Raw genomic sequence first — 922,746 nt, 5'->3', positions numbered from 1 at the left:
TTATTTATTGAACAAAGCCTTCGTTATACAAAAGAAGGCGGCTTCTTGTTCTTCATCATTCCAAACGATTTGTTTGAAGGAAAAGAAAGCGTGCAATTAAAGGACTTTATCAAAGATCATGCATATATGAATGCATTAATTCAGCTGCCGGTCTCCATGTTCAAGGACAAAAAGCACGCCAAAAGCTTGTTTGTGATGCAAAAGAAAAAGGAAGGGCTCGAAGCACCAAAACGGATGCTGTTTGCCAATCTACCGTCTTTCTCACAAAAAGAATCAATGTTGGGTGTAATGAGAAAATTAGACCAATGGTTTATAGAAGAAAAAGAAACGAAAGAATAGCCAGAGTGATGTCTGGCTTTTTTATTATTCAGAAAATATCGACTTATCGATGTAAGCGATAACAGTTCGAAGGTGCACTTGAAATGCAAAGTTTTCAATGTTTAAATGAAAAAGTCAGATATTTTTCGGACTTATCGTTAAACTATAAAAGACCCGTCATACAGGTTGAATATAGCACCGGAAAAAACGTGAAACCTTATATAACAACTGAGTAAAAGGAGCGACAAGAATGTCTAAAATTATTGCAATCAACGCAGGAAGCTCATCTCTTAAATTCCAATTGTTCGACATGCCAGAAGAAACCGTTTTAACAAAAGGTCTTGTTGAAAGAATCGGAATGGACAACAGTATCTTCACGATTTCTGTAGATGGAGAAAAGAAAACAGAAGTCACAGATATTCCAGATCATGCAGTAGCGGTTAAAATGCTACTTGAAAAACTAATTGAATTTAACATCATCAAAGACTTTAATGAAATTGATGGCGTAGGACACCGTGTTGTTCACGGTGGAGAGAAATTCAGCGACTCTGTTCTTTTAACTGATGAAGTCATCAATGACATTGATCAGCTTTCAGAGCTAGCACCACTGCACAACCCTGCAAACGTTGTAGGAATCAAAGCATTCAAACAAATTCTGCCTGACGTACCAGCGATTGCTGTGTTCGATACAGCTTTCCACCAAACAATGCCAGAGCAGTCTTACCTATACAGCCTTCCGTACGACTACTACAAAAACTTTGGTATTCGTAAATACGGATTCCACGGGACAAGCCATAAGTTCGTAACAGAGCGTGCATCAGAGCTATTAGGCCGTCCTCTTGAAGAGCTTCGTCTGATCTCTTGTCACCTTGGAAATGGTGCGAGTATCGCAGCAGTTGAAGGCGGAAGATCAATCGATACTTCAATGGGCTTCACGCCGCTTGCGGGTGTTGCAATGGGAACACGTTCAGGTAACATTGACCCTGCCCTTATTCCATTTATTATGGAGAAAACAGGACATACAGCTGAAGAAGTACTTTCAACTTTGAATAAGAAGAGTGGTCTTTTAGGTGTGTCTGGTCTATCAAGTGACCTTCGTGATATTGAAGAAGCAACAGAAGAAGGAAACGACCGTGCAGAAGTAGCTCTTGATATTTTTGCAAGCCGTATTCATAAATATATCGGTTCTTATGCAGCGAGAATGAATGGCGTAGATGCGATCATCTTCACAGCTGGAATCGGTGAAAACAGTTCAGAAGTAAGAGCACGTGTCCTTCGTGGTCTAGAATTCATGGGCGTTTACTGGGATCCTTCTCTTAACAACATGAGAGGCGAAGAAGCATTCATCAGCTACCCGCACTCTCCTGTAAAAGTGATCGTTATTCCAACGAACGAAGAAGTCATGATTGCAAGAGACGTTATGCGCTTAGCGTAATCAAAATGAAGAAGCTCTTTTCCAATAAGGAAAAGAGCTTTTTTCTGTTAAAAGCAGCATGCTATAATGTTGTCCAATACGAAGCAAAAGGGAGCGGTGCGAAAATGGGCGTGACAGAACATAAACGTGAGGCGAAAGCGAGGCTTTATGTGAAAGTCATTACGGTCAGTGATACAAGAATGAAAGAAACAGATAAAAGCGGCCGTCTGATGATTGATTTGCTTAAAGAACAGGGACATCTCATTCTTGCATATGATATTGTAAAAGATGACATTGGAGCGATCCAAGACGCTGTGCTAGAGGGAACAAGCGAACCAAAAATAGATGCCGTCTTGTTAAACGGAGGCACAGGAATTGCCGCAAGGGATGTCACCATTGAAGCGATCACCCCGCTTTTCTCCAAGGAGCTGCCTGGCTTTGGCGAAATTTTCCGCATGCTAAGCTATACAGAAGACATCGGTTCAGCCGCTATGTTGTCCCGGGCAGCGGCAGGGGTCGTCAATCAAAAAGCCGTCTTTGCCACACCAGGCTCTACTGGAGCTGTTCGTTTAGCCATGACAAAACTCATCATTCCAGAGCTTCCTCACGTCTTACGAGAGCTTGAAAAGGATCAAAAATAGCCCAAAATGACTCTGCCAAGAAAATTTGGCGGAGTTTTTTTCATAAAGGGGTTGAAAAAACAATTTTTCCTTGTTACAGTGTATACATACTAAATGCATGTTTATAAATTAAAACTTATTTTTATGCAAAAAACATTCGCAGAATCAAAACAAGTGAGAGGAGCTTTTCAATCATGTCACAAAATAAAAAAGTCGTATTAGCATATTCCGGAGGTCTTGATACCTCTGTTGCAGTTAAATGGTTACAAGAGCAAGGATACGAAGTCGTCGCTTGCTGCCTAGACGTAGGTGAAGGAAAAGACTTAGCATTCGTTCAACAAAAAGCACTTCAAGTCGGAGCGGTTCAGTCTTACATGATTGACGCAAAAGAAGAATTCGCAGAGGAATTTGCACTAACTGCCTTACAAGCACACACGATGTATGAAGGGAAATATCCGCTTGTATCTGCATTATCTCGTCCACTTATTGCAAAAAAACTAGTGGAAGTCGCAGAGAAAGAAAATGCAGTAGCGGTTGCGCACGGATGTACTGGAAAAGGAAACGACCAAGTCCGTTTTGAAGTATCCATTAAAGCGTTGAATCCAGACCTAGAAGTTCTTGCACCAGTGCGTGAGTGGAAATGGTCTCGTGATGAAGAAATCGATTATGCACAAAAACATGGTATTCCAATTCCGATTAACTTAGACAGCCCATATTCAATCGACCAAAACCTTTGGGGCAGAAGTAACGAGTGCGGCATTTTAGAAGATCCTTGGGCTGCACCGCCAGAAGGAGCGTATGATTTAACGACGCCACTTGAAAAAACACCTGACACACCTGAAATCATTGAAATCACGTTTGAAAAAGGAAAACCAACAGCTATTGATGGTATTCAGTATTCCTTATCAGATCTTATTCTTCATTTAAATGAAGTCGCTGGTCAGCATGGGGTTGGCAGAATCGACCACGTTGAAAACCGTCTTGTAGGCATTAAATCTCGTGAAGTGTACGAATGCCCAGGTGCTGTCACACTTCTAAAAGCACATAAAGAGCTTGAAGACTTAACGCTAGTGAAGGAAGTCGCACACTTTAAGCCAATCGTTGAACAAAAAATGGCTGAATTAATATACAACGGATTATGGTTCTCACCTCTTAAAGGAGCACTAGATGCTTTCTTACAGGAAACACAACAGAACGTAACAGGTGTTGTACGTGTAAAACTATTTAAAGGCCATGCCATTGTTGAAGGACGTAAATCACCATATTCACTTTATGATGAAAATTTAGCAACTTACACAAAAGCAGATGAATTCGATCATGATGCAGCGGTAGGATTTATTAACCTTTGGGGCTTACCAACAAAAGTGAACAGCATCGTGAATAAAAAGGAGCAGGTTAAAGCATGAAAAAGCTTTGGGGAGGCCGATTTCAAAAAACACCAGAAAAATGGGTCGATGAGTTTGGCGCGTCCATTCATTTCGACAAACAATTAGTCAAAGAAGATCTGACCGGCTCCCTTGCTCATGCAAGTATGCTGAATACATGCGGTATCCTAGGCGATGACGAGGCCGCTGCCATCAAAGATGGACTGAATACGCTCATGAAAAAGGCAGAGGCAAATGAACTCGAATTCTCAGTGGATTATGAGGACATCCATTTAAACCTTGAAAAAATGCTCATTGATGAGATTGGTCCGCTTGGCGGCAAATTGCATACAGCGAGAAGCCGGAATGATCAGGTTGCCACTGATATGCATTTATATTTGAATAACCAAGTAGAGCATATCATTGAACTGATCTCTTCCTTTCAAACAGTGCTTGTGGAAAAAGCAGAACAGCACGTTGAAACGATTTTTCCAGGTTATACGCACTTACAGCGTGCACAGCCTATTTCCTTTGCGCATCATATGCTCGCCTATTTCTGGATGCTAGAGCGTGACAAAGCGCGTTTTCAAGATTCTTTGAAACGAATTAACGTGTCTCCACTCGGATGCGGAGCGCTAGCAGGAACGACATTCCCAATTGATCGTGAATATACAGCGGAGCTGCTTGGTTTTGATCATATTTACGAAAACAGCCTTGATGGCGTAAGTGATCGGGATTTCATTTTAGAGTTCTTGTCTAACAGCAGCCTTGTCATGATGCACCTCTCGCGTCTTTGTGAGGAAATCATTTTATGGTGCTCTCAAGAATTCAAATTCATTGAGCTTGATGACACATATGCAACAGGCAGCAGCATGATGCCGCAAAAGAAAAACCCGGATATGGCAGAATTGATCCGCGGGAAAACAGGCCGTGTGTATGGCAACCTGATGGGGCTTCTCACCATTATGAAAGGCTTGCCGCTTACGTATAACAAAGACCTGCAAGAAGATAAAGAAGGCATGTTTGATACAGTCAAAACCATCGCCGGCAGCCTGCAAATCTTCACAGGCATGATTCAAACAATGACAGTGAACGAAGATGTCATGAAAAAAGCAACGAAAGAAGATTTCTCAAATGCTACCGAAGTGGCAGACTACCTTGCGAAAAAAGGCATGCCATTCCGTGAAGCACACGAAATCGTTGGCAAGCTCGTGTATACATGCATTCAAAAAGGCATCTACTTAAGTGATCTTCCGTTTGAGACATTTACAGAAGCGAGCGATCTTTTTGAAGAAGACATTTACACCGTTCTTGATCCTTATGTTGCTGTTGAAAAAAGAACAAGCGCAGGTGGAACTGGATTTAAACAAATTCAGCTCGCTTTAGAAAAAGCAAAAGCCTGCCTAGCATAACTGACCAAAACCATTCGTTTATACGGATGGTTTTTTGTAATGGAATAAGGAAATTGATCATCATTGGAGAAAATGAAAGCATACCAGTGCCAAGCTAAAGAGGGAGTGACAGCAGTCCATGAAGAAAACGCTTCAGGCTTTGTTTGACCAGCCCATCGCCTCAGTTAAGACGTTAGGAGAACAGTACGACGGACGGGCCAATGATGTGTGGCTGATCTCCTTACAAGACAAAACGGAATATGTGGTGAAATCTCCTAAAATGACAAAAGCAGAAAGTGAATTTGTATATGGGATCAACATGATCTATGGGGTCAATGCCGATATGGGACAAGAGCATCTCGATCAAATCAATGAAAAGCTGGCTCATACGAATTCCTTTCATATTCCGGAAGTTGTTCGTAAAGTGAAGATGGCGGGGAGACATTATGATGTCATGGAAAAAGTAGAAGGAACACCTTTAACATCTTTTAAGGGATGTTCATCAGATTTCTATTTGGATTACGGGAGGAAGCTAGCACATCTTCATTCACATCGAACTCACTCCTTCGGTACTATATACGGAGCAGAAAAGAGACATTTGAGTGAATTCCATGCTCTTTTAAAAAGGGCTGTGTCTAAACTTATAAGCCGCTATTACGCTGATCAGCCTGAATTTCAGTGCTTTGGAGAAATGGTGCAGCAAAAGCTAGACCACCTCAGTCCTCCTGATTCAGCCAGTCTCATTTTAATTGATTTAGATCCGTCGCAATATATTGAAAAGTATGATCAAGTGACGAGTCTAGTTGATACAGAATACGTCGTATTTGGACCAGCTGCGTTTGATTTTATTGCATTGGAATACCTTTTGACGAAAGAAGCTGCACACGATGTTCAGTTGGGCTATGAAGAGATTTGCCCGCTTCCTCGCCAGCTTTATGAGGTGAGAGAATGCTACCGTTTTGTTTCGCTGCTTCTTGATATTCATGGCTCGTGGGATATCCAAAAGTGGATGAATCATCCTTCATTTTTTCATTCTAAATAGAAATAGCAGAAAGGGTTCATAAGTGCGCCAGATGCTGGTTTATAGTAAAGTAAAGATAACAAAAGAAACACATGAACTTGCAACCTTTGTTTTAGGAGGAGATTGTGTGCGACACGCATTAATAACAGCGGGTTCTAAGGGACTTGGCAGGAAAGTCACCGAGTCTTTACTGAATATGGGGTATTCTGTGACAGTAAATTATCGAAGTGATGATGAAGCTGTGCGCCAGATGAAAGAAGAATTGCAGCAATATGAAGAGAAGCTTCAATTTGTCCAAGGCGATGTGACAAACAAAGAAGATTTAAAAAATATGGTCGAGCTGGCAGCCGAGCGATTTGGGCGGATCGATGCCTTGATTAACAATGCCGGACCTTATATTTTTGAACGAAAAAAACTAGCGGATTATTCCGAAGATGAATGGTATCAAATGATGGAAGGCAACCTATCTGCTGTGTTCCATTTGTTCCGTATGGTCATCCCAATGATGAGAAAGCAAGGCTTCGGCCGAATTGTCACATATGGCTTTCAAGGCGCAGACCATGCGCCGGGATGGATGCACAGATCAGCCTTCGGAGCAGCAAAAGTGGGGCTGGCGTCACTGACGAAAACCATTGCGATTGAAGAAGCCGAAAATGGCATCACAGCCAATATGGTTTGTCCAGGCAAAATCGTTGGAGACATGAAAGAATCGACAATAGAAGAAGCACGCCAGATGAAAGACGATGAAACGCCGATTGGCAGGTCTGGTACTGGAGAAGATATCGGGCGCATCATTTCCTTTTTATGCGATGACCGCTCTGATCTGATTACAGGAACCGTTATTGAAGCAACAGGTGGTCTTAACGTCATTCACAGACATTAAGTTTTTCAGTTTTTTATACAGGGAATAGATGAAATGAGATCAAATTCGAAAGGTGGATATACTCACATGAAAGCTACATATCACGGACATTCAGTCGTACACATTGAAACAAACGGATACCATATTTGGATTGATCCATTTTTAAATGGAAATAAGCACACAGATATCAAACCGCAAGATGTCAAAGCGGATGTCATTTTGCTCACGCACGGGCATGGAGATCACATCGGTGACACCATTGAAATCGCCAAAAACAATGATGCGCTTGTTATTGCGCCATTCGAGCTTGCCACTTATTTAAGCTGGCAGGGGGTGAAAACGCACCCGCTTTCGATTGGGGGCGGACGTGAGTTTGAATTTGGTAAAGTGAAGCTCACTCAAGCGTTCCATGGTTCTGCTATCATTGATGAAGATGCCAAAACGATTACGTATACAGGCATGCCATCAGGTATTCTATTTACCGCAGAGGGCAAAACGATTTATCATGCCGGAGACACTGCACTCTTTTCAGATATGAAGCTGATCGGTGAGCTGAATCATATTGAGCTTGCATTCCTTCCGATCGGTGATAACTTCACGATGGGACCGGACGATGCAAGAATCGCAGCCGAATGGCTTCGGGCGAAGCAAGTCGTGCCAATTCACTACAGCACATTCCCGCCGATTGAGCAGGACCCACATGCATTTGCAGACAGCCTCCATGGCGGCGTCGGTCATGTGTTAAACAGCGGAGAATCGATCGAGATTTAATCAACATAGCAAAAAGCTGGCACTCAAATGCCGGCTTTTTTGTTTACATGTATCGCGCTGAAAAAAGACAAATTGCTATTAAAAGCCTCCTGCCCTTATAATGAAAGTTAGATGAAAACGCTGAAAACAAAAAGGGTGAACGGGATTGGCGACAAAGCATGAACAAATTTTATCGTATATTGATTCATTAGAAGTCGGAGAGAAAATTTCTGTCCGGCGTATTGCGAAAGAAATGAAAGTGAGTGAAGGGACAGCTTACCGGGCCATCAAGGATGCTGAAAATAAAGGATTCGTCAGTACCATTGAACGAGTTGGTACCATTCGAATTGAACAGAAGAAAAAAGAAAATATTGAAAAACTGACATATGCAGAAGTGGTCAATGTGATTGACGGACAGGTGCTTGGAGGACGAGCGGGCTTACATAAAACATTAAACAAATTTGTCATCGGAGCGATGGAGCTTGATGCGATGATGCGCTATACGGCAGCTGGAAACCTGCTAATTGTCGGAAACCGGATCAATGCCCATAGACAAGCATTAGAGGCAGGAGCAGCTGTGCTGGTCACGGGCGGCTTCTCAACAGATGATGAAATCATTCAGCTCGCAGATGAGCTTGAGCTGCCGATCTTATCGACAAGCTACGATACATTTACCGTAGCAGCTCTCATTAACCGGGCCATTTATGACCAACTCATAAAAAAAGAGATTGTGCTTGTGGAAGATATTTTAACGCCGATAGAACGAACAGTGTATTTATCACCAGAGGATAAGCTTGAAAAATGGTATGAAAAGAACTATGAAACTGGCCACGGACGCTTTCCGGTCGCAGACGACCAAATGAAAATTCACGGCATTCTCACCTCAAAGGATATCGCGGGGCATGACCGCTCCACACCGATTGAAAAGGTCATGACGAAAAACCCACTGACAGTCATTGGAAAAACCTCTGTCGCTTCTGCTGCTCAAATGATGGTATGGGAAGGCATTGAGGTGCTGCCTGTTGTAGATGATTATGCGAAACTGATTGGAATGATCAGTCGTCAGGACGTGCTGAAGGCGCTTCAAATGATTCAAAAGCAGCCGCAGGTCGGAGAAAAACTGGATGATGTTGTCTCAAGAGGGTTTAAAGAGACCGATACAGAAAAACCAAAGGCAGATGCCGTGTATCAATATGAGGTCACACCACAAATGACAAACCAGCTCGGAAACATTTCATATGGCGTGTTCACGCAAATTTTAATTGAATCCGCCAACCGCTTCTTAAAGTCTCATAAAAAAGGGGAGCTGATTGTCGAAAGTCTCTCTGTCTACTTCTTAAAACCAGTTCAAATGGAATCCACGATACAGATCAAGCCAAATATTTTAGAAGTAGGACGCAAGTTTGGAAAGCTGGAAGTAGAGGTTTATCATCAATCGAATATCGTTGGTAAAGCGATGCTGATGGTGCAGCTCATGGAGAGAGGATAATCTGCTGAAAAAGACAAAGGGCTAAAATAAACATCATTTTAGCCCTTCTCTCTTATTATGCGTGATCTTTTTCGCCTTCCTTTAAAAAGAGCGGAAGGTAATGCTTGTAGGCTTTATATCCAGCCCACGTACTGCCGATACCGACAGCAACAAAAATAAATCCAATGACAAATGCGAGTGACGAGCGGTTTAAAAATAATTGATTCACACCGAAGAGCAGGACAAAGCAGCCAAGTGCCATACTGGATTTCGCCGACCAGAATTTCTTTTCGACTGGGCGGTTCGTACGTACATTCTTTGCTTTGTAGTATAAATAAAACATGGCAGAACAAATAATAAACACAATCAAAACAAGCATGTGCCAAGCCTCCATTGTAAGTGGTTACAACCCTATTTTAAACGTAAATAGGCTTGCTTACTAGAATAAATTGTCTATTTCTCACTTTTCCGTCAGGATAGATTATGCTTTAATAATAAAAAGAGTATCGGATAAGAAGGAGTTTTTATGAAAAAAGAACTGATTAGAACCATATCATTATATGACACCATCATCATTCATAGACATGTAAGACCAGATCCTGATGCGTATGGATCGCAGTGCGGCCTTACGGAAATCTTGCGTGCGACCTATCCAGAAAAAAATATTTATGCGACAGGAACCCCGGAGCCATCCCTTTCATTTTTATATGAACTTGATGAAGTGCCGGATGACGTGTACAAAGATGCCCTTGTCATTGTCTGCGATACAGCCAATCAAGCAAGAATTGACGATCAGCGCTATTCAATGGGCGACAAGCTGATGAAAATTGATCATCATCCAAATGAAGATCCTTATGGTGATTTGCTTTGGGTAGATACAGAGGCAAGTTCTGTGAGCGAGATGATTTATGAATTGTATTTAGAGGGGAAAGAAGAAGGATATCAGCTGAATACAAAGGCGGCAGAACTCATTTATGCCGGCATTGTAGGAGACACAGGCCGCTTCCTTTTCCCAAACACGACGAAAAAGACGCTCAAATATGCTGGAGAACTGATTGAATATCCATTTTCATCTTCAGACCTTTTCAATCAATTGTATGAGACGGATCTCAATGTCGTGAAATTAAATGGCTATATTTTTCAACATATTTCTTTGTCAGAGAATGGGGTCGCTTCTGTTTTCATTAAGCAGGATATTTTGGAATCGTTCCAAACGACAGCGCAGCAAGCCTCACAGCTTGTTGGAACACTTGGAAATATTTCAGGGATTAAGGCATGGGTCTTTTTTGTGGAAGAAAATGATCAGATTCGTGTTAGATTCCGTTCGAAAGGCGTCGTCATTAATACCATTGCGAAAAAATATCATGGCGGCGGCCACCCGCTTGCAGCTGGTGCGTCTATTTATGATTGGGCCGTGGCAGATGAGATTTTGCGTGATTTAGAAGAAGTATGTAAATCATCATCATGAGAGAGGGGGCTTCAAGTCCCCTCTCTCTTTTTTTGTCATGGAGAAAAGGGTTACTTGCATACAGGGATAAACCAGCAGCCGATGTCAGTTGAATCTTCATAGGCTTGGAGATTTTGATGCTTTAATTCTTTTTTAATTAAATGAGCCATCATTTCTGTCTCAGCATAAGCACACATGCCGTCCTTGATCCGGCTTGCTTTGTCTCGTGCCATTTGACGATAGCTATAAACCTCCATTGTCCTCACCTCTTTCTGTTTTAGATCTCGTTCTACTTTTAGTGTATAAAAATTAAGGGGGAAAAGCGATCATTGAGGGCAGAAATTCATAAAAATTCCACATGATCATTTATTCAGCAAATGAAATGCGCACTTCAAGTGAAAGCTTTGTATAAATTGTCAGCTCTGTCACTTTGGCGCGGTATGCCTTTTCCCGAATGGTATATTCTTTGTTTTCGACCGTGCGTTTTAATAATTCCTTTGTTTTATAGACACTTTCAATATCCTTTGTAATAACCTCTGAGATATCCTCCTTGACCTGATCTTCAAATTTTAGCGTATCTGGCTCTGGGATTTTATATTGCTCACGATTGACGAGATGGACATCTACGCTTTGGATCAGCAGCCGCTTCTTATTATCCTCATTTAACTTATGCAAATCTTCCCGATAGAGTGTGATTTGTTCTTTCAGACTGTCCATATGGTGCTGCTGGCTTCTCAGCAGTGTCACCTGCTTTTCCTGAAAGGTTCCGTATGTAAAGAGGAAAATGAGCCAGCTCACAATCGCGCCAAACATCATCCCCGCAAAAAAACGCTGCCAGCCTGGACGTTTGTACAGCTCCGGCACCCTCATGATGACACATGCTCCTGTGTGAGCCACGTGATAATAAGATAACCCGTTTGCGCACCGCCCATGGCAGAGACAATTAATAAAATCTGCTTGAAAATATCACGCGTGTTCCCTTCAAAAATACCTCTTTCAAAGCTATAAACAGCATCAAACGTTCCGCCGATAGCTGCGACAAGCGCCCAAATCTTTAAACGGTTGGCAAGACTCGTAATAATGGATAAAGGCGGCTGACCGGACAAATAAGCACCAACACCGCCTATAATGGCACCACCCAAAATGACCCCAAGTGCAATAAAATAACAGCTAATAAAATTTGGAATAAAAGCTTCCTTCACATCCATTTTGTCCACCTCACTCTATTCAATATATGGTGCGTGCGGGACAAGTATGAACGGACAGAAAAGAAAGAACATTTGTTTCTCATCGCATCGCGTTTTATAATGAAAGAATGACTTTAGACGAAAGGAGTGGATTAAGCATGTCTTATGTTCATCTTCAGGTCCACAGTGGATACAGCTTATTAAGCAGTGCAGCAAAAGTAAAGGAGCTCGTGCTGAAAGCGAAAGAACTTGGCTGCAAGGCGCTCGCTCTTACCGATGACCATGTGATGTATGGAACGGTTGAATTTTATAAGGAATGTAAAAAACATGGCATCAAGCCTGTCATCGGTTTAACAGCTTCTGTCTTCATAGATGAACAAGAGACAGAGGCTTATCCCTTGGTACTCCTTGCCAAAAACAATGAAGGCTACCAAAATTTGATCAAGATCAGCAGTGTGCTGAAATCAAAATCAAAAGCTGGACTGAAAGAGAAATGGCTGAAAAGCTACCACCGCGGGCTCATTGCCATCACACCAGGCGTTTCTGGTTACATTGAAACGCTGCTTCAGCATGATCAGCTAGAAGAAGCGCATGATGCGGCGAAACAATTGAAACATATTTTCGGTGAGGGACATGTATACATCGCACTTCAGCCATTTCAGCAAGACGAATCGCTTACAGGTAAACTGAGGGATGTCTCAAAAAGTGCCGACATTCCTCTTGTTGCGACAGGAGATGTCCACTACATCAACCTGAAAGACAAAACGGCCTATATGTGTTTAAAGGCCATTAAGGCAGGGCAGCAGTTGTCCGAAATTGAGGAAGACCGAGCAGAAAAGCATTTCAGAACCTTTGAAGAAATGAAGGAATGGTATACGCAGGATACGGAGCTGCTATCTAGAACGGTGGAGATCGCAGACCGCTGTGAAGTCGATTTAAATCTTGGGCAGACAAAACTCCCATCCTATCCGACCCCTGATCAATCAACAGCAGATCAGTTTTTACGCAAAGTGTGTGTAGATGGGATGAAGCAAAGAAAGATTGCTTCAAATGACGCGTATGTGAAAAGACTTGAGTACGAACTGAGCATTATCCAAAAAATGAATTTCAGTGATTATTTTCTCATCGTGTGGGATTTTATGAAGTATGCCCATGACCAAGGCATTGTCACAGGGCCGGGCCGTGGATCGGCAGCAGGTTCACTTGTTGCATATGTTTTGTTTATTACAGATGTTGATCCGCTCCGTCACGGTCTGTTATTTGAGCGTTTTTTAAATCCTGAGCGAATCAGTATGCCTGATATTGATATTGATTTCCCCGATACGAGAAGAGATGAAATCATTTCTTATGTAAAAGACAAATACGGAGACATGCATGTGGCGCAAATTGTCACGTTTGGAACCCTTGCAGCAAAAGCAGCCTTAAGAGATGTCGGACGTGTGATGGGGATTGATTCAAAGGCAGCGGACCGTCTCGCAAAGCTGATTCCATCAAAGCCAGGAACGACGCTGAAAGAAGCGCTAGCTGCATCTCCTGAATTAAAAACAATGCTCCAGCAGTCCGAAGAGCTCAGGCAAGTCTTTCAAACTGCTTTAAAGGTAGAAGGCTTGCCAAGACATACCTCGACACATGCAGCCGGCGTTGTGCTGAGCGAGGAGCCGCTGACAGAGATTGTTCCTATTCAAGACGGCCATGATGGTGTGTATTTAACGCAGTATGCGATGAATTATTTAGAAGATCTTGGGCTTTTAAAGATGGATTTCTTAGGACTAAGGAACTTAACCTTAATTGAATCCATTAAAAACCAGATTGAAAGACAGGAAAACGTCCACATTAACTTTAGTGACATTTCATATGAAGATCAGAAAACATTTGAATTGTTATCAGCGGGAGATACGACTGGGATTTTCCAGCTTGAATCACAAGGGATGCGTCAGGTGCTGAGACGCCTTAAGCCCTCTAGTTTAGAAGACATCGTGGCAGTCAATGCCCTCTATCGCCCAGGTCCAATGGAGAATATCCCGCTTTTTATCGACCGAAAGCACGGCAGAGTCAAGGTCTCTTACCCGCATCCTGATTTATATGACATTTTAAAAGACACATATGGGGTCATCGTCTATCAGGAGCAAATTATGCTGATTGCAGCGAAGATGGCAGGCTTTCAGCTTGGCGAGGCAGATCTATTAAGAAGAGCTGTTTCGAAGAAGGATAAAAAGGTCCTTGATGAAGAGCGGAGCCATTTTGTTGAAGGATGCCTAAAAAAGGAGTATCCTGTTAACATTGCAAATGACGTTTATGACTTAATCGTCAAATTTGCAAACTATGGTTTTAATAGAAGCCATGCTGTTGCATATAGCATGATTGGCTTTCAGCTTGCTTACTTAAAAGCGCATTATCCGTTATATTTTATGTGCGGACTTTTAACGAGTGTGATTGGAAATGAAGACAAAGTCGCTCAATATTTCTATGAGGCAAAGGAAAAAGGGATATCTGTGTTGAAGCCTTCTATTAATAAGAGTGAATTTCCATTTACGGTTGAAAAAGGGGAGATCCGCTACAGCTTAAGAGCGATCAAAAATGTCGGAGTGTCAGCTGTAAAGGATATATACAGGGCAAGACAGGAAAAGCCGTTTGAAGATTTATTTGATTTTTGCGCAAGAGTATCAGCAAAGAGTGTCAACCGAAAAACGATTGAAGCGCTCATTTTTTCAGGGGCGATGGATGAGCTTTATCCAAATCGTGCTTCGTTATTGGCATCAATAGATATTGCATTAGACCACGTGTCATTTTTAAATCCAGATGATCAGCTCGACTTTCTGGGGGATACAACCTTCTCCATTAAGCCAAAATATGCGGAGATAGAAGAATTGCCGCTTGTCGATCTCCTGCAATTTGAAAAAGAGGCACTTGGACTATATTTATCAAATCATCCTGTACAAGCGTACCGAGATCGCTTAAGAGAGAATGGTGCAGTGGACATCATCAGACTTTCTTCCTATATAAAGCGAAAGGTCTCAATGGGTGGTCTTTTGACAAAAGTGAAATCGATTCGAACAAAAAATGGACAATCGATGGCATTTATCACATTTGGGGATGAAACGGGAGAAATGGAAGGCGTCGTCTTTCCAGAGCAATTTAGAAAGCTGTCCCCCTTACTTGAGGAGGGCGCCATGCTTTATGTTGAAGGCAGAATAGATGTCAGAAATGACAGCAGCCAGATCATCGTGCAAGAAGCCGTTCTGCTTGAAGAGATGGGCACACAAAGAAAAGAGTCTGTCTACATTCGGGTGAAAGAAGAAAATCATACGCAGGAGCTGCTAGAGCAAGTAAAGCGGGTGATCTCGATGCACAGCGGAGAAGCAGATGTCTATTTGTATTATGAGAAGCAAAAAAAGACAGTGAGACTTCCAGATGCATACAAAGTTCATGCAGATCATGCTGTCATTTTCCAGTTAAAAGAGCTGCTCGGTGAACAAAACGTTGTGATTAAATGATGACAAATCGCCTGAATATGTTTTACAAATTCACCTATTGTGTTATCATTTTAAAGATTCTGTGTATTTAAAACTGCCAGTATGTGCTTATCAACTTAGCAATTCATTAAATCATTTTCCACTTGAAGGAGTGTTCATCACATGTCATTAAGAGAAGAAGCATTACATATGCACAAAGAGAATCAAGGCAAACTTGAATCAAAATCAAAAGTACAAGTGAAAAATGCGAAAGACTTGAGCTTGGCTTACTCACCTGGTGTTGCAGAACCATGTAAAGATATTTATGACGACACAAGCAAAGTGTATGATTATACAATGAAAGGCAATATGGTCGCTGTTGTCACAGACGGAAGTGCTGTTTTAGGGCTTGGAAATATTGGTGCAGAAGCATCTCTTCCAGTCATGGAAGGAAAAGCTGTATTATTCAAAAGCTTCGCTGGCGTTGATGCCTTCCCAATCGCGCTTGCGACAAACGATGTAGACAAAATCGTTGAAACAGTAAAGCTTCTTGAGCCAACGTTTGGCGGTGTCAACCTTGAAGATATTGCAGCTCCAAACTGCTTCATTATCGAAGAGCGCTTGAAAAAAGAGACAAACATTCCAGTGTTCCACGATGATCAGCACGGAACAGCGATTGTGACAGTAGCTGGACTTGTAAATGCACTGAAACTGTCTGGAAAATCAATGTCCTCTATCAAAGTGGTGGCAAACGGCGCTGGAGCAGCGGGAATTGCGATTATCAAGCTTCTATATCATTTCGGTGTACGTGATATCATCATGTGTGATACAAAAGGCGCAATTTACGAAGGCCGCCCGAACGGTATGAATGCAGTGAAAAACGAAGTGGCTAAATTCACGAACCAAGACCGTAAAGAAGGTTCATTAGAAGAAGTGATTGAAGGCGCTGACGTCTTCATTGGGGTTTCAGTAGCAGGCGCTCTAACAAAAGAAATGGTTGGCAAAATGGCAAAAGATCCTGTCATCTTCGCAATGGCGAATCCTAATCCAGAGATCATGCCAGAAGATGCACATGCAGCAGGCGCAAGTGTTGTAGGAACTGGCCGTTCTGACTTCCCGAACCAAGTAAACAACGTACTGGCATTCCCAGGAATTTTCCGCGGAGCATTAGATGTACGAGCAACTCACATTAACGAAGAAATGAAAATTGCAGCCGTTGAAGCAATTGCTTCTCTTGTTTCAGATGATAAATTGTCAGCTGAATACGTCATCCCTGAACCATTTGATGCACGTGTAGCACCAGCGGTAGCAAAAGCAGTAGCAAAAGCAGCAATGGAAACTGGTGTTGCAAGAATCAAAGTCGACCCAGAAGAAGTCGCTGAAAAAACAAGAAAATTAACGATTATCGGCGAATAATCAATTGGAAAAGTGTGCACGTTCTTTCTGAAATTGGAGGAAAGACGTGCACCATTTCCTCTCATACGCGAAAATTTTTTCATCCGGAATGATATTTTTTTGTAGACGTTCACAATTCACATATATCAACTGCTCAGCGCCCCAAACACATACTCATTTCTCATCAATTCCCCACTGAAAAAATTGAATGAAGGATGACAGCGTTTGACAAAAAAAGTACAATAGTTTCGGTACAGTTATGACATGTCCTATAATAGTGGATGTGCGTGTAAAGAAAAAACCCTTCAAAAAGGGAGGTAGTCATTTGTCAATCAAAAATATTTTCAGTAAAAAGAAAAAATATGCATCTGTACCCTCTGAACAGGCAAGTCAAGATGTGCCTGAAGGCATCATGACCAAATGTCCGCAATGTAAAAAAATAATGCTCACCAAAGAACTAGATAAAAATTTACGTGTTTGCATGAATTGCGGTAGACATTTGCAAATGAATGCAAAACAGCGTATTGACAGCCTTGTTGACGAAGGCACATTTGAAGAATTTAACGGGCACCTGATCTCAGAAAACCCGCTCGGATTCCCAGGCTACGAAGAAAAGCTTGAGAAAGACAGAGAAAAAACGTCTTTGAATGAAGCCATTGTCACAGGTCAAGGTGAAATTGAAGGCCAGCGTGCTGTGATCGCTGTCATGGATGCCACATTCCGTATGGGCAGCATGGGCTCAGTTGTTGGTGAAAAGATCACACTTGCGATCGAGAAAGCAAAAGCGGACAAGGTGCCATTTATCATCTTTACTGCATCTGGCGGAGCGAGAATGCAAGAGGGGATCCTCAGTCTTATGCAAATGGCAAAAACAAGCTCAGCATTAAAATTGTTCAGCGAGGATCAAGGTTTGATTATCTCTGTGATGACGAACCCAACAACTGGCGGTGTATCAGCTAGTTTCGCGTCTCTTGGTGATTACAACTTTGCAGAACCTGGTGCTTTAATTGGGTTTGCAGGTCGTAGAATCATTGAACAAACCATTCGTGAAGACCTGCCAGAGGACTTCCAAACGGCTGAATTTTTAATGAAGCATGGTCAATTGGATGCTGTCATTCATCGTGCAGAGATGAAAGAAACACTAGGCCGAATCTTAGCATTACACAGCACAGGAGGTGAACGAGAGTGGCTGGAGAACTAGAATTTGAAAAACCTGTCATTGAACTTCGAGCGAAAATTGATGAACTGAAAAAGTTCACACAAAACTCAGAAATGGATTTAAGTGCAGAAATTGAGCGTCTTGAAACACGTCTGAGCAAACTTGAAGCAGACATTTATACAAATTTAAAACCGTGGGACAGAGTACAGATTGCTCGTCATGCGATGCGCCCAACAACTCTCGATTACATTCAAGAGCTGTTTGACAACTTTTTCGAGTGTCACGGTGACCGTTTTTATGGCGATGATGAAGCGATCGTTGGAGGAATTGCCACGTTTAAAGGGCTTCCTGTCACGGTGATTGGCCATCAGCGCGGTAAAGATACAAAAGAAAACTTGCGCCGTAATTTCGGAATGCCTCATCCAGAAGGCTACCGTAAAGCGCTGCGCTTGATGAAACAAGCAGATAAATTTAATCGCCCGATCATTTGCTTTATTGATACAAAAGGAGCTTATCCTGGTAAAGCAGCTGAAGAACGCGGGCAAAGTGAAGCAATTGCGAAAAACCTATTCGAAATGGCAGGACTTCGTGTACCGGTTGTCTGTATTGTCATTGGAGAAGGCGGAAGTGGCGGCGCACTAGGCTTAGGCGTAGGAAACCACCTATACATGCTAGAGAATTCAACGTATTCAGTGATTTCACCTGAAGGTGCAGCAGCACTGCTCTGGAAGGACTCATCACTTGCGAAAAAAGCTGCAGAATCAATGAAAATTACGGCTCCAGACCTAAAAGAATTAGATATTATAGATGATGTTATTAAAGAAGTGCAAGGTGGAGCACACCGAGACGTGAAACAACAAGCAGCCTACATTGAAAAAACATTAAAACAGTCACTTACATCTTTGCTCAAACTAACACCTGAAGAACTAGTCGAACAAAGATATCAAAAATACAAAGCAATCGGGAAAGTATCGGTTGAAAATCAATATATTGGGGTAAACTAAATAAACGTACAGCCTTTTTGGCTGGCGTTTATTTTTTTTCATCCTTTTTCATGAAAACCGACCTCATGTAAGCGCTATTTGAAAATAATTTTCTTTTGTTTTCATAAAGTTTGAAACGTCTGAAAACCCTGATACGGTGGGCTTTAGAAGGCTGGATCTTCCTCGCTTTTGAAAGAATTGCTTTCATGACTTTCTTAACTTTTGTTTAAAAACGGTTTATTTAATTGTATAATAAGTACGGTTTTAGAAATACGTATTGAAAACATCCGGTTTTGCTCATGATTGTTTTCAAGCAGTGGAAATGGTATGTTTAATTCATATATGGTCTCTGAGGTGAAAAAGATGAAGCGTATAGGAGTTTTAACGAGCGGTGGGGATTCCCCAGGAATGAATGCAGCTGTGCGCGCAGTTGTAAGGAAAGCGATTTACCATAATGTTGAAGTTTACGGTATTTATAATGGATATTCAGGTCTAATTAACGGTAAAATTGAGAAACTTGAAATAGGTTCAGTTGGCGATATCATTCATCGTGGAGGAACAAAACTTTACACGGCAAGATGCCCTGAATTCAAGACAGTTGAAGGTCGTGAAAAAGGCATTGAGAACTTAAAAAAATTCGGTATTGAAGGACTTGTTGTGATTGGCGGAGACGGTTCATTCATGGGAGCGAAGAAATTAACTGAGCTCGGTTTTCCATGTGTAGGTGTCCCGGGTACAATTGACAACGATATCCCAGGTACTGATTTCACTATTGGCTTTGATACAGCACTGAATACAGTCATTGACGCCATTGATAAAATTCGTGATACAGCCACATCTCATGAACGTACATACGTAGTGGAAGTAATGGGAAGACATGCTGGTGATATTGCTCTTTGGTCAGGTCTTGCAGGCGGAGCCGAATCTATTTTGATTCCTGAAGCAGACTATGACATGGATGAAATTATCGCGAGATTAAGAAGAGGACACGAGCGCGGCAAGAAGCACAGTATCATCATCGTCGCAGAAGGCGTAGGCAGCGGTGTTGAATTTGGTAAGCGGATTGAAGAGGAGACAAGCCTTGAAACCCGTGTATCTGTCTTAGGACATATTCAGCGCGGAGGTTCTCCAAGCGCATTTGACCGAGTACTCGCAAGCCGTTTAGGAGCATACGCAGTAGAACTTCTTCTTGAAGGAAAAGGCGGACGCTGTGTGGGTATTCAAAGCAACGAACTCGTTCACCACGATATTTTAGATATCTTAGATAAAAAACATACAGTCGATCAAAATATGTACCGACTTTCACAAGAGCTCTCTATATAAAACGAGAAGACCTTAGGAGGAACAGTAATGAGAAAGACAAAAATCGTTTGTACAATCGGTCCAGCAAGTGAAACCATTGAAAAGCTGACTGAATTGATTGAAGCAGGAATGAATGTAGCCAGACTAAACTTCTCTCATGGAGATTTTGAAGAGCATGGTGCACGCATTGAAAACATTCGTAAAGCAGGTAAAACATTAGGCAAGGACATTGCGATCCTTCTTGATACAAAAGGTCCAGAGATCCGTACACGTACAGTTGAAAACGGCTCAATTGAGCTAGTCGCTGGTGCAGATCTTATCGTAAGTATGGAAGACATTGTTGGAAATACGGAAAAAATTAGTGTGACGTATGAAGAGTTAATTCATGATGTAGAAGTAGGCTCAACGATTCTATTAGATGATGGTCTTATTGGTTTAGAAGTGAAAGAAATTAACATGGACCGCAAAGAAATCGTCACAAAGGTCATGAATACAGGCACGCTCAAAAACAAAAAAGGTGTAAACGTACCAGGTGTAAGTGTGAACCTGCCAGGTATTACAGAAAAGGATGCCAATGATATTCTGTTCGGAGTTGAACAAGGCGTCGATTTCATCGCAGCTTCTTTTGTGAGACGAGCTTCTGATGTTCTTGAAATTCGTGAGCTTCTTGAAAAGAATAACGCGGCTGACATTCAAATCATTCCTAAGATTGAAAACCAAGAGGGTGTTGATAACATCGATGAAATCCTTGAGGTATCAGACGGTTTGATGGTTGCACGTGGAGATCTTGGTGTAGAGATCCCGGCAGAAGAAGTACCGCTTGTTCAAAAAATGCTGATCAAAAAATGCAATCGCTTAGGCAAACCAGTCATCACAGCGACCCAAATGCTTGATAGCATGCAGCGTAATCCTCGTCCAACTCGTGCGGAAGCAAGTGACGTGGCAAATGCCATTTTTGATGGCACAGATGCGATTATGCTTTCTGGTGAAACAGCAGCAGGAACATATCCAGTAGAAGCTGTACAAACGATGCATAACATTGCATCACGTTCAGAAGATGCACTCAACTATAAAGCCATTCTTTCTCGCAGAAGCGAAGAAGTAGATGTCAGCATTACAGATGCCATCGGTCAATCTGTTGCACATACAGCGATGAAGCTTGACGTTGCAGCGATTGTGACACCTACGGAAAGCGGTCATACAGCGAGAATGATTTCAAAATATAGACCAAAAGCACCAATCGTAGCAGTTACAGCAAACGAATCAGTTGCGAGAAAGCTATCTCTTGTATTCGGTGTATTTGCAAAGAGCGGCTCAAAAACGACGTCTACTGATGAAATGCTTGAGAATGCAGTCGAGAAATCGATTGAAACAGGCTACGTGAGACATGGCGATTTAATCGTTATTACAGCTGGTGTGCCAGTTGGTGAAACAGGTACAACAAACTTAATGAAAGTTTATGTTGTCGGTGACATCATTGCGAAAGGTCAAGGAATTGGCCGTAAATCTGCATTTGGACCGGTTGTCATTGCGCAAAGCGGAAAAGAAGCAGAGGAAAAAATGTATGATGGTGCAATTCTTGTTGCAAACTGTACAGACCGTGATATGATGGGTGCTTTAGAAAAAGCATCTGCCCTGATCACTGAAGAAGGCGGACTAACAAGCCATGCAGCAGTCGTTGGACTTAGCCTTGGCATTCCAGTGATTGTAGGTCTTGACAGCGCAACAACACTGCTAAAAGAAGGCGAAGAGATTACAGTAGATCCGGCACGCGGAGCGATCTACAAAGGCCGTGCAAGCGTCCTTTAATTGATACACACGAGGGGAGTTGTCTGACTCCTCTCTTTTTTTATGTTACACTAAAAAAGTAAAACAGCTTTCGGGTGAAAGATACCCCATGAGGTGATATGGCTTGAAAAAATATTTGCTACTATTATTGATTCTGTTCCCTGCCGTGGAAATCAGTTTATTTTTAATATCAAGTAAAATCATTGGCATTTTGCCAACGATGCTGATGATCGTACTCACGAGTGCATTAGGTGCTTATTTTGCAAGAAAACAAGGAATCGAAGCTTTTCAAAAAGTGCAAAGAGATTTACAATATGGCAAAATGCCAGGGGTAGCGATTGTCGATGGTTTTTGCATTCTAATCGGCGGTCTGCTGCTACTCATTCCCGGCTTCTTATCAGATATCATCGGTGCGCTGCTGCTCATTCCGATGACGAGAAAGCAAATCAAGCCGCTTTTTGAACGCTGGCTCAGAAACATGTCTAATCGCAGTCGCTATACAATTATTCGCTAAAGAGACCTTGAGCTGAAGGTCTCTTTTACTTTTGCATGCCGTACCTAATGTACTGATAGACATCCCTGAAAACACCTGCATTACGAAATGCTTGCCACACGACAAGGGAAGCAGGGCCAATGACGAGTCCGAGGAAACCCAACCATTTTAACCCGACAAATAGCGCCACAAGCGTGGCTAAAGGATTAAGCCCAATGGATTTGCTTAAGACTTTTGGCTCTGATATTTGTCTTTGAATGAGCACGACAATATACAAAATGCCGAGCCCGATGGCGAGTGAAAGGTTTCCTGTCATGGCGGAGTAAATGATCCACGGCAGAAAAACGGTGCCGCTCCCGATATAAGGAAGTAAATCGACAAACCCAATACATAAAGCAATGACAAGGGCGTGCTCGACTTTTAAGATGATCAGTCCAATGATGACAAGGCCGATGGTCATCGCAACAAGCAAAAGCTGCGCCTTCATAAAACCGGTAATGGCTTTTTTGATTTCAGATAAAATGGCTCGTGTATGCTGCATCCATTTTGCGGGAAAGATACGAGAGCCATATTTTTTTAATGTAAACCAATCTTTCGTGATAAAAAAAGTCGCCAGTGCAGAAAACAAAAGGGTTGCGGCTGCATCAGGCAAAAGACCTAAAAAAGCCGGGATGAGCTCGAGTGTTTTTGAAAGAAAAGTCCCTATTTTTGCGGCAGCTTCATCGCCTAGCGCTTGGATTTGTCCCAAAATCGATTCCTTTTGACCAGCTTGAAGTGTATTAAATTGGGCGGTTACATCATGGTACAAAGGCAGGATCTTATCTGTAAAAAACTGTTCCACAATCCCAATCATGCGATCAAGGTGACCAGGCAGAACCTTTGCCAAATAAGCACTTCCTGAAATGATTTCTGCTACTAAGAGTGTGATGAAACCGGCTGCTACTACTAAAAAGAGCAGTAGTACAATGACGACAACAAATCCTCTTGGCATTCCGGTGATCTCTTCTATTTTGCATACAGCAGGGTGAATCAGGCAGGATACAATAAGTGCAATCCAAAAAGGATATAAAAAAGGAAAAGACTGATATAAAAAGACAACCGCAAATACAGCAATGCTGATCATCATCAAACTTCGTAGAAAAATGGCCATATAGGTGTGATTCACACAATCCCCTCCAAAAAACAAGCATGTCCGATACTTCATTTTATTCAAAAAGATTAGTAATATGAAAAGGTCGCAATAAAAAGAAAGGAAGGGGCGGCGTATGTTTACTCAAGCAAATTTATTTTTGGTTCTTTTACTCGTTATTGCACTTATTGCAAAAAACAATTCATTAATTTTAGCGGTTTCTGTGCTCATTGGGATTAAGCTGATTGGTTTGGATCAAAAAATTTTCCCAGTTCTTCAATCGAAGGGCATCAATTGGGGCGTCACCGTCATTACAATTGCTGTGCTTGTTCCTATTGCAACAGGTGACATTGGATTTAAGCAGCTTGGAGAAGCCATGAAATCTTCTTATGCTTGGATTGCACTTGGAGCGGGTATATTAGTAGCATTAATCGCAAAAAATGGTATTGTGCTACTCGAAAATGATCCGCATATCACAGCAGCGCTTGTGTTCGGGACGATTTTGGCAGTCAGCTTATTTAAAGGGGTAGCTGTCGGTCCGCTGATCGGAGCAGGAATTGCTTATTTGGCGATGCAGGCTGTGAAATTTTTCAGCGGTTGAAAAGAGAGTGGTTCATGCCACTTTCTTTTTTATTTTTTTCTTGCGTGAGCTTTTGCAAAAAAACATAATTAAATATAATAAAAGAAGCAAAATCCCTTTATTCCATGCCTGATATGGAAGACTGGAAAAAAAAATATCAAAAAAAATTATAGTTAAACATTTAACAAATGTCTGATTATTGTTTATAATGGGAATAGGCTTAATTTTGAACTCATTGATCACACAAGAGATATGAGGCTAAAAGCGCTCTAACCGTATAGGTAAATGTAAGCATTTTCTTTTCTGAACGTGCCGACTTATTCGGATTGGATAGCGCTTTCAAAAAGCGAGAATTCTGCAACGAAGGGGAATCTTTTTAAAAAGGGGAGATTGAACATGACAGCAACAAGAGGTCTTGAAGGTATCGTGGCAACAACTTCATCCGTAAGCTCAATTATTGATGATACTCTTACTTATGTAGGGTACAATATCGATGATTTAACTGAAAAAGCTACATTCGAAGAAATTGTCTACCTGTTATGGCACTTAAAGCTGCCGAATGAGCAAGAGCTGAGTGAGTTAAAACAGCAGCTCAACGAAAATGCTCACATTCCGCAAGAAATCATTGAGCACTTTAAATCGTATTCGCTGGATGGGGTTCATCCAATGTCTGCGATTCGTACAGCGGTATCCTTACTAGGATTACTTGATGACGAATCAGAGATTATGGACAAAGAAGCAAATTACAGAAAAGCCATTCGCTTACAGGCGAAAATTTCTGGACTAGTCGCTGCGTTTTCACGCATTCGTAAGGGACTTGAGCCTGTACAGCCAAAAGAAGAATACAGCTATGCTGCGAACTTCTTGTATATGCTAAATGGCGAAGAGCCGTCACCAGTAGAAATTGAGGCAATTGATAAGGCACTCATTCTACATGCGGATCATGAATTAAACGCATCGACATTTACAGCGCGTGTATGTGTTGCTACACTATCAGATATTTACTCTGGTGTAACAGCGGCTATCGGTGCGCTGAAAGGACCACTTCATGGCGGAGCCAACGAAGGCGTGATGAAGATGCTTTCAGAAATTGGCGAAGTTGAAAACGTAGATTCCTATATTCATGGTAAGCTAGAGAAGAAAGAAAAAATTATGGGCTTTGGCCACCGCGTATACCGTCAAGGTGACCCGCGTGCAAAGCATCTAAAAGAAATGAGCCAGCGTTTAACAAACCTGACTGGCGAGCCGAAATGGTATGAAATGTCTGTTCGCGCAGAGGAAATCGTGACATCAGAGAAAAATCTTCCACCAAATGTTGATTTTTATTCTGCATCTGTATATCACAGTCTTGGGATTGATCATGACTTGTTTACACCAATTTTCGTGATCAGCCGATTCTCTGGATGGATTGCTCACATTTTAGAGCAGTATGACAACAATCGTCTCATCCGTCCAAGAGCTGACTACATTGGACCTGATCTTCAAACGTTTGTTCCGATCAGTGAAAGAGACTAATGTTTATAGAATAAGCGGGGGCTGATCCTCACGAAGGCCAATCAGCCTCTAGATCAACAAAAAACGAATCACGTGAAAAACTTCTTCGCTTGCAGACATCAAGCCAAGAAGTTTCAAATATTCACTACATAACCTGGGAGGTAATATCATTGTCACAAGGCGAAAAAATTACAGTTACTGGCGGCGTATTGAATGTACCAAATAATCCAATCATCCCGTTTATCGAAGGGGACGGAATCGGTCCTGACATTTGGAAAGCAGCATCAAGAGTACTTGAAGCCGCTGTAGAAAAAGCATATAAAGGTGAAAAGCAAATCACTTGGAAAGAAGTATATGCAGGTGAGAAAGCTTACAATAAAACTGGAGAATGGCTTCCTGAGCAAACACTTGAAGACATTCGTGAATACTTAATCGCAATCAAAGGACCACTGACAACACCAATCGGCGGAGGAATCCGTTCATTAAACGTGGCACTTAGACAAGAGCTTGATCTATTCACATGCTTACGTCCAGTTCGCTGGTTCAAAGGCGTACCGTCTCCTGTGAAACGTCCAGAAGACACAGATATGGTCATCTTCCGTGAGAATACAGAAGATATCTATGCTGGTATCGAGTATGCACAAGGATCAGACGAAGTGAAGAAGTTAATTGACTTCTTGAAAAACGAATTAGGTGTAAACAAAATCCGTTTCCCAGAAACATCAGGTATCGGAATCAAGCCAGTTTCTGAAGAAGGAACTTCTCGCCTTGTCAGAGCGGCTATCCAATATGCAATCGACCAAGGCCGTAAGTCTGTGACACTTGTTCACAAAGGAAACATCATGAAATTCACAGAAGGTGCCTTCAAAAACTGGGGCTACGAAGTGGCTGAAAAAGAGTTTGGCGACAAGGTCTTTACATGGGCACAATATGATCGTATTGTAGAACAAGATGGAAAAGATGCGGCAAATAAAGCGCAAAGTGAAGCAGAAGCTGCTGGCAAAATTATTGTCAAAGACAGTATTGCAGATATTTTCCTTCAACAAATCCTAACTCGTCCAGCTGAGTTCGATGTTGTGGCAACAATGAACTTAAACGGAGATTACATCTCTGATGCTCTTGCAGCACAAGTTGGTGGAATTGGTATCGCACCAGGTGCGAACATCAACTACGAAACAGGACACGCTATTTTTGAAGCGACTCACGGAACAGCACCAAAATATGCTGGTCTTGATAAAGTGAACCCATCTTCTGTTCTTCTATCAGGCGTGCTTTTACTTGAGCACCTTGGCTGGCAGGAAGCAGCTGATCTAGTGATTCAATCTGTTGAAAATACAATTGCATCAAAAGTCGTCACTTACGATTTTGCTAGATTAATGGATGGCGCAACAGAAGTGAAATGTTCTGAGTTTGCTGACGAGCTCATCAAAAACTTGTCTTGATTCTTAAACTTTAAAGTTAAAGGGGAAAAAGGAAATGGCAAACAAGCGTAAAAAAGTATCTGTTATCGGAGCAGGCTTTACTGGAGCAACTACAGCATTTCTAACGGCTCAAAAAGAATTAGCGGACGTCGTATTAGTCGATATCCCGCAGCTTGAGAACCCAACAAAAGGGAAAGCACTTGATATGCTGGAAGCAAGTCCTGTTCAAGGCTTCGATGCAAACATTACAGGAACTTCTAACTACGAAGATACAGCCGGTTCTGATGTCGTGGTCATTACGGCGGGAATTGCAAGAAAGCCGGGAATGAGCCGTGACGATCTCGTGTCAACAAATGAAAAAATCATGCGCAGTGTGACACGCGAAATCGTTAAATATTCTCCAGAAACAATCATTGTTGTATTAACAAACCCTGTTGATGCAATGACGTATGCAGTTTATAAAGAATCAGGATTACCAAAAGAAAAAGTCATTGGACAATCGGGCATTCTTGATACAGCACGTTTCCGTACGTTCGTTGCTCAAGAATTAAACCTATCTGTTAAAGACGTGACGGGCTTTGTGCTTGGTGGACATGGCGATGACATGGTTCCTCTTGTTCGTTACTCTTATGCAGGCGGTATCCCGCTTGAAACATTGATTCCTAAAGAGCGAATTGATGCAATTGTTGAAAGAACAAGAAAAGGCGGCGGCGAAATCGTGAACCTATTAGGTAACGGTAGTGCATATTATGCTCCTGCTGCTTCACTAGTTGAAATGGTTGAGGCGATCCTTAAAGATCAGCGCCGCGTCATGCCGACGATTGCTTACCTTGAAGGTGAATATGGCTACGAAGGCATTTACCTAGGTGTACCAACAATCGTAGGTGGAAACGGCCTTGAGCAGATCATCGAGCTTGAGCTGACAGAAGAAGAAAGAAGTCAGCTTGACCGTTCTGTTGAATCTGTTAAGAATGTCATGAAAGTATTGTCTTAATATGAATAAAAAAGAAGGCTTCTCTGATGAGGAGTCTTCTTTTTGTTTACAAAACAAATCTTGTCGAAATTTTAAATTGTTCTCTTGTTAAGCTTTCGTTAAAATGAAAGAGAAAGCATGACTTCTCGCTTTTCACATAAGATACAAAAAACGGATGCAGGGGAAATCACTAATTGGAGGCACAACATGAATAAAAAAATATTAGTTGTGGATGATGAAGAATCGATTGTAACACTTCTAAGCTATAACCTTGAAAGAGCGGGCTATGATGTCGTCACAGCAAGAGACGGGGAAGAAGCACTTGAAAAAGCAGCAAGTGAACAGCCTGATCTCATTGTATTAGATTTAATGCTTCCGAAGATGGACGGCATTGAAGTGTGCAAACAACTGAGAATTCAAAAAATGATGTTCCCTATTTTAATGCTGACAGCAAAGGACGATGAATTTGATAAGGTGCTAGGTCTTGAGCTTGGGGCCGATGATTACATGACAAAGCCATTCAGTCCTAGAGAAGTGGGTGCTCGGGTAAAAGCCATCTTGAGAAGAGCACAGCAATCTCAGCCTACCCCCACGCAAGAGGAGAAGGAAGAGATCATTGCAGATCAAATCAAAATTGGTGAACTGCGTATTTTACCAGAACACTACGAAGTCTATTTCCAGGAAGAACGTCTAGAGCTGACGCCAAAAGAATTTGAACTGCTGCTTTATTTGGCGAAGCATAAAGGACGTGTCCTCACGCGTGATTTATTGCTAAGTGCCGTTTGGAATTATGACTTTGCAGGTGACACTCGTATTGTGGATGTCCATATTAGTCACTTGCGGGACAAAATTGAAAAGAACACGAAAAAACCAACATACATTAAAACGATTCGCGGCTTAGGCTACAAATTGGAGGAGCCAAAGTCAAATGAGTAAAATTAGAACCCGTCTGTTTTCGGGACTCATTTTTCTCCTTTTTATTGTGTTTGTGGCACTTGGTCTTTTCCTGGATCACATGTTCCATGTTTTCTATGAAACAAAATTAACGGAACGAATGGAAAAGGAATCGAGCTTTCTCCTGTCTTCTATGAATGGTGATGATTTAAAGGCGAAGCAACACAAAGAGGTCCTCAATCAGGCAAAGCAGCATTTTGACATGAATGCGTCGATTGTGGATTTAAAGGGGAAGATCATACATACAACGGGTCAAGCAGAACAAAAGGCCGTCATTCAAAACACACTAAACAATGAACGTCTCCAAACAAAAGGGGTCGTTATTGACGATGAGAAGGATGCGCTGTTCCATTATGCTGTCCCGATCTTAAAACAAAACGAACCGGCGGGTTATTTATTTCTCCATGCGTCATACGAGCCTTTAAATGAAATTGACGGCCAGCTTTGGCTTGCCTTAGCCTTTTGTCTTGGCTCGGCAATTATCATTATCGTTTTCTTTGGGTACCGCATGTCGATGAAATATGTGAAACCAATTGATTATGCGACAAAGGTAGCTAAACAGCTAGAACGCGGGAACTATGATACGAATAATTATGAAGAGCTGATGATTGAAACAAGTGAACTGAATACTTCCATGAAGCGTTTGGCAGAAAGTCTTCAAGAAATGACAAGTGCTGGTGAAATGCAGAGAGACCGGCTGCAAACGGTCATTGAAAATATTGGAGCGGGGATTATATTGATTGATAAGATGGGGTATATCCACCTCGTCAATCGAACCTTCCGCAAGCAGTTTAAGGTGCAAAAGCACATTTACATGCACAAGCTTTATCATGAAGCGTTTACCCATGAAGAGATTATCGAATTAATTGACGAAATTTTCATGACAGAAACGAAGGTGCGGAAGTTTTTACGTCTAGCCGTTGACATTGAACGACGCTACTTCCAAGTGGATGGTGTACCCATTTTAAGTACAGACGATGAATGGAAAGGAATTGTCCTCGTGTTTCATGACGTGACAGAAACGAAGCAGCTGGAGCAGATGCGAAAAGACTTTGTTGCCAATGTGTCTCATGAGTTAAAAACACCGATTACGTCGATTAAAGGATTTTCTGAAACCCTTCTTGATGGCGCGATTGATGACAAAGAAGCACTGACAGAATTCCTTTCTATCATTTTAAAAGAGAGTGTCCGTCTAGAAACATTGATTCAAGACTTACTTGATCTTTCTAAAATTGAGCAGCAGCAATTCAAGCTGAATATTCAAGAAGCCAATGCGACAGAAATCATCCAAGAGATTCAAGTGCTGTTAAAACAAAAGGCTACAGAAAAAGGCATTCAATTACACGTGCGTGTCCCGAAAGAACCGGTCTATGTCATGGCAGACCCGCTAAGGTTAAAGCAAATCTTCCTCAATCTCGTTAATAATGCCCTGACCTATACACCAGAGGGAGGAAGTGTCACCATCTCAGCAAGACCGAGAAAAGGTGCCTATGAATTTGATGTAGCAGATACAGGGATCGGTATGAAGAAAAGTGAGATTCCAAGAATATTTGAGAGATTTTATCGAATTGATAAAGATAGAAGCAGGAATTCAGGCGGTACAGGTCTTGGCCTTGCCATTGTCAAACACCTTGTGGAAGCGCATGAAGGAACAATTTCTGTCCGCAGCAAACAAGGTAAAGGAACAACTTTTACAGTGAGCCTGAAATCGACATAGAAAAAAAAGGAAAGTCACGTTAAAATTTACATGATCTTTACAATGAATTCATGTTTTGTTAAACATTCATTGATAGGATGAATAGGAACCCCTTCATCCAAGGAGCCAATTTTGGAAGGACGAAAACACTTGTTGTTTTCGTCCCTTTTTTATGCAGGCTCGACTATTTTCTTTTCAAAATAAACTTTGATAAAATGAAGATACAATGTGTGAAAGAGACGGCTGAGATGGCTCAGCCGATGGAGGATTAAAACATGACAGACAAAAAGAAATTAGTGTTAGTGGATGGAAACAGCCTCGCATATCGAGCCTTCTTTGCTTTGCCGCTATTATCAAATGATAAAGGCGTACATACAAATGCTATTTATGGCTTTGCGATGATTTTAATGAAAATGCTGGAGGACGAGAAGCCAACCCATATGCTCGTCGCATTTGATGCGGGAAAAACAACCTTCCGCCACGAGACATTTAAAGAATATAAAGGCGGAAGACAAAAAACCCCGCCAGAGCTATCAGAACAAATGCCATTCATCCGTGAACTATTAGATGCCTATCAGGTGAAAAGGTACGAGCTTCCTCAATATGAGGCAGATGATATTATCGGTACATTGGCTGTCGAGGCAGAAAAAAACGGCTTTGAAGTCAAAATCTTCTCAGGAGATAAAGACTTAACCCAGCTCTCAACAGATCATACGACAGTGGCTATTACGAAAAAAGGCATCACAGAAGTAGAATACTACACACCTGCTCATATTGAAGAGAAATATGGCCTGCGACCAGATCAAATCATTGATATGAAAGGGCTGATGGGAGATTCCTCAGATAATATCCCAGGCGTCCCAGGTGTAGGGGAAAAAACAGCCATTAAATTGTTAAAGCAGTTTGAAACAGTTGAGAACCTGCTTGAACATATTGATGAAGTGAGCGGGAAAAAGCTCAAAGAAAAGCTTGAAGAATATAAAGAACAAGCAGTCATGAGTAAAGAGCTGGCGACCATTCTCGTAGAAGCACCTATTGATGTGTCGAGCAAAGATCTTGCCTACGAAGGTCCACACATGGATCAAGTGATCTCTCTTTATAAAGAACTAGGCTTTCAAACCCTGCTAGAGCGTCTAGGAGAAGCACCAGAAACAGATGAACAGGTTGAAGTAGACGCATTAGAAGTGAAAAAAATGACAGCTGCAGGAGGCGACATGCTGACAGATCATGCAGCCCTTGTGGTAGAACAGCTTGGAGATAATTATCACGAAGCAGATTTGATCGGTTTTGCGATCCATAATGAAAATGGTGCGTTTTTTATGACGAAAGAAGATGCGCTTCAATCAGATGCATTTAAAGAATGGGTACAGGATGAAACGAAGAAAAAATGGGTCTTTGATTCAAAAAGAGCAGTTGTCGCTCTCAGATGGCATGATGTCGACCTAAAAGGTGTCGACAATGATGTTCTGCTCGCTTCCTACGTCGTCAACCCGCAGAAATCATACGAAGACGTTGCAAGTGTAGCGAAGGAATATGGTCTGAATATCGCTCTTTCTGATGAAAAAGTATACGGAAAAGGAGCAAAACAGGCGATTCCACCTGAAGATGAACTGAAAGGACATCTTGGACGAAAAGCAGCGGCGATCTCAGCCTTGCATGATTTAACACTAGAAGCATTAGAAAAAAATGATCAGCATGAACTATATGAAGATTTAGAGCTGCCGCTTGCGCTCATCTTAGGTGAAATGGAATCTCTTGGAGTAAAGGTAGATATAAAGCGCCTAGAGAAAATGGGTGAAGAATTAACGAAAAAGCTTAAAGAATATGAAGAAACGATTCACCGCTTAGCAGGAGAAACGTTTAACATCAATTCTCCTAAACAGCTTGGTGTCATCCTTTTTGAAAAATTAGGTCTCCCGATTATCAAGAAGACAAAAACAGGCTATTCAACGTCTGCAGATGTGCTCGAAAAGCTTGAAGATAAGCATGAAATCATTCGGTCCATTCTGCACTACAGACAAATTGGAAAGCTGCAATCGACCTATGTAGAAGGGTTAATGAAAGTAACGCGCAAGGATACCCATAAAGTGCATACAAGGTTTAATCAAGCACTCACCCAAACAGGAAGATTAAGCTCAACAGATCCAAACCTTCAAAACATCCCGATTCGTTTAGAAGAAGGACGGAAAATTCGTCAAGCATTCGTTCCTTCAAAAGAAGGCTGGCTCATGTTTGCAGCTGACTATTCACAAATCGAGCTGCGTGTACTCGCTCATATTTCACAAGATGAGAATTTGATCGAAGCATTTACGAGGGACATGGACATTCACACGAAAACAGCGATGGATGTGTTCCATGTCTCAGAAGAAGAAGTGACTTCCGCTATGAGAAGACAAGCCAAGGCGGTAAATTTCGGTATTGTATACGGAATCAGCGACTATGGACTTTCTCAAAACCTTGGGATCACAAGAAAAGAAGCCGCCGCATTTATCGAGCGCTATTTAACAAGCTTTAAAGGCGTGAAAACCTATATGGAAGAAATCGTTCAGGAAGCGAAACAAAAAGGCTACGTCACGACGCTTCTTAAACGCAGACGGTATATCCCAGATATCACAAGCCGAAATTTTAATATCAAAAGCTTTGCAGAACGAACAGCCATGAACACACCGATCCAAGGCAGCGCAGCCGATATTATTAAAAAAGCGATGATTGATATGGCGCGAAGGCTCAAAGAAGAAAACCTGCAGACAAATCTTTTATTACAGGTGCACGATGAATTGATCTTCGAAGCGCCGAAAGAAGAAATCGCCATCCTTGAAAAGATTGTTCCTGAAGTCATGGAAAATGCACTTCAGCTTGATGTGCCGCTAAAAGTTGATTTTTCTTCAGGTCCATCTTGGTACGATGCGAAATAAATAATAGAGAGAAAAAGGAGCGAGGAGAATGCCGGAATTACCAGAAGTAGAAACCGTCCGGCGCACTCTAAAGCGGTTAGTCGAAGGAAAGACGATTGAAACGGTCGATATCAAATGGCCAAACATCATCAAACGTCCTGGGGAGCCGGAAGAGTTCGCAAGAAGAATGGTAGGAGAAACTATACAAACCATTGAAAGAAGAGGGAAGTTCCTCCTCTTTCATTTAGACCATTATGTGATGGTCTCCCATTTAAGGATGGAAGGAAAATACCGTGTACATGAAGCGCATGAGCCTTATGATAAACACGTACACGTCGTCTTTACGTTTACAGATGGGACGGAGCTTCGGTACCATGATGTGCGTAAATTTGGCACGATGCATTTATTTCAGCCGGGTGAAGAGGAAAAGGAACTCCCGCTATCACAGCTGGGATATGAACCATTTGATGAACAGTTCACTCCTGAGTATTTATGGGAGAAATTGAAAAAAACAACCCGAATGGTCAAAACAGCACTGCTTGATCAAAAGATTGTCGTAGGACTTGGTAACATTTACGTAGATGAGGTCCTGTTTAAATCAGGGATTCATCCAGAAACGAAAGCGAATCAGCTCAGCCTGGAATCTTGCAAAGTGCTTCACAAACAGATCATCGATACGCTTCAGGTGGCGGTAGATGCGGGAGGAAGTACAATTCGTTCTTATATCAACTCACAAGGAGATATTGGCACATTTCAATTGCAGCTTCTTGTATATGACCGGCGGGGAGAGCCTTGCCAAACATGCGGAAGCATCATTGAGAAAACAGTAGTCGGAGGGCGCGGTACACACTTTTGTGTGACCTGCCAAAAACGTCCTCAATAAAGCTTAGCCATGAGCATGCTTCCTTTTTGCGATGCATACGATAAAAAACATTCATTTTTCAGCAAGGTGTAGACTGACACACAGCCCACCTGCTCTTCATATAGTGAAGAAGAGTCTAAGAACGCCTAGAGACTCTTGATCATCGTTGCATGAACAGAAAGGAAGAGTTCAGGTATGATTTCGATTTCGCTCCTGTTTTTAGCTATTGCAGTCAGCATCGACAGCTTTTCTGTAGGCTTTACGTATGGTCTCCGCAAAATGAGAATCCCATTTAAAGCCATCGTCATTATTGCATGCTGCTCAGGGATTGTGCTGCTCATTTCTATGCTGATTGGCAGCTTGCTGACGACATTTCTCCCTGTCTCAGTGACCGATAAACTGGGGGGAGGCATCTTAATTGCCATTGGCCTTTGGGTCCTGTATCAATTTTACAAACCAGCGAAAGAGCGTGATTTGCTTCTTCATGAAAAGACATTGCTTAATGTGGAAGTCCAATCGCTTGGGCTTGTCATTCACATTTTAAGAAAGCCAACAAGTGCAGATATTGACCGATCTGGGACGATTAATGGAATAGAAGCGGTACTTCTTGGAATTGCTTTATCCATTGATGCATTTGGCGCAGGGATTGGCGCAGCGATACTAGGCTTTTCTCCAATTGTCATGAGTATCACGGTCGCAGTGATGAGCTCACTTTTTGTATGTATCGGTCTGCGTGCCGGTCATTACTTGGCAAATTGGCGCTGGATCGATAAACTCGCATGCTTACCAGGGCTTCTGCTCATATTAATTGGGGTTTGGAAGCTGTAAAAGGAGGAAATCAATTGACGCTTGTCATTGGATTAACCGGCGGGATTGCTAGCGGAAAAAGCACAGTCTCGCAGATGATAAAAGAGCAGGGCATCCGGGTTGTGGACGCAGATGTGATTGCAAAAGAAGCGGTCGCCAAAGGAACACCCGCCCTTCATCATATCGTTCAAACCTTTGGTGAGGGTGTCCTCCTGCCAAATGGAGAGCTAGACCGGCAGCAGCTGGGAGCCATTATTTTTTCTAATGAAGAGAAAAGAAAGCAGCTAAATGCGATCGTTCACCCAGAAGTGCGAAAGGAAATGCTCAGGCAGCGAGATGAAGGAATCGACAGCCGAGAAACATTCGTTGTCCTGGATATCCCGCTTTTATTTGAGAGTCAGCTGGAAAGTCTCGTCGACCGCATTATTGTGGTGTATACAACACCAGAATTACAGCTATCACGACTCATGAATCGAAACGACCTTAGCGCGGAAGAAGCGCTGAATCGGATTCACTCTCAGCAGCCTCTTGAGGAAAAATGTAAGAAAGCAGACCGGGTGATAGAAAATACACAAGATCTTGCTTTTATTAGAAAGCAATTGCAGAACATATTAAATGAATGGGAACATACTGATAAGTAAGAGTACATACACGTACTCTTCTTTTTTTATGCTTTTTATATTTCTCATGAAAAGAACAGCCCTTTTTAGAAAATATACGTTTATATACTGGCAATTACAATCTAATGTGATATACTAATTTCATAAATAAATTTATTGAGTATAACACATAATAGAGGAGTGACCTGTTCATGAAGGTAAAAGCAGCGATCAATGGGTTTGGCAGAATTGGACGCATGGTCTTCAGAAAAGCAATGCTTGATGATCAAATTCAAATTGTAGCGGTGAACGCAAGCTATCCTGCGGAAACGCTAGCACATTTAATTAAATATGATACAAATCATGGACGTTACGAATGCGATGTGACAGCAGAAGATGACGCACTGATTGTAAATGGGAAAAGAGTGCTTTTGCTCAATAACAGAGACCCAAAGCAGCTTCCGTGGGGAGAGCTTGGGATTGATATCGTCATAGAAGCAACCGGAAAATTTAATTCAAAAGATCAAGCGATGGGCCATATAGATGCCGGAGCGAAAAAGGTCGTACTTACAGCTCCAGGTAAAAATGAAGACATTACAATTGTGATGGGTGTCAATGAGGATGATCTTGATCCTGAAAAGCACGTCGTTATTTCAAACGCATCTTGTACAACAAACTGTTTAGCACCAGTTGTCAAATTGTTAGATGATGAATTCGGTATCGACAACGGTTTAATGACAACGGTTCATGCGTATACAAATGATCAAAAAAATATCGATAACCCGCATAAGGATTTGCGCCGGGCAAGAGCATGTGCCCAGTCCATTATTCCAACGACGACGGGTGCCGCTAAAGCGCTTTCTTTAGTGCTGCCGCACATGAAAGGGAAATTGCATGGACTTGCACTTCGCGTGCCAGTTTCCAATGTATCGATGGTTGATCTTGTTGTCGACTTGAAAAAAGATGTCACAGCAGAAGAAGTCAATGCAGCCTTCTCAAATGCATCAAAAACTTCTCTTTCCGGTATTTTAGATTACACGGATGAGCCGCTTGTTTCTACAGACTTTAATACGAACCCTTATTCAGCTGTCGTAGATGGACTGACAACGATGGTGATGGGGGATAGAAAAGTAAAAGTTCTTGCATGGTATGACAATGAATGGGGTTATTCATGCAGAGTGGTGGATCTTGTGAAGTTTGTCGGATCGCAGATGAAAGAGCTTTCTGCTGTTTGAAATGAAGAAGACGAACGTCCCTTTTCAAGGAATGAGAGAAAATCCCATTGAAAACACAGCTTGCAAAATGGGTCTAAACAAAGTATACTATTTTTCGTGAACTTCTTGTTCGCAGACTCATTCGGGTATACTTAAAGGGTTAGGACCTCTTTGGACTAACTTTCCCCCGTGGTATATGTCCGGTCCGGCTGCTTAGAACTTCACTCTTTCATTCTTGTTTAAGGGGGGTCCATGATGGAAACAATCGGACGTCACGTTATCTCCGAGCTATGGGGATGCGACTGTGATAAACTGAACGACATGGATTTTATTGAAAAAACGTTTGTAAATGCAGCTTTGAAATCAGGAGCTGAAGTAAGAGAGGTTGCTTTTCACAAATTTGCACCTCAAGGAGTAAGTGGAGTTGTCATTATTTCTGAATCTCATCTGACAATTCACAGCTTTCCTGAACATGGTTATGCGAGCATAGATGTTTATACTTGCGGCGACCTAGATCCGAATATCGCAGCAGATCATATCGGAGATGAATTAGGTGCTGAAACAAGAGAAAACATTGAAATTCCTCGAGGCATGGGACCTGTACAAGTGAAACAGGCGCAAGCCAAAGCACTGTAAACATAAAAAAAGATCGCAATGGGAGCTGGCCAAAAGCATTGAAATGCCTTTGTGTTATGCTCCTTTTTATATTTGTTTGATAGAGAAAATCCAACATTCCCCAACTTGCCTATACTTTTGTTCTAGGAAAACAAAGGTTTTTTTTATAAAATAAAGAAGAGGCATTATGGCAAAGGGGATACGTAGATGATTTTAGGACAAAAGTTCAAACGGTTCATGTCAAACCATACAGAAACATCTGACGAGCATCCAGTGTCAGAACTGAAAAGCCATTACTACAAATCGACGAATGCGCAAGTTTTTCAAGCGGTGGAAGCCATGCTTTCTGGGCACGCTTCCTATCAAGTGACATCTGTTTCAGCAGAACGAGGTGAAATCAGCGCAAACATCAGTATGCCGAAAAAAGCCTTTCTCGTAGCGACTGTCATTTCAATTCGTCCTTTTGAAACAGCTGTCGATTTTAATGTGACAACAGAAACAGCCTTGCCAACAGATTTTGGCTATAGTGAGAAAACGGTTTTTTCCCTTTATGATGAACTAGACAAACAACTTCCAAGAATAGATCGGAGCTGATGAAATGAAATGTCCCACATGTCAGCACCTTGGCACAAGGGTGCTTGATTCAAGACCAGTAGATGAAGGGAAATCCATCCGTCGTAGAAGAGAGTGCGAAAGCTGCCAATATCGCTTTACGACGTTTGAGAAATTAGAAGAATTACCACTGATTGTGGTGAAAAAAGAAGGAATTCGAGAAGAATTCAGCCGCGAAAAGATGCTGAGAGGACTCATAAAAGCATGTGAAAAGCGACCTGTTGCTTTAAAGCAGCTGGAGGATGTCTGCTTTAATATTGAAAAAGAACTGCGTAATCAAGGTATGTCAGAAGTGAAAAGTGAGCTTGTAGGTGAAATGGTGATGGACGAGCTGGCAAAAATTGATGAAGTGTCTTACGTCAGGTTTGCCTCCGTTTACCGGCAGTTTAAAGATATCAACGTCTTTATTGATGAATTAAAAGATTTATTAAAGAAAGAACGCTAAAAAAGAGCTGAAGATACTTCATGCTCTTTTTCCTGCGTAAAGCGTAAAACGCAAAAAGGGTGTACAATAGAAACAATTGCAATTCATGGGGAGGATCAGCATATGACAGAGCATTGGAAGGAAGTGCTAGCCGTCGATCCGTATGTCGTCAAAAGCGCTTCATTGCTCGGTGACATCGATAGACAGCTCATCACTCTTTTATATCAGCCGCTTATAGGCATGTCCGCTTTCAGCTTATATATGACGCTGTGGGGAGAGCTGGAACAAAATCGTATGTGGGGGAAACCCGCACCTCATCGGCAGCTCATGGTCATGCTGCAAACGAATTTGAATGATATTTTTGAGGAACGTTTAAAGCTTGAAGCGATTGGTTTACTCCGCACATATGAACAGGAAACGGAAGAAGGCAGACTGTTTACATATGAGCTTGTGCCGCCGTTAAGACCAGATGAGTTTTTCCAAGATGGTATGCTGAATGTTCTGCTGTACCATCGTGTAGAGAAAGCGAAATATATGCAGCTTCGTGATTATTTCTCATATCCCGGTGTTCCGGCAGAGGCAAAGAACATCTCGCGGTCGTTTGAAGAAGTTTTTCACGTATTGCAGCCAGGTGAACGCAGGATGACAGAAGAAATCAATCAGGCGTCATCACTTGATCAGGGCTATGAATATGTGACCGTTGGATCGAGTCAGCCGGCTCCTCTCTCAGACGAATCCTTTGATTTCGATTTATTGTTAGCAGGCATGTCTGATATGATGATTCCAAGAAAGGCTTTGACAAAGCAGGTGAAAGAAACCATTAAGAAGTTAGCCGTTGTATACGGCATCACCCCGCTTCAAATGCAAAATATTGTAGCAGGCGCCTGTGGTTCGGATCAAATGATCTCAACAGAAGAGCTGAGAAAAGCGGCAAGAGACTGGTACCAAATTGAATACAGAGGCGAGCAGCCAAAACTCATTGATCAAAAACAGCCGAGACACTTGCGTCAAGATGCTTCAAAAGCGCCAGTGGCAGATACGCCGGATGCCAAATTGATTGAAAAGCTTGATCATATTTCGCCTAGGGAGCTGCTAAAAGATATGGCTGACGGCATTGAGCCAACATATGCCGACTTAAGAATTGTCGAAGATATTATGCTTGAGCAGCAGCTAGAGCCAGGTGTCATGAACGTTTTGATCTACTATACATTACTGAAAACAGATATGAAGCTGTCGAAAACATATATGCAAAAAATCGCCGCTCATTGGGTGAGAAAGAAAATTAAAACCGTAGCGGCGGCCATGAAAATGGCCAAAGAAGAGAACAGGCAAATGACAGAGTGGGCGCAGCAGAAAAAGCAGCGTAGCACATACGGATCAGGGAAAGTTGTCCGTGAAGAGAAGCTTCCTGATTGGATGAAAGAAACCGAAACGAAAGAACAGCCTGCAAAAGAACAAACAGACAGCCTGTCGACAGAAGACCTCGAACGAGAAAAAGAAAAACTGTTAGATCAGTTTAAAAATATGAAAAAGTACAATGCACATTAAGATGAGGTGAGATGAGGATGAAACCGATCGGTCGTTCATTTGAACAGCTAAAAGGGCGCGTAGATTTTCGTGTGAGATACAATCAGATTAAAGAGAGTGTGTTATCTGATGAAGATGTAAAAGCCTTTTTACAGGAGCACCAAGAAGACATACACGAAGACATGATCAATCGCAGCTTGAACCGGCTTTTTGAATATGTGCAGCAGTCGAAGGGCTGTTCATATTGCTTAGATGAAGAGAACGTCAATGCGATTTTAGACGGTTATCACCCGAAGCTTGTGATCAAAGGTCAGAGTATTGATATTGAATATTCCCCTTGTCCAGTCAAGCTGCGGCTCGATAGACAGAAAAAACAGCAAGAGCTCATGAAAAGCATGTACATTCCGCAAAATGTTCTTCAAGCGACGTTCGCTGATTTGAACGTTGTGGGAAGACAGGAAGTCATTCAAAAAGTAGGGCAATTCCTGCAAAGCTATGATGAGACGGGCAAAGGGAAGGGCTTATATTTACACGGAAAGTTTGGAGTAGGAAAAACGTATATTCTGGCAGCCATTGCGCAGCAGTTAGCGGAGAAGGAATACCCATCTCTCCTTGTGTACGTGCCTGAATTTGTGAGAGAGCTAAAAAATTCGTTAGCCGATCATACACTAGAATCAAAACTGAACATGGTCAAATCCACCCCTATTTTAATGCTTGATGATATTGGGGCAGAGTCGATGACAAGCTGGGTTCGAGATGAACTACTCGGAACGATTTTACAATACCGTATGGCAGAGCAGCTGCCGACTTTCTTCTCTTCTAATTTCTCACCAAGTGAACTGAAGCATCACTTTACGTACTCACAGCGCGGGGAAAAAGAAGAGGTCAAAGCCGCTCGTTTAATGGAACGGATTCTCTATTTAGCAGAGGCAGTCTTGCTCGAAGGAGAAAACCGCCGTCATTTATAAAAGCGTCTATCACCTGAAGGAGGAGCAAATGAAATGAACAAAAGAAAATGGCTGCTTTTTCTCGTGATTGCAGGTCTCGCTGTTTTACTTTGGTGGCTGAACAAACAGCATCTTCAGCTGGCGCCAAAAGATGTGAAAAATTGGGTGCTTCAATTTGGGATGCTGGCACCCTTTGTTTTTCTTTTCTTATCTCTTTTTCGCCCGTTTGTTCTCGTCCCTATTACGGTTTTTTCGCTGGCAGCAGGTTTGGCATTTGGCAGTGTTCTTGGGACGATTTATGCCCTCGTTGGTGCTACCGCCGGAGCAACATGCTCCTTCCTGCTTGCCACAACCTTTCGTGCAAAAAAGAAGGAAACACAATCAAGCAGCCGGAAGCTGAAAGCGGTGACGTCCCGCATTCAGGAGCATGGGTTTCTTTACATTTTGTTATTGCGAATTGCCCCAATCCATTTTGACTTTGTCAGCTATGCGGCAGCAGCTTCACGTGCAAATTATCGTGCATTTACGGCAGCTACCTTTTTAGGCTTAATACCGGGTACAGTTGCATTAAATGTCCTTGGCTCAAGCTTTGTCAGCGGCAATTATGCCGCTTTAGCAATCGTTTGTTTGATTTATCTAATCTTTATCTCAGTTCCGCTCATTTTAAAAAGAAAGATGCCTGATTTATTTTAGGCGTCTATTTTTTATGTTCTCCCCATATATATGTAACAGATGTCGTTAGGGGGGACAAACATGCTTGAAATAATCTTTGAAGATGAATATGATACCGCCGCTTTTTTACATCTTGCTGAACACTTGGACAGTCGGCATCACATGTCAATTCAACAAGGGAAAGACCGGCTTCTCATAGAGGCGAAGGAATCAAAGGAAGGACTTGAGTCCATTGTGCGGCCATTACTGGTTCACTTTTTTTTGGAATGCAAAGAAAATGAGCGCATGCGCAGCATTCTTGAAAACACGTATTTATTTAAAGATCCTGAAGAGCAGCACCAAATTCTTTCAATTGCCCACAGCATCATGAACGGGGATTTAGATGATATTCCCGGCATTCATCAAGAACCGTCAAGAGAAGCCCTGTTAACAAAGGAGCTCGAGACGATTTCTTTACAGCAAGGTATTTTTTCAATTGGTTCATTTATGACATTCAGACTGTCAGAGTATGACAGGAAGCTGAAGAACTATGTTGAAGTCTCCATTGAAGAATACAAAATGGAACAAGAATATCAAAACTTCATTCAATCGCTTCGAGACTATGTGATGGCAAAAGAACCGAAGCTCGAAAAAGTACATGTTGTGCATCAGGATCGTCTGATGATTTGGGAATTTCGGTACGCTTCTGAGCGTGATCAAAAACAATACATAGACAGACAGTTTGTAAGAGAGCATCCAATGTATATTGATTCGCAGCTGATTGCACCACTCGTATCCATAGCGCCCAAAAAGATTGACCTGTTTACAAATGATACAGGTCACTCGATGGTACAGACCATTCAAAATATTTTTCAAGAAAGGGTCGAGGTATTCCCGGCTCATTCATTTCAAGAACACAATGTTCAATTTGTCCATGACCATTTGGAACAGAAAAGTGAAAAGCTTTCTTGATTTTCACGAAAAAACGTTTTATAATACGGTGTAACTTCATACAAAGACCGTATTGATAAGGACATGAACAAATGAACACCCGCTTAAAGAGAGGGAAGCCGCGGCTGAAAGCTTCCTAGCAGAGGACCATTTGCTTTACCACCTTTGAACATCAGCTGTGAACGTTTTAGTAATGGCTGACGGGAGATTCCCGTTATCGAACCACAAGCCGTGTTTGCTTATGAAAAAGTAAGCTGCAAATACGGGAAAAAGGGTGGAACCACGATTCCGTTTTATTCAACCTCGTCCCTTTCCAGGGGGCGGGGTTTTTATATTGCCAAAAAAAGGAGTGACCAGAGATGTCAGAACAAATTCAACTTACATTTCCAGATGGAGCAGTCAAGGAGTTTGACAAAACAGCTACAACAGAAGACATCGCGGCATCAATTAGCCCAGGCCTAAAGAAAAAAGCGCTTGCCGGTAAATTGAACGGCAAAGAAATAGATCTGCGTACGCCGCTACTAGAAAGTGGAACAATTGAGATCATCACAGATAAAAGTGATGAAGCACTCGACATTATGCGCCACAGCACAGCTCATTTGCTAGCACAGGCAATCAAACGCCTGTATGGAAAAGAGCATCACGTTCAGTTTGGCGTAGGTCCTGTGATTGAAAATGGCTTCTACTACGATGTGGACATCGATGTTGCCATCACACCGGAAGATTTACCAAAGATTGAAAAAGAAATGAAAAAAATCATTAACAGCAATCTGCCAATCGAGCGAATTGAAGTATCAAGAGAAGAAGCGAAAAAACGCTTTGAAGCGATTGGTGATCAATTAAAGCTTGAGCTGTTAGAGGCGATTCCAGAAGGTGAAGCTGTCACGATTTATGAGCAGGGTGAATTCTTTGACCTCTGCCGCGGCATTCACTTGCCATCAACAGGGAAAATCAAAGAGTTTAAGCTGTTAAGCCTTGCAGGTGCATACTGGAGAGGTGACAGCAACAATCAAATGCTTCAGCGTATTTACGGTACAGCTTTCTTCAGCAAAGATGATCTAAATGAGCATCTACGCCTGCTTGAAGAAGCGAAAGAACGCGATCACCGTAAACTAGGAAAAGAGCTGAAACTGTTTGCGAACTCTCAAAAGGTAGGTCAAGGTCTACCGCTTTGGTTGCCAAAAGGCGCAACGATCCGCCGCGTTATTGAGCGTTACATTGTCGATAAAGAAGTACGCCTTGGTTATGAGCATGTGTATACACCAGTTCTTGCAAATGTTGAATTGTATAAAACATCAGGGCACTGGGCGCATTATCAAGAAGACATGTTCCCTGTGATGGAAATGGACAACGAAGATCTTGTTCTTCGTCCAATGAACTGTCCTCACCATATGATGATTTACAAAAACGAGCCGCATAGCTATCGCGAATTGCCAATTCGTATTGCAGAGCTTGGTACAATGCACCGTTATGAAATGTCAGGTGCTTTATCCGGCCTTCAGCGTGTTCGCGGTATGACATTAAACGATGCCCATATCTTTGTACGTCCAGATCAAATCAAAGACGAATTCATTCGTACAGTTCGCCTAATTGAAGAAGTGTATCAAGACTTTGGCTTGAATGACTACACATTCCGCTTATCTTACCGTGATCCAGAAGATACTGAGAAGTATTTCGACGATGATGCCATGTGGAATAAAGCGCAATCGATGCTAAAGGATGCAATGGACGAGCTTGGTCATGACTATTATGAGGCAGAAGGCGAAGCGGCATTTTATGGTCCGAAGCTTGACGTTCAAGTGAAGACAGCTCTTGGAAAAGAAGAGACACTGTCTACTGTACAGCTTGATTTCTTACTTCCAGAGCGCTTCGATCTCACATATATCGGAGAAGATGGCAAGCACCATCGTCCAGTCGTGATTCATAGAGGTGTTGTTTCTACAATGGAGCGTTTTGTTGCCTTCTTAATTGAAGAATACAAAGGAGCCCTACCAACTTGGCTGGCACCTGTACAATTCCAAGTCATCCCGGTTTCACCTTCTGTCCATTTAGACTATGCGAAAAAAGTACAAGAACGTTTGCAGCTTGAAGGTCTTCGTGTAGAGCTTGACAGCCGTGATGAAAAAATCGGATACAAAATTAGAGAAGCGCAAATGCAAAAGATTCCGTACATGCTAGTCGTCGGAGATCAAGAAGCAGAAAATGGCGCAGTCAATGTAAGAAAATACGGAGAGCAAGATTCAGAAACAATGGATCTTGAAGCCTTTGTGAAACATGCAGTAGCAGAAGCGAAAAAATAATCTTTTTCAAGCGAAGCAGTCAGTGATCTTTCTCCTTAGATCACTGGCTTTTTCTTTTTGGGAAAAATTCTCCACTAGTGATCCAGTCCCTTGAATGATACGTTTAGATAGTATGAAAGTATGGGTAAGTATGTACTATTGGTTCGAGTTAAATTGGGGGTATGAAAGCGATGATGAAAACAACAAACACTTTATCATCACAAGTATTGGAGCGATCAGCAGTACTTCGTGCATTGGAACACTCACTGGCGATGATTGAATTTGATGTGACAGGTGAAGTGCTATGGATCAATGATATTTTTGCAAAAGCCATGGGATATTCAAAGCAAGAGATGATTGGTTTAAAACATAGACAGTTTTGTCCTCCTCATATTGCAGAACACGCAAGCTATCAAATGTTTTGGAAGCGTTTGAAAGAGGGGCAAGTCTTTCAGGAAAAGGTGCAGCGGAAGACGAAGAATGGTGACAGTTTATGGCTTGAAGCGACATATACACCTGTCCGCAATGAAGAGGAACGCGTAGTGGGTGTTGTGAAAGTCGCAACAGACATAACAGAAAGAGAAAGCACGATGAAACAGGTCGTAGACGATTTAAAGGACATGTCTGCGAAATTAATGGAGCGAGCAGAAGTGGGCATCCAGCATAGTCAAAGAGTCAATGTCTCCTTTGATCATATAGCAAACGAAACAGATCAAAATATGAGCTTACTAGAAGGATTAACAGAGCAGGTAGAGTCCATCAGCTCCATCGCTAAAACGATTAACAGCATTTCCTCACAAACCCAGCTCCTTGCATTAAATGCGGCGATCGAAGCAGCTCATGCAGGTTCCTATGGAAATGGCTTTAGTGTAGTGGCGGCAGAAATTCGAAAGCTTGCAACTGATGCAAAAGAAGCGATCGTCAAAGTAGATCAATATGTAAAGGCGATTCATGCGGAAGTAGAGAAGGTCAGCAGCGGAACGAGCCGGGCCAAGACAACGGTGTTTACAAATCGCGATCTTGTAAAGCAGGCAAGTGAGGAATTTAATAATGTAGGAGAAGCAGCCCGCAGCTTAGACAAGCAAGCGCAAAGTCTAGCGGGAATTGTGTAGTTTGAGCACACAAAAAACACCCAATCTCGTTAGGAGAAGGGTGTTTTCTCGTTTGTTCTATTTTAATATATCAAACAATTCATGTAAGTCTTTGATTTCATAATCTGGCGTTACATCTGTTTCGTTCTTTTTGCCATGTCGATTGATCCAAACGGTTTGAATCCCGGCTCGAGATGCCCCAAGAATATCTGTTTTTGGATTATCTCCTACCATGATCACATCGTCTTTTGTTAGATTTAACAGCTGAAGGCAGTGCTCAAAGATGCCAGGGTCAGGTTTGCCTTTCCCGTAATCTCCTGAAATGACAATTTCATTAAAATAAGGTGCAAGCTCAGGAACACCTGCCAGTTTTTCTTTTTGAAGACTAGGATCTCCGTTTGTTAAAAGGAGCAATTCATAGCTGCCTTTCAGACGGTCTAAAACAGGGTACGTTTCTTCATAGACAAATGGACGTTTTCTCCGCTCTGCTGCAAAGAAATCAGCCAAATATTGTCCAAATGCCTTATCGTCAATTCCTGCTTCTTTTAAGCCATTGGTCCAAGCGTTCTTGCGATACTCTGGTGCAAGGGCATTCAATTTTTGAAAGCCTTCGCTAATCGGTTCACTAAAATTGGACCACAGTCCTTCGAAAGGATTAATTCCGATCATGACAGTATAATCATATGTTTCATAGGACGAATACAGCTTTCTTGCTTCTTCACGTACAATCTGTTCAAATGTTTCTGGATTCAGTCCATATTTCTTTTCCGCTTCGCGGCATGTTTCCTGAAAAGTGGTGTGAATGCTTTTTTCATCCCAAAGCAAAGTATCATCTAAATCGAAAAATACGGCTTTCATGATCTTCTCCCTTGTTATGTATGTGTTACCTTCAATTGCAAGTGACGGCTCAAGTTCATTTTACAATAGAAGATGAGGGCAATAAAGAAAAGATTTGAGAGATATTTGAACATTGACCGCACATGATAGAATAGAAAGACAGTAAATAATACATACATCAATTGAGGTGGCAGGTTTGCTTCATTTAATTATTATGATGATCGAGCGTGTTGGGATCATCGTTATTTTAGGGTTTGTGCTTGCCCATGTGAAGGGCTTTCGCAATCTATTGCTTCATAATGAAGGGTTTCGAAAAAAGGCAGTCCTTGTCTTTATTTTTGCTTCTTTTAGTATTATCAGCAATTACACAGGAATTGAAATCCAGCAGCAGATGGTCATGAATCATGAGTTTTCCTATCATCTCGGCTCGTCAAGCTCAATTGCCAATACGAGAATCATGGGAATCGAAATGGGCGGATTAATAGGAGGGCCGTTTGTTGGCATTGGCGCAGGGCTTCTAGCTGGGATTCATCGCTATTCATTAGGAGGAAGCACGGCACTCAGCTGTGCGATTTCTTCGATTTTAGCCGGTGTGATTGCAGGCTATGTCGGCAGCAGGTTTAAGCGGAAGAATCGAATGGTGACACCTCGCCAAGCCGCACTTTTTGGTGTGGCAATGGAATCCTTGCAGATGATCATTATCCTTCTATTTGCAAAGCCATTTGCTGAAGCTTGGGGGCTTGTGAGTATTATTGCCCTGCCGATGATTTTTGTGAATGGAATTGGTAGCTTTATCTTTTTATCGATTTTACAGTCAGTCATTCGGCAAGAAGAGCAGGCAAAGGCGATGCAGACACACCGTGTATTTTCAATCGCCGATCAAACGCTGCCTTTCTTCCGCCAAGGGTTAAATGAACAGTCATGTAAAAGCGTGGCGGAGATCATTCATCGATTAACAGAAACAGATGCGGTCTCCTTAACCGATACAGAAAAGATTTTAGCGCATGTTGGAGATGGGACGGATCATCATATTCCTTCGAAAAGCCTCATTACAGGGTTGTCGAAACAAGTATTGATGAGCGGCAAAATTATGAAGGCACATTCGAAAGATGAAATCAATTGTTCAGTCACCCATTGCCCGCTTCAAGCGGCGATTGTGCTGCCCCTCACCTCCAATGGTCAAACGATCGGAACGTTAAAAATGTATTTCAATTCTCCGGTCGGATTAAGCAGGGTAGAGGAGGAGCTTGCAGAAGGCTTGGCGATGCTGTTTTCCACACAGCTTGAGCTTGGGGAGGCAGAAACCCAAAGCCGTCTGCTAAAAGATGCAGAGATCAAAGCGCTTCAAGCGCAAGTGAATCCGCACTTTTTATTTAACGCCATTAATACCATCTCTGTCTTGTGCAGAACGAACGTAGAGATGGCTAGGAAGCTGCTGCTTCAGCTGAGTATATATTTTCGATCCAATTTGCAAGGCGCCCGCCAGCTGCTCATTCCACTTCATAAAGAAATTCAGCATGTAGAAGCCTATTTGTCACTTGAACAAGCAAGGTTTCCAAATAAATACCACGTGACCTTTCAAATTGAAAAGGAGCTAGAGCAGGTGATGATTCCGCCATTTGTGCTTCAGGTGCTTGTTGAAAATGCAGTGAGACACGCATTTCCTAAACATCAAACGAGCTGTGAAGTCATCGTATCTGCTGTGATGAAAGATGGGCATGTCAATATGAAAGTGACGGATAATGGACAGGGAATCGAGAATGACAAGATGGCTCAGTTATTAAAAGCGCCTGTTGAATCCAAAGAAGGAACAGGTACGGCTCTTTTTAATTTAGATCAGCGGTTAAGAGGGATTTTTGGCAGACAAGCCGCTCTATCTATTCATAGCGGCCAAGGCACTGACATCTCATTTCGCATTCCAATGGACTATGTAAAAGAGGATGATTTTCGTTGATAAATGTATTAATCGTAGATGATGAAGTGTTAGCAAGAGACGAATTAAAATACTTATTACGCAGAACGAAAGAGGATGTTCAAATAGAGGAAGCAGAAAATATAGAATCAGCTTTTGACCGGATGGTGGATCATAAGCCGGACCTGCTTTTTTTAGACATTGATTTATCAGGTGAAAATGGATTTGATATTGCCAAAAGGCTCAACCGGATGTCTGATCCGCCAGCAATTGTATTTGCGACAGCCTTTGATCAGTATGCGCTGAAGGCGTTTGAGGTCAGTGCGCTCGATTATTTAACAAAACCATTTGATGAAGAACGGCTTTTGCAAACGATCCAAAAGTTTAAAAAGTGGAAATCTGTTGAGACGCAAGACCACCAGCTATCAGATGAGAAAATCCCCCATCAGCAAAAATTAGCCATCTCAGTCGATGATTCAATTGTCATTCTGCAAGTAGAAGAGATCATGTATGTAGGGCTTAGTGAGGGGAAAAAGGTTGTGAAAACAAAGGATCACATGTATGAGGTCACAGAACCGCTTGTGGTCATTGAAAAGAAACTCCCTGAGGCTTACTTTATGAGGGTTCATCGAAGTTATATCGTGAACACCTCTCATATGAAAGAAGTACAGCCGTGGTTTAATTCGACGTATAATCTGCATATGACAGACGGGTCGATTATTCCTGTCAGCCGCACTTACGCCAAAGAACTAAAGAAGTCGCTCCTGCTAGAGTAGGACGGCTTTTTTTATTTGTATTTCAATACTCGTTTTCTGCATTTCATTCATTGAATCCGGCGAGTTTGATTGTAAACGCTTCATTCGTTTATTTCATGCCGTATACTGAGGGCAGTCGAAGAAAGAGGTGAAGGGGCATGAGTGCCACTAAAGTATATGGATTTCTATCTCAAGCATTTATCTTTGCAACCGTAATGTTCGTTTCTAATCTCATTTCAATGTATTTACCAATTCCGATGCCTGCATCTGTGATCGGTCTGGTTCTATTATTTGTTTTGCTGACAACGAAAATCGTCAAACTGGAGCAAGTGGAGCAATTAGGTACATCATTGACAGGGCTCATTAGCTTTCTATTTGTTCCCTCTGGTATCTCGGTTATTCAATCACTAGGTGTCATGCAAGAAGTAGGTGTGCAAGTCGTCGGTGTCATTATCATTGCAACGATTATGTTACTTGCAGCGACAGGGCTATTCACGCAGCTTCTCATGCAATTATCAGACAAACCACAGAAACGTAAAGAGACAAAGGAGAGCAAATCGACTCCTTCTCATTCTAATAAACCAGCTTCAAGTACGCATTAAAGGAGGGATGCAGGATGGGTACAAGTACGATGAGTCCTTATTTTGGTATAGTCGTCTCATTGGTCGCCTTTGGAATCGGTACATTCTTATTTAAAAAATCAAAAGGCTTCTTCTTATTTACACCACTTTTTGTCGCCATGGTGTTAGGTATTTTATTTTTGAAAATTGGCGGTTTTTCCTATGCAGATTATAATGAGGGTGGCAAGATTATCAAGTTTTTCTTAGAGCCTGCGACCATTGCTTTCGCTATTCCGCTTTATAAGCAGCGCGCATTGCTTAAAAAATATTGGTGGCAGATTTTATCCGCTATTTTTGTAGGATCACTTTGCTCCATTACAATTGTGTATGTCGTAGCAAAAGGCATTCATCTTGATGCGGCTGTAATGAAAAGTATGCTCCCGCAGGCAGCGACGACAGCGATTGCTCTTCCGATTGCAAAGGATATTGGCGGAATTGCAGATATCACAGCCTTTGCGGTCATATTTAATGCAGTCATTGTGTATGCACTAGGTGCTTTCTTCTTAAAATGGTTTCGAATTAAAAATCCAGTGGCAAAAGGGCTTGCACTCGGTACATCAGGACATGCACTTGGCGTCTCTGTTGGGATTGAGATGGGTGAAGTGGAAGCGGCCATGGCAAGTATTGCTGTTGTGGTAGTAGGAGTTGTGACCGTCATCGTCATCCCAATCTTTATGCAATTGATTCTTTGATGACGTCATTGTTTTGAAAAGCCTTGCCCAATTCGTTTAATCATGCTAAAATGAAAAAGTTGTTTCAAGAGTTCGGTTACTTGACGGACAAATGAAAATTGTGTAGAATAATTAACGAATTGAATAGGTATCACAAGCAGAAGCACCCGCTTCTCACCTGATTGACACGTGTTTGTAGTTGACAGGTTGACCGTACATTTATTTTTTCATGCAAATGTTCGCAGTGTGGGTGTTTTATATGCCCACACTTTTTGTTTGCCTGTAAAACATACAACGAAATGGTCAAAATGAATTGTGAACTCAATTCAAAATCTCATGGAGGTGGCTCACTATTAGCAAAGATCAATTAGTTAATGAAGGTATTCGTGCGCGTGAAGTTCGTTTGATCGGACAAAATGGCGATCAGCTGGGGATTAAAACCCGCCAGGAAGCTCTGGAAATTGCTACGAAAGCCAATCTTGACCTTGTGTTAGTTGCTGCAAATGCAAAACCACCTGTTTGCCGAATCATGGACTATGGTAAGTTCCGATTCGAACAGCAGAAGAAGGATAAAGAGGCACGTAAGAATCAAAAAATCATTAGCTTAAAAGAAGTTCGGTTGAGCCCGACAATTGATGAACATGATTTTAACACGAAGCTCCGTAATGCAATCAAATTCCTTGAAAAGGGCGATAAAGTGAAAGCTTCTATCCGCTTTAAAGGGCGTGCGATTACGCATAAAGAAATCGGACAGCGCGTGTTAGACCGTTTCTCTGAAGCTTGCGCTGAAGTAGCAACAGTAGAAACAAAACCTAAGATGGACGGACGTAGCATGTTCCTCATGCTTGCACCAAAAGTCGAAAAGTAAAGTAACAGAGGGAGGAAATATCCAATGCCAAAAATGAAAACTCACCGCGGATCTGCTAAACGTTTCAAAAAAACAGGTTCTGGTAAACTTAAACGTTCTCATGCGTACACAAGTCACCTGTTCGCTAACAAATCTACAAAGCAAAAACGTAAATTGCGTAAGAGCGCAATCGTAAGTGCTGGAGATTTCAAACGTATCAAACAACAACTTGCAAACATCAAGTAATTTGGAATAGGAATCATAGGAGGGAATTACAATGCCAAGAGTAAAAGGCGGAACTGTGTCGCGTCAGCGTCGTAAAAAGGTTCTTAAATTAGCAAAAGGTTATTTCGGTTCAAAACATAGATTATATAAAGTAGCAAACCAACAGGTGATGAAATCTGGAAACTACGCTTTCCGTGACCGTCGTCAGAAAAAACGTGACTTCCGTAAACTATGGATCACTCGTATCAATGCTGCAGCTCGTATGAACGGTCTTTCTTACAGCCGTTTAATGCATGGCCTAAAGCTTTCTGGTATCGAAGTAAACCGCAAAATGCTTGCTGACCTTGCTGTGAATGACCTAAGTGCATTCAATCAGCTTGCTGATGCTGCAAAAGCACAACTAGACAAGTAAGTCATATGAAAGATCATTCCGTCGAGGGGTGATCTTTTTTGCTCATCATGTGAGGTGAAATGAATGAATATCGCGTTGATTGTGCTGCTGATCTTGGTAAATGGCTATGGTTTCTTTCTCATGGGAGAGGACAAACGCCGGGCAAAAGCGCATAAATGGAGAATCTCAGAGGCGCACTTATGGAGTGCTGCCGTGCTTTTTGGGGCTGCTGGATCGTATCTAGGGATGCAGTATTTCCGTCATAAAACAAAGCATCCTGCCTTTCAAATTGGCATGCCAGTGTTAATCATGGTGCAGTTGATCATATTAGGATATATCAAGTTCATCTGAAAAAGGAGCAGACGCCATCAAGACGGCGTGTCTGCTCCTTTTTTTTGTTTGATTTTTTTAATGGGCTGATCCCAATCAATTTTTGTTTGAGGATAACGTTCGATAATGTTTTCCTCCAATTTTTCAAAGTCTTCTAATGTAAATTCACTTAGCTTCTCAGGTGACTCCGTCCAAACGTAAATGGAGTGGACAAATAGAGGATGATCCTTAGAAGGAACATGCTTCTCCCCTTCAAACAAGACACCTTTATAGACGAAATTAAAATTTTTACGTGCATTTTGTTGTTCGTCCATAAAATAAAAGCCTTCTTTTAATTGTGCTTGTTTCAGCTTTCTTCTCGGATTTGAGAAGAATTTTACCGCCATGTAGAAGATGTAGACAAGCAGTGCAACAAGAGCTAGTCTAATGAGGATTACAAACATGACAGGATGCACCTCCAATACCGTTATCTGATGTACTACGAATGAAAAGGCCAAAAGGTTTCAACTTTTTTTAAAAAAATATTTCGGAAAACGAAAAAATATTCATAAAAAGATCGTATTGAACGAAAAAGGTTTTGTATAATAAGAATGCACCATGAAGATAAAGGAGGATATATGGAATGACAAAGCTAGATCAAACATTAACTATGCTGAAAGACCTAACGGATGCAAAAGGGATTCCAGGAAATGAACGTGATGTCAAAAAAGTCATGCAGACATACATAGAATCATATGCAGATGAAGTCTCCAGTGACCGCCTTGGCAGCTTAATTGCTAAGAAGGAAGGAAACGCAAACGGACCTAAAATTATGCTTGCTGGTCACTTAGATGAAGTAGGATTCATGGTGACAAAAATTGATGACAAAGGCTACATTCGCTTCCAAACTGTCGGCGGATGGTGGTCACAGGTCATGCTCGCGCAGCGTGTGACGATTGTAACGAAAAAGGGAGACATAACAGGTGTGATTGGCTCAAAGCCGCCGCACGTCTTGTCACCTGAAGCTCGAAAAAAATCGATTGAGATTACAGATATGTTTATTGATATCGGTGCATCAAGCAAAGAACAGGCAATGGAGTGGGGCGTTCTGCCTGGAGATCAAATCGTCCCTTATTTTGAGTTTACAGTGATGAATGATGAAAAAATGCTCCTTGCAAAAGCATGGGACAACCGTATCGGCTGTGCAGTTGCGATTGATGTCATGAAGAACTTACACAATACTCAGCATGAGAATATTGCTTACAGTGTTGCAACTGTACAAGAGGAAGTTGGCCTGCGTGGTGCCAAAACAGCAGCGGCTACAATCCAGCCTGATATTGGATTTGCCATTGATGTTGGTGTAGCAGGAGACACACCGGGCATTACTGAAAAAGAAGCAACAAGCAAACTTGGCAAAGGACCAACGATTGTTGTATTTGATGCTTCTATGGTATCGCATAAAGGGCTTCGGGATTTTGTTGTCCAAACAGCGGATGAATTGAACATTCCGTACCAATATGACTCTATGCCTGGCGGCGGGACAGATGCTGGCGGTATCCATTTAACAGGTCATGGTGTGCCATCACTATCGATCGGGATACCAAGTAGATATATTCATACCCATGCAGCGATGATTCACCGAGATGATTATGAAAATGCAGTGAAGCTTTTAACAGAAGTGATCAAAAGACTTGATCAAAAAACGGTTGAGCAGATCACGTACGGTTCTTAAGTAAGAAAGCCTTTCCTCAGTATAAGGGAAGGGCTTTTTTTATTTCATTGAATTTCCCAGGAAATGAACTGTCATTTTAAGTTACGCCAAAAGAACTGTTTTTGAGAGAAGAAGAAAAAATATTCTAGTGAATAAGGCACATGTGATCTGGCTTTTATTTTTGTAAGATGAAAGCAATAAAAAGGACAGAGCCTAAAGAATGCCCTGTCAAAAGAGAGTTTATGGAAGTAGGTGAAGCTACCTTAAGAATAAACACATTATTCTTATTTGTCAACTTGGTTTTGAAGGAAAGAAAAATCAATCAATTTATGTTATATTTGTAACAAATTGTTTGTGCAAAGGGGATGGTTAAATGAATGCGGTTACAATTGTCATAGCATCTATGTGTATTTTAGCGATTGCCTATCGTCTTTATGGCACATTTATGATGGTCAAGGTCTTAAAGGTGACAGACGATCATCCTACACCGGCTCACACATTAGAGGACGGGAAGGATTATGTGCCAACCAATAAATGGGTCACATTTGGGCATCACTTTGCTGCGATTGCAGCTGCAGGTCCGTTAGTGGGTCCGATTTTAGCTGCGCAATTCGGGTATTTACCGGGTCTCCTTTGGCTGTTAATTGGCGCAGTGATAGGCGGAGCTGTACATGATCTTGTCGTCTTATTTGCATCGATGCGAAAAAAGGGGAAATCGTTATCAGAGGTAGCGAAGGAAGAGCTAGGACCTGTCGCAGGATTTTGTACAGGGCTTGCGATGCTGTTTATCATTACGATCACAATGGCAGGACTGTCTATGGTTGTGCTTCATGCGTTAGAACGTAACCCTTGGGGGACATTTGCAGTCGGAATCACGATTCCAATTGCGATGGGGGTTGGTCTTTATTATAAAAAGACAGGCAATTTAAAACTGGCGACAACTGCGGGATTTATTTTGCTGATGGTTGGTGTATTCCTTGGGCCGAATATTCAAGGAACGGCACTTGGCGATCTTTTAACACTTGATACAAAAACACTTGCTCTTGCCTTGCCGATCTATGCTTTTTTTGCTGCGGCATTGCCGGTTTGGCTGCTGCTCGCACCGAGGGACTATTTAAGCAGCTTTATGAAAATAGGTGTTTTTATCGCATTGATTGCTGGAATCTTTGTCGTCAATCCAACGATTCAATTCCCAGCCTTTACGGAGTTTGTGAATGGAGGAGGTCCTGTTTTAGCTGGTCCTGTCTGGCCTTTTATTTCAATAACCATTGCTTGCGGTGCCATATCTGGTTTCCACGCATTTGTTGGATCTGGGACAACACCTAAAATGCTTGACCGCTGGAGTGATATGAAGCCCGTCGCTTTTGGCGCAATGCTAGTAGAATGTCTAGTTGGAATTATGGCGTTAATTGCCGCTACCGCTCTTCATCCAGGCGATTATTTTGCGATAAACAGTACGCCAGAAGTGTTCAGAACACTCGGGATGAGTGTCGAGAACCTTCCGCAGCTGAGTAAGGAAATTGGTCTTGATTTAGAAGGAAGAACGGGTGGAGCTGTGACATTAGCTGTAGGGATGGCGTATATCTTTACGGGAATTCCGTTCTTTGGTCATTTGGCGTCTTATTTTTTCCAATTCGTCATTATGTTTGAGGCCGTCTTTATTTTAACCGCTATTGATGCAGGGACACGTGTGGCACGATATTTGATTCAAGACTTCTTTGGCGAAGCTTATAAACCGCTTAAACGAAATGACTGGGTCCCTGGGTCGGTGTTCGCAAGTGCGCTTGCTTGTTTTATGTGGGGGTACTTGCTTTACTCTGGAGACATCGGGTCCATTTGGGCACTATTTGGGGTATCAAACCAGTTAATGGCATCGGTCGGTCTCATCATAGGAGCAACCGTTGTCTTAAAAATTGCAGATAAAAGGCGATATATGCTGACTTGTTTAATTCCACTTGCTTACTTATATGTGACAGTGAATTATGCGGGCTATTGGATGGTAGCAAATGTATACCTTAATCCCGAGGCAGCAGGTTACAGCGTGCTGAATGCTGTGCTGTCAATCATTATGCTGATCTTAGGATTTGTGATTATTGTGTTTGCGATTAAAAAATGGGTCGACATTTGGCGTGATCCAGCGCTTCGGATGGAAACACCGATCACTGGCTAAATGAAAAAGCCGGTTTGCTATGATAAGCAAACCGGCTTCTTTTATTGCTGCTGATGAGGCTTTAAGCCTTGCTCTAATGTTTCAAGAATCTCGTTTTTCTCGTTTTCTGATGCTTCTTGCCATAGCACTTCGAACAACACGCCAAGGCCTGGCAGCATTTTTTCCTCACCGCTTTGAATGGCATCTAAAATCGTATGCTCAAGCTGCTCTTGATTATGGCCAGTGATGTTTTGAATGACTGCGCCTCTTAAATTAAAATCCATTGCCCACACTCCTTTTTTGATGGTAATAGCCCTATTCTGTCTCAAAGACAGGTTTATTATGTAGTGTGCATGAGATATAATAAATTCATGATATTTAAAGGAGTTAAAGTCGCTTGAAATATATAGAATCAGCTAAAAACACAAACATTAAACAGTGGAAAAAGCTCCATACGAAAAAAGAACGAACGAAAACGGGGCTGTTTCTTGTGGAGGGAATCCACTTAGTGGAAGAAGCATTGAAGAGCGGAGTTGTGAAAGAATTAATGGTCACATCGCCTGATAAGCTTCCTTCTCATATTGATCCGGACATTGAACTTTATGAACTGAGCGAGGAATCCTTTTTTGCCATGACCGAAACGGAAACGCCTCAGCACATCGCGGCAGTTTGTACAGTTCCTGTATTTGAAGAAAAGAAGTATGAACGACTTCTTCTATTAGATGCAGTGCAGGACCCAGGGAATCTAGGCACACTCATTCGGACAGCAGATGCTGCTGGACTTGATGCTGTGATCTTAGGCGATGGAACAGTGGATGCGTTTAACGGAAAAACGCTCCGTTCCGCACAAGGGTCACATTTCCACCTGCCCATTTTAAAGCAAAGCCTTCAGCAGACCATACCAGCATGTAAGGAGCAAGGCATTCCTGTATACGGAAGTGCTTTAAATAAGGCGAAAGCGTATAGAAGCGTAACGGCAGAAGGTTCGTTTGCATTAATTGTGGGCAATGAAGGCGCGGGTATAAACCCAGAGATTCTGCAAATGACAGACCATAATTTATATGTGCCAATGTATGGACAGGCAGAATCATTAAATGTGGCTGTTGCAGCAGCTGTTCTTGTCTATCATTTGCGTGGATAGTGTTGCAACATGCGCTTATTTTCACTATAATGAAACTAATATTTTAAAAACCATGATAGAGGAAGATTGTTTCAAGGAGCGGCCTTATAGGGAGAATGCATCGTAGACTGAAAGTGCATTTAAGGAATGCTGAAACAGGAATTCACCTCTGGAGTTGTCACCGGGACCGCAAGCTTTGCGTAAAGGTGAACCGGATTCGTTTGATTCCGTTATGTCAATGAAGCTTATTCGCACATGTATTTGTGCTTAACAAGGGTGGTACCGCGACCACAACTCGTCCCTTCTTTTCTAGAGGAGACGGGTTTTTTTATTGTCTTCAAACGATCAAACAGCCGTTTATCCAGACGGTTTTGTATATCAAAAGGAGGATTACACTCATGCAAGAAACGTTAAAACAGCTTGAATTAGAAGCGATAGCGAAGGTTGAAGCAGCTAGCTCACTCAAAGAAGTCAATGACATTCGTGTTCAATATTTAGGGAAAAAAGGGCCGATCACAGAGGTGCTTCGCGGAATGGGCAAGCTTTCCGCAGAAGAAAGACCAAAAATGGGCGCACTCGCAAACGAAGTGAGAGAGCAGATTGCTGGTGCTATTGCTGAAAAAAATGAAAAGCTAGAAAAAGAAGAAGTGAAGAAGAAACTTGCGTCACAAACGATCGATGTTACATTGCCAGCAAGCCCAATCAAAATGGGGGCAAGACATCCATTAACGATTGTTGTCGAAGATATTGAAGATTTATTTATTGGTATGGGCTATACCGTTGAGGAAGGTCCTGAGGTAGAAACGGATTATTATAACTTTGAAGCGCTGAATCTTCCAAAGGAGCATCCGGCACGTGATATGCAGGACAGCTTCTATATTACCGAGGATACACTGCTCAGAACACAAACGTCACCAGTTCAAGCACGTACACTTGAAAAATATAAAGGACAAGGTCCTGTGAAGATCATCTGCCCTGGGAAAGTATATAGACGAGACAGCGATGACGCGACTCATTCACATCAATTCATGCAGATTGAAGGGCTTGTTGTCGATCACAATATTAGCATGAGTGATCTAAAAGGTACGCTTGAGACAGTCGCAAGAAAAATGTTTGGTGAAGATCGTGAAATTAGACTGCGTCCAAGCTTTTTCCCTTTCACAGAACCATCTGTCGAAGTGGATGTGTCTTGCTTTAAATGCGGCGGGAAAGGCTGTTCTGTATGTAAAGGAACAGGCTGGATTGAGATTTTAGGAGCTGGGATGGTTCATCCAAATGTTCTGAAAATGAGCGGATTTGATCCAGAAACTTACCAAGGCTTTGCTTTTGGAATGGGTGTTGAACGGATTGCAATGCTCAAATACGGCATTGATGATATTCGCCATTTCTACACAAATGATATTAGATTCACAAAGCAATTCAAGCAGGACTAAGAGGAGGAAATCAACATGTTTGTTTCATATAAATGGTTAGAAGACTATGTCGATTTAGAAGGCATTCAGCCGGATGAATTAGCAGAGAAAATCACAAGAAGCGGAATTGAAGTGGAAGCCGTTGAATATAAAGGCGAAGGCATTAAAGGAGTTGTCGTTGGACACGTCGTGGAGCGAGAACAGCACCCAAATGCCGACAAGTTAAACAAATGTCTCGTCGATATCGGAGAAGACGAACCGGTTCAAATTATTTGCGGGGCTCCGAATGTGGATAAAGGACAATATGTGGCTGTCGCAACGGTTGGTGCAGTCCTTCCTGGGAATTTTAAAATTAAAAAAGCAAAGCTGCGCGGCGAAGAGTCTCATGGCATGATTTGTTCTCTGCAAGAATTAGGTGTAGAAAGCAAACTCGTACCAAAGGAATATGCAGAAGGTATTTTTGTTTTCCCAAATGACGTCAAACCCGGAGATGATGCTCTTCAGGCACTTCAATTAGACGATGCGGTACTTGAGCTTGGCTTAACGCCAAACCGTGCGGATGCCCTGAATATGCTAGGTGTCGCCTATGAGGTTGCAGCCATTTTAGGGAAAGGTATCAAACTTCCTGATATAGCACATGACACGTCTTCAGAAAAAGCAGCAGACTATATTTCAGTGAAAATTGAGGATCAAGAAGCGAATCCACTTTATGCTGCGAAGATCATTAAACATGTAAAGATTGGACCAGCACCGCTTTGGATTCAAACAAGATTGATGAATGCAGGCATTCGCCCAATTAACAACGTCGTCGATATTACGAACTTTGTACTGCTTGAATACGGTCAGCCACTTCATGCATTTGATTATGACCGCTTTGGTTCAAAGCAAGTGGTCGTACGTAAAGCGACTGATAGCGAAAGTATTCAAACACTTGATGAGCAAGAGCGTACACTTTCATCAAAGCATCTTGTGATCACTAATGGGACGAAAGCGCACGCTGTCGCAGGCGTCATGGGCGGTCTTGAATCAGAGGTGCGTGATGAAACGACAACAATTCTTTTAGAAGCGGCATATTTCAACGGTCAAACAGTCCGTCAAGCATCTAGAGACTTGGGGCTTCGCAGTGAATCAAGTACACGATTTGAAAAAGGACTTGATCCGCAACGTACGAAATCAGCAGCCGAAAGAGCAGCGCAACTGATCAGTCTCTATGCAGGTGGTGAAGTGCTAAGCGGGACTGTGGAGGAAAACCACCTTGAAACAAGTATGAATGTCATCCAAGTATCTACTGAGCGTGTGAACAAGGTGCTTGGCATGAGCATTTCAAAAGAAGATATGATTCAAATTTTCAACAAATTGGGCTTTACAGTAGGCGAATCAAATGACGTTCTTGTTGTAACGGTTCCTTCTCGTAGAATGGATATCACGATTGAAGAAGACCTCACTGAAGAAGTTGCGAGATTATATGGCTACGATAATATCCCGTCTACACTGCCTGCGACAGCTGGTACAGTTGGCGGTCTCACGCCATATCAAGTGAAGCGCAGAAAGGTGAGACGCTTCTTAGAAGGCGCAGGTCTTTCTCAAGCGATCACGTATTCATTGACAAATCAGCATAAGTCTACAGCTTTTGCATTGAATCCAGCTTATAAAACGAGACTTTCCCTGCCAATGAGTGAAGAACGAAGTGTGCTTAGACAAAGTCTTCTGCCAAACTTACTTGATTCTGTTGCATATAACTTGGCAAGACAAGCTGATTCATTTGGTTTTTATGAAACGGGTTCTGTGTTCTTAGCAGAAGCTGAAGGAGCAAAACCGGTGGAAAAAGAGCATGTCGCTGGTGCGCTGACAGGCTTATGGCATAAAAATCTTTGGCAGGGCGAGAAAAAAGCCGTCGATTTTTATGTAGCGAAAGGAATTGCAGAAGGTCTATTCGAAAAGCTTGGTGTATCAGACCAAATCACGTATGTTCAAGCAGAGCGTGAGGGTCTTCACCCAGGTCGTACAGCAGATGTTCATTTAAATGGAAAAGTCATTGGGTTTGTTGCTGCACTTCATCCAGTCATTGAAAAGGAATTAGATTTAAAAGAAACATATGTCTTCGAGTTTGATTTAACAGATGTGATGACGTCTGAATCGAAGGATATGAAATATACAGCGATTCCGAGATTCCCTGCTGTGACAAGAGATATTGCACTTGTTGTAGATCAGCATATCTCAAGCGGACAGCTGGAGCGGGTCATCTATGAGGCAGGCGGGGATTTACTGACTGATCTATCCGTCTTTGATGTGTATGAAGGTGAACACATGGAAGAAGGCAAAAAATCTGTTGCATTCTCTCTCCAATATTTAAATCCGGAACAAACATTGACAGAGGAAGAAGTCACGGCTGTTCATACAAACGTATTGAAAGCATTAGAAGATACGTATCAAGCCGTCTTGCGCGGTTAAAGAAAAAAGAGCTAAGGCCATATGGGCCTAGCTCTTTTTTATAACCATTTTTTCGCTTTTTGTGTGTTGGCAAAATGCAGCTTTGTAAATTGACGTAAAGCCTCTTCGCCGTGCAGCTTGATGAGCTTTGCAGCCGCCTTGTCCACATGAGGACCGGCTCCTTTTGGAATGTCAAACCCTGCTGCTTTAGATAACTTATCCATTTCAATTAAAAAAGCGTATCTTGCAATAATGGAAGCCGCAGCAACTGACAAATGAATGCCTTCTGCTTTTGTGCTAAAGTACGTCCGCTCCCGAATGATTTTTTTCCCAGCAAGATGCTTGAAATAAATACCCGGTTCTGCAAATTGGTCAATCAAAATAGCTTCAGGCTGTTTCCCATCTAATTTCTCCAGCACAGAGGTGATGACTTGGTTGTGAAGGAGCGCCTTCATTTTTCCTTGGCTCATGCCCTTTTCCTGCATCGCATTGTACTTTTCATTTCGGAGTACGAGCAGGCTGAACGGAATGGTTTTGATGAGATCTTTGGCAATGTTGATAATTTGCGGGTCTTTTAGACCTTTTGAGTCTTTTACGCCAAGCTCTTTCATGAGAGCAAGCTTGCTTGAATCGACATAGGCGGCACAGACCGTTATCGGTCCAAAATAATCACCTGTTCCTACTTCATCTGAACCGATGACGGACATAGAAGCAATCCCTGACGGCGGACTATATTTTGTGACAGCAGGTGCTTTTGGACTCTTCGGATCAGCTGTTTGTAAATGGCTGAATTGACTGGCTTCAGCTTCTGCCTTTTGACCTTGAAATAGCACTTTTCCAGATCGATAGGCTGTAATTGTACAGCCAGGAACCTTTGCTTGAAAAAGGGCGCCTGGTGGTAACGTATCAGTTAAGTGGTGCGCATACGCGCTCTTCATTTTTTTAAGGTCTTCTGATGTTGCTTTTAAGACGGATTGGGGCACAGTGGATAACTCCTTTTTACCTTGATATCATTGATTTCTAAAGTGTACCATAACAGGGAAGGGCTCGTCTTTCCATTCAATGTCTAAACATGTTATGATAGAGACTAGGATTCTCGTGGAATGGAGGAGAAACGTTGTCTGACGGCGGTAAAACGAAAACAACAGTTGAGATTTACGGACAGTCCTATACGATCATCGGTCAAGAAACGAAGATGCATATGCGACACGTTGCTTCAATTGTTGATGATAAAATGAGAGAAATAAATGAAAAAAACCCATACCTTGATATAAACAAACTAGCTGTACTGACAGCAGTCAATGTCGTCCACGACTACATGAAATTAAAAGAGCAATACGAAAAACTAGAGATTCAGCTTAAAGAAAAGGAATGAAATTACCGTGATCGATATCATCATTTTGTTTTTGCTTCTTATGGGAACGCTTGTCGGTCTAAAACGCGGGTTTATTCTTCAATTTATTAAATTGATCAGCTTTGTTGTTTCTATCTTAGTGGCTTCCATGTTTTATCAGTCACTTGCACCACAGCTTACGTGGATTCCAGCACCTAATTTTAGCGGCGGTCAAGCGCAGCTCGCTTTCTTTAGTGGGAATCTAGAAACAGCTTATTATAATACCATTGCGTTTATCATTCTGTTTATCTTGACCAAAATCCTGCTCGCCATCATTGGCGGATTGCTCACAACCATTGCAAGTATACCTGTGATTAAACAGGTCAACAAACTGCTTGGCGGTGTTTTAGGATTTCTTGAAACCTATCTATTTGTATTTATTCTCTTGTTTGTCGCTGCATTACTTCCAGTCGATGCACTGCAAACAATGTTGAGCAAATCCATATTAGCAGATGCGATCGTAAGCAACACCCCTTATCTGTCCGGTCTTGTTAAAGACTTATGGACGACGTATGGAGTTTAAAAACTTCTCCTTTCTTGGAGAAGTTTTTTCTCATTCCATGACAGAAAGTTGTAGGATGAAGGAAAAGTTTGTATATTTATAAAGGAAGATGCCAAAGCGGCTGGAGGATGAGAGATGAATAAAAAAGATATTATCAAACTTCTTGAAACAATTGCAGTATATATGGAGCTAAAAGGAGATAATCCTTTTAAGATTTCTGCCTTTCGTAAAGCAGCAGCGGCACTGGAGCAAGATGACCGCAGCCTTTCTCAAATAGATGATCTACTAGCATTACCCGGCATTGGAAAAGGAACCTTTGCTGTGATCACTGAGTATATCGAAAAAGGACAATCAGTAACACTCGAACAATTAAAAAAGGAAGTGCCTGAAGGACTTGTCCCGCTTTTGAAATTGCCAGGACTCGGCGGCAAAAAGATCGCTAAGCTTTACCAAGAGCTTGGCGTCCATGATGCACAGTCTCTAAAAGAAGCATGCGAAGCGGAAAAGGTACAAGCGCTTGCTGGCTTCGGCAAAAAAACAGAAGAAAAGATTCTCGCAGCTCTTGAGGAAGCAGGAAAGCAGCCGGAACGACTGCCAATTGGCTTTGCATTAGATGTGGCAGAGCGGATTGATTATGCGCTTGAAGAGATGAAAGGTATCATCCGTTTTTCAAGAGCTGGCAGTTTAAGACGTGCACGCGAAACCGTCAAAGATTTAGATTATATCATTGCAACAGACAATCCTGAGCAAGTCAGAGAGCAACTCGTTGCACTTGATGATGTGAAAGATGTCATCGCAAGCGGTGATACGAAGGTATCTGTTGTGCTTGCCCTTGATTTTGAGATCAGTGTCGACTTCCGGCTTGTGACAGTAGACCAATTCGCAACTACACTGCACCATTTCACTGGCTCAAAAGATCACAATATTAGAATGCGTCAGCTTGCGAAGGAACGCGGAGAGCGCATTAGCGAATATGGTGTGGAAACAATTGAAACTGGAGAAGTAAAAACGTTTGAAGACGAGAGCGCTTTTTATGCACATTTTCAACTTCCGCTCATTCCGCCAGAAATTCGTGAAACCGGAGCGGAGATTGATACGTATAAAGAAAGTATGCAGTTTGTAGAACTGAAAGATATCAAAGGCGACCTTCATATGCACTCGACATGGAGTGACGGAGCCTTCTCTATTCGTGAAATGGCGGAAGCATGTATCGCAAAAGGCTATGAATACATGGCGATTACAGATCACTCGCAATATTTAAAAGTAGCCAACGGCTTAACAAAAGAACGTTTGCGTCTGCAAGCAAAAGAAATTGACAAGCTTAATCAGGAATTCGAGCATTTTCACATTTTCAAAGGGGTCGAAATGGATATCCTGCCGGATGGATCGTTAGATTATGATGATGACTTTTTAAAAGACATGGATTTTGTCATTGCGTCTATTCATTCTAGCTTCTCTCAGCCGGAAGAAGTCATTATGGAACGCCTTGAAAATGCCTTGCGTAATCAGCATGTCGATTTAATTGCACATCCAACAGGCCGTTTGATCGGCAGACGGGATGGCTATGCCTTAAATATAGATCAACTCATAGAGCTTGCGAAGAAAACGGGCACTGCACTTGAGCTAAACAGCAATCCGTCAAGACTTGATTTAAAAACAGAGCATTTAATCAAAGCAAATGAAGCGGGTGTGCACATCATGATCAATACAGATGCGCACAACATCGCCATGCTGGAACATATGGAAGTCGGTGTAACAGCTGCAAGAAAGGGCTGGACACCAAAAGCAAATGTCGTGAATACTTTTACTCTAAACGAGATCAAAAAGTTTTTAACGCGTGACAGGTAGTCGTTAGGAGGCTGGACCATGCTGCAACAAAAAGTGTTAGCATCATTAGAATTTCATAAAGTAAAAGAAAAAGTGATGTCCTATACCGCATCCACATTAGGAAAAGAAAGAGCGCAGGATTTAACACCTCTGACGGATATAGAAACCATTCAGCATTTGCTGGAAGAGGTAGCAGAAGCGCAAGATGTGATCCGCTTAAAGGGATCAGCGCCATTTGGCGGGTTAACAGATATTAGACGCGCAGTGAAACGGGCAGAAATCGGCAGTACATTAAGCCCTTCTGAGCTGATGGAAATCGCAGGGCTATTATATGCGGTGAAAAATATGAAGCACTTTCTCACGTCCATGTATGAAGATGGAGTAGATATACCGCGCCTTCATACATATGCTGAGACGCTGATATTACTGCCTGAAATCAGAAAAGAAATCGAAAGCTGTATTGGTGATAATGGAGAAGTGCTTGATCATGCAACTCCTGCACTTCGTTCATTGCGTATTCAATTACGCTCACTAGAATCAAAGGTCCGCGATAAATTAGAAGCGATGATTCGTTCACAATCGGCTTCGAAAATGCTGTCAGACACAATTGTCACCATTCGTAATGACCGGTTTGTTATTCCTGTGAAACAAGAGTACCGCTCGAATTACGGCGGAATTGTTCATGACCAGTCTTCATCAGGGGCGACCCTTTTTATTGAGCCGCAAGTGGTCGTGGATGTAAATAACACCTTGCAGCAAACCCGTTTAAAAGAGAAGCAAGAGGTTGAAAAGATTCTGCAAATGCTGACAGAGAGCGTTTCAGAGCACATTGGGGAACTGCTTCACAATGTAAAGGAACTGCAGACGCTAGATTTTATTTTTGCTAAAGCTAAATATGCAAAGACAGAAAAAGCCACAAAACCTGCTGTGAATGATCAAGGAGAAATCTATTTAAAACGAGCAAGACATCCTCTATTGCCCCGGGATCAAGTTGTCGCAAATGATATTGAGCTCGGTAAAGATTTTTCAACGATCGTGATCACTGGACCAAATACAGGGGGAAAGACCGTTACTTTAAAAACGCTAGGTCTTCTGACGCTGATGACACAGGCGGGCCTCCATATTCCAGTTGAAGAAGGCTCTGAAGTGGCTGTGTTCGACCAAGTCTTTGCTGATATTGGAGACGAACAATCCATTGAACAAAGCTTGAGTACGTTCTCATCTCATATGGTCAATATTGTCGATATCTTAAAGCATTTGACTTCTAATTCTCTCGTCTTATTTGATGAATTAGGGGCAGGAACAGACCCAGCTGAAGGTGCGGCACTTGCGATGAGCATATTAGATGAAGTGCATCAAACGAATGCACGTGTCATCGCAACGACTCATTACCCCGAGCTGAAGGCATATGGGTATAACCGGGAAGGCGTCACAAATGCAAGCGTGGAGTTTGATATTGAAACCTTATCTCCAACGTACCGCCTGCTCATCGGTGTGCCTGGACGAAGTAACGCATTTGAAATTTCAAAGCGTCTTGGTTTGCCAGATCACCTTATAGACCGGGCAAAAGCAGATATGCATGCAGAGCATAATGAAGTAGACCAAATGATTGCTTCATTAGAAGATAGCAAGAAACAAGCAGAAGAAGAACTGCATGAGACAGAAGTCTATAGAAAAGAAGCAGAAAAGCTTCATAAAGAATTGCAAAGACAAATTCTTGAATGGAATGAGCAAAAGGACAAACTGCTTGAAGAAGCTGAACAGAAAGCGAAAGAGAAAATTGAACAAGCATCAAAAGAAGCAGAAGATATCATTCAAGAGCTCCGTTCAATAAAAAGTGAGCACCGCTCATTCAAAGAGCATGAACTCATCGATGCGCGAAAGCGTCTTGAAGAAGCTGTTCCTGAGTTTGACAGGAAAAAGAAGCCAGAGCCAGCGAAAAAAGCAGTAAGACAGCTGAAGGCAGGCGACGAAGTCAAAGTGCTTACCTTCGGGCAAAAAGGAACGCTGCTTGAACAAACAGGCGACAAAGAATGGAGTGTCCAAATGGGCATTCTGAAAATGAAGGTAAAAGAAAAAGACATGGAATTTATCAAATCAGCACCTGAATTTAAGCAAGAAAAAGCCATCACGGCAGTCAAAGGGAAAGATTATCATGTCTCGCTGGAACTCGATTTAAGAGGCGAGCGTTATGAAAATGCCTTAAGCAGAGTCGAAAAATATTTAGATGATGCTGTATTAGCTGGTTATCCGCGCGTGTCTATTATTCACGGTAAAGGAACTGGCGCCCTTAGAAAAGGGGTTCAGGAATTACTGAAACAGCATCGAAGTGTGAAAAATGCTCGTTTTGGCGAACAAGGTGAGGGAGGATCAGGCGTCACCATCGTCGAATTAAAGTAAAAAGGAGAAAACGCATGAAAGCCTTTTGGGAAAATGAACTTGTGGAAATTGCCGCCTATTATAGCGTGGCCGTCCTGTGTCTCGTCTTATTTCTAACCATTTTTGAACTCGTCACCTCCTATAAGAATTGGGAAGAGATTCAGCGGGGGAACTTAGCCGTTGCCATGGCAACAGGCGGGAAAATCTTTGGGATTGCGAATGTATTTCAACATTCAATCGCACAGCACAATTCCCTTCTTCAAATGATTGGATGGGGCGTATACGGCTTTGTGATGCTGCTTGTCAGCTATTTCATTTTTGAATTTTTAACACCACGTTTTAAAGTAGACAAAGAGATTGAAAATGATAATAGAGCGGTCGGGTTTATTTCACTCATCATTTCAGTTGGGCTGTCTTACGTAGTAGCAGCCGGCATTTAAGGAGACGACATGGAAAAGCTAGCAAAAGTATTAATCGTAGTTGCCTGCACTTTTGCGGTCATTGGTGCCGTTTATCTGTTCCTGTGAAATGAAAAAAACAGGCGTTAGAAAGCTGTCAGGGAATCCCTTGGCAGCTTTTATCTCATCAAAGGCGGCGAATGACATGAAGCACATTCTGCAAAAAGACGAACTGATCAAGCGCATTGATACTTGTCTTCAAATGACATCCCTTCCAAGAGACATATACAAACCGTATATTGCACGTCCATTTCAAACGTCAGGATTTTTTGATGATTTGAGTCCCTATATTCAAATCGATTCGAGTGGTTATATCCTCATTCAATATGAACGAGGCATTCAAATGCTGCATAAAAGAACAAAAGTGGCGGATGAAGTCATTTACTGGATTTTAGAAGACACGATTTTTCTCACGGTTTATATCGACATGATGAGGAAGTATCAAGTCGACAACATCCAGACGCATTTACCGAATGACCCTAGTATCCATCAACAGATCGTAGAAAGAGTCAACGACTCATTTCGTGCAATCGGTGGATTATATGAACAGTGGCATCATGAAGGAAAAAGAGCCTCTATCGAAACACCGGCGAAAAAGTAAACATATGCAATTGAACCAAGCCCTATTAGAAAAAAGCAAACTGCCCTAAGGAAAAGTTTGCTATAATATAATAGTACGAAAGTTCAGGAAGGAGGGTTTTTATGCAGTCAGATAAACGTTGGCTTCTGCATTACCCGAATCAAATTCCCCACGAACTCACCATCCCAAATGAAACATTACAATCTTACTTATTCAGCTCCGCAGAGGCTGCACCTGAGCATACAGCCATTCATTTTCTAGGAAAGAACATCACCTATGAACAGCTGCAAGAAGACGTATTGAAACTAGCCAGTCATCTGCTGAAAATTGGCGTGAAAAAAGGTGACAGAGTAGCGATCATGCTGCCGAACTGTCCTCAATCGGTCATTTCTTATTATGCTGTTTTAATAGCAGGCGGCATCGTTGTTCAAACAAACCCGCTTTATACGGAGAAAGAACTGGAATATCAAATAGAAGACAGCGGCGCCAAAGTGCTGATCACGCTAGATTTGTTGTATCCAAAGGCTTATAAAATGAAAGCGCTGACAAGTATGGAGCACTTAATCGTCACCAAACTACAAGATTATTTACCATTCCCGAAAAACATACTGTTTCCTATTGTGCAAAGAAGAAAAAATAAAATGGTCATCCAAGTGGAGAAAAATGACACCATTCATCACTTCGCGCAGATTATGAAAGAATCGGAAGGTGAACAGCAGATACCCGCACTTGCCTTTGATCCGAAAGAGGATATCGCTGTTTTGCAATATACTGGCGGAACGACCGGGTTACCAAAAGGCGTCATGCTCACACATGAAAATATTTTAGCGAATACTGAAATGTGCGCTTCCTGGATGTATAAAACGACCAGGGGGAAAGAACGCATCCTCGGCATCATTCCGTTTTTTCATGTCTACGGAATGACGACCGTCTTAAATCTTGCTGTCAAAGAAGGGCATTCAATGATTCTACTTCCGCGATTTGACGCAGCTGATACCCTCAAAACGATTGAAAAACAGAAGCCGACGCTCTTTCCAGGTGCACCAACCATGTATATCGCCTTGCTGCATCATCCGAACATTGAAAAGTATGATCTATCGTCCATCACTGCATGTCTAAGCGGCTCAGCGGCACTTCCTGTTGAAGTCAAACAAAGCTTTGAAAAATTAACAGGAGGACACTTAGTGGAGGGGTACGGACTTTCAGAAACCTCACCCGTCACTCATTCTAACTTTTTATGGGGAGCGAACAAAACAGGCAGCATTGGCTGTCCGTGGCCTAATACAGATGCCGGTATTTATTGCGAGGAAACCGGAGGCCTCAAAGAACCATATGAGCATGGAGAAATCATTGTCAAAGGGCCTCAGATCATGAAAGGATACTGGAATCAGCCAGAGGAGACAGAGGCTGTATTACGAGATGGCTGGTTTTTCACCGGAGATATAGGGTATATGGATGAGGACGGTTTTTTCTATATCGTCGACCGGAAAAAAGATGTCATCATTGCGAGCGGCTATAATATTTACCCAAGAGAAGTCGAAGAAGCCCTTTATGAGCATGAGCTTGTACAAGAAGTCGTCGTCGCAGGTATTCCAGATCCGTACAGAGGAGAAACAGTGAAAGCATTTATTGTACCGAAAAAGGATGCCTACTTAACAGAGGACGAACTTGATCGCTTTGTCAGGACGAGAATTGCCTCATTTAAAGTACCGCGCGTGTATGAATTTAAAGAGTCACTGCCTAAAACAGCCGTCGGGAAGATTTTGCGCAGAGTATTAATTGAAGAAGAAAAAAGAAAGCACGCTTCTTCATCTGAAACGCCTGCCGATCAACCGAAAACATAACGGCTTCATCATCCGGTCCATCGGCCGGATGATTTGAATGTTGACCGCCTACTCTGGTATGCTAAAGGTGGAAAAGAAAGAGAAGATCACTTGACAAATCGCCCGTTTCTTTTTAACATAAAGTTATGAATGAATACTCATTCAATTCAGAAAGGGACGAAGCACATTGAAGCAGAAAAGACCGAAGTACATGCAAATTATTGATGCAGCAGTTGTGGTGATTGCAGAGAACGGCTATCACCAATCACAAGTTTCAAAAATTGCGAAACAAGCAGGGGTAGCAGACGGAACCATTTATCTTTATTTCAAAAATAAAGAGGATATTTTGATCTCATTGTTCAAAGAAAAAATGGGACAATTCATCGAACGAATGGAAACAGATATTCAAAAGAAACCGTCGGCGAAAGAAAAGCTTCTACTGCTTATTGAGGAGCATTTTCGTATGCTTGCGCAAAATCATCATTTGGCTCTTGTGACACAGCTTGAACTCAGGCAGTCAAACCTTGAGCTGCGGCAAAAAATCAATGAGGTGCTGAAAGGGTATTTAAATATGCTCGAGTCGATATTAGCAGAAGGAAAGAAAACAGGAGAATTCAGAAAAAATCTAGATGTCCGCTTAGCGAGACAAATGGTATTTGGGACGATTGATGAAACCGCTACAACATGGGTCATGAATGATCAAAAATATGATCTTCCTGCACTCGCAGAAAACGTACGTGATCTACTCTTAAACGGAATACATCAATCTTAAAGACATTTTGAAAAAGGATGATTGACATGGAAAAGATACTCACCTTACATCATGAAGGACAGACAGCACTTATCACGATTCAGCATCCACCAGCAAACGCCTTATCTTCTCAGCTGCTCACCGAGCTTAATGACATGTTTGACCAGCTCGAACAAAATGAAGAAGTAAGAGCCATTGTGATCCACGGGGAAGGAAGATTTTTCTCAGCAGGAGCTGATATTAAGGAATTTACGACGTTACAGGAAGAGTCTGACTATTCAAGCCTTGCAGACAGAGGGCAGCAGGTCTTTGAACGGATTGAACAATGTCCAAAACCGGTCATTGCTTCAATTCACGGAGCGGCATTAGGCGGGGGCCTTGAGCTTGCCATGTCTTGTGATATCCGAATTGCCACAAAAGATGCGAAGCTTGGACTGCCGGAACTAAACCTCGGCATCATTCCGGGATTCGGCGGTACGCAGCGCCTGCCGCGCTATGTTGGTTCTGCTAAAGCGCTGGAAATGATGGGTACAGCTGAACCGATTACAGGTGAAGAAGCATTTGCCTGCGGACTTGTTTCAAAGCTGGCAGAAACAGAGGAAGAGGCGCTCGAAGCAGCCAAAATACTTGCGTCAAAATTTGCAACGAAAAGCCCAAAATCACTCGAGTATGTGCTGGATTTATTGAATGCGACAAAATTGTATTCATATGATGGTGGTATGAAGCTAGAAGCCAAAAAGTTCGGTGAGATTTTCCAATCGAATGACGCCAAAGAAGGCATACAAGCCTTTATCGAAAAGCGCAAACCGAATTTTAAAGGGGAATAAAGGATTCAAACGAAACAAGGGGGAGAAATGGATGAATATATTTGTTTTGATGAAGCGTACGTTTGACACGGAAGAGAAGATTTCCATTCAGTCTGGTGCAATTCAAGAAGATGGAGCAGAGTTCATTATTAATCCTTATGACGAGTACGCCATAGAAGAAGCCATCCAGCTTCGCGACGAGCACGGGGGAGAAGTGACCGTTGTGACAGTTGGCAGTGAGGATGCGGAAAAGCAGCTGAGAACAGCGCTTGCTATGGGCTGCGATCAAGCCGTTTTATTAAATGTGGAAGACGACTTAGAAGAGTGGGATCAATATTCAGCTTCTACGATTCTTTACCATTATTTAAAAGACAAAGAGGCTTCCTTGATTTTAGCAGGGAATGTGGCGATTGACGGTGGCTCTGGACAGGTTGCCCCGCGTCTTGCTGAATTACTTGGGTTTTCATATGTCACAACGATTACAAGTATTCAAATTGACGGCGGCTCTGCTTCGATTGAACGAGATGCAGAAGGTGATGTGGAAGTCATTTCTGCTGAGCTCCCGCTTGTCGTCACTGCGCAGCAAGGTCTCAATGAGCCTCGCTATCCATCATTACCAGGCATTATGAAGGCAAAGAAAAAGCCTTTAGAAGAATTGGAACTGGATGATTTAGATCTAGATGAAGACGATGTGCCATATAAAATCAAAACAATTGAACGTTTCTTACCGGAGAAAAAAGAGGGTGGCAAGGTGCTGAGCGGTGAGCTTCAGGATCAAGTCAAAGAACTGACAGATCTACTTAGAAATGAAGCAAAAGTCATCTAAACATCCACTTTACGATATCACGAGAACAAGGGGGAACTTGAAAGATGAGTAAAAAAGTTGTTGTACTTGGAGAAAGTCGTGACGGTAAATTAAGAAATGTGACATTTGAAGCGATTGCTGCCGCTCATCAAGTGGCAGATGGCGGTGAAGTCATTGGCGTGTTAATAGGGGATGACGTCAAAGACCAAGCAAATGAACTGCTATACTATGGAGCGGATCATGTCATGATTGTGGAGCATCCGCACCTTTCATACTATACGTCAGATGGTTTTGCGCAGGCACTTCAAGCCATATTAGATCAGGTTGACCCAGATGCCGTCCTCTTTGGCCATACATCTATCGGAAAAGACTTGTCGCCGAAAATAGCTGCACGCTTGCAGACTGGTCTAATTTCAGATGCGATTGATGTAAGCGTTACCGGAGAACATCTTGTTTTCACAAGACCGATTTACTCTGGAAAAGCCTTCGAAAAAGTGATTTCAACAGATCGTCTGCTTTTGGCCACCATACGCCCGAACAACGTGGGACCTCTTGAGCGGGATGCCTCACGCAGCGGAGACATTACACCGGTTTCTGTCGATATTCAGAACCTGCGAACGATCGTGAAGGAAGTCATTAAAAAAACGTCAGAAGGTGTAGATTTATCTGAAGCAAAAGTTATCGTCGCCGGGGGACGCGGGGTCAAGAGTAAGGAAGGGTTTGAACCGCTGAATGAACTCGCTGAGACGCTGGGCGCAGCAGTCGGTGCCTCGCGTGGTGCCTGTGACGCAGACTACTGTGATTATGCCCTGCAAATTGGGCAAACAGGCAAGGTCGTCACACCTGATCTCTATATTGCGTGCGGGATATCAGGAGCGATTCAGCATTTAGCTGGGATGTCTAACAGTAAAGTCATTGTGGCGATTAACAAAGACCCAGAAGCTGAGATCTTCAAAATTGCCGATTACGGAATCGTCGGTGACTTGTTTGAAGTGGTACCGCTTTTGAATGAAGAGTTAAAAAAGATGAATATCCACTCGTAACGCTCATACACTCAGAATGCCTAGGTATTCTGGGTTTTTTTGTATGTAATCAATACACAAAGGAGCGGTTGATAAGTGAAGGGAACAGTAAAAGTGAATGACGTGATCGGACGTATTTCTAAACACATCTATGGACATTTTCAAGAGCATTTAGGAAGAGGGATTTATGATGGGATTTGGGTCGGAAAAGATTCAGAGATCGATCATATTGAGGGGATTCGTACGGATGTGCTAAAAGCCCTTCAAGCATTACATATTCCGGTGCTTAGGTGGCCGGGCGGCTGCTTTGCAGACGAGTATCATTGGGCAAATGGTGTAGGTGATCTCAGCGAACGAAAGCCGATGGTGAACACTCATTGGGGTGGTACGGTTGAATCCAATGAATTTGGTACACATGAGTTTATGAAATTGTGTGAGCTGCTTGAATGTGAGCCTTATATTTGCGGAAATGTGGGAAGTGGGACTGTTCAAGAATTAGCAGACTGGGTCGAGTACATCACCTTTCCAAAGGGAACACCTATGTCTGATTGGCGCATTCAAAATGGAAAACAAGAACCTTGGGATTTGACCTATGTTGGTGTAGGAAACGAAAGCTGGGGCTGTGGCGGGAATATGACGCCTGAATACTATGCCGATTTATATAAACGATATCAAACGTATGTGAGAGAGTTTGCAGGTCAATCCATATACAAAATTGCGTGCGGAGCCAATTCAAATGATGTGAATTGGACAAAAGTATTAATGGAGCGCGCCGCACCTTGGATGGATGGACTCAGTTTGCATTACTACACTGTACCTGGTACATGGGAGAAGAAAGGGTCAGCGACTGAATTTGATGAAGATGAATGGTTTATTACGTTGAAAAAAGCCTATGAGATGGAACGGCTTGTCGTGGATCATGGAGAGATCATGGATCGTTATGATCCAGACAAGCGAATCGGGATGATCATTGATGAATGGGGGACATGGTATGACCCAGAACCAGGAACAAATCCAGGGTTTTTGTATCAGCAAAACACACTAAGAGACGCACTTGTTTGTGCCCTTCATTTTCATATCTTTCATCGTCATTGCCAGCGGATTCATATGGCGAATATTGCCCAGACGGTCAATGTTCTGCAAGCAATGGTATTAACGGAAGACGAAAAGATGCTTCTGACACCTACGTATCATGTGTTTCACATGTTTCAAGTGCATCAAGAGGAAGAAGCACTTGAAGTGGAATTCGTGTCAACGCCTTATGAACGCAGAGGAGAAAAAATACCTCAGGTTAGCGTGTCAGCTTCGCGTTCGTCAGATAAGATGCATATTAGCTTCTGTCACCTGAATCCGCATGAACAAAACGAAGTATCCCTTGCCATTGAAGGTGTGGATGCAGAAACGAAAGTCACGGGCCGCGTGCTGACAGCAAACCGCATGAATGCGCACAACACATTTGATGATCCTCATGCTGTCCAGCCAGCAGAGTTTCAGCAATTTGCTGTAAAACCCGGTGAGTTGAGCATAGAGCTGCCGCCAATGTCTGTGGTGATGATTACGATTGATCTCGCTTGATCGCATATTTAGATGTTTGATGAGCAGGATGTTGGGGCATCATACATTGTAAACGAAGCGGAAAGGGAGTTATTTATATGCTTAGAACGATTCTCATGATTATCGGTGCAATTGTTGTCATTGGTGCGATTGTACGGTTTGTTTTTTAATTCATTTCATAAAAAATGATTCGTAAGCATTTCATTCGCAAGTCACATTGGTAGATGCTATACTAAAAAGCATAATTTACATTGGAGGAATGAATAATGGCAATCGTAAAAGCTACTGACGCAACATTTTCACAAGAAACTGCAGAAGGTGTTGTTATTGCGGACTTTTGGGCACCATGGTGCGGACCTTGTAAAATGATTGCTCCAGTTCTTGAAGAACTTGATCAAGAAATGGGCGATAAAATGAAAATTGTAAAAATTGATGTAGACGATAACCAAGAAACTGCTGGTAAATACGGCGTGATGAGTATCCCAACACTTCTTGTTTTAAAAGACGGTGAAGTGGTAGAAACTTCTGTTGGTTTCAAACCAAAAGAAGCACTTGCTGAGCTTGTTAACAAACATCTATAAACCTGTCTATGCCCAATCGGCATACTCACTAAAGCGGTTCTCGTAAAGACGAGAGCCGCTTTTCTTTCAACATGGTATAAAACAAATGTTCGTGATACACTAGAAGGAGTGAAAGAGGAAAACAAGGACGGATGAAAAGATGAACAAACTGATCAAAGAAAAGCTATCGGTCTTGCCAGATCAACCAGGCTGCTATTTAATGAAAGATCGGCAAAATACAGTCATTTATGTGGGGAAGGCAAAGGTCTTAAAAAATAGAGTACGCTCTTATTTCACTGGATCTCATGACGCCAAAACGCAGCGGCTTGTCAGTGAAATTGAGGACTTTGAATACATTGTCACCTCTTCTAATATCGAGGCACTCATTTTAGAGCTGAATTTAATCAAAAAATACGACCCAAAATACAATGTCATGCTCAAGGATGACAAAACGTATCCTTTTATTAAAATTACGAATGAACGGCATCCTAAGCTGATCGTCACACGCAATGTGAAGAAGGATAAAGGGAAATATTTCGGTCCATACCCGAACGTTCAAGCAGCAAGAGAAACGAAAAAGCTGCTCGACCGTTTATATCCTCTCAGAAAATGTAGCACCCTCCCTGACCGTGTCTGTCTCTATTATCATCTTGGACAATGTCTCGCGCCATGTGTGTATGACATTTCTGAAGAAACGAATAAGCAGCTCGTGGACGAAATCATAAGGTTTCTAAACGGAGGACACCAGCAAATCAAAAAAGAACTCACCGAAAAGATGCAGGAAGCCGCCGAACAATTAGAGTTCGAACGGGCAAAAGAACTGAGAGACCAAATCGCGTATATCGACTCTACGATGGAAAAGCAGAAAATGACGATGAGCGATTTATCAGATCGAGATGTTTTTGCATATGCCTATGACAAGGGCTGGATGTGTGTCCAGGTCTTCTTCATCAGGCAAGGGAAATTGATTGAACGTGATGTCAGCCTGTTTCCTATGTATCAAGACCCTGAGGAAGAGTTTCTCACATTTATGGGACAATTTTATGCAAAGAACAACCACTTTCTGCCGAAGGAAATTTTGGTGCCAGATAGCGTAGATCAAGAGATGATTGAACAATTGCTTGAGACGAACGTTCATCAGCCGAAAAAAGGAAAGAAAAAGGATTTGCTATTACTTGCCCATCAAAATGCCAAAATCGCCTTAAAAGAAAAATTTTCGCTCATTGAGCGTGATGAAGAGCGGTCCATTGGTGCAGTGAAGCAGCTTGGAGATGCGCTAAATATTTATATGCCTTACCGGATTGAGGCATTTGATAACTCGAATATTCAAGGTGCAGACCCGGTTTCTGCCATGGTCGTCTTTCAGGACGGGAAGCCGTATAAAAAGGAATACCGAAAATACAAAATTAAAACCGTCACAGGTCCAGATGATTATGCATCGATGCGTGAAGTCATTAGAAGGCGATATACCCGCGTGTTAAAGGATGAGCTCCCGCTACCAGATTTGATTTTAATTGACGGAGGAAAGGGACAGATCAATGCAGCGATAGATGTGCTTGAAAATGAATTGAATCTGTCTGTTCCAGTAGCAGGTCTAGTCAAAGATGAAAAGCACCGGACGTCGAATCTGATGATGGGCGATACACTGGAAATTGTTGCACTAGAGCGGAATAGCCAGGCCTTCTATTTATTGCAGCGCATTCAAGATGAAGTGCACCGATTCGCGATTAGCTTTCACCGGCAGCTGCGCGGAAAAAATGCATTTCAATCTATTTTAGACGATGTGCCAGGTATCGGAGAAAAGCGTAAAAAACAGCTTCTTAAACATTTTGGCTCTGTGAAAAAGATGAAAGAAGCCTCTATCCAAGACTTTCAGGAGGCTGGTATCCCGAAACAAACGGCCGAGCTTTTAATGGAAGCTTTAAAAAAATAGATTGTACTTTTTCCAAAAGTCTGTTAAGATTGTGACTAAATTTAATAAATGAACGTGTTGTTTGTTGAAGATAGAGGTGCGAACTTCAAGAGTAAGCCTTCAGAGATCGATGGGATCTAGGAAGAGGGCTAAAAGGGGAGCGTCGCCGAAGTGAATAAAATCCACTCATTTTATTCGCTGGCTGTACATTGAAGAAATGTAGGGCTGTCAAGAATGTATTTCTTGGAGGGCTATCTCATTGTTTGCATCGTTTGATGATGATTATAAAGCAATGGGAGATCTGTTCTCTCATTGCTTTTTTTATTTGCAGTGAGCAGGCAGTCTCCAAAGCCGCTTCTTGCCTCTTCTCTCACACGTGATCTTTTGAAAAAGGGTGGTAGACATGGGACTAATTGTACAAAAATTTGGCGGAACGTCTGTTGGATCGACAGAAAAAATTCGCAATGCTGCAGAAAGGGTCATCGCTGAACGCGAGGCCGGACATGATGTGGTTGTGGTTGTGTCGGCAATGGGTAAATCAACGGATGTTCTAGTAGACCTAGCGGAAGAACTCACAGATCATCCGAGCAAAAGAGAAATGGATATGCTGCTCGCAACTGGAGAGCAAGTGACCATTTCCTTATTAACGATGGCGCTGCAAGCAAAAGGTTATGATGCGATTTCCTTTACAGGCTGGCAGGCTGGTATGAAAACAGAGCAGGTACACGGTAACGCAAGAATCGTGGACATCGATGAATCAAGAATAAAAGAGGAATTAAGTGCTGGGAAAGTCGTTGTTGTGGCAGGTTTCCAAGGAATTGCAGATGACCTGCATATTACAACACTTGGACGCGGTGGATCAGATACGACGGCTGTAGCACTTGCTGCCGCACTAAAAGCGGATAAATGTGATATTTACACAGATGTACCAGGAGTATTTACGACAGATCCGCGCTATGTACCGGCCGCGCGGAAGCTTGCAGGTATTTCATACGATGAGATGCTCGAACTGGCTAATTTAGGAGCTGGTGTCTTGCATCCGAGAGCTGTCGAATTTGCGAAAAATTATCAAGTCCCACTAGAAGTCCGTTCTAGTATTGAAAATGAATCGGGTACGTTAATTGAGGAGGAATCATCCATGGAACAAAATTTAGTCGTCAGAGGCATTGCATTTGAGGATCAGATTACACGCGTGACGGTGTGCGGTCTTTCAAGCGGTCTCACCACATTATCGACCATTTTTACGACACTTGCGAAACAAAATATCAATGTGGATATCATCATTCAGTCCGTCACAAGCACCAATCAGACGTCGATCTCTTTCTCTGTGAAAACGGATGATTTGTCTAAAACAGTTGAAGTGTTAGAAGAATATAAAGGAGCACTTGGCTACGAACAGATCGAGACAGAAAGCAAATTAGCCAAAGTATCTATCGTTGGATCTGGTATGGTCTCAAATCCAGGCGTAGCCGCTGAAATGTTCGCTGTGTTAGCGGAAAAAGACATACAAGTGAAAATGGTCAGTACGTCTGAAATCAAAGTCTCAACAGTGGTTGGCCGTGACGATATGGTCAAAGCAGTTGAAGCACTGCATGATGCGTTTGATTTATCAAAGGTAGCTGCCCATTCTTAAACAGGCAGAGAGGTGTATCTCTTGAAAGAGTGCACCTCTTTTTTATATCCGAAACCCCCCATGCTAGAAAGGAAAACGTGCGTAAACCCATTCACTAAGTATGCTATGATAGAAGAAGGCAAACAAAAAAGGCGTGACCTAAAGTCCGCGCCTTTCATAAAGAGTGTTAGCTAGGGTCTCTTAAATCCCATTTAACGGTTAAAATGACTTTATCAGCACGCTTTTTCACTTGTTCATAAGATTCAGCCACGTGCTCGTTCAGAAGCTGGATTTGTTCAGCAATAAAACCTGCTTCCATCTGAAAGCATGGCTCCTTTTGATAGGTGAGTCGATTTGATACAAGTGGACCTTCGAGCTCAAACTCAATTTCCTGTTTTTTCGAATGGACCATCGTGAGAGTTCCCCATCCGGCATCATGGAAAAATTCGGGGATTTTCTCCCATGACTCTTGAGGGAATTTACGAGCAAGCAGCTTACCCGCAAAATACATCATAGATGAATGATCCTGACCCAAAATATCAGGCAGCAGAACTTCGCGTATCAGCTCGTAGGCAAATCCATTGACTTCAATTTCTTTTAGCTGTTCTAAGTTAGATTCGAATTTATTCATTGTACGGCTCCCCTCTTTCAACAATTTATTATAGCTTATGTGAGCATATGATGACAGAGTTTTCCCTGAAGTCTAAGAAATTCTTATTGTAGTAAAACGAATTTTGATTTAAAACTTTTAAATTTCGGAAAATTTTAATTTATGTACGCGGTTTCTTGACGCTTTTTTGACATAGGAGTAAAATGAAATTGTCAATAAATTTGAATAAAGTGCTTACAATTGAAAGAAGCGGGGGTAAGACAATTTTCAGCAATTGCACTTTTTACTAGGGGGTAAAGTAATGTCGGGGAACAAAGAATTTTTTTATCGGAGATTGCATTCTTTGCTTGGCGTCATTCCGGTCGGTCTATTTTTAATTCAGCACTTAGTGATTAACCACTTTGCGACGAATGGACCAGAGGCGTTTAACAAAGCTGCACACTTTATGGAACAGCTTCCATTCAGATATGCACTTGAGCTGTTCGTGATTTTCTTACCACTGATCTATCATGCTGTTTATGGGGTGTACATAGCCTTTACGGCACAAAACAATACGTCTCGCTTCAGTTACTTAAGAAACTGGTTGTTCAGACTGCAAAGGATTTCAGGTATCATCACATTGATTTTTGTGACTTGGCATGTATGGGAAACACGAATTCAAGCTCAGCTTGGAGCTGAAGTGAACTATGACATGATGGCGAATATTTTAAGCTCTCCATTTATGCTAGGCTTCTATATTGTCGGCGTTTTATCTACTATTTTCCACTTTGCTAATGGCTTGTGGTCATTTGCTGTCAGCTGGGGAATTACTGTTTCACCACGCTCACAAAGAATCTCCACATATGTGACATTAGGTATATTTATAGCGCTTTCATATGTAGGGCTAAGAGCAATTTTCGCTTTTGTTTAAGAGGAAATAGATTAGTAGAAGAGGGAGAGGGGCTACAATGAGTAATTCTAGCATCATCGTTGTCGGAGGCGGCTTAGCTGGTCTCATGGCAACTATTAAAGCAGCAGAAGCGGGAACAGCTGTTAAACTATTTTCAATCGTACCTGTAAAACGTTCGCATTCTGTATGTGCACAGGGCGGAATCAACGGAGCGGTGAATACAAAAGGTGAAGGGGATTCACCTTATGAGCATTTTGACGACACGGTGTATGGCGGAGACTTCTTAGCCAACCAGCCGCCAGTTAAGGCAATGTGTGAAGCAGCGCCGTCCATTATCCATTTACTTGATCGGATGGGTGTGATGTTTAACAGAACACCAGAGGGATTATTGGACTTCCGCCGCTTCGGGGGAACACAGCACCACCGTACAGCATTTGCTGGAGCTACAACAGGCCAGCAGCTATTATATGCACTTGATGAGCAGGTTCGCCGCTATGAAGTAGCAGGACTTGTCACGAAATATGAAGGCTGGGAATTCCTTGGCGCTGTGTTAGATGACGAGGAAGTATGCCGAGGCATTGTCGCGCAGAACTTAACAACAATGGAAATTGAATCTTTCCGTTCAGATGCAGTGATCATGGCAACAGGCGGTCCTGGAATCGTGTTCGGAAAATCAACGAACTCCATGATTAACACTGGATCTGCTGCATCTATCGTCTATCAGCAAGGGGCTCATTACGCAAATGGAGAATTCATTCAAATTCACCCAACAGCGATCCCTGGAGATGACAAGCTTCGTCTCATGAGTGAATCGGCTCGTGGTGAAGGCGGACGTGTTTGGACATATAAAGACGGGAAGCCTTGGTACTTCCTGGAAGAAAAATATCCAGCATACGGAAACCTTGTACCGCGTGATATCGCAACACGTGAGATCTTTGACGTATGTGTCGAGCAAAAGCTTGGCATCAACGGAGAGAACATGGTATATCTCGATCTTTCTCATAAAGATCCAAAAGAACTTGATATTAAACTTGGCGGCATCATTGAAATCTATGAAAAATTCATGGGTGATGACCCGCGTAAGCTTCCAATGAAAATTTTCCCTGCTGTTCATTACTCAATGGGCGGATTATGGGTTGATTATGATCAAATGACGAATATCAAAGGCCTATTTGCTGCCGGAGAATGTGATTACTCTATGCACGGCGGAAACAGACTTGGTGCAAACTCACTGCTTTCAGCCATTTACGGCGGAATGGTCGCTGGACCAAATGCTGTGAAGTACATTAGCGGTCTTGAAAAGTCTGCGGAAGACCTATCTTCTGCAACATTTGACAGCGCCGTGAAGAAAGAGCAGGAGAAATGGGACAACATCCTTGGCATGGACGGAACAGAAAATGCGTACGTGCTTCATAAAGAGCTTGGAGAATGGATGACGGATAACGTCACAGTTGTTCGTTACAATGACAAACTCTTAAAAACAGATCAGAAAATCGAAGAACTAATGGAGCGCTACAAGCAGATCAACATCAACGATACAGCTTCATGGAGCAACCAAGGCGCTGCCTTCACACGTCAGCTTGACAACATGCTTCAGCTGGCAAGAGTCATTACGATCGGGGCTTACAACCGGAATGAGAGCCGAGGCGCACACTACAAACCGGACTTCCCAGAGAGAAACGATGAAGAGTTCCTAAAAACAACGATGGCTACGTTCAAAGGAAAAAATCAAAAGCCTGCATTCCACTATGAGGACGTCGATGTATCGTTAATTGCACCTCGTAAACGAGATTACTCGAAGAAAAAGGTGGAGAAATAAGATGAGTGAAAAAAACACGATTCAATTCATAATCACACGTCAAGATACAGCAGATGGAAAGCCTTATGATGAAGAATTCGAAATCCCTTACCGCCCAAATATGAACGTCATTTCCGCACTCATGGAAATTAGACGGAACCCGGTCAATAAACAAGGGAAAAAAACAACGGCGATCAACTGGGATATGAACTGTCTTGAAGAGGTGTGCGGAGCTTGTTCTATGGTCATTAATGGAAAGCCGCGCCAATCATGTACAGCCTTGATTGACAAGTTAGACCAGCCGATTCGTCTTCAGCCGATGAAGACATTCCCGGTTGTGAGAGATTTGCAGGTTGATAGAAGCCGGATGTTCAATTCCTTGAAAAAGGTGAAAGCATGGGTACCGATCGATGGCACGTATGACCTTGGTCCTGGACCAAGAATGCCTGAGAAAAAACGTCAATGGGCTTATGAGCTTTCGAAATGTATGACATGTGGTGTCTGCCTTGAAGCTTGTCCAAACGTGAATGATAAATCTTCCTTTATGGGACCTGCACCGCTTTCGCAAGTTCGTTTATTTAACGCACATCCGACAGGTGCGATGAATAAGTCTGACCGTCTAGAAGAAATTATGGGGGACGGTGGTCTTGCGAACTGCGGGAACTCCCAAAACTGTGTGCAGTCTTGTCCGAAAGGAATCCCGCTGACAACGTCAATTGCTGCACTTAACCGAGATACAACTTTACAAGCATTCCGTAACTTCTTCGGAAGCGATCACGCAGAATAACATCACATTCAGTCCTCTTTGCCAATCATGATGAGTGTTTAAGAGGCTGGATGCAATATTGAAACAAACGCCTCTTCCAATACGGGAGAGGCGTTTTGTTTCCAAATAAGGAGATGATCAAGTGAGATTGCCGTCATATATTGAAGCACCGTTTGAAGAGTGGAGGGCATCCTTTCGATTTTATGTCGAAACGACCGTTCGGTTTTCAGAAACGGATATGTTTGGCCACATGAACAATGTTACCCCTTTTGTGTATTTTGAAGAGGCGCGCATTGCCTTTTTTCAAAAAACAGGAATTGTTGATAAACGGATGAAACGTGTGCGAGAAACCATGACAGTCGTCGCTAACCTGCAATGTGATTACATCAAGCAGGTAGAGATTGGAGAGAGGCTTCGAGTGTATGTTAAGCCTGAGAAGGTCGGCTCAAGCTCACTCATTCTTCATTATTTAGGAGAAAATGAACAGCAGGAGCCATGCTTTACAGGCTCAGTCACCATGGTGCAGATTAGTAAAGACACAGGCACATCTGTCCCATTTACTGAAGAAGAAAAAGAGACATTTAGGGCGCAGAGAAAAGAGTAGCATGCTACCTCATCAACGTGCACGCTCCATTTTGTTATAATAAAAGCACCATATCAAGAAGAAACAAGAGGAGAACATATGAAGATTTTTCAATATGACACCATTGATAGTACAAATAATGAAGCGAAAAGGCTCATGCAGCAAGGAGAAAAGCCCTCATTTGCTGTCTATGCACGCCAGCAGACAGAAGGAAGAGGCAGACTCGGCAGGCCGTGGGAAACACCTTTAGGGAATGTGGCAGTGACCATGACAGTCATGCCGCCAGAAGAACTCTCCACCCAGTCAACGATCGCCCCGCTAACAGCGCTAGCAATCTATGATGTGCTGAAACCACTCATAAGAGCGGACGATCAGCTGGCGATCAAATGGCCGAATGATATCCTCATTAATGAAGCAAAGGTATCCGGCACATTAATTGAAGCAGATCGCAGCGCCATTTATATCGGTGTCGGCATCAATGTAGAGACGAAGCCGGAGCATGTCCCGTACAAAACCATTTGCTTATCAGAGCTGACAGAGGTGAAAGGCGATCAGCTAGTGAAAAACCTGGCAGCGGCTTTTAAAAAATACCATACACGCTGGCAGAATGAAGGGTTTGAAGCACTCACTGCCCTTTATAATAAACGGTTATATCGTCTTAACAAGCCGCTTCGCATTTCGTTAGATCGTGAAAAACAAACATGGGAAGAAGGCATTTGCTGCGGCGTTAACCGCTTTGGTCATCTTCAGCTAAAAGATGATAAAGGACAGATCAAAGCTCATTCTGCCGGAGATATTGATGCCCCGCTTCAGCATTAAAAAAAGCAGACGATGTTCTCGTCTGCTTTAGGCTTCTCTTTTAATATGAGGCTGCACAATATAATCTTGTTTCGTAAAGACAACCCCGTCTAGAATTTCTCTTGCAGTTCGAATGACTTTGACTCTATTTTGGGACACGTCAATGTCCGTTTGCATTATCCCGGCAGGATGCCCAATTCGAAGCGTATCATGTTGTCCATTATAAAGCTGTGCAGGAAGCGTATGTTCCATAAAACAGCTGGCTGACACGCAGACAGAACCGGTAATGGCAAGCGCTTGGTGTGGTCTTTGCATCGATAACATGCGTACGATGATATCCATATCGGCTGCTCGTCTCATCACTCCGGTTGTATCCACATAATCAGCAGGCTCGCTAATGATCGCAAGCTTCGGAACGGCTGGTGATTGTAATGTCGCCATGTCTTTGGGTGCAAAGTGACACATTTCAGCAGCGATGGAACGAATCTCTTCTAAATCATTCAGTAATGCGTCTGTAAACTCCTCAGGTAATTCGGTTCCTTTTAAATGAAGATCCTTCGCACGGACAAAGGCAATGGGATTTGCGATGTCAACGATCGAGATCGGAATCTCTCCGAATTTTGTCTGAATCGTATCCATGCGGTTCCCTGTCGGAAAGGTTTTACCAGTCACAGCGCCTTCAGGTTTTTCAAAGGATAGATAGATGGGAGATCCTGTCCCTTTTACACCTGGAATTTCTACATCTCCCTCAAATTTCACTTCACCGTTTTCAACCTCAACCTCTGCTACGATGACTTTATTTGTGTTGGTATTGAGGATACGTACAGTCGTAATGGGTTCAACCGCTTGAACAAGTCCTTTAATGATGGCGTATGGTCCAACCGCTGATGAGATATTCCCGCAGTTTCCTTTAAAGTCGACATATCTCTCATTGATGCTGACTTGTGCAAACGTATAGTTCACATCCACATCTGGACGTGTGGCTTTATCGATAATGGCCACTTTGCTTGTTAAAGAATTACCGCCGCCGATTCCATCGACCTGCAGCCGGTCAGGACTGCCCATAATGTCTAGTAGAAATGCCTCGAGCTCATCGTGTTCAAATGGTGAATTGTTTGCTTGAATGAATACCCCTTTGCTTGTACCGCCTCGCATCATTGTGATTGGAACTTTTCTCATTGCTCTCACCCTCAATTTTTTAATGAACTGTTTATCTAATCAAAATGGTAAAGTATAATAAGAAATAAGTTAAATACATTATTTTAAGATGAATCAATAAAATTTTTTTATAACTAGTGAAAAAGGAGGGCACACCATGGATGAGAAAGACTGGCGGTTTCTAAAGGTGCTCTATGAAGAAAAGAACATCACAAAAGCGGCGGAGAAATTATTTGTCTCTCAGCCTGCCTTAAGCTATCGGTTGAAGCAGCTTGAAGAGGAGTTTGATATGAAGCTTTTCTTTAAAAGAAAACGAGGGATTGAATTTACGTCAGAAGGCGAGTACTTGGCTGCATATGCAAATGACATGCTCAAACAGCTTCAGCAAACAAAAGATGGTATGCTCAACATGCAAAAAAAGGTCAAAGGGACAATCCGGTTAGGGGTCTCAAGTAACTTTGCTCAGTATAAGCTCCCAGAAATTTTAAGAGAATTTTCTAAGCAGTATCCACATGTTCAATTCATGGTGAATACAGGCTGGAGTACGAAAGTCATGGATTTATTAGGCACATCAAGTGTTCATTTAGGGATTTTAAGAGGGGATTACGACTGGAATGGAGAGCGGTTTTTGCTTGATAAAGAGCGGCTTTGTATCATTTCAAAATCAGAAATTCAGCTAAAGGACCTTCCGAAGCTGCCGCTCATTGACTATCATACAGATAGTTCATTAAAACGATTGATTAACAGATGGTGGCAGGAAACGTTTGCCATGCCTCCGCTTGTGACGATGGAGACAGATCGCCAGGATACATCAAAAGAGATGGTCAAGCACGGTTTAGGCTATGCCATTGTCCCGGAAATTTGCCTCAGGCCAAGTGATGAGCTATTTGTAAAAGGTCTTTCGTATAAAGATGGACAGCCTGTTTTAAGAGATACATGGCTTATGTACCAGCCTGACTCCCTTCATTTATCTGTTGTGAAAGCATTCATCGAATTTTTAAGAAGCCAGCAAGGCTGATTATAAAAATAATTTATAGAAGATACGAAAAAATCAATATTTTCATTATGAAAAAAGCTATTATATCCTTGAAATAGAAAGCGCTAACATTCAGATCACAAGTGCAAAGGGGCGCTTGCTGATCGTGTAAAGAAGAGGATGGAGGGATATATAGTGCTAGCTATTTTAGGGCTCTTAATGGTCGTGACTTTTACATTTCTTATTATGACAAAACGTATGCATCCGGTGGTGGCGTTAACCGTAGTACCGATCATCTTTGCATTGATTGGTGGGTTTTACAGTGGGTTAGGGGATATGATGCTCGATGGACTCAAAACGGTTGCGCCATCTGCTGCTTTATTGTTATTTGCCATTTTATTCTTCGGTGTCATGCTGGATGCTGGGCTGTTTGATCCACTGATTAAACTCATTTTACGTATTGTGAAAGGGGATCCTGTCAAAATTGCGTTTGGGGTAGCGATTTTGTCTATGCTTGTTGCATTAGATGGTGATGGGACGACAACTTACATGATTACCGTATCCGCTTTGCTGCCGCTTTTCTTAAGAATTGGGATGAACCCGCTGATTTTAGGGACGATTTCATTATTATCATTAGGCATTATGAGCGGTATGACTCCGTGGGGTGGTCCAGCTACTCGAGCAATTGCTGCGCTTGGCTTGGATGCAGCTGAATTTTTTATTCCATTAATTCCAACGATGGTAGCTGGCGGTCTATTCATCCTTTTTACTGCTTATGTGCTTGGGAAAAAAGAGCGGAAGCGAATTGGGGTTGCAGAAATTCAGTACAAAGAAGAGGTCTCGATCTCCCCTGAACTGGCAGCGTCAATCGAAGATGGCGTAGAAGATATAAAGAGACCGAATCTCATTTGGGTGAACTTCTTCTTGACGATTGCGGTGATGGCGACACTTGTTTTAGATATCGTACCGATTCCAGTTCTCTTCTTAATTGGATTTGTCATCGCTCTCATGATCAACTATCCAAAGGTTGAAGATCAGCGCGAGAGAATCTTATCACATGCGGGAAATGCCTTAACGGTCATCACCCTTGTGTTTGCAGCAGGAATTTTCACAGGAATCTTTTCGGGGACAAAAATGGTGGAGTCGATTGCCAACTTGGTGATTTACTTAATTCCGGATTCTTACAGTTCGTTTTTTCCGCTCATTGTGGCTTTAACGAGTATGCCATTTACATTTGTTCTTTCAAATGATGCTTATTATTTCGGGGTGCTGCCAATCTTGGCAGAAGCCGGCGCAGCTTACGGAATTGATCCAGTGGAAATTGCACGCGCCTCTATTATAGGACAGCCTGTTCATCTGCTGAGCCCTCTTGTGGCTTCAACGCTACTTCTTGTCAGTATGCTGAACAAAGATATTGGCGATTTGCAAAAATACGCATTGCTGTGGACCGTGTTAACTGCCCTTTTTACAACGCTTATTGCTTTGTTAACAGGAGCCATTTCTATCTTTTAAATACGTGTATGAAAAGGACGACGTCTCGGGTAGGAGACTCGTCCTTTTTTGTGCGGATAAAACCGTACAAAATGGACGCTCATATGCAGGAATTCTCGATTTTAACGTCACCTACCTCGGGCAGCCGGCATATGATATCTCGACTATACAGAATCCCATTCTATAGAGACTAGAGCTCTCACCTTAGCAAGGAGGGTTACAATACTTGAAGGAGAAAGAGTTTCAATCCAAGCCGCTATTAACCAAAAGAGAAAGAGAAGTATTCGAATTGCTCGTCCAAGATAAAACAACAAAAGAAATTGCAAGCGAGCTTTTTATTAGCGAAAAGACTGTTCGAAATCATATTTCGAATGCCATGCAAAAGCTAGGAGTCAAAGGTCGTTCACAGGCCGTAGTCGAGCTTCTGCGTATGGGTGAGCTAGAGCTCTAAAGTCAGCCGGTTTTCCTTCCACTCTAGGAAGGAACCGGTTATTTCTATATGGTTTCCATGAGTCTCTTCTTGCATTTTCTCTGAAAAACGAGGAAAATAGGAATGTACGTTTTAATCAAAGTGAGATGCTATAGTGAGGTATCAATGAAATGGAAACGAATGAGTTCGACCATGTAGCAGAGATTGAAAAATCATTGCGCCATATTGCTGCAATTATTAAGCAAAAAGGCAGAGAAATCCTGAATCAATATACGATTACACCTCCTCAATTTGTAGGGCTTCAGTGGCTTTATGAATTCGGAGATATGACAATAGGTGAGCTATCACAAAAGATGTATTTGGCTTGCAGTACAACCACCGACTTAATTGATCGAATGGAAAAAAGTGAACTTGTCGAACGAGTAAAAGATCCTTCTGACCGCCGCGTGGTTCGCATTCATTTATTGCCTGAAGGCGAGCGGATCATTCAAGAAGTGATTGTTAAACGCCAAGAATACGTCAGTGAACTTCTAGGGGCTTTCTCAGAAGAAGAAGCCATCGTTTTCAATCAATCCTTAACGAAACTACAGCAGCAAATGAAAAGAAAATGAGGCGATTTTGTTGGATCAACCAATCGGCGTCATTGATTCCGGCGTCGGCGGTTTAACCGTTGCAAAGGAAATCATGAGACAACTGCCAAAAGAAAAAATCATTTACGTAGGCGATACAAAACGGTGCCCGTATGGCCCTCGGAAAGAAGAAGAGGTTCTTCAATATACTTGGGAAATGGCACACTACTTATTAAGACATCATCATATTAAAATGCTCGTCATCGCATGCAACACAGCGACGGCGATCGCACTAGATGAAATCAAAGGAACGCTTGATATTCCGGTCATTGGCGTGATTCAGCCCGGCGCCCGCACAGCCATCAAGGTGACAAACAATCAGCAGATTGGTGTCATTGGTACAGCCAATACGATCAAAAGCGAGGCATACAAAGAAGCTTTGCTATCCCTAAAAGCAGGACTAGCGGTTCAAAGTCTGGCATGTCCGTTGCTTGTTCCCTTTGTGGAAAGCGGGACGTTTTTAGATCAGACAGCAGATGAAGTGGTGAAAGATTCCCTTGAACCGATGAAAGAAACAGGAATTGATACACTCATTCTTGGCTGTACACACTATCCAATTTTAAAAGAGTCGATTCAGCGCTTTATGGGCAGTGATGTGAGCATCATTTCATCAGGGGACGAGACAGCGAGAGAAGCAAGTACGATTCTTTCCTATAAAGGGCTGTTAAATACCTCTAAAGAAGCGCCTGTTCATACATTTTATACAACAGGGCAGCAGCAAAATTTTGAAAACATCGCTCGTGACTGGTTTGGCTACCTGCCAGGGAAGGTCGAAACCGTATCACTCGAACACGTCTATCAGCAATAACCCCCTTCTATTTGAAGTGGGTTATTTTTTTATGAAAAGGGTCTAATCCGCAGGAGGAGCTCGTATACATAGTAGTACAAACTACTAGAGGAGGGTGAAGTATGCTGAAAAAAGGATCTACAGCAGCTGTGACGTGTATCGCGTCAGCCATGCTTTTGTCAGGATGCGGATTGTTTCAAACAGACCAAGCGAAAACAGAGATTGACCCGCCACAAAACGTCACATATGTGAAAGAAAATAAAGAAGAGAAACAAACAGCGAAAGAAGGAAAAGAAGAGAAGAAGGCAGATACAGTCATGAGAGAATTATATTTAATTGATAAAAACGGGTATGTCGTTTCTCAATCCATTCCACTGCCGAAAAATGAGGGGAGTGCCAAACAAACCTTAGAATACCTCGTGGACGGAGGACCGATTTCTAACCTCATGCCAAATGGATTCCGGGCTGTTTTGCCGGCCGACACGAGTGTATCTGTCGACATTAAAGACGGAACGGCCGTAGTAGATTTTTCAAATGAATTCAAAAACTATAAAAAAGAAGACGAACAGCGCATCCTGCAATCGGTCACTTGGACGTTAACGCAGTTTGATTCTGTCGCCAAAGTCAAATTGAAAATGAATGGTCATGAACTAAAAGAAATGCCTGTGAACGGCACACCGATTTCAGATGATTTAAGCAGAGAAGACGGTATTAATATTCAGCACGAGGCTGCCGCTGATATGACATCGACAAAGCCAGTGACAGTTTATTACTTAGCTGAATCTGATGAACAGACGTACTATGTTCCTGTGACCAAAAGGGCGCCAAAAGATGAGGATGATCAAATTACAGCAGCCATTGATGAACTCGTCTCTGGACCAAGCAAAAAAAGCCATTTGCTCACAGACTTTGATCAAGATGTAAAGCTGAATGATATCCCGAAAGTAAAAGACGGACATGTGACACTTGATTTCAACGAATCCATTTTCGGCAGCGCAGATGAAAAGAAAAAGGTGATTTCACAAAAAGTTCTTGATAGCATCGTGCTCACATTAACAGAGCTGCCGGACGTCAAAAGCGTATCCGTTAAGGTAAACGGCAAGGCTGAGCTTGTGAACGAAAAAGGAGCAGAGCTGACAAAGCCGGTTTCAAGACCAGAACAAGTGAATACAGGTAGTTTTTAACGGCACACATTGATATAATGGAGAAAAAGAGGCATGCATATTCGCTGCCTCTTTTTTATTCCAAGCGATTAGAACGAGCCGAGGTTGTCAAAGTTAGTAGGAGAACCCCGCTGGCATCCGCGCGGAATGTATATTGTAACGGAGGTAAATCATGAGATTAGATGAAAGACACTATGACGAATTAAGAAAAATTGAAATAGAGGCAGGCTACATTACGCATCCAGAAGGCTCTGTCTTAATCTCAGCGGGCAATACGAAGGTGATTTGTAACGCATCCATCGAAGACCGCGTACCTCCTTTTTTAAGAGGACAAGGAAAAGGCTGGATTACAGCAGAATATAGCATGCTTCCAAGAGCAACCGCTCAAAGAACCATTAGAGAATCATCTAAAGGAAAAGTGACAGGACGTACAATGGAAATTCAGCGATTAATTGGACGAGCACTCCGTGCAGTCGTTGATTTAGAAAAACTTGGCGAACGCACGATTTGGATTGACTGTGATGTCATTCAAGCAGACGGGGGCACACGCACAGCATCTATTACCGGTGCTTTTGTCGCCATGACGCTTGCGATTCAAAAGCTTCGAGCAGAAGGTGTCATCAAACAAAACCCGATCACTGATTATTTAGCGGCGATATCCGTCGGAATTGATTCTCAGCAAGGTCTTCTGTTAGATTTAAATTATGAAGAAGATTCTTCAGCTGAAGTAGATATGAATGTCATCATGACAGGCGCTGGACGCTTTGTTGAACTTCAAGGCACAGGCGAAGAAGCGACATTCTCAAGAGAACAGCTAAACGGACTACTTGATTTAGCCGAAAAGGGCATCAAAGAATTAATCGAAAAGCAAAAAGCAGTGACAGGAGAAGTCATCGAATAAAGAGAAGGGTTTGATCAGGATGAAAACAGCCATCATTGCAACGCACAATGCGGGTAAAGCGAAAGAATTCAAAGCCATTCTTGAGCCAAAAGGATTCACGGTCAAAACACTAGCAGACATCGGCTTTACTGAAGAGATTGAAGAAACAGGACAAACCTTCGAAGAAAATGCCATTATCAAAGCCGAGGCGATTCAAGCCAAAGCAGGTGAAATGGTCATTGCAGACGATTCCGGTTTGTCGATTGACTATCTTGGCGGAAAACCTGGCGTATATTCAGCGAGATACGCTGGTGAACATAAAAACGATGCTGAGAATGTAGAAAAAGTGCTGAGCGAGCTTCAAGGCATTGAAAAAGAAGACCGTACAGCTAGATTCAGATGTGCCCTTGCTGTCAGCATACCGGGTAAAGAAACAAAGACGGTAGAAGGATCAGTAGAAGGTTTCATCGCAGAGGAACCAATCGGCGAAAACGGCTTCGGATACGACCCAATTTTCATCGTCAAAGACAAAGATCAGACGATGGCCGAGTTATCACCAGAGGAGAAAAACAAGATTAGCCATCGAGCGGTCGCGCTTCAAAAGCTTTCATCACTGCTAGACGCAAATGAATAAGGGGGAATGAAGCCATGAAGATACTCATCATTAGTGACAGTCATGGACTCACAGACGAACTTCAAACCATTGCCAAACGGCATGCGGCTGAAGTCGACATGATGATTCACTGCGGAGATTCAGAACTCGACACGAACCACCCAGCTCTCGAAGGATACAAGGTCGTCAAAGGAAATTGTGACTTTATGGGCGATTTTGAAGAAGAGCTCCTGCTTTCACTTGATGGAGGCGGAAAACTATTTCTCACTCACGGACATCTGCATGGCATCAAACAATCCTTGCTTCAAGTCTACTACCGTGCAGAAGAGCTAGGCGCAGACATCATCTGCTTTGGCCACTCGCACATCCCAGGCAGTGAGCTGCTAAGAGGAAAACTGCTCATTAACCCAGGCAGCGTGCACCTGCCAAGAGTGCGTAAAGAGCGCAGCTACGCTATACTGACACTAGATGGAAGCGAAGCGAACGTACAGTTTTTCACAGACGAAGGTCAAGCCATACAAGACCTCGAAAACACTGTCACATTGGAAGGTATTTCATAAGGGTGCAGCATTTGCCCCTTATGAAAAAACTTTCGAAAAACCGTTGACTTTAAAGAACAATAGTAATATAATAAATCTTGTCGGTGAGGTACTCACCAAAAAAACACTACATAACAACATGTCCCAGTAGCTCAGCTGGATAGAGCAACGCCCTTCTAAGGCGTCGGTCGGGAGTTCGAATCTCTCCTGGGACGTACTAATGTAAAAGCTTGAAATCCTTGATATGAAAGGATTTCAGGCTTTTTTGTTTCTTGGAATATAAGTTCGTTTATCGCTTCAAATTAGGGTTTTGGGAGCGAATTTGTTTTTAAGTATTTCCGTCCTATTTTTGTATCAAAGAAGCTATCAAGATGGGTGGCTGATTTCTGATTAGCTTCTTCAATGACTATGAACGTAAATGGCTCAAAATCAAAAATGTATAAATTGAAAATGGGCTTATATGTAGGGTTGCTACTAAATATATTGAGGTAAAGCAAAAACAAACGAAAAGCCCTTCCAATTTGGAGGGGCTTCTCAATATTCTTCATCACTGCCCAAATCCCATATTTTCTGACCGTCTGCTAAATATACTGCATTTGGTGGCTCTTTATAAAGAGATATTTCTACTAATGAGCTTTTTCCTGTACTAATCCAATCATATATACTGCTTTCATTATGAGTAGGCTGGGTCAAAACTTCTATTACCCTAAAAGCAACAGCATAGTATTCTGTATAATTTACATCATCGTCCTCTAAACCATTATCTGATTCATAGAGTGTGTCTGGTTTACCAACGATCTTTAATCCATTTTTCCAAACTAATATAAGTTCTTTCCCTCCATTTTCATCTAATGTTTTTATTAAAGAGTTATATTCCATAGTTAATCATCCTTTTCATTCATTCTAATGGTTTTGAAGGGACTATATGAGCACCGTTTTTTGAATAATGGATAGTACCTCTTGTAGTCTCTATATATTTCCCGGTTTTTAAGTCATAGGTCTGTCCTATTTTTTGACCGAAATTGACAACTTCCCTTCCATTTACCATCATTTCTCCTTTACCAGCATATTTATCAAGCAATTCTTGTGCTTTTTTATTGTCACCGTAAAAGATGCTTTTTTTCTTTCCATTAGCTAGCTCCTGTTTATAGTTAGGTGCATCAGGAATATGTTTCTCTTGAGCTCCTGGTTTTACCTTTGCAGGGAAACCATTTACTTCACGATACGGACCTTTTGGTACGGAGTGTTTGCCGAAGGAAGGTGTTTTGACAATCTTCTTGGCTACTTTCTCTCCTTTCATTATTTTAAAAACGTATTTTCCAACTTTAGCGATTTTAGCTCCTGGTATCATGTACAAGCTTGATACTAGACGGTCCATGTCAGCGACTTTATCACCTGTTACAGGATCTCTCCCTGTGATGACTCGAATTGCATCATTTATTCCTGTAAATTCAACCGCCGTATTTAAGATGTTTGAGGTTTGTTCACCCGTTTTCACATCAGAAATCTTTGTGATGCTTTCAATATTCACTTTGTTTTGATCCGATACTCGTAACCGATACAGCATTCCATCTCGAATAACTTCAACTGTTTTGGCATTTGCGAAGTCAATCTTTTCATTTGTATTATATACTTTTCCATTTACGATCACGGCGTTTTGATTGATTTTATTAGATGGTTTCTTCTTCACAACCGTATCCACATTCGATCGCTCTTTTTCATTCAGCTTCTTGAGCATGATCATCATTGGGTTTTCTTTAGGGTTGTCTATTTTTTCATTCAATCCGTTGATAGTGCTCTTGATTTTTTCTTCTTTTCCATCTTTGAAAATAGAGCCCTTTTGATAACTGGTCATCTCAATTTTCGGGCCAGTGAACATCGTGCTTAAAGTGTCTATGTATTGCTTCATTGTGTGAAGGGAACTTTTTGTTTCATTTAGAGCACTTGTTTGTCCTCTGTCAAATGCATGAAGTAGTCCAATGGTTTTGGACGTCTCAAGCCATGCTTTTTGATAGCTTTGTTGGAAAGTAGATTCGTCTACATGAGGCAAATGCACAATATGGTTTACTCTGCCAACGGCTTGATTCACATCTGATACGATATCAGAAATGGCCCGTTCGGCTTTTTTTAACCCTTGGTCAAGCTCGTGTTCAATTAATGATTGAGAGATAAAACCATTCGGGTTTGATTCAAAAGCATGAAGTGCCTGTTTTGTCTTTTTTAGCGCACCACTGTATTCTTCGATAATGATCTGAAAGAATTGCAAAAAGGGAATGTGACACTCCAAATAAAAAGCTTTTATCGCTTGTCCAGCTTCTCCCTTTAATGCGCCATCCAAGGAGATGATTTGATTGATTTGTTTTTCTAGGGACTTAACATTCTGTGATTGCTGCTTCAACTTGTTCAGCGTTTGATCAATTCCATTCTTCAACTCAAAGACGTCAAGGGTTTTCATTCCATTCTCCTTTAATTTCTCTACTCATTTACTTCCCTCTTTTTAATTCCAGTTGTTTTTGCTTTAATGTAGAAATTTGAGAGGGTTCACATAAAGAAAGGGAGCTGCATAAACGACAGCTTCCTAGATGAAGAGTTTAACTATTCTTTTTTCTGTAGTCTTTCACTAAGCTTGAAACCACTAAACCCATAACACTAAAAGCCACAATATAAAATAAAACATTTGTTACAGGTGTATCAATTTTCCCTAAGATCATCACAAGGGCGATAATAGCGCCGGGTAAAGTAATTAATAACATTTTGGATGGTTTGCTTTGCTGTGTCACTGAATGACCTCCTGATTGATCCATTATCTAGATATTTTAGTTAATTTTAGCATATAGAGATTATACGAACAATATAAGGGAGGGGAGAAACCCACTTATAGAGCGAAACAAAGGAAACCCACTTCTGCTTGTGGTCGAAATCAATCTAGACTTGCGTATATCTGATTTTGTGGAAATTATTTCAATAGAACCTTTTGTGTAATAAAATGTATATATGATGTATACAAAGGGGTGAGATGGCGGTGAAGCACTTTTTAACGGCAATCGTAGTGGCTATCATTGTGGGGTTCATTGTTTATGTTGCAGATGATCGTTTAAGTATGTTTCCGTTGATGCTGATTTTAGCGGTTGCGATCTATATCGTAAGCGGGATTAGCGAAACATTAATAAAAAAATATTCCAAAGAAAATAGATAATAACACAGCCCCTCCATTGGAAGGGCGTTTTTTAATGAACCTTCCATTTATTTTTAACTAATGAAAAAGACATCGCAAAGGGATAAATGTTCAAAAGAGAGAATATTCATTTTCCAACTAAAAAAATTAAAGTGTATAGTAGAAGGAGAACCCTTTGATAGAACTGTTTGGAGAAAAGTTATGAGGATACAAGAAGCTGGTTAGCCACGCGCTTTCAGGAGAAAGTTGATTTAGCGATCTTTTCTACTCGTTTTGGTGATGGCGTATACCCAACCTTTTGGGGGATGGACGAGAATGGAGATGAAACTTGTCTCGTTACAGATTTTTTATTGACGGATTAAATGGGGAAAAAGCACATAATCCCAAACGCCCTAGAAAAACATTGAAAGGAATGGTCACTTGTACAACATCAATCCAACAAACCTACTATATGAAAATGGAGAGAAATCAAGCAGCTCAGAAGGTGATCAATTATTCGCCAAACAGTTAGGCTATACCGAGATCACGAGCGGTCATATCGTTGCCTGCGATCCTTTTGTTTCAGAAGGGGACCAATCGTTTACGAGGAAGGTTGCTCTAGGAAAATATCCTATTCTACTTATAGTTAAGCGGTTGCAAAGCGGTGACGAACGCGTTGCCTATGCAATGATCAAGTTCACAAACGAGCAAGCAACAGAATGGGAGCTTGCCACAAGAGCAGGGCAAGAACTCAATCAATTTAAAGAAGACGAGTTCTTCGGCTACGGTGTAAATACGGGAATGGGTTGTATCATGGATGCGGAAGCAGCACTATATCTTCAAGCTTATGAGGATAAGCGATATAAAGAGGATAATGATTTCTATCTTTATGAAGAATTTGCAGAAGCGCTTGAGCAAAACTACAAGCACACATGGGACTGGCTCGTCGCCCGTTTTCATGACAAGGTGGACATTGCCATGTTTACAACAGGTTTCGGCGATGGGATGTATCCAACCTTTTGGGGGCTGGATGAAAGCGGAGAACCCGCTTGCTTAGTGACAGACTTTCTAATAATGAATTGATTCAAAACCCATGAAACTATGGGTTTTTTATTGTTTCTGATTATAGTGTATTCATAGAAATCGTGAAGAAGATAGAGTTTAAATGAAGAAAATCTGATTAAAAGAATAAACAGATGAACATACAGGGGTTAGTGAAATGATATTATAGTGTTAATTTATTAAAAATATAGCAAAAGTATGAAGAAAGTCATAAAAAAACCGATAAATGTTGGGTACACAATTTTAAGGAGTGATTTTTTTGAAGAAATTAGGATTAATATTCTTCTTATTTATCTCGTCATTAATTTATCCGTTACATTCAGTAAAAGCGGACACAGTAGAATGGAAAGAACAAGCAGATTTGCCAGAGGCACGTGTTGGTGCTAGTAGTGGAGTAGTTGACGGCAAAATATATGTCATAGGTGGTCAGGGACCAACTCAACGACAAGGTGCAGATCAAACTTTTGTTTATGATCCGGAGAAAAATGAATGGTCAAGTAAAACATCAATGCCAACTCCTAGATATGGGGCGGCTACGGCGATTCTAAATGACCAAATATATGTTATAGGTGGAATGTCTACAGATGGAGTAGTAAAGACAGTTGAAGTTTATAATACTAAAAATGATTCGTGGGAAAAGCTTGAAGATATTCCGTTGGAAACAAAAGTCTCACCATATAGAATATATGCGAGCAGTGTAAAAGGGAAAATTTTAGTTGTGACAAAAGAAGGTAACTATCAAATGAAAACATACAGCTATGACCCCGATACGAAAAAATGGGAAAAGAAAAGTTCTTTAGATTATATTGTGACTGCCGGAACGTTAAATGAGATAGATGGTAAGTTATATTTATCTGGAGGGACAGAGGCTTTAAATAAAATGATCGGTGAATACGACCCTGACACAGATAGGTGGACTAAAAAGCAAGGTGGTTGGTCAGCGGGGTATTATGCGACAGCTGTTTACAATAATAAAGTTTTACTTACAGGTGGCACTGCTAGATTATCGGTACATGATGTAATGTTAGGAACAAGGTATAGCGTTCAAACACCTAAAACCTTTTATAGAAAGGGACACTCCGCTGCTATTGTCAATGATAATCTTTATATCATTGGGGGAGAAGAAAACACAAATGGTGATATGCCTAGTGCAAGAGAAAAATTTAAATCTGTCATATCACTTTCTCTAAAAGACGCATTACCTCAAGAAAGCAACACAGAACCACCCGGTGACAAAGACCCAGAACCAACCACACCACCAAAAGACGGTGCAACCGATGAAGACGGAGATGCCCTCCTCATCATCACAATGGTCAATGGTTTGCAAAAAGAGTATGACCTCTCCATGAAAGAAGTCAACGCTTTCCTATCCTGGTACAAAAAGCGTGATGCCGGAGAAGGACCAGGGTTTTATGAGATTGACGAGCATGACAACAACAAAGGTCCCTTTGAAAGTAAAAAGGATTATGTGGTGTTCAAAAATATTCTCATGTTCGAAGTCAATAAATATAAGAAGTAATTAAAATCAAAGCCAGCTAGGTAAACTAGGTGGCTTTTGTGTTTATTCGACAGCTTTCAGCAATTTTAAGGCAAATTTAAGCTCGGATTTTATTTCAAATGTATTAAATCTTTGTTACAATAAGACAGCTTTGCGCAAAAGAGACGTTCCAAGGTTCGACATCTTTTTTCATGATTTCTTAAAATTTTTATGTTTTGATATGAAACTCTTTTAATGATTCATGCGTCTCTATAAGTGTCAAAAGAAAAGAGGTTATCAATATGCTATTCAAAAAGCTATCAGAAAATAAGTCTGTAAAATGGATAGGATATACGAGCTTTTACTTACTTATTTTGCTATTATTGTTCTTTATTTACGGATTCCACACAGCTAATACGGGATCATTCATTTACAACGATTTTTAATTGGAGATTAAACTATGAAACTATTACACACGATTCATGAATACCAACAAACGAAACCAACACAGCCAGCATTTGTTTCTCAGCATGCTTCGATCACATATGATGAGCTTTGGCATCTATCAGACCAAATGGCTGGTGCGATCGATGCAGTCGCTACAGATAGTGCACCTGTCATTGTATATGGTCATATGGAGCCAGAGATGCTCATTTCTTTCTTAGGCAGTGTGAAATCAGGTAGACCATACATTCCGGTCGACATCTCAATCCCTGCCGAGCGTATCGTCTCAATTATTGAAAGCTCAAAAGCCAGTCTGTTGATTTGTGCAAATGAGCTGAATGTACTAGATGTAGAAGAACACATTGAAGTGAAAAGTGCGGCATCTCTTTTAGCTCTTGAAAAAGAAGCACCGCCATCCTCGCAGTGGGTTCAACAGGATGATGTTTTTTACATCATTTATACGTCTGGCAGTACCGGAAAACCGAAAGGCGTTCAGGTAACAGCCAATAATTTAGAAAGCTTTACAGAGTGGATGTGCCGTGATTTCCCAATTGGCGAGGGACGCACGTTCTTAAATCAAGCACCATTTTCTTTTGACTTATCAGTGATGGATTTGTATCCAGCGCTTCAATCAGGCGGCACGCTTTACTGTTTAGTAAAAGATCTAGTGAATAAACCGAAGGATATGTTTGCAGCACTTGGTCAATCTGACGTTGAAGTGTGGACATCAACACCTTCCTTTGTGCAAATGTGCTTAATGGACCCTTCCTTTACAGGGGAGCTTTTACCAGAGTTGAAAGTTTTCTTGTTCTGCGGAGAGGCACTTCCTGTATCTGTAGCAAGTGCACTCATTGAGCGTTTTCCAAAGGCGCAGGTCTTTAATACGTATGGTCCGACTGAAGCAACTGTTGCGATCACATCGATTGAAGTCACGCAGGCCATTCTTGATCAGCACGATTCTTTACCAGTTGGCTATGCCAAACCGGATACAGATATCGTTATTTTAGATGAAGAAGGCAATGCACTTCCTGATGGTGAAAAAGGGGAAATTGTCATCGTGGGGCCAAGCGTCACGAGAGGCTACTTAGGTGAACAAGCCTTAACGGATAAAGTGTTCTTTGAATACGAAGGACGCCCTGCTTACCGTACAGGTGACGCAGGTGTGACGCAGGATGGTTTGATTACGTGTCACGGTCGTCTGGACTATCAAATTAAGCTGCATGGATACCGGATGGAGCTTGAAGAAATTGAATATCATGTGGGCGAGACAACGTATGTCAATGCTTGTGTGATTGTGCCGTTCCAGCCAAACGGTCATGTGGAGTATTTGATTGCAGCCATTGTCCCAGCAGCGCATTCATTTGAAAAAGAATATCAGCTGACAAGTGCGATTAAGAAAGAAATGGCGGATTCACTGCCAGCGTACATGATTCCAAGAAAGTTTGTCTATCTTGAGCAGCTATACATGACGCCAAACGGGAAGGTTGACCGTAAAAGAATCGCGAAAGAGGTTCTTCTATGATTCCGTTTAGTTCATTCTTTTTCTTCATTCTAATTGGTGTTCTTCTTTTGCCGACGATCATTCTTGGTCTTCGCGGCAAAAGAATGCAGGGCTACAACATGTTTGCAACGGTTGTGGCACTCGCCCTTATTTTCTCTAAGGATGCACATGGCGCGCTGCTACTCTTCTTGTTTACAGTGTGGCAAGTCTTGATCATCCGCCTGTACCTTTCGTACCGGTTGAAAGCGAACAGGGCGTCTGTCTTCTATATGGCAGTGGTGGCATCGATTTTGCCGCTTGTGCTATCAAAGGTTTTACCGTTCTTTTTAACTCATCAGCCGCATCAACCGCCGCCAATGAACTGGCTGAGCTTTTTAGGGATCTCGTACTTAACATTTAAAGGTGTTCAGTTAATTATCGAGACAAGAGACGGCTTGATTAAGAAGAAAATGCCGATTCATCGTTTGGTCTATTTCATTGTCTTTTTCCCGACGATTTCATCAGGTCCGATTGATCGTTACCGCCGGTTTGAAAAGGATATGGATACGCCCCCTGAAAAGGAAGCGTACAGTGATCTTCTATACGCCGGTATTCATAAAATTTTTATCGGCTTCTTATACAAGTTCATTATTGGTTATCTGATTCACACGTATATTCTCATGAATATTCATCACATTAGCAGCAGTCACTTTGTTCAACAGTTAACATATATGTATGCGTACAGTATGTATTTGTTCTTTGACTTTGCTGGTTATACAGCATTTGCTGTTGGTGTGAGTTATATGATGGGCATTAAATCACCAGAAAACTTTAACAAACCGTTTATCAGCCGGAACATTAAAGACTTCTGGAATCGCTGGCACATGTCCCTGTCCTTCTGGTTCAGAGACTACGTGTTTATGAGATTTGTGTTCTTTATGACAAAAAAGAAGTGGATCAAGAACCGTATGGCAGTATCAAATATTGGGTACTTTGTCCTCTTTCTATTGATGGGTGCTTGGCATGGTCTAGCACTTCAATATATTATTTACGGACTATATCACGCAGTTGTAATGTCCGGTTACAATTTATTCGAGAAATGGAATAAAAAACACAAGTGGTGGCCGGATAATAAGGTCACAATGGTTGTGTCGATCATTATTACATTCCATGTGATTTGTTTCGGATTTTATATTTTTTCAGGAAAACCATTTCATCATTAATGATTAAGGGAGTAGAAAATTATGGAATTTAAAAATCAAGTATACGGTATTATTGCAGAGGTTTGTCAGGATGACGTTGTGAAAGAAAATCCAGAGATTGCAATTTTTGACGAAGGTCTTCTAGATTCATTTGGTACAGTAGAACTGCTTATGGCAATCGAAAGTCAACTTGGAATTACTGTTCCGATTACAGAGTTTGATCGTGATGTGTGGGATACACCGAATCACATTGCTGAGCAGCTGGCAGAGATGAAGTAATGAAAAAGCGTTTTTTTGGGCCGCTTATTTTAGCGGCTGTTCTATTCATTGGTGTTCTTCTTGTACCAAATGCATGGCTCTCACATCTGATCCCAAAAGATAAATTACAAAAGTCAGCCACAGAATTAGATCCGGGGATGTTTCAAGGGCTTTATTTACAAGACGAAATGCTAAAAGATCCAACTTATTTGCCGATCTATGGATCTTCTGAACTATCACGTTTTGATCCATATCACCCTTCAAATTTCTTTCATGAGAATCCTCAAGGGTTTACACCTTATCTTATTGGAAAAGGTGGATCGCAATCATTAATTCATGCGATGAACTTTGCAGCGCATATGGATGAATTAAAAGGGAAGAAGCTTGTATTTATCGTGTCTCCGCAGTGGTTTGTAAAATGGGGATCTGACGAAAATCACTTTGCACCGAACTATTCAGCGCTTCAAGCACTGAATCTCGCTTATAATAAAGAAATTGATCCAGCTGTGAAAAAAGAACTGATCAAGAGAATCATGACGTTTAAAGCAGTAAAGAACGACATGGTCATCACAGAGCTTTTTAAAGCAGAGCTTTCTGGGAACAAATTCGCTTATGGCGCGATTTCTCCTATTGCAAAAATGTATTATGGCATGCTTCAAAAGAAAGACATGTACTATACAATTGGATCGGGGCATGAACGTAAGCTTCAACCGTCTCCATCAGTCAAAGGAAAAACATGGACTGAGCTTGAAAAAGAAGCAAGTGTCTTAGGTGCGGAAAAAGCAGGGAACAACCCATTTTATATTAATCAAAAACTGTTTGACCGCAAGCTGAAACCGATCATGAAAAAAATGAAAGATTCCCGTGAAGGTCATTCTTATGCGGAATCACCAGAATACAAAGATTTTCAAATCATGCTGGATATTTTAAAACAGGCAGGGGCAAAGCCTTTGTTTGTGACGATTCCTGTTAACGGAAAATGGTATGATTATACCGGTTTTCCGAAAGAGGGACGTACAGAGTATTATGAGAAAATCAATCGTCAAATACGCGATAACGGGTATGAAGTCGCAGATTTGACTAAGCATGAGTACGATCCTTATTTCTTTAAAGATACGATTCATGTGTCTTATAAAGGATGGGTGTACATCGATAAGGCAATCGAAAAGTTTTACAAAGAGCAGTAGAATGCAGCAGCTTTCTGCTGCTTTTTGTTTGTCGAATTGGCGAATATCTTGTATAACGAAGGGAAAAGGGCTATGCTGTAAATGGAGGCGATACAATGAATCGTTCTGAGAAAAAAGAACTATTGAAGCGTTCAAAGAAGCATTTTAATGATCATGCCTTTTGGGAAAAGTTAAAAAAGACGGCACAAAAAGCTGGTGTCTCACTTGTCTATGTTGTGCTATTACTTTACTATACATTGCAAAAACCTGAAGTGCCTGTCAAAGCGAAGACCCTTATTATTGGGGCACTCGGATACTTTATCCTTCCAATTGACCTCATTCCCGATACAATGATTGGTGTAGGCTATACAGATGATTTAGGAGCGATCACATTTGCTCTGATTCAAGTAGCGGTCTACATTGATGATGATGTGAAAGGAAAAGCGAAGGACAGGCTGTCAAAATGGTTCGGTGAAAAAACCGATACGTCTCTGATTGATCAAAAGCTTGAAGATGGCGGGATGCCGTCTACACGCTGAAAAGAAGACAAAGGGCTAAAATCAAGATCATTTTAGCCCTTTGTCAACAATATGAAGCCTCCACAGTTGGAGGCTTTTTTTCATTATCCTAAAAATTTCACGCAAACTGGATGAGGGACTGAGATGTCTGATTGTAAAACAGTGAGTCGTCCTGTTTCTTTGTCGCGTTTGTATAACACTAGGTTGCTAGACTCTTGGTTTGAACCGACGAGGAATTCTTCAGTTGGATCAAGCACAAAGTCTCTAGGCCAGTTTCCTTCAGAAGAAGCAATCTCGACAAGACTTAATTGGCCGTCAGCGTCTGTTTTAAAAATCGCAATGCTGTCATGTCCGCGATTTCCTGCATAAACAAATTGGCCGTCTGAAGAGACGTGAATGGCACTGCCTTGATTGTTCTCTGTAAAGTCGCTTGGAATGGTTGCGATCGTTTGAATCTCTTCGAAATGACCATCTTCAAAGTAACGAAGCACAATCACCTCTGAGCTTAGCTCTGTCATCACATATGCCACAGGTTTCGTTGGATGGAATGTAATATGGCGAGGCCCGGTGCCTGGTTTTGTTTCAAATGTATGAGCAAGCTCGAGTTTGCCGTTTTCTTTCTTATACGTATAAATGCCATCTGTCCCAAGGTCAACAGCCACTGCAAATTGTTCATCTGGTGTCAGACCCATAAAATGAGTGTGCGGTTTTTCCTGACGATCTTCGTTAGGGCCAGTTCCTTCATGCTGCGCCTGTGACAGCGTGCGAATCACTGAGCCATTTTTAGCATCGATTTCATACATCTCTGCTGTTCCTTTATGATAGTTTGCTGTAAAAGCTGTTTTTGTTTGACTGTCCACGCTGACGTGACAAGGAGAAGCGCCTTCGGCAAGTTCTTGGTTGATGAAACGAAGTGTGCCGGTTTCAGCATCGATTTGATAAGCAGCCACGCCGCCCTGTGATCCTTCTTTCACAACAGCATACACAAATTTTTGAGAATCTGAGACGGTTAAATATGTAGGATTTTCAAGTTCAGCAGCCACTTCTACTTGTTCGATCTGCTGCTTGTCCGTATTTAATGTAAAAGTATAAATGCCTTTACTGTCTCCCTTTGTATACGTTCCGATATAACCTCTGATGTTAGCCATGTATTGCCCTCCTTCTATAAGATGCTCTCATTCTATCATAAATTCATAGGAAAACGCTTTAGAAAGGCATACCGAAAGAAAATCAAAAGCGCTGGAATCTACCAGTCTTCATGAAAAATAATGTGAAAAAATATGACAAACGTTTTCTCAAATGAAAAGCGTTCAGGTAAAGTAAATCAATTGAAGAAAAAATACAAAAAATTTTAAGTTTTTTTCATTCCTTGTCTAGCAAAGGTGTAAGCGTATACATTTAATTTTGATTAGTCTAAATTGTCTAATAATTTTAAAAATGCTGTTGACACTGTATGGAAAGCGGCGTAAGATGGGTTCAACAAAAGCTAAACAAACACGCAGAGCAAGCGTGAGGCGCTTTAATATAAAGTGTCTGAAAATTCAACTACTTTTTGTTTGAAAGAGAGGGTGCTCACTGAAAATGGAAGACCAAAAGGAACAGTGGATCTTTTTAAACGATGAACTCGTGAAAAAAGAGGATGCGAAAATTTCAGTTTATGATCATGGCTTCTTATACGGTGACGGTGTGTTCGAAGGGATACGCGTGTATAACGGAAATATCTTTCGAATGAAAGAACATTTAGACCGCCTGTATGATTCCGCCAGATCGATTATGCTGAACATTCCATATTCACTTGAGGAACTCACGGAAAAAATGATTCATACAGTTGAAAGGAACGGACTGAAGGATGCCTATATCCGTCTTGTTGTCTCAAGAGGAGCTGGTGATCTTGGTTTAGATCCAAACAACTGCGGGAGAGCCAACACAGTGATCATTGTAGAGCCGCTGGCCATCTTTCCAAAGCACCTATATGAAACAGGTATTGATATTGTGACGGTACCGACGAGGCGAAATCGTCCCGATGTACTGAGTCCAAAAGTGAAATCATTAAATTATTTGAATAACATCCTTGTCCGAATCGAAGCCCATATGGCCGGTGTGAGTGAAGCACTGATGCTGAACGATCAAGGGTACGTGGCAGAAGGTTCTGCAGACAATGTGTTTATTTATAAAAAAGGTAAGCTCTATACACCGCCAGGTTATATCGGCGCTCTTGAAGGCATCACAAGAAATGCCATCATGGAGATTGCAGAAGACTTAGGCTATGAAGTGAAAGAAGAACCATTCACAAGGCACGATGTGTATACAGCAGAAGAAGTTTTTCTAACTGGAACCGCAGCCGAAGTGATTGCCGTTGTAAAGGTTGACGGCCGTACAATCGGTGAAGGGAAACCTGGGGTTCACACAAACAAACTTCTTGAACAATTCCGCAAGCGAGTCGTTAAAGAAGGAGAAAAAGTCGTTTTTACAGATGAAAACATTCACGCAAGCTAAATAGATATCGATAAACGTTGAAGAGGACTAGTAGTTTTAGAGTCAGTATCTACAGAGAGCCGGTGGTAGCTGGAAACCGGTGTTACTTTCTAAAGTGAACTCACCTCTGAGTGTCTGCTTGAAATGATAGTAGGGCAGACCGAGTGACATTGCTCACTCGTTACCAAAATGGATGAAAGATGTCCATGAGACGGCAGCAGATGTTGCCGTGAACAAGGGTGGTACCGCGAAAAACAAAGCTTTTTCGCCCCTTTGACCTAGTGAAAAGTAGTGTCATTGTGGGGTGAGAAGGCTTTTTTATATGGTTAAAATCTCGATCTTGAATAGAAAAGGGTGAAAAAACTTGACTGAAGCAAGACAAAGAGGAGGAAATCAAATGGGGACAAATGTACAAGTGGAGACGGAAACATCTAAAGCACCACAAACGATGAACGGTGCACTCATGCTAATTGAAGCACTCAAAAGAGAAAAAGTAGAAGTCATTTTCGGATATCCAGGCGGAGCGGTTTTACCGATCTACGATAAAATTTATGATTCTGGTTTATTTCATGTCCTGCCAAGGCATGAGCAGGGAGCGATTCATGCAGCAGAAGGATACGCTAGAGTATCTGGTAAACCGGGTGTTGTCATTGCTACATCAGGACCAGGAGCGACAAACCTAGTCACAGGAATTGCAGATGCGATGATTGATTCACTTCCTCTTGTTGTCTTCACAGGACAGGTGGCAACCTCAGTCATTGGATCAGACGCTTTCCAGGAAGCAGACGTGCTCGGCATCACAATGCCTATCACAAAGCACAGCTATCAGGTGAGAAATCCAGAGGAATTACCGGGTGTCATTAAAGAAGCATTCCACATCGCAACGACAGGGAGACCTGGCCCAGTCTTGATTGATATTCCAAAAGATGTGGCAGGCATTGAAGGAACGTTTGAATACGATCAGCCAATTGATTTACCTGGTTATCAGCCAAAAGTAGAGCCAAACTATTTGCAAATTCGCAAATTAGTAGAAGCTGTCAGTAGAGCGAAGAAACCGGTCATTCTAGCAGGAGCTGGCGTTCTTCATGGCAAAGCATCTGAAGAGTTAAGGCAGTATGTAGAGCAGCAGCAAATTCCAGTCGCTCATACACTGCTAGGACTTGGCGGCTTCCCGGCAAAGCATCCTCTTTTCCTAGGGATGGCTGGTATGCATGGCACATATGCAGCGAACATGGCTCTTCATCAATGTGATTTGCTCATTTCAATTGGTGCGAGATTCGATGACAGGGTAACTGGCAATCTCAATCACTTTGCGAAACATGCGAAGGTAGCACATATCGATATCGACCCAGCAGAAATTGGCAAGAACATTCATACCCATATCCCGGTTGTTGGAGACAGTAAGCTAGTCCTTGAAGAGCTGATTAAGCAAGACGGGAAGCAAGGAGAGTCAGACGAATGGAAAAACCAACTAGATCAGTGGAAGGAAGAATATCCACTCTGGTACGTTGAAAACGAAGCAGAGGGTTTTAAACCTCAAAAGCTGATTGAATACATTCATCAATTCACAAAAGGTGAAGCCATTGTGGCAACTGATGTTGGACAGCATCAAATGTGGGCAGCGCAGTTCTACCCGTTTGAAAATGCTGATAAGTGGGTCACATCTGGTGGCCTTGGTACAATGGGCTTCGGTTTACCGGCAGCCATCGGCGCTCAGCTAGCTGATCAAGAGGCAACCGTTGTAGCGATTTTAGGAGACGGAGGTTTCCAAATGACCCTGCAAGAACTTGCCGTTATCCGTGAGCTGAACCTTCCAGTCAAAGTGATTGTGCTCAATAATCACTGCCTTGGAATGGTAAGACAATGGCAAGAAATTTTCTACGAAGAACGCTACTCACATTCTAAATTTTCAGAGCAGCCAGACTTCGTCAAATTATCTGAAGCTTATGGCATTAAAGGAATCAGAATCTCATCAGACGAAGAGGCGAAAGAAAAGCTTGAAGAAGCGCTAACCTCTAGAGAGCCTGTTTTCATCGATGTCAATGTAGCGAGAGATGAAAAAGTATTCCCGATGGTAGCACCGGGGAAAGGACTTCATGAGATGGTGGGGGTGAAACCTTGAAAAGAATTATTGTGTTGACTGTATTAAATCGATCAGGCGTACTGAACAGAATCACAGGCCTCTTTACTAAAAGACACTACAACATTGAAAGCATTACGGTCGGCCATTCTGAGATTCAAGATGTATCACGCATCACGTTCGTCGTCCATGTAGACCAAGAGAAAGACATCGAACAGCTGACAAAACAGCTGAACAAACAAATCGATGTTCTGAAAGTAACAGACATTACAAACCAATCAATCGTTCAGCGAGAGCTGGCTTTGATAAAAGTCGTATCTGCACCAGCATCTAGAATGGAGATCACGGGGGTCATTGAACCATTTAGAGCTTCTATTGTAGATGTGAGCAGAGAGAGTGTCGTCATTCAGGTGACAGGTGAGTCTTCAAAAATTGAAGCACTCATTGAATTACTTAAGCCATACGGCATTAAAGAAGTCGCCAGAACTGGCACCACGGCCTTTGCGAGAGATAATCAGCAAAAGCCGCAACAAAATAAAACAATTTCAATTGTCTAAACAAAAGGAGAGAGTCAAATGGTAAAAGTATATTATAACGGTGATATTCAAGAAAACGTATTAAATGGTCAAAAGGTTGCCATCATTGGATATGGATCACAAGGTCATGCACATGCATTGAACTTAAAAGAAAGCGGCGTAGATGTCATCGTCGGCGTGAGAAAAGGCGGATCTTATACAAAAGCACAAGAAGACGGCCATCAAGTATTCACAGTAAAAGAAGCGGCAGCACAAGCAGACATCGTCATGGTACTACTTCCAGATGAGCAGCAAAAGAAAGTATATGACGAAGAAATCAAAGATCAATTAGAAGCAGGCAACTCACTTGTATTCGCACACGGATTCAACGTTCATTTCCATCAAATCGTTCCTCCAAGTGACGTAGATGTGTATCTTGTGGCTCCAAAAGGTCCAGGACATCTTGTGAGAAGAACATATGAGCAAGGCGCTGGTGTACCTGCACTATTTGCCATCTATCAAGATGTATCTGGTCAAGCGAAAGATAAAGCACTTGCTTATGCAAAAGCAATTGGTGGAGCAAGAGCGGGCGTTCTTGAAACAACATTTAAAGAAGAAACGGAAACGGATCTATTCGGTGAGCAAGCAGTCCTTTGCGGGGGTCTTACTTCACTAGTAAAAGCAGGATTTGAAACATTAACAGAAGCTGGTTATCAGCCAGAGCTTGCATACTTCGAGTGTCTACATGAACTGAAACTGATCGTTGACCTTATGTACGAAGAAGGATTAGAAGGCATGAGATATTCAATCTCTGATACAGCACAATGGGGTGACTTCGTATCAGGACCACGCGTTGTGGATGCAAACGTAAAAGAATCGATGAAAGCCGTCTTGACTGATATCCAAAACGGAACATTTGCAAAAGAATGGATTGTTGAAAACCAAGTGAATCGTCCACGTTTCAATGCGATCAATGCTAATGAAAATGAGCACCAAATTGAAATCGTCGGAAGAAAGCTTCGTGAAATGATGCCTTTCGTCAAACAAGGAAAGAAAAAGGAAGCGGTGAGCATCGGTGCGGAAAATTAATTTTTTTGACACAACACTTCGAGATGGAGAGCAATCACCAGGAGTGAACTTAAATGCACAAGAAAAGCTAATCATTGCAAAGCAGCTTGAGCGCCTTGGGGTTAATATCATTGAAGCGGGTTTTCCCGCTTCATCCCGAGGGGATTTCTTAGGCGTACAAGAAATTGCTAGAACGATCAAAAATTGTTCAGTTGCTGGTCTTGCGAGATGTGTAAAAGGTGACATTGATGCTGCATGGGAAGCGTTAAAAGATGGAGTGGGACCAAGAATTCATATCTTTATCGCTACTTCTGATATTCACTTGGAGCATAAACTAAAGAAAACACGTGAAGAGGTCGTAGAACAGGCTGTCTCCATGGTGAAATACGCGAAGGAACGTTTTCCAGTTGTCCAGTGGTCAGCAGAAGATGCATGTCGTACAGATCTTGCTTTCTTAGCAGAAATTGTAGAGAAGGTCATTGACGCTGGAGCGAGTGTCATTAACTTGCCAGATACAGTTGGATACTTAGCGCCAAAAGAGTATGGCAATATCTTTAAATATATGAAGGAACACGTTCCAAATATCGACCGCGTCAACTTGTCTGCTCACTGTCATGATGATCTAGGGATGGCTGTAGCAAACTCACTTGCAGCCATTGAAAATGGAGCAAATCAAATTGAAACGGCTGTTAACGGAATTGGAGAACGTGCAGGAAATGCCGCTTTAGAAGAAATTGCAGTCGCTCTTCATATTCGAAAAGACTTCTACCAGGTCGAATCAACGATTCAATTGAATGAAATTAAGCGTACAAGTGATGTAGTGAGCAAATACTCAGGAATGATTGTACCGCGCAATAAAGCTGTCGTTGGTAACAACGCTTTTGCACATGAATCAGGTATTCACCAAGATGGTTTCCTCAAAGAAAAAACAACCTATGAAATCATATCTCCAGAGCTTGTCGGTGTGACAACAGATGTACTTGTCCTTGGGAAACACTCCGGAAGACATGCGTTTAAAGACCGCATGAAAACGTTAGGTTTTAAACTAACAGAAGAAGAAATCAATAAGTTCTTCGAAACCTTCAAGAATTTGACGGAGAAGAAAAAAGAAATTACAGATGATGATTTGATTTCTATTATATTGGAAGAAAAAGTAGCAGACCGAAAAATTGGCTACGAATTTGAAAGTCTTCAAGTGCATTATGGAACAGAACAGATGCCGACAGCAACGGTCTCTCTGAAAAATCAAGAAACGCAAGAAGTTATTCAAGAAGCAGCTACAGGCGCAGGCAGTGTAGAAGCTGTGTACAACACACTGGAGCGCTGTATGGAGGAAAGAATTCATTTGCTAGACTACCGTATTCAATCAAATGGAAAAGGCAGAGATGCACTAGCGGAAGTATATGTGAATGTTTCAATAGAAGGAAAAGAAACAGCTGGACGCGGTGTAGCGCAAGATGTGCTGGAAGCATCGGCGAAAGCCTACGTCAATGCAGTAAACAGGCATTTAATCTTTAAATCAAATCTCATTGAAATTGAGAAACATCACGCGATCTCATAGGAAAGGAGGTAGGTCCTCATGAAAAAGAAAATTGCACTTTTGCCCGGCGATGGAATCGGACCGGAAGTTGTGACATCAGCGGTCGCTGTCCTCAAAGAGACAGCGGCTCAATTTAGGCACGAATTCGAATTCGAAACGGCGCTCATTGGTGGTATCGCAATAGATGAAAAAAACAATCCGCTCCCAAAAGAAACGGTTGATGTCTGCAAGAGCGCGGATGCGATTTTATTAGGAGCAGTCGGCGGACCGAAATGGGATCAAAACCCACCAGAGCTTCGTCCGGAAAAAGGCTTGCTCGCCATCCGCAAACAATTGGACTTATTTGCTAATATTCGTCCTGTCAAAGTGTTCGATAGCTTAAGCGAGGCGTCACCGTTAAAACAGGATCACATTAACGGAGTCGATTTTGTCATCGTTCGTGAATTAACAGGCGGTCTCTATTTTGGTGAACCAAGCGAGCGCTATACAGATGAAGAAGGAAAAGAAGCTGCGGTTGATACGCTTCTTTATACAAAGGAAGAGATTGTCCGTGTACTAAAAGAAGCATTCGACATGGCGTTAACGAGACGGAAAAAAGTAACGTCTGTGGATAAAGCGAATGTTCTGGCTTCTAGTAAACTATGGCGGGATGCGGTAGAAGAAGTGGCTTCTCAATATCCAGACGTTGAATTTGAGCACATGCTCGTTGATAATGCCGCCATGCAGCTGATTTATAAGCCTGCACAATTTGATGTCATTGTGACAGAGAATATGTTTGGTGACATCTTAAGTGACGAGGCTTCAATGATTACTGGATCACTCGGTATGCTGCCATCTGCTAGTCTATCAAGCACCGGCCTTCATTTATATGAGCCGATTCATGGATCAGCACCCGATATTGCGGGGCAAAACGTCGCAAACCCTCTGGCAACTATTTTGTCGGCAGCAAGCTTGCTTAGAACATCCTTTGCATTAGAAGATGAAGCGGCTGCCATAGAAGAAGCTGTGGAAGCTGTTCTTGCCTCTGGCAAAAGAACAAAGGATTTATCGGCAAAAGAGGGAACGTATCAAACAACTGAAGACATCACTCATGCAGTTGTAGATGCACTCAAGCAGCGCGCGAAAACAATTGTATAAATAGAATCTTGTGGAATTAGGTAGAGGGAGGAAAAGGGTTATGCCTCGAACAATCATCGAAAAAATATGGGATCAGCACGTTGTCAAAAGCGGCGAGGGGAAACCAGACCTTTTATATATTGATCTGCACTTGGTGCATGAAGTGACATCGCCTCAAGCGTTTGAAGGATTAAGACAAAAAGGGCGCAAGGTGAGAAGACCTCAAAATACGTTTGCGACGATGGATCACAACATCCCGACTGTGAATCGATTTGTGATCAAAGATGAGGTTGCTAAAAAACAAGTGAGTGCTCTAGAGCGCAACTGTGCTGAATTTGGTGTCCGTCTAGCTGACCTTCACAGTGTAGACCAAGGAATCGTCCATGTCGTTGGACCAGAGCTTGGTTTGACACTTCCGGGAAAAACAATCGTTTGCGGAGATAGTCATACATCCACTCATGGCGCATTTGGCGCACTTGCTTTTGGCATCGGTACAAGTGAGGTTGAACATGTACTATCCACACAAACACTTTGGCAGCAGCGTCCGAAAACATTAGAAATTAGAGTAGACGGAAAGCTGCAAAAAGGGGTAACGGCCAAAGATGTCATTTTAGCAGTCATTGGTGCGCATGGCGTGAAGTTCGGATCAGGTTATGTCATTGAATACACTGGGGAAGTATTTAGAAACATGACGATGGATGAACGTATGACCGTTTGTAATATGTCGATTGAAGCAGGCGCAAGAGCAGGGTTGATTGCACCTGATGAAGTCACCTTTGAATATTGCCGTGGCCGCAAGTATGCACCGCAGGGAGAAGACTTCGAAGCAGCGATTAAAGAATGGGAAGAACTTAAAACAGATCCGGGTGCAACCTATGATAAAACGATTGTTTTAGATGGGAATGAGATTTCACCAATGGTCACATGGGGAATTAACCCAGGAATGGTGCTGCCTGTAGATGCATCCATCCCAGGACCTGATGATTTTGCGCAAGAGGATGACCAAAAAGAAGCGATTCGTGCGTACGAATACATGGGGGTTCATCCGCATCAGCGTATTGAAGATATTACGATTGAGCATGTGTTTATTGGCTCATGTACGAACTCAAGAATGACTGATTTACGCCAAGCAGCTTCTATGATAGAAGGACAAAAGGTAGCTGATCATGTCAGAGCGATTGTCGTGCCTGGCTCTCAAAGCGTCAAATTGCAAGCAGAAGAAGAAGGTCTTCATGAAATCTTCCTTGAAGCAGGATTTGAATGGAGAGAATCTGGCTGCAGTATGTGTCTAAGCATGAATAACGATGTGGTACCAGAAGGCGAACGCTGCGCATCCACATCAAACCGTAACTTTGAGGGTCGTCAAGGAAAAGGTGCGAGAACGCATCTTGTCAGCCCGGCAATGGCCGCAATGGCTGCAATACATGGCCGATTTGTCGATGTCAGGAAGTTTAATCAAGAGAAAACAGTCGTGTAAGGAGTTGTCATAGATGGAGCCTTTAGTCACACACAAAGGAAAAGCCGCTGTGCTTAACCGTATCAACGTAGATACAGATCAAATTATTCCGAAGCAATTTTTGAAAAGAATTGAACGAACAGGATATGGCCGGTTTGCCTTTTTCGACTGGCGGTATTTAGCCGATGGCAGCCCAAATCCTGATTTCGAACTGAATCAGCCGATTTATGAAGGTTCATCCATTTTGATCGCAGGAGAAAACTTTGGCTGCGGATCATCAAGGGAACATGCTCCTTGGGCACTTGATGATTATGGTTTCAAAATTGTCATCGCACCATCATTCGCAGATATTTTTCACCAAAACTGTTTTAAAAATGGGATGCTTCCGATTCGTCTTGATTATGATGTGTGGAAAACATTCGCTGCGTCATATGAGAACAAAGGGTATGAGATGACGGTTGATCTTGAAAAACAGCAAATAGAAGATCACGAAGGGAATATCACTCCTTTTGATGTGGATTCTCACTGGAGAGAAATGCTCCTGAATGGCTATGATGAGATCTCATTAACTTTACTACTAGAAGATGACATTCAAGCATTTGAAGATAAGCGCAGCAGCTGGCTGCGTGCGTAAACAAAAAGAAGCCGTCCGCCCGAGGTGTGACGGCTTCTTTTTTGCATGAAAACCTCTCGTTACTTGTGTTTACTAACCTTCGTTGGTAAACTGATAAAAAATATGCGCCCGAAAGGAACGTAAGCATGAAACATGACAAGAAGAAAGATAATGTCATTTTGTTTCCTGGTCTGAAAGAAAGACTGATTGAAAAAGGAATGGCAGCATTAAAAGATAAACAGTATCAAGAGGCACTTCACTTGTTTTCAGAAGCAAAATCTTATGATGACGATGAAGAATCCGATATTCATCTCGGTATGGCGATTTGTTTTCTGGAGCTGGGCGAGCTGCAGGATGCAAAGCGTGTGTGTGAAAAGATGCTGCATGAAGGATATGGTCATTACTTCACCGTGCTTCAAGTGTATATGACAATCTTAATTCAGCTGAAAGAATATGAAGAAGTGAAGCAGACAATTGAAGCAGTACTTGAGGAAAACCACCTTCCAGCAGAAAGCGCGGAGCATTTTTACAAGCTGCTCGAATTTAGTAGAAAAATGATCGAATCGCCTGAACAGATTTTAGATGAAGATGAAGAGGACGGCAGTGAAATCAATATAGATGATCTGCTCGAGCGTCCAGAGGAGCAGGTGCAGTTCATCCATTCGCTGAAAGACCGAAACATCACGCCGCACATGGGTCTATTAAATACGATCCTACAAAAGCCTGATGGAAACCCTTTGGTCAAATCATTGATTCTGCAGCTTCTGTCAGATCATGATGTGGCAAAGCCGGTTCATGTGACGAAGTTCGGTGATTCTTTAACGCTTGTTCCTTCTGAGGCTGTTAAACCAGAGCAAATGCCGCTGCTTCAGCAAGTCCTTCGAAAGCTCGATGACACACTCGGCAACGAGAACCCAACCCTTTACCAAGGCGTGGAAGAGTTATGGCGCCGGCACTTATTTGTACTATATCCATTTCTTCCTAAATACACAGATCCGAATCTTTGGGCAGCAGCACTTCATAAAGTCGGCTATGAAATGCATGGGATCGAGATTGACCTCGAAGAATTGCATCTATTGTATGAATTTGATGAACGAGAGCTGAGAGAAGCTTGCACAATGCTGAAAGATATTGAAGAAATTTCTTATTTGTAATTTGTCGATTTAGTTGAAAGACGGACTTGTTATGTTATAATATAATGGTTGTATTTGTGCATATATCGTGCAGTTGTCGATTCCAATGGTTGAAAGACGATATGTATAATCAAGTCAAATGTTGTATACATAATACCGCTTCTTTAGCGGCGTGCGTGGTTTTTAATTGGACGAAGTCTTTATGATGCTTTAGAATGTAACAACGCACAATCTGAATAGATTTTTGGAGGGAAACACACATGTCAGTAAAATGGGAAAAACAAGAAGGTAACGAAGGCATCTTAACGGTAGAAGTTGATGCTGAAACATTTAACAAAGCACTTGATGATGCGTTTAAGAAAGTTGTTAAGCAAGTATCGATCCCTGGATTCCGTAAAGGGAAAGTACCACGTGGTCTTTTCGAACAGCGTTTTGGTGTAGAATCTCTTTATCAAGATGCATTAGATATTCTTCTTCCAGTTGAGTATCCAAAAGCAATCGACGAAGCTGGTATCGAGCCAGTTGACCGCCCTGAAATCGATGTTGAGAAAATCGAAAAAGGCGAAAGCTTAATCTTCACTGCAAAAGTAACAGTGAAGCCTGAAGTGAAACTTGGTGACTACAAAGGTCTTAACGTAGAAAAAGACGACGCTACTGTCACTGATGAAGATGTACAAGAAGAGTTAAAAGGCATGCAAAACCGTCAAGCTGAGCTTGTTGTCAAAGAAGAAGGCGCAATCGAAAACGGCGATACAGTTGTTCTTGATTTCGAAGGATTCGTTGATGGAGAAGCATTCGAAGGCGGAAAAGCTGAGAACTACTCTCTTGAAGTAGGTTCTAATTCATTCATCCCTGGTTTTGAAGAGCAGTTAGTTGGTCTTGAAACTGGAGCTGAAAAAGACGTAGAAGTCACTTTCCCAGAAGAATACCATGCTGAAGACCTTGCAGGTAAACCAGCTGTATTCAAAGTGAAAATTCACGAAATCAAAGCAAAAGAACTTCCAGCACTTGACGATGAGTTCGCGAAAGATGTTGATGAAGAAGTAGAAACTCTTGCTGAACTAACTGAAAAAACAAAGAAACGTCTTGAAGAAGCGAAAGAAAACGAAGCAGAAGGTAAACTTCGTGAAGAGCTAGTTGAGAAAGCTTCTGAAAATGCGGAAGTTGACATCCCACAAGCGATGGTTGACACAGAGCTAGACCGTATGATGAAAGAATTCGAACAACGCCTTCAAATGCAAGGAATGAACCTTGAGCTTTACTTCCAATTCTCAGGACAAGATGAAAATGCGCTGAAAGAGCAAATGAAAGAAGATGCTGCTAAACGCGTAAAATCTAACCTAACACTTGAAGCAATTGCTGCTGCAGAAAACGTACAAGTGTCTGATGAAGAAGTAGAAGAAGAGCTTTCAAAAATGGCTGAAGCATACAACATGCCAATTGAAAATATTAAACAAGCGATCGGATCTACTGACGCAATGAAAGAAGATCTAAAAGTTCGTAAAGCAATTGATTTTCTTGTAGAAAACCGTTAATATGGTGCATAATAATAAAACAGGGCGCGAGTGACTCGTGCCTTGTTTTGTACAATTTTTGACTTATCATCGCTTCTTTTGGAAACGATAGTGTAAGTCGCATCTTTCTGTTATACATATCTCGATGTGCAGTGTTAGAAACACATCATTACCGTCTTTTAGGAAAGTATGGTAAAATGCATACATACTGGACCCAGAAAGGTAGCTGACTGTTAGCTACAGGCAAGTGAAGAAGAATAAGGGGTGAAAGAATGTTTAAATTCAACGAGGAAAAAGGTCAATTAAAATGCTCGTTTTGCGGAAAAACGCAAGATCAAGTGCGTAAACTGGTCGCAGGACCTGGCGTATATATATGTGATGAATGTATCGAGCTTTGCACGGAAATAGTTGAAGAAGAGCTCGGCACTGAGGAAGAAGTTGAATTCAAGGATGTTCCGAAGCCTCATGAAATTCGGGAGATTCTTGATGAATATGTCATCGGCCAAGAAAATGCGAAGAAATCCTTAGCTGTAGCGGTTTATAATCACTACAAACGGATCAATTCCAACAGCAAGATTGATGATGTTGAGCTTTCGAAAAGTAATATCTCTATGATTGGGCCAACAGGAAGCGGTAAAACATTACTTGCTCAAACGCTTGCTCGTATTTTAAATGTGCCATTTGCGATTGCAGATGCAACATCTTTAACTGAAGCAGGTTATGTTGGTGAAGACGTAGAGAATATTTTACTAAAGCTGATCCAAGCAGCCGATTATGATGTAGAAAAAGCAGAAAAAGGTATTATCTACATTGATGAAATCGATAAAGTAGCAAGAAAATCAGAAAACCCTTCTATCACTCGTGATGTATCTGGGGAAGGTGTTCAGCAAGCACTATTGAAAATTCTTGAAGGAACTGTCGCTAGTGTACCGCCTCAAGGTGGACGTAAGCATCCTCATCAAGAATTCATTCAAATCGATACAACAAATATCCTCTTTATTTGTGGTGGAGCCTTTGACGGCATTGAGCAAATCATCAAACGCCGCTTAGGTCAAAAAGTCATTGGATTCGGTGCGGAAAATAAAATCGAAGATCTTGAAAAAGAAGTTCTTTTATCAAAAGTACTCCCAGAAGACTTGCTTCGCTTCGGTTTAATCCCAGAATTCATCGGCCGCTTGCCGGTTATTGCAAGCCTAGAGCCGTTAGATGAAAAAGCACTTGTAGAGATCTTGACGAAGCCTAAAAATGCACTCGTTAAGCAGTATACAAAAATGCTTGAGCTTGATGATGTAGAGCTAGAATTTGAAGAAGATGCTCTTAGCGAAATTGCGAAAAAAGCAATTGAGCGTAAAACAGGAGCTCGTGGTCTACGTTCAATCATTGAAGGCATCATGCTTGATGTGATGTTTGACCTTCCATCACGTGATGATATTGAAAAATGTGTCATCACTGGTGCAACAGTTGCTGATGGCGTGTCGCCGCGTCTTGTGTTAAAGGACGGCACAGTCGTTAATAAAGATACGAAAACATCTGCATAAGAGTAGTCTCACTCCTGAATCCTTTTGATTCAGGAGTTTTTTATTTATCGTGGAAGTTGTGTTTATTCCGTCCAGCTCTAGGAAATACTAGCAGACAGAAACCAATACATACGATAGATGAAGGAGGGAGCACCGATTGAGCTGGACAGGAATCGTTTTATTCATACAACTGTTCTTTGGTATCGTCATCGGGCTGTACTTTTGGAACTTACTGCGAAATCAGCGCACACAAAAGGTGACGATAGACAAAGAGTCAAAGAAAGAAATGGAGGCACTCAGAAAGATGCGGTCAATCAAGCTGAGTGAACCTTTATCAGAGAGAGTCCGGCCAAAGGGGTTTCAGGATATTGTAGGGCAGGAAGACGGCATTCGTGCACTAAAAGCGGCACTATGCGGGCCGAACCCACAGCATGTCATCGTCTACGGACCACCGGGAGTCGGTAAAACAGCCGCTGCCCGTCTTGTGATGGAAGAAGCGAAGCGTCACGCTGATTCTCCTTTTAAAAAAGATGCGGTCTTTGTAGAGCTCGATGCCACAACCGCGAGATTCGATGAACGAGGCATTGCAGATCCGCTTATTGGTTCCGTGCATGACCCAATTTACCAAGGGGCTGGAGCAATGGGACAGGCAGGCATTCCGCAGCCAAAACAAGGAGCCGTCACACATGCTCATGGCGGGGTTCTGTTTATCGATGAAATTGGCGAACTGCATCCGATCCAAATGAACAAAATGCTCAAAGTGCTGGAAGATCGGAAAGTCTTTTTAGACAGTGCCTACTACAGTGAAGAAAATACCCAAATCCCGAATCACATTCATGATATTTTCCAAAATGGACTTCCGGCCGATTTTCGATTGATAGGTGCCACGACAAGAACACCTGACGAAATTCCACCAGCGATCCGGTCAAGATGTCTCGAAATTTTCTTTAAAGACCTTGACCAGCATGAACTGAAAATCGTCGCTGCCAAGGCTGTCCAAAAAATTCAAAAGGAATTAAGTGATGAAGGGCTGAACCTGTTAACCTCCTATGTGAAAAATGGACGTGAAGCCGTCAACATGGTGCAGATTGCCGCTGGCATGGCGGTCACGGAAAATCGAAAAGACATCACGATCGAAGATGTAGAATGGGTTATTCATTCGAGCCAGCTGACACCAAGATATGAACAAAAAGTACCGGAAAAGCCAAAAGTGGGGGTAGTCAATGGATTGGCTGTTTATGGACCAAACAGCGGTGCCTTGCTTGAGATTGAAGTGAACATCTGTAAGGCGCTTGAAAAAGGTAGTATCAACATTACAGGGATTGCAGAAGAAGAAAGCATTGGCAATCAATCGAAATCCATTAGACGAAAAAGTATGGCCAAAGGGTCAGTTGAAAATGTATTAACGGTACTTCGAAATTTAGGCATTCGGACAAATGAATATGACATCCATATTAATTTTCCAGGCGGTGCCCCTATTGATGGACCGTCTGCTGGAATTGCCATGGCGACCGCAATCTTCTCAGCCATACATCAAATTCCGATTGATCATTTGACAGCCATGACGGGTGAAATCGGATTGCAAGGTCAGGTGAAGCCGATCGGTGGTGTGATACCGAAGATAAAGGCAGCGAAGCAGGCTGGTGCCACAACCGTCATTATTCCTTATGACAACCAGCAGTCGATCTTAAAAGAGATTGAAGGGGTCACCATTGTGCCTGTGAAGCACTTCCAAGAAGTGCTGGATCAGTGTTTGGTTAACCCGCCAGACGAGAAGAAAGATGGACTAGAAGAAGAAATGAAAAGAAAATCTGTTTAATCCCCATCACATATGGGGATTTTTTAGTGAAATAGATCTTTTTTTCTTTTTCAAGATAAAAAGAAAGGGTATACTACGGTAAGATCAACATTTCTCAAGTCTTTTACATTGTACAAGACTGAAACAGGTATATTATAATGATTCATACTAGTGACGGAGGTGTCAATCAACATGGCAGATGAAATCAAAAAGAATGTTCCGCTCCTTCCATTGCGAGGTTTGCTTGTTTATCCAACAATGGTCTTGCATTTGGACGTTGGACGCGAAAAGTCTGTTCAAGCATTAGAACAGGCGATGATGAACGATCATATGATTTTTCTAGCTACACAGCGGGAAATTTCAATAGATGAACCAGGTGAAGAGGAAATTTTCAAAGTCGGCACCTACACAAAAATTAAACAAATGCTGAAGCTGCCAAATGGAACGATTCGTGTACTCGTTGAAGGCTTAAATCGAGCACAGATCGAATCATATGTCGAGCTGGAGGACTATACGTCCGTCGACATTAAAGAATTGACAGAAGAAGAATTAAAGGACGCAGAAGCAGAAGCCCTCATGCGTACATTGTTAGATCACTTTGATCAATACATAAAAATTTCAAAAAAAATCTCAGCTGAAACATATGCAACAGTGACGGACATTGAAGAACCGGGGAGAATGGCAGATATCGTTGCTTCTCACCTGCCGCTTAAATTAAAGGACAAACAAGAAGTACTGGAAACAGTAGATGTCAAAAAACGGCTGAACCGGGTCATCAGCTTAATTCACAATGAAAAAGAAGTGCTCGAGATTGAAAAGAAAATTGGGCAGCGCGTGAAACGTTCAATGGAACGAACGCAAAAAGAATATTATTTACGTGAACAAATGAAAGCCATTCAAAAAGAGCTTGGAGACAAAGAAGGGAAAACGGGCGAAGTCAGTTCTTTAATGTCTAAAATCGAAGAGTCGAGCATGCCGGATTCTGTTCGTGAAACGGCGCTAAAAGAATTGAATCGTTATGAAAAAATTCCTTCAAGCTCTGCTGAGAGCTCTGTGATTCGAAATTATATTGATTGGCTGATCGGCCTCCCGTGGGGCATCTATACAGAAGATCGCCTCGATTTAAAGCTTGCAAGTGAAATTTTAGATGATGAGCATCACGGGCTGGAAAAGGTCAAAGAACGAGTGCTTGAATATCTTGCTGTACAGAAGCTGACCAATTCATTAAAAGGACCGATTCTTTGCTTAGCAGGACCTCCTGGCGTAGGGAAAACGTCACTTGCCAAATCCATTGCCAAATCACTTGACCGAAAGTTTATCCGTATCTCCCTTGGCGGTGTGCGTGATGAGTCTGAGATTCGTGGACATAGAAGAACGTATGTAGGTGCGATGCCAGGCCGTATCATTCGCGGAATGAGCAAGGCAGGAACGATGAATCCGGTCTTCCTTTTAGATGAAATTGATAAAATGTCCTCTGATTTTAGAGGCGATCCATCTTCTGCGATGCTCGAAGTCTTAGATCCAGAGCAAAATCATAACTTCAGCGATCACTATATTGAAGAAACATTTGATTTGTCTCAGGTGCTATTTATTGCCACTGCCAACAATTTAGCAACCATTCCAGGTCCACTTCGTGATAGAATGGAGATTATCACGATTGCAGGGTATACAGAGGTTGAAAAAGCAGAAATTGTGAAAGATCACCTTCTGCCGAAGCAGCTAAAGGAGCACGGATTAAAGAAAGGGAACTTGCAGCTCCGTGAAGCAGCGATTTATGATACGATTCGCTATTACACAAGAGAAGCGGGTGTTCGTGGATTAGAGCGTCAGCTTGCGGCGATATGCCGTAAAGCAGCAAGAGCGATTGTGGCTGAAGACCGCAAACGCATCACAGTGACGGAAAAGAACTTATCTGAATTTCTCGGAAAAAGACTTTACCGTTATGGTCAGGCTGAAACGACAGACCAAGTGGGGGTTGTCACAGGACTTGCGTATACCACTGTTGGCGGAGACACCTTGTCGATTGAGGTATCACTTTCTCCGGGTAAAGGCAAGCTGTTGTTAACAGGTAAGCTTGGTGATGTCATGAGAGAATCTGCACAGGCGGCATTCAGTTATATTCGTTCGAAAGCAGATGAACTGAACATTGATCCTAATTTTAATGAAAAGCATGATATTCATATCCATGTTCCAGAGGGTGCGGTTCCAAAGGACGGGCCATCAGCTGGTATCACCATTGCGACGGCTCTTGTATCAGCCCTCACAGGACGACCTGTGTCAAAAGAGGTTGGTATGACAGGAGAGATCACGTTAAGAGGAAGAGTGCTTCCAATTGGCGGACTAAAAGAAAAAGCATTAGGCGCACATCGTGCAGGACTGAAAACCATTATTCTTCCAAAGGACAATGAGAAGGATATTGATGATATTCCTGAAAGTGTGAGAGAAGGACTAACCTTTATTCCGGTCTCGCATTTAGATGAAGTGCTTGAGAAAGCGTTGGTAGGAGAGGGAAGATGAAAGTAACAAAATCAGATATCGTCATTAGTGCGGTAAAACCAGAGCAGTACCCAAGCGGGGGACTGCCTGAAATCGCTCTTGCTGGACGATCAAATGTTGGGAAGTCCTCGTTCATCAACTCATTGATTAATCGTAAAAATTTAGCACGTACGTCTTCTAAACCAGGTAAGACTCAAACGCTTAATTTCTACATTATTAATGATATGCTCCATTTTGTGGACGTTCCAGGTTACGGCTTTGCTAAAGTATCAAAGACAGAGCGTGAAGCCTGGGGTAGAATGATCGAAACGTATATTACAATGCGTGAAGAATTAAAAGCAGTTGTCCAAATTGTGGACCTGCGTCATAAGCCATCAGTAGATGATGTGAACATGTATGAATTCCTGAAATATTACGGCGTTCCTGTGATCGTCATCGCAACAAAGGCGGACAAAATTCCAAAAGGCAAATGGGAAAAACATGCGAAAGTTGTTAAACAGACACTCGACATTGCCCCATCAGATGAACTAGTCCTATTCTCTTCTGAAACAAAAAAGGGAAAAGACGAAGCCTGGAATGCCATCCTTGCGAAGATTAATAACTAAAAAAAGGCATCTGTCATGAGCAGATGCCTTTTTATTGTATAAGTTATTTCCTTTTTAAAAATAATAAGAGGAGACTGACAGCAATCAGTACATAAGGCCAGTACAATTCAAAACCGGAAGTAGGGATCGAAAGGGAACTTAGCTGCTTTGTAATTTGCTGAAAGAAATAAAGGAACAGACCGAGTGCAATGAGAACAACACTTTCAATACGATATTCTTTTTTCTGAGATGATTTCACAAAAAGAGCAAGTCCAACGATGAATACGATCATCGTAAATGTGTCTGGCCAGTAGTCCAATTTTGGCTGAAGAATAAAGTGTAGCGAAAGGCCCGTCATCAGCATACCGATAAACACATGAGCGCTTTCTTGCTCCTTCTTTCCTTGATATAAGAAAGCAAGGCCAAAAAGCAGTACGAGTGTATACCATTTCTCTTGATCCTTCCAAATGTCAAATTGACCTCCTGAGAGAATGGCATATAGCGCTACAGCCAGCAAAGTGAGCGGTAGCAAAATGGATTTCTTCTTCAAAGATGTCACCTTCTTTTAAGCAGATCATTTGTCCGCACGCGCCAAATCTGGTAAATTGCTTGAAGTGATGATATGGCATAATGGGTGTCGAACATTTTTCTACTATATCACAACATTTTTGAAATCTGTTCACAATTTTCATCCAGTTAAAAATGAATATATGTTATAATCACTATAAATAATAAATTCTATATTGTAATTATTATAAATTAGACAGGGCGTTGGGGGTGCAAGCTGAAGTTATGCATATTCTTGTTGTGGGTTTAGATTATAAAACAGCCCCTGTTGAGATACGGGAACAGCTGAGCTTTGAACCGAGCGAGCTCGGAACAGCGATGTCCAAGCTTAAAGAAGAAAAAAGCATTCTAGAGAATATCGTCATCTCAACATGTAATCGAACAGAGATCTACGCAGTGGTAGATCAGCTTCATACTGGACGGTTTTATATAAAAAGATTTTTAGCTGATTGGTTCGGTTTAGAAAAGGAAGATGTCTCGCCGTATTTGAAGTTCTATGAAAATGATGGAGCGGTCGAGCATTTATTCCGTGTGGCCTGTGGACTTGATTCCATGGTGATTGGCGAAACACAAATACTTGGTCAAGTGCGCTCTAGCTTTAAAGTAGCTCAAGAGGAGAAGACCATTGGTACCGTTTTCAATTATTTATTCAAACAGGCGGTCACCGTTGCAAAACGGTCTCATGCGGAAACAGACATTGCGTCTAATGCCGTGTCTGTCAGCTATGCAGCTGTCGAGCTTGCGAAAAAAATCTTTGGACGTCTTTCTGATAAACATGTCCTGATTCTTGGTGCGGGTAAAATGGGCGAACTAGCGGCTCAAAACCTTCAAGGTCAAGGGATTGGTCAAGTAACGGTTATCAATCGAACGTATGAGAAAGCAAAAGAATTGGCGGGCCGTTTTTCAGGAGAGCCTAAAAGCTTAAACCAATTGGAAAAAACATTATCCGAAGCGGACATTTTAATTAGCTCCACTGGTGCGAAACAATTTGTCATTACAAAAGAAATGGTCGAAAGTGCGAATAAAAAGCGGAAAGGCAGACCTCTATTTATGGTGGATATTGCTGTGCCCCGTGATTTAGATCCAGCCATTTCTGAAGTAGAAGGTGCTTTTTTGTATGACATTGATGACCTTGAGGGCATCGTGGCAGCTAACTTAAAAGAACGCCGTGCGGTGGCTGAGCAGGTTGAGCTCCTCATTGAAGCAGAAATTGTGGAATTTAAGCAATGGCTGAATACGCTTGGTGTGGTTCCTGTCATTTCTGCACTTAGAGAAAAGGCGCTGACGATTCAAGCGGATACGATGCAGAGTATTGAGCGAAAGCTTCCGAATCTCACACACCGTGAAATGAAGCTATTAAATAAACATACGAAAAGCATTATCAATCAAATGCTGAAAGATCCTATCTTAAAGGCAAAAGAAATTGCCGCGGAGCCGAATGCAGAGGAAAAACTTTTACTCTTCAAAGAAATCTTTGATTTACAGGTTGAAGATGAAGAGCAAAAGGCGGAGCCGATGCAGGTGGAGCAAGGGTCATTTCAGCTGTTTAAACCAAATATGGCACAAGGCCTTGCTACAGTTGCCAGTGAGTGATTAAGCGATGATGGAATCCATTGTAGCGAGACTAGGCGAAGCGACGACCTTGATCTATGCACTAAGTGTCTTGTTCTATTTCATAGATTTTCTTCAACACAACCGGAAGGCTGGAAAAATGGCTTTCTGGTTGCTTTCTATTGTCTGGCTGCTGCAAACAGTCTACATGTTCTATATTATGATGGAAACAGACCGATTCCCTGTGTTGAATGTAGCAGAGGGGTTATATTTTTATACGTGGGTGCTTGTGACACTTTCACTTGTTCTCACAAAAGTACTGCGTGTTGAATTTATCGTCTTTTTTACAAATGTCATCGGTTTTTCCTTGATGGCGATTCACACCTTTACACCATCGGATCTCCACTCAGCAGAACTAACGGGGAAGCTGACGAGTGAATTGCTAGTGATCCATATTACGATGGCGATTCTATCATACGGTGCCTTTTCACTTTCATTTGCTTTCTCTCTTCTCTATCTCTTTCAATATCGTTTGCTGAAAAAGAAAAAATGGGGAAAATGGCTTCTAAGAATTGAAGATTTATCGAAGCTTGATCATATGGCATACGTATTAAACATTATTGGCGTGCCGATGCTCTTACTTAGTTTGATTCTTGGCATCATTTGGGCATATATTTCGTATGATACGTTGTACTGGACAGATACAAAGGTGCTTGGTTCGTTTATTATGCTGTTTTTATATGGTGTTTACTTATATATCAGATTGGTGAGAAATATGCAGGGCAAAGTCGTGGCACTGTGGAATGTCGGTTCATTCCTTGTGCTGATGATCAATTATTTTCTGCTTGGTAGCTTATCAACCTTTCATTGGTTTCAATAAATAATGATGAGTCTTAAGGGCATTGTCGGGAGGAAGACGAATTGCGTACAATTAAAGTAGGTTCTAGAAGAAGTAAGCTTGCAATTACACAAACAAAATGGGTCATTCAAAAGCTGTCTGAACTAAACCCTTCTTATTCTTTTGAAATAAAAGAGATTGTGACAAAGGGTGATCAAATTTTAGATGTGACCTTATCAAAGGTTGGCGGAAAAGGACTGTTTGTCAAAGAAATTGAACAGGCGATGCTAAATCACGACATCGATATGGCCGTTCACAGTATGAAGGATATGCCGGCTGCTCTTCCTGAAGGATTAGTCATTGGCTGTATTCCTGAGCGTGAAGATGTAAGGGACGCTCTTATATCGAAGGATCATCTGCGTCTTCACGAGCTGCCGAAGGGTGCTATTGTGGGAACGAGCAGCTTACGGCGCAGTGCCCAGCTTCTTCAGGAAAGACCAGATCTGAACATTAAATGGATTCGAGGAAACATTGATACACGATTGGAAAAGCTGAAAAATGAAGAATATGATGCCATTATTCTAGCGGCTGCCGGTCTGTCCAGAATGGGCTGGAGCAAAGAGGTCGTGTCTGAATTTTTATCTCCTGAGACTTGCCTGCCCGCAGTTGGCCAAGGCGCTTTGTCAATTGAGTGCCGCGGAGATGATGAAGAGCTATTGCAGCTCCTCGCTCAATTTACGAATGAATACACAAAGAAAACGGTTCTCGCTGAACGAGCCTTCCTCAAACAAATGGATGGCAGCTGTCAGGTACCGATCGCTGGCTATGCAACGATAAATGAGCGCGATGAAATTGAACTGACGGGTCTTGTGGCATCTGCTGACGGACACACGATTATTCGAGAAACTGTATCAGGCTCTGACCCTGAGGCAATTGGAACAGCATGTGCGAAGCAGATGGCTGATAAGGGAGCAAAGGATTTAATCGACAAGGTGAAAAAGGATCTGTCCTCCCAATGACCATAGGCCAATCGCTTCACGGACAGACGGTGCTTGTCACTCGAAATGAACGTCAAGCGGGTGTGTTTCAGCAGAAGATTGAAGAGCTGAACGGCCATGCTGTTTTAACCTCTCTTATTCGGTTTGAGCCTACGCTCACAAATGAAAAAGCGCAGGCCTTTTTAAAGGACTTAGAAAATAGCCAATGGCTTGTTTTCACGAGTGTAAATGGGGCGTCTTTTTTTCTGAGCTACATAGAAGACCATCATTTACATAAGAGTTTATCCCATTTGAAAGTGGCTGCGGTAGGTGAGAAAACCTCTGCCTATCTTGAGCAGCACGGCTTGAAGGTGGATGTCGTACCAGAACGATTCATAGCGGAAGAGCTCGCAGATGCGCTGCTTGACCATGTGCGTCCGGGAGAGCGTGTGTTTGTAGCAAAAGGACACCTGTCTCGAGATGTCGTGAAGAAAACGCTTGTTCCACTTGGCATAGAAGTAAAGGAATGGATTTTATATGAAACGGTCAAGGATGAGGAAGGAATTGCCGCTCTCAAAACGGCAATGACGAAGCAATCATTTGATTTTATTACATTTACGAGCTCATCCACTGTCCATTCATTTATGCATGCCATGGAGGCAGGTGCAGCGAAGCTAGCTGCTTCTGACACCTGTTTTGTGACGATCGGTCCTCTGACAAAAGAGGCGCTGCTTCAATACGGGATTTCTTCTGAAACCCCAGATACTTATACGATAGACGGAATGCTTGAATTGATGTGCCGTTTATCTGAAAGGAAGTTGAACCAATGATGAAATTTAACAGACACCGCAGACTGCGGACAAGTGCAGGAATGAGAGAATTAGTCAGAGAAACCTTTTTAAGACCATCTGATTTCATTTATCCGATCTTTTTTGTAGAGGGAGAAAATGTCCGAAAAGAAGTCCCTTCAATGCCGGGTGTTTATCACATTTCAGTGGACCTTGTAAAAGAAGAAGTCCAAGAGCTTGTCGACCTAGGCATCAAATCAATTATTGTATTTGGTGTTCCAGATCATAAAGACCATGTGGGCAGTGAAGCGTATCACGATCATGGCATTGTTCAAAGAGCAACGCTTGAGATCAAAAAGCATTTCCCAGAGCTTGTGGTCATTGCAGACACTTGCTTATGCCAATATACAGATCACGGACACTGCGGAATCGTTGAAGATGGAGAAATTTTAAATGATGAATCTCTTCAGCTATTAGCGAAAACTGCTGTTAGCCAAGCGCGCGCAGGTGCAGATATCATTGCTCCTTCTAATATGATGGATGGATTTGTTATTGCCATTCGTGAGGCGCTTGATGAAGCTGGCTTTATTCATGTACCTGTCATGTCATATGCTGTGAAATATGCAAGTGCGTTTTACGGTCCGTTTCGTGACGCGGCGCATAGCACACCGCAGTTTGGAGATCGTAAAACATACCAAATGGACCCTGCAAACCGTTTAGAGGCACTAAGAGAAGCGCAATCTGACGTAGAAGAGGGAGCTGACTTCCTCATTGTGAAACCATCTCTTTCTTATTTAGACATTATGCGTGATGTGAAAAATGAATTTACACTCCCTATTGTTGCTTACAATGTGAGCGGAGAATATGCAATGGTCAAAGCCGCTGCTCAAAATGGGTGGATTTCTGAAAAAGAGCTTGTTCTTGAAATGCTGACAAGCATGAAACGTGCAGGAGCAGAACTCATCATTACGTATCATGCAAAAGATGCAGCAAAATGGCTCTCAGAATAAAGAACGGATAGACAGGAGGACGTTGAAATGGGACGTAGCTATGAAAAATCAAAGCAAGCATTTGAAGAAGCGCAGCATTTAATGCCTGGTGGTGTCAACAGCCCTGTACGTGCATTTAAATCAGTGAACACAGATCCGATTTTTATGGAACGAGGCAAAGGCGCCAAAATCTATGATATTGATGGAAATGAATACATCGATTATGTCTTATCGTGGGGACCGCTTATTTTAGGTCATACGAATGACCGTGTGGTTGAAAGCATTCAGCGAGTGGCAGAAAAGGGGACAAGCTTTGGTGCTTCGACATTAGTTGAAAATGAATTAGCTAAGCTTGTATCAGAGCGGGTTCCTTCTATCGAAGTCATTCGTATGGTCAGCTCTGGTACAGAGGCAACCATGAGTGCACTTCGTCTGGCTCGAGGCTTTACAGGCAGAAATAAAATTGTGAAATTTGAAGGCTGCTATCATGGCCACGGTGATTCTTTGCTCATTAAAGCAGGTTCAGGTGTCGCAACGCTAGGGCTTCCAGATAGCCCAGGGGTACCTGAAGGAACTGCAAGCAACACGATCACAGTGCCCTACAATGATTTAGAAAGCATTCAAGTTGCCTTTCAGGAATTTGGAGACGATATTGCAGGTGTCATTGTCGAGCCGGTTGCAGGAAATATGGGGGTTGTCCCTCCGCAAGACGGTTTCTTACAAGGGCTGAGAGACATCACAGAGCAATACGGAGCTTTACTCATTTTTGATGAGGTCATGACCGGCTTCCGTGTGGATTATCACTGCGCGCAAGGCTACTTTGGCATCACACCTGATCTGACGTGTCTTGGTAAAGTGATCGGAGGCGGTCTTCCGGTCGGCGCTTATGGCGGAAGAGCGGATATTATGAGACAAATTGCGCCAAGCGGTCCAATTTATCAAGCAGGAACGTTATCTGGTAACCCACTTGCGATGACAGCAGGCTTAGAAACCTTAAAACAGCTGACACCTGAGTCTTATGAAGAGTTTAGACGAAAAGGAGACCGGCTGGAAGAAGGCATTTCAAATGCGGCGAAAGCACATGGAATTCCATTAACGTTTAACCGTGCGGGTTCGATGATTGGATTCTTCTTTACAAATGAAGAAGTGGTTAATTATGACAAAGCCAAAACAGCTGATCTCGCTTTATTTGCTGAATTTTACAAGGAAATGGCCGACCACGGCATCTTCCTTCCCCCTTCTCAATTCGAAGGACTATTCCTGTCAACAGCTCACACAGATGAAGACATCGAATATACGATTGAGACTGTGGAAAAAGTATTTCAAAAACTACGTCGATAAACGAAAGCCGATATGGAGACATATCGGCTTTTTTGTGTTGCTGAAAACCAATCATATTTTCACTGCCCCTCACATACATCTGTATTGACATCTAATTTTATTTTGAAGGATTAGATGAAAGGAGGACACCGACTTGTCTCAAAACAATCGATTACAGTTTTCAGTAGAAGAATCCATCTATTTCAAAAGCGGACAGGAAGTCAGTGAGCTGCTGTCTATTTCTCTCGATCCTGACATTCTCGTTCAAGAAGTGAATGATTATGTTTCGATTAGAGGTTCACTCGAGCTAACAGGAGAATACAACATAAATCAAGAGGAGCTATTGGGTGAATTGAGTTCCTATGCATCATACAGAGAAGCTGATGAGGTGAAGGTCAGAGAAGACGGGACGGCGGAGCTTCTGCATCAATTCCCAGTCGATATCACGATTCCTAAAAACAAAATCAGTCATTTAAATGATGTGTTTGTGTTTATTGATGCGTTTGATTACCAGCTGACAGAAAATCGTTTGCTCACCATTCAAGCTGATCTGGCGATTGAGGGTCTATTAGACGAGGAAATGCCCCAAGCGCCTGTAGAGGAGCCGTATGAATTTGTTCATCGTTCTGAAGAAGAATATGGCGACGTGACCTACGATTATCAGCTGCAGCCAGAAAATGAAGAGCAAGAAGAGCTACAAGACTATGAACGTGAGATTGATGAGGATCAGGCTGTATTACAGCATGACACGCGCGCCGAAGAAGAAAAGCAGGAAGAAGAAATTGAGATAGAGCTGGTGAGTAGGGAAGAAGAAACCGAAGAACTGGAAGAATCGGAGAGCCAAGAAGAAGTGGCGCTTGGTTATCGCTCCTTACCAGAAGCTCAGGTGCAAGAACCACCATTTTTTGAACCGCCTAAGCTCTTAGAAGAAGAGAAACGGGAGGATACATTCTTTGAGGTGGAAGTGAGAAAAGATCCCGAAGCAGCTGAAGAGCTGGAAGAAACGGTTCAGCCGTATCCAGTATTTGAATCACCGGCTTATCACGTGGAAGAGGAGCAAGAGGCGCAGGATGACACGTACCAGCTCGGACGGTTATATGAACGAGAAGCGCCAAAAGTATATGAGTCAGCTCAAGAAGAAGAGGAGTTTGAAGAAGATGTGAGAGAAACGTCTGGCAGTGAAAACTCTCTTTATTTAACAAAGCTGTTTGCTAAGCAGGAGGAGGAAGATTTTTCTCGCATGAAAATATGTATAGTTCAGCAAGAAGATACGGTCGATCGTATTTGTGAGCGATATCAGTTGAATGTGCAGCAGCTTCTTCGCACAAACTCATTATCGGTGGATGCGGAGCTTGAAGAAGGGCAGATTCTTTATATTCCTGAATATCAAAAAAGCAATGCCTAACAAGAGATGACCGATCGAGAAAATGTGGTGAGTGAACGTGGATGAGATCCAATCTGTCCTATACGAATACGGGCTTGAGGCGGAATACGTTGAACCTGTCAGTCCTGCTGTCGTCAAAGTATATACAAAGCAGGGCGTATTTGCCTTAAAGCGAGTAAAAGCCAACAGGCATATGCAGTTTACAGAGCAAATGCTTGAACTAGAATCAAAGGGCTATCGCTCTTTTGTGCCGATTTATCGGACGAAGAGCGGTTCTTTTTTCTCAAGTCATCGTGAAAGCCAGTACGCATACTATCTCATGCCTTGGCTGACGAATGAAAAGAGAGAAGAGCAGGACGATAAACATGAATATTTATTTCAAGAGATTGCAAGACTTCATAAGCGGACTGAAGTGATGATGGATATCACAGAGCAAGAGATCGAAGCGCACTACACACAAATCAAGACCAAATGGGAAACAGAGAAAGACATGTATGAACGATTCATAGAGCGGGCAGAGCAAACTTGGTATATGTCGCCATTTGAACTGGCTGCTGCGATGTATTTTTCAGAGGCGATGTCTGCCAGCGAATTTGCCCTCGAACGACTAGAAGACTGGCATGAAGAAATGAAAGATAAAGAAACAACACGTGTTGTGTTAAATCATGGGCAGCTGTCGATTCATCACTTTTTGTATAATGATGTGGGTACAGGACATTTCACCAATTTTGAGCGGTCAAAAAAAGCCGCCCCCATTTATGACCTTCTGACCTTTTACTATCGGACATTCAAAACCTATCCCACGTCTTGTCCTGAATGCACTTCCTTGTTTTATACGTACCAAAAAGGAAATCCTCTTCGGGAGGAAGAGCTTCATTTGTTTCTTAGTTACCTTGCTTATCCGCAAGGTCTGTTTGATACAGTTAAAACCTATGAAGCAGGCGGGCAGGATGAGATGGAAAGCTGTCAACAGCTGTTAAGAGCGTATTGGCAGATGAAAAATTCAGAGCCGACCGTCATGAAGATTCACGAGATTGAGCAGGCTAGACGGCTTGAAGAAGAACAAAGTGCCTCGTCATCAGCGGAATGACGAGGTTATTTTGTGTGTACATAAGCGCGAGTGTTTAAAACCAATCAAGGTGAAAGGCGCAGGCGAGAAAAATGAGAATACCTAGGATGAGGACGTCAAATGTTGTGGGGAAAATGATCGTACGAAACCCTTGAAATATCGCAATCGGGAGAACGACTTGGGAGGCCACTGCCCGAATTTGTCTCAGCCAGGGGGGAAGTGTGTAAGGATTGATCTTTTTCAAAGCAAACGCCCTCCTTCTTCATTTTGTTATTATCATATGAGCAAAGAGGCAAAGGGTGCTTGCCCAATTTGTATAAAGAAGAAGAAAAGCGGAAAAGATGATTGACGAAAACAAAAGGCATTTAGTAATATAAATAAAAGATGAGTATGTGCTGATGAACGTGATATATCGTAAGCGTGGATCAGGAAGAGTACAAGCAAGACCCTAAAGAGAGGGAGACCATGAGCTGAAAGGTTTCCTAGGATGCACTTGTTTGGAAGGTCGCCTGTGAGCTTAATTTCTTGAATGAACAAGTAGAGAAATTCGGGAGAACCCCGTTATCCTTTAGAGTGTATGGGACACGTCTATGTGTTCCATGAAAAAAGGTGGTACCGCGAAAAAGCTTTTTCGTCCTTTTATAAGGATGAAAAGGCTTTTTTTATGTTTCATCAGCCGAAAAAATGTGGAGGTTACATAAATGGAAACAAATAATCAAGAAATGCCAACAAAGTACGACCCAAATGCGATAGAAAAAGACCGCTATACGTACTGGCTTGAAGGGAAATTCTTCGAAGCACAAAATGACAAAACGAAAGATCCATATACAGTCGTCATTCCTCCACCAAACGTGACAGGAAAACTGCACCTTGGGCATGCATGGGATTCGACCCTTCAAGACATCGTGACACGTATGAAACGGATGCAGGGCTATGACGTTCTATGGCTTCCAGGAATGGATCATGCCGGTATTGCGACCCAAGCAAAGGTTGAGGCAAAGCTTCGCGAAGAAGGCGTAAGCCGTTATGACCTTGGCCGGGAGAAATTTGTGGAAGAAACGTGGAAATGGAAAGAAGAATATGCGGACTTTATTCGCAGTCAGTGGGCGAAAATGGGACTTGGTCTTGATTACTCACGTGAACGTTTTACATTAGATGAAGGTCTGAATAAAGCGGTACGCCAAGTGTTTGTTCAATTGTATGAAAAAGGGCTGATCTATCGCGGAGAGTACATCATTAACTGGGATCCAGCGACGAAAACGGCACTTTCTGATATTGAAGTCATTTATAAAGATGTTCAAGGCGCGTTTTATCACTTAAGATACCCACTTTCAGATGGCACGGGTTCAATTGAAATTGCGACGACAAGACCTGAAACAATGCTCGGAGATACGGCCGTTGCCGTGCATCCTGATGACGAACGTTATCAGCATTTGATTGGAAAAACAGTGGTCTTGCCAATTACAGGACGCGAGATTCCAATCGTTGCTGATGATTATGTCGATATGGAGTTTGGTTCAGGAGCTGTGAAAATTACACCTGCTCATGACCCGAATGACTTTGAACTTGGAAACCGCCATAACTTAGAGCGTATCCTTGTCATGAATGAAGATGGCACAATGAATGCAAATGCACTGCAATACAAAGGAATGGACCGCTTTGAATGCCGTAAACAGCTTGTAAAAGACTTGCAAGAAGAGGGTATTTTGTTCAAAATTGAGGACCATATGCATTCAGTTGGTCATAGTGAGAGAAGCGGAGCTGTCGTTGAACCTTATTTATCTACTCAATGGTTTGTAAAAATGCAGCCGTTGGCAGACGAAGCCATTAACCTTCAAAATGGGGACGACCAAGTTCAATTTGTTCCAGACCGCTTTGAAAAGACGTATTTACACTGGATGGAAAATATCCGTGACTGGTGTATTTCTCGTCAGCTATGGTGGGGACACCGCATTCCAGCTTGGTATCATAAAGAAACGAAAGAAGTATATGTTGGACTGGAAGCACCAGAAGATATAGAAAACTGGGAACAGGATAACGATGTGCTTGATACATGGTTTAGTTCAGCGCTTTGGCCTTTCTCGACAATGGGCTGGCCGGATGCAGATAGTGAAGACTTCAAGCGCTACTATCCAACAAACCTGCTTGTTACAGGCTATGACATCATTTTCTTCTGGGTCTCTCGCATGATCTTCCAAGGTCTTGAATTCACAGGAGAAAAACCGTTTAAAGACGTTCTGATTCATGGGCTGATCCGTGACGAGCAAGGACGTAAAATGAGTAAGTCGCTAGGTAACGGAATTGATCCAATGGAGGTCATCGACAAGTACGGTGCAGATTCATTAAGATATTTCTTAGCAACTGGAAGCTCACCAGGTCAGGATCTTCGCTTTAGCTTTGAAAAGGTTGAATCCACTTGGAACTTTGCGAACAAAATTTGGAACGCATCACGTTTTGCTTTAATGAACATGGATGGCTTAACGTATGATGAGCTTGATTTAACAGGAGAAAAATCAGTTGCTGACCAATGGATTTTAACCCGCTTAAATGAAACGATTGAAAGTGTCACACAGCTAGCTGACAAGTATGAATTCGGTGAAGTGGGCAGACATTTATACAACTTCATTTGGGATGATTTCTGTGATTGGTATATTGAGATGGCGAAGCTTCCGCTTTATGGAGAAGATGAAGCAGCGAAGAAAACGACTCGTTCGATCCTTGCGTACGTATTAGATCAGACGATGAGACTTCTTCATCCGTTCATGCCATTCTTAACAGAAGAAATCTGGCAGCATCTTCCGCACGAAGGTGAATCGATTACTGTAGCGGCTTGGCCTGAGGTGAAGCCGGAGCTTTCAAACGAACAAGCGTCTGCTGATATGAAGCTGCTCGTGGAACTCATCCGTTCTGTTCGTAACATCCGCAGTGAAGTGAATACGCCAATGAGCAAACAGGTGGAGCTTTACATTAAAGCTTCTACATCTGATGTGCAGGAACGCTTAGAGAAAAACCGTTCATATATCGAGCGTTTTACGAACCCAAGTGTACTTGAAATTGGCACAGATGTCCCAGCTAGTGATAAAGCGATGACGGCTGTTATTTCTGGAGCAGAGCTCATTCTGCCGCTTGAAGGCTTAATCAACTTAGATGAGGAAATCGCTCGTCTGCAAAAAGAGCTTGATAAGTTGACAAAAGAAGTAGAGCGCGTCCAGAAAAAGCTTGGCAACGAAGGCTTTATGAAAAAAGCGCCTGAAAGTGTCGTAGAAGAAGAGCGTGCGAAAGAACGTGACTATGTCGCAAAACGCGAAGCTGTTCAAAAGCGTATTGAAGAGCTGAAAGCATAAGGTTGAAAAGACGGCTCCTAACAAAATGGAGTCGTCTTTTTTGAAAATTTCGGATGAAATGAGAGATGACATTGTTTACAACCTATCATGAAGCCATTGAGTGGATTCACAGTAGACTGGCCTTTGGTGTAAAACCGGGTCTTGAAAGAATGAAGTGGCTGATGAACAAACTAAGCCATCCGGAACAACGCATAAAAGCGGTACATGTTGCAGGTACAAATGGAAAAGGTTCAACGATTGCGTTTACTCGTTCCGTTTTACAGGCAGCAGGCTATTCAGTTGGCACCTTCACCTCCCCGTTTATTTTAACGTTCAATGAACGAATCAGCGTGAACGGAGCACCTATACAGGATGAAGAATGGCTGAGTTTGGTGAATAAAATCAAGCCTTTTGTTGATGAGTTAGATCAAACAGAGCTTGGCGAAGCAACAGAGTTTGAAATCATTACCGCATGTGCATTTGCTTATTTTGCAGATGTGCAGCAAGTAGACTTTGTCCTATTAGAGACAGGGCTTGGCGGAAGACTTGATTCAACAAATGTTGCCGTACCTATCTTAACAGCGATTACATCGATTGGTCATGATCATATGGCGATTCTAGGTGATACACTTGAACAAATTGCATCTGAAAAAGCGGGCATTATCAAAGAGGGTATTCCGATGATCACCGCAGTTCATCAACCGAAAGCACTTGCGGTCATTCAAAATATCGCAAAAGAAAAGAAGGTGGAATGCATTTCATTACAGGATACTTGTACCTTCAGTCATCAGCAGCCAACAGAAACAGGAGAACGATTTACGTTAAGCACATCAAAAAGGCAGTATCCGCAGCTTGAAACAGGGTTAATCGGAACGCATCAACAGCAAAATGCTTCCCTTGCTGTTCTACTCATTGAATGGCTGGAGCAAGAAGGCTATATTAGCGTGACAGAAGAGCAGGTATATGAAGGTATTCGGCATGCAGTTTGGGCTGGAAGATTTGAAAAAGTCAAAGACCATCCACCAGTTTATTTAGACGGCGCTCATAATGAAGAAGGAATCGACCGTTTAATTGAAACGGTACAAGCTCATTTTTCTAGTAAACAAGTGCATGTTTGTTTTAGTGCTTTAAAAGATAAGCCGTACAAGCAAATGATTCAAAAACTTGAAGCCATTAGTTCCTCTATCCATTTTGTTTCATTTGATTTTCCAAGAGCTGAATCAGCGGAAAAGCTTTATGCATGCAGTCAGTTAGAGGCAAAATCGTATGACGATGACCCTCGAACAGTGCTTGAGTTCATTCAGAAAAAAAGTGATGATCCTTCAGCGGTGATCCTTGTGACAGGCTCTCTTTATTTTATTTCAGATATACGAAATCGTATTTTAAGGTAGTCAAAAGACGCAATTGCTTTTAGGCAATGTGCGTCTTTTTTCTTTTGAAATGTAAAAGATTGAGTTTACTAGGCACTCAAGGTAATTCGCTGATGACGGGAAGGAATTCTAAATGGAGTGAGCGGCATGGGCCGTTTATCCATGTTGCTCAAGCATTTTCTTCATAATGAAAAGCCTCGAGAACGATTTTTCAAATATGGTCCAAGTAGTTTGTCAAACCATGAACTTGTCGCGATCCTTTTAAGAAATTGCACAAAAAATTTGTTCTTCAATTATTCGCAAGACTTCTGCAATTATTTGGCGGTCAATATGTCATTCGTATACAAGAGGGCGAGGCGTAATTGTGTTGTGATGGAAGAGGTGAGATTTCTTACACATGAGAACTTTGTTTGTCTTTATCTCAATACAAAAAATCAAGTTCTTCATCGATTGTCCACCCACGCAAAATGTTTAAAGAAGCCTTTAAACATAATAGTTTATTTTGGGTTTAATGTAATTATATGGTACAATAAATAAAAAATGTATCACATAATTTAATTTTTAAAAGGCTTTCCTGCAAGGTTCATCTGAAAGGAAGGATAGCATGTTTATTATCAGTGGAGTACTTCTTTCTTTTATGTTATTAGTAGTTGTTTTAATAGTTATAATCCTTTTTAAACGAATTATTTTAGGTAAAAGCATAGGTGTTCACTATACTCCCTTTGACAATATTACTGGAAACACCAGTATTGAATTTCATGAAGAGCAAAATGAAGACGAAAATGAAGACAATCAAGGTAATGATAAGGATAGAAATAAAGAAAAAAGGTTCTAGTCACTATTAAATAATTAATTATATCCACCTGTATAAAAAAGCCAATTATATAACGTCTATCAGGGACATATTCATCCCCTTATATTTAAATAAACATCTCTTCAAACGAATTTTATTTCTTTTTAACTAGAACATAAGTCCATATTCAATACTTATAGTAGGGGCTTGTTATTTCCTCTATTTAAATATTATGTAATTGAGATAATATGTTGTGTTATTTTTAACACTCTTCTTTAAAAAACGGACGTAAAATAATTGCTTATTCAACATTCAGATTGTTGACAAAGGCTAAAATGATCTTTATTTTTTGTCTTCTTTTCAGTGTGATAGAAAACCATTGAAGTCTAGGAAGAAAATCTACTTTTGCGGAGCGCATTGAACATTCGTGAGCATCAGCGCGCAGGACAGACAACGAATGCGGGAGTTTGTCTACACGTGTATTTATAGGGGAATTTTATAAAGGAGTGATAAACTTCTATCTTGTGCTCTTTCTTGTTAGGATATTTGCTTTATTAACTTGTAATATTTGATCAAAAATTTGTGAGTTTGAAGGAAAAAGGGGAGGGTATTTGTAACACTTTTTTCTCAGATATCCGAAATCGTATTTTAAGGTAATCAAAAGACGCAATTGGTTGTATGTAATGTGCGTCTTTTTTTCTTTTGAAATGTAAATGAGAGGGGAAATCACATTTTCATTAGGTGTTCAAGGTGAATCGCTATGGTACAATCCGGGATATTCTATTTCCGGAAGGAGCCGCGATATATGATTGGCATTTTTGTGTTTCTTGCAGGCATCACCATGGGGTCGTTCTTTCATCTAGTTGGTGAAAGGCTGCCACTTAAGCGGTCTATTCTTCTTCCTCGATCTCACTGCACAGCCTGTAAACAGCCGCTATCCCTGCATGAGATGATCCCGCTCGTTTCTTATGCTGTATGGAAGGGGTCTTGTAAACATTGCGGCATTCGGCTATCTTGGCTCTATCCAACGATTGAAATGCTGTCAGGCGGTCTTTTTTTGTTCATTTATAGGATCGCTGGTGTTTCGTTTGAAAGTCTTTTCCTTGTGATTCTTTGTAGTTTATTCGTGATTGCTGTCGTGAGTGATCTTCTCTATATGAGGGTGCCGAACGAGCTGTTTCTCTTCTTTTTCCCTCTTTTCGTCATATACCGCACGCTGGAACCGCTTCTTATCTGGTGGGAAGGGGCGGCTTCTCTGATTTTTTGCATTCTTTTGTTTTCTAGTTTAGATTATTTTAAGCCGAATAGTCTGGGCGGAGCTGATATGAAGCTGTTCAGTGTGCTTGCGTTTTGCTTTGGCTTCAAGCCGTTCCTTCTCATGCTTTTTCTCTCATGTATCGCTGGAATGGTTTATGCAAAGGTCTTTTCCTTTCGAGTAAACGAGCCATTCCCTTTTGTTCCTTCGATCGCTATTTCTTTTTTGCTGTATCTCTGTGGTGCTCCTGTCTTGTTTCAATTTGGTTAGTCGAAGGGGTGAAAAAATTGGCGAACACTTTTTTGCCCTGCCGACAAAAGTCTTGTTCTTTTTTTTTACTGCTATGGTAAAGTGTGAAACAGAAAGAAGGACGGGTTAAATTCGCGCTGATTCATTGGACAGAAAAGGTCTTTCTTACAAACATGTCAGAAAGCGGGGAATGACAGTGAAAAAGAGGCAGGCAAAAAAACAAGGGCTAAAGGTCAATATTAATGGCAAGGAAGAAATGGTGCATGAAGATGATCATCAGCCGCCAAAACAGCAAGAGGATCAAGTGACGTTTTCGAATTGGGAGGAAAAGAGACATTCGGAACAGGAGACAGCGGCTTCTCAGGAAGATTCGTCTAAACCGAAAGAAGAGGATTTCCAGTGGGATGATGCTGCTGATCATATTTATCATTCTGATCCAAAAGTCGTCACACCTTATCAAAAGAAAAAAAGCTCCTTTGATCAGAAGTTCGGTAAAAATCGCGGTCCCTTCAAGAGAGTGATGACAACGATTGTGTTTGCGGTCGTTCTTGGGACAGGCCTTGGGGTGTTTGCGCTTAGTTTAAGTCAAGATGGTACATCAAATCCTTCAGGTGGAGATATCAGTGTCTCGGCATCTGGTTCTGGAAATCAATCATCGATGAAAGCTGGCGGGGATGCGCCGAATGCAGGTACTACAGATGAATCAAAAGAGAACAAAGATGAAAAAAGTGCCTCTGGCAGTTTATCAACCTTTGTTGTACAGGCTGGGAAATTCTCTTCTGAAAAAGGAGCAGATGACTTAGTTGGCAGTTTAAAAGATGCAGGATATGCTGGGAAAAAGGTTTCCATGGATGATGGATATTATGTCATTGCCGGGCTTGCGACAGAGCAGGGGATGACAAGCGCTGTAGGGAAGAAATTGATTGATCAGCACTTTGAGGCGTGGGGAGGAAAGGAGCTCTCATTTCAAGTGCCGGATGAGCTGACTAGTTTAATAGAAAAGGCATCTGTATTATCATCCAAAGTGATTGCAGGCGATGAAGTGGATCAAAAGGAAGTCACGCAGCTAATTTCTGAGCTTGAAAGTGCCAAAACAGAGGATGCACCGGCTAAAAGCAGTTTGCTAAAAGCTGTGCAGCTCTTAAATGACCCAACTGCTGAAAATGGATGGAAATCTCAGCAGGCATTGCTTGATCAATTAAATACGTAAAATCATTTTTTAAGAAACGAAACTAGTCAAAAAATGACTAGTTTTTTTCTTTTGCATCCAACATAATGATGAAGGTACATGAAAAATGAATTTTCGTAAATTGTCGGTAAGATGTACATTTGCTAGGATGAATGGGTATCTTACTTCTTAGGCTAAACCCTGAAAGGATGAACAAACATGAACCAATTGATTCTCGCATCGCAATCACCTAGAAGAAAAGAATTGCTTGATCTAGCAGGGTTTTCTTATGACATTCAAGCAAGTCATTTAAAAGAAGAAATAAATCGAAACCTTTCCCCTGCTGAGAACGTCCAATGGTTGGCAGAACAAAAAGCAAATGATATTCAAAGATTAAATCCCAAAGCTGTGGTCATTGGTGCAGATACAATTGTTGCAATTGACGGCAAATGTCTTGGGAAACCAAAAGATAAGAAAGAAGCGGCTTTTATGCTTCAATTATTATCAGGAAAGACACATCAAGTCTTGACGGGTGTCACGGTTCAGTCAGAGAATAGAAAAGAAACATTTTATGAACAGACAGAAGTGACATTTTGGACGCTGACTCAAAATGAAATAGACCGCTATATCGATACGGGCGAACCCCTTGATAAAGCGGGAAGCTATGGCATTCAAGGGAAAGGCGCACTGTTTGTTCAAAAAATAGATGGTGATTATTTTTCCGTTGTCGGTCTACCTATTGCGAAAACAGTCAGAGTGCTTGAAACCTTTGGAATCACCCCTTTTTGAAGACAGGAAGGAATTCTAAAAGGAGTGGTCATCCTGAACGATTTCCCTATGCTGCTAAAGCATCTCCCTCATGATGAAAAACCGAGAGAACGATTTATCAAATACGGGCCCAGCAGTTTGTCAAATCATGAACTTGTTGCGATCCTTCTAAGAACAGGCACGAAAAAAGAATCAGTTCTCCAAATTTCCGCAAGACTTCTGCAAACATTTGGCGGTCTTCGCTCTGTAAAAGAAGCCTCAATTGAAGAAATGTCGAAGATTAGAGGAGTTGGAAAGGCGAAGGCGATTTCTCTTTTAGCTGCTTTAGAACTCGGCACTAGATTACACCATCAAACGACGGATAACCGCTATGTGATCCGCACACCAGAAGACGGAGCGAACTTTGTGATGGAAGATATGAGATTTTTGACACAGGAAAATTTCGTTTGTCTTTATCTCAATACAAAAAATCAAGTTCTTCATAAACATACCGTGTTTATTGGAAGCCTGAATTCATCGATCGTTCACCCGCGTGAAATTTTCAAAGAAGCCTTTAAACGATCGGCCGCTTCATTTATATGTGTGCACAACCATCCATCTGGAGATCCGACGCCCAGCAGGGAAGATATTGAAGTTACACAGCGACTTTTTGAATGTGGAAAGCTGATTGGAATACAGCTGCTTGATCATCTGGTCATAGGTGATCAAAAATTTGTGAGTTTGAAGGAAAAAGGGTATTTGTAACACTTTTTTTTTCAATGTTTTACGATATAATAGAGTTTATGAGTTTTTCCCTAAAGGGAATTTTGGTTTAAGAAAGGAAGATACATACATATGTTTGGAATTGGTACAAAAGACCTTGGAATAGATCTTGGAACAGCGAACACGCTTGTTTTTATTAAAGGAAAAGGCATTGTTGTAAGAGAACCTTCGGTCGTAGCTTTGGAAACTGATACGAAGTCTATAGTGGCGGTTGGAAATGACGCGAGAAACATGATTGGCCGTACACCTGGTAATATTGTGGCACTTCGCCCAATGAAAGACGGAGTCATTGCAGATTACGAGACGACAGCAACAATGATGAAATATTACATTAATCAAGCATTAAAAGGCAAAGGGCTTTTTGCTCGTAAACCTTACGTGATGGTATGTGTACCATCTGGTATTACAGCTGTAGAAGAGCGTGCAGTTATTGATGCAACAAGACAAGCTGGTGCACGTGACGCATACCCGATTGAAGAGCCATTTGCTGCGGCGATCGGTGCTAACCTGCCTGTATGGGAGCCAACAGGAAGTATGGTTGTTGACATTGGCGGCGGTACAACAGAGGTAGCCATTATTTCTCTTGGCGGTATTGTGACATCACAATCAATCCGCGTGGCAGGAGATGAAATGGATGATGCGATCAGCAGCTACATCCGTAAAACGTATAACCTGATGATCGGTGATCGTACGTCAGAAGCTATTAAAATGGAAATTGGTTCTGCGCAGCCTGATGTGCATGATGAAATGGATATTCGGGGCCGTGACCTTTTAACTGGTCTGCCAAAAACAATCTCGATTACAGCAGATGAGATTGCAAAAGCGCTTCGTGATACAGTGGAAACAATTGTTGATGCGGTGAAAATGACACTTGAAAAAACTCCGCCTGAGCTGGCAGCAGATATTATGGACCGTGGAATCGTCTTAACTGGCGGCGGTGCATTGCTTCGTAATCTTGACAAAGTCATTAGTGATGAAACGAAGATGCCAGTTATTATTGCTGAAGATCCGCTTGACTGTGTGGCGATCGGAACAGGAAAAGCACTAGAGCATATTCATTTGTTCAAAGGAAAATCAAAAGATAATCGATAATCGGGCGTAAATAAAGAGGTGTAAGACATGCCGCAGTTTTTTATGAATAAAAGATTAATGTTGCTCCTTGTCTGTGTCATCGTACTGGTGGCCATGATTGGTTTTTCAGTGAAAAGCGGCAGAGGTGCTTCATGGCCGGAAAAATTAGTGGGGGATACGACAGGCTTTTTTCAAGGTGTCTTTCATAAACCATCACAATTTATTGCCGGTATTTATGGGAATGTACAAGATTTAAAGAACACATACGATGAAAACGAACGTCTTCGAAAAAAACTTGATGGACAAACCCAATATGAGGCGAAACTACAAGAACTAGAAGATGAAAACAAAAAGCTACGCAAGCAGCTCGGTTATGTGAACTCTATTCGTGATTATACGCCAATTCTATCAACGGTTATCGCGAGAAACCCGTCCCTTTGGGATAGCTTTATCATGATTGATAAAGGGAAAAAACAAGGCGTTGACAAAGATATGGCGGTCACAAATGAGAGTGGTGCGTTAATTGGGAAAATTGAAAGTGATAAGCTCAACAATTTTACTTCGACTGTAAGGTTGCTAAGCTCTACTGACCAAAATAATAGAATTTCAACGAAAATTTTTGCGAAAAAGGGCAAAGAAGAACTCAACGGAATTATTAACGGCTATGACAGTAAGAAAAAAATGCTGACAATGAATATTCTGAAATCTGATGCAGATGGAGATGTCAAAAAAGGAGATCTTGTTGAAACATCTGGAGCAGGGGGCGTATTCCCTCAAGGCTTGACGATTGGTAAGGTGAGTGAAATCGAGCCAGATCATTACGGCCTGACAAAAATCATTTATGTAGAACCAGCGGCTGAACTTAACAATTTAGACCGTGTGATTGTGGTGAATCGCAGCTCAAGTACGGCAGATGCATCTGAATTGACGAAGGAGGAAGGCTCGTGAGACGTGTCCTTCTTGCTTTCGTCATGTTGTTTATCTTCGTATTTGACAGTATTTTTGTCGATCTAGTGAAGCTCCCATTTGTTTCAGACAATCAAATTTTAGCTCCTCATTTCATCTTACTCGCACTTGTATTTATGACGGCGTTTGTGAATCAAAAATATGGTGTGATTTTCGGTTTTATCTTTGGACTTTTATATGATATTTCGTATACAGGCATACTTGGTGTTCATATGTTTGGCTTTGGAGCGCTCTGCTATTTGCTAGCGAAAGCCTTTAAAGTTTTGCAAACGAATATGTTAGTGGTCGTCTTTCTGTCGATTATTGCTGTTTCCGTGATGGAGTTTTATGTGTACGGCGTTCAAGCGACAATTCAACCAGGGATTATGCCGTTTAATACGTATGTCATCGAACGCTTTATTCCAACGATTCTTTTAAATACTGCTGCGTCTCTCATACTTGTTGTGCCGCTTAGGCTCTTTTTCATCAACATGAAACAAGGACTGATCGACGAATAAAAGCAGGAGTTTGTCCAAATACGGCGAAATGAGTATGTTGTTGAGGTGAGCATCTTGAAAACTCAAAAACAGCAATATGTGACAATAAAAGGTACAAAAAACGGATTAACATTACAGTTAAATGATGACTGTTCGTTTGATGACCTTCTTTCTGGCTTGCGAGAGGTTCTTTCACTTGAGCAATATACAGATGGAAGAGAAGGTCATAAGGTTAATGTGCATATTAAGCTTGGTTTTCGGTATTTAACAGAGGATCAGGAAATGCGTTTGACTGAAGCAGTCTCTGAAAATGAACATCTCGTCATTCACTCTATTGAAAGTGACGTCATGTCAACTGAAGAGGCGAGACGATTAAAAGCAGAGGCTGACATTACCTCTGTAGCCAAAATTGTGCGCTCTGGACAGGTGCTGTATGTCGAAGGAGATCTTTTATTAATAGGAGATGTCAATCCTGGCGGAACGATTCGTGCAGGGGGAAATATTTTTGTGCTCGGTGCTTTAAAAGGCGTGGCACATGCTGGATGTAATGGGAATAAACAAGCTGTCATTGCGGCATCTCGTATGATTCCAACACAGCTTCGTATCGCACAAGTGTTTAACCGTGCACCAGATCAAAAAGAAGATGGAAATGAAATGGAATGTGCTTATTTAGATATAGATGGCAACATGATCATTGAACGCCTGCAGCAATTGGCTCATATAAGACCTAATCTGACAAGGCTTGAGGGAGGAATGTGAAATTGGGCGAGGCTATTGTGATTACCTCAGGAAAAGGCGGCGTTGGCAAAACAACAACATCTGCAAACTTAGGCACAGCACTAGCAATTCAAGGGAAAAAGGTGTGTCTAGTTGATACCGATATTGGCCTTCGGAATTTAGATGTCGTGATGGGGCTTGAGAACCGCATTATTTATGATCTAGTCGATGTAGTAGAAGGAAGATGTAAAATTCACCAAGCGCTTGTAAAAGATAAGCGTTTCGAGGATCTTTTGTATCTTTTACCCGCTGCTCAAACAAGCGATAAAACGGCTGTAGAACCAGAGCAGATCAAAGAATTAATTCAATCATTGAAACAAGACTTTGATTATGTCGTCATTGATTGCCCTGCTGGAATTGAGCAAGGCTTTAAAAATGCTGTATCTGGTGCAGATAAGGCAATTGTCGTGACGACGCCTGAGATCTCAGCTGTAAGAGATGCCGACCGTATCATCGGCTTGTTAGAACAAGAAGATATCGAACCACCTCGTTTGATTGTCAACCGTATTCGTACACACATGGCGAAAAGTGGCGATTCAATGGATGTGGATGAAGTTGTCCATCACTTATCGATTGATCTTCTTGGCATTGTCGCTGATGATGATGACGTGATTAAGGCTTCAAACAATGGTGAACCGATTGTCATGGATGCTAAAAATAAAGTCTCGATTGCGTATCGTAATATCGCCCGCCGCGTACTAGGCGAATCTGTTCCACTTCAATCATTTGAAGATGAAAACAAAGGAATGTTTGCTAAGCTGAAAGCATTTTTTGGTGTAAGAGCTTAATAAGCATTCATGTAAGATGAGACCGATTCGATCAGAATCGGTCTTTTTGTTGCATATCAGATGAGGTCGCCACATAAAATGTACAAACTGTTTGTATGTAAAGGGTGATCTCATGAAAAGAGTGGACGAGTACCGAAAGAAAATCGCGCAGCGCCGCAAAACGAAGCAGTCAGCTGCTCCATCTAAGAAGACGACTTTTAAGAAAAAAAAGGATATCCCTCCATGGGTCATGCTGACAGAGGAAGAAAAGCATTCAGGGTCGTCTTCCTTTGAATTGTCGTCTCATCAGCCGAAGAAATATCAGCATCCGCTATTTAACCCCAATGCCTTTGTGCTGAAATGTTTATTATCTGCGTCTCTTGTGTTGATTGTAGCCATTTCATTTAAAGGTCAGGCAGGGCCGTTTCAGCAGCTGAAGCCGATCATTACGCAGACCTTTGAGCAAGATTTTCAATTTGCTGCTGCCAATCGCTGGTTTGAGAAAACAGTTGGAAACCCCCTTGCCTTTTTAACAGACAAAAAGGAAGACCAAAAAGATGTACAAGCGAACCAAGAACTGGCCGTACCTGCTTCTGGAAAAGTACAGGAATCCTTTACGCAAAATGGAGCAGGAGTCAAAATCGAAACATCGGCTGAAGCGATTGACAGTATGAAGGAAGGCTATGTAGTAGAAGTGAAAAAGAAAAGTGACACAGGGCTGACAGTGGTCGTGCAGCATGCGGATAACAGCTATAGCTGGTACGGTCAATTAAAGGAAGCCAATGTGGCCTTATACGATTTTGTCGATAAGGGTGAGAAAATTGGCCAGATCTCACTGGATGATCAAGGAAAGGGCACGTATTACTTTGCCATTAAGCAAAATGAACAGTTTATCGATCCTATTCAGGTGATGACCTTTGAATAGATGGCTGGTCATGCTGACGAAAATTCACATTCATCCGCTGCTGTGGATTGTGATGGCGTTTGCGATCCTCTCTGGTCAAATCAAGCCGCTGCTTTGTCTGCTCATTATCGTCTTTGTCCATGAGCTTGGACATGCAGCGGCTGCTTGCTATTATCATTGGCGCATTCGGCGGATTTTTCTACTCCCGTTTGGCGGAGCGGTAGAAGTAGAAGAGCATGGGAACCGCCCGCTAAAGGAAGAGCTGGCGGTCATTTTATACGGGCCGCTCCAGCATGTACCGCTCCAGCTTATGGCATGGTTTTTCATGGAAGCTTCTTTTATTTCACACGACATTTTTACGATGTTCACTTTTTATAATATGGCGATTTTCCTTGTGAATCTTTTGCCGATTTGGCCGCTAGATGGCGGGAAATTATTCTTTTTGCTCTTATCAGCATATTACCCTTTCCAACGTGCACATGCCCTTGCCATAAAAGGCTCCCTTGTCTTTTTTAGTCTGTTGACAGGCGGATTACTTTTGTTTGCGCCGCTTCAATTCAACGGCTGGGTGCTGCTCACTTTTTTAGCCTATTCACTCGTGATGGAGTACCGGCAGCGGCATTATGTCAGGGTTCGTTTTTTACTAGAACGTTATTACGGTAAAAAAGAGCAAAAGGTAGAAAAGCTGATTCCGCTGAGAGCGAGCGCTGAGGAAAAAGTATATGAAGTCATGGCGCGATTCCAAAGAGGCTGTAAGCATCCGATTATTATTGAAAGAGATGGCGTGAAAATGAGCCAGCTTGACGAAAATGAACTGCTTCATGCGTATTTTTCAGATCGAAGAACCACCTCCTCAATGGAAGAGCTTCTTTTGCCGTACTAGTGATGAAAATACATTGACATTCTGCGTCTAATTTGATATATTTTTTAATGTTATGGATATGTAGCACCCGTGCTACAACCGCGCGAAGCAGGTGTAAAGAGCCTAAGGCCCCCTGTATTCGGCGAGTCTGAGTTTATTAGGAGGTGCAGAGATGTACGCAATTATCGAAACTGGTGGTAAACAAGTAAAAGTTGAAGAAGGTCAAACTGTTTATGTTGAAAAACTAGCTGCTGAAGCAGGTGAAACAGTAACTTTTGAAAACGTATTGTTTGTCGGCGGAGACACTGTCAAAGTGGGTAACCCTTCAGTTGCTGGAGCAACAGTAACGGCTAAAGTTGAAAAACAAGGTCGCGGTAAGAAAATTACTGTGTTCAAGTACAAACCGAAGAAAAACAACCACAAGAAACAAGGTCATCGTCAACCTTACACTAAAGTTGTTATCGAAAAAATCAACGCTTAAGGCGTGTGAGTGATATGATCAAAGCAACCATTACTCGGTCGGCAGCAGATGAAAGCATTACGTCTTTTCAGATGACTGGACATGCCGAGTTTGCTGAAAAAGGTCAGGATCTCGTTTGTGCAGGAGTATCTGCTGTTGTTTTCGGTTCAGTCAATTCAATTATTGCACTGACAGGATTGGACCCTCTGCTTGATATTGGCGAGGAAGGCGGCTATTTCTCTTTTGAATTGCCGGCTGATACAGATCCAGTATCCTTTGAAAAAGCCCAGCTGCTTTTAGAAGGCATGGTCGTTTCCTTAGAAACAATCGAACGAGATTATCACGATTATGTGAGAATATCTACAAAAAAATAGGAGGTGAACTTCATGCTTAGATTAGATCTTCAATTTTTCGCATCTAAAAAAGGGGTAGGTTCTACAAAGAACGGACGTGACTCTGAGTCTAAACGTTTAGGCGCTAAACGTGCTGATGGTCAATTCGTAACTGGTGGTTCTATCCTTTATCGTCAACGTGGAACGAAAATCTATCCAGGTGAAAACGTTGGACGCGGAGGCGACGACACTCTTTTCGCTAAAATCGACGGAACAGTTAAATTCGAACGTTTCGGTCGTGACCGTAAAAAAGTGAGCGTATATCCTGCGGCACAATAATTGCTAAAAACTCCGGTCATTGACTGGAGTTTTTTTCACTTTTTACAAGTAGTATCGAAGATGAAAAAGAGATGCACTCCATCAATATCAAAGAACGTTTGCTGACTTTGCCTCATTTTCTCCTATAGATCAGAAAAAACAACCTTTCCTCACATAACTAGTGTTTTTCTATGCTGTCTTCTCTGTTATAATTCAGGGAGACATATTGATGATAAGACTCCTAAAAGAGAGACCAAACGATTGGGAGTGCGATAATGGAAGAGATATCAAGTAAACAAAACGAAAAATTAACTCACGTTGCATTAACAAATGAATTGATCTATCTGCTCAGTCGTTCAAGACATGACTGGATGAATAAATTGCAGCTGATCAAGGGCAACTTGACATTAGAAAAATATGACCGTGTGTTTGAAATTATAGAAGAAATGGTCATTGAAGCACAGCATGAATCCAAACTCTCAAATTTAAAAATTCCCCAATTGGCCTATTACTTTCTAACATTTAATTGGGAGTCGCATTTTATCACCTTAGAATACGAAGTGCTTGGTGAAACCCGAGACTTATCAGCATATGAATCGCAGCTGCTAACGGTATCACAGGAGTTGTTTTCGATATTCGATCAATCAGTTTGCCAAAAAACTGAAAATCATTTAACGGTCACGTTCCAAACAGATCATGAAGAGAATGATGTGATCTTATATTTTGATTTCAAAGGAAAATTAACAAGTTTGGATGCGTTAAATGCGTTTCATGACGCAAACTATCCATGTATGAGTGTAGTTCAATTTCATGTGACAAGTCATGAGTCCATGATCGAGCTTTGTTTGAGGCAAGAATGAGATATGTGATGCAGAGAAACGGAGGAAGTTATGTTTGTAGATCAGGTTAAAGTGTATGTTAAAGGCGGTGACGGCGGAAACGGTATGGTGGCGTTTCGTCGTGAAAAATATGTGCCAAAAGGCGGACCGGCTGGCGGCGATGGTGGAAATGGTGCAGATGTTGTATTTGAAGTAGACGAAGGACTCAGAACATTGATGGACTTTCGTTATAAGCGCCATTTTAAGGCGGATCGCGGCGAGCACGGAATGAGTAAAAACCAGCACGGCCGAAATGCGGAAGAAATGGTTGTCAAAGTTCCGCCCGGTACGGTTGTGACGGATGCAGAGACAGAACAAGTACTCGCAGACTTAACAGAGCATGGACAGCGGGCAGTCATTGCAAAAGGCGGACGAGGCGGACGTGGAAATTCACGTTTCGCAACACCGGCAAACCCTGCACCACAGCTTTCTGAAAATGGCGAGCCAGGTAAAGAACGTGACGTCATCTTAGAATTAAAAGTACTTGCAGATGTTGGACTTGTTGGTTTCCCAAGTGTCGGGAAGTCGACACTGCTTTCAATTGTCTCTTCTGCGAAACCGAAAATTGCAGATTATCATTTCACAACGCTTGTGCCGAACCTAGGAGTTGTCGAAACAGATGATAACCGAAGCTTCGTCATGGCGGATCTGCCAGGACTGATCGAAGGCGCGCACGAAGGTGTTGGCTTAGGTCATCAATTTTTACGCCACATTGAGCGGACACGCGTCATTGTCCATGTCATTGATATGTCAGCACTTGAAGGACGTGACCCGTACGAAGATTATGTGACGATTAATGAAGAGCTTGAGCAATACAATATGAGATTGACTGAGCGTCCACAAATCATTGTAGCGAACAAAATGGACATGCCAGATGCAGCTGACAATCTAGCGGCATTTAAAGAAAAATTAACGGATGACTATAAAGTGTTCCCAATTAGTGCGATCACAAGAGAAGGGCTTCGTGAGCTTTTATTTGAAATCGCCAATCAGCTTGAAACAACACCGGAATTCCCGCTTTATAATGAAGAGGAACTGTCTGATAACCGCGTAATGTACAGGTTTGATGAGGGAGATGCACCATTCGAGATCACAAGAGATCCTGACGGTACATTTGTCATAACGGGTAAAGCACTTGAGCGACTGTTTAAGATGACAGATTTCTCAAGAGATGAGTCCGTGAAACGATTCTCTAGACAATTGCGCGGAATGGGTGTCGATGATGCCTTGCGTGAGCGTGGTGCACAAGACGGCGACATCATTCGCCTGCTTGAATTTGAATTTGAATTTATTGATTGATCAAAAGGAGGGTCCAGTCCATGGGCTCTCCCGTTTTTAAAAGGGGAGAAAACAGGTGAAAGAAGAAACGTTCTATTTAGTAAGAGAGGATGTCCTTCCAGATGCGATGCGAAAAACGCTTGAAGTCAAAAAGCTTCTCGATCGCAAAAAAGCGGATTCAGTTGCCGATGCTGTTCAACAAGCGGATTTAAGCCGCAGTGCTTTTTATAAATACAGAGATGCTGTTTTTCCATTTTATACGATGGTGAAAGAGCAGATCATCACATTGTTTTTCCACCTTGAGGATCGGTCTGGGGCTTTGTCAAGACTGCTTCAAATTGTGGCTGACTCTGGCTGTAATGTGTTATCCATTCACCAAACGATTCCGCTGCAAGGAAGAGCGAATGTCACGCTATCCATTAGCACGGCTGGTATGGCAGATGATATCAATACAGTCATGAATCAATTAAGAAAACTTGAATTTGTCGAAAAAGTTGAAATTCTAGGTTCTGGGGCGTAAAAGGAGAGATCATAGCAGATGAAGCAATTAACTGTAGGTTATTTTGGACCAGAGGCAACATTTACTCATTTGGCCGTATGCTCTTGCTTTCCAGCAGATGCAATGCAGCGTGCCTATGCAACGATTCCGCAATGTATGGATGCTGTGTCAAAAGGCAAAGTCGATTTGGCGGTCGTTCCACTTGAAAATGCACTCGAAGGATCTGTGAACTTAACGATTGATTATTTAATTCATGAAGAAGCGCTGTCCATTGTTGGTGAAATGACAGCACCGATTCGGCAGCATTTGCTTGTCCACCCATCAAGAGCGGAAAGCTGGGAGACATTAGATGTGATCCAATCACATCCGCACGCGATTGCCCAGTGTCATCAATTTCTGAAAAAGCAGTACCCAGATATTCCGCATCGTCCAGTTGAATCAACAGGTTATGCAGCGAAATATATCAGTGAGCATCCGGATGAGGCTGCTGGGGCCATTGCGAATGAAATTGCCGCACAAACGTATGGTTTAACAATTGCAAAAAAAGACATTCATGATTATCCGCACAATCATACACGCTTTGTTATTTTACATAAAGATCCTAAAGCATCGTTCCCAATGAATGCAGGGTTCTCATCGAAGCCAAAAACGACCATTGTCGTCAGTCTGCCAAAGGATGACCAATCAGGTGCATTGCACCGCGTGTTATCTGCCTTTTCTTGGCGAAATCTCAACTTGTCAAAAATTGAATCTCGTCCAACAAAAACTGGTCTTGGACACTATTTATTTATTATAGATATAGAAAAAGAAATGGATGATGTCCTTGTCCCTGGTGCGATTCAGGAATTAGAAGCAATTGGCTGTGAAGTCAAATTGCTCGGCAGCTACCAAACATATGAACTAACGAATGAAAAATAGTGTCCCTTATAGGACACTATTTTTTAGTCTTTAATTAAAAAGCCAGCATCATCGAGCGCTTGGATGGCTTGGTCAAGCTGCTTTTGACTGTAAGAAGTGAGTGTATGTAAATGCACACCGTCTGTTAGTTCTGACAAGTAGGAGGCGCCCGTGTTAGAAATATGATGAACGAAATCAGCTACTTGCTTGCGAGTGCTGACGCGAATCGAGGCCGTTAGTTCACCGTAAACAGGGTGCTCTATAATCACATCTTTTACCGTCACCCCAAAATCTACAATTAAGGTCAGTTCCTCTTCTGTACGAACAGGATCATGCTTGCAGGCGATGATTTGTTCAATTTCTCTTTCTGGCGCATGCTGAGATGCCATATACACATAGCCTTGACTTGTGGCAATAATGGGTTCGTTTTTTGCTTTCAATAGTGAGATATCTTGTACAATGACTTGTCGAGAGACAGCCGCCTTTTTAGCCAAAAAGCTTCCGGTGAGCGGTGTATCTGTCTCTTTTAGCCACTCTAAAATGGCGTTTCTTCTCTCTTCGCCAATGAGTTTCCTCTCTTGCTCCACGTCTTATGCTCCTTTCTTCTCCTTTTGCAATTGTTCAAATGTATGCAAAAGCTGATCGATGTCCTCTTTTGACGACTTCGATCCAAATGATAGTCGAATGAATTGAAGAGCATCACGGTCTGATACGTGCAATGCCTTCACAGCCGGGGAAGGATGATGATAACCAGAAGCACATGCGCTTCCAGTCGATATACAAATCCCATGCCGGTTACATGCTAACATTACATATTGTCCTTCAAACCCTTCAAAAAAACAACCAATAATATGAGGCAGCATAAGGCGATTGCCATTGTTCTGAAGTGTACGAACAGGAAGCTGTCTCATTTTCAGCTGCTGAAGAAAATAATCACGAAGCTGCTCATTTTGCCGTTTTTGCTCATCTAGCTTAAGCATTAATTGTTCGCTCGCAGCAGCAAAAGCACCGATGCATGGAACGTTCACTGTTCCAGGGCGGAAGCCATTTTCCTGAACTGCACCTGAATATAAAGGCTTCCAAGGAACGTGAGCGCCCATATAGACAGCACCAGCGCCCTTAGGTGCATACACTTTATGGCTAGAGATGGATACGGCATCAACCCCAAGCTCCTTGATGGACACACGAACCTTTCCGAATGTTTGCACGGCATCTGTATGAAAAAGAATGTGCCTTTCTTTTAAAATGGGTGCTAATTCAGCGAGCGGCTGGATAATCCCTGTTTCTGAATTAGCATGCTGGATAGATACTAATCCTGTTTCAGGCAATAATGCATCTTTGAGAATGTCCTGAGTGATGATCCCATCTTGATTCGGTTCAATGATCGTAACCTTCGCGCCAAGACGCTCTAAGCTCTTAACCGCATGATGAACAGAAGGATGCTCTACAGAAGTTGTGATGACATGCTGCCTGTCTGCTGGCAGACCATTTGCCATCGATTGAATCGCAAGAAGATTGGATTCCGTTCCGCCGCTTGTAAAGTAGATGCCCTCTGGTTCGCCCTCAAGAATGGCAGCGATTGATTGTCTGCTGTAAGTCAGTATGTCATTTGCTCTTCCGCCTGCATCATGTAGACTGCTTGCATTCCCGTAGCAATCTTTACTTAGCTGATGAAAAACATGCAGTGCCTCCTCCGAAACAGGTGTAGAAGCTGCGTAATCTAAATAAACCAATCCATCCATCTCCTATGAGAAAATTTTTTCTTGTATTTATTGTAGTGTTGTGTAATGATATGTGTCAAGACAGGTGTAAATGACAGGAGGGGCGATGGTGTCATCAATCAAAAAAATCATTGTGGTGGGATCAGGCATTGCAGCGCTTTCCTTTGCAAAAACCATTTCAGCAAGCTGCGAAGTCATCATGATGACAAAAAAACAATTTTCCTCTAGTAATTCCATGCTTGCACAAGGAGGAATCGCTGCTGCCTTTTCAGCACAGGATTCTGTTCATCAGCATGTACAAGACACATTAGCCGCCGGCTGTGATCACAATGATGAAAGGGCGGTACAAGAGATCGTACGTCTTGGAAAGCATATGGTGGAGCAGCTCGTAGAAGAAGGCTGTCCATTTGATCAAACGGAGACGGGCGTGCCGCAATTAGGTAAAGAGGGGGCGCATACGACTCATCGCATTTTGCATGCAGGAGGAGACCAAACAGGTAAAACCCTCGTGCAGTATTTAAAAAATCAGCTTGGCTCACATATTCATTTATATGAAAATTCCCATGTCGTTGATCTGCTCGTTCACGAAGGAACCTGCATAGGAGTGGTCTGGAAAGATGAGAAAGATCGCGTACATACCATGACCGCAGATGCCGTTGTTTTATCCACGGGCGGCTGCGGCTCCCTATATGAAACAAACACAAATGACCCTTCTGTAACAGGAGACGGACTGATGATGGCTTATCGAGCCGGAGCACAATTAGCTGATCTCGAATTTGTTCAATTCCATCCCACCCTCTTGACGATCGCTGGAAAAGCAGTCGGTCTCGTTTCAGAGGCAGTCCGAGGAGAGGGAGCCTATTTAGAAGATGAAACACGCAGGAGGATCATGAAAGGCATTCACCCACAAGCTGATTTAGCGCCTAGAGATATTGTCGCTAGAGCTATTTTTCATGAACAGCAATTAGGTCATGATCTGTATCTCAATATCAGCGAAATTCCACATTTCTCAGTTCGTTTTCCAGCCATTGCTGCAATGTGTGAGCGTGCAGGTGTCGATATAGCAAGCGGCAGGCTCCCAGTTTCCCCTGGTATGCATTTTTTAATGGGCGGAATCTGCGTGAATGAATATGGAGAAACGACGGTTCCATCTCTTTTTGCTATCGGAGAAGCGGCCTGTACAGGCTTACACGGAGCGAACCGATTGGCGAGTAATTCTCTCTTGGAAGGTCTCGTTTTAGGAAACAAAGCGGCACGGAGAATTGAACAAGTACCTAAACAGAAAAAAACAATCCCCTCTTTCTCAATTCAAGAAATATGGTCCGTGCCAGAGATTTCAGAGAATCAGTTGAGACAATGGATGACGACATATGCCGCAATTGTAAGAGACGAAAAAGGGCTAAAGACCTTACTGCAAACATTACAGCAAGTCCCTTATCAGCAAATGAATGTGAAGGATATCACAAGTGAACAGATCGAATTAAGCAATCAATGGGCATTAGCGATTTGCCTTGTGAAGTCTGCATTACTTCGTACAGAAAGTAGAGGTGGTCATTATCGATTGGATTATCCAAATCGGAATGATGCATTATGGCGGGGCGTGCAAATTGTCCATGAAAAAGGCCACATTCACATGATGAAAAATGAAAGGATCGGTGTCAAATGGAACGTTTACAGTTAAAACAAATGCTGACTCATTTTTTCACAGAAGATATTGGTTTTGGAGATGTATCAGCTGATGGCATTTTTGGAGAAAAGAAAGGAACAGCCTATATCATCGCAAAACAATCGGGTGTATTGGCAGGTTCTCAAGTCATTGACATAGGGTACCGCCTGCTGAATGAACAGATTCAGACTGAGTTGTTCTTTGAAGAAGGTGATTGGATTCATTCAGGGGCAGTGCTGGCGAAAATAAAGGGACCAGTCAGCGACTTATTAAAAGGAGAACGGGTCATTTTAAATGTCTTGCAGCGCATGACAGGTATCGCCACTTTAACACATGAAGCAGTGCAGCGATTAGCGGACCCGTCGATTACGATTTGTGATACGAGAAAAACGACGCCCGGCTTGCGTATGTTAGAGAAATACGCTGTGAAGACAGGTGGGGGAAAGAATCATCGCTTCGGCTTATCAGATGGGGTGATGATTAAAGATAATCATATTGCCGCATGCGGATCTATTCGTGAAGCAGTAGAGAAGGCAAGAGCATATGCCGGTCATATGGTGAAAATTGAAGTGGAAATTGAATCAGAAACGCAGCTAAAGGAAGCCATTGATGCAAAAGCCGATGTCATCATGTTTGACAACTGCTCTCCAGACGAAGTCAAACGTTTTAAACAAATGACGCCTGAGACAATTTTGACAGAGGCTTCAGGAGGCATCACGCTAGAGACATTGCCAAGTTACAGAGGGACAGGTGTCGACCTTATTTCACTTGGTTTTCTGACACATTCTGCTCCAGCATTTGATTTTAGTATGAATATGGAATTCAGTCATAAAGGGGGAACAACTCATGTCACTGCTTGATGTACTTGCGAATCAACATGCAGCCATGATGCCAGAAGAATATAAACACCGATCAGTTGATGATATGAAGCAGCGTGTGTTAGACATTAAACGAGCCTTTGGATCAAAGCTTTTTATACCAGGGCATCATTATCAAAAGGATGAAGTCATCCAATTCGCAGATGCAACAGGGGATTCATTGCAGCTCGCACAAATAGCCGCGGACAACAAGGAAGCGGAGTACATTGTGTTCTGCGGTGTTCACTTCATGGCTGAAACGGCAGATATGCTGTCAAACAAGAATCAAAAGGTTCTATTGCCAGATATGAGAGCAGGCTGTTCAATGGCAGATATGGCAAACATGAAACAAACGGATAGAGCATGGGAGCAGCTCACTAATCTGTTTGGGGAGACAATTCTTCCACTTACGTATGTCAACTCAACAGCTGATATTAAAGCATTTGTCGGAAAGCATGGCGGGGCCACTGTGACATCATCAAACGCTAAAAAAGTGCTGGAGTGGGCGCTCACACAAAAAGAGCGCATTCTGTTTCTCCCTGATCAGCATTTAGGGCGTAATACGGCCTTTGATTTAGGCATTTCACTTGAAGAAATGGCTGTCTGGGATCAAATAGAAGAAAGGCTCATCACCGATCAGCCTCTTTCCCGCATCAAGATGATTTTATGGAAAGGCCATTGCTCTGTCCATGAGAAATTTACGGTGCGGAATATTGAAGAAACAAGAAAAAGAGACCGTGACATTCAAATTCTTGTCCATCCAGAGTGCACGCATGAAGTCGTCACGGCTTCTGATCTTGCCGGTTCAACGAAATTTATTATTGATACGATCAAGGAAGCAGCAGCAGGAAGCAAGTGGGCGATTGGAACAGAGATGAATTTGGTCAAGCGAATCATAGATCAGCATCCAGATAAACAAATCGAATCCCTCAATCCGGATATGTGTCCATGTTTGACGATGAATCGGATCGATCTCCCTCATTTGTTATGGTCACTAGAAAGCATAGAGAAAGGTGATCCGGTCGGTTTGATTCAAGTCAATGAAGACACGACAAAAGACGCTTTACTTGCACTGAATAAAATGCTCGCCATTAAATAATGAATCAGCCCCTCCTATCAGAAAACAAGTTTTTATCATATCGGCTTGTAAATAGGCATAAATTTATGGTGAAACATATTGTACTTCTGACATAACCGTTACGTTCACGTTTTGCATAGGAGGGGAAAACGTTGAAAATTCATATTGTGCAAAAAGGAGACTCCCTTTGGAAAATTTCAAAGAAATACGGAGTCGACTTTCAAGAATTGAAAAAACTAAATTCACAGCTCAGTAACCCAGATTTGATCATGCCGGGTATGAAGATCAAGATTCCATCTAGTGGTGTTCCTGTAAAAACAGATCATCAGAAAGCAAAAGAAATGCCAAAGCCGAAAGAACATCCGTATGTGAAAGAAAAGCCAAAAGATGTCGTGCAAGTGCAAGATACGAAGCCGAAAGAAAAGCCAAACGAACCTGTACCTTATGTACCGCCAGTGCCAAAGATCGAGCAGCCAGCTTTTCCACAAGTCGATGTGAATTATTATCAGACCAATCTCTACCAGCCATTCACGCCTCCTCCCAAAAAAGAACATCATGAGAAAAAAGATCACGTTCATGAAAAGAAAGATCATGTTCATGACAAAAAGGATCATAAAGATCATGTTCATTATGAGAATAAGGAGCATAAAGACAACAAGGACCATTTTCATCATGAGAATAAGGAGCATAAAGACAACAAGGACCATTTCCATCATGAAAATAAAGGTCATTTAAAAGATGAAGTGGCAAAGGGGTATGATCCGTTTATTCATATTCCGCATCAAAAGGAGGAGGGAAAAGATATGGAGCACAGCAATTACCCAAACCTTCCTAATTTCCCGCAAATGCCGAATGTAGGAGGCGCAGCGGTAGGGGGAATGGCTGAGAATAAGGAACATCATCACCATCACCAGCATCATGACGCATATGATCCTTATTATGGTCATGGTCATTACATGCCGGCAATGTATCCATATCCGCAGCAAATGGTGCCAGCATCGCCAATTTTACCAGGGTCAGGTCTTTGCTATCCTGTCCAGCCATATTATCACCATCACATGATGCCATATCCATACCCAGCGCAGCCGTATTATCCTGCGTATCAAGCGCCAGCTTATTACGGAGAACATTATGAACATCATGCAAACGATGGGCATCACTGGCACCACCATATGCATCCAAATGCCAATGCCAACGCCAATGTCAATACGAACGTGAATCAAGGCTTTTATCCAAATGTTTCAAATGAAGCTTATGGCAAGGAAGACTGCGGATGTGATGATGGCATGAAGCAGCATCAGCCATGGCCAGGACATTACCCGAATCCTGTACCTTATGGCCAAATGGGGGCTTATCCAGCTCAGCCTTATATGCAGCCATATCCAGGTCAATCTGTTTTTGCAAGACCAGAGGAAGACGAAGAAGAGTAATAACAGAAGGAGCGATCTCAATCGTTCCTTTCAGCGTGTAGACAAACCCTCGCATTCTTTGTCAGGGCTGCGCTCCGGTGCTCACGAATGTCAAATTCGCTCCGCTCCGATGCTCGTCCTTCCTAGACTTCAAAGGTTTTCTATCACGCTGAAAAGAAGAAAAAGGGCTAAAATAAAGATCATTTTAGCAAACTGGAGGGAACGATCTCAATCGTTCCTTTTTTTGTTTATAACTGACAGCTTGATTTTTCCCCAAACTGTACATGCTAAAACAGAGCCTGTTTCGCGCTCATGAGATTGAATTTGTACAGGGGGTTTTTCGTTTGAGACAAAAATGGCAAAAAACGATCGCATTAGTGCTTCTTCCTATTGGGTTAACGGCATGTGGTACAAATGACAATGCAGGTGTAGATACACGTCATAATCAATCAGGTCAGCCAGTCGGATATCATTCGAATAACCGTGCGGATGACAATAACCAAGATCATCAAGGGCCAGTTTCTGAACTCATGGAGGGAATGAACGGTGGGAATACAACGAATGTTGATTATCGCACCCGCCCTCAAGCAGATGATCGAATGCCTCTCGCAGGTGGTGATGGACGCTACAGTCATGGAGATATGAACTATCATAACCAAATGTCGTTCTCTGGCTACGATAAACAAGAGAATGTGCAGCGTTCAAGAAAAATTGCCAATCGCGTCAATAAAATGAACCACGTTGCAGACTCACAGGTGATGGTAACAGATGAAAATGTGTATATTGCCATTAAATCAGATGGACGTCTGACGTCAGAGGGCGTATCACAAGTGGAAGAAGCAGCGACTCGTTATGCGGATGGAAGAGCTGTCCAAGTCATTAAAGACGAGGGAGCTTTCACACGCTTTAGAGATATGAGAAGAACACAATTTGAAACAGGTCAAACAGGCATGACTCGATAAGTTGAAGTATAAAAAAGGCTAAAGTTCCTCAAGAACTTTAGCCTTTTCTTAAAAATAAACCTTAATGCCTATATAGAATTCGTAAAAGAAATAACAGCCAAATCCAAGTAATAAAATACCAGCAATAATGGATGTCCATTTGATCATCGTTCGATTCATCACTTTTCTTGTTAAGGATACAAGGGTGAGAAGACCGATGTCATGAAGGAGAATCCCTGCCAAAATACCGCCTGATGCCAGCATAAATTCAGATGAATCTGTTTTTGTATATGCATCTGCCAGTACAGCTCCGAATACAGAAACCCAGAACACAAGGTTTCCAGGAGACACCGCGACAAGCAAGCCGTTTCTGTACGTTTTTGCGAAAGATTTATTGACTTTTTCGCCAGCTAAATGGATGTCTTGATCCGCATGTTTAATGGAATCGTATGCGAGAATCATTAAGAAGATAGCTCCGATCAGCCAGAGCGGGATTTGGACAAATGGCAGTGATAAAAACTGAGCAAATCCAGCATACAAAGCCAAGATTAGTAAGAGATCAATGGTCATGCCGCCTGCTCCTACAGTTAAACCATGAAAGAAGCCGTTTTTTAATCCTTGTTTAGTCATTTCAACCGTGATCGCTCCAACTGGTAGAGCAATTGAGAATCCTATGACGATAAATGTGAGAAATGTTTGCAATCGACTAGAACTTCCTTTAAAAAAGTCTGTATAAAAATTCTCCGTTTAGATTAATTATACATAATAGGAGAAAAGGATCAATGATTATTTCAGATTTTATCTAAATGTTTGAGGAGGATGATGTATATAAAGGTGTATATCAAGCTGGCTTTATCTCTTTTGTAGTGAAAAGGAACTATTTTCCTAAAACTCCTTTTTTTCATGGCATCTCTATGCTACACTGTTGTGGAAATGAATAAATGTGACTAGGGGTGCCCGCGGCTGGGCTGAGAGAGAAGTGTATGCTTCTTAACCCTTTGGACCTGATCTGGCTCGTACCAGCGTGGGGAAGTTGAAGATGATACATGTGTCTTATAAATGAGATTCATGTTTATTTCTAACGACGAAACCAGGTTCTGTTCATAGAGCCTGGTTTTTTTGCTGGTGCTGATTCCATCCTGTCCTGTGACAAGAAGAGAAGGAGAGAACAGCAAATGAAAGAAAAGAAAAATACCCTAACAACTCAATCGTTATTATCAAGCTTTGATGGCAGCCGAAAGGTGTATGAGAAAGGGTCAAGACCTGACATTTTAGTGCCAAAAAGAGAGATTGCCCTCTCACAAACGGTGACGCAGGCAGGAAACATTCAAAATGAACCGATTCGTGTGTACGATACGAGTGGACCTTACACCGATGAGCGTGCCCATATCGATGTTACAAAGGGGCTTCATCGTCTGAGAGCGGCATGGATCGAAGAAAGAGGGGATACAGAAAGCTATGAAGGACGTCATGTAAAACCTGAAGATAACGGATATCGCTCCAAAGAGAAATCGTCACATCAGCATGTTCTTACTGATTTTCATCATGAGCCGCTTCGCGCAAAACAAGGTGCCTGTGTGACGCAAATGCATTATGCAAAAAAAGGTATTGTGACGCCTGAAATGGAGTTCATCGCGTTAAGAGAAGGGCTAAGTCCTGAGTTCGTGAGAGAGGAAGTAGCGAGCGGAAGAGCCGTCATTCCAGCGAATATTAACCATCCTGAAAGTGAACCGATGATTATCGGAAGGCATTTTCATGTCAAAATCAATGCGAACATTGGCAATTCAGCTGTGACATCATCCATTGATGAAGAAGTTGAAAAAATGACATGGGCGATCAGATGGGGTGCAGACACTATGATGGATCTGTCTACAGGAAAGGACATTCATACAACGAGAGAATGGATCATACGCAATTGCCCAGTCCCAGTAGGCACCGTTCCCATTTATCAGGCGCTTGAAAAAGTGAATGGCGTGGCAGAAGATTTGACGTGGGACGTGTACAGAGACACGTTAATTGAACAAGCAGAGCAAGGAGTAGACTACTTCACGATACATGCGGGCGTGCGGTTAAGGTATATTCCGCTGACAGTCCATCGGGTAACCGGAATTGTTTCAAGAGGCGGTGCCATTATGGCAAGATGGTGTCTTGCCCATCATCAAGAAAATTTCCTTTATACCCACTTCGAAGACATTTGTGAGATTATGAAAACGTATGATATTGCTTTTTCACTTGGAGACGGACTCAGACCAGGCTCGATTGCTGATGCCAATGATGAGGCGCAGTTTGCAGAGCTGGAAACATTAGGTGAATTGACAGAGATCGCTTGGAAACATGATGTTCAGGTGATGATTGAAGGACCTGGGCATGTTCCAATGGATAAAATCAAAGAGAATGTAGACAAACAAATGGAGATTTGCAAAGAGGCACCATTTTATACATTAGGACCTCTTACAACAGATATTGCTCCGGGATATGATCATATTACATCTGCTATCGGCGCAGCTATGATCGGCTGGTATGGAACAGCGATGCTATGCTATGTGACGCCAAAAGAGCATTTAGGGCTGCCGAACAAAGAAGATGTAAGAGAAGGTGTGATCGCCTATAAAATTGCTGCACATGCTGCTGATCTAGCAAAAGGACATCCTGCTGCTCAAAAGCGCGATGATGCTTTATCGAAAGCAAGGTTTGAATTTAGATGGCGGGACCAATTCAACCTGTCACTTGATCCAGAAAGAGCGATGGCGTTCCATGATGAAACATTGCCTGCCGAAGGCGCTAAGACTGCCCATTTTTGCTCGATGTGCGGACCGAAGTTTTGCAGCATGAAAATTTCCCATGATATTCGCAATCAATCAGAAGAAGTAAAAAAAGAGATGGAGAAGAAGGCGAAGGAGTTTATCAGCCAAGGAAGTCAAATATATTCATCCTAAAAAAGAACCTCGCACGCATGTTGTGCGGGGTTTTATCAGATCGCGGATAAGGCTTTTCTTAAGAGGTGGAAAAATGCCTTTAATGCAACCCCTATCATGTCCAGACTCGGAATGAGGGCATCTGTTAAATGAAACACGACTGTTTGTCTTTCTGGGGATGTTCGTTTCTTTTTCCGTTTCATAAAGAAAACCTCCTTTTTAAAATAATATACTTCTTTGCAAAGAAGAGGGATAGAGATATTGTTTGAATTTAAACAAAATTTAAACTTCTTGTGTTTGAAAGGAAAGAAGGAGGGGAAACGAGTTGAGTAGAGAATGAATGAAAAGAGCCGATCTATTTGGCCAGCTAACAAGAGAGAGTGGAAGGTGATCTTATGATGAAAGTATTTAAGGTAACATTTCATATGAACAATGGGGAAGTGCTTGATTTCGAGCTAAAACGTCCAGCTACCTATGATGTGTATAAGAAAATTGAAGAAGCCAATCATTGGTTTAAGCTGAATAATGAAATCATTAACTTATTAAATGTGAATAGCATCCATGTTGAAACAGATTGACACAGAAAAGCCGCTCAGTGAGAGCGGCTTTCATTATGCAGAGAAATCATTCCGATTATTAAGCTGACCGCGAGACATCCAGTTCTTTTTATACAAATAAGCAATCACTTCAAGCCAAAGACGCGGTGCTTTTTTCGGGAAGAAAGGTTTTTGATAATAAGCGTAAGCGGCTTTTAAGTCATCCCATTGGTGGCATGCTTTTGTTTGTGTGAAACGGGCAACGTCGATGACCCTGACCTGTCCTTCCTTTGTTAAGATCAGATTCCTCAGATGGATATCTGAAGGATTCAATCCTTTCTCGCGTGCTTCTTCTAGCGCATCATCGACTTGTTCAATCATTTGTTTTTTAATAGGAATCCCCTTTGTGAGGCATTCATAGAATGTATATCCTTTAATATATTCCATTAAAATATACTGATCCCCAGATTCATAAATCTCAGGGTAGTAAGACGAACCAGAGAGTTTTTCATAAATGGCGGCTTCTTTGCGGGCAATATGCTGATAAGAAGGGAAAAAGACTTTTAACGCCATTTTCTTGCCGTTTTTTTTGTATGAAAAGACATAGGCACTTCTTCCTTTGCCGCACAGCTCAAGCTCTGCCGGTTTAAAGGCAAGCTTATGAAGACGTTTATTCTCATGATACTGAATCGATTCGGCTAATCTTTTGACTTCTGACATTGACTTCACCTTCTTTGGTTTCAGTTTATGCGGCTGAAAAACGAATGATGAAAAAACCGAGCATTCGATAAAGCAATGGATTGTATAAAACATACCATTTACGAATGAAGGATACAACGAAAGACTCTTCCCATATATTCATGTCATCGATTTGGTTAATGTTTAGAAAAATGGGTCAAACTACATATGTCATGCATCGATCTCATGTTTTAAAGAGGTGTAAATAGTGAAAGTGAAGATGAAATGTTTCGTTATAGGACTTATCATGACAAGTGTGCTTTTTTTCGCTACGGATATGGAAGGAAAAGAACACTTGCAAAAGCAGTCAAACTCGATCACCGTACAGCTTGAAAAAGTTTATCTAGACGGAGATGTGAGTATTGAAAGACACCGGGCATCATTAGAAGACAAAGACACATTCTGGTCGCAGTATAAAGGCTGGACGCTAGTAGAGCAGAAAGAGGATTTTGCGCTTTTTAGAAAGCAAATTGATGATATCTCTCCATTAAGTAAAGCAAATGGATATATCGGATTATCAGAGGACGGTGTGATTTCTACGTTTCATGGAAGGCCTGACGGCTGGGCGGAGCCCATTCATCTCTTTTTTCAAATTGATACGTCCCGTTTAGAAAGTCATGTGGAGGAGCAGCTTGAGCAAGGCATTCCTTTTCGAACAAAGGATGAATTTGAGCATGTGCTTGAAGTCATGAAGCCTTACCGAAATGAAATATCGTTTTAAAGCGTATAACAGCTTGCTGGTGTGAAGGCCGCAAGCTGTTTTTCGTAGTGTCATCGTAAAAATGCATTGAGCGAACGTATGTTAACTTTTATTGCGGTTTTCTTCTCGATTTATGTTACAATGAAGAACAGTCAAAGAGGTGAAAACGGTGATAGAGTTTGTAAAAGGGACCATTGATTATGTGTGCCCGCAATATGTTGTCATAGAAAACGGCGGAGTGGGATATCAAGTCTATAGCCCAAACCCGTTTATCTATCAAATCAATAAACAAGAAACGATTTATACGTATCATTACATAAAGGAAGACGCTTTTTCGTTATATGGATTTCAAACACGAGAAGAAAAAGCGCTGTTCACAAAACTGTTAAATGTCACAGGGATTGGGCCGAAGGGGGCTCTAGCGATTCTTGCTTCCGGTGATCCAGGCGCGGTCATTTCAGCGATAGAACGTGAAGATGAAGCGTTCCTGATTAAATTCCCTGGTGTTGGCAAAAAGACAGCTCGCCAAATCATTCTCGACCTAAAAGGAAAGCTAGCTGATGTTGTGCCTGAAATGATTGGCAATCTATTTAATCACGAGGACCATATTCAGGTCGAAACGCAGCAAACGGCATTAGACGAAGCGCTTGAAGCCTTAAGTGTTCTCGGATACGGTGATCGCGAAATTAAAAAGGTTCTTCCATTATTAAAAGAAGAAAAGAATCTCACAACCGATCAATATGTGAAAAAAGCTTTACAAAAAATGTTGAAATAGGGTGATGTCTCATGGATGAACGGCTCGTCTCAACTGAAGCAGACAACCATGAATCAGCCATTGAGCAAAGTCTGCGGCCTCAGACACTTAGCCAATATATCGGTCAGCAAAAAGTAAAGGATAACCTCAGCGTGTTTATTGAAGCTGCCCGGATGAGGCAGGAAACACTCGATCACGTCCTTTTATACGGACCGCCCGGACTCGGGAAAACAACGCTCGCGTCGATTATTGCCAATGAAATGAATGTTCAGCTGCGGACAACGTCTGGACCAGCGATTGAACGTCCTGGCGATTTGGCGGCGATCTTAACGTCTCTTGAGCCAGGTGATGTGTTGTTTATAGATGAAATTCATCGCTTGCAGCGCTCAATTGAGGAAGTGCTTTATCCAGCAATGGAGGATTTTTGTTTAGATATCGTCATTGGCAAAGGAGATACAGCGCGCTCTGTACGGCTTGATTTACCGCCATTTACACTTGTAGGTGCTACGACCCGCGTCGGGCTTTTAACAGCGCCGCTTCGTGACAGGTTTGGGGTACATGCAAGATTGGAATACTATGAGCAAAGAGATTTGGCTCACATTGTTTCAAGAACAGCAGAGCTGTTCGAGATTGGGATCGATCTTCGCTCAGCCGAAGAGATCGCAAGACGTTCCCGCGGTACGCCGAGGGTTGCCAATCGTCTACTCAGAAGAGTAAGAGATTTTGCGCAGGTGCTTGGGAATCACGCGATTACCGAGGACATTGCGGAAGATGCCCTTGAGCGCCTTCAAGTCGACAAGCTTGGTCTTGATCATATCGACCATAAGCTGCTTTTAAGTATGATTGAAAAATTTAGAGGCGGGCCTGTTGGGCTTGATACGATCTCAGCGACAATTGGAGAAGAATCACATACGATTGAAGATGTGTACGAACCGTATTTACTGCAAATTGGTTTCCTGCAAAGAACACCAAGAGGACGGGTCGTCACAAGAGAAGCGTATGAACATTTTCAAATGGAGGTTCCGATTCGTGACTGAATTCCCTAAAATATTGATGATTTTAGGTGGTGTCCTTTTTGCCGCAGGATTAGGTTTTCAATTGGTTGGTAAGCTTCCAGGTGATATTTTTGTAAAAAAAGGAAATGTGACATTCTTTTTTCCTGTGATCACATGCATTGTCATTAGCATCGTGCTAACCATATTACTGAATATCTTTGGACGGATGAAATAACGTTAACTAGTTAACTACAGAATAGGTGAAGGAAATGAAGTTAGAACTATTTGATTTTGATTTACCAGAAAGATTGATTGCACAAGTACCGCTTGAAAAACGAGATGCATCAAGACTGATGGTCTTAAATAAACAAACGGGTGCAATCAAACACGATACATTCTCACAAATTACCGATTATTTTCAAACGGGTGATTGTCTCGTTTTAAATAATACGCGCGTTCTGCCGGCACGGTTGTTTGGAATGAAAGAGGATACAGGTGCAAAAGTTGAACTTCTTCTCTTAAAACAAGAGGAAGGCGACAAATGGGAGACACTTGTAAAACCAGCCAAACGGGTGAAAAAAGGAACAGTGATCACATTTGGTGATGGACGGCTTCAAGCGGTATGTACAGAAGAATTAGATCATGGCGGCAGAAAAGTTGAGTTTCAGTATACCGGCATTTTTTATGAAGTACTTGAATCCCTTGGTGAAATGCCGCTGCCTCCTTATATTAAAGAGCAGCTTGACGATCGTGAACGCTATCAAACGGTGTATTCGAAAGAGGTCGGCTCCGCTGCTGCTCCAACTGCTGGTCTTCACTTTACAAACGAGCTGCTGGATGCGCTGAAAGAAAAGGGTGTGCACATCGCATTCATTACACTGCACGTGGGGCTTGGTACTTTTCGTCCGGTCAGTGCAGATCGTATTGAAGAACACGAAATGCACGCGGAATTTTACGAAATGAATGAAGAAACAGCGGCAGAGCTTAATCGCGTTCGCAAAGAAGGCGGGCGGATTATTTCAGTGGGGACAACGTCAACGAGAACGCTAGAAACCATTGCAAGTGCGCATGACGGTGAATTCAAAGCGTCAAGCGGCTGGACGTCAATCTTTATTTACCCCGGCTACACATTCAAGGCAATTGATGGCATGATCACGAATTTCCATCTGCCAAAATCCTCGTTAATCATGCTTGTCAGCGCATTAGCTGGACGAGAGCATGTCCTAAAAGCGTACAATGAGGCTGTAAAAGAGGAATACCGATTCTTCAGCTTTGGCGATGCCATGCTGATTCAATAACATCATACAACAAAGACAGGAGGGCTCATTTTTGTCGCAATTACCGATACGTTATGAGTTCATTAAATCATGCAAACAAACAGGTGCACGACTAGGACGCGTTCATACACCGCACGGCTCCTTTGACACACCTGTATTTATGCCGGTAGGTACACTGGCTACAGTCAAAACGATGGCGCCTGAAGAACTAAAGGCAATGGAAGCAGGCATCATCTTAAGCAATACGTACCACCTATGGCTCCGTCCGGGTCATGACATTGTGAAAGAAGCAGGCGGCCTGCATAAATTTATGAACTGGGATCGAGCGATTTTGACCGACTCAGGCGGATTCCAAGTCTTCTCTTTGAGTGAATTTAGAAAAATTGAAGAAGAAGGCGTCCACTTCCGTAATCACTTAAATGGAGATAAGTTGTTCCTTTCTCCTGAGAAGGCCATGGACATTCAAAATGCGCTTGGCTCTGATATTATGATGGCATTTGATGAATGCCCGCCATATCCAGCAGAATACGATTACATGAAACGTTCTGTAGAGCGGACAAGCAGATGGGCAGAACGCTGTCTAGAAGCACATCAGCGTCCAGAGGATCAAGGGCTGTTTGGAATCATCCAAGGCGGAGAATACGAAGAGCTTCGTAAACAAAGTGCAAAAGATCTCGTGTCACTTGATTTCCCAGGTTACGCCATCGGAGGCTTATCTGTTGGGGAACCAAAAGATGTGATGAACCGTGTACTCGAGTTCACAACGCCATTGTTACCAGCAGACAAGCCAAGGTACTTAATGGGTGTCGGCTCACCAGATTCCTTAATTGACGGCGCCATTCGCGGTGTAGATATGTTTGACTGCGTGCTGCCAACACGAATTGCTAGAAACGGTACGTTGATGACAAGCGAAGGACGTCTAGTTGTGAAAAATGCAAAATATGAGCGTGATTTCAGACCAATCGATGAAAATTGTGACTGCTACACATGTAAAAACTACACACGCGCTTATATTAGACATTTGATCAAAACAAATGAAACGTTCGGAATTCGATTAACAACTTATCATAATCTTCATTTTCTGTTAAAATTAATGGAGCAAGTGAGAGAAGCTATCCGTGAGGATCGTTTAGGTGATTTTAAAGAAGAGTTTTTTGAGCGTTACGGCTTTAACGAACCGAATGCGAAAAACTTTTAACGCATAAACGAAAAGGCTTTACAATGCTTTAGAAAGGGGTGAAATAGAATGGATGGTGGTATGGGTTCAATCATTATGATTGTTGTCATGTTTGCTGTGCTTTACTTCTTATTAATCCGTCCACAGCAAAAGCAACAAAAAGCTGTGCGTCAGATGCAGCAATCTTTATCAAAAGGCGATAAAATCGTCACAATCGGTGGTTTACACGGTGAAATCGACTACATTGATGAATCAAAAGTGGTCATCAAAACAAGCGAAAACAACCGTTTAACTTTCGATCGTCGTGCTATTAGAGAATTAGCTGACAAAGGCTAATCCTCCGATACATAGCCATAAAAAAAGAGCGATATAGATCCGCTCTTTTTTTATTTGCCTCGAAGATTGACGCCAATCATTCCGCCGAGCATACAAATCCCTAGAAATGCCCCATGATAGATGAACTGCTCTGGTGAAAAGGTTTCTCCAAACCCTAAATATTGAAACAAAAATACAGTGAGGGAAAAGATCAGCGAAGTAATCGCACCAATGAACCAGCCGCGCTCCTTTGCCTTTCCTCCAGAAATGATCCCCCCTAATAAAAGTGCCACAAAGGACAAAATCATAATCATCCATTTAAACGATGATTCCTGCATACTTGTGAAGGTAAGCATGAGCGATACAAGTAAGCTTGTGACAATCATGACGATAAAAATGGCCATTAAGCCGGATAAAATCCCTTTTCCGATTTGTTTCGTTTCCTGCATGTGATTCGTCTCCTCTCCAATTGACCGAAGCTTGTCTTTTACTAAAATGTATTCACATAGAAGAAAAAATAGACATGTTTCTCACGATAAAAACAGAGGCTTTCTTTTCTACATAAATAAAGGGTTTTGACACAAGCTATGGTGGAGAAGGAGGGTTTACATCACATGCAGGACATCTTGATTATCTCCATGAGAACAATCATTTTATATTTTCTTATTTGGTTTATTTTTCGGTTAATGGGCAAGAGAGAAATTGGCGAATTGAGTATTTTAGATCTTGTCATTTTTATGATGATCGCAGAAATTGCGGTTCTCGCTATAGAAGAAGTCGAGGATCACATGTTACATACGGTATGGCCGATCCTGCTGTTAACCTTCATTCAAATCACACTTGCCTATCTCTCATTGAAATTCCAAGGTGTCCGGCGCTTTCTTGACGGCAAACCGGTCCTGCTCATCATTAATGGGAAAATTGACGAGGGTGCGATGAGAAAACAGCGATACAATTTTGATGACCTGCTCATTCAATTAAGAGAAAACAACATCGATAGCATTCAGGATGTGTCTTACGCCATTTTAGAGCCATCCGGAAAGCTTGCGGTTGTCGAAAAAGAAAACAAGCACACACACGGAGCGCTTGAGCTGCCACTTATTGCTGATGGCGTTGTACAGCACGATCATTTGAAGCAAATTAATCAAAATGAACAGTGGCTGAAAGATGAGATTGCCAAAAGGGGCTATCATGAAATTGATCAAATTTCCTACTGCAGCTTTAATCAAAAGACATTTTATATTGATTTGAAAGATGAAGTGATTAAGAAGAAATGAGCTAAAGCAGTTTCCCTATAAACGGGATACGGCGAAGCTCTTCTCGCTTCACTAGCCCTAGACAGATTAATAGAATGACATACAGCGCGCACGTAACAAAGATCAGCATCACAAGCTCAATCGGGGCAGAAAAGAGCCCGTTTACTTGAGATTTCAGCCAAAGGCTCACGGCCCCAGTGCCGATGATCACAAGAACGCATATCCCATATTCCTTCATTGGTAAATGAATAGGCAGTACTTTACCGACAGTTGCCGCATGAAGCAGCGTGACAAGGACGATGCCGATTAATATTGCAAGTGCTGCCCCCATAATGCCAAAGCCCGGCTGTGAAGCAAGGACAAAAATCATTCCTGTTTTCACAACAGCACCTATCAGACTATTCGTCATCGCCGCACCAGCTAAATTGAGTGCTTGCAAGACGGCTTGAAGCGGCCCTTGAAAATAATATAGAAGAAAAAATGGTGCCATGAATTTTACATAAATAGCCGCATGCGATGAACCATACATAAAGAGCGTTAAATCTTCTGCGTAAACGAAAAGAATAATACAGGAAATACCTCCGCTGAGTAGACAAAGACGCATCGCCTGCTTCAGCCTGTATTCGACCGTTTTGCGTTTGTTCTGCTCCATTCCTTCACTGATTGCTGGGACCAGTGCAGTGGAGAGAGAATACGTAATAAAGCTAGGCAGTGTCAAAAGGGTCAGCGCAAGACCAGTCAATTCCCCGTATTGTCTTGTCGCCTCGACGGCCGCATATCCAGCAATGGCAAGACTTTGCGCGACAACTATCGGCTCTAAAAACCACGAAATATTCCCGATAAAACGGCTGCCTGTTGTTGGCAGGGCAATACTCATCAGCTGCTTAAACGTGTCCTTACCGTCATGAATCGCCTTAAAAAATCGTTTTCGAATACGAATGGTCTTTTTATAACGAAAGGCAATCAGTAAATAAGCAAGTGAAATCATCTCTCCAATAACAGATGAAATCATCGCACCTGCTGCCGCATATTCAATCCCATAAGGAAGGAAAGCCGTTGTACATACTGCCACTAGAGAAATTCTTGCAACCTGTTCCAGTACTTGAGATATGGCAAGCGGGCTCATTTGCTGTCTGCCTTGAAAATATCCTCTTAGCACACTGGAAATGGCGATGACTGGGACAACGGGCGTAATGGCAAGCAGTGGATAGACCGTTCTAGGATCTGTCAGCATATTTTCTGCCATGATGGGTGCAAACCATAAAAAGAGCGGCGTGAATATCAGGCTGAGAGTCCCTGTTATCGCAAGAGACATGACAAGAATTCGTTTTGTTTTCTGTTTGTCACCCCGGGCTTCTGCTTCTGCGACAAGCTTGCTGATAGCGACAGGCAGTCCGAATTGTGTTAGCGTCACAGCGAGAAAAAAGGTAGGAGCAGCCATCATATAAAGCCCGACTCCTTCTTCGCCAATGAACCTTGCAATGACAATTCGATTGACAAAACCCAATATTCTCGTGATAAAACCTGCTAAAATTAAAATAATCGTGCCCTTTAAAAACGTTTGCTTCGTCAAATCAAAGATCACCTGCCTTCTCAAACGACATAGAATCATATACAATAAGATATGCGTGTATATCGTCCAAGCATGACAAGTCTCTCGATAAAAACTGAAAAGGGGGAGCGTCCCATTGACACAACATCCGGCTGCAATTTACAAAGACCATTTAAAGCCTTTTCTGTTCAGTAAGCTTGAAGAATTCATCGTTTTGGGCTATAAAGATGTAGATTTAGAGGAATTATGGTCATACTTAGAGAATAAGAAGTGGAAGAAAAAACAAGAGTATCCGATTCATGAAATGGTTGCAGATATTTTATCTGTGAAAATTGGCGAATTTATGAACTATGCAACCGTTCAGTCGTTTAAAACGTCTGCTTTTTTGGACAGTGAAGATGGCAAGAATATGCTAGATGAACTGTTGAAATAAGCCATCTTAATGGATTCAGGTGTTTAAGGAGGAAATACATAATGAAAAAAGGGCGCATTCTTGCGTTTTTCTTAGTGGTTCTGTTAATCGGAACTGGCGTAGGCTTACTAACAAAGCCTGTTGCGAAAGATATGACGCTAGGGCTGGATTTACAGGGTGGATTTGAGGTCCTGTATGATGTACATCCAGTGAAAAAAGAGGATAAAATCACAAATAGTGTCCTCGTCAGTACAGTGGAGGCTTTAAACCGAAGAGCCAATGTGCTAGGTGTAAGTGAGCCGAACATCTCGATTGAAGGCAACAATCGTATCCGTGTGCAGCTTGCGGGAGTAAAAGATCAAAACAGAGCTAGGGAGATTCTTTCCACTGAAGCACAGCTATCCTTCAGAGATACGAATGATAAAGAACTCCTTAACGGGGCTGACCTGGTCGAAAACAGTGCAAAACAAACATTCAGTCAAACGAATGAGCCAATTGTGACGGTTAAACTAAAGGATGCGAAAAAATTTGGTGACGTCACAAGAAAAGTAGCGGCGATGGCGCCGAATAACCAGCTTGTCATTTGGCTTGATTACCACAAAGGAGATTCCTTCAAAAAAGAAGTCTCAAAATCAAACCATAAGTATGTCTCTGCGCCGAATGTGAATCAAGAAATTAACAGCAGTGACGTGCAAATTGAAGGGAAATTTACTGTCCAAGAGGCAAAGGACCTTGCAAGTATTTTAAATGCCGGGGCATTGCCAGTGAAATTAACAGAAAAATATTCAACATCTGTGAGTGCACAGTTTGGTGAACAAGCACTGGACGAAACAGTGTTCGCAGGAATTGTAGGAATCGCATTTATCTTCTTATTCATGCTGCTTTATTACCGATTACCTGGTCTTATCGCTGTCATCACACTTTCAGCTTATATTTACATTACGCTTCAAGTGTTTGATTGGATGGGTGCAGTCATGACGCTGCCTGGAATTGCGGCGTTGATTCTAGGGGTAGGGATGGCTGTTGATGCCAACATTATTACTTATGAGCGGATCAAAGAAGAGCTCAAGCTCGGCAAATCAGTCCGTTCTGCTTTCAGATCAGGTAACCGCCGATCATTTGCAACCATCTTTGATGCAAACTTAACAAGTATTATTGCCGGCGGCGTGCTGTTCTTCTTCGGGACAAGCTCGGTAAAAGGATTTGCAACGATGCTCATCCTATCGATTTTAACTAGCTTTATCACAGCTGTCTTCCTATCAAGATTCCTTCTTGGTCTTCTTGTTGAAAGCCGCTATCTTGACCGGAGAAAAGGCTGGTTTGGTGTTCGTCAAAAAGACATTATGAACATTCATGAAACAACAGAAACCACCGAGCCAAAAACACCGTTTGATAAGTGGGATTTCGTCAGCAAACGTAAAGGATTTATGATTTTCTCAGCTACTATCACCATTGCGGGAATCATCGTTCTTTCCATCTTCAAGCTGAATGCGGGAATTGACTTTACAAGTGGAACTAGAATTGATATCCAAAGTGATCACAAGCTGTCAACTGAACAAGTCGAGCAAGACTTTAAAAAGCTGGACCTTGAGACAGACAGTGTCGTGTTATCGGGTCAAAAAGAAAATCAGGCAGCAGCGAGATTTGTCGGTGTGCCGAACAAAGAAAAGATTGCTGAAGTGAAAGATTACTTCAAAGATAAATACGGAACGGAGCCGAACGTAAGTACAGTGTCTCCGACTGTTGGGAAAGAACTTGCCCGAAATGCATTATATGCTGTCATCATTGCTTCAATCGGGATCATTTTATATGTATCCGTTCGATTTGAATATAAAATGGCCATTGCAGCGATTATTTCACTGCTGTATGACGCGTTCTTTATCGTGGCCTTCTTTAGTATTACGCGTTTAGAGGTGGATGTCACCTTCATTGCGGCGATCCTCACAGTCATCGGATATTCGATCAACGACACGATCGTCACCTTTGACAGGGTTCGTGAACAAATGAAGAAGCGCAAACCAAAAACCATTGAAGATCTATCGTACATTGTGAACTTAAGTTTACAGCAAACCTTTACGCGATCTGTCAACACGGTATTAACCGTACTTGTCGTTGTAATCGCACTGCTTATCTTTGGATCAGCGTCAATTACGAACTTCTCCATCGCCTTACTTGTCGGTCTGTTAACAGGGGTGTACTCATCTCTATATATCGCAGCGCAAATTTGGCTCATGTGGAAAGGCCGTGAGATGAAAAAACCGGCGAAGATTGATACTGAGCAAGATGTTTAATTGAGTGAGACTGCCTGAATGGCAGTCTTTTTTCTTTAGTTTTTCCGAAAATAAGACGATTCGAAAAAACATTTCTGGTATCATTGATCTTGAAATGGTCTTTTGCTATAATGACATACGTTTAGACAAGTATAGAAAGCAAGTGTCCGTTTGAGGCATTTGGCTTTGGAGGGGCTGTTATGAAGGTTCGGGAAACTGAACTGCCAGGTATCGGGATGATTGAATGGTTTAAGATTGATAAGAATGCACCAGCTGTTCAGCAGACAATCGGAGACCTGAGTGTCCGCCAAAACGATCAAGTAACAGTCATCGCTATCGTGAGAAAATCACATGAGAAGATTTTAAATCCAGGACCTGAAACGGCCATTGAAGAAGGGGATACCCTTGTTATTTCTGGAGAAAGACAAGAAATAAAGAATCTCATGAAAGAAAAACTAAGCAGCTAATCATGCCCATGCTGATAGATTTTCTTCCGCTCATTTCTTTCTGTGTTTAAAAAGGACAATAAAAAGGGAAGAATAAAAGAAAAAGCTTGGGGGATATGTAGATGAACAAACAACAATGGACCATCATACTCGCATTTATTTTCGTGTTAATTGTCTCAGTATTTGCCGTAATCAATGTGCGGCCGGTGCAAGTTGACTACTTATTTGGATCGGCTGAATGGCCGCTGATCCTTGTCATTATTGGTTCTGTGCTCATGGGCGGACTCATTGTGGCTTTTGCAGGGATTTTCCAAATTATGAAACTAAAACGTGAACTAAAGGCATTAAAAGCTGAGCGTGCAGCCGCACCTGCACCTGCTGTTTCGAATAAAAAGATCGACAAAGACGTTCAAAAGAAACCGAATGTGACGCCTTTAAAAGAACAGCCAGCATCATTTAACCGGAAGGAAAAATAATCTTCCAGCACAATTTCATAAAATAAAAATTGAAACCCCTCAGGCCACTCTAGTATAATAGTGTGGTTGAGGGGTGAATTTATGTTATTATCCAAAATGCGCTGGGAATATGAACATCCAAGCGAAGAAAAAGTGAAATCACTCTCTGAAAATCTGAATATTTCAGCGCTGACTGCATCGCTTCTTGTAAAAAGAGGACTTGAAGAAGTAGAAGAAGCGAGGTCTTTTTTATTTGATCAAAAAGCCGAATTTCATGATCCATTTCTATTAAAAGGAATGAAAGAGGCAGTAGAGCGCATCAACAAAGCGATCGAAGAGCAGGAATCGATTGTGATCTTCGGAGACTATGATGCGGATGGTGTGACAAGTACGTCTGTGCTTTTACATACATTAAAAGAGTTGTCTGCGAAAGTAGACTTTTATATTCCAGATCGATTTAAAGAAGGCTATGGGCCTAATGAACAGGCTTTCCGATATATCAAAGAGCAAGGCGCATCGCTTGTCATCACCGTCGATACAGGTATTGCAGCTGTAAATGAAGCACGTATTGCAAAAGAAATAGGGTTAGACCTGATCATTACAGATCACCATGAACCAAGTGAGGAGCTGCCTGAGGCACTTGCGATTGTTCATCCTAAGCAGCCAGGCTGTGAGTATCCCTTTAAAGAACTTGCCGGTGTAGGCGTAGCATTTAAAGTGGCGCATGCACTTCTTGGAAAGCTGCCAACTCAGCTGTTAGATCTTGCGGCAATTGGGACAATAGCGGATCTTGTGCCGCTTCATGATGAGAATAGATGGCTCGCTAAAAAAGGGCTTATGCAGCTTAGGCAGTCGAATAGACCAGGGCTGAAGGCGTTATTGAAAGAAGCAGGTGCTACTCTTGAAGAAGCAAATGAGGAAACGGTCGGCTTTCAAATTGCGCCAAGGCTGAATGCTGTAGGACGAATTGAACAGGCCGATCCAGCTGTTCATCTTCTCATGACAGAGGATAAGGATGAAGCAGAAGAACTCGCTCGTTCTGTACAAGAACTGAATAAAGAACGTCAAAAAATTGTGAGTACGATCACAGAAGAAGCCATTCAAATGGTGGAAGAGACAGGTGATGACCAGTCTGCAATCGTTGTAGCGAAAGCTGGCTGGAATCCGGGTGTTGTCGGAATTGTTGCCTCTAAATTGACGGATAAATTTTCTCGTCCGGCGATTGTGCTTGGAATAGATGAAGAGACGCAAATGGCAAAAGGATCAGCGCGGAGTATTCCTGGCTTCGATCTATTTTTCCATTTAAGCAAATGCCGTGACATTCTGCCGCATTTTGGCGGGCACCCGATGGCTGCGGGTATGACACTTCGAGCGGATGATGTTCCTTTACTAAGGGAAAGATTAAATCAATATGCGAATGAAACGTTGACAGAAGAAGACTTTATTCCGATTCAGCGGGTTGATGCTGTATGCAAGGTAGACGAGTTGACGGTTGAAGCAATTGAAGAAGTGGGGATGCTGTCACCATTTGGCATGCAGAATCCAAAGCCGTTCATCATGATTGAAGATGTGAGACTTGAAGAAATTCGAACAATTGGAGCAAATCAGAATCATATTAAAATGTCTCTGAAAGACGAAGACCAGCTGCTTGACTGTGTCGGTTTTCATCAAGGTCAATTAAAAGAAGAAGTTGTCACAGGTAGCCGCATTTCCGTCATTGGTGAAATGTCCATCAATGAATGGAATAACCGGAAGAAACCACAGCTCATGCTAAAAGATGCCCGAGTAGATGAGTGGCAGCTGTTTGATTTGCGCGGCAAAAAGGATTGGGAAAAGACAATCTCCACGCTTGACCCAGAAAAATATGTGGTGGTCTGTTTTGACGAAGAAACAAAACAGGAAGTCAAAATCCCGATTCATCATGTCCATGCAGAAAATGTTTCAACATTCGATGTAGAAGGCAAGTATGTTGTCTTTGCAGATGTTCCAGCAGATGAACACTTACTAAGGCAGCTGTTAGAAAACCAAAAGCCAGCTAGAGTTTATACGGTTTTCCAAAGAAAAGAAGATCATTTCATGTCCTCTTTCCCTAGCCGTGATCAATTCAAATGGTTTTATGGATTCTTGTTAAAGCGAGGAAGTTTCCCTCTCAAGGAGCAAGGAATGGAGCTTGCGAAACATAGAGGCTGGACAAAAGATACAATGATTTTTATGACAAAGGTGTTTTTTGAACTCGGTTTTGTTAAAATAGAGAATGGTGTGCTGTCAATAGTACGTGATGCCCCTAAAAAAGATTTAACGGCATCAGCATCCTATACAGCAAAACAACGATTGATGGAACTCGATCAAACACTAACATATTCCTCAGCCAAAGAGCTGAAGGAATGGCTGAATAGCATGATGAGCGAAGTCTCACCTGTGCTTTGACGTACGAGGAGGAAAAGGAAAAGATGGATTTAAAACAATATGTGACAGTTGTACCTGACTACCCAAAGGAAGGTGTACAATTTAAAGATATTACAACGTTAATGGATAAAGGCGAAGTGTACCGTTATGCAACGGATCAAATCGTTGAATACGCGAAGGAAAGAGACATTGATCTCATTGTTGGACCTGAAGCGCGTGGATTCATTATTGGCTGCCCTGTAGCTTACGCACTTGGTGTAGGTTTTGCACCGGTTCGTAAAGAAGGAAAGCTTCCTCGTGAAGTCGTTAAAGTCGAATACGGCTTAGAATATGGGAAAGATGTATTAACGATTCATAAAGATGCGATTCGTCCTGGTCAACGTGTATTGATTACAGATGACTTACTTGCGACTGGTGGAACAATTGAAGCGTCCATCAAGCTTGTAGAGGAATTGGGCGGCGTTGTGGCAGGAATTGCATTCTTGATTGAGCTGACGTATCTGGACGGCAGAAAGAAGCTTGACGGTTACGACATCTTGACGTTAATGCAATACTAATGGAGTTTTACGAAAAAAGCACTCGGTAAGAAGGGTGCTTTTTTCCTATCAAAAATCTTTTAGCGGACTTCTTCTCTTTACATCTATCGAATTTTTCTTGATAATAAACTACAATACAGTTTTCATTTAAAAAGGTGATTCCATGGCGAACGAACAAGTTTTAACGGCGCAGCAGGTCATTGACAAGGCAAGAGAATACCTGTCCGCTGAACATATTCAATTTATAGAGCGAGCATATGAATATGCTGAAAATGCACATAAGGAGCAATACCGGAAGTCTGGTGAGCCTTATATTATCCATCCAATTCAAGTGGCGGGGATTCTTGTTGACCTTGAAATGGACCCATCGACCATTGCAGGAGGTTTCCTGCACGATGTTGTCGAGGATACAGATGTGACATTACAGGATTTAAAAGAGCATTTTAACGAAGAAGTTGCGATGCTTGTTGATGGTGTAACAAAGCTCGGGAAGATTAAATATAAATCACAAGAAGAACAGCAGGCCGAAAACCATCGAAAAATGTTTGTGGCAATGGCGCAGGATATACGCGTCATCTTGATTAAACTGGCAGACCGTCTGCACAATATGAGAACGCTCAAACACCTTCCTCAGGAAAAGCAGCGTAGAATTTCAAATGAAACCCTTGAAATCTTTGCACCGCTTGCGCACAGATTAGGGATTTCAAAGATTAAGTGGGAGCTTGAAGATACAGCGCTCCGTTACTTAAATCCGCAGCAATATTACCGGATCGTGAATCTCATGAAGCGTAAACGAGCGGAACGTGAGGAATACTTGGACGAGGTTGTCAATGAAGTAAAAGATCGGGTGTCAGAGGTAAACATCAAGGCTGAATTTTCCGGAAGACCAAAGCATATTTATAGTATTTATCGCAAAATGGTCCTGCAAAATAAGCAGTTTAATGAAATTTATGATCTGCTGGCCGTTCGTATTTTGGTTGACAGCATTAAAGACTGCTATGCTGTGCTCGGGATTATCCATACATGCTGGAAGCCGATGCCAGGCAGGTTTAAGGATTATATTGCAATGCCAAAGCCGAACATGTACCAATCGCTTCATACAACAGTGATTGGGCCAAAAGGTGACCCGCTTGAAGTTCAAATCCGAACAGTGGAAATGCATGAAATTGCAGAGTACGGAATTGCTGCGCACTGGGCATACAAAGAAGGAAAAGAGTCAGCAGAATCAACGGAGGAAGCTGTCTTCCAGAAGAAGCTCTCTTGGTTTAGAGAAATCCTTGAATTCCAAAATGAATCGACAGATGCAGAAGAATTTATGGAATCGTTAAAAATCGATCTCTTCTCTGATATGGTGTTTGTCTTTACTCCAAAAGGAGACGTCATTGAACTGCCATCGGGTTCCGTGCCGATTGACTTCTCTTACCGGATTCACTCGGAAATTGGGAACAAAACGATCGGTGCGAAGGTCAACGGAAAGATGGTCACGCTCGATCATAAATTGAAAACAGGTGACATTATTGAAATTCTGACATCAAAGCACAGCTATGGACCAAGTCAGGATTGGGTCAAACTTGCCCAAACCTCCCAAGCGAAGCACAAGATCAGACAGTTTTTCAAAAAACAGCGCCGTGAAGAAAATGTCGAAAAAGGCCGAGAACTCGTGGAGAAAGAAATCAAAAACCTTGAGTTTGATGTCAAAGACATTCTGACAGCTGAAAACCTGCAAAAAGTGGCTGACAAATTTAATTTCTCAAACGAAGAGGACATGTATGCAGCGGTTGGTTATAACGGAATTACTGCACTCCAAGTCGCCAATCGTTTAACTGAAAAAGAAAGAAAACAAAGAGATCAAGAAGAACAAGAAAAAACAGTTCAAGAAGTGACTGTAGAGCCAAAGACGTATCACGGGAAGAAACGAGAAGCAGGTGTAAGAGTCAAAGGGATAGATAACCTGCTTGTCCGCTTATCTAAGTGCTGTAATCCTGTTCCAGGTGATAGCATTGTTGGTTTTATTACGAAAGGCCGAGGCGTATCTGTTCACCGTGATGACTGTCCGAACGTGAAGACAGGAGAAGCGCAGGAACGGTTAATCCCGGTTGAGTGGGAGCATGAACAGCCTGCTCGAAACCGTAAAGAATACAATGTGGAAATTGAAATATTAGGATATGACAGACGCGGCTTACTCAATGAGGTGCTTCAAGCAGTCAACGAAACCAAAACGAACATCTCGTCGGTTTCTGGTAAGTCTGATCGTAACAAAGTGGCGACGATCCATATGGCGATCTTTATCCAAAATATTAACCATTTGCACAAAGTGGTAGAACGCATTAAACAAATCAAAGACATTTACTCTGTTCGCCGATTCATGAATTAGAAAGGAAGTATATCGTCTATGAGGCTTGTTGTGCAGCGTGTGACAAGTGCATCTGTGAAGGTAGAAGAAGAGATCACAGGTGCCATCAATGAAGGATATATGGTACTCGTTGGTGTCACACACGAAGATACAGAAGAAGATGTGCATTATTTAGCTGATAAGCTTGCACATTTACGTATTTTTGAGGATGAAAACGGGAAAATGAATCATTCGTTATTGGATGTAAAAGGAAGCGTGCTGTCTGTGTCTCAGTTTACCCTTTATGGTGATACGAGAAAGGGCAGAAGGCCAAATTTTATGAAAGCAGCCAAGCCAGATGCGGCGAACGCCCTTTACGAATGTTTCAATAAAGCCCTTAGAGAAAAAGGCATTCATGTAGAAACTGGCCGTTTTGGCGCGATGATGGATGTGTCATTGACCAATTCAGGACCCGTCACCATCTGGATGGATAGCAAAGAATAGATTTACTTTAGACTGTAGATAAACTCATGCAGGAGTTTGTTTAGAGTCTTTTTCTTTTGCGACCAAACAAAAAAGAGGCGCAGTGGCCTCTTTTTTCTAGCGGAAATATTGTTTTAATCCTTCTGTCATTCCTTCTGTGACTCGTTCTTGGTAAGAGGCGCTATAAATGATGGCTTCCTCTTGAGGATTGCTTAAATAGCCGAGTTCATATAAAAGAGAAGGACGTTTGTTTTCTCTTAACACAAAATAATCTCCGAATTTGACACCCTTATCAGGGATTTGAGAGCGTTTAGCGACTTCTGTATGAACGTTTGTCGCTAATTGCTGGTCTTTTGCTGCTTGATAATAATATGCCGTACTTCCTCTGACACTTGGGTCCATAAAACTATCATAATGAAGACTAATAAATGCATCTGCATTTCTGTAATGAGATGTCGCGACCCTCGATTGAAGGCTGATAAAAGTATCTTCACTTCTAGTTAAATAAACATTTGCTCCAGAAGCCCTTAATTTGCCTGCCAGTAAATTAGCGGTTTTGATGGTAATGTTCTTCTCAAACGCACCATCTGCGCCAATCGTACCGCTGTCTTTTCCGCCATGACCTGGATCAAGAACAATCGTTTTTCCTTTTAAAGAACCAGTTCCTGACGATGAATCCTGCTGTGGTCTTGGTGCCTCGCTGCTATTTTTATTCGTTTGAACGACCCAGCTTGCCACATAACCAGTTCCGCCGTTTGATAATGTCACCTCGTACCAGTCACCTTGCGTGCGAACAATTTGATAGGCAGCACCTTTTGTGGCTCTTTCTGCAATCTGAGCAGAGGTAGAAGCACTTTTTCGAATGTTGGTGCCATCGTAAACAATGTACGCTTTCTTTTGGGAAGCCGATGAAGATGAGTTCTTTTCACCCTCCGAACTCGCTCCATTGCTTGTGACGATGTAATAGCTTGCTGCCCAGCCTTTCACGCCTTTTGCCTCAATTTCATACCAGCCGTTCTGCTCGCGCAAAATGGTGATCTGTGTGTTGCGGGCAAGTGAAGCGACGACTTGTGCATTTGGTGCCGCCGATTGCCTTACATTCAAGCTCGATACGCCAACTGTGCCTGTCTGTTTAGAGCGAGAGGACTCGCCAGCGTTTGATTGAGAAGCTTTTTGGCCGCCTGACACATAATCAGAGTGAACCCAGCCTACTGCTTGTTTATACGAAATTTTTGTCCATTCGCCGCTTGTCTGCAGCTTTTTAGCCGAAGCGCCTTGCGGGAAAGTTCCGACGACTTGATAGGAAGTCCCTGGGCCCGTCCGTATGCGAAGATCAGAGGCTGTCGATGTAATGGAACTGCTCTCTGCTGAGCTTTGATTTTGTGTCTTCGGCTTAGCAGACTTTTGGCTGCCAGATGATGTTGTAATCAGCCATGAGACGACCCAGCCTTTTTGACCGTTCGATAGCCCGATCTGCACCCATTCTCCTTGTTTCGTGAGAATGGGATAGCTTTCTCCGCGCTTCACAACAGCTGCGATTCCATAGCTTAAACCAGGACCCGTTCTCACATTGATTTCATCTGTAGCGACCACAGCTTGATCTGTTTGTGCTGTAGCATGTGCCATAGGCAAAGTACTTGCGATAAGAACAAAACAGGTAAGAAGCATCATCATTTGATTGTGTTTTTTTAGATTCAAAACGGTGTTTTCCCCTCCCTTATAAAACCGATGAATGTAAATTCGTTATGTAATGGACTAATTCCTTGCAGTTTCCCTAATAAAATTGAATCAATCTGTTTATACTAAATAAAAACGTGATAAAAGGATGTACAAACATGAGATTAAGCAGAAAATTAGGACGAGTGCAATATAATGGACATCGTGATATCGATCGCTGGCAGCACGACGAAATGGATCAACCAGGCTTCCTTGAAGAAACCGCATCTGAATACGGATGTACGTCAAAAGAAGAGCTGGAAAAGAAAAAGAGGCACGGCAAGGGTTGACAGAGTGGCAGCACCGACCTTATTATAATATAAATCAACACACTTGAAAATTTAAAATGTGGAACTGATGATAGAGAATAGTAGGGTAAATTGCGTGAGCAGAGAGGAATCGCCTTAGGCTGAAAGCGAATCCGCATGGCATTTATCACGAAAGAACACTCTGTAGGTTTCCTGCTGAACGCTCTAAAAATGAGTCAATAGGCGGAGAACGTGAATCTGCGTTAAGGATTTGAGCGGGAACATGGCTAGATCATGTTCCAACTAGGGTGGCACCACGGGTATAACTCTCGTCCCTACTATACACATAGTAGAGGCGGGGGTTTTTTATATGTCCACATAAAAAAATGAATGATGGTCGTAGGAGGACGAAAAATGAGTTTTAATATTCCAAGAGGCACACAGGATATTTTACCTGGAGAGTCAGAACGCTGGCAGTATGTTGAACAAATTGCAAGAGATACATGTGCGGCCTTTCAATACAAAGAAATCCGCACACCGATTTTTGAGCATACAGAGCTGTTTGCACGGGGAGTAGGCGAATCAACCGATATCGTTCAAAAAGAGATGTATACATTTGAAGATAAAAAGGGACGCAGCATCACCCTTCGTCCAGAGGGAACGGCATCAACCGTACGTTCTTATGTTGAAAATAAATTATTTGCACAGCCGGCGCAGCCAACAAAGCTGTATTACATCGGACCAATGTTCCGCTATGAACGTCCGCAAACGGGAAGATATCGTCAATTTTATCAGTTTGGGATTGAAGCGATCGGTTCAAAGGATCCAGCCATTGATGCAGAAGTTATTTCCCTTGCGATGAGTGTTTATGAGAAGGCAGGTCTTTCTAACTTAAAGCTCGTCATTAACAGCCTTGGTGACAAAGAGAGTCGTGCAGACTACCGCAAGGCACTTGTCGAGCACTTTGAGCCAAGAATCGATGAATTCTGTCATGACTGTCAAACCCGTTTACATCAAAATCCGCTACGAATTCTTGATTGCAAAAAGGATCGTGACCACGAATTGATGGCAACGGCTCCATCCATTCAAGATTACTTAAATGATGAATCACGGACTTATTTTGAAAAGGTCAAACAATACTTAACAGATATAGGCGTTGAATATGTCGTCGATCCGAACTTAGTGCGCGGCCTTGATTACTACAATCACACGGCATTTGAGATCATGAGTAATGCTGAAGGCTTTGGTGCGATTACCACATTAGCCGGCGGAGGCCGATATGATGGACTTGTTGAAGGAATTGGCGGTCCTGAATCACCAGGAATCGGTTTTGCTATGAGTATTGAGCGTTTCCTATCAGCAATCGATGCTGAAGGGATTGATCTTCCATTGCAAGATGGCATTGATCTATACATTGCTGCACTCGGTGATGATGCGAAAGATTACGCTGTTTCATTATTAAATCGTCTAAGAAAAGAAGGCATTTCAAGTGAAATGGACTATACAGGGAAGAAATTAAAAGGACAATTTAAAGCGGCTGATCGATTAAAAGCCAAATTTATTGCTGTCCTTGGTGAAGATGAGCTGGCACAGCACATTGTGAATGTAAAAGATACGACAACGGGTGAACAAATTGAAGTGAAGCTTGATGAGCTGATTCAAATGATGAAGGCCCACAAGAAGGCGTAAAGAAGGAGTGGAATGTTTGTGTTTGGTAGAACTTTTTATTGTGGAGAAGTAACAGAAGACCAAATCGGTCAAACCGTTGTATTAAAAGGATGGGTTCAAAAAAGACGTGACCTTGGCGGATTAATCTTTATTGATCTGCGTGACCGTACAGGAATTGTACAAGCTGTCTTCAATCCAGACCTTTCAAAAGAGGCACTTGAGACAGCAGAATCGATTCGTAATGAATATGTCCTTGATATTAAAGGAACGGTTGTCGCAAGAGAAGAAGCAACAATTAATCCAAATCTAAAAACAGGGAAAATTGAAATACAAGTCGAAACGGTCAGCGTGTTAAATGAAGCGAAGACCCCTCCTTTTGTCATTTCAGATCAAGCGGACGAGGTATCAGAAGATGTGCGCTTAAAATACCGTTACTTAGACCTTCGCCGTCCTGCTATGTTTGAAACGATGAAAATGCGACACGAGGTCACAAGAGCATTCCGCCATTTCTTAGATGACAACGGCTTTCTAGATATTGAAACACCGATTTTAACAAAAAGTACGCCAGAGGGTGCACGTGACTATCTTGTTCCAAGCCGTGTACACGAAGGAGAGTTCTATGCCTTGCCTCAGTCCCCGCAATTATTTAAACAATTGCTGATGGTCTCAGGAATGGATCGTTACTATCAAATTGCCCGCTGCTTTAGGGATGAAGACTTGCGTGCTGACCGTCAGCCGGAATTCACACAAGTCGATATCGAAATGTCCTTTATGAGTCAAGAGGACATTATGACGCTTGCTGAAGAGATGATGGCAAAGGTGATGAAAGATGTCAAAGGCGTAGAGCTGACATTGCCATTACCTCGTATGACCTATGATGAAGCGATGAATTCTTATGGTTCTGATAAACCAGATACACGTTTTGAGATGAAGCTTGTCAACATTTCAGACACGGTAAAAGACTCTGATTTCAAAGTCTTTAGCGGAGCTGTAAAAAATGGTGGAGCTGTGAAAGCCATCAATGTCAAAGGGGCTGCAGCGAATTACTCAAGAAAAGACATTGATGCCCTTGGTGCATTTGCTGCGAACTACGGTGCAAAAGGTCTAGCTTGGCTTAAAGCAGAAGGCACAGAATTAAAAGGGCCGATTGCTAAATTCTTTGACGAAGCAAAGCAAGCAGAATTAAAGGAGCAGCTTCAAGTCGAAGAAGGCGACCTTTTACTCTTTGTTGCAGATAAGACGTCTGTTGTCCATGACGCACTTGGTGCCCTTCGCTTAAAACTCGGCAAAGAGCTTGAACTCATCGATGAGTCTGTATTCAACTTCTTATGGGTCGTTGATTGGCCGCTGCTTGAAAAAGATGAAGAAGAAGGACGCTTCTATGCTGCCCATCATCCTTTCACAATGCCAGTACGCGACGATCTTGAATTAATTGAGACAAGCCCAGAGGACATGAAGGCACAGGCATACGATCTTGTCCTGAATGGCTATGAGCTTGGCGGAGGTTCGATTCGTATTTTCGAAAAGGACATTCAAGAAAAAATGTTTAGCTTACTTGGGTTTTCAAAAGAAGAGGCTTATGAACAATTCGGCTTCCTTCTAGATGCTTTTGAGCACGGTGTTCCTCCGCACGGCGGAATTGCGCTTGGTCTTGACCGCTTAGTGATGCTGCTTGCCGGCCGCTCTAACCTAAGAGACACGATTGCATTCCCGAAAACGGCAAGTGCGAGCTGCGTGCTAACAGATGCTCCAGGTCATGTGAGCGAAGCGCAGCTGGATGAGTTAAGTTTAGCCATTAAAACAAAAGCAAAACAGTAAAATAGACGCATGGATATAGGCATGTAAACGCTTGAAAAAGCGGCATGCCTATGATATGCTTTCTTCAATCAATAAATAAAGTCCTGATACGTACGGTGGTTACCTAGTTTTGACCGAACATTTTTTTATACGGGAGCTTGCCTTTCCTTTCTGCATAAATGCCTCTTTAGAGGACTTATAAAGTCAGGAAGAAAGCACCCACCTGCATGGTGCGGGGTTCAAAACGAAGGAAAAGCTGGCGGCGTTGTCGGGACTTTTTTGTGTTTTTTTCTTTTTCAGAAGGATGACGAAGAAGGTTGAATATGATATGATTCTTTCGATTCATTTTAAATAAAGGTGGAGTGAGGCACTTGTTACATCAGTTTTCAAGAAACGAGCTTGCCATTGGCAAGGAAGGCTTAGATATATTAAAAAACAGTACAGTTGCAGTGCTTGGTGTGGGCGGCGTTGGTTCATTTGCAGTTGAGGCACTCGCTCGTTCAGGCGTTGGCCGTATTGTTCTTGTTGATAAAGATGATATTGATATTACAAATGTAAATCGTCAGCTGCCAGCATTGCTTTCAACAGTTGGTCAGCCAAAGGTTGACTTAATGCAGGCGAGAATCGCTGATATTAATCCAGAATGTGAAGTTGTTGCACTCAAGATGTTTTATACAGAGGAAACATATGAACAATTTTTTGAATATCCACTTGATTATGTCATCGATGCGTCAGATACGATTCACTATAAAATTCATTTAATGAAAGAGTGTCTGAAACGCAATGTGAACATCATTTCGAGTATGGGAGCTGCAAACAAAACAGATCCGACCCGCTTCAAAATTGATGACATTTCAAAAACACATACCGACCCAATTGCAAAAGTCGTGAGAACGCGTCTACGCAAAGAAGGGATTCGTAAAGGAATTGAAGTCATTTTCTCTGATGAAAGTCCGATTGTCATCCGCGAAGATGTCAGAAAAGAAGTTGGAAATGATGAAGCGAAGATTCGCAAGGCACAAATGCCGCCATCATCCAACGCATTCGTCCCATCTGTTGCAGGACTGATCATGGGTGGTCATGTCATTATGCAGCTTTTAAAAGATATTCCAATTACACGTGTGAAGGATAAATAAACAGCCCACCTGCTAATTAGGCAGGGGCCAGCGTGTAGACAAACCCTTGCATTCGGTGTCAGATCTGCGCTTCGGTGCTCACGAATGTTAAATTCGCTCCGCTCCGATGCTCGTCCTTCCTAGACTGCAAAGGTTTTCTATTACGCTGAAAAGAAGACAAAGGGCTAAAATCAAGATCATTTTAGCCCTTTGTCAACAATCTGACAGCCCACCTGCTAATAGGCAGGTGGGCTTTTTTATTTTTGGCGTTTTAAATTCTCATATACCTGTTTTAGTGCGCCTTCAAATTTACCTGTTTGCTTTGGTTCATAGTATTGCTTGTTTTTCAGCGGATCAGGTAAGTATTGCTGCTTCACCCAGCCGTTTTCATAATCGTGTGGGTATAAGTAATCGACGCCTCTGCCAAGTGCTGTGGCTCCTTTGTAGTGAGCATCCTTTAAATGAACAGGGATTTCACCAATTTTCCCTGAACGAATGTCACCAAGTGCCGCATCGATCGCCTTATATGCTGAGTTGGACTTAGGAGAAAGACACAGTTCAATGACTGCGTTAGCCAGCGGAATTCGTGCTTCCGGGAAGCCGACTCTTTCTGCTGTTTGAACAGCGCTTAACACACGAGGGCCTGCCTGCGGACTAGCTAAGCCAATATCTTCGTAAGCCATCACGAGTAATCTCCTTGAAATGCTTTCGAGGTCCCCTGCTTCAATCAGTCTGGCAAGGTAATGCAGCGCCGCATCTGCGTCAGAGCCTCTAATGGATTTTTGAAAAGCCGAGAGGACATCGTAATGAGCATCACCATTCTTATCATGTGAGAAGCTCTTTTTTTGTAAACATTCTTCTGCTGCGGCAAGAGTGATCATAATATGCCCAGCATCATCTGCTTTTGTCGATAAAACAGCTAGTTCTAACGCATTTAAAGCAGAGCGTACGTCCCCGCCGCATCCATTGGCAAAATGATTCATCGCTTCATCGTCCACTGTCACCTCATAACCGCCAAGTCCGCGATGTTCATCCTGTAACGCTCTTGTTAATGCAGCCTTGATTTGCTCTGTTTCAAGCGGTTTTAGCTCAAATATTTGTGTCCGGCTTCGGATGGCAGGGTTGATCGCATGATAGGGGTTAGCTGTCGTTGCGCCAATTAAAATGATCATGCCATTTTCTAAATAAGGAAGAAGAAAATCCTGCTTTCCTTTATCAAGCCTGTGAACCTCGTCTAAAATGAGGATGACCTGGCCGCTCATTTTCGCTTCAGCGGCGACAGCTTCCATATCCTTTTTGTTATGAATGACCGCATTCAACGTCCGAAACGCAATGCTTGTACTGCCAGCGATCGCCGTCGCAATCGATGTTTTCCCGATGCCCGGCGGTCCGTATAAAATCATCGAGGATAAATGTTTTGCCTCGACCATTCGTCTAATAATTTGACCTTCTCCAACGAGATGCTCCTGCCCAATGATGTCTTCAATATGACTTGGGCGCATCCGGTACGCTAAAGGTTTCATGATTATCTCTCCTAAAGCAATGTCTTGTTTGTATAGAGTACCGAAATTTCTTCAAATAGAAAAGGGATGCGTCCTCTTATAGCGCTCAGAACCGGCAAATGAAAGTTGGCTAAAAGTATGATATAATTGCTTTTGGTCTATATAAGCGTATATGAAATCAGAAAAATAATTGATGACATAGAAATAGAAAACGCAGAGGTGTTTAACTTGAAAATTTCTACTAAAGGCAGATATGGTCTGACGATCATGATCGAATTAGCCAAAAAACATGGCGAAGGCCCTACATCATTAAAATCAATCGCTCAAAACAATAATTTGTCTGAGCATTATTTAGAGCAGCTTGTATCACCACTTCGGAATGCCCGTCTTGTGAAAAGTATTCGCGGTGCATACGGCGGCTATGTTCTTGCACATGAACCAAACGAGATCACAGCCGGTGATATTATTCGTGTATTAGAAGGACCGATTAGTCCTGTCGAAGTCATTGAAAACGAAGAACCAGCAAAGCGTGCACTTTGGATTCGAATTCGTGATGCAGTAAAAGACGTACTGGACAATACAACTCTTGAAGACTTGGCAAGCTATAAAGATGACGAGGATCAAGAGGCGTATATGTTCTATATTTAGATCAGAGGTGTACCGGGAATGGAACGTATCTATTTAGATCATGCAGCCACAACGCCGATGGATCAGCGTATTGTGGACAAGATGATGCCTTACTTTACAGAGATATTTGGCAATCCCTCTAGCATTCATTCATATGGGCGCGAGGCAAGAAAGTGGCTCGATGAAGCAAGAGAAGTGATTGCAGGAGAATTACACTGTAAGCCGCAGGAGATCATCCTCACAAGTGGAGGAACAGAGGCGGACAACCTGGCGATTACAGGTGTGGCAATGGCAAGACAGCATGAAGGAAAACATATCATCACAGCAAAAACAGAGCATCATGCGGTGCTGCACACATGTGAACGCCTAGAGAAGCTAGGATTTGACGTGACATATTTAGATGTGGATGAAACTGGATTGATTCATCTTGAACAACTAAAACAAGCACTAAGAGATGATACGATTCTTGTGACCATCATGTACGGCAATAATGAAACAGGTGTGATTCAGCCAATCAAAGACATTGGTGAGCTTTTACACAATCACACTGCTCATTTTCATACAGACGCCGTGCAGGCATTTGGAACAATGCCAATCGATGTAGCAGACCTTCATATTGATCTCTTATCTGCTTCTGGCCATAAGCTAAATGGTCCAATGGGAACGGGCTTTTTATATGTAAACGAAGGCGTGAAACTTTCTCCGCAAATTTTCGGAGGAGAACAAGAAAGAAAACGCCGTGCTGGCACTGAAAATGTGGCAGGGATCGTCGGACTTGCAGAAGCTGTTCAATTAACGAAGCAAAATAGAAGAGAAAAAGCCATGCATTATGGTAAGCTCAAAGAAATCATGCTACAAGTATTCGAAGAGGAATCACTCGACTTCTCTATCAATGGGCACCCGGAAGAGACATTGCCGCACATTTTAAATGTTCATTTCCCGGGCGTTTCTATCGAATCGTTACTTGTGAATTTAGATATGGAAGGAATTGCTGTTTCAAGTGGGTCTGCATGTACGGCTGGATCCGTCCTTCCTTCACACGTGTTAAGCGCCATGTATGGCGAAGAAGCAGACAAGCTGACGTCCTCAGTCAGAATAAGCTTCGGTCTTGGGAATGAAGAGGATCATGTGAAGCAGGCGGCGCGCAAGATAGTAGCTGTTGTCAAACGCTTAGCCAAATAAACGTTCCTCTTTTGTTCGTGTGTGAAAAATGAAACAGCCAGGCACCTGAAGAACGAAACGCACATGCTGTTTCATTGAAAATGGAGTTGATGAAGATGACAAAAAGACCAGAAGACACAAGAGTTGTGGTCGGTATGTCCGGAGGAGTCGATTCATCAGTTGCTGCTCTTATGTTAAAGGAGCAAGGCTATGATGTAATCGGCATATTTATGAAAAACTGGGATGACACAGATGAAAATGGTGTATGTACAGCAACGGAGGACTATGAGGATGTCATCCGCGTATGCAACCAAATTGGAATCCCTTATTATGCAGTGAATTTCGAGAAGCAATATTGGGACAAAGTGTTTCAATATTTCCTTGATGAATATAAAGCGGGCAGAACGCCAAACCCTGATGTCATGTGCAACAAAGAAATTAAGTTCAAAGCGTTCCTTGAGCACGCATTGTCACTCGGTGCGGATTATTTAGCAACAGGTCACTATGCGCGCGTCGACAGAACTGGCGATGAAGTCAAAATGCTAAGAGGTCTTGATGCCAACAAAGACCAAACGTATTTCTTAAATCAGCTGACTCAGGAACAGCTTGATAAAGTCATGTTCCCAATCGGTGATCTAGAGAAAAAAAGGGTTCGTGAATTGGCAAAAGAAGCAGAGCTCGCAACAGCAACGAAAAAAGATTCAACGGGTATTTGCTTTATTGGAGAAAGAAACTTTAAAACGTTCCTCAGTCAATATTTGCCTGCACAGCCTGGCGTGATGCAGACGATGGACGGAGAAGTCAAAGGGGAGCACGATGGACTGATGTATTACACGATCGGTCAGCGCCAAGGTCTAGGCATTGGCGGCAGCGGTGATCCTTGGTTTGTCGTTGGAAAAGACTTGGAACAAAATATTCTGTTTGTCGAACAAGGTTTCCACAATCCACTTTTATATTCTGAAAGCATTTCAGCCGTCAATATTAGCTGGACTCGTCCTCATATTGTCGGTGAAAACGGTGAATTAATCTGCACAGCTAAATTCAGATACCGTCAAGAAGATCACCATGTGAAGGTGAAAATGACTGGTGAGCAAGAAGCGATGGTCATCTTTGATGAACCTGTTCGTGCTGTCACACCAGGACAAGCGGTTGTCTTTTATGATGGCGACGAATGTCTCGGTGGCGGAACAATTGACGATGTCTTTAAGGACGGCCAAAAGCTGTCGTATGTGTAACATGTTTTCAAAACCTCAACGTCGCTGTTGAGGTTTTTTAATGAAAGGATGAGAGAGCGAATGAATCATAACGAAATCGGCATAGAAGCCTTAAATCAAGGGAACATCGAAAAAGCAGCAGAAGCTTTTACGAAAGCCATTGAAGAAAGCCCGAAAGACCCGGTTCCATATATTAACTTTGCGAACTTGCTTTCAAGCATCAATGAATTTGAACGTGCGTTAAACTTCTTTCAAAAAGCAATAGAACTTGATCACGCCGCAGCTGCAGCCTATTACGGGGCAGGAAATGTATACACATTAAAAGAAGACTTTATGAAAGCAAAAGACTATTTTGAACAAGCACTTCAAGCTGGGATGGAAAATAGTGATTTATTTTATATGCTGGGGCAAACGCTCATCAAATTAGAGCAGCCGAAGCTTGCGATGCCTTATCTTCAGCGTGCCATCGAACTGAATGAAGATGATAATGAAGCAAGGTTCCAATTTGGCATGTGCTTAGCCAATGAACAATTGCTGGAAGAAGCGGTGACGACCTTTACCGAGGTGATCGCGCGTGATCCGCAGCATGCAGATGCCTTTTATAATTTAGGGGTTGCGTATGCATACTTAGAGAAAAAAGACGAAGCACTTGAGATGCTAGGAAAAGCGATTGACGTGCAGCCTGACCATATGCTGGCACTACATGCACAAAAGCTAATTCAAGAGGCAGAATAGACGGAAGGAGGGAAGACCTGTGCAGGAACATCCAGATCAAATGAAGCTTGAGGACGAACCGTTTTTAAAGGGGACAGTTCAAGCCGTTATTTTCCATAATGAAAGTAATTTATACTCGGTGTTAAAGGTGAAAGTCATTGAAACATCGGAAAACTTAGAGGAAAAAACAGCATCTGTCACAGGCTACTTCCCAGCACTTCATGAGGAAGAAACTTACACCTTCTATGGCAAAGTCACAAGCCACCCGAAATTTGGTGAACAGTTTCAGGCGACTCATTTTCAAAAGGAAGTACCGACAACAAAGCAAGGAATCATTCATTATCTCTCAAGTGATTTATTCGAAGGGATAGGGAAAAAGACGGCGGAAGAAATTGTGGGGCAGCTTGGCAATCAGACGCTTCATAAAATTATGCGTGACCCAGCGGTTTTGTATGACGTTCCGCGTTTATCAAAAAAGAAGGCAGATAAGCTGGCCGCAGCGCTCCAGGAGCATCAAGGATTGGAACAAATTATGATCAGCCTGAATCAATATGGCTTTGGTCCACAGCTCAGCATGAAGATATATCAAGTGTACGAGAGTGAGACGCTGCAGAAGATTGAAGAAAACCCTTATCAGCTCGTCAAGGATGTCGAAGGAATCGGATTTATTAAGGCGGATGAACTTGGCGCTAGAACCGGTATCTCAGGAAATGACCCAGAGCGAATCCGTGCAGCCTTGCTTTATACAGTGGAGACAGCCAGCCTTCAGGACGGTCATACGTACATACAAACAAAGGATTTGATCGTCGAAACCCGAAAACTGCTCAATCAGACAGGCAATGAGTACAAAGTGACGGAAATGGACGTCGCCAATCAGATCATTGCACTTGGCGAAGGGAAAGAGATGATCATTGAAGATGAGCGCTGCTATCATCCGTCCTTATTTTATGCCGAGCAAAGTGTCGCCAAACGTATACAAAAAATCGTCTCCCAAACGGAATATGCAGACCAATTCCCTGAATCAGAATTCCTTCTAGCCCTTGGTGAGCTAGAGGAACGGCTGGGCGTCCAGTATGCACCGACACAAAAAGAAGCGATTCAAAAGGCGCTCATGTCCCCAATGCTGCTTTTAACAGGCGGACCTGGGACTGGGAAGACAACAGTCATTAAAGGGATTGTTGAGCTTTACAGCGATCTTCACGGTGTATCTCTTGATCCGAGTGATTACAAAAAAGATGAATCCTTTCCATTTGTGCTTGCGGCGCCAACTGGACGAGCAGCTAAACGAATGACAGAATCAACAGGGCTTCCAGCTGTGACGATTCACCGGCTGCTTGGTTGGAATGGGTCAGAGGGATTCTCGCATGATGAAGAACAGCCGATTGAAGGAAAGCTTGTCATTATTGATGAATCAAGCATGCTAGATATTTGGCTTGCGAATCACTTGTTTAAGGCCATTCCTGATCATATCCAAGTGATCATGGTGGGGGATGAACATCAGCTTCCGTCTGTCGGACCAGGCCAAGTGTTAAGAGACTTGCTTGCATCACAAGCTGTGCCAGCTGTTACCCTGACAGATATTTACCGTCAGGCAGACGGCTCCAGCATTGTTGAGCTTGCACATGATATGAAAAATGGCGTCCTGCCAAAGGATATTACCGCACGTTCAAAGGATCGATCTTTCATAAAATGCTCAGTTGATCAAATGAAAGAAGTGATTGAGAAAGTCGTCAGCAATGCTGCTCAAAAAGGCTATTCAGCTAAAGACATTCAAGTGCTTGCGCCCATGTATAAAGGAAAAGCAGGCATTAATGAGCTCAATAAAATGCTGCAGCACATTTTAAATCCTAAAAAACCAAAAGGCAGAGAAATCCCGTTTGGTGATGTGGTGTACCGGACCGGTGATAAAGTGCTTCAGCTTGTGAATCAGCCGGAGAACAATATTTTTAACGGTGATATTGGCGAAATTGTCTCGATTTTTTATGCGAAAGAAAACACGGAAAAAGAAGACATGGCTGTGATCTCCTTTGATGGGAATGAAATTACCTTTACAAAAAAGGATTTTCATCAATTTACACATGCCTATTGCTGCTCCATCCACAAATCACAAGGCAGTGAATTCCCCATCGTTGTGCTTCCAGTCGTGAGAAGCTACTACAGAATGCTTCGGCGAAATCTGCTGTACACAGCCATTACACGAAGTAAAAAGTTTTTAATTCTGTGCGGCGAGGAATCAGCACTGGAGTGGGGCGTGAAAAACAATGAGGATTCGCTCAGACAAACGTCCTTAACGATGCGGCTCGTGCAAACCGAAGAGGTTATGGATGCGGAGCTTGCAGCACTTCAAAAAGAACTGCCGTTTAGCGTGCATGATGCAAATATCGGTATGGAGGGAATCACTCCATTTGATTTTATGCATGAATAAAAGGCTTCCAGATGGGAGCCTTTTTTAGCATGAAAAGAAATCCTCATATTTCGTTCATGGAAGCCATTTCTTCGTATGAGTCTTGCAGTAAACGCACACGATAAGACTGTTCCGCAAAAGGTGGTTGAGCACATTTTGAGAACATGTCGAGAGCTTGAAGGAATGTCAATCTATACAGGTGAAACGTCTCATTCACTTGGTTCGATAAAAGATATTTGCTTATTAGCCGGAGGCAGCTGCGGAGGATATGTGTTAGATGGGAAAAAGAAAGACTGTGCACTCGTTCCATTCTCGGCTGGGGATCAGCTGACAGACAAAGGCTTATATGTGAGCTGCCTGGAGGGAATAGGCATGGATTCCTCCGCCCCATCCTTCTTATTTTCGAAATTGAAAAAGAAAATGATACAGTCGCCTGATGGTGAAAATTTAGGCGTTTTGGAAGATGTATACTTTTGCACAAATTCGGGCACAATCGTAGCATATGAACTCTCGGACGGCTTCTTTACAGAGCTTTCAGGGATTCGAAAACAGCTTCAGGCTGCCGGAACCTTGATCAACGTTCAAAAGGAAGCACTTGTTCTAAACCGAACGTAAAGAGGTGCTGATTATGCTCATTTGCCCAAATTGCAAATGTAAAGACATCGGAAAAATTGGGGTCAATCAATATTATTGCTGGGGCTGTTTTATTGAATTGACGCTGTCAAAAGGCAAAATATCTACACACCAAGTGGAAGAAGACGGAACACTAAGCAGCTTAGATGATCTGTTTAGTGATGATGAACGTTCAATTCAACTATAAGTGTTAAGGGGGAATTTCGAATGGGCAAAATGACTTCTTCACTATTAACGCTTGGTGCAGGTGCACTCGCATATCACTTTGCAAGCCGATATGATATGCCATCAAAGCGGGATATGAAAAAGCTAAGAAAACGCGTTATGAGAATGATGTAAGCAAAAAGACATCCGCCAAAAGCCAAAAGCGGATGTCCTTTTTTATGCCTGCCTATATTCTAATCGGCGCGCGAGTAATGATAAGCTGAAATTGACGACAAAATACATCATCGCTGCTAATAGGAAAATGGGCAGTAAGTAAGATTGGCTCTGACCGTTTAATATTTGAGCGTGATGCAATAGCTCTGGAAGGGCAATGACAACAGCTAGTGACGTATCTTTTAAAAGAGAGATGAACTGACTAACAATTGGCGGTACCATACGGCGTAAAGCCTGCGGCATAATAATCATTTTTAACGTTTGGATATAGGTTAAACCAGAAGACCTAGCTGCTTCGATCTGCCCCTTATCAATTGATTTTAAACCGCTTCGAATAATTTCTGACAGCATCGCTGATTCAAATACGGTTAAAGCTGCAATAGCCGAGGCTATAATGCTCAGCTTAATGCCGATTTCGGGCAGTGCAAAATATGTGAAAAAGATGATCAATAAGAGCGGCAGGTTTCGAATGGTTTCGACGACGACTGCAAGTATCTTTGATAAAACCGGAATCTGAGCGAACCGCAATGTGCCAATGACTAATCCAATGAGAAAGCTCAAAATGATGGAGATAAAAGCCACTTTTAAGGTGACAGCAAATCCTTCAAGTAAAAAGGCGAGATGATCAGGCTGGTAGGCACCTAGAAAATCCATGATGTTTCCTCCTTTCTAGTGGCTTCTTGCTAATCTTTTTTCTAAATAACCAACGCCTAAACTGAGCGGAATCGTTAATAGTAGATAGAACATGGCAACAAAGATGTAGACATCAAATGTCACAAATGTTCTAGAAGCGATGAGGTCTCCTTGATACATGAGATCAAACCCTGCAATGACACCTAAAATAGAGGAGTTTTTGACAAGGTTAATAAATTGATTCCCAAGAGGGGGAATGACAATTTTAATCGCTTGCGGCAGAATGATATACCGCATCGTCCCGCCATAGGATAGACCTGAAGCACGGGCTGCTTCCATTTGTCCAAGCGGTACAGCTTGTATCCCTGCGCGAATGGCTTCAGCAATAAAGGCAGACGTATAAATGGCAAGGGCAATTGTGCCAGCGGTGAAGCCATCTGCTACAATGCCAAGCACGGGTAATCCAAAGAAGAAGACAAATGTAATCAATAATAACGGAATATTCCGAACAAACTCCACGTAAGCCGTTCCTAACCAGTTGAGCGGCCTAAGTGGCGCAATTCTCATAATGGCAATGAGTGTACCGATCAAAAAGCTTCCAATCAAAGCAATGACACTTGCACCAATGGTATATTTAAAGCCTTCTATATAAAGCTGAAAATTTTCAATAAGAATGGAAAACCGTAGCAATCAGTTCACTTCCTTCCTGATCAACAGGTGAGCCAATGAGCGGCTCACCCTGAGAGAATCATTCTTCACACGTCAAACGGTCATTCTTTGATCCATTTTTGATGAATCTTGTCATACTCTCCATTGTCTTTTAAGGTTTTTAGGGCTTTATTGATCGCAGCTGTTAATTTCTGATCACCTTTTTTCACAGCAATACCATAAGGCTCATCTGTAAAGGTGCCGCCGACGACTTCGTAATTTGAATCCTCATCTGCCATACCAAATAAGATCGCATTATCGGTTGTCAGCACTTGCCCTTGGTTTGATTTTAAAGCTGTAAAAGCCTCCTGATAGTTCTCAAATTCTAATACAGACGCTTCAGGTGCTTTTTCACGGATATTTTGAGAAGAAGTAGATCCTTTCACTGCAAGCACTTTCGTCCCTTTTTTAAGATCATCAATCGATTGAATGTCGCTTCCTTTTTTCACAAGCAATGATTGTCCTGCTTCAAAGTAAACATCTGAGAAATTGACTTCTTTTTTACGCTCTTCGGTAATCGTCATAGTTGCGACGATCGCATGAATATCTCCTTTTTGCAGTAAAGGAATTCTCGTTTTTGATGTCACTTCTTTGAATTCTGCTTTTCCTTCATCACCGAGCATTTCCTTTGCGATGGCTTTTGCAATATCGATATCAAACCCTTCGATATCTCCGTTGCTAGGATTTTTTAGACCGAAGAGACGTGTATCATTCTTGACCCCGAATATGATTTTTTTGTCTTTCTGAATGGTTTCTAAAGAGCTTCCTTGTTTTGCATCAGTCGAGCCTTTTTCAGCAGATCCGCAAGCAGCCAATGCAGCAATACAGCAAGTCATAAAGAGTAGTAGGCCAAAGCGTTTCATTTTTTTCATCAAATCATTCCCCCTAGTGATTTAAAATACGGCTTAAAAAGAGCTGAGCGCGTTTCTCACGCGGTTTCTCATAAAATGCAGCCGGTGTTGACTCTTCAAGAACTCTGCCTTCATCAATAAAGACAATACGGTCGGCGACCTCTCTGGCAAATCCCATCTCATGTGTGACGACAACCATGGTCATTCCTTCTCGGGCGAGCTGCTTCATCACATCTAGTACCTCTCCGATCATCTCTGGGTCAAGAGCCGATGTCGGTTCGTCGAACAGCATGACCTCTGGCTTCATCGCAAGCCCTCTTGCAATCGCAACACGCTGCTGCTGTCCGCCTGAGAGTCTTGAAGGGTAGGCGTCAGCTTTATCAGGAATGCCAACTTTATGTAAATAAAATTCGGCTGTTTCCCTCGCTTCTTCCTTGCTCACCTTTTTCACCTTCATTGGGGCAAGCATAATGTTTTCAAGCACCGTCTTATGCGGGTAGAGGTGAAAATGCTGAAACACCATCCCAATATTTTGCCTGACAAGATTGATGTTGGTCTTCGGATGCTGAACAGGCACTTCGTTGACGAGTACCTTTCCCTCATCAATGCTTTCAAGACGATTGATGCATCTGAGCATCGTGCTTTTACCTGATCCTGAAGGACCGATGATCACGACAACCTCACCTTTTTGAATATGTAGGTTAATGTCTTTCAGTACATGGAACTGGCCATAATGCTTGTTGACTTCTTCGAATGTGATCATGAAGAACCTCCTCTTGTACATGATGGAATATTCAGTGTAGACATTTTAGTGACTTTGGATGGAGCTGTATGTTTCATGTGTATTCATTTTTAACAAAGTTAGGACAAATTTTATTTACATGGATAATTACAGAAGATGGATAAACAATAAGAAAAGAGGTGAAAAAGGTGAAGAAACGTCCGGTCCAATTTCTGATATATGCCGCAGGGGTCCTGCTTGTCCTTGCATCCTTGCTCATTTTATTGCAGCTCGACGAGTTATGGATGCCTATTTTTTTGTTGTTAAAGGCGGTTCTAATTCCGCTGCTCATTGCCATTTTTATTTCTTATCTGCTTTATCCGATAGTGGAAAAATTGCACGCGGGGGGCTTGCCAAGGACTGTTAGTCTCTTATTGATTTATGTACTGTTTTTTGGCGGGATTGGGCTTGCGGTTTATAAAGGAGCGCCTGTCATGATCAAGCAGTTAAATGAGCTGTCAGAACAAATTCCTGTACTTGCGGAAACGTATAATGGCGCTTTATCACATATTCATCATCATACAAGCCATTGGCCCGACGGACTTCACGACCGCTTGGATCGCTTAATTGTTCAATCGGAGACATATGCAGCTAACGGCGCGGAGCGAATGATTCTTAGCTGTAAAGTATTACTTGATTACGCATTAGTTGCAGCGCTCATTCCTTTTCTTGTTTTTTATATGGTGAAGGACATGAGTACGATGAAGCGGGCTGCATGGTATTTGACGCCGCCATCATTTCGGAAGAGGGGACATGCGTTTGTGAAGGCAGTTGATGAATCGCTTGGTAATTATATTAGAGGGCAGCTGCTTGTCTGTTCATTAATTGGAGGTGCAGCAGCCATTGTGCTTTGGCTGTTTCATATCCCGTATCCGCTTGTCCTAGGTATGCTGATTGGCGCAACGAATGTCATTCCGTATTTTGGACCGATTATCGGTGCGGTTCCCGCTGTCTTTATTGCGTTTACCATCTCGGTTAAATCGGTTATGATTGTGCTGATTACAGTAGCGGTGCTGCAATTTTTAGAAAGCAACGTCCTCAGCCCGATCATCGTAGGAAGAAGTCTTCATATGCATCCTGTCGTCATTATGCTTGTCTTGCTAGCAGGAGGAGAGTTATTTGGTTTAATAGGCATGATTTTAGCCGTACCAACTGCCGCTATCATCAGAGTAATCATTGTGCAATATATTCTCATGAGACGAAGCGTTCATTGACAAGAGGAGCCGAGTTGTCTATAATAATTTCGATTCATACTACATACTGAATTCAATGACGGACCCGAGTACGTTAAAAAGCTGTTGCAGAGAGAGGTTTTATTTTGCTGAGAAAAGCCTTATCAGACCTTTAACGGAAGCTAGTCCCGAGTGCAGATAAACACTGCCGCTCTCTTCCGGCGTTATCGGATGTGAAGGTGATAGACGGAATAGGTCTATAATCAGGGTGGTACCGCGAGAGCATCTCGTCCCTGTGTAAGTCGTTTTGTGCTTGCATAGGGCGGGATGTTTTTTCGTTTGTGTGGAGATTGATGAATGATAAGGGAGGATTTTTTGAATGAAAACTTTAACTTCAGCTCAAGTACGCCAAATGTTTTTAGACTTTTTTAAAGAAAAAGGACATGCTGTAGAACCGAGTGCATCACTCGTACCGCATGATGATCCGACACTTTTGTGGATCAACAGCGGCGTGGCAACATTAAAGAAATACTTTGATGGCCGCGTCGTACCTGAAAATCCGCGTATTTGCAACGCGCAAAAATCGATTCGTACAAATGATATTGAAAACGTAGGAAAAACGGCACGCCATCATACGTTCTTTGAAATGCTCGGCAACTTCTCTATTGGTGATTATTTTAAAGAAGAAGCGATCGAATGGGCGTGGGAATTCCTCACAAGTGACGAGTGGATTGGTTTTGACCCGAATTTGTTATCTGTCACTGTCCATCCAGAGGACGAAGAAGCGTATGTTCTATGGAGAGATAAAATCGGTGTACCTGAAGAACGTATTATTCGCCTTGAAGGCAACTTCTGGGATATTGGCGAGGGCCCAAGTGGACCGAATACAGAAATTTTCTATGACCGTGGTGAATCGTACGGTGACGACATGAACGATCCAGAATTATATCCTGGTGGAGAAAATGAGCGTTATCTAGAAGTGTGGAACCTAGTGTTCTCTGAATTTAACCATAATCCAGATGGGTCATACACGCCGCTGCCGAAGAAAAACATTGATACAGGGATGGGTCTTGAACGAATGGTATCTGTCATTCAAAACGTGCCTACGAACTTCGATACAGACCTATTCATGCCAATTATTCGTGCAGTTGAGACCATTTCTGGAGAAAGCTATGGCGAGACAAAGGAAAAGGATACAGCATTCAAAGTCATTGCGGACCACATCCGAACGGTTGCCTTTGCTGTAAGTGATGGAGCGCTTCCTTCCAATGAAGGCCGCGGGTATGTGTTAAGACGTTTGCTTCGCCGTGCCGTGCGTTATGCAAAAACCATTCACATCCATCGCCCGTTTATGTTTGACCTAGTTCCAGTTGTGGCGGAAATCATGAAGGATTTCTACCCAGATGTACAAGCGAAAGAAGAATTTATTGCGAAAGTCATCAAGAATGAAGAAGAACGCTTCCATGAAACACTGAACGAAGGCTTAGCTATTTTGTCAGAAGTCATCAAAAAAGAAAGAGACAAAGGCAGCACACAGATTTCAGGTGAAGATGTATTTAAGCTGTATGACACGTATGGATTCCCTGTCGAGCTCACAGAAGAATACGCAGAAGATGAGAACATGACTGTGGATCGAGAAGGCTTCCAGGCTGAGATGGAGAAGCAGCGTGAACGTGCAAGAAATGCGAGACAAGATGTCGGCAGTATGCAGGTTCAAGGTGGCGCTTTAGGAGATATTAAAGTAGAAAGCACATTTGTTGGCTACGAAAATCTAACGGCAGATGCCCGTATCGTCGAATTGCTTCAAAATGGTGAAATTGTTACAGAAGCACATGAAGGCGATACAGTGCAAATTTTGTTAGATGAAACACCTTTCTATGCGGAAAGCGGCGGACAAGTGGCTGATAAAGGGACATTGAAAAGCGCTGAAGTGAACATTGACATCAAAGATGTGAAAAAGGCGCCAAATGGTCAGCATGTTCATGAAGGAGTAGTCGTAAGCGGTACAGCCAAAAAAGGACTTGAAGTCACTGCGGAAGTGGAATCAGCTCTTCGAAAAGGCATTGTGAAAAACCATACAGCGACACATCTTTTGCATCAGGCGCTAAAAGACGTTTTGGGCAGCCACGTGAACCAGGCAGGATCATTGGTGAATGAAAATAGACTTCGCTTTGACTTCTCTCACTTTGGACAAGTCACAAAAGAAGAATTGTCACAGATTGAAAAAATCGTGAACGAAAAGATATGGGAAGGCATCTCTGTTGCTATTGACCTGAAGCCGATTGCTGATGCAAAAGAAATGGGTGCAATGGCGCTCTTTGGCGAGAAGTATGGTGATATTGTCCGAGTTGTCCAAGTAGGCGATTACAGCATCGAGCTATGCGGCGGCTGTCACGTTCAAAATACTGCGGAAATCGGGTTGTTTAAAATTGCATCTGAATCGGGTATTGGTGCTGGAACACGCCGGATTGAGGCGGTGACTGGTAAAGGGGCATACGAAGAATTAAATGACCAGCTGGCGATTTTAGAGCAGGCAGCGAGTGAGCTGAAGTCAAATACGAAGGATGTACCAAAACGTATCGCTTCATTGCAGGCAGATTTAAAAGAGGTTCAAAGAGAAAACGAATCTCTTCTTGCAAAATTAAGCCAGGCTGAAGCAGGCTCTATTTTAGAGAAAGTGACAGAAATCGGCGGAGTAAAAGTGTTAACTGAAAAAGTAAACGCGAAAGACATGAACCATTTAAGAACCATGGTTGATGACTTAAAAGCCAAATTAGGCTCAGCTGTCATTGTGCTCGGAGCCGTTCAAAACGGAAAAGTAAACATTTCAGCAGGAGTGACAAAAGACGTCATCGAAAAAGGTCTGCATGCAGGGAAACTTGTGAAACAGGCAGCTGAAATCTGCGGCGGAGGCGGAGGCGGACGCCCAGACATGGCACAAGCAGGCGGAAAACAACCGGAAAAGCTAGAAGAAGCACTGGCAATTGTCGAAGAATCTGTCAAATCCGTTTTATAATCAGGCGATGTAGTGTAGAATAATGGTATTAGATGAGCGGTTAGAAAAAGCTTGCTAGTAGAATGTTGGAAGAGAGGTGCAAGAAGCAGTGAGTTCATTTGATAAGACAATGAAGTTTAACTTCTCTGATGATTCAGCTGAAACCAATGTGAATGAAGTGCTCATTAAAGTACATGACGCACTCCAAGAAAAAGGATACAACCCGATCAATCAAATTGTCGGATACTTGCTGTCAGGCGACCCTGCTTATATTCCAAGACATCAGGATGCTCGCAACCTAATTCGTAAACTAGAACGAGACGAATTAATTGAGGAATTGGTTAAATCGTACTTAGAGACACATAAAGAGGCGTAAAACATGAGAATTTTAGGCTTAGATTTAGGCACGAAAACCCTTGGTGTTGCGATCAGTGATGAAATGGGCTGGACAGCGCAAGGGATTGAAACAATTAAAATTGATGAAGCAGGCGGAGACTTCGGTCTCAGCCGCCTGTCCGAAATCGTCTCGCAATATGGAACGGATAAAATTGTACTTGGTTTTCCAAAAAATATGAACGGTACGGTCGGTCCTAGAGGCGAAGCCAGCCAATCATTTGCGAAAGTGTTAGAAAACACGTACAATGTTCCTGTTGTGCTTTGGGACGAGCGCCTGTCGACAATGGCAGCGGAAAAAATGCTCATCTCTGCAGATGTGAGCAGACAAAAGCGTAAAAAAGTCATTGATAAAATGGCGGCTGTTATGATCCTGCAAGGGTACTTAGACAGCTTAAATTAAAATGAGGTGAATCAAATGGAACACGGAGAAAAGCAAATTACAATCGTTGATGATAATGGAAATGAACAGCTTTGCGAAGTACTATTTACTTTTGAAAGCGACCATTTTAACAAATCATATGTTCTTTACTACCCAATTTCTGAGCAAGACAATGAAGAAATTGAAATTCATGCATCAAGCTTCACGCCGAACGAAAACGGTGAAGATGGCGAGCTAGAGCCTATTGAAACGGATGAAGAGTGGGACATGATTGAAGAAACGTTAAATACGTTCTTAGATCAAGAAGAAGACGAAGAATAGAACGAATAAAAGGCCTGTGAACGGATCTTAGTGATCTTTCTTCACAGGTCTTTTTTTACGATCAATATGTTAACTTTATTTTATTTTTTGTTGACATAATAAGTCGTACCTTTTACGCTATTTTTAACAATGAATTGAGTGAGGGGTATGAATATTGAAAATCCAAGACATGATGCAAATGGCGCTAATGACTGCGGTTATCGGGATGTTAGGATTGATCCCGCCGATTTTACTTACGTTTACACCTGTACCCATCACATTGCAAACGGCAGGTCTTTTGCTTGCTGGGGGTCTGTTAAAGCCAAAACATGCACTGATCAGTTTACTTCTGTTTCTTTTGGTTGTGGCAGCTGGGGCACCCCTTTTGTCAGGTGGGAGAGGCGGAATAGGGGTCTTTTTTGGACCAAGCGGTGGATTTTTACTTGCCTATCCAGTGGCTGCCTTCATGATTAGTTTGTGGATCAACCGACTAAAAAAAGTGACCGCTCTGCGTCTTTTTATGATCTATGCGGTATGCAGTATCGGAATTTTGTATGTATGCGGCATTCCTTTTCAAGCGATGATGATGGATATCAAGGTCACTCAGGCAGCTCTTCTTAGTCTGATTTATATTCCAGGTGATTTCATCAAAGCGGGCATATGTGCCGTTCTCACGGTGAAAATCATTTCGGCCATGTCATATCGAAAAAGGGATGTGCGTAAAGGGAGGCGTGCAGTTTGAATAGAATAACGGAATGCTATGCATCACATGCAGAAATGAACCCAGATCATATCGCCATCATTGATGGACAAGAAAGGATCACTTATCAAGATTGGTATGAGCGTGTCCGGCTATCAGCGCAATGGTTACAACAAACGGCTCATGAGCAAAAAAGAGTCGCTTTTTTATTATCAAATGGTGCTTCTTTTCTCCAAATATTTGCTGGCGCTGCTTATGCAGGGTGGACAGCTATCCCGCTTGATCCGAGATGGAGCCATGAAGAATGTGTAGAAAAGCTTTTGTTAAGTGAGGCAGCTCTCGTCATTATCGAGGATCGATATTTAAATAGATTTGAAAAGTACAGCGAAGACATGCAGGTTCTTTCTTTATCTGAATGGAAGGAAAAAATGAGCCTCATCACACAAGGTCCATTTAACAAATGCGACAGCGAGATCGACCCTATCTTTTATATGGGATTTACGTCAGGATCAACGGGTTCGCCTAAGGCCTTTATCAGGCGTCAGCAGTCATGGATCGAAAGCTTTCGAACGACAGCCGGTACATTTGGAATCACTCATCAAGATCATGTTCTGATAGCAGGTACACTCTTATCCTCTCACTTTTTATATGGTGCCATCAGTACATTATACTTTGGCGGCACAGTGACGCTTTTAGAAAAATTTACGCCAGTGAAAGCGAAAAAAACCTTACAGACAGGAGACATTACTGTGATGTATACTGTCCCGACAATGACAGAATCGTTGCTGGAAATAGACGCTTTTGCGAGAGACAATTCGCTTCTTGTCATATCATCTGGAGCAGATTGGGGCATTCCTTCAAAGAAACAACTCGTGACCAACTATCCGCATGTGACATTTTTTGATTTTTACGGCACATCAGAGCTAAGCTTTGTTTCCTACTTATCTTCAAATGACTTTCTACAAAAGCCTTCTTCTGTCGGACGGCCTTTCTCTCCCATTCAAATTGAAGTGAGGCGAGCTGATCAAACTGTCTGCCAGCCAAATGAGACAGGAAGAATTTATGTGAAGAGCCCGATGTCTTTTGCAGGCTACTTACATGAGGTGAAACCGCCGGAAGAGTGGATAACCGTTTATGATATGGGCTGGCTGGATGAAGACGGCTATTTGTATATGAGCGGCCGTGAAAATGGCATGATCGTCTATGGAGGGCTGAATATTTTTCCAGAGGAAATTGAGCGTGTGCTAAATGAACAGCCAGAGGTGAAGCGATCGGTTGTAGTTGGCGTTCCTGACCCATATTGGGGTGAAATTCCTGTTGCCATTATTGAACAAGGACAGCACACAAAGACGGTTCGGCAAGCTGTCAAAGAAAAACTTGCGGCCTACAAGGTGCCTAAAAAATGGCTTGTCATTGATCAAATAATTGAAACATCCGGCGGAAAAATAGCACGTGCCAGCATGAAAAAGTGGGCGGAGGAACAATTGTCATGCAAGCAGTAATCGTACAAGCAAAACGGACACCCTTCGGTGATAAAAACGGGATGCTGAAGGATTATCGTCCAGAGCAATTAGCTGCGCCTCTTATTCAGTATTTGTCTAAAGGGATGACACCGGACGACATCATATTAGGAAATGTTGTAGGAGGCGGCGGAAATATGGCCCGTCTGTCCTCATTAGAAGCAGGGCTTTCTTTAGGAGTGCCCGGTATGACGGTTGATAGGCAGTGTGCCTCTGGTCTAGAAGCAATCCGAACAGCTTGCGTCATGGTTCGATCAGGGGAAGGCTCAATGTATATCGCTGGCGGGACTGAGAGCATATCCAGATCACCAATGAAAGAAAGGGCACGCTTTTCTCCGGAGTGGATAGGAGATCCGTCTATGGGAGAAGCAGCAGAGCTAACGGCTTCTAGATTTTCCGTCACAAGAAAAGAACAAGATGACTATGCACTTTTAAGCTGGGAAAGAAGTATAGACGCAATCAAACGTGGTACATATTCTGAAGAAATCGTTTCGATTGACGGACTGAGCATAGATGAAGCGGCCGCGAAAATAAGACCGATGGCGAAACTGATCCAGCGGGCAAAGCCTATATTTTCACCGGGAAAAGGATCTGTGACTGCCGCCAATAGCTGCAAAGAAGCAGATGGTGCAGCAGCGGTCGTTGTGATGGAAAGAGCGCTAGCGGAGGCGAATGGATTTCAGCCAATGCTGCGATATGCCGGAAGTGCTGTGGCGGCGATGCATCCCGATTTTCCAGCTGCTGCGCCGATTGATGCGATGAAGAAACTTCTAGATCAAGAGAAAATCAAGGCAGAGGATGTCGCACTGTTTGAAATCAATGAAGCTTTTGCTCTGAAAATAGCGCTGATTGCTCGTACGCTGGATATTCCTTATGACCGAATCAATAAAAGAGGCGGTGCACTTTGTCTTGGGCATCCATATAGCGCATCGGGCGCTGCGATGATGGTGAGACTATTTTATGAAGCGCGCACCTTACAGAATGGAAGCTATGTCATGGCTGCTATTGGGAGCGGTGGCGGCGTTGGTTTAGCCGTATTATGTCAAGTTCTGTCATGACATGCATGAGCAAGTAATTGCCGAACTCCGTCGAATCATGTACTATAAAAGCTAGATGTGAGGAGGGCCATGCATGTTTTCAGAACAAAAGAAACGACCATTTTTCAAAAGGAAAATGGGGATCGTCCTGTTATCTGTCCTTGCTGTCATCATCATTGCAGCATTATCAGGCTTTTTATATGTTAAATCAGCACTTGGACCGGTCGATCAAAAAAGCAAACAAACGATTAATATTCATATTCCTAATGGGACATCAGTCCGTGAGATTGCGGGCATTTTAAAAGAAAATGGGCTCATTTCGAATGACACGATTTTTACTTATTATGCAAAATACAAAAATGCGTCCGGCTTTAAAGCAGGATACTTTCATTTGAAACAAACGATGGACGCAGACACGCTGATTCAAAAGCTGACATCTGGAGGGACAGACTACGCCTTTCAGCTTGTGATTCCAGAAGGAAAACAGCTGTCTGATATTGCGGCAGTTATTGCAAACCAGACGAATTTTTCAGCGAAGGAAGTGGAAGCGAAGCTAGATGATCCAGCGTTTATTCAAACGTTAATGAAAAAATATCCGAAAACGGTGACTTCACAGGTAAATGGCAAACAGGTGAAACATCCGTTAGAAGGTTATTTATTCCCTGCGACGTATCCATTTTATCGTGAGGATGAATCACTCGAAACGATCATTGAAACAATGATTAAACAAACAGATCAATACGTGAAAACGTATGAAAAAGACATGAAAAAGAGAAACATGTCCATACATGATGTGTTAACGATGGCATCACTGATTGAAATGGAAGCAACGGAAAAGACGGATCGCGCAAAAATCTCCAGTGTTTTTTATAACCGGTTGAAAAAGGACATGCCGCTTCAAACCGATCCAACCGTTCTCTATGCACTAGGTGAGCATAAATCCCGTGTTTATTACAAAGACCTTAAGGTGAAATCGCCTTATAATACGTATAACAACAAGGGACTGCCGCCTGGACCTATTGCAAATGCTGGCGAATCTTCATGGAAAGCCGCACTGCATCCAGATAAAACAGATTATGTGTACTTCCTTGCGAAGAAAAATGGAGAAGTCGTCTTTACAAAAACGTTAAATGAGCACAACAAAGCGAAAGCCAAATACATCACAGGCAGCAATTAATGTACATGTGAATCGAAAAAGACTGTAGACAATACAAGATTGCCTGCAGTTTTTTTCGTTGGAATATCCATTTTATAGGTTCGCAATTACCACTTCTTTGTGGTAAAATATATCGGGTTGTTTTACTTAGATGAACGAAAGATTGACGAGAAAGAGAGCTGCAACAGGCAGGACTCTTCTTTTTCAGGTCATGAAGGAGCTAGACAAATAATGACTATCGAAGATGATCAAATGAATGATTATATTGAACATTTAATTCACCCAAGTCCTGATACAATCGCTCAATTAGAGGCATATGCAAAAGAGCATCATGTGCCAATTATGGAAAAGGTGAGCATTGAACTTTTACTGCAGCTGCTGTCGATGAAAAAGCCGAAGAAAATTCTTGAGGTTGGGACAGCGATAGGCTACTCCGCCATTCGAATGGCGACAGCTCTACCAGCTGCTGAAATTTTTACGATTGAGCGAAATGCGAAACGCTATGAAGAAGCGACACGGAACATTGATGAATTAAAGTTAAAAGAAAGAATACACGTGTTCTTTGGTGATGCCATGGAATCGGCTAAAACAGTCCAAACGATGGCGCCCTATGATGTGATCTTTATTGATGCCGCAAAAGGGCAGTACAAACGTTTTTTTGAGCTGTTTGAACCGATGCTTGCTCATGACGGAATGATTATTACAGACAACGTATTATTTAAAGGCTTAGTGGCAACGAACTATGAAGAAGAAATAGAAGATAAAAGAAAAAAACAATTAATTGGAAAAATTGATCGATACAATCAATGGCTTATGTCAAACCCCGATTTCCAAACGTGCATTATTCCAGTGGGAGACGGGATCGCCATTAGTACAAAAAGAGGTGACCAATCATGAAAAAACCAGAATTGCTTGTGACGCCAAGCAAGGTGTCAGATGTACTGCCATTAATCGAGGCGGGAGCTGATGCATTCTTAATAGGCGAACAAACATACGGTATTCGTCTTGCAGGCGAGTTTTCAAGAGAAGATGTGAAACAGACGGCTCTGCTTGCACATGCGCAGCACAAAAAAGTGTATGTGGCGATGAATGCGATTTTTCATAATGATCGTGTGCAGCTGCTTGGAGATTACTTAACCTTTCTCGACGCATTAAACGTAGACGGCGTCGTCTTTGGAGACCCAGCTGTGATCATGGCCGCCAAAGAAGCAGGGGTAAGCCTGAATCTCCACTGGAGTACAGAAACGACTGGGACAAACTACTACACTTGTAACTACTGGGGCAGAAAAGGTGCAACGCGTGCTGTTCTTGCCAAAGAACTGAATATGGACAGTGTCATCGACATCAAAGAAAATGCCGAGGTGGAAATCGAAATTCAAGTCCATGGCATGACATGTATGTTCCAATCAAAACGTACGCTCATTGGCAACTACTTTGAATATCAGGGCAAACAAATGGACGTCGAAGGCAGAAATATGGAGGAAGGACTATTCCTTCATGATCAAGAGCGTCAAAACAAATACCCTATTTTCGAGGATGCAAACGGCACTCATATTATGAGTCCAAATGATGTGTGTATGATTGATGAATTAGAGGAATTTGTTGATGCAGGCATTGACTCATTTAAAATTGACGGAATTTTAAAGTCACTTTCTTATATGACAGAGGTGACGTCTCTATATAGAAAAGCAATTGATTTATTAGCGACTGACAAAGACGCGTATGAAGATCAGAAAGAGGACTGGGTGAAGCGGATTGAAGAGATTCAGCCAGTGAATCGTTCAATTGATACAGGGTTCTTCTTTAAAGAAACGGTTTATTAATATAAGAGGAGGCAGAGGAAATGGCACTATTGAAAGATGGTATTTCTGAAATGATTGACGGGAAACGTGTCATTACAAAAAAACCAGAACTGCTTGCACCAGCAGGAAACTTGGAAAAGCTGAAAATTGCTGTACATTACGGAGCAGACGCTGTCTTTATAGGCGGAAAAGAATTTGGACTTCGTTCAAATGCCGACAACTTTTCGATTGAGGAAATGGCTGAAGGTGTTGCATTTGCAAAAAAATACGGTGCACGAATCTATGTGACAACGAATATCTTTGCCCACAACGAAAACATGGACGGGCTGGAGGAATACCTTCAAGGGATTGAAGGCGCTGGAGTAGCGGGCATTATTGTGGCTGACCCGCTGATCATTGAAACGTGTAAACGTGTCGCACCGAAGCTTGAAGTCCATTTAAGCACACAGCAATCTCTTTCGAACTGGAAAGCTGTTCAGTTTTGGAAAGAAGAAGGGCTTGAGCGTGTGGTGCTGGCTCGCGAGACAAGTGCGCTGGAAATTAGAGAAATGAAAGAAAAGGTCGATATTGAAATTGAAACGTTCATTCACGGTGCGATGTGTATTGCTTACTCTGGCCGCTGCGTGCTCAGTAACCATATGACGGCAAGAGATTCTAACCGCGGAGGCTGCTGCCAGTCCTGCCGCTGGGATTATGATCTTTATAAACTAGAAGGTTCTGAGGAAGCGCCATTATTTGGAGAGGAAGACGCATCATTTGCGATGAGTCCAAAAGACTTAAAGCTTGTCGAATCCATTCCTCAAATGATCGAAATGGGAATTGACAGCTTGAAAATCGAAGGGCGAATGAAATCAATTCATTATGTGGCAACTGTCGTGAGTGTGTATCGCAAAGTCATCGACGCCTATTGTGCGGACCCGGACAATTTTGTCATTGAGCAGGAATGGTTAGATGAATTAGATAAATGTGCAAACCGTGACACAGCACCAGCCTTTTTTGAAGGTGTACCAGGAACGGATGAGCAAATGTTTGGCATTCATGGAAAGAAAACGACTTTTGATTTCGCAGGTCTCGTTCTTCATTATGATGAAAAAGAACAAATCGTCACATTGCAGCAGCGTAACTTCTTTAAAGCTGGTGACGAAGTCGAATTTTTCGGACCAGAAATTGAGAATTTCACATGCAAAATTGAGACGATTTGGGATGAAAAAGGAAATGAACTAGATGCCGCTCGTCATCCGCTACAAATCGTCAAATTCAAGCTAGATCAAAAAGTATACCCAAGCAACATGATGAGAAAGGGGAAATAACAGGCACATGAGGAGTAAACCAGTTGTCATTGGGATTGCTGGCGGCTCAGGTTCAGGTAAAACGAGCGTCACCAATTCAATCTATGAAAAATTTAAAGGACATTCCATCCTCATGCTTCAGCAAGATTTATATTACAAAAATCAAAGTCATATGCCATTTGAAGAGCGTCTGCTTACGAACTATGATCATCCGCTCGCATTCGACAATGACCTGATGTTTGAGCATTTGGAACAGCTCTTAAGGTACGAATCCATTGAAAAACCAATATATGATTTCAAGCTCAACACACGTTCAGAAGAGACTGTCCATGTTGAACCAAAGGATGTTATCATCGTTGAAGGCATCTTTGCACTAGAAGACGAACGTCTAAGAGACTTAATGGATATTAAACTGTATGTCGATACAGATGCAGATCTTCGCATCATTCGCCGCATTTTACGCGATACGAAAGAAAGAGGCCGTTCAATCGATTCTGTGATTGAACAGTATGTATCTGTTGTCAGACCCATGCATAACCAATTCATTGAACCGACAAAGCGATACGCTGACATCATCATCCCAGAAGGCGGCCAAAACCATGTGGCGATTGATTTAATGGTGACAAAAATTCAAACGATTCTTCAAGATCGTTGATTTAATAGGGTGTAATCAAGTGAGCAAAGTGTAATTAGATGACTTTGCCCACTTTCTGCCCACAAATATTCTAAAAAATATCATTTGCTATTGCGTTAAACTGTATAACAGATTCTATTTTTGTTTCACGCATTACGTGCGAATAGACATCAAGAGTGGTTTTGGAGCTAGAGTGTCCCAAGCGCCTTTGTGCTTCTTTAAGGTCTATTCCTGCTGCAAATAGCAAAGACGCATATGTGTGTCTAAGATTGTGGGGTGTTATTTTTGTAACACCCGCCTTTTTTATATAGGTGGCCATTCTATAATTGAAGTTTCGAGCCGGTTCAGGCATTCCAGAATTATCAGCAAAAACGAAATCTTCATCTTTGTATAGTTCGCCCACATCATTCTTTACTTGTTCCTGAACGTTCTTTAAAATCCTTAATTGCATTATGACTTGAGGTGGCACAGTTACATTTCGAATAGACGATTCAGTTTTGGGACTGAGTAATTCATAATTACTCTTTAAATCTTTTTCTCTAAAAAGAGTGTATCTCACTTTAATCTCCGATTTTTTAAAGTCTACTTTATCCCATGTCAATGCAACTGCTTCACCTATCCTCAAACCCGAATAAATGAGCAGGAGAAACATAGCTAAATCTCTGGGACGCCCTTTTCTGCTGACAACTTGAAGGAATAGTTTTATTTCTTCTTTCTCCCAAAATTTCATATCCTTTAAATCTTCATCTAATTCCTCTACTTTTTTCTCTTTTGCCTTTTTCGGAAGATTCACGGCATGAATTGGGTTATCCTTAAAGTAAGAATCTCGCACAGCTTCACTGATCATCATATTAAAAACTTGATGAATATTAGTTCATGTGTTTTTAGCATACTCTGGTGCGATCTTATAAAACAAGCCCTAAAAAGGAAACGGCACCAAAAGGCGTTAAAATGACCGTAGTGAAGCCGAATGCTGACGGGTGACTATGGGTCTATGATAAGCCGAACTGGTCAGCAAAGCACAAAAAAGTAAAGCCGGGTGAAGCATTTACGATTGATAAGTCCGTTACGGTCAACGGGTCAAAAATGTATAAACTGAAATCAGGTCTTTATATCACAGCTGCATCTAAATATATTGAAGTTAAACAGAAGTAAACAGAGAAGCCCTTCCTTATTGGAGGGGCTTTTTTGTCTTTATTCAGTTACCACAAGTTCACCTATATATTTTCGAAAACAAGCAGCAAAAGGAGGTTTTCACCTATTATGTGTCATGATTCTTATTGCTTATTTTTACATAAATATTGGAAAGTGAAAGGATATTTGCGATAATAAATTGAAATCACGTTGAATAGTGATTAAAAGTCAGCGTGTGGACTGTTTGATTTTTCTCTGAATTAGGAGGTGAACTATAATGAATGGCATAGATATATTGGAGAATGTCTCGAAAATTGGTCAATTAATACTGTTGTTATCTGGTTATGCTCTTCATCGGCGATTGTCGAAATTAAAAAAGGAACGTCCTCTTACAAAGTACGAGAGTTTTCTGAAAGTATTCGTAATGCTTGGTATATATGCTTGGGCGCTATCATTCTTCCTTCTATTTATGTGGGGTTAACACCCAACTATTATGTGTCACGATATGTCGATTTTTGTCATAAGAGATTAACTCTCTATTAAAACCCTTTATTTTCTAAAAATGTATTATAAAGTTATTTTGAAAACTTAAAGGGGGTTTTAATATGAAGAGATTATTATTTTTCATGTTAGCATTAGTTCTGGCTGTAACTGCATTTGCGCCAGCTGCTGCCGCAAAGACACAAAGCACAAAGGGATTAGAAGGTTTGACAGAAGAACAAATCGATAAGTCTTTAAAAGAAATTGAATACATTTTCACAAAGATTATCGTTTCTGAGAAAAAGGGCTTCGTTATTAATGACGAAGAGCTTGCAAAGTCACCTTACTCGGCTGAAGTGAAAGATGGAATGGTCGCTTTTGCAAAATACATGAATCAAGAAGTGACTACAAAAAGTAACACAGTAACTCGCTGTGTCGAGGATGCAATTGGTGTCGCTAAGGGCACATTAAAGCATCTGCAAAAATCAATTGAAAAGGGAGATTGGATATCTGTATTAGGCGCTCTTGCAGTTATGAATATAGCAATTAAGCCGCCTATATTATTCGCATTCATGCTAGTTTGTGGTGCACCAGTAGCTAAAATTGCTCCTGCTCAATATGAATAAGATTATTATGTGAAATTGGCCGTCCACCTGGGCGGCTTTTCTCTTTTATTTAAACCTCCATTCCTTCTTCTCTTTATCCCATTTTAATTTATTTCTTGATATAAGGTTCTTAACCGCCTTACGGATCGCCGGCTCTTTCCTCTTAAGGTCATCCATCGAGGGATTCTTTCTGAATCTGCTCATGTTATAGATGATTCGATAAAGTTTCCTTTCAAGATCGGTCACGGCGTACCTCTTGTAAAATGGAATATATGTTCGATTATAAGCGGAAATAAATAGCCCTTCAAGTCGAAGGACTATTTCAGAATGGTTGATTTGCTTTTAATTATCATGTTATCCCCTGATCGTTCGTAGGAGAATTTGGCTGCGCTCTTATCGCTTTTGTATGGCACTTTCCAGAATACGGATAACTGCGAAATTGAGTCATTATCCGATCCAATCTTAGCAGCTAGATCTTCACTAAACATTTCCGTCATATTATAAGAGGTTTGAGCAGAATTCTTTGCATCAAATGACAAGTGAACAAGAGCAATTAATTTATTTGGCTCACTCGATCCCATATCTTCATTAATTTCAATTTTTTCAATTGAGGCAGTAGTGTAATTATCTTCTACAATAGATTCAATTTCATATTCAGCATCACTTTTCAAAGATTCTAATTCATCTTCTTCACCTGCTACTTCTGACTCGTATACCTGTTCGGAATCTGTTTCATTGTGCTTTGTCAGCAAACCACTTTCAAATTTAGAACTTAGTCGATCATCTTCAAATATTAAGTCTGCCGAGGCATCATTTTCAATTCCTTTTTCCCCTTCATATTCCCAAATGAAATAATTATCTTCTTTTATTTCTTCTGATCTAGCGGAACCACCAACAATTTTCTTAACTTCTTTAGGAGTCATACCTTTCTTTAATTGATTATATTTTTCAGGAGTTATTGATGCTATTTCTGAGCTTTCATATTTCCAAATAAATGAATTCAAAAATGATATTGATAACAATATAAGAAGACAAGTAATAAAAACGCCTTTTCCTACTTTCCTTGATTTCGAGAAAATTAATAGAATAAGTCCTACACAAATTCCTATAATCATTAAACCGGCAAATATTGAAATGAAAATTCCCATTTTGTTCCCCCTAAGAATGGCGCTCTTTTAAGTAAATAACCATTATATAACAATAAAGGAATTTATGAATGGTTTTCAACGAAATCTTCAAATATGATGACCACTCTTCAAGATCAGTCATGATGAACTTCCTTAGATATCAAAACTTACTTCTTTTCCATAGACGATTGCATCAGGCTTGTTGTTGTCATTCTTTAATACATCTTCGGCTTTTATTCTAATAGCCCTCTCATTTTCATTTACAGGAATCCAGACCATGTTATTTTCCAATTTCGATTCTGGCAACATTTCTATAGATGATGGATTTGGTAATCCCATATATAAATTAAAATCTAAATTTACTTGGTGTTTTCCCTGAGTGACAGCAGTTCTAAATCCTCTCCAAGAGATTTGATCTTTACCTGTGTTTTCTGTTTCATAAAGGATTTGGGCATAAGTGAATTTATTTAGTTTCCCATCGAAATGTTCCTCCAATTCAGCTTTGAAATTATCAGTAAGATCGGTGACTGTAATAACTTTTATATTGTGGAAAACGATTTTCAAATCACCTATTCGTACCTTTTTATCACTTATATCTTTTACATTGTTTAAAGTGACTGTTCCGGTATCAGGGTCGTTTAAACTGTCACCAACTTTATCTAATGTCTTTTTATTGCTCTTTTCTAAGTTGTTATTGGAATTATAGCTTTCACTCTCTGTGGTTGTTGTCCCGCTTTCTTTTGAAGTGGTGTTGCATCCACTTAACAATGTAATACATAATAATAGGAAGAAACACGATTTTATGTGATTCAATATAAACCCTCCATAACAATTATTTTCCATATTAGTTTACCATAATATCCATAATTGAAGTTTAAAAACAAAGGGTTTTTGAAGAGTATGAATCTAAAAACAGTATTCAAAAAGATTTCTGTTGCAAAATTTGTCTCTGCCCACAGATTGCCCACAAAAAAATATAATTGATCTAAAAATAATGAAAATAACAACATAGTGGAACAGGGAGAAACTCTGAAAGCATTGGGTTTTAGTTGATTTCGTTATCAATAAATAACATATCAAGACCATTGACTTAATGGTGACAAAAATTCAAACGATTCTTCAAAACCGAGCAGAGTAAATGGTGGAGGAGAAAAAAACCTTTACTTGTAAAGTCTTTTCAGCATCATAATAAAGAGAATAAATACCATATTTCACTTGTTTCTAAAAGTAGAAGCTGCTTAAATATTTTAAGAAGTAACACTTTGAATGAAAGATTTGATATGATAGGAAAACAATGATGTGAAATAGATGTAGAAAAATGTCGTTTTCAAGCTGAATATTGAAGTGGTTTCGATTTTGTAAAAGTATATTAAAAAAACGACAAACAAATCATCACAAATTTTCAAACAATTCTTGATCAAAAAGCAATTATGTAATAATATAGCATAGACATATCGTACACTGACCATATTATGTATTGGGAAGATGGAGAATGGATAAGCTATTCTTCTACATATGATCGAAATGGCGAACGAGGTACAGGAGCTTCCTGTGCCTTTCCACAGTTTGTGCGATAAGATAGATCATCTTTTGACCGCTGCGGATGGTCCTATCTGAGAAAAGGCATAATAGTTGCATCTAAAAGGGACGCCATGTAAGATGGACTTTTACAAATATGGGACAGAAGGAATGAGGGCATGAAGAAGTCCTCATTCTTGTATATTTCAGTCGTCACTCACGTGCAGAAAGTATGTATGATGAGGATTAATAGAAGGAGTGAATGATTCATGGCACAAGAGAAAGTATTTCCAATGACAGAAGAAGGAAAACGTAAATTAGAAGAAGAGCTTGAACATTTGAAAACGGTTAAACGTAAAGAGGTTGTAGAGCGTATTAAAATTGCTAGAAGCTTTGGAGACCTCTCTGAAAACTCGGAATATGATTCTGCTAAAGAAGAGCAAGCGTTTGTAGAAGGGCGTATCACTACGCTTGATAATATGATTCGCAATGCCAAAATTATCGAAGATGAAGGAAACTCAAATATTGTCTCACTTGGTAAAACAGTCACTTTCGTTGAATTACCAGACGGAGAAGAAGAGTCTTACACAATCGTCGGAAGTGCAGAAGCTGATCCGTTCGAAGGAAAGATTTCAAACGATTCACCAATTGCAAAAAGCCTATTAGGCAAACAAGTAGACGACAAAGTAACCGTTCAAACACCTGGCGGAGAAATGTTCGTCCAAATTGTAAAAATTTCATAATCACGTTTATACGATAAACACCTCGTCCACAATAGGGACGAGGTGTTTTTATGCGCAAAAAACGTAGAATTCAATGGACAGGTGCTATTATATTTATACTGCTGCTTGGTCTTCTCATCAGACTGGCAGAAATTCAACTGTTTTTCACAGAATCTTTTTCAAAGCTTGATATCAATTTAATACAAGAAAGTGTCAAACAGCGTACAGAAGAAGTGGTCATTTCAGATGGCCGCGGTGAATTTTTAGATCGAAACGGCGAGGCGCTTCTCACAAAAGAACAGCCTGCGGTGATCTTATTTCCTTTTCTGCAATATGATCTTCCTCATTTAAAACAAACCGCCTCTATTCTTGAGATGGAAGAAGATGAACTCAAAAAACAGCTGACAGAAACCAAAAAACCTCTGATTCTCAAAGATGACATCACGAAAAAAAAGCTGAAAGACATCAATGATATGAAATATTCAGGTGTGTACGGCGTATATATGAAAGAGAAGGACAAAAAAAGACTTGCCCTCCACACATTAGGCTTCACGAGCGAGAATCCAGAATTGCTCAGAAAGCGTTATCCTGACAAAAAAGAGCTTTCCATCCGTACAGAAATCGGCACTTTTGGGCTGGAAAGTACCTTTGACGAATTTTTATTACCCGAGCAAGACACAAAATTGTTATATCATGTGGACGGAAGGGGAAACCCTTTGTTTGGGATGGACGTCAAATATACAGCAGAGGCTCATTCATTTTATCCTCTTCAAGTTCAAACAACAATTGATGAAAACATGCAAGCTGAAATGGAGAAGGTACTGAAAGACCAGGGCGTCGAAAAAGGCGGGGCCGTTCTGCTCGACATTGAAAGCAGCAGTGTGCTGGCGATGGCAAGTATGCCAAACGTCACAAGCAAAAACCGGCATGAAGCAAGAAATTACATGCTGACTGCCATGGCACCAGGCTCTGTCTTTAAAACCGCTGTACTTGCCGCAGCAATCGAAAAAAACCTCGACCAGCCACAAACGATGTATGACTGTCGAAAGAATTTATATGGAGAGCCAGAAGGAACGCAGGAAGTGCTGAATCTGTCTGAGAGCTTTTCGCAGAGCTGTAATTATACCTTTGCAACACTTGCTGACAAGCTGATCCAAACAGATGATCAAATCATTGAAAAGACGGCTGCAAAGCTTGGACTCATTGATCGAGCTGGCTGGGAAGGGGATGTCTATCATAAGCAGCATTTCAAACAGTTTGATCGTGAAGAAACCGGCAATGTGTGGGGGGATAAAAGAGACAAGCATGTTAAAAAGGCTATTGCCCAAACCGCAATAGGGCAAAAAAATGTCAAAACGACTCCTTTGCAAATGGCCAATATGATGGCGTCGATTGCAAGAGGCGGAGAACGAAAAGAAGTGAAAATCGCTGAAAAAGTGCTGTATCAAAACGGAACAACGATGCTAACCTTTCAAAACAAACGACCAGAAGGGGGCAGTATTGACCGCTATACAGCACAAAAGCTGCAAAAGTACTTAAGGCAGGTGGTGACGTCTGACAAAGGAACAGGAAGAAGGTTTCGAGACCTTCCATTTGATGTGGCGGGGAAATCAGGCACTGCCCAAACTGGCAGTAAAGATAAAAAGGGGAATCCGCTTTATCATAAGTGGTTTGCTGGATACTTTCCGGTGGAAAAACCAAAATATGCTCTTGTCGTTGTTCACCTTGATGAGACAAGTGGGCGGGCTAAGACAAATGATGCGTTTTATGATATTGTAAAAAAGGTCAACGAAATTGAAAAGAAACAGACATAGAACATCCCTTCATGTCATGTTAAAATAGTAACGACTTAGGGAACAGAGGCAAAGGAGTGCAGAGATTTTGAGTAGAAATTCTCGATTTGAACATCGTGATAAGCGCAGAAAGGCCAATATGGTGCTTAACATATTAATTGGTATCGTTGTGGTGCTTATTTTGGTGGTCGCAACGAGTTTATTAATTTTTAATAAACCGAAAGACACAGATGTAGCGAAAGAACCATCTAAAACAGCGCCTGCATCAAGTGAAAATAAACAAAAATCAGATGAAGATGTGAAAGATCAAAAGAAAGACACATCCGATGATTCAGATGCAAAAAAAGATGACTCATCTGATCAAGACGACGATGCGAAGAAGTCAGATGATGAAAAAGAGCCTAATAAAGATGCGTTAAAAGACGCCAAAGAAACAGATGGCGGCAAAACGAGTGACGTAGACAAAACATACGAAAGCGATGACTGGGAGCCTGTAGGAACAGAGCAATCCGGTTCACATACAGCAACCTATGATTCTAACTCAAAAGACTGGAAAGAAATGATGAAAGCCATGTCCTATGCAACGGGAATTTCAGAAGATCAAATGACAGTTCTTTGGTTAGGAAATAACGGAGGCCCTCAAGATGCAAAGGGAACCATCCGTGACAAATCAACAGGCGAACGCTACCGCGTGGAAATCACATGGGTAGATGAAAAAGGCTGGAAACCTGTAAAGGTTGAAAAATTAAAATAAACATGAAAAAAAGATAGCAGCCATGCTATCTTTTTTTAGATATTCGCCTTAAAATGAACAACCGCTGTATACAAAATTCGGTCATCGATCACAGTCGTTTGATGACTGACAGAATGAACGGTCAGCAAGATTGCCTGATTATGTTCAATTTGTTTTTGGATCTTTTGTTCAAGTTCTTTTAAAGACGATGCTTCAAAGAATTCAATTTTATCCTTTAGAAAATCCAACTGGAAATCCATTTGATTCACCTCTCCATACTCTTCATTCATCTTAATCTCTCTCCTCTAAAAGAGCAAATATTTTTCTACCCCTCCCAGTATTTTTTAGTAGGAAAGAAACTGAACATGTGGTAGGATAGGAACTGTTCGACGGATTAAAACATACTATACGCATAGGAATAAATAGATAAAGTGGAGGAAAAGAAAATGGGACGTGAGTTTCTTTCTTTATTTGATCATTGGGCTGACTCTTATGACGACACGGTAAGTGGTCATGATGAGCAGTATGAAGAAGTGTTTCGCCGGTATCCGGTTATTTTAAAAGAAATTGTTCTGCGTGCAGGTCAAGATGTTCTTGAGTTTGGAAGCGGCACGGGGAATTTAACAGCGGCACTGCTCGCAGCAGATAAGAACGTATTTGGCGTTGAACCATCAGACGCCATGAAGAAAGCGGCTCTTCAAAAGGGAATACCCGATGTGTTTCATGATGGGGATTTTTTATCATTTCCAGCGCCGCCATTTGAGCCGGATACAATCGTCAGTTCATATGCTTTCCACCATTTAACGGACGAAGAAAAAAAACAAGCCATTCACACCTATAGCAACATCCTTCACTCAGATGGTAAAATAGTCTTTGCTGATACAATGTTTCAAAATCAAGCAGCACATCAAGCTGAAATTGACAAAGCGAAAGCGGCAGGGTTTGATCAGCTTGCTGAAGATTTAGAAACGGAATATTATCCATCCATCGATGTGCTAAAGCAAATCTTTGAAGAAGAAGGTTTTAGTACGTCCTTTCATCAAATGAATGATTTTGTTTGGATCGTAGAAGCGAAGAAAAGGGAATGAAAGGATGTTTTTGATTTGAAAATCGCAGTCATAGGTGCAATGGAAGAAGAAGTGACGATATTAAGAGATCAACTAAAGAATGCTACACAAGAAAACATCGCTGGGTGTGAATTCACAACAGGTGTTTATGAAGATAAAGAAGTGATTTTATTAAAATCAGGGATTGGAAAAGTGAATGCAGCGGTCAGCACAACACTTCTGCTTGACCGCTTTCAGCCGGATTATGTGATCAATACAGGATCAGCTGGCGGTTTCCATCACACATTAAATGTAGGGGATATTGTCATCTCTACTGATGTTAGACATCATGATGTGGATGTCACGATCTTTAATTACGAATACGGACAAGTACCAGGATTGCCAGCTGCTTTTGTTGCAGACGAAAAGCTTGTGAAGCTGGCAGAGGAATCGGCTTTAGAGATCGATCATATACAAGTGGCAAAAGGAACGATTGCAACCGGAGATTCATTTATGAATGATCCGGATCGTGTAGCGTTTGTGAGAGAGAAGTTTCCAGAGCTATATGCGGTGGAAATGGAAGCCGCAGCCGTTGCACAAGTTTGCCAGCTCTTTGGAACGCCATTTGTTGTCGTTCGAGCGCTATCTGATATTGCAGGGAAAGAATCCAATGTCTCATTTGATCAATTTCTTGAGCAAGCAGCGATTCACTCAACCGACCTTGTCTTGCGTATGATAAAGCAAACTCAATAAAAGAAGGGGATTCCCCCTTCTTTTCCATACAAAGGAAGGGAATCATATGGCTGTCATAAAGGATATTACAGAATTAATTGGCCGCACACCGCTTTTAAAACTGTCAGGAATCGGCATCCCGGAAGGTGTAGAGGTATATGCAAAGCTTGAAATGATGAATCCGGGTGGAAGTATTAAAGATCGTTTAGGTGATATGCTCATAAGAGAAGCATTGGCATCTGGCAAATTGCGCCCTGGTGGAACCATCATTGAAGCAACTGCTGGAAACACAGGAATTGGGCTTGCCCTCAGTGCAAGAAAGCATCAATTGCGGACCATTTTTTGCGTACCAGAACATTTTAGTCAAGAAAAACAACAGCTCATGAAAGCGCTCGGTGCAGAGATTATTCATACACCAAGAAAAGAGGGCATGAAGGGTGCGATTGATCGAGCCCTTGAACTAGAGGCAAGCCTTGACAATGCCTATTGCGTTTTACAATTTAAAAACCAAGTAAATCCATTGACTTACTATAAAACACTTGGCCCAGAATTATGGTCCGATTTGCAAGGAAATATCGATGTATTCGTGGCAGGAGCGGGATCTGGCGGGACTTTTCAAGGGTGTGCTGCCTATTTAAAAGAGCAGCATCCTGCGTTAAAAACAGTTGTTGTCGAACCAGAAGGATCGATTTTAAATGGAGGAAATCCGGGTCCGCATAGAACGGAAGGAATCGGCCTTGAATTTATCCCAGATTATATGGAATCTGCTTTATTCGATGAGATATATACCGTCAGTGATGATGATGCTTTCCAAATGGTGAAAGTAGCTGCTGAAAAAGAAGGCGTTCTCATCGGGAGTTCTTCGGGTGCAGCGTTATTTGCCGCTTTAGAAGAAGCGAAGAAGGCAGCACCTGGGACAGTCATCGTCACCATTTTTCCTGACAGCAGTGAACGGTATTTAAGTAAAGGAATTTATGAGGGAGGAAAATAAAATGAAACGAAAAACAATGATGATACACAGCGGAACAACTGGTGATGAAAAAACGGGCGCTGTGTCTGTGCCGATATATCAAGTGAGCACATATAAGCAGCCGAAAGCAGGCGAACATACAGGATATGAATATTCAAGAACTGCGAATCCAACAAGAACGGCACTAGAAACCGTCATTCGTGACCTTGAAGGAGGAGCAAACGGCTACGCATTTGGTTCAGGAATGGCTGCCATTACGGCAGTGATGATGCTGTTTAACAGCGGAGATCATATTGTCCTGACAGATGACGTATACGGCGGAACGTACCGCGTCATCACAAAGGTACTCAACCGTATTGGCATTCAAGCGACCTTTGTTGACACAAGTGATCCTGAAGCAGTGAAAAAGGCGATTTTACCTGAAACAAAAGCGGTTTACATTGAATCACCAACCAATCCTTTACTGAAAATGACTGATCTCAAAGCGATCGGCCAATTGACAAAAGAAGCCAACATCTTAATGATTGTTGATAATACATTTTTCACACCTTATTTCCAAAGGCCGATTGAATATGGGGCGGACATTGTCCTGCATAGTGCCACTAAATATTTAGGCGGCCACAGTGATGTCGTAGGCGGGCTAGTTGTAACAGCGACGGAAGAGCTTGGGGAAGAACTGCATTTTGTTCAAAATTCTACTGGTGGAATTCTTGGACCGCAGGATTCATGGCTTCTCATGAGAGGAATCAAAACGCTTGGACTAAGAATGGAAGCACATCAGCAAAATGCACAGAAAATCGCTGAGTTTTTAGAACAACATCCAGCAGTCACACGTGTTTATTACCCAGGTCTTGATGCTCACCCTGGACATGAACTTGCAAAAACGCAAGCATCAGGCTACGGCGGCATGATCTCTTTTGACATTGGAAAAGAAGAACATGTCGATGTGTTTTTAAGTCAGCTTAAGCTGTTTACGATCGCAGAAAGCCTTGGAGCGGTTGAAAGCTTAATCTCTGTTCCTGCTCGAATGACTCATGCGTCCATTCCAAGAGACCGCCGCGAGGAGCTTGGCATCACTGATGGGTTAATTCGTATATCCGTCGGGATTGAAGATGTGGATGATTTACTGAATGATATGAAGCAGGGGCTAAACGCACTAGTGAATGGATAGATTTACATGCCACTACCTTTCTTTTACTATGTTAAGCTATCAATAGACATGTTAAACAGGAAGGTGATTCAAGTGAAGAAAAAGTGGAGTGGTTTAGTGACAGATTACAAGCAGTACGCTTTTATTTTGCTTGCTGTCAGCACCTTTTTATATATTGGTACGATCATACCAAACCAACACATCGAAGCATCTCCAAAAATGCTGATGATGGGAATTGATTGTATTTTCTTATTAGCAGCTTTTCTTTGTGTGAGACGCGCGATCTTTTTTCAAAAGAAACTGCAAGAACTAGATGAAGATTAATTCGAAAAGTCTCCTCATATACGTGAGGGGGCTTTTTTGATTGTATTGGACAATCGGACAAGAATAAATGTAGAAATTTAGTCAAACACACAAAAATCATCTATTTTACTAAAAACAGGTTTACAAAATGGTGCTTGCTGGATATACTAACAAAGTAATTAAAAACGTAAAGGAGGCTGAAGAATATGTTATTCGTATCTACTTGTGAACAATTCAACCAACAATTTCATCATGTCATCAGCCTGTGGAAGAGCTCGTGTCCTTCCTTTACCTTATACGGTGCACGCTTCAAAACTGTTTAAGTAAACGAGGATTTTACGTATCATCCATTGCAGGTTGGAAGACACTGTCTTTTGATCTGCATTTTTGTGTGCCCACAGGTCAACTGACAAAGAAGATCTGCGGGCTATTTCGCGTGCTGCGAACTGAAGGGAGGTGAGCGTATATGACAATCCATTTATTTTTTATCACATTGACGATCCGACGAAAATACAAAGACATTGAAACAGTTCTTTATGAACAACAAGTCGAAACATTTTATGAAGAAATGAAGCAGAAACAACTAAAGTACATGAACTAAAATACGAAAAGAAAAATGCGAAAAGGAGGAGATTGACATGTTTATGATGCTTGCAATACTTGATTGTTATACTATGGAGAAGGACCAGGTTTAGACACGCTCCACATTGATCATCTGCACATATGATATCCGTAAAAGGAGATTGTGAGGTGATCAACGAATGTCGATGTCACCATATATGAGGTTTCCGTCAGTGGGGCACGGATATGCATCCATTCCGCATTCCTTAAAGCATGGATACGGCAATCCGTACCGAATGCAAAGAGAGCAAGAGGAAATGCTCAGACAATATATGTATCAGTACCGAGCTTATTGGTATTAAAGAAAAGGAGCAGGAAACGTTATCGTTTCCTGCTCCTTTTACATTAGCAAATCCAGCTTGCACCGATGATGATCAACAAAATGAACAGTACAACAAGCAATGCGAATCCGCCTGCAAAGCCGCCACCGTAACCACCGCAGCCTCCAGCATAACCTCCACCAAAGCCCATAATCTAGCACCACCTTTATCTAATCAAGATACATTCATAAAATATGCAGCTCATGCAGAAAACGAAATCAATCTGAGCACAATTAATGAAAACGCCTATTCGGATTAAATTTTTTGAAGTTCTGCGAAACATTTTCTGAAAAGATGCCGTCTAATCAATAACAAATGATTAGGACTAGGTCTTAAACTTTGTTAGGTGTGAGCCGATATGAAAAGTAAGAAAATTCGTAAATAGTTTTATTTACTGGTGCAAAGCAGGTGTTAACATTGATTCAAAGCTGGATTGGAAAACAAATGAGGGAACCAAAAGGCTTGTTCTCAAAATGGGTTGCCCGCTATATGGAAAAAAATCATCATAATATCAATGAATGGACGATTCAACTCTTAAATATACAAGAAAATGACCGGATTTTAGAAATCGGTACTGGAAGAGGCATGACATTATCGAAGGTAGCAGAGAAACTTGATCGCGGTAAAGTATATGGAGTGGATGCCTCTCGTCATATGATCAAATATGCAAAAAGAAAACATAAGAAGCTTGTGGAACAGGATAAAGCCGTTGTGACTCTTGGTAAAGCCGAGCATTTACCTTTTGAAGACAGATCATTCAATAAATTATTTACGGTGCAGACCATTTATTACTTGAAGGATATTGAGCAAGTCATGAAGGAAGTGTACCGCGTTCTTCAAGTGGATGGAGAAGTATTCTTATCATTCCAACAGCAGGAACTGATGAAGGAACAAAAGCAGTCACATTCTTTTTCATCGTATAGTGAACAAGAGATCAGCCGCCTATTTTCAGCGTATCACTTTAGAGAAGTTTCGGTTTATCACTATGATACATACATCTGTATCAAAGCGTTAAAATGATGAAAATATTTCCCAGGTAATGAACAAGCATTCTAAAAGAGGCTCTTCGTGAGAGGAGCTTCTTTGCGTGTCATTGAATCATGTTTGAGCGAATTAAAAAAAGTCTCTTCATCAGAAGAGACTTTTGTATATGATGTAGGCGCCAGCCAGGTGTGTAAGGAATGATAGTATATATAAGGAATTTGTTTGTCGATTAAGGATACCTGTCTGGCTTATTTATTATATCGACACCGTTCTTCAAAAGTTTAGCTTTTTTTTCAATATTTTCTTTTTTATTTGACTGGAAGATACATTTTTCTCTCCGTGATAGACATTTTTCGCTTTTTTTTATCAATTGTGCCATTTGGAGCAGGGAATTGCTTCAGAAGTAGAGAAAATTGTAGAGACTTCATTTTTAAACAAAAAGGGAGGAATGAAAATATGTCGGGAAACAAAGGTGTCGTTTATAAAGGAGCAGGAAATGTAGCAGTTGAGGATATTGGATACCCTGATTTGATTTTAAGAGATGGCCCGGGTGTACCGAAAGCCAATGTGGGGCGCAAATGTGAGCATGGCGTCATTTTAAAAGTAGTGACGACGAATATTTGCGGAAGTGACCAGCACATGGTGAGAGGTCGTACCACTGCGCCTGCAGGACTAGTCCTTGGTCATGAAATTACAGGTGAAGTCGTTGAGGTTGGACGAGATGTGGAGTTTATTCAAAAAGGAGACCTTGTGTCCGTTCCCTTTAATATTGCTTGTGGACGATGCGTCATGTGTAAGGAACAAAAAACCCATGTGTGCTTAAATGTAAACCCGGACCGTCCAGGCTCTGCCTATGGATATGTCGATATGGGCGGATGGGTTGGCGGCCAATCCGAGTACGTCATGGTGCCATATGCAGATTTCCAGCTGCTGAAATTTCCAGACAAAGATCAAGCGATGGAAAAAATACTTGATCTGACGATGCTTTCCGATATTTTCCCGACAGGTTTTCACGGTGCTTATACAGCTGGAGTAAAGCCTGGTTCGACCGTATATATTGCCGGTGCAGGGCCAGTAGGTCTTGCCGCAGCACATTCCGCTCAGCTCCTTGGCGCTTCTACGGTCATTGTCGGTGATTTGAATGAACAAAGGCTGGAGCAGGCCAGAAGCTTTGGCTGTGAGACGATCAATTTAAGAAAACATGATCGAATCGGCGAACAAATCACCAATATCTTAGGAGAGCCAGAAGTAGACTGTGCCGTCGATTGTGTCGGCTTTGAGGCTTCAGGTCATGGAGATCAAGGAGAAGCACCTGCAACCGTTTTAAATACAATTATGGATATTACCAAAGTTGGCGGTAAACTCGGAATCCCAGGGCTTTACGTCACAGAAGACCCAGGTGCAGTGGATGCTGATGCAAAAGTTGGATCACTGAAAGTGCGAATTGGACTCGGCTGGGCAAAAGCCCATACCTTTGTGACAGGCCAAACCCCTGTCATGCAATATCACCGCAGTCTAATGAAATCCATTTTAAGCGGAAGAGCACAAATCGCCAAAGCGGTGAATGCAACCGTCATTAACCTTGATCAAGCCCCTCAAGGATACAGCGACTTTGATTCCGGTGTAGCGAAGAAATTTGTCATTGACCCGCATGGGATGATTTCTAAATAATGAATCAATGAGAATAATCGAAAAAACTTACGGGAGATTATATCCTGTAAGTTTTTTTATGTTCTATTTTAAAATGACCTGTACTATTCTCCTGCAATACATCTCATGTTAAAATATATGAATTGGAAAAATTATTCTACAGTTGAAGTTCATACCAGATAATTTAATTGATATTAAATGACTAGGGAGAGGTATTGATTGCTAAACGTACACAACATCAAGAAATATTATGAAGATAAACAGGTATTAAAAGGGATAACCTTTCACTTAAAAAAAGGAGAATCTTTTGGACTATTAGGTCCGAATGGTGCGGGGAAATCCACATTGATTGGCATCTTGACAGGGCTGATTCATGCCACAAGCGGTACCATAACGATTGAAGGTATAGATGTAAAAAAAGAAACAAAAAAGGCGCAGCAAATGATAGGAATTGTTCCGCAAGAGATCGCTTTATATTTACATTTGACAGCAAAAGAAAATTTAATGTTTTGGGGGAGAATGTATGGACTCAAAGGAAAAGAGTTGAAAAGCAGAGTACAAGAAACACTTGAGCTAATTGGTCTTAAAGATAGAGCAAATGATCAAGTGAAAGTATTCTCTGGAGGAATGAAAAGAAGAGTAAATATCGGTTGCGCGATATTACATCAACCAAAACTATTAATCATGGATGAGCCTACTGTAGGCATAGATCCCCAATCTAGAAGTCATATATTAGAAACAGTTAAGACATTAAATGGAGAAGGAATGACCATTATATATACTAGTCATTACATGGAAGAAGTTGAATTTTTATGTGAAAGAATGGCCATTATGGATCATGGGTCTATCATCGCTTTAGGGGATCAGCATGAATTAAGTGAGTTTGTCGGAAATCAAAGAGAAATTGTTTTGACCATAAAATGTGAACATGGACAAAATGATATAGATCGAGTGCGTCAATTCATACATGAAGTCGACCCTTTAAAGGAAATCGACGTTCAAGGAAATCAAATGAAAATATTTGATCAACATCCTCAGCAATTATTAAGTCATCTCATTCAAGGTGTGACCGCATTAAATATTCAAATTATTTCAGCAGAAATCGTAGAACCAAATTTAGAAAATGTCTTTTTGTATTTAACTAGTAAAAATTTGAGGGATTAGACTGTTTAGAGGTGAACACATGAGCATCTGGGTTGTACTAAAAGATCTATTATTGTTTTTTAGAGATAAGAAAAGCTTTTTTACACTTTTTTTTATGCCTATTATATTGATTGCTATTTTAGGTGCAGCATTTGGAGAGAATATGAAGCAAGAAAGTGAAGTCAGCATCAATTCATTTCGTGTAGGAGTTACAGATCAAGATAAGTCCGCTACAAGTAAAATGTTTCTATCGACATTGTCTAAGAATGAGCTCAGTGACATCATTGATGTAAGGGTCATCTCCAAAGATCAGCTAGAGAAAGATTTAAATAATAGAGAAATCAAAGTGGGCATCATCATCAAGCCAAATTTTGAAAAAAGCCTATTTAATCATGAACATGTGCAATTGAATATTTTGAAAGGACCAAATTCAGCCTTACAAGAAATAGTCTTAGAAAATGTGGTTCTACAATTCTTTCAAAATTATCATATGAATCGTATTCTGATGCCGTTAAATCAAGGTGAAAAAGTGGAAATCGTTTCTCATCAACTAAAGAAGGAACTGGTGAACGAAAGGGATATTCATATGAACAACCAGCCGATCACTTCTTTCCAATACTACTCGGGCGGGATGGGTGTTCTCTTTTTATTAATGACTGTTGTTTTCTTAGTTGGAAGTATGATAGAGGAAAAAGAGGAAGAGGTTTATAAAAGGTTAGTTGTATCAAAATTAAGCAATACTAGTTACATCGTTGGGAAGTTATTGGGTATTGTTTTGATGAGTATGATTCAACTTGCGGTCATTATTTTATTTACTAGCTTTGTCTTTAAGGTGAACTGGGGAGAGCCTTTTACTGTTGTTATGATCGGATGTAGTTTTATATTAAATGCTGCAGGTTTCGGAGTGCTGATTGGTTCTTTTATCAATAGAGAAAAAACGTTTAACAGTGTGGGGATTTTAGGAACTCAAGTGTTAGCTGCTTTAGGTGGGAGTATGGTGCCCTTATACTTATTCCCACAATGGGTGATTGATATCAGCTATTTTTTACCTAATTCTCTTGCACTTCAAATGTTTTTGAAAAGTATGGCAGGTGCTGATTTTAGTGAAATTCAAAGTGGATTATTACTTAGCTGTGGGATGGGACTTGCTTTCTTCATCATTGCTTTATTAAGAATGTCTTTTGAAAGGAAGCATCACTATGCATAAAATATCAGCCATTATTGCTTTAAAGCTAAAAGAAACATTAAAGTCTCCATTGACCCTCATTTTTTTATTTGTTATGCCAATCGTATTTAGTTTTATTTTTGGAAGTACGGCATCTGATACTAAGAAACCTACAGTTGCTTTTATTCAAGAGCCCAGTCAAGATAATCTGAATCAAGAAATTTTTCAGATTCTCGAAAAGAACACCAAATTTCTTTGGGTAAAGGCGACTAAAAGTGAAGCAAAAGAATTATTATCCGATGAAAAGGCAGTTGCGTCTATTACAGTCACGAATCAATTAAAATCCCATTTAAAAGAAAATAAAGAAATTTTTGATGTGACGGTTTATAAGAAAACAGAGGAATATGCGGTCTTAGCTCCCTATTTAAAAGAGACGGCGGCCATCATTTATCAGATCAATCAAGGTGTGAAAGAGCAGAATAGCGTTTCTCTTATCAATGCACTGAAAGAATTAAACGAATCTGGCACCATTTCATTGGATGAAGACAATCTAAATAGTCAAGCAAGTCAGCACCCAAATTTAATACCACTTGGTTTTACGATCATGTTTATGATGTTTGCGATCTCAAGCTCGGTGTCGTCTATTCATTTGGAATATAAAGATTATACATGGCAAAGATTGCTTTCGAGTCCTATCCATAAAGTATACGTGTTACTGGGATATTTCATTGCTTATTTCCTTCTTGGTTGGCTACAATTAGGCGTTTTATTGACCGTCTTATCTGTGTTCTTCAACATGTACTTAGGCAATCTCATTCTCATTTTCTTGTTTGGGTCATTCGTTATTGGACTTGTAGTGAGTTTAGGTTTTATGATTGCCACTTTATCTCATACAAAGAAACAAACTGAAATCTTTAGTGCAATTATCATCGTAGGAACATGCATGTTAGGTGGTGTTTATTGGCCTTTGGATATTGTTCCAGACATCATGAAGAAGATCTCAATGGCCATTCCACAAACATGGATGATGTCTGGTTTCGGTGAAATCATGAGCGGCACCGTCAATCATTCAATCTTATTACTAGACACGACGGTTTTAGTTGCTTTTACGATTGTATTTATGATCATTGGGTTGAAAAGTATCAGGTCATATTAATCACTTTATCTTCTTCGTTTCATTCTTCCGTATACAAAAACCCCCAATAGCTCGCTTGCTATAGGGGGTTTTTGTATACATGTAATCTCATCAAAATGGTGTGGTGAAAGAAATCGTGAAAATGCCTAACACATTCCTTACATTTATCAAATTTCTTTTAATAGGTGTTATAGAATACGTTGTGAAATATTGATTACGATATAACTAGTCACACTTCATTCAACAGGGAGCTTCCTTTCTGCTAGCCGTGCATTGAGTATATAATCCTCTGTTAAATCCACAAATGCCTTTAAAGCAGGGGACATCCATTTGTTTTTATGCCAAAATAGTTGGATTTTCGTTGTGAAACAGGGTTCCATCCAGTTGATTTTAATGATATTGCCTTCCGCTATTTCTCTTTTCACAGAAATTTCGGGAAGTACAGCGATTCCTAAGCCTGCCATTACACATTTTTTTATGGCTTCTACATCTGCTAATTCTAGTTTACTTCGCGGTTTTGCTCCCGCCTGTGTTAATGAATGTTCAAAGGCGTAGCGATAATCACAGTCTTCAGTTAACAACAATCTTTGCTCGTTCAAATCAATTGGATATACTTGTTGTTTTTTGCTCAAAGGATTTGTTGGACAGCATACAATGGCCATCGGTTCATCTTTTAATTCTTTTACAAGTAAATGTGAGGATATTACAGGATTCATGGATAATAAAGCGACATCAATTTGTCCTTCTAATAATAGATTTAGAACATCCTTTTCCGCTATTCCTGGGCGGAAGATCAGTTCGACTTTTGGATACTTTGTTTGAAAGTCCGTTAAAATATGAGGAAGCCGGTAGGTGCATTGTGTTTCAGATGCACATATTCTCAAAATGCCGCTTGGCTCATTCATTCCGCCAACAGCCTCTAATGCTTCCCCTGTTAAGCCTAAAATTTTATCCGTATAATGTTGAAATTGTTTGCCAGCTTCTGTTAAGATCACCCTTTTTCCAAGCCTTTCAAATAGAGGGGTTCCTAGCTCTTCTTCCAATGCAACAATATTTGCTGTGATGCTAGATTGAGCATAACCAAGCATTTGTGCAGTTTTTGTAAAGTTTAATACTTTTGATGCTGTTTGGAACATCATCAGTTGTTTGATCTCCAACTTCAAGCCTCCCTAAATCGGACGAGCCGATTGATATCATCAGAAAACCTCTATAGATTGATCATAACATTTTTACTATCATAAAAGTAAGCGCTTGCAAGTTGTATTATTTCAAATATTCAGATTTGAAAAGGGGAGATGGCTTTGTTTGAAGTGATTGTCAATTCAGTGAATGATTTTTTATGGACATATATTTTAGTAGTCATGTTAATCGGCATAGGAATTTACTTTACAGTGAGAATGAAATTTATGCAAATTGTCTTACTAAAAGAGATTTTCCGTTCTATTTTTGAAAAAGCGCCCAAAACCAAAAAGGGAAGTCATGAAATTTCCTCTATGCAAGCTTTTTTTATTGGAGCTGCTACAAGAATTGGTACTGGAAATATGGCAGGCGTAGCCATTGCCATCACAGTGGGCGGTCCAGGAGCTATTTTTTGGATGTGGTTTGCGGCCGTTTTAGGGGGGGCTTCTGCGTTTGTTGAAAGTACACTAGCTCAAATTTATAAAATTAGAACAAATGATGGATTTAAAGGGGGACCAGGCTACTATATTCAAAAGCAATTCGGAATGAAGTGGCCAAGCAGGGTTTTTGCCTTTTCTGTTATTCTTAGTTTCGGCTTAATTTTTAACGCTGTACAAACGAATACAATTACAAATGCCTTTCAATATTCATTTGGGATCAGCCCAATTGCCATGGGGCTATTTGTCACAATTTTTACTGCTTGCATCATTTTTGGTGGTGTCAAGCGAATCGCTAATTTTACACAAATCATTGTGCCAATTATGTCGGCATTTTATATCATTTTAGCACTTTATGTGATTGTCACAAATATCGGTGCTGTACCCGCGGCATTAACAAGTATTATGAAAAGTGCGTTTGGGTTAGAGCAAATCGTTGGGGGCGGGATTGGTGCTGCGATAATGAACGGTGTAAAACGTGGGCTCTTTTCCAATGAAGCAGGAATGGGAAGTGCTCCAAATGCCGCTGCTGCCGCTAATGTTTCGCATCCAGTAAAACAAGGGTTTGTTCAATTATTAGGTGTATTTTTTGATACATTAGTTGTTTGTAGCTGTACTGCCTTTATTATTATGCTATCGACAGTAGAAACAGCTGGTGAATTATCTGGTATCGAAATTACACAAGCAGCAATGGCACAGCATTTTGGATCTTGGGCTAGTATTTTCTTAGCATTTGCTATATTTACTTTTGCTTTTAGTTCTATTGTAGGTGGCTACTATTATGGTGAAGCCAATATCGGTTTTATCCATAAAAGTGTAACAGCGCTATTGATGTATCGAATTATGGTATTAATGATGATCATGTTTGGGGCTGTGGCCAACATACAAATCGTTTGGACGTTGGCCGACTTGTCGATGGCCATTATGGCAATTGTCAACTTGATTGCGATTGCAATTCTAGGCAAGTTCGCTTTTGCCGCTTTGGATGATTACATTCAACAAAGATTGTTAGGCAAAGATCCTGTCTTTTATGCATCTAGCATACCAGGTTTAAAAGAAATAGAATGGTGGGGAGCAGAAAAACAAACTGCTAACTCCATAAACACAAATGAAGGAGTAGAAAAATCATGATGAATTTTAAATATCATTGCCAAACAAAAATGATGATGGGGACTGGTCAATCAAAAGAAATCGGATCTATAGTAGAAGATATTGTATTGCCGGGTGCCACAGTTATGCTGGTGACGGACTCTGGTGTGAAGAGCGCAGGGCTCGTTCAGCCTATTGAAGCGTATTTGCAGGAAGCTGGTTATTCTGTCGTTGTATTTGATCAAGTATCTCCAAATCCTAGAGATAGTGAATGTCTAGCTGGTGCAGAGCTCTTTAGAAAAGAACAAGCATCAGCGGTCATTGCGATTGGTGGCGGAAGTCCAATGGATACGGCGAAAGCGATTGCTTTATTAGGTCCAAATGGCGGCATTCCTGAAGATTATATATCAGGGAAGAAGGCGTATGCTAATCTATCTCCATTAATTTGTATCCCAACAACGGCTGGTACTGGTTCTGAGGTGACCCGTTCATCTGTCATTACGTTAGCTGCTTCACATAAAAAAATCACATTAAAGCATGGCTTGCTTCGGCCAACCATTGCGATTTTAGATCCTGCCCTTACATTGACGGTGCCAAAAGGCATAACAGCCGCAACAGGCGTGGATGCATTGGTACATGCTATTGAGGGCTATTCATGTAAAGTAACAAATCCTATTTCGAAAGCAATGGGTGCAAGTGCAATGGAGACAATTGTGAAATACTTACCCAAGGCATATGAAAATGGATCTGATCTAGAAGCGAGATATAAAATGCAGGAAGGGAGCTTACTAGCCGGCTTATGCTTCGGTTCAGCCGATGTCGCAGCCGTTCATTGCTTAGCAGAAGCACTTGGTAGTCTTTATGATACACCTCATGGTATCGCAAACGCGGTATTTTTGCCTTATGTTATGCAATTCAATGCAGTCGAAAATAAGGTATTACACGCAGAGCTTGCCAAAATAATGAGCTTTGCAGATAAAACGGATTCAGATGATGTGGCGATTCAAAAATTAATTGATGGCATGTATACATTCACAAAAAAATTAGGTATTCCAGCACTAAAAGATTTATCTTATGTAAAAGAAGAGGATTTTGAAAAAATGGCTGAATTAGCAGAACAAAACGGCTCTACATCAAGCAATGTTCGTACTGTTACGAAAGCCGACTACTTAGATATTTTAAAGGCTGCTTTTTAAAATCACCATATAGAAAAATAGAATCAATGAATTCCAAAGAAACACCCTCTTCATGACACGATCACTTGGAGGGTGTTCTTTTATGTTTCATGTGGCTAGGTATCGTCTATATATGAGTGGTATGATAGACGACAACATCTGATGGAGAAAGGGTTGGATAAACAATGAAATTTCACAATAAAACCGTTATCATCACAGGCGCAGCCAATGGAATTGGTGAAATGATCGCCTGGGGCTATGCAAAAGAAGGAGCACGAGTGGTGCTTGCGGATATAGATGAAGAAAAGGGTAATCGCTTGGAGGAAAAGCTAAAAAAAGAATCATTAGAAGCTTATTTTAAGAAAACGGATGTGAGGCAAGAAAAGGAGATTCAGCAGTTCATGTCGTTTGCGGCGGAGCGCTGTAAAACGATTGATATTCTCATTAATAATGCTGGTGTCATGTACACAGTATCGCCTTATGAATTAACGCTTGATGAGTGGGATCGTGTGTTACAGACGAACCTAAGGGGGACTTTTTTATGTGCAAGAGAAGCAGCACGTTATATAAAAGAGAATCCAAAAGGCGGTTCTATTGTGAACATTTCATCCACCCGCGCGACCATGTCAGAGCCTCATACAGAAGCATATGCCGCATCAAAAGGCGGAATATCTGCGCTGACTCATGCCTTAGCGGCTTCTTTTAGTTCGGATCATATCACGGTGAATAGCATTTCACCTGGATGGATTGAAACGAAGGATGAGGAGAATCTTCGAGAGATCGATCACCAGCAGCATCTTTCCAATCGAGTCGGCACGCCAAAGGATATTGTGAAGGCCTGCTTTTATTTAACCGATGAGGAGAATCAATTTGTGACCGGCACAGATTTAGTCGTTGATGGCGGCATGACCAGAAAGATGATCTATGCTGATTAACTTGAAAAAACATTGACGCTTTGATCAAGGCGCAGTACAATATGTAACAATTCAGGTGAAGATCGTGATGAAATAAAGACATAGCGCAAATAGAGAAGAGTACATCATGAGCTGTCCCGCACAGAGAACTCCGTGAAGCTGAGAAGGAGCCGGGCAGCATGATGGAACCAAGCCTCTTAGCTCTGCACCGGATTCCTTCAGATGATGGTGCAGCGATATTCTCCCGTTACAGAGATGGGTTCATGATGACCTGCTAAGGTTCATCTGGCAACAGATGAATAAACTGAGGTGGCAACGCGGAGTAAATCCCGTCCTCAAGACAGAAATGTCTTGGGGGCGGGATTTTTTTATGAAAAATAGGAGGAAAAGTGATGAAAAAACATTGGCGGGATATGAGTTTGCTGCTTGGAGCCATCGGAATTGCGAACATAGGAGAATGGATTTATATGATTGCTCTCCATCTGCTCATTTTTCAAGAAACGGGCTCTGTGCTGGCTGTAACAGCCGTCTATATGCTGAGACCGGCTGCGGCTCTTTTGACAAACAGCTGGTCTGGCAGTTTGATTGACAGGCTGAATCAGCGGAAAGTGATGATCAGCTTAGATATCAGCCGAGCTATCCTGATCGCATGCATACCCTTTGCGTTATTTTCAGGACATCTGCTCATCCTGTATGTGATGGTGTTTCTCATTCAAATGGCACAAGCGATGTTTCATCCAGCGTCGATGGTCTATATGACAGGATTGATCCCGGCGAATAACCGAAAACGGTTTAATGCCATTCGCTCATTATTACAATCGGCTGGGTTTTTACTTGGCCCCGCTGCAGCAGGTCTGCTTTTTTTAGTCGGTACACCTGTTTTTTCAATTTATATAAATGCGATCTGCTTGTTGGTATCTGCTCTATTAACAATGTGTTTACCGAATTTGCTCAAACAAAATGCTGGCCAAAAGGGTTTTACCCTTTCAATGTTAAAAGAGGATGCGAGGCTTGTTCTTCGATTTAGTTTGACATCACGCCAAATTATGGCGGTGTATTTATTATTTAGTGCCGCTATCACGGTACTTCCTACTGCCATAGACTCTCTTGAAACAGCCTTTGCAAAAGAAGTGCTTCTGCTAACTGATACACAATATGGTCTTCTTGTGAGTATAGCTGGGGCAGGCATTATCGCAGGCGCAGGTCTCAATTCGGTGATTGTGGAAAGGCTGCCTGTTTCGATCATGCTTGGGATTGGCAGTTTGTTTGTGGCATGTGGCTATCTCATTTATGCTTTTTCCAGCACATTGTTTATAGCCGCTGTTGGATTTTTTATATTAGCATTCTTTTTAGCATTTGCGAACACAGGTTTTATGACTTTCTATCAAACGAATATTCCGATAGAGGTGATGGGGAGGGTAGCCAGTTTTTATGCTTTAGTTGAAGCCATTCTGACGATCATGCTGACAGGTGTCTCTGGTGGGCTTGCACATGTTTTATCAATCCGAACCTCCGTTGTCACCGGGAGTCTATGTATGCTTCTTGTCTGTTTATTGCTATGTTTTGTCATCTTTCGTCCATTGACTGGCAAAAAGATAGTGCATCCTACTTAGAAAATTAAAAAAATTATGTTATAATTATTTAAGTAAGTTAATTAAATTGATGAGAAAAGGAGTCTTACACATGAAAGCACTACGCTGGCACGATCAAAAGGACATTCGACTAGAGGAAATTGATGAACCAAAAGTTGCTCCAGGAAAAGTGAAACTTAAAGTGAAATGGTGCGGCATTTGTGGTAGTGATTTACATGAATATCTAGGAGGACCTATCTTCATTCCAGTGAATGAACCTCATCCACTGACAAAAGAAAAAGCACCTATTACACTGGGGCATGAATTTTCTGGTGAGGTTGTTGAAGTAGGAGAAGACGTCAGCAATTACAAAGTAGGCGACCGAGTGGTTGTTGAGCCTATTTTTGCAACTCACGGACATCAAGGTGCTTACAACTTAGATGAAAACATGGGCTTTTTAGGACTTGCCGGAGGCGGCGGTGGATTCTCTGAATATGTATCTGTCGATGAAGAATTACTTCATTTATTACCAGACGAAATTTCATATGAGCAAGGGGCACTTGTAGAGCCTTCAGCAGTTGCTTTATATGCCGTTCGTTCTAGTAAAGTACAAGCTGGCGATACAGCGGCTGTGTTTGGTTGCGGACCAATTGGCTTGCTTGTTATTGAAGCATTAAAAGCAGCTGGTGCTACTGATATTTACGCAGTAGAATTATCTAAAGAACGCCAAGAAAAAGCGAAAGAGCTTGGAGCGATCATTGTTGATCCTTCTCAATATGAAGATGTTGTTCAAGAAATTGCACGCCGTACAAACGGTGGCGTCGATGTTTCTTTTGAAGTGACAGGTGTACCTGTTGTATTGAAGCAAGCAATCCAATCAACTAGAATTTCAGGTGAAACAGTCATTGTAAGCATTTGGGAAAAAGGCGCAGAAATTATGCCAAATGACATCGTCATTAAAGAACGTACAGTTAAAGGGATCATCGGCTATAGAGACGTATTCCCATCTGTATTAAACTTAATGAGAAAAGGCTATTTCTCTGCTGATACACTCGTTACGAAAAAAATCAAGCTTGACGATGTAATCGAGGATGGCTTCAATGCATTAATCAATGAAAAAGATCAAGTGAAAATTTTAGTTAGTGCTGAATAGTAAGACAACGAAGGGGAATGGCAAAAGCCATTCTCTTTTCTATTCATAGCGATCAATCAATGGAAAGAGCAGGACAATTTCCTTTAACACACTTAAAAAAAGGTGAATAAATGGATCAAAAAAAGTCGATCAGGTTCTCGTGCCTGATCGACTTTTTTATCGTCCAAGAGATCTTCCGTACACGCTGACTCGTTTCTCTAACAAGGCAAAAGCGAGTTCAAAGAAAATGCTCAGCAGCCAATAGATCAAAGCAGAGACGAGATACGTTTCTAAAAACTGATAGCCGTCGTTCGCAATGATTCGGGAAATCCCCATGATCTCAAGTACTCCAATCGTAAACGAAAGAGAGGTGGCTTTTAATAGCTGAATGAGCTGATTGCCTAAGTTCGGCAGGGCTACCACAAATGCCTGCGGCAAAATAATGCGCATCATCGCTTGGCGTGTCGTCATCCCCACAATTTTTGCCGCTTCAAGCTGTCCTTTGTCTACCGCAAGAAGTGCACTCCGAACGACCTCTGTTAAATGGGCGGCTGAATGGAGGCTGAATGTAATAAGGGCAACAGCTAATGGGGAGACCATATCTGGATGAAAGGTCAGCCCGAATGTACCGCTCACTTTGGTTAGAACAAAAGGAAGTCCATAAAAGAAAGCGAACAACTGAACAATAAGAGGCGTTCCTCTAAAAAAGGAGACATAGAGCGTCACAAGCTGCCTGAGTACAGGAATGCGGAAGAGACGAATGAAAGCAAAAACAGATCCAATCATCAGGCTTACAGCCATGGAAACGAGTGCAATCAATAAAGTAAAAGGAACGCCTTTTAGAATAAGAGGTACTTGGTCAATCGCAAATGGAATATCAATGGTTTGCATCAAATCGCCTCCTTAACGTGACAGGCTGGTGCGGCCTTTTACAAATTTCCTTTCAAGCAGCATGGTGATCAGTTCAATACTCATGCAAATAAGCCAATACACAATCGCAATGATCACATACACCTCAAACAGACCGATTCCGTAGTTATTTCCTAAAATGATCTTCACCTGCCCCATGATATCAATGAGTCCGATTGTAAAGGCAATTGCCGTGTCTTTGACGAGATCAATGGTGTAATTTCCGAGGTTCGGCAGTGCAATGAGGAAGGCCTGCGGGATAATGATCCTAATCAACGCTTGTGTATCTGTCATCCCAACAATGTAGGCGGCCTCCAGCTGATCCTTCCCGACAGATGAATACGCACTGCGAAAAACTTCAGATAAATAAGCGCCCGTATGTAAAGAAAACGTCATCATCACAAATAGCACACGATCCCAATGATTGATTTGAATCCCTGCCACAAGCAAAAGCTGAGGCAGTCCAAAATAAATCAAGAAAAGCTGAACAATTAAAGGTGTACTCCGTGTAAAAGATAAATAAATAACAGCCAATTGCTTCAGTACTGGGATTTGCTTGATACGAATACATGCAAATAGCAAGCCGATGATGATGGCAAAAAACAATGACACGATAATAATGAGAAAAGTGATTGGCAGGCGTTCAAGCACCTGTAAAAAAATGCGCAGCCAATCTCCAGCTGTAAACGTCATGACGCTTCATTCCTTCCTTCATTTTGATCGCCTTGCTCTGAGATGTCATCAATATCTTGAAAGAAATCAATCCCAAACCACTTTTTCGCCAGCTTAGGCAGTGTTCCATCATCAATCATCTCTTGTGTGATCCGGTCCAAATCTTTTGCAAGCTTCTTCTCGCTTGGCTGTAAGACAAGATAGATAGGCTCCTTTGACACAATGCCGCCAACTTTGACCTTTAGGTTTAAATGCTTTTGAATGGTATCAAAGGTTGAAATGTTCATAAATGCTGCATCTGACCGTCCACTTTCAACGCGCTTTAAGTTAAGCTCATTTGAAGGGCTCTCAATAGTCGTCAGCGGAATATCCGGATCATGCTCTTGATTATATTGATTTAATATCGAACGCAAGCCTCCGCTAGGGCTGACAGGAGCCAGCTTTTTAGATGTCATATCATCAAGCGATCGAATCTCTTTGTCTGATTCATTCACAATTAAACCTGTCATCGAATAACCATACGGAACCTTAGGGTAAAGGAAACGCTTTTCACGTTCAGGATTACTAAAAAACCAATTAGCCGCCATTTCAAACTTCCCTGCGCCTACACCAATTAAATTCGATTCTTCCTCGCCAAAAATGTAATCAAAATGTACGTGAGGAAGTCTTTTTTCCACTTCATTTAAATAATCAATGTTATAGCCAATTGGTTCGTTTCGGTCATTTGTTGCTAAAAAGGGTGGATTGACCTCTGCACTTAGTGCGACTTTTACAATTTTTCTACCATCATCTGTCGTGGTTTTCACACTGCTGCAGCCCATCAGAGAAAGAAAAAGCAGAAGGACACCGGACATCATGAATGCTGTCTTTTGTTTCATTTGTCTTTCTCCGATTCTTGCCACATGCCGCGATGAATTCTTGATAAAAATTGTTTCGTTCGTTCATGCTGTGGCTTCAATAGGACGTCTTCTGGTGAGCCTTTTTCAACGATTTCGCCATCTGCCATAAAGATCACCGTATCCGCCACGTCCTTTGCAAAAGAAATTTCATGCGTCACAATGACCATCGTCATGCCTTGACTTGCAATATCTTTGATCATTTCTAGAATTTCTCCTACCATCTCTGGGTCCAGTGCCGACGTAGGTTCATCAAACAAAAGCAATGAAGGGTTCATCGCAAGAGCGCGGGCTATGCCAATTCGCTGCTGCTGACCGCCGGACAATTCACTCGGAAATGCATCCTTTTTATGTAGCAGTCCAATCCGCGTTAAAAATTGCTCCCCTACCTTTTCAGCTTCTTTTTTAGACATGTTTTGAGACACGATCAATCCTTCTGTAATATTTTCAAGTGCTCGTTTATTCTGAAACAAGTGATAATGCTGAAACACCATGGAGGATTGCTGCCTGAGTTTTAGCAGATCTTTTTTATGATATCGTTCAAATTGAATCGTGGCTTCACCAACCGTCAGCTCACCTTTGTCTGGAATATCGAGGCTGTTTAAGCTGCGAAGAAGTGTTGTTTTTCCTGACCCGCTCGGTCCAATAATGGCGACCACTTCACCTTCTTGTACGGTGAAATCAATGCCTTTTAACACATGGGTCTGCCCATAAGATTTATGTAGATTAGTAGCTGAAATCATAAAAGCATCACGTTCCTTTGACATATGTACTTAATATTGATAAAATTTAACACATTAAATCCTATAAGTAAAGTGTGTTTTATTTATTCCGATTGGAAAAATCAGATATGATAGATTGTGAGATATAGAGGAGTTGGATACGTTTTGTCTAAAGCATTATTTGTCGATACCGATTTTCAAAAAACATGGCTCAATCAACTAGAATCTCTTCGTGAAACGATCGAACAAACGGCAAAAGAACATGATGAAGGCGCTTATTTTCCTGAAAAAAATATTGAATCATTAGTAGAGATGGGCTATACAACGTTGTCTCTTCCTGCTGAATACGGAGGCGGAAGTCAATCTGTGAAAGATATGGTTCTGTTTCAAGAGACGCTCGGCAGTATGGACGGAGCGACCGCTTTATCAATCGGCTGGCACCAAGGGGTTGTAGGCGAAATTTACGAAAAGAAACAATGGAATGAGCAGCAGCTGCAATTCTTTGCGGAAGAAGTGAAGAAGGGCGCCCTTGTCAACCGTGCCGTGAGCGAGGCGCAGACAGGCAGTCCAACAAGAGGCGGGAAGCCTGGGACAACAGCCACTAGATCAGGTAATGAGTGGATCATCAATGGACGTAAAATTTTCACAACGATGTCACCGGCACTTACATACTTTTTAGTCGGCGTATGGATCGAGGAAAAAGAGGCCATGGGCTTCTTCTTAATTCACCGTGAGACAGAAGGTGTTTCAATAGAAGAAACGTGGAATGTTGTGGGCATGAGAGGAACTGAAAGTCATGATTTAATCTTAGATCAGGTGAAGGTTTCAGATGACATGCTTGTGGAGGTGCAAAAAGGGCCGCGGGGTGTTACGCTAAATCCTTGGATTGCACATATTCCTTCCTGCTATTTAGGGATTGCGCAAGCGGCAAGAGACTATGCTGTTCAGTATGCCATCACCCACTCACCGAACAGCATCAGCGGAACGATTAGTGATCTGCCAAATGTCCAAACACTGATTGGCGAAATCGACTTACTATTAAAGCAAGCACGCCACGTCATCTACTCAACGACCACTTTGTATGAAAAGCCAGAGAAAAGAGAGCTGTTAATCAATGAATTTGGTGCTGTGAAGCATACCGTCGTTAATCATAGTTTGCAAGTTGTCGATAAAGCTATGCGTTTAGTGGGTGCGAAAAGCTTAAGCCTAGACTGTCCACTGCAGCGCTACTATCGAGATATTCGTGCCGGGCTCCATAACCCGCCAATGGACGATATGACGATATCAAAAATGGCGAAACAGGCCATTCAAGAGAAAAAAGAGAGCTAATATACAGTAAAAAGCCGGATAAATCGGCTTTTTTTTATTTGAAAGAAAAGAGGACAAGCGTACCTTATATCCCATCGCTTAAACATGCTACAATCATGGCAATCATGGGAAAAGGAGCGGTTGTCTTGAAGAAAAAGTATATAAAATGGCTGTTTTCTAGCATCATGCTGATGGCACTTTGTATCAGCCAGCCTTCATCAACTGTAGCAAGATCACCAGCGTGGTCAGTAGATGAATTCTTTAAAAATCGGGAAGGCACGTTTGTGATTCAAGAAGTAGAAGAAAAGTCCCCTTGGGTGTATAACAAAAAAAGAGCGAAAGAGCGCTTTGCACCTCAATCGACATTTAAGGTAGCAAATGCCTTAATCGGACTCCAAACGGGCGCAGTGAGAGATGAATACGACATCAAATATTGGGATGGCGTAAAAAGAGAGATTGACAGCTGGAATAGGGATCATACATTAGGATCTGGCATGAGAGATTCAGTCGTCTGGTACTATCAAGCCATGGCACGTGACATTGGAGAAGAACGTATGAATCATTGGGTGAAAGCCATTCATTATGGGAACAAAGACATATCTGGCGGAATCGATCAATTTTGGTTAAGTAGTACCCTGCGAATTTCTCCTATCGAACAAGTTCGTTTCCTCAAACAGCTATATGAAGAGACTCTTCCATTTGACCTAAAGAACATGAGAACAGTTAAACGAATGATGGTACAAGAAGAAGAGAAACACGCCACCCTATACGGAAAAACAGGCTCGGGATCAGGTATCGGCTGGTACGTAGGCTTCATCAAACATGAAAACAAAACCTACATCTTTGCCACAAATATCGAAGGCACCGGAATAGAAGCAAAAGAAATCACCTATCGCATTTTGAAAAAATATCATTTGATTGAAGCATCCGTTTAGGGTGCTTTTTTTATGTGAAAAAGGGGATTTATTGATAAGTTGATGATATATGGTTTAGTTTGAAAGAATGATATATTTATTGAAATATATTGAAGTATCATTTCAAATGTATTATTATATATGGCGTAATGTTACAAATGTTACAAATATATGATAAGGAGATTAATATGAATCTAAAAAGAAAAGTAAATTGGAAAAAGAATATTGCAGCACTACTATCGTTTGTGATGCTTTTATCAATGTTTCCTTCTGATATTTTTGCAGAAGAACATGACGAAAATACAAAACCAAGTCATAACAGCTTAGAAGAATTAGATAATTCAAAAGCCCTAGAAATGGCAGGTATTGACGAAGATGAAATTGGAAAAGACGGAGAAATTCTTTCAGAAAGAACAGAAAACAGCAAGCTTTTTTATGAAGGAGAGGGTGTATTTACACAAGAGGTATATCCTGATCCAATTCATATAAAAGAGACCCCAGATGCTGAGTGGGAGGATATCTCTCCTGAATTAAAGACGAGCTCGAAAAAAGAAATAGAAACAGAAAATGCAAGATTAGAATCAACTTTTCAAAAGCAAATGAAACAAGGGCTATATGCCACATTTGAACACAAGAAGCATCAAATTGAATTTTCAATTTTAAAAGCTTCAGGGAAAAATAAATCAGAAATCGATTCCAAAGATTCATCTGCACAATTTAAAGAGAACACCAACGAGCTTACATATGAAGAGGTATTTCCAAATATAGATTTACGTTCATTTACCTTTAATGAAAATATCAAAGAAGATATTGTACTCAATCGATATGATGGCTACAATTCATTTACATTTAAAATAAAGACTGATCTAACTGGGGAAATCGAGGAAGACGGTTCTATCACATTTTATGATCAGAAGAAACGGACCATTTTTCAAGTCCCAAAACCGTTTATGACTGATTCTAATTTAGATGAAAAGTCAGGTGAAGTGGCTCGCTCAGAAGATGTGAGCTTTAAATTAGAAAAAGAAGATGATGGCTATTTACTTCGTGTGACAGCAGATGAAAAATGGCTAAAAGATCCTGAACGAGTTTATCCTGTGTCTATCGATCCTTCGACTTCTTTATCTGTGTCAGCAGACACATTTATCATGAGTAAATACCCAACAACAAATTATTCATCCTCTACGCAAAAATGGGATGCTAAACTTAAAAGTTATGTACTGAAAACAGGTTATTATGATAAAACAACTGGTACAAACTATGCGTTTATGAAGTTTAATTCATTCAAGCCGATTCAAAATATGAATGTAACGAAAGCGACGCTCAAAACGTATGTTGCTCATTCATATTACGGGACGAAGGCTACTGGTCTTTGGCTGGATACAGTGAATGCCAACTATGATCATACAAAACTAACATGGAATAATAAACCAAGCTCCAAAAATATCGGCAAAGCCAATGTATATAAAGGACAATGGGCGAGCTATGATGTGACATCGACCATCAAAGCTTGGAATAGCGGAACAGCTAACTATGGATTTAAATTACATGCAAATGGAAATGGGCAAGACCATTGGAAAAAAATAATCTCATCAACAAACTCTACCAATAAACCAGTCATTGAAGTAACGTATACCATTCCGCAGGCAAATGCACCAACTGTAAAAGGTTTTAGTAATGGAAATGGGACAGGCTACTTCAATTTAAGTTGGAAAAAGGTGTCTGGCGCAAAAGGCTACAAAGTATGGCTGTACAACGGAAAAGAGTATGAAGCCATTTCAGTTGGAAATGTGGCATCATGGAGTACAAAAGGAAAGAATATATGGCCGACAGCAAGCGAGATTGCAGCAAAAAAATACAAACTCCATTTAGATGGAAAAGGCGGGACTGAATTAGCAGTTGATCCTTCCCCGGTTTACAAAAACTCAGGCGGCAATTATGCGGCAAGTAAAAATTATTGGGTAGCTGTAAGTGCGATTTTTGACCAAGGTGAAGGCGCAATGTCCGCAAAAGTAAAACCTGTCGTGCCGAATGTGGCTAGAGCGAAAGCACCTAGTACAAAAGGATTCAATAATAATAACGCAACAGGTTACTTTGATCTTTCTTGGAATTCAGTATCCGGTGCGACCGGTTATAAAATACAAATGTTTAATGGGAAAAGCTATGAGACATTGGATCTTGGGAATCAAACATCATGGTCAACAAAAGGGAAAAAAGTATGGCCGACAGCTGCTGAGATTAAAGCAGGTAAATATGCATTGCACCTCCAAGATGGAAAAGGTGCTGAGCTTCCAATTCATCCTGGTGCGACTTACAAAAATGCTGGAGGAGATGGGGCTCAAAAACATTATTCCTTCAGAGTGATTGCCTATAATAAAGATGGAGAAGCCATTGCTTCACCGCCAGCTGGACCAACTTTACCTGATTTATCTAGACCGAAAGCTTTATCTGGATATGCTTATACCAATACAAAAGAGAGCCAAACAGGTTATATCAATTTACATTGGGACAAAGTGAAAAATGCAAAAGGGTATAAAATTAACATCTATAATGGTAAGGCATATCAAACATTTGATGTTGGTGATGTCGATCATTGGACTACACAAAACAAGAACATTTGGCCGACTCCTACTGAAGTTAAAAGTGGGAAATATGTGCTTCATACAGATGGAAAGGGCGGAGAATTAGCGCTAGACCCATCACCAGTATATGAAAATGCGAATGGAAATTATAAAGGACGCAAGAACTACTCCTTTACTCTTTCCGCCTACGATGCAAATGGAGAAACCATTCCGACACCAGCCTTTAACCCGACATTCCATGAAGGGGCTGAATTCCTTGGAACAGAGGATTACTGGTCGATTATTGATATACCAGACGGCCAGCTAAATGGTGCGACTGGTAATGTGATTGTCAGTGAAGAAGAAATGTCGATTGATGGAAGAGGACCGGGACTTGGAATTGGTCGCACATACAATAGTTTAGATGCAGCTGACCACCTGTTTGGTCAAGGGTGGTACGCAGATGTAGAAACGAGTATCACGCCAACAAAAGAAGGTGCCATCTATCTTGATGAAGATGCCACAACTCATGTTTTTACAAAAAAAACAGATGGTACGTATCAACCACCAACAGGTATTTTCCTTGAATTAACGGAATCAAAAGATGAATACATGTTAAAAACGAAGGATCAAACCTTTGCACACTTTAGTAAAAATGGTGGGAAAATCACCAAGGTTGTAGATGGACATAAAAATACAACGACATACAAATATAACGAAAACAATCAGCTCACATCAATAGAAGATGCATCTGGCCGAAAAATAACAATGGAATATGATGAAGGTGGTCATATCATCTCGGTTCAAGGACCAAAAGGAAAAAAGCTTTCATATGAGTATGATGCAGGCTTCCTAATGAAAATCATTGATTCAGATGGAACGAGCATCTCGTATGAATACGACAAAGATGGCAAACTGATTAAACAATTCTCTCAAAACAGCACAGAAGATCAGCCTGTTTTTACAGAATACCAATATGAAAATCATCGTTTAGTCAAGGCAATCAATGCAAAAAAAGAAACCTTTGAGTACGCATATGATTTATCTAAAAAGACACTCATGCTGACGCAGCCAAACGGTCGGAAAATACAGTATACGTATAACGAAGCAGCCAATCCAATTCAAGTTGTAGATGATGCGGAAGGGCTTAAAATTACCACTAAAACGAAATATGAAGGCAACCAAATCGTAGAAGAAACTGACCCAAATGATGTAGAAAAAGGAAAAGCTACAGAAAGCTATTCGTATGACAAAAATGGCAACGTCATTCAGGCGAAAGATGCTTATGGCACAGAAACCTACGAGTATAACAAAAACAATGATGTCACTAAAGTGAAAGATACAGAAGGAGATATCACAGATATCGCCTATGATGGATTAGATGCTGTATCTGAGACAGATCAAAGTGGAAATATGTCTTCAGCAAGTATTTATGATTCTTACGGGAATTTGGTACAAACGAGTAAAGAACTTGCTTCAGGTGCGAGTATATTAAAAAATAGCAGTTTTGAAGATACGCTAACTGGCTGGAAGCTTACCTCATCTAAGGATGACGGGAAACTAGCACAAACAGCTGGGAAAAGTGGTGCTTTATCTGGCGGCCGAGTATTAGAGATCAGTTCACAATCGACAACTGAAGGAACAGAACTTGGCTATTCTTCTGCTACTCAAGAAGTAATACTAGAGCCAAATACGACGTATACACTTAGTGGAAAAATAAAGACAGAGCTAACGAAAGCAAGAGCATTTTTTAACATCGATTTAAGAGATACAAATAACAAACGAATTCAATGGATCAGCAACGGCTACAGCACATTATCAGGCAAAAACGATTGGACAAAACGCCAAGTCACGTTTACGACGCCATCTCATGCAGGCAAAGCTGTAATCTATATGGAAGTGGATCATCGAGATAAGGCTGGAAAAGGAAAAGCCTGGTTCGATGAGATTCAGCTAGAAAAAGGAGAAGTTTCATCAAGTTATAATCCAGTCAAAAATAATTCCTTTACGGATAAAACAACAAGCTGGAGCGGAACAGGTGGTTCATTAGATAATGAAGAAGGCTTTAACGATGACGTTTCGTTAAAAATGACAAGAACCTCTACAACTCAAGCAAATGCCATCTATAAACAATCTGTACCGATTGAACAAAGTGTGAATGATCAATCTGTGTATGTCACATTGACTGGGATGTCTAAGGCTGAAAATGTCAAAGCCTCAATTGAGAATGATTACTCACTTCAAGCGTCCGTTACATATACAGATGGCACAACAGGAACGTTTAATGCGAAATTCCCAACCGGTACACAAGAGTGGAACCGAGCGGCGGTTGTCATACCAAAAACAAAACCTTTGAAAAAAGTCGACGTTCAGATTGTTTTCCAAAAAAGCGCGACTGGAACGGCTTGGTTTGATGATATCCGTCTAGTAGAAGGTAGTCTGTTAACGAAAACCACTTACGATGAGAAAGGGAACTATGCTGTTAAAGAAGAGGATGAACTTGGTTACTCATCTCAATCTGCCTACGACGAAACGGGCAAAAAGCTTTCTGAAACAGATGCGAAAGGCGAAAAAACAACATTCGAATATGACCAGGCTGATCAGCTGAAGAAAATCACTTTATCTAACGGGACATCCATTGTGAGAACGTATGATAAAGAGGGCAATGAACAGTCGAAAACGATTCGTGCAGAGTCAGATCAGACGTATCAATTTGAATACGACCTGATGGGCAAATTGACGAAAACCATTGATCCTTTAGGAAATGTGTTAAAAAGTGAATATGATGCGAATAGCAACTTAATCAAAACCATTTCTGCTAATGGACATGAAGTGTCTCTCACGTATGATGGAACAGACCGAGTGAAATCAAAGTCGTATAATGGAACAGAAAAATATCACTTTAGCTATGATAAAAACGGAAACGAAACAACGGTTGTCAACAAAGAACAAAACACAACCAAAAATCGCACGTTTGACCAACAAAATCGCATCACAAAGTTAACAGAGCGTGGCAGCAGCCAAACTTGGACGTATCCAGCCGATTCAGATAAACTGAAATCCTTTGAGTGGACACACGGAAATCAAAAAGGGAAGAACCAATTTAGTTACAATAAGCTTGATCAAATGACGCAGATGAAGGATTCGAGTTCTACGTATTCGTTTGATTATGATGAAAATGGAAATGTTCAGTCCTTTATTACAGGTAACGGCAGTGGTGCTAGCTTTGCTTATGATGAGCGCAACTTAATCAATGATTTGCACATTGGAACAAGCCAAGGCACGACGATCTTAAACGAAGCTTACGAATATGGTCAAAATGGAAACAGAATAACGGTTGATCAAGGAAGCAACGGGAAGATTCGTTATGAATATGGAAAATTAGATCAATTGATCAAAGAAAGTCATCCAGATGGCACGGTCATTGAGTACACATATGATGGGTTTGGAAACAGAAAAACAGTTACGACTGAAAAAAATGGCACTAAAAAAACAATCAACGCATCATTCAACATCATGAACCAACTGACAAAGGTAAATGATGAGACTTTAACTTATGACAAAAATGGCAACCGAACGTCTGACGGACAATTCCTTTATGAATGGGATGCAGAAGATAACATAACGGCCATCACGAAAAAAGGCGAAGACAAGCCATTTGTCACTTACAAATATGATGAGCGTGGATACAGAATTCAAAAAACAGTGAATGGAAAAGTCACCAATTACTTTTATGACGGCGACAGCCTGAATGTTTTATACGAAACAGATGGAGACAACGAAGTCACAAAAGCATACACATACGGTGACAGTGGACAACTCCTTGCATTCACGCAAAATGGAAACAAATATTTCTATCACTACAATGCACACGGTGATGTCATGGCCATCACAAATAGTGCAGGAAAAATCGTTGCTGAGTACGAATACGATACATGGGGCGTTCCAACAAAGGTAAAAGAAGATGAAGAAGTAAAAGGCAACCCATATCGCTATGCTGGTTACCGCTTCGACGAAGAAACAGGACTGTACTATTTAATCGCACGCTACTATGAACCAAGAAACGGCGTATTCCTATCACTTGACCCAGATCCAGGAAGCGATGGAGATTCACTAGATCAAAACGGATATACCTATGGAAACAACAACCCAGTCATGAATGTAGACCCAGACGGCCATTGGGTATGGTTTGTTGTCAATGCAGGATTTGCAGTATATGATGGATACAAAGCTTATAAATCGGGCAAGGGCTGGAAAGGCGCAGCTTTAGCAGCAGCATCGAATTTTGGACCTGGGAAGGTATTCAAGGTGTTAAAAGTAGTAAAGCGTGCTAAACGATCTTCAAATATTGCCCACAATGCTGCTAGGCATAGCAAATTAAAAGAACATTATAAGCAATCACAAAAATATGGCAAGGCAAAAGTTAGGCATTTATCTGGGGGACGTTACCGTTACTATGGCCACGTAACACCGGCTAAGAAAAAAGGGGAAATGGCGGGCAGAAGAGTAGTAAGAGAATGGAATTATAAAACAGGAAAAAAGAGAACATGGCATGAAACTATTGATCATCGTGGTAAAGTAAGACAAGTAAGACCACAAAATGGTAAAGTTAAAGTGCATTACCGCTTTAACAGTAAAGGTCAGTATATAGGGAAGTGGTAATTTATGGTCGAACCAGAAATGATAGACTGTATAAATAAAATACAAAAAGTCTTAAATGGGACTATGACTAGAGAAGAAGTTTCTGATTGGGCTGAGATTTATGTTAGTGCAGATGATCCTGAAGTCGATGATGAAAAAGTTTGGGATATGCTGATTCTTCTAAGTGGAATTGATTTGAAAGATGCTCCCAATTCCTATTTCCACACAGAAGAGGATTTGGAAGAATGGATAAGAAAATATAAATAGCTTTAGTAGAAATGTGCCTTTTAGTATGTTATTCACTATAAGGCGCATTTTTTGTTATTTATTTGTTGCCCAAATTTTAAACATGAGAAGATATGCCAAAAGGGTATATAGTTTTATGAAACCTTATAAACTTTTACGAAAGTTAAAGTAAGTGTATTGTTATAGAGGTAATACAAAAGAAGTCCAAGAATTAAAAATTATTCTACAAATATAAGTAAAAAGTAATTCAAGAGAATAATTGAAAATAAAATAATCAAAATTACAAAATGTCACTCATCATGAAATACGATTTATAAATGTGGTAAGGTAATTCTAGATTTGAAGAATTAATAACAGAAGGGGTAAAATAGAAAATTTTAAATCTGTCTTTCATCTTTATGATACAGGGAACTTGAACAATGAACTACTTGAAGAATTTGAAGCAAATGCAAATTTTCTATTTAACATCAATGGGATGTTACTCGCAATAGAATCGAAAAACGTATGTTTCGATTCACAAGAATTTATCTGCAGTGTATAGGAAGATCTCATTAGCGTCTAAATAAGAATTTAAAACAATGAGAGATTGGGGAAAGGTCCATGAAAATCAGCCGTGATAAACAAGATTTATTCGATGATTTAAAACAACGTTATCAATACTTATTAGATTCAGCTTATCCAGATGAAATCGTCTCTTTTGAGGAAGAAACTGGTATATGTTCAGGTGATTTTTATATGTTTTTTTCACTTGTTGCAGGCAGCTTAAGTTATGTGATCGATCATAAACGAATACCGAAAAAACAGTTAAACGTGCTACGTCAGTCATTTGAAGAGCAATATCCCCAAATCAAATCGTATCAACAGATCCTTGAATCGTATCCTTTATTGCATTCCTATGTTCAATACCATGAAGAAACAAGAAAACGAATGATTGCACTTATACAATAACCTTTTAGAGGACAAACGATGACATGGTTTTTAGATAAAAAAATCCAGAAACAAATCCCTGATTTCAATATCAACCATCTAAAGCAAATCAATGAATTTCACTACTTTAAAGAGTATAATGAACATTACGACTTGATCAACTGTATTGTAATGCACATCCCATATGTATCCCCGAATCTACAAGCAGACATTCATCTGAAATTCACCAATGTCGCTTCTGTTCAAATCAAAAATTTGGAGTTAACAAACGATGACCATATTTTATTGGACATTCAGTTTTTGGATAGAGGCTGGGAAAATTTGAATTACTTTGTCGAAGACTTTGAAGAACAGTATTTTTCTTTTTATTGTCAAACGGTACAAGTCATACAAGTCGTATCAAATGAATCGGGCTAGTCTCTTTACATATGTGCGAATCAAGCTTCCCCATCCCAACACAGAAAGGTGCAATGACATTGAATCGAATCATGAAATGGCTCTTATTTGCGGTGGTCATCGCTGGATTATTGGTATGCGCATTCTTTGTGTTCCGTTTAAATCAGCCTAAGCCGACGACAAACATCCATTATGCAGACACACAAAACAAACAGCAAACACTCGATATGTATATGCCAAAGGGAAAAGATGAAGACAAAAAGAAGAAGCATCCAGTCATGATCTATCTCCATGGCGGCGGCTGGACAGGCGGCGATAAGAATAGAGTCGCTTCAAAGGCTGATTATTTTACCGGTCAAGGGTATGTGTTTGTTTCGATGAATTATAGGCTTCACCCTGATGCCAACTATGAGCAGATGGCAGATGATACGGCAAACGCCATTAAATGGGTCAAGGATCATGCAGATGAGTATCAAATTGATTCATCAAAAATCAATGTCATGGGTCACTCAGCGGGCGGTCATTTGACGGCATTGGTGGCCACAGATTCGACTTACTTAAAACGTGTGGGGCTGTCGCCAAAAACGATCAATTCTATCGTGATTTTAGATGGTCCGTTAAACATCAATCAATTTATCCAAGCCATTCCATCGTATAAAAAAGTATTTGGTAAACAGGAGAAGAACTGGACAAAGGCATCACCTGTCACTTATATGAATCAAGCGAATGTACCGCCTGTTTATTTGGTCACGGGGTGGGAAAATCCTGAGGTGTATCGATTTGCAGAAAAACTGAACCATGATAAAGGTTCTAAGTTTGTGTTTCGGGTCCATTCGCTGAGCCACAGTGACTTGAATAAATGGTTTGGATCAGACAGGGCGCCAAAAGAAGCGCAAAAAATGACAGAGTCTGTTATGACATTTGTGAACAAACAAAATCAATAACAAAGACTGTATGCTCGACAATCCATTTTGCCGGAGTATATGATAAAGCGTAAATGGTTTGTACCAAAGGAGTGTATGTTGTTGTCATCACGTATGGAAAATAAAGTGTTCAATTGCGAAAAAGAGCTGACGCTAAATATTATCGGCGGTAAGTGGAAAATGCTGATTTTATGGCACCTGGGCAGAGAAGGGACAAAACGGTTTGGTGAGCTAAAGTCGTTAATGCCTGGGATTACGCAAAGAATGCTTGTCAATCAGCTAAGAGAATTAGAGGAAGATCACATTGTGCATCGGGAGGTTTATCCTGTCGTTCCGCCAAAGGTTGAGTATTCCCTGACAGAACTAGGAGAAAGCTTAATGCCGATTTTAGAGTCGATGTATGATTGGGGAAGACAGTATCTCGACAGCAATTTTTTAAAGGATGATAAATAGTAATACATGCAAAAGATACTGGTCGAAAGACAGTGTCTTTTTTGTAACCATATGCGAAAAAGTATAGTATGTAAAAAAAAAGTGCGTACTTGGATTGCTCCCATCCTGTTGTTATACTCATTTCATCGTGCAAGAAGCCCTATTCACAGAGCTCTTGAAGATGAGATGAAAAAACGGGAGTGAACATTCATGAAATTACAATTAGCATTAGATTTAGTGAATATACCAGAAGCGATTGAGCTGATCAAAGAAGTAGAAGGATCTATTGATGTAGTCGAAATTGGAACACCTGTTGTGATCAACGAAGGCTTGCGTGCCGTCAAAGAAGTCAAACAGGCATTTCCAAACTTACGTGTACTCGCTGATCTGAAAATTATGGATGCTGCCGGCTATGAAGTGCAGCAGGCATCCGAAGCTGGAGCAGATATCGTGACCATTCTTGCAGCGGCAGAAGATATGTCCATTCAAGGAGCGGTGAAAGAAGCGAAAGCAAGAGGGAAACAGATTTTAGTGGATATGATTGGTATCAAAGATATCGCTGGCCGTGCAAAAGAGCTGGATGAGCTAGGAGTCGATTATATTTGTGTACACACAGGCTATGACCTGCAAGCGGTTGGTCAAAACTCATTTGATGACCTGATGACCATTAAACAAGTCGTCAAACAAGCGAAAACAGCGATTGCAGGCGGAATTAAGCTTGATACGTTACCTGAAGTCGTAAAATTAAATCCTGATTTGATCATTGTCGGCGGCGGTATCGCAAGCCAGGATAATAAAGCAGAAGTGGCCGCACAAATGAAGCAGCTGATCGCACAATCATGAAGACCAGTGACTATGTGAAAGCCATTTTGAATGAGCTTTCTGAGCACTCGCCCGCTATTCAAGACGAACAAGCAGAGCGGCTTGTCTCAAGCATTTTAGCTGCAAGAAAGGTCTTTGTGGCAGGTGCTGGCAGGTCTGGTTTGATGGGAAAATCATTTGCCATGAGACTCTCGCATATTGGAGTCAAGGCTTATGTGGTCGGTGAGACCAATACACCTTCCTTTACTGAAGAAGATCTCTTGATTGTGGGGAGCGGATCTGGCCGAACAGAGACTTTGCTTGTCCTTGCAAAAAAGGCGAAAGCAATTGGCGGAAAAGTGGCAGCTTTCACGCTTTCTGCTGAGTCACCTCTAGCTGATCTATCGGATAAAGTCATCTTACTGTCAGGTGCACCAAAGGATCAACAGGAAGGAAGCCATCATACCATTCAGCCAATGGGCTCGCTATTTGAGCAAGCGCTACTTCTGACATACGATGCGGTCATTTTACGTTTAATGGAAATAAAAGAACTCGACACTCATAAAATGTACGGTCACCATGCCAATTTAGAATAGTCATTTTCAAAGCCTTTCCTTTCTTAAAAGGAGAGGTTTTTTTCATTTCAATCAAGATCAGAATCTTGACATAACCGATTTGATGTAACTATAATTGTTACATCGTTGAAGAAAAAGCGTAAACACGAAAGGAAGATGAACATGAAAGTACAAATCTGGTCAGATATCGCCTGTCCTTTTTGTTATATAGGAAAAAAACAACTAGAAACAGCGCTTGAACAATTCCCTCAAAAGGAACAGGTAGAAATCGAGTTTAAAAGCTTTGAGCTTGATCCACATGCACCTGCTCAGGTCGATTATGATGTCCATGATATGCTCGTTAAAAAATATGGGATGAGCCGCAGCCAGGCCATGGCGATGAATGAGCAGGTGAAGCAGGCCGGCAAAGAGAAAGGAATCGATTTTCAATTTGATCCACTTGTGTTGACAAACACCTTTGATGCCCACCAGCTGGCGCAATATGCTGGTCAAATGGGAAAAGGCGATTTCGTCATGGGAGAGCTGTTTCAAGCTTATTTCACAGATGGAAAGCATGTTGGTGATCGTCAAACCCTTTTAGATATTGCAGAAAAAGCAGGTCTTGATTTGCAGGAAGTACAGCAAGTTCTAGGCGGCGAAGAGTTTGCAGATCATGTCCGAAAAGACGAACAAGAAGCGAGACAGCTTGGTATCAATGCTGTTCCGTTTTTCTTGATCAATGGCAAATATTCAGTGGCAGGTGCACAGCCAGCCGATACCTTCCTGCGTGCACTTGAAACGGCTTGGACAGAAGAAGCAGCTCAAGCTGAGAAAGAGGCTGCCAATTCATTTGAAGCAGCATGTGCAGATGGCGTATGCGCAGTGCCTGCCCCTAAAGAAGAGATCTAACCATATAAAAAATGAGCCTTCTCCAAAAAGGGCTCATTTTTTTCTTGCATTCATTTGTTTGATCGTTTCACCTGGAACCAATTCAGGTTCGTAAAAGGTTTGATGAGGGAGATTCTTCTTCCCTTGCACCTTTTTAATCATCCAGTCTGCTGCATCCCGGCCCATTTGCTCCTGAGGGTGCGTCAGTGTTGTCAGCTTCACATGGGCATTTTTCTGGGCAATATACGAATTATCCTGTCCAATAATGGAAAGATCCTCTGGAATGGACAGACCGATGTCACTGCATACATTGGCAACCTCTAATCCAACCTCATCGTTATAGCAAACAAGGGCAGTCAGCTCATGCTGATGCTTTAATAAGAAAGTTTTAATATCATCCCCCAAATGCTGCTTCGATTCTGTATCGAAAAAGAGTACGTGCTCAGGCAGGAAATTAAGCTTGGCTTCACCGAGCGCTTGAATATAGCCCTTCATTCGGTACTTTCCCTGTAAATCATCTGTTTTTGAGATCAGGCCGATTTGCTGATGTCCCGAGGTGATCAGCTCTTTTGTGGCTAAATAGCTGGACTTCACATCATCCAAACAGAGAAAAGGGACCTCTAACTGCTCATAATAGGCATTGATCATAATGAGCGGTACATCCTGTTCTTTAAAAGATAGGTAGTACGAGATGTTCGGGTTGTATAAATTGCTTTTCGTCGGCTCGACAATGAGTCCGTCCACACCAAAGGACAGCATCATTTCGAGCGCTTTTTTCTCCTGTTCTACATCATTATTCGTACTCGCCAGTAACAAAGAATAGTTCTCTTCGTTTAATCGGCTTTCAATGCCTCGAATGATGGAAGGGAAAATGTAATCGGATATGTATGTCGTGATAACCCCAATCGTTCTCATATGCGTATGTCCAGCAGGCTTTGTTTGATATTGATTGGTCACAAATGTGCCTGAACCCTTTTCACTTCGCAAAAACCCTTCACTCGACAATTCTAAGATGGCCTTTCGAACCGTATGCCTGCTCACTTGATACATCTCCTGCAGGCTTGATTCAGTTGGAATACGTTCCCCGATCCGGTAATCCCCTGTGAGTATTTTGCTTTTTATATCATCGATAATGATCTGGTACTTCTTTTTCATCGTTTCACTTCTTTCTCAGTTGATCATCTACTCGGATTGAGAAGAAATTGTATGGACATATTTTAACATGGTTGGCGAATCAAAAACAGGCGCTTCCCCTTTCTGTCGTACCAGCTTTAGAAAAGTGCAGGTTTTTGTCATATTGTGTATGTACAACTATATTTATTATTGACATATGTACGTACAAATATTATATTGTGAATGTGCACAGAGAATCAATGAATCTAGAAAACGAAAATTGAAACCGCTATCAATCATGGAGGTGAACGCAGAATGAATCATGAAGAGACGACCAAAGCCTTAAAAGAAGGACGGACATCTTTAGGGATTGAATTTGGTTCAACACGAATTAAAGCCATTTTAATAGATGAAGCGTTTCAGCCAATTGCCCAAGGTGCATTTGAGTGGGAAAGTTCTCTCCAGGAAGGAATTTGGACGTACAACTTAATTGATATCATTACAGGTCTTCAAGTAGCGTACCGAGAGATGAAAGAGCAAGTCGAGCAAAGGTATGGCGTGACCATTCAAACCATTGGCTCAATTGGGGTATCAGCTATGATGCATGGCTATGTGGCATGTGATCATACAGGAGAGGTCCTCGTTCCGTTTCGCACATGGCGGAATGCAACAACCATTGAGGCGAGTCAAAAACTGACGGATGTCTTCCAATTTCATATTCCAGAAAGATGGAGCATTGCCCATTTGTATCAAGCCATATTAGAAGAGGAAAAACACCTTTCCCGTTTAGAATATATAACCACTCTATCAGGATACATTCACTGGCTGTTAACAGGAAAGCAGGCCATTGGCATTGGGGATGCGTCAGGCATGTTCCCAATTGATGAACAAACGAAGGATTACAATGAAGAAATGCTCCATCAATTTGAAGACTTGATCGCAGAAAAAGGCTATCCGTGGAAGCTCCGTCACCTTCTGCCGCGTGTTTATTTAGCAGGCGAGGAGGCTGGCGTGTTAACGGCAGCAGGAGCAGCCATTTTAGATCAAGGCAAACATTTGCGGCCAGGCATTCCATTTTGCCCCCCGGAAGGTGACGCCGGAACGGGCATGGTGGCAACAAACAGTGTAGAAAAACGGACAGGGAACATTTCAGTTGGGACATCTGTTTTTGCCATGATTGTGCTAGAGCAGGAGCTAAAGGGTGTGTATCCAGAAGTGGATATGGTCACAACGCCGGACGGACTGCCAGTCGCAATGGTTCATGCGAACAACTGTACAAGTGACTTAAATGCTTGGATGAATATCTTTAGAGAGGCATTTGACGCACTAGGCGTGCAAGTGTCGTCAGGAAAGGTATACGAAGCCTTATTGCAGCAGGCGTTAGAAGCAGATCGAGATGGCGGCGGACTCTTAAGCTATGGCTATTATTCTGGTGAAAATATTACAAGACTGCCAGAAGGAAGACCTCTTTTTGTCAGATCAGCTGAAAGCCGCTTTAATCTGGCTAACTTCATGCGTACCCATCTTTTTTCTGCTTTTGGCGCAATGAAAATAGGGATGGATCGCTTAAAAGAACAAGAACAGGTTGTGATTGATCGTTTATTAGCACATGGAGGGCTATTTAAAACACCGCTCGTTGGCCAAAAAATGGTGGCGGCAGCGCTTGATACACCTGTATCAGTCGTTTCCACTGCGGGAGAAGGCGGTGCGTTTGGAATGGCTGTCCTCGCTTCCTATATGGTCCATCATCAAAAGCAAACATTGGCTGAATTTCTCACGCATCAAGTGTTTGCCCATACATCAGAAGAACTGATAGAACCCGATCCGCTTGATGTCAAAGGCTTTGGCGAATTTTTAAAGCGCTATCAAGACGGCCTTCCGATTGAAGAGGCGGCAGTATCACATCTGATGCCAAAGAAAGGAGTGACAACCGTATGCTAGAACGCTTAAAAGAAGAAGTATACGAAGCCAATTTAGATTTACCGAAATATGGACTTGTGAAATTCACATGGGGCAATGTCAGTGCGTGTGATCGTGACAGCGGTCTATTCGTTATTAAGCCTAGCGGTATAGCGTATGACCAATTATCAGCTAAAGACATGGTTGTGGTCGACTTTGACGGTGAAGTAGTGGAAGGGGAATACAGCCCTTCATCAGATACAGCAACACATGCTGTCCTTTACAAACACTTTGAGGAAATTGGCGGTATTTCACATAGCCATTCCATGTGGGCAACCGTTTGGGCGCAGGCAGGTCTCGATTTACAGGCAATGGGCACAACACATGCCGATACATTTTACGGCGCTGTTCCATGTGCTCGATTTCTGACAGAAGATGAAGTGAATCGTGGTTATGAGGTAGAGACGGGCCGGCTGATCATCGAAACGTTTGAGAAAAGAAACCTAGATGTGATGGCGGTGCCGGGTGTATTGCTGCAAGGTCACGGTCCATTTACGTGGGGGAAAGATGCAAAAAGTGCGGTCACAAACAGTGTAATTTTAGATGAAGTTGCCAAAATGAATTTGTTCGCAAAGCAATTAAATGAATACGCAGAACCTCTTCCGCAGCGAATTTTAGATAAACATTACTTAAGAAAACACGGCGAACATGCGTATTACGGACAAAAACCTTCAAGATAAAGAAAAGAGGGATATCTATGTTAACAAGTCAACATAAAGAATGCTGGTTTATTGTCGGATCACAGCATTTATACGGAGATGAAGCACTGCAGAAAGTAAAAGCAGATGCACAAAAAATGACGGATGCCTTAAATGAGAGCGGTTTACTTTCTTATCCAGTGATCTTGCAGGAGCTAGCTGTCAGCGCGGATCAAATCACAAAGCTGATGAAAGAGGTCAATTATCGTGATGAAGTTGTCGGCGTGATGACGTGGATGCATACATTTTCACCGGCAAAAATGTGGATACGCGGGACCAATCTTTTGCAGAAGCCTCTTTTGCATCTTGTCACACAGTATTATGAAAAGATTCCGTGGGACACGATCGACATGGACTATATGAATCTTCATCAATCTGCCCATGGAGACAGAGAATATGGCTATATCAATGCACGTTTAAATAAACAAAATCAAATTGTTACCGGTCATTGGTCTAAGCCGGATGTGCAGCAGCAAATCGCTGAATGGATGGACGTGGCAGCTGCCTATCATGAAAGCTTTCAGATCAAAGTGGCTAGGTTTGGTGACAACATGCGCCACGTGGCTGTAACAGAAGGTGATAAAATCGAAGCCCAGATTCAACTAGGGTGGACCGTTGATTACTTTGGCATAGGCGATCTCGTCGAATATGTGAGTGCAGTAGAAGAAGCAGAGGTAGATGCATTATTTGCAGAGTATTTAACGCAATATGATGTGGATTATGGAACGTATTCAGTTGAAGATTGGGAAAAAAGTGTTAAGGTGCAAGCGCGCTATGAAATCGCTATCAAACGCTTTTTAGATGAAGGCGGGTACAATGCCTTTACGACAAACTTTGAAGATTTACATGGAATGAAGCAGCTGCCAGGACTTGCGGTACAGCGGCTAATGGCAAAGGGATATGGCTTTGCGGGGGAAGGCGATTGGAAAACTGCTGCGCTGGACCGGTTATTAAAAGTGATGAGTCATCATCAATCCACTGGTTTTATGGAGGACTACACGTATGAAATGACCTCTGGACAGGAAGCAGTGCTGCAATCTCATATGTTAGAAGTAGATCCAGCGCTCGCCCATACGAAACCTGTCATTGTCGTATCTCCGCTTGGAATCGGAAACAGGGAAGATCCAGCTCGCCTTGTGTTTGATGGAAAAGCAGGGGAAGGTGTTGTCGTTTCTATTGCTGACTTTGGAACTCATTTCAAATGGCTCATACAAGAAGTCGAAGCCTTTGAGCCGGAGGAAGCAGCACCTCATTTACCGGTTGCACGTGTGCTCTGGAAAATCAAGCCGAATTTTCAGGACGGCGTCAAAGCATGGATTAAGCAAGGTGGGGGTCATCATACAGTCGTATCCCTCAATTTAACGGTTGATCAAATTGTTCATTTTGCAAAGCTTGTCAATGCAGAATATGTGGTTTTATAGAAGGGTGAAAGGTCTTCTACTGAGTGAAGTAGAAGCACGGGATGAAATGAAAGCGGTTAATTAAGTGAGGGGGTCATCCACTTGGAGAAAAAAGTGTCAAGCAAATTTATTTTCTTTTTCGGATCCTTTGCAGGCATCTTATTCGGATATGATATTGGTATTATTGCAGGGGCAGAAGGACATATTCAGCAAGAATTTCAGCTCAGCCCATTATGGCTTGGAATTGTCGTCTCTTCATTAATGGGCGGGGCGATTATCGGCTCCATTTTAAGCGGTCTGTTAGGGGATAAATTTGGCCGTAGAAAGCTTATTTTGATCTCATCCGTTATCTTTTTTGTCGGAGCGATCGGATCAGCTATCGCATCAGAAGAGATTTCATTAACCATTGCACGTCTCTTTTTAGGAACAGCCGTAGGAACAGCTTCATCTTTGGTGCCGGCATACATGTCTGAAATTGCTCCTGCTAAAATTCGCGGGAAATTGTCTGGGCTCAATCAGCTCATGATCGTGAGCGGACTATTGCTGAGCTATATTGTTGCATTTGTGTTTGAACCTGTTCCAGACAGCTGGCGCTGGATGCTCGGTAGTGCCGCTTTATTTGCCATCGTACTTTATATTGGGATGCTGAAGCTCCCTGAATCTCCGAGATATTTAATTAAACACGGAATGCCTCATAAAGCACGAGAGGTATTAGGATCACTACGCTCTTCTCGTGAAGAAATCGAAGCAGAGATGCAGGAAATTTTAGAAGTTGCAAAAGAAGAACGCTCTGGTATTCGCGAATTGTTCCAAAAGAAATTCAGAATGGCTCTTTTCATCGGCGTTGGGATGGCGACCCTTCAGCAAATTCAAGGGGCGAACTCCATTGTGTATTATGCAACGAGTATTGCTCGGAATGTAGGCCTTGCACCTCAGGTTGCCGCAGGTTTTACAGTCATTGTCGGTGTCATTTTTGTCGTCACCACCGTGATCTTTTTACAATTTGTCGACCGGTTCGACCGCCGAACGATTCTCACCGTAGGGGGAACGGGCATGGCCCTTTCTTTCTTTGCACCAGCCGCATTAGGTGCACTTGGCGTGAGTGAAGGGATTTTAAACTGGGTGACATTGATTTCACTTTGCTGCTTTATCTTGTGCTACGCCTTCTCATGGGCACCGATCACGTGGATCATCATCGGCGAAATCTTCCCGCTTTCTGTCAGAGGTATCGGCGCAGGTATTTCATCTGCCTTTAACTGGACGGGATCGTTAGCCGTCGGACTCGTGTTCCCTATCCTGGCAGATAAATTCAGCTTTGGGGTCATTTTCTCCTCATTTGGTGTCATCTGCTTAATCGGACTATTGTTCACCCGCTTTGTACTAGTTGAAACAAAAGGAAGAAGCTTAGAGCAAATCGAAACCGATATGGCAGCACGAGTATAAAGAAAACCCTCTATCCCGTGTGGATAGAGGGTTTTTTACTCAAGCGTCTGTTTTAGCTCATCTGGCAATAAATCAATCAATTGATCATAAGAAGATAAATCCAGCACTTCAAGAAGCGCATAATATTTTGCATAAACCTCACTCAGCTGATCAGGATGATTCGTTTCATATCGATTCAAATGCAATTGAGTCAGTTCAAGTGCAATGTCCAGCTTGTTTCGTTCGATTGGTTGTGTCGTATTGATCATATCGTTCACCTCGTGTTTGATGATGAGTGGGAAGGTTATGGGGCGGTACCGCAGCTAACCTTATATTCATTTTTCTCGACCTTTTTCGAATAGCAGACAGAAGGTGTCATCCCTGTTTCACTTTTCCAAGCCTGCCAGTAAACATCATAAAGCTGGCCATACTCAGGATCTTTATACTTCGTTTTTTTCAAAATAGCAAAATAGCTTTGGTAAGGGTATCCTTTTTGGTAAATTGATTTCCGGATAGCGCCTTTTTCGGTTGAATTTGTGAAGATCATAGGTGATAGCATTGGAAGAGCAATGATGATGACAATAAATGTCATGAATAAAAAGAGTTTATGTTTTGTTTTCATAGATGTCCTTTCTGCGCAAGATATCATTTGTATAATATGTTAAAAATGACCTTTTGTAAAGAAAGAGAAAACGAGATGAATAGTGGATTTTTTAAAAAATAGACAAGCATCTAATCACAAATGACGTCTCTTACATACGATAGAGTGTAAGTGAAAGACAAATTGAAGGGGTGTTGAGATGAGCCGGAATCGATTAGATGATTTTTTCTTTGGACCTCGCAGAGGAAACCATGGAGAAGATGAAACGGTTGTTTTCCCCACACGTCAAATTGTCAACACAAGAACGAATGAACAAACCATCAGAAAAATTCATCCAACGCATATCACAAACGTCAATAAAAATATCAAAAGAATTGAAAACTACTATCCTGTCACTGAGTCGACTCATAACGAGTATATCGTGAAAGAATACGATTGCGGCAGTGATATCAAAAACCCTTGCTGCCGTCCAGTGAAACGCTGTAAGTGGTAATGAAGGGGGCATCCTTTTATGGGATGCCTTTTTATTTTCAGAAGAAACATTTTGATCAAAATCTCCTTTCAAGATAAAATTGGAAGTATGAATCATTCTGTTGGGGGCGATGTTCTAAATATTCGATTGTTAATTCCAGATGATGCTGAAGAATATGCCGCGTTGAGACTAGAAGCACTACGATGACATCCAGAGGGCTTTGCGATGAGTTATGAAGAAGAGCAAATCGGTACAATAGAAAAATACGCAGCTCGTTTTGCTTCGGTACAATTGATGTGGACCTTTGGCGCCTTTGATCAAGGGAAGCTTGTGGGCATGGTCACGCTCATCCAAGAAAACTTACAGAAATTAAAGCACCGAGCGAATGTGGCAGCGATGTATGTTACAGCGGGTGCCCGCGGAAAAGGAGTAAGCAAGACCTTGATGACAGAAGTTCTTTCATTCGCCGGAGAACGACACGACATCGAGCAAATGTATTTATCAGTCGTGACGACCAATCACTCAGCTAAACGCCTGTATCGCTCTATTGGATTTGAGTCATACGCGCTTGAAGAAAAAGCACTAAAATGGCCAGATCATACATATGCAGATGAGGAAAAAATGGTTTTATTTTTATCATAGTCTGGAGGAGATAGAAGTGGATCAACAAGCCATGTGCATCACATTAGCAGCAGGACCTAATAGTGAACTGGAATCTTTTGCACTGCGTGCAGCACTTGAAAACTTCGGCGCGAACGTCGATATGCATTGGATTGGAAGACCGAATGACCTGATTCATGTGTTATCTGGTAGAAATAGAAGAGAAATAGATTACCTTCTTTTATCGTTTCACGGTGAAGAAGGAGCATTGATCATGCCTGAATTAGGGGAAGATGTATACGAAGATGAGGAGCCTAGAGGCGCTGCTTTTGGAGCGGATGAAATCAAGCAGTATGCTTCATTAAAGGGGATTCACGTCATTTCTACAGGCTGCACACTAGGTGAGAAAAAATTAGCAGATGCCTTCTTAGAAGCAGGTGCCCTGTCCTATATAGCGCCGGATGATTACATTGATGGAGATGCGGCATTTATCTTTGTATTGACTATGCTTTATGAGCGCTTGAACAATACAAAGACGGTCAGAGCGGCTTTTGATCGAGCGAGTTCGATTGATGAAGAAACGAGATTATTTCAACTATATATGCAAAAATAATGATAGGGCTGAGAAATCAAGCCCTTTTTCTATTCCTCTTTTAAAATGTGTCTAAAGTGTGACAAGTTTGTTTTTTGAAAACTAAATTGGGTTCGCACAAAGTCTATCCTACAAACACACGTCATCAAGGCATGACGCCATCACGAGAGGGGAATTATTGTGTCAATGAAATGGAAAATCAGTCTCGTCCTATGCGGACTTGCAATCATCATCGGAATTGCTGCATTTTATCATAATCAGCAGGCAAGTGGGACGGAGAAGAAGAAGGTAGAACCAGATGCGAGCTATAAAGAAGTGGAGATAGTCACCCTCGTGAATGACGGGAGATACATGAGATATGCTGTCAACTATCCGGTCTTTCATCAAGAAAAGCTAGATCAAGAGATGAAAAGATATGCAGAAACAGCGCTAGACAAATTCAAAACATCATTTAGCGAAGCGAGCGATGTCGATGAAGAGAATCGATACGAATTAAATATAGATTACGAGATTATTCATTATGCCAAGCAAACTGCTGCGATTAAATTCAATACATATGAATTGAAAGGCGGAGTAAAAGGCGCACATCAAACGAAGATATTCAATTTTGATTTCAAGAAACAGCATTTTTTATCAATAGATGATTTATTTTTATCAAAGAAAGAAGATCTGCAAAAACTGTCTCAAATGACATTTGAGGAGTTAAAGAAAGATCGTTCTCTTGCTGAAAATGAGCATTTACTCAAGCAAGGAACGTCTCCTGCGGCAGAGCATTATCAGTATTTTGCCATCAAGGATCGTTTTATTGAATTCTACTTTCCAGCAGGGCAAATCGCACCAAGCGAACAAGGCCCTCAAGTGCTGGCGATTAAAAAAACCCTGCTTAAAGGAATGTTAAAGCCTGAATATATTAATAAAGAAAAGAACAAAAATGAGAAAAAAGAACCGATTCCAAAAAGAAAAATCGTAAAACTGCCAAAACAGTCAGCGTTTAATCCAAATCAAAAAGCCATTGCCCTTACGTTCGATGATGGACCAAATCCATCAACGACCTCAAAGATTTTAAATGCCTTAAAAGAAAACAAAGGACATGCGACATTTTTTGTATTAGGCAGCAGGGTTCAATATTATCCCGATATGCTAAGTAAAATCAGAAAGGGTGGGAATGAAATCGGAAATCATTCCTATAGCCATCCTTTACTCACAAGACTGCCATTAAAACAAGCCGTCAAACAGGTAGAAGAGACCCAGCAAATCATTGAAAAAGCTGGCGGTTTTACACCGACTCACTTTAGACCGCCATATGGAGGAACAAACGGGCAAATCAACGCGGCTGTCAATATGAAAGTCACGCTTTGGGACGTAGATCCTGAAGACTGGAAATATCGCAACAGCCAGTACGTTGCTAACTACATTCTCACACATGCGTCTAGCGGAGAAACCGTCTTAATGCACGACATCTATGACACCTCGGCAAATGCAGCTGTCACGATTATCAAGGAATTAACCAAACAAGGATATCAATTATTAACAGTTTCAGAGCTTGAGCAGTGGAAGGAATTGCGGGCGAAGAAAGGTGAATTGAATACGTAATGATCATGCGAATCTTAGTGGATTCGCATCTTTTTTTAAAGCCATTTATGAAAATAAAGGGAAATGATGTTAAAATGAGTGTGGAAAGGGAGGGCTTCGGATGGTATTGATGAGGTTGATCAGCCTATATATGCTGACAGCGTTTTGTTTGGGTTTTATCGTCAATTATGTACCTGGTTTGATGCTGCCCATCTATATTATTGCGATGATCGGGCTCATTTTATGTCTCATTCATATTGCTCTGCATTATATTCGTAAAATCAGATATATGTTGCTTCATGAGAAACGGTAAGAATTCTCTAATTGCTTTCTCTAAAAAACTTCCCTCTAAATGAGAGAAGTTTTTATTTTTTCGGTTTTTGATGTTCTAACAGTTGTATGATTTTCTCGTTTGACTTTTTCATTTGTCTTAATAAGGAAACGATATTCCCAGTAAACCCAATGAGGACAATAAGTAAAATGATGATGATCCACATGCTGTGGCCTCCAATCTGCTCACGAATGCTGTTTTGCTTCCTTAACCATTACCTTGTATCAAGGATACCGTATAATGAATGTATTGAAATGAACAGTTCGTGCTATTTATTCGACAATTGATGTGAACAGAGAATGATTGAGGGGGATTCATTTGAAACGAGTAGACGTAGTATCAGCTATTATTTATGATGAGGAAGAAAATATGTTAATGGTCAAAAATGTAAAGGGATATTGGGAAGTTCCTGGTGGTGCTGTAGAAAAAGGAGAACACCTGCATCAAGCCGTGATTCGCGAGGTGAAAGAAGAGACAGGGTATGTTTGCAAAATAAATGAACTTCATTCGGTTCGAGAAGCATACTTTCAAGACAAAAAGCATCATGCGCTGATGATCACCTTCTTTGCCGAAATCACCGGAGGACAAATGAGTATTCTCGATCCGGATCATGATATCGAAGAAGTAAAATGGGTCAGTAAGCAAATCGTTCAAAAGCTAAACCCCAAGCTATATAACTGGCTAAAATTAAACGAAGAATCACAAGCTTTTTATCAATTTGAAGGAAATAGAACAGTTGGATAACAAGTTGATATAGGTATGAAGGAGAGATATGGATGTTTTTATACTACGGCCCCACAGGAGCTCCAGTAGAAAATCCAGAAGAAGAATTCTTGAAAAGAATCTTCTTTCAAGAAGATGAAGAGTATTGGAAACAAGGAAATGGGGAATCTTCCATTGAGATTGAGGGAGATTGGGAAAGTGAAAGTCTAGTTTTCTTTTATACGGAACCGTATGGTTTCTTGATCATGAGGTATCCGAATTTTTTGGTTCCTTTTAAAAAGGGAGAAAAAATTGAAACCATCGAACATTTGGTCGCAGGATCCCCATTGTATGTGCCGTCGTGTAGCTACATCAATCGGGATCAAGCATATCAAATCGTTCATCATTTTTTGACGACAAAAACGTTTCCTGATTTTGTTGAATGGGTCGAGTTGAGAGATATTGATTTTCAGGAGGATATGGAAAGCTAGGGGTGCCAGATGAAAGTGAGTACAGAAGAAAAATTACATAGCTTAGATGAAACTATGCATTTACATGTAGGGTATTATGAACATGGCTTAGATTATGAAGGCGTGTTTTTTAAGAGTTTAGAAACAGGAAGATGGCTCTTGTTTTTTGATCAAAAAAGTTATGGAGTAACACTTTTGAAGGAATATGAGAAGTGGAATGATCTAGGGCTATTGATTGGAGAATATCTGATTGAAGATGACCAAATTGAGGGTGAAGGTCATAAGCTTTTTGAGCGTTACTTAAAAGAAAACAGCATAGTGAGATAAATGGGGATAAAACATGACATAGTTTTCTTTTGTGTATGTGGGCTATATTGTGATGTTCAAATAAAAACAGACCCAACAAGGTCTGTTTTTTTAATAGGAGTTGGGAAAAGTTTGTTTTCACTTCCCCTTCTCCCGCTTCCGCTTCTCCTTCTCCGCCCGGTAAAACTCATGAAACATCTTCATCAGCGCCCGCTTCTCAATACGAGACACATAGCTCCGCGATATCCCGAGCTCCTTTGCTATTTCCCGCTGCGTTTTTTCTTTCTTTAAATCAAGGCCGAACCGGCCGACGATCACTTCTTTTTCCCGGCCGTCGAGAATGTCGATATACTCCTTTACTTTTTCAAGCTCCATGTTGAGCTGAATCGTATCAATCACATCTTCATTTTCGGATTTTAAGACATCAATTAAAGAAATTTCATTGCCTTCTTTATCCTGACCAATGGGGTCATGTAAGGAGACGTCTTTTTTTGTCTTTTTTAGCGCGCGTAAATGCATCAGAATTTCATTTTCAATACACCGCGCCGCATACGTTGCCAGCTTTGTTCCTTTTCCAGAGGAATAGCTTTCGATGGCTTTAATGAGTCCGATCGTCCCGATGGAGATGAGGTCTTCAGCGTCTTCCCCGGTATTTTCAAATTTCTTGACAATATGGGCGACGAGCCGAAGGTTATGTTCAATCAGCATATTTCTTGCGTGTTCATCGCCCTGTGCCATAAGGGCTAAGTATTTTTTTTCATCATCTCCCGAAAGGGGCTGTGGAAAGGCATTGTTTTTGACATAGGACACTAAGAACACCAATTCTTTGACCATCAATCCCATCGCTGTAAATACTCCTGCCACGATTTTCACCTCCACCATGTTTAGGCCACTGCCTATATCCTCAAATGTATGTGAAGGGGGGATTGTCTGTGTCTGTACGATGAAAAAATCATCTTTTTCGAAAAAAACGGGCTTCTGTTCGTCTGTTTTTGCTGCCCTTCTCATATGTTTGCGGTTTCTTTGCGGTGCTTGGCGGTCAAGAAGCGTGCTAAAATATGTAATATTAGACCGAAAAGGAAGGGGTTTTTTCGGAACATGGGGAAGGTTCTATCTTCACATGTAGGTATGAAAATTAATGAATGGTATCGAATGATACGGCAGTTCAGTGTTCCAGATGCGGAAATCCTGAAAGCAGAAGTAGAAGCAGAAATTGAACGGATGGAAGAGGACCAGCATTTACTGATTTATTATCAGCTCATGTGTTTTCGGCACCAGATCATGCTTGACTATATACACCCTTCAAAATATCAACCTTTCTCAGTATCTAATCTTGTCGATAAAATCGAAAACTCCAATCATGAGTTATCTGATATGCTGCATTATTACCATGCATTTTTTCGTGGCATGCATGAGTTTAGTCAAAAAGAATATTTAGAAGCCGTCAAATATTACCGAGTGGCAGAAAAACAGCTGTCTATGGTATTTGATGATATTGAGCAGGCTGAGTTTCATTTTAAAGTAGCAGAAGCCTACTATATTATGAAGCAAACGCATGTCTCGATGCATCATATTTTAAAGGCGCTAGAAATATACGATCAGCATGATGCCTATACTATTCGCATCATTCAGTGCCTGTTTGTGATCTCAGGAAACTACCAAGATTTAAAACGAAAAGATCGGGCACTGCCTCATTTAAAAAAGGCAAAACAGCTCGCATCACAAATCGATCACCCGCGGATATACAGTTCAGCGCTTTATAATTTAGGAAAATGTTACGGGGAGCTGGGCTACCTTGAGGAAGCAGAACGCTATTTAACGGAATCGGCTGATATTGCCTGTAAAGAGAAGCTTCCCACGCTTCCACATACACTCTATACGCTCGCAAAACTGCTTTTTAGACAAAATGAACAAGTAGCAGCACGCCGCATATTAGAAGATGGAAAATTAGCTGCAAAGAAGCATGAAGACCAGCTGTTCTGTCATATGTTTGAGTATCTGGATGCTTTATATGTTCAAGGAATAAATGAAGAACAACTGCAAAAAACCATTGATTATTTGGAAAAACTTAGCCTATACTCTTATATAGAGGATATCTCACTAGAAATTGCGACAGCCTTAGAAGCCTCTCAACAATACCAGAAGTCCAACCAGTATTATCAGAAATTATTATGGGCTCAAAATCAAATCCAAGAAGGAGAGTGTCTGTATGAATTCTAAGCAACGTTCGACAGTTGAAGAGAGAAACCAAACGTGAAACAAAAAGCGGGCCTGATGGGCCGGCTTTTTTTATGTGAAAAAAGAAGTCAGATATGCGGATCGTGACCATGAATGCTGAATGATTCATCAAAAAGCGGGCAATTTAATCTGTAAGAATGTTCTGTGGAGGCGGTCAAATGAGAGGGTTGCATGTCTTGATGTGTATATTGCTGCTATGTGCTTTTGTTCCTAATGAAGTAGAGGCACATACATTAAAACGAGTCGATCTCGAAAAAACGGGACGTGCCTTCTGGGACATGAGAGCGGAACGGAAAAAGATTGCGATCACCTTTGATGATGGACCTCATCCAGTTTACACGAATCAAATATTGGATGTGCTGAAGCAGCATCAAGTAAATGCCAGCTTTTTTGTCGTAGGAAGCCGGGTTCACGCATATCCAAAGATCGCAGAACGGATTGTGGACGAAGGAAATGAGCTTGGCAACCACACGATGAATCATACGTATTTTGACCTGTTATCATCAAAGGAGATCAAGCAGGAGCTAAAAGAATCAGCGGCTCATATCGCTTCACTCCAGCCTGGTGGGCCCTTATTATTTCGTCCTCCTGGCGGCCGCTTGACGATGAAATCTTTCCGCATTTTGTCAAAGCAAGGATATGATGTGGTCATGTGGTCCTTTACGCAAGATCCGAAGGACTGGTCAAGACCAGGCGCACATAAAATTGCGAGCCGTATTATTGATCATATTCAAGGCGGCGATATCATTCTTTTGCATGATGGCGGGGGAAACCGGAAGCAGACGGTCGAAGCACTGAAACAAGTGATACCTGAATTAAAGGATCGAGGATATGAATTTGTCAAAGTGAGCGAACTGCTGCATCATGACAAAGCGTATGTACCTGTTCAACTGCAATAGGAAGTATTCGTCAAAAACAGTCATTCATTGAAACCAAAAGTCTTGTCGTTTACTATATGAAGAGGGCTTTTGGAGGTGAATGTTGTGAAGAAATATGTTGTCCTTTTCATCCTGCTTTGTGTCGCTGCTGGGTGCTCAAAGCCAGAACAAGAAAGTGTCATTGCATTTGGCGACAGCAATACAAAGGGATCAAACTGGGACTTCCGAGATTATCCAACATCTGAAAAATGGGTGAATCTCATGAAAAACGTCGAGCGCGGTCAAATTCAAGTGAAGAACGCAGGGATTGGCGGGCAGACGACTGAAGATGCGAAGCTTCGCTTTGAGCAGGATATTTTAAAGCAGAAACCAACTTACGTCCTTATCATGTTCGGTACGAATGATGCGGCGATTTTAGACGGGAAACATCCCCGAGTGACGAAAAAAAGATTTAAAGAAAATGTATCCTACTTCATTTCTGAAAGTAGAAAAGCAGGCATTACCCCGATTCTCATGACTTGTGTACCTGTTGTAGAAGGCGGAAAAAAGGGCTTGTATTATTACTCTAGGTATAAGTCATCTTATTTTGCTGAGAGAGGCGGGGCAAGAGCTTGGCAAAATTCCTATAATGACATCACGAGAGAAATAGCCAAGGATCAGCAAGTACCGCTTGTCGACAACTGGAAAGCGTTCATCCGAGAAGCTGGTGAAGATAGTGACAATGCGTTGATTCAATCAGGTTTGATCGACCCTTCTGGCAATCATATGACGCCAAAAGGGGCAAGAATCATTTATAACGAAATCAAAGAGCGTGATATCATCAAACATTTTTAAATGATGGCCATCTGCCTAAACAAGACCATCCATTTAGCATAGTCTAACAGTATATCTTCCTAGAAGGAGGTAACTGATATGTGGGGATGCCCTTATCCTTACCCTGCGTGTTCGCCTTATCCAGCTCAAGGAGCAGGAATCGGTTACGCTTTTCTTGTTGTATTCCTTGTGGTTATTTTGGTCGTAGGTGGAGGGTTATGGTTTTGGAATGAACAGCCTTGCAAATAAGACACCTCTTCTTTACTTGAGAAGGGGTGTTTTTTACGGAAAATAGTAGTAAGCCTATAGCGCAAGTGATATAATATCAGTCACCTGAGTTTAAAAAAGAGAATGCTCGGGAGGCATGGTTCCTGTAATATGGAATTAAGAGGAAACAGAGAGCATATGCCCGAGCGAACGTCTTTTCATTTCTGTCTCAATTAATTCAATGAAGTCGCGATTTAAGTTCATTTCATTTGCTTTATAATACGATTCTATAAGTAAATCATCTGACAGCTTTTTCATACTAGAAACCCATATGATGGGAAAAACACCTCCCCTGAAAAAGTTGGCATAAAACTTGAGGAAAAGACATATCATCATAGGTTGATCGAATGTCTCTGAAGTACCTTTAATCTACCATGAATGGGAAACAAGAACAATCGTTCTGTTATCCACATGGTGAAGTGGATAACTTGTGGGTAGAGTGTTTATAATTGAATGAAAGCGTGATGAAATATAGGTGGATAATGTGTGTAAAATTATCCACAACTGTTGAAGGTCCTCGTCATATGTCGAAAACTTTTTCATTGTATTCGATAGACAGACAAATTGTGATTTGATTCGACACTATCGCTGAAAAACCAATGGAAGAAAGGGTGCAAATTGTGCTAAAGAAGTATTTCTTACCGGATGAATTTGTGAAAAGCATTTTCCACATTTCACCGCAAAAACTAAAAGAACGAAATGTAAAAGGAATTATTACCGATTTAGATAACACACTAGTAGAATGGGATCGTCCAAGTGCGACGCCCCGCTTAATTGAATGGTTTCAAGAAATGAAGGATCACGGGATACAAGTGACGATTGTATCGAACAATAATGAAAAAAGGGTCAAGCTTTTTTCTGAACCAGTTCATATTCCGTTTATTTATAAAGCGAAAAAGCCGATGGGAAGAGCTTTTAATAAGGCCGTCGCTGATATGCAATTGAAAAAAGAAGATGTGGTGGTCATTGGGGATCAGCTCATGACCGATGTTCTAGGCGGGAATCGTCACGGCTTCCATACGATTTTGGTCGTCCCTGTTGCTGCCTCAGACGGATTTATCACTAAGTTTAACAGGCAGATTGAACGCAGAATTTTAGGAGCCTTAAAGCGTAAGGGCCACATTCAGTGGGAGGAAGAGTAATAATGGAAAAGGTTGTTTGTATTGGCTGCGGTGTAGCCATTCAGACGGAAGATAAAGATCAATTAGGATATGCGCCGGCAGCATCTCTATTGAAAGAAGATGTGATCTGTCAGCGCTGTTTTAGGTTAAAGAACTACAATGAAATACAAGATGTTTCTTTAACAGAAGACGACTTTTTAAATATATTGCACAGTATCGGAGAGACAGATTCTCTGATTGTCAAGGTCGTTGATATTTTTGACTTTAACGGAAGCTGGATTAATGGGCTGAGTCGTATTGTCGGTGGTAACCCGATTTTACTCGTCGGCAACAAAGTAGATATTTTACCGAAATCCGTGAAAAAAGATCGTTTAATTCATTGGATGAAAAGGGAAGCGAAAGAAAACGGATTGAACCCGATCGATGTTTTCTTAATCAGTGCAAGCAGAGGTCAGGGCGTACCTGAGGTGATGGAAGCGATCGATCATTACCGCGAAGGAAGAAATGTCTATGTCGTCGGCTGTACGAATGTTGGGAAATCCACATTTATCAATCGAATCATCAAAGAAGTATCTGGTGAAGAGAACGTGATCACCACATCCCAATATCCAGGTACAACACTTGATGCCATTGAGATCCCGCTTGATGACGGATCTGCTCTATTTGATACGCCGGGCATTATCAACCGTCATCAAATGGCGCACTATGTCAGCAAAAATGACTTGAAGATCTTAACGCCGAAAAAAGAATTGAAACCGAGAACGTTCCAATTAAATGAAGCCCAAACGCTTTATTTTGGCGGGCTTGCTCGATTTGATTATGTAAAAGGCGGCAGAACGTCATTTGTCTGCTATATGCCAAATGAGCTGAACATACACAGAACAAAGTTAGAGAACGCAGATGATTTATATGAAAAGCATGCAGGGGAATTACTATCACCTCCATCAAAAGAGGGGATGGAAGATTTTCCTCCACTCGTTCCACATACCTTTACCATTGATCAGCCGAAAATGGATATCGTCTTCTCAGGCTTAGGGTGGATCACGGCAAATGATGCAGGTAAGCAAATTAAAGTCTATGCGCCAAAAGGCGTGCATGTGTTTATGAGACGTTCGTTAATTTAAATGTTCAGAGGGGGGAGAGACCTTGAAACCTTTATACGGAGTAATCGGTAACCCTGTTGGCCATTCAATGTCTCCGGATATTCATAATGCAGCATTAAAGGATGCTGGAATTGATGGACATTATCATGGCTTTCAAGTAGAAAATGATGACCTGAAAGATGCCATTAGCGGTATGAAAGCCTTAGGAATCAGCGGCTTTAACGTCACTGTTCCGCACAAGGTAGACATCATGCAGTACCTGGACAAAATTGATGTGACAGCTGAACGCCTGCGTGCAGTCAATACGGTGCGGCTCGAAGGAGGTCAACTCGTCGGGTACAACACAGATGGGGAGGGCTTTCTTCATTCATTGCTTGAAGCCTTGGATCAGCCTTTATCAGAGCTGTCATTTCTAATGATTGGTGCTGGCGGAGCGGCAAATGCGATTTATACGACAATCGCTGACTATGCACCGAAAAGCTTTGATATCACCAATCGTACCATTGAAAAAGCGGAGGCTTTAATTGAAAGTGCAAATGGGAACTTCACTTCTAGTGCCATTACATTAAAGACGGCGGAAGAGCAGCTTGGGGAATATGATGTCATCATCCATACAACCTCAATTGGTATGCACCCGAATGTTGAAGAAACCCCGATTTCTTTAGCAAACACAAAAAAAACAGCGGTTGTTTGTGATATTGTGTATAATCCAATAGAAACAAAACTGCTCAGAGAAGCAGCCGGGTTAGGTTTGAAAACAGTAGATGGTGTCGGCATGTTTGTTGGACAAGCAGCTAGAGCCTTTGAACTGTGGACAGGCATCGCGCCTGACGCAAGAAAAATGAAGTCAATTGTGATACAGAAATTAGGAGGAACACCATGTTAAAAGGGAAACAAAAACGTTTTTTACGTGCAAAAGCACATCATTTATCACCTATTTTTCAAGTAGGAAAAGGTGGGGTAAATGACAATATGATCAAGCAAATTTCCGAGGCGCTTGAAGTAAGAGAACTGTTAAAGGTCAGCATATTACAAAACTGCGACGAGGACAAAACGGAAGTTGCGAAAGCACTTGTCAAAGGTGCAAAAGCTGAACTTGTTCAAACGATCGGAAATGTGATTGTCCTTTATAAAGAATCGAAGGAAAATAAACAAATTAAGCTGCCGTAAAGGTGGATGTGATATGAAAAAAATAGGGTTGTTCGGCGGTACGTTTGATCCTCCTCATAATGGGCATTTGCTGATGGCAAATGAAGTGCGTTTTCAAGTAGGGCTTGATGAAATTTGGTTTATCCCAAATCACAAGCCTCCTCATAAAACAGACCGGAAGCGAGCAGATAGTCGTCACCGGGTGAAAATGGTGGATGCGGCGATCCAGTCAAATCCACATTTTCGATTGGAGCTCATTGAAATGGAGCGAGAGGGTCCATCTTATACAGTAGATACGGTGGAGCTTTTAAAGAAGCATCATCCTGAAGATGAGTTCTTTTTTATGATTGGAGCGGACATGGTCGAGTATTTGCCAAAATGGCATCGGATAGATGATTTGCTTCAGATGATTACTTTTATTGGGATGAAAAGACCGGGTTATACCCGAAATACGACATATCCTCTTTTATTTGCAGATGTTCCAGCTTTTGATGTATCATCGACATTGATTAGGCAGCGAATCATGCAGGAAAAACCTGTCGATTATTTGATACCGAAAGCTGTTGAGCGTTATATAAAGGAGCATCACTTATATGAATCGTGAAGAAGCATTAAGCTGTGTCAAAGAGCAGTTAACAGAGCATAGATATACACATACACTCGGGGTTATGGAGACAGCTATTTCTTTAGCGGAACGGTTCGGTGCAGATGTGAAAAAAGCAGAGATCGCCGCTATTTTTCATGATTATGCGAAATTTAGACCAAAGGATGAAATGAAGGGGATTATCCAGCAGGAACAGATGAACCCTCTATTGCTGGAATATTCGCCCGAGCTTTGGCATGCCCCGGTTGGTGCCTATTTGGTTAAAAAGGAAGCAGCTATTAACGACCAAGATATTTTAACGGCCATTGAATTTCATACATCAGGCAGACCAAACATGACATTACTTGAAAAGGTCATTTATGTCGCTGATTATATCGAACCAGGACGTCATTTCCCTGGTGTTGAAGAAGTAAGAGAGTTAGCAGAGCAAGATTTAGATAGCGCACTGATTCAGTCACTAAAAAACACGATCAGCTTTTTATTGAAAAAGAACCAGCCAGTCTATCCAGATACGCTTGCGACTTACAACTCACTTGTGCATAAGAACAATTAAGGAGGAATTTGGATGGATTCATCATCAATTTTAAACGTCGCGGCAGGAGCATGCGATGATAAACGGGCTGAGGATATTATTGCCCTTAATATGCAAGGAATCTCACTTGTTGCCGATTATTTTCTCATTTGTCACGGGAACTCTGATAAACAAGTGCAGGCCATTGCAAGAGAAGTAAAACATCTTGCAGAGGAAAGCGGAATCGAAGTGAAGAAGATGGAGGGCTTTGATGAAGCAAGATGGGTATTGATTGATCTTGGTGATGTCATTGCTCATGTGTTCCACAAAGAAGAAAGAGGATACTACAACCTAGAGAAGCTATGGGGAGATGCGCCGAGAGAAACGCTTTCACTTGGCATTAACTCATGATTTATCAAGGGTTTGCAGGTGTGTATGACGAGCTCATGACACATGCACCTTATGATGAATGGGTTCAGTGGATCCAGCAGAATATCAAACCGAATGCTGCCATTATTGATGTTGGCTGTGGAACTGGAGAGATTTCTCTTCGGTTAGCTGAAAAGGGTCACGCAGTCACAGGAATTGACCTCAGTGAAGAAATGCTGGTTTTCGCGCAGCAAAAAGCACAGGCGAAAAAGCAGTCCATTCAATTTTTACATCAAGATATGAGAGAGCTGACGGGTTTTGAGCAAGTCTTTCAAGCGGCGGTTATATGCTGTGATTCCTTGAATTACTTAAAAAACGAAAATGACGTCAAAAAAACCTTTAAAAACATGTTTCAGCTTTTAGAGGCAGATGGGGTTTTACTCTTTGATGTTCATACTCCTTATAAAATGGAAGAGGTATTCCCAGGTTCGACTTATGCCGATCAAGATGAAGAGATCAGCTATATTTGGCAGAGTGATAAAGGGGATGACATGTATTCGGTCATTCACGATTTAAGCTTTTTTGTAAAGGACGGAGACGTGTATCAGCGTTATGATGAGACACATGAACAGCGTACATTTCCATTTGAGACCTATGCGGCGTTCCTTGAGTCCGCTGGCTTTGAACAAATAGAAGTGACCGCTGATTTTACAAATGAAGCGCCTGGGGAATTCGCCGAAAGATATTTCATTTCAGCTAAGAAGCCAAAAACCATCGTTTAATGGAACGATGGTTTTTTAAAACCCTTTTTTCGCTTGTTGCAGAGTTGATTAATTTCTGCGATCATCAGTAAACACACTTGGCGGATATTGATGCGCAACCGCTTCAAGATCTTCATCGAATTTTTCATGAGTGTTTTGAAAAAGGCGGTGGAACATATCTTGAACACCTGCTTCAAGTGCTTTAATCCCTTCACCCGTAACGCCGCCTTTTACACACACTTTGTCTTGTAGTGTCGGAAGGGTATAGACTCTTTTTTCAATCAAACGGCCAAGCCCTACAAGCATATCTTCTGATAAGGTGGTGGCTTCTTCTTTAGAAATATCTGTTTCTTCAACGGCTGCTTCAATCATTTTCTGAACGAGGAAGCTGATAAAGGCAGGACCGCAGCTGACGATATCTGACGCCGCTCTTGTAATCGAATGATGAATTTCAATAGGTGTTGAAATGCAGGAAGCTAATTGTCTTAACGCTGTTTTCGTCGCAACATTACATGACGATCCAAATGTTAAAAGTGACGCACCTGATAAAGCGCGGTTCGTAATGCTTGGAATCAGCCTGGCTGTTTGACAAGGAACGATATCCTGAAGCTGTTCAGGATGAACCGGACTTGTAATGATGACAATGGTTTGGTGCTCTTTTAAAAGAGGGCTCAGCTCTTTTAAAAGAGGATAAATATCAAGCGGCTTGACACAAACAAAGATGAAATCTTTATCCATGACAGCTCCTGTAAGCTGTTTTGTTACTTCAAGCTCTGGGTGGTTCTTTTTTATATTGAACGCTTTTTCTATGGTCCGGTTTGTAATGGTGATGGATGAGGGATTGACTGCCTTTGATTCAATAAATGCCTCAGTAAGTATGGTACCCATGTTTCCTGTACCGATTATCCCGATATTCAAACGTTCTCCCTCCTTAGGCGCATAGGATCTGTTATCTTCTAAACAGTATGTTGAGCAATAGAAAAATATGATTGAAAGAAGCGTGAGCACGTGAAGCGACTCATTCCATTGAAAAAATACAGTCTTTATATCGGAGCTGGGCTCATGGGCGCGATCATCATCACTTTCTTCCTTTTGGCAGGAAATAAGGGGAGCACTAGAGAGCCAAGTGTATTGAAGGGCGATCAAGACAAACAAGTCACATTAGAAAACAAACAAGAAAAGACCGATAATGAATCATCCTCCATTTTTGTGGAGGTCAAAGGGGCTGTAAAAAAGCCAGGTGTTTATACGTTTCAATCTGATGCACGGGTAGAAGAAGCCATTCGAAGAGCAGGAGGTTTTACTAGTAAAGCAGACACGATTGAAATTAATCAAGCAGCAAAATTAGAAGACAGTATGATGATTTATGTCCGGAAGCAGGGAGAAGCAGAGAGAGAGGCACAAACAGCAGGTGCAGACGCTCCATCGGGTAATGAAAAGAGTCAAGGTGTCAATGTGAATCAGGCTGATGCAGCGGAATTGCAAACCATTAATGGAATAGGGCCAGCTAAAGCAGAAGCCATCATTACGTACAGAGAGGAGCACGGAGAATTTCAACAAATTGAAGATTTGCGGAACATTTCAGGTTTTGGGGAGAAGACCATTGAACGGCTGAAAAATGAATTGACCGTTAAGTAGAATTGACGGTATAGAAGGAAGGCATGTACACTTAATACCAACCATCATTCTGGAGGGATCAGCTCGTGGAAAGAATTTCATGGAATCAATATTTTATGGCGCAAAGCCATTTGCTTGCTCTGCGAAGCACCTGTGAGCGGTTAGCTGTTGGGGCGACCATCGTCAGAGACAAGCGTATCATTGCAGGGGGATATAATGGCTCAATTGCTGGTGATGTCCATTGTGCAGATGTGGGATGCTATGTCATTGATCATCACTGCGTTCGCACCATCCATGCGGAAATGAACGCTATTTTACAATGTGCCAAATTTGGTGCACCTACAGCCGATGCTGAAATATATGTCACACATTTTCCTTGTTTGCAGTGCTGTAAAGCCATTATTCAAGCAGGTATTCGAACCGTTTACTATGCAAAGGATTATAAAAATCACCCATATGCCATTGATTTATTTGAGCAGGCAGGTGTTCAAACGGAACAAGTTGAACTCGATGAAATGATCATCGACTTAAAAAATCAAGAAAAATTAGCCTTTGTTGCAGATCTAATTGGCAAACTAAGTGAATCAGGACTTAGTGAATCAGAAATTCGCAATATGCATGAGAAGGCGAATCAATTATTTACTTCCTATGTTTAATTATTTGCCGTTTGGGGCAATTTCAGCAGCTGTTGGAATTGCTCTGGCTGCATATCATCTTCATTTGTACTTCCTTCTCTTTCTTCTCATCATCTTCCTTCTCAGCCTACTGAAAAAAATCCCCAAACTCTTTCTCATGATCAGCCTATGTGGAGCCGTCTATACTCTTATTTTTATGGTTCATGAGTTTTTTGAAACGGATCAACCTGTTCAAGAAAAATTCTTTTCCGGCTCTGTTGTGATTGAAACGATTCCGAAAATAGATGGCAATCGTTTTTCGGCAACTGTGTCAACAGAAGATGACCGGCTAGCCGCTTTCTATACCATTCAAACAGAGCGTGAAAAAGAGACGTTAAAAGACGTAGAGCCAGGTATGAGCTGTCATATGACAGGTGATGTTCGACCGCCTAAACAAGCAACCATTCCTAACGGGTTTCAATACGATCAATTTCTACAATCAAAAGGCATTCGCGCTATTTTCTTACCGCAGTCAATCAAAGGCTGTACAACAAATGATCGTCCTTCCTATTATCTTCAAAAGATGAGGCAAAAGGGCTTAAAATTCTTAGAAGATCATGTGCCGAAAAACTCTGTAGGTATTGTACAGGCTCTTATTTTTGGAGACCGTGATTTGATTGATCCTGATACGCTAAGAGACTATCAAATGCTCGGTATTATTCATCTGTTAGCGATCTCAGGACTGCATGTGCAAACGCTTCTTGCCTGTTTATTTTGGTGTCTGCTTCGTGCCGGTGTGACAAGAGAGACAGCGCGTCTTCTTCTATTATGCTTTCTTCCTGTTTATGCTTGTTTGACAGGTGCTGCACCATCAGTTTTAAGAGCTTGCCTTATGGCAGGAATCTATTTAGTGATGACAAGCCTGCCAAAAGAAATGAAACAGCCTTCTGCTGTCGTATTAAGCGCAACGTTTTTATTCTTATTAGCGATTCATCCTCTATATCTATTCGAGATCGGATTTCAGCTTTCATTCGTGGTTACGTTTTTTATTTTGTTATCGACCAGAATCTTATCGCAAGCGAAAAGCGCCGTGATGCAGTTGTTCCTTGTCTCATTTGTTGCACAGCTTGCCTCGCTTCCTGTTCTTTTATATCATTTTCAGCAATTTTCTTTGCTGAGCATCCCATTGAATATGATATTTGTCCCTTTTTATACAACAGTTGTCCTGCCTCTATCCTTACTCTTTTTTCTTTTGTCTATCATTTATCTTCCGCTTGGACAAGTGTTGTTCCAGTTGCTTGATTCGGTCATCCAGCTAAGTCATCAGTTGTCAGCACATATGGCAGTTTTTGATGGGTTCAACTTGATTTTTATGAAATCGACTTGGTGGCATATTCTGCTTGAAGTGAGCGCCATTGTTTTTTTGCTGTTTGTGATGGAGTGCAAAATGTCCGTGAAATCCTATGCCGTGCCGATTATATTACTCATCGGTGTCTTGAGTGCACACTATTTCACCCCGAATTTTCTCCAAAAAGGGGAGGTCACGATGCTGGATGTCGGACAAGGGGATAGTTTGTTTATTCAGCTCCCTTACCGAAAGGGACATCTACTTGTGGACACAGGTGGCAGACTTTCTTTTGATGATGAACCATGGAAAAAAAGACGTAAAGTGTCTACGATCGGTGAACAAACACTAATCCCGTTTTTGCATTCTAAAGGTATAGCAAAACTTGATGTGCTGATTCTCACGCATGCAGATCAAGACCACATGGGAGAAGCAGTTCGTTTAATCAAACGAAATAAAGTAAAGCGGCTAGCCATACCAAAAGGTTTTGCCCGAAGTCCAGAAGATGCAAAGCTGCTAAAAGAAGCAGCTGAAAAAGGGATTATGATTGATGAATTAGAAAGAGGAGATCAGCTCCAAGTTGGAGAGCACATATTTGAGGTTCTTCACCCTTCGCAAGACCGGGTGACAAGTAAGAACAATGATTCACTTGTTCTAACTTTTAATCTTGGCGGGAAACGGTTTCTGTTCACTGGAGATCTTGAACATGAAGGGGAACGAGATATTATAGAAGCCTATCCTCACCTGCAAGCAGATGTCTTAAAGGTTGGGCATCATGGGAGCAAAGGGTCAACAAGTGATGAGTGGCTTCGGCATCTGGAGCCGTCGCACGCACTCATTTCGGCTGGTGAACGCAATCGTTATCAGCATCCTCATCAGGAAGTCTTGAAAAAACTAAAGGATCATCAAACGAAGGTGTACCGCACAGATCAAGACGGAAGTGTGACCTATGGATTTCTTGAGAAGGAAGGAACGTTTTACACGCATCCTCCATATGATATCTTACAAAAACAATAAAAAAACTGCCAAAACGGCAGTCATGTAGCAATCATGAAGTTAAGATCCAACGAGGTGTATAATGGTTGCCAAAATAAACATTGAGGCGAAAAATCCGAATGTGACGATAAAACCAACGGCTGAGTCGGTCACATCATTCCGCTTGCTTTGAACATTTTTTTCAAATTCATTCATTTTCATCCCTCCTGGCTAATTTTAGTATACTTGAACTCATTTGGAATTGCTAGAAGGTAAAGTAACCGTTTTCCATTTTCATGATCATTTTATGAATATCGTCTGAAGCAAGCTGACCCGGGAGCTTGCACCAGACGTTTACTATAAATGAGGAGGCGGTACTTTCAGCTTCCTCTTTACTAATGTCTTCGCACACTTTAGGATAGAGGAGGAAGTGAAAGAGAGGGATTCAATTTATGGTCTTTGAGGTTTGGAACAATTTAAAAAGAGGGGATATCCATCCCGTTTATTGCTTATATGGAAAAGAAACGTATTTACTGCAAGAAACAGCAGCTAAATTAAGACAAGCTGTAGTAGACGAAGAGACAAAGGATTTTAATTTCTCCGTCTTTGATATGGAAGAAGTGCCGCTTGAACAGGCTGTGACAGATGCAGAAACCTTTCCGTTCATGGGAGAAAGACGTCTCGTTGTGATCAAGAACCCTTATTTTCTTACAGCGGAAAAGAAAAAAGAGAAGATTGAGCATGAGCTTTCTCTGTTAGAAGCTTATTTAGAAAAGCCGGCGCCTTATACCATTCTCGTCTTATTGGCACCATATGAAAAGCTGGATGAACGGAAGAAAATCACCAAATTGCTAAAAAAGAAAGCGGCTATGGTTGAGGCAAAAGAGTTAAACCCAAAAGAAACAAAGGATTTCACCATTACGCTGGTGAAAACAGAAGGAAAGGCGATGACATCTGAAGCGGCTGAGCAGCTTGTGATGCTGTGCGGCGGAAGCCTATCCTCATTGTTTCAAGAGGTCAGGAAGCTGAGTACATATATTGGAGAGCGAGAAGAAATTGAATTAGCGGATGTCAATCAGCTCGTTGCAAGAAGCTTAGAGCAGAATATTTTCGAATTAATTAACCAAATTGTCAACAGACGCCGCTCTCAGGCCATGCAGATGTTTTATGATTTGCTGAAACAAAATGAGGAACCCATTAAAATATTAGCGCTTATATCCACTCAATTTCGTTTGATTTTACAGACGAAGTATTTCGCTCAGCAAGGATATGGGCAAAAACAAATTGCTTCAAATCTAAAAGTCCACCCATTCCGCGTGAAACTTGCTATGGATCAGGCAAGGCTGTTTTCAGAAGAAGAGCTGAAGCAGATTGTCAAAGAGCTATCAACGATCGATTATGAAATGAAAACCGGTAAAAAGGACAAGCAGCTATTGCTAGAATTGTTTCTGCTTCGCCTATTAGGCGCTTGAACATAAAAAAAACGACCTTCTAAAAAGAGGGTCGTTTTTGTTTAGATGTATAATTGTCAGTCTGTCCTAATGGCTGAGCCGGTCAGGACGGACGTACAGTTAAACAGTTGCCTCATTACTGAGGCGTTGCAAGCATTATGCAGAAAGTCCGTTTACTTGTTTAGCAAGTCTTGACTTGTAACGCGCAGCTGCGTTTTTGTGTACAAGACCAGTTTTAACGGCTTTGTCAATGCGTTTTGCAGCAGAAGAAAGAGCAGCTTTTGCTTGCTCAGCATCGTTGTTAGCTACAGAAACTTCAACTTGTTTAATCGCAGTACGCATCGCAGACTTGATTGTCACGTTGTGTGCACGGCGTTCGTTATTCGTTTTTGTACGTTTGATCGCTGATTTAATATTTGGCATGTGTTTCACCTCCTAAGATACAACCTAAACACAATTGTCTTAAGGTTAAATCTTCACAATAGAACAAGTTGTATTCTATCAAACACACCTTTAGAATGCAATATAAATGTAAAGTATTTTTCATTGATGAAGCGCTCGAATGTTTCTTTCAAGAGATGGAAAGACTACTGTTAATTACTTGGTGGAAGGAGTCTTTTTATGGAGAAACAGAAACTTGATTTAAGTGCTTATCAAATTCGGACAGACTTGGCTGTTGAAACAAAAGAGATACTAGAACAAGAGAACGATCCGAATGTTGTCAAAAAGGATGGAATTCAAGGGATTGTCGAAAAGGAAAAAGAGGAGCATGGCATCCGTATACGCACGGTGGAGATTACGAAAGAAGGGGAGGCGCTGACCAGCAAAAAGGCAGGAACATACTTGACACTTGAGGCGCAGGGCATTCGGGAGAAAGATTCTGAGATGCAGGAAAAAGTTGTCGAAGTCTTTGCCCATCATTTTGCTCAGTTTTTAAAAGATCGAGGCATTCAGACTGATGCGAGCTGTCTTGTAGTAGGACTAGGAAACTGGAATGTCACGCCAGATGCGCTAGGTCCGCTCACGGTTGAAAGTCTGCTTGTGACTCGGCATCTCTTTGAATTACAGCCGGAAAATGTACAGGAAGGCTACCGCCCAGTGTCCTCTTTATCACCGGGAGTGATGGGACTGACTGGTATTGAAACAAGCGACATTATACAAGGCGTGATCGAGAGGTCCAAACCCGATTTTGTCATTGCAATCGATGCCCTTGCTGCTCGTGCAGTGGAACGGGTGAATACGACGATTCAAATCTCTGATACAGGTATCCATCCCGGTTCAGGTGTAGGGAATAAGCGAAAAGAATTAAGCAAAGAAACGTTGGGAATTCCAGTGATTGCGATTGGCGTTCCGACAGTGGTAGATGCAGTCACCATTGCAAGTGACACAATTGATTATGTCTTAAAGCATTTTGGTAGAGAACTGAAAGATGACAGGCCGTCCCGCTCTCTTGTGCCGGCTGGTTTGACGTTTGGGAAGAAAAAAGTACTAAACGAAGAAGACTTACCAGATGAAGAAACGCGTCAATCATTCTTAGGTATCGTAGGAACTCTTCCAGAAGAAGAGAAACGGCAGCTGATCCATGAAGTGCTTGCGCCGCTAGGGCAAAATCTCATGGTCACGCCTAAGGAAGTGGATACATTCATTGATGATATGGCAAACGTGCTCGCCAATGGATTAAACACAGCGCTTCATCAAAAAATCTCTCAAGATAACATGGGTTCTTATAATCATTAATCGGTTCTACTTTCTCTAGCTCGCTCATAGTGTAATTACTAGAAAGCGTGCTGGAGGGAGTAAATCATGAAAAAAAGACCCCGCCGTCCTCGACAGTTGGTCGTTGCGATTAATGGAACAAAAGTAGTCAAAAGCATTTTCTTATTTATAGCCTCGCTTGTTGTAGTGTTTGTGATGTCAGGGGCGTTGACATCTTTAAAACCTGAGCTGAGGCCACAAGCCTCGCTATATGGTGTAGCAGATGAGCTTTCCGGGGCGTTTTTCGCCACATTAATGGGCATGGAAAACCAATATTTCGCCTCAGCCGTCCCGAAAGATCAAAAAGGGTTTCATTTCTCTGGACTGTCACTCAAGCTTGCGACCAGTATCAATTTAGAAGACCCGCGTAGTTTTCTAGGTAGAGAACTTCCAGGCTTTGAACATTTTGATACAAAAATCATCTTAGCAGGTGAAGGAACAGACTATACCAACATGCCAATGGAATCGCCGCCGCCAAGTGAAGTCATTCAAGATGAAAAAGAAGCAAATTTAGCAGAGCTGGACAAGCTCGACAAAGATGTGCCGAAAAAGCCTGCGAAAGAGCCGGACCGGTCGACAGGAAAACGAAAAGCTGTGTACATTTACCATACACATAATACGGAATCATATTTACCATTTTTAAAAGGAGAAACGAATCCAAACAATGCACGGCACTCAAAAGTGAATGTCACCCTTGTCGGTGACATGTTCGGAAAGGCGCTTGATCAGCAAGGAATCGGGAATACGGTCGACAAAACAGAAGTTGAAAAACGGCTTCTGCAAAAAGGACTAAAGTATCCCCAGTCTTATAATGAATCAAGACTGGTCGTAAAAGAAGCCTTAGCGAAAAATGATGACCTCGAATATTTAATCGATATCCACCGTGACTCAAGAAGAAAGAAAGACACTACTGCCGAGATCAAAGGGAAAAAATATGCGAGAATTGCGTTTGTTGTGGGAAAGAAGAATCAAAGCTATGAGAAAAACCTCAAGCTTGCGACGGAGTTCCACCATTTGATGGAGAAAAAATATAAAGGACTCAGTGTCGGTGTGTTTGCCAAAGGCGAAATTGGTGATAATGGAATTTATAATCAAGATTTATCCGACAAAGCCCTTCTTTTAGAATTTGGCGGAGTGGATAATAATATGGAAGAATTGAAAAATGCATCCAATGCAGCAGCTGATGTCTTCAGCGACATTTTCTGGGATGCGGAAAAAGTAAACGGCAAAGCAAAGGATGAGAAAAAACGCTCTTGAGGTGGTGACGGTGCATGGGATCATTTATGGGAAAAACCATTATTTTAGGACTGGTCTTGCTATTTGGCGTCTTTTTAGGAATGCAGCAGGCAAATAATGGCATGCTGCAAATGAAGGGTTACCATGACCCGCAATTAAAAGGCGCTTTCTCCATCCAAATGAACGACGAAGAAGAACGAGAAGCCTCTATCTTAGGAACGGCTGTTACAGAAAAGGATCTTGCCGAAAAACAAAAGCAGCTTGAGGAAATAGAGAGCTTTAATGCTTTCTCCAAAGCAGGAAAGGTGTTGTCTGATGGCATGACACATGCAGCTCGTTCTCTTTATGATTGGGTAAATGGGAAATAAATAAATCTACACCTTATGACTAAAGCCGCTAATCAATGAGCGGCTTTTCTTGATTTCGATTGAATCTTTACAGCCCTATTGATATAATCTAACCTAGCGCAACCCGCGTTTTATAGTAGGAGTGATAGATTGTGACAGATAAAGAAAAACGATTAGAACGGCAATCAAGAATTCGAAATTTCTCCATTATCGCCCATATTGACCACGGGAAATCCACATTGGCCGACCGTATTTTAGAAAAAACAGCGGCGATTACGCAGCGAGAAATGAAAGAACAATTACTTGATTCCATGGACTTAGAGCGTGAACGCGGCATAACGATTAAATTAAACTCTGTCCAGCTGAAATATAAGGCGAAGGATGGAGAAGAATATATTATGCACCTGATTGATACACCAGGGCATGTCGACTTCACCTATGAGGTATCTCGAAGCCTTGCTGCCTGTGAAGGTGCGATTCTCGTAGTAGATGCAGCACAAGGAATTGAAGCACAGACACTTGCGAATGTTTATTTAGCTCTTGATAACAACTTAGAAATTCTTCCGATTATCAATAAAATTGATCTGCCAAGTGCAGAGCCTGAGCGTGTAAGAGGAGAAATTGAAGATGTCATCGGGTTGGATGCATCTGAAGCTGTTCTCACCTCTGCTAAAGCTGGTATTGGGATCGAAGATATTTTAGAACAAATCGTCGAAAAGGTGCCAGCACCTGCTGGAGACCCAGAAGCACCGCTTCAAGCTCTTATATTTGATTCTCTCTACGATGCGTATCGCGGCGTTATTGCGTACATACGAATTGTGGAAGGAACCGTCAAACCAGGTCAGAAAATCAAAATGATGGCGACGGGCAAAGAATTTGAAGTACTTGAAGTCGGCGTATTCACACCAAAAGCCATGCCGACAGATGAACTCACTGTTGGAGATGTTGGCTACTTAACAGCAGCAATTAAAAATGTCGGCGATACACGTGTGGGGGATACGATCACAAGTGCGGTGAACCCAGCGAAAGAAGCGCTGCCAGGATACAGAAAGCTGAACCCAATGGTTTACTGCGGTCTTTATCCGATTGATACAGCGAAATATAACGATTTACGTGAAGCACTAGAAAAGCTTGAATTAAATGATTCTTCACTTCAATATGAGGCAGAGACGTCCCAAGCACTTGGCTTCGGTTTCCGCTGCGGCTTTCTTGGAATGCTTCATATGGAAATCATCCAAGAACGGATTGAGCGTGAATTTAAAATCGATCTCATTACGACAGCACCAAGTGTTATTTACGATGTGTATATGACAGACGGAGAAAAAATCATCGTCGATAACCCGTCCAATCTGCCTGATCCGCAAAAGATTGAGAAAATTGAAGAACCATACGTGAAAGCAACAATGATGGTGCCGAATGACTATGTAGGCTCTGTCATGGAGCTTTGCCAAGGAAAGCGCGGACATTTCATTGATATGCAATACCTTGATGCAAACCGAGTGAGCATTGTGTACGAAATTCCTTTGGCGGAGATCGTGTATGAATTCTTTGATATGCTCAAGTCCAACACAAAAGGCTATGCGTCCTTTGACTATGAGCTGATTGGCTATCGCCCATCTACTCTAGTGAAAATGGACATCATGCTGAATGGTGAAAAAATCGATGCCCTTTCCTTTATTGTTCACCGCGATTACGCCTATGAACGAGGCAAGATCATCGTAGAAAAGCTGAAAGAACTCATTCCACGCCAGCATTTTGAAGTACCAGTTCAAGCGGCGATTGGACAAAAAATTGTGGCTCGTTCTACCATTAAAGCGATGCGTAAAAACGTACTTGCTAAATGTTATGGTGGAGACATTTCCCGGAAAAGAAAGCTTCTTGAGAAGCAAAAAGAAGGGAAAAAGCGCATGAAACAAGTGGGCTCTGTTGAAGTCCCGCAAGAAGCATTTATGGCTGTGCTGAAGATGGACGACAGCACACCGAAAAAATAACATCCTCCTCAAGGCAACCTGCTTTACAATGTCAGCCTTGGCGTTTATAGTCGAAAACAAACAAAGGTGCCGCAGCGATAAACTGCGGCTCTTTACCTGTAAAGAAGGTGTCATCAAATGAAAGCAGCATACATTCACATTCCATTTTGTGAGCACATTTGCCACTATTGTGATTTCAATAAATTTTTCATTAAAACGCAGCCAGTCGATGAATACTTAGCGGCTCTTGAAAAAGAGATGCAGCACACGATCGAGCAAAAGGGTGAGCAAGAACTCAAGACGATCTTTATTGGCGGGGGAACTCCGACATCATTGACCGTTAGCCAGCTAGACCAGCTTATGAACAGCATTCACCGTGTGTTAAAGCCGGCAAAAAACCTGGTTGAATTTGCAGTTGAAGCGAATCCAGATGAATTATCACTCGAGAAGCTGCATGTGTTAAAAGAAGCCGGTGTCAATCGGCTAAGCTTTGGCGTCCAAACCTTTGAAGATGATTTGCTCAAAAAAATCGGACGAGTTCATCAAAAGAAAGATGTTCTCACGTCCTTTGAGAGAGCTAGAGCGGTTGGATTTGACAACATTAGCCTTGACCTCATGTTTGGCTTGCCGCATCAAGAAAAGCATCATGTTATGAATTCACTTGAGACAGCTTTCTCTTTAGGAGCAGAGCATTATTCTGTCTACTCACTGATTGTGGAGCCGAAAACGGTGTTTTACAACTTAATGCAAAAAGGAAAACTGCATTTACCGCCGCAAGAACGTGAGGCTGAAATGTATGAACTTGTGATGGATGAAATGGAGCGCCATGGATTACATCAATACGAAATCAGCAATTACGCCAAACCTGGCTTTGAAAGCCAGCATAACCTGACCTATTGGAGCAATGAAGATTACTTCGGTTTCGGTGCAGGGGCACACGGGTATGTAGATGGCATCCGAAATGTGAACGCAGGACCAGTGAAGCATTACTTGGAACTGATTGAGCAAACTGGGTTCCCGTATAAAGAAACTCATCAAGTCACAAAAGCAGAGCAGATAGAAGAAGAAATGTTTCTAGGCCTTCGAAAAATCGAAGGGGTGAAAAGTGCCGACTTCCAAGCCAAATATGGTGCTTCACCAGAAGCTCTTTTTCCCTCAGTTCTTGAAGAATTAGAAGAAAAAGGTCTCATTGTAAAAGATGACATTGGAATTCGTTTGACAAGAAAAGGGAAATTGTTAGGAAATGAAGTATTTCAAGCGTTTCTCGGTGAGTTATAATTGACATTTTAATTTGAGTTTGGTAATTTTGTTTATACAATTAGCACTCGTTGAAAGAGAGTGCTAACAGGGGTGATGATGATGTTAACAAATCGTCAGCTTTTGATTCTGCAAGTCATCATTAATGACTTTATTCGTTCGGCGCAGCCAGTTGGATCAAGGACTCTTTCTAAAAAAGAGGACATCACATTCAGCTCTGCGACGATTAGAAACGAAATGGCTGATTTGGAGGAACTTGGTTTTATCGAAAAGACCCATTCTTCATCAGGAAGAATTCCTTCAGAAAAAGGATATCGTTATTATGTAGATCATTTGCTCTCTCCGCGAAAACTGTCGTCTAAAGATCTTGTGCTTATCCAGTCGGCTTTTCAGGAGAAAATTTTTGAGCTGGAAAAAACAGTTCAAAAATCGGCGGAAATTTTATCAGATCTCACAAACTATACATCGATCGTGCTTGGTCCAAAGCTGAGTGAAAATCGATTAAAGCAAATTCAGCTTGTCCCCGTTCAGCCAAATAAAGCCGTAGCAATCATGATTACAGACAGCGGACATGTTGAAAACAAAACCATTACCTTCTCTGAGCATCTCGATGTCTCCGATATTGAGAAGCTGATGAATATTTTGAATAGCCGCTTAGCTGGCGTTCCAATGGACCAGTTGAAGGACAGGATGTATAAAGAAGTAGTCATGCTTCTGCGCACACATTTAAAAGATTATGATCACATTTTAGATGCGCTTGGCAACACATTTACATCGACACAAAATGAATCAAAACTTTTCTTTGGCGGGAAGATTAATATGTTGAATCAGCCTGAATTTCATGACATCGACCGCATTCGCTCACTCATGATGCTGATTGAGCAAAAGAATGATGTCATGCAGCTGTTTCATCCAAATCAGCAAGGTATCACCATTAAAATCGGTTCAGAAAACAATTTGGAAGCAATGGAGAACTGTAGTTTGATCACAGCGACTTATTCGATTGATCAAAAATCACTTGGCTCCATTGCCGTCATCGGACCAACCCGCATGGATTACGGGCGAGTCGTTAGTCTTTTGCATCATGTATCAAAAGACTTGTCAAACGCACTTTCCAATTTGTATGATGAGTAGGGTGATAAAAAGATAGGGGCACTGCCCCTTCGTATTCTTGAATCTTTTGAGGGAGGTGAACACAATGTCAGAAGAAAAACAGACACCTGAGCAAGAAGCAGAGGTTGAAGCACAAGAAGAAGCAGTTCAAGCAGATACTGAGGAAGCAAAGCATGATGAACAGTCTGCCTTCCAAGAGAAAATCGATGAATTGCAGCAGCTTCTAGATGAAAAAGAAAACAAGATTCTGCGTGTTCAAGCAGATTTTGAAAATTATAAACGCCGTGCTCGAACTGAAGTGGAGACCGTGCAAAAATATCGTTCTCAACATGTTGTTAGCGATCTTCTCCCAGCTCTTGACAACTTTGAAAGAGCGCTTGGAATTGATCCAGACAATGAGCAGGCGAAAAGTTTGTTAGAAGGAATGCAAATGGTTTACCGCCAGCTGGTAGAAGCGTTGAAAAATGAAGGCGTTGAACCAATTGAAGCTGTCGGCAAAGAGTTCGATCCAAACCTTCATCAAGCCGTCATGCAAGTTGAAGATGAAAACTTCGATTCAAATATCGTAGTAGAAGAATTGCAAAAGGGCTATAAACTCAAAGACCGAGTTATTCGTCCATCAATGGTAAAAGTAAATCAATAACTACATAATGGGAGGTCATCGATTATGAGTAAAATCATTGGGATTGACTTAGGAACAACAAACTCATGTGTTGCAGTACTTGAAGGCGGAGAGCCAAAAGTCATTGCAAACGCTGAAGGAGCACGTACAACACCATCTGTTGTCGCTTTTAAAAATGGAGAGCGCCAAGTTGGTGAAGTAGCGAAACGCCAATCAATTACAAACCCGAACACAATCATGTCTGTTAAAAGACATATGGGTACAGATTATAAAGTAGAAGTTGAAGGCAAGAACTATACACCGCAGGAAATCTCTGCAATCATTCTTCAACACCTTAAATCTTACGCTGAAGGCTACCTTGGCGAAGAAGTAACAAAAGCTGTTATCACAGTTCCTGCTTACTTCAACGATGCAGAACGTCAAGCTACAAAAGATGCTGGTAAAATTGCTGGTCTTGAAGTAGAACGTATCATCAACGAGCCAACAGCAGCTGCGCTTGCTTATGGTTTAGATAAAACAGATGAAGATCAAACGATCCTTGTATACGACCTTGGTGGTGGTACATTTGACGTATCAGTCCTTGAGCTTGGAGACGGCGTCTTTGAAGTACGCTCAACTGCTGGGGACAACCGTCTAGGTGGAGACGATTTTGACCAAGTGATCATTGATCACTTAGTAGCTGAATTCAAAAAAGAAAATGGCATTGACCTTTCAAAAGATAAAATGGCGCTTCAGCGTTTAAAAGATGCTGCTGAAAAAGCGAAAAAAGATCTATCTGGTGTATCTTCTACACAAATCTCACTGCCGTTTATCACAGCTGGAGATGCAGGTCCTCTTCACCTTGAATTAACGCTAACACGTGCTAAATTCGAAGAGCTTTCTGCAGATCTTGTAGAGCGTACAATGACACCTGTACGTCAATCATTGAAAGATGCTGGTTTATCTGCTAGCGAGATTGATAAAGTCATCCTTGTTGGTGGATCAACTCGTATTCCTGCAGTACAAGAAGCAATCAAAAAAGAAACAGGCAAAGAGCCTCATAAAGGTGTAAACCCTGATGAAGTGGTTGCTCTTGGTGCGGCGATTCAAGGTGGAGTCATCACAGGAGATGTCAAAGACGTTGTTCTTCTTGATGTAACACCACTTTCTTTAGGAATTGAAACAATGGGCGGCGTATTCACAAAGCTGATTGAACGTAATACAACAATTCCAACAAGTAAATCTCAAGTATTCTCAACGGCTGCTGACAACCAAACAGCGGTAGACATCCATGTTCTGCAAGGTGAGCGCCCAATGGCAGCAGACAACAAAACATTAGGTCGTTTCCAATTGACTGACATTCCGCCAGCACCACGCGGCGTACCACAAATCGAAGTATCTTTTGATATCGATAAAAACGGTATTGTCAACGTACGTGCGAAAGATATGGGTACAGGCAAAGAGCAAAACATCACCATCAAATCTTCTTCAGGTCTTTCTGATGATGAGATCGAAAAAATGGTCAAAGAAGCAGAAGAAAATGCTGAAGCAGATGCGAAGAAAAAAGAAGAAATCGAAGTGCGCAATGAAGCAGATCAATTAGTGTTTACAACAGAAAAAACATTAAAAGATCTAGAAGGCAAAATCGATGAAGAGCAAGTGAAAAAAGCAAACGACGCGAAAGATGCACTAAAAGCTGCGATCGAAAAAGGCGAGTTTGAAGACATCAAAGCGAAAAAAGATGAGCTGCAAACAATCGTTCAAGAACTAACGACAAAGCTTTATGAAGAAGCTGCAAAACAAGCACAAGCTCAGCAAGAAGGCGCTGAAGGTGCTCAAAAAGCAGATGACAATGTAGTGGATGCAGAATACGAAGAAGTAAACGACGATCAAGAGAAAAAATAATCACCTTTACTTTTGAAAAAGACTGCTGAAACGTACTCGTCAGAAAGTCAAAGTCAGGATCTCTTGGCTTTGACTTTTTTTCTTTCCAACGATGAAAGCAATTGAAAAAGGTCAAATCAAAATGATACAATCGTACTTATGTGAGAAAATCGGGAGTGTGAAGAGATGAGTAAGCGTGATTACTATGAAGTGCTTGGCGTGAGTAAGAGCGCCTCAAAAGACGAGATCAAAAAGGCATACCGCAAGCTTTCAAAAAAGTATCACCCTGATATTAATAAAGAAGCTGGCTCAGATGAGAAATTCAAAGAAGTAAAAGAAGCCTATGAAACCCTTTCTGACGATCAAAAACGTTCGCAGTATGATCAGTTCGGTCATACCGATCCAAACCAAGGCTTTGGCGGCGGCGGTTTTGGCGGGGGAGGAGACTTTGGCGGCTTCGGCGGCTTTGATGACATCTTCTCTAGTATTTTTGGCGGCGGAGCCAGAAGAAGAGATCCAAATGCACCGCGTCAAGGAGCAGACTTGCAATATACAATGACGCTTTCATTTGAAGAAGCAGCATTTGGGAAAGAAGCAACGATTGAAATTCCTCGTGAGGAATCATGTGAAACGTGTCATGGATCAGGGGCAAAGCCTGGAACAGATGCGAAGACTTGTTCACATTGCGGCGGCTCTGGTCAATTAAATGTTGAGCAGTCAACTCCGTTTGGTAAAGTGGTCAACCGCAGAGTATGTAACTACTGTAGCGGAACAGGAAAACAAATCGATCACAAATGTTCTACATGCGGCGGCTCTGGTAAAGTGCGTAAGCGTAAGAAAATCAATGTGACGATCCCAGCTGGTGTTGACGATGGTCAGCAGCTCAGAGTGTCTGGTCAAGGGGAACCAGGTGTAAATGGAGGACCTCCAGGCGATCTATTTGTTGTGTTCCATGTGCGTTCGCATGAATTCTTCGAGCGAGACGGGGATGACATTTACTGCGAAATGCCGTTAACCTTCGCACAGGCTGCATTAGGTGACGAAATTGAAGTGCCGACATTACACGGTAAAGTGAAATTAAAAGTCCCTGCTGGCACGCAAACTGGCACGAAGTTTAGACTCAAAGGAAAAGGTGTGAAAAATGTACGCGGCTATGGCCAAGGCGATCAGCATATCGTTGTACGAGTCGTCACACCAACAAATTTAACGGACAATCAAAAAGATATCATTAGAAAATTTGCTGAAGTGAGCGGAAATAAACCGGACGAACAAGAGATGAGCTTCTTCGATAAGGTAAAACGCGCATTTAAAGGCGAGTAAGACGGATAAGGAGTTGGTAGTATTGAAGTGGTCAGAAATTAGCGTCCATACAACAAATGAAGCGGTGGAACCAATCACCAATATTTTGCATGAAGCAGGTGCGAGTGGTGTCGTGATTGAGGACCCGCTTGATTTAGTCAAGGAACGTGAAAATGTATACGGTGAGATCTACCAGCTCGATCCGAATGACTATCCTGAAGAAGGGGTCATCGTCAAAGCCTATCTTCCAATGAACAGCTTTTTAATGGAAACGGTAGATGAGATCAAAGAAGCCATCAACAATCTTCTTCTATACGATATTGACCTTGGACGAAATACGCTGTCCATTTGTGAAGTAAATGAAGAAGAATGGGCCACCGCATGGAAAAAATACTATCATCCTGTGAAAATCTCTGAAAAATTCACCATCGTTCCAACATGGGAAGAATATACTCCGGTTCATTCTGATGAACTGATTATTGAAATGGACCCAGGAATGGCATTTGGAACAGGGACACATCCAACAACCGTTCTTTGTATTCAGGCGCTTGAGCGCTATGTGAAGGAAAACGATACGGTGATTGATGTTGGAACAGGCTCTGGGATTTTAAGTGTGGCAGCAGCGATGGTTGGTGCAAAGGACATTCAAGCCTTTGATCTCGACACCGTTGCGGTTGAAAGTGCAAAGCAAAACATCGAGCTAAATGGTGTAAGCGAACAAGTGACGGTCAAGCAAAACAACTTACTTGATGGGATTTCAGGTGAACGTGATGTGATCGTCGCCAACATTCTCGCAGAAGTGATTTTGCGCTTTACAGATCAAGCCTATGACTTATTGAAGAAAGATGGCTATTTCATTACATCAGGCATCATTGGACAAAAGAAATTACAAGTCAAAACAGCATTAGAAGAAGCAGGTTTTGACATTGTTGAAGTGCTGTCAATGGAAGATTGGGTCAGCATTATAGCGAAAAAATAAAGCGAGTAGGTGTCAGGACACGTATGCAACGATATTTTATCGACCTCACGAAAGAAGAAGTGATCGCAAAGGGATCTATCGTCATCAATGGTGAAGATGTACATCACCTTTCCAACGTCATGCGCATGAAAGCAGGGCAGGAAATCCTTTGCTTAACGACAGACGGCTTTGAAGCGCTCAGTAAAATTGATACAATAACAAAGGAAGAAGTCATTTGTCACGTTGAAGGCTGGACAAATCAGGACAGAGAGCTTCCGGTAAGAGTAACAATTGCGAGCGGTCTCCCAAAGGGAGATAAGCTTGAGCTGATTATCCAAAAAGGCACAGAGCTTGGCGCAAGCGCATTTATCCCGTTTCAAGCGGCTCGTTCTATTACAAAAATTGACCAAAAGAAGTCACATAAAAAACGAGAGCGCTGGGAGAAAATCGCGAAAGAAGCAGCTGAACAGTCCTACCGGAATATCATTCCTCGTGTTGAACCAGTATCAACATTTAAAGAGCTGACTCAATTAGCTGGTGAATTCGATAAATGTGTCGTTGCATACGAAGAATCATCGAAAGAAGGAGAGCAAAGCCGCTTTCAAACTGTGCTCCAACAGATGAAAGGCGGACAAACCTTGCTAGTGGTTTTTGGCCCTGAAGGCGGTTTAGCAGAAAAGGAGATTGAAGCGCTTGAAACGCATGGTGCAGTCATTTGCGGGCTCGGACCACGCATTTTAAGAACAGAAACAGCTCCTCTTTACGCGCTTTCTGCTATATCTTATCAAACAGAGTTATTAAGAGGTGAATCATGATGGGAACAGTAGCGTTCCATACACTTGGCTGTAAGGTCAATCACTATGAAACAGAAGCGATCTGGCAGCTGTTTAAAGAAGCAGGCTATGAAAGAAAAGAGTACGAATCAAAAGCAGACGTATACGTCATTAATACATGTACGGTCACGAATACTGGCGATAAAAAAAGCCGCCAAGTCATTAGAAGAGCCATTCGTCATAACCCGGATGGTGTCATTTGTGTAACAGGCTGTTATGCGCAAACATCTCCAGCAGAAATCATGGCGATTCCTGGTGTTGATATTGTCGTGGGAACACAAGACAGACATAAATTACTCGGTTACATTGAAGAATATCGCAGAGAAAGACAGCCGATTAATGGGGTTGGCAATATTATGAAAGCACGTGTGTTTGAAGAACTCGATGTTCCTGCTTTTACAGACAGAACACGTGCGTCATTAAAAATCCAAGAAGGCTGTAACAATTTCTGTACATTCTGCATTATTCCTTGGGCTCGCGGACTTCTTCGTTCTCGTGATCCAGAAGAGGTCATCAACCAAGCGCAGCAGCTTGTGGATGCCGGCTATAAAGAAATTGTATTAACAGGTATTCACACAGGTGGATACGGAGAAGACTTAAAGGATTATAACTTTGCAAAGCTTCTGAAAGAATTAGATGAACGTGTCAACGGCTTAAAACGAATTCGTATTTCATCTATCGAAGCAAGTCAAATTACAGATGAAGTGATAGAAGTGCTTGATCAGTCAGATAAGATTGTCAGACACCTTCACATCCCGCTTCAATCTGGCTCTAATACAGTGCTGAAAAGAATGCGCCGTAAATATACGATGGAATTCTTTGCAGAGCGTTTAACAAAGCTGAAAAAAGCATTGCCAGGTCTTGCTGTCACCTCTGATGTGATTGTAGGATTTCCTGGAGAAACAGAAGAAGAGTTTTTGGAAACATACAACTTTGTCAAAGACCATCAATTTTCTGAACTGCACGTATTCCCTTACAGCAAACGTACAGGTACGCCAGCTGCAAGAATGGAAGATCAAGTGGATGAAAATGTGAAAAACGAACGTGTCCACCGCTTGATCGCTCTTTCTGACCAGCTTGCGAAAGAATACGCATCAGCTTATGAAGGAGATGTCCTAGAGATTATTCCGGAAGAATCCTTCAAAGAACAAGAAGGAAAGCACAATCTTTATGTGGGCTATACAGATAACTATATGAAGGTTGTTTTTGAAGGAACAGAGGACATGATCGGCCGTTTGGTCAAAGTGAAAATTACGAAAGCGGGTTATCCTTATAACGAAGGACAATTCGTTCGTATAAGCGATGAAGTACAAACAGACAAAGTGAGAATGACCTCATAATCAATCAAACACCGGTGCCAAAAGGGCAAGCCGGTGTTTTATTTTGATTGATTCGGTAAAAGACATAAAATCAATGTGTGAAATGGACGGATGAACGGGAAGAAAAGCAAAGAGCTTGCCACATTAAACAGCAGGCTGAAGTGCGCAATTTGCTGTGCGGGAGCGTTTGCAAGAAGGGCGACGAATTCTGTCATCATGGCGAGAAATGGGAGACATAAAAGCACTCCGAGCACATTAAACAAAACGTGTGCATAAGCCGTTTGACGTGCTGCATAGCCGCCAGATATGGCAGCCATTACGGCTGTAATACATGTCCCAATATTGGACCCTAACACAAAGCTGATGCCTTCCTGAAGCCCAACCGTTCCTTCATTCATAAACCCCATTAAAATGCCGATACAGACGGAGCTTGAATGAACAATCGCTGTGAAAATAGTACCAGAAAGCAGCGCCGTCCAGTCAGAATGCTGCATCATTTCGAGAAAGCGCAATGTCTCAGGCTGACTTGTCATCATACCTGCAATTTTAGAAAAGCCTTGAATACAAAAAAAGATCATCCCGAGTCCAAATATACTTTTTCCTGCATGCCTAAAAGATTTTTTGCCTAACATCATGCATATCAGACCAGCTAGGATTAAAACCCACATGAAAACATCCATTTTAATGGCGATAAATTCTGTTGTAAACGTAGAGCCAATATTGGTACCAAGAATCATTGGAATGGATTTTTTAAAAGAGAGAATACCTGTACTGACAAAGCCAATCACGATGACCATAAACGCTGAACTGCTTTGAAGAATCCCTGTAAATACGATGCTGACTAAGAATGCTTTTACCGGATGATCTGTAAAGAGAAGAAGTGATTTCTCAATACGAGACGACGCAAGCGCCATTAATCCTTTTCTCAGCAAACCCATTGACCATAAAAAAATGAAAATAAGTGCACAAAAATAAATGATCGCCATCATAGAAAAGTCCTCCTCTTACCAATGAATATATGGACTTGTCTACCTGCTCATGACGAAAATATATTTCCAAATCACTTAGTTGACCTCACACTAGGCTTATATTATAATGTCTAGGTACATGTTTTACATGTATATCTTTTTTTAATGCAGTCGATTGGTGTATTCGGAGGGAGGGAAAGAGAATGTCAAAAACGGTCGTTAGAAAAAACGAATCGCTTGAAGATGCTCTTCGTCGCTTTAAACGCAGTGTATCCAAAACTGGAACATTGCAAGAAGCAAGAAAGCGTGAATTTTATGAAAAGCCTAGCGTAAAGCGCAAGAAAAAGTCTGAAGCTGCTAGAAAACGTAAATTCTAAAGAGGGTGGATTTTATGAGTCTTCTTGAGCAATTAAATTCTGATATGAAGCTTTTTATGAAAAACCGTGAGAAAGACAAGCTTGTTGTCATTCGGATGGTTAAGGCTTCGCTCCAAAATGAAGCAATTAAGCTTAAGAAAGACAGTTTGACCGGCGATGAGGAACTAACCGTCCTTTCCCGCGAGATTAAGCAACGTAAAGACTCCCTCCATGAATTTTCGAAAGCTAATCGCTTAGATTTAGTAGATAAAGTTCAAAAAGAGATTGACATCTTAGACGTTTATTTACCTGAACAGCTTTCTGAAGAAGAACTGCAAACGATCGTGAAAGAAACGATTGCTGAAACAGGTGCTTCATCGAAGACTGATATGGGTAAAGTCATGAGCGCTATTATGCCAAAAGTAAAAGGTAAAGCTGATGGAGCTGTCATTAACAGACTTGTCAGCGAACAGCTGTCTCAATAAAAAAGTATCCTTCTATTGTTAGAAGGGTACTTTTTTTATACCTTCATCATTCTGTCATATAAAAATGAAACCTATGATACATTTGTAACGTATGTAAAGGAACAGTAAAATGGAAGATAGAGAGGAGGGATCACCAAATAGATGAAAAAAATAAAAATTTCTATTGCTCTCTTCAGTTGTTTTATAATATGCTTATTATTAGGGGTTCAATTGACCGCGAAATCAGTAGATCAGAAAGTTCATGTTATCCCTATTGAAGATACAGTAGAAAAAGGACTTTCTCAATTTATTGAACGATCATTTGAGCAGGCAAAGTCCGAACGAGCAAAACATATCATTCTAGACATCAATACACCAGGTGGTGCAGTCGATGCTGCGCTAGAGATCGCAGATGCCATTCGTGCGTCTGATATCCCTGTGACAGCGTTTGTGAATCATAGAGCGCTTTCAGCTGGGGCATTCCTTGCACTAAATGCCGATCAAATCTATATGACCCCAAATGGAAAGATGGGGGCTGCGGCGATCATTGATGGAGAAGGCAATGCTGCCGATCAAAAATCTGAATCGCTATGGCTTGCTGAAATGAGTGATGCTGCCGAAAAGCAGGGGCGTGATCCAAAGTATGCACTTGCAATGGCAGATGTAGATATAGACGCAAAAGAAGCTGGTGCACCAAAAGGAGAATTGCTCACCTTCAACACAGACCGTGCGCTTCAATTCGGTTATGCAGAAGGGGAAGCGAAAAATATGGATGACTTGCTTCAAAAGCTGAATTTAGCCGATGCTTCTGTTCAATACGATGAAGTGAGCTTTGCTGAAAAGGTTGCGCGCTTTCTCACGCACCCAATCGTCATTCCAATCCTTTTATCCATCGCAAGCTTAGGGTTAATTGTTGAGCTCTATTCTCCTGGCTTTGGGATTCCAGGCACCATGGGAGTGACAGCGCTTCTTTTATTCTTTTATGGTCATCTCGTGGCTGGTTTTGCAGGATATGAGACGTTGTTCCTGTTTATAGCAGGGATATTGCTCATGATTCTGGAATTGTTTTTGCCGGGGGGAATCGTAGGTGTCATTGGACTGATCTGTGTGGTTGTCAGCTTGTTTTTAGCAGCTGGAAGCTTTACAGAAATGGCGATTTCCATCTTGATTGCCACTGCTGTTTCAATCGTAGCAGTTATTTTATTGACAAAGGTGTTGGGGAAACGTATGAAATTTTTCAAAAAGTTCATTTTAACCGATTCAACCAATAAGGAAAGCGGTTATGTCTCAAATGAAACAAGAGAAGATCTTGTTGGGCAAATCGCGGTGACAGCAACCGCACTTCGTCCGTCAGGTACAATAGTATTTGGAGATGAGCGCATTGATGTTGTGTCAGAAGGTGCATTCATCGATAAGGATGAACAAGTAAAAATTGTGAAAGCGGAAGGCTCACGCATTGTCGTGAGGAAAGTATAGATAACTGATTTTATAGGAGGAATAAAATGGATCCATCTACTTTACTATTATTTGTGATTATCGCAGCAGGTCTGATCGTTCTATCGATCTTCTTCACCTTTGTACCGGTGATGCTGTGGATTTCTGCCCTAGCGGCTGGCGTAAAGGTAAGCATTTTTACACTTGTAGGAATGAGACTTCGCCGCGTTATTCCAAACCGAGTGGTCAACCCGCTTATTAAAGCACATAAAGCAGGTCTTGATGCGACGATTAACCAGTTAGAGAGCCACTATCTTGCAGGTGGTAACGTGGACCGAGTTGTGAACGCATTAATCGCAGCTCAACGCGCGAATATCGAATTGAACTTTGCACGCTGTGCAGCGATCGACCTAGCAGGCCGTGACGTACTTGAAGCAGTTCAAATGAGTGTAAACCCTAAAGTCATTGAAACACCATTTATCTCTGGTGTGGCGATGGACGGGATTGAAGTGAAAGCAAAAGCACGTATTACAGTTCGTGCAAACATCGACCGACTTGTTGGTGGTGCAGGGGAAGAAACGATTATTGCTCGTGTAGGTGAAGGGATTGTCTCTACAATCGGTTCATCAGATAATCATAAAAAGGTTCTTGAGAACCCTGATATGATTTCACAAACAGTTCTTGGTAAAGGATTAGATTCAGGTACTGCGTTTGAAATTCTCTCGATTGATATCGCAGATGTTGATATCGGTAAGAACATCGGGGCGATTCTGCAAACAGACCAAGCAGAAGCAGACAAAAACATTGCACAGGCAAAAGCGGAAGAACGCCGCGCAATGGCTGTTGCCCAGGAGCAAGAAATGCGTGCAAGAGTTGAAGAAATGCGCGCGAAAGTTGTAGAAGCAGAGGCTGAAGTACCACTTGCAATGGCTGAAGCATTACGTGAAGGTAATATTGGAGTCATGGACTACATGAATATTAAGAATATCGATGCTGATACGGATATGAGAGATTCATTTGGTAAAATGACTAAAGGTCCATCTGATAATGAAAACAAATAAGCATCCTCTCACGCTTTAAGGAGGGAGCCCATTGGACATTCTATTTGAAAATCCGCTACTAATTGCGATTATCATCGGTATCATCTCTGCTGTCTTTGGGAAAATCGGCAAACAAGAGGAGAACGAACAAAAGAATCAGCAAAACAAGCCCGCTCCTCAGCGTAAGCAGATGCCCCAAAAGCAAACAAAACAAACAAGTCCAGATCCAGTCGTGACGGATCAGATGGACGATTTCGGCGATGTACATGATCATGGCGGGATGAAGAAAAAAACATCTCAATCCTTACAGGACCGCTATACCGCTACACTTGCCGAAATGGAAGAAAGGAAAAGCGAGCTGAATAGAGAATTCCAATCGCTTGAAAGAGAACTGACAAGGCCAAAGGCTGCTTCTGCCGAAGTGAAGCCAAAGATCATTGAGAAGCTCAATCAAGATACAATTGTTCAGGGGATGATCCTTGGAGAAGTATTTGGAGAGCCGCGCGCGAAAAAGCCGCACAGAACGATGAAACGGCCATATAACAGATAAACGAGAAAGTCCCTTTATATAAAGGGGCTTTTTTTGTTTGACCTGATGGAGATTTCTTGCAGTAAAAATGCTGAAACGGCTGTTTTGCGGGATTCATTAGCATGATCTGAACCGCTGAGGAATAGGATGATATAGAGGCTTTCTCATCAGTCTCACCATCTTTCAGTTTGATCTCATACACATGGGGCGGGAAGGGGTTCTTATTGAATGGGAAAAAGAAAAAATCGACTTAAAGCATGGCTGACAAGAACACTTGAAATCCCTCCAGACGTCATGATGGATCTTCCCCGTATTACGATGGTTGGCAGACTCCACATTTACATAGAGAATCATAAAGGGCTTTTGCTTTTCAGTGATCAAGAGGTAAGGCTGATGCTCAAACAAGGACAATGCATTATTTCAGGGAAAGATTTTGTGATTAAAACGATTTTGCCAGAAGAGATCTTATTAGAAGGGAAAATCGATGAGGTCCGTTATATTGATTCTTAACTGACGGAGGGGAGAAGTGTGAAGAATAAATGGTTCGCCTATTTTATTGGCAGAGTGGAAGTGGAAATCAAGGGAAACGGCATTGAGCGGCTCATCAATGAGTGCACGAGACAGGGGATCACAATGTTTCAAGTGAGCCGCCGTCAAGACAGCGTGCGCTTATTTATTCGCTTATCAGATGTACATGCCTTCAGAAAAGTACAAAGACATCATGAGGTAACATGTTCATTTCATCAAAAGAAAGGATTTCCGTTCCTTCTCCTATGGTCAAGGAAGAATATTGGGTTTACCCTTGGGATTGTGTTTTTTCTAGTGACAATATTGGCACTTTCTAACATGGTGTGGAAAATTGATATTAAAGGGGCCAATCCAGAAACTGAACATCAGATGAGAAAGCATTTAGACGAGATTGGTGTGCAAAAAGGCCGTTTTCAGTTTCTAATGGGAACACCTGAAAAAATTCAAAAATCACTGACCGCCAATATTCAAAGCATTACATGGGTCGGCGTTGAACTAAACGGTACAACATTTCAAATGAAAGTTGTGGAAAAAAATGAGCCGAAAAAAGAGAACTATACGAGTCCTCAGCATATTGTGGCCAAGAAGAAGGCGGTCATCACGAGAATGTATGTGGAAAAAGGGGAGCCGCTTGCCGCAATTGATGAACATGTGAAGAAAGGACAAATGCTTGTCTCTGGCCTCATCGGCAGCGAAGACCAGCAAAAAACGGTTGGTGCTAAAGCGAAAATTTATGGTGAAACGTGGTATCGTTCTGAAGTTTCTGTCCCTCTTCGAACATCTTTTGATGTCTTTACGGGTAAAATGAAGACAAAGCACAAGCTCTCCGCATTTGGAGGTTCAATGCCATTTTGGGGCTTTTCCTTTAAAAAGGATGATTTTAAGCAGCCAAAAACAGAAACTGAAGTTCACCCACTCCATTTCTTAAACTTCCAGCTCCCATTTTCCTATGAAAAAGAAACGACACGCGAAAGCGAAAAAATAAACCGGACATACACAAATAAAGAAGCGGTTCAAGCAGGGATTAAAATGGGTAAAAAAGAATTAGAAGAGAAGCTAGGTCAAACAGGAGAGGTGAAAAGTGAAAAAGTTTTGCACGAGACAACAGGGAATGGTAAAGTTAAGTTAATCATCCTTTACCAAGTAATAGAAGATATTGTTCAACCAACACCTATTGTTCAGGGAGACTAGAGAATGACAGAACATTTACTTGAAATTCAACAAAAATTAGATAGCCCAAACGAAGCCATTGCTTTATTTGGAAATCAAGATGCTTATCTGAAACTGATGGAAAACGAGCTGAATGTCTCCATTATTACGCGCGGAGAAAAGGTGTATGTTTCTGGTCAGGAAGCATCAAGAGAAACAGCGAGCCGTCTGATGACATCTCTCTTACATCTCATCCGAAAAGGAATTGAGATTTCTGAACGGGATGTCGTATATGCCATCAAAATGGCGCAAAAAGACAAGCTCAATTATTTTGAAAATATGTATGAAGATGAAATTACGAAAAATGCTAAAGGAAAGTCAATCAGGGTAAAAACCATTGGCCAGCGGGAATATGCTGCGGCGATGAAAAAAGATGACCTGGTCTTTGGAATTGGACCAGCTGGAACAGGGAAGACGTATTTGGCAGTCGTCAATGCCGTTCATGCACTGAAAAATGGACATGTGAAACGGATTATCCTGACAAGACCAGCTGTTGAAGCAGGAGAAAGTCTTGGCTTTTTACCAGGTGATCTAAAGGAAAAAGTAGATCCTTATTTAAGACCACTATATGATGCCTTGCATGATGTGCTTGGCAGTGATCATACGGAACGTTTAATCGAGCGCGGTGTGATTGAAATAGCGCCTCTTGCCTATATGAGAGGACGGACACTCGATGATGCATTTGTTATTTTAGATGAAGCGCAGAATACAACGCCTGCCCAAATGAAAATGTTTTTGACGAGACTTGGGTTTGGCTCTAAAATGGTCATTACAGGAGATATTACACAGATTGACCTACCGAAGGGCATGCAGTCTGGCCTTGCAGCTGCAAAGGACATGCTTGCAGAGATCAAGGGCATCTCATTTATTGAGCTAGACCAGACAGATGTGGTCAGACACCCGCTTGTGGCAAAGATCATCGGAGCATACGAAAAGCAAAAATGACCTTAGTGACCCGATCGTCTTCATCGGGTCATTTTGTTTCGATCGTGGTTTAAAGTAAAAAAGGAGGTACTTTCCTTGAGAAAGAATCAGAAAGACAGTAAGCGCAAAAGACTGCTGTCTAAAAAAGAACCTCAGAAAATGGAGCGCTCACGTTATTTAAATGTTTTGCTATACGCTGGTTTAGCAGCCATTCTATTCGTGGTGCTCTTCTTCCATGTAAAGCCTGAATCGCTCGACTTAGATTTATTTTCAGTGAGCGAACAGACCATCTATTCTCCATCAACCGTCGATGATCAAGAAGCGACAGAAGAAAAGAAGCAAGAAGCAACAGATCAAGTAGAGGATCAATATACACTCAAAAAAGCGTATTCTGACAATCGTGTTGACCTCATCTCCTCCCTTTTCGAAGCCATTAAAGAAGAGAAGAAAGCAGCTGATGAAAAAGAAAATCCACCATCAGATAAAGAAATGGTCAAGCGTGTCAAAGAAAAACTCACATCAGATATGCAGGAGGCTGTTTCAGACCAATCCATCAAAGCACTGCTTCAGGCAAGTGACGAAAATCTCTCTTTTACTAAGGATTCCATCATCACAGTGGTGAATTCACTGATGAGTAAAGAAATCACAGCAGCGAAATTACAAGATGAGAAAAAACAAGTGAAAACAGAGCTTGAAAATAACTCAATTCCATCCAAATACTTAAATGCGGCGAAAGAAATCGGTGAATTTGCGATCATTCCAAACTATGTATTTGATCCAGTGGCGACAGAGAAGAAAAGGCAAGAAGCCGCTGATAATATACAGCCGGTTCAAATTAAGCAAGGGCAAATCTTAGTCGAAGAAGGAGAACTTATCGACCGAGAAGTGTATCGTAAATTAGAACTGACAGGGCTCTTAAATAGCTCCAATTTGATTAAACCTGTAAGCGGTCTTATGATCTTGATTGGTCTATTCTTAGCAGCGATTATTCATTCACTTGAATCGAGGAAAAAATCGCTTGTTCATAAGAATAAGTCGTTGCTTCTCTACTCGCTCATTTTCACCATTATTTTAGTTATCATGGAAGTATTCAGTCTCTTCCAGGAAACGAAGTATACGACGATAGGTTATGTGGTGCCAGTGGCGCTTGGCACGATGCTGATCAAGCTTCTTATCAATGAGCGGCTAGCGATCTTCTCTGGCCTTGTATTTGCTCTTTGCGGCAGTATGATGTTTAATCAAGGAGTAACCGGCGTCTTTAACTATGTGATCTGCGCTTATTACCTTGTGAGCGGGATGGCGGGCATTTTATTTTTGAGAAAGCATAATGCACGTTCAAAAATATTGCAGGCAGGGCTTTCGGTCGCTTTGGTGAATGTCCTTGTGGTTCTATCCATTACGCTGATTCAAAACTCCTCACCATCAGGACTTGAAATCGGTGTGAACCTTATGATGGCGATTGTGTCAGGGTTTGCATCATCTATTTTAGTCATTGGGCTAATGCCTGTGTTTGAGAGTATGTTCGGCATTCTTTCAACAATGAAGCTGATTGAACTATCAAACCCAAACCATCCGCTGCTTAAAAAGATTTTAACAGAGACACCAGGTACATATCATCATAGTGTCATGGTGGCAAATTTAGCGGATGCTGCATGTGAAGCAGTCGGAGCAAACGGTCTTTTAGCAAGGGTCGGCGCTTATTATCACGACATTGGGAAAACGAAAAGACCGCAATACTTTATCGAAAACCAAATGAATATTGATAATCCGCACGACAAGCTTTCTCCTCAGCTAAGTAAAAATATCATTATTGCCCATACGACAGATGGAGCTGATATGCTGAGAGAAAAGAAGTTTCCTGAAGAGCTTGTCGATATTGCCGAACAGCATCACGGGAAGTCGCTGTTAAAGTTCTTTTACTATAAGGCAAAAGAGCGTGATGATCAGGTGACAGAAGAAGAATTCCGTTATCCTGGGCCAAAACCGCAATCAAAAGAAGCGGCGATTATTTCTGTAGCGGACAGCGTGGAAGCGGCGGTACGATCGATGCATAATCCAAATCCAGAGCGGATCGAAAAGCTCGTCAAAGGCATTATTTCCGATAAAATGCAGGATGGGCAATTTAGCGAATGTGATCTGACATTTAAAGAGTTAAATATTATTAGTCAAACGATTTGTACAACATTAAAGGGGATTTTCCATTCTCGGATTGAATATCCAGATGCCCCAAAGCAGAAGGTGAAGTAAATGACATTGTTAATCGATTTAATAGATGAAACAGGACAAGTATCAAAAGAGCAGCTTGAAGAAGTGGAAAAGCTTCTTCAGTTCGCTGCTGATGCCCTTGAGGTCAAAGATCAAGCGGAGGTATCAGTGACGATCGTTTCGAATGAAGAGATTCATCAAATTAATAAAGAATACCGCGGAAAAGACGCACCCACGGATGTGATCTCCTTTGCACTCGAAGAAGAAGGAGAAGGGGAAATTGAAATCATTGGTGCTGATGATATTCCGCCTGTACTCGGTGACATCATCATTAGTGTGGACCGTACGAAAGAGCAGGCAGAGGAATATGGACATTCCTTTATGAGAGAGCTTGGATTTCTCACCATTCATGGGTTCCTGCATTTGCTCGGGTTTGATCATATGACAGAGGAAGATGAAAAAGAAATGTTCGCCAAACAGACAAAGATCTTGGATGATTATGGCCTTTCAAGATCTTCGTAAGAAAAGAAGGCCGCTTGCCCGTTTTTTTCGGAGCTTTTATTATGCATTTAGAGGAATATGGCGAACTTTCTTGAATGAACGGAATTTTCGATTTCATACAGTCGCAGCCATCATCGTGGTGATCTGCGGCTTTTGGTTTCACATTGAACCATTCGAATGGATGATCGTTTTGCTTTTATGCGGGGGGATGTTTGCCCTTGAACTTGTCAATACAGCCATTGAACATACAGTGGACCTTATGACAGAAGAGAGGCACCCGCTTGCTGAGAAAGCGAAAGACGCCGCAGCAGGCGCTGTTTGCGTTTACGCCGCGATTTCGGTTATGATTGGGTTGATGATCTTCTTACCGAAGATCATGCAATAGAACAATATTACTATTTATTAACATTTTTAGAAATGGGCGTGAAAATGTCACGTGAATTATGTAAAATATAAATGTGACAGTGGGTCCATTTCTTCTGAAAGTGGGAACTAGGAATGAACAAACAAGAGTTGATTTCAGAAGCAGTTAAAGCAAGAGATTTTGCATATGTACCCTATTCAAAATTCAAAGTCGGTGCAGCATTGTTGTCGAACGATGGAAAAGTGTATGGCGGCTGCAACATTGAAAATGCAGCATATGGTATGTGTAATTGTGCGGAAAGAACAGCACTTTTTAAAGCCTATTCAGAAGGCATCACATCGTTTCAAATGCTAGCGGTAGTGGCTGATACAGACCGGCCTGTTTCGCCGTGCGGCGCATGCAGACAGGTTATTTCAGAGCTATGTGCACCTGACATGCCAGTGATTCTAACGAACTTAAAAGGACAAATATACGAAACAACAGTAAACGAACTATTGCCAGGCGCATTTTCACCGGAGGATTTAAATGACTAACGAAAGCTTCAAATCAGGATTTGTATCCATTATTGGAAGACCAAATGTAGGAAAATCAACCTTTCTTAATCGTGTGATTGGACAAAAGATCGCCATCATGAGTGATAAGCCCCAAACGACACGAAACAAAGTGCAAGGTGTCTTAACAACAAACACGTCACAAACGATCTTTATCGATACACCAGGGATTCATAAACCTAAGCATAAGCTTGGTGATTTTATGATGAAAGTAGCTACAAATACACTGAAGGAAGTCGACCTGATCTTGTTTATGATCAATGCAAAGGAAGGCTATGGCAAGGGTGATGAATTCATCATTGAACGACTCAAGCAAACATCTACACCGGTATTCCTAGTCGTCAATAAAATCGACCAAATTCACCCAGATGAGCTGTTCCTTTTAATTGATGAATACCGCACACGTTATCCATTTAAGGAAATTGTGCCAATTTCAGCTCTTGAAGGAAACAACATTGACACGCTTCTTCAGCAGGTTGAAGGTTATCTTCCTGAGGGCCCGCAATTTTATCCAGCAGATCAAGTAACAGATCATCCAGAGCGGTTTATTATTTCTGAATTAATTCGTGAAAAAGTGCTGCATTTAACAAGAGAAGAGATCCCGCACAGCATTGCAGTGGCGATCGAATCCATTAAGCCAGATGAAAATGGCAAGATCCATGTGGCGGCGACCATTGTCGTAGAACGTGATTCACAAAAAGGGATTGTTATTGGGAAACGAGGCAGCTTATTAAAAGAAGTGGGACAAAAAGCGCGCAGAGATATTGAAGCACTTCTCGGTTCAAAAGTGTATCTGGAGCTTTGGGTAAAGGTTCAGAAGGACTGGCGTAATAAATCCACTCACCTTCGTGACTTCGGATTTAGAGACGACGAATATTAAAAAATTGCTGCTGTTGTCATAAAATCTGACAATGGTGCGGTTCGATTAGTAAAAATTGTTTATCATGAAATGGAGGTAGCCTGGTCAAGATATAATTAATATGTTGGATGTAGCGTTGCTGCTTCTAATAAAGAAAGGTGGGGTTTTTATGTTGAATTTTACATGGAACGTATTTTCACAAACAGGAAGCGTTGACACGTATCTGCTTTTCAAAGAGTTAGAAAAGGAGAACCTGGAAAGACCCGATGTACTTGAAGAAGAGATAGCACGATTTGATTTTCCAATCTTATAATTCTTGACCCCCTCCAATGCTCGGAGTGTAGACAAATGCTCATTAAAAGTGAAGGAATCGTCCTTAGAACAACAGATTATGGCGAAACAAACAAAATTGTCACGCTGCTCACTAGAGAACATGGGAAAATTGGTGTGATGGCAAGAGGCGCAAAAAAATCAAACAGCCGCCTGTCAGCCATAAGCCAGCCGTTTTTATACGGAACCTTCCTGATCCAATCATCAACAGGACTTGGAACGCTCCAGCAAGGCGAAATGATTGAAAGTATGCGAACCATTCGGGAGGATTTATTTTTGACCGCATATGCCGCATATATGACAGAGTTACTCGATAAAGGTACAGAAGAAAAAAAGCCAAACCCTTATTTGTTTGAGCTCCTGCTTCAATCTTTGCGTCATCTGAATGAAGGCACAGATGCTGATATTATCTTATTTATCGTAGAGGTCAAAATGTTATCAGTGATGGGAATGAAGCCCGAACTGGATCAATGTGTCCACTGTGGTCAAAAAGAAGGGCAGTTTCATTTCTCGATTAGAGACAACGGCTTTATTTGCCAAAATTGCTTTTCTAAAGATCCGTATAAAATGCCCTTATCTCCAGCAGCTGCAAGGCTGCTCCGTTTATTTCATTATTTTGATTTATCAAGGCTCGGTCAGGTTGATGTGAAACCGCAGACGAAACAAGAAATTCGTCAAGTGCTCGATCACTACTATGAAGAGTATTCAGGCCTTTATTTGAAATCAAAAAAATTCATGAATCAGATGGAATCCATGAAAAAGCTCATGGGCGGGGAAAACAAAAGTTGACATCTTCCATAACTTTTTGTAAGATCATCTAAGATAAAATATGTTGCATTGACAGAAAGAAGTACTTGCGCAAAATCCATAAAAGCGACCTTAGGGCGGTGTGAGCTAAGGATGGAGGCGTAACGAAAGGCATTCTTGAGCAACGTAAAACAAAGCGGCTGGATGCTACGATACCAGCAAATAGGGTGGAACCGCGGGAAAAACTCTCGTCCCTATGTTTGCAAGGAGCCTTGCGAGCATAGAGACGGGAGTTTTTGTGTTCTTTTGCGGGGTTCTAGACCCACCCGCCATACATAGCGGATGGTGTAGAAAAGATGGAGGTGCGATCATTGAATATTCAAGACATGATTTTGACGCTGCAAAAGCATTGGTCAAATGAAGGCTGCGTATTAATGCAGGCGTATGACACAGAAAAAGGTGCCGGAACGATGAGTCCATACACGTTCCTGCGAAGCATTGGTCCAGAGCCATGGAAGGTAGCGTATGTAGAGCCTTCAAGACGCCCGGCTGATGGCAGATATGGAGAAAACCCAAATAGATTGTATCAGCATCATCAATTCCAAGTAATCATTAAGCCGTCACCTGACAATATTCAAGAACTGTATCTTGAATCTTTGAAAGCGCTTGGTATTGACCCGCTGAAACATGATATTCGTTTTGTAGAAGACAACTGGGAAAACCCATCTCTTGGCTGTGCAGGGCTTGGTTGGGAAGTATGGCTTGATGGGATGGAAATCACCCAATTCACGTATTTCCAGCAAGTCGGCGGCTTAGAATGTAAGCCCGTTTCCGTTGAAATCACATACGGTATTGAACGTCTTGCTTCCTACATCCAAGACAAAGAAAATGTCTTCGATCTTGAATGGACTGACGGATTTACGGTGAGAGATTTATTCTTAATGGCTGAATATGAGCATTCTGTTTATACATTTGAAACATCTAATACTGATATGCTGTTTGATTTATTTACAACCTATGAGAAAGAAGCGCATAGCCAAATGGACAAAGGGCTTGTTCACCCGGCATACGATTATGTGCTCAAATGCTCTCATACGTTTAACCTGCTCGATGCAAAGGGCGCAATTTCTGTTACTGAGCGAACTGGTTATATCGGAAGAGTGCGCCAGTTAGCAAGAAAAGTAGCCAAAACATATTATGAAGAACGAGAAAAATTGGGATTCCCTATGCTAAAAGAGGAGGCGGCTTCTCATGAATAAACAAGATGTATTACTCGAAATCGGCTTAGAAGAGATGCCGGCTCGTTTCATGCCAGAAAGCACAAAGCAGCTAGGCGAGAAAGTAAAAGTGTGGTTTGAAGAGCAAAACATTTCATTTGAAGATGTTGCTCTATTTAACTCACCAAGACGTCTTGCTGTACTTGTGAAAGGTGTCGCAGAAAAACAAGAAGACATCAAAGAAGAAGCAAAAGGTCCGGCTAAAAAGATCGCACAAGATGCGGAAGGCAATTGGACAAAAGCAGCGGAAGGCTTTGCCCGCGGACAAGGTGCTTCAACAGATGATCTCTATTTTAAAGAGATCAAAGGAGTAGATTATGTCCATGTCCAGAAGTTTCAAGAAGGAAAGCAAGTTAAAGATCTTCTGCCAGCATTAGGTGAGATCGCCGCTTCATTAAGTTTTCCAAAGAACATGAGATGGGGAAGCAAAGATTTACGCTACATCCGTCCGATTAAATGGATTGTTTGTTTATTTGGAGAGGAGATTGTACCTGCTCACATTGCTGGGGTGAAAAGCGGCTGCGAGACAAGGGGACACCGTTTCCTTGGTAAGGCAGCCACCATCGACTCGCCTGCTTCTTATGAGCAAACATTGCGTGATCAATTTGTCATTGCAGATTCAGATAAAAGAAAACAATCCATTATCGAGCAGCTAAATGCTCTATCTTCAGAAAAAGGCTGGGTGATACCTGTTGATCCTGAGCTTCTAGAAGAGGTCAACAATCTTGTAGAATACCCAACGGTACTATCTGGTTCCTTTGAAAAAGAATTCCTTGCATTGCCGGAAGAAGTATTGGTAACGACAATGAAAGAGCATCAGCGCTATTTCCCTGTGAAAAATGAGCAAGGTGAATTATTGCCTCACTTCATTACGGTGAGAAATGGAAACAGTGAGGCGCTTGAAAATGTCGCAAGAGGGAACGAAAAAGTACTTCGTGCCCGTTTATCAGATGCTGCCTTCTTCTATAAAGAAGACGAAAAACTAGTCATTGAAGACAATATTAAAAAGCTTGATAAGGTTGTATTCCATGAGAAACTTGGCACAATTGGCGACAAGCTCAAGAGAGTGACAGACATTGCGACGCGTCTAGCAGCGCATGTCGGTGCAGATGACGAAACGACAGAGCGTGTGGCAAGAGCCGCAAGTATTTCGAAATTTGATCTTGTGACTCAAATGGTCTATGAATTCCCAGAATTACAAGGAATCATGGGCGAGAAATATGCAAAAGCACTTGGTGAACATGAAGAAGTGGCAAAGAGCATCAATGAGCACTATATGCCGCGCTTTGCCGGTGATGAGGCGCCTTCCACTTTAATTGGTGCGATTGTGGCAGTAGCCGATAAGCTGGATTCTATTTGTTCCTTCTTCTCAATTGATGTCATTCCAACGGGCTCTCAAGATCCTTATGGACTAAGAAGACAAGCGAGCGGTATCGTTCAAATTCTGCTTGATCGTCATTGGAACATCTCATTCAAAGAGCTTTTGGCACTTGCTCAAGTAGAAGCAGCACATGAAACGGCTCTCATTGAATTTTTAACACACCGTTTAAAATATGTCCTTCAAGCAGAGCATATCCGTCATGATGTTGTCGATGCAGTACTGGATGTTGAAAATATTGAACCTTATGCAGTCGTGAAAAAAGCAGCTGTTCTTGAAGAGAGCGTGAAACAAGAAAGCTTCAAAGAAACAGCAGAAGCATTAGGACGCGTCATTTCAATCAGTAAAAAAGGGGAAGACGCAGAAATTCAGCCTGAGCTGTTTGAAAATGAGCATGAGCAAAAGCTATATGAGGCGTATCAGCAAGTAGAGACAGCTGTCAAGGAACATGTAGCAGCAGGGCAATACAGCGCAGCACTTGAGGCGCTTGATACGTTAAAAACACCGATTGTTCATTATTTCGATCACACAATGGTTCATGCAGATGATGAAAAGCTGAAGCGAAATCGTTTGGCACAAATGGTTAAACTAGCAAAAGTCATTCAATCATTTGCGAATATGAACAATTTAATAGTAAAATAAATACCTAAGAACGGTTGCCTTTTTTGAAGGGCAATCGTTTTTTACTCATTTAATTCACGGTTTTTGAGTGGATTTTTGTTTCATTCGGACAAAGATGCGCTATAATATGATGAGTTATGAAAATGATATACATAAAGTAAAGATTCGCTCTCTCTATTTAAAGGTGGTGAGTACAATCGAGTTAAATAAACGGCAAGAGCAGATTTTACAGATTGTCAAAGAGAATGGTCCGATCACTGGAGAGCATATCGCCGATCGGCTGAACTTAACTAGGGCGACCCTCAGACCGGATTTAGCCATATTAACGATGTCAGGCTTTTTAGAAGCAAGACCAAGGGTCGGCTACTTTTTCACAGGAAAAACAGGTACGCAGCTTCTAGCAGATAAGCTGAAAAAACTTCAAGTGAAAGATTTTCAATCCATTCCAGTGGTGATACATGAGAATGTTTCAGTTTATGATGCGATTTGTACGATGTTTTTAGAGGATGTGGGCACATTATTCGTTGTGGACGATCACTCTATTTTAACAGGCGTGTTGTCAAGGAAAGACCTCCTTCGCGCAAGTATTGGAAAACAGGAGCTTCCATCGATCCCTGTCCATATCATTATGACAAGAATGCCGAACATCACCGTTTGCCGCAAGGAAGATTTCATTATGGGTGTGGCGAAGCACTTGATTGAAAAGCAGATAGACGCACTTCCTGTTATAAAAGATACGGATAAAGGCTTTGAAGTGGTCGGCAGAATTACAAAAACAAACATGACGAAAATACTTGTTAACTTATCGGAGAATGAAATAATCTAATTACAGAAGACTGCGAGGGGATGTTATGAGTAATCGCGTAATTTTTGTGGTATCAGATTCAGTAGGAGAAACGGCAGAGCTCGTAGTCAAAGCGGCACTTAGCCAATTTGATGGCGGCTCATCAGACCATTCAAATATCAGAAGAATCCCGTATGTAGAGGATGTCGGTACGATTAAAGAAGTCATTTCACTGGCGAAAGCAGATAACGGAATCGTCTGCTTTACTCTTGTTGTGCCAGAAATGCGCCAATTCTTAATTGAAGAGGCAGAAGCAAACGGAGTCGTTTATTATGACATCATCGGACCACTGATCGATAAAATGGAGACTGCTTATGGAAATGAAGCGAAACATGAGCCGGGGCGTGTACGTCAATTAGATGAGGACTATTTTAAAAAGGTTGAAGCCATTGAGTTCGCAGTGAAGTATGATGACGGCAGAGACCCAAGAGGCATTCTAAAGGCTGATATTGTGCTCATCGGTGTATCACGCACATCTAAGACACCACTATCTCAATACTTGGCGCATAAACGGCTGAAGGTAGCAAACGTTCCAATTGTTCCTGAAGTAGATCCGCCAGAGGAGTTATTTTCAGTTGATCCAAAGAAATGCATCGGTCTGAAAATCAGTCCAGACAAACTAAATCATATTCGTAAAGAGCGTTTGAAATCTCTAGGTTTAAATGATCGCGCGATTTATGCGAACATTGAACGGATTAAAGAAGAGCTAGAGTATTTTGAAAAAGTGGTGGACCGCATTAACTGTCAAGTTGTTGATGTATCGAATAAAGCAGTTGAAGAAACGGCAAATGTCATTCATCAAATGCTGACCAAAAGAGGTTCCGAATAAACTCAGGATGCTCCTCCTGGGTTTTTCCTATGGTGGGAAACGGGTAAACAAAAACAATGGCATATTTGCTGCATTTGTATTATAATAAAAAATTGTGATAAAATGATTGATTTTAGGTTTAAGTTAAGTCAAGAACGAATAAACTAATATTGGCAGAAGTCAAGTGATTCTGAACATAACTTTTCGACAAAATGAGTTTTACTGTTGTTTGCTATATGGGGGAAAAGTATGGTCTTTTTGCTTCTCTAAAGCAGGAATAAGGTGGAGGGATGGAGAATTAGTCACCTGAATGAACATAAACAAGAGAGGACGATTTATGTCGATGCAGATGCTTGTCCTGTAAAAGACGAAATCCTTTCTGTCGCATCTCAATTTCAAGTACCTGTGACGTTCATTGCTTCATATGAGCATTTTCAAACCAAAAGATCTCCACTTGAAGATTGGCGGTTTGTAGATACACATAAGGAAGCAGCGGATTTAGTCATTGCGAACTCAGCTTCAGCGCATGATATTGTCGTCACCCAAGACATTGGTCTTGCCTCCTTACTGCTTCCAAGACAGGTCATTGTACTGTCTGAAAGAGGACGGATGTACACAAACGAAACAATTGATTTTGATTTGGAACGCAGACATGTTTCCAGTAAACAGCGAAGAAAAGGTGTATATGGAAAAGGTCCCAAAAAGCTTTTAGAAGAGGATAAAAAGCGATTTATTACGCAACTACAAAAAATCCTGTCGAATCATGAAGGATTTTTGAATTAAAAGGCGAATAATGTACGACGGAGTGTTATTAGGATGAGCAAACGTATACCAGATGAACTTTTGGAGCAAATCCAAAAAAACGCAGACATTGTCGAAGTGATTGGAGAATACGTACAGCTTAGAAAGCAAGGTCGAAATTATTTCGGTCTTTGTCCATTCCATGGTGAAAATACTCCTTCATTCTCTGTTTCAGCAGATAAGCAAATCTTCCATTGTTTTGGCTGTGGTGCAGGAGGTAATGTATTTTCGTTCCTCAGACAAATGGAAGGCTACTCATTTATTGAAGCCGTTTCACATGTTGCTGATAAGTACCATATTGATTTGCCTGATCATGTAGCAAATGCTCAGATCAGCTCCTCACAGCAAGAGGACACTGCAGATCATAAAATGATTGAAGCGCACGAGCTTCTTAAGAAATTTTACCACCATTTGCTGGTAAATACAAAGGAAGGTCAAAATGCACTCGATTATTTACGGGCGAGAGGCTTTACAGATGAAACAATTGCCAAGTTTGAGATCGGATATGCTCTTGACTCTTGGGATTTCGTGACCAAGTTTTTAGAAAAGCGAGGGTTTGATCCTGCGATGATGGAGAAGGCCGGTCTTTTGATTCAACGTGAAAACGGAACAGGCTTTTTTGACCGCTTTAGGGATCGTGTGATGTTTCCCATTCATGATCATCACGGGACAGTCATCGCTTTTTCCGGAAGATCGCTTGGTGATCAGCAGCCTAAGTATATGAATAGTCCTGAAACGCCACTTTTTCATAAAAGTAAGCTGCTTTATCACTTTCATGACGCGCGTATGCATATTCGAAAACGCGAACGGGCGGTTCTTTTCGAAGGATTTGCTGACGTCATTTCAGCTGTCACATCAGGTGTCGGCGAAAGTGTTGCAACAATGGGTACGTCTCTAACAGAAGAGCACGTAAAACTTCTCAGACGGAACGTAGAAGAGATCATTCTTTGCTATGACTCTGACACGGCCGGTTATGAAGCCACCATGAAAGCATCAGATTTGCTTGGAAAAAGAGGATGTAAAGTTCGCGTTGCCATGATACCAGATGGACTTGATCCAGATGATTACATTCGTAAATATGGTGGCGAGAAATTTAGGAATGACATCATAGATGCAAGTGTGACATTAATGACTTTTAAGATGAACTTTTTCCGTAGGGGAAAGAATTTATCTGATGAAGGAGACCGGCTTACTTATATGAAGCAGGTACTCCGAGAAATTAGCCGATTAAACGGTTCCTTGGAACAAGAGATTTACATGAAACAGCTTGCTGGAGAGTTCTCGATCTCACTTGATTCATTAAAGGAACAACTGGAGCTGTTTGAAAAACAGCAGCGTCAAGAAGCCAAAAGCACGCAGGAAGAAAGCGGGCTTGAAAAACGGCGTGCACATCTGTCAACACAGGTACGAAGAAAGCGTCTGCGGCCAGCATATGAAAATGCGGAGCGAATGCTGCTTGCTCATATGTTAAAAAGCGATGACGTGATCCGAAAAGTACTTGACAGAGTAGGGATTGAATTTAATATAGATTCTCACAGGGCGCTGGCCACGTACATTTATGCTTTGTATGAAGAAGGCAAAGAACCAACGCCGCAGCACCTGATGAACCGTATAGAAGATGATATCATCAATCAGCTTCTGACGGATATATTCATGATTCAAGTTGGAGACGAACTAAGTGAAGCTGAATTAAGTGATTATGTAAAAAAAGTGTTGAATCATCGGAATTTGTCAATGATAAAGGAAAAAGAACTAGAACGTGCAGAAGCGGAGAGGCAAAAAGATTTCTTCAAAGCGGCAACACTTGCAAAAGAAATTGTTCAGTTGAACCGTTCGCTGAAGTAATACGTCTAATATTTATGACAAGACTTACGGCTGGCAATGAATCCTTTACGGGAGGAGCATAAGACCGCAAGCATCTTGCCTTCATCATTTTTTATTTTATTCCTATTTGCTCATCTGTTTGATAAAGAGAGAAAAGCAGAGCGGAAGCAAATCGCAAGTTACTTTAGAATTCGTTGCAAGCTTTGGAAGGAGGGATCCATAATGGCTGATAAACAAGCCCACGAAACCGAAACTGAATTAACCTTTGAACAGGTGAGAGATAAGCTCACTGAAACGGGTAAAAAACGGGGCGTTTTAACATACGAAGAAATTGCAGAGCGTATGTCTAGCTTTGAAATTGAATCAGACCAAATGGATGAATACTATGAATATTTAGGCGAACAGGGTGTAGAGCTCATTAGTGAAAACGAAGAGACAGAAGACCCAAATGTTCAGCAGCTGGCTAAAGCAGAAGAAGAATTTGACCTAAATGATTTAAGCGTACCACCAGGTGTCAAAATTAATGATCCTGTTCGTATGTACTTAAAAGAAATCGGACGCGTCAATTTGTTATCTGCTAAAGAAGAAATTACGTATGCTCAAAAGATCGAAGAAGGCGATGAGGAATCAAAAAGAAGATTAGCGGAAGCAAACCTTCGTCTCGTTGTCAGCATCGCGAAACGCTACGTCGGACGTGGTATGCTGTTCCTTGACTTGATTCAAGAAGGAAACATGGGTCTTATGAAGGCAGTTGAGAAATTTGATTACCGCAAAGGATACAAATTCTCAACATATGCGACTTGGTGGATTAGACAGGCGATCACGCGTGCGATTGCCGATCAGGCAAGAACAATCAGGATCCCGGTTCATATGGTCGAAACCATTAATAAATTGATCCGTGTTCAAAGACAGCTTCTGCAAGACCTAGGCAGAGAACCAACGCCAGAGGAAATTGCTGAAGACATGGATTTAACGCCAGAAAAGGTTAGAGAAATTCTTAAAATTGCACAAGAGCCAGTATCTTTAGAAACACCTATTGGTGAAGAAGATGACTCGCACCTTGGTGATTTTATTGAAGACCAAGAGGCGACATCTCCATCTGACCATGCTGCATACGAATTGTTAAAAGAGCAGCTTGAAGATGTACTAGACACGCTAACGGACCGTGAAGAAAATGTACTGAGACTACGTTTCGGACTAGATGACGGAAGAACACGTACGTTAGAAGAGGTTGGAAAGGTGTTCGGCGTCACAAGAGAGCGTATCCGCCAAATTGAAGCGAAAGCTCTGCGTAAATTAAGACACCCAAGCAGAAGTAAACGATTAAAAGACTTCTTAGAGTAGAAACTGGACGGATCTTGAAAGAGATCCGTTCTTTCTTCATCAAAAATGAAAACGCTTTTTTCAATCTGATTATATTTTACTGAATAAATAATAAATTTGCAACGTTCTTAGAGAAAAGATGTATAAAAAATACATCAAAATGTGCTGAAGGCTTCATTTCTCATCTTTGCATCATTTTTGTCTAATCTGTGAACTTGACCAAAGTTTTGTATCATAATTCGTTTACTTTTTGTAAAATTAAAGTAGAATTAGAATTGTTTGTATAGTCTTAAAGGGGTTTTCACAAAGGGGAGGATGAAAGAAATGAAACGGAATCCACTTATACCATTTTTATTGATTGCCATTTTAGGTATTGGACTCACTTTTTTCTTATCAATGAAGGGGCTGAAAGATGAAGACAAAATCGCCTCTGGAGGCGAGGAGCAAAAGCAAGAAGAAACAGCGAATGCGACGCCGGAAGAATTGTATAAGCAAAACTGTCTGAGTTGTCACGGGGAAAACTATGAAGGCGGTGCTGGTCCTGCATTAAAAGGTGTTGGAGACAAGCTTGAAGTAGCAGACATTAAGAAGAAAATTCAAGAAGGCGGCAACGGGATGCCAGGCGGGCTAATCCCGAATGAAAAGCTCGATGAAATGTCAGAATGGGTATCCAAAATTAAATAATGTTACGCAAAAAGCTCTTTTTGATCAGAAGAGCTTTTTTCATTTGAAAACGACTTTTAAAAAGTCCATAATTTATATAAGATAGACAAGTATGAACATTAAAGAAAAGTAGTGATACGTATGAATGAAATGAATTTATCAAAACGATTAAAAAGAGTCGCAGACTTTTTACCACATGAGGCTGTCTTTGCTGATATCGGCTCAGATCATGCCTATTTGCCGTGCTATGCAATCCTGCATCAAAAAGCAGTAAAAGCGGTGGCTGGTGAAATTACAGAAGGACCGCTTCAATCGGCGAAGCAGCAAGTACATAGACTTGAATTAGATGACCAGATCTCGGTCAGAAAAGGTAATGGTCTTGAAGTCATTGAAAAGGGCGAAGTGAATGCTGTAACGATTGCAGGTATGGGCGGAGCACTCATCGCAAGCATTTTACATGACGGCAAGCATAAGCTCACAGGCCATGAAAGGCTTATTCTTCAGCCGAATATCCATGCTCACCACATTCGTTTATGGCTCTATCAAGAGGGGTATGAATTGATGGGTGAAGTCATTTTAGAAGAGGATGGCAAAATATACGAAATCATCATCGCCGAAAAAGGCGACAAAGATAAAGCCTATGAAGGGATGTCAATTGAAACAGGCATGCTAGTTGGTCCGTTTCTTGCGAAAGAGCAAAATGACGTCTTCCGGCGCAAGTGGATGCAAGAGCTCCAGCATATGGAGAAGATAGAAAGTCAAATTCAGCAGGCAGCGCGAACAGAAGAGAACAAGGAGCGTCTTGAAGAGCTGCATGTAAAAATAAAGATTCTAAAGGAGGTTTTGACTGTTGGCTAAAACAGTAAACGGACATGAAATCATCCAATTATTTGAACAATTTTCACCAAAGGCATATGCCATGGAAGGAGACAAAATCGGTCTCCAGATTGGGACGTTAAATAAAAAGGTAAACAATGTCATGATCACCTTAGATGTACTAGAGAATGTGGTAGATGAGGCGATCGAAAAAAATGTGGATCTCATGATTGCTCACCATCCGCCGATCTTCCGTCCGTTAAAACATGTAGCGACAGATCAGCCAGCTGGACGAATCATTGAGAAATGCATCAAACATGATATTGCAGTATATGTGGCACATACGAATTTAGATGTGGCTGATGGAGGAGTCAATGACTTGCTTGCGGAGGCTTTAGAGCTTGAAGAAACAAGTGTGTTAGTCCCGACATATGAAGATCAAATCAAACAGCTTGCCCTCTATGTCCCGCAGGAATTTGAAGAAGCCATCCGGACAGCTTTAGGAAATGCGGGCGCCGGCCATATTGGCAACTACAGCCATTGTGCGTTTTCAAATGAAGGGACAGGCAGCTTTTTGCCATCAGAAGATGCGGACCCGTTCATTGGTGAGACCGGTCAATTGGAATTTGTTAAAGAAGTACGGATTGAAACCATTTTCCCGGCAAGTATTGAAAAACAAGTCATTCGTGAAATGATCAAAGCACATCCTTATGAAGAAGTCGCTTATAGTGTACACACGACAGACCTTCCTCCTATTCAAAAAGGGCTTGGCCGTATAGGGGAGCTAAGAGAGCCTATGACCCTTGGAGACTTCGCGCGATTTGTGAAGACAAAGCTGGATGTAAATGGTGCTCGCTTTGTAGGTGATCAGGACGCTGTTGTGAAAAAAGTAGCTGTGCTTGGCGGAGACGGAAATAAATACATTCATCAAGCAAAAAGAATGGGTGCTGATGTGTATGTGACAGGGGATCTTTATTTCCATGTCGCCCATGATGCCATGATGCTCGGGCTGAACGTAGTGGACCCAGGGCATTATGCAGAAAAGATGATGAAAGAGGGCGTAAAGTCGAAGCTTCAATCGCTATGTTCAGAGAAAAAGTATGATGTACAGCTCTTTGTTTCTGAATCAAACACAAATCCATTTCAATTTATGTAAACAAAAAACGTCAGAGCATAGAAGCTCTGACGTTTATTTATTTCTTTGTTTTCACGCGCGGTAGTATTTTCGAAAGAGGAACCGATCGTTCAATCTTCCAAGTTGATTCATCATCCGGCTCGTAGTTTTCTAAGAAACGGATCACTTCTTTTGTAATAGGCGTTGGTGTAGAAGCGCCAGCAGTAATGGCAACGGTATTTACGCCTTGCAGCCACTCCAGCTTGAGCTCACTTAGGTCACCAATACGGTAAGCCTGCGTTCCAGCAATCTCCATTGACACTTGTGCCAGACGGTTGGAGTTATTACTTTTTGGATCGCCGACAACAATGGTAAGATCGGCTTGGCCAGCTTGCTGAGATACAGCTTCCTGACGTACTTGTGTCGCAAGACAAATTTCTTGATGGTACTCGACGTGAGGATATTTCTCTTTTATGAGCTCCATCAGATCGTGGACATCCCACTGAGACATCGTTGTCTGATTGGTGATAAGCAATTTATCTGATGTTAAATCGAGCGCCTCAATGTCCGCTTCTGATTCGACAAGATGCACCTTGTCAGGGGCTACTCCGACAGCTCCCTCTGGCTCAGGATGACCTTTTTTTCCGATATAAATAATGTCATACCCATCGGCTGTTTTCTCTGAAATGAGTTCATGTGTTTTCGTTACATCGGGACAGGTTGCATCAATGGCGACAAGACCTTTTTCTTCTGCAATTTGACGAACCTCAGGTGAAACGCCGTGAGCAGTGAAAATAACTGTTCCGCTTTCAACCTGCTTTAAAATGTCCAAGCGGTTTGGGCCGTCCAGTGTGTAGATCCCATCTTCTTCGAAGGCATCTGTCACGTGTTTGTTGTGCACAATCATACCTAATATATAAATTGGGCGTGGCAAGTTTTTATCAAGTGCGGCATTTTTAGCAATGACCATTGCATCTACAACGCCATAGCAATAGCCACGCGGCGAAATTTTAATTACATTCATTTATTCGTCCTCCTGTAGGGAAGTGCTGCTAGAGAAGAACAATATAAAAAGCCGTGGAAAAACGGCTTTTTATCATTCTCTAGCTTCCATTATAGCCAAAGTAAGCGTATATATCAAAGATTGTTATACGCAGGGGACACTTCGCCGTTAAAAGATCACTAGACATATAGTTTTGGAACAGAGCTGCCAGGTCTTTTTTTCGGTTTTGCTTCAGGAGCAGGTGATGTGTGAGGAGCTGCTTTTTTGACGAGGATGTCCTCTGGTTCTTCGTTTTCTTCTATTTCATCATCTCCTGATGCAACCTCTTTTTGCACTTCTGTTTCCTCGCCGATTTCTTTAGGTTCTTCATCTGTACTTGTTTCATCATCATCTGCACTGCCAAGCTGGCTGTACAGCTTAATCATCGCAGGCAAATTTCTGACTAAAGGACCGTATTGCTGAATCATTGGCGTAAATTGCTGCGCCATTCCGAGCACCTTTTGAACATTTCCCAACATGCTTGAGAGGGTTGCAGGATTTGCGAAGCTCTGGATTCCTTGTAATCCCGCACCACCTCCAGAAACCCCTGCTCCCCCTGCGCCAGGAAGAAATTTAGAGAGCAAGCCTTTCATTCCTGCTCCGCCGCCTAGTGCACGGCTTTCGCCTCCTGGAATTCCGCCCATTCCGCGTACACCGCCTCCCTGTACAGACGGGGAGCGAGGCATCATTTGCTGAAATTGATTGCCTTGCCCTTGAAAAGGCTGTTCGATAGGAGCCTGCTGCCTCCTTTGAAAAATTCCGGGCTGTCCGCCATTTCCAAGATGCCGGCGTGAGGGACGGTGCGGCTGAAAATCGCCCATAGGCCTTTGCCCTAACATACTTGTACCTCCCTTACTGCATTCTCTTTCTAATCATAGGTTATGCAAGGAAGCATCAATTGGTTTCCTGTAAGAAAAGCGGACATGGTTTTTTTGCTGAAAATCAGCTATAATGAGGAGATGAGCAAAAAGGCATTGCCTTAAGGAGTGAAAACATGAACGAAACAAAATTTACGACATATGAATTAAAGTCTTTTATAATAGATGCTATTCATGAACTGGGCTTTTATGAGCCAACTGATATTCAAAAAAGAATCATCCCTGCTGTGTTAAAAGGAGAAAGCGTGATTGGTCAATCACAAACAGGAACAGGGAAAACCCACGCGTACTTATTGCCGCTTATTCATTCAATTGATCCAAGCAAAGAGCACGTACAAGTCGTGATTACTGCACCTACAAGAGAATTAGCCAATCAAATTTTCAAAGAAGCCCAAACGATCTTAAAGAAGGCCTCTCCAGAAGAAGAAATTAAAGCAAAGCTTTACATTGGCGGAACGGACAAGCAGAAATCCATTCAAAAGCTAAAAAAACAGCCGCATTTGGTTGTCGGCACACCTGGACGTATTGCGGACCTCATTCATGAGCAGGCGCTGAATGTTTACAAAGCGACATCTCTTGTCATTGATGAAGCGGATTTAATGCTGGATATGGGCTTTTTAGAAGATGTGGACCGTATTGGTTCACAAATGCCAGAGCAGCTGCAAATGCTTGTGTTCTCAGCAACGATTCCAGAAAAACTAAAGCCATTCCTGAAAAAATATATGGACAATCCAAAATATGCCCATGTTGAACCAAAACGGATTACAGCTGAAAACATCCAGCATATTTTAGTCCCATCTAAACAGCGCGACAAGCTAAAATTGCTCCATGAAATGGTGACGAATGTACAGCCTTATTTAGGTATCATTTTTGCCAATACAAAAACAACCGTTGATGAAATCGCATCATTCCTACAAGAAAAAGGAATGAAAGTTGGAGTGCTTCATGGTGGATTAACGCCGCGCGAACGTAAAAAAGTGATGAAACAAATTGATGATTTAGAGTTCACTTATATTGTGGCATCTGACCTTGCAGCCCGCGGAATTGATATTAAAGGTGTCAGCCATGTGATCAACTATGAACTTCCATCTGATCTTGATTTTTATGTTCACCGTGTTGGTCGAACGGCTCGAGCTGGTTCATCTGGAATTGCGATGACTATTTATGAGCTTGCTGATGAGGATGCACTCATTCAAATTGAGAAAATGGGCGTTGTGTTTGAAAACAAAACCATTGTTCATGGCGAATGGCGAGATGCAGATGACCGCTTGAAGCGTCAAAGACGTAAAAAAGCACCTAATGAAATTGAAGAAAAAGCAAAGCGTCTTGTGAGAAAACCGAAAGCCGTCAAACCTGGATATAAAAAGAAAATGACACGTGAGATGGACAAAATCAAAAGACAGGAACGTAGAAAGTCAAAGCGTAATGGAAAGTAGGGGGAAACATTGTTGAAGATTGGTTCACATGTATCCATGAGCGGAAAACATATGCTTCTTGCAGCGAGTCAAGAAGCTGCCTCTTATGGTTCGAATACGTTTATGATTTATACAGGTGCACCGCAAAATACGCGCCGTAAAAAAATTGAAGACCTCAATATTGAAGCTGGACAAGCGCATATGAAAGAGCATGGTATGACAGATATAGTCGTGCATGCACCATATATTATTAATATTGGGAACACCGTCAATCCAGCGACCTTTGAGCTTGGTGTGGACTTCCTTCGCTCTGAGATTGAACGTACAGAAGCGCTAGGTGCGAGGCAGATTGTTCTCCACCCAGGTGCACATGTCGGAGCAGGACCAGAAGCAGGAATCCAAAAAATCATTGAAGGTTTAAACGAAGTCATCGTAAAAGGGCAAAAGGTTCAAATTGCACTTGAAACAATGGCTGGCAAAGGATCAGAGTGCGGAAGAAGCTTTGAAGAGCTTGCCCAAATTATCGACGGAGTGACACATAACGAAGCACTTTCTGTCTGCTTTGATACGTGTCACACACACGATGCTGGTTATCCGATTGTGACTGACTTTGATGGGGTGTTAGAAGAATTTGATCGAATCGTCGGTATTGACCGAATCAAGGTTCTTCATATTAATGACAGTAAAAACGTACAAGGCGCAAGAAAAGACCGACATGAAAATATCGGCTTTGGTGAAATTGGCTTCGATGCACTGAACAATATTGTGCATCATCCGCAGCTTCAAGATGTACCAAAAATTTTAGAAACGCCTTATGTAGGTGAAGATAAAAAGAACAAAAAGCCACCTTACAAATTCGAAATTGCAATGCTAAAAGAAAAGCAATTTGACGAAGGCTTACTAGATAAAATTAAGAATCAGTAAAAAAGCATATAACATCATGAGGTGCCGCTAAATGCGGCCCTTTTTTGTTTAACTTGTAAACTGATTAAACAGATCATTGACAGTCTGAGCTGTCTGTTTAGATGTAATCGCTTCTACTTGCTTAAGAAGCCGGCTACGCTCTGCATCATTAAAAATATTGATGTTCTTCCCATTCATGAGTTTGGCCACCTCAGCAGCTTGGTTTGACGTTAAACTGACACCATACTGCTTCGCATACCTTAACAGATCATTTGCTGTGATCTGATTGAGCCGTTGCAGGACAATTTTTTGAATTAAAATCAATTCCATTCCTCCCCTCTGTAACAATGTATGGGCGAAAACGGAAAATGTGCAAAAAATTTTATTTTACCCTGTGAAATGATAAAATAGTAAAGTGAATAAAATGTTCATTGAAAATTTAAGTTGTGTAGAGGGGAGAACGTATGGCAAATAGTAAACAGCATAGAAAGGAATCAGTGCCTCATTTTATATTTAGAATTTTCCTGATTCTAGTAGGAGCTACATGCGCAGCAGTCAGCATTGAATTATTTTTAGTGCCAAACAATATTATCGATGGAGGCATCATCGGCATTTCGCTTATTTTGGATTATCTCTTTACAGATAACCCATTCATCAATTTTGCGACGATTGTTGTCATTTTGAATATTCCATTTATGATATCAGGATACAAACATATTGGGAAAACCTTTCTGGTTTCCACAGTGATTGGGATTGTCAGCTTAGCCGTGATTGAATCTTCGCTCCATCATGTAGAGGCATTTACAAATCAGCCAATCTTAGCCACTGTATTTGGCGGGCTATTACTTGGTTTTGGTGTGGGTCTTGTCATTCGAAATGGAGGCTCAATGGATGGAACAGAGATCTTAGGCATTCTGCTAACGAAAAAAATTCCATTCTCCGTCGGTGAGTTTGTCATGATCGTCAATGTGTTCATTTTTATTTGGGCAGGCTTTGTCTTCGGACCAGAGCAGGCTATGTATTCTGTTATGACATATTATTTGGCAATGAAAACAATTGATGCTGTCATTCAAGGGCTTGATGAAACAAAAGCTGTCATTATCGTGTCAGATTATTATGATGAAATTTCAGATGCGATTCTTCATCGACTTGGAAGGGGAACGACAAAGCTGAGAGGGAAAGGCGGTTATACAGATGAAGAAAAAGATGTCATCTACGCCGTTGTCACAAGACTTGAAATCACAAAGCTAAAATCCATTGTATTTGAAATTGATAGTCAAGCATTTATTACGATTATGGATACGCATGAAACAAAAGGCGGTAAGTTCAAAACAGCCATTCATTAGCTTTTATTTTACTTTTTAATCTTTCTTTTATATAATGAAATGTATGTATGGACAGAGAAAATGGCAAAAGCCATTTTCTTTTTGTTGTATAAATCGTAATCATTCTTTTTATATTGATTAAAGGTGGAAAGATTCATGGCAAAGCCAATTATTGAAATGAAGGACATTTCGTACTCGTATGGACAGCGAAATGTCATAGATCACATTCATTTAACAGTCGAGGAAGGAAATTTTCTAGCACTTGTTGGACCGAATGGATCTGGTAAAACAACCTTATTAAAGTGCCTGCTTGGGCTCATTAAACCACAGCAAGGTGAATTAAAGCTATTTGGCACGCCTGCTTCAAAATTTAGAGACTGGGATCAAATTGGATTTGTTTCTCAAAAGGCGAATAGTTTTAATACAGGTTTCCCTGCTTCTGTTTACGAAGTCGTCGCAAGTGGATTGACGGCGAAAATAGGTTTATTCAAACGAATGAGCAAGCAGGACAAATGGCAAGTTGAGGAAGCCATTCGTTCAGTTGGGATACAAGATTTAAAGCACCAAAACATCGGGGAACTTTCAGGCGGTCAGCAGCAGCGTGCCTTTATTGCACGTGCGCTCGTCAGTCAGCCGAAGCTGCTCATTTTAGATGAACCGACGGTTGGGGTAGACCAGCGGACAGTAGAAGGCTTTTATCAGCTGCTCGAAACATTAAACAAAGAAAAAGGAATGTCTTTAATTCTCGTCACACACGACGTGGGCACCGTTTCTGATAAAGTCACCCATGTGGCTTGTTTAAATCAGACACTTCATTTCCACGGAGATGCAGCAACGTTTGATTCAATGGATGATCAGGCGTTATCTCAATTTTACGGACATGACATTCAAGTGATTCATCACGATCATCACCATCATGGGGGACATGAATAATGCTATTTCCATTTTTTCATTATGAATTTTTACAAAATGCGTTTATCGCAGGAATGCTGATCGGTTTTATTGCGCCCTTGCTTGGTGTATTTATCGTCGTGAGAAGGCTCTCGCTGATTGCAGATGCCCTCAGTCACGTATCACTTGCCGGTATTGCAGCTAGTTTATTCCTTGATAAAAAGTTTGGCCTTTTGACAGGGGTGAGCCCGCTGTACTTAGGGATGGCGTTTTCTGTTGCCGGTTCGTTATTTATTGAACGCCTGCGTTCCGTGTATAAGCATTATCAGGAACTTGCGATACCTATTATTTTATCAGGCGGTATCGGGATTTCCGTCATCTTCATTTCACTAGCGAATGGCTTTAATACAGATTTGTTTAGTTATTTGTTCGGAAGTGTCAGTGCGGTGTCGAGATTAGATCTTTGGATTGTTGTTGGGATCTCACTCGTTGTAGTGTTAGTTGTCGTGCTTTTATATAAAGAATTATTTTTACTTTCTTTTGATGAAGAGCATGCAAAGGCTTCTGGTATTTCAGCGAAATGGATTCATTTTATTTTTATCTTAGTTGTCGCACTTGTCATTGCGGCATCGATGCGTATCGTAGGTACACTACTTGTCTCTGCGCTCATGACACTTCCTGTTGCGGCAAGTATCCGCATTGCCAAAGGGTTCAAACAGGCGATTTTCCTTTCGATCTTGTTCGGTGAATTGTCTGTATTGGCGGGATTGATCTTAAGCTATTATCTAGATTTAGCGCCAGGCGGAACCATTGTGATGCTGTCCATTTTGATTTTAATCGGATGTATTTTTATTGGAAAATTCAAAAGGGGGAATCATCATGAACGTACAAGAAGCGCTTGATTTATTAAAGGAAAAAGGCTACAAGTATACAAGCAAACGTGAAGACATGCTTCAACTGTTTTCTGATTCTGATAAATATTTGACTGCTAAAAATGTGCTGACGGCACTAAGTGAAGACTACCCGGGTCTTAGCTTTGATACGATTTACCGAAACCTGTCGCTATATGAAGACTTAGGTATATTAGAAACAACGGAATTGTCAGGTGAGAAGCTTTTTCGTTTTAAATGTTCCTTTTCTCATCACCACCATCATTTTATTTGTCTGACATGCGGTAAAACAAAGGAGATCGATGCCTGCCCTATGGACAAGTTAGACGCCGATCTAGAGGATTATCACATTAGCGGACATAAATTCGAAATATACGGAACGTGTCCTTCCTGCGAACCGAAGGAAGTTCACTCATAAAACAGCCAGCCGCAGAGCTGGCTTTTTCTCTTGTCTTTTTGAAAACGTTTTACAAAGGGCGGCTGTTTCATTAAAATGAGAACAAGGTACTGAAGAAATTTGTGTCTTTTGGAGTAAAGGGAGGGTCAAAAGTGGCGTATTATGTCGTGTTTGATGTAGGCGGGACGAGAACAAAACATGGATTAATGAATCGGGATGGGGAGCTGGTCACGAGCGGTGACTATGAAACGAACTGCCGCCAGCTTGAACCGTTTTTAGAAGCGATGGCGGATGTGGTCAAACAATATCAGAGAACGTCGGATGTTAGCGGAATCGCGATTAGTCTTCCGGGCTTTGTGGACAGTGAAACAGGTTATACAGAATTTGCAGGAGCCATCATTGCCTTAAATGGTCAAAATGTAAAAACTCTTTTAGAAGAGAAAACCTCTCTTCGTGTTGAAGTCGAAAATGATGCGAACTGTGCAGCTCTTGCAGAAAAATACAGTGGCCATGCGAAAGAGTGTGACAGTTTTATTTGTATGACGCTTGGCACAGGTGTTGGCGGTGGTATTTTCGCTGGCGGTCAGCTTGTACGCGGGGCTTCCTTCCGCGGCGGTGAATTTGGCATGATGCTGACAGAGACAGACAATGGACAATTTACAACACTCAACAGCAGTGCTTCAACAGCTGGTTTAATTCGCAGCTATAAAGAAAAGCAAGGAATTCCGCAAAGCACGCAAATAGACGGTCAAGCCATTTTTGAAAAGGCAAAGCATGATCCGTCCATTGAAAAGCTAGTGGATCAGTGGTACAAGCGAATCGCCATTGGTATTTACAATGTAGCAACTGTCCTTAATCCTGAGAAAATCCTCATTGGTGGGGGCGTTAGTGCCAGACCAGATTTGCTATCAAATATTGAGAAACATTTACATACTCTACCTGCGTGGAAAAACATTCAAGTGAAGGTGGAAACGTGCTATTACTTGAATCAGGCAGGCATGAAGGGAGCGCTGTACCATTTCCTCATGACAGAAGGGAAGCTTGCTCCATCAAAAAAGCCGATACATTAGAGTATCGGCTTTTCTGTATTAATAAGCAGTTTCCAAACGCTGCTCGTATTGTTTAATCCATTGAGATGCTTCCTGCCAGTTGTTGACACGTATAATCCTGTCGTCAATGGGCATTTGATTATATGGGGAGTTAAAAAGAATAACCGGGATGTCAGCCTCTTTTGCAATCATTGTGGCATTTCCATGATGATCCTCGAAAAACACATCAATTTTGTGCTTTTGAACAGCTTCGAGCTTATGATGACCGCCAACCAGCTCAATGTCATCATAGTGTACGTGATGTTTGTGAAACCACTCGTAGGTGATATCCGCATGATGCTGCCTTCTCGCTGTAATATAGATCAGCCTGTGTTGATGTTTCATTTGATCAAGCATCTCTTTTGCGTCCTTAGCAGGCTTTGCCTGTTTATATATAAGAGGCTCATGCTGATTCATCCAGCCCCAAAACTCTTCTTGAGAAATATTTAAAAGCTTCGTCAAATCATATTCTGTCATATCATCTAGTGTCATGGCACATTGGAACGACTCATTTAAATAGGGAACAAAGGTGTCCTGCGCCGTCACTGTGCCATCTATATCAATTCCTAAACGTAACATGCCCACACTCCTCATTTTTATACTCTTAAAGTGTAACATAATCAATTCACAATTCCAGCAAGTTTTAGCAAACATGAAACAGACATTTTTGCTCATACTAAAAAAGCTCCTTTCTATTAACCAAAAGGGGGAATTGATCATGGAAAGAGACGAAGATTTCAGAAGAAATGATCGTGAAATCGACACACACTTTAGTAATGATGATGGCTATCTAGAGGAAACAGCTGCTGAAATTGCAGAGCCATATCAGGCTTCAAGAGATCGAGTAGACAGACGAGAACGTGACCAAGTAGGTGACGATTCAGGCAGTAAGGGGATAGGCTATACAGCACTCGCGATTGCGATTATCTCGTTATTTGTCTTGCCGGTGCTATTAGGAGTAGCGGCAATCGTCGTTGGTTATATTGCAAGAAGAAAAGGAGCACATGCGCTTGGCGCATGGTCAATCGGGATCGGAATTGTTTCCGTCATCCTTGGCATATTTATCACCCCGTTCTTTTAACAAGAACAGAAAAACGCCTGACAGTGACGTCAGGCGTTTTTTGTTATGCGTTGGCTTTTGCTTTTTCAGCTTCCATTTTTGCATAATGCTCTTCAGCAATTTTATCGATTTCTTTTTTCAGTTCTTCGACCATTGTTTCTTCTGGCACTTTACGAACAATTTCACCTTTACGGAACAATAGGCCTTCGCCTCTAGCTCCGGCAATTCCGATATCAGCTTCACGCGCTTCACCTGGACCGTTTACAGCACAGCCAAGAACAGCTACTTTAATCGGTGCTTTAATCGTGGAGATATATTCTTCGACTTCATTTGCAATGCTAATGAGGTCAATTTCAATTCGTCCACAAGTTGGGCAAGAGATCAGTGTGGCTGCATTTGCTGCAAGACCAAATGATTTCAACAGTTCACGTGCTACTTTTACTTCCTCAACTGGATCAGCACTTAATGAGATGCGGAGTGTATTCCCAATCCCCATATTCAAGATAGCGCCGAGACCAGCTGCACTTTTAACCGTACCTGCAAATAATGTACCTGATTCTGTAATTCCAAGGTGAAGAGGGTAGTCAAATGCTTTTGCAGCTTTTCCGTACGCCTCAATCGCTAGGTTGACATCAGATGCTTTCATGCTGACGATGATATCATGAAAATCTAGATCTTCAAGAATTTTAATGTGGTGCAGTGCACTTTCGACCATACCATCTGCTGTTGGGTAGCCGTATTTATCAAGAATTTTTTTCTCTAATGAACCAGCGTTTACCCCAATACGGATTGGAATGCCCTTTTCTTTTGCTGCTTTCACAACCGCTTCGACTTTTTCTCGTCTTCCGATGTTTCCTGGGTTGATTCGAATTTTGTCTGCACCTGCTTCAATCGCTTTCAGTGCAAGCTTGTAGTCAAAATGAATATCGACAACTAGCGGGATGTTGATCTGTTTTTTTATGTCTGCAATCGCATTTGCTGCACGCTCGTCTGGGCATGCGACACGCACGATTTGACAGCCAGCTTCTTCAAGACGCTTAATTTCAGCTACTGTCGCTTCGACATCATGTGTTTTGGTTGTTGCCATACTTTGAATGACAACCTCATTATTTCCACCTATAGTTAAAGGTCCCACTTTGACGGGACGTGTTTTAGTACGATGTGTGACTTCACTCACTTGTCAATCGCTCCTTAGTGTACAAGCAATTCTTTGCCATGTACGTCTTGTTTTACAGTTCATATTGTAACAGTCTCTTTGTATGAATGACAAGGAATTAACGTTTTATCTCTTATATACCGGAAACTTATATGTGCTGCCTGCCCGAATTTCGTTTGCTTTGACGCCTTGATTCAGCTCTTCAAAATCTTCAATGACTTCATCAAGTGGCTTGCTTGTATGGACGATAGAGACGACAGTTTCACCTTGTTTCACTGTGACGTTCTTATATGCTTTTTTCTCAGGTGTTTGAAAGGCATTTGCAGGGACAGCTGGACCTTCTTCAACGGGAATGGTGCCATTTTTTAAATCAAAAAAGATAATAAAGAGGACAAACAAACTGATTAGCATAAAAATAATACGTCGCATTTCACTCACCGCTTTTAAGAGTTTACTTCAGTCTATGCATGTCCCGAAATGATAGAACCAACATGAGGAGAAAAGCTGGAAAGGGAGGTTCTAGTTCGTTCTAGTGTGTCTTGTATTGAATTTACGCTCGGCGGTGCTTTTTCAAGCTTCTATCACGATTATGATAAAATAAAAGCAGGGGGGAGAGTTTATGAAGAAAATCAGTCAGCATATATATGTGAGAGCGCTAACAGAAGAAGATGCACAATCACTACTCGCACTTGAACTTGAGAATCGCTCATATTTTCAGCAATTTACACCTTTGGTCAAAGATGATTTTTTCACGTTATCTCGTCAAATTGAACGAATTCAGCGCAGTGTGGAAAGATGCGTACAGGATGAAGCCTACATGCACGGTATTTTCTTAAATGAAACAGATGCCTTAATTGGGACAATTTCATTAAATTCTGTCGTAAGAGGCCCGGTAGAAGGAGCTTGGCTGGGGTATGTACTTGATGAAAAGCATGGCGGGAAAGGGTATATGACAGAAGCCATTCGTTTAATCATCGATTATGCCTTTGATGAGCTGCACCTGCATCGTATTGAAGCTGGAGTAAAGCCGAGTAATATAGGTTCCATTCGTGTGCTTGAAAAGACAGGTTTTGAAAATGAGGGACTCAATCGTAAAAAAGTAAAGATTAATGACGTATGGGAAGATCATTATTTGTTTGCGATCATTCATCCGGATGAATCATAGAGCATGCACATACATAAAAAGCTCCTCCAAGTTGGGGGAGCTTTCATATACTAAATTAATTTTTGACAAGTGGTTTATGTTTAGCGGGTATTTCCTTTACGACAAGGTATAAGAAGATAAAGTTAATGACCCAATTTAATAAAAATGAATTCGCAACAGGCGTGTTTAATGCACTCATGATGGCGAAAAAGACTGTTGTTAATGTGAGTGAGTAAGCAGAGAGCTTCCATAGCATTTGGAAGGACAGCTCTTTTTGCTGCATGCGTTTAATAAATGTACCAAGCATCGCAAGGAAAGTTGCGCTAATGAACATGAGAGCCGCAGTTGATAGATATAGCAGCACACAGATGACTGGGATAATAATCGCTTGATTCTGATTTGTGACGCGGGCGAGTTCGTCTTTTGTCAGCGTCCCACCAAGAAGCTGATACGGGATATCTGTCATTTGCCCATCAATAGCAATCACAGCTTTTTCTTTTAATAATGCGATGGCCGTTTGCTTTGATTCAAGCTCACTTGCTTTTATTTTTTCAGCAGGATCAAAAATGATCGTAATGCCGTTTTCTTCTTTTTCTATCGGTTCACTTTGATCCGCTTGAAGCTTTCCTTTTTCGATTGAGAAATCAGGTAAATCTTTTTTGATCACATGCTGAAATCCTGACATCGCATTCGAGATCTCTTGACTCATATGATAGCCCTGCGGAACTGCTGCGATGATCGAAAGGATAAAAATGAATAAAATCGCTTTGCCAATCCCTGTAAACCGTGCTTTCGCAATATCTTTTGGTGAATAAATGCCTTTTAACAATAGTTTAAATACGTTCAATCAATTCACTTCCTACATTCTTTTCTATTTCTCATATTGTATCAATGTCTATCTAACAAGTACAAGTATGGCCTTCATTGCTGGTTAAGATAGAGGGAATGAGGCATAATGTATACAGCAAATAAAAAGGAGGCGGCTGTGACTTGGACGTGCTGTATTGGATTCTGATCATTTGTGCATTTATCATTGCATTTGTTGGACTTGTTTATCCAATTATCCCTAGTGTGGTTTTTATGGTTCTCGGATTTATTCTATATGGTTTCTTTTTCAGCTTCGAGCCGCTGACACTGACGTTTTGGCTCATTCAAGCCGTATTTACCGCGGTATTATTTGCGGCAGATTATGTCTCGAACCTGATTGGGGTCAAGCGTTTTGGCGGTAGCCGTGCAGCTATTTGGGGAAGCACCATTGGGTTATTAGTCGGTCCTTTTGTGATTCCGATTGCAGGAATTATCATTGGTCCATTTATCGGAAGTGTTATAGCAGAGCTCCTTGTTCATCAAAAAGATGTGAAAACAAGTGTGAAAGTAGGATTAGGCTCGTTAATCGGATTTATATCAGGTGTATTTGCCAAAGGATTGATTCAAGCGCTGATGCTGGGCATCTTTTTATTTTATGTCCTTCGATAAATAGAAAAAGGGCGTTTAAAACTCTTTCTAAAGGGTTAAATACAAAATAAACACTGAAATGTTTCAGATCATGAGCAATAACGTTGAAACAAGCCAATTCTTTTGATACTCTTTGAGTAGGGTGAATTGCTTGCTTACGACCTAAGGAAGCATTTCAGTACATACATTTCTAAGGAGGAATTTAACCATGGCTTTTAAACTTCCAGAATTACCATATGCTTACGATGCATTAGAACCACATATCGACAAGGAAACAATGACGATTCACCACACAAAACACCACAACACATATGTAACAAACTTAAACAAAGCAATCGAAGGTGTATCAGCTCTTGAAGATCAATCAATCGAAGAGCTAGTGGCTAACCTAAACTCTGTACCAGAAAACATCCGTACAGCTGTACGTAACAATGGCGGAGGACATGCTAACCACTCATTATTCTGGACGCTTCTTTCACCAAACGGTGGCGGCGCACCAACTGGTGAACTTGCAGATGCAATCGAAAAAGAATTAGGCGGATTTGAAAAATTCAAATCTGATTTCGCTGCAGCAGCTGCAGGACGCTTTGGTTCTGGTTGGGCATGGCTTGTTGTGAACAATGGCAAACTTGAAATCACAAGCACGCCAAACCAAGATTCTCCTTTAACTGAAGGAAAAACACCAATTCTAGGACTTGACGTTTGGGAGCATGCTTACTACCTAAACTACCAAAACCGTCGTCCTGATTACATTTCAGCTTTCTGGAATGTTGTGAACTGGGATGAAGTGGCTCGCCTTTACAGCGAAGCTAAATAAACCATTTGATTTGAAAAGACCTGCTCTTTAGAGAAGCAGGTCTTTTTATATTTTCCCTCCTTTTTTTACATATCTGCCTTTTGATGAGACAGACTATTGTGTAGAAAAGGAGAATGAAATATATGAGCAGATTAAAGAAAATGTTCGGGGACATGGATGTTACAAGAGATTTAATGCTCCTCCTCACGATTGGCGGATTATACGCACTTGCCATTGCACTTTCTAATACGTTTGTAAACGTGTATTTATGGAAACAGTCTGGGAAATTCACAGATCTTGCGATTTACAATCTGGCTATTGTTGTGCTTCAGCCCATTACATTTTTATTCGCAGGCCGGCTTGCTAAAAAAATAGACCGGGCGTTTGTCCTTCGTTTCGGCGTGATCTTCTTAGCCGCTTTTTACTTAATTGTCTTAATAGCAGGAGAGCACGCGGCCGCGCGGCTTGTTTTATTAGGGAGTGTCCTTGGGATCGGCTATGGTTTTTACTGGCTTGCTTTTAACGTACTTACCTTTGAGATCACCGAGCCTGAAACAAGAGATTTCTTTAATGGGTTTCTCGGAGTCCTCACCTCTACAGCTGGCATGATCGGTCCACTGATCGCGGGTATTGTCATTTCTCAATTAACAGATGATACGGGCTATACAGTGATTTTTACTTTATCGCTAATTTTGTTTTCATTAGCGGTTGTGATGAGCTTTTTCCTCAAGAGAAGGCAGTCCAAAGGAAAATTTATCATCAAGCAAATATGGAAAGAACGCCATGCCGACGAGAATTGGCGTAAGATTACAACAGCTCACTTTTTTCAAGGGCTTCGTGAAGGGGTCTTTGTCTTCTTAATCAGTGTCTTTGTGTTTATCGCAACAAACAGTGAGCTTGCTCTCGGGACATTTGGTTTGGTGAACTCAGGTGTTGCCTTTTTCGCTTATTTCTTCGCTACGCGTTTGATTAAGAAAAAATGGCGTAAGAAAGCCATTATGCTTGGCGGGCTGATTTTATACGGCGCTTTGTTCTTAATCGTCTTTCACTTGTCCTATGTATCACTTCTCATGTATGCGGTAGCCATCGCGATAGGATACCCGCTTCTGCTTGTTCCATATGTATCCTTAACATACGATGTCATCGGTCATGCAAGGTATGCAAGGAAAGCCCGGATTGAATATATTGTGGTCAGGGAGCTGTTTTTAAATGCTGGCCGTATTTGTTCCATTGTGTTGTTTCTTCTGTCTGTCACTTTACTTGGTGATGAGCTCGGGATACCTGCATCTCTTGTTGTGCTTGGAGCGGGACATACCCTCATTTATTTCTTTGTAAAAGATATTCATTTGAAAGAAAAAACAGCTGATATGAAAGAGGCAGACGGTCAAAAGCCAGTTTCTCAGACGAACCTTATTAAGGGAGAAAGGTAAAATTTCTTACCAATGGAACATCAAATTTCTAGATAAATAATAGAAAAACCGCTAAAATGATGATGGCACCTTTTATACACAAAAAGGGGTGCCATTTCTTTCTTGATAGAAAAGGTGATGTGATGAGAAACAAGAAAAACAAAAAAGACGCGAAGGAAGGGCGCAAAACACTTCCACTTCGGCTGAATTTACTATTTTTAGCTGCGTTTATTATTTTTACCGGTGTTGTTGTAAGACTCGGATTTGTACAAATTGTCAATGGAGAAGATTATAAAAAGCAGGCAGAAAAACAAGAGGATGTGAATGTCAGCTCATCTGCTCCGCGCGGAAAAATTTACGATCGAAACTATAATACGATTGTCAGCAATAAAGCGCTAAATGCCATTACATATACGAGAACCTCGACGACTTCACAAGAAGAGCGGCTCAAAGTGGCTACAAAATTAGCGGATATGATTCATGTGAGTACGAAAAAAATCACCGATCGTGACAAAAAAGATTTCTGGATTTTAACGCACCCGAATGAAGCGAAAAAGCTTGTTCAAAAGGAATCGGAATTAAAGGGTGACGATAAGGTCGCTGATGATAAATTATATGAGCTTCAGCTGAAACGCATCACGGACAAGGAATTAAATCAACTGACGAAAAAAGACTTACAAGTGCTTGCGATTAAAAGACAAATGGATGCAGGCTATGCACTTACGCCTCAATTCATTAAAAATGATGATGTGAAGCCAAGCGAAATTGCTTACGTCTCTGAGCATTTGGACGAGCTGCCAGGTGTGGATGTCACAACAGACTGGTCACGCAGCTATCCGTATAAAGGACTGCTTCGCAGTATGCTCGGCAGCGTGTCCTCAAGTGATGAAGGACTTCCGCAGTCACTTCTTGAACATTATTTATCGCTCGGCTACAGCCGAAATGACCGTGTAGGAAAAAGCTATCTAGAATATCAATATGAAGATGTCCTGCAAGGCCAAAAGGAAAAAGAGCAGAGTACAACTGATAAAGAGGGCAATGTGACAAGCTCTAAAGTGCTAACAGAAGGAAAGAGCGGGAAAGACCTAGTGCTCACCATTGATATTCAGCTGCAAAAAGCAGTAGAAAAAATCGTTGAAAAGAACTTAAGAAGTGCGAAACAAAGAGGCGGGACAGAGCTTCTTGATCGTGCGTTTGTTGTCATGATGGACCCTAGAAATGGAGAAGTTCTCTCCGTTGCGGGGAAACAGATTTCAAACAAAAACGGAAAATACAAATTTGATGACTACGCATTAGGAACAATGACTTCATCCTATGCGATGGGCTCAGCTGTAAAAGGGGCCACTGTACTGACGGGATATAAAACAGGCGTGATTCATATTGGAAGTACCCAGTACGATGAACCGCTGTATATCGCGCAGTCACCGCCTAAGAAATCCTATCAAAATATGGGACTCATTAATGATTTAACGGCACTCGAGCGTTCATCTAACGTGTATATGTTTAAAACAGCGATTGCCGTTGGAAAAGGGGAGTATCGTAAGAACCAGCCGCTCCCAATCGATCCGAAAGCTTTTGATACATTCCGTTATAATTTCAGTAAATTTGGTCTTGGTGTCAAAACAGGGATTGACCTGCCAAACGAAGCGACAGGCTACCGGGGAACGTCTACACAATCTGGTCTCCTGCTTGACTATGCAATTGGACAGTATGATACGTTTACACCGCTGCAAATGGCGCAATACGTTTCAACGATTGCCAATGGTGGATATCGTTTACGTCCGCAGCTTGTTAAAGAAGTGAGAGAGCCAGATCCGCAGCGCGGCATTGGTGCTGTAACAGAATCCGTCAAACCAGACGTATTGAATAAACTAGACATGACAGGTGATGAGATCAAGCGTGTTCAGCAAGGCTTCAAGCTTGTCATGCAGAACCCAAGAGGGACGGCCTACTCGAACTTTGGCAACAAAAAATATAACCCAGCTGGCAAAACAGGGACCGCTCAATCATTCTATGACGGCCCAATTAAAAGCAAACGCGGCACACCAACATATAACACAACACTTGTGGCGTATGCGCCTGCTGATAATCCAGAAGTGGCCATTTCCGTCGTTGTACCATGGGTGTATCAAGACTACAATCAGCGCTATCCAATTACAAATGATATCGGTGAACAAGTATTAGACAAGTACTTTGAGCTGAAATCAAAACAGGAAAGCAATGATACACAAGCGAAGAACAAAAATAAAATTGAAAATGAAGCAGAAACAAATGACTAGACCTTTTCTAGGTAAAAACGCTCACTTTTTGTGGGCGTTTTTTTACGTTTTCTTCAAATTTTTCGCGATAAATTGACAAAATGCATAAAAAACATCGCAAGATCTCTACAAAACTTCGACATTTACAAAACCTTAACATTCCATTTAAACGAAATTAATAAAGAACCTTTAATGTATTACTCGTAGGACAAATTATTCAGGGGGTATTCTTGAAATGAAAAAGAACAAATTATGGCTGCTTACTTTCCTTACTATCGCATTGTTAGCATTCGTCACAGCATGCGGAAACAGCAGCTCAAGCGGAGATTCAAAAGACAGTAAAGGAAATGCTTCAAACAAAGATGAGGCATCAGGTTCCATTACCATCTCAGGATCATCTGCGATGCAGCCTTTAGTTCTTGCGGCAGCAGAAAAATTCATGGATAAACATCCAAAAGCCGATATTCAAGTACAAGCCGGCGGTTCAGGAACAGGACTTTCTCAAGTGTCAGAAGGATCTGTACAAATTGGTAACTCAGATGTATTCGCAGAAGAGAAAGACGGAATCGACGCAAAAGCTTTAACAGACCACAAAGTAGCAGTTGTTGGAATGGCCGCAGCTGTAAACCCTGAAGTGGGTGTCAAAGACATCACAAAGGACGAATTGAAAAAAATCTTCACTGGTAAAATCAAAAACTGGAAAGAGCTTGGCGGGAAAGACCAAAAAATCACTCTTGTGAACAGACCTGACTCTTCAGGAACTCGTGCAACATTTGTGAAATATGCACTTGATGGTGCAACACCTGCAGAAGGAATCACAGAAGATTCTTCAAACACAGTGAAAAAACTGATTGCAGAAACGCCAGGTGCGATTGGATACCTAGCTTTCTCTTATTTAACAGATGACAAAATTACACCGCTTAGCATTGATGGTGTGAAACCGGAAGAAAGCAATGTAGAAAGCGGTAAATATACAATTTGGGCTTACGAGCATTCTTATACAAAAGGTGAGCCAGATGGTCTAGCAAAACAATTCTTAGATTACCTCATGAGTGATGAAGTACAAAAAGAAATCGTCAAAGACCAAGGCTACATCTCAGTTGCTAATATGAAAGTAGAAAGAGACGCAACAGGCAAACAAACAGATAAGTAAGAGGTCTTGAATTGCTGATGAAGGAAAAGTGGAGCTTTTCACTTTTCCTTTTATGACATTCATAGGAGTGTAGAAAAAGATGAAGCAGATAGAACATACAGAAGCGAGCGATCGGCTGATCAGCTCGAAGAAAAATAGGCAAATGGATGAAGTAAGAGGAAGTATTTTGGTGAGATTTTGCGCATTCTTAATGATTGCTGTATCAATCGCCATTACCATCTTCCTTGGCATTAAGGGTTTACAATCTTTCATCGTAAATGGTGTAAGCCCAATTGAGTTCTTAACCAGTATCAATTGGAACCCAACAGCAGAAAACCCGCAGTACGGCGCATTTCCTTTTATTTTCGGATCAATCGCTGTCACGCTCCTATCGGCAGTCATTGCAGCGCCGCTAGGCATCGCAGGCGCAATCTTTATGACAGAAATTGCACCTGCTTGGGGACGTAAAATCCTCCAGCCAGTCATTGAATTGCTTGTAGGGATTCCATCCGTTGTTTACGGATTCATAGGTCTTACAGTATTGGTGCCGTTTATCGGACATTTTAAGTCAAGCGGCTCAGGGCATAGCGTGCTAGCAGGAACGATTGTCCTGTCTATTATGATCCTGCCAACCGTTACATCCATTGCGACTGATGCAATGGGTTCACTACCAAAAAGTTTACGAGAGGGATCGTACGCATTAGGTGCAACAAGGTGGCAAACGATTAGACGTGTGCTTGTTCCAGCAGCTCTGCCAACATTAATGACAGCGGTCGTTCTTGGCATGGCTAGAGCATTTGGAGAAGCCCTTGCTGTACAGATGGTCATTGGAAACACGCGTAATTTACCAGAGAGCATTATGGATACAGCTGGTACATTAACAACCATTATTACGTTAAACATGGGTCACACAACGTATGGAAGTGTTGAGAACAATACACTTTGGTCAATGGGACTTGTCCTTCTAGTTGTATCATTTATGTTCATACTCATTATCAGATACTTGTCGTCTAGGAGGAAGATTTAATGAATAGCAAAATGACCGATCGTTTTGCCACATTTATATTTGGATTATGTGCTGCCATTATTACGGCGATTCTCGTTGGTTTGTTTTCTTATATCATTTTCAACGGTGCAAAAGAATTAAACTTCGACTTTTTAACAACCCGCTCAAGTGCGATTGGCTCTGGCGGCGGCATCAGGGATCAGCTGTTTAACTCGTTTTATATTTTGTTTATTACGATGCTGATTACAGTACCGCTTGGCGTCGGCGGCGGAGTGTATATGGCAGAGTACGCACCTCAAAACAAAGTCACAGACTTTATTCGTACATGTATCGAAGTGCTGTCTTCACTTCCGTCTATCGTCATTGGTATGTTTGGTTTACTCATGTTTGTGAATTTAACAGGCTGGGGCTATACGATCATTGGAGGAGCTCTTGCACTCACTGTGTTTAACCTGCCGGTGATGGTCAGGGTGACAGAAGATGCGCTGCGCTCTGTACCGAAGGATCAAAAGGAAGCATCATTAGCGCTTGGTGTAACGAAGTGGCATACAGTCAAAACGGTCCTTATTCCAGGTGCGCTTCCGTCTATTATCACTGGTGCGATTTTAGCATCAGGAAGAGTCTTTGGTGAGGCGGCTGCTCTTCTTTTTACAGCAGGTCTCTCCACACCGCGCCTTGATTTCACAAACTGGAGTCCTTTTTCTGATACGTCACCGCTTAATATTTTTAGACCGGCAGAAACATTAGCCGTTCATATATGGAGCGTCAATACACAAGGAATCATTCCAGATGCAGAGGCCATTGCAAATGGTGCATCAGCTGTACTTGTGCTTTCAGTCTTATTGTTCAACCTAGCTGCTAGATGGCTTGGTTCATTTATTCATAAAAAGCTTACGTCAAAATAATGTGAGAGAGGTGTGAAGGGGATATGGTTCAAATGCTAGCAGAAAAAAAAGAGATTGCAGCGAAAAAGGCTCCACTTCAGGCGGAACAGATTTTACAGGTGCAGGATTTAAGCATTTATTATGGTGAAAAAAGAGCGGTCAATCACATTTCATTCGAGATTGAGAAGAATGCAATCACCGCATTAATCGGCCCATCCGGCTGCGGGAAATCTACCTTTTTACGCAGCATTAATCGCATGAACGACTTAATTTCAGGTGCGAGAAGTGAAGGGGCGATTATGTACGAAGGATTAAATATTTTGGATGACCGTATTAATGTGGTGAATTTAAGAAGAGAAATCGGCATGGTCTTCCAAAAACCAAATCCATTTCCTAAATCGATCTACAATAACATCACCCATGCGTTAAAGTATGCCGGGGAAAAAAGAAAATCTGTGCTTGATGATGCGGTTGAGGAAAGCTTAACAAAGGCGGCGTTATGGGATGAGGTCAAAGATCGTCTGCACCGATCTGCTTTGTCATTGTCAGGCGGTCAGCAGCAGCGACTTTGTATTGCACGTACACTTGCGATGAAACCTAGTGTCTTATTATTAGATGAACCGGCTTCTGCCCTAGACCCTATCTCAAATGCGAAAATTGAAGAGCTATTAGGCGAATTAAAAAATGATTATTCAATCGTCATTGTGACACACAACATGCAGCAAGCGCTCCGTGTATCAGATCGTACGGCCTTTTTCTTAAACGGAGATCTAGTAGAATATGATGCCACAGAACGTATCTTTACACGTCCTGCACAGCAAAAAACAGAAGACTATATCAATGGTCGATTTGGATAAGGCGGGTGGATTTGATGAATGCAGTAGCAACTAAAGTAGCAAAAAAAGAAGTGTTTCGCGTAAATGATATGAATCTTTGGTATGGACAGCATCATGCATTGAAGCATATTGACTTAGCGATTAGAGAGCATGAAGTCACAGCGATTATCGGCCCGTCCGGCTGCGGAAAATCAACGTTTATTAAAACGTTAAATCTTATGGTCAAAACAGTGCCAGGTGTGAAAATCACTGGGGATATGATGTATAAAGATGACAACATTTTAAAAGGTCGTGTCGATTTAGTGGAGCTGCGTAAAAATGTCGGGATGGTGTTTCAAAAAGGGAATCCATTCCCTCAGTCAATTTTTGATAATGTCGTATACGGACCAAGAATTCATGGAGTTAAGAGCAAGCAGCAATTGAAAGAAATCGCGGAAAAAGCGCTTCGAGATGTTGCCCTATGGGATGAAGTGAAAGATCGATTAAGTGCTCCCGCTCTAGGCCTTTCTGGCGGTCAGCAGCAGCGTCTTTGTATCGCAAGAGCCATTGCTACAAGCCCAGACATCTTATTAATGGATGAACCAACATCAGCGCTTGATCCTGTCTCAACATTAAAGATTGAAGAATTGATTATGAAATTGAAAGAGAAATATACGATTGCCATTGTGACGCATAACATGCAGCAAGCGGCTCGGGTATCAGACCGAACGGCATTCTTCTTAATGGGGGAGCTTGTTGAGGTCAATGATACGAATGTGATGTTTTCTGAGCCAAACGATCAAAGAACGAATGATTATATATCTGGTCGATTTGGATAAGGAAACCCCCCTGGAGGTCAGTGCCACCAGGGGGGTTTTGTTGTTATTTTGTTAAGGCTTTGACAATCTGTTTGAATGTCATTCCTGTTTTTAAATTGAACTTGCCTGCACGAATTTCTTTATGGTAGCCGGCGTCAATTACGTAATCATTAAAATCTTTAGACGAGTTGATGATGCCGTCCTTTTCAAGCATGTCTGAAACATCACTTGTACTCATACCGTTTTTAATCACAAATTTGATCGATTTGCCTTTAGGCTTGTCCTCTTTTTGTTGATCACTTTTAGAATCTCCGTCTTCATTTGCCTTCAGCGCTTTTTCCTTATAGTCAAGAAGCTGCTGGTACGTTTCACGGCTGACAGTGACTTCTTTTTTGGAGTCTAAATAGTTTTTCACGTCAGTGTCTGTTACTTTCTGTGCGAGGGTTTCTTTTGTTGTTGTATCAGCTGCTGCCTCGTCTTTCCCAGTGAGGAAAAAGACAATCGCAAGAACCCCAGTTGCAAGAATCATACCTGCTGCAAACGTTTGGATGCTTTTTTTCGTCATACAAGCACCCTCTCGTTGTCTTTAATGATCATGTTGACATCTTCTACAGATACATGCTCAGCGCGCGCAATGGCCTCAGGAGACATGCCATTTTGGTGCTTTGAAATGATCTGTCTTGCGATGGATGGATCAATTTCTGAATGCTTGCGGACGACGATGTTTGTTTCAAGTAATTCTTCTTCAAGCACTTTCATTTTCTTTTTCAGTTTATAGATTTCTTGCATTGCAGATAGTTGAAGTGTTTCAAGTTCCTGCTCGACTTCTTTAATCGGTTCTCTTTGAAAATATGAGAATGCGATCAGTACAATACTGACAACAAGCAATCCGATAATTGCAATTTCCATGTTTCATCACCTTTTATTCATATTTTAATGCTGAAAGCCATAAAAGGCTTCCAAGATTGTTTCAGACAGTTTTCGACCCTTCTTTTTTATACCATAAAAAAGCTAGTTTCAAAAGGAATTGCTGAAGAAAATCACCTTTTTTTCATCTTTTTTCTTTTTATATGTAAAACGGGTATGAAAACCTTGCCTCGCTGTCAAAATAAATGAAAGCGGCGGGGAGAAGAGGGTCTCTCATGTATACAGTACGACAAAGGATCAGGTTTTATAGGGGAGCAGACGATTTTTCATGACATAAGCATGCGATATGTAAGTGGATGCACTCAAATTGAAATTGGTGAAAAAACATTCTAGCATTCCTAAGCTAGAAGTGGTATTATAGTTAGGTCTGAATGTGAATTGATTTTAGTTTGGAGGGAAAAATATGCGCGTAAATATTACTCTAGCTTGCACTGAATGCGGTGAGCGTAACTATATTACTAAAAAGAATAAGCGAAACAATCCAGATCGCGTTGAATTCAAAAAGTATTGCTCACGTGATAAAAAACAAACTGTACATCGTGAAACAAAGTAAGCAGCAGGGAATTTTCCTGCTGTTTTTTTATGATGGGAGATGATCTGTATGAAAAAGGAGCTTCGCCTTCAAACATTAGCCAAGCTTGATCAGATAAGCCCTGAAGAATTTGAGCGCAGCACGGCTTTACTTCATGAGCACTTATTGCAGCTGCCAGCATGGAAACAGGCGAAAACGATCGCTTTGACGATGTCTAGAGGAAAAGAGATACCGACAATGCCTCTAATTGAAAAAGCGTGGGAAGAAGGAAAAACAGTATGTATCCCTACCTGTTTTCCGAAAACAAAAGAGATGATGTTTTATGAATATACACCCGAAACAAAGATGACATCCAGCTACTTTGGGCTATTGGAACCAGACCCTCAAGTATCAACAGCTGTACATAAAGAAACCATTGATTTAATCATTGTGCCAGGGGTATGCTTCGATCAAAAAGGCTACCGGATTGGATTTGGGGGCGGCTATTATGACCGCTACTTAGCTGACTATCACGGGGTAACCATTGCACTTTGTCTGTCTTTACAGCAAATCAGAGATGTGCCGACTGAAGCGCACGACATACCGGTGTCTATGATTGTCAGTGAAAAAGGCACGTCATATCAAAAGTAAAAGTCCGCTCATTGTCCAAAGAACAGGCTTTTTCGTGTTTCATTAGGTCATGTCATGTGAGCTGATAGGAGGTCCGTTTTGAAAAAATTTCGTGGAAAGAAAAGATACTTCCGCAATATGTGGGAGGAAGTAAATACTTGTGACCTCAAACTTGATCAGGATTCATGGTTTTATTTTTGGCATACACACCTTGATTTTTTTGGGGTCGGGGAAAATAGCTTAAAATTAAGAAGAGAGCATATCAAAGCCCATATCGCTTTATATCATAGGCTGTTAAAACAGCTTGAAGGCTTTGAAAAGCCATACCAAACATGGATTTGTATTCACGAACATGACCCTGGTTTAGACGCTGTATATGTTCATACACCAAATCCATACGACAGTTACTTCCCTCACAAGATGGAAGAGGTAGAGCAGAATTGTAAGCTGCCTCATACGTTCAAGGATTTAATCGATCTTCATCAATTTGACGTTTCTTATGATCAATCTGAGTGTGAAGAGGTCTATTATATTCAATCAAAAGAACAAGGGATTAGAGTGTGAAAGCATATCGCATGGTAAGCGATAAAAATGATGGTTCATGCATAAACACATCCTATTTAAGCCACGATACGAACATAGGAGGGAATATGATGAATAAAATGATTTGGAGCATTGTGTTCACATTGTTTGCATTCGTTCTCGTGCAAAATCGTTACCGGCTGATGAATTTGATCTTAGGTCAAAATCAAGTGCGTCACTTTTTTATTAAGTGGCTGATGAAAATCCCATATTTTCGGACGAAATTTATTCGCCAAGCATTCTAATCCCGCAGACGCCGGGATTTTTTTGTTCAGAAATGCGGATCAGAACGATTCTTGTTATAATAATGTAAAAAATGGAGCGCGAATGAATGAATGTCATAGATAGTTTATTTTGGCGAGTTGTTGATGAATTAAGACAAAAAGGGTACGAGATGATTCAAAGTCCGTTTCCAGAAGATGAAATATTTTTTGAAGCACCACGAAACTCAGGGTATGATCTCATCCGTCTATATAGAAAAGATGTGAATTTTAAACAGGAGATCGTTCGAGATATCGAAGAACAGACGTATCGGATGGATCAGCTGAGAGAGGCCATGCGTAAACGTTCTCTGCATCTCTTACAGCTCCAATTTACAGCTGACGACCCTGTAGATGATTGGGAGGACCTAAACGGTCAACCGCAAAAAAAGCAAAAGGTGACGGTTACACCTGTATTACTGAATGCAGACACTCTTCAACACGACGTAAATGAGCTGCAAAAATGGCTCAATACATCGCTGACAGTGGATGTAGAAGAGGCAAAAAGAGACACAGCTGAAGATGTCATCCAGCTTAAAGTGAGCGTACTTCAAGCATTTGATGATCAGGAAAAGCAGCGTGAACGAGAACGGGCCGTTTTTCAAAATGGCAGACCGATTTTCACCTACCTGTTCATCGCTGTTCAAGTGGTGATGTTTCTTTTACTTGAACTATTTGGCGGAAGTACCAATACGGCAACTTTGACAGCATTTGGTGCTAAAAATAATGGGCTGATCTTAGATGGAGAATGGTGGCGTCTGATTACACCAATGTTTTTGCATATTGGCTTGACACACTTACTCTTTAATACATTTGCTCTTTGGTCTGTCGGAGCGGCTGTTGAGAAAATTTATGGCTCATGGAGATTTTTGCTCATCTATTTCATTTCCGGCATTTTTGGTTCCATAGCGAGCTTTGTCTTTAATACGGCCATCGCAGCCGGTGCATCAGGCGCGATCTTTGGATGCTTAGGTGCACTATTATATTTGGCAATTTCTAACCGCAAGCTCTTCTTCCGGACGATGGGGACAAATATTATTGTGATCATCCTCATCAATTTAGGGATCGGCTTTACCGTATCAGGTATTGATAACGCAGGGCACCTTGGCGGTCTGGTTGGCGGTTTTTTAGCGGCTTTAGCTGTCCGGCTTCCTAAACAGGTGAAGCCTGTCAAAATGTTTCTTGCTAGTATTGTTCTACTGTTGATTGGTGGTTTTGGATTGTATACAGGGTTTCATTCAGACGATCAAAAGGAAGCGGCAGCAGTAAGTGAGGCAGCAAGTTTATTTGATGACAAGAACTATAACGAAGCAAGTAAACGTCTAGAGGAATATGTACATCAAAAGGATGCATCAGCTGAGGCTCTACATATATATGCACTATCGGAAGCCCAGCTCGGACACCTTGACAAAGCGATTGGATTTTTACAAAAGTCGCTTAAAAAAAATCCAGATGATCCAAATAAACTGTATCATTTATCGTTGTTGTACGTAGAAAAAGGAGAGACAGCGAAAGCAGAGGAACTAATAGAAAAAGGGTTAGACCAAGATCCAAAAAATGATCAATTTTTAAAGCTGAAACAATATATTGAAAACACGCAAACACATTGAATGACTTGACTGAAAGCGCATTTATGAATACGCTTATTCTATCTGTTGATGAGAAGAAATGGTGGAAACAATGAAAACGTTATATGATGTACAGCAGCTGCTCATGAGATTTGGAAATTATGTGTATTTCGGAGATCGTGAAGTGGAATTAGAATTTATGGCAGATGAACTGAAGGAAATGTATACATCGGGCATTATTGACCGGACAGAATGGTCAAACGCAATGACGATTCTTCAAATGGAACTAGCCAAATTAAATCGAAAAACAATGTGAAGGTGGAGGGCATATGATCGGGGATTGGTTTGTAGGAGTTGATCTTGGCGGTACGACAATTAAGCTTGCGTTCATTAATCTATATGGTGAAATTCAGCATAAGTGGGAGATTCCTACGGATAAATCAGGGCAGACGATCACAGTCGATATTGCCAAATCAATTGACCACAAACTAGTCGAAATCAGTATGCCCAAATCAGCGCTGATTGGGATTGGAATGGGTGCACCTGGGCCTGTAGATAAAGTATCTGGGATTGTCTATAAAACAACGAATCTCGGCTGGACAAACTATCCACTCAAAGATCACCTAGAGGCAGAGACCGGACTTCCATCTGTCATCGAAAATGATGCGAATATTGCTGCACTCGGTGAAATGTGGAAGGGTGCAGGCGATGGCGCAAAAAACATCCTGATGGTCACACTTGGCACAGGTGTTGGCGGCGGCATTATTGTAAATGGTGAAGTTGTTCAAGGTGAGACAGGGGCTGGCGGAGAAATTGGCCATATTTGTGCCGTTCCATTCCAAGGAGCACCTTGTAATTGCGGGAGAACAGGCTGTATTGAAACCATTGCATCTGCGACTGGCATCGTCCGGCTTGCAAAGGATAAATTAGTAACAGAGCAGCATACATCTTCACTTGGCACGCTCACTTCACTGACTGCAAAGGAAGTGTTTAAGGCCGCTGAAAGTGGAGATGATCTTGCCATGCGTGTCGTAGAAGAAGTGACGACTCATCTTGGGCTTGTGTTAGCGAATCTTGCCAGTGCGTTAAACCCAACAAAAATCGTGATTGGCGGCGGTGTTTCAAAAGCAGGTGAGCTCCTTCGCAGTAAAGTAGAGCGCGTTGTTAAGCATCACGCATTTCCGCCTTGCGCTGATGATGTCGAAGTCGTGATTGCCTCTCTCGGAAACGATGCAGGAGTCATCGGCGGTGCATGGATGGCAAAAAACAAATGGTTGTCTTAAACAAAAAAGTCATCATGATGTCATTTTTATTAAAAAAAGCGATAGATGGGCATGAAATGAAATGTTTAGCATATTCATAAGTTTGTCATGAGGAAAAAGACATTGATTTTCCAGCACATACAGGATAAGATATAGTTTAGTTATTTTTGAAGAAGCACCAATAATTAGGGTGTATCCCTAGCTTGAGTGCTCGCTTAGCATAAGGAGGTTACAATGCGAAAGAAAAGATTAAAGGCGATTTCATTTTTACTGATTGCGACATTGCTCATGTGGGTCAAAACCTATGTTATCTATAAATCTAGCTTCAATATTAAAATAGAAAATTTCATGCAGGAGTTCATCCTGTTTATTAATCCGCTTAGCTTTATCTTGTTTATCTTCGGAATCGGTTTATTTATGAAAGAAAAAAATCGCAATCGATATATCATCGTGACGAGCTTTATTCTGACATTTATTTTGTTAGCTAACATTGTGTTTTACCGATTCTATAGTGACTTTTTAACCATCCCCGTCCTATTTCAAACAAACAATATGGGTGACCTCGGGTCAAGTATTACCTCTTTAATTGAACCAGTCGATTTTCTAATGTTCGTTGATATTATCATTTTAATGTGGCTCTATAAAAAGCAGCCTTCCTTTAGAACGGATGTCACCATTTCACGAAAAGAACGAGCAGCCTATTATTTATTTGTGACAGCGACTTTCTTCTTTAACCTTGGTTTGGCTGAAACAGAGAGACCAGAACTGCTCACTCGCTCATTTGACCGTGAGATGCTGGTAAAAAATATCAGCTTATATAATTTCCATATTTATGATGGAGTGCTGCAATCGAAGCAGTCTGCTCAACGAGCCCTTGCTGACAGCAATAGCTTAACAGAAATTGAAAACTATATAAGTGCAAATCAAACCGACCGTAATGAAAAGACGTTTGGTCAAGCAAAAGGACGAAATGTCATTCTTGTCTCACTTGAATCTACACAAAGTTTCGTGATCAATGAAAAACTAAACGGGAAAGAAATCACCCCGTTTTTAAACAAATTAATCAAGAAAAGCTACAACTTTACTAATTTCTATCATCAAACAGGTCAAGGGAAAACATCTGACTCAGAGTTTATTGTTGATAACTCTCTCTATCCACTTGGAAGAGGGGCTGTGTTCTTCACAAATCCAAGCAATGAGTTTACAGCCACACCTGAGCTGTTAAAGGATGAGGGGTACCATTCTTCTGTCATTCATGCGAATAACAAAAGTTTCTGGAACCGTGACCTGATCTACGATAGCTTTGGCTACGATAAGTTTTTTGATATTAAATCATTTGATGTAAATGAAGAAAATTCAGTTGGCTGGGGGCTGAAAGATGGTCCATTCTTCGAACAGTCAGCGGAATTGATGAAATCGATCCCGCAGCCTTTCTATACGAGATTGATTACATTAACGAATCACTTTCCGTTTGATCTAGATGAAGAAGATAAGCTCATTGATGAATATGATTCTAAGAGCAAAACGCTAAACAAATATTTCCCTACAGTGCGTTATCAAGATGAAGCACTTAAGCTTTTCTTTAAGAAGATGAAGGAAGCTGGGTTATACGATAACTCCATTTTTGTTTTGTATGGGGATCATTACGGAATTTCTGAAAACCATAACGAAGCCATGGGGCAATTTTTAAATAAAGAGATTACGCCATTTGAAGAAGTACAGCTTCAAAAAGTCCCGTTTGTTGTACACATTCCAGGGATCACAGACCAACATCCAAAAGAAATTGATACGGTAGGTGGTCAGGTCGATCTCCGCCCAACTGTACTCAATCTATTAGGAATTGATACAAGTAAACAAATTCAATTTGGCCATGACCTTTTATCGAAAGATACGAATGATTTTACCGTGCTTCGTGATGGCAGTTTTATTACGAAGGACAGTGTGTTCACAGATGGTGTTTGCTACAATAAAAAAACGGGTGAGCCAAGAGATGATGAGACTGTGTGTCAGTCTTATGAAGAGAAAGCAAAGCAAGAGCTCCAATTCTCTGATCAAATCATCTATGGGGATCTCCTTAGATTTTATGACCGGAATAGCCCGGACCATTCTCCATCTAAAAAAGAAGATGAAACTCAGCTAAAAAAGGCGTCCTAACATACGAGAAAACCTCTGTTATTTTTACATGCAGAGGTTTTCTTTTTTGGTCTGCCGGCTCATATAGTATGAGAGGAGGGATGTAAATGAAGACAACGTCGTTTGGGAAAATTGAATGGCACCTAGATGGAGAGGAGAAGGATCATGTAGCAAAGCAGTTAGGGATAGGGAATGCAGCTTTCCATTTATCCAATCAAATCAGCAATGAGTACCTCCTTTTACCGGGATACCGACTTCCGGAAGGCATCCATTCATTTTCTTCCATAGGTGAGCTGCAGAAATTTATTGCGCCTTACAGGCTGCAGCAATCCGATGATTGGATCAATGGAACCTTTGAATATGATAGTGCTCAATTAGAAGAAGAGCTGAGCTACTTGAAAGCCGCATTTCCTTTTCTTCAAATGAGCATCATAGGTCATTCAGTGCTTGATACACCTATTTATGAAATCCGAACAGAGCCTGTTCAGCATTTACATTCTATTCATTTGAATGCCTCTTTTCATGCAAATGAATGGATCACGACGTCTGTTTTAATAAAATGGCTGAAATCGCTGTGTTTGGCTGCATCTGACCCGGTGCAAGCAAGGCATCATGAAGCCGTTCATATTCTGCAAACCACAGCTCTCTCTATCGTACCATTGGTGAATCCAGATGGTGTGGACCTCGTACGAAATGGACCAGAGTCACTTGGTCTGAGCAGTGAAGAATTCACACCGCTACATGATGGATATGCTGACTATCAGGAGTGGAAAGCAAATATACGAGGGGTGGATTTGAACAATCAATTTCCTGCTTATTGGGAGATCGAATACTACCGTCATGAGACTAAGGCTCCGTCCAATCGAGGTTTTCCTGGGTATCAGCCGCTAACAGAACCAGAAGCGAAAGCGATGGCAAATCTAGCGTTACGAAAACGCTTTGACAGGCTTGTTGCTCTCCATACACAAGGAGAAGAGATATACTGGGGGTTTCTTGGTCATGAACCAGCCAGCTCAAAAGAAACGGTCAAACGATTCGAACAAGTAAGCGGCTATAAACCGATTCAATATCTTGACAGCTATGCAGGCTATCGCGATTGGTTTATTTATCAATGTCACAATGAGGGCTATACAGTCGAGCTTGGCCTAGGAAAAAATCCTCTTTCCATGAATCAATTTGACACGATCTATGAGAAAACAAAGCGGTTGTTATGGGAAGCATGTAAGTGTTAAAAAGCACCTGTCAGGTGCTTTTTACATTTGAACATGAAGCAATTTCTTATTGTCAATAAAAATAATGTTAGGGCAATTGACGAAGGCCGAATTGTGAGCTATTGTGAAAGGTATGGATGTAAAAAAAAGGATATGTTTTAGGGAGATGTCGATCATTGAGTGCTCAAAGCCTGTGGAAAAGGAATTTCACTTACTTATTTATGTCTAAAATGTGCAAAATAACAGCTGATAGTTTATCTTTCAACACCATCTTGTGGCTTTTAGTACTAGGCGGAAAAGGGGCAATTGGAACAGCCTTTTTTATTGCGGTCAGCTTTGTTCCGCAAGCCATTGTTGGGCCACTAATTACCCCAATGATGAAGCCGCATCAATTGAAATTTTGGATGTGTTTTGCTGATTTAACAAGAGGAGCGATAATTCTTGTGATTGTGGTCAGTTACTTTTATGGTTTCACGCCATTAGCACTTGTTATTGGGTGTATGCTGCTTCATTCGGCAACTGGTGGCTCCTACGAACCGGCGTCTGTATCAATTATTCCAAAGCTTGTCCATGAGGACCTCATACAAAAAGCGAATGCAACTATTCAATCAGCAAGTCATGTAGTCAGGCTTGTGACGGTCACGGTTTGTGGTGTCATGATTGCGTTTGTAGGGGTAGGATATACAATGCTTGTGATTATTCCTCTTTATCTCTTGTCCGCTTTACTTGTATTAATCATTACATATGAAACAGAAATCATCATTGATAAAGCCAAAAAAGGGGTATCATACGGCAAAAGATTGATTCGGGGATTTTCACTTGTGAGAAGGCATCATATTTTGTTCCCATTGGCGATTTTTTGTGTCTGCTCAAACTTTGCTGCCGCACCATGGGAAGCATTGTCTGTTATTTATTTAACAGAGGATTTACATAGTGGACCCGTGATCTATTCATTTATTAAAGTCACAACGGCACTAGGTGCATTCTTGATGGGGTTTGTTTTGACAAAGGTAAAAGTGAACCGGTATGGGCTGCTGTTTATAGGTGCCGGGATTGTTGATGGAATCTCGTTTTTCATCACAGGCATGAACGCATTTTTACCACTTGTATTTATATCAGCTTTTGCATTAGGTGCCGCCATCAGTGCAGTCAACGTGCCTGAACATACAATGATTCAATTGTCAGTAAAAGCAGAGGATCAGCCGCAAGTGTATGCAATTATCAATATGATCTCCTTCTTCATGATCCCTTTAGGCGCTCTCATTGGCGGCTATATGGCGACATTATTTGGTTCCGGATATGTCATTGCGGCTGGAGGCATCATTGAAGCTGTATCAGGGATATGCCTGCTGATATTCACAAAAATTGGGAAGGTAGAGAGGGCGGATTTGACGATAGAACGGGACAAACCTTCTTTAAATGCAACGTGAGCATGGCATGATGGATTGCGAATAGGTTACAATGAGGACGAGAAAACATGAGGATTTGAGTGGAAAGGGGCAATAAACATGGCCATAGCAGATGTCACTATCATTCCAATAGGCACGGAAACACCAAGTGTCAGTGCTTATGTAGCAGATGTACAAAGAATTTTAGAAGGCTTTCAAAAAGAAGGGAAAATTAATTATCAATTAACACCAATGAATACGTTAATTGAAGGTGAATTATCCGTTTTATTTGAGGTCATTCAGCGCATTCATGAAGCACCTTTTGAAAAGGGACTGCACCGTGTAGCGACCAATATCCGCATTGATGACAGGCGGGATCAAATCACAACACTTACAAGTAAAATAGAAAGCGTGAATAAGCACTTGAATCAATAAAAAAAGCCTGCTAAATGCAGGCTTTTTAATGTGCAGTTGGATAACCGCTATAGATGATGGTCATGACAGTAAACCAGCCAAAAACCAAAAATGTCGCGCCAGCAAAAGCGATGGCAAGTACGTTCACTTTTTTAAGTGAGCGATAGATCCCGAGTGCAGCTAAAATCGTGACTAGACCAAAAATAATGACGAGCATCATGTGAAAGTCCCCCTTTGTCATCAATCCCCTTGATTTCCTTTCTTTTCATTTTAACCGTTTTCATAAAGCTTGTCGAGTAGATTCCAGTTGACGATTGTTTGAATTTTTATTGTGTAGCCTTCATAATAAAAAAGAATGAATAAAGTAGGTGATGAAAATGAATTGGAGAAGAATGCCACTAGGCTATGTACAAGCGAATGCGTATATTTGGAAAAATGAGCACGGAGAATGTTTAATCTTTGATCCAGGCGGTGAAGCACAAAAGCTAATTTCCTATGTAAAAGAAAAACAGCTCACACCGCTTGCGGTCTTACTGACACATGCTCATTTTGATCATATCGGTGCCGCAGATGAAGTGCGCGCAGAGTGGGGAGTGCCACTCTATGTACACGAGAATGAAAAAGAATGGCTCACGAACGCTGAATTAAACGGTTCAGCTCGATTGATTGGAAATGGAATTACGGTCAAAGAAGCTGAAAAATTAATTACGTCAGAAGGAACTCTTCAAATTGGATCGTTTACATTAGAGATGTTCCACACTCCTGGGCATTCACCAGGCAGTGTGTCTTACTATTCGGCGGAAGAAGGATTTGTGATTTCTGGTGACACGCTATTTGAAGGCGGCATCGGGAGAACAGATTTAGTAGGGGGCAGTCAAGAAGTGCTGCTTCAATCAATTCATAACAAATTATTGTCTTTACCAGAATCAACTCTTGTTTTAAGTGGACATGGCGGAGAAACCACTGTACTTACGGAGCAGGAACAAAATCCATTTATCAATGGCTTTTCTCTTTAAACGTATGAAATAAAGCATCTCTTTTTATAGAGATGCTCAGCGTGTAGACAAACCCTCGCATTCGTTGTCAGGTCTGCGCTCCGGTGCTCACGAATGTCAAATTCGCTCCGCTCCGATGCTCGTCCTTCCTAGACTTCAAAGGTTTTCTATCACGCTGAAAAGAAGACAAAGGGCTAAAATAAAATCATTTTAGCCCTTTGTCAACAATCTGAGCATCTCTTTTTATAGCGATGCTTTTTTTCAATTAATGTCCGGTACCGGGAACCATGATGAAAATCGAATAATATGTAAATCCGGCAAAGAAAATCGTCAAGTACGCTCCGAAAATGTAAATATACATTCTTTCGGATAAATTCAAGTAGGATAAAAATACAAAAAGAACGGTTTGACCGAAGAACAGCAACGATGCATCTTTCATATGCCCTAAATAGAACATGACAGCAAAAATACCCGTCCAAAAGCCAAGCACGCGGAACATGCGATTCATTTCTTTCCCTCCCCTTAAAAAAACCCCTTTGATTCATATTATAGCTGATCACCACTTGTTATGTAAACATTTACATTTTTGACAACGTGTGAACATTTATTTTACGAGGAGAAAAATTTTTTTGAAAAAGTGATCAAAACGTGTTTATGCTGAAATACATGAGGGTACTTACTCCATAAGAGAAAAGGTTAACGACCTAAGGAGGAAGACTAATGAGTGACATTACTTTTTATTCATACCCGAGCTGCACGTCTTGCCGCAAAACAAAACATTGGTTAAAGGCGAATCAAATTGATTTTAAAGAGCGTCACCTTTTCAGAGAAACGCCAACACTAGAAGAATTAAAAAAGATCCTTTCCTTAACAACAGAAGGAATGGATGAAATTTTAGCCACACGAAGTCAGGCTTTTAAAAGCTTAAATTTAAATATTAATGATTTAAAAGTAAACGAGGTTCTTCAGCTTCTCATTGAAAAACCAAAACTGCTCCGAAGACCAATTATCATTGATGGAAATAAATTAGTAGTAGGCTATAATCCAGGCGAACTCATGAAATTATCAAAAAAGAAAGCGATACATCAATCAGTTTCCTAATAAAAACGAAGATCAGCTGAAACATGCTTCAGCCGTCTTCGTTTTTGTGCTGAACTGGGCTAGCTGGGTTCGAACCAACGATCACGGAGTCAAAGTCCATTGCCTTACCACTTGGCTATAGCCCAATATCAAACGTGTAATGATATTCTTCACCATCTGCGGTCATTTATACATAAAAGTTGTATGTCACGAGTTTTAAGTGAAAAAGGAGCGGAAGAAGTAAATGAAAAATGAAAAATCGAAGCAATTATATGAATTTATCCTAAAAGAAGCCCCCGTCATGACCGAAGAATGGCTGAAAACAAGAACAGAAGAAGGCTCATTATATTCCAAACATGCTTCAGAGGAAACGGAAATGAAGTTGAAGGAACAGAACACAGCGTTTATTCAAACCATTGCAGCAACGCTTGTGACGCTGTCAGACAAAGTAGAAAATCATTTGAAAAAGTGGTCTGTTGATATCGCACGTGATCGAGCCGTTCACGAAGTGCCTTTATATGAAATCATTGGACAATTTAAGATATTTCGTCAGATTTTCTGTTCGAGAATCGAGAAATTCATACTAGAAACTGAGCTTGAAGTGACGCTCCAAGATGTATGCGGGTGGAATCAGCATTTTCATTCAACGTTTGATGATATGATCGAGCGTTTATCAGAGGAATACGACCGCGTGACACTGAGTCAGCTCAATGCACAAAGAGAGATGATTCAGGAACTGAGTGCTCCTGTTATTCCAGTTTCAAAGGAAATCGGAATTTTGCCGCTCATCGGGGAGATTGATACGTACCGGGCCAAAATTATTTTGGAATCCGTGCTAGAACAGGCTTCAAGACTGCGTCTAACGCATTTGTTTATTGATATATCAGGCGTACCGATCGTTGATACGATGGTTGCTTATCAGCTGTTTAAAGTGGTGGATAGTGCGAAGCTTCTAGGCATTGAGACGATTATTTCAGGCATCCGCCCAGAAATTGCTCAAACCGTTGTGAAGCTCGGCATTGATTTCTCAAAAGTAAATACAGAACACAGCCTTGCAAAAGCCTTGGAAAAAAGAGGATTTCGTATTTTTGAAGAACAGCCGCAAGAAGCCACATGACCAAAAAACCTGCACTTGTAAAAGTCAGGTTTTTTTATATGCACTTTTTTAAAAAACCACGTTTTCCATCGCAAGCTGATGATTTTTTCGATTGATTAGGCATTAAAATGATAAATTGCTCTTTTGTCAGACAGGTTCCTCTGACTTACAATATGGTCAGAGAAGGGAGTGGACCATTTGTATGGGATTGAATATTTGGGACAAGAGCTGCTAGAAGAAGCATGCCGCATGAGAGCATCTGATGTGCACATTGTTCCAAAGGAAAAGAAAGCGTCGGTATCTTTCCGCGTAGACTCAGATTTAATTCAGCAGCGAACCATTGATAAAAAAAGCGGCGAGCGGCTCATTGCTCATTTTAAATTTTTATCATCCATGGATATCGGAGAAAAACGGAGACCGCAAAATGGGTCATTAGCTGTGATGCTAAGAAGGGGTCAGGTGTTTATTCGGATGTCTACCCTACCAACTGTAAATGATGAGAGCTTAGTGATTAGAATATTGCCGCAGGATCATGTTCCAAAAATAAAACATCTGTCACTATTTCCGAAAGCATCCACCAGGTTATTATCATTTTTGAATCATTCGCATGGGCTCATTTTATTTACCGGTCCAACCAATTCAGGGAAAACAACAACCCTTTATTCATTGATCCAGTTTGCAAAAAAGAATTTCAACAGAAATATTATTACACTTGAAGATCCTGTGGAAACGAGAAATGAAGAAGTGCTGCAGGTTCAAGTAAATGAAAAAGCCGGTATCACATATGCGGCAGGATTACGCGCTATTTTAAGACATGATCCAGATATGATTGTGCTAGGAGAAATAAGAGATGCTGAAACGGCTCGAACGGCAATTAGAGCAGCACTGACAGGCCATTTAGTGATGAGTACACTCCATGCGAAAAATGCAAAAGGAGCCCTTTATCGTATGCTTGAATTTGGTGTCACGATGAATGAACTCGAACAAACGATGGTGGCGATTGCTGCGCAGCGATTAATCGAGCTCACCTGTCCTTTTTGCGGAGAAACATGCCAGCTTTACTGTAAATTAAATCGACCGGTCAGACGAACAAATGTATTTGAACTGCTGTTCGGAAAGGAGCTTGGTGAGTGTATCAAGGAGGCTAAAGGAGAATATGCTCACTCGTCATATGAAACATTGCAAAGATTAATTCGTAAAGGAGTGGCACTAGGCTATTTATCGAAAAACACCTATCATCGCTGGGTTTATGAAGAAGCAAGCCTCTAAAGCATGGTCTAAAAAGGATCAAGCGGAATGTCTATCAAAACTTGCTCAATTGATTCAGGCTGGATATACATTGATTGAGGCATTAACGATGTTGAATATCCAATTGTCGAACAAGCAGCAGCAACAATTAGCACCGGGCATTCAGTGGCTGCTCGAAGGGGAGCCTTTTTATGTGGTGCTAGAAAGACTCCATTTTCAGCGGGAAGTCATCGCCATTTTAAGTTTCTCCGAAAAGCATGGAAGTCTAGCAAAAGCACTTGAACAAAGCGCACGGTTTTTAGAGAAAAAAATTAAACAGGTAGATACGTTTAAACGCATGTTACGTTACCCGATTTTCCTCATCTTTACAGTTTTGATCGTGCTCATACTCGTTCAGCAAATGATCATTCCTCAATTTTCTCTCTTGTACTCCTCGATGGATACCCGAATGTCATGGCTGATTCAAGGTATGTTTGGACTCTTTCAATTGCTGCATGTATCTCTCCTCCTCATCGGCTGTGTGTGTATCTGTCTGACTGGATACTATGCTTTCTTTTTTAGGAAAAAATCTACCCTTGAGAAGCTAAGGGTAATAAGCAGGTTTCCTTTTTTATATAAAGGAATGCGGCTGATGCATACGTATCTTTTCTCTCTACAGTTAAGCGGACTGCTTCAGGCTGGATTATCGATGTACGAGAGCTTGCTAGCTTTTAAGCAGCAAAGCTACTTACCCTTTCTTCAAGAAATATCAGAACAGATGATTAAAGAGTTAAGAAAAGGAGAGAGAATGGCACATCAAGTGAGCCTGTCTCCTTTTTTTGAAAAACGTTTTGCAGCCGTCATCGAGCATGGTGAAGCGAGCGGGATGCTTGCAAGAGAAATGTACACGTACAGTCAATTTCTATTAGAGAATGCAGAGCTGAAAATTGAAAAATGGATGTCGTGGCTGCAGCCGGTTATCTATGGACTGACGGCAATTCTTATACTCATTGTGTATTTATCTATTCTTTTACCAATGTATCAACTGATGGAGCAAGTGTAAGGAGGAGGGCAAAGACATGAATGATAAAGGATTTACTCTGTTAGAAATGTTAGTTGTCATGCTTGTGATTTCGATTCTTTTACTTATTACCATTCCGAATATTACTCGTCACCACCAAACGATTCAAGCAAAGGGCTGTGAAGGGCTTAAATCAATGGTGAGCACTCAGGTGATGGCATATGAATTAGAGCACGATGGCAAGACACCATCTTTAGCTGAATTAGTAAAAGAAGGCTATGTTAAAAAGGGATTAACGTGTCCTAATGGAAAAGCGATTGTCATTCAAAACGGCCATGTGAAGCATGAATAAATTAATTTTTCATGAAAAGGGTTTTACCCTCATAGAACAGCTAATGATCTTACTGGTTCTATCGATTCTATTGTCGATCATAGGAGTAAAAATCCCAAATTTAATAGAAGACGCTGAAGCCAAAAAACAAGTGAACATCATGAAACAAGATTTTCAATTGGCTGCTAATACTGCATTTGTCAAAAAAACACGTGTATATGTTGAATTCCATCCGCCACATGTATCGTATCAAGTAATCGATCAAAAGGATGGCGAAGTCATTGCTTCTTTTCAGCAACAAAAGGGAAGCATTCAGGCTTCTACATTTACACAAGGTATCTATTTTAATGTAAACGGACATCCAAGCAGCGGCGGGTCTCTCATCATTCAATTTGGCAGTCAAACGTATAAGCTCACGATCTATTTAGGAAGCGGGCGAATCCATGTTCAAAAGCAATAGAGGGTTTAGTACGATAGAAGCGCTGTTTGCTTGTCATATCTTCCTATTTGCAGCCCTTGTGCTTATGCCGGCCTATGAAAAAATCATAATAGGGAAAAATGAAGTAAGAGCCAAACTTGAGGCTTATCAAATTTTGCATGAACAGATGAATGAATCGTTCATAGAGGGTACAAAATCTTCTGTCAAAAAGAAGCGAGGCGACATCACATATGTATTCAATTGGAGTAAAGAGAAGGGATGTGTATCATACAACATACAAAAAAAGCAGACCATATGCTTTCATCAGGTTGCTGAACGGTGAACAAGGTTTTACCCTTGTCCAGGCTTTATGGCAATTGCAGCTATTTTTGTTCCTTTCAATTGGCTGTGTACTGATCTTTTCTACAGCTGAGAAAGCCCGTCCTTTTGAAGAGATTAACCGATTTTCGCAAATGGAGTGGAAACAGACTGTTCTGCAATTAGATGAGGAATTAAGCCGAGCAACGGCTGTTCGATCGGTGCAAGGAGGTAAAGCGTTAGAGTATGTATCTGATCAAGGGCGAGTGGTAACGATTGAGCCATATCAAGAGATGCTTCGGAAGCGAATGGATCAAGCAGGCCATCTCCCTTTATTGCAAAAGGTGAAAGAATTTCGCGTGAGAACAAATCAGCATAGAGCTATCCTTAAAGTCACAGATGAGTCTGGTAAGGTGTATGAAGCTGTTTTTTTCATATATAAAGGGATGGTTCCTACATCGTGAAAAGGGAAGGAGGATTTATCTATCCGCATGTACTGGCTGCAATTCTATTTTTTCTCGTGATCCTAGGGGCGATGACGATAGGGTTTCAAAAAGAGCTGAGAAGTGCAGAGCTGACGATTTCGTTTTATAAAAAACAGCAGCTTTTCAGGGTGGGTGCGAGTGAAGCTGCCCGTACATTCCATCGTTTGTGTGAACAGCAGCAAACTCATATTCACACTGAAGAAGGCCGCGTGACATTAAAGAAGATAACATGCGATCAAAAGAAAAAGCGTATCCACATGTTAGTCAGGGTGAAAACAAAAGATGGTTTATCAGATGAACGGGAACTCGTGCTGAATTGGAAGACCAGTGAAATCATGAAATGGGCAAACCGTGAATAGCCAGTGTATAAAATGATCCTCTTCCTGGTAACACTTGAAGAAAGAAGAGGTGAATGTGCTTGAAAACCAATGACTATGTAAAATATATGACACAGGAAATCATTAAATATATGAATACACCACGTGACGAACGGAAAGAACATAAACAAGAGAGAATGGAAACGAAACCGCCATTTTCACAGCGTTTATTTGGGGTTCTGCCGTTTGGGTTTTCAATGATGCTAAAAAAACGTAAGCGACATCGACAAAAGTAAAAAGCCGCCAGTAGGCGGTTTTTTTATGCCCCATTAGCTGTATTCTTCCACAACAATCACTTTATTGACCTTGTTTGAGTAAGGGTTATAAGAAATAGTGACAAATACCCCAAATTCTTTGGTGTGGTCTCTTAACGTAATATGATACTGTTTCACAGATTCCTTCTCACGATGACGGTCCCATACTTTTTGTTTGAATAAGACTTGCGTTAGCGGATATCGTTTCTTTGCTTCTTTGACTGCCCGCGTTTCCCATTGATCTGCGGCGGCAGTGAAACCTCTCGCATCCGCAGGATTGGCGTCTTGTATCATAGGACCCAACAGTAAACTGAGCATGATTATCATCTTTCCATATTTCACTTCACATCACCTCACCTGCTATTATTCTGACCAAATGCTGCACTTTTATGTAAATTTTTAAGAAGTACAAATGTCACACAAAAAAATATTGAATACGGCGAAAGAATGAGAAAATGGAAGAATTTTCTCGTAATCATTCTTGTTTAAGAACAAAATGGACTAATTTGACGTTTTGGGTTTTATAGGTATTTCCTTATACTGTATGTAATCGTTCTTATTAAAGAACAATCGTTCAAGGAGTTGGAGAATGAATGAAACAGTCGTTCTTTGTACTTTTTTGTGCCATTTGTTTGATTTTCACGTCACTCTTGATCTCAACAACGAACGCTTCTTTTAACGATATTGAGCACTCAAATTTTGTCATGAAAACATGCGAAAATTTTGAACAGACGGACCAGCATTGTCAGCCTTCCAAATGGGATAGAAGTCATTTGGAACTCATTGATCAAACGATGATCAAAGGAACAGTCTGCGCGCCTCAAAGCTTGAGCATGACATTAAAAAATAGTGGACAACCTATTGCACACTCTGAATGGAAATGGGAATTACATAAAGTGAAAAGTGAGCAGAGGCCGTTACAAGATGGTCATATTCTTGAAAAAGGCTCTATACAGTCCCTTCTTTCTCAACAAACAACGACTGTCACGACAGATAAAGCAAAAACGAATGGAATCTATGTGTTTAAAATCTATTACCCTAAAGGTTTTGAAGGATCTGGAGAAGCATTTATATGGTCTAAACATATGCAGCTCGCAAAGTGTCAAGAAAAGGCATCCTAAATGGAGCTGTCTTCTAAATGAAACAATGATAGGCGAAGGGGAGAAGAGGTCATGAAAAAATGGATGAAGATGTCTGGAAGTATTCTTTATGTGGTGGTGTTCACGGTGATGATTGCATGTATTATTGTCGTATTGTCATCAAGAACTACAGGGGGAGATCCTCAAATTTTCGGTTATCAATTCAAGCAAGTATTATCTGGCTCAATGGAACCAGAATTTTCGACTGGCTCACTCATTGTCGTAAAAGAAGTGACTTCACCGGAGGCACTTAAAAAAGGGGATATTATCACATTTCAAACGAAGCAGGACCAGTCTTATGTGACCCACCGAATTGTTGGGGTGAAAGGAAAGGGAGCAAATAAAGCCTTTGAGACGAAAGGTGACCACAATATGTATCAGGACGGCACGCTAGTAAAAGCGGATCAGGTGGTTGCGCAGTATACGGGTGTGACCATTCCATATGCAGGAAAGCTTCTTTCGTATGCAGGGACTTCGGCTGGAACCGCGTTGCTGCTCATTATACCAGGTGTGATGCTGCTCGTTTATTCGACTCTTCATTTTGTAGGCGCTGCAAAACACCGAAGACACACGGCCGATTTACAGATGTCAGAGGAACAAGCTTAAATTTTCGTTTGTAACCTAATTAGGTTTCAATAAAACAATTTATTAGGGGGTTCATTCATGACAAAGAAAAGATCAATTCGTTTAGGTGTATTATCAGGGGCTTTAGGCCTGGCATTAATTGGTGGGGGGACATGGGCGGCGTTTAACGATGTAGAAACGGCAAATGCGGTCTACTCGACAGGAGAGCTGGATTTATCTGCAAAAGAGAACTCCGGCGCCATCAACCTTTCAAACTTAAAACCTGGTGATCGCATCAAGAAAGAATTTAATTTTGAAAATAAAGGATCACTTGCGATCAATCAAGTGCTGATGAGTCTTGATTACAGCCAGTTTCAAGATGGAGCTTCCTCGAAAAATGGCGGTAAGAATACAGCTGAAGAATTTCTCAGTCAGTTTCAGGTGAGTGTTCTGACGGTTGGAGCCGAAGGTGGAAATGGTTATCCGAAAAATATTATCTTAGACGCTGCAAACCTGCTTGACTTGCATGAACTAACGGCAAAACAGGATCAGACTGCATTTGAAAAGCTTCGTCATGCCGTCGATGAGAAGTTTTTACATGAAAGTGGGAAGATTAATGTAGCAACTGTTGATGGAACAGTGGCTCCAGAGTATGACGGCATACCAAAGAACCCGTTTGATTACGATAAAATGGAAATGATCATTGAATTTGTCAATGACCAGACGAAGGATAAAGCTGGTCACTATATCCAAAATAAATACCAAGGCGATGCGATTCAAATTGATCTTTCCTTCGAAGCGACTCAGTGGAATGGTTTAACGATCAATCCCAAAAAGCATACGGATGAAAAAGGCTACGTGAAAGAAAACGAAAAAGCACACAGCGAAGATAAAAAATAAAGTCAGTCTTTAGACTGATATCAAGTTCTGCATAGCAATTGGAGGAGTATGCGCTAAAATGTGCGCTTTACTCCTCTTCTTGCTTTTTTCTCCAGATTTGATAATCTAAAAATTCACGAAATTGCTTTTTCGAAACCCCTGATGTCATTGCATCTCGAACTAGTTTTTCCCATTCACTATCTAATTGACCATCGTATTCGGTTTCATCTTTTTCGTGTAACAGTGTATGAACCGAGACGTCCAGAACAGCGGAGACTTTTTCAAGAAATTGAATGGAGGGGTTTGTTTGCAAGTTTCTTTCTATTGAGCTTAAATAAGACTTCGCTACCCCAGCCTTTTCGGCCAGTTCTGATAGTGAGTAGCCTTTTTCATTGCGGTATTGTTTAATACGCTGGCCAATCAATGTCATCACCTTCCTTTCGATATTATAGCACATTCAGAAAGGTTTGATAGAATGACTTCTTACCAGAGGGTGAGACTCAGAGGACTTTTCACTTGATTTGAGGAATTGACGGACTTCTTCTACTGTTAGCCCTGCTTTACGAGCTTCAAGTAATAATTGAACCCATTCACTGTCTAATATGTTCGTTTTCTTTTCCATACAAATACCCTCCTAAAATACTGAATCATGTATTTCAGGCACTTAACGCATGAAATGGAAAGACACAGGTGGTAAGACCTCATAGTTTGCTTGCGTCATTTTTCCGCCCAATACAAACAGACAAACGTTGCTTTTGGCTGATCGAAAATTGTACGTCACATGAAAGGGAGGGGACCTATAGGTCAACCTCCTCTTTTTTGCTGTAAGTAAAAAAGTCCGCCATTTTCAATCGTTAGACTGATTTTTGGTTCGTATAAAGTTTTGAGTGCTTGTCTTTCTATTTCATATTCTACAGACGTGTCTGAAGTCCCTTCATAAAATTGGTTTAAAAGTTCAGTGTCTTCTTTCCATTTTTGAACAGCTCTTACCGCCCAATCATCTGGTTCCTCATGGGCGTAATGCTCCATTAAACTGTAGAGCCGTTTGACGCCGCTTTCTGGCTTGATCATTGTACTCATCGTAAAGCAGTAATCGGGAATTTGAGATGACAGCTTACGGGTTTCCAGCTTTTCTTGAAATTGTTCAACGACTTCTCCGCGTATTAGATGAAGTCCTAGTGATAAAAGCTTATCCTTCTTTCGATCTGCCAGATAAGAAATTTTCACATTGAGACCAAGCCAGGGCTCGAGTGCGATCTGGTTGGCCATGAGCGAGGTGACTCGTTCATAGAGACGGATAAATCGGCCCTGCTGTTTGACGACTTCGAAAATTTGAAATAAACGAGGGGAGCCGAAGTGGATAAATTCACCCTCAATGGTATCATCCACTTTTTTTTGATCGGTGATGAGGGTCAATTGCCGCGGCTCCGGAACACCACCAGTTTTTTCAAGCCAGTGCCAATAAAAAGGGCGGTTCATAATCAATTTATCCATATCGATGGTTAGTTGTACGGTCATATGTCCAGCACTTTCTTCTAGTATGTCGCATTGATTTGCCTGAAAGAAACGGAGAAGAAAGGTATGTATGTCACGCTGCTTCATTGATCAACTCTCCTTTATGAGCCTTGCTGTCTTTTTTCTAAAAGCGGTGTTTTTGCTTCTGTTAAATAGGAAGCAAACTGAGTTAATTTCTTTTTCATGTCACCGTCTGATTCGTGCTGAAAGAGAATCTGATGCAGTTCTGATTCGGCATCTTTGATATCGATTCGCGTTAAAATATCATCTAGATCGCCAATGACGTTTTCAAACAGCTGAATTTTTTCATATAAAAGCTTTAAGATGTGTTCCTCAACGGTACCGTTAGTTGCCATATTGTAAATGTGGACATCTCGCTCTTGTCCAAGGCGGTGGATTCGTCCAATCCGCTGTTCTAAACGCATCGGGTTCCACGGAAGATCGTAGTTGATGATTTGGTTACAAAACTGAAGGTTGATTCCTTCGCCGCCGGCTTCTGTAGCAATTAACACTTGCGCCCGTTCTCTAAATAAATCTTTCATCCAATCCTTTTTGCCCCGCTTAAAGCCGCCCCGAAAAGGAACGGAGCTGATGCCATTTTGCTGAAGAAACCATTGTAAATAAATTTGTGTCGCGCGGTATTCGGTGAAAATAATGACTTTTTCATTTAACTGTTGAATAAGCCTAACGACTTCAAGCGCCTTTGTGTTTTGCTGCACTTGATTGATTTTCTCCATAATTTCCGCTATAGCAGAGGATCCAAGGATATGTGTTTCATCTTCCTGCATTTTTTTAATTGTCATATAGACCGCCTCGCGGCTTGAACAGCATTCTCGTTCCAAGGTCATGATGGAAAACATGTGTTTAGTATAGGACGGGTTCTCTTTCAGCTTGCAGATTTCATCATATAATGCTTGTTCCGTCGGAGAGAAATCAATGGAAATCGTTTTGACATGCCGTTTTGTCCACTCGATGCCCGTGTCTTGCCTTCGGTTACGAATCATCACTTTATTCACAAGCTGTTTTAAACGGTCATGGTCTTCTAACTGTAAATCCTTTTTGGCAAAGACATCTTTAAACTGATGTTCATTCCCTAGGTGACCTGGCTTCAGAAGGGAGACAAGATTAAATATTTCTCCAATACGGTTTTGGATAGGCGTCGCTGTCAGCAGCAAGCAGAATTTCTTATTTAGATTTCTCACAAATTCATAGTTTTTCGTTTTATTGTTTTTCAGTTTGTGTGCTTCATCAATAATGACCATATCGTAGGCAATGGATAAAATAGTGTCTCGATGCGGCTGTCTTTTGGCTGTATCAATGGAGGAAACCACGACGTCACACTGCTCCCACACGTAGCTCTTTTTTTGTTCGACAGCATCAATATAAAATTTCGTCCGCAGCTCCTGTACCCATTGAGATACGAGAGAGGCGGGGACGAGTATGAGAATTTTTTTGGCAAGTCCACGAATCATGTATTCTTTGATAATAAGTCCTGCTTCTACGGTTTTTCCAAGTCCCACTTCATCTGCTAAAATGGCTTTTCCGTTCATCTCTTCTACGACTCTTCTGGCTACTTCAAGCTGATGTTTTAAAGGCGTGAATGCAGGCAGATGGGCAGGAGCTTGCAGTCCTTCAAATGAATCAATGGCTGTGACTTTTTGGACCTGCGTCGCTAAACGGTACATTTCCCAGTTCGCCCAGGGGCCGTCTGCTGCAAGCCGCTGCTGAAATTCACTTGCCCATTCCTGATCAAAAATCGTTTGAATATTCAATGTGGTCGCCTGCCTTTCTAGTAGGTTGAGGATAAAATTGTTCTGTATTTAAACGCTTCATTTTTTAAGAGGTCTTGAAAAGACTAGATATTTGAATAAAAGCGAACGATAATGAATGGTTGTTTAAAAAATGTTAATGATTTTTCTGTTGCTCTTCATCCGTTTCTAATGGTAGGATGTTGGTAAGTGATCTAGCAAATAAGTCACCCATTTTGATAGTATGTCCAATAAATGTGAAGAATATGAGCGGATGATGGTATGGGGAGAGACTTGGCGGTTATTTAGCACTGGCAGGCGCCGAAGGAGCAAGCTGAATCGTTTCAGTGAATCTCTCAGGCAAAAGTACTCTTACCGGACGCAACTCTGGAGAGTGTTTGCTCATCGTTTTTTTAGCAAACCACCAAAGGGGAAAACGCACAATGATGTTGTGCTGTAAACTTTCAGGTGCAAGGACAGAGACTTCTTTTTGATAAAAGGGAGCGCTCTGTCCTTTTTTGCTGTGATTTTTTTCTGAAAATTCAGCTTGTGATCTGCACTGAAAGAAAAAAGGGGGAAACGATTGATGTTGAAACGAACACCGCTTTTTCATGCGTATGAAACGTTTGGCGCAAAAACCATTGACTTCGGGGGCTGGGAATTACCTGTCCAATTTTCTTCCATTAAAGAAGAGCACGAAGCTGTTCGAACAAAGGCAGGGCTTTTTGATGTGTCTCACATGGGTGAGGTGGAAATCAAAGGTCAAGATGCCCTTTCTTTTTTACAAAGGTTATTAACCAATGATGTGTCTAAGCTGACAGACGGCAAGGCACTATATACAGCCATGTGCTATGAAGATGGCGGGACAGTGGATGATCTGCTCGTCTACCAAAAAGAAAAGAACGATTATTTGCTTGTCATTAATGCATCAAATATTGAAAAAGATGTGGAGTGGCTGCTTCAGCATCAAGGTGAGAACGACGTATTGATCCAAAATGTCTCTGATCAAATCGCCTTGCTAGCCCTTCAAGGACCTCTTGCCGCTGACATCATGAAAGATGTGGCGGATGAAGAAGCGACATCGCTCAAGCCATTTACATTTTTATCAAGAGCTGAGGTTGCTCAAAAAGAGGTGCTTGTTTCAAGAACTGGCTACACAGGAGAAGACGGCTTTGAAATCTATTGCCAGTCAGAAGATGCGGTCCACATTTGGTCGGCTTTATTAAAAGCAGGCGCACCAAAAGGATTAATACCGTGCGGGCTCGGTGCACGTGACACCTTGAGATTTGAAGCAAGACTTCCGCTTTATGGGCAAGAGCTATCAAAGGATATCTCTCCATTAGAAGGCGGGATTGGCTTTGCTGTCAAAACGGATAAAGAAGCCAATTTTATTGGCAAGGAAGCGCTCAAGAAGCAAAAAGAAGAAGGGCCGAAGCGAAAGCTTGTCGGCATTGAAATGATAGATAAAGGGATTCCGCGCACAGACTATCCGGTCTTTTCAGGAGAAAAGCAGATTGGGGTAGTCACAACGGGCACACAGTCCCCAACATTAAAGAAAAATGTCGGGCTTGCTTTAATTGAATCTTCTCAGGCGCAGCTTGGAACAGAGATAGAAGTACAAGTTCGCAAAAAACGTCTAAAAGCGAAAATCGTCGCAACACCATTTTATAAAAGAGCCAAATAACGAGGGGGAATAGAGGATGAAGCATAGGTATTTGCCGCAAACCGAGCAAGATCAAAAAGAAATGCTGGATGTCATCGGCGTTCAGTCGATTGATGAGCTTTTTTCAGATATCCCAGAAAAAGTGAGATTTAAAGGAGCATACAACATTAAAGCAGCCGCATCTGAAACAGAGCTTGTAAGGGAATTATCCCGATTAGCTGCAAAGAATAAAGATACGGTCTCCTATGCATCGTTTCTTGGTGCCGGTGTATATGATCATTACCAGCCTGTCATTGTGGATCATGTCATCTCACGTTCTGAATTTTATACAGCATACACACCTTATCAGCCGGAGATTTCGCAAGGTGAACTACAAGCCATTTTTGAATTTCAAACAATGATTGCTGAGCTGACGGGTATGGATCTTGCTAACTCCTCGATGTATGATGGCGGGACAGCATTAGCTGAAGCGGCAATGCTAGCTGCTGGGCATACAAAAAAGAAAAAAGTGGTTGTTTCTGAAACGGTTCACCCTGAAGCAAGAGCCGTGCTAAAAACATATGCCAAAGGACAGCACATCGAAGTTGTTGAAGTGCCTGCGAAAAAAGGGCAGACGGACCTAGCAGCATTAGAAAAGGCTGTCTGCGAAGATACAGCAGCAGTTCTTGTGCAATATCCAAACTTTTTTGGTGTCGTCGAACCGTTAAAAGACATTGAACCTATTGCCCATCAAGGGAAAAGTTTGTTCGTTGTCTCTAGTAATCCACTTGCACTCGGGTTACTGACGCCGCCAGGAAAACTTGGAGCAGACATTGTCGTTGGTGATGCGCAGCCGTTTGGTATTCCAGCAGCGTTTGGCGGGCCGCATTGCGGATATTTTGCTGTGACGAAAAAGTTGATGCGAAAAGTGCCAGGTCGTTTAGTTGGGCAGACAGAAGACGAAAATGGTGTTCGTGGGTTTGTACTAACCCTTCAAGCGCGTGAGCAGCATATTCGAAGAGATAAAGCGACGTCTAATATTTGTTCGAATCAGGCATTAAATGCATTAGCCGCTTCCGTTGCCATGACAGCACTCGGAAAAACAGGCATCAAAGACATTGCGTATCAAAACGTACAAAAAGCCCACTATGCGAAGACGCAGGCAAAAGCATATGGACTGCTTGCTGATGTAGAAGGGGCCCATTTCAATGAATTTGTAATCAAATTACAAGAACCTGTAAAAGAAGCCAATAAACGATTGCTTGAAAAAGGAATCATCGGCGGCTATGACTTAGGGAGAGACTTCCCAGAGCTTCAACATCACATGCTTGTCGCCGTGACAGAGCTAAGAACGAAAGAAGAAATTGATACGTTCATGAAGGAATTGGGGGATCGCCATGAATAAACAAGATCAGCCGCTTATTTTTGAATTATCCAAAGAGGGAAGAATTGGTTATAGCCTGCCTGATTTAGATGTACCTGAACAGGAGATCCCAGCTTTATTTGATGACACGTATATCCGTCATGATGATGCTGAGCTTCCTGAAGTATCTGAGCTTGATATTATGCGTCATTATACAGCATTATCAAGACGTAATCACGGGGTCGATTCCGGATTTTATCCTCTTGGCTCTTGTACAATGAAATATAATCCAAAGATTAATGAAAAGGTTGCACGCCTTGCAGGCTTCGCGCAAGTCCATCCACTACAAGAGGCAGACACTGTGCAGGGAGCATTAGAATTGCTGTATGATCTAGGTGATCATCTTGAAGAAATTACGGGGATGGACGCTGTGACATTACAGCCTGCGGCAGGAGCACACGGGGAATGGACAGGACTCATGATGATCCGTGCGTACCATGAAGCAAGAGGAGATCATAAACGAACAAAAGTCATTGTGCCGGATTCTGCTCATGGAACGAACCCAGCATCTGCGACAGTGGCTGGGTTTGAAACCATTACCGTCGCATCTGATGAGAATGGGCTTGTTGATTTAGAGGACCTGCGCCGTGTTGTCAATGAAGAAACTGCGGCTTTAATGCTGACGAATCCGAATACACTCGGCCTATTCGAAGAAAATATTTTAGAAATGGCTGAAGTCGTTCACGGAGCTGGTGGCAAGCTTTATTATGATGGAGCGAACTTGAATGCCGTTTTGAGCAGAGCAAGACCGGGGGATATGGGATTTGATGTCGTTCACTTAAATCTTCATAAAACCTTTACAGGTCCACATGGAGGCGGAGGCCCTGGTTCAGGTCCTGTAGGCGTAAAAAAGGATTTGATTCCGTACTTGCCAAAGCCGGTGCTTGTGAAGAAAGAAGGCCGCTTTTACTTCGATGATGATCGACCAGAATCAATTGGCCGCGTGAAGCCGTTCTATGGTAACTTCGGCATTAACGTCAGAGCATATGCGTATATTCGCTCTATGGGTCCAGACGGCTTAAAGGCTGTCACTGATAATGCCGTATTAAATGCGAACTATATGATGCGCCGCTTAAGTACTCATTTCGATTTGCCATTTGACCGTCACTGTAAGCATGAATTTGTCCTTTCAGGTAAACGTCAGAAAAAATTAGGTGTGCGCACACTGGATATTGCCAAGCGATTACTTGATTTTGGCTATCATCCGCCAACGATCTACTTCCCGCTCAATGTAGAGGAATGCATCATGATTGAACCAACTGAAACAGAATCAAAAGAAACACTTGATGCCTTTATCGAAGCGATGATTCAGATTGCAAAAGAAGCGGAAGAGAATCCAGAAGTCGTGCAGGAAGCGCCGCATACAACGGTCGTCAAACGAATGGACGAAACAAAGGCTGCCCGGAATCCAGTTCTCGTTTTTGAAAGATAAAGAAAAAAGACTCAGGGGGATCATGCTCCCAGAGTCTTTTTTGTTAGTTCTTCGTTTTAATGCGGCCGCCCCATTTTTTAAAGCCGCCTTTTAAATTATAAATCTCACGACAGCCGTTTTTACGTAACGTTTGCGCTGCTTTTCCGCTTCTCAAATTGTTTTGGCAATAAAGATAAACAGGCTTGTCAGGACGAATTTCATTTTTGCGCTGCTTTAGCTGGGAAAGGGGGATGTTTCTTGCCCCTAAAATATGTCCGCCATCAAACTCATTTGGCTCTCTCACATCAATGAGTTGAGCTTTGCGGTAACCTTTAATAAATTCTTCTTCCGTCAGCGTTTTCATAATACGCTGCTGATAAATGTAGCTGCCGACAGAATAAAGAACGAAAAGTCCACAAAGTGAGAGGACGATATAGTTGAACATTGACAATACAACTCGACTCCTTCTTGAGCATCAGCACAGTGGCCTGTCTGATGGTACGTTTTAGACAAATACTATTATAGTAAAGCAAAAGAAACTTGTCATCATAAATGGTAAGAATTATTTTCAATTCGTTCCCTATTTGATAGACTGATGGAGAGAGAATATCGGTGGTCATGACCATCATCTAACATTGACTACGTAAAAGAGAAGGGATTTTTATATGCAAAAAGAGAAATGGTGTTTCATTGATACAGGAAATCAAGACCCTGCCTTCAACATGGCAATGGATGAAGCCTTGCTTTATTGGCATAGTGAGAAGCTGATCCCGCCTGTCATCCGCTTTTATGGATGGAATCCTGCGACATTGTCTGTTGGGTATTTTCAGCATGTTGAAAAAGAAATTAACATGGAAGCAGTCGAGCGCTATGGCCTTGGGTTTGTCCGCAGACCAACTGGAGGGCGTGGGGTTCTTCATGATCAGGAGCTGACCTACAGCGTGATTGTGTCAGAGGAACATCCAGAAATGCCGGCGACGGTGACAGAGGCGTACCGCGTCATTTCAGAAGGCATTTTAGAGGGCTTTAAAGAACTGGGACTCGATGCGTATTTTGCCATTCCTCGAACAGATAAAGAAAAAGAAAGCTTAAAAAATCCAAGATCGTCTGTATGCTTTGATGCCCCTTCCTGGTACGAGCTTGTCGTAGAAGGCAGAAAGGTAGCAGGCAGTGCTCAAACGAGACAAAAAGGAGTGATCCTCCAGCACGGCTCCATCTTAATTGACCTTGATGAGGACAAACTGTTCGATTTATTTCTTTATCCTAACGACCGTGTGAGAGAGCGGATGCAGAGAAGCTTTAAAAACAAAGCGGTCGCCATCAATGAAATCTCAAACCGAACTTGTACAATAGACGATGCGCGTGTGGCGTTTAAACGAGGATTTGAAAAAGGATTAAATATTGAGCTTGTGCCTTATGAGCTGACAGATGAAGAGTTAGCATTTGTCCACCATCTTGCCAAAACGAAATATGCCTCAGACGAGTGGAATTACAAGCGTTAGGACAAAGGACACTCCTTGTTTTTTAAAGGGCGATGGTGTAGAATTGTTATGATTATTAAGTAAAGGTGCATTATGGAGGGGTTTTATGACTACACCTAGTATGGAAGATTACATTGAACAAATATATATGCTGATAGAAGAAAAAGGATATGCCAGAGTCTCTGATATTGCAGAAGCACTCGCTGTCCATCCCTCCTCTGTAACAAAAATGGTTCAGAAGCTAGATAAAGATGAATACCTCATTTATGAGAAGTATCGTGGTCTAATTTTAACCCCGAAAGGCAAAAAAATTGGAAAACGTCTCGTATACAGACATGAACTGCTAGAGCAATTTTTAAGAATCATTGGTGTAGACGAAGAGAAAATTTATGATGATGTAGAAGGCATTGAACATCATCTCAGCTGGAACAGCATTGACCGCATCGGCGATCTCGTTCAATTCTTTGAAGAAAACGACGAGCGATCTGTTCAGCTGAAAGCGATTCAAAAGAAAAACGAACAAACAAATCAAGAATCTTAAGAAAAAGGACACCCATGCAGAGGGTGTCCTTTTTGATTAAAGTTCTAATTGAAAGCATATGCTCTTACACTATTAATAGCGTGATATCAAAGGGGGCTCCTTGATGAAGATAGATGGTGTGTTCTCAGGTGGAGGCATTAAAGGGGCAGCACTTGCGGGTGCCTATGAAGCGCTTGAAGCAAGAGGATATCAATTTGTCCGCCTTGCTGGTACAAGTGCTGGAGCGATCATTGCTTCACTCATCGCAGCAGGCTTTACAAGTCAGGAGATTCGGGAGCTTTTAGATGAAATGGATGAACATCACTTGCTTGATAGGAGATGTCAATTCATTCCGTTTAAAATGCTTAGGTGGGTCTCCATTTACTGGCGTCTCGGTCTGTACAAAGGCGACCGGCTGGAAAAATGGCTGACAGATGTGTTGAAACGAAAGGGGGTCACCGTATTTGGGGATCTCAAAAAAGATTCGCTGAAAATTGTTGCCTCTGATTTAACAAATGGGAAAATCCTCGTTCTGCCAGACGACCTTCCTTCATACGGCTTAAATCCAGAGCGCTTTTCTGTTGCAAGGGCAATCCGGATGAGTTGCAGTCTGCCGTATTTTTTCGAGCCTGTCAAACTAAAGTCATCAAAAGGCATTTGTACCATTGTGGATGGAGGCGTGCTTAGCAATTTTCCAATTTGGTTGTTTGCCGAAGAGAAAAAAAGACCATTCGTCGGTGTCACATTAACCCCAAACGAAAAAGAACGCCCTCAACACTCCATCCGCAATGCGTTTGAACTGTTTGGCGCTCTTTTTGAAACGATGCGTGGTGCTCATGACGAAAGACACATTGCCACAAAACACGAACGTCATGTTATTTTTATTCCAGTAGAACACGTCATTGCCACTGATTTTCAGCTGATGACAGAAAAGAAAAAGGCGCTCGTCGATCTAGGCAGACAGAAGGCCGAGCAATTTTTAAAAAGCTGGACATTTTAAAACAAAGCGCGATTCTTCTTTTTGTTTTTCTTGCCTTCAATCACAGTTAACTGTGTTTGGCTTTTCTTTTTGAGAAGGACGGGCTTAGACTTGTGGTCAGTCGGCACGCTTCGCAAATGAGTGACCCGATTTTTCATCTGGCTTTTCGTTTTTGGTTTAGGCTGCTGGTAGCGACGTTTTGATTGTTTGACTGCTTTACGATAAAGATTGCCTTCTGTTCCAGTTCTTCGATTCATCAGCCATCTAAATAGGAAAAACATAACCGCTCCAATGATCACAACTGATAGCAGCATTGTAAAAAGTCTGCCTGGATTCGTTGTGAGTAAATACACAAATCCCAAAACACCTAAAGCGAAAATAATGGTAAAAGCAGGATGTACTCGGCGATTCATAACTGTCCACCTCCGAAGGAATTTACCGGATTTATAAGTTAGATCACTTGATGAGCAGAATCTGACGCTTGTTTCAGAGACGCTTCCTCTAAACGAAGAAGTTCATTAAAACTTGCAATGGCTACCTCGACTTGATCGTCAGAGGGTTCTTTTGTTGTGAGCAATTGCAGCCAAAGGCCAGGATAGCCAAGCACTTTCAGCACAGGCACTTCTCGGAGTTTGTTCGTAAGCTGAAGCACTTCAAATGAAATGCCGAGAACAACCGGAATGAGCGCCAAGCGATTCAGAACTCTCACCCATAAAGGATCTGTCGGTACGAGTAAATAGACGAACATTCCGACAATGACAGTGAATAAAATAAAGCTGCTACCGCATCGATAATGAAGCCGTGATTGTTTTTGGACATTTTCCACTGTGATGTCAAGATTCTGTTCATAGCAGTTTATGACTTTATGTTCTGCGCCATGATATTGAAATACCCTTTTAATTAAAGGGGTCATGGAAATAAAGTAAATATAGCCTAATAACAGGACCAGTTTAAAGAATGTTTCCACTGCGATTTGTGCGAAATTCCCTGAAAAGACGGGCCGCACAAGTTCAGCTAAAAAGACAGGTACTAGGGTAAAGACAAATTTACTAAAGAGAAGAGAGAGAACTCCGATCACAGCAATGCCGAAAATCATAGATAATTTCGAGCTTTTTTGTTCTTTTTCAAGAGTATGATCTTCTGAAGGATCTAAGTCATAGCGCTCGCTGGAGAAGTTCAAGTGCTTACTGCCATTTGCGCTTGCTTCAACAAGTGCAGCAACACCCCTGACAAAGGGGATTTTCTTGAGAAAGGCGGTTCGTTTATTGGAGGTCCGGGGAAGCTTTAAAAACTCAATGGACTGATCCTTACGCCGAATCGCTGTCACATAGTTCTTTTTACCTCCGAACATGACACCTTCGACAACTGCCTGCCCTCCATATGCTGGAGGTTTTGTTTGATTGGACATATTTCATCAACCTGCCTGTTTCCTGTAATTTACATGCATTTCCTTATACCTTTATTGTACAGGAAATGAGGGGAAATCACTAGCGCACAGGTCGATTATCTACTAGAATTCTATCTACCTCTTTTTAGCCAGTATACCCTGTTATAAAAATTTTACACTCACGGATGGAAATCCTTTTTTTTATGACATTTTGGACATACTACTTGCTGGAGGTGTTCACAAATGAAACGTGATGAAAAGAAAAACCAAGAAGAAAAAAATCAGGCTGTACAAACGTCATCGCTGTTGGCAAGAGCAGCTGCGACAGGCTTTGTTGGCGGTGTTTTTTGGGGCTTTATCGGGTTTCTGACCCATATGTTTCATTTCTCAGAGGTGAGTCCCAATATGCTCCTTCAGCCTTTTGTGCTCGGAGAGTGGAAAAAGGGCGGACTTGGTACTTTTATCAGTATTGTACTTTTAGGGGTTTTATCGATCGGAGCAGCCTTTATTTATTATGGGCTTTTGAAACGGATCAAAGGCTATTGGATGGGGCTGATATATGGCGCGCTTTTATGGCTGCTCGTTTTTTACGTATTTAATCCCATTTTCCCAGATGTAAAGCAAGTCCAGGATTTGCAGCAAAGCACCATCGTCACGACATTTTGCCTATATATTTTATACGGCATGTTTGTCGGATACAGTATTTCGTTTGAATATAATGAATTAACGAGTCAAAAGCTTGCGAGGGCACTCGGGAAAAAGACAGAATAAAGTGTAAATCACCTATTCATATGATAAAATATTTTTGGAAACGAAAGGTTTCTAAGGAAAAAGAAACAGATCTCGATATAGATTGAATTAGGGTGAAGGAGTGGTTGTATGCCTCATTTTCTTGTACTGAATGGGCCCAATTTAAATAGGCTTGGCAAAAGAGAGCCGGCTGTTTACGGAAGTAAGACGCTGACAGATTTAGAGACAGATTTGTTCCAGTTTGCAGAAAGAGCCAATATCCAGTTAACGTTCTTTCAATCAAATCACGAAGGAGATTTGATTGATGCGCTCCACGAAGCAGAAGACCAGTACGATGGAGTCGTGTTTAACCCGGGGGCTTTTACACACTACAGCTATGCCCTGAGAGATGCCATTGCAAGTATTTCTTTATCCGTCGTTGAAGTACATATCTCAAACGTTCATAAGAGAGAGGAATTCCGCCATCATTCTGTACTTGCTCCAGTATGCCAAGGGCAAATCGTTGGTCTTGGTTTAGAAGGGTATAAATTGGCGATTCGTTATTTAGTGAGTGAAGGGGGAGCAGTATCATGAAACTCGAAAAGTTAAGAACACTTTTATCTGAATTAGAGATCGATGGTCTAGTCATTACGAGCAGCTTTAATTTACAGTACATGACCAGCTTTACTGGCTCAGCCGGTCTCGCCGTTGTTTCAAAGGACCGGGCAGCTTTTATCACGGATTTCCGTTATACAGAGCAAGCGAAGGACCAAGTAAAAGGCTTCGACATTATTGAACATAAAGGAAACATCGTAGAAACCGCAGCTCAAACGGCAAAGGAATTTGGGATCAAACGCCTTGGGTTTGAACAAAACCATATGACATTTGCCACTTACCAGCAGTATGCAGGTAAAGCAGGTGATATTGAGCTTGTTCCGGTCTCAGAATCAGTTGAAAAGTTGCGCTTGATTAAGTCTAGTGAAGAGATTAAGATATTAGAGGAAGCTGCGAAGATTGCAGATCACGCCTTTGATCATATTCTCACTTACATCAAGCCGGGCTTGACGGAAATTGCTGTCATGAACGAGCTTGAATTTTTCATGAGAAAAGAAGGCGCTGAAGGATCTTCATTCGATATGATTGTCGCCTCAGGTGTTCGTTCAAGCCTGCCGCACGGAAGAGCGAGTGAAAAGGTGATTGAATCTGGTGATTTAGTCACACTCGATTTCGGTGCTTACTATAAAGGATATTGCTCTGATATGACAAGAACGATCGCTGTTGGCACACCGAGCGATAAGCTAAAGGAAATTTATCATATCGTATTAGAAGCAGAAAACGCTGGTGTGGATAGAATCAAGCCTGGCTTAACAGGAAAAGAAGCTGATCGCATCACACGTGACATCATTGAAAAGTATGGCTATGGTCAATACTTCGGGCATTCAACTGGCCACGGGCTAGGGATGGAAGTGCATGAAGCGCCAGGCCTTTCCTCACGATCAGAGGTCGTCTTAGAAAAAGGAATGGTCGTGACAGTTGAGCCGGGAATTTACTTACCGGATGTCGGCGGCGTGAGAATTGAGGATGATATTGTCCTGACAGCTGACGGCAATAAACGATTGACCCACTCACCGAAAGAACTTATCATATTATGATGGTGAAATGTAGGAGGATGACAAAATGATTTCAGTAAACGATTTTCGTACAGGCCTGACAATTGAAGTGGACGGCGGTATTTGGCGTGTAGTGGATTTCCAACACGTAAAGCCAGGGAAAGGCGCAGCGTTTGTTCGTTCGAAACTGCGTAACCTGCGTACTGGTGCTATTCAAGAAAAAACATTCCGTGCAGGCGAAAAAGTAGCGAAAGCTCAAATCGAAACAAAAACAATGCAATACTTGTATGCAAATGGCGACCAGCATGTCTTCATGGATACAAGTTCTTATGAGCAGCTTGAACTAAGTGAAACACAAATTAAAGATGAGCTGAAATATTTGCTAGAAAATATGTCGGTTCATATTGTGATGTACGGTGCTGAAACACTTGGAGTAGAACTTCCAAACACGGTAGAACTAGAAGTAGTAGAAACAGAGCCTGGTATTAAAGGCGACACAACATCAGGCGGATCAAAACCTGCAAAAACAGAAACTGGTTTAATCGTCAACGTTCCTTTCTTTGTGAACCAAGGAGATAAACTAGTCATTAATACATCAGACGGTTCATACGTGTCAAGAGCGTAATAAATGAAGAAAGACTGTAAACCTCGTGTTTACAGTCTTTTTTTATTGTAAAACATGTAAGACTCCCCAAAAGGCAGGCCTTCTCTCAATTCTCTCATTCATCTCTTTTCCTTCCTGAAAAACAAGACTACTTCCAGCTAGACAAGCATATAGTGTAAAAAAAGCTGGAGGTTCTATATGAAACAATTTCTCCCAGGTCTACATCCATCAGTCGCTGCGATGGCAGGCATGAGGTTTTTATCGGCAGCGATTGAACTGACGGCCGCCATCCTCATTTTAGTCACAAATGACGTTCGAAAAGCGGTTGTCATCAATAGTATATTGGCGATCATTGGGCCGCTCATTTTTATTATCACAATGACGATTGGAATCTATCAAATCGCAGGGCAGTTATCCTATGCCAAGCTCGTCTTTATTTTCATTGGTGTCGTATTTATTCTTGTTGGGATCTATAAGTAAAACGGCTTGGCATAATTAACGTCTCCCATCATACATTTTAGAGAAGAAAAAAAGGAGGGGAATTCGTTGCGGAGTTTGTTGGATATTCTCCCGCACTCGATTGGACAAGAACTTAGACTGCTAAAAGAAGCAGAATGGGATCAAATAGAAGAAATCCGCATTCGCACGGATCGTCCTATTGAATTAATGCAAAGAGGAAAACCGCGCTTTCTTTCTTATCACACAACAGGAGAAGATGCGTCTCAGCTATTAGGCAGGCTGAGCAATTATAGTATGTACACACTTGAAGAAGAGCTAAAGCAAGGCTACATCACCATTTCAGGTGGACACCGGGTGGGACTTGCAGGAAAGGTGATCGTTGAAAACGGCATTGTCAAAGGATTAAGAGATATCTCTTCTTTTAATATCCGCATCGCAAAAGAAAAAGTCGGGATTGCGCTTCCCTTTCTTCCCTATTTATATGACGAGCACTGGTGCAATACACTGATCATCGGTCCACCGCAAACAGGGAAAACGACATTGTTGCGGGATATAGCAAGACTGGCTAGTACAGGCACAAAAGCAATTCCTCCTAAAAAAACAGGCATTATAGATGAGCGTTCAGAAATCGCTGGGTGTATAAGAGGGGTGCCGCAGCACCAGTTTGGACACCGGGTTGACGTGCTCGATGCATGTCCAAAGGCTGAGGGCTTGATGATGATGATTCGGTCTATGAGTCCAGAGGTCATGATCGTCGATGAAATCGGAAAAAGCGAGGATGTGCAGGCACTTTTAGAAGCGATTCATGCCGGAGTCACCATTATCGTTTCCGTTCATGGCTATTCACTTGAAAATGTGTATAAACGTCCATCATTGAAGCCGTTATGGGAGCTTCGAGTGTTTGAACGTTATGTTGAATTAAATCGCAAGGACGGTCCCGGCACGATCGGGCGGATATATGACCAAGGCGGAAAAGAGATGAAATGGAGGCGGGGAGTGGACGTATGTTAAAGCTCATTGGCGCTATCTTGATTGTCGCGGCTACGACTTGGGGAGGGTTCGAGTTTGCCAAACGATATAGCGACCGGCCGAAACAAATTCGGCAGCTCCGGTTTGCGCTCCAGTCTCTTGAAGCTGAAATTATGTATGGTCAAACACCGCTAGCGCGTGCAGCAGAGCAAATTGCGTCGCAAGTAGGTCCTCCTGTGAATCGGTTATTTGAACAATTTGCAGAAAAGCTGAAAGTCGGAACCTTTTCCGCACGGCATGCATGGAATGAGAGTCTTGAGGATGTTTGGAAAAAAACCGTCTTAAAAAAAGGCGAATATGAGGCACTGAAGCACTTTGGAGAAACACTTGGCCAGCATGATGTCACGTCTCAGCAAAAATATATCAAGCTTGCTTTAGGTCATTTGGAATCGGAGGAGAAGGAAGCTGAAATCGCCCAAGCCAAAAATGAAAAAATGGTCAGAAGCCTCGGATTTTTAAGCGGATTACTACTGATTCTTTTATTGATGTGAGAGGAAGGGAGTCGAGAGCATGGGCGTTGATGTAAATGTCATTTTTCAAATTGCGGGAGTAGGCATCGTTGTGGCATTCCTCCATACGATTTTAGATCAAATGGGGAAAAAGGAGTACGCTCAGTGGGTCACGCTGCTTGGGTTTATCTACATTTTGTTTATGGTGGCAACCATTGTAGATGATTTGTTTAAAAAGATTAAAGCCGTATTTCTATTTCAAGGATAGGGGAGGGCTTACAAATCGACATTATACAAATTGTTGGACTTGGTTTAATCGCTACTTTTTTAGCCTTAATCGTCAAAGAACAAAAGCCAACCTTCGCCTTTATGCTTGTTGTATTTACAGGGTGTGTGATCTTTCTTTATTTAATAGATCAAATCTATGCCATTATCTCGATGATAGAAAAAATTGCGGCAAGTGCCGGCGTCAATATGAAGTATGTTGAAACCATTTTAAAAATTATCGGCATTGCCTATATTGCGGAATTCGGCGCCCAGCTGACAAAAGATGCTGGACAAGGCGCCATTGCATCAAAAATAGAGCTTGGCGGCAAAATTCTCATCTTGGTCATGGCAGTCCCCATTTTAACAGTCATCATTGAGACCATCTTAGGTATGATCCCGTCCATGACTTAATTGAAAAGAGGTGATGACAATGAAACGGGTGACAGCTGTTATGGGACTGATGCTTTTCTTCTGGCTGTTCGCTCCGCACGCAGGTGCAGAAGAAAAAGAGCCGTTATCAAATGAAGCACCAGCAGCAGAAGAAGTGGCAACTGGACAGGCTGATGCACTTGAGCTTCATTCCATTAGTGACTTTTGGGAAACCATATTGGACGAGTATGGCGGCTTTCTGCCAGAAAGCCAAAAAGGAACAGTGAAGGAAATGATTGATGGCGATAAAGAGCTGTCTCCCCAGACATGGCTGAAAGCCTTTGTTCATTATCTTTTTCACGAGGTCATCGCAAACGGAAAGCTCCTTGGTACACTGATTTTACTCACCATCTTTTGTTCGCTTTTACAGCTTTTGCAGAATGCATTTGAACAAAGCACTGTCAGTAAAGTCGCATACGCACTAGTTTATATGGTGCTGATCATTATTGCACTCAACAGCTTTCATGTGGCGATTTCTTATGCAACAGAAGCGATTCAAACGATGACCAGTTTTATTCTTGCTCTTATTCCTCTGTTATTAGCACTGATTGCTTCATCAGGCGGGCTTGTCTCAGCCGGATTCTTTCATCCTGTTATTTTATTTTTAATGAATACGAGCGGCGTTTTTATTCAATATGTCGTTCTTCCGCTTATTTTTTTATCAGCGATATTGAGCATTGTCAGTACGCTGACTGAACAATACAAGGTTACCCAGCTTGCCCAGCTGTTAAGAAATGTGGCGATAGGCGGGTTAGCCGTTTTTTTAACTGTCTTTCTTGGCGTCATTTCTGTGCAAGGTGCATCTGCTGCGGTTACGGATGGTATCGCACTTCGTACAGCCAAATTTATTACCGGAAATTTCATCCCCGTCCTTGGCAGAATGTTTACAGATGCGACGGATACCGTCATCAGTGCCTCTGTATTACTTAAAAATACGGTCGGACTTGTTGGCGTTGCTATTCTCATTTCAATTGCCGCTTTCCCTGCGATCAAAGTGCTCTCGCTAGCCCTTATATATAAGCTTGCCGCAGCCATTCTTCAGCCATTAGGAGGCGGACCGATTATCAGCTGCCTTGATGTCATTTCAAAAAGTGTGCTTTATATCTTTGCTGCACTTGCTGTCGTGTCGCTCATGTTCTTTTTAAGCATTACCGTCATTATCACTGCTGGCAACCTGACCATGATGATGAAGTAAGGAGGGGACACCTTTTGAGTTTTCTCACGGAATGGATCACAAGTATTATTCTCTTTATCTTATTTGCGATTGTCATTGATCTTCTGCTTCCCAATTCAAGCATGCAAAGATATGCCAAAATGGTCGTCAGCCTCCTGTTGATTGTGGTGATGCTCAATCCGATTTTTGCTTTATTTCGGGCAGACCCTGACCAAATTTTCTCAGAATTGATGAAGGGAAAGGAAGAAGCACAGTCAGAAGAAATAAAAAATCAGATGAATTTAGAAAAAAAAGAAATACAAGCCTCTCAGCGTGCATATATTTTAAAGCAAATGGCTGTCCAACTAGAAAAAAGCGCAAAGGAGCCACTGGAGAAGGAGAGCTACGAAATGAAACACGTAGAAGTGTTGGCAGATGAAGAGCACCTGGATCAGAATATGGAGGCGGATCAATTTCGCATCAAAGCAGTTCTTTCCCCGCTCACAGGTGATGCTGTAGAAACGGTGGCAAAGGTGGACATTGATCTCTCCAGGCAAAAGGAGGAAAGCGCTGGATCTTCTAGCAAAGAGATCAAGAGGGTGAAAGAGACGCTTGCTGATGTTTGGAATACGAGTCCTGAGCACATTGCGCTGAACATTGAGGGAGGTGACGCAGCAGATCATGAATAACAAGGACTGGAAACAAAAGCTGAAATCATTCTTGCAGCCGCCTGAAAAAGGTGAAGGGAAACCAAAATTAACGAAGCACCATTACTTGCTGCTTGTATTCATCATCGGCGTATCTTTCATGTTAGTCAGTCAGATCTTGTCACCGCCATCAAGCAAAGAACAAGCTGCTGTTCCTACTTCTAAAAAAACAACCTCACAAGAGCAGGAGGTATTCAAGCCGGCATCGTCAAGTAAATCAAAAAATTCGATTGAAGATGTGGAGCAAGAATACGAAAATCAGCTGAAAGAAATTTTAGAGACCATTATTGGCGTTGAGGATGTATCGATTGTGGTCAATGTAGACGCCACTTCTTTAAAAGTGTTTGAAAAAAACAAATCCAATAAAAGCACAACGACCGAAGAAACAGATAAAGAAGGCGGCGTGCGAAGTGTCACCGATCAAACAAAAGAAGAAGAAATCGTCATCATCAAAAATGGCAATGAAGAAACGCCAGTCGTGGTGCAAACGAAAAAACCAGATATTCGAGGTGTTCTCGTTGTTGCTCAAGGAGTAGACAACGTTCAAATAAAGAAAACCATCATTGAAGCGGTTACACGAGTGCTTGACGTACCGAGCCATAGAGTGGCTGTTGCCCCTAAAAAAATCAAGGAGGATTCGGAATGATGTTAAAAAAACAAACGGTTTGGCTATTAACGATGCTAAGTTTAGTTGTCGTCTTAAGTGTGTACTATATCATGTCTCCACAAGGTGAAAATGCAGTGACAGTAGAAGAGATGAAATCAAAAGGAACGGAAGAGAAAAAGACTGAACCAGAAAAAGGAATGGACAAAGGAACGGAAAAAGGCGCTGATGAGAAGTCCACTGACAAAGAAACAAATGGTAAACAAGAGGATATCGAAACAAGCGGTGAAGAAGGAAAGGCTGTGTCAGAGCAAACAGACGATGAGCTTTTTACAACATACAGATTAGAGCTTGAAGATAAACGAAGCAAACAGCGTGAAGAGTTCAACGAAATCGTATCCAGTGATGATGCAACAGCACAAGAAAAAAGCGAAGCGTATGACCAAATGACAGCGCTTAGTGAGGCAGAAGGAACGGAGCGTCAGCTCGAAACCTTAATTAAAACAAAAGGTTATAAAGATGCGCTAGTGAGTGCAGAGGGAGATAAAGTGAGCATCACAGTTCGTTCTGACAAAAAATCAAAGTCCCAAGCGGCCGATATTATTGATATGGTCACAAAAGAAATGAGAGGTCTTGATAACGTAGCGGTCACTTTTGAGCCCTCCAATGAATAAAAAATGAACAGGCGCCCTTTGCCGTAAAGGGCGTTTTTTGATGCGGTTTGGCGCCCTCTCCAAGGTGCTCTCGCAAAGCGCTTCGCCACAATAGTAGTTGAATTCAATGAAATCCTCCTGTAAGATGGTTATAGTATGTACTTTTAGTACTAGCCTATAAAGAAAAAGATAAATCCATACATAGGGGTGCAAATCCATGTTAAAAATTGAAGAAATTCATGAACTGATTAAATTAATTGACGAATCAACAATTGATGAATTTACGTACGAAAACGAAGGTGCAAAAATCAAACTGAAGAAAAATAAAGAAGTCGTTCAGCAAGTAGCGGCACCAGTGGCTCCTGTCCAAGCAGCTCCAGCTCAACAAGCTCCTAAAGCACAAGCTCCAGCTCAGACCGAAGCCCCTGCACAAGAGGCAGCTGCGTCTGAAAATCTGCATAAAATCACATCCCCAATGGTTGGCACATTTTATGCTTCATCTTCACCAGAAGCAGATCCATATGTGACATCAGGTTCTAAGGTGAAGGAAAACACAGTTGTGTGCATCGTAGAAGCGATGAAACTGTTTAATGAAATCGAAGCAGAAGTAAAAGGTGAAATCGTCGAAGTATTAGCTGAGAACGGTCAGCTTGTAGAATTCGGACAACCCCTCTTTCTAGTGAAAGCAGAGTAAGGAGTACGATCATGATTAAAAAGCTATTAATTGCAAACAGAGGAGAAATCGCAGTTAGAATTATCCGCGCTTGTAAAGAGCTTGGAATTGAAACAGTTGCGGTATTTTCTGAAGCGGATCGCGATGCGCTTCATGTTCAAATGGCTGATGAAGCATATTGCATCGGACCGACTGCTTCAAAAGATAGTTATTTAAATGTCACGAATATTGTTAGTGTAGCCAAATTAACAGGGACAGATGCCATCCATCCAGGATACGGCTTCCTTGCTGAAAATGCAGACTTCGCAGAGCTTTGCGAGGAATGCAATGTCATCTTTGTTGGGCCAACTGCGTCAGCGATTTCCAAAATGGGAACGAAAGATGTCGCAAGGGAAACAATGAAAGATGCTGGCGTTCCGATTGTTCCTGGTTCCCAAGGAATTGTAAAAGATCTTGATGATGCTGTTTCAACAGCAGCAAGTATTGGGTATCCTGTGATTATAAAAGCAACTGCCGGCGGCGGTGGTAAAGGAATCCGTGTGGCTCGTACCGAAGAAGAGCTTATTAACGGTGTCACCATCACGCAGCAGGAAGCAGCGCAAAACTTTGGTAACCCTGGCGTCTATTTAGAAAAGTTCATTGAAGACTTTAGACACGTGGAAATCCAAGTGCTTGCAGATCAGCATGGCAATACCATTCATTTAGGAGAGCGTGATTGCTCGATTCAAAGAAGAATGCAAAAGCTTCTTGAAGAAACGCCATCACCAGCGCTGAATGCAGACATCCGTGAGCAAATGGGTGAAGCAGCCGTAAAAGCTGCAGAAGCTGTTGAATACACTGGTGCTGGAACAGTCGAATTCATTTATGATTATAATGAAGAGAAGTTCTACTTCATGGAAATGAATACCCGTATTCAAGTAGAGCATCCTGTAACAGAAATGGTCACAGGTGTTGACTTGATCAAAGAACAAATTAAAGTCGCATCAGGTGAGAAGCTTTCTCTTTCACAAGAGGATGTCGTATATGAAGGATGGGCAATCGAATGCCGTATTAATGCAGAGAACCCAGAGAAAAACTTCATGCCTTCAGCTGGTGAAATTAAAATGTATCTTCCGCCAGGCGGTCTAGGAGTACGTGTTGATTCTGCCGCTTATCCGGGCTATGTGATTCCGCCATATTACGATAGTATGATTGCAAAGGTGATCACATATGGTAAGACGAGAGAAGAAGCGATTGCGAGAATGAAACGCTCGCTTCAAGAATTCGTCATTGAAGGAGTCTACACAACGATCCCATTCCATCTAAGATTGCTTGAGCATGAAACATTTGTGAGTGGTAATTTTAATACGAAGTTTTTAGAAACATACCAAATCATGAAATAATCACAGCTTTCGGAGGTGAATGATCGTGTCAGAAAACAATTTGCTTGAAATGAACCTTGATGAAGATCAATTGGGAAAAGTGCAAATTGCACCAGAAGTGATTGAGGTCATTGCTGGGATCGCCGCTTCAGAAGTCGAAGGCATTGCCGAAATGCGCGGCAATTTCGCTGCTGATGTAGCAGAACGCTTTGGTAAGAAAAATCACCGTAAAGGTGTGAAAGTAGATGTCTCTGATGAAGGCATCACAATCGATGTATATTGTGTGGTTGAATTTGGCCTATCCATTCCAAAGGTATCCACTGCTGTACAAGAAAATATCCGTCAAACTCTTTTGAACATGACTGCTTTAACGATTAATGAAATCAATATTCATGTCGTTGGTATTCAATTTGATACTAAAGCATCTGAGGCTGAAGTAGATCAAGAAATGTAAAAAAAGAGTTCAAGTGAAACCAAGGAGGCATTGCCTCTTTGGTTTTTTAAAGCCCATTTTTGGGTCATTTCCGAATAATAAAGATCTCACACGTTGATTGATTCGTTTTTCGTCACAGCTCGCATGGATCTTGGTGCGACCACGGTCAAAATATGTTATGATCTCTGTATGGCTTAACGACAAGCGGATAAAGTGGTTAAAGGAGTAAATAATGAAAAGAAGAACTGCAAGAGAAAAGGCGCTACAAACATTATTTCAAATTGATGTGAGCAATATTGATCCGAAAGAGGCCATTACACATGCGCTGGATGAACAAGAATCAGATCCTTTTTTCGAGGAGCTGGTTTTCGGTGTGCTTGAACAAAAGGACAAGCTCGATGACATGATTTCACAGCATCTAGTGAATTGGAAACTCGATCGTATTGCAAACGTAGACAGAGCCATTTTAAGGCTGTCTGTGTACGAGATGGTGTATCAAGAAGATATCCCGGTTAGTGTCTCAATGAATGAAGCGATTGAACTGGCCAAATTATTCGGTGACGATAAAGCATCGAAATTTGTAAATGGAGTACTTTCAAACATTAAAAACGACCTAAAGCAGCAATAGGAGGATTCGACATGACAGCAACAATCATCGATGGGAAAGAAACAGCAAAAGAAAAGCGTGAGCAATTAGCAAAAGAAGTAGAAGAGCTAAAACAAAAAGGTGTCACACCTGGTCTTGCCGTTATTCTAATCGGTGATGATCCGGCTTCACTTTCTTACGTACGCGGGAAGAAAAAAGCAGCAGAAGCAATGGGGATGCATTTCCAGCTAGATCATTTAGATGCTTCTTTAACAGAAGAAGCATTGCTTCAGCTGATTGATCAGTACAATGCGAACGATCAATTCCACGGGATTCTTGTTCAGCTTCCACTGCCAAAACATATTTCTGAAAAAGCTGTGATTGAACGTATTTCGCCTGAAAAAGATGTTGATGGTTTCCATCCATTGAATATCGGGAAAATGCTCCTTGGGGAAGACACATTCCTTCCATGCACACCAGCAGGCATTGTTGAATTACTAAATAAAACGGGCGTCAGTCTTTCTGGAAAAGAAGTCGTTGTTGTCGGACGTAGCAATATTGTCGGTAAACCAGTAGGACAATTACTGTTAAACGAAAACGCAACGGTTACTTATTGCCATTCAAGAACAGCGAATATTTCAGAACATACGTTGAAAGCGGATATTTTAGTTGTTGCCGTCGGTCGAGCAAACTTTATTAAAGCTGACCAAATTAAAGAAGGCGCTATTGTGATCGATGTAGGAGTCAATCGTTTGGATAATGGAAAGCTTGTTGGAGATGTTGATTTTGAAGAGGCAAAAGAAAAAGCTTCTTATATCACACCAGTCCCTGGCGGAGTCGGTCCAATGACGATTACGATGCTTGCACATAATACGGTTAAATCAGCAAAACGTACATTAGCATAAGCTTTATCCATTCATCCACCTGCATGCTGCTGGTGGATGAATGTGCGTTTTTGAAGAGGAGGAATACGTCATGAGTGAAAAAGCCTTTGTGACGGTCACAGCCCTTACAAAATACATAAAAAGAAAATTTGATGTTGATCCGCATTTAGAAGATATTTGGATCAAAGGTGAGCTATCCAATGTCAAGATTCATTCAAGAGGACATGTGTACTTCACCTTAAAAGACGAAAACGCACGCATGCAAGCTGTCATGTTTCAGCGCTCTGCGGCGAAGCTGCCTTTTTCACCTAAGAGTGGAATGAAGGTGTTTGTACGCGGCGGAATTCAAGTCTATGAACCAAGCGGCAACTATCAATTATATGCAAAAGAAATGCAGCCTGATGGTGTTGGTGCTCTTCATCTCGCTTATGAAGAGCTGAAGAAAAAGCTAGCAAGTGAAGGCTTATTTGATGCGCGCTATAAAAAGCCAATCCCTGAATATCCAGAGGTTGTTGGTGTCATTACGTCTCCAACAGGAGCGGCTGTTCGAGATGTCATTACGACCATTAATCGGCGCTATCAGCAGGCGAAAATCATTGTGCTTCCGGCGCTCGTTCAAGGTGAGCATGCGACCCGTTCCATCGTAGAGCGGATTAAGGAAGCGAATGAAAAACAGCTCTGTGATGTCTTGATTGTCGGAAGAGGAGGCGGTTCGATTGAAGAGCTTTGGGCTTTTAATGAAGAAGCTGTCGCAAGAGCCATCTTCGCATCAGACATTCCAATCATATCTGCAGTTGGACACGAAACAGACTTTACGATCAGTGATTTCACTGCAGATATGAGAGCACCCACACCAACAGGAGCAGCCGAACTTGCTGTTCCAAGCACGACCGATTTAATTGAACGAATCAAATCAATCGATATACGGCTAACAAGAGCGGTAAAGAATCAAACCTCACAAGCGAAGGATCGTCTTGTGGCGCTGCAATCCTCTTATGCCTTCCGTTTTCCAAAACGATTACAGGAGCAAAAAGAGCAGCAATTCGATTTGGTATTTGACCGTTTTCAAAAACAGCTATCGAGGCAAATTGAGCTAAAACGCAGTCAGCTAGATCGCCAGACATACAGGCTGAAGCCGCTTCACCCTAAAGAGCAGCTGCTTCAAGCGAAAAAACGCCACGCCAATGAAACAGAACAGCTCATTCGCAGTATGAATGTGCAAATGAAAACAATTCATTCGCAGTTCCAATCGGTTCTTGGTAAACTAAATGCATTAAATCCACTTCAAGTGATGGAAAGAGGCTATAGCTTAGCCTATAAAGAAGATGAACTAATAAAAAGTGTGAACCAAGTAGAGACGCAGGATCAGCTGACCATCACGATGAAGGATGGACGTCTGATTTGTGAGGTTATTGAGAAGGAGGGGCAATCAACATGACAGAATCCAATAAACAAAAAGAAGAACAAATGACATTTGAAGAGGCGATGAAAGGTCTTGAGGAGATTGTGGGAAAGCTCGAAGAAGGAGATGTACCACTTGAGCAGGCCATTCATTATTTCCAAGAAGGGATGACCCTTTCGAAGCTTTGTCATGAAAAATTACAGCATGTTGAAAAGCAAATGGATTTCATTTTAAAAGAGGACGGTGAGCTAGCTCCCTTCTCAGTGAAGGAGGCCGATGCTGGTGACAAGTAATTTAAATGAATTTTTAACAACACGAAAACAGACCATTGAAGATTATTTATTTACATATGTTCAGGAATTGACGATTCCTGAAGACCTGAAATCTTCTATGCTCTATTCTCTTAAAGCGGGCGGGAAAAGGCTTCGACCTGTTCTCGTTCTTGCTCTTCTAAATGCCTACGGTAAAAACGAAGAAGACGGTATACCTGTCGGCTGTGCGGTTGAGATGATTCATACGTATTCATTGATACATGATGACCTTCCTTGCATGGACGACGATGACCTTCGCAGAGGAAAACCGACAAATCATAAAGTGTACGGAGAAGCAACAGCGGTTCTCGCAGGTGATGCCCTTTTAACAGAAAGCTTCCGCCTGATTACATCTCAGCTGTCTAGCAGCGTCTCTGCTGACAAAAAGCTCAGAATTGTGGATGAGCTTGTAAAGTCAGCAGGTGCTCTAGGAATGGTTGGCGGTCAATTTGACGACATGGAAGCAGAGCAAAAGCAAGTATCGCTTGCTGAACTAGAATCCATTCACGCCCGTAAAACAGGAAAACTCCTTACGTTCAGCGTCGCAGCAGGTGCAATGCTGGCAGGAGCATCAGATGACGATATCGAAAAGCTAAGGGAATTCAGCTATCATATTGGCATTGCGTTTCAAATCCGTGATGATATTTTAGATCTCGAAGGAAGCGAAGAAAAAATCGGAAAACGGGTCGGCTCTGATACAGCAAATGAAAAGTCGACATATCCTTCTTTATTAACGCTTTCAGGAGCAAAAGAAAAGCTGCATGAGCACATCACACGTGCAAAAGAAATTGTCTCAAATCTTCAATTAGAGCAGCAATTGTTGCATGATTTATGTGATCTAATTGCCTCAAGAGATCATTAAAAACAGCCTAGATTTGAGGGTCCTCGAGCAATTGTGGTAAACTGTAAACAGTTTATTATGATGAGACAACTCTTATTCCCTATTGGTTTTCAAAGGAATGAGGCATTATAGATGTATATAGAAATTTTGTTGAAAGCGAGTTGATCCTAATTGGATCTTTTATCAATAAAAAATCCAACGTTTCTAAAAGGAATGTCAAATGCAGAATTAGAGGAGCTTAGCGCTGACATTCGCATGTTTTTAATTGAGTCCTTAGCTAACTCTGGTGGGCATATCGGTCCGAACCTAGGAGTCGTTGAACTGACTGTTGCGCTCCATAAAGTATTTGACAGCCCAAAAGACAAATTCCTCTGGGATGTTGGACATCAGTCGTACGTTCATAAGCTGTTAACGGGAAGAGGTGCGGAGTTTGATACACTTCGTCAATATAAAGGGCTTTGCGGTTTTCCTAAACGAAATGAAAGCGAGCATGATGTGTGGGAGACGGGTCACAGTTCAACCTCGTTATCTGGCGCGATGGGTATGGCGGCAGCGCGTGATATCAAAGGGACAGATGAATATATCCTGCCGATTATCGGAGACGGTGCACTAACCGGAGGTATGGCGCTAGAAGCTTTGAATCATATCGGTGATGAAAAGAAAGATATGATTGTCATATTAAATGACAATGAAATGAGTATTGCACCAAACGTCGGTGCGATTCACACAATGCTTGGCAGATTACGTACAGCTGGCAAATACCAATGGGTAAAAGACGAACTTGAATATTTATTCAAGCGCATTCCAGCTGTAGGTGGAAAGCTTGCTGCCACAGCAGAGCGTATCAAAGACAGCCTCAAATATCTACTTGTATCTGGCATGTTCTTTGAGGAAATGGGATTTACCTACTTAGGTCCTGTCGATGGACATTCGTATGAAGATCTTTTTGAAAATCTTGAATATGCAAAGAAAACAAAAGGTCCGGTTCTTCTGCATGTCATCACGAAAAAAGGAAAAGGCTATCAGCCGGCAGAATCCGATAAAATCGGGACTTGGCACGGTACAGGTCCATACAAAATTGATACAGGTGATTTTGTAAAACCGGCAGCAGCAGCTCCGTCTTGGAGTGGTCTCGTTAGTGAAACGGTCAGAAAGCTGGCGCGGGAAGATGAGCGGATTGTTGCGATCACGCCTGCGATGCCTGTTGGTTCAAAGCTTGAAGGCTTTGCGAAGGAATTTCCAGAGCGGATGTTTGATGTAGGAATAGCAGAGCAGCATGCAGCCACAATGGCAGCCGGGCTTGCGACGCAGGACATGAAGCCATTTTTAGCGATTTATTCAACGTTCCTGCAAAGAGCCTATGACCAAGTGCTACACGATATTTGCCGTCAGAACCTTAACGTATTTATTGGCATTGACCGTGCGGGACTTGTCGGTGCAGATGGAGAAACCCATCAAGGTGTGTTTGATATTGCCTTTATGCGTCATATGCCGAATATGGTGCTCATGATGCCAAAAGATGAAAATGAAGGACAGCACATGGTCAATACAGCCATTCAGTATGATGACGGTCCTATTGCTATGCGCTTCCCGCGCGGTAATGGGCTAGGTGTCAAAATGGATGAACAGCTGAAAACCATTCCGATTGGGTCCTGGGAGGTTCTTCGTCCAGGGAAGGATGCTGTGATTTTAACATTTGGTACGACAATTAAAATGGCGCTCCAAGCTGCAGAAGAACTTCAAAAAGAAGGGAAATCGGTTCGTGTTGTCAATGCTCGTTTTATTAAGCCTCTTGATGAAGCGATGTTAAATGACATTCTTTCTGAAGATATTCCAATTTTAACGATTGAAGAAGCTGTGCTCCAAGGCGGATTTGGCAGCAGCGTCTTAGAATATATACACGATAAGAAAGCATCTCATATTAAAGTAGAACGTATGGGCATCCCAGATGAATTTATTGAGCATGGAAGTGTTGATGCCCTGCTTGAAGAAATTGGTTTGACGAAAGCACAGGTTGCTGACACTTTACGTGACCTGCTTCCCGCAGCACCAAGAAAAGGAATTGGATCATGACATCAAAGAAAGAACGACTTGACGTTTTATTAGTCGAACAAGGACTAATGGAAACGAGAGAGAAAGCAAAGCGTGCCATTATGGCAGGGATCGTTTACTCAAATGAAAACCGTTTGGATAAACCAGGAGAGAAAATCGCTCGTGATACACCGCTCACTGTGAAAGGGAACCCTCTGAAATATGTGAGCCGCGGCGGATTAAAGCTGGAAAAAGCGCTAAAAGAATTCGACTTAACCGTTGAAGGGAAATTGCTAATTGATATTGGTTCATCAACAGGTGGATTTACAGATTGTGCGCTTCAAAATGGAGCGGTCAAATCATATGCTGTTGATGTTGGCTACAATCAGCTTGCGTGGAAATTAAGGCAGGATGACAGGGTAATCGTCATGGAGCGCACCAATTTTCGTCATTCCGTCCCAGCAGATTTTACTGAAGGATTGCCAGAAGTAGCGTCAATTGATGTCTCTTTTATTTCACTTAAACTCATCCTTCCGGCTTTGAAGCACATTCTTGTCCCGGGCGGAGACTGTATTGCACTCGTCAAGCCTCAATTTGAAGCAGGCAGAGAGCTTGTTGGGAAAAAAGGCATCGTGCGAGATCCATCGGTCCACCTTGGTGTACTCGAAGAGATGAATGAATTTGCTGCAAAAGAAGGCTATGATGTGAAGGATGTATCATTTTCGCCTATTACTGGCGGAGACGGGAATATTGAGTTCCTTCTCCATTTAGTGCTTCGTCCCGATCAAGAAGAGAATGCGGCACTTCAGGTTTCAGAGCTTGAAAAGATCGTCAAGGAAGCCCATTCTGTATTGAAAGAAAAGAAAAACAGTCCTGAGCCGGCTGACACATGAGGTTGAAACAAAAGGAATAATAGCTCGCTATTATTCCTTTTTACATGGCCAAAAGATGAGAGTTGACCGTTTCTCACGTAACGCTTGTTTTTTGAACTGTGGTTCATATAACATAGAACGTAAAGACAAACTGAGATCAAACGCCTAGGGGGGTCAAAAATGAATAAAGGTCAAAGGCATATTAAGATTAGAGAAATCATCGCGAGCCAAGAGATTGAAACACAAGATGAACTAGTCGATATTTTAAAATCCGATGGATATAACATTACACAAGCGACCGTTTCAAGAGATATTAAAGAATTGCATTTAGTGAAAGTGCCAACGAACAATGGAACATATAAATACAGCCTTCCAGCGGATCAGCGGTTTAATCCGCTGTCTAAACTAAAGCGATCCTTAATGGATGCATTTATTAAAATGGATGCTGCCAGTCATTTAATCGTCCTCAAAACCATGCCGGGTAATGCACAGGCGATTGGGGCTTTAATGGATAATTTAGATTGGGAAGAAATCATGGGAACCATTTGCGGAGATGACACCATTTTGATCATTTGCCGCACTCCAGATGATACGGAAACAGTTTCAAGCAAAATTTTAGAGCTTCTATAAAGAATCAGGTTTACAAAAAGAGGTGTCAAATGAGTGTTAGCAGAACTAACCATTAAAAACTTTGCAATCATTGAAGAGTTAACAGTTTCATTTGAAAAAGGACTCACAGTCCTAACAGGGGAAACAGGTGCAGGGAAATCCATCATGATTGATGCTGTCTCACTTCTTGTGGGAGGTAGAGGGTCGTCTGAATTTGTTCGTTATGGTGAGAAAAAGGCTGAGCTGGAGGGGCTTTTTCTTGTACCAGCAGCTGACCACCCTGTATTTGCTTTATGCGAAGAGCATGGAATTGACGCAACGGATGAAATGATGATTCTTCGCCGTGATATGAACAATAACGGGAAAAGCATATGCCGCATCAATGGCAAGCTCGTTACAATCTCTCTTTTACGCGAAGTAGGACGCCTTTTGCTCGATATACATGGACAGCACGATAACCAGTTATTGATGGAGGATGAAAATCATCTGCATTTACTCGATCAATTTGGAGCAGAAGAAATTGCACCTGCTCTGTCACAATATCAAGAAGCATATGAGCAATATACAAAGACAGCCCAAAAGCTAAAACAGCTCTCTGAGAATGAGCAGGAAATGGTGCACCGGTTAGATTTACTGCAATTTCAGCTAGAAGAGATTGAAGCGGCACAATTAGAGCCGGGAGAAGATGAGAAGCTTCAAGAAGAGCGCCATCAGATCAGCAACTACGAAAAAATCTTTTCCTCACTCCAAAACGCCTATAACGCCTTGCGCAATGAGCAGGGGGGACTTGATTGGGTTGGCATGTCATCAAGCGAGCTCGAGCAGGTTTCTGAGATCAACGACGATCTGAAAAAGCTATCCGAACAAGTGTCGAACTCTTACTATTTATTAGAGGATTCGACGTTCCAAATGCGAAGCATGCTGGATCAATTAGAGTTCGACCCAGCACGTCTTGATTTTATTGAGTCTAGGCTGAATGAAATGAAGCAGTTAAAACGAAAGTACGGGACAACGGTTGAGGAAATTTTGGAGTATGCGGCGAAGATTGAAGAAGAAATCGATCAAATTCAAAATCGAGACAGTCACCTGCAGACGCTTAAAAACAAACTGGATGCAATGAGCCGTGACGCCCTGCTTGAAGCACTTAACGTTTCGGAGCTTCGTAAAAAATGGGCCAAAAAGCTAGCGAAGCAAATTCAAACAGAACTAAAGGATTTGTATATGGAAAAATCAACGTTTGATACATCCTTTTCCATTCGGTATGCGCCTTTTAGCAGCACGGATAATCCGCTGCTAGATGGAAAGCCCGTCCAGCTTGGAAAAAACGGAATCGACCAAGCTCAATTTGTGATTTCTACTAATCCTGGCGAACCGATGAAATCTTTATCAAAAGTTGCCTCGGGTGGAGAAATTTCACGTGTTATGCTCGCCGTGAAAAGTATCTTCTCGGCCAAACAAGAAGTCACTTCCATTATTTTCGATGAGGTCGATACGGGCGTAAGCGGCAGAGTTGCACAGGCGATTGCCGAAAAAATTTACAAAGTGGCGGCTGGCTCACAAGTGCTCTGCATTACGCACCTCCCGCAAGTAGCAGCAATGGCTGACACGCACCTCTTCATTTCTAAACGCTCTAAAGCAGGCAGAACACTGACAAGCGTCAAACCATTAAGTCATGAAGAAAAAGTGAGTGAAATTGGCAGGATGATTGCGGGTGTGGAAGTCACTGAACTGACAAAACAGCACGCAAAAGAATTGCTGCATCAAGCAAATGATGTCAAAACAACAGGGTAGCTGAAAAACCAGCTGCCTTTTTTATATTGTGTCAAATCGCTGTATATACCCACGAAATCGTCTTTTTCTTTTATCAATTTATCCAATCATTTTCTATAGCTGCCGGTTATAAATCAAAGCGAAGAAGGCAAAAGTAAAGATGTAGCCAAAACATGAGTGTTCTGGTGTGGGTAAGGAGCGAGGAGAGTGAAAAATGAATGCCCGAAAAGATGAGAAAAGCCATTGGTGTGATTCTCCTTGTTTCTTTAATAAGTACAGGGTTTATGAGCATAGTGAAGGAATACATCAGCATTCCAACAAATGTTGCTGTATTTGAAAAACAGAAGCACTCAATTGACACATCAATAGAAGCGTCAGCCAATGCTTCTTCACAAGCCTTTAGTCTTTCAGAGAAAAAGAATCAGCTTGAAGTAACAGGACAAAAGGCGGGAAAAGCCGAAATTGTTTATGATTTTAAAGGATTTCCTATTAAGAAAACAAAAGTCGACGTTCTCCCTGAATTAAAAGTCGTTCCTGGAGGACAATCCATTGGCGTCAAGCTCCACTCTGTAGGAGTTCTCGTTGTAGGTTTTCATCAAATCACAACAGCAGACGGCAAAAAATCACCAGGCGAAGCCGCAGGCATTCAATCAGGGGATATGATCATTGAAATTAATGGTCAAAAGATGGAGAAAATGAATGACCTCACCCCCTTTATCCAGAAAGCAGGGAAAACAGGTGAAACGCTTCGTTTACTCTTAAAAAGAGACCATAAAACTTTTCAAACAACATTAACACCCGCAAAAGATGCAAGTGAAGGCACCTATCGAATTGGTCTTTACATTCGAGATTCCGCAGCAGGAATCGGCACGATGACCTTCTTTGAACCATCTTCTAAAAAATATGGTGCCCTAGGGCATGTCATTTCTGACATGGATACAAAAAAACCAATTGTTGTCGACAATGGTGAAATTGTCAGATCAACCGTAACATCGATTGAAAAAGGCACAGGAGGCAATCCTGGAGAAAAATTGGCAAGATTCTCTTCCGAACGAAAAACGATAGGGGATATATCCCGCAACAGCCCATTTGGTATCTTTGGTACGTTAACCGAAAAGCTTGAAAATCATGTATCAGACAAACCGCTTCCAGTCGCTTTATCAAATGAAGTAAAAGAAGGTCCAGCAGAAATTTTAACCGTTGTGGATCATGATAAAGTGGAGAAGTTTAATATTAAAATCGTCAGCACGACTCCGCAGAAATTCCCGGCAACAAAAGGGATGGTATTGAAGGTAACAGATGAGCGTCTTTTAAGTAAAACGGGCGGTATCGTCCAAGGCATGAGCGGAAGCCCTATCATCCAAAACGGAAAAGTCATCGGGGCGGTCACACACGTTTTCGTCAATGACCCGACAAGCGGCTACGGCGTACACATTGAATGGATGTTGTCAGAAGCAGGCATCGATCTTTATCAAAAAAACAAAAAAGCAAGCTGATCATCAAACTGCCGCGAATCTTCCGGCAGTTTTTTTCTTCCCTTTCTTTCTCTGCCATCATGTTATAAAATAAGGAAAAAGAGATTTTTCGACAAAATGGAAAATGGTATGTTGTCAAATTGCAATAATCGTCGATTCGTTAAGAAAAACGTAGAAAAAGCTAGATAATGCTCTATTATTCGGAAAATTAAAGTTTTTTAAAGGGGATAGCATGCTTTTGTCGAATTGAACACTCAGAAGAGAAATGCAAAAGACTAAAGGAATCGACATTGGGGAGGAAAGAACGTGGAGAAAATTAAAGTGTGTGTAGCTGATGACAATCGAGAGCTTGTTGGCCTTTTGACAGAGTATATTGAGGGACAGGAAGATATGGAAGTACTTGGCGTGGCGTATAATGGTCAGGAATGTCTAACATTATTTAAAGATAAAGAGCCCGACGTTCTCCTCTTAGATATTATCATGCCTCATTTAGACGGTCTTGCTGTACTGGAACGCCTCCGTGAAAACAATGACATGACCAAACAGCCAAGTGTGATTATGCTAACGGCGTTTGGACAAGAAGATGTCACGAAAAAAGCAGTTGATCTAGGCGCATCTTATTTCATCTTAAAGCCATTTGATATGGAAAACCTAGTCGGTCATATTCGTCAAGTCAGTGGAAACGGCACACAAGTCACCCATCGATCTTCATCTATCCAAAACAGTGTCCTTCGAAACAAACCTGAACCGAAACGCAGAAACTTAGATGCGAGCATTACAACGATTATTCATGAGATTGGCGTCCCGGCTCATATTAAAGGTTACTTATACTTAAGAGAAGCCATTTCGATGGTGTACAATGACATCGAGCTTCTCGGAAGCATCACAAAAGTGTTGTATCCAGACATCGCGAAGAAATTTAACACGACCGCGAGCAGAGTAGAACGAGCGATTCGTCATGCGATTGAAGTGGCTTGGAGCAGAGGAAACATTGATTCCATTTCCTCACTCTTTGGTTATACAGTCAGCATGTCTAAAGCAAAACCAACCAATTCTGAATTTATCGCAATGGTGGCTGATCGTCTGCGCTTAGAGCATAGAGCAAGCTAGTTCATTTTCATAAAAAACGTTTCTTCAAAGAGACGTTTTTTTATTTTGAAAAATATTGTCAAAAATTGGTTGTATTGATACAATCATCTTATTGTCTCATTTAAACAACTCAGCTTGATTTATTTTCAGAATAAAATGAACAATAAAGCATGAAAGAAATGGGTATGACATAAATTAGTGGTAATCAGCTACGCCAATCAATTGTTTGGTCTTCAAAATAGAAGAAAGAAACGCTCATTCTTAAGAAAAAGGATGAGAGGAAAAGGTCTGATGGATTTGGTAAATAAAGCAAATGAGATCGAAAGTTCTATTTCTATTGACCTGATTGGTTGGCGTTTTAAAGTCACTGGCTTCTTAGAGATTGTGCCATTTGAACTGAATATTCCCATTGTCGAATTTAATAATTTTCACATTCTTTTACTATGCTATAATAATGAAAAGAAGAGGGTGAGGTTATGGGAAAGCTGAAAATCCACTCTGCTGAGGTAGCGAACGAAATTAGCAAGTGGACGAGGGTCATTTCTCAAAATGACCTAGAAAAATCTGCTATCTATAAAGAGAAAATTCAGAATTTGCTAAAAAATACAGATGAAGACCGCGAAGTTCTCCTGTATTATCAGCTTGTGAATGGCCGACATGAAATGTTACTTGGAAATATTGAAAAAGCCAATCACATTATGAAGAGTGTCGGAACGCTCGATGAGAAAGCAGATGACATTATTAATTTTTATTTTTACTTTTACAAAGGCCAATATGCTGCATATGTGAAAAAGTATGATGAAGCCATCAGCTTTTACAAAATTGCAGAACAGCGTCTAAAGCGTGTGAATGAGGACCTTGAAGTAGGGACTTTTCATCATAAGGTTGCTTCAATCTATTACGAACTGAAACAAAATTTCATATCCATTAATCATATTAAAAAAGCCATCGATACGTTCAAAGCGCATGAAGAATATACAGCGCAGGCGATTGACAGCTTGATTTTACATGCAAGTAATTGTATCGATTTGATCCAATTTGACGAAGCGGAGGAAAAATACCAAGAAGCACTTGAGAAAAGTAAACGCATTAACAATGAAGTGCTGATTGGGAAATGCTATCACAATTTAGCCGTTCTTTATTATGCGAAGCATGATTACGAAAAAAGCGCACAATATGCCAAAAAAGGGATGGGCATTCAAATGCACCGTGACAATAGCCATTATTACATCCAATCTTTATATGTTCTGGCAAATGCCTTGGTTCATCTAGGAGATCAAGTGGCGAAAGAATATATTAAAGAGGGCATTCAGTATAGCTGCGATATCCAAAATAATGAATATATAGTAAAATTTGAAATTTTAGATTTAATGTGCGAGAATAGTGGAGCAGCAGACGTATTCTCTGAAAAATTAGACTACATAGAAAAAAATAGATTATATGTGGAGCTTGAGGATTTGTCTGAACAAATATCGAAATACTTCAAGGAACGAAATGATTATCAAAACGCCATTCGTTTTCTTGAAAAGAAATTCGATGCACAAATACTTCAAAAGAAAGTGGAGGTTATCTTATGAAAAAGTTGTTGTTAGGTTTAACCGTCGTTACAGCAGTCGCAGTTGTTTCTTCCCTTTTTGCTCTTGACGCAGAGACGACAGAGCAAGCCATCAGAGCGATTACGTGATCGAATTTATACAGAACCTCTTCGTACGAATCAGAAGAGGTTTTTTTATGTGCTTAAACTGGAAAAACGAAAAGAGACACGTCATAATGAAAGGAAGCATCATACTTAGAGGTGACCTATGACGAAAATTTTTGCACACAGAGGTTTTAAAGGAATCTACCCTGAAAATACCATGATAGCCTTTGAGCATGCACTCCATTCTGGAGCTGACGGAATTGAGCTGGATGTTCAGCTGACGAAAGATGGCAGGCTTGCTGTCATTCACGATGAGAAGCTGAATAGAACAACGAATATGAAAGGCTTAGTGAAAGACTATACATATGAAGAGTTAAAAGCAGGAGATGCGAGTCATTCTTTTTATGAAGAAACCGGTGCTGTATCCATTCCTCTTTTGGAGGAAGTATTGGAGCTCGTCACGCAGCAATCATCACTCATCATCAATATTGAACTGAAAAACTCCATTTATCGATATCCTGGTATTGAAGAGAAGGTAAAGGAGCAAATTGAACACTTTCAAATAGAAGATCGTGTACTTGTCTCATCGTTTCATCACGGCAGTTTAGCTCTTTTTCACAAGCTGATGCCGCAAGTTGAGCTTGCTGTTCTCACAATGGATGTCATTCATCAGCCACAGATGTATATAAAAACAGTACCTGCAAGAGGTTATCACCCGAATATAAAGGGCGCAGGGGTAACAAAAGAAGTCGTATCGGCTCTCCATGCCGCCCAGCAAGTGATCAGACCATTTACAGTAAACAGTGAAAAGCAAATGAAAAGCATGTTTTCCTTAGGTGTCGACGGAATTTTCACTGATTTTCCTGATAGAGCCGTCAAAATAAGAGAAGAAATGAAATAAAGACCTGCGATCAACAGCGGGTCTTTTTTCATGTTTATCTCTGTTTAAAGCGGGTGGTCACTTTATTTCGTTTGCGGTCTCTATATAAAATAAAGCCAGCGACTACGTAAAGACCTCCTCCTAAAAAAAACAACCCTGCAATTCCTTGCAGCCATAAAAATGGAAATGGTGCAATGATGATACCGAAAACAGTGTCACGCAAAAGCTTAATCCCAAGTGCAGCAAGCGCCCCAGGTATTAAAATAATCACTAATGCAAGTATTCTCCCCATCAAATGTCCCCTTAAACGTCATTTACTTCCATTGTCTAATTCAAAAAATATTTTGTCAAGAAAGGAAAACGTGGTAATATAAGAGTTGTGCAATTTTTTGCAACGGAAAAATATGGTGTGCAAATTTTTTCATATAAAGGGGTAACGGGATGCAGAGAGTCTTGATTGTCGGTGCAGGACAGGGTGGATCAGCTTTGCTTGAAACATTGCTGAAAACAAATATGATTCAAATCGTTGCAATCGCCGACCTTGATCTTGAGGCACCGGGGATGGTAGAAGCGAAAAAGAATGGAATTGATACGACAACGGATTGGAAAGAATACATAAAAGATGACATTGATATCATCATTGAAACAACGGGCAGTTCAGCTGTGCTGAAAGAACTGATGGAAGAAAAAGCAGAGCAGTCTGTCATTGTTCCAAGTTCGATGGCATACGTCATATCAGAATTAATGTCAGAAAAGCATCAGCTTATACAAATATTAAAGGAACAAACCTATAAACATGACCGCATTTTTAATGCAACGAACGATGGCATGATTTTTATTAATATGGATGAAGAAGTCGTTCTGTTTAATCGATCGGCTGCCAAAATGGTTGGACGTTCGCAAAAAGATGCGATTGGCCGGCACATACGTGAAGTGATCCCGAATACAAAACTCCCCGATATTTTAAGATCGAGGGAGCCAGAATTTCATCAAAAACAATTTCTGAATCAGCAAATACAAATTGTCACAACGCGTTTACCGATTATTGATGACGCAGGAAGAATGCTAGGCGCTCTATCCATTTTTAAAGATATTACAGATGCAGTGGAGCTTGCGGAAGAAGTCACAAACCTGAAAGAAGTGCGCACAATGCTTGAGGCCATCATTCAATCATCAGATGAAGCGATATCCGTCGTAGATGAGCAAGGGAAAGGAATTTTAATCAACCGAGCTTACACGAAAATGACGGGGTTAACAGACAAAGAGGTTGTGGGCAAACCAGCAGGTGCGGATATTTCTGAAGGGGAAAGCATGCATTTGAAGGTGCTTGAAACAAGAAGGCCGGTTCGAGGCGTCAGAATGAAAGTCGGACCTAATAAGAAGGATGTGATCGTCAACGTAGCGCCAGTGATCGTTGATGGTATTTTAAAAGGCAGCGTCGGCGTCATTCATGACGTATCAGAAATTCAATCACTCACGAATGAATTAAATAAAGCAAGACAGCTCATCCGGACACTTGAAGCAAAGTACACTTTTGAAGACATTATTGGAGAAAGTGAGCAAATGCTTGTGGCGCTTGAGCAGGCAAAGCTAGGGGCTAAAACCCCAGCCACCATTTTACTCAGGGGAGAATCAGGTACTGGGAAAGAGCTATTTGCACACGCTATACACAATGAAAGTGACCGGAAATATAATCGCTTTGTAAGAGTCAACTGTGCTGCCTTATCAGAAACTCTTTTAGAGTCAGAGCTTTTTGGCTATGAGGAAGGCGCATTTTCTGGTGCGAGGCGCGGCGGGAAGAAAGGGCTGTTTGAAGAAGCGAATCACGGCAGCATCTTTTTAGATGAAATTGGTGAAATGACGCCAAGTACACAAGCGAAATTATTACGCGTGATGCAGGAGAAAGAAATTGTTAGAGTAGGCGGAACAAAAGCGATACCAGTTGATGTGCGTGTGATTACCGCAACAAATGTCAATATTGAAAAAGCGATGGCAGAAGGGAAGTTCAGAGAGGACTTATATTATCGGATGAACAGATATCCGATTTCGATTCCGCCACTAAGGCAGCGACTTGAAGATATTGACTCCTTAAGTAAACGCCTTATTCAGAAAATCAATTTAGACTATGGTCGAAATGTGAGCGGCTTAACGGAAGGGGCGCTCGATAGACTTCGATCCTACAGCTGGCCTGGGAACGTAAGAGAACTGGAAAATGTCCTTGGACGAGCCATGATCTTTTTGAATCCGCAAGAAGAATGGATCGATGAAGATCATATTTCCTTCATGGAATCAGAAGAGCAGGAAGAAAAAGAGCAGCAGGAACTGGCTGTCAGTCAATTTGAGGGAGAGACCCTTTCGGATGCTGTTGAAGCGTTTGAAGCGCAGCTCATTAAACAAACCCTTGAAAAGCATCAATTCAACCGCACGAAAACAGCGAAAACGTTAGGGATTAGCATTCGGAATCTTTACTATAAAATGGATAAATATCAACTTGCAAAAGATAGCATGCAATAAAATGCACGTTACCTGCAAAAAGCTGCATGTATTTCATGCGAAATGCCTTATTTCGCTGCGTTTCAAGCTGGCATAGAACTTGCATATAAAAACCATGAACCCGAGCATAAGGAAAGGTGGGCATATATGAAGCTTGACGATCTGATTATGAAAGCCGCCCAGTTGCAGAATAAAACTGCTGCTGTGGCTCATGCAGAAGACGAAGAAGTGCTTCATGCCATCAAGATGGCAATTGAACGAAAGGTCGCTCGCTTCCTGCTGGTTGGGAACAAGCGCAACCTGAAGGAGCTGGTGAAACAGCATGAGATCAATGAAGACTGGATAGATATTATTCATTCGGATTCTCCTGAAGAATCAGCCAAAATTGCCGTGCAGGCAGTGAGTGAGAAGCATGCAGATATATTGATGAAGGGGCATGTCACGACAGCCGTTCTATTAAAAGCGGTGCTGAATAAAGACTACGGGCTGCGGACGGCGAGTGTACTATCACATGTCGCGGCATTCGAAGTGCCGGGCTTTGATCGGTTTATTTATGTCACAGATTCTGGGATGAACATCGCGCCCGATTTAAACATGTTCAAAGAGATTACGATCAATGCTGTTCAAGTAGCGCAAGCTGTTGGAAATGACATGCCAAAGGTGGCCGTGTTATCTGCGGTAGAGGTCGTGAACCCGGCAATGGATTCCACTTTGACAGCGGCAAGCCTGGCGCAAATGAATAAGCGAGGTCAAATTTCTGGCTGCCTCATTGACGGGCCTCTGGCATTAGACAATGCCATTTCTCAAACAGCAGCTTCTCATAAAAATATTACGAGTGATGTCGCCGGTCATGCAGATATTTTGCTTGTGCCAACGATTGAAGCAGGGAACATTCTTTATAAATCTCTCATCTACTTTGCACATGCAAAGGTGGGAGCTGTGGTGGCAGGAGCGAAGGCACCGATTGCTTTAACAAGCCGGTCGGATACAGCCGAAAGTAAGCTTTATTCAATTGCACTTGCCATCTGTACATCAAATTAAGCGAAAGTTATAGGAGGAATAAACAATGGAACTTTTTAAATATATGGAACGATACGATTATGAGCAGCTTGTATTTTGTCAGGATGAACAATCTGGCTTAAAAGCGATTATTGCCATTCATGATACAACACTTGGCCCAGCACTAGGCGGGACAAGAATGTGGACGTATGAAAACGAAGAAGCAGCAATCGAAGATGCACTTCGTCTAGCAAGAGGCATGACTTATAAAAACGCAGCAGCAGGCCTGAATCTTGGCGGCGGGAAAACAGTCATCATCGGTGACCCGAGAAAAGATAAAAATGAAGAAATGTTCCGTGCGTTTGGACGCTACATACAAGGATTAAATGGCCGCTATATCACAGCGGAGGATGTCGGTACAACGGTAGAAGACATGGATCTGATTCATGAAGAAACAGACTTTGTGACAGGTATTTCTCCTGCATTTGGTTCATCCGGAAACCCGTCTCCTGTTACGGCTTACGGTGTATATAAAGGGATGAAAGCTGCTGCCAAAGCTGCATTTGGAACCGACTCACTAGAAGGAAAAACGATTGCAGTCCAAGGTGTTGGGAATGTCGCCTACAATTTGTGTAAACATCTGCACGAAGAAGGCGCACAGCTAATTGTCACAGATATCAACAAAGACTCTGTAAAACGAGCTGTAGAAGACTTTGGCGCAAAAGCTGTAGATCCTGACGATATTTATGATCAAGCATGTGATATTTATGCCCCTTGTGCACTTGGTGCAACGATTAATGATGTAACGATTCCTAAGCTGAAAGCAAAGGTCATCGCAGGTGCAGCGAATAACCAGCTGAGAGAAACGCATCACGGCGATCTGATTCATGAAATGGGTATTGTGTATGCACCTGATTATGTGATCAATGCAGGCGGTGTGATTAACGTTGCTGATGAGCTTTATGGCTATAATGCAGATCGTGCGATGAAAAAGGTAGAAGGTATTTACCAAAATATTGAACGCGTGATTGAAATTTCAAACCGTGATGCCATTCCAACTTATAAAGCGGCAGACCGATTGGCGGAGGAGCGAATTGAAAGAATGCGCAAATCAAGAAGTCAATTCCTGCAAAATGGCCAACATATTTTAAGTCGTCGCTAATTTGAAGAATGAGTTGAAACGGAGGTTTTGTTTTTGCTGACAAAAGAATGGCGTATTCTCACAATTAATCCTGGCTCTACTTCAACAAAAATTGGTGTGTTTCACAATGAACGATCTATTTTTGAAACGACACTCAGACATACAGATGAGGAATTAAAGCAGTTTCCTCATATCATTGATCAGTTTTCATTTCGTCAAGAAACAATCCTGAAGACGCTGCATGAACAAGGAATGAACATCTCAAAGTTTGATGCAGTTTGTGCGCGCGGCGGTCTTCTTCGTCCGATTGAAGGTGGCACATATGAAGTCAATGAGCAAATGGTGCAAGACTTGAAAGAAGGATATGCTGGCCAGCATGCATCAAATCTGGGCGGTATCATTGCACGAGAAATTGCACTTGGTTTGAACATCCCAGCTTTTATTGTCGATCCAGTTGTAGTGGATGAGCTAAAGCCAATTGCTCGTATTTCAGGGCTGCCAACGATTGAAAGAAAAAGCATCTTCCATGCATTAAATCAAAAAGCAGTCGCAAGAAAAACAGCTGCATCCTTTGGGAAGCGCTATGAAGATTTGAACATGATTATTACACATATGGGCGGCGGCATCACCATTGGTGTCCATGAAAAAGGTAAAGTCATTGATGTCAATAACGGACTGCATGGCGAAGGACCTTTTAGCCCAGAGCGAGCGGGGACCCTGCCAACAGGTGACCTCGTCAATCTTTGCTTTTCTGGTCAGTACAGCCAAGAGGAAATGCTGAAACGCATTATTGGTGAAGGTGGTCTTGCGGGCTACCTTGGTACGACAGATGCTGTGAAAGTTGAGCGCATGATTGAAGCAGGCGATGAACGGGCGGCGCTGATTTATGAAGCGATGTGCTATCAAATTGCCAAGGAAATCGGTGCGGCTAGTGCTGTCTTAAAAGGCGCAGTTGACGTCATTGTGTTAACAGGCGGACTTGCGTACAGCAAACAAATTACATCAAGTATTAGAGGTCACATTGACTGGATTTCAGATGTTGTCGTGTATCCAGGCGAAAATGAACTGCAATCCTTAGCAGAAGGTGCACTTCGTATTTTAAAAGAAGAAGAATCTCCGAAAGAATACCCAAATGATCAACGGATGAAGAAAGGAGTGACTAGTCATGGCAACTGAATATGACCTCGTCATTCTTGGTGGGGGCACAGGCGGCTATGTAGCGGCCATTCGTGCCTCACAGCTTGGATTGAAAACAGCAGTTGTAGAAAAAGAAAAGCTTGGCGGAACATGTCTGCATAAAGGATGCATTCCGTCTAAAGCGCTGCTTAGAAGTGCTGAAGTCTATCAAACCGTCCAACGTGCTGCTGATTTTGGCGTTGAGGCAAATGGCATCGCCTTGCAGTTTGCCAATGTACAGAAAAGAAAAGCAGAGATTGTAGAGAAACTAGCAGGCGGCGTCAAACATTTAATGAAACAAGGGAAAATTGATGTTTATGAAGGGATCGGCCGTATTCTTGGCCCATCTATCTTTTCGCCAATGCCAGGAACCATCTCCGTAGAAATGGCAAATGGAGATGAAAATGAAATGCTTATTCCAAAGCAGGTCATCATTGCGACAGGTTCAAGACCGCGTGTGCTGCCTGGACTTGAAGCAGATGGGACGCATATTCTTACATCAGATGATGCACTTGAACTGCCAGAGCTTCCGCAGTCGATGCTCATTGTCGGCGGCGGGGTGATCGGAATCGAGTGGGCTTCCATGCTCAATGATTTCGGTGTGAAAGTGACTGTGATTGAATTTGCAGACCGCATATTGCCAACAGAGGATCATGACATTTCTAAAGAAATGGAAAAGCTTTTATCTAAAAAAGGCATCACCTTTGTGACAAATGCGAAAGTACTGCCAGATACCGTTAAAAAGCTGGAGAATCTCGTGACGATTCAAGCAGAAAAGGATGGAGACATTCAGACGTTTGAAGCGGAAAAACTTCTTCTATCAGTCGGCAGAGTACCAAATATTGAAGGCATTGGTCTTGAAAACACGGAGATCCAAACAGAAAAACAAGGCATTGTCGTGAATGAACATTATCAAACGAAAGAATCGCATATTTATGCAATAGGAGATGTCATTGGTGGGCTTCAGCTGGCACATGTGGCTTCACACGAAGGCATGATTGCTGTGGAGCATATGGCTGGTCAAGATCCAAAGCCGCTCGATGAAACGCTCGTTTCTAAATGTGTATACTCTCACCCGGAAACCGCGAGTGTTGGACTCACTGAACAGGCGGCAAAAGAGCAAGGCTTCGAGGTCAAAATGGGGAAATTCCCATTTATGGCGATCGGGAAAGCACTTGTGTACGGGGAGTCAGATGGATTCGTCAAAATCATTGCTGATCAAAAGACAGATGATATTTTAGGGATTCATATGATTGGTCCTCATGTCACAGATATGATATCTGAAGCTGGATTAGCCAAAGTACTTGATGCAACGCCGTGGGAAGTCGGGCAAACAATTCACCCGCACCCAACCTTATCAGAGGCGATTGGCGAGGCTGCCCTTGCTGTTGACGGGAAAGCGATCCATTTTTAATCAAGGAGGGAAATAAGATGAGTAACATGCGTCATCATGAATTAGGATTATCTGATGAACAAGCAATTGATATATATAGAACAATGCTTCTAGCAAGAAAAATTGATGAACGGATGTGGCTTTTAAACCGTTCAGGTAAAATTCCATTCGTCATTTCTTGTCAAGGGCAGGAAGCGCAGCAAGTCGGTGCTGCTTTCGCTCTCAATAGAGAAGAGGATTACGTCTTACCTTACTACCGTGATATGGGGGTTGTCCTCGCATTTGGAATGACAGCAAAAGATTTAATGATGTCAGGTTTCGCAAAACAAGACGATCCAAACTCTGGCGGAAGACAGATGCCAGGGCATTTTGGACAGAAATCAAATCGAATTGTGACAGGGTCTTCACCTGTTACAACGCAGGTTCCTCATGCAGTGGGAATTGCACTTGCTGGACGACTAGATCAGAAAAACTTTGTCAGCTTTGTCACGTTCGGTGAGGGCTCTTCAAACCAAGGTGATTTCCACGAAGGTGCTAACTTCGCTGCTGTGCATAAGCTGCCTGTTATTTTCATGTGTGAAAACAATAAGTACGCGATTTCCGTGCCGTATGACAAACAAGTAGCATGTGAACGCATTTCAGATCGTGCGATTGGGTACGGAATGCCTGGCGTAACCGTTGATGGCAATGATCCGCTTGAAGTATATGCCGCTGTCAAAGAAGCGAGAGACCGTGCAGCAAGAGGCGAAGGACCAACGTTGATTGAAACGATCTCTTACCGTTTAACTGCGCATTCAAGTGATGACGATGATTCAAGCTATCGAGAAAAAGAAGAAGTGCTCGAAGCGAGAAAGAAAGATCCGCTCATCCAATATGAAACGTATTTAACCGAAGGAAACGTCATGACTTCAGAAATGAAAGAAGAGATGACAAAAGAAATCATGCAAATCGTAAACGAAGCCACTGATGAAGCGGAAAACGCTGCTTATGCTGATGCTGAAAGCGCACTTCGTTACGTGTATGCGGAGTAAGGGGGAAGAAAAATGCCTGTTATGTCATATATAGACGCCATTACACTGGCGATGAAAGAAGAAATGGAGCGAGATCCGAAAGTGTTTGTGCTCGGAGAGGATGTCGGGAAAAAGGGCGGCGTATTTAAAGCGACAGCGGGTCTCTATGAGCAATTCGGAGAAGCGCGCGTCATGGATACACCTCTTGCAGAATCAGCCATTGCTGGTGTAGGGATTGGAGCAGCGATGTATGGAATGCGCCCAATTGCTGAGATGCAATTTGCGGATTTTATCATGCCTGCAATTAACCAAATCATTTCAGAGGCGGCGAAAATTAGATACCGCTCAAATAACGATTGGAGCTGTCCAATGGTCATCCGCGCACCTTATGGGGGCGGAGTTCACGGGGCGCTTTATCATTCACAATCAGTTGAAGCGATTTTTGCCAACCAGCCTGGTTTGAAGATTGTCATGCCTTCTACGCCTTATGATGTAAAAGGTCTTTTAAAAGCTGCGGTGCGTGATCCAGATCCTGTATTGTTCTTTGAACACAAACGTGCCTACCGTCTCATTAAAGGAGAAGTACCTGAAGAGGATTACACACTCCCTATTGGAAAAGCAGATGTGAAACGTGAAGGTGATGATATCACGGTCATTACATATGGCCTCTGCGTCCATTTTGCATTGCAAGCAGCAGACCGCCTTGCAAAAGACGGCATTTCTGCGCATATTCTCGATTTGAGAACAGTGTACCCGCTTGATCAGGAAGCCATTATTGAAGCGGCATCAAAAACAGGCAAAGTGCTTCTTTTAACGGAAGATACAAAAGAGGGCAGCATCATGAGTGAGGTAGCGGCGATCATATCAGAGCATTGCTTATTTGATTTAGACGCACCAATCAAACGTCTAGCCGGACCAGAAATCCCGGCAATGCCTTATGCACCGACGATGGAAAAATTCTTCATGGTCAACCCAGATAAGGTTGAAGCTGAAATGAGAGAGCTAGCGGCGTTTTAAGAAAGAGGAGGGTTTCAAGTGGCAATTGAACAAATGAAAATGCCTCAGTTAGGTGAAAGTGTAACAGAAGGAACCATCAGCAAATGGCTCGTTTCACCTGGCGATCATGTGAATAAATACGATCCTATTGCGGAAGTTATGACGGATAAAGTGAACGCAGAAGTCCCGTCATCTTTTACAGGAACGATTACAAAGCTATCGGCTGAAGAAGGCGATACACTGCAAGTAGGAGAAGTGTTCTGTGAAATTGAAGTAGAAGGTAGCTCGCAGCAGAGTGCGAAAGAAGAAGCGGCACCTGAGCAAAGTGAAGCACCTGAAGCAGATCAAACAAAAGAGAATCAAAGTCAAAAGAAACGCTACTCTCCAGCAGTCCTTCGGTTAGCAGATGAGCACAGCATTGATTTAGCGGCAGTGCAAGGAACGGGAGCAGGCGGACGAATCACAAGAAAAGATTTACTTCAGCTCATTGAAAACGGCGGCATGCAAGAGAAGACAGCACCTGGCAATGAACAGGCGGTCAAGCCAGAGCCTGTGCAGCCATCAAAACCAAAAGCGGCGCCTTCCATCTCTACAATGCCTGGTGATGTTGAAGTGCCAGTCACGCCAATCAGACAGGCGATTGCGGCAAATATGCTGAGAAGCAAACATGAAATTCCGCATGCATGGACGATGATGGAAGTTGATGTGACAAACCTTGTGACTAGAAGAAATCAGCTCAAGGACCAATTTAAAGCAAAAGAAGGCTTTAATTTGACGTTCTTTGCGTTCTTTGTCAAAGCAGTGGCTCAGGGCTTAAAGGAATTCCCAGAAATGAACAGCATGTGGGCTGGAGATAAAATTGTGCAAAAGAAAGCGATCAATGTCTCGATTGCTGTTGCGACTGATGACGCTCTTTTTGTTCCAGTGATTAAGGATGCAGATGAAAAAACGATTAAAGGCATCGCCAAGGAAATTCATGAGCTTGCTTCCAAGGTGAGACAAGGTACGCTGAAGCAAAGTGACATGGAAGGCGGCACCTTCACTGTAAACAACACGGGATCATTTGGTTCTGTACAATCTATGGGAATCATCAATTATCCGCAAGCGGCGATTTTACAAGTAGAATCGATCGTGAAGCGTCCGGTGATTGTAAATGGTATGATTGCAGCAAGAGACATGGTCAACCTTTGTCTCTCATTAGATCACAGAGTTCTTGATGGTCTTGTATGCGGCAGATTCCTTCAACGGATTAAACAAATCCTTGAAGGCATTGATGAGCAAACATCTGTTTACTAAAACAAGAATGTCCCCCTCCCGCTAAGGAGAGGGGGATTTCCACATGATGAGAAAGGAGCGATGGTATGTCTGGACTAGACTTTTTTGCGTTTTTAACGATTGGACTCATGTTTATCACAGCAATTGCGTTTGCTTTTCTTCGATATATTTCTAAATCACGCAATCATCCTGAAAGATTACTACTGATCATATCAATCGTTTCAATTATTCAAGTTTTGTATTGCTTGCTGATTGTCGGTGGATTTAAAGGAGCAGCGAATAGCCTCTTAGGAATTTCTCTTCTTGCCGGGACGCTGCTTGGTTATGCACTTGAATATTTATACAGACGCTATATCAAAAAAACGCCCGAAAAAGAATGATCTCGGGCGTTTTCTTTATTCTGCTGGAACAATAAAGGTCAAATGTTGTTTTAACACTTCTAAAGAAGCAGGGGCTGTCATGTACACTTCGCCATCTGTATCAGCATCCATTTCCTCTTTTGTGTGAATCTGAATATTGGATGCTTGAATGAGAGACAGATCGCCGGTGAAATCCTCCAGCTCTTCCCGGTTCATAGAAAAGATTTCTTTTAGAGCAGAGAAGCTCGTATTTCTGCAAATTAAGATTTCTGCTTTACCATCATCAATCGCTGCACTCGGCAAATCAATTTTATTTGTCCCGATGAAATGTCCATTCATGACAAGAACGATGATAGCGTCCTCTTCCCAGCTTTCCTCCTCTGTTTCAATTCGTACGTGAAAAGGATCTGTTTGCTGTAAGGTGCGCAAGGCACTTGTGAAGTAGCTAATTTTGCCGAGTACAGCTTTTTCCTTGTCATTAATATTGTTGGATGTGTCTGCAATCAGCCCGATGCCCCAAAAGTTTAACAAGTATCGATCTCCTGCTTTGATTAAGTCGCCCTTTTTTTCTACGCCGTCTACAATCATTTGAGCGGCTTTCTGCATTTGTTGCGGAATACCAAGCGTTCTAGAAAAGTCATTGCATGTCCCGCCTGGTAAAATCGCTACAGCTGGCCTTTTTTCTAAACCACCGATGCCATTCATGCATTCATGCACGGTTCCATCTCCGCCTAATATGATAAGCAATTCTATCGTCTCATCAATTGTGCGACAGAATTCATAAGCATCATTTGGCTGCTTTGTTGGTTTAAGAATGAGTTCATCAATATGTAGAGAAAGAAGAGGTACTGTTTGTCCGAGAACTTTTTCCATGTTTTTTTGTCCAGCATTTCCATTATAAATGAGCATCGCTTTTTTGAATTGTGCCATCACGCAGTTCTCCCTTTCATCTCTTTATCATCACTTTTCCCCAATTTCGCGGCGTATAAACGATGTTCAGAAAAAGTGGGGAATGAAAAGACAACACATTTGCCCGCAGGCGTTTTCCTTGATATGATGTTGTTAAAATGGTTTTGGCATGCTAAAGGAGTGGACGGACAATGAATATTGATTTTAATTTATTTATGAATGATATTGTGAAACAAGCGAGAGAAGAGATCAAACAGGCTGGCTATAATGAGCTTACATCAGCTGAAGAAGTGGATGAAGCCCTGTCTAAAGAAGGCACGGCACTTGTGATGGTGAATTCAGTATGCGGATGTGCTGGCGGTATTGCAAGACCAGCTGCAGGCTATTCTGTTCATTACGATAAGCGACCAGATCAATTGCTGACAGTGTTTGCTGGACAAGACAAAGAGGCAACCGCAAGAGCCCGTGAATATTTTGAAGGCTTCCCGCCATCTTCACCATCCTTTGCATTATTAAAAGATGGAAAGATCATTAAAATGGTCGAACGTCATGAAATTGAAGGGCACGAACCAATGGAAGTCGTGTCAAAGCTTCAAGCTGCATTCGATGAGCATTGCAAAGAAATTTAACATGTGACGTTTGAATGATGACATATAAAGCAGTCCGGTCTTTAGATCGGTCTGCTTTTTGTTTTATAAGACCATTGAATCAAAATAATTTTAGCGAAATACTATTGCATCTTAAAAAGAAAGTGTTTAAAATACATTATAGTGAATAAATATTCAAAACAATACATGATTTTAAATACTAGGAGGCACTATCTTATGAAAAAGTGGTTATTATTACTTATGACAGCTGGTCTTGCAGCTGCACTCGCAGCTTGCGGAACTTCTTCTAATAATTCAAACGCATCAGGAGATGACAAAACACTCGTTATGGCGACATCAGCAGATTATCCGCCATTTGAATCAAAAGACGGAGATAAAATTGTCGGCTTTGATGTTGATCTTGCAACAGCACTAGCGAAAAAGAACGGCTACAAGCTAGAAATTCAAGATATGGATTTCGCAAGCCTTGTATCCGCCCTTAAAACAAACAAAGCTGATATTGTCCTAGCAGGAATGACACCAGATGAAAAGCGTAAAAAACAAGTAGACTTCTCTGATGTTTATTACAATGCTAAAAACTTAGTTGTCTCAAAGAAATCTAGCGGGATGAAAACAGAGAAAGACTTAAAAGATAAAACAGTCGGCGTTCAATTAGGTTCAATCCAGCAGGATGAAGCAAACAGTTTGCAGAAGAAATATAACTTAACAGTTGAAGATCGTAATAAAATCTCTGATATCATTCAAGAGATCAAAGCAGGCCGTTTTGATGCAGCTATTATTGAAGATAAAGTAGCAGCTGGCTATTTAAAGAAAGAGAAAGACTTTCAGGCTTTTGACCTTAGTGGGTCAACAAATAATGGTTCAGCCGTTGCATTCAAGAAAAATAGCGACTTAACAGCTAAATTTAATAAATCATTAAAAGAAATGCAAGACAATGGCGAACTTGATAAATTAATTAAAAAATGGTTTGCTGATGAAAAATAAGTCAGGAAAAGGATCAGCGTCATTCACGAAAATTCAGTAGAAAGCGCTGAAAAGTTCAACTCATGTTGAACTTTTTTCCTGTTTTATTTTTTGATTTCGTATGAAGGCATAAAAAAGGAGACTGTCATGTTAGATTTTAAAGATGTAATACCTCAGATGCCCTTTATTTTAGAAGGGCTTAAGGTCACACTTTCTATTGTAGTGGTATCACTTTTTCTTGGATTTATTTTAGGGATTTTATTAACGCTTTGCAAAATTAGTGTATTTAAGCCGCTCATTTGGCTTGCAGATTTTTATACATCCATCTTCCGAGGCACACCGCTTGTGCTTCAATTGCTCATTATTTATTTCGGTCTGCCTCAGCTTCTTGGGTTTCAAATCGATCAATACTGGGCTGCTGTAGCGGCATTTTCACTAAACTCTGCGGCTTACGTATCTGAAATTATTCGCGCTGGTATTAATGCCATTGATAAAGGTCAAAAAGAAGCAGCCGTTGCTTTAGGCATCCCTTATGCTAAAATGATGAAGGACTTATTGCTTCCGCAGGCATTTAAAAATATTTCACCTGCACTTGTGAACGAAACGATTACACTGACAAAAGAATCTGCTATTGTGACAGTCATTGGACTGGGAGATGTCATGAGACGAGCCTATCAAGCAGGTGCCGTCACGTATAATTATCTTGAACCGCTTATTTTTGCGGGTCTCATCTATTATGTCATCGTGCTTGTTCTCACCTTTGTCGGCAAATCGGTGGAAAGGAAGTTAAAATCAAATGATTAACATAGAGAAACTCACAAAATCTTTTGGAAAAAATGAAGTATTAAAAGGGATCGACACCACCATTAAAGAAGGGGAAGTTGTCGCAGTCATTGGACCATCTGGTTCAGGAAAATCGACGTTTCTTCGCTGCATCAACTTGCTCGAAAAGCCGACTTCTGGTGTCATTACGATTCAGGATACCGAAATCACAAACCCAAAAACCAATGCACTCAAAGTGCGTGAGAACATCGGAATGGTGTTTCAGCATTTTCACCTGTTCCCGCATAAAACGGTGCTGGAAAATATCACATATGCGCCAATGAATGTGAAGAATCAATCGAAGGAAGACAGCATCAAACAAGCTGAATATCTGCTGAAAAAGGTAGGACTTTTAGAGAAAAAAGATGATTTTCCGAACCGCTTGTCAGGTGGTCAAAAGCAGCGTGTCGCAATTGCACGTGCGCTTGCAATGACACCAGACATCATGCTGTTTGATGAGCCAACATCTGCACTAGATCCAGAAATGGTCAAGGAAGTGCTAGAGGTTATGAAAGAGCTGGCTCAATCTGGTATGACACTTGTGATCGTCACACATGAAATGGGCTTTGCAAAAGAAGTGGCTGACCGTGTGATCTTTATGGACGATGGGAAAATTGTAGAGGATGCAAACCCTGTGCAATTCTTTGAATCACCGTCATCACAGCGCGCGAAAGACTTCTTACAAAAAATATTATAAAGAAAAAAGAGAGGGAGACTTAACATCTCCTTCTTTTTTTGATTATAATGGGGAAAGTAAAAAAGTTCATCATTTCACAATAAGTGAATAGAAACAAGACAGAAAAGAGTGACTCATATCATGTTTAAAATCGGCTACCGAACGCTGAAAACAGCATTAGGAACAGCGATCGCCATTTATATTGCGCAACTGCTTGGCCTTCAAAATTATTCCGCTGCCGGGATTATTACGATTCTGTGTATTCAGGTGACAAAGAAACGGTCGCTTCTTGCATCAGGCGCCCGCTTTGCCGCATGCAGTCTTGCCATTTTATTTTCTTATCTATTTTTCGATCTGATTGGGTATCATCCTTTTGTGATTGGTCTGATGCTGCTTGTCTTTATTCCGACAACCGTATTGCTCCGCATTAAAGAAGGAATTGTCACAAGTTCAGTCATCATCCTCCATTTATACATGTCGGGCGGGATTACCCTTCACCTCATCTGGAATGAGCTGCTGCTGATTACGATTGGTGTTGGCGTGGCACTTATCATGAACCTGTATATGCCAAGTGTCGATAAAAAGCTCAAACGCTACAGCGAACAGATTGAAGACAACTTTGCAAAAATCTTTGAAGAAATCGAGCAATACTTAATGACAGGGAAACAAGACTGGACAGGCAAAGAAATACCAGAGACACATCAATTGATTAAAGAAGCGAAAGCTCTCGCATATCGTGATGTTGAAAACCATGTCTTAAGACATGAAAACCTGTATTATCATTATTTCAATATGAGGCAAAAGCAGTTCGAAATCATCGAGCGTGTGCTTCCGAAGATCACGTCCATTTCCATTACAACAGAGCATGGACAAATCATTGCAGAATACATTAGAGACTTACGCGAACATATTCACCCAGGGAACACGGCGCATAAGTTTTTAAGGCGCCTCATTGATATGAAAGAAGAGTTCGATAAGCTACCGCTGCCGCAAACAAGAGAAGAGTTTGAGGCAAGAGCTGCACTGTTTCATTTCCTCGGAGAAATGGAACAATATTTAGTATTGAAAAGCTATTTTAAAGGGATGAAAGAATAGAGACGCATGAGTTCCTCCTTCATTGGTCAATCTAATGAAAAAGGAGGAGCCTATGCGTCTTTTATTTTATACCGTATTGACCATGTCCCTTTCACCGATCTGGCCGCTCGGACAAAACCCGCTTCCAGGAGACCCTTATGTCATTATTAATAAACAAACAAATGAACTTGCCTATATTGATCAAGGACAAATCCAAAAAATATATCCTGCTTCTACAGGGAAAACGTCCGATTTAACGCCAGAAGGGGAATTTACCATTATGATCAAAGCGAAAGATCCCTATTACAGAAAAAAGAATATCGAAGGCGGTGCGAAGAATAACCCTCTTGGCAGAAGATGGATTGGATTTGATGCACAAGGAACAGATGGTAGAACATACGGAATTCATGGGACGAGTGACGAAACATCGATAGGGAAATTTATCACGGCAGGCTGTGTGAGACTGCATAATCAAGATGTAGAGCTTCTATTTGACCAGCTTCCGGTTGGGACAAAAGTGTGGATTACAACATCAACCGATTCATTTGAAAAGCTTGCCAAAGACAAACAGGCCATTCGTTGATTGAACGAATCACCTGCTTGTCTGCTTTTATTGAAACCTTATAAAAAGGTTGCGGCTCCTGCTAAAAGTGAAGATATTAGTAGCAGGCTAATCATGAGCAATACCATGAATTTCATCATTTTCTGAGACATATCGCACCCCTATAACCGAAGATTTTTTGCGACGAACGCACCTTTCTTTATTCTAGCTCGTTTTTTCAAATGCGACAAGTGATCAACAAAGGAAGTGAACGGATGAATCAAATCGACCATATTGCCATTGCGGTCTTTTCTATAAAAAACACATCTCGAATTCTTCAAAAGCTGTTTAACTGGCATTTTTCAGACATACAAGAGATTCCTGAGCAGGAGATTAAAGCGTCCTTCGCTTCACTTGATCATGTGCACATTGAATTAATTGAACCGATGTCCGGTAGCAGCAAACTACATACCTTTTTAACAAAAAGAGGAGAGGGACTCCATCATATTGCGCTAAAGTCAGGTGACATACAGGCGGACCTTAACTGTCTTGATCATCTTGGCGTGGAGCTTCTCCAACAATCAGCACAGATAGGCGCGAGCGGGAAGCGGATTGCTTTTATTTCACCGAAAGAAACGTCCGGTGTGTTATTCGAATTGTGCGAGCCCCTGAAAGGAGAGGAACATGGCAATGAATGAATCGTTCAATGACTTGGCTAAATGGCGCGAAAAAGCATTCATGGGCGGCGGCGTGAAACGTGCAGCTGCGCACCGGAACAAAGGAAAACTAACGGTTCGTCAGCGGCTGCATGAACTTCTTGACGGGGGCAGTTTCATGGAAATTCAAGGATTTGCAACAGGCCGCATGTCAGAGCATGTCGGTGATGGCGTCGTCACTGGAACTGGACTCATTCATGGAAAGCCGGTATGTGTTTATGCACAAGATGCAACAGTGCATGGAGGGTCTTTAGGCGAAATACATGCCAAAAAAATTGCTTCTCTAATGGATCTCGCAGCTAAAAATCAGATGCCGGTCATCGGTCTAAAAGACTCAGGTGGTGCGAGAATTCAAGAGGGTGTGGTATCATTAGAAGGATACGGACAGATTTTTAAACGGAATGTGCTGTACTCAGGTCAAATCCCGCAAATATCCGTTATTTTAGGCTCTTGTGCTGGAGGAGCAGTCTATTCTCCTGCCTTGACTGATTTTGTGTTCATGACAGAACAGACAGCTCATATGTTTTTAACAGGTCCGAAAGTCATAGAAAAGGCAACAGGAGAAACGGTCTGTCCTGACCGTCTTGGCGGTGCAAGTGTTCAGCATCAGACAAGCGGGAATGTGCACTATACTGGCAAAGATGAGAAAGACGTGTTAAAAGCGGTTCGAACACTTTTAACGTACATACCAACGAAACAACAGACTGTCATGGACGCTGAAACGAGTAAGCAAGACGCAGCTGATCCAGGCAACATCTTGCCGAAGGATCCATCACGCACCTATGATGTCAAACAAGTGGTGACAGCGATCATCGATTCAGGCTCATTCTTTGAGACACAACCTTGTTTCTCAAAAAATATCGTCACAGGGTTTGCCAGATTACAAGGGGCTTCAATTGGTATAGTTGCCAATCAGCCAAAGGTGCTGGCAGGAAGCCTTGACCTTGATGCTGCTGATAAAGCGGCCAGGTTTATTCGATTTTGCGATGCGTTTCATATTCCGCTCTTAACACTTGTAGACGTCCCCGGCTTTTTACCAGGTGAGAAAGCCGAGCATGCGGGAATTATCCGTCACGGCGCAAAGCTTTTATATGCGTACGCTGAAGCGACCGTTCCAAAAATCACGGTGATTTTAAGAAAGGCGTATGGCGGTGCGTATGTCGCAATGAATAGCAAGGGATTAGGCGCTGACTTTGTTTATGCATGGCCAGCGGCAGAAATTGATGTCATGGGGAAAACGTTCGCTGACGAAATCGTTCATCCTGCTTCGCGCAAGGTTGAAACGGAGCCAAGTGTATTCAAAGCGGCTCAGGCAGGGCTGATAGACGATATTTTCATGCCGTCTGAAACGAGAGAACGATTGATTCGCTCATTTGATTTGCTTCGCAGGAAGGAAGAAGATAGACCGTTAAAAAAGCATGGCAACATGCCGCTATAAGAGGAGGAGCATCATCATGATCAATGAAAAACGTTTACTAGACGAATTTTTAGAACTAGTTCAGATTGATTCGGAAACAAAACACGAAGAGAAAATTGTGGAAGTCTTAAAAGAAAAATTCTCGCAGCTTGGACTAAAAGTGGTGGAAGACGACTCAAAAGCGAAAACAGGCCACGGTGCAGGCAACCTCATCTGTACACTGGAAGGCACTCAAGAGGCTGATACCATCTATTTCACGTCTCATATGGACACAGTTGTTCCGGGCAATGGCGTAAAACCAGTCATTGAAGACGGCTATGTGAAAACAGATGGAACAACCATTCTTGGTGCTGACGATAAGACAGGACTTGCGGCAATGTTTGAAGCGATCCGTGTGCTGAAAGAGAAGAATTTACCGCATGGAACGATTGAATTTGTCATCACAGCAGGTGAGGAATCAGGACTTGTCGGAGCAAAAGCGTTAGATCCGAAGTTGATGACAGCGGCATACGGCTATGCCCTTGATTCAGATGGCAAGGTCGGAACCATTATCGTTGCAGCGCCAACACAGGCAAAAGTACGCGCAACCATTTACGGGAAAACAGCTCACGCAGGTGTCGCGCCTGAAAAAGGTGTGTCTGCGATTACCATTGCATCAAAAGCCATTGCCAGTATGCCGCTTGGCCGAATTGATGAAGAAACAACGGCGAATATCGGTCGTTTTGAAGGCGGAACGCAAACGAATATTGTGTGCGATCAAGTCGATATCCTTGCGGAAGCACGCTCTTTAGAACCTGCAAAAATGGAAGCCCAAGTAGCGAAGATGAAAGAAGCCTTTGAAAAAACCGCTAAAGAAATGGGCGGAAGTGCCGATGTACACATTGACATCATGTATCCAGGCTTCAAATTCTCTCACGGCGATCAAGTCGTAGAAGTGGCGAAAAAAGCGGCTGCAAAAATTGGCCGTCCATCAGAACTACAGACGAGCGGCGGAGGCAGTGATGCAAACGTCATTGCAGGAAACGGCGTCCCAACTGTCAACCTAGCTGTTGGATATGAAGATATTCATACGAAAAATGAGAAAATGCCGATTGAAGAATTAGTCAAAACAGCTGAAATGGTTCTCGCCATTATCGAAGAAACGACAAATCCATCGTAAAGGCAGGAGACTCTGTGAGCACGCAAAAAATCATTATTTTCCAAGTGGGGCAAGAGGATTTTGGCATCAGTGTAGAGCATATTCGTTCGATTGAGAAGGTCCCTTATTTACAAGAAGTATCGAACCTTCCTAAAGAAATAAAAGGACTCATGTCTTTAAGGGGAGAGGTCATTCCTGTCAGTGACACAGGCGTGATGCTTCACGGAAAGCCTCTTGATGTGAACGAACAGTCCAAGGTGTTGCTATTTGAATTAAACGGACAAATGGTAGGCTGTCTTGTCTCGGATGCAAAAGATATTATTGATATCGAGCTAAGCGAGATCAAGCCATTTCATATGAACACGAAAGCCTCTGAATATTTCTTCGGCGTTGTGGAGAGAGAGAACAAGATGATTTTACAAGTGGACCCGAATAAGTTCCTTGGGAGAATTGAGGACCTCGATCAACTTCCAGAACGGTTAAAAGAAGAATTGGCATAAAGATAATCCCCTTATCAAATGATAAGGGGATTATTTTTATTCAGCAGCTGGGCTAGCTTGGTCGTTTGCCTCAGCTTTTTTTGATTTTGATTTTTGGTACATGACATTTAAAATAATCGTTTGGATTGTGAGTAATAATCCGCTTGTCATCCAGTATAAAGGAAGGGCAGCGGGTGCATTGATTGAAATAAACAGCATCATGATTGGGAAAATCATGCCCATCACTTTGGCTTGCTTCAGCGCAGCCTCTGTCTGGGTGCCTGATTGCTTCGCAAACCTTTGCGTAACATAAAATTGCAAGAAATACATAGCGCCTGCAAAGATTGCGACCAATAGATCGGTTTGTCCTAAGTTAAACCATAGGAACGAATGTGTTGCGATCTCAGGTGTTGAGCGGATCGCTGAGTAAAAGCCAAGAACAATTGGAATTTGAATCAGCATAGGCAGACAGCCCATTGCCAGCGGGTTCACATTGTTCTCTTTGTATACTTTCATCATTTCCATTTGTAGTTCTTTTTGTTTTTCAGGTTCTTTCGTTTTCTTCAATTTGTTTTGAATTTCGTCAATTTGAGGCTTCACTAGTGCCATTTTCTCCTGAATGACTCTTTGCTTCTTAAATTGGTTCGCAAAAAGAGGGAAAATTAGCAGACGGACGATCAAGGTCACGAACATAATCGATAAACCATAATCATCATGGAAGAAGTTCGCAAGCCAAATGATCAGCTCAGAAAAAGGCTGGACAAAATAATGATGGAAAAACCCATCAGAGCTCGTATTCGTTTGCCCACTCGCTGCAAAAGCAGGTGAGGCAATCATCATTAAACATAAAGTCGTACAAATCGTTAATAAACGTTTCAATTCGTTTCCTCCTCATTTTTAAAAAATTAATTAGAGAGAGGAAGCGAATGGTCTTCATCATCGTTTGATGATCGTTTCATTCGAATGACTTTACTAATCCAAGTTGTAATGCGATCATATATGATAAACAGAAAGTCTGTTCGATTCAATAAAGATGCGTCCAACTCTTCCAAACGATGTCCACCGAGGTGTTCGTTCATACGGCAGTCTTTTAATAAAAAAGCAATGCCGATGGCCGTCAGCGCTGGAAGAATAATCGTAAAGAATTCAACAAGGAAAAAGACTTCATTGAATGTATCAATAATCATGATTATCACATCCATTTCATTACTCACAGTGTACTATACACCATATGAAATGTCTATTGGAACAAACATCAAGTCGATAGATTTAGGAGGCAGGCAAATGGCTGATTCTCAAAGGAAGGGTCGAATCATTTTTCATATTGATATGAATAGTTTTTATGCATCAGTCGAGATGGCGTATGATCCTTCTTTGAGAGGGAAACCTTTAGCCATTAGCGGAAATGCGAAAGAGCGTAAAGGGATTGTGGTCACGTGCAGCTACGAGGCAAGAGCGCTAGGTGTAAAGCCCCCGATGCCGTTATGGGAAGCGAAGCGGCTTTGTCCGGGGCTGATTGTCCGTACACCAAACTTTGACCGGTACCGAAGCTCCTCACAAGAGATGTTTACGATACTAAGAGAATACAGCGATTTAGTCGAACCCGTATCCATTGACGAGGGCTATATTGATTTAACGCATACGCCATATGCCGAGCATGCGGTGAAAACGGCTCATGATATTCAAACGAGGCTTGTAGAGGAGCTCATGCTTCCTTCAAGTATTGGCATTGCACCGAATAAATTTTTAGCGAAAATGGCGTCTAATTGGAAAAAACCAATGGGCATCACCATTTTGCGTAAACGAGATGTACCCCAAATGCTATGGCCGCTGCCAGCGGGTGACATGCACGGAGTTGGACAAAAAACGGCTGATAAATTGAAAACGATTGGCATTCATACCATTGAAGACTTAGCGAAAGCAAATGAGTATACACTAAAGGAATTACTGGGTATCAATGGACCGAGATTAAAGCAAAAGGCGAATGGTGAACATGACGGCATCGTGGACCCAGAAAGGATATACGAATTTAAATCTGTCGGTAATTCATCAACCCTTCCTCATGATTCTGACGATCCAGATGAACTTGTCGCGTTAATTGAAAAGCTGTCACAATCTGTGAGTGCAAGGTTAAGGAGAAAAGAAGTGATGGCCAATCGGCTGCTCATCATGATTCGGTACGCAAGCTGGAAAAATATCACGCGAAGTGTCACCCTCACGAATCCGACCGATCGGAAGGAAGACTTATTTGAGGCAGCAAGGCAGTTATTCCTTAAACATTGGAATGATCAGCCTGTGAGACTCTTAGGTGTGACGGGGACAGACCTTGTAGAACGAAAAGCAGCCGTTAAACAGCTTGATTTATTTTCCTATACAGAAGATGCAAAAGAAGAGCCTCTTCAAACCGTTTTAGAAGGACTGAAAGAAAAGTATGGAAAATCACTCGTTCAAAGAGGGATGACCATCAAGGAAAAAGAGAGCAAAACAAGTGGAACAAGTTTTAATAAAGACTTTTTTCAGGACGAAAAAGGAAATGACTAGCCTGAAAACTTGATAAAAGAGGTGGTGTTGTGGTAATTTCAAAGGGTACATCATTTCAGCAGTAATCAATATAGTGTGTTAGAAGGGACGTCAGAATTATGTCAAAACAACAAATCGGTGTGGTTGGACTAGCCGTTATGGGGAAAAACCTTGCCCTTAATATTGAAAGCCGCGGGTTCTCCGTGTCCGTTTATAACAGATCTAGCAGCAAAACGGAAGAATTTCTTCAAGAATCAAAAGGGAAAAACGTTGTAGGCACATACAGCATCGAAGAATTTGTTCAGTCGCTTGAAACACCGCGTAAAATTCTTTTAATGGTAAAAGCTGGTGCAGCAACGGATGCAACCATTCAATCATTACTTCCTCACCTAGAAAAAGGTGACATCTTAATTGATGGTGGAAATACATATTACAAGGATACGCAAAGACGTAATCAAGAGCTTGCGGAAAGTGGTATCCACTTCATTGGTACAGGTGTTTCTGGCGGTGAAGAAGGTGCACTAAAAGGTCCATCGATCATGCCAGGCGGTCAAAAAGAAGCGCATGAGCTAGTGAAACCAATTTTAGAAGCGATCTCTGCGAAAGTAGATGGCGAGCCATGTACAACGTATATCGGCCCAGATGGAGCAGGACATTATGTCAAAATGGTCCATAACGGCATCGAGTACGGAGACATGCAATTGATTTCTGAATCATACTTTATCTTGAAGCATGTGGCTGGCTTGTCAGCAGAGGAGCTTCATGAAGTATTCTCAGAATGGAATAAAGGCGAGCTTGACAGCTATTTAATCGAAATTACAGCTGATATTTTTACAAAAGTGGATGAAGAAACAAACCAGCCGCTTGTGGATGTCATCTTAGATAAAGCTGGGCAAAAAGGAACTGGAAAATGGACGAGCCAAAGTTCTCTTGATCTAGGTGTTCCGCTTCCAATCATTACTGAGTCTGTTTTCGCGCGCTACATTTCAGCAATGAAAGATGAGCGTGTTGAAGCAAGCCAATTAATCGAAGGTCCTAAGCCAGCGCAATCAGCAGAGAATAAAAAAGAGCTGATCGAAGCGGTTAGAAAAGCCCTATTCATGAGTAAAATTTGCTCATATGCACAAGGTTTTGCGCAAATGAAAGCAGCATCTGATGAGTATAACTGGGATTTAAAATATGGTGAAATTGCAATGATCTTCCGTGGTGGATGTATCATTCGTGCAGCCTTCTTACAACAAATTAAAGAAGCATATGACCGTAACCCAGAACTGAAAAACCTATTGCTTGATCCTTACTTTAAGGATATTGCTCAAAGCTATCAATCATCTCTTCGTAAAGTCATTTCACTTGCAGTGGAGCAAGGAGTTCCTGTTCCTTCATTGTCAAGTGCACTTGCTTACTTCGATAGCTATCGCACAGCCGTCCTGCCAGCGAACTTAATTCAAGCGCAGCGTGACTATTTCGGTGCACATACGTATGAGCGCACAGATAAAGAAGGCATCTTCCATACAGAATGGATGAAATAAATATAGAACGACTGAAAAACCTTACCCTTTGGTAAGGTTTTTTTGTGTTTGCATCTTTTCGGCTAAAAATGCGAAAAAGAGGGATGCTATGTAAAAAAGAAAAGAAAGTAGGGGTCGAAGTGGGCATTTTATATGCACTTCTCCCAGCGATATTTTGGGGAAGTATTGTTCTCATCAGTGTCAAACTTGGCGGGAATGCATACCAGCAAACCCTCGGTATAACGCTTGGCGCATTTCTCTTTTCAATTGCAGCCTTCTTTATCAAAATGCCAGAGCTGACACCGCTTATTTTTGCGGTTTCTGTCATTTCAGGCATCTTTTGGAGCATTGGACAAATGAATCAGCTTTCAAGTGTTGCGTTTCTCGGAGTCTCGAAGGCGGTTCCTTTATCAACGGGCATGCAGCTTGTGAGCACTACTTTATTTGGCGTCATAGTCTTCAAAGAATGGCAAACGATGACGGTCATACTCATTGGTTCTTGTGCCATTTTACTGATTATTGCAGGTGTTGTGCTGACATCGCTCGGTCAAAAAAAGAATGGCGGCGGGAACGGTGGAGGCAATTTCAAAAAAGGGATCATGATTCTGCTCATCTCAACCGTTGGCTATGTCGGATATGTTGTTATTTTGAGATGGTTTCATATTGATGGCTGGTCTGCCCTCGTTCCGCAATCGGTCGGCATGCTGCTTTCATCCTTGGCGATTAGTCTCAAGCAGCACCCGTTTAGTAAATATACGTTTAGAAATATCATTGCCGGCCTTGTTTGGTCGACAGGAAATCTCGGACTTCTTTTGGCTATTCCGCTCATTGGTGTCGCCGTAAGTTTTTCGATGTCGCAGACAGGGATCGTTATCTCGACATTAGGCGGCATTTACTTATTAAAAGAGAAAGCATCCAGAACAAGCTTTGTCATTGCAGGCTGCTTGATGATCATTGCAGGCGGCGTGCTGCTAGGTTTTACAAAATAGGAGGGTAAACGAATGTATCCAGATTTAGAAGGGAAAACAGTCCTGATTACAGGAGCTGGTACAGGAATAGGTCAAGCGATGGCGCGCCGGTTTGGACAAGAAAAAGCCAATGTGGTGATCAATTATTTCTCAGATCAAGAAAGTCCAGATGAGACCATTGCGGATATTCAAAAAAATGGCGGACAGGCTGTGAAAATCAAGGGAGATGTCTCAAAGGAAGAGGATATGCAGGCGATGATTGATAAAGCCGTTGATACATTTGGCAGTCTTGATGTCATGATCAATAACGCAGGCATTGAAAATGAAGTGCCTTCTACCGAAATGACGCTAGATAATTGGAACAAAGTCATGTCGACCAATTTAACAGGTATGTTTCTCGGCTGCCGCGATGCACTGAAGTATATGACAGATCACGGAATAGAAGGATCAATCATCAATATGTCGTCTGTTCACCAGCAAATCCCTTGGCCTCATTTCGTGCATTATGCAGCAAGTAAAGGAGGCGCCAAGCTGCTGACAGAAACACTGGCACTAGAATATGCCCCTAAAAAAATTCGTGTAAACAGTATTGCACCAGGCGCCATCGATACCCCGATCAATGCGGAAAAATTCGATGATCCCGCATTGAAAAAAGGTGTGATCGAGCTGATCCCCATTGGTTATATTGGAAAGCCTGAAGAAGTGGCAGCATGTGCTGTCTGGCTGGCGTCAAAAGAGGCAAGCTACGTCACAGGCTTGACACTCTATGTGGACGGCGGCATGACAAAATATCCTGGCTTCCAAGCAGGAAAAGGATAAGAAGAAAGGCAAAGAGCGTACACACACATACGCTCTTTTTTTACATAAAATACAGACAAATAGATCTAAATGTCTAGACATTTAAAAATAAAAATATATAATATTAACTGGAAGCGCTTTTATTACAACAATGGGGTGAGAGAAATGAAACGTATTTTATTAGCATGCAGTTCAGGAATGTCTACAAGTTTACTAGTTACAAAGATGAAGGCTCATGCCGACTCAATAGGGGACGAGGCAGAAATTTGGGCAGTTGGGCAAGATCAAGCGAAAAAAGAAATGGCGAATGCGGATGTTGTGTTAATTGGACCGCAAATGAGCTTTTTAAAAGGGGATCTTCAAAAAGAAGCAACAAAATACGGAATTGCAGTAGAGGTCATCGATATGCAGGCGTACGGGCTTGCCGATGGACAAAAAGCGTATGAACAAGCCGTTACATTGATGGAGGAATCGTAAAGAATGGAAAAGAAAACACTTGAAGGGCTCACGGAGGAACAAGTCAGTTTTCAATTGATCTTACACAGCGGTAATGCACGCAGCAAATTGCTTCAATCTCTTAAACAATTTCGAGAAGGTCAAGAAGATGAGGCATTTGGTCTTATGAAAGAAGCAGAAGAAGATTTACGTCATGCACATGGCATCCATTTTCAACTCGTGCAGCAAGAGGCAGGCGGGGAGAAAACGCCTTTCTCCTTATTGCTCATGCATGCCGAAGACCACTTAATGTCGACTATGACGATCAAGGAGCTTGTGGGAGAGCTCCTGCCGATTTTCCAATCACTTAAACAATAAAGGGTGTAAACAAGGGGGGAAACCAATGTTTGATAAAATAAGTGCTATTTTGGTTCCAATTGCTGGGAGACTGAACAACAACCGCTATTTAGGTGTATTACGGGATGCCTTTATGCTTGCGTTCCCGCTTACTATTTTTGGTTCCATTATGGTTGTGCTAATGAATTTGCCATTTTTAGATAAAATCATGAGTCAAACCGCACTGGAAGGCGTCCAGTCTGCACTGAATATCGCGCCAAGTGCGACCATCAGCATTATGAGTGTGTTTGTTGTATTTGGGATTGGCTACTATTTATCGAAAAGCTATGATGTGGAAGCAGTATTTGGCGGAGTGATTGCATTAGCCTCTTTCCTACTTCTGACACCATTTTTACTAGAACAAGAAGGCGGTGCATCTATTGCAGGCGTGATTCCAGTCGATCGTTTAGGAGCAAAGGGGATGTTCCTTGGCATGATCACAGGCTTTTTGTCTGCTGAAATTTATCGTTATTTTGTCCAAAAGAAATTTGTCATCAATATGCCGCAGGGGGTTCCGCCAGCTGTTGCTAAGTCTTTTGCTGCACTGATCCCGGCTACTTTGACACTCACAACCTTTTTACTGATCAATATCATCATTACACAAGGCTTCAAAACAAACATGCATGACCTGATTTATCATGCGATTCAGGCACCGCTTGTCGGACTTGGAAGCGGTATCATTCCGACCTTGATCGCTGTTTTCTTTATACAAATTCTTTGGTTCTTTGGGCTTCACGGCCAAATTATTATCAACTCTGTCATGGACCCCATTTGGAATACGTTGTCCATTCAAAACCTAGAGAGCTATACAAAAACTGGTGAGGTTCCAAATATCATCAGCAAGCAGTTTATCGAAATTTATACGGTTGGCATGGGCGGAACCGGTATGACGCTAGCTGTTGTGTTTACGATTTTAATTTTCCTGAAAAGTAAGCAATTAAAACAGGTAGCAAAGCTCGGCCTAGGACCAGGATTATTTAACGTCAATGAACCGATTATCTTCGGTTTACCGATTGTCATGAACCCGCTTATTCTCATTCCATGGATTTTGGCGCCAATGGTTATTACATGTATTTCTTATTTTGCGATGGCATCAGGCATTGTACCACCGCCGACTGGCGTGAATATTCCCTGGACCGTGCCGATCTTTATAAGCGGAATAATGGCAACCAATTCACTGGCGGGTGGTCTGCTTCAGCTGTTTAATCTGATGATCGTGTTTGTCATTTGGTTCCCGTTCCTGAAGTTTATTGACCGTATGAATGTGAAAAATGAAAAAATAACCACAACGGAAAAAACGAAGACAACCAACATCAAAGGTGAAGGAGACTCAATACATGTCGATGGAAAATAACAAGCAATCATATACATTCCCAGAAGGTTTCTGGTGGGGATCTTCTGCCTCCGCCACGCAAACAGAAGGCAGCGTCCCTGGTGATGGAAAAGGACCGAATATTTGGGATCATTGGTTTGAGCAAGAGCCGACTCGTTTTTTTGATGGCGTAGGACCGAACGTGACATCTCAATTTTACCGAAAATATAAAGAGGATATTCGTCTGATGAAAGAAATTGGGCACAATTCATTCAGATTGTCCATTTCATGGTCACGTCTCTTGCCTGAAGGGACAGGTGCGGTCAATGAAGAAGCAGTATCTTTTTACAATGATGTGATCAACGAATTGATTGCACATGATATTGAACCGTTTGTGAACCTGTACCATTTCGATATGCCGATGGCACTTCAGGAAAAAGGCGGCTGGGTCAACAGACAGGTAGTAGATGATTATGTGAGCTATGCAGAATTGTGCTTTCAATTATTTGGCGACCGGGTGAAAAAATGGTTTACCCATAATGAACCGATCGTTCCTGTAGAGGGCGGATATATGTATAGCTTTCATTATCCAAACGAAGTTGATTTCCAAAAGGCTGTACAGGTCGGTTATCATGAACTTTTATCAAATGCGAAGGCGATTGCGGCTTATAAAAAGCTGAAGCAAGGCGGTAAGATTGGCATCATCCTCAATCTTACCCCATCTTATCCGAGAAGCCAGAATCCACGCGATGTAGAAGCAGCTGAGATGGCGGATGCCTTCTTTAACCGGTCATTCCTAGATCCTGCGGTGAAGGGACATTTCCCAGAGAAACTAGTAGAGGTCTTAAAGAAAGAAGGCTTTATGCCGAGTATGGAAGAAGGAGACCTTGAGCTCATTCGAGAGAATACCGTCGACCTCCTTGGAATCAACTATTATCAGCCAAGAAGAGTGAAGGCGAAAGAGCATATGCCGCATCCAAATGCACCATTTATGCCAAATCATTATTTTGATGCGTTTGACATGCCGGGAAGAAAAATGAATGTGTATCGCGGGTGGGAAATCTATGAAAAAGGCATTTATGATATATTGAAAAAAGTCCAAACAGACTATGATAATATTGAATGCTTTATTTCTGAAAATGGAATGGGTGTCGAAGGAGAAGAGCGGTTTAAGGATGAAGAAGGAATGATTCATGACGATTACCGCATTGACTTTATCTCTGAGCATCTTAAATGGGTGCATCAAGCCATTCAAGAAGGAAGTCATGTAAAAGGCTATCATCTGTGGACGTTTATGGATAACTGGTCATGGTCGAATGCCTATAAGAATCGCTATGGATTTGTCTCAGTTGATCTTCAAGAAGACGGAAAACGTACAATTAAGAAAAGCGGATACTGGTTTCAATCGGTATCAGAAAATAACGGTTTTTAATCAAGATACTTGCTCTTTCCTTGAAAAGGGCAAGTATTTTTCTTATGTGACGGTAAGTGGATGAAACAAAAATGGCTGGTACCTTTTAAGCTCACTAGGCTTAGTGTAGAATGAGAGGAAGCTATGAAAAAACAAGTCAGTTGGTGGTGTGAGATGAAAAAGTACGAACTCATTTCAGAAGAAATCAGAAAACGAATAGGAACAGCATATTATCCAGAAGATCAACCCATTCCAGATGAAAACTCGCTTGCCGCTGAATTTCAATGCAGCCGAATGACGATGAAGCGTGCGCTCGATCTTCTCGTAGCAGAAGGTCTGCTCTTTAGAAAAAGAGGTCACGGTACATTTATTGTGAAGGCAGCGCTCAATCAAGGGGCTATTAATGTATCAGGACATGAAAATAAAGGGTTCACAAAAGTCATGGCGGATAAAAACGTCACGACTCAAATCATTCACTTTGATGTCCATTTTCCAAGCAAAGAGGTGGCAGCCCACCTATCCATAGACTCCACCACACCCATTTATGACATCATCCGTCTCCGTCTTGTGGACGAGGAGCCATACGTATTAGAAAAAACGTTTATGCCCGTCAATCTTATTAAGGGAATAGATGAAGAGGTTCTATTGGGATCAATCTATGGCTACATATCAAATGATTTGAATTTAAAAGTGGCAGGAGCGCATAAGAAAATTAGAGCGGCTAAATCAGATGAGCTTGACCAGCAATATTTAGGCTGTGACCCAACGGATCCTGTGCTAGAGGTCGAACAGGTTGCTTATTTAAACACAGGCCGGCCGTTTGAGTACTCCTTTAGTCATCACCGCTATGATAAGTTCGACTTTTCAACAGTTGAACTTACGAAAACAGGACGTTAAAAAAAGAGCAGAACCCCCAAGGGAGACTGCTCTTTTTTATATCATTTTATATATTCCACCAATGATACCCATCTTTTTCTAGAAGCTGATCGGCTTCTTTCGGTCCCATAGAACCAGCAGGATAATTTGGTTTTAATGTTTTGTTTTCTGCCCATTTCTCAGAAATCGGATCCACAAAGTTCCAAGAAAGCGCCACTTCATCCCAGTGAGCAAAGTTCGTAGCATCGCCTAGCAAGCAGTCATGAATCAGCTTTTCATAGGCTTCTGGTGTGTTCATGATGTCGTTATAGTTTGTTTGGTAGTCGAGCTTAATCGGCTTTGCAAATGTACCGCCATCAAGCTTGCGAGCGTTCAGGTGAAGGGTAATGCCTTCATCTGGCTGAATGTGAATGACGAGTAAGTTTGGATGCATGGAATTTCCGTTACCATAGTACAGGTTCATTGGAATGTCTTTAAATTGAACAACAATTTGAGTAGATTTCTTTTCTAAACGTTTTCCAGTACGAATGTAAAATGGCACGCCGGCCCATCTAAAGTTATCAATGAGCAGTTTCCCTGCAACGAATGTTTCCGTGTTTGAGTTCGGGTCAACATTTTGCTCTTCAAGATACGAAGGAACCATGCCGCCATCAACCGTACCAGCATCATACTGTCCGCGGACAAAGAATTGATCGACCTCATCTTTAGAGAAAGGACGAAGAGCGCGTAATGCTTTCCGTTTTTCACTACGGATTTCCTCGGTATTCAGCTTAATTGGCGGCTCCATTGCTAAAAGTGCAACCATTTGAAGCATATGGTTTTGGACCATGTCTCTTAGTGCACCTGAACTTTCGTAATAGCGGGCCCGGTCTTCAACCCCTAATGATTCACTAGATGTAATTTGAATGTTTGAGATATATCGGTTTGTCCAAAGTGGTTCAAAGATGGCATTTGCAAAACGGATGACCTCAATGTTTTGAACCATTTGTTTACCGAGATAGTGGTCAATACGATAAATTTGATCTTCAGAGAATGCATCTCGAATTTCTTCATTTAACTTTTTCGCACTTGGCAAGTCATGGCCAAATGGTTTTTCGATGACAAGTCTTGACCATCCAGTTGTTTTTGATACACCTTCACTTTTTAGGAACTTTGCAATCGTTCCGAAGAATTCCGGTGCCATCGCTAAATAGAACATCCGGTTGTTTGGGATACTGTACGTATCTTCAAGGCCTGCTAGAAGTGTGTTAAGCGATTGATAGGAAGCAGGGCTTGATACGTCAAAGTCGTGATAATAAAAATGTGAACTGAATTCCTCTATTTTCGCTTCTGCATCATCAGAAGAAACAGATTCTTTCACCACAGCTCTTAGATCCTCATGAGACCACGGACGGCGTCCAACACCGACCACGGCGAATTGATCGCCAAGTTTTCCGCTATGATAAAGTCTATGTATAGAAGGGTAGAGCTTGCGTTTGGCAAGATCTCCTGTTGCGCCAAAAATGACAATGACTGCTTTTGGATTGTTAGTTTCTGTATTCACGAAAAGTACCTCACTTTATTCGTAGCATTGTTGTAAAAACCGAGAATGTATGTACATTTTCTTTATTTTAAAGGTTCATTGTTCGTAAAGCAAACATTTGATTCGACTTTTTCTGCTCTCGTTTGACTTTTTTCGAAAATTCCGCTGAATTCACATTTACCTTGTCTTCATGTATTCTATATGAATAAAGATATTGTATACCGGCTTTAGGAGGAAAAGTAATGGAACTGCTCTTTTTAGGAACTGGTGCAGGCATTCCTGCGAAAACTAGAAACGTCACTTGCACTGCGCTAAAGCTTTTAGAAGAAAGAAAAGCAGTGTGGCTTTTTGATTGCGGAGAAGCGACGCAGCATCAAATATTACATACAACGATTAAACCGAGAAAAATTGAGAAAATATTTATCACTCATATGCATGGTGATCATGTATACGGTCTCCCAGGACTGCTCGGCAGCAGATCCTTCCAAGGCGGAGAGGATGAACTAACGATCTATGGACCTAAGGGCATCAAAGCGTTTGTGAGCGCAACACTTTCAGCTACACAAACGCATTTGACATATCCGCTGCATATTATAGAGATAGATGAAGGGATCGTATTTGAAGATGATACCTTTCAAGTAGAAGCAAGACGAGTATCTCACGGTATTCCAGCTTACGGCTATCGGGTAGTGGAAAAAGATGTACCAGGTGCATTAAAAGCCGAAGACCTAAAAGAAATCGGTGTAAAACCTGGACCTTTGTATCAGAAGTTAAAAAATGGGGAAACCGTGACACTCGAAGATGGAAGAATCATTGATGGAACCGATTATTTGGAACCCCCTAAAAAAGGGAGAATCGTTGCATTTTCAGGAGATACCCGTTTATGCGAGAATATAACAAGGCTTGCCAAGGATGCGGATGTGTTAGTCCATGAAGCAACATTCGGTAAAGAAGATGCTGATCTAGCCTACAATTATTATCACAGCACAACAGAACAAGCAGCGAAAACAGCGCAGGAAGCAAGCGCAAAAAGATTAATTTTGACCCATATTAGTGCACGTTACCAAGGAGAAGAGGCACTAAAACAACTATTGAAAGAGGCCCGCGATATATTCCCGCTGACAGAAGCTGCGCAGGATTTCTCTTCTTATTCCATTGACCGCACCCTGTAAAAATTGGATGAATCGTCAAAAAAAGTTGTGTGATTTTTTTGATATTTATAATGACTCTCTTTTTCAGGTAGTGGTAAAATGGTGAAGAAAAAACAAATGACGAATGAAACTATGAAGAATACGGGAGGCACAATCAAAGATGAGCGGTTTTACAGCGTTAAGTGAAGCAGAATTAAATGACCTATATGCAGCACTACAAAATGAGTACGAAACGTATAAAAGTAAAAACTTACACTTAGACATGTCTAGAGGAAAACCTTCACCAAAACAGCTCGATTTGTCTATGGGCATGCTCGATGTTGTGACATCAAAGGATGCGATGACGGCTGAAGATGGCACAGATGTGCGTAACTATGGCGGTTTGACAGGTCTTCCTGAAACGAAGACATTTTTTGCAGATGTGCTCAATCTGAAACCAGAACAAATCATCATCGGCGGTAATTCCAGCCTTAATATGATGCATGATACCATTGCCCGTGCCATGACCCACGGCGTATATGACAGCAAAACACCTTGGGGAAAGCTGCCAAAGGTGAAATTCCTTGCACCAAGCCCAGGATATGATCGTCACTTTTCCATTTGTGAGCTATTTAACATAGAGATGATCACGGTAGATATGAAAGCTGATGGACCTGATATGGATCAGGTCGAAAAATTGGTCGCAGAGGATGAAGCGATTAAAGGCATTTGGTGTGTACCAAAATATAGCAACCCAGATGGCATTACGTATTCAGATGAGGTGGTTGACCGCCTTGCTTCGATGAAAACAAAAGCAGACGACTTCCGCATTTTTTGGGATGATGCATACGCAGTTCATCACCTAACTGATACGCCTGATACATTAAAAGATATTTTTCAAGCAGTAGAGGAAGCAGGGCACCCAAATCGTGTGTTTATGTTTGCGTCTACTTCTAAAATTACATTCCCAGGCTCAGGTATTGCACTCATGGCATCTAGCCCGGATAATGTGAGCTTTACTCAAAAACAATTATCGATTCAAACGATTGGACCAGACAAAATCAATCAATTAAGACACCTTCGTTTCTTCAAGAATCCAGAAGGCTTGAAGGAACATATGAGAAAACATGCTGCGATCATTAAGCCAAAGTTTGACCTCGTTCTTTCTATTCTTGATGAAACACTTGGCGGGAAGGACATTGCAGAATGGCACAAGCCAAATGGCGGATATTTTATTAGTTTAAATACGCTCGATCATTGTGCAAAAGCTGTTGTGCAAAAGGCAAAAGAAGCTGGTGTGACCATGACAGGTGCAGGCGCGACTTATCCTTATGGAAAAGACCCGCTTGATCGTAACATTCGCATTGCGCCAACGTTCCCATCACTTGAAGAACTAGAGCAAGCGATTGACATCTTTACATTATGTGTTCAGCTTGTCAGCATTGAAAAGCTGCTGTCTAAAAAAAGCCAGTCAGCTCCAACGGCATAAAGAAAAAAACTCCTTGACGCAAAACTAGTCAAGGAGTTTTTGTTTTTAATTGGCTGTTTGATAATAGGAAACAGGTTGTTTGGCTGCGCACCATACATCATAGATTGCAAGCTGCACAATATGCGGTTCATCATGATGAATATAGTGCGAGCTGTTCTGCGCTTGAATCCATCCGCTTTGGGATGACAACGACAGCATCCGTTTATGAAGTCTGAGCCAAGCCTCGTGCGCTGGATGAAACAATCGGCTCTTACCTGATGAAATGACAAGAAGCGGCATCATCCCATAATGGGTTTGTTCCTCTTTTATTGTGCTGAGCATTTGCTGAAAGTCCTCATGCGTACATTCTGCTGTAAATTGCGCCATATATGAAGAGCGTTCTTCCTTTGATAAAAGCGGCAGGATGACCTGTTCTTGCTCCTCACTTGCCGGGTCTAACAGCACCATGCCAATGACCTCATCTCCTCTGCGGCTTGCCCATAACCGGCTGACAAGAGAGCCAAATGAGTGAGCCACAATGAGAAAGGGCGGCTGAATATTGGCTTCTTCTAGCAGTGCATCTAAATCATCTGCAAGATCATGCAATGTTCTTCCTTCACTACTGTCACTGCTTTTTCCATTTCCTAATCGATCATATAAGAAAACCCCAAGCTCAGGATCAATATCACGGGCCATATTCGACCACGTATCACCCGAAATGCCGTAGCCTGCTTCAAAGATAATGGTGGCTTGCCTTTTGCCCTGACGATGTTTTGTATAAAAATGATGTCCATCTATATGATACATTCTTTCAATCATTGCCGAGTTCATTCTTCCATCTCCTCTAAGTGGTTCTTTAGCTAAAAGACGGCACAAAAGGCAGATATGTTTCTCTTAAAAACAAAAAAGATGCCTATTTCAAAAAATAGACACCTTTTTCCTATGCATTTTTACCAAGCGCGGTCATATTGACGCGGGCCTTCGATGGATGTACGAAGCTCTTGGGCAGCTGTTTTTGGAAAGTATGGATCCCGTAAAAATTCTCTGCCTATAAAAATTAAGTCTGCACGCTGATTTCGTAAAATCTCCTCTGCCTGTACACCAGATGTGATCAGACCGACAGCACCTGTTTGGATACCGGCACCTGCTTTGATTTTTTCTGCGAAGGTGACTTGGTAGCCAGGGAATGTGCTGATTTTTGCCTGTACGACAGCGCCTGAGCTGACATCGATTAAGTCGACACCTTGTTCCTTCAGCCATGTAGCAATGCCAATGTAATCGGCAATATCAAGTCCTTTTGTCGTGTAGTCAGAGGCAGACACACGGACAAATAATGGTCCGTTCCATACTTCATTGACTGCATCGACGACTTCTCTTAAGAAACGATAACGGTTCTCTGGTGAACCGCCATAATCATCTGTTCGGTGATTTGCCAGCGGTGAAAGAAATTCATTAATCAAATAGCCATGCGCCCCATGAATTTCAATGATGTCAAAGCCGGCTTTTTTTGCCCGGACAGCGGCATCCTGAAACGCCTGAACGGTATCTTTGATTTGATCGACGGACATCTGGGTAGGGATTTTAGACTGTTCATCAAATGGAAGGCTAGATGGTGCCAGGATGTCACCATCTAGTTCAGCTTTACGTCCTGCATGAGCCAGCTGGATGGCTGTCTTGGTTCCGTATGCTTTGATTTTTTCGTTTAATGAAGCGAAGCCTTCAATGTGCTCATCACTCCAAATGCCGAGGTCTTGATCACTAATTCTTCCCTCGGGGGAAACGGCACTTGCCTCCACCATGATCAGGCCAGCTTGACCTTGGGCACGGGAAATATAATGTGTAAAGTGGAAAGGCTGTAATTTCCCATCACGATCATAGGATGAATACATACACATCGGGGACATTACGATGCGGTTTTTCAGCGCAACACCTTTTAATGTCCAAGGTGAAAAGAGTTTTGTTTCCAAATACCTTCGCCTCCTCATAGAATTGTATAGCCGATTATAACAGCCATTCAAACTTTCGTCATAAAAGGTGCTCAAAGAATATAGCTTTTATACACGTTTTTGTATAATGGAGAAATAGAGAAAGCAAAGGGGGAGAACGAATGAAATGGCAAACAGAGAGTGAACGAAAGGAACTGCTCACAGCTCTTATGCAGTATGAAAGCATATCGGGTACAACTGGAGAAGTGGCGTTAGCTGAATATTTATATTATTTACTGAGGGAGCGGCCTTATTACAAGCAGAATCCTGATCATTTGGCTTTGCATCCGATGAAAGATGGCCGGTATTATTTAACGGCGCTTGTAAAGCGCAGTTCGCTTTCTCGTACCGTTTTGCTGCTTAGTCATTTCGATGTCGTCGATACAGAAGATTACGGTGAATTTCAAAACATGGCATGCAAGCCTGAAGAGTTAATGGCATCATTTTCTCAAAAAAGTGCGCTTCTCCCAAAAAGAGCAAGAGAAGATCTAGCTTCAGGTGACTGGTTATTTGGAAGAGGTGCCATGGATATGAAGGCAGGTCTTACGGTACAGCTGTCCATGCTGGAAAGAGCGATGGCAGAGACATTTGATGGAAATGTCCTACTCGTCACAGTCCCGGATGAAGAAGTGAATTCTCAAGGAATGCTTGAAGCTGTTCCAAAACTAAAGGAGCTTAAGGAAAAGCATGACCTTGACTATACCGCGTGCTTAAACAGTGAGCCTATGTTTGAAAAGTATCCAGGTGATGAACATTATTATATGTATACAGGCAGTATAGGGAAGGTGCTGGCCGGATTTTTCTGCAAAGGAATTGAAACACATGTAGGAGAGCCGTTCTCAGGCTTAAATGCGAATTTTATGATATCTGCATTAAATCGGCTGTTAGAGCTGAATAGTGATTATTGTGAGGAAGTAGATGGTGAAGTCACGCCGCCCCCAACCAACTTAATGCAAAAAGATCTAAAAGAAGCCTATTCCGTTCAAACACCTCACACAGCTGTTTCTTTATTTAATGTGCTGATGATGAATCGTTCAAGTGAAGAACTGCACGGACTTCTTTATGACACGGCGAAACAAGCAGCAGACCAAATCGAAGCTGATCTTAAACAAAAAACAGCAGAATTTCAGCGCTTTAAACCTTTTACACCGATTGATACGAGGATTACCGTTCTCACGTATCATGAGCTGTATCAAAAAGCTGCTGAACGCTCAGGTAAACAGGAGGTTGAACGCATTGTAAACTATGCGTTCGCCAATCGAGGTGAGCTTGGAGATCGTGATTTTTCAACCAAAATCGTCTCTGAGCTGACGACGCTTTGTAAGGAAGATGGGCCGCTCATTGTTCTATTTTATAGTCCACCATTTTATCCAGCGGTTTCCTCAACGGAAGATCCGCATATCCAAGCAACCTTAAAGAGGATTCAAATAGAGGCAAAGAAGAGTTATGGACTTGAAATAGAAGAAGTGAAATATTTCCCGGGATTATCTGATTTAAGTTACTTACAGCTCGAAAAACAGGAAGTAGGTCATTACACGACCAATATGCCGCTTTACCAGAAAGGCTATTCTTTACCGGAAGGAGAAAAGGGAGCACTTTACGTTCCAGTTATTAACGTGGGCCCATTAGGAAAGGACCCGCACAAATGGACAGAGCGGCTGCACATCCCGTTCTCATTCGGCATTTTGCCAGAATTACTAGAATCAGCGATTCATGCTTTGTTAGAGAAAAAGTAAGTCTTGTTTATGTATGAGATCTCTAGAGCCTTTGAAAGCTTATGTGCTTTTGAGTCGAGGATGTAGAGTAAATGAAGGTTAATGAGGAAAGAAGAAGTGGAGAGAATGTTTCATTACTTTAAAATAGATAAAGGGAGCCATAGGCTCCCAATTAGGATTATACTCGTCTACCCTCATAATGAGCTGTCCAAGTTCCATCAGAATTTTTAGTGATGCCTTTTAGATACCATTTAATCCCATCTTGTTCGAATGAATTGGCAAAAATACCAGTATTGTTGGTAATATCCCATGTGTAAAGTTGAGCTTTAAAATCACTTGTAACGTGGACATCCTCTGCGTTAGAATGTGCACTTGTAGCAAATGCAGGTGCTGCGGAAAAAAGTAAAGCGAGTGACAATGCGGATCCAGTAAGAACCTTAACTAATTTCATTTAAAACACTCCTCTTCCTCATTTTTGTGGTACATATAAGTAATTCTATATTAGGTAATATATTCCTTGTTAATATTTGTTAATTATTTGTGAAAAATCACTCATTAGATAAAAATAAAAAGCACCTGTCATCAAAACAGGTACTTTTCTCTATCATTTATACGTGCTTGCTGAAAACATTTCGTTTAATTCTGCTGCGCGTTTTGTTGCGGTTTTGACACAATCGACAACGGCTTCTTCAAATTGATAGGCAGCAAGTGTGTTCAGGCCGGCTTCTGTCGTTCCGCCTTCACTTGTGATTTCTTTGCGCAGTTCAGCAGGTTCTTTACCGCTGCTTTCAAGCATGTTTGCGGCGCCTGCAATCATTTGGCAGATGAGCAGCTTCGCTGTTGCTTGGTCCATCCCAAGTTCTGAAGCGCCTCGCTCCATTCCTTCAATCAAATGATAAATGAAGGCAGGACCGCTTCCTGCAATAGCTGTAACAGCATTAAGCTGTGATTCATCTAATACCGTCACATGACCGATCGTTTCAAACAGCTCGATTGCTTTATTCTTTTGATCCTCTGTCACTTCTTGACTGACGGCAATGCCTGTTGCTGATTGCTGAATGGCGGCTGATGTATTTGGCATCGCGCGAACCACCGCAGTCTTCTCGCCAGCATAGTGTTGAATCGTTTCAATAGAGATGCCTGCTAAAATCGAAATGATCAGCTGCCCTTGTAAATGAGGCCGAACTTCAGATATCCCGCTTTCAGCATCTTTCGGTTTTAAAGCAAATACGAGAATATCCGCTTCTTCATAAATAAAAGAACGAGAGAAATCCGTTTTGACCCCATAACGCACCTTTAATTCTTCTAGACGTTTTTCATTCGTTTTGTTTGTGACAATAATATCTTCGTTTGACATGATGCCGCTTTTTAATAAACCTTTCATCATCGACTCTGCCATTGAGCCTGCACCAATAAATCCAATTTTACTCATAAGCCGCTCCTCCTTGTAGAAAATAAAAAAACCTCTCGCCTGAAAAGGACGAAAGGTTTTTCGCGGTACCACCCTCAATTAGCATGCAAATATGCATACTCAGCTCTAGTCCCTTAACGCGGGAAACGTTTAGGTTTGCCTAACAGCTCAAAGGGCAGGTTCAGCAAATAAGAGGATGGTGAGGTCTTACAGCCGGCGGACCTCACTCTCTTGCATCATTATTTTGCTTACTAATCCTTGTCATCACGCATTTTATATTTGTTGTTCATTATGCAACGATGGACAAGTTTGTGTCAATAGGGACAGATAAAAAAATTGACCGCCTAAACCGCATGACAGTCTGCCCTTTGCAGGATACAATGAATAAAGAAGACGAAGTGACAATGAATCATGAGTCAAAAAGCAGGAGATGACATAAAAAAGTGAAAGAAGACATCATTCAATTATCTATCCCGACCCCTTTTGCTGTTGGGGATGTACATGCATATATTTTAAAAGGAGAAGCTGTGACTTTAGTGGACTGCGGGCCGATGACAGAAGAGGCGGAGCATGCCTTTGTCACGCAATTACAGGAGCATCGTTTATCAATTGACGATATTGATCAAGTGGTGTTGACCCATCATCATGCAGATCATGTCGGTCTTTTAAATCTGATGAAACCTCATGTCCGTGTGATCGGACATGAGTTAAATGAGCCGTATATTAGCCAGGACCCTGTGTTTAAAGAGCATCAAATTGCTTTTACGAAACACCTTTTTCAGCAGTTAGGTGTGCCGCTTCGCCGAGGTGAGTGTGAAAGAATCGTGAAGCAATCTTATACATATTCTTGTACTGCACATGTAGATGACGTCATCAAAGAAGGCGATCGATTGAAAGGGCATGAACACTTCTTTGTGATGGAAACACCGGGACATGCACAATCTCATCTTTCCTTTCTAGATGAAACAACGGGCCACTTCATTGGTGGAGACCTTCTTTTAACGACTATTTCCTCAAACCCGTTAATGGAAGCGCCGTATGAAGGGGAGGAACGCCAAAAATCGCTGCTTCAATATAAAGCATCACTCAATCGATTACTTCATCTGCCGATCAAGACGATTTATCCAGGACACGGGCTGCTCATCACGTCTCATCATGAATTAATCAAAGAAAGATTTAAGAAACAAGAAAAACGGGCAAATACGATGTATCAGCTACTCAAACGAAAAGAAATGACTGCCTTTCATCTTTGCCGCAAGCTATTTCCAGTGCTGTACGAAGAGGCCTTATTTTTAACGATGTCAGAGACAGTAGGGCAGCTGGATGTCCTCTTAGAAGCTGGACAAATTGAAGAAGTGCAAAAAGATGGAATTCTCTATTACAGGGCAAACTAAGGAGTGAAACGCATGGGGCGATTAACAGGAAAGAGAATATGGATTACAGGTGCATCTGGCGGCATTGGTGAAAAAATGGCGTACTTGGCAGCAGCAGAAGGCGCAGAGATCATGATTTCAGCAAGACGAATTGAAAAGCTGGCGGGTGTAAAAGAAAAGATTATGAGTGCTGGCGGGGTGTGTCACATCGTGGAGCTAGATGTCAGTCACCTTGAGGACATTGATCGCGCATATGAAGAAGTGGGGGCTGTTGATATTTTGGTGAACAATGCCGGTTTTGGTGCGTTTGATCTCGTTGAAGATGCGTCCATTGAGGAAATGGTGTCGATGTTTGAAGTAAACGTGTTTGGTTTAATCGCCTGCACGAAAAAGGTCATTCCAGAGATGAAACAAAGAGGACACGGACATATTATCAATATTGCCTCTCAGGCAGGAAAGATTGCCACCCCGAAATCAGCCATTTATTCCGCATCCAAGCATGCCGTCCTTGGCTTTTCAAACAGCCTCAGAATGGAGCTGTCAGACATCGGCATTCACGTCACCACAGTGAATCCAGGCCCGATTGCCACTGACTTCTTTACCATCGCCGATCGCAGCGGTGAATATGTGAAGAATGTTGAATTCATGATGCTTAGTGCGGACAAGGTGGCTGGGAAGGTCGTATCCGCTATGATGACGAAAAAAAGAGAGATTAATCTGCCTGGATGGATGAACGCTGGCAGTAAATTGTATCAATTATTCCCATTTTTATTTGAAAAAGTAGCACGAAAAGCGATGATGAAAAAATAACAAAAAAGAAACCGGTTGTGAACTGGTTTCTTTTTTTTGAAGTAAGCTGCCATTGTGACCGTTTTTTTATCTCCGCCTTGCTGCTTGCTGAAGCGGGTCCCACACACTGTTAAAAGGCGGTGCATAGCTAATATCTAAATCTTCAAGATCTGTTATGGTTAGCTGTTGGTAAAGAGCAGTTGCCATCACATCGATCCGTTTATCTACACCGTTTCTTCCGATGATTTGGGCACCGAGCAAGGTGTAGTCATCACTTCTGTAAATCAGTTTGATTTTCATTTTCTGCGCATCTGGATAATATCCAGCGTGATCCGTACTGTCAATGGTGATGGTGGAAAAAGGAATATCAGCTGCTTGTGCTTCCTTTTCAGATAAGCCCGTTCGTCCCGCTGTCATGCTCATAAATTTCATGACGGCAGTTCCAGTCACGCCTTGAAACGCCCGGTTTGTTCCCGTCATATGAAAACCAGCGATTCTTCCTTGTTTATTCGCCGTTGTACCGAGCGGAATATAATCGAGTGATTGTTTGATGCGGTGATAAGTGGCTGCGCAATCCCCGGCAGCATAGATGTCTTTTACATTGGTTTGCATGTATTCATTTACAACAATGGCGCCATTTGAAAGCCGTTTGATTTCTGTTTTGTCTAAAAAGGATGTTTGCGGGGTGACGCCGATGGCCATGATGACCATATCTGTTTTTATGGTTTGTTTGTCTGTTTGAACAGCTGTGACATGTGATTCGCCCTCTAATGTCTGCACGGTTTCCCCGAGTGTCACGTGAATGCCTTGGGCACCCGCCTCTTCTTTCAGGTGCTTTGCCATATCGGGGTCAAAGCCCGGACCAAGTGTTGAACCCCGCTGAATGATATGTACCTTTTTTCCCAGCGCTTTTAAATTTTCAGCCATCTCTAAGCCGATATATCCACCGCCAATGATCGTGACATGTGTGATATCTTGTTTTAAGTGGTCTAAAATGGACAGCGCATGCGGAATGGTTTTTAATACGTGTACGCCTTCTAGCGGCTGATTGTTTAAATCCAGTTTAACAGGGCTTGCTCCTGTCGCAATTAAGAGGCGGTCATAGCTTTCGGTAAAGGGTTCTTTTGTTTTCGTATGATGACCTGACACCGTTTTTTGCTTTGGATCAATGGAGGTCACTTCGTGTAAGCATCGAGCATCAATTCCGTATTTGTCGCGAAATGTTTCAGCGCTGCGTGCAATCAGCTTGCTGTGGTGATCAATGAGACCGCCGATCAAGTAGGGGAGGCCGCACTGTCCATATGAGAAAATCTCTCCTTTTTCAAAAGCGACAATATGTGCATCTGGATCCTCTCGATATATTTGCATAGCACAGCTCATTCCTGCTGCATCTCCGCCAATGATCACATATTTCATTTGGTGTGCTCCCTTCTATCTATCGAACTGAATACTCTTATTTACCCTCATTTTCCTTTTTTTAATGCTTTTTTTCGCAAAAGAAGCAAACTTTAGTGGAAAAATAAAGACAGCGCCTTCATTTTAAGCTACAATCGGATTATCGTCTTTTTGGTTACGAGTTTAGTGAAGATTGGTGGGAAAGACTTTGAGTGACACGCGACTAGATTTTAATACTTTATATACACGTCATACAAGAGAGGCTTGGTCTGCTCTTGGAGAATATATGCCGGTATCTGTTTCAGAAGAGGAAGCAAGAGCACTTCAAGGATTAAATGACTATTTATCGCTTGAAGAAGTTCAGGATATTTACATACCACTTATTCGTTTTCTGACATTGCATGTCTTTGCAGAAAAACAAAAAAATCAGCATGTGAATGCCTTTTTAAACTACCCGCATCATGCGAAAATTCCTTTTCTCATTGGGATTGCTGGAAGTGTGGCTGTCGGGAAAAGCACAACGGCCCGTATCATCGAAACGCTTTTATCGAGGCTTGGAGATGGACTGAAAGTGAGTCTTGTGACAACAGATGGCTTTTTGTATCCTCAAAAAGAATTAAAGGATCGAGGACTCATGGAAAAGAAAGGCTTCCCAGAAAGCTACGATGTCAAAGCCTTGTTGTCTTTTTTAAACGAATTAAAATCAGGTAAACAAACCGTGCATGCCCCGGTATATTCGCATCTGACCTATGACCGGCTTGATGGTGTGTATGAAACGGTGGAGGATGCCGATATTGTTATTATTGAAGGAATTAATGTGCTGCAATCCCCAGCGCTGGATGATCTGAAGGATGAACCGCGTGTGTTTGTATCAGATTTCTTTGATTTTTCGATTTATGTAGATGCTGCTGAAACGCAAATTCAATCATGGTATAAAGAACGGTTCCGTTTGCTGAGGGAAACAGCTTTCCAAGATCCTGAATCCTTCTTTCATCAATACAAAGATTTGACGGATGAAGAGGCAGATCACATGGCAAGCACAATTTGGAATACCGTCAATCGCCCTAATTTATATCAAAATATTTTACCGACAAAATATCGAGCTGATCTCATTTTGAAAAAAGGTGATCAGCATAAGGTGGAAGAGATTGCTATCCGCCGAGTATAAAGAAAAACCGCTCAAACGAGAGCGGTTTTTTTAATGATCTCCACTGACTTTCACAGCGATGGCAGCTGCGGATCGCTTTTTCAGGCGGTAGTATCCAATGAGTAGGAACGGAACACCTGCGATGGTGATGATCGACAAGACTGAAAAAATGGAGAAGGGATGGGCTGCGCCAAAATAGTCAATGCACAGTCCGCCGACAAATGGTCCGATGACGCTGCCGAGCTGAGAAAATCCCATCGCGCCAAAGTACGACCCCTTTACTTCTGGCTTTGCCACATTGTCTACAAATAGATCCATCATCGCAAACAGCAGAACCTCCCCAATTGTAAACACGACAATGATGAAAGCAAGCATGCCGAGACTCTGTGAAAAAGCAATGGCAAACAAACTGCCCGCAAGAAGAATATTCCCAGTGGTGAGCGACAAAATGGTGGAGTAGCGTTTGGCGATCATGATGAGCGGATATTGTACGACAATGACAACAACTGCATTTAAAGATAAAAGGTATCCAAACAGTTTCGGACCATCCTCAATCATAGGCGAAGCGGATAAATATTGAGGCAGCGTTGAGCTCAAATGCGAATACCCGAACGAACATAAGGTAACGCCGATGAGGATAATGCTAAAGACCGTATCTTTTTGGATAATGGAAAGGGCTTTTTTGACCCCAATTTGTTTCGTGTTTTCTGGAGCAGCAACTGGATGTTTCTGAAATTGCCAAGCCAGCGTTAATCCGTATAACAAATAAATGAAGGCAGCGACGAGAAATGGAAAGGTTGTTTTCGATGACCCGAGATATAAGCCAAGCAGCGGACCGAAGATGACCCCTATGTTAATGGCTGTATATCGTAAATTAAACACAAACAACCGAATACTTGACGGGGTGACATCAGATAAGAGCGCCTTAGATGTTGGTTCAAACAGTGCCCGGCACAGTCCGTTTAAAGCGTTCATGATAAAGAAGACCCAAATGGCATCTGCAAATGCAAAACCAACAAAGACAAGTGTCCAACCGAAGATTGATAGAAGCATGACCTTTTTTCTTCCGATACGATCAGAAATATATCCACCGTAAAAACTCGCAACGATCCCAATCAGAGAGCTAACGGCAATGATTAATCCAGCAGAAGAAGCTGAGGCGCCTTTGACTTGTGTTAAATAAACGGCCAAAAAAGGAATGCTCATGGACGTCGCCATTCGGCCAAATATGGTGCCGATGATGATCGTCCAACTAAGCGGATGTAGCGTACGTAAGTTATTTTTCATGCTGTTTCTCCCCTGAGTTTGTAAGATGTTCCAATCATACATGAAAAATTGTGCAAATTAAATACACAATTTGATGGAGGGGACATCCGCCATATGGCAGAGAAGTTTGATTGGCTCGTATTTGGAGACGCGTGCTTTTTTCTGCTGGTGCTTTTATGCCACTGATTCGCGCGGTCATTTGACACCATTTAATCAAGGTCGATCGCGACGATTTGCTGCAAGGACAGGTTGAGAACATCTTCATCATTGACGATTTTTATGCGCTGCGTTTCATAATGAATGGCTTTGACCCAGCCCCAAAACTGCTCTTTTCTACCTGCTGCGGCATATGTCACGCAAATCGCTTGATCCTCAGTAATCGACTGTGTGATCAAAAAATTCATTTCTTCCAGTTGATCGGTGCTCAGCGGGGGAGGGGTGTATTTTTTTTTCTGCCGTTTTTGAGCAAGCAGCTGCTCCCGGTGCTCTGGAAGCATCATTCGGCTTGATTCCCACATGAGGTTGTATCCAGGTGTTAATTTATTGGGATTCATGGCTGTTCGCCTCCGTTATTTGTAATGTCCGCCAATTTTTTCGGCGCGGTGATACGCCTGCCCTGCGCTTGTCAGTGACGAAGCGTGCAGCAGGGCAGCAGGTCCATACTTTATGTGGATCGCATCAAATACTTTGCTGAGTTTGTCTTTTTGAACATGATGATCAAATAAAGTTAGCTGATACTGGCTGTCAGACTGCAGCTGTGAGAGAGTAATACCGACACTGCGAATGGGCTGACCATCCCAGTGCTGCTGGCATAGCTGAATGGCTGCCTCTGCAATATCTGTCCCGTACTGTGTAGGTGAATGAAGCTTGATTTGTCTATGAAATCCGGTCGGGTGAGAAAAATCAGCGCCTCTCACGCCAACAGACACTGTTTGCCCAAGATAATGCTTAAAGCGTGCACGTCTTGCCACCTCTTCGCTCAATTCAAGAAGAGCGACTTTGATATCCTCAAAAGACGCATAATCATGGGGGAGAGTCATATGATGTCCCACCGCTTTTTGCTCATTATGTGTGTGAACGGTGACCGGAGAGGGATCATGTCCTAAAGCTGTTCGCTGCAAAAGCTCTCCGTTGATTCCCCAGCGTTTTTTAAGCCGGTCTAACGGATAAGCAGCAAGCGTCCCAATGGTACTGATGCCCATTCGTTTTAAATGGTGCTCCATTCGTTTACCAACGCCAAATAATTTTCCAATCGGAAGCGGCCATAAATCAGTCGCAACACTGTCTGCGCGAAGTTCATAAATGCCAGATGTGTTTTTTTTAGCAAAATGGTCACAGGCCATTTTAGCGAGCACTTTATTAGGACCGATGCCAACACGTGCGTAAATACCCGTCTGGTTCATAATGGTTGTTTGTATATTTTGAGCGATCTCACGGGGAGAACCGAGTAGTGTCAGGCTGCCTGTAATATCGAGAAATTGTTCATCAATTGAATATGGTTCGACAAGATCTGTGTATTGTTCAAGCAGCTCTGTGATCATGACAGAGATATCAAGATAGCGCTGCATACGAGGGCGTACGACGACAGCTTCAGGGCATTTCTCCTGTGCTTCCCATAATCTGGATGCATTTTGAACGCCCCGTTTTTTAGCGAGCGGGCAGGCGGCAAGTACGACTCCGCTCCGCCGCTCAGGATCTCCAGAGACGATGAGCGGCACATCCTTCAAGTGGGGAGCCTCCACTTTTTCGACTGACGCATAAAACGATTGCATATCCACAAGCAGAATGGCTCGTTCATTCATTATTTTCACCTCTTAGAACGTATGTTCTGTTTCTATTTTAACCGTCAGGAGGCGAAATTGATACTGGTAAATCATTCAAAGAAAAGAGTATAAATCCATACAAAAAAAGACGAAGTGGAAGACACTTCGTCTCATTTGATGCAACATATTTTAAGCATGTGCCAAGTTGTGGGATGTTTGGAGGGGCTCAGAACGCAAACGATAGGCCATCAGTTTTTTCTTAGGCTTATGTGTAAACTGCCGCACCACATCCACGTGGTCATCGTAATGATACAGATAAAGGGTCACATCATGCTTGCCAAGCTTTGTTTGCATGGTAAGAGGCGCCGGCCCTTCCTGCGGATGAAGAAAGCGCTCTTCATCACCAGGATAAATATAATAGCGTTCAATAAAGATCGCATCATTAAAATGTTGAATAATTTCAGATGTTTGTTGATCATTGAGCGGACGATCTTCAAACATGATCGTTGTTTGATCACTTGTTACTTTTGCATGCACTGCATAACGACTAAAAAGGCGTTCCACAACACCAGAAGGCAGCGAAGTGACAAGAAGCTTTAAAAGACTAAACACAACAAGTGAAGTAACAATCCAAACCAATATCATCATCTCCAATAAACATTTGTTACATTTCCTATATGAACCATCTTAACATACCAAAAGAATGAAACTTTCGCACAAAAAGTGAACTTTTTGAAATAAGTGTGAAGATTTACAAGGAGATGACGGCGAAAGAACGAAATCAACAAAGCTGAAAGGAAAAAAGGCTGCCACGTAATCTTTACAAACAATAAATCGGACAGGTAGACTATTGAAACAACAGTTTTTTGTAAAAAAAGAGAGCGGTAAGCCAAAAATGAAAAGGGGCGAGGTCATCATGATACGTCAAGTGAAGCCGTCAGATTTTTACGCCGTCACATCCGTCATCCAAAGCTGGTGGGGAGGTAAAGATTTGCGCGCAACATTGCCGAAGCTATTTTTTGAACATTTTCAGCAAACAAGTTTTGTCGTCGTTGAAAAAGGTGAACTGATTGGCTTTTTAGTCGGTTTTTTATCGCAATCTCGTTCAGATGAAGCGTATATTCACTTTGTTGGGGTACATCCAGATCACCGGAAATTAAAGATCGGAAAAATGCTGTATCAAGCCTTTTATGATGTGGCAAAACAGGAAGGAAGAACAACCATTAAAGTGGTAACAGCACCTGTAAATAAAGTATCAATTGCCTATCATGCAAAATTGGGCTTTCAAATTGAAAAAGGGGATAAAACTGTAGAAGGAATCTCCGTGTTTTCAGAATATGAAGGAATAAATGAAGACCGTGTTTTATTTGTGAAAAAGTTAGAGGCGATGTCATGATTGTCAATTTAGATCAAACAATAGGAGATGTAGCAAAGCAGATCTTACATATTCAACTAGCTGCATACCAACAAGAAGCTGAACAAATTGGCTATGCCGATCTTCCGCCATTAAAAGAGACCATTCAAGATGTAATGAAAGCAAAAGAGCAATTTATTGGTTTTGAGCAAAAGGGAATCTTACTAGGTGTTGCCTCTTATGAAGAGCAGAAAGATTATTTGATCATTAGTCGATTGGCTGTGCATCCCAAAGCGCTAAAGCAGGGTATTGGAACAAGACTTATGTCTACAATTATGGAGAAAAATGTCCCTATAGAACTGACCACTGGGCAAAAAAACACCCCTGCAAAAAGGCTATACGAAAAGTTAGGATTTGTTGAAACAAATGTGATTCATGTTGCAAAAGAGCTCACCTTATCAAAAATGAAATGGACACCGAGGCGAAAGGTTGAGGTTGTCGAATTCAAAAAAGAATGGCATGAAGAATTCCATCAAGAAAAGCAGCGACTCAAGCAAATCATTCAAAAGAGCTGGATAGAAGGACATCATATTGGTAGTACGTCAGTTGAAGGACTTGTTGCCAAACCCATTATTGATATCTTAATAGAAGTAAGTCATATAAAAGAGATCGATAGAAAAAGAGAGAGCTTTGAACATCTTGGATATCAAGCGCTCGGTGAAAATGGCATAAAAGGGAGACGTTTTTTTCAAAAGGGTGGCTTGAATCGTACGCATCATGTCCATATTTATGAGAGAAATCATCCTGATGTGAAAAGGCATTTATTGTTTCGAGATTACTTAAGGGCCCATCCAGAACGAGCTGTAGCGTATGCGTCTGTCAAGGAACAATTAGCAAATCAGTATCGGGAAGATATACAAAGCTATATGGCAGGAAAGAATGAAATCATAAAAGTAATAGAAAATGAGGCATATCGCTGGGATAGAGAAGGAGGAGAGGAAGCTCTTAAATAAGCTACCTCTTTTCCTCGTTAATTAGGAAGCTGAACATTGCCTTTTACAGTATAGGCCTGTGAAGCAGCAGTAGATGGAAGAGCGGGTAATTTATCCTTTACGATGACCCCGCGGATATCTGTGATTCGAACAGGAAGAGATTTAGACCCCATATTAAATCCAAGGAAATGGTTGTAGTCTGTCTTTTCCATGTTCACCCATTGTCCATCTTTGTAATATTCCATTTTCATAATCGGATATTTATGATTGCGCACTTGAATCGCAGCCCACCACTTACTGCTCCCTTCTTTTATTCTGTAAACTACATTTCCGCTAATCGGTGCTTTTACAATTTTCCAACTAATTGGGATTTTCCCATCTGCCATATTGCCGATTTTGGCAAAGGCATTATGAGAAAGATCAAGAGCTCCTTTCGCTCCTTCTGGATATTTATCGGTTACATACACAACGGTTTTTCCTTTTGGACCCTTTACTTCAAGGTAAGCCCCTGCAAGTGCCGCATTTATCCCTTTATAGTTATAGTCATGGGGATTTAAAGCCGTAATTTTCATGTCAGATGGAATAGGATCTAATAATGCGGCGCCCCCTGAGTAACCAGATCCCGTATAAGTCGCATAGCTTTCTCGTACTTCATCAAGGACAGATGCCGCTTTCATGTTTGGCACAGCGAAACTCAACATCAATATCAGTGCCCCGATGAAGCAGAGAGATAGTCTTTTTTTCACGATCTAAAACCTCCTGTTTATTCTTTTAAAATTGGTAGCGTCATAAGTATAATTCTAAAAAACAAGAAGCAAAAAGAGCCAATAGATAGATATAATCATAGTGAGAAGAGCGTGTATTTCAAAGAATATGACTTTCGGATTTAGTCGTGTGTCATGTTTTATGGTGTTTTATGTGTTACAATGTAAGCATCAATTTAAAAAGGATGTTCGCCATGTATATTCACATCACAGAACAGGCTAAAACATATATAGAAAAACAGCAAACAGGAAACGAAACTAAGGAATTACTGCTTCGCTACGATTCAGAAGGTTGTGGCTGTGCAGTGAGTGGCGTACCAATGCTTTGGTTAACAAGTGAAAGAACAGGTGAATGGGAACAACTTAAAAATAGCCAACATTTAAAACTATATATACACATTGCACAGAAGGTATTTTTTGATGAGGAAATGACCATCGATTTTAATGAAAAAGCCAATACATTGATGCTGAAAAGTCCTCAGCAAATACTCAGTCCAAGAATGGGCATACTTGTAAAGTAAGGTGGAAACGTAGTGGATCAGAAGCTTAGAGTGATACAAAACACGGCACAAAATAAAACATGGGTGTCGTTTTTAAATAACAATCATCCCTATACCCTTTTGCACTGGTCAATAGGTGGAATGGATTCGGTGAAAAAGGATGTTTGGCTTCTTCAGGATGAAGTCACATTTGAAACGGAAGAATTCCCAACGCTCGAATTAGCTGTCAATTGGATCAAAGAGAATATGGAACAGGTAACAGATGTATTATAAAAGCCCTTTTTGACAAAAGGGTTTTTTTCGTGCCTTCATCATCTCATTAAACAACTGGGAACGTCTAATCTGAAAAATGATCTTTTGCAACGCAAAAAAACTGTTTTATAACAACCAATTCGACAAAACGAGAAAAATAGACATGAAAAAATCTTGGATATAAATGCCGAAAAATAGGCAATGGAAGCGGTTATTGCGGGATACCGAAAACTTTGCGAAAAATGACATTTCATATTTCTTCCATTCGAGGAAATATGATAGAATACAACATGTATCGTATATGAGAAGGGAGGTGCTAAAGTGAATTGAAGCTCAAGCTGTCATCGCCTCAGGTTGGAATTAAAATAAACGAATGGTATAGGCAGATTTGCGGATTTCATGTCATGAAAGCAGAGAAGCTGAAGGCCGAGATCGAGCAGGAAATTCTGGAGATGGAGCAAGATCAAAACTTGTTGCTGTTTTACCAGCTGATGGATTTTCGCCATAAGGTGATGCTTGAATATTTTGAACCGGCAAAGAAAGCCTCAAATGATGAAGAAATTAAAAACCTGCTAGAAACGATCGAACATTCGCAAACGAAATTAACGGACATGCTTGAATACTATGTTCATTTTTTCACAGGAATGTTTGAGTTTGAACAGCAAAACTATTTAAGTGCCATTGCCTATTACCGTTCAGCAGAAAAAAAGCTCAATCTCATATCAGATGATATAGAAAGAGCAGAATTTTACTTTAAATTAGCTGAAATATACTACCACATGAAACAAACCCACTTTTCGATGCACTATGCCTTGCAAGCGTTAAATACGTACTCTGCCTACAGAACGTACACGCTGAGAATCATCCACTGTGAATTTGTCATCGGTGCAAACTATGATGATTTGAAATGCTATGAACATGCATTGCCCTACTTTAAAAATGCTCTAAATCGAGCACGATCGATTGGAAACCCTCGAGTCATAGGTTCGGCCCTTTTCAACTTAGGTAACTGTTATTACCAAATGAACGATCTTGCGGAAGCAAGCCGTTATCTGAAAGACTCTCTTGAAGTGTTTGAAAAGGAGAATTTAACCCATCTTAATCGCTCTCTAGACCCACTATTTATGCTCACCCAAATCCTGTTTAAACAAAAACAAATAGAAGAGTCGTTAACCCTCTATCAAAAAGGTATTATGAAAGCCTGTGAATTAGAAGATGAAATTTACATCTGCAAATTTCAGTTCTTAAAAGCATTATACGTTGATGCAGAAATAACGATCATAGACGATACATTAGACCTGCTCGAGGACAAGCGCTTATACCCAGACATTGAGGAATTGGCACTTGATGCGGCTCATTATTACAATGAGCTTGGACTGTATGAAGCATCGACACGGTTTTACGAACGGAAGATTCAAGCCATATCAAAAATTCAAAATGGGGGTCATTTATATGAAAACGAGTTTGATAGTTCTTTTATTGGCAGCAACTGCAGGATTATCGGTCATGAGTCAGCAGCAATCGGAAGAGAGTCATATGGAACTGGCGGGCAGACACCATACAACAGTAGTGACTATCGCATAAGTTAGCTCAAAAAGAGGAGACGAACCACTGTTCATTCTCCTCTTTTATCTTCATTTGATTCAAATGGTTGAAGGAATACTTGAACTTCTTGTTCGTAAGCTTCTTTATTTTCACTAAAAGACATCGCGTGTGCCCCGTGCGGCGCTATAAATAGTTGTTTATCACCTTTTTTTCGAGCATATAGCTGCTGACTCTGCTCGCATGGAATATAGTCATCATGAAGACTATGGATAAAAAGCACAGGTTCTCTCACCTGATCGATCACATCAAGCGGTGACACTTGCCGAATGCTGTATCCATCCCGCCATTTTAACACTTGATCACTTAGTGGAAGAATCCATTGACCTGAAAGACGAAAATCTGTTTTTAATCGATAGAGAAGCTGATCCTCAAAAGAAGCAAAAGGACAGTCAGCTATGTAAAAATTGGCGCTTGCTTCCGGCTTTGCGGCATATAACAAAGTCGTGACTGCCCCCATAGATTCTCCATGTATACCGATAATGGCATTTTCCCCAAGTTTTTGTCTAAGACACTTCACGACCTTCGCTAAATCTTCTTTTTCGTAGTATCCATAACTCGTGGTTTTCCCGCCACTCATTCCATGTCGTCTATGATCATAAAGCATCACATTCCATCCAAGCTTTTGGAATAATTTCATATACTTAACGGAATTTATTAAACTGACTGTGACGCCATGACAAAGTACAATGGTGCGTGTTGTATGAGAATGCAGATGCGGCACAAAATAGCCATGAAGCTCATAACCAAATGCTGAAGGAATACACACTTTCTCTTTGTTAAGCTGTTGAAACTCTTCATGATGATAATGCCCTTCATCTGATTCTCGTTTGATGAGCTCTTCATCTGTTAATTTTCGAATATACATCATTTTGTTGGTGAAAAAAATGCCGATTGCAACGAGCGGACATAATATGAAGGCAAGTATAGCGATCCATTTTTTCATCTAGCTGATTCTTCCTTTCCGAGGTTTTTCCTATGACGATCATACCACATGTTGGGAGATTGGCGTGACTCTTGCTCAGGAAATAAAACGGATGATACACTTAGAGGCAAAAGGAGAGAGGCACAATGAAAAAGAACAATGATCAAGCGAAATTAAAGGACGGCATAAACGAAAATCTCAAACAGCAGCTCCTTCAAATGAAGCAGAATCTGGCCGCCGAGACAGAAAAAAGAGAAGAACAAAAACGACAAGACCTCCTTCGGCAGCAGAAAGAAAAAGAAAAAAACAAAAGCTTCTCCGAGCTGCTAGATGAAAGTCATTTGGACTGGAGAAAATATAAAAGCTAAAAAAGGGAGCACTGATGCTTCTTTTTTTATGTCATCATTGAGGTTGATCAACACGCAAGTGCTTCCGGTTCCTTCGATTCCTCCTTCATTTAAATCCCTTTTTATAACAAATATAGTATTTAAGACCCTTTTGATAGAAGGTCGTACTACTTATAATGAAGGTGTATTACAATATTTGGGAACGGAGATGATTTACATGAAAATGAGAAAAACAATGGCTGGAGTCGCTTTATCTTTAGGATTGCTTTTACCTGTTTCGGGACAAGCTCTTGCTACAAATGATTTAACGAATGCAGATTTGCGTACAAAGGCTACTTCAATTGTAGATTGTTCTGTAACTCCTTTTAAAGGCGCAAGTAATCGATTATGTATGTATTCGGATAATGGTTCTTTTGCAAATAGTTTCAGTCGTTTTGGTACGACATTTTATCTTAAAGGCAAATCTGGAAATTATGCATATTACGAAAGTGCAAGATAAGACAACGGGGCCTTTAGCCCCTCCTTGCTTTTGCCTGTCGAATATGAAAAAGAGATCACATCAGATGATCTCTTTTTATCTCATTTAAACCGGTGCGCCTCGTACACAGATGGTTTTGTATAGTAAGTCAATGCTTTTACTTCTTGGTCACTTAAAGAACGTGCATTGGCCGCTGCCGCATTTTCTTTTAATTGTTCCACCGAGCTTGCGCCAAATACAACGGAACTGACCGCAGAATGCTGAAGCAAATATTGAATGGAGAGCTCTGTGAGTGATAGGTCATAAGCGACTTTCTTTAAAGAAGGAATGATCTGCTGTAGCTCGTCAAATGAATATTGAAGATATCCGTTTTTTTGAATCGCTGCACTTGCTTGTGAAAGTGGTTTTTCGGTTAAAAGCCCTTTTGCTAAAGGTCCTCTTGCCACAACACTAATGCCTTGTTCTTCAAGAAGAGAGAACCATTCCTCTGGACGGCGGTCGAGTAAACTATATTGCATCATGACGCTGACGATGTTTGATTTTTTGGCGTATTCTTTAATGACGTTTGGACGGATAGAAGAGATGCCATAATAGCGAATAACGCCTTCTTCCACTAATTCTTCAAAAGCCTCAATCGTCTCATCGATAGGGTCATCGATCGTGCCTCCGTGCAGTTGGTATAAATCAATATAATCTGTTTGCAGCCGCTTGAGGCTTTGTTTTACGGCTTCTTTTATGTATGCCTTTGAAGGGTCCCAGTCCCAGCCAGATTTGCCTTTTTCAAAGCGGTTGCCGCCTTTTGTGGCCAAAATTAAATCTTGCCGCCTGTTTTTAATCGCTTCCCCGACAATTTCCTCATTTGTCCCAAAATCATATAAATCGGCTGTATCCAAATAATTAATTCCAAGATCAATGGCTTCATCTAATAAAGAGAGCGCTTTTCCTTTTTCTGTTCCTAGGGACATACATCCTAGAGCCGCTTCGCTCACCAAAAGATCCGTTGTACCAATTCGTCTTTTTCTCAATTCCATCACACTCCTATTCCTTCACATTAAGTGAAAAAAATCTGGAATTCAAGCTAGGTGACTTCAAGTGGCGCATTGAAGCAAGCGTCCGCATTTCGCTTCTCTTAAATCATCTATGTTAAAATGAATGAAGTAAAAAGTGAAAGTAGAACGAGGAGCTGACAAAATTGAAGGACTTTGAAGAAAAAACATTATCGACTAAAGAATTATACAACGGAAAAATCATTGATTTGGTTCTTGAAGATGTACAATTGCCAAATGGAAAACAAGGCAAACGCGAAATCATCAAACATCCTGGTGCAGTAGCCGTCATTGCTCGGACAGACGAAAATAAAATCATCTTGGTCAAGCAATACCGTAAAGCACTAGAGAGAGCCATCGTTGAAATTCCGGCTGGTAAATTAGAGCCAGGGGAAGAGCCGGCACATACAGCACTACGAGAATTAGAAGAAGAAACAGGATACACCACTCAGAAGCTTCAAAAGCTGACAGCCTTTTATACATCACCAGGTTTTGCAGATGAAATCGTCCACATGTATCTTGCAGATCAGCTAGTTCAGCTTGAAGAAAAAAGAGAGCTGGATGAAGATGAATTTGTTGAAGTGATGGAAGTTTCATTAGAAGAAGCCTTGCACCTCATTGAAAAGCAGCATATTTATGATGCAAAAACAGCCTATGCCATACAGTACTTACAACTGCAAGAGGTACTTAAGTCAACAAAATGAGGGAGTTTTTTGCAGACATCCATATTCATATCGGCAGAACAAGAACAGGCAGAGCTGTTAAAATTACAGGTGCAAGGTCACTGACAATTGACCAAATTTTCATTGAAGCAACGCAAAGTAAAGGGATGGGGATGATTGGTGTGATTGATGCACAATCTCCAGAAGTCCTAGAAGAATTAATAGAGGGTGTAGAAGAAGGCAAGTACACTGAACTAAGTGATGGCGGTCTATCATTTGAACAGACCGTGCTGCTTTTAGGCAGTGAATTAGAAATTAACGATAACCAATCAAAAGGTCCGATTCACGTGCTTGCATTTATGCCCACACTGCGCAAAATGACTGAGTTCTCCGCATGGCTCGCGCTTCATATGAAAAATGTGCATTTAAGTTCACAGCGCCTCTATGTGGATGGGAAAACACTTCAGCATAAGGTCAAGGAGCTAGGAGGCTTATTTATTCCTGCTCATATTTTCACTCCTCATAAAAGCTTATTTGGCAAAGGAGTCAGCACGTCTTTAACGGAAGTATTCGATCCGGACCTCATTGATGCTGTTGAACTAGGACTTAGCTGCGATACGTCAATGGCATCCCAGTTAAGCGAACTGAACCGTTATCCCTTTTTAACGAATTCAGACGCTCATTCTTTAGGGAAAATCGCGCGAGAATATACAAAAATCCGCATGGACCATGCCTCTTTTGCCGAATTCAAACTAGCCCTTGAAGGGAAAGAAGGGAGAGCCATCACAGGAAATTATGGGCTCGCCCCGCGTCTTGGGAAGTACTATCATACAACCTGCGAGAAGTGCGGAGTAAGACCTCGCGCGCTAGATCAAGAAAAGTGCCAAGCATGCGGACATACCCGGATGACAAAAGGAGTGAGCGAGCGTTTAAAGGAGCTTGCTGACCAAGAAAGTGACAATGGAACAAGACCTCCTTATGTTCATCAGCTTCCACTTCAATTTATTCCGGGTGTTGGAGCCAAAACGCTGGAGAAGCTAAAAGCCGTGTTTCACACAGAGATGAATATCCTTCATCAAGCAACAGAACAAGAACTAAAAGCTGTCCTGCCAGAAAAAACAGCCAATTACATCATCAAAGCAAGAAAAGGTGAAGTCGAACTGATCGCTGGCGGGGGCGGAGTATACGGTAAGGTGGATATCAATCATGAATCAAGTTAACTGGACATGTGAAACGTTTGAACAATTGACAAAAGAGGATCTTTACCTGATTTTAATGGAAAGAGTCAATGTGTTTGTTGTTGAACAAACATGCCCTTACCCTGAAATTGATCACCGGGACCAAGAAGCGCTTCATCTGATGGCAAAAGAGGATGGCACGATTGTGGCTTATTGCCGAATTTTTCAAAGCGGAATCATGTACGAAGAGGCATCCATTGGCCGCGTTCTTGTGACAGAGGCAGGCCGAAAAAAAGGCTATGGAAAAATGCTACTTAGCAAGGCTTTGGAAAAGCTGAGTGAATTAGGTGAAACAAGTGTCAAAATTCAGGCGCAGGCCTACCTGAAGTCGTTTTACGAATCCTTTGGTTTTAAGGCCGTTTCAGATTGTTATGATGAAGATGGAATTCCCCATCTTGATATGGTGAAAACAGAAAGATAGGCGTGTATACGTCTATCTTTTTTATGTCACATCGTGTATCATAACGTCAACGAAAGGGGTTTTGCCAAATGGGAAAAAGCAATGCAAAGAAAAAACGAGAACATATTGAAAGGCAGCACAGTCGAAACCCGGAACTGTCGAGAGGAAACATGCCGCACTTTAGTACACATGAAAGAAAAACAAAAACAAAACAAGAAGCCTTGCAGCACATGATGAAAAAACATAAAAGAAGGAATGCTTATGATCACTATCAAGAGGATCATAAGCATTTTTATTTTGCTTTTTTGTGACAACTAATTCAAATAAATGGAAAAATTTTAAAAAATAGGACAAACGGTCGTTTCTTTTTGTCTAAAAATGTAGTTAAATGACAAAAAGATGAAAGGGAGAGTGAGTATTGTGAACGTCAAGTCAATTGGAGCAGGGCTTTGTATGGCAAGTATGATGTTGGCATCGGTCACGTTCGGCGCCTCACATATTTCTGCAAAGGAGCAAGCGAAAAAAGAGTACATGATCGGCTTTTCTTCTTCCGTTCAAGATCATACACAAAAACAGCTTGTTGAAGAAGCTGGTGGGCATGTAAAAGAATCCATAGAGCAGATAGATATGATGAAAGTTTCCTTGAATGAGGCATCGAAAAAGAAACTAAATCAGGCAAAAGAAGTGACCTTCATTGAGGAGGACCAAAAGGCAAAAACAAGCGGTCAAACGATCCCATATGGCATCAAAAGCATCAAAGCACAAAAGGTACATAAACGGGGATACGCTGGACAAAATGTAAAAGTAGCCGTTCTTGACAGCGGCATTGATGGCAAACATGAAGATCTACATGTCACCGGGGGAGTCAGCTTTGTTCCAACAGAGTCAGATCCGCTTGTTGACCCGCATGAACACGGGACGCATGTGGCGGGCACAATTGCAGCGTTAGATAATAAGGTAGGTGTCGTTGGTGTTGCGCCAAAAGCTTCAATCTATGCGGTCAAGGTGGCAGATGAAAATGGTGATGGCTACTATAGCTGGATCATTAAAGGAATTGAATGGGCCATTGAGAATGACATAGATGTCATCAATATTAGTATGGGAGGAGCAAGTGAATCTGAAGCGCTGAAAGAAGCGGTAGATCGAGCATATGACAAGGGTATTCTCATTGTGGCTTCTGCTGGGAATGAAGGAAGTTATGGCTCTCTCAACACGGTTGACTATCCAGCTAAATACAGCTCAGTGATAGCAGTTGCTTCTGTTGACCAAAGAAAACAAAGAGCTTTTGATTCATCTGTAGGCGAAGAAGTGGAAGTTTCAGCACCAGGCGTTTCAACGCTCAGTACCATTCCTCATAATGAATATGGCTACAAGAGCGGGACATCCATGGCATCACCGCATGTAGCAGGAGCTGCGGCTGTCATTCTATCAAAACATCCGAATCTGACAAACGATGAAGTGCGCGAGAGACTTTCAAAAACGGCTACACAGCTTGGAGATCCTTTTTACTATGGTGCCGGGCTTGTGAACGTACAAAAAGCGGCACGATAAATGAGAAGAGAGAGCAGTGTTTAGGCTGCTTTCTCTTTTTTCTTTCAATAAAACTGTCATGTTTCGTAATCTCTCTCATAGAATCTAGTAACCTTTACTATTTGGGAGGAAGACGCATGCGGAAAAAGTCTTGGAAGGAACATCTTCTTCAGCACGTAAAAGACCATCTATCGATTTATTTGTTTGTCTCTGTACTCTTTTTAATGGGCGTGATATTTGGGGCCATCATCGTCAATAGTATGACAATTAGTCAGAAAGAGGATTTATTCTATTATTTAAATCAATTTTTTGGTCAGCTGACAAATGAGAAAGCAGCAGAATCAAAAGAAATGTTTTTGCAAAGCTTTTTGCATCATATGAAATATTTAGGTCTTATGTGGATACTAGGGATATCTATCATTGGCCTGCCGCTCATCTTTCTCATGATCTTTTTAAAGGGAATTGTCGTTGGGTTTACAGTTGGTTTTCTAGTAAATCAAATGGGGCTGAGTGGTTTTTTCCTTTCGTTCGTATCGGTTCTTCCGCAAAACATATTACTTATTCCAGCCTATTTAGTGATTGGGACATGTGCGATTGCGTTTTCCATCCGTCTCATTGGGCAGCTGTTCATGAAAAAAACCATCAGTCAAGCACCTGTTCAGTGGTTCGCCCGTTATGCATCTGTTCTACTGATGATTTTAGCGCTTGCTGCACTTTCGTCCTTTTTTGAATCGTACGTCTCCTTCATGCTCATGAAAAAGCTAGCAGGTGTTCTTTTCTCATGAATTTATAATTGTTATTAAATAATAATCAATTTATTTATCAATTTAAAATGATTATAGTTGGCTCCCAGCACATCATTTGATATAATGATCAAGTAATGTGGCGTAGGAGGGAAAGTCAATGGAAAATCGGATTGATCGAATTAAGAAACAGCTTCATTCTTCCAGCTATAAGCTCACGCCACAGCGTGAAGCAACAGTAAGAGTACTGCTTGAGAATGAAGAAGACCATTTAAGTGCAGAAGATGTATACCTCCTCGTAAAAGAGAAGTCTCCTGAAATTGGTCTTGCTACTGTTTATCGAACGTTAGAATTGCTAACTGAACTGAAAGTTGTTGATAAAATTAACTTTGGAGACGGCGTTTCGCGATATGATCTTCGCAAAGAAGGAGCCGCTCACTTCCATCATCATCTTGTCTGCATGGAATGCGGGACAGTCGATGAGATAGAAGATGATTTATTAGAAGATGTTGAAGAGATTATTGAACGTGACTGGAAATTTAAAATTAAGGATCATAGATTGACATTCCATGGTATTTGCCACCGGTGTCATGATGATGAATCCGGCAAATAATCCGAATTGGAACCTTTTCATTTAAGATGAAGAGGTTTTTTGCATTTTCGCTGTATATTCCTTGTCCCACCTGGCATATGCTGAAGTAATGAGAAGCTCGAGAAAGGACATGAGAATCATGCGAAAATGGCTCAAAACAACAGGTGAAGTGATGAAGGTATTTATCTTGTTCACTGGTTTTACCGTCCTGTTCTATTATGCTATGATATGGATAAATTCAGAATATGAAAGCTACCATCGTTATGATAAACCAGAGGGTGCAGCAATTAAAGTGATGGAAATGGATCAGCCGAATCAAGACAACTGGCAAGACCGATTGATTTATTTTTATCAAAACGGGGAGTAGAAATCATTGAACGATCAATTATCCGACTTTATTCATTTTATGACAGTAGAGAGAGGACTCTCTGAAAATACCATTGTTTCTTATAAACGAGATTTACAGAACTACTTGTCTTTTTTAATGACACATGAGCAGCTGACGGATATAAAAGATGTCACACGCCTGCATATCATTCATTATTTAAAAAAGCTAAAAGAGGAAGGGAAATCGAGCAAAACGTCAGTGCGGCATCTCTCCTCGATCCGGTCCTTCCACCAATTTCTGCTCCGGGAAAAAGTGACAACAGATGATCCGTCATGGAACATTGAAACGCAAAAAACAGAGCGGAAATTACCGAAAGTTCTCTCACTAGGGGAAGTTGAAAAGCTGCTTGATACACCAAATCAGCACACTCCATTTGACTACCGTGACAAAGCGATGCTCGAGCTCTTATATGCAACAGGCATTCGCGTCAGTGAAATGCTGGATCTGACCCTTGCCGATGTTCACCTCACAATGGGCTTTATCCGTTGTTTCGGTAAAGGAAGAAAAGAGCGGATTGTGCCAATTGGTGAAGCAGCTGCAAGTGCGATTGAAGAATATCTCGAAAAGGGAAGAAGCAAGCTGTTAAAAAAACAGCCGGCAGATGCCTTATTTCTCAATCATCACGGGAAAAAAATGTCGCGGCAAGGTTTCTGGAAGAATCTGAAAAAAAGAGCTCTCGAAGCAGGGATTCAAAAGGAACTCACACCCCATACACTCAGGCATTCATTTGCCACGCATCTGCTTGAAAACGGTGCAGACCTAAGAGCTGTGCAGGAGATGCTCGGACATGCCGATATCTCGACAACACAAATTTATACACATGTGACGAAAACAAGACTGAAAGATGTGTATCACAAATTCCATCCAAGGGCATAAGTAAAGCATGACACGGTGAACGTGTGTCATGCTTTTTCATGTTTGCACCGTTTATGGTTGTCAACCGGCTTGTAAACGGTTTATACTTGAGATGTCAGACCTCTCTTTTTGAAAGGTTAAAAGACAAGAATATTGAAGGAGGCGCTTTTTAATGCCTGATTATCAGTATAAACGCATTTTCCTCGTCGTAATGGATTCAGTAGGAATTGGGGAAGCACCTGATGCTGCTGAATTTAATGATGTAGGTGCAGATACACTAGGACATATTGCTGAAAAAATGAACGGGCTTCATATGCCAAATATGGCGAAGCTTGGGCTGAGTCATATTAAAGAAATCAAAGGAATTCCAGCGGATGAGAAGCCGCTTGCGTATTATGGAAAAATGCAAGAGGCATCAAATGGTAAAGATACAATGACAGGACACTGGGAAATCATGGGTCTTTACATAGACACACCGTTCAGAGTTTTTCCAGACGGATTCCCAGATGAACTATTAAATGAACTAAAAGAAAAAACAGGCAGAGGCATTATTGGAAATAAACCTGCGTCTGGTACTGAAATTTTAGACGAGCTTGGCGAAGAGCACATGAAAACAGGCGATCTAATCGTTTATACATCTGCGGATTCTGTGCTGCAAATTGCCGCGCACGAAGAAGTGGTGCCATTAGATGAACTTTACCGTATTTGTGAAATTGCACGTGAGCTCACATTAGATGAAAAATACATGGTTGGCCGCATTATCGCCCGTCCATTTGTCGGGGAGCCTGGCGCATTTGTCAGAACACCGAACCGTCATGACTATGCTTTAAAACCATTTGACCGAACAGTGATGAATGAGCTGAAAGATGATGGGCTCGATGTGATTGCGATTGGCAAAATCTCTGATATTTATGATGGAGAAGGAATCACCTCTTCTCTCAGAACAAAATCGAACATGGACGGAATGGACAAGCTGGTTGATACACTTAAAACAGACTTTACGGGACTCAGCTTTTTAAACCTTGTTGATTTTGACGCCCTTTACGGACATAGAAGAGATCCAGAGGGTTACGGAAAAGCACTAGAGGAATTTGACGCCCGTCTTCCTGAAGTGTTTGATCTGTTAAAAGAGGATGATCTTCTTGTCATTACAGCAGATCATGGAAATGACCCGGTTCATCACGGAACAGATCATACAAGAGAATACGTTCCGCTCATTGCTTACAGCAAAAAGCATCAAGGAGCAAATGAACTGCCAACTTCAAAAACCTTTGCTGATCTTGGAGCAACGGTCGCAGACAATTTCAAGACAACGATGCCAAAATACGGCACAAGCTTTTTATCTAAACTCAAATAGGGGGGGAAATCTCGTGGGAGCACAGTTTTCAGAAGCGGCGGCATACATTAAACAAGCATCGACATACGTACCAACAGTTGGATTGATCTTAGGTTCAGGGCTTGGCATTTTAGCAGATGAGATTGAAAATCCAATCAAATTGAAATATGAAGATATTCCTGGATTCCCTATTTCAACAGTAGAGGGTCATGCAGGACAGCTCGTCATCGGGACGCTGAAAGGCACTGTCGTATGTGCGATGCAAGGACGTTTTCACTTCTATGAAGGATATGATATGAAGCAAGTGACGTTTCCAGTCCGTGTGATGAAAGAAATTGGCATTGAGACATGCATCGTGACAAATGCAGCCGGCGGTGTGAATACTTCATTCCATCCAGGCGATCTCATGCTGATTACAGATCATATCAATATGATGGGGACCAATCCATTAATTGGTCCAAATGACAGTCAAGGCGTTCGTTTCCCTGATATGTCTGCCCCATACGATAAAGATTTGCTGGCACTTGCAGAAGAAACAGCTCAGCGGTTAGGCATATCTGTACAGCAGGGTGTTTATGCAGGGATGACAGGTCCTTCATATGAAACACCGGCTGAAGTTCGTTTCCTTAGAACACTTGGCGCAGATGCTGTAGGCATGTCGACGGTCCCAGAGGTGATTGTTGCGCGTCATGCAGGAATCAAAGTGCTAGGTATTTCATGCATTTCTAATGCGGCATCAGGTATTTTAGATCAGCCGCTGTCTCATGATGAAGTCATTGAAGTAACCGAAAAAGTGAAAGCGAGTTTCCTTGATTTAGTAAAAGACATTGTCAAACAACTCTCATAGCATGTTTTAAGAAGCCTTCTGTTTATCGACAGAAGGCTTTTTTTATGGCAATCATACGATCTCTGAATAAAACAGCCTCGATGAGGAAAAAATAGAAAGGATTACGATAATGGAGGTCTGCCACTTGAAACGTCATATATGTGCATTGTTTATTTTAATGATCCTTATCTCAATGGTTTCACCATCAGCGATAGCAAAAGAAAAGATTGAAAAACCAGAAGAAAAACAAACATCAGAATTGGTGCACGAAGCCAAATCAGCCATCTTAATAGAACGTGACACGGGAAAAGTGCTTTACAACAAAAACAGCGATGAAAAGCTGGCACCCGCAAGTATGACCAAAATCATGACGATGCTTCTCATCATGGAAGCCATTGATCAAGGAAAACTGAAAATGACTGACAAGGTAAGAACAAGCGACTATGCAGCTTCAATGGGAGGGTCACAAATCTTCCTTGAACCTGGAGAAGAAATGACCGTGAAAGAAATGCTGAAAGGCATTGCGATTGCGTCTGGAAATGATGCTTCAGTTGCCATGGCAGAGCATATTGCAGGATCTGAAGAACAGTTTGTGGAGCAAATGAACAAAAAGGCAAAAGAACTCGGCCTCACCTCTACGGTCTTTCAAAACCCAACAGGACTTCCTGAAAAAGACCATTACAGTTCAGCTCATGATATGGCAAAAATGGCAAAAGAACTGATGAAATATGAACAAATCACCAAATTCACAGGGGTCTACGAAGACTATCTCCGTCAAAACACCGATAAAAAATTCTGGCTTGTGAATACGAACCGATTGATTAAATTTTATCCAGGTGTCGATGGGTTGAAAACAGGTTTTACAGGCGAAGCCAAATACTGTTTGACCGCAACCGCTAAAAAAGGAAACATGCGCGTCATTGCAGTTGTCTTCGGCGCAAGTACACCGAAAGACAGAAACGCTCAAGTGGTCAAAATGTTAGACTATGCATTTAGTCAATACACCACACACCCACTTTACAAACGAGGACAAGATGTAGCTGAAATCAAGGTAAGCAAAGGGACAAAGAAAAAAATTCAGCTTGTCACCTCTGAACCAATCTCCCTTTTAACGAAAAAAGGCGAAAATGTGGATCAGATTAAAAAAGAAATCAAATTGTCTCAGGATGTTACGGCTCCATTCTCAAAAGGAACGGAACTTGGAACCATTGTCTTGAAAAAAGACGGAAAAGTGCTGCATGAAAGCCCTGTACAAGCCAAAGAAGGAATGGAAAAAGCGGGCGTTTGGACATTCTTCAAACGAGCGATGGCTGAATTTGTGAAATGGAAATAAAAAGGAGAAGGCTGCTGAAACAGGCAGTCTTTTTGCTATGAGGAAGAAGAAAAGAACATCTAAATGTGACGAATGGTCACTAGTTTTGTCATGGTGAAGGATTTACTTGATAAAAAAGAGAAACAATCTTTATCCGAAATTAGAGCAAGGAGGAATAAAAAGATGAGCCTTGATATTGATTTTCAAGTAAAAGAGAGCGTACTTTGCATTCGATTAACAGGAGAGCTCGATCATCACTCCGCAGAAACATTGAGACAAAAGGTGACGAATTATTTGGAAACAGAGGACATTCGCCACATTGTGCTGAATTTGGCTGATTTAACGTTTATGGACAGCTCAGGTCTCGGAGTGATTTTAGGAAGATATAAAGAAATTAAACAGCTTGGCGGAGAAATGGTCGTCTGTGCTATTTCGCCAGCAGTGAACCGGTTATTTGATATGTCTGGCTTATTTAAAATCATCCGTATGGAGCCTTCAGAGCAAACGGCATTGCAAACATTGGGGGTGGCATCATGAGGAATGAAATGAACCTGACCTTCTCTGCTTTAAGTCAAAATGAATCCTTTGCGAGGGTGACAGTCGCGGCGTTTATCGCCCAGCTTGATCCGACATTAGATGAATTAACAGAAATCAAAACCGTTGTGTCAGAGGCGGTGACAAACTCCATTATCCATGGCTATGATGGGAATCCAGATGGCAAGGTGCATATCGAAGTCACACTTGATGACCATGTTGTGTACCTCACCATCCGTGACGAAGGGATGGGCATTACAGATCTTGAGGAAGCAAGACAGCCGCTTTTCACGACAAAACCAGACTTAGAACGCTCTGGAATGGGCTTTACCATTATGGAGAATTTTATGGATGATGTCATGATAGACTCATCTCCAGAAATGGGCACAACCATCCGTTTAACAAAGCATCTATCAAAAAGCAAAGCGCTTTGTAATTAAAGGAGCTGCTCATATGGATGTGGAGGTAAAAAAGCAAGCAAAAAAAGCCCAGCTGTCAAATGATGAAGTCAAAGAGCTCATCAAAAAAAGCCAAGGCGGTGATCAGCAAGCAAGAGACCTCCTCGTAGAAAAAAACATGCGTCTTGTTTGGTCCGTTGTTCAGCGCTTTTTAAATAGAGGATATGAACCAGATGATTTGTTTCAAATTGGCTGTATTGGACTGCTAAAATCTGTTGATAAATTTGATTTGTCATATGATGTGAAGTTTTCGACCTATGCTGTCCCAATGATCATTGGTGAAATCCAGCGATTCATTCGAGATGATGGAACAGTCAAAGTCAGCCGGTCACTAAAGGAACTCGGAAATAAAATCCGGCGGGCAAGAGATGAATTGTCTAAGTCTCACGGAAGAATGCCGACCGTCCAGGAAATAGCCGAATATCTTGATATCACACCAGAGGATGTCGTCCTCGCCCAAGAAGCGGTCCGAACGCCGTCGTCGATTCATGAAACGGTGTATGAAAATGACGGGGACCCGATTACATTACTTGATCAAATTGCCGATCATTCAGAAGAAAGATGGTTTGATAAAATCGCGCTGAAAGAAGCGATCAAGGAATTAGAAGAACGAGAAAAACTCATTGTGTACTTAAGATATTATAAAGACCAAACACAATCTGAGGTAGCGGAGAGACTCGGCATTTCACAAGTACAAGTCTCGCGGCTCGAAAAGAAAATTTTAAAACAAATCCAAATGCAAATGGATCAAAAAGAGAGCTAGCCAATTCGGCTGGCTTTTTTCGTGTGGTAATTACCGGTAAATCAAGTTCTCTCGGTATGAGAACCATTTTTCACCACATACTATTTTTAACCCATCGTATAGGAAGTGACTTGGATGGACGGACAAATCTTTCTTCGGCTGCGCCATCGCATTAAGACCGGTAATGATCAGCTCATTTATTTAGAAGATATCGCCCAAATCACTGGTGATGAGTTTGCTGTACAAAAGCTTAGCAAGATGCCGATATATCATGTCAGTAAAAAGGATCGTCACATCGCCGTTCTTGATATCATGCATGTGGTCAAAACGATCAAAAAAACATGGCCAGACATCGACATTCAAACCGTCGGAGGCGCTGAAGCCATTGTTGAAATTGATACAGGCAAACGCCAGCTTTCTCCGATTTTATTTGTGTTCGTGTGGCTCCTATTATTTGTCGGAGCGGCGCTTGCCATTATGAATTTCCACGAGGATGTCAGTATGCGGCTCGTTCATATCCGCCTATATGAAATGATCACAGGAAAAACGGTTGAGCATCCTTATTTATTGCAAATTCCATACAGCTTTGGACTAGGCTTTGGCATGATTTTATTTTTCAATCATGTATTTAAAAAGCGTTTAAATGAAGAACCAAGCCCGCTCGAAGTGGAGATGTTTAAATATCAGCTCGATCTCGATCATTATGTCGCCCTTAAAGAAAATAAAGAGACAATGAAAGATATCCATGATCGGTAAGTGGCTTTTTGTCGCGTTAGTTGGACTTGGCGGCGGTTTAACGGTAGGAGCAGGGTTTGTGGCATTTCTCACAGTGCTTGGCATCATCCCTCGTTTAATGCAATTAACGAAAACGCAGCGCTTCATACAAGGATACGAGGCAGCTGTCATCACCGGGGCGGTCGTTGGCGGCTGGGCAACCTTGAGCGAGGTGCATTTGCATTTATCCAAATGGCTGGCGCTCCCGATCGGTCTTTTAGCAGGCATTTTCGTCGGCATGCTTGCAGCTGCGCTGACTGAAGTATTAAATGTACTTCCTATATTAACGAAAAGAATTGGAATGGACGGGAAAATTGTTTTGCTTCTCATGGCCATTGTCTTAGGCAAAGTATTTGGTTCACTATTCCATTGGCTGATTTATATTTAAAAATTTGGAGGGAACAACCGTGTCGAGTTTAAAAGAGAACTATCCATCTAAGGTGAAAACGTATCAGCCTAAACCTCCTTATGTCCTCAACTGCATCAAGGCTTTTCTTGTTGGTGGATTGATCTGTGCCATAGGCGAGGGGCTGCAACATTTCTATATTCACTTTTTTGATTTTAATGAAAAAACAGCAGGGAACCCAACAGTGGCGACCCTCATTTTAATTTCTTCTATATTAACTGGTATCGGTATTTACGATAGAATCGGCCAGTTTGCCGGAGCGGGATCGGCTGTTCCGGTGACAGGATTTGCAAACAGTATGACAAGTGCTGCCCTTGAGCATAGAAGTGAAGGGCTTGTTTTAGGGGTTGCCACAAATATGTTTAAGCTCGCTGGGAACGTCATTGTATTTGGTGTCGTCTCGGCATATGTCGTAGGGATCATTCGATACGTCTTGGAAAAGATGTTTTCGTAGGAGGAATGAAACGTGAAACTAACAGGTAAACAATCTTGGGTTTTTGAGCACAAGCTTTACGTCAATGCAGAGGGAACAGCTGCAGGGCCGAAAGAAAAAGAAGGACCGATTGGTCATTTAATTGATAAAACGTATGACGAAATGCATTGTGATCAAAAGAACTGGGAAATGGCTGAAAGAAAACTGATGGAAGATGCGATATCCAGTGCTTTATCAAAAGCAAATTTGCAAAAAAGCGATATTGATCTATTGCTGGCAGGAGATTTACTTAATCAAAACGTCACAGCAAACTATGTGGCGAGAGAACTAAAAATCCCGTTTCTATGTTTGTTTGGGGCATGCTCAACCTCAATGGAATCGGTCGCCATTGCGTCTGCACTCATTGATGGCGGTTTTGCCAATAGAGCCATTGCAGCGACAAGCAGTCATAATGCAACGGCAGAACGCCAATTTCGTAATCCAACAGAATACGGCGGACAAAAGCCAGATACAGCCACAAGTACCGTCACTGGGAGCGGGGCCGTTATTATTAGCCAGGAGACCTCTCCAATTCAAATTACAAGCGCTACAGTAGGCAGGGTGATGGATCTTGGAATTACAGATCCATTTGACATGGGATCGGCCATGGCTCCGGCAGCGGCAGATACCATCAAGCAGCATTTAGAAGACCTCGGAAGAACGGTGGACGATTACGATCTGATTTTAACAGGGGATTTATCTGGTATTGGTTCACCAATCTTAAAGGATCTTCTGAAGGAAGAAGGCATTCAGCTTGGGAGGAAGCATGATGATTGCGGTTTAATCATCTATACACCCGATCAAAATGTATTCGCTGGTGGGAGCGGCTGTGCTTGTTCAGCTGTTGTGACATTTAGTCACATTTTTCAAGAAATGAAAGCAGGAAATCTGCAAAGAGTACTCGTTGTGGCAACCGGAGCGCTTCTAAGTCCAATGATGGTCCAGCAAAAAGAGACCATTCCAACCATTGCGCACGGTGTCGTATTTGAGCGTGCAGGAGGAGAGAGCTAATGGATTATCTTATCGCTTTTGTTGCAGGCGGACTTATTTGCGTCATTGGTCAGCTTTTACTAGACATACTCAAACTTACGCCTGCACATGTCATGACCACCTTTGTTGTGGCGGGCACCATCTTAGACGGATTCGGTATTTATGATAAATTTATTGAATTTGCGGGTGCGGGCGCAACCGTACCAATCGTCAGCTTTGGTCATAGCTTGCTTCATGGAGCGATGCATCAGGCAGATGTACACGGGTTCATCGGAATCGGGATCGGTATTTTTGAATTAACTTCTGCTGGAATTTCAGCTGCGATTTTATTCTCATTTATTATCGCTCTTATCTTTAAACCGAAAGGATAACCTAATATGGGGCAAAGACGAAAAGTCATTTTAGTGACAGACGGAGATATATATGCTGCCAAAACCATTGAGCTTGCTGCTAAAAATGTCGGTGGGCGATGTATTTCCAGCTCAAAAGGAAATCCAAGCAAACGAACAGGACCTGAACTTGTGCAGATGATTTTAAAAACGCCGAATGATCCAGTGTTTGTCATGTTTGATGATTCTGGCCTGACAGGTGAAGGAACAGGGGAGATAGCGATGAAGCATGTGGCGCGTCATCCTGAAATTGAAGTCATTGGGGCGATCGCCGTTGCATCCAAAACGCATCAAGCTGAATGGACAAAGGTTCATGTTTCCATTGACCGGGAGGGTGAACTGACAGAATACGGTGTCGACAAGCATGGTCTTCCCGAAATGGAGCCTCATAAAATGAGCGGAGATACCGTGTATTGTCTTGACTCGCTCGATCTGCCGTTTGTTGTTGGAATTGGAGATATTGGCAAAATGGGACGGAAAGATGATCTGAGCAAAGGATCTCCGATCACAATGAAAGCAGTTGAATTAATTTTAGAAAGGAGTGGTTTCCATGAAGAAAGACAAGGTAAACGTGTACCGAGATCCGAAGAAAAATGAAGATTACTTTAAAGAAAATGTCGGAATGGGTCTCAGCTTTGACCTTGGCGTGCGGAAAATTTATATACACGATCAGGAAATCCAACTTTACTATGTAAATGGACTGTGTGATACACAGTATGTCATCTACTTATTAAAAGAGCTAGTTGAAATCAATGACAACGAACCTGAATCAGATGACATGGCTCGTGTGATTGAGAATCGTCTTGTCAATCAGCAGGTCTCAAAGGTTGAAACACTTGATGAAGCGGTAGACCAAGTGCTGTCGGGCCTTGTGGCAGTTGTAGTTGAAGGTGAAAACTACGCATTTATCATTGATGTCAGAAGCTATCCTGGCAGAATGCCAGAGGAGCCGGATACAGAAAAGGTTGTCCGGGGCGCAAGAGACGGTTTTGTTGAAAACATTATTGTCAATACAGCACTCATACGAAGACGGGTGCGAGATGAAAAACTGAGATACAAAATGCTCAAAGTAGGCGAACGTTCGAAAGCGGATGTATGTGTTTGCTACATTGAAGATATTGCGGACCCAGATCTTGTCGATATCATAGAGAAAGAAGTGTCAGGAATCAAAGTCGACGGGCTGACGATGTCTGATAAAACAATTGAAGAATTCATTATTAAACAAGGATACAATCCCTTTCCCCTTGTACGTTACACCGAGCGTCCAGATGTCGCTGCTAACCATATACTAGAAGGGCATGTCATCATCATTACGGATACATCTCCTAGTGTCATCATTACGCCAACCACCATTTTTCACCACGTTCAACATGCAGAAGAATACCGCCAAGCACCTGCAGTTGGTACGTTCCTAAGATGGGTACGCTTTTTAGGCATTTTATGTTCAACGTTTCTTTTACCAATTTGGTTTCTGTTTATCCTTGAACCAAGTCTTCTGCCAGATAATTTAAGCTATATTGGCTTTAACAAACCGTCCCATATTCCAGTGATTTTACAAGTATTTCTAGCTGATTTTGGGGTGGAATTTTTAAGGATGGCTGCAATTCATACGCCAACTGCATTGTCGACCGCCATGGGGCTGATTGCGGCTGTTTTAATTGGGCAAATTGCCATTGATGTCGGTTTATTTACACCAGAGGTCATCTTATACGTCTCACTAGCGGCAATCGGTACATTTACAACCCCAAGCTATGAGCTGAGTGTCGCCAATAAGATTGTACGACTCATCATATTAGCGCTCGTGGCGATCTTTAAGCTGAATGGACTCATCATTGGTTTTACGTTGTTACTCATCTACTTAACATCCATTCGTTCATTGCAGACGCCTTATATGTGGCCATTTCTTCCTTTTAACGGGAAGGCTTTGTGGCAAGTGCTGATTCGGACGTCTGTTCCTGGCTCAAAAGTAAGGCCAAGCATTGTTCACCCTCAAAACAGATCAAAAATTCCGCCAAATTCTTAACGCTCATTGAAAGTGGCTGAAGATTGTGATATTGTATTTTTAACTTTGAGAAACGGCAAAAAGGCAGCTCACGCAGCTGTCTTTTTTCAGCCGAGGCGGAGAAAGAGGGAATGACATTGTATTTACACGGCACTTGCAGACAAAATGAACTCGGTCATTTAGAAATTGGTGGTGTTGATGCCGTTTCTTTAGCTGAAACGTATGGGACACCACTTTATGTATATGATGTGGCTTTAATACGGGAGCGTGCAAAAAGCTTTCAAAAAGCATTTATAGAAGAAGAGTTAAAAGCGCAGGTAGCATATGCGAGTAAAGCATTTTCCTCCATCGCGATGTTTCAACTTGCCAAGGAAGAAGGATTATCTCTTGATGTCGTATCAGGCGGGGAGCTTCACACAGCCATTTGCGCTGGGTTTCCGGTAGAAAAAATTCATTTCCATGGCAACAATAAAAGTAGAGATGAATTAAAAATGGCGTTAGAGCACGAGATCGGCTGTATCGTTGTAGATAATTTCTACGAAATGAAGCTCATTGAAGAGCTTGGTCAAGAGCTGTCAAAACAGGTGAAAGTGCTGCTCCGTATCACACCAGGTGTCGAAGCGCATACGCATGATTACATTACAACAGGCCAAGAGGATTCCAAATTTGGCTTTGACCTTCACAATGGACAAGCGGATGAAGCGGTGAAACAAGTGCTTGGATCAGAAGTGATCGAACTTTTAGGCGTACATTGCCATATCGGATCACAAATATTTGATACAGCTGGTTTTGTCCTTGCAGCAGACAAGATCTTTTTGAAGCTGGATGAATGGAGAGGATCATTTGGTTTTATTTCGACCGTGTTAAACTTAGGCGGCGGCTTTGGCATCCGTTATACAGAAGAAGATGAACCACTTCCTGCGACAGAATACGTCGAGAAAATTATCCAAGCTGTAAAAGAGAACGTGACACGCTATGAGTTTGATATGCCGGAGATTTGGATTGAGCCAGGCCGCTCTCTTGTTGGTGACGCAGGAACAACGCTTTATACGATCGGCTCATCAAAACACGTACCTGGCATTCGCGATTATGTTGCGGTAGATGGGGGAATGAGTGACAACATTCGTCCAGCATTATATCAAGCGAAATATGAAGCAGCAAGTGCCAACAAAATGAGCCAATCGCACAATCAAACAGTTTCTATTGCAGGGAAATGCTGTGAAAGCGGAGATATGCTTATTTGGGATATCGATCTGCCAGAGTTATCACAAGGAGATTTATTAGCTGTCTTTTGTACCGGAGCTTACGGCTACAGTATGTCAAATAACTATAACCGCATCCCGCGCCCGGCTGTTGTATTTGTAGAAGACGGGGAAGCGCAGCTTGTGGTTGAACGTGAAACATATGCGGACATTGTCAAACTTGATTTACCTTATCAATCAAAAGTGAAATCATCTACGTAAAAAAGCTGCCTGCACATCAGGCAGCTTTTTATAATGACTTATTTACCTCCAGTAAATACAGAGACGATCGCGTTCCAAATGGAGACAAAGAAATCCCAAATCTTTTGAAGTAGGTTTTTCCCTTCATCTGATTCTATGAATTTCGTAATCTTGTCTTTTGCTTTATCGATTTGAGATCCTACCTGGTTCCAATCGATATTGATGTTCTTCATTTTATCGAATAGAGAAATAAGCTGATCCTTTTGATCTTGCGTTAGATTTAAGTTTAAATCAGAAGCAGCCTGATCCACTTTTTCTTCTACTTCTTTTGTTGTTTTAGGGACACCATTTTTCGCAATGTCATCCTTGATTTTTGCAATAAGGGCAGAAGCATTGTCTTTCCCGATGGAGTCACCCAATTTAGACGTTGTCACAAGCTCTTCGTTTGCTACCTGCTTCACATCTTCTGGAATGGCTTTGTCGCTAGACACTTCATAGGCTTTTAATAAACCTGTCAGTGCGGCTGTCCCAGAAACTTCAAACGGTGCAGTCACAACAACCTTAGCATCCTTGACACCGGCTGTCATTAAAGCATTTAAATACATCTCATCTGTAATGGTCTTGATGTTATGTGTATCCACAGTCAGACCAGTACCTGATTTTTCAATGGTGATAGATGAAGATGATAATGCTCTCGTCCCGATAGAAGAACGGGGGATATACTTTCCTAAATATTCATGCTCTTCTTTATTGGTTACTTCAATTTTTGTCGCATTTTCAGGTGGATTCAACTCGTCAAGCACCTTTTGGCGATCAGCCGGAGTTAAGTCTTGCCCAAGTGTGACGATGACATCGCCGACAGCTGCATCCGCTAAGCTGACTTTTGGCGCACCAATGAGGAAAAGGAGCGCTGCCATCATACTAAGCATTGATTTTTTAAACATGTTGACCTCCTTCAAGTCGAAAGGGTTCCTCTTTCAAGAGAAACTCATCTTTTGAGTACACGTAAAGAAATGTACTCCATCATATAGACGTAACAAATCGATTCGACGTTTCAATTTTCTTTTTAAGATGTTTTCCTTTTCCAATAAATAAAGACCTGTTGCTCATTCTGTTATCAATTTAATAGGAAAAAAGGATCGAGCTCTTCTATTGTATCAATCCTAAGAAAAGAGGTAAATCACAATCAAAGAGCAGGGGATGTTTAACATGACCGAAAATGTGCTATAATGAGCGTTGTTTAACCTGAAAGGAGAATGTGAAAAATGGCAAAAAAAGGATACATACAACTAACGAATGGTAAGAAACTTGAGTTTGAACTATACCCAGAGGCTGCTCCAGGGACAGTAGCAAACTTTGAAAAATTAGCGAATGAAGGCTTCTACGATGGATTGAAATTCCACCGCGTCATCCCAGGCTTCGTAAGCCAAGGTGGCGATCCAAACGGTAATGGAACAGGCGGTCCTGGTTACACAATTAAATGTGAAACAGAAGGGAATCCACATCAACACGAAAGAGGTTCATTATCAATGGCGCATGCCGGTAAAGACACGGGCGGCAGCCAATTCTTTATCGTCCATGACCCGCAGCCGCACTTAAACGGTGTTCACACTGTTTTTGGCAAAGTAACATCTGGTATCGAGGCTGTTCTAGATATGGAACAAGGCCAAGGAATGGAAAAAGTCGAAGTTTTCGATGCTTAATCCAAAACACCGCTTAAACGCGGTGTTTTTTTATTATCAATCTGATTTTACGGTTATTTGTTCCGTGAGGCGGTAGGTGATGAACCAATATAAAAGGGCAATAGCGCTAACAGAGGCGCCAAATAAACATACTCCGCTCCAGCCATTGTTTGCGTATATGCTAGTGGAAGCAATGGAACCAGTCGCACTGCCGATGGAGTAAAAAATCATATAAGCAGCAGTGAGCCGGCTTCTCGCCTCAGGCAGCACTGTGAAAATCATACTTTGGTTGGTCACATGTACGGCTTGCACAGATAGGTCAAGAATAATAATACCGATGATTAATAAAATGAGTGAATATTCAGTGAAAAAGATAAAAAACCATGAAACGAATAATAGGACAAGGGCTATACAAGTTGTTAATTGTCCTAAGCCTCGATCAGCAAGGCTTCCAGCCCGAGTAGCGCCTAATGCTCCGGCAACTCCAGCAAGTCCAAATGCACCGATCGCCGTATGTGAAAGATTGTGTGGCGAGCTGCTGAGAGGCAGCACGAGCGAAGTCCACAACGTACCAAACGCGATAAAGATCAGAAAACCCAGTATGCCTCGGATGCGAAGAATTCTTTCTTGTCTGAACAATGTAAACATTGAAGCAAGCAGCTTCATATAGGATATTGACGCTCTCTCGCTGTCAGCCCGCGGGAGATACCGGTATAACACGGCGGTTATGATGAGCATCATAACGGCAGACACGAGATAGACTGACCTCCAGCCGGCGAGATCGGTTAGTACACCAGCAAACGTTCGTGCGAGAAGAATACCAATCACAATGCCACTTTGAACCAAGCCCACGATACGGCCTCGTTCTTCAGGAGCAGCCCATGTCGCTGCGAACGCTACGAGTACCTGAGTGACCACAGCAAGCATGCCGACGGAAGCCAGCCCTATAAACAGGACGGTGGCAGTAGGGGCGATGCCGACTAGAATCAGAGATAACACGGATACTAGCATCTGAGCCATGATGAGCCGCCTTTGATTGAACAGGTCACCAAGTGGTACGATCAGTAGCAGTCCTAGTGCATAACAAAGCTGAGTAATCGTAATGACAATGCCAATGGATGAATAGGTGATGCCAAACTCGGATGCGAGGGAGTCTAATAACGGTTGTGCAAAGTATATGTTTGCAACTGCCATCCCGCAGGCTGACGCAAAAAGCAGAGCCATATAGCGAGTCATCGCTTGCTTCGGTTTGTTTTGTAAATGAGCCGTTTCCAAATCAAGATGTTCTATGGAAATGATTTTTTCTTTCACCATGCATGTCGTCGTCTCCTTTTGTACTAAAAAGTATAATATACTGATCGGTATATTATGATTACTGTTAAGGATAACCAACAAAACATTTTAAAGTCAATACTTTCATCTTGAAAGAGGAAGGAAATTTGACAATCATACGTCGATAAAATAAAATTATAATGTACCGACTGGTAATCAAATAGACAATAATATCAAAAAATAGATACCTGACTTTGTGAAGAAATTTTAATGTTGAAATGAGGAATTGCTGATGGTTCGACAACGGGAATTTGACAAGGAAAAAGCATTGGATGAGGCAATGGTGCTTTTTTGGGAAAAGGGGTATAGGGCCACTACATTAAGCGATTTGACTGAAAAAATGGGAATACAGCGGCCAAGTTTATACTCAGCGTTTGGAGATAAAGAGGAATTATTTGAGGCCGCATTACGCAAATACACAAAGCAGCATGCTGCCCATATTCGAACAAAACTTCAAAACAAACTTTCTGTCAAGGAAGCATTTCATACATTATTTGCAGATTTAGTAGAAGAGGAATATAGAGATGGTCCGAGTAAAGGGTGTTTTTGCATCAATACAATAGTGGAGCTTGCGCCACACGAAGAGAAATTTGAAATTCTGACAAGAGAGCATCAGATGTATCTTTCCGTCATTTTCGAAGAAAGAATTGTTCAAGGTATTCGCTCGGGTGAGCTCAAAAGCAGCCTGAATGCTAAAGCTTTAGCACAAACACTGGTCGTTTCTTTCATAGGACTGACCGTCCTCATGAAATCTCGTCCAGAACGTTCATTTGTAGATCATTCTGTAGCGACGATACTTTCCATATTAAAATAATGACAACATGCTATGGCATCCTCCTTCAATAAGAGTGATAGCGTATTTTGAACTAAATATCAAAATACGCTTTTTCTTTTAGGACAGTGGTGGACAAAATTCGATTTTGTGATATGATAAGAGAACAAACATTCGTATTTGTGGGTGTCGCCACATTGTCAGTACAAATCTAAAAAGCGTGGTCATGCTGAAAGAAAGCAGGAGATAATTTGAAACCATTAACAAAAGAAGAAAAAGATCAAATGATGATTGCCATTCAGCGTTACTTTGCCGAAGAACGAGAAGAAGAAATTGGTGAATTAGCAGCCATCAATATACTAGAATTTATCACAAAAAACCTTGGAAGCTACTATTATAATCAAGGGGTTCGTGACAGCCGGAACATCGCTGTTCAGAGATCGCAATTGTTAGAGGAAGATTTATTTGCACTCGAAAAAAGATGATCATCAATAATGTGCGCCTTGCTAACTGATAAAGAGGAAAGAGACCCCCTTAATAAAGAACGCATATTCGTATCATATGTAATGATGAAAAGGTGGAACCAAAGGTCCATCTCAATCGTTATATAAGTAACCATTAATGGAAATCAGCTTTTTTGGTTTTATTTCATCAAAAGAAGGAATAAAACATACAAATAGGCGAAGTGCAGATGATGGAGGTTCTAAATATGGGGAAAATTAAATTGAAAATGGCCATCTTATTTGTTTTACTGCTTTGTTTAGGCGCAGGTTATTTATACATGAATGGCATGAAAATTGAAGATGTGCCAACAGCCATTGGTGAAAGCTTAACAAATAATGATAAAGATTATACCATCTATGAATATACCATTACGAAAATTGACGGAGATGAATATTACGGTCAAGCAAAAAACGGCACAAAAATCATTTTTAGTGGAAAGAAATTCGAAGATGATGTGGCCGACTTGAAGAAAGGTGATCGTATTAAAGCCTACTTTAGTAATGAAAAGAGAATAGATGGTCTTATAAAAGTAGTAAAAGTCGTTAATTAACAAGTCTCCTTTCCTATAAGGAGGCTTTTTTTGTGAGAAATCTTGATTGTTGCATTTGACAACAAGGATCGCTATAATAGCCCCTAAGGACAGCTAAATATCGATTGTATCCTTCGGGGCAGGGTGAAAATCCCGACCGACGGTAATAAAGCAAATGCTTTACAGCCCGTGACCCGTTAATTTATTAACGGTTGATTCAGTGAAAAGCTGAAGCCGACAGTGAAAGTCTGGATGGGAGAAGGATAAAGAAAGCTATGAACGAAAAATATTTGTCGATCATAGTTTTATTTCTGATGCAAAAAAGCCAAAGCCCCGGAATTTTTTCCGGGGCTTTCTGTATGTTCATGTAGTGAATAGACCGGCATGCAGTGTTTATTAGGTGATCCCTCATCTACCTTGTATGGACCATAAAAAGCGACGAAGGTGCTCAATCGATCACATGTCCCTAACATCGCTTTTTTAAAAAGTGAGAAATACAAATGAAAAGAAAGGGAGGATCACATGTTTACGGGGATAATTGAAGAAGTAGGTGCAGTTCAGTCATTAAGCAAAAAGTCAGCAGATGCCATAGAAATTGTCATTCAGTGCAGCCGTGTGCTAGAAGATGTTCACCTCGGAGACAGTATTGCGATCAATGGTGTATGTCTTACAGTCACAAGCTTTACAAAAGCACAGTTCGCAGCAGATGTGATGCCAGAAACGGTCAAAGCGACATCACTGGATCAGCTGACATCAGGCAGTCCAGTGAATTTAGAGCGGGCCATGTCCTCGAATGGACGATTCGGAGGTCATTTTGTCTCAGGCCATGTTGACGGGACGGCAGTCATTACCCGAATAGAAAAGAAAAGTAATGCCATTTACTATGATTTAGAGATGGACAAGACCCTCACAGATATGCTCACGCAAAAGGGTTCGATCGCAATAGATGGTGTCAGCTTAACCATTTTCGATTTGCAAGATTCACACGTCACAGTCTCTATTATTCCTCATACGCTTGAAGGAACTATTTTCCCGACTAAATCTATGGGAGAGATCGTGAATATAGAGTGTGACATGATCGGTAAATACATCTATCGCTTTTTAACAAAAGAACAAGGCGAAAAGAAGCCATCCCGATTGACCCCATCATTTTTAAAAGAGCACGGATTCTAGGAGGCGATTGTATGTATCATTTAGTAGAAGAAGCAGTAAACGCTCTGAAAGAAGGAGAAATCATTATCGTAGTGGATGATGAAGACAGAGAAAACGAAGGAGATTTTGTGGCACTTGCTGAGCATGCCACGCCTGAAGTGATTAACTTTATGGCTTTACATGGAAGAGGTCTCATTTGTACACCGGTCCATGCGTCGATTGCCAAACACCTGAACCTGCATCCAATGGTAGAACAAAATACAGATGCACACCATACAGCTTTTACAGTGAGCATCGATCATGTGACAACGACGACTGGTATTAGTGCTTTTGAGCGCTCTACGACCATGCTTGCCATGTTAAATAAAGACGCAACTCCAGAAGAATTTGCCCGCCCAGGTCATGTATTTCCGCTCATTGCAAAAGAAGGCGGCGTACTAGAAAGACCAGGTCATACAGAGGCGGCGGTAGATCTTGCGAAACTGGCAGGTTCAGAGCCAGCGGGTGTCATTTGTGAAATCATGAATGTAGATGGCTCAATGGCGCGTGTTCCAGAACTAAAAGAAATCCAAAAACAGCACGGTTTAAAGATGCTGACAATAGAAGCATTGCAAACCTATTTAAATAATAAAGAAACAGCAGCTATCGAAACAAAATAAAAAATCACAAAAAAGGATGATCAACATATGAATACAATACAAGGGCATGTAGTAGCAGAAGGATTAAAATTTGCAATTGTCGTCGCGAGATTTAATGATTTTATTACAAGTAAACTGCTTGACGGAGCAGAAGATACATTGCTCAGACACGGAGCAAACGGTGACGATATTGATGTCGTGTGGGTACCGGGTGCTTTTGAAATTCCGTACATGGCAAAAAAACTAGCTGAAACAGAGAAATATGATGCTGTCATTACACTTGGAACTGTAATCAGGGGCGCAACAACTCACTACGATTATGTTTGTAATGAAGCCGCTAAAGGAATTGCTCAAAGTGCCATGTCAACAGGGGTACCGATTATCTTTGGTGTACTAACAACAGAATCCATTGAACAAGCTATCGAAAGAGCCGGTACAAAAGCTGGAAATAAAGGCAGCGAATCGGCTGCAGCTGCCATTGAAATGGCGAATCTCAACCGTACCTTTCGTTAATTTAGTGAAAAAGAGTTTAAAAACGGTATAAAAATGTTTATAATGTGTGATGAGCAAATGATTCGTGAGACATTTGCTGGACATAAGGATAATTTGAATATTGAGGGGTATATATGTTAATTCGTTATAAGAGGTCTTTTGAAAAAATTGCCATGGGGCTACTCTCCTTCATGCCGGGTGAGAAAGACGTCAAACAGCTTCAGCAGACGATGAAGTCATATGAAATGGATGAAAATCGGCAGCTGTTCCTTTGGAAAGATGGCGAGGATATCGTAGGTGCTATTGGTGTGTTGAAAACAGACGACCAAGTACAAATCGAGCATATTAGTGTGAATCCATCCCATCGAGATCAAGGAATCGGCAAGGAAATGGTTTTAGCCGTGGAAGAGGTATTCAAAACCAAAACACTCATTCCAAATGAATTAACGCAAGGCTTCTTTCATAAGTGTCACAGCGAAACAAATTAAATATCACACATGTAAAAGCAGAGGCTACAGTCCTCTGCTTTTTTTACGTTCGATTTGCTTTTTTCGTTCAAGCAATACATCTGTCCGGTCACGCAGTCTATGTTTTTCGATCAAAAATGTGTGGGATAAGTTGCTCTCCTGGCCAAAGACCAGTCCTTCTTTTTGAGCCATTTCTTGGCATAGAGACAGGAGCGCTTCATCTTTAATCGGGAGCATCACACTTTCGTATGACATGTCTTCAGCCATTTTCTTCTTCAGCGTTCTCAGAAGTATGAGAAACGCCTCATCATCCAGACCGAGGTTCGATAATACGGGCCGGTTTGCTTCCAGCAAGTGGAGGCTATTTGAAATGAGCCGTTTTGCACCTTTTCCATTTTCCCGTCTTTGATGATACAAAGCAACGGCAAGCTGAATGAAGCCAACCCAATATTCTTTGCGCTGCTCAGGCGGGTCTTCCTTCCAATATTCCTCAAGAATTTCATGACACTCAAAATAATCTCTTGTCGTATGAAATTCATGTAAAAAAGCCACGTACGCTTCAGGATACACAGTGGTCATCTCCTTTTCCACTCTCAGTCTAACATATTGAAAAGAAAAGAAGAAAGAGCGCCCTTCGTGAAAGGACGCTCTGTTTCTTTAATAAACCCAAGCCGCGCCAACGATGATCAGCAAGATGAAAAGCACGACAATAAGCGCGAAACCTCCGCCAAAGTTATAGCCATCTCCCATAATGATACGGCCTCCTTTTTCATCAGTTCTGTTTACAATGGTATTCTATGTATAAATGCCCTGAGTGGTATGGGCGAAACCACTGTTTTTCTTATTTTGCCTAGGACATCATGGTCGAAATTATATTGGACGAGAGCTTTATCCTGTCTTATACTAAAGGTTAGCCGGTGAAACGGTACTTAGAAGACAGTAGAAATGGTGAGAAAAAATGCTGGAATATCAGGTGAAAATAGATTCGTTTGAAGGTCCATTGGACTTACTTTTACATTTAATCAACCGGTTGGAAATTGATATTTATGATATTCCCGTTGCTAAAATTACGGAGCAGTATTTATTATATGTCCATACCATGAGGGAGCTTGAACTTGATGTGGCAAGTGAATATTTGGTGATGGCTGCAACCCTCCTGAGTATTAAAAGCAGAATGCTCCTTCCGAAACAAGAGGAAGAGCTATTTGATGAAGACTTGCTTGAAGAGGAAGAGGACCCTCGAGAAGAGCTGATTGGCAAACTGATTGAATACCGAAAGTATAAAGATGCAGCACAAGAACTAAAGGAACGCGAGGAAGAAAGGCAAAATGCCTTTACAAAACCTCCGAGTGATTTAAGCGAATTTGCAAAAGAATCGGAAGCGAAGGACACAAACCTGCATGTCACGGTGTATGATATGTTAGGTGCGTTCCAAAAGGTATTGAACCGAAAGAAAATAACGAAACCAGAACCATCTAGGATTACAAGACAAGAAATCCCGATTGAAGACAAAATGAATGAGATTATGAACCATTTAAGAAAAACGAAAAAGCGGACCAATTTCATGACTCTATTTCAACATGATCAAAAGGAGCACCTTGTCGTGACGTTTCTTGCTGTTCTTGAATTGATGAAAGGTCATCAAATCATGTTAGAGCAGGAAGGAAACTTTGAAGACATTTATATAATAGGGAGTGAAACGATTCATGACGCTTGATATCGTGAATTGGAAAGCCATCATAGAAGCGCTGCTTTATGCAGCAGGTGACGAAGGCTTAACAAAAAAACAGCTCATGTCTGTTCTTGAAGTAGAAGAGGCAGCGTTACTCGATATGATGTCTGCCGTAAAGGAAGAGTATCAAAAACAAGAACGAGGAATTGAGCTCATTGAATATGCAGATTCATATATGCTGCTGACGAAAAAGGAATACAGCATTTATTTGAAAAAATTAGTCGAGACCCCATCCAAAGGTTTGTCTCAGGCAGCGCTTGAAGTACTCGCAATCGTTTCTTATAAACAGCCGATCACACGCAGTGAGGTAGAAGAAATCAGAGGAGTCAAATCAGAGCGGGTGCTTCATAGTTTAGTAGCCAAAGCGCTGCTCTGTGAAGTTGGACGTGCCGATGGCCCTGGGCGAGCAATTCTTTATGGGACAACACCTACCTTTTTAGAGCAGTTTGGCTTAAAGGCATTGGATGAATTACCGCCACTTCCAGAGAATGTGGAAGCAGATGGTGTACAAGAAGAAGCTGATCTATTTTTTGAAAACTTCAATCAAACATTTGAAGAGATAAAATAGTTCAAAAGAATGAAAAATGTATGATAAAATATAAAAAAGATTTTAGGTCTAACATCTATTGATGTCAGATAAAATGGTCATAAAGCCATGAGGGGAAGGTAAACACAAAACAAATGGCACATATGAATGTAAAGGCTCAAGTTGATCAAGCAGGCGTCTTTTTATCAAAGGTTGCAACTGAAATGAATGGTTTTCTGAACGAAGCTACCTTATCAAGTATGAAACGATTAAACCCTGAAGCGGAAGCCTATTATTGTGACATATTGAATACATTACGGAAGCTTGCAGTGTACAGCGAGGATGCAGCGGCAGTTTGCAGGAAAATCAGCCAGCAGCAGACATTCCCGCAGCAAGCCGCGCAGCAGACGCTTCACCGTATTTATCATCAATGTATTGAAGAGTTTTTCACGCCGAAAAAGGATACATGGTATGAAGACAGCCGTTCCGCATATACAGGAAAGAGCAGCATTGTTTTCCACCATGAAGTATCCGCTGAGATCAAACGATTATTTTCTTCATTAGAAAAAGATTTTTTAGCGATGAGAGAAGAGCTAGAATATACGACATCTCATCAGCAAATGAAAATGGTATAAGCAAGAGGAAGGAGCGTCTCTACATATAGAGACGCTTTTTTTTATGGACGAGGCATCATAACTTTTTCAGCCGCGCATACACTTGTACAAAACGGACAAGGACGTGAATGAACATGCCCTATTTAAAAATTGGAACAGCAGTCCTTCTTCTATTTACACTCTTACTGCCTTTTTCCTCACATGCCAAAGCAGATATGTCATTATCGGTGAGTGCAAGAAGCGCCATTTTAATAGATGGACAGTCAGGCAGAGTCCTATTTGGAAAGGACGAGCATGAAAAAAGAAGAATCGCCAGTATTACGAAAATTATGACGGCAGTATTAGCCATTGAATCAGGAAAAATGAAAGACACCGTCAAAGTATCAAAGCGCGCGATTCAAGCAGAGGGCTCATCGATTTATTTAAAAGAAGGGCAAAAGGTGAGCCTAGAAGACTTGACATACGGGCTTATGCTGCGTTCTGGAAATGATGCAGCTGTTGCCATTGCAGAGCATGTGGGCGGCAGCTTAGAAGGATTTATTTTTATGATGAATCAAAGAGCATCTGAACTAGGAATGGAGAATACGAATTTTCAAAATCCGCATGGACTCGATGATCATAAACATCATTATTCATCAGCCTATGACATGGCTATCTTAACAAAATACGCCATGGAGCATAAACAATATCAAAAAATTGCAGGCACGACTTTCTATAAAGCAAAAACGATGGAAGGCTATTGGAAAAATAAAAACAAGCTGGTCACCGGATTATACAAATATTCAACTGGTGGGAAAACGGGATATACGAAGCTTGCAAAACGCACACTTGTCTCTACAGCTGCCAAAGGGGATGCGGCACTGATCGCTGTGACCATTAATGCGCCAGATGATTGGAAGGATCATATCTCTATGTTTGAATATGCATTTGATCATTATAAAACGTACGTACTTGCTGAAAAAGGAAGACTCGCTTCATTAAAAGGAACCTTTTACGAAAAAAAAGCATTTATCAAACGTGATGTGGACTATTTTTTAAATGAAGATGAGAAAAAGCTAGTAGAAATTGAAACGGAAATGCTTACTCCTCAAAAGAAGTGGAAAAAAAACGCCGAGGCCATCCCTGATGTTGTAGGGAAAATGACGTTTTTATTAGATGGACAGGTGATCGAGCAAGTACCGATTTTTTATGAAAATAAACGAAATCGAATGCCTCAAAAAAGCTTCCAAGAAATGTTTAAGTCTGTCTTTCAGACATCTATAGGCGGATCTTCATGGTCAATCTAATTTGGGTATTCCTCACTGTCATCGGTCTTGTGTACGCGATGTTCAACGGAACGATGGAGGAAGTAAACGAAGCTGTATTTAAGGGATCAAAGGAAGCAGTGACCATTTCAATTGGTCTGATTAGTGTCCTCGTTTTTTGGCTCGGGCTGATGAAGATTGCAGAAGAGGCAGGCTTGTTACATTTCTTTAGTAAATTGTGCCGTCCCTTTATTTCAAAGCTATTTCCGGATATTCCGCCTAACCATCCTGCGATGGGATATATTTTGTCCAATCTGATGGCGAATTTCTTTGGTCTCGGGAATGCCGCTACACCGCTTGGGATTAAGGCAATGGAGCAGATGAAAGCATTAAACGGCGGGAAAAATGAAGCAAGCCGGTCCATGATTACATTTTTAGCGGTCAACACATCCTCTATCACACTCGTGCCAACAACCGTCATTGCAATTAGAATGACCTATGGTGCAGATCAGCCAACAGACATTGTAGGGCCAACCATTTTGGCGACACTCATTTCAGGCATTGGTGCCATTCTCATTGATCGCTATTTCCACTATCGCAGAAGCAGGCGGGGGTGATCTCGTGTCATTTATTAACTGGCTGTCACTTGCTTTGATCCCACTGATCATCGCAGGAATTTTAATTGCGGGAACCATTAAAAAGGTACCGACCTATGAAACATTTGTCGAGGGCGGGAAAGAAGGTATTCAAATTGCCTTTTCAATCATTCCTTATTTAGTCGGCATGCTCGTGGCCATTACGATATTCCGCGCGTCTGGTGCGCTTGATTTTGTCATGGGACTGTTAAAACCCGTGTTTACAGCGATCGGCTTCCCGGCAGAAGTGGTGCCGCTTGCGTTTATTCGTCCGATATCTGGCACAGCTGCACTCGGGATGACATCAGACCTCATTGCGACATATGGACCAGATTCATTTATCGGACAGCTCGCAGCTGTCATGCAAGGGTCAACTGATACCACTCTCTACATTTTAACGGTCTATTTTGGGGCAGTCGGTATAAAAAAAATGGGAGATGCGCTGAAAGTAGGTCTGTTAGCGGACCTCATTGGCATCATTGCATCTGTCATCATCGTCAGTTTGTTATTTAGCGGCGCCTAATGAGGCGCTTTTTTGTCTTTCAATGGATGGAAAATTGCTTTTTAGCTGAAATTAAACAGACGAATCGCTTATTTTTCCACGAATGCTTGTTTGTTTTAAGTCAAGCAAGTAAGATAGTACATGAGGTGAAAGACAAAATGGAACGTTTACAGAAAGTAATTGCACATGCCGGCGTCGCTTCTAGACGAAAGGCAGAAGAATTAATTAAAGAAGGACGAGTTACCGTTAATGGTCAAACAGTGACAGAGCTCGGAGTAAAAGTGGGCTCTTCAGATAAAATTGAAGTCAACGGATTAAAGCTTGAAAGAGAAGAACCGGTTTACTTTATGCTTTATAAACCGCGCGGCGTCATTTCAGCTGCCGAGGATGATAAAGGACGTAAGGTTGTCACAGATTTCTTTGATGACGTCCCGCAGCGCCTTTATCCAATCGGCCGCTTAGATTATGATACGAGCGGTTTGATTTTAATTACAAATGACGGGGAATTTGCCCATAAGCTCATGCATCCGAAATACGAAATTGATAAAACATATGCAGCGAAGCTAAAAGGCATCCCATCAAAGGAATTGCTTAGAAAGCTAGAAAAAGGGATTATGTTAGATCATAAAAAGACTGCACGTGCTCGTGCCAAGATGCTTTCTATCGATAAACGAAAGCAGACATCTATCGTTCAATTAACCATTCATGAAGGCAGAAACAGACAAGTGCGCCGCATGTTTGAAGCGATCGGTCATGATGTGTTAAAGCTAAAAAGAGAGCAATATGCGTTCCTTCATATTGAAGGCATGAGACCAGGAGACCGCAGAGAATTAACACCGCATGAAGTAAAGCGCCTGAGAGCAATTGCAGATCACGGGAAAAGCGCTTTTTAATTTTCACATAAACTTCAAAAAATGAAGAAGCATCAAAAGAAGGAGAATGCTATAATTTACCTGAATGTCTATGGGGAAGGGGTACTTCAGATGAAAAAAAGACGGTTTTTCATACGGACGGGCATTCTCCTCGTGATGCTTGCTGCACTATGTTATACCATGTATAACTCAGTATTTGCCAAACAGGATCGGGTCAAAGAAGGATCTATTGCGCCAAACTTTGTCCTTCAATCTGTGGATGGGGAACGGATTGAATTAAAGGACTTAAAAGGCAAAGGTGTCTTTCTTAATTTTTGGGGGACCTGGTGTGGTCCATGTAAACAAGAATTCCCTTACATGGCAAATCAATATGAAGTGTTCAAGGATCGCGGTGTGGAAATTGTTGCAGTCAATGTTGCAGAATCCAATATTGCCGTGAAAAATTTTATGGGATCTTATGGCGTGAATTTTCCTGTTGCCATGGACAAGGATCGTCAAGTAACAGAGGCATATGATATAGGACAACTACCAACCACGCTTCTAGTTAATCCTGAAGGCAAGGTAATCAAAGTCATAAAGGGAACCATGACAGAACGTCAAATCTATGATTATATGAATTTGATTAAACCAAAGGGGTCATAGAATGAAAGAGGTAAAATGCGAGTGTGGACATATTAATCCAATCGGTACTGTTTTATGTGAATCCTGCGGAAATCCTATTGCGGCTAAAGAGAAAAACTCTTCAAAGCTGCTTGATATGAGATATGACGGCAGTGCGAGACGCTCGCAAACATACAACAAAACGATTGTTGATAAAGTATGGAACTTTTTTTCTTCCGTTAAGGTGGGTGTGTGGCTGATTGTCATCACACTGCTTGCTTCCTCATTAGGAACGATTTTTCCGCAGGAGCGATTTATTCCGCCAGGTGCATCTGCTTCCACCTATTATGAAGAGCAATATGGGTCGTTTGGCAAGCTGTATTACACACTTGGATTCCATGATCTTTATAATTCTTGGTGGTTTTTAGCTTTAGTTGCATCCATCGGAATCTCCCTTGTCATTTGCAGTCTCGACCGGGTTATTCCTCTTTATCGAGCACTTAAAAACCAAGGGGTTATTAAAAAAGAAGGCTTTATGAGAAGACAGCGGCTGTTCAGTGAGACAGACAAAACGTTAGATCAGCATACATATGAAGGCATCAAGAAAGCAATGAAACAAAAGCGTTACCGCGTGCGAGAAGAAAACGGACATATTTTAGCGGAAAAAGGCCGCTTTTCACGCTGGGGCCCTTACGTCAATCACATTGGATTAATCATCTTTCTCATTGGATCAATGCTCCGGTTTGTCCCAGGCATGTATGTGGATGAAACGCTGTGGGTTAGAGAGGGTGAAACTGCCCCAATTCCAGGCACAGATGGTCAATATTTTTTGAAAAATAATGCGTTTTCAATTGACCGCTATGAAACTGGAAATGAAAAAGAAGTGTTTGAGAATGCGATTGAAAGAGCTGGCGACGGTCAAGTAGTGAAAAGTTATAAAACCGATGCCACTTTATACAAACGTGAAGGGGAAGTTGTGTTTGGTGAAAAGCCCAAGCTGAAGCAGGTATCAGAACACGATATCAAAGTGAACGAACCGCTCAAGTTTGATCATTTCTCATTATATCAAGTGGATTTTAAACAAAATGAACTCGATCAAATGGTCTTTCAGCTGATTCGTAAAGATACAGAAAAATCTTTCGGAACAGTGAAGATTAATCTGCTGGAGCCTAAGTCAGAATATGATCTTGGTAGCGGTTACAAAGTCAAAGTGATGAGCTATCTCCCTGATTTTTATTTTGACGATGATGGAACGCCGAGTACGAAAACAAGGAATCCGAATAATCCTGCTTTCGTGTTTGAAATGGTTTCTCCTGAAAAGCCTAAAGGTGAAAAAAGCTTTGTGGCGATTCAAGAGACAGTAGAGGGCTCTGATAATAACCTATATAAAATGAAGTTTGATCGAGTGGAAACGAAAAACGTCACGGGATTGACGGTGAGAAAAGATTTAACTCTTGGGGTGCTCATCGTAGGCGGGATCATCTTCATGATTGGTGTCGTGCAGGGGATGTATTGGCAGCATAGAAGAATTTGGCTGTCTGCAAAGGATGGAAAAGTATTCGTGGCAGGACACACAAACAAAAACTGGTTTGGCTTAAAGTCTGATCTTGGCGTGATCCTAAGTGACAGTGGCATCAAACAGCCAGTTGATCAAAAAGAACTGCCTGATACAACAAGTATCAGCAAAAGCAAGGGGGAAGGATTAGATGGCAGCAGTCAGTGAAAACCTGTTATTTGCAGCTTTTCTATTGTATTTAGCGGCAGTTCCTTTTTTTGGTGGTGCCATTAAAGGAAAAAAGAAAGTTGATGGACCGCGCAGAAATAAGGCGGCACTTATCGGTATTACGCTCACCATCATCGGTTTTTTAAGTCAATTTGGCTACTTTATTTCAAGGTGGATGGCGTCTGGTCATGCACCAGTCAGTAATTTGTTTGAATTCACAACGGCTTTTGGCATGATGCTTGTGCTCGCATTCATCATTTTATATTTTGTGTATCAAGTGTCGGTACTTGGTTTATTTACACTTCCAATCGCTTTATTGATTATTGCCTATGCAAGTATGTTCCCATCTGATATATCACCGCTAATTCCTTCATTACAAAGTAATTGGCTTTATATTCACGTGACAACAGCAGCACTAGGGCAAGCTATTTTAGCGATCAGCTTTGTGGCAGGTGTCATCTTCTTATTAAAGCATGTCGATCAAACAAAACCAGGTAAGAAGACATTTGGTTTAGAGCTTGTCATGTTTATGATTGTTGTGACACTTGCATTTATCGCAGTCACGTCCATCTTTAGAATGACAGGATACGAAGCGAAATTTAATTGGGTCGATAAAAATAAAGAGGAAAGTGTGATGGTCTATGAGCTGCCAGCTCTAGTTGGACCTCATAAAGGAGAGCTTGTGACGCAAGATCGTTTGGAACCGTTTGTTGATTTGCCGCCTGTTTTTTCAGGAAGAAAGGTCAATACGGTGTTATGGTCATTCGGCACGGGGCTGATTTTGTATGGACTGATTCGCTTGATCATTCGCAAACGACTGAGTGCTCTGCTTCAACCGCTCGTGAAACAGGTGAACCTAGATTTAGTCGATGAAATTGGATACAGAGCTGTTTCCATTGGTTTCCCTGTATTTGCGTTAGGCGGGCTCATTTTTGCAATGATCTGGGCGCAAATTGCATGGACTCGGTTCTGGGGCTGGGACCCGAAGGAAGTATGGGCATTAATTACGTTTCTCTTTTATGCAGCCTACCTTCATCTTCGCTTATCCAGGGGCTGGCATGGCGAAAAGTCCGCTTGGTTAGCTGTCATCGGATTCGCCATCATTATGTTTAATCTCATCTTTGTCAATCTTGTGATTGCAGGGCTTCATTCTTACGCGTAATCACATGAAAAAGGCCAACTTTTTATGAATCGATTCGGCTTTTTGTTAAAATGAATGTAACAACGGAGAAAGCAGGAGGATTGTCTAATGGAACACACAACTCAAACGAAAATATTAGTCGTAGATGATGAGGCAAGAATTCGCCGCCTTTTAAAAATGTATTTAGAGCGTGAAAATTATGAAATCGATGAAGCTGAAAATGGAGATGAGGCCATTCAAAAAGGACTCCAAACAGATTATGACCTCATTTTGCTCGATTTAATGATGCCTGGTACAGATGGGATCGAAGTGTGTAATCAAATTCGAGACAAAAAAGCGACTCCAATCATTATGCTGACGGCAAAAGGAGAAGAAGCCAACCGCGTGCAAGGGTTTGAAGCAGGTACGGATGACTACATCGTCAAACCTTTTAGCCCGCGTGAAGTTGTTTTACGTGTGAAAGCATTGCTCAGAAGGTCTTCTCAAACGTCTTATCTCAATACTGGGACAACAACAAAAGATGTCCTTGTGTTTTCTCATCTTTCAATTGACCACGACGCGCATAGAGTGACAGCTGATGGCAAAGAAGTCAGTCTCACGCCGAAGGAATATGAGCTTTTATATTTCCTTGCGAAAACACCGGATAAGGTTTATGACAGAGAGAAGCTGTTAAAAGAAGTATGGCAGTATGAATTCTTTGGAGACTTGAGAACAGTCGATACTCATGTCAAACGACTTCGCGAAAAGCTGAATAAAGTGTCACCAGAAGCTGCGAAAAAAATCGTGACGGTATGGGGTGTCGGGTACAAATTTGAGGTCGGCGCTGAATGAAACTGTGGAAAAGTGTCGTTGGAAAGCTATGGTTAACCATTCTCTTCCTCGTCCTCATCGTTTTATCTATTTTAACCGTGCTTCTTTTAGAGTTCATTGAAAATTACCATGTAGAAGAAGCAAAGTCAGATTTAACGCAAATGGCAAATAAAGTGGCGGTCATTTTAGAAAGCCATGACGATCAATCACTCGCAAGGTCGATTACATCAGAGCTTGCTGACAAATTGACGAGTATTGCGATTATCCAAGAGGACGGGCTAGAGTGGTATTCGTCTGAAAAAGACGGGAAGCTTCCTGCGATTACAAAGAAACAAATTGAAGCAGACGGTGATTTGAATCAAGCACTAAAAGATCGTAAAAAAATCAGTAAACGTGCAGAACCAAATGCAGGCAATCATAAGGATGAACGAATTGTTGTCGGTGTTCCATTTGAGGCAAACGGAAAAAAAGGCATGGTCTTTCTTTCTCAATCATTACTTGCGGTAGAGCAAACAACAAAACATACGACGCGTTATATCTTCCTAGCAGCCGGAATTGCCATTGTTCTGACCACTATTTTCGCGTTCTTCTTATCAACACGTGTCACCTATCCTCTTAGAAAGATGAAAGAGGGAGCGCAGGATCTGGCGAAAGGGAAATTTGATACAAAGATTCCTATATTAACGCAAGACGAAATTGGAGAACTGGCCATCGCCTTTAACCAAATGGGCAAGCAGCTTAAATTTCATATCACAGCTTTAAATCAAGAAAAAGAGCATTTGTCCAATATTTTAAGCAGTATGGCTGATGGTGTCATCACCATCAATATTGATGGAACGATCCTCATGACGAATCCTCCTGCAGAACGATTCTTGCAGGCATGGTATTACGAGCAAAATATGAAGATCAAAGATGGAGATGAACTGCCTCCAGAAGCGCGAGAATTGTTTCATACAGCCGTCAGCACGGAAAAAGAGCAAATGATTGAAGTCACACTGCAAGGACGTACTTGGGTTCTTCTCATGTCTCCGCTTTATAATCAGCAGGACGTTAGGGGAGCAGTTGCGGTCCTTCGTGATATGACAGAGGAACGAAGACTTGATAAGCTGAGAAAAGACTTCATTGCCAATGTCAGTCATGAACTTCGTACTCCAATTGCTATGCTGCAAGGATATAGTGAGGCAATTGTAGATGATATTGCTGGCTCAGAAGAGGAAAAGAAAGAGATTGCGCAAATTATTTACGACGAATCACTTCGAATGGGGCGTCTTGTGAATGACCTTCTAGACCTAGCGAGAATGGAAGCTGGCCATATTACACTGAATCTTGAATCAACAGATACAGAAGAGCTGACCGAGAAGATTTACCGCAAGTTTCTTGGTATAGCAAAAGAAAAGCAAGTTGATCTCACATATGACATTCAAGTGGATGAACCTTACTTTGTACTCGATCCGGATAAAATTGAGCAGGTGTTTACGAATCTCATTGATAACGCCATTCGTCATACACCAGAGGGCGGAGAGGTTCACTTCTCGGTTCAATCGGTGGAAAGCGGTCTGAAAATGGATGTGAAAGATTCAGGAAGCGGAATCCCGGAAGAGGATTTGCCATTTATTTTCGAACGTTTCTATAAAGCGGATAAGGCAAGAACAAGAGGGCGTTCTGGTACTGGACTTGGTCTTGCGATTGTGAAGAATATCGTAGAAGCACATCAAGGCTCCATTCATGCACATAGCAAAGCGGGTACTGGTACACACTTTACCTTTTATATTCCGAGAAAAAAGCAGGAACTCGTCTAATCCTGACGAAGAATCTTGTTACATGAGAAACACTTCTTTTCGAAAGAAAAAGAAGTGTCAGCGTGTAGACAAACCCTCGCATTCGTTGTCAGGTCTGCGCGCTGGTGCTCACGAATGTTCAATTCGCTCCGCGCCAGTGCTCGCCCTTCCTAGACTTCAAAGGTTTTCTATCACGCTGAAAAGAAGACAAAGTGCTAAAATAAACATCATTTTAGCACTTTGTCAACAATCTAACACTTCTTTTCGAAAGAAAAAGAAGTGTTTTTTTATTTTCATATTTTTAAGGAGAAGTTAAACAAAAAGCCCTTCCCAAATTGTCGAACTTGTAATATATTTGTCATAAAGTTGTAATGTAACGTTTTTTAAGAGTCACTCGACAAAAATAAGTGAACGGAGGGGTTTCCTATGCATGAAACCTTTCAAAAAATATATGATTCGTACCATCAAGATTTGTACCAGTTTTTATTTTATATGGTTAAAGATAAAAATCAGGCAGAGGATCTCGTTCAGGAGGTTTACATCCGGGTACTTCACTCATATAAAACTTTTGAAGGAAGAAGCAGCGAGAAAACATGGCTGTTTTCAATTGCAAGGCATGTGGCAATTGATTGGTTTCGCAAACAGCAAACCATTAGACAACGGGTACTCGGTACGTTTGATTGGGATAAGCAGGATGTAAAGGACCCAGACTTGCTCCCAGACGAACTGGCTGTACAGGATGAAAATGTGAAAGAAATCTATGCCGCACTTGATCAGTGCACGATTGATCAACGAGCTGTCATCATTTTAAGATTTATCCAGGGCTACTCAATCATGGAGACGGCAAAGGCGCTAAAGTTCTCGGAAAGCAAAGTCAAAACAACGCAGCACCGAGGCCTGAAAGTGCTCCGAAAACATATGGAGCTTTTGAAGGAGGAGCTAGTGAATGAAAACGAACAGGTCCGATTGGAGCGAAGAACGAATCAAGGTGTTACTAAGTCAGCTTCCAAAGGTGGAGGACAACCGTTCATCTAAGCAGATATACCAGCAGATGCTGATGGCAAGCGGGCAGAAAAAGAAAAGTGCCAAATGGATCGGTCCAGCGGTCGCAACCGTTGTGGTTTTATTTATGGCGTTTTTAATTTCTCCTCATTTATTTCAGCCGGCTGCTCAAGATCATCATCAGCAAATGAAAATGGACTCAAGTGCTGACAAAAGTCAGGTAAACGCCACATTAGAGGCGGTCAAACAGACTAATGGCCCCTCACACGTTGTGTCTCGTAAGCAGCAGCAAAAGTTTATGACCATAGCATACATAGATGAATCGACCTCTCAAGTGGTTCCGATTAGCATTGAAAAAGAGGATGAGTATGATCATTTGCAGGATATGGTGAACACATATGAACAGGTGCAGCTGCCTGAAATGACAAAGCCTCTTCAATCTTATATGGATATGGTGGACCTTCGTGAAAAAGGAGATACACTTGTTTTTCAATTAAAAAGTGATTTGTCCCTTGATACGTTAAAAGAAGCCAGCAGGTTTAAAGATATGGTAAAAGAAACGCTAAAATGGAGCAAATATGAGCAGGTGCAAGTCAAGACAGCCAAAGGTTCTCACCTTCAACTAGGAGCAAATGGAAGCGTTGGAACAATATCGATTGAAAAACAAACAAAGCACGCTTATTATGTTTTAGAGAATAAGAGCGGGACTTTTTTGGTGCCTTCAAAAACGCATTATTCATCGTATGAAGATGCGGTAGAAGCTATGAAGCGTACAAGCGATGCAGGACTTAATCCATTAATTAAAGACGAACCGATTAAAGAAGTGACGTCTAAAGGAAAACATGTGACCATTACGTTTGGAGCATCAGCGCAATTATCGGACTCAAATGATCATATTTTACTCATTGAAGGTCTGCTGCTCTCAGCGAAAGATTTTGGTTTTACAGAGGTCACCATTCAACAGGCGGGAACAGATCAAGTTGGGCCGTATGAATTAGAAGAACCGATAGAGGTGCCGGCTCTGCCGAATCCAGTTGTCATAAAAGACCGTTAAAGGACGCAAGAAATTGCGTTCTTTTTTGATGTATAGAAAATAGCTTCCTTGCTGTATACTAAGCTGTCATAAAAAGAACCTCAAAGAAGGGGAGTCACTAATGAAAAGGTATTGCTTCATATGTGCCAGCTGTTTTTTGATGATCTTTTCACCTGTTGCTCATGCACAGGAAACAAGCGAATGGGTGGAGCCGATAAAAGGAGAAGTCACAGATTTGTTTGGGACAAGAGGCGGCTCGCACATGGGATTAGATATAGCTGCGCCAGAAGGAGAATCCATCTTTGCTGCAAGTGAAGGTGAGGTCTCGCGTTCGTATGTATCTGCTACATATGGCGAGGTTGTGTTTATCCAGCATCCAAATGGATATGAAACCGTCTATGCACATTTACACGAGCGTTTTGTTAAAAAGGGTGACCATATAGAAGCAGGACAGCCGATCGGCATTATCGGCAACACAGGGGCGTCTAGAGGCACTCATTTGCATTTTGAGGTGCACAGGGGGCATTGGTCAGTCAGCAAAGAAGATGCGGTAGATCCACTCACAATCATTGCAATGGATCGCTTCCAAGAGCCTGCTCTACATGTAAACGGACAAGAGAACAATACATATCTCATTAAACAAGGAGATACCCTTTGGTCGATTGCAAAGGCGCATGAGATGACTGTGGAACAATTGAAACAGATCAATGAGCTGACTACTCATCTCATCCGAACGGGAGATCGTTTAATGGTTTCAAAAAAATAAACCTCATGCATGTGCATGAGGTTTATCATGATTTTTTATAGGTCGATCAGACGGACAGAAAGTATATCGTGCACTTCGGTTAATTCTTTGACAATTTCGTCCTCAAGATGCTTGTCGAAAGAAAGCATCATGATGGCTTCGCCGCCTTTTTCTTTACGTCCTACCTGCATTGTCGCAATGTTGACATCGTGGTCGCCTAAAATTTGTCCAACCTTTCCAATTACACCAGGTGCATCAGTATGCTGGATGTAGACAAGGTGTCCATCTGGATAAAAATCAATATTAAATCCATTAATGGAAACAACGCGTTCTCCTAAATGCGGGATATAGGTTGCTTTTAGAGTAAAGGTTGAAAGGTCGCCTTTGACTTCAATAGAAATGCTGTTTTCGTAACCAGATTCACTGGAAGAAATCTTTTCACTAAAGCTAATGCCGCGTTCTTTTGCCACCATTCCAGCATTGACTTCATTTACAGTCGAATCAACACGCTCTTTTAAAAAGCCTGACAGAAGACTTTTTGTAATAAAGGATGTTTCGAGTTTTGAAATAGAGCCTTCGTAAGAGATGCCTACTTCTTTTACAGGTTCTCTCATTGATTGAGAGACAAGACGTCCGAGCTTTCCTGCAAACTGATGATAAGGCTGAATTTTTTTGAACTCGTCTTTTGTCATCGCTGGTAGGTTAATAGATGACATAACAGGGAGTCCTTTTGCAAATTGAAGTACTTCTTCAGATACTTGCGCCGCTACATTTAATTGTGCTTCCTTCGTCGATGCGCCAAGATGCGGAGTCGCAATGACGAGCGGATGGTCTACAAGCGGATTATCAGTAGGAGGTTCTACCTCAAATACATCGAGTGCAGCTCCTGCAACATGGCCGCTTTCAAGCGCTTCAAGAAGGTCACGCTCGTCAATAATACCACCGCGTGCACAGTTCACTAGGCGAACGCCTTTTTTCGTTTTTGCAATTGTTTCTTTATTGAGAAGTCCTCTTGTTTCTTTTGTTAACGGGGTATGTACAGTGATGATATCTGATACTTCGAGTACTTCATCAAGTGACTTGGCATTGACACCGATTTTTTCTGCGCGTTCCTTTGTCAGAAACGGGTCAAATACGTTGACTGTCATGCCAAATGCTCTTGCACGCTGGGCAATTTCGCTTCCGATTCTGCCAAGTCCAACAATCCCAAGAGATTTTCCATAAAGCTCTGCACCAACATAGGCACCTCTGTTCCATTCTTTTGATTTCACAGAAATGTTGGCTTGTGGAATATGACGCATGAGTGAAGAGATCATCGCAAATGTATGCTCAGCTGTGGAGATCGTATTACCGTTTGGTGCATTGATCACAATGACGCCATGCTTGGTTGCTTCATCAATATCAATATTGTCTACTCCCACACCGGCACGGCCGACAATTTTTAATGAAGTCATTTTTTCATAAAGCTCTTTGGTCACTTTCGTCGCACTTCTGACAAGTAAGGCATCAAATGTGTGTAATTCATCTTCTGCTTCTGTTACATTTTTTTGGACAATTTCAACAAAATCTGATTCTAAAAGTGGTAAAAGACCATCATTGCTCATCTTATCTGAGACTAATACTCGAAACATCGTAAGATTTCCTCCTAAAATAAACGTCATAAATATCTGATAATTTACCATATTCCTTTTCGCTGTGTCAATCAAATTAAAGCAGTAAAGCGAAAAAGAAAACACGAACATTTCTTAGTGTCTTTATAAAGAATGGACACCTTTAAACAAAAGATAACCAATTTTTTCGTATTTGTCATTATAATTTTTAAGTTTTTTGCGATTTCTTAAAACTGATGAAATTGCTCAGGATTTTTATCTGTACAAATGCTCATATATCATATATAATGATGTCGAATTGAATAATGATCAATCTTCGGGGCAGGGTGCAATTCCCTACCGGCGGTGATGAGCATAGTCTCTAAGCCCGCGAGCCTTTTTTGGCAGGATTCGGTGTGATTCCGAAGCCGACAGTATAGTCTGGATGGGAGAAGATGGAGGTTCGTAAACGTTGAAAACTTGGTTTTTCACACGTTTATTTGTCTAGCCTAAATTCCCCGCTCCTGTTTTCATGAGCGGTTTTTTTGTGGCTGAAATTGAACAATCCTCTTTTCGAAAGATTTGATCGAAAAGGAGAGAGAATATTGAATCAAAGTAAAGTAAAACGTTTAGTCGTCACCAGTATGCTTAGCAGTATTTCGTTCGTGTTAATTTTATTGGATTTCCCTTTCCCAGGGCTTCCAGCGTATTTGAAAATTGATTTCAGCGATATCCCAGCGATTATTGCGATTTTAATTTATGGGCCAGGTGCAGGAATTGCCGTTGAGGCATTAAAAAATGTTCTGCATTATCTCATTCAAGGCAGTATGTCCGGCGTTCCAGTTGGGCAAGTCGCGAACTTCATTGCAGGCACACTATTCATCTTACCAGTCGCCTTTATGTTCAAAAAAATTAAATCAGCAAAAGGAATGGCTTGGTCAATGATCATGGGTACATTACTTATGACTGTGATGATGAGCATTTTAAATTACTTCTTATTCCTGCCAGCTTACACATGGTTTTTAAACGCACCTGAACTATCAGATCATGCGCTCAAGACGACCATTACAGCAGGGATTTTACCTTTTAACTTTATTAAAGGAATCATCATTACCATCGTATTTAGCTTCATTTTTGTGAAAATGCGTCCATGGTTTGAAAATAAACGCCGACTTCAAAATAGTTAATATAAAAAAAGCCCCTGCATAAGGGGCTTTTATACTATTCATGCTTAAGTGGGTCACCCTCGAAAGATTCGTCCGCAACTTTGATTGAGTCAGTTGGACATCCTTCAAATGCATCAAGCATATCTTCTTCAAGTACTTCTGGAACTTCTACAGTCCCTTGGTTGTCGTCAAGCGTAACAAATGCAATGCCTTCATCATCATAATCATAAATGTCTGGAGCAGCTGCACCGCATGCGCCGCAAGCAATACATGTGTCTTTGTCTACAATTGTATATTTTGCCATGTTAAAAAAATACCTCCCAAATAGTTCGATGGAACACATGGTTTAACCTTTTTAGTTTCACCGATAAAAAACAATTTCCTCAAACCTTATTGTAATGATTTTAAATTCACATTTCAACTGTAAAGTGATTGAGAATGCTTATCACATAAGGGTTTGTTCATAACTTTCCCCCATAAATTGAGTTTAAACATTTCTTCTTGTATGAAATCTGTTAAAATAAAGGGAGAAAATATTCGAATTTTGTCAGGAAGACAGGTGCTTTGATGAATGACTCTTCATTATTTGGATGTCATGTTAATGGACAGCGTATATAAATTGAACGGCGAACGCTCCATTAGTGCTGTCTACCATCTTTTTAAAGGAAAAAAATCATCTCAAACCATACAGGATGCCAGCTTGTTTGAGCTTTCCAGGTACTTCGGCTGTTACCCGGGGTTTACGAGGGATCAGCTGAATCGTTCTGCTTTAAAGCTTGAAGAGAAGCACTATATTAGAAAAAACGATGAGACACTGAGTATCACTGAAGCAGGGCAGCAAATGCTACACCAGCATTTCTCTGAAAAACCGATGCCTGCTTATTTTCATGGTGCCAAATACCACGATAAAGCAAAGATGCTATGGATGAGGCTCTCTTTACTTGTACAAGTGCTTTCTCACCATATGGCTGGATCACATCAATATGTTCCAATACAAAGAGATGTCTCAGTTCAAAGCTGGACGAAATCTTTTTTGAAACAGCATCAGCAGAAAAGCAAGCTTTCAGAAGAGCTGCATCATGAACTAGAAAAACTCCTAATGAACCTAAGTGATCAAGAGGCACTGATTTTTGTTTACTCATTGACCTCACATGAACGAATCGGGCGTACGTATCAGCAAATGGCGGAGTGGATGAAAGAAGATGTGTGGTATGTGTACTTGCTTTTTTGGAATGTACTCCATTATTTTATTCAATCTGCCCAAAAAGGTGAGGCGCCGACTTTGCAGAAGCTCGTAGGTGACCTTGAATTTAAACGCGTGTTAACAACTTCTACTCACAAAACACTTGAGCTTGTCCAAAAAGGATTTGATATTGAACAAATTGCTCACATTCGTTCATTAAAAAAGGCAACGATTGAAGATCATATCGTGGAGCTGTCGATACATGAGCCAAGCTTTTCAATAGATCCCTATGTGAGTATAAAAGAGCAGCGGGAGATCCTTGCTGTAGCCAGAGAACTGCAAACAAATAAAATGAAGCTGATTAAAGAAAAACTCGAGCATCCATTTACTTATTTTCAAATACGCTTGGCACTGACAAGGATGGTGAAAGCAAATGGATAAGCTTCATCAGACGCTCATGCGATACTTTGGCCACGACACATTTAAAGCAGGTCAAGAGGACATTATTCGAAGTGTACTGCATCAAAAAGATACGGTTGCCATGCTGCCTACGGGTGGAGGAAAGTCACTTTGCTATCAAATTCCCGGTTATATGACAGACGGGCTGGTTCTGATTATTTCGCCGCTTTTATCGCTTATGGAGGACCAAGTCGAACGAATGAAAATGCGCGGAGAAAAACGAGTGGCGGCGCTTAATAGCACATTGTCTTTTCAGGAGAGGCGACATATCATTCGGCATTTGCCATCATATAAATTTCTATTCGTCGCACCTGAGGCATTAATGTCAGAAGTGCTGCTTGAACAGCTCAAATCGATGCGTATTGGTCTGTTTGTCGTCGATGAAGCGCATTGTATATCAGAATGGGGGCATGATTTCCGTCCTGAATATTCGAAGCTCGGAGAATGGAGAGAAGCGTTAGGTCATCCTGTGGCTTTAGCTCTTACAGCTACAGCAACGAAACAAACGCTAAAAGATACTGTGCAAACGCTAAGGTTGCAGCATCCAGACTTTCATATTCATTCCGTCAACCGCCCGAACATTGCCTTAGTCAAAGAAGTGCACGAATCGAAAGAAGCAAAAGAGAAACGGGCCATTGAGCTTGCGGATTTTTTGCAAGGACCAGGCATTATTTATTGCCCAACCCGGCAAATGACAGAAGAGCTTGCTCTCTGTATGAAACAAAAAACCAATCAGCGTGTTGAGTTTTATCATGGCGGAATGGACGCAGGAGATCGTATGCTCATTCAGCAGCAATTTATCAGCGGTCAGCTTGATCTCATTTGCTGTACGAGTGCTTTTGGCATGGGAATCGATAAAGCAAATATCCGGTTTGTCATTCATATGAGCCCTCCGCAATCGATTGAAGCATTTATGCAAGAGATTGGAAGAGCGGGAAGGGACGGGAAAAACAGTGTGAGCATTCTTTTATATACAGAAGAGGATGCAGATATTCAGCTACACTTGATCCAAACAGAAGGATTTGACGAACCAGAAATTGATTTCTACTTATCACAACTGACTCAAATGCAGACAAATGATGAAAAAAAATTACGTGAACGATTGATGGAAACAGGGCTTCAGGAGACGCGTGCAAGAATGCTGACGCACTATTACATGATGCATGAGTCCGAACAGCGCCCGGCAATTCTGATGAATCTAAAAGAAATATTGCAGGACAGACAAACAGAAAAGCTAAAAAAAGTGTGGCAATTTAAAGAGCGGATCATGGATCATGACTGCTTTAGACAATCTCTGTTATCATATTTTCACGAACAGCTTGATCAAACAGAGCGCGCGTCCTCTAAGCATTGCTGCTCTTCTTGCGGACTGAACCTGTCTGATTATGAAAAAAAAGAACAATCATTGGAGCTGAATGAAATGAAACACTGGAAGACTGTGCTGGATCGTATGTTTCATCTGACAAAAGAGGCGCAGCATTGATTGAACAACATCGCCGAATCATTGAAAAATTAACCGATCGACAAGTCGTAGAACAGCTGTATTTCACGCAGCTGCTCATGCTTATCGTTTCTTTTTTACTAGGCATATTTATGTTCGATCAATGGACGGATTTTACAGCCCTTTGGCAGATTCATGATATGCGCATTCTAACATATGGAATTGGCGGTGCATTGCTCGTCATTATTATAGATGCAATTGTCATGAAGGTGTTTCCTGCTCATATGTATGATGATGGTGGTTTAAATGAAAAGATGTTCAAAAACCGAAGCATCCCGCATATTGTTTGGTTAGCACTTCTCATTGCCTTTTCAGAGGAAATACTATTTCGCGGAATTGTTCAACAGCAATTTGGACTTGAGATTGCCAGCATCGTGTTTGCGCTTCTTCACTTTCGCTATTTATCAAAAATACTCTTGTTTATCCTCGTGGTTTCCATTAGTATTTTTTTAGGACTTTTATACGAGTGGACGGGGAATTTGTTTGTTCCTGTCATGACACATTTTGTCATTGACTTAGTCTTTGCTTGTCAAATTCGTTTGAAATATAAGGGGAGGGATGAACATGGAAGAAATGTCGAGAATGCAGAGAAAGAAGGAGCAGCTCACAAACAACCATGACGACAATGTAGAGGAAATTCTTGAAGAAAAAGTACATCCTTCTGATGACTCTCACTTTCCTACACGAGAAGACTTTCATGAATATAAGAAGCAGCGTACGAAAAAAGTGCGCAATCCTTTGTTTACGACATTGGCTATTATCTTTCCTATCATCGTCATCACTGTTTTCTTTCTATTGATCTACTACACTTCAAAGGAAATTAACGATAATAACAATCAAGGTGTCTACATTGATAAAACCTCAAGTGCTGACACAGACCCAGTTCCGTCAGCACTAGCCGAAACAAAAAATGACGCAAAAGCTGATAAAGCGGATGCGTCTGATGAAGAGAAGAAAAAGAAAGATGAAGAAAAAGAAAAGCAGCGATCAAAAGAAAAAGCAGAGCAAAAGAAAAAAGAAAAAGCTGCTAAAGAGAAAGAAGAGCGTGAAAAAGCCGCAGCTGCGAAAAAACGTGAGCAGCAGCAGCTAGCCCTCCAAAAACAGCTAGAAGAGAAAAAACGAAAAGAAGTCGAAGAGAAAAAGAAGCAGGAAGAAAAGCCAGTTCGTGTCGTCCAGCACACTGTTGGCCCAGAGGAAAACCTGTATCGAATCTCGATGAAATATTACAAAAGCCGATCAGGTGAAGAGAAAATAAAAGCCTACAATCATTTAAATGGGAACAGTGTATACAGTGGTCAAGTACTCAATATTCCATTGGAAAACTAATTACCTGACATGAACGAATGAAAAAGCACATACATATGTAGAAAAAAGGGACAGGGTGTATGTGATGACTTTGCACGCAATCAGCCACTATATGGATCAGCCGACACAGAAAATGATGGAAACGTTGATCAAAAGAAAGCACAAATATGAGGGCTTTGCCAAGCAGTGTAGAAGGTGGCAATGGACAGCCCTTTTGTCACTGGCGATTCTTTTGTTTTATTTTGTGATAACGGCAAATAAGGGAGGCTCGCTTCAGCCGGAAGCGATGATTGCAACGCTGCTCAGTCATGAGGTCTTTCTATTTTGGATAATGGCTGAGGTGTTTGCTTTTTATGCATCTTATTATTATAAGAAAAAAGAAGAAAAGGCTGAGGATGAATATCATCGCCTTAGATGTGAGATTATACAAAAAAGCACAGACTTATGGCCGCAATCAGACCAGTGGAAAGAGCGTGAAGCGGTTTTTCACTATATGCAGCAGCAATATGACATTAATCTCTATTATGAAAGTAAATAAATGTGTAAAAAGACGTTTTAATAGTTGAAACGTCTTTTTTCATTCAAGCGTCTTATGAACGACACATATGCAAGGGAGCCATTTATGATGAAATATGCCATCGGATTTACTGCCGCCATTGCGGCTGTTACAACAGGTGTGTGTGTAACGGCAAAAATGGTGAAAACGGCAAAACAAAACAACATCAAAAAGCATTACTTTACAATAGAAGCACTTCAATCAGATCGACCAGCAGTGATTTTCTTTATTTCTGATACACACCGGCGGCTGATTAGTGACTCATTATTAGCGGAAGTCACACAAGAAAAACCGGATGTCATTATGATAGGCGGGGACTTAGCAGAAAAAGGTGTACCCTACGCCAGAATTGAAGAAAATGTGAAACGTTTATCAAGAATTGCGCCCGTTTATTTTGTTTGGGGAAATAATGATCACGAGCTGCACCAGCAAAAGCTTAAAGAGATTCTTCATGCTTACGATGTGACGACCCTGCAAAATGAAACAGCTGTGTGGGATTTCGAAGGCCAGTCAATTAAAATTGGAGGCATCGATGATATTCGGCTTGAAAAGGCGGATTATGAAGCGATACGACCTGAGTTTGTGAAAGATGACGTAAATATTCTCTTATCACACAACCCAGATGTACATCATTTAATGAGTGAAGATGAGGGGATCGACCTTGTTTTGAGCGGTCATACACATGGAGGTCAGATTCGAATTGGGAAATTTGGTCCGTATGAAAAAGGAAGAACAGGTCAGGTCAAAGGCGCATTTTTTCTCATTAGTAATGGCTATGGAACAACAAAGATTCCAATGCGTCTCGGGGCAGAACCGGAAACGCATCTGATCTATTTAATGCCTGTAAAAACGCGATGACTGGCTGCGCCCTCAATATTTTCCATAAAAGTCACCGTAAGCATAGCTTCATGCTTGTCTTCCGTCTTGACACAGTGTAAACTGAATACAAAATTAAGAACCTATGACTCATCATCTCATATACTACAGTATGATGTGTGTTTAGAAGAGGCAGGAGGGAACGTTATGCGACTGGAGCGTCTGAATTATAATAAAATCAAAATTTTTCTCACACTAGATGACCTGACAGACCGGGGTCTTACGAAAGAAGACCTTTGGAAAGATTCGTTCAAAGTCCATCAGCTGTTTAAAGACATGATGAACGAAGCGAATCAGGAGCTCGGTTTTGAAGCGAGTGGACCGATTGCTGTTGAAGTATTTTCACTTCAGGCGCAGGGGATGGTCGTCATTGTCACAAAGAGTCAGCAGGATGATGCTGATGATGATGAGTTTGATGAAGATTACATTGAGATGCAAGTCAAGCTCGACGAGAGTCATCATGTGCTCTATCAATTTGCCTCGTTTGAAGATGTGATTCAACTGTCCCATAGTTTAAGTCGTATTGGACTTTTAGGGGGTACAGTTTACCATTATGAAGGTCAATATTTTCTCAGCCTAGATGATTTTGAAGAACTATCAGCTGATACCGTCATTTCCATTTTAGCGGAGTTCGGTTCACCTACGACATTAACGATTCATCGGCTAAAAGAATACGGAAAAGTGATCATGCAAGATGATGCAGTGAAAACGATTCAAATGTATTTTTAATCACTTTTTTCTATTATATTTAATACTGTTGTGATGAAACAACAGTATTTTTTTATATCCTTTTTATATTTATAAACGCTGATATTTTATTTTGATAAAAAACGTTTTTTACCTTTGCTTTACCAGTACGAAGGTGTATACTATTGCTTGAAAGGGAGCAGTAGATCATGAAAGATTTCTAGGGGGTTTATTTTAATGGCAGCCGATCAAAACGCCGCTCATAACGCAGAAGATAAGCTAGATGTTTTAAAGTCAACTCAAACCGTCATACATAAAGCGCTAGACAAATTAGGGTATCCGCAAGAAGTGTATGAATTGCTGAAGGAGCCAATTCGTCTATTAACTGTGAAAATTCCAGTACGAATGGATGATGGATCAGTGAAAATTTTCACTGGTTACCGCGCGCAGCACAATGATGCTGTTGGACCGACAAAAGGCGGTATTCGTTTCCACCCGAACGTTACTGAAAAAGAAGTAAAAGCGCTTTCAATTTGGATGAGTTTAAAATGTGGTATTGTGGATCTTCCTTATGGCGGAGGAAAAGGCGGTATTATCTGTGATCCAAGAGAAATGTCATTTAGAGAGCTTGAAAAACTAAGCCGCGGCTATGTTCGCGCAATCAGTCAAATCGTTGGTCCAACAAAAGATGTACCAGCTCCAGATGTGTTTACAAACTCTCAAATTATGGCATGGATGATGGACGAATATTCTAGAATGGATGAATTTAACTCGCCAGGATTTATTACCGGAAAACCAATTGTTCTTGGAGGATCACACGGACGTGATACTGCAACAGCAAAAGGTGTGACGATCTGCATCAAAGAAGCGGCGAAGAAAAAAGGAATTGACATTAACGGGGCACGTGTTGTCGTACAGGGATTCGGAAATGCAGGAAGCTACTTGGCTAAATTCATGTATGATGCCGGAGCGAAAATCGTAGGGATTTCAGATGCTTACGGCGGGTTATACGATGAAGATGGTCTTGATATTGACTACTTGCTTGACAGACGTGACAGCTTTGGAACCGTTACTAAATTATTTAACGATACCATCACAAACCAAGAGCTGCTTGAGCTCGATTGTGATATCTTAGTACCTGCAGCCATTGAGAACCAAATCACTGAAGATAATGCGGCAAACATTAAAGCTAAAATTGTCGTAGAAGCAGCGAATGGTCCAACGACACTTGAAGGAACAAAAATTCTTTCAGATCGTGGAGTACTGCTTGTCCCAGACGTACTTGCGAGTGCGGGTGGTGTAACGGTTTCTTACTTTGAATGGGTGCAGAATAACCAAGGGTTCTACTGGACTGAAGAGGAAGTCGAAACTCGTTTAGAAGATATGATGGTGAAATCATTTAATAATATTTATGAAATGGCGCAAAACCGCCGCATCGATATGCGTCTTGCTGCATATATGGTCGGCGTACGTAAAATGGCTGAAGCTTCTCGATTCAGAGGCTGGATTTAAGCGGCTTATTTGCATCGCGCCCAAAAATCTCCTATCCTTATATAGGAGATTTTTTTATGGAATGGGAACAAATCATCAACAGCTAGCAATTGTTATTGCATTGAAACGACAGGAGTGGAACAAATGAAACAAGAAAAAGCGATCATAATAGGAGGCGGCCCTTGCGGATTATCAGCTGCCATCGCATTCCAGCAAATCGGAATTGATGCACTAGTCATTGAAAAGGGGAATGTCGTTAACAGTATTTATCATTACCCAACACATCAAACCTTTTTCAGTACAAGTGAAAAGCTTGAGATTGGTGATGTCGCTTTTATTACTGAAAATCGCAAGCCCGTTCGTATCCAGGCGCTTTCTTATTACCGAGAAGTAGTCAGACGAAAAAACCTGCGTGTGCATGCCTTTGAAAAAGTAACCGCTGTGACGAAAAAAGATGGCCATTTTACCGTGAGCACATCAAAAGACGACTATTCATGTGATTATGTCGTGATTGCTACTGGCTACTATGACCATCCAAACTATATGAATGTCAAAGGGGAAGACCTTCCACATGTGTATCATTATTTTAAAGAAGGACACCCATACTTTGATAAAGATGTAACGGTGATCGGCGGGAAAAACTCAAGTGTCGATGCTGCGCTAGAACTTGTGAAATGCGGAAGCAGAGTCACTGTACTTTATCGAGGAACTGAATATTCATCTAGCATCAAACCTTGGATTTTGCCAGAGTTTGAAGCACTTGTGCGAAATGGAACGATTCGAATGGAGTTTGGAGCACAGGTGAAGGAAATTACAGAAGAAGAAGTGATTTTTACAAACCAGCAAGAGCAAACGGAGCGAGTGAAAAGTGATTATGTTTTTGCCATGACAGGCTATCATCCAGATCATTCTTTCTTAGAAAAAATGGGTGTGACAATTGATCAAGAATCAGGCCGCCCAGCATTTGATGAACAGACGATGGAGACAAACGTAGAAGGTATTTTCATCGCAGGAGTGATTGCAGCTGGAAATAATGCCAATGAAATTTTCATTGAAAACGGGAGATTTCATGGGGGGCTAATTGCAGAAGAAATTAACAAAAGAATGAACGCATAAAAAAAGAACTGGATCCTTCCAAGGGATTCGGTTCTTTTTGATATAAAATGGGATTATATAGAAGAATATTTTCATAAAAATGGGCTCGAGTCATATAAAAAAAGGGTAAATCATGGTACGATAATGAAGGATAATGTAGGGAAAGAGGTCTGGTTATGATCGCAATCATCTCAGCAGGTTTAGCTCCCGGCATCGCACTTTTAAGTTATTTTTATTTGAAAGATCAGTACGACAATGAGCCGGTACACATGGTCATCAGATCTTTTATGCTAGGTGTTATACTTGTGTTTCCAACCATGTTTATTCAATATGTCCTTCAAGAGGAGCATATCGCAACGAACCCTATCTTGATTTCATTTGTGACGTCGGGCTTCTTAGAGGAATCTTTAAAATGGTTTATTTTAATGGTCAGCGTCTATGCGCATGCCCAATTTGACGAACACTATGATGGAATTGTATATGGAACGAGTGTCTCACTTGGTTTCGCAACACTTGAAAATATTCTTTATTTGGTCGGTCACGGGGTTGAATATGCATTCACCCGTGCTTTATTACCCGTCTCAAGTCATGCTTTATTCGGTGTTGTGATGGGATTTTATATCGGCAAAGCCCGCTTCTCTGATAAAAAGGAGCAGCGCAAATGGCTGATCCTTTCTCTAACGCTTCCTGTGCTTTTTCACGGCCTATATGATTTCATATTGTTAGGAATGAAAAATTGGGGATATATCATGCTGCCATTCATGATTTTTTTATGGTGGTTTGGCCTGCGAAAAGCAAAAAAAGCTCGTTCAGTGAAAATGGTGCAAAATTTAATGTAGAAAACGTCTTATCAGTTGATAGGGCGTTTTTTTGACTTTTCATCCATTTCTCTCCTGTGATGAATGTATAAAAATAGGGATTGGAAGAAATATATATTCAAACATCAAAAGTACAGGAGGATCAAATATGGACAAAGCTCGTTTCGTGAAACAAATCGTCCTTATCTTCTCAATCGTTCTACTCGCAACATCACTGATGACAACTGAAAAAAGTGAAGCCTTCACCAGTCAAGTCATCCAGCGAGGTGCGACAGGAGAAGATGTAGTCGAGCTGCAAGCACGGCTCCAATACAATGGCTTTTACAATGGCAATATTGATGGTGTATATGGCTGGGGGACGTACTGGGCCGTTCGCAACTTTCAAAGCCAATATGGTGTAAAGAAGGTCGACGGACTTGTAGGTAAACAAACAAAAAGCCTATTAGTTCAAAAGACAAAATACTATAAAGACTTTGTTCAGCAGCAGCTGCAAAAGGGGAATGAGTTTACCCATTATGGCGGGAAACCTCTTGATCAGCAAACAAAAGCTCCTGCGAAAAGAAGCTCACAAAAAAAGACTGCTCAAGGTGCGAAAGAGAATCAAAAAAGTCAAAGCGGAGCACCTGGAAAGTCTGCGAAACAGTCAGGCAATCAGCAAGCAAATCAAACACCGAAACAAACGGCAGCCAACATGCCAGGTGGTTTTTCTAGTAATGATATTCAGCTCTTATCACAAGCGGTTTATAGTGAAGCAAGGGGCGAGCCGTATGAAGGACAGGTGGCGATCGCTGCCGTCATCTTAAACCGTTTGAACAACCCGACTTTTCCAAATACAATCGCAGGAGTTATTTTTGAACCGCTTGCGTTTACAGCTGTGGCGGATGGTCAATTTTATATGTCACCAAATGAAACTGCAAAAAAGGCTGTGTTTGATGCCATTAACGGCTGGGACCCGTCTGAGAGCGCCGTCTATTACTTTAATCCTGATACAGCAACAAGTCCATGGATTTGGGGAAGACCACAAATTAAACGAATTGGGAAACATATTTTCTGCGAATAGAAAGAGGTGTAAATAAATGATCAGAGGAATATTGATTGCCATTTTAGGAATTGCTGTCATCTCAACAGGTTATTGGGGCTATAAAGAGCATCAAGAAAAAGACGCAGTGCTGCTGCACGCAGAGAACAACTATCAGAGGGCCTTCCACGATTTAACGTACCAAGTGGATCAGCTGCACGACCAACTTGGGGCAACGCTTGCGATGAACAGCCAATCGTCGATTTCACCGGCACTTGCAGATGTATGGAGAATGTCATCAGAAGCACATAACAATGTGAGTCAGCTTCCGCTCACATTAATGCCTTTTAACAAAACGGAAGAATTTTTGGCGAATGTCGGAGACTTTAGCTACAAATCATCAGTTAAATCCTTATCAGATGAACCATTAAACAAAAATACGCACAAAACCATTACGTCCTTATATCAGCAAGCATCTGATATCCAAAACGAACTGAGACAAGTGCAGCACCTCGTCCTCAATAAAAATTTAAAATGGATGGATGTTGAAATGGCACTTGCTGATGGTGACCGAAAAAATGATAACACCATCATTGACGGGTTGAAAACAGTCGAGAGAAATGCAGATGCATTTGCAGATGTCGATCTCGGACCGACAAATGTGTCCACAGAAGCAGAAACACGCGGCTACAATCATTTAAAGGGTAAAAAGATTTCAAAGAAAGAAGCGATACGCATTGCCCAGCAATTCGCACCTGATCATAATCAACATTTTAAGGTGAGAAAAAGCGGAAGCAAAACCAATCGAGATGTGTACAGCTTATCGATGTCAGATCCTGATAGTAAAGCGAATTTCTATTTAGACTTGACTGAAAAAGGAGGACACCCAGTCTACCTTCTTCAAAATCGAGACGTGAAAAAACAGAAAATCAGTTTAAACCAAGCATCAGAAAAAGCACTCAGCTTCTTAAAGAAGCAAGGATTTGATGCAGAGTCATTCCATTTAGATGAAAGTGCGCAATTTGATAATATCGGTGTATTTACCTATGTACCTCTTCAAAAAAATGTACTGCTGTATCCAGATAGTATACGTATGAAGGTCGCATTAGACGATGGTGAAGTGGTTGGATTTTCAGCGAAAGACTATTTAACGAATCATAAAACAAGAGACATCAAAGCACCTAAAATCTCGCAAAAAGAAGCGAAGAAAACGCTCAATCAGCATGTGAAAATCGAAGATACTCATGTAGCGATTGTTCAAAACGATATGTCAGAGGAAGTTTTATGCTATGAGTTCCTAGGAACGATAAAAAATGATACGTACCGAATGTTCATTAATGCGGATACTGGAAAAGAAGAACGAGTAGATAAACTAAAAAACGCAGAACCTATATATAAAGACCTATAAAAAAGGAAACGAGGAAAAGGCGAATAAGCCTTTTCCTTTTGTTTTATACATGGTTTAATATAGGAGAGGATATGATTTCACAGATGAAAAGAGTGATGAGGAATGTTACAAATAGGGGATGCAATCACAATTGAATATGTCAATGAGAACAAAGAAGTGAAAACTGCAAAATCGAAAGTTTTGGAAAATAATAACGATGATATTTGCATTAATTATCCAGCTGATAAAGAAACGGGACGCACGATCTATTTAAACCAGCAAACAGAAATCACCGTTTTCTTTTTCGATGAAAATCAAATTCCATACAAATGCACAAGCGAAGTCATCGGCAAGAGGAAAGAAGATATTCCGATGATCGTCATTTCCATTCCGCCAAAAGAAGAAATGATTCGGCTTCAGCGTAGAGAATACCTGAGAGTCGATACAATGGTCAAAACCGCGATCACGCAAACGGGGGAAGAATCCTTTGACACGTTTATTGTCAATATGAGTGCTGGCGGCTTAGCAATTGCTGTTCCTGAAGGTGTCTCATTGAAAGAATACGGAGAAGTGATCACAGAGTTTGAACTTCCGCTGAAAGAGCCTGTTAAAATTAAAGCGGTTGCAGAGATGAGCCGAGTTTATCAAGATGAGCAGACTGGCAAAACAAGAGCGATCATGGAGTTTTCTGAGATCACAAATGATCAGCAGCAGCACATTATGAAGTACTGCTTCCAGCAGCAGCTTTTAACACGTGTGAAAAAAGCATAAGAATAAAGGATGTTAAAAGCTTCCATACTAGAGGTAATAGAATCTAGCGTGGAGGCTTTTTGTATGAAAACAATGGAAAGATGGTTATTTAAAGCGGTGCTCATTCAGCTTGTCTTATTATTAGCTGTTCAGATCACACTTCATTTGACAAAAGGAGAACTATTTTTGTCAAAAGTCGTGCAATACGAGGGTGTAAATAACATGAGCATTGAAGATTGGATCGAGACGTTTAAGCAGAAGGATTGATAGAAAATTCCCCCGTTTGACCGGTGATCGTGTTACAATTCATAAGGGAGATTCAATCAAGGAGAGGTATTATGAAAAAGAAATTATCTATCGCAATTGACGGTCCTGCAGCAGCAGGAAAAAGCACTGTGGCAAAAATTGTCGCAGCAAAAAAATCATATATTTATATCGATACAGGTGCCATGTACCGCGCGATTACGCTTGCGGCACTTCACCATGGTGTAGATCTTGAAGACGAGCAGGCGCTTGATGCACTACTAAAGAAAACGGTGATTGAACTTGTCTCAACAGGCGAGGGTCAAAAAGTGCATCTAGACAATACCGATGTGACAGAAGAGATTCGCACAGACCGCGTGAGCAACCAAGTATCGGTTGTCGCAAAGCACAGAGCTGTTCGGGAAGAAATGGTCCGCAGGCAGCAAGAGCTTGGTAAAAAAGGCGGTGTCGTGATGGACGGAAGAGACATAGGTACTCACGTTCTTCCAGATGCCGAAGTGAAAATTTTCTTGCTTGCATCTGTAGAAGAAAGAGCAAAACGCCGCTTTGAAGAGAATCAGAAAAAAGGCTACGATGTCAATTACGATCAGCTGATCGAAGAGATTGCAAGACGTGACAAGCTTGACTCTGAGCGCGAAGTTTCACCGCTTAAGAAAGCGGATGACGCCATTGAGATTGACACAACTTCTCTTACCATTCAAGAGGTAGCAGGTAAAATTTTAGATGCAGCAGACCGTGTGGAGAAACTGTAAGAAATTTTAGAAAACTTTTATAAGTTAGAGGTTTATCTCTTGACAAACAAGGTCTTTTATTAGAAGTTTATACTAATACTATTTTTATTGATCATTCAAGCAATTCTGTTGATTTGAATGTTTCTATAATACATACTCGGCTGGCAATCATCATGCTTAAGACACATATTCACCCAGTCGTTTTAACTAAGCTGTGTAGGTTTGGACCAAGGAGGTTATCGAAATGACAGAGGAAATGAATCAAATCGATGTTCAGGTACCAGAGGTTGGAGATGTAGTGAAAGGGATTGTTTCTAAAGTTGAGGACAAGCATGTCAATGTAGATATCGTCAATGTGAAACAACCTGGGATCATCCCAATCAGTGAATTATCAAGTCTTCACGTTGAAAAAGCATCAGATGTCGTGAAAGATGGCGACGAATTAGAGCTTAAAGTAACAAAAGTCGAAGACGATGCTTTGATTTTATCGAAACGTGCTGTTGATGCAGACCGCGCTTGGGAAGACCTAGAGAAAAAGTTTGAAACAAAAGAAGTATTTGAAGCTGAAGTAAAAGACGTTGTAAAAGGTGGTCTTGTCGTAGACATTGGTGTGCGTGGATTTATTCCTGCATCTCTTGTAGAAGCGCACTATGTTGAGGACTTTTCAGACTACAAAGGTAAAACACTCTCACTTGTCGTGGTCGAACTTGACCGCGAAAAAAATCGTGTGATTCTCTCGCACCGTGCAGTAGTGGAGCAAGAGCAATTAGACAAAAAGCAAGACTTCTTGCAAAAACTTGAAGTAGGCAGTGTGATTGATGGTAAAGTGCAACGCCTTACTGATTTTGGTGCATTTGTAGACATTGGCGGCATTGATGGATTGGTTCACATTTCTCAACTATCCCATGCGCATGTTGAAAAGCCATCTGACGTAGTGGAAGAAGGCCAGGAAGTCCAGGTCAAAGTACTTGCTGTTGATCGTGATAACGAACGTATCTCACTATCTATTAAAGAAACATTACCAGGACCTTGGAGCCAGATTGGTGAAAAGGTAAAACAAGGTGATGTGCTTGAAGGAACTGTTCAACGTCTAGTGAGCTTTGGTGCATTTGTTGAAATTCTGCCAGGCGTCGAAGGACTTGTGCATATTTCTCAAATCTCTCATAAACATATCGGTACGCCGCATGAAGTCCTTGAAGAAGGGCAGACTGTGAAAGTAAAAGTGCTTGATGTGAATGAAGATGAAGAACGCATTTCACTAAGCATCCGTGATTTAGAAGAAAATCCTGAAAAACAAATCGAAGAGAATTATCGTCAATATCAGGCGAAAGAAGAAAACACAAGTGGATTCCAGCTTGGTGACCTGATCGGAGATAAGCTCAATAAATTAAAATAATTTGGTGATCAAAATTGACGCGAGCAGAAAGAAAGAAGCAGCATATTGAACATGCCTTGTCCACTGGACAGCATGCAGCAACAGGTTTAAAAGATGTTTCCTTCGTTCACGCCAGTTTACCAGATCTTGCAACATCACAAATTGATACACATTCAACAATTGGCGGACTGACTTTCGGTTCGCCAATTTTTATCAATGCAATGACTGGCGGAGGCGGAAAATCGACCTATGAGATTAATCGCTCTTTATCGATCGCAGCGAAGGAAACCAATATTCCGGTGGCAGTTGGATCGCAAATGGCTGCACTGAAAGATAAAGAAGAAAGACGTACGTATGAAGTTGTTCGTAAAGTGAATCCAGATGGAATTGTCTTTGCGAACCTAGGCAGTGAGGCAACGATGAAGCAAGCGAAGGAAGCCGTTGAGATGCTGGAGGCCAATATGCTCCAGATTCATTTAAATGTGATTCAAGAGATTGTCATGCCTGAAGGAGACCGTGATTTCAGGGGGGCACTTGAGCGCATCGCAGCCATCAATGAATCAGTTGGTGTGCCTGTTGTCGTAAAAGAAGTTGGATTTGGCATGAGCAAGGAAACGGCCAAAAAGTTATTTCATGCTGGGGTTGCGGCCGTTGATGTAGGCGGATTTGGTGGTACGAACTTTTCTAAGATCGAAAATCTTCGCCGCCAAAAAGCACTTCATTATTTTGATCAATGGGGGATTCCAACTGCAGCGAGTCTTGCTGAAGTACATACAAGTTTTCCAGATCAAACGATTTTAGCCTCGGGAGGTATACAAGACGCCCTTGATGTAACAAAATCAATCGCACTTGGCGCATCCGCTGCTGGTCTAGCTGGCTTTTTATTAAAATCACTGACTGACGGAGGGGAGAGCGGTCTCATCGCGAATATCATAGATCTTCAAGAAGATGTGAAGATGATGATGACAGTCCTTGGCGTGAAGACCATTGAAGAGCTGAGACAAACCCAACTTGTCATTTCAGGTGAAACGAGTCATTGGCTCAAAGAAAGAGGCATCGACACAACATACTATAGTTTAAGATCAAATAAGAAAAAGGACTAAAAGCAAGTTTAGCCCTTAAACATCTAAGGCATGTGGTCATCACATGCTTTTTTTTATTGATTTCTTTTTCGCGCACTATCTGGACCTTCTAATGCTGTTGCCCCTTTATAATGAATGGATTGATCACGGTCAGATTCCACTCTTTTTGATGCCTTTAAGCGTTTTTCCTGTCTATCTTTTCCCATCATACATCCCTCCTCAACCATTAGGGTGTCACCTCTTGTTTATTTCATACAATGCCCAAAGCGATCTCTTACGTTTAAAAATTGGGGATTTTCCCATAATGTAATTGAGGTGATGAGACGTTGGAGGCTTTGTACTATTATTGGTCCATATGGTTCGTTTGGATTATCGTGACATTTATTATGGAAAAAAGCTCATGGCGCAATGTGCTAGGCGTCTTTGTCCTTGTCCATATTATATGTAGTCATTTCATGATATCCATATTTGATATGAGCCTGAATGCGGGGTACTTGATGACCTTTTTATATGCATGTGCGGGTTTCGTTATATTCCGGTCTGGGCATAAAATAATGAGAATCATACAATTAGGTTCTATGGTGAGCGCATATGCCTTTTTTATGATTTTTGCATTATATGATCCGGTTTGGTTCACGCTAATAAAAGTGGATTGGGTCGTATTTGCCTTGCTGATCTTGATGTCTTTGACATATGGACATCATTTCACAGAACGAGTCACCTTATGGATGATGGCTGTATGTCTTGGCGAAGCTCTTTATGCGCTCACAATTCACCGCCTGACATCATCGATTGTCATAGGAGATCTCTCTTTTCTGTCCCTTGTTGTTCAAGGGTCCATCTTCCTATTAGGTGTCGATCAGCTTGAAAAGCTCTTGAACGCCCGTTCATCAAGAAAACCAGTAAAAGGGGCTGCAAAATCAACATGACGGATTATACGTTTCCTGTGATTATTGGTGTCATCTTTGGGATGGCGGCCAGGCTTTATATGTTAAGAACAGATTACCGGCAATACCCTACGTATATTCATGGACAAGTGATTCACATTGCGCTTGGTTTTATCGCTTCAGGGCTTGGTGCGATCATTATGCCTGCACTCATTCAGGAGGAATTTACGGCGATTACCTTTCTCACGCTGGCGGCCACGCAATTCCGAGATGTCCGCAATATGGAAAGAAATACGTTAACTCAAATGGATTCATATGAGCTAGTCTCAAGAGGCAGTACATATATAGAAGGCATTGCCATTGCCTTTGAAAGCCGAAATTATATTGCGATTCTCACGGCACTGATTACGACCACAGCCTGTATTTTCTTCTCGCTCGTTATTGGGACAGTGGTCGGTATTCTTTGTTTTTTCTTGGCAAAGCTATTAATGTCTGGCAGCCAATTAAAGGATATTGTCAACATACAAAAAGGAGAGCTTCGCTTTGATGGGGCAGGGCTCTATGTGAACGATATTTACATCATGAATATCGGACTGCCCGAAAAGCAAAAGCTCATATTAGAGCATGGGATGGGCTTTATTTTGACACCGAAAAATTTCAACGCAGCCACAACGATTGCCAACCTTGGGCAGCGGCAAGCCATTTTATTTGATTTATCCAATGTACTTGGTGTGTATCGCGACTCTGGTGAACCATCACTCTGTCCGCTCGCAAAGCGTGATTTGAATAACGGCACACTTGGCGTGTTCATTTTACCGCAATGGTATCGTGAAGATCTCGCTGTCCGTGTATTAGAAGAAGTACCCATTTTAGAAAATGCCATCAGAATGCCGACAGAGTTCATAAAAAAGAAAGTGAGGTAATAGGGCATGGCGAACACCATTGAACAATTTATACTCGCTGTGGCTACAACAAATAAAGAGCGGGTCATGGGCGGAACAGCCGTTTTTTTCTGTGAAAATAAAGAAGAACTCGACATGTACGCCATGAATTTAGAGGCCATTTTAGATGGAATTGCACACGGAATTGGAGAAGATCTTTACTTGATTGTCAAACATTTTTAAGTTATTCATTGTGGTCTGATTAAAAATTGATATAATATATAAGTTGAACCCTTCATGTTTGAAGGGTTTATTTCATAAAACTGAATGAAAATTTTAAATCCCGGTTGAAACATGATGATGAACATATTGAATCGCGGCTGGATTGAAAGGAAGGGTACTATGGGTAAACCTGTCGTAGCCATTGTTGGAAGGCCCAACGTTGGAAAATCTACAATTTTTAATCGAATCGCAGGCGAAAGAATATCGATTGTAGAAGACACACCTGGTGTAACAAGAGATCGTATTTATAGCTCTGCTGAATGGTTAAATTATGACTTTAACTTAATAGATACTGGTGGAATTGATATTGGAGATGAGCCATTTTTAGCGCAAATTCGCCATCAAGCAGAAATTGCAATGGATGAAGCGGATGTCATTATCTTTATGGTGAATGGCCGAGATGGTGTGACATCAGCGGATGAAGAAGTCGCAAAAATTTTATATCGCACGAAAAAGCCAGTTGTACTTGCTGTCAATAAACTGGACAACCCTGAAATGAGAAGTGACGTGTATGACTTTTATGCACTAGGGTTTGGCGAGCCATATCCGATTTCTGGAACGCACGGATTAGGTCTTGGTGATCTACTTGATGCTGTTGCAGAACACTTTAAGAACTTACCAGATACGCAGTATGACGAACAAGTTGTCCAGTTCTGCTTAATCGGTCGCCCGAATGTAGGGAAATCTTCTTTAGTGAATGCGATGCTCGGAGAAGACCGCGTCATTGTCAGCAACATCGCTGGTACAACAAGAGATGCTGTCGATACGATGTTTACGTATAATCAGCGTGATTTTGTCATTGTTGATACAGCAGGTATGAGAAAAAAAGGAAAAGTATACGAAACAACAGAGAAATACAGTGTGCTTCGTGCATTAAAAGCCATTGATCGTTCTGATGTTGTCGCTGTTGTTCTAGACGGTGAAGAAGGCATTATTGAGCAGGATAAACGTATTGCGGGCTATGCACACGAAGCTGGTAAAGCCGTTGTGATCGTTGTGAACAAATGGGACGCTGTTGAAAAAGATGAGCGTACGATGAAGGAATTTGAGCAAAACATTCGTGAGCATTTTCAATTCCTAGATTATGCTCCTGTCTTGTTTATGTCTGCTCTCACGAAAAAGAGAATTCATACGTTAATGCCGTCCATTATTACAGCTAGTGAAAATCATGCGATGCGCGTTCAAACGAATATTTTGAACGATATCATCATGGATGCAGTAGCAATGAATCCAACGCCGACTCATAATGGACAGCGCCTGAAAATTTACTATGCGACACAGGTGGCGATTAAGCCTCCGTCCTTTGTTGTATTTGTAAACGATCCAGAGCTTATGCACTTTTCTTATGAACGTTTCCTAGAAAATCGCATTCGAGATGCGTTTGGTTTTGAAGGAACACCGATTAAAATATTTGCGAGAGCGAGAAAATAAAAAGGGTGAGCAGAATGAAGAAAATTTCAGTACTTGGAGCAGGAAGCTGGGGAACAGCCCTTGCTCTTGTATTAGCTGATAATCATCATGATGTACACATGTGGGGACATAGACAAGAGCTCATTGACCAAATCAATGAGAAACATGAAAATCATGATTACTTGCCAAATGTCGCACTGCCTGCGTCCATTCAGGCGACGACAGACATGAAGCAGGCGTTAGAGGGGACAGACTCTATTATTGTCGCTGTGCCAACAAAGGCCATTCGTGAAGTGTTGAAGCAGGCAAATGAGCTGATTACGTCGAAAGTGCCGTTTGTCCATGTAAGTAAAGGAATTGAACCAGATACACTTCTGAGAATATCTCAAATGATTGAACAAGAAGTCCCGGATGAGAAAAGAGAAGCTGTTGTCGTCTTATCAGGACCGAGCCACGCCGAGGAAGTAGGCTTGCGTCACCCGACAACTGTCACTGTCTCATCAGAAAATATTGAAGCGGCTCAATTTGTTCAAGATTTGTTCATGAACAACAACTTTAGAGTTTATACAAACCCTGATGTGATTGGTGTAGAAATTGGCGGCGCACTGAAAAATATCATTGCTCTTGCAGCAGGGATCACAGACGGGCTTGGATATGGTGACAATGCAAAAGCGGCGCTCATCACTAGAGGACTCGCTGAAATCGCACGTCTCGGTACAAAAATGGGAGGGAATCCTCTGACATTTGCCGGTTTAACGGGCGTTGGAGATTTGATCGTGACATGTACAAGTGTTCATTCACGTAACTGGCGCTGCGGAAATCTGCTTGGTAAAGGGTATAAGCTTGAAGAAGTGCTTGAAAAAATGGGGATGGTCGTCGAAGGCGTCCGTACAACAAAAGGCGCTTATCAGCTCTCCAAAGAATACAAGGTCAGCATGCCGATCACAGAGGCGCTTTACCACGTCCTGTTTGAAGGGAAAAAGGTCGACGATGCGGTCGAATCATTGATGGCACGTGTGAAAACACATGAAATGGAAGACCTTGTGAACATGTTTGAAAACCAAACAAAATAAATGGAAGACTGAACTTAGGCATGTAGAGGATGCAAGAAGGGGAAGACTTGCATAACATAGCAATGAAGTTTGAATAGAGCTTTGCCTCTACAGAATGAGGAAAAATAGTCGACCTAATGACTGAAGCGGAGTCCCCCTCTTTGCTTCAGTTTTTTTATGCGCTTTTTTCTGAATGATTGGAAAAATGATTGATATTTACCTTATTTTTGGTTTAGAATGAAATATAAACGCTTACAATTTGTTCGTTTTAAAGGGGGACAGGCACGATGAGTTTTGCTTTAATCAAGATGTGGTTTGCACTTGGTTCAATGGGGCTCATGTTTTTAGCTGTAGTAACCATTTATTTCAGTCGATTTAAGCTGAAGAGCCGGTTTCTTAAAATAACAGCCTCGACCGTCGCATACAGCTTGATGCTGATATCAGGTATCATTGTGTTTTTAGTTGTATTTAGCGGGCCGGTCAATGAATAAAGAAAAAGGAAGAATGTGATGATCAAAGCAAAAGTCAGTGTCACGTTGTTAGCACTTATTTTACTAACAGGATGTCTGTATCCAGAAAATCGCAAAACTGAAAACCGTGTGCCGTACGAAGAGCAGCTGCAAAGCGTTCAGACAGCGATTGAGGAATTTCAAAAAGCAACAAATGGTCTTTTGCCGATTGAAACGAAAGAAGCAGACACGCCGGTTTATCAAAAGTACGTCATCGACTTTAAGCGCTTGTCACCAAGATATTTACACGATGTACCGTCTACATCCTTTGAAGGCGGAGGGGAATATATGTATGTCCTCACAGACGTCGAAAAAAACCCAACTGTGAAACTGCTTGATGTCAAAATGACGCAAACTATCAGTGAATTACGGCTTAGAATCAAGATATATCAAGATGAACATACATATCCGCCATACGGCAAAGTAGTATCAAACAATTTATATACGTTAAATGAAAAAAAGCTAGGCTTAAAATCGCCGCCTACGGTCATGAGCCCGGTGACAGGGAATTCCCTCCCATTACTGATTTCATCAAATGGCGAAATCTATGTGGATTACCGCAGTGATTTTGCTCATATTTTGAAGAATACGAAACGAAAGCTGAAACCAGGTGAAAACATTCAAGATGTCTATTGGCAGGAAACCCCGTTTGTACCCGCGTTTTCTGTCCCATATACCATCAACAAAAAAGGTGAGCCTGACTTTTTAGAAAAAAAGACGTCATAAACAAGAATGAACCTTTTTCCTCTGCATATAAATGAGGAGAAAGGTTTTTTTATGGCTAAACATACTCTCAAAACAAAAAAAGGTGTCATATTCAAATAGGACAACGTCATACACATATATTGTCCAGACACCTTTCAAGCAAGTTTGATTGAAGAATAGAGTATTTTATTTGAAAACGAGGATAGCAAGTCCGGGAGGGGATCACTTGGAAAAAGTCGATATTTTCAAGGATATCGCTGAACGAACAGGAGGCGATATATATTTAGGAGTCGTTGGCGCTGTTCGTACAGGGAAATCTACGTTTATTAAAAAGTTTATGGAGCTCGTGGTGCTCCCGAATATCAATAATGAGGCAGATCGTGCAAGAGCACAGGATGAATTGCCGCAAAGCGCAGCAGGAAAAACCATTATGACCACTGAGCCAAAATTTGTACCGAATCAAGCGGCATCGATTCATGTGAGTGACGGTCTTGATGTCAACATCAGGCTTGTCGATTGTGTAGGATACACAGTCCCTGGTGCGCGCGGGTATGAAGATGAAAATGGTCCAAGAATGATCAACACGCCGTGGTATGAAGAGCCAATTCCGTTCCATGAAGCAGCGGAAATTGGCACACGCAAGGTCATTCAAGAGCATTCAACCATCGGTGTTGTGATTACAACGGATGGTTCTATTGGAGAAATTCCAAGACATGATTATATTGAATCTGAAGAACGTGTGATTGATGAACTCAAAGAGGTAGGAAAGCCGTTTATTATGGTGATCAACTCTGTGAGACCCTATCATCCTGAAACAGAAGCGCTGCGGCAGGAACTGAGCCAAAAATATGATATTCCAGTACTTTCCATGAGTGTAGAAAGTATGAGAGAGCAAGACGTCCTTAGTGTGCTTCGTGAAGCATTATATGAATTCCCAGTCCTAGAGGTGAATGTGAACCTGCCAAGCTGGGTCATGGTGCTGAAAGAAGATCATTGGCTGAGAGAAAGCTATCAGGACTCAGTGAAGGAAACCGTAAAGGATATTAAAAGATTAAGAGATGTTGACCGTGTTGTTGGCCAGTTCAGTGAATTTGACTTTATTGAAAGAGCGGGCTTAGCAGGGATTGAAATGGGTCAAGGGATTGCGGAGATTGACCTGTACGCCCCAGATGATCTATATGATCATATTCTAAAAGAAGTGGTTGGTGTAGAAATTAGAGGGAAAGACCATCTTCTAGAGCTCATGCAAGATTTTGCGCATGCGAAGACAGAATATGATCAAGTATCAGATGCCTTAAAAATGGTGAAGCAGACGGGATACGGAATTGCGGCCCCGGCCTTGTCAGATATGAGTTTAGATGAGCCAGAAATCATTAGGCAGGGCTCGAGATTTGGCGTAAGACTAAAGGCGGTTGCGCCATCTATTCATATGATTAAGGTAGATGTAGAAAGTGAATTTGCACCGATTATCGGAACAGAGAAACAAAGTGAAGAGCTCGTCCGCTACTTAATGCAAGACTTTGAAGATGATCCGCTTTCGATTTGGAATTCAGATATATTTGGGCGCTCACTCAGCTCCCTTGTCAGAGAAGGCATTCAAGCAAAGCTGTCACTGATGCCAGAAAATGCAAGATATAAACTGAAAGAAACACTTGAAAGAATCATCAACGAAGGATCAGGCGGTTTGATCGCGATTATTCTATAGCATGTGAGACCTCTCATTGACAGGGGTCTTTTTTTGCGTAAGGAATGAGTCATAAAAAGACAATTGTATAAAGATTAGTCAGATTCAGGCTGAAATTAGGAATATTCGTTCGTAAAAGTGCCCTTAATCCTTGACGAATAAGGATTCTTCCCTTTAAAATGCTTGATATGGTATTTCATATGTGTTAATCTACTTACAGAAAATCTTCACTTTGTTGGACAAACATTCCTTCAAAGAGTTGTTTTCTAATGAAAAGCCATGTATACCGCTTTCTAGACGCTCTTTTTTTCGAAAAAAGTGTATAGAAAGAAGATGAATTGTGAAGAAATGATAACAATCTACTGAATGCATATTTTTGGGAGGAGGTGAAAGGCATGAACAAGACAGAACTTATTAACGCGGTTGCTGAAGCAAGCGAGTTATCTAAAAAAGACGCGACAAAAGCAGTTGATTCTGTTTTTGATACAATTTTAGATGCACTTAAAAATGGTGACAAAATCCAACTTATCGGTTTTGGTAACTTTGAAGTACGTGAGCGTTCAGCTCGTAAAGGACGTAACCCACAAACTGGTGCAGAGATCGAAATCCCTGCAAGCAAAGTACCTGCTTTCAAACCAGGTAAAGCACTTAAAGACGCGGTGGCAGGTAAATAATCGTTATGTGTAATGATCCTATTGCAGGAGTTATACATATACAGTTTCACACTGGTCTAGAAAAGCCCCTTTCATAAGGGGCTTTTCCTTTTGAATCAAAAGGTTCGTTTAGAACGCTCTCCTTTGCTTTTAGGATCTGAAGTGTGCTAGAATCTGATTGAAATGTAATCGCCTTTGGAGGATATAATACATGAGTGAAATAAATAAAGAACTAATCGAACACGCAGTACGCGATATATTAAAAGCCATCGGAGAAGATCCAGATCGTGAAGGACTTCTTGATACCCCTAAACGAGTAGCAAAAATGTATGAAGAAGTGTTCTCGGGATTAAATGAAGATCCAAAAGAACATTTTAAAACCATTTTTGGTGAAGACCACGAAGAACTCGTTCTTGTAAAAGATATTGCTTTCCATTCAATGTGTGAACACCACCTTGTACCTTTTTACGGAAAAGCGCATGTCGCTTATATTCCGCGCGGCGGAAAAGTGACAGGACTTAGCAAACTTGCAAGAGCTGTAGAGGCTGTTGCCAAACGCCCGCAGCTTCAGGAACGCATCACATCAACCATTGCAGATAGTATGGTGGAAACACTCAATCCGCATGGCGTGATGATTGTCGTTGAAGCAGAGCATATGTGTATGACGATGCGCGGAGTGAAAAAGCCAGGCGCAAAAACAGTGACTTCAGCAGTACGCGGTACATTTGCAAATGATGCAGCGGCAAGAGCAGAAGTACTTTCCTTTATTAAAAACGACTAATTCAATAGATAGATGGAAGGTGAACAGATTGAGTGAAAATAAAGCATCTGATTTTGTAGTGATTAAAGCCAATGAAAATGGTGTTAATGTCATCGGCTTAACTAGAGGCTCTGATACAAGATTTCACCATTCCGAAAAGCTCGATAAAGGTGAAGTCATCATTGCACAATTTACTGAGCATACGTCAGCGATCAAGGTAAGAGGCGATGCTGTCATTCAAACAAGCTTCGGAGAAATTCAAAGCGAAGCAAAGAAATAAATACTTGAGTGCACTTGATAGCATAAAAGTGAGAGCTGATATGGTATAATAAATCTCTATACAATGTGCAGGGCTACATATGAAACTGTAATTTTTGGGACAAGGGTGATATCTTTGCAAGACATCTACGGAATTTTATCTAATCTAAATATAAAATTAAATAAAAAGCTTTCTCATCCTTATTTGGCGAAACATTTACGTGCGCCACTCATCGATGAAGATAAGCTCCTTCTTTTTCATGCAATGTTTGATGAAGCTCAAATTGATGCAGAGAAAAAAGAAAATTATATTTTAACGGCGATGCTTGTGCAAATTGCCCTTGATACCCATGACGAAGTCACAACTGCTGCAGCGATCAAACAAGACGAATTCAAAAATCGTCAGCTGACGATCCTGGCAGGAGACTATTTCAGCGGTCTCTATTATTCTCTTCTCTCTGACATGAAAGACATCTACATGATTCGCACGCTCGCAACGGCGATCAAAGAAATCAATGAACATAAAATTAGACTGTATGATCGATCCATTCAAGATGCGGCGCACTTTTACAAAAGTGTAGCAACGGTTGAGTCTGCGTTATTCCAAAGGGTTTCTGAGCATTTTCATTTAACGCATTGGAATGAGATTGCAAGTCGTTTCCTTGTTTATAAGCGTTTCATGAAACAAGCAGAAGATGACAAACATTTAAAACTTTTTTTGAACGATAGCTATACGGACGCCTATACATGTTTTGACAACTTTGAGAATGAAGGCTATGAAAAGGCCAAACGATCCATCAAGGAGCATCTTGTTTCATCTCCGGTCGTTCAAAAAGAGCTATTAAATCGCCTGGATCATATGAAAAATGAACCTGCGTATCATCAGAAAGTGGAAGAAGGGTAAGTCATGCAGCAATCAAAAGAACAGCGAGTACACGGTGTATTTGAAAAAATTTATAAAAACTATGATCAAATGAACTCCGTCATCAGCTTTAAGCAGCATAAAAAGTGGCGCGATAAAACAATGAAACTGATGAATGTTCAAAAAGGAGCCAAAGCATTAGACGTATGCTGCGGAACAGCCGATTGGACCATTGCGCTTGCTGATGCTGTTGGAGACAAAGGCGAAGTCAAAGGCCTTGATTTTAGTAAAAATATGCTGAGTGTTGGAGAAACGAAGGTGAAGACTGGGGGCTATAATCAAATTGAATTGCTTCACGGCAATGCGATGGAGCTTCCTTTTGAGGACAACACATTTGATTATGTCACGATCGGTTTTGGCCTACGGAACGTCCCTGATTACTTAACAGTGCTAAAAGAAATGACAAGAGTCGTGAAGCCTGGTGGAATGGTTGTCTGTCTAGAGACATCGCAACCTGAAATGATTGGGTTTAAACAAGGCTACTATGTCTATTTCAAATACATCATGCCGCTCTTTGGTAAACTGTTTGCCAAAAGCTATCAGGAGTATTCATGGCTTCAAGAATCAGCCAAAGCGTTCCCTGGCATGAAAGAACTGGCGGCTCTTTTCGAAGAGGCGGGTCTGTCTGATGTCTCGTATCATCCATTTACAGGCGGTGTAGCAGCAACACATATCGGAAAGAAGCTTTGAATAAACGATATTTGGGTGAAAATAATGAAACTAAAAGCAATGATCTCTTTTTTAAATCATGATATCGATATTATTGAAAAAGAGCTTGAACAAACAGTTCGCTCTGATTATGCATTATTAAGTGAAGCGGGTCTTCATTTGCTGCAAGCGGGCGGAAAACGAATCCGCCCCGTTTTTGTTCTCCTTTCAGGCATGTTTGGCGACTATGACATTAATAAAATTAAATATGTTGCCGTTGCGCTTGAGCTCATTCATATGGCATCGCTCGTTCACGATGATGTTATTGATGATGCAGAGCTGAGAAGAGGCAAGCCAACGATTAAGGCAAAATGGGACAATCGAATTGCCATGTACACAGGAGATTATATGTTTGCAAGATCTCTTGAGTATATGACAAAGATCAATCACCCAATGGCGCATGAAATTTTGTCAAAGATGGTCGTCGAGCTCTGTCTTGGTGAAATCGAGCAAGTGAAAGACAAATACAATATGGATCAAAACCTACGTACATATCTAAGAAGAATCAAACGAAAAACAGCCTTGCTCATTGCAGGCAGCTGTCAGTTAGGTGCGATAGCAGCAGGTACAGATGAGAAAACACATAAAGCCCTTTACTGGTTTGGCTACTATGTCGGTATGTCCTATCAGATCATTGATGATGTGCTTGATTTCACATCAACTGAAGAAGAGCTTGGTAAGCCTGTTGGAGGAGACCTTTTACAAGGAAATGTCACACTCCCGGTCTTATATGCACTGAAGAATCCTACACTCGAAGGACAATTAAAGCTGATTAATAGTGAAACAACGGAAACCCAGCTAAAACCTGTGATTGAACACCTCAAACAAACAGATGCGATCGACCGCTCGATTCGAGTGAGTGAAATGTATTTGAAAAAGGCATTCGAACAGCTAGACAAACTTCCTCGAGGACGAGCGAAAACGTCACTCGCTTCCATTGCCAAATATATTGGAAAACGAAAATTCTAATCAACATATTGTTGATTGGTTTTTTTGTGAAATTTTTTGTCAAAAATTGATTATTATATAAAAAAATGATACGATCACTTTGTAACAATGTAAGCCTATACATACATAAACGACGGGGTGGAGAACGTATATGGACAAAACATTTCTTATGGTCAAACCTGATGGTGTGGAAAGACAATTAATCGGTGAAATTGTGTCAAGATTCGAAAAAAAAGGGCTTCAGCTTGTTGGTGCAAAACTAATGAGCATTCCAAAAGAAGTAGCAGAAACACATTACGGAGAGCATAAAGAAAAACCATTCTTCGGGGAATTGGTTGACTTTATTACGTCAGGACCAGTATTTGCAATGGTATGGCAAGGTGAGCAGGTAGTAGATGTCACAAGACAGATTATCGGCAAAACAAACCCGAAGGAAGCGCTTCCGGGCACAATAAGAGGAGACTATGGATTGACGGTTGGAAAAAACATTATCCATGGCTCAGACTCACCAGAAAGTGCTGAAAGAGAAATCAACTTGTTCTTCAAACAAGAAGAACTCACAAACTGGGATCAAACCATCTCAAGCTGGATTTATTAAAATTCAAGCCAAGGTGTTCATCAATTGAGCACCTTGGCTTTTTTATATGAATATTTCTATACGAAATTTCGCATGAGAAGATACAAATTTTCGATAAAAACAGCTATACTAGGACAAAGATAGATGAGACAGGAGAGGACTTTGATGGATCAATATCAAGTATTTGTCGGAAAATGGAAAAAACTAACCGGGGTGGATCTGAATTTATATAAAGAAGCACAAATGAAACGAAGATTAACGTCACTATATGATAAAAAAGGATATAGAGATTTTGAAGCGTTCGCGTCTGCCCTTGAAAAGGATAGAGCACTATTAGACGAGACGATGGATCGAATGACGATCAATGTGTCAGAATTTTACCGAAACTATCAACGCTGGGAAGTGCTTGATCAAAAAATTCTTCCGCTGCTTTTGAAAAACAGCGGGACCCTAAAAATATGGAGTGCAGCATGTTCGACAGGAGAGGAGCCGTATACACTCTCAATGCTGCTATCAAGCCATCCGCTTGTGAAGGACTTCCAAATTATTGCAACTGATATTGATGATAAAGTGCTGCAATCAGCTCAAAAAGGAAAATATCATGAACGATCACTGCAAGAGGTACCAGATCAAATCAAGCAAAAATATTTCACAAAAGAAGATTCTTCATTTTACACTGTGAAGGATGAGGTGCGAAAGCACATTCAATTTAAAAAACACAACCTTTTAGCAGACCCTTATGAAAAACAGCTTGATCTTATCGTGTGCCGAAATGTCCTTATCTACTTTACAGAAGAGGCAAAAGAAGAGATTTACAGGAAAATGAGCAGCAGTTTAAAACCAAATGGCGTATTATTTGTTGGTTCAACTGAACAAATTTTTCATCCAGAAAAGTTTGGACTCACATCAGCTGATACTTTCTTTTATCAAAAGAAGGGGTTGTAGCTGACTTTTTAGTAGTAAGTGTGTTATCATAGTTTTACTTAAAAGCGTTAATGCGATGAAGGGAGATCAAGTCATGAGATACTTAACAGCAGGTGAATCACATGGTCCACAATTGACCACAATTATTGAAGGCGTTCCAGCGGGACTTTACATAGAGCAGGATGACATCAACTATGAATTGGCTAGAAGACAAAAAGGTCACGGCCGCGGCAGAAGAATGCAGATTGAAAAAGACCAAGCGAAAGTGTTAAGTGGTGTTCGTCACGGGAAAACATTAGGTTCTCCTATTGCACTTGTCGTTGAAAACAACGACTGGAAGCATTGGACAAAAGTGATGGGGGCAGAGCCGATCACAGAAGAAGAAGAGAGTGAAATGAAGCGTCAAATTTCACGCCCTAGACCAGGACATGCGGATTTAAATGGTGCGATTAAATATGGACATCGTGATATGCGAAACGTATTAGAGCGTTCATCAGCCCGTGAGACAACCGTGCGCGTAGCAGCAGGCGCAGTCGCTAAACAAATCTTGGCTCATTTAGGAATCAAGGTAGCTGGCCACGTTCTTGAAATTGGCGGAGTGAAAGCAGCTCAAACGGCATATGAATCAATTGAAGATTTGCAAAAGGTCACGGAAGAGTCACCTGTTCGCTGCTACGACAGTGAAGCAGGTCAAAAAATGATGGATGCCATTGATGAAGCGAAGAAAAACGGTGATTCAATTGGCGGAATTGTGGAAGTCATCGTTGAAGGAATGCCGGTTGGAGTCGGAAGCTATGTTCACTATGACCGCAAATTAGACAGCAAGCTTGCAGGTGCTGTTCTGAGTATCAATGCTTTTAAAGGGGTCGAATTTGGTATCGGCTTCGAGGCGGCTTCTAAAAATGGTAGTGAGGTCCATGATGAAATCATCTGGGATGAAGAAAAGGGCTATACGAGAAAAACAAATCGCTTAGGTGGTCTTGAAGGCGGAATGTCAACTGGTATGCCAATTGTCGTAAGAGGGGTCATGAAACCAATCCCAACGCTTTACAAACCGCTTCAAAGCGTTGACATTGAAACAAAAGAACCTTTCTCTGCAAGCATTGAGCGTTCTGACAGCTGTGCTGTTCCTGCCGCAAGTGTTGTCGCAGAAGCAGTCGTGGCTTGGGAAATCGCCAATGCTGTAGTGGAGCAGTTTGGCCTTGATCAAATTGACCGCATTAAAGAAAATGTTGACAAAATGCGCCAGCTTCAGAGGGAATTTTAATGAAAATACTGGAAGTTAAGACGTCTTCAGCCACTTATCCTGTATACATCGGTGATGGGATTAAACGCAATATCGTCGACTTGATGACTTCCACGGGGCATTCCTATACGAAGCTCTTAATCGTGACAGATACAGCGGTTGATGCCATTTACGGTGATGAAATGGTTCGATTACTTAAGCAGAAGTGGTCTGTGCATAAAGTGGTTGTGCCAAGCGGAGAGCAGTCGAAATCTTTTGCTGAGTTTGAGCATATTCATACGAAGGCCATTCAGTTTCAGCTGGATCGCTCCTCGTGCATCATTGCGCTTGGAGGCGGCGTAATTGGCGATTTGGCTGGCTTTGTTGCTGCTAGTTATATGAGAGGCATTGATTTTATTCAAGTTCCGACGACACTACTGGCACATGACAGTGCAGTTGGCGGGAAAACGGGGATTAACCACCCGCTCGGTAAAAATTTAATTGGTGCCTTTCATCAGCCGAAAGCCGTGATCTATGATACGAGCATGCTTGAGACACTATCTCAAACTGAAATGAGGTCAGGCTTTGCTGAGGTCATCAAACATGCCCTCATTTCAAGTGAAGACTTTTTATCAGAGCTGATGTCTATTCGTTCTTTGGCGGAATGTTCAAGGAGCCAGCTGGCACATATGCTGTATCAAGGGATTGAGGTCAAAGCGTCGATTGTTCAAAAAGACGAAAGAGAACAAGGCGTGCGTGCATTTTTGAATTTAGGTCATACACTTGGGCATGCCATTGAAGCAGAGTATGGATACGGCGTTATTACACACGGAGATGCTATTGCAATCGGCATGCAGTTTGCGCTATATGTGAGCGAAAAGAAGCTGGGACTCAGCCTCAATCGGACGGAACTAAAAGAGTGGATGAAAGAACTCGGATTTCCGGTACAAGTCACTCAAGATATTTCCACGAAAACATTTGTTGACCGGATGATTGGTGATAAAAAGGCAAGAGGTGGAACCGTTCAATTTGTTTTATTAAAACAGGTTGGAGATGCTGTCTTGCAGTCTTTCACAAAAGATGATCTGCATCAATGGCTCGAAGAATGGAAACGGGAGGAGGGATGTCTATGATGTTTCGCGGGATACGTGGGGCTACAACTGTGACAGAAGATACAGAAACAGAAGTGTTAAACAAAACGAAACAGCTGCTAGAAGCGATTATTTCAAGAAATCAAGTAGATCCAGAACGTGTCGTGCAGATCTTAATTTCAGCTACACAAGATATTCACTCCGTTTTTCCGGCAAAAGCCCTTCGTCAGTTTGAAGGGTGGACGTATGTGCCTGTTACTTGTATGCAGGAGCTGGACATTCAAGGCGGTTTAAAACATTGTATTCGTGTGTTAATGACGGTCCAAACAGACACAAAGCAGGAAGATGTGCAGCATGTGTACTTGGAAGAAGCTGTGACGCTTCGCCCTGATTTACAGTTGACAAAAAACAAGGAATTATAATACGATATGAACAGCCGAAGTTTACACACAGGTGTAAACGGCATTGCAAGTTTAGAGAAGATGAGAATGAGACTAGGGTAGTTGAGATGAGTAGAGTTGAGCAGAGATACGATACGTCTATTTCATCATACTGCCTAAAAGAGCACCCCTCTTTTAGGCTTATTTCGTATACTCATACAAACCCTCTATATGTCCCCTCATTCTCCTTAATCCCATTTAAGGAGTGTGCTTATGAATTCCCAATCAAATTTGACCCGATTTTTAAGGGACAGCGAGTCCCACAAAACGATCCCGATTGTTGAAACCATTACAGTTGATACGCTCTCACCGATTCAAATTGTCGAAAAACTCAAGGCAGATATTGTGTATCTACTAGAAAGCAAAGATGAGTCTTCTAGCTGGTCGAGATATTCCTTCATCGGATTACATCCTTTTTTAACCTTACATGATGATCAAAACGAATATATTGCACGTGACGCGGCAGGGCAGGAGGTCATGAAAAAACAAGAACTGAAAGACTTATTAGACTGGATGAAAGAGCAATATCAAATCAAGACACCAGACGTTGACATCCCGTTTACAGGCGGGGCAGTTGGGTACTTAAGTTACGATCTTATTCCAAGCATTGAACCATCTGTCAGGCCGCATCTAAGCGCACCAACGACAGACAATTGTACACTATTTGTCTGCCAAACGATGATTGCCTTTGATCATGAAACGAATCATGTTCATTTTATCCAATACACCCAGCTAACCGGAAATGAAACAGAAGACGAAAAAATACGAGCTTACAAAGAAAATCAAAAGCGGCTTGAACAGATGATTCACAAGCTCCACACAAAGATTGATATGAAAGAACTGATTTTATCAGGGAATATGAACGAATCACCGTCCTTTGAACATGTGACATCAACCTATGAAAAAACACAATTTCTAAAGGACGTAGAAAAAATCAAAGAATACATTCGAGCGGGTGATATTTTTCAAGGCGTACTCTCACAGCGCTTTGATATCCCAGTGTCAGTGAGTTCATTTGAATTATACCGTGTGCTTCGCATTGTGAATCCATCTCCATACATGTATTTTATGAAATTAAAAGACCGTGATTTAGTCGGAAGCTCACCAGAACGATTAATTCATGCCAAAAATAGGCACCTAGAAATTCATCCTATTGCAGGCACTAGAAAAAGAGGAGCAACAAAAGAAGAGGACGCCGCACTGGCAAGAGAGCTGCTAGAAGATGAGAAAGAAAAAGCAGAACATTACATGTTAGTAGATCTAGCCAGAAATGATGTCGGTCGCGTAGCAGAATACGGCAGCGTGTCCGTACCGACCTTTACAAAAGTTGTGAACTTTTCACATGTCATGCACATCATCTCCATTGTGACAGGGAAGCTAAAGCAGGATACACACCCAGTTGATGCACTCATGTCCGCATTTCCAGCAGGCACATTAACAGGGGCACCGAAAATAAGAGCGATGCAATTATTAAATGAAATGGAGCCTGAGCCAAGGGAAACGTATGGCGGCTGTATTGCCTATATTGGGTTCGACGGCAATATCGACTCTTGTATTACCATTCGTACCATGAGCGTCAAAAATCAGATCGCTTCCATACAAGCAGGCGCTGGCATTGTCGCAGATTCTGTGCCAGAAAATGAATGGGAAGAGACATGTAACAAGGCAGGAGCGCTTCTGAGGGCCATTCAGCTTGCTGAACATATTTTCTCAGAAAAGGAGAGTGTGCAGGATGAATCAGCGACTATCAGCTCTTGTTAACGGAGGCTTCCTATCAGAAAATGAAGCACATAGACTAATGCATGATATGATGAGCGGCTCTTTAACAGATGCTGAAGTCGCTGCAAGTCTATCGATTTTAGCGCATAGAGGAGAAACCGCTGAAGAAATGACAGGCTTCGTGAGGGCCATGCGGCAAAAAGTAGAACCAGCGGAAAGATCGCTTGATGTCGTTGACACATGCGGCACAGGAGGCGATGGACTCTCCACATTTAATATATCAACTGCAGCTGCTATTGTAGCTTCCGCCGCTGGTGCTAAAATCGCAAAACACGGAAATCGCTCAGTCTCTTCTAAAAGCGGAAGTGCCGACGTGCTAGAGTGTCTTGGGATTCACATTCAATCCACTCCAGAAGAAACAAGAAGGCAAATACAAGAAAAAAACATGGGCTTTTTATTTGCACCACTGTACCATTCATCTATGAAACAAGTAGCAGCAGTCCGCAAGCAGCTAGGCTTCCGGACGGTATTTAATCTATTAGGACCGCTTTGCCACCCGATGCAAGCCAAAAAGCAAATCATCGGTGTGTATGCAAAGGAAAAGGCAAAATTAATGGCGGAAGCCCTTGCCCCATTAGAGCCAGAGCATGTCCTGTTTGTATGCGGGGAAGACGGGCTGGATGAACTAACGATTACAGCCAATTCATATGTGATTGAACTCAAAAAAGGTGCCATGACAGAATATACGCTAAACCCAGAAGACTTTGGACTGGAAAAAGGATACTTATCAGATATTCAGGTCCAATCACCGGAAGAGAGTGCGAAATTGATTCAGAATATATTGAATCATCAAACAGGAGGGGCGCCGCTTCATATTACAGCTCTGAATGCCGGGGCGGCTTTATATGTCGCGGGCAAGTCAGAAAGCCTCATGGCAGGAACATTAAAAGCATTAGAAACGATTAAAAACGGAGCAGCCAAAGAACAATTGGCTCGTTTAAAACAAAAAACGAAAGAGGAAGAGATCTATGCTTAATCAAATCATTGCACGCAAAAAAGAACATATCCAAACGTTGCAGTTACCTGTGGATGGACACTTTGAAAGACGATCATTTAAAGAAGCACTCATGAACCCTCACCGCTCGATTGGGCTGATTGCTGAGGTGAAAAAGGCTTCTCCTTCCAAAGGAATCATTCAGCCAAATTTTGATCCTCTGCAAACAGCAAAAGCCTACGAAAAATCGAATGCTGATTGCTTATCAGTCTTAACAGATGAACCATTTTTTCAAGGGAAGAACGAGTATCTTTCCTTAATTAAAGAACACGTCGCACGTCCAATTTTAAGAAAAGACTTTATCATCGATTCCATACAAATAGAAGAGTCAAGACGTATCGGTGCAGATGCCATTTTATTAATTGGGGAAGTACTTGAACCGCAACAGCTGCATGAATTCTATGCTGAAGCGAAGGAAAAAGGACTAGATATTCTTGTCGAAGTTCATGCAGCAGATACACTGGAACATATCTTAAACCTATTCACCCCCGAAATCATTGGCGTGAATAACCGAAATTTAAAGACATTTAAAACAACAGTTGAGCAAACAAAAGAGATTGCACCACTTGTTCCAAAGGATGTCTTGCTAGTAAGTGAAAGCGGTATTCAAACATTTGATGATCTGACCTTTGTCAAAAAACATGGAGCGAGTGCTGTCCTTGTAGGTGAATCATTAATGAGAGAACCCTCACAAGAAAAAGCCGTTCAGACGTTATTTGGAGAATGACCACGATGAAGCCTTTTTTAAAATATTGCGGGGCGGTCTCACTAGAAGATGTAGAATGCATTGCGCAATCTCAAGCAGATGCGATCGGATTTATTTTTGCTCCAAGTAAAAGGCAAGTCGATCCAGATCAAGTGAAACAATGGCTCACCGATTCGCAGTGCAGGAAAAAGATTACTGGTGTATTTGTAAATGAAAAAATCCAAAAAGTGTGTGACATCACAAAGCATATTCCTTTAGATATCGTGCAGCTGCATGGAGATGAAACAAGAGAGGATGCAAAAGAAATAAAACAAAAAACAGGGGCGGTAGTGTGGAAAGTCTTTCATCACGATCCCGATATAAAAGAAACACTTAATCAAATGACGGCATTTGCGCCGTTTGTCGATGGTTTTCTCATTGATGCGAAAGTAAAAGGGATGAGAGGCGGTTCTGGCAAAGCTTTTACATGGGACGCGGTACCTGTATACAATCAGCAAGCAAAACGACTGAAGAAAGCATGCATCATTGCAGGTGGAATAACACCAGAAACACTGCCAGAGCTTCTTGCCTATAGCCCAAAAGCGATTGATCTTTCAAGCGGCATAGAAGAAAACGGGAAGAAAAGCAGCGCTAAGATCAAAGCGCTCGAAGAAAGGATGTTAAACGATGTACGCATATCCAAATGAGCTTGGCAGATATGGAGAATTCGGAGGGAAATTTGTTCCCGAGACGCTCATGCAGCCACTCAAAGAAATCGAACAAGCATTTAACGAATTAAAAGAAGACCCAGCCTTTAAGCAAGAATATCTTTCTCTATTGCAAAACTATTCAGGCAGACCGACTGCGCTGACATATGCTGATCAATTATCTGCATACCTCGGCGGCGCAAAAATCTATTTAAAAAGAGAAGATTTAAACCATACAGGTGCTCATAAGATCAACAATGCACTTGGTCAGGCACTGCTTGCAAAAAAAATGGGGAAATCAAACATCATCGCAGAAACAGGCGCTGGACAGCACGGAGTAGCAGCAGCAACGGTGGCCGCCAAGTTTGGATTATCGTGCACGGTATTTATGGGAAAAGAGGATGTGGAGAGACAATCTCTCAATGTATTCCGAATGAAGCTCCTTGGCGCTGAAGTCATACCTGTCACAAGCGGAAATGGCACATTAAAAGATGCAACGAACGAAGCGATTCGTTACTGGGTCCAGCAATGTAGTGATCATTTCTATATGATCGGTTCAGTTGTAGGACCTCATCCATATCCCCAAATCGTCAGTGAGTTCCAGCGGATGATTGGTGATGAAGCAAAAGAGCAGATGCTGAAAAAAGAAGGCAGGCTCCCTCATAAAGTCATTGCTTGTGTCGGCGGCGGAAGTAATGCTATTGGAATGTACCGAGCGTTTTTGGATGATGAGATTGATTTGATTGGTGTAGAAGCGGCTGGAAAAGGAATCGATACGCCGCTTCATGCAGCAACCATTACGAAGGGGACAAAAGGGGTCATTCATGGATCTTTGACCTATTTAATCCAAGACGAATTTGGCCAGATTATTGAGCCCTATTCCATTTCAGCTGGTCTAGATTATCCCGGGATCGGACCAGAGCACGCATATTTACATGCGAGCGGACGCGTTCAATATGTGAGTGCTACAGATCAAGAAGCACTGGATGCACTAAAGCTGCTGACAGAAAAGGAAGGAATCCTGCCAGCGATTGAATCAGCACACGCTTTAGCCAAGGCGTTTGAGATGAGCAGGACAATGAGTGAAGATGAAATCATCCTTGTCTGCCTATCAGGAAGAGGAGATAAGGATGTGCATACATTAATGAATGTGCTTGAAAGTGAGGGCAAAACCAAATGATCACATTTCGATTAGAGCAAGACGAGAAATTATTCATCCCATTTATTACAGCAGGGGATCCGTCAGAAGAAATCACGATCGATTTAGCTGTGTCCCTTCAAGCAGCCGGTGCACATGCGATTGAGCTAGGTGTTCCTTATTCCGATCCGCTAGCAGACGGTCCTGTCATTCAAAGAGCCTCCAAAAGAGCTCTAAATCATGGCATGAATATCGTAAAAGCGATAGAATTAGCAGGGAAGATGAAAAAAAACGGTGTAAAAATTCCTGTAATTCTATTTACGTATTATAATCCTGTGTTACAATTAGACACAGAATACTTTTTCGCTTTACTGCGCAAAAATCATATTTCGGGACTCTTAACACCCGACTTGCCTTTTGAAGAAAGCAGTGAGCTGCAAAAGAACTGTCAAACATATGACATTTCATATATTTCGCTCGTTGCACCAACCAGTAAGGAACGATTAGTAAATATAGTAGAGCAGGCAGAAGGTTTTGTGTATTGTGTTTCATCTCTTGGTGTAACAGGTGTCAGACAAACCTTTGACGAATCGATTACTGATTTTATTCAACAAGTGAAACAGCTGAGTCACATACCGGTTGCGGTCGGTTTTGGTATCTCAACAAGAGAGCAGGTAGACGCAATGAATAAACTGAGTGACGGCGTCGTTGTAGGCAGTGCACTTGTAAAAAAAATTGAAGAACTTCAGGATCAATTGTTAGCAAGTGATACTCGTCAAGACGCTTTAAGAGAGTTTGAAACCTATGCAAAAACATTTAGTCCCCTCTATTCATTCAAATGAGGTGAAACTTTTGCAAATCAAAGATCAATTAAAACAACTAAAACCGTATCAACCTGGGAAACCAATTGAAGAGGTCAAAAAAGAATATCAATTAGACAAAATTGTGAAATTGGCTTCAAATGAAAACCCTTTTGGATGTTCCGCTCATGCAAGAGAGGCGATACAAGCTGAGCTTGAACATTTAGCGATCTATCCAGATGGATACAGCGCAAGTTTAAGAACAGAGCTCGCTGAGTTTCTTCAAGTAAATGAAAAACAATTAATATTCGGGAATGGCTCAGATGAACTTGTGCAAATTATTGCTAGGGCATTCCTTGACCAACATACAAATACCGTCATCCCAGCTCCGTCTTTTCCGCAATATCGTCACAATGCGATCATTGAGCGGGCAGAGATTCGAGAGGTGCCGCTTTTAGACGGAGGAGCTCACGATCTGAAGGGCATGCTGGATGCGATTGATGAGAACACGAAGGTCGTCTGGGTATGCAACCCGAATAACCCGACGGGAAATCATTTGTCAGAATCTGAGCTTGTGGCGTTTTTAGATCAAGTACCAGCTCATGTGCTTGTAGTACTAGATGAAGCATATGTCGAATACGTTCGTGCGGAAGACTTTCCGAACAGCTTATCTTTATTACACAACTATCAAAATATTATCGTACTCCGTACGTTTTCTAAAGCGTATGGACTGGCCGCGCTTCGAGTAGGCTATGGCATTGCATCAGAAGAGTTGATTACTGCGATTGAACCAGCGAGAGAGCCGTTTAATACGAGTCGTATCGCTCAGGCAGCAGCTCGTGCAGCGATAAAAGATCAGGACTTCATTCAATCATGCAGACAAAAAAATGAAGCAGGTCTCAAGCAATATCAAGAATTTGCTGACCGTTTTGGACTATTTATTTATCCGTCTCAAACAAACTTCGTGCTGATTGATTTTAAAAGAGATGCAGATGAATTATTCAATGCATTATTGAAAAAAGGCTACATTGTTCGTTCTGGTAAAGCACTTGGTTTTCCAACGTCTTTACGTATTACGGTCGGAACAATGGAGCAAAATGCAGAAATTCTAAGTACACTTGCTGATTTAATGCAAGGCATTCGAGCGTAGCATAACCATAAAGTCATATCCTTTTACAGGATATGGCTTTCATTGTACCAACCTCATACATATAAGCTGTTGAAATGGCTTTTTTAATTTTCGCGAAAAAACAGGTGATGAACATGAATGATGCAAATGAAACAATATTAATCGCTGGACTTGGTTTAATTGGAGGTTCCATCGCACTGTCGATTAAAAAAGAGTATCCTCATAAAAAAATTGTTGGATACGATGTGTCCAAAGAACAAATGGTTGCAGCAACAAAGCTGGGTATCATTGATTTAGCAGCTGATTCATTTGCGGCAGGTTTGGCTGAATCTGCGACTATTATTTTGGCAACACCAGTTCAGCAAACAGTCAATATGCTTCGTGATATTGCAAACTCTGGAATTGAGAGAGAGCTCACAATTACCGATGTTGGCAGCACAAAGCAAAAGGTTGTCCATTTTGCTGAAAAAACGCTTCCTAAGCACTATCAATTTATTGGTGGACATCCAATGGCAGGCTCTCACAAGTCAGGTGTTATAGCAGCGAAAGACTTTTTATTTGAAAATGCGTTCTACATTTTAACGCCGGCAAAGGAAACAAACCGCGAGGCTGTTGATCGTTTGAAGGACTTGTTAAAAGGTACAAATGCTCATTTTATTGAGATGACCCCAGAAGAACATGATGGTGTAACAAGTGTGATTAGTCATTTCCCTCATATTGTTGCAGCCAGCCTTGTGCATCAAGCACATCATTTTGAAGAACAATTCCCACTTGTCAAACGGTTTGCTGCTGGAGGCTTTCGTGACATTACACGTATTGCGTCAAGCAACCCTGCAATGTGGCGAGATATCCTTCTGCACAACAAAAACAAGATTTTAGACCGGTTCCATGAATGGAAAAAAGAGATCGATCGCATTGAGACCTTTGTACAGCAAGAAGACGCTGAAGGCTTGTTCTCTTATTTTCAAGAGGCAAAGGAATATCGTGATGGACTTCCTCTGAGGAAAAAAGGTGCCATTCCTGCTTTTTATGACCTTTATGTGGATGTTCCAGATCACCCTGGGGTCATTTCGGAGATTACAGGACATTTAGCAAATGAGAGCATCAGTATTACGAATATCCGTATTATTGAAACGCGGGAAGACATTAATGGGATTTTACGCATTAGTTTTCAAACAGAAGACGACCGTAAACGTGCAGAGATCTGTATAAAAAATAGAGCGAATTACGATACATTTTATGCTGACTGAGGTGACAAATATGAAAATTCATAAACATGCTCCTATGAATGGAGTCATTCATATTCCAGGTGATAAATCCATTTCTCATAGATCAGTGATGTTTGGTGCAATTGCTGATGGGACGACAGTGGTGAAAAACTTTCTCCCTGGAGCCGATTGTTTAAGTACGATTGATTGTTTTAGAAAAATGGGCGTTGAAATTGAACAAAAAGGGACAGATGTTGTGATCCGTGGGAAGGGACTGAAAGAGCTCAAGGAGCCGTCTGACGTCCTCGATGTCGGGAATTCTGGTACAACCATTCGATTAATGATGGGAATATTAGCTGGTTGTGAGTTTCACAGTACACTGATCGGTGATGAGAGTATTGCTAAAAGACCAATGCAGCGAGTAACAGGTCCACTTAAACAACTAGGAGCGAAAATAGATGGCAGAGCAAACGGCGAGTATACGCCGCTTTCTATTCGTGGCGGCCATTTAAAAGGTGTCTCATATGAGTCTCCGGTGGCAAGCGCCCAAATTAAGTCCGCTGTCCTTTTAGCAGGTCTTCAAGCAGAAGGAACAACAACATTAACTGAACCGCATAAATCAAGAGATCATACAGAAAGAATGCTCTCTATGTTTGGTGTGAAACTAGACGAAGATGAACAAAGTGTTTCCATTGTAGGCGGTCAAACATTAAAAGCAACAGATATATTTGTTCCTGGAGACATCTCCTCAGCTGCATTTTTCCTTGTTGCTGGATCTATTGTTCCTAACAGCCGAATTGTCTTAAAAAATGTCGGGCTAAACAAAACAAGAACGGGTATTATTGATGTTCTGAAACAAATGGGTGCGAATCTTGAGATCAATGAAGTAGATGCAAAAGGCGGAGAGCCATATGGAGATTTAACGATCTCTACCTCTTCATTAAAAGGCATCGAAATTTCTGGTGATATGATTTCAAGACTTATCGACGAGATTCCAATTATAGCGCTTTTAGCGACACAAGCAGAGGGAACAACGATCATTAAAGATGCTGCTGAGTTAAAAGTAAAAGAGACCAATCGAATTGATACAGTCGTGTCAGAACTTAAAAAACTCGGTGCTGATATTGAAGCAACAGATGATGGTATGAAGATTCATGGTAAAACCACGCTTCAAGGCGGCGCAGCCGTGTCAAGCTACGGAGATCACCGAATCGGTATGATGCTGGGGATTGCTGCTTGCATCACAAAGCAAGCGGTTGAGATTGAAGATACAGATGCTGTACGCGTCTCATACCCGAATTTCTTTGAACACATTGAATACTTAACCAAAACAGTCTGAGGATGTCCTCAGGCTTTTTCTTTCCTTATGCATATTTGTAAGGAATATAGCATAGCTTGTCTCAAGATGAAACCTGGAAAAAAATCATTTTATCTGATCAAAAAATGAATTTCAGGTGTTTTCAGTTTACAAAACTTCCGTTTCGTAAAGGATGAAATGAAAACCAGTCTTTAAAACACAAAAATGGGTTCATTTTAAAAGTGCAACATATTTGCTGGATGAGTACCTGTCGATTATGATATGAAGTAACAATAGTTTAGGTTTTTGGAAAACAGAAAGGAACGGTTTGATTTGAATAGTTCATTACAAGAAGCCATAAAATTAGTTGAGGCGGGTGAGACTGAAAAAGGACTTCAAACACTTGCTCAGGCAGAAAAGCATTTGCATGATGAAGAAAAGGCGCAGGCAGCTCAGTTATATTATGATTGGGGAGATATCGATAAAGCGAGAAATCTCATCAGTGATTTACATGATTTATATCCAGAGGAAACGGGGTTAACATGTTTTTATGCAGAACTGCTGATTGACTCTGATGAAGAAGAAAAGGCGATTTCGGTATTAGAGACGATTCCTAAAGATGATGATGCCTTTCCAGAGAGCCTACTGTTAATGGCAGATTTGTATCAAATGCAAGGACTATTTGAAGTCAGTGAACAAAAGCTCTTAAAAGCAAAAGAGCTGCTTCCAAATGAAGCCATTATTGATTTTGCGTTAGGTGAATTGTATTTTTCGCAAGGTCTTTCAAAGAAAGCGGCCGACTATTTCTACAAGGTCGCAGATCAACAACATGAGGTTGGCGGCGTCAATGTTTATCAGAGGCTCGCTGAATCACTCAGCACAGCTGGAGAATTTGAAGATGCGCTTGAATGGTACGAAAAGGCAGTGAAAGATCAAACAGATCCGAATACACTTTTTGGCTACGGATTTACAGCGATGAGGGCTGGACGAACGAAAACAGCCATTCAGCAGCTTTCAGAACTAAAAGATATTGATCCATCTTATTCGTCTCTATATATGCCTTTAGCGAAAAGTTATGAGGAAGAAGGACTATATCACGAGGCTTTAGAGGTAGTAAAAGAGGGTATTAAAATTGATGAGTATAACAAAGAATTATATTTATATGGTGCAAAGATTGACTTGAAAAATGGGGATTCAGAAGATGCGAAAAAGCTGCTTCAAGAAGCACTTGCTCTTGATCCGGGATATATTGAAGCGATTCAAACATTGCTCGCGATCTATTTAAATGAAGAGCTTTTTGATGAAATTCTGGATGTCATAAAAGAGGTTAAAAGCTTTGGGGAAGATGATCCAAAATGGAATTGGTATGCTGCATCTGCATCTGTTGGACGAGAAGAATACAAAGAAGCAGCTGAGTACTTCAAGCTGGCTCTGCCTGATTTTGATGAGGAACGTGACTTTTTATATGAATACGCATCGTTCCTTTTAGAAGAAGGCAGACAAAAAGAAGCATTGCCGCTATTACGCAAAGTTCTTCAGAAAGATGGCACGAATGAAGAAATCGAAGAAACGATTTTAAGAATTGAAGACGAAATTTCCTTATAGTTTGCAGGAATGAAGAACTGGTTTGTTGAATAATTCATGTATAGCAATTTAATTTACGATAGAGGAGGGAATAACATGCAGACCCCTGTTTCTGTCAATGAAAAGAAGGAATTCATCCGGTGGTTTTTAAACCATTATCAGTTAAAGCGAAGAGAGTGCGTTTGGATATTAAATTATTTAATGAGTCACGACTCTTTGATGGAAAAGGTTCATTTTGTAGAGCAAGCAGAATTTTGCCCAAGGGGAATCATTATGTCAACACACTGTGTGGATGAAGTTCCCTTTAGATTTTATAAAGAGAATATCATGACGACAGATGCTGAAAAGTCATTTCATGATATTCGTTTGAATAAACAGCAAGATTTGTTTATTCAATTGAATTTCCGTTCTGCTTATCGTTCGCCGGAATATGCAGCTGTGCTTGAAACAAATCCTCATATTCCAAAGGATCTTTATGAGAATGAAAAAGATAAGGATCTTGCGGAGAAAGTGCTTGAACACTCGATCGCAACTTTCCAAAAAGAACGGCTTATGAAAGAGATAGATGAAGCACTTGACCGTCATGATCAAGAAACATTTAATAAGTTAGCAAGAGAATTAAGCCTATTGTCATAAACTGAACGAATAAGCCTTGCCCTATCCAGGCAGGGCTTATGTCATGAAAGAGGGGAAATTGATGAAGTTTCAAGCGGAGGATGCAGATCGCTTTTTGCAATCTAGAGATTACATTGATACCGCTATCATTCCATTAGTTGGAATAGATGTGAATCAAATCAAACAAACCGTATCTTTAGGGGAGTTTACCATTCTTGTAACAGAGGAACTTGAAAGACAGTTGAAAGGGCGGGTCTTTCTTTTTCCACCACATACATATGTAGAAGCCAATGACCGAAAACTAGAAGACATCTTCACGATGAAGCAGTCGCTAGAAGATCATTTTCAGCATGTTGTGTTGATCTCATCTGATCACCAATGGAAAGAGCATGCGGCGGTTAGTGAATCACTATTTTTGTTAAAGCCGGTTCCGCTCGAGCATTTAAAGGTAGAATTAAAGCAAAAAATTGTTCAAGACAGTGTAGAACAAATTTTGAACTTTTTGTTACAAAAGTGGAACCCTTCATAAAAACCCTTACATTTGCATTGTACATAGCTTTTTAGGATGTTGACCTTGTGAATAGATTGATATATTATGAGGGTGTCCTAGTTTTATGAAATTTTTTCTAATTCAGTTATAAAGTAGCTGACGACCTGAGGGGGGGAGAAAAAAATGAGCGAGAAGAGACATGGAGTGTCCAGGCGTCAATTTTTGAATTACACGTTGACCGGCGTGGGGGGATTTATGGCCGCTGGAATGCTCATGCCTATGGTTCGCTTTGCGCTTGACCCTGTGCTAAAAGGAACAGAGGATCAGGATATGGTTCAAGTTGTCAGTGTAGATGAACTGACGAAGGAACCGAAGCGCTTTGACTTTAAAATTGATCAAGTAGATGCATGGTATGAGTCAAAGGAATCTAGGTCAGCATGGGTGTACAAAGAAGGGGATGAAATTGTCGCTTTATCGCCTATCTGTAAACATTTAGGCTGTACAGTGAACTGGAACAGTGATCCGAAAAATCCAAACAAATTTTTCTGTCCATGCCACTATGGGCTGTACGACAAGGATGGTACAAACGTACCCGGAACTCCGCCACTTGCACCGCTTGATCATTATAAGCAGCAAGTGAAGGACGGATACCTCTATCTTGGAAAAGCTGTGCCGAAAGGGGAAGGGTAACGATGCTTAACAAGATTTATGATTGGGTAGATGAGCGGCTAGACATTACACCAATATGGAGAGATATTGCGGATCATGAGGTGCCAGAGCATGTCAATCCAGCACATCATTTCTCCGCTTTTGTGTACTGTTTTGGCGGTTTAACGTTTTTTGTGACAGTCATTCAAGTCCTTTCGGGCATGTTTTTAACGATGTATTACGTGCCGGATATTAAAAACGCCTGGGAATCTGTCTATTATTTACAAAATGAAGTGGCATTTGGTCAGATTGTCAGAGGGATGCACCACTGGGGTGCGAGTTTAGTTATTGTCATGATGTTTTTACATACGCTAAGGGTCTTTTTCCAAGGGGCGTATAAAAAGCCTAGAGAGCTCAACTGGATTGTTGGTGTGCTCATTTTCTTTGTGATGCTTGGACTTGGTTTTACAGGTTATCTCTTGCCATGGGATATGAAGGCGCTATTTGCAACGAAGGTTGGTCTTCAAATTGCAGAAGCGACGCCTTTCATTGGTAAAGAGATCAAAACGCTGCTTGCAGGTCATCCTGACATTGTAGGGGCACAAACGCTGACGAGATTTTTCGCTATCCATGTCTTTTTCTTGCCAGCGGCATTATTTGGGCTGATGGCTGCCCACTTTATTATGATTCGTAAGCAAGGAATTTCTGGACCGCTATAAAAAATTTGCGTTTGATGAATGTTCAATGAGGAGGGGATGACTTTGCATAGGGGAAAAGGGATGAAATTTGTCGGAGACTCTAGAATTCCGGCAGAAAGAAAACCTAACATACCTAAAGACTATTCCGAATATCCGGGAAAAACAGAAGCCTTTTGGCCGAACTTTCTTTTAAAGGAATGGCTTGTAGGTGCCGTTTTTTTAATTGGATTTCTTGTCCTAACTGTGGTTCATGCACCTCCGCTTGAGCGGATGGCTGATCCAACAGATACCGGCTATATTCCGCTGCCAGACTGGTATTTCTTATTCTTGTACCAGTTATTAAAATATGAATTTGCTGCAGGTGGCTATACGGTAGTTGGTGCGATGATTATGCCTGGGATTGCGTTTGGTGCACTGTTGCTCGCACCATTTCTTGATTCTGGTCCTGAACGCAGACCGTATAGAAGACCGGTTGCAGTGGGGATGATGATCCTTGCAGTCGGCGCAGCAACATATTTAACGTGGGAGTCTGTTGCTACTCATGATTGGGAAGCAGCGGCAAAGCAAGGTGAAATTAAGAAAGAAGCAGAGATTGATACCTCAGCGGAAGAGTATAAAATTTATCAGGAGCAGACATGTATCTCCTGTCACGGGGATAACATGCAGGGCGGAGCAGCCGGACCGTCACTTGTTGACAATGGTCTTGCACCTGAGGAGATCGCTAAAATCGCTGTTGAAGGAAAAGGTAACATGCCTAAGGGTATCTTTAAAGGCAGCGATGAAGAACTTGAAAAGCTGTCTAAATATTTATCTGAGGTCAAATCTAAATAATTCAGTTGTTTAAATGCAAGTACAAGGATATACTCAAAAGAGAAAAAGCTGGCGCTGTCAGCTTTTTTCTGATTTTAATAGATCGTGAGTGAAGAGACGTATGAGATGGATTCAATATCTGCTAGCCACGCGCTATATGCTTGTGCTAGTCTTGATAATCAATTTCCTTGGCACTGTGTACGGCTACTATTGGTATATTCCACAGCTTGTAGAGACGCCGGCTATCTTTTTAGCTTTTGTTCCAGACAGTCCAACGGCAAGCTTTTTCTTTTTATTTGTTCTACTTGCTTTTTTGATGAAACGAAACGCTCCTTATTTTGAAGCACTTGCCCTCGTGACCTTAATGAAGTACGGGTTATGGGCTGTAGGAATGAATATCTTTGTCCTTTTATCTGTGGATGATTTTCCGTGGGAAGGGTACATGCTGATTGGGTCCCACTTTGCGATGGCGGTTCAAGCCGTATTGTTTGCACCTTATTATCGTTTTAAAATGTGTCATTTGGTGGTAGCTGGCATATGGATTTTACATAATGATGTGATTGATTATGTATTTGGTATGATGCCGCGTTATTCTATGCTGTCTGCCTATACAAACGAGATCGGCTACGTCACGTTTTGGTTAAGCATTGCCGTTCTTCTTGTTTCGTATTATTTCGTCCTATCGAAAAAATCGGTCAAGCTCGAACTCCCTTAACAATATTGGTCTAACCTTGTCCTTTTCTTCATACGCTGTATGGAGAAGGGCTAGGAGGGACTTGCATGAAACGAAAGCCAATCGCGATGATTCTATTATTTTTTCTCGTATTACAGCCATCTGTTGCCAAAGGCGAGGAAACAGCCGCTAGTGTGCTGCAAGAATTAACGGAACTATCAGATTCAATCTTTCAATTAACGAGACAAGCTAAATATGATGAGGCGTTACAGGTCGCATTGTATGTTGAAAAGACATTTAAAGCTGAGAATTGGCGCGGAACGCTGACAAATACGCAGATTCGGCAAATTACAGTTGGCTATCAAGATATCATAAAAGGGCTGCCACAAGAAGAATTGAATGAGCGCGAAAAGCTTCGTTATGCCTCTCAGTTTAGAATGCTGCTCGATGCGATCCAGTCAGACTCTGAGCCACTTTGGGGTTCGCTGGAGAAGCCCATTATGGGGTCTTTTCCTACGTTGAAAAAAGAAGTGAAGGATCCGGAATCAACGACGTTTTATGAAACTTGGAATGAGCTGGTTTCTTTATACGATATGATCTATCCGAGTTTAACCATTGATGTTTCGCCTGAAAAGCTGCAAACGATTAAGCAGCATATGGAAGTGATTGAGCAAGGTGAATTTTTAAAAGCATCAAGTGGGACAAAGCTTGAGCGCCTCACGAAGCTTGAAGAGGATTTATCGAGTGTATTTGCCCACGTTGATCAAGATGAGGCTGACCCATCGCTTTTATGGGTCATTTTAACAACGGGAAGCATCATTTTATTAACGTTAACGTATGTTGGATTTCGGAAATACCGTGCTGAAAAAGAGAAGAAGCAAAAGCGACAAGCTGATTATCCGAAATCATAAAAAAGAAGCACCATTTTTGGGCTTCTTTTTTTAATGCGGATTGAGCGGCTTTTTGTGTTCATCTAATGTGAAGCCTTCACCAAGCACATCATGCACGTCACTGACGGATACAAACGCATGAGGATCGACTGAGGTCACGACGCTTTTGAGATGGACAAGCTCGTTTTTTGGGACGACGCAATAAAGAACGTTGCGCTCCTGTTTTGTATAGGAACCGACCCCTTTTAAAATGGTCACACCCCGCTCCATTTCCTCTGTGATTTTCTTTTGAATGATGTCATCTTTTTCAGATATGATCATGGCACCTTTGGCTGCGTAAGCGCCTTCTTGCATGAAGTCAATGACCTTCGCAGCAACAAATACTGCGACGAGTGTATACATGGCTTCTTTGTAATTTAAATAAGTAAGAGAAATCGTAATGACGCAAGCGTCGAAGATGAACATTGTTCGTCCCATAGCTACTTGATAATGCTTGTTGATGAGTCTTGCGATGATGTCCACACCGCCGGTAGTACCGCCGAACTTAAAGATGATCCCGAGGCCTGTTCCGATAAACACACCTGCAAAGAGTGCGGCTAGGGCCAAATCGTGCTGGAGAGGCATATGTATTTGAAAGCGCTGGAAGATGGCAAGAAAGACAGAAAGACTGACAGTACCTACAATTGTATAAGTAAACATCGTTCTGCCGAGCATTTTCCAGCCGATAAAAAAGATCGGAATGTTTAAGACAAGGTTTGAAATGGATGGGTCAATGTGGAATAGAAAATATAAAAGCAGTGTAATACCTGTAAATCCGCCTTCCGCCAAATTGTTCTGCATATTAAAATGAACAAGACCGAAAGAAAAAATCGCAGATCCTATTAAAATAAAGACGATATTTTTAAGACGAATTTCTTTTAGCAAGAGACCACTCCTTTTTTTGCTTAGACAGCGATAATATTATATGGTATGGGAGAGAAACAAGCAAACTGAGTTTTAAACATTTGTCAAATATTTATGATTTCGCTAACATGTAAGAGATGGATAGGAGGATGAGCTTGATGACGAAAGAAAAAACGCTGCGTCACGTGCAGCAAGAAGTAGATGATTACATAGGACAATTTAAAGAAGGCTATTTCAGCCCGCTTGCCATGATGGCCCGTCTGACAGAAGAATTAGGCGAGCTGGCAAGAGAGGTTAACCATTACTATGGAGAAAAGCCGAAAAAAACAACGGAAACAGAAAAAAGCATGGAAGAAGAAATTGGCGATGTTTTGTTTGTGTTAACATGTCTCGCTAATTCACTAGATATATCACTAGAGGAAGCACATGATCGTGTGATGCATAAATTCAATACAAGAGACAAAGACCGCTGGACGAAAAAAGAAGGGAAGTAGAGACGATGACGAACCAAACCATCAAAGTAGTAATCGCTGGAGCAAGAGGAAGAATGGGGATAGAAGCTGTGAAGCTGGCAGAAGAAACGAGCCATTTTGAGCTTGTGGCAGCCCTTGATCACGCGCACGAAGGAAAAAAATTAGCTGATGTGATTCATACGACATCTGAGGCGCCGATTTATACAGATATTGATGTGTGTCTTTCAGAGACAGCACCTGATGTATTAATTGATTTGACGACACCAGAAATCGGGAAAGTACATACAAAAAAGGCGCTTGAACATGGCGTGCGTCCAGTCGTCGGAACCACTGGTTTTTCTGAAGCTGACCTGAAAGAGCTCCAGCAATTAACAGAAGAAAAGGGCATAGGCTGTATTATTGCGCCAAACTTTGCTGTCGGTGCGGTCTTAATGATGAAGTTTGCCAAAATGGCAGCGAATTACTTTCCTGACGTTGAAATCATTGAGCTTCATCATGATAAAAAACTTGATGCTCCGAGCGGTACTGGGCTTAAAACAGCTGAAATGATTGCAGAAGTCAGAGAAAGCAAAAAGCAAGGACATCCAGAAGAGAAAGAATTAATCGAAGGTGCACGAGGCGCAGATTATGACGGTATCCGTCTGCACAGCGTAAGACTTCCGGGTATGATCGCACATCAAGAAGTACTGTTTGGAATGGACGGACAGACGCTCACCATTCGTCATGATTCTTATAATCGTGCCTCATTTATGTCAGGTGTAAAGCTTTCAGTTGAACAGGTTATGCACATTGATCAGCTTGTCTATGGTTTAGAAAATATCATCGACTAATAAGGAGTGGATTCCTGATGAACATTGCTTTAATCGCTCACGATAAGAAAAAAAGTGACATGATCCAATTTGCCATTGCGTACCGTGATATATTGGCAAATCATACACTTTACGCAACAGGGACAACAGGTTTGAGAGTGAAAGAAGCGACGGGGCTTCCCATTCATCGTTTTCAGTCAGGACCACTTGGAGGAGATCAGCAGATTGGTGCTTTAATTGCTGATAATGCAATGGATCTTGTGCTCTTTTTTAGAGACCCGCTTACCGCGCAGCCGCATGAACCGGATGTATCTGCACTTATTCGGCTATGCGATGTGTATACCATTCCACTTGCCACCAATATGGGGACCGCAGAGATTTTAGTCAGGAATTTAAATAAAGGTACGTTTGATTTTCGAGATGTAGCAAAAAACGGAGGAACAAATGAAACGACTTGATATCCTTGCATTCGGAGCCCATAGCGATGATGTAGAGATCGGTATGGGCGGAACGATTGCAAAATACGTAAAAAAAGGGGCGCGTGTCGGAATTTGCGACTTGACCCAGGCTGAATTATCCTCGAATGGAACGGTAGAGAGCCGTAAAGAGGAAGCGAAAGCGGCTGCCGCCATTTTAGGCGTGTCAACGCGAATCCAGCTCACGCTGCCAGACAGAGGTCTTTATTTAAATGACGAAGCAATGAAGGACATTGCGGGCGTGATTCGTACATACAAACCGAAGCTAATTTTTGCTCCGCATCACCAAGATCGGCATCCAGATCATGGTCATGCGGGTTCACTTGTAGAAGAGGCTGCTTTTTCGGCAGGTATACATAAATTTGAAGATTCATACAAGCAGCCAGCGCATAAAATAAGTCAGATGTATTATTACATGATTAACGGCCATCATCGTCCAGATTTTGTGATTGATATTTCTGAGGAAATGCACCAAAAGATTGATAGCTTGCATGCGTATCAAAGCCAATTTGTAAAATCGGCGCATTCAGTGGAGACACCTCTTGTGAACGGGTATATTGATTTTGTGAAAATGAGAGAGTCTATGTATGGAAGAGAAGTCAATAAAGCTTATGCAGAAGGGTTTATCACAAAGAAACCACTTTTGATCGATGACGACTTACTTGGGGGGGAATTATGAAAAAACTAAAGGTCGGAATCACTTGTTATCCAAGTGTCGGCGGATCGGGCATTATTGCGACGGAACTTGGAAAACGTTTAGCTGAAAAAGGGCACGATGTTCATTTCATTACCTCAAGTATTCCGTTTAGGCTCAATAAAGTGTATCCGAATATTTATTTTCATGAGGTGGATGTCAATCAATATGCTGTTTTTCAATATCCACCTTATGACCTTGCACTAGCTAGTAAATTGGCGGAAGTCGCAAAACGAGAGAAGCTCGATATTATTCACGCGCATTATGCGGTCCCTCACGCCGTCTGTGCGTTCTTAGCCAAGCAAATGACGGGACACACAGTGAAAGTCGTTACCACGCTTCACGGGACGGATATTACGGTTTTAGGCTATGATCCATCTTTAAAGGAAGTGATTCGGTTTGCCATCGAATCATCAGACCGGGTAACAGCTGTGTCGCATTCATTAGCTGCACAGACGTATGATCTGATTAAACCGGATAAAAAAATCGATACGATTCATAATTTCGTCGATGAGCGTGTGTATTTGCGTGAAGATCATGAAGTGCTGAAGAAACATTATGGTCTCATGCAGGACGAAAAGGTCATCATCCATGTATCGAACTTCCGAAAGGTAAAGCGGGTGCATGACGTGATTCATGTCTTTAAAAAGATTTCTGACCAGGTGCATGCAAAGCTGCTGCTGATTGGTGATGGTCCTGAAAAGTCGGTCGTATGCGATCTTGTGAAAAAGCTGGAACTAACTGATCGTGTGTTGTTTTTAGGAAAGCAAGAGAAGGTAGAGGAGCTTTATTCAATTAGTGATTTGAAGCTGCTGCTTTCTGAGAAGGAGAGCTTTGGGCTTGTACTTCTTGAAGCAATGGCCTGCGGTGTCCCTTGTATTGCAACAGATGTTGGCGGAATACCAGAGGTCATTGAACATGGAGAGACAGGTTTCCTTGTCCCGCTCGGCGATATAGAAGCGGCAGCTAAACACGCAGTCTCAATACTCAAAAACAAAGCGCTTCATGAGCAAGTGTCAGCGGCGGCCCAGTCTAGCGTTCAAGCCCATTTCTCTTCTGAAAAAATAGTGAGTGAATATGAAGAGCTTTACCTAGAATTGATCGAAGGTGATGATGAAGATGAATGAACCATTCACACATGCGATCCCTATTTTACATACACTGCACGAACATGGGCATCAGGCTTACTTTGTCGGCGGAGCAGTGAGAGATGTCCTGTTAGGCAGGGAAATCGGTGATATTGATATAGCAACAGATGCAACGCCTGATACGGTCGAGTCTTTATTTGAAAAAACAGTTGATGTTGGCAAGGAGCATGGCACTGTCATTGTGTTACATGATGGGGTCAGCTATGAGGTGACGACGTTTCGAACTGAATCAGAATATGAAGATTTTCGCAGACCGAAAGAAGTGGCGTTTATCACATCCTTGAAGGAAGATCTTTTAAGAAGAGATTTAACAATCAATGCGATGGCCATGGATATACATGGGGAGATTATTGACCATGTAGAGGGAAAAAAGGATATTGAGCGGAAACGAATTCAAACCGTAGGAGATCCTGCGTGCCGCTTTCAGGAAGATGCGCTTCGTATGATGAGAGCGGTCCGTTTTTTAAGCCAGCTTGGCTTTGAGCTCGCTCCTGAGACGGCTGAAGCGATGGAAAAAGATAAGCGCCTCCTTGCCAACATATCCGTTGAACGCAAAAAGATTGAAATGGAAAAGCTTTTAAAAGGTCGTTATTGTGAGCGGGCGATCAAGATGCTCGTTTCTACCAAATTGTATGAAGAATTGCCGGGTCTCAAAAAGGATCGTCTGCAAGAATCCTTTCAGTCATTTCCGTATTATTTACTGGATGGACTGGAAGAGGTATGGGGGGCTGTTATCCATTTGCTTGGCTTAGATGAAGCGGAGGCTGTGCTCTTCTTAAAAGAATGGAAGCTGTCAACAAAGCTTTTGAAAGACGCTGTGGCTATTAGTCAATACGTCGATTGTGACTGGGATGCGGAGAAGATGTTTGAGGCTGGTGAACACGTGCTCTTATCTAGCTTGAAGATCTCACAGCTAAAAAACGAGCGCCGCATTTTCTTTGACGAGCTGGAGGCAGCAAAGCGTTCTTATGATGCACTGCCGATTAAAACGCTTCAAGACCTCGCTGTTTCAGGAAAAGATTTAATGGCCTTTCGGCAAAAGACATCAGGAAAATGGATCGCAGAAGAGCTTGATTTGGTAAAAAAAGCCGTTCTGCACAATCATTTAGAAAACCGAAAAGAAGCCATAGAGGAGTGGCTTACAGCATGCGATCAGCAATTAGAAAACGATTAATCGAACTATTTACAGCATCTAGCCAGGATTTTGTCTCAAGTCAGCAAATTTGTGATGAGCTTGGCTGTTCTCGAACGGCTGTCTGGAAGCATATAGAGGACCTCAGAAAAGAGGGCTATGAGGTAGAAGCCGTCAGAAGAAAGGGATATCGCCTGCTGCGTAAACCGGACAAAATTAGTGAGGACGAAATTCTGTTTGGTCTCGACACAGAGAGCTTTGGCAGGCACATTTATTTTCAGAAAGAAGTCGCCTCCACCCAGCTGATTGCCCATGATCTTGTAAATGAAGGTGCGCCCCACGGTACGCTCGTTGTCAGTGATCATCAGACAAACGGGAAAGGCCGCCTTCAAAGGATGTGGCATTCACCAAATGGGACAGGCATCTGGATGAGTCTCATTCTACGGCCTGAAATTCCGCTGCACAAAGCGCCGCAGATGACGCTTTTAGCATCTGTAGCCATCGCAGAAGCCATTGCAGAGCAAACAGGACTCAGTCCATCCATTAAATGGCCAAATGATATTTTGTTAAACGGGAAAAAAGTCGTTGGCATTCTGACTGAATTAAAAGCAGAGGCGGACCAGGTTCATGCGGTGATTATTGGCCCGGGAATTAATGTGAACCAAACGGCTGATGACTTTCCGGATGAACTAAAGGATGTCGCCACGAGCCTGCGAATGGAATTGAATGAAAAAGTGGACCGTGCTGCGCTCATCCAACAGATCATGTCCACCTTTGAAAAAAGGTATGCTGATTATATGAAGCAAGGATTTGCGCCCATTAAACAATTATGGGAATCGTTTGCGATGACGATCGGGCAGCATATTGTGGCCCGCACCGTCAATGGGCAATACACTGGAAAAGCGCTCGGAATCAATGAAGAAGGTGTTTTATTGCTTGAAACGGAGGAAGGGATCCAAAAAATCTACTCCGCAGACATCGAGATCAAGTCAACTTAAGTGGAACACCCGGCACATTTTTGATATACTTCGTGTGGGCAGTATCTGAAAAGAGCTGTACCTGTTAGAAACAAAAATTTGATAAATTTCTGCCTTGATCCTAAGGGACTTGGACAGAGGGATGATTCGCCGCGCATGAGAGATCAAAACATGTGATGTGAGGCAAGCCATCTCCTCTCCAGAATGAGGAGGAACAAATGAAGACAAAGCTAGATTTTTTCAAAATGAAAGAACAAAATGAACCAATTGTAATGCTGACAGCATACGACTATCCATCTGCAAAGCAAGCAGAAAAAGCGGAAGTTGACATGATCTTAGTCGGTGATTCACTTGGGATGGTTGTACTTGGACTCGATTCGACAGTACAAGTCACGATCGATGACATGATTCATCACACAAAAGCAGTGAAAAGAGGCGCAAAAGACACATTTATTGTGACGGATATGCCATTTATGTCTTACCATTATTCATTAGCAGAAACATTGAAAAACGCAGCACGCATCATGCAAGAAAGCGGTGCGGATGCCTTAAAGCTAGAAGGCGGAGATGGCGTATTTGAATCCATTCAAGCTCTCACAAGAGGCGGGATTCCTGTCGTCAGTCATTTAGGCCTCACACCTCAGTCAGTTGGAGTACTTGGCGGGTATAAAGTGCAAGGAAAAGACCACGAAAGTGCGCAGAAATTGATTGAAGACAGCTTAAAATGTGAGGAAGCTGGTGCGATTGCACTTGTGCTTGAATGCGTACCTGGCGAACTGACAAAACGAATTACCGACATGCTGAAAATTCCTGTGATCGGGATTGGTGCAGGGGCTGAGGCAGACGGACAAGTTCTCGTTTACCATGATGTGGTAGGATACGGGGTGTCTAGAACACCTAAGTTTGTGAAACAATACGCGCAAATTGATACTGTATTAGAAGAAGCGCTTATTCAATATACGAAAGAAGTAAAAGGACACACATTTCCAGAAGACAAGCATACATTTCATATCAAAGAAGAAGTCCTTGATGGTTTATATGGGGGGATCAAAAAATGAACGTTGTCACCCATATTCACGAGTTGAAGGAATTGATCAAGCTGCATCAAGAAAAACAGCATTCCATCGGCTTTGTTCCAACGATGGGTTTTCTTCATGAAGGACATCTGACGCTTGCGAAAGAAGCAAGGGATCAAAATGACATTGTGGTAATGAGCATCTTTGTCAATCCTTTGCAGTTTGGACCGAACGAAGACTTTGAATCCTATCCAAGGGATATGGAAAGAGATCAGCACCTTGCAGAAGAAGCAGGGGTAGATATTTTATTTACACCTGATGTGAAAGAAATGTATCCAAATGAACCATCGATCACGATGACGGTTCAAAAGCGGACTGATGTCTTATGCGGGAAAAAACGCCCAGGACATTTCGACGGCGTTGTGACTGTGCTGACAAAGCTATTTCATCTTGTAGCACCAACAAATGTATACTTTGGTTTAAAGGATGCACAGCAAGTCGCTGTGATCGATGCGATGATCAAGGATTTCTTCTTTGATCTTCATCTTGTCTCAGTGCCGACAGTTAGGGAAGAAGACGGTTTAGCGAAAAGTTCAAGAAATGTGTACTTGTCTGATAAAGAAAGACAAGAAGCTCCTGCTTTGTACCGCGCATTGAAAAAAGGACAGTCAGCGGTTGAAAAAGGTGAACGTGACGTCAGTCGCATTTATCAGTTGGTAGAAGAAGAAATTCTTCAAACGAGCGGGGAAATTGATTATATTGAGATTTACTCCTATCCAGAGCTTGAGCCGCTTCAGCAGTTAGCAGGTCAGGTCATCATTGCGATTGCGGTGAAATTCTCACGGGCAAGACTGATTGATAATGTGATATTCCATGTTCCTGAAAGCGGTGAAAAGCATGTATAGAACCTTTATGACTTCTAAACTTCATAAAGCGACAGTAACAGAAGCAAACTTACATTATGTAGGAAGCATCACCATTGACGAAGATTTACTTGATGCGGCAGGTATGATGGCAAATGAGAAAGTACAGATTGTCAATAATCATAATGGCGCGAGACTTGAAACATATATTATTCCCGGTGAAAGAAAGAGCGGTGTCATTTGTCTAAATGGCGCAGCAGCAAGATTGGTTCAGCCGGGTGATGAAGTGATCATTATCGCTTATGGGATGCTTTCAGAAGAAGAAGCAAAGACACATACACCAAAAGTGGTCGTGTTAAATAAAGAAAATCAAATTGAACAAATGATTGGGCAAGAGCCTGCGAGAACGATTTTATAACGCATGCTGCAATGAAACAGAACAGTTTAAGAAAAGGAGCTGTTCTGTTTCAGCTATTTTTGCCCAGAGCGTGTTTCACTTCGAGTGGAACGAGGAATTGAGGTGTCCATTTTATGGCCGATCAAAGGTTTGTTGTCGTTGATATTGAAACCACCGGAAATTCACCTAAAAAGGGTGATAAAATCATTCAAATTGCTGCGGTGGTCATTGAAAATGGACAAATTGTCGAACGGTATTCAAAATATGTGAACCCGGGAAAAGCGATCCCTGGATTTATTGAACAGCTGACAGGCATTCAGCAGCATATGGTAGACGATGCAGTGTTTTTTGAGGACATTGCCCAAGAGGTGTATGATCTCATTCAAGGCGCTTATTTTGTTGCGCACAATGTTCATTTTGACTTGAATTTTTTAAATGATGAACTAAAAGCATGCGGGAAAAATGAGCTGGATGTGCTAGCGATTGATACAGTTGAAATTTCTAGAATTCTTTATCCAGAGCTTGAAGGCTATAAGCTCACTGAATTAAGCGAAGAGCTCATGCTTCCACATGACCACCCGCACAGGGCGGATAGTGATGCGGAAGTTACTGCCATGTTATTTTTAACCTTACTCCATCAATTAACACATACACCGCCAAATGTGCTAAAGCAGCTGCGCAGATTATCCTCTTATCTCTTAAGTGATATAGGACTTTTAATCCAGCAGCTTGAAACGAGTGATGCTAGCCGCGAAGATTCTTTGGTAGAAGTCGGCTCTTTTGCTGTTAAAGATGTCACCAATTCTGAAAAGGATACGACAGATTCAGTAGGGGAAGACGATGAACAGCTATTTGAGGAGATCAAAAAAAAGCTTCCCCACACAGTGGAAGGCTATGAAGTAAGAGAAGGCCAGCTCAAGATGATGAATAAAGTGAGAGATGTGTTTCATGAAAGAGCTTATGCTTTAATTGAAGCGGCACCAGGTATTGGAAAAACGCTCGCATACCTCATACCAGCTGCATTAGAAGCAAAGAAATCAGGAAAACCTGTCATTATTAGTACATATTCCATTCTTTTGCAGCAGCAAATGCTTCAGCGTGATGTGCCGATTTTAAATCAATTGCTTCCATTTGAGCCAGCAGCCTGTGTATTCAAAGGTCGGGCGCATTATATTTGCTTAGATAAGTTTGAGCATGTGCTGCATGAGGAAGATGATAATTATGATGTGGTCTTAACGAAGGCGCAAATATTAATGTGGCTCCTTGTGACAGAAACGGGTGATTTATCTGAACTAAATTTACCGTCGGGAGCTGCCAATATAAAAGACCGGATTTCGTGTGTGCACATGCCGTTTACATCGAAAAAGCGCCGCTTTAAAGAATACTGCTTTTATGAGCGTGCGAAAAGAAGGGCCAAAACAGCTGATTTAATTTTAACGAATCATCGCCTGCTCTTATCACAAACGGAAGCATCATCTATCTTTCAGCATGCTGACGTATATGTGATTGACGAGGCTCACCAATTTGAGAAAACAGCCAATGAAACGCTAGGGGATAGTGCGTCGTATATTCAGCTTCATGCGAAATTAACGCAGCTTGGCTCCATGCAGGGCGGTCTGTTAAAGAAGCTCAAAAAGAGATTTCACGGTGCCGGCTTACAGACGGACACCTTTATCGAAATGGATGAGTATCTTCATCAGCTTCAAATGGAAAGTGACGCCTTTTTTAGTACCGTTCATTCTTTTGTCAAAAGGACAAAACCAAAAGCAGACATCAATCGTCTCATTCATAGAGTCCGTCATCATTCGAAGCATGCGCAGTGGAAACGGATTAAAGAGACGGCAAGTAAGCTTTGTTCTTTGTTAATTGCTTGTGAAAAGCTGTATGAGCAGCAAAAAAGCGAGCTTCTTCAAAAAAGTGATCAGTTGACAGAGCACTTTGCGTTTGAAGCAGAGGAATACGATCAAGTGATGTCGTTTATGCATACATTTTGCAGTACGCTGTACCGATTCATTTTTGAACCGAAAAACGATGAAACGGTTTGGATTGAGATTGATGCAAAAGGTGCCAAAAATGCTGTCTTTATGCATGCACAGCCGCTAGATACTGGAGAGCTTTTAGCGGATCGATTTTTTATGAACAAAAAAAGTGTTGTCCTCACATCGGGGACACTCACAATCAATGGGCGCTTTGATTATTGCTTAGAACGATTTGGTCTGCAGGATTTTTATCCGCATCTTGTACAGATTGAGTCACCGTTTGAACTTGAAAAACAGCTCAAGGTTATCGTACCAGCTGATATGCCGCCGATTACGAACCGTGATGAGCGCGACTATGTAAAGCAATCAGTACGGAACATTAAGATGATGGAAAAGCAGCATCAAGCGAAAATATTGGTGTTATTTAATTCACATGAGATGTTAAAAGCAGTGTATGATGAACTGAAAACAGAAGGGATGCAAGCCGCCCTTTTTGCTCAAGGTCTGACGGGCGGTAGCCCTGTTAAATTAACGAAGATGTTCAAATTAGCAAAACATGCGATTTTACTTGGTACGGGTAGTTTTTGGGAAGGTGTCGATTTTCCAGGATCAGAGCTGACAACAGTCATTATGGCACGCCTCCCGTTTCGGCCGCCTGATTCACCGCTCATTGAAGCAAAATGTGATGCCGCTAAAAAACAGGGAAAGAACCCGTTTAAAGCCGTTGCACTCCCAGAAGCTGTGTTAACCTTTAAACAAGGTGCAGGACGCTTGCTGCGCTCTGAAAAAGACATAGGGACATTGCTCATTTTAGACCGCCGAGTGAAAACCGCGTCATATGGAAAGCTATTTTTAGAATCACTCCCTCATGCGCCAGTCCACGAGATGTCAAAAGAATCACTTGAGGCGTATATAGAGAAACTCAACAACGAAAAGCCGCTGTCATAAGCGGCCTTTAGCTGGTGTGGGTTTGGAGTTAATTTATCGTAACGGCTTTTTGTGTTCCGTTGTAAAAATAGTATCGGTTCCTGCGCCGAAAAGTATGACTAACAATATTTACGTACCGAGGAGGAATTAGAAGTGGAAAGTAAAATAGAGGTACTTTCAACTGTTCACATTAAGCATTCAGAGGACCTGTATAAAATTGTTGACTTATTGAACAGAACGCTTAAAAGAGAAGATCTCATGTTTGGATTGGCATTAGATCAAGAAGATCAAAATCAAGCGATATTTACAATATATCGCACATAGGGGAAGCTTGACATGAAAAAAATAGTTTGGATCATTTCATCCGTTGTGGCTCTCGTTTTGCTCATTGGCATCATCAGCTTTACGTGGATTTATCAGATTGCCATGGGGCAAAAGGAACAAGGTCATGAGGCGGCGATTGAACGAGCAAAAAAACAAGCAAACATCGTACAAGTGGAGCAAGTAGAAACCTTTGTCGGAAAAGAAAAACAATTTATTGTTGAAGGGAAAAATAAACAAAACGAAACAACCTATGTTTGGGTACCTGCCAGCAAAAAAGAAAAAGTGATTGCAAAAAAAGCAAAAGACGGTATTACCTCAAATCAAGCAGTACAAGCTGTTCAAAAGGAGAACACAGTCTCTAAGCTAAAGGACGTTCAATTAGCAAGAGAAGGTGACGTACTCCTTTGGGAAGTGACGTACTTAAATGAAAACAATCAATACAGCTTTAGCTATGTCGACTTCTCAACAGGACATGTGGAAAAAAATGTAACACCATAGTTTCTCCTGTCTTGCGTTGACCATGCTGATTTAGAACGGTTATAATAAAATGTATGAAAAAAGAATCACACCTATCGAAAAGGTGAGTTTCTTTCTGGCTTTGGAGGGAATTATGTTGAAAACAACGATTAATCAAGTGTTCAAACATGTCGATGAAGATGTAACCATCGGCGCATGGATTGCCAATAAACGTTCAAGCGGTAAAATTGCATTCTTGCAGCTGCGTGACGGGACAGGCTTTATTCAAGGAGTCGTAGTAAAAGCAGAAGTGGAAGAGGAAGTCTTTAAGCTTGCGAAATCAGTCACTCAAGAAACATCTGTCTATGTGACAGGACAAGTAACAAAAGACGAGCGTTCACCTCTTGGTTTTGAATTGCAAGTGAAATCCATTGAAGTGATTCACGAAGCAACTGACTACCCGATTACACCAAAAGAGCATGGAACAGAATTCTTAATGGATCACCGTCATTTATGGCTTCGTTCTAAAAAGCAGCATGCCATTATGAAAATTCGTAACGAAATCATTCGTGCTACATATGAGTTCTTCCATCAAGAAGGCTTCGTGAAAGTAGATCCGCCAATTTTAACTGGAAGTGCACCTGAGGGCACAACGGAGCTGTTTGCGACGAAATATTTTGATGAAGATGCGTACCTTTCTCAAAGTGGACAGCTTTACATGGAAGCTGCCGCAATGGCACTCGGAAAAGTATTCTCATTCGGCCCAACATTTAGAGCTGAAAAATCTAAAACTAAACGTCATTTAATTGAGTTTTGGATGATCGAGCCTGAGATGGCTTTTGTCGAATTTAATGAAAACCTTGAGTACCAAGAAAATTATGTGACTCATGTGGTTCAAAGTGTACTTGAAAACTGTAAAGTGGAACTGCATACACTTGGCCGTGATACAGCAAAATTAGAAAATATCAAAGCACCATTCCCGCGCATCACTTACGATGAAGCAATTAAATTCTTGCAAGAAAAAGGCTTTGACGATATTGAATGGGGAGATGACTTCGGCGCACCTCACGAAACAGCGATCGCTGAAAGCTACGATAAACCGGTGTTCATCACTCATTATCCAACATCATTAAAACCATTTTACATGCAGCCTGCACCAGATCGTGATGATGTTGTTCTTTGTGCAGACTTGATTGCACCAGAAGGCTACGGAGAGATCATTGGCGGTTCTGAGCGTGTCCATGATCTAGAGCTGCTTGAAGCAAGATTGAAAGAACATGGGCTAGATCAAGAAACATACAAATGGTACACAGAATTAAGACAATATGGTTCTGTACCGCATTCAGGTTTTGGTCTTGGACTTGAACGTACTGTTGCTTGGATTAGTGGAGCGCCGCATGTGCGTGAAACCATTCCTTTCCCAAGATTATTAAACCGTTTATATCCTTAAGACGTGAAAGCCTCCAACATATGGAGGCTTTTTCAAACGTTTTTTGAAGGGGCACGTGAAATAAAACGTGATATACTTAAAGTGAAGAGGTGTATCCGATGAATAGGCAGCAATTTATTAATATGCAGCAAATGGGTTCGACCAGTTTGCCTAATTTGCTGATTGCTCATTATGAGCAGTTAGGACTGAATGAATCACAAATGATGGTGATGCTTAAGATTAAAATGAATGAAGAACAAGGTGTGTTCTTTCAAACATTTGAAGAGCTATCCCATGGCATGACCATTTCAGCTGAAGAGTGTGCGTATATGGTTCAGCATTTAATTCAAAAAGGATTTATTTCGATTCAGCCGTTTGAAGACGGGTCTGGTATTCAGCATGACCGTTACTCAGTTGAGCCTTTATGGGGCGTGCTGTATGACTTTTTAGAGGCAAAACAAGCGAAGGAAGGTCAAAAACTTCACGTACAGGCTGAAAAGTCTTTATATGCTTTATTTGAAGATGAATTTGGCAGACCGCTCTCTCCTCTTGAAGGAGAAACACTCTCGATCTGGATGGATCAAGACCATCATGATGCTGAAATGATTCGCCTAGCATTAAGAGAAGCGGTTTTATCAGGAAAATTAAATTTCCGTTATATCGACCGAATTCTGTTTGAGTGGAAAAAGAAAGGGCTAAAAACAGCGGAAGAAGCAAAAGAGCATAGCCAGCATTTCCGTTCTCAGCAAAAAGCGCCACCATCAAAAGAAGAGACGTCAACATATAAGCGACAAGTTCCTTTTTATAATTGGCTGGAACAATAACCAATAAAGGAGAAGTCATGTTATCAAAAAAACAAATCAATGAATGTTTAGATATTATAGGAGATATGTTTCCAGAGGCCGAGTGTGAGCTTGTTCATTCGAATCCATTTGAACTTGTGATCGCTGTAGCACTCTCTGCGCAGTGTACAGACGTGCTTGTCAACAAAGTGACCAAAACGTTATTTCAAAAATATAAAACACCAGAAGACTATTTAAGTGTACCGCTTGAAGAATTGCAGCAAGATATTCGTTCGATTGGCCTTTATCGAAATAAAGCCAAAAACATTCAAAAGTTGAGCAAAATGCTGATTGAAGAATATGACGGCGAAGTGCCAAAGGATCGGGACGAGCTTGTGAAGCTTCCTGGGGTGGGCCGGAAAACAGCAAATGTCGTTGTTTCGGTCGCTTTTGGGGTGCCGGCAATTGCAGTGGATACACATGTAGAACGTGTTAGCAAGAGACTGGGAATCTGCCGCTGGAAGGATTCTGTTCTCGAAGTAGAACAAACCTTAATGAAAAAAGTGCCAGAAGAAGATTGGTCTGTGACGCATCACCGCCTGATCTTTTTTGGCAGATATCACTGCAAAGCGCAACGTCCGCAGTGCGAATCTTGTCCGCTTCTTGATATGTGTAGAGAAGGGCAGAAGAGGCTGAAAAAAGGATTGGTGAAGCTGGCATGAGCGGGGCAGTTGTTTTTTCCTCATATGTCGAAAAACTAAAAGGGAAAAAGGTAGAGATGAAAGGCGATCGAGTAGACATCCTTAGAGAGCATCCACTCGCATATGATCTATCTTCAGAACCTTTAAGAGATGAACTTCCATGGCAGAAAACAGAAGAATTTGTTCCTGTGATGTTCGAACTGTGGAATGAATTAAAAGAAAAAATGCTTCCTCGTTTTCAAACAAGAAAGTCCCGGTGTGAAGAAGATGATATGCTTCAAGGGATTGTCAGTATGATTGCGATGTTTTACTGGATCAAAGGGGAGAGACTGCAAACGCTTGATTGGGAACATATTAAGCAAGAGACATTTCCTGTTGCTCCTATTAATTGGACAGAACGTTTAGAGTTCATATTGGTAAAACCGACTCAATATCACTGCTTCATTCAACTAGACGAGCTATACACAGAACTAAAAAAGCAGTATGGAAAATATGAAGCACTTAAAAAAATCAGACAAAACCGTTAAAAAAGCACTTGCCATATAGGCAAGTGCTTTTTCATTATTCATTTTCTTTTCGATTAGGAGAAGTTGATTGCGAACTTGAGTTTTGAGAGTTCGTTTTTGCATCATCTTTCTTTTTATCTTTATTGTCAGTTTGTGAATTGCCGTTCCCATTTGTACTGTCTGAGCCATCATCGGAAGAACCATTATTTCCGTTTTCCGTATTTCCGCCTTGATCCTGATCCTTATCTTTGTCTGGATCTTTTTTATCATCTGGCTTTTGCTCATCAGTGCCTGGGGGTTGATTTTTGTTATCGTCAGTCTGGTCTGTCTGCTCGTCGTCAGGCTGCTGCGGTTCTTCTTCTTCTTTGTTCTCATCATCTGCTTTTTCTTCCTTATCTTCATCATCTTTGATGGTGAGGAAGGTAGAAGCTGCTTTACTTGTGACATCCTCTACAGTGGCTGTCACTTGGAATTTATAAGTAGAGCCAGGCTTTACATCAGAGATGACCGCTTCTTTAGCAGAACTGTTTTGAATCTCTTTATAGCCGCCGTTATCTACCGCTTGTTTTACATTAAATGTAGCATCTGCGTCGTTATCATAGCCCCAAGTCAGTGTGATGGATTTTTTCTCTTCATCATACACTGCTTTTAAATCAGAAGGCTTATCAGCTTCTTTTTTCTCATATGTGTCAGACACTTTTGTCGGAACCGTACCTTTTACAAAGTATTCTGTTGTCTTCTTCTCACTAGGTGTATTTGGTCCGGCCAATTTCGCTGGATCCGATCCTTTTTCAACCGTAGCTTCTACGACACTGTCTGGTTTTTCAAATGAGCCGCTTCCATCATCAATTTGAGAAATTAATCGCTGGAAGACGAGTTTGGCAACACGCTGCTCATAATCTGTGAGCCACATTTTGCCGTCCGCATCTTTTGAGTTACCGATTCCAGTCCAAACGGCTGCTGTATATTGCGGCGTATAACCAACAAACCACGAATCTTTCGCACCGCCAGAAGGAATATTGTATTTATTGATATCATCTTGTGTAAAGTTCGTTGTACCTGTTTTACCAGCTACTTGAACGTTCGGTACTTGTGCAAGTGTCCCAGTTCCAGATTGGACAGCAGTTTTCAGCATATCTGTGACCATAAAGGCTGTGTAATCACTCATAGCCGCTTTGGAATCTGGCGTTAGGTCAAGCTTTGTACCGTCATTAAATTCAACAGACTTGACAGCATGCGGTTCGTTATAATATCCATTATTACCGAATGCACTAAAGGCCCCAGCCATTTTTAGAGAGGACACGCCATCGTCAAATCCACCGATTGAGTAAGACTCAGGAATGTCAGACGGTAAGTCCATACCTAAATTATTGGCGAATTGAACGGCATTGTCTGTGCCAGCTTCTTGGAAAGCTTTTAGGGCAGGGATGTTTCGTGATTGTGCCAAAGCACTTCTCATCGACATTTTCCCTAAATGTCTTCTGTCAAAGTTATTAATTGGTGTACCGTTTGAGTACGTATACGGCGCATCATCAATTTGCTGGTACGTTGACCATTTTTTGTTTTCAATGACTGGACCGTAATCTAAAATTGGTTTGATTGTTGAACCTGGCTGACGTTTTGCATCAGTCGCATAGTTAAAGCCGCCGGCTGGTACATCACGTCCACCGCCAATAGCGCGAATTTCACCATTTTTCGTATCAAGCAGAGTAACACCTGCCTGCATACCTTTCGTAAATCCAACTGAATCTCCATTGATAATATCATCTAGGTGATCCTGAGCTTTTCGATCAAGTGATGTATAGATTTTTAGTCCATCAGTTGATACATCCACTTTGGCTTTTTTCTGTACTTCTTCCATGACTTCTTCAATATAAGCAGAATACTTACTTGAGTTCTGGCTCTTATATTTATCAGCAGGGATGACAGTTTTGCTGACAGGGGTTGCTTTTGCAACTTCATAGTCTTTCTCTGAAATGTAGCCTTGTTTTTTCATGAGCCCTAGCACGATATTGCGGCGTTTTTCCGCTGCCTCAGGATTTTTCACTGGGTTATAAGCAGAAGGACTCTGCGGCATACCTGCAAGTGTGGCAGCCTGTGCAACCGTTAGTTTATTTAAATCTGTCACGCCGAAAAATTGTTCAGCCGCTTTCCCAACACCGTAAGCATAAGGTGAGAAGAAAATGCGGTTTAAATACATTTCTAAAATTTCATCTTTAGAGTACTTTTGCTCAAGCTGAATCGAGAGCCATACTTCCTGTACTTTACGTTTTAACGTTTTTTGATTGTTAAGTAGAGTGTTTTTCACAACTTGCTGTGTAATTGTACTTCCACCTTCAGCTCCAAAGCCGTCCTCGACGTTTGCGACAAGGGCACCGCCAATACGGATTGGGTCTATCCCGTGGTGTTTATAAAAACGTGCATCTTCCGTTGCGATAAATGCTTCTTTTACCACATCGGGTATATCTTTAATCGAGACATACGTTCTTTTTTCCGCACCGACTTCTGCAAACACTTTCTTGTCTATGTCATAAAGCTTTGAAGAATACGGTGTTTTGAGCTTACTATCATCAATTGAAGGAGCGCTCGATGCAAAAACGGCAAAAGTTGTGATTCCGGCCACTACACAAAGAAGACCGATCACGAGTAAAGATAAAAATATTTTTTTAAATAGACCTGCTTTCTTTTTGCCTTTTTTGTTCTTTTGCTTCTTATTGTTTTCTTGACTTGCTTTACGTCGCTGTTCACGACTTGTAAATTGATCAGACATCACATCTCAACCTTTCGTGTTAAACCTTTTTCGAACGTCATTGCTACTCACTTTCATCCGAAAAATGAAGTGTCTCCACTACTTTAATATAATCAATTCTTGGCGAATATCCAAGTGTCATTAAGTGGCCGGCTTCCATTAATTCATCTTTACTAATGGATTTCCGGCCGTTTAGCTTCTGCCGCTCCCAGAAGAAAAAGAGATCTGAAGCGGGCAAATAATAAACGGAGCCAAATGCGGATATAATAACGAAACAAATGCCGCCTAGCTTTTCAACCTGTTTCATATGCTCAATTTGATGGTCGTGGAAATTTTTGAGCGGAAACGAGGTGGTGCTTTTGGTCTCCTTTGCTTCAAAATCGATATAGCGCCCTTTGTACACTCCATTATAGTCTGTTGTGGATGATTGCTTAAAATAGGCTTCTTTGATCACAGCAGCGCTTCTTTTTGGATAATCCACATTCACAATCTGAACGGGGGTAGGCTTTTTATGAATGACTGCGATCCCATTGACCAAATAGTACTGGTTGGTTTCATTTAAGTCAGCCTCAAGCGTCATCCCGCGGTTACTATAAGAGGATTCGCCGCTGATTCTTTTTTTTGTCCCAATTGGTTGAATGGGCTGATACGATTTTCCGTTTGGATACCGAATCATCAAGTTTCAGCCTCCTTTTAATGCATTTTGTATTGGAGAGATACCTATGTTGTCACAAGAAGAGTACATCATCACTCAGCATATATTGCGTGAAACGAAAGTGAAAAATAAAGACAACCTGACGAGGACAAATGCTTACAAGCGCTTTTATGATCGTCATCCAGAGATGAAATGGTCGCTGCTTGCTTCCTTTGTCTCAAGAAATGCTGGATGGTCTATGACGGATCTAAAGGGCGAGCTCTTCCATCCAGGTTTAACAGATCAAGAGGGGCACCTTTTTTTCACAGCATATGAAAGAGCGAATTGGCTGATCTTTTCGGATGCTTACCCTCAGCTTCTTTTGTATGAATGGTCTAAGCGGTGCGGCAAACCTTTGTTCCATCTGCTTCCGTATTTTTCTGTATCTCGTTTTATGAGCACTGAGTGGGAACGTTTTTGGCTAAAGCGTGACACAGAGCGCCTGCTTTATGCACTCATCATAAATGAACAATATACTATACAATCTCCTATTATACAAAATCCTCTACTGAAAAAGAATGTTTTTCACTCGATTCAATATCTGTTTAGTGAGTGGGGACATTTTCAAACCGTTGTTTTTCCAACGGTGGACGGGCATTTGTACGGGTTAACCATACGGAAGTTTTCCCACGTAAAGGAGCGTATTTCATTAGGGAAAAAACTAGCGAAACTATTATTTCGGGCCGATTTATTTTCGGATTTTTATCATTTTTTGCATACTGTTCCGCATACCGGATCACGGTTTGATTTTGAGCCGTTTTTAGGGATCGCTAGAAGGTCAACACCTTTTCTTCGAACTGTTTATCCAGTGATGACACATTCATTAGACGATCAAAGAGAAGATTGGTTTCAAAAGAAATTGAGCTCATCTTTGTTTGATGCAGAGACATTGCCAAAACAAATTGAGCTGACCGACTGGTATTTTCATAAAAAAAGACAGCTTCGTTTTCTTTTCTCATTAGAGCACTATTTTTTGCATAAATAAAAAGCAGGGGGTACCTGCTTTTTTTACGTGGATGGTCGATTAGGACCGCCGAGTTTTTTATCAAGCTGATCTGTACTGTTTTCTTTCCCTTTTGGCTTTTGCTCTTTTGGTGCTGACTGCTTTTTCATGAAATCTACCTCCTTTGTCCTTAGAATTTACACAATCGGACGCAATCATACAAAGAAGGACAAGCATATGTCGAAAAGGAAGAAATAGCGCTCATCTACACTTAGATTGGCGATTTGCTTCTAGTTTTGTCATGTGTGAAGGAGGGTGTGAAAGAAAAGAGAATGTAACGAGAGACGATAAAGGAGGAATCTGATGATGAGCGAATTTGTATCAAAAGAATCCATTTTGCAGTTATTAGAGGAAATCGAGCGAAAAATTGATGCGGTGGAAGAAGAGCTGTCTCTTGCTGTGAACGAAACAACACGTGCAGCCATAGAGGAGCAAGAACAAATGATAGACCGGCTTGAATCAGAAGTAAAGGACTGTGAAGTGAAGATTCACGCAGCTGAGTATCAACTGGCGGCAAGACCGGCATACCACGCAGGGTAGCTTTCTATTTGAGCAATAAGTAAACGTTTGATAGGATGGTTCATAGAGGTGAACACTTTGGATAATCAAACATTACTTGAACATACACAAGAGCTGAGAATATGGATCGAAGAGGCGTATGAGCAGTACCAAAAGGGAAAGGCTGAAGAGGAATACCCCGTATATGATTTTCACACAGAAATTCAGCCGGCCGTTGAGTCATTTGATCAGAAAATGGAAGAGTGGCTCACTGCTGCGATCTCGTTTATTCATCTAGCGAAGCCTAGATATTTACACGAAGAACAGCTTGAAGCCGTCAAAGAAAATGGGAAAGAGGTTGTCCTGCAATCTTATTTTGGCAAACAGCATGCACCCCGTGTGAAAAATTTAGTTGAGTCAGTGATTTACACACTGAACCTTTTAATAGAAGAAATCAACAAGCGCAGCTGAAGACATCGCTGCGTTTTTCTTATGGCTGCTTTAGGCACATCTTCTGCTTTTCGTCATAATATATGAGTGACAAGACTATGCGCTGAGAGCGAGAGGAGCGAGATATATGATCCCTTATTCAAACCAGCAGCCGTATGAATTCAATCCATTCAATCAAGGGCCATTTCCGTATCCAGAAATGCAGCAGCAGCCTCCGCAGCCTCCAGAATATTTTATGCCGCCACATCAAGGTGGAATGAGCCAGGCATCACCTGCTGTCTATCAGCCGCCTTATGGATATCAAGAAAATGTGCCGCCTTTTCAGCCGCCCGAAGCGATCAATCAACCCCAGATGCAGCCACCAGGTATGATGCCCATGCAGCAGCCTATGAACCCTTATCCTTTGCCAAGACCGCAAAAACAGCAATCATCTCAATTTAAAAGTGTGCTATCGCAATTCAAAAAAACGAATGGACAATTCGACTTTAACAAAATGTTTGATACAGCTGGGCAAATGATGAGTACGATGAATCAAGTAGGCTCATTAGCGAAAGGATTTACGAGCATTTTTAAAGCATAGTTAAAACCCAATAGAAGGATCTATTGGGCTCTTTGCTTTGGTGCCGTCACACGAAGCGTTTGATCTTTCCACACGCTTTTCATGTTCGTTTCATCTATTTTTGCCGGCATTAAAATGGTTTTTGTAAAGCTCGAATACGAGGAAGTTGTATCCGTTTTAATTGTTTCCTGTACGGATAAGTGTAAATATTGGGCTTTTACTTCTAGTGCGATATCGCCTTCGACAAAATGGTCGGGAAATTGGATTGCGATATACACAAACTGCTCATCCTCTGTCACATCGGTCGTAATCGATGCAAGTGAATGCGATGTGGTCATGAGTGCCTCCGCACTATTTAATATCTCATGAAACGGGGAGGATGCGAAAAATTGTTCAATCGCTTCATAGAGAATATCTTCATTTGCCAGCAATTCATGTTTCTTTTCGCCTTCATGTTCCATTTGAATCACCTCTCATCTACAGCCTATGCAGAAAGGACTCAGGCGGTTATCAATTGATGAGAGGAAAAAATTATGATTAAATAGTGTTGAATGAAGCAAGGTGTATGAGCGCAGCGTTTCATACACGGAATAGATATAGAAGCAAAGCTTGAAGGGAGCAATTGACATTGCTGAAAAAATTATTCGGTTTCGGGAAAAACCAAGATGATGTAAAAGAAGAAATCATTTATTCTCCAGCTGATGGAGAGTTAATGGATATGACGGATGTACCAGACCCTGTTTTTTCTCAAAAGATGATGGGAGACGGCGTAGCAGTCAAACCAAATAGTGGCACGATTGTGTCACCAGTAGAGGGTGAAATCATCCAGCTCTTCCATACAAAACATGCAATTGGCATTCGAACACTCTCAGGGCTTGAGCTTCTGATTCATATCGGACTTGAAACAGTGGGATTAAATGGTGAAGGATTTGAAGCGCACATCAAAGAGGGCGATAAAGTGAAGATCGGTGACCCTCTCATTACGTGTGATTTAGAACTGATTGAAGAGAAAGCGGCAAGTACAGTGACACCGATTGTCATTATGAATGGTGACTTGATCGAGCATCTCGATAAAGAACCAAAGGGATCTGTTGAAAAACAGACATCTAAGCTTTTTACCGTTAAATTAAAATAATCAGGACAAAAAAACTACCCAATCGTTTGAGGGTAGTTTTTTTGATGACATTAATCTTCCATCGGAACCCAGCCTTGACTTGCTTCCATAACAGACCACAATCCTTCTGGAATCAAATATTGATCTTTTTGGCTGCGTTTAATAACAGTTTCAATCTCGCTTTCTCTGCCTTCTTTAATCTTCTTTGCCCAATCTGGGTCGACGATCAGCTCACGTGCGATAGCGATAAGCGGAATTCCTTGGTTATAGGCACTTAGTGCATCTTCGGCTGTAATGACGCTGCCTACACCGATGAGCGGAAGGTTATCGCCGCAGCGATCTTTTAGCAGCTCCATACGCGTCTTATCCGTATCTGCACCGCGTCTTGCTTTAGAGTCAATCTCCATTAAAGAGATATGCAAATAATCAAGGTTTTTAGTTTTAAGAACATCGACTAAGGTAAACGTCTCTGTCATCGTTAAACCAGGCGTTTCTGGTTCTTCAGGGGATAATCGATATCCAAAGATAAACGGTTTTTTCGCATGCTTTTCAATTGCTTCTTTCACTGCATCCACAACAGCGATAGGGAAAGCTAGCCGCTTTTCTTCATTTCCTCCCCACTGATCTGTCCGCTGGTTGCTATGCGGAGAGTAAAATTGCTGTAATAGATAACCGTTTGCACCGTGGATTTCCACGCCGTCAAATCCTGCTTCGACCGCTCGTCTTGCCGCTTCTTTAAAAGAGTCAATGATATGGACAATTTCCTCTTCTTTTAAAGCGCGTGCAATCTGTTTTCCATCTTTAAACACGTCACTTGGCGCAACCACATCACCATTTGGAACTAAGTGAGGGAGAGCCTGAGAGCCGCCGTGATGAATTTGAATGATGGCTTTAGTTCCCTTTGCCTGAATCGCAGAAGCTAGTTTTTTCAGGCCGGGTATATCTTCATCTCTTGCGATAGAAGGCTGTCCTTCAAATGCCTTACCATCTGGAGTCACGTTCGCACATGCTGTGATCACCATGCCCATATCACTAGATCTAGCTGTAATGAAATCAATTTCCTCTTTAGAAATAGTGCCATCCTCGTGAGAACCGAAGTGTGTCATTGGCGCAACGACTAACCGGCCATTAATAGACGCACCTCCTGGAAACGTAAATGGTTCAAATAATGGCTCAAAATCTTTTTTCATACGATTTCCTTCTTTCTTGAAATGTTTTCTCTTCTGAAGTGTAATTGATATGGTTACATGCAAACAAATAATTTGCTCAGAAAAACATTTCAAAAATTGTCGTCTGGTCATGCAAACAAATAATCGGTGCACTAGAATTAAGAGGTGGAACGTAATGGAAAGGAAAATAATGACTGATCTTATTGATGAATTAAAAGCAGATGAACAAGTTGTACATTGGCATGAAATAAATGAGAACACCGCAAAGACATCGATAATTTCGCAGCAGGTCGCTGAAAGATAAAAGTCGTGTTAGAAAAAAGGACGTGAGTGAGCTCTATATACATCAAAAAGAAGCCAATGAGCGTGTCATGGCAGGGTGGGGATGATCGGAAATCAATTAGGAGATGAAGATGCCCATAGCATGCAGGGAGAACTTTCCTATGTTTGTTGATTCGTCATGGCTTTATTCTGAAATGAAACCCACAAAAAGTGGGTTTCATACAGTAAGAAATAGAGAGAGGTTCATTCTTTAAAAAAGAAAGAACTTAGAAGGGGCTTGGGATGAAATCATTTCAATCTTCTTTTGTTTTTGGAATTGATCATGATCAAATAGTGAGAGAGAAGCTCATGAGATCCCAGAGGCTTCCGCTAAATATTCAATTAGATGCAGGGCACGCATAGAATGAGAGAGACCTTCACGTTCTATACCAAGTTTCATCTGCAATAGGCAACCTGGATTGGTTGTGATGACAACGGTTGCGTTTGTAGCTTTCGTATGCTTCATTTTTTCATCAAGAATCTGCATGGAAGCATCATAATTTACGATATTATAAATGCCTGCTGATCCGCAGCACATATTTGCTTGCTCCATTTCGATAAATTGTATTCCAGGGATACTTTTCAATAATTCCAAAGGTTCTTGATTTACTTTCTGAACATTGGTCATATGACAGGAGTGCTGATAGGTCACCCTTTCGCCATGACGGGGCTGTAAGTCTGGCAAACCACCGCAAGCGACAAGTACCTGGCTTATATCTCTTGATTTAGCAGAGAAAGCAGCAGCTTTTTCGGCCCACTCTTTGTCATTCGAAAGTAAATGTCCGTACTCATAAAGCTGGGCGCCGCAACCTCCTGCATTATTTACTATAAAATCGGCATTTATTTGTTCGAATGCGAGAATATTTTGCTTTGCTAGGTGACGTGCTTCGTCCATTTCTCCAGTATGAGCTTGTAGTGCTCCGCAACAGGTTTGTTTCGGAACCACCACAACATCACAGCCTACTTCTGAAAGTAACTTTATAGATAGTTGATTTATAGTGTGGAACATAGAGTCCATTATACAGCCAGTAAAAAATGCAACAGTATATTTTGCTTTTAGCTTTGCCTTCACTTCGGTTGATGCTCGACTACGCTCTATAGGGGAAGTAGGAGTAGGAATAATCGACTCAAATTCGCCTAAGTTATATGGGGTATTTTTCATAATGCCAGACGCCCGGGCAGCTTTTTGTAATCCGCTTGTTTTGTATAGCCAGATAGAATGACCAGCTACATTCATCATCTTTTTGTTCGGAATGACTTTTTTCAGCATCACTTTTCGTAATAGACGTACTGGTAAGGAAAATTTTTTACGTTTTACAATTGCTGCACGTGCCGCTTCTAGGATCGAACCATATTCTACACCTGTGGGACAAGCTGTCTCACACGCCCGGCAGCCCAAACACAAATTGAGTGGTTCTTCAAGAACGGATAAATCTGTAATCTTTCCTTCACCAACCATCTTTACTAGATTAATCCGACCACGAGGTGAGTGAGTTTCTGTACCGAAAGTTACATATGTTGGGCATACAGGTAAACAATAGCCACACTGAACACAATTTTTTGTTTTGTCATACTGAAGTTCTTCTCTTAATTCATTAAGTGGTACCGTCATGTTATCTCAACTCCAATTTTTGTCCTGGCTCAGGGAATATCTTACCAGGATTCATAATATTGTTCGGGTCCCATGCTTTTTTTATACGTTTCATCATATCAAGTCCAACTGCACCGAGTTCCATTTCCATAAACGGTGCTTTCATCGTTCCAATCCCATGCTCACCTGAAAGTGTCCCACCAAGCTCAACAGCAGCCGTAAAAATTTCTGCAACAGCTTGTTCAACACGAATCATTTCTTCCTGATCTGTTTTATCACAAATAATATTCGGATGAAGATTACCATCACCAGCATGACCAAACACAACAAGGTGAATACCGTATTTATCACGTATGTTCAGTAATCTTTCACACATTTCAGGTATTTTACTTCGAGGGACGGTAGCATCCTCAGAGATTTTAGTTGGCTTAATCCGCGCGATGGCTGGTGATACAAGCTTACGAGCTTTCCAAAGCTCTGTTTCCTCGGCTTTATTCTTTGGAATTGTTACTTCTCTCGCCCCTACAGTACGGCATAATAAAGCCGCTTGTTCCATTTCTTCTTTCAGAGAGAGGGGGTGGCCGTCAAGTTCAATTAATATAAGTGCTGCTGCGTCAGTGGGTAAACCAAGGGGTTCAAAATTCTCGACTGCTACAATAGAAGACTGATCCATTAGCTCCATTTTAGATGGCAAAATACCGGAAGAAAGAATTTTGGAAATGGCACTTCCAGCATCAACAAGGTTATCAAAAATGGCCATGATGGTCCCACTGGCCTGTGGTTTAGGAATGAGTCTCAATATTGCTTTTGTTATAATACCAAGTGTTCCTTCTGAACCCACAATGAGTTTCGTTAAATCGTAACCGGTAACATTCTTTACTGTTTTACCGCCGGTTTTGATGATTTCTCCTTCCGGGGTAATGATTTCAAGACCAATGACATAATCTTTTGTCACGCCATACTTCAGTCCTCTTGGGCCACCTGAGTTTTCTGCTAAATTACCAGCAATCGTAGAAACGTGAGAACTGCTTGGATCCGGTGGATACATGAGTCCTTTTTGTTCGGCAGCTTTATGAATGTCTGATGTCAATACACCTGGAGAAACAATTGCAATAAGATCTTCTTCATGAATTTCAAGCAAATCGTTCATAATAGATAAATCTATGACAATCCCTCCTTTAACAGGAAGAGGACCTCCACTTAGGCTCGTTGCCTGACCTCGTGGGCAAACAGGTATTTTTTCGCAATTAGCAAACTTCACAAGGGAGGCTAATTCGTCTACGCTTTTAGTCTGAATGACGATATCGGGTAAATAGGTTCCAAAAGAACCATCGAATGAATAACTAAAACGATCACTTTCATCTATGAGTATTCTCCCCGTTTTTATGATTGCTTCGATGTTCTCTATATGATAATCGGTCACTACTTTCATTTAATCCTCATCCTCTCGTTTTGCTATAAAGTGTAATCTTTTATAAACAAGCTTATTTTCTCTTCTGCATTTTTCAAATGAATCATAGACAGAACTTTGGCTAACTCAGGCTCTTCTGCTTCGATTGCAAGCAAAATATCTCGATGTTCTTTGTAGACAGCTTCTCTTTTAAGTTTTAACTCTGTATTTGGGCGAAGAGTAATTTGTAATGTTTTTTCATAAAGGGAAGCTAGGTTATTTTGTGTTTGAATCATAATAGGATTTTGTGTAGCTAAAGTAATAGAGTTATGAAAATCTATATCTTCCTTTCTAGCAGTTGTAGTATTCTCGATTGATTTTTTCTCCCATTCGTCTAATATTCTTTTCATGTTTTCAAGTTGTTTTGGCGTGCGACGGAGGGCAGCTAAGTAAGCAACTTCAGGCTCTAGCACTTTTCTCATTTCAAAGAGATATTTAATATTGTCAATATCATCAGTTTCGATATGAATTCTTTGAAGTAATGTTGAATTGGCAGAATCTTCTACGTAACTTCCCCCACCTTGACGTGAATAAATGACACCTGCAGCACGAAGCATGCTTAATGCTTCTCGAATTGGAACTCTGCTTACTCCAAATTGTTCAGTTAGTTCCATTTCGGTTGGCAGCTTTGAACCTGGAGGAAACTCTCCATTTTCAATCATAGTTAATAATTTACGAGCAATTATCTGCGAAACTTTTTCTTTTTGAGACACGATACCATCCTCCATAAAATTTTAATTTGTATGATGAATTTTAAATTTTAAATTTACAAAACGTTCATTTATGTATAAAATGATAAACAAACTTACTAGGTTTTGCAATAGTTGTAATACAAATTTTCAAATTGCGACAATTTAACCATTGCTTTCAATGTTTTTGAACTGAAATGAAAGCACTTACAAATCTGAATATTTTAAAGTTCGTGGCTTACTCCACTTTATATATATTGAAGTTCATCATTTCAATACTTTCACGCTTTTATACATTAGGAGGAATGGGTATGAACAATGCAGTTTCATTAGAAAAGCAAACAACTCGAAAAGTCACTAGACGACTCGTACCATTTTTAATTATTCTCTATATTGTTGCGTTCCTTGATAGGGCAAATTTAGGTTATGCTGCTTTAGAAATGAATCAAGCATTAGGACTAACGAGTCAGATGTTTGGAATTGCTTCTGGTATCTTCTTTATAAGTTATTTTTTGTGTGAAGTGCCGAGTAATATCATGTTAGAGAAATTCGGAGCAAAAAAATGGATTGCACGAATTCTTATAACTTGGGGGATTGTAGTTGTTTTAACTGGATTCGTTCAAAATGCTACACATTTGTATATCTTACGTTTTGTACTCGGTGCATTAGAAGCGGGATTCTTTCCGGGAGTTATTTTGTATTTAACTTATTGGTTTAGAGCAAAAGAGAGAGCAAAAACAATTGCTATGTTTATGACAGCTATTGCTATTTCGTACATTATTGGAGCTCCACTTTCTACATGGATTATGGATAACATCCAATGGATGGGGCTTGATGGATGGCGTTGGATGTTCGTTCTTGAAGGTGTACCGGCTGTTATTTTAGGGATTGTGACGTTATTTTATTTAACGAATAGACCAGACCAAGCGAAATGGCTTTCAAGCGAGGAGAAACAATGGTTAATAGCTGAATTGGAGAAGGAGAGAGTAGAAAAAGCAAAGGTAGATGCTGACAAAAAACTAGTTGGACACAAACAAACCTTAACTAATCCACGAGTATGGTATCTAGCAATAATTTACTTTATGTTTAACATTGGTATATATGGTGTAGGCTTTTGGCTACCTCAAATTATTAAATCTCTTTCGGAAGTCCTAACTAATGTGCAAATTGGATTGCTTACAATGATTCCTTATATCGCAGGAGCCATTGTAATGAATATCTGGTCTCGTCGTTCTGACCGTTCAGGAGAGAGACGTATTCATGCGGCTATTCCGTTGATTGTGGGCTCATTAGGACTGTTTGCATCTGGAATGACCTCAAATCCGTTTCTTTCAATTGCATTTATGGTTATAGCTGTATCAGGCATGTACAGTTTCTATGGGCCTTTTTGGTCTTTGGCAACTCAATTTTTAAGTACTTCAGCTGCTGCTGTAGGAATTGCTGTTATTAATTCAATTGGAAATTTAAGTGGATTCGTTGGACCTTATGGTATTGGGATGATTCAAGATGCCACAGGAAATGTAAGTGTTGCATTGTTCTTCTTAAGTGGATCTTTGCTAGTAGCTAGCGCTCTGTTGTTTGCAATGCGAAAAAGCCAATTAAAAGTTTCACAAGATAATTCACATATCTCAACAAATCAATAATCTTTTCGTTTGATTTAAGTTCAATAGATTTGAAGAATGAGTTTTACTAAACTCAAAATGATTACTTATGGGGAGTTGTTAACAATGTCTTTAATGCCATACACATATTTTATGCCCACGCGAGTAGAATGTGGCAACGGAATTTCAAATAAAACAGGAGAAATGATTAGTGAATTAGGGATTAAGAGAGTACTGATCGTTACAGATAAAGGTATACGTTCAGCTAATCTTTTAGAAGGGATTGAGAAGTCACTTCAGGCTGTTCATTTGGAATATGAAATATATGATGAGATAGAGCCAAATCCATCAGATGATACGATTCATAAAGGAACAAACTGTCTTAAACAGCATAAAAGCGAGGCTGTATTAGCTGTCGGTGGTGGTAGTAGCATCGATACAGCGAAGGGGATAGCCGCAATGGCTACTAACCCTGGTCATATCTTTGATTATGAAGGGGTAGGAAAAATCACCATACCGCCTCTACCTATCATAGCCATTCCCACTACAGCAGGAACAGGAAGCGAAGTAACTGCCTCGACCGTTGTTACGAATAAAGATACATTATTTAAATTGGCAGTGATTAGTCCGAAGTTATTTCCAATTTTAGCTATATTAGACCCTGCTCTTACGTTGCATCTCCCACAAGGGATTACAGCAGCAACAGGGATGGATGCGCTAACACACGCGATAGAATCATATACATCTAAATCTGCTAGTCCTGTTAGTCAAGGATTTGCTATACAGGCTATAAAAATGATTGGTGAAAATTTAACTAAGACTTATTTTGTTGGAACAGATATAGAAAGCAGGGAGAAAATGCTTGTTGGCTCAATGATAGCAGGGGTGGCATTTTCTCAATCACTTTTGGGAAATGTCCATGCCATATCTCATACGTTTGGTGGAGTTTTTAATATTCCTCATGGTATTGCAAATGCTGCATTATTGCCGTTCGTAATGAAATATAATTTACCAGCGTGTGCAGAACAGTATAAAGATATCGCAATTGCTTTAGGAGTAGATGTTAGCGGATTATCTACTCGATTGGCAGCAGAAAAAGCAATTGAAATTGTTATCCAAATGAATCAGTCGATGAATATCCCTCTTAATATAAAAGATTTGGGTGTTTCACTTGATTATTTACCAAAATTAGTAACCGATTCGATGAGAAGTGGTAATGTATTAAGAAACCCTAGACTGACAAAGGCTGAAGATATTCACTTGATTATTGAAAAAGCATATTATGGTGCGTTAGATGAGATGTAATCTACAAAAGATTGCAAGTGTAATGACAAACTAGACGCCTAAAATTTAGATTTTATATCAGTGCTTGAAGATAATTTATTTAAGGGGGAATTTTTTTGTTAAAAGTCAATTCTTTAGTTGAATTAGAGAAATTAAAAATGTATGTCAATGGTGAATGGACAACTGCATTAGATGGAAAAACATTTTCAATAACAAACCCATCAACTGGTCAAATTATTGCTCGAGCTCCAAAAGGGGGGCATCAAGAGACAAAGCTGGCGATTGAAGCTGCAGATCATGCTTTTAAATCCTGGTCCAAATTAACGGCAAACGAACGTGCTCACTATTTACTGAAGTTGTATGATCTTATGCATGAATATCAAGATCAATTAGCAGAAATCATCAGTTTGGAAATGGGAAAACCTTTTACGGAGGCAAAAGGAGAAGTAGCTTTTGCAGCTAGTTATTTACAATGGTTTGCTGAAGAAGGAAGAAGGATTTATGGAGAAACGATTCCTGCTTCTGCTGTTAACAAAAGGTTAATGGTTATCCGCCAGCCAATTGGTGTCGTTGCAGCAATTACTCCATGGAATTTCCCTTTAGCCATGATGACTAGAAAAGTAGGTCCTGCGATGGCAGCTGGGTGTACATCTGTTGTGAAACCAGCTGGACAATCTCCTATTAGTGCGATTGCGTTTGGAAAATTGGTAGAAATGGCAGGAGTGCCAAAAGGAGTTGTAAACATCGTAACAGGTGCTTCAGGCCCAATTTCTGATGAAATTTTTGAAAACCCAACAGTTAGAAAGATTTCATTTACAGGATCTACTGAGGTTGGGAAATTATTAGTGACCAAGTCTGCTGCACAATTGAAGCGGTTGTCATTGGAACTTGGTGGACATGCACCATTTATTGTTTTTGAAGATGCTGATTTAGAAGCTGCTGTTACAGGTGCGGTTGAAAGTAAATTTAGAAATACAGGGCAAACGTGCGTATGTGCAAATCGAATCTATGTCCAAAGCTCTGTTATAGATAAGTTTTCAGAACTTTTTGTAGAAAAAGTGAAAGCTCTTAAAGTTGGGAATAGTATTGATCCAAGTGTACAAGTTGGACCCTTGGTAAGTCCCGAAAGTTTAGAGAAAGTGGAAGAGCATGTAAATGATGCTGTTTCTAAAGGAGCTCGCCTTCTTTATGGCGGACAACGCCTTAAAGGTGAATTGTCTGAGGGGTTGTTTTATGAACCTACCATTTTGGGTGAAGTAAATTCAAACATGCTTATTACGAGTGAGGAAACATTTGGGCCAGTTGCTCCAATTATTCCATTCGAGACAGAAGAAGAAGTCGTTCGATATGCAAATTCGACAGAATATGGTTTAGCTGCGTATTTCTATACAGAAAATTTTAGTCGATCCGTCAGAGTTTCTGAAGCTCTAGAATTCGGGATTATTGGTATGAACGATGCAGTTCCTGCAGTTGCTCAAGCTCCATTTGGAGGAATTAAAGAGAGTGGAATGGGGCGTGAAGGCGGACATCAAGGGCTGGACGAATACTTAGAAGAAAAATATATTTCCATGGGTATTAAATAAAAAATGGTGTAATGACGAATAATAAAAAAACATTGTAACGATCAATATTCAAGATACTTCTGAGAAATTCTTATGAATGATAGTGAAAATGTTAGCAAAATAAATGAGGAAATTGCAATAGGAACTGAGCAGGCTGCTGCGCGTGTGAAGCAGACGGTGGTTTCAGCAGATCAATCGAGTAATGCGCTACAAACAGTTACAAAGAGTACGGATCAGTTGGCAGTAACCTCTAATAAATTAGAGGAAAGAAGTCAAACTCTTTAATGGATGATATCCGAAAGAGTTCTCCTGTTTTCGGATAATAAAGTTCTTTGATTGTAACCGTATTTAAGATCATAATGATCTTAAATACGGTTTTTTATTGTGAACATGGCAAAAAGAACGAGTAGGCAAACAGAAGAGGAAATTACACGATAAGTGTAGCTTTGAAATTTAGGATAAGGGGCGCAACTTAATTATCCTTATACACATACATGGAATATCAGTTCGTAGACTCTGCCAAAATTGTCTCACCTGTTCAAACTTTTGGAAACAACTGTTCAGCTGGTTGCAATTGTTTATTTGCTTCATACCGTTCTCGGACCAGATGTTTTTAACAACGAGTGTTCCAGTTTTTCTCTCCCCGATAATATCGGCTCGTCCAATGAAACTCTCGCCATATAATAGAGGCAGTACAGCGTACAACAGCAACAATACGAGCTTCGTGTCATAGCTGACGGAGAACCTCTTTGAGTTGTGCTACATGATCTCTGCCTCATAGGGATCAAGAAAGCGCAACAAGGCATTTAAAAGAGCTCAGAACGGTTGATTTTGAACATACCAGTTAAAAAAAGTATTGAGCTCTCGAAATATGCTGAGCTCGAAAAAAGAATAACTCGTCTACTTCGGAAAGCTGGACAATGAAATTATTGCCCGGGAAAGCGCAAAACATGACAACGTTCGGCTCTCGGCCGAAAATAAAAATTGTTTAGCACTTTTATTGTAGAAAAGTCATGAATCCTGTAAAATAACGTTAGATATTGAATGAGGAGCGTAGAGCATGTATAAAGGTCTTTTCTACTTGTTTTTTCTTGTTGTCATTTTGGTCGCATTTGTGTTTTCAAACTATAAGGATGTTTTCCTTGCAAACTTTTAAAATAGGTTAATGCATTAGTACATGTACACCTCTTAATTCATACATTGTTAATGTAAGAAAATTAAGGAGAGGGGAATGCTACATGTACCATCATCATCATTGCCAACCGAATGTTACACAGCCAATTGTTCATCCGACGAATCATTGCTGTACACACAGTGATTCAACAACAATTGTGCCGCATATCCATCCGCAACATGTGACAAATGTACACCATCAAAATTTCAAACATGTTCACTACTTCCCGCATACGTTTTCTCAGGTGGACCCAGCAACACATCAACACTTTAACTGCGGTGGACCTTGCTGTAACAGATAAAGTGAACTGGGACTTTTATAAGTCCCTTTTTTTAAAAGCAGGTGAAAAAATGAAAATTATTGCTGTCACAGGGTACAAGCCATTTGAACTTGGGATATTCAAACAAGACGAGCCTGCACTTCAATACATAAAAGCGGAGCTTCAAAAAAGGCTGACAGCTTTAATTGAAGATGGCCTCGAGTGGGTTCTCATATCAGGCCAGCTAGGGGCAGAAATCTGGACAGCTGAAGTGGTATTTGAGCTTCAAGAGGAGTATCCAGCGTTAAAACTTGCCGTCATTACGCCATTTTATGAACAGGAAGAGCGCTGGAATGAACAAAACAAAGAGTTGTATGAAGGAATTCTTGCACAGGCCGATTTTGTAGAAAGTGTCACGCATAGACCGTATGAAAGTCCGGCACAATTTAAACAAAAGAACCGTTTTTTTATTGAAAAAACAGATGGACTCCTCGCCCTTTATGATCCGGAGCATGATGGCTCGCCAAAGTACATGATCAAAGAAGCGGAAAACTATACCGATTACCCCATTATGTACATCACAATGGATGATTTGAGAGCGCAAGTTGAGGCGGAAGATCCGTTTTTTGACTAAAAGCAAGAGAAAATTTGACAACGTCACGTATTTCTGAAAAAATATACTATGAATTCACGATATGAGGTGAAAAAGATGCTTGCTGATAAAGTAAAGCTTTCTGCAAAAGAAATTTTAGAAAAAGAATTTAAAACAGGTGTCAGAGGATACAAACAAGAAGAAGTCGATAAATTTTTAGATATGGTCATTAAAGACTATGAGTCCTTCAACCAAGAAATCGAAAAGCTTCAACAAGAAAACCTCCATTTGTCTAAACAGCTTGAGGAAGCCGTTGAGCAAGGGAAAAGACAGCCTGCACAGTCTAATACAACAAACTCTGATATTTTAAAAAGACTATCTAACCTTGAGAAACACGTTTTCGGCAGCAAACTTTATGATTGAGCCTTGCTGAAAAAAGCTTGTGCCTGATGTCATTGTCGTTTATAATAACGCTTGTTGATTAACGTTCGGGTAATCGCTGCAATGCTTTTAGACATTGCAGAGGAAAGTCCATGCTCGCACGGTGCTGAGATGCCCGTAGTGTTCGTGCCTGGCGAAAAAATAAGCCAGGGCAGCCTGGGAAAGGCTGACGGCAGGAAAAATGCCTACGTCCTTTTAGGATATGGCAAAGTATCCTTGAAAGTGCCACAGTGACGAAGTCTCACTAGAAATGGTGAGAGTGGAACGCGGTAAACCCCTCGAGCGAGAAACCCAAACTTGGTAGGGGAACTTTCTCAAAGGAACCAAACGGAGAGAAGGACAGAGAATTCTGTAGATAGATGATTACCACCTGAGTACGAGGCATTTGCCGTTTGCAGTACAATGGAACAAAACATGGCTTACAGAACGTTATATCCGTTATGATAAACATGATGAAAACAAAGCTCTCCTATTTCAACATATGGAGAGCTTTTATCTTGGAATACATAAAAGGACGAGAAAACAGGTGATAAATCAATGAAAACCTATACACTTATCGCAACGGCTCCAATGGGAATTGAAGCGATTGTTGCAAAAGAAGTAAGAGACCTTGGCTATGACTGCACAGTAGACAACGGAAAAGTGATTTTCGAAGGAGACGCTCTTGCGATTTGCCGTGCGAACCTTTGGCTGCGTACAGCAGACCGCATAAAGGTACAAGTTGCTGAATTTTCGGCAAAAACCTTCGATGAGCTGTTTGAACGCACAAAGGCGATTGACTGGGCCTCTTTTTTACCGAAAAACAGCACGTTCCCAGTCATCGGTAAATCTGTGAAATCACAGCTTGCCAGTGTGCCGGATTGCCAGCGTATCGTCAAAAAGGCAATTGCGCAAAAGCTCATATCCTCTTACAACATACAGTCTGAATGGCTTGAAGAAACAGGGCCTGAGTATAAAATTGAGGTTGCCCTTTTAAAAGATAAAGCTGTGCTCACGCTTGATACATCTGGTGTAGGTCTTCATAAACGGGGGTACCGCATGGATCAAGGCGGAGCACCTATTAAAGAAACCCTTGCGGCTGCACTCGTGCTATTAACGAACTGGACACCTGACCGTCCGTTTGTTGATCCTTTCTGCGGATCAGGAACAATCGCCATTGAAGCGGCCATGATTGGGCAAAACATTGCCCCAGGATTTAACCGGGAATTTGCCTCCGAGTCATGGGAATGGATTGGTGAAGATGTATGGAACAAAGCGCGTCACGAAGTGGAAGAAAAAGCAAACTATGATCAGCCGCTCCACATTATTGCAAGTGATATCGACCACCGGATGATAGACATTGCAAAAATGAATGCAGAAGAAGCGGGACTAAGTGAATTGATTGAGTTTAAACAAATGCAAGTGAAAGACTTTCAAACAAAAGAAGATTACGGTGTGATTGTCGGAAATCCGCCTTACGGAGAACGACTCAGTGATAAACCAGCGGTTGAAAAAATGTATCAAGGAATGGGCGAAGCATTTAAAATCCTAGACACATGGTCCATTTACATCTTAACGTCACATGAAAAGTTCGAAGAGTGCTTTGGTAGAAAAGCAACGAAAAAGAGAAAACTGTTTAATGGTTTTATTAAAACAGACTATTACCAATATTGGGGAAAACGCCCGCCTAGAAAACAGACAACTGAATCATAAAAAAATGTCACACCTACAGAAGGTGTGGCTTTTTTTATCCCAGAAAGGTATAAACCTTCACGGGACGGAATAAACTGAACTTGATTTTAAAAAAAGAGGTGTCTCCATGATACAATATGATCAATTTCAGTTAATCCAAAAAGCACTCGCTTCGACTGCTCAACAAATTGAAGGGCAAGAAGGTGGACAATCTGCTCAGCTGACTGCAGCCATCGAAGATTTAGCGCTTGCTCAGGCTTACATAGAGCGTTCTGAGCACGCATTTTTAATGAAGGAAACTTATCAACATCGTTTGCGGTCATAAAAAAAGATTGTCATTCCCCAGCATAAATGTTACTATAGAATGTCTGAATGATTCAAAAGTTGGGGGTTGAAGCAGGTGACAGCATCTCGTTTGCCTTTTTCATTATCAAAAGAACATAATTTTTACGAAGAACTGGGCAACTGGATTGGTGATGTGTTCTATGACATTTTGCCAGAAAAGGGCTTTGATCTTCGAGATGAACAAATATTCATGGCTTTTCAACTAGAAAGAGCCTTTAAAGAAAAAAGTGTGATGTTTGCCGAAGCTGGGGTAGGCACAGGCAAAACCATCGTTTATCTATTATTTGCGGTCACATATGCAAGGTATACAGGGAAACCTGCGATTATTGCATGTGCAGACGAAACGTTAATTGAACAGCTAGTGAAACAAGAGGGTGATATCTATAAAATTGCCAATCACCTTGATATTCAAATAGATGCGAGATTAAGTAAATCGCATGATCAATATTTATGCTTAAAGAAATTAGAGAAAACCATGCAGCGTGAAGATGATGAGAAGTGGCTTGATATTTATGAATCGCTTCCTTCATTTGTTCATGAATCACATGGCATGCAAAACTTTTATCCGTATGGTGATCGAAAAGAGTACCCGGAGCTATCCAATGATGAATGGTCACGCATTGGCTATGACTCGTTTCAGGACTGCTTGACGTGCGATATGCGTCATCGCTGTGGTCTGAATTTATCAAGAGATCATTACCGGAAAGCAACAGACCTCATCATCTGTTCTCATGATTTTTATATGGAGCATGTGTGGACGAAGGAATCACGCAAACGTGAGGGTCAGCTTCCGCTGCTTCCAGAACATAGCTCCGTTGTATTTGATGAAGGCCATCTTCTTGAATTTGCTGCACAAAAAGCACTGACATACCGCGTGAAGCAATCAATGCTCGAAACCTTTTTAGAGCGCCTGCTACAAAACGATATACGCGAAGAGTTTGCCGAGCTCGTTGAAGATGCACTTGCTACAAACGATGAGTTCTTTTATCTCTTAAAAACACATGCCAAAGAAATCAAGGGCTCACATCGACTTGAAATTGGACGTGTGGATGAGGTGAAGCGTTCAGCAAGTGAATTGTGTGATTTACTTGAAAAAATCGGAGAAGCACTCGTATTTGAATCAGAGATGTATACAATCGATCAATACGAATTGTCTGTTGTGGAAGAGTACATTGAACAAATGGCGTATTCTCTGTCGCTTTATCAAAAAAATGCGATTAGCTGGCTTGAAAAGCAGGAATTAGATACGACATTTGTTGTGATGCCAAAGACTGTCGCAGAGGTGCTTGGTGAAAAGGTATTCTCGCAAAAAAGACCATACATTTTCTCTTCTGCTACATTGTCTGAAAATCAATCCTTTGATTATTTAGCTGAAAGTCTTGGGATTAAAGATTACTTATCAATGAGTGTCGCTTCGCCGTATGATTACGATGAACAAATGAAGATTTATTTCCACGGGATTCAGCAGCTTCAAGAGCAAGAAGTAAAAGGACAGCAAGTGATCACTCAGCTGAAAGATAATGGAGGACGGTCTCTCATTTTGTTCCCTTCATTTGATGAACTTCATTTCTTTAGAAAGCAGCTTGAGGCATCGAATGAATCACTGCCTTTCGACGTGTACTTTGAGGGAGACGAGGAAATCAGTACAATTGTTCAAAAGTTCCAAGCAGATGAGACGTCTGTGTTATGCTCTGTTCACCTTTGGGAAGGATTAGATATTCCAGGTCAATCATTAACAAATGTGATCATCTGGGGACTTCCTTACCCGCCTCATGATCCGGTATTTGAGGCGAAACGGAATGAAGCAAAGGATGCTCGTGCTGAAGTCGATCTTCCGTATATGCTGCTGCGCTTACGACAAGGAATTGGGAGACTGATTCGGACAAGCCAAGATGCAGGAACCATTCATATTTACTTTGACCGTAAGGAAGATACAGAGCTTCAAAGTAAAATTGAATCCGTTCTGCCTGTAAAGCCAATCATCACATCTTAAATAACATATGAACGAGAAAAGAGAGGAGGATACCATATGCGTATCCTCCTTTTTGATTGACAAAAGAACATTCCTTGAAGTAGCCTTGAAACGTACATACATATTTTATCGATTGGGGGAACAAACGTATGAGTCTTGAAGCAAAAGAGAAAGCGTTTTATCAATTACTAGGAAAAATCGCCCACTATACGGAGGCGCTCCATTTACTTTATTGGGACTCTAGAACACAGGCGCCTAAAAAAAGCGCCGATTTCAGAGCTGAAACGATCGGTCAATTATCAAGTGATATTTTTAATATGAAGACTTCTGATGAAATGAGAGACCTTCTCCACGCATTAAATAAACACCGAGATGAGCTGTCAAAAGATACACAAAAGGCGCTCGAATTATCACAAAAAGAGTATGATGAAAACAGCAAAATTCCGAAAGAAGAATTTAAAGAATACTCGATTTTACAATCAAAAGCAGAGCATGTCTGGGTAGAAGCAAGGGAGAAATCAGACTTTTCACTCTTTGCACCATACTTAAAACAGCTCATTGATTTTAACAAGCGTTTTATTCAATATTGGGGCGTGAAACAAACGCCATATGATGTGCTGCTCAATAATTATGAACCAGATATGACGGTTGAACAGCTAGATCAAAAGTTTGGTGCACTTCGTGATGCCATTGTTCCTCTCGTGAAAAAAATCGAAGCCTCTCCTCATAAACCGGATACTTCATTTTTATCGAAAAGCTTTCCGATCGACAAACAAAAGGAACTGAGTCTTTTCTTCTTAAAAGAATTAGGGTATGACTTTGACGCAGGACGTCTGGATACAACAGTTCATCCGTTTGCTGTGACATTGAGCAGAGGGGACGTTCGTGTGACGACCCGTTATGATGAGCATGATTTTCGGATGGCGATCTTTGGCACGATTCATGAGTGTGGTCATGCCATCTATGAACAAAACATTGATGAGGCGCTGAGCGGAACGTTATTATGTGATGGCACATCAATGGGGATCCATGAATCACAGTCTCTTTTCTTTGAGAACTTTATTGGCAGACATGAAGACTTCTGGAAAACGTATTATCAAAAGCTTCAAGAAGCGTCTCCTGAGCAGTTTAAAGATGTCTCTTTAGAAGACTTTGTGCATGCAGTGAATGAATCGAAGCCAACTTATATTCGAATTGAAGCAGATGAGCTTACATATCCGCTTCACATTATCATCCGCTATGAAATTGAAAAAGCGATATTTAATGAAGAAGTGGCAGTCGAAGACCTGCCTGCACTGTGGAATGAAAAATATAAAGCATATCTTGGCATTACGCCTCCTAATGATGCACTCGGCATCTTGCAGGATGTTCACTGGTCTGATGGAAGCTTTGGATATTTCCCTTCATATGCCCTTGGTTATATGTATGCGGCGCAACTAAAGCACCAAATGATCAAAGATTTACCGAATTTTGATGAGCTGATTCAAAATGGGTCTTTTGCACCGATAAAAGAATGGCTCACAACACATGTTCACCAGCATGGAAAACGCAAAAAGCCTTCTGAAATCATTCAAGATGCGACTGGTGAGGAATTAAATGTACAATATTTAATCGATTATTTAACGGATAAATATACGAAACTGTATTTATCTTAAATAAAAGGCACCCTTTGCTTAGAAGGGTGCTTTTTTGATGCTTGAATATTCTAAAAACGAACGTTTTGACCTGATCTATTATTTAAGTTCGGTATTTTTCTAGAAAAGTGCTTTCCAAGCGTCTGAAATCTTGTTATAATTTGAACACTATAACACTCATATAATCGCGTGATGATGGCACGCAAGTTTCTACCGGACACCGATACCGTCCGACTATGAGTGAGCAAATGAAACAGCTCTTGTTTGAGCTGAAGATCCGTGGATCGTTTTCGCATTGCTTGCTCCTCATGGACAGCAATGCTTTTTTTATGCAAAAAAATGAAAATGTTTGCCAATATGCTGGGAGGAAGAATGATGGAATTGTTACGTCAAAAAATTGAGAACGAAGGAATCGTTCTGTCAAATCAAGTGTTAAAGGTAGATGCCTTTTTAAATCATCAAATTGATCCTGTGTTAATGCATGAGATCGGGCAAGAGTTTGCTAGATTATTCAAGCATGATGGCATTACAAAAATTATCACAATCGAATCTTCGGGCATTGCACCTGCTGTGATGGCAGGACTAGCTCTTCAAGTACCCGTTGTTTTTGCTCGAAAACGTCAATCATTAACACTAACAGAAAACCTATTAACAGCGAGTGTGTATTCTTTTACAAAAAAAGTAGAAAGCACGATCGCTGTCTCAAATACGCATCTCGGTGAAAAGGATTGTGTATTAATCATTGATGACTTTTTGGCGAACGGTGAAGCCGCTAAAGGACTTGCCGCAATCGCAAAGCAGGCGAAGGCAAAAGTAGCCGGATTTGGGATTGTCATTGAAAAGTCATTCCAGCCGGGAAGAGATGCACTTGTTCAAATGGGCTACCGCGTCGAATCCCTTGCACGGATTGAATCACTTGAGGAAGGGAAAGTCACGTTTGTACGAGAGGTACAATCATGAGTGCAGCTAAAAAAGCCAAAACGCTCTCGCTAGGGATTCAGCATGTGCTGGCGATGTATGCAGGGGCCGTTCTTGTGCCGCTCATTGTGGGAGATGCACTCGGCCTCACACCTGCACAACTGACTTACTTAATCTCAGCAGATATTTTCATGTGCGGGGCTGCCACGCTCCTTCAAGTTTGGAAAAACCGTTTCTTTGGTATCGGTTTGCCTGTTGTATTAGGCTGTACATTTACTGCGGTTTCTCCTATGATTGCGATTGGCTCTAAATACGGGATTTCGTCTATCTATGGAAGTATTATCGCTTCGGGGTGTATCATCATTCTGCTTTCCTTTTTCTTTGGGAAGCTTGTGAAATTTTTCCCGCCTGTCGTGACAGGGTCTGTCGTCACCATTATTGGCATTACCCTTATTCCAGTAGCGATGAACAATATGGCAGGGGGAGAAGGAAGTGCTGATTATGGTTCTTTTGAAAATCTAGGCCTCGCCTTCCTTGTGCTGTTTATCATTGTGCTTCTCTATCGATTCACAAAAGGCTTTATGAAGGCGATCGCCATTTTAATCGGTATTCTCCTTGGGACAGCCGTTGCTGCATTTATGGGGAAAGTGGAAACAGCTGAGGTGGCGAACGCACAAGTTTTCCGTATGATTGAACCATTTTATTTTGGCATGCCTACCTTTGAATTTGCACCCATTATGACGATGACGTTAGTTGCCATTGTGTCACTAGTCGAATCAACAGGTGTTTATTTCGCATTAGGTGATTTAACAAACCGCTCATTAAAAGAGAAGGACTTAGCGAAAGGCTATCGCGCAGAAGGGATTGCTGTGTTATTAGGTGGTATCTTTAATGCTTTTCCTTACACAGCCTACTCGCAAAACGTTGGGTTGATCCAGTTGACAGGGGTCAAGAAAAATCAAGTCATCGTTGTGACAGGCGCATTGCTCATGTTATTTGGACTTTTTCCTAAAATTGCTGCTTTTACGACGATTATTCCAAAGTCAGTTCTTGGCGGCGCAATGGTTGCCATGTTTGGGATGGTCATTGCCTACGGTATTAAAATGCTCTCGCGTGTGGATTTTGCCAAACAGGAAAACCTACTGATTGTTGCTTGCTCAGTGGGGATTGGCTTAGGTGTCACCGTCGTGCCGCAAATGTTTGAGCATCTGCCAGAATCAATCAAATTATTAACAAGTAATGGCATCGTGGCCGGTAGCTTTACCGCTATTTTGCTTCATATTATTTATCACATGATTCCTTTTAAAAAAGAAACCGGGCAGGACCTGATGGAAGAGCCTAAGAAATCTGTTGTGTAAACACTGAAAGCCCGCATCTTTTGGATACGGGCTTGTTGTGATTAGCGCTATTAATGTTGTACCGGCTGCATTGTTTCGTTAATGACTGCAAATGTATAGCCCCTTGCTTTTAGCTGTGTAATCAGGCTATCTAAATAGTTTGTGGTAGAGGGTTGATCATGCATTAAAATAACTTTTGGTTCCCATGGTTTAGTTTTCTCAAACAATTGCAGTTGATTCAATACCTCTGGAACATATTGTGAGTTTTTATATCTCCAGTCAAGGCTATCAATCGTCCAATCCCAGTAAATAAAGCCATTTTGGTTTAAACGTACTTTTTGATGATATGTTAAATTTGGAACACTGCCATAGGGTGTTCTCACAAGACGGGTGTAAACGCCTGTAACAGAAGCAAGAATGCGCTGAGCTTCTCTCATTTCATTTGAGGGAGACTCACTGTTCTGATAAAAGCGGTTTATATCATGCGTCATGCCATGAAGCCCTAATTGATGTCCTTCTTGATAAAGTCTTTTCACAGCTGCTTGGTGTGCTTGGATTTGCGGTCCAAGCATGAAGAATGTCGCCTTCACGTGATGTGCTTTTAATACATTTAACAGTTGATTTGATGTAGCAGTAGGACCATCATCAAATGTTAAAAAGACCGTTTTATTCGTTGTCTGTTGGTTTGGATTGGTCTTAAAATGTGTATCCAATGTTCTTGTAGAATGATCTTTTGCTTTCAGACTGATGCTTGTGTCTCGGAAGTCACTGCTGGCAACAATTTTTGCTTGCCCATTTGTCGCCTGCAAATGGGGTTTAGACATATCCCAGATAAAAAAGAGAAACAGTGTAAGAAGCACTAAACCAATTATCTTCGAGAGAAGTATCGTGTTGTAGGGTGTCTGTTTTTTGGACACCTTTTTCATTACAATCACTCCAGTCAATTAAATTTTGTGCCGAATCATGTAGTAGATTCTATCTTTTTTCACTGTTTTTCATGGTGTTCATATTGATTAAGTATACAGGAAAAAAACACCTTTTTATATATAATTATCAAATAAATTAGCATTTCATGGTTATTGCTTTGTATTGATCAGAAAAAAAGGTGATCCATTCATGTTTAAATGAAATCATTCTGAATAATGATCGAAACGTTGATATTTATACGCTAAGATAGCATCAGATTTAACCATTAATGCAAAGCGAAAGGGAGATTCCGTATGAAAGTGTTGTATAATGACGATTTCATTGAAAAAAAGGATGCTCATGTGGATATTGGAGATAGAGGCGATCAATCGCGAAATACATAGAGAAAAGCTCTTACCCCTACAAAATAAAGAAGAAACAAAAGAAATCAAAGTCAGTACAACTGAATCAGAGATTGGCTACTATGTAAAAGGTGAACGTGAAAAGTCATTTGCTTATTCCTTTCATACAGCTTGTGATTCAAAAGGATTTATTTTTGGATTACTGGTCAGAGGTGGCAATGTTCATGATACTCGTATGTTAAATTCACTCGTATAACAGGTGACAGAGAAAATCGGAAAACGAAATGTAGACACGGTAGATGCTGAATGTCCAGCGTACCCCTTTATAATTATGTGAAAACCCCACTTTTACTTGAAGTAAAGGTGGGGGTTGTCTACGGTCTGCACTTCTCTTTTAGAGGTGTTTTTTTGCATAAAAAAAGCAGGTTCGCTTGGCTTGGAACGAACCTGTGAAGGAGGAAAACTACATCATGTTTTCACCTATATTATCCAATATTTATCAATTGTCGTCAAGACAAAAAGTTAGACGGAGGAAAATGTTTTGACTGAATTGTGACGGTTCGGCATGTATATCCTTTTTTCGATAGGGGATATTAACCGAAAAAAGAGGTGAAGCCGATGGCGTACATTCTTTCAGTTGGAACGAGTCACCCGAAGCATCACGTGGATCAGAAAACAGCTGCTGATTTTGCTAGGTCTCAATTTAAACGATCGTTTAAAGATATTGACCGGCTGCTGAGAGCTTTTCAAAATGGAGAAATTCAGAGCAGGCAGTTTGTGCAGCCCATTGAATGGTATCAGACGCACCACTCTTTTGAAGAGAAAAACAATATCTATTTGGAAAAGGCACTGGCTCATGCAAAGGAAGCGATCATACATTGTCTTCAAGAGAAGGCGTTTCTAAAAAAAACAGTCCCGGTTGAAGAGATCGATGCATTGTTTTTTATTTCAAGTACCGGCTTATCGACCCCAAGTCTTGACGCAAAGCTCATGAACGTCCTTCCTTTTTCTCCTTATACGAAACGAGTACCGATCTGGGGCCTAGGGTGTGGGGGCGGTGCGGCAGGGCTGTCGCGAGCTTATGAATACATAAGGGCATTTCCAGAAGCAAAGGTACTTGTCGTTGCCTGTGAGCTGTGCAGTTTAACCTTTCAGCCGCAAGATCAATCAAAAAGCAATTTAATCGGCACCTCCTTGTTTGGAGACGGGACGGCAGCGGTTCTTTTAGCTGGGGAAAAAGCTGCGCTTGAATATGCCCATTTAAAAACGGTCCCTAAAGTACTAAGCACGCAATCTGTCACGATGAAGGATTCTGAGGATGTGATGGGCTGGGAATTTACAAGTGACGGCTTTCGGGTTATTTTCTCCCGTGACATTCCGAGTTTGATTTCCGGCTGGTTAAAAGAGCAGGTGGATCAATTTTTAGAGGAGCAAGGATATTCAACTAATGACTTATCCGTATTTCTAGCCCATCCTGGAGGAAAAAAAGTGATTGATGCCTATGTTGAAAGTCTATCTTTACGAGAGGATCAGCTGTTTTCTTCAAAAGAAGTACTCAAACAACACGGAAATATGTCCTCTGCCACAGTTTTGTATGTCATCAAGCATTTCCTGGAACATCAATCAGCTGAAGCGGGGGAGATGGGACTTTGCGGGGCGCTTGGTCCGGGCTTTTCCTCAGAGCTGCTGCTTATGAAGTGGGAGGAGGTCTTGTCATGATCATTTGGCTTGTCATCGGTTTCTTCGTTTGTCAGCGGCTCATTGAAATGCTTGTGGCCAAAAGAAATGAAAAGAAAGTAAGAGCACTAGGTGCCATTGAATTTGGTGCTAGTCATTATCCCTATATGGTCGCTATGCATACGGCTTTTTTTCTCTCACTTATAGTTGAGATAGGGCTTTTACATAAGGGGCCGTCCCGTTATTTTCTTGTGCTGCTCCTTTTTCTCATGGCTACACAGGTCATTCGATACTGGGCATTATGTTCCCTTGGGACGTACTGGAATACGAAAATTTTAGTCGTACCAAACGCGATGATTGTAAAAAAAGGGCCGTATCGCTGGTTGAAACATCCTAACTATGTAGTCGTGGCGATTGAGCTTTTACTGATCCCGCTATTGTTTGATGCGTATGTCACTGCCATTTTGTTTACATGTTTAAATGCATGGATGATGGCTGTACGAATTCAAACAGAGGAGAAAGCATTAAATCAGTATTTGCTAAATTAATATTGAAAATCATTATCAATTGTGCTACACTTTCATTAATGATAAGCATTCTCAATCATGAAGGATGGACGGTGATCACATGACAATGATTTTCTTACTCGGTACGGTGTGTGTGTACAGCCTATTAATTGGCTTCGTATTAAAAGGTGTCTCCAAAAAATCTGCTTCCTGATTCCAGTCAACTGCGACTGATCGGGTAGCAGATTTTTTTTATTTCCTCAGATCAGAAGAAAAATCTCTTTATTTTGTGTAAAATGGTATCACATACATAACTGACTTTTCTAAAAACAAAGGGGTTTATCGTCATGAAAGACTTGTCTATTCGAGATTCGCTCGTTCAAACTACAGGAGCTTTATATCAAAGCTTTCTCAAAAGGGATGATCATGAGCGCGCTGCCAAACTTGCATCGATTATCAAAAAGGAAGCAGAAGAAGAAGTATATATCGCATTTACCGGCCACTATTCTGCTGGAAAGTCATCACTTGTGAATCATCTGCTTCATGATCACATTTTGCCAACGAGTCCAATCCCAACAAGTGCAAATTTGGTCGTCGTGAGGAAAGGGGAAAGTGAAGTGCAGCTTCACACCTCTGATGGCCGTTTTGCAAAAATGAGCGGCTCCTATGATAAAGAAGCAGTACAGCGTTTCTGTAAGGATGGAGAACAGATTGAGATGGTGGAAATTAGCGGTGACTATAGAGGCCTTGAAGAAAAAGTGGCACTGATTGATACGCCAGGAATTGATTCAACGGATCATGCCCACTTTATGTCTGCTGCGTCTATTCTTCATCAAGCAGATGCTCTTTTTTATGTCGTTCACTACAACCATGTTCATTCTGAAGAAAACATTCGTTTCATTCGCTCCATCAAAGAAAAAGTGCCAAATCTCTATTTCATCGTGAATCAAGTGGACCGGCATGATGAGCATGAGACAGCATTTGAAGACTACAAAAATCAAGTGGTTGACATGCTCCTTAAAGAAGGCATTGAAGAAGATCATCTATACTTTACATCTGTAACCGATGAGACGCATCCAAGAAATGAAATGATTCGTTTAATCAAAAAACTGCAAGAATTACAGACGTTGCCGAAAGCCTCACTTCGGGCTTATACGGAGCAGAAAATTGAGCATGTCTTAAAAGAACACATTGACTCGATAAAAGAAGAGCTGCAAGGTGAGGAGCTTGAGTCACAGCTCCAAGAAAAAAGAAAAGAAGTAAAGGATTTGGAAGCGAAAAATCACTTCATTGAAAATGGAGCCAAGCAGTTAGAAGAAGAAGTATCTACTGAAGTCGAGAGCATTTTGAAAAATGCCAACCTAACTCCATTTAAAATGAGAGAACTCGCAAGCGACTATATTGAATCAAAAGCACCTGGCTTTAAAGTGGGACTGCTTTTTGCTAAAAATAAAACTGAGCAGGAAAAAGAAAAACGGGCAACTGACTTCTTAACAGATGTCAAAGCGAGAATGAAGGCAGAAGTGGACTGGCATATTGCTGAGCTACTAAAAAAAGAAGTCAAGAAACATCAGCTTGGTGAAGAGTTATTAAATCAAGTGATGGCGTTTGAAACACCTGTACAAGAATCACTTCTTGAAAGTGTGATTCATCATGGAGCAATGTTCTCCAATGAATACGTACTGCAATATGCAAAAGATGCTGGCGAAGCCTTGAGAAGACAGGCTAAGCAGCAAGCGATGCCACTGATTGAACAAATGGTGGAGTCGCTGAAAGCCAAGCTTATGGAAGATCAAGCAGAGCAGCAAGAAAAATGGGTTCAGTCTGCAAAAGAGCTCCAAACACTCGAGCAATGCACCAGAAAAAATGAACAAATGAAGCGAGATATTCAGCATGTATGGGATATTTGGCAAAATGGAACGGATGAACAGATCGAAGAAGATTGGTTTTATGCGAAAAAGAGACAAATGCAGCATGATCTGCTAAAGCAGGAGCAAGCGACCATTCATCCTGAAGAGAGCGACCAAGAAAAACCGAACAAGCAGATAGAGCAGCCTCAAATGCGTCAGTCACAGCATGTCACGACGGCACAGTCGATTGACCAGTTTGAGCAGCTTTCTCAGATTTTATTGCCATTAGATGCGCTCCAATCTCAAAGAAAGTCCTTTGAAAAACGAACAAAACGGCTGCAAGCGAAAGAATTCACACTCGCTTTATTTGGGGCTTTTAGTTCGGGGAAATCTTCCTTTGCAAATGCACTCGTCGGGAGAAAGGTGCTGCCATCCTCTCCCACACCAACAACGGCAACCATTAACAAGCTAACGCGGCCGACGGAAGATCACCCGCATGAAAGTGTCAAAGTGGTGTTCAAAACAGAACAGGATATATTAGAGGAGCTCAATCAGATCCTTGGATTTCCGATCTCAGAAGAAAAAGGGGAGGCGTTTACATCCAAGCTCAAACGAACGCTTAAAAAAAGACAGCTTGAACAAGATCACCGCGTCATTGTTGAACATTTTTTACAAGCACATACCCATTTCCTTGATCACATTACTAAGCAAATGCCGCTTCATGTCACCCTTCAAGAACTGAGACCATATGTGGCGGAAGAAGCTGTTTCTTGTGTGGTGAAGGAAGTAACGGTTTATTTGAGTACACCTCTAACAGATAAAGGGCTGACTATTGTTGATACGCCAGGCGCTAGCAGTATGAATAAGCGTCATACAGAGATCGCCTTTCAATATATGAAGGACGCAGATGCGCTTCTTTATTTAACTTACTACCAGCACTCTTTTTCGAAGGCAGATCGGTCATTTTTACGTAAGCTTGGGCTTGTAAAAGATTCATTTAGCATGGATAAAATGTTCTTTATTATCAATGCAGCTGATCTCGCAAAGGATCAAGCAGAGCTTGACACCGTCTTTGACTATGTGAAAAATGAGCTCACAAAAGAAGGGATAAGAAACCCAAACCTTCATCATGTATCCAGTAAGGAAGAGATCGAAGGAAAGGGAGAGACAGCTTATAATCAATACGCAAAGCTTAGAAAGCAGCTCGACTATTTTATAGAGGAAGAATTAACGAAAGATGCGATCGAGCTGTTATATTTTGAAGCACGTACGTTATGTAGAACGGTCGACAAACTGCATGCGACGCTGCATCAGTCAGAAGATGAGAAGCAAGCGGAAAAGAAAAAGATAGACGCATCCTATGAAGCGATTCTTGATCAAATGAGTCAGATAAAACAATCTAAGCTAGTGACAGAAAGCGTGAAAAAGGACTTACATGAACAGCTCTATCATATTGTGCAGCGCCTCTCATTATTTGCGAATGATCTCTTTAAGACAGCCTTTTATCCTGGAATATCTCAAGGGAATTTCGGACAGCAATTGAAAAAAGCACTTGAGAAGGCACTAAAGGATTATGAATTTGAATTTGTACAGGAGTTAAAGGCGCTTGATATCCGAATGGAATCGTTTATTCATCAATACTTCCAAGAGGAGTGGGAGAAAGGATTGCAGGCGGCATGTGCAGAAGACCCTTACTTTTCTCTCTCACTGTCGCCGCCTGAAGAGAAAAATGCTGAGCTGAAACAAATTGAAATCGAAGCTGAACTAACGCCATTCGAACCGCTCTTAAAGAAACAAAAATCACCGAAAGTTTTCTTTGAACAGAGTGGAAAGGCTGCGTTTATTGAAGCGATTCGAGACATTCTTCATCAGTTAACCACGAAATGGGCTGATAAAGAAAAAGAAGAATTACTGAGCAGGTACGACATGATGGTGAAGACGTTTACGGAAAGATACGAAACAGAAGCGCTCGAGCAGCTAAGTGAACAAAAACAAACATTTATCACGAGCCTAACGACAGATGCCAAAGAGCAGGCCGTCATTGAACAAGTTTATGAACAAACAGAAGAATGGAAGAACCAGTTGAAAACCATTTGATTCATGGTAGACTAAATAAAAAAGAAAGCAGTTGATAGAAAATGACGAGCGTACACGAAGAGATTTCAGCACACTCACAAAAGCAGCATGCTCATATTCAGTCCTTTCTTGAGCTTGAACAGAAAAGAGAACAAGCAATAGAGATGGCTGTTGTCAAATGTGAGCAAAACGAGCCATTTACAACAGACGAGATCAACGCCATTACGTCGAAGATGAATGAGCTTGCACGAGGCGGTATTGTTCCGCTTCGTAAGCTTGTGACGAATGATATGGTCAGAGAGTATGTCGAGCAGAAACAGAAGTAAAGAGTAACTTTCTCTTTTTTGGTCATCTTAATGAATGTACCGAGAAAGGGGAATGATCATGAAAAAAAAGCAACAGACAAAGCAGCAGGATGAGCGTGACCCTAAACAAAAAGACATGCCGTCCTATGCAGAAGCAGAAACGAAAAAAATGCAATACGGTCAAAAGTAAACGGGCTGCCTCTTCTTTTGTAAAAGAAGAAGGCGCCTTTTTCATGTCCAGTTTTGTGTTCTGTGATAGAATGGGAGTATTGTTTTGAAAAGGGAGTTTAAGAGAATGAATAAACACGTACTGCTTGTAGATGGAATGGCGCTTTTGTTCAGATCGTTTTATGCGACGGCTGTCCATCGCAATTTTATGATAAATGACCACGGTGTACCAACAAATGGAGTGAATGGCTATTTGAAGCACTTATTAACAGCTGTACAGACATTTGAGCCAACTCATATTGTGTGCTGCTGGGATATGGGAAGCCAAACCTATCGAAACGAATTATTTCAAGATTATAAAGCAAATCGAGGAGAGGCGCCTGTCGAGCTCATTCCGCAATTCGATTTAGCAAAAGAAGCTACAGAAGAACTAGGAATTGTGAACATTGGTTTAAAGGGCTTTGAAGCAGACGATTGTATTGGTACACTTGCTACGCTTTACCAAAAAGAAGCACGCGTGACTGTCCTAACTGGTGACAAAGATTTGCTGCAAATTTTGAATGAACAAGTGACTGTTGCCCTGATGCAAAAAGGAATTGGCAATTATAAGCATTATACAAAAGCCTTATTTGAAGAGGAAATGGGAATCTCGCCAAAGGCACTCATTGATATGAAAGCACTCATGGGTGATGCAAGTGATAATTATCCAGGTGTCAAAGGAATCGGAGAAAAAACTGCTTTAAAATTTATTCAAACATATGAAACGATTGACGGTTTGTTAGAAAATGTCCATGAACTAACGGCTACGCAGCAAAAGAAAATGCAAGCAGGATTAGAAGATTTGAAGCTTTCTCGTCTATTGGCAGAGATTAAATGTGATGTCCCGCTCAGCTGTCCAATGGATGAGACGAAAATGAACATCAATCAAGAACGTGCTGCTGCTATGCTGAGGCACCATCAAATCAAAGGAATCGAACCGATGATGAATCGTTTAAGTACAATAGAGATCAGCTAAAGCCGATCTCTAAGGTTCATCTTTTTGTATTGCTTTTCTTTGCTCTATTTTCCAGCTGAGATAGTGGCTGTTTATCTTTTGTTTGCGCATCACCTTGTGGGGTTGTCCCATTTGTGACACGACCTTTATTTTCTTTATCCAATCAGTATCACCTCACACACATTAGCATAACCGAAAAAAAGCGATTCATCCTTTAGATAGGTGAATCGCTTTTCTGGCGAGCTGATCTGCTATTTGGTTTTCCTTACTCGGAATCCATTTAATAAAAAATAAATCAAACTGGCTTTGAAGCTCGATCATCTCTTTGATAAAGTGCTGAAAGGCTGGATTTTTAGCAAATCCTGCATTGGCTGCGCGGTCAACTACTTGTGAATCTGTTCGAAATGAAACGGTACGCAATCCTTTTTCTGCGCATATTTTCATCCCCTCGATCAGAGCAGAAAATTCTGCTTCGTGATTGCTCATGGGTTCAAGAGGAATGGAGAAGGACTCAGCCTTTCCATTATATTTGATGAAAATGCCGATGCCAGAGGGACCCGGATTCCCTGCACTCGCACCGTCAATGTATATTTCTGCTGGCACATCATTTCACCCTTTCATCAAGCGGAACCATTTTTTTCGCTGCATACGCGTAAGGTGTTGCAATCGCAGCGACGATAAATTTAATGACATATGTCGTGATGAAGATTTCTATCCATACATGAAATGGATACGTGCCAAGAAAGGCAATGGTCGTGAAAATCAATGTATCAAGAAGCTGGCTAATCATCGTACTTCCGGCATTGCGCACCCAGAGCGCGCCATCGGAAGGAAATATGCGGCGAATAAACGAATATACATAAACATCTAGCATTTGACTGATGATATAAGCAGCGAGACTGCCAAGTGCAACCCTTGGCATAAAGCCAAATATGGTTTCCAGCGATGATTGTGAGATATCAGATGGAGCGGGATGGAAAAGCAAAGCTTCCTGCATGACAACAGTTAGTGTTAAAAGGGTAGCAAAACCAATCCAGACAGCTTTTCTCGCTTCATTTTGTCCATATTTTTCATTCAATACGTCCGTTGCAAAGAACACACTGCCATATAAAATATTTCCAAGTGTTGCCGTTAGGCCGAATAATTCAACGGTTTTGACAACTTGTAAATTTGCGGCAACCGTCGCAAAGCCAATCCAGACAAAAAGGCCCATCTTGCCAAATCCTTTATAAAATAGAAGAACAATGATAAAATTAATGATCGCAAATAAGATCCAAATACCTTCATTAAACAAGTGACATGAACTTCCTTTCTCATTGTAAATGTAACTTTTTGATTATAGCATAACGTATGTTTACCTTAAAAGCACGGGAAGGCGATGTGATCAATGAAACTAAGAGCACACTACACAATGAAAGTGAAATCAATTGGGTCCATTGCTTTTTACCAAGAAGATTGGTTGGAGCTAAAAGAGGCCTTGAGGTTAGCAAAACATATTGACAAAAAAGAACCACAGTCACTTCTGTCATTTGAAGATGAAAAAGGGGCTATGTGGTCTATAAAAGAGCTTGAAAAGCTAAATGAAGAATTAAAGCTTGAACCTGATCAGCTTCAAGTCTATTTTGATGCAAGTTTTCACAAAGAAACCGGTGACTCTGGTCTTGGTGTTGTCGTCTACTATAAGCTAGGAAAAGACGCTTATCGATTGAGAAAAAATCAGCCTTTCCAAGGGAGTACCAATAATGAAGCAGAGTATGCGGCTTTATTTGAGGCAGTAAAAGCTTTAAAAAACCTGGGGGCAAGCAGAAATTCTGTCACGATTAGAGGAGATTCACTTGTTGTCATGAATCAGTTAAAAGGAGAATGGCCTTGTTATGATGATGTACATAACAAATGGCTTGACCGAATTGAAGCGGCTTTAAAAGAGCTGAAGCTGACGCCAACCTATGAAGCCATCGATCGGAAACAAAATGCAGAAGCGGATCAGCTTGCAAGACAGATTCTTGCAGACGTCCCAATCGAAAGTACATTGAAATTAGAAGCAGACGGAGCTGAATAATGTGGATAAAAAAACAGCAGTACAAGAATTGACCGATCTTCAAGACACGTATTGTTCAGATTGTTTGATTAAGAAGCATTTTCGAAAAGAATTTGGCAAAAAATATGCCCATTCCTTTTGTATACAGCAATGCACTGTTGGAGAGAAAATAAAAGAATATGGCCAAACGCTGCTCAAAAAATAAACGAACGGACCGGTTTTCCCTGCTCAAACATTCGCTCTTGAAAAAAAACGGATAGAATGTGTAAAAAAAGAACATATTCCGAAAAATGAGCCGATATAACTATAGAAAGTTTTGGTTGAGTTACTTTTTGACTAAGTGACGGATATTAGAGGAAAAGGGGAAGGCCGGTATGAATAATAAGGAGTTCGAAACGGTATTACATCGAACATTTCAAGAGGTGTACAGCGATCTAGAGCAACTTGTAGATGTAGCAAAGAAGGGAAGACCTTTTCTCGAAAAAGATATCTCTGAAATTGAACAACGACTGAAGCAAAATATTTTAGCAATTGAAATTCAGCTGAAAATCAAATAAGAGAGGCATAAGCCTCTCTTTATTTTGCATCATTGATTTAGTTGATTAGATTTTTGTTACGTTTGCAGCTTGAGGTCCACGATTACCTTCAACGATTTCAAAAGAAACTTCTTGTCCTTCTTCTAAAGACTTGTAACCGTCACCTTCGATAGCTGTGAAGTGAACGAATACATCGTCTCCGCCTTCAACTTCAATGAAGCCGAAACCTTTTTCATTATTGAACCATTTTACTTTACCGTTTTGCATATTGCTTTTTCCTCCTAGTACTGTAGCATACCTTTTGGCATACTAAAAAAAATTTTCATCACCTAACGACTTTGCAGTTGTTAAATGATGGTTCCACTATACACCATCAAAAGTAAAGCGTCAAGCGGGAGAGCCAAATTTTGAGCAGAATGTTTGATTTTTTTTGACAAATAACAATAATAGCTAAACCGTCCCCATTTTCTGAAACTTTATGCACAGTTTGTCCGTATATAAAAAAAATACAGAAAGAGGTGCTATCATGAATCGTTATACACTCGAAGAATTTGTTCAGAATACGCAGCAGGAAGATAAGGGAGAAGGGGTCTTCGAACTTGAAACATCAAGACTTTTAGAAATTAATTTGACTGATACCATTTGGGCAAAAACAGGTTCCATGGTTTCGTACCGAGGCAAAATCAAGTTTGAACGTGAGGGCGTGTTTGAACATGGCGTCTCAAAGATGTTTAAAAAAATGCTGTCAGGAGAAGGCACTTCACTCATGAAGGCAACAGGTGATGGGAAATTATATGTAGCAGATCAAGGCAAAAAAATCTCAATTCTTCGTTTGGCTGAAGGCGAATCCATTTTTGTGAATGGGAATGATTTGCTCGCATTTGAACCTTCAGTCCGCTGGGATATCAAATTGATGAAAAAAGTGTCGGGGATGCTTGCAGGCGGATTATTTAATGTCAAATTAGAAGGACCAGGCCTTGCTGCGATTACGAGTCATTATGAGCCGCTCACATTGATTGTTCAGCCGGGTGACTCTGTCTATACAGATCCAAATGCGACAGTTGCATGGTCAGGGGATTTAAAAACTGAATTTGTGACAGATGTTTCATTCAAAACCTTTATTGGCAGAGGAAGCGGAGAGTCTATTCAAATGAAATTTAGCGGAAGCGGCTTTGTTGTCGTGCAGCCGTTTGAAGAAGTGTACACAACAAATGGAAATCAAGGATAAAGAAAAAAGGTGTCCGTCATTGACGGACACCTTTTATGATAATGCGCGAGCATACGTTTTGTTATTCGTGATGATATCTGATTGCTCAACGATATCTTCCAAAATGGTTTGAGAAGAATGCTTTAAGTGAAGATTTTTCATGTTTTGTTTCATGGTTTCTAACTTTTCTTCATCTTGAAGCAAGTTGGTCACAGATTCTAAAATGTCTTCATGTCTGTTGATGACGATGGCTGCCCCATAATCTTCAAAGAAATGAGCATTTTCCTTTTCTTGTCCAGGGACAGGCTTGTAAAGAATGACTGGGACGCCGATTGCAGTTGCTTCTGTTAAAGTAATGCCACCTGGTTTTGTGATCATACAATCTGTTACTCTGAACAATTCATCAATTTGTTCCACATATCCAAGCGCCTTCAATTGATCTGGATGTGCTTGTTCAAGATCGCTTAGTGATTGTTTCAGCGCTGCGTTCTTTCCGCATACAACAACAATTTGTACTTCACTGTCTAGAAGCAATGCTTCACATAATTCCTTGACATTTTTCAGTACACCATGAGCACCGGCCATAATCAGAAGAACTTTTTTGTTTGATGATAATCCATATTTTTTATAAATCTTCGATTTTGGCACGTCTGCTTCAAATTGTGGTCTAATAGGAATGCCTGTCACTTTGACATCGCTTGGATGTGTGCCGATTTCCACTAATTTTTGTTTCACATAATCGGTTGCAACATAGTACCGGTCGATGTTTTCATGTACCCAAATCTTATGAAGACAGAAATCTGTCATGACATTAAATGTCGGGATGACTTTTCCTGTTTTGTTCCGGTATTCAGGAACAACAATCATCGGGAATGTAATAATAATCATATCCGGATTGTGTAATTGAATAAGTTCATCAAGACGCTTATTTCCCATTTTTAAATAAATGTTAAATTTGCGTTTATTGTAAATTTTATCTACACCGTAATAAAACAAGCGATAAAATTGTTTCCCAATGGAAAAGCTCTTCAAGTATAAATATTGAGTCACTTCCGACACAATGGGGTTTGATTCTTGATACAAATTAGAAACTACAACATGCTCAAAGCCTTGAGATTTGCACTCATCATACAGTGTTTTAGCCACCTGCATATGTCCATTTCCATAATTTGCGGTCAAGATTAATATTTTTTTATTGGTATTCAAGAATATTCACCTCAAATGTAATCAACAACAACAAAACTTCGTACGAAAACTATTAATCTCATAGGTCTACATATACATAAAGATAACATATAAACAGTCAGAGCATATCATTCGTTACGAAAGAATTAAACTAATTTTAAAAAACAACAAGACTAAATTGATAATGGAAGACAGAGCCATTTGTATTTTAACACATTTTGGCCATTTATCATCAGACTACAGTCTATTTTATTCCCAAACGTATGGTGTTTCTTGATAAACATAATAATTGAGCCAGTTCATAAACAGTAAAGTGGCATGGGCTTTCCATCGATTCACTGGGACTAATGTGTCACCATCTTCTATAAAATAGTGGACAGGTTTTTGGACTGTATCATCCTTCAACAAATCTCTTTCATATTCCTGCTTCAATGTGTCCGTATCATATTCAGGATGTCCAGTTAAAAATACTTGTTTATCATCATCTGAAACAATTAAACAAACACCCGCTTCTTCAGAGACACTCAATACTTTCAAATTCGGCGTGTTTTTTAATTGTTCTGTATTAATATCTGTATGCCTCGAATGTGGGACATAGTATACTTCATCGAAACCTCTGACTAATCTTTCTTTTTTCTCTTTCACAAGATGCTCAAATACACCAAATTTTTTCTCAGCAAGCTTGATTTTCTCAATACCATAATGGTGATATAGGCCTGCCTGTGCACCCCAGCAAATGTGAAGAGTAGACGTCACATTCGTTTTACTCCAGTCCAAAATGTCCTGCAGCTCTTTCCAATAGGATACTTCTTCAAAAGCTAAATGCTCAATTGGTGCGCCGGTGATGATCATTCCATCAAATTTCTTATGGCGAATCGATTCAAAGGTCGTATAAAATTCATCTAGATGCTCTCTCGACGTATTCTTCGGTGTATGCGTACTTGGAATCAAAAACGTAAAGTACACTTGCAAAGGAGAATTTCCGAGCATTCTTAGCAGCTGCGTTTCAGTTTGTATTTTTTTTGGCATTAAATTTAAGATCACGATATTCAAAGGACGGATATCTTGCTTGAATGCCCTTGTCTCATCCATGACGAAAATGTTTTCGCTCTCTAGTATTTGTTTTGCCGGCAGATGAACTGGTATGTTAATAGGCAACTCGCCACCCCCTGAACCAAAGATAATTTCATTTCATTATAGGAACTTTCTGGCGATATTTCAATGTTTCAATTATGTTACAATGAAAAACAGAGCAAAAACAAAGCTGTTTCTCGAAAAAAAGGAGGCCGTTTATTTATGATCACAAAGCATTTATCAGATATTGACATCGCCCAAAAGGCAAAGCTGAGACCTATTCAAGACATCGCAGCAAAGCTGCAAATACATGACGAAGAATTAGAATGCTATGGTTTCACAAAAGCGAAAATATCTTTGACTATTTTTGACCGTTTAAAAGAACAAAAAGAAGGACATGTGATCCTTGTCACATCGATCAATCCAACGCCAGCAGGTGAAGGGAAGTCTACCGTCACAGTCGGGCTCGGTCAAGCCTTCGAAAAAATAGGGAAAAAAGCAATCATAGCAATGCGAGAGCCTTCATTAGGTCCTACAATGGGTATAAAAGGCGGTGCAGCAGGTGGAGGATATTCACAGGTGCTACCAATGGAAGAAATCAATCTTCATTTTACAGGAGATTTTCATGCCATTACTTCTGCACATAATGCCTTATCTGCGTTCATTGATAACCATATCCATCACGGAAATGAACTTGGCATCGATGCGCGCCGCATTGTATGGAAGCGAGTGCTTGATTTAAACGATCGTGCTTTAAGACAGGTCGTTGTCGGACTTGGTGGACAGGTAAATGGGTATCCTAGAGAAGACGGGTTTGACATCACGGTTGCCTCCGAAATGATGGCCATCCTTTGTTTAGCAGAAGACTTAACCGACTTGAAAAAACGTCTTTCTTCTATTGTTGTTGCCTATAATCAAGACGGGGAGCCAGTCACTGTTGGTGCACTTGGATATGAAGGTGTTCTGACGTTACTTTTAAAAGACGCACTCAAACCGAATCTTGTACAAACGATTGAAGGAACTCCGGCCCTCGTTCATGGCGGTCCTTTTGCCAATATTGCGCATGGATGTAATAGTTTAATTGCAACTAAAATGGCGGCGAAATTAGCCGATTATGTCGTAACAGAAGCTGGATTTGGAGCAGATCTTGGAGCAGAAAAGTTCCTGCACATTAAAACAAGAGCTGGTGATTTCAAGCCTGGTGCAGTTGTCATTGTGGCGACTGTCAGAGCATTAAAGATGCATGGCGGAATGAAGAAAACAGAACTCAAAGAAGAGAATGCACAAGCTGTATTAAAAGGTATACATAATTTAGAAAAGCATATTGAAACCGTCCAAGCCTTCGGTCTTCCGTACATTGTCGCAGTTAACAGATTTATCACTGATACAAAAGAAGAGATTCAAGCGATAGAAGATTGGTGCCACGCACATGGCCACCCAGTCCAAGCTGTGAATGTATGGGAAGAAGGAGGAGAAGGCGGGACAGCACTTGCCGAAGAACTCGCAACACTTATTGAAAAGAAGAAGAACAGCTTTTCCTATTTGTATGAAGAGCATGATTCCATCGAAGAAAAATTATCTAAAGTTGCCAAAGTGGTTTACGGAGCAGACGGGGTCACACTCACTTCAAAAGCAAGAAAACAGCTGGCAGCCATCGAGGAAAACGGCTGGGGGCATTTACCGGTTTGTATGGCAAAAACGCAATATTCACTTTCAGATGATCCAGCTTTAATTGGGAGGCCTAAGGGCTTTACCATTACGATTCGTGAGTTAAAACCATCTGTAGGAGCAGGATTTATTGTTGCTTTAACTGGAAGCATTTTGACAATGCCTGGATTACCTAAAAAACCAGCGGCGCTCGAGATGGATTTATTAGAAGACGGCAGTGTGACAGGACTCTTTTAACCGGAAGCATAAAAAGCGATTTTATAAAAGAAGCATGTTACGATAGGAAAAAGTGAATCCTAGGAGGCTAAGAGATGTCAATTTATGATATTCAGGTCAAGACCATTAACGGTCAAGAAAAATCAATGGCAGATTACAAAGGAAAAGTACTCATTATTGTCAACACAGCAAGCAAATGTGGACTGACTCCTCAATTTAAACAACTGCAGGAGCTATATGATCAATATCATGAAAAGGGCCTTGAAATTTTAGGATTTCCATGTAACCAATTTATGAACCAAGAACCAGAAGGAGAAGAAGCCATTCAAGAATTCTGTTCTTTGAATTATGGGGTGACCTTCCCTATGTTTGCGAAAGTAGATGTCAATGGTGACAACGCGCACCCGCTCTTCAAACATTTAACAAGTCATGCAAAAGGTGTACTTGGCACAAAAACAGTGAAATGGAATTTCACAAAATTTATCGTGGATCAAAACGGAGAAGTCACTGAGCGGTTCTCTCCGAAAACATCACCAAAAGAATTAGAAAGCTCCATCATCGCTCTTTTGGACAAATAAGGTGCTCACCGTCATGCAGAAAAAACAATTGGAGGCAGCTGCCTCCTTTGTTTCAGATCGGCTGAAATATGAACCGACTGGACACGATGCGGCTCATATTGATCGTGTGCGGCAGCTTGCCTGCCAGATTTCTAATCAGGAAGGCGGCTCTCTGTTTGTGATCGAAATGGCAGCGATTGTTCATGATGTCATAGATGAAAAGCTGCCGGGTGAATGGAAGCTTTCACCAAAGCAGCTTGAGCTTCAGCTCCTTTCTTGGGAAGTTCATACGCGAGATATTCGTTATATCATGGACATCATTACAACGATGTCTTTTCGTCATCGACATAAGCAGAATAGACCAATAACGTTAGAAGGGGCCATTGTTCAAGACGCAGATCGGCTCGATGCGATAGGAGCAACCGGTATTGCGAGGGTGTTTACTTATGCAGGCGCAAAAGGGGAACCCCACTATACAAAGGACACGCAGCAGGGCTCCGTGCTAAAACATATGGAAGAAAAACTGCTCAAATTAAAAGACTTAATGAACACTCGTTCTGGAAAGCAGCTTGCTGAGGAGCGGCATGATTTGATGAGCCTATTTATCAAGACATGGAAAGAAGAATGCGGCCTTACAGATGAGTAGGGTCTTTATGTGTGTAAGGAGGATGTATAGATGAAAATAACAGCGATAGAACCGACGCCAAGTCCAAATACGATGAAGGTCATTTTGACAGAAGCACTTGCCGGCGGGAAAAGCAACAACTACAAAAAGGATCAAAAAGACGAAGCGCCAGAGATGATTAAGCGTATTTTGAACATTGAAGGTGTAAAAGGTGTTTATCATGTCGCAGATTTCTTAGCGGTTGAGCGTAATGCAAAGTTTGACTGGCAGGGCATTTTGCAGCAGGTCAGAGAAGCCTTTGGTCAAGAAACAGAAGGCCTTCAGGAAGGGTCGCAGTCTGGCGGTGACACATTTGGCGAAGTCAAAGTGTTCATCCAAATGTTTAATGGGATTCCGATGCAAGTCAAATTAACGGACGGTGAAAGAGAAGAGCGGTTTGGCATGCCTGAACGCTTCCAAGCAGCCATTTTAAAGCTCAGAAGCAGTTCAGACAATGTCGTATTTGAACGTGTGTGGAAAGAACATGGCGTTCGTTTTGGTGACTTTGCAGATATCGGCCAGGAAGTGACAGAAGAGCTCCAAGCAGCCTATGATGACGAACGTTTAGCCCGCTTAACAGAGGCAGTCAAAGAAGGACAAGAAGCTGTAGATCGACAGGTGAACCGAAAGGCATATGATGTGACAGAAGAAATGCTGCGCGAGGAAGATTGGAAAAAGCGTTTTGCCCATTTAGAGCAAATGCAGCCAGAGCAAAAGGATATACCTGTTTTAATGAAAGCAATGGAGGACCCTAAAACATCGATTCGCAGACAAGCCGTTGTGAATGCTGGAATGATTGAAGATCCTGCTATTCTGCCTATTTTATATAAAGGGCTTAAAGATAAAACAGTGACGGTCCGCAGAACCGCTGGAGACTGCATTTCAGACCTTGGTGACCCGAGTGCTATAGAAGCAATGATCGAATCATTAAAGGATCCAAGTAAACTTGTTCGCTGGCGTGCAGCGATGTTTCTTTATGAAGAAGGTGACGAAACAGCACTTGACGCATTAAAAGAAGCTGAGCAAGACCCTGAATTTGAAGTCAGCCTTCAAGTGAAAATGGCGATTGAGCGCATTGAGCACGGAGAAGAAGCGAAAGGCTCAGTATGGAAGCAAATGACAGAAAGTAGAAAAAATGCATCAGAATGATGAGACTTATGAGCAAGCTGCCAATGATAGGTAGCTTGTTTTTCTAAAATCATAGACAGAAAAATTTTTTTAGAAAAATTATTTTGAATATTGTTGAAATATACGAAAAAACTCTATATAGTAGTACCAATATAGAATATTGGAGGTCAGATTTTATGACACGAACCATGCTGAACACTAGCTTCAGCAGCCATGCTGGTCATCGGTCATTCATCGGTGGCTAAATAAACAGAAAATTTGTAAAATAAAATCAACTCAAAATCATACAGTCAACAAGACTTGTAGTATAGGAGGCTTTTTAAACAGATGGCAGAACTTCGTAGTAATATGATTAAACAAGGAATTGACAGAGCACCTCACCGAAGCTTACTAAGAGCAGCGGGAGTAAAGGATGAGGACTTCGGCAAGCCATTTATTGCTGTTTGTAATTCCTATATTGATATTGTCCCAGGACATGTCCATCTTCAGGAATTCGGAAAGATTGTGAAAGAAGCCATTCGTGAAGCTGGCGGCGTCCCATTTGAATTTAATACGATTGGGGTCGATGATGGAATTGCGATGGGCCATATCGGGATGAGATATTCACTACCAAGCCGTGAAATCATTGCTGACTCTGTCGAAACCGTTGTATCTGCTCACTGGTTTGATGGAATGGTTTGTATTCCTAACTGCGATAAAATTACACCGGGGATGATGATGGCAGCAATGCGTGTCAATATTCCGACGGTCTTTGTCAGCGGTGGACCGATGGAAGCGGGTAGAACAAGTGATGGCAGAAAGATTTCCCTTTCTTCTGTATTTGAAGGCGTCGGTGCTTACCAGTCAGGTAAAATTAACGAAGAGGAATTAAATGAATTAGAACAGTTTGGCTGTCCGACCTGCGGATCTTGTTCAGGTATGTTTACAGCAAACTCAATGAACTGTTTAGCAGAGGCACTTGGAATTGCTCTTCCTGGAAATGGAACGATTTTGGCGACATCACCAGAGCGAAGAGAATTTGCGAAAAAGTCAGCAAAACAACTAATGGAGCTCATTAAAAAGGATATTAAACCACGTGATATTGTGACTGAGAAAGCAATTGATAACGCATTTGCATTAGATATGGCACTTGGTGGTTCAACGAATACAGTTCTTCACACACTGGCGATCGCAAATGAAGCAGGTGTTGAATATTCACTTGAACGCATCAATGAAGTAGCAGAGCGTGTGCCTCATTTATCAAAACTTGCTCCAGCTTCGGATGTTTATATTGAGGATTTACATGAAGCAGGCGGTGTCACAGCTGCGCTAAATGAATTGTCCAAAAAAGAAGGCGCCCTTCATTTAGATACAATGACCGTCACAGCGAAAACGATGGGTGAGAACATTGCAGGTCACGAGGTTAAAGACTATAACGTTATTTATCCAATCGACAAGCCATTTACTGAAAAGGGCGGCTTAGCGGTTTTATTTGGAAACCTTGCGCCAGATGGAGCCATCATTAAAACGGGCGGAGTACAAGATGGGATCACACGTCACGAAGGACCTGCGATCGTATTTGAATCCCAAGAAGAAGCTCTTGAAGGCATCATTAATAGAAAAGTAGAAGCAGGACATGTTGTCATCATTCGCTATGAAGGACCTAAAGGCGGACCTGGTATGCCAGAAATGCTTGCTCCTACTTCACAAATTGTCGGGATGGGTCTTGGACCAAAGGTAGCTTTAATTACGGACGGACGTTTTTCCGGCGCTTCTCGCGGCTTGTCTATCGGACACGTCTCTCCTGAAGCAGCTGAAGGCGGCCCGCTTGCCTTTGTTGAAAATGGTGACCATGTCGTGGTTGATATTGAGCAGCGCATTTTAAGCGTAGAGGTTCCAGAGGAAGAATGGGAAAAACGAAAAGCGAACTGGAAAGGCTTTGAGCCAAAAGTGAAAACGGGCTATCTTGCCAGATATTCAAAACTTGTGACATCAGCCAACACAGGCGGAATTATGAAAATTTAATCTGAAATAGAACATTTGAAAATTGGCTCTCTCTATAGTATCCTTTATTCACAACATAAGGATTTTAGAGGGGGCTTTTTTATGTCAATGGCATATGAAGAATATATGCGCCAGCTCGTTGTGCCAATGCGCCAAGAGCTGACAAGTGCAGGATTCCAAGAACTGACGACGGAAGAAGAAGTAGAACAAACGATGCAAGAGGCTGAAGGAACAACATTTGTTGTTGTTAATTCTGTATGCGGCTGTGCTGCCGGCTTAGCACGCCCAGCAGCGACTCAAGCTGTGATGAAGGCAGCAAAAGCGCCAGACAAAATCGTCACAGTATTTGCTGGGCAGGACCGGGAAGCAACAGCAAAAATGAGAGAATATTTCACAGGTGAAGAGCCATCATCTCCTTCTATGGCCCTTTTAAAAGGAAATGAACTCGTTCATTTTATCCCGCGTGACGAAATTGAAGGTCGTGAAATGGAAGATATCATGAAAAATGTCTTAACTGCATTTGAAAAACATTGCTAATACACGTGTTGAAATGCCCTGTAACTAGATCAGGGCATTTTTTCTTGATCATGATGGAGGAACAGTATGCTCATTACAACAAGCTTTAGAGCAAATGAACAAACGATTGAAACAGCGAAGGCTCTTGCAGAGGATTTACATGGTGAGTATGTAGAAAGACGCAAACAATCTGTCAAGCAGCTTGCGATGAAACGAGGAGATGTCCTTGTTGTCGGAAAAGAAAGATTTGAATGGTATCAGCCAAATGGTGAAAAGTTCTTCTTTCATCCAAGCTCAGCGATGTTCAGGGTGAAGCGGCTCTTGCACGAAGAAAAGGATCCTTTAATTGAAGCAGCACAGCTAAAGCCGGGAGATTCCTTTTTAGATTGCACACTTGGCTTAGGGTCTGATGCGATTACTGCAAGCTGTGCGACAGGCAGGAATGGACAGGTCGTCGGTATTGAAAAGAATCCCATTACGGCGTTACTAGTGAAAGAAGGACTGAATACATGGGAGACGGGGATAGAGGAAGCTGATGAAGCGATGAAACGGATTTCTGTTATCAGTGGAGACAGTATCGAGCAGCTAAAGAAGTATCCTGACTGTTCATTTGATATCGTCTATTTTGATCCGATGTTTGAGGAAACGATCCAAGAATCTACAAGTATAGCGCCGCTACGTCATGCGGCAGAGCACGACTTTGATCACGAAGCAGCCGTGCAAGAAGCATTAAGGGTGGCAAGAAAAAGAGTGGTGTTAAAAGATCATTGGAAAAGCACACGATTTAAAGCGGACTCTTACCAATTTCACGTCATCAAACGAAAAACAGCCCAATTTCATTATGGGTATATCGAGAAAGAAAAAAGCCCTCTCTAAGGGCTTTTACAGCATGTAGACAAACCCTCGCATTCGGTGTCAGGTCTGCGCGCCGGTGCTCACGAATGTCAAATTCGCTCCGCTCCGGTACTCGTCCTTCCTAGGACTGCAAAGGCTTTCTATCACGCTGTAAAGAAGACAAAAGGCTAAATTCAAGATCATTTTAGCCCTTTGTCAACAATTTGAAAAAGCCCTCTCTAAGGGCTTTTAATCTGTAATCTCCATATAGACAAAATAAAACAGTGTCAGCAAGGAAGCTGTGACGAAAAAGCCTTCAAGCATACCCATTCCTCCCAAATTTTAGTTGTCATTACTGTCATTGTAAACGTTTTATTATGAAAAAGAAAGTCTCAAATCAGTGACCAAATTGAATGACTGAAAATTCATTATATGCTAGAATAGCAGTATGATAACTTATGGAAGGAATTAGATATCATGAAGATGTGGATGAGAAAAACGCTTGTTGCGCTCTTTACCATTGCAACTTTTGGTTTGGTTTCTCCTCCGTCGGCTTTGATGACAGACAAGCCATCTGAACTTTCTTCACCTGATAAAACGCCTTATACAGCGGTTTATGATACATCAGGCTGGGAACGATCGCAAGAGGCAAGCAAAGAGCAGGTAGACCCCTTTGAGCAATATAAGGAAGAGGTTCTATCAAGTGCAGAAAATCAGTCATTTCTCAAATTCGGCCGTAAAATCACACCTGTCATTGAAGACGAGTACAGAGAAGAGATTCAACCGAAAATTGAACAAGTGTTAACCGATGTTTTAACAAATTTCAAAGATGACGAAAAATTTCAAGATGTTGTGTTAACTGATCAGCCTTCAAGCGGAAATGGCGAAAAAATCTTTCACATCTACAACCGGAAGACTGGAGAAGATTTGCTCCGTTTTCATGTGAGAAGAGATCAGCCGCCACACAGCGGATATTGGTTTAACTTTCACTACCATACAGCAGAAGATGGATTCCAGACGCATCATGAACTCGGTAATATTTACTGGGACAAAAACACCCCGCCGAGCTGGATGAGCCACTAGAAGGAGATGTCATGCCAATTGAAAAAGTATACAATGAACGAAATGGTGCAGATTACAAAACGAATGTTAAACGAACGCGGAGTGAAAATTGAAGATATTGCACACATTGTGCTAAAGCTTCAAGAAAAATATCATCCAAACCTTCCACTTAGTGTCTGTATTGAAAATGTTGAAAAAGTGTTGAATAAAAGGGAAATTGTCCATGCGGTTTTAACAGGACTTGCCCTTGATCAGCTGGCAGAAAAAAAGCTGTTGCCAGAACCTTTGCAGCACTTAGTTGAAACAGATGAGCCGCTATATGGAATTGATGAGATTATTCCGCTTTCCATTGTCAATGTATATGGATCAATCGGCTTGACCAACTTCGGTTATTTAGATAAAGAGAAATTTGGTATTATCAAGGAATTAGATGAAGGTCGTCCAGGTGAAGTGCATACCTTCCTTGATGATCTTGTCGCCGCGCTTGCCGCAGCAGCAGCTAGCCGTATTGCTCACTCACACCAAGATATTAAGGACGAAGAGCAGGATCGAGTGAATCAAGTATAAAAGAAAAACATGTCTGCTCATGATTATGCAGGCATGTTTTTTTGGTGTTTAAACAAAAGCGGAAATAAGGTAAACTACAACAAGAACATAAATAAAGGATGAAAAAAATGAAACAATACAAAGAGTTATGCCGTCATGTATTACAGCACGGGGATGAAAAAGGTGACAGAACGGGAACAGGTACAATCAGCACGTTCGGTTACCAGATGAGATTTGATTTGCAGGAAGGATTTCCGCTGTTAACAACAAAGAAATTGCACCTGAAATCAATTATTCATGAGTTACTGTGGTTTTTAAAAGGTGATACAAATGTCAAATATCTTCAGGAAAATGGTGTCCGTATTTGGAACGAATGGGCAGATGAAAATGGCGAACTGGGCCGTGTATACGGAGCGCAGTGGCGATCTTGGGCTAGTGGGGACGGTGAGACAGTGGATCAGATCACAAAGCTGATCCACGATATCGAGCATAATCCGAATTCAAGAAGACTGATCGTCAGCGCTTGGAACCCGGCTGAAATTGATCAAATGGCACTGCCACCATGTCATTGTCTGTTTCAATTTTACGTATCAAACGGGAAGCTTTCTTGCCAGCTTTATCAAAGATCGGCAGATATCTTTTTAGGCGTGCCATTTAATATTGCTTCATATGCTCTTCTCACGATGATGATTGCCAAAGTCACAAATCTTGAGCCAGGAGAGTTTGTTCATACGTTAGGAGATGCACATATTTATCAGAATCATCTTCCGCAGGTGAAAATGCAGCTAGAGCGCGAGGAACGCACGCTTCCGCAGCTTCGCATCACAAGAGATGTGAAGAGCATTTTCGATTTCACGTTCGATGATTTTGTACTTGAGAACTATGATCCGCATCCGCATATTAAAGGAGAAGTCAGTGTATGATTTCGATGATTGTGGCGACAGGAAAAGACAGAGTCATTGGTCAAGATAATCAAATGCCTTGGCATTTACCAGCTGATTTAGCGTATTTTAAGAAGGTCACAGGCGGCCATACGATTGTCATGGGCAGAAAAACGTTTGAATCCATTGGACGAGCGCTGCCTAACCGCCGAAATATCGTGCTCACAACAAGTTCTTCTTTTGAAGCAGAAGGATGCGAGGTTGTCCATTCCATTGCCGATATTTTGGCAATTGGGGAAAGCGAGACCGAGTTATTTATCATCGGCGGGTCTAAGCTGTATGAAGAAATGATGCCATATGCGGATCGTCTATATATCACGCATATTCACCATGCGTTTGAAGGAGACCGCTACTTTCCTGATTACAATGAAAACGAATGGACGGTTGTATCACGCAAAAAAGGCCATCGTGACGAAAAGAACCCCTACAATTATGAATTTGTCGTATATGACAAAAAAGGATAAATGAGTAGGAGGAGTACGGTTGTTTCGTTATTGGTTATTAACGCTTTATGTTGTTGTATCCTTTTTTAAAAGTATGAGGCATTTGCATGCCCATGAATTAACTGATCCACGCATTTCCTATACGAAACGAATGCATCTCATTCATGAGCATGCAAAAAGGTTTGCCCGAGGATGTATTGACCAGTCAGGATCAGTTATGACCATTCACCAGCAAAAGAAGCTGCCAGATGGACCCGTTATTTATATCACACAGGCACTGAATCCAGTCACAACCACATTATTGATTGGTCACCTTGAAAAACCATTTGCTTTCATGGCAAAGCCGAATCTTTTTCGATATCCCATTTTAAAACAATGGCTGAAGAAGATGGCGGTTATTCATCAGAATCAATCTGATGATGCCTTATTAGAAGAAGCAAAGGAAAGAATCTTATCGGGGCAGAGTGTATTGCTTTCAGAATCATATCGTCACATGGCAGAGGCACTTGCTGAAGATTGTGATTGTCCGCTTGTACCGGTTGAAACAAGTGGAACGGATCGTCTATTAACTGGGAAAGTCGTGAAAAGGCTGCGCCCTGTTAATGTTGATATTCATATTAAAGCACCTGTCATGATGAGCGATTACGCCCAAAAGCGCGCATAGAAAAACCAGCATCCACTTTCGGATGCTGGTTTTTTTCATGCAGCAGGAATGTTCACACAGTAGAAGAGAATGCAGAAGAACATTGATGCACTGCCGCCGAGAACAAAGCTGTGCCAAATGGCATGATGATAGGGGATTTTCCGCCAAATATAAAAGATGGTTCCGACTGAATACAATAGACCGCCTAACAGCAAGAGGCCAAATCCTGCGCCCGTTAATCCAATGTAAAGTGGTTTGATGGCAATGATAATCATCCAGCCCATTAATAAATAAACGAGGGTGGACACAATGATAAACCGTTTGACGAAAAAGATTTTAAAGACAATACCGCCAGCAGCAAGAGCCCATACAATTGCAAGAAGCGTATAGCCGAGTGCGCCTTTTAATGGTCCGAGTAAAAAGGGCGTATAGGTACCAGCAATCAATACATAAATAGCCGAGTGGTCGAGGATTTCAAATACATCTTTTGTTTTTTTGTGCCGAATGCTATGAAGCAAGGTCGAGCTTAAATAGAGCAGCAGCATGGATGCCCCAAATATTGAAAAGCTCACGATCTCTGTGATAGTGCCGTATTGAACAGCGAATAACACGAGAAAAACAATGGCTGGTATGGATAAAATAACGCCAATGCCATGTGTAATGGCGTTTGCAATTTCTTCTTTTACAGTAAACAATGGATGTCCTCCTTTTATTGAACCGGTATATAACCATCAAGTGACTTCAGGAATGAAAGACCTTCAAGTGTAATCTTTGTGCCGGCCCTGCCTTTTCCTTTCGTCACGTATGCTTTTTTCTCAAGGTCATCTAATCGGCTCCTCACCTGCTGAGGGGTCAGCGGGATGTCGCCTTGCTTGCTTAATTCAGACAAGATGCGTCTGCTGGCTGCTTCACCTTTCTCATTGAGAGATTTAATGGCTTCTAGCAGGAAAACAAACTCTTGTTTTTCCATTAGTGTGAGCTGATGATCTTCCTTTTTTCCTTTTACCTCCGGCGAAAGAGGGGTTAACACAAAAGGCGGCAGGTGGTGTAAAAATACCGTTTGCCCCTCGAGAATGACTGCAGCATAATGAACGATATTTTTGAGTTCCTGTACGTTTCCTTCAAACGGATACTCCTGCAAGGTTTCCCAAACACTTGGATCAATATCAGGCGCCATGCTCAGCTCCTGAAAGAAAGCAGTTGTTAACACAGGAATGTCAGTTTTTCGATCTGCTAATGACGGCAAGGGCAAATGGAAAACATTTAAGCGATAAAACAGCTCAGGTAAAAAGGTAGATGAAACCCTCAATGCCTCTATTGATAAAGACGAAGTGGCAATGATTTTTGTTGCAGGAGATGTTTCTAGAAAACGAACAACCTGATGCTGCATAGGAATACTTAATGCGGCGATTTCGTCTAAATAAAGGATTTGACGGGTCTTTTCCGTGAAGGCTTTCTGCAAGGTATCTTCATCTAAGATGGGGCAATATAGATGTGTCAGTGAAGCGTTTGGAGCCGATGCATGAGCAATTTCATGGGCAAATCGTGTTTTGCCTGTGCCAATGTCTCCTGTGATCAAGACAGGCTGCTCGTGCTTTGTGAATTGCTTTGCCAGGTGAATGGCACGCTTCATTTCTTGATGCTCTCCATATATAGATGTAAACGAATGTGTGGTCATCGGGTGATTCCTTTCTTTATGGTTCTAATTGGTTCTATTGTAACACCCAATAAAACCAAATGTACAGAGAAACGAAAAAGTTTGTGAAATTTATGCTTGATCTATGATCTATTGGTTTATTTTTTGAATATTCATGTTATAATGACAAATTAAATAAGGTTAAAGAGAAAGGATCTTGTACATGAAACCGTTGCTCAAAGAAAACACGCTAATTCAAGTGAAAGACATTTTAAAGGCCCATCAAAATTTGAAGGATGTAGTCATTCATACACCTCTTCAAAAAAATGAGCGACTTTCTGAACGATATGAATGTAATGTCTACTTAAAAAGAGAGGATCTGCAAGTAGTTCGTTCCTTTAAATTAAGAGGCGCTTTTAATAAAATGAGCCAGCTTCCAAAAGATAAACTAAAAAACGGCATTGTCTGCGCAAGTGCAGGAAATCACGCACAAGGTGTTGCCTATTCTTGTAAATATCTAGGTATCCACGGGAAAATCTTTATGCCTGCTACGACACCAAGGCAAAAAGTATCTCAAGTAGAGCTTTTCGGAAAAGAATATGTTGAAATTATCTTAACCGGAGATACGTTTGATGATTCATATCATGAAGCAGTTAAATGCGGAGATGAAGAAAAGCGTGAGTTTATCCATCCGTTTGATGATCTAGATGTGATGGCAGGACAAGGAACGACTGCTGTAGAAATATTAAATGATATCGAAGTGGAGCCTCACTTTTTATTTGCAAGTGTTGGAGGTGGAGGTCTGTTATCTGGAGTTGGTACATATATCAAAAATATCGCCCCAGAAACCGAAATCATTGCCGTCGAACCACTTGGCGCAGCTTCACTCCATGCCTCTCATGAAAAGGGCAAGGTTGTGACACTTGATTCCATTGATAAGTTTGTAGACGGAGCAGCGGTTCAGCGGATTGGCGAAAAGACGTTTACATCGTTACAGTCTGTTGTCGATAAAATTAGTCTTGTACCTGAAGGAAAAGTATGTACAACCATTTTAGAGCTTTATAATCAATGTGCGATTGTAGCAGAGCCGGCAGGCGCACTTCCGATCGCAGCGCTGGATGCCCATCGCGAGGAGATTAAAGGGAAAAATGTTGTCTGTATTGTCAGTGGAGGAAATAATGATATTGGCAGAATGCAGGAAATCAAAGAACGGTCGATGATCTATGAAGGGCTTCAACATTATTTCATTGTCAATTTTCCGCAAAGAGCAGGTGCGCTTCGGGAATTTTTAGATGAAGTATTAGGGCCAAATGATGATATCTCCCGCTTTGAATATACGAAAAAGAATAACCGAAGCAAAGGACCCGCGCTTGTTGGTATCGAATTGAAAGAAAGAGATGACTATGCGGCGCTCATTGAACGGATGAATAAAAAAGGATTCCATTATGTTGAAGTGAATAAAGATCAAGATTTATTCCACCTATTTATTTAGGCGTAACAGAACATTGGAAAAGAGGATTGATCGTTTGTGCTGCTCAAAACAATATGTTTTAGACGGATGGATGGAGCTCAGATCAAGGTAACAGAAGTTCCTGTACTAAAGGGAGATGAGCCGTATCGTTTCATGCTCACCTTTAGACTTGAAGCTTTCTTGAAAAAAGTCTATGTATCTAAAGGAAAGAGAGCTGTGTACTCTTTCAGAGAGGATGTGAAACGTAACGTCAAGTGGAGCACATATGAGCAGATCTATCAGGAGCCTACACTGAAACACAATGCGTAAAAAGGAATCTTTGTCAAAGGGAGTGAGCGGCTGTTTTAAAATGGCTGCTGCTCAGCTTGGCAAGGATTTTTTTCATGATAAGAAGAAAATGTGACAATTTCAAAAACGTCATGACAGTTGTTTTCAAGTTTGCACGAAATAAGGTAATATCATAAGTAAAGACTAAGACAGCAAGGATGAGACGATAGTGAAACAAATTAAAATTGTAACAGATTCAACAGTGGACCTTCCGCAAGAAAAAATCAATGATCTTTCCATTCACGTAATTCCGCTCAATATCTCCATTTCTGGGGTTGATTATATTGACCGAGTGAATATACAGCCAGATGAATTTATTGAAAAAATGGAGGCCGCTGAGGAATTGCCGAAAACGTCTCAACCTGCGATCGGTCAATTCGTCGAATTATATGAAAGGCTGACGGCAGATGGAAGCGAAGTCATTAGTATCCATTTAACGGGTGGGATGAGTGGTACGGTTCAAACTGCTGAAAGCGCTTCGAAAATGGTAGACGGAAACATCACGGTGATTGATTCAAACTTTATTTCATATGGATTAGGGTTTCAAGTCACCAAAGCAGCCGAACTTGCACAAAATGGTGCAAGCCGTGAAGACATCATCAAAGAAATGGATAAAATCCGTCTTGGAACAAAGCTATTTGTCACAATCGATACATTAGAAAATCTCGTGAAAGGTGGAAGAATTGGAAGAGGGAAGGCGCTGATCGGCTCACTTCTTCACATCAAACCAATTGCGAGCTTAACAGACGGGGTATACACGCCAGAAGCGAATGTGAGAAGCTATTCTGCTCTTGTCCGCTATTTAACCAAACAGTATGTACAGGCGGTGAAAGGAAAAACAGTTCAAGCCATTGGGATAGCGCATGCAGATGCATTAGAACTCGCTGAAAAGCTCAAATCAGCGCTGCTTGACCATACACCTGAAGCACCTGTTGACATCGCCTACACAACACCGATTATTTCGTGTCACACTGGAAAAGGTGCAATAGGCTTTACTTTTTATACCGATTGACTTCGAAAAGGGGATGGACGTACCATGCTTAAAAAAAGGGGAGCCTCACTTGGTGCGCTTATGATCATAAGCGTGCTTCTTTTAGTCTCATGTTCAAATGGACAAATCAAAGATGCGTTAAATTATCAAATACAGCCGTTTGAATATGAAAATCAGGATGGACAAAAGGTGTCATTGGATGATTTGAAGGGGAAAGTATGGGTGGCAGATTTTATTTTCACAAGCTGTGAAACGATCTGTCCGCCGATGACTGCACATATGACAGAGCTGCAAAAACGGTTAAAAGAAGAAAAATTGGATGCGCATATCATTTCCTTTAGCGTGGACCCGGAGGTAGATTCACCGAAAAAGCTAAAAGAATTTGCAAAAGCATATCCTTTATCCTTTAAAAATTGGGATTTCCTCACTGGTTACTCGCAGTCAGCAATTGAAAAATTCGCAATGAAAAGCTTTAAAACCATTGTGAAGAAACCTGAAGATGAAGACCAAGTGATCCATCAGTCATTGTTTTTCCTAGTTGATCAAGAAGGAAAAGTGATGAAAAATTATGATGGTGTACAAAACACGCCATATGATGACATCATCAAGGACATCAAAACGCTGATCCGTAGCTAGCATAAAGATGTTCAAATGAGCAAAAACATGATACACTTTTTTAATCAGAAAAAGGAGGGACATCATCGTTTGAAGGCTCGTTTGATTTTGATTGTGATGTCTCTAGCTTTTGTTCTTTCTGCATGTTCCGCGCAAGAGGCTGGCATAAAGGATAAACTAGAAGACACACAAGACGTAAAAGAACATATTACCATCGCAGCGGTTGGAGATTCCTTAACAGAAGGAATCGGAGATCAACAAAAAAAAGGATATGCAGGCATGACCCGTGACAAGTTAGAAGCAGTGGACGGCGTGCAATCTGTCACATTAAAAAACTATGCCATTAAAGGCAGTAGAACGGTAGATTTATTAAAAAGATTAAAAGAAAAAAAAGTGCAAGACGGTCTGAAAGATGCTGACTATATTTTCTTTACGATCGGCGGCAATGACTTAATGCATGTCGTTCGTCAAAATGTACTCAATTTGACGTTTGCTCCTTTTCAAAAAGAGCAGGGGCCTTTTGAGGAGCGCTTTAAAACCATTCTTGCTCAACTGAGAGAACATAATGACCATGCGAAGATCATGTATGTAAGCATGTATAATCCCTTTAAATTCAGTCTCACTGAGCTGAAAGACATTGATGAAGTCGTCAAAGACTGGAATGCCGTCGCCAAAAAAGAACTGAAAAAAGATGGCAACGCTGATATGATCAATGTAGCAGATTTATTTGAGGAAGATTCTGATGAAAAATTACTGGCAGATGATGATTTCCACCCAAACCAAAAGGGGTACTCTCTTATGGCAAATCGTTTATTCTCCAAAGTGAAAAAAGAAGGACTGCCGAAGGAATAGGGTGAACGTATGAAAAAGTGGAAAAGCTTATTTTTTATTTTACTTGCAATCAATCTATTGATTGTACTTGCCTGCGGTATTTTGATGTTAATGCCAGGCGGTCAATCCGCTTCAACTAAAGAATTGAAAAGCGAGTATTCTTTTAATATATCTAGCTCAAAGGAATCACTCACCAGCTTTATCAATGATTACTTGAAAAATCAAGGGTCAAGCGATATGCCAGACTTTCATGTGGCGATCGATCAAGATGTAAAAGTAACAGGCGCCATTAAAGCTTTCTCTTCGACGATTGATGCAAACGTCTCATTTACGCCAACTGTCGAAGATAATGGTGATGTGCTTTTGAAAGTGGATGGCCTTTCAATTGGACAATTGAGCATTCCGATTAGTTTTGTTCTAAGCTACATGGGCCAGTTCTATGAACTGCCAGAATTCGTTCATGTGAAACCGGATCAAAAAACGGTTGAAGTGCGCCTTTCAGAAATGCCGTTGACGAATGATATGTATGTGAAAGCAAACAAAATTGATCTAGAGAACGATGAAATTGAGTTCTCATATTATCATCCAAAGCAATAGAAAGTGAGTCAGGAGTGAAATCATGAAGCGAGTCTATCAATATTTTAGTTTACTGTCGTTTTTATTTGCTGCGTACTTTGGCATCACAGCTGCCACTGATTTAAGAGCAGAAAATATCGATCAGTTTTACTTAAATATTGCCTATTGTGCATTATTTCTAGGTATCATGATTCTTGCTTTTGATTTTCAAAAGCAAGAAAAAGCTGAAGATGTCTCGTAAAGAGCCTTTCCTTTATGGAAAAGGCTCTTTTTTATATTTGCTGAGACAAGACCACCTTCGCCATAAGCTCTGGCTCTCCGTTAGCAAATCCATGAAGCAGAATGAGGTATGCGCGATTTGCTTGCAGATGAACTTTTGGGATATCAAGCAGTATACTTTGAGTGCCGGCGGCTTTCAATTCAAAATGATATTTATTCGGGGAGAAATGATGAATGTGAGTGCTGTTTACATAGTGAAGCTCCTTAGCTAACACCCCTTGATCACGTTCATATATATCAATGGAAGGAAGGTCTGGAGAAAGGTGGACAAATGTAAGGGCTGACAGGTCCTTATGTTGAATCAGAGGGTCTTGCCGCTCTGTCAGCAGCGCAAAACCTGCATGCGTACCTGTGATACATAGGGTATAAATCTCGTCACGTTTAATCATCATACGAGAATGAAGAACTCTTTGTTTTGTAGCTAGCTTGAACACTTCTATCTCATACATTCCCTCATCCCACTCCATATAAGCTGTTAACTGGCTGTAAGGCATTTTTTTCAAAACCTCATTCCGGTTCACATAAACAGCGAGCTCACTAAGATCTGGGGCAGCGTGAAAAAGCCGAATAAAGGCTTTGGATGAAGGGCTGCTTTGAGGGTGCTCGAAGCCCGCAGCGAGTGGACGGTATGGATAGTTATGATAAAAGAGCTGCTGCATGTATCAATCCCTACTTTCTTATGCGATGGTGTTTTTTGTAGCGTATGCATGAAAAAGGCGATCTGTATAGGCAAACGAAGCATAGAAAAAAGCCTGACGTTTTCCGTCAGGCCCGCATGTTAAGAAGGAGAAGAATATTGATGATATTCAGCTAGCTTAATGAACGTTTTTTCATCCTCAATGAGACCACAAACACCGCACTGGACTTTTATTTGAGGACCTTGATAGCTCATGTGAAAAGGAGAAAGCTGCTCTCCTTCGTATCTTTCGACAACTGCTCCGGTCGCAGGATCCAGCTTCACAGGTTCTGAAAGCTGCTCAATCAGATTAAAGCGCGTTCTGTTCGTTTTACAGTTTGGACAAAGATAAGGGCTTGTCATGGTTCATTCCACCTCTTTTTATCCGTAGCATGTCCAGTGCGCTAAATTCTATGCTTCATCCTTTTGACTTTTATCCAGCTTTTTAAATAATTTGATCATTGTTTTTAGTTCCTCATCGTCGAATGACTCAAATCGCTCCATAAAGTATTCTGTTTTCTTTTTCTCAAAATGCTCAGTAATTTCCTTACCCTTATCGGTTAAGTGGATTTTGATGATGCGGCGATCCTCTTTAGAACGGATACGGGTGATCCAGCCCTTTTCTACAAGTGTGTCGGTCACAGCTGTGATATGGCTTGCTGACACTCCTAGAATGGACGCAAATTCCGTTACTTTTTTTGCACCTTGCTCACGAAGCAGATTTAAAATGAGAAATTCATTCCGAGATAATTCGTTTTCGAGCAGGCTGTTAATCTCATAACGGATCTGCTTAAATACGGTTCTCAGTAAAGTATCCATTTCATACATCATTTTTTTTCTTTGTTCCAATCATTAAACCCCCATTATATTTTAAAATACGACAAAATGCTTTTTTATCATTTAGGTAGACGAGTCGTATCATTTTCATTATTTTTCATCATGTTATAATATGATGATACCATTTTTTAAATGAAGGGGGCACTAATATGTCTGAAAAACAAGAATTAGCCACATTTGCAGGAGGCTGCTTCTGGTGTATGGTTAAACCTTTTGATGAACAGCCGGGCATTATCAAAGTTGAATCAGGGTATACTGGCGGACATACAGTGAATCCGACCTATGAAGAAGTATGTACAAATACAACGGGGCATAGAGAAGCGGTTCAAATCACGTTTGATCCAGACGTATTCCCGTATGAAAAGCTATTAGAACTGTATTGGCAGCAAATAGACCCAACAGATGATGGCGGGCAATTTGGTGATAGAGGAGAGTCCTACCGCACAGGTATTTATGTTCATCATGATGAGCAGAGAAAGCTTGCAGAGGCATCGAAAGAGAAGCTGAACGAAAGCGGCATCTTTCAAAAGCCAATTGTGACAGAAATTTTAGATGCTGCTCCTTTTTATCCCGCAGAGGAGTATCATCAGCACTATTATAAAAAGAACAAAATGCACTACGAACGATATCATGTCGGTTCTGGCAGAGCGGGTTTTATTGAGTCCCATTGGAGTGATAAATCATGACAAACGATAAAGAAAAACGACTAAAAGAATTAAACCGAATGCAGTATGAAGTCACACAAAATAATGGCACTGAGCCGCCATTTCAAAATGAATTCTGGGATCATAAAGAAGAAGGCATTTATGTAGATATTATTTCAGGCAAGCCGCTTTTTTCTTCTTTAGATAAGTTTGATGCCCATTGCGGCTGGCCGAGTTTCACAAAGCCGCTTGAAGATGAGGAAGTAGCCGAGAAGGTGGATAAGAGCCATGGGATGGTGCGGACAGAGGTGCGCAGCAAGACAGCTGATTCTCATCTAGGTCATGTCTTTCCTGATGGACCAGGACCAAATGGTCTTCGGTATTGTATAAATTCAGCCGCTTTGAAGTTTATCCCAAAAGATGCTCTTGAAAAAGAAGGCTATGGGGATTTGAAACATCTATTTGATTGATCTATTGAAAAATCGTCACATGGAAGGCATCTGCTTCCGTGTGACGATTTTTTATTTTTTATGATGCGTGTGATGTAATTGTTCAATGATGCGGAATAGCTTTTCTTTTGTAATGAGAGGCGCTTCATTGGATGTGTAATTGGTTAAGTCGACTTTTTGAAAGGAAGCATGCAGTTTTGGTCTTGGTAAAATGGCATAAAATTGTTCATGCTCAAATAGTGCATCTGCTTCGTGCGGAAATGTAAGCTCTTCGTGAAGCTTTTCTCCAGGTCTTTTCCCGACAACGAGAATTTCCGGAGATGAGACCTTGATTTGAGCAGCATATTCATGAAACGCTTTTAAGAGATCAGCAAGCTGTAATGACTCCATCTTGAGAATGAACGTTTCGCCTCCTTTCATCATGATGGCTGCTTGAAGTGTGAGGGAGACAGCCTCTTCGATGGACATAAAAAAACGTGTCATATGAGGATCAGTTACGGTCAAAGGTTTTTCATTTAACAGCTGCTGGAGCATGATGGGAATGACGGAACCTCTTGATCCAAGCACATTGCCAAAACGCACAGAGCAAAACAATGTTTTTTGGTTCAGAATACTTTCGTTTGCTTGGAAAAATAGTTTTTCTGAAATTAATTTTGTTGCACCCATGGCATTTGTCGGAGAAACTGCTTTGTCTGTGGAGATGTTGACAACATGACTGACTTCATGTTCGATTGCAGCCTCAATGATGTGCTGCCCTCCGATAATATTTGTTTGCACGGCTTCAAACGGATTGTCTTCACAAGTAGGTACTTGTTTTAAGGCGGCTGCATGAAAGATGATATCAACGCCTTTGACGAGCTGTCTCACGCGGCTTGCATCTCGTACATCGCCTAAAGCGAAGGCGACTTCTGGGTGATCCGCATACTCATTTTTCATCATGTATTGTTTGCTGTCATCTTTGCTGAAGACGATAATCTTTTTTGGAGAGCATGATGTTAATTTTTTCACAATTTGACGTCCGATTGAACCTGTACCGCCTGTAACTAATATCGTTTTGTCACGAAAAAAAGCCTTCAAACTCGTTTCTATCTTTTTGGACATATCTAATCCCCCAACTTTCATTTCTCTACTTTGCATCATATGTGAAAGAGTGGTATCCGTTTGAGGAAAAGAACCACTTTCTATATAAATTAGGTGAACACATTATAACCATCTGCATGACGTTTTAATAGAATATGGAGAGATAAGAGAATAAGTAGAAAAATGAGAGACCTGAACACTTCAGTACTGCGATCAGCTCGGAAGAATATGTAGAGAGCTTTGCGCGAGGGGAGAAGGGAATACATGTATAGGGGAAATCGTATTTTAGCCTTGATACCAGCTTTTAGAAGCAGGCGCGATCAGCATGATGAACACATTCGCGTATTGGCGGAGCGGCCGCTCATCTATTGGACCATTCAGCCGTTACTGCAAATGATTGAGTTAGACGAAATCATCGTCTCTACAGAGGATGTCAATACACAAATCATTTCTTCTCACTACGGAGCCCGTGTGATAGAACTGCCAGACAGTCATGTAACAGAACAAACACCGTCACTCATAGCGGTGAAGCATGCGCTTGCTTACTTAGAGCGTGAGGGGAAAACCTTTGATATTGTTCTATATTTGCATCCATCGTCTCCTTTAAGACAGCCGGAAGATATTGAGAAGTGCTTGCAGCTTCTAGTAGAAGGGAGCTATGACTGCGTGGCATCTTTTACAGAGGCGCTAGAAAACCCAAATGAGACATGGACACTGCATGAGAATAATGAAGCCACTTTATATAAGGACAATCATTACTTTTTCATGCCAAAGCATGAGCAGCCATATACGTATGGCCGTTTAAATGGAGCAGTGTATGCTTTTCATGTTCCATATGCAAAAGAATGCATTCATTCCTTTTTAGAAGGATCTGTTGGAGCGTATATCATGGATTCCCAAAAATCACTTGTGGTGAAACAGGAAGAAGATCTTGAGAAAGCGGAGAAAGTCTTATTGGCTCGCAGAGATGCGGAGGGTTAGGTATAAGAAGAATTTCAACGAGAAAAGCGCCCGGTCATAGGGCGCTTTTTACGATCTCATAAAGTCTGTGTGGAAATGACTCAAATGTATTCCAGGAAACGACTTGTTCGTAATTGTTTCGTGCGATTGCTTTTCTTTTCTCGGCATTTGATCCATAATATTCAACCTGTTCTAGCAAATCGTCCTCATCTTTATAAAAAGCGAAGCTTGAAAAAGCTTGAGGCGGTTGTAGATCCGTCAATTGAAAGCTTCCAGCTGCAGCGATATCAAACGCTCTATTGTTCAGGCTTACATTTTGAATCATGGCTTTGTTTTTGTTATAGGCAAATTGAGCCGGTCTGTGCGGATTAAGAACAATCGCTGATTGCTGATAGATGTCCGCCATTTGCTGAGGGCTCAGCCAATTGTTCACTAATGTGAGATCGCGATCATGTCTTCGTGACTTATTTAAATGACGATGCCATTCCTTACCTGCAACGAGAATTCGCCATTTTTTCTGTTGTAAGAGTGTATCAATGGCTTTCATGCGGTTGGGATAAGGGTAGCCAATGAGTGCAATGTCGTAGATGCACATCTTTTCAGACGATTCGTTTTTTTGAAAAATACGTGTATTTGCCGGAATGGGAAAGTAGTAGGCGTGACCTATGCCCAATTGTTTGTAAAATGGCAAAGCTCCTTCATCAATTGTTAATATGAGCCGCGCATCACGCGTGCAAGCAGCTGACACATCTGTATAAAAGGGATCTTCTGTCATCCACAAAACGATCGGGATCTTTTCTTGTTTGAATTGATGAAGCACTTCGCTCGGAACATGATCACCGATCATCATCAAAACAAAATCCGGAGAAAATGTCCGGATTTTGTGCATGTGAGCGGGTAGAGATTCTCTGTCAATCTTTACACATGAAAAGGGGGAATCAATGAAGCTCTCTTCTACCCATTGATCAAACATATGATAGATTCCGCCGTAGCCAGAGCTGATATAAAGAAGCTTCATGATGGCCCTCTCACATTAAGACGTGAACGTAACACTTTCAACTTTATCTACATCTAATAAAGTCGTTGCAGAGCCTGTTGGTGTAACTGAGCTTTCTTGTGTAACAAATACAACACCCGTTAAAGCATTGAATGCTACGAATTGAACTGGCCCGATTAAATCACCTGAGTCAGTGACAATGCTAATGACGGTTCCTGGTGCAAGTCTTGCAAAAATCCATCTTGCTGGCTGAGATACATCGAGTGTTGTAGCAGAATCTGAAGGTGATGCCTCGGCTGCCACTTCACTTAATAAATCATTCAATTTTTCTTCCATTTGTACTCCTCCTTCTTCAAGATTAACTGTTAATGTACGAGTAAGCGGTTTGAAAAACACTTTCAATAGTTCTTTTTTTAATTCGGCACGCTTGTCGCTCATTTTTTCCCATCCTTTCTTCATCAATTCAAACTCACCCCTATGTATATGCCGTTCATTTTTTTTGGTATAAGCAGAACGCTGATTCCTTGTTCTTTTTATCAATTAATCACTTCACACATTTTTAAAAATGTTTTCAAATGCTGAGGCTAAATGAAGTGAATCTCATACTCTAGTAAAGATTAAATGCGAAGAGAGAGGGATTATGAATGGAATTTGATCAATTATTAAATGGTTGGAACGAAGAATTACTAGAAGCAGAAGGAGTACTTGAAGTCATCTTGATTTTACTTCTTCTTCGTCTTTTAGAAGAAAGTGAGGAAGAGAGTGTGTCAGATATTAAAGAATTACTTCGTCCGTGGCTTGAACTTGGCATTCCAGTGCCACGCGTTCATTTAGTCAATGGAGATGTCCTTCAAAACGTAGTTGTTGTGCAGCTCTTTGATACAATAGCGGTCTTTAAAAACGCGACAAATCAGCTGAGAGTGAATGTACCTTACGTGAACATCGTCAGCTGGGGGGCTTTTTAATCTAACTAAAAAGGATAATGATATGAAAGTATCGGTGATTTTAACAAGCTACAATAAACCTGATTTCATTGATCGTGTGCTAAAGAGTATGGTGGAACAAACGTATTCAAATTGGGAGCTTCTCATTATGGATGATGGCTCAGAACAAGGCACCATCCAAAAAATCCAGCCCTATTTAGAAGATGAGCGCATTCATCTGTATTCACGCACGGTTCATCCTGCAAAACGGCTGTTAACCGTACGGTATGCGACACTAATTAATGAAGCGCTAGCTCGTATAACAGGTGAGCTCATTTGTTATTTAACCGATGATACCGTGTATCATCAAGATCGTTTGCAGAAAATGGTGGATGTTTTTCAGTCGAAGCCTCATATCGATATTGTGTATTCCTCGCAGCGGGTCGTGCATGTTGATAAGCAATTAGTTGAGACGATGAGCTTTGTGCGTGAAGCAGCCCAAATATTGGAGCATGCGTCCTTTCAAGTGGACCATTGTTCGGTCATGCACAGAAGGCGTTTGCTTCCGCTAATTCATGAAAAATACGGACAATATTGGGCTGATGAGCCGAAACACTGGCATCATGCAGATTCTGTTTTTTGGATGAGGCTGAATGATTTTGCTGCTTTTTTTCCATTAAGAGATGTACTTGATACAACGTATAAAACGCCTCATTCCTTTCATCATTTGTTTTCGAGTATGCCGTATGATCTCATTGACGGAACGGTGATTGAAAAGGAAGGGGATTACTACCAAATCGCAGGCGGGAATCTTCATGAAATTGAAAGGTGCTGGGTGAACGAAAAAAACAGACGCGCCATTCGGGTTCCATCGTTATGTGCGATGAAATATGAGATGAAAGACATGCTGGCAGTACCTAATTATACAGTTGTCACAGCAGATCATGGGAAAACGTTCTATTATATTGAAGGTCAGAAAAAAAGGCGGTTTGCTTCAAAGCGTGACGTGCAATATTTTCAGTTTCATCCTAAGGATATCTATACGATTTCAAATGAACGGCTTCAGATGTATGAAGAGGGCGGCATGATTCAAGTGTCACCAGTATTTAATCCGCCAAACAGGCGGCTCTTTAAATGGAAACAAGATGTCTATTTACTGATGCATCATACTTTTTGTCGTATTGACCCTGAGGTTGTAAAGCGATTTGCTTTTTATCATCAGCCAATTAATTTATACCCTTCCCAATTTACATTATTTCAAGAAGGAAAGCCGATAATGCCGCTGTATATGGAATCGCTACAAGAATTCGATATGTCTCTTTATCAAACATCAGGGCGAAAGCACTCCTCATAAGAGGGGTGCTTTTTTGACGCTATTGACAAAAAAGCAGGAAGTTGCAAGGAAAAAGCGAAACATGAAAGGACAGGAGAACGTGTGATGAAGATGATCAAGCCGCTGAAAATCCGGCAATAGATGCCGGTTTTTCGGCACTGAAAGTGAGGGGGAAAGAATGGGGAAGGTTGTCGAAAGAGCGGACTGGTTTGAATTAATTTTAGAAGCCATTGATGAAGCCATCCATGTTGTAGATGATCAAGGAATGACGATCTTTTACAATCATAATGCCGCTAAGTTTGACTGTTTACAAAAAGAAGAGGTGATTGGCAAGTACATCCTTGATGTGTATCCCTCTTTAACAGAAAAAACAAGTACGCTCATGCATGTTTTGAGAACAGGGAAGCCCATTTATCATTCGTTGCAAACCTATTTGAATAAAAACGGCGAAAGAATTGAGACCGTCAATACGACATTGCCTATTATTGAAGACAGCCAGTTAATAGGTGCAGTCGAAGTCGCAAAAGATGTATCGAAGCTGTCAGCCCTTTCGAATCGTTTAGATCAAAAAAAACGAATACACGATGCGGCTGGGGCAGAACAAATGCATGATTTTTCTTCATTTTTAACAAATGATCCGCTCTTAAATGAAATGCTTGAAAAGGCAAAAAAAGCTGCTGCTTATCCGTCATCAGTTGTTGTCTACGGGGAAACAGGGACAGGGAAAGAAGTGCTCGTTCAAGCCATCGTTCATGAATCTGATCGGAAAAACCAAGTGTTCATTCCGCAAAACTGTGCGGCACTCCCAGAATCGCTACTTGAAAGCCTATTGTTCGGATCTGTCAAAGGGAGCTATACAGGCGCAATTGATCGCAAGGGGCTCTTTGAATTAGCTGATGGAGGCACGCTTTTTCTTGATGAACTGCAAGCGATGCCGCTCACGCTGCAGACGAAATTATTACGTGTGTTAGAGGATGGCGTGGTGCGCCGCATTGGAGATGCAAAAGCGATTCAAGTAGATGTAAGACTCATTACTGCACTCAATATGGACCCATTTGAAGCGGTGAAAAAGCAAATTTTAAGAGAAGACTTATTTTATAGACTGCATGTGTCATCTTTTCATATCCCGCCGCTTCGTGAGAGAAAGCAAGACATCCCGCTGCTTTCCCGCCATTTCATTCAAACCTATCATCAGCAGTTTTCAAAAAACGTCAAACGCCTTTCTGAAGAAACAAAGCAATTGTTTATGGCTCACCACTGGCCGGGGAACGTTCGAGAATTAAAACATACCATTGAGCATGCCGTATTGATGATGCCAAAGGAAGCGGAAGACATCACACCTTCATACCTTCCTGCTCATTTACGTACGCAGAAGCTTGAGGAAGGAACACTCAATGCCTCCTTAAAAAGTCAGGTTTCTTCATTTGAACAAACACTCATTCAAGAAGCTTTAAACAAGCATCATGGCAATATTAAAAAAACCGCTGCCGCTTTAAAAATCCCTCGACAAACACTGCAATATAAACTGAAGAAATATGCAGATGCCGAAATATAGGCATCACCATCCATTGAATATCACGGGTAAAGCTCCTTCTATAAAGAATAGGGGCATTTTCCCATGTTGGCACATAACTTGCATAGTATAAGGTGAATGCTGATAGGGGGAATGGATATGAATCAAAAACTATATGAACCGGCGCGTCATTGGAAGGACATTGAGCTTTGGAAAGATGTACCTGAGGAAAAGTGGAACGACTGGATTTGGCAGCTGACGCATACCGTGAAAACGCTTGAAGATTTAGAGAAAGTCGTAAACTTAACAGAAGAGGAAAGAGAAGGGGTGAAGATTTCCACCAAAACCATTCCACTTAACATTACACCCTACTATGCCTCATTGATGAATCCAGACGATCCAAGATGTCCAGTACGTATGCAATCTGTGCCAATTGCTGAGGAGCTTCATAAAACAAAATATGACCTGGAAGACCCGCTGCATGAAGATGAAGACTCACCTGTCCCGGGGTTAACGCATCGGTACCCAGATCGTGTGCTCTTTCTTGTAACAAATCAGTGCTCCATGTATTGCCGCTATTGTACGAGAAGACGTTTTTCCGGTCAGATCGGTATGGGCGTGCCAAAAAAGCAGTTAGATGCTGCCATTGGATATATTAGAGAAACACCTGAGGTGCGGGATGTGTTAATTTCCGGCGGAGATGGGCTCTTAATCAATGATCAAGTGCTTGAATACATTTTGAAAAACTTACGAGACATTCCGCATGTTGAAATCATTCGCATAGGAACCCGCGCGCCGGTCGTCTTTCCGCAGCGCATTACAGATGAGCTGTGCGAGATTTTGAAAAAATATCATCCAGTTTGGCTGAATACCCATTTCAATACAAGCATTGAAATTACGAAAGAAGCAAAAGAAGCGTGCGAACGTCTTGTAAATGCCGGCGTGCCTGTAGGTAATCAGGCCGTCATCCTTGCAGGAATTAACGACAGTGTGCCGATTATGAAGAAGCTGATGCACGATCTCGTGATGATACGGGTCAGACCTTATTATATTTATCAGTGTGATTTATCTGAGGGCATTGGCCACTTTAGAACACCAGTATCAAAAGGTCTTGAAATCATAGAAGGCTTAAGAGGGCATACGAGCGGCTATGCCGTGCCAAGCTTTGTTGTGGATGCACCAGGAGGCGGAGGAAAGATCGCCTTGCAGCCAAATTATTTATTATCGCAAAGCCCTGACAAAGTCGTCCTTCGTAACTTTGAAGGTGTCATCACCTCTTACCCTGAACCAGAGCATTACGTCGCAGGCCAGGCAGATGCGTATTTTAATGAAATTTATGAAGAGAAACAAGACCCGGCAATTGGTATTACCGCACTATTTGAGGATGAGGCGAAATCGTTTACGCCAGAGAATTTAAGCCGAATGAAACGAAGAGAAGCATATGAGACAAATCCTGAGCATGACACACTCAAAAACAAACGTGAAAAACGAGATGAATTAAAAGAGAAAAAATATCAAGCGCAGCTCAAAAAAGATCAAACTGTAAAGGAGGAGAAATAACCTTGCTGACATGTGATTGGTGTGAGGAAAACAAAGCAAACGCAGAGCAGACAACAGTCTATTGGGAACTGATCACTGGCACACAATCCATTGAAATCATCGAAACACCGTCCATTTCCTGCACACACTGCGGTATGACATATCAAAAAGATGAGACGGTTAAAGGGATAGAAGATCAATTAATTTTAGTGGATCAGACAACACTTCCAGAAAAAATTTCATACGAAGAATTAATGAGCATGGAGCGGTTATTAAAGCGAAATTACTTTGACTTTTCATCATAAGTTGTACCTCCGCCTATACAAGTCATCAAATTGCTGTATAATATAACAACAAAATAGAGTGTCGCGGAGGGAAAAACAGGTGAAGTCGTTTTACCATTATTTAATGAAGTACAGACATCCAAAACCGAAAGATGAAATCAGCCATTTTGCAAATGCTGCTTATGAGGATCACAGCTTCCCGAAAGCGTCCACTGATTATCATGAGCTTTGTGCCTATTTAGAATTAAATGGCGATTATTTAAGCTCAATGACAACATTTGACGAAGCGTTTGAGCAATATGAAGTAGAAGTCAAAAAAAAATAACACACAACCGCTTTTTCCAGATGGGAGAAGCGGTTTTTTGATGAGAAATAAAATGGCGTTTTGCATGGTGTGGTTGCCCATGCAGAATTCCTTGCGCCGGCATACGATACGTTAAGACCAAAAGTCGGGCAAGGGGGAGACAGAATGAAGGCGAAAGCACCAAAATATCAAGTAGGGGATATTGTCGTCGTTGTCATGTACGGCACAGTCGGAACGATTACAAAAGTCCATCAAATTGACCAGCACTATTTGTATGAGGTCAATCATAATGAGGTGCTTTATTTTGAAACATCACTTCAGCTTTACGATGAGTACGACGGGGTGATTGTGGATACAGAAAAGCTGGACATTGAATATGAGTTCCTCATTGGCGATGTTGTATATGTAAAAGATTACGGAAAAGAGCTATTTAAAATTATTGGCCATCGGACTGAAATATGGCGATATCTTGATGATGGCTGGGAAGATGTCATTTATGAACTCACGAGGCTAAAGGACGGAGAGTGGCTGGAAACAGAAGAGGAAGACTTAACGCTTGTCCTAAGGAAATATGAGATGGACCAGTTCGTTCATCAGCTTCTTTTTGTGCATTACGTCGGTGAAACCTCAAAAGAAATGGAAGAAGATATGGTGCAAACAGCTCTATTACAATTAGAAGAGAAACAAGAAAGCGAAGCATCACTAGAATTTCTCGCTGTATCTATAGTGGATGAGCTTCTTGATATTTATAATGACTATAAAATTCTCTACGAATTTTTCGAAGATCCAGAATACAAAGATATGATGGATTTTATATTGGAAAGTTTACACGAGCATTTTGGTTAAAGAAAGACTTGTCCTAACACGAATAAAAAATAAGGCACACAGAAAAAAACAATCACATAAAACCATCCCCTCAAGATACGGCCCATCACCTGATCAAACATTTCTCCATCTAATATGCTGAACCATTTCATTGCCTCAAACCCCTTTTCTTTTTGTTTACTGCATTTATATGTATGGAATGAGCCATTATGACAAACTGTAATAAAAAACAGGCGTCGTTCATACATCATAAAAAAGGAGGCGGAATGTCATGAAAGAAGCAGATTTGGTGATCGATACAGAGGAAATTGCGGAATTCTTCTACATGGAGCTGGTCAAAAGAGGGTACATACCTGCTGAGCTGGAAACGTTTGAGCTGGCTGACATTACGTTTGAATATATGCTGAAAAAAACAATGATAGTTGAAGAAGAGGCGTGGTAGGCACTATACTTTGAAGTGATTCTGAAGAGAGGGAGGAGAATCTTTCGCGTGTATATCCTATTTCTTTTAATTTTATTTGGTGCCATTGCTGCGCTCATGGTATCTGGAGCGGGTCAAGCATTGGACAACCAGATCATCTTATGGTTTGAGAGCATCAGACTCCCTTTTTTAAATGATGTCATGCTGACTTTGACGGACTTTGGCATTAGTGCGCTGCTCGTGCCCATCATGCTCATTTTTAGTGTCGCTTTATTCATGTATAAGCGCTATTACTCTATCATGATGCTTTTTCTATTATATCTCACAGAAAAGACCATCAACCATGAACTAAAGGGGCTGTTTGCTAGAGAGCGTCCGGCCTTTGATCATCTTGTCAATGAAACGTATTACAGCTTTCCGAGCGGACATTCGATGAATGCAGCCACAATCTATCCTTTTATAGCTTATCTATTAGTTGAAATGATTCCATGGCTGAAAGAAAGACAAAAAATCGTCTACTTGATCACAGGGGTCTGTGTTGTTTTGATTGGGATCAGCCGAATGTATATCGGCGTTCATTTTTTGACAGATGTCGCAGGCGGTTTTGCGATAGGACTTGCTTTATTTCTCATTTGTAAAAAGATTGACGAAAAATTGTCTGCCATTCGACAAAAATAGAAGAAGGAAATTGACAGACCCCAGCCAATTTTATATAAAAGGGGAGGGATTTGAATGCAATTGACGTTGAGATTTTTTCAAAAGAAACCTTCAGCATTTCACTTAACCATTTATCAGACACCTGAATATGGCGCTGCAAGTGGGCATCAGCCTGTGTACCGGACAAAGATTGGCGGCAGAACACACCTGGATGTTCTGGAAAAAGCATTCTCGACATTTAATGTACATGATACAGTCCCTAGTGATTACAATGCACGGTTTATCACAACAGGTGATATTGTTGTGATTGATGATAAGAAAAAGGGAAAATGCTATTATCAGCTTTTTCCGGCAGGATGGAAACGCAGTGAGCGACTGTTGACGATGAGTTAAATAGAGATTTTCGATGCCAGCTCGAGCTTTAGCTGGTATTTTCTTTTTTGGGCTCAATCGTTTATACTAAATAGGACAAAACACATAGTAAACGTAAGTGGAGGCTAAAAAAATGAGTGTACATATTGGAGCAGAAAAAGGACAAATTGCAGAAACGGTATTGCTGCCAGGCGATCCGCTTCGTGCGAAATATATTGCAGATACATATTTAGAAGATGTCGAATGCTATAACGAAGTGCGCGGAATGTATGGTTATACTGGAACCTACAAAGGAAAGCGCGTTTCTGTACAAGGAACCGGAATGGGCGTACCTTCTATTTCGATTTATGTGAATGAACTCATTCAAAGCTATGATGTTCAGAACTTAATCCGCGTTGGATCTTGCGGGGCTATTAAAAGGGATGTCAACGTACGAGATGTCATTTTAGCTCAAACATCTTCAACAGATTCACAAATGAATCGTGTGGCGTTTGGACCGATTGATTACGCACCTTGCGCTGATTTTGGACTGCTTAAGAAAGCATACGACACAGCAGAAGCAAAAAATGTCGCTGTTCGTGTCGGTAATGTATTTACAGCAGATCAATTTTACAATGAAAAACCACTTGAGCTCATGGCTCAATACGGAATTCTAGCAATTGAAATGGAGACAACCGCTCTATATTCGCTTGCAGCAAAATTTGATCGTAAAGCGTTATCCATTCTGACAGTGAGTGATCATGTTCTCACAGGGGAAGAAACAACGGCTGAAGAGCGTCAAACGACATTTGACGAAATGATCTTAATTGCGCTAGACTCCGTTTTATAATAGTATAAAGGGTGTGCTACGATGTAGCGCATCTTTATTTTTTTAGAAGAGCAAAAGGAAGGTATGTCATGAAGAAAAGCTATAAAATACTCTCAATCGCATCGATTCTTGGTTTGACAGCCGCACTATCGGGCTGCCAGTTGCTGGATCAAAATAGCGGTACATCTGAATCGAACAAAACAAACGAACAAAAAAGCGCAGAAAATTCATCTACCCAGCAAAACTCAAACAATACAGCAGATTCATCGGATCAAGAGCTGACGTTAAAGAGTGAATATTTCAATGACATCAAAGTGGTAAGCGGGCTGAAAACCATTCAAAATCCTGCAAACGTGCTAGCACTTGTCAACAAAGAATACGCATTACCAGGAACCTATAAACCTTCTGATCTCGTTGTTCCAAAAGTAGAATTCTCTTTTTCAGAGGATATTGAAAAACGATATATTCGTAAAGAAGCAGCAGAAGCACTTGAGACATTATTCAAAGATGCGAAAAAGAAAAACTTTGAGCTGGCTGCCGTATCTGGCTATCGCTCCTATGAACGTCAAAAGGTCATTTTTGATAGTGAAGTCAAGTTAAAAGGCAAAGAAAAAGCGCAAGAAGCAGTAGCTTTACCAGGCGAAAGTGAACACCAAACAGGCCTTGCAATGGACATTTCCTCAAAAAGTGCCGGCTTTGACATCTCTGAAAAGTTTGGTGAAACACCTGATGGCAAATGGGTGGCTAAAAACGCCTATAAATATGGTTTTATCATTCGTTATCCAAAAGGAAAAGAAGACATGACAAAATATGAATATGAGCCGTGGCATCTGCGCTATGTTGGAAAAGAAGCAGCAAAAGCGATGCATGATCACGATTTAACATTTGAAGAGTACATGAATAAAGTGAAGAAAATTTAATCAAATAAAAAGGCCTCCCAGCTATTCGGGGGGCCTTCTTTATTCTTCTTTTAAAAAAAGAACAATCCTGCTAATGCGAAACCTGTAATGAAACCAAGCCCGATGCCATAAGCGGCACCCCAGCCGTAATACCCTCCGTAATAACCAAAGCCAAAGCCGCCGCGAGAACCGCCGACTGGACGAATATACACTTTGCGGTTTGTCACCCGCTCAATGCGTCCGACATGTACTCTGCCATTACGATCTGTGATTCTAGCGACTTTCCCCATATGCTGCTGACAAAGCTTTTGATAGCGCTCCATATTTTTCCTCCTTATGACAAACTCTTTTCCCTCTTATCCTATGCGAGAGACCTCATAGAGTTTGGACAAAACATATAGGAGATTCGCTCATTTTATACGGTACATTCAAATAGAATGTGGCTTAGCTGCTTTCGGTGCGCTTGAATCAGATCGTAGTGTGTTTGCATCGTTTCGTAAAGAGAAGGCGGGATATATTCAGATAATTCCATTTCTGTCGGCTCCTCTTGTACCATGTGATCATCGAATGAGAGAATGCGAACGTCATGAAATCCTGCTGCTTTTAGCTGCTCCTTCCATTCTTCAAGTGAAAAGAGTGCGTGAAACCCGTAAAAATCTCGAACGGCGGCAAGCTCCTTCGGTGTAAGGGGTGCTTTTAATACTGCTTCATTCGCAATCAGTTGACTTCCAGGGGCAAGCACGCGTTTAATCTCAGCAAGTGCCGCTGGAAGGTTGGTAAAGCTCAAAACAGATTCACTGATCAGAAGAGTGAACGCTTCATCTGGAAATGGCAGCTGTTCGATCGATGCTTGCAGTGCGCGGATCGGCAGTTCTTCTCGCTCAAATCGCAGATTAGCCTTTTCAATCATCAAAGGGTGTGTATCAATCGCCTCCACCTGATAACCGATATTGCCTAAATATGCCGCCGTTTGTCCAGTCCCGCATCCCGCATCCAGTATGCGCGCATCAGGCATCAATTTTATATGCTCAAGCATCGTTTTTGTTAACTCAATTCCGCCAGGATGGGCACTAGATACGCCAAAATAGGCAAGCATTTCTACATAATCACTCATAAAATCCCTTCTTTCCTTATCAAGTTCCTCTTTAAAGATTATGCAATGCAAGGTCAAATGGCTTATCTTTTCAAAGAGAACTTCGATCCTTTGGTTGACGGATGAAGCATCGTCCTTGATAATAATGAAAGGAGATAAAGGTGGTGTTTTTTTGAAAAAACAATTTAAGATCGTCATCGCTATTTTGGTGACAGCGGCACTGTCCTCAGCGATTACATTTGTGATCACAAAACAAGGGACTGTCAATGTCTCAGGAGATGAGAAGTTTAGTAAACTCATGGCTGCGTATACGAAAGTAAAAGATGAGTATTACGAAAAAACGGATGATCAAAAACTAGTAGATGGTGCGATTCAAGGAATGATCGCATCACTTGATGATCCATACTCTACATATATGGATCAGGAGGAAGCCGAAGGATTTAACAACACCATTTCTTCATCATTTGAAGGAATTGGTGCTCAAGTAGAAGAGAAGGATGGACAAATTTTAATTGTCGCACCGATTAAAGGCTCTCCTGCTGAAAAAGCCGGGTTGAAACCTCATGATCGTATTTTAAAGGTGGATGGAAAAAGCACAAAAGGCATGTCTGTCAATCAAGCAGTCTCTCTAATCAGAGGGAAAAAAGGAACGGATGTCAAGCTTCACCTTAACCGCCAAGGAGTGGGAAATGTTGATGTGACCATCACAAGAGACACCATTCCAGTTGAAACAGTGTATGCAAAACTCACAAAAGACAAAATAGGAGAAATCCAAATTACGTCCTTTGCTGAAACAACGTCAAAAGAGTTAGATAAAGCCATTGATGACCTCGAGAAAAAAGGGGCAAAAGGGTTTGTCATTGACCTGAGAGATAATCCAGGCGGCATTATGACAGAAGCGATTGAAATGAGTAATGACTTTATCGATAAAGGGAAAGTCATCATGCAAGTTGAAGAAAAAGGGAAGAAAGAAGAGTACAAGGCTGAAAAAGAACGCAAAGTTCATCAGCCGGCAGTTGTCCTTGTAAATGGCGGCTCAGCCAGCGCTGCAGAAATCATGGCGGCGGCTCTGCACCAATCTTCAGGTATCAAAATTATTGGTGAAAAGACATTTGGTAAAGGAACTGTTCAAAATGCGCAAAGCTATAATGATGGTTCTAGTGTCAAGTTAACCATTGCCAAGTGGCTAACGCCGGATGGTTCGTGGATTCATAAAAAAGGAATTGAACCACAGGTCAAAGCATCGCTCCCAAGTTATGCAAAGCTGCCATACTTAAGCCCGAAAAAAACGTATCAGCTGAATGACAATGGAGATGAAGTCAAAGCGGCTCAAAAAATGTTCCAAGCGCTTGACTACAAAGCAAAAGCAAATGGTGAGTACGATCAAGCCTTCCAGACGATCGTCAAAAGCTTCCAAACAGACAACGATCTGAAAGCAGACGGAATTCTGACGGGAGATACAACGACAGTACTGATGACAAAGATCCAAGATAAGCTAAAGAAAAATGATACTCAAATGAAAAAAGCCATTGAAGTCTTGAAAAAAGAAATGAAATAAAGAAAGAGCAGTCCTCATAGGGGGACTGCTCTTTTTATATTTACGCGTTGTTTCCAATCGCTTCTGTTTTGTCTTGATCTTTTTCAAATAGTTCATTCATGACAGAATTGGATGTGACCTTCTTTTGGAAGAATGGATTCAAAATCAGGATGACCAAAGCGTTTGCTAGTAAACCAAGAAACCCTTCATAAAGACCGAACGTGACTTGTGAGATATTGGCTGTAAAGGTGACGATGATGCCAACAACTAACCCCGCAATCGTTGCTTCTCTCGATTGTTTTTTCCAGAACAAGCTGATCGCAATGGCTGGGAAGATTTGAACCATTCCTGAAACACCAATGAGCTGAAGCGTCACAAGTGCTGTTGGGAAGAGCATTCCGAATAATAGAGCCAGTCCGATCACGATAAACACCATTGAACGAGTGATGATGGTCAACCTTTTAGGTGATACATTCGGATGAATTAAGTCACGATATAAATTATTGGCAAATAAATTCGATGCACCAATGGCCATGATCGAGCATGGAATGAGGGAAGCCAGTGCAATCGTTGAATAAGCAAGACCCTGCATCACGCCGCCATATGACGTTTGAATTAAATGAAGAAGTGCAAATCTTGGATTTGTATCTTCTGGTAAGACCAAAAAGGCAATAAATCCAAGGAAGATGACCAAAATCAATACGATGTTATAAAGAGGCAAAAACATGCTGTTTTTACGGATAGCATCTGCACTTTTTGCTGTAAATACCCCTGTTGCCGCATGTGCCCACATAAACAAAGCAAGGGCAGAAACACCTGAAGCGGTAATGAACCATAAAATGCCTTTAGGACCGCCGTCAGGAATTGTCAGAAGCTGTGGAGCTTCCTTAGCTAACGTATTCATCATCGGAGTCCAGCCGTTAAAATGAATGATTGGCAGTGAAACCACCATAAACAGCATGATGACCCAAACGAGAATATCCTTAATAATGGCTGTATATGTAGGACCTTTAATCCCGCTGAAAAATGTATAAAGTGCGACTAAAATAAATGAAATAATAACAACTGCATTCACATTAATATAACTAGTTCCAGCGACAGTTAACGTATCTTGAATCCCGCTCAGTTGAAGACAAATATAAGGAATAAGCATAAGTACTCCAATAATTGCAATTAGACTGGATAACAGCTTGCTGTCAAAGCGCTCACGTGCATAATCAGCGAGCGTTGTGAGGTTGTGATTCTTCGCAACCGTCCATAGCTTTGGTAAGAAGAAATAAGCAATAAAATACGCTAGAACTGAATAGGGAATAGCGAAAAAAGCGACACTTCCAGCTGTATAGGCTGTACTAGTGAGCCCTAAAAAGGTATAAGCTGTGTATAAATCTGCGCCAACGAGGAACCAGACGAGCAGCCCGCCAAATTTTCTCCCGCCAACAGACCATTCCTCTACTGACTGTCTGGATGATTTATCACGGCCAGCGGCAAATCCAATGACCACGACGATGAAAATGATACTTGCTGTAATCAATAAAGCTGTTAAATTTCCTTGCATTAGTCAGTTCCTCCATTTGAATGTTGCATGCGGTAAATGATGAATGTACAGACTGGTGTGAGAACAATCCATAGTAAGAGCCAGAAGTGGAAAAAAGGCAGGCCTATCACAAATGGATGGATACGATTCGCAAAGGGCAGCAGTGCGAGCTGTCCGATGAATGGAATCGCTATAAGTAGTGCCAGTATCAATTTTTTATTCATGATTTCCTCCTGAATTTTTTGTAATTTCATAATAATAGCAGTTGTCAGATTAGATCACAAGACCATTTTCAGAAAAAACAATCATTTCGCTGAATATCATACTAATATAACGCTTTCATTCTTAAAAAGGAGAAAAAGTGGAGGTGAAAAGGGGTAAAGTGAAAAGAAAATATGCAGAAATAATATTGAAACCAAATAAAAAAACCTCAGCATGAAAGCTGAGGCCTTGCCAATTTTAAAGGAAATCAGATACTTCTTCGATGTCGAAACGATTGCTTTTATGAGCTTCTTTCGCTGCTTTACCAACTGAAATCAGCATGACTGGCTCATATCGGCCGCTTACATTGAATTCTTTGATGTAGGCGTCTTTACTGAAACCACCCATTGCGCATGTATCATAGCCCATTGCTTTTGCAGCAATCATTAATTGCATAGCAGCTAATGAAGCATTTGAATACGCAGCTTCACGTGCATACTGCTCGCTTTGGTATGCGCCATTGATTTGAGTCATCAATGTTTCTTTGATGTCTTCAGTAATGAAGCCTTGTTCTGCCAGCTCACTGTAGATTTTTTCACCATTTTGATTGGCTTCAAGATCACCTAGTACAGCAATAACAGCTGATGCTTGTGAGATTTGCTTTTGGTTGTAAGCGATTGGAAGTAACTTCGCTTTAGATTCAGCACTATGGAAGACAGTGAAATGCCAATGCTGAAGGTTCCACGCGGATGGTGCTTTTGTTGTGATATCAAGAAGCTCTGTTAACTCTTCTTTTGTCATTTCATGAGTTGTATCGTACTCTTTTACTGAAGCTCTTTGTTTTAAAATGTCAATCGTTTTTTGATCAGTCGCCATGTGGATATTTCCTCCCGTTTTTGCAAATAATATGGTACAATAACTAAAAAGTGAGAAACTTACTTATTGTAACTAGAGATATATTTTAAATTGTATACCGTTAGTTTGTCAAACAATCATGAAAAGAAAGGCTGAAATTTATGGAATTTCAATTATGTCCACACATTCAGCAAGCTTTTTTACTGCTAGGCAAAAGGTGGAATGGTCTCATTATTCATGTATTGCTTGATGGTCCAAAGCGTTTTAAAGACATGACGGACATTATCCCATCCATCAGTCAAAAAATGCTCGCAGAGCGTTTAAAGGAACTTGAGCAAGAAGGGATTATAGAGCGAACTGTATTGCCTGAGACGCCTGTGAAAGTCATTTACTGTTTAACTGAAAAAGGAAATGCGCTAAATGATGTGTTTCATGAGGTATCTAGGTGGGCAGGGGAATATACAGAATCTCATGAAAAAAAGGAACAAGCCTAGTTTCAGGTTTGCCCAAACGTTTTGACTCCTGATGAATATGCTGATCTTAGGCACATGACAAAGGAGGAGAAATGCATGTACCCTCATACTCCGTATTTCCGAGGCGGCGCCCCTGGCATTCCGCCATATGAATCCAGAGTCCCTTTGTTTTTTGGTTTTGGCGCTCCTTTAGTCGGCGGACTGCTTGGCGGGTTTTTAGGAAGTGCGATTTTTAATTATCCCCGTCCATATTACCCACCACCACCGCCTGTTCCACCACCTTATGGCGGAGGATATCCACCATACTATTAAGAAAAAAGAGTAAGCCTGCTTCTATATCAAAGCAGGCTTTTTATAATGGAATATCGATTTCAGAAATCCCCGGATCATCATGCTTTAAAAACATAATCTCCAAAATACCGTCCTGATACGAAGCCTTCGTTCCTTTTCTTTTGACAGCAGCAGGGAGGACGACTTTCTTCTGCGTGCCTTCCTCAGGAAAATGATCAATAAACAGCAGGTTGGCTGTATGTTTAATTTTTACTTTTTCTGTGCTCGGCCGAGCAAGCTCAATCTTAACGAACACGTGATCAGTGGTTTCGAATACTTCCACTTCGGGTTCTTTTTCTTTTTTGACGTCTGTTTCCCTCGTTTTTTGATGTTGAGAGAGTGGGTCCTGAAAAGGGAACTGAGCAGGATAATTGGAGCCGAATACACTTTCCATCACTTGATTGACGTACTGCTCGACGTCTTTAGGGTCTGAATTCTTTAAGGCTTCTTTTGAAAATTGCTTTTGAAAAGGGAATAATCGGTTCCAGTCAAACATGCAAATCATCCTTTCTAAATGCCCTGAATTAGTATATGCCCATTCACTTGAGTGCGTGCTATAATATACGATAGGTTTAGAAAGGAATGGTTAGATTGAACGAACAACAGCAATCAAAAGGTGTTCTCTATACGGCAGCATCTTTTACATTATGGGGATTATTCCCGTTATATTGGAAACTGATGGAACATATTTCGTCAGGCGAAATTTTAGCGCACAGAATTTTATGGTCATTTGTTTTTATGTGCGGTATTCTTCTGTATTTAAAACAAGTCCGGCCGGCGATGCAGACAGTGAAGGGTCTCATGCTCGATGGCAAGGCACTTTTTTCATTACTATTATCTGCTATTTTAATATCGGTTAACTGGTATGTGTACATTTGGGCAGTCAACCATCATCTTATGCTAGAAGCTAGTTTAGGGTATTATATTAATCCGCTTGTCTCTGTTTTACTAGGCATCATTTTCTTGAAAGAGCGGCTCAATAAATTACAAACCATTGCGATTTTAATTGCCGCAGCTGGGGTGATTCTTTCTACGATTCAGTACGGTTCATTTCCTGTCGTGGCAATATTACTTGCCTTTAGCTTCGGTTTTTATGGATTGATTAAAAAAAGAATGAGCTTCACGAGTGCCATTGGTTTGACAATTGAAACGCTGCTTCTAGCCCCGGCAGCTCTTGTGTACTTATTGTTCTTCTTAAAAGAACCTGTGGTGACAATGAATCCTAACAGCTTCGGATCGCTTGGTCTCTTATTCTTTGCAGGGGTCTTTACTGCGGTACCGCTTCTTTTATTCTCTGAAGGGGCAAAAAGAATTCCTCTTTATCAAGTGGGTATTTTACAGTACATTGCACCAACGATTACGCTGTTTTTAGGGTTATTTGTGTATCACGAGCATTTATCTTCAGCTAAAATTGTGACGTTTCTTTGTATCTGGGTGGCGATTTTATTGTTTACGACCTCTCAATTACGCATGAAAAAAACAGCGAATTCTCATTAAGTCCTACGAGCAGTTTGCTTTTTTTTGAAGGCGGATCATGTCATAATAAGTTGTTACCAAAACTGTAGAGGTGATTACATGTCATCAGCCAATGAGCTTACAGCTGCTTATCAATCTTTATGGAAAAATCGTCAGCTTGATGTCGATGATATGTCTTCTTTACACGAGGCAATATGTGATGATTTAAGCGATGCGCGCACTCATCCGAGGGCGAGAAAATCATTTCATCAAAAATATGTACTCGCTGTAGAGAGAATATTAGAAAGTGGGCTTCGGCATGATCATCAGCTGCAGCTGATCAGCTTACATACAAAAAAGCTGCGCGAATTAATTCAAAATGAAGGAAGGAACCACTCATGAAACCAATTCAAACGGAAGATGTCACAGCACATCTTGAATCGTTTTTAAATCGTCCAGTCTTCGTTCATCTTGAAACGACCACTGGTTCTTATTCAGCTCATGTAAATGAACAAAATATGACGGTCGTTGCCTATATCCGCAATGCGAAAGTCGTCTATTCACAGGCGAAAATAAAAGGACAAGGTCCGTACCGTGTTGGAATGAAAACAGAAGATGGCTGGATTTACGCAGAAGGATTAACGGATTATGTGTTTGATGACCATGGCCGCCTGCTGTTAGCTGGGCACTTGCCAGACGGGAAACTAGCGATCTCATTACAAATTAGTGAAACACCATTTCAGGTGTAGAAGAAAGGGTGACGAGTCATGAATGAACATGTACTAGTGATGCTGCCTCACCCAGATGATGAATCGTTTGGGGTTGCAGGTCTCATTGCACAAAGTAGAAAACGCGGCATCCCAGTCACGTATGCATGCGGGACACTTGGGGAAATGGGCAGAAATATGGGCAGTCCAACATATGCTAACCGTGAAACACTTCCTGAATTAAGAAAACAGGAATTAATCAGCGCCTGCAAAGAAATGGATATCACAGACTTACGTATGCTTGGACTTCGTGATAAAACATTGGAATTTGAAGACGACGAGTATTTAGCTGATGTGATGGAAACCATCATTGATGAAGTCAAACCTACACTGATTGTGACGTTTTATCCTGGACACGGTGTACATCCTGATCATGATGCGACAGGGGAAGCGGTGATTCGCGCTCTTTACCGTAAGAAAAAAGAAGATCGTCCTGTCACATACTGCATGGCCATTACGAAAAATAGAGAAGAAGTGCTTGGAAATGCAGATATTACGATCGACATTACAGATGTAGCAGATATCAAATTAAATGCACTGAGAGCGCATAGAACGCAAACAGAAGGCATGCTGAGAGAGCTTGAACAGAAGCTGAAAAACAAAGAACCTGTCGTCCAAAAATGGTTAGATGAAGAAATTTTCTGGACGTACCAATGGAATGACTAAATAAAAAAAGCAGCTGACATTGATCAGCTGCTCAAATTGTTGACAAAGGGCTAAAATGATCTTGATTTTAGCCCTTTGTCTTCTTTTCAGCTTGATAGAAAACCTTTGAAGTCTAGGAAGGGCGAGCACCGGAACGGAGCGAATTTGACATTCGTGAGTACCGGCGCGCAGAGCTGACAACGAATGCGAGGGTTTGTCTACGCGCTGGGCAGCTGACATCGATCAGCTGTTTTTTTGTGTCGTATCTAGTGATTGGGCGCTTGTTGAAGCAATCGTTTTTCAATCAATCTGAGACGGATAAAGAGGACAATGGCACCAGCGGCAAGTCCGGCAATGAGACCAATCCAATACCCAAATGCCCCATACGAGGTATAGGTGCCAATCAGATAGCCGGAAGGAAGGCCGATCACCCAGTATGAAACAAATGCGGCAATGAGCGTATAGTTGACATCTTTATAGCCGCGCAGCGCCCCTTGAATGGGTGCAGCAATGGCATCTGACAGCTGGAAAAAGATCGCATAAATCAAAAATTGCTGTGTCAACTGTAAAACAGCCGATTCAGCTGTGTATAAACCAGCAATCTCTGGTCTAAATAATAAAATGAGTGCTGCCGTACACAAGGAGAATAATACCGCCGTTCCAATTCCGATATAGCTATAGCTTTGCGCGTCTTTATAACGCTTGGCACCAGCTTCAAACCCAACGACAATCGTTAAAGCCATCGAGATACTGAGCGGTAAAATATATAAGATGGAAGCAAAGTTCATCGCAGCCTGGTGACTTGCAATCGTCACAGTATCAAAGTGACCCATTAATAACGTAACTGCTGCAAAGATACTCGTTTCAAAAAAGATTGCAAACCCAATAGGAAGACCGATTTTCAGTATTTGCCCCATACGGGAGATATTGATTTGAGGCAGTTTCTGAAACAAACGAAATGAGGCAAATGGTTCTGCTTTCATGACAATACAAATACTCATGATGAAAATCGCCCAATACGTCAACGCAGAAGCAAGACCAGCTCCCGCACCGCCAAGCTTTGGAAAGCCAAAATTCCCAAAAATAAATACATAGTTTAACACAAAGTTAATCGGAAGTGCTGTTAACGTGATAAACATCGTTACACGTGTTTTCCCTAATGCATCAATAAATGACCTGAGCACCGAATAACCAAACAGCGGGATGATACCAAAAGCAAGAAAACTTAAGAAATGCCGCGCAATATCCTCTACGGATTGCTCAAGTCCAAGTCCCCCTAATACGTAAGGGATGCTAATTGTTCCAATTGCAATCACACAGATACTTAAAAGAAAGGATAAATAAATCGCCTGAAAGACAGCCTTAGGAACATCTTTTTTATGCCCTGCGCCCATCAGCTGAGCGACAATTGGCGTAACGGCCATTAATATACCAGCAAGTCCTGTATAAACGGGTGTCCAAATACTAGAACCGATCGCAACACCCGCAAGGTCTTCTGCACTCACTTTTCCAGACATCACGGTGTCTAAAAACGTAATAAGCGAAAGACCCGCTTGAGTGATTAAAATCGGAATCAAAATGGTTAAAAATAGTGTCACCTTAGCTCGAATGCTATTTGTTTCTCTCATCATAAGTTCCTCTCTGAACAGAAATAACGAGAGGATTATATCATGCTATGTAAAAAAATCAATTCTCTGTCGGATTATTTTTCTTAGATGGCTTCGTTTTTTTAAACATTTGGGCATAAATAAAGGAAAGACTGACAACACCTAAAATGCTGCAAGCATATTGAATCACTTTCTGAATGGTCATATTAAGTCACCTCCATAACAATAGAATGCACATAATTTGTTATTTTATGACAACGAAAAGGAGGAGGGAAAAGGTCAAATGATCAATCGTACGAATGAAGAAGTGCAATTTAAAGTGGGCATGAGAACACACTTGATGAAAATTATGAAGGATGCAAGTGACATTATCGATTCCCTTGATGAGATTGAGCAATGTCTACTTTGTGATCTCGAGTCATTACATGATGAGTTTAATGAAATGCATGCAGAGGCTTCCTCGTTTTATTTACAATCGTACATGGAAGAATTCACACCTGGATTTGCTCAATTTTCGTTAGCCATTGAGAGCTTATCAAAACAAAAGCACGGGGCACTGATTGTGATACAAAGGCGGGATGAGGTCGAGGATTTTATTCAAAGAGGGACAAATCTTCATGCGAAAATTAGTGCTTCATTAATTGAAAGCATTTTCTACCCAGGAAATCCACTTCATGATGGTGCGCTTTTAGTCAAAGAAAATACGCTCGTATCTGCGGCAAATGTGCTCCCGCTTACTTCAAAAAAAGTCAGTCCTTCTCTCGGGACAAGACACAGGGCTGCGATTGGACTCTCTGGCATGACCGATGCACTTGTTCTCGTCGTTTCAGAGGAAACGGGTAAAATGTCATTTGCGAAAGAAGGAGTCCTTTATCCGCTCACTGTAAAAGAACCTGAAATCAGAAAATAAAAAACCAATCGCTGCATTCTTCATTCGGAAGGATGCTTTTTTCATTTGAGGAGAAAAAACAGGCAATTAAGTAAAAAGTCATTTGATACAGAAAAATTTGTCATGTAGAATAGAACTATGAAACTAGCAGCGTGCTTGTTTTGACAAATTTCTAAACGTCAACTTAAAAATTCCTTAAAAAATGTTTATAAATACAGCAAACGGCCGATACAAACGATATGGCTTTGTTTTAGCATTTTGAGTTGACTGCTTTAGCCTATTTGTTATTGCCCAACGTCTACATGTCGAGTAATATAATAGAAATAAAGATAAAATAGTGCAAGAGAAGCAGAGTCGTTAAATGCTAAACTTAAAACTAGTACATAAGTCTTGTTGAATGAAATCATGAAAGGCGGAGATTTATCTATGAAGAAAAAAGTAGTAACCGGCCTCACAGTTTCAGCGATCGCTGGCTCAGCTGTGTTTGCTGCACCGGCAGAAGCACAGACGATCAAGGTGAAAAGCGGTGACTCACTTTGGAAGATTGCCGAACAGTACAATACAAGTATTTCGGAGCTTCAATCTCTTAATCAACTAAAAACGACGATGATTTTTGCAGGACAAAGCTTGAAAATTCCTGGCGCAAAAAGCAAAAAATCCAGTTCGTCAACTGGTTCAAAAGCAACGAAATCAAATGCTTCAACGACATCAAGCTACACAGTAAAGCTTGGAGATTCTTTATGGCTCATTGCGAAAAATCATAAAATGTCAGTGGCAAGCTTAAAAAGTCTAAACAGCTTAAACAGTGACTTAATTCGTCCTGGACAAAAGCTAAAGGTATCTGGAAGCACGAAGACAAGCGGGAGCCAGTCATCAAACTCCTCTTCAAATACCAGCTCAAACAATAAGACAACGAACTCAAATAGTTCATCATCATCAAGTACATACAAGGTCAAATTAGGGGATTCTCTTTGGAAAATTGCGAATTCGCTCAATATGTCGATTGGTGAAATCAAAACATTGAACGGATTAAAATCTGATATGATTTATCCGAATCAAGTATTGAAAGTAAAAGGGACGGCTGCATCAAAACCAAGTCAGCCGAAACCTACTAAACCAAGCAATTCAAACAGTAACCAGTCTTCAAGCGGGAAAGCAACATCTTATACTGTAAAATCAGGCGATTCTTTATGGAAAATTGCGAATCAATTTAAAGTGCAAGTTCAGTCCATCCGTACAGCCAACAGCTTAAAAAGCGATGTGCTTAGAATTGGACAAGTTCTCAAAATTAATGGTGCAGCTTCAGGCTCAACTGGGTCGAATGGTTCTACGTCTAACGGCTCGACAAAGCCGGTCAACAATAACAAACCCGATGTGCCAATGAATGCAAAAATCACGACGATGATTCAAGAAGGTAAAAAGCTGACAGGCATTCCTTACAGATGGGGCGGCAATACACCATCTGGATTTGACTGCAGCGGCTTTGTTTATTATCTCATTAACAAGGTTTCGTCTGTATCGAGATTAAGCACTGCAGGCTACTGGAGTATGATGACACCTGTGAGCACACCTCAAGTTGGCGATTTTGTTTATTTCACAACGTACAAAGCGGGTCCATCTCATATGGGACTATACCTTGGCGGAGGAGATTTCCTTCACGCAAGTGACAACGGAGTGGGGATCTCAAACTTAAGCAATCCATATTGGAAAAAAGCCTATTTAGGTGCAAAACGTTTCTTCTAAAAAAGCCGATTTTCGGCTTTTTTTGTTTGCCCATTGATCAGGTTGTCCATACTGATATTAAAAGGGGGCAATCATATGAAAAAGTCAGTGTGGTTGATCATGATGTGTCTGGTCTTTGTTGCAACAGCTTGTCATGCACCGCCGAAAAAAGAAACGACAGAAGAAACCATTGAAGTTGCAGCACCTAAGCAAGCACCAGTTACCACGTCACTCATCAATGAAAACGGGCAAAAAATAGGGAGCATCGAAGTAAGAGACTCCTCAGAAAACGGGCTGGATTTACATGTGAAAGCGAAAAATCTGCCGCCAGGTCCTCATGGCTTCCATATTCACGAAACAGGAAGATGTGAAGCGCCAGGTTTTGAAACGGCAGGGGCTCACTTTAATCCAACACACCGGGAGCATGGCTTTGATAACCCAAAGGGTCATCATGCTGGAGATATGCCTAATTTAGAAGTTGGGGCAGATGGACAAATTGATGTTGTCGTGAATGTACCAGATGTGACGTTAAAGGGAGGATCGAACCAATTAATCGATCAAAATGGGCGTAGCTTTATCATTCATGCAGAAGCAGATGATTACTTAAGCAACCCTTCTGGAAACTCAGGGAAACGCATCGCATGCGGAGCGATCACAAAAGAAATGGTAAAATAACAGATGTCTAGCCTTTATGTATTGAGTGCATAAAGGTTTTTTTAGTATACTTGGTGAGGAAAATGATCGAAGAGAGGAATTAATCATACATGTTTAACGAACAATTACTCCCAGAAGAAATTCAAGCAATGATTGAAGCAAAAGCAAAAGGACTAGAAGAAGAATTCCGTCCGCTTATTGGGACAGGCGGCTATGAATCACAGGACACGTCTATCATACAAGATGCGATGATTGCACTAGCACTCGGCAAAAACGTTCTTTTAAAAGGGCCGACTGGTTCAGGTAAAACAAAATTAGCAGAAACTTTATCTGCTTTCTTTCAGCAGCCGATGCACAGTGTGAACTGCTCGGTTGATCTTGATGCAGAAAGCTTGATTGGCTATAAAACCATTCACAATGATGGTCAAGTTGCTTCTATTGAATTTATTGAAGGACCTGTAACGAAAGCAATGAAAAAAGGCCATCTTTTATATATTGATGAAATCAACATGGCAAAGCCAGAAACTCTGCCTATTTTAAACGGTGTACTCGACTACAGAAAAATGATGACAAATCCATTTACAGGAGAGGTCGTTCGAGCAGATGAAGGCTTTGGCGTGATAGCGGCAATCAACGAAGGCTATGTCGGCACAGTGCCTCTAAATGAAGCATTAAAAAACCGATTTGTTGTCATTGACGTTCCATATATCGGCGGCGGCATCTTAAAGGATGTACTGCAATCTCAATCTGTATTAAAGGATGAACGTTTAATCGATCAATTCGTGCAGCTCTCATCAGACCTCATTACACAGGCACACAACGGGCAGGTGAGTGAAGAAGCAGCATCCATTCGCGCCCTTCTAGACACATGTGATCTTGCGCAATACATCCCGCCGCTTCGTGCAGTTGAACGAGGGATTGTTGAAAAGCTAGAAGATGACCGGGAAAAAGCAGCGGTAAGAAATATTGCCCAAACATTATTCGAGTGAGGTTCTGAGTTTTGAAATTCATCAAATTTAATGACAGCAGAATCGATTCATTTTTATTTATGGAATTAACGGATTTAGCCAAAACGTTAGCAAAAAGTGATGATGTCGAGCTTGAATACGGAGTGCAGTCCTACTATGATCCTTTTGAAAAGAAAATTTTCATCAGCCATTTTTGGGATGACCGTAAACAAGAAGACATGACAGCCGGACTGAAAAGTGATGTATTCCTCCGTGCAGTAGGAACCGTTTATAGTGATCTGACTGTCTTTCAGGAAATCATTCGCTATGCTCATACAATGTCCATTCCTGACCTGTGTAAACAATTGTTTATGCTCTTTGAAGATATCCGGATTGAAGAGCGGATTAAACGTGACCGCCCAGGAACAAAAAAGGTATTTAAACGAAGAAGAGAGCTATACCGGCGTCATTTTAAGACGCAATTAACGATTAACCAAGAGCGGAGCATTTTAACGGATGCACTCTATTGTGCAATGTATGTGAAGCTGACAGCGGATTCACCGCTAGAAGAAATTCCGCCTCTTCACGAGCGGATCAACCCAATGATTCCATTTATTGAATCAAGTCTTGAGCGTGTATATGAAGCGCGTTCAACCGGAGATATCGCAGTCATCGTCAAAGAATTAATGGAAGGCTTTGATGAGCTTCTTGATAAAGATATGCTGAATACATACTTTTTCTTCCCGGAATTGGACTATGAAAAAGCGGCAAAAGAACCGCTGTTTCATGACTTAAAAAGAAAACCTAAATTAAGCGAGGACATCAAAGTCGACCGGGAAAAAGAGGGCGATGAAGACATCCACCAAGAGTATATGGAAGTGTGGCATCGAGAAACAGAAGCGCCGTCAAAAAGCTTCCTTCAATTTGATTTAGAGCACGGCGGGAAAAGTGATCTCGGGAAGGATGCAGCAAGAGAAGGCGATGACGGAGATCAAGCACTTGGCACTGTCCAAGGCTCTGCCAAGCAGACTCACCGAAAAGATTATTCAAAGCTTGAGGCGCTGGAAGAGGCTGAAGGCGAGGAAAGCGGAGCGGATGCTCATGAGAATGGAAAAGAGAACAAATATGCGTTTCCAGTCATGATTTCACCAGATCCTCCCGCGCCAGAACAAATCAATGTATACAAGCAGCACGCCAAGGAGATTGAGCCGTATCAGAAACGGTTAAAACAGATGATTCAAAAAACGCTCGAACATAAAAAAACATGGCCAAAAACGGATCTTCATGCAGGACGTCTGAGTAAAAAACTCATTCGTTATTTTACAGAGTCGAATCCGCGTCTTTTCTATAAAAAACAGGCACCTTCTTCGGAGATTGACGCTGTTTTCACTTTATTAGTGGATTGTTCTGCCAGCATGTTTGACAAGATGGACGAGACGAAAAAAGGCATTGTTCTATTCCATGAAGCCTTAAAGTCCGTTCAAGTCCCGCATCAAATTGTGGGGTTTTGGGAAGATACAAACGACGCATCAGAAACAAGTCAGCCGAACTATTTCAACACAGTCGTGTCGTTCAAAGATTCTTTATTTGATGCAGGTCCTTCCATTATGTCTCTTGAGCCAGAAGAGGATAACCGGGATGGCTATGCGATTCGCCAAATGACAAAAATGATATTAAAACGAAGAGAAGAGCAAAAGTTTCTCATTGTTTTTTCTGATGGAGAGCCAGCTGCATTCAGCTACGAACAAAATGGGATCGTCGATACACATGAAGCAGTTCTTGAGGCGAGGAAAAAAGGCATTGAAGTAATCAATGTGTTTTTATCCAATTCACCGATCGAAGAAGCACAGATGAAAACCATTCAAGATATGTATGGCAAGTTCAGCATTTTTGTACCAGATGTCGATACATTGCCAGATGTTTTATATCCGTTACTGAAGAAATTACTGCATAAAAGCATTGGGGCATAAGGTTTTGCCCCTTTCTTCAAAATATTTTTCGGAATGATTTAAATTTTTTGTTTTTCTGTGAATTTTTTATCTTTAATTGAACAAAGAATGTAGAAAGTAATCCGAAACAGTGGTAGAATATTATTGGAAGCGTTTTATTACATAAATTTGGTCATTGTGTTCTGGAAGTTATATCGAGATAGTGTTCAATCACTTGATGATCAAAGTTGGGGGTAGTGTTCAAAATGTTTCAAAATGATGTGAAACAACCGTTGAGTTGGGAAGAATTTCATGGTCCGAACCTCGGCTATGTGCTCGAGCTCTACGATCAGTATGTCCAGGATCCTACTAGTGTTGATGAAGATCTAAGAGGCATATTTGATGAACTTGGTGCACCACCGAGTGAAATGAAGGAGGAAATTGGGAAAAAAGAAAATAGCGTAGTTACTTCTGAACAAATCCAAAAGATAGCATCAGTCGTTAAACTGGCAGAAGACATCAGAACGTATGGCCATTTAAATGCTTCCGTCAATCCTCTTCGCAAAGAAAAGGAATTACAAGAGCTGTTTCCTTTAAAGGAATACGGTTTAACAGAAGAAGACGTCAAGAATATTCCAATATCTATTATTAGTCCTGACGCACCAAAACACATTTCAAACGGCATAGAAGCCATTAACCATTTGAGAAATACGTATAAGCGTACCATTTCATTTGAGTTTGATCACGTACATGATTTCGAAGAACGGAACTGGCTCTCAAAATCAATCGAGTCTGGTGAACTATTTAAGAAAAAACCAGCCGATAAACTAGTTTCTGTATTCAAGAGATTAACAGAAGTTGAGCAGTTCGAACAGTTTCTTCATAAAACATTTGTTGGGCAAAAGCGCTTCTCAATAGAAGGATTAGACGCACTTGTCCCAGTACTTGATGAAATTATTTCAGAGTCTGTTACACAAGGGACTTCAAATATTAACATTGGAATGGCACACAGAGGCCGTTTAAATGTATTAGCACATGTGTTAGGAAAACCATATGAGATTATTTTCTCAGAATTCCAGCATGCGCCAAATAAAGAGCTTGTTCCATCAGAAGGCTCTATTGGCATCAGCTACGGGTGGACAGGTGATGTAAAGTACCATCTTGGAGCAGATCGTCAAATTAAAGACGAAGATACAAAGAGTGCGAGAGTCACGCTTGCTAATAACCCAAGTCACTTGGAATTCATTGATCCAATCATTGAAGGAAGCACACGTGCTGCTCAGGAATTACGTACTCAAAAGGGCTATCCAGTACAAGACGTTGAAAAGGCATTAGCCATCTTAATTCATGGTGATGCGGCATTTCCTGGGGAAGGAATTGTGGCAGAAACATTAAATTTAAGTCAACTTGTAGGCTATCAAGTGGGCGGAACAATCCATATCATTGCAAACAATATGATCGGATTTACGACGGAAAGCAATGAATCTCGTTCAACGAAATATGCAAGTGACCTTGCAAAAGGGTTTGAGATTCCAATTGTTCACGTCAATGCAGATGATCCAGAAGCATGTTTAGCGGCTGTTCAATTAGCTGTAGAATACCGCAAACGCTTTAAGAAGGATTTCTTAATTGACTTGATCGGTTACCGCAGATACGGTCATAACGAAATGGATGAGCCTTCTACGACTCAGCCGATGCTGTACGATGCAGTCAGAAAGCACAAAACGGTCAAGAATATCTTTGCAGATAAACTTGTCACAGAAGGTCTTCTAACGAAAGAGCAGCGTGAAGAAATCGAGCAGGCTGTAGCGACGAGAATAGAAGAGGCCTATCAAAAGGTGCCTTCAAAGAAAGAGCATACGATTCAAGAAATTGAACTGCCAGAACCAGTATCAAATGGCTTCCCAGCAGTGGATACATCCGTAGAGTTTGATGTATTACGAAAGCTGAATGAAGAATTGATCAGCTGGCCGGACGATTTCCAAGTATTTGGTAAGCTTAAACGGATCCTTGAAAAACGTGCAAAAGTGTTTACAGATGACCGTAAAGTAGAATGGTCACTTGGGGAAGCACTTGCATTTGCATCTATATTAAAAGACGGTACGCCAATTCGAATGACCGGACAGGATTCAGAGCGAGGTACTTTTGCTCAAAGAAACCTTGTTCTTCACGACAGTCAAACTGGAGATGAATTTATTGCTCTTCATGAGCTGAGTGATGCAAACGCATCATTTACTGTTCATAATAGTCCACTGTCAGAGGGCTCAGTCATCGGGTTTGAATATGGTTATAATGTCTATTCTCCTGAAACGTTAGTCATTTGGGAGGCTCAATTTGGAGACTTCGCAAATGCGGCTCAAGTGTATTTCGATCAATTTATTTCAGCTGGACGCGCAAAATGGGGACAAAAATCAGGTCTAGTGATGCTCTTGCCTCATGGATATGAAGGACAAGGTCCTGAGCATTCAAGTGGAAGAACAGAGCGATTCCTGCAATCAGCTGCTGAGAATAACTGGACAGTGGCGAACCTCACAAGTGCAGCGCAATACTTCCACATTCTTAGAAGACAGGCGAAAATGCTGCTTCGTGAAGAGATTCGTCCGCTTGTCATCATGACACCGAAGAGTCTGCTTCGTAACCCGAACACATTGTCTGAAGTCCAGGAATTAACGGATGGACAGTTCCAACCAGTTCTTGAACAACCAGGCCTTGTGCATGATCACGAAAAAGTATCGCGACTCGTGCTATCTAGCGGGAAGGTATCAATCGATATTAGTGATCGTTTTACTCAAATGGAAGAGCCGAAAGATTGGCTTCACATTGCGAGAGTCGAACAACTATATCCATTCCCAGCCAAAGATATTAAAGCGATTTTATCAAAACTAACAAACTTAGAAGAAATCGTATGGGCGCAAGAAGAACCACAAAATATGGGGGCTTGGGGATACATTGAGCCATATTTACGTGAAATTGCGTCTGAAAAAGTAAAAGTACGTTACATCGGTCGAAGAAGACGTTCAAGTACGGCTGAGGGTGATCCAACTGTGCATAAAAAAGAACAAGAACGAATTGTATCTGATAGCTTGACTCGCAAAAACTAAGGGGGAAATGAAAAATGGCGGAAATTAAAGTACCTGAATTAGCGGAATCGATCTCGGAAGGAACGATAGCTCAATGGCTAAAGCAGCCAGGCGATTATGTGGAGCAGGGAGAATACCTGTTAGAACTTGAAACAGATAAAGTCAATGTCGAACTGACAGCAGAAGAATCTGGTGTACTGAAAGAAGTGCTGAAGGATTCTGGTGACACTGTACAAGTTGGAGAAGTCATCGGAACAATTGCAGCGGGTGAAGCTGGCGGAAGCGAGTCCGCAGCTCCAGCACCTGAGCAAGAGTCTGCACCAGCTTCGAAAGAAGAACCGGCAGCTGCTCAAAAAGAAGAAGCAGTGAAAGAAGAGCCGAAATCTGGTAATGGCAGAACCATCGCTTCTCCTGCAGCTAGAAAACTAGCGAGAGAGAAGGGACTAGACTTATCTGAAATTCCAACCGTAGATCCGCTGGGCAGGGTACGAAAGCAGGATGTCGCTTCTTATCAAAAGAATGAAGCACCTGCAAGTGCACCAAAAGCCGCGCCAAAAGCAAATGCTGCGGTGCAAAATGAACAACCAGGAAAGCCAATTGAACGTGAGAGAATGTCGCGCCGCAGACAAACGATTGCAAAACGTTTAGTTGAGGTTCAGCAAACGGCTGCAATGCTGACGACATTTAATGAAGTAGATATGACGGCTGTGATGGACTTAAGAAAACGCCGTAAAGATGCCTTCCTTGAACAAAATGATGTAAAGCTTGGCTTCATGTCTTTCTTCACAAAAGCAGTTGTAGCAGCACTGAAGAAATATCCGCTGCTTAACGCAGAAATTCAAGGTGATGAGCTCATCTTGAAGAAATTCTATGACATCGGCATCGCTGTTGCTGCTAACGAAGGACTTGTCGTACCGGTTGTCCGTGATGCAGACAGATTGTCGTTTGCAGGGATTGAAAAGGAAATTGGTCATCTTGCGAAAAAAGCACGAGATAACAAATTGTCTCTAAATGAGCTGCAAGGTGGATCATTCACGATCACAAACGGCGGAACATTCGGTTCACTGCTTTCAACACCAATTTTAAACAGCCCTCAAGTTGGAATTTTAGGGATGCACAAAATTCAGCTTCGACCTGTGGCAATTGATGAAGAACGTTTTGAGAACCGTCCGATGATGTATTTAGCTCTTTCTTACGACCACCGGATTGTCGATGGTAAAGAAGCAGTTGGATTCCTTGTCACGATTAAAAACTTACTTGAAGATCCAGAGCAGCTATTACTTGAAGGATAATCTTCAATTTGAAAAGCTAGCACCCATTAAAGGTGCTAGCTTTTTTTCTTTTCATTTTCAGTATTTCCTCTCTTTGACCAATACGTCGCAAGCCAGGAACCAGATAAATTATGCCACACACTAAAAATGGCACTTGGTACGGCTGCAAGTGGCGAGAAGTGTGCTGTCGCTAGAGCTGCACCAAGTCCAGAGTTTTGCATGCCTACTTCAATCGAGATGGCTCTTCGAGAAGGGATATCCATTTTGCACCACTTTGCGATAAGGTAACCAAATAAAAGACCAAGTCCATTATGTAAGATCACAACGGCCAATATTAGCAGCCCAGATTGAAGAATCTGCTCTTTATTTGCACTGACAACCGCTGCAATGATCACTACAATTCCGGTGACAGATACAAGCGGCAATGCTTGAACTGCATAGGTCACTTGTTTTTTGAAAAACAATTTAACGATGACACCTAAGATAATTGGGATCAACACAACTTGTACAATTGACAAAAATAGCGCTTCTGGCGATACAGGTAACCATGATCTTGCAAAGAGTAAAATAAAGACAGGTGTTAAAAATGGAGCAAGAAGGGTCGATATGGTGGTGACGGCTACAGATAATGCCGTATTTCCTTTCGCCAAAAAGGTCATCACATTGGATGCTGTGCCGCCTGGGCAGCAGCCCACAAGAATAACGCCTACTGCAATTTCAGAAGGAAGCTGTAATCCGTAAGCTAATAGAAAGGCGATAAGCGGCATGAGTGTGTACTGCGCCAGAACCCCAATCAGCACATAGAGAGGTTTTCGAAACAGCTCTTTAAAATCTTCAGCAGACAGGGTAAGCCCCATCCCAAACATAATAATACCGAGTAAAAAAGGAATATAAGGTCCAATCTTAGAAAATTCGGCAGGAAAGGCAAATCCAAGACACGCAAATAAAATGACCCAAATTGCAAAGGTTCTTCCTGCAAAGTGACTAATGGTTAATAAAATCTTCATTCATTGCTTCAGCTCTCTTTCTATACATATCTTTTCTATTTTAAATGAATTTTCTGAAAAAACAACCCATTCTTTTAGTGGTGATAATAATATTATGTAAACTATAATTACTCCATATAAGCAAATGCCTACATGGAGTAGCGTTTTTAAAAAGGGGTCCATTTCACTTGCTGAGCTTGCTTAAGGCGTGCTTCTGGCTCACGCCAGTCAACGACATTCCACCAGCGATCTACATATGTCGCTTTTTCATTCAGATATTGCAGATAGTAGGCGTGCTCCCATACGTCAAGAGCTAGAAGAGGAATCACATCCCATTGTGATAAAAATTGATGGCGTTCTGCTTGTAAAATCTCTAATCGCTGAGATCTTGGTGCCCATACGAGAATGGCCCATCCGACACCTTCAACTTGTTTGGCTGCAGCTGAAAATTGGGATTTGAATGCATCATAGCTTTCAAACGATTGTTCAATAAGACGAAGCATTTGACCAGTGGGCTTTCGTTTGCCTGAAGGACTCATAGAAAACCAAAAAATGCAATGTAAATAGTGTCCCGCACCATTGAAGGCTAGCTCCCGTTCCCAATGCTTGATCATTTTAAAATCATTGGTTCTTCTTGCTCTTTTTAAGGCAAGCTCAGCTTGGTTCAGACCATCAACATATGATTGATGATGCTTCTGGTGATGCAAATACATCACCTCTTTTGAAATAAACGGTTCTAGTGCATCATACCGGTAAGGGAGAGGGGGTAATTGATGGCCGCCAACTGCCACATCTCGCATTGCATCTTGTGGAATTATATCCTCTGCAATACTTTCAGCCAATTCGTACCACTCTTCTTCACTGGAATGTTCATCATTCATGATGAACGATAAATGTTCTGCTTTCTGACGGGTGTTGTCATCTTGAACTGCACCTTGAATGAAGCTAAGCCAATCTTTAAGCTGCATGCGATATTCTTCCTTATTCATTTTTACGCCTCATTTCTTCTAAAAATGTGGAACAAGCCATCATTGGAAAGACAAATGGATAGCTATGATAGGTGATGTAAAATTGCTTTGGAAGACCAATACCTACTGGATAGTGCAAGGCTTCACTCGAGTGCTGATGTTGAATCAAAAATGAGATGGCTTTTAAAATCACTTTGTCATCTGGCTGCACATATTGTAAAAGTGCCTCAGCAGCCCAAGCCGTTTGAACCACTGTCCCAAATGGAAGGGGGACGTACCTTTTAACCTCTGCACTTTTACACGATTCTCCGAAGCTGCCATCTTCTAATTGAATTGTTTTTAAAAATCGACATGCTTTTTGAACAGCAGAATGCGATGAGGAGATGCCAGCAGCCTTTAGTCCTGTTAACGCAGCCCAAGTACCATAAATATAGCAAACGCCCCATCTTCCGAACCATGATCCGTTTTTCTCTTGATGATCAAGCAGCCATTTCACACAATGATCTTTTTGCCTTTGCATGAGTGGTGACATGCTATTCTCTTCAAGAGCAATAAGATGGAGCACACGACCTGTAATATCAGGCGTAGAAGGATCAATGGCCGCATCCTCAGCAGATTCGAGCGGGAGATGACGAAGCAAGAAGTGATTTTGATTTTTTTCAAAAGCTGAAAAGCCGCCATCCCGGTTTTGCATGGAAAGAAGCCAATCAAATCCTCGTTTCCACTGAACGGGAGCGTAAGTTTGAGGAATGGCTTTTAACACAATTTGCGTATCATCACAATCTGGGTTATTTGTGTTTAAATCTGAAAAACCAAAGCCTCCCGGAGCCGCATGCCGGTTATGGATCGCCCAATCTGCTTTCTTCATTTGCTGCCGGTTCAGTAAGTACGTAAAAGACTTTTTGATCACTGGATCATCTTGTGTTCTGCCTGCTCGCTGAGAAGCATAACTGACAAGCGCTGTATCCCAAACAGTGGATGTAGAATTCTCAGCATATTTCCTGCCCCGACAGTCAGTGACTAGCTGTTTCATCCCTTTGACTGCTTTTAAAATGAGATGATGTCCCGGAGAGTATCCAAGACTCATGAGTGCATAGACCATAAAAATACTGGCACTTAAATAGCTATAAAGCGTGCCATCTTTTTCAAGGCGTTCAAACATATACCGCTTCGCTGCCTCATACCCGAAAAAGTCGAGCCGGCTGTCGAGTGCAGTATACGACCGCATGTATGCTAGAAAGTGGTGAGTGGAACGTTCTTCTCTTGCCATAAACCAGTCAAAAGGATTTTTAGACATGTTTGCATCGAGATGTGCTAAGCTTGGAAACTGTTCATGAGAGGCATATCGTTTGTTGAGTGCAATCATCATTGGGACAAAATGAATTCTTGCATATGCACTAAGATGATAGAAGTGAAGCGGGAAATATGTAGGGATGAGTAAAAATGAAAGTGGTGCATAGAAGTATGGCCAAGGGTGCATGCCATTGACAGCAAGCATCCACTTTGTCATAAAATGAACATTCTTCAAGCCGCCATTTGATCGAATAAAATGTGCTGCTTTTTCCATATGCGGCTCATCTTGTTGATACCTGCCTGACACGAGCATCCCGCAGTAGCCTTGCACAGTCGCGGTTACATGTCCCGCCTGATCATGATACAAAGAAAAAGAACCATCCTCATTTTGCTTTTCACGTATAGCTTCTGCCAATTGATGAACCAAAGCCTGATCCGAATCACCGACCGCCTTTAACAGCATAATCAAAAAAGCATTTGTCATCATTGGCCCTTCAAAGCAGAAGACAAAAGCGCCATCTTCTCGTTGTCTGCGCTGCATTTGCATGTGCAATTCATCAATATATTCGTTTACTTTTGTTTTAAAATCTTGCATATTCGGCCATGCTCCTTTCCTTTATTACTATATTCAGGAGCCTGCCTGTCACATGCAATCACAAAAAAGCCGATGACATGGTCACCGGCTTTATAGGCGTCATTAGTCTTGGAGATTAATCCACACACTTTTGACTTCTGTATAGTTGTTAAGGGCGTATGATCCCATTTCTCTGCCAAGACCTGATTGCTTGTATCCTCCAAACGGGGAGGCAGCATCAAAGACGTTATAGCAGTTGACCCAAATCGTGCCTGCTTCAAGACGTGCAGCAATGTCATGGGCATGCTTTAAGTTTTCTGTCCAAAGTCCTGCGGCTAAACCATAGTCAGACTGGTTGGCTCTTTCGACCACTTCATCAATGGAATCGTAAGGAATCGCAGATAGGACAGGTCCAAAGATTTCTTCTTTTGCGATGGTCATGTCATCTTCTACATCTTTAAAAACAGTAGGGGAGACAAAATAACCAGCCTCATAAGGGCAATCGCCACCGACAACGGCTGTTGCACCTTCTGATTTACCTTTTTCAATATAGCCTAACACGCGCTCGTGCTGTTCTTTACTTACGAGAGGTCCGATTTGCGTATCTTGATGAAGACCGGCTCCTTGTTTGAGGGATGTCGCATATTCAGCCATTTGATCGACAACCTCATCATATTTGCTCCGGTGAACAAAGACCCTAGAACCAGCACAGCATACCTGACCTTGGTTAAACATGACCCCATTTAAAGCACCTGGAATGGCTTTCTTTAAATCAGCGTCTGGCAAAATAATATTTGGTGATTTTCCGCCAAGTTCTAATGTGACCCTCTTAATGGATTTGGCTGCTTTCTCCATGATGAGTTTCCCAACACTTGTTGACCCCGTGAAGGCAAGCTTATTCACATCAGGGTGATCGGTTAACGCATTCCCGGCTGTTTCGCCAAATCCAGGTACGATGTTAATCACACCTTCTGGGAAGCCGGCTTTATCCACTAATTCAGCTAAATAAAGAGCAGAGAGGGGTGTTTGTTCAGCTGGTTTTAACACGATGGTGCAGCCTGTCGCAAGTGCAGCACCCATTTTCCACATGGCCATGAGCAGCGGGAAGTTCCAAGGAATGATTTGTCCAACAACGCCAACAGGCTCATGACGGGTATAATTAAAGTATCCTTGGCTGACAGGAATGGTTTGTCCACTTATTTTGGTTGTCCAGCCCGCATAATAGCGCATATGCTCGATTGCGAGAGGGATATCTGCATTGGTTGTTTCATTAATTGGCTTTCCGTTATCTAAAGTTTCAAGCTGAGCGAGCTCTTCTTGGTTTTCTTCCATTAAATCAGCAAGCTTGAACATGAGCCGGGCGCGTTCGGCGGCAGACATGGAGCGCCAAGGACCATGAAAGGCTTTTTTGGCTGCTTTTACTGCCTCATCAATGTCTTTTGCACCTGCTTCATATACATCAATAAGGGTTTCACCTGTGGCTGGGTTAGGAGTTGAAAAGGTTTTGTTATCGTGACTTGTGACAAACTGACCATTAATGTAGAGTTTTTTCGTCCCTTGGAGAAAAGATTCGAGTTTTGAACTAATTTGAAGTGTTGTAGAGCTCATAAATAAACAAACCTCCTTAAAGATATGGATTGTTCTGCGAGTTCTAGGTGAAAAAGCGGACCTGAAGCAAATGATCTAGTATACGCACATGGATGTAAACGTATACATTCATCATATTACATGACATCTTTGAAAGCAATCCATAACACTCATTGCATTTCATGAAAAATTGGCTACAATAAATGTATAGATGAAAAAAGGAGTTTTTAAATCATGATCCATCAAAACTGGCAAACGGCTCAAACGTTAAAACAAGTAAAATGTATACATACGAATGCGAAAAAATATATGGTCGACCGTGCACTAACGGTTGGAAGCACATATGAAGTGAAAAATGAAACAGAAGAATTCCTGTTTGTCGTTGATAATACAGGTAAAGTAGGCGGGTATTATAAAGAGTATTTCGAAGACTTTTCTGCTGAATGATTTTGATCATCATCACTCATACTAAGAAAAACAGTAAAGGGTGATGATGATGAAAAAGAAGCAAACAGATGAGCAGAATCAACAAAATGCTTGGCATGATAACGAAGATGCTGATATGGCAATTACGCTTGAGCAGATTTCCGATGTATATGCCGAGGGAACCATTGAAACACCAAAAGACGAATAGTCCAGATTGTTGACAGAGTGCTAAAATGATCTTTATTTTAGCACTTTGTCTTCTTTTTCAGTGTGACATGAAAACCTTTGCAGCCCTAGGAAGGACGAGTACCGGCGCGGAGCGAATTTGACATTCGTGATCACCGGACTGACAAAGAATGCGAGGGTTTGTCTACACGCTGACAGTGATTTGAAAAAATCACTGTTTTTTTATTGGTCACAATTCAACCATTTTTCTCAAAAAGAACTGAAACTTTTTTCCTGCTTTAACTGTCTAAATAAGTAGAGGAAAGAGCATCGAATCAAAAAGAAAAAGTTAAATGAAATTTAATCTATTCGTAATGGAATAACGATCATTTATAGCGTATTCTATAAGTGAGAACAAAACGTACCCACAGAGCGTGTGGCCGTTTTTTCATAAAGGAATTTGATGGAGGAAGAGGGGGTTTACGTGGGTATTTTTTCTGTCAGTAAACAAAATGATAAGAAATTCGAATCCTTACTAATTGAAGGGGAAAGAATTGAAGCTGTTTACAGACTGCGTCACGACCAAATTTGTTTCACCAATAAACGACTGATCTTTGGCGATAACCGCGTATTTTCTAAGAAGAAAGTTAGGGTCTCCTTGCCATATCGATCAATTGAAAGTTTTGCCATTCAAGAAGCTGGCGTGTTTGATCAGGACACAGGTATGCTGCTTGTCACAAGCTCAAAAGTATTTGAACTTGATTTTTCAAAAGAGACGGATTTGAGTGATGTTCAAGCCATTTTGACAAAACATATTTGCTGATCAACCTTGCGATTACATAGATCACATGCACTTTTCTCATTCTACGTATTTATTTTAATAGATCGCACATTGCCTGAGCCCTTCCAGATATTTTCTGGGAAGGGCTTTTTTGTTTAGGTGTTTGAATGATAGCAAAAAAGGATAAAGATGAAACAGATACAGAAAGGGGAATGAACAATGAAAGTATTAGTTGCTGGAGCAAATGGACATACAGGTAGACTCGTCATTCGTTATTTAAAAGAAAAAGGACATGAGCCGCTTGCTCTCATTCGAGATGAAAAACAAGCGGATGCGCTAAAAGAACTTGGTGCAGCGCCTGTCATCGGTGATCTTGAAAAGGATGTGACAGATGCTGTGAAACAAGCAGATGCTGTCATCTTTGCAGCTGGTTCAGGCTCGAAAACAGGTGCAGATAAGACCATTGCAGTGGATCAAGAAGGTGCAAAACGTCTTGTCGACACAGCGAAAAAAGAAAACATTCAGCATTTTGTGATGCTGAGTTCCTTTAATGCCGATGATCCAAACCAGGGAAAAGGGCAAGGAAGTATGGAAATTTATTATGAGGCGAAAAGAAAAGCAGATGAACATCTAAAACAGTCTGGACTTTCCTATACCATTGTCCGTCCAGGTGCCTTGCTGCATGAGGAAAAGACAGGAAAGATTGAAGCTGCGGAGCATATTTCAGATAATCAAAACATTGAGATTTCAAGAGAGGACGTAGCCACTGTACTAGTGGAAAGCTTAACAGAATCCAATGTGAAAAATAAATCCTTTGACTTAATTAAAGGGGATAAACCAGTAGAAGAAGCACTTCGCACCCTGTAAGAGAAGCAAGCTGCTGCCAATAAGGCGGCGGCTTTTTTGATGTTTTCATTTCGTTTGCAGCGGGAAGGGAATAAGAAAGGAGTGATTGACCGTGGGCTTAACGAAAGAACAAAAAGCTGATTTATACGAAAGATTGAATCAATTAAAGGAAGATGTAAAAGGGTCAAAAAAGAAAGAAGAATCTATGCTAAGTGAATCGAGCGAGATTTCAAATGGTGTTGGGAACCATATCGCTGATCATGGGAGCATCTATTTAGACCGCATGACCGAACAAACGTTGGACCAAGTTGATGGCCAGCTTGAAGCTGAAATTGATGCAGCCCTGAAACGAATGGAAGACGGAACATATGGGGTCTGTGAGAAAACAGGGAAAGACATTCCATATGAACGTTTAAAAGCAGTTCCCTATACACGTTATTCAATCGATGCGAAGAAAAATGAAGAAACCACTCAAGACCCAAACGAGTTTGACCGTAATTTCTCAGATCAAATGCGTGATTTAACAAATAGACAAACAATGGATCAGATGCATTCAGATACGTATGAACGATTAGAGGAAGAACAGGATGTTGACATAGACGAAGAAAAATAGGATAATAAATCGAAGTTACATTTTTTCAGAATAATTTTTTCTTATGTATGCAATGACAAATATCTTGTATACATGAGTATTTCATAGAAAAAAGATCTCTTGAAATTTAATAAACTTTCGTGTAATATAGTTTAAAGGCTGCGATGCGCGTAATGTTAATTAAGTTTTAACCTTTAAGCTGTAATAGGGAGTTTTATATTGAAGCCGGAATGTCATGCCTCCTTAGAGAGGAAGACAGGAACGTTTCTGCAAACACCCACTTTGAGGAGTGGTGGTTTAAAACTTTCTTACTTAGATTACGGCATCCGCAGCTTTTCCTAGGATGATTCAAGCCATTTTCCATTTCGGAAAATGGCTTTTTATTTTGTAAAAAGACGAAATTCGACTGATCGCCTGTAGAGGCAAGAATCTATGTTAAAATGGACAAAACAAATGACGGAGAGGGAATTGAATGTTAGAACAAGCAGAAGCACTCCTGAAACAATATTATGGCTTTGATGCCTTTAGAAAAGGACAGAAACAAGCCATTGAAGCGATTGTAAATAAACAAAAGGATACCGTCTGCATTATGCCGACAGGCGGAGGGAAGTCAGTTTGCTATCAGATCCCTGCGCTAATGATGGAAGGTACAACGATCGTAGTATCTCCGCTTATTTCTTTAATGAAGGATCAGGTTGATGCGTTAAATGAGATGGGCATACGTTCTTCCTTTTTAAACAGCACTCTGTCCGCAGCTGAAATGAATGAAAGGCTGAAAAAATGCGAAAATGGGGAATACGAACTGCTTTATATCACACCTGAACGCTTACAAAATGAACGTTTTTTTCAGCTGTTAGATCGGTTAACGATTCCTTTAATCGCGATTGATGAAGCGCACTGTATATCCGAGTGGGGACATGATTTTAGGCCAAGTTATCGCTTCATTCAAGAATGCTTGAACAAGCTGTCAAAAAGACCGGTGATTGTCGCATTAACAGCTACAGCGACGAAAAAGGTACACCAAGATATATGTGAACAGCTTGGCATAAACGGAGAAGAAACCGTCTTTACTGGGTTTGCTAGAGAAAATTTGTCCTTTCAAGTGATCAAAGGAGAAAACAGTGAACGTTTTATCACACAATATATGAAGAAAAACAGTCTTGAGTCTGGCATTATTTATACAGCCACTCGTAAAGAAGCGGATAATATTTATCATCGACTAAAAAAACAAAAGATCAAAGCTGGCGTTTATCATGGTGGATTGGATGATCATACGAGAGAAGAGCAGCAAAACCTCTTTTTAAATGATGATATCCAGGTGATGGTCGCCACATCAGCATTTGGCATGGGAATCAATAAGTCGAATGTCCGTTTTGTGATCCATCATCAAATTCCAAGGGATATTGAAAGCTACTATCAAGAAGCTGGGCGTGCCGGCAGAGATGGGCTTGAAAGTGAATGCATCTTACTGTTTTCACCTCAAGGTGTAAGAGTGCAGCGCTTTCTCATTGAACAGTCAATAGAAGATGAGACGCGCTACCAGCATGAGCTGCTTAAATTAAGGCAAATGGTGGATTACTGTCATACTGAGCAATGTCTGCAGCAATTTGTGATGGATTATTTTGATCAAACAGCTAGTTCGCCTTGTGGTAAATGCAGCAACTGCCTTGATGAAAGAGAGCGTGAAGAGGTCACAAGAGAAGCACAGATGGTGTTATCTTGTACAGTGAGAATGAATGAGCGCTTCGGTAAAATGATGATCGCCCAAGTATTGGCGGGCTCTAAAAACAAAAAAGTGCTAGAGCTAGGTTTCGATCGTCTCCCTACATATGCTTTAATGAAACAACATTCGGCTCAGCAAATCAGTGACTTCATTGAATTTTTAATTACAGAAGAGTATTTGCACATGTCTGAAGGAGCTTACCCAACACTGAAGGTGACCCATAGAGGGAAGAAAGTGTTAGTTGGACAAGAGGCTGTGTATAAAAAGCAGGCGATCAAAGCAGAAGCCATTCAAGAAAACGATGCATTATTTGAGCGATTGAGATCGCTAAGAATGAAGCTAGCTAGAGAGCAAGGTGTTCCGCCGTTTGTTGTCTTTTCTGATCAAACATTGAAGGAAATGTCAGCGGTAGAGCCTCAAACAGATGATGAATTACTCCAAATTAAGGGGATTGGCGCTCAAAAAAGAGAGAAATACGGAGATGTTTTTTTAGAAGAAATTCGTTTATTTATAGAAAAAGAGAAAAAATAAAGAGTTTGAAGAAGAAAAATAAATATTTTTCGCTGCACTTGGACACGTTTTCAGCAGGCCGTTTTTGATCCTTTTAAAACCTTGATATGGCGGGGAATCAAGCCGTTTTGTGGTCTGATTTACCAATGGAGAGAGATGTTTCATGTAAAGGAACTGTAATCTAAAACATATCGTTTTGTTATTGAATTGACATTTACATATGTTACGATAGCACTCGTTAGCCGCCATAAAAAGCTAACAAGGGAGGATTTACTTTATGAAGAAGACTATTATGTCCTTGGTTGCTGTTGCAGCAATCTCAACAACAGCATTTGGAGCGCAGCAAGCTTCTGCAAAGGAAATCACTGTACAGAAAGGTGATACACTTTGGGGAATCTCACAAAAAAATGATGTGTCTCTAAAGGACCTAAAGGGTTGGAACAATTTATCTACTGATATGATCTATGTAGGTGATAAATTGACAATCTCTTCAAAAGAGAAAACTCAGGAGCAGTATAAAGTCCAGAAGGGGGACAGCCTCTGGAAAATCGCTCAAAAATTCAATGTGTCAATTAGCGATATTAAGTCTTGGAATAACTTAAACTCAGATATAATTATGGTTGGTTCAACACTAAGTGTTGCTGGCCAAAGCTCGGCTCCGGTAAGCTCAGAACCTGTTCAAAAACAGGAACCTGTCCAAAAAGAGCAAACAACGAAAAAAGCTGCTCCTAAAAAGGAAACAGCTAAAGCAGAATCATCTTCTGCTAGTCAGAGTGTACAAAAAGAAATGACTGTTACAGCTACGGCTTATACAGCAAATGATGGTGGCATCTCAGGTATTACTGCAACAGGGGTAAACTTAAACAAAAACCCAAATGCAAAAGTCATTGCAGTAGATCCTAATGTCATTCCATTAGGAAGTAAGGTTTATGTTGAAGGCTACGGTGAAGCCATCGCAGCAGATACTGGCGGCGCAATTAAAGGTAACAAAATTGATGTACATGTACCAAGCAAATCCCAAGCGAAAAATTGGGGCGTAAAATCAGTCAAAGTAAAAGTACTTAACTAGTAAACAATTGTTTTTTGGAAGAAAGCATCAGGTGGCGGCCTGATGCTTTTATTGTACCCTTTTTTTGGTCAAAAATACACATATTTTTCAGAAAAATTTGCATTTTCGACAAAAAGCAGCGCATATCTTATGATACACGCTGGTTTTTGTCGTTAGCTGTCCACCCAATAAATTTCTCCGCTTTGTTCTTTCCAATTGATCTGGACATCAAATTGATGCTTTTCATAAAAATGAATTAAGCGATCTACGTGATCCCAGTCTCTTTTGACGAGGTCGCCAGTAATCACGGGTATGTTCTGCTCTCTTGCGATTTCTTTTAAATGCTTCATGCAGATGGAGCCGTATCCATTATCTGGCGGGCCTTTAATATCGGCAATATGAATCTTTCCTTCTTCAGGATATTCCGCAATTAAGGAAAAATCAGATTGTCCGCGAAAAGCTTTTTCACAATCGCTGAGCATAATTTTACATGTATCTGCACTTTCAATGGCAGAGACGATCAGCCACTCATCTTCTTTCGCTTGATCGATGCCAATGATCTTTGCTTTTTTCGAAATATCTTTCATATTTTCTTGCATTCGATACATTTGGAACTGCAATTGCTGTAATTCTTGCTCTAACGTCTTCACATCGTTGGCTGTTTCCTGTAAGATTGACAAGTCCATTACTCCTTTCCTATCAGAAATGATCAAAATCACATAAATTCCAATTTTAAAGGAAGTGGATGGATCTTTCAAGCCGTTAGAACGCCTGCAACCTGCAAGTTTGTCTAAAATTCGACGAAGACAGCGAATTCATTGACTTTATAGAGAAATTTAAATAACATACTCTTAGTCGGAACTAATAAAGAGAGGTTTTCAAACATGAACGAACAGAATCAAAAACCGAAAAATTTTACTGGTATTGTGATCATTTTAACAATTGCCATCAACGGATTAATCGCTTTATTATTTTTAATGCCAAAATCAGATAAATTTAGCCATCTGGATATTACATTTTTGCCGTTACTTAATGCCGTGATGAACAGCTTTACGTTTATCTTTTTACTTTCAGCACTCATCATGATTAAACAAAAGAACATTAAAGCGCACAGACGATTTATCTTTGCTGCATTTTCAACGACACTTGTCTTTTTAATTTCGTATGTGACCTATCACTCAATGGCAGCTGATACCCATTTCGGAGGAGAAGGGATTATCCGTCCAATTTATTTCTTTATTTTAATCACACATATCGTCTTATCAGCAGTCATTGTACCGCTTGCCCTGATTACGCTGTTTAGAGGCGCACAGATGCAAGTCGAGCGTCACCGTAAAATTGCTCGCTGGACCATGCCGCTGTGGCTTTATGTCAGTCTCACTGGCGTCATTGTGTATATGATGATTTCTCCATACTACAGCTAACGTATGTCCAACTGGACATACGTTCTTTTATTTACAAGATGCAGTGCTTTGGATAAAATGGGAATTGGGTATCCGACTTGCACGGTATCTTCCCATCTATAGACTCACATCATTTCTGGCCGTTTGCTCGTTTGGAGAACAACAATTGAACGAAACGGGGGTTATATGATGACTGAACAACTGCAGTATAAACCGGGGCTTGAAGACATTGTGGCAAGCGAAACGTCTATCTCATACTTAGATGTGCAGCAAGAAGAGATTGTAATTCGCGGGTATGACCTCATCGAGTTGGCACAAAAAAAGACCTATTTAGAAACAGCCTATCTGCTTATTTATGGAAGATTACCAGATGCGATGGAATATCACCAGTTTCAGCAAGACATTTCCTCACAAACCAACTTACATCCAACCATTCAAACCATTTTAACAAAACTGCCAAAAACCACACATCCGATGGATGCCATGAGAACGTGCATATCTGCTCTTAGTGGGTACGATGATGCGTTACAAGATCGATCAGAAGCATGCCAGCAAAAGCGTGCTGTTCGATTACTCGGCCAGCTACCGGCCATTGTCGCTGGAAGCTATCATATTCTCACAAAAGACGCCGCTATTTCTCCAGATCAGACCAAATCCTACACTGAAACCTTTTTAACCATGCTAACAGGACGCACGCCAACCCAAGACGAAATCACCGCTTTTGACCAAACACTCACATTATATAGTGAACATGAGCTGCCTAATTCAACGTTTGCGGCTAGAGTCATCGCATCCACACATTCTGATATGTATGGTGCTTTTACTGGAGCAATTTCTTCATTAAAAGGTGACTTGCACGGAGGAGCGAATGAAGCTGTCATGCATATGCTTCTCGAAGGGAAAACAACGGAAGGCTTCCTTGCGCTGATTGAGCGAAAATTAGCAGCAAAGGAAAAAATGATGGGCTTTGGCCATAGGGTATACATGAGAAAAATGGACCCAAGAGCCGCTCTTTTAAAACGATCATTGAAAACGCTTACGGAATCAAAGGGAGATACAACGCTTTATGACATGTGTGTAGCAGGAGAGGCATACATGAAAGAGAAGAAAAACCTCTATCCGAACCTTGATTATTACGCCGCACCTATTTATTACGTGCTCGGGATTCCAATTTCACTTTATACACCGATTTTCTTTGCTGCAAGGGCAAGTGGATTAGCTGCTCATGTCATTGAACAGCATTTGCATAATCGCATTTTCAGACCGAGAGTCCGTTATTTAGGGCCAAGAGGATTAAAAGTTTCAGATGATGATGGAAAAATGGGGGAATGAACATGAATAAAACAGCAGTCGCCAATCAAACGGATCAGCTATTAGAAGAAATCGCAGCCTATGCAGTAGACGGGGAAATTACGAGTAAAGAAGCCATTGAAACGGCACGCTATGTGCTCATAGACACACTTGGCTGCGGAATGCTGGCGCTCAATTTTCCTGAATGTACGAAGCATCTTGGACCGATCGTCCCTGGAACCGTTGTACCTAATGGAGCAAGAGTTCCAGGTACTTCCTTTGTGCTAGATCCTGTTCAAGCGGCTTTTGATATAGGCTGTATGATTCGCTGGTTAGATTATAATGACACGTGGCTTGCAGAGGAGTGGGGACATCCGTCAGATAACTTAGGCGGGATATTAGCTGTGAGTGATTACATCAGCAGAACACGGCTTGCAAACGGGGAAGAGCCGCTTTCGATGAATGACGTACTACATGCGATCGTCAAAGCACATGAAATTCAAGGCGTGCTGGCTTTAGAAAATTGTCTGAATCGCAATGGCTTGGATCATGTGCTATTTGTCAAAGTAGCAACAAGTGCTGTTGTATGTGCATTGCTTGGCGGAACAAAGGAAGACGTGCAGCATGTTTTATCGCAAGCGTTTGTTGATAATTCACCGCTTAGAACATACCGTCATGCCCCGAACACAGGATCAAGGAAATCATGGGCAGCGGGTGATGCAACAAGCCGTGGGGTGAGACTCGCAATGATGACACTCAAAGGGGAAATGGGCTATCAAACGCCGCTTAGTGCAGAGAAGTGGGGCTTTGAAGATGTTCTGATGAAAGGGAAATCTCTCACACTCGCTCAGCCGCTAGGATCATACGTCATCGAAAATGTGCTTTTCAAAATTGCTTATCCTGCTGAGTTCCATGCCCAAACGGCTGCAGAGGCTGCTATGATCCTGCATGACGCTGTAAAAGGTCGATTAGATGACATTGACCGAGTAGAGATTACAACACATGAATCAGCGATTCGGATTATCGATAAGAAGGGACCGCTGTATAATCCAGCAGACCGCGATCATTGCTTGCAATATATTACTGCGATTGGATTAATCTATGGTGAGCTCACAGCTGACCATTATGAAGAAGAAACGGCGCAAAATCCGGTCATTGATCGTCTCCGGGATCAAATGGTCGTCAAAGAAGATAAACAATATACAGCGGATTATTTAGATCCGAAAAAGAGATCCATTGCAAACAGTGTGCAGATCTTCTTTAAAGACGGGACGATGACAGACCGAATCGAAATTGAATATCCACTTGGTCATCGCAGAAGAAGGCAGGAAGGCATTCCTCTGCTTGAAAAGAAATGGCTCTATCATTTGAAGACGAGATTTCCACAAAAACAAGTGGATCAAATTGTGTCACTCTGTCAAAATCCAAATCAATTAAAAACAACAACCGTACCAGCATTTATGGACTTATTCGTCATATAAGGGAGGGAATTAGTGTGTGGATCGTGAATGATGAATCAAGTCAAGTAGATTTAGCCGCAGCCTTTCAAGAACAAATGCACAAATCAGCTTTATTTCAAATTCCAGGCGTTCACGATGGAATGTCTGCGCTCTATGCAAAAAAAATGGGCTTCCAAGGGCTCTATTTATCCGGAGCCGCCTTTTGTGCCAGCAAAGGATTGCCTGATCTCGGCATGATCCATTCAACGGAAATGGCTGAAAAAGCGAAGGAAATTATTCGAGCTTCTCAGCTGCCGCTTTTGGTCGATATGGATACTGGCTATGGCGGTGTATTGAATGCTGCAAGGGCGGCAAAGGAAATGGTAGAAAGTAAGGTGGCAGCTGTTCAAATTGAAGATCAGCAAATGCCAAAAAAATGCGGACATTTAAACGGAAAATCGCTCGTTCCAGTAGAAGAGATGATCGCAAAAATCAAAGCCATCAAACAAGCGGCACCAACGCTTTTGGTGATTGCGAGAACCGATGCAAGGTCCGTAAATGGGATGGAGGATGTCATCCGCAGGGCCAATCTTTACGTAGAAGCAGGAGCTGACGCTATTTTTCCTGAGGCACTCATCACAGCAGAGGACTTCACGCATGCGTCAAACAATATTAAAGGACCGCTTCTTGCAAATATGACGGAGTTTGGCAAGACGCCTTATTATCATGCAGACGAATTTTCTGTATTTGGCTTTCAAATGGTCATTTACCCTGTGTCATCACTCAGAGTCGCTGCAAAAGCGTATGAGCGTTTATTTACAGAAATCATGGAGAAGGGGACGCAGCAAGGAATGCTAAAGGACATGCAAACGAGACAAGAGCTGTATGAAACGATTCATTATGATGAATATGAGGAAATGGATCAGCATTTAGCGAAAACGATCCTGCCGGAAATCGGGAAAGAACATCGATAAAATGAAAAGCACTTCCATCTAGGAAGTGCTTTTTTTACGATGATGGTGAGGATGACGAAGCCAATTTCATCTTTTCTTCAACTGTTTTCGTTTTTTCTTTTACTTTTTCAGCATAAGTGAAGTCACCGAAGCAATATGGGTAGCGGAAGTTATCTTTGTTGCCTCCGCACGTATAGACTTCTGGGTTTCGTTTCACTTGCTTTTTAGAGTATTGTTTTGCCAATTTCTCGGAATGTTTTCCCCCGTTTTTTGCAACAAAATCAATATAGCCAATTCCCATATTATAGCTTTGGATAATGGTTTCCAAATCAACGCCTTTTTTCTTCCCATGCTTGTACATAGTAGAAAAATGATGGACTCCTTGTCTAATGCTTTTCTGAGGGTCATTGATTTCATTTCGTTTCAAACCAAGAGATTCAGAGGACTGCATTGGATCTCCGCCTCTGCCTTTTGATTCTTGATACATCATACCGAGGATTAACGCGGTATATTGATCTAAATCTTGATCTCTTAACTCTGTTTCTACAAGCGGTTTGAAATCATCCAATCTCGACAAAACAATTGATTCCGTATCAATCGGCAGCTTTTTTAACTCCTTTTGATTAAAGGACATGACAATGGCTGCTAATACGAAAACAAACAGAAAAATCGTGAAGCAGCCTGAAATGGCAAAACATCCTGTTTTTTTCTTTTTCAAGGTCAGTTCACCCCTGTTTTGCCCCGCTTTTAAAAGGGAAGTACAGCCTTTTTATTATGCCATATCCTGCACAAGATACCAAGTGAAAACCTTATAATCAATCGTACCCAAATGTAAATTCGGGTCTTGTTTTCAGTCTGTAGCAGAAATAAACAAAACCGATAATCAGCCAAAGCAAACCAATGATTAATGCATTTGTACTGATGTTCGTTAACAGCCATATACAAAAGGCCGTCCCGCACAGAGGAATCACTGCGTATCTCAATGTATTGAGTACACCTCTTTGTTTTTGTCTAATGAAATAGTACGCAAAAACAGATAAGTTCACTAATGTGAATCCAATCAACGCGCCGAAGCTGATAAAGGAATAAATGACTTCAAGTTCGCCAACGACTGCGGTTAAGGAGAAAGCACCAATTAATAAAATATTAAAAACAGGCGTTTTTAATCTCGGATGTATATATCCGAAGAAACGCTTCGGTAACGACTCATCTCTACCCATTGCATATAATAGCCTTGCTGCACTTGCATGTGACGATAAGGAAGAAGAGATAACAGCGACCATTGTGCCAGCTAAAAAAAACGAGTGGAGAAAGGCGCCGCCCACAAAATCCGCAATTTCAAGTGAGGCAGCATCGGGATGCTTGAACTGCTGAAAATTTGGAAATACTTGCTGCAAAAAATAAGACGTCAAGGTAAACAGTACGCCTCCAATGGCGACGGTTAAGAAGATGGCAAGTGGGATCGTCTTTTTTGGCTTAATGGTTTCCTCAGACAGGGTCGAAATCGCATCAAATCCTAGAAACGAAAAACATAAAATGGTTGCTCCTGAAAAAATAAGCGCTGGATCTAAGCTCGCCGAATAAAAAGGCCGGGCGGACAATAATTCCCCGCTGCCTGCGTTTTGCGTGAGCCCATACATAATAAACCCAACAAAAGTGACGGCGACAATGACCTGAAAGGTCACAAATAGTGCCGTGATGTTGGCTGTAAGCCGTATACCGATTACATTGACAGTCGTTATGGCGATAGCAAGTATGGAGATCCAAATGTAATGAGGTACATCAGGAAAGGCTGCGGTTAAATAAGCACTTCCAATCGCAAAATTCACCATAGGCAAAAATAAATAATCCAGTAAAAGTGTCCAGCCTACAAGAAAGCCAACATGAGGATGAATACTTTTTTGCGCGTATGTATAAGCAGATCCTGCTTTTGGAAAAGCCTTCACCATATTCCCATAGCTAAGCGCTGTCAATAGTAATGCAAGTAACGTAAATATATAAGCTGTAGCGACGTGTCCTTTCGTCAGCTGAGCCACAATGCCGTATGAATCAAATACGACAAGTGGATCCATATAAGCAAGCCCGATCACAACAAGTGGAAAGACAGTCAGGCTGCGTTTTAGTCTTGGCTCTTCAGTCAATTTGCCTATCAGCTCCTCTAAAAAAATGAATAAATAATGCTCATTTTAAAAAGAATGCTACCAAGTGTCAATGCTATTTGAGTAAATCTTTTTTCTAAAGTGTGCTCTCTTTGCATGCCGGACGTTTTGGTATATGATGATACATAGAATAAGTCGTGATTTGACGGACAAGAAAGGTGAAGCAAAATGAAGGAAGAACTGAATACAAATCAAGAACAGGAACGGATGGAGCTGGATGAAGAAAGTCTATTTCTTGTCTCCCAAACCTTTAAAGCTTTATCTGATCCGACACGTATTCGAATTCTGCACCTGCTGTCTCAAGGTGAACACTCGGTAAATGATATAGCAGAAACACTGAATCTCATGCAATCAACCGTTTCTCATCAGCTGCGCTTTTTAAAAAACCTTCGTCTCGTGAAATCTAGACGAGCAGGGACCTCGATTTTTTACAGCCCTGAAGATCAGCATGTGATGGAAGTGCTTGAACAGATGATTCACCATGCACAGCACGATTGATAAAAAACCTTCCTACTTTCATATAGGAAGGTTTTTATGCATGATGCACATGTGTCGATCGTTTATTTGCTTTCATCATGTGAAAAGAAAAAACAACATAGTAAGCAGCTAAAAGAAAAAAGCTGAGCATGGTCATCGCATCATCGCTCACGATGTGCTGATACAGTTCAACGACACTGATTTTGGTCATCGAATGGTTTGTGAGCTCAACCAGCTTAAAACTAAGCCTGGATAAAAACAAACATAAAATGAAGCTTTCAATCCATTTACTCGTTTTCATATACAGCCGGCCATTTTCTTCTTTCATACGAATCGTCTGATAGGCATGAACAGCTAGGCTGCTTCCAAAAAGCATACCAATAGCGGCATAGATAAGGATATTATGATTTTGCCATCCTTCTGATAGGAGAATAAGGGCTGAAAGACCAAAGAGATACATTCTCATCAAAAGCCTGATGGGGCGTACAAGCTGAAAGCGTCTCATTCGATTCATTCGAATCATGATGCAGATCAACATAATGCTCCCAATCATGAACAATTGCCACACGTTATGTGTCATGATGCAACCTCCTCCTGCACGTGCAGGGATGTAAACGAATGCTGGCTGTTACTTATCTTTACCATTCTTTCTTTTTTTATCAAAACAAAACCTACATTTATGAAAAAGAGGAAAAGTCATGAAAATCGACCGCATTTTATCTACTGTGATGCTGCTCATTAGCAAGAAGCAAGTACAGGCGAAAGATCTTGCTGAACTTCACGAAGTGAGCACGAGGACCATTTATCGTGACATTGATACCATCAATCAAGCGGGAATCCCTGTTGTCACAACCCAAGGAGCAGGTGGAGGCATTTCACTTGTTGAGGATTATCGTTTAGAGAAAAAATTATTTACCGATGATGACATCGAGGTCATTTTAACAGCCCTCGAAAGCATGACGAGTGCCTATTCCTTTAAAGAAAGCGAACATGTACTGAAAAAAATCAAATCGCTTATTCCCACGCATACGTGTGAAAACGAAAAACAGCATCATGTCTTCATTGATTTAAGCTCCTGGGGAAAAGACAGCCAGGCAGAAAAGAAGCTCCAGCTCATTCATACAGCTGCGTCAGCGCACCAATACATTCAGTTTACTTACCGCAATGCGAAAGGTGAAACACTTCCACGCAAAGTGGAGCCTTATACGCTCGTTTTAAAAGGGAGGCATTGGTATTTGTATGCGTTCTGTTGTGTAAAAAAAGCTTTTCGTCTGTTCAAGCTAACTAGAATGACGGGTCTTGTCACCATTTCAGGGTATTTTCAACCGAAAAGAATCAAAAACGAAGAAAAGCCTTGGAATGATTCTTGGCAAGAACAACCGTCGGTCAGCTCTGTCACGCTCAGGTTAACGGAAGCATCAGTGGGGAAAGTGAAGGAGTGGGTAGATGAGAACGAATTGAATGTTTGTTCAGACGGCACTTACCTTGCCACCATTACCGTACCTCTTGATGATTGGTTAAATAGTTTCCTATTCCATTTAGGTCCAGATGTTGACATTCTTTCCCCGAAGCATGTCAAAGAAGCGTTTGACATTCAGTTGAAACAATTTCTCAAACGAATAGAAACTTGACACAATGTTGTCAGGTTTCTTTTTATATGATAGAAAAAAAGGAGATGAGAATGTATGTACGATATCGTGACATTAGAGAAACAATGGATGAAAGGGTTGTCTGTTCGAACAACAAACGAAATGGAGCAAACAAAAGAGCGGAAGATTGCTCCACTCTGGCAACAATTTTTTGCGCAGCAGCTTCACGGAGGGCAAGCGCCCGTCATAGGATTATATTCAGATTATGAAAAAGATGAGCATGGCTCTTATTTATTTACTGCTGGGCAATTCGTGGATCAGCAGGTAGAACATGTCATAGAGATTCCTTCATCGACTTACGCAAAATTCCGAACGAGAAAGGGACCTATTGAAGAGGTTGTGTTGGAGACATGGCAGCAGATTTGGGCGTGGGATGAGCGCCATTACCGCACATATACAGGCGACTTTGAATGGTATGATGAAAGATCTATAGATCCAAAAGAAGCGCAAATTGATATTTATATTGCGGTTGATGAAGAAATGCTTGCTAAAACTAATATCATTAGTTAATATAAAACTAACAACATTAGTTTTAGGAGGACATATGATGAGATTGACAACTTTTGATCGCCTGCACCAGCTCACATTGATGCCGCGTCTATTTCCGGTAAATTGCTATGTATTTGAGGAAGAAAATGGACTGATATTAATTGATGCTGCTTTAAAAATGGCAGCAAGCTCGATCATTGAATTTGCACACAAAAAAGACAAGCCAATCGACAAGATTATTCTCACTCATAGTCATATGGATCATATCGGTGCACTAGATGAAGTGAAAAAGGCTTTTCCAGAGGCAGTCGTTTATTTATCAAAACGCGATGCCCTCCTTTTTGAAGGTGATTTTTCCTTGCTTCCTGGTGAACCTCAGCAAAAAATTAAAGGCAGTTTTTCAAAAGACATTCACACAAAACCAGATGTGCTTGTCGAAGAAGGGGACGAGATTGGGTCACTTAAAGTCATCTCAACACCAGGACATACACCTGGAAGCATTTCTTTATACGATGAAAGGTCAGGGATTGTCATTGCAGGAGATGCACTTGTGACAAAAGGCGGTTTATTCGTAACGGGTGAGTTTCGCTTGACCTTCCCGTTCCCGGCTTTTGCCACTTGGGATGCAGAAACAGCACTCAAAAGTGCCGAAAAATTGCTGGCACTTCCCTTATCTTGTCTTGCAGTAGGACATGGTGATCTTATCATGGAACCTCATGCCAAGCTTCAAGCTGCCATAACAAAAAGGCAGCATCAGTTAAAGAAAGGGGAGCAGTAAACCGTGTCTCCAAGAATGGGTATCACGCAAGAAAAAATCATCGATACAGCGGCCGCATTTGTTGATGAAGAGGGCTTTTCTGCATTGACCATTGCTACATTGTCTAAAAAGCTGAACATCAGACCACCTTCTCTTTATAATCATGTATCTGGTCTTCTTGAAATTCAGGCGGCACTCGCAGAAAAAGGGCTGTCCATGCTACGTGAAGAAGGTATACACGTAACAGAGGGATTGGATAAAGAAGAAGCTGTGTTAGCCTTTGCCAAACAGTATGTTCAATTTGTCCGCGAACATCCAGGCCTTTATGAAGCGGCCTTTTCACATATGGAGGAGAAAAAAGTAAGAAGTGAGGCAGAGCGCCTTGTTGAATTTGTCCAATCCATCATGGCCCGTTTTGGTGTCAAAGAAGAAGAGATGACACATGTGGTCAGAGGACTAAGAAGCTTATTGCACGGCTTCGGTGATATTTCAAATAAAAATGGATTTCAACGAAAAGAACAGCTTGAAGACAGTGTGAGCTATGCGGTCAAGCTTTATATCTCAGGTGTGTTGCAAAAAGAAGATCTGTCTCATTGACAGGTCTTTTTTTGGTAGTGAACCGATATGTTAAAGAGGCGACCATCTTGAACCAATTTTTTGACAAAAAAAGAATAAACATTTGACAGTTTTGTGAAACATGGTATGCTTGTTATGTGAAATAATTCACATAGAGGAGTAGAGGCAGATGAAAAGAAAGCCTGTTTATGTGGAAACAACCATTCATGCACCGATAGAGAAAGTATGGGAATATACGCAAAATCCAAAGCTTCATGAACAATGGGATTTGCGCTTTTCAACCATTTCATTAAATGAACCTCAAAATGAACAGCCCCAATCCTTTTTGTATGAAAAGCATCTTGGGTTTGGTTTAAGTGTCACAGGGACAGGAGCTTATCGAACAAGAATGATGGATGAACGGAATGAGCGGGCATCCTCACTTCATTTCAAATCGTCACACCCATTGTCTTTTATCAAAGAAGGCAGCGGCTACTGGAAGTATATGAAAACAAGCGACCACATTGTGTTTCAAACTCAATTTGATTACAAAACGAAAGAAGGAAAAGGATGGACATGGGCAGACCGGATTCTTTTTCGCCCAATGATCGGGTTTATGACAGCCTTTAGTTTTGGGGCATTAAAGACGTGGCTTGAAAAGGGAACACATCCCCGTTTGTTGCTAGAGAGAACACTTGCTCATTACGGGATTTGTTTGCTGTTTGCCATCGTCTGGCTATGCCAAGCGGTCATTCCTTTTTCACATTCGGCTTTTGATCATAGCACGAGTTTCCGATTGTTTTATGCGCTTTTAGGCGTATCATGGCTAATTCCCAAGCTAACAAAGAAATATCTATTCATTTTTCAAAGTATGTTTCTTCTCATCATGCTTTGTATAGGGGTCCTATCCCCGCAAACGACGCTTCATGAGCCGCTTGTGATAAGTGCATTTTTCATTTTGTCGATTGCAGGTATGATCAATCTAAAAGATTGTGTAGATGTATTTTCCATCAAACGAAAAAGGGGAGGTAGACATGGTCGTTCATCGTCATCAAGTAAAGGATTACGATAAACTGCATCCAAAGCTAAAAGAGAGATACAATCGCGCGTTTTCTGCTGAAGGCACCATGGAGGAAATAGGCGGCGGGTCAAGACTCATTCGATTTATTTTCAGAATTGGTTCTTTGTTTCGGTGCTTTTTCCCTGAAAGAGGAAAAGACATTCCTTTCCAAATTGTCAATGATCCCTTTGTGACACATAAGGGAGAGGAAGGGATGCACTGGTATCGAACGTTTTATTTCCCAAAGAAGGAGCGGCACTTTGATGCAGATATGATCATTGATCAGAAGAGTCATACAGTACTAGACTACTTTGGAAAGCCTAGACTTCTTGTGTCAGAGCTTCATTTTACAGTAACAAAGCATGGTTTCTTGCACATCCAATCCGGCCGGCAGAAGTTTTTGATGTTCGGCAGGGAATGGCCGCTGCCTTCATGGCTTTATGGTGTGTCAGATGTAACGGAAGGCTACGATGAACATGCAGGTGAATATACCATTGATGTCCACGTGAAAAATCGCCTGTTTGGTACTCTTTTTACATATAAAGGCCGTTTTACAGAAAGGGTGTCTCATGATGAATAAGTGGCATTTGACATCCAGTCTGATCTTCATGTCTTGTTTTATCGCCACCCGTTTCATGACAGGCCGGGTAGCAGAATTTTTTGTTCTCATGGCAATTCTATTTTTTGTTCCCTCTGCCTTACACTTTTTTGAGAAAGAAGGGAAGAAACACAAGCCAGAGAGGCTGATCGGCTTTTTAATGAGAGCCTTTCCACTAGCGGCTCTTTGTGCAACCACTGCTTTTATCTATCATTCCGCTTGGTTTGCATCGGGATGGCTTTTATATACAATCTTATTGGCGTTATTTGGCTTTTCTCGTTTGCTGAAAAGAGGAATCTTTCCGCTTCATGAGCTGATGATTGATGGCGCATGGATGTATCTCGCTTTAGGCGGTCTGTGGTTTTGGCTGTACACAGCAGATATACAGGTGATGACATTTTCGCCGATCATTGTTCTTTTGACCGCTATTCATTTTCATTACTCGGCTTTTTTTATCCCACTTTTTTATGGATTTTTAGGAAGACAGCGAACAAAAGAGACAGCTTTATACAAAGCGGCAGGCTGGGTGATTTTGCTGTCGCCTGTGATGATAGCTGTTGGGATTAGCTTTTCCCGTCTATTTGATACGTTCAGCGTCATTCTTTATGTAATGGCCCTCTACATATATGGCATCCTTTGTATGAAAACAAGATTTCGGTCGACTTTGGCAAAAGGTCTTGTTGTGTTTTCTAGCTTAGTTTTAATGGGGACGATCGTGTTATCACTTCTTTATTCCGCTGGTATGCTGATGCGTGTGACCTACATCAGCATGGATCAGATGATTTGGTTTCATGGCAGTATCAATGCTTTTTTTGTGATTTTGCCGGGGTTGATTGGCTGGCTGATTGAAGGGCCGAAGGATCAATTAAAGCAGAAGAACTTTCCGATTTCGAAAGTGTATGGCCGGTTTCAACTGATCTCTTTTCAAGAGGAAAGCGTGCATAACCATGAGAAGCTGGGTTTAGTCGATTCGCTTGATGAATTAAATGGAACGACGTTTTCAGCTGATAGGGTGTCACCTGTGATTCGCAGATTTTATGAAGACCCTATGGCTTTTACATTAAAAGCAGCCGTCAGCTTTCATTGGTGGGTAAGGCCGTTTGTTTTTTTACTTCAGCCAGTGTTTAAGAAAATAGGTCAGCTTTATTTGGGGTTATCTCGTCATCCATATGAGATGCAGGGATGTCTGACTAGATTTCAACATCCGAAGGAAGAAAGGGAAAATGTTCGGGCTTGGATACGTCACAATGTAAAAGGAGAGCAAGTCTTTTTTGCACTTTATGCTCTTCATTACGATGCAGCTTCGGGTTATATGAATATTGCGCTGCCACTTCCGTATTCTCAGCTGACAGCTATTTTAAAGCCTTTTAATGAGAAAGGAGATTTTCTATTAAAAAGCGCATGTCCAAAAGGCAGTACCGGTGACGAAGGATTGTATTTGCATACGCCTTTTATCACCATGAAACTGCCAATGGAAGAAAGCTTTCATATGAAGCCGGAGACAGATCAAAGTCTCACAGCGGTACATCAAATGAAGCTGTTCGGTATTCCTTTTTTAACGATTCATTATCATATTGACAGTGAAAGTCATCATGTTAGTCAATGATGTCGCATGGTTCACCGTGTCGAATGATGTTCACAATCGCTTGCCCATCACTCGGATGATGATCTGCATACTGGACTGGCAGCAGTGCAAAAAATACATAGTAGACTGAGAAGTAAGCAAATTGATAGAAAAATTGGTGCTCTGGCAGGAAATCATTGGCGATCATTGTGTTCAGTATGAGAACACTGAGCAGGTTGCATAATGAACCGCCTAAGTAGACAAGAATGTGCGACAATCGGTTGTTTTTCCTCATTTCTTCATAGTGGCAAAATGCATCTAGAAAATAGATTCGTCTAATTTCAACGACGCCTACTTTCAACACTTTTTTCCCTCTGCCAAGCGCAAAGGAAACCTTTGCTCCAAACATCCACGCGACCACAATATGGCCAAGCTGATGCAGGATGGCAACGATAGGAAGAATGACAAAAAACGACCAGCAAAACGTCCACATATCCGATAATGTAAACAAGTGTGAACCCTCCCCAATATATTCGGGAGGAAGCAGTAGGATTATTTGCCATTTTACTGAATTCATTTTCAGGATGCAAACATTTAATACACGACAATAAATTTATTATGTAAACTATAAAGGTGATTTTAACGCTGTATAGGCTTTTTGAACCTCCTCTATGACAAAATGAATGTGCTACAATGAATAATCAATAGATTACGTTACCTTTTATGAAGAGGAGAGAGTCAGATGGCAGATATTGAACAGTTTTTGGCGTTAGATATTCGCGTTGGGACGATCATAGAAGCAGAATTTTTTGCAGAGGCAAGAGTGCCTGCATTGAAGCTCAAGATTGATTTTGGTGAAGAAATTGGTGTAAAGCAATCTAGTGCTCAGCTGACAAAGCGTTATACAGCGGAAAATCTTACCGGCAAACAAATCGTAGCGGTCGTTAATTTCCCGCCAAGAAGAATTGCAGGGTTCAAATCAGAAGTGCTTGTCTTAGGAGGCATGCCGTCAAAAGAAGACGTGGTGTTGTTAGCGACAGATGAACCGGTTGAGAATGGAACAAAAATAGGGTAAGAAAAAAGACATCTTCCTAAGAAGATGTCTTTTGCGTATTGAGGCGGAATAACCACACGCCACATTCGTGTGTGTCTCAAAGAGACATGTTACCCGACTTACACAATTCAGCTCATCGCTTGATTAATATAGCATGGGATGAGCTTGAATGCAACCTTTAAATGAATTCTTTCAGATTTTCTTGTCATTTCACAAGATGAATGACAAGAAATCGATTATTTGGATTATTTTTTCAAAATATATTGAAAAGTCAGATCAGATTTTATAAAATGAATTCATCTTAGTTTGTTTGGTCAATAAACTAAGATGAATTTCAAGTATTGATCCCTTATATTGAAGGAGATGATTCTGTCATTCGACTGTTTTGCTGCGCATTTGGGCTAAGCTGAAAGGAAGAGATGTTCAGCTACATTTTTATAACAAATTGAAAGCGCTTTATATTCCCTGTATTGATTGCTGCTGCCCTCCGTCATCTGTTTGTTAGAAGAGGCTAAGTGAAGAAGGGAGAAAGCTCATGGTTAGTGAGAATTTAAAGAAGATTCGTATGTCTGAAAAAGTGGGATATGCTTCAGGGGATTTCGCATGTAATTTGATTTACGCAACTGTTTCTACGTATCTATTATTTTTCTATACAGATGTGTACGGTTTATCAGCGGCAGCAGCAGGGACGATGTTTTTGGTTGTTCGCGCCATCGATGCGCTTGCAGATCCATTTATTGGTGCATTGGTAGACCGGACGAACAGCCGTTTTGGTAGATTCAGACCTTATTTGTTATTCGGTGCGTTTCCTTTTGTCGTACTTGCCATTCTTTGCTTTACAACACCTGATTTTTCCGAAATGGGTAAACTCATTTATGCCTACATCACGTATGTTGGTTTATCGCTTACATACACATTCATCAACGTTCCTTATGGTGCTTTAACTTCCGCAATGACAAGAAATAACCAAGAGGTTGTCAGTATTACGTCCGTTCGTATGGTGTTTGCCAATCTAGGTGGTCTAGTTGTTGCTTTTTTTGTTCCTTTTCTTGCGACCTTTTTAAGTGATACGACAGGAAATACAGCACTTGGCTGGCAGATGACGATGGCTTTTCTCGGCGTTCTTGGCGGCGCATTACTGATTTTCTGTTTTAAAAGCACGAATGAACGTGTCACGCTTCAAAAGCCAGAGGAAAAGATTAAATTCAGTGATATCTTTGTCCAATTACGAGTGAATCGCCCGCTTGTTGTATTAAGCATTTTCTTTATTATTATTTTTGGTGTGAACTCGATCAGCAACTCTGTTGGGATCTATTATGTGACGTATAACCTTGGCAGAGAAGATTTAGTGAAATGGTACGGACTCATTGGCAGTCTGCCAGCTTTAATGGTGCTGCCATTTATTCCGAAGCTGCACAAGCTGTTAGGAAAGAAAAAGCTGCTGAATTATTCTTTATCGCTGAATATCGTAGGTCTTCTTGCTTTACTTGTGATACCGCCGAGTCAAATCACTTTAATACTGATTTTCAGGCTTGTTGCTGCTGCGGGGAGTATTACAGCGGGTGCTTACATGTGGGCGCTCATTCCTGAGACTGTTGAATACGGCGAATATAAAACTGGAAAAAGGATGGGCGGACTGATCTACGCAGTCATTGGATTTTTCTTTAAATTTGGGATGGCATTAGGCGGGATTGTTCCGGGGCTTGTACTCGATCGATTTGGCTATGTTGCAAACCAAGTGCAGACGCCAGAAGCATTGCTTGGCATTTTAATCACGGTAACAGTGATTCCTGTATGCTTACTGATTTTAGCGATGATTGATATTAATTTTTATAACCTAGATGAAGAAGAACACCAAAAAGTCGTGAGGGAGCTTGAGAATAGGGATCAAGTATATATCGATCATATGGACGATTTTAAAATGTAGGTCGTGAAAGAGGAGGAAGTTGAATGAAAATCACCAATCCAGTACTCAAAGGATTTAACCCGGACCCAAGTATTTGCCGTGTAGGAGAAGATTATTACATGGCGGTCTCTACATTTGAATGGTTTCCAGGGGTACAAATTTATCATTCGAAGGATCTTGTGCATTGGCGGCTTGCCGCGCGTCCTTTGCAAAAAACGTCGCAGCTGGACATGAAAGGGAATCCTGATTCTGGCGGAGTATGGGCACCGTGCCTAAGCTATGCAGATGGTCAGTTTTGGCTCATTTATTCAGATATCAAAGTAGTGGATGGTCCATTTAAAGATGGTCATAATTATTTGGTTACGGCAAGTGAAGTTGATGGTGATTGGAGTGAGCCGGTTAAGCTTAATAGCTCTGGCTTTGATCCCTCTTTATTTCATGACCAAAGCGGGAAGAAATACGTCTTAAATATGCTGTGGGATCATAGAGAAAAGCACCATTCCTTTGCGGGTATTGCCCTGCAGGAATATAGCGTGACGGAAAAGAAACTCATTGGTCAGCGGAAGGTCATTTTTAAAGGCACACCGATTAAATTGACAGAAGCACCGCATCTTTATCACATCGGTGATTACTATTATTTATTAACAGCAGAAGGAGGCACCAGGTACGAGCATGCGGCAACAATTGCCCGTTCCCCGCAAATTGAAGGGCCTTATGAGGTTCATCCTGATAACCCAATTTTAAGTGCTTTTCACTCACCTGAACATCCGCTTCAAAAATGCGGTCATGCTTCCATTGTTCAAACGCACACAAATGAGTGGTATCTCGCTCATCTGACTGGCCGCCCTATTCAATCAAGCAAGGAATCTATTTTTCAGCAAAGAGGGTGGTGTCCTTTAGGAAGAGAAACAGCGATTCAAAAGCTTGAATGGAAGGATGGCTGGCCGTATGTTGTGGGCGGAAAAGAAGGAGCGCTAGAGGTTGAAGCGCCAGCGATCAACGAAAAGGTTTTTGCTCCTACCTACCATACAGTCGATGAGTTTAAAGAATCAACGTTAAATAGACACTTTCAAACATTAAGAATTCCTTTTACTGAACAGATCGGTTCATTAACGGAAAAACCTCAGCATTTAAGGTTATATGGTCACGAATCTCTAACATCTAAGTTTACTCAAGCCTTTGTTGCAAGGCGCTGGCAAAGCTTTTATTTTGAAGCAGAGACAGCTGTGTTGTTCTATCCAGAGAATTTTCAGCAAGCCGCTGGTCTTGTGAATTATTACAATACGGAAAATTGGACAGCGCTTCAGGTGACATATGACGAGGAACTTGGCCGCATTCTTGAATTATCTGCCTGTCAAAACCTTTCCTTTTCTCAGCCATTGGCACAAAAAATCGTCATTCCAGAGGAGGTCACCTATGTGTATTTAAAAGTGACCGTTCAGAAAGAAACATATACCTATTCTTATTCTTTTGATCAAAAAGACTGGAAGGAAATTGATGTGATATTTGAATCTAGCCACCTATCTGATGACTTCATTCGAGGAGGAGGATTTTTTACAGGGGCATTTGTCGGCATGCAGTGCCAGGATACAAGTGGCGAGCGTCTTCCTGCTGATTTCAACTATTTCCGTTATGAGGAAACAGATAAATAAAAAAAGACAACACGGTAAGAGCTGTCTTTTTTATCTATGAATCTGTCATGGTGAGAGGGTGGCATCTTGCAGGAAAGCTTCAATGACGAGAGATGTCATCCCTAATACTGGTGCGTTGTGTCCTAATGACGATGGAAGCAGCTCGACATGTGAACTGAATTGAGTATCCATCCTGGAGGAGACCTCCTCTTGAATCACACGTAGAACCGTTGGCTGCGCTTCAATCACCTTGTTTCGTAAAATAATCGCTTGCGGGTTAAAGGTATGGAGGACGTTTGTGAGACCAACCCCAAGGTAAAAGCCAAAGTTGCGCAGGGCATTGAGGGTTTTCATGTCATTTAACGTCGCCAGCTTTTCCAATTCTTGATGAGAGATGGGCTGATCATTTGTTTGAAGGGACTGAAACAAGGCTTTCTCAGATGCATACAGCTCCCAGCAACCACGGTTTCCGCAGCTGCATGTTGGTCCATTAAAGTCGATGGTCATATGTCCCATTTCACCAGAAAAGCCATATGCACCTCTGTATAAATGATGATTGATAATGATCCCGATTCCAATGCCGGTGCCGATGCTGGCATAGATCAAATGATCATAATGTTTAGCGGCACCAAAGATTTTTTCACCATATGCACCGGCATTTGCTTCATTTTCAATGAAGACGGGTACTTGGAATGCGTCTTGGAGCGTTGTTTTCATGTCAACATTTTTCCATTTAGAATGCGGCGTAAACACGATTTGTTGATCGGCATCCACTAGCCCGGGTATACATAGGCCAATACCTATGAGCCCATATGGGGAAGAGGGGATTTGGGCCTTCAACTGCTGTATTAATTCAGTTAATATGCGTATGGTCACATCAGGAGCGCTTGATGGGAGCTTGATCTGTTCTTCTTGAAGGATGGACCCTTCAAGGTCGGTTAAAATGCCATTGACATAATCAACGCCGACATCAATCCCGATGGAGCAGCCAGCACGTTTATTAAACATCAGTAAAACCGGTCTTCTCCCGCCGCTAGACTCACCTTGACCGATCTCATAGACGAGTTGCTCTTTCATTAATGTACTCACTTGAGAGGAAACAGTCGATTTATTTAACCCAGTGCGTTCAGATAATTTAGCTCTAGAAATTGGCGCATGCTGGAGAATTTCTTTTAATAATAGCTTTTGATTTATTTTTTTCACAAAGTTCTGATCAGCGATATCCATGTTATCCACTCCATTTGTTTCGTCTTTAGATTAAGTGAAGAAAAAAGCTGCTTTTCTTCGCATGTAATCTGTAAGAAGGATGATTTTAACTTTATTATAACGAAAATATTTCTAAAAAACTAAAAAATATGGAAAATTCAAAGTGAATGGATCATCAATTGAACATTAGTTTGTTGAATCAACTTACAAAGTATATTCATAGGAGGAATAAAAGATGGCCAACTCAAATATGAAAACGTTACACAGCTTAGAAGGAATCGGAAAAATACAATTTGAAGGAAAACAATCAAAAAATCCACTCGCTTTTAAACACTATGATCCAAGTGAAATGATTGGCGGAAAAACAATGAAAGATCACCTGCGCTTCTCAGTCGCTTATTGGCATACATTGACTGCTGATGGAACAGACATGTTTGGAACTGGTACGATGCAGAGAGCCTGGGACTCCTATAGCGGAATGGATTTAGCAAAAGCTAGATTGGAAGTAGCCTTTCAACTGTTTGATCTATTGGATGTTCCGTATTTTTCCTTCCATGACCGTGACATTGCACCGGAGGGAGATACGCTTCAAGAGACGAATCAGCAATTAGACATCATTTTAGAAAGAATGAAAGAATACATGCGGGATAGCGGAGTCAAGCTGCTGTGGAATACAGCCAATATGTTCAAGCATCCTAGATTTGTACACGGCGCAGCAACATCTTGTCATGCAGATGTCTTTGCCTATGCAGCCGCACAGGTGAAAAAAGGCATCGAAACAGCTAAAGAACTTGGCGCAGAAAATTACGTTTTCTGGGGAGGACGAGAAGGGTACGATACTCTGCTGAATACAGATATGAAAAGAGAGCTTGATCACATGGCGTCATTTTTGCATATGGCTGTTGATTATGCAAAGGAAATTGGGTACACTGGCCAATTTTTAATTGAGCCTAAGCCAAAGGAGCCAACCACTCATCAATACGATGCAGATGCAGCGACATCTATTGCCTTTTTAAAGCAATACGGACTAGATTCACATTTTAAATTGAACATCGAGGCCAATCATGCGACGCTTGCTGGTCATACGTTTGAGCATGAATTACGCGTCTCAAGAATACATGGATTGCTCGGTTCTGTGGATGCGAACCAAGGGAATACGCTGCTTGGCTGGGACACGGATGAATTTCCAACCGATTTATATGCCACAACTCTTGCCATGTATGAAATTCTGCAAAATGGCGGACTTGGAACTGGCGGTCTCAATTTTGATGCAAAAGTGAGAAGAGCTTCTTTTGAGCTTGAAGATATTTTGTATGCCCATATTGCGGGAATGGATGCATTCGCAAAAGGACTTCGGGTGGCTCATAGACTCATAGAAGATCGTGTGTTTGAAGATGTGATCAAGCACCGATATCGCAGTTTTTCTGAAGGGATTGGCCGTGACATTTCAGAAGGAAGGGCAAACTTTCATACATTAGAAGAGTATGCGCTCAAGCACCCTTTAATCAGTAACGAATCGGGAAGAGAGGAACAGTTGAAAGCCCGGTTAAATCAATACTTGTTAGAAGATTGATTGAAGAAGCGGACCTGTTTTGAAGGAGTGAAGACATGAAGTATGTGATGGGAATTGATCTTGGAACGAGCGGAGTCAAAGCCATATTAGTAGATGAGAATGGAAAGGTGTGCGGCGAGGCCACTAAGCCTTACCGCCTCATTCAAGATAAACCTGGATATTGTGAACAGAACCCAGAGGAATGGGTTGAGCAAACAGTGGCTGCGATGAAAGAACTGATGGCAAGGCAGCCTGTCCTTTCAAAGAAAGTAGAGGGCATCAGCTTCTCTGGACAGATGCATGGTCTGGTTCTTTTAAATGAATCCCGCGAGGTGCTCCGCCCTGCAATTTTATGGAATGATACACGAACGACAGCGCAATGTACACATATTACAAAAAAACTGGGGGAACGGCTCCAACAGATCACGAAAAATCAAGCGCTTGAAGGATTCACACTGCCAAAATTATTATGGGTAAAGGAGCATGAACCAGAAATTGATCAACAAATCGACATGTTTTTACTCCCAAAAGATTATGTCAGATTTCGATTAACAGGTTCTGTTCATATCGATTATTCTGATGCGGCTGGCACCTTGTTATTAAATATTGGAGAGCAAGCGTGGAGTGAAGAAATTTGTCAGGCATTTGATATTCCTCCTCATATTTGTCCGCCACTGATCTCATCAGAGGAAGAGGTTGGTACACTATTTCCGCACATTGCACGTGAGACGGGGATCGAAGAGGGTGCAAAAGTCTTTGCTGGCGGGGCAGACAATGCTTGCGGAGCAATTGGTGCTGGTATTTTATCCTCTGGTCGCACGTTATGCAGTATTGGCACATCTGGGGTCATTCTCTCTTACGAAGAGGATCATGAAAGAGAGCTTCAAGGAAACCTGCATTTGTTCCATCATGCAAAAAAAGACGCTTACTACACAATGGGTGTGACCCTTTCAGCAGGATATAGCCTTAACTGGATAAAACATTTACTGGCTCCAGAGGAGTCGTTCCAATCACTTTTAGAGGGTGCGGTTGATGTCGCGCCAGGAGCAAATGGATTGCTCTTCACGCCATATTTAGTCGGGGAAAGAACACCTCATGCGGATGCTATCATTCGTGGAAGCTTGATTGGATTAGACAGCCGGCATGAAAGGGCACATGTCGTTAGGGCTGTGCTAGAAGGGATTACTTTCTCGTTAAATGAATCGATCGCTTTATTCAGGCAAGCTGGGAAACACATAGATTCAATTGTTTCCATTGGAGGCGGTGCGAGAAGCCGGACATGGCTTCAAATGCAAGCAGACATTTTTCAGGCAGAGGTCATCCAGTTAGACAATGAACAAGGGCCTGCTTTAGGAGCAGCGATACTGGCCGCCGTTGGCTGCGGTTGGTATCCATCGCTTGAAGCATGTGCAAATCAGTTTATTCATCAAGCTGCTGTCTATGAGCCAGAGCAGCAGCTTGCAAGTATATATGATGATCTGTTTCATCTGTATCAAAAGGTCTATACACAAACAAGAGATATCCATGCTGGGTTAGAACAATACCGTTCCGTCTAGCAAAAAGGGTGACATGAAAGGAGGTGATGAGTTCGCTTCATCTTAGAGAAGGCAGAACAATTTTAATGAAAAAAGGAGAGGGATTGAAAATGAACTTGAAAAGATTGAGGCTATTGTTTGTGATGTGTATTGGATTTGTGCTGACACTGACGGCTGTACCAGCTCATGCGGAAACGATTTATGACAATAGAATAGGCAATCACAGCGGGTACGATTTTGAATTATGGAAGGATTACGGAAATACCGCAATGACACTCAATAACGGCGGGGCATTTAGCGCACAATGGAACAATATCGGAAATGCTTTGTTTCGAAAAGGGAAGAAGTTTGATTCCACTAAAACTCATCATCAACTTGGCAACATCTCCATCAATTACAACGCAGCCTTTAACCCAGGCGGGAATTCCTACTTATGTGTCTATGGCTGGACACAATCTCCATTAGCTGAATACTACATTGTTGAGTCATGGGGCACCTATCGCCCAACAGGAACGTATAAAGGATCATTTTATGCCGATGGAGGCACATATGACATTTATGAAACGCTACGTGTCAATCAGCCTTCTATTATTGGAGACGCTACCTTTAAGCAATATTGGAGTGTACGTCAAACAAAACGTACGAGCGGTACTGTATCCGTCAGTGAGCATTTCAGAAAATGGGAAAGCCTAGGTATGCCAATGGGGAAAATGTATGAAACAGCATTAACTGTAGAAGGCTACCGAAGCAACGGAAGTGCGAATGTGATGACCAACCAGCTGATTATTCGATAAAACGAAATGAAAAAAGCCAGCAGTTTTTGCTGGCTTTTCTTCTGTCTATGATCATTTTTTAACTTCCACTCTGCCAGAAAAGAACGTCGCACCGCCGCCCATATCTGCCAGCCGATCAGGTGTTAGCCCGTTAACTAGATGCTTTTTGCCTTTTTGATCTGCCCATAATCCTTGGCTGACCACAACACCAGGTAATACATTGTGACCGACTGACACGACAAGCTCGCATTCTCCTCGGTCATTGAGCACACGTACCATGTCACCATCTTCAATTTTTCTTGCCTTTGCATCTTGTTCATTCATATGAAGCTTCGGGAACTTCTCAAGCTTTTGATGCTTTTCATGAAGTGAGAAGGTCGAGTTAAGAAAATTATGATTCGGTCCCGGTATAAAGGTAAGCGGATATTCGCTTTCCTGATAAAGGGGCACGTAGGTAGGAAGCGCCGGATATCCGTCTTTTTTCATTTGTTCAGAATAAAGCTCAATTTTGCCGCTCGGGGTAGAGAGCTTTAAGTCTTGGAAAGGTCCTCGTTTTGCTTTGATCCATTTCTTTTCTTTTAATGCCTCGTATGAAATGTCCTCATAATGCGGATTTTCTGGATGATGAAGGGCTTGTTCCATGAGTTCCGCATCTGTCTCGCGGAAGGCTTCATCTTCAAAGCCCATCGCATGGGCTAACAAGCGAAACACTTCTGTATTGGATTTGCTTTCTCCATAGCGTTCAATCACTGGCTCTTGAATTTGAATATAATGGTGCCAGTATGATGTATAGAAATCCTCATTTTCAAAAGCGGATGTTGCCGGCAGGACAATGTCTGCATACTTAGCTGTCTCTGTTAGAAATAGGTCGTGAACGACTGTAAATAAGTCATCTCTCAGCAAACCTTCTCTTACTTTATTCGCTTCAGGCGTCACAACAGCTGGGTTGCACGAGTAGACAAAGAGTGAATCAATGGAAGGCGCTGCATTCGTCAGCACACTGCCTAGCTGATTCATATTAAATGATCTTGGCGTGCGTTCCTTTAATAAATCTGGCCGCTGAAGAGCTGTTTCATTATAGCTGAGAAAAGAAGAGTTTGATTTCATCGCACCGCCGCCCTTGTGGAGCCACTGACCAGTCAGGGCAGGGAGGCAGGAAATGGTTCGAATACTCATTCCGCCATTATCATGGTGCTGCAAACCATTGCCAATGCGAATGAGAGACGGCGATGTTTCTGCGTACATTCTTGCAAGTGTAAGGATGTCCTCTTTAGAAACCCCCGTGATGCCCTCAACAGTGTCTGGATCATACTGCTTCACATGCTCACGCAGCTCCTTATGACCGGTTGTATAAAATTCTAAAAAGGCTTCATCTGTTAGTCCTTCTTTAAAAAGAACATGCATGATGCCAAGGGCAAGGGCACTGTCAGTACCAGGTCGAAGCGGAATAAACCAATCTGCCATCCGTCCGGTTTGGTTCTTGTGTACATCAATCACGACAATCTTTGCTCCTTGCTTTCGCGCTTTTTGTGCGAGGGTGATTTGGTGCATATTGGTCGACACGGCATTGATGCCCCAAAAGATGAATAGTTTCGTATGAATGGTCTCTTCTGGATCTGTCCCAATGCTTGCACCCATTGTATATTTATAGCCAGTCGTTCCTGCAGACTGACAGATGGTCCGGTCTAATTGACTTGAACCAAGACGATAGAAAAAGCGGCGGTCCATGCCTTCTGCATTCAGATTGCCCATATTCCCATAAAAGCTGTAAGGCAGAATACTTTCTGGACCTTTTTCTTCAATCAGTTTTGTCCATTTTTGCCGAATGGTTTCAATGGCTTCTTCCCACGTAATCGGAGCAAATTGTCCATCGCCTTTGCGGCCAACACGCTTCAAAGGAGTGGTCAGTCGCTTTTCATCATATAAACGGGCTGTGACATTCCGCACCTTGTTGCATATGTTGCCTTGGGTGACGGGGTGGTCTGGATCTCCCTGCACTTTTACGATCTTTCCATTTTCTTTATGTATCAAAAGACCGCACTGATCTGGGCAATCTAACGAACAAACTGATTTGAATATTCCGTCTTTCATTGCTGTATAATCGGTCATGAATTTTTGGCTCCTTTTCTGAAATCCGTTATCACTTTATATGGACTTTATTTTAGCATGTTCGGAGGTGGAAGGTAAGAAAGAGATGATGAATTGAAGAAAATGAAAAAAAGCCCCTCAAAAGGGACTTTTAAAAACGGGTGACCTGTACAGGAAATTCTTTTACCCCAAAAACAAATGTGCTTTGAATGGGTTTTAGCTGATCTGCCGCACAGGTGATGTCTTGAAACGTCTGGAGTAAAATCTCAAGTGCAATGTTGCTCTCAAGGCGGGCAAGCGGTGCACCGAGACAAAAATGAATGCCAAAGCCAAAGCTCATATGCGGGTTTGATTTCCGGTCAAGACGGAACGTATCCGGATCGTCAAATTTCTGTTCATCACGATTTGCTGAAGCAACCCAGCTAATGAGATAGTCTCCTTTTTTAATTTTCGAGCCTGCAATCTCAACATCCTCGGCCGCGATTCGCCCAATGGCTTGAACAGGCGGGTAATAGCGTAGTGTTTCCTCGGTCAATTGAGGAATAAGAGAGGGGTCTTGCCGTACTGCTTCGGCGATATGCGGCTGCTCTGTTAGCAGTCTTACTGCATTTGTAATCAAATTGGTCGTTGTCTCATTACCAGCAACAAGTAATAGAATACAAAAACCAAGTAGTTCATTCTCGGTTAAACGCTCACCATCGATTTCTGCTTGAATAAGAAGTGAGATCAGGTCATCAGCAGGGGATTCTTTTCGTTTTTGGATCAAGTGAGCAAAATAAGCGGACAGCTCTTCCTCTGCGCGTTTCTGCATATCGACTACTGCTTGAATGGCTTCTTTTGATTCATCCTTTGCACCTGCTACTAGGGCATCAGAATGTTTCTTAATGAACGCTCTATCCTTTACCTCTGCGCCGAGAAGCTCAGCAATAATCATGACAGGCAGGGGAGCTGCTAGATCTTCTACGATATCAAACGTACGCTGACCCTTGACTTGTTGCAGCAGGTCATGTGTCAGGTCTTTAATGTTATCTTCTAATTGTTTAATCGCTTTTGGCGTGAATGCTTTATTGACGAGTGCTCTCATTTTTGTATGCTTTGGCGGATCCATCGTTAAAATACTCGTTTTCGTTGTGCTTCTTCCTCGCTGAGATGAGAACACTTTTGGCTGCTTCAGAACAGACTGGATATCTGCATATCGAAAGAGATCCCAGCACTTTCTTGTTTCATCATATCTAATATCACTCTGGGCACGTAGCTCATTGTAAATAGGGAACGGGAAAAGAAGGTCATCGGTCGAACGGATTTCTTTCATTGGAATGACATTGATATAGTTTTCTTTCACTTTCATTATGAACGCTCCTTTTTCACTTAGTTTCCCTTTCACGGTATCACCCGTAAAATATCATTTCAACGGACATGTTTTCTAAAATATGTCAATAGTCTAATCGGAAGATTCAAGCACATTCGTCGTATAGGAAAATAGAAAGTCATTAAAAATGATAGCGCTTTCTAAAAAAAAGAATTGAAGTCACCGAAACCAAAAATAAAATGGGGAATTCAGTCGAACGAAAGGGTACTATGATGCAAATATGAATAGTTCTTTAGATCTAAATTGTTGTTTTGCAAAAGCGCAGTCAGTATACATACAGCAAGCGGTTGAATGCGTATTCGGGACTTTTGAAAAGCGCTGGCTCTTTCTTGACACGATTTCTCATCATGTTACGATAACTAACGTGCGAAAAACACGAACAAAAAGCGAACAAGGGAGAGGATCAATATCATTGATCAAAAGAAAGTTGCTTTCATTGGAGCAGGTTCTATGGCGGAAGGAATGATTGCCGGGATTGTGCGATCAGGACAAATGCCGCTAGGCCAAATTTACGCAACAAACAGACAAAATCAAATTCGATTGAATGAACTAACGACACGTTACGGAATACAAACAGCCACAATGGATTCTTTTCCTTTTGAAGAAATGGATATGTTGATCCTGGCCATGAAGCCAAAGGATGCTGAAACAGCACTTGAATCGTTAAAACCTCATATTCGGAGAGACCAGCTGATCATGTCTGTCCTTGCAGGCGTGAAGCAATCGTATATTGAAGATATGCTGCATGAAGGACAGCCCGTGATGAGGGTCATGCCGAATACGTCAAGTACGATCGGGGCTTCAGCGACCGCTTTATGTGCTGGACGTTATGTGAAAGACGACCATATCAGCATGAGTCAGGCTCTTTTATCTGAAATGGGCGAAGTGTATACCATTCAGGAAGAGCAAATGGATATTTTCACTGGAATTGCCGGAAGCGGACCAGCCTATTTTTATTTCTTAATGGAAAGAATCGAAGAAGCAGGAGAAGAAGCAGGTTTATCTAAGGAATTGTCTCGCCAAATTGGCGCGCAGACACTTCTCGGTGCTGCGAAAATGTTGCAAGAAACAGAGGAAGACCCTTCTACTCTGAGAGAGAAAATTACGTCACCAAATGGAACAACAGCTGCAGGACTGAATGCATTAGATGATTTTGGCGGAGGAGAAGCAATCAAGCAGGCCGTCAAACATGCTGCCAATCGATCAAAAGAGATCAGCAAACAGCAAAAACAAAAAGTATCTATATAATAAATAGAGCTCAGGTACAGGAGTGATAAGGTGTACGCAGATAAAGAGAGAAAACGAATTGTTGTAAAAATCGGAAGCAGCTCTCTTACTAGCTTTCAAGGGGAGATTAGTTTGAAAAAACTAGAAAACCTCGTCAATCAAATTGTGAAACTCAAAGATGAAGGACACGAAGTCATTTTGGTTTCATCTGGTGCGGTTGCAGCTGGTTACCGAAAACTAGGATTTATCGATAGACCGAAAACACTGCCGGAAAAACAGGCATCTGCCTCAATTGGGCAAGGCCTTTTAATGGAATCATATTCTACTTTATTTTTATCACACGGTTATATTGCCTCACAGCTTTTAATCACAAGAAGTGATTTTTCAGATGAAACGCGCTATCAAAATGTGCGCAACACGATGAATGTGTTATTAGATCGAGGCATCATTCCGATTATCAATGAAAATGATACAGTGACGATTAACCGCTTGAAGTTTGGAGATAACGATACATTGTCTGCAAAAGTAGCTGGCCTCATTGACGCGGATTTCCTTGCCATTTTATCTGATATTGATGGCTTGTATGAAGAGAACCCGCATACAAATCCGAATGCGAAAAGAATTCTTGAAGTCACAGACATCACAGAAGACATCGAAGCAGCAGCTGGAGATGCAGGGAGCAGTGTGGGCACAGGCGGAATGAAATCAAAGCTCGATGCGTTTAAAATTTCAATGGCAGCTGGCATTAACGGCTTTTTAGGCAAAGCGGATACGCCTCACATTTTAGACAAAGCCATTAATGGAACAGAGGACGGCACTTATTTTACCGCGGATGAAAATTTAGCACCGCTGAATTACAAGAAGCAGTGGATTGCCTTTCATTCTGGACCAAAAGGCGAGATTGTTGTTCAAAAGAAATCGCAGGAACACCTCATCCATAGGGAGAAATGCCTTGATTCGGGTGGCATTGTCAATGTAAAGGGTTCGTTTAAAAAAGGTGATGTCGTCCGCATTTTAGATCAAGATGGAAGAGAAATCGGGCTTGGTATTGTGAATTATCCATCTGACGAACTTGCACTGAGCAGTGACTCGTTGCAGGATGAAGTGGTTCATGTCGTCGATCTTGAAGCTTTTGTTTGTCATTTAGATTTATCGATACCAGTTTGCTAACCAAAAGGGAGGAATTCCATGACACTGACAGCTGAAGTTGTCACATCGGTCAAAGAAAAAGCAAAAAAAGCAAAGCACGTTTCAAAAAAACTAGGTTTACTTCATACAGAGGATAAAAACGAGGCACTGCTGAAACTAGCAGAAGCGTTAGAACAAAATAGCACGTTCATCTTGCAAGAGAATCAAAAGGATATAGATGCCGGGAAGGAAAAGGGCTTTTCAGAGGCACTCTTGGATCGTTTAATGTTAAATGAAGAAAGAATTCATGAGTTTGCCGAAAGCTTGCGGCTTGTGACGAGATTAACAGATCCTGTTGGAGAAATATTGGATGAATGGACTCTTGAGAACGGCTTGCATGTGAAAAGCCGAAGAGTACCGCTCGGCGTGATCGGGATGATCTATGAAGCGAGACCGAACGTCACTGTCGATGCAGCAGGGCTTGCCCTTAAGGCAGGCAACGCAGTGATTTTAAAAGGCGGTTCCTCCGCTATTTCTTCCAACAAAGCCATTGTGAATGTTATTCATGAAGCATTAGATCAAACAAAGATTCCGCGTGATGCGGTGCAATTGATAGAACAAACAGACCGTTCATCGGTTCAAGCGATGCTTCATCTAAAAGAATGGATCGATGTCTTAATTCCGCGAGGCGGAGCTTCTTTAATCAAAACCGTGGTTGAACAATCTACCATTCCTGTCCTTGAAACAGGAACAGGAAACTGTCATGTCTTTATTGATCAAACAGCCAATGTGAAAAAAGCCATTGAGATTGTCATCAATGCAAAAACGAATCGTCCGGCTGTATGTAATGCACTTGAGACGCTAATCATCCATCGCGATTGGCTGAAAGAAAATGCGGCATCGTTGAATGAAGCTCTGCTAGAGCACCATGTCACCGTACATGGCGACGAGGAAGCACTGTCTCATTTTTCAAACGCCATTCCTGCTGAGGAAGTGGACTGGACAGATGAGTATTTAAGTCTTGATCTTGCAGTAAAGGTAGTCGATTCCATTGAGGAAGCGATCCACCATATTGAAGAGTACGGTACAAAACATTCAGAAGCCATCGTGACAGAGGATGAAGAGCAGGCACTTAAGTTTTTAAACGAAGTCGATGCGGCGGCGGTTTATCATAACGCATCTACCCGTTTTACAGACGGCGGTGCACTTGGATATGGCGCTGAAATTGGCATCTCCACTCAAAAACTGCACGCAAGAGGTCCGATGGGACTTCCAGCACTCACGACAACGAAGCTGCTTCTGTCGGGTGACGGTCAGATTAGAAGCTAGATGAGATTCAAAAAACACTACCTTTTTTCATGGGGTAGTGTTTTTTTGATGCAGATATTTATTAGCTAGAGCAGGTTTTCTTCATCACTTTCTCAAATTTAAAAAATTCAAATTCTTCAGGTGCTGAAGGCTTAGTTTCTTGATCAGCTGCATGAGGTGCGTTCGGATCTGGATGTTTCATATGATAAAATTCCACAATTTGAAAGCCGCACTTATTGACATAGAAATGAATGTTGCGTTTTTCAAAATACGGGGTCACAACCTCCCAAACAATCGTTTCTGGATATTGCGCCTCGATGGCTTTCCATGCTGCCTGACCAATGCCTTTTCCGTGTGAGGATGAAGAGATGTATAATAAGTCAACTGAGTTGTGGTGGGTCTCTTGGTTGATTTTAATGACAACGCCGCCTGCTTTTTCGCCATTTAGCATAATATGGTAAACGATGTGTTCATTCGAATGAAAAGATTCATCAATCACTTCACCTGGAGGAGTCGGTCCATCATGCGCATCGCCAAATGCGTCGATCACACCAGCTGTAAAAGCTTTCTGTAGCTCATTTTTCATAAAAGGGAAGTCCTCTTTTTTTGCAAGTTCTAATGCCACTTCATGTTGAGTGATGTTGTTCATGTTTTTATCCTTTCCAAGCGTAGTGGTGTTCTGCATGTTATCATAAAGGGTGGAGTAACTCCATAGTCAAGAGGGGAGCCTTAGTTATGATAAATGATGTGCAAAAAACATTTTTTACTGGAGAATTTGCCAAGCTATTTGATGTAAAGAAAGACACCTTGTTTTATTACGATAAAATTGATTTATTTAAGCCAGCTGGTGTTCATGAAAATGGGTACCGATACTATACACTTGAGCAATTTGATCATTTTATAGCGATTCAATCCCTTCGAGCTGTGCAATTTCCGATAAAAGAGTTAAAACAATATTTCACTGAGCCTTCCCGAGAAAGGCTCCAAAGCCTAGCAGCTGAACAAATAGAAAAGGTCAAACAAGAGATTGAAAAACTTCAAGATATCCAGTCTTTTCTTATGCGGGTCATGGAGACGACGCAGGAACTATCATCTGTCAAAATGGGGGAGGTCTTGTTTCAAGAGCTGCCAGAAGAACCAGTTGTATTAAGTGCACCGAACCCAATTGACATGAATACATCCGTAGAAGAAATATCTCGTATTGTTGGACATTTTCTAAAGGAAATTGGCATAAAAGGGGCTGCGGCAAATGGGGCTGTCTTAAAAAAGGAGCAGTTCCTTCAGCGTCACTATCATCAGTCAGATCAGCTGTTTTGCCGAATGGAAGCGCCGGAAGCAGTTAAAAAACCTGCGGGCCTTTATGCGGTGATGTATGATCAAGGATCATACGAGGAGATTGATTCTGCTTATTCGCGCTTGTTAGATGAAATTGAAAAAGAGGACATGATGCTAGATGGAGATGTATTTGAGGAGTATTTGCTTCATTCACTCATGTCTAAAGATGAAGCAGAGTATATAACGAAACTCAGTGTAAAAGTGAAAAAGCGAGCTGATTAACAAAAAAGGATAGACCGCATGGATGCGTGTCTATCCTTTTTTATATTTAACCCACTTGATTCTCCGTAAATTGGCTCATATATAAGTCTGCATAGAAGCCATTTTGTTTTAAGAGTTCGCTGTGCGTTCCTTTTTCAATGATGGTGCCATCTTTCATGACTAGAATAACGTCGGCATCCTTAATCGTCGACAGTCTGTGTGCAATGACGAAGCTCGTTCTGCCTTTCATCAATTCATTCATCGCTTTTTGAATGTGCATCTCTGTCCGTGTATCCACACTGCTCGTCGCTTCATCTAATATTAAGATTTTTGGATCAGATAAAATCGCACGGGCGATGGTTAACAGCTGGCGCTGACCTTGGGATAGATTGCCGGCATCTTCTGTTAAGAGTGTGTCATATCCGTCTGGAAGCGTGCGGATGAAGTCGTCAGCATAAGCATGCTTGGCGGCTTTAATGACATCCTCTTTTGAGACGTTCTGCCTGCCATAGGCAATGTTGTCGTGAATCGTCCCTTCAAAAAGCCACGTATCCTGAAGAACCATCGCAAATAGGTCGCGTACTTGCTGACGGCTGAGATCAGTTGTTTTGACACCGCCGATGCGGATAGAGCCTTGATCTAATTCATAGAAACGCATTAAAAGATTGATGATGGTTGTTTTTCCTGCGCCTGTTGGCCCAACAATCGCAACCGTTTGACCTTCTTTTACATCTAAAGTCAAATCTTTAATAATTGGATGGTCTTTTTCATATCCGAATTGAACTTGTTCAAAGCTCACATCGCCTGAAAGTGATTCAAGATCAATCGCTGCATCTTCCTCGGGACTTTCTTCTTTCTCATCCAGAATTTCAAACACCCTTTCAGCAGAAGCAATCGCTGATTGAACCAAGTTGGCGACACTTGATGCTTGCACTAGCGGTTGAGACATTTGCTGCGTGTATTGAATAAACGCCTGCACATCTCCGACACGAATATTCCCGTTAATCACAAGAATACCGCCGGCTACACTGACTGCCACATAGCCGAGGTTCCCGATAAACGTCATCACTGGCATCATTAAGCCAGAAATGAACTGTGCTTTCCTTGATGATTCATACAGCTGCTCGTTTAATTGATCAAATGTATCGATCGCTTTCTTTTCGTAGCCATACGCACGAACTGTCTGATGCCCTGTGAACATTTCATTAATATGTCCATTGATCATCCCGAGCTCTTTTTGCTGCGCTTTAAAATGCTTTTGAGAAAATGACGTAATGCCGCGAATCGCAAACAGGCTGAGCGGCAGTGTTAAACAAACAAGCAAGGTTAGCAGTGGACTAATCAATAGCATCATGACGACAATCCCAATGACTGTGATAACAGATGTAATCACTTGGGTGAGCGCCTGCTGAAGCGAAGTATTAATATTATCGATATCATTCATTACACGGCTCAGCGTGTCCCCGTGGGTTGTTTTATCAAAATACCGAAGGGGGAGACGTGTGAGCTTGTCACTTGCTTCTTGCCGTAATTCAGCAATGGTCTGTTGGGAGACACCCGCCATGACATATTGCTGAACGAATGAAAAGAGAGCAGCAACGACGTATAGCACGACAAGCAGCCATAAGATTCGTGAAATGACATCAAATTGTACAGCTGTTCCTTGTGTAAAGCTGTCAAACAGGGAAGAGGTGGCATCCCCGAGTAGCTTTGGACTAATGACGTTAAAGACGGTTGAACCGACTGCTGCAATGAAGACAATGATCAATTGAATCTTTCTTGGTTTTAAATAGCCAATCAAACGAAGCAGTGTTTTCTTAAATTCCTTTGGTTTTGCGACAGGTCCTCTAGGGTGGCCGCCTTTATGGCCCATGCCGGAAGACATTTTTTTACTCATCCTCGCTCCACCTCCTGACCTTCCTGTGATGCAACAATCTCTTGATAGACAAGGTTCTCCTTCAGTAATTGTTCATGTGTTCCGATACCTGCGATTTTCCCATCATCTAGTACGATGATTTTATCACTATGCTTCACTGTGCTGATTCTTTGCGCCACAATGATGAGGGCTGCATGCGCTTTTTCAGCTTCTAATGATGCCCGAAGCTTCGCATCTGTTTTGTAATCAAGTGCTGAAAAACTATCGTCAAACAGATAGAATGACGGCTTTCTCACTAGCGCTCTTGCAATAGAAAGACGCTGCTTTTGACCGCCAGATAGATTCGATCCACCCTGGTCAATTTCCGCATCGATGCCGCCATCTTTTTGCAAAACAAATTCTTCTGCCTGCGCCGTTCGCAGCGCCTGCCAGACGTCTTCATCGCTTGCATTCTGCCTGCCGAAGCGCACATTATCGGCAATGGTTCCGCTAAATAAAACCGCTTTTTGAGAAACATAGCCCATCTGGCCTCTTAGTTTCTCCTGAGGCAGCTCTCTAATGTCTACACCATCTAGTGTAATCCGGCCTTCAGTTGCTTCGTAAAAGCGCGTCATTAGCTGGAGAAGGGTGGTTTTCCCTGAACCTGTACTTCCAATAATAGCTGTCGTTTTGCCAGTTTTGGCTTCGAACGAAATGTTTTGAACTGCCGGCTTTTCAGCATTTGAGTAATAAAATGACACATCCTCAAAGCGAATGGATTGTGCTGGCGCGCGCAGGTCAGGAACCGTTCCTTCATTGTCTTGAATTTTCGGTTCCATGTTTAACACTTCGTTCATCCGTTTAGCTGATGCTTGTGCTCTTGGGACCATAATAAAGCTCATTGACAGCATAATCAGTGCCATCAAAATCATCATCGCATATTGGATAAAGGCAATGAGATTCCCTACTTCCATCTCTCCGGCATCAATTCGGTTTGCACCTAGCCAGACAATGCCGATATTCGTGAAGTTCATGATAATCAGCATAAATGGAAACAAGTAAGCCATTAAACGGTTGACTCTAAGGCCGGTATCCTTGTAGGATGTGTTGGCTTCTTGAAAACGCTCCTTTTCATCATCTACTCGGTTAAAAGCACGAATGACCCGGATGCCTGAAAGAGATTCTCGCATAATTAAATTCAGCCGGTCTGTTTTTTTCTGAAGTTGGCCAAAGAGCGGAATGGCTTTTCTCGACACCAAATAGATAAATCCGCCAAGAAGGGGAAGTGCTGCTAAAAAGATGAGAGACAGGACAGCATCGCGTGATACAGCTAAAATAATTCCGCCGACAAGCATAAGCGGGGCTCTCGTCATCATTTGTAAAATCATGATCGTGACATCTTGGACTTGTTTTACATCATTTGTTGATCTTGTAATAAAGGAAGACGTTCCGATCTTTTGAAATTCTTCTAATGAAAATTGTTCGACATGCACAAATAGCTGTCTTCTCATATCACGCCCGAAGCCAAGTGCAGTCTTTGATGACAAGTAGGACTTCCAGATCGTGAGTAAGATGGCAAGTAAAGAACAGGCCACCATCCAGCCGCCAACCTTCCATATGTAAGCAATATCTCCTTGGACGATCCCGACATCGACGATATCTGCCGTAAGCGTCGGTAAATACAGCTGGAGCATACTGCTTAAAAAGGTGAGGATCACAATGGACACAACGGACAGCCGATACGGCTTTAAAAACGATAAAATTGATTTCATACGAATACCTTTCTTCCATATAGTGTGTTGTTCTGTAACTCATCATATACAAAGAGGGATTATTTCCACAAATGAAATGTCTTGTTTTAATGAATTATTTATATTGTTCAATTTTAGAAAAGAAATCCTTCACAAACACATAAAAATCATGAGCAGAAGGAGACATTTCTCGTGATTTAGAAGCAATAATTCCAACCGTTCTTCTCACTTGCGGAAAATCGATCGGAATTTTCACTGTAAAGCGCGGTGTGGTTTCATAAAAGGCGCTTTCGGGTAATAAGGTAACGCCCATACCCGCCGATACGAGACCTTTAATGGCGTCTAAATCTTCACCTTCTGATGAAATGGTTGGCTCATAGCCTGCCTGCTTACAAGCATCAACCGCAATTTGTCTCAGGACATATCCTTCCGGAAATAACACGAAATGATCTTTTCTTAAATCACTTAAATGAATACTCCTTTGTCCGCTAAAGGGGTGGCTGACAGGCAGCAAGGCATAAATGCTTTCTGAAAACAAAATATGTCCTTCTATTTGAGGATCGTTTGTCGGTACGGGTCCTAAAAAGGCGAGATCAATATCTCGATTTTTTACAGCTTCAATGAGAAATTTATAGGATCCTTGACGAAGTAAAAAATCGACCTCTGGGTATTCCTGTTTAAAGGCGGAAATGACAGAAGGTAGCACTTGGCTTGCTAGGCTAGTAGGAAAGCCGATATTGACGGTTCCTTTGTGTGGATCTAAATATTCATCAATTTGTTCTTTCGCATAATCAATGGCTTTTAGAGCCGTTCTGACATGATCTAAAAATTGTCTGCCGATCTTCGTTAATTTGATATTTCGTCCTTCTCGTTCGAATAAGGCCACTCCAAGTTCTTCTTCTAAATTCGCAATCTGCCGACTGATCGCAGATTGGGCAACATGTAAGTTTTCAGCCGCTTCTGACACGTGTTCACGGTCTGCGACTTCTACAAAATAACGTAACTGACGAAGCTCCATTTTTACACTTCACACCCATCTATCTCAAAAAGAGATTGTTTTCATCTAAATTATATATTGTTTATATTAATTTGAAAACTTAAAATAAGTTACAGAGTTTGTGAGATTTTATTACTGTGAAAAAACGGATCTTTTAAACGGGGGAGAGAAACGATGACTTATAATCAACTACCACAACCACAAGGTCTCTACCGTCCTGAATTTGAACATGATGCATGTGGGATCGGACTGTACGCTCATTTAAAAGGGGAAGCGACACACAGCATCGTCAAAAAGGGATTACAAATGCTGTGCCAGCTTGATCACCGCGGCGGGCAAGGCAGTGATCCGTATACAGGTGATGGTGCCGGCTTAATGGTACAACTGCCAGACGCTTTCTTTAGAAAAAGCTGCAAAGACTTTGCACTTCCTGAAAAGGGCCGTTACGGGGTAGGAATGGTCTTCTTTTCAAAAGAGGATGACGAGAAAACGCGCCAAGCCATCGAGCAAAAAATCAACGGGTTCATTAAACAAGAAGGTCAAACATTAATTGGCTGGAGAACAGTTCCTATTGATGCCGGGAAAATTGGTACTGTCGCAGCGAAGAGCTGTCCGGTTGTGAGGCAAGTCTTTATCGGGGCAAATGACAAGATCATAGATCGTTTGTCATTTGAAAGAAAATTATATGTCATTCGTAAGCAGGCTGAGAACTGGGGGACAGCAGAGGAAAAGCAATTTTACTTTGTCAGCCTGTCGAGTCAAACCATTGTATACAAGGGGCTTTTAACATCAGATCAAGTCGATGCTTTTTATCTTGATCTTCAGGATGAAACATTTGTTTCTGCATTTTCACTTGTTCATTCACGATTTAGTACAAATACATTTCCTACATGGGAAAGAGCCCATCCAAACCGCTATTTGATTCACAACGGTGAAATCAACACATTAAGAGGAAACATCAATTGGATGAGAGCAAGAGAACAACAATTCGTATCTGAAGCTTTCGGAGACGATTTAGACAAGATTTTGCCAGTGCTGAATGCAGACGGAAGTGATTCATCCATTCTAGACAATGCCTTTGAATTCTTTGTGCTTGCAGGCCGAACACCTGCTCATACAGCGATGATGCTGATTCCAGAGCCATGGACTGAAAACACGCACATGTCGAAAGAAAAACGGGCATTTTATGAATACCATAGTTCTCTTATGGAGCCGTGGGATGGGCCAACAGCTATTTCCTTTACTGATGGTAAACAAATCGGAGCCATCTTAGACCGAAACGGATTAAGACCGGCAAGATACTATGTCACAAATGATGATCATATCATTTTCTCTTCTGAGGTCGGTGTGATCGACACAAATGAAGAGGATGTGAAGTATAAAGATCGTCTTGAGCCAGGTAAAATGCTCTTAATTGATTTAGAAGAAGGACGAATTATTTCTGACGAAGAAGTGAAATCGACGATTGCGAATGAACTTCCTTATCAAAAATGGCTTGATGAAGAAATGGTGCACGTCAATCGCTCGGAAGAAAATTCAGAAAATTCTAGTATAATGGATGATTTATTGACGCGCCAGCGTGCCTTCCATTATACGTACGAGGACATTCAAAAGTATTTAATTCCTTTACTAGAAGAAGGCAAGGACCCAATCGGTTCAATGGGAAGCGACACTCCGCTTGCTGTGTTATCAGATCGTGCGCAGTCTCTGTTTTCTTACTTCAAGCAGCTGTTTGCACAAGTGACGAACCCGCCGATTGACGCCATTCGTGAGCAGCTTGTGACATCTACGATGACGTGGTTAGGTGCTGAAGGAGATATTTTACATCCGAATGAATATTCATGCCGACGAATTAAACTGTATACACCCGTCTTAACAAGCGGGCAGTTTAACGGTTTGAGAACAATTGTTCATAATGCCTTTAAAAGCAAAACGATTCATACTCTTTTTACCGATGATTTAAAGCGCGGGCTGGATGCGATGTTTGAAGAGGCGGAAAAAGCGATCCGTGAAGGTGTATCTTTATTAATTCTTTCCGATCGTGAAATGACGGAAGAAAAAGTGCCGATTCCACCACTTCTAGCGCTAAGTGCACTGCATCAGCATCTTGTGCGTCAAGGCTTACGGACAAAGGTGAGTCTGATCGTTGAATCTGGAGAAGTCAGAGAGGTTCATCATTTTGCCGCACTGATTGGCTACGGAGCAGATGCAATCCATCCTTATCTTGTGTATGAAACGTACAAACAGCTGATTGCAGAAGAAGCGATCTCTTTCAGCTTTGATGAAGCAGTCACTAAGTTTGGTAAAAGCGTAACCGAAGGTGTCGTCAAAGTCATGTCTAAAGTGGGAATCTCCACTGTGCAAAGCTATAGAGGAGCCCAAATCTTTGAAGCCGTTGGTATTAGTGAAGACGTCATTCAGGCGTATTTCACGGGAACAGCTTCTCAGCTTGGCGGGATTGACCTTGAGACCATTGCACATGAAGCAAAACTTCGTCATGAAGCAGGGTATCAGGCATCGACTGACCAAACACTCGAATCAGGAAGTGACTTCCAGTGGAGAAAAAATGGTGAGCACCATGCCTTTAATCCAAAAACGATCCATACGCTTCAGTGGGCATGTCGCAATGAAGATTACGATCTATTTAAGCAATATACAAAGGCAGCGGACGAAGAAAGAATCGGCTTCCTTCGAAATTTATTTGCTTTCCAGCCAAAACAAAAACCAGTTCGTTTGGAAGACGTTGAATCTGCTGAATCCATCGTGCGCCGATTCAAGACAGGCGCCATGTCATTTGGGTCTTTAAGTAAAGAAGCGCACGAAGCACTTGCGATTGCCATGAACCGAATTGGCGGTAAAAGTAACAGCGGAGAAGGCGGAGAAGATCCTGCACGCTTTACAGTTGATGAACGCGGCGATGATCGCAGAAGTGCGATTAAACAAATTGCTTCTGGCCGCTTTGGCGTAAAGAGTCATTATTTGGTCAATGCAGATGAACTGCAAATTAAAATGGCACAAGGAGCAAAGCCTGGAGAAGGCGGACAGCTGCCAGGAAATAAAGTATACCCTTGGGTCGCCGATGTACGCGGATCTACACCAGGCGTCGGATTGATTTCACCACCGCCGCATCATGATATTTATTCCATCGAGGATTTAGCGCAGCTGATCCATGATTTGAAAAACGCGAACCGTGATGCCCGCATCAGCGTCAAGCTTGTGTCTAAAGCAGGCGTTGGTACGATTGCAGCAGGTGTTGCAAAAGGAACGGCGGATGTCATTGTGATCAGTGGATACGATGGCGGCACAGGAGCTTCGCCGAAAACGAGTATTAAACACACAGGACTTCCTTGGGAGCTCGGTTTGGCAGAGGCGCATCAAACCCTTGTGTTAAACGGCCTTCGCGAGAGAGTCGTTCTTGAAACGGACGGAAAGTTAATGACTGGTCGCGACGTTGTCATGGCTGCGATATTAGGAGCAGAAGAATATGGCTTTGCGACAGCTCCACTTGTCGTATTGGGCTGCGTGATGATGAGAGCATGTCATTTAGATACTTGCCCAGTCGGCGTCGCTACACAGAATCCAGAGCTTCGTAAAAAATTCATGGGGAACCCTGACCATATTGTGAATTTCATGATGTTTATTGCAGAGGAAGTAAGAGAAATCTTAGCGGAGCTCGGCTTTACATCAATGGATGAATTAATTGGACGCACGGATGTTCTAGGAGTTAGCGAACGAGCAAAAGCTCACTGGAAAGCAGGCCAGCTAGACCTTGAAACACTGCTTTATCAGCCAGAAGGAGCTCGTACATTCAGAACACCTCAAAATCATAAAATTGATGAATCACTGGATATGAATGAAATCCTCCCTTATGTACAGGAAGCGTTGAATCATCAAACACCGGTTGATCTATCATTGAATATTCGTAATATCAATCGTGTGGCTGGAACCATTACTGGAAGTGAAGTGTCTAAACGCTACGGGGAAGAAGGCTTGCCAGAGGATACGATCACACTAAGGTTCACTGGTTCCGCAGGACAAAGCTTCGGCGCATTTGTGCCAAAGGGCATGTCTCTCTATTTAACAGGTGATTCAAATGACTATATCGGCAAAGGACTCTCTGGAGGCAAAATTGCGGTCAAAACATCTGATCACTTTGTACAAGATGGACATGAAAATGTCATTGTTGGAAACGTCGCATTCTACGGAGCGACAAGTGGAAAAGCCTATATTAACGGGCGTGCAGGTGAGCGCTTTGCCGTTCGTAATTCAGGCGTGCAGGTGGTTGTTGAAGGAATCGGTGATCACGGCTGTGAATACATGACTGGCGGACGTGTCGTCATTTTAGGAGACGTCGGAAAGAACTTCGGCGCAGGAATGTCTGGCGGCGTAGCTTATGTCCATACATCCGATGCGAAACAGTTCAAAAGAATGTGCAACATGGAAATGATCATGTTTGAAAAACTCACAGATCACGATGAAGAGCAAGAAGTGAAACAGCTGATTCAAGAGCACCTTCACTATACAAACAGCGCAAAAGCTTCGGCACTTTTAGAAAACTGGGCGCAAGAAAAGGATCAATTCATCAAGGTCATTCCGAGAAATTACAAAATGATGCTTCAAAGCATTGAAGAACAAAAACAAGCGGGCCTTAGTCATGAGGAAGCGGTCATGTATGCCTTTGAAGCAAACACAAAACCGAAAAATCAAGAAACGGCAAACGGGCAAAAAGCAGCCCTCGCTCATTAAGAAAGGGGAGAGGACAATGGGCAAAGCAACAGGTTTTATGGATTATAAAAGAGAAAAGCCAAATGAACGTGACCCTCTCACTCGTCAAAATGACTGGAAAGAATATTCAGCTCCTTATACAGATGACGTATTGAAGAAGCAGGGCGCTAGATGTATGGATTGCGGCACACCGTTTTGTCAAATTGGGATGGAGATCAAAGACGGCGTGTCAGGCTGCCCGATCTACAATTTAATTCCAGAATGGAACGACCTTGTGTATCGAGGCAGATGGAAAGAAGCGCTCGAAAGACTGCAAAAAACAAATAATTTCCCTGAATTTACTGGGAGAGTGTGTCCAGCGCCTTGCGAAGGGTCATGTACAGTCGCCATCAATGATCCAGCTGTTTCGATTAAAAATATCGAACGCACCATCATTGATAAAGGCTTTGAAAATGGATGGATCACACCGAGAATTCCTTCAAGCCGTACAGGCAAGAAGATTGCCATTGTCGGCTCAGGACCAGCAGGACTTGCAAGTGCTGATCAATTAAACCAAGCAGGCCACGCCGTCACAGTGTTCGAACGGTCTGATCGCCTTGGCGGACTGCTGACATACGGCATTCCAAACATGAAGCTGGACAAAGAAGTAGTGGAACGAAGAGTCAAACTGCTAAGACAAGAAGGCATTGATTTTGTAACGAACACAGAAATTGGCGTCGATGTCACTGCCGATGAACTGAAAGAGCAGTTTGATGCGGTCATCCTTTGTACAGGTGCACAAAAGCAGCGTGACCTGTTGATTGAAGGCCGGGAAGCTAAAGGGATTCACCTAGCGATGGATTATTTGACCCTCGCAACAAAAAGCATGCTGGATTCAGGATTTAAAGACAAAAACTTCATTGATGCAAAAGGAAAAGACGTGATTGTCATTGGCGGGGGAGATACAGGTGCAGATTGCGTTGCAACTGCACTTCGCCAAAAAGCAAAAAGTGTTGTTCAGTTCGGGAAGCATCCGAAGCTTCCAGATACACGTGTAGGGGATAACATGTGGCCTGAACAGCCTTACGTCTTCTCACTCGATTATGCTTATGAAGAAGCACAAGCAAAATTCGGGGAAGATCCGCGTCAATATTCCATTCAAACCACAAAAATTGTGGCAGACAAAAATGGAAAATTAAAAGAGCTTCATACGATTCAAATGGAAAAGGTGAAAAACGAACAAGGGAAGTTTGAATTTCATGAGATTCCAGGGACAGAAAAAGTATGGCCGGCTCAGCTAGTCTTTATTGCAATTGGTTTTGAGGGAACTGAACAGCCACTCGTGAAACACTTTGGCGTGGACAGCAAAAACAATCGCATTGACGCAACGTATGGGGAGTATACAACAAATGTAGAAGGCGTATTTGCAGCGGGAGATGCAAGACGCGGGCAAAGCTTGATTGTCTGGGCAATTAATGAAGGCAGACAAGTGGCGCACGAGGTAGACCGTTATTTAATGGGGAGTTCGGTTCTGCCAAAATAGGTCAAACAAAGGGTGTTTATGATATAGAAAAGCCATGATCCAATAGTGATCATGGCTTTTTATGATTCAGATATGGTTTGATTTACTATCACTTTTTTCCGCTCTAGGCAGTGAGCTGATTTGAAAATCCATCTTTCATGAGGTGACATTCAAGCACCAGATCATGGATGCGTCAAAGTATATGACTCATTGCTTGAGGTAGACGACGTTTTACTTTGTAAACGGTTTAGATCCTTCCTTTCATGTGTATGCTGTAGGTAAATGCACTTTGAAAGGAAGGTATGTTTGTGCCATTTTTTAATATTTTGATTGAACTGTTTATCGGATTTTTTGCCTTATTTTCTATAATAAAATTATTAGGGAAAACACAATTTGCACAAATCACGCCGTTTGATTTTATTTCTGCACTGATTTTAGGCGAAATGGTCGGAAACGCCATTTTCGACCCAGAAGTCAAGATTCAGCACATTTTGTTTGCTGTTGCGGTATGGGGCGTTCTTCTCTATACAGTTGAATGGTTTTCACAGCGCTTTAAAGGTATTCGAGCCTTTTTAGAAGGAAGACCGACACTTGTCATTGATCAAGGGAAGATTCACTACAAACGTTTAAAGAAAAATATGCTGGATCTCAATCAGCTGCAGACACTGATTCGCGCGAAGGGTCATTTTGCTTTGAATGAAATTGAATATGCCATTTTGGAAACAGACGGCTCGGTAAGCGTTCTTCCGAAAATGAAATACGCAACAGCCACCGCAGAAGATGTGAACGTGAAGGGAAAAGAAGTCAAATTACCTAGAACGTTTATTATTGACGGTGAAATTTTAAAAAAAGATTTACAAGAAGCTGGCTTTGATGAAACATGGCTGAGTGAGCAATTAAAAAAGCAGCACATTTCTTCCTATCGAGACGTTCTATTTTGTGAATGGATTGAAAATGAAGGGATTTATGCAATGAAATATGAAAAGTCTAAAAAACATCCATAACATCTATAAGTGGGTGTTTTTTTGTGCGTGTCATGAATAGGATCAAAAAGAATGTTTGATTGAAAACGTTCACAAAGAGGAGGAGATGTACGATGAAGTATGGAAAGGTATGGCTTGTAGTCGTCTTGTCTTTATTACTATTGAACTCAGCTTCACTTCAAGCAGCCGGACATCAGAATCAAACAAATCGCGTCCTTGTGGTCGATCAAAAGGGAAATGGCTCGTTTCGAACCGTTCAGTCTGCCATTGATGCGATTCCAGTGAACAATCAACAGCGCGTAACGATCTATATTAAAAATGGTGTGTATAAAGAAAAAATCCTGCTTCCGCAAAATAAACCTTACGTGTCCTTTATTGGGGAAGACCAATACAAGACGATTCTGACGTATCATGATACAAATGCAAGTACTGGCAGCACAACAAATAGCTCAAGCACAATGATTCGTGCGAACGACTTTTATGCAGAAAATATCACCTTTCAAAATACGGCTGGCAGACATGCTGGTCAGGCGGTTGCACTGTACGTGTCCGGCGACCGGGCTGCGTTTAAACAAATACGAGTTTTAGGGTATCAAGATACACTTTATGCAACAGGTACAGGCCGGCAATATTATGAAAACTGCTATATCGAAGGCACGGTCGATTTTATTTTTGGATCAGCCACAGCCGTGTTTAAAAGAGCTGAAATAAAAAGTCTTGGAAATGGGTATATTACTGCAGCATCCACAACAGAAGCGCAAAAGTATGGATATGTATTCATCGATTCTACGCTCAAAAAGGGGACGGCTGCTGCTCAATCGGTATATTTAGGACGTCCGTGGCGGCCTCATTCTGCTGTGACATTCCTCTATACAAATATGGATGATCATATTAAGGCAGAGGGTTGGCATAACTGGGATAACCGTGATAACGAAAGAACAGCAAGATATAAAGAATATGGATCGACAGGAGCAGGAAGCAACGCAGCAACCCGCGTAAAATGGTCCAGTATTTTATCGAAAAACGAAGCAAGTCAAATCACAGTGCAAGCTGTTCTTAGCGGAACCGATGGCTGGAATCCAGAAAAAAGGTAAAGAGCTTGTCAGTTTTCGTCAAAGAAAGCTGACTTTTCTGTTTAAAAAACCTTTGAGAACAAACGTTCTTTTGTGTATAATGAACATATTCTTCTAAAATTGGCTGCGACTAAAAAGGAGGGATTGCGTGAAGCGTTTTTCACAGATCTTGTTTTTACACATATGTATCCTGTCGATTTTATTTCTCCCTTTTTCAGCAAAAGATGATCAACTTACAGCTCGTGACGACTCACTGCCGTGGGTGACAGCTTTAGATGAATTTATACGAACAGCACCTGATTTAGAGGGCGCGATCTCTGGCATCAGCGTCCGCGATACTTCTGACTCCTCTCTTCTTTATGAACATCAAGCCGATATTCGTCTTACTCCTGCTTCTAATATGAAACTGCTCACATCAGCCATCGCCCTTGATATACTAGGAGAAACACACACATTCCCGACAGACATCTGGATAGATGGTTCTATTCAAAAGAAAACGTTACATGGCAACCTGTATCTACGCGGTACCGGGGATCCGACTTTATTAGAAGAGGATTTTGCAGCACTTGCCAAACAAGTGAAAAAGGCCGGAATACATACAATTCGCGGACAGCTTGCGGCAGACGATACATGGTATGATGACACAAGATATTCGATTGATTTACCTTGGAGTGATGAGGATCAATATTACGGTGCACAAATCTCTGCTCTCACAGCTTCACCGAATCAAGATTATGATGCAGGAACCGTGATTCTCGAAGTAAAGCCAGGGAAAAAAGCTGGGAAAAAAGCAACCTATGACATGATTCCGAAGACTTCTGTCCCTCAAGTCATCAATCAAGTAAAAACCGTCCCAGAAGGAGGGAAAAAGAAGATTTCTTTTAAGCGCTCTCACGGCACCAACAAAATCACTTTAACTGGCACCATTCCGGTGAAAGCGAGTGTATCTAGACAATGGGTAGCATTATGGGAGCCATCCTCTTATGCGTTAGATTTAATGAAACGAGCGTTAAAGGCGGAAGGGATTCACGTAAAAGGACCGCTTAAAATAAAACAAGTTCCTAAAAAAGCCAAGAAAATTGCCACCCATTCATCGATGCCTTTATCAGAGCTCCTTGTTCCCATGATGAAACTCAGCAACAATACCCATGCAGAAATGTTGCTGAAGGAACTTGGAAAACAAGTGAAAAGCAAAGGGAGCTTTGAAGATGGACTGGATGTGATGAATGAACGGCTTCCTGCATTCGGCATCGATCCATCTCTTGCAGTGTTGCGAGATGGGTCAGGCATCTCACCTATTAACCTTGTTTCTGCCAACCAGTTCACGTTATTTCTAACAAACATTCAAAAGGAAAAATGGTTTAAGACCTATGAACATGCGCTTCCGTTAGCAGGGGCAAGTGACCGAATGGTGGGAGGGACGTTAAGGAACAGATTAAAAGAACCTGCTACACTAGAAAAAGTACGTGCAAAAACAGGTTCATTAACTACGGTCAGTACACTTTCTGGATATATTGACACGAAGAGCGGAAAGACGCTCTCTTTTTCCATTTTGTTAAATCATCTTGTTGATGACGAAAAAGGGAAAGAGATAGAAGACCACATTGTTAGCATTTTAGCTGAGAATCTTTAGATAGAGAAGGAGAACCACCATGACGTTAGATAACAATCAATCTTTAGTAAAAACCATGTCCATTTTTCTCGTCCCGCTTTTGCTTAGCAATATTTTGCAATCAATCGGACAGCTTGTATCCATTGTCCTTGTCGGCAGATGGATTGGAGAGGATGCAGTAGCTGCCATTTCTGCATTCTTTCCGCTTTTCTTTTTACTCGTTTCTTTTTCCATCGGAATTGGATCGGGAAGTTCAATCCTTATTGGACAAGCGTATGGAGCAAAAAATGAACAAAGATTAAAAGAAATTATTGGCACAACGCTTTCATTTACTTTTTTAATCGGACTTTCTTTAGCAATCATTGGAGGTTTTTTTGCAACAGATATCTTAAATCTCATGGGAACACCTGCGAATATCGTGGAGGAAAGTGCGGCTTATGCCAGAATTCTATTCATCTCAATGCCGATCTTATTTCTTTATTTTGTTTACACGACTTTCCTGCGAGGGACAGGGGATTCAAAAACGCCTTTTTATTTCTTAATGATTAGTACGGCAACGAATATTTTGATGCTGCCGATTTTATTATTTGGCTGGCTGGGACTGCCGGCATTTGGTTTATACGGTGCTGCGTATGCTTCTGTGATTTCAACCATTGTGACGTTTATTATTCTACATATCTACTTATATAAAACAAAACACCCGCTTCGCATCGATGCATCGGTTAGAAAGCATTTATTGATGAAAGGGGATCTACTAAAAACATTATTAAAGCTCAGCATTCCATCGAGCATTAATATGATCCTTATTTCTTTATCAGAAATTGCTGTTATTTCCTTTGTCAATGATTATGGATCACAGGCGACTGCTGCCTATGGTGTTGTCAATCAAGTTGTGAGCTATGTGCAGATGCCGGCAGTAAGTCTTGGCATCGCGGTCTCGATCTTTGCAGCACAATTCATCGGCGCAGGGAATATCAACCGATTGAAAGATGTGATAAAAATCGGGTTAGGGCTCAATTTTGCCATAGGCGGATTCATTATTATCATTGTTTATCTCTTCGCACCGCAGATTTTATCTATCTTTTTAACAGATTCTAAGACGATTGACATTGCCTATAGCTTAGTTGTCATTACATTATGGAGCTATCTTATTTTTGGAACAGCCCAAATTGTTGCAGCCACGATGAGAGCAAGCGGAACAGTGCTATGGCCAACGATCTTTAGTATTTGTTCCATTTGGCTTGTAGAAGTACCAGTCGCTTATGTGCTATCGCACTACACAACCCTTGGCATCAAGGGCATCTGGATTGGCTATCCTGCGGCTTTTTTCGTGAACTTACTCCTTCAATACGGCTACTATCAGCTCGTATGGAAGAAAAAACAGATTGTAGCGCTAGTGCAGTCATAATGTAAAAGTGTGAAGCAGCATATACATACGAAGATCTATCACTTTTCAGGAGGTCTGATCTTCTATGTATTTGAATCAAAGAAGTGAACTGAGCGCGTACAATATCGGTGATTTTTCTTATGCCGGACCAGATTTCCAAGTGCTGACGTGGGGGGAAGGAACAACATTAAACATTGGAAAGTTTTGTTCCATCGCAAACGAAGTCAAAATTTTCCTTGGCGGTGAACACCGTACAGATTGGGCCACAACGTATCCGTTTAATCAAATTTTCAAGGAAGCTTCTCACATTAAAGGACATCCAAAGTCAAAAGGAGATGTCCACATAGGACACGACGTCTGGATTGGTTATGGAGCAACAATCATGTCAGGAGTATGTATAGGGAACGGAGCAGTGATTGGTGCAAATAGTGTCATCACAAAAGATGTGCCTCCATATGCGATTGCCGCAGGAAATCCGCAGCAGCTCATGAAATACCGGTTTTCATCTGAAATCATCGAAAAACTTCAGTTATTAGAATGGTGGAATTTAGAGTTTACCGTCATCCAATCTATTTTTCACCTCTTACAATCTGATGATATTGAACAATGTATAAATGTCATAGAAGACATAAAAAAGAAAGGCTGAAAAAGCCTTTCTCATGCTGTCGAGAAAATCTCGACAGCTTTATTTTTTTCTTAGATATTTTCCATCTCTTTCCTTGAGAGCTGTACAAGATCGAAAAATCATCAAAAAGTGATCTCCAGACATGTATGGGAGAGGAACACAAGAAAAGATCAGACAAAATCGTCTGTCTGCCTCTGGAAAAGAGCTATATAAAAAAAGAAAAGAAAAATAGAGCGAAGCCTTGCAGATTCAAAACAACTGCATGGGCTTCGCTATTGCCGGTTGAGAGGAAAACAAAACGTGTGTGGGATGCCTTTTTTATTCAACCTAACGATTGTAGAAAAACATGAGTTTCTCTACAATCTGAAGGCTAAAGTAGCCCTTCTTTTTTTCGTTAACTGAGTCTTATGATTGTTAGGGATGCCCCGGTTGCACCTCCACCAATTAAAATAGCTGTTACAACTGCCCCAAACAATTGCAATGATATCGTATTTCCAGCAGTTAAATTCACAATCAATGTGTTACTGATAAATGTGGTTGAGACCACCGGTGATTGAATAGAACCTGGGATGACAGTGGCTCCATTAAGAAGTAGCCGTGCACTAACTAAAAGTGCAACTGTTGTATTAATTTGGTATGTGATATAGTATTTACCTGTTTGTTGTACAGTAAAAGTATCATTTGAACCATTCGGTGCAAATCCATTGATATTTTGATTACTTGGTAAAGCAATGTTCGTACCACCAAGAACAGTAATGATTGTAGGCCCCGTTGTATTTCCGGCATAAAGAGCCGTTTGAGTTGGACCAGTAGGCCCAGTGGCTCCAGTAGGCCCGGTATCTCCGGTTGCACCAGTAGCTCCAGTAGGACCGGTAGCTCCAGTAGGACCGGTAGCTCCAGTAGGACCAGTAACTCCCGTTGGACCAGTATCACCAGTCGCACCAGTAACTCCCGTTGGACCAGTATCACCAGTCGCACCAGTGGCTCCAGTAGGACCAGTTGCACCAGTAGGGCCAGTATCTCCCGTTGGACCAGTGGCTCCAGTAGGACCAGTATCTCCGGTTACACCAGTGGCTCCAGTAGGACCGGTAACTCCAGTGGCACCAGTAACTCCAGTAGGACCAGTAACTCCGGTTGCTCCGGTTGCTCCAGTAGCTCCAGTAGGGCCGGTATCTCCAGTAGGCCCGGTATCACCAGTCGCACCAGTAACTCCAGTGGCTCCCGTTGGACCAGTTGCACCAGTAGGGCCAGTATCTCCCGTTGGACCAGTGGCTCCGGTAGGACCAGTATCTCCGGTTACACCAGTGGCTCCAGTAGGACCGGTAACTCCAGTGGCACCAGTAACTCCAGTAGGCCCGGTATCTCCGGTTACACCTGTTGGTCCAGTAGGACCGGTATCTCCAGTCGCACCAGTGGCTCCAGTAGGACCAGTGTCTCCTGTTGCACCAGTGGCTCCAGTAGGACCAGTATCTCCGGTTACACCTGTTGGTCCAGTAGGACCGGTATCTCCAGTGGCACCAGTATCTCCAGTAGGCCCGGTATCACCAGTCGCACCAGTAGCACCAGTAGCACCAGTAACTCCAGTAGGCCCGGTATCTCCAGTAGGACCAGTATCTCCGGTTGCTCCAGTAGGACCGGTATCACCAGTGGCACCAGTAACTCCGGTTGCACCAGTAACTCCAGTAGGACCAGTATCTCCGGTTGCACCAGTAACTCCAGTAGGACCAGTATCTCCGGTTACACCAGTAACTCCAGTAGGACCAGTATCTCCGGTTACACCTGTTGGTCCAGTAGGACCGGTATCTCCAGTCGCACCAGTAACTCCAGTAGGACCAGTATCTCCGGTTGCTCCAGTAGGCCCGGTATCTCCAGTCGCACCAGTCGCACCAGTAACTCCAGTAGGCCCGGTATCTCCAGTAGGGCCGGTATCTCCGGTTGCACCTGTTGGTCCAGTAGGACCGGTATCTCCGGTTGCACCAGTGGCTCCAGTAGGACCAGTTGCACCAGTAGGGCCAGTATCTCCCGTTGGACCAGTGGCTCCAGTAGGACCAGTATCTCCGGTTACACCAGTGGCTCCAGTAGGACCGGTAACTCCAGTGGCACCAGTAACTCCAGTAGGACCAGTATCTCCGGTTGCTCCGGTTGCTCCAGTAGCTCCAGTAGGGCCGGTATCTCCAGTAGGCCCGGTATCACCAGTCGCACCAGTAACTCCAGTGGCTCCCGTTGGACCAGTTGCACCAGTAGGGCCAGTATCTCCCGTTGGACCAGTGGCTCCGGTAGGACCAGTATCTCCGGTTACACCAGTGGCTCCAGTAGGACCAGTATCTCCGGTTGCTCCGGTTGCTCCAGTAGCTCCAGTAGGGCCGGTATCTCCAGTAGGCCCGGTATCACCAGTCGCACCAGTAACTCCAGTGGCTCCCGTTGGACCAGTTGCACCAGTAGGGCCAGTATCTCCCGTTGGACCAGTGGCTCCGGTAGGACCAGTATCTCCGGTTACACCAGTGGCTCCAGTAGGACCAGTATCTCCGGTTGCTCCGGTTGCTCCAGTAGCTCCAGTAGGGCCGGTATCTCCAGTAGGCCCGGTATCACCAGTCGCACCAGTAACTCCAGTGGCTCCCGTTGGACCAGTTGCACCAGTAGGGCCAGTATCTCCCGTTGGACCAGTGGCTCCGGTAGGACCAGTATCTCCGGTTACACCAGTGGCTCCAGTAGGACCGGTAACTCCAGTGGCACCAGTAACTCCAGTAGGCCCGGTATCTCCGGTTACACCTGTTGGTCCAGTAGGACCGGTATCTCCAGTCGCACCAGTGGCTCCAGTAGGACCAGTGTCTCCTGTTGCACCAGTGGCTCCAGTAGGACCAGTATCTCCGGTTACACCTGTTGGTCCAGTAGGACCGGTATCTCCAGTCGCACCAGTATCTCCAGTAGGCCCGGTATCACCAGTCGCACCAGTATCACCAGTAGCACCAGTAACTCCAGTAGGCCCGGTATCTCCAGTCGCACCAGTCGCACCAGTAACTCCAGTAGGACCGGTAGCTCCGGTTGCACCTGTTGGTCCAGTAGGACCGGTATCTCCGGTTGCACCAGTGGCTCCCGTTGGACCAGTTGCACCAGTAGGGCCAGTATCTCCCGTTGGACCAGTGGCTCCAGTAGGACCAGTATCTCCGGTTACACCAGTGGCTCCAGTAGGACCGGTAGCTCCAGTAGGACCGGTAGCTCCAGTAGGACCAGTATCTCCCGTTGGACCAGTATCACCAGTCGCACCAGTAACTCCCGTTGGACCAGTATCACCGGTTGCACCAGTGGCTCCAGTAGGACCAGTTGCACCAGTAGGGCCAGTATCTCCCGTTGGACCAGTGGCTCCGGTAAGACCAGTATCTCCGGTTACACCAGTGGCTCCAGTAGGACCGGTATCTCCAGTAGGACCAGTATCTCCGGTTGCACCAGTAACTCCAGTAGGACCAGTATCTCCGGTTACACCTGTTGGTCCAGTAGGACCAGTATCTCCGGTTACACCTGTTGGTCCAGTAGGACCGGTATCTCCAGTCGCACCAGTAACTCCAGTAGGACCAGTATCTCCGGTTGCTCCAGTAGGCCCGGTATCTCCAGTAGGACCAGTATCTCCGGTTGCTCCAGTAGGACCGGTATCACCAGTCGCACCAGTAACTCCAGTAGGACCAGTATCTCCGGTTGCACCAGTAACTCCAGTAGGACCAGTATCTCCGGTTGCACCAGTAACTCCAGTAGGACCAGTATCTCCGGTTACACCTGTTGGTCCAGTAGGACCGGTATCTCCAGTATCACCAGTAACTCCAGTAGGGCCGGTAACTCCAGTATCACCAGTAACTCCAGTGGCACCAGTAGCTCCAGTAGGCCCGGTATCTCCAGTTGGACCAGTATCTCCGGTTGCTCCAGTATCTCCAGTAGGCCCGGTATCTCCAGTTGGACCAGTATCTCCGGTTGCACCAGTGGCTCCAGTAGGGCTGGTATCACCAGTAGCACCAGTAACTCCAGTAGGACCGGTGTCACCAGTAGCACCAGTAACTCCAGTAGGACCGGTATCTCCGGTTACACCAGTAACTCCAGTAGGACCGGTAGCTCCGGTTACACCTGTTGGTCCAGTTGGACCAGTAACTCCAGTAGGCCCGGTAGCTCCGGTTACACCTGTTGGTCCAGTTGGACCAGTATCACCAGTGACACCAGTAACTCCAGTAGGCCCGGTAGCTCCGGTTGCACCAGTGGCTCCAGTAGGCCTGGTAGCTCCAGTTGATCCTGCTGCAGCCAGTAATGTGTAGTCTAGGGAAGTATCTGGTGTACCTGTTGGTGGTGCAGTATTTACTACATACGTACTGCCATTAAAGGTCACTACTTGCCCTACTTGGTAAGTAGGGCTGATTACCGGATCAAACGCTTCAATACCTGTTAACCCTGCACCAGTAGCTCCGGTTGCACCAGTTGGACCAGTAACTCCAGTAGGACCGGTAGCTCCGGTGGCTCCAGTAGGACCTCTTTTTACAATTTTATTATTTGTTTTTTTCCGTCCTTTTGCTTTAGCACAAGTGCTGTGATGTTTAACAACTTTGTTCTTTTTACATTCTCGTTTAAGAAGAGGGCAGTCATCAAATAGAGGTCTATCGTGACGAGATTTTCTGTAATGAGGTTGCCAATCATGCTTTTTTCCGCAAAAGGGACATTTGTTGTCGTACTGATTATACAAATTCCCCCATCTCCTACAAGTTAATATTTTATTCTATGTGGAAATTTAAAAAGCGGAATTAAGTTAAATGATATTTTTATTTCGAAGTTTATCGAATCAAATTATTTAAAAGTTAAATTGTTTTATGTAAATTTATCCTCTGTGACAGAAGGCGGCACTATTAAGGTATCTTTTGAACATAGTATGGATTTAGCAAAAAAGGCGGAGAAGTGGGGTTATCATAGATACTGGCTGGCGGAACACCATAATATGGAAGGTGCTGCTTTCTCTATTATAAAATGGGGGAATGGAAACTTTAAGGAAAAAAATAAAGCTGTCGAGATTTTCTCGACAGCCTGAACGCATAAAGGCCAAAGCCTTTATGCGTTTTGTTTATACATATATTACAGCATTTGCAGCTCGAGTATCTGTGTTAACAGTTGTTATATTTGACTGTGCTGTAATAATGATATTAACAGTATATACATTATTACCCGTACTAGTTACAGTATCAACGTAAGTGGTGGAAACTACAAAGCTTTGTGCCCCTGCGCCTGATCCCGATCTAAAGAAAGGAACTTCTGTTAACAATGTTCCGTTTCTCCTTAATCGAGTATTTCCACTTATACTATAATTCGCTGTAGTGTTAGCTGTAACATTTGCTGATAGGTCAATCTTTACTCTTTGACCACTTGTTACAGGAACTGTAAAAGTGAGTAATGTTATTTCTGAATTCAACGGAGGAAATACTTGCTGCTGTGTTGCTGTTTGGTCAAAGAAAATTTGTGAGGTTGGTCCAGTGGCTCCGGTAGATCCGGTTGAACCAGTGATACCAGTGGCGCCAGTAGGACCAGTAGCACCCGTGATGCCTGTCGCCCCAGTAGGACCAGTTGCACCCGTGATGCCTGTCGCCCCAGTAGGACCAGTTGCACCCGTGATGCCTGTTGCCCCAGTAGGACCAGTAGCACCCGTGATGCCTGTTGCCCCAGTAGGACCAGTTGCACCCGTGATACCAGTGGCGCCAGTAGGTCCAGTTGCACCCGTGATGCCTGTTGCCCCAGTAGGACCAGTAGCACCCGTGATACCAGTGGCGCCAGTAACTCCAGTAGGACCGGTAGCTCCGGTTACACCAGTGGCTCCAGTAGGACCAGTCGCACCAGTAACTCCAGTAGGACCGGTAGGACCGGTATCTCCGGTTGCACCAGTGGCTCCGGTAGATCCGGTTGAACCAGTGATACCAGTCGCCCCAGTAGGACCAGTAGCACCCGTGATACCAGTGGCGCCAGTAGGACCAGTAGCACCCGTGATGCCTGTCGCCCCAGTAGGACCAGTAGCACCCGTGATACCTGTCGCCCCAGTAGGACCAGTAGCACCCGTGATACCAGTCGCCCCAGTAGGACCAGTATCACCAGTGGCACCAGTAACTCCAGTAGGACCGGTAGCTCCGGTTACACCTGTTGGTCCAGTAGGACCAGTATCTCCGGTTGCACCAGTAACTCCCGTTGGACCGGTAGCTCCAGTTGATCCTGCTGCAGCCAGTAATGTGTAGTCTAGGGAAGTATCTGGTGTACCTGTCGGTGGTGCAGTATTTACTACATACGTACTGCCATTAAAGGTCACTACTTGCCCTACTTGGTAAGTAGGGCTGATTACCGGATCAAACGCTTCAATACCTGTTAACCCTGCACCAGTAGCTCCCGTTGGACCGGTATCTCCGGTCGCACCAGTAACTCCAGTAGGGCCGGTAGCTCCGGTTACACCAGTAACTCCAGTAGGACCGGTAGCTCCAGTGGCACCAGTATCACCAGTGGCTCCAGTTGGACCAGTATCACCAGTAACTCCAGTAGGACCGGTAACTCCGGTTGCACCAGTGGCTCCAGTAGGCCCGGTATCTCCGGTTGCACCAGTAACTCCAGTAGGGCCGGTATCTCCAGTGGCACCAGTGGCTCCAGTAGGACCAGTATCTCCGGTCGCACCAGTGGCTCCAGTAGGACCAGTATCTCCAGTATCTCCGGTTGCACCAGTGGCTCCAGTAGGCCCGGTATCACCAGTCGCACCAGTAACTCCAGTAGGCCCGGTATCTCCGGTTGCACCAGTAACTCCAGTAGGACCAGTATCACCAGTGGCACCAGTAACTCCAGTAGGGCCGGTAGCTCCGGTTACACCTGTTGGTCCAGTAGGACCGGTATCTCCAGTGGCTCCAGTTGGACCAGTATCACCAGTAACTCCAGTAGGCCCGGTATCTCCAGTGGCACCAGTGGCTCCAGTAGGACCAGTATCTCCGGTCGCACCAGTGGCTCCAGTAGGCCCGGTATCACCAGTCGCACCAGTAACTCCAGTAGGCCCGGTATCTCCGGTTGCACCAGTGGCTCCAGTAGGCCCGGTATCTCCGGTTACACCAGTAACTCCAGTAGGACCGGTAGCTCCAGTGGCACCAGTATCACCAGTGGCACCAGTAACTCCAGTAGGGCCGGTATCTCCGGTTGCACCTGTTGGTCCAGTAGGACCAGTATCACCAGTCGCACCAGTGGCTCCAGTTGGACCAGTATCACCAGTAACTCCAGTAGGACCGGTAACTCCGGTTGCACCAGTGGCTCCAGTAGGCCCGGTATCTCCGGTTGCACCAGTAACTCCAGTAGGGCCGGTATCTCCAGTGGCACCAGTGGCTCCAGTAGGACCAGTATCTCCGGTCGCACCAGTGGCTCCAGTAGGACCGGTATCTCCGGTTGCACCAGTGGCTCCAGTAGGACCGGTATCACCAGTCGCACCAGTAACTCCCGTTGGACCAGTATCACCAGTAACTCCAGTAGGCCCGGTATCTCCGGTTGCACCAGTGGCTCCAGTAGGACCGGTATCTCCGGTTGCACCAGTAACTCCAGTAGGCCCGGTATCTCCGGTTACACCAGTAACTCCAGTAGGACCGGTAGCTCCAGTGGCACCAGTATCACCAGTGGCACCAGTAACTCCAGTAGGGCCGGTATCTCCGGTTGCACCTGTTGGTCCAGTAGGACCAGTATCACCAGTCGCACCAGTGGCTCCAGTTGGACCAGTATCACCAGTAACTCCAGTAGGACCGGTAACTCCGGTTGCACCAGTGGCTCCAGTAGGGCCGGTATCTCCGGTTGCACCAGTAACTCCAGTAGGGCCGGTATCTCCAGTGGCACCAGTGGCTCCAGTAGGACCAGTATCTCCGGTCGCACCAGTGGCTCCAGTTGGACCAGTATCACCAGTGGCACCAGTAACTCCAGTAGGGCCGGTAGCTCCGGTTACACCTGTTGGTCCAGTAGGACCAGTATCACCAGTAACTCCCGTTGGACCGGTATCACCAGTGGCACCAGTAACTCCAGTAGGGCCGGTATCTCCGGTTGCACCTGTTGGTCCAGTAGGACCAGTATCACCAGTGGCTCCAGTAGGCCCGGTAGCTCCAGTGGCACCAGTATCACCAGTGGCACCAGTAACTCCAGTAGGGCCGGTATCTCCGGTTGCACCTGTTGGTCCAGTAGGACCAGTATCACCAGTCGCACCAGTGGCTCCAGTTGGACCAGTATCACCAGTAACTCCAGTAGGACCGGTAACTCCGGTTGCACCAGTGGCTCCAGTAGGCCCGGTATCTCCGGTTGCACCAGTAACTCCAGTAGGGCCGGTATCTCCAGTGGCACCAGTGGCTCCAGTAGGACCAGTATCTCCGGTCGCACCAGTGGCTCCAGTTGGACCAGTATCACCAGTGGCACCAGTAACTCCAGTAGGGCCGGTAGCTCCGGTTACACCTGTTGGTCCAGTAGGACCAGTATCACCAGTAACTCCCGTTGGACCGGTATCACCAGTGGCACCAGTAACTCCCGTTGGACCGGTATCACCAGTGGCACCAGTAACTCCAGTAGGGCCGGTATCTCCGGTTGCACCTGTTGGTCCAGTAGGACCAGTATCACCAGTGGCTCCAGTAGGCCCGGTATCTCCGGTTGCACCAGTAACTCCAGTAGGACCGGTAACTCCGGTTGCACCAGTGGCTCCAGTAGGCCCGGTATCACCAGTGGCACCAGTAACTCCAGTAGGGCCGGTATCTCCGGTTGCACCTGTTGGTCCAGTAGGACCAGTATCACCAGTCGCACCAGTGGCTCCAGTTGGACCAGTATCACCAGTAACTCCAGTAGGACCGGTAACTCCGGTTGCACCAGTGGCTCCAGTAGGCCCGGTATCTCCGGTTGCACCAGTAACTCCAGTAGGGCCGGTATCTCCAGTGGCACCAGTGGCTCCAGTAGGACCAGTATCTCCGGTCGCACCAGTGGCTCCAGTTGGACCAGTATCACCAGTGGCACCAGTAACTCCAGTAGGGCCGGTAGCTCCGGTTACACCTGTTGGTCCAGTAGGACCAGTATCACCAGTAACTCCCGTTGGACCGGTATCACCAGTGGCACCAGTAACTCCAGTAGGGCCGGTATCTCCGGTTGCACCTGTTGGTCCAGTAGGACCAGTATCACCAGTGGCTCCAGTAGGCCCGGTATCTCCGGTTGCACCAGTAACTCCAGTAGGACCGGTAACTCCGGTTGCACCAGTGGCTCCAGTAGGCCCGGTATCACCAGTGGCACCAGTAACTCCAGTAGGGCCGGTATCTCCGGTTGCACCTGTTGGTCCAGTAGGACCAGTATCACCAGTCGCACCAGTGGCTCCAGTTGGACCAGTATCACCAGTAACTCCAGTAGGACCGGTAACTCCGGTTGCACCAGTGGCTCCAGTAGGCCCGGTATCTCCGGTTGCACCAGTAACTCCAGTAGGGCCGGTATCTCCAGTGGCACCAGTGGCTCCAGTAGGACCAGTATCTCCGGTCGCACCAGTGGCTCCAGTAGGACCGGTATCTCCGGTTGCACCTGTTGGTCCAGTAGGACCAGTATCTCCGGTCGCACCAGTGGCTCCAGTAGGGCCGGTATCTCCGGTTGCACCTGTTGGTCCAGTAGGACCAGTATCACCAGTCGCACCAGTGGCTCCAGTTGGACCAGTATCACCAGTAACTCCAGTAGGACCGGTAACTCCGGTTGCACCAGTGGCTCCAGTAGGCCCGGTATCTCCGGTTGCACCAGTAACTCCAGTAGGGCCGGTATCTCCAGTGGCACCAGTGGCTCCAGTAGGACCAGTATCTCCGGTCGCACCAGTGGCTCCAGTAGGACCGGTATCTCCGGTTGCACCAGTGGCTCCAGTAGGACCGGTATCACCAGTCGCACCAGTAACTCCCGTTGGACCAGTATCACCAGTAACTCCAGTAGGCCCGGTATCTCCGGTTGCACCAGTGGCTCCAGTAGGACCGGTATCTCCGGTTGCACCAGTAACTCCAGTAGGCCCGGTATCTCCGGTTACACCAGTAACTCCAGTAGGACCGGTAGCTCCAGTGGCACCAGTATCACCAGTGGCACCAGTAACTCCAGTAGGGCCGGTATCTCCGGTTGCACCTGTTGGTCCAGTAGGACCAGTATCACCAGTCGCACCAGTGGCTCCAGTTGGACCAGTATCACCAGTAACTCCAGTAGGACCGGTAACTCCGGTTGCACCAGTGGCTCCAGTAGGCCCGGTATCTCCGGTTGCACCAGTAACTCCAGTAGGGCCGGTATCTCCAGTGGCACCAGTGGCTCCAGTAGGACCAGTATCTCCGGTCGCACCAGTGGCTCCAGTAGGACCGGTATCTCCGGTTGCACCTGTTGGTCCAGTAGGACCAGTATCTCCGGTCGCACCAGTGGCTCCAGTAGGGCCGGTATCTCCGGTTGCACCTGTTGGTCCAGTAGGACCAGTATCACCAGTCGCACCAGTGGCTCCAGTTGGACCAGTATCACCAGTAACTCCAGTAGGACCGGTAACTCCGGTTGCACCAGTGGCTCCAGTAGGCCCGGTATCTCCGGTTGCACCAGTAACTCCAGTAGGGCCGGTATCTCCAGTGGCACCAGTGGCTCCAGTAGGACCAGTATCTCCGGTCGCACCAGTGGCTCCAGTAGGACCGGTATCTCCGGTTGCACCAGTGGCTCCAGTAGGACCGGTATCACCAGTCGCACCAGTAACTCCCGTTGGACCAGTATCACCAGTAACTCCAGTAGGCCCGGTATCTCCGGTTGCACCAGTGGCTCCAGTAGGACCGGTATCTCCGGTTGCACCAGTAACTCCAGTAGGCCCGGTATCTCCGGTTACACCAGTAACTCCAGTAGGACCGGTAGCTCCAGTGGCACCAGTATCACCAGTGGCACCAGTAACTCCAGTAGGGCCGGTATCTCCGGTTGCACCAGTAACTCCAGTAGGACCGGTATCTCCGGTTGCACCAGTAACTCCAGTATCACCAGTAACTCCCGTTGGACCGGTATCTCCGGTTGCACCAGTGGCTCCAGTAGGGCCGGTATCTCCAGTAGGACCGGTAACTCCGGTTGCACCAGTAACTCCCGTTGGACCGGTAGCTCCAGTTGATCCTGCTGCAGCCAGTAATGTGTAGTCTAGGGAAGTATCTGGTGTACCTGTCGGTGGTGCAGTATTTACTACATACGTACTGCCATTAAAGGTCACTACTTGCCCTACTTGGTAAGTAGGGCTGATTACCGGATCAAACGCTTCAATACCTGTTAACCCTGCACCAGTAGCTCCCGTTGGACCAGTATCACCGGTTGCACCAGTGGCTCCAGTAGGACCGGTATCACCAGTCGCACCAGTAACTCCAGTGGCACCAGTAACTCCAGTAGGACCGGTAACTCCGGTTACACCTGTAGGTCCAGTAGGACCGGTATCTCCAGTGGCACCAGTATCTCCAGTAGGACCGGTAACTCCAGTGGCACCAGTAACTCCAGTAGGACCGGTAACTCCGGTTACACCTGTAGGTCCAGTAGGACCGGTATCTCCAGTGGCACCAGTATCTCCAGTAGGACCGGTAACTCCAGTGGCACCAGTAACTCCAGTAGGACCGGTAACTCCAGTGGCACCAGTAACTCCAGTAGCACCAGTATCTCCGGTTGCACCAGTGGCTCCAGTAGGACCAGTATCTCCGGTTGCACCTGTTGGTCCAGTAGAACCGGTATCTCCAGTAGGACCGGTATCTCCAGTAGGACCGGTATCTCCGGTTGCACCAGTGGCTCCAGTAGGGCCGGTATCTCCAGTAGGACCGGTATCTCCGGTTGCACCAGTGGCTCCCGTTGGACCAGTATCACCGGTTGCACCAGTGGCTCCCGTTGGACCAGTATCTCCGGTTGCACCAGTGGCTCCAGTAGGACCAGTATCTCCGGTTGCACCTGTTGGTCCAGTAGAACCGGTATCTCCAGTGGCACCAGTAACTCCAGTAGGACCGGTAACTCCGGTTACACCTGTTGGTCCAGTAGGACCGGTATCTCCAGTGGCACCAGTGGCTCCAGTAGGACCAGTATCTCCGGTTGCACCAGTGGCTCCAGTTGGACCAGTATCACCAGTAACTCCAGTAGGACCGGTAACTCCGGTTGCACCAGTGGCTCCAGTAGGGCCGGTATCTCCGGTTGCACCAGTAACTCCAGTAGGGCCGGTATCTCCAGTGGCACCAGTGGCTCCAGTAGGACCAGTATCTCCGGTCGCACCAGTGGCTCCAGTTGGACCAGTATCACCAGTGGCACCAGTAACTCCAGTAGGGCCGGTAGCTCCGGTTACACCTGTTGGTCCAGTAGGACCAGTATCACCAGTAACTCCCGTTGGACCGGTATCACCAGTGGCACCAGTAACTCCAGTAGGGCCGGTATCTCCGGTTGCACCTGTTGGTCCAGTAGGACCAGTATCACCAGTGGCTCCAGTAGGCCCGGTAGCTCCAGTGGCACCAGTATCACCAGTGGCACCAGTAACTCCAGTAGGGCCGGTATCTCCGGTTGCACCTGTTGGTCCAGTAGGACCAGTATCACCAGTCGCACCAGTGGCTCCAGTTGGACCAGTATCACCAGTAACTCCAGTAGGACCGGTAACTCCGGTTGCACCAGTGGCTCCAGTAGGGCCGGTATCTCCGGTTGCACCAGTAACTCCAGTAGGGCCGGTATCTCCAGTGGCACCAGTGGCTCCAGTAGGACCAGTATCTCCGGTCGCACCAGTGGCTCCAGTTGGACCAGTATCACCAGTGGCACCAGTAACTCCAGTAGGGCCGGTAGCTCCGGTTACACCTGTTGGTCCAGTAGGACCAGTATCACCAGTAACTCCCGTTGGACCGGTATCACCAGTGGCACCAGTAACTCCCGTTGGACCGGTATCACCAGTGGCACCAGTAACTCCAGTAGGGCCGGTATCTCCGGTTGCACCTGTTGGTCCAGTAGGACCAGTATCACCAGTGGCTCCAGTAGGCCCGGTATCTCCGGTTGCACCAGTAACTCCAGTAGGACCGGTAACTCCGGTTGCACCAGTGGCTCCAGTAGGCCCGGTATCACCAGTGGCACCAGTAACTCCAGTAGGGCCGGTATCTCCGGTTGCACCTGTTGGTCCAGTAGGACCAGTATCACCAGTCGCACCAGTGGCTCCAGTTGGACCAGTATCACCAGTAACTCCAGTAGGACCGGTAACTCCGGTTGCACCAGTAACTCCAGTATCACCAGTAACTCCAGTAGGACCGGTAACTCCGGTTGCACCAGTAACTCCCGTTGGACCGGTAGCTCCAGTTGATCCTGCTGCAGCCAGTAATGTGTAGTCTAGGGAAGTATCTGGTGTACCTGTCGGTGGTGCAGTATTTACTACATACGTACTGCCATTAAAGGTCACTACTTGCCCTACTTGGTAAGTAGGGCTGATTACCGGATCAAACGCTTCAATACCTGTTAACCCTGCACCAGTAGCTCCCGTTGGACCGGTATCTCCAGTTACACCTGTAGGTCCAGTAGGACCAGTATCTCCGGTCGCACCAGTGGCTCCAGTAGGACCAGTATCACCAGTCGCACCAGTAACTCCAGTAGGGCCGGTAGCTCCGGTTACACCTGTTGGTCCAGTAGGACCGGTATCTCCAGTGGCTCCAGTTGGACCAGTATCTCCGGTCGCACCAGTGGCTCCAGTTGGACCAGTATCTCCGGTTGCACCAGTGGCTCCAGTAGGCCCAGTAACTCCAGTAGGACCGGTATCTCCGGTTGCACCAGTGGCTCCAGTAGGGCCGGTATCTCCAGTAGGACCGGTAACTCCGGTTGCACCAGTAACTCCCGTTGGACCGGTAGCTCCAGTTGATCCTGCTGCAGCCAGTAATGTGTAGTCTAGGGAAGTATCTGGTGTACCTGTCGGTGGTGCAGTATTTACTACATACGTACTGCCATTAAAGGTCACTACTTGCCCTACTTGGTAAGTAGGGCTGATTACCGGATCAAACGCTTCAATACCTGTTAACCCTGCACCAGTAGCTCCCGTTGGACCAGTATCACCGGTTGCACCAGTGGCTCCAGTAGGACCGGTATCACCAGTCGCACCAGTAACTCCAGTGGCACCAGTAACTCCAGTAGGACCGGTAACTCCGGTTACACCTGTAGGTCCAGTAGGACCGGTATCTCCAGTGGCACCAGTATCTCCAGTAGGACCGGTAACTCCAGTGGCACCAGTAACTCCAGTAGGACCGGTAACTCCGGTTACACCTGTAGGTCCAGTAGGACCGGTATCTCCAGTGGCACCAGTATCTCCAGTAGGACCGGTAACTCCAGTGGCACCAGTAACTCCAGTAGGACCGGTAACTCCAGTGGCACCAGTAACTCCAGTAGCACCAGTATCTCCGGTTGCACCAGTGGCTCCAGTAGGACCAGTATCTCCGGTTGCACCTGTTGGTCCAGTAGAACCGGTATCTCCAGTAGGACCGGTATCTCCAGTAGGACCGGTATCTCCGGTTGCACCAGTGGCTCCAGTAGGGCCGGTATCTCCAGTAGGACCGGTATCTCCGGTTGCACCAGTGGCTCCCGTTGGACCAGTATCACCGGTTGCACCAGTGGCTCCCGTTGGACCAGTATCTCCGGTTGCACCAGTGGCTCCAGTAGGACCAGTATCTCCGGTTGCACCTGTTGGTCCAGTAGAACCGGTATCTCCAGTGGCACCAGTAACTCCAGTAGGACCGGTATCTCCGGTTGCACCAGTGGCTCCAGTAGGGCCGGTAGCTCCAGTCGCACCAGTAACTCCAGTAGGACCGGTATCTCCAGTAGCACCAGTAACTCCAGTAGGGCCGGTATCTCCGGTTGCACCAGTGGCTCCAGTAGGACCGGTATCTCCAGTGGCACCAGTGGCTCCCGTTGGACCAGTATCTCCGGTCGCACCAGTGGCTCCAGTAGGACCGGTATCACCGGTTGCACCAGTAACTCCAGTAGGACCGGTATCACCGGTTGCACCAGTAACTCCAGTAGGACCGGTAACTCCGGTTACACCTGTTGGTCCAGTAGGACCGGTATCACCGGTTGCACCAGTAACTCCAGTAGGGCCGGTATCACCAGTCGCACCAGTAACTCCAGTAGGACCGGTATCACCGGTTGCACCAGTAACTCCAGTAGGACCGGTATCTCCGGTTGCACCAGTGGCTCCAGTAGGACCGGTAACTCCAGTGGCACCAGTGGCACCAGTGGCTCCCGTTGGACCAGTATCACCGGTTGCACCAGTGGCTCCAGTAGGGCCGGTATCTCCAGTAGGACCGGTATCTCCGGTTGCACCAGTGGCTCCAGTAGGACCGGTATCACCGGTTGCACCAGTAACTCCAGTAGGACCGGTATCTCCGGTTGCACCAGTAACTCCAGTAGGGCCGGTATCACCGGTTGCACCAGTAGCTCCAGTAGGACCGGTATCTCCGGTTACACCTGTTACACCTGTTGGTCCAGTAGGACCGGTATCACCGGTTGCACCAGTAACTCCAGTAGGACCGGTATCTCCGGTTGCACCTGTTGGTCCAGTAGGACCAGTATCTCCGGTTGCACCAGTAACTCCCGTTGGACCGGTATCTCCAGTTGATCCTGCTGCAGCCAGTAATGTGTAGTCTAGGGAAGTATCTGGTGTACCTGTCGGTGGTGCAGTATTTACTACATACGTACTGCCATTAAAGGTCACTACTTGCCCTACTTGGTAAGTAGGGCTGATTACCGGATCAAACGCTTCAATACCTGTTAACCCTGCACCAGTAGCTCCCGTTGGACCGGTATCTCCAGTTACACCTGTAGGTCCAGTAGGACCAGTATCTCCGATCGCACCAGTGGCTCCAGTAGGACCAGTATCTCCGATCGCACCAGTGGCTCCAGTAGGGCCGGTATCTCCAGTTGGACCAGTAACTCCAGTAGCACCAGTAACTCCAGTAGGGCCGGTATCTCCGGTTGCACCAGTGGCTCCAGTTGGACCGGTATCACCAGTAGTACCTGTTGGTCCAGTAGAACCGGTATCACCAGTGGCTCCAGTAACTCCAGTAGGCCCGGTATCTCCGGTTACACCTGTAGGTCCAGTAGGGCCAGTATCTCCCGTTACACCAGTGGCTCCAGTAGGCCCGGTATCTCCAGTTACACCTGTAGGTCCAGTAGGACCAGTATCTCCGGTTAGACCAGTGGCACCGGTTGCCCCAGTAGCGCCAGCAGGTCCGGTGGGTCCTATAGGCCCAGCGGGACCTCTTCGTCCAACCCTTTGAATTGGTTTTGATTGTTTTTCTCCTTTTGCACTGTGACAGAGAGGATTTCCTTGAGGTCTATTTTGTTTCGAAAGTTCTTGTTTGATAAATGGACAGTCTCTTCTTTGAGAACGGTCATGACGTGATCTTTTGTAATGAGGCTGTTCATGATATTTACCGCAAAAGGGACATTTGTGATCGAATTGATTGTACAAATTGCCCATCTCCTAAAATTGATATTTCATTCTATGTGCAAATTTTTAAATTGGAAGTAAAACCTAGAAAATCATCATTTCGAAAATCATCGAATCAAATCATTTAAATGTTTGATGATTTTATGTTATGGTGTTGAAAGTATGAAACTAGTATGATTTTTGACAGAAATGGGGACATCATTTATGAGTCAATCAGTTTTACAGCGTACAGCTTATTCCGTTTTAAATTTATCCTCTGTGACAGAAGGAGGCTCCATTAAGGAATCTTTTGAACATAGTATGGATTTAGCAAAAAAGGCGGAGAAGTGGGGTTATCATAGATACTGGCTGGCAGAACACCATAATATGGAAGGTGTTGCAAGTTCAGCAACGTCCGTTTTAATTGGGTATATTGCTGGCGGAACCGAAAAAATTCGAGTAGGATCTGGTGGAATTATGCTGCCAAACCACTCTTCACTTGTCATTGCTGAACAATTCGGCACACTTGAGACATTATATCCGGGGAGAATTGATTTAGGTCTTGGCAGAGCACCAGGGACAGATCAGTTAACGGCAAGGGCGCTTAGACGTAATCTTCATAATGGAGAAGATTTCCCTGAGCAGCTAGAAGAACTTCGGCAATATTTTAAACCAACTGGACAGGTCAAAAAACATGTAAGAGCCGTTCCGGGAGAGGGTCTAAACATTCCGATTTGGCTGCTTGGTTCAAGCGGTTTTAGCGCAAGACTTGCAGGAGAGCTTGGATTGCCATTTGCCTTTGCGGCACATTTTTCACCTAAAAATACAATTCCTGCTTTAGAGTTGTATAGACAGTCATTTAGACCTTCTGATGTGTTGAAAGAGCCTTATGCCATGGTGGGGGTGACAGCTTTTGCTGCAGATCAAACAGAGCGGGCTGAATATTTGGCAACCTCTCATTATCAGCGGTTTTTGAGTCTCATTCGAAATACTCCAGGAAAACTCAAAGCGCCTGTCGACAGTATGGACGGCCTTTGGAGTCCATATGAAAAAGCGATGGTGGATGAACAATTAAGTTCAACAATGATCGGGGATAAAGAAAAGGTGAAAAAAGAATTGGAAGCCTTTGTTGAAGCTACTCAAGCAGACGAAGTGATGATTAATTCGGATATGTTTGACCATCAAGAAAGAATGCGTTCATATGAAATCATCAGCGAGATCTTCCAAGAGGCACAAGAAAAATAAACATAAAAAAGAACTGCACAAAGCAGTTCTTTTTTTACTTATGCTTTTGTAAAAATACGAAATGGTTGTCCAATTGGCAGTACAGTACGGCCAAAATGAGTATTGAGAACAACTGCTGCTGAACCATAAAAAGAAAGCAGGGAAATGATCAATTCTGCAATACCGGCAATGGTATGAGTCACATCGTACATCACACCAAATGAGCTTAGGGAAAGACCAAGGAATAAGAAATCAATAAAGACGAAAATCAAAAATAATACTTTATGTGTTTCCATTGCACCAATCGTCATAAACAAGCTGAAAATTAAATATCCGATAAACGCAAAACCTAGTTGTTTTGGATCTGCTGCTTCCGCAAGCGTTTTCCCAAAAACGCCCGCTTGAATGAGCCAAGTCGTACCAACGCCCATCCAAAAAAGACCGAATGCGCCAAAGGCAGTGGCTCCAAAAATATTTTGATGCTTTGAATCTTGTATGGACGCGATCAGCTGCGCGATGCCTCCAAGGAAGATAGCCCAAGGTAAAATAAGGGAAGTGCCATCTGTAATTCCTAGTTTTTGTGAGGACGCAACGAGCGTCACCATTGCTAAACCAAACAAACCAAGTGGTGTTGGGTCTGCAATTGATAATCGATAAGCTTGAACATTCTGTTTTTCCATAATGACCTCCTACAATTTGCACTTACAAAAGATACTCGAATTAGATCGAAACGTCAAGCTCTTTTTTAGTAGACACTTGCAACGTCTTCCAAATAAATCTATATTTAATACATATCAAATGTGATAGAAAAAGAGGGATAAAATTGAGTAAAGGCTTAGCTGGAAAAACGATTGCCATTTGTGGAACGAGAAAAACAGAAGAAATGCGTACACTTGTCGAAAAGCAAGGGGGACAAGCCGTTATTCGTTCTCTTCAAGGAACCGTATTTTTAGCCAAAGAGGAGTTAAAGCCAGGCATTGAAACCTTTGTGAAAAAAGGCGCCGATTGGGTGATTTTAACAACGGGTATCGGGACTGATACATTAATTGAGAGTGCAGAAGAGCTTCATTTAGGGGAAGAATTTATGCACATTCTATCAAATGCACAGATCGCTTCAAGAGGATACAAAACCTATGCTGCACTCAAAAAACGCGGAATTCAGCCAGACGTATCTGATGAAGATGGAACGGTGCGTGACCTAATCTCAAAGCTTGAAGGCAAAGAGTTTCAAGGCAAACGTGTCATGGTGCAGCTGCACGGAGAAAACGCTCCGGCTCTCATGAAGTTTTTACATGACAAAGGGGCAGATGTATTGCCGCTTTTACCTTATCAGCACACACCACCTGAACCAGAAGCCGCAGAAACATTGCTTCAAGGAATGAAAGATGGAAAAGTCCAAGCCGTCTGTTTTACAACCGCTGTTCAGGTGCACGCCTTTTTCACACTAGCGGCAAAATGGGGAAGAAAAGAAGAACTCCAAGCGCTATTCGAGCAGCAAGTACTGGCAGTAGCTGTTGGAAAAGTCACAGCTGAAGCTTTAAAAGAAGAGGGAATTGACCGGATTCTCGCCCCGTCACTTGAGAGAATGGGTGCAATGATTATGGAATTATCTCAATATATGAAAAAACAATCCTTACACTCATAGAAAAAACGCCTTTCACTAGATCAGTGGAAGGCGCTTTTCATTAGATTGTCCGTTTTCGGTTCGTACGAATTTTTTTTAAGACGAAATAGAGAACGATTAGGACAATCGCAATGGCCATAATAGGAGTGGTATAAGCGTGAGCAACACTTTGAATGTGGTCCCACTTTGTCCCAAGCTGCATACCGAGATAGATAAATAAGATCGACCAAGGGATGGCTGCTAATCCTGTCAAGAGGACAAATTTCAAAAAAGGCATTTTGGCAATACCGGCTGGAATGGAGATGGCATGGCGGACAATAGGAATAAAGCGCGCTGTAAACACCACACCGGTTCCATATCGATCAAACCAGCGCTCTGCAGTGGCGATATGATGTTCATGGATGAATAAGTATTTCCCGTACTTTGTTAAAAAAGGTCTTCCGCCATAAAGACCGATCCAGTATATAAAACACTGTGCGAGCGTACCTCCGATGACGCCGGCGATAACAGCTCCAACAAAACCGATTGTTCCTGTTGACACCATATATCCGCCATAAGCAAGAACAATTTCGCTCGGAATGATTTCAATCATCAGACCTAGTGCTACACCTACATAACCAAGGCTTGTCAGCCAAGTTAAAATTTCATTAAACAAGGTTCCCATTCATTTCACTCTGCCTTTAAATACGAATTTTCTTCAAGCATTCATATAAAAGCCTATGCTTGTTTTGTTTCTCTCATGAGTCTGCTTTTCGCTTACCTCTCTGAAGGTCAAACCGAAAAACGCCCATCTAGCAAACTTTATCATACCATATTTGCTCGCACCTAGACGATCTACTTGCTGAACACTTGTTATCATGATATCAGGAAAGAAAATATGAACAGGCGGCTTCCGTTTTTTTCAACAGATCATGATATAATTTGTTAGATGAAACGAACGGGTGGTGCATAAACATGTATTTAACAATCGAAGAAACAGCTGAATACTTAGAAGTATCAGAGGCGTATATTGAGAAATTAATTCAGCAAAAAAAGATCCGTTTTGTATTTGACGGAGAATCATATCTCATTTATCAAGGACAGTTTCAAACGCATATGAAGCAGCTTGAACAATACAAAGAGCTCGTCCAAGAGATTTTAAATGAACCGATTCCTGAAGATCCAGATGTAAAGGATGAAGATTAGATTCAAAGGAAGTGAATGGAGTGGAAAAAGTCGTCTTATGTGAAGCCTGTCAAAAAAACGCAATGAATGTGGTAGAAGATACTGATGAACCGAAACAACCTTATCAATTATGTCAGCCGTGTCACAAGAGACTAATCAACAATTCTTTACGACCGATTGAATGGTATAACTTAGCCGTTCTCCATTCTCCTAAACAATTTTTACTGCATGATGACTTTTATGGAGAGGATGGACAGGCTTTGGATGGTGTCATCGTCACCAAAGAAGATAAAGCCCCCACATTACAAGACGTGCGGCAAGATTTGGCGTCTTTAATAGACTTCTCAATTACTAGGTGGTTTCTTGAGGATGATGTCTTTGATGCGCTGAAACAGCATGATCAGCAAAGGACCTTAGACTCTGTTCAAAGCCGGTTTGAGGAAACTCAGCATATCGAAGTGAAATCACGCATGTTAGAAATCGTGGCTGATGTTTTAGGTACATCTGCCGTTGGGTGGGTAAGGGAACTGGTGAATCAGGCTGACGAAGAATTTCTTTATCCACTTTCTTGGGCAGCGGCCAGCAGTTTGCCCGAAGATGAAGGTTTACAACATGTGATAGAGAAATTGAAATCGATCAGTGAAAAAGAATTACCGACAGCTGCTTTTATCTGTCTGTACCGTTTCCACTCTAACAAAGTATTAAATTGGATGGAGGTCACTTGCACTCATTTTCACGTTCATTGGGGAAGGCTGGCAGCTTTAAGCTGTCCAACCTGGGATAGAATGAAAACATGGCTAGACAAAGGAAGACCTTTCAGTTTAATTGCCCTTGAAACAATGACACACTGTGCTAAAGGGAATAGACCGGTCCTTGTGGAACAATGTTCACCTAAGATCCTTCACACAGATAAAAGTGAAGTAGAGAACACGTTAAATGACTATCTTCAAAAAGACTGCGTTCCAAGAGTCAAAACGAACGTGTCTACCATATTGAACAACAAAGAAGATATTTTCGAATAATTTCCAACTCCTTTATTGACTGACACCAGTTTGCACAATTTTCATATGGCATTTAACTTGTACATCCGCATCAGGATAGATTTCCTTCCATTTTTCTGGTGTCATAGCTTTGTCTTTTGATCGATACCTTAAGCCTAGCCCAAGCGGATCAATATGTTGCTTTTTAAAGGACTGAACAAGGTCTTGTCCTTGCTGGGCGACACGTTTTTCAACTTCTTTTTCGACTTGGTCCAATATATTCGGTTTATCAATTTTCTTGGACTTCATGAATTCTTTTAATTCGCCCTTCAGCTTGATATCAATCGTGATATGAGGCTTTTTTGTTAGGTTATTCGTTGGTTTGACCTGGTAGGACACATGTGATTTGATATTTTCAATGACGACATGGGTCTTTTCTTGATCAGCCAATTGAAACTCGTAGATACCATTTTTATGATTTTCAATCATCGCTTTAAATGTAAACGTGTCTTCTCCAGGGATATGACCGACCATTTTTTCCTGATCAAACAGAGCAACTCCTGTGACTTTAATGGCGTTGCTAGTTTTCTTGATGTAAGGCAGGTAAGCATCGACTCCTTTTGCCAGCATCTGATTCATGAAAATATGCTGATTAGTGACAGGTTGATTGCCATTTCGCATATTTTGGGACAACAGATCAGAGAGATACACACCTATATTTAAGTTCGTTTGATTCATTTTTGTATATAATAAATCTTCAACTTCTCCGCCTACAATCGCAAACACTTGGCGTGAACCAATGATAGGATCACGATAAATGTAATTCATTAAATCGATCATGCCGACTTCCTTTGCTAATTTTTCACTGACTAAAATAACGAGCACCTGACCCATGACGACTGGAAAAGGTGATTTTTCTGATACGAGAAACTGAATATTACTAATGGTATTTGACCTTGCGCTTAATATTTGATAACTTCCTTGCTCCTCACTTTTAAAGACAGGGAAGACAAAGAAGCCCTTCATTTCTCCATCTTCGATTAAATCAAATCCTGCCGCCTGAGAGATATTTAATTCATCTAAAAGGCGAGGCTGTGCACAGCTAGTTAAGAAGAGACTAAACAACATGAGACCCGTGAGTATATAACGTTTCATGCTCGTTTTTTCACCCACCTTTTTTTCAACATCAGTCCAATAACCATACAGACAATCAAGCCATATACAAGAAAGTATCCGCTATATTCCACCCATTGGTTAAATGTTTCAAAAGAAGTCGCCCCCGTAAAAAATGAAAACATGACCAGAATGAGGATGCTGAGCGCGATGAACGTGACGCGCTGGCTTGTATGAAGCACTTGTTTTGCCATTCGGCTCGCGGCCCACAGTGGAATCGCGATATTCGGAATGATTAAAAGCAGCCAAAGAGACACTTCGATAAATTCAAAGCGTTGGATAAACGGGAGCTTCACAATGCTTGTTAACGTTAACGTCGGCCATTTTGTTAATTTAAGCTGAGCACTTGAATAATACGCAATGGAGACGAGAAAGACGAGTAAATTTAAGCATGTCGTAAATAATGCCCCCATGTGAGCAAATTTTTGAGACGTCTGCGCATGTTTAATAAAGGGATAATAGACAAGCAGTGTGCCAAAACCAAACATGGATAATGAAGCATCTTTGACTCCCATCAACAGCTGCGAAAATGTATGATCAAACATCGGGAACATGAAACGAATGTGACTATATTTCATGGCATAAAAACAAATAAACGTCATCCAATACGTCAGTACAATACTAAAAAATGCCCATCCAGCAATCGTTCTAAACCCGCCGGTATGAATGTAATACACGAGCAGCAGAAGTACAGACGCAAACAATAGACCAGGAATTTCTTTAAACAGCCATACATGGATCACATCCATATAATGGACGAGAACGGTCAACGACAAAGAAGCAAAATATAAGATATAGAGAATGTTGAATAATTGCCCAACCCACTTGCCAAATACATATTGCGTGATATCACCAAATTCATCCGAAGGGGCCTTTTTAAACATCATGTACATAAGAAAGATCATGACATTGACACTGAAGCCAGAAATCAGAATGGCGATCCATCCATCATTATTCATAGAACGAACAAGGTTTGTTTGAAAGTTTAAAATGCCAACACCAACTTGATTAGCATTAACGAGAAAAAACACAAAAAAAGGGGAAACTTGAAATTTCTCTTTTACAGAAGAAGAACTCATGCTTTCACTTCCTTATTCATAAAAATCATTTTTCCCCTTACGGCCTTGCTTAGGCTTTTGCCGATGGATGGTTTCATTTTCCGGTCGTAAATTTTCCGGTCTTTTATTCAAAAAACGAAGCTGAGGGCGAATCAAACTGCCCTTTAGATCTGTCAGGCGCAGCGGAAAAATAGGCTCTAGATACGGACGTCCAATAGACGTTAATTTCATTAAATGGGTGAGAAGGAATGATCCCATCACTGCAATACCTAATGCACCCCACACCTGTGCCGCAAGTAGAAAGGGAAATCTCAGCAGCCGAATGGCACTGCCCATTTTGTAAATAGGGGTGACAAATGAGGCAAGAGCAGAAAGGGCAACAATAATGAGTAAAATATTACTTGTTAATCCTGCTGCCACAGCAGCCTGTCCAATGACAATCCCTCCAACAATCCCGAGCGTCTGACCGACTTTAGCCGGAAGCCTTGAACCCGCTTCTCTTAGTAATTCAATCGAAATCTCTAAAAATAGCGCCTCAATGATTGGAGGAAATGGAACAAGATAGCGGGAGGCCACAATGGTTTCTAATAAGTCTTTTGGAATTAGCTCATAATGAAACGTTAAAACGGCTACATATAAAGGTGTCGCAAAAATGGAAAATATCACAGCAAATATGCGTAACAGCCTAAAGCAAGAAGCCGCAATCCACGACATATTGTAGTCTTCCATAGTGGAAAAATACTCAAGTAAAATCGTCGGGGCAAGCAAGACATGAGGCGAGCCATCCACTAATATGGCAATTTTCCCTTCTGATAAACCTGAAGAGACGCGGTCGGGTCTTTCTGTATTTAAAAACAACGGAAAGATCGTATTGGACACATCATAAAGCATCTGTGCAAGGTAATTTGCATCTAAAATTTGATCAAAATCAATGTCTTCAATACGCTGGAGAACGGTTTCAATGTTTGTCGGATTAGCAATCTCTTCAATATATAACACCGCTACTTTTGTTTGCGAAAGCGTGCCAACCGTCTTTTCTGACACTTTCAGGTTCGGTGTCGGCAGCCGCCGTCTGACCAAATTTAAATTGGTATCCAAAACCTCCACAAATGCTTCCTGTGCACTAATAATGCCAAATTCTATCTCGGGCGGACCTACTTGTCTGCCTTTCTTTTCTTCAATCGGGATCAGAAGCGCTTTGCCCCAATCCGTTTCGAGCCGAATGGCCAAGTTACCTAAATGAAGCGCTTTTTCCACTTCCTGAAGATCGGTCGTGATGACGGACTGTTCAATGGGAATTCGTTCTTTCAGCTCCTCAAGAGTAGGGGTGAGATGTAATTCTTTCATGCAGGGCAAAATTTGTTCATGGAGTAGATGCCCATTAATTAAAGAACGAAAAAAAGAAATTCGATAAAGAAACCCTTCACTTCGTGACAACTCGTTTGTAAAATCAGAGGAACGTGACAATGCCTCAAATACTGAATTTGGGTCCTTTTGATGTTGTTTGTTTTTCTTCAGCACTTGAACCATCTCCTTCCGCAATTTGCCTCTATTATCCAACCAATTGCCGGAAGATATGCATGAAAAAAAGCGTTCAGCTTGATGTGCTGGACGCTTCTTTTCCATATTGAACCGCTTCTAATAAAAAATCTACGAGATGAACAGCACGCATGCTGTTCGATTGTCCTGAACGTTTGATACCTGCTGCCATTTGCAGCTGGCAGCCTGGATTGGACGTGACAATAGCAGTCGCAGCTGTTTGACTAGCTTCTGTCATTTTATGATCTAAAATTTGCATCGACATTTGTGGCTGCAAGATATTATAAATTCCGGCGGATCCGCAGCAGCGGTCGGCATCCTTCATTTCTTTAAATGATACCCCTTGAATTGCCTTCATGAGCACCCTTGGCGCTTGCTGTACACCCATTCCGTTCCGCAAATGACAGGAATCTTGATAGGTGATGACTTGCTCTGGCAAAGCAAGCGGCGTACGGCCGTGAATTTCCAGCTCCACGAGAATGTCTGATATATCCGTGATTTTCTGTGAGAAGGCTTCACCTCGCTTTTGAAAAGACGGATCATCCTTTAGTAAATGATCATAATCACTTAAAAAGGCACCACATCCGCCCGCATTCATGACAATGGCATCTGCCTCAACCTCCTCAAATGCTTCAATATTCCGCCTTGCTAGCTCTTTCGCTTGCTCTTTTTCTCCACTATGACCATGAAGTGCACCGCAGCACGTCTGAACAGGAGGGACGACAACGTCACAGCCGGCCAGCTGCAAAAGCTGGATGGTCGCTTCGTTTGTGCTGGAAAAAACGGTGTCCATTAAGCAGCCAGTAAAAAAGGCGACACGTTTTCTTGCTGTGCCAATGGCTTTGTATTCTAACGCACGGCTTTTTTGTTGTCGCGGCACCTTTGGAAGGGCCTCTTCCATCAGCTGTAAATGCGGCGGAAGTACCTTTAGCATGCCAGACTTGCGGGCGGCCGTTTGCAGACCAGAGGTTTGATAAAATCGCAGTAGTCCAGCCGCTTGACGCATTCGGCTTTGGGAAGGAAAGAGTCCTTTAAACACAACACGTCTCACAAATTTGACAGGAAGGGATTGTTTCTTGTGCTGCTGAATGATGTCTCTTGCATCCTCAAGTAAACGTCCATATTTGACGCCTGAGGGGCAAACCGGTTCACATGCACGGCAGCCAAGACAAAGGTTCAATGAATGTTCGACGTCTTCATCAGGCTCAATCACGCCGTCTCTTACCGCCTTCATTAAAGCAATTCGGCCGCGGGGTGAGTGCGTTTCTTGTTGACCGGATTCAATATAAGTAGGGCAGGAAGGGAGGCAGAAGCCGCAGCGCATGCAATTGAGCAGCTCCTTTTCGTCCATTTGCTGTTGAAATGTTTGCTGAATCTTTGTTTGTTTAGAGGAATTCATGAGACCACCACTCGCTTCCTTGCCGCTTTTCCAAACACCTTATCAGGATTCATGATATTTGCTGGATCTAGCGCTTGTTTGATCGCTTTCATTGCAGCGATTCCTTCTTTTTTGACCTTTAGCTCCAAATAGGGGGCTTTCATTAGACCCACACCATGCTCACCCGTAATGGTGCCACCAAGGGAGACTGCTTTTTCAAAAATGGCCTGAAATGCTTCTTCAACCCGCTTCATTTCTTCTTCATTTCTTGCATCAGTTGCACAAGTAGGATGCAGATTTCCGTCACCTGCATGACCAAATGTACAGATTTTCACGTCGTACTCTCTCGCAATGTCTTCGATCGCGCGCACCATGTTCGCAATTTCAGAACGGGGCACTGTGGCATCTTCTAAAATGGTCGTAGGGCTTAAACGGGCGAGGGCAGATAAAGCGGCTCGCCTCGCTGTTAAAAGGGCACTTGCTTCTTCTTCAGAGTGTGCGATATTCACTTCTTTTGCACCGTGCTGCTGACAAACCTTTGCAATGCTTTGCATATCACGGGAAACAGCCTCAGGATTGCCGTCCTGTTCGATTAATAGCACCGCTTGAACGTCAGTCGGCAGGCCGATTTTGGCAAAGTCTTCGACGACTTCTAGTGTCGGCTGATCCATAAATTCTAACGTGGCGGGGATGATACGCTCTGCAATAATCGCCGAAACTGATGCAGCTGCTTCCTCAAGGCTTTCATATAAACAAAGCATCGTTTGTTTAGTTTCTGGAAGCGGCAAAAGCTTCAGCGTGGCTTCAGTGACAATTCCGAGCGTTCCTTCTGATCCAACAAATAAACGGGTCATATCATACCCGGCCACGTCCTTTGCGAGCTTGCCGCCCGTTTTGATGATGTCACCGTTTGGCAGAACCACTTCAAGTCCAAGTACATAATCTCTCGTCACACCATATTTTAACCCCCGGAGCCCACCTGAATTTTCATTAATATTGCCGCCTAACGTCGAAATTTTCATCGAGCTTGGGTCTGGTGGATAGAAAAGGCCTCTTGCCTCTACTTGGTGAATGAGTTCCTGTGTGATCAAACCAGGCTGGACCGTTGCAGTCAGGTTTTCTTCGTCAATTTCGATGAATTGGTTCATTCTTGTAAACAACATCACAAGTCCGCCTTGTGTCGGACAGGTGCCTGCACAAAGGTTCGTACCGGATCCTCTTGGCACAATCGGCACCTTATATGAGGCGCAGAGCCGAACAATTTGCTGGATCTCCTCAGCCGCGTGCGGGCTTACGATGACATCTGGCATATGCTGAAAATTAGGCGTTGCATCATAAGAGTAGGCAAGCCGATCGGCTTTACTGCGCTGTACATGAGACGCACCGACAATCTTTTTTAATTGACTAAAAAATTCAGAATTTAACATACGCATTCACTCCTACTGATTAGACATACCGTTTCTTTCAGTATAAAAAAAGAATCGCCTCATGCCTATGGACGATTCTACAAAATATCGGGCTTCTCGCCTCGTTTATTTGGATGATGATCTAATAGCATCAAGGCTAAATAAAAGAGCATCGCATCTTGCATGCGTTTCGGATCAAGGGTCGTTAAATCTTGGATACGTTTTAGCCTGTAATGCAGTGTATTGATATGTACGTGCATCGCTTCTGCAGTATATTTCAATGAGCAATCTGACGTCATGAGTACACGCAATGTTTTCACTAGTTCAGGGTAGGGGAGAAGCGGGACAATCGTTCGATCAAGGAACACTTCTTTTGTTTCCTGACTCACTTCTTCTATAAAAAGTTCAAGTGTTAAATCCTCATCAAACACAATCGGTGTATCTGCATTCGCCATTTTTAAAGCACGAAAGGCTTGATGAAATGATTGCTTCATCATCTGTCCAGCTGCAGGTTTTCCCGCACCTATCAAAACCTTTGACTTAGGATGTGCGGTGAGCGCAGCATGGATGTGAAAAAGACGCTGCCGCAAAGTATCACGGTCATTTGCCGAGGTTTGTAGCATGAGCAAAAAGCGGGCATGTCCCCAGCGGACGATCATTTCCTGATTGGTGAGATGCAGCATTTCCTTCACTTTTTTGTATTGATCCTGCTTCATAAACGATTCATCGTGACAATCAATGAGGACGACCGCACGCTGCTTGTTGATATCAAGCTGAAGCCGCGCTGCTTTTTCAGTGAGATCGATGGCTGTCTCTGGCAGATGAAGCCAGTCGAACACAAACGCTTCAAGCTGCCGTTCATCGGTTTCTGTTTCTAGAAAAAATTCATGTTCTTGAATAAGCAATTCGGTCATTTTTCGTAATATTTCGCCAAATGGAGAGACATGGACAGGATTTCCTGTCATCCCAATTACACCAATGACCTCTTGCTTAAAATAGATAGGCAGATTGATGCCAGCTTTGACCCCTTTCATTCGCTGCTCATCATCCTTTGTAAGGATTCGTTTTTGTCCTTCAAAGGATGTCAAATATGCCCCTTCATGAAATTGACCAATGCGCGCTGGATCTGTTGCCGCTATGATGGTGCCGTTTGTTTGTGTAATGATGATTTCCTCAGTCAGCACCTTTTTGACCTCGTCTACGATTTTTTCTGCCAATGTCATTGTGAGCAAAACGTACCCCTCCGAGATGTATCTTTTGACACTATCATACCATCATATGCTGAGCCATATCTTTCTTTTCATGAGTTATGCTAAAATAATACACGCACATGAAGGAGAAGAAAGGAGACATAGCCATGTCGCTACAAAATCGCTTACAAGATCTATTGAAAGAAGGACAAGCGCTGACAGACTTTGAATATGACGAAGCGGCGCGCCACAATTGGCCTTTAGAAGGTGCAAGAATAAAGGAAGAGGCGCGCTTTAGCGATGTATATATTGAGCGTGTAGACAAAGAATCCGAGGACATGATTCAATCAGAGGGCACCTCATTTCTAAACACACCGCTTACATATGTAAAACAACATCAAAAAGAATTCATTTATATCGAATCAAAGTGGTTTGATGTGGTGAGAGTCGATGGATTAGCCATTGAATGGGACGAAGTATTTCAAACGTATACCGTGTTATTCGGTTTCAAACGTCCTAAAAAAGACACAGGCATTCTAAAGGACATGCTGGCTTCATTAAATGGTGCGCAGCTTCAATTTAATGGGCAAGACGGCTTGTTTGATGTGAATTTACAGCTTCTTGAGCTTGAGGACATCCATGAAGATATGCCCTTCATTGAAGTCACCTCAGCCGTGTACCGCTTTTTATTCCGCTTGATCATGCAGCTTGAGATGAATGAATCAAACAACGGCTCAAATTCCTGAGCCGTTGTTTTGTGATCCATCTATTTTGATGAAGGCGTGACAAACCGTACATCATGCTCTTTTCCATATTGAAGATAATCTTCACTTGGCTGTTTATTCGTCACGACGACATCAAGATCTTGCAAATGACAAAATGTGGTCAAAGCGTAATGATTAAATTTACTATCATCCACTAATAAAAACGTTTTGGCACTTTTTTCAACAACCGTCTTTTTAATATCCGTTTCAAGCGGGGACGAATTCGTGACGCCGTGATCAATGGATAAACCAGTTGATGCGATAAAGGCTTTATTGACATTGTAAGCTTTCAAACGCTCTACACTTTGATAGCCAACGAATGAATTCGTTTTTCTCTCAAGCATCCCGCCGGTGGAAAAGATAGTGAGATTCTCATAAGGCATCGCCTGTGTGATCAAATCTACATTATTGGTCACAACAGTCACCTGTTTCTCAGTCAAATAGGGAAGCATCTCAAGTGTTGTCGTACCAGAATCAACAAAAATCATATCCCCATTTTCCACAAAAGCAGCTGCTGTTTGACCAATCAATTGCTTTTTACTCAGCTGATGGGTCTTTCGCTCCTGATATACTACTAATGTTGAATGATTCACAGCCACTCCGCCATATACTTTTTTGAGCACGCCGGACTCGACCAATGCTTGTACATCTCGGCGTATCGTGTTTTTTGAAACGCCAAAATGCGCCACAAGCTCATCCAGTGAGGCAGATTCCCGGTCAAACACATACTCTTTGATTTGCTGAATCCGTTTTGTTTTGATCATGCTACATTTCTCCAATCCAACCGTATGTCCTTTTTCCATTATACCAAATGGCTTCTCTTTTCCCCATCTCGATAAAAGCGTATGATAGAGAAAAGAACGTAACGGAAAGGACTTTCACTTCTATGAATCAATCAAACAACCCATTTTCAAAGCTTGCGAATTTTAGAGAAGTAGGGGGACTTCACACAACAGATGAAATGGTCATCAGGGAGGGGATGATTTATCGATCCGCAGATTTGTCCCGTCTGACGAAACAAGATATCGAGACGTTTTCGACCCTTGGGATTCAAACCGTTTGTGATCTTCGTACAGCCTCAGAACGCAAATCACATCCGCCAAAGATCAAGGAACATAACAAAATCGTCCATATTCCCATGCATCCTGACAGTAAGATGCCAAGTAAATGGACCATGTTTCGTATGCTGGTAGCAGAAGGGAAATCTTTCACTTTCACATCGATTATGAAGGATTTATATCAAAGCATGCTCACAGAGCGTAAAGAAGAAATTCAGCAACTGTTCACACTGCTTTCAGATAAAAGCAATTACCCGCTGATGCTTCACTGCACAAGCGGTAAGGACCGGACAGGCTTTTTATCTGCCCTCATTCAATTAGCAGCAGGTGTACCGATGTCTGCCGTTTTAAGTGAATACATGCGCTCTAACGAAGGGGTGAAAATGCTTGTCAGAAGGCAGCAGCGATTTGTCCGGATGATGAGTTTATATCGGGTATCAAAAGAGCAAATTCAGCCGCTTCTCGGTGTGCAGCAAGATTATCTGGAAGATGTGCTAAACGAAATGATGAAGACATACGGGAGTGCAGAGCGGTATTTAATCGAGGCTTGCGACATCCCTGAAGTCCAGCTCAAGGAAATGAAAAACATCCTGCTGACACCATCTGCTGGCATTCGATCTCAAAAAGCGGAATAAACTGATGATGAGGTGATGCAAAAAATGGTGAAAAAGATCTGTATGACGTGTCTAACACTAATTTTAATGTTTGTATTCTTATTGATTCCTTCTAGCAGTCTAGCTCGTCCAATCCCAAAAGGGAAGCTTGAAAGCACAAGAGAGATGCGCGCAGTATGGATCGCATCGGTTTATAATTTAGATTGGCCTTCAAAGAAAGGGCTGCCTGTCAAAGAGCAAAAAGAAGAGTTTATTCATTTGTTAGATGAGATCAAAGCGATGAATATGAATGCCGTGATCATGCAAATTAAACCGACAGCAGATGCCTTTTACCCTTCGGCATACGGGCCGTGGTCCGAATATTTAACCGGCACGCAAGGGAAAGATCCCGGGTATGACCCGCTTGAATTCATGATCGAAGAAGCTCATAAACGCGGGCTCGAATTTCACGCTTGGTTTAACCCGTATCGCATCACAATGAATCATACCGATCTCAGCCGTTTATCAGCCGATCACCCGGCAAAAAAACATCCTAATTGGACCATTGCGTACGGAAATCAGCTTTATTTCAATCCAGGCATTCCAAAAGCTCAGGAGTTCATTGTCGGCGGTATAGAAGAAGTCGTGAAAAACTACGATATTGATGCAGTGCATATGGATGATTATTTTTACCCGAATAAAATAGCCGATGTGCCGTTCCCAGATCAAGAAACGTATGAAACATATGGAAAAAAGGCATTTACGCATATAGAAGATTGGCGAAGAGATAATGTGAATCAATTGGTCAAGCAAATCAACGACACAGTGAAGAAAGTAAAGCCGTATGTGAAATTTGGTATTAGCCCATTTGGAGTATGGCGCAACATAAAGGATGACCCGACTGGTTCAAATACCACAGCAGGGATGACCAATTACGATGATTTGTATGCTGATACAAGAGAGTGGATTCAGCAGCATGATATCGACTATGTCACCCCGCAAATTTACTGGAGCATCGGTTTTCAGGCAGCCGCCTATGACGTGCTCACGAAATGGTGGTCAAATGAAGTGAAGGGAGAGCCTGTTCACCTGTACATTGGTCAGGCGACGTATAAAATTAATCAAAACAGTGATCCTGCTTGGTCAGATCCAGAAGAATACTTTCGGCAGATCAAACTAAACAGACAGTCACCTCTCGTACAGGGAAGCATGCACTTTAGCCTAAAGGATATCAACCGTAACCCTTTGAATGTCAAAAATCGATTGATAGAAGACGCCTACCGTAAACCGGCTCTCATTCCAGAAATGCCTTGGCTTCATCAGAAAGCGCCAAAAAAACCAATCATTCAATCTATTAAAAAAACAGCAGATGGTGCAGCTTTACAGATCAAAAATGATCCGCAATCTACCGCATCCTATTATGCAGTCTATCGATTGACGACGAAAGGAACATATGAGTTGCTTCAAACTGTTAGAAAAGAAACTGGTACGCTGACATCCGTCAAAGATCTTTCAGTTCACCAGAATAAGAGTGTTACTTACAAAGTAACGGCTCTCAATCGTCTTCATCACGAAAGCAAACCTTCTACAAAAAGAGTGAGATAACGAAAAAGCATGAATGAGGATTTTCTTCGTTCATGCTTTTTTCTATTATTTTTGTTTTAATTTTCTGAATTCAGCCAAGCTTGGCATGAAGCAGCCACTTGATTAATAAATATGATAGAAAAGAGCCAAAGGGGGAAACATGATGGATTTTGAATTAACGAAAGAACAACAAATGATTCAGCAGATGGTCAAAGAATTCGCCAAGGAAGAAATTGCACCACTCGCTCAAACCATTGATGAACAGGCTATATTCCCAGCCCAAACTTTTAAAAAAATGGGGGAGCTCGGCTTGATGGGCATTCCTTTTCCAGAGAAATACGGAGGCTCAGGAGGAGATACAATCTCATATGCGCTCGCTGTAGAAGAAATCGGAAAACAGTGTGCCAGTACAGGTCTTAGCTATGCCGCGGCCGTTTCCTTAGGCGCAAGCCCGCTGTATTATTTCGGTACAGAGGAACAAAAAATGGATCACCTCGTCCCGCTGGCATCTGGAACAGCACTCGGTTCCTTCGGTTTAACAGAGCCAAATGCAGGATCAGATGCTAAAGGGACGAAAACAAAAGCGGTCAAAGACGGACAAGAATATGTGATCAGCGGGGAGAAGTGCTGGATCACAAACGCCAATTTTGCCAGAACCATTATCGTCACAGCGGTCACGGATCATGATGAGCACGGACGCCCGATCATCTCCGCCTTCATTGTAGAAAAAGGGCAAAAAGGGCTGACCATTACAAATCCATACGACAAAATGGGGGTGCGCGGTTCAGATACAGCTGAAATTATTTTAGACAACGTACGTGTACCAGCTCATCATATATTAGGAGATCCAAACAAAGGCTTCAAGCAATTTTTATACACTTTAGACGGGGGGCGAATTTCGATTGCTGCCTTATCAGTTGGCATCGCGCAGGCTGCACTTGATGCCTCACTATCCTATGCAAAGGAAAGAAAGCAATTTGGGCAGACCCTTTCTTCCTTCCAAGCCATTCAGTTTAAGCTGGCAGATATGGCGATGCAAATAGAACTCGCTAGACAAATGGTGTGGAAAGCCGCCTGGCTGAAAGATCATGGCAAGCCATTTACAAAAGAAGCTGCCTATGCCAAGCTTTTCGCTTCAGAAATGGCGACAAAAGCAAGTCTTGATGCTGTCCAAATTCACGGAGGAACAGGCTATATGAAAGAGTGCGGGGTAGAACGGCTTGTGAGAGATGCCAAGCTCATGGAAATTGGAGAAGGCACCTCTGAAATTCAGCGTTTAGTCATCGCAAGACAATTGTTAGCTTAATTCTGTTATGAAAACGCTTACTATTGGTGGAGGAGGAAATTCATGATGTCGATTCATCCACAAACGATTGGCTCCCTATTAAAAGAGAAAAAGGAGCAGCACCCAGCACATGAAGCCATTGTGTATCCAGAACGTTCATTACGTTATTCATACGAAGCGTTTTTTAAAGAGGTCAAGGAAACAGGGAAAGGTCTTATGGCATTAGGCGTTCAAAAAGGAGATCATATCGCCATTATGGCACCCAATGTACCTGAATGGCTCATGCTGCAATTCGCCTGCGCTTCTATTGGAGCCGTTCTTGTCACCGTGAATACGAACTTTCAATCACAAGAACTCGCTTACTTACTAAAGCACTCTGATAGCAGCATGCTGTTTATCGTAGACGGGTTTAAAGAGACATCCTATGTCAGAATGTTTGAAGACCTCATCCCAGAGCTCCAAACAGCTCATCAGGGCGAGATCACTTCAACAGCATTTCCATATTTAAAAAGTGTCGTTTATATTGGCGAGCACACGCCAAAGGGCATGCGCAGCTGGGACAGTATTCAAGCTGCTGCCAAAAGAACGGAGGATGATGAATGGGAGAAACGAATGGAGGAGCTAACGCCTGATGACGTCATTAATATGCAATATACGTCAGGGACAACCGGCTACCCAAAAGGTGTCATGCTCAGCCATACAAACATCGTCTGCAATGCCAGTCAAATCGGAGATTGCATGAAGCTCACCCGTGAAGACCGCATGTGTATCCCCGTGCCGTTCTTTCATTGCTTTGGGTCTGTTCTTGGCGTACTTGCTTGTCTCGCAAAAGGTGGCACGATCATTCCAATTGAATCTTTCCACCCAGAGCGAGTCCTTCAAACAGTGGAAAAAGAGAAGTGCACGGTTCTTCACGGCGTCCCGACAATGTTCATCGCAGAGCTTGATCATCCGAATTTCCACAAGTACAATCTGTCCACATTACGCACCGGCATTATGGCAGGATCTCTTTGCCCATCCCATGTGATGAAAGCCGTCATTGAACAAATGGGTCTGAAGGAGCTCACGATTGCCTACGGCCAGACTGAAAGCTCGCCTGTCATTACCCAAACAAGAACGGATGATTCATTTGAAAGGCGGGTTCAAACAGTCGGACGGGCGCTTCCTCACATCGAGGTAAAAATCACCGCCCCAGGTACCCCATATGAAGTACCAAGAGGAGAACAAGGCGAGCTGTGCACGAAAGGCTATCACGTGATGAAAGGCTACTATAAAAATGAAGAAGCCACAAATGAAGTCATTGATGAGGACGGGTGGCTTCATACAGGAGATTTAGCGGAGATGGATGAGGATGGCTATGTGAAAATCACAGGACGGCTGAAAGATATGATCATTAGAGGCGGGGAAAATGTTTATCCAAAAGAGATTGAAGACGTTCTTTACACGCATCCAGCCATTCTTGATGCACAGGTCGTCGGTATTCCTGACGAGACTTACGGAGAAGAAGCCGCCGCATTCATTCGGCTCAAACAAGGTCGCACGGTGACGATTGAGACATTAACCAGCTACTGTCAGTCACAAATGGCACGCTACAAAATTCCGAAATATTTTTTCATCACAGACGAGTATCCGATGACCGCCTCAGGGAAGATTCAAAAATTTCGTCTGAAAAAACAGGCACTTGATCTAATAAAGGAGTGAGGGCAGCGATGTTCAAAAAAGTATTGATCGCCAATCGAGGCGAAATTGCTCGTCGAATTATTCGGACTTGTAAAAGGCTCGGGATCAACACCGTGGCTGTTTATTCAGAGGCAGATCAGCATGCACTTCATGTGCAAGAAGCAGACAGCGCCTATCTTATTGGAGGTGCAAAAGTATCTGAAAGCTATTTAAACATGGAAGTGATCATCGAGGTAGCCAAGCAGACAAATACAGACGCCATCCACCCTGGGTATGGCCTTTTATCAGAAAATGCCGCCTTTGCAGAACGCTGCCGCAGCGAAGGAATCGCTTTTATTGGTCCATCTGCACAGGTCATTCAGCGCATGGGGAATAAAATTGAAGCGAGAAAAACGATGGATCATGCGGGAATCCCCATTGTACCTGGCGTTTCAGCACCTCTCCATGACGCAGAAGAAGGAGTCAGTAAAGCGCAGTCACTCGGTTATCCGATCATGCTCAAGGCATCAAGCGGAGGCGGAGGTATCGGCATGCAGCTTGTCCGAAATGATGAGGAGCTGCGTAAAGCTTTTGAGGGAAATCAAAAAAGAGCGCAAAGTTTTTTTAACGACGGGACGCTTTATATGGAAAAGGTCATTGAAGACGCGCGGCACATTGAAATCCAGGTCCTCTTTGATTCATTCGGCCACGGGGTTCACTTATTTGAGCGCGACTGTTCACTCCAGAGAAGACACCAGAAAATCATCGAAGAAGCACCAGCTGCCTGTCTCGATGAATCCGTAAGACAAGAGATGGGACGGGTGGCGGTGAAAGCAGCCAAAGCCATTGGCTATGAAAATGCAGGGACAATTGAATGTTTAGTCGATCAAAACCAACAATTTTACTTTTTAGAGATGAACACGAGATTACAAGTAGAGCACCCTGTCACAGAAGAAATTACAGGTATTGATCTTGTCGAGGAGCAACTGAAAATCGCTGCATCAGAGCCGCTTTCCTTCAATCAGGGGGACATTCATCAAATCGGGCATGCCATCGAGGTCAGAATCTATGCGGAGGATCCCGTCACCTTTTATCCGTCACCAGGAACAATCACTCGGCTATCTATACCAGAAGCTCCCTATATACGCCATGAATCAAGTGTGACAAGCGGGAGCGTCATTACCCCATATTACGATCCAATGATTGCGAAGATGGTCGTTTACGGTGATACACGAAAACTTGCAATAGAACGATTAAAACAGGCGTTACAAGCATATGAAATAGAAGGGATCAAAACCAACTTACCGCTTTTGAGGGAAATGGCTGAATCATCTACTTTCTTACATGGCAGCATCACAACCGATTTTCTCATGAAAAAAAGGGAGGGGAACCGTTCATGAAAACGGTCACGATACAAATGGCGGGAAACTTATGGAAGCTTCTTGTGAAACAAGGCGATGAAGTGCAAAAAGGGCAGGAGGTCGCTATCTTGGAATCAATGAAAATGGAGATTCCAATAGTGGCAGAAGAGGCAGGTGTCATCAGCAAAGTGTATAAAAGAGAGGGAGAATTTGTCGATGAAGGGGAGGTTCTTCTAGAGCTGACAGAATAGGGGGAAGCGAGATGGCATTACCAAAGCGTGTACTTATTAGGGAGGTTGGCCCGCGGGACGGATTGCAAAATGAATCCACTTGGCTGGACACAAGTGAGAAACAAAGATGGATTGAACTGCTCACAACAGCCCGGCTTCCTTATATTGAAGTCACCTCATTTGTTCATCCTAAATGGGTCCCAGCCTTAAAAGACGCCAAAGAGTTAGCCCAATCCTTACACAAAAGAGGCGACATCACCTATGCAGCACTCATTCCTAACGAAAAAGGCTTAGCTCACTTTTTTGAAGCAAATCTTGACACAGGCGCTATGTTTATCTCCTCGAGTGAAACACATAACAAAAAGAATATGAATCAATCCATTCACGAAACACTTCCTGTCATCAAACAAATGACAGCTGATTTAAAAGTAGCAGGAAAACAGACACGCGCATATATTTCCACCGTGTTTGGCTGCCCTTATGAACATCAAGTGCCGATGGATCAAGTGTTGCGGTTAACGGATATGCTACTTTCTTATGGCATTGATGAAATATCACTCGGCGACACCATTGGAGAAGCCCATCCGCTTCAAGTAGAAAGACGCTTAGACATTTTACTTGAACGTTTTCCTGCTGATAAAATCGCTCTTCATTTTCATGATACGAAAGGGATGGGTCTTGCCAATATTTATACGGCATTAAAAGCTGGAATCACCACATTTGACGCCTCAAGCGGCGGGCTAGGCGGCTGTCCATATGCGCCTGGCTCTAGTGGAAATGTCGCGACAGAAGATGTCGTGCATATGCTTCAAAAACTAGGAATTGAAACCAATATCGATTTTCCAGCATTGATAAAAGCGGCAGAATGGATCGAATCAAAAGTAAATCGAACCTTGCCTAGTCATTGTTTACGCGCTTTTCACTCTCATACTACTTCATAAAGGATGAATATGACATGACATCATTGGTCAATTTTACGATACAAGATGAACAGATTGGAATCATGACCTTAAACAGACCAGCACAAGCAAATTCCCTATCTGCTGCGATGCTTGAGGAGATCAATCAACTCATTCAAGAAATCAAACATGACGAAAGCATCCGCTGCCTGCTCATGACAGGAGCTGGTTCTAACGTTTTTTGCGCAGGTGCTGATTTAAAAGAGCGACGATTGATGACAGAAGAAGAAGCAAAAGCGGCAGTTCTGTCAATTCAGCAAACCTTTACAGAACTTGAATCCCTTCCTGTACCTGTCATTGCCGTCATGAATGGACACGCACTCGGCGGAGGACTTGAGCTCGCACTGGCTTGTGATATTCGCATCGCACGAGCCGGAGCAAGACTCGGTCTGCCAGAAACAGGACTAGCTATCATACCAGGGGCAGGAGGGACGCAGCGGCTTCCTCGTCTCATCGGACTCGGTAAAGCAAAAGAACTCATTTTCACAGGTGCGTCATTACAAGCTGAAGAAGCCATTCAAATTGGACTAATTGAGCACCTCTCTTTAGCAGATTCCCTTATGAATGACGCCATTTCTCTCGCAAAACAAATCGCCAAAAACGGCCCAATTGCTTTAAAAGAAGCGAAACGAGCGATTCAAATGAGTCTTGATCATGATCTGCGTACAGGTTTGATGAAGGAATACGAAGCCTATGTCCGGCTCATTGATACAGAAGATCGAATGGAGGGCCTTCAAGCTTTCCAAGAAAAACGAACGCCTCAATACAGAGGCAACTAGCAAGAAAGGGGAATGGGCATGATTGAAGAATATGAAGTGAAAAAACAGCGGATTGTCAAAGGAGGAGCTGAACGATACCATCAAAAAAACAAAGAAAAAGGAAAATTGTTCGTCCGTGACCGGCTCCAGTTGTTATTAGATCAGGATTCGTTCATTGAGGATGCGATGTTTGCCGAGTGTAAAGATGAGCATTTACCAGCAGATGGTGTTGTTACAGGGACGGGGCGGATGAATGGGCAAACCGTATGCGTTATGGCAAATGATTCTACTGTCAAAGCTGGATCATGGGGCGTCAAAACGGTCGAAAAAATCATCAGAATCCAAGAAACAGCAGAAAAGCTTAACTGCCCAATGCTGTATTTAGTCGACTCTGCGGGTGCTAGAATCACCGATCAAATTGCGATGTTTCCAGGCAGAAGAGGAGCGGGACGCATTTTTTATAACCAAGTGAAGCTGTCTGGACGTATCCCGCAAGTTTGTTTACTATTTGGTCCTTCTGCGGCAGGAGGTGCTTACATTCCTGCTTTTTGTGACATCGTTGTGATGGTCGAAGGGAATGCCTCGATGTATTTAGGCTCTCCGAGAATGGCCGAAATGGTGATTGGAGAAAAAGTAACACTTGAAGAAATGGGCGGGGCAAACATGCACTGCAGCATATCAGGATGTGGTGATATTTTAGCCAAAACCGAGGAAGAAGCCATTCAAATCGCTCGCGATTATTTAACCTACATGCCTGCCAACTATACAGAAAAACCAAAACTGGCAGCCGCAAAAGCACCTAAAGCATCTGAGAGGACCATCCAAGATCTTATTCCTAAAGGGCAAAATACCCCTTTTGATATGTATCAGCTCATTGATTTACTCATTGATGAAGGATCATTTTTTGAAATCAAAAAACTGTTTGCCGCAGAGCTGATCACAGGCTTTGGCCGCATGAACGGGCAGCCTGTCGGTCTTATTGCCAACCAGCCGAGGGTAAAAGGCGGGGTGCTGTTCCATGACTCAGCTGACAAAGCTGCCAAGTTTATTCAGCTATGTGACGCCTTTCATATCCCGCTCCTTTTCCTTGCGGATATACCGGGATTTATGATCGGAACAAAAGTGGAACAAGCTGGCATTATTAGGCACGGGGCGAAAATGATCTCCGCTATGTCAGAGGCAACCGTTCCGAAAATATCGGTCATTGTGCGTAAAGCATACGGTGCAGGTTTATATGCAATGGCAGGACCAGCGTTTGAACCAGACTGCTGTCTTGCTCTTCCATCAGCGCAAATTGCTGTCATGGGGCCAGAAGCGGCTGTAAATGCTGTCTATGCAAATAAGATTGCCGAATTGCCTGCTGAAGAGAGAGCTGCATTTATCCAAGAGAAACGCAAGGAATATCAAGAAGATATGAATATATATGAGCTTGCTTCTGAAATGATTGTCGACGGCGTCATCCCGTTCGACCACCTGCGAGATGAGCTTTGTCATCGATTACAAGCCTATTCCTCAAAAGAGATGACATTTACAAGACGAAAACATCCGGTCTATCCGGTCTAAAGGGGGGGGGGCATCCTCATGATGAACCTGAAACCAGTATGGAAACCGGAAGAGCAAATGATCAAACAGACACGTCTTTACCAATGGATGCACTCGCTTGGTTTTTCTACTTATGATGCATTCTACAAAGCTAGTATCGAGCGTACCGATTGGTTTTGGAGAGAAGCTGAAAAGGCGGTCGGTATCAAGTGGAAGATGCCGTATGAAGCCGCATTAGGTCAAGATTCACTCATGTGGCCAAACTGGTATAAAGGCGGCCAACTCAACATAACCGAAACGGCCGTGGACAAATGGGCAGAGAACGAAGAAGCGCAGCATCAGCCAGCCGTGATTTGGAAAAACGAGATGGGCGAAGAGAGGAGATGGACGTATCTCGATCTTCAGGAAAAGGTGAATCGCCTCGCTGCTGGCTTTTTGAAGAATGGGCTTCAAAAAGGAGATGTGGCAGTCATTTATATGCCGATGCTTCCTGAAACGGTAGCTGTCATGCTAGCCTTTGCAAAAATTGGCGTTATCTTTAGCCCCGTCTTCTCTGGATATGGAAGCGAGCCTCTTGCCGTACGTATTCGTGCGTCAGGTGCAGCCATTGTCGTCACAGGCTCAAGCATGACGCGCCGCGGGAAGAAGATCAATATGCGGGAATGTGCAGCAGAAGCCATAGGCAAAACCACGACCGTCAAAACCGTTATTGTACACACCTCCTCTGACACTGAATATGAAGGAGATATTAGGTTAAACGATTTGTTAAAAGAAGACCCGATAAGTGAACCGACCTATCTCACAAATGAAGAGCCTCTCATGATCTTATACACTTCTGGAACGACTGGTACGCCAAAAGGAGCGGTTCATACACACGCAGGATTCCCTGTAAAAGCAGCTTTTGATGCCGGTCTTTGTATGGACGTTGCAAAAGGAGACCGCTTGTTTTGGCTCACAGACATGGGCTGGATGATGGGGCCATTTCTCGTCTTTGGCGGCTTGATCAATGGAGCTGCGATTGTTTTATATGACGGCGCACCCGATTATCCAGATGAACAGCACCTCTGGTCATTCATTCACAAGCAAAGGGTCACCCACTTTGGCCTTTCACCTACGTTTGTTCGATCTGCGATGCAGCAAAATCTTGCAGGTATAAAGCTGCCGCATGTCAAAGCCATCATATCTACAGGTGAGCCATGGAATGAAGCACCATGGCAATGGCTTTTTGATAAAATTGGTCATAAGCATATTCCAATTCTAAACTATTCGGGAGGAACAGAAGTCTCAGGCGGAATTGTAGGAAGTACGTTGCTTCGCCCAATTAAACCAGTCCTTTTTAATGCGGCGATTTTAGGAATGGCAGCTGATGTATATAATGAAGCAGGTCAGAGCGTCATAAATGAAGTAGGAGAGCTCGTTGTGAAAAAGCCATGGGTTGGCATGACATGTGGGTTTTGGAAAGATCCTAAGCGTTATGAAGACACGTATTTCAAACGATTTGATGGGGCGTGGACACATGGTGATTGGGTGGTGCAATCAGAGGATGGCACGTTTCATATCACTGGCAGGTCGGATGATGTCATTAATACAGCAGGAAAACGTGTCGGTCCAGCAGAAATTGAATCCATTCTTGTCAGTCATCCGGCAGTACACGAGGCAGCTGTGATTGGGGTAAAGGATGAGGTGAAGGGGGAGGCACTCGTATGCTTCATCGTGACCAGCCCGCAGTCTTGTGACGAATCAAAACTGATTCAAGATCTCAAATCACATGTTGGTTCATTTGCGGGAAAAGCGCTCACGCCAAAGGAAATTCATCTTATTTCAGCTTTACCGAAAACAAGAAACGGAAAAATCGTCCGGCGTCTATTAAAAGGAGCTTATGAACAGCAGCCTTCATCAGATCTTTCTTCTTTAGACAATCCTCATGTGTACAAAAGCATTTGCGAGTACTTGAAACGGAAACAGAACAGCGTGTAAACAAGAGCCCTCGCATCGGTGTTCAGATCTGCGTGCCGGTACTCGTTCTTCCTAGGGCTGAAAAAAAGACAGGAGAGTGTCCTGTCTTTTTCTATTGCACATGAAAATTCGTGCCATCTGTTGTTTCTTTGACAATCCCTGCCCGAACAACAAAATCACCGAAATGTTCTCGGTCTTCTCGTTCTTTTGCATAGCGGGGGAGAAGAGAGCCAAGCTCGTTTAAAATCTCTTCCTCACCAACATTTTCACGGTACAGCTTACTTAATCTGCTGCCATCAAACGCAGCGCCAAGATACATGTTGTATTTGCCAGGTGATTTGCCGATAAAACCAATTTCACCTAGCGCATGACGGGCACAGCCATTTGGACAACCAGTCATACGAATCGTGATTTCTTTATCACTTAAGCCGTTTTCTTCGACAATCTCTTCAATTTTGTCAATCAAGCGCGGGAGGTAGCGTTCTGCTTCTGCCATTGCTAAGCCGCATGTTGGAAGAGAAACACAGGCCATTGAACTGCGGCGGAGTGCAGAGTGCTGCTGACCAGCTGATAAACCGAACTCCTGTATGAGCTGCTCGATTTGTTTCTTTTTATGAGAAGTGACATTTCCAATGATCAAATTTTGATTCGCTGTTAAGCGGAAGTCACCCGTATGAATTTTTGCGATTTCACGAATGCCTGTCATCAGCGGATAATCATCATAATCTGTGATACGTCCGCCTTCTACAAACATCGTATAATGCCATCTGCCATTGATGCCTTTTACCCAGCCATAGCGGTCCCCATTATGATCAAAGTGATAATCTCTTGCGCCTAAAAGGGCAAACCCGAGGCGGCGCTCCAGCTCTTCTTTTACATTCTCAAGACCAAGGCGGTCCACTGTATATTTAAAGCGGGCATTTTTTCGCACGGAACGGTTTCCGTAGTCACGCTGAATAGTAATCACTTGTTTCGCAATCTCTACAACTTGTTCCGGTGTACAAAAGCCAATTACTTTTGCAAGCTGAGGATAGGTCGCTGTATCACCATGAGTCATACCCATTCCGCCGCCAATTGCGACATTAAAGCCGATTAATTGCTCATTTTCGATGATCGCAATGAAGCCTAAATCCTGCGAAAAGACATCAATATCATTAGCAGGAGGGACCGCCACACCAATTTTGAATTTCCTTGGTAAATAAAGCGGGCCATACATCGGTTCAACTTCTGTATCTGGCGTTGCCGCAACCTTTTCCTCATCAAGCCAAATTTCGTGATACGCTCTTGTTTGCGGAAGCAGGTCATCACTTAATTTTTTCGCCAGCTCGTAAACATCATGGTGCACTTCTGATTGATAGGGGTTTGATGTACACATGACATTCCGGTTCACGTCGCCGCAAGCAGCAATTGTATCAAGCATAGTAGAATGAATGTCTTGAATGGTTTTTTTCATATTCCATTTTAAAATACCGTGAAGCTGAAAGGTTTCACGAGTAGTCAGCTTTAACGTACCGTTTCCGTATGTGTGAGCAAGCTCATCCATCACTAGCCACTGCTTAGATGTGGCGATTCCACCAGGCAGGCGTACACGCAGCATAAATTGATAGGCAGGCTCAAGTTTTTGTTTCTGCCGTTCATTTCTGAGGTCCCGATCATCCTGTAAATAACTGCCGTGATGTTTCATCAGGCGGTTGTCATCATCAGGAATTCCCGCTGAAATCGGATCAAGCATTACTTCTTTTAACGTACCCCGTAAATAATCACTTTTTTCTTTGATTTCTTCTACGTCGCTCGGAGGTCCATCCGGCGCTGTTAATGCTGTCTTCACCATGTAAGTAAAAGCTCCTTTCTTTCAAGCATCAAGTCCATTAATATACGTCGCGCTGATAGCGTTTTTGCTGCTGCAAGTTAGCTAGATAGCTTTCTGCTTTCTCTTTGCTCATCGCTCCTTCTTCTTGGATAATCGATAGAAGGGTACGATGCACATCATGCGCCATATGCTTTTCATCTCCGCAAACATATACATACGCACCTTGCTCCAGCCACTCGAATAATTCTTTACTTTGCTTCTTCATTTGATGCTGAACATATACTTTTTCCTCTGAATCTCTTGAAAAAGCCACATCCATTTTCGTTAAGACGCCATCTTTTAACCACTTTTGCCATTCGGTTTGATATAAGAAGTCCGTCACAAAGTGCTGATCGCCGAAGAATAACCACGACTTTCCGCTTGCACCGATTTCTTCTCGTTCCTGCATAAACGAACGGAAAGGGGCGATACCTGTGCCTGGTCCCACCATAATGATCGGTGCATCAGGGTTTTCAGGAAGCTTAAAGTTTTGATTGTGCTGAATATAAACAGGCAGCGTATCACCTGGTTCTAAGCGCTCTGCACATAGAATGGAGCAGACACCTTGACGTTCTCTCCCGTGCGCATCATATCTCACAGCACCGATCGTCAAGTGAACTTCTTCTTCATTCGCTTTCAGGCTGCTTGCAATCGAATAAAGGCGGGCAGGAATTTTTCTTAAAATCGCAGTAAAGTCTGCGGCTGTTCCTTCAAAAGGACCGAAGTCGCGCGCAGCATCGACTAAATCTCTTCCTGCTAAATACGCTTTTAACTTTTCTTCATTTCCTTCTTCTAAAAGGGCATGGAGGGCTTCATTTTTCGTCAAGTCCGCCAACTTTTGAAGAAGAGGTTTTGTTAATACTGTTATTTCAAAATGTGAGGTAAGTGCTTCTTTTAAAGGAAGAGTGTCACCGTTTTTATGAACAGTTACGGCTTCGTCTGCATTCCATTTCCATCCACATGTCGTGATCAGTTCATCAACAAGCGCAGGATCATTTGTTGGATAAATTCCAAGGCTGTCACCCGGTTCATAAACAAGTCCTGATCCTTCTAATGAAAGCTCCAAATGGCGGGTCTCTTTGTTAGAGCCGCGGCCATTTAGGTTGATATTTTCAAGAACTTCCGCATAAAAAGGATTCGTTCTTGAGTATTCAGTAGCTGCTGTTTGGTTGCTCTCTCCTGCTGATTCTTGCGGGAAGGCTGCGGCTTCACCTTCGCTAAGTGACGATGTCACCCCTTGAAGCCATTCCGAAAACGGCTCATCATAATCAAGGTCACAATCCACTCGATCTGTCAGGCGCGTTCCGCCAAGCTCTTTGAAGCGCTCATCAAATTCTTTTCCAGTCTGACAGAAGAATTCGTAGGAGCTGTCGCCTAGCGATAAAACAGAAAAGCTTAAATGATCAAGCTTTGGCGCACGTCTACCGTGGACATATTCATGGAAAGAAAGGGCATTATCAGGCGGATCTCCCTCGCCATGTGTGCTGACGATCATCAGTAAATTGTGTATTTTTTTCAGATTATTTGGTTTAAAATCTGACATAGAAGAGAGCGTCACTTGAAAACCTTTCTCCTCAAGATGCTGCGCTGTCTTTTTCGCTAATCCTTCGGAATTACCTGTTTGTGAGCCATAAATGACGGTCACATCTTTACTGACAGGCTGCGCAGGTACTGCGGCAGAAGGAGAAGGGGCTAGAGTAGCTGTTTCTGATCCGGTTAGAGCTGCCTGTGCTGATAAATAACCGGTAAGCCAAATTTTTTGTTGATCTGTTAAAGTCGGAAGCAGCTGATTAAGCAAGTCTGCCTGCTGCTGACTAAACGGACTGTTCAATACATGAAGTTGCAACGATATCCACCTCACAAGGAATATAAACATAGATTAATTCGATAGGAATTATATATATAGGTTCAATTTGAACTTTACCGAAAGTTTGCCATTAAGTAAAATATATAATATTGATTGTCATGATTAAGATTTCTAATACCTTTACAAGGTAAATGAACTTGAGGGTGAATCAGTTTAACTGTATAAAGCATCTTAAGAAAAATGGGTCGTTTTGTTCTAAGAATGCTAGCATGAAGAAGCGATGCAAAGAATTGAAAAGGGGTGAATGAAATTTGATACAGCTAAAGTTTAAAAAAATAAAATGTTTTCGGCTTGTCATCTTGATTTTTCTCATTTTATTAGTAGCGTGCAATTCTCCGAAGGGAAATATAAAGGATTCATACAATCAGAATAAAACAACAGCACCTTTTTCAAAAAAAGGCATACTGCTATGTAAAGAGGAGACGAGTTTACTTCTTATAAACAATAAAACGCCTCTAAAAAGCGATGATTCGTTGAATACTCATCTACTTATTGATAAGTATAAAGATGATCTCATCATTATCGATTTAACGAAAGTAGATTCTAAAGAGCTGTCACAGGGGCAAACGATTGAGATTTGGTTTGATGAGTTACAAGAATCGTTTCCTCCAAAAGCAACCGTCGAAAAATACAAAATCATTATGGATAAGAATAAATAAGAGAGTAGTAAGCAGTTCTTAAAATTCGAAATGGGTTCTTACTAAATAAAAAGGGGAGAAAAACCCTAGAGTTTTCCCCCCTTCTCGATTTATGCAGTTGGTAACCCCATCACAGCTTTCACTTCTAAATATTCCTCGATGCCGAAGTCTCCCCATTCTCTTCCGATACCTGATTGCTTGAAGCCGCCAAATGGGGCAAAGTAATCTGTTTCGGCATTGTTAATGGTGATTTGGCCAGCACGAATATGTTCAGCGACATATTTTAATGTTTTATCATCTTTTCCAACAACATACCCAGCAAGGCCATACACTGTATCATTGGCGATCTCAAGGGCATGATCCAGGTCCTGATACGTGATAACACTCATGACTGGTCCAAAGATTTCTTCTTGCGCAATGGTCATATCATTTTTCACATTGGTGAAAATGGTATGCTTGGCGAAATATCCTTTATGGATTCCGTCCGGCTTTCCAGTTCCCCCTGCAAGAAGGGTAGCACCTTCTTCGATTCCTTTTTCAATATAAGATTGCACGGTATCCCATTGCTTCTTAGATACAAGCGGGCCTGTAGCGTGATCTTCTCTCGGATCACCCACTGTAAACTTCGGCAGGGCGTTCAGCAGCGCTTTTTCAAACTTGTCTTTCATTGATTCTGGAATAAGCACACGCGTAGCTGCAGAACACACTTGACCTGTATTCATCGCAATATGATGAACAGCGGTTTCTGCTGCTACATCCACATCTGCATCATCTAAGACGATAAGAGGGGATTTCCCGCCAAGCTCAAGAGCCACTTTCTTCACATTGTCCGCCGCGTTTTCCATAATTTTAGAGCCAACGGCACCTGATCCGGTAAATGAAACAAAGTCAATATCAGGATGTGAGCTAATGCCGTCACCAATCACGTCACCCGTTCCGTTTACTAAGTTGAAGACTCCTTTCGGTACACCAGCTTCATCCATAATTTCTGCAAGAATCATCGCTGCAAATGGTGTAATTTCCGCTGGCTTTAAGACAACTGGTGAGCCTGCCGCAATGGCACCTGCGATTTTAAGAGATGTCTGATTCGTTGGGAAGTTCCACGGTGTAATCAATCCGCTGACGCCAATCGCTTCTTTTATAATGGTATGTCCGCCGCGGTCCTCTGTAAATGTATAAGATTTAAGTGCTTCCGCTGCTTTAGAAAAATGTTCATAGCCCATTTTGTAATGAACTTCTTCGGATACTTTTAGCGGTGCACCGAGCTCTTGTGTCATCACTTCTACAAGTTCATCTTTGCGTTTTTCGTAGCCGCGCACAATGTTTTCCAGCATCTTCACTCGGTCATTTCGAGATGTTTTGGAGAAAGAAGGGAAGGCGGCACGAGCTGCTTTCACTGCCTTATCTAAATCTTCTTTTGTTCCTAAGCTAATGGTGCCAATGACTTCCTCGGTCGCAGGGTTGATGACCTCCGTCGTTTCGTTTCCTGTTGATGCAATCCATTCTCCGTTAATAAAATGTTTCTCTTGATTTCTCATTCTGACATGACTCCTTTTTGTATATGATTCATTCAATATTCTGTTTTCAGCTTATATAAAACTGTACCCACTGTGAAAAATCTAAAACGAACAAACTGCAAAAGAAAAAGTTTCTGATATAATACGCAAAGTGGGACATATGTCCTTTTCAACCGGCAGACATGTATCATTTAATGGAACTAGACTGAAAAAAGAAGGAGCTTTTGAACGAATGAAAGGTGTTATTTTCGCTTTATTAGGAGGCGCTTGTATTACACTACAAGGCGTAGCCAATGCAAGAATTAGCCAGGATATTGGCACATGGCAGGCAGCCACCATCACGCAGCTGACCGGCTTTATCATCTCGCTCGTCATTTTACTCGTCGTACGAGACGGACACTTCAGGGAATATCGAAAGGTGCAGCCGCTTTATTTAATTGGCGGCACATTTGCAGCGATTATTATTTTTAATGAAGTCACCGCGATTCAAATCATCGGTGTGACACTCACTATCGCAGCATTACTGATTGCACAGCTTGCTTTTACCTTTGCAATCGATGCAAAAGGATGGTTTGGTGTTCAGAAAAAGAAAATGAAATGGCCTCATTACGCAGGAATTTTATTGATGGTCACAGGGGTGATCATTTTAAAACTATAAAGGAGGGCATCAGATGGAGGAGCTTCATGATGAATCTCTTTTTGCCTCATATATGAAGGCACATCAATTAGAAAGTGTCTTTCATCAAAAGCTCATATCACACGTGAGTTTGTGGCGCTATGAGCAAGGGGAGCTCGTTTGTTCAAAAGGGGATAAGAGGGAGTACCTGTACTTGTTAGTGAAAGGAAAATTAAAGATTTTCACGACCACAAAGGAAGGGAAAACCTTTATTCTTAGCTTTAAACATCCCCTTGAAGCGATTGGAGATATCGAATACGTTCAGCAGACGGATATGGTCAATACAGTCGAAGCAGTCACAGAAGTACATATGTTAAGGGTTTCTCATCAAGCGCTCATGCGCCATGCGAAGGATGACCCGCGCATGCTAACCTTTCTGCTAAAAGGGATCACAAACAAATTTTATACAAAATCAAACGATTTGAGTTTCCACCTGTTATATCCTGTGGAGGTCAGGCTTGCAAGCTACTTATTGTCTGTTGTCACAGATGACAACAGCGCGAGCGCCCTTCGTCTCACTGATGCGGCAAGCTTAATCGGTACAAGCTACCGTCATATTAACCGAGTCATTCAGCAATTCTGTGAAAAAGGACTGATAGAAAGGCAGAGAGGAAAGATTACGATTTGTGACCGCAAAGGGCTCCTAGAAATAGCAGAGCACAACATTTATGAATAGAGGAAATGAAGGGATTTATATATGATCATAGGAATAGTATTAGCCATCACGGCTGGCGCACTCGTCAGCTTACAAACCATTTTTAACAGTAAGGTCAATGAGCAGACAGGCTCTTGGTCAACTACCACCCTCGTTCTTGGAATGGGCTTTATTGCTTCACTCCTGATGGGGCTCTTACTAGAGGGAACTGGCATGTTTCGATTAAGACATATGGAAGCGTGGTACTGGATCAGCGGGGCTATTGGGGTAGGAGTGGTCATTTGTCTTGTTCAAGGTATCAAACGGCTTGGACCGACTTATGGCATTTCGATTGTCCTCACGTCACAGCTTGGCTGCGCTCTTTTGTTTGATTCGCTTGGCTGGCTTGGCTTAGAAAAAGTAGAATTCTCTTTGACAAAACTTTTAGGTGTTATTGTGATTGTGGCAGGGATCTTGGTGTTTAAATTGACCAAATTGGAGTCTGCAGAAAAAGATCAAACGCAAGAAAAAGGGCTGCCACAAGAGTAGCTGCCCTACTTTATATCAATCGACGCCATAAAACTGTTATTGCGGATAATCCATTTAAAAGGAGCCTTTTCATCAAAGGCTTTTTTTTCTGTCCATAAGCGCTCGTCTGGTAGACAGTTCGATCTTTAGCAACGAGATAACTATAGGCGATTTTTCGTTCAATTGCTTGCGTAAGTGATAACGCAAACGGGGCACTGTCAATGACCAAAATCGACTCCGTGTTTAAAAAACTAGACCTCGCATCTAAGTTATATGTCCCAATAATACTCAGGTAATCATCAATCACCATTGATTTCGCATGAATGGAATACGGGCCTTCATATTCATACAAATGAACGCCTGTTTTCATCAGCTCCTTTTTTGTGCTTAAATACCCGGCAAAGGCTAATGGATTTGGCGTCGCCGTAAGTGAATTCGTCACCACGGTCGTCTGGATATCACTAGGTAAGGGAGTGAGTCCGGCTTTCATTGGGCGCGTTGGGATGACATAAGGCGTCTGGATGAGCACAGAACGCTTTGCCCGGTGCGCAAGATCGTTCAGTTTTTTCAGCACAAGTGGTCGCTTATTAAAGCGTTCCACAGGATTTGTGAAAAAGGCAATCTGTTTCACAGAAGTGGTATCTGCTGCCCAATCAAATGAGGACATCACAAAAGGTTCTTTCGTGCGCATGGCTTCTTGATAGGATCTGAGCAGCTGTTTTCTTAGCTTTAACCCTTTTTTCGCTTTTGGCTTAGAGAACACAGCTTTTGTTCTTTTTGTGAAATCATGATTCCACAGATAAACGAAATATTGCTCCATTTCATCTAATACTTTTCCCTTTTTGGGGTTATAGAGCAGCACATCACGGTCAAAAGCAAAGTCTTTCGGCGGCTGGTCTGCAAAGTATTTATCACCGATATTTCTTCCGCCCATCACAGCCACTCGGCCATCTGCTAGTAGCAGCTTATCGTGTAGCCGATTATGCCACGTCCAAGGCTTGAACAAACGAAAGGGCTCATAAAAACGAATAGACATGTTCGGATGATTTGCTACCGCATAGCGCAAATGCTTTAGCGGACCGCGCAAACTGTGACAGATGCCATCTAACAACAGCTGCACTTTCACACCTCGATCAGCTGCTTCAATTAAAGCACCTAGTATCCATTCGGCTGTTTTTCCCTTTTGAATGGAATAGTAACTGAGACGGATCATCTTCTTTGCCTCACGAATCATTTGAATCCTCACCTGACCAGATTCAAACCCGTCGTCAAGAAGCATCACTTGATTTGTCCCCTGATCGTCTCCTGAAATAGAAGAGGCTTTATAAATGCAATGTTCTTTGCATGTTTTTCGTATCGGTAAATAAAACAAAACAAATGCGGTCAAAAATACATAGACGACATAAAGAAGGATGAGATAAAACAAAAGATGAAGCATCATGATCAGCTCCTTTCACACAGACACAACTTTTCCTTAGTGTATGTCAAAAATGAAATTTCACTCATTTTGGCTTTTTAACAAAATACATGACAAAAGAATCAACTTGTTTTTATTGGGCATTTAATTATAGTATGAAATGAGTAAGGGGGAATCAAATTGAATGAACCACTATTTAACATTCCAACCGAAGTGTATCAAACGTTAAGTGAAACAGAACGTTATTTACTCAACTATATTCACCAGCATTTAGAGGATATCTCCACCTTATCCATCGTCACATTAAGTGAAAGAGCCAATGTGTCGACAGCCACAATTGTCAGGCTGATGAAAAAAATCGGCTACAACGGCTATACATCCTTTAAATATCGATTGAAACAAGAAAAGAAAATGACCGATGCAAGTGATCAGCTCAAAAACATTGATGAAGACATTAAACTAGCGATTCGGAAAAATGAAGAAGAGGTTTTAAAGACGATCCAGCTGCAAAGTATTGGGCAAATTGAAGATGCCGTTCAAAAAATACATAATGCGGACAAAATTTATATTTTCGGCAGAGGCTTCTCAGAGATGATTGCCAAAGAAATGACCATCAAATTACAGCTCATCGGAAAAACATGCGAAGTACATGACGATCCGAATATCATTCGGCTGAAATCGAGAGACATCGGTAAAAACGAACTTGCGATCTTTGTTTCATTAAATGGCGAAACAGCAGAGCTCGTTGAAGCTTGTCAAAACCTTAGCATGAAGCAAGTCACGACCATTACCGTCACCACAAGAATAGATTCTACATTAAGTAAAATATCAGATATGACTCTAGTCGGATATAAAGGCGAACAATCTTTCTTCCCAGATTATGAGGTCAGATCGCGCCTGTCTCTTCATGTCATTGCCCGCATTTTACTAGATGCCTACGTGATTCGAATGAAATAACCGATAAAGAAGCCTTCGAGACTTTGATCTAGAAGGCTTTTTATCATGAAAACCTTTACACAATCTGAAAACATTTTCACTCCTGCGTATGAGATACTTTCTTTAGAGAAAAGAAAGAAGGTGAAACCAATTGATTTATACCTGCACCTTAAATCCTGCTATTGACCTATATATTGCATTAAAAGAAATGAAGGCAAATGCAGTCAACCGCACGGAAGATGAAGATTATCAGCCGAACGGCAAGGGAGTCAATGTCTCCATTATGCTAAAGAAATATGGATTCACCAGCACTGCATTAGGATTTATTGCTGGGTTTTCAGGCTCTTATATTGAACAATCCTTAAAGGACCTTTCCATTCAAACCGATTTTATCTCAGTTGAAGGAATTACACGCATTAATGTTTTTATTAATACGACAGAAGAATACAAGCTCGTGAACCAGGGACCTGCGATTGAAGAAAAAGCACTTCACGCCTTTCGTGAAAAAATAGCGGCCATTCCGCAGGGGGACATCCTGATCATGTCAGGCAGCCTGCCAAAGGGCGTACCAGCCAGCATTTTTTCAGAAGTAGCAGCTATTTGTCATCAGCACAACGTCAAGTTTATTTTAGACACAAGCTCCGCAGCAGTTCTTGAGACGCTTCAATACAAGCCGTATTTATTAAAACCGAATGAAGAAGAAATCGCTGCTTTTTTCGGCAAAACACAGCCTATGTCAGAAAAAGAACTCATTCAATCAGGAGAAAAGCTCATTGAGATGGGTGCAGAGCAAGTGCTTATTTCCCGCGGGGGAGAAGGGGCTTTGTTCATTACAAAAGACGCCGTCTTAAAAGGAAACGCACCGACAGGCACTGTAGTAAATACAGCTTGCTCTGGAGATGCGATGCTCGCAGCCTTTCTTAGTAAACAGCTTGAGGGTCATTCACCTGAAGAGTGCTTACGTTACGGCATTGCAACAGGGGCATCTACTGCATTTTCTAAAGGCTTAAGTGATTTACATGACATTCATTCATTAATTGATCAAGTACACATTGACAAGATATAAGGGGGAATAGACATGAGCCGCAAAAAAATTGTCGCTGCAACTGGCTGTCCAACAGGCATTGCACACACATTTATGGCAGCTGAAGCATTAAAAATAGCTGCTGAGCAACTAGGGGTCGACATCAAAGTTGAAACGCACGGTCAAGTAGGAATTGAAAACGCTTTAACCGATCAAGACATTCTGGAGGCCGATGGGGTCATTGTCGCAGCTGACAAAGATGTGAATACAGATCGTTTTCACGGCAAACCACTGATTGAAGTCCCTGTAGCGAAGGGTATCCGCACGCCAAATGAACTGATCCAGGGCATTATCAATGGAGAAGCACCCGTTCATCAAGTGAAAGGAAGAGCTTCTGGAACAGAAAAAACATCTGCTTCTTCTTCACCAGCTCAACATAAGTCGGCGAATAAGTGGATACACACCATCTACAAACATTTAATGAACGGTGTATCACACATGCTTCCATTTGTTGTTGGAGGCGGGGTCTTAATTGCTTTATCTTTTCTATTCGGTATTTACTCAGCTGATCCTAAGCATGAAACGTATCATCCGTTTGCAGCCTATTTGAAAAGCATTGGTGGACTCAGCTTTAGCTTAATGGTGCCTATTTTAGCAGCATTTATCGCTGATTCAATCGCCAGACGCCCAGGGATGGTTGTCGGATTTATCGGCGGCCTGCTTGCAAACGATGGAGGCGCTGGATTCTTAGGTGGTATTATCGCAGGTTTTGCAGCAGGGTATATCATCGTACTCCTTCAATTCCTGCTTCAAAAATTACCTGCATCACTTGACGGATTAAAATCAATCTTCATCTATCCTGTCATCGGTATTTTCTTAATTGGGGCTGTGATGACACCACTATTAGTTCCAATCACAGGGCTAAATAATTCATTAATGGATTTTCTCTCAGCTGTTCAATCCACGAATCCGCTGCTCTTAGGTTTAATTGTTGGAGCGATGTGTGGATTTGATATGGGAGGACCTTTTAACAAAGCAGCCTATGTCACAGGAACGGCTTTACTTGCAGAAGGTAACCTTTACTTCATGGCAGGTGTGTCAGCAGCATGTATCACACCACCGCTTATCATTGCGATTGCCACAACGATTTTCCGAAAACATTTCACACCGCAGGAACGAAATGCAGGGGCCATCAACTATATTCTAGGAGCGACACATATAACAGAAGGGGCCATCCCATTTGCGGCAAAGAACCCGATCGTTGTCCTGCCAATTATCATGTTTGGCTCCGCCATCTCTGCTATATTGACGTATCTCTTTGGCGTACAGGTTCCAGCTCCGCATGGCGGGTTCCTTGTCCTTCCAGTCGTCACAGGCGCATTCCAGTGGGTACTATCCATACTGATCGGATCACTTGTAGGTGCCATTCTATACGGACTTTATCGTAAAAAAATAGACAAACCCGCAGTTTAATAGGGAGGAAGAGAAATGATGGAACATATTTATATGAATCTTCATGAAACCGCGTCGTCACAGGCTGGCGTTTTCGCAGCCATTGCTGATATTGCCTACAAAGCAGGTATTTGTACATCACCAGAGGATGTTAAAAAAGGCTTAGCGGAAAGAGAAGCACTGAGCACAACTGGATTTCAAGATGGATTTGCGATTCCGCATACACAAACAGACGCCATCACAAAACCAGCACTCGTGATCGTCCGCACGGAAACAGGCATTGAATGGGACGCTTTTGATGGGAAGCCATGCTTTTTCTTCTTATCCTTACTGATCCCCAAAAGTGAAGCAGGGACCACTCATCTAAAGGCTCTTTCTGCCCTTTCACGAGGATTAATGGATGAAGCGAAACGACAAAAGCTACTGGAAACAAGAACAAATGAAGAGATGCTAACTGTATTAGAAACAGATATTTTAACGAGAGAGGATGTTTGATCATGCCTTTACTATCCACAACACCAATGCTTGAGACTGCGAAAAAAGAAAAATACGGAATCGTTGCATTCAATGTACATTCCTTTGACAGCATTTATTGGGTGCTCGAAACGGCCGCAGAATTAAAGTCACCTGTCATTTTGCAAACAACGGTTGGAACCGTTCAATCTCTTGGAGCAAAAGCGATTGCAGATACAGTCAAAGCGGCGGCTGATCAATATCAAATCCCAATCGGTCTGCACCTCGATCACTGTACGGATTTTGATGTGATTCTCACCTGTATCAGGGCGGGATATACATCCGTCATGATCGATGCATCGATGCATTCATATGAAGAAAATGTTCGCCGCACAAAAGAAGTGGTGGACCTCGCATTAAAAGTAGGGGTGAACGTTGAAGCAGAATTAGGCAAGGTAGGCGGCGTCGAAGATGATATCGTCGTCGATGAAAAGGATGCTGAAAAAGCCATTCCATCAGAATGCCGTCAATTTGTAGAAGAAACTGGGGTACCAACTTTAGCACCTGCAATTGGTACCGCACATGGCATTTATAAAGGGGTTCCGGATATTGATTTTGACCGCATTGAACAAATTGCATCACTGGTCGATGTTCCCCTTGTACTGCACGGCGGTTCCGCTGTACCAGATGAAGACGTCAGACGATGTGTGGCACTTGGTATGGCAAAGGTCAATGTCTCAACTGAATTAAAAAATGCGTACTCTGAAGCCATCCGTGATCATTTCTCAAACGAACCGGAAAGCTTAGATCCACGTATGTATTTACAAAAAGCTAAACAAGCAGCAAAAGATATGGTCACATCGAAAATACGGATCGTTGGCAGTGAGGGCAAAGCCCATCCTCTATATCAGTGAAACAAAAAAGCAGAGCCGCTTAAGCTCTGCTTTTTCACATTATTCGCTTTCTTTCATTTCATTTGATGTGCGTACCCGTGCATTTCCCATAAACAGGACCGTAATCGCTGCAAGGGCAATAGGAAATAACGCAATCAAAAATACGTACGTGATACTTTGTGACATCGCATCGATGACTTTATTTAAAATATCAGGCGGAATTTGTGAACGGGCACCTTCTTGGAAAATGGCCTGTGGATCGCCTATTTGAGAAGGGGCTCCTTTCATTCCGCTAAAGGCATCTGCTAAGCGATTCGATAGGACATTGGTTTGAATCGTCCCAAAAATCGTGACACCAAGTGTCATTCCAAGTGATCTCATAAATGAATTGGTCGAGTTTGCACTGCCTCGGTAACGAGGGGCAAGATCATTCATTGAAGCTGACGGCAGAAGGGAGAAGCTGAAGCCGACGCCAAAACCTGATATCATCATAAAGATTGTGAGCCACAGTCTAGCTGTATCTGGTGACATATTGGCAAGCAGCAGCATCCCCGCGAAAAATGAAATGACAGAGATCGCCATAAGACGTCTGAAAGGCACTTTCGTCTGCATCGTTCCGCCAATCATACTGCCAATGACAGACCCTATCATCATCGGTGTTAAAATGAATCCTGCACTTGTCGCTGATTCACCGTACACCGCCTGGACGAAAATAGGAATGAAGACGGCAAGAATAATAAATGTTCCGCCATATAAAAACGCCAAAATTTGAGATGTCGCAAATAAACGATTTTTAAACATCCAAAATGAAATAATCGGTTCCTCCGCTTTACGCTCAACAATAAAGAAGATGGTACCAAACACAACAAACACGGCAAAAAGTGTGAGGATTTGCACTGAATCCCATGCATAGGATTTACCGCCAAGCTCAAGAGCGAACATCAAGCTGACAACCGCCACGACAAGTGTAATAGCACCTGACCAGTCAATTTTCTGCTTGCGATGTTCTAGGGATTCATGATAGTATCTGGCGATCAAGAACACACTAACAATACCAATTGGCACGTTAATATAGAAAACCCAATGCCAGCCGATTGAATCTGTGATAATAGCTCCTAATAGTGGTCCTAGTACACTCGATAAACCAAACACTGCACCAAACATACCGGACATTTTCCCGCGTTTTTCAGGCGGGAAGATATCAAAGATGATCGTAAACGCGATCGGAAGAAGGGCACCGCCTCCAAGCCCTTGAATGGCTCGGTAAATAATGAGCTGATCCATCGTTTGTGCGATACCGCAAAGCGCAGATCCAATTAAAAAGAAAATAAGTCCAAACAGAAAAAAACGCTTTCGACCATACATATCAGAAAGCTTTCCGTAAATCGGCATTCCAGCCATTACTGCCACCATATAAGAAGCCGTCACCCAAGCAAATTTATCAAAACTGCCCAAATCTGCTACGATGCTTCCCATTGCTGTTGCAACAATGGTATTGTCCATCGCCGCCATAAAAATTCCTAACAGCAAACCGATGACAACTAAGCGAGTGGATGCCTTGCCTTTATCCACATGATTCATTTCATTTACCTCCTGCTTACGTTCTCTCCTTATTTTTGCTATGATCAACTTAAATATAAAGTAAGAGAACATTTATCTTGATGATCAAGATAAATTGATTTTAAAGGGAGGAGAACAAGTTGTCAATAAAGAACGACGCAGAAGACAGAGCAGACCTGATCATCCATACAATGAGGCGCCTCGCCACACGAACGGTTTTATTCCACCAAGCGGCCGCACAATCGCTTGGCCTTTTCCCAACAGACCTCAAATCAGCCGATTTATTAAACGAACTCGGTCCTCTCACAGCAGGAGAATTAAGTGAAAAAACAGGTCTTAGCTCAGGTGCGGTCACAGCTCTGATTGACCGCCTTGAAAAAGCGGGCTACGCCAAAAGAGAAAAGGACCCAAAAGACAAACGAAGAGTCATCATCGTTCCATTAACAGCAGGGAAATCACAGGTAAAAGAACTCTTTCGATCCTTATCAGCATCAACAAAACTGCTCACAAACGAATACAAACGAGAAGAATTAGACTTAATTATTCAATTTATTACCGAAGCAGCAGATATTATGGATCAAGAGTTGCAATTGCTTAAGTCTAAATCGTAAGAAAGCACACTGTTGCGGGTGTGCTTTTCTATAAGTTGTTCAAATAAGGTAGCGAAGATTATAATTGGCTCAATTAGTGGCCTCTTCTTACCATGGAAGTGCTCTATAACCTTGTTTACAATGGAACATCTCAAATGATTTTAATTAAAGGATGGTTTAAAAATCGCGTCTTAATGATTACTGACGATAGCGGAGCTAAAGCGTTCTAATAAAACACGGTTCATTACATATTAAGTACTTTTTTGTATCTTTATTCCTATTTAATGACAAACTTTGTGTTGGTAAAATTGACCTTGTCAATGAATAGGAAGGAGTGAATTCTTCTGGGGAAGATACTTGATGCAAAAGCACTAACAAGTGCCATGGATGCAAGGGCAAAACACTACCAGGAACTCCGTGAACAAATGGTAGATTTAAAAAAAGCATTACAAGGTGTTTCTAACCTTGGTGACGACTTCACTGGAAAAGGTGCCGATAACATTAAAAGCTTTTATAAAGAACTGGCTGGAAATGTAGATATGTTTATCAGCTTCATTGATAAGCAAAAAGCCTTTCATGAAGGTGTTTCTGGGACACTTGATGATACGAGTTTTGGCGGCGAAACCTTCGTAGAAGAACACTTTTTAGACAACGCTGTACATATGGGCATCAAAAATGCCAAAAGCATTGTGAAGGATCAAAAAAAGGCGCTTAAAACGATTTTTCAAGACATCGACGACCTCATTTCTCTAGAAGTATTTGATAGTCAAACCTTTGATGAAAAAATTACAGATGCGGAAGACGAGCGAAAAAAGACAGTGAAAGACCTAAGAGAGCTTGATCAAAATTTAAAAGATGAATATGCTTTGTCAGAGACGGAGCAGCAAGCTACAATGGCATTGTATACGGAAATGATGAATGCCACAAATGACGGAAAAGCCATTTCGCCTATGAATTTTGACAAGAAAGCGTATCAAAATAGTGAAATCTACAAGGCAAAAAGCGATATTGAGAAGCAAACTTCCGAATATCTCAACATTAAAAAAGAACAACAGGAAGCCCGCGAGATCGCAAAGGAACAAGAAGCACTCGCCAACCGTCCTTGGTATGAAAAAGCACTTGATTATGGTGGGAATATCGTCAATGAATTAACTGGCGTGAACGATGCAAAACGCGCCGCTACAGGTGTTGACCCGATCACAGGTGAAGAGCTCACCGCAGGACAGCGCGTCGCAGCAGGCGGTATGGCAGCAGCAGGTTATATCCCAATCGTCGGATGGGCAGGTCGTATTTTCAAAGGTGGTAAAGCCGTCTATAAAACAACTCAAGCCACATCAGCCGCAGTCAGAGCAGTCGATATTTACAAGACATCGCAAAAATCCTTTGACGCCTTAAAAACATCTCAAAAAGGCTTATATGGTCTTACCGCCACCAACGGCTTCAGCGAAGCGATTACAGGGCGTGATATGTTTGGGAATAAGATCTCAAAAGAACAGCAGGAAGCGAGTATGAATGCGGCTCTGGGAATGCTTTTGCCGTTTGGGGCGAAAGGGATTCACGGTAAAATAGGGGTTAAGGCTACAAATAAAAACAAGTCATATGAGCAATCTCGAAATGAAGCATTGGTTTGGTTGGAGGAAAGAGGCTTCAAATCTGAAAAACAAACCTTTGGAAAATTTGGATATACTAGAAATAAACCTATAGGTAGACAAACTGAGGACGGTAAAGTAGGTTTCCGAATCGAACATGATAGTAGAAGTGGTGCTCATATTAACGTTTGGGCTGGGAAAGAAAAGGGACCGCATTTTCAATTTGATGCATCCGAAAAAACAGTTAAAAAAATACAAAAACATTTTAGATAAAGGGGTTAATTTTATTGAATACTTATGATGAAGATCTAATAAAGGATTTGGAATTAAAAGACCTTCTTAATTGTGTCAAAGTAAATAAAAATCCAGAAATTTATTTAGATTTAATAGAACAAAAATTTGAATTTGATGGGTCGAAAATAGATTGGTTACAAACTAATAACCATCATAGTAAGAACTCAAATAATGAATCTTTACTTCCTGATGCTCTTCTATTTATAACTGAATTAAAAGAAAAATATTTAGCTAATAACTTACAAGTAATTTACATAGGGGATAATCTTACAGAGTTTGGGTACCAGTTTGAATTAAAGCATATAGAAGAGTTACTAGTCTATTTTTTAGATATCCCACAGCATCACTACTTTGTACCATTAGAAGGTGATTGGTGTATTTGCATTTCTTATGAAAACTATTTGGATTTCGGTTTTAGTTTAAACAAGAAATAATTTTAAGCGTCACGTATAGGAAAAATAAAAGATTATAGAAAGTAGAAAAACCTTGATTGACTTTATGCCTTTCAAGGTTTTTGCGTTTATTGGGCTTTAAACCGAGAAAAAGCCGACAAAAAGGGAACCTTTTTCAGCGTGGATCATCAGTACATATTGTGTGAATAAGAATGCCAAAAGCATTGTGAAGGGTCAAAAAAGGCATGTGAAACGATTTTAAGGACATTCATGACCTCATTACGAAGGGTTTGTTTCTATCACGAAAAAAAGACAAAGGACTAAAATAAACATTACAAGTCTGAAAGCATACTCATACGGGTGTGCTTTTTCTTATAGCAAAAGAGCACCCAAAAACCTGCACAGCATTTGCTGAAAACATTTGGGCTTCTTTGACGCAGGGGAGTTGATTAGACTTATAACCAAAGGGAAGAAGGGAGGAATTCGAACTGCACTTAACCAAAAGGGGTACGACTTTATTATCGATGCTGATTCACACGACATCTTATTTATCAATTGAAGATTTACAGAACCGACTGAATGTCTCTACTCGAACCGTCTACTCTGAAATCAAACGAATGAATAGCTGGCTGAAAACTCATGAGCTTAGTGGCGTTCAGCGAAAAGATCAACTTGGCTACTACTTACTCACACATGAAAAAAAAGTCATTATTCAAAAAGCGAACACCATTCTCGTTGGTTCTGATTATGAACCATGTGTAAAGGAAAGAAGGGCGATCCTGCTCTTATCCATTGCATGCAGTGAGAAACGTCTAAAAATTGATGATTTTATGAAGCTGACCAAAGTGAGCCGAAATACATTGCTTGAAGATATGAAACAGCTAAAAGAAGCACTTTCAAAGCAGCAGCTCACGCTTCACTATCAGGCAGCCTGCGGCTATTTGATTTCAGGAAAAGAAAGAATGATTCGATTGGCGCTGAAACCTTATATTCATTCCATTCGCACCATGATAAAAAACGAAAAAGCGTTTCCATCTTTTTGGTTAAAGGGGCCAATTTCATATAAGCGGTTAAAGCATCTCCTCGAGCAGTCAGAACAAGAGCTTAAGCTCGAGTTTGCAGATGACATGCTGGATCAGCTCTCTTTGGATCTCTTTTTCTACTTTAAGCGGATGAAGCTAGGACGTGCTGTACACCTTTCAAACGAAGAAAAGCGTACATTGCAGGAAACAGATGAATGCTTGGAGGCTATTCGTTTCATGGCACGAATTCAAAAAGAAACTGGCCTTCAAGTTCATGATGATGAAATCTATTTTCTTAGCACTCTATGGCTCAGCGCCAAGAAACAAAAGCTTCCATCAAGTCAAAAGCCAGAAGAGCATCTCATTCGCACCATTGCCAGACAAATGATTGTTAATTTTCAGCGATATGCATGTATCTCCTTTCAAGAGTACGAAGCCTTGGAGCAAAACTTAACCATGCATCTCATTCCTGCCTATTACAGACTCATCTATCACATCGATATCAACAATGAATTAACAGAATCTATTAAAAAAACACAGCCAGAGGTGTTTGACATCACTCAAAAGGTCGTATGCCATTTAGAAAAGGCGACCTGCTCCAAGATAAGTGATCATGAAATTGCTTACGTGGCGATGCATTTTGGTGGTTGGATGAGAAGAGAAGGGATTTCGCCAATTGTGCGGCGTTCTGTATACATTGTTTGCGGCGAAGGAATTGGCACAAGTCATATGCTGAAAACACAGCTTATCGAATTAATCGGTTATATCGATGTACGTGATCTATTATCAAAGCGCTCATATGAACAACTGTCATCGATTGATGTCGACTTTGTTGTGTCAACAACACCTATTTCGTTTAAAGGAAAGCCAGTTCATCTCGTTCATCCCATCCTTACTGCCTATGAGAAAAAAACCTTACTTCAATATGGAGAAGGTGCAGAAACTAGGTTTGATGAGAAAAATGTGAACGCTTTATTCAACATCATTCAACAACATACCATCGTACAAAATGAAAATGCACTGCTTCGTGATCTTAAAGCGCTACTGCATCCCGCATATGTATCCCATCAGAAAGGGTGGAAACCAGTGTTAAACGATTTATTAACAGAAAAAACCATTCATCTCCAACAAACAGCAGAAACATGGCAAGAGGCCATCACAAAAGCAGCGCAGCCTTTACTCGATCAAAATGCCATTCAGAAAGGTTATGTGGAGGCCATGATTCAGTCCGTTCATCAAAATGGACCTTATATTGTGATCGCGCCACAAGTAGCCATTCCGCATGCTAGACCAGAGGACGGCGTGAACGAATTAAGCATGTCACTCATGTCATTCGAACGGCCCGTTTTTTTCTCTAAGGATGAAAAAAAACAGGTTCGTCTCATCATTGTGCTAGCAGCCATTGACAGTATCACTCACCTGAAAGCGCTCAAACAGCTGACCATGCTGTTAAGTGATGAAAAACGGAGGAAACAACTGGTTGAAGCAAAGGAATTAGCATCGGTACAAAAACTAGTTGATCAATTTTCACAACGATAAAGGAGGAAAAAGAGAATGAAAAAAATTCTTGTTGTGTGCGGAAACGGATTAGGAAGCAGCTTTATCGTAGAAATGAATGTCAAAAAAGCATTAGAAGAGTTAGGACTTGTAGCTGAAGTGGACCATACCGATCTCAGCACAAGTAAAAATGAACTGGCTGATCTATATATCGGAGCAACAGACATTATCGATCAGCTGGATGACGGCACAAGAAAAGTCGCTGGATTAAATAACTTGTTAGACCAGGAAGCCATTAAAGACGTCCTTCGTAAACACATTTAAGCCACGAAAAAGGGGGATTCACATCATGATAGAACTGATCATGAACGATATATTGGGCACACCAGCCATTCTCATCGGTTTGTTTGCACTAGCTGGTTTACTTTTGCAGAAAAAATCAGCTGCCGATACAGTATCAGGCACCTTAAAAACAACGATGGGTTTTTTAATATTAGGAGCGGGCGCCACAGTCGTGTCTGATTCACTTGGCGTTTTTCGAAAAATGTTTGAAGCAGCGTTTCACATTCAAGGGGTTGTCCCAAATACAGATGCCATGGCAGCCATTGCTCAAAAGGAATTCGGGACACAGACGGCTCTCATTATGATTTTTGGCATGCTGGTCAATTTATTATTGGCAAAATTCACCCCCTTTAAATACGTCTTTTTAACAGGACACCATACCTTGTATATGGCTGCAATGCTCGCAGTCGTTCTTTCGACAGCAGGAATGCAAGGAGCGCTTCTTGTCACTATCGGTTCAATTATATTAGGGACCGCTATGGTCATTGCACCCGCTATTCTTCAGCCATTCACAAGGAAAGTCACTGGAAGCGATGATCTTGCGCTTGGACACTTCAGTACCTTCGGTTATTTTACAGCGGGAATGATCGGAAAATGGATCGGTCGTCCAGAGAGATCAACAGAAACCATTCAAGTGCCTAAATCACTCGGCTTTCTACGAGATACATCTGTGGCCATTTCAATCACGATGGCTTTGCTCTTCTTTGCGATTGCACCGTTTGCTGGGATTTCCTTTATAGAACAAATGAGTGGGGGCACGAACTTCGCCGTCTTCATTCTCATCCAGGCGATAACCTTTGCTGCTGGTGTGTACATTATTTTAGCCGGGGTTCGGATGGCAATCGGTGAAATCGTGCCTGCTTTCAAAGGGATTGCCGATCGTTTTGTGAAAGGGGCAAAACCGGCACTTGACGCACCAACCGTTTTTCCATTTGCTCCAAATGCAGTCATTATCGGTTTTTTATGCAGCTTTGCAGGAGGCATTGTATCCATTTTTCTTTTACCTTTGTTTGGTTTAACTGTCATTGTTCCTGGTCTAGTCCCGCACTTTTTTTGCGGCGCTACAGCAGGAGTGTATGGCAATGCAACAGGAGGCGTGAGAGGGGCTGTCGCTGGGGCATTTGCAAATGGATTGCTTCTTTCTTTTTTACCTGCTTGTTTATTACCTGTGTTAGGAACCCTTGGTTTTGAAGGGACAACTTTTGGAGATACAGACTTTGGTATCATCGGAATCTTGATTGGATTGATCAAGCTTTTATTTCAACTGTAAAAAGGAGGATTCTGAGAATGACAGCCATTTTTTCACCTTCGCTGATGTGCATGGATTTAACGCACTTCCGCGAACAAATTCATATTCTCAACACGAGAGCAGATCGATATCATGTCGACGTCATGGATGGTCATTACGTGAAAAATATCACCTTATCACCCTTTTTCATAGAACAGCTTCGAAAACTGACAGATAGACCAATTGATGTGCATCTTATGGCAGAATACCCCCAAGAATTTTTAATCGATGCCTGCATTGATGCAGGCGCAAGCATGATCTGCTTACACCCAGAGGTCGTGCAAAGAGACGTTTTTAGAATCATTCGGCATATCCATCAAAGAGACTGCGAGGTTGGCTTTGTCTTAAATCCCGCCACACCAATTGCAGTGTTAGATACCTATCTACATTTAATAGACCGAGTGACGATCATGACGATTGATCCAGGCTTTGCAGGGCAGCCTTTTATTAAAGAAATGCTTCAGAAAATGAAACAGGTGAAAGATGTAAAAGAGAAGGGAGGCTACTCGTTTTCAATTGAAGTAGACGGCTCTTGTAATGAGAGCACGTTCCGGCTGCTTGCTGAGGCTGGAAATGAGATCTATATTATCGGTACCTCAGGTTTATTTGGACTTCACAAACAACTCGACACGGCTTGGGAGACAATGAAGCAATTATTTACAAAAGAAACGGCCTCAATTGAATCACGTTAGTAAAAGAGGATGAAATCCATCCTCTTTTTTACGCAACTTTACTAAAACCTCACATCTAACCAAAACATACTCAAAAACAAAATAAAAAATCACAAATTCACACTTGAAAGCGCTTTATCAACATGTTATCCTTCAAATATCTTTAGTAAATATTTAGTCAAAAACCAAGAGGAGTTTGCTATGACCACACTCAAAGATATTGCTCATGATGCAAAAGTGTCCGTATCCACTGTATCCCGTGTGTTAAATGGCGATCAAACCCTTGCCGTTTCTCACGTAACAAGACAAAACATCCTCGACATTGCAAAGAAGTTAAACTATACCCCAGTGAGAGCAAGAAAAGCCGATCAAGCAGAGGAAAAAAGCCCATCTGAATCCCCAGTCATCGGTATCGTTGTCGCTCAATCCATTGACGAAGAATTAAATGACCCCTTTTTTTCATCGATTCGAAAAGGAATTGAAAAAGAATATGCCAAACAAGGGCTCTCCACCCTCCATACCTTTCGCCTGAGAAGCATGGATAAAGGGGCGATGCTAAAGGATATTGACGGTTTGATCGTCATTGGACGAATTAGCCCTGATACGGTGGAAAAAATGACAAATCGAATGGAACACATTGTTTTTATTAATCATTATGCGGATGAGGATTTGTATGATTGTGTACATGTCGATTTTGTCAGAGCGGCAGATCGAGCGATTCGCCATCTGCAATCGCTTGGCTATACACATATAGGCTATATTGGCGGAAAGGAGCGAGAGCATTATTTCGAAGGTAATGCTGTGATTGAGGACGAAAGACAAACGACGTTTATGAAAAGAATGCAAGAGGCAGGTAGTCTTCATCTGGATGACATCCATATTGGAGAATACTCCATGCAAGAAGGCTATACGCTCATGCAGAAGGCCATTAAAAAAGGAAACCTGCCACAAGCCTTTTTTATCGGAAGTGATTCAATGGCGATCGGTGCAATGCGAGCGCTCAACGAAGCCGGTCTGCGTGTTCCTTTCGATGTATCCATTGTTGGGTTTAATGACATTGAAGCGGCTTCATTTTCAAGCCCGCCGCTTACAACCGTCAAAGTATATACAGAAGAAATGGGGGAAGTCGGTCTGAAGCTTTTGCTTGAGAGAATAAACGGCAGAAAGCTTCCTCTAAAAGTCGTCGTGCCAACAAAACTCATCGAAAGAGGCAGCACATGTCTCATCCATGAAAGGGGGTGAACCCGAGATTTCAGCAAACAAAAAAGAGACAAAAAAGCAGAAAGCAAGCTGCTTCGCATGATGGCCAGATCATGCGAAGAACAAGGCAGCCTACCGGTATGCTCTCTTATCTCTTTGAAAAGAATAGAATTCCAGTATAATGGACTTCTTTTGTTTCCGCAACTGCATGAATTCTACCGATTATCGTCTGAATTTTCAGTGATTAAAAGGAGGAAACCATGAATAAAAAAATCATGCTACTCACTGCGGCCTTTATCTTGACCATTCTTTTGTCTGCTTGTAGCAATAGCGGAACGTCCGAAGCAAACGGAAAGGTCACCCTAACTCTCTTTTCGACGATGAGCAACAGCGGGGAAAGAAAAGCGTTTGAAGAAGTGATTCGTGAGTTTGAAAAAGAGCATCCACATCTTCGAATCGATGCCAACTTCCCAGGCAACAGCTATGAAGATACGATCCGCGTCAAAATGGGGGCAAACGATATGCCGGATCTGTTTGACACACATGGCTGGGCAAAACTGCGCTACAGCGAGTATGTGGCTGATTTAAAAGAAATGGATTGGGTGAAACAGCTTGATCCTTCACTCGATCAAATTTTAAAGGACCAAGATGGCAAAGTATACGCGTATCCGCTGAATCAAGCAAAAGACGGGCTTAGCTTTAATGCCAATCTATTAAAGGACTATGACATTGAAATCCCTAGAACACTTGATGAGCTAAAATCCGCTTTGCTGACAGTGAAGGAAAAGAGCAAAGGAGAGGTTGTGCCGCTCTGGATACCAGGAGGAGACAACTCAAATATCGCCCAAGTCTTTGATGAACTCGCCACACCTTTATTGATCACCAGTCCAAACCACCGATACGGAAAAGACCTTGAAAACGGATCATTTGATTGGTCTCTCTATACACCGCTTGCACAGTTCATGAAGGAGCTGAAGGATCAAGATCTTTTAAACAAAGATGTCCTCACAGCAAAACTATCTCAAGCACCTGAACTGATGGCACAAAACAAAATAGCCTTCACCTTTGTCGGAGGCTCATTAGGACCTGAAGCATCTGAACTCAATCCATCGATCAAAGTAGGGACGATGCCAGTTCCATCTATTCATGAAGGAGATAAGCAAAGCTGGATTGGAGGAGAACGGTTTACGGTCGCTGCATGGAAAGACTCCAAGCATCTAAAAGAAGCAAAACAATTCATTGATTTTCTCGCAAAGCCTGAAAATGCGAAAAAGATCGCAGAAGGCACATCCTCTGAAGCAGCCTTAACGCAAGTGAAAGCGAAAAACTATTACTCTACGTTTTACGATCAATACGAACAGGTGAAGATTGAACCGTATTTCGATCGAAAATACTTACCAAGCGGCATGTGGGCTGTCATGGCAACATCGGGTCAAGAATTATTAGCAGGCTCCATTACACCAGAACAATTATCGAAGAAGATGGAAGAAGAATATAAGCGTCTGAAAAAACAATAGCAGGCTCATGCTGAAACAGGAGTGAAGCCAATGAATGACATCACAAAAGCACAGCAGCCAGCCGCATTCACCTCTTTACCAAAACAGAAAATGAAAAAAAGCCAGAATTCATCCCTTTGGTGGATGTACTTGCCAGCTGTTCTCGTCGTCAGTACCTTTATCATTTATCCTTTTTTGAACGGAATTCAGCTATCTTTTACGAATTGGAATGGGTTCTCACAAACTTATGAATGGATTGGGCTGGATCAATATAAGCGCCTGCTTCAGGACTCAACGACATGGCTTGTTGTTAAAAATACACTTCTATACGGCATCGGTAGCACCATCTTACAAAATATCATCGGACTTGGATATGCTCTTTTATTAAATCAAAGCTTAAAAATGAGAGCGATCGCAAGAACAATTGTCTATTTACCTGTCATGATTAGTCCGATTGCGATGGGCTATATTTGGTATTTTGTGTTTGCTTACCAAGGCGGTGCCTTAAACGATGTGGTGACGCTTTTTGGATTTGATCAAATGAATGCGCTTGGCAATCCGCAACTAAACACATGGATCATTGTGCTCGTCAACACCTATCAATTCGTCGGGATCGCAATGATCATTTATTTAGCAGGACTGCAAAGCATTCCTAAGGATTATTATGAAGCCGCACAATTAGACGGTGCATCCAGCCTCCAGCAATTCAGGCGAATTACATTGCCTCTCCTTATACCGTCTATCACCATTAATGTTGTGCTAAATGTCATTGGCGGGCTCAAGCTCTTTGATGTCATTGTGGCGCTTACTGGCGGCGGACCTGGAGATTCCTCGCAATCGATGTCGACCTTTATGTATGATCTGTATTTCAAACGTCAGGATGCAGGCTATGCAGCAACGCAAGGGGTCTTCATGGCGGTCATCATCCTTGTCATTAGTGTCGCAGCGTTGATGTATTTCAAACGAAAGGAGACCGAGGTGTGATGGAAAATGCCTTTAAACGTAAGAAGAGATGGTACACCTTCCTCGCCCTTTTGGTGACACTGCTTCATCTCCTTCCATTTTATATCTTGGTGACGACATCATTAAAGGGGATAGGAGATTTTAGTTCAAAATGGCTGTTTCCTAAAGCGCTTCATCTTGAAAACTTTCGCACGGCATGGACAGAGGCTCAGCTTGGCCAATCCTTTTTGAATACCGTGATCATTACGTTCAGCTCTGCTGTATTTCTCATCTTTCTTGGCTCTCTTGCAGCCTATCCGCTCGCAAGGAGAAGCACAAAGCTAAATCAAGCAGTTTATGTTTTATTCATCGCCATTATGGTCATTCCACCACTCACAGCCCTTGTCCCGCTCTATAAAATGGTCGTTCAAATCGGGATGATGAACACCTATCAAATCGCTATTTTAAATAATGTCGCTGCTTTTTTGCCGCTAACGATTTTCTTATATGCAGGCTTTATCCGGTCAACCATTCCAAAGGAGCTTGAAGAAGCAGCCCGTATTGATGGAGCTGGGACACTTAGAGTTTTTTTCACCGTCGTTTTTCCGCTCCTGAAACCCATTACCGCTTCTGTTTTAATCATTGCCTGTGTGTATATTTGGAACGACTATCAATTTGCCATCTTCTTTTTGCAAGATAAAGAGATGCATACACTCACAGTCGCCTTATCCCATTTTTTTGGTCAAAATCAACATCAACTTCAGCTCGTTGGTGCTGCTGCGCTCATTGCAATGCTGCCGATGGTGACGATGTTTTTACTGTTGCAAAAATATTTTATCGCAGGGCTTTCACAAGGCTCTGTCAAAGGGTAGTTCAATATGGATGCGAAAAGGAGAGTCGTCTATGTCTAAAATTACATTTATCGGTGCAGGGAGTACCGTGTTTGCTAAAAATATATTAGGAGATTGTTTGTTCGTCCCTGCACTAACCGGTTTTGAATTCGCTTTATATGATATCGACCACAACCGGCTGAAAGAATCCGAAACGATGCTCCGCCATTTAAAAGAGAACTACGGTGCACATGTGGCCATTAAGTCCTATCACAACCGAAAAGAAGCCTTAAAGGATGCGAAATATGTGATCAATGCCATCCAGGTTGGAGGCTACCGGCCAAGCACGGTGATTGATTTTGAGATTCCGAAAAAATATGGGTTAAGACAAACGATTGCGGATACGGTTGGCATCGGCGGCATCTTCCGCTTCCTTCGAACAATTCCTGTGATGCTTGATTTTGCAAAGGAGATGGAAGAGGTTTGCCCAAATGCTTTATTGTTAAATTACACAAATCCAATGGCCACACTGACAGGTGCGATGCTGCGCTATACACAGGTTCAAACGGTGGGTCTTTGTCATAGTGTGCAGGTGTGTACAAAGGATCTATTTGAATCACTTGAAATGGATCATGAAGGCATTGAAGAAAAAATTGCCGGCATTAATCATATGGCATGGTTATTAGAAGTGAAACGGGACGGAAAAGACTTGTATCCAGACATCAAAAAAAGAGCAAAAGAAAAGCAGCAATCGCGGCATCATGATATGGTACGTTTTGAGCTGATGGATAAATTCGGGTACTATGTCACTGAATCCTCAGAGCACAATGCCGAATACCATCCTTATTTCATTAAATCACGCTATCCAGAACTGATCGGTCAATTTAACATTCCGCTTGATGAATACCCGAGACGCTGCGAGGAACAAATCAACAACTGGAATACCATGAAGCATGACCTTGTGGGCAATACACAGATCACACATATTCGCTCAAAAGAATATGGTTCTCGTATCATTGAAGCGATCGAAACGAACGTTCCCTTTAAATTTGCTGGGAATGTGCTGAACACAGGAGGCCTCATTCACAACCTGCCTGAAAAAGCGTGTGTCGAAGTGCCGTGTGTTGCAGATCGGAGCGGTATCATGCCATGCTATGTCGGAGAGATCCCTGAACAATTGGCTGGACTGAACCGGACCAATATCAACTCACAGCTCATGACAATCGAAGCAGCAATCAGCGGCAAAAAAGAGCACATTTATCAAGCGGCATTACTTGATCCACACACAAGCGCTGAACTATCGATTGATGACATCATCAAATTATGCGATGAACTCATTGAAGCACATGGTGAGATGCTTCCGCATTTTGCAGAACCGAATCAATATGCCGCATCAACCAACTTACAGAAATAAACCAGCCTCTACCTGATGCTACGCGCATCAGGTTTTTTTATGCTGCAAAAAGAGGATTGACTGAAACCGTTTTTAATATTATGATTTTTCTAAAGTTAACCAACAGTTAATCAAAAATACATCATGAATGAATCACATTCCGGAATCATTTCTCACAAACAAATGGACGGTTGGCAACCTTTCACACGTTAGAGCAAGCTTTTATCACAACGTAAACCAAAACGACAATAATATTTGACAAAGAGTGTATACAGATGGGCGCCCATTAGATGAGACAATGACAACCAAACACATCCTATAAGCATGACATTTTTTCATAAAAAGGAGAGAGGGAACATGACCAAAACAGATGTACAAATGTTGAAAAATTATATTGGCGGACAATGGATTGAGGCAGAAACCAGTCAAACAGAGGCAGTAGATAACCCAGCTACTGGCGAGATCATCGCAGAAGTGCCGCTATCAACAAAAAAAGATGTCGAACGTGCGGTACAGGCAGCACAACAAGCATTTACCACTTGGTCGAAAACCCCCGTTCCCCGCCGTGCCCGCATTTTATTTAAATATCAGCAGTTACTCGTTGAAAAATGGGATGAGCTGGCTGAACTCGTCACGATTGAAAACGGAAAAAGCATAACAGAAGCAAAAGGAGAAGTGCAGCGCGGGATTGAATGTGTCGAATTTGCCGCTGGTGCACCAACCTTAATGATGGGAAAACAATTACCAGATATCGCATCAGGACTCGAATCTGGCATGTACCGCTATCCAATTGGCGTCATCGGCGGGATTACACCATTTAACTTTCCGATGATGGTCCCTTGCTGGATGTTTCCGCTTGCCATTGCGTGCGGAAATACGTTTGTTTTAAAACCTTCAGAGCGCACGCCGATTCTTGCCGCGCGTTTAGCCGAGCTATTTGAAGAAGCAGGTCTTCCAAAAGGGGTTCTCAACATTGTCAATGGGGCTCACGATGTCGTCAACGGTCTGCTTGAACACCAAAAGGTCAAAGCCATTTCATTTGTCGGCTCTCAGCCAGTCGCAGAATACGTCTATAAAAAAGGCACAGAGCATGGCAAACGTGTCCAAGCACTTGCAGGAGCAAAAAATCACTCCATTGTTCTCAAAGATGCAGATTTAGACGCGACAACGAAACAAATCATTGGTGCTGCCTTTGGATCAGCAGGAGAGCGCTGCATGGCTGCGGCCGTTGTCGCAGTGGAAGAAGAAGTGGCAGATGAGCTCATTCAAAAATTAGTTGATGAATCGAACGAGCTCGTCATTGGAAATGGAATAAATGAAGAGGTCTTTCTTGGTCCAGTCATTCGAAAGGAACATAAAGAACGAACGCTTCAATACATCCAGTCAGGGATTGAAGAAGGCGCAAGTCTCATTCGTGATGGCAGGAAAGATCACGAAACAAATGGAAAAGGGTATTTCGTTGGACCAACGATCTTTGACCATGTGACAAATCAAATGAAAATTTGGCAGGACGAGATTTTCGCCCCAGTCTTATCCATTGTTCGTGTCTCTTCACTAACAGAAGCAATCGACCTGTCCAATCAATCAAAATTTGCGAACGGTGCCTGCCTGTACACAGACAGTGCATCAAGCATCAGAGAATTTCGCGAAAACATCGACGCAGGGATGCTCGGCGTCAATATCGGTGTTCCTGCACCAATGGCATTTTTCCCGTTTTCCGGCTGGAAGGATTCTTTCTACGGGGACTTGCACGCCAATGGAACAGACGGAGTAGAGTTTTACACAAGAAAGAAAATGGTGACCGCGCGTTATATGTGATCAACAATCATGAATAAGCTAAGAAAATGCAGTTCCAAAAGGAGAACTGCATTTTTTTGTTGTCTCCTAGTCAAAAAGTAAGGGTTTTCATCGTTGTTTTAGCAGCGATTCTCCCAAGAAATCATCCTTTGTATTCATTCTTCATCAGCGTCTATCAACATAATTTGAAATTGGGCGTAAACCCCAAGATTAGGAAGATGAAAACAGGAGGAAAATGACACGATGAGAAAGAGGATGAAGTGCGGTTTAGGTTTATTGATTCTTGCTTTGGTACTAAGCTGTATACCTGTATATGATGCGAGTGCAGCAAGTACCCCCATTGCAAAACGAGTAGGAAATGCAAATCCGCTCATAGACCATCACCTGGGGGCGGATCCGTTTGCGCTCACCTATAACGGAAGAGTGTACATTTATATGTCGAGCGATGACTATGAGTATCACAGCAATGGAACGATTAAGGACAATTCTTTTGCAAATTTGAATAGGGTTTTTGTCATCTCTTCGGCAGATATGGTGAACTGGACAGATCACGGAGCGATTCCAGTAGCAGGTGCCAATGGGGCCAATGGCGGGAAAGGGATTGCCAAATGGGCAGGCGCTTCTTGGGCTCCAGCCGCTGCGGTGAAGAAGATCAATGGGAAGGATAAATTTTTCCTTTATTTTGCTAACAGCGGCGGAGGGATTGGCGTCCTGACAGCGGACAGCCCGATTGGTCCCTGGAAAGATCCTATCGGAAAAGCGCTCGTCACGCCAAATACACCAGGGATGTCCGGTGTTGTATGGCTGTTTGATCCAGCCGTATTTGTAGATGATGATGGGACCGGTTATCTATATGCTGGTGGAGGCGTTCCAGGCGGTTCAAATCCAACGCAGGGACAATGGGCCAATCCTAAAACAGCAAGAGTTCTGAAGCTAGGGCCTGACATGACAAGTGTGGTCGGTAGTGCATCAACCATTGATGCTCCTTTCATGTTTGAAGATTCAGGGATGCATAAGTATAACGGTACCTATTACTATTCCTATTGCATCAATTTTGGCGGCTCTCACCCAGCAGATAAACCACCAGGCGAGATCGGCTATATGACGAGCTCAAGTCCTATGGGTCCCTTTACGTATAAAGGACACTTCTTGAAAAATCCGGGTGCATTTTTCGGTGGCGGCGGTAACAACCATCATGCTGTGTTCAATTTTAAAAACGAGTGGTATGTCGTGTATCACACACAAACGGTGAGTTCTGCCTTATACGGAGCAGGGAAAGGCTACAGATCTCCCCACATTAATAAGCTTGTGCATAATGCTGACGGCTCCCTTCGAGAGGTCGCAGCCAATTTTGAAGGCGTTAAACAGCTTTCCAACTTAAATCCTTATCAACGGGTAGAAGCTGAAACATTCGCTTGGAATGGGCGCATTTTAACAGAGGCCTCCTCAGCACCTGGTGGGCCAGCCAATAACCAGCACGTCACAAACATTCAAAACGGCGATTGGGTGGCTGTCAGTAATGTCGATTTCGGATCGAGAGGTGCCAGAACCTTTAAAGCCAATGTAGCAGCCGCTTCAGGCGGACAAATTGAAGTACGTCTTGGCAGTCCAGACGGTAGAATTGCTGGAACACTCAATGTCCCTTCCACAGGCGGAAACTGGCGAGAAATAGAAGCGGCAGTAAACGGGGCAACGGGAGTACACAACGTATTTTTTGTCTTCAAAGGAAATGGTGCCAACCTATTCCAATTTGATTCCTGGCAGTTTACTCAAAGGTAAACAAAATCTGATGCTACGGCATCGATTAATGGTTGATGGGAGAGTGGGAAAATTTGATGTCCATAATCAAAAAACCAATTTGCACTTTATTGGTCTGCTTCACTATGTTGTCTGTCATGTTTTTAGGGCCTGGGGTAACTGAGGTGTCAGCGGCAGATGCGAATATTAATGTCAACGCGGAAAGACAAGTGATCCGCGGCTTTGGCGGAATGAACCACCCGGCCTGGATTGGTGATTTGACCGGCCCTCAAAGGGATACCGCCTTTGGCAATGGACAGAATCAGTTAGGATTCTCCATTTTACGGATTTATGTAGACGAGAACAGAAATAATTGGCACAGAGAAGTCGCCACCGCCAAAAGAGCGATAGAGCACGGCGCTTTGGTGATCGCTTCGCCTTGGAATCCTCCAAGCCAGATGGTAGAGACTTTCAACCGTAATGGTGCGTCTGCAAAGCGGCTGAGATACAATCAATACGCCGCATATGCTCAGCATTTGAATGATTTTGTGACATTCATGAAAAATAACGGCGTCAATCTCTATGCCATTTCTGTACAGAACGAGCCTGATTATGCACATGAATGGACATGGTGGACACCTCAGGAAATCCTGCGATTCATGAGAGAAAATGCTGGCTCCATTAATGCACGTGTGATTGCACCAGAATCCTTTCAATACCTTAAGAATATCTCAGATCCTATCTTAAACGATCCGCAGGCGCTTAGAAATATGGACATTCTCGGTGCCCATCTGTACGGAACCCAAATCAGCCAGCTTCCGTATCCTCTTTTCAAACAAAAAGGAGGGGGGAAAGAGCTGTGGATGACAGAGGTCTACTACCCGAATAGTGATAACAATTCAGCGGACCGCTGGCCTGAGGCATTAGGGGTATCAGAGCATATTCACCATTCAATGGTGGAAGGGGACTTTCAGGCGTATGTGTGGTGGTACATCCGGAGATCATACGGTCCTATGAAAGAAGATGGAATGATTAGCAAGCGTGGATACAACATGGCGCATTTCTCCAAGTTTGTGCGTCCAGGGTACGTCAGAATTGATGCAACGAAAAGCCCTGAACCGAATGTTTTCGTCTCAGCCTATAAAGGAAACAATCAGATCGTCATTGTCGCGATTAACAAAAACAATACAGGAGTCAATCAACACTTTGTCATGCAAAATGGAACTGCTTCCCAAGCGTCAAGATGGATCACGAGCAGCAACAGTAACCTTCAGCCTGGAACTGACTTAAACATATCAGGAAATCAATTTTGGGCACATCTCCCAGCTCAAAGTGTGACAACATTTGTGGTCAAACGCTAAAAAACACCAAAAGCCAATTTTCTCATTAACAAAGAAAATTGGCTTTTTCTGTGTAAATAGAAAGTTGATTTTTCACGACGTCTCCACTTTGGGTATAATAATAACAATGACTTCAGGAGAGTGATCATAATGCCAAAACTTCAAAGCAAAGTCTTGATTATAGATGACGAAAAAGAAATCTTAGAATTAATCCATACCGTATTAACAAGAGAAGGCATTGACCGGGTGATAACAGCTTCAACTGCCCGTGATGGGCTCTCACAATTCCATCAGGAACAACCTGATCTCGTCATACTGGATATTATGCTGCCAGACGGTGAAGGCTACGATATTTGCAAACAAATCAGAGACGTCTCGCATGTTCCGATTATCTTTTTATCAGCAAAGGGAGAGGAATCAGACAAAATTGTAGGACTTGCCATTGGCGGTGATGATTATATTACAAAGCCGTTCAGTCCAAAAGAAGTCGCCTACCGGGTAAAAGCCCAGCTTAGACGGTCGTCATACTTACAGCCTTCTCAAGCAGATCCCATCATCAAAAAAGGGCCATTTGAGTTAAACGAGCAGCAAGCCGAACTGACGAAAAACGGAGCGGCGATTGAGCTCACTCCGAAAGAACTTATGCTGATGACCTATTTCTTGCAGCACCCGAATCGCGTGATCAGTAAAGAAACGCTTTATCAAACGGTTTGGGGAGAGGATTTCTTCGGTTCTGATAATACGGTGATGGTTCATATACGAAGACTTCGGGAGAAAATAGAAAATTCCCCATCTACACCAGAATTTCTCGTAACGGTTAAAGGACTTGGCTATAAATTCGTTGTAAAGGATGCGTAAAGATGAAATGGCGATTAACAGGCAGATATATGGTCTCTGTCATTATCGTGACCATTATCACGGTCTTTATTAACTTATTTGGATTCATGATTTGGCTTGTACTACAAGCAAGCAGCCAGCAAAACGAAGAAAATACGCCGGAAACCTTCACAAGAACATTTGAACAATACATCACCTTGTCCGATCAAGATATCACTGTGAGCAAAGAAGGACAGCAAGCCTTAAAACAACAAAATGCATGGATTCAGATATTAGACGAAAATGGACAAGATGTTTATCATGCACAAGCACCTAAAGGCTTAAAAAGCAAATACACACCTATAGAAATCGTAAACTTACATAAATATAAAGATAAGCAATTGATGTCGACTATCTATGCTGGGGGGAAAAATGGAAAGGGCAAGGAATACACCTACTTTATCGGATTTAAGGACCCTTCCATCGGAAAATATTTATTTTCGTTCAATACGAAAGACTTAATATCGCAATTCAATATCGGGACGATGATTTTATTATCGATTGATGCCATCATTGCCTTAGTCATTGGATACTTATTCAGCCGGCAGCTCATCAAACCGCTCGGCCGTGCCATTTATGGCATCCAGCGGCTCGCAAACGGAGATTATACGACGAAGCTGCCAACTAAGGGGATATATAAAGATGTCTTCTATAATGTCAATCACTTATCAGAACAGCTCGCTTCAAGCCAAAAAGAAAAAGACAAATTAGAGCAAATGCGAGAAGAGTGGATCAGCCATATTTCTCATGATATTAAAACACCATTATCCTCCATTCAAGGCTATGCAGAAATCATGAAAGATCCAAATTATCCTCTTTCAGATCAAGACATCAAACATTATGCCAGCATCATAGAGAATAAATCACTGTACATCAAAGATGTCATGGAGGATCTCAATTTAACAACAAGGCTGAAAAATAACGACGTGATGCTGCATAAAGAGCTGGTGAACATTGTACCGTTGCTGCGTGAAACGTTAATTGATATCCTCAACGATTCGAGATATGCAGATCAGACCATTGAGCTGCAAACGAATGTAGACAAGCTTATGCTGAATATTGATACGATCCTCATACGAAGAGCGGTCACCAATCTCATTTTAAATGCCCTTGTTCACAATGATGCTGATGTGAACATCATTGTACAGCTTGAACAAAAAGAAAACACCCACATTACGATTCAAGACAACGGCAAAGGAATCGAAGAGGCAGAGCTAGAAAAAGTGTTTGACCGCTACTATAGAGGGACAAATACAGGAGGGACACATGCAGGCTCTGGTCTTGGAATGGCGATTGCAAAGGATATTATCAAAAAACACGGCGGGGATATTAAGATACAAAGTATGATTAGGGAAGGAACAACGATTGATATCCAATTACCCGCATGAACGGACATACAAAAAAAACGGTTCTGCTCAATCACAGAACCGTTTTTTTCAACTATTATTCTGAAAACACTTTAATGCCTTTCACAATGTTCCAAATGAAGAAGTAGATCGCGACAAGGAATGTCACAGCATACGTTGCAATTAAGAACGGACCAGCATGACTGATATCGTTCATGCCAAGTAAACCTGAACCGGCAATACCAATACCGAAAATCAAATAAGGAATAATATGTGTCCATAGTGATTTTTTCGCATGGTCTTTCACTTCGTCCTTTCCTAAGAAGTAGACGATAATTGGAAACAGAAACGGTGCAAAAAAGATACTGAAGTAACATAATGAAGACAAAATTTTATTTTCTCTCAAACCTTTTCACCTCTATAATTGATTTAGAAGAGGGGACCATTTGACTCATCCCTCAATTCCTTACAAACCCATTGTACAACCTCAACCTTAACTTGTATTAATCCGAACCTTACAGCAACCTTAAAAATGTTAAACAGTAGAATGATCAATGAAAAATAAAATACAAACTAGGTATTTCAATTTAATCTATTAGAAAAAAACGTTGACTTTGTTCATCTCTCTGATCCTGTGGCTTCGTCATTTTTTCCCTAACATAAAATGAATGTTTCACCTTGACCTTGAAGTATAGTTCAACCTTTATAATGTACATATAGTAAGACAAAATAATAAAAAAGGAGTAACGATGGAGTTGATGACTAGAGGAGAACTTGCCAAAAAAACAGGAGTAAGTCCTGCCGCAATTCGTTACTATGAAGAGCACAACATATTACCTGCTCCAAGACGACGTTCAAACGGTTACAGATTCTATACAGAAGACTATGTTGTGAAGATTCAATTGATCAAAGATGCGAAAACATTGGGTTATTCATTAAAGGAAATAGCTGAAATCATGGACATGCTAAGTCAAGACATAGAACTTGATACGCTAAGAAAAATTGTCCATCTTAAACATGAAGAAATTGAAAGGAAAATCAAAAGCCTTCGTCTCATTCAAGACCTTTTATCTAACTTATTAAAAACTCCTGAAAAAAAAGTACAAGTCTACCTGGAATCATTTCGTGTACCAAATCAGGATGATCAATCCTCATATTGAGTGAAAGGAGAGAAAAAAATGAGTGTAGAAATTTATCAAGGTGAACGTTCTGAAGAAAGTATTCAATTTGAAACATTATTCGCTTCGCAAAGTAATAAAGAGAGTTTTTCTAGTATCGAGCACACAAAAAAATTTCTTGAGCAAAAAGGAATGGAAAATACGCAACCTTATGCCATTGGAGATGATGTGAAGTTAATGAGTGAGGTACAAGAGCAGACATTCGAAGGCATGCAAGTTTTCACATTGAATGAACAAGCATCACAAAAACAAAAAGTCATTCTCTATCTACATGGAGGCGCGTGGACAAATCAGCCTTTGAATGTCCATTGGTGGTTCATGGATAAGATGGCGCAATCACTAGGTGCGAAAGTGGTCGCTCCTATTTATCCAAAAGTGCCTCATTATAGCTATCAGGATACGTATCCGAAAATTCTTAACCTATATAAAGACCTTCTGAAAACTGCCGGAAGTGCCAATCAATTGACGATCATGGGAGATTCAGCTGGTGGAAACATCTCACTTGGTCTGGCGCACCTTTTAAAGAAGGAGAATCTGCCACAGCCGAAGGATATTATTTTATTATCTGCATGTGTCGACATGAGCTTAAGCAATCCTCTCATGTTTGAATATGCAAAAAAGGACCCGATTCTAGGTCATGAAGGAATGGAAGCCATTGCAAAGATTTGGATAGCTGATCAACATGTAACTGACCCATTGATCAGTCCCATTTACGGTGACTTTAAAGGACTTGCGAAGATTACTCATTTCATTGGAACACATGATATGTTATATCCAGATGCCATAAAGCTTGATGAAAAACTAACAGAACAAGGAATTGACATCAAAACCTTTGTTTATCCCGAAATGCTTCATGTATTTGTTGTCATGCCAATCCCTGAGGCACAAGATGCTCAAGAGAAAATCATTCAGGTGATCAATCGTTAGGGATTCCGTTCACACCAAAAAGACTGCTTCCTTTTAAGCAGTCTTTTTAAATATAATCACAATGTCCATTCACTACAGATTAAACTTCTTTAAATTCCAATTTTTGTTATCAACGAGCGTATTTCCCATTAATATAATGATTGTTCGCTTCTTCATTGGATTTAAATAAATGACGGCTAGTAAAGGAGAGTGAATGATGATTGTTTCCTTTCTTCAACCTATGGCTCTGATCTTGTTTACATTGCCTTTGTTATCTTTGATATGGGGGATTGTCGGCTATTTCATCTTTAAGCGGGTCTACGTCGTTCTAGTGATCACATTTGCAGCTTCAACCGTTTTTATCTTTGCCTATACGGGGTTCGATTTGTCGAATATGTATTGGGTCGTCGCTATGACTTTTCTATGCATGTGTACCTCTCTCATCACAAAAATCATCCGATTTATGATTCAACGCTATAAAAAAGCATAAAGAAGCTTGTGCCTGCAAACATAAGCTTTATTTTTGTTTCCACTCATCTTCGGGCAACCTAATGTTTGGTATAATAGATACGAGCATGGAAGGGGTAGGAGAACACGTTGGAAACTTTTGATTTATCCCAAGAAGATCTTGAATTAATAGACGAAGCAAAAAAGAAGATTATCAGTCTTTATGAAGATGATAAACACCATGTAGGGGCAGCGATCCGCATGAAAACAGGAGAAATAATGTCGGCTGTCCATATAGAAGCCTATATCGGACGGGTAACTGTTTGTGCAGAAGCCATTGCGATTGGCAGTGCTTTATCGAATGGATATAAAGATTTTGATACAATTGTTGCAGTGAGACATCCCTATTCAGATGAAGAAGATAGAAAAATTAGAGTAGTAAGCCCTTGCGGCATCTGCCGAGAGCTCATTTCAGACTTCGGACCAGCATGTTTTGTCATCATTGAGATGGATGGGGAGCTGGTCAAGGTGAAAATCGAAGAACTCATTCCGCTCAAATATACTCGAAGCTGATGTACCACATAAAGATAAAGTAGGAAAAGGGATGCAGCAAACGTTAAGTGTGATCCTTGCGGCATCCAAGATGACTGAAAAATCGCTCAACAAAAGCAACCCCATATATTTTCTCCATATGATTCATGTTAAAAATATACTGTTCCATATGCTCAAGCTTGCGCAGACTGCGCACTAGTATTTTCCGTTCATCGTCAGAAAGAGCAGGGTCATCATTTACCTTCTCCAAAGCCTTTTTCACTCGTGCATATATCTTTTCAACATAGAGATGGTTTTTGGATGCTGGCGGAATACATGCCGACAGGTCACAGCCTGTAAAACGAACACCGTCAAGGGTGCAGTTTTCAAAATCGGCGATCAGCTTTTGTTTGCCATTTCCCTCAAACGTTATATCTATTAGCTTACCAGCAAAGGTACAATTGACGATATTCGCTACCTGTAAAACGCGGTCATTGAATCTACATTTAGAGAAAATGCAATCGATAAACGTAGCATTCTCCAAGGTCATTCCCCTCATATCGCAAGAAGAAAATACGCAATTGGTGAAGACAGCTTCGTTTTTGCCAATGCCCACAGAACGCAAGTCGGAACGACTAAAAGTACAATGATCAATCGTACTACCGGCAAAAAATCTTGCATTCGTGAGATCACACGTATCAAATACAAGATGATCCAGGTGACAGCTCCAAAAAATAGGAGAACGAACATTTGAGTTGATGATTGTCGTTCTGCTGATTGTTTCGTGTTCATACCTGGCAATATCAGAAAATGATTCGTTGTCTATTGATATACCAGACTCAAGTACTCTCACCGCTATCACCCTATCATTTCTTCAGAATTTTTTACAATCATGATTTCCATTCAGCAAGTTCATTCCATTTCTCTTGGCGCTTGTCTTTGACTCAAGATTATATCACAAAACGATACTCACCCAACAAAGAACAGATATCCATTTTCAAGATGAAAGGGGCATAAAAGAATGAAAAGGTATGACACATTCCCAAAACCAATCGGTAGCTATATAGCCGGCCGAATCCAGATGGATTTTGAGTATACCGCATCAGATCACTCAAAAAGAGAATTGACCGCGTTTATATACTATCCATCTGAAAGCAGCGAAGGGAAGACTGCATCAACGTACATGTTTCCTGAAGTCTACGAGATGCTTCATGAGCAGCCACTTGTCACTGAATATTTGAAGGAAATAAACTTCTTCTCTACCGATATCAAGACTCATTGTTATGACGATCTTGCTCTTTCCGGGAAGGAAAAGCGCTATCCAGTGTTATTCTATGTTTGCGGCGGGGGTGGTTCACCAGAATGGGGGACAGCCATCTGTACAGACATGGCAAGCCAAGGGTATGTTGTCGTCAGTATCGGTCATCAGGATAGCACCATGTATAAACGGAAAGATGGGAAGCTGGTGAATGTCTCAAAGGATTTTTCGGATGTCATGATGGCGTTTTCTGAAGATCCGCAGATGATAGCACTGGCTGGTAAGATGAAAATGCGTCCAGACGATGAAACGGCTATTGAGATGTGCCGTAACGTCCTTTCCTTGCCAATCATTAACGAGTTAACAAGATATAGTGAACAACAGGCTGAAGATGTAAAGTACGTAGCCGATTATCTTCACAAACTAGACTCTGGAGAATGGAAGTCCATCTTTCATAACAGACTGCTGCTCGGCATCGGCATGGGCATCGCAGGGCATTCTTATGGCGGGCCTACAGCGGCTATTGTTTGCCGGGATGACGACCGGTTTGTCTGCGGGGTTGGCTTAGATAGTGGTGCATTCGGCCTTCTCGACAGCGACCTCAATAAACCCTTTTTGCTGCTGTTTTCTGAACCGAATTATGATATGAATGCGATCATTGGTGCTAACAACAGCATGGAAACCTATTATTTCTCTGTTGATGGTGCTGCACATTTAGATTACTGTGACATCGTGTTTACCGGTGTAGATGAGGAACTTAGAGGCACAAGGGATGTATTAGAGATGCGAAATCTTGTGACGGACTATACGAAGACCTTTTTTGATCATTACATCCTGCAAAAGGCTGTACGTGTAGAAAGCCTGTCATATGAAGGTGTAGACTTAATCAAGAAAACCAGTAACAAGTGAGATAGGGGAAGCTGCTGACATTTTTTAAGAGTATTCTTCAAGTTGACTCTCTTAGCTTGTAAATGAAGAGAAAATGTAAGGTGGATCAATCATCTTGAATAAGTAACAACGATGCTGGCAGCTGCATTTACTCTGATCGTATTGGCCAAAGATCCCTTTAAAAAAGCAATCCCTGCACTTGTTTTATTCGCTCTTAGTATTGCGGTCAGCTTATACCACATTCTTTAAATTCATATCAAGAAGTCGCAATAACCTAAACAAATCTCCATTGTTCTAATGGTGGATTGTGTTTAGGTTTTTTAGCGATTGAATCGTTTTTGAAGAACTAGGCATGAGACAGCAAAAACTGCGAAAGCGCCTGCTGATCCAGCAGCAAACATCAGCCCAGATTGTTCTAATTTGGATTTGAATAACAAAGGGACAGAAAGAATGAGCGCGGCACCACTAAAGCCCAATCCTAATATCAACATTGCCAATAATTTATTCATAGAAACACCTCTTACACTCACAATTTGAACAATGAAAACCTTTAATATTCCTAGATGGAGTGTATCATATGATGGCGGGCGAGTGGTTTCTTTTCATTAAAACACAATCGTGAAACAAACAAATTTCAAACGAACACTGTTCTTTACGAACAATGTTCGTTATAATATAAATGAGATGTAGTTTTAAACGATTTCCGTAAAAGAAGAGGAGATGCATACGATGACGGCATTATCTAAGAACCAAAAGCAAATCGCTATTATTGGAGGAGGACCTGGGGGGCTAACACTCGCCTTAATTCTGCAAAATTACGGTATACAAACAACTATCTACGAACGGGAGATGCATGACAAGAGTCTTGAACGAGGAGGCTCACTGGATATTCACGAAGAAACAGGCCAAAAAGCCTTAAAAGAAGCAGGAGTTTATGAGAAATTTCAAAGGAATGCCCGTTATGAAGGAGAAGATTTCCGATTACTTGATAAATCAGGAAGAATTTATTTAGATGAAGAAACGGAATCAGATCAAAAAGGCACTCGTCCAGAAATTGATCGTGGTGTGTTGTGCGAACTGCTGTTAGATCAAATTGATGCTGCAAACATCAAATATGGATATAAACTAGAAAGATGCGTTTCATTAGAAAACGGCATGACGGAGCTTCATTTTGAAAACGGGGTTGTCGAGACAGTTGACCTTTTGATTGGGGCTGATGGTGCATTTTCTCGTGTGCGTCCTCTGTTAACAGATATTGAGATTGAATACTCTGGGCTCACGATGCTGGAATTGAATGTCCTAAGCGTAGAGGCGAACCACCCTGATTTAGCTGAATTTAATAAACGTGGTAAGATGTTTGCTTTAGCTGATCACAAAGGGATAATTGGGCAGTTAAACGGAGATGGACGAATCAAAGTGTATGCAAGCCTTATGGTAGAACGCAGCTGGATCGAGACTTGTGGTATACCGTTTCATCAAGCGAAAGAAGCAAAAGAACAATTATTAGAGTTATTTAGTGATTGGGATGATCAGCTGAAAAAGTATATTCGTTATGCAGAAGATGCCATCATTCCAAGACGGATTTATACGCTTCCTACCGGTTTTAAATGGAACCGTCATAAAGGAGTAACGCTTATCGGTGATGCAGCTCATGTCATGTCACCATTCGCAGGCGAGGGTGTAAACATGGCGATGTTTGATGCAAGGGAGCTAGCACTTGCTATTGTCCGACATCCTCATGATATTGAAAAGGCCATTGAGGAATACGAAGACATGATGTACGAATATTCATCGGAAAAGGCACATGAATCGGAGAATAGTTTAAAACTGTGTTTTTCAAAAGACGCTGCGGTCAAGCTTGCAGATATGATGAATTCTTTTCAAGAAAACGGTGATTGATGCTCAATTTACTATTTTACTTTGACATGTTATAAAGAGAGTATGAACAATTCAAATCGTCGTATTATAAGTCGCCGGTCTCGGCCGGCTAAAGAGCCCTTAAGCCGTGAGCTCATTGTGAAAACGGCCTATGAGCTTCTTAAGGAGCAAGGGATAGAGGGCATGAGTATGCGTAAGGTGGCTAAAGCATTGGATACGGGACCTGCATCCTTGTATGTCTACGTGAACAATTTTCAAGAACTCAGTGCTTACGTATTGGATTATGGTCTCGGCCAAATGGTTTACCCAGATTCAGAGAATGGCACATGGAAAGAACAGTTATTTGACATATTGCATACTTATTTCCTACTGCTATTCGAAAAACCTGGTCTCGCTGAAATTTCTCTTTCCACCATCCCGCAAGGAACGAACTTTCTTCAGTTGACCGAACGTATTCTCGCTGCATTGCATGAAGGCGGGATCAAATCTACATCCGCTGCATGGGGAGTAGACCTATTGCTGTTATACGTATCTTCGGTAGCTTACGAAAAGGTCTCTTGGAAGAAACATGACTCTTCGCAGATTTCAGACATTAAAAAATCATTTCATGATGCAGACAAAACGCGTTTTCCTTTCATTCATAGTGTAAAAGAAGAAATGTTTGCAGGTGATACCGTATCAATGGAACGGTTCCGATGGGGAATTGACGTCATTTTGTATGGAATCCAGAAAGAAATCAATTAGAAAGGAGCACAAGCAAAAAGCAGTCAATGGCTGCTTTTTTTATATGGTGATTTTCAAATTTGTGATCTTGTGAGCATCATGATATATAAATAAATCTATATATTGTATTTATATATAAAAAATTATATAATCTAGTGGAATAAAAAAATGAGGTGCTTAGGCATGGAACATATTAAAAACTTATTAGAGAGTTATATTCCTTTAGCAAAATCTACTGCAAAAATGTTTGGACCAAATTGTGAAGTGGTGATTCATGATTTAACGAACCCTCAAGCATCTGTCATGTTTACAGTAAATAACCATGTGACAGGAAGAGAAATCGGCCAATCATTTGATCATCTAGTAAAGACTGTATTACAATCAGAAGATTTTAAAGAAGATTATCTGGCTGGCTATACATTTGTTACAGAAGATAAGCGTACGATTCGTTCTTCGACTTCATTAATACGTGATTCAAAGCAAAAAGTGATTGGTGCTTTCTGTATCAACTTTGATGTTGAAGCCCTGAATCAAATGCAGCAATTTATGGATACTTTTCTTTCTACACAAGTGGAAGCTCCAGAGAAAGAAACAACATCAAATGATGATCTTGAAAATGTGGAAGAAATAGTAGATCAATTGATTCAACAAATCATTCAAAACAGTGTTCATCCAGTCATGAAACGTCATGAAAAAATTGAACTAATTAAATTCATGGATGAAAAGGGCATTTTTTTAATGAAAGGATCTGTTGAGAAGGTCGCATCTATGTTAGGCATTTCCAAAGTAACCGTCTATAGCTATTTGGATGAAATCAAAAATAAATCGAGGTAAGGAGAGTCAAAATGGAAAGCATACTCGAGGTAGGAAATCTAAAATCAAACGGACACTATGCATTCGCAACCATTCATCAAAACACGGTCTATGTTTCAGGACAATTTGCCATCAATCCCGAAACGAGAGAAAAAGAGTTCGGCCCCATTGAAGAAGAGACATTACAAGCGCTTAAGAATGTAGAGATGATTGTAGAGGCTGCTGGAAGTAACAAAGAGAAGATTTTGCGCATGACATTATACATTTCGGATATTCACTTATGGGACAAAGTTGATGCTGTTTATACTGATTTTTTCGGTGAACATAAACCAGCACGTACTATTGTACCAACGAATGAATTACATTTTGGTTTCAAAATTGAAATTGATGCCATTGCATATATTTAAGATCTTTTTTTGCCTACTATATATAAAAAATTATATTTCGTATAAAAAAATATTTGAAGGGGTTGATGATTGATGAATCAATTGATTTGTAACCATTGCGGGAAAAAGTATGAGATGACACCAACTCTATGGAGATGTGATTGTGATGGAGTATTAAACCTAGTGAAAGATACCCCAAAAATAGATATCGCAGCTTGGGATCACTATCCAAACTCATTATGGCGTTATGTTGAAACCATGCCATTTTCAAAAGGTTCTAAGACTTGGGAAACTGTCACAATGGGGGAGGGTCAAACCCCTTTAATCGTTCTAGATCCTAATGAGCCAAACACTTATGTAAAAGTTGATTATATGATGCCGACATTATCCTTTAAAGACCGAGGAGCCGCAGTTCTAATGACAAAGGCTAAGGAACTCGGGGTATCAAAAGTGATTGCTGATAGTAGTGGGAATGCAGGAACGGCGATTGCAGCTTATGCAGCACGCTGCGAGATTGCCTGTGACATCTATCTAAGCGATGACACTTCACCTAAAAAGGTCGCTCAAATAAAAGCCCATGGAGCAACGATTAAAGAAATTCGTGGTACTCGAGAGGATATTGCAGCCGCAGCCCAAAAAGCAGTAGACAACGAAAACGTTTTTTATGCAAGCCATGTCTATAACCCTTACTTTTTTGAAGGTACAAAAACATACGCCTATGAAATCTATGAGCAATTAAAAGGAGCACCTGACGCTTTAATCATTCCGGTTGGAAACGGCACTCTCCTCCTAGGTGCGTATTATGGCTTTAAAGAGTTATTTGAAAATGGTCTCATTCATAACATACCGAAAATCGTTGCCGTACAAGCGAAAAACTGTGCACCCCTTGTGAAAGCTTATCAAAATGAAGAAAAATCAGCATCACCTGTGACGAATAAAGGGACCTTAGCAGAAGGGATCGCCATTGCTGCTCCAGCACGCTCCAAACAAATTTTAGAAGCTGTACTAGATACTAATGGTACGTTTATTGATATTGAAGAAGATGAGATCTTAAATGCACGATCTAAACTGAGTGAAAAAGGATTTTATGTCGAAGTGACATCTGCAGTCAATTTGGCTGGTTACATGAAATATCAAAAGGAACCAGAAGAAACCATTGTCATACCTCTTTGTGGTGCAGGGATTAAATCAAAATAACCCGATATGACTAGAATACAATTTGAAAACGGAGGAATGATTCGTGGGATTGGATTTTACTCATTTTGCTGGAACAACCAGATTCTGATAGTTACTTATCACCAGATGTTTGTCAGACTATCGCTGCGAGATTGCGTCAACTGATCCACAATTGGCCAGATGATGATATAGATAAAATGAACGCTCTCTATCTGGCAGAGGGAATGGAACTAGCGCATGAACAAAATGAGATTTTTGGAATTATATAATCGTTCTAAGAGTATCTCAAGAGAGATGCTCTTTTTCTTGCCTGTACAATCCCTTTTGCCCCAAAGTACAATTTCACTCCACTTCATTGCGGAGAATCAAGAGGTGAACATCATGAATTCGATGAAAAAGGAGTAAGTGAATGGCAAAATTTTTATATAACTTAGGAGAAATTGCTTTTTCTAAGTTCAAACGAAAGATTATTGGTTGAACGGGCGTTTCGTTTAATGGAGTGAGCACGGAACACTTGGAAAAGAAATTCCAAAAGGTAATGTGTATTACATTTCTTGTCTGAAAAATAAAGCATTCAGTTGCATAATCAAACTTTTGATGATCTATTCAAGGGGACATGAAATATTTACAAGTTATCAGGTTCGAAGACTTTAGCTAAAGAACTACTTAATCTAATGAATGAGAATTAACACGAGTCATGATTTCTAATATTCATACTGTTTTTATGATTGCTCAAATAATCTTGAAACGAAAAAAAGACCAAAAGAGAATACTCTTTCGTCTTTTAATGAATCTAAAGTTTTAAGCGCTAGACTATAAAAGTTAATACTAAAATCAATCTCACATAGTAGGTCAGTGTTACTCAATATTATTAAGTAACTTCGAAATATTCTGATTCATCACAAATACTTCAATTCGTTCACCAGTTTTTGTACTAGTATCACTATGGCTAGATAATACATTACACCCTGTATGCTTTTCCACAATTGCCTTAAAATCTTCACTATACATTTCCCTAAGGACCTGTCTCATCTTCTTCACAAGACCTTTACCTATATCATGGGTAACAAGGTGTTCTTCCTCAACAGTCAAAACACCTTTAAAGCGTAAAAGAATCATATCCTCTACAATATAAGTTTTTGCCTCTCGAGGTCCTCGACCAATTAATTCTCGTTGAAATTTAATAAAAGCCTCGCTGAGTTCAGTTTCTAACTTTTTCTTAGATTGTCCCATAATTTTCCCTCCGAATAATTCTTTCTGTCGTAATAAAACAAAAAACCGAGAAGAGGATTTTTCTTACAATTAAACCAACAAATCTAGGAATTCGTTAGCCTCTAAGCAAATAGGAACAATCTCTCTTCAAACGCTTACGAGGTTAGCTGCCGGATTCGGGCATGAGAGTTGCCCTACTCAAAATGATGAGTTTCACCCCTAAAATGAATCAGTTCCATTTTATTCTGGTTCCCCCGCTCTTACAATCAAGATTTAGCGATTTAAGTTCATTCATTTGTTAAAACATCAATTATCATAATTAATGATACTGGAATTGTAAAGAAGATTTTTTATTTAATAAGGGAGGGGGATATAGAAGAGAAGCCTAACATAAGTTTATTGGTGATTAATGAAAAAGAAAGACCATAACTAAATAATTTTTTTGAAAATGTCTCTTTACAAGTAAAATTTATAATCGTATAATCAAACCATTAAATTAAACATATATCGGCCTAGTCCTGAATATTCAGGAACGGAGGAACCAATTAATTGGGGTTAATTCTACAGATTGTAGAAGGGATGAGATGACTCTTTCGCCATCCTACCCGTCAGCTAACTTCGTCGGCTAAAGCGAAGGAGGTCAACAGACCGCCTATTAATTCAACGGATATTCTATTGCTTTTGCAGTAAAATATTTATTGAATCATGTTTTGTGGGTCTTTTTTATTTGTTTAAAATTGATATAAAACTGTATCTTAAGAAAAGAACAGGGAGACAGAATGCAGGGAGAGCTTAACGCTAGCTAGGCATTAGGTAGACCAATGAGTACTTTTCTTCCACAGTTGGAATTGTTAAGAGAAGGATAGGAATTCTATGTCTTTAACTTCAAAGGCATAGTTATAGATACCTATTTGTTTCTTTACCATTTCACAGGGAGATAAGTAAGCATTGGTCTATTTTTTTATTCTTAGGCTTATTTCAAGTTTTGTAGGAAGTAAGCGTAAATATAAAATTTGTCTACTTTCGATCAATCCAATAAGTAGGAGACTAGGTTTATATTTGATGAACGATATGACGTTCATAAGAAAGTCAAACGGTGTAGAAATTAAAATTGCGATGCAATTAGTAAATGAATGGAGAGAAAAAACGATGAATGACTTAATAACAATGAGTTTTTTTATAGTATCCTTTGTTCTTTTTTGGTGTTTTACGTTGTTTTGTGAGAAAGCATAAGGAGGATAATAATATGTTTATACCTGCAATAATTGGATTAGTTATGATCATTTACTTGTTATATGTGCTGATTAAACCCGAAAAATTCTAAATATTAAAAATTAAAGAGCAGCAAATAGGAGGAAATACAAATGTCGATGGGACTTATACAGGTAGCGGTCACCTTACTCATTATTGGGCTATTAGTAAAGCCAGTTGGTCTCTACCTTGTAAAAGTATTTAACTATGAAGAAACAAGATTGAATCAATTTTTCGGACCAGTGGAACGTGTCATCTATCGTTTTATTGGAGTTAACGAAAAAGAGCGTATGGGGTGGAAAAAATACGTCTTTGCTGTTCTGCTTTCTAATTTTATCATGATGATGTTGATGTATGGAGTTTTCAGATTACAAAAATACTTGCCTTTAAATCCGGACGGTATAGAGAATATGTCTTCTGGATTAGCATTTAACACAGCCGCTTCTTTCATTACCAATACAAACTGGCAAGCGTATAGTGGGGAAAATTCACTGTCATACTTATCACAGATGATAGCTATTACTTTCCCTATGTTTACATCAGCTGCTACAGGTTTTGCTGTAGCCATTGCATTTATACGCGGTTTAGTAGGCCGTCAAGATAACCTTGGCAACTTCTACGTTGACCTTGTTCGTTCCATCATACGTGTGTTCTTGCCTTTATCTTTTATTGTCGCTTTATTCTTAGTATTTCAAGGAGTACCTCAGACACTTCATGGTGCGGTTCATGCTACAACTCTTGAAGGAATTACCCAAATTATAACAAGAGGTCCCGTAGCAGCTTTAGAGTCTATTAAACACATTGGAACTAATGGTGGTGGATACTTTGGAACAAATGCAGCACATCCATTTGAAAATCCAACGCCATTAACAAACTTTGTTCACATTTTATCTATGATGCTACTACCTACAGCTTTAGTATATGCATTTGGTGTCATGGTTAAAAACAAAAAGCAAGGTTTCACTATATTTGCCACAATGAGCATGATGTTTATCGTGTTCCTTTCTGTTGTGTTTATTGCCGAATATAATGGGACGCCCGCTTTAAATCATTTGGGTATTGATGGGAATATGGAAGGCAAAGAAGTTCGTTTTGGTATATCAGAATCTGCTTTGTTTACCGCAGTTACAACAGCAGCAACAACTGGTTCAGTAAACAACATGCATGATTCTTTAACGCCCATAGGCGGGCTTGTTCCATTGGCTCAGATGATGTTAAATAACATATTCGGAGGTAAAGGAGTAGGACTATTAAATGGATTGCTATACGTCATACTAACAGTTTTTATTTGTGGGCTTATGGTGGGGCGTACACCAGAGTTTTTAGGAAAAAAGATTGAAGCTAAAGAAATCAAATTAGCTTCAATCGCTATCTTAATTCACCCAATTCTTATCCTAGTTCCTACAGCAATTGCTTTATCGCTCTCAGGACCAGTTTCATCAATATTAAACCCAGGTTTCCACGGGATATCAGAAGTATTATATGCTTTTACATCAGGTGCAGCTAATAATGGATCAGCTTTTGGTGGTCTTACCTCTAACACTGATTTTTATAATATAGCTATCGGTTTAGTTATTTTATTCGGAAGATATATTGCCATTATAGCAATGCTAGCCATTGCAGGTTCATTAGCTACTAAGAAGATTGTTGCGACAACTTCAGGAACATTTCGTACAGATACACCCATGTTTACAATTATTCTATTAGTAGTCATTCTGGTTGTCGGAGCTCTTACATTTTTCCCGACACTAGCACTAGGGCCAATAGCAGAACATTTAGGAATGTTTCAGTAATGCAACAGACAAGCAGCAAAACAAATAAGGAGGATGCCTCGTGGCAATTGAGAAAAAAGTTGTTTCAAAAAATGATATGTTTCAAGCAAGTATAGATGCATTTAAAAAGTTAAATCCATTGGTAATGATCAAAAATCCCGTCATGTTTGTAGTAGAAGTAGGAACTTTCATTACGCTGATTTTATCTTTTAACCCTAACATCTTTGGCGAAAGTAACGTCGGACACGGTTACAATATTGCTGTATTTCTTGTTCTTTTATTTACAGTATTATTTGCTAATTTTGCAGAAGCTCTTGCAGAAGGGCGAGGTAAAGCACAAGCAGATACATTAAGGAAAACAAAATCAGAAACATTGGCAAAAGTAAGACAAAAAGACGGAAGCTATCAGGAGGTGCCATCTACTTCTTTACATAAAGGAGATATTGTACGGGTAGATACTGGGGATATTATTCCTTCTGACGGTGAAATCATTCAAGGGTTAGCATCTATTGATGAATCAGCTATTACAGGTGAATCTGCACCTGTCATTAAAGAAGCTGGTGGTGACTTCTCATCGGTAACAGGAGGAACAAGGGTCGTTTCAGATTACATCATTGTGAAAATCCAAGCAGATCCTGGTGAATCGTTTCTCGATCGAATGATTTCTTTAGTAGAAGGAGCATCTCGTCAAAAAACACCTAATGAAATTGCACTTACAACACTTTTAACGGTGTTAACATTAATTTTTTTAGTGGTTATAATGACGCTTGTTCCGATCGCAGATTATTTAAAAGTCAAACTTGATGTAACAACATTAATAGTACTCCTCATTTGTCTAATTCCTACTACAATTGGAGGCTTACTCTCTGCCATTGGAATTGCAGGAATGAACCGTGTCACTCAATTTAATGTATTGGCTATGTCAGGTAAAGCAGTAGAAGCTGCTGGTGATATAGATACCATGATATTAGATAAAACAGGAACAATTACCTTTGGAAATCGTATGGCGAGTGATTTTGTCCCTGTAGTTAATGTTACCAAAGAGGAAGTTACTTTAGCAGCTCTAAAAGCATCTGTTAAAGATGAAACTCCTGAAGGAAGGTCAATAGTAGAACTTTCTAATAAATTAGGAGTTAATTGGAACGAAGATTACAGTAATGCAGAGATCATCAAATTTACAGCAGAAACAAGAATGTCTGGCCTAAATCTAATGAATGGAACAGTTATTAGAAAAGGCGCAGTAGATTCAATCAAGAAATATATCATTGAAAATGATGGAAGCATACCTGTTGACTTTGAGGAAATATCTAATAGGGTTGCAAAAGCAGGAGTAACACCTTTAGCAGTCGCTATTAATAATAAGATATACGGAATTATTTATCTGAAAGATACGGTAAAACCAGGACTAAAAGAACGTTTTGAAGAACTGCGAGGCATGGGAATCAAAACAATTATGTGTACAGGAGATAATCCATTAACTGCAGCAACAATTGCAAAAGAAGCTGGTGTAGATGAATTTATAGCAGAAGCTATACCAGAAGATAAAATAGAAGCGATTAAAAGGGCACAAACACAAGGTAAACTTGTTGCTATGACAGGTGATGGGACTAATGATGCACCAGCATTAGCACAGGCAGATGTAGGGGTTGCGATGAACTCTGGAACGATGGCCGCAAAAGAAGCAGCCAACATGATTGATTTAGATTCAGATCCGACAAAACTCTTATCTGTTATTGCTATTGGGAAGCAACTACTCATTACGAGAGGAGCTTTAACAACTTTTTCTATCTCTAATGATATTGCTAAATACTTTGCCATCATTCCAGCTCTATTTATTATGACAATCCCGCAGTTACAATCACTTAACATTATGCATTTAACATCACCAAATTCAGCACTGCTTTCTGCTTTAATTTTTAACGCTATCATTATTCCTCTTCTTATTCCTGTTGCGATGAAGGGGGCAAAGTATAAAGCAATGGACGGAAATAGGCTTCTGTTTAGAAATTTATTAATCTATGGACTTGGCGGGGTTATTGTGCCCTTCATTGGTATTAAAATGATTGATGTCATTGTATCCGCATTGCATCTTGCCTAAAAAGAAAGTGGAGGAGAACACCAGTGAAATCAATTATAATCGCATTACGTACATCAATAGTTTTTATGATACTATGTGGGTTGGTTTATCCTTTGGCTACAACAGGGGTAGCTCAAGTTTTATTTCATAAACAAGCGGAAGGAAGCCTTGTCATTCATAATGGAAAGGTAGAAGGTTCAGAATTATTAGCTCAAGATTTTAAAGGGGCTCAATGGTTTCATCCAAGACTATCAGCTGCTAAGTATGATCCAACTGCTTCAGCTGCCACAAATTCTGCTGTTGCATCAAAGGAATATATAAAAAAAGTAGAAAAAAATATAGAGCAATTAAGGGGCGAGAATAGAAATATAGGCAGCAAAATTCCACCTGATTTAATTACCACTTCAGGTTCTGGATTAGATCCTGATTTGTCACCAGAGGCAGCTGAATTACAGGTGCCAAGAATTTTTAAAGCAACAGGCATTGCTCCGGATCAACTAATTGCTCTTATCAAAAAGAATCAAAAAAATCGCCAATTAGGTCTTTTTGGAGAGCCTCGAGTCAATATTTTAGAATTAAATATTCAGTTAGAAAAGTTCATTCAGAATAAACATATCATTAACTAAGCAAGAAGCTCAAAAAGCCCGAACTCTACGACCGAATTAATTTATTGAGAAGGTCGTAGAGGTTTTGAAATTAAATGGAGATAAAATTAGATAAGAATCATTGTATACATTTACATAAAGAAGAAGAACATAAAAAAGCAATAGTGTACAAGAAGGTAAATATAGATCCATTGAATACTTTATTAACACTAGTGAAATAAGGATTCAATAATTTAATGGATCCACTTTTATACTCTTTTCACAGAAGTTAAAAGTGGATCCATTATTATTGTGGAAGGCAAAAGTGGATCCATAATGAACGACTAATAAATCAAAATAAAGATAAGAAGTAGCAAAGTTTTCTTCTCCTAGCAAATCAAGTGTAAACACCATGGAAATAGAAGGTGAAAATTGTTAGCTATTCGGCACCTACACATTCCTCCAAGATTATTTCATCATTTGACTCCGAAATTAGTAAAGAAATGTAGACTTCGTGCAGTTACAGAAACCGTAACGGAATTGCGTGCACACCCTGCACCCATTCGCTATACCCTTCTTGCCATCTTATTTTCGAATCGTCATGAGGAATTTATTGATTATTTAGCAGATTTATTGGATGAAATTACGCTTAAATTCGGAAATAAGGCTAAAAATACAACCCGAAAAGAAAAAGAAGCAGTAGTTTACTTTATTAAAAGAAGAACACCAAAACATCTAATAGTTGATGACCCCAAAAAGAGCCAGCTCTTTTTGGGGTCCTACCAGCCAAACGCGGAAAACATACGCTAAGACAATTTCTAGATGGATAAAGCCGATTTTTCCTACGCTAAGGATTCATCGGCTTTCATATTTAATGTCAAAGAAAAAGAAGCATCCGCAAATCTGGCAGGAATTGAAGTGATAGGGCGGCTTTTAAACGCTTAGCAATTCCTCATTGAAATTATACTCAAACTGTAATCTCATACGAATTTTCAGGAATCTTATTCATAAACGTGCTCATTTCCCCTACGGAGAAAAGATGAAGCTCGTGCATAGCCCTCGTACATGCAGTGTAAAAGAGTTTCCTTTCAAATTCTCTTCCATATTTTATATTAGAAGCATCGTATATGATCACAGCATCAAATTCGATTCCCTTTGCTAAATAAGCAGGGAGAATTAAGATACCTTTTTGATAGGAAATCGCACTTTGTTCAATCATCTTGAGATCCATTTGCTTACTCAATTGCTCATAGGATTCCTTGCATTCTTTTCCCGTTTTACATATCACAGCGATTGTTTCATGGTTTGCTGACTGCAGTTGACGAATCTTCTGTGTTATTCGAGATTGAAGGGTGTCAAGATCCTCAACCTTCGTAAAAGTAGGCTTCTGACCATCTCTGTTAAAAGCTTCAATAGTTTCTCCTTCTTCTATAATTCCCTTTGTGAATTCAACGATTTGACGAGTTGAACGGTAGCTTTTCGTTAACTCTACTCTCTCAAAATTTTCTTTTACATATAATTCGCTTGATAGTAAGGTTGGTGCATTTAGAGTATGGGCATAAATCGCCTGATTAAAATCACCTAGAATCGTCATTCGGCAATAAGGAAAAAGCTGCTTAAGAACAAAAAACTGAAAGGGTGAATAATCCTGTGCTTCATCAATTAATAAATGGCGTATTCTTGTGTTTATTCTTTTTCCCTCAAGTTTATCTTGGAGATACAAATAAGGCGCTGCATCTTCATACGTCATTTCTTTTCTTTGTAGCTTTTTTAATGTATACGAACAAATTTCTTCCCAACTTTCAGGAAGTGTATCTTTAAGCTTTTGAAGGATGTTGTCTTTCTGTTTAAACAGTTGACAGTAAATCGCCGCTACATTAATAAACTTTAGTTTCTTTACAGCTGTTCGTATTGGTTTAAAGTGTTTTTTGACAATCATTTTAGCTATTTTCTTTTGCTCCTGTTCAAAATCGTCGAACGTATTCTCAGAAAATCTTCCTTCCTTCAGTAGCTCACTATAAACTTTTGTATACTCTTCAAGTTCTAACAGATCACTCTCTTCTATTACCCAATCTTTGGTTCTTTCCAATTTTTCTTTCTTTCCTAATTCTTTTAGAAGCCATTCCTTTACTAACTGCATACGATTTGGAATGGAGATAGATGCATCTAGTGAATAAAAATAGTTTTTAATTTGTTCAGCTCTAATCAACATTTCTCCTCGGAAAGAAATATTTTTAAAGATAAGCTCTTCACTCGAGAGAATAACAACATAGGAATCAATCAAAGCTTTAAAATCGCTACTCGCTTTATACCGTATTCCTTTTCTTCTTGCAGGATACTTTTTATGTTCCTGACATGTAAGCATATATTCCATTTGCGTAAACGGATGTTCAACATCAAATTGTTTTCCAAGACGCTTCTCCACATATTCTTGGAATGTGAGCTGCTGCATATTGTCCTCCCCTAAATCAGGGAGGACAGAAGCAATGTAGCGATTAAATAAAGAATTAGGTGAAAAAAGCATAATATTTTCAGCCGTGATCTCATTCTGGTAGTGATATAGCAAATAAGCAACTCTTTGAAGAGCTGCAGAGGTTTTCCCACTTCCAGCAACCCCTTGTACAACTAAATACTTGCTTTTCACGTTACGAATAATCTGATTTTGCTCTTTCTGAATGGTAGCAACAATGCTTTTCATATTGGTACTCGCATTATTGCCAAGTACTTCTTTCAAAAGTTCATCGCCAATGGTAACATCCGTATCAAACATCGTTTTGATTTGCCCATCTCTCGTGATAAACTGACGCTTTAACTCTATTTCTCCTTGAATTATCCCTTCTACTGTTTCGTATTGGGCTGATCCTGGAGAGTAATCATAATAAATACTGGAAATAGGGGCTCTCCAATCATAAATAAGAAATGTTTCTTCATTTTCATCCATTAAACTCGAAACTCCAAGGTACACGTTATTTGTTGTCTCCTTACCATTTTCGAGAAAATCAACACGGGCGAAATATGGAGAATCTTTTAATCGAGATAAGGTCTTCCTCTGCTTATCTAGCTGACGGTGCGTTCTTTCTCTCTCGGACAGCATCTCCGCCTGCTGTCTAATGCTTGATAAGGTTTCACCAGCATCTTCAGGATTATCTAGATTTATTTTTACATCATCCCAAAAGGTTTTCTTTAGATGAATGACATCTTTCTTTAATCCACCAGAATCATGATCCAACTTAACGACTTTTTTTTCAATTTCTCTTAAAACAATACGAATGCGCTCCTCTTCATACTTTCGCACTTGGTTTCCATTCTTCACCTCTTCACACTCCTTAAAGATGTTAAAAGTAAATAAATAATACATCATTGACCGTCGGTCGGTCAATGATGTATCTTTAAAAGACAATTATAAGTCTCGAGGGGGGAGTTCCATGAACAGAATTGTCAAAAAACCCGAAGAAAGAAGAAGCGAGATTATTTCCGTCGCAAAAGATTTGTTTTCATCTAATGGGTACGAGAATACTACGATTAGCGATATTATTAAAAAAATTGGAGTTGCAAAAGGCACTTTTTATCATTATTTCAAGTCAAAAGATGAAATTGCGGACGCAGTAATTCAAGACTCTATTGATTCAAGTGTTCAAGTGTTTAAACAAATTAATAATAACTCCGATTTAAAAGCAATAGAGAAGTTTATAAATATTATTCAGTTTTTTTCACAGGAAACATCAAATCATTTCAGTGATGGATTAATGACTCATTTACATCACAAAGATAACGTTCTTCTACATCAGAAAATGAAAGTTTGCATGATAAAAGAATATGTACCAATTATTTCATCTGTTTTGAAGCAAGGAGTAGAAGAAGGTGTATTTCACACGGATTTTCCAGATGAAATTACGGAATTCTTATTAGTCGGACTCCATTTTATGCTTGATCCCAGCCTTTTCTCATTGACTCACGAACAGCTCATTGCCAAACTAGATGCGATTGACGAGATTTATGAAAAACTATTAGGTGCTCCAAAAGGTAGCTTCCCTTCAATAAAACAATATTTCGAAAAGTTGTATTGACCTTGTTAAAGCATTTAAGGTTACGAAATAAAACAAAAAAATTCGATTTACGCTTGACAAAATTTTTTATTTGTGCTATAATTTACTTTTGTTTTTTTCGGTTATATAATAGGGTTCTCCTGGCCAGGGGAACCCTATTTTTTTGTTCTATAATAAAGGAGAGTGTTTGTATGAAGAAAGATGAGTCAAGTGTAACTTCGTTAATATCAGCTTTTGGCAGATCCTATCATAGTCAATTTGATGATACCCCTAAAATCTTTAATGATTATTTAGCTAAAGACTTAATTTCCGAAAAAGAATTTAATGACATCAAAGAGAATATGGTTCAAGGCATACATTTCTTCAACAAAGATATCGCACAAAAATTCGAGGGGAATACAGAAGAAATATTAAAATGGATTACACAAGTACAACTTTCTCCAATAACCTTATCACGTGCTGCGTATTGCGAAAAAGTATTACTTAATGAGGTAGCTTTAGGTTTAAGACAATATGTCATACTTGGCGCTGGATTAGATACTTTTAGTTTTCGACATCCAGAATTGGAAAATATCTTAGAAATATTCGAAATTGATTATCCCACTACACAGGAATTTAAAAAGAAAAAACTGGACGAGGCTAATTTAAAAATCCCAAGTAATCTTCATTTTGTTTCTATGGACTTCACAAAAAAATTGTCCTATCAAAACCTAACAGGTAAAGGATTTGATAACAAAAAGACGTTCTTTAGTCTTTTAGGTGTTTCATACTATTTAACTAAAGAGGAAGTTTCAAGCTTAATAGATTATTTATTCACCAAGGTTCCATCAGGAAGTTCAATCGTTTTTGATTATGCAGACGAGAAACTATTCGAAGAAAAAGGAACCTCTAATAGAGTTGAAAATATGTTGAAAATGGCTTCAATAGGCGGGGAACCAATGAAATCATGTTTTTCTTACTTTGAAATTGAGAAGATGTTAGAGAAATCCGGTTTATTAATTTACGAACACCTATCACCGGCTCAAATTCATGAACTTTATTTTAAGAATCGTAATGATTACTTATCTGCTTTTGAAACGATTCATTACATTCATGCGATAAAAAAATAAAACATATTAAAGATACTTAATACACTTCTCCATTAAATAGATCTAATATGAGCGAAAGGTAGAGCTTTTGCCCAAATAATTTGAACTCAGTCATATCTGTGACCCATTTCTCATTTGGCTTATCAGCTTGAAGGTGACGAGCTAAAATATTAGGCGCTACTTTGCCAACTAAGCCTTTGTATGAACGATATTTCTTCATTCGAACCATGCATTTAGACCTAGTGATTTCATGATGCGCTGTACTTTTTTGTGATTGACTATTTTCCCCTGATTGACTAGTTCATCACGAATACGGCGGTATCCGTATCGGCCATGATGTTCTTAGTAAATATTTTGAATCATTTTTTCAGATGGACATCTCGGTTATGAAGATTCCAATGTTTCACCAAATAGTAGTAGGTACTACGCGGAATACCTGCGATCTTAAGCAGTGCTTTCACCGGGTATTTATGCCTTAAATCAAAGTTCCATCGATCCTTTAGCTGGTGCTTGCTTTCCTGTTTTTTTCATAGACGGACGCCCCTTTTTCATTGATTTGGGGGCGTCTTCTCCTTGTGTTTCCATGATACGCTGCCAGTCCCAAAGCGTAGTATCAGAAGGCAAATTAAAGAGTGCAGCTGTTTCCATGATAGACGTCCCATGTGAAGTACGTCTAGTTTATATTGGACTGGATAATTTGTATATGACATGGAGTAGATCTGGCAGGGAATTCTTGCAGAATCCTCGTGCTTGATGGTAAGCCTAACTCATACACAGCAAGAGAACAATATAATTCTATTGTGCGAGAGGGATATGCACAAACTGCTCAAACGATTACAGGGGTTGGGAAGGGCAGTTAGGTCCGGAAGTGACCACTGCGCTGCTGTATTTATTTCAGATAATTCACTACTCCAATTTATCGGTATTGAAGAAAATCGAGAGTTCTTTAATTCGACTAAAAGATCACAAATTGATTTTGGTCTTGAGTTATTTGGTGATAATAAGCCCAATACTAGGAAAGAGGCTTTAACAGAGATTTTTGAGACAGAAAGGGCTTGTTTAACTGGCGATCCACCCTTTGCGAAAGGCCTTTTGAAGTTAAGTATTTCAATAAAGATAACAAGGTTTTAAAAACATTTTTTAATATGTGGGTGAAGTCGAGGGATGGCAATTAGGTAACAATAATTAAATTCAAAATAATTTATTGGACATAGAGGTTTTTGATATTACATACAAAAGGGCAGTTGGAGATGGATAAGAGGGAGTGTACAACAATGGATTCACATTATTCTCATTTCTTAGTTTACATAATATATATTCTAGGAAGTTAAACAACGAATACATTTTTCGTGTCTCAAATCTAAGTATACTTATCTTATTGAGACAAAAAAGGAAAAATCAAAATCCTTCGCTTATTCGCCAGATTTTGATTTATCTAGATATTTCATGATTTTGCAGGATTTCCGCCAACCACGACGTTTGCTGGAACACTTTTTGTCACAATCGCCTATGGTGACACCTGGATTAATAATAACACCGCCGCCAATCCAGACGTGGTTTCCAATGGTGACTGGCTTGCCAAATTCAATGCCTTTTGCACGTTCTATTGGTTCAAAACGACATCATTTCCGCAAGCGCCTAATAATTCCTTTAATAAAATGGCTGTTCTTTTTTCTGGCTGATTGGTTTGCTGGTATGCAAAGGTCAATTGTCTCGCTCTTTCACGATCTGCGATCAAGGTTTGATCACTAGATACATAATGTTTTCCTTGGATCATTTTTTCCTTCTCACTTTTCGTATTGATCCTCTCCTCCCCTTTTTCTTTATTTTACCTTCTCTTCAGAAGAATTTGTGAAGGCATGATTTCTTTTGAATAGAATTGGCCATGTTCCTGCCATAAGTTATTTACGAATCGACCCGTCTCATTTATAATCGAGTAGATTTGTTCAGTAACAGATACATCTTTAAATGTGAGGGATTACATGGAATTAAAGTGGTATAAAGCAATCATCATCATTTTCACGATGTCTGGTATTTCCATTTCCACATGGTTTTCACGGACACCAGAAGTGAGAGATTTATTACAAGCCAATACAGGAACGATGGGACTCATTTTACTCGGATTATCCGTTGGTTCAATTGTTGGGCTTGTTCTTTCAAATGTATTTGTTCGAAAAAAAGGCGGACGATTGGCAATTGTGATTAGTGCTTTTTTGATGTTTCTTGGATTCACCACTCTTGCTATTGGTTCGACCCTCTCTTCTATCTTTGTCGTCACGGCCGGGCTATTTCTTTTTGGAGCAGGCTCAGGGATGTGCAATGTGGCGATGAACCTAGAAGGGACAGAAATTGAATACAGGATTAAGAAAACCATTTTGCCTATATTGCACGCTTCCTTTAGCATTGGCACTTTAATTGGAGCAGGTGCTGGCATTCTTTTTATTCATCTAGGGGTCTCTGTGTTGATTCATTTACTTGTCATTGCCCTTCTCTTCTTTCTCAGCACCCTAATTTGTACCCGGTATATTCCGCATGGGACTGGAATGGATCAGCATGAGAAGCAGTCGCAGTCAGATACAATAGATGATACTCAAACGCCATGGCTGAACAAACGGACGATATCTCTTGCGATGATCGCCTTATGTCTTGCATTTGTCGAAGGATCTGCTAATGATTGGATTCCACTTGCAATGGTGGATGGATACCAGGTTTCACATTCCATGAGTACCGTCATCTATGCATTATTTTTATGCGGGATGATTAGCGGCAGATTAATCAGCGGACGTTTGATCGACCGTTTCGGCAGGGTGTTATTGCTCAGAGTTGCGATTGTATCAGCTGCTGCTGGACTATTCTTGGTCATTTTAAAGATTTCACTTGTGGTATGTATGATATCGATCTTTTTATGGGGACTTGGCGCTTCTTTAGGCTTCCCGCTAACCATTTCTGCAGCTGGTGATGATAGCCGGTACGCCGTGAAACGCGTCAGCATTGTGACCTTATCAGGTTACACCGCCTCTCTTTCTGGGCCGCCTATATTAGGGCTGCTTGCCAATCAAGTAGGATTGCTTCATGCCTTTATTTTTGTGTTATTCGCCATATGTATTGCAGGAATCTTTACAAAAGCTGTCGCAAAACCGCGTACATCACAAGTTCACTAAAAGTGTCTGATCCTCGATCATGGCACTTTTTTTAAATTAAAAAAATAAAATTGAAACCTTTCATGAAGTGAAACAGTCCTATAAATGTCCTGATGTTTATCGCTTTTTTAAAGAGGGAAAGTAAAAAAATAAGACTTTTCAAATAACAGAAAACGTGGTAAGATCATGAAAATAAACAGGAAGGGGTGAGATAAATGAAAAAAAATATGCTGCTAAAATTAGCTGTCTTATTCATAGCACTCGCAAGTTTTCATTTGTTCTCAATGCCTCATTCCGTTCAGGTATACCATCATGCAAAGGTGGTTGCCGATCAAGAATCACATGAGATGAAAATAGCTCAGACCATGGGCGATGAAAAGAAACAAAAACATGTGAGCGCAGTATTTGCCGCATTTACAGTACTGCTGATGATTGGCAGTATGACAGCTGGATTTGCACGCATCACTCATACTGATCAATATGACCGGAAAAAGAAGCATTTACTTGCAGTGTTCTATCAATCTTCTTATTTCCGACTGTCTCGTGTTTAACCCAACCATCTAAATCAAAACAAAAATTGGGAGGTTTTACACGATGTTATTTTTCTTAAGAGTATTCATTCTAGGTCTATTCTCTGTCACTTCACTTTCTCTTTTCGTCTACCAAGGAATTGAAGTAGTGCACGCCATTACAAACATGTTTGGCAGCCACGAGAGCTAAATGACCCGTATATAAAAGAAACCCCCTGTTTATCGCAGGGGGTTTTCGTTTGCTTATTTATTGTCATCTGGTGCAGGTTGAGGTGTGACAAGGACATGCGTTACTTCTCCCAGCTCTTCCTCATCTACAATAAATGATCCATTGCTATAACGGTCATTCGCTCTGAGAGTAGAGATATCAAGCGGAATCGTTGCACCCTTCTCTGTATCCATTTCAAGTGTGTCGTGCAGTGATGCAGCAATGACAGCCACAATACGATGCGGGTTTTTCTTTAATTCTCTTAGCATCAGAACTCCGCGTTTTGCTCTAGATGTTTTATCAAATTCAGAGAGGTTCATTCGCTTCACAGCCCCTCTTTGTGTCGTCAGCACAAGGACATCGTTTTTCGGATCAATGATCTGGCCAGAGACTACTTCGTCCCCGTCCTTCAAGTTGATTCCTTTAACACCAGCCGCTCTCGGACCAACAACACTTACTTCTTCTTCATCAAACCACAATCCGTAGCCATTTTTCGTCGCAATAAACAATTCCTGCTGTCCTGTTGTCACATGGACATCCACGAGTTCATCGTCCCCTTTTAGGTTCAAGGCGACAAGTGGTTTTGAATAGCGCTGCGCTTTATATTGAAGAAGTTCTGTTTTTTTCACCATTCCGCCCTTTGTAAAGAACAGCAGATACGATGTTTCATCAAATTCTTTAATTGGAATGGCTTTTTGGATGGATTCATCACGATCAATTGAAATGATATTCGTAATATGCTGCCCCATGTCTTTCCATCGTATGTCTGGCAGCTGATGCACAGGACAATAAATGTAGCTCCCTTTATTCGTGAACAATAGAAGGACATCTGTTGTGTTCATTTCAAACTGATGAATCAGGCGGTCTGTATCCTTCATGCCAAAGTCCTTACCGTTAGATGCAGCATAGGAGCGCTGGCTTGTCCGTTTGATGTACCCATCCTTCGTCACCGTGACGTAAACATCCTCTGAGGCAATCATCACTTCTAGGTTAATCTTAATTTCTTCGATTTTTTCCTCAATGACAGATCGTCTCTCATCAGCATATGTCTTTTTGAGCTTTTTCAAACTGTTTGTAATGACCTTTAGCAGCTTTTTCTCGTTACCTAAAATGTCTTCAAGTTCTGCTATACGCACATCAAGCTCACTTGCTTCGTCTCTTAATTGCGTAATATCCGTATTCGTTAAACGATATAACTGGAGGGAAACAATTGCTTCTGATTGTGCTTCTGTAAAGTCATATTTATCCATCAAGTTGTTTTTCGCATCTCGCTTATCATTAGAAGAGCGGATTGTGGCAATGACTTCATCTAAGATGGATAGCGCCTTAATTAATCCGTCTACAATATGGTGGCGTTCCTTCGCTTTTCGAAGCTCATATGCTGAGCGATTCGTCACCACTTCTTTTTGATGAGCAATATATGCATCAAGTATAGTTGTCAGCGTCATTAAGGTTGGTCTACGATTATGTATCGCCACCATATTAAAGTTATACGGGATTTGCAGATCTGAGTTTTTATATAAGAAATTCAAAACACCATTTGCATCTGCTTCTTTTTTCAGCTCTACTACGATTCGAAGTCCAGTCCGGTCAGTCTCGTCTCGAACCTCTGAAATTCCTTCCACTTTTCTTTCAATTCGGAACTCGTCCATCTTTTTGACAAGGTTGGCTTTATTCACTTCATAAGGAATCTCTGTGATCACAATTTGCTGGCGCCCGCCGCGGATAGTTTCAATCTCCGCTTTTCCGCGAATCATGATCTTTCCTTTGCCTGTTTCATAGGCCTTCTTAATGCCGTCTACCCCTTGAATGATACCGCCTGTTGGGAAATCTGGACCTTTGATGACCGTCATTAAGTCCTCAACCGTACAATGCGGCTGTTCGATTCGTTTAATGACACCATCAATCACTTCTCCTAGATGATGCGGCGGGATATCAGTGGCATAACCAGCAGAAATCCCTGTTGATCCATTCACGAGAAGGTTTGGAAACATTGCTGGTAAAACAACAGGCTCCTTGCTTGTATCATCAAAGTTTGCGACAAACTCGACCGTTTCCTTGTCTAAGTCCTTTAATAGCTCTGAAGCAATCGCAGATAGCCTTGCTTCCGTATAACGCATGGCAGCAGGCGGATCACCATCGATACTCCCGTTATTTCCATGCATCTCAATGAGCACATTCCGTACTTTCCAATCCTGACTCATTCTCACCATCGCTTCATAAACAGATGAGTCACCGTGCGGATGATAGTTACCAATCACGTTACCGACTGTTTTCGCGGCTTTACGGAAGTTTTTATCTTGCGTGTTTCCTTCTGCGTACATCGCATATAAGATTCTTCGTTGTACAGGCTTTAGTCCATCTCGCGCATCTGGAAGCGCGCGGTCTTGGATAATATATTTACTATAGCGACCAAACCGGTCTCCGATTACTTCTTCTAATGGTAAATCATGAAATCGTTCTTGTTGTGCCATGTTTAAACCTCCTCAGCTAGCGACAAGTTTTCATTTTCAAGAATGTTGCTTTCCTCATCAAGTCCAAAGGCGACATTCTTTTCAATCCATTTACGACGTGGTTCTACTTTGTCACCCATCAATGTCGTGACGCGGCGTTCCACACGTGCAGCATCGTCGATTTTAACCCTGACAAGTGTTCTCGATTCTGGATTCATTGTCGTTTCCCATAGCTGGTCGGCGTTCATTTCACCTAAACCTTTATAGCGCTGAATCGTGTACCCTTTTCCAACTTTCTTCAGTACGTCGTCCATTTCTTCATCAGACCATGCGTACTCAATAACTTCTTTTTTACCTGAGCCTTTGCTGACTTTATATAAAGGCGGTAGTGCAATAAACACTTTGCCATGCTCAATCAGCGGCTTCATATAGCGGTAGAAGAACGTGAGCAGAAGCACTTGAATATGCGCTCCATCCGTATCAGCATCTGTCATGATCACGATTTTGTCATAATTGATGTCTTCTACATTAAAATCGACACCGACGCCTCCACCGATCGCATGAATAATGGTGTTGATTTCTTCATTTTTGAAAATATCAGCAAGTTTCGCTTTTTCTGTGTTAATGACCTTTCCACGAAGCGGCAGCACCGCTTGGAATTTACGGTCACGTCCTTGTTTTGCTGACCCGCCCGCTGAGTCGCCCTCTACTAGGTACAATTCATTTCTTGCGGGGTTTCTAGATTGAGCAGGTGTTAATTTACCGCTCAGTGTTGCTTCGGACTTTTTCCGTTTCTTGCCGCTCCTTGCTTCTTCACGTGCTCTTCTAGCAGCTTCTCTTGCCTGCTGCGCTTTAATCGCTTTTCTCACAAGAAGAGTCGCTGTTTCACGGTTTTCTTCAAGGAAATAAGCCAGCTTTTCAGAAATAACAGCATCAACAGCTGAGCGAGCCTCACTTGTTCCAAGCTTTCCTTTTGTCTGGCCTTCAAATTGAAGCAGTTCTTCAGGAATTCTGACAGAAATAATAGCAGACAGCCCTTCGCGAATATCAGTGCCCTCTAAATTTTTGTCTTTTTCTTTTAAAAGGGCTACTTTGCGCGCATATTCATTAAAGGCTCTCGTCATCGCCGTTTTGGCACCAGACTCATGCGTACCGCCATCTTTTGTTCTCACGTTATTGACGAAAGAAAGAATATTTTCCGAGTAGCCGTCATTGAATTGAAATGCAAAGTCTACTTCGATGGATTGATGCTCTCCTTCAAATGAGACCACTTCACTCAGAACATCTTTTTCTTCATTTAAATAAGCAACGAAGGCTTCAATGCCCGTCTCATAATAAAAGGTTTCTTGTACATCATGTCGTTCATCAATCAGCTCTATTTTTAATCCTTTCAATAAAAAGGCAGATTCTCTTAAACGTTCTGATAACGTATCGAAATTATAGGTTGTAACGCTGAACATCGATCGATCTGGTTTAAAATGAATCAGTGTTCCCGTTTTTTTCGTTTTTCCGACTTTTTCAAGTGATGTGGCAGGCTTTCCGCCGTTTTCAAAGCGCTGATGATAAATAAAGCCATCACGTTCAATTGTGACAGTAAGCCACTCTGACAGCGCGTTTACAACAGATGCCCCAACTCCGTGAAGCCCACCACTTGTTTTATATCCGCCTTGACCAAATTTTCCGCCTGCGTGAAGGACCGTTAAAATGATCTCAGGTGTCGGTTTTCCAAGCTTATGCATACCAGTAGGCATCCCGCGTCCTTTATCCTGGACGGAAATGCTATTATCTTTATGTATTTTGACAACGATATGATCTCCATGGCCAGCGAGTACTTCATCGACAGAGTTGTCTACAATCTCATAGACAAGGTGATGAAGACCGCGTGAATCCGTTGACCCAATATACATTCCTGGACGTTTACGGACCGCTTCAAGCCCCTCTAGCACCTGAATAGAATCATCGTTATAATCTACTTGCTGCTTTTTAACCAAATGCTTAATCCCCTTTCACTAACAAACATAACCGGCAAACCATCAAATGATCTCTCTAGATTTTAATGATGATCATGCTGCTCATTACTGTCCACTTTAATAAGCTGCATCATCACCATGCATGTATGGTTCAACAAAACATGCTCCTTTGCACGGCTATGAGAATGTTCTACATTCTGCAATGAGAACTAGAAGTCCATTATAAACAAGACTGTTTGATAAGCCAAATGCAATCATATGATGATTTTTACAAAACGGAACAAATGTTCTGTTTTTTATCTTATCGCTCTTTTGCTTGTTATGCAAGATCACCGATATGTCCCTGTCGCCTTATTTTATCGCTTTCTTCTAGAATCGCAAATATATTTCTGTAACAAAAAAGCAAAAATCCTTGAAAACCAAGGATTTTTGACGATTTAATGAGTTTTTGTCATTGCATGAGCCACCTTGATACATACATCCATGATGGCGACCTTGCCATTTTCCTCAATCAGCCTTTTCGCTTCTTCGTGATAGATGCCTTGCTGAGCCCAAAAAACAGGTGCGTCTATTTCAAGAAATTCTTCTGCTACCTCGGGCAAAAACTCTGAACGTCTAAAAACATTCACGATATCAACAGGCTCTTTGATATCTTTTAGTGAAGCGACTGCTTTCACACCAAGTGCTTCATCGATCGTTGGATTCACCGGTATGATCTCATAACCGGCATCCTGCATCGCTTTAGACACCATATATGACGTTCGGTGCGGTTGATCTGATAAACCAACAACAGCAATTCGTTTACTGCTTTTTAATATGCGGCCAATTTCTTGTTTCGAAGGATGATTCATCCAAACACCCCTTTTCCTCTATTTTAGCGAACTTCTGCTTAAAAACAAAGCTGAATCCATCTGCTTTTGATTTTTTCAAAAAAAGATCCCCATGTTTTTCATAAGATCATGTTAAAATGTAAGACAAGAGGGAGAATATAAAGGAGTTATGCAGATGTTAATTGCTTTGATGTTTATTTTGGCTTATCTTCTCGGCAGTATTCCATCCGGTCTCATTGTCGGGAAAGCTGCAAAGGGTATTGATATCCGTGAACATGGCAGCGGCAACCTAGGTGCGACGAATGCATTTCGTACGCTTGGCGTAAAAGCAGGGTCTATCGTTATTTCTGCTGATATTTTAAAGGGGACTCTCGCTTCTGCTTTACCGTTTTTCATGCAACTGGACATTCATCCCTTATTAGTAGGGGTTGCTGCTGTTATCGGTCACAGCTTTCCTATCTTTGCAAAATTTAAAGGGGGAAAAGCAGTCGCTACATCTGGCGGCGTGTTATTATTTTATGCCCCATTCTTATTTATCACGATGATCGCTGCTTTTTTCTTATTTTTATACATTAGTAAATATGTTTCATTATCATCTATGCTGACCGGCATCTATACATTCATTTACAGCATATTCACCAAAGACGTATTCTTAATCATTGTTGTTGCCGTTCTTGCTGGTTTTGTGATCTACAGACACATCGCCAACCTCAAACGAATCCTCAACAAAACTGAACCGAAAATCAAATGGCTCTAGCCGTTTCATAAGTTTCATTCTGTGGTAAAAGTAAAGAAAAGCTGTTTTTTGCATCCTGCATTTTAAAAAACAGCATGACTTCAAAAAGGGGCGATCACATTGAAATTAACGATAAAAGAAGATGCACTTAATTGGTACAAGGATGAATTAGATTTAGAAAAAGGTGATCAAGTTCGCTTTTTTGTGAGATATGGCGGGTGCAGTAATGTACAAAAAGGCTTTTCTCTCGGCGTCGCAAAAGATGAACCTCAAAATGCCGGCGCAACCGCTGAAATAGAAGGTATTACTTTCTTTGTAGAAGAAAGTGATATTTGGTATTTTGACAACCATGATCTGCATATTGATTATAACGAGTCTGTAAAAGAACCAGAATTTCATTATGAATAAACAAAAAAGATACCTCATCCCTCGGGTATCTTTTTTGTTTTATCCTTCAATATATAGTCCATACTCCTGAATGTTTCCTAAAGACCGCTCCTTTTGCAGGATTCTTTTTTGTGGTTCACCGATCAAGTCAAAGTGAGGAAACCCTGCGCGGTCATGAATCCATTCTTTTTTAAGTCCATGCTTTTCTCCCCATTCAATTAACTGCTTCATATCCTGACAGGCTGCTTTAGTGACGGTATTAGCATGCGGGAAACGGTCATCAAGCCAATAATGAGTTAAAAAGGCCATTTTTCCCTGCTGAACAGCTGATTTCCACGCATTTAGATCGCTTCTTTTAAGACCAAACGCCATAAGTTAAACCTGCTTCTTCGACTGTTCATATACTTTGTGCCAGGCAGGAAATGCTTTTCTAAATTGAATAGGTCTAAAGGTGTCTTTGTCTACACAAATATGCGAGGTTGTCCCTGTAATCGCTGTTTGTCCATCAGGCTTTTGAATTTCGTAGCCATACACCGTTTTGAGTCCATTGTATTCTTCAATCCAAGTATGAACGGTCGCTGTTTCACCGTACAGGAGTGGTTTTTTATATTTCACCTGCAAATCTATAACGGGTGCAAGAGCGCCGTCTGCTTCTAGCTGCGCATAGGAAAATCCTAATTCTTTAATCAGTGCTGTTCTGCCGACTTCCATCCAGATTAAATAATTGGCATGATACACAATGCCCATTTGATCTGTTTCTGCATAACGGACTTCTATTTCTTTTTTAGATACATACACGTTTTCATCGCTCTCCTATCAAAACCTAAGATCTCTGCCATTTTACCACAATCGAAATGGTTCTTCTAAAAGGAGGCAATAAAATAAACCAGGGATCCCTGGTTTATTCAGTATAGCCATTTTTTCTTGCTGCTTCTTCGTCCTTGATTTCAGAACGCATCGCATCTATGCTCATTTTTCGATTTTCATTTTTTTGCTTAATCATCTGTTTTTCTTGATCTGTCGAAAGGGCCATCGCTGCTTCAGATTCATCGATATTGTCAAGGGTGTTTTCAATCATATCTTGCAGCTTTTCAACATTATCAGAACGATCATCTGGATTGGATTGATATGACTTTCCATTCATCTTGATTCCCTCCTTATTCGCCCTTCGTCTGGATCACATCAGGCTGTTCATTTGATTTATTATGCATCTTTTTACCTTTATTGCGTTTGTATGCTACAGGTTTTGTCCCTAAATGGTCTGGTGTAAACTGCGCTTGTTTATCATGCTCTCTACCCATCATTCATCCCTCCCTCTTCTTTAGGATGAACGAAAAAGGATAATTCATAACTTATTTCTGTCTAAATCGCTCTTCCAACTTTTCTTCAAGCTGGTTTAAAAATTCCTCATTGCTTAATAATTCTTTTTTATTTTCAAGTACAAGCTCTTCAAATGTACGGCGTTTTCTTCTTCTCATTGTACTCACCTCCAGTGTTTGTATTTCATTTTCGCCAAAACATTTAGAAAATAAGCAAAAAAGCTGAATCATTATAGATCCAGCTCTTGCTCAATTTCTTTTTTTGTCAGCATTTGATGCTTCACAGACATGATGCGTCCTTTTTCATCTAATATGTATGTTGTTGGGTATGAAAGCACCTGATATCGTGCTTGAATGCCTTTTTGATCCAATAAAATAGGAAAGCTCAGCTTTAATTCATCTGCAAATGCTGCAACATGATCTTCACTTTTTTCAGTGGTCGTTAAATTCACTGCAAGTACTTCGACCTGATCATATTCGCTTCTAATTGCGTCTAGATCCGGCATTTCTGTCCTGCATGGCTTACACCATGTCGCCCAAAAATTGACGAGCACCTTTTTCCCTTTGTAATCAGATAACGAGGCCGTTTGACCATCAAGGGTTTTAAGTTCAAAATCAGGGGCTTGATCCCCTTTTTCAAGACCGATTGCGGGCTCTTTTGGTTCAAGTAAATTCCACACAAGTAAACCAATCAATACAAGTAAAACAGCGCTTGCTATTCCTTTTTTCCACATGATTGATCCTCCACTATTTTAAAAAAGAAGAGAAAGCTATCTAGGCGCCTTCTCTTCTTTGCTGTATGAGTATTAGTTGCTTGCCAATTTTTCACGAAGTACCATTTGAAGGATACCACCATGACGATAGTAGTCAATTTCGACTTCACTGTCAAAGCGAACAACCACTTCAAATGTTTTCTCATTGCCATCTGTATCAATTGCTTTCACAGTGACAAGATCACGTGGACGAACTGTTTCATCAACTTCAACTTCAAATGTTTCTGTTCCTGTTAGTCCATAAGTTTCTGCACTTTCTCCGTCTTTAAACTGTAAAGGAAGTACACCCATGAAGACAAGGTTACTTCTGTGGATACGCTCAAAGCTTTCAGCTAGAACGAATTTAATTCCAAGAAGGTTTGTTCCTTTTGCAGCCCAGTCACGGGAAGAACCCATTCCGTAGTCTTTACCTGCTAAAATCGCAAGACCTGTGCCATCTTCTTTATAACGCATGCATGCATCATAGATGGATGTCACTTCACCAGTTGGCCAGTACGTTGTATATCCGCCTTCTGTTCCTGGTGCGATTTGGTTCTTAATACGGATGTTTGCAAAAGTACCTCTCATCATGACATGGTGGTTACCACGGCGAGATCCATATGAGTTAAAGTCTCTAGGAGATACGCCTCTTTCTTGCAAGTATTTACCCGCAGGTGTGTCTTTACCAATCGCTCCAGCAGGAGAAATATGGTCAGTTGTCACAGAGTCACCGAACTTCGCAACGACGCGCAAGCCTTTAAGCGGTTCAACTTTACCAGGTTCAACTGATAGGTTTTCAAAGAATGGCGGGTTGTCAATGTATGTGGAATTTTCATCCCATTTATACAAAGCATCATCTGTCGTTTTAATTTCATTCCAGCGGTCATTGCTGTCAAATACAGTTTCATACTCTGAACGGAAAAGTTCAGGTGTGACTGTGCTTTTCACGACACTGTTGATTTCGTCCATTGATGGCCAAATGTCATTGAAATAAACGTTCTCACCGTTTTTATCCACACCGATAGGGTCTTTTGTTAAATCAATATTCACCGTACCAGCAAGTGCATATGCCACAACTAATGGTGGAGATGCAAGGTAGTTTCCTTTCACAAGCGGATGGATACGTCCTTCAAAGTTACGGTTACCTGATAAAACAGAAGTGATCAGCAGATCATTTTCAGAGACAGCATCCTCAATTTCTTGCGCAAGCGGTCCTGAGTTACCGATACATGTTGTACAGCCATACCCAACGATGTTAAATCCAAGGTCTCTTAAGTATGGAAGAAGTCCTGAGTTCACGAGGTATCCTGTCACAACCTTAGAACCTGGCGCTAGTGACGTTTTCACGTAGTTTGGCACCTTCATGCCAAGCTCACTTGCTTTCTTCGCAACAAGACCTGCTCCGATTAAGACGTAAGGGTTTGATGTATTCGTACAGCTCGTAATCGCTGCAATCGCAATCGCACCTGTCTTCATCACAGCTTTTTCACCATTTGCTAGATCAAATTCAATTTGTTTATCCAGCTCTGATTTTTCTAATCCAAACCCTTGGTTACCAGCTGGGCTTTCGATGTGCTGATGGAACGTCTCTTTCATTTCTGAAAGTGGAATCAAATCTTGTGGACGCTTTGGACCAGATAAGTTTGATTCAATTTGAGAAAGATCAATTTCCACAACATCCGTAAAAATTGGGTCCTCTACATCTGGCGTATAGAATAAGCCATTTGCGCGAGAATATTCTTCAACGATATTAATTTGCTCTTCATCACGTCCAGTAAGGCGAAGGTAAGCAAGAGCTTCCTCATCTACTGGGAAGAATCCGCAAGTAGCCCCGTATTCAGGCGCCATATTCGCAATCGTTGCACGATCTGCTAACGGCAGCTGTGCAACACCTGGTCCAAAGAACTCAACGAACTTGTTGACCACGCCTTTTTCACGCAGAACTTGTGTCACTTTTAATGCAAGGTCAGTTGCAGTCGTTCCGTTTGGAAGTTCTCCAACTAATTTAGCACCAATGACTTCTGGTACTGGGAAGTATGAAGGCTGACCGAGCATACCAGCTTCCGCTTCAATACCGCCAACGCCCCATCCAAGTACGCCGATACCGTTGATCATGGTTGTATGAGAGTCAGTACCAACCAATGTATCTGGGTAAGTGATGATCTCGCCATCTTCTTCAATCGCATGAACAACACTTGCAAGGTACTCTAAGTTTACTTGGTGAACAATCCCTGTTGCAGGCGGAACAGCTTGATAGTTATTAAACGCTTTCTTTGCCCAGCTAAGGAAGTTATAACGCTCTGCGTTACGTTCGAATTCTAAATCCATGTTAATATTTAATGCATCTTCAGTTCCAGCTTTATCAACTTGTACTGAGTGATCAATAACAAGGTCAACTGGAATTTCAGGGTTGATTTTATCCGGATCCCCACCTACATCTGCCATTGCTTTTCTTAATGAAGCAAGGTCAACGACGGCTGGTACACCCGTGAAGTCTTGTAAAATAACACGAGAAGGTTTAAATGGAACATCAATTTCTTTGACCTCGGCAGTTCCCCATTTTGCCAAGTTTTCAACGTGTTCCTTTTTGATCACTCTACCGTCTACTTGGCGAAGCACTGATTCTAAAAGTACCTTAATGGAATAAGGCAGCTTAGAAACATTTCCGATTCCTTGTTTCTCTAGTGCTTCTAACGAATAATAGTGATACGTTTTCCCATTTGTCGAAAACGTTTTTCTAGATTGAAAAGCGTCTTGTTTAGCGACTTGCTGCTGTTTCGACATATCCAAAATCCCCCTTTTGATGATCAAGATCAATTTCAATTCTCAGAAAAATCGTCGTATTTCACCACAATTTTCTCACAATTTCATCTTAAAACAAATTCATACATAAGTAAATAACAATGCTTTTATTAAATTCAATAAGTTTATCTTATCACTAGGAAATGATTACTCTTCATAATCCAAGCAGGGCAGGTTCATACTACAATTGAGGTGATAGAACATGACAAAACGTAAAGCAAATCATGTGATTGACGGCATGAATGCAGCCAAAAGCCAAGGTAATGGTGCAGGCTATATTGAAAATGACCAACTCGTTTTAACAGAAGAACAAAGACAAAACAATAAAAAACGTAAAAAAAACCAATAGGAAAGGAGCAAGCATCATGACGAATAAAAACACAGGAAAAGACATCCGTCAAAACTCGCCTAAGGAGCATCAAAGCGGACAGCCTGAGCCATTATCAGGCAGTAAAAAAGTAAAAAACCGCAACCATACAAGACAAAAGCACAATTCTCATCACGATATGTAAACATTCTCCTCTCATCCCGTGGCAAAACGGAATGTTTTAGGTCTTTCACACATTTCAGTTCTCAACATATCATTTATTATGAGATGTGATGGAGGAGTGTCTATGGAGAATGAAAAGCAATCGAATTCCTCTGATTTTCTAGAAATAGATGATTGGCTCAATGTTTTAATGGATGATCCATTTGCCTGGTATGATGAACACCTCCCAATTGACCTTTATGAAACAAGCCGTGATTATATTATTGAGATTGATGTCTCCACCCTATCGATCACCGATGTAAAGCTGACCTTCGCTGGACATGAGCTGACTCTCTGTTGCACGGTACAAAAGCCAAATGTTGAAGGCGAACAGCCAATTGAAAAAAGTGTCATGCTCCCTTTTTATTTGAACGACAAAGAGATTGAAACAGAATACGAAAACCGAATCATTTCGATAAGAATTAAAAAAAGTTCCGACCATCCACGCGGGGCATTTTCCTTTCAAATCCCGCACTTCAAACATTAAGAGCCCACCTTCATTTGGTGGGCTCTCTTCCGTTCGTGTCAAGTCAATACCTTTTGCGAACCACCATGGCCAAATAGTAGAGTCGCTATATGATAAGGTATTCTTTTTCTACTAGATGGTTTGGGTCTTTCTAGTAAATGGGCAGTTATGAATGAAAAAAGGCGTTCATAGAGATGAGAGACATACATTTTTGTTATTTTCTTCTATCATCGCTTCATGTAAAATAAGATAGAGAGACGAGGGGTATAAGGAGTGAGAACATGTTAAGCGGCTGGTTTTTGTGGTTCATTTTATTTTGGGGTACGGTGATGATCGGATTACTCGCAATCGGTGGCTTTTTTATGTTTCGCAAATTTTTAAAACGATTGCCGAAGGAAGATGGGAAATCAGAGCTTGATTGGCAGGATGAATATATTCAAAAGAGCCTCCACCTATGGCGGGAAGAAGACAAACAGCTTTTAAATGAGCTTGTATTACCTGTTCCAGAGCTGTTTAGAGATGTCGCCAAAGAAAAAATTGCAGGAAAAATTGGCGAGCTGGCTTTAAAAGAACAAGCTGCCAGCATTAATTTAGACTTAATCATTCGCGGCTATATTATCGCTACACCAAAGCGTGATCATAAGTTTTTATTGAAGCGCCTTCAAGAAAAAAACATCGATCATACGCCATATGAAGCATTATTAAAATAACCTCCTTTATAAAAGGAGGTTCAGCGTGTAGACAAACCCTCGCATTCTTTGTTAGTCCTGTGCGCTGGTGCTCACCCTTCCTAGACTTCAAAGGTTTTCTATCACACTGAAAAGAAAGAAGACAAAGGGCTAAAATAAAGATCATTTTAGCCCTTTGTCAACAATCTGGGTTTAATTCATTTGAACCTGCTGCGGATCTAATTGCTTAGACAGCTTTCTAAACGACAAATACATGGCAACGCGCCAAGGTACAATCATGCCAAAGGCAAGTATCCAAAACATTCCGCTTAGAGAGCCATAATCAATAGAAGAACTCAGGATCGTCTTCATCCCGATACGAAGAACAAGAAGTCCAATGAGAATAAATACAAATGCTTTTGACCGCTTTAAGTAAATCTCGTTCCCTCTAATTTCAAACTTCGATGTTTTGATTAAAAAGATGGAGAAAAACATCCCCACTGTGATCGCTTCAAGAAATTCAGCCCCAGTTACCTGAAACATTGGAACAAAAAACATCAAAGCTCCAGTGCTCATGAAAATAGGAGGTAATATAATTTTTTTCGCGGTTGCCGGTTTCGCAGATGACTTAATGCGAATAAACATGACGGCTACCGCCATACATATTGCAATTATAGAAGAGATTAAGACCATCATATCAAATCATTCCTTTATTCTTTAAGGTCAGCCTATGTATAATATACTCCAATTGACGAAAAAAAACCATTCGCCGCGACTGTAGAAAACGATTTCAAAAGCCTGTAAATCCGCCAAACAAGGATGAGAACATGATGATAATCCATGTGAGAAGATCAAAGAACAGCAATATCCCTACCACAATCATAATGATCCCGCCAATTTTCATGATGAGCTGCTGACGCTTTCTGATCCACGCCATTTTCGTAATGAAAAAGGAGAGGACAAAAAATGGAACGCCAAATCCAAATACATACGCCATCATATAAGGCACAGCCGACTCAGGATTGTTACTCGCCAGTGCGATAACAGCAGATAAAATAGGTCCTGTACAAGGTGTCCAACCAGCGGCAAAGCCCATTCCAATGAGAATCGATCCAAAAAAACCAGCAGGTCGGTTTTTGAACTGCATTCTCTTTTCGCCCATGAGGAAAGAAGGCTGAAATACACCAAGCGTCATAAAACCAAAGAAAATAATGAGGATAGCTCCAACCTGGCGAATCGCTTGATGGTAATCATCAAAAAACTTCCCAACAAACGATGTCCCAAAGCCTATCGCAATAAAGATAATAGAGAAACCAATTAAAAAGAATAAGGTATGAAGCAGACTTCTTCTTCTCAGCATCACCTTCTCAGATTTCACTTCATCCATACTAACGCCCGTAATATAAGATAAAAACGCTGGATAAAGCGGCAGACAGCACGGTGAGATAAAAGAAAGGAATCCTGCTCCGAAAGCTAAAAAGTAATTCAAATCTGTCAAAAGAACACCCCCTTCTTACAATATACAATAAGAGATGACAAAATCATTTCATTTTTTTTACATCCTCTCAATAAAGATGGTCTATTCTCTTAAAACCTTATATAATTTAATTTGACATCGAGATAACGAATCCTTTAAATTTGAAAATAAACCTGAAAATGGATATAATAGAATCGATTCTTTTTATCAAGATTTGCATGAAAGGAACATGACTTTGGTAAAAACATCATTATTAACTCAAATCGAAGAAAAAAGAGAAGAGCTGATGAAAGTTGTGATGCACAATGGGATGACATCAACAGTGACCATCGAACATAGCCAGCAGCTAGATCACCTCCTCTTACAATATCAACGACACTTACACTCAAACTCAGCCAACTAATCATATCTCATGATATTTATCATGCTGCACGATTTTTAGAACAGTTGATATGTGTGACCATAAACGAAACAAAAACCTCTGATAACAGGGGTTTTTGTTTTTTTACAGGAAGCTGACGCCAAAATAAAAACCACCTTCCCTGCTTCATTTAGGCAAGTACAGTGGTTTTAAAGCGTCTGATGAAGGTGAATTCAATAAAGAAAGGACAACGCTTGTCCATTCTTTATAACCATGTTCCATCTATGATCATAATATCGTACGTATTATTTCGCTTGGTTGTTCATGGCTTTCATCATTTGATTGATTTTCTTCTGGGACGGTTTCATGCCCATTTGCATCATCATCATTCGAAGCATTTGTTCATTAATTGGTGGATTCTTTTTCAAGTAGCTCATCATATACTTACGAGCAATAAAGAATCCGAGTGCAACTCCTGCAAGCAGTGCAACAACGCCTACAAGGATGACAACCCATAAATCCATAATTCTTCCTCCTTCATGTTGTCTCGTATAAAGTGTACTAAACAAAAGGCTATTATACAACATTTCACGTTCAATTTTATTTTTTTAAACAAAATTCCTCACTTTTACCGGATTGAGCCACCCGTGCTTCTTTGAACCGAAGTCCATCGCAAGGAAGCAAGGACTAATTTTTCTCAGCACTTCAAAAAACACTGCTTCTGCTTCATAACTACCGGTGGCAGACATTTGGATATAACGATCTTTTATGATAAATGCAGCCGTTCCTTTTCCATTAGGTAAGGAAGCGCTGTATATCGAGCCAATTTGTGTATAGTGAACGTTCGTTAAGTTGTTCATTAATCGCTGATGCATATGAAAAGCAGGGATTCGTTTCGTCACGTAATCCACTTGTTTCACAAGCATCACCAATTCATCTTCCGTGCGGTTCGTCCAGTGTAACGACTCAAACAAATGAAACAAAATTGATTCTCTGCCAAAATAATGATGCGCAAATTCATCCTCAATCCAATAAATATAATAATGGCGTTCCATGTCTATCCCTTCCTTTCACATTTCGTCAATCTCGTATATTGCTTGTATTATACAAAAATGTGAAAGAAAGAATTGTCTATATATGAAGCAAGAAGAAACTAGTTTTGTCAAAAAAACAAGAAAAAAGAAAAAAGTTTGCAGAGCGGATGAAAATGCTCTGCAAACAGATGAAAAAAAGCATGATGCTTGGAGACTTCGTTATTTGTTCAGCTTCGCTTTCACACGGCTGACGACATTGCTGACCGTGAAGCCGTATTTCTCAATAATGGTTTCACCAGGTGCAGAAGCGCCAAATTTATCAATGGCAATTACGTCACCATCAAGACCAGTGTAACGCTCCCAGCCAAGTGAAGCCCCCATTTCAATCGCAATACGAGCCCGCACTGCTGTAGGAAGGACTGATTCTTTGTATTCGTCTGACTGCTGATCGAAACGATCCCATGCAGGAAGACTGACAACAGACGCGCGGATTCCTTCTTTTTCAAGTGCTTTTTGCGCTTCAATCGCTAAACCGACTTCAGATCCAGATGCGAGTAGAAGTGCTTCTGGCTGCGCATCAGCAGCTTCAACGACGACGTATCCACCCTTTTCTACTCCCTCATACGCCTTCTCAGGTGCTTGGTCAATCGTTGGAAGGTTTTGACGAGTCAGAACTAGTGCTGTCGGTTTATCCGTTGAAGACACAGCAAGTTTCCACGCTGCAGCTGTTTCGTTTCCATCCGCAGGGCGAATGACAGAAAGGTTCGGCATCGCACGTAATGAAGCAAGCTGTTCAACCGGCTCATGCGTCGGACCATCTTCACCAACAGCGATACTGTCATGAGTAAAGACATAAGTGACTGGAAGTCCCATTAAGGCAGCAAGACGAATCGCTGGTCTTAAGTAATCTGAGAAAACAAAGAACGTTCCGCCGAATACACGAAGGCCGCCGTGAAGCGCCATACCGTTTAACGCGGCACCCATTGCAAATTCTCTGACGCCGAACCAAATGTTCTTACCAGCATAATGATCTTTACCAAAATCGTCTGTGTTTTTAATCGTTGTTTTGTTTGAACCTGCAAGGTCAGCAGACCCGCCAATGAAGAAAGGTACTTGCTTCGCAATGCCATTTAATACTTCGCCTGAAGAAGCGCGGGAGGCAAGACTTGAACCTGCTTCATAAACAGGAACCTCTTGATCCCAATTCTCAGGAAGCTTTCCTTCAATCGCAAGCTGCAATTGAGCTGCAAGCTCAGGGTATTCTTTTTCATATTGCGCAAATAATTCATTCCAAGCTGCTTCTTTTTTCTGACCAGCGTCTTTTACAGCTTCTTTGAAATGATCGTACACTTCAGAAGGTACATGGAAATCTTCTTCAAACGTCCAAGAGTAAGCTTCCTTCGTCAGCTTGGCTTCGTCGCTGCCAAGTGGTGCACCATGCACACCAGAAGTTCCTGCACGGTTTGGCGATCCGAAACCAATTGTTGTTTTCACTTCAATCAGTGTAGGTCTGTCTGTGCTTTGTTTTGCCTTTTCGATAGCAGCCGTCACTTCTTCAATGTTGTTGCCGTCTTTCACATAAAGAACTTCCCAGTTCATCGCTTCAAAACGATTCTTCACATTTTCAGAGAATGAACGATCTAGGTCGCCATCTAAAGAAATATCATTTGAATCATAAAGGACAATTAAACGGCCTAAGCCTAAATGACCAGCAAGGGAAGCAGCTTCAGAGGAAATTCCCTCCATTAAGTCTCCATCTCCGCAAATGCTGTATGTATAGTGATCTACAACATTAAAGTTGTCTTTGTTATACGTTTCCGCAAGATGTCTTTCTGCAAGTGCCATACCAACTGCCATGGCAATCCCCTGTCCTAAAGGACCTGTTGTAGCATCGACGCCATCTGTATGTCCAAATTCAGGATGTCCAGGTGTTTTGCTACCCCATTGGCGGAATTGTTTTAGATCATCGATGCTCAAGTTGTATCCGCTTAAATGAAGCATGCTATATAGAAGCATAGAACCATGTCCCGCAGATAATACAAAACGGTCTCTGTTAAACCAATTTGGGTTTTGCGGACTTACGTTTAAGTGATTCGTCCATAAAGCGTATGCCATTGGCGCAGCACCCATCGGCATTCCAGGGTGGCCGGAATTCGCTTTTTCAATTGCGTCTATGGAGAGAGTACGTATTGTTGCAATAGATTTCAATTCAATCGTTTCCATATAAATCCCCTTCCGTATCTTGTGTACACCATTATCATAAATCTACTGTCCTTTTTTCACAACTATTTCACGCTGAAAAAGAGTGATTTTGTCACATTTAGTTTATCGATCACCTAAAAAGTTATGCAAATATGAAAAAAGATGAGAATATCCTTCCCATCTTTTCAAAATTCAAGAAACCGAAAACTTAATGAAGGTTTTGATCTCTTTCTCTTTTTAATTTTTCTGGTGTGACATCGTTTCCTTCAGGGTCAACGATTTTCACGGTTTTAAGTGTATTTTTCATAGAAGAACGAAAAGCTTTTAAATACTCTTCTCTTAATTGCTTTTGTTCTGTTTTTTCAGCGTCTGACAAACCGGTCTCTTTTGACTTTTTTGAAAGCTCATTGATTCTTGCAAGCTGATTTTTAGAAATCATGACTAACTCCTTTAAAGCATTTTCTCTACATACTACTAAATATCAATCATTTTGACAACAAATCAAGCTTTAGGTGGTCAGACCTTTTTCATATTCTTGATACCTTCTATGGACCGTTGCTTTTGAAATGTCGAAACCTAGTGCCTGAAGAGTTGCTGCGATTTCTACGAAGGTCATGTTATTTTTTCTTAATCGAACAATTTCTGAAATCGGCACTTCAATACGCTCACGACCAGGCGCATGATCCTGCTGTTTTAAATTCAGTTCGGGCTGATACCCTCGTTCAACGGCTCTTCTCATTCCCCGCTTGATTTTCAGGTTATGAATTTTTCGTTGATACTCTTCAACGACTCCTACGATCTCAATCACCATTTCATCTGCTTCTGAAAGCTCAAGTTCGCCTCTATGAAACGTACTGTACACCTTCACATTCTCTTTAAAAAGACAATGAAGAAGCGCAATTTTTGCTTGTCCTCTTCCGAGACGTGTTTCATCCTGGATAAGAACAGCATCAATTGACTCTTCTTTTAGTGTAGCTAGCATATCAAACACACCATCGCGATCTAGATCATACCCGCTTGCTTTTTCTTTAATGACTTTAACCACATTCATCTTGTGCATAGCAGCTAAAGCTAGCAATTCTTCTTCTTGTCTCTTCAGTGAGGTTTCCTGCTCTTCTTTGACAGTGCTTACTCTCGCATAGATGATTGCATTCATGTCTTCAATCGACCTTTCTACTGTACTGTTGCAAGTTGATATACGACTGGATGCTCTTTTTTGACTGGTATGACAAGGATGTCACCAGGCTGGATTTCTGTTGAAGCAAGATCGTTGTGCTGAGTGACCCAGTCAATAAACGCATTTTTATCGATTGATTTGCTGTCGTTTACTTGATCAGCTAACCCCCAAAGAGTATCCCCTGATTGAACTTCTATTTTAACATACTGATTTGGATCATTATGGCTTGTGACTGCAATAAGTGAGAGAAATATGCCAACGATGAATGAGAATACCCCAATAAAAATAATAGATTCTTTTAACCTCATAATGTCATCTCTCCTAATAGAATGTGTGTTCGTTCTTCTGACACTTATTATAAATACGAACAAACGTTTCTGTCAAACGTTTTTTTCGAACCTATGTTTGTACTGTTAGGAAAAACATGCTATAATTTCTTTAAAATTGACGTTTTGAGGTGCAAAAGATGACGAAGCTATCAAAAAGACAACTCGATATCCTGACATTCATCAAAGAAGAAGTAAAAAGCAAGGGCTATCCCCCATCCGTTCGTGAAATTGGAGAAGCTGTCGGTCTAGCATCCAGTTCAACGGTTCATGGACATTTAGCTAGACTAGAAACGAAGGGCTTAATTAGAAGAGACCCGACAAAACCTAGAGCGATCGAAGTACTAGATGAAGAGGAAATGAATATTCCAAAGAGTGCTGTAATGAACGTACCAGTCATCGGAAAAGTAACAGCAGGCCTGCCTATTACGGCTGTTGAGAATGTAGAAGAGTACTTCCCTCTTCCAGAGACTTTTGCAGCACCAGATGAACAAGTATTTATGCTTGAAATTATGGGAGAAAGTATGATTGACGCAGGAATTTTGGACAAGGACTATGTCATTGTGCGTCAGCAAAGCACTGCTAACAATGGAGATATTGTCGTCGCCATGACAGAGGAAGATGAAGCGACAGTGAAACGTTTCTATAAAGAAGATACACACTTTAGATTACAGCCAGAAAATCCATCTATGGAACCGATTATTTTACAGAATGTAAGTATACTAGGTAAAGTGATTGGCGTCTTTAGAAATATTCACTAAAAAAAGCCGGTATTTCATCAGTTAATGATGAGAACCGGCTTTTTTTTTATGAACAAGAATAGGCAAGAATACTCGAGCTTGGGAAGGAACCAAATGTAAAGTTCGGCCAAATAAAGCCAGTTGTTCTCCCGAAAGGCTGTGAAGATAGAACATACATTAAAAATACTTGACCGTTTCTCATAAACACAATCGTCCACCTTCTATTACATCCCGCGGCAAATTGAACCGATTGCTGACCTCCACCTGTTTGCCCTGAAATAAGTGACTGCATGCTTTGAGGCTGTGATAATGCTTGCTGATATTGCGAAACGATATGCTGTGGTGGGGCTGGCGGGGCTGATCCACTAGATCCGGGCCCAGTGCCTCCTCCTCCGATTGGAAACCCTGGAAATCCTCCAACTTGAGAAGGGAGCGACGGCCAACCTTGCATCTGCCTATCATATGAGTACCCATTCCACATACCTTCATACGGATAATACATATTCAACACCACTTTCTTAGACATTCATCACGATAGTATATGTCATAAATGAAAAAGCGTGTTGAACGTCCAAACAGAAACTTTTCCAAAAAACGTTTTGTTCTTCTTTAGAACGGTTAAATAGTAGATATAAAGAAAAAATAAAAAAATGAAAACTTTTTGCCACCCTCAAACGTTATATATATAGAAAGAAAAGAAATAAAAAACATTTCAATTTAATGCTTGTAATATCACTGTAATTATTGTAACATTTGTAACATAAGAAGTTTTCATTGAGAAAAGGAGGCAATCGCCTTGAAAAAATTATTCGTTTTATTAACTGCTATTATGCTTATGATCTCATTACAATCTACAACATTGGCCGCTTCTAAAAAACCAGCCACTTTGACAAATAAAGAAGCGTTACATATTGCCCTTGATGCACGGGAACACTTTTGGAGTGCGATGTCAGGCTACAAAATTAATGAACATTCTGATTACAAATTAAAATCATTTAGCTATAAAGACATGACTTACAACTATCTTTCTAAAACATTTGATACAAAGAAAAAACTAAACAGCTACCTATCTCAAGTTTTCACAAAAGAAGCCATCAATCAAGGTTTAAAAGACTACCAGTTCATTGTTCATAAAGGCAAAATGGCTGTTCCAGTCGGCGACGGAGACAATATGCTTAATTGGGATAAAGCGACACCTAAACTTGTCTCTAAAAAACAAACAGTCCGCACATATGAATTCACTGTCCCAACACTTGATGGACGCAAAGTACAAAGAACGGTTACGTTCGAAAAAGGACAAAAAGATTGGAAAGTCACTAAAATTGACGCTGTTATCTAAATAAAAACCAGGCCATTCAATCGGCCTGGTTTTTATATTGAAGTAAATTCAGTCATGCGGTCTAAGGCGTGAGCAAGTGATGATGCCGTGCGAAATTCATTAAAAGGAAGCCCGAGCTGCACAGCGGTTTGGGCAATTTCTGGTCTGATTCCTGAAATAGTTGTCTCTACTCCAATTAACCGAAGTGATGTGACAAGATCAAAGATTTGATGAGCCACCATTGTATCAATAATGACAACGCCCGATAAATCAATACATAAATGCTGTACACCTTTTTGTGAGCACTGTTTCAGCGTATTTTCTAAAATAATCTTCGCTCTCGCTGTATCAATATCACCTACTAACGGCAATAACGCAATATAACTTTTTAAGACAATGACAGGTGAGCTCAGCTCGTAAATCATGTCTCTTTGTGCCACGAGCTTCCTCGTTGTATTTTTCACATATTGCTGGATGAACATATGAATAGAAATATTAAACGCCTCTGAAATTAAATCATACCAATAAAAAATTCGGTCAATATCAATTTCATCTTGACGCTGTTTAATAAATTCTTTTAAGTAATGAAGGACCACTCTTTGATTGGACATGTATTCTCTCACAACATAATCTAATGGTGTGTTTAAATGCTTTGGGTCACTGGCTAAGTCTTCAGACCACTTTTTAAACTCAGTATGTAAATACGTCTTGTCTTCAATAAGAGCACGTATAAAATGCTGGTAATAATCTTGATTTTGCCGTTTTAGCTCTGATATGATGCTGGAATCTGTTGAACGATATATTGATTCTGGATCATCATCTTCAATTGAATCATACCAAGTTTCAGTCAGTTTCTCTGCATGTTGCATGAAATAATCGTATAATGCACGGTTCTTATCCATAAGCATATGTCCCTTCACATTTTCTTCTTGTCTGTCTTTGTACCTTATAGGATCCATTGTACCACTGAATCTTTTGCCCCTGCTAGCTCCAATACGCTCTGATCATCATCAAAAAAGGCACCTACTCACAGGCGCCTCTCTTTTAGTTTTATTTCACAATAAATAAAATTCTTTTCCCATCAGGATACCCGCTCATCTGGTGTCCGACCCATGAGCCCGCTCCCCTATTATCAGACGGACTGACATATTGAACACTCGCCCCTTTTCCTCCTTCAAGACAAACTGCCATCGGCCACTCATCTCGGTCGAATCCAGGCTTAGTCGGAATTCCTTTTAATGATTCTTGCCTGCGGGCATCTGCTCCATTTCGGTCTATCGTACACACATCTGAATGCCCTTTTCGAATGGCTTCTTGAATATGACTGCCTGTTTCAGGGTACCGTTCCTTTGGAAATTGAATAACATGATCATATCGATCCGCACCTTTTGCCGCATGTTCCTCCCCAAATCCACCTAGCAGCGTGCCCATCCATATCACAAAGCATAAGGCGACAGCAGTAATCCAGCCTCTTCTCATTTTCAAAAATGCGTGACCTCCTCATTTTTCTCAAGTAGAATCTTGACTTAAAGGAAATGTGTCATTTTAATGTATGAGTTGTTCACGAATGACATGTGAAAAAAATGAAGAGGCTGAAAACTCAATGAATCTTTCAAGCATAGACAGATAGACACTTGTATCCACATAAAAAAGCTTGTCCCCTATGAAGGAAACAAGCTTTATGTTCTAGCTTTTATTGCGCTTTTGCATAGTTGATAAATTCAACAAAGGCGGCTGTCGCTTTTGGACCGCCATTAATCGTTCCGTTTGAATACCCTGCGTTATGAACCCCAACGATTTGCTGATTTTGATCTAGCATCGCTGAGCCTGAATTTCCGCTAAATGTATCAATCGTATAGTATGCGAGATTCGTATCTTCTCTTGTCACAGGACCTGACATCTCCCACTGCGACACCTTGCCAGTCGATCTCATTTTATCACCTGGATATCCAGAAATTTTAATCGTTGTCCCAGTTAAGTTTGTCACCTGACGGATGGAACGATAACCGACTGTATTGCCAATGTTCGTATCTGTTTTGATCACGGCAAAATCATATTGGCTCGCACCTGTATTGATATATCCGCTTGGTACATAGAACTCTGTCATATTTGCTGACCCATTTACCGCAGTGCTATCATTCATCCCTGGATACACCGATCCTTTTGCACTATAACTTCTCGATGCTGTATTGTACACGCAGTGTCCGTTTGTCAAAATTTTGTTAGGGGCAATGAGTGTCCCCGTGCAGCTGGAGCCGCCAAATGTAATATAAGCAATTGAATTATATGGTGCTACTCTTGTATTTGCTACTTTTGTTCTACCATCGTCTCCAATGACGACTTTAGTTTGAAAGTCTTTTACATATTTTGATAGTGGTTTTACTTTTTCACCAACAGTTGAAGATAGATCATCCACTTTATCAAAGGATGAGGGGGATTTCGTATCATTGTGGAAATCACTTGAAGAGATCACCTTTCCATCAGAAGTCACCATGTCATAATCAGATGTTAGTACTGAATCCGATGCGGCATGGGCAAAACTAGGCACACTTAAAGCACCAAAAACGAGTAGAGAAGGGAGTAACATTTTCACCTTTTTCATCATATTCCTCCTTTATGTCCTATATCAAAAATGATACGATTGTTCCATATTGGAGTAAATGAGAGAATATTCTTATTTTTTACAAAATATTTCATTTTCAAATTAGGTGTTTTGTATCTTTCAAACTTTCATTCTATCGATCTCACCTCTCTTGATGAAACAGAAAAAACCGCCTAATTGGCGGTCTTCCCTCTTGTCAGCTCCATACATCTTTTACATATCTATTATTATTCGCAAGGGTTGTCAGCCAATTTTCAGCTGCTTCCTTCGAGCATTGTTTCTCGTGTTGATAGAGGTCGATCAGTGTAGCCTCTACATCTGGTGCCATGACTTTTCCGTCCCCGCACACGTAAAGATACGCACCTTGGTCAAGTAACTTGATTAACATGCCGCCGTCTTCTTTCAACAAATGCTGGACATATACTTTTTGCTCTTTGTGACGAGAATAAGCCCGGTGGATGTGGACAACTCCTTTTTGCGCTGCAAGCTGCATTTCTTCAAAATACAGATCATCTTCATGAGGGTGACGGCAGCCAAAATATAGGTGAGCTTCGCCTAGTGGCTTGCCTTCCTTCTGCCATACTTCTCTTGCCTGAACAAACCCTCTAAATGGAGCGATTCCTGTACCCGGTCCGATCATGATCATCGGAACTTCAGATGAAGGCGGCAGCTGGAATCCTGCCTGCGCTTCGTGGAGGAAGCAGGCGACTTCTTCTCCTTCCTGCAGACCGCATAAATAGTTTGATGCGACTCCGGCATATTCTCCGCGGCCGCTCCACGCTTTCCCTTTCACAACCGCCACTGTGATACTGACTCTTTTTTCATCGACCTTTGGTGAGCTAGAAATAGAATAATAGCGCGGCTTCAAACCTGGTAAAAGTGCTAAAAAGTGCACAAATGACAGCTCACATGCTTCATATTGATCTAGTAAGTCAAGCATGGTTACTCGTTTCTTTAAAATAGCTTCTTGATACGCTTCACCAGCCATTTGCTCAAGCTCCACGCGGTGAGGCGGACAAACTGTATATGCGGCGAGCTCTCTTAGCTGCGTACGTGTTGCAGGCTCTTGAAGCTCAACATGCGACGCAAGTAATTCTCTCATTTGAATCGGCTGATCTAAAGGTAAATGATTTGCTTTTTTCTCAGAAGAAAGCTTGATGTGCTGCTTAGGATCTAGATTGAAGCGATTAATCACCCGCTGAACGAGTGCATCACTATTTTTCGGAACAATTCCGATATGATCCCCTTCTTTGTACTTTTTCCCTTCAGGCAATTGCAGCTCTATATGTCTTGTTTGCCGCTCACTTTTTTCAGATTGTAATTCTTCATTTTTCAGTACAACAGCTGAAAAGGCACCATATGTTTTCGCCACAGGACGTTCTACTAGCTCATTGGTATAAGCAACTGATAGCTTTGGGTTTTCTTTACCTTTTTCTTGGAAGGTGAGCTTAAATTCTTTTGCGAGCTGCTTGAAGACCGTTTTCTGAAATGCTTCTTTATCCTCATCCATATCTCCGCCTGCATCACCTTCTCCTAAATCAGCTGCACGCTTCGCACCTTTTCTTTCAAGTGCTTCATCAATGAGACGAGGAATACGCTGGTACGTACTCGCCCAATTTCGATCTCCGCATCCAAACACAGCAAACGTCACGTTTGTTAAATCCTGCTCTTTATCCTGCGTGACCCAATCCACAAATTTTTTCGCATGGTCAGGCGGATGTCCATTATATGAAGCGGTCACGATGAAGACTGCACCCTTATCTGGTAATTGACGTGTATAGTCATCAAGCGGAGCAGTGGTCACATCAAACCCTTTTGCTTTTCCTTCTTCAGCCAATTCGTTTGCGATTTGCTGCGCCGTGCCAAGATTTGATCCATATAAAACAAGCAGTGGTGTACCATGACTCTCCACTTTTGACTCATCAGTTTTTGTGCTTTTTTTCGTCTCTTCTTTCGGTGGTACCATAAAGAGTTGCTGCTTTCTTGGCCGCACTTTGATTTTAAAATCGTTTGGCTTAATCGTCAGAGATTCTTTTAAATCAAGTTCATATGATGTGTGATCAATCAATTCCAGGTTGTGCAGGACCATTGCCAGCACCATTGTGGCTTCATGAAGGGCGAATTGCATGCCGATACATGCACGCTGTCCATTCCCAAAAGGCTTGTAGGCATGCTGAGGGATCTTTTCAGGGTGTAGAAACCGCTCTGGTTTAAATGCTTCCGCATCCTCTCCCCATACCGCTTGATCGCGATGTAACTTAGGTAGCAGCACGGAGACACTTTGGTTCTTTTTAATCGAATATTTCCCTCCGATGACGGTGTCCTCTTTCGCATAAAAAGAGAACGTAGGCGCTGTTGGCCAGAGGCGAAGAGATTCATTTAAAACCATACGTGTGTAATTTAGTTTTTGTACCTGCTTAAATGTTGGCAGTCCGCCTTGCAGCACATCATCTGCTTCTTGGACAGCTTTCTTTAATTTTTCAGGATTCTTTAATAAGAAATAAATCGCAAAGGATAGTAGCCCGCTTGTTGTTTCGTGCCCAGCTATTAAGAAGGTAATGATTTGATAGCGAATATTTTCATCTGACAGGCGCTCTCCTGTTTCAGGGTCCTTTGCATGCAGCATGAGGGACAGTAAATCATCGCCCGTTTTATCTTGTTTTTTCCGTTCTTGAATAATGTCATCTACTAATTGCTTCATAAAATCGACATTTTCTTCAAATTTTTTTCTTCTTTTGATCATTAGCTTATCTGCAACCGGCAACCGGCTCGCCTGATCCATCGCTTCGCTTAAACCATTCACCATACTTTCGATGAATGGATGCTGATTTTCTTTATAAAAACTGTTAAACCTGAAATCAAAACCACAAAGTCCGATCGTATCTAAAGTAAGCTTTGTCATATCCTCTGCTACTTCAATTTCTTCATCACGGCCTGTTCTTTGCCATTTTTGTACAAGCTGTGTGGCAATATCGAGCATCATTTCATGATAGCCCTTCATGGCCTGCTGACTAAACGCCGGCATCAAGATGTGGTGAGCCTTTCTCCAGTTCGGTTCTTCTGTCCAGCTCGTAAATAACCCATCCCCTGCAAATGCTCTTACTTTATTGAGACTAGTCCCAATGTATTTATCAAAACGGCTCTCATCACATATTTCTTGGAAAAGTTCATGATTAGAAACAAAAATACTTGTTGCTTTTGAAAATTCAAACTGAAAGATCGGTCCTAATTCATCTGCCAGCCGCCAAAAGGTTTGAGAAAGCTCCCCCTTTTTGATATGGGGAATATTTTTAAAAGGTCCGTATGTTTTTGGTTTTGGAATGATTGATGTTTGTTGCATGTGCCCACTCCTTTTCATTCATTCATTCATTAAGATGCGACGCTGATAGCGCGCCATAAACTTTGCTCAATGTCCTCTAGAAATTCAATCGTTGGCTCTATTTCTTCTGCAAGAATTTGTTTATGCAGCTGTACAAAGGCACCAAATACAATCGATAAAATGGTTCTACCTGAAAGATTTGGATGAATCCCATCCTTTTTTCCTTCTTCAAAGATAAGGAATAGCTCATGTAACAAATGCTGCATTTTCTCTTTGCTCGTCTCGTCTAAGTAATGGGATCGTTTATCAATTTCTAAGAAATATAGCCCGCTTGGATTCTCCTTTGTAAATAAAACCAAGCAATAAAATACATGCTTAAAGTACGCCCGAATACTCGCCTTTGGATCTGGACTGTTTGTGTTCATTTTTTCGATAAATGCAGAAAGGCTGCGCTGGTACAAAATATTGACGAGTGCCTCTTTACTGTCGAAATAACGGTAAATGGTTCCCGCTCCGACGTTTGCTCTTTTTGAAATCATTGGCATCGTGGTCCCATCAAAGCCCCGTTCAATAAATAAGTCTAGTGAAGCCTTCATGATCTGTTCTTGTTTATCAGTCACTGCTTGCACTTCATCCCCTCCTCGCCACAGGAATGAACGTTCATTCCGCAAACGGTATATTATATTAATATTTTAATTTGTTCTATATACACTTAAACACATTTATTTTTTTCCGTCATCACATTTTCTGAAAATAATAATAATTGAGAAATGATGCCTAGTCAGACAGCATCCAAACGACTTATAAACATTGACGGATATGTGTCATGCGGGTGACCTCCGCACTATACCTTCATTCTTGGTCAATCGGAGAGTGAATGTAGTCGTCATATGTATCAATATATAAGCTGCCATTACTTGAACGGACTGCGTATACAATGTCCTTTAAGGAGAGCTGCCTTTTCTTAAGCTCTTCATCTATCCACTCCACTGTTAATTGATTTTCTTGAATGTTTTTCAAAATGAGCTTTCCGTCCATGATCACTTCAATAGGCATGTAGCCCTCTGCCTTCATATACAATTGAAGATCCTTTCGAGTGACATTTTCAAACGAAGGATATTTTTTCACTGACATATGTCCATCTGTTTCAATTATGGCAAATTCAACTTCGCTAATATCAAAAATGTCTTTTTCTCTGAGCTGCTGATTTAAATAATCAAGGGTATATCTCATTCCCTTCATATTCTCTTCAAGAATTTTGCCATTTTGTATGACAAGGGTTGGTTTACCGGCCATAAATCCTCTCAATTTCCGGCTCCTTAAAGCAATGAGCGAAATCACATAAATGATCATGACAAGCGTGACAAAGGAAATCGTCGTGTGATGAAACGGAAGCGTTGTATTAAACGCGAGACTCGCCGCAATTGAACCTAAGCTAATGGCTGCTATAAAATCAAAAATATTCATTTGCGCTATGGTTTGCTTTCCAAGAAGACGTGCTCCGCCAAATAAAATCGCAAAAGCAAACATCGTTCGTAAAATGACTTCAATATGGTCAGGCATGTAAGGGTCCACCTTTCAATTGCATCAAAAAAAGCCTTTTCCTTAGAAAAGACTCCTTTTTAGACTATGCATTTATTCCATCATTATTCAATTGGGCTGCATCGCTTTGCTCAAATTGTGAGCGCAGCTCAATAATGGAGCTATTTCTGACAGCATTGGCATCTTGCTCAAGAAGCCACGTATAAAATCTAGCTTGCTCCGCTGTTTGCAATGCCTGCATATATTTATGCGTGGAACGCTTCTCTGCAACGCGCTGTTTGATCGCGCGCATCTGCTTCCAGAATTGATAATAAGGAAGCTTGAGCTTGGTCATCAAGCCGCGATCATCCTCAATGACATATCCCTCTTCTTTGATCGAGTCGTCATGAGAAACGGCCTGATACCATTTATAAAAAGACGTCCAATCATGGAACACAGCCACTTCCTGCTTGCTGGATATTCCAAGCTGTTCGCTTACTCTTTTCACTTCAGTAAATGGTGCCTTTTCATAGCTTAGCTGACGCTTCACTATATCAAGCAAAATGAGTTGATCATGATCATATGTGATAATATGTGGGTCTTTCTCTGGCATAATGACTTCAAACACAAGAGATGCATTGTGGTCACGTACGTATGATTTGATGTAGTCGACCTGCACGTCTCCGAAGGTCTGATAGAATAACTCCTCGACCCAGGAAGCATGCTGATTTTGTTTCACATGAGATGTATACGATTTGGACGTAAACACCAATTCGTCTTCCATTTCGTTATACCCAACCGTCCCTAAATATCCATTTGCTTTATCGTAGACGGTGACAGGAAATTGAAGGTGGTTCACTAGATGATGCATTTTTGTCTCCGGACGCTCATCAATGTTAAAAAATTTGTTGTAGCTTCTTGAAACAATCTGCTTTGACACCATATTGACAAACAAACCTCTTGCCTTCACATTCACATCATCCCACTGCCGTTCACTAAACGCTTTTTTCGTAAAATTAAAAGATGAAATATGGTGCGGAAGCTTTAATTCCTGTACATACTCATGCTGATCTAAGTGAGCTAAAAAGTCATCTAGTGAGATATCTGGTTGAATAGTGGCTGATGGTTTTTTCTCAGAAGCTCTATAGATTGGGTTGTCAATTTCATGAGTCTCAATCCCTTCAGCTGTGATTTTCAACACTCTCAGCTGTCCCCCGAATTCAACCTGGCCTTCTAGATTATAAGACCTTTCCGCTGCTTGAATAGGCAGCCTGTATAAATTGCGATGCCCGTGAATTTGAATGACATCTAATCCAGCAGTATTTTGAACAAACAAATGATCAATGTCATCTGAATATTCACCTACACCGTGGATGAGCTGCTGTGTTGAGACATGCAATAGCTCTTCTGGCAAATGAGCAAGCCCCCCGTGGGTAACAAGAAATGTCTTGCCATGGTACGTAAAATAAGTAAGCTGATGAAATGTTCTGACAAACTTCCGTACTTCTTTTAAATCAAAGTCTGCTGTTTCAATCTCAGGTGCAGTATGCCGGTTAAACATATTACTTCTTACTTTTTCACCATGTGCAAACCGGTATAAATGCTGATCATGATTGCCCTCAATCACGATGACATTCCGGCATTCTCTATGTGCGAGCATCCATTCTAATACTTCCTTGTTTTCTATACCTCTATCAAGCAAATCACCTGCAAAGATATAAAGTTCATTTTCTTTAATATCTCCTTGCAAATAGGTGGTCAGAGCGGTATGACAGCCGTGAATATCTCCAAAAACATGAATGGCCTCATATTGATCGAAGGATCGAGGCTGATAGGTCATCACTTGCGGATATTCCTCAGGCTGCAAGACAGTCACCCATGATGGGACCTTTTCTGTTTTTAACCGCTCATTCATTTGATATAAAACAGACTCCCGCACAACTTTGTGTGCTTCCCGTGAGCGATTTTGCAATAGAGCTGTTTCAAGCGACACCTGCGTGAAATCGACGACATACACCCTGTAACGATACGATGTGGCCAGCGATTTATATTGAGATATCGATTTGCTTGAAATATGCGTGGCATCAATCACAGTAAAGTCTCCGCGTTCCATACGTGCTGTAAGCAATTCAAATAATAAAGACCAGACTTTGTGGTCATGCTTGCTTGAAATTTCTGGTTTCCCATTGACAGATAACTGCGGAGGCTGGGTCAAAAGACGAATCTGATCCGCTGATAATGTGTAAGGCTCTAAGCCTTGGGCTTTGATCCAAGTTGATTTCCCTACGCCTGGGAGACCTCGTAAAAGGACTAAAGTTCTCATATTGGTTCTCCTTTAATAAGTGATATTTTACCTATTATAGATAAATGATGGATAAATCTCAATCTTTTATCGATTATGGTAATATATAGATAGAAAGGGAGGTTTTACGTATGTCTAATGGGGAGAATATCGCATTTAATATTGGTGATCTTCTATTTCAAGTGTTCTCTCTTCTATTCATTGCTGCTATCGTGACGATCATTGTCATCGCTTTTCGAATGATCAGAAGAAAACGAATGGAATTGAAGAAGGTTGAGGAAAGATTGAACAAAGTGATTGAAAAAAACGATTTAAAAGAGTAAAAAATCCGGAATTTAACCGGATTTTTTTTGTTTCATCACAATCCCTTGCCGCTGCTGCATCAAAAAGAAAAAGACGCCTAAAAGGACAAGAAAACCGCCACACATTTGGAGCAGCGTGACTTTCTCTCCAAGCAGCCATACAGCAAGAATCGTGGCTCCAACAGGTTCGCCAAGGATACTCATTGAAATGGTTGTGGCATTGACATAGGTTAAAAGCCAATTATTAATGACATGAGACATGGTGGGAATGATCGCAAGCAATAAAAAGATTCCCCACTCTTTACCCGGATAGCCTGTAAAAGGCGTTTGCTGAATCAAATTGAATAAAATTAAAAAAAGACCGGCAAAACCAAACACACAAAAACTATAAATCCAATGAGATATCTTTCTGACAGCCTGTTGACCTATTAATAAATAACAAACAACCGCGATCACACTTAAAAAGGATAAAATGTCTCCTAGGATGGCTTCCTGGCTATGACCTATGTCTCCCCACCCAATCATAAGTGCACCAACAATTGCGGCACACATCGTCAAGAGTGCAGGCAGCGTGGTTCGTTCACGGAAAAAGAGAAAGCCGCCTAATAAGGAGACCATCGGCTGAAGGGCGATGATAATAGTAGAGCTTGCCACAGTCGTCAGCTTCAGTGAGCCAAACCACAACACAAAATGGAGTCCTAAAAAGAAGCCTGACATACATAAGAAAAACCAATCTCTTCGCTGAATCGAGAGAAATTCTTTTTTTCGTGGCAGAATAAACGGCAGCATAAAAATCGCGGCAAAGATCATTCGATACATGCTTAAAATAGCAGCAGGTGCATTTGACCATTTCACAATGATAGCAGAAAACGAAATGGCAATAATTGAAATCACAAGCGGTAGTGCAATTGATTTCTTTTGAGCAGTTGACTTCATGTCCATAAGCAGCTTCCTTTACATCAGCAGTAGATGAGAAGTTCATCTTGTATGTCGTCATCTTACTATGTCCAATCCGCTAGAGGCAAGATGATTTTAAAACTTATGTACGCTTTTTTTTGCATGAAAAAAGGCTTTCTTCTCGAAAGCCCTATTCATCATCTATCAATAGATAAACCGCCCGAACTGGACCATGAACCCCTACTACTAAATTCATCTCAATATCCGCAGAGTTACTCGGACCTGATATGAAATGAATAGCACCTTTCGCCTGCTCTCCCTCCTCTACTGAGCGATTAAGAGCCGAAACAGCTTGAATCATCCGCGGAACCACCATGCTTTTTTCGATACACACGATATACATCATCGGTAAAAAATGGAGCGCTCTTCCTTGGCCCTGATGGGATGAAAGGACGACTGTACCTGATTCTGCTAAGGTGTAATCACTGAATACAACCGAATACGCCGCTTGCTCTGCCAGCCTGATATTTTCTTCCCTTGAAGCCTCAGCATTCCAACTGGTGACTGCAAATCCTTCGTGCTGCAAGGTGTCAAACATCGGATAAAATCCATATTGTTCAAAACGATGATCGCCCGATGTCATCACAGAACCCTCTCCATACTCTGTCATCAATGATCGTAATACAGAGGGCGCTTCCTCTGGTGTTGTTTCGACCACTCTTGTATGAATTCGTTGACATTGCACCTTCAATTGCTCGACTAGCTCTTCTTTAGACAAAAGTCCGTTTGTTTCCCACTGAACTTGATGCTTCCAAGCTGGACGCTGAATAGATGCAGACGAGGAGGAATCCTTCCCTAATTGCTTACGGATATGAGCTAAAAACGATTCTCGGTGAGAAATGGTTCCCTTCATCACTGTTCCTCCTTCTGTCTCTTTTTAAACCAATCCCTGAATCTTTCTTTACTTGGAGCTGGCAGGTCACGAATATCTGTCCAATTCTTTAAAGGACCTATTCCTTTTGAAATCTGTCCGTTTGAAGCCATACGATTCATCAATACAGGAGCTGCTTTTGTTCCTAATTGATACATCCCGGGAGTCGATGCGCCCATTCCGAACATTTTCATCGCCATCATTTCAGCTTTAGACGCTCTCCCCTCTTTTTCCACGATGACTTGACGATGTTTTATTAATAACTCGTGAAGCGGAATCTTTACTGGACAAGCATCTGTGCAGGCCGCGCAAAGGCTGGATGCAAAGGGGAGCTCTTGGTAGTCATCATAGCCGCCAAGAAGCGGCGATAAAACAGCACCAATTGGCCCCGGATAAATCGATCCGTATGAATGTCCGCCCACATGCCGGTAAACTGGGCACACATTGATGCAGGCTGCGCACCTGATACATTGGAGAACAGGCTGAAAGGCAGTACCTAATATATTGGACCGCCCATTGTCCACAATGACCAAGTGAAATTCTTCTGGCCCATCCACTTCTTCTTCTCCTTTTGGTCCAACGACAGAAATGTAACTCGTTAATTTCTGACCGACTGCACTTCTGCACAAAAGACCAACGAGGACATCCAGCTCCTCCATCGTTGGAACAATCCGTTCCATGCCCATAACGGCGATATGTGTCTTCGGGATAGCCGTGACAAGATCCGCATTCCCTTCATTTGTCACAAGGCAAATGGAACCTGTATTGGCGACAGCAAAATTACAGCCGGTGACACCAATATCTGCTTCGAGGAACTTTTCACGTAAGATGGCTCTCACAAAACTCGTCATATCTTCAGGTGTCTCTGACATCTCATATCCGAGCTTTTCGTGAAAGACTTCTCGTATTTGTTCTTTCGTCATATGAAGAGCAGGTGCCACAATATGTGAAGGAGGTTCATGATCATCTACTTGCAGAATATACTCGCCAAGATCGCTTTCCACCACCTCACAGCCGATCTCTTCAAGGGCTTGATTCATTTCAATTTCTTCTGTGACCATTGATTTTGATTTAACGATCTTTTGGGCCGCCTTTTTCTGTGCCACATGTTGAATATACGCCGATGCCTCTTCCTTTGTTTTTGCAAAAAAGACATGTCCTCCGCGTGCACTAACACTTTCACTTAACTGGTATAAGTAGTCATCAAGATGCGTCAGCGTATGCTGCCGGATTTCCTCGCCAAGCTCACGCCACTTTTCCCAATTGCCAAGCTCTTCGCTCGCAGCTAGCCGCCTTTCATACAGGCGTTCCTGTGCTGAGGAAACAGCACCTCTCATGACTTTATCTTCTAACCCTTCCCCGATTCGTTCTTTAAAGGCCTTCTCTCCAATTTTCATACTCATGTGCCGTTCCCCCTCTTAAAGTTAGCGGCTATTTAATACCTCTGCGATATGCATCACTTGAATGGGCTTATCAAGACGATTCAGCCTCCCGCCAATATTCAGCAGGCAGCCGCAGTCAGCACCAATGATGTATTCAGCTTGTGTCTCCTCTATGCTTTGGACTTTCTCATCGACCATTTGCTCAGAAATAGGAGTCATTTTTACTGAAAAGGTTCCTCCAAATCCGCAGCAATTTTCGGCGCGCGGCAATGGTGTCATCGTCAAATCTTTGACATTTGACAACAGTGTGAAAGGGGCTTCCTTAATTCGCAGCAGTCTCGTCATATGACAGGATGTGTGATAGGTTGCGTTTCCTTTCAGGCTCGCTCCGACATCTGTGACGTGTAATATATCAACAATAAACTCGGTTAATTCATATGTTTTCTCAGCAAGTGCCTTAGCTTTTGCTGACCACACTGGGTCTTCTTTTAAAAGATGAGGATATTCTAAAAACATCGCCTTACAAGAACCTGACGGCGTCACGACATATTCAGCTGATTCAAAGGCTTTGATCATGTTTTTTGCTGCTTTAATGGTTTCTTTTGTATAGCCGCTGTTAAAGGCTGGCTGCCCGCAGCACACTTGTGCCTCTGGAAATTCCACTTCTACACCGAGCCTTTCTAATACTTCCACTGTGGCCTTTCCTACATTTGGCTGCATGGTGTCAATTAAACAAGTAACGAATAAATGGACTTTCATCGGCGAACTTCCCTTCTTTGCTGCAATTTGATTCATCAATTTGGTCATCTGATGACGAAATAACAGGCCTTATTTTCATTTTAATCCCAAATTTCTGAAATTTCAACGAGGTGATTTGTCTAAATTTGGACATATGGCTCGTGTAGCTTGAATGAAAAAAACGCCCTTTTGATAGGACGTTTGAGAAAATTTATTTTGTAATCATTTCACGAATTTTTTCGTCGATAGGAGTGAGATGGCCTAATTTTTCTTTATGTTCTCAATTCTTTTTTCGAAAGAGGGATGACTTTCACGCCATTCAGACTTTTTTCCATAATCTCCATCTTCTTCTTCAATAAGGCTGCTTAATTTAATCAAAGTATTGAGATACAGTGTTTTATTCCCAAGGTGGAAAACAGCAAAGTTATCAGCCTGAATCTCAAATAACCGGCTGATTTTCTTTGGCAGCCATTCCGTAATGAAAATTATGAGGATTATTCCTATTGGGAAAATAAGAACATATTGCCACCATCCGTTAGCAAGCATAACCTGTCTGGCATAGTACATACTGATACCCATAAGTAATGTTACGATCAAAGTTAGAAACATGGTATAATGCGCATGTTTTAACTTCGCATGCCCCATTTCATGGTATAAGATGGCACGAATTTCATCTTTTTCAAACTTATCTAACAACCCTTCTGTCACATACACATCAACTCTTCTTTTAAATGGAAGTTTAAAAGAATATATCCAGGCATTCACATCCTGTTGAGAGTCTTTTTTCACCCAAATATTTACCTTTTGGTTTGTCTTATACTCAATATCCTTGCGAATATACATGAATGCTTCTGTATTTAAAACTTCATATTTGTTTATTATTTTTTGAATGATTGAGTAACCAATAATAAATAATATGATTAGGGCGAAGTACCAACCACAGAATAGAAAAAAGTTATCCATGATCTTCGCTTGAAATGACAAAGGAAGTAATAAATAAGATCCGAAATATAACAAGGATAATGTGGCAGCACCAAACAAAACGACTTGCTCCCTAACATTCATTAAAAACGAATTTCCTGACGCACCTTCATTCTCTTCTAAACCTTCAGGCGTATCTTTTGTAGTATACTCAAATGAATAAGCTGTCAATAAAATTGACAGGAAACTAGGTACAAGTATAGAGAGAATGATGCTTAATACATAAGAGCCTGTTATTGATAGCGCATATCCCATTAAGAAAAAATAATTTAATCCCAAGGGAAGAAAAATGGCTAGAACAAAGGGAATAAATAATGTGAATAGGTTTTTCATAGATTCATGAAGATTAAAAAATAAAAATAACATAGCTGGAAAAAGAATTCCTATTAAGGTAATTAATATAATATATGTGGTATTATGCTTAAAACCTGTTTTGACCTTAGTAGTTTCTGTTAGATTCGTTAGATTGTATTTAGAGAAAAAAGGATTTTGCGATACCTGTTCCATCTTAATTTTATCATCATGAATAAGTACAAAACCTCTTCTTAGAAAAACCATTGCTTTTTCTTTCATTAATTTGTTAGTTTCAATCGTGCTAACTCTATTCCTAGATGAAATCTCCGTGAAATTTACTTGCTTTCCCCCCAATTGAAAGGCTGCTTCTGAACGATCTTTGGAGTCATCATCTTGATAGGTTAATAAAAAATCACCCTGATAAAGAGAATGGGAGATTAATACTTTTGGATTGTTATCTTTGTTCGAATCAAGTAGAACAAAAGGAGAAACAACTGCTGAACGGATACCAACTTCAATCAAAATGACTATTATTGTTATAATGCTTGCAATAAGATAAGAAAGTGAGGCTTTTCGTAACATTTCGTCACATCCTGCTTATGTAGATTTTAAAAGGTTGCATATGTTAAGAAAGAGTAATAACCATTATATACGTCCATTATTCAGAAGAACTAATTGAAAATCTAACCTTATTATTAGCTTCCCTATGCTAGGGTACACCTACTCAATTAAACAGGAAGAATAAACAAATAATAAGCCTAAATTCCATTTTAGTCCCAACTTCCTGCAATTTCAATGAAGTGCTCGTGTAGCTTGAATGAAAAAAACGCCCTTTTGATAGGACGTTTGAGAAAATTTATTTTGAAATCATTTCACGAATTTTTTCGTCGATAGGTGTTAACGGCCGTCCTAATAAGGTTTCGAAATCATGGCTTTCAACGGCTAAGGCACCATCGCGAATTCCGCTTTGAATGGCTTTGACAAATGGAACAGCTTCTTTTGGTACACCATTAGAAGCTAAAAATTCCCCAAATGTGTCGACATCAATTTGCTCCACTTTGATCTCTTTTCCGCTCACCTCACTGACAATGTGAGCAAGTTCAGTGTGTGTCCGAAGAGGGCCTGACAGTTCATATATCTCCTTGTCATGTTTAGAAAGTGTTAACGCATTTGCGGCCGCTTCTGCGTAGTCATTTCTTGTTGCCCAGCCAACCTTGCCATCACCAATTGGACTTAAAAATGGTGCGCCGCTAACGGCTGCTAGTATCGTATCTTTTTCATTTTCTACATACCAGTTGTTTCTTAGAAACACATGAGGAATGCCAGAGGCCACAATGGCTTCTTCAGTTTTTGCGTGGTCGTGTGCAAGGACAAGCTGACTCTCTCTTGCATTCACAACGCTTGTATAAGCAATAAAGGGTACACTGGCTGCTTTCGCCGCTTGGATGGCAGCCGTATGCTGCTGCACGCGGTCACCATCCGCAGTTGAAATGATCAAAAGGCGGTCAATGCCTTGAAAGGCTGCCTTAAGAGTGTCTGGCTGAGTAAAGTCTCCGCGGCGTATATCCACCCCGGCTTCCTTTAAATGTGCTGCTTTTTGCGGATCTCGAACACTCACCGCAATTTGTTCAGCTGGTACCTTTTTAAGTAAATGCTGGACGACGAGCGATCCAAGCTGTCCTGTTGCGCCTGTTACTAATAACTTCATAATGTTTGACCTCCTCATTTTGTGATTCACGGTGATGTGCATACGTTATAATCAAAATGGTTACAACAAAAGTGTAAAAAAAGCTCCAATGTATGAGCTTTTTTATTCCGCCTCTGTCAATAATTGCTGAATTGTCACTTGCTTTAGGTGATTCTCAAGTGCAGCTTGTGCTTCTTTTAGTTCATGCCGCAGTCTTGTATCCATCGCTTGACCAATCGGACATGCGATGACTGGCTGATGGAAGTTAAACAATTCTTCATCCTCGCTTACATCGACAGCACGGTACACATCTAACAGCGTGATTTCCTCTGCCGGCCTTTTTAAGTAAGCACCACCTACTCCGCGGCGTATCTCAATGAGACCTGCCCGTTTGAGCATTGCCATCATTTTTCGAACAATGGCTGGATTTGAATTCACACTTTCTGCAATAAAATTCCCTGTACACTCTTTTTGAACACCTGCAATAAATGACAAAATATGAACAGCAATCGGATACCTGTTGCTAATTTGTTTCACAATCTTTCACCACCGTTGTAATCAATATAGTTACAACGAGTGATTTTGTCAATCAATAAACGGATTTTTCTTTCGATCCCAGTCCTCATATGTCATGATATCGTGGTCTTCTTCTGTATCAAGCTCAAGCGGGGCAATGCATTCAAGCAGATTTCCATCTGGGTCAAGAAAATAGATCGCTGCATGAAATTGCGGCGGATTATCGAGAACTAAAGGCTGCTTCTCTTCTGAAAAGCCAAACATTGGGTGAATGCTGATGCCTTTTTCAACCAGCCAAGCCTTGATTTGTTCGATACTAGAGGTTGTAATTTGAAAAGCAACGTGCCGTGTCGAGGGATGATATGGGAAGTCATTGATATCTACTTTCCACAAGCCAAGCCAGCTCTTCCCTTTCTCAATCCATAAAAAAGCAACTCGTTCATTTGCGTGAGCAAGTGTCAATTCCAATTTTTCATAAAACGCAATAGATTTCTTTAAGTCACTCACAGGTAAATGGGCTTCATACAAACCTTTTATCATCATCAAAATCACTCCTTTCCTACCTTCTATTCTGCGGGAATTGATGAGATTCTGCCTCAGCAAAACGATGTATTTTATCCCCTTCATTGGTTTGAGAAGAATGATATGTTTGATCGATTACATATGGGGGAAGTTGTTCAAATAAAAGAAAGGAGCGCTTTATATGCCTTGGACGATGAAAGATTATCCTGCTTCATTTAAATCATTAGACAACGTCATTCGAAAAAAAGCGCTTGAGATTGCGAACAAAATGATGCAGGAAGGCTATGACGAAAGTAGAGCCATCCCAATTGCAATCAGTCAAGCGAAAGAATGGAAAAAGAACGCAACGGAGAAAGAGATCGAGAATGTCTCAGCTCATGGTTCTGTCACGCCATCTAAAGACAGCAGCTCCGCAAGACCAGAGCTTATGGATCATGCGCAGCATGTCGTCAAGCACGAAGAAGGCTGGGCGGTTCAAACAGAGAAAGCAAAACGAGCAAGTGAGGTCAAAGAAACGAAACAAGAAGCCATCGACCGGGCAAGTGAGATTGCATCTAATAAAGGGACTTCTGTTGTTATCCATAGAAAAGATGGGAACATTCAGGATGTGTTAAAACCGCAGTAAGACCGCTCAAAAGCGGTCTTATTTTATGCATTCTTTTCTTTTTTCGCTGGTGCTTTTCTTTTTTTAGGTGCTGTCTTTTTCGCTTTGGCTGGTTTTGATCGGTCGATTGAAGCCTGTAGAGCTGCCATTAAATCGGTCACATTGGATGCAGGATCTTTTTTGCCTGTCGTTTCTGGCTGAACTGTATGTTCTCCAGATATTTTATCTCCAATTAAATTCATCAGCTGTTCTCTGTATTCATCCTGATAGGCAGCTGGATCGAAAGTTGTGGTTAATTGCTCGATTAAAAGAAGCGCTGTATCTAACTCCTTTTTTACAATGTTTTCTTCTTGGGGGATATTCGGTACATCTGATACCTGTCTAATTTCATCAGGGAAATGAATGGTTTCCATCAGTAAAATATGTTCATAGCATCTAACGATTGCTAATTGCTCCTTTGAGCGGATCATAATCTTTGCGACACCAATTTTCCCCGATTCCTCTAAAGCTTTTCTTAATAATGAATAAGCCTTCGCTCCGCCGGTATCTGGTGATAAAAAGTAACTTCTTTCATAATAGATTGGATCAATCTCTTCGATCTTCACAAAATCAATGATTTCAACGGCTTTTTCTTCATTTTCTTTTCGCAGCTTTTCAAGCTCTTCCTCGTCTAATTCAATGAATTTATTTTTCGCATACTCGTACGCTTTGACGATTTGTTCTGGTGCCACCTCTTCACCGCAATTGGCACATACTTTCTTGTAGTTAATGGGCGTGTGACACTCTTTATGCAGCTGCCTTAATTTAATGTCTTTGTTCTCTGTAGCGGTAAACAGCTTCACTGGAATATTGACTAGTCCAAAGCTAATGCCGCCTTTCCAAACTGTATGCATCGCGTCACCTCCGTTCTTTTCTCCTTACTATGCAATGTTTTCGTTAGACTTATGTATGTGAATGAAAATTTCATCCCACTCTAAGAACACATCATATGAGGAAGTGACATGCACAAATGAAACCTATGCAATTAACGGCTGCACATGAGGTTCCTACCGGTGCAGACTGGGTGTATGAATTAAAATATGACGGCTTTCGAGCCATTCTGACGTGGGATCAAAACGAGATTCATTTAGAAAGCAGAGCCGGAAAACGATTAAATGAACAGTTTCCTGAGGTGATTGAACAGTGCGAACAATTAAGGGATCAGTTTGCTCTTTTTTTACCTCTGACGTTTGACGGGGAATTGGTCTTTTTACTGGATGAACAGCAAAGCGATTTTGCGAGGGTTCAGCAAAGAGGCAGGCTGAAAAACAAAGAGGCGATTAAGCAACAGGCTGAGCGGTTTCCATGTCATTTGATCGCATTTGATCTATTAAGATGCAAAGGGCAATCTCTAATTGATTTACCGTTGATAGAAAGGAAAAAACAGTTACAGCAAGTTTTCCAAGCAGCAAAACTTCCGCCATCTGTACAGCTTGAACACCCTTCCCTTCTTCAACTCATTCATACAGACACAAATCCTGAAAATATGAAAAAGCTGATGACGACGTATTTAGCAGAAGGACTCGTTGCGAAAAAAGGAACGAGTAAATGGCACGACAATACCCGGTCAAAAGAATGGTTGAAAGTCAAAAACTGGCGATATGTCTCTGTCATAGTGACTCATTTTGATAAAGAAAATGGCTACTTTCAAGGCTGTATTTATCAAGATCATCAACTCACTGAGGTTGTCCAATTCAAGCATGGATTTTCTAAAGAAGAAGAACAAACGCTTCGTACGCTCTTTCAAACAAAAGGCAAGCAGACAGGGGCATCAGGATATGAAATCCCACCTTCTATCGTCGCGAGCATTGCTTGTATCTCCTTTGATGGATCCGCCTTAAGAGAGCCGCGTTTTTCTTCCTTTTTACTAGATACTGATCCAGCGACGTGTACGTTTCAGCAAATGCTCAAACAGCTATATCCGCTCCCTGCTGTGATTGACATCACTCATCCCGAAAAACCGATTGTGCCAGCTCTTCATCTGAACAAGGCAGATTACTTACTTTATTTGAGACAAGCCGCTCCCTATCTCTTGCCCTTTTTACGTGAAAGACGGCTGACTTTAATTCGGTTTCCTCATGGCGCCGGGGATGAATTCTTTTATCAAAAGTCGACACCTGATTATGCGCCAGATTATGTGTTGACCGATCAAGCTGATGATATTGCTTACACGGTCTGTAATGACCCTCAGACGCTTCTTTGGCTTGGCAACCAGCTTGCAATGGAATTTCATATTCCTTTTGAAACAAGGGATACGAACCGGCCGGTCGAAATCGTCTTTGATTTAGACCCGCCGTCTGTTAACGAGTTTCATCTAGCCATAGAAGCTGCCAAGCGAATCAAAACGCTTTTAGACGGTCTCTTTCTCACAGCCTTTATTAAAACAAGCGGTGGTAAAGGCCTACAAGTGTATATTCCATTAAAGAAAAATGCCTTCACATACGTAGAAACGAGAACATTTACCGCGTTTATATGCCAATTTTTATGTGAACAAGCCCCTGAGCTATTTACTTTGGAACGTCTTAAGAAAAAACGCGGCAAGCGCTTGTATTTAGACTATATTCAGCACGATGCTGGAAAAACAATCATTGCGCCCTATTCACCAAGAGGAAATGAGCTTGGACTTGTAGCGACACCGCTTGAATGGGACGAACTCCATCAAGATGGACTTCATCCTTCTTTGTTTACCATGCCAGCTGTGATAGAGCGTCTAAAGGAAAAAGGCGATCCATTCCGACGCATGAGGCACCTTGCAAATGATGACACTTTCAGACAAGTTTTGCACCGGCTTGAGGACATTATCCCGGCACATAAGATGGACATACGCGGTCATTAAGCGTTACACTTACTCATTAGAGAGTAAGAAAGGGATGACCATTTTGACCGCACATTCATTTCGAAATATAGCACTTATTTTCTTGTGCCTTGCAGCAGGTATTGTGGATGTGATTGGCTATTTGAGCTTAGGGCATGTATTTACAGCCAATATGACAGGTAATATTGTGCTACTTGGCATTGCAGCAGGAAGCTCCTTGCAGCTTACGGCCCTTCATTCCATCACCGCACTGAGTGGATTTGTATTAGGGATTTTACTTGCTGTTGTGATAGGCGGAAAGCATGAGAAAACATTTTGGCCAAAAGCCGTTACACGTATCTTTATCATAGAAGTCCTGATACTGCTTCTATTTGCTCTCATGACCATTTTCCCTTATACACAAGGTGCTTATTTTATGCTCATTATCCTTTTAAGCATGGCCATGGGCCTGCAGACAGCGGCCGCCCGCAAATTAAATGTGGCTGGCATTTCCACAACGGTTCTAACGAATACACTCGCCAACCTATTTGAGGATTTGGCTCAGCGCATTTCACATCGGGAAAAAAGAACAGCTCCCATTCAGCATGTCAGTTTCATGCGAATAGGCTCTATTGTCTTTTACTGCCTAGGTGCTGCATTAGCGGCATACACAGATGCATTTGATCCGTTTATCATCATTTGGCTGCCTATCTCTATCCTAGGGGTCATTGTGATCACTGCTGCATTCAAGCACTTTCATCAATTGAAATAGCCAATCGAAAGATGGCTATTTCAATCTCTGTAATGAAACCACTAATAACTTCTTACATAAAAACCAGGAGGACGCCCCATAATGAACGTGGAGCCATATGGAGAATATCCAGAAAATGTCCCGAATCCACCATATCCAGGATAACCTCCTAAACCAGAGAACACGCCAGGGCTCACATAATACCCGCCAAAGCCAATATGTGGCCCCACTGCTCCTCCGCTAAAACCGCCTCCGTGAAATCCTCCATACACCCGTGGGTCCATACAATCACCTACCTTCTAGATACACTTCATCTCATCATATGCATGACAAATGGAGCGGTGTTCCCGCTTTTTCTTTTACTTCTATGTACAATAGACCAATTTGAGAAAATTTGAATGAAAAGTCCTGCAAAAAATTAAATTAAGCAAAGAAAGGTGACCTTTTTAACTTGTTGCTCTGCCCTATGTTTATTTAGAATAATGAGGCAGGTAACAAATTTGCACACCCCCTTTGTTGCGAATTCTTCTTATTAAACGTTCTTGTAGCGTTTAATAAGAAGAGCCTATTAAAAGACAAAAAACCCTTGCTGACGATAATCAACAAGGGCAAGAGATAAATGGTGGATTAACCACCAATGATTTTTTCTGCTACTTCGAAAGAACCCGCAACGTTTTGAGTCAGAACTGACGCAGCGATCGCTAAACCTACAACGAATAATACTTTTAAACCTGTTTTCATCTTAAATCAACCCCATTCTTTTCATATGTAAATCCGCTTCTAAACTTTTGTTCAAATAAAAAACAGACTGCTCATAAAGTGCTTGCTTTTCACAATACTTAGCCGCAAAATGTGAAAGCTCTTTTACTTCATGATATTCATTCTTCTCTTCTAACTTTCTTAATTTCTCATCAATTTGTTGAAATCTTTGTGGTGCATTCGTTAAGTAAAGGTCATGGACGATGCCTATTTTCAGCTGAAACACTTCATGAGAAGCATCTTTTATTCTCGCATACGCAGCCTCTATATAGTGGCTTGCACGCTGCTTTTCACCAATCACACAGAGTTCCCGGCTCATCAGATACGTAGAATGGAAAAAGAAATCCGACTCGTAATATTCTTGATGGGACAATGCTTTTTCAAGATGACGTATTGATTCTTTCGGTTTATTCCAAAATGAATATAAAATGGCCACATTGTGATGAAGCTGAGCCAGCATAAAATCATCCTGCTCGCTTGTCAAAACCTCTTCCGCCAAACGATAATTTTCAAGCGCCTCTTCATACCGGCCGATCTCTGTTTGATTCGCCGCTATGAGGGAATATGAAAGTGCCGTTCTTCTTTCATAATGCTTGTGCCGTTTATAAACGTGAAGGGCTCTCCTGATATAGCTTAATGAGAGCATGATATGACTAAGCCGGTAGTAAAGCCAGGCCACCTTAAAATCAAAATCAGCACGTTCGATCTCACTTGGAATTTTATCTAAGAGCTTTTCAGCACTTTGATACATTTGCAATGCAACCTCGTAATTCCCTTGATGCTGCTCATACACACCCTCATAAAAATCAAAATAGTAGGCAAGGCGGTTAGATAAGTCATCCTCTTTTTTCCCGTGGAGACCTTCCATACTTTTCGTTGAAACACTGCCCTTTTGACCTCTTAAATTGTACATGAGAATGTGATGCCTCTTCTCAAGAAGAGAATAGTACATAAGGATGTCCGCATCATCAATTTCCTCTACTGCTTGTTTCGCTTTAGCAAATAGCCGTTCTGCCTCATCTGCATGATCTTTTTTAATTTCCATGTTCCAGTCATTTAATAATGATGCCAATTCCGCAACAGGAATCTTGCTCATTCTACACCCCCAATCACCTTCAGCTGCATCACATGATTTCACTAAATATGGAACTTCTATTAGCAATTGCTAATTAGTCCATTCGAGATCATTTTAATATGAATCACTTAAATCTTCAATAACCGTTTCCTTTGAAAAAACTTTTCTTTTTTCTAACCAATGATGTTTGCGTAAAAATTCCGCCTTTTTTCGGTTTTAAAATAAACAATCATCTCGGGATGAAATGAAAAAAGCCCTTTTTGGGGGCTTTTTGTACTTATTCCAATCGTATGATGGTAAGTGCCGCTCCAACAGACCCTCCCCCAAGTAACACCACTGTTGCGACTAAACCGAAAATTTGGAGAGAAATTTGGTTACCTGCTGCAAGTGTTGTAATGAGTGATACGTTGTAGGTAGATGCCGATAAAGCGGGTGTTAATATAGAACCGGGAATGGCAGATCCGCTGTTAACCAGCCTTGTTCCAGCAAGCAGCGCTGCATTTGTGTTCACTTGATAAGTGATGAAATAGCGACCCGAGACTGGCACTGTAAAAATCGTATTTCCACCACTTGCCGTAAAACCATCTAAACTCTGATTATTAGGCAAAGAAACCGCTGTCCCGCCTAGGGACAACAAGCACTGGAGGCGTACATTGAGTTAGCGGTTACAATTGTGCAGGATCGGTTATTCCTGTTGGACACTTCTATCAAAGAACACCCATGAGTAGAAAGATTCCGCATATTTCCTGATGAGCAATAAAGGAGAACTTATTGGACATTTGTGAGTAAAGCTTTTCATTTTTTGTTTGAATATTGATCTCTTTCAGTTTACTCATCAACAGGTTTGTCACTTTCCATCAGCCCAATTCAATGCTGTATACAAACACAAACCATATGGTCTTTTATCATATGTGTCTTTGACTATTTTGTGCGATTCGCCTATAGATCAGTAAACTAATTATCAGCACAGCTTTTCATTTATCCAGTTTCTTTATATAATATGATCAATAACTTCCGCGCCTCAGTAGCTCTAGAAGGGAAGAGCGCCGTAAAACAAATTGTAGCTGGCGGGTCGCAAGGCAAGGGTTTCAGAAGCACCGAAAAGCACATGAGCTGAGACAGGCGAAACTCCTGTCGGTGAAATTCCGTAGGGAAGCGTGTTGCCCCTAGCCTATGCTTACGAAAGGAGTGCGGGTTCGAATCCCGTCTGAGGCTTATGAGGTCGATGGAATGGGAGGATAAAACATCATGCATGTGTTTAAAGAATATGTAAGCAACATCGGTAATCCAGAGCTGAAGCAGCGCACGCAAGACATTTTACAATGGATATTAGACACATTCCCTCAACTAGAACCAAAAATTGCTTGGAATCAGCCCATGTTCACAGACCATGGCACATTTATTATTGGGTTTAGCGTGGCAAAACATCACATTTCTGTCGCACCAGAAGGAAAAGGAATCGATCACTTTTCAGCTGACATTGTACAAGCGGGTTACGATCATGGAAAAAAGATGTTTCGCATGAAGGAAAGCTTACCAGTTGATTATCCTCTCCTAAAGAAAATCATCGAATTTAATATCGAAGACAAAGCGGATTGTACAACGTTTTGGCGAAAATAAAAAGTACCCCGATCTGAGCCATTATCAGATCGGGGCATTTTGCTGCAACATGTTATTTTGTTCTCTTCCTTACAACGTTCTGCTCAAGCCACTCATAACATGACAAGATGGCATTCACGCTCTTTTGGCATATCGGCAAATATACAACAGTGATCGCTGTTAAACTCGCTATGACAGCCCCTGCTAAGACATCAAAAGGATAATGGACACCTACCCATATCCTTGAAAAACCAACGGCGCACGCTATGATCAGCCAATAAACATGGCGTTTGTGAAAAAGCCAAAAGATCAGACATACAGAAAAAATCAAGATGGTATGATCACTCGGAAAAGAGTTATTCACTTCCTTTTGAATCAAAAGATTGACATGACTCATTTCGGCAAAGGGCTGCTGGTTGGAATAAAAAAATCCTGCAATTTTCCCCATTAACTCTGCCAATATGAAAGTAAGTCCAGCAGATACCACCATCCCCCTATTGGTTTTACTTCGACTTTGAAACCATATGAACAGACACGTGAGCGCTGCTAACAGCACAGTATATTCAGCTAGTCCAATGAATATCGGATTCAAATAACCATGATCGATACTGAGCTGATTCACCCACCTAAATAAATCTTCATTATATCGCTGCATCTCATTTCATTCCTTTTTCCTCGATTTATGACAAGGATAATTGAAATAAGATGACTCTTCCATCGATTGAACGAACAAACCATGGAACCATATGACATGTTTGTCACTTTTCTGTCACTGACATCATTTACTTACTGCTCTATAGAGAGTGACGCTGCTCCCATTCCTTTTTTAGTAAAGCATATTGGTACGTGTTTTCATATTTAGGGGTGCCATCCTCATATGTAGTAAATGAAATAAACTCAAGAAAAAGGCCTTCTCTCCGCATGCCTAATCGCTCACATAATGCCTGCGAACGGACATTATCATCTTCTACATAGGCATAAAGCCGCCTTGCTGCCTTTTCTACAAATAAATAGGACAAAAGCGCCACAGCGCTCTCTCGTGCATATCCCTTTCCTTCATATGCTTCATTGAAATTCCAGCCGATTGAATACGTATCAGGATCCTCTTTTAAATGAAACAACTCACCGATAATCTGCCCACTTTCTTTTAAACAAACCGCTACATATGAATGGTCTTTTTTCTCTTTTGCACTTTAGCCAAAGCTTCTTCTAATGAAGAAATTCGATCAGCGAGAAAACAATTTACTCTTGGATTAGACAAGTACTCAAGCATCCCTGCTGCATCTTCATCGCAAAACGGTCTAAGCATTAAACGATTCGTTTCTAATTGATTCATAAATGACTCCTCACTGTTTTTGCTTTATTTCGTGTTTTCTAATCTCTCCATATTTTAGATGACATGCACCAGCTTTGACAATCAAGTTATTCTGAAGTGTCTTCAAATAAACGAAACTCATAAAAAGCATTTTGCTATTAAATCATTTGGTCAAAACTGATAAAATAGAACTTATGTTTCTATTTTATGAAAAAGGGGTTACACGATATGATCAAAACAGTGGATGGCAACATTTTAGAGGCAAGTGAAGACATCATCTGTCACCAGGTGAACTGTAAAGGGGTCATGGGCGCTGGATTAGCCAAACAAATCAAAAGCAAATACCCCAATGTGTACAAAGAGTATAAAGAATTATGTACAGAACAAGGAGATGACTTGTTAAGCTCCGTTCAACTCATCACAACTAATGACGGAAAAACAATTGCCAACTTATTTGCTCAAACCGGATACGGAAGAAAAAGAATACAAACGGACTACGATGCCTTACGCAGCTGCTTACAAAGCCTAAAAGGCACAGTAACCCATTCAAATGAAAAGAAAAACCATACTTCCATCGCCATTCCCTACGGGATCGGCTGCGGACTGGCTGGCGGCGATTGGGCGATTGTGGAAGGCATGATTGAAGAGGTGCTTAGTGATTGTGAAGTGACGGTTTATCGGTTTAGATAAGTGAATTTTCGTTTTCGATTAAAAGATAAAAGGACCATTCTGTCTAGAACGGTCCTCTTATTCTATGCAAACTAGTTATTATTCTTTTCTTTGTTCTTCATATATTCAATTACAAATTCTCGATCTTCCTGGTCTTCTGGAAGTATTCCAATATTTTGATACATCCATATCTCTTGTTTTTGAACTTCATCTAATCCATCTTCCAATATATCTATATAATCATATTTGATGGAAAACTCACCTTTGTTATTTAATTTTAATGTAGCACTAGTCCACACATCATTATTAATTTCTTTATCAGTAAGCCATAATTCTTTAAACAAAGCATGTAAATTTAAAAGTAAATCTTCATAAATATTCTCACTTACATTAAACGTTTCTGGAATATCATGAGAATATATATACTCTGTATTACAGTCCTTTTTAAAGAAAAAAAACACCTCAGATGATTTCTCTAGCACTTCAGCATAAAGAACAGCTTTATACCATTCAGTTGGGATGATTTCGTTAACCTCTTTTGCGATTCTTTGAAATAGATCTGCTTGATGCTGCATCTTCTTATCAACCTCCTGCTTGATTCTGTATCACAACAGTTCTTTTCATTTTTCCCTCTATTGTATAAGTCACTTTAAATTCAGTTGGTCTCAATGAGCCACTTATATATAGCGGTTTAATTTCTACATTAACTTTTTTGGGCGGATTTGCACTAAGAGCCTTTATCCATGTTTGCTCCATCTTGTACCATTTCCCACCGCTTCGATTAATCTGTGAATTCATCGGCACAAGATTGTCTATATCGCCTGATCCTTTGAAAATAGACGCAATTAAATGCCCACCATCATCATCCAGTAATCGATCTGGCTTGCCTGAATTAGATTGGGCGTATTGGTTTCTTTTGACCTCTCCGTATTTTAATTCACTTGCTTCAACTTTGACAATACGTCCGTAGTGATCTGTTGTGTAGGTGTAGCCTTGCTTTGTTGAATAAACGACATTTGGTTTTAATACTTTTTTACGTTTCCATCTCACATAGTGATCTCCGTAACTGACAACAGCCGGTGGTGATTTAGGTGCTGGTAATCGTCTGCCTGTCTTAGAGATTCCGTAGCCTGAATTGTTGTCGAGACGCTTTGCCATGGAGAGGAGTTTATTTTTGAGATTTTCGCCGTCAAATACATTGTACGGAAGCTTCGGTCCACCAGCCATTTGAAACTTTGGTAAGTACGGCAATAGATTCGGAATAGAGACTCTGTCTAATGATTTTGCTCCTTGTTCAAAGCCTTTCTTCACTGTTGTTTTAGCCGCGGTTGTCCCCGTTTTTGTAATGGCTCCTGCCCCTTTAGAACCAAAGACGATTTCTGCTAGTGAACCAGTCGCATAGGCGAACCAGTGTGACCGTGAATACGCATCACCATCTATGACTTCTTTTTCGAATGAGCCTGAAATGGCTTTTCCAATCGCTTTCGATGTTTCAATTGGGTGTGAGTGAAACAGCTGTTACGACCGATTCAACGGCACCCCCAAGGTCTGTTACAAGATCATAGATGCCAACCACTGTATCTTTGGCCACATCATATAGACCAACTGCTTTTACACTGTCAATGAATACCTCTGATGCTTCTTCCTGCGCTTTGATTTGAAGCAGCTGGCTGTATACATTAATCAAAAATTGAAAAGTCAAAGGCTTGTTAACACTTATTGCATAAGCAATTGTTAATTCGAATTCTTCTGTTTGTCGTTCATCTATAATTGGTTTATCTATTTTTTTCGTTTCTGCTAAATCATGGTTAAGTTGTGCAACATGCTCAGTTAACATCATCGCAGTCCATTTTTTTCTAAGCATTTAATCATTCTTCTTGAAGGATTAAACAGCAAAAGAATGTTCTTTATCAATGAGATTTAAGAACTTTTGTTCGATGTAAATATTGGTATTAAAAAAACCCTCCAAATTATAGGAGGGCAATGTGTTAGTTGTTTTCTTCTTTGTTTTTAATAAACTCCAACACAACTTCTCTATCTTCCTCATTTTCAGGGAGAATTCCCAAATTTTCATATTCCCAAATAGCCATTCGTTGATAGGTATTGTAATGGGAGTTCAATACATCATCATAATTAAAATCTATGACAAATTGATTCCTATTCTTAATCTTTAGTGTTAAATTTGTCCAAACTTCTTGATTGTTGATTTTAAATTCATCTCTCAGTTTTTTGAAAGAATCCTGTAAATTAATTAATAAGTCATCATATATATTTTCACTGACGTCAAATATATCAGGAATATCATGAGAATACATATATTTTTGTTGTTTGTTTGTATTAAAGAAAAAATAAACTTCTCGAGAGTCATTCAGAATTTCTGCATATAGCAAAACATTCTCCCAATCAACAGGTATTATATCATTTATTGTATTCAAAATTTCTTGATAAACTTCATTCGATGGTTCCATCTCCATTTTAATTAACCTCCTGACTTATTTTCAATCGTTACCTTTTTAACTCTCCGATCACCAATTTTATATTTAATTTTAAATAAAGAGGGCCGCATAGAATCTCCTTCATATCTTATACTTTCTACGGAAACTGACACAGTCTCAGGTGGGTCTTTCCTCAAAGCTGCCAACCACTCTTGTTCCAATTGATACCATTTCCCACCGCTTCGATTAATCTGTGAATTCATCGGCACAAGATTATCAATATCCCCAGACCCTTTAAAAATAGAGGCAATTAAATGCCCACCATCATCATCCAGTAATCGATCTGGCTTGCCTGAATTAGATTGGGCGTATTGGTTTCTTTTGACCTCTCCGTATTTTAAATCACTTGCTTCAACTTTGACAATACGTCCGTAGTGATCGGTTGTGTAGGTGTAGCCTTGCTTTGTTGAATAAACGACATTTGGTTTTAATACTTTTTTACGTTTCCATCTCACATAGTGATCTCCGTAACTGACAACAGCCGGTGGTGATTTAGGTGCTGGTAATCGTCTGCCTGTCTTAGAGATTCCGTAGCCTGAATTGTTGTCGAGACGCTTTGCCATGGAGAGGAGTTTATTTTTAAGATTTTCCCCGTCAAAAACGTTATACGGTAGCTTCGGTCCACCAGCCAATTGAAACTTTGGTGAGTACGGCAATAGATTCGGAATAGAGACTCTGTCTAATGATTTTGCTCCTTGTTCAAGCCCTTTCTTCACTGTAGTTTTGGCCGCGGTTGTCCCTGTTTTTGTGATGGCTCCTGCCCCTTTGGAACCAAAGACGATTTCTGCTAGTGAACCAGTCGCATAGGCGAACCAGTGTGAACGAGAATACGCATCACCATCTATGACTTCTTTTTGGAATGAGTCTGAAATCGATTTTCCAATCGCTTTCGATGTTTCAATTGGATGAGAAACAGCCGTAACGACTGATTCTACGGCACCACCAGGATCTGTTACAAGATCGTAAATGCCAACTACTGTATCTTTGGCCACATCATATAGACCAACTGCAGCACCTTTTACACTATCAACGAATACCTCTGATGCTTCTTCCTGCGCTTTGATTTGGAGCAGCTGGCTGTAATACATTTTTTGATCGTAAGAAAGATTTTCATATCCAATTTCGTCTACAATCTCAAAGTATTTCGCTTCTGATATACACGAGGGATCATTGAGCTTTTCTTTCAATTCTTTGATTCTTCGTTTCTCTTTTTCTTCTTTTTTCACTTTTAAATATGCTTTCACCTGTGCATCGATTTTATCATGATTCTTGTACACATCTGTCTCATGAAATGCTTTTGCATCATAATACATGGGCTGAGCGTTCTTACCTTTTCCTGTAGCAGCCATCATTTTTGTATAAAAAGTTTTGAGGTGATTCTCAATCGCTTCTGATTTTGCGTATTCTGTTTTTAGCTCATGATCTATTTTATGTAAAGCATCAATTGTCTCTTTTCTTTTTTTGTTCGCATCGTCTAAATGTTCATTGACCTCTTTACTTGAAAATGTGTGTAATTCAATTAAATCACTGATATCGTCAAAAATAGTGGAAAGAGCTTCTTTTTGTTCCTTGACCATATCTTTATTGTTCTGAATGCCTTGCTTCAATTGAGCATCTAGGAAGTGCTCATCAATAAATGTACTCCCGCCTAATGATTCATCATCCAGCTTTCCTTTCACTCCATCTAAAAAAGCTTTTTGCATATCGATAAAATCAAGATAAGTGTCTGTGTATAGTGCAAGATCATTATAAAAAGCTTTGATATTATCTGCACCTTTTCCAGTAAACTCATCACCTAATCCCGATACACCTTTTAATGCTTTTTTCACAAGTTTCATCTCTTCTTGAAGCTCATGATAGGCCTTTGACCTCTGTTCGACAGCTGATAGTAAAGATGGAGCATCTAATATTTTCATATAAAAAAGACTCCTTTTATGGAATATTCTTTTACTAGAATACCATAAGGAGCCTGACACTTTAATCCACTTTATCGTTTTTTAACCAATTATCCTCCAGAGCTGCCTTTGAATGCCACTATTTGGGCATTATTATGCAGAAGTTGAATCATATACAAAGAGGACTCTGAGTTTCTTTAAACTGTTTTTCGTTTAGACAGAACGTTGTCAACTACAGTAACTACGACAGCAATAGCAAGGGTAAAAGCCCCAATCCAAGGAAGATAATTCAACAAACCATTTTTGACAGCAATACCGCCGATACCAGCTCCACCTGCCATTCCAAGTTGTCCCAAAGCACTGTGTAAACTAAGCACAATACTTGCTGCAGCAGGAGCAAGACTTATTAGCTGAGATTGTATTGGCGAGCCGGAAGACCAAGCTGCAAGTGCCCAGAAAATAAGCAATACATAGAAAAGAAAAGCAAATTGACCGATAAACGGGAATAACAATAGTGCAATAGCGTGGAGTACCATTCCTCCAGCTAATGTCCTAAACGCCCCCCACTTATCTGTACTAAAGCCTCCTAATTGGGCTCCAATAGCACTAGCGATACCAAATATAAAAAGAGCTGTCGTTACCCCATGGTTACTCATTCCGAATATGTCTAGGAAATATGGTGAAATGTACGTAAATACAACCGAATATGCACCTAACCATAGAAAAGTGATGAGCAAGTATGCTGCGATACGTGGTTTCATAAAAAATTTAAACTGTTCACGCAAAGGTACGGGTTCTTCAGCAACTGTTTTTGGTATAGCGAACAACGTTAAGACAGAGAAAAGTAATCCTACTGCCCCAAGTCCAATGAATATGACATTCCAATCATAATGTGAAGCCACAACTCTTCCTATAGGTACACCTGCAACCAAAGCAGAACTTTGTCCCATAATAACTGTAGCAATCGCACCCCCTTGCTTTCCTGGAGCTGCTAAAACTGCTGCGAGGGTTAGAACTGTGACCTGCATAACACCAGCACTTAGGGCAGAAATGATTCTAGCCGCCATTAGCATTTCATATCCTGTTATCATCGCAATAAGAATATTAATGACAGAGAAAACGGTTAAAGCATAGACAAGAAGTTTTTTTCGGTCCATTCGAGCCAACATAGCAATTAGAAAGGGGGTCCCTGCACCAAAAGCTACTGAAAACACAGTGATTAACTGTCCTGCAGATGAAACTGAAATGTGATTAGCCTCAGCAATTTTGTCTAAGATTCCCGCAATAACATATTCTGATGTACCATTAAGAAAACTAATGGCAGCTAATAAATAAATTTTCCATATATTTGACAAAATAATTCACACCTATTTGTTTTATATTTCGATATTTCTAGAAATACAGATTTATTTTCATAAATTAACCGAGCGCTTGAAAAATTAGCTGTAAAGAGCTGATTTTTGCATGTAGAAAAAGTGACCTTTACAGTTTCTTTAAAAATGTTTTATAAAGGTGACACCCATGAATTTAACGCGCTTATGATAAAGATAGATGATTCGCTTTAGCTTTTTTATAAAGTACTAGTAATGGATCTACTCAAAATTTAGATGAGGATACCTATCGAGTAATTTAGCCATAATCCGGACAAGAAAAATTACTCCATCACATATGGAGCATACTTTCCAATCAATTCACGGTCTAGGCTGTAGTATATATATGTACCTTCTTTATAAGTACTTAGTAGCCCGCAATCAGTTAATTGTTTTAAGTGATGGGATAAAGTTGATCCGGCAATTGATTCAAGTTTTATTCCTATATCTGAACAACATAAATTTGCTTCATTAGCAAGCAAACGAGCAATTTTTAATCGGGTTGGTTCACCGAGTGCTTTATATATTTTTGTCGCCTGCTGTAACTTCAAGTTATCCTCCATCATTATCACCCCCTTTCCTGAATAAATACTTCAAATGAGTACTGGCTAACCTTACAGTTATAAGAATAGATTTATTTCACAGATACCCCGTCTCCTTTAGCATGTACTGGCTTAGTGATTTTCCATCCCAATAACATAACAATGAAACCTAAACATATTAGAAGATATAATGTTGGAACGAAGCTACCTAGAAAATCATGAAGAAAACCGATGATAAATGGGCCCGTTGCACCAATCATGTATCCAATTGCTTGAGTCATTGCTGACCAAGTACTTGCTTCCATAGGGGACGATGCCTTATCTATTGGTAATAATAAAGTGAGTGAGACAAGACCACCACTGCCAATCCCTAGACATATACTTGAAACAATAGGTGTCACGTTTGTAAAACATAAAAGAGATAAGCCCGTCATTACACTAAGGGTAAAGATTATAATCCATAGTCTTCTACTTGGCAGCTTCTTCAAGAGACTAGGCAATAAAAGAGTAGCTGGCAGCTGAGCAATCATAGCTATTGTACCTACAAGACCACCAAATGCTGACGTCCATCCTTTTTCCTCCACAATGGCTGGTAGCCAAGCTGCAAAACAATAAAACATAAGAGTAACAAGCCCTACAAAAGAGGTTAATAACCACGCCTTTTTATTTTTTAATGGCAAAAAGGCATTTCTCTTTTGTGATGCTGTTTGTGTATGAGATTGTTTAATGACCATAAGCCATAGTGGGACAGCGATTAACGCAAGAATACTCCAGAATGCTAATCCATTTTTCCATGAATTATTGAGCCAATGTTGAAGTGGTGACGTTAACCCAATAGAAATGGATGCTCCAACGACCATTGAAGTAGAATATATGCCTATCATGGAGGCTGCCTTCTCCGGAAAGTGACTTTTGATGAAACCAGAGAGTAAAGGACTTACAATTCCGATTCCTGCGCCAATGAATAAAGCCGTTATCAATAGATAGATTGACGAGTTTGTAAAGAAACGCAAAAACGTTACAATACCTATAAAAGCGATAAAAAATGTGATGGTTTTCTCTGATTGATAGCGATTTGCTAAACGACCAGCGAATAACGAGCAAAAGCCAAAACATAATAAAGGAATAGATGTAAGTAGACTAGCTGAAGCAGAACTCATCCCTAATTCATTTGATATTCCGTGCAAAACTGGACTAACTGATGTTATACCAGGCCTAAGATTAAATGCAGCTAATATAAGTGCAAATAGAAATAATATATGACGACTGATCAAATTTGTTACCTCCGATACTTTTCTTGATGTGTAATCCTATTTAATGGTACATGAAGCCATAACATAAATAAAATGCATATTAATCATGTAACACATAAACAAATTGATATGACATTTTTAGTATAAAAGCAAAAAGCTGAAGCCTCCACCTCTGGGAGTCATCAGCTTTTTTGCTTTAATTAGGGCAAAGGATCTATCCTATCTTATAAATCTGACATCGATAAGATTTTAATGGTTCAGAACCTGATATGGGGTCAACCTCATCGGTACCTATTAATTGATTGACATTTGCACCTTCTACTGAAAATGGATCAAATCCAGCTAATTCAAGTTCATCACACTCATCCCACCAGCCCGCTTGAGTATATATTGTCCCCACGGGTATACTTTCTGTCAGTCGAGCGACTGCCTTCATCCTGCCGAAAGGAGAGGCTAAATAAATCCATTCACCTTCATTTAGCCTATACATTTGAGCTGTTTGGGGATGAATTTCAGCAAAAGGATCGGGATGCAGTTTCCTTAGTCTAGCAATATTACGATGCTGGCTATGACAAAAACCTTTTAATTTAAAAGAAGAAAGAACTAACGGAAAATCATTCGATTGATTCTGATATTGCGGAACAGTTAATGGTTTTTCAAATTGGGGCAGTGGATCATATCCATGCTCTAACAAAAACTCGGAATAAATCTCCAGCTTTCTTGTCGGAGTAGAAAAACCTTTGACTCTTTCATTCATTTTTTCTCTATATTTACAATATTTTATTTTTAAGGGCACAGACAGACCTTCAGGGTGAGATCGAAGTTGGTCTAATGTGACATTCACTGGTTTAAGATAGTCATTAAACGCTTTCTCAATATTTCCATTCCAAAACTCTTCTTGATAACCCATTTCAACCGCTATTTCCATGATTATTTGTAGATCAGGACGAGCTTCCCCAGGAGCCTTTGACATTGCAGGTTTGTATTGAATATGTTGAGCCGTTTGTAAATTCCCTTCAAAGCCTGCCAACAAACTTGGGGACTCCCATGCATGTGCAGCTGGTAATACAATGTCTGCAAACTTCGTCATTGGACTATGAAACATGTCAACGTGTACATGAAATTCTAATTTTTTCAAGGCTTCTATCATATTCTTGGTTCCAGGGTTTTGAGTGACCATATTACCCCCAAAACTTAACAACCCTCTCATATAATACGGAGATTCGTTTAATACAGCATGAACAAAATCATACCCTGAAGCAGATATTTTTGGAGCACCTAAAGGTCTCTGATCTAATCCTAAACGCTTCTGCTCTTGTGAAGTTGGCAGTAAATCTTGAACTTTTATTAAGTTTACTGGTAAAGACGGAAGGATAATATTCCCCCCTTGCTTATCAAAACAACCGGTCAGACTATAAAGGATACATAATGCTCGATTGGTAGATGAACTATTTACATGCTGTTCTAATCCATTCCATGAATAATAGGCTATCGGATTTTCTTGGCTTAATAATTCCCCAAGTTCCGTTAATTTCTCAGCTGGAATACCCGTTATTTTTTCCACATGTTCCATTGTAAATGAAGATACTTGTTTCAATAATTGAGAAAAAACGGTTTCTGAAGAAACGTCCTCATTTTCGTATTCGCCTGAAAGTAAAATATGTTCTGACCATGTCTCAGGATCTGCCCGAGTATCGATTTTAAATGGCTTCTGTTTTTGATCAAGAACTAAAAATTCATATGGCTGATGATGTGCTGGTCGAAGGAATTTTCCTGTTCGCTTATCCACTAAGAAAGGGGCATTGGTCCATTGGAGAAGAAATTGCTCATCATACGAATGGTTCTCAATTAAAAATTGAAGACACCCTAATATTAAAGCGATATCAGTTCCATGATTCGGAGCAATCCATAAATCTGCTGCGGCAGCTGTCGTTGTTCGGCGTGGATCGATGACTACTAGTTTACTGCCTCTTTTTCTAGCTGCCATGAGCCTTTTCCAAGTCTGAAGATTCGTATCTGCTGGATTGTGCCCCCATATCAATATCAAGCTAGCATGTTCAATGTCGGGTTGAGGCAATCCAACACCATATGTGTATTTTGATCCCTCGTCCCTTGCCCACTGGCAGACATTGGTATGAGAAATATAGTTGGGGGTGCCGTATAGATTCATCAAGCGCTGTAAATATGGCCCCCAGCTAAAACTTCCGCTTGCACCAACTGTTGGAAAAGTGTAAGAAACTGTTTCTGCCCCTGTTTCAGAACGAATCTGTTTTAGTTTACTTGCAATGGTTTGGATGGCTTCTTCCCATGTGATTTTCTCCCATAGTGGATCTTGCCCCTTTGGGTTAGTTCTCTTTAAAGGAAAAACGATGCGATCAGGATGATTGACGATTTGAGGTGCTGCTGCTCCTTTTGGACAGATTCCCCCATTCGGATGATTTTTATCCGGGAGCACCTTTACTAACTGATCATTTTGTGTAACGGATATCACTCCACATTTTGAAACGCATTGCGAACAAAATCCCGCTCTTCTTTTTTCACTAGTACTCATCATCCTTCTCTCCTTTTTAAGATTGAAGTCATTGGTCAAAACTAGGAATTTTTTCGGGCGAATGGTGAAGCATACATCTCAAATACGGATTTCTGTCATTTTAAGATAAAGAAAATACCTCTTCTAAATGCTGATCCGTCTTTTCAAATACTTTCTCCATGTCAGGCTTGAGCGCCGAATGATTTGAGAGTGTTTTTAATGGTTTCATCCCTATGAATTGCTGTGCTTTGTGCATTGCAACTAGGACCTCGTCTACTTCCTTCCCCTCAAAGAAAGGCTGCTCTATCGGATTATCGAACACCCATTCACCTGCACCCCAAGTAACAGAAAGCATGTAATGACGTCCTTCTAATAAACCTCCTTCACCATAAATATCTGTCCCTCTATAAAAAATTCCGTGCTCATATACAGTATCCATGTACTTCTTAAATGCAGCAGGATAGTGATACCAATAAACTGGTGTTTGAATAATCACAAAATCAGCCCATTTGAATTTTTCCTGTTCTTCTTTTACATCATAGTGATTTGCAACAATTGTGGTTTTAACATGATAAAGTGGGCTTAGCTTGTCTACCATTCTTTCTACTAATGTCTGGTTTAATTGGCCTTTGGCCATCTCATGGTACTCATGTGCGTTAATGATTAAAATATTTTTCACGTTAATCCTCCTATAAAATTCAAACCCAAAATGATAAGGTTATGATGATCATCACCTTAATGAGTATGATTAACCTCACTTATTGTCTCGGATTATATCTTGAAGTTCTATTTTCTTTTATGGTACATTAAGTTCCAATATAAATGAAATGCATATTAATCATACAGGAGATAACAAAAACGCTATGAATAGATCGCAAATTCAACTAATTGTCCAAATTTCTGAAACAGGAAGTTTTACAAAAGCCGGTGAGGAATTACATATGACACAGCCGGCTGTAAGTCGAGCCGTAGCGACAATTGAATCGCAACTAGGAACAAAGTTAATTGAAAGAGATAAGAAAAATGGCTTGTTTTTCACAGATATAGGAGAACGTATATTGGTTATTTTCAGGAAGGTTCTAAGTGAATTACAAAAAGTAGATGAATTAGTTGCAGCTGAACAAGGGTTAGAGATTGGGAAGATACATATAGGAGCTTACAGAACTGCTTGTACTAGATTTATTCCTAAAATCATACGTGCAATGGAGAATCAATATCCAGGCCTAGAAGTCAAACTTTCAGAAGGGAGTGTAGATCAAGTTAAAGAGTGGTTACGTTCTAAATACATTGATGTGGGCATTATTATTCCCCCTGATAAAGATTTTGATACCGTACATTTAATGAAAGATCAACTGATTGTACTGATGCATTCAAGCCATCCTTTATATCAGAAAGAAATAATAAGTATTCCCGACTTACAAGGTGAAGATATACTATTGGGGAAAGGGGGTTATGAGGTACAAGTTCATGATTTATTTAAAAAGTATAACGTAACTCCTCACGTTCGGTTTGAAATGGAGTATATAGAGACAGGATTAAGTATGATACAAGAAGGTTTAGGAATAACCATTACAACTAAAAAAAATATTTGGTCACTGCCAGACCAAGTCGTTTTTCGTGAATTAACACCAGATACGTTCAGAGATATCAATATTGCAGTGCTTGATATGAAAGATATATCCAAAGCAACAGATGCCTTTATTCAAACAGCTCTTAGGCTTTTTGCTACCGAAGATGTTTAACTGTCTCTGGATAATTTTTAGTATTGCAGTATACCAGAAAGTTGATGATTCGACTTCTCGATTTTATCAACGAAGTCTGCAATAGATAAAGACCGCTGCTGTGAGGATTTTATATAATCAAGCATAAGCTGATGGCGAAAGCAAATTAATTGATAGTAGATCAGTAAATCCTGGTCTTCTTCAATTTATTCAATCTTTTGTTCTACCTCAGCTTTCAAAATCTCTGCGTCTGGAACACTGAATTGCCGGATCATTTTATACCATTCATTTATTTTCACACCAACATGTGAAAGAACTTTCTCCATGCCTCACTCTCCTTCCACCAAATCTCCTTATGTGACATTTATTATGACTTGCAGAAATTTACAAAGCATCGAACAGAAACCGCAAAAAGGCTCCAGTAAAAGAGCTTTTTTGTGGTTATGGATTTAATATGAAGCTTGTTTATAAAAATACATCATTGAAAATTATTTATAATTGTATTCAATGCTTTCTTTAGCACAACCTTATCATGTTTTGACAAGTTTTGAAGCGCTGTTTTGTTCAGCTCAATTGTTGCTGCTTCAACTTTATCTCTAATGACTAAAGATTTTTGAGTAGCATCTACTAAAATATTTCTTCGATTTTTTGGATCTATTGTGCGTTCAATTAAGTCAGCTTTTTGCATTTTATCTAAAATTCCAGAAACTGTTGAGGCTTCTAAATACACAAGTTCTCCAATTTGTTTGGGAGATAGCTGGCCCTCTCTCCACAAACAGTTCAACACACCATATTGAGCGGGTGTCAAATCACATTCCTCTAAAAGCTTACTAAAGTACTTAAACACTTTATTTTGACTAACACTTAGTAAAAAATTTATGCACTCTGATAATTCCATCGTATCTCCCCCACATTGACTTTACCTATAATATCATGGTAGTTTTTTAATTGAAATACTTTTGCACCAGAAATGTTTTGTCATAATATATTTTTAGAGAGGAAGATAAATAATGGATTCATTTAAAGCGATTCTAGTTACAGAAAAAAATGATCAAGTTAGTTACGATCTTCAAAAAGTAAGTGTTAATGATTTATCTGAGGGAGAAGTATTAATTAAAGTTGCATATTCTTCAATCAATTATAAAGATATGCTGGCCGTTCAAAAAAATGGAGGTGTTATTCGTAACTATCCAATGATTCCCGGAATTGATCTAAGTGGAACTATCGTTCATACAACAGATAATCGTTTCGTAGAGGGTCAACAAGTTATTGTCACAGGTTTCGCATTGGGCATGAGCCACACTGGAGGTTTTTCAGAATATGCTAGAGTACCTGCGGATTGGATTGTTCCTTTGCCAAATAACTTGACTTTAAAAGAATCAATGATTTTTGGAACAGCAGGCTTTACCGCAGCTCTTTCTATCATGGCTTTACAGGAAAATGGTATGAGTACGAGAAATCAACCTAATATACTCGTTACAGGGTCAACTGGTGGGGTTGGTAGCATTGCTATACAATTATTATCTAAAATTGGGTACAAAAATATTTTTGCTTTAGTGCGTAAAGATAATCAAGTTGATATAGCAAAATCTTTAGGAGCAACTGATGTCATTTTTGCAAACCAGTTAGGAGAGCTAAAAAAACCATTAAACAAGCAAAAATTTGACTTCGTATTAGATACTGTTGGAGGAGATGTAGCTTCTGTATTAATCCCTCAAATTTCTTACGGTGGAAGCATGAGCATGTGCGGAAATGCAGGTGGAATTAAATTAACAACAACTGTGTTACCTTTTATTTTAAGAGGGATCAACCTTCTGGGGATCGATTCTGTAAATGTGCCAATCAATAAACGCAAAGTAATTTGGAACGAGATAGCAAACGAATGGAATATCTCCCAAACGACTCTAGTCAATGAGATTACTCTCGATACGTTACCTGAAAAAATTGAAGCCATTAAAAATGGCCAACATTTAGGAAGAACAATTATTAAATATTAAAATTAAACAAACTTTATTACACAAGACAAAAATTGAATTTATTGATACAGCTACCCCATCCGGTTCAAGATGGGGTTCATTTGTTTTAATATCCCGGATAGAAGTATACAGCAACCAGAGTCTTTTACTGATAATTAAAACTCTTGATTTTAGAGCAAAAAATCAAATGAGCTATTGAGACCCAAAACCTTTACATCAATACGGCTCATAACATGACGCTAGACTCGTTCTTAATGACGTTTACCTGTATGAGTTGAATTAAGTAACTCTCATTGAAAGATGGATATCCCCTACCGAAATCATCTTTATTCAATACATATGATCGTATACTTAAACAAGTAGCCATACCGAAAATGCTCATCCATGCCCTTCGCTATACCCACAAAAACAAAAACCCCCTGAAGCCAATGGCTCCAAGGGATTCCTCTATTAATACTGAGACATATACTGATCGCGTTCCCATGGGTGTACTTGGGTTCTAAACATATCCCATTCGATTTCTTTTGATTCGATGAAGTGCTCGAATAAGTGATCGCCTAGCGCGTTGACCATGACTTCGTTTGATTTCAGCAGCTCAAGTGCTTCTGCAAGTGTTGCAGGCAGATCAGAGATGCCGTTTTCAAGGCGCTCTTCTTTGTCCATGACATAGATGTTTCTGTCAATTGGTGCTGGTGCGTCTAGTTTGTTTTTAATTCCGTCAAGACCTGCTGCAAGTAATACGCTTAGTGCAAGGTATGGGTTTGCAGATGGGTCTACGCTGCGCACTTCTACACGTGTGCTGATGCCGCGTGATGCAGGGATACGGATTAATGGGCTACGGTTTTGTGCACTCCATGCCACGTAGCAAGGTGCTTCATAACCAGGTACAAGACGCTTGTAAGAGTTCACCGTTGGGTTTGTGACCGCTGTAAAGCTAGTTGCATGCTTGACGATACCTGCGATAAAGTGTCTAGCCGTCTCGCTTAATTGTAAATCTGCTTTTTCATCAAAGAATGCGTTTTTGCCATTTTTGAATAATGATAGGTTACAGTGCATACCAGATCCGTTTACACCAAACAATGGTTTTGGCATGAATGTCGCATGAAGACCATGCTTTCTCGCGATCGTTTTGACAACGAGTTTGAACGTTTGAATGTCATCACAAGAACGGATGGCGCCTGCATATTTGAAGTCAATTTCATGCTGTCCAGGTGCTACTTCATGGTGAGACGCTTCAATTTCAAAGCCCATTTCTTCAAGCTCAAGCACGATATCACGGCGGCAGTTTTCGCCTAGATCTGTTGGTGCAAGGTCAAAGTATCCACCTTTATCGTTTAATTCAAGCGTTGGCTCGCCTTTTTCATCTAATTTAAATAAGAAGAATTCTGGCTCAGGTCCAAGGTTGAAATCACTAAATCCTAGGTCTTCCATTTCCTTTAAGACACGCTTTAAGTTGTTACGTGGGTCTCCATCAAATGGCGTCCCGTCTGGCTTGTAAATGTCACAAATAAAGCGTGCAACTTTACCTTTTTCTGCTGTCCAAGGGAATATAACAAATGTGTTGAGATCTGGGTATAGATACATATCTGATTCTTCAATACGTACGAAACCTTCAATAGATGAACCGTCAAACATACATTTGTTATCGAGAGCTTTTTCTAACTGGCTCACAGGAATTTCAACATTTTTAATCGTTCCGAGAATGTCTGTAAATTGCAGACGGATGTACTTTACATTTTCCTCATTTACTAATTTTACGATATCTTCTCTTGTGTATTTTGCCATTTCGTAAAACTCCTCCCCTACAAAAGGTAAAATTGTATAGCAATGCTTTTGCTAATTGGTTAACGGAAGAACCTTGACATATCCCCCTGCCTAAAGGTCGTTCCTTGTTGGAAACGTCCAGCCTGAATGAGTTCCTTCTTCAGTAGCTTCCTGAGTTCATCATCTGTCAAGTTGTGCTTCGCTGTGGATTTCTCCTCGGTCTTTGCATCAGACGCTGGATGTTCTGCCTCAGCTTTGGCAAAAAGTTTTTTGATTCCTGCCATGTTTACACCTTGTTCGATGAGGTTTTTAATTTCTAGTAATTTATCAACATCATGGAAAGAAAATAATCGGCGATTCCCATCACTTCTTGCTGGAAATACTAAACCATTTTCCTCATAATAGCGAATTTGCCTTGCAGATAATTCTGTTAGCTGCATGACAATCCCAATTGGGAATAAAGGCATTGAGCGGCGAATGTTATCACTCATCTCAACTGTCTCCTCCTCTTTGCTTAAATTTATTATATGTCATGTTATATTATGTGTCAACATTATGTTAGGAATATTAACATGGATTTTTTTATCGAGCAGGTATGTCGATAAAACCTTGTTCCATTAAGGCATCTACAGCACTGCAAATCGCATTTTTCACATGGGCATACGTGAGTCCGCCTTGAACGTAGGCTGTATAAGGCGGTCTGATCGGTCCATCGGCTGACAATTCGATACTAGCTCCTTGGACGAAGGTGCCCGCTGCCATAATGACATCATCCTCGTAACCCGGCATATAGCTTGCATGCGGTGTGACGTGACTGTTGATCGGAGATGCATATTGAATCGCCTGACAGAATGCAATCATTTTGTTAGGATCACCAAATTCGACGGATTGAATTAAATCCGTTCTTTTCGCATTCCACGCTGGGTTCGTTTGGAATCCGAGCTTCTCAAGAAAACGAGCCGTGAACACTGCACCTTTTAAGCTTTGCGCCACAACATGCGGTGCTAAGAAAAATCCTTGATACATCTCCTGAAGCGCATAAAGCGAGGCACCCGCTTCACTGCCGATGCCCGGAGATGTCATTCGATAAGAGCAAGCTTCTACCCATTTTTCTTTTCCAACGATGTAACCGCCTGTTTTGGCAAGCCCGCCGCCTGGGTTTTTAATAAGGGAACCCGCCATAAGATCCGCTCCCACATGACATGGCTCTTGTAATTCAGTAAATTCACCATAACAGTTGTCCACAAACACAATGATTTCTTCATTGATCTCTTTTACAAATGAAATCATTTGCTCGATTTCTTCTATTGTAAAGGAAGGTCTTGACGCATAGCCTTTTGAACGCTGAATGCCGATCATTTTTGTTTTAGAGGAGATTGACTCTTTTACTTTGTCATAATCGACGGATCCATCTTGTCTTAAATCAATGGCCTTGTAATCAATCTGGAAGTCTTTTAATGAGCCTGTCCCTTCTTTGCCGCGAATCCCTACAATTTCTTCTAGCGTATCGTATGGTTTTCCCGTCATATAGATCAATTCATCACCAGGTCTTAGCACACCAAATAACGCAATGGAAATGGCATGTGTGCCGGAAATGATCTGCGGACGCACAAGGCCGCTTTCTCCTCCGAAGACATCCGCATAAATTTTTTCTAGCGTGTCTCTTCCCATATCATCGTAGCCATATCCAGTTGTCGGGTTAAAGTGAGAATCACTGACTCTATGCTTTCGGTAGCTTTCAAGCACCCGCCACTCATTTTGTTCACTCTTTTGATCAATTTGCTGATGCATGTGAAAAATGTCTTGTTCTGTTTCTGCTGCTACTTTTTCTAAAATACTGCCGTGTTTTAATGTATGAAACATCTTGATTTAATTCCTTTCTTACAACATATACTTCTTGATTTGACCTAATATGGTCTGCTCCTCACCGCTAAACCCGGTGATGTCATAAAGTTCTGCTTCTTTTTGAAATTCTAGCGATTCCACGAGCGTTTCTGATTTTAATGCGGAGATGAGCTTTCCTTCATACGCTGGAATCTTCACATGGTATGGCTTTAAAAAGGTTTTTTTCAGTTCAGCCATGATATCTTCTTTTAACCGCTTCACATCTTCTTCGCGTCTCGCACTGATTAACAGATGACGATGCTTTGAAGATGGGATGAAATCCGGTCTGATTTGATCTTCTTTGTTATAAACCGTCAGCATTGGAATACGATCTGCTTCTAATTCCTCTAAAAGCTCATGAACCGTCCGTTCGTGACCTTCGTAATCCTCATTAGAAGAGTCAATGACATGAAGCAAATAATCGGCTTCCTTCACTTCTTCAAGAGTGGAACGAAATGCCGCAATGAGTGTTGTTGGGAGGTCTTGGATAAAACCAACGGTGTCTGAAATCAGCACACTATAGCCAGATGCTAATGTCATCTTACGTGTCATTGGATCAAGTGTCGCAAATAGCAGATCTTCTTCATGGCTATCTGCATCTGTTAATTGGTTAAACAAAGTAGATTTTCCGGCATTCGTATACCCAACAATGGCAATTTGGAACACACCATTTTTCTTCCGGCGTTCCCGGTATCTTGTCCGGTGCTCTTTGACTGTAGATAATTGCCCGTTAATTTCGTGAATACGGTTTCGAATATGGCGTCTATCTGTTTCAAGTTTTGTTTCACCTGGACCTCTTGCGCCAATTCCGCCGCCTTGCCTTGAGAGGCTGATCCCTTGTCCGCTTAGTCTCGGCAAGGCATACTGAAGCTGGGCAAGCTCTATTTGCAGCTTCCCCTCTCTTGTCCGGGCTCTTTTTGCAAAGATGTCTAAAATCAATTGTGTCCGATCGATAATTTTCACATCTAAGGCAGTTGCCAAAGCTTTTAGTTGACTTGGAGACAGTTCATCATTAAAAATAATGACATCACATTCGAATTCCTCGCAAAGCACTTCAAGCTCTTCTACTTTCCCTTTACCGATATATGTTGCGCTGTCTTGTCTATTTCTCTTCTGCGTCATTACGCTGACAGCTTCACCGCCAGCCGTTTTGGTTAAGGAAGCTAATTCTTCCATTGAGTATTGAAAGCGTTCATCCGTGACATGCGGCAATTGACAGCCGACAAGGATCGCTTTTTCTGTCATTTCATGTTCATTCAACGTCAGTTGTTTCCTTTCTGTACTTAAGTTTTCAGTAGTACCATCATACCAAACACACCACACGTATACCACTATTCGGATGGTTTATTTTAGTATCTCTTTATAAAAAGGATACGCCATTTTAAGTAGGCGTATCCTCTTTCATTTGGAGATCGTGACTTTTAATCGTGAGCAAATCTTTTTTATCATAATGATCCACAAGCAGGAGTCTCATCGCTTGGGTTCGAATGGCCTTTTCAATCGTGTTTCGCACAAAACGGCCGTTGCTGAATTTTGCAGGACTCGTGGTGCTTTTAATGTGCATTAAGTAATCTCGCAGCTTCCATTCAGCTTCTTGAGTAAATATATATTCTCTGTCAGCCATCATCCGTTTGGCAATGTCCATGAGCTGATCGACGGTATAATCAGGAAAGCTGATATTGATTGGAAATCTCGATTGCAGGCCGGGGTTTAATGATAGAAAATGATCCATTTCCTTGGAGTAGCCAGCAAGAATGAGAATGAATTCGTGTTGTTTGTCCTCCATATGTTTGACTAGGGTATCAATCGCTTCTTTCCCAAAATCCTTTTCGCCTCCGCGGGCAAGAGAATAGGCTTCGTCGATGAACAAAATGCCGCCTAGTGATTTTTTAATTAAATCCCTTGTTTTTTGAGCAGTATGACCGATGTACTCGCCGACTAGATCTCCGCGTTCCGCTTCAATTAAGTGACCTTTTGAGAGGACATTCATTTCAAAGAAAAGCTTCCCGACAAGTCTTGCAACCGTTGTTTTCCCTGTGCCAGGATTCCCTTTGAACATCATATGAAGCGCTTGTTTACCTACCTTTAACCCTTGTTCCTGCCTTTTTTGATTGACAAAGATCCAAGCATAAATCTCTTTTATGTTTCGTTTCATTTCATCCATACCGACAAGGCTGTTCATTTCACGCTCTATTTCCCGTAAGATGCTGTGTTTTGCCTCATTTTTCTGCAAGGCTTCTAGGTATTCTGCCTCTGAATCTGCATCAACCAATACTTGTTTTTGTCCGTTAAGTATAATATTGATTTGGCCGTTGTTTTTATATGTGACAGCTCGCTCCAACGTATTCACCTCTCGCTCTTCTCTCTTTATTCTATTCGGGTGGAGCTGTAATCGTGACAATCGCCCGCTTAAGCCCAAGTTTGCTGTCAAAATGACCCGAGATTCCGAATATTGTAGGGATTTCTGCGGTTTCCCAGGAAATGATGTGCTATTTCCATTGTATTCATCCCATTTAGGCGGACAAACCAACAATTTGTTTTTTCTTAGAAAAATGTAGCTTTCTCATCACAAATTGTGCAGAAAAGAGTCTCAATGATTTCCGCATTTTGTACAGGCAATTTTTCTATTTTCTCATAAAATAAAGACGAGGTGATGAATAGATGGTGAAAATTTTTATTGATCCTGGCCATGGAGGAACAGATTCTGGAGCTGCTGCTAATGGACTTTTGGAGAAAAATATCACACTGCAAATCGCGATTTTATTGAGAGATATGTTGATTAGTGATTATGATGAGGTTTCCGTCCGCTTAAGTCGTTCAATTGATCAATCCGTTACTTTGGCCCAGCGTACAAATGCGGCAAACAGCTGGGGAGCTGACTATTTCGTGTCTATTCATATTAATGCAGGCGGGGGCACAGGTTTTGAAAGCTATGTGTATCCTGGCGTTTCAGCACCAACCACCACGTATCGCAATGCCCTTCATGATGAAATTGTTCGCTCGGTGGATTTTGCCAACCGCGGCAAGAAAACAGCGAACTTCCACGTTCTTCGAGAAACTTCTATGCCCGCTATTTTAACAGAGAATGGTTTCATCGATACGACAGCTGATGCAAATAAGCTCCGCAACGCAACCTTCCTTCAAGGCATCGCTCGCGCTCATGCCACTGGATTAGAGAAAGCCTTTCAGCTGAAAAAAAAAGCTAGTAATCTTTATAAAGTTCAGGCTGGAGCTTTCAAGGTGAAAGCCAATGCAGATGAATTAGTAGCCACGCTTAAATCCAAAGGCTTTGACGCCTTCGTTGTATTAGAGGGCGGCATGTTCCGAGTGCAAGCAGGGGCTTTTCGTACAAAGCAAAATGCGGATGACCTCGTCGCAAGATTGAAACAGGCCGGTCATGACGCATTCGTTTTCCAATAACTGAAGCTTGTTATAACGAAATAAACCGGCTCAAGTCTGCTGCTGAGCCGGTTTATGATTGATTCCTTTATGCTAAAATGTTCACGACAAATTGAGACCACGTTTCAAGTCGATCGAAGTATTCAGGCTTTTTCAAATCGGATGCATTCATCCATTTTCCTGAGATTTGATCTGTTTCTTTCACTTCTACATGAGCGCCTGGAGATAATTCAAGCGCCGATAACAGTCCAATGTGCACACGGCCGACACTGTTGTCATCATCATTAATTAAACCAAGGGTTTTCATCTCAAGTTTGTCTTCTTCTTGAATAGAAAGTTCCTCGTCTAGTTCACGATCCGTATTTTCTTTTAGAATTTCAGCAAAGTTTTTGCCTTCGATGAAATTCATGTGACCACCAAAGCCAAGAGATAACTTATGATGCAATCGAGTCTCTCCCCCGCCTTGAAGCCTTTCATATACATACACTTCGTCCTCACGCTTAATCACGACATAAGGAATCGGCTGCTTGAAGTCAGGATTTTCTTCCGCATCGCCTCTGCGCATCTGCTTGAAGTGCTCTTCGATTTCTTTCATAATGGTGTTGATTGTTTTCTCTTCACTATTCACACCATTAAACGCAAGCGATTCGTTTTGGAATACGCGTGTGCGCGGTGCAACTAGTATGATTTCATCCATTTTCCCCATGTTCGGTAACCTCCAGTATGTAACGCATTATATGAAATGGCAAAAAGCCAAAACGAGTGATGCGTTTTGACTTTTACGCCTTACTTATGATTCATCTCCAAAGAAGAAGTCGTCATCTTTTAACGGCTCAACCGTTGCTTTTTTGTAGCCGTTCCCTTTCATTGAGAAGAAGTCATGCGATTTTGTTTTTGTATTGAGTCCGTTCAATACAATTGGATTGATCTCTTCTTCTTCAAAGTAAGGGGCAAATCCAAGGTTCATTAACGCTTTATTGGCATTGTAACGAATGAACTTTTTCACATCATGCGATAAATTGACTTGGTCATATATATCTTCCGTGTAATGAAGTTCATTTTCATAAAGCTCGTTCAAGAGGTCAATCGAGAAATCATATAGCTCTTTTTGCACGTCAGGTGTTTGTTTGTTGTAAATTTCTTGTGCTAATAATCCAACATATACACCGTGAATCGCTTCATCACGCAAAATCAAGTTGATGATTTCACCACTTTGCATGAGCTTTCCTTGTCCATAGAAATAAAGCGGGTAGTAAAAACCACTGTAAAATAGGAAGCTTTCTAAATAAACAGAAGCAACCATTGCTTTAAAGAGAGAAATCGGATCGTCCTTTTGAATCGAACGGTATAAACTGACAATCATATCTGCTTTCTTTTGCAAGAATTTATTCTTTTTGACCCATTCAAACACTTCACTGATCGTTTCAGTTGGTGCGAGTGTCATGAAGATATTTGAGTATGATTTCGCATGTACCGCATTTTCCATCATCGCCATAAAGTTTAATACCGCTTTACGCTGATGGCCTTCTACATGTTCAGCCACAATCGGCATCCCTGTATTTCCTTGTTCTGTATCAAGTAAAGTCAATCCAGCAAGTACCTTCATGTACGTATCTCGCTCTTTTTCACCTAGATATTTCCATGTTAAGAGGTCCCCGTTTAAGGAAATCTCTTCAGGAAGCCAGAACTGCTTCACATTTTGGTTGTAAAACATTTGTGTAAAATCATCTTCGTGTTTTGACCAGTTGGCTGCATCATAAATTTTTGTCACGTTAAACTCTCCTTTAATCAAACAACACAAGAAAGACAGCCTTCCTGCCCTGTATCCTTCGTTCTTGCATAATAAAGTGTCTTAATGCCTTTATGGTGTGCATACAGATCGATGCGGTTTAGGTCACGCGTTGTCATCGTATCTTTCAGGAATAGTGTAAAGCTGATTCCTTGATCGACGTGCTGCTGAATCGTTGCGATCATATCGACCACTTTAAACATATCCATATCGTACGCTTCTTTATAGAAGAACCAGTTTTGCGCTGAAAGACCTGGCATTGGGTAATACGTTTTGCTGTTGCCATATGTTCTTTCTTCGATACGTTCCATAATTGGCATAACAGAGGCTGTTGCCGATTGCACATAAGAAATGGAACCTGTTGGTGCAATACATAAGCGGTAGCTATGGTACATGCCATTTTCCGCTACAAAGTCTTTGAGTGCTGCCCAGTCTTCTTTTGTTGGAATGTGCATGCCTTCAAATAATGCTGCTGCTTTTTCTGTTTTTGGTGTGAAATCATTCTCCACGTATTTATTGAAGTACTCGCCCGTTGCGTAGCCAGAGCCTTCATAACGATGGAATGTTTCTCCTTTTTCTTTTGCAAGCTCACTTGAACGTTTAATTGAATAGTAGTTCACCATCATAAAGAACGTATTCGCGAAATCTCTTGCTTCTTCACTTTCATAGGCCATTTGGTTTTGAGCCAAATACCCGTGAAGGTTCATCGCACCAAGTCCGATTGATTTCATCGCTTTGTTCGCTTTTCGAACAGCCGGTGCATTGCGAATATCTGTTGTTTCAGATACAAGCGTGAGTGAGTCTGTTGCTAGTTTGACCGTTTTTTCGATCGATTTGTTTTTCATGACATTCATGATATTTAATGAACCAAGGTTACAAGAAATATCAAGACCAATTTCATCTTCTTGATCATAGTCCGCGTAAGAAGAGACCTCTGAAGCTTGAAGCACTTCTGAGCAAAGGTTTGAGAATTTCACTCGTGAAATATGGTTTAATGCATGCTCTCTATTCACATTATCTTGGAACATGATATATGGATAGCCAGATTCTGAGCGAAGAACAGCCAATTTTTCAAGAAGCTTTCTCGGATTGACTTTTTCTTTTTTGATTTTCGGGTTTTCTACAAGCTCATCATACATTTCTTCCATGTCCATCTCATCAAGATGCTGTCCATATTCTTTATAGACTGTGTGCGGATAGAAGGTGTAAGCTGTTTTATCTTCTCTGGCAAGCTCAATAAATTTATCCGGGATGACGACACCGATGGACAATGTTTTCACACGCACATCTTCATCTGCAGAGATTTTTTTTGTATCTAAGAAATCATTAATATCTCTGTGGAAAATATTAAGGTAGGCACTACCTGATCCTTGTCTTTGTCCCATTTGATCTGCATATCTGAATGCATTATCAAGAAGCTTCATCACGCCGACGACACCTTTTGTCGCGTTTTCAACATCTTTAATTGCTTCGCCTTTTGCACGAAGCTTTGACAAGTTCAAGCTGACGCCGCCGCCTAATTTTGAAAGCTGCATTGAAATATCAATCGCTCTTGAAATATCGTTTAATGAGTCATTCACTTCAAGCAAGAAGCAGCTCACAAGCTCACCTCGTCTTTTACGTCCAGCGTTTAAGAATGTTGGTGTACTTGGCTGGTATTCCTGATTGATCATCAGTTCTACAAACTCAAGGGCTTTTTCTTTATCTCCGCCCGCAAAGAAAAGCGCTACAACTGAAATGCGGTCTTCATAGCGTTCAAGGATTTTCTTTTTATCATTTGTTTTCAGTGCATAGTCGTTGTAAAACTTAAACGCACTCATGAATGATGGGAATCTAAATTTCTTCGCATATGCAGCTTCGAATACCTCTTTAATATCTGCCATGCTGTATTGTCTTAAAAATTCTTCCTCATAGTAGTCGTTTTCTATTAAGTAATCAATCTTCTCTTCTAAGTTGTGAAAGAAGACTGTGTTTTGATTAATATAATCTACGAAATAACTATGTACAGCTTCTTTGTCCTTATCGAACTGAAACTTTCCTTCTTTTTGAATCATAATCTCGTTATTTAATTGTATCCACTTTGGAACCTGATTTTGTGACAATTCTTTCTACCTCCTGTGTAAACAATTCAACATCCCTTTTTGTTCCGCTTAGTTCAAAGGTGTGCAAAATAGGAACTTGATATTGTTTAGAAATCGTATCGGCGCTTTTGGCAAAATTATCTCCCCATACTTTGTTTCCACTCACCGCTACACCTAGTAAAAGGTGAGCATTTTTCTCTAAAAAGGATTGAGTAGTACTAGGGACTTGTCCAAATCCTGTCGTAAAGGTGACGAGAATAAACGGCGTATCCAAAAACTCTTCTCCAGTCAATTTTCGTTTGTCTGTAAAAGGGGTCTTGTCCAAAAAGCGTTGAACATTTCCTGTTTTTGAATCAAATACGATTTGAATCAATTCCATCACGACCTAGTTTTTAGTATTGTTGATCATTTCGTTATTCACTATATATAGTATACTATGTTTTTTCAAAACACAACATATAGATGTTCGAAACGAAAAAAATCAACCAACCCGGCCGAACATTCATAGCCGAACTCGTACGTTCAAATAAATAGAGCAGAACAGGATCTAAAAATAGACTGCTCTACTCTCTATTCAACTGAAACCGAAATCTATCATAACACGAAAAAAAATCGCTTAGTAGACTAGACTTTTTGTTTTATTTTTTGTAGGCATCGCACTGTAAATCTTCTGACACTTCTGTAATTTCCACTTCAACACCTAATTCTTTTAGCACCGCTTCAAGCGCAGAGACGATTGAAGCTTCTCTGACTAATTCTTTCCCATTTACAGAAACGCTTGTTCCATATTCAAAACAGGAGTCGTCTTCACAAGTTTGTTCCCAATGATTAATTTTAATTTTGTGTGTCATGAACTCATCCTTTTCTGTCTAGATGTCTGATGCATGATTATAGTGTAGCGACTTCACATTCATTTGTAAATTTACGTGCTTACTCTTCTACAGAATCGTCATCATCATCATAATCTTCGTCCCACTCATCTATGTATTTTGTTTTAATAAGGGTCAGTTCTCCCTCTTTTTCATCAAACCGGTACACATGTACTTCATCATCTTTCACAACAGCAAAGTGATTATTTTTTAGTGCAACAGCTGATTGTAATAGGCCATCTATATGTCCATGATCATCTTGATTAGAATAGTTATGCCAGCTTTCCTGTCTTGATTCAATGTTTGAAATGGCGCATGATCCAAATAAGACAACAATCCCAACTAGTAGAAGGATCACTCTAATCCTTCTTAATTCAAGCTCTGCATTTTCCATATCGCTTCCCTCACCTTTCTTCATATCCAATAAGGGATTATACGCAAAATAGACAGAAAGGTTTCACGGCATGCAAAATAGCCCCTCTGCACTGACAAAAAACGTAGCGGGTTCCGGCCGGTTTATTCGCAGATGCATGGGGCTATTAGGTCGAACATATCCTATTCTAATTCTAGATTTACATTCTTTTGAGGTGCAAATGTAGAAATGGCGTGTTTATAAATAAGCTGCTGCTTCCCTTCTGTTTCAAGCAGCACCGTGAAATTGTCAAAGCCTTTCACTTGACCGCGAAGCTGAAAGCCATTCAGTAAGAATACTGTAACAAATGTATTGTCTTTACGAATTTGATTCAAAAATTGGTCCTGAATATTAATCGGTTTCATGTTTCGTCCTCCTTGATTCTGATAACTACAGTTTCGCTTTAAGTCCAAGCTTTCCTGCTATATATGCGAAAATTTCCTCTTTTTTGTCTGAAAAGTGGCAAGGCGGTGTCATGTCGAACCAAGTGACATCCATTTTATTACGGAACCACGTGAACTGACGCTTCGCATATCTACGGGAATTTTGCTTTAATTGCTGGATAGCTTCATCAAGTGAGCAGTCACCTTGAAAATACGCATACAACTCTTTATAACCAATCGCTTGAACCGATTGACAATCCTTCAAGCCAGATTGATAAAGTGCGCTCACTTCCTCAATTAAGCCTTCATCTATCATCATATCAATTCTTTGGTGAATGCGCTCGTACAAAAGCTCTCGATCCATTTTGAGCCCAATGAAGGCTGTATCATAAAGAGGAACTTCTTGATGACCATTTTGCATCTCCGACATTTTCTGACCTGTTGTATGGATCACTTCCAGCGCCCGGATCACGCGGCGGACATTATTCGGATGAATGGCTTTTGCAGCATCAGGGTCTACTGCTTTTAGCTTTTCGTGCAGCTGAAGGGAGCCATGCTGCTGTTCAAACAGCGCCATTTCTTCTCTAAAAGCAGGGTCACTTTTCTCATCGGTAAATGTGTAATCATATAAAACAGATTGGATATACAAACCTGTTCCGCCGACAATCATGGGTGTTTTCCCTCTAGCGGCAATCTCTTTGATTTTCATACGGACCAGCTGCTGAAATTCAGCTGTAGAAAAGGATTCGGCCGGCTCTTTAATATCAATTAAGTGGTGCGGGACACCATCCATTTCTTCAGGGGTGATTTTAGCTGTTCCAATGTCCATTCCTTTATAAATCTGCATAGAATCACCACTGATTATTTCTCCATTAAATGCTTTGGCTATATGTATGCTCAGTTTTGTTTTGCCGACAGCCGTCGGTCCTACTAATACAATCACTGGTTGTTTCGTTTTTTTCATAACATCACTCTCTTTTACAAACTGCCTACAGTATAGCATAACTTCTCTTTCTCTCCTATATAATGCCCATCACCAGCCGAGTGGTTCATTTCCGACCACTTCATATGTTTTTCCTTTTAAGCGGTGCGTATGCGTCGGCCGCTCTTCGTCCGGACTATAGACGACTCCTCCGTACGGAATGGGGACAGAATCGTTATAGGCTGAAAACGTAACTTCCTCAATCTCGTGATAGTGGGTACCATCTAATCTCGGTATCGCAGGCCCTGTGACGCCGTAGTATCTGTGGAAATGCCCTCTCTCAAAAGAGGTGACCCCGCGATAGTAATGAGTATGCTGATCGGTATTGCTCCCATTGACTGGCTGAGAAATACCTTCTATTAAATGATAATGCTCTTCTGTTACATCCGTTCGTGCTTTATAGGCATGAGCATGCGGCGGGCATTTTGCCCAATCAGATGGATACAGGCCCATTTTTAACATTCCTCCTTATCATAGGCGTTCATCCAAACACATATAGGCCAATCGAATACACTGATGTCAGTTACAGTGATTTTATGTGAGAGGAGCCTTTTTTTATGAATTATTTTGATGCACCGCCATTTATGCAAGAAGACATGAGAAGACCTTTTGGATTTGGAAGACCTGGATTTGGAGGCCCTGGGTTTGGAAGACCTGGATTTGGGTTTGGGAGACCTGGATTTTTTGGCCCTCCATTTTTAGGTGGTTTTGCTGGAGGACTACTTGCAGGGTCCCTGCTTGCTCCAGGATATGGATATGGCTATCCTTATCCACCACCATATCCGCCATATGGACCATACCCTTATTATTAAATATGACTTGTAAGTGAAAACAACCTTTCATAAAATGAATCGATTGACACACTAGTTTTTCATGGGTTAACATTTACTTTACCGACCGTTCAGTAAAGTAGGTGTTTTTTTTATGTCTAAAACCAAAAAAGAGCAAATTTTTGAGGCAGCTGCTCGTACGATTTTAAAAGAAGGATTAAGTCAGCTTACCCTTCAGCATGTAGCAGAGCATGCACATATGACCAAGGCCGGCCTGCTTTATCATTTTTCAAGCAAGGAAGAGCTCATCCAAAAAATGAATGAGCACGCGATTGTCTGCTTTCGTCAGCAGCTTGAGTCGTATCAGGAAACATACAAAAACGAAAAGGCTCCTTATGTACGTGCATATATTTTGGCGACATTAAATGATCTTGATATGCAAAACACGACCCAGTTATGTACAAGCATGCTGGCCACCATGTCATTTGATGAAGCGTTATTGAACCCTTGGCGTGATTTTTATGCAGAGTTCAAAGCGAAAGCAGCTGAGGAAATCAATGACCCTGCATTGAGCCAGCTGATCCGCCTTTCATGTGATGGAATATGGTTTTCAGAAATGTTTCAGCTTGAACCGCTGAACCGAGAGGAAAAAACCCTTTTACTTCATCGGATTTTACACCTATTAGAGGAGGGATGATCATGATCCTCGGATATCTTTTTCTAGCTGTGGCCATTTTTTCAGAAGCCATTGGCGCCGTGATGTTAAAATTCTCAAATGGCTTTACTCGCTTTAAGCCTAGCGCTGTCGTTGTTGCTGGGTATACACTTGCCTTTTATATGCTGTCATTGACACTGAATATCATTCCGCTTAGCATGTCTTACGCAACATGGTCTGGGGTTGGTACAGTCCTCACGGCTATTTTTGGCGTGCTCTTTTTCAAAGAAACCTTGAACCAAAGAGCAATCTTTGGGATGGCGATGCTTGTCTCAGGGGTCGTACTTTTAAATATGTCATAAAGGATGTGAGAGATTATGAAAGGTATGCTCTATTTAACAGGGGCTATTTTGACAGAGGTTTTTGGCAGTACGATGCTGAAGCTTTCACAAGGTTTTTCGCAACTGCTGCCGAGCATTGGGGTCCTGATCGGATTTGGGTGTGCCTTTACCTTCCTCAGTCTGGCACTTAAAACGATTGACCTTTCGTCTGCTTATGCAACATGGTCTGGCGTTGGAACAGCACTTACTGCTCTTATCGGACTCGTGCTGTTTAACGAAACCATTCACATAAAAGGCTTCATTGGTCTTGCACTTGTGATATGTGGCGTGATTGTCTTGAACCTGTCAAAAAAACAAAAGGAAGAAAACAAAGAACAAATCGATCAAACCGAATGGACGTCATAAAAAAAGTCATTTTCTCCATTTCATTAAGAGAAAATGACTTTTTGTTTTTACCCGTCGACTTGAATGGTTTCTTCTAAGGAAATGTCCACATTTCCTTGAACAGCTCTTGAGATCATACATGAGCTTTCGGCTTTGTGCGCGAGCTTGCGGGCCAGCTCAATATCTTGCGGAGAAGCAGAGGCTTTGAGGATGATGACAGGCCGGTGAATGATTTTTTCATATGTAAACACACCATTTGTCACATCTACGACAGCCTCAGAACTCATTGTGAGATCCTCTTTTTCTAATTGGCTCCGCTCCATCATAGCGGCAAGTGTAATAATATAACACGTAGCCGCTGCACCTAAGAGCATCTCATCTGGATTTGTTCCGATGCCGGGACCGTCCATTTCTTTTGGAATTGAAATCTTCGTTTTTAACTGTTCGCATGAGATTGTACCCACATCGTTACGCAGGCCAGGCCAGCTCGCCTGAAGATGAAAATGATGACGCGCCATATTCGTCTCTCCTTTTGTTATCACTTTTTATAGTGTAACAAGAATTCACGCTGCTTGTCTTAACATGTGCACCATCTTTATGTATATTCCTCATCCAGCACTGTCCGAATCGCCCTGACATACCGGTAGAACGTCTCGTTTTTTGTACTCGACCGCCGCCGAAAGTCAAAACTGTCAAATAAAGCTTCACGCTGACTTCTACTAATCTCTAGCTGTACACTTTGCCCTGTTTTAGTAAGATTATTAATATTATGATTGCTTGTTCCGCTCAGGGTTGCGTGTGCGACAGCCAGTTCAGCAGAAAATCCGTTCCGCTCTAATGAGTTCACTATTTTTTCTGCACGGTCGTAATCTGTTCCGCCAACGAGCGTATGGTCAATGCCTTCCTCACCTTTGTATCCATGCACTGCTAAGATATAATCGTGTGCTTTTGCCTGCGCGACGCCGACTGGCTCATCAAAGTTTGTACTTGTCACATGAAGTTCTGATGCATTCTCTCTTAAACCTTCAAACAAATACGTAGAGAAATCATTATCGAAAAAATGGACGATCTCACTCACGCCGCCTTCAATTCTCCCGCCATGGGGTGACATCACAAGAAGACGGCTTCCAGGCACTGGGTTGGCTGTAATTTGATAGCTGCTTGTTGATTCGTTTTCTTCCAGTTCTTTAAAATTGCGATAAATATCATTTGAACCGCTTTCGTCTTCCCCACCTGATGACAATGGCTCATCATGTTCCTGTGCTTGCATTGTATAATAAACGCCCCATCCGATCGCAAGCAGGAGAAGCAAAGCAAAAAACTTCTTCATTCCCGTTCTCCTTTAACAGATTTCTAAGCCGTTTCTATGATTTATATTGAATCATCATTTCTTTTCATTTTTTCCACTTTTTCTCTTCAAATTTGATCATAACACTCTAGATCATGAGATTCCTCAAAAATAAGATAATTGCATTTATATACACAGAAACGCCTCTCGTCTTTGAAAACAGAGTTAGAATAGTATGACAGACAAACGAAGTTATGTTTAAAATGACCTAGTTCTATCCAGTCTGTTTTCTTTAATTCGGCTTGTTTTTATATGGATTTGATTTTTTTCCTCTGTGACAAGTCACATTTGTATGAGCATTGACCCTGTCTAACCCCTCCTTTTTTTCTGCAAAATCGTTTGTTTCACCGGTTCTCTAAGAAGAACTCTCCCACCTATCATCGGCTGATTCTACATGTTTTCCACCTTTTTCTATTATTTTACAAAATGTAAGCGCTTTTCTTTTTCATCAGAAATGAGTAAGCCGCCAATATGAAGAAAAGAAGGGACAAGAATCCGAACAAAGCAGCTCTCATTCTCATAACGTAAGAGTGTACAAGAATGGATAGCTAGAATGGAGGGCATCACATGTTTGGATTTTCTATGGTGCAAATGGTCAGGACACATGCTAGTAAACTAGATCAGCCTTTAAGAGAGACCGTCCTTCACCTTTATAAACCTTTTAAATGGACGCCATGCTTTCTTCATCGTTTCTTTGAAGGAAGATTAAAGAAGAGAAAGAAGCTTCGTGTAATTATTGAATTTAAGGAAGACGCGGTCGAAGCAGGGATTCAAAGCACAAAACAGCTCATGAAAAAAAGTAGAAAAACAAATATCAAACGGCACTTTTCACATATCGACTGCTGCGCTGCAGACCTAACACCGGCCGCTTTAGAGGAGCTGTTAGCAAATGGTGAGCATATTCGTAAAATTTATTTAGACCGGAAAGTTCATGCACTTCTGGATGTGGCCACACAAGCTAGTCACGCGGATGAAGTCTTCCGAAACGGTACATCCTTAACTGGGGAAGGCATTACGGTCGCTGTCATTGATACAGGAATTTATCCGCATGAAGATTTAGAAGGAAGAATTCGCGATTTTGTGGACTTAGTCAAGCAAAAAACAAAGCCTTATGATGATAACGGGCATGGTACTCACTGCGCTGGAGATGTAGCTGGAGACGGATCGGCCTCAGATGGCTTGTACAAAGGACCTGCTCCAAAAGCTCATTTAATTGGCGTAAAAGTGTTAAATAAACAAGGGGCTGGATCGCTTTCTACTATTATAGAAGGGGTTGAATGGTGCATCCAGTTCAATGAAGATCACCCTGATGATCCGATTCATATTATGAGTATGTCACTAGGCGGAGATGCTCAGCGTTATGATGACGAACAGGACGATCCGATGGTGCGTGCTGTCAATGCTGCTTGGGATCAAGGCATTGTAGTATGCGTCGCAGCCGGAAACTCTGGTCCTAACAGTCAAACGATTGCGAGCCCTGCCGTCAGTCAAAAAGTGATTACGGTTGGCGCTTTTGATGACCGGAATACACCAGAATCAAACGATGATATCGTGGCACCATTTTCAAGCAGAGGTCCTACTGTTTATGGTGAGACAAAGCCTGATATCCTTGCACCAGGAGTAAACATCGTCTCTCTCAGATCACCAAGATCCTTTCTAGATAAACTCGACAAATCAAGCAGAGTCGATGATGATTACACGACGTTATCTGGCACATCTATGGCAACACCGATTTGCGCTGGTATTTGTGCTCTTCTATTAGAGCATTCACCAGATTTAACGCCCGATGAGGTCAAAACCCTGTTAAAAGAAAATACAAGCAAGTGGTCTGGGGATGACCCGATGATTTACGGGGCAGGTGCCATTGACGCAGAAAAAGCCATCAAAGAATAAATAAAAAAGCCCTTTACGTTGATTCGTAAAGGGTGTTGTTTTTGTCTGTTATTACGTGTGAAGTCTTTCATCTACTTGATCAGCTGACATGTTATGCTTCGTTCTCATACATCTCATCTCCTTTTTGAATGTGCGTACGCGCTTCGATCACAATCTCAAAAAAAGTGGAGGATTCCTTGTACATGTCGCGTTCCTTATAATAATTAGCCGCATCAAGTGCTAATTCCTCTAAATCAGCAAACATTTTTTTGCTTCGCAGTCCAAATAGTGCCGATCTTAATTGCTCACAGCTGTCTTTTTCTATATAAAGCGCCTGTAAAAATTGAAATTTCAACTGATAAATTTCATCTTCCAATAAACAAGCCTCGTTCATTCCTTTACGTATAGCCTCACCCGCCCGCTCGATATCTCCGAGTTTAAACCATGTAAGAGCAAGTGAAAATAATGATTTGATCATCGTGGATGCTTGATCTTTTTGATAAAGGGAAATGGCTTGTTCAAAAAAGACTGTCGCTGTATGGTACGTTCCCATACTATAATGACAAGCTCCTAAGTTATTAAGAGCCATCGCTTTAAAATAAGATGTGCACTCTTTCCGCTCCATCGCTTCACAAACCTTTAACGCTTTTTCTAAGTAAGGAAGCGCTTTTTGGTGCTGACTCACATCAATACAATTACCTGCCATGACAAAATCACATTGAATGCTTCTTTTTCCATAAAGCTGATGTTTCTTATAAATGTCTCTCGCCTTTTTAGCATAATGCATGGAGAAATAAGTTTGTTTCATATGATAGTATACTTCAGCGATTTTATAGTAAAATTCCGCTTTTTCAATCTCATCTGTCACTAAGATCAGTTGATGTTCCGCATGCTTGTAATAGGAAATGGCCTCGATGTATCGGCGCTGGATAAACGCATACATTCCATGAAAAAAATGAAAGTAATAGCCAAGTAAGCCTGTCATCTCATCTTCTCCATCTTCCATTTCTTTCGGAAAAGACACGGCTTGAAGTGTTTCACTCCCTGCATGGACTGGCGTTAAATGCTGAAGCATCAGTTGATGGCGAAAATCCATTAGAGAATAATATAGAAGCAAATCTTGATCCTCTTCCATCTCATGAATTTCTTCTTCAACAAGGCGCTTCATATCGTTTGCTTGTTCGACTTCAAATTTGCAAATATGCGTGTACCATTGATTGATCTTTACACCTACTTCGGAAGATGGTATTTTATGTGCCATCCACTTCAGCCCCATTCTATCATATCAAACTGATAACTATTATTTTACATAATTTATGTTTTTAAGGCAAATTGTAATTTATTGCATGATTTATGTTCATTTCGCATATTTCTATCTTTTTTACCAAGTTTAAATGGAGTACTTTTACCCATCAAAACGATTTTACTACGAAGTTGGGTCAAATTCTCTTAATACTTCTTTTAAAGCACGGATATAACGTCTGAATGCTTTTTTCTTTCCTTTTCTCGTATCAAAATGGTCGAAAAAAGATTCTCTCTGCGCCGTACTAATTTCTAGCTGAACGCTTTCACCACTTGCATTTCGATTATTAATATTTTTAGGATCTGTTCCTGAAAGCCGTTCGCCTTCTTGCACCATTTCTGCAGAAAATCCTCGATCTTTTAACTCTCGTACAACTGCTCTTTTCATTTTTTCGTTTGTCCCGCCAACTAGCGTGTGCTTTTTATCACTTTTATAGCCGTGGATGGAAATGGAGAAGGGATACGTTTTAATCATTTGGACCAATATCGGTTCATCAAACTTGGTGCTTGTAATATGCAAATCACGATTGTTGTCTTGTTTCGTTCCTTCAAACAAATACGTCGAGTATCTTTGTTGAAATGCTTCTACAATTTCACTTGTTCCTGGTTCAATTTCCCCTCCATGAGGAGAAAAGACGAGTAAATCACTTCCGCCCTTTTCGTGAAATTCTATTTCATACCCTTTTCTTTCATGCCGAATAAGCTGTTTAAAACTGTCGTATCGATCCCCTTTTTTTCGCTCTTTTTGATACTTTTCTACCTCTTCTTGATGTTTCTTTTGCTCTTTTTTTTCTTGAACAGAATGGCTGCATTTCACCATTAAAAGAGCACATAGGATCAGAAAGATGAATCCACATATCAGTAGCCTTTTCATTTCACCGCTCCTTTTCATTCTCTTAGGTGTCATCTTATCGCATTATTTTACTATCAATGGCTAACAGAATTCAAAGGTTGTCCGGCTCATTTAAATGAATCAGGAGAACTTTCCTGTTTTTTTATGCCGCTCTAGGTATTTCTGACTTCTTTGAATCATTCGCTGCTTGAATAAAAAACTGCATCGTATGACCTTATTTTAGCTTTAGTTAAAATCACCTACAAAAATGGACATGTTTTTCTGATTTCAAACAAAAAAAGCCGCAAACAAAAGGGATGCCCTTCTGTTTACAGCCAATTATTGTATATCCATCATTAAATTCTTAGTTCATTCTCTAAAGCTGAAAGGACTTCATCTTGTGAAAGCCCTTGTGCAAGAGAAATTTCACTCACTAACATGCCTCTAGCATCTTCAAGCATCTTCTTTTCACTTGAATTTAATGCTTTCTTCTGATTTCGTCTCATCAGATCTTTGACAACGTCTGCACCGTCTTCGATTGCACCTGTTTTTAGCTTTTTCATATTTTCATCATATCTTTGCTTCCAAGTAAGCGTGTCGTCGTTTGTTTCTTCTGCAAAATTGTTCATCACAACTTTCAGCGTTGCTTGATCTGCTACCTGACGAATACCTAGTTGATTGATTCTGCCTCTTGGGATCATCATCTGCATATTCGGCATTTGAATCAGAAAATATTCCTCCGTCTTACCTAAAATCTCTTTTTCTTCCATTCCTTCAATCACACCGGCACCATGCATAGGATAAACAATTTTATCACCTATTTGAAACAAATCCGCCACCTCCGAAAGTATTCACAATTTGATTATAACACATTTCATCGTTGGATAAAAATTTATATTTTATCATGTTATTTTAGCACTAGTCAATTCTTTTCATTTGAATTTTTGAGAAAAAGCCTTTTTTTACAGAAGATGCGCCACCATCCAGTCCCCTTGTCTTATTCGTGCATATACTAGCATTGAGTCACATTTAGGAGGGATGACAATGTGCAAATGCAAGTGCAAACATTCCCACTCAAACTGTTATAAAAAGCATGACGATCATTGCCATGAGGACCCATGTAAAGAAAAAAAGTTTCATCATAAAAAAGATGATTGGTTTGAGAGCGATTTCTGGGATACTTCTAGAAGCTACGATCCCTATTATTACCCTAAAAGTGTCTGCAGCAGTTGTAAGAAGCGTCGTAGAAGAAGACATGGCTTCTCATATTAGCACCTGACGCTTTCAACTGCTTTTTGTTTTCCCGGCTGAAAAGCCGGTTTTTTTCATATGGATAGGCTCATGAAACGGATCATGCTCATAGGATATGGCAACCTGACATAAAGGATGAGATATCAAATGAACAATATGAATAGCCAAATGAATTATCATCACGAAGGAAATCCGTACCATACGTTTGAGAATGTGTATACAGCCAATCATGAGCATGTGGTCGCGCCAAACATGCATGATCATATGAATATGCCAAACCATTATCATACCGGTAAAAAGGATAAGTACAGCGGACATTATCCGCATCATCATTCAGCCTATCCGCCTTTTCCAAATCAGCATGACCCCTTTTCGCATGTTCCAATGAAGGATCACCATCATCATGGCCACTATGGTGGATATGGAATGATGCCATATCATCCATACGGATATCAAGATATGCATATGATGATGCCGAATCAGCAAATGCCAGGCTTTGGTTACGGAATGAACCAACCAAATGCGCATTTTCCCCGTTATTACTAAACAAGATGACAAAATAAGGGTATAATATACCATTTAATACCATGTAGGGATATGGTAACATTATAGGTAAATAATGGGTGTAATCATCTATTATTTACCTATATTCAACAAGGGGGAAGGAAGAAATGAAAAAAACATGGACGATGATCATGATGGGGATGCTCACATTGGTTATGGCGCTGTCAGTACCGCTTTCTGCATCTGCTGAAGGAGCCAAAACAGAGGAAAGCAAAGCATCAACCAATGCAAAACCAGCTGCCCTTTACGCAAAAATTACAGGTACAAGTAAGCAGGAATGGTCTTTTTCTGACATTGAACTAACGTACAGCCCAAATTCTATTCTAAGTCTTGGTGCGGTTGAGTTCACACTGCCAAAGGGTTTCCAAGCAACAACTAAAGACATTATGAACGGTAAAGCATTAAAAGACAGCTACATTTTGAACAACGGACAAACCGTCCGTATTCCGCTTAGATTGGATTTACTTGGAATTTCCAAATATACATTAAAGCTTTCACATAAAGTACTCCCTGCCGCAGGTACATATACGTTCCGCGCAGAAAATCGAGCAATTAGCATCGGTTCTACATTTTATGCAGAAGATACGATTGATATTAATACACGACCAGTTGTGGTCACACCGCCAGATCCGTGTGGATGCTAAATAAAAAAGCGCTCTAATAAGAGCGCTCCAAATGACAAAGGGCAAAATGATGTTTATTTTAGCCCTTTGTCTTCTTTTCAGTGTGATAGAAACCTTTGTAGCTTAGGAAGGACGAGTTCTGGCGCGGATTAGACATTCGTGAGCACCAGCTCGCGCAATAGTTTGTCTACACGCTGAGGTGCCTTAATAAGAACGCTTTTTTATTTGATCACATGACCCGTTTAAACATTTTCTCCATTTCATATGTCGAGTGATGAATGATGATCGGCCGGCCGTGCGGACAAGTGAAAGGGTCCTTTGTCTGCCTGAGTTCATCTAATAGGGCTTTGATTTCATCATTTCGCAAATGACGATTTGCTTTGATAGAGCCTTTGCAGCTCATCATGATTGCCGCTTCTTCTCTTAATTTTTTGATATCTACACGTTTCTCATCCAGCACTTGCTCAATAATCTCTTCGATCAGTTCAGTCTCTTCTCCTTTTGGAAACCACTGCGGATGCGACCGTACAATGTAGCTTCCTGAACCAAAAGGCTCTAAGAAGACACCCACTTTCGTTAGTATCTCTTTATGCTCTTCAATAATCAGCATATCGTTTTTCGAGTAATGGAATGTTAATGGGACGAGCATTTCTTGCACTTCCTGTTTGATCTCTCCTACTTTCTCACGATAATACTCATACTTGATTCGCTCCTGGGCCGCATGCTGATCAATAATATAAAGCCCACGTTCATTTTGAGCCAAAATATATGTGCCATGCATTTGTCCGATGGGATACATCACAGGGACGCGTTCGTTTTCTGAAATGGCTTCTGCAGCATCTTCTCTTAGTTCTAACTCTTCATATTCTAGTGAAGCGGCGGATTCCTCTAACTGAACTCGCTCAGATGAGGCTTCTTCATAAAATACTGGTGATGATGGTTCCGTCTTCTCTTGATTAGGCATTCCGTATGCTTCGGTATGGCTTGTCTCATATAAGACCGATTCGAGCGGATCCGGCTGATAGGATAGCGGCGTTTCCACCTCGCTTGTGTTTCCTTTTTTCGCATCAAAGGTTAAGGATTGCTGCTCATTTTTGATCGCTGGCATTGGTGCTTTTTTTGGCACCGAAGCACTTGGAATGAGCTGCTGCTTTTGAAATACGTCCTTAATTCCTTGCTTAATTAACTCATGAAGTTCCTGCTCTTTACTAAGTCTCACTTCAAGCTTCGAAGGATGAACGTTCACATCCACTAAAATGGGGTCCATCTTCATCTCTATAAATGTAATCGGGTGGCGGCCAATCGGTAGCAGCGTGTGATACCCTTCATGGACCGCTTTCACGAGCGGAAAATGCTTAACATATCTGCCGTTTACAACAGAAGACATATAATTCCGTGATGCCCTTGTCACTTCTGGCAAGGAGATATATCCTTTCACTTCAAAATCAAGTGATTGCACGTGAAGCGGCACCATTTTTTTCGCAACAGCTGTTCCGTAAATGGCCGCAAGCACATGCCGCACATCCCCGTTTCCATTCGTCTGAAGCAGGACTTTTCCTTGATGACGCAAGCGAATCGATACTTCTGGGTGAGCCAGCGCAATTCGATTGACGACATCTGATATATTGCCAAGCTCCGTATGAACGGTTTTCATGTATTTTAGGCGGGCCGGTGTATTGTAAAATAAGTTGGTAACGACGATCTCGGTACCGCGGCGACTAGAGGTTTTTTTCTCTGAAATGATCTTTCCGCCTTGCAGCACCAGGTGCGTTCCAGCTCCTTCACCAGTACTTGTTTTCATTTCTAGATGAGAGACAGATGCGATACTTGGCAGCGCCTCTCCCCTGAAACCGAGCGTTCTGACACGGAACAGGTCATTTTCATCTTTGATTTTACTCGTTGCATGGCGCTGAAAGGCGAGCTTACAATCTTCAGCATCGATTCCAACACCATTATCAATCATTCTAATAGAAGAAAGACCTGCTTCTTCTACATCGATTTCAATCACTGTACTACTTGCATCGATTGCATTTTCCATAAGCTCTTTTACGACAGAAGCTGGACGTTCGACTACTTCACCTGCAGCAATTTTATTGGATAGGTCATCGGATAACTGAATAATCTTTGCCATTTTGCTCACCTCACCTTACATTATAATTTCTTTTGCAATTCATATAGCTTAGTCATCGCTTCGAGCGGAGTCATATCCATTAGATTGAATGACTTTAATTCCTCGATCACCGCTTGATCTTTCTGTTTTAGAACTGGTTTGGTTTGCGGTTTTTCTTCTACTTCAAAGAAAGAAAGCTGCTGCTTTTCCTCTGCCTTTTCTGTTTTTGGAGCTGCAGATACGTGCGGGGTCACTTCATGTGATCCGCTCTCAAGCTCCGTCAAAATGGTCTGGGCCCTATCGATGATCGCATCAGGCAATTCAGCAAGCTGCGCTACATGAATACCATAGCTTTTATCAGCTGCACCCTCTTTGATTTGATGTAAGAAAACGACCGTGCCCTCATGCTCTTCAGCACGTACATGGACATTTTTCAGCTCGCTTAATTGAGATTCAAGAA

General features: G+C 41.6%; 953 protein-coding genes, 2 tRNA genes, 3 other RNA genes, 15 pseudogenes, 9 riboswitches and 7 other annotated features (2 of these 989 running past the window's edge). Of the genes and pseudogenes, 724 read left to right on the top strand and 249 right to left on the bottom strand.

The window, feature by feature from the left end:
* The 9 genes from MHH41_RS13105 to MHH41_RS13065 form a co-directional block, all read left to right on the top strand.
* Positions 1 to 339, top strand: partial view of a class I SAM-dependent methyltransferase gene (locus MHH41_RS13105; RefSeq protein ID WP_003216620.1) — the end only. 636 nt of this gene lie to the left of the window's left edge; only the last 339 of its 975 coding nucleotides appear in the window; its start codon lies beyond the left edge, outside the window; the stop codon is at positions 337 to 339.
* A 229-nt stretch (positions 340 to 568) separates the two neighbouring features.
* Positions 569 to 1,753 carry an acetate kinase gene (locus MHH41_RS13100; RefSeq protein ID WP_003216471.1) on the top strand — a complete coding sequence of 395 codons (1,185 nt, stop codon included), beginning with the start codon at positions 569 to 571 and terminating at the stop codon, positions 1,751 to 1,753.
* Positions 1,754 to 1,857: 104 nt separating this feature from the next.
* Positions 1,858 to 2,373, top strand: coding sequence for a MogA/MoaB family molybdenum cofactor biosynthesis protein (locus MHH41_RS13095; protein ID WP_340866680.1), 516 nt, complete (start codon positions 1,858 to 1,860; stop codon positions 2,371 to 2,373).
* A 173-nt stretch (positions 2,374 to 2,546) separates the two neighbouring features.
* Positions 2,547 to 3,758, top strand: coding sequence for an argininosuccinate synthase (locus MHH41_RS13090; protein WP_003216486.1), 1,212 nt, complete (start codon positions 2,547 to 2,549; stop codon positions 3,756 to 3,758).
* On the top strand, positions 3,755 to 5,128 hold the full coding sequence (gene argH, locus MHH41_RS13085; protein ID WP_003216440.1) for an argininosuccinate lyase: 1,374 nt from the start codon (positions 3,755 to 3,757) through the stop codon (positions 5,126 to 5,128). Before MHH41_RS13090 ends, argH begins: the two co-directional genes overlap by 4 nt.
* Before the next feature lie 118 nt (positions 5,129 to 5,246).
* Positions 5,247 to 6,149 carry an aminoglycoside phosphotransferase family protein gene (locus MHH41_RS13080; RefSeq protein WP_340866430.1) on the top strand — a complete coding sequence of 301 codons (903 nt, stop codon included), beginning with the start codon at positions 5,247 to 5,249 and terminating at the stop codon, positions 6,147 to 6,149.
* A gap of 106 nt (positions 6,150 to 6,255) precedes the next feature.
* A complete protein-coding gene (locus MHH41_RS13075; protein ID WP_044139333.1) occupies positions 6,256 to 7,011 on the top strand; it encodes an SDR family oxidoreductase in 756 nt (251 codons plus the stop codon).
* A gap of 66 nt (positions 7,012 to 7,077) precedes the next feature.
* Positions 7,078 to 7,761, top strand: a complete 684-nt coding sequence (locus tag MHH41_RS13070; RefSeq protein ID WP_050943583.1) for a metal-dependent hydrolase — start codon at positions 7,078 to 7,080, stop codon at positions 7,759 to 7,761.
* A gap of 145 nt (positions 7,762 to 7,906) precedes the next feature.
* Positions 7,907 to 9,229: a CBS domain-containing protein gene (locus tag MHH41_RS13065; protein ID WP_003216834.1), complete on the top strand. Its 1,323-nt coding sequence runs from the start codon at positions 7,907 to 7,909 to the stop codon at positions 9,227 to 9,229.
* A 55-nt stretch (positions 9,230 to 9,284) separates the two neighbouring features.
* Here the strand turns inward: MHH41_RS13065 and MHH41_RS13060 are convergent, their stop codons facing one another.
* Entirely contained in the window at positions 9,285 to 9,587 is a 303-nt protein-coding gene (locus tag MHH41_RS13060; protein WP_003216665.1) for a YtpI family protein, read from the bottom strand.
* A gap of 147 nt (positions 9,588 to 9,734) precedes the next feature.
* Between MHH41_RS13060 and MHH41_RS13055 the strand changes: the two genes are divergently transcribed.
* Entirely contained in the window at positions 9,735 to 10,676 is a 942-nt protein-coding gene (locus MHH41_RS13055; protein ID WP_340866429.1) for a DHH family phosphoesterase, read from the top strand.
* Positions 10,677 to 10,726: 50 nt separating this feature from the next.
* On the opposite strand, the gene MHH41_RS13050 is transcribed toward MHH41_RS13055, so the two are convergent.
* From MHH41_RS13050 to MHH41_RS13040, 3 genes are all read right to left on the bottom strand, one after another.
* On the bottom strand, positions 10,727 to 10,912 hold the full coding sequence (locus MHH41_RS13050) for a hypothetical protein (RefSeq protein WP_003216400.1): 186 nt from the start codon (positions 10,910 to 10,912) through the stop codon (positions 10,727 to 10,729).
* A gap of 109 nt (positions 10,913 to 11,021) precedes the next feature.
* Positions 11,022 to 11,525 carry a sporulation membrane protein YtrI gene (gene ytrI / locus MHH41_RS13045; protein WP_003216226.1) on the bottom strand — a complete coding sequence of 168 codons (504 nt, stop codon included), beginning with the start codon at positions 11,523 to 11,525 and terminating at the stop codon, positions 11,022 to 11,024.
* A complete protein-coding gene (locus tag MHH41_RS13040) occupies positions 11,522 to 11,863 on the bottom strand; it encodes a YtrH family sporulation protein (protein WP_034661856.1) in 342 nt (113 codons plus the stop codon). Before MHH41_RS13040 ends, ytrI begins: the two co-directional genes overlap by 4 nt.
* A gap of 137 nt (positions 11,864 to 12,000) precedes the next feature.
* On the opposite strand from MHH41_RS13040, the gene dnaE reads away from it, so the two are divergent.
* The 7 genes from dnaE (at position 12,001) to MHH41_RS13005 (ending at position 22,435) form a co-directional block, all read left to right on the top strand.
* The gene (dnaE, locus tag MHH41_RS13035; RefSeq protein WP_340866428.1) at positions 12,001 to 15,336 is read left to right on the top strand and encodes a DNA polymerase III subunit alpha; all 3,336 of its coding nucleotides are present in this window, start codon (positions 12,001 to 12,003) and stop codon (positions 15,334 to 15,336) included.
* A gap of 141 nt (positions 15,337 to 15,477) precedes the next feature.
* Positions 15,478 to 16,710, top strand: coding sequence for an NAD(P)-dependent malic enzyme (locus MHH41_RS13030; protein ID WP_003216785.1), 1,233 nt, complete (start codon positions 15,478 to 15,480; stop codon positions 16,708 to 16,710).
* Positions 16,711 to 17,014: 304 nt separating this feature from the next.
* Positions 17,015 to 17,890 carry an acetyl-CoA carboxylase, carboxyltransferase subunit beta gene (accD, locus tag MHH41_RS13025; protein WP_034661853.1) on the top strand — a complete coding sequence of 292 codons (876 nt, stop codon included), beginning with the start codon at positions 17,015 to 17,017 and terminating at the stop codon, positions 17,888 to 17,890.
* Positions 17,875 to 18,852, top strand: a complete 978-nt coding sequence (gene accA / locus MHH41_RS13020) for an acetyl-CoA carboxylase carboxyl transferase subunit alpha (protein WP_003216264.1) — start codon at positions 17,875 to 17,877, stop codon at positions 18,850 to 18,852. Before accD ends, accA begins: the two co-directional genes overlap by 16 nt.
* Positions 18,853 to 19,194: 342 nt before the next feature.
* A complete protein-coding gene (gene pfkA, locus MHH41_RS13015; RefSeq protein WP_012010865.1) occupies positions 19,195 to 20,154 on the top strand; it encodes a 6-phosphofructokinase in 960 nt (319 codons plus the stop codon).
* Positions 20,155 to 20,181: 27 nt separating this feature from the next.
* Positions 20,182 to 21,942: a pyruvate kinase gene (pyk, locus tag MHH41_RS13010; RefSeq protein ID WP_003216573.1), complete on the top strand. Its 1,761-nt coding sequence runs from the start codon at positions 20,182 to 20,184 to the stop codon at positions 21,940 to 21,942.
* A 103-nt stretch (positions 21,943 to 22,045) separates the two neighbouring features.
* Positions 22,046 to 22,435 (top strand): FxsA family protein, encoded by a 390-nt coding sequence (locus MHH41_RS13005; protein ID WP_003216718.1) that lies wholly within the window; start codon positions 22,046 to 22,048, stop codon positions 22,433 to 22,435.
* 25 nt (positions 22,436 to 22,460) lie between these two features.
* On the opposite strand, the gene ytvI is transcribed toward MHH41_RS13005, so the two are convergent.
* On the bottom strand, positions 22,461 to 23,579 hold the full coding sequence (gene ytvI, locus MHH41_RS13000; RefSeq protein WP_340866427.1) for a sporulation integral membrane protein YtvI: 1,119 nt from the start codon (positions 23,577 to 23,579) through the stop codon (positions 22,461 to 22,463).
* A gap of 100 nt (positions 23,580 to 23,679) precedes the next feature.
* Between ytvI and MHH41_RS12995 the strand changes: the two genes are divergently transcribed.
* The 20 genes from MHH41_RS12995 (at position 23,680) to MHH41_RS12900 (ending at position 46,155) form a co-directional block, all read left to right on the top strand.
* Positions 23,680 to 24,144: a DUF441 domain-containing protein gene (locus MHH41_RS12995; protein ID WP_044139290.1), complete on the top strand. Its 465-nt coding sequence runs from the start codon at positions 23,680 to 23,682 to the stop codon at positions 24,142 to 24,144.
* A 375-nt stretch (positions 24,145 to 24,519) separates the two neighbouring features.
* On the top strand, positions 24,520 to 25,638 hold the full coding sequence (gene citZ / locus MHH41_RS12990) for a citrate synthase (RefSeq protein ID WP_008346063.1): 1,119 nt from the start codon (positions 24,520 to 24,522) through the stop codon (positions 25,636 to 25,638).
* Positions 25,639 to 25,787: 149 nt separating this feature from the next.
* Positions 25,788 to 27,059 carry an NADP-dependent isocitrate dehydrogenase gene (icd, locus tag MHH41_RS12985; RefSeq protein WP_003216780.1) on the top strand — a complete coding sequence of 424 codons (1,272 nt, stop codon included), beginning with the start codon at positions 25,788 to 25,790 and terminating at the stop codon, positions 27,057 to 27,059.
* A gap of 34 nt (positions 27,060 to 27,093) precedes the next feature.
* Complete coding sequence (mdh, locus tag MHH41_RS12980) at positions 27,094 to 28,032, top strand: malate dehydrogenase (RefSeq protein WP_003216833.1); 939 nt, start codon at positions 27,094 to 27,096, stop codon at positions 28,030 to 28,032.
* 186 nt (positions 28,033 to 28,218) lie between these two features.
* Positions 28,219 to 28,947 carry a response regulator transcription factor gene (locus tag MHH41_RS12975; RefSeq protein ID WP_050943592.1) on the top strand — a complete coding sequence of 243 codons (729 nt, stop codon included), beginning with the start codon at positions 28,219 to 28,221 and terminating at the stop codon, positions 28,945 to 28,947.
* Positions 28,940 to 30,682, top strand: a complete 1,743-nt coding sequence (gene pnpS, locus MHH41_RS12970) for a two-component system histidine kinase PnpS (RefSeq protein WP_340866426.1) — start codon at positions 28,940 to 28,942, stop codon at positions 30,680 to 30,682. Before MHH41_RS12975 ends, pnpS begins: the two co-directional genes overlap by 8 nt.
* Before the next feature lie 254 nt (positions 30,683 to 30,936).
* Positions 30,937 to 33,576: a DNA polymerase I gene (gene polA / locus MHH41_RS12965; protein WP_113387225.1), complete on the top strand. Its 2,640-nt coding sequence runs from the start codon at positions 30,937 to 30,939 to the stop codon at positions 33,574 to 33,576.
* 28 nt (positions 33,577 to 33,604) lie between these two features.
* Complete coding sequence (gene mutM, locus MHH41_RS12960) at positions 33,605 to 34,438, top strand: DNA-formamidopyrimidine glycosylase (protein ID WP_065098575.1); 834 nt, start codon at positions 33,605 to 33,607, stop codon at positions 34,436 to 34,438.
* Between the two features lie 174 nt (positions 34,439 to 34,612).
* Positions 34,613 to 35,245 (top strand): sporulation membrane protein YtaF, encoded by a 633-nt coding sequence (gene ytaF, locus MHH41_RS12955; RefSeq protein ID WP_003216274.1) that lies wholly within the window; start codon positions 34,613 to 34,615, stop codon positions 35,243 to 35,245.
* Between the two features lie 14 nt (positions 35,246 to 35,259).
* Positions 35,260 to 35,865 carry a dephospho-CoA kinase gene (gene coaE, locus MHH41_RS12950; protein ID WP_050943596.1) on the top strand — a complete coding sequence of 202 codons (606 nt, stop codon included), beginning with the start codon at positions 35,260 to 35,262 and terminating at the stop codon, positions 35,863 to 35,865.
* Positions 35,866 to 36,035: 170 nt separating this feature from the next.
* Positions 36,036 to 37,058, top strand: a complete 1,023-nt coding sequence (locus MHH41_RS12945; RefSeq protein ID WP_003216683.1) for a glyceraldehyde-3-phosphate dehydrogenase — start codon at positions 36,036 to 36,038, stop codon at positions 37,056 to 37,058.
* 234 nt (positions 37,059 to 37,292) lie between these two features.
* A complete protein-coding gene (gene speD, locus MHH41_RS12940; protein ID WP_003216492.1) occupies positions 37,293 to 37,673 on the top strand; it encodes an adenosylmethionine decarboxylase in 381 nt (126 codons plus the stop codon).
* A gap of 186 nt (positions 37,674 to 37,859) precedes the next feature.
* Positions 37,860 to 38,246, top strand: coding sequence for a hypothetical protein (locus tag MHH41_RS12935; protein WP_003216254.1), 387 nt, complete (start codon positions 37,860 to 37,862; stop codon positions 38,244 to 38,246).
* Positions 38,247 to 38,250: 4 nt separating this feature from the next.
* Positions 38,251 to 38,709, top strand: a complete 459-nt coding sequence (gene nrdR / locus MHH41_RS12930) for a transcriptional regulator NrdR (protein WP_003216720.1) — start codon at positions 38,251 to 38,253, stop codon at positions 38,707 to 38,709.
* A gap of 102 nt (positions 38,710 to 38,811) precedes the next feature.
* A complete protein-coding gene (locus MHH41_RS12925; protein WP_050943597.1) occupies positions 38,812 to 40,236 on the top strand; it encodes a replication initiation and membrane attachment family protein in 1,425 nt (474 codons plus the stop codon).
* A 17-nt stretch (positions 40,237 to 40,253) separates the two neighbouring features.
* Positions 40,254 to 41,183 (top strand): primosomal protein DnaI, encoded by a 930-nt coding sequence (gene dnaI / locus MHH41_RS12920; RefSeq protein ID WP_034620615.1) that lies wholly within the window; start codon positions 40,254 to 40,256, stop codon positions 41,181 to 41,183.
* Between the two features lie 33 nt (positions 41,184 to 41,216).
* Positions 41,217 to 41,855 carry a TVP38/TMEM64 family protein gene (locus MHH41_RS12915; protein WP_003216366.1) on the top strand — a complete coding sequence of 213 codons (639 nt, stop codon included), beginning with the start codon at positions 41,217 to 41,219 and terminating at the stop codon, positions 41,853 to 41,855.
* 60 nt (positions 41,856 to 41,915) lie between these two features.
* Entirely contained in the window at positions 41,916 to 42,785 is an 870-nt protein-coding gene (ytxC, locus tag MHH41_RS12910) for a putative sporulation protein YtxC (protein WP_340866425.1), read from the top strand.
* A gap of 338 nt (positions 42,786 to 43,123) precedes the next feature.
* Positions 43,124 to 45,064 (top strand): threonine--tRNA ligase, encoded by a 1,941-nt coding sequence (thrS, locus tag MHH41_RS12905; protein WP_065098569.1) that lies wholly within the window; start codon positions 43,124 to 43,126, stop codon positions 45,062 to 45,064.
* Positions 45,065 to 45,234: 170 nt separating this feature from the next.
* Positions 45,235 to 46,155: a methyl-accepting chemotaxis protein gene (locus MHH41_RS12900; RefSeq protein WP_340866424.1), complete on the top strand. Its 921-nt coding sequence runs from the start codon at positions 45,235 to 45,237 to the stop codon at positions 46,153 to 46,155.
* A gap of 57 nt (positions 46,156 to 46,212) precedes the next feature.
* Here the strand turns inward: MHH41_RS12900 and MHH41_RS12895 are convergent, their stop codons facing one another.
* Entirely contained in the window at positions 46,213 to 46,992 is a 780-nt protein-coding gene (locus MHH41_RS12895) for an HAD family hydrolase (RefSeq protein WP_113387222.1), read from the bottom strand.
* Between the two features lie 175 nt (positions 46,993 to 47,167).
* On the opposite strand from MHH41_RS12895, the gene MHH41_RS12890 reads away from it, so the two are divergent.
* The 8 genes from MHH41_RS12890 to MHH41_RS12855 all read left to right on the top strand — a co-directional run bounded on the left by MHH41_RS12890 (position 47,168) and on the right by MHH41_RS12855 (position 52,743).
* Positions 47,168 to 48,925, top strand: coding sequence for a sensor histidine kinase (locus MHH41_RS12890; RefSeq protein ID WP_050943603.1), 1,758 nt, complete (start codon positions 47,168 to 47,170; stop codon positions 48,923 to 48,925).
* Entirely contained in the window at positions 48,922 to 49,659 is a 738-nt protein-coding gene (locus tag MHH41_RS12885) for a LytR/AlgR family response regulator transcription factor (RefSeq protein WP_044139936.1), read from the top strand. The genes MHH41_RS12890 and MHH41_RS12885 overlap by 4 nt, the downstream gene beginning before the upstream one ends.
* 137 nt (positions 49,660 to 49,796) lie before the next feature.
* Positions 49,797 to 50,240 carry an antiholin-like murein hydrolase modulator LrgA gene (gene lrgA / locus MHH41_RS12880; RefSeq protein WP_003216712.1) on the top strand — a complete coding sequence of 148 codons (444 nt, stop codon included), beginning with the start codon at positions 49,797 to 49,799 and terminating at the stop codon, positions 50,238 to 50,240.
* A gap of 14 nt (positions 50,241 to 50,254) precedes the next feature.
* The gene (gene lrgB / locus MHH41_RS12875; protein WP_189282658.1) at positions 50,255 to 50,950 is read left to right on the top strand and encodes an antiholin-like protein LrgB; all 696 of its coding nucleotides are present in this window, start codon (positions 50,255 to 50,257) and stop codon (positions 50,948 to 50,950) included.
* A gap of 128 nt (positions 50,951 to 51,078) precedes the next feature.
* Positions 51,079 to 51,210 (top strand) — a sequence feature (ribosomal protein L20 leader region).
* Positions 51,211 to 51,281: 71 nt separating this feature from the next.
* The gene (gene infC, locus MHH41_RS12870) at positions 51,282 to 51,797 is read left to right on the top strand and encodes a translation initiation factor IF-3 (RefSeq protein ID WP_034620611.1); all 516 of its coding nucleotides are present in this window, start codon (positions 51,282 to 51,284) and stop codon (positions 51,795 to 51,797) included.
* Between the two features lie 24 nt (positions 51,798 to 51,821).
* Positions 51,822 to 52,022 carry a 50S ribosomal protein L35 gene (rpmI, locus tag MHH41_RS12865; RefSeq protein ID WP_003216324.1) on the top strand — a complete coding sequence of 67 codons (201 nt, stop codon included), beginning with the start codon at positions 51,822 to 51,824 and terminating at the stop codon, positions 52,020 to 52,022.
* Positions 52,023 to 52,053: 31 nt separating this feature from the next.
* Positions 52,054 to 52,413, top strand: coding sequence for a 50S ribosomal protein L20 (gene rplT / locus MHH41_RS12860; RefSeq protein ID WP_003216409.1), 360 nt, complete (start codon positions 52,054 to 52,056; stop codon positions 52,411 to 52,413).
* Between the two features lie 63 nt (positions 52,414 to 52,476).
* Positions 52,477 to 52,743 (top strand): DUF1294 domain-containing protein, encoded by a 267-nt coding sequence (locus MHH41_RS12855; protein ID WP_003216616.1) that lies wholly within the window; start codon positions 52,477 to 52,479, stop codon positions 52,741 to 52,743.
* A gap of 17 nt (positions 52,744 to 52,760) precedes the next feature.
* Here MHH41_RS12855 and MHH41_RS12850 read toward each other — a convergent pair whose 3' ends face one another.
* On the bottom strand, positions 52,761 to 53,165 hold the full coding sequence (locus MHH41_RS12850) for a hypothetical protein (protein WP_003216690.1): 405 nt from the start codon (positions 53,163 to 53,165) through the stop codon (positions 52,761 to 52,763).
* Positions 53,166 to 53,344: 179 nt separating this feature from the next.
* Here MHH41_RS12850 and MHH41_RS12845 point away from each other — a divergent pair, with 179 nt between their 5' ends.
* Together MHH41_RS12845 and cstA are read left to right on the top strand one after the other, a co-directional pair.
* Positions 53,345 to 54,433: a M42 family metallopeptidase gene (locus tag MHH41_RS12845; RefSeq protein WP_050943605.1), complete on the top strand. Its 1,089-nt coding sequence runs from the start codon at positions 53,345 to 53,347 to the stop codon at positions 54,431 to 54,433.
* A gap of 352 nt (positions 54,434 to 54,785) precedes the next feature.
* On the top strand, positions 54,786 to 56,582 hold the full coding sequence (gene cstA / locus MHH41_RS12840) for a carbon starvation protein CstA (protein WP_050943606.1): 1,797 nt from the start codon (positions 54,786 to 54,788) through the stop codon (positions 56,580 to 56,582).
* A gap of 41 nt (positions 56,583 to 56,623) precedes the next feature.
* Here the strand turns inward: cstA and sspI are convergent, their stop codons facing one another.
* Positions 56,624 to 56,845 carry a small acid-soluble spore protein SspI gene (sspI, locus tag MHH41_RS12835; RefSeq protein WP_003216243.1) on the bottom strand — a complete coding sequence of 74 codons (222 nt, stop codon included), beginning with the start codon at positions 56,843 to 56,845 and terminating at the stop codon, positions 56,624 to 56,626.
* A 113-nt stretch (positions 56,846 to 56,958) separates the two neighbouring features.
* Between sspI and MHH41_RS12830 the strand changes: the two genes are divergently transcribed.
* The 3 genes from MHH41_RS12830 (at position 56,959) to pheT (ending at position 61,544) form a co-directional block, all read left to right on the top strand.
* A complete protein-coding gene (locus MHH41_RS12830) occupies positions 56,959 to 57,702 on the top strand; it encodes a TrmH family RNA methyltransferase (RefSeq protein WP_340866423.1) in 744 nt (247 codons plus the stop codon).
* Between the two features lie 377 nt (positions 57,703 to 58,079).
* Positions 58,080 to 59,114: a phenylalanine--tRNA ligase subunit alpha gene (gene pheS, locus MHH41_RS12825; protein ID WP_310426517.1), complete on the top strand. Its 1,035-nt coding sequence runs from the start codon at positions 58,080 to 58,082 to the stop codon at positions 59,112 to 59,114.
* Positions 59,115 to 59,129: 15 nt separating this feature from the next.
* Positions 59,130 to 61,544, top strand: coding sequence for a phenylalanine--tRNA ligase subunit beta (pheT, locus tag MHH41_RS12820; protein WP_321999450.1), 2,415 nt, complete (start codon positions 59,130 to 59,132; stop codon positions 61,542 to 61,544).
* 38 nt (positions 61,545 to 61,582) lie between these two features.
* Here the strand turns inward: pheT and rnhC are convergent, their stop codons facing one another.
* Complete coding sequence (gene rnhC / locus MHH41_RS12815) at positions 61,583 to 62,506, bottom strand: ribonuclease HIII (RefSeq protein WP_081042328.1); 924 nt, start codon at positions 62,504 to 62,506, stop codon at positions 61,583 to 61,585.
* 134 nt (positions 62,507 to 62,640) lie between these two features.
* Here rnhC and zapA point away from each other — a divergent pair, with 134 nt between their 5' ends.
* The 15 genes from zapA to MHH41_RS12740 all read left to right on the top strand — a co-directional run bounded on the left by zapA (position 62,641) and on the right by MHH41_RS12740 (position 79,528).
* Positions 62,641 to 62,898: a cell division protein ZapA gene (gene zapA, locus MHH41_RS12810; RefSeq protein ID WP_003216811.1), complete on the top strand. Its 258-nt coding sequence runs from the start codon at positions 62,641 to 62,643 to the stop codon at positions 62,896 to 62,898.
* Positions 62,899 to 62,905: 7 nt separating this feature from the next.
* On the top strand, positions 62,906 to 63,439 hold the full coding sequence (locus tag MHH41_RS12805) for a CvpA family protein (protein ID WP_003216761.1): 534 nt from the start codon (positions 62,906 to 62,908) through the stop codon (positions 63,437 to 63,439).
* Positions 63,440 to 63,553: 114 nt separating this feature from the next.
* Entirely contained in the window at positions 63,554 to 65,266 is a 1,713-nt protein-coding gene (polX, locus tag MHH41_RS12800) for a DNA polymerase/3'-5' exonuclease PolX (RefSeq protein ID WP_340866422.1), read from the top strand.
* A 21-nt stretch (positions 65,267 to 65,287) separates the two neighbouring features.
* Positions 65,288 to 67,645 carry an endonuclease MutS2 gene (locus tag MHH41_RS12795; protein WP_310025019.1) on the top strand — a complete coding sequence of 786 codons (2,358 nt, stop codon included), beginning with the start codon at positions 65,288 to 65,290 and terminating at the stop codon, positions 67,643 to 67,645.
* 14 nt (positions 67,646 to 67,659) lie between these two features.
* A complete protein-coding gene (locus MHH41_RS12790; protein ID WP_008345990.1) occupies positions 67,660 to 68,064 on the top strand; it encodes a DUF350 domain-containing protein in 405 nt (134 codons plus the stop codon).
* A gap of 163 nt (positions 68,065 to 68,227) precedes the next feature.
* Positions 68,228 to 68,683, top strand: a complete 456-nt coding sequence (locus MHH41_RS12785; RefSeq protein WP_050943611.1) for an immunity 63 family protein — start codon at positions 68,228 to 68,230, stop codon at positions 68,681 to 68,683.
* Between the two features lie 101 nt (positions 68,684 to 68,784).
* Positions 68,785 to 70,506, top strand: coding sequence for an AMP-binding protein (locus MHH41_RS12780; RefSeq protein WP_340866421.1), 1,722 nt, complete (start codon positions 68,785 to 68,787; stop codon positions 70,504 to 70,506).
* 166 nt (positions 70,507 to 70,672) lie between these two features.
* Entirely contained in the window at positions 70,673 to 71,257 is a 585-nt protein-coding gene (locus MHH41_RS12775; RefSeq protein ID WP_340866420.1) for a TetR/AcrR family transcriptional regulator, read from the top strand.
* A gap of 26 nt (positions 71,258 to 71,283) precedes the next feature.
* Complete coding sequence (locus tag MHH41_RS12770; protein ID WP_106029050.1) at positions 71,284 to 72,063, top strand: enoyl-CoA hydratase; 780 nt, start codon at positions 71,284 to 71,286, stop codon at positions 72,061 to 72,063.
* Between the two features lie 31 nt (positions 72,064 to 72,094).
* Positions 72,095 to 72,868, top strand: coding sequence for an electron transfer flavoprotein subunit beta/FixA family protein (locus MHH41_RS12765; RefSeq protein WP_012010823.1), 774 nt, complete (start codon positions 72,095 to 72,097; stop codon positions 72,866 to 72,868).
* A gap of 44 nt (positions 72,869 to 72,912) precedes the next feature.
* On the top strand, positions 72,913 to 73,890 hold the full coding sequence (locus MHH41_RS12760; protein WP_340866419.1) for an electron transfer flavoprotein subunit alpha/FixB family protein: 978 nt from the start codon (positions 72,913 to 72,915) through the stop codon (positions 73,888 to 73,890).
* 75 nt (positions 73,891 to 73,965) lie between these two features.
* Positions 73,966 to 75,444, top strand: coding sequence for an alpha-N-arabinofuranosidase (locus tag MHH41_RS12755; RefSeq protein ID WP_113387212.1), 1,479 nt, complete (start codon positions 73,966 to 73,968; stop codon positions 75,442 to 75,444).
* 245 nt (positions 75,445 to 75,689) lie between these two features.
* Positions 75,690 to 76,004 (top strand): thioredoxin, encoded by a 315-nt coding sequence (trxA, locus tag MHH41_RS12750; protein WP_003216330.1) that lies wholly within the window; start codon positions 75,690 to 75,692, stop codon positions 76,002 to 76,004.
* 139 nt (positions 76,005 to 76,143) lie between these two features.
* On the top strand, positions 76,144 to 77,916 hold the full coding sequence (uvrC, locus tag MHH41_RS12745; RefSeq protein WP_050943614.1) for an excinuclease ABC subunit UvrC: 1,773 nt from the start codon (positions 76,144 to 76,146) through the stop codon (positions 77,914 to 77,916).
* A gap of 63 nt (positions 77,917 to 77,979) precedes the next feature.
* Positions 77,980 to 78,157: riboswitch (Lysine riboswitch) on the top strand.
* 141 nt (positions 78,158 to 78,298) lie between these two features.
* Positions 78,299 to 79,528: an aspartate kinase gene (locus tag MHH41_RS12740; protein WP_113387211.1), complete on the top strand. Its 1,230-nt coding sequence runs from the start codon at positions 78,299 to 78,301 to the stop codon at positions 79,526 to 79,528.
* Positions 79,529 to 79,694: 166 nt separating this feature from the next.
* Here MHH41_RS12740 and MHH41_RS12735 read toward each other — a convergent pair whose 3' ends face one another.
* On the bottom strand, positions 79,695 to 80,138 hold the full coding sequence (locus MHH41_RS12735; protein WP_003216293.1) for a YslB family protein: 444 nt from the start codon (positions 80,136 to 80,138) through the stop codon (positions 79,695 to 79,697).
* 280 nt (positions 80,139 to 80,418) lie between these two features.
* On the opposite strand from MHH41_RS12735, the gene MHH41_RS12730 reads away from it, so the two are divergent.
* The 5 genes from MHH41_RS12730 (at position 80,419) to MHH41_RS12710 (ending at position 84,972) form a co-directional block, all read left to right on the top strand.
* Positions 80,419 to 81,027: a succinate dehydrogenase cytochrome b558 subunit gene (locus MHH41_RS12730; RefSeq protein ID WP_106032633.1), complete on the top strand. Its 609-nt coding sequence runs from the start codon at positions 80,419 to 80,421 to the stop codon at positions 81,025 to 81,027.
* Between the two features lie 37 nt (positions 81,028 to 81,064).
* On the top strand, positions 81,065 to 82,825 hold the full coding sequence (gene sdhA / locus MHH41_RS12725) for a succinate dehydrogenase flavoprotein subunit (RefSeq protein WP_003216403.1): 1,761 nt from the start codon (positions 81,065 to 81,067) through the stop codon (positions 82,823 to 82,825).
* A gap of 1 nt (position 82,826) precedes the next feature.
* Positions 82,827 to 83,591, top strand: coding sequence for a succinate dehydrogenase iron-sulfur subunit (gene sdhB / locus MHH41_RS12720; protein WP_003216443.1), 765 nt, complete (start codon positions 82,827 to 82,829; stop codon positions 83,589 to 83,591).
* Between the two features lie 121 nt (positions 83,592 to 83,712).
* Positions 83,713 to 84,174 carry an acyl-CoA thioesterase gene (locus MHH41_RS12715; RefSeq protein ID WP_106029055.1) on the top strand — a complete coding sequence of 154 codons (462 nt, stop codon included), beginning with the start codon at positions 83,713 to 83,715 and terminating at the stop codon, positions 84,172 to 84,174.
* A 78-nt stretch (positions 84,175 to 84,252) separates the two neighbouring features.
* Positions 84,253 to 84,972, top strand: coding sequence for a biotin--[acetyl-CoA-carboxylase] ligase (locus MHH41_RS12710; RefSeq protein ID WP_335353044.1), 720 nt, complete (start codon positions 84,253 to 84,255; stop codon positions 84,970 to 84,972).
* Positions 84,973 to 84,999: 27 nt separating this feature from the next.
* On the opposite strand, the gene MHH41_RS12705 is transcribed toward MHH41_RS12710, so the two are convergent.
* Complete coding sequence (locus tag MHH41_RS12705) at positions 85,000 to 86,130, bottom strand: 2-methylaconitate cis-trans isomerase PrpF family protein (RefSeq protein WP_137055291.1); 1,131 nt, start codon at positions 86,128 to 86,130, stop codon at positions 85,000 to 85,002.
* A 136-nt stretch (positions 86,131 to 86,266) separates the two neighbouring features.
* Here MHH41_RS12705 and MHH41_RS12700 point away from each other — a divergent pair, with 136 nt between their 5' ends.
* The 10 genes from MHH41_RS12700 (at position 86,267) to MHH41_RS12655 (ending at position 93,832) form a co-directional block, all read left to right on the top strand.
* Positions 86,267 to 87,127 (top strand): LysR family transcriptional regulator, encoded by an 861-nt coding sequence (locus MHH41_RS12700; RefSeq protein ID WP_113387208.1) that lies wholly within the window; start codon positions 86,267 to 86,269, stop codon positions 87,125 to 87,127.
* Positions 87,128 to 87,280: 153 nt separating this feature from the next.
* On the top strand, positions 87,281 to 88,597 hold the full coding sequence (locus tag MHH41_RS12695) for a CitMHS family transporter (RefSeq protein WP_113387207.1): 1,317 nt from the start codon (positions 87,281 to 87,283) through the stop codon (positions 88,595 to 88,597).
* Positions 88,598 to 88,802: 205 nt separating this feature from the next.
* Entirely contained in the window at positions 88,803 to 89,027 is a 225-nt protein-coding gene (gene gerE, locus MHH41_RS12690) for a spore germination transcription factor GerE (protein ID WP_003184172.1), read from the top strand.
* 149 nt (positions 89,028 to 89,176) lie between these two features.
* A complete protein-coding gene (locus tag MHH41_RS12685) occupies positions 89,177 to 89,617 on the top strand; it encodes a MarR family winged helix-turn-helix transcriptional regulator (protein ID WP_003216546.1) in 441 nt (146 codons plus the stop codon).
* Positions 89,618 to 89,624: 7 nt separating this feature from the next.
* Entirely contained in the window at positions 89,625 to 90,443 is an 819-nt protein-coding gene (racE, locus tag MHH41_RS12680; protein WP_095117850.1) for a glutamate racemase, read from the top strand.
* A 101-nt stretch (positions 90,444 to 90,544) separates the two neighbouring features.
* Complete coding sequence (locus MHH41_RS12675; RefSeq protein WP_212046196.1) at positions 90,545 to 91,606, top strand: GerMN domain-containing protein; 1,062 nt, start codon at positions 90,545 to 90,547, stop codon at positions 91,604 to 91,606.
* A 151-nt stretch (positions 91,607 to 91,757) separates the two neighbouring features.
* Positions 91,758 to 92,486 (top strand): ribonuclease PH, encoded by a 729-nt coding sequence (gene rph / locus MHH41_RS12670; RefSeq protein WP_003216792.1) that lies wholly within the window; start codon positions 91,758 to 91,760, stop codon positions 92,484 to 92,486.
* A 10-nt stretch (positions 92,487 to 92,496) separates the two neighbouring features.
* A complete protein-coding gene (locus MHH41_RS12665; RefSeq protein ID WP_181185471.1) occupies positions 92,497 to 93,099 on the top strand; it encodes an XTP/dITP diphosphatase in 603 nt (200 codons plus the stop codon).
* A 14-nt stretch (positions 93,100 to 93,113) separates the two neighbouring features.
* Positions 93,114 to 93,638, top strand: coding sequence for a metallophosphoesterase (locus MHH41_RS12660; RefSeq protein ID WP_340866418.1), 525 nt, complete (start codon positions 93,114 to 93,116; stop codon positions 93,636 to 93,638).
* Between the two features lie 120 nt (positions 93,639 to 93,758).
* A tRNA-Arg gene (locus MHH41_RS12655) sits at positions 93,759 to 93,832 on the top strand.
* A gap of 319 nt (positions 93,833 to 94,151) precedes the next feature.
* Here MHH41_RS12655 and MHH41_RS12650 read toward each other — a convergent pair.
* From MHH41_RS12650 to MHH41_RS12640, 3 genes are all read right to left on the bottom strand, one after another.
* Positions 94,152 to 94,496 (bottom strand): hypothetical protein, encoded by a 345-nt coding sequence (locus tag MHH41_RS12650; protein ID WP_340866417.1) that lies wholly within the window; start codon positions 94,494 to 94,496, stop codon positions 94,152 to 94,154.
* 19 nt (positions 94,497 to 94,515) lie between these two features.
* Positions 94,516 to 96,072, bottom strand: coding sequence for a T7SS effector LXG polymorphic toxin (locus tag MHH41_RS12645; protein WP_340866416.1), 1,557 nt, complete (start codon positions 96,070 to 96,072; stop codon positions 94,516 to 94,518).
* 136 nt (positions 96,073 to 96,208) lie between these two features.
* Positions 96,209 to 96,397, bottom strand: coding sequence for a hypothetical protein (locus tag MHH41_RS12640; protein ID WP_050943628.1), 189 nt, complete (start codon positions 96,395 to 96,397; stop codon positions 96,209 to 96,211).
* Between the two features lie 236 nt (positions 96,398 to 96,633).
* On the opposite strand from MHH41_RS12640, the gene MHH41_RS12635 reads away from it, so the two are divergent.
* The 10 genes from MHH41_RS12635 to MHH41_RS12590 all read left to right on the top strand — a co-directional run bounded on the left by MHH41_RS12635 (position 96,634) and on the right by MHH41_RS12590 (position 104,399).
* Entirely contained in the window at positions 96,634 to 96,813 is a 180-nt protein-coding gene (locus MHH41_RS12635; RefSeq protein ID WP_340866415.1) for a hypothetical protein, read from the top strand.
* 167 nt (positions 96,814 to 96,980) lie between these two features.
* A complete protein-coding gene (locus MHH41_RS12630) occupies positions 96,981 to 97,154 on the top strand; it encodes a DUF4241 domain-containing protein (RefSeq protein WP_340866414.1) in 174 nt (57 codons plus the stop codon).
* A 58-nt stretch (positions 97,155 to 97,212) separates the two neighbouring features.
* A complete protein-coding gene (locus tag MHH41_RS12625; RefSeq protein WP_340866413.1) occupies positions 97,213 to 97,854 on the top strand; it encodes a DUF4241 domain-containing protein in 642 nt (213 codons plus the stop codon).
* Between the two features lie 238 nt (positions 97,855 to 98,092).
* A complete protein-coding gene (locus MHH41_RS12620) occupies positions 98,093 to 99,352 on the top strand; it encodes a Kelch repeat-containing protein (RefSeq protein ID WP_137054889.1) in 1,260 nt (419 codons plus the stop codon).
* Between the two features lie 254 nt (positions 99,353 to 99,606).
* Entirely contained in the window at positions 99,607 to 99,756 is a 150-nt protein-coding gene (locus tag MHH41_RS12615) for a teichoic acid D-Ala incorporation-associated protein DltX (RefSeq protein WP_024427820.1), read from the top strand.
* A gap of 14 nt (positions 99,757 to 99,770) precedes the next feature.
* Complete coding sequence (dltA, locus tag MHH41_RS12610; RefSeq protein WP_340866412.1) at positions 99,771 to 101,276, top strand: D-alanine--poly(phosphoribitol) ligase subunit DltA; 1,506 nt, start codon at positions 99,771 to 99,773, stop codon at positions 101,274 to 101,276.
* Positions 101,273 to 102,457 (top strand): D-alanyl-lipoteichoic acid biosynthesis protein DltB, encoded by a 1,185-nt coding sequence (gene dltB / locus MHH41_RS12605; RefSeq protein ID WP_327839439.1) that lies wholly within the window; start codon positions 101,273 to 101,275, stop codon positions 102,455 to 102,457. The genes dltA and dltB overlap by 4 nt, the downstream gene beginning before the upstream one ends.
* Before the next feature lie 21 nt (positions 102,458 to 102,478).
* On the top strand, positions 102,479 to 102,715 hold the full coding sequence (dltC, locus tag MHH41_RS12600; RefSeq protein ID WP_003216498.1) for a D-alanine--poly(phosphoribitol) ligase subunit 2: 237 nt from the start codon (positions 102,479 to 102,481) through the stop codon (positions 102,713 to 102,715).
* Positions 102,715 to 103,881 (top strand): D-alanyl-lipoteichoic acid biosynthesis protein DltD, encoded by a 1,167-nt coding sequence (dltD, locus tag MHH41_RS12595; RefSeq protein ID WP_310426460.1) that lies wholly within the window; start codon positions 102,715 to 102,717, stop codon positions 103,879 to 103,881. Before dltC ends, dltD begins: the two co-directional genes overlap by 1 nt.
* Positions 103,882 to 103,976: 95 nt before the next feature.
* Positions 103,977 to 104,399: a YkvA family protein gene (locus MHH41_RS12590; protein ID WP_340866411.1), complete on the top strand. Its 423-nt coding sequence runs from the start codon at positions 103,977 to 103,979 to the stop codon at positions 104,397 to 104,399.
* An 83-nt stretch (positions 104,400 to 104,482) separates the two neighbouring features.
* On the opposite strand, the gene MHH41_RS12585 is transcribed toward MHH41_RS12590, so the two are convergent.
* On the bottom strand, positions 104,483 to 105,526 hold the full coding sequence (locus MHH41_RS12585; RefSeq protein ID WP_340866410.1) for a lactonase family protein: 1,044 nt from the start codon (positions 105,524 to 105,526) through the stop codon (positions 104,483 to 104,485).
* 433 nt (positions 105,527 to 105,959) lie between these two features.
* On the opposite strand from MHH41_RS12585, the gene ilvE reads away from it, so the two are divergent.
* From ilvE to yihA, 14 genes are all read left to right on the top strand, one after another.
* Complete coding sequence (gene ilvE, locus MHH41_RS12580) at positions 105,960 to 106,874, top strand: branched-chain-amino-acid transaminase (RefSeq protein WP_284906786.1); 915 nt, start codon at positions 105,960 to 105,962, stop codon at positions 106,872 to 106,874.
* An 8-nt stretch (positions 106,875 to 106,882) separates the two neighbouring features.
* Positions 106,883 to 107,129 (top strand) — a binding site (T-box leader).
* A 121-nt stretch (positions 107,130 to 107,250) separates the two neighbouring features.
* Positions 107,251 to 108,975 carry an acetolactate synthase large subunit gene (gene ilvB / locus MHH41_RS12575; RefSeq protein WP_340866409.1) on the top strand — a complete coding sequence of 575 codons (1,725 nt, stop codon included), beginning with the start codon at positions 107,251 to 107,253 and terminating at the stop codon, positions 108,973 to 108,975.
* Complete coding sequence (gene ilvN / locus MHH41_RS12570; protein ID WP_003216637.1) at positions 108,972 to 109,490, top strand: acetolactate synthase small subunit; 519 nt, start codon at positions 108,972 to 108,974, stop codon at positions 109,488 to 109,490. The genes ilvB and ilvN overlap by 4 nt, the downstream gene beginning before the upstream one ends.
* Before the next feature lie 18 nt (positions 109,491 to 109,508).
* Positions 109,509 to 110,537 carry a ketol-acid reductoisomerase gene (gene ilvC, locus MHH41_RS12565; RefSeq protein ID WP_340866408.1) on the top strand — a complete coding sequence of 343 codons (1,029 nt, stop codon included), beginning with the start codon at positions 109,509 to 109,511 and terminating at the stop codon, positions 110,535 to 110,537.
* Positions 110,524 to 112,077: a 2-isopropylmalate synthase gene (locus MHH41_RS12560; protein ID WP_340866407.1), complete on the top strand. Its 1,554-nt coding sequence runs from the start codon at positions 110,524 to 110,526 to the stop codon at positions 112,075 to 112,077. Before ilvC ends, MHH41_RS12560 begins: the two co-directional genes overlap by 14 nt.
* An 18-nt stretch (positions 112,078 to 112,095) precedes the next feature.
* The gene (leuB, locus tag MHH41_RS12555; RefSeq protein WP_003216515.1) at positions 112,096 to 113,193 is read left to right on the top strand and encodes a 3-isopropylmalate dehydrogenase; all 1,098 of its coding nucleotides are present in this window, start codon (positions 112,096 to 112,098) and stop codon (positions 113,191 to 113,193) included.
* 40 nt (positions 113,194 to 113,233) lie between these two features.
* Complete coding sequence (leuC, locus tag MHH41_RS12550; RefSeq protein WP_003216723.1) at positions 113,234 to 114,649, top strand: 3-isopropylmalate dehydratase large subunit; 1,416 nt, start codon at positions 113,234 to 113,236, stop codon at positions 114,647 to 114,649.
* 13 nt (positions 114,650 to 114,662) lie between these two features.
* Positions 114,663 to 115,262, top strand: coding sequence for a 3-isopropylmalate dehydratase small subunit (gene leuD / locus MHH41_RS12545; protein ID WP_340866406.1), 600 nt, complete (start codon positions 114,663 to 114,665; stop codon positions 115,260 to 115,262).
* Between the two features lie 125 nt (positions 115,263 to 115,387).
* Entirely contained in the window at positions 115,388 to 116,395 is a 1,008-nt protein-coding gene (gene ddcA, locus MHH41_RS12540; protein WP_050943638.1) for a DNA damage checkpoint antagonist DdcA, read from the top strand.
* A gap of 239 nt (positions 116,396 to 116,634) precedes the next feature.
* On the top strand, positions 116,635 to 117,909 hold the full coding sequence (gene tig, locus MHH41_RS12535) for a trigger factor (RefSeq protein WP_226803790.1): 1,275 nt from the start codon (positions 116,635 to 116,637) through the stop codon (positions 117,907 to 117,909).
* A 251-nt stretch (positions 117,910 to 118,160) separates the two neighbouring features.
* Positions 118,161 to 119,426, top strand: coding sequence for an ATP-dependent protease ATP-binding subunit ClpX (gene clpX, locus MHH41_RS12530; RefSeq protein WP_003216176.1), 1,266 nt, complete (start codon positions 118,161 to 118,163; stop codon positions 119,424 to 119,426).
* 136 nt (positions 119,427 to 119,562) lie between these two features.
* Positions 119,563 to 121,224 carry an ATP-dependent protease LonB gene (gene lonB / locus MHH41_RS12525; RefSeq protein ID WP_003216675.1) on the top strand — a complete coding sequence of 554 codons (1,662 nt, stop codon included), beginning with the start codon at positions 119,563 to 119,565 and terminating at the stop codon, positions 121,222 to 121,224.
* A gap of 171 nt (positions 121,225 to 121,395) precedes the next feature.
* Complete coding sequence (lon, locus tag MHH41_RS12520) at positions 121,396 to 123,720, top strand: endopeptidase La (RefSeq protein WP_003216539.1); 2,325 nt, start codon at positions 121,396 to 121,398, stop codon at positions 123,718 to 123,720.
* Complete coding sequence (yihA, locus tag MHH41_RS12515) at positions 123,717 to 124,304, top strand: ribosome biogenesis GTP-binding protein YihA/YsxC (protein WP_003216344.1); 588 nt, start codon at positions 123,717 to 123,719, stop codon at positions 124,302 to 124,304. The genes lon and yihA overlap by 4 nt, the downstream gene beginning before the upstream one ends.
* A gap of 43 nt (positions 124,305 to 124,347) precedes the next feature.
* Here yihA and MHH41_RS12510 read toward each other — a convergent pair whose 3' ends face one another.
* Entirely contained in the window at positions 124,348 to 124,833 is a 486-nt protein-coding gene (locus MHH41_RS12510) for a hypothetical protein (protein WP_044139987.1), read from the bottom strand.
* 242 nt (positions 124,834 to 125,075) lie between these two features.
* Between MHH41_RS12510 and hemA the strand changes: the two genes are divergently transcribed.
* The 8 genes from hemA (at position 125,076) to ysxE (ending at position 133,787) form a co-directional block, all read left to right on the top strand.
* Positions 125,076 to 126,443: a glutamyl-tRNA reductase gene (gene hemA, locus MHH41_RS12505; RefSeq protein WP_106029071.1), complete on the top strand. Its 1,368-nt coding sequence runs from the start codon at positions 125,076 to 125,078 to the stop codon at positions 126,441 to 126,443.
* Between the two features lie 7 nt (positions 126,444 to 126,450).
* Positions 126,451 to 127,281 carry a cytochrome c biogenesis protein gene (locus MHH41_RS12500; RefSeq protein ID WP_050943641.1) on the top strand — a complete coding sequence of 277 codons (831 nt, stop codon included), beginning with the start codon at positions 126,451 to 126,453 and terminating at the stop codon, positions 127,279 to 127,281.
* 41 nt (positions 127,282 to 127,322) lie between these two features.
* Positions 127,323 to 128,258, top strand: a complete 936-nt coding sequence (gene hemC / locus MHH41_RS12495; protein WP_003216588.1) for a hydroxymethylbilane synthase — start codon at positions 127,323 to 127,325, stop codon at positions 128,256 to 128,258.
* The gene (locus MHH41_RS12490) at positions 128,255 to 129,046 is read left to right on the top strand and encodes a uroporphyrinogen-III synthase (protein ID WP_137054897.1); all 792 of its coding nucleotides are present in this window, start codon (positions 128,255 to 128,257) and stop codon (positions 129,044 to 129,046) included. Before hemC ends, MHH41_RS12490 begins: the two co-directional genes overlap by 4 nt.
* Positions 129,043 to 130,014, top strand: a complete 972-nt coding sequence (gene hemB / locus MHH41_RS12485; RefSeq protein ID WP_050943644.1) for a porphobilinogen synthase — start codon at positions 129,043 to 129,045, stop codon at positions 130,012 to 130,014. The genes MHH41_RS12490 and hemB overlap by 4 nt, the downstream gene beginning before the upstream one ends.
* 27 nt (positions 130,015 to 130,041) lie before the next feature.
* A complete protein-coding gene (gene hemL, locus MHH41_RS12480) occupies positions 130,042 to 131,334 on the top strand; it encodes a glutamate-1-semialdehyde 2,1-aminomutase (protein ID WP_003216796.1) in 1,293 nt (430 codons plus the stop codon).
* A gap of 133 nt (positions 131,335 to 131,467) precedes the next feature.
* Positions 131,468 to 132,718: a LysM peptidoglycan-binding domain-containing protein gene (locus MHH41_RS12475; RefSeq protein WP_340866405.1), complete on the top strand. Its 1,251-nt coding sequence runs from the start codon at positions 131,468 to 131,470 to the stop codon at positions 132,716 to 132,718.
* A gap of 37 nt (positions 132,719 to 132,755) precedes the next feature.
* A complete protein-coding gene (gene ysxE / locus MHH41_RS12470) occupies positions 132,756 to 133,787 on the top strand; it encodes a spore coat protein YsxE (RefSeq protein ID WP_050943646.1) in 1,032 nt (343 codons plus the stop codon).
* A gap of 34 nt (positions 133,788 to 133,821) precedes the next feature.
* On the opposite strand, the gene MHH41_RS12465 is transcribed toward ysxE, so the two are convergent.
* A complete protein-coding gene (locus tag MHH41_RS12465) occupies positions 133,822 to 134,010 on the bottom strand; it encodes a hypothetical protein (RefSeq protein ID WP_003216497.1) in 189 nt (62 codons plus the stop codon).
* A 168-nt stretch (positions 134,011 to 134,178) separates the two neighbouring features.
* Positions 134,179 to 134,408 (top strand) — a binding site (T-box leader).
* Between the two features lie 59 nt (positions 134,409 to 134,467).
* Between MHH41_RS12465 and MHH41_RS12460 the strand changes: the two genes are divergently transcribed.
* The 22 genes from MHH41_RS12460 to pheA all read left to right on the top strand — a co-directional run bounded on the left by MHH41_RS12460 (position 134,468) and on the right by pheA (position 153,960).
* Entirely contained in the window at positions 134,468 to 137,110 is a 2,643-nt protein-coding gene (locus MHH41_RS12460; RefSeq protein WP_321999437.1) for a valine--tRNA ligase, read from the top strand.
* A 71-nt stretch (positions 137,111 to 137,181) separates the two neighbouring features.
* On the top strand, positions 137,182 to 138,480 hold the full coding sequence (locus MHH41_RS12455) for a bifunctional folylpolyglutamate synthase/dihydrofolate synthase (RefSeq protein ID WP_340866679.1): 1,299 nt from the start codon (positions 137,182 to 137,184) through the stop codon (positions 138,478 to 138,480).
* 126 nt (positions 138,481 to 138,606) lie between these two features.
* Entirely contained in the window at positions 138,607 to 138,996 is a 390-nt protein-coding gene (locus MHH41_RS18900; protein ID WP_436918073.1) for a UPF0758 domain-containing protein, read from the top strand.
* 67 nt (positions 138,997 to 139,063) lie between these two features.
* Entirely contained in the window at positions 139,064 to 139,294 is a 231-nt protein-coding gene (locus MHH41_RS12450) for a DUF3951 domain-containing protein (RefSeq protein WP_212046182.1), read from the top strand.
* A 763-nt stretch (positions 139,295 to 140,057) separates the two neighbouring features.
* Positions 140,058 to 140,777, top strand: coding sequence for a prepilin peptidase (locus tag MHH41_RS12445; protein ID WP_284906795.1), 720 nt, complete (start codon positions 140,058 to 140,060; stop codon positions 140,775 to 140,777).
* A 169-nt stretch (positions 140,778 to 140,946) separates the two neighbouring features.
* A complete protein-coding gene (locus MHH41_RS12440; RefSeq protein ID WP_003216728.1) occupies positions 140,947 to 141,966 on the top strand; it encodes an SPOR domain-containing protein in 1,020 nt (339 codons plus the stop codon).
* Between the two features lie 177 nt (positions 141,967 to 142,143).
* Entirely contained in the window at positions 142,144 to 142,713 is a 570-nt protein-coding gene (locus tag MHH41_RS12435) for a Maf family protein (RefSeq protein WP_003216355.1), read from the top strand.
* A 48-nt stretch (positions 142,714 to 142,761) separates the two neighbouring features.
* Positions 142,762 to 143,436, top strand: coding sequence for a RadC family protein (gene radC, locus MHH41_RS12430; protein WP_034620589.1), 675 nt, complete (start codon positions 142,762 to 142,764; stop codon positions 143,434 to 143,436).
* Positions 143,437 to 143,526: 90 nt separating this feature from the next.
* Entirely contained in the window at positions 143,527 to 144,546 is a 1,020-nt protein-coding gene (locus MHH41_RS12425; protein WP_003216532.1) for a rod shape-determining protein, read from the top strand.
* A 27-nt stretch (positions 144,547 to 144,573) separates the two neighbouring features.
* Positions 144,574 to 145,473, top strand: coding sequence for a rod shape-determining protein MreC (mreC, locus tag MHH41_RS12420; protein ID WP_050943652.1), 900 nt, complete (start codon positions 144,574 to 144,576; stop codon positions 145,471 to 145,473).
* Entirely contained in the window at positions 145,470 to 145,988 is a 519-nt protein-coding gene (gene mreD / locus MHH41_RS12415; protein ID WP_034661648.1) for a rod shape-determining protein MreD, read from the top strand. Before mreC ends, mreD begins: the two co-directional genes overlap by 4 nt.
* Before the next feature lie 54 nt (positions 145,989 to 146,042).
* Positions 146,043 to 146,726, top strand: coding sequence for a septum site-determining protein MinC (gene minC, locus MHH41_RS12410; protein WP_284906797.1), 684 nt, complete (start codon positions 146,043 to 146,045; stop codon positions 146,724 to 146,726).
* Positions 146,727 to 146,728: 2 nt separating this feature from the next.
* Positions 146,729 to 147,532, top strand: coding sequence for a septum site-determining protein MinD (minD, locus tag MHH41_RS12405; protein ID WP_003216504.1), 804 nt, complete (start codon positions 146,729 to 146,731; stop codon positions 147,530 to 147,532).
* Positions 147,533 to 147,644: 112 nt separating this feature from the next.
* On the top strand, positions 147,645 to 148,436 hold the full coding sequence (locus tag MHH41_RS12400) for a M23 family metallopeptidase (RefSeq protein WP_284906798.1): 792 nt from the start codon (positions 147,645 to 147,647) through the stop codon (positions 148,434 to 148,436).
* Complete coding sequence (locus MHH41_RS12395; RefSeq protein ID WP_284906799.1) at positions 148,429 to 149,298, top strand: M50 family metallopeptidase; 870 nt, start codon at positions 148,429 to 148,431, stop codon at positions 149,296 to 149,298. The genes MHH41_RS12400 and MHH41_RS12395 overlap by 8 nt, the downstream gene beginning before the upstream one ends.
* Positions 149,299 to 149,364: 66 nt before the next feature.
* Positions 149,365 to 149,437, top strand: a sequence feature (ribosomal protein L21 leader region).
* Positions 149,438 to 149,449: 12 nt separating this feature from the next.
* Positions 149,450 to 149,758, top strand: a complete 309-nt coding sequence (gene rplU / locus MHH41_RS12390) for a 50S ribosomal protein L21 (protein WP_003216781.1) — start codon at positions 149,450 to 149,452, stop codon at positions 149,756 to 149,758.
* 14 nt (positions 149,759 to 149,772) lie between these two features.
* Positions 149,773 to 150,111, top strand: coding sequence for a ribosomal-processing cysteine protease Prp (locus MHH41_RS12385; RefSeq protein WP_003216478.1), 339 nt, complete (start codon positions 149,773 to 149,775; stop codon positions 150,109 to 150,111).
* Positions 150,112 to 150,123: 12 nt separating this feature from the next.
* Positions 150,124 to 150,408, top strand: coding sequence for a 50S ribosomal protein L27 (gene rpmA / locus MHH41_RS12380; protein ID WP_003216586.1), 285 nt, complete (start codon positions 150,124 to 150,126; stop codon positions 150,406 to 150,408).
* A gap of 254 nt (positions 150,409 to 150,662) precedes the next feature.
* Positions 150,663 to 151,247 carry a sporulation initiation phosphotransferase B gene (locus MHH41_RS12375; RefSeq protein ID WP_003216825.1) on the top strand — a complete coding sequence of 195 codons (585 nt, stop codon included), beginning with the start codon at positions 150,663 to 150,665 and terminating at the stop codon, positions 151,245 to 151,247.
* A 30-nt stretch (positions 151,248 to 151,277) separates the two neighbouring features.
* On the top strand, positions 151,278 to 152,564 hold the full coding sequence (gene obgE / locus MHH41_RS12370; RefSeq protein ID WP_003216191.1) for a GTPase ObgE: 1,287 nt from the start codon (positions 151,278 to 151,280) through the stop codon (positions 152,562 to 152,564).
* Between the two features lie 55 nt (positions 152,565 to 152,619).
* Positions 152,620 to 153,063, top strand: a complete 444-nt coding sequence (locus MHH41_RS12365) for an ACT domain-containing protein (RefSeq protein ID WP_003216269.1) — start codon at positions 152,620 to 152,622, stop codon at positions 153,061 to 153,063.
* A gap of 18 nt (positions 153,064 to 153,081) precedes the next feature.
* Positions 153,082 to 153,960 (top strand): prephenate dehydratase, encoded by an 879-nt coding sequence (pheA, locus tag MHH41_RS12360; RefSeq protein WP_340866404.1) that lies wholly within the window; start codon positions 153,082 to 153,084, stop codon positions 153,958 to 153,960.
* A 23-nt stretch (positions 153,961 to 153,983) separates the two neighbouring features.
* Here pheA and MHH41_RS12355 read toward each other — a convergent pair whose 3' ends face one another.
* Together MHH41_RS12355 and MHH41_RS12350 are read right to left on the bottom strand one after the other, a co-directional pair.
* On the bottom strand, positions 153,984 to 154,526 hold the full coding sequence (locus tag MHH41_RS12355; RefSeq protein ID WP_050943655.1) for a transcription repressor NadR: 543 nt from the start codon (positions 154,524 to 154,526) through the stop codon (positions 153,984 to 153,986).
* A gap of 3 nt (positions 154,527 to 154,529) precedes the next feature.
* Positions 154,530 to 155,672, bottom strand: coding sequence for an IscS subfamily cysteine desulfurase (locus tag MHH41_RS12350; protein ID WP_226803779.1), 1,143 nt, complete (start codon positions 155,670 to 155,672; stop codon positions 154,530 to 154,532).
* Between the two features lie 94 nt (positions 155,673 to 155,766).
* Here MHH41_RS12350 and nadB point away from each other — a divergent pair, with 94 nt between their 5' ends.
* The 5 genes from nadB to MHH41_RS12325 all read left to right on the top strand — a co-directional run bounded on the left by nadB (position 155,767) and on the right by MHH41_RS12325 (position 161,632).
* A complete protein-coding gene (gene nadB / locus MHH41_RS12345; protein ID WP_340866403.1) occupies positions 155,767 to 157,341 on the top strand; it encodes an L-aspartate oxidase in 1,575 nt (524 codons plus the stop codon).
* Positions 157,323 to 158,186, top strand: coding sequence for a carboxylating nicotinate-nucleotide diphosphorylase (nadC, locus tag MHH41_RS12340; protein WP_003216390.1), 864 nt, complete (start codon positions 157,323 to 157,325; stop codon positions 158,184 to 158,186). The genes nadB and nadC overlap by 19 nt, the downstream gene beginning before the upstream one ends.
* Entirely contained in the window at positions 158,173 to 159,282 is a 1,110-nt protein-coding gene (gene nadA, locus MHH41_RS12335; RefSeq protein ID WP_340866402.1) for a quinolinate synthase NadA, read from the top strand. The genes nadC and nadA overlap by 14 nt, the downstream gene beginning before the upstream one ends.
* 131 nt (positions 159,283 to 159,413) lie before the next feature.
* A complete protein-coding gene (safA, locus tag MHH41_RS12330) occupies positions 159,414 to 160,691 on the top strand; it encodes a SafA/ExsA family spore coat assembly protein (protein ID WP_340866401.1) in 1,278 nt (425 codons plus the stop codon).
* 323 nt (positions 160,692 to 161,014) lie between these two features.
* On the top strand, positions 161,015 to 161,632 hold the full coding sequence (locus tag MHH41_RS12325) for a YhcN/YlaJ family sporulation lipoprotein (RefSeq protein ID WP_340866400.1): 618 nt from the start codon (positions 161,015 to 161,017) through the stop codon (positions 161,630 to 161,632).
* Between the two features lie 48 nt (positions 161,633 to 161,680).
* Here the strand turns inward: MHH41_RS12325 and MHH41_RS12320 are convergent, their stop codons facing one another.
* Positions 161,681 to 162,313: a LysE family transporter gene (locus tag MHH41_RS12320; protein WP_044140013.1), complete on the bottom strand. Its 633-nt coding sequence runs from the start codon at positions 162,311 to 162,313 to the stop codon at positions 161,681 to 161,683.
* 237 nt (positions 162,314 to 162,550) lie between these two features.
* Positions 162,551 to 162,659, top strand: a riboswitch (TPP riboswitch).
* Between the two features lie 127 nt (positions 162,660 to 162,786).
* Here MHH41_RS12320 and thiC point away from each other — a divergent pair.
* Positions 162,787 to 164,547 (top strand): phosphomethylpyrimidine synthase ThiC, encoded by a 1,761-nt coding sequence (gene thiC / locus MHH41_RS12315; RefSeq protein ID WP_340866399.1) that lies wholly within the window; start codon positions 162,787 to 162,789, stop codon positions 164,545 to 164,547.
* A 35-nt stretch (positions 164,548 to 164,582) separates the two neighbouring features.
* Here thiC and MHH41_RS12310 read toward each other — a convergent pair whose 3' ends face one another.
* On the bottom strand, positions 164,583 to 164,729 hold the full coding sequence (locus MHH41_RS12310; RefSeq protein ID WP_003216600.1) for a hypothetical protein: 147 nt from the start codon (positions 164,727 to 164,729) through the stop codon (positions 164,583 to 164,585).
* A gap of 192 nt (positions 164,730 to 164,921) precedes the next feature.
* Between MHH41_RS12310 and MHH41_RS12305 the strand changes: the two genes are divergently transcribed.
* A complete protein-coding gene (locus tag MHH41_RS12305) occupies positions 164,922 to 165,104 on the top strand; it encodes a hypothetical protein (RefSeq protein ID WP_003216799.1) in 183 nt (60 codons plus the stop codon).
* 33 nt (positions 165,105 to 165,137) lie between these two features.
* On the opposite strand, the gene MHH41_RS12300 is transcribed toward MHH41_RS12305, so the two are convergent.
* The gene (locus MHH41_RS12300) at positions 165,138 to 165,782 is read right to left on the bottom strand and encodes a protein kinase family protein (RefSeq protein ID WP_340866398.1); all 645 of its coding nucleotides are present in this window, start codon (positions 165,780 to 165,782) and stop codon (positions 165,138 to 165,140) included.
* 226 nt (positions 165,783 to 166,008) lie between these two features.
* On the opposite strand from MHH41_RS12300, the gene MHH41_RS12295 reads away from it, so the two are divergent.
* The 7 genes from MHH41_RS12295 to yajC all read left to right on the top strand — a co-directional run bounded on the left by MHH41_RS12295 (position 166,009) and on the right by yajC (position 171,039).
* The gene (locus MHH41_RS12295; protein WP_340866397.1) at positions 166,009 to 166,521 is read left to right on the top strand and encodes an intercompartmental signaling factor BofC; all 513 of its coding nucleotides are present in this window, start codon (positions 166,009 to 166,011) and stop codon (positions 166,519 to 166,521) included.
* A gap of 148 nt (positions 166,522 to 166,669) precedes the next feature.
* The gene (ruvA, locus tag MHH41_RS12290; RefSeq protein ID WP_044140019.1) at positions 166,670 to 167,275 is read left to right on the top strand and encodes a Holliday junction branch migration protein RuvA; all 606 of its coding nucleotides are present in this window, start codon (positions 166,670 to 166,672) and stop codon (positions 167,273 to 167,275) included.
* Positions 167,276 to 167,286: 11 nt separating this feature from the next.
* The gene (gene ruvB, locus MHH41_RS12285; RefSeq protein WP_050943663.1) at positions 167,287 to 168,291 is read left to right on the top strand and encodes a Holliday junction branch migration DNA helicase RuvB; all 1,005 of its coding nucleotides are present in this window, start codon (positions 167,287 to 167,289) and stop codon (positions 168,289 to 168,291) included.
* Positions 168,284 to 168,484, top strand: a complete 201-nt coding sequence (locus MHH41_RS12280; RefSeq protein ID WP_003216361.1) for a DUF2905 domain-containing protein — start codon at positions 168,284 to 168,286, stop codon at positions 168,482 to 168,484. The genes ruvB and MHH41_RS12280 overlap by 8 nt, the downstream gene beginning before the upstream one ends.
* A 34-nt stretch (positions 168,485 to 168,518) precedes the next feature.
* A complete protein-coding gene (queA, locus tag MHH41_RS12275; protein ID WP_106035303.1) occupies positions 168,519 to 169,547 on the top strand; it encodes a tRNA preQ1(34) S-adenosylmethionine ribosyltransferase-isomerase QueA in 1,029 nt (342 codons plus the stop codon).
* A 31-nt stretch (positions 169,548 to 169,578) separates the two neighbouring features.
* Positions 169,579 to 170,724 carry a tRNA guanosine(34) transglycosylase Tgt gene (gene tgt / locus MHH41_RS12270; protein WP_003216540.1) on the top strand — a complete coding sequence of 382 codons (1,146 nt, stop codon included), beginning with the start codon at positions 169,579 to 169,581 and terminating at the stop codon, positions 170,722 to 170,724.
* A gap of 48 nt (positions 170,725 to 170,772) precedes the next feature.
* Positions 170,773 to 171,039 carry a preprotein translocase subunit YajC gene (yajC, locus tag MHH41_RS12265; RefSeq protein ID WP_003216659.1) on the top strand — a complete coding sequence of 89 codons (267 nt, stop codon included), beginning with the start codon at positions 170,773 to 170,775 and terminating at the stop codon, positions 171,037 to 171,039.
* 50 nt (positions 171,040 to 171,089) lie between these two features.
* Here the strand turns inward: yajC and MHH41_RS12260 are convergent, their stop codons facing one another.
* Positions 171,090 to 171,467 (bottom strand): TIGR04086 family membrane protein, encoded by a 378-nt coding sequence (locus MHH41_RS12260; RefSeq protein WP_003216839.1) that lies wholly within the window; start codon positions 171,465 to 171,467, stop codon positions 171,090 to 171,092.
* A gap of 165 nt (positions 171,468 to 171,632) precedes the next feature.
* On the opposite strand from MHH41_RS12260, the gene MHH41_RS12255 reads away from it, so the two are divergent.
* A complete protein-coding gene (locus tag MHH41_RS12255) occupies positions 171,633 to 172,295 on the top strand; it encodes a DUF421 domain-containing protein (RefSeq protein WP_340866396.1) in 663 nt (220 codons plus the stop codon).
* A gap of 1 nt (position 172,296) precedes the next feature.
* Here MHH41_RS12255 and spoVB read toward each other — a convergent pair whose 3' ends face one another.
* On the bottom strand, positions 172,297 to 173,847 hold the full coding sequence (gene spoVB, locus MHH41_RS12250; protein WP_034620578.1) for a stage V sporulation protein B: 1,551 nt from the start codon (positions 173,845 to 173,847) through the stop codon (positions 172,297 to 172,299).
* Between the two features lie 115 nt (positions 173,848 to 173,962).
* Between spoVB and MHH41_RS12245 the strand changes: the two genes are divergently transcribed.
* The 8 genes from MHH41_RS12245 (at position 173,963) to dtd (ending at position 183,187) form a co-directional block, all read left to right on the top strand.
* On the top strand, positions 173,963 to 174,259 hold the full coding sequence (locus tag MHH41_RS12245) for a post-transcriptional regulator (RefSeq protein WP_003216788.1): 297 nt from the start codon (positions 173,963 to 173,965) through the stop codon (positions 174,257 to 174,259).
* Between the two features lie 41 nt (positions 174,260 to 174,300).
* Positions 174,301 to 176,529: a protein translocase subunit SecDF gene (secDF, locus tag MHH41_RS12240; RefSeq protein ID WP_340866395.1), complete on the top strand. Its 2,229-nt coding sequence runs from the start codon at positions 174,301 to 174,303 to the stop codon at positions 176,527 to 176,529.
* 179 nt (positions 176,530 to 176,708) lie between these two features.
* Positions 176,709 to 176,975, top strand: a complete 267-nt coding sequence (locus tag MHH41_RS12235) for a cation:proton antiporter regulatory subunit (protein WP_340866394.1) — start codon at positions 176,709 to 176,711, stop codon at positions 176,973 to 176,975.
* 101 nt (positions 176,976 to 177,076) lie between these two features.
* Positions 177,077 to 177,430, top strand: coding sequence for a LapA family protein (locus MHH41_RS12230; RefSeq protein WP_003216178.1), 354 nt, complete (start codon positions 177,077 to 177,079; stop codon positions 177,428 to 177,430).
* An 81-nt stretch (positions 177,431 to 177,511) separates the two neighbouring features.
* Positions 177,512 to 179,836 carry a single-stranded-DNA-specific exonuclease RecJ gene (gene recJ / locus MHH41_RS12225; protein WP_340866393.1) on the top strand — a complete coding sequence of 775 codons (2,325 nt, stop codon included), beginning with the start codon at positions 177,512 to 177,514 and terminating at the stop codon, positions 179,834 to 179,836.
* Positions 179,837 to 179,859: 23 nt separating this feature from the next.
* Positions 179,860 to 180,372 carry an adenine phosphoribosyltransferase gene (locus MHH41_RS12220; RefSeq protein WP_003216770.1) on the top strand — a complete coding sequence of 171 codons (513 nt, stop codon included), beginning with the start codon at positions 179,860 to 179,862 and terminating at the stop codon, positions 180,370 to 180,372.
* Positions 180,373 to 180,514: 142 nt separating this feature from the next.
* Positions 180,515 to 182,725 carry a RelA/SpoT family protein gene (locus tag MHH41_RS12215; RefSeq protein WP_012010732.1) on the top strand — a complete coding sequence of 737 codons (2,211 nt, stop codon included), beginning with the start codon at positions 180,515 to 180,517 and terminating at the stop codon, positions 182,723 to 182,725.
* Positions 182,726 to 182,743: 18 nt separating this feature from the next.
* Positions 182,744 to 183,187, top strand: coding sequence for a D-aminoacyl-tRNA deacylase (dtd, locus tag MHH41_RS12210; RefSeq protein WP_003216527.1), 444 nt, complete (start codon positions 182,744 to 182,746; stop codon positions 183,185 to 183,187).
* Positions 183,188 to 183,283: 96 nt separating this feature from the next.
* Here the strand turns inward: dtd and MHH41_RS12205 are convergent, their stop codons facing one another.
* Positions 183,284 to 184,864, bottom strand: coding sequence for an SH3 domain-containing protein (locus MHH41_RS12205; protein ID WP_251190260.1), 1,581 nt, complete (start codon positions 184,862 to 184,864; stop codon positions 183,284 to 183,286).
* A 137-nt stretch (positions 184,865 to 185,001) separates the two neighbouring features.
* Here MHH41_RS12205 and MHH41_RS12200 point away from each other — a divergent pair, with 137 nt between their 5' ends.
* From MHH41_RS12200 to MHH41_RS12180, 5 genes are all read left to right on the top strand, one after another.
* Positions 185,002 to 185,172, top strand: coding sequence for a YrzK family protein (locus MHH41_RS12200; RefSeq protein WP_003216250.1), 171 nt, complete (start codon positions 185,002 to 185,004; stop codon positions 185,170 to 185,172).
* Positions 185,173 to 185,230: 58 nt separating this feature from the next.
* Positions 185,231 to 185,470, top strand: a binding site (T-box leader).
* 74 nt (positions 185,471 to 185,544) lie between these two features.
* Positions 185,545 to 186,819: a histidine--tRNA ligase gene (hisS, locus tag MHH41_RS12195; protein WP_003216423.1), complete on the top strand. Its 1,275-nt coding sequence runs from the start codon at positions 185,545 to 185,547 to the stop codon at positions 186,817 to 186,819.
* Between the two features lie 18 nt (positions 186,820 to 186,837).
* Complete coding sequence (gene aspS / locus MHH41_RS12190) at positions 186,838 to 188,616, top strand: aspartate--tRNA ligase (protein WP_212046166.1); 1,779 nt, start codon at positions 186,838 to 186,840, stop codon at positions 188,614 to 188,616.
* A gap of 77 nt (positions 188,617 to 188,693) precedes the next feature.
* A non-coding RNA gene (ssrS, locus tag MHH41_RS12185) (6S RNA) lies at positions 188,694 to 188,874 on the top strand.
* 92 nt (positions 188,875 to 188,966) lie between these two features.
* Entirely contained in the window at positions 188,967 to 189,731 is a 765-nt protein-coding gene (locus MHH41_RS12180; protein ID WP_044140034.1) for a tRNA threonylcarbamoyladenosine dehydratase, read from the top strand.
* A gap of 236 nt (positions 189,732 to 189,967) precedes the next feature.
* On the opposite strand, the gene MHH41_RS12175 is transcribed toward MHH41_RS12180, so the two are convergent.
* A complete protein-coding gene (locus tag MHH41_RS12175; protein WP_044139600.1) occupies positions 189,968 to 191,233 on the bottom strand; it encodes a replication-associated recombination protein A in 1,266 nt (421 codons plus the stop codon).
* 207 nt (positions 191,234 to 191,440) lie between these two features.
* Here MHH41_RS12175 and cymR point away from each other — a divergent pair, with 207 nt between their 5' ends.
* The 8 genes from cymR to MHH41_RS12135 all read left to right on the top strand — a co-directional run bounded on the left by cymR (position 191,441) and on the right by MHH41_RS12135 (position 198,304).
* The gene (cymR, locus tag MHH41_RS12170; protein WP_034620651.1) at positions 191,441 to 191,860 is read left to right on the top strand and encodes a cysteine metabolism transcriptional regulator CymR; all 420 of its coding nucleotides are present in this window, start codon (positions 191,441 to 191,443) and stop codon (positions 191,858 to 191,860) included.
* A gap of 18 nt (positions 191,861 to 191,878) precedes the next feature.
* The gene (locus MHH41_RS12165; RefSeq protein WP_003216474.1) at positions 191,879 to 193,021 is read left to right on the top strand and encodes a cysteine desulfurase family protein; all 1,143 of its coding nucleotides are present in this window, start codon (positions 191,879 to 191,881) and stop codon (positions 193,019 to 193,021) included.
* Positions 193,022 to 193,116: 95 nt separating this feature from the next.
* Positions 193,117 to 194,235, top strand: coding sequence for a tRNA 2-thiouridine(34) synthase MnmA (gene mnmA / locus MHH41_RS12160; protein WP_050943674.1), 1,119 nt, complete (start codon positions 193,117 to 193,119; stop codon positions 194,233 to 194,235).
* 60 nt (positions 194,236 to 194,295) lie between these two features.
* Positions 194,296 to 194,949 (top strand): tetratricopeptide repeat protein, encoded by a 654-nt coding sequence (locus MHH41_RS12155; protein WP_003216571.1) that lies wholly within the window; start codon positions 194,296 to 194,298, stop codon positions 194,947 to 194,949.
* Positions 194,950 to 194,968: 19 nt separating this feature from the next.
* Positions 194,969 to 197,353, top strand: coding sequence for an SF1B family DNA helicase RecD2 (recD2, locus tag MHH41_RS12150; protein ID WP_310024352.1), 2,385 nt, complete (start codon positions 194,969 to 194,971; stop codon positions 197,351 to 197,353).
* A 135-nt stretch (positions 197,354 to 197,488) separates the two neighbouring features.
* Positions 197,489 to 197,947: a PRC-barrel domain-containing protein gene (locus MHH41_RS12145; RefSeq protein ID WP_340866392.1), complete on the top strand. Its 459-nt coding sequence runs from the start codon at positions 197,489 to 197,491 to the stop codon at positions 197,945 to 197,947.
* Positions 197,948 to 197,960: 13 nt separating this feature from the next.
* Positions 197,961 to 198,152: a hypothetical protein gene (locus MHH41_RS12140; protein ID WP_003216308.1), complete on the top strand. Its 192-nt coding sequence runs from the start codon at positions 197,961 to 197,963 to the stop codon at positions 198,150 to 198,152.
* 20 nt (positions 198,153 to 198,172) lie between these two features.
* Positions 198,173 to 198,304, top strand: a complete 132-nt coding sequence (locus MHH41_RS12135) for a YrzQ family protein (RefSeq protein ID WP_003216198.1) — start codon at positions 198,173 to 198,175, stop codon at positions 198,302 to 198,304.
* 42 nt (positions 198,305 to 198,346) lie between these two features.
* Here the strand turns inward: MHH41_RS12135 and MHH41_RS12130 are convergent, their stop codons facing one another.
* The 4 genes from MHH41_RS12130 to MHH41_RS12115 all read right to left on the bottom strand — a co-directional run bounded on the left by MHH41_RS12130 (position 198,347) and on the right by MHH41_RS12115 (position 201,298).
* Entirely contained in the window at positions 198,347 to 198,997 is a 651-nt protein-coding gene (locus MHH41_RS12130) for an amino acid ABC transporter permease (protein WP_340866391.1), read from the bottom strand.
* A gap of 15 nt (positions 198,998 to 199,012) precedes the next feature.
* Complete coding sequence (locus MHH41_RS12125; RefSeq protein WP_310426390.1) at positions 199,013 to 199,666, bottom strand: amino acid ABC transporter permease; 654 nt, start codon at positions 199,664 to 199,666, stop codon at positions 199,013 to 199,015.
* Between the two features lie 80 nt (positions 199,667 to 199,746).
* Positions 199,747 to 200,556, bottom strand: a complete 810-nt coding sequence (locus MHH41_RS12120) for a transporter substrate-binding domain-containing protein (protein ID WP_340866390.1) — start codon at positions 200,554 to 200,556, stop codon at positions 199,747 to 199,749.
* A gap of 13 nt (positions 200,557 to 200,569) precedes the next feature.
* Complete coding sequence (locus MHH41_RS12115; protein WP_050943677.1) at positions 200,570 to 201,298, bottom strand: amino acid ABC transporter ATP-binding protein; 729 nt, start codon at positions 201,296 to 201,298, stop codon at positions 200,570 to 200,572.
* 167 nt (positions 201,299 to 201,465) lie between these two features.
* Between MHH41_RS12115 and MHH41_RS12110 the strand changes: the two genes are divergently transcribed.
* The 13 genes from MHH41_RS12110 to udk all read left to right on the top strand — a co-directional run bounded on the left by MHH41_RS12110 (position 201,466) and on the right by udk (position 214,717).
* Entirely contained in the window at positions 201,466 to 202,530 is a 1,065-nt protein-coding gene (locus MHH41_RS12110) for an AI-2E family transporter (RefSeq protein WP_340866389.1), read from the top strand.
* Between the two features lie 46 nt (positions 202,531 to 202,576).
* Positions 202,577 to 202,786: a binding site (T-box leader), on the top strand.
* A gap of 81 nt (positions 202,787 to 202,867) precedes the next feature.
* Positions 202,868 to 205,504: an alanine--tRNA ligase gene (alaS, locus tag MHH41_RS12105; protein ID WP_212046161.1), complete on the top strand. Its 2,637-nt coding sequence runs from the start codon at positions 202,868 to 202,870 to the stop codon at positions 205,502 to 205,504.
* 88 nt (positions 205,505 to 205,592) lie between these two features.
* Positions 205,593 to 205,859: an IreB family regulatory phosphoprotein gene (locus MHH41_RS12100; protein WP_034620648.1), complete on the top strand. Its 267-nt coding sequence runs from the start codon at positions 205,593 to 205,595 to the stop codon at positions 205,857 to 205,859.
* A gap of 3 nt (positions 205,860 to 205,862) precedes the next feature.
* Entirely contained in the window at positions 205,863 to 206,279 is a 417-nt protein-coding gene (gene ruvX / locus MHH41_RS12095; RefSeq protein WP_003216519.1) for a Holliday junction resolvase RuvX, read from the top strand.
* Between the two features lie 15 nt (positions 206,280 to 206,294).
* Positions 206,295 to 206,579: a DUF1292 domain-containing protein gene (locus tag MHH41_RS12090; protein WP_003216483.1), complete on the top strand. Its 285-nt coding sequence runs from the start codon at positions 206,295 to 206,297 to the stop codon at positions 206,577 to 206,579.
* Positions 206,580 to 206,733: 154 nt separating this feature from the next.
* Positions 206,734 to 207,300 carry a biotin transporter BioY gene (locus MHH41_RS12085; protein ID WP_340866388.1) on the top strand — a complete coding sequence of 189 codons (567 nt, stop codon included), beginning with the start codon at positions 206,734 to 206,736 and terminating at the stop codon, positions 207,298 to 207,300.
* Complete coding sequence (locus tag MHH41_RS12080) at positions 207,297 to 208,760, top strand: acyl-CoA synthetase (RefSeq protein WP_340866387.1); 1,464 nt, start codon at positions 207,297 to 207,299, stop codon at positions 208,758 to 208,760. The genes MHH41_RS12085 and MHH41_RS12080 overlap by 4 nt, the downstream gene beginning before the upstream one ends.
* Entirely contained in the window at positions 208,748 to 209,836 is a 1,089-nt protein-coding gene (locus MHH41_RS12075) for an acetyl-CoA C-acyltransferase (protein WP_251190270.1), read from the top strand. The genes MHH41_RS12080 and MHH41_RS12075 overlap by 13 nt, the downstream gene beginning before the upstream one ends.
* A 73-nt stretch (positions 209,837 to 209,909) precedes the next feature.
* Positions 209,910 to 210,992 carry an endolytic transglycosylase MltG gene (gene mltG / locus MHH41_RS12070; protein WP_003216614.1) on the top strand — a complete coding sequence of 361 codons (1,083 nt, stop codon included), beginning with the start codon at positions 209,910 to 209,912 and terminating at the stop codon, positions 210,990 to 210,992.
* A gap of 210 nt (positions 210,993 to 211,202) precedes the next feature.
* Positions 211,203 to 211,868, top strand: coding sequence for an O-methyltransferase (locus MHH41_RS12065; RefSeq protein WP_340866386.1), 666 nt, complete (start codon positions 211,203 to 211,205; stop codon positions 211,866 to 211,868).
* Positions 211,865 to 212,794 (top strand): peptidase U32 family protein, encoded by a 930-nt coding sequence (locus MHH41_RS12060; protein ID WP_212046157.1) that lies wholly within the window; start codon positions 211,865 to 211,867, stop codon positions 212,792 to 212,794. The genes MHH41_RS12065 and MHH41_RS12060 overlap by 4 nt, the downstream gene beginning before the upstream one ends.
* A gap of 20 nt (positions 212,795 to 212,814) precedes the next feature.
* Entirely contained in the window at positions 212,815 to 214,083 is a 1,269-nt protein-coding gene (locus tag MHH41_RS12055; protein WP_106035309.1) for a peptidase U32 family protein, read from the top strand.
* 7 nt (positions 214,084 to 214,090) lie between these two features.
* Entirely contained in the window at positions 214,091 to 214,717 is a 627-nt protein-coding gene (gene udk / locus MHH41_RS12050) for a uridine kinase (RefSeq protein WP_024427878.1), read from the top strand.
* A gap of 70 nt (positions 214,718 to 214,787) precedes the next feature.
* On the opposite strand, the gene MHH41_RS12045 is transcribed toward udk, so the two are convergent.
* A complete protein-coding gene (locus tag MHH41_RS12045) occupies positions 214,788 to 215,543 on the bottom strand; it encodes a site-specific integrase (protein WP_340866385.1) in 756 nt (251 codons plus the stop codon).
* 152 nt (positions 215,544 to 215,695) lie between these two features.
* On the opposite strand from MHH41_RS12045, the pseudogene MHH41_RS12040 reads away from it, so the two are divergent.
* Together MHH41_RS12040 and MHH41_RS12030 are read left to right on the top strand one after the other, a co-directional pair.
* Positions 215,696 to 215,851: pseudogene (locus MHH41_RS12040) on the top strand (DUF5776 domain-containing protein); the annotation flags it as partial.
* Positions 215,852 to 216,435: 584 nt separating this feature from the next.
* Positions 216,436 to 216,936 carry a hypothetical protein gene (locus tag MHH41_RS12030; RefSeq protein ID WP_137054925.1) on the top strand — a complete coding sequence of 167 codons (501 nt, stop codon included), beginning with the start codon at positions 216,436 to 216,438 and terminating at the stop codon, positions 216,934 to 216,936.
* Between the two features lie 45 nt (positions 216,937 to 216,981).
* On the opposite strand, the gene MHH41_RS12025 is transcribed toward MHH41_RS12030, so the two are convergent.
* The 3 genes from MHH41_RS12025 to MHH41_RS12015 all read right to left on the bottom strand — a co-directional run bounded on the left by MHH41_RS12025 (position 216,982) and on the right by MHH41_RS12015 (position 218,855).
* Positions 216,982 to 217,161 (bottom strand): hypothetical protein, encoded by a 180-nt coding sequence (locus MHH41_RS12025; protein WP_335355692.1) that lies wholly within the window; start codon positions 217,159 to 217,161, stop codon positions 216,982 to 216,984.
* Positions 217,162 to 217,232: 71 nt separating this feature from the next.
* A complete protein-coding gene (locus MHH41_RS12020; protein WP_226803765.1) occupies positions 217,233 to 218,063 on the bottom strand; it encodes a hypothetical protein in 831 nt (276 codons plus the stop codon).
* 132 nt (positions 218,064 to 218,195) lie between these two features.
* Entirely contained in the window at positions 218,196 to 218,855 is a 660-nt protein-coding gene (locus tag MHH41_RS12015; RefSeq protein WP_340866384.1) for a hypothetical protein, read from the bottom strand.
* 974 nt (positions 218,856 to 219,829) lie between these two features.
* Here MHH41_RS12015 and greA point away from each other — a divergent pair.
* The 3 genes from greA to MHH41_RS12000 all read left to right on the top strand — a co-directional run bounded on the left by greA (position 219,830) and on the right by MHH41_RS12000 (position 222,829).
* Positions 219,830 to 220,303 (top strand): transcription elongation factor GreA, encoded by a 474-nt coding sequence (gene greA, locus MHH41_RS12010; protein WP_003216248.1) that lies wholly within the window; start codon positions 219,830 to 219,832, stop codon positions 220,301 to 220,303.
* 50 nt (positions 220,304 to 220,353) lie between these two features.
* Positions 220,354 to 222,096, top strand: a complete 1,743-nt coding sequence (locus MHH41_RS12005) for a peptidoglycan D,D-transpeptidase FtsI family protein (protein WP_226803763.1) — start codon at positions 220,354 to 220,356, stop codon at positions 222,094 to 222,096.
* A gap of 67 nt (positions 222,097 to 222,163) precedes the next feature.
* Positions 222,164 to 222,829: a YrrS family protein gene (locus MHH41_RS12000; protein WP_340866383.1), complete on the top strand. Its 666-nt coding sequence runs from the start codon at positions 222,164 to 222,166 to the stop codon at positions 222,827 to 222,829.
* Positions 222,830 to 222,864: 35 nt separating this feature from the next.
* Here the strand turns inward: MHH41_RS12000 and MHH41_RS11995 are convergent, their stop codons facing one another.
* Positions 222,865 to 223,068: a YrzA family protein gene (locus MHH41_RS11995; RefSeq protein ID WP_034620637.1), complete on the bottom strand. Its 204-nt coding sequence runs from the start codon at positions 223,066 to 223,068 to the stop codon at positions 222,865 to 222,867.
* Between the two features lie 186 nt (positions 223,069 to 223,254).
* Between MHH41_RS11995 and MHH41_RS11990 the strand changes: the two genes are divergently transcribed.
* The 7 genes from MHH41_RS11990 (at position 223,255) to MHH41_RS11960 (ending at position 227,932) form a co-directional block, all read left to right on the top strand.
* Positions 223,255 to 223,896, top strand: a complete 642-nt coding sequence (locus MHH41_RS11990; RefSeq protein WP_226803762.1) for a class I SAM-dependent DNA methyltransferase — start codon at positions 223,255 to 223,257, stop codon at positions 223,894 to 223,896.
* Positions 223,897 to 223,911: 15 nt separating this feature from the next.
* A complete protein-coding gene (mtnN, locus tag MHH41_RS11985) occupies positions 223,912 to 224,607 on the top strand; it encodes a 5'-methylthioadenosine/S-adenosylhomocysteine nucleosidase (protein WP_050943689.1) in 696 nt (231 codons plus the stop codon).
* 46 nt (positions 224,608 to 224,653) lie between these two features.
* Positions 224,654 to 225,577 (top strand): PLP-dependent cysteine synthase family protein, encoded by a 924-nt coding sequence (locus MHH41_RS11980; protein ID WP_217012246.1) that lies wholly within the window; start codon positions 224,654 to 224,656, stop codon positions 225,575 to 225,577.
* A gap of 1 nt (position 225,578) precedes the next feature.
* Positions 225,579 to 226,727 carry a bifunctional cystathionine gamma-lyase/homocysteine desulfhydrase gene (locus tag MHH41_RS11975; protein ID WP_284906821.1) on the top strand — a complete coding sequence of 383 codons (1,149 nt, stop codon included), beginning with the start codon at positions 225,579 to 225,581 and terminating at the stop codon, positions 226,725 to 226,727.
* A gap of 72 nt (positions 226,728 to 226,799) precedes the next feature.
* On the top strand, positions 226,800 to 227,030 hold the full coding sequence (locus MHH41_RS11970) for a YrhC family protein (protein ID WP_284906822.1): 231 nt from the start codon (positions 226,800 to 226,802) through the stop codon (positions 227,028 to 227,030).
* Positions 227,031 to 227,475: 445 nt separating this feature from the next.
* Positions 227,476 to 227,610 (top strand): YrzI family small protein, encoded by a 135-nt coding sequence (locus MHH41_RS11965; RefSeq protein WP_012010698.1) that lies wholly within the window; start codon positions 227,476 to 227,478, stop codon positions 227,608 to 227,610.
* Between the two features lie 160 nt (positions 227,611 to 227,770).
* Positions 227,771 to 227,932 (top strand): hypothetical protein, encoded by a 162-nt coding sequence (locus MHH41_RS11960; protein ID WP_159037603.1) that lies wholly within the window; start codon positions 227,771 to 227,773, stop codon positions 227,930 to 227,932.
* Between the two features lie 43 nt (positions 227,933 to 227,975).
* On the opposite strand, the pseudogene MHH41_RS11955 reads toward MHH41_RS11960, so the two are convergent.
* Positions 227,976 to 228,059: pseudogene (locus MHH41_RS11955) on the bottom strand (YjcZ family sporulation protein); the annotation flags it as partial.
* Between the two features lie 308 nt (positions 228,060 to 228,367).
* On the opposite strand from MHH41_RS11955, the gene MHH41_RS11950 reads away from it, so the two are divergent.
* The 5 genes from MHH41_RS11950 to MHH41_RS11930 all read left to right on the top strand — a co-directional run bounded on the left by MHH41_RS11950 (position 228,368) and on the right by MHH41_RS11930 (position 234,048).
* Positions 228,368 to 228,970: a class I SAM-dependent methyltransferase gene (locus MHH41_RS11950; RefSeq protein ID WP_335365449.1), complete on the top strand. Its 603-nt coding sequence runs from the start codon at positions 228,368 to 228,370 to the stop codon at positions 228,968 to 228,970.
* A gap of 420 nt (positions 228,971 to 229,390) precedes the next feature.
* Positions 229,391 to 230,605: a formaldehyde dehydrogenase, glutathione-independent gene (fdhA, locus tag MHH41_RS11945; protein ID WP_050943691.1), complete on the top strand. Its 1,215-nt coding sequence runs from the start codon at positions 229,391 to 229,393 to the stop codon at positions 230,603 to 230,605.
* Positions 230,606 to 230,803: 198 nt separating this feature from the next.
* Positions 230,804 to 231,748, top strand: coding sequence for an ABC transporter ATP-binding protein (locus MHH41_RS11940; RefSeq protein ID WP_284906824.1), 945 nt, complete (start codon positions 230,804 to 230,806; stop codon positions 231,746 to 231,748).
* Positions 231,749 to 231,767: 19 nt separating this feature from the next.
* Positions 231,768 to 232,934, top strand: a complete 1,167-nt coding sequence (locus tag MHH41_RS11935) for an ABC transporter permease (protein WP_284906825.1) — start codon at positions 231,768 to 231,770, stop codon at positions 232,932 to 232,934.
* On the top strand, positions 232,927 to 234,048 hold the full coding sequence (locus MHH41_RS11930) for an ABC transporter permease (protein WP_284906826.1): 1,122 nt from the start codon (positions 232,927 to 232,929) through the stop codon (positions 234,046 to 234,048). The genes MHH41_RS11935 and MHH41_RS11930 overlap by 8 nt, the downstream gene beginning before the upstream one ends.
* Before the next feature lie 215 nt (positions 234,049 to 234,263).
* Here MHH41_RS11930 and MHH41_RS11925 read toward each other — a convergent pair whose 3' ends face one another.
* The gene (locus MHH41_RS11925; RefSeq protein WP_284906827.1) at positions 234,264 to 235,184 is read right to left on the bottom strand and encodes a LysR family transcriptional regulator; all 921 of its coding nucleotides are present in this window, start codon (positions 235,182 to 235,184) and stop codon (positions 234,264 to 234,266) included.
* A gap of 138 nt (positions 235,185 to 235,322) precedes the next feature.
* Here MHH41_RS11925 and MHH41_RS11920 point away from each other — a divergent pair, with 138 nt between their 5' ends.
* The 5 genes from MHH41_RS11920 to MHH41_RS11900 all read left to right on the top strand — a co-directional run bounded on the left by MHH41_RS11920 (position 235,323) and on the right by MHH41_RS11900 (position 241,545).
* Entirely contained in the window at positions 235,323 to 236,774 is a 1,452-nt protein-coding gene (locus MHH41_RS11920) for an alanine/glycine:cation symporter family protein (RefSeq protein ID WP_050943696.1), read from the top strand.
* Positions 236,771 to 237,928: an iron-containing alcohol dehydrogenase gene (locus MHH41_RS11915; RefSeq protein ID WP_217012240.1), complete on the top strand. Its 1,158-nt coding sequence runs from the start codon at positions 236,771 to 236,773 to the stop codon at positions 237,926 to 237,928. Before MHH41_RS11920 ends, MHH41_RS11915 begins: the two co-directional genes overlap by 4 nt.
* 164 nt (positions 237,929 to 238,092) lie before the next feature.
* Positions 238,093 to 238,842: an SDR family oxidoreductase gene (locus MHH41_RS11910; protein ID WP_284906828.1), complete on the top strand. Its 750-nt coding sequence runs from the start codon at positions 238,093 to 238,095 to the stop codon at positions 238,840 to 238,842.
* 371 nt (positions 238,843 to 239,213) lie between these two features.
* A complete protein-coding gene (locus MHH41_RS11905) occupies positions 239,214 to 240,434 on the top strand; it encodes an MFS transporter (protein WP_284906829.1) in 1,221 nt (406 codons plus the stop codon).
* Positions 240,435 to 240,504: 70 nt separating this feature from the next.
* Positions 240,505 to 241,545, top strand: a complete 1,041-nt coding sequence (locus MHH41_RS11900) for a 2,3-butanediol dehydrogenase (RefSeq protein ID WP_050943700.1) — start codon at positions 240,505 to 240,507, stop codon at positions 241,543 to 241,545.
* 156 nt (positions 241,546 to 241,701) lie between these two features.
* On the opposite strand, the gene MHH41_RS11895 is transcribed toward MHH41_RS11900, so the two are convergent.
* The 4 genes from MHH41_RS11895 to MHH41_RS11880 are packed head-to-tail and all read right to left on the bottom strand — an operon-like array spanning position 241,702 to position 244,744.
* Positions 241,702 to 242,415, bottom strand: a complete 714-nt coding sequence (locus MHH41_RS11895) for an amino acid ABC transporter permease (protein ID WP_284906830.1) — start codon at positions 242,413 to 242,415, stop codon at positions 241,702 to 241,704.
* A gap of 12 nt (positions 242,416 to 242,427) precedes the next feature.
* A complete protein-coding gene (locus MHH41_RS11890; RefSeq protein ID WP_050943702.1) occupies positions 242,428 to 243,126 on the bottom strand; it encodes an amino acid ABC transporter permease in 699 nt (232 codons plus the stop codon).
* Positions 243,123 to 243,983: an amino acid ABC transporter substrate-binding protein gene (locus tag MHH41_RS11885; protein ID WP_050943703.1), complete on the bottom strand. Its 861-nt coding sequence runs from the start codon at positions 243,981 to 243,983 to the stop codon at positions 243,123 to 243,125. Before MHH41_RS11885 ends, MHH41_RS11890 begins: the two co-directional genes overlap by 4 nt.
* Positions 243,980 to 244,744 (bottom strand): amino acid ABC transporter ATP-binding protein, encoded by a 765-nt coding sequence (locus MHH41_RS11880; protein ID WP_050943968.1) that lies wholly within the window; start codon positions 244,742 to 244,744, stop codon positions 243,980 to 243,982. Before MHH41_RS11880 ends, MHH41_RS11885 begins: the two co-directional genes overlap by 4 nt.
* 144 nt (positions 244,745 to 244,888) lie before the next feature.
* Here MHH41_RS11880 and MHH41_RS11875 point away from each other — a divergent pair, with 144 nt between their 5' ends.
* The 12 genes from MHH41_RS11875 (at position 244,889) to MHH41_RS11825 (ending at position 259,335) form a co-directional block, all read left to right on the top strand.
* Positions 244,889 to 246,052 (top strand): acyl-CoA dehydrogenase family protein, encoded by a 1,164-nt coding sequence (locus MHH41_RS11875; protein WP_050943704.1) that lies wholly within the window; start codon positions 244,889 to 244,891, stop codon positions 246,050 to 246,052.
* Positions 246,053 to 246,177: 125 nt separating this feature from the next.
* Positions 246,178 to 246,966, top strand: coding sequence for a BPU family class D beta-lactamase (blaBPU, locus tag MHH41_RS11870; protein WP_050943705.1), 789 nt, complete (start codon positions 246,178 to 246,180; stop codon positions 246,964 to 246,966).
* A 167-nt stretch (positions 246,967 to 247,133) separates the two neighbouring features.
* Positions 247,134 to 254,168, top strand: a complete 7,035-nt coding sequence (locus tag MHH41_RS11865; protein ID WP_340866382.1) for a DNRLRE domain-containing protein — start codon at positions 247,134 to 247,136, stop codon at positions 254,166 to 254,168.
* A gap of 3 nt (positions 254,169 to 254,171) precedes the next feature.
* A complete protein-coding gene (locus tag MHH41_RS11860; RefSeq protein WP_050943707.1) occupies positions 254,172 to 254,414 on the top strand; it encodes a DNA-binding protein in 243 nt (80 codons plus the stop codon).
* A gap of 391 nt (positions 254,415 to 254,805) precedes the next feature.
* Complete coding sequence (locus MHH41_RS18895) at positions 254,806 to 254,934, top strand: YxiG family protein (protein ID WP_423220680.1); 129 nt, start codon at positions 254,806 to 254,808, stop codon at positions 254,932 to 254,934.
* A 59-nt stretch (positions 254,935 to 254,993) separates the two neighbouring features.
* Positions 254,994 to 255,341 carry a YxiJ family protein gene (locus MHH41_RS11855; protein ID WP_050943708.1) on the top strand — a complete coding sequence of 116 codons (348 nt, stop codon included), beginning with the start codon at positions 254,994 to 254,996 and terminating at the stop codon, positions 255,339 to 255,341.
* An 18-nt stretch (positions 255,342 to 255,359) separates the two neighbouring features.
* Positions 255,360 to 255,737, top strand: coding sequence for a hypothetical protein (locus tag MHH41_RS11850; RefSeq protein ID WP_050943709.1), 378 nt, complete (start codon positions 255,360 to 255,362; stop codon positions 255,735 to 255,737).
* A 53-nt stretch (positions 255,738 to 255,790) separates the two neighbouring features.
* Positions 255,791 to 256,660 carry an alpha/beta hydrolase gene (locus MHH41_RS11845; RefSeq protein ID WP_050943710.1) on the top strand — a complete coding sequence of 290 codons (870 nt, stop codon included), beginning with the start codon at positions 255,791 to 255,793 and terminating at the stop codon, positions 256,658 to 256,660.
* A gap of 75 nt (positions 256,661 to 256,735) precedes the next feature.
* On the top strand, positions 256,736 to 257,092 hold the full coding sequence (locus tag MHH41_RS11840; protein WP_034620552.1) for a winged helix-turn-helix transcriptional regulator: 357 nt from the start codon (positions 256,736 to 256,738) through the stop codon (positions 257,090 to 257,092).
* Between the two features lie 189 nt (positions 257,093 to 257,281).
* Entirely contained in the window at positions 257,282 to 257,914 is a 633-nt protein-coding gene (gene hxlA, locus MHH41_RS11835; protein WP_340866381.1) for a 3-hexulose-6-phosphate synthase, read from the top strand.
* Positions 257,911 to 258,468 (top strand): 6-phospho-3-hexuloisomerase, encoded by a 558-nt coding sequence (gene hxlB, locus MHH41_RS11830; RefSeq protein ID WP_340866380.1) that lies wholly within the window; start codon positions 257,911 to 257,913, stop codon positions 258,466 to 258,468. Before hxlA ends, hxlB begins: the two co-directional genes overlap by 4 nt.
* A 141-nt stretch (positions 258,469 to 258,609) precedes the next feature.
* A complete protein-coding gene (locus MHH41_RS11825; RefSeq protein ID WP_137054950.1) occupies positions 258,610 to 259,335 on the top strand; it encodes a DsbA family oxidoreductase in 726 nt (241 codons plus the stop codon).
* Positions 259,336 to 259,368: 33 nt separating this feature from the next.
* Here MHH41_RS11825 and MHH41_RS11820 read toward each other — a convergent pair whose 3' ends face one another.
* Positions 259,369 to 260,469 (bottom strand): GntR family transcriptional regulator, encoded by a 1,101-nt coding sequence (locus MHH41_RS11820; RefSeq protein WP_003216759.1) that lies wholly within the window; start codon positions 260,467 to 260,469, stop codon positions 259,369 to 259,371.
* A gap of 273 nt (positions 260,470 to 260,742) precedes the next feature.
* Between MHH41_RS11820 and MHH41_RS11815 the strand changes: the two genes are divergently transcribed.
* The 4 genes from MHH41_RS11815 (at position 260,743) to MHH41_RS11800 (ending at position 265,927) form a co-directional block, all read left to right on the top strand.
* A complete protein-coding gene (locus MHH41_RS11815) occupies positions 260,743 to 262,368 on the top strand; it encodes a xylulokinase (RefSeq protein ID WP_137054951.1) in 1,626 nt (541 codons plus the stop codon).
* Positions 262,362 to 263,066, top strand: coding sequence for an L-ribulose-5-phosphate 4-epimerase (locus tag MHH41_RS11810; RefSeq protein ID WP_003216476.1), 705 nt, complete (start codon positions 262,362 to 262,364; stop codon positions 263,064 to 263,066). The genes MHH41_RS11815 and MHH41_RS11810 overlap by 7 nt, the downstream gene beginning before the upstream one ends.
* A 17-nt stretch (positions 263,067 to 263,083) precedes the next feature.
* Positions 263,084 to 264,505 (top strand): L-arabinose isomerase, encoded by a 1,422-nt coding sequence (araA, locus tag MHH41_RS11805; RefSeq protein WP_340866379.1) that lies wholly within the window; start codon positions 263,084 to 263,086, stop codon positions 264,503 to 264,505.
* Positions 264,506 to 264,586: 81 nt separating this feature from the next.
* On the top strand, positions 264,587 to 265,927 hold the full coding sequence (locus MHH41_RS11800) for a sugar porter family MFS transporter (RefSeq protein WP_340866378.1): 1,341 nt from the start codon (positions 264,587 to 264,589) through the stop codon (positions 265,925 to 265,927).
* Positions 265,928 to 265,962: 35 nt separating this feature from the next.
* Here the strand turns inward: MHH41_RS11800 and MHH41_RS11795 are convergent, their stop codons facing one another.
* Positions 265,963 to 266,175 carry a hypothetical protein gene (locus MHH41_RS11795; protein WP_003216677.1) on the bottom strand — a complete coding sequence of 71 codons (213 nt, stop codon included), beginning with the start codon at positions 266,173 to 266,175 and terminating at the stop codon, positions 265,963 to 265,965.
* Positions 266,176 to 266,210: 35 nt separating this feature from the next.
* Positions 266,211 to 266,528, bottom strand: a complete 318-nt coding sequence (locus MHH41_RS11790; protein WP_253622410.1) for a hypothetical protein — start codon at positions 266,526 to 266,528, stop codon at positions 266,211 to 266,213.
* A 178-nt stretch (positions 266,529 to 266,706) separates the two neighbouring features.
* On the opposite strand from MHH41_RS11790, the gene MHH41_RS11785 reads away from it, so the two are divergent.
* The 6 genes from MHH41_RS11785 to MHH41_RS11760 all read left to right on the top strand — a co-directional run bounded on the left by MHH41_RS11785 (position 266,707) and on the right by MHH41_RS11760 (position 270,056).
* On the top strand, positions 266,707 to 267,000 hold the full coding sequence (locus tag MHH41_RS11785; RefSeq protein WP_003216648.1) for a CotD family spore coat protein: 294 nt from the start codon (positions 266,707 to 266,709) through the stop codon (positions 266,998 to 267,000).
* 18 nt (positions 267,001 to 267,018) lie between these two features.
* Positions 267,019 to 267,186, top strand: coding sequence for a hypothetical protein (locus MHH41_RS11780; protein ID WP_284906834.1), 168 nt, complete (start codon positions 267,019 to 267,021; stop codon positions 267,184 to 267,186).
* Between the two features lie 18 nt (positions 267,187 to 267,204).
* Positions 267,205 to 267,621, top strand: coding sequence for a GNAT family N-acetyltransferase (locus tag MHH41_RS11775; RefSeq protein ID WP_284906835.1), 417 nt, complete (start codon positions 267,205 to 267,207; stop codon positions 267,619 to 267,621).
* Between the two features lie 31 nt (positions 267,622 to 267,652).
* Positions 267,653 to 268,192 (top strand): delta-aminolevulinic acid dehydratase, encoded by a 540-nt coding sequence (locus MHH41_RS11770; RefSeq protein ID WP_284907256.1) that lies wholly within the window; start codon positions 267,653 to 267,655, stop codon positions 268,190 to 268,192.
* Positions 268,193 to 268,351: 159 nt separating this feature from the next.
* The gene (locus MHH41_RS11765) at positions 268,352 to 269,764 is read left to right on the top strand and encodes a polysaccharide deacetylase family protein (protein ID WP_340866377.1); all 1,413 of its coding nucleotides are present in this window, start codon (positions 268,352 to 268,354) and stop codon (positions 269,762 to 269,764) included.
* 100 nt (positions 269,765 to 269,864) lie between these two features.
* Entirely contained in the window at positions 269,865 to 270,056 is a 192-nt protein-coding gene (locus MHH41_RS11760; RefSeq protein ID WP_284906837.1) for a hypothetical protein, read from the top strand.
* Between the two features lie 52 nt (positions 270,057 to 270,108).
* On the opposite strand, the gene MHH41_RS11755 is transcribed toward MHH41_RS11760, so the two are convergent.
* Complete coding sequence (locus MHH41_RS11755; protein ID WP_267875469.1) at positions 270,109 to 270,240, bottom strand: hypothetical protein; 132 nt, start codon at positions 270,238 to 270,240, stop codon at positions 270,109 to 270,111.
* A 152-nt stretch (positions 270,241 to 270,392) separates the two neighbouring features.
* Here MHH41_RS11755 and MHH41_RS11750 point away from each other — a divergent pair, with 152 nt between their 5' ends.
* Genes MHH41_RS11750 through MHH41_RS11740 form a run of 3 tightly spaced genes read left to right on the top strand, consistent with a single transcriptional unit; the run spans position 270,393 to position 271,573 of the window.
* The gene (locus MHH41_RS11750) at positions 270,393 to 270,818 is read left to right on the top strand and encodes an NUDIX hydrolase (protein WP_340866376.1); all 426 of its coding nucleotides are present in this window, start codon (positions 270,393 to 270,395) and stop codon (positions 270,816 to 270,818) included.
* A gap of 32 nt (positions 270,819 to 270,850) precedes the next feature.
* Positions 270,851 to 271,267, top strand: a complete 417-nt coding sequence (locus MHH41_RS11745; RefSeq protein ID WP_284906840.1) for a hypothetical protein — start codon at positions 270,851 to 270,853, stop codon at positions 271,265 to 271,267.
* A gap of 9 nt (positions 271,268 to 271,276) precedes the next feature.
* Positions 271,277 to 271,573, top strand: coding sequence for a DUF3986 family protein (locus tag MHH41_RS11740; protein ID WP_284906841.1), 297 nt, complete (start codon positions 271,277 to 271,279; stop codon positions 271,571 to 271,573).
* A gap of 117 nt (positions 271,574 to 271,690) precedes the next feature.
* Here MHH41_RS11740 and sigK read toward each other — a convergent pair whose 3' ends face one another.
* A complete protein-coding gene (sigK, locus tag MHH41_RS11735) occupies positions 271,691 to 272,419 on the bottom strand; it encodes an RNA polymerase sporulation sigma factor SigK (protein WP_034738387.1) in 729 nt (242 codons plus the stop codon).
* 231 nt (positions 272,420 to 272,650) lie between these two features.
* On the opposite strand from sigK, the gene MHH41_RS11730 reads away from it, so the two are divergent.
* The 3 genes from MHH41_RS11730 to MHH41_RS11720 all read left to right on the top strand — a co-directional run bounded on the left by MHH41_RS11730 (position 272,651) and on the right by MHH41_RS11720 (position 275,502).
* The gene (locus MHH41_RS11730) at positions 272,651 to 273,772 is read left to right on the top strand and encodes a Rap family tetratricopeptide repeat protein (protein WP_050943725.1); all 1,122 of its coding nucleotides are present in this window, start codon (positions 272,651 to 272,653) and stop codon (positions 273,770 to 273,772) included.
* Positions 273,773 to 273,948: 176 nt separating this feature from the next.
* A complete protein-coding gene (locus MHH41_RS11725) occupies positions 273,949 to 274,689 on the top strand; it encodes a polysaccharide deacetylase family protein (protein ID WP_050943726.1) in 741 nt (246 codons plus the stop codon).
* A gap of 84 nt (positions 274,690 to 274,773) precedes the next feature.
* Positions 274,774 to 275,502 (top strand): SGNH/GDSL hydrolase family protein, encoded by a 729-nt coding sequence (locus MHH41_RS11720; RefSeq protein WP_284906842.1) that lies wholly within the window; start codon positions 274,774 to 274,776, stop codon positions 275,500 to 275,502.
* A 363-nt stretch (positions 275,503 to 275,865) separates the two neighbouring features.
* Here the strand turns inward: MHH41_RS11720 and MHH41_RS11715 are convergent, their stop codons facing one another.
* Positions 275,866 to 276,006, bottom strand: a complete 141-nt coding sequence (locus MHH41_RS11715) for a sporulation histidine kinase inhibitor Sda (protein WP_003217327.1) — start codon at positions 276,004 to 276,006, stop codon at positions 275,866 to 275,868.
* Positions 276,007 to 276,368: 362 nt separating this feature from the next.
* Between MHH41_RS11715 and MHH41_RS11710 the strand changes: the two genes are divergently transcribed.
* Genes MHH41_RS11710 through MHH41_RS11675 form a run of 8 tightly spaced genes read left to right on the top strand, consistent with a single transcriptional unit; the run spans position 276,369 to position 281,387 of the window.
* A complete protein-coding gene (locus MHH41_RS11710; protein ID WP_034620856.1) occupies positions 276,369 to 276,890 on the top strand; it encodes a YqeG family HAD IIIA-type phosphatase in 522 nt (173 codons plus the stop codon).
* A 2-nt stretch (positions 276,891 to 276,892) separates the two neighbouring features.
* The gene (gene yqeH / locus MHH41_RS11705) at positions 276,893 to 277,993 is read left to right on the top strand and encodes a ribosome biogenesis GTPase YqeH (protein ID WP_044139444.1); all 1,101 of its coding nucleotides are present in this window, start codon (positions 276,893 to 276,895) and stop codon (positions 277,991 to 277,993) included.
* Between the two features lie 22 nt (positions 277,994 to 278,015).
* Positions 278,016 to 278,858 (top strand): shikimate dehydrogenase, encoded by an 843-nt coding sequence (gene aroE, locus MHH41_RS11700; protein WP_284906843.1) that lies wholly within the window; start codon positions 278,016 to 278,018, stop codon positions 278,856 to 278,858.
* Positions 278,852 to 279,142: a ribosome assembly RNA-binding protein YhbY gene (gene yhbY, locus MHH41_RS11695; RefSeq protein WP_003217501.1), complete on the top strand. Its 291-nt coding sequence runs from the start codon at positions 278,852 to 278,854 to the stop codon at positions 279,140 to 279,142. Before aroE ends, yhbY begins: the two co-directional genes overlap by 7 nt.
* A gap of 13 nt (positions 279,143 to 279,155) precedes the next feature.
* Positions 279,156 to 279,725, top strand: a complete 570-nt coding sequence (locus tag MHH41_RS11690) for a nicotinate-nucleotide adenylyltransferase (protein ID WP_003217492.1) — start codon at positions 279,156 to 279,158, stop codon at positions 279,723 to 279,725.
* Positions 279,715 to 280,278, top strand: coding sequence for a bis(5'-nucleosyl)-tetraphosphatase (symmetrical) YqeK (yqeK, locus tag MHH41_RS11685; protein WP_003217386.1), 564 nt, complete (start codon positions 279,715 to 279,717; stop codon positions 280,276 to 280,278). The genes MHH41_RS11690 and yqeK overlap by 11 nt, the downstream gene beginning before the upstream one ends.
* A 12-nt stretch (positions 280,279 to 280,290) precedes the next feature.
* Positions 280,291 to 280,647 (top strand): ribosome silencing factor, encoded by a 357-nt coding sequence (gene rsfS / locus MHH41_RS11680; RefSeq protein ID WP_003217467.1) that lies wholly within the window; start codon positions 280,291 to 280,293, stop codon positions 280,645 to 280,647.
* A complete protein-coding gene (locus tag MHH41_RS11675) occupies positions 280,644 to 281,387 on the top strand; it encodes a class I SAM-dependent DNA methyltransferase (protein WP_106032744.1) in 744 nt (247 codons plus the stop codon). Before rsfS ends, MHH41_RS11675 begins: the two co-directional genes overlap by 4 nt.
* A 48-nt stretch (positions 281,388 to 281,435) precedes the next feature.
* Here the strand turns inward: MHH41_RS11675 and comER are convergent, their stop codons facing one another.
* The gene (comER, locus tag MHH41_RS11670; protein WP_003217379.1) at positions 281,436 to 282,284 is read right to left on the bottom strand and encodes a late competence protein ComER; all 849 of its coding nucleotides are present in this window, start codon (positions 282,282 to 282,284) and stop codon (positions 281,436 to 281,438) included.
* A gap of 90 nt (positions 282,285 to 282,374) precedes the next feature.
* Here comER and MHH41_RS11665 point away from each other — a divergent pair, with 90 nt between their 5' ends.
* The 3 genes from MHH41_RS11665 to MHH41_RS11655 all read left to right on the top strand — a co-directional run bounded on the left by MHH41_RS11665 (position 282,375) and on the right by MHH41_RS11655 (position 285,959).
* Positions 282,375 to 283,004, top strand: a complete 630-nt coding sequence (locus tag MHH41_RS11665) for a helix-hairpin-helix domain-containing protein (protein ID WP_284906844.1) — start codon at positions 282,375 to 282,377, stop codon at positions 283,002 to 283,004.
* A 65-nt stretch (positions 283,005 to 283,069) separates the two neighbouring features.
* Positions 283,070 to 283,639 (top strand): ComE operon protein 2, encoded by a 570-nt coding sequence (locus tag MHH41_RS11660; protein ID WP_003217422.1) that lies wholly within the window; start codon positions 283,070 to 283,072, stop codon positions 283,637 to 283,639.
* Positions 283,632 to 285,959: a DNA internalization-related competence protein ComEC/Rec2 gene (locus tag MHH41_RS11655; protein ID WP_340866677.1), complete on the top strand. Its 2,328-nt coding sequence runs from the start codon at positions 283,632 to 283,634 to the stop codon at positions 285,957 to 285,959. The genes MHH41_RS11660 and MHH41_RS11655 overlap by 8 nt, the downstream gene beginning before the upstream one ends.
* Before the next feature lie 39 nt (positions 285,960 to 285,998).
* On the opposite strand, the gene MHH41_RS11650 is transcribed toward MHH41_RS11655, so the two are convergent.
* Positions 285,999 to 286,133 carry a YqzM family protein gene (locus MHH41_RS11650; RefSeq protein ID WP_012010638.1) on the bottom strand — a complete coding sequence of 45 codons (135 nt, stop codon included), beginning with the start codon at positions 286,131 to 286,133 and terminating at the stop codon, positions 285,999 to 286,001.
* Positions 286,134 to 286,369: 236 nt separating this feature from the next.
* Between MHH41_RS11650 and holA the strand changes: the two genes are divergently transcribed.
* Positions 286,370 to 287,389: a DNA polymerase III subunit delta gene (gene holA, locus MHH41_RS11645; RefSeq protein WP_212045896.1), complete on the top strand. Its 1,020-nt coding sequence runs from the start codon at positions 286,370 to 286,372 to the stop codon at positions 287,387 to 287,389.
* Positions 287,390 to 287,524: 135 nt separating this feature from the next.
* Here the strand turns inward: holA and rpsT are convergent, their stop codons facing one another.
* Entirely contained in the window at positions 287,525 to 287,791 is a 267-nt protein-coding gene (rpsT, locus tag MHH41_RS11640) for a 30S ribosomal protein S20 (protein ID WP_003217506.1), read from the bottom strand.
* Between the two features lie 198 nt (positions 287,792 to 287,989).
* On the opposite strand from rpsT, the gene gpr reads away from it, so the two are divergent.
* The 12 genes from gpr to mtaB all read left to right on the top strand — a co-directional run bounded on the left by gpr (position 287,990) and on the right by mtaB (position 301,961).
* Complete coding sequence (gpr, locus tag MHH41_RS11635) at positions 287,990 to 289,105, top strand: GPR endopeptidase (protein WP_003217353.1); 1,116 nt, start codon at positions 287,990 to 287,992, stop codon at positions 289,103 to 289,105.
* Between the two features lie 66 nt (positions 289,106 to 289,171).
* A complete protein-coding gene (locus tag MHH41_RS11630; protein WP_003217396.1) occupies positions 289,172 to 290,380 on the top strand; it encodes a stage II sporulation protein P in 1,209 nt (402 codons plus the stop codon).
* 14 nt (positions 290,381 to 290,394) lie between these two features.
* On the top strand, positions 290,395 to 290,727 hold the full coding sequence (locus MHH41_RS11625; RefSeq protein ID WP_050943734.1) for a YqxA family protein: 333 nt from the start codon (positions 290,395 to 290,397) through the stop codon (positions 290,725 to 290,727).
* 131 nt (positions 290,728 to 290,858) lie between these two features.
* Positions 290,859 to 292,697, top strand: a complete 1,839-nt coding sequence (gene lepA / locus MHH41_RS11620) for a translation elongation factor 4 (RefSeq protein WP_050943735.1) — start codon at positions 290,859 to 290,861, stop codon at positions 292,695 to 292,697.
* Positions 292,698 to 292,814: 117 nt separating this feature from the next.
* The gene (hemW, locus tag MHH41_RS11615) at positions 292,815 to 293,954 is read left to right on the top strand and encodes a radical SAM family heme chaperone HemW (protein WP_050943736.1); all 1,140 of its coding nucleotides are present in this window, start codon (positions 292,815 to 292,817) and stop codon (positions 293,952 to 293,954) included.
* 81 nt (positions 293,955 to 294,035) lie between these two features.
* Entirely contained in the window at positions 294,036 to 295,067 is a 1,032-nt protein-coding gene (gene hrcA, locus MHH41_RS11610) for a heat-inducible transcriptional repressor HrcA (protein WP_050943737.1), read from the top strand.
* Between the two features lie 64 nt (positions 295,068 to 295,131).
* Positions 295,132 to 295,689 (top strand): nucleotide exchange factor GrpE, encoded by a 558-nt coding sequence (grpE, locus tag MHH41_RS11605; RefSeq protein ID WP_003217485.1) that lies wholly within the window; start codon positions 295,132 to 295,134, stop codon positions 295,687 to 295,689.
* Between the two features lie 24 nt (positions 295,690 to 295,713).
* Complete coding sequence (dnaK, locus tag MHH41_RS11600; protein WP_050943738.1) at positions 295,714 to 297,552, top strand: molecular chaperone DnaK; 1,839 nt, start codon at positions 295,714 to 295,716, stop codon at positions 297,550 to 297,552.
* A gap of 165 nt (positions 297,553 to 297,717) precedes the next feature.
* The gene (gene dnaJ / locus MHH41_RS11595; RefSeq protein ID WP_012010628.1) at positions 297,718 to 298,851 is read left to right on the top strand and encodes a molecular chaperone DnaJ; all 1,134 of its coding nucleotides are present in this window, start codon (positions 297,718 to 297,720) and stop codon (positions 298,849 to 298,851) included.
* 22 nt (positions 298,852 to 298,873) lie between these two features.
* A complete protein-coding gene (prmA, locus tag MHH41_RS11590) occupies positions 298,874 to 299,809 on the top strand; it encodes a 50S ribosomal protein L11 methyltransferase (protein WP_003217481.1) in 936 nt (311 codons plus the stop codon).
* Between the two features lie 23 nt (positions 299,810 to 299,832).
* Positions 299,833 to 300,603, top strand: coding sequence for a 16S rRNA (uracil(1498)-N(3))-methyltransferase (locus tag MHH41_RS11585; RefSeq protein ID WP_340866375.1), 771 nt, complete (start codon positions 299,833 to 299,835; stop codon positions 300,601 to 300,603).
* Positions 300,603 to 301,961: a tRNA (N(6)-L-threonylcarbamoyladenosine(37)-C(2))-methylthiotransferase MtaB gene (gene mtaB / locus MHH41_RS11580; RefSeq protein WP_050943741.1), complete on the top strand. Its 1,359-nt coding sequence runs from the start codon at positions 300,603 to 300,605 to the stop codon at positions 301,959 to 301,961. Before MHH41_RS11585 ends, mtaB begins: the two co-directional genes overlap by 1 nt.
* Positions 301,962 to 301,999: 38 nt before the next feature.
* On the opposite strand, the gene MHH41_RS11575 is transcribed toward mtaB, so the two are convergent.
* Complete coding sequence (locus tag MHH41_RS11575) at positions 302,000 to 302,929, bottom strand: Na/Pi symporter (RefSeq protein ID WP_003217427.1); 930 nt, start codon at positions 302,927 to 302,929, stop codon at positions 302,000 to 302,002.
* Positions 302,930 to 303,111: 182 nt separating this feature from the next.
* Between MHH41_RS11575 and rpsU the strand changes: the two genes are divergently transcribed.
* The 25 genes from rpsU to MHH41_RS11450 all read left to right on the top strand — a co-directional run bounded on the left by rpsU (position 303,112) and on the right by MHH41_RS11450 (position 326,460).
* Positions 303,112 to 303,285 (top strand): 30S ribosomal protein S21, encoded by a 174-nt coding sequence (gene rpsU / locus MHH41_RS11570; protein WP_003152957.1) that lies wholly within the window; start codon positions 303,112 to 303,114, stop codon positions 303,283 to 303,285.
* 14 nt (positions 303,286 to 303,299) lie between these two features.
* Complete coding sequence (locus MHH41_RS11565; RefSeq protein WP_003217508.1) at positions 303,300 to 303,749, top strand: GatB/YqeY domain-containing protein; 450 nt, start codon at positions 303,300 to 303,302, stop codon at positions 303,747 to 303,749.
* A 141-nt stretch (positions 303,750 to 303,890) separates the two neighbouring features.
* Positions 303,891 to 305,204, top strand: coding sequence for an NfeD family protein (locus MHH41_RS11560; protein ID WP_050943742.1), 1,314 nt, complete (start codon positions 303,891 to 303,893; stop codon positions 305,202 to 305,204).
* 26 nt (positions 305,205 to 305,230) lie between these two features.
* Positions 305,231 to 306,223, top strand: coding sequence for a flotillin-like protein FloA (gene floA, locus MHH41_RS11555; RefSeq protein ID WP_003217317.1), 993 nt, complete (start codon positions 305,231 to 305,233; stop codon positions 306,221 to 306,223).
* Positions 306,224 to 306,254: 31 nt separating this feature from the next.
* Positions 306,255 to 306,752, top strand: a complete 498-nt coding sequence (locus MHH41_RS11550; RefSeq protein ID WP_003217339.1) for a hypothetical protein — start codon at positions 306,255 to 306,257, stop codon at positions 306,750 to 306,752.
* A 207-nt stretch (positions 306,753 to 306,959) separates the two neighbouring features.
* Positions 306,960 to 307,241: a sporulation protein YqfC gene (yqfC, locus tag MHH41_RS11545; protein ID WP_012010618.1), complete on the top strand. Its 282-nt coding sequence runs from the start codon at positions 306,960 to 306,962 to the stop codon at positions 307,239 to 307,241.
* An 18-nt stretch (positions 307,242 to 307,259) separates the two neighbouring features.
* A complete protein-coding gene (gene yqfD / locus MHH41_RS11540; RefSeq protein ID WP_340866374.1) occupies positions 307,260 to 308,450 on the top strand; it encodes a sporulation protein YqfD in 1,191 nt (396 codons plus the stop codon).
* A 3-nt stretch (positions 308,451 to 308,453) separates the two neighbouring features.
* A complete protein-coding gene (locus tag MHH41_RS11535) occupies positions 308,454 to 309,413 on the top strand; it encodes a PhoH family protein (protein WP_003217430.1) in 960 nt (319 codons plus the stop codon).
* A 114-nt stretch (positions 309,414 to 309,527) separates the two neighbouring features.
* Complete coding sequence (locus MHH41_RS11530) at positions 309,528 to 311,639, top strand: HD family phosphohydrolase (RefSeq protein WP_374726557.1); 2,112 nt, start codon at positions 309,528 to 309,530, stop codon at positions 311,637 to 311,639.
* Positions 311,640 to 312,119, top strand: coding sequence for an rRNA maturation RNase YbeY (ybeY, locus tag MHH41_RS11525; protein ID WP_012010615.1), 480 nt, complete (start codon positions 311,640 to 311,642; stop codon positions 312,117 to 312,119). It abuts the gene before it with no gap.
* The gene (locus MHH41_RS11520; protein ID WP_003217363.1) at positions 312,097 to 312,483 is read left to right on the top strand and encodes a diacylglycerol kinase family protein; all 387 of its coding nucleotides are present in this window, start codon (positions 312,097 to 312,099) and stop codon (positions 312,481 to 312,483) included. Before ybeY ends, MHH41_RS11520 begins: the two co-directional genes overlap by 23 nt.
* 113 nt (positions 312,484 to 312,596) lie before the next feature.
* Positions 312,597 to 312,995 (top strand): cytidine deaminase, encoded by a 399-nt coding sequence (locus tag MHH41_RS11515; protein WP_003217296.1) that lies wholly within the window; start codon positions 312,597 to 312,599, stop codon positions 312,993 to 312,995.
* Positions 312,988 to 313,893 carry a GTPase Era gene (gene era / locus MHH41_RS11510; protein ID WP_003217394.1) on the top strand — a complete coding sequence of 302 codons (906 nt, stop codon included), beginning with the start codon at positions 312,988 to 312,990 and terminating at the stop codon, positions 313,891 to 313,893. The genes MHH41_RS11515 and era overlap by 8 nt, the downstream gene beginning before the upstream one ends.
* A gap of 148 nt (positions 313,894 to 314,041) precedes the next feature.
* Entirely contained in the window at positions 314,042 to 314,185 is a 144-nt protein-coding gene (locus MHH41_RS11505; RefSeq protein ID WP_003217288.1) for a YqzL family protein, read from the top strand.
* A gap of 35 nt (positions 314,186 to 314,220) precedes the next feature.
* Positions 314,221 to 314,991: a DNA repair protein RecO gene (gene recO / locus MHH41_RS11500; protein ID WP_113387154.1), complete on the top strand. Its 771-nt coding sequence runs from the start codon at positions 314,221 to 314,223 to the stop codon at positions 314,989 to 314,991.
* Between the two features lie 329 nt (positions 314,992 to 315,320).
* Positions 315,321 to 316,208 (top strand): glycine--tRNA ligase subunit alpha, encoded by an 888-nt coding sequence (gene glyQ / locus MHH41_RS11495; RefSeq protein WP_003217487.1) that lies wholly within the window; start codon positions 315,321 to 315,323, stop codon positions 316,206 to 316,208.
* The gene (gene glyS / locus MHH41_RS11490; protein WP_340866373.1) at positions 316,201 to 318,246 is read left to right on the top strand and encodes a glycine--tRNA ligase subunit beta; all 2,046 of its coding nucleotides are present in this window, start codon (positions 316,201 to 316,203) and stop codon (positions 318,244 to 318,246) included. Before glyQ ends, glyS begins: the two co-directional genes overlap by 8 nt.
* A gap of 166 nt (positions 318,247 to 318,412) precedes the next feature.
* Positions 318,413 to 319,051 carry a helix-turn-helix transcriptional regulator gene (locus tag MHH41_RS11485; protein WP_034620854.1) on the top strand — a complete coding sequence of 213 codons (639 nt, stop codon included), beginning with the start codon at positions 318,413 to 318,415 and terminating at the stop codon, positions 319,049 to 319,051.
* Positions 319,052 to 319,076: 25 nt separating this feature from the next.
* On the top strand, positions 319,077 to 319,898 hold the full coding sequence (locus MHH41_RS11480; RefSeq protein ID WP_008342399.1) for a pyruvate, water dikinase regulatory protein: 822 nt from the start codon (positions 319,077 to 319,079) through the stop codon (positions 319,896 to 319,898).
* Positions 319,899 to 320,159: 261 nt separating this feature from the next.
* Entirely contained in the window at positions 320,160 to 320,660 is a 501-nt protein-coding gene (locus tag MHH41_RS11475; protein ID WP_003217513.1) for a YaiI/YqxD family protein, read from the top strand.
* A gap of 33 nt (positions 320,661 to 320,693) precedes the next feature.
* The gene (dnaG, locus tag MHH41_RS11470) at positions 320,694 to 322,523 is read left to right on the top strand and encodes a DNA primase (protein WP_050943746.1); all 1,830 of its coding nucleotides are present in this window, start codon (positions 320,694 to 320,696) and stop codon (positions 322,521 to 322,523) included.
* A gap of 201 nt (positions 322,524 to 322,724) precedes the next feature.
* Positions 322,725 to 323,846 (top strand): RNA polymerase sigma factor RpoD, encoded by a 1,122-nt coding sequence (gene rpoD, locus MHH41_RS11465; protein ID WP_008342392.1) that lies wholly within the window; start codon positions 322,725 to 322,727, stop codon positions 323,844 to 323,846.
* Between the two features lie 303 nt (positions 323,847 to 324,149).
* Positions 324,150 to 324,509, top strand: a complete 360-nt coding sequence (gene cccA, locus MHH41_RS11460; protein ID WP_003217503.1) for a cytochrome c550 — start codon at positions 324,150 to 324,152, stop codon at positions 324,507 to 324,509.
* A gap of 120 nt (positions 324,510 to 324,629) precedes the next feature.
* Entirely contained in the window at positions 324,630 to 325,346 is a 717-nt protein-coding gene (locus MHH41_RS11455) for a tRNA (adenine(22)-N(1))-methyltransferase (protein WP_106029136.1), read from the top strand.
* A complete protein-coding gene (locus MHH41_RS11450) occupies positions 325,339 to 326,460 on the top strand; it encodes a Nif3-like dinuclear metal center hexameric protein (protein ID WP_340866371.1) in 1,122 nt (373 codons plus the stop codon). Before MHH41_RS11455 ends, MHH41_RS11450 begins: the two co-directional genes overlap by 8 nt.
* A gap of 37 nt (positions 326,461 to 326,497) precedes the next feature.
* Here the strand turns inward: MHH41_RS11450 and MHH41_RS11445 are convergent, their stop codons facing one another.
* Together MHH41_RS11445 and vrrA are read right to left on the bottom strand one after the other, a co-directional pair.
* Positions 326,498 to 327,442: a 4-hydroxy-3-methylbut-2-enyl diphosphate reductase gene (locus MHH41_RS11445; protein WP_003217509.1), complete on the bottom strand. Its 945-nt coding sequence runs from the start codon at positions 327,440 to 327,442 to the stop codon at positions 326,498 to 326,500.
* 158 nt (positions 327,443 to 327,600) lie between these two features.
* Positions 327,601 to 328,299, bottom strand: a complete 699-nt coding sequence (vrrA, locus tag MHH41_RS11440) for a VrrA/YqfQ family protein (RefSeq protein WP_106029137.1) — start codon at positions 328,297 to 328,299, stop codon at positions 327,601 to 327,603.
* Positions 328,300 to 328,454: 155 nt separating this feature from the next.
* Between vrrA and MHH41_RS11435 the strand changes: the two genes are divergently transcribed.
* Both MHH41_RS11435 and MHH41_RS11430 read left to right on the top strand, forming a co-directional pair.
* Positions 328,455 to 329,774: a DEAD/DEAH box helicase gene (locus MHH41_RS11435; RefSeq protein WP_340866370.1), complete on the top strand. Its 1,320-nt coding sequence runs from the start codon at positions 328,455 to 328,457 to the stop codon at positions 329,772 to 329,774.
* Between the two features lie 9 nt (positions 329,775 to 329,783).
* Positions 329,784 to 330,677, top strand: a complete 894-nt coding sequence (locus MHH41_RS11430) for a deoxyribonuclease IV (RefSeq protein WP_113387151.1) — start codon at positions 329,784 to 329,786, stop codon at positions 330,675 to 330,677.
* Between the two features lie 48 nt (positions 330,678 to 330,725).
* Here the strand turns inward: MHH41_RS11430 and MHH41_RS11425 are convergent, their stop codons facing one another.
* Positions 330,726 to 330,980, bottom strand: coding sequence for a DUF2624 domain-containing protein (locus tag MHH41_RS11425; RefSeq protein ID WP_003217420.1), 255 nt, complete (start codon positions 330,978 to 330,980; stop codon positions 330,726 to 330,728).
* Between the two features lie 140 nt (positions 330,981 to 331,120).
* On the opposite strand from MHH41_RS11425, the gene MHH41_RS11420 reads away from it, so the two are divergent.
* The 5 genes from MHH41_RS11420 to MHH41_RS11400 all read left to right on the top strand — a co-directional run bounded on the left by MHH41_RS11420 (position 331,121) and on the right by MHH41_RS11400 (position 335,229).
* Complete coding sequence (locus MHH41_RS11420; RefSeq protein ID WP_003217308.1) at positions 331,121 to 332,002, top strand: YitT family protein; 882 nt, start codon at positions 331,121 to 331,123, stop codon at positions 332,000 to 332,002.
* A 135-nt stretch (positions 332,003 to 332,137) separates the two neighbouring features.
* A complete protein-coding gene (locus MHH41_RS11415; RefSeq protein WP_050943751.1) occupies positions 332,138 to 332,914 on the top strand; it encodes a metal ABC transporter ATP-binding protein in 777 nt (258 codons plus the stop codon).
* Positions 332,914 to 333,774: a metal ABC transporter permease gene (locus MHH41_RS11410; protein ID WP_003217436.1), complete on the top strand. Its 861-nt coding sequence runs from the start codon at positions 332,914 to 332,916 to the stop codon at positions 333,772 to 333,774. Before MHH41_RS11415 ends, MHH41_RS11410 begins: the two co-directional genes overlap by 1 nt.
* Positions 333,752 to 334,180: a Fur family transcriptional regulator gene (locus tag MHH41_RS11405; RefSeq protein ID WP_003217433.1), complete on the top strand. Its 429-nt coding sequence runs from the start codon at positions 333,752 to 333,754 to the stop codon at positions 334,178 to 334,180. The genes MHH41_RS11410 and MHH41_RS11405 overlap by 23 nt, the downstream gene beginning before the upstream one ends.
* A gap of 131 nt (positions 334,181 to 334,311) precedes the next feature.
* Complete coding sequence (locus MHH41_RS11400; protein WP_340866369.1) at positions 334,312 to 335,229, top strand: ROK family protein; 918 nt, start codon at positions 334,312 to 334,314, stop codon at positions 335,227 to 335,229.
* A gap of 18 nt (positions 335,230 to 335,247) precedes the next feature.
* Here MHH41_RS11400 and MHH41_RS11395 read toward each other — a convergent pair whose 3' ends face one another.
* Positions 335,248 to 335,826, bottom strand: a complete 579-nt coding sequence (locus MHH41_RS11395; protein ID WP_050943753.1) for a 5' nucleotidase, NT5C type — start codon at positions 335,824 to 335,826, stop codon at positions 335,248 to 335,250.
* Between the two features lie 139 nt (positions 335,827 to 335,965).
* On the opposite strand from MHH41_RS11395, the gene MHH41_RS11390 reads away from it, so the two are divergent.
* A complete protein-coding gene (locus tag MHH41_RS11390; RefSeq protein WP_003217474.1) occupies positions 335,966 to 336,328 on the top strand; it encodes a DUF308 domain-containing protein in 363 nt (120 codons plus the stop codon).
* Between the two features lie 43 nt (positions 336,329 to 336,371).
* On the opposite strand, the gene ispG is transcribed toward MHH41_RS11390, so the two are convergent.
* Both ispG and MHH41_RS11380 read right to left on the bottom strand, forming a co-directional pair.
* The gene (ispG, locus tag MHH41_RS11385) at positions 336,372 to 337,484 is read right to left on the bottom strand and encodes a flavodoxin-dependent (E)-4-hydroxy-3-methylbut-2-enyl-diphosphate synthase (protein ID WP_340866367.1); all 1,113 of its coding nucleotides are present in this window, start codon (positions 337,482 to 337,484) and stop codon (positions 336,372 to 336,374) included.
* A 105-nt stretch (positions 337,485 to 337,589) separates the two neighbouring features.
* Positions 337,590 to 337,892, bottom strand: coding sequence for a hypothetical protein (locus MHH41_RS11380; RefSeq protein ID WP_137054965.1), 303 nt, complete (start codon positions 337,890 to 337,892; stop codon positions 337,590 to 337,592).
* A gap of 190 nt (positions 337,893 to 338,082) precedes the next feature.
* On the opposite strand from MHH41_RS11380, the gene MHH41_RS11375 reads away from it, so the two are divergent.
* A complete protein-coding gene (locus MHH41_RS11375) occupies positions 338,083 to 338,628 on the top strand; it encodes a GNAT family N-acetyltransferase (RefSeq protein ID WP_050943755.1) in 546 nt (181 codons plus the stop codon).
* 55 nt (positions 338,629 to 338,683) lie between these two features.
* Here the strand turns inward: MHH41_RS11375 and MHH41_RS11370 are convergent, their stop codons facing one another.
* Entirely contained in the window at positions 338,684 to 339,454 is a 771-nt protein-coding gene (locus MHH41_RS11370) for a DUF1189 domain-containing protein (RefSeq protein ID WP_003217320.1), read from the bottom strand.
* A gap of 143 nt (positions 339,455 to 339,597) precedes the next feature.
* Between MHH41_RS11370 and MHH41_RS11365 the strand changes: the two genes are divergently transcribed.
* From MHH41_RS11365 to pstB (MHH41_RS11325), 9 genes are all read left to right on the top strand, one after another.
* Positions 339,598 to 340,083 carry a DUF456 domain-containing protein gene (locus MHH41_RS11365; protein WP_003217408.1) on the top strand — a complete coding sequence of 162 codons (486 nt, stop codon included), beginning with the start codon at positions 339,598 to 339,600 and terminating at the stop codon, positions 340,081 to 340,083.
* Positions 340,084 to 340,270: 187 nt separating this feature from the next.
* Positions 340,271 to 340,879: a superoxide dismutase SodA gene (sodA, locus tag MHH41_RS11360; RefSeq protein ID WP_007501264.1), complete on the top strand. Its 609-nt coding sequence runs from the start codon at positions 340,271 to 340,273 to the stop codon at positions 340,877 to 340,879.
* 122 nt (positions 340,880 to 341,001) lie between these two features.
* A complete protein-coding gene (locus tag MHH41_RS11355; RefSeq protein WP_003217361.1) occupies positions 341,002 to 342,288 on the top strand; it encodes an MFS transporter in 1,287 nt (428 codons plus the stop codon).
* A gap of 122 nt (positions 342,289 to 342,410) precedes the next feature.
* Positions 342,411 to 344,546, top strand: a complete 2,136-nt coding sequence (locus tag MHH41_RS11350) for a peptidoglycan D,D-transpeptidase FtsI family protein (protein WP_113387145.1) — start codon at positions 342,411 to 342,413, stop codon at positions 344,544 to 344,546.
* Between the two features lie 214 nt (positions 344,547 to 344,760).
* The gene (locus MHH41_RS11345) at positions 344,761 to 345,678 is read left to right on the top strand and encodes a phosphate ABC transporter substrate-binding protein (RefSeq protein WP_003217324.1); all 918 of its coding nucleotides are present in this window, start codon (positions 344,761 to 344,763) and stop codon (positions 345,676 to 345,678) included.
* A 79-nt stretch (positions 345,679 to 345,757) separates the two neighbouring features.
* Complete coding sequence (pstC, locus tag MHH41_RS11340) at positions 345,758 to 346,684, top strand: phosphate ABC transporter permease subunit PstC (protein WP_327839417.1); 927 nt, start codon at positions 345,758 to 345,760, stop codon at positions 346,682 to 346,684.
* Positions 346,684 to 347,568, top strand: coding sequence for a phosphate ABC transporter permease PstA (pstA, locus tag MHH41_RS11335; protein ID WP_327839416.1), 885 nt, complete (start codon positions 346,684 to 346,686; stop codon positions 347,566 to 347,568). The genes pstC and pstA overlap by 1 nt, the downstream gene beginning before the upstream one ends.
* A 23-nt stretch (positions 347,569 to 347,591) precedes the next feature.
* Positions 347,592 to 348,404 (top strand): phosphate ABC transporter ATP-binding protein PstB, encoded by an 813-nt coding sequence (gene pstB, locus MHH41_RS11330; protein ID WP_034620835.1) that lies wholly within the window; start codon positions 347,592 to 347,594, stop codon positions 348,402 to 348,404.
* Positions 348,405 to 348,418: 14 nt separating this feature from the next.
* Positions 348,419 to 349,201: a phosphate ABC transporter ATP-binding protein PstB gene (gene pstB, locus MHH41_RS11325; protein WP_137054969.1), complete on the top strand. Its 783-nt coding sequence runs from the start codon at positions 348,419 to 348,421 to the stop codon at positions 349,199 to 349,201.
* A gap of 43 nt (positions 349,202 to 349,244) precedes the next feature.
* On the opposite strand, the gene MHH41_RS11320 is transcribed toward pstB (MHH41_RS11325), so the two are convergent.
* Positions 349,245 to 349,745, bottom strand: coding sequence for an endolytic transglycosylase MltG (locus tag MHH41_RS11320; RefSeq protein ID WP_003217472.1), 501 nt, complete (start codon positions 349,743 to 349,745; stop codon positions 349,245 to 349,247).
* Positions 349,742 to 350,089, bottom strand: coding sequence for a hypothetical protein (locus tag MHH41_RS11315; protein ID WP_003217285.1), 348 nt, complete (start codon positions 350,087 to 350,089; stop codon positions 349,742 to 349,744). Before MHH41_RS11315 ends, MHH41_RS11320 begins: the two co-directional genes overlap by 4 nt.
* Positions 350,090 to 350,510: 421 nt before the next feature.
* On the opposite strand from MHH41_RS11315, the gene rpmG reads away from it, so the two are divergent.
* The 11 genes from rpmG (at position 350,511) to MHH41_RS11260 (ending at position 360,087) form a co-directional block, all read left to right on the top strand.
* Entirely contained in the window at positions 350,511 to 350,660 is a 150-nt protein-coding gene (gene rpmG, locus MHH41_RS11310) for a 50S ribosomal protein L33 (protein ID WP_012010579.1), read from the top strand.
* A 48-nt stretch (positions 350,661 to 350,708) separates the two neighbouring features.
* On the top strand, positions 350,709 to 351,269 hold the full coding sequence (locus MHH41_RS11305) for a 5-formyltetrahydrofolate cyclo-ligase (RefSeq protein ID WP_335355988.1): 561 nt from the start codon (positions 350,709 to 350,711) through the stop codon (positions 351,267 to 351,269).
* A 78-nt stretch (positions 351,270 to 351,347) separates the two neighbouring features.
* Positions 351,348 to 351,812 carry a hypothetical protein gene (locus tag MHH41_RS11300; RefSeq protein WP_340866359.1) on the top strand — a complete coding sequence of 155 codons (465 nt, stop codon included), beginning with the start codon at positions 351,348 to 351,350 and terminating at the stop codon, positions 351,810 to 351,812.
* Positions 351,813 to 351,901: 89 nt separating this feature from the next.
* Positions 351,902 to 352,075, top strand: coding sequence for a hypothetical protein (locus MHH41_RS11295; protein WP_017367602.1), 174 nt, complete (start codon positions 351,902 to 351,904; stop codon positions 352,073 to 352,075).
* A gap of 86 nt (positions 352,076 to 352,161) precedes the next feature.
* Entirely contained in the window at positions 352,162 to 353,700 is a 1,539-nt protein-coding gene (locus MHH41_RS11290; RefSeq protein WP_340866358.1) for a rhomboid family intramembrane serine protease, read from the top strand.
* 70 nt (positions 353,701 to 353,770) lie between these two features.
* Positions 353,771 to 353,974: a YqgQ family protein gene (locus MHH41_RS11285; RefSeq protein WP_008342322.1), complete on the top strand. Its 204-nt coding sequence runs from the start codon at positions 353,771 to 353,773 to the stop codon at positions 353,972 to 353,974.
* A 13-nt stretch (positions 353,975 to 353,987) separates the two neighbouring features.
* Positions 353,988 to 354,941, top strand: a complete 954-nt coding sequence (locus tag MHH41_RS11280; protein WP_003217302.1) for an ROK family glucokinase — start codon at positions 353,988 to 353,990, stop codon at positions 354,939 to 354,941.
* Between the two features lie 213 nt (positions 354,942 to 355,154).
* On the top strand, positions 355,155 to 357,074 hold the full coding sequence (locus MHH41_RS11275; RefSeq protein WP_340866357.1) for an LTA synthase family protein: 1,920 nt from the start codon (positions 355,155 to 355,157) through the stop codon (positions 357,072 to 357,074).
* Positions 357,075 to 357,160: 86 nt separating this feature from the next.
* A complete protein-coding gene (locus MHH41_RS11270) occupies positions 357,161 to 358,285 on the top strand; it encodes a M14 family metallopeptidase (RefSeq protein ID WP_340866356.1) in 1,125 nt (374 codons plus the stop codon).
* 155 nt (positions 358,286 to 358,440) lie between these two features.
* The gene (locus MHH41_RS11265) at positions 358,441 to 359,694 is read left to right on the top strand and encodes an MFS transporter (RefSeq protein WP_321999340.1); all 1,254 of its coding nucleotides are present in this window, start codon (positions 358,441 to 358,443) and stop codon (positions 359,692 to 359,694) included.
* Between the two features lie 78 nt (positions 359,695 to 359,772).
* On the top strand, positions 359,773 to 360,087 hold the full coding sequence (locus MHH41_RS11260) for an MTH1187 family thiamine-binding protein (RefSeq protein ID WP_340866354.1): 315 nt from the start codon (positions 359,773 to 359,775) through the stop codon (positions 360,085 to 360,087).
* A gap of 25 nt (positions 360,088 to 360,112) precedes the next feature.
* Here the strand turns inward: MHH41_RS11260 and MHH41_RS11255 are convergent, their stop codons facing one another.
* Positions 360,113 to 360,286 carry a DUF2759 domain-containing protein gene (locus tag MHH41_RS11255; protein WP_003217333.1) on the bottom strand — a complete coding sequence of 58 codons (174 nt, stop codon included), beginning with the start codon at positions 360,284 to 360,286 and terminating at the stop codon, positions 360,113 to 360,115.
* A gap of 157 nt (positions 360,287 to 360,443) precedes the next feature.
* Here MHH41_RS11255 and MHH41_RS11250 point away from each other — a divergent pair, with 157 nt between their 5' ends.
* Entirely contained in the window at positions 360,444 to 361,082 is a 639-nt protein-coding gene (locus MHH41_RS11250; protein ID WP_003217463.1) for an MBL fold metallo-hydrolase, read from the top strand.
* Positions 361,083 to 361,326: 244 nt separating this feature from the next.
* On the opposite strand, the gene MHH41_RS11245 is transcribed toward MHH41_RS11250, so the two are convergent.
* Positions 361,327 to 361,569 carry a DUF2626 domain-containing protein gene (locus tag MHH41_RS11245; protein WP_003217440.1) on the bottom strand — a complete coding sequence of 81 codons (243 nt, stop codon included), beginning with the start codon at positions 361,567 to 361,569 and terminating at the stop codon, positions 361,327 to 361,329.
* A gap of 212 nt (positions 361,570 to 361,781) precedes the next feature.
* Here MHH41_RS11245 and MHH41_RS11240 point away from each other — a divergent pair, with 212 nt between their 5' ends.
* Positions 361,782 to 362,162, top strand: a complete 381-nt coding sequence (locus MHH41_RS11240) for a Spx/MgsR family RNA polymerase-binding regulatory protein (RefSeq protein ID WP_003217382.1) — start codon at positions 361,782 to 361,784, stop codon at positions 362,160 to 362,162.
* 54 nt (positions 362,163 to 362,216) lie between these two features.
* Here MHH41_RS11240 and MHH41_RS11235 read toward each other — a convergent pair.
* Positions 362,217 to 362,287, bottom strand: a tRNA-Gln gene (locus MHH41_RS11235).
* A gap of 98 nt (positions 362,288 to 362,385) precedes the next feature.
* Here MHH41_RS11235 and MHH41_RS11230 point away from each other — a divergent pair.
* The 9 genes from MHH41_RS11230 to MHH41_RS11190 all read left to right on the top strand — a co-directional run bounded on the left by MHH41_RS11230 (position 362,386) and on the right by MHH41_RS11190 (position 367,650).
* Entirely contained in the window at positions 362,386 to 363,258 is an 873-nt protein-coding gene (locus MHH41_RS11230) for an STAS domain-containing protein (RefSeq protein WP_003217438.1), read from the top strand.
* Positions 363,259 to 363,435: 177 nt separating this feature from the next.
* The gene (comGA, locus tag MHH41_RS11225) at positions 363,436 to 364,506 is read left to right on the top strand and encodes a competence type IV pilus ATPase ComGA (RefSeq protein ID WP_137054976.1); all 1,071 of its coding nucleotides are present in this window, start codon (positions 363,436 to 363,438) and stop codon (positions 364,504 to 364,506) included.
* Positions 364,487 to 365,527, top strand: a complete 1,041-nt coding sequence (comGB, locus tag MHH41_RS11220) for a competence type IV pilus assembly protein ComGB (protein WP_212045909.1) — start codon at positions 364,487 to 364,489, stop codon at positions 365,525 to 365,527. The genes comGA and comGB overlap by 20 nt, the downstream gene beginning before the upstream one ends.
* A 16-nt stretch (positions 365,528 to 365,543) precedes the next feature.
* Positions 365,544 to 365,837, top strand: a complete 294-nt coding sequence (comGC, locus tag MHH41_RS11215; RefSeq protein ID WP_340866353.1) for a competence type IV pilus major pilin ComGC — start codon at positions 365,544 to 365,546, stop codon at positions 365,835 to 365,837.
* A complete protein-coding gene (gene comGD / locus MHH41_RS11210) occupies positions 365,830 to 366,276 on the top strand; it encodes a competence type IV pilus minor pilin ComGD (protein ID WP_212045911.1) in 447 nt (148 codons plus the stop codon). Before comGC ends, comGD begins: the two co-directional genes overlap by 8 nt.
* The gene (gene comGE / locus MHH41_RS11205) at positions 366,260 to 366,577 is read left to right on the top strand and encodes a competence type IV pilus minor pilin ComGE (protein ID WP_003217390.1); all 318 of its coding nucleotides are present in this window, start codon (positions 366,260 to 366,262) and stop codon (positions 366,575 to 366,577) included. The genes comGD and comGE overlap by 17 nt, the downstream gene beginning before the upstream one ends.
* Entirely contained in the window at positions 366,516 to 367,016 is a 501-nt protein-coding gene (gene comGF / locus MHH41_RS11200) for a competence type IV pilus minor pilin ComGF (protein WP_335355987.1), read from the top strand. The genes comGE and comGF overlap by 62 nt, the downstream gene beginning before the upstream one ends.
* Positions 367,013 to 367,396: a competence type IV pilus minor pilin ComGG gene (locus tag MHH41_RS11195; RefSeq protein WP_340866351.1), complete on the top strand. Its 384-nt coding sequence runs from the start codon at positions 367,013 to 367,015 to the stop codon at positions 367,394 to 367,396. The genes comGF and MHH41_RS11195 overlap by 4 nt, the downstream gene beginning before the upstream one ends.
* A gap of 59 nt (positions 367,397 to 367,455) precedes the next feature.
* Positions 367,456 to 367,650 (top strand): YqzE family protein, encoded by a 195-nt coding sequence (locus MHH41_RS11190; protein ID WP_034620826.1) that lies wholly within the window; start codon positions 367,456 to 367,458, stop codon positions 367,648 to 367,650.
* Between the two features lie 33 nt (positions 367,651 to 367,683).
* Here the strand turns inward: MHH41_RS11190 and MHH41_RS11185 are convergent, their stop codons facing one another.
* Complete coding sequence (locus MHH41_RS11185) at positions 367,684 to 367,962, bottom strand: DUF3889 domain-containing protein (RefSeq protein ID WP_233421708.1); 279 nt, start codon at positions 367,960 to 367,962, stop codon at positions 367,684 to 367,686.
* A gap of 299 nt (positions 367,963 to 368,261) precedes the next feature.
* On the opposite strand from MHH41_RS11185, the gene tapA reads away from it, so the two are divergent.
* The 3 genes from tapA to tasA are packed head-to-tail and all read left to right on the top strand — an operon-like array spanning position 368,262 to position 370,271.
* Positions 368,262 to 368,789: an amyloid fiber anchoring/assembly protein TapA gene (tapA, locus tag MHH41_RS11180; RefSeq protein WP_335365366.1), complete on the top strand. Its 528-nt coding sequence runs from the start codon at positions 368,262 to 368,264 to the stop codon at positions 368,787 to 368,789.
* A gap of 51 nt (positions 368,790 to 368,840) precedes the next feature.
* Positions 368,841 to 369,413 carry a signal peptidase I SipW gene (sipW, locus tag MHH41_RS11175; protein WP_340866350.1) on the top strand — a complete coding sequence of 191 codons (573 nt, stop codon included), beginning with the start codon at positions 368,841 to 368,843 and terminating at the stop codon, positions 369,411 to 369,413.
* 57 nt (positions 369,414 to 369,470) lie between these two features.
* Positions 369,471 to 370,271: a biofilm matrix protein TasA gene (gene tasA / locus MHH41_RS11170; protein ID WP_253622435.1), complete on the top strand. Its 801-nt coding sequence runs from the start codon at positions 369,471 to 369,473 to the stop codon at positions 370,269 to 370,271.
* Between the two features lie 67 nt (positions 370,272 to 370,338).
* Here tasA and sinR read toward each other — a convergent pair whose 3' ends face one another.
* The 4 genes from sinR to MHH41_RS11150 form a co-directional block, all read right to left on the bottom strand.
* Positions 370,339 to 370,674 carry a transcriptional regulator SinR gene (gene sinR, locus MHH41_RS11165; protein ID WP_012010555.1) on the bottom strand — a complete coding sequence of 112 codons (336 nt, stop codon included), beginning with the start codon at positions 370,672 to 370,674 and terminating at the stop codon, positions 370,339 to 370,341.
* 33 nt (positions 370,675 to 370,707) lie between these two features.
* Positions 370,708 to 370,872, bottom strand: a complete 165-nt coding sequence (locus tag MHH41_RS11160) for an anti-repressor SinI family protein (RefSeq protein WP_003217357.1) — start codon at positions 370,870 to 370,872, stop codon at positions 370,708 to 370,710.
* Between the two features lie 182 nt (positions 370,873 to 371,054).
* On the bottom strand, positions 371,055 to 371,852 hold the full coding sequence (locus MHH41_RS11155; protein WP_340866347.1) for a YqhG family protein: 798 nt from the start codon (positions 371,850 to 371,852) through the stop codon (positions 371,055 to 371,057).
* Between the two features lie 14 nt (positions 371,853 to 371,866).
* The gene (locus tag MHH41_RS11150; protein WP_340866345.1) at positions 371,867 to 373,537 is read right to left on the bottom strand and encodes a DEAD/DEAH box helicase; all 1,671 of its coding nucleotides are present in this window, start codon (positions 373,535 to 373,537) and stop codon (positions 371,867 to 371,869) included.
* A gap of 250 nt (positions 373,538 to 373,787) precedes the next feature.
* Positions 373,788 to 373,895: riboswitch (glycine riboswitch) on the top strand.
* Between the two features lie 3 nt (positions 373,896 to 373,898).
* Positions 373,899 to 373,995, top strand: a riboswitch (glycine riboswitch).
* Positions 373,996 to 374,099: 104 nt separating this feature from the next.
* On the opposite strand from MHH41_RS11150, the gene gcvT reads away from it, so the two are divergent.
* From gcvT to gcvPB, 3 genes are read left to right on the top strand one after another with little or no spacing between them, the layout of a single operon-like run.
* Positions 374,100 to 375,197 (top strand): glycine cleavage system aminomethyltransferase GcvT, encoded by a 1,098-nt coding sequence (gene gcvT / locus MHH41_RS11145; RefSeq protein ID WP_340866343.1) that lies wholly within the window; start codon positions 374,100 to 374,102, stop codon positions 375,195 to 375,197.
* Between the two features lie 16 nt (positions 375,198 to 375,213).
* Positions 375,214 to 376,560: an aminomethyl-transferring glycine dehydrogenase subunit GcvPA gene (gene gcvPA / locus MHH41_RS11140; protein WP_113387137.1), complete on the top strand. Its 1,347-nt coding sequence runs from the start codon at positions 375,214 to 375,216 to the stop codon at positions 376,558 to 376,560.
* Positions 376,553 to 378,010, top strand: a complete 1,458-nt coding sequence (gcvPB, locus tag MHH41_RS11135; RefSeq protein ID WP_003216118.1) for an aminomethyl-transferring glycine dehydrogenase subunit GcvPB — start codon at positions 376,553 to 376,555, stop codon at positions 378,008 to 378,010. Before gcvPA ends, gcvPB begins: the two co-directional genes overlap by 8 nt.
* Before the next feature lie 43 nt (positions 378,011 to 378,053).
* On the opposite strand, the gene MHH41_RS11130 is transcribed toward gcvPB, so the two are convergent.
* Entirely contained in the window at positions 378,054 to 378,434 is a 381-nt protein-coding gene (locus MHH41_RS11130) for a rhodanese-like domain-containing protein (RefSeq protein ID WP_034620482.1), read from the bottom strand.
* A 220-nt stretch (positions 378,435 to 378,654) separates the two neighbouring features.
* On the opposite strand from MHH41_RS11130, the gene MHH41_RS11125 reads away from it, so the two are divergent.
* From MHH41_RS11125 to MHH41_RS11115, 3 genes are all read left to right on the top strand, one after another.
* The gene (locus tag MHH41_RS11125) at positions 378,655 to 379,491 is read left to right on the top strand and encodes a lipoate--protein ligase family protein (protein WP_050943772.1); all 837 of its coding nucleotides are present in this window, start codon (positions 378,655 to 378,657) and stop codon (positions 379,489 to 379,491) included.
* An 85-nt stretch (positions 379,492 to 379,576) separates the two neighbouring features.
* Complete coding sequence (mntR, locus tag MHH41_RS11120) at positions 379,577 to 380,011, top strand: transcriptional regulator MntR (protein ID WP_003215946.1); 435 nt, start codon at positions 379,577 to 379,579, stop codon at positions 380,009 to 380,011.
* Between the two features lie 103 nt (positions 380,012 to 380,114).
* Positions 380,115 to 380,990, top strand: coding sequence for a patatin-like phospholipase family protein (locus tag MHH41_RS11115; RefSeq protein WP_003215585.1), 876 nt, complete (start codon positions 380,115 to 380,117; stop codon positions 380,988 to 380,990).
* Here MHH41_RS11115 and MHH41_RS11110 read toward each other — a convergent pair.
* Positions 380,987 to 381,382, bottom strand: coding sequence for an SA1362 family protein (locus tag MHH41_RS11110; RefSeq protein WP_003215754.1), 396 nt, complete (start codon positions 381,380 to 381,382; stop codon positions 380,987 to 380,989). The genes MHH41_RS11115 and MHH41_RS11110 overlap by 4 nt on opposite strands.
* Positions 381,383 to 381,420: 38 nt before the next feature.
* Positions 381,421 to 382,377: a DUF1385 domain-containing protein gene (locus MHH41_RS11105; protein ID WP_012010545.1), complete on the bottom strand. Its 957-nt coding sequence runs from the start codon at positions 382,375 to 382,377 to the stop codon at positions 381,421 to 381,423.
* A 222-nt stretch (positions 382,378 to 382,599) separates the two neighbouring features.
* On the opposite strand from MHH41_RS11105, the gene MHH41_RS11100 reads away from it, so the two are divergent.
* The 30 genes from MHH41_RS11100 to MHH41_RS10955 all read left to right on the top strand — a co-directional run bounded on the left by MHH41_RS11100 (position 382,600) and on the right by MHH41_RS10955 (position 407,926).
* The gene (locus MHH41_RS11100; RefSeq protein WP_003215963.1) at positions 382,600 to 383,127 is read left to right on the top strand and encodes a YqhR family membrane protein; all 528 of its coding nucleotides are present in this window, start codon (positions 382,600 to 382,602) and stop codon (positions 383,125 to 383,127) included.
* Between the two features lie 108 nt (positions 383,128 to 383,235).
* On the top strand, positions 383,236 to 383,679 hold the full coding sequence (aroQ, locus tag MHH41_RS11095) for a type II 3-dehydroquinate dehydratase (protein ID WP_003215787.1): 444 nt from the start codon (positions 383,236 to 383,238) through the stop codon (positions 383,677 to 383,679).
* On the top strand, positions 383,673 to 384,737 hold the full coding sequence (locus MHH41_RS11090; protein ID WP_170966016.1) for a M24 family metallopeptidase: 1,065 nt from the start codon (positions 383,673 to 383,675) through the stop codon (positions 384,735 to 384,737). The genes aroQ and MHH41_RS11090 overlap by 7 nt, the downstream gene beginning before the upstream one ends.
* Positions 384,738 to 384,762: 25 nt before the next feature.
* A complete protein-coding gene (gene efp, locus MHH41_RS11085) occupies positions 384,763 to 385,320 on the top strand; it encodes an elongation factor P (RefSeq protein ID WP_003215497.1) in 558 nt (185 codons plus the stop codon).
* A gap of 177 nt (positions 385,321 to 385,497) precedes the next feature.
* Positions 385,498 to 385,779 (top strand): YqhV family protein, encoded by a 282-nt coding sequence (locus tag MHH41_RS11080; RefSeq protein WP_050943774.1) that lies wholly within the window; start codon positions 385,498 to 385,500, stop codon positions 385,777 to 385,779.
* A gap of 66 nt (positions 385,780 to 385,845) precedes the next feature.
* Positions 385,846 to 386,769: a stage III sporulation protein AA gene (gene spoIIIAA, locus MHH41_RS11075; RefSeq protein ID WP_340866336.1), complete on the top strand. Its 924-nt coding sequence runs from the start codon at positions 385,846 to 385,848 to the stop codon at positions 386,767 to 386,769.
* Positions 386,763 to 387,278: a stage III sporulation protein SpoIIIAB gene (gene spoIIIAB, locus MHH41_RS11070; protein WP_034661265.1), complete on the top strand. Its 516-nt coding sequence runs from the start codon at positions 386,763 to 386,765 to the stop codon at positions 387,276 to 387,278. Before spoIIIAA ends, spoIIIAB begins: the two co-directional genes overlap by 7 nt.
* A 19-nt stretch (positions 387,279 to 387,297) precedes the next feature.
* Entirely contained in the window at positions 387,298 to 387,504 is a 207-nt protein-coding gene (spoIIIAC, locus tag MHH41_RS11065) for a stage III sporulation protein AC (RefSeq protein ID WP_003153142.1), read from the top strand.
* Complete coding sequence (gene spoIIIAD / locus MHH41_RS11060; protein ID WP_095117840.1) at positions 387,501 to 387,914, top strand: stage III sporulation protein AD; 414 nt, start codon at positions 387,501 to 387,503, stop codon at positions 387,912 to 387,914. Before spoIIIAC ends, spoIIIAD begins: the two co-directional genes overlap by 4 nt.
* Positions 387,915 to 387,933: 19 nt before the next feature.
* The gene (spoIIIAE, locus tag MHH41_RS11055) at positions 387,934 to 389,127 is read left to right on the top strand and encodes a stage III sporulation protein AE (RefSeq protein ID WP_003215689.1); all 1,194 of its coding nucleotides are present in this window, start codon (positions 387,934 to 387,936) and stop codon (positions 389,125 to 389,127) included.
* A 14-nt stretch (positions 389,128 to 389,141) separates the two neighbouring features.
* Positions 389,142 to 389,774 (top strand): stage III sporulation protein AF, encoded by a 633-nt coding sequence (gene spoIIIAF, locus MHH41_RS11050; protein WP_003215732.1) that lies wholly within the window; start codon positions 389,142 to 389,144, stop codon positions 389,772 to 389,774.
* Positions 389,767 to 390,438: a stage III sporulation protein AG gene (spoIIIAG, locus tag MHH41_RS11045; RefSeq protein WP_003215656.1), complete on the top strand. Its 672-nt coding sequence runs from the start codon at positions 389,767 to 389,769 to the stop codon at positions 390,436 to 390,438. The genes spoIIIAF and spoIIIAG overlap by 8 nt, the downstream gene beginning before the upstream one ends.
* Positions 390,438 to 391,070: a SpoIIIAH-like family protein gene (locus MHH41_RS11040; RefSeq protein WP_003216063.1), complete on the top strand. Its 633-nt coding sequence runs from the start codon at positions 390,438 to 390,440 to the stop codon at positions 391,068 to 391,070. Before spoIIIAG ends, MHH41_RS11040 begins: the two co-directional genes overlap by 1 nt.
* Positions 391,071 to 391,266: 196 nt before the next feature.
* Entirely contained in the window at positions 391,267 to 391,743 is a 477-nt protein-coding gene (gene accB / locus MHH41_RS11035) for an acetyl-CoA carboxylase biotin carboxyl carrier protein (protein ID WP_003215926.1), read from the top strand.
* 11 nt (positions 391,744 to 391,754) lie between these two features.
* Positions 391,755 to 393,104 (top strand): acetyl-CoA carboxylase biotin carboxylase subunit, encoded by a 1,350-nt coding sequence (accC, locus tag MHH41_RS11030; protein ID WP_050943775.1) that lies wholly within the window; start codon positions 391,755 to 391,757, stop codon positions 393,102 to 393,104.
* Positions 393,105 to 393,129: 25 nt separating this feature from the next.
* The gene (locus MHH41_RS11025; protein ID WP_034620383.1) at positions 393,130 to 393,537 is read left to right on the top strand and encodes an Asp23/Gls24 family envelope stress response protein; all 408 of its coding nucleotides are present in this window, start codon (positions 393,130 to 393,132) and stop codon (positions 393,535 to 393,537) included.
* Between the two features lie 211 nt (positions 393,538 to 393,748).
* Entirely contained in the window at positions 393,749 to 394,144 is a 396-nt protein-coding gene (gene nusB, locus MHH41_RS11020; RefSeq protein ID WP_003216031.1) for a transcription antitermination factor NusB, read from the top strand.
* A gap of 11 nt (positions 394,145 to 394,155) precedes the next feature.
* Entirely contained in the window at positions 394,156 to 395,007 is an 852-nt protein-coding gene (gene folD / locus MHH41_RS11015; RefSeq protein ID WP_003215670.1) for a bifunctional methylenetetrahydrofolate dehydrogenase/methenyltetrahydrofolate cyclohydrolase FolD, read from the top strand.
* 70 nt (positions 395,008 to 395,077) lie between these two features.
* Entirely contained in the window at positions 395,078 to 396,424 is a 1,347-nt protein-coding gene (gene xseA, locus MHH41_RS11010; protein ID WP_050943776.1) for an exodeoxyribonuclease VII large subunit, read from the top strand.
* The gene (locus MHH41_RS11005; RefSeq protein WP_003215880.1) at positions 396,421 to 396,681 is read left to right on the top strand and encodes an exodeoxyribonuclease VII small subunit; all 261 of its coding nucleotides are present in this window, start codon (positions 396,421 to 396,423) and stop codon (positions 396,679 to 396,681) included. Before xseA ends, MHH41_RS11005 begins: the two co-directional genes overlap by 4 nt.
* A complete protein-coding gene (locus MHH41_RS11000) occupies positions 396,665 to 397,561 on the top strand; it encodes a polyprenyl synthetase family protein (protein ID WP_278254569.1) in 897 nt (298 codons plus the stop codon). The genes MHH41_RS11005 and MHH41_RS11000 overlap by 17 nt, the downstream gene beginning before the upstream one ends.
* 150 nt (positions 397,562 to 397,711) lie before the next feature.
* Positions 397,712 to 399,613: a 1-deoxy-D-xylulose-5-phosphate synthase gene (dxs, locus tag MHH41_RS10995; RefSeq protein ID WP_137054988.1), complete on the top strand. Its 1,902-nt coding sequence runs from the start codon at positions 397,712 to 397,714 to the stop codon at positions 399,611 to 399,613.
* Positions 399,610 to 400,464 (top strand): TlyA family RNA methyltransferase, encoded by an 855-nt coding sequence (locus tag MHH41_RS10990; protein ID WP_340866332.1) that lies wholly within the window; start codon positions 399,610 to 399,612, stop codon positions 400,462 to 400,464. Before dxs ends, MHH41_RS10990 begins: the two co-directional genes overlap by 4 nt.
* Positions 400,465 to 400,623: 159 nt before the next feature.
* Entirely contained in the window at positions 400,624 to 401,073 is a 450-nt protein-coding gene (ahrC, locus tag MHH41_RS10985) for a transcriptional regulator AhrC/ArgR (RefSeq protein WP_003215836.1), read from the top strand.
* 33 nt (positions 401,074 to 401,106) lie between these two features.
* Positions 401,107 to 402,843 carry a DNA repair protein RecN gene (gene recN / locus MHH41_RS10980; RefSeq protein ID WP_137054990.1) on the top strand — a complete coding sequence of 579 codons (1,737 nt, stop codon included), beginning with the start codon at positions 401,107 to 401,109 and terminating at the stop codon, positions 402,841 to 402,843.
* A gap of 197 nt (positions 402,844 to 403,040) precedes the next feature.
* Positions 403,041 to 404,318, top strand: a complete 1,278-nt coding sequence (spoIVB, locus tag MHH41_RS10975; RefSeq protein ID WP_226803659.1) for a SpoIVB peptidase — start codon at positions 403,041 to 403,043, stop codon at positions 404,316 to 404,318.
* A 285-nt stretch (positions 404,319 to 404,603) separates the two neighbouring features.
* Entirely contained in the window at positions 404,604 to 405,407 is an 804-nt protein-coding gene (spo0A, locus tag MHH41_RS10970; protein ID WP_003215740.1) for a sporulation transcription factor Spo0A, read from the top strand.
* A gap of 270 nt (positions 405,408 to 405,677) precedes the next feature.
* Positions 405,678 to 405,875, top strand: coding sequence for a hypothetical protein (locus tag MHH41_RS10965; protein ID WP_034661994.1), 198 nt, complete (start codon positions 405,678 to 405,680; stop codon positions 405,873 to 405,875).
* Positions 405,863 to 406,963 (top strand): Rap family tetratricopeptide repeat protein, encoded by a 1,101-nt coding sequence (locus tag MHH41_RS10960; RefSeq protein ID WP_003215741.1) that lies wholly within the window; start codon positions 405,863 to 405,865, stop codon positions 406,961 to 406,963. Before MHH41_RS10965 ends, MHH41_RS10960 begins: the two co-directional genes overlap by 13 nt.
* Positions 406,964 to 407,188: 225 nt before the next feature.
* Positions 407,189 to 407,926, top strand: a complete 738-nt coding sequence (locus MHH41_RS10955) for a glycerophosphodiester phosphodiesterase (protein WP_340866329.1) — start codon at positions 407,189 to 407,191, stop codon at positions 407,924 to 407,926.
* A gap of 34 nt (positions 407,927 to 407,960) precedes the next feature.
* Here the strand turns inward: MHH41_RS10955 and MHH41_RS10950 are convergent, their stop codons facing one another.
* A complete protein-coding gene (locus MHH41_RS10950; protein ID WP_050943781.1) occupies positions 407,961 to 408,197 on the bottom strand; it encodes a DUF2627 domain-containing protein in 237 nt (78 codons plus the stop codon).
* Positions 408,198 to 408,346: 149 nt separating this feature from the next.
* Here MHH41_RS10950 and MHH41_RS10945 point away from each other — a divergent pair, with 149 nt between their 5' ends.
* The 9 genes from MHH41_RS10945 to MHH41_RS10905 all read left to right on the top strand — a co-directional run bounded on the left by MHH41_RS10945 (position 408,347) and on the right by MHH41_RS10905 (position 418,768).
* Positions 408,347 to 410,419, top strand: coding sequence for a sigma-54 interaction domain-containing protein (locus MHH41_RS10945; protein ID WP_050943782.1), 2,073 nt, complete (start codon positions 408,347 to 408,349; stop codon positions 410,417 to 410,419).
* A gap of 42 nt (positions 410,420 to 410,461) precedes the next feature.
* Complete coding sequence (yqiS, locus tag MHH41_RS10940; RefSeq protein WP_340866326.1) at positions 410,462 to 411,439, top strand: phosphate butyryltransferase; 978 nt, start codon at positions 410,462 to 410,464, stop codon at positions 411,437 to 411,439.
* Between the two features lie 25 nt (positions 411,440 to 411,464).
* Positions 411,465 to 412,559, top strand: coding sequence for a branched-chain amino acid dehydrogenase (bcd, locus tag MHH41_RS10935; protein ID WP_003215658.1), 1,095 nt, complete (start codon positions 411,465 to 411,467; stop codon positions 412,557 to 412,559).
* Positions 412,560 to 412,592: 33 nt separating this feature from the next.
* Complete coding sequence (gene buk, locus MHH41_RS10930) at positions 412,593 to 413,714, top strand: butyrate kinase (protein WP_003215820.1); 1,122 nt, start codon at positions 412,593 to 412,595, stop codon at positions 413,712 to 413,714.
* Positions 413,704 to 415,128, top strand: a complete 1,425-nt coding sequence (gene lpdA, locus MHH41_RS10925) for a dihydrolipoyl dehydrogenase (RefSeq protein WP_137054994.1) — start codon at positions 413,704 to 413,706, stop codon at positions 415,126 to 415,128. Before buk ends, lpdA begins: the two co-directional genes overlap by 11 nt.
* Positions 415,129 to 415,145: 17 nt before the next feature.
* Positions 415,146 to 416,138 (top strand): thiamine pyrophosphate-dependent dehydrogenase E1 component subunit alpha, encoded by a 993-nt coding sequence (locus tag MHH41_RS10920; RefSeq protein ID WP_050943786.1) that lies wholly within the window; start codon positions 415,146 to 415,148, stop codon positions 416,136 to 416,138.
* Positions 416,139 to 416,150: 12 nt separating this feature from the next.
* Positions 416,151 to 417,134: an alpha-ketoacid dehydrogenase subunit beta gene (locus MHH41_RS10915; RefSeq protein WP_003215848.1), complete on the top strand. Its 984-nt coding sequence runs from the start codon at positions 416,151 to 416,153 to the stop codon at positions 417,132 to 417,134.
* A gap of 18 nt (positions 417,135 to 417,152) precedes the next feature.
* Positions 417,153 to 418,409 (top strand): dihydrolipoamide acetyltransferase family protein, encoded by a 1,257-nt coding sequence (locus MHH41_RS10910; RefSeq protein ID WP_050943787.1) that lies wholly within the window; start codon positions 417,153 to 417,155, stop codon positions 418,407 to 418,409.
* A 65-nt stretch (positions 418,410 to 418,474) separates the two neighbouring features.
* Positions 418,475 to 418,768, top strand: a complete 294-nt coding sequence (locus tag MHH41_RS10905; protein ID WP_050943788.1) for a YesK-like family protein — start codon at positions 418,475 to 418,477, stop codon at positions 418,766 to 418,768.
* Positions 418,769 to 418,783: 15 nt separating this feature from the next.
* On the opposite strand, the gene MHH41_RS10900 is transcribed toward MHH41_RS10905, so the two are convergent.
* Positions 418,784 to 419,677, bottom strand: coding sequence for a YegS/Rv2252/BmrU family lipid kinase (locus tag MHH41_RS10900; RefSeq protein WP_335355982.1), 894 nt, complete (start codon positions 419,675 to 419,677; stop codon positions 418,784 to 418,786).
* Between the two features lie 170 nt (positions 419,678 to 419,847).
* Between MHH41_RS10900 and MHH41_RS10895 the strand changes: the two genes are divergently transcribed.
* The 6 genes from MHH41_RS10895 (at position 419,848) to MHH41_RS10870 (ending at position 424,382) form a co-directional block, all read left to right on the top strand.
* The gene (locus tag MHH41_RS10895; RefSeq protein WP_003215907.1) at positions 419,848 to 420,285 is read left to right on the top strand and encodes a BrxA/BrxB family bacilliredoxin; all 438 of its coding nucleotides are present in this window, start codon (positions 419,848 to 419,850) and stop codon (positions 420,283 to 420,285) included.
* Positions 420,286 to 420,480: 195 nt separating this feature from the next.
* Positions 420,481 to 421,248 (top strand): transporter substrate-binding domain-containing protein, encoded by a 768-nt coding sequence (locus tag MHH41_RS10890; RefSeq protein WP_310426185.1) that lies wholly within the window; start codon positions 420,481 to 420,483, stop codon positions 421,246 to 421,248.
* 126 nt (positions 421,249 to 421,374) lie between these two features.
* Positions 421,375 to 422,031 (top strand): amino acid ABC transporter permease, encoded by a 657-nt coding sequence (locus MHH41_RS10885; protein ID WP_003215691.1) that lies wholly within the window; start codon positions 421,375 to 421,377, stop codon positions 422,029 to 422,031.
* On the top strand, positions 422,024 to 422,746 hold the full coding sequence (locus MHH41_RS10880; protein WP_340866323.1) for an amino acid ABC transporter ATP-binding protein: 723 nt from the start codon (positions 422,024 to 422,026) through the stop codon (positions 422,744 to 422,746). Before MHH41_RS10885 ends, MHH41_RS10880 begins: the two co-directional genes overlap by 8 nt.
* Before the next feature lie 120 nt (positions 422,747 to 422,866).
* On the top strand, positions 422,867 to 423,820 hold the full coding sequence (locus tag MHH41_RS10875) for an aromatic acid exporter family protein (RefSeq protein ID WP_003216109.1): 954 nt from the start codon (positions 422,867 to 422,869) through the stop codon (positions 423,818 to 423,820).
* A gap of 52 nt (positions 423,821 to 423,872) precedes the next feature.
* Positions 423,873 to 424,382 (top strand): L,D-transpeptidase, encoded by a 510-nt coding sequence (locus MHH41_RS10870; RefSeq protein WP_226803654.1) that lies wholly within the window; start codon positions 423,873 to 423,875, stop codon positions 424,380 to 424,382.
* A 38-nt stretch (positions 424,383 to 424,420) separates the two neighbouring features.
* On the opposite strand, the gene MHH41_RS10865 is transcribed toward MHH41_RS10870, so the two are convergent.
* On the bottom strand, positions 424,421 to 424,501 hold the full coding sequence (locus MHH41_RS10865) for a hypothetical protein (RefSeq protein WP_257736823.1): 81 nt from the start codon (positions 424,499 to 424,501) through the stop codon (positions 424,421 to 424,423).
* 114 nt (positions 424,502 to 424,615) lie between these two features.
* Between MHH41_RS10865 and mce the strand changes: the two genes are divergently transcribed.
* From mce to MHH41_RS10845, 4 genes are read left to right on the top strand one after another with little or no spacing between them, the layout of a single operon-like run.
* Positions 424,616 to 425,038 (top strand): methylmalonyl-CoA epimerase, encoded by a 423-nt coding sequence (mce, locus tag MHH41_RS10860; RefSeq protein ID WP_268453942.1) that lies wholly within the window; start codon positions 424,616 to 424,618, stop codon positions 425,036 to 425,038.
* A complete protein-coding gene (locus MHH41_RS10855; protein WP_050943792.1) occupies positions 425,025 to 426,494 on the top strand; it encodes an acyl-CoA carboxylase subunit beta in 1,470 nt (489 codons plus the stop codon). Before mce ends, MHH41_RS10855 begins: the two co-directional genes overlap by 14 nt.
* Positions 426,495 to 426,510: 16 nt before the next feature.
* The gene (locus MHH41_RS10850) at positions 426,511 to 427,632 is read left to right on the top strand and encodes a M20/M25/M40 family metallo-hydrolase (RefSeq protein WP_050943793.1); all 1,122 of its coding nucleotides are present in this window, start codon (positions 426,511 to 426,513) and stop codon (positions 427,630 to 427,632) included.
* Positions 427,633 to 427,646: 14 nt separating this feature from the next.
* Positions 427,647 to 428,111 carry a chemotaxis protein CheW gene (locus tag MHH41_RS10845; RefSeq protein WP_003215942.1) on the top strand — a complete coding sequence of 155 codons (465 nt, stop codon included), beginning with the start codon at positions 427,647 to 427,649 and terminating at the stop codon, positions 428,109 to 428,111.
* Positions 428,112 to 428,147: 36 nt separating this feature from the next.
* Here the strand turns inward: MHH41_RS10845 and MHH41_RS10840 are convergent, their stop codons facing one another.
* Together MHH41_RS10840 and MHH41_RS10835 are read right to left on the bottom strand one after the other, a co-directional pair.
* Entirely contained in the window at positions 428,148 to 428,969 is an 822-nt protein-coding gene (locus MHH41_RS10840) for a membrane protein insertase YidC (RefSeq protein WP_445661613.1), read from the bottom strand.
* Positions 428,970 to 428,995: 26 nt separating this feature from the next.
* Positions 428,996 to 429,277 carry a hypothetical protein gene (locus MHH41_RS10835; RefSeq protein ID WP_003215677.1) on the bottom strand — a complete coding sequence of 94 codons (282 nt, stop codon included), beginning with the start codon at positions 429,275 to 429,277 and terminating at the stop codon, positions 428,996 to 428,998.
* A gap of 97 nt (positions 429,278 to 429,374) precedes the next feature.
* Here MHH41_RS10835 and MHH41_RS10830 point away from each other — a divergent pair, with 97 nt between their 5' ends.
* The 9 genes from MHH41_RS10830 (at position 429,375) to MHH41_RS10790 (ending at position 438,335) form a co-directional block, all read left to right on the top strand.
* Positions 429,375 to 430,631 (top strand): DNA polymerase IV, encoded by a 1,257-nt coding sequence (locus MHH41_RS10830; protein WP_340866318.1) that lies wholly within the window; start codon positions 429,375 to 429,377, stop codon positions 430,629 to 430,631.
* A 98-nt stretch (positions 430,632 to 430,729) separates the two neighbouring features.
* Positions 430,730 to 432,139 (top strand): NADP-dependent phosphogluconate dehydrogenase, encoded by a 1,410-nt coding sequence (gene gndA / locus MHH41_RS10825; protein WP_106029174.1) that lies wholly within the window; start codon positions 430,730 to 430,732, stop codon positions 432,137 to 432,139.
* Positions 432,140 to 432,258: 119 nt separating this feature from the next.
* On the top strand, positions 432,259 to 433,107 hold the full coding sequence (locus MHH41_RS10820; protein ID WP_170966017.1) for a GRP family sugar transporter: 849 nt from the start codon (positions 432,259 to 432,261) through the stop codon (positions 433,105 to 433,107).
* 12 nt (positions 433,108 to 433,119) lie between these two features.
* The gene (locus tag MHH41_RS10815; RefSeq protein ID WP_003215568.1) at positions 433,120 to 433,905 is read left to right on the top strand and encodes an SDR family oxidoreductase; all 786 of its coding nucleotides are present in this window, start codon (positions 433,120 to 433,122) and stop codon (positions 433,903 to 433,905) included.
* 144 nt (positions 433,906 to 434,049) lie between these two features.
* On the top strand, positions 434,050 to 434,361 hold the full coding sequence (locus MHH41_RS10810; protein WP_044141029.1) for a PTS sugar transporter subunit IIB: 312 nt from the start codon (positions 434,050 to 434,052) through the stop codon (positions 434,359 to 434,361).
* Between the two features lie 3 nt (positions 434,362 to 434,364).
* Complete coding sequence (locus tag MHH41_RS10805) at positions 434,365 to 434,697, top strand: PTS lactose/cellobiose transporter subunit IIA (protein ID WP_012010488.1); 333 nt, start codon at positions 434,365 to 434,367, stop codon at positions 434,695 to 434,697.
* 25 nt (positions 434,698 to 434,722) lie between these two features.
* On the top strand, positions 434,723 to 436,069 hold the full coding sequence (celB, locus tag MHH41_RS10800) for a PTS cellobiose transporter subunit IIC (protein ID WP_050943798.1): 1,347 nt from the start codon (positions 434,723 to 434,725) through the stop codon (positions 436,067 to 436,069).
* Positions 436,053 to 437,459: a glycoside hydrolase family 1 protein gene (locus MHH41_RS10795; RefSeq protein WP_411512299.1), complete on the top strand. Its 1,407-nt coding sequence runs from the start codon at positions 436,053 to 436,055 to the stop codon at positions 437,457 to 437,459. Before celB ends, MHH41_RS10795 begins: the two co-directional genes overlap by 17 nt.
* A 153-nt stretch (positions 437,460 to 437,612) precedes the next feature.
* The gene (locus tag MHH41_RS10790) at positions 437,613 to 438,335 is read left to right on the top strand and encodes a GntR family transcriptional regulator (RefSeq protein ID WP_137055001.1); all 723 of its coding nucleotides are present in this window, start codon (positions 437,613 to 437,615) and stop codon (positions 438,333 to 438,335) included.
* A 46-nt stretch (positions 438,336 to 438,381) separates the two neighbouring features.
* Here the strand turns inward: MHH41_RS10790 and zwf are convergent, their stop codons facing one another.
* The gene (gene zwf, locus MHH41_RS10785) at positions 438,382 to 439,857 is read right to left on the bottom strand and encodes a glucose-6-phosphate dehydrogenase (RefSeq protein ID WP_003216112.1); all 1,476 of its coding nucleotides are present in this window, start codon (positions 439,855 to 439,857) and stop codon (positions 438,382 to 438,384) included.
* A 221-nt stretch (positions 439,858 to 440,078) separates the two neighbouring features.
* Here zwf and rnz point away from each other — a divergent pair, with 221 nt between their 5' ends.
* Positions 440,079 to 441,008 carry a ribonuclease Z gene (rnz, locus tag MHH41_RS10780; RefSeq protein WP_137055003.1) on the top strand — a complete coding sequence of 310 codons (930 nt, stop codon included), beginning with the start codon at positions 440,079 to 440,081 and terminating at the stop codon, positions 441,006 to 441,008.
* A 139-nt stretch (positions 441,009 to 441,147) separates the two neighbouring features.
* Positions 441,148 to 442,455 (top strand): aminotransferase class I/II-fold pyridoxal phosphate-dependent enzyme, encoded by a 1,308-nt coding sequence (locus MHH41_RS10775; RefSeq protein ID WP_050943801.1) that lies wholly within the window; start codon positions 441,148 to 441,150, stop codon positions 442,453 to 442,455.
* A gap of 45 nt (positions 442,456 to 442,500) precedes the next feature.
* On the opposite strand, the gene MHH41_RS10770 is transcribed toward MHH41_RS10775, so the two are convergent.
* Together MHH41_RS10770 and namA are read right to left on the bottom strand one after the other, a co-directional pair.
* Positions 442,501 to 443,265, bottom strand: coding sequence for an alpha/beta fold hydrolase (locus MHH41_RS10770; protein WP_284907026.1), 765 nt, complete (start codon positions 443,263 to 443,265; stop codon positions 442,501 to 442,503).
* Positions 443,266 to 443,384: 119 nt separating this feature from the next.
* Positions 443,385 to 444,401, bottom strand: a complete 1,017-nt coding sequence (gene namA / locus MHH41_RS10765; protein WP_340866316.1) for an NADPH dehydrogenase NamA — start codon at positions 444,399 to 444,401, stop codon at positions 443,385 to 443,387.
* 140 nt (positions 444,402 to 444,541) lie between these two features.
* On the opposite strand from namA, the gene MHH41_RS10760 reads away from it, so the two are divergent.
* Positions 444,542 to 446,155, top strand: coding sequence for a M20/M25/M40 family metallo-hydrolase (locus tag MHH41_RS10760; RefSeq protein WP_340866315.1), 1,614 nt, complete (start codon positions 444,542 to 444,544; stop codon positions 446,153 to 446,155).
* 157 nt (positions 446,156 to 446,312) lie between these two features.
* Here the strand turns inward: MHH41_RS10760 and MHH41_RS10755 are convergent, their stop codons facing one another.
* The gene (locus tag MHH41_RS10755; RefSeq protein ID WP_137055006.1) at positions 446,313 to 446,585 is read right to left on the bottom strand and encodes an antimicrobial peptide LCI; all 273 of its coding nucleotides are present in this window, start codon (positions 446,583 to 446,585) and stop codon (positions 446,313 to 446,315) included.
* 153 nt (positions 446,586 to 446,738) lie between these two features.
* Positions 446,739 to 447,566, bottom strand: coding sequence for a pyrroline-5-carboxylate reductase (gene proC, locus MHH41_RS10750; protein WP_050943805.1), 828 nt, complete (start codon positions 447,564 to 447,566; stop codon positions 446,739 to 446,741).
* 41 nt (positions 447,567 to 447,607) lie between these two features.
* Positions 447,608 to 447,819: a binding site (T-box leader), on the bottom strand.
* Positions 447,820 to 447,988: 169 nt separating this feature from the next.
* On the opposite strand from proC (MHH41_RS10750), the gene MHH41_RS10745 reads away from it, so the two are divergent.
* Together MHH41_RS10745 and MHH41_RS10740 are read left to right on the top strand one after the other, a co-directional pair.
* Positions 447,989 to 448,939: an MBL fold metallo-hydrolase gene (locus MHH41_RS10745; RefSeq protein WP_340866313.1), complete on the top strand. Its 951-nt coding sequence runs from the start codon at positions 447,989 to 447,991 to the stop codon at positions 448,937 to 448,939.
* Between the two features lie 12 nt (positions 448,940 to 448,951).
* Complete coding sequence (locus MHH41_RS10740) at positions 448,952 to 449,728, top strand: SDR family NAD(P)-dependent oxidoreductase (protein ID WP_340866311.1); 777 nt, start codon at positions 448,952 to 448,954, stop codon at positions 449,726 to 449,728.
* 66 nt (positions 449,729 to 449,794) lie between these two features.
* Here MHH41_RS10740 and MHH41_RS10735 read toward each other — a convergent pair whose 3' ends face one another.
* Positions 449,795 to 451,123 (bottom strand): CoA-disulfide reductase, encoded by a 1,329-nt coding sequence (locus MHH41_RS10735; RefSeq protein ID WP_340866309.1) that lies wholly within the window; start codon positions 451,121 to 451,123, stop codon positions 449,795 to 449,797.
* Between the two features lie 187 nt (positions 451,124 to 451,310).
* On the opposite strand from MHH41_RS10735, the gene coaA reads away from it, so the two are divergent.
* The gene (coaA, locus tag MHH41_RS10730) at positions 451,311 to 452,270 is read left to right on the top strand and encodes a type I pantothenate kinase (protein WP_034620396.1); all 960 of its coding nucleotides are present in this window, start codon (positions 451,311 to 451,313) and stop codon (positions 452,268 to 452,270) included.
* 30 nt (positions 452,271 to 452,300) lie between these two features.
* Here coaA and MHH41_RS10725 read toward each other — a convergent pair whose 3' ends face one another.
* From MHH41_RS10725 to MHH41_RS10710, 4 genes are all read right to left on the bottom strand, one after another.
* Entirely contained in the window at positions 452,301 to 453,536 is a 1,236-nt protein-coding gene (locus MHH41_RS10725) for an MDR family MFS transporter (RefSeq protein WP_003215590.1), read from the bottom strand.
* Between the two features lie 188 nt (positions 453,537 to 453,724).
* On the bottom strand, positions 453,725 to 454,069 hold the full coding sequence (locus tag MHH41_RS10720; protein ID WP_003215746.1) for a YolD-like family protein: 345 nt from the start codon (positions 454,067 to 454,069) through the stop codon (positions 453,725 to 453,727).
* A gap of 15 nt (positions 454,070 to 454,084) precedes the next feature.
* The gene (locus tag MHH41_RS10715; RefSeq protein ID WP_106028734.1) at positions 454,085 to 455,317 is read right to left on the bottom strand and encodes a DNA polymerase IV; all 1,233 of its coding nucleotides are present in this window, start codon (positions 455,315 to 455,317) and stop codon (positions 454,085 to 454,087) included.
* A 150-nt stretch (positions 455,318 to 455,467) separates the two neighbouring features.
* Positions 455,468 to 455,917: a YfmQ family protein gene (locus tag MHH41_RS10710; RefSeq protein WP_050943810.1), complete on the bottom strand. Its 450-nt coding sequence runs from the start codon at positions 455,915 to 455,917 to the stop codon at positions 455,468 to 455,470.
* A gap of 277 nt (positions 455,918 to 456,194) precedes the next feature.
* Here MHH41_RS10710 and MHH41_RS10705 point away from each other — a divergent pair, with 277 nt between their 5' ends.
* On the top strand, positions 456,195 to 456,674 hold the full coding sequence (locus MHH41_RS10705) for a GNAT family N-acetyltransferase (protein WP_034620502.1): 480 nt from the start codon (positions 456,195 to 456,197) through the stop codon (positions 456,672 to 456,674).
* The gene (locus MHH41_RS10700) at positions 456,671 to 457,645 is read left to right on the top strand and encodes a GNAT family N-acetyltransferase (RefSeq protein ID WP_003215958.1); all 975 of its coding nucleotides are present in this window, start codon (positions 456,671 to 456,673) and stop codon (positions 457,643 to 457,645) included. Before MHH41_RS10705 ends, MHH41_RS10700 begins: the two co-directional genes overlap by 4 nt.
* Before the next feature lie 17 nt (positions 457,646 to 457,662).
* Here the strand turns inward: MHH41_RS10700 and MHH41_RS10695 are convergent, their stop codons facing one another.
* The gene (locus MHH41_RS10695; RefSeq protein ID WP_044141052.1) at positions 457,663 to 458,370 is read right to left on the bottom strand and encodes an expansin EXLX1 family cellulose-binding protein; all 708 of its coding nucleotides are present in this window, start codon (positions 458,368 to 458,370) and stop codon (positions 457,663 to 457,665) included.
* Between the two features lie 212 nt (positions 458,371 to 458,582).
* On the opposite strand from MHH41_RS10695, the gene MHH41_RS10690 reads away from it, so the two are divergent.
* The 3 genes from MHH41_RS10690 to MHH41_RS10680 all read left to right on the top strand — a co-directional run bounded on the left by MHH41_RS10690 (position 458,583) and on the right by MHH41_RS10680 (position 460,729).
* Entirely contained in the window at positions 458,583 to 458,909 is a 327-nt protein-coding gene (locus tag MHH41_RS10690) for an iron-sulfur cluster biosynthesis family protein (RefSeq protein WP_003215572.1), read from the top strand.
* 12 nt (positions 458,910 to 458,921) lie between these two features.
* The gene (locus MHH41_RS10685; protein ID WP_003215790.1) at positions 458,922 to 459,161 is read left to right on the top strand and encodes a YqkC family protein; all 240 of its coding nucleotides are present in this window, start codon (positions 458,922 to 458,924) and stop codon (positions 459,159 to 459,161) included.
* Positions 459,162 to 459,466: 305 nt separating this feature from the next.
* Positions 459,467 to 460,729 (top strand): response regulator aspartate phosphatase, encoded by a 1,263-nt coding sequence (locus MHH41_RS10680; RefSeq protein ID WP_003215654.1) that lies wholly within the window; start codon positions 459,467 to 459,469, stop codon positions 460,727 to 460,729.
* Positions 460,730 to 460,755: 26 nt separating this feature from the next.
* Here the strand turns inward: MHH41_RS10680 and MHH41_RS10675 are convergent, their stop codons facing one another.
* Positions 460,756 to 461,688: an alpha/beta hydrolase gene (locus tag MHH41_RS10675; protein WP_340866306.1), complete on the bottom strand. Its 933-nt coding sequence runs from the start codon at positions 461,686 to 461,688 to the stop codon at positions 460,756 to 460,758.
* 125 nt (positions 461,689 to 461,813) lie between these two features.
* Here MHH41_RS10675 and MHH41_RS10670 point away from each other — a divergent pair, with 125 nt between their 5' ends.
* A complete protein-coding gene (locus tag MHH41_RS10670; RefSeq protein ID WP_003215614.1) occupies positions 461,814 to 462,035 on the top strand; it encodes a YqkE family protein in 222 nt (73 codons plus the stop codon).
* Positions 461,998 to 462,513 carry an antimicrobial peptide LCI gene (locus tag MHH41_RS10665; protein WP_240792659.1) on the top strand — a complete coding sequence of 172 codons (516 nt, stop codon included), beginning with the start codon at positions 461,998 to 462,000 and terminating at the stop codon, positions 462,511 to 462,513. The genes MHH41_RS10670 and MHH41_RS10665 overlap by 38 nt, the downstream gene beginning before the upstream one ends.
* Positions 462,514 to 462,593: 80 nt before the next feature.
* Here the strand turns inward: MHH41_RS10665 and MHH41_RS10660 are convergent, their stop codons facing one another.
* Positions 462,594 to 463,517: an aldo/keto reductase gene (locus tag MHH41_RS10660; protein ID WP_137055017.1), complete on the bottom strand. Its 924-nt coding sequence runs from the start codon at positions 463,515 to 463,517 to the stop codon at positions 462,594 to 462,596.
* Positions 463,518 to 463,684: 167 nt separating this feature from the next.
* On the opposite strand from MHH41_RS10660, the gene MHH41_RS10655 reads away from it, so the two are divergent.
* The 23 genes from MHH41_RS10655 (at position 463,685) to lysA (ending at position 481,650) form a co-directional block, all read left to right on the top strand.
* Positions 463,685 to 464,242 carry an NUDIX hydrolase gene (locus tag MHH41_RS10655; RefSeq protein WP_003215785.1) on the top strand — a complete coding sequence of 186 codons (558 nt, stop codon included), beginning with the start codon at positions 463,685 to 463,687 and terminating at the stop codon, positions 464,240 to 464,242.
* Positions 464,239 to 465,420, top strand: a complete 1,182-nt coding sequence (locus tag MHH41_RS10650) for a TIGR00375 family protein (protein ID WP_339160080.1) — start codon at positions 464,239 to 464,241, stop codon at positions 465,418 to 465,420. Before MHH41_RS10655 ends, MHH41_RS10650 begins: the two co-directional genes overlap by 4 nt.
* The gene (locus tag MHH41_RS10645; RefSeq protein ID WP_340866304.1) at positions 465,407 to 465,859 is read left to right on the top strand and encodes a GNAT family N-acetyltransferase; all 453 of its coding nucleotides are present in this window, start codon (positions 465,407 to 465,409) and stop codon (positions 465,857 to 465,859) included. Before MHH41_RS10650 ends, MHH41_RS10645 begins: the two co-directional genes overlap by 14 nt.
* 68 nt (positions 465,860 to 465,927) lie before the next feature.
* The gene (locus MHH41_RS10640) at positions 465,928 to 466,149 is read left to right on the top strand and encodes a hypothetical protein (RefSeq protein ID WP_003215884.1); all 222 of its coding nucleotides are present in this window, start codon (positions 465,928 to 465,930) and stop codon (positions 466,147 to 466,149) included.
* Between the two features lie 109 nt (positions 466,150 to 466,258).
* Positions 466,259 to 467,389 (top strand): S8 family peptidase, encoded by a 1,131-nt coding sequence (locus MHH41_RS10635; RefSeq protein ID WP_137055020.1) that lies wholly within the window; start codon positions 466,259 to 466,261, stop codon positions 467,387 to 467,389.
* Positions 467,390 to 467,505: 116 nt separating this feature from the next.
* The gene (gene spoIIM, locus MHH41_RS10630) at positions 467,506 to 468,153 is read left to right on the top strand and encodes a stage II sporulation protein M (RefSeq protein WP_034661156.1); all 648 of its coding nucleotides are present in this window, start codon (positions 467,506 to 467,508) and stop codon (positions 468,151 to 468,153) included.
* A 118-nt stretch (positions 468,154 to 468,271) separates the two neighbouring features.
* On the top strand, positions 468,272 to 468,724 hold the full coding sequence (fur, locus tag MHH41_RS10625; protein WP_003215577.1) for a ferric iron uptake transcriptional regulator: 453 nt from the start codon (positions 468,272 to 468,274) through the stop codon (positions 468,722 to 468,724).
* A gap of 118 nt (positions 468,725 to 468,842) precedes the next feature.
* A complete protein-coding gene (locus MHH41_RS10620) occupies positions 468,843 to 469,070 on the top strand; it encodes a YqzK family protein (RefSeq protein WP_003215798.1) in 228 nt (75 codons plus the stop codon).
* 6 nt (positions 469,071 to 469,076) lie between these two features.
* Complete coding sequence (gene xerD, locus MHH41_RS10615; protein ID WP_003215982.1) at positions 469,077 to 469,967, top strand: site-specific tyrosine recombinase XerD; 891 nt, start codon at positions 469,077 to 469,079, stop codon at positions 469,965 to 469,967.
* 151 nt (positions 469,968 to 470,118) lie between these two features.
* A complete protein-coding gene (gene deoB / locus MHH41_RS10610; protein ID WP_310426144.1) occupies positions 470,119 to 471,303 on the top strand; it encodes a phosphopentomutase in 1,185 nt (394 codons plus the stop codon).
* A 13-nt stretch (positions 471,304 to 471,316) separates the two neighbouring features.
* Complete coding sequence (locus tag MHH41_RS10605; RefSeq protein ID WP_003216045.1) at positions 471,317 to 472,129, top strand: purine-nucleoside phosphorylase; 813 nt, start codon at positions 471,317 to 471,319, stop codon at positions 472,127 to 472,129.
* Positions 472,130 to 472,286: 157 nt separating this feature from the next.
* Positions 472,287 to 473,441, top strand: coding sequence for a D-alanyl-D-alanine carboxypeptidase family protein (locus tag MHH41_RS10600; RefSeq protein ID WP_445661620.1), 1,155 nt, complete (start codon positions 472,287 to 472,289; stop codon positions 473,439 to 473,441).
* A gap of 162 nt (positions 473,442 to 473,603) precedes the next feature.
* Positions 473,604 to 473,957 carry an anti-sigma F factor antagonist gene (spoIIAA, locus tag MHH41_RS10595; RefSeq protein WP_012010448.1) on the top strand — a complete coding sequence of 118 codons (354 nt, stop codon included), beginning with the start codon at positions 473,604 to 473,606 and terminating at the stop codon, positions 473,955 to 473,957.
* Positions 473,954 to 474,394, top strand: coding sequence for an anti-sigma F factor (gene spoIIAB, locus MHH41_RS10590; RefSeq protein ID WP_012010447.1), 441 nt, complete (start codon positions 473,954 to 473,956; stop codon positions 474,392 to 474,394). The genes spoIIAA and spoIIAB overlap by 4 nt, the downstream gene beginning before the upstream one ends.
* 13 nt (positions 474,395 to 474,407) lie before the next feature.
* Complete coding sequence (gene sigF, locus MHH41_RS10585; protein ID WP_340866300.1) at positions 474,408 to 475,175, top strand: RNA polymerase sporulation sigma factor SigF; 768 nt, start codon at positions 474,408 to 474,410, stop codon at positions 475,173 to 475,175.
* Positions 475,176 to 475,289: 114 nt separating this feature from the next.
* On the top strand, positions 475,290 to 475,910 hold the full coding sequence (locus MHH41_RS10580) for a stage V sporulation protein AA (protein ID WP_003215534.1): 621 nt from the start codon (positions 475,290 to 475,292) through the stop codon (positions 475,908 to 475,910).
* The gene (locus MHH41_RS10575) at positions 475,900 to 476,316 is read left to right on the top strand and encodes a stage V sporulation protein AB (RefSeq protein WP_044141069.1); all 417 of its coding nucleotides are present in this window, start codon (positions 475,900 to 475,902) and stop codon (positions 476,314 to 476,316) included. The genes MHH41_RS10580 and MHH41_RS10575 overlap by 11 nt, the downstream gene beginning before the upstream one ends.
* A 19-nt stretch (positions 476,317 to 476,335) precedes the next feature.
* On the top strand, positions 476,336 to 476,788 hold the full coding sequence (gene spoVAC / locus MHH41_RS10570) for a stage V sporulation protein AC (RefSeq protein WP_003215687.1): 453 nt from the start codon (positions 476,336 to 476,338) through the stop codon (positions 476,786 to 476,788).
* Between the two features lie 12 nt (positions 476,789 to 476,800).
* On the top strand, positions 476,801 to 477,817 hold the full coding sequence (gene spoVAD / locus MHH41_RS10565; protein WP_003215736.1) for a stage V sporulation protein AD: 1,017 nt from the start codon (positions 476,801 to 476,803) through the stop codon (positions 477,815 to 477,817).
* On the top strand, positions 477,817 to 478,167 hold the full coding sequence (gene spoVAE, locus MHH41_RS10560; protein WP_003215479.1) for a stage V sporulation protein AE: 351 nt from the start codon (positions 477,817 to 477,819) through the stop codon (positions 478,165 to 478,167). Before spoVAD ends, spoVAE begins: the two co-directional genes overlap by 1 nt.
* 6 nt (positions 478,168 to 478,173) lie before the next feature.
* On the top strand, positions 478,174 to 478,782 hold the full coding sequence (locus tag MHH41_RS10555) for a stage V sporulation protein AE (RefSeq protein ID WP_003216039.1): 609 nt from the start codon (positions 478,174 to 478,176) through the stop codon (positions 478,780 to 478,782).
* The gene (locus MHH41_RS10550; RefSeq protein WP_050943818.1) at positions 478,736 to 480,208 is read left to right on the top strand and encodes a spore germination protein; all 1,473 of its coding nucleotides are present in this window, start codon (positions 478,736 to 478,738) and stop codon (positions 480,206 to 480,208) included. The genes MHH41_RS10555 and MHH41_RS10550 overlap by 47 nt, the downstream gene beginning before the upstream one ends.
* 116 nt (positions 480,209 to 480,324) lie before the next feature.
* Positions 480,325 to 481,650 carry a diaminopimelate decarboxylase gene (lysA, locus tag MHH41_RS10545; RefSeq protein ID WP_340866675.1) on the top strand — a complete coding sequence of 442 codons (1,326 nt, stop codon included), beginning with the start codon at positions 480,325 to 480,327 and terminating at the stop codon, positions 481,648 to 481,650.
* A 38-nt stretch (positions 481,651 to 481,688) separates the two neighbouring features.
* On the opposite strand, the gene MHH41_RS10540 is transcribed toward lysA, so the two are convergent.
* Positions 481,689 to 482,573: a DUF1002 domain-containing protein gene (locus tag MHH41_RS10540; RefSeq protein ID WP_003215933.1), complete on the bottom strand. Its 885-nt coding sequence runs from the start codon at positions 482,571 to 482,573 to the stop codon at positions 481,689 to 481,691.
* Positions 482,574 to 482,894: 321 nt separating this feature from the next.
* Between MHH41_RS10540 and MHH41_RS10535 the strand changes: the two genes are divergently transcribed.
* Positions 482,895 to 483,332, top strand: a complete 438-nt coding sequence (locus tag MHH41_RS10535) for a peptidylprolyl isomerase (protein ID WP_003215505.1) — start codon at positions 482,895 to 482,897, stop codon at positions 483,330 to 483,332.
* Between the two features lie 36 nt (positions 483,333 to 483,368).
* Here the strand turns inward: MHH41_RS10535 and MHH41_RS10530 are convergent, their stop codons facing one another.
* On the bottom strand, positions 483,369 to 484,625 hold the full coding sequence (locus MHH41_RS10530) for an MFS transporter (RefSeq protein WP_340866295.1): 1,257 nt from the start codon (positions 484,623 to 484,625) through the stop codon (positions 483,369 to 483,371).
* Positions 484,626 to 484,875: 250 nt separating this feature from the next.
* Here MHH41_RS10530 and MHH41_RS10525 point away from each other — a divergent pair, with 250 nt between their 5' ends.
* The 7 genes and pseudogenes from MHH41_RS10525 (at position 484,876) to MHH41_RS10495 (ending at position 489,218) form a co-directional block, all read left to right on the top strand.
* Positions 484,876 to 485,457: a TetR/AcrR family transcriptional regulator gene (locus MHH41_RS10525; protein ID WP_106032594.1), complete on the top strand. Its 582-nt coding sequence runs from the start codon at positions 484,876 to 484,878 to the stop codon at positions 485,455 to 485,457.
* Between the two features lie 209 nt (positions 485,458 to 485,666).
* Complete coding sequence (locus MHH41_RS10520; RefSeq protein ID WP_050943822.1) at positions 485,667 to 485,900, top strand: DUF2164 domain-containing protein; 234 nt, start codon at positions 485,667 to 485,669, stop codon at positions 485,898 to 485,900.
* A 224-nt stretch (positions 485,901 to 486,124) separates the two neighbouring features.
* On the top strand, positions 486,125 to 486,469 hold the full coding sequence (locus tag MHH41_RS10515) for a hypothetical protein (RefSeq protein WP_003215701.1): 345 nt from the start codon (positions 486,125 to 486,127) through the stop codon (positions 486,467 to 486,469).
* 105 nt (positions 486,470 to 486,574) lie between these two features.
* A riboswitch (FMN riboswitch) is annotated at positions 486,575 to 486,716 on the top strand.
* A gap of 254 nt (positions 486,717 to 486,970) precedes the next feature.
* Positions 486,971 to 487,621: a riboflavin synthase gene (ribE, locus tag MHH41_RS10510; protein WP_050943823.1), complete on the top strand. Its 651-nt coding sequence runs from the start codon at positions 486,971 to 486,973 to the stop codon at positions 487,619 to 487,621.
* 11 nt (positions 487,622 to 487,632) lie between these two features.
* Positions 487,633 to 488,238, top strand: a pseudogene (ribB, locus tag MHH41_RS10505) (3,4-dihydroxy-2-butanone-4-phosphate synthase); the annotation flags it as partial.
* Positions 488,239 to 488,286: 48 nt separating this feature from the next.
* Positions 488,287 to 488,751, top strand: coding sequence for a 6,7-dimethyl-8-ribityllumazine synthase (ribH, locus tag MHH41_RS10500; RefSeq protein ID WP_012010433.1), 465 nt, complete (start codon positions 488,287 to 488,289; stop codon positions 488,749 to 488,751).
* Between the two features lie 113 nt (positions 488,752 to 488,864).
* On the top strand, positions 488,865 to 489,218 hold the full coding sequence (locus MHH41_RS10495) for a GNAT family N-acetyltransferase (protein ID WP_003215830.1): 354 nt from the start codon (positions 488,865 to 488,867) through the stop codon (positions 489,216 to 489,218).
* 24 nt (positions 489,219 to 489,242) lie between these two features.
* Here the strand turns inward: MHH41_RS10495 and MHH41_RS10490 are convergent, their stop codons facing one another.
* Positions 489,243 to 489,767, bottom strand: a complete 525-nt coding sequence (locus MHH41_RS10490) for a DUF309 domain-containing protein (RefSeq protein WP_050943825.1) — start codon at positions 489,765 to 489,767, stop codon at positions 489,243 to 489,245.
* Between the two features lie 87 nt (positions 489,768 to 489,854).
* Positions 489,855 to 489,947, bottom strand: coding sequence for a YjcZ family sporulation protein (locus MHH41_RS10485; RefSeq protein WP_012010430.1), 93 nt, complete (start codon positions 489,945 to 489,947; stop codon positions 489,855 to 489,857).
* 208 nt (positions 489,948 to 490,155) lie between these two features.
* On the opposite strand from MHH41_RS10485, the gene MHH41_RS10480 reads away from it, so the two are divergent.
* From MHH41_RS10480 to MHH41_RS10410, 15 genes are all read left to right on the top strand, one after another.
* Complete coding sequence (locus tag MHH41_RS10480) at positions 490,156 to 490,914, top strand: segregation/condensation protein A (protein WP_340866288.1); 759 nt, start codon at positions 490,156 to 490,158, stop codon at positions 490,912 to 490,914.
* Positions 490,904 to 491,497 carry an SMC-Scp complex subunit ScpB gene (scpB, locus tag MHH41_RS10475; RefSeq protein WP_034661126.1) on the top strand — a complete coding sequence of 198 codons (594 nt, stop codon included), beginning with the start codon at positions 490,904 to 490,906 and terminating at the stop codon, positions 491,495 to 491,497. The genes MHH41_RS10480 and scpB overlap by 11 nt, the downstream gene beginning before the upstream one ends.
* A gap of 113 nt (positions 491,498 to 491,610) precedes the next feature.
* Positions 491,611 to 492,090: a YpuI family protein gene (locus MHH41_RS10470; protein WP_003215803.1), complete on the top strand. Its 480-nt coding sequence runs from the start codon at positions 491,611 to 491,613 to the stop codon at positions 492,088 to 492,090.
* Positions 492,091 to 492,203: 113 nt separating this feature from the next.
* Entirely contained in the window at positions 492,204 to 493,355 is a 1,152-nt protein-coding gene (locus tag MHH41_RS10465; protein ID WP_340866286.1) for a D-alanyl-D-alanine carboxypeptidase family protein, read from the top strand.
* Positions 493,343 to 493,930, top strand: a complete 588-nt coding sequence (locus MHH41_RS10460) for a nucleoside recognition domain-containing protein (protein ID WP_003215919.1) — start codon at positions 493,343 to 493,345, stop codon at positions 493,928 to 493,930. Before MHH41_RS10465 ends, MHH41_RS10460 begins: the two co-directional genes overlap by 13 nt.
* Before the next feature lie 4 nt (positions 493,931 to 493,934).
* Positions 493,935 to 494,471: a spore maturation protein gene (locus MHH41_RS10455; RefSeq protein ID WP_003216139.1), complete on the top strand. Its 537-nt coding sequence runs from the start codon at positions 493,935 to 493,937 to the stop codon at positions 494,469 to 494,471.
* A gap of 137 nt (positions 494,472 to 494,608) precedes the next feature.
* Positions 494,609 to 495,343 (top strand): 23S rRNA pseudouridine(2605) synthase RluB, encoded by a 735-nt coding sequence (rluB, locus tag MHH41_RS10450; protein ID WP_034620508.1) that lies wholly within the window; start codon positions 494,609 to 494,611, stop codon positions 495,341 to 495,343.
* A 90-nt stretch (positions 495,344 to 495,433) separates the two neighbouring features.
* Positions 495,434 to 495,964: a thiol-disulfide oxidoreductase ResA gene (gene resA / locus MHH41_RS10445; RefSeq protein WP_106065519.1), complete on the top strand. Its 531-nt coding sequence runs from the start codon at positions 495,434 to 495,436 to the stop codon at positions 495,962 to 495,964.
* Position 495,965: 1 nt separating this feature from the next.
* Entirely contained in the window at positions 495,966 to 497,645 is a 1,680-nt protein-coding gene (gene resB / locus MHH41_RS10440; RefSeq protein WP_003215850.1) for a cytochrome c biogenesis protein ResB, read from the top strand.
* Positions 497,629 to 498,807, top strand: a complete 1,179-nt coding sequence (gene ccsB, locus MHH41_RS10435) for a c-type cytochrome biogenesis protein CcsB (protein WP_050943828.1) — start codon at positions 497,629 to 497,631, stop codon at positions 498,805 to 498,807. Before resB ends, ccsB begins: the two co-directional genes overlap by 17 nt.
* A gap of 87 nt (positions 498,808 to 498,894) precedes the next feature.
* Positions 498,895 to 499,617, top strand: a complete 723-nt coding sequence (locus MHH41_RS10430) for a response regulator transcription factor (protein ID WP_003215596.1) — start codon at positions 498,895 to 498,897, stop codon at positions 499,615 to 499,617.
* Positions 499,614 to 501,395 carry an ATP-binding protein gene (locus tag MHH41_RS10425; RefSeq protein ID WP_003216141.1) on the top strand — a complete coding sequence of 594 codons (1,782 nt, stop codon included), beginning with the start codon at positions 499,614 to 499,616 and terminating at the stop codon, positions 501,393 to 501,395. The genes MHH41_RS10430 and MHH41_RS10425 overlap by 4 nt, the downstream gene beginning before the upstream one ends.
* A gap of 405 nt (positions 501,396 to 501,800) precedes the next feature.
* A complete protein-coding gene (gene sigX / locus MHH41_RS10420) occupies positions 501,801 to 502,409 on the top strand; it encodes an RNA polymerase sigma factor SigX (RefSeq protein WP_003215976.1) in 609 nt (202 codons plus the stop codon).
* Positions 502,321 to 503,430, top strand: a complete 1,110-nt coding sequence (locus MHH41_RS10415) for a sigma X negative regulator (RefSeq protein WP_327839391.1) — start codon at positions 502,321 to 502,323, stop codon at positions 503,428 to 503,430. The genes sigX and MHH41_RS10415 overlap by 89 nt, the downstream gene beginning before the upstream one ends.
* A gap of 100 nt (positions 503,431 to 503,530) precedes the next feature.
* On the top strand, positions 503,531 to 504,175 hold the full coding sequence (locus MHH41_RS10410) for a M23 family metallopeptidase (protein WP_226803640.1): 645 nt from the start codon (positions 503,531 to 503,533) through the stop codon (positions 504,173 to 504,175).
* 35 nt (positions 504,176 to 504,210) lie between these two features.
* Here MHH41_RS10410 and serA read toward each other — a convergent pair whose 3' ends face one another.
* Positions 504,211 to 505,785: a phosphoglycerate dehydrogenase gene (serA, locus tag MHH41_RS10405; RefSeq protein WP_012010415.1), complete on the bottom strand. Its 1,575-nt coding sequence runs from the start codon at positions 505,783 to 505,785 to the stop codon at positions 504,211 to 504,213.
* Positions 505,786 to 506,072: 287 nt separating this feature from the next.
* A riboswitch (FMN riboswitch) is annotated at positions 506,073 to 506,204 on the top strand.
* Positions 506,205 to 506,348: 144 nt separating this feature from the next.
* Between serA and MHH41_RS10400 the strand changes: the two genes are divergently transcribed.
* A complete protein-coding gene (locus MHH41_RS10400; protein ID WP_012010414.1) occupies positions 506,349 to 506,930 on the top strand; it encodes an ECF transporter S component in 582 nt (193 codons plus the stop codon).
* Between the two features lie 34 nt (positions 506,931 to 506,964).
* Here MHH41_RS10400 and MHH41_RS10395 read toward each other — a convergent pair whose 3' ends face one another.
* Positions 506,965 to 507,213: a ferredoxin gene (locus MHH41_RS10395; protein WP_003215700.1), complete on the bottom strand. Its 249-nt coding sequence runs from the start codon at positions 507,211 to 507,213 to the stop codon at positions 506,965 to 506,967.
* Between the two features lie 267 nt (positions 507,214 to 507,480).
* Between MHH41_RS10395 and MHH41_RS10390 the strand changes: the two genes are divergently transcribed.
* From MHH41_RS10390 to fni, 17 genes are all read left to right on the top strand, one after another.
* Entirely contained in the window at positions 507,481 to 508,533 is a 1,053-nt protein-coding gene (locus MHH41_RS10390; RefSeq protein WP_212045947.1) for a helix-turn-helix domain-containing protein, read from the top strand.
* A complete protein-coding gene (locus MHH41_RS10385) occupies positions 508,526 to 510,034 on the top strand; it encodes a RecQ family ATP-dependent DNA helicase (protein WP_106028752.1) in 1,509 nt (502 codons plus the stop codon). The genes MHH41_RS10390 and MHH41_RS10385 overlap by 8 nt, the downstream gene beginning before the upstream one ends.
* Positions 510,031 to 510,672 carry a CPBP family intramembrane glutamic endopeptidase gene (locus MHH41_RS10380; protein ID WP_137055032.1) on the top strand — a complete coding sequence of 214 codons (642 nt, stop codon included), beginning with the start codon at positions 510,031 to 510,033 and terminating at the stop codon, positions 510,670 to 510,672. The genes MHH41_RS10385 and MHH41_RS10380 overlap by 4 nt, the downstream gene beginning before the upstream one ends.
* Positions 510,617 to 511,378 (top strand): LysM peptidoglycan-binding domain-containing protein, encoded by a 762-nt coding sequence (locus MHH41_RS10375; RefSeq protein WP_340866281.1) that lies wholly within the window; start codon positions 510,617 to 510,619, stop codon positions 511,376 to 511,378. Before MHH41_RS10380 ends, MHH41_RS10375 begins: the two co-directional genes overlap by 56 nt.
* Positions 511,379 to 511,442: 64 nt before the next feature.
* The gene (locus tag MHH41_RS10370; RefSeq protein ID WP_251190366.1) at positions 511,443 to 511,895 is read left to right on the top strand and encodes a DUF2663 family protein; all 453 of its coding nucleotides are present in this window, start codon (positions 511,443 to 511,445) and stop codon (positions 511,893 to 511,895) included.
* 87 nt (positions 511,896 to 511,982) lie between these two features.
* Positions 511,983 to 512,771 (top strand): metallophosphoesterase, encoded by a 789-nt coding sequence (locus MHH41_RS10365; protein WP_050943977.1) that lies wholly within the window; start codon positions 511,983 to 511,985, stop codon positions 512,769 to 512,771.
* A 165-nt stretch (positions 512,772 to 512,936) separates the two neighbouring features.
* The gene (locus tag MHH41_RS10360) at positions 512,937 to 513,518 is read left to right on the top strand and encodes a genetic competence negative regulator (protein WP_003215601.1); all 582 of its coding nucleotides are present in this window, start codon (positions 512,937 to 512,939) and stop codon (positions 513,516 to 513,518) included.
* Positions 513,519 to 513,713: 195 nt separating this feature from the next.
* Complete coding sequence (locus MHH41_RS10355) at positions 513,714 to 514,988, top strand: Glu/Leu/Phe/Val family dehydrogenase (protein WP_003215501.1); 1,275 nt, start codon at positions 513,714 to 513,716, stop codon at positions 514,986 to 514,988.
* Positions 514,989 to 515,111: 123 nt separating this feature from the next.
* On the top strand, positions 515,112 to 516,083 hold the full coding sequence (locus MHH41_RS10350; protein WP_003215846.1) for a YpdA family putative bacillithiol disulfide reductase: 972 nt from the start codon (positions 515,112 to 515,114) through the stop codon (positions 516,081 to 516,083).
* Positions 516,084 to 516,238: 155 nt separating this feature from the next.
* Entirely contained in the window at positions 516,239 to 516,901 is a 663-nt protein-coding gene (gene prsW / locus MHH41_RS10345; RefSeq protein WP_003215795.1) for a glutamic-type intramembrane protease PrsW, read from the top strand.
* Between the two features lie 127 nt (positions 516,902 to 517,028).
* Positions 517,029 to 517,940, top strand: a complete 912-nt coding sequence (sleB, locus tag MHH41_RS10340; RefSeq protein WP_340866278.1) for a spore cortex-lytic enzyme — start codon at positions 517,029 to 517,031, stop codon at positions 517,938 to 517,940.
* A gap of 16 nt (positions 517,941 to 517,956) precedes the next feature.
* Positions 517,957 to 519,306, top strand: coding sequence for a germination protein YpeB (gene ypeB / locus MHH41_RS10335; protein WP_268458328.1), 1,350 nt, complete (start codon positions 517,957 to 517,959; stop codon positions 519,304 to 519,306).
* A gap of 102 nt (positions 519,307 to 519,408) precedes the next feature.
* Positions 519,409 to 520,056: a flagellar brake protein gene (locus MHH41_RS10330; RefSeq protein WP_268458326.1), complete on the top strand. Its 648-nt coding sequence runs from the start codon at positions 519,409 to 519,411 to the stop codon at positions 520,054 to 520,056.
* Between the two features lie 63 nt (positions 520,057 to 520,119).
* Entirely contained in the window at positions 520,120 to 520,302 is a 183-nt protein-coding gene (locus tag MHH41_RS10325) for a DUF5359 family protein (RefSeq protein ID WP_003215744.1), read from the top strand.
* Between the two features lie 71 nt (positions 520,303 to 520,373).
* Complete coding sequence (gene cmk / locus MHH41_RS10320) at positions 520,374 to 521,051, top strand: (d)CMP kinase (RefSeq protein ID WP_003216003.1); 678 nt, start codon at positions 520,374 to 520,376, stop codon at positions 521,049 to 521,051.
* 223 nt (positions 521,052 to 521,274) lie between these two features.
* Positions 521,275 to 522,426: a 30S ribosomal protein S1 gene (gene rpsA, locus MHH41_RS10315; RefSeq protein ID WP_003215529.1), complete on the top strand. Its 1,152-nt coding sequence runs from the start codon at positions 521,275 to 521,277 to the stop codon at positions 522,424 to 522,426.
* A 14-nt stretch (positions 522,427 to 522,440) separates the two neighbouring features.
* Positions 522,441 to 523,508, top strand: a complete 1,068-nt coding sequence (gene fni, locus MHH41_RS10310) for a type 2 isopentenyl-diphosphate Delta-isomerase (protein ID WP_284907116.1) — start codon at positions 522,441 to 522,443, stop codon at positions 523,506 to 523,508.
* A 53-nt stretch (positions 523,509 to 523,561) separates the two neighbouring features.
* Here the strand turns inward: fni and MHH41_RS10305 are convergent, their stop codons facing one another.
* Positions 523,562 to 523,693: a YpzI family protein gene (locus MHH41_RS10305; RefSeq protein ID WP_003215762.1), complete on the bottom strand. Its 132-nt coding sequence runs from the start codon at positions 523,691 to 523,693 to the stop codon at positions 523,562 to 523,564.
* 120 nt (positions 523,694 to 523,813) lie between these two features.
* Between MHH41_RS10305 and MHH41_RS18890 the strand changes: the two genes are divergently transcribed.
* The 36 genes from MHH41_RS18890 (at position 523,814) to ypjB (ending at position 555,569) form a co-directional block, all read left to right on the top strand.
* Positions 523,814 to 524,416 (top strand): YphA family membrane protein, encoded by a 603-nt coding sequence (locus MHH41_RS18890; protein WP_436918019.1) that lies wholly within the window; start codon positions 523,814 to 523,816, stop codon positions 524,414 to 524,416.
* Positions 524,413 to 525,297 (top strand): YIEGIA family protein, encoded by an 885-nt coding sequence (locus MHH41_RS10295; protein WP_003215905.1) that lies wholly within the window; start codon positions 524,413 to 524,415, stop codon positions 525,295 to 525,297. The genes MHH41_RS18890 and MHH41_RS10295 overlap by 4 nt, the downstream gene beginning before the upstream one ends.
* A gap of 6 nt (positions 525,298 to 525,303) precedes the next feature.
* The gene (locus tag MHH41_RS10290) at positions 525,304 to 525,498 is read left to right on the top strand and encodes a capping complex subunit for YIEGIA (protein ID WP_003215794.1); all 195 of its coding nucleotides are present in this window, start codon (positions 525,304 to 525,306) and stop codon (positions 525,496 to 525,498) included.
* A gap of 159 nt (positions 525,499 to 525,657) precedes the next feature.
* Entirely contained in the window at positions 525,658 to 526,968 is a 1,311-nt protein-coding gene (gene der, locus MHH41_RS10285) for a ribosome biogenesis GTPase Der (protein ID WP_003215663.1), read from the top strand.
* Positions 526,969 to 526,982: 14 nt separating this feature from the next.
* Positions 526,983 to 528,020: an NAD(P)H-dependent glycerol-3-phosphate dehydrogenase gene (locus MHH41_RS10280; RefSeq protein WP_253622465.1), complete on the top strand. Its 1,038-nt coding sequence runs from the start codon at positions 526,983 to 526,985 to the stop codon at positions 528,018 to 528,020.
* A 266-nt stretch (positions 528,021 to 528,286) separates the two neighbouring features.
* A complete protein-coding gene (locus MHH41_RS10275; protein ID WP_034318888.1) occupies positions 528,287 to 528,490 on the top strand; it encodes a DUF2768 domain-containing protein in 204 nt (67 codons plus the stop codon).
* A gap of 18 nt (positions 528,491 to 528,508) precedes the next feature.
* Complete coding sequence (locus MHH41_RS10270; protein WP_003215852.1) at positions 528,509 to 529,234, top strand: hypothetical protein; 726 nt, start codon at positions 528,509 to 528,511, stop codon at positions 529,232 to 529,234.
* Positions 529,235 to 529,439: 205 nt separating this feature from the next.
* A complete protein-coding gene (gene spoIVA / locus MHH41_RS10265; protein WP_003215616.1) occupies positions 529,440 to 530,918 on the top strand; it encodes a stage IV sporulation protein A in 1,479 nt (492 codons plus the stop codon).
* Positions 530,919 to 531,292: 374 nt separating this feature from the next.
* Positions 531,293 to 531,571 carry a non-specific DNA-binding protein Hbs gene (gene hbs / locus MHH41_RS10260; protein ID WP_003215863.1) on the top strand — a complete coding sequence of 93 codons (279 nt, stop codon included), beginning with the start codon at positions 531,293 to 531,295 and terminating at the stop codon, positions 531,569 to 531,571.
* 190 nt (positions 531,572 to 531,761) lie between these two features.
* Entirely contained in the window at positions 531,762 to 532,331 is a 570-nt protein-coding gene (gene folE, locus MHH41_RS10255; protein ID WP_003215789.1) for a GTP cyclohydrolase I FolE, read from the top strand.
* Between the two features lie 28 nt (positions 532,332 to 532,359).
* A complete protein-coding gene (gene mtrB / locus MHH41_RS10250; RefSeq protein WP_003216082.1) occupies positions 532,360 to 532,590 on the top strand; it encodes a trp RNA-binding attenuation protein MtrB in 231 nt (76 codons plus the stop codon).
* Positions 532,591 to 532,704: 114 nt separating this feature from the next.
* A complete protein-coding gene (locus tag MHH41_RS10245; protein ID WP_340866274.1) occupies positions 532,705 to 533,472 on the top strand; it encodes a heptaprenyl diphosphate synthase component 1 in 768 nt (255 codons plus the stop codon).
* A gap of 3 nt (positions 533,473 to 533,475) precedes the next feature.
* The gene (locus MHH41_RS10240; protein WP_003215527.1) at positions 533,476 to 534,180 is read left to right on the top strand and encodes a demethylmenaquinone methyltransferase; all 705 of its coding nucleotides are present in this window, start codon (positions 533,476 to 533,478) and stop codon (positions 534,178 to 534,180) included.
* Positions 534,181 to 534,204: 24 nt separating this feature from the next.
* Positions 534,205 to 535,167, top strand: coding sequence for a heptaprenyl diphosphate synthase component II (gene hepT / locus MHH41_RS10235; RefSeq protein ID WP_003215649.1), 963 nt, complete (start codon positions 534,205 to 534,207; stop codon positions 535,165 to 535,167).
* A 130-nt stretch (positions 535,168 to 535,297) separates the two neighbouring features.
* Positions 535,298 to 535,744, top strand: a complete 447-nt coding sequence (gene ndk, locus MHH41_RS10230; RefSeq protein ID WP_003216015.1) for a nucleoside-diphosphate kinase — start codon at positions 535,298 to 535,300, stop codon at positions 535,742 to 535,744.
* 144 nt (positions 535,745 to 535,888) lie between these two features.
* A complete protein-coding gene (locus tag MHH41_RS10225; RefSeq protein ID WP_050943841.1) occupies positions 535,889 to 536,668 on the top strand; it encodes a CheR family methyltransferase in 780 nt (259 codons plus the stop codon).
* A gap of 73 nt (positions 536,669 to 536,741) precedes the next feature.
* A complete protein-coding gene (gene aroC, locus MHH41_RS10220; protein WP_050943842.1) occupies positions 536,742 to 537,914 on the top strand; it encodes a chorismate synthase in 1,173 nt (390 codons plus the stop codon).
* Positions 537,914 to 539,005, top strand: coding sequence for a 3-dehydroquinate synthase (gene aroB / locus MHH41_RS10215; RefSeq protein ID WP_050943843.1), 1,092 nt, complete (start codon positions 537,914 to 537,916; stop codon positions 539,003 to 539,005). The genes aroC and aroB overlap by 1 nt, the downstream gene beginning before the upstream one ends.
* Entirely contained in the window at positions 539,002 to 539,385 is a 384-nt protein-coding gene (gene aroH, locus MHH41_RS10210) for a chorismate mutase (protein ID WP_034661065.1), read from the top strand. The genes aroB and aroH overlap by 4 nt, the downstream gene beginning before the upstream one ends.
* A gap of 231 nt (positions 539,386 to 539,616) precedes the next feature.
* Positions 539,617 to 541,164 carry an anthranilate synthase component I gene (trpE, locus tag MHH41_RS10205; protein ID WP_050943844.1) on the top strand — a complete coding sequence of 516 codons (1,548 nt, stop codon included), beginning with the start codon at positions 539,617 to 539,619 and terminating at the stop codon, positions 541,162 to 541,164.
* Positions 541,136 to 542,158, top strand: coding sequence for an anthranilate phosphoribosyltransferase (gene trpD, locus MHH41_RS10200; RefSeq protein WP_050943845.1), 1,023 nt, complete (start codon positions 541,136 to 541,138; stop codon positions 542,156 to 542,158). The genes trpE and trpD overlap by 29 nt, the downstream gene beginning before the upstream one ends.
* Positions 542,151 to 542,903, top strand: a complete 753-nt coding sequence (gene trpC, locus MHH41_RS10195) for an indole-3-glycerol phosphate synthase TrpC (protein WP_050943846.1) — start codon at positions 542,151 to 542,153, stop codon at positions 542,901 to 542,903. Before trpD ends, trpC begins: the two co-directional genes overlap by 8 nt.
* A 5-nt stretch (positions 542,904 to 542,908) precedes the next feature.
* Entirely contained in the window at positions 542,909 to 543,568 is a 660-nt protein-coding gene (locus MHH41_RS10190) for a phosphoribosylanthranilate isomerase (protein WP_080984738.1), read from the top strand.
* Positions 543,549 to 544,748, top strand: coding sequence for a tryptophan synthase subunit beta (gene trpB, locus MHH41_RS10185; RefSeq protein WP_050943848.1), 1,200 nt, complete (start codon positions 543,549 to 543,551; stop codon positions 544,746 to 544,748). The genes MHH41_RS10190 and trpB overlap by 20 nt, the downstream gene beginning before the upstream one ends.
* A complete protein-coding gene (gene trpA, locus MHH41_RS10180; RefSeq protein WP_050943849.1) occupies positions 544,745 to 545,548 on the top strand; it encodes a tryptophan synthase subunit alpha in 804 nt (267 codons plus the stop codon). Before trpB ends, trpA begins: the two co-directional genes overlap by 4 nt.
* Positions 545,549 to 545,558: 10 nt before the next feature.
* Positions 545,559 to 546,656: a histidinol-phosphate transaminase gene (gene hisC / locus MHH41_RS10175; RefSeq protein ID WP_050943978.1), complete on the top strand. Its 1,098-nt coding sequence runs from the start codon at positions 545,559 to 545,561 to the stop codon at positions 546,654 to 546,656.
* Between the two features lie 113 nt (positions 546,657 to 546,769).
* A complete protein-coding gene (locus MHH41_RS10170; protein ID WP_137055041.1) occupies positions 546,770 to 547,885 on the top strand; it encodes a prephenate dehydrogenase in 1,116 nt (371 codons plus the stop codon).
* 10 nt (positions 547,886 to 547,895) lie between these two features.
* Complete coding sequence (gene aroA / locus MHH41_RS10165; protein WP_212045965.1) at positions 547,896 to 549,182, top strand: 3-phosphoshikimate 1-carboxyvinyltransferase; 1,287 nt, start codon at positions 547,896 to 547,898, stop codon at positions 549,180 to 549,182.
* Positions 549,183 to 549,473: 291 nt separating this feature from the next.
* Positions 549,474 to 550,745 carry a tetratricopeptide repeat protein gene (locus MHH41_RS10160; protein ID WP_340866268.1) on the top strand — a complete coding sequence of 424 codons (1,272 nt, stop codon included), beginning with the start codon at positions 549,474 to 549,476 and terminating at the stop codon, positions 550,743 to 550,745.
* Between the two features lie 75 nt (positions 550,746 to 550,820).
* Positions 550,821 to 551,360 (top strand): ReoY family proteolytic degradation factor, encoded by a 540-nt coding sequence (locus tag MHH41_RS10155; protein WP_003215573.1) that lies wholly within the window; start codon positions 550,821 to 550,823, stop codon positions 551,358 to 551,360.
* Positions 551,361 to 551,421: 61 nt separating this feature from the next.
* A complete protein-coding gene (locus tag MHH41_RS10150) occupies positions 551,422 to 551,868 on the top strand; it encodes a YpiF family protein (RefSeq protein WP_044141115.1) in 447 nt (148 codons plus the stop codon).
* A 144-nt stretch (positions 551,869 to 552,012) separates the two neighbouring features.
* Positions 552,013 to 552,519 (top strand): ubiquinol-cytochrome c reductase iron-sulfur subunit, encoded by a 507-nt coding sequence (locus MHH41_RS10145; protein WP_007500911.1) that lies wholly within the window; start codon positions 552,013 to 552,015, stop codon positions 552,517 to 552,519.
* Between the two features lie 2 nt (positions 552,520 to 552,521).
* Positions 552,522 to 553,196: a menaquinol-cytochrome c reductase cytochrome b subunit gene (gene qcrB / locus MHH41_RS10140; protein ID WP_003215804.1), complete on the top strand. Its 675-nt coding sequence runs from the start codon at positions 552,522 to 552,524 to the stop codon at positions 553,194 to 553,196.
* A gap of 42 nt (positions 553,197 to 553,238) precedes the next feature.
* Complete coding sequence (locus MHH41_RS10135) at positions 553,239 to 554,006, top strand: menaquinol-cytochrome c reductase cytochrome b/c subunit (protein WP_003215888.1); 768 nt, start codon at positions 553,239 to 553,241, stop codon at positions 554,004 to 554,006.
* A gap of 100 nt (positions 554,007 to 554,106) precedes the next feature.
* On the top strand, positions 554,107 to 554,700 hold the full coding sequence (locus MHH41_RS10130; protein WP_050943853.1) for a DUF1405 domain-containing protein: 594 nt from the start codon (positions 554,107 to 554,109) through the stop codon (positions 554,698 to 554,700).
* 65 nt (positions 554,701 to 554,765) lie between these two features.
* On the top strand, positions 554,766 to 555,569 hold the full coding sequence (gene ypjB, locus MHH41_RS10125) for a sporulation protein YpjB (protein ID WP_044141118.1): 804 nt from the start codon (positions 554,766 to 554,768) through the stop codon (positions 555,567 to 555,569).
* A gap of 30 nt (positions 555,570 to 555,599) precedes the next feature.
* On the opposite strand, the gene MHH41_RS10120 is transcribed toward ypjB, so the two are convergent.
* Positions 555,600 to 556,472 carry a YitT family protein gene (locus tag MHH41_RS10120; RefSeq protein WP_003215598.1) on the bottom strand — a complete coding sequence of 291 codons (873 nt, stop codon included), beginning with the start codon at positions 556,470 to 556,472 and terminating at the stop codon, positions 555,600 to 555,602.
* Between the two features lie 137 nt (positions 556,473 to 556,609).
* Here MHH41_RS10120 and MHH41_RS10115 point away from each other — a divergent pair, with 137 nt between their 5' ends.
* From MHH41_RS10115 to MHH41_RS10035, 17 genes are all read left to right on the top strand, one after another.
* The gene (locus MHH41_RS10115; RefSeq protein WP_024422788.1) at positions 556,610 to 556,945 is read left to right on the top strand and encodes a nucleotide pyrophosphohydrolase; all 336 of its coding nucleotides are present in this window, start codon (positions 556,610 to 556,612) and stop codon (positions 556,943 to 556,945) included.
* Between the two features lie 5 nt (positions 556,946 to 556,950).
* A complete protein-coding gene (dapB, locus tag MHH41_RS10110; RefSeq protein ID WP_226803632.1) occupies positions 556,951 to 557,754 on the top strand; it encodes a 4-hydroxy-tetrahydrodipicolinate reductase in 804 nt (267 codons plus the stop codon).
* Between the two features lie 17 nt (positions 557,755 to 557,771).
* Positions 557,772 to 558,191, top strand: a complete 420-nt coding sequence (gene mgsA, locus MHH41_RS10105) for a methylglyoxal synthase (protein ID WP_050943855.1) — start codon at positions 557,772 to 557,774, stop codon at positions 558,189 to 558,191.
* Positions 558,178 to 558,888: a bacillithiol biosynthesis deacetylase BshB1 gene (gene bshB1, locus MHH41_RS10100; protein ID WP_137055047.1), complete on the top strand. Its 711-nt coding sequence runs from the start codon at positions 558,178 to 558,180 to the stop codon at positions 558,886 to 558,888. Before mgsA ends, bshB1 begins: the two co-directional genes overlap by 14 nt.
* Positions 558,885 to 560,030: an N-acetyl-alpha-D-glucosaminyl L-malate synthase BshA gene (gene bshA, locus MHH41_RS10095; RefSeq protein WP_050943857.1), complete on the top strand. Its 1,146-nt coding sequence runs from the start codon at positions 558,885 to 558,887 to the stop codon at positions 560,028 to 560,030. Before bshB1 ends, bshA begins: the two co-directional genes overlap by 4 nt.
* The gene (locus tag MHH41_RS10090) at positions 560,023 to 561,225 is read left to right on the top strand and encodes a CCA tRNA nucleotidyltransferase (RefSeq protein ID WP_050943858.1); all 1,203 of its coding nucleotides are present in this window, start codon (positions 560,023 to 560,025) and stop codon (positions 561,223 to 561,225) included. The genes bshA and MHH41_RS10090 overlap by 8 nt, the downstream gene beginning before the upstream one ends.
* Positions 561,198 to 562,181 carry a bifunctional biotin--[acetyl-CoA-carboxylase] synthetase/biotin operon repressor gene (locus tag MHH41_RS10085; protein WP_003215865.1) on the top strand — a complete coding sequence of 328 codons (984 nt, stop codon included), beginning with the start codon at positions 561,198 to 561,200 and terminating at the stop codon, positions 562,179 to 562,181. The genes MHH41_RS10090 and MHH41_RS10085 overlap by 28 nt, the downstream gene beginning before the upstream one ends.
* Before the next feature lie 197 nt (positions 562,182 to 562,378).
* The gene (panB, locus tag MHH41_RS10080; RefSeq protein ID WP_050943859.1) at positions 562,379 to 563,218 is read left to right on the top strand and encodes a 3-methyl-2-oxobutanoate hydroxymethyltransferase; all 840 of its coding nucleotides are present in this window, start codon (positions 562,379 to 562,381) and stop codon (positions 563,216 to 563,218) included.
* The gene (gene panC, locus MHH41_RS10075) at positions 563,215 to 564,081 is read left to right on the top strand and encodes a pantoate--beta-alanine ligase (RefSeq protein ID WP_340866263.1); all 867 of its coding nucleotides are present in this window, start codon (positions 563,215 to 563,217) and stop codon (positions 564,079 to 564,081) included. Before panB ends, panC begins: the two co-directional genes overlap by 4 nt.
* Complete coding sequence (gene panD, locus MHH41_RS10070; protein WP_034620444.1) at positions 564,074 to 564,457, top strand: aspartate 1-decarboxylase; 384 nt, start codon at positions 564,074 to 564,076, stop codon at positions 564,455 to 564,457. The genes panC and panD overlap by 8 nt, the downstream gene beginning before the upstream one ends.
* A 113-nt stretch (positions 564,458 to 564,570) precedes the next feature.
* Positions 564,571 to 567,363 carry an ATP-dependent DNA helicase DinG gene (gene dinG, locus MHH41_RS10065; protein WP_050943861.1) on the top strand — a complete coding sequence of 931 codons (2,793 nt, stop codon included), beginning with the start codon at positions 564,571 to 564,573 and terminating at the stop codon, positions 567,361 to 567,363.
* A gap of 132 nt (positions 567,364 to 567,495) precedes the next feature.
* Complete coding sequence (locus tag MHH41_RS10060) at positions 567,496 to 567,666, top strand: YpmA family protein (RefSeq protein ID WP_003215469.1); 171 nt, start codon at positions 567,496 to 567,498, stop codon at positions 567,664 to 567,666.
* Between the two features lie 12 nt (positions 567,667 to 567,678).
* Positions 567,679 to 568,164 (top strand): cell wall elongation/penicillin-binding protein regulator TseB, encoded by a 486-nt coding sequence (gene tseB, locus MHH41_RS10055; RefSeq protein WP_050943862.1) that lies wholly within the window; start codon positions 567,679 to 567,681, stop codon positions 568,162 to 568,164.
* A 115-nt stretch (positions 568,165 to 568,279) separates the two neighbouring features.
* Complete coding sequence (asnS, locus tag MHH41_RS10050) at positions 568,280 to 569,572, top strand: asparagine--tRNA ligase (protein WP_088001079.1); 1,293 nt, start codon at positions 568,280 to 568,282, stop codon at positions 569,570 to 569,572.
* Between the two features lie 98 nt (positions 569,573 to 569,670).
* Positions 569,671 to 570,375, top strand: a complete 705-nt coding sequence (locus MHH41_RS10045; RefSeq protein WP_034661036.1) for a DnaD domain-containing protein — start codon at positions 569,671 to 569,673, stop codon at positions 570,373 to 570,375.
* Positions 570,376 to 570,392: 17 nt separating this feature from the next.
* Complete coding sequence (gene nth, locus MHH41_RS10040) at positions 570,393 to 571,055, top strand: endonuclease III (RefSeq protein ID WP_003215968.1); 663 nt, start codon at positions 570,393 to 570,395, stop codon at positions 571,053 to 571,055.
* Positions 571,052 to 571,561, top strand: a complete 510-nt coding sequence (locus MHH41_RS10035; RefSeq protein WP_003215857.1) for a YpoC family protein — start codon at positions 571,052 to 571,054, stop codon at positions 571,559 to 571,561. Before nth ends, MHH41_RS10035 begins: the two co-directional genes overlap by 4 nt.
* Positions 571,562 to 571,595: 34 nt before the next feature.
* Here MHH41_RS10035 and MHH41_RS10030 read toward each other — a convergent pair whose 3' ends face one another.
* Together MHH41_RS10030 and recU are read right to left on the bottom strand one after the other, a co-directional pair.
* Positions 571,596 to 574,310: a PBP1A family penicillin-binding protein gene (locus MHH41_RS10030; RefSeq protein WP_050943863.1), complete on the bottom strand. Its 2,715-nt coding sequence runs from the start codon at positions 574,308 to 574,310 to the stop codon at positions 571,596 to 571,598.
* A gap of 43 nt (positions 574,311 to 574,353) precedes the next feature.
* Complete coding sequence (gene recU, locus MHH41_RS10025; RefSeq protein WP_050943864.1) at positions 574,354 to 574,965, bottom strand: Holliday junction resolvase RecU; 612 nt, start codon at positions 574,963 to 574,965, stop codon at positions 574,354 to 574,356.
* Between the two features lie 46 nt (positions 574,966 to 575,011).
* Between recU and MHH41_RS10020 the strand changes: the two genes are divergently transcribed.
* Entirely contained in the window at positions 575,012 to 575,968 is a 957-nt protein-coding gene (locus MHH41_RS10020) for a DUF2515 domain-containing protein (protein ID WP_050943865.1), read from the top strand.
* A gap of 23 nt (positions 575,969 to 575,991) precedes the next feature.
* On the opposite strand, the gene sspM is transcribed toward MHH41_RS10020, so the two are convergent.
* A complete protein-coding gene (gene sspM / locus MHH41_RS10015; RefSeq protein WP_050943866.1) occupies positions 575,992 to 576,096 on the bottom strand; it encodes an acid-soluble spore protein SspM in 105 nt (34 codons plus the stop codon).
* A gap of 196 nt (positions 576,097 to 576,292) precedes the next feature.
* On the opposite strand from sspM, the gene MHH41_RS10010 reads away from it, so the two are divergent.
* The 3 genes from MHH41_RS10010 to MHH41_RS10000 all read left to right on the top strand — a co-directional run bounded on the left by MHH41_RS10010 (position 576,293) and on the right by MHH41_RS10000 (position 577,514).
* On the top strand, positions 576,293 to 576,526 hold the full coding sequence (locus tag MHH41_RS10010; RefSeq protein WP_223251159.1) for a DUF5446 family protein: 234 nt from the start codon (positions 576,293 to 576,295) through the stop codon (positions 576,524 to 576,526).
* Positions 576,527 to 576,583: 57 nt separating this feature from the next.
* Complete coding sequence (locus MHH41_RS10005) at positions 576,584 to 576,955, top strand: YppE family protein (RefSeq protein WP_137055055.1); 372 nt, start codon at positions 576,584 to 576,586, stop codon at positions 576,953 to 576,955.
* A gap of 106 nt (positions 576,956 to 577,061) precedes the next feature.
* Positions 577,062 to 577,514, top strand: a complete 453-nt coding sequence (locus tag MHH41_RS10000) for a YppG family protein (protein ID WP_137055056.1) — start codon at positions 577,062 to 577,064, stop codon at positions 577,512 to 577,514.
* A gap of 20 nt (positions 577,515 to 577,534) precedes the next feature.
* On the opposite strand, the gene MHH41_RS09995 is transcribed toward MHH41_RS10000, so the two are convergent.
* Positions 577,535 to 577,954, bottom strand: a complete 420-nt coding sequence (locus MHH41_RS09995) for an Hsp20/alpha crystallin family protein (RefSeq protein ID WP_003215994.1) — start codon at positions 577,952 to 577,954, stop codon at positions 577,535 to 577,537.
* 167 nt (positions 577,955 to 578,121) lie between these two features.
* Between MHH41_RS09995 and MHH41_RS09990 the strand changes: the two genes are divergently transcribed.
* The gene (locus tag MHH41_RS09990; RefSeq protein WP_003216086.1) at positions 578,122 to 578,628 is read left to right on the top strand and encodes a PTS sugar transporter subunit IIA; all 507 of its coding nucleotides are present in this window, start codon (positions 578,122 to 578,124) and stop codon (positions 578,626 to 578,628) included.
* Between the two features lie 50 nt (positions 578,629 to 578,678).
* Here MHH41_RS09990 and MHH41_RS09985 read toward each other — a convergent pair whose 3' ends face one another.
* From MHH41_RS09985 to MHH41_RS09970, 4 genes are all read right to left on the bottom strand, one after another.
* Positions 578,679 to 579,797, bottom strand: coding sequence for an NADH-dependent flavin oxidoreductase (locus tag MHH41_RS09985; RefSeq protein ID WP_253622478.1), 1,119 nt, complete (start codon positions 579,795 to 579,797; stop codon positions 578,679 to 578,681).
* A gap of 607 nt (positions 579,798 to 580,404) precedes the next feature.
* Positions 580,405 to 581,709 (bottom strand): (Fe-S)-binding protein, encoded by a 1,305-nt coding sequence (locus MHH41_RS09980; RefSeq protein ID WP_137055059.1) that lies wholly within the window; start codon positions 581,707 to 581,709, stop codon positions 580,405 to 580,407.
* A gap of 1 nt (position 581,710) precedes the next feature.
* On the bottom strand, positions 581,711 to 583,120 hold the full coding sequence (locus tag MHH41_RS09975; protein ID WP_340866258.1) for an FAD-binding oxidoreductase: 1,410 nt from the start codon (positions 583,118 to 583,120) through the stop codon (positions 581,711 to 581,713).
* Positions 583,121 to 583,143: 23 nt separating this feature from the next.
* Positions 583,144 to 583,851 carry a FadR/GntR family transcriptional regulator gene (locus tag MHH41_RS09970; protein WP_050943872.1) on the bottom strand — a complete coding sequence of 236 codons (708 nt, stop codon included), beginning with the start codon at positions 583,849 to 583,851 and terminating at the stop codon, positions 583,144 to 583,146.
* A gap of 287 nt (positions 583,852 to 584,138) precedes the next feature.
* On the opposite strand from MHH41_RS09970, the gene MHH41_RS09965 reads away from it, so the two are divergent.
* The 14 genes from MHH41_RS09965 (at position 584,139) to pbuX (ending at position 598,638) form a co-directional block, all read left to right on the top strand.
* On the top strand, positions 584,139 to 585,470 hold the full coding sequence (locus tag MHH41_RS09965) for an MFS transporter (RefSeq protein WP_050943873.1): 1,332 nt from the start codon (positions 584,139 to 584,141) through the stop codon (positions 585,468 to 585,470).
* A gap of 84 nt (positions 585,471 to 585,554) precedes the next feature.
* Positions 585,555 to 586,733, top strand: coding sequence for an iron-containing alcohol dehydrogenase (locus tag MHH41_RS09960; protein WP_050943874.1), 1,179 nt, complete (start codon positions 585,555 to 585,557; stop codon positions 586,731 to 586,733).
* A gap of 137 nt (positions 586,734 to 586,870) precedes the next feature.
* Positions 586,871 to 588,295, top strand: a complete 1,425-nt coding sequence (locus MHH41_RS09955) for an NAD-dependent succinate-semialdehyde dehydrogenase (protein WP_340866674.1) — start codon at positions 586,871 to 586,873, stop codon at positions 588,293 to 588,295.
* A gap of 72 nt (positions 588,296 to 588,367) precedes the next feature.
* Complete coding sequence (locus tag MHH41_RS09950; protein ID WP_050943875.1) at positions 588,368 to 588,559, top strand: hypothetical protein; 192 nt, start codon at positions 588,368 to 588,370, stop codon at positions 588,557 to 588,559.
* Between the two features lie 953 nt (positions 588,560 to 589,512).
* Positions 589,513 to 589,749, top strand: coding sequence for a spore coat protein CotD (gene cotD / locus MHH41_RS09945; RefSeq protein ID WP_080984739.1), 237 nt, complete (start codon positions 589,513 to 589,515; stop codon positions 589,747 to 589,749).
* Between the two features lie 49 nt (positions 589,750 to 589,798).
* Positions 589,799 to 590,341, top strand: a complete 543-nt coding sequence (locus MHH41_RS09940) for a DUF1273 domain-containing protein (RefSeq protein ID WP_199800961.1) — start codon at positions 589,799 to 589,801, stop codon at positions 590,339 to 590,341.
* Positions 590,342 to 590,416: 75 nt separating this feature from the next.
* On the top strand, positions 590,417 to 590,722 hold the full coding sequence (gene gpsB / locus MHH41_RS09935; protein ID WP_003215578.1) for a cell division regulator GpsB: 306 nt from the start codon (positions 590,417 to 590,419) through the stop codon (positions 590,720 to 590,722).
* A gap of 61 nt (positions 590,723 to 590,783) precedes the next feature.
* Positions 590,784 to 591,167, top strand: an RNA gene (rnpB, locus tag MHH41_RS09930) — RNase P RNA component class B.
* Positions 591,168 to 591,277: 110 nt separating this feature from the next.
* Positions 591,278 to 592,432: a THUMP domain-containing class I SAM-dependent RNA methyltransferase gene (locus tag MHH41_RS09925; protein WP_253622482.1), complete on the top strand. Its 1,155-nt coding sequence runs from the start codon at positions 591,278 to 591,280 to the stop codon at positions 592,430 to 592,432.
* Between the two features lie 106 nt (positions 592,433 to 592,538).
* Positions 592,539 to 592,736, top strand: a complete 198-nt coding sequence (locus MHH41_RS09920) for a hypothetical protein (RefSeq protein ID WP_050943878.1) — start codon at positions 592,539 to 592,541, stop codon at positions 592,734 to 592,736.
* A gap of 75 nt (positions 592,737 to 592,811) precedes the next feature.
* Positions 592,812 to 594,749 (top strand): ATP-dependent DNA helicase, encoded by a 1,938-nt coding sequence (locus MHH41_RS09915; RefSeq protein WP_113387102.1) that lies wholly within the window; start codon positions 592,812 to 592,814, stop codon positions 594,747 to 594,749.
* A gap of 128 nt (positions 594,750 to 594,877) precedes the next feature.
* A complete protein-coding gene (locus tag MHH41_RS09910; protein WP_003216050.1) occupies positions 594,878 to 596,383 on the top strand; it encodes a carboxypeptidase M32 in 1,506 nt (501 codons plus the stop codon).
* Positions 596,384 to 596,519: 136 nt separating this feature from the next.
* A riboswitch (purine riboswitch) is annotated at positions 596,520 to 596,619 on the top strand.
* Positions 596,620 to 596,737: 118 nt separating this feature from the next.
* The gene (gene xpt / locus MHH41_RS09905; RefSeq protein WP_003215672.1) at positions 596,738 to 597,322 is read left to right on the top strand and encodes a xanthine phosphoribosyltransferase; all 585 of its coding nucleotides are present in this window, start codon (positions 596,738 to 596,740) and stop codon (positions 597,320 to 597,322) included.
* Positions 597,319 to 598,638, top strand: a complete 1,320-nt coding sequence (gene pbuX / locus MHH41_RS09900; RefSeq protein ID WP_003215893.1) for a xanthine permease PbuX — start codon at positions 597,319 to 597,321, stop codon at positions 598,636 to 598,638. The genes xpt and pbuX overlap by 4 nt, the downstream gene beginning before the upstream one ends.
* Before the next feature lie 50 nt (positions 598,639 to 598,688).
* Here pbuX and MHH41_RS09895 read toward each other — a convergent pair whose 3' ends face one another.
* Positions 598,689 to 599,543, bottom strand: coding sequence for a polysaccharide deacetylase family protein (locus MHH41_RS09895; protein ID WP_340866257.1), 855 nt, complete (start codon positions 599,541 to 599,543; stop codon positions 598,689 to 598,691).
* A 364-nt stretch (positions 599,544 to 599,907) separates the two neighbouring features.
* Here MHH41_RS09895 and MHH41_RS09890 point away from each other — a divergent pair.
* The 7 genes and pseudogenes from MHH41_RS09890 to MHH41_RS09860 all read left to right on the top strand — a co-directional run.
* Positions 599,908 to 600,138 (top strand): annotated as a pseudogene (locus tag MHH41_RS09890) (IS5/IS1182 family transposase); the annotation flags it as partial.
* 365 nt (positions 600,139 to 600,503) lie between these two features.
* Positions 600,504 to 601,604, top strand: coding sequence for a type III polyketide synthase (locus tag MHH41_RS09885; RefSeq protein WP_340866256.1), 1,101 nt, complete (start codon positions 600,504 to 600,506; stop codon positions 601,602 to 601,604).
* On the top strand, positions 601,601 to 602,110 hold the full coding sequence (locus MHH41_RS09880; protein ID WP_340866255.1) for an isoprenylcysteine carboxyl methyltransferase family protein: 510 nt from the start codon (positions 601,601 to 601,603) through the stop codon (positions 602,108 to 602,110). Before MHH41_RS09885 ends, MHH41_RS09880 begins: the two co-directional genes overlap by 4 nt.
* 64 nt (positions 602,111 to 602,174) lie before the next feature.
* Positions 602,175 to 602,282, top strand: a complete 108-nt coding sequence (gene fbpC / locus MHH41_RS09875; RefSeq protein WP_306172627.1) for a Fur-regulated basic protein FbpC — start codon at positions 602,175 to 602,177, stop codon at positions 602,280 to 602,282.
* A 133-nt stretch (positions 602,283 to 602,415) separates the two neighbouring features.
* Entirely contained in the window at positions 602,416 to 606,015 is a 3,600-nt protein-coding gene (locus MHH41_RS09870) for a dynamin family protein (RefSeq protein WP_340866254.1), read from the top strand.
* A gap of 41 nt (positions 606,016 to 606,056) precedes the next feature.
* Complete coding sequence (locus tag MHH41_RS09865) at positions 606,057 to 606,320, top strand: YpbS family protein (RefSeq protein WP_050943884.1); 264 nt, start codon at positions 606,057 to 606,059, stop codon at positions 606,318 to 606,320.
* A gap of 274 nt (positions 606,321 to 606,594) precedes the next feature.
* Complete coding sequence (locus MHH41_RS09860; protein WP_050943885.1) at positions 606,595 to 607,482, top strand: 5'-3' exonuclease; 888 nt, start codon at positions 606,595 to 606,597, stop codon at positions 607,480 to 607,482.
* A gap of 16 nt (positions 607,483 to 607,498) precedes the next feature.
* Here MHH41_RS09860 and MHH41_RS09855 read toward each other — a convergent pair whose 3' ends face one another.
* From MHH41_RS09855 to MHH41_RS09845, 3 genes are read right to left on the bottom strand one after another with little or no spacing between them, the layout of a single operon-like run.
* On the bottom strand, positions 607,499 to 607,624 hold the full coding sequence (locus MHH41_RS09855) for a hypothetical protein (protein WP_003215584.1): 126 nt from the start codon (positions 607,622 to 607,624) through the stop codon (positions 607,499 to 607,501).
* 44 nt (positions 607,625 to 607,668) lie between these two features.
* On the bottom strand, positions 607,669 to 608,064 hold the full coding sequence (locus MHH41_RS09850; RefSeq protein WP_003215503.1) for a reverse transcriptase-like protein: 396 nt from the start codon (positions 608,062 to 608,064) through the stop codon (positions 607,669 to 607,671).
* A 1-nt stretch (position 608,065) separates the two neighbouring features.
* Positions 608,066 to 608,755, bottom strand: coding sequence for a queuosine precursor transporter (locus MHH41_RS09845; protein ID WP_003215661.1), 690 nt, complete (start codon positions 608,753 to 608,755; stop codon positions 608,066 to 608,068).
* Between the two features lie 93 nt (positions 608,756 to 608,848).
* Here MHH41_RS09845 and MHH41_RS09840 point away from each other — a divergent pair, with 93 nt between their 5' ends.
* The 3 genes from MHH41_RS09840 to MHH41_RS09830 all read left to right on the top strand — a co-directional run bounded on the left by MHH41_RS09840 (position 608,849) and on the right by MHH41_RS09830 (position 610,056).
* A complete protein-coding gene (locus tag MHH41_RS09840; RefSeq protein ID WP_050943886.1) occupies positions 608,849 to 609,520 on the top strand; it encodes a ribonuclease H family protein in 672 nt (223 codons plus the stop codon).
* Between the two features lies 1 nt (position 609,521).
* Positions 609,522 to 609,704, top strand: coding sequence for a zinc-finger domain-containing protein (locus MHH41_RS09835; RefSeq protein ID WP_003215998.1), 183 nt, complete (start codon positions 609,522 to 609,524; stop codon positions 609,702 to 609,704).
* A gap of 169 nt (positions 609,705 to 609,873) precedes the next feature.
* Entirely contained in the window at positions 609,874 to 610,056 is a 183-nt protein-coding gene (locus MHH41_RS09830) for a hypothetical protein (RefSeq protein WP_003215507.1), read from the top strand.
* A gap of 45 nt (positions 610,057 to 610,101) precedes the next feature.
* Here MHH41_RS09830 and cspD read toward each other — a convergent pair whose 3' ends face one another.
* Positions 610,102 to 610,302, bottom strand: coding sequence for a cold-shock protein CspD (gene cspD / locus MHH41_RS09825; protein ID WP_003215784.1), 201 nt, complete (start codon positions 610,300 to 610,302; stop codon positions 610,102 to 610,104).
* A gap of 259 nt (positions 610,303 to 610,561) precedes the next feature.
* On the opposite strand from cspD, the gene MHH41_RS09820 reads away from it, so the two are divergent.
* A complete protein-coding gene (locus MHH41_RS09820) occupies positions 610,562 to 611,263 on the top strand; it encodes an AIM24 family protein (RefSeq protein ID WP_050943887.1) in 702 nt (233 codons plus the stop codon).
* 33 nt (positions 611,264 to 611,296) lie between these two features.
* Here MHH41_RS09820 and MHH41_RS09815 read toward each other — a convergent pair whose 3' ends face one another.
* Together MHH41_RS09815 and metA are read right to left on the bottom strand one after the other, a co-directional pair.
* Entirely contained in the window at positions 611,297 to 612,448 is a 1,152-nt protein-coding gene (locus MHH41_RS09815) for a diglucosyl diacylglycerol synthase (RefSeq protein ID WP_003215454.1), read from the bottom strand.
* A 228-nt stretch (positions 612,449 to 612,676) separates the two neighbouring features.
* Complete coding sequence (gene metA / locus MHH41_RS09810; RefSeq protein ID WP_003215782.1) at positions 612,677 to 613,585, bottom strand: homoserine O-acetyltransferase MetA; 909 nt, start codon at positions 613,583 to 613,585, stop codon at positions 612,677 to 612,679.
* A gap of 138 nt (positions 613,586 to 613,723) precedes the next feature.
* On the opposite strand from metA, the gene MHH41_RS09805 reads away from it, so the two are divergent.
* The 12 genes from MHH41_RS09805 to MHH41_RS09750 all read left to right on the top strand — a co-directional run bounded on the left by MHH41_RS09805 (position 613,724) and on the right by MHH41_RS09750 (position 624,723).
* A complete protein-coding gene (locus MHH41_RS09805; protein ID WP_050943888.1) occupies positions 613,724 to 615,406 on the top strand; it encodes a formate--tetrahydrofolate ligase in 1,683 nt (560 codons plus the stop codon).
* Positions 615,407 to 615,480: 74 nt separating this feature from the next.
* On the top strand, positions 615,481 to 615,963 hold the full coding sequence (locus MHH41_RS09800) for a glutathione peroxidase (RefSeq protein WP_003216059.1): 483 nt from the start codon (positions 615,481 to 615,483) through the stop codon (positions 615,961 to 615,963).
* A 13-nt stretch (positions 615,964 to 615,976) separates the two neighbouring features.
* Entirely contained in the window at positions 615,977 to 616,588 is a 612-nt protein-coding gene (locus MHH41_RS09795; RefSeq protein ID WP_050943889.1) for an HD domain-containing protein, read from the top strand.
* 30 nt (positions 616,589 to 616,618) lie between these two features.
* A complete protein-coding gene (locus MHH41_RS09790) occupies positions 616,619 to 617,755 on the top strand; it encodes a conserved virulence factor C family protein (protein WP_003215956.1) in 1,137 nt (378 codons plus the stop codon).
* A gap of 306 nt (positions 617,756 to 618,061) precedes the next feature.
* Positions 618,062 to 619,738: a dihydroxy-acid dehydratase gene (gene ilvD, locus MHH41_RS09785; protein WP_050943890.1), complete on the top strand. Its 1,677-nt coding sequence runs from the start codon at positions 618,062 to 618,064 to the stop codon at positions 619,736 to 619,738.
* Positions 619,739 to 619,819: 81 nt separating this feature from the next.
* Entirely contained in the window at positions 619,820 to 620,254 is a 435-nt protein-coding gene (locus MHH41_RS09780) for a BrxA/BrxB family bacilliredoxin (protein ID WP_113387095.1), read from the top strand.
* Between the two features lie 66 nt (positions 620,255 to 620,320).
* Positions 620,321 to 621,109 carry a class I SAM-dependent methyltransferase gene (locus tag MHH41_RS09775; protein WP_340866253.1) on the top strand — a complete coding sequence of 263 codons (789 nt, stop codon included), beginning with the start codon at positions 620,321 to 620,323 and terminating at the stop codon, positions 621,107 to 621,109.
* 435 nt (positions 621,110 to 621,544) lie between these two features.
* Positions 621,545 to 622,150 carry a YpjP family protein gene (locus MHH41_RS09770; protein WP_003215665.1) on the top strand — a complete coding sequence of 202 codons (606 nt, stop codon included), beginning with the start codon at positions 621,545 to 621,547 and terminating at the stop codon, positions 622,148 to 622,150.
* Positions 622,151 to 622,168: 18 nt separating this feature from the next.
* The gene (locus tag MHH41_RS09765) at positions 622,169 to 622,696 is read left to right on the top strand and encodes a phosphatidylglycerophosphatase A family protein (RefSeq protein ID WP_003215861.1); all 528 of its coding nucleotides are present in this window, start codon (positions 622,169 to 622,171) and stop codon (positions 622,694 to 622,696) included.
* Between the two features lie 107 nt (positions 622,697 to 622,803).
* Positions 622,804 to 623,598, top strand: coding sequence for a thymidylate synthase (locus tag MHH41_RS09760; protein WP_050943892.1), 795 nt, complete (start codon positions 622,804 to 622,806; stop codon positions 623,596 to 623,598).
* Complete coding sequence (locus tag MHH41_RS09755) at positions 623,595 to 624,080, top strand: dihydrofolate reductase (protein WP_003215564.1); 486 nt, start codon at positions 623,595 to 623,597, stop codon at positions 624,078 to 624,080. Before MHH41_RS09760 ends, MHH41_RS09755 begins: the two co-directional genes overlap by 4 nt.
* Before the next feature lie 19 nt (positions 624,081 to 624,099).
* The gene (locus MHH41_RS09750; protein WP_340866252.1) at positions 624,100 to 624,723 is read left to right on the top strand and encodes a lysophospholipid acyltransferase family protein; all 624 of its coding nucleotides are present in this window, start codon (positions 624,100 to 624,102) and stop codon (positions 624,721 to 624,723) included.
* Positions 624,724 to 624,758: 35 nt separating this feature from the next.
* Here MHH41_RS09750 and trhA read toward each other — a convergent pair whose 3' ends face one another.
* The gene (trhA, locus tag MHH41_RS09745; protein WP_003215766.1) at positions 624,759 to 625,397 is read right to left on the bottom strand and encodes a PAQR family membrane homeostasis protein TrhA; all 639 of its coding nucleotides are present in this window, start codon (positions 625,395 to 625,397) and stop codon (positions 624,759 to 624,761) included.
* Positions 625,398 to 625,411: 14 nt separating this feature from the next.
* Complete coding sequence (locus MHH41_RS09740) at positions 625,412 to 626,380, bottom strand: sigma 54-interacting transcriptional regulator (protein ID WP_212045987.1); 969 nt, start codon at positions 626,378 to 626,380, stop codon at positions 625,412 to 625,414.
* Positions 626,381 to 626,561: 181 nt separating this feature from the next.
* On the opposite strand from MHH41_RS09740, the gene ilvA reads away from it, so the two are divergent.
* The 7 genes from ilvA to ypmT all read left to right on the top strand — a co-directional run bounded on the left by ilvA (position 626,562) and on the right by ypmT (position 631,390).
* On the top strand, positions 626,562 to 627,830 hold the full coding sequence (gene ilvA, locus MHH41_RS09735) for a threonine ammonia-lyase IlvA (protein ID WP_003215464.1): 1,269 nt from the start codon (positions 626,562 to 626,564) through the stop codon (positions 627,828 to 627,830).
* 36 nt (positions 627,831 to 627,866) lie between these two features.
* Positions 627,867 to 628,118, top strand: coding sequence for a YpmP family protein (locus tag MHH41_RS09730; RefSeq protein ID WP_003215729.1), 252 nt, complete (start codon positions 627,867 to 627,869; stop codon positions 628,116 to 628,118).
* 187 nt (positions 628,119 to 628,305) lie between these two features.
* Entirely contained in the window at positions 628,306 to 629,148 is an 843-nt protein-coding gene (locus tag MHH41_RS09725; protein ID WP_003215944.1) for a DegV family protein, read from the top strand.
* A gap of 24 nt (positions 629,149 to 629,172) precedes the next feature.
* The gene (locus tag MHH41_RS09720) at positions 629,173 to 629,763 is read left to right on the top strand and encodes an SCO family protein (protein ID WP_003216134.1); all 591 of its coding nucleotides are present in this window, start codon (positions 629,173 to 629,175) and stop codon (positions 629,761 to 629,763) included.
* Positions 629,764 to 629,832: 69 nt separating this feature from the next.
* Positions 629,833 to 630,594 (top strand): SGNH/GDSL hydrolase family protein, encoded by a 762-nt coding sequence (locus MHH41_RS09715; RefSeq protein ID WP_034620452.1) that lies wholly within the window; start codon positions 629,833 to 629,835, stop codon positions 630,592 to 630,594.
* Between the two features lie 9 nt (positions 630,595 to 630,603).
* Positions 630,604 to 631,170: a YpmS family protein gene (locus tag MHH41_RS09710; RefSeq protein WP_050943897.1), complete on the top strand. Its 567-nt coding sequence runs from the start codon at positions 630,604 to 630,606 to the stop codon at positions 631,168 to 631,170.
* Positions 631,171 to 631,192: 22 nt separating this feature from the next.
* The gene (ypmT, locus tag MHH41_RS09705) at positions 631,193 to 631,390 is read left to right on the top strand and encodes a protein YpmT (protein ID WP_012010295.1); all 198 of its coding nucleotides are present in this window, start codon (positions 631,193 to 631,195) and stop codon (positions 631,388 to 631,390) included.
* Positions 631,391 to 631,421: 31 nt separating this feature from the next.
* On the opposite strand, the gene MHH41_RS09700 is transcribed toward ypmT, so the two are convergent.
* The 3 genes from MHH41_RS09700 to MHH41_RS09690 form a co-directional block, all read right to left on the bottom strand.
* Entirely contained in the window at positions 631,422 to 632,087 is a 666-nt protein-coding gene (locus tag MHH41_RS09700) for a DUF4397 domain-containing protein (RefSeq protein WP_050943898.1), read from the bottom strand.
* Between the two features lie 119 nt (positions 632,088 to 632,206).
* Positions 632,207 to 632,467 (bottom strand): hypothetical protein, encoded by a 261-nt coding sequence (locus tag MHH41_RS09695; RefSeq protein WP_012010293.1) that lies wholly within the window; start codon positions 632,465 to 632,467, stop codon positions 632,207 to 632,209.
* Between the two features lie 48 nt (positions 632,468 to 632,515).
* The gene (locus MHH41_RS09690) at positions 632,516 to 632,935 is read right to left on the bottom strand and encodes a MarR family transcriptional regulator (protein ID WP_371475140.1); all 420 of its coding nucleotides are present in this window, start codon (positions 632,933 to 632,935) and stop codon (positions 632,516 to 632,518) included.
* Positions 632,936 to 633,090: 155 nt separating this feature from the next.
* On the opposite strand from MHH41_RS09690, the gene msrA reads away from it, so the two are divergent.
* Positions 633,091 to 633,627: a peptide-methionine (S)-S-oxide reductase MsrA gene (msrA, locus tag MHH41_RS09685; protein ID WP_050943900.1), complete on the top strand. Its 537-nt coding sequence runs from the start codon at positions 633,091 to 633,093 to the stop codon at positions 633,625 to 633,627.
* Complete coding sequence (gene msrB / locus MHH41_RS09680) at positions 633,624 to 634,055, top strand: peptide-methionine (R)-S-oxide reductase MsrB (RefSeq protein ID WP_137055077.1); 432 nt, start codon at positions 633,624 to 633,626, stop codon at positions 634,053 to 634,055. The genes msrA and msrB overlap by 4 nt, the downstream gene beginning before the upstream one ends.
* Positions 634,056 to 634,106: 51 nt before the next feature.
* Here msrB and MHH41_RS09675 read toward each other — a convergent pair whose 3' ends face one another.
* Positions 634,107 to 635,135 carry an SDR family NAD(P)-dependent oxidoreductase gene (locus MHH41_RS09675; RefSeq protein WP_137055078.1) on the bottom strand — a complete coding sequence of 343 codons (1,029 nt, stop codon included), beginning with the start codon at positions 635,133 to 635,135 and terminating at the stop codon, positions 634,107 to 634,109.
* Between the two features lie 243 nt (positions 635,136 to 635,378).
* Between MHH41_RS09675 and MHH41_RS09670 the strand changes: the two genes are divergently transcribed.
* Positions 635,379 to 636,095 carry an acylneuraminate cytidylyltransferase family protein gene (locus tag MHH41_RS09670; RefSeq protein WP_095117820.1) on the top strand — a complete coding sequence of 239 codons (717 nt, stop codon included), beginning with the start codon at positions 635,379 to 635,381 and terminating at the stop codon, positions 636,093 to 636,095.
* A gap of 34 nt (positions 636,096 to 636,129) precedes the next feature.
* Here the strand turns inward: MHH41_RS09670 and MHH41_RS09665 are convergent, their stop codons facing one another.
* Both MHH41_RS09665 and MHH41_RS09660 read right to left on the bottom strand, forming a co-directional pair.
* Positions 636,130 to 637,092 carry a CgeB family protein gene (locus tag MHH41_RS09665; protein ID WP_322000520.1) on the bottom strand — a complete coding sequence of 321 codons (963 nt, stop codon included), beginning with the start codon at positions 637,090 to 637,092 and terminating at the stop codon, positions 636,130 to 636,132.
* 15 nt (positions 637,093 to 637,107) lie between these two features.
* Positions 637,108 to 637,509, bottom strand: a complete 402-nt coding sequence (locus MHH41_RS09660; protein WP_065098203.1) for a hypothetical protein — start codon at positions 637,507 to 637,509, stop codon at positions 637,108 to 637,110.
* Positions 637,510 to 637,715: 206 nt separating this feature from the next.
* Here MHH41_RS09660 and cgeC point away from each other — a divergent pair, with 206 nt between their 5' ends.
* The 12 genes from cgeC (at position 637,716) to MHH41_RS09600 (ending at position 646,970) form a co-directional block, all read left to right on the top strand.
* Positions 637,716 to 638,036, top strand: a complete 321-nt coding sequence (gene cgeC, locus MHH41_RS09655) for a spore maturation protein CgeC (RefSeq protein ID WP_106028794.1) — start codon at positions 637,716 to 637,718, stop codon at positions 638,034 to 638,036.
* A 22-nt stretch (positions 638,037 to 638,058) separates the two neighbouring features.
* Positions 638,059 to 639,348, top strand: a complete 1,290-nt coding sequence (locus MHH41_RS09650) for a glycosyltransferase family A protein (protein ID WP_340866249.1) — start codon at positions 638,059 to 638,061, stop codon at positions 639,346 to 639,348.
* Between the two features lie 157 nt (positions 639,349 to 639,505).
* Entirely contained in the window at positions 639,506 to 640,882 is a 1,377-nt protein-coding gene (locus tag MHH41_RS09645; RefSeq protein WP_003216007.1) for a sigma-54 interaction domain-containing protein, read from the top strand.
* A gap of 117 nt (positions 640,883 to 640,999) precedes the next feature.
* On the top strand, positions 641,000 to 642,400 hold the full coding sequence (ablA, locus tag MHH41_RS09640) for a lysine 2,3-aminomutase (protein WP_003215473.1): 1,401 nt from the start codon (positions 641,000 to 641,002) through the stop codon (positions 642,398 to 642,400).
* A gap of 2 nt (positions 642,401 to 642,402) precedes the next feature.
* Positions 642,403 to 642,684 (top strand): YokU family protein, encoded by a 282-nt coding sequence (locus MHH41_RS09635; protein WP_339205600.1) that lies wholly within the window; start codon positions 642,403 to 642,405, stop codon positions 642,682 to 642,684.
* A gap of 79 nt (positions 642,685 to 642,763) precedes the next feature.
* Positions 642,764 to 642,988, top strand: a complete 225-nt coding sequence (locus MHH41_RS09630; RefSeq protein ID WP_003215834.1) for a YozE family protein — start codon at positions 642,764 to 642,766, stop codon at positions 642,986 to 642,988.
* A 144-nt stretch (positions 642,989 to 643,132) separates the two neighbouring features.
* Entirely contained in the window at positions 643,133 to 643,813 is a 681-nt protein-coding gene (locus MHH41_RS09625) for a hypothetical protein (RefSeq protein WP_012010279.1), read from the top strand.
* 250 nt (positions 643,814 to 644,063) lie between these two features.
* On the top strand, positions 644,064 to 644,234 hold the full coding sequence (locus MHH41_RS09620; protein ID WP_003216084.1) for a YozD family protein: 171 nt from the start codon (positions 644,064 to 644,066) through the stop codon (positions 644,232 to 644,234).
* Between the two features lie 48 nt (positions 644,235 to 644,282).
* Positions 644,283 to 644,891, top strand: coding sequence for a phosphatase PAP2 family protein (locus MHH41_RS09615; RefSeq protein WP_251190408.1), 609 nt, complete (start codon positions 644,283 to 644,285; stop codon positions 644,889 to 644,891).
* Between the two features lie 54 nt (positions 644,892 to 644,945).
* Positions 644,946 to 645,263: a hypothetical protein gene (locus MHH41_RS09610; RefSeq protein ID WP_003215750.1), complete on the top strand. Its 318-nt coding sequence runs from the start codon at positions 644,946 to 644,948 to the stop codon at positions 645,261 to 645,263.
* A gap of 112 nt (positions 645,264 to 645,375) precedes the next feature.
* Positions 645,376 to 646,071 carry a purine-nucleoside phosphorylase gene (deoD, locus tag MHH41_RS09605; RefSeq protein ID WP_012010274.1) on the top strand — a complete coding sequence of 232 codons (696 nt, stop codon included), beginning with the start codon at positions 645,376 to 645,378 and terminating at the stop codon, positions 646,069 to 646,071.
* A gap of 68 nt (positions 646,072 to 646,139) precedes the next feature.
* Positions 646,140 to 646,970, top strand: a complete 831-nt coding sequence (locus MHH41_RS09600; protein ID WP_335356129.1) for a M15 family metallopeptidase — start codon at positions 646,140 to 646,142, stop codon at positions 646,968 to 646,970.
* 50 nt (positions 646,971 to 647,020) lie between these two features.
* On the opposite strand, the gene MHH41_RS09595 is transcribed toward MHH41_RS09600, so the two are convergent.
* Positions 647,021 to 647,272, bottom strand: a complete 252-nt coding sequence (locus MHH41_RS09595; protein ID WP_003216113.1) for a hypothetical protein — start codon at positions 647,270 to 647,272, stop codon at positions 647,021 to 647,023.
* A 92-nt stretch (positions 647,273 to 647,364) separates the two neighbouring features.
* Positions 647,365 to 648,063 carry a class I SAM-dependent methyltransferase gene (locus MHH41_RS09590; protein WP_322000509.1) on the bottom strand — a complete coding sequence of 233 codons (699 nt, stop codon included), beginning with the start codon at positions 648,061 to 648,063 and terminating at the stop codon, positions 647,365 to 647,367.
* 151 nt (positions 648,064 to 648,214) lie between these two features.
* Here MHH41_RS09590 and MHH41_RS09585 point away from each other — a divergent pair, with 151 nt between their 5' ends.
* Positions 648,215 to 649,600, top strand: a complete 1,386-nt coding sequence (locus MHH41_RS09585; protein ID WP_137055085.1) for a S41 family peptidase — start codon at positions 648,215 to 648,217, stop codon at positions 649,598 to 649,600.
* A gap of 40 nt (positions 649,601 to 649,640) precedes the next feature.
* On the opposite strand, the gene MHH41_RS09580 is transcribed toward MHH41_RS09585, so the two are convergent.
* The 3 genes from MHH41_RS09580 to MHH41_RS09570 all read right to left on the bottom strand — a co-directional run bounded on the left by MHH41_RS09580 (position 649,641) and on the right by MHH41_RS09570 (position 652,190).
* On the bottom strand, positions 649,641 to 651,134 hold the full coding sequence (locus tag MHH41_RS09580; protein WP_340866247.1) for a sodium:solute symporter family protein: 1,494 nt from the start codon (positions 651,132 to 651,134) through the stop codon (positions 649,641 to 649,643).
* Positions 651,134 to 651,337, bottom strand: a complete 204-nt coding sequence (locus MHH41_RS09575) for a DUF3311 domain-containing protein (RefSeq protein ID WP_003215965.1) — start codon at positions 651,335 to 651,337, stop codon at positions 651,134 to 651,136. The genes MHH41_RS09580 and MHH41_RS09575 overlap by 1 nt, the downstream gene beginning before the upstream one ends.
* Positions 651,338 to 651,572: 235 nt before the next feature.
* On the bottom strand, positions 651,573 to 652,190 hold the full coding sequence (locus tag MHH41_RS09570) for a nitroreductase family protein (protein ID WP_003215532.1): 618 nt from the start codon (positions 652,188 to 652,190) through the stop codon (positions 651,573 to 651,575).
* A 140-nt stretch (positions 652,191 to 652,330) separates the two neighbouring features.
* Between MHH41_RS09570 and MHH41_RS09565 the strand changes: the two genes are divergently transcribed.
* Positions 652,331 to 652,663 (top strand): winged helix-turn-helix transcriptional regulator, encoded by a 333-nt coding sequence (locus tag MHH41_RS09565; protein WP_003215692.1) that lies wholly within the window; start codon positions 652,331 to 652,333, stop codon positions 652,661 to 652,663.
* A gap of 75 nt (positions 652,664 to 652,738) precedes the next feature.
* Positions 652,739 to 652,954, top strand: a complete 216-nt coding sequence (locus MHH41_RS09560) for a hypothetical protein (RefSeq protein WP_044141204.1) — start codon at positions 652,739 to 652,741, stop codon at positions 652,952 to 652,954.
* Between the two features lie 40 nt (positions 652,955 to 652,994).
* On the opposite strand, the gene MHH41_RS09555 is transcribed toward MHH41_RS09560, so the two are convergent.
* Positions 652,995 to 653,468, bottom strand: coding sequence for an Hsp20/alpha crystallin family protein (locus MHH41_RS09555; RefSeq protein WP_003216069.1), 474 nt, complete (start codon positions 653,466 to 653,468; stop codon positions 652,995 to 652,997).
* 95 nt (positions 653,469 to 653,563) lie between these two features.
* Between MHH41_RS09555 and rarD the strand changes: the two genes are divergently transcribed.
* The 4 genes from rarD to bshB2 all read left to right on the top strand — a co-directional run bounded on the left by rarD (position 653,564) and on the right by bshB2 (position 655,860).
* Positions 653,564 to 654,469, top strand: coding sequence for an EamA family transporter RarD (gene rarD / locus MHH41_RS09550; RefSeq protein WP_012010264.1), 906 nt, complete (start codon positions 653,564 to 653,566; stop codon positions 654,467 to 654,469).
* 78 nt (positions 654,470 to 654,547) lie between these two features.
* Positions 654,548 to 654,829 carry a hypothetical protein gene (locus MHH41_RS09545; protein WP_003215525.1) on the top strand — a complete coding sequence of 94 codons (282 nt, stop codon included), beginning with the start codon at positions 654,548 to 654,550 and terminating at the stop codon, positions 654,827 to 654,829.
* Positions 654,826 to 655,176 (top strand): YojF family protein, encoded by a 351-nt coding sequence (locus MHH41_RS09540; protein WP_050943916.1) that lies wholly within the window; start codon positions 654,826 to 654,828, stop codon positions 655,174 to 655,176. The genes MHH41_RS09545 and MHH41_RS09540 overlap by 4 nt, the downstream gene beginning before the upstream one ends.
* Before the next feature lie 18 nt (positions 655,177 to 655,194).
* Entirely contained in the window at positions 655,195 to 655,860 is a 666-nt protein-coding gene (gene bshB2, locus MHH41_RS09535; RefSeq protein ID WP_340866244.1) for a bacillithiol biosynthesis deacetylase BshB2, read from the top strand.
* Positions 655,861 to 656,105: 245 nt separating this feature from the next.
* Here the strand turns inward: bshB2 and MHH41_RS09530 are convergent, their stop codons facing one another.
* Positions 656,106 to 657,467 carry an MATE family efflux transporter gene (locus tag MHH41_RS09530; RefSeq protein ID WP_050943918.1) on the bottom strand — a complete coding sequence of 454 codons (1,362 nt, stop codon included), beginning with the start codon at positions 657,465 to 657,467 and terminating at the stop codon, positions 656,106 to 656,108.
* Positions 657,468 to 657,525: 58 nt separating this feature from the next.
* Entirely contained in the window at positions 657,526 to 657,651 is a 126-nt protein-coding gene (locus MHH41_RS09525; protein WP_003215647.1) for a hypothetical protein, read from the bottom strand.
* A gap of 78 nt (positions 657,652 to 657,729) precedes the next feature.
* On the opposite strand from MHH41_RS09525, the gene cdaS reads away from it, so the two are divergent.
* The 7 genes from cdaS (at position 657,730) to odhB (ending at position 667,958) form a co-directional block, all read left to right on the top strand.
* Positions 657,730 to 658,356 carry a sporulation-specific diadenylate cyclase CdaS gene (gene cdaS / locus MHH41_RS09520; RefSeq protein WP_034620466.1) on the top strand — a complete coding sequence of 209 codons (627 nt, stop codon included), beginning with the start codon at positions 657,730 to 657,732 and terminating at the stop codon, positions 658,354 to 658,356.
* Between the two features lie 405 nt (positions 658,357 to 658,761).
* On the top strand, positions 658,762 to 660,078 hold the full coding sequence (locus MHH41_RS09515; RefSeq protein WP_340866242.1) for a C40 family peptidase: 1,317 nt from the start codon (positions 658,762 to 658,764) through the stop codon (positions 660,076 to 660,078).
* 75 nt (positions 660,079 to 660,153) lie between these two features.
* Positions 660,154 to 660,732, top strand: coding sequence for a superoxide dismutase family protein (locus MHH41_RS09510; protein ID WP_050943920.1), 579 nt, complete (start codon positions 660,154 to 660,156; stop codon positions 660,730 to 660,732).
* Between the two features lie 89 nt (positions 660,733 to 660,821).
* Entirely contained in the window at positions 660,822 to 661,700 is an 879-nt protein-coding gene (locus MHH41_RS09505; RefSeq protein WP_050943921.1) for an ATP-binding protein, read from the top strand.
* Between the two features lie 11 nt (positions 661,701 to 661,711).
* A complete protein-coding gene (locus tag MHH41_RS09500) occupies positions 661,712 to 663,628 on the top strand; it encodes a vWA domain-containing protein (RefSeq protein WP_050943922.1) in 1,917 nt (638 codons plus the stop codon).
* A 224-nt stretch (positions 663,629 to 663,852) separates the two neighbouring features.
* Positions 663,853 to 666,687 (top strand): 2-oxoglutarate dehydrogenase E1 component, encoded by a 2,835-nt coding sequence (sucA, locus tag MHH41_RS09495; protein ID WP_003215743.1) that lies wholly within the window; start codon positions 663,853 to 663,855, stop codon positions 666,685 to 666,687.
* Positions 666,688 to 666,701: 14 nt separating this feature from the next.
* Entirely contained in the window at positions 666,702 to 667,958 is a 1,257-nt protein-coding gene (gene odhB, locus MHH41_RS09490; protein WP_268458255.1) for a 2-oxoglutarate dehydrogenase complex dihydrolipoyllysine-residue succinyltransferase, read from the top strand.
* Between the two features lie 35 nt (positions 667,959 to 667,993).
* Here odhB and MHH41_RS09485 read toward each other — a convergent pair whose 3' ends face one another.
* From MHH41_RS09485 to MHH41_RS09470, 4 genes are all read right to left on the bottom strand, one after another.
* Positions 667,994 to 668,944 carry a bile acid:sodium symporter family protein gene (locus MHH41_RS09485; protein WP_050943923.1) on the bottom strand — a complete coding sequence of 317 codons (951 nt, stop codon included), beginning with the start codon at positions 668,942 to 668,944 and terminating at the stop codon, positions 667,994 to 667,996.
* Between the two features lie 146 nt (positions 668,945 to 669,090).
* Complete coding sequence (locus tag MHH41_RS09480) at positions 669,091 to 669,912, bottom strand: superoxide dismutase (protein ID WP_251190415.1); 822 nt, start codon at positions 669,910 to 669,912, stop codon at positions 669,091 to 669,093.
* Entirely contained in the window at positions 669,905 to 671,779 is a 1,875-nt protein-coding gene (locus tag MHH41_RS09475) for a terpene cyclase/mutase family protein (protein ID WP_340866239.1), read from the bottom strand. The genes MHH41_RS09480 and MHH41_RS09475 overlap by 8 nt, the downstream gene beginning before the upstream one ends.
* A 102-nt stretch (positions 671,780 to 671,881) precedes the next feature.
* Positions 671,882 to 673,366, bottom strand: coding sequence for an aldehyde dehydrogenase family protein (locus tag MHH41_RS09470; protein WP_340866237.1), 1,485 nt, complete (start codon positions 673,364 to 673,366; stop codon positions 671,882 to 671,884).
* A gap of 213 nt (positions 673,367 to 673,579) precedes the next feature.
* Between MHH41_RS09470 and MHH41_RS09465 the strand changes: the two genes are divergently transcribed.
* From MHH41_RS09465 to MHH41_RS09430, 8 genes are all read left to right on the top strand, one after another.
* Entirely contained in the window at positions 673,580 to 673,792 is a 213-nt protein-coding gene (locus tag MHH41_RS09465) for a DUF6501 family protein (protein WP_003215772.1), read from the top strand.
* Positions 673,793 to 673,841: 49 nt separating this feature from the next.
* Positions 673,842 to 673,979 carry a DUF4025 domain-containing protein gene (locus MHH41_RS09460; protein ID WP_223250615.1) on the top strand — a complete coding sequence of 46 codons (138 nt, stop codon included), beginning with the start codon at positions 673,842 to 673,844 and terminating at the stop codon, positions 673,977 to 673,979.
* Positions 673,980 to 674,420: 441 nt separating this feature from the next.
* Entirely contained in the window at positions 674,421 to 674,759 is a 339-nt protein-coding gene (locus MHH41_RS09455; protein ID WP_003215537.1) for a PH domain-containing protein, read from the top strand.
* Between the two features lie 177 nt (positions 674,760 to 674,936).
* Positions 674,937 to 675,584 (top strand): SDR family oxidoreductase, encoded by a 648-nt coding sequence (locus MHH41_RS09450; RefSeq protein WP_003216148.1) that lies wholly within the window; start codon positions 674,937 to 674,939, stop codon positions 675,582 to 675,584.
* Positions 675,585 to 675,675: 91 nt separating this feature from the next.
* On the top strand, positions 675,676 to 676,176 hold the full coding sequence (locus tag MHH41_RS09445) for a TraR/DksA family transcriptional regulator (protein ID WP_003215876.1): 501 nt from the start codon (positions 675,676 to 675,678) through the stop codon (positions 676,174 to 676,176).
* Between the two features lie 132 nt (positions 676,177 to 676,308).
* A non-coding RNA gene (gene ssrS / locus MHH41_RS09440) (6S RNA) lies at positions 676,309 to 676,494 on the top strand.
* Between the two features lie 133 nt (positions 676,495 to 676,627).
* Positions 676,628 to 678,409, top strand: a complete 1,782-nt coding sequence (gene recQ, locus MHH41_RS09435) for a DNA helicase RecQ (RefSeq protein WP_340866234.1) — start codon at positions 676,628 to 676,630, stop codon at positions 678,407 to 678,409.
* Positions 678,410 to 678,665: 256 nt separating this feature from the next.
* The gene (locus MHH41_RS09430; protein ID WP_003216022.1) at positions 678,666 to 679,457 is read left to right on the top strand and encodes a LysM peptidoglycan-binding and 3D domain-containing protein; all 792 of its coding nucleotides are present in this window, start codon (positions 678,666 to 678,668) and stop codon (positions 679,455 to 679,457) included.
* A 152-nt stretch (positions 679,458 to 679,609) separates the two neighbouring features.
* On the opposite strand, the gene MHH41_RS09425 is transcribed toward MHH41_RS09430, so the two are convergent.
* Positions 679,610 to 680,122 carry a hypothetical protein gene (locus tag MHH41_RS09425; RefSeq protein ID WP_050782689.1) on the bottom strand — a complete coding sequence of 171 codons (513 nt, stop codon included), beginning with the start codon at positions 680,120 to 680,122 and terminating at the stop codon, positions 679,610 to 679,612.
* Positions 680,123 to 680,320: 198 nt separating this feature from the next.
* Here MHH41_RS09425 and MHH41_RS09420 point away from each other — a divergent pair, with 198 nt between their 5' ends.
* From MHH41_RS09420 to prpB, 4 genes are all read left to right on the top strand, one after another.
* On the top strand, positions 680,321 to 680,860 hold the full coding sequence (locus MHH41_RS09420) for a DUF420 domain-containing protein (RefSeq protein ID WP_003215636.1): 540 nt from the start codon (positions 680,321 to 680,323) through the stop codon (positions 680,858 to 680,860).
* 168 nt (positions 680,861 to 681,028) lie between these two features.
* On the top strand, positions 681,029 to 682,171 hold the full coding sequence (mmgD, locus tag MHH41_RS09415; RefSeq protein ID WP_050943929.1) for a citrate synthase: 1,143 nt from the start codon (positions 681,029 to 681,031) through the stop codon (positions 682,169 to 682,171).
* Between the two features lie 2 nt (positions 682,172 to 682,173).
* A complete protein-coding gene (locus tag MHH41_RS09410) occupies positions 682,174 to 683,610 on the top strand; it encodes a bifunctional 2-methylcitrate dehydratase/aconitate hydratase (RefSeq protein ID WP_050943930.1) in 1,437 nt (478 codons plus the stop codon).
* 14 nt (positions 683,611 to 683,624) lie between these two features.
* Positions 683,625 to 684,542, top strand: a complete 918-nt coding sequence (prpB, locus tag MHH41_RS09405; protein WP_050943931.1) for a methylisocitrate lyase — start codon at positions 683,625 to 683,627, stop codon at positions 684,540 to 684,542.
* Between the two features lie 34 nt (positions 684,543 to 684,576).
* Here the strand turns inward: prpB and MHH41_RS09400 are convergent, their stop codons facing one another.
* Both MHH41_RS09400 and MHH41_RS09395 read right to left on the bottom strand, forming a co-directional pair.
* On the bottom strand, positions 684,577 to 685,239 hold the full coding sequence (locus tag MHH41_RS09400; RefSeq protein ID WP_003215897.1) for a lysozyme family protein: 663 nt from the start codon (positions 685,237 to 685,239) through the stop codon (positions 684,577 to 684,579).
* A gap of 97 nt (positions 685,240 to 685,336) precedes the next feature.
* Positions 685,337 to 686,662, bottom strand: a complete 1,326-nt coding sequence (locus MHH41_RS09395) for an APC family permease (protein ID WP_050943932.1) — start codon at positions 686,660 to 686,662, stop codon at positions 685,337 to 685,339.
* Between the two features lie 186 nt (positions 686,663 to 686,848).
* Between MHH41_RS09395 and czrA the strand changes: the two genes are divergently transcribed.
* Positions 686,849 to 687,178, top strand: coding sequence for a Zn(II)-responsive metalloregulatory transcriptional repressor CzrA (gene czrA, locus MHH41_RS09390; protein ID WP_007500691.1), 330 nt, complete (start codon positions 686,849 to 686,851; stop codon positions 687,176 to 687,178).
* A 34-nt stretch (positions 687,179 to 687,212) separates the two neighbouring features.
* Here the strand turns inward: czrA and MHH41_RS09385 are convergent, their stop codons facing one another.
* Positions 687,213 to 687,737, bottom strand: coding sequence for a hypothetical protein (locus MHH41_RS09385; protein ID WP_050943933.1), 525 nt, complete (start codon positions 687,735 to 687,737; stop codon positions 687,213 to 687,215).
* A gap of 118 nt (positions 687,738 to 687,855) precedes the next feature.
* Here MHH41_RS09385 and MHH41_RS09380 point away from each other — a divergent pair, with 118 nt between their 5' ends.
* From MHH41_RS09380 to MHH41_RS09350, 7 genes are all read left to right on the top strand, one after another.
* Complete coding sequence (locus MHH41_RS09380; RefSeq protein WP_050943934.1) at positions 687,856 to 688,788, top strand: helix-turn-helix transcriptional regulator; 933 nt, start codon at positions 687,856 to 687,858, stop codon at positions 688,786 to 688,788.
* A 54-nt stretch (positions 688,789 to 688,842) separates the two neighbouring features.
* Positions 688,843 to 689,316 carry a GyrI-like domain-containing protein gene (locus MHH41_RS09375; protein ID WP_137055101.1) on the top strand — a complete coding sequence of 158 codons (474 nt, stop codon included), beginning with the start codon at positions 688,843 to 688,845 and terminating at the stop codon, positions 689,314 to 689,316.
* A gap of 37 nt (positions 689,317 to 689,353) precedes the next feature.
* Positions 689,354 to 690,073 carry an MBL fold metallo-hydrolase gene (locus MHH41_RS09370; RefSeq protein WP_137055102.1) on the top strand — a complete coding sequence of 240 codons (720 nt, stop codon included), beginning with the start codon at positions 689,354 to 689,356 and terminating at the stop codon, positions 690,071 to 690,073.
* Between the two features lie 3 nt (positions 690,074 to 690,076).
* Positions 690,077 to 690,649, top strand: a complete 573-nt coding sequence (locus MHH41_RS09365) for a TetR/AcrR family transcriptional regulator (protein WP_003216130.1) — start codon at positions 690,077 to 690,079, stop codon at positions 690,647 to 690,649.
* Positions 690,650 to 690,797: 148 nt separating this feature from the next.
* Positions 690,798 to 691,679, top strand: a complete 882-nt coding sequence (locus MHH41_RS09360) for a hypothetical protein (RefSeq protein WP_226803596.1) — start codon at positions 690,798 to 690,800, stop codon at positions 691,677 to 691,679.
* A complete protein-coding gene (locus MHH41_RS09355; RefSeq protein WP_251190421.1) occupies positions 691,642 to 692,247 on the top strand; it encodes a DUF4166 domain-containing protein in 606 nt (201 codons plus the stop codon). The genes MHH41_RS09360 and MHH41_RS09355 overlap by 38 nt, the downstream gene beginning before the upstream one ends.
* Positions 692,240 to 693,871 carry a YndJ family protein gene (locus tag MHH41_RS09350; protein ID WP_340866230.1) on the top strand — a complete coding sequence of 544 codons (1,632 nt, stop codon included), beginning with the start codon at positions 692,240 to 692,242 and terminating at the stop codon, positions 693,869 to 693,871. The genes MHH41_RS09355 and MHH41_RS09350 overlap by 8 nt, the downstream gene beginning before the upstream one ends.
* On the opposite strand, the gene MHH41_RS09345 is transcribed toward MHH41_RS09350, so the two are convergent.
* Entirely contained in the window at positions 693,861 to 694,340 is a 480-nt protein-coding gene (locus MHH41_RS09345) for a site-2 protease family protein (RefSeq protein ID WP_003216048.1), read from the bottom strand. The two genes, MHH41_RS09350 and MHH41_RS09345, sit on opposite strands and share 11 nt — an antisense overlap.
* A gap of 231 nt (positions 694,341 to 694,571) precedes the next feature.
* On the opposite strand from MHH41_RS09345, the gene csaA reads away from it, so the two are divergent.
* From csaA to MHH41_RS09330, 3 genes are all read left to right on the top strand, one after another.
* A complete protein-coding gene (gene csaA / locus MHH41_RS09340; protein WP_003215734.1) occupies positions 694,572 to 694,904 on the top strand; it encodes a chaperone CsaA in 333 nt (110 codons plus the stop codon).
* Positions 694,905 to 695,418: 514 nt separating this feature from the next.
* The gene (locus MHH41_RS09335; protein ID WP_003215869.1) at positions 695,419 to 696,810 is read left to right on the top strand and encodes an MFS transporter; all 1,392 of its coding nucleotides are present in this window, start codon (positions 695,419 to 695,421) and stop codon (positions 696,808 to 696,810) included.
* A gap of 23 nt (positions 696,811 to 696,833) precedes the next feature.
* Positions 696,834 to 698,441 carry a glycoside hydrolase family 43 protein gene (locus MHH41_RS09330; RefSeq protein WP_226803592.1) on the top strand — a complete coding sequence of 536 codons (1,608 nt, stop codon included), beginning with the start codon at positions 696,834 to 696,836 and terminating at the stop codon, positions 698,439 to 698,441.
* Between the two features lie 45 nt (positions 698,442 to 698,486).
* Here MHH41_RS09330 and xylR read toward each other — a convergent pair whose 3' ends face one another.
* Positions 698,487 to 699,647: a transcriptional repressor XylR gene (xylR, locus tag MHH41_RS09325; RefSeq protein WP_050943942.1), complete on the bottom strand. Its 1,161-nt coding sequence runs from the start codon at positions 699,645 to 699,647 to the stop codon at positions 698,487 to 698,489.
* Positions 699,648 to 699,861: 214 nt separating this feature from the next.
* Here xylR and xylA point away from each other — a divergent pair, with 214 nt between their 5' ends.
* From xylA to MHH41_RS09310, 3 genes are all read left to right on the top strand, one after another.
* Positions 699,862 to 701,199 carry a xylose isomerase gene (xylA, locus tag MHH41_RS09320; protein ID WP_340866226.1) on the top strand — a complete coding sequence of 446 codons (1,338 nt, stop codon included), beginning with the start codon at positions 699,862 to 699,864 and terminating at the stop codon, positions 701,197 to 701,199.
* A gap of 35 nt (positions 701,200 to 701,234) precedes the next feature.
* Positions 701,235 to 702,734, top strand: a complete 1,500-nt coding sequence (gene xylB, locus MHH41_RS09315; RefSeq protein ID WP_212046011.1) for a xylulokinase — start codon at positions 701,235 to 701,237, stop codon at positions 702,732 to 702,734.
* Positions 702,735 to 702,823: 89 nt separating this feature from the next.
* The gene (locus MHH41_RS09310; protein ID WP_050943981.1) at positions 702,824 to 703,507 is read left to right on the top strand and encodes a glycoside hydrolase family 11 protein; all 684 of its coding nucleotides are present in this window, start codon (positions 702,824 to 702,826) and stop codon (positions 703,505 to 703,507) included.
* 51 nt (positions 703,508 to 703,558) lie between these two features.
* On the opposite strand, the gene MHH41_RS09305 is transcribed toward MHH41_RS09310, so the two are convergent.
* Complete coding sequence (locus MHH41_RS09305; RefSeq protein ID WP_226805300.1) at positions 703,559 to 705,595, bottom strand: molybdopterin oxidoreductase family protein; 2,037 nt, start codon at positions 705,593 to 705,595, stop codon at positions 703,559 to 703,561.
* Positions 705,596 to 705,725: 130 nt separating this feature from the next.
* A complete protein-coding gene (locus MHH41_RS09300; protein WP_226805293.1) occupies positions 705,726 to 706,922 on the bottom strand; it encodes a cytochrome P450 in 1,197 nt (398 codons plus the stop codon).
* Between the two features lie 471 nt (positions 706,923 to 707,393).
* Here MHH41_RS09300 and proC (MHH41_RS09295) point away from each other — a divergent pair, with 471 nt between their 5' ends.
* From proC (MHH41_RS09295) to MHH41_RS09285, 3 genes are read left to right on the top strand one after another with little or no spacing between them, the layout of a single operon-like run.
* Positions 707,394 to 708,191: a pyrroline-5-carboxylate reductase gene (gene proC, locus MHH41_RS09295; RefSeq protein WP_229200375.1), complete on the top strand. Its 798-nt coding sequence runs from the start codon at positions 707,394 to 707,396 to the stop codon at positions 708,189 to 708,191.
* A gap of 30 nt (positions 708,192 to 708,221) precedes the next feature.
* Entirely contained in the window at positions 708,222 to 709,340 is a 1,119-nt protein-coding gene (proB, locus tag MHH41_RS09290) for a glutamate 5-kinase (protein ID WP_340866223.1), read from the top strand.
* 18 nt (positions 709,341 to 709,358) lie between these two features.
* Positions 709,359 to 710,627, top strand: coding sequence for a glutamate-5-semialdehyde dehydrogenase (locus tag MHH41_RS09285; RefSeq protein WP_309217844.1), 1,269 nt, complete (start codon positions 709,359 to 709,361; stop codon positions 710,625 to 710,627).
* 61 nt (positions 710,628 to 710,688) lie between these two features.
* Here the strand turns inward: MHH41_RS09285 and MHH41_RS09280 are convergent, their stop codons facing one another.
* Positions 710,689 to 711,255, bottom strand: coding sequence for a GNAT family N-acetyltransferase (locus MHH41_RS09280; protein WP_050943982.1), 567 nt, complete (start codon positions 711,253 to 711,255; stop codon positions 710,689 to 710,691).
* An 86-nt stretch (positions 711,256 to 711,341) separates the two neighbouring features.
* Here MHH41_RS09280 and MHH41_RS09275 point away from each other — a divergent pair, with 86 nt between their 5' ends.
* Positions 711,342 to 712,163, top strand: coding sequence for a MerR family transcriptional regulator (locus tag MHH41_RS09275; protein ID WP_003216074.1), 822 nt, complete (start codon positions 711,342 to 711,344; stop codon positions 712,161 to 712,163).
* Positions 712,164 to 712,209: 46 nt separating this feature from the next.
* Here the strand turns inward: MHH41_RS09275 and MHH41_RS09270 are convergent, their stop codons facing one another.
* The 3 genes from MHH41_RS09270 to MHH41_RS09260 form a co-directional block, all read right to left on the bottom strand.
* Entirely contained in the window at positions 712,210 to 714,039 is a 1,830-nt protein-coding gene (locus MHH41_RS09270) for an ABC transporter ATP-binding protein (protein ID WP_340866221.1), read from the bottom strand.
* Positions 714,036 to 715,769 (bottom strand): ABC transporter ATP-binding protein, encoded by a 1,734-nt coding sequence (locus MHH41_RS09265; protein WP_310425968.1) that lies wholly within the window; start codon positions 715,767 to 715,769, stop codon positions 714,036 to 714,038. Before MHH41_RS09265 ends, MHH41_RS09270 begins: the two co-directional genes overlap by 4 nt.
* A 94-nt stretch (positions 715,770 to 715,863) precedes the next feature.
* Positions 715,864 to 716,766 carry a LysR family transcriptional regulator gene (locus tag MHH41_RS09260; protein ID WP_050943953.1) on the bottom strand — a complete coding sequence of 301 codons (903 nt, stop codon included), beginning with the start codon at positions 716,764 to 716,766 and terminating at the stop codon, positions 715,864 to 715,866.
* A gap of 153 nt (positions 716,767 to 716,919) precedes the next feature.
* Between MHH41_RS09260 and gltB the strand changes: the two genes are divergently transcribed.
* The 8 genes and pseudogenes from gltB to MHH41_RS09220 all read left to right on the top strand — a co-directional run.
* Complete coding sequence (gene gltB, locus MHH41_RS09255) at positions 716,920 to 721,491, top strand: glutamate synthase large subunit (RefSeq protein ID WP_340866217.1); 4,572 nt, start codon at positions 716,920 to 716,922, stop codon at positions 721,489 to 721,491.
* Positions 721,492 to 721,507: 16 nt separating this feature from the next.
* Positions 721,508 to 722,992 carry a glutamate synthase small subunit gene (gltD, locus tag MHH41_RS09250; RefSeq protein ID WP_340866216.1) on the top strand — a complete coding sequence of 495 codons (1,485 nt, stop codon included), beginning with the start codon at positions 721,508 to 721,510 and terminating at the stop codon, positions 722,990 to 722,992.
* 281 nt (positions 722,993 to 723,273) lie between these two features.
* On the top strand, positions 723,274 to 723,975 hold the full coding sequence (locus MHH41_RS09245; RefSeq protein WP_170966009.1) for a DUF421 domain-containing protein: 702 nt from the start codon (positions 723,274 to 723,276) through the stop codon (positions 723,973 to 723,975).
* 92 nt (positions 723,976 to 724,067) lie between these two features.
* The gene (locus tag MHH41_RS09240; RefSeq protein ID WP_251190433.1) at positions 724,068 to 725,048 is read left to right on the top strand and encodes a pectinesterase family protein; all 981 of its coding nucleotides are present in this window, start codon (positions 724,068 to 724,070) and stop codon (positions 725,046 to 725,048) included.
* Positions 725,049 to 725,175: 127 nt separating this feature from the next.
* Positions 725,176 to 726,660, top strand: a complete 1,485-nt coding sequence (dacB, locus tag MHH41_RS09235; protein WP_340866214.1) for a D-alanyl-D-alanine carboxypeptidase/D-alanyl-D-alanine endopeptidase — start codon at positions 725,176 to 725,178, stop codon at positions 726,658 to 726,660.
* Positions 726,661 to 726,679: 19 nt separating this feature from the next.
* A complete protein-coding gene (locus tag MHH41_RS09230; protein ID WP_003215779.1) occupies positions 726,680 to 728,047 on the top strand; it encodes an MATE family efflux transporter in 1,368 nt (455 codons plus the stop codon).
* Positions 728,048 to 728,111: 64 nt separating this feature from the next.
* The gene (locus MHH41_RS09225) at positions 728,112 to 728,672 is read left to right on the top strand and encodes a CatB-related O-acetyltransferase (protein WP_212046019.1); all 561 of its coding nucleotides are present in this window, start codon (positions 728,112 to 728,114) and stop codon (positions 728,670 to 728,672) included.
* Positions 728,673 to 728,744: 72 nt separating this feature from the next.
* Positions 728,745 to 728,951: pseudogene (locus MHH41_RS09220) on the top strand (transposase); the annotation flags it as partial.
* 94 nt (positions 728,952 to 729,045) lie between these two features.
* Here MHH41_RS09220 and MHH41_RS09215 read toward each other — a convergent pair.
* Positions 729,046 to 733,170: a beta strand repeat-containing protein gene (locus MHH41_RS09215; RefSeq protein WP_340866673.1), complete on the bottom strand. Its 4,125-nt coding sequence runs from the start codon at positions 733,168 to 733,170 to the stop codon at positions 729,046 to 729,048.
* Between the two features lie 288 nt (positions 733,171 to 733,458).
* On the opposite strand from MHH41_RS09215, the pseudogene MHH41_RS09210 reads away from it, so the two are divergent.
* Positions 733,459 to 733,638 (top strand): annotated as a pseudogene (locus MHH41_RS09210) (LLM class flavin-dependent oxidoreductase); the annotation flags it as partial.
* 102 nt (positions 733,639 to 733,740) lie between these two features.
* Here MHH41_RS09210 and MHH41_RS18885 read toward each other — a convergent pair.
* From MHH41_RS18885 to MHH41_RS09200, 10 genes and pseudogenes are all read right to left on the bottom strand, one after another.
* Complete coding sequence (locus MHH41_RS18885; RefSeq protein WP_445661619.1) at positions 733,741 to 734,967, bottom strand: hypothetical protein; 1,227 nt, start codon at positions 734,965 to 734,967, stop codon at positions 733,741 to 733,743.
* Between the two features lie 134 nt (positions 734,968 to 735,101).
* Complete coding sequence (locus MHH41_RS18880; protein WP_445661612.1) at positions 735,102 to 735,476, bottom strand: hypothetical protein; 375 nt, start codon at positions 735,474 to 735,476, stop codon at positions 735,102 to 735,104.
* Positions 735,477 to 735,506: 30 nt separating this feature from the next.
* Entirely contained in the window at positions 735,507 to 735,710 is a 204-nt protein-coding gene (locus MHH41_RS18875) for a hypothetical protein (protein ID WP_445661611.1), read from the bottom strand.
* A pseudogene (locus MHH41_RS18870) lies at positions 735,655 to 740,409 on the bottom strand (beta strand repeat-containing protein); the annotation flags it as partial. The pseudogene MHH41_RS18870 and the gene MHH41_RS18875, both read right to left, overlap by 56 nt.
* A gap of 254 nt (positions 740,410 to 740,663) precedes the next feature.
* A complete protein-coding gene (locus MHH41_RS18865; RefSeq protein ID WP_445661610.1) occupies positions 740,664 to 740,948 on the bottom strand; it encodes a hypothetical protein in 285 nt (94 codons plus the stop codon).
* Between the two features lie 30 nt (positions 740,949 to 740,978).
* Complete coding sequence (locus MHH41_RS18860) at positions 740,979 to 741,443, bottom strand: hypothetical protein (RefSeq protein WP_445661609.1); 465 nt, start codon at positions 741,441 to 741,443, stop codon at positions 740,979 to 740,981.
* Between the two features lie 30 nt (positions 741,444 to 741,473).
* Positions 741,474 to 741,938: a hypothetical protein gene (locus tag MHH41_RS18855; RefSeq protein WP_445661608.1), complete on the bottom strand. Its 465-nt coding sequence runs from the start codon at positions 741,936 to 741,938 to the stop codon at positions 741,474 to 741,476.
* 336 nt (positions 741,939 to 742,274) lie between these two features.
* A complete protein-coding gene (locus tag MHH41_RS18850) occupies positions 742,275 to 742,487 on the bottom strand; it encodes a hypothetical protein (RefSeq protein WP_445661607.1) in 213 nt (70 codons plus the stop codon).
* Positions 742,488 to 742,796: 309 nt separating this feature from the next.
* A pseudogene (locus MHH41_RS18845) lies at positions 742,797 to 744,525 on the bottom strand (hypothetical protein); the annotation flags it as partial.
* Positions 744,462 to 744,692, bottom strand: coding sequence for a hypothetical protein (locus MHH41_RS09200; protein WP_340866209.1), 231 nt, complete (start codon positions 744,690 to 744,692; stop codon positions 744,462 to 744,464). The gene MHH41_RS09200 and the pseudogene MHH41_RS18845, both read right to left, overlap by 64 nt.
* A 2-nt stretch (positions 744,693 to 744,694) precedes the next feature.
* On the opposite strand from MHH41_RS09200, the gene MHH41_RS09195 reads away from it, so the two are divergent.
* Together MHH41_RS09195 and MHH41_RS09190 are read left to right on the top strand one after the other, a co-directional pair.
* Positions 744,695 to 744,928, top strand: coding sequence for a hypothetical protein (locus tag MHH41_RS09195; protein ID WP_340866206.1), 234 nt, complete (start codon positions 744,695 to 744,697; stop codon positions 744,926 to 744,928).
* A 377-nt stretch (positions 744,929 to 745,305) separates the two neighbouring features.
* On the top strand, positions 745,306 to 746,325 hold the full coding sequence (locus MHH41_RS09190) for an LLM class flavin-dependent oxidoreductase (RefSeq protein WP_106028836.1): 1,020 nt from the start codon (positions 745,306 to 745,308) through the stop codon (positions 746,323 to 746,325).
* A 38-nt stretch (positions 746,326 to 746,363) separates the two neighbouring features.
* Here MHH41_RS09190 and MHH41_RS09185 read toward each other — a convergent pair whose 3' ends face one another.
* Positions 746,364 to 746,984, bottom strand: coding sequence for an acetate uptake transporter (locus MHH41_RS09185; protein WP_050944818.1), 621 nt, complete (start codon positions 746,982 to 746,984; stop codon positions 746,364 to 746,366).
* 143 nt (positions 746,985 to 747,127) lie between these two features.
* Here MHH41_RS09185 and MHH41_RS09180 point away from each other — a divergent pair, with 143 nt between their 5' ends.
* Positions 747,128 to 747,949, top strand: a complete 822-nt coding sequence (locus MHH41_RS09180; RefSeq protein WP_340866203.1) for a uroporphyrinogen-III synthase — start codon at positions 747,128 to 747,130, stop codon at positions 747,947 to 747,949.
* Positions 747,950 to 747,989: 40 nt separating this feature from the next.
* Here the strand turns inward: MHH41_RS09180 and MHH41_RS09175 are convergent, their stop codons facing one another.
* Complete coding sequence (locus MHH41_RS09175; RefSeq protein WP_050944820.1) at positions 747,990 to 748,592, bottom strand: DedA family protein; 603 nt, start codon at positions 748,590 to 748,592, stop codon at positions 747,990 to 747,992.
* A gap of 290 nt (positions 748,593 to 748,882) precedes the next feature.
* On the opposite strand from MHH41_RS09175, the gene MHH41_RS09170 reads away from it, so the two are divergent.
* Positions 748,883 to 749,113, top strand: coding sequence for an excisionase family DNA-binding protein (locus MHH41_RS09170; protein ID WP_050944821.1), 231 nt, complete (start codon positions 748,883 to 748,885; stop codon positions 749,111 to 749,113).
* 20 nt (positions 749,114 to 749,133) lie between these two features.
* Entirely contained in the window at positions 749,134 to 750,114 is a 981-nt protein-coding gene (locus MHH41_RS09165; protein WP_340866201.1) for a hypothetical protein, read from the top strand.
* A 12-nt stretch (positions 750,115 to 750,126) separates the two neighbouring features.
* Here MHH41_RS09165 and MHH41_RS09160 read toward each other — a convergent pair whose 3' ends face one another.
* The 6 genes from MHH41_RS09160 to MHH41_RS09135 all read right to left on the bottom strand — a co-directional run bounded on the left by MHH41_RS09160 (position 750,127) and on the right by MHH41_RS09135 (position 757,858).
* Entirely contained in the window at positions 750,127 to 751,227 is a 1,101-nt protein-coding gene (locus MHH41_RS09160; protein WP_335356014.1) for a Ger(x)C family spore germination protein, read from the bottom strand.
* On the bottom strand, positions 751,224 to 752,324 hold the full coding sequence (locus MHH41_RS09155; protein WP_003212426.1) for a GerAB/ArcD/ProY family transporter: 1,101 nt from the start codon (positions 752,322 to 752,324) through the stop codon (positions 751,224 to 751,226). Before MHH41_RS09155 ends, MHH41_RS09160 begins: the two co-directional genes overlap by 4 nt.
* Before the next feature lie 12 nt (positions 752,325 to 752,336).
* Positions 752,337 to 753,824 (bottom strand): spore germination protein, encoded by a 1,488-nt coding sequence (locus MHH41_RS09150; protein WP_050945456.1) that lies wholly within the window; start codon positions 753,822 to 753,824, stop codon positions 752,337 to 752,339.
* Between the two features lie 73 nt (positions 753,825 to 753,897).
* A complete protein-coding gene (locus MHH41_RS09145) occupies positions 753,898 to 755,241 on the bottom strand; it encodes a (Fe-S)-binding protein (protein ID WP_340866197.1) in 1,344 nt (447 codons plus the stop codon).
* On the bottom strand, positions 755,238 to 756,647 hold the full coding sequence (glcD, locus tag MHH41_RS09140) for a glycolate oxidase subunit GlcD (protein ID WP_050944825.1): 1,410 nt from the start codon (positions 756,645 to 756,647) through the stop codon (positions 755,238 to 755,240). Before glcD ends, MHH41_RS09145 begins: the two co-directional genes overlap by 4 nt.
* Positions 756,648 to 756,724: 77 nt before the next feature.
* On the bottom strand, positions 756,725 to 757,858 hold the full coding sequence (locus MHH41_RS09135) for a CdaR family transcriptional regulator (RefSeq protein ID WP_106032535.1): 1,134 nt from the start codon (positions 757,856 to 757,858) through the stop codon (positions 756,725 to 756,727).
* 125 nt (positions 757,859 to 757,983) lie between these two features.
* On the opposite strand from MHH41_RS09135, the gene MHH41_RS09130 reads away from it, so the two are divergent.
* Positions 757,984 to 758,562, top strand: a complete 579-nt coding sequence (locus tag MHH41_RS09130) for a branched-chain amino acid aminotransferase (protein ID WP_340866196.1) — start codon at positions 757,984 to 757,986, stop codon at positions 758,560 to 758,562.
* A gap of 20 nt (positions 758,563 to 758,582) precedes the next feature.
* Here the strand turns inward: MHH41_RS09130 and MHH41_RS09125 are convergent, their stop codons facing one another.
* Positions 758,583 to 759,344: a DeoR/GlpR family DNA-binding transcription regulator gene (locus MHH41_RS09125; RefSeq protein WP_340866195.1), complete on the bottom strand. Its 762-nt coding sequence runs from the start codon at positions 759,342 to 759,344 to the stop codon at positions 758,583 to 758,585.
* A 122-nt stretch (positions 759,345 to 759,466) separates the two neighbouring features.
* On the opposite strand from MHH41_RS09125, the gene MHH41_RS09120 reads away from it, so the two are divergent.
* The 10 genes from MHH41_RS09120 (at position 759,467) to MHH41_RS09075 (ending at position 771,586) form a co-directional block, all read left to right on the top strand.
* Positions 759,467 to 760,273 (top strand): tyrosine-protein phosphatase, encoded by an 807-nt coding sequence (locus MHH41_RS09120; protein ID WP_340866194.1) that lies wholly within the window; start codon positions 759,467 to 759,469, stop codon positions 760,271 to 760,273.
* Between the two features lie 24 nt (positions 760,274 to 760,297).
* Positions 760,298 to 761,836, top strand: coding sequence for a glycoside hydrolase family 10 protein (locus tag MHH41_RS09115; protein WP_340866193.1), 1,539 nt, complete (start codon positions 760,298 to 760,300; stop codon positions 761,834 to 761,836).
* A gap of 142 nt (positions 761,837 to 761,978) precedes the next feature.
* A complete protein-coding gene (locus MHH41_RS09110; protein ID WP_340866191.1) occupies positions 761,979 to 763,121 on the top strand; it encodes an acyl-CoA dehydrogenase family protein in 1,143 nt (380 codons plus the stop codon).
* A gap of 42 nt (positions 763,122 to 763,163) precedes the next feature.
* Entirely contained in the window at positions 763,164 to 764,801 is a 1,638-nt protein-coding gene (locus tag MHH41_RS09105) for an AMP-binding protein (RefSeq protein ID WP_340866190.1), read from the top strand.
* 8 nt (positions 764,802 to 764,809) lie between these two features.
* Complete coding sequence (locus tag MHH41_RS09100; RefSeq protein WP_050944833.1) at positions 764,810 to 766,159, top strand: acetyl-CoA carboxylase biotin carboxylase subunit; 1,350 nt, start codon at positions 764,810 to 764,812, stop codon at positions 766,157 to 766,159.
* On the top strand, positions 766,156 to 766,371 hold the full coding sequence (locus MHH41_RS09095; RefSeq protein ID WP_050944834.1) for an acetyl-CoA carboxylase biotin carboxyl carrier protein subunit: 216 nt from the start codon (positions 766,156 to 766,158) through the stop codon (positions 766,369 to 766,371). The genes MHH41_RS09100 and MHH41_RS09095 overlap by 4 nt, the downstream gene beginning before the upstream one ends.
* 11 nt (positions 766,372 to 766,382) lie before the next feature.
* The gene (locus tag MHH41_RS09090; protein ID WP_212046639.1) at positions 766,383 to 767,291 is read left to right on the top strand and encodes a hydroxymethylglutaryl-CoA lyase; all 909 of its coding nucleotides are present in this window, start codon (positions 766,383 to 766,385) and stop codon (positions 767,289 to 767,291) included.
* Between the two features lie 14 nt (positions 767,292 to 767,305).
* On the top strand, positions 767,306 to 768,088 hold the full coding sequence (locus tag MHH41_RS09085) for an enoyl-CoA hydratase (protein WP_137055664.1): 783 nt from the start codon (positions 767,306 to 767,308) through the stop codon (positions 768,086 to 768,088).
* 18 nt (positions 768,089 to 768,106) lie between these two features.
* Positions 768,107 to 769,630 carry an acyl-CoA carboxylase subunit beta gene (locus MHH41_RS09080; RefSeq protein WP_268460089.1) on the top strand — a complete coding sequence of 508 codons (1,524 nt, stop codon included), beginning with the start codon at positions 768,107 to 768,109 and terminating at the stop codon, positions 769,628 to 769,630.
* A gap of 18 nt (positions 769,631 to 769,648) precedes the next feature.
* Positions 769,649 to 771,586, top strand: coding sequence for an AMP-binding protein (locus MHH41_RS09075; RefSeq protein WP_340866187.1), 1,938 nt, complete (start codon positions 769,649 to 769,651; stop codon positions 771,584 to 771,586).
* A gap of 91 nt (positions 771,587 to 771,677) precedes the next feature.
* Here the strand turns inward: MHH41_RS09075 and cysI are convergent, their stop codons facing one another.
* On the bottom strand, positions 771,678 to 773,396 hold the full coding sequence (gene cysI / locus MHH41_RS09070; RefSeq protein ID WP_251190449.1) for an assimilatory sulfite reductase (NADPH) hemoprotein subunit: 1,719 nt from the start codon (positions 773,394 to 773,396) through the stop codon (positions 771,678 to 771,680).
* Positions 773,397 to 773,433: 37 nt separating this feature from the next.
* Positions 773,434 to 775,260, bottom strand: coding sequence for an assimilatory sulfite reductase (NADPH) flavoprotein subunit (locus tag MHH41_RS09065; protein ID WP_340866183.1), 1,827 nt, complete (start codon positions 775,258 to 775,260; stop codon positions 773,434 to 773,436).
* 272 nt (positions 775,261 to 775,532) lie between these two features.
* On the opposite strand from MHH41_RS09065, the gene MHH41_RS09060 reads away from it, so the two are divergent.
* Positions 775,533 to 775,940, top strand: coding sequence for a DUF3221 domain-containing protein (locus MHH41_RS09060; RefSeq protein WP_050944841.1), 408 nt, complete (start codon positions 775,533 to 775,535; stop codon positions 775,938 to 775,940).
* A gap of 89 nt (positions 775,941 to 776,029) precedes the next feature.
* Here the strand turns inward: MHH41_RS09060 and MHH41_RS09055 are convergent, their stop codons facing one another.
* Positions 776,030 to 777,457: an aldehyde dehydrogenase family protein gene (locus MHH41_RS09055; protein WP_284907624.1), complete on the bottom strand. Its 1,428-nt coding sequence runs from the start codon at positions 777,455 to 777,457 to the stop codon at positions 776,030 to 776,032.
* Positions 777,458 to 777,668: 211 nt separating this feature from the next.
* On the opposite strand from MHH41_RS09055, the gene MHH41_RS09050 reads away from it, so the two are divergent.
* The 3 genes from MHH41_RS09050 to MHH41_RS09040 are packed head-to-tail and all read left to right on the top strand — an operon-like array spanning position 777,669 to position 779,295.
* On the top strand, positions 777,669 to 778,094 hold the full coding sequence (locus MHH41_RS09050) for a DMT family transporter (protein ID WP_284907622.1): 426 nt from the start codon (positions 777,669 to 777,671) through the stop codon (positions 778,092 to 778,094).
* 13 nt (positions 778,095 to 778,107) lie between these two features.
* The gene (locus MHH41_RS09045) at positions 778,108 to 778,788 is read left to right on the top strand and encodes a Crp/Fnr family transcriptional regulator (RefSeq protein WP_335364022.1); all 681 of its coding nucleotides are present in this window, start codon (positions 778,108 to 778,110) and stop codon (positions 778,786 to 778,788) included.
* A 21-nt stretch (positions 778,789 to 778,809) separates the two neighbouring features.
* A complete protein-coding gene (locus tag MHH41_RS09040; protein ID WP_284907619.1) occupies positions 778,810 to 779,295 on the top strand; it encodes a DMT family transporter in 486 nt (161 codons plus the stop codon).
* 10 nt (positions 779,296 to 779,305) lie between these two features.
* Here MHH41_RS09040 and MHH41_RS09035 read toward each other — a convergent pair whose 3' ends face one another.
* The gene (locus MHH41_RS09035; RefSeq protein ID WP_340866671.1) at positions 779,306 to 780,712 is read right to left on the bottom strand and encodes a phospholipase D-like domain-containing protein; all 1,407 of its coding nucleotides are present in this window, start codon (positions 780,710 to 780,712) and stop codon (positions 779,306 to 779,308) included.
* A 159-nt stretch (positions 780,713 to 780,871) separates the two neighbouring features.
* On the opposite strand from MHH41_RS09035, the gene MHH41_RS09030 reads away from it, so the two are divergent.
* The 5 genes from MHH41_RS09030 to MHH41_RS09010 all read left to right on the top strand — a co-directional run bounded on the left by MHH41_RS09030 (position 780,872) and on the right by MHH41_RS09010 (position 785,470).
* On the top strand, positions 780,872 to 781,648 hold the full coding sequence (locus MHH41_RS09030) for a MurR/RpiR family transcriptional regulator (protein ID WP_061408067.1): 777 nt from the start codon (positions 780,872 to 780,874) through the stop codon (positions 781,646 to 781,648).
* 130 nt (positions 781,649 to 781,778) lie between these two features.
* Entirely contained in the window at positions 781,779 to 782,693 is a 915-nt protein-coding gene (gene pfkB, locus MHH41_RS09025) for a 1-phosphofructokinase (protein WP_340866177.1), read from the top strand.
* A 12-nt stretch (positions 782,694 to 782,705) separates the two neighbouring features.
* The gene (locus tag MHH41_RS09020) at positions 782,706 to 784,124 is read left to right on the top strand and encodes a PTS fructose transporter subunit IIC (protein WP_340866176.1); all 1,419 of its coding nucleotides are present in this window, start codon (positions 782,706 to 782,708) and stop codon (positions 784,122 to 784,124) included.
* Between the two features lie 15 nt (positions 784,125 to 784,139).
* Positions 784,140 to 784,598: a PTS sugar transporter subunit IIA gene (locus MHH41_RS09015; protein ID WP_003211874.1), complete on the top strand. Its 459-nt coding sequence runs from the start codon at positions 784,140 to 784,142 to the stop codon at positions 784,596 to 784,598.
* Positions 784,599 to 784,600: 2 nt separating this feature from the next.
* Positions 784,601 to 785,470 carry a class II fructose-bisphosphate aldolase gene (locus MHH41_RS09010; protein WP_003210866.1) on the top strand — a complete coding sequence of 290 codons (870 nt, stop codon included), beginning with the start codon at positions 784,601 to 784,603 and terminating at the stop codon, positions 785,468 to 785,470.
* Here the strand turns inward: MHH41_RS09010 and MHH41_RS09005 are convergent.
* Positions 785,464 to 787,030, bottom strand: a pseudogene (locus tag MHH41_RS09005) (MDR family MFS transporter). The gene MHH41_RS09010 and the pseudogene MHH41_RS09005 overlap by 7 nt on opposite strands.
* 170 nt (positions 787,031 to 787,200) lie before the next feature.
* Here MHH41_RS09005 and MHH41_RS09000 point away from each other — a divergent pair.
* From MHH41_RS09000 to MHH41_RS08920, 17 genes are all read left to right on the top strand, one after another.
* A complete protein-coding gene (locus tag MHH41_RS09000) occupies positions 787,201 to 787,620 on the top strand; it encodes a MarR family winged helix-turn-helix transcriptional regulator (RefSeq protein WP_226805343.1) in 420 nt (139 codons plus the stop codon).
* Positions 787,621 to 787,943: 323 nt separating this feature from the next.
* Positions 787,944 to 789,461, top strand: coding sequence for a T7SS effector LXG polymorphic toxin (locus tag MHH41_RS08995; RefSeq protein ID WP_226805341.1), 1,518 nt, complete (start codon positions 787,944 to 787,946; stop codon positions 789,459 to 789,461).
* A 14-nt stretch (positions 789,462 to 789,475) separates the two neighbouring features.
* Positions 789,476 to 789,916, top strand: a complete 441-nt coding sequence (locus MHH41_RS08990) for a rhs-associated protein (protein ID WP_212046441.1) — start codon at positions 789,476 to 789,478, stop codon at positions 789,914 to 789,916.
* Positions 789,917 to 790,362: 446 nt separating this feature from the next.
* Entirely contained in the window at positions 790,363 to 792,435 is a 2,073-nt protein-coding gene (locus tag MHH41_RS08985) for a BglG family transcription antiterminator (protein ID WP_340866670.1), read from the top strand.
* A 15-nt stretch (positions 792,436 to 792,450) separates the two neighbouring features.
* Positions 792,451 to 792,717: a PTS sugar transporter subunit IIB gene (locus MHH41_RS08980; protein ID WP_050944853.1), complete on the top strand. Its 267-nt coding sequence runs from the start codon at positions 792,451 to 792,453 to the stop codon at positions 792,715 to 792,717.
* 25 nt (positions 792,718 to 792,742) lie between these two features.
* Positions 792,743 to 794,005 carry a PTS ascorbate transporter subunit IIC gene (locus MHH41_RS08975; protein ID WP_309217424.1) on the top strand — a complete coding sequence of 421 codons (1,263 nt, stop codon included), beginning with the start codon at positions 792,743 to 792,745 and terminating at the stop codon, positions 794,003 to 794,005.
* 17 nt (positions 794,006 to 794,022) lie between these two features.
* Positions 794,023 to 794,715 (top strand): D-allulose 6-phosphate 3-epimerase, encoded by a 693-nt coding sequence (alsE, locus tag MHH41_RS08970; protein WP_309217425.1) that lies wholly within the window; start codon positions 794,023 to 794,025, stop codon positions 794,713 to 794,715.
* A 180-nt stretch (positions 794,716 to 794,895) separates the two neighbouring features.
* On the top strand, positions 794,896 to 795,936 hold the full coding sequence (locus MHH41_RS08965) for a LacI family DNA-binding transcriptional regulator (RefSeq protein WP_340866170.1): 1,041 nt from the start codon (positions 794,896 to 794,898) through the stop codon (positions 795,934 to 795,936).
* Between the two features lie 218 nt (positions 795,937 to 796,154).
* Positions 796,155 to 797,411 carry an ABC transporter substrate-binding protein gene (locus MHH41_RS08960; protein WP_335349983.1) on the top strand — a complete coding sequence of 419 codons (1,257 nt, stop codon included), beginning with the start codon at positions 796,155 to 796,157 and terminating at the stop codon, positions 797,409 to 797,411.
* 30 nt (positions 797,412 to 797,441) lie between these two features.
* The gene (locus tag MHH41_RS08955) at positions 797,442 to 798,374 is read left to right on the top strand and encodes a carbohydrate ABC transporter permease (RefSeq protein ID WP_335349982.1); all 933 of its coding nucleotides are present in this window, start codon (positions 797,442 to 797,444) and stop codon (positions 798,372 to 798,374) included.
* Positions 798,374 to 799,204: a carbohydrate ABC transporter permease gene (locus MHH41_RS08950; protein WP_340866669.1), complete on the top strand. Its 831-nt coding sequence runs from the start codon at positions 798,374 to 798,376 to the stop codon at positions 799,202 to 799,204. Before MHH41_RS08955 ends, MHH41_RS08950 begins: the two co-directional genes overlap by 1 nt.
* Positions 799,205 to 799,235: 31 nt before the next feature.
* On the top strand, positions 799,236 to 800,576 hold the full coding sequence (locus MHH41_RS08945) for an alpha-glucosidase/alpha-galactosidase (RefSeq protein WP_340866167.1): 1,341 nt from the start codon (positions 799,236 to 799,238) through the stop codon (positions 800,574 to 800,576).
* A 336-nt stretch (positions 800,577 to 800,912) separates the two neighbouring features.
* On the top strand, positions 800,913 to 802,373 hold the full coding sequence (locus tag MHH41_RS08940; RefSeq protein ID WP_340866166.1) for a CoA-acylating methylmalonate-semialdehyde dehydrogenase: 1,461 nt from the start codon (positions 800,913 to 800,915) through the stop codon (positions 802,371 to 802,373).
* 222 nt (positions 802,374 to 802,595) lie between these two features.
* A complete protein-coding gene (locus MHH41_RS08935; protein ID WP_003212282.1) occupies positions 802,596 to 804,131 on the top strand; it encodes a glycoside hydrolase family 43 protein in 1,536 nt (511 codons plus the stop codon).
* 53 nt (positions 804,132 to 804,184) lie between these two features.
* The gene (locus tag MHH41_RS08930; RefSeq protein WP_340866163.1) at positions 804,185 to 805,450 is read left to right on the top strand and encodes a glucuronoxylanase; all 1,266 of its coding nucleotides are present in this window, start codon (positions 804,185 to 804,187) and stop codon (positions 805,448 to 805,450) included.
* Between the two features lie 129 nt (positions 805,451 to 805,579).
* Positions 805,580 to 806,287 (top strand): response regulator transcription factor, encoded by a 708-nt coding sequence (locus MHH41_RS08925; protein ID WP_180310718.1) that lies wholly within the window; start codon positions 805,580 to 805,582, stop codon positions 806,285 to 806,287.
* Positions 806,288 to 806,289: 2 nt separating this feature from the next.
* Positions 806,290 to 807,693, top strand: a complete 1,404-nt coding sequence (locus tag MHH41_RS08920) for a sensor histidine kinase (RefSeq protein WP_340866162.1) — start codon at positions 806,290 to 806,292, stop codon at positions 807,691 to 807,693.
* Positions 807,694 to 807,748: 55 nt separating this feature from the next.
* Here MHH41_RS08920 and MHH41_RS08915 read toward each other — a convergent pair whose 3' ends face one another.
* Positions 807,749 to 808,057: a DUF4870 domain-containing protein gene (locus MHH41_RS08915; RefSeq protein WP_340866161.1), complete on the bottom strand. Its 309-nt coding sequence runs from the start codon at positions 808,055 to 808,057 to the stop codon at positions 807,749 to 807,751.
* Between the two features lie 343 nt (positions 808,058 to 808,400).
* On the opposite strand from MHH41_RS08915, the gene MHH41_RS08910 reads away from it, so the two are divergent.
* From MHH41_RS08910 to MHH41_RS08895, 4 genes are all read left to right on the top strand, one after another.
* Positions 808,401 to 808,811, top strand: coding sequence for a MerR family transcriptional regulator (locus MHH41_RS08910; RefSeq protein WP_340866160.1), 411 nt, complete (start codon positions 808,401 to 808,403; stop codon positions 808,809 to 808,811).
* A gap of 18 nt (positions 808,812 to 808,829) precedes the next feature.
* Positions 808,830 to 809,756 (top strand): alpha/beta hydrolase, encoded by a 927-nt coding sequence (locus MHH41_RS08905; RefSeq protein ID WP_340866159.1) that lies wholly within the window; start codon positions 808,830 to 808,832, stop codon positions 809,754 to 809,756.
* Between the two features lie 196 nt (positions 809,757 to 809,952).
* Positions 809,953 to 810,225: a DUF2651 family protein gene (locus MHH41_RS08900; protein WP_226805251.1), complete on the top strand. Its 273-nt coding sequence runs from the start codon at positions 809,953 to 809,955 to the stop codon at positions 810,223 to 810,225.
* 107 nt (positions 810,226 to 810,332) lie between these two features.
* Entirely contained in the window at positions 810,333 to 810,755 is a 423-nt protein-coding gene (locus MHH41_RS08895) for a cytidine deaminase (RefSeq protein WP_335365647.1), read from the top strand.
* Between the two features lie 43 nt (positions 810,756 to 810,798).
* On the opposite strand, the gene MHH41_RS08890 is transcribed toward MHH41_RS08895, so the two are convergent.
* On the bottom strand, positions 810,799 to 811,566 hold the full coding sequence (locus tag MHH41_RS08890) for a pentapeptide repeat-containing protein (protein WP_340866157.1): 768 nt from the start codon (positions 811,564 to 811,566) through the stop codon (positions 810,799 to 810,801).
* A gap of 168 nt (positions 811,567 to 811,734) precedes the next feature.
* Between MHH41_RS08890 and MHH41_RS08885 the strand changes: the two genes are divergently transcribed.
* Both MHH41_RS08885 and MHH41_RS18840 read left to right on the top strand, forming a co-directional pair.
* Positions 811,735 to 812,880 carry an alpha/beta hydrolase gene (locus tag MHH41_RS08885; protein ID WP_340866156.1) on the top strand — a complete coding sequence of 382 codons (1,146 nt, stop codon included), beginning with the start codon at positions 811,735 to 811,737 and terminating at the stop codon, positions 812,878 to 812,880.
* Between the two features lie 108 nt (positions 812,881 to 812,988).
* Positions 812,989 to 813,108 (top strand): annotated as a pseudogene (locus MHH41_RS18840) (DoxX family protein); the annotation flags it as partial.
* A gap of 71 nt (positions 813,109 to 813,179) precedes the next feature.
* Here the strand turns inward: MHH41_RS18840 and MHH41_RS08880 are convergent.
* The gene (locus MHH41_RS08880) at positions 813,180 to 813,368 is read right to left on the bottom strand and encodes a hypothetical protein (protein WP_106032515.1); all 189 of its coding nucleotides are present in this window, start codon (positions 813,366 to 813,368) and stop codon (positions 813,180 to 813,182) included.
* A 220-nt stretch (positions 813,369 to 813,588) separates the two neighbouring features.
* On the opposite strand from MHH41_RS08880, the gene MHH41_RS08875 reads away from it, so the two are divergent.
* The 5 genes from MHH41_RS08875 (at position 813,589) to MHH41_RS08855 (ending at position 817,856) form a co-directional block, all read left to right on the top strand.
* Positions 813,589 to 814,758 carry an FAD-dependent oxidoreductase gene (locus MHH41_RS08875; RefSeq protein WP_050944880.1) on the top strand — a complete coding sequence of 390 codons (1,170 nt, stop codon included), beginning with the start codon at positions 813,589 to 813,591 and terminating at the stop codon, positions 814,756 to 814,758.
* Between the two features lie 42 nt (positions 814,759 to 814,800).
* A complete protein-coding gene (locus MHH41_RS08870; RefSeq protein WP_340866154.1) occupies positions 814,801 to 815,481 on the top strand; it encodes a TetR/AcrR family transcriptional regulator in 681 nt (226 codons plus the stop codon).
* Positions 815,482 to 815,643: 162 nt separating this feature from the next.
* Positions 815,644 to 816,294, top strand: coding sequence for a helix-turn-helix transcriptional regulator (locus tag MHH41_RS08865; protein ID WP_284907605.1), 651 nt, complete (start codon positions 815,644 to 815,646; stop codon positions 816,292 to 816,294).
* Between the two features lie 11 nt (positions 816,295 to 816,305).
* Positions 816,306 to 816,680, top strand: coding sequence for a RidA family protein (locus MHH41_RS08860; protein ID WP_050944882.1), 375 nt, complete (start codon positions 816,306 to 816,308; stop codon positions 816,678 to 816,680).
* 72 nt (positions 816,681 to 816,752) lie between these two features.
* A complete protein-coding gene (locus MHH41_RS08855; protein WP_340866153.1) occupies positions 816,753 to 817,856 on the top strand; it encodes a threonine synthase in 1,104 nt (367 codons plus the stop codon).
* Between the two features lie 837 nt (positions 817,857 to 818,693).
* On the opposite strand, the gene MHH41_RS08850 is transcribed toward MHH41_RS08855, so the two are convergent.
* A complete protein-coding gene (locus MHH41_RS08850) occupies positions 818,694 to 819,068 on the bottom strand; it encodes a DUF2294 domain-containing protein (RefSeq protein WP_404841113.1) in 375 nt (124 codons plus the stop codon).
* A 115-nt stretch (positions 819,069 to 819,183) separates the two neighbouring features.
* A riboswitch (cyclic di-AMP (ydaO/yuaA leader) is annotated at positions 819,184 to 819,336 on the bottom strand.
* 210 nt (positions 819,337 to 819,546) lie between these two features.
* A riboswitch (cyclic di-AMP (ydaO/yuaA leader) is annotated at positions 819,547 to 819,689 on the top strand.
* Positions 819,690 to 820,293: 604 nt separating this feature from the next.
* Between MHH41_RS08850 and MHH41_RS18835 the strand changes: the two genes are divergently transcribed.
* The 5 genes and pseudogenes from MHH41_RS18835 to MHH41_RS08830 form a co-directional block, all read left to right on the top strand.
* On the top strand, positions 820,294 to 820,371 hold the full coding sequence (locus MHH41_RS18835) for a potassium-transporting ATPase subunit F (RefSeq protein ID WP_106032610.1): 78 nt from the start codon (positions 820,294 to 820,296) through the stop codon (positions 820,369 to 820,371).
* 46 nt (positions 820,372 to 820,417) lie between these two features.
* A complete protein-coding gene (kdpA, locus tag MHH41_RS08845) occupies positions 820,418 to 822,091 on the top strand; it encodes a potassium-transporting ATPase subunit KdpA (protein WP_340866668.1) in 1,674 nt (557 codons plus the stop codon).
* 40 nt (positions 822,092 to 822,131) lie between these two features.
* Positions 822,132 to 824,168 carry a potassium-transporting ATPase subunit KdpB gene (gene kdpB / locus MHH41_RS08840; RefSeq protein WP_340866152.1) on the top strand — a complete coding sequence of 679 codons (2,037 nt, stop codon included), beginning with the start codon at positions 822,132 to 822,134 and terminating at the stop codon, positions 824,166 to 824,168.
* A gap of 23 nt (positions 824,169 to 824,191) precedes the next feature.
* On the top strand, positions 824,192 to 824,773 hold the full coding sequence (kdpC, locus tag MHH41_RS08835; RefSeq protein ID WP_340866151.1) for a potassium-transporting ATPase subunit KdpC: 582 nt from the start codon (positions 824,192 to 824,194) through the stop codon (positions 824,771 to 824,773).
* A 340-nt stretch (positions 824,774 to 825,113) separates the two neighbouring features.
* Positions 825,114 to 825,430 (top strand): annotated as a pseudogene (locus MHH41_RS08830) (Tn3 family transposase); the annotation flags it as partial.
* A 268-nt stretch (positions 825,431 to 825,698) separates the two neighbouring features.
* On the opposite strand, the gene helD reads toward MHH41_RS08830, so the two are convergent.
* On the bottom strand, positions 825,699 to 828,044 hold the full coding sequence (helD, locus tag MHH41_RS08825; protein WP_340866149.1) for an RNA polymerase recycling motor HelD: 2,346 nt from the start codon (positions 828,042 to 828,044) through the stop codon (positions 825,699 to 825,701).
* A gap of 112 nt (positions 828,045 to 828,156) precedes the next feature.
* Here helD and MHH41_RS08820 point away from each other — a divergent pair, with 112 nt between their 5' ends.
* Together MHH41_RS08820 and MHH41_RS08815 are read left to right on the top strand one after the other, a co-directional pair.
* Positions 828,157 to 828,798 carry a TetR/AcrR family transcriptional regulator gene (locus tag MHH41_RS08820; RefSeq protein WP_340866147.1) on the top strand — a complete coding sequence of 214 codons (642 nt, stop codon included), beginning with the start codon at positions 828,157 to 828,159 and terminating at the stop codon, positions 828,796 to 828,798.
* Positions 828,799 to 828,968: 170 nt separating this feature from the next.
* Positions 828,969 to 829,886 carry a class I SAM-dependent methyltransferase gene (locus MHH41_RS08815; protein WP_050944886.1) on the top strand — a complete coding sequence of 306 codons (918 nt, stop codon included), beginning with the start codon at positions 828,969 to 828,971 and terminating at the stop codon, positions 829,884 to 829,886.
* A 22-nt stretch (positions 829,887 to 829,908) separates the two neighbouring features.
* Here MHH41_RS08815 and MHH41_RS08810 read toward each other — a convergent pair.
* Both MHH41_RS08810 and MHH41_RS18830 read right to left on the bottom strand, forming a co-directional pair.
* Positions 829,909 to 830,569, bottom strand: a pseudogene (locus MHH41_RS08810) (IS3 family transposase); the annotation flags it as partial.
* 740 nt (positions 830,570 to 831,309) lie between these two features.
* A pseudogene (locus MHH41_RS18830) lies at positions 831,310 to 831,642 on the bottom strand (maltose acetyltransferase domain-containing protein).
* 205 nt (positions 831,643 to 831,847) lie between these two features.
* On the opposite strand from MHH41_RS18830, the gene MHH41_RS08795 reads away from it, so the two are divergent.
* The 3 genes from MHH41_RS08795 (at position 831,848) to MHH41_RS08785 (ending at position 833,725) form a co-directional block, all read left to right on the top strand.
* Complete coding sequence (locus tag MHH41_RS08795) at positions 831,848 to 833,026, top strand: MFS transporter (RefSeq protein ID WP_340866142.1); 1,179 nt, start codon at positions 831,848 to 831,850, stop codon at positions 833,024 to 833,026.
* A 194-nt stretch (positions 833,027 to 833,220) separates the two neighbouring features.
* Positions 833,221 to 833,556, top strand: coding sequence for a hypothetical protein (locus MHH41_RS08790; protein ID WP_003210975.1), 336 nt, complete (start codon positions 833,221 to 833,223; stop codon positions 833,554 to 833,556).
* A 43-nt stretch (positions 833,557 to 833,599) separates the two neighbouring features.
* Entirely contained in the window at positions 833,600 to 833,725 is a 126-nt protein-coding gene (locus MHH41_RS08785) for a hypothetical protein (protein WP_003210976.1), read from the top strand.
* Between the two features lie 53 nt (positions 833,726 to 833,778).
* Here the strand turns inward: MHH41_RS08785 and parC are convergent, their stop codons facing one another.
* From parC to MHH41_RS08770, 3 genes are all read right to left on the bottom strand, one after another.
* Positions 833,779 to 836,217: a DNA topoisomerase IV subunit A gene (gene parC, locus MHH41_RS08780; protein WP_340866138.1), complete on the bottom strand. Its 2,439-nt coding sequence runs from the start codon at positions 836,215 to 836,217 to the stop codon at positions 833,779 to 833,781.
* 2 nt (positions 836,218 to 836,219) lie between these two features.
* Positions 836,220 to 838,187: a DNA topoisomerase IV subunit B gene (gene parE / locus MHH41_RS08775; RefSeq protein WP_095117801.1), complete on the bottom strand. Its 1,968-nt coding sequence runs from the start codon at positions 838,185 to 838,187 to the stop codon at positions 836,220 to 836,222.
* 416 nt (positions 838,188 to 838,603) lie between these two features.
* A complete protein-coding gene (locus MHH41_RS08770; protein ID WP_050944892.1) occupies positions 838,604 to 839,017 on the bottom strand; it encodes a CoA-binding protein in 414 nt (137 codons plus the stop codon).
* Between the two features lie 154 nt (positions 839,018 to 839,171).
* Between MHH41_RS08770 and plsY the strand changes: the two genes are divergently transcribed.
* On the top strand, positions 839,172 to 839,753 hold the full coding sequence (plsY, locus tag MHH41_RS08765; RefSeq protein ID WP_003212462.1) for a glycerol-3-phosphate 1-O-acyltransferase PlsY: 582 nt from the start codon (positions 839,172 to 839,174) through the stop codon (positions 839,751 to 839,753).
* Between the two features lie 99 nt (positions 839,754 to 839,852).
* A complete protein-coding gene (locus MHH41_RS08760) occupies positions 839,853 to 840,140 on the top strand; it encodes a HesB/YadR/YfhF family protein (protein WP_003210876.1) in 288 nt (95 codons plus the stop codon).
* Between the two features lie 39 nt (positions 840,141 to 840,179).
* On the opposite strand, the gene MHH41_RS08755 is transcribed toward MHH41_RS08760, so the two are convergent.
* The 7 genes from MHH41_RS08755 to acnA all read right to left on the bottom strand — a co-directional run bounded on the left by MHH41_RS08755 (position 840,180) and on the right by acnA (position 844,974).
* Entirely contained in the window at positions 840,180 to 840,491 is a 312-nt protein-coding gene (locus MHH41_RS08755; protein WP_050944893.1) for a hypothetical protein, read from the bottom strand.
* Between the two features lie 3 nt (positions 840,492 to 840,494).
* Positions 840,495 to 840,917 (bottom strand): acyl-CoA thioesterase, encoded by a 423-nt coding sequence (locus MHH41_RS08750; RefSeq protein WP_003211985.1) that lies wholly within the window; start codon positions 840,915 to 840,917, stop codon positions 840,495 to 840,497.
* A 103-nt stretch (positions 840,918 to 841,020) separates the two neighbouring features.
* Entirely contained in the window at positions 841,021 to 841,263 is a 243-nt protein-coding gene (gene tlp / locus MHH41_RS08745; RefSeq protein ID WP_003211760.1) for a small acid-soluble spore protein Tlp, read from the bottom strand.
* A 13-nt stretch (positions 841,264 to 841,276) separates the two neighbouring features.
* Positions 841,277 to 841,420 (bottom strand): acid-soluble spore protein N, encoded by a 144-nt coding sequence (locus MHH41_RS08740; protein WP_008357830.1) that lies wholly within the window; start codon positions 841,418 to 841,420, stop codon positions 841,277 to 841,279.
* A gap of 51 nt (positions 841,421 to 841,471) precedes the next feature.
* A complete protein-coding gene (locus MHH41_RS08735) occupies positions 841,472 to 841,597 on the bottom strand; it encodes an FbpB family small basic protein (protein ID WP_003211002.1) in 126 nt (41 codons plus the stop codon).
* 71 nt (positions 841,598 to 841,668) lie between these two features.
* Positions 841,669 to 842,172: a TlpA family protein disulfide reductase gene (locus MHH41_RS08730; RefSeq protein ID WP_050944895.1), complete on the bottom strand. Its 504-nt coding sequence runs from the start codon at positions 842,170 to 842,172 to the stop codon at positions 841,669 to 841,671.
* A 72-nt stretch (positions 842,173 to 842,244) separates the two neighbouring features.
* Positions 842,245 to 844,974, bottom strand: coding sequence for an aconitate hydratase AcnA (gene acnA, locus MHH41_RS08725; RefSeq protein WP_050944896.1), 2,730 nt, complete (start codon positions 844,972 to 844,974; stop codon positions 842,245 to 842,247).
* Between the two features lie 220 nt (positions 844,975 to 845,194).
* Here acnA and sspO point away from each other — a divergent pair, with 220 nt between their 5' ends.
* The 4 genes from sspO to MHH41_RS08705 all read left to right on the top strand — a co-directional run bounded on the left by sspO (position 845,195) and on the right by MHH41_RS08705 (position 846,697).
* Complete coding sequence (gene sspO, locus MHH41_RS08720; RefSeq protein ID WP_003210995.1) at positions 845,195 to 845,341, top strand: small acid-soluble spore protein O; 147 nt, start codon at positions 845,195 to 845,197, stop codon at positions 845,339 to 845,341.
* A 16-nt stretch (positions 845,342 to 845,357) separates the two neighbouring features.
* A complete protein-coding gene (locus MHH41_RS08715; protein WP_012010105.1) occupies positions 845,358 to 845,504 on the top strand; it encodes a small acid-soluble spore protein P in 147 nt (48 codons plus the stop codon).
* 102 nt (positions 845,505 to 845,606) lie between these two features.
* A complete protein-coding gene (locus MHH41_RS08710) occupies positions 845,607 to 846,008 on the top strand; it encodes an Hsp20/alpha crystallin family protein (protein ID WP_050944897.1) in 402 nt (133 codons plus the stop codon).
* Between the two features lie 260 nt (positions 846,009 to 846,268).
* Positions 846,269 to 846,697: a DUF2621 domain-containing protein gene (locus MHH41_RS08705; RefSeq protein ID WP_044141405.1), complete on the top strand. Its 429-nt coding sequence runs from the start codon at positions 846,269 to 846,271 to the stop codon at positions 846,695 to 846,697.
* A 171-nt stretch (positions 846,698 to 846,868) separates the two neighbouring features.
* On the opposite strand, the gene MHH41_RS08700 is transcribed toward MHH41_RS08705, so the two are convergent.
* Together MHH41_RS08700 and MHH41_RS08695 are read right to left on the bottom strand one after the other, a co-directional pair.
* Entirely contained in the window at positions 846,869 to 847,351 is a 483-nt protein-coding gene (locus MHH41_RS08700) for a CcdC family protein (protein ID WP_034619875.1), read from the bottom strand.
* Between the two features lie 94 nt (positions 847,352 to 847,445).
* Entirely contained in the window at positions 847,446 to 848,153 is a 708-nt protein-coding gene (locus MHH41_RS08695) for a cytochrome c biogenesis CcdA family protein (protein WP_003211967.1), read from the bottom strand.
* A 208-nt stretch (positions 848,154 to 848,361) separates the two neighbouring features.
* Between MHH41_RS08695 and MHH41_RS08690 the strand changes: the two genes are divergently transcribed.
* Positions 848,362 to 848,535, top strand: coding sequence for an aspartyl-phosphate phosphatase Spo0E family protein (locus MHH41_RS08690; protein WP_371475009.1), 174 nt, complete (start codon positions 848,362 to 848,364; stop codon positions 848,533 to 848,535).
* Positions 848,536 to 848,798: 263 nt separating this feature from the next.
* Here the strand turns inward: MHH41_RS08690 and MHH41_RS08685 are convergent, their stop codons facing one another.
* The 6 genes from MHH41_RS08685 to yneA all read right to left on the bottom strand — a co-directional run bounded on the left by MHH41_RS08685 (position 848,799) and on the right by yneA (position 853,214).
* Positions 848,799 to 849,017, bottom strand: a complete 219-nt coding sequence (locus MHH41_RS08685; RefSeq protein WP_003212379.1) for a YneF family protein — start codon at positions 849,015 to 849,017, stop codon at positions 848,799 to 848,801.
* An 84-nt stretch (positions 849,018 to 849,101) separates the two neighbouring features.
* Entirely contained in the window at positions 849,102 to 849,548 is a 447-nt protein-coding gene (gene sirA / locus MHH41_RS08680) for a sporulation inhibitor of replication protein SirA (protein ID WP_050944900.1), read from the bottom strand.
* Positions 849,549 to 849,746: 198 nt separating this feature from the next.
* Positions 849,747 to 851,750, bottom strand: a complete 2,004-nt coding sequence (gene tkt, locus MHH41_RS08675) for a transketolase (protein WP_050944901.1) — start codon at positions 851,748 to 851,750, stop codon at positions 849,747 to 849,749.
* A gap of 187 nt (positions 851,751 to 851,937) precedes the next feature.
* Complete coding sequence (locus tag MHH41_RS08670; protein WP_003211509.1) at positions 851,938 to 852,168, bottom strand: DUF896 domain-containing protein; 231 nt, start codon at positions 852,166 to 852,168, stop codon at positions 851,938 to 851,940.
* A 69-nt stretch (positions 852,169 to 852,237) separates the two neighbouring features.
* Complete coding sequence (locus tag MHH41_RS08665) at positions 852,238 to 852,885, bottom strand: YneB family resolvase-like protein (protein WP_050944902.1); 648 nt, start codon at positions 852,883 to 852,885, stop codon at positions 852,238 to 852,240.
* A 17-nt stretch (positions 852,886 to 852,902) separates the two neighbouring features.
* Complete coding sequence (gene yneA / locus MHH41_RS08660) at positions 852,903 to 853,214, bottom strand: cell division suppressor protein YneA (protein ID WP_003211955.1); 312 nt, start codon at positions 853,212 to 853,214, stop codon at positions 852,903 to 852,905.
* 158 nt (positions 853,215 to 853,372) lie between these two features.
* Here yneA and lexA point away from each other — a divergent pair, with 158 nt between their 5' ends.
* Entirely contained in the window at positions 853,373 to 853,993 is a 621-nt protein-coding gene (lexA, locus tag MHH41_RS08655) for a transcriptional repressor LexA (protein ID WP_003212311.1), read from the top strand.
* Between the two features lie 46 nt (positions 853,994 to 854,039).
* Here the strand turns inward: lexA and MHH41_RS08650 are convergent, their stop codons facing one another.
* On the bottom strand, positions 854,040 to 854,474 hold the full coding sequence (locus MHH41_RS08650) for a hypothetical protein (protein WP_003212431.1): 435 nt from the start codon (positions 854,472 to 854,474) through the stop codon (positions 854,040 to 854,042).
* 294 nt (positions 854,475 to 854,768) lie between these two features.
* Here MHH41_RS08650 and MHH41_RS08645 point away from each other — a divergent pair, with 294 nt between their 5' ends.
* Complete coding sequence (locus tag MHH41_RS08645) at positions 854,769 to 855,311, top strand: IseA DL-endopeptidase inhibitor family protein (RefSeq protein ID WP_003211360.1); 543 nt, start codon at positions 854,769 to 854,771, stop codon at positions 855,309 to 855,311.
* Positions 855,312 to 855,343: 32 nt separating this feature from the next.
* On the opposite strand, the gene MHH41_RS08640 is transcribed toward MHH41_RS08645, so the two are convergent.
* The 7 genes from MHH41_RS08640 to MHH41_RS08610 all read right to left on the bottom strand — a co-directional run bounded on the left by MHH41_RS08640 (position 855,344) and on the right by MHH41_RS08610 (position 865,055).
* On the bottom strand, positions 855,344 to 856,192 hold the full coding sequence (locus tag MHH41_RS08640) for an STAS domain-containing protein (RefSeq protein WP_050945459.1): 849 nt from the start codon (positions 856,190 to 856,192) through the stop codon (positions 855,344 to 855,346).
* Between the two features lie 148 nt (positions 856,193 to 856,340).
* Positions 856,341 to 856,721, bottom strand: coding sequence for a NucA/NucB deoxyribonuclease domain-containing protein (locus tag MHH41_RS08635; protein ID WP_223251181.1), 381 nt, complete (start codon positions 856,719 to 856,721; stop codon positions 856,341 to 856,343).
* A gap of 262 nt (positions 856,722 to 856,983) precedes the next feature.
* On the bottom strand, positions 856,984 to 857,892 hold the full coding sequence (locus MHH41_RS08630) for a trypsin-like serine peptidase (protein WP_003212025.1): 909 nt from the start codon (positions 857,890 to 857,892) through the stop codon (positions 856,984 to 856,986).
* Positions 857,893 to 858,088: 196 nt separating this feature from the next.
* Positions 858,089 to 861,232 carry a bifunctional cytochrome P450/NADPH--P450 reductase gene (locus tag MHH41_RS08625; RefSeq protein WP_050944903.1) on the bottom strand — a complete coding sequence of 1,048 codons (3,144 nt, stop codon included), beginning with the start codon at positions 861,230 to 861,232 and terminating at the stop codon, positions 858,089 to 858,091.
* 29 nt (positions 861,233 to 861,261) lie between these two features.
* A complete protein-coding gene (locus MHH41_RS08620; protein ID WP_050945461.1) occupies positions 861,262 to 861,807 on the bottom strand; it encodes a TetR/AcrR family transcriptional regulator in 546 nt (181 codons plus the stop codon).
* Positions 861,808 to 862,063: 256 nt separating this feature from the next.
* On the bottom strand, positions 862,064 to 862,774 hold the full coding sequence (locus tag MHH41_RS08615; RefSeq protein WP_050944904.1) for a DUF421 domain-containing protein: 711 nt from the start codon (positions 862,772 to 862,774) through the stop codon (positions 862,064 to 862,066).
* A 64-nt stretch (positions 862,775 to 862,838) separates the two neighbouring features.
* Positions 862,839 to 865,055 (bottom strand): RNA ligase, encoded by a 2,217-nt coding sequence (locus tag MHH41_RS08610; protein ID WP_050944905.1) that lies wholly within the window; start codon positions 865,053 to 865,055, stop codon positions 862,839 to 862,841.
* Between the two features lie 110 nt (positions 865,056 to 865,165).
* Between MHH41_RS08610 and MHH41_RS08605 the strand changes: the two genes are divergently transcribed.
* A complete protein-coding gene (locus MHH41_RS08605; protein WP_003212466.1) occupies positions 865,166 to 865,357 on the top strand; it encodes a TIGR00366 family protein in 192 nt (63 codons plus the stop codon).
* Between the two features lie 12 nt (positions 865,358 to 865,369).
* On the opposite strand, the gene MHH41_RS08600 is transcribed toward MHH41_RS08605, so the two are convergent.
* The 8 genes from MHH41_RS08600 to MHH41_RS08565 all read right to left on the bottom strand — a co-directional run bounded on the left by MHH41_RS08600 (position 865,370) and on the right by MHH41_RS08565 (position 873,305).
* Entirely contained in the window at positions 865,370 to 866,278 is a 909-nt protein-coding gene (locus tag MHH41_RS08600) for a DMT family transporter (protein ID WP_050944906.1), read from the bottom strand.
* 145 nt (positions 866,279 to 866,423) lie between these two features.
* Positions 866,424 to 867,146 carry a LutC/YkgG family protein gene (locus MHH41_RS08595; protein WP_050944907.1) on the bottom strand — a complete coding sequence of 241 codons (723 nt, stop codon included), beginning with the start codon at positions 867,144 to 867,146 and terminating at the stop codon, positions 866,424 to 866,426.
* A complete protein-coding gene (locus MHH41_RS08590) occupies positions 867,146 to 868,567 on the bottom strand; it encodes a LutB/LldF family L-lactate oxidation iron-sulfur protein (RefSeq protein ID WP_050944908.1) in 1,422 nt (473 codons plus the stop codon). The genes MHH41_RS08595 and MHH41_RS08590 overlap by 1 nt, the downstream gene beginning before the upstream one ends.
* 21 nt (positions 868,568 to 868,588) lie before the next feature.
* On the bottom strand, positions 868,589 to 869,305 hold the full coding sequence (locus tag MHH41_RS08585; protein ID WP_050945462.1) for a (Fe-S)-binding protein: 717 nt from the start codon (positions 869,303 to 869,305) through the stop codon (positions 868,589 to 868,591).
* 240 nt (positions 869,306 to 869,545) lie between these two features.
* A complete protein-coding gene (locus MHH41_RS08580; protein WP_340866131.1) occupies positions 869,546 to 871,141 on the bottom strand; it encodes a M48 family metalloprotease in 1,596 nt (531 codons plus the stop codon).
* Between the two features lie 274 nt (positions 871,142 to 871,415).
* Complete coding sequence (locus MHH41_RS08575; RefSeq protein ID WP_050944910.1) at positions 871,416 to 872,267, bottom strand: SDR family oxidoreductase; 852 nt, start codon at positions 872,265 to 872,267, stop codon at positions 871,416 to 871,418.
* 102 nt (positions 872,268 to 872,369) lie between these two features.
* On the bottom strand, positions 872,370 to 872,783 hold the full coding sequence (locus MHH41_RS08570) for an Rrf2 family transcriptional regulator (protein WP_212046740.1): 414 nt from the start codon (positions 872,781 to 872,783) through the stop codon (positions 872,370 to 872,372).
* 48 nt (positions 872,784 to 872,831) lie between these two features.
* On the bottom strand, positions 872,832 to 873,305 hold the full coding sequence (locus tag MHH41_RS08565; protein ID WP_050944912.1) for a VOC family protein: 474 nt from the start codon (positions 873,303 to 873,305) through the stop codon (positions 872,832 to 872,834).
* Positions 873,306 to 873,465: 160 nt separating this feature from the next.
* Between MHH41_RS08565 and MHH41_RS08560 the strand changes: the two genes are divergently transcribed.
* Entirely contained in the window at positions 873,466 to 873,909 is a 444-nt protein-coding gene (locus MHH41_RS08560) for a DUF2188 domain-containing protein (RefSeq protein WP_212046739.1), read from the top strand.
* Positions 873,910 to 873,932: 23 nt separating this feature from the next.
* Here MHH41_RS08560 and ku read toward each other — a convergent pair whose 3' ends face one another.
* Positions 873,933 to 874,781 (bottom strand): non-homologous end joining protein Ku, encoded by an 849-nt coding sequence (ku, locus tag MHH41_RS08555; RefSeq protein WP_058015683.1) that lies wholly within the window; start codon positions 874,779 to 874,781, stop codon positions 873,933 to 873,935.
* Between the two features lie 116 nt (positions 874,782 to 874,897).
* Here ku and MHH41_RS08550 point away from each other — a divergent pair, with 116 nt between their 5' ends.
* Together MHH41_RS08550 and MHH41_RS08545 are read left to right on the top strand one after the other, a co-directional pair.
* A complete protein-coding gene (locus MHH41_RS08550) occupies positions 874,898 to 876,763 on the top strand; it encodes a DNA ligase D (protein WP_212046738.1) in 1,866 nt (621 codons plus the stop codon).
* Positions 876,764 to 876,797: 34 nt separating this feature from the next.
* On the top strand, positions 876,798 to 877,493 hold the full coding sequence (locus MHH41_RS08545; protein ID WP_050944914.1) for a YoaK family protein: 696 nt from the start codon (positions 876,798 to 876,800) through the stop codon (positions 877,491 to 877,493).
* Positions 877,494 to 877,534: 41 nt separating this feature from the next.
* Here MHH41_RS08545 and MHH41_RS08540 read toward each other — a convergent pair whose 3' ends face one another.
* The 3 genes from MHH41_RS08540 to MHH41_RS08530 all read right to left on the bottom strand — a co-directional run bounded on the left by MHH41_RS08540 (position 877,535) and on the right by MHH41_RS08530 (position 879,913).
* Positions 877,535 to 877,756: a hypothetical protein gene (locus MHH41_RS08540; protein WP_008343948.1), complete on the bottom strand. Its 222-nt coding sequence runs from the start codon at positions 877,754 to 877,756 to the stop codon at positions 877,535 to 877,537.
* 458 nt (positions 877,757 to 878,214) lie between these two features.
* On the bottom strand, positions 878,215 to 879,327 hold the full coding sequence (locus MHH41_RS08535; protein ID WP_050944915.1) for a response regulator aspartate phosphatase: 1,113 nt from the start codon (positions 879,325 to 879,327) through the stop codon (positions 878,215 to 878,217).
* 256 nt (positions 879,328 to 879,583) lie between these two features.
* Positions 879,584 to 879,913 (bottom strand): BclA C-terminal domain-containing protein, encoded by a 330-nt coding sequence (locus tag MHH41_RS08530; protein ID WP_308218267.1) that lies wholly within the window; start codon positions 879,911 to 879,913, stop codon positions 879,584 to 879,586.
* 641 nt (positions 879,914 to 880,554) lie between these two features.
* Here MHH41_RS08530 and MHH41_RS08525 point away from each other — a divergent pair.
* Positions 880,555 to 880,926, top strand: coding sequence for an iron chaperone (locus MHH41_RS08525; protein WP_050944919.1), 372 nt, complete (start codon positions 880,555 to 880,557; stop codon positions 880,924 to 880,926).
* A gap of 52 nt (positions 880,927 to 880,978) precedes the next feature.
* Here the strand turns inward: MHH41_RS08525 and MHH41_RS08520 are convergent, their stop codons facing one another.
* Both MHH41_RS08520 and MHH41_RS08515 read right to left on the bottom strand, forming a co-directional pair.
* On the bottom strand, positions 880,979 to 881,560 hold the full coding sequence (locus MHH41_RS08520; RefSeq protein WP_137054594.1) for an undecaprenyl-diphosphatase: 582 nt from the start codon (positions 881,558 to 881,560) through the stop codon (positions 880,979 to 880,981).
* Positions 881,561 to 881,699: 139 nt separating this feature from the next.
* Positions 881,700 to 882,241: pseudogene (locus MHH41_RS08515) on the bottom strand (GNAT family N-acetyltransferase).
* Between the two features lie 207 nt (positions 882,242 to 882,448).
* Here MHH41_RS08515 and MHH41_RS08510 point away from each other — a divergent pair.
* On the top strand, positions 882,449 to 882,910 hold the full coding sequence (locus MHH41_RS08510; RefSeq protein WP_340866124.1) for a macro domain-containing protein: 462 nt from the start codon (positions 882,449 to 882,451) through the stop codon (positions 882,908 to 882,910).
* 71 nt (positions 882,911 to 882,981) lie between these two features.
* On the opposite strand, the gene MHH41_RS08505 is transcribed toward MHH41_RS08510, so the two are convergent.
* The 10 genes from MHH41_RS08505 to MHH41_RS08460 all read right to left on the bottom strand — a co-directional run bounded on the left by MHH41_RS08505 (position 882,982) and on the right by MHH41_RS08460 (position 893,653).
* Positions 882,982 to 883,464: a TIGR01741 family protein gene (locus tag MHH41_RS08505; protein ID WP_340866122.1), complete on the bottom strand. Its 483-nt coding sequence runs from the start codon at positions 883,462 to 883,464 to the stop codon at positions 882,982 to 882,984.
* 7 nt (positions 883,465 to 883,471) lie between these two features.
* Positions 883,472 to 884,200: a DNA/RNA non-specific endonuclease gene (locus tag MHH41_RS08500; protein WP_340866120.1), complete on the bottom strand. Its 729-nt coding sequence runs from the start codon at positions 884,198 to 884,200 to the stop codon at positions 883,472 to 883,474.
* 181 nt (positions 884,201 to 884,381) lie between these two features.
* Positions 884,382 to 884,753, bottom strand: coding sequence for a YolD-like family protein (locus MHH41_RS08495; RefSeq protein ID WP_340866119.1), 372 nt, complete (start codon positions 884,751 to 884,753; stop codon positions 884,382 to 884,384).
* Between the two features lie 124 nt (positions 884,754 to 884,877).
* Complete coding sequence (locus tag MHH41_RS08490; protein ID WP_340866118.1) at positions 884,878 to 885,363, bottom strand: antitoxin YezG family protein; 486 nt, start codon at positions 885,361 to 885,363, stop codon at positions 884,878 to 884,880.
* A gap of 5 nt (positions 885,364 to 885,368) precedes the next feature.
* Positions 885,369 to 887,300 carry a T7SS effector LXG polymorphic toxin gene (locus tag MHH41_RS08485; protein WP_340866116.1) on the bottom strand — a complete coding sequence of 644 codons (1,932 nt, stop codon included), beginning with the start codon at positions 887,298 to 887,300 and terminating at the stop codon, positions 885,369 to 885,371.
* Positions 887,301 to 887,476: 176 nt separating this feature from the next.
* Positions 887,477 to 888,634 (bottom strand): MFS transporter, encoded by a 1,158-nt coding sequence (locus MHH41_RS08480; protein ID WP_340866114.1) that lies wholly within the window; start codon positions 888,632 to 888,634, stop codon positions 887,477 to 887,479.
* 299 nt (positions 888,635 to 888,933) lie between these two features.
* On the bottom strand, positions 888,934 to 889,215 hold the full coding sequence (locus MHH41_RS08475) for an ArsR/SmtB family transcription factor (RefSeq protein WP_340866113.1): 282 nt from the start codon (positions 889,213 to 889,215) through the stop codon (positions 888,934 to 888,936).
* 68 nt (positions 889,216 to 889,283) lie between these two features.
* The gene (locus MHH41_RS08470; protein WP_340866112.1) at positions 889,284 to 890,465 is read right to left on the bottom strand and encodes an MFS transporter; all 1,182 of its coding nucleotides are present in this window, start codon (positions 890,463 to 890,465) and stop codon (positions 889,284 to 889,286) included.
* A 193-nt stretch (positions 890,466 to 890,658) separates the two neighbouring features.
* Positions 890,659 to 892,995, bottom strand: coding sequence for a molybdopterin-containing oxidoreductase family protein (locus tag MHH41_RS08465; RefSeq protein WP_335355656.1), 2,337 nt, complete (start codon positions 892,993 to 892,995; stop codon positions 890,659 to 890,661).
* A 100-nt stretch (positions 892,996 to 893,095) separates the two neighbouring features.
* Positions 893,096 to 893,653 carry an NAD(P)H-dependent oxidoreductase gene (locus MHH41_RS08460; RefSeq protein WP_268420691.1) on the bottom strand — a complete coding sequence of 186 codons (558 nt, stop codon included), beginning with the start codon at positions 893,651 to 893,653 and terminating at the stop codon, positions 893,096 to 893,098.
* Positions 893,654 to 893,837: 184 nt separating this feature from the next.
* Here MHH41_RS08460 and MHH41_RS08455 point away from each other — a divergent pair, with 184 nt between their 5' ends.
* Positions 893,838 to 894,716, top strand: coding sequence for a LysR family transcriptional regulator (locus tag MHH41_RS08455; RefSeq protein WP_340866110.1), 879 nt, complete (start codon positions 893,838 to 893,840; stop codon positions 894,714 to 894,716).
* Between the two features lie 109 nt (positions 894,717 to 894,825).
* Here the strand turns inward: MHH41_RS08455 and MHH41_RS08450 are convergent.
* Positions 894,826 to 895,021: pseudogene (locus MHH41_RS08450) on the bottom strand (response regulator aspartate phosphatase); the annotation flags it as partial.
* A gap of 152 nt (positions 895,022 to 895,173) precedes the next feature.
* A complete protein-coding gene (locus MHH41_RS08445; protein ID WP_024427048.1) occupies positions 895,174 to 895,593 on the bottom strand; it encodes a MarR family winged helix-turn-helix transcriptional regulator in 420 nt (139 codons plus the stop codon).
* 112 nt (positions 895,594 to 895,705) lie between these two features.
* Here MHH41_RS08445 and MHH41_RS08440 point away from each other — a divergent pair, with 112 nt between their 5' ends.
* Positions 895,706 to 896,692, top strand: coding sequence for a YhdH/YhfP family quinone oxidoreductase (locus MHH41_RS08440; protein WP_340866108.1), 987 nt, complete (start codon positions 895,706 to 895,708; stop codon positions 896,690 to 896,692).
* Between the two features lie 429 nt (positions 896,693 to 897,121).
* Here the strand turns inward: MHH41_RS08440 and glnA are convergent, their stop codons facing one another.
* From glnA to spoVK, 5 genes are all read right to left on the bottom strand, one after another.
* Positions 897,122 to 898,456, bottom strand: coding sequence for a type I glutamate--ammonia ligase (glnA, locus tag MHH41_RS08435; RefSeq protein WP_058013910.1), 1,335 nt, complete (start codon positions 898,454 to 898,456; stop codon positions 897,122 to 897,124).
* Between the two features lie 59 nt (positions 898,457 to 898,515).
* Positions 898,516 to 898,926, bottom strand: coding sequence for a MerR family transcriptional regulator (locus MHH41_RS08430; RefSeq protein WP_050944935.1), 411 nt, complete (start codon positions 898,924 to 898,926; stop codon positions 898,516 to 898,518).
* Between the two features lie 91 nt (positions 898,927 to 899,017).
* Entirely contained in the window at positions 899,018 to 900,298 is a 1,281-nt protein-coding gene (locus tag MHH41_RS08425; protein ID WP_106032484.1) for a methionine gamma-lyase family protein, read from the bottom strand.
* 18 nt (positions 900,299 to 900,316) lie between these two features.
* Positions 900,317 to 901,579 carry a GTPase HflX gene (gene hflX, locus MHH41_RS08420; protein ID WP_106028917.1) on the bottom strand — a complete coding sequence of 421 codons (1,263 nt, stop codon included), beginning with the start codon at positions 901,577 to 901,579 and terminating at the stop codon, positions 900,317 to 900,319.
* 121 nt (positions 901,580 to 901,700) lie between these two features.
* A complete protein-coding gene (gene spoVK / locus MHH41_RS08415; RefSeq protein ID WP_003211912.1) occupies positions 901,701 to 902,660 on the bottom strand; it encodes a stage V sporulation protein K in 960 nt (319 codons plus the stop codon).
* A 320-nt stretch (positions 902,661 to 902,980) separates the two neighbouring features.
* Here spoVK and MHH41_RS08410 point away from each other — a divergent pair, with 320 nt between their 5' ends.
* Entirely contained in the window at positions 902,981 to 903,739 is a 759-nt protein-coding gene (locus MHH41_RS08410; RefSeq protein ID WP_340866106.1) for an N-acetylmuramoyl-L-alanine amidase, read from the top strand.
* Between the two features lie 67 nt (positions 903,740 to 903,806).
* On the opposite strand, the gene MHH41_RS08405 is transcribed toward MHH41_RS08410, so the two are convergent.
* From MHH41_RS08405 to MHH41_RS08365, 9 genes are all read right to left on the bottom strand, one after another.
* A complete protein-coding gene (locus MHH41_RS08405; protein WP_340866105.1) occupies positions 903,807 to 904,424 on the bottom strand; it encodes a hypothetical protein in 618 nt (205 codons plus the stop codon).
* An 84-nt stretch (positions 904,425 to 904,508) separates the two neighbouring features.
* Positions 904,509 to 905,489: a class 1b ribonucleoside-diphosphate reductase subunit beta gene (gene nrdF, locus MHH41_RS08400; protein ID WP_003212452.1), complete on the bottom strand. Its 981-nt coding sequence runs from the start codon at positions 905,487 to 905,489 to the stop codon at positions 904,509 to 904,511.
* Between the two features lie 17 nt (positions 905,490 to 905,506).
* Positions 905,507 to 907,609, bottom strand: coding sequence for a class 1b ribonucleoside-diphosphate reductase subunit alpha (nrdE, locus tag MHH41_RS08395; RefSeq protein ID WP_003212060.1), 2,103 nt, complete (start codon positions 907,607 to 907,609; stop codon positions 905,507 to 905,509).
* On the bottom strand, positions 907,569 to 907,961 hold the full coding sequence (nrdI, locus tag MHH41_RS08390) for a class Ib ribonucleoside-diphosphate reductase assembly flavoprotein NrdI (protein WP_008360380.1): 393 nt from the start codon (positions 907,959 to 907,961) through the stop codon (positions 907,569 to 907,571). The genes nrdE and nrdI overlap by 41 nt, the downstream gene beginning before the upstream one ends.
* A 265-nt stretch (positions 907,962 to 908,226) precedes the next feature.
* Entirely contained in the window at positions 908,227 to 908,439 is a 213-nt protein-coding gene (locus tag MHH41_RS08385) for a hypothetical protein (protein WP_003212415.1), read from the bottom strand.
* 79 nt (positions 908,440 to 908,518) lie between these two features.
* The gene (locus tag MHH41_RS08380) at positions 908,519 to 908,851 is read right to left on the bottom strand and encodes a YmzC family protein (protein WP_106035495.1); all 333 of its coding nucleotides are present in this window, start codon (positions 908,849 to 908,851) and stop codon (positions 908,519 to 908,521) included.
* Positions 908,852 to 909,012: 161 nt separating this feature from the next.
* Complete coding sequence (gene hfq, locus MHH41_RS08375) at positions 909,013 to 909,234, bottom strand: RNA chaperone Hfq (protein ID WP_003211269.1); 222 nt, start codon at positions 909,232 to 909,234, stop codon at positions 909,013 to 909,015.
* 25 nt (positions 909,235 to 909,259) lie between these two features.
* Positions 909,260 to 910,216 (bottom strand): tRNA (adenosine(37)-N6)-dimethylallyltransferase MiaA, encoded by a 957-nt coding sequence (gene miaA / locus MHH41_RS08370; protein WP_310023813.1) that lies wholly within the window; start codon positions 910,214 to 910,216, stop codon positions 909,260 to 909,262.
* Between the two features lie 69 nt (positions 910,217 to 910,285).
* Entirely contained in the window at positions 910,286 to 910,687 is a 402-nt protein-coding gene (locus MHH41_RS08365) for a YmaF family protein (RefSeq protein WP_003211728.1), read from the bottom strand.
* Positions 910,688 to 910,791: 104 nt separating this feature from the next.
* On the opposite strand from MHH41_RS08365, the gene MHH41_RS08360 reads away from it, so the two are divergent.
* The 4 genes from MHH41_RS08360 (at position 910,792) to erbB (ending at position 912,405) form a co-directional block, all read left to right on the top strand.
* Positions 910,792 to 911,046, top strand: a complete 255-nt coding sequence (locus tag MHH41_RS08360) for a spore coat protein (protein ID WP_309216746.1) — start codon at positions 910,792 to 910,794, stop codon at positions 911,044 to 911,046.
* Between the two features lie 112 nt (positions 911,047 to 911,158).
* Entirely contained in the window at positions 911,159 to 911,701 is a 543-nt protein-coding gene (locus tag MHH41_RS08355) for a TetR/AcrR family transcriptional regulator (RefSeq protein WP_050944952.1), read from the top strand.
* A 2-nt stretch (positions 911,702 to 911,703) separates the two neighbouring features.
* Positions 911,704 to 912,021, top strand: a complete 318-nt coding sequence (gene erbA / locus MHH41_RS08350) for an SMR family multidrug efflux transporter EbrA (RefSeq protein ID WP_309216743.1) — start codon at positions 911,704 to 911,706, stop codon at positions 912,019 to 912,021.
* A gap of 15 nt (positions 912,022 to 912,036) precedes the next feature.
* Positions 912,037 to 912,405 carry an SMR family multidrug efflux transporter EbrB gene (erbB, locus tag MHH41_RS08345; protein ID WP_034662159.1) on the top strand — a complete coding sequence of 123 codons (369 nt, stop codon included), beginning with the start codon at positions 912,037 to 912,039 and terminating at the stop codon, positions 912,403 to 912,405.
* A gap of 47 nt (positions 912,406 to 912,452) precedes the next feature.
* Here erbB and MHH41_RS08340 read toward each other — a convergent pair whose 3' ends face one another.
* A complete protein-coding gene (locus MHH41_RS08340) occupies positions 912,453 to 912,902 on the bottom strand; it encodes an OsmC family protein (protein WP_003211845.1) in 450 nt (149 codons plus the stop codon).
* Between the two features lie 77 nt (positions 912,903 to 912,979).
* Positions 912,980 to 913,714, bottom strand: coding sequence for a poly-gamma-glutamate hydrolase family protein (locus MHH41_RS08335; RefSeq protein WP_003211920.1), 735 nt, complete (start codon positions 913,712 to 913,714; stop codon positions 912,980 to 912,982).
* Between the two features lie 585 nt (positions 913,715 to 914,299).
* Between MHH41_RS08335 and MHH41_RS08330 the strand changes: the two genes are divergently transcribed.
* Positions 914,300 to 915,625, top strand: a complete 1,326-nt coding sequence (locus MHH41_RS08330) for a S8 family peptidase (protein WP_340866102.1) — start codon at positions 914,300 to 914,302, stop codon at positions 915,623 to 915,625.
* A gap of 91 nt (positions 915,626 to 915,716) precedes the next feature.
* Here the strand turns inward: MHH41_RS08330 and MHH41_RS08325 are convergent, their stop codons facing one another.
* The 3 genes from MHH41_RS08325 to MHH41_RS08315 form a co-directional block, all read right to left on the bottom strand.
* Positions 915,717 to 916,865: a Rap family tetratricopeptide repeat protein gene (locus MHH41_RS08325; RefSeq protein WP_003211287.1), complete on the bottom strand. Its 1,149-nt coding sequence runs from the start codon at positions 916,863 to 916,865 to the stop codon at positions 915,717 to 915,719.
* A gap of 165 nt (positions 916,866 to 917,030) precedes the next feature.
* A complete protein-coding gene (locus MHH41_RS08320) occupies positions 917,031 to 917,780 on the bottom strand; it encodes a poly-gamma-glutamate hydrolase family protein (RefSeq protein ID WP_050944957.1) in 750 nt (249 codons plus the stop codon).
* Positions 917,781 to 918,094: 314 nt separating this feature from the next.
* Positions 918,095 to 918,568: a CarD family transcriptional regulator gene (locus tag MHH41_RS08315; RefSeq protein ID WP_050944959.1), complete on the bottom strand. Its 474-nt coding sequence runs from the start codon at positions 918,566 to 918,568 to the stop codon at positions 918,095 to 918,097.
* Positions 918,569 to 919,136: 568 nt separating this feature from the next.
* Between MHH41_RS08315 and MHH41_RS08310 the strand changes: the two genes are divergently transcribed.
* Together MHH41_RS08310 and bslA are read left to right on the top strand one after the other, a co-directional pair.
* Positions 919,137 to 919,535 (top strand): hypothetical protein, encoded by a 399-nt coding sequence (locus MHH41_RS08310; RefSeq protein WP_003211318.1) that lies wholly within the window; start codon positions 919,137 to 919,139, stop codon positions 919,533 to 919,535.
* Between the two features lie 125 nt (positions 919,536 to 919,660).
* Complete coding sequence (gene bslA, locus MHH41_RS08305; RefSeq protein ID WP_050944961.1) at positions 919,661 to 920,197, top strand: biofilm surface layer hydrophobin BslA; 537 nt, start codon at positions 919,661 to 919,663, stop codon at positions 920,195 to 920,197.
* A 208-nt stretch (positions 920,198 to 920,405) separates the two neighbouring features.
* Here the strand turns inward: bslA and mutL are convergent, their stop codons facing one another.
* Positions 920,406 to 922,307 (bottom strand): DNA mismatch repair endonuclease MutL, encoded by a 1,902-nt coding sequence (gene mutL / locus MHH41_RS08300; protein ID WP_340866097.1) that lies wholly within the window; start codon positions 922,305 to 922,307, stop codon positions 920,406 to 920,408.
* 20 nt (positions 922,308 to 922,327) lie between these two features.
* Positions 922,328 to 922,746, bottom strand: the 3' end of a protein-coding gene (mutS, locus tag MHH41_RS08295; protein WP_251191246.1) for a DNA mismatch repair protein MutS. It continues 2,158 nt past the right edge of the window; 419 of the gene's 2,577 nt are visible here — the last part of the coding sequence; the start codon falls outside the window, past its right edge; its stop codon occupies positions 922,328 to 922,330.

Source organism: Bacillus sp. FSL K6-1145, from assembly GCF_038003425.1.
GTDB lineage: Bacteria > Bacillota > Bacilli > Bacillales > Bacillaceae > Bacillus > Bacillus pumilus.
This window is presented reverse-complemented; position numbering and strand designations above follow the sequence as displayed.

What these genes read in the sequence shown, in the direction of transcription:
- MHH41_RS13100 (WP_003216471.1), top strand. Translation starts at nt 569, where the DNA reads ATGTCTAAAATTATTGCAATCAACGCAGGAAGCTCATCTCTTAAATTC.
- MHH41_RS13095 (WP_340866680.1), top strand. Translation starts at nt 1,858, where the DNA reads ATGGGCGTGACAGAACATAAACGTGAGGCGAAAGCGAGGCTTTATGTG.
- MHH41_RS13090 (WP_003216486.1), top strand. Translation starts at nt 2,547, where the DNA reads ATGTCACAAAATAAAAAAGTCGTATTAGCATATTCCGGAGGTCTTGAT.
- argH (WP_003216440.1), top strand. Translation starts at nt 3,755, where the DNA reads ATGAAAAAGCTTTGGGGAGGCCGATTTCAAAAAACACCAGAAAAATGG.
- MHH41_RS13080 (WP_340866430.1), top strand. Translation starts at nt 5,247, where the DNA reads ATGAAGAAAACGCTTCAGGCTTTGTTTGACCAGCCCATCGCCTCAGTT.
- MHH41_RS13070 (WP_050943583.1), top strand. Translation starts at nt 7,078, where the DNA reads ATGAAAGCTACATATCACGGACATTCAGTCGTACACATTGAAACAAAC.
- MHH41_RS13060 (WP_003216665.1), bottom strand. Translation starts at nt 9,587, where the DNA reads ATGCTTGTTTTGATTGTGTTTATTATTTGTTCTGCCATGTTTTATTTA.
- MHH41_RS13055 (WP_340866429.1), top strand. Translation starts at nt 9,735, where the DNA reads ATGAAAAAAGAACTGATTAGAACCATATCATTATATGACACCATCATC.
- MHH41_RS13050 (WP_003216400.1), bottom strand. Translation starts at nt 10,912, where the DNA reads ATGGAGGTTTATAGCTATCGTCAAATGGCACGAGACAAAGCAAGCCGG.
- ytrI (WP_003216226.1), bottom strand. Translation starts at nt 11,525, where the DNA reads ATGAGGGTGCCGGAGCTGTACAAACGTCCAGGCTGGCAGCGTTTTTTT.
- MHH41_RS13040 (WP_034661856.1), bottom strand. Translation starts at nt 11,863, where the DNA reads ATGGATGTGAAGGAAGCTTTTATTCCAAATTTTATTAGCTGTTATTTT.
- dnaE (WP_340866428.1), top strand. Translation starts at nt 12,001, where the DNA reads ATGTCTTATGTTCATCTTCAGGTCCACAGTGGATACAGCTTATTAAGC.
- MHH41_RS13030 (WP_003216785.1), top strand. Translation starts at nt 15,478, where the DNA reads ATGTCATTAAGAGAAGAAGCATTACATATGCACAAAGAGAATCAAGGC.
- pfkA (WP_012010865.1), top strand. Translation starts at nt 19,195, where the DNA reads ATGAAGCGTATAGGAGTTTTAACGAGCGGTGGGGATTCCCCAGGAATG.
- pyk (WP_003216573.1), top strand. Translation starts at nt 20,182, where the DNA reads ATGAGAAAGACAAAAATCGTTTGTACAATCGGTCCAGCAAGTGAAACC.
- MHH41_RS12995 (WP_044139290.1), top strand. Translation starts at nt 23,680, where the DNA reads ATGTTTACTCAAGCAAATTTATTTTTGGTTCTTTTACTCGTTATTGCA.
- citZ (WP_008346063.1), top strand. Translation starts at nt 24,520, where the DNA reads ATGACAGCAACAAGAGGTCTTGAAGGTATCGTGGCAACAACTTCATCC.
- mdh (WP_003216833.1), top strand. Translation starts at nt 27,094, where the DNA reads ATGGCAAACAAGCGTAAAAAAGTATCTGTTATCGGAGCAGGCTTTACT.
- MHH41_RS12975 (WP_050943592.1), top strand. Translation starts at nt 28,219, where the DNA reads ATGAATAAAAAAATATTAGTTGTGGATGATGAAGAATCGATTGTAACA.
- pnpS (WP_340866426.1), top strand. Translation starts at nt 28,940, where the DNA reads ATGAGTAAAATTAGAACCCGTCTGTTTTCGGGACTCATTTTTCTCCTT.
- polA (WP_113387225.1), top strand. Translation starts at nt 30,937, where the DNA reads ATGACAGACAAAAAGAAATTAGTGTTAGTGGATGGAAACAGCCTCGCA.
- mutM (WP_065098575.1), top strand. Translation starts at nt 33,605, where the DNA reads ATGCCGGAATTACCAGAAGTAGAAACCGTCCGGCGCACTCTAAAGCGG.
- ytaF (WP_003216274.1), top strand. Translation starts at nt 34,613, where the DNA reads ATGATTTCGATTTCGCTCCTGTTTTTAGCTATTGCAGTCAGCATCGAC.
- MHH41_RS12945 (WP_003216683.1), top strand. Translation starts at nt 36,036, where the DNA reads ATGAAGGTAAAAGCAGCGATCAATGGGTTTGGCAGAATTGGACGCATG.
- speD (WP_003216492.1), top strand. Translation starts at nt 37,293, where the DNA reads ATGGAAACAATCGGACGTCACGTTATCTCCGAGCTATGGGGATGCGAC.
- MHH41_RS12935 (WP_003216254.1), top strand. Translation starts at nt 37,860, where the DNA reads ATGATTTTAGGACAAAAGTTCAAACGGTTCATGTCAAACCATACAGAA.
- nrdR (WP_003216720.1), top strand. Translation starts at nt 38,251, where the DNA reads ATGAAATGTCCCACATGTCAGCACCTTGGCACAAGGGTGCTTGATTCA.
- MHH41_RS12925 (WP_050943597.1), top strand. Translation starts at nt 38,812, where the DNA reads ATGACAGAGCATTGGAAGGAAGTGCTAGCCGTCGATCCGTATGTCGTC.
- dnaI (WP_034620615.1), top strand. Translation starts at nt 40,254, where the DNA reads ATGAAACCGATCGGTCGTTCATTTGAACAGCTAAAAGGGCGCGTAGAT.
- MHH41_RS12915 (WP_003216366.1), top strand. Translation starts at nt 41,217, where the DNA reads ATGAACAAAAGAAAATGGCTGCTTTTTCTCGTGATTGCAGGTCTCGCT.
- ytxC (WP_340866425.1), top strand. Translation starts at nt 41,916, where the DNA reads ATGCTTGAAATAATCTTTGAAGATGAATATGATACCGCCGCTTTTTTA.
- thrS (WP_065098569.1), top strand. Translation starts at nt 43,124, where the DNA reads ATGTCAGAACAAATTCAACTTACATTTCCAGATGGAGCAGTCAAGGAG.
- MHH41_RS12900 (WP_340866424.1), top strand. Translation starts at nt 45,235, where the DNA reads ATGATGAAAACAACAAACACTTTATCATCACAAGTATTGGAGCGATCA.
- MHH41_RS12895 (WP_113387222.1), bottom strand. Translation starts at nt 46,992, where the DNA reads ATGAAAGCCGTATTTTTCGATTTAGATGATACTTTGCTTTGGGATGAA.
- lrgA (WP_003216712.1), top strand. Translation starts at nt 49,797, where the DNA reads ATGAGTGCCACTAAAGTATATGGATTTCTATCTCAAGCATTTATCTTT.
- lrgB (WP_189282658.1), top strand. Translation starts at nt 50,255, where the DNA reads ATGGGTACAAGTACGATGAGTCCTTATTTTGGTATAGTCGTCTCATTG.
- rpmI (WP_003216324.1), top strand. Translation starts at nt 51,822, where the DNA reads ATGCCAAAAATGAAAACTCACCGCGGATCTGCTAAACGTTTCAAAAAA.
- rplT (WP_003216409.1), top strand. Translation starts at nt 52,054, where the DNA reads ATGCCAAGAGTAAAAGGCGGAACTGTGTCGCGTCAGCGTCGTAAAAAG.
- MHH41_RS12855 (WP_003216616.1), top strand. Translation starts at nt 52,477, where the DNA reads ATGAATATCGCGTTGATTGTGCTGCTGATCTTGGTAAATGGCTATGGT.
- MHH41_RS12850 (WP_003216690.1), bottom strand. Translation starts at nt 53,165, where the DNA reads ATGTTTGTAATCCTCATTAGACTAGCTCTTGTTGCACTGCTTGTCTAC.
- MHH41_RS12845 (WP_050943605.1), top strand. Translation starts at nt 53,345, where the DNA reads ATGACAAAGCTAGATCAAACATTAACTATGCTGAAAGACCTAACGGAT.
- cstA (WP_050943606.1), top strand. Translation starts at nt 54,786, where the DNA reads ATGAATGCGGTTACAATTGTCATAGCATCTATGTGTATTTTAGCGATT.
- sspI (WP_003216243.1), bottom strand. Translation starts at nt 56,845, where the DNA reads ATGGATTTTAATTTAAGAGGCGCAGTCATTCAAAACATCACTGGCCAT.
- pheS (WP_310426517.1), top strand. Translation starts at nt 58,080, where the DNA reads ATGCAAGAAACGTTAAAACAGCTTGAATTAGAAGCGATAGCGAAGGTT.
- pheT (WP_321999450.1), top strand. Translation starts at nt 59,130, where the DNA reads ATGTTTGTTTCATATAAATGGTTAGAAGACTATGTCGATTTAGAAGGC.
- polX (WP_340866422.1), top strand. Translation starts at nt 63,554, where the DNA reads ATGAATAAAAAAGATATTATCAAACTTCTTGAAACAATTGCAGTATAT.
- MHH41_RS12790 (WP_008345990.1), top strand. Translation starts at nt 67,660, where the DNA reads ATGAAAGCCTTTTGGGAAAATGAACTTGTGGAAATTGCCGCCTATTAT.
- MHH41_RS12785 (WP_050943611.1), top strand. Translation starts at nt 68,228, where the DNA reads ATGAAGCACATTCTGCAAAAAGACGAACTGATCAAGCGCATTGATACT.
- MHH41_RS12780 (WP_340866421.1), top strand. Translation starts at nt 68,785, where the DNA reads ATGCAGTCAGATAAACGTTGGCTTCTGCATTACCCGAATCAAATTCCC.
- MHH41_RS12770 (WP_106029050.1), top strand. Translation starts at nt 71,284, where the DNA reads ATGGAAAAGATACTCACCTTACATCATGAAGGACAGACAGCACTTATC.
- MHH41_RS12765 (WP_012010823.1), top strand. Translation starts at nt 72,095, where the DNA reads ATGAATATATTTGTTTTGATGAAGCGTACGTTTGACACGGAAGAGAAG.
- MHH41_RS12760 (WP_340866419.1), top strand. Translation starts at nt 72,913, where the DNA reads ATGAGTAAAAAAGTTGTTGTACTTGGAGAAAGTCGTGACGGTAAATTA.
- trxA (WP_003216330.1), top strand. Translation starts at nt 75,690, where the DNA reads ATGGCAATCGTAAAAGCTACTGACGCAACATTTTCACAAGAAACTGCA.
- uvrC (WP_050943614.1), top strand. Translation starts at nt 76,144, where the DNA reads ATGAACAAACTGATCAAAGAAAAGCTATCGGTCTTGCCAGATCAACCA.
- MHH41_RS12740 (WP_113387211.1), top strand. Translation starts at nt 78,299, where the DNA reads ATGGGACTAATTGTACAAAAATTTGGCGGAACGTCTGTTGGATCGACA.
- MHH41_RS12735 (WP_003216293.1), bottom strand. Translation starts at nt 80,138, where the DNA reads ATGAATAAATTCGAATCTAACTTAGAACAGCTAAAAGAAATTGAAGTC.
- MHH41_RS12730 (WP_106032633.1), top strand. Translation starts at nt 80,419, where the DNA reads ATGTCGGGGAACAAAGAATTTTTTTATCGGAGATTGCATTCTTTGCTT.
- sdhA (WP_003216403.1), top strand. Translation starts at nt 81,065, where the DNA reads ATGAGTAATTCTAGCATCATCGTTGTCGGAGGCGGCTTAGCTGGTCTC.
- sdhB (WP_003216443.1), top strand. Translation starts at nt 82,827, where the DNA reads ATGAGTGAAAAAAACACGATTCAATTCATAATCACACGTCAAGATACA.
- MHH41_RS12710 (WP_335353044.1), top strand. Translation starts at nt 84,253, where the DNA reads ATGAAGATTTTTCAATATGACACCATTGATAGTACAAATAATGAAGCG.
- MHH41_RS12705 (WP_137055291.1), bottom strand. Translation starts at nt 86,130, where the DNA reads ATGAGAAAAGTTCCAATCACAATGATGCGAGGCGGTACAAGCAAAGGG.
- MHH41_RS12700 (WP_113387208.1), top strand. Translation starts at nt 86,267, where the DNA reads ATGGATGAGAAAGACTGGCGGTTTCTAAAGGTGCTCTATGAAGAAAAG.
- MHH41_RS12685 (WP_003216546.1), top strand. Translation starts at nt 89,177, where the DNA reads ATGGAAACGAATGAGTTCGACCATGTAGCAGAGATTGAAAAATCATTG.
- MHH41_RS12675 (WP_212046196.1), top strand. Translation starts at nt 90,545, where the DNA reads ATGCTGAAAAAAGGATCTACAGCAGCTGTGACGTGTATCGCGTCAGCC.
- rph (WP_003216792.1), top strand. Translation starts at nt 91,758, where the DNA reads ATGAGATTAGATGAAAGACACTATGACGAATTAAGAAAAATTGAAATA.
- MHH41_RS12660 (WP_340866418.1), top strand. Translation starts at nt 93,114, where the DNA reads ATGAAGATACTCATCATTAGTGACAGTCATGGACTCACAGACGAACTT.
- MHH41_RS12650 (WP_340866417.1), bottom strand. Translation starts at nt 94,496, where the DNA reads ATGGAATATAACTCTTTAATAAAAACATTAGATGAAAATGGAGGGAAA.
- MHH41_RS12645 (WP_340866416.1), bottom strand. Translation starts at nt 96,072, where the DNA reads ATGAAAACCCTTGACGTCTTTGAGTTGAAGAATGGAATTGATCAAACG.
- MHH41_RS12635 (WP_340866415.1), top strand. Translation starts at nt 96,634, where the DNA reads ATGGCGGTGAAGCACTTTTTAACGGCAATCGTAGTGGCTATCATTGTG.
- dltA (WP_340866412.1), top strand. Translation starts at nt 99,771, where the DNA reads ATGAAACTATTACACACGATTCATGAATACCAACAAACGAAACCAACA.
- dltB (WP_327839439.1), top strand. Translation starts at nt 101,273, where the DNA reads ATGATTCCGTTTAGTTCATTCTTTTTCTTCATTCTAATTGGTGTTCTT.
- dltC (WP_003216498.1), top strand. Translation starts at nt 102,479, where the DNA reads ATGGAATTTAAAAATCAAGTATACGGTATTATTGCAGAGGTTTGTCAG.
- dltD (WP_310426460.1), top strand. Translation starts at nt 102,715, where the DNA reads ATGAAAAAGCGTTTTTTTGGGCCGCTTATTTTAGCGGCTGTTCTATTC.
- MHH41_RS12590 (WP_340866411.1), top strand. Translation starts at nt 103,977, where the DNA reads ATGAATCGTTCTGAGAAAAAAGAACTATTGAAGCGTTCAAAGAAGCAT.
- MHH41_RS12585 (WP_340866410.1), bottom strand. Translation starts at nt 105,526, where the DNA reads ATGGCTAACATCAGAGGTTATATCGGAACGTATACAAAGGGAGACAGT.
- ilvE (WP_284906786.1), top strand. Translation starts at nt 105,960, where the DNA reads ATGGAAGACCAAAAGGAACAGTGGATCTTTTTAAACGATGAACTCGTG.
- ilvB (WP_340866409.1), top strand. Translation starts at nt 107,251, where the DNA reads ATGGGGACAAATGTACAAGTGGAGACGGAAACATCTAAAGCACCACAA.
- ilvC (WP_340866408.1), top strand. Translation starts at nt 109,509, where the DNA reads ATGGTAAAAGTATATTATAACGGTGATATTCAAGAAAACGTATTAAAT.
- leuB (WP_003216515.1), top strand. Translation starts at nt 112,096, where the DNA reads ATGAAAAAGAAAATTGCACTTTTGCCCGGCGATGGAATCGGACCGGAA.
- leuC (WP_003216723.1), top strand. Translation starts at nt 113,234, where the DNA reads ATGCCTCGAACAATCATCGAAAAAATATGGGATCAGCACGTTGTCAAA.
- leuD (WP_340866406.1), top strand. Translation starts at nt 114,663, where the DNA reads ATGGAGCCTTTAGTCACACACAAAGGAAAAGCCGCTGTGCTTAACCGT.
- ddcA (WP_050943638.1), top strand. Translation starts at nt 115,388, where the DNA reads ATGAAACATGACAAGAAGAAAGATAATGTCATTTTGTTTCCTGGTCTG.
- tig (WP_226803790.1), top strand. Translation starts at nt 116,635, where the DNA reads ATGTCAGTAAAATGGGAAAAACAAGAAGGTAACGAAGGCATCTTAACG.
- clpX (WP_003216176.1), top strand. Translation starts at nt 118,161, where the DNA reads ATGTTTAAATTCAACGAGGAAAAAGGTCAATTAAAATGCTCGTTTTGC.
- lon (WP_003216539.1), top strand. Translation starts at nt 121,396, where the DNA reads ATGGCAGATGAAATCAAAAAGAATGTTCCGCTCCTTCCATTGCGAGGT.
- yihA (WP_003216344.1), top strand. Translation starts at nt 123,717, where the DNA reads ATGAAAGTAACAAAATCAGATATCGTCATTAGTGCGGTAAAACCAGAG.
- hemA (WP_106029071.1), top strand. Translation starts at nt 125,076, where the DNA reads ATGCATATTCTTGTTGTGGGTTTAGATTATAAAACAGCCCCTGTTGAG.
- MHH41_RS12500 (WP_050943641.1), top strand. Translation starts at nt 126,451, where the DNA reads ATGATGGAATCCATTGTAGCGAGACTAGGCGAAGCGACGACCTTGATC.
- MHH41_RS12490 (WP_137054897.1), top strand. Translation starts at nt 128,255, where the DNA reads ATGACCATAGGCCAATCGCTTCACGGACAGACGGTGCTTGTCACTCGA.
- hemB (WP_050943644.1), top strand. Translation starts at nt 129,043, where the DNA reads ATGATGAAATTTAACAGACACCGCAGACTGCGGACAAGTGCAGGAATG.
- hemL (WP_003216796.1), top strand. Translation starts at nt 130,042, where the DNA reads ATGGGACGTAGCTATGAAAAATCAAAGCAAGCATTTGAAGAAGCGCAG.
- MHH41_RS12460 (WP_321999437.1), top strand. Translation starts at nt 134,468, where the DNA reads ATGGAAACAAATAATCAAGAAATGCCAACAAAGTACGACCCAAATGCG.
- MHH41_RS18900 (WP_436918073.1), top strand. Translation starts at nt 138,607, where the DNA reads ATGGGCCGTTTATCCATGTTGCTCAAGCATTTTCTTCATAATGAAAAG.
- MHH41_RS12450 (WP_212046182.1), top strand. Translation starts at nt 139,064, where the DNA reads ATGTTTATTATCAGTGGAGTACTTCTTTCTTTTATGTTATTAGTAGTT.
- MHH41_RS12445 (WP_284906795.1), top strand. Translation starts at nt 140,058, where the DNA reads ATGATTGGCATTTTTGTGTTTCTTGCAGGCATCACCATGGGGTCGTTC.
- MHH41_RS12440 (WP_003216728.1), top strand. Translation starts at nt 140,947, where the DNA reads ATGACAGTGAAAAAGAGGCAGGCAAAAAAACAAGGGCTAAAGGTCAAT.
- MHH41_RS12435 (WP_003216355.1), top strand. Translation starts at nt 142,144, where the DNA reads ATGAACCAATTGATTCTCGCATCGCAATCACCTAGAAGAAAAGAATTG.
- radC (WP_034620589.1), top strand. Translation starts at nt 142,762, where the DNA reads ATGCTGCTAAAGCATCTCCCTCATGATGAAAAACCGAGAGAACGATTT.
- MHH41_RS12425 (WP_003216532.1), top strand. Translation starts at nt 143,527, where the DNA reads ATGTTTGGAATTGGTACAAAAGACCTTGGAATAGATCTTGGAACAGCG.
- mreC (WP_050943652.1), top strand. Translation starts at nt 144,574, where the DNA reads ATGCCGCAGTTTTTTATGAATAAAAGATTAATGTTGCTCCTTGTCTGT.
- MHH41_RS12400 (WP_284906798.1), top strand. Translation starts at nt 147,645, where the DNA reads ATGAAAAGAGTGGACGAGTACCGAAAGAAAATCGCGCAGCGCCGCAAA.
- rplU (WP_003216781.1), top strand. Translation starts at nt 149,450, where the DNA reads ATGTACGCAATTATCGAAACTGGTGGTAAACAAGTAAAAGTTGAAGAA.
- MHH41_RS12385 (WP_003216478.1), top strand. Translation starts at nt 149,773, where the DNA reads ATGATCAAAGCAACCATTACTCGGTCGGCAGCAGATGAAAGCATTACG.
- rpmA (WP_003216586.1), top strand. Translation starts at nt 150,124, where the DNA reads ATGCTTAGATTAGATCTTCAATTTTTCGCATCTAAAAAAGGGGTAGGT.
- MHH41_RS12375 (WP_003216825.1), top strand. Translation starts at nt 150,663, where the DNA reads ATGGAAGAGATATCAAGTAAACAAAACGAAAAATTAACTCACGTTGCA.
- obgE (WP_003216191.1), top strand. Translation starts at nt 151,278, where the DNA reads ATGTTTGTAGATCAGGTTAAAGTGTATGTTAAAGGCGGTGACGGCGGA.
- pheA (WP_340866404.1), top strand. Translation starts at nt 153,082, where the DNA reads ATGAAGCAATTAACTGTAGGTTATTTTGGACCAGAGGCAACATTTACT.
- nadB (WP_340866403.1), top strand. Translation starts at nt 155,767, where the DNA reads ATGGTGTCATCAATCAAAAAAATCATTGTGGTGGGATCAGGCATTGCA.
- nadC (WP_003216390.1), top strand. Translation starts at nt 157,323, where the DNA reads ATGGAACGTTTACAGTTAAAACAAATGCTGACTCATTTTTTCACAGAA.
- nadA (WP_340866402.1), top strand. Translation starts at nt 158,173, where the DNA reads ATGTCACTGCTTGATGTACTTGCGAATCAACATGCAGCCATGATGCCA.
- thiC (WP_340866399.1), top strand. Translation starts at nt 162,787, where the DNA reads ATGAAAGAAAAGAAAAATACCCTAACAACTCAATCGTTATTATCAAGC.
- MHH41_RS12310 (WP_003216600.1), bottom strand. Translation starts at nt 164,729, where the DNA reads ATGAAACGGAAAAAGAAACGAACATCCCCAGAAAGACAAACAGTCGTG.
- MHH41_RS12305 (WP_003216799.1), top strand. Translation starts at nt 164,922, where the DNA reads ATGATGAAAGTATTTAAGGTAACATTTCATATGAACAATGGGGAAGTG.
- MHH41_RS12300 (WP_340866398.1), bottom strand. Translation starts at nt 165,782, where the DNA reads ATGTCAGAAGTCAAAAGATTAGCCGAATCGATTCAGTATCATGAGAAT.
- ruvB (WP_050943663.1), top strand. Translation starts at nt 167,287, where the DNA reads ATGGATGAACGGCTCGTCTCAACTGAAGCAGACAACCATGAATCAGCC.
- queA (WP_106035303.1), top strand. Translation starts at nt 168,519, where the DNA reads ATGAAGTTAGAACTATTTGATTTTGATTTACCAGAAAGATTGATTGCA.
- yajC (WP_003216659.1), top strand. Translation starts at nt 170,773, where the DNA reads ATGGATGGTGGTATGGGTTCAATCATTATGATTGTTGTCATGTTTGCT.
- MHH41_RS12260 (WP_003216839.1), bottom strand. Translation starts at nt 171,467, where the DNA reads ATGCAGGAAACGAAACAAATCGGAAAAGGGATTTTATCCGGCTTAATG.
- MHH41_RS12255 (WP_340866396.1), top strand. Translation starts at nt 171,633, where the DNA reads ATGCAGGACATCTTGATTATCTCCATGAGAACAATCATTTTATATTTT.
- secDF (WP_340866395.1), top strand. Translation starts at nt 174,301, where the DNA reads ATGAAAAAAGGGCGCATTCTTGCGTTTTTCTTAGTGGTTCTGTTAATC.
- MHH41_RS12235 (WP_340866394.1), top strand. Translation starts at nt 176,709, where the DNA reads ATGAAGGTTCGGGAAACTGAACTGCCAGGTATCGGGATGATTGAATGG.
- MHH41_RS12230 (WP_003216178.1), top strand. Translation starts at nt 177,077, where the DNA reads ATGAACAAACAACAATGGACCATCATACTCGCATTTATTTTCGTGTTA.
- recJ (WP_340866393.1), top strand. Translation starts at nt 177,512, where the DNA reads ATGTTATTATCCAAAATGCGCTGGGAATATGAACATCCAAGCGAAGAA.
- MHH41_RS12220 (WP_003216770.1), top strand. Translation starts at nt 179,860, where the DNA reads ATGGATTTAAAACAATATGTGACAGTTGTACCTGACTACCCAAAGGAA.
- MHH41_RS12215 (WP_012010732.1), top strand. Translation starts at nt 180,515, where the DNA reads ATGGCGAACGAACAAGTTTTAACGGCGCAGCAGGTCATTGACAAGGCA.
- dtd (WP_003216527.1), top strand. Translation starts at nt 182,744, where the DNA reads ATGAGGCTTGTTGTGCAGCGTGTGACAAGTGCATCTGTGAAGGTAGAA.
- MHH41_RS12200 (WP_003216250.1), top strand. Translation starts at nt 185,002, where the DNA reads ATGAGATTAAGCAGAAAATTAGGACGAGTGCAATATAATGGACATCGT.
- hisS (WP_003216423.1), top strand. Translation starts at nt 185,545, where the DNA reads ATGAGTTTTAATATTCCAAGAGGCACACAGGATATTTTACCTGGAGAG.
- MHH41_RS12175 (WP_044139600.1), bottom strand. Translation starts at nt 191,233, where the DNA reads ATGAAACCTTTAGCGTACCGGATGCGCCCAAGTCATATTGAAGACATC.
- MHH41_RS12165 (WP_003216474.1), top strand. Translation starts at nt 191,879, where the DNA reads ATGGAACGTATCTATTTAGATCATGCAGCCACAACGCCGATGGATCAG.
- mnmA (WP_050943674.1), top strand. Translation starts at nt 193,117, where the DNA reads ATGACAAAAAGACCAGAAGACACAAGAGTTGTGGTCGGTATGTCCGGA.
- MHH41_RS12155 (WP_003216571.1), top strand. Translation starts at nt 194,296, where the DNA reads ATGAATCATAACGAAATCGGCATAGAAGCCTTAAATCAAGGGAACATC.
- MHH41_RS12140 (WP_003216308.1), top strand. Translation starts at nt 197,961, where the DNA reads ATGCTCATTTGCCCAAATTGCAAATGTAAAGACATCGGAAAAATTGGG.
- MHH41_RS12135 (WP_003216198.1), top strand. Translation starts at nt 198,173, where the DNA reads ATGGGCAAAATGACTTCTTCACTATTAACGCTTGGTGCAGGTGCACTC.
- MHH41_RS12130 (WP_340866391.1), bottom strand. Translation starts at nt 198,997, where the DNA reads ATGGATTTTCTAGGTGCCTACCAGCCTGATCATCTCGCCTTTTTACTT.
- MHH41_RS12120 (WP_340866390.1), bottom strand. Translation starts at nt 200,556, where the DNA reads ATGAAAAAAATGAAACGCTTTGGCCTACTACTCTTTATGACTTGCTGT.
- MHH41_RS12115 (WP_050943677.1), bottom strand. Translation starts at nt 201,298, where the DNA reads ATGATCACATTCGAAGAAGTCAACAAGCATTATGGCCAGTTCCATGTA.
- alaS (WP_212046161.1), top strand. Translation starts at nt 202,868, where the DNA reads ATGAAAACTTTAACTTCAGCTCAAGTACGCCAAATGTTTTTAGACTTT.
- ruvX (WP_003216519.1), top strand. Translation starts at nt 205,863, where the DNA reads ATGAGAATTTTAGGCTTAGATTTAGGCACGAAAACCCTTGGTGTTGCG.
- MHH41_RS12090 (WP_003216483.1), top strand. Translation starts at nt 206,295, where the DNA reads ATGGAACACGGAGAAAAGCAAATTACAATCGTTGATGATAATGGAAAT.
- MHH41_RS12075 (WP_251190270.1), top strand. Translation starts at nt 208,748, where the DNA reads ATGCAAGCAGTAATCGTACAAGCAAAACGGACACCCTTCGGTGATAAA.
- mltG (WP_003216614.1), top strand. Translation starts at nt 209,910, where the DNA reads ATGTTTTCAGAACAAAAGAAACGACCATTTTTCAAAAGGAAAATGGGG.
- MHH41_RS12065 (WP_340866386.1), top strand. Translation starts at nt 211,203, where the DNA reads ATGACTATCGAAGATGATCAAATGAATGATTATATTGAACATTTAATT.
- MHH41_RS12060 (WP_212046157.1), top strand. Translation starts at nt 211,865, where the DNA reads ATGAAAAAACCAGAATTGCTTGTGACGCCAAGCAAGGTGTCAGATGTA.
- MHH41_RS12055 (WP_106035309.1), top strand. Translation starts at nt 212,815, where the DNA reads ATGGCACTATTGAAAGATGGTATTTCTGAAATGATTGACGGGAAACGT.
- udk (WP_024427878.1), top strand. Translation starts at nt 214,091, where the DNA reads ATGAGGAGTAAACCAGTTGTCATTGGGATTGCTGGCGGCTCAGGTTCA.
- MHH41_RS12045 (WP_340866385.1), bottom strand. Translation starts at nt 215,543, where the DNA reads ATGATCAGTGAAGCTGTGCGAGATTCTTACTTTAAGGATAACCCAATT.
- MHH41_RS12030 (WP_137054925.1), top strand. Translation starts at nt 216,436, where the DNA reads ATGAAGAGATTATTATTTTTCATGTTAGCATTAGTTCTGGCTGTAACT.
- MHH41_RS12020 (WP_226803765.1), bottom strand. Translation starts at nt 218,063, where the DNA reads ATGGGAATTTTCATTTCAATATTTGCCGGTTTAATGATTATAGGAATT.
- greA (WP_003216248.1), top strand. Translation starts at nt 219,830, where the DNA reads ATGGCACAAGAGAAAGTATTTCCAATGACAGAAGAAGGAAAACGTAAA.
- MHH41_RS12005 (WP_226803763.1), top strand. Translation starts at nt 220,354, where the DNA reads ATGCGCAAAAAACGTAGAATTCAATGGACAGGTGCTATTATATTTATA.
- MHH41_RS11995 (WP_034620637.1), bottom strand. Translation starts at nt 223,068, where the DNA reads ATGGATTTCCAGTTGGATTTTCTAAAGGATAAAATTGAATTCTTTGAA.
- MHH41_RS11990 (WP_226803762.1), top strand. Translation starts at nt 223,255, where the DNA reads ATGGGACGTGAGTTTCTTTCTTTATTTGATCATTGGGCTGACTCTTAT.
- MHH41_RS11980 (WP_217012246.1), top strand. Translation starts at nt 224,654, where the DNA reads ATGGCTGTCATAAAGGATATTACAGAATTAATTGGCCGCACACCGCTT.
- MHH41_RS11975 (WP_284906821.1), top strand. Translation starts at nt 225,579, where the DNA reads ATGAAACGAAAAACAATGATGATACACAGCGGAACAACTGGTGATGAA.
- MHH41_RS11965 (WP_012010698.1), top strand. Translation starts at nt 227,476, where the DNA reads ATGACAATCCATTTATTTTTTATCACATTGACGATCCGACGAAAATAC.
- MHH41_RS11960 (WP_159037603.1), top strand. Translation starts at nt 227,771, where the DNA reads ATGTCGATGTCACCATATATGAGGTTTCCGTCAGTGGGGCACGGATAT.
- fdhA (WP_050943691.1), top strand. Translation starts at nt 229,391, where the DNA reads ATGTCGGGAAACAAAGGTGTCGTTTATAAAGGAGCAGGAAATGTAGCA.
- MHH41_RS11935 (WP_284906825.1), top strand. Translation starts at nt 231,768, where the DNA reads ATGAGCATCTGGGTTGTACTAAAAGATCTATTATTGTTTTTTAGAGAT.
- MHH41_RS11930 (WP_284906826.1), top strand. Translation starts at nt 232,927, where the DNA reads ATGCATAAAATATCAGCCATTATTGCTTTAAAGCTAAAAGAAACATTA.
- MHH41_RS11920 (WP_050943696.1), top strand. Translation starts at nt 235,323, where the DNA reads ATGGCTTTGTTTGAAGTGATTGTCAATTCAGTGAATGATTTTTTATGG.
- MHH41_RS11915 (WP_217012240.1), top strand. Translation starts at nt 236,771, where the DNA reads ATGATGAATTTTAAATATCATTGCCAAACAAAAATGATGATGGGGACT.
- MHH41_RS11910 (WP_284906828.1), top strand. Translation starts at nt 238,093, where the DNA reads ATGAAATTTCACAATAAAACCGTTATCATCACAGGCGCAGCCAATGGA.
- MHH41_RS11905 (WP_284906829.1), top strand. Translation starts at nt 239,214, where the DNA reads ATGAAAAAACATTGGCGGGATATGAGTTTGCTGCTTGGAGCCATCGGA.
- MHH41_RS11900 (WP_050943700.1), top strand. Translation starts at nt 240,505, where the DNA reads ATGAAAGCACTACGCTGGCACGATCAAAAGGACATTCGACTAGAGGAA.
- MHH41_RS11895 (WP_284906830.1), bottom strand. Translation starts at nt 242,415, where the DNA reads ATGCAAACCATTGATATTCCATTTGCGATTGACCAAGTACCTCTTATT.
- MHH41_RS11890 (WP_050943702.1), bottom strand. Translation starts at nt 243,126, where the DNA reads ATGACGTTTACAGCTGGAGATTGGCTGCGCATTTTTTTACAGGTGCTT.
- MHH41_RS11885 (WP_050943703.1), bottom strand. Translation starts at nt 243,983, where the DNA reads ATGAAACAAAAGACAGCATTCATGATGTCCGGTGTCCTTCTGCTTTTT.
- MHH41_RS11880 (WP_050943968.1), bottom strand. Translation starts at nt 244,744, where the DNA reads ATGATTTCAGCTACTAATCTACATAAATCTTATGGGCAGACCCATGTG.
- MHH41_RS11865 (WP_340866382.1), top strand. Translation starts at nt 247,134, where the DNA reads ATGAATCTAAAAAGAAAAGTAAATTGGAAAAAGAATATTGCAGCACTA.
- MHH41_RS11860 (WP_050943707.1), top strand. Translation starts at nt 254,172, where the DNA reads ATGGTCGAACCAGAAATGATAGACTGTATAAATAAAATACAAAAAGTC.
- MHH41_RS11855 (WP_050943708.1), top strand. Translation starts at nt 254,994, where the DNA reads ATGAAAATCAGCCGTGATAAACAAGATTTATTCGATGATTTAAAACAA.
- MHH41_RS11850 (WP_050943709.1), top strand. Translation starts at nt 255,360, where the DNA reads ATGACATGGTTTTTAGATAAAAAAATCCAGAAACAAATCCCTGATTTC.
- MHH41_RS11845 (WP_050943710.1), top strand. Translation starts at nt 255,791, where the DNA reads ATGACATTGAATCGAATCATGAAATGGCTCTTATTTGCGGTGGTCATC.
- MHH41_RS11840 (WP_034620552.1), top strand. Translation starts at nt 256,736, where the DNA reads ATGTTGTTGTCATCACGTATGGAAAATAAAGTGTTCAATTGCGAAAAA.
- hxlA (WP_340866381.1), top strand. Translation starts at nt 257,282, where the DNA reads ATGAAATTACAATTAGCATTAGATTTAGTGAATATACCAGAAGCGATT.
- hxlB (WP_340866380.1), top strand. Translation starts at nt 257,911, where the DNA reads ATGAAGACCAGTGACTATGTGAAAGCCATTTTGAATGAGCTTTCTGAG.
- MHH41_RS11825 (WP_137054950.1), top strand. Translation starts at nt 258,610, where the DNA reads ATGAAAGTACAAATCTGGTCAGATATCGCCTGTCCTTTTTGTTATATA.
- MHH41_RS11820 (WP_003216759.1), bottom strand. Translation starts at nt 260,469, where the DNA reads ATGAAAAAGAAGTACCAGATCATTATCGATGATATAAAAAGCAAAATA.
- MHH41_RS11815 (WP_137054951.1), top strand. Translation starts at nt 260,743, where the DNA reads ATGAATCATGAAGAGACGACCAAAGCCTTAAAAGAAGGACGGACATCT.
- MHH41_RS11810 (WP_003216476.1), top strand. Translation starts at nt 262,362, where the DNA reads ATGCTAGAACGCTTAAAAGAAGAAGTATACGAAGCCAATTTAGATTTA.
- araA (WP_340866379.1), top strand. Translation starts at nt 263,084, where the DNA reads ATGTTAACAAGTCAACATAAAGAATGCTGGTTTATTGTCGGATCACAG.
- MHH41_RS11795 (WP_003216677.1), bottom strand. Translation starts at nt 266,175, where the DNA reads ATGATCAATACGACACAACCAATCGAACGAAACAAGCTGGACATTGCA.
- MHH41_RS11790 (WP_253622410.1), bottom strand. Translation starts at nt 266,528, where the DNA reads ATGAAAACAAAACATAAACTCTTTTTATTCATGACATTTATTGTCATC.
- MHH41_RS11785 (WP_003216648.1), top strand. Translation starts at nt 266,707, where the DNA reads ATGAGCCGGAATCGATTAGATGATTTTTTCTTTGGACCTCGCAGAGGA.
- MHH41_RS11780 (WP_284906834.1), top strand. Translation starts at nt 267,019, where the DNA reads ATGGGATGCCTTTTTATTTTCAGAAGAAACATTTTGATCAAAATCTCC.
- MHH41_RS11775 (WP_284906835.1), top strand. Translation starts at nt 267,205, where the DNA reads ATGAGTTATGAAGAAGAGCAAATCGGTACAATAGAAAAATACGCAGCT.
- MHH41_RS11770 (WP_284907256.1), top strand. Translation starts at nt 267,653, where the DNA reads ATGTGCATCACATTAGCAGCAGGACCTAATAGTGAACTGGAATCTTTT.
- MHH41_RS11760 (WP_284906837.1), top strand. Translation starts at nt 269,865, where the DNA reads ATGGTATTGATGAGGTTGATCAGCCTATATATGCTGACAGCGTTTTGT.
- MHH41_RS11755 (WP_267875469.1), bottom strand. Translation starts at nt 270,240, where the DNA reads ATGTGGATCATCATCATTTTACTTATTGTCCTCATTGGGTTTACTGGG.
- MHH41_RS11745 (WP_284906840.1), top strand. Translation starts at nt 270,851, where the DNA reads ATGTTTTTATACTACGGCCCCACAGGAGCTCCAGTAGAAAATCCAGAA.
- MHH41_RS11740 (WP_284906841.1), top strand. Translation starts at nt 271,277, where the DNA reads ATGAAAGTGAGTACAGAAGAAAAATTACATAGCTTAGATGAAACTATG.
- MHH41_RS11730 (WP_050943725.1), top strand. Translation starts at nt 272,651, where the DNA reads ATGGGGAAGGTTCTATCTTCACATGTAGGTATGAAAATTAATGAATGG.
- MHH41_RS11725 (WP_050943726.1), top strand. Translation starts at nt 273,949, where the DNA reads ATGAGAGGGTTGCATGTCTTGATGTGTATATTGCTGCTATGTGCTTTT.
- MHH41_RS11715 (WP_003217327.1), bottom strand. Translation starts at nt 276,006, where the DNA reads ATGAAAAAGCTGTCAGATGATTTACTTATAGAATCGTATTATAAAGCA.
- yqeH (WP_044139444.1), top strand. Translation starts at nt 276,893, where the DNA reads ATGGAAAAGGTTGTTTGTATTGGCTGCGGTGTAGCCATTCAGACGGAA.
- yhbY (WP_003217501.1), top strand. Translation starts at nt 278,852, where the DNA reads ATGTTAAAAGGGAAACAAAAACGTTTTTTACGTGCAAAAGCACATCAT.
- MHH41_RS11690 (WP_003217492.1), top strand. Translation starts at nt 279,156, where the DNA reads ATGAAAAAAATAGGGTTGTTCGGCGGTACGTTTGATCCTCCTCATAAT.
- yqeK (WP_003217386.1), top strand. Translation starts at nt 279,715, where the DNA reads ATGAATCGTGAAGAAGCATTAAGCTGTGTCAAAGAGCAGTTAACAGAG.
- rsfS (WP_003217467.1), top strand. Translation starts at nt 280,291, where the DNA reads ATGGATTCATCATCAATTTTAAACGTCGCGGCAGGAGCATGCGATGAT.
- MHH41_RS11675 (WP_106032744.1), top strand. Translation starts at nt 280,644, where the DNA reads ATGATTTATCAAGGGTTTGCAGGTGTGTATGACGAGCTCATGACACAT.
- MHH41_RS11655 (WP_340866677.1), top strand. Translation starts at nt 283,632, where the DNA reads ATGTTTAATTATTTGCCGTTTGGGGCAATTTCAGCAGCTGTTGGAATT.
- MHH41_RS11650 (WP_012010638.1), bottom strand. Translation starts at nt 286,133, where the DNA reads ATGAATGAATTTGAAAAAAATGTTCAAAGCAAGCGGAATGATGTGACC.
- holA (WP_212045896.1), top strand. Translation starts at nt 286,370, where the DNA reads ATGGTCTTTGAGGTTTGGAACAATTTAAAAAGAGGGGATATCCATCCC.
- rpsT (WP_003217506.1), bottom strand. Translation starts at nt 287,791, where the DNA reads ATGCCAAATATTAAATCAGCGATCAAACGTACAAAAACGAATAACGAA.
- gpr (WP_003217353.1), top strand. Translation starts at nt 287,990, where the DNA reads ATGGAGAAACAGAAACTTGATTTAAGTGCTTATCAAATTCGGACAGAC.
- MHH41_RS11630 (WP_003217396.1), top strand. Translation starts at nt 289,172, where the DNA reads ATGAAAAAAAGACCCCGCCGTCCTCGACAGTTGGTCGTTGCGATTAAT.
- MHH41_RS11625 (WP_050943734.1), top strand. Translation starts at nt 290,395, where the DNA reads ATGGGATCATTTATGGGAAAAACCATTATTTTAGGACTGGTCTTGCTA.
- hemW (WP_050943736.1), top strand. Translation starts at nt 292,815, where the DNA reads ATGAAAGCAGCATACATTCACATTCCATTTTGTGAGCACATTTGCCAC.
- hrcA (WP_050943737.1), top strand. Translation starts at nt 294,036, where the DNA reads ATGTTAACAAATCGTCAGCTTTTGATTCTGCAAGTCATCATTAATGAC.
- grpE (WP_003217485.1), top strand. Translation starts at nt 295,132, where the DNA reads ATGTCAGAAGAAAAACAGACACCTGAGCAAGAAGCAGAGGTTGAAGCA.
- dnaK (WP_050943738.1), top strand. Translation starts at nt 295,714, where the DNA reads ATGAGTAAAATCATTGGGATTGACTTAGGAACAACAAACTCATGTGTT.
- dnaJ (WP_012010628.1), top strand. Translation starts at nt 297,718, where the DNA reads ATGAGTAAGCGTGATTACTATGAAGTGCTTGGCGTGAGTAAGAGCGCC.
- MHH41_RS11585 (WP_340866375.1), top strand. Translation starts at nt 299,833, where the DNA reads ATGCAACGATATTTTATCGACCTCACGAAAGAAGAAGTGATCGCAAAG.
- mtaB (WP_050943741.1), top strand. Translation starts at nt 300,603, where the DNA reads ATGGGAACAGTAGCGTTCCATACACTTGGCTGTAAGGTCAATCACTAT.
- MHH41_RS11575 (WP_003217427.1), bottom strand. Translation starts at nt 302,929, where the DNA reads ATGATGGCGATCATTTATTTTTGTGCACTTATTTTCATTTTTTTATGG.
- rpsU (WP_003152957.1), top strand. Translation starts at nt 303,112, where the DNA reads ATGTCAAAAACGGTCGTTAGAAAAAACGAATCGCTTGAAGATGCTCTT.
- MHH41_RS11565 (WP_003217508.1), top strand. Translation starts at nt 303,300, where the DNA reads ATGAGTCTTCTTGAGCAATTAAATTCTGATATGAAGCTTTTTATGAAA.
- MHH41_RS11560 (WP_050943742.1), top strand. Translation starts at nt 303,891, where the DNA reads ATGAAAAAAATAAAAATTTCTATTGCTCTCTTCAGTTGTTTTATAATA.
- floA (WP_003217317.1), top strand. Translation starts at nt 305,231, where the DNA reads ATGGATCCATCTACTTTACTATTATTTGTGATTATCGCAGCAGGTCTG.
- yqfC (WP_012010618.1), top strand. Translation starts at nt 306,960, where the DNA reads ATGGGAAAAAGAAAAAATCGACTTAAAGCATGGCTGACAAGAACACTT.
- MHH41_RS11535 (WP_003217430.1), top strand. Translation starts at nt 308,454, where the DNA reads ATGACAGAACATTTACTTGAAATTCAACAAAAATTAGATAGCCCAAAC.
- ybeY (WP_012010615.1), top strand. Translation starts at nt 311,640, where the DNA reads ATGACATTGTTAATCGATTTAATAGATGAAACAGGACAAGTATCAAAA.
- MHH41_RS11520 (WP_003217363.1), top strand. Translation starts at nt 312,097, where the DNA reads ATGGCCTTTCAAGATCTTCGTAAGAAAAGAAGGCCGCTTGCCCGTTTT.
- MHH41_RS11515 (WP_003217296.1), top strand. Translation starts at nt 312,597, where the DNA reads ATGAACAAACAAGAGTTGATTTCAGAAGCAGTTAAAGCAAGAGATTTT.
- era (WP_003217394.1), top strand. Translation starts at nt 312,988, where the DNA reads ATGACTAACGAAAGCTTCAAATCAGGATTTGTATCCATTATTGGAAGA.
- MHH41_RS11505 (WP_003217288.1), top strand. Translation starts at nt 314,042, where the DNA reads ATGTTGAATTTTACATGGAACGTATTTTCACAAACAGGAAGCGTTGAC.
- recO (WP_113387154.1), top strand. Translation starts at nt 314,221, where the DNA reads ATGCTCATTAAAAGTGAAGGAATCGTCCTTAGAACAACAGATTATGGC.
- glyS (WP_340866373.1), top strand. Translation starts at nt 316,201, where the DNA reads ATGAATAAACAAGATGTATTACTCGAAATCGGCTTAGAAGAGATGCCG.
- MHH41_RS11480 (WP_008342399.1), top strand. Translation starts at nt 319,077, where the DNA reads ATGAGTAATCGCGTAATTTTTGTGGTATCAGATTCAGTAGGAGAAACG.
- dnaG (WP_050943746.1), top strand. Translation starts at nt 320,694, where the DNA reads ATGAGCAAACGTATACCAGATGAACTTTTGGAGCAAATCCAAAAAAAC.
- rpoD (WP_008342392.1), top strand. Translation starts at nt 322,725, where the DNA reads ATGGCTGATAAACAAGCCCACGAAACCGAAACTGAATTAACCTTTGAA.
- cccA (WP_003217503.1), top strand. Translation starts at nt 324,150, where the DNA reads ATGAAACGGAATCCACTTATACCATTTTTATTGATTGCCATTTTAGGT.
- MHH41_RS11455 (WP_106029136.1), top strand. Translation starts at nt 324,630, where the DNA reads ATGAATGAAATGAATTTATCAAAACGATTAAAAAGAGTCGCAGACTTT.
- MHH41_RS11445 (WP_003217509.1), bottom strand. Translation starts at nt 327,442, where the DNA reads ATGAATGTAATTAAAATTTCGCCGCGTGGCTATTGCTATGGCGTTGTA.
- vrrA (WP_106029137.1), bottom strand. Translation starts at nt 328,299, where the DNA reads ATGTTAGGGCAAAGGCCTATGGGCGATTTTCAGCCGCACCGTCCCTCA.
- MHH41_RS11435 (WP_340866370.1), top strand. Translation starts at nt 328,455, where the DNA reads ATGAACGAAACAAAATTTACGACATATGAATTAAAGTCTTTTATAATA.
- MHH41_RS11420 (WP_003217308.1), top strand. Translation starts at nt 331,121, where the DNA reads ATGGCAAATAGTAAACAGCATAGAAAGGAATCAGTGCCTCATTTTATA.
- MHH41_RS11415 (WP_050943751.1), top strand. Translation starts at nt 332,138, where the DNA reads ATGGCAAAGCCAATTATTGAAATGAAGGACATTTCGTACTCGTATGGA.
- MHH41_RS11410 (WP_003217436.1), top strand. Translation starts at nt 332,914, where the DNA reads ATGCTATTTCCATTTTTTCATTATGAATTTTTACAAAATGCGTTTATC.
- MHH41_RS11405 (WP_003217433.1), top strand. Translation starts at nt 333,752, where the DNA reads ATGAACGTACAAGAAGCGCTTGATTTATTAAAGGAAAAAGGCTACAAG.
- MHH41_RS11395 (WP_050943753.1), bottom strand. Translation starts at nt 335,826, where the DNA reads ATGTTACGTTTAGGAATTGATATAGATGGCACAGTGACGGCGCAGGAC.
- MHH41_RS11390 (WP_003217474.1), top strand. Translation starts at nt 335,966, where the DNA reads ATGGAAAGAGACGAAGATTTCAGAAGAAATGATCGTGAAATCGACACA.
- MHH41_RS11380 (WP_137054965.1), bottom strand. Translation starts at nt 337,892, where the DNA reads ATGCGACGTATTATTTTTATGCTAATCAGTTTGTTTGTCCTCTTTATT.
- MHH41_RS11375 (WP_050943755.1), top strand. Translation starts at nt 338,083, where the DNA reads ATGAAGAAAATCAGTCAGCATATATATGTGAGAGCGCTAACAGAAGAA.
- sodA (WP_007501264.1), top strand. Translation starts at nt 340,271, where the DNA reads ATGGCTTTTAAACTTCCAGAATTACCATATGCTTACGATGCATTAGAA.
- MHH41_RS11355 (WP_003217361.1), top strand. Translation starts at nt 341,002, where the DNA reads ATGAGCAGATTAAAGAAAATGTTCGGGGACATGGATGTTACAAGAGAT.
- MHH41_RS11350 (WP_113387145.1), top strand. Translation starts at nt 342,411, where the DNA reads ATGAGAAACAAGAAAAACAAAAAAGACGCGAAGGAAGGGCGCAAAACA.
- MHH41_RS11345 (WP_003217324.1), top strand. Translation starts at nt 344,761, where the DNA reads ATGAAAAAGAACAAATTATGGCTGCTTACTTTCCTTACTATCGCATTG.
- pstC (WP_327839417.1), top strand. Translation starts at nt 345,758, where the DNA reads ATGAAGCAGATAGAACATACAGAAGCGAGCGATCGGCTGATCAGCTCG.
- pstA (WP_327839416.1), top strand. Translation starts at nt 346,684, where the DNA reads ATGAATAGCAAAATGACCGATCGTTTTGCCACATTTATATTTGGATTA.
- pstB (WP_034620835.1), top strand. Translation starts at nt 347,592, where the DNA reads ATGGTTCAAATGCTAGCAGAAAAAAAAGAGATTGCAGCGAAAAAGGCT.
- pstB (WP_137054969.1), top strand. Translation starts at nt 348,419, where the DNA reads ATGAATGCAGTAGCAACTAAAGTAGCAAAAAAAGAAGTGTTTCGCGTA.
- MHH41_RS11320 (WP_003217472.1), bottom strand. Translation starts at nt 349,745, where the DNA reads ATGACGAAAAAAAGCATCCAAACGTTTGCAGCAGGTATGATTCTTGCA.
- MHH41_RS11315 (WP_003217285.1), bottom strand. Translation starts at nt 350,089, where the DNA reads ATGGAAATTGCAATTATCGGATTGCTTGTTGTCAGTATTGTACTGATC.
- rpmG (WP_012010579.1), top strand. Translation starts at nt 350,511, where the DNA reads ATGCGCGTAAATATTACTCTAGCTTGCACTGAATGCGGTGAGCGTAAC.
- MHH41_RS11305 (WP_335355988.1), top strand. Translation starts at nt 350,709, where the DNA reads ATGAAAAAGGAGCTTCGCCTTCAAACATTAGCCAAGCTTGATCAGATA.
- MHH41_RS11295 (WP_017367602.1), top strand. Translation starts at nt 351,902, where the DNA reads ATGAATAAAATGATTTGGAGCATTGTGTTCACATTGTTTGCATTCGTT.
- MHH41_RS11290 (WP_340866358.1), top strand. Translation starts at nt 352,162, where the DNA reads ATGAATGTCATAGATAGTTTATTTTGGCGAGTTGTTGATGAATTAAGA.
- MHH41_RS11285 (WP_008342322.1), top strand. Translation starts at nt 353,771, where the DNA reads ATGAAAACGTTATATGATGTACAGCAGCTGCTCATGAGATTTGGAAAT.
- MHH41_RS11280 (WP_003217302.1), top strand. Translation starts at nt 353,988, where the DNA reads ATGATCGGGGATTGGTTTGTAGGAGTTGATCTTGGCGGTACGACAATT.
- MHH41_RS11275 (WP_340866357.1), top strand. Translation starts at nt 355,155, where the DNA reads ATGCGAAAGAAAAGATTAAAGGCGATTTCATTTTTACTGATTGCGACA.
- MHH41_RS11270 (WP_340866356.1), top strand. Translation starts at nt 357,161, where the DNA reads ATGAAGACAACGTCGTTTGGGAAAATTGAATGGCACCTAGATGGAGAG.
- MHH41_RS11260 (WP_340866354.1), top strand. Translation starts at nt 359,773, where the DNA reads ATGGCCATAGCAGATGTCACTATCATTCCAATAGGCACGGAAACACCA.
- MHH41_RS11255 (WP_003217333.1), bottom strand. Translation starts at nt 360,286, where the DNA reads ATGATGCTCGTCATTATTTTTGGTCTAGTCACGATTTTAGCTGCACTC.
- MHH41_RS11250 (WP_003217463.1), top strand. Translation starts at nt 360,444, where the DNA reads ATGAATTGGAGAAGAATGCCACTAGGCTATGTACAAGCGAATGCGTAT.
- MHH41_RS11245 (WP_003217440.1), bottom strand. Translation starts at nt 361,569, where the DNA reads ATGAATCGCATGTTCCGCGTGCTTGGCTTTTGGACGGGTATTTTTGCT.
- MHH41_RS11240 (WP_003217382.1), top strand. Translation starts at nt 361,782, where the DNA reads ATGAGTGACATTACTTTTTATTCATACCCGAGCTGCACGTCTTGCCGC.
- MHH41_RS11230 (WP_003217438.1), top strand. Translation starts at nt 362,386, where the DNA reads ATGAAAAATGAAAAATCGAAGCAATTATATGAATTTATCCTAAAAGAA.
- comGB (WP_212045909.1), top strand. Translation starts at nt 364,487, where the DNA reads ATGAAGAAGCAAGCCTCTAAAGCATGGTCTAAAAAGGATCAAGCGGAA.
- comGC (WP_340866353.1), top strand. Translation starts at nt 365,544, where the DNA reads ATGAATGATAAAGGATTTACTCTGTTAGAAATGTTAGTTGTCATGCTT.
- comGD (WP_212045911.1), top strand. Translation starts at nt 365,830, where the DNA reads ATGAATAAATTAATTTTTCATGAAAAGGGTTTTACCCTCATAGAACAG.
- comGE (WP_003217390.1), top strand. Translation starts at nt 366,260, where the DNA reads ATGTTCAAAAGCAATAGAGGGTTTAGTACGATAGAAGCGCTGTTTGCT.
- MHH41_RS11185 (WP_233421708.1), bottom strand. Translation starts at nt 367,962, where the DNA reads ATGATACAAGACGCCAATCCTGCGGATGCGAGAGGTTTCACTGCCGCC.
- tapA (WP_335365366.1), top strand. Translation starts at nt 368,262, where the DNA reads ATGAAACAGTCGTTCTTTGTACTTTTTTGTGCCATTTGTTTGATTTTC.
- sipW (WP_340866350.1), top strand. Translation starts at nt 368,841, where the DNA reads ATGAAAAAATGGATGAAGATGTCTGGAAGTATTCTTTATGTGGTGGTG.
- tasA (WP_253622435.1), top strand. Translation starts at nt 369,471, where the DNA reads ATGACAAAGAAAAGATCAATTCGTTTAGGTGTATTATCAGGGGCTTTA.
- MHH41_RS11160 (WP_003217357.1), bottom strand. Translation starts at nt 370,872, where the DNA reads ATGGAAAAGAAAACGAACATATTAGACAGTGAATGGGTTCAATTATTA.
- MHH41_RS11155 (WP_340866347.1), bottom strand. Translation starts at nt 371,852, where the DNA reads ATGAAGCAGCGTGACATACATACCTTTCTTCTCCGTTTCTTTCAGGCA.
- gcvT (WP_340866343.1), top strand. Translation starts at nt 374,100, where the DNA reads ATGTTGAAACGAACACCGCTTTTTCATGCGTATGAAACGTTTGGCGCA.
- gcvPA (WP_113387137.1), top strand. Translation starts at nt 375,214, where the DNA reads ATGAAGCATAGGTATTTGCCGCAAACCGAGCAAGATCAAAAAGAAATG.
- gcvPB (WP_003216118.1), top strand. Translation starts at nt 376,553, where the DNA reads ATGAATAAACAAGATCAGCCGCTTATTTTTGAATTATCCAAAGAGGGA.
- MHH41_RS11130 (WP_034620482.1), bottom strand. Translation starts at nt 378,434, where the DNA reads ATGTTCAACTATATCGTCCTCTCACTTTGTGGACTTTTCGTTCTTTAT.
- MHH41_RS11125 (WP_050943772.1), top strand. Translation starts at nt 378,655, where the DNA reads ATGCAAAAAGAGAAATGGTGTTTCATTGATACAGGAAATCAAGACCCT.
- mntR (WP_003215946.1), top strand. Translation starts at nt 379,577, where the DNA reads ATGACTACACCTAGTATGGAAGATTACATTGAACAAATATATATGCTG.
- MHH41_RS11115 (WP_003215585.1), top strand. Translation starts at nt 380,115, where the DNA reads ATGAAGATAGATGGTGTGTTCTCAGGTGGAGGCATTAAAGGGGCAGCA.
- MHH41_RS11110 (WP_003215754.1), bottom strand. Translation starts at nt 381,382, where the DNA reads ATGAATCGCCGAGTACATCCTGCTTTTACCATTATTTTCGCTTTAGGT.
- MHH41_RS11105 (WP_012010545.1), bottom strand. Translation starts at nt 382,377, where the DNA reads ATGTCCAATCAAACAAAACCTCCAGCATATGGAGGGCAGGCAGTTGTC.
- MHH41_RS11100 (WP_003215963.1), top strand. Translation starts at nt 382,600, where the DNA reads ATGAAACGTGATGAAAAGAAAAACCAAGAAGAAAAAAATCAGGCTGTA.
- aroQ (WP_003215787.1), top strand. Translation starts at nt 383,236, where the DNA reads ATGCCTCATTTTCTTGTACTGAATGGGCCCAATTTAAATAGGCTTGGC.
- efp (WP_003215497.1), top strand. Translation starts at nt 384,763, where the DNA reads ATGATTTCAGTAAACGATTTTCGTACAGGCCTGACAATTGAAGTGGAC.
- MHH41_RS11080 (WP_050943774.1), top strand. Translation starts at nt 385,498, where the DNA reads ATGAAACAATTTCTCCCAGGTCTACATCCATCAGTCGCTGCGATGGCA.
- spoIIIAB (WP_034661265.1), top strand. Translation starts at nt 386,763, where the DNA reads ATGTTAAAGCTCATTGGCGCTATCTTGATTGTCGCGGCTACGACTTGG.
- spoIIIAC (WP_003153142.1), top strand. Translation starts at nt 387,298, where the DNA reads ATGGGCGTTGATGTAAATGTCATTTTTCAAATTGCGGGAGTAGGCATC.
- spoIIIAE (WP_003215689.1), top strand. Translation starts at nt 387,934, where the DNA reads ATGAAACGGGTGACAGCTGTTATGGGACTGATGCTTTTCTTCTGGCTG.
- spoIIIAG (WP_003215656.1), top strand. Translation starts at nt 389,767, where the DNA reads ATGAATAACAAGGACTGGAAACAAAAGCTGAAATCATTCTTGCAGCCG.
- MHH41_RS11040 (WP_003216063.1), top strand. Translation starts at nt 390,438, where the DNA reads ATGTTAAAAAAACAAACGGTTTGGCTATTAACGATGCTAAGTTTAGTT.
- accB (WP_003215926.1), top strand. Translation starts at nt 391,267, where the DNA reads ATGTTAAAAATTGAAGAAATTCATGAACTGATTAAATTAATTGACGAA.
- accC (WP_050943775.1), top strand. Translation starts at nt 391,755, where the DNA reads ATGATTAAAAAGCTATTAATTGCAAACAGAGGAGAAATCGCAGTTAGA.
- nusB (WP_003216031.1), top strand. Translation starts at nt 393,749, where the DNA reads ATGAAAAGAAGAACTGCAAGAGAAAAGGCGCTACAAACATTATTTCAA.
- folD (WP_003215670.1), top strand. Translation starts at nt 394,156, where the DNA reads ATGACAGCAACAATCATCGATGGGAAAGAAACAGCAAAAGAAAAGCGT.
- xseA (WP_050943776.1), top strand. Translation starts at nt 395,078, where the DNA reads ATGAGTGAAAAAGCCTTTGTGACGGTCACAGCCCTTACAAAATACATA.
- MHH41_RS11005 (WP_003215880.1), top strand. Translation starts at nt 396,421, where the DNA reads ATGACAGAATCCAATAAACAAAAAGAAGAACAAATGACATTTGAAGAG.
- MHH41_RS11000 (WP_278254569.1), top strand. Translation starts at nt 396,665, where the DNA reads ATGCTGGTGACAAGTAATTTAAATGAATTTTTAACAACACGAAAACAG.
- MHH41_RS10990 (WP_340866332.1), top strand. Translation starts at nt 399,610, where the DNA reads ATGACATCAAAGAAAGAACGACTTGACGTTTTATTAGTCGAACAAGGA.
- ahrC (WP_003215836.1), top strand. Translation starts at nt 400,624, where the DNA reads ATGAATAAAGGTCAAAGGCATATTAAGATTAGAGAAATCATCGCGAGC.
- spoIVB (WP_226803659.1), top strand. Translation starts at nt 403,041, where the DNA reads ATGCCCGAAAAGATGAGAAAAGCCATTGGTGTGATTCTCCTTGTTTCT.
- MHH41_RS10965 (WP_034661994.1), top strand. Translation starts at nt 405,678, where the DNA reads ATGGATTTGGTAAATAAAGCAAATGAGATCGAAAGTTCTATTTCTATT.
- MHH41_RS10960 (WP_003215741.1), top strand. Translation starts at nt 405,863, where the DNA reads ATGGGAAAGCTGAAAATCCACTCTGCTGAGGTAGCGAACGAAATTAGC.
- MHH41_RS10955 (WP_340866329.1), top strand. Translation starts at nt 407,189, where the DNA reads ATGACGAAAATTTTTGCACACAGAGGTTTTAAAGGAATCTACCCTGAA.
- MHH41_RS10950 (WP_050943781.1), bottom strand. Translation starts at nt 408,197, where the DNA reads ATGGGGAGAATACTTGCATTAGTGATTATTTTAATACCTGGGGCGCTT.
- MHH41_RS10945 (WP_050943782.1), top strand. Translation starts at nt 408,347, where the DNA reads ATGCAGAGAGTCTTGATTGTCGGTGCAGGACAGGGTGGATCAGCTTTG.
- yqiS (WP_340866326.1), top strand. Translation starts at nt 410,462, where the DNA reads ATGCCTTATTTCGCTGCGTTTCAAGCTGGCATAGAACTTGCATATAAA.
- bcd (WP_003215658.1), top strand. Translation starts at nt 411,465, where the DNA reads ATGGAACTTTTTAAATATATGGAACGATACGATTATGAGCAGCTTGTA.
- lpdA (WP_137054994.1), top strand. Translation starts at nt 413,704, where the DNA reads ATGGCAACTGAATATGACCTCGTCATTCTTGGTGGGGGCACAGGCGGC.
- MHH41_RS10920 (WP_050943786.1), top strand. Translation starts at nt 415,146, where the DNA reads ATGAGTAACATGCGTCATCATGAATTAGGATTATCTGATGAACAAGCA.
- MHH41_RS10915 (WP_003215848.1), top strand. Translation starts at nt 416,151, where the DNA reads ATGCCTGTTATGTCATATATAGACGCCATTACACTGGCGATGAAAGAA.
- MHH41_RS10905 (WP_050943788.1), top strand. Translation starts at nt 418,475, where the DNA reads ATGTCTGGACTAGACTTTTTTGCGTTTTTAACGATTGGACTCATGTTT.
- MHH41_RS10900 (WP_335355982.1), bottom strand. Translation starts at nt 419,677, where the DNA reads ATGGCACAATTCAAAAAAGCGATGCTCATTTATAATGGAAATGCTGGA.
- MHH41_RS10895 (WP_003215907.1), top strand. Translation starts at nt 419,848, where the DNA reads ATGAATATTGATTTTAATTTATTTATGAATGATATTGTGAAACAAGCG.
- MHH41_RS10890 (WP_310426185.1), top strand. Translation starts at nt 420,481, where the DNA reads ATGAAAAAGTGGTTATTATTACTTATGACAGCTGGTCTTGCAGCTGCA.
- MHH41_RS10885 (WP_003215691.1), top strand. Translation starts at nt 421,375, where the DNA reads ATGTTAGATTTTAAAGATGTAATACCTCAGATGCCCTTTATTTTAGAA.
- MHH41_RS10880 (WP_340866323.1), top strand. Translation starts at nt 422,024, where the DNA reads ATGATTAACATAGAGAAACTCACAAAATCTTTTGGAAAAAATGAAGTA.
- MHH41_RS10875 (WP_003216109.1), top strand. Translation starts at nt 422,867, where the DNA reads ATGTTTAAAATCGGCTACCGAACGCTGAAAACAGCATTAGGAACAGCG.
- MHH41_RS10870 (WP_226803654.1), top strand. Translation starts at nt 423,873, where the DNA reads ATGCGTCTTTTATTTTATACCGTATTGACCATGTCCCTTTCACCGATC.
- MHH41_RS10865 (WP_257736823.1), bottom strand. Translation starts at nt 424,501, where the DNA reads ATGATGAAATTCATGGTATTGCTCATGATTAGCCTGCTACTAATATCT.
- mce (WP_268453942.1), top strand. Translation starts at nt 424,616, where the DNA reads ATGAATCAAATCGACCATATTGCCATTGCGGTCTTTTCTATAAAAAAC.
- MHH41_RS10855 (WP_050943792.1), top strand. Translation starts at nt 425,025, where the DNA reads ATGGCAATGAATGAATCGTTCAATGACTTGGCTAAATGGCGCGAAAAA.
- MHH41_RS10850 (WP_050943793.1), top strand. Translation starts at nt 426,511, where the DNA reads ATGATCAATGAAAAACGTTTACTAGACGAATTTTTAGAACTAGTTCAG.
- MHH41_RS10835 (WP_003215677.1), bottom strand. Translation starts at nt 429,277, where the DNA reads ATGATTATTGATACATTCAATGAAGTCTTTTTCCTTGTTGAATTCTTT.
- MHH41_RS10830 (WP_340866318.1), top strand. Translation starts at nt 429,375, where the DNA reads ATGGCTGATTCTCAAAGGAAGGGTCGAATCATTTTTCATATTGATATG.
- gndA (WP_106029174.1), top strand. Translation starts at nt 430,730, where the DNA reads ATGTCAAAACAACAAATCGGTGTGGTTGGACTAGCCGTTATGGGGAAA.
- MHH41_RS10815 (WP_003215568.1), top strand. Translation starts at nt 433,120, where the DNA reads ATGTATCCAGATTTAGAAGGGAAAACAGTCCTGATTACAGGAGCTGGT.
- MHH41_RS10810 (WP_044141029.1), top strand. Translation starts at nt 434,050, where the DNA reads ATGAAACGTATTTTATTAGCATGCAGTTCAGGAATGTCTACAAGTTTA.
- MHH41_RS10805 (WP_012010488.1), top strand. Translation starts at nt 434,365, where the DNA reads ATGGAAAAGAAAACACTTGAAGGGCTCACGGAGGAACAAGTCAGTTTT.
- celB (WP_050943798.1), top strand. Translation starts at nt 434,723, where the DNA reads ATGTTTGATAAAATAAGTGCTATTTTGGTTCCAATTGCTGGGAGACTG.
- MHH41_RS10795 (WP_411512299.1), top strand. Translation starts at nt 436,053, where the DNA reads ATGTCGATGGAAAATAACAAGCAATCATATACATTCCCAGAAGGTTTC.
- MHH41_RS10790 (WP_137055001.1), top strand. Translation starts at nt 437,613, where the DNA reads ATGAAAAAGTACGAACTCATTTCAGAAGAAATCAGAAAACGAATAGGA.
- rnz (WP_137055003.1), top strand. Translation starts at nt 440,079, where the DNA reads ATGGAACTGCTCTTTTTAGGAACTGGTGCAGGCATTCCTGCGAAAACT.
- MHH41_RS10775 (WP_050943801.1), top strand. Translation starts at nt 441,148, where the DNA reads ATGAGCGGTTTTACAGCGTTAAGTGAAGCAGAATTAAATGACCTATAT.
- MHH41_RS10770 (WP_284907026.1), bottom strand. Translation starts at nt 443,265, where the DNA reads ATGAACTCGGCAATGATTGAAAGAATGTATCATATAGATGGACATCAT.
- MHH41_RS10760 (WP_340866315.1), top strand. Translation starts at nt 444,542, where the DNA reads ATGAAATGGCAAACAGAGAGTGAACGAAAGGAACTGCTCACAGCTCTT.
- MHH41_RS10755 (WP_137055006.1), bottom strand. Translation starts at nt 446,585, where the DNA reads ATGAAATTAGTTAAGGTTCTTACTGGATCCGCATTGTCACTCGCTTTA.
- proC (WP_050943805.1), bottom strand. Translation starts at nt 447,566, where the DNA reads ATGAGTAAAATTGGATTTATTGGTGCAGGCTCAATGGCAGAGTCGATG.
- MHH41_RS10740 (WP_340866311.1), top strand. Translation starts at nt 448,952, where the DNA reads ATGGGGCGATTAACAGGAAAGAGAATATGGATTACAGGTGCATCTGGC.
- MHH41_RS10735 (WP_340866309.1), bottom strand. Translation starts at nt 451,123, where the DNA reads ATGAAATATGTGATCATTGGCGGAGATGCAGCAGGAATGAGCTGTGCT.
- MHH41_RS10725 (WP_003215590.1), bottom strand. Translation starts at nt 453,536, where the DNA reads ATGAAAAATAACTTACGTACGCTACATCCGCTTAGTTGGACGATCATC.
- MHH41_RS10720 (WP_003215746.1), bottom strand. Translation starts at nt 454,069, where the DNA reads ATGAATCCCAATAAATTAACACCTGGATACAACCTCATGTGGGAATCA.
- MHH41_RS10715 (WP_106028734.1), bottom strand. Translation starts at nt 455,317, where the DNA reads ATGAATGAACGAGCCATTCTGCTTGTGGATATGCAATCGTTTTATGCG.
- MHH41_RS10705 (WP_034620502.1), top strand. Translation starts at nt 456,195, where the DNA reads ATGATACGTCAAGTGAAGCCGTCAGATTTTTACGCCGTCACATCCGTC.
- MHH41_RS10700 (WP_003215958.1), top strand. Translation starts at nt 456,671, where the DNA reads ATGATTGTCAATTTAGATCAAACAATAGGAGATGTAGCAAAGCAGATC.
- MHH41_RS10690 (WP_003215572.1), top strand. Translation starts at nt 458,583, where the DNA reads ATGTATATTCACATCACAGAACAGGCTAAAACATATATAGAAAAACAG.
- MHH41_RS10675 (WP_340866306.1), bottom strand. Translation starts at nt 461,688, where the DNA reads ATGAAAAAATGGATCGCTATACTTGCCTTCATATTATGTCCGCTCGTT.
- MHH41_RS10670 (WP_003215614.1), top strand. Translation starts at nt 461,814, where the DNA reads ATGAAAAAGAACAATGATCAAGCGAAATTAAAGGACGGCATAAACGAA.
- MHH41_RS10665 (WP_240792659.1), top strand. Translation starts at nt 461,998, where the DNA reads ATGAAAGTCATTTGGACTGGAGAAAATATAAAAGCTAAAAAAGGGAGC.
- MHH41_RS10650 (WP_339160080.1), top strand. Translation starts at nt 464,239, where the DNA reads ATGAGGGAGTTTTTTGCAGACATCCATATTCATATCGGCAGAACAAGA.
- MHH41_RS10645 (WP_340866304.1), top strand. Translation starts at nt 465,407, where the DNA reads ATGAATCAAGTTAACTGGACATGTGAAACGTTTGAACAATTGACAAAA.
- MHH41_RS10640 (WP_003215884.1), top strand. Translation starts at nt 465,928, where the DNA reads ATGGGAAAAAGCAATGCAAAGAAAAAACGAGAACATATTGAAAGGCAG.
- spoIIM (WP_034661156.1), top strand. Translation starts at nt 467,506, where the DNA reads ATGCGGAAAAAGTCTTGGAAGGAACATCTTCTTCAGCACGTAAAAGAC.
- fur (WP_003215577.1), top strand. Translation starts at nt 468,272, where the DNA reads ATGGAAAATCGGATTGATCGAATTAAGAAACAGCTTCATTCTTCCAGC.
- MHH41_RS10620 (WP_003215798.1), top strand. Translation starts at nt 468,843, where the DNA reads ATGCGAAAATGGCTCAAAACAACAGGTGAAGTGATGAAGGTATTTATC.
- deoB (WP_310426144.1), top strand. Translation starts at nt 470,119, where the DNA reads ATGCCTGATTATCAGTATAAACGCATTTTCCTCGTCGTAATGGATTCA.
- MHH41_RS10600 (WP_445661620.1), top strand. Translation starts at nt 472,287, where the DNA reads ATGATCCTTATCTCAATGGTTTCACCATCAGCGATAGCAAAAGAAAAG.
- spoIIAA (WP_012010448.1), top strand. Translation starts at nt 473,604, where the DNA reads ATGAGCCTTGATATTGATTTTCAAGTAAAAGAGAGCGTACTTTGCATT.
- spoIIAB (WP_012010447.1), top strand. Translation starts at nt 473,954, where the DNA reads ATGAGGAATGAAATGAACCTGACCTTCTCTGCTTTAAGTCAAAATGAA.
- sigF (WP_340866300.1), top strand. Translation starts at nt 474,408, where the DNA reads ATGGATGTGGAGGTAAAAAAGCAAGCAAAAAAAGCCCAGCTGTCAAAT.
- MHH41_RS10580 (WP_003215534.1), top strand. Translation starts at nt 475,290, where the DNA reads ATGGACGGACAAATCTTTCTTCGGCTGCGCCATCGCATTAAGACCGGT.
- MHH41_RS10575 (WP_044141069.1), top strand. Translation starts at nt 475,900, where the DNA reads ATGATCGGTAAGTGGCTTTTTGTCGCGTTAGTTGGACTTGGCGGCGGT.
- spoVAE (WP_003215479.1), top strand. Translation starts at nt 477,817, where the DNA reads ATGGATTATCTTATCGCTTTTGTTGCAGGCGGACTTATTTGCGTCATT.
- MHH41_RS10555 (WP_003216039.1), top strand. Translation starts at nt 478,174, where the DNA reads ATGGGGCAAAGACGAAAAGTCATTTTAGTGACAGACGGAGATATATAT.
- MHH41_RS10550 (WP_050943818.1), top strand. Translation starts at nt 478,736, where the DNA reads ATGAAGAAAGACAAGGTAAACGTGTACCGAGATCCGAAGAAAAATGAA.
- MHH41_RS10540 (WP_003215933.1), bottom strand. Translation starts at nt 482,573, where the DNA reads ATGTTTAAAAAATCAATGCTTAGTATGATGGCAGCGCTCCTTTTCCTC.
- MHH41_RS10535 (WP_003215505.1), top strand. Translation starts at nt 482,895, where the DNA reads ATGGCAAAAAAAGGATACATACAACTAACGAATGGTAAGAAACTTGAG.
- MHH41_RS10530 (WP_340866295.1), bottom strand. Translation starts at nt 484,625, where the DNA reads ATGGTGAAAGAAAAAATCATTTCCATAGAACATCTTGATTTGGAAACG.
- MHH41_RS10525 (WP_106032594.1), top strand. Translation starts at nt 484,876, where the DNA reads ATGGTTCGACAACGGGAATTTGACAAGGAAAAAGCATTGGATGAGGCA.
- MHH41_RS10515 (WP_003215701.1), top strand. Translation starts at nt 486,125, where the DNA reads ATGGGGAAAATTAAATTGAAAATGGCCATCTTATTTGTTTTACTGCTT.
- ribE (WP_050943823.1), top strand. Translation starts at nt 486,971, where the DNA reads ATGTTTACGGGGATAATTGAAGAAGTAGGTGCAGTTCAGTCATTAAGC.
- ribH (WP_012010433.1), top strand. Translation starts at nt 488,287, where the DNA reads ATGAATACAATACAAGGGCATGTAGTAGCAGAAGGATTAAAATTTGCA.
- MHH41_RS10495 (WP_003215830.1), top strand. Translation starts at nt 488,865, where the DNA reads ATGTTAATTCGTTATAAGAGGTCTTTTGAAAAAATTGCCATGGGGCTA.
- MHH41_RS10485 (WP_012010430.1), bottom strand. Translation starts at nt 489,947, where the DNA reads ATGGGAGATGGCTATAACTTTGGCGGAGGTTTCGCGCTTATTGTCGTG.
- MHH41_RS10480 (WP_340866288.1), top strand. Translation starts at nt 490,156, where the DNA reads ATGCTGGAATATCAGGTGAAAATAGATTCGTTTGAAGGTCCATTGGAC.
- scpB (WP_034661126.1), top strand. Translation starts at nt 490,904, where the DNA reads ATGACGCTTGATATCGTGAATTGGAAAGCCATCATAGAAGCGCTGCTT.
- MHH41_RS10470 (WP_003215803.1), top strand. Translation starts at nt 491,611, where the DNA reads ATGGCACATATGAATGTAAAGGCTCAAGTTGATCAAGCAGGCGTCTTT.
- MHH41_RS10465 (WP_340866286.1), top strand. Translation starts at nt 492,204, where the DNA reads ATGCCCTATTTAAAAATTGGAACAGCAGTCCTTCTTCTATTTACACTC.
- MHH41_RS10460 (WP_003215919.1), top strand. Translation starts at nt 493,343, where the DNA reads ATGGTCAATCTAATTTGGGTATTCCTCACTGTCATCGGTCTTGTGTAC.
- rluB (WP_034620508.1), top strand. Translation starts at nt 494,609, where the DNA reads ATGGAACGTTTACAGAAAGTAATTGCACATGCCGGCGTCGCTTCTAGA.
- resA (WP_106065519.1), top strand. Translation starts at nt 495,434, where the DNA reads ATGAAAAAAAGACGGTTTTTCATACGGACGGGCATTCTCCTCGTGATG.
- resB (WP_003215850.1), top strand. Translation starts at nt 495,966, where the DNA reads ATGAAAGAGGTAAAATGCGAGTGTGGACATATTAATCCAATCGGTACT.
- ccsB (WP_050943828.1), top strand. Translation starts at nt 497,629, where the DNA reads ATGGCAGCAGTCAGTGAAAACCTGTTATTTGCAGCTTTTCTATTGTAT.
- MHH41_RS10430 (WP_003215596.1), top strand. Translation starts at nt 498,895, where the DNA reads ATGGAACACACAACTCAAACGAAAATATTAGTCGTAGATGATGAGGCA.
- MHH41_RS10425 (WP_003216141.1), top strand. Translation starts at nt 499,614, where the DNA reads ATGAAACTGTGGAAAAGTGTCGTTGGAAAGCTATGGTTAACCATTCTC.
- sigX (WP_003215976.1), top strand. Translation starts at nt 501,801, where the DNA reads ATGCATGAAACCTTTCAAAAAATATATGATTCGTACCATCAAGATTTG.
- MHH41_RS10415 (WP_327839391.1), top strand. Translation starts at nt 502,321, where the DNA reads ATGAAAACGAACAGGTCCGATTGGAGCGAAGAACGAATCAAGGTGTTA.
- MHH41_RS10410 (WP_226803640.1), top strand. Translation starts at nt 503,531, where the DNA reads ATGAAAAGGTATTGCTTCATATGTGCCAGCTGTTTTTTGATGATCTTT.
- serA (WP_012010415.1), bottom strand. Translation starts at nt 505,785, where the DNA reads ATGTTTCGAGTATTAGTCTCAGATAAGATGAGCAATGATGGTCTTTTA.
- MHH41_RS10395 (WP_003215700.1), bottom strand. Translation starts at nt 507,213, where the DNA reads ATGGCAAAATATACAATTGTAGACAAAGACACATGTATTGCTTGCGGC.
- MHH41_RS10390 (WP_212045947.1), top strand. Translation starts at nt 507,481, where the DNA reads ATGACTCTTCATTATTTGGATGTCATGTTAATGGACAGCGTATATAAA.
- MHH41_RS10385 (WP_106028752.1), top strand. Translation starts at nt 508,526, where the DNA reads ATGGATAAGCTTCATCAGACGCTCATGCGATACTTTGGCCACGACACA.
- MHH41_RS10375 (WP_340866281.1), top strand. Translation starts at nt 510,617, where the DNA reads ATGGAAGAAATGTCGAGAATGCAGAGAAAGAAGGAGCAGCTCACAAAC.
- MHH41_RS10370 (WP_251190366.1), top strand. Translation starts at nt 511,443, where the DNA reads ATGACTTTGCACGCAATCAGCCACTATATGGATCAGCCGACACAGAAA.
- MHH41_RS10365 (WP_050943977.1), top strand. Translation starts at nt 511,983, where the DNA reads ATGAAATATGCCATCGGATTTACTGCCGCCATTGCGGCTGTTACAACA.
- MHH41_RS10360 (WP_003215601.1), top strand. Translation starts at nt 512,937, where the DNA reads ATGCGACTGGAGCGTCTGAATTATAATAAAATCAAAATTTTTCTCACA.
- MHH41_RS10355 (WP_003215501.1), top strand. Translation starts at nt 513,714, where the DNA reads ATGGCAGCCGATCAAAACGCCGCTCATAACGCAGAAGATAAGCTAGAT.
- MHH41_RS10350 (WP_003215846.1), top strand. Translation starts at nt 515,112, where the DNA reads ATGAAACAAGAAAAAGCGATCATAATAGGAGGCGGCCCTTGCGGATTA.
- prsW (WP_003215795.1), top strand. Translation starts at nt 516,239, where the DNA reads ATGATCGCAATCATCTCAGCAGGTTTAGCTCCCGGCATCGCACTTTTA.
- sleB (WP_340866278.1), top strand. Translation starts at nt 517,029, where the DNA reads ATGGACAAAGCTCGTTTCGTGAAACAAATCGTCCTTATCTTCTCAATC.
- ypeB (WP_268458328.1), top strand. Translation starts at nt 517,957, where the DNA reads ATGATCAGAGGAATATTGATTGCCATTTTAGGAATTGCTGTCATCTCA.
- MHH41_RS10330 (WP_268458326.1), top strand. Translation starts at nt 519,409, where the DNA reads ATGTTACAAATAGGGGATGCAATCACAATTGAATATGTCAATGAGAAC.
- MHH41_RS10325 (WP_003215744.1), top strand. Translation starts at nt 520,120, where the DNA reads ATGAAAACAATGGAAAGATGGTTATTTAAAGCGGTGCTCATTCAGCTT.
- cmk (WP_003216003.1), top strand. Translation starts at nt 520,374, where the DNA reads ATGAAAAAGAAATTATCTATCGCAATTGACGGTCCTGCAGCAGCAGGA.
- rpsA (WP_003215529.1), top strand. Translation starts at nt 521,275, where the DNA reads ATGACAGAGGAAATGAATCAAATCGATGTTCAGGTACCAGAGGTTGGA.
- MHH41_RS10305 (WP_003215762.1), bottom strand. Translation starts at nt 523,693, where the DNA reads ATGGGAAAAGATAGACAGGAAAAACGCTTAAAGGCATCAAAAAGAGTG.
- MHH41_RS10295 (WP_003215905.1), top strand. Translation starts at nt 524,413, where the DNA reads ATGACGGATTATACGTTTCCTGTGATTATTGGTGTCATCTTTGGGATG.
- MHH41_RS10290 (WP_003215794.1), top strand. Translation starts at nt 525,304, where the DNA reads ATGGCGAACACCATTGAACAATTTATACTCGCTGTGGCTACAACAAAT.
- der (WP_003215663.1), top strand. Translation starts at nt 525,658, where the DNA reads ATGGGTAAACCTGTCGTAGCCATTGTTGGAAGGCCCAACGTTGGAAAA.
- MHH41_RS10280 (WP_253622465.1), top strand. Translation starts at nt 526,983, where the DNA reads ATGAAGAAAATTTCAGTACTTGGAGCAGGAAGCTGGGGAACAGCCCTT.
- MHH41_RS10275 (WP_034318888.1), top strand. Translation starts at nt 528,287, where the DNA reads ATGAGTTTTGCTTTAATCAAGATGTGGTTTGCACTTGGTTCAATGGGG.
- MHH41_RS10270 (WP_003215852.1), top strand. Translation starts at nt 528,509, where the DNA reads ATGATCAAAGCAAAAGTCAGTGTCACGTTGTTAGCACTTATTTTACTA.
- hbs (WP_003215863.1), top strand. Translation starts at nt 531,293, where the DNA reads ATGAACAAGACAGAACTTATTAACGCGGTTGCTGAAGCAAGCGAGTTA.
- folE (WP_003215789.1), top strand. Translation starts at nt 531,762, where the DNA reads ATGAGTGAAATAAATAAAGAACTAATCGAACACGCAGTACGCGATATA.
- MHH41_RS10240 (WP_003215527.1), top strand. Translation starts at nt 533,476, where the DNA reads ATGCAGCAATCAAAAGAACAGCGAGTACACGGTGTATTTGAAAAAATT.
- hepT (WP_003215649.1), top strand. Translation starts at nt 534,205, where the DNA reads ATGAAACTAAAAGCAATGATCTCTTTTTTAAATCATGATATCGATATT.
- ndk (WP_003216015.1), top strand. Translation starts at nt 535,298, where the DNA reads ATGGACAAAACATTTCTTATGGTCAAACCTGATGGTGTGGAAAGACAA.
- MHH41_RS10225 (WP_050943841.1), top strand. Translation starts at nt 535,889, where the DNA reads ATGGATCAATATCAAGTATTTGTCGGAAAATGGAAAAAACTAACCGGG.
- aroC (WP_050943842.1), top strand. Translation starts at nt 536,742, where the DNA reads ATGAGATACTTAACAGCAGGTGAATCACATGGTCCACAATTGACCACA.
- aroB (WP_050943843.1), top strand. Translation starts at nt 537,914, where the DNA reads ATGAAAATACTGGAAGTTAAGACGTCTTCAGCCACTTATCCTGTATAC.
- aroH (WP_034661065.1), top strand. Translation starts at nt 539,002, where the DNA reads ATGATGTTTCGCGGGATACGTGGGGCTACAACTGTGACAGAAGATACA.
- trpE (WP_050943844.1), top strand. Translation starts at nt 539,617, where the DNA reads ATGAATTCCCAATCAAATTTGACCCGATTTTTAAGGGACAGCGAGTCC.
- trpD (WP_050943845.1), top strand. Translation starts at nt 541,136, where the DNA reads ATGAATCAGCGACTATCAGCTCTTGTTAACGGAGGCTTCCTATCAGAA.
- trpC (WP_050943846.1), top strand. Translation starts at nt 542,151, where the DNA reads ATGCTTAATCAAATCATTGCACGCAAAAAAGAACATATCCAAACGTTG.
- MHH41_RS10190 (WP_080984738.1), top strand. Translation starts at nt 542,909, where the DNA reads ATGAAGCCTTTTTTAAAATATTGCGGGGCGGTCTCACTAGAAGATGTA.
- trpB (WP_050943848.1), top strand. Translation starts at nt 543,549, where the DNA reads ATGTACGCATATCCAAATGAGCTTGGCAGATATGGAGAATTCGGAGGG.
- trpA (WP_050943849.1), top strand. Translation starts at nt 544,745, where the DNA reads ATGATCACATTTCGATTAGAGCAAGACGAGAAATTATTCATCCCATTT.
- MHH41_RS10170 (WP_137055041.1), top strand. Translation starts at nt 546,770, where the DNA reads ATGAATGATGCAAATGAAACAATATTAATCGCTGGACTTGGTTTAATT.
- aroA (WP_212045965.1), top strand. Translation starts at nt 547,896, where the DNA reads ATGAAAATTCATAAACATGCTCCTATGAATGGAGTCATTCATATTCCA.
- MHH41_RS10155 (WP_003215573.1), top strand. Translation starts at nt 550,821, where the DNA reads ATGCAGACCCCTGTTTCTGTCAATGAAAAGAAGGAATTCATCCGGTGG.
- MHH41_RS10150 (WP_044141115.1), top strand. Translation starts at nt 551,422, where the DNA reads ATGAAGTTTCAAGCGGAGGATGCAGATCGCTTTTTGCAATCTAGAGAT.
- MHH41_RS10145 (WP_007500911.1), top strand. Translation starts at nt 552,013, where the DNA reads ATGAGCGAGAAGAGACATGGAGTGTCCAGGCGTCAATTTTTGAATTAC.
- qcrB (WP_003215804.1), top strand. Translation starts at nt 552,522, where the DNA reads ATGCTTAACAAGATTTATGATTGGGTAGATGAGCGGCTAGACATTACA.
- MHH41_RS10130 (WP_050943853.1), top strand. Translation starts at nt 554,107, where the DNA reads ATGAGATGGATTCAATATCTGCTAGCCACGCGCTATATGCTTGTGCTA.
- ypjB (WP_044141118.1), top strand. Translation starts at nt 554,766, where the DNA reads ATGAAACGAAAGCCAATCGCGATGATTCTATTATTTTTTCTCGTATTA.
- MHH41_RS10115 (WP_024422788.1), top strand. Translation starts at nt 556,610, where the DNA reads ATGACGAAAGAAAAAACGCTGCGTCACGTGCAGCAAGAAGTAGATGAT.
- dapB (WP_226803632.1), top strand. Translation starts at nt 556,951, where the DNA reads ATGACGAACCAAACCATCAAAGTAGTAATCGCTGGAGCAAGAGGAAGA.
- mgsA (WP_050943855.1), top strand. Translation starts at nt 557,772, where the DNA reads ATGAACATTGCTTTAATCGCTCACGATAAGAAAAAAAGTGACATGATC.
- bshB1 (WP_137055047.1), top strand. Translation starts at nt 558,178, where the DNA reads ATGAAACGACTTGATATCCTTGCATTCGGAGCCCATAGCGATGATGTA.
- bshA (WP_050943857.1), top strand. Translation starts at nt 558,885, where the DNA reads ATGAAAAAACTAAAGGTCGGAATCACTTGTTATCCAAGTGTCGGCGGA.
- MHH41_RS10090 (WP_050943858.1), top strand. Translation starts at nt 560,023, where the DNA reads ATGAATGAACCATTCACACATGCGATCCCTATTTTACATACACTGCAC.
- MHH41_RS10085 (WP_003215865.1), top strand. Translation starts at nt 561,198, where the DNA reads ATGCGATCAGCAATTAGAAAACGATTAATCGAACTATTTACAGCATCT.
- panB (WP_050943859.1), top strand. Translation starts at nt 562,379, where the DNA reads ATGAAGACAAAGCTAGATTTTTTCAAAATGAAAGAACAAAATGAACCA.
- panC (WP_340866263.1), top strand. Translation starts at nt 563,215, where the DNA reads ATGAACGTTGTCACCCATATTCACGAGTTGAAGGAATTGATCAAGCTG.
- panD (WP_034620444.1), top strand. Translation starts at nt 564,074, where the DNA reads ATGTATAGAACCTTTATGACTTCTAAACTTCATAAAGCGACAGTAACA.
- dinG (WP_050943861.1), top strand. Translation starts at nt 564,571, where the DNA reads ATGGCCGATCAAAGGTTTGTTGTCGTTGATATTGAAACCACCGGAAAT.
- tseB (WP_050943862.1), top strand. Translation starts at nt 567,679, where the DNA reads ATGAAAAAAATAGTTTGGATCATTTCATCCGTTGTGGCTCTCGTTTTG.
- MHH41_RS10045 (WP_034661036.1), top strand. Translation starts at nt 569,671, where the DNA reads ATGAATAGGCAGCAATTTATTAATATGCAGCAAATGGGTTCGACCAGT.
- nth (WP_003215968.1), top strand. Translation starts at nt 570,393, where the DNA reads ATGTTATCAAAAAAACAAATCAATGAATGTTTAGATATTATAGGAGAT.
- MHH41_RS10035 (WP_003215857.1), top strand. Translation starts at nt 571,052, where the DNA reads ATGAGCGGGGCAGTTGTTTTTTCCTCATATGTCGAAAAACTAAAAGGG.
- MHH41_RS10030 (WP_050943863.1), bottom strand. Translation starts at nt 574,310, where the DNA reads ATGTCTGATCAATTTACAAGTCGTGAACAGCGACGTAAAGCAAGTCAA.
- recU (WP_050943864.1), bottom strand. Translation starts at nt 574,965, where the DNA reads ATGATTCGGTATCCAAACGGAAAATCGTATCAGCCCATTCAACCAATT.
- MHH41_RS10020 (WP_050943865.1), top strand. Translation starts at nt 575,012, where the DNA reads ATGTTGTCACAAGAAGAGTACATCATCACTCAGCATATATTGCGTGAA.
- sspM (WP_050943866.1), bottom strand. Translation starts at nt 576,096, where the DNA reads ATGAAAAAGCAGTCAGCACCAAAAGAGCAAAAGCCAAAAGGGAAAGAA.
- MHH41_RS10010 (WP_223251159.1), top strand. Translation starts at nt 576,293, where the DNA reads ATGAGCGAATTTGTATCAAAAGAATCCATTTTGCAGTTATTAGAGGAA.
- MHH41_RS10000 (WP_137055056.1), top strand. Translation starts at nt 577,062, where the DNA reads ATGATCCCTTATTCAAACCAGCAGCCGTATGAATTCAATCCATTCAAT.
- MHH41_RS09995 (WP_003215994.1), bottom strand. Translation starts at nt 577,954, where the DNA reads ATGGAACATGAAGGCGAAAAGAAACATGAATTGCTGGCAAATGAAGAT.
- MHH41_RS09985 (WP_253622478.1), bottom strand. Translation starts at nt 579,797, where the DNA reads ATGAAAAAAGATTTTGAGCCATTATTTGAACCATTTACGTTTCCAGGA.
- MHH41_RS09980 (WP_137055059.1), bottom strand. Translation starts at nt 581,709, where the DNA reads ATGACGGTACCACTTAATGAATTAAGAGAAGAACTTCAGTATGACAAA.
- MHH41_RS09975 (WP_340866258.1), bottom strand. Translation starts at nt 583,120, where the DNA reads ATGAAAGTAGTGACCGATTATCATATAGAGAACATCGAAGCAATCATA.
- MHH41_RS09965 (WP_050943873.1), top strand. Translation starts at nt 584,139, where the DNA reads ATGAACAATGCAGTTTCATTAGAAAAGCAAACAACTCGAAAAGTCACT.
- MHH41_RS09960 (WP_050943874.1), top strand. Translation starts at nt 585,555, where the DNA reads ATGTCTTTAATGCCATACACATATTTTATGCCCACGCGAGTAGAATGT.
- MHH41_RS09955 (WP_340866674.1), top strand. Translation starts at nt 586,871, where the DNA reads ATGTATGTCAATGGTGAATGGACAACTGCATTAGATGGAAAAACATTT.
- MHH41_RS09950 (WP_050943875.1), top strand. Translation starts at nt 588,368, where the DNA reads ATGAATGATAGTGAAAATGTTAGCAAAATAAATGAGGAAATTGCAATA.
- cotD (WP_080984739.1), top strand. Translation starts at nt 589,513, where the DNA reads ATGTACCATCATCATCATTGCCAACCGAATGTTACACAGCCAATTGTT.
- MHH41_RS09940 (WP_199800961.1), top strand. Translation starts at nt 589,799, where the DNA reads ATGAAAATTATTGCTGTCACAGGGTACAAGCCATTTGAACTTGGGATA.
- gpsB (WP_003215578.1), top strand. Translation starts at nt 590,417, where the DNA reads ATGCTTGCTGATAAAGTAAAGCTTTCTGCAAAAGAAATTTTAGAAAAA.
- MHH41_RS09925 (WP_253622482.1), top strand. Translation starts at nt 591,278, where the DNA reads ATGAAAACCTATACACTTATCGCAACGGCTCCAATGGGAATTGAAGCG.
- MHH41_RS09920 (WP_050943878.1), top strand. Translation starts at nt 592,539, where the DNA reads ATGATACAATATGATCAATTTCAGTTAATCCAAAAAGCACTCGCTTCG.
- MHH41_RS09910 (WP_003216050.1), top strand. Translation starts at nt 594,878, where the DNA reads ATGAGTCTTGAAGCAAAAGAGAAAGCGTTTTATCAATTACTAGGAAAA.
- xpt (WP_003215672.1), top strand. Translation starts at nt 596,738, where the DNA reads ATGGAATTGTTACGTCAAAAAATTGAGAACGAAGGAATCGTTCTGTCA.
- pbuX (WP_003215893.1), top strand. Translation starts at nt 597,319, where the DNA reads ATGAGTGCAGCTAAAAAAGCCAAAACGCTCTCGCTAGGGATTCAGCAT.
- MHH41_RS09895 (WP_340866257.1), bottom strand. Translation starts at nt 599,543, where the DNA reads ATGAAAAAGGTGTCCAAAAAACAGACACCCTACAACACGATACTTCTC.
- MHH41_RS09885 (WP_340866256.1), top strand. Translation starts at nt 600,504, where the DNA reads ATGGCGTACATTCTTTCAGTTGGAACGAGTCACCCGAAGCATCACGTG.
- MHH41_RS09880 (WP_340866255.1), top strand. Translation starts at nt 601,601, where the DNA reads ATGATCATTTGGCTTGTCATCGGTTTCTTCGTTTGTCAGCGGCTCATT.
- fbpC (WP_306172627.1), top strand. Translation starts at nt 602,175, where the DNA reads ATGGACGGTGATCACATGACAATGATTTTCTTACTCGGTACGGTGTGT.
- MHH41_RS09870 (WP_340866254.1), top strand. Translation starts at nt 602,416, where the DNA reads ATGAAAGACTTGTCTATTCGAGATTCGCTCGTTCAAACTACAGGAGCT.
- MHH41_RS09865 (WP_050943884.1), top strand. Translation starts at nt 606,057, where the DNA reads ATGACGAGCGTACACGAAGAGATTTCAGCACACTCACAAAAGCAGCAT.
- MHH41_RS09860 (WP_050943885.1), top strand. Translation starts at nt 606,595, where the DNA reads ATGAATAAACACGTACTGCTTGTAGATGGAATGGCGCTTTTGTTCAGA.
- MHH41_RS09840 (WP_050943886.1), top strand. Translation starts at nt 608,849, where the DNA reads ATGAAACTAAGAGCACACTACACAATGAAAGTGAAATCAATTGGGTCC.
- MHH41_RS09830 (WP_003215507.1), top strand. Translation starts at nt 609,874, where the DNA reads ATGAATAATAAGGAGTTCGAAACGGTATTACATCGAACATTTCAAGAG.
- cspD (WP_003215784.1), bottom strand. Translation starts at nt 610,302, where the DNA reads ATGCAAAACGGTAAAGTAAAATGGTTCAATAATGAAAAAGGTTTCGGC.
- MHH41_RS09820 (WP_050943887.1), top strand. Translation starts at nt 610,562, where the DNA reads ATGAATCGTTATACACTCGAAGAATTTGTTCAGAATACGCAGCAGGAA.
- MHH41_RS09805 (WP_050943888.1), top strand. Translation starts at nt 613,724, where the DNA reads ATGATCACAAAGCATTTATCAGATATTGACATCGCCCAAAAGGCAAAG.
- MHH41_RS09800 (WP_003216059.1), top strand. Translation starts at nt 615,481, where the DNA reads ATGTCAATTTATGATATTCAGGTCAAGACCATTAACGGTCAAGAAAAA.
- MHH41_RS09795 (WP_050943889.1), top strand. Translation starts at nt 615,977, where the DNA reads ATGCAGAAAAAACAATTGGAGGCAGCTGCCTCCTTTGTTTCAGATCGG.
- MHH41_RS09790 (WP_003215956.1), top strand. Translation starts at nt 616,619, where the DNA reads ATGAAAATAACAGCGATAGAACCGACGCCAAGTCCAAATACGATGAAG.
- ilvD (WP_050943890.1), top strand. Translation starts at nt 618,062, where the DNA reads ATGGCAGAACTTCGTAGTAATATGATTAAACAAGGAATTGACAGAGCA.
- MHH41_RS09780 (WP_113387095.1), top strand. Translation starts at nt 619,820, where the DNA reads ATGTCAATGGCATATGAAGAATATATGCGCCAGCTCGTTGTGCCAATG.
- MHH41_RS09775 (WP_340866253.1), top strand. Translation starts at nt 620,321, where the DNA reads ATGCTCATTACAACAAGCTTTAGAGCAAATGAACAAACGATTGAAACA.
- MHH41_RS09770 (WP_003215665.1), top strand. Translation starts at nt 621,545, where the DNA reads ATGAAGATGTGGATGAGAAAAACGCTTGTTGCGCTCTTTACCATTGCA.
- MHH41_RS09760 (WP_050943892.1), top strand. Translation starts at nt 622,804, where the DNA reads ATGAAACAATACAAAGAGTTATGCCGTCATGTATTACAGCACGGGGAT.
- MHH41_RS09755 (WP_003215564.1), top strand. Translation starts at nt 623,595, where the DNA reads ATGATTTCGATGATTGTGGCGACAGGAAAAGACAGAGTCATTGGTCAA.
- MHH41_RS09740 (WP_212045987.1), bottom strand. Translation starts at nt 626,380, where the DNA reads ATGACCACACATTCGTTTACATCTATATATGGAGAGCATCAAGAAATG.
- ilvA (WP_003215464.1), top strand. Translation starts at nt 626,562, where the DNA reads ATGAAACCGTTGCTCAAAGAAAACACGCTAATTCAAGTGAAAGACATT.
- MHH41_RS09720 (WP_003216134.1), top strand. Translation starts at nt 629,173, where the DNA reads ATGCTTAAAAAAAGGGGAGCCTCACTTGGTGCGCTTATGATCATAAGC.
- MHH41_RS09710 (WP_050943897.1), top strand. Translation starts at nt 630,604, where the DNA reads ATGAAAAAGTGGAAAAGCTTATTTTTTATTTTACTTGCAATCAATCTA.
- ypmT (WP_012010295.1), top strand. Translation starts at nt 631,193, where the DNA reads ATGAAGCGAGTCTATCAATATTTTAGTTTACTGTCGTTTTTATTTGCT.
- MHH41_RS09700 (WP_050943898.1), bottom strand. Translation starts at nt 632,087, where the DNA reads ATGCAGCAGCTCTTTTATCATAACTATCCATACCGTCCACTCGCTGCG.
- MHH41_RS09695 (WP_012010293.1), bottom strand. Translation starts at nt 632,467, where the DNA reads ATGACAAGCCCTTATCTTTGTCCAAACTGTAAAACGAACAGAACGCGC.
- MHH41_RS09690 (WP_371475140.1), bottom strand. Translation starts at nt 632,935, where the DNA reads ATGATGTATGAAATGGATACTTTACTGAGAACCGTATTTAAGCAGATC.
- msrA (WP_050943900.1), top strand. Translation starts at nt 633,091, where the DNA reads ATGTCTGAAAAACAAGAATTAGCCACATTTGCAGGAGGCTGCTTCTGG.
- msrB (WP_137055077.1), top strand. Translation starts at nt 633,624, where the DNA reads ATGACAAACGATAAAGAAAAACGACTAAAAGAATTAAACCGAATGCAG.
- MHH41_RS09675 (WP_137055078.1), bottom strand. Translation starts at nt 635,135, where the DNA reads ATGTCCAAAAAGATAGAAACGAGTTTGAAGGCTTTTTTTCGTGACAAA.
- MHH41_RS09670 (WP_095117820.1), top strand. Translation starts at nt 635,379, where the DNA reads ATGTATAGGGGAAATCGTATTTTAGCCTTGATACCAGCTTTTAGAAGC.
- MHH41_RS09665 (WP_322000520.1), bottom strand. Translation starts at nt 637,092, where the DNA reads ATGAAGCTTCTTTATATCAGCTCTGGCTACGGCGGAATCTATCATATG.
- MHH41_RS09660 (WP_065098203.1), bottom strand. Translation starts at nt 637,509, where the DNA reads ATGAGCGACAAGCGTGCCGAATTAAAAAAAGAACTATTGAAAGTGTTT.
- cgeC (WP_106028794.1), top strand. Translation starts at nt 637,716, where the DNA reads ATGGAATTTGATCAATTATTAAATGGTTGGAACGAAGAATTACTAGAA.
- MHH41_RS09650 (WP_340866249.1), top strand. Translation starts at nt 638,059, where the DNA reads ATGAAAGTATCGGTGATTTTAACAAGCTACAATAAACCTGATTTCATT.
- MHH41_RS09645 (WP_003216007.1), top strand. Translation starts at nt 639,506, where the DNA reads ATGGGGAAGGTTGTCGAAAGAGCGGACTGGTTTGAATTAATTTTAGAA.
- ablA (WP_003215473.1), top strand. Translation starts at nt 641,000, where the DNA reads ATGAATCAAAAACTATATGAACCGGCGCGTCATTGGAAGGACATTGAG.
- MHH41_RS09625 (WP_012010279.1), top strand. Translation starts at nt 643,133, where the DNA reads ATGAAGGCGAAAGCACCAAAATATCAAGTAGGGGATATTGTCGTCGTT.
- MHH41_RS09620 (WP_003216084.1), top strand. Translation starts at nt 644,064, where the DNA reads ATGAAAGAAGCAGATTTGGTGATCGATACAGAGGAAATTGCGGAATTC.
- MHH41_RS09610 (WP_003215750.1), top strand. Translation starts at nt 644,946, where the DNA reads ATGCAATTGACGTTGAGATTTTTTCAAAAGAAACCTTCAGCATTTCAC.
- deoD (WP_012010274.1), top strand. Translation starts at nt 645,376, where the DNA reads ATGAGTGTACATATTGGAGCAGAAAAAGGACAAATTGCAGAAACGGTA.
- MHH41_RS09600 (WP_335356129.1), top strand. Translation starts at nt 646,140, where the DNA reads ATGAAGAAAAGCTATAAAATACTCTCAATCGCATCGATTCTTGGTTTG.
- MHH41_RS09595 (WP_003216113.1), bottom strand. Translation starts at nt 647,272, where the DNA reads ATGGAGCGCTATCAAAAGCTTTGTCAGCAGCATATGGGGAAAGTCGCT.
- MHH41_RS09590 (WP_322000509.1), bottom strand. Translation starts at nt 648,063, where the DNA reads ATGAGTGATTATGTAGAAATGCTTGCCTATTTTGGCGTATCTAGTGCC.
- MHH41_RS09580 (WP_340866247.1), bottom strand. Translation starts at nt 651,134, where the DNA reads ATGCAAGGAAATTTAACAGCTTTATTGATTACAGCAAGTATCATTTTC.
- MHH41_RS09575 (WP_003215965.1), bottom strand. Translation starts at nt 651,337, where the DNA reads ATGAATAAAAAATTGATACTGGCACTACTTATAGCGATTCCATTCATC.
- MHH41_RS09570 (WP_003215532.1), bottom strand. Translation starts at nt 652,190, where the DNA reads ATGGCGACTGATCAAAAAACGATTGACATTTTAAAACAAAGAGCTTCA.
- MHH41_RS09565 (WP_003215692.1), top strand. Translation starts at nt 652,331, where the DNA reads ATGGAATTTCAATTATGTCCACACATTCAGCAAGCTTTTTTACTGCTA.
- MHH41_RS09560 (WP_044141204.1), top strand. Translation starts at nt 652,739, where the DNA reads ATGTACCCTCATACTCCGTATTTCCGAGGCGGCGCCCCTGGCATTCCG.
- MHH41_RS09555 (WP_003216069.1), bottom strand. Translation starts at nt 653,468, where the DNA reads ATGTTTGACTGGAACCGATTATTCCCTTTTCAAAAGCAATTTTCAAAA.
- MHH41_RS09545 (WP_003215525.1), top strand. Translation starts at nt 654,548, where the DNA reads ATGTCATCAGCCAATGAGCTTACAGCTGCTTATCAATCTTTATGGAAA.
- MHH41_RS09540 (WP_050943916.1), top strand. Translation starts at nt 654,826, where the DNA reads ATGAAACCAATTCAAACGGAAGATGTCACAGCACATCTTGAATCGTTT.
- bshB2 (WP_340866244.1), top strand. Translation starts at nt 655,195, where the DNA reads ATGAATGAACATGTACTAGTGATGCTGCCTCACCCAGATGATGAATCG.
- MHH41_RS09530 (WP_050943918.1), bottom strand. Translation starts at nt 657,467, where the DNA reads ATGAGAGAAACAAATAGCATTCGAGCTAAGGTGACACTATTTTTAACC.
- MHH41_RS09525 (WP_003215647.1), bottom strand. Translation starts at nt 657,651, where the DNA reads ATGACCATTCAGAAAGTGATTCAATATGCTTGCAGCATTTTAGGTGTT.
- cdaS (WP_034620466.1), top strand. Translation starts at nt 657,730, where the DNA reads ATGATCAATCGTACGAATGAAGAAGTGCAATTTAAAGTGGGCATGAGA.
- MHH41_RS09515 (WP_340866242.1), top strand. Translation starts at nt 658,762, where the DNA reads ATGAAGAAAAAAGTAGTAACCGGCCTCACAGTTTCAGCGATCGCTGGC.
- MHH41_RS09510 (WP_050943920.1), top strand. Translation starts at nt 660,154, where the DNA reads ATGAAAAAGTCAGTGTGGTTGATCATGATGTGTCTGGTCTTTGTTGCA.
- MHH41_RS09505 (WP_050943921.1), top strand. Translation starts at nt 660,822, where the DNA reads ATGTTTAACGAACAATTACTCCCAGAAGAAATTCAAGCAATGATTGAA.
- sucA (WP_003215743.1), top strand. Translation starts at nt 663,853, where the DNA reads ATGTTTCAAAATGATGTGAAACAACCGTTGAGTTGGGAAGAATTTCAT.
- odhB (WP_268458255.1), top strand. Translation starts at nt 666,702, where the DNA reads ATGGCGGAAATTAAAGTACCTGAATTAGCGGAATCGATCTCGGAAGGA.
- MHH41_RS09485 (WP_050943923.1), bottom strand. Translation starts at nt 668,944, where the DNA reads ATGAAGATTTTATTAACCATTAGTCACTTTGCAGGAAGAACCTTTGCA.
- MHH41_RS09480 (WP_251190415.1), bottom strand. Translation starts at nt 669,912, where the DNA reads ATGAATAAGGAAGAATATCGCATGCAGCTTAAAGATTGGCTTAGCTTC.
- MHH41_RS09475 (WP_340866239.1), bottom strand. Translation starts at nt 671,779, where the DNA reads ATGCAAGATTTTAAAACAAAAGTAAACGAATATATTGATGAATTGCAC.
- MHH41_RS09470 (WP_340866237.1), bottom strand. Translation starts at nt 673,366, where the DNA reads ATGAGCTCTACAACACTTCAAATTAGTTCAAAACTCGAATCTTTTCTC.
- MHH41_RS09465 (WP_003215772.1), top strand. Translation starts at nt 673,580, where the DNA reads ATGATCCATCAAAACTGGCAAACGGCTCAAACGTTAAAACAAGTAAAA.
- MHH41_RS09460 (WP_223250615.1), top strand. Translation starts at nt 673,842, where the DNA reads ATGAAAAAGAAGCAAACAGATGAGCAGAATCAACAAAATGCTTGGCAT.
- MHH41_RS09450 (WP_003216148.1), top strand. Translation starts at nt 674,937, where the DNA reads ATGAAAGTATTAGTTGCTGGAGCAAATGGACATACAGGTAGACTCGTC.
- recQ (WP_340866234.1), top strand. Translation starts at nt 676,628, where the DNA reads ATGTTAGAACAAGCAGAAGCACTCCTGAAACAATATTATGGCTTTGAT.
- MHH41_RS09430 (WP_003216022.1), top strand. Translation starts at nt 678,666, where the DNA reads ATGAAGAAGACTATTATGTCCTTGGTTGCTGTTGCAGCAATCTCAACA.
- MHH41_RS09425 (WP_050782689.1), bottom strand. Translation starts at nt 680,122, where the DNA reads ATGGACTTGTCAATCTTACAGGAAACAGCCAACGATGTGAAGACGTTA.
- MHH41_RS09420 (WP_003215636.1), top strand. Translation starts at nt 680,321, where the DNA reads ATGAACGAACAGAATCAAAAACCGAAAAATTTTACTGGTATTGTGATC.
- mmgD (WP_050943929.1), top strand. Translation starts at nt 681,029, where the DNA reads ATGACTGAACAACTGCAGTATAAACCGGGGCTTGAAGACATTGTGGCA.
- MHH41_RS09410 (WP_050943930.1), top strand. Translation starts at nt 682,174, where the DNA reads ATGAATAAAACAGCAGTCGCCAATCAAACGGATCAGCTATTAGAAGAA.
- czrA (WP_007500691.1), top strand. Translation starts at nt 686,849, where the DNA reads ATGAAGGAAGAACTGAATACAAATCAAGAACAGGAACGGATGGAGCTG.
- MHH41_RS09385 (WP_050943933.1), bottom strand. Translation starts at nt 687,737, where the DNA reads ATGACACATAACGTGTGGCAATTGTTCATGATTGGGAGCATTATGTTG.
- MHH41_RS09380 (WP_050943934.1), top strand. Translation starts at nt 687,856, where the DNA reads ATGAAAATCGACCGCATTTTATCTACTGTGATGCTGCTCATTAGCAAG.
- MHH41_RS09375 (WP_137055101.1), top strand. Translation starts at nt 688,843, where the DNA reads ATGTACGATATCGTGACATTAGAGAAACAATGGATGAAAGGGTTGTCT.
- MHH41_RS09370 (WP_137055102.1), top strand. Translation starts at nt 689,354, where the DNA reads ATGAGATTGACAACTTTTGATCGCCTGCACCAGCTCACATTGATGCCG.
- MHH41_RS09360 (WP_226803596.1), top strand. Translation starts at nt 690,798, where the DNA reads ATGAAAAGAAAGCCTGTTTATGTGGAAACAACCATTCATGCACCGATA.
- MHH41_RS09355 (WP_251190421.1), top strand. Translation starts at nt 691,642, where the DNA reads ATGGTCGTTCATCGTCATCAAGTAAAGGATTACGATAAACTGCATCCA.
- MHH41_RS09350 (WP_340866230.1), top strand. Translation starts at nt 692,240, where the DNA reads ATGAATAAGTGGCATTTGACATCCAGTCTGATCTTCATGTCTTGTTTT.
- csaA (WP_003215734.1), top strand. Translation starts at nt 694,572, where the DNA reads ATGGCAGATATTGAACAGTTTTTGGCGTTAGATATTCGCGTTGGGACG.
- MHH41_RS09335 (WP_003215869.1), top strand. Translation starts at nt 695,419, where the DNA reads ATGGTTAGTGAGAATTTAAAGAAGATTCGTATGTCTGAAAAAGTGGGA.
- MHH41_RS09330 (WP_226803592.1), top strand. Translation starts at nt 696,834, where the DNA reads ATGAAAATCACCAATCCAGTACTCAAAGGATTTAACCCGGACCCAAGT.
- xylR (WP_050943942.1), bottom strand. Translation starts at nt 699,647, where the DNA reads ATGGATATCGCTGATCAGAACTTTGTGAAAAAAATAAATCAAAAGCTA.
- xylA (WP_340866226.1), top strand. Translation starts at nt 699,862, where the DNA reads ATGGCCAACTCAAATATGAAAACGTTACACAGCTTAGAAGGAATCGGA.
- xylB (WP_212046011.1), top strand. Translation starts at nt 701,235, where the DNA reads ATGAAGTATGTGATGGGAATTGATCTTGGAACGAGCGGAGTCAAAGCC.
- MHH41_RS09310 (WP_050943981.1), top strand. Translation starts at nt 702,824, where the DNA reads ATGAACTTGAAAAGATTGAGGCTATTGTTTGTGATGTGTATTGGATTT.
- MHH41_RS09305 (WP_226805300.1), bottom strand. Translation starts at nt 705,595, where the DNA reads ATGACCGATTATACAGCAATGAAAGACGGAATATTCAAATCAGTTTGT.
- MHH41_RS09300 (WP_226805293.1), bottom strand. Translation starts at nt 706,922, where the DNA reads ATGAAAGTGAAAGAAAACTATATCAATGTCATTCCAATGAAAGAAATC.
- proC (WP_229200375.1), top strand. Translation starts at nt 707,394, where the DNA reads ATGGCGGAAGGAATGATTGCCGGGATTGTGCGATCAGGACAAATGCCG.
- MHH41_RS09285 (WP_309217844.1), top strand. Translation starts at nt 709,359, where the DNA reads ATGACACTGACAGCTGAAGTTGTCACATCGGTCAAAGAAAAAGCAAAA.
- MHH41_RS09280 (WP_050943982.1), bottom strand. Translation starts at nt 711,255, where the DNA reads ATGAACAACATCACTCAACATGAAGTGGCATTAGAACTTGCAAAAAAA.
- MHH41_RS09275 (WP_003216074.1), top strand. Translation starts at nt 711,342, where the DNA reads ATGATAAATGATGTGCAAAAAACATTTTTTACTGGAGAATTTGCCAAG.
- MHH41_RS09270 (WP_340866221.1), bottom strand. Translation starts at nt 714,039, where the DNA reads ATGAGTAAAAAAATGTCTTCCGGCATGGGCCATAAAGGCGGCCACCCT.
- MHH41_RS09265 (WP_310425968.1), bottom strand. Translation starts at nt 715,769, where the DNA reads ATGAAATCAATTTTATCGTTTTTAAAGCCGTATCGGCTGTCCGTTGTG.
- MHH41_RS09260 (WP_050943953.1), bottom strand. Translation starts at nt 716,766, where the DNA reads ATGGAGCTTCGTCAGTTACGTTATTTTGTAGAAGTCGCAGACCGTGAA.
- gltB (WP_340866217.1), top strand. Translation starts at nt 716,920, where the DNA reads ATGACTTATAATCAACTACCACAACCACAAGGTCTCTACCGTCCTGAA.
- gltD (WP_340866216.1), top strand. Translation starts at nt 721,508, where the DNA reads ATGGGCAAAGCAACAGGTTTTATGGATTATAAAAGAGAAAAGCCAAAT.
- MHH41_RS09245 (WP_170966009.1), top strand. Translation starts at nt 723,274, where the DNA reads ATGTTTGTGCCATTTTTTAATATTTTGATTGAACTGTTTATCGGATTT.
- MHH41_RS09240 (WP_251190433.1), top strand. Translation starts at nt 724,068, where the DNA reads ATGAAGTATGGAAAGGTATGGCTTGTAGTCGTCTTGTCTTTATTACTA.
- MHH41_RS09230 (WP_003215779.1), top strand. Translation starts at nt 726,680, where the DNA reads ATGACGTTAGATAACAATCAATCTTTAGTAAAAACCATGTCCATTTTT.
- MHH41_RS09225 (WP_212046019.1), top strand. Translation starts at nt 728,112, where the DNA reads ATGTATTTGAATCAAAGAAGTGAACTGAGCGCGTACAATATCGGTGAT.
- MHH41_RS09190 (WP_106028836.1), top strand. Translation starts at nt 745,306, where the DNA reads ATGAGTCAATCAGTTTTACAGCGTACAGCTTATTCCGTTTTAAATTTA.
- MHH41_RS09185 (WP_050944818.1), bottom strand. Translation starts at nt 746,984, where the DNA reads ATGGAAAAACAGAATGTTCAAGCTTATCGATTATCAATTGCAGACCCA.
- MHH41_RS09175 (WP_050944820.1), bottom strand. Translation starts at nt 748,592, where the DNA reads ATGGGAACCTTGTTTAATGAAATTTTAACTTGGCTGACAAGCCTTGGT.
- MHH41_RS09170 (WP_050944821.1), top strand. Translation starts at nt 748,883, where the DNA reads ATGTATTTAACAATCGAAGAAACAGCTGAATACTTAGAAGTATCAGAG.
- MHH41_RS09160 (WP_335356014.1), bottom strand. Translation starts at nt 751,227, where the DNA reads ATGAAACGTTATATACTCACGGGTCTCATGTTGTTTAGTCTCTTCTTA.
- MHH41_RS09155 (WP_003212426.1), bottom strand. Translation starts at nt 752,324, where the DNA reads ATGAGTTCTTCTTCTGTAAAAGAGAAATTTCAAGTTTCCCCTTTTTTT.
- MHH41_RS09145 (WP_340866197.1), bottom strand. Translation starts at nt 755,241, where the DNA reads ATGAATTCCTCTAAACAAACAAAGATTCAGCAAACATTTCAACAGCAA.
- glcD (WP_050944825.1), bottom strand. Translation starts at nt 756,647, where the DNA reads ATGTTAAATTCTGAATTTTTTAGTCAATTAAAAAAGATTGTCGGTGCG.
- MHH41_RS09130 (WP_340866196.1), top strand. Translation starts at nt 757,984, where the DNA reads ATGTCGCTACAAAATCGCTTACAAGATCTATTGAAAGAAGGACAAGCG.
- MHH41_RS09125 (WP_340866195.1), bottom strand. Translation starts at nt 759,344, where the DNA reads ATGATCAAAACAAAACGGATTCAGCAAATCAAAGAGTATGTGTTTGAC.
- MHH41_RS09120 (WP_340866194.1), top strand. Translation starts at nt 759,467, where the DNA reads ATGAATCAATCAAACAACCCATTTTCAAAGCTTGCGAATTTTAGAGAA.
- MHH41_RS09115 (WP_340866193.1), top strand. Translation starts at nt 760,298, where the DNA reads ATGGTGAAAAAGATCTGTATGACGTGTCTAACACTAATTTTAATGTTT.
- MHH41_RS09110 (WP_340866191.1), top strand. Translation starts at nt 761,979, where the DNA reads ATGGATTTTGAATTAACGAAAGAACAACAAATGATTCAGCAGATGGTC.
- MHH41_RS09105 (WP_340866190.1), top strand. Translation starts at nt 763,164, where the DNA reads ATGATGTCGATTCATCCACAAACGATTGGCTCCCTATTAAAAGAGAAA.
- MHH41_RS09100 (WP_050944833.1), top strand. Translation starts at nt 764,810, where the DNA reads ATGTTCAAAAAAGTATTGATCGCCAATCGAGGCGAAATTGCTCGTCGA.
- MHH41_RS09095 (WP_050944834.1), top strand. Translation starts at nt 766,156, where the DNA reads ATGAAAACGGTCACGATACAAATGGCGGGAAACTTATGGAAGCTTCTT.
- MHH41_RS09090 (WP_212046639.1), top strand. Translation starts at nt 766,383, where the DNA reads ATGGCATTACCAAAGCGTGTACTTATTAGGGAGGTTGGCCCGCGGGAC.
- MHH41_RS09085 (WP_137055664.1), top strand. Translation starts at nt 767,306, where the DNA reads ATGACATCATTGGTCAATTTTACGATACAAGATGAACAGATTGGAATC.
- MHH41_RS09080 (WP_268460089.1), top strand. Translation starts at nt 768,107, where the DNA reads ATGATTGAAGAATATGAAGTGAAAAAACAGCGGATTGTCAAAGGAGGA.
- MHH41_RS09075 (WP_340866187.1), top strand. Translation starts at nt 769,649, where the DNA reads ATGATGAACCTGAAACCAGTATGGAAACCGGAAGAGCAAATGATCAAA.
- cysI (WP_251190449.1), bottom strand. Translation starts at nt 773,396, where the DNA reads ATGGTGAAGACAGCATTAACAGCGCCGGATGGACCTCCGAGCGACGTA.
- MHH41_RS09055 (WP_284907624.1), bottom strand. Translation starts at nt 777,457, where the DNA reads ATGAGAAATCAAGAGAAACATTTTATTAACGGAGAATGGATTGCATCA.
- MHH41_RS09050 (WP_284907622.1), top strand. Translation starts at nt 777,669, where the DNA reads ATGAAAGGTGTTATTTTCGCTTTATTAGGAGGCGCTTGTATTACACTA.
- MHH41_RS09045 (WP_335364022.1), top strand. Translation starts at nt 778,108, where the DNA reads ATGGAGGAGCTTCATGATGAATCTCTTTTTGCCTCATATATGAAGGCA.
- MHH41_RS09040 (WP_284907619.1), top strand. Translation starts at nt 778,810, where the DNA reads ATGATCATAGGAATAGTATTAGCCATCACGGCTGGCGCACTCGTCAGC.
- MHH41_RS09035 (WP_340866671.1), bottom strand. Translation starts at nt 780,712, where the DNA reads ATGCTTCATCTTTTGTTTTATCTCATCCTTCTTTATGTCGTCTATGTA.
- MHH41_RS09020 (WP_340866176.1), top strand. Translation starts at nt 782,706, where the DNA reads ATGAGCCGCAAAAAAATTGTCGCTGCAACTGGCTGTCCAACAGGCATT.
- MHH41_RS09015 (WP_003211874.1), top strand. Translation starts at nt 784,140, where the DNA reads ATGATGGAACATATTTATATGAATCTTCATGAAACCGCGTCGTCACAG.
- MHH41_RS09010 (WP_003210866.1), top strand. Translation starts at nt 784,601, where the DNA reads ATGCCTTTACTATCCACAACACCAATGCTTGAGACTGCGAAAAAAGAA.
- MHH41_RS09000 (WP_226805343.1), top strand. Translation starts at nt 787,201, where the DNA reads ATGAGGCGCCTCGCCACACGAACGGTTTTATTCCACCAAGCGGCCGCA.
- MHH41_RS08980 (WP_050944853.1), top strand. Translation starts at nt 792,451, where the DNA reads ATGAAAAAAATTCTTGTTGTGTGCGGAAACGGATTAGGAAGCAGCTTT.
- MHH41_RS08975 (WP_309217424.1), top strand. Translation starts at nt 792,743, where the DNA reads ATGATAGAACTGATCATGAACGATATATTGGGCACACCAGCCATTCTC.
- alsE (WP_309217425.1), top strand. Translation starts at nt 794,023, where the DNA reads ATGACAGCCATTTTTTCACCTTCGCTGATGTGCATGGATTTAACGCAC.
- MHH41_RS08965 (WP_340866170.1), top strand. Translation starts at nt 794,896, where the DNA reads ATGACCACACTCAAAGATATTGCTCATGATGCAAAAGTGTCCGTATCC.
- MHH41_RS08960 (WP_335349983.1), top strand. Translation starts at nt 796,155, where the DNA reads ATGAATAAAAAAATCATGCTACTCACTGCGGCCTTTATCTTGACCATT.
- MHH41_RS08955 (WP_335349982.1), top strand. Translation starts at nt 797,442, where the DNA reads ATGAATGACATCACAAAAGCACAGCAGCCAGCCGCATTCACCTCTTTA.
- MHH41_RS08950 (WP_340866669.1), top strand. Translation starts at nt 798,374, where the DNA reads ATGGAAAATGCCTTTAAACGTAAGAAGAGATGGTACACCTTCCTCGCC.
- MHH41_RS08945 (WP_340866167.1), top strand. Translation starts at nt 799,236, where the DNA reads ATGTCTAAAATTACATTTATCGGTGCAGGGAGTACCGTGTTTGCTAAA.
- MHH41_RS08940 (WP_340866166.1), top strand. Translation starts at nt 800,913, where the DNA reads ATGACCAAAACAGATGTACAAATGTTGAAAAATTATATTGGCGGACAA.
- MHH41_RS08935 (WP_003212282.1), top strand. Translation starts at nt 802,596, where the DNA reads ATGAGAAAGAGGATGAAGTGCGGTTTAGGTTTATTGATTCTTGCTTTG.
- MHH41_RS08925 (WP_180310718.1), top strand. Translation starts at nt 805,580, where the DNA reads ATGCCAAAACTTCAAAGCAAAGTCTTGATTATAGATGACGAAAAAGAA.
- MHH41_RS08920 (WP_340866162.1), top strand. Translation starts at nt 806,290, where the DNA reads ATGAAATGGCGATTAACAGGCAGATATATGGTCTCTGTCATTATCGTG.
- MHH41_RS08910 (WP_340866160.1), top strand. Translation starts at nt 808,401, where the DNA reads ATGGAGTTGATGACTAGAGGAGAACTTGCCAAAAAAACAGGAGTAAGT.
- MHH41_RS08905 (WP_340866159.1), top strand. Translation starts at nt 808,830, where the DNA reads ATGAGTGTAGAAATTTATCAAGGTGAACGTTCTGAAGAAAGTATTCAA.
- MHH41_RS08900 (WP_226805251.1), top strand. Translation starts at nt 809,953, where the DNA reads ATGATTGTTTCCTTTCTTCAACCTATGGCTCTGATCTTGTTTACATTG.
- MHH41_RS08885 (WP_340866156.1), top strand. Translation starts at nt 811,735, where the DNA reads ATGAAAAGGTATGACACATTCCCAAAACCAATCGGTAGCTATATAGCC.
- MHH41_RS08880 (WP_106032515.1), bottom strand. Translation starts at nt 813,368, where the DNA reads ATGAATAAATTATTGGCAATGTTGATATTAGGATTGGGCTTTAGTGGT.
- MHH41_RS08875 (WP_050944880.1), top strand. Translation starts at nt 813,589, where the DNA reads ATGACGGCATTATCTAAGAACCAAAAGCAAATCGCTATTATTGGAGGA.
- MHH41_RS08870 (WP_340866154.1), top strand. Translation starts at nt 814,801, where the DNA reads ATGAACAATTCAAATCGTCGTATTATAAGTCGCCGGTCTCGGCCGGCT.
- MHH41_RS08865 (WP_284907605.1), top strand. Translation starts at nt 815,644, where the DNA reads ATGGAACATATTAAAAACTTATTAGAGAGTTATATTCCTTTAGCAAAA.
- MHH41_RS08860 (WP_050944882.1), top strand. Translation starts at nt 816,306, where the DNA reads ATGGAAAGCATACTCGAGGTAGGAAATCTAAAATCAAACGGACACTAT.
- MHH41_RS08855 (WP_340866153.1), top strand. Translation starts at nt 816,753, where the DNA reads ATGAATCAATTGATTTGTAACCATTGCGGGAAAAAGTATGAGATGACA.
- MHH41_RS08850 (WP_404841113.1), bottom strand. Translation starts at nt 819,068, where the DNA reads ATGGGACAATCTAAGAAAAAGTTAGAAACTGAACTCAGCGAGGCTTTT.
- MHH41_RS18835 (WP_106032610.1), top strand. Translation starts at nt 820,294, where the DNA reads ATGTTTATACCTGCAATAATTGGATTAGTTATGATCATTTACTTGTTA.
- kdpA (WP_340866668.1), top strand. Translation starts at nt 820,418, where the DNA reads ATGGGACTTATACAGGTAGCGGTCACCTTACTCATTATTGGGCTATTA.
- MHH41_RS08820 (WP_340866147.1), top strand. Translation starts at nt 828,157, where the DNA reads ATGAACAGAATTGTCAAAAAACCCGAAGAAAGAAGAAGCGAGATTATT.
- MHH41_RS08815 (WP_050944886.1), top strand. Translation starts at nt 828,969, where the DNA reads ATGAAGAAAGATGAGTCAAGTGTAACTTCGTTAATATCAGCTTTTGGC.
- MHH41_RS08795 (WP_340866142.1), top strand. Translation starts at nt 831,848, where the DNA reads ATGGAATTAAAGTGGTATAAAGCAATCATCATCATTTTCACGATGTCT.
- MHH41_RS08790 (WP_003210975.1), top strand. Translation starts at nt 833,221, where the DNA reads ATGAAAAAAAATATGCTGCTAAAATTAGCTGTCTTATTCATAGCACTC.
- MHH41_RS08785 (WP_003210976.1), top strand. Translation starts at nt 833,600, where the DNA reads ATGTTATTTTTCTTAAGAGTATTCATTCTAGGTCTATTCTCTGTCACT.
- parC (WP_340866138.1), bottom strand. Translation starts at nt 836,217, where the DNA reads ATGGCACAACAAGAACGATTTCATGATTTACCATTAGAAGAAGTAATC.
- MHH41_RS08770 (WP_050944892.1), bottom strand. Translation starts at nt 839,017, where the DNA reads ATGAATCATCCTTCGAAACAAGAAATTGGCCGCATATTAAAAAGCAGT.
- plsY (WP_003212462.1), top strand. Translation starts at nt 839,172, where the DNA reads ATGTTAATTGCTTTGATGTTTATTTTGGCTTATCTTCTCGGCAGTATT.
- MHH41_RS08755 (WP_050944893.1), bottom strand. Translation starts at nt 840,491, where the DNA reads ATGGCGTTTGGTCTTAAAAGAAGCGATCTAAATGCGTGGAAATCAGCT.
- tlp (WP_003211760.1), bottom strand. Translation starts at nt 841,263, where the DNA reads ATGAATGGAAAGTCATATCAATCCAATCCAGATGATCGTTCTGATAAT.
- MHH41_RS08740 (WP_008357830.1), bottom strand. Translation starts at nt 841,420, where the DNA reads ATGGGTAGAGAGCATGATAAACAAGCGCAGTTTACACCAGACCATTTA.
- MHH41_RS08735 (WP_003211002.1), bottom strand. Translation starts at nt 841,597, where the DNA reads ATGAGAAGAAGAAAACGCCGTACATTTGAAGAGCTTGTACTTGAAAAT.
- MHH41_RS08730 (WP_050944895.1), bottom strand. Translation starts at nt 842,172, where the DNA reads ATGTGGAAAAAAGGAATAGCAAGCGCTGTTTTACTTGTATTGATTGGT.
- acnA (WP_050944896.1), bottom strand. Translation starts at nt 844,974, where the DNA reads ATGTCGAAACAGCAGCAAGTCGCTAAACAAGACGCTTTTCAATCTAGA.
- sspO (WP_003210995.1), top strand. Translation starts at nt 845,195, where the DNA reads ATGACAAAACGTAAAGCAAATCATGTGATTGACGGCATGAATGCAGCC.
- MHH41_RS08715 (WP_012010105.1), top strand. Translation starts at nt 845,358, where the DNA reads ATGACGAATAAAAACACAGGAAAAGACATCCGTCAAAACTCGCCTAAG.
- MHH41_RS08710 (WP_050944897.1), top strand. Translation starts at nt 845,607, where the DNA reads ATGGAGAATGAAAAGCAATCGAATTCCTCTGATTTTCTAGAAATAGAT.
- MHH41_RS08705 (WP_044141405.1), top strand. Translation starts at nt 846,269, where the DNA reads ATGTTAAGCGGCTGGTTTTTGTGGTTCATTTTATTTTGGGGTACGGTG.
- MHH41_RS08700 (WP_034619875.1), bottom strand. Translation starts at nt 847,351, where the DNA reads ATGATGGTCTTAATCTCTTCTATAATTGCAATATGTATGGCGGTAGCC.
- MHH41_RS08690 (WP_371475009.1), top strand. Translation starts at nt 848,362, where the DNA reads ATGACTTTGGTAAAAACATCATTATTAACTCAAATCGAAGAAAAAAGA.
- MHH41_RS08685 (WP_003212379.1), bottom strand. Translation starts at nt 849,017, where the DNA reads ATGGATTTATGGGTTGTCATCCTTGTAGGCGTTGTTGCACTGCTTGCA.
- sirA (WP_050944900.1), bottom strand. Translation starts at nt 849,548, where the DNA reads ATGGAACGCCATTATTATATTTATTGGATTGAGGATGAATTTGCGCAT.
- tkt (WP_050944901.1), bottom strand. Translation starts at nt 851,750, where the DNA reads ATGGAAACGATTGAATTGAAATCTATTGCAACAATACGTACTCTCTCC.
- MHH41_RS08670 (WP_003211509.1), bottom strand. Translation starts at nt 852,168, where the DNA reads ATGATTTCTAAAAATCAGCTTGCAAGAATCAATGAGCTTTCAAAAAAG.
- MHH41_RS08665 (WP_050944902.1), bottom strand. Translation starts at nt 852,885, where the DNA reads ATGAATGCAATCATCTATGCGAGAGTAAGCACTGTCAAAGAAGAGCAG.
- yneA (WP_003211955.1), bottom strand. Translation starts at nt 853,214, where the DNA reads ATGAGGTTAAAAGAATCTATTATTTTTATTGGGGTATTCTCATTCATC.
- lexA (WP_003212311.1), top strand. Translation starts at nt 853,373, where the DNA reads ATGACGAAGCTATCAAAAAGACAACTCGATATCCTGACATTCATCAAA.
- MHH41_RS08650 (WP_003212431.1), bottom strand. Translation starts at nt 854,474, where the DNA reads ATGTATTATCCGTATGAAGGTATGTGGAATGGGTACTCATATGATAGG.
- MHH41_RS08640 (WP_050945459.1), bottom strand. Translation starts at nt 856,192, where the DNA reads ATGGATAAGAACCGTGCATTATACGATTATTTCATGCAACATGCAGAG.
- MHH41_RS08635 (WP_223251181.1), bottom strand. Translation starts at nt 856,721, where the DNA reads ATGGGCACGCTGCTAGGTGGATTTGGGGAGGAACATGCGGCAAAAGGT.
- MHH41_RS08630 (WP_003212025.1), bottom strand. Translation starts at nt 857,892, where the DNA reads ATGAAAAAGGTGAAAATGTTACTCCCTTCTCTACTCGTTTTTGGTGCT.
- MHH41_RS08625 (WP_050944903.1), bottom strand. Translation starts at nt 861,232, where the DNA reads ATGCAACAAACATCAATCATTCCAAAACCAAAAACATACGGACCTTTT.
- MHH41_RS08620 (WP_050945461.1), bottom strand. Translation starts at nt 861,807, where the DNA reads ATGAAGGCTTCACTAGACTTATTTATTGAACGGGGCTTTGATGGGACC.
- MHH41_RS08615 (WP_050944904.1), bottom strand. Translation starts at nt 862,774, where the DNA reads ATGCCTGACCATATTGAAGTCATTTTACGAACGATGTTTGCTTTTGCG.
- MHH41_RS08610 (WP_050944905.1), bottom strand. Translation starts at nt 865,055, where the DNA reads ATGAGAACTTTAGTCCTTTTACGAGGTCTCCCAGGCGTAGGGAAATCA.
- MHH41_RS08605 (WP_003212466.1), top strand. Translation starts at nt 865,166, where the DNA reads ATGTCTAATGGGGAGAATATCGCATTTAATATTGGTGATCTTCTATTT.
- MHH41_RS08600 (WP_050944906.1), bottom strand. Translation starts at nt 866,278, where the DNA reads ATGGACATGAAGTCAACTGCTCAAAAGAAATCAATTGCACTACCGCTT.
- MHH41_RS08595 (WP_050944907.1), bottom strand. Translation starts at nt 867,146, where the DNA reads ATGAAGGGAACCATTTCTCACCGAGAATCGTTTTTAGCTCATATCCGT.
- MHH41_RS08590 (WP_050944908.1), bottom strand. Translation starts at nt 868,567, where the DNA reads ATGAGTATGAAAATTGGAGAGAAGGCCTTTAAAGAACGAATCGGGGAA.
- MHH41_RS08585 (WP_050945462.1), bottom strand. Translation starts at nt 869,305, where the DNA reads ATGAAAGTCCATTTATTCGTTACTTGTTTAATTGACACCATGCAGCCA.
- MHH41_RS08580 (WP_340866131.1), bottom strand. Translation starts at nt 871,141, where the DNA reads ATGTTACGAAAAGCCTCACTTTCTTATCTTATTGCAAGCATTATAACA.
- MHH41_RS08575 (WP_050944910.1), bottom strand. Translation starts at nt 872,267, where the DNA reads ATGAAGTTATTAGTAACAGGCGCAACAGGACAGCTTGGATCGCTCGTC.
- MHH41_RS08565 (WP_050944912.1), bottom strand. Translation starts at nt 873,305, where the DNA reads ATGATGATAAAAGGTTTGTATGAAGCCCATTTACCTGTGAGTGACTTA.
- MHH41_RS08560 (WP_212046739.1), top strand. Translation starts at nt 873,466, where the DNA reads ATGCCTTGGACGATGAAAGATTATCCTGCTTCATTTAAATCATTAGAC.
- ku (WP_058015683.1), bottom strand. Translation starts at nt 874,781, where the DNA reads ATGCATACAGTTTGGAAAGGCGGCATTAGCTTTGGACTAGTCAATATT.
- MHH41_RS08550 (WP_212046738.1), top strand. Translation starts at nt 874,898, where the DNA reads ATGAAACCTATGCAATTAACGGCTGCACATGAGGTTCCTACCGGTGCA.
- MHH41_RS08545 (WP_050944914.1), top strand. Translation starts at nt 876,798, where the DNA reads ATGACCATTTTGACCGCACATTCATTTCGAAATATAGCACTTATTTTC.
- MHH41_RS08540 (WP_008343948.1), bottom strand. Translation starts at nt 877,756, where the DNA reads ATGGACCCACGGGTGTATGGAGGATTTCACGGAGGCGGTTTTAGCGGA.
- MHH41_RS08535 (WP_050944915.1), bottom strand. Translation starts at nt 879,327, where the DNA reads ATGAGCAAGATTCCTGTTGCGGAATTGGCATCATTATTAAATGACTGG.
- MHH41_RS08525 (WP_050944919.1), top strand. Translation starts at nt 880,555, where the DNA reads ATGCATGTGTTTAAAGAATATGTAAGCAACATCGGTAATCCAGAGCTG.
- MHH41_RS08520 (WP_137054594.1), bottom strand. Translation starts at nt 881,560, where the DNA reads ATGCAGCGATATAATGAAGATTTATTTAGGTGGGTGAATCAGCTCAGT.
- MHH41_RS08510 (WP_340866124.1), top strand. Translation starts at nt 882,449, where the DNA reads ATGATCAAAACAGTGGATGGCAACATTTTAGAGGCAAGTGAAGACATC.
- MHH41_RS08505 (WP_340866122.1), bottom strand. Translation starts at nt 883,464, where the DNA reads ATGCAGCATCAAGCAGATCTATTTCAAAGAATCGCAAAAGAGGTTAAC.
- MHH41_RS08495 (WP_340866119.1), bottom strand. Translation starts at nt 884,753, where the DNA reads ATGCTTAGAAAAAAATGGACTGCGATGATGTTAACTGAGCATGTTGCA.
- MHH41_RS08490 (WP_340866118.1), bottom strand. Translation starts at nt 885,363, where the DNA reads ATGGAGATGGAACCATCGAATGAAGTTTATCAAGAAATTTTGAATACA.
- MHH41_RS08485 (WP_340866116.1), bottom strand. Translation starts at nt 887,300, where the DNA reads ATGAAAATATTAGATGCTCCATCTTTACTATCAGCTGTCGAACAGAGG.
- MHH41_RS08475 (WP_340866113.1), bottom strand. Translation starts at nt 889,215, where the DNA reads ATGATGGAGGATAACTTGAAGTTACAGCAGGCGACAAAAATATATAAA.
- MHH41_RS08465 (WP_335355656.1), bottom strand. Translation starts at nt 892,995, where the DNA reads ATGAGTACTAGTGAAAAAAGAAGAGCGGGATTTTGTTCGCAATGCGTT.
- MHH41_RS08455 (WP_340866110.1), top strand. Translation starts at nt 893,838, where the DNA reads ATGAATAGATCGCAAATTCAACTAATTGTCCAAATTTCTGAAACAGGA.
- MHH41_RS08445 (WP_024427048.1), bottom strand. Translation starts at nt 895,593, where the DNA reads ATGGAATTATCAGAGTGCATAAATTTTTTACTAAGTGTTAGTCAAAAT.
- MHH41_RS08440 (WP_340866108.1), top strand. Translation starts at nt 895,706, where the DNA reads ATGGATTCATTTAAAGCGATTCTAGTTACAGAAAAAAATGATCAAGTT.
- glnA (WP_058013910.1), bottom strand. Translation starts at nt 898,456, where the DNA reads ATGGCAAAATACACAAGAGAAGATATCGTAAAATTAGTAAATGAGGAA.
- MHH41_RS08430 (WP_050944935.1), bottom strand. Translation starts at nt 898,926, where the DNA reads ATGAGTGATAACATTCGCCGCTCAATGCCTTTATTCCCAATTGGGATT.
- MHH41_RS08425 (WP_106032484.1), bottom strand. Translation starts at nt 900,298, where the DNA reads ATGTTTCATACATTAAAACACGGCAGTATTTTAGAAAAAGTAGCAGCA.
- MHH41_RS08410 (WP_340866106.1), top strand. Translation starts at nt 902,981, where the DNA reads ATGGTGAAAATTTTTATTGATCCTGGCCATGGAGGAACAGATTCTGGA.
- MHH41_RS08405 (WP_340866105.1), bottom strand. Translation starts at nt 904,424, where the DNA reads ATGGGGAAAATGGATGAAATCATACTAGTTGCACCGCGCACACGCGTA.
- MHH41_RS08385 (WP_003212415.1), bottom strand. Translation starts at nt 908,439, where the DNA reads ATGACACACAAAATTAAAATTAATCATTGGGAACAAACTTGTGAAGAC.
- MHH41_RS08380 (WP_106035495.1), bottom strand. Translation starts at nt 908,851, where the DNA reads ATGGAAAATGCAGAGCTTGAATTAAGAAGGATTAGAGTGATCCTTCTA.
- hfq (WP_003211269.1), bottom strand. Translation starts at nt 909,234, where the DNA reads ATGAAACCGATTAATATTCAGGACCAATTTTTGAATCAAATTCGTAAA.
- miaA (WP_310023813.1), bottom strand. Translation starts at nt 910,216, where the DNA reads ATGAAAAAAACGAAACAACCAGTGATTGTATTAGTAGGACCGACGGCT.
- MHH41_RS08365 (WP_003211728.1), bottom strand. Translation starts at nt 910,687, where the DNA reads ATGGGCCTGTATCCATCTGATTGGGCAAAATGCCCGCCGCATGCTCAT.
- MHH41_RS08360 (WP_309216746.1), top strand. Translation starts at nt 910,792, where the DNA reads ATGAATTATTTTGATGCACCGCCATTTATGCAAGAAGACATGAGAAGA.
- MHH41_RS08355 (WP_050944952.1), top strand. Translation starts at nt 911,159, where the DNA reads ATGTCTAAAACCAAAAAAGAGCAAATTTTTGAGGCAGCTGCTCGTACG.
- erbA (WP_309216743.1), top strand. Translation starts at nt 911,704, where the DNA reads ATGATCCTCGGATATCTTTTTCTAGCTGTGGCCATTTTTTCAGAAGCC.
- erbB (WP_034662159.1), top strand. Translation starts at nt 912,037, where the DNA reads ATGAAAGGTATGCTCTATTTAACAGGGGCTATTTTGACAGAGGTTTTT.
- MHH41_RS08340 (WP_003211845.1), bottom strand. Translation starts at nt 912,902, where the DNA reads ATGGCGCGTCATCATTTTCATCTTCAGGCGAGCTGGCCTGGCCTGCGT.
- MHH41_RS08335 (WP_003211920.1), bottom strand. Translation starts at nt 913,714, where the DNA reads ATGAAGAAGTTTTTTGCTTTGCTTCTCCTGCTTGCGATCGGATGGGGC.
- MHH41_RS08330 (WP_340866102.1), top strand. Translation starts at nt 914,300, where the DNA reads ATGTTTGGATTTTCTATGGTGCAAATGGTCAGGACACATGCTAGTAAA.
- MHH41_RS08325 (WP_003211287.1), bottom strand. Translation starts at nt 916,865, where the DNA reads ATGGCACATAAAATACCATCTTCCGAAGTAGGTGTAAAGATCAATCAA.
- MHH41_RS08320 (WP_050944957.1), bottom strand. Translation starts at nt 917,780, where the DNA reads ATGAAAAGGCTACTGATATGTGGATTCATCTTTCTGATCCTATGTGCT.
- MHH41_RS08310 (WP_003211318.1), top strand. Translation starts at nt 919,137, where the DNA reads ATGAACAATATGAATAGCCAAATGAATTATCATCACGAAGGAAATCCG.
- bslA (WP_050944961.1), top strand. Translation starts at nt 919,661, where the DNA reads ATGAAAAAAACATGGACGATGATCATGATGGGGATGCTCACATTGGTT.
- mutL (WP_340866097.1), bottom strand. Translation starts at nt 922,307, where the DNA reads ATGGCAAAGATTATTCAGTTATCCGATGACCTATCCAATAAAATTGCT.